The 885,008-nt window shown below is 60.8% G+C and carries 685 protein-coding genes, 4 tRNA genes, 7 pseudogenes and 4 CRISPR repeat arrays (1 of these 700 running past the window's edge); of the genes and pseudogenes, 362 read left to right on the plus strand and 334 right to left on the minus strand.

The genetic code is table 11. From position 1 onward, the window contains the following. The 4 genes in view from J8C06_RS11615 to J8C06_RS11630 are tightly spaced (at most 52 nt apart) and all read left to right on the plus strand, a layout consistent with a single transcriptional unit that may run on beyond the window. Nucleotides 1-920 carry the 3' portion of a phosphotransferase family protein gene (locus J8C06_RS11615; protein ID WP_211430327.1) on the plus strand. The gene continues 166 nt to the left of window position 1, outside the view, so 920 of the gene's 1,086 nt are visible here — the last part of the coding sequence; its start codon lies off the left edge, out of view; the stop codon is at nt 918-920. A gap of 9 nt (nt 921-929) precedes the next feature. Beyond that, entirely contained in the window at nt 930-1,172 is a 243-nt protein-coding gene (locus tag J8C06_RS11620; RefSeq protein ID WP_211430328.1) for a hypothetical protein, read from the plus strand. Nucleotides 1,173-1,224: 52 nt separating this feature from the next. After that, nucleotides 1,225-1,479 carry a hypothetical protein gene (locus tag J8C06_RS11625; protein ID WP_211430329.1) on the plus strand — a complete coding sequence of 85 codons (255 nt, stop codon included), beginning with the start codon at nt 1,225-1,227 and terminating at the stop codon, nt 1,477-1,479. Between the two features lie 6 nt (nt 1,480-1,485). Then, the gene (locus J8C06_RS11630; RefSeq protein WP_211430330.1) at nt 1,486-1,758 is read left to right on the plus strand and encodes a DUF4351 domain-containing protein; all 273 of its coding nucleotides are present in this window, start codon (nt 1,486-1,488) and stop codon (nt 1,756-1,758) included. A gap of 154 nt (nt 1,759-1,912) precedes the next feature. Here J8C06_RS11630 and J8C06_RS11635 read toward each other — a convergent pair whose 3' ends face one another. Further along, nucleotides 1,913-2,323, minus strand: a complete 411-nt coding sequence (locus J8C06_RS11635) for a hypothetical protein (protein ID WP_211430331.1) — start codon at nt 2,321-2,323, stop codon at nt 1,913-1,915. Nucleotides 2,324-2,589: 266 nt separating this feature from the next. Here J8C06_RS11635 and J8C06_RS11640 point away from each other — a divergent pair, with 266 nt between their 5' ends. Next, nucleotides 2,590-3,675 carry a transglycosylase SLT domain-containing protein gene (locus J8C06_RS11640; RefSeq protein WP_211430332.1) on the plus strand — a complete coding sequence of 362 codons (1,086 nt, stop codon included), beginning with the start codon at nt 2,590-2,592 and terminating at the stop codon, nt 3,673-3,675. 36 nt (nt 3,676-3,711) lie between these two features. Beyond that, nucleotides 3,712-4,434: a sigma-70 family RNA polymerase sigma factor gene (locus tag J8C06_RS11645; RefSeq protein ID WP_211430333.1), complete on the plus strand. Its 723-nt coding sequence runs from the start codon at nt 3,712-3,714 to the stop codon at nt 4,432-4,434. 170 nt (nt 4,435-4,604) lie between these two features. Here J8C06_RS11645 and J8C06_RS11650 read toward each other — a convergent pair whose 3' ends face one another. Further along, nucleotides 4,605-7,961 (minus strand): TonB-dependent receptor, encoded by a 3,357-nt coding sequence (locus J8C06_RS11650; RefSeq protein WP_211430334.1) that lies wholly within the window; start codon nt 7,959-7,961, stop codon nt 4,605-4,607. 200 nt (nt 7,962-8,161) lie between these two features. On the opposite strand from J8C06_RS11650, the gene J8C06_RS11655 reads away from it, so the two are divergent. Beyond that, on the plus strand, nt 8,162-9,373 hold the full coding sequence (locus J8C06_RS11655; RefSeq protein WP_211430335.1) for an FAD/NAD(P)-binding protein: 1,212 nt from the start codon (nt 8,162-8,164) through the stop codon (nt 9,371-9,373). Nucleotides 9,374-9,455: 82 nt separating this feature from the next. Here the strand turns inward: J8C06_RS11655 and J8C06_RS11660 are convergent, their stop codons facing one another. Further along, complete coding sequence (locus J8C06_RS11660; RefSeq protein ID WP_211430336.1) at nt 9,456-10,676, minus strand: BtaA family protein; 1,221 nt, start codon at nt 10,674-10,676, stop codon at nt 9,456-9,458. 23 nt (nt 10,677-10,699) lie between these two features. Then, the gene (locus tag J8C06_RS11665) at nt 10,700-11,380 is read right to left on the minus strand and encodes a class I SAM-dependent methyltransferase (RefSeq protein WP_246602141.1); all 681 of its coding nucleotides are present in this window, start codon (nt 11,378-11,380) and stop codon (nt 10,700-10,702) included. Between the two features lie 254 nt (nt 11,381-11,634). Between J8C06_RS11665 and J8C06_RS11670 the strand changes: the two genes are divergently transcribed. The 4 genes from J8C06_RS11670 to J8C06_RS11685 all read left to right on the plus strand — a co-directional run bounded on the left by J8C06_RS11670 (nt 11,635) and on the right by J8C06_RS11685 (nt 18,410). Next, nucleotides 11,635-12,480, plus strand: coding sequence for a DUF4384 domain-containing protein (locus J8C06_RS11670; protein WP_211430337.1), 846 nt, complete (start codon nt 11,635-11,637; stop codon nt 12,478-12,480). Between the two features lie 69 nt (nt 12,481-12,549). Further along, a complete protein-coding gene (locus J8C06_RS11675; protein ID WP_211430619.1) occupies nt 12,550-13,122 on the plus strand; it encodes an ECF-type sigma factor in 573 nt (190 codons plus the stop codon). A 5-nt stretch (nt 13,123-13,127) separates the two neighbouring features. Then, the gene (locus tag J8C06_RS11680) at nt 13,128-15,044 is read left to right on the plus strand and encodes a serine/threonine-protein kinase (RefSeq protein ID WP_211430338.1); all 1,917 of its coding nucleotides are present in this window, start codon (nt 13,128-13,130) and stop codon (nt 15,042-15,044) included. 90 nt (nt 15,045-15,134) lie between these two features. Continuing rightward, nucleotides 15,135-18,410, plus strand: coding sequence for a CHAT domain-containing tetratricopeptide repeat protein (locus J8C06_RS11685; protein ID WP_211430339.1), 3,276 nt, complete (start codon nt 15,135-15,137; stop codon nt 18,408-18,410). A gap of 149 nt (nt 18,411-18,559) precedes the next feature. Here J8C06_RS11685 and J8C06_RS11690 read toward each other — a convergent pair whose 3' ends face one another. The 10 genes from J8C06_RS11690 to J8C06_RS11735 form a co-directional block, all read right to left on the minus strand. Continuing rightward, on the minus strand, nt 18,560-18,730 hold the full coding sequence (locus J8C06_RS11690; RefSeq protein ID WP_211430340.1) for a hypothetical protein: 171 nt from the start codon (nt 18,728-18,730) through the stop codon (nt 18,560-18,562). 155 nt (nt 18,731-18,885) lie between these two features. Beyond that, nucleotides 18,886-20,034 (minus strand): alanine racemase, encoded by a 1,149-nt coding sequence (locus tag J8C06_RS11695; RefSeq protein WP_211430341.1) that lies wholly within the window; start codon nt 20,032-20,034, stop codon nt 18,886-18,888. Beyond that, the gene (gene aspS, locus J8C06_RS11700; protein ID WP_211430342.1) at nt 20,031-21,836 is read right to left on the minus strand and encodes an aspartate--tRNA ligase; all 1,806 of its coding nucleotides are present in this window, start codon (nt 21,834-21,836) and stop codon (nt 20,031-20,033) included. The genes J8C06_RS11695 and aspS overlap by 4 nt, the downstream gene beginning before the upstream one ends. 86 nt (nt 21,837-21,922) lie before the next feature. Beyond that, the gene (locus J8C06_RS11705; RefSeq protein ID WP_211430343.1) at nt 21,923-24,589 is read right to left on the minus strand and encodes an MGH1-like glycoside hydrolase domain-containing protein; all 2,667 of its coding nucleotides are present in this window, start codon (nt 24,587-24,589) and stop codon (nt 21,923-21,925) included. A 93-nt stretch (nt 24,590-24,682) separates the two neighbouring features. Next, nucleotides 24,683-25,237 (minus strand): hypothetical protein, encoded by a 555-nt coding sequence (locus J8C06_RS11710; RefSeq protein WP_211430344.1) that lies wholly within the window; start codon nt 25,235-25,237, stop codon nt 24,683-24,685. Between the two features lie 7 nt (nt 25,238-25,244). After that, entirely contained in the window at nt 25,245-26,441 is a 1,197-nt protein-coding gene (locus J8C06_RS11715) for a protoporphyrinogen/coproporphyrinogen oxidase (protein ID WP_211430345.1), read from the minus strand. Further along, nucleotides 26,438-28,702, minus strand: coding sequence for an ATP-dependent Clp protease ATP-binding subunit ClpA (gene clpA / locus J8C06_RS11720; protein WP_211430346.1), 2,265 nt, complete (start codon nt 28,700-28,702; stop codon nt 26,438-26,440). The genes J8C06_RS11715 and clpA overlap by 4 nt, the downstream gene beginning before the upstream one ends. Nucleotides 28,703-28,878: 176 nt before the next feature. Then, nucleotides 28,879-29,322 carry a hypothetical protein gene (locus J8C06_RS11725; protein WP_211430347.1) on the minus strand — a complete coding sequence of 148 codons (444 nt, stop codon included), beginning with the start codon at nt 29,320-29,322 and terminating at the stop codon, nt 28,879-28,881. A gap of 25 nt (nt 29,323-29,347) precedes the next feature. Further along, nucleotides 29,348-29,665, minus strand: a complete 318-nt coding sequence (gene clpS / locus J8C06_RS11730) for an ATP-dependent Clp protease adapter ClpS (RefSeq protein ID WP_211430348.1) — start codon at nt 29,663-29,665, stop codon at nt 29,348-29,350. 6 nt (nt 29,666-29,671) lie between these two features. Then, nucleotides 29,672-29,857, minus strand: coding sequence for a hypothetical protein (locus tag J8C06_RS11735; RefSeq protein ID WP_211430349.1), 186 nt, complete (start codon nt 29,855-29,857; stop codon nt 29,672-29,674). 445 nt (nt 29,858-30,302) lie between these two features. Between J8C06_RS11735 and J8C06_RS11740 the strand changes: the two genes are divergently transcribed. From J8C06_RS11740 to mutY, 6 genes are all read left to right on the plus strand, one after another. Next, nucleotides 30,303-31,850 (plus strand): ABC1 kinase family protein, encoded by a 1,548-nt coding sequence (locus J8C06_RS11740; RefSeq protein WP_211430350.1) that lies wholly within the window; start codon nt 30,303-30,305, stop codon nt 31,848-31,850. Next, nucleotides 31,778-32,800 (plus strand): tryptophan 2,3-dioxygenase family protein, encoded by a 1,023-nt coding sequence (locus J8C06_RS11745; protein WP_281423858.1) that lies wholly within the window; start codon nt 31,778-31,780, stop codon nt 32,798-32,800. Before J8C06_RS11740 ends, J8C06_RS11745 begins: the two co-directional genes overlap by 73 nt. Beyond that, the gene (locus tag J8C06_RS11750; RefSeq protein WP_281423859.1) at nt 32,797-33,183 is read left to right on the plus strand and encodes a RidA family protein; all 387 of its coding nucleotides are present in this window, start codon (nt 32,797-32,799) and stop codon (nt 33,181-33,183) included. Before J8C06_RS11745 ends, J8C06_RS11750 begins: the two co-directional genes overlap by 4 nt. 115 nt (nt 33,184-33,298) lie before the next feature. Next, a complete protein-coding gene (locus J8C06_RS11755) occupies nt 33,299-34,447 on the plus strand; it encodes an MGDG synthase family glycosyltransferase (RefSeq protein ID WP_211430352.1) in 1,149 nt (382 codons plus the stop codon). Between the two features lie 21 nt (nt 34,448-34,468). Next, nucleotides 34,469-35,218: an SDR family oxidoreductase gene (locus tag J8C06_RS11760; protein WP_211430353.1), complete on the plus strand. Its 750-nt coding sequence runs from the start codon at nt 34,469-34,471 to the stop codon at nt 35,216-35,218. After that, on the plus strand, nt 35,215-36,297 hold the full coding sequence (gene mutY, locus J8C06_RS11765) for an A/G-specific adenine glycosylase (RefSeq protein WP_211430354.1): 1,083 nt from the start codon (nt 35,215-35,217) through the stop codon (nt 36,295-36,297). The genes J8C06_RS11760 and mutY overlap by 4 nt, the downstream gene beginning before the upstream one ends. Here the strand turns inward: mutY and sctN are convergent. Beyond that, entirely contained in the window at nt 36,292-37,611 is a 1,320-nt protein-coding gene (sctN, locus tag J8C06_RS11770) for a type III secretion system ATPase SctN (RefSeq protein WP_211430355.1), read from the minus strand. The genes mutY and sctN overlap by 6 nt on opposite strands. Before the next feature lie 189 nt (nt 37,612-37,800). On the opposite strand from sctN, the gene J8C06_RS11775 reads away from it, so the two are divergent. Both J8C06_RS11775 and J8C06_RS11780 read left to right on the plus strand, forming a co-directional pair. Then, a complete protein-coding gene (locus J8C06_RS11775) occupies nt 37,801-39,351 on the plus strand; it encodes a peptide MFS transporter (RefSeq protein WP_246602143.1) in 1,551 nt (516 codons plus the stop codon). 73 nt (nt 39,352-39,424) lie between these two features. Further along, on the plus strand, nt 39,425-40,471 hold the full coding sequence (locus J8C06_RS11780) for an alpha/beta hydrolase (RefSeq protein WP_211430356.1): 1,047 nt from the start codon (nt 39,425-39,427) through the stop codon (nt 40,469-40,471). On the opposite strand, the gene J8C06_RS11785 is transcribed toward J8C06_RS11780, so the two are convergent. After that, the gene (locus J8C06_RS11785; RefSeq protein WP_211430357.1) at nt 40,378-40,830 is read right to left on the minus strand and encodes a hypothetical protein; all 453 of its coding nucleotides are present in this window, start codon (nt 40,828-40,830) and stop codon (nt 40,378-40,380) included. The genes J8C06_RS11780 and J8C06_RS11785 overlap by 94 nt on opposite strands. An 89-nt stretch (nt 40,831-40,919) precedes the next feature. Here J8C06_RS11785 and acs point away from each other — a divergent pair, with 89 nt between their 5' ends. Continuing rightward, complete coding sequence (acs, locus tag J8C06_RS11790; protein WP_211430358.1) at nt 40,920-42,869, plus strand: acetate--CoA ligase; 1,950 nt, start codon at nt 40,920-40,922, stop codon at nt 42,867-42,869. 36 nt (nt 42,870-42,905) lie between these two features. Next, nucleotides 42,906-45,068 (plus strand): protein-disulfide reductase DsbD family protein, encoded by a 2,163-nt coding sequence (locus J8C06_RS11795; protein WP_246602145.1) that lies wholly within the window; start codon nt 42,906-42,908, stop codon nt 45,066-45,068. Here the strand turns inward: J8C06_RS11795 and bshB1 are convergent. Both bshB1 and msrB read right to left on the minus strand, forming a co-directional pair. Beyond that, complete coding sequence (gene bshB1, locus J8C06_RS11800; protein WP_211430360.1) at nt 45,065-45,883, minus strand: bacillithiol biosynthesis deacetylase BshB1; 819 nt, start codon at nt 45,881-45,883, stop codon at nt 45,065-45,067. The genes J8C06_RS11795 and bshB1 overlap by 4 nt on opposite strands. Then, nucleotides 45,883-46,290, minus strand: coding sequence for a peptide-methionine (R)-S-oxide reductase MsrB (gene msrB, locus J8C06_RS11805; RefSeq protein WP_211430361.1), 408 nt, complete (start codon nt 46,288-46,290; stop codon nt 45,883-45,885). The genes bshB1 and msrB overlap by 1 nt, the downstream gene beginning before the upstream one ends. A 139-nt stretch (nt 46,291-46,429) precedes the next feature. Between msrB and J8C06_RS11810 the strand changes: the two genes are divergently transcribed. The 9 genes from J8C06_RS11810 (at nt 46,430) to J8C06_RS11850 (ending at nt 58,472) form a co-directional block, all read left to right on the plus strand. Beyond that, nucleotides 46,430-47,149, plus strand: coding sequence for a M15 family metallopeptidase (locus J8C06_RS11810; protein WP_211430362.1), 720 nt, complete (start codon nt 46,430-46,432; stop codon nt 47,147-47,149). Further along, complete coding sequence (locus J8C06_RS11815) at nt 47,146-48,948, plus strand: protein kinase domain-containing protein (protein ID WP_211430363.1); 1,803 nt, start codon at nt 47,146-47,148, stop codon at nt 48,946-48,948. Before J8C06_RS11810 ends, J8C06_RS11815 begins: the two co-directional genes overlap by 4 nt. 237 nt (nt 48,949-49,185) lie before the next feature. Then, on the plus strand, nt 49,186-50,340 hold the full coding sequence (locus J8C06_RS11820; RefSeq protein ID WP_211430364.1) for a PHP domain-containing protein: 1,155 nt from the start codon (nt 49,186-49,188) through the stop codon (nt 50,338-50,340). Further along, a complete protein-coding gene (locus tag J8C06_RS11825; RefSeq protein WP_211430365.1) occupies nt 50,337-51,650 on the plus strand; it encodes a glycosyltransferase in 1,314 nt (437 codons plus the stop codon). Before J8C06_RS11820 ends, J8C06_RS11825 begins: the two co-directional genes overlap by 4 nt. Before the next feature lie 160 nt (nt 51,651-51,810). Continuing rightward, the gene (locus tag J8C06_RS11830; RefSeq protein ID WP_246602146.1) at nt 51,811-52,707 is read left to right on the plus strand and encodes a hypothetical protein; all 897 of its coding nucleotides are present in this window, start codon (nt 51,811-51,813) and stop codon (nt 52,705-52,707) included. Between the two features lie 299 nt (nt 52,708-53,006). Further along, the gene (locus J8C06_RS11835; RefSeq protein ID WP_246602147.1) at nt 53,007-53,912 is read left to right on the plus strand and encodes a hypothetical protein; all 906 of its coding nucleotides are present in this window, start codon (nt 53,007-53,009) and stop codon (nt 53,910-53,912) included. A gap of 270 nt (nt 53,913-54,182) precedes the next feature. Further along, nucleotides 54,183-55,088 (plus strand): hypothetical protein, encoded by a 906-nt coding sequence (locus tag J8C06_RS11840; RefSeq protein WP_211430366.1) that lies wholly within the window; start codon nt 54,183-54,185, stop codon nt 55,086-55,088. Nucleotides 55,089-55,316: 228 nt separating this feature from the next. Next, a complete protein-coding gene (locus J8C06_RS11845; protein ID WP_211430367.1) occupies nt 55,317-58,019 on the plus strand; it encodes a PAS domain-containing sensor histidine kinase in 2,703 nt (900 codons plus the stop codon). 147 nt (nt 58,020-58,166) lie between these two features. Next, complete coding sequence (locus J8C06_RS11850; protein ID WP_211430368.1) at nt 58,167-58,472, plus strand: hypothetical protein; 306 nt, start codon at nt 58,167-58,169, stop codon at nt 58,470-58,472. Between the two features lie 15 nt (nt 58,473-58,487). Here J8C06_RS11850 and kdsB read toward each other — a convergent pair whose 3' ends face one another. Both kdsB and J8C06_RS11860 read right to left on the minus strand, forming a co-directional pair. Continuing rightward, nucleotides 58,488-59,255, minus strand: a complete 768-nt coding sequence (kdsB, locus tag J8C06_RS11855) for a 3-deoxy-manno-octulosonate cytidylyltransferase (RefSeq protein WP_211430369.1) — start codon at nt 59,253-59,255, stop codon at nt 58,488-58,490. A gap of 25 nt (nt 59,256-59,280) precedes the next feature. Continuing rightward, nucleotides 59,281-60,195: a branched-chain amino acid ABC transporter permease gene (locus J8C06_RS11860; protein ID WP_211430370.1), complete on the minus strand. Its 915-nt coding sequence runs from the start codon at nt 60,193-60,195 to the stop codon at nt 59,281-59,283. Between the two features lie 14 nt (nt 60,196-60,209). Between J8C06_RS11860 and J8C06_RS11865 the strand changes: the two genes are divergently transcribed. From J8C06_RS11865 to J8C06_RS11885, 5 genes are all read left to right on the plus strand, one after another. After that, nucleotides 60,210-61,790, plus strand: coding sequence for a protein adenylyltransferase SelO (locus J8C06_RS11865; RefSeq protein ID WP_455423731.1), 1,581 nt, complete (start codon nt 60,210-60,212; stop codon nt 61,788-61,790). Between the two features lie 135 nt (nt 61,791-61,925). Further along, nucleotides 61,926-63,494, plus strand: a complete 1,569-nt coding sequence (locus J8C06_RS11870) for a glycosyltransferase family 4 protein (protein WP_211430371.1) — start codon at nt 61,926-61,928, stop codon at nt 63,492-63,494. Then, nucleotides 63,491-65,029 (plus strand): 4-alpha-glucanotransferase, encoded by a 1,539-nt coding sequence (gene malQ, locus J8C06_RS11875; protein ID WP_211430372.1) that lies wholly within the window; start codon nt 63,491-63,493, stop codon nt 65,027-65,029. The genes J8C06_RS11870 and malQ overlap by 4 nt, the downstream gene beginning before the upstream one ends. 141 nt (nt 65,030-65,170) lie before the next feature. Then, nucleotides 65,171-65,800, plus strand: coding sequence for a metallophosphatase domain-containing protein (locus J8C06_RS11880; protein WP_246602148.1), 630 nt, complete (start codon nt 65,171-65,173; stop codon nt 65,798-65,800). Then, nucleotides 65,797-66,969, plus strand: a complete 1,173-nt coding sequence (locus tag J8C06_RS11885) for a 5-(carboxyamino)imidazole ribonucleotide synthase (RefSeq protein WP_246602149.1) — start codon at nt 65,797-65,799, stop codon at nt 66,967-66,969. The genes J8C06_RS11880 and J8C06_RS11885 overlap by 4 nt, the downstream gene beginning before the upstream one ends. A gap of 7 nt (nt 66,970-66,976) precedes the next feature. Here J8C06_RS11885 and J8C06_RS11890 read toward each other — a convergent pair whose 3' ends face one another. From J8C06_RS11890 to J8C06_RS11900, 3 genes are all read right to left on the minus strand, one after another. After that, nucleotides 66,977-68,098, minus strand: coding sequence for a DUF3810 domain-containing protein (locus J8C06_RS11890; protein ID WP_211430373.1), 1,122 nt, complete (start codon nt 68,096-68,098; stop codon nt 66,977-66,979). A 6-nt stretch (nt 68,099-68,104) separates the two neighbouring features. Then, entirely contained in the window at nt 68,105-68,578 is a 474-nt protein-coding gene (locus J8C06_RS11895; RefSeq protein ID WP_211430374.1) for a hypothetical protein, read from the minus strand. 126 nt (nt 68,579-68,704) lie between these two features. After that, nucleotides 68,705-68,995, minus strand: a complete 291-nt coding sequence (locus J8C06_RS11900; RefSeq protein WP_211430375.1) for a hypothetical protein — start codon at nt 68,993-68,995, stop codon at nt 68,705-68,707. 119 nt (nt 68,996-69,114) lie between these two features. Here J8C06_RS11900 and J8C06_RS11905 point away from each other — a divergent pair, with 119 nt between their 5' ends. From J8C06_RS11905 to J8C06_RS11920, 4 genes are all read left to right on the plus strand, one after another. After that, on the plus strand, nt 69,115-70,743 hold the full coding sequence (locus J8C06_RS11905) for a DEAD/DEAH box helicase (RefSeq protein WP_211430376.1): 1,629 nt from the start codon (nt 69,115-69,117) through the stop codon (nt 70,741-70,743). Then, nucleotides 70,712-71,350 carry a class I SAM-dependent methyltransferase gene (locus tag J8C06_RS11910; RefSeq protein ID WP_211430377.1) on the plus strand — a complete coding sequence of 213 codons (639 nt, stop codon included), beginning with the start codon at nt 70,712-70,714 and terminating at the stop codon, nt 71,348-71,350. Before J8C06_RS11905 ends, J8C06_RS11910 begins: the two co-directional genes overlap by 32 nt. A 164-nt stretch (nt 71,351-71,514) precedes the next feature. Next, the gene (locus tag J8C06_RS11915; RefSeq protein WP_211430378.1) at nt 71,515-72,825 is read left to right on the plus strand and encodes a lytic transglycosylase domain-containing protein; all 1,311 of its coding nucleotides are present in this window, start codon (nt 71,515-71,517) and stop codon (nt 72,823-72,825) included. Between the two features lie 10 nt (nt 72,826-72,835). Continuing rightward, nucleotides 72,836-73,948 carry a serine hydrolase domain-containing protein gene (locus J8C06_RS11920; RefSeq protein ID WP_211430379.1) on the plus strand — a complete coding sequence of 371 codons (1,113 nt, stop codon included), beginning with the start codon at nt 72,836-72,838 and terminating at the stop codon, nt 73,946-73,948. Here J8C06_RS11920 and sufU read toward each other — a convergent pair. From sufU to J8C06_RS11950, 6 genes are all read right to left on the minus strand, one after another. Continuing rightward, nucleotides 73,937-74,386 (minus strand): Fe-S cluster assembly sulfur transfer protein SufU, encoded by a 450-nt coding sequence (sufU, locus tag J8C06_RS11925; protein ID WP_211430380.1) that lies wholly within the window; start codon nt 74,384-74,386, stop codon nt 73,937-73,939. The genes J8C06_RS11920 and sufU overlap by 12 nt on opposite strands. A gap of 16 nt (nt 74,387-74,402) precedes the next feature. Further along, entirely contained in the window at nt 74,403-75,656 is a 1,254-nt protein-coding gene (locus J8C06_RS11930) for a cysteine desulfurase (RefSeq protein WP_211430381.1), read from the minus strand. Then, nucleotides 75,653-77,005 (minus strand): Fe-S cluster assembly protein SufD, encoded by a 1,353-nt coding sequence (gene sufD, locus J8C06_RS11935; protein ID WP_211430382.1) that lies wholly within the window; start codon nt 77,003-77,005, stop codon nt 75,653-75,655. The genes J8C06_RS11930 and sufD overlap by 4 nt, the downstream gene beginning before the upstream one ends. A 5-nt stretch (nt 77,006-77,010) precedes the next feature. Continuing rightward, entirely contained in the window at nt 77,011-77,784 is a 774-nt protein-coding gene (sufC, locus tag J8C06_RS11940) for a Fe-S cluster assembly ATPase SufC (protein WP_211430383.1), read from the minus strand. Nucleotides 77,785-77,850: 66 nt separating this feature from the next. After that, on the minus strand, nt 77,851-79,287 hold the full coding sequence (sufB, locus tag J8C06_RS11945; RefSeq protein WP_211430384.1) for a Fe-S cluster assembly protein SufB: 1,437 nt from the start codon (nt 79,285-79,287) through the stop codon (nt 77,851-77,853). An 85-nt stretch (nt 79,288-79,372) separates the two neighbouring features. Then, entirely contained in the window at nt 79,373-79,855 is a 483-nt protein-coding gene (locus J8C06_RS11950; protein ID WP_211430385.1) for an RrF2 family transcriptional regulator, read from the minus strand. 149 nt (nt 79,856-80,004) lie between these two features. Here J8C06_RS11950 and J8C06_RS11955 point away from each other — a divergent pair, with 149 nt between their 5' ends. Continuing rightward, the gene (locus J8C06_RS11955; protein WP_211430386.1) at nt 80,005-80,607 is read left to right on the plus strand and encodes a helix-turn-helix domain-containing protein; all 603 of its coding nucleotides are present in this window, start codon (nt 80,005-80,007) and stop codon (nt 80,605-80,607) included. Nucleotides 80,608-81,128: 521 nt separating this feature from the next. Next, nucleotides 81,129-87,096: direct repeats of the CRISPR family, unit length 36 nt; unit sequence GCTTCAATGGGGCCGCTTTTTTTCAAGCGGAAAAAG. Between the two features lie 196 nt (nt 87,097-87,292). On the opposite strand, the gene cas2 (J8C06_RS11960) is transcribed toward J8C06_RS11955, so the two are convergent. The 9 genes from cas2 (J8C06_RS11960) to dnaB form a co-directional block, all read right to left on the minus strand. Next, nucleotides 87,293-87,589: a CRISPR-associated endonuclease Cas2 gene (gene cas2 / locus J8C06_RS11960; RefSeq protein WP_211430387.1), complete on the minus strand. Its 297-nt coding sequence runs from the start codon at nt 87,587-87,589 to the stop codon at nt 87,293-87,295. Nucleotides 87,590-87,766: 177 nt separating this feature from the next. Next, nucleotides 87,767-89,512 (minus strand): CRISPR-associated endonuclease Cas4g/Cas1g, encoded by a 1,746-nt coding sequence (gene cas4g/cas1g / locus J8C06_RS11965; RefSeq protein WP_246602153.1) that lies wholly within the window; start codon nt 89,510-89,512, stop codon nt 87,767-87,769. Between the two features lie 30 nt (nt 89,513-89,542). Further along, nucleotides 89,543-90,451: a type I-G CRISPR-associated protein, Cas3-extension family gene (locus tag J8C06_RS11970; RefSeq protein WP_211430388.1), complete on the minus strand. Its 909-nt coding sequence runs from the start codon at nt 90,449-90,451 to the stop codon at nt 89,543-89,545. Continuing rightward, nucleotides 90,448-93,510, minus strand: a complete 3,063-nt coding sequence (cas3g, locus tag J8C06_RS11975) for a type I-G CRISPR-associated helicase/endonuclease Cas3g (protein ID WP_211430389.1) — start codon at nt 93,508-93,510, stop codon at nt 90,448-90,450. Before cas3g ends, J8C06_RS11970 begins: the two co-directional genes overlap by 4 nt. Before the next feature lie 4 nt (nt 93,511-93,514). Further along, nucleotides 93,515-95,086, minus strand: coding sequence for a type I-G CRISPR-associated protein Csb2 (gene csb2 / locus J8C06_RS11980; protein WP_211430390.1), 1,572 nt, complete (start codon nt 95,084-95,086; stop codon nt 93,515-93,517). After that, on the minus strand, nt 95,083-96,414 hold the full coding sequence (cas7g, locus tag J8C06_RS11985) for a type I-G CRISPR-associated RAMP protein Csb1/Cas7g (protein ID WP_211430391.1): 1,332 nt from the start codon (nt 96,412-96,414) through the stop codon (nt 95,083-95,085). The genes csb2 and cas7g overlap by 4 nt, the downstream gene beginning before the upstream one ends. A gap of 456 nt (nt 96,415-96,870) precedes the next feature. Beyond that, nucleotides 96,871-97,353 (minus strand): SET domain-containing protein, encoded by a 483-nt coding sequence (locus J8C06_RS11990; protein WP_211430392.1) that lies wholly within the window; start codon nt 97,351-97,353, stop codon nt 96,871-96,873. Between the two features lie 55 nt (nt 97,354-97,408). Further along, a complete protein-coding gene (locus J8C06_RS11995; protein WP_211430393.1) occupies nt 97,409-98,083 on the minus strand; it encodes a hypothetical protein in 675 nt (224 codons plus the stop codon). Nucleotides 98,084-98,190: 107 nt separating this feature from the next. Further along, nucleotides 98,191-99,552 (minus strand): replicative DNA helicase, encoded by a 1,362-nt coding sequence (gene dnaB, locus J8C06_RS12000; RefSeq protein WP_211430394.1) that lies wholly within the window; start codon nt 99,550-99,552, stop codon nt 98,191-98,193. Nucleotides 99,553-99,994: 442 nt separating this feature from the next. Between dnaB and J8C06_RS12005 the strand changes: the two genes are divergently transcribed. From J8C06_RS12005 to J8C06_RS12015, 3 genes are all read left to right on the plus strand, one after another. Beyond that, nucleotides 99,995-100,270, plus strand: coding sequence for a hypothetical protein (locus tag J8C06_RS12005; RefSeq protein ID WP_211430395.1), 276 nt, complete (start codon nt 99,995-99,997; stop codon nt 100,268-100,270). A 3-nt stretch (nt 100,271-100,273) separates the two neighbouring features. Then, nucleotides 100,274-100,831, plus strand: a complete 558-nt coding sequence (locus J8C06_RS12010; RefSeq protein ID WP_211430396.1) for a flavodoxin family protein — start codon at nt 100,274-100,276, stop codon at nt 100,829-100,831. Between the two features lie 78 nt (nt 100,832-100,909). After that, nucleotides 100,910-101,665, plus strand: a complete 756-nt coding sequence (locus J8C06_RS12015; RefSeq protein WP_211430397.1) for a Fe-Mn family superoxide dismutase — start codon at nt 100,910-100,912, stop codon at nt 101,663-101,665. Between the two features lie 25 nt (nt 101,666-101,690). Here J8C06_RS12015 and J8C06_RS12020 read toward each other — a convergent pair whose 3' ends face one another. Next, entirely contained in the window at nt 101,691-102,713 is a 1,023-nt protein-coding gene (locus J8C06_RS12020; protein WP_211430398.1) for an aldo/keto reductase, read from the minus strand. 221 nt (nt 102,714-102,934) lie between these two features. Between J8C06_RS12020 and J8C06_RS12025 the strand changes: the two genes are divergently transcribed. The 4 genes from J8C06_RS12025 to hpf all read left to right on the plus strand — a co-directional run bounded on the left by J8C06_RS12025 (nt 102,935) and on the right by hpf (nt 106,272). Next, entirely contained in the window at nt 102,935-103,879 is a 945-nt protein-coding gene (locus J8C06_RS12025) for a universal stress protein (RefSeq protein WP_211430399.1), read from the plus strand. Nucleotides 103,880-104,066: 187 nt separating this feature from the next. Then, nucleotides 104,067-104,618, plus strand: a complete 552-nt coding sequence (locus J8C06_RS12030) for an HNH endonuclease (protein WP_211430400.1) — start codon at nt 104,067-104,069, stop codon at nt 104,616-104,618. 63 nt (nt 104,619-104,681) lie between these two features. After that, the gene (locus J8C06_RS12035) at nt 104,682-105,686 is read left to right on the plus strand and encodes a serine hydrolase (RefSeq protein ID WP_211430401.1); all 1,005 of its coding nucleotides are present in this window, start codon (nt 104,682-104,684) and stop codon (nt 105,684-105,686) included. 34 nt (nt 105,687-105,720) lie between these two features. Then, nucleotides 105,721-106,272: a ribosome hibernation-promoting factor, HPF/YfiA family gene (gene hpf, locus J8C06_RS12040; RefSeq protein ID WP_211430402.1), complete on the plus strand. Its 552-nt coding sequence runs from the start codon at nt 105,721-105,723 to the stop codon at nt 106,270-106,272. Between the two features lie 90 nt (nt 106,273-106,362). On the opposite strand, the gene J8C06_RS12045 is transcribed toward hpf, so the two are convergent. Further along, the gene (locus J8C06_RS12045; protein WP_211430403.1) at nt 106,363-107,874 is read right to left on the minus strand and encodes a hypothetical protein; all 1,512 of its coding nucleotides are present in this window, start codon (nt 107,872-107,874) and stop codon (nt 106,363-106,365) included. Between the two features lie 172 nt (nt 107,875-108,046). On the opposite strand from J8C06_RS12045, the gene J8C06_RS12050 reads away from it, so the two are divergent. Beyond that, nucleotides 108,047-108,937, plus strand: a complete 891-nt coding sequence (locus J8C06_RS12050; RefSeq protein WP_211430404.1) for a DMT family transporter — start codon at nt 108,047-108,049, stop codon at nt 108,935-108,937. 49 nt (nt 108,938-108,986) lie between these two features. Here J8C06_RS12050 and cobO (J8C06_RS12055) read toward each other — a convergent pair whose 3' ends face one another. Then, nucleotides 108,987-109,568 (minus strand): cob(I)yrinic acid a,c-diamide adenosyltransferase, encoded by a 582-nt coding sequence (cobO, locus tag J8C06_RS12055; RefSeq protein WP_211430405.1) that lies wholly within the window; start codon nt 109,566-109,568, stop codon nt 108,987-108,989. Continuing rightward, nucleotides 109,565-109,978 (minus strand): acyl-CoA thioesterase, encoded by a 414-nt coding sequence (locus tag J8C06_RS12060; RefSeq protein WP_211430406.1) that lies wholly within the window; start codon nt 109,976-109,978, stop codon nt 109,565-109,567. Before J8C06_RS12060 ends, cobO (J8C06_RS12055) begins: the two co-directional genes overlap by 4 nt. A 94-nt stretch (nt 109,979-110,072) precedes the next feature. Here J8C06_RS12060 and J8C06_RS12065 point away from each other — a divergent pair, with 94 nt between their 5' ends. After that, on the plus strand, nt 110,073-111,386 hold the full coding sequence (locus J8C06_RS12065) for a HEAT repeat domain-containing protein (protein WP_211430407.1): 1,314 nt from the start codon (nt 110,073-110,075) through the stop codon (nt 111,384-111,386). A 58-nt stretch (nt 111,387-111,444) separates the two neighbouring features. On the opposite strand, the gene J8C06_RS12070 is transcribed toward J8C06_RS12065, so the two are convergent. Genes J8C06_RS12070 through J8C06_RS12080 form a run of 3 tightly spaced genes read right to left on the minus strand, consistent with a single transcriptional unit; the run spans nt 111,445 to nt 114,644 of the window. Then, nucleotides 111,445-113,007, minus strand: coding sequence for an OmpA family protein (locus J8C06_RS12070; RefSeq protein WP_211430408.1), 1,563 nt, complete (start codon nt 113,005-113,007; stop codon nt 111,445-111,447). A gap of 8 nt (nt 113,008-113,015) precedes the next feature. Further along, on the minus strand, nt 113,016-114,026 hold the full coding sequence (locus J8C06_RS12075; RefSeq protein WP_211430409.1) for a VWA domain-containing protein: 1,011 nt from the start codon (nt 114,024-114,026) through the stop codon (nt 113,016-113,018). A gap of 6 nt (nt 114,027-114,032) precedes the next feature. Beyond that, nucleotides 114,033-114,644 (minus strand): DUF1517 domain-containing protein, encoded by a 612-nt coding sequence (locus J8C06_RS12080; protein WP_211430410.1) that lies wholly within the window; start codon nt 114,642-114,644, stop codon nt 114,033-114,035. Nucleotides 114,645-115,001: 357 nt separating this feature from the next. Between J8C06_RS12080 and J8C06_RS12085 the strand changes: the two genes are divergently transcribed. Continuing rightward, on the plus strand, nt 115,002-116,828 hold the full coding sequence (locus tag J8C06_RS12085) for a DNA/RNA non-specific endonuclease (RefSeq protein WP_211430411.1): 1,827 nt from the start codon (nt 115,002-115,004) through the stop codon (nt 116,826-116,828). 291 nt (nt 116,829-117,119) lie between these two features. On the opposite strand, the gene rpsN is transcribed toward J8C06_RS12085, so the two are convergent. Together rpsN and J8C06_RS12095 are read right to left on the minus strand one after the other, a co-directional pair. After that, nucleotides 117,120-117,425 (minus strand): 30S ribosomal protein S14, encoded by a 306-nt coding sequence (gene rpsN, locus J8C06_RS12090; RefSeq protein ID WP_211430412.1) that lies wholly within the window; start codon nt 117,423-117,425, stop codon nt 117,120-117,122. Nucleotides 117,426-117,504: 79 nt separating this feature from the next. Continuing rightward, the gene (locus J8C06_RS12095; protein ID WP_211430413.1) at nt 117,505-117,804 is read right to left on the minus strand and encodes a type B 50S ribosomal protein L31; all 300 of its coding nucleotides are present in this window, start codon (nt 117,802-117,804) and stop codon (nt 117,505-117,507) included. Nucleotides 117,805-118,004: 200 nt separating this feature from the next. Here J8C06_RS12095 and J8C06_RS12100 point away from each other — a divergent pair, with 200 nt between their 5' ends. Further along, complete coding sequence (locus tag J8C06_RS12100) at nt 118,005-118,721, plus strand: SDR family NAD(P)-dependent oxidoreductase (RefSeq protein WP_211430414.1); 717 nt, start codon at nt 118,005-118,007, stop codon at nt 118,719-118,721. Between the two features lie 2 nt (nt 118,722-118,723). Here the strand turns inward: J8C06_RS12100 and J8C06_RS12105 are convergent, their stop codons facing one another. From J8C06_RS12105 to J8C06_RS12160, 11 genes are all read right to left on the minus strand, one after another. Next, complete coding sequence (locus J8C06_RS12105; protein WP_211430415.1) at nt 118,724-119,170, minus strand: hypothetical protein; 447 nt, start codon at nt 119,168-119,170, stop codon at nt 118,724-118,726. A 135-nt stretch (nt 119,171-119,305) separates the two neighbouring features. Then, entirely contained in the window at nt 119,306-122,260 is a 2,955-nt protein-coding gene (locus J8C06_RS12110) for a type I restriction endonuclease subunit R (RefSeq protein WP_455423735.1), read from the minus strand. A 242-nt stretch (nt 122,261-122,502) separates the two neighbouring features. Further along, nucleotides 122,503-123,069: a transposase gene (locus J8C06_RS12115; RefSeq protein ID WP_211430416.1), complete on the minus strand. Its 567-nt coding sequence runs from the start codon at nt 123,067-123,069 to the stop codon at nt 122,503-122,505. After that, nucleotides 123,066-123,644 (minus strand): restriction endonuclease subunit S, encoded by a 579-nt coding sequence (locus J8C06_RS15530; protein ID WP_455423732.1) that lies wholly within the window; start codon nt 123,642-123,644, stop codon nt 123,066-123,068. The genes J8C06_RS12115 and J8C06_RS15530 overlap by 4 nt, the downstream gene beginning before the upstream one ends. Nucleotides 123,645-123,808: 164 nt before the next feature. Then, a complete protein-coding gene (locus J8C06_RS12130; protein ID WP_211430417.1) occupies nt 123,809-123,976 on the minus strand; it encodes a hypothetical protein in 168 nt (55 codons plus the stop codon). Between the two features lie 162 nt (nt 123,977-124,138). Next, entirely contained in the window at nt 124,139-124,417 is a 279-nt protein-coding gene (locus J8C06_RS12135; protein WP_211430418.1) for a Fic/DOC family N-terminal domain-containing protein, read from the minus strand. Nucleotides 124,418-124,499: 82 nt separating this feature from the next. Then, entirely contained in the window at nt 124,500-125,219 is a 720-nt protein-coding gene (locus J8C06_RS12140; RefSeq protein ID WP_455423736.1) for an N-6 DNA methylase, read from the minus strand. Nucleotides 125,220-125,478: 259 nt separating this feature from the next. Then, entirely contained in the window at nt 125,479-125,637 is a 159-nt protein-coding gene (locus J8C06_RS12145; RefSeq protein ID WP_211430419.1) for a hypothetical protein, read from the minus strand. Nucleotides 125,638-126,313: 676 nt separating this feature from the next. Further along, entirely contained in the window at nt 126,314-126,646 is a 333-nt protein-coding gene (locus tag J8C06_RS12150; RefSeq protein WP_211430420.1) for a hypothetical protein, read from the minus strand. Between the two features lie 72 nt (nt 126,647-126,718). After that, entirely contained in the window at nt 126,719-127,015 is a 297-nt protein-coding gene (locus tag J8C06_RS12155; RefSeq protein WP_343216899.1) for a type II toxin-antitoxin system PemK/MazF family toxin, read from the minus strand. A gap of 59 nt (nt 127,016-127,074) precedes the next feature. Next, entirely contained in the window at nt 127,075-127,287 is a 213-nt protein-coding gene (locus J8C06_RS12160; RefSeq protein ID WP_211430421.1) for a hypothetical protein, read from the minus strand. 388 nt (nt 127,288-127,675) lie between these two features. Between J8C06_RS12160 and J8C06_RS12165 the strand changes: the two genes are divergently transcribed. From J8C06_RS12165 to J8C06_RS12205, 9 genes are all read left to right on the plus strand, one after another. Then, nucleotides 127,676-128,668, plus strand: coding sequence for a hypothetical protein (locus J8C06_RS12165; RefSeq protein ID WP_211430422.1), 993 nt, complete (start codon nt 127,676-127,678; stop codon nt 128,666-128,668). Between the two features lie 223 nt (nt 128,669-128,891). Beyond that, nucleotides 128,892-132,719, plus strand: a complete 3,828-nt coding sequence (locus tag J8C06_RS12170; RefSeq protein ID WP_211430423.1) for a magnesium chelatase subunit H — start codon at nt 128,892-128,894, stop codon at nt 132,717-132,719. A gap of 64 nt (nt 132,720-132,783) precedes the next feature. Further along, nucleotides 132,784-134,091: a glutamyl-tRNA reductase gene (gene hemA / locus J8C06_RS12175; RefSeq protein ID WP_211430424.1), complete on the plus strand. Its 1,308-nt coding sequence runs from the start codon at nt 132,784-132,786 to the stop codon at nt 134,089-134,091. A gap of 85 nt (nt 134,092-134,176) precedes the next feature. Beyond that, nucleotides 134,177-135,055: a ferredoxin:protochlorophyllide reductase (ATP-dependent) iron-sulfur ATP-binding protein gene (gene bchL, locus J8C06_RS12180; RefSeq protein ID WP_211430425.1), complete on the plus strand. Its 879-nt coding sequence runs from the start codon at nt 134,177-134,179 to the stop codon at nt 135,053-135,055. A 116-nt stretch (nt 135,056-135,171) separates the two neighbouring features. Then, nucleotides 135,172-136,473, plus strand: a complete 1,302-nt coding sequence (locus J8C06_RS12185; RefSeq protein WP_211430426.1) for a Coenzyme F420 hydrogenase/dehydrogenase, beta subunit C-terminal domain — start codon at nt 135,172-135,174, stop codon at nt 136,471-136,473. Nucleotides 136,474-136,512: 39 nt separating this feature from the next. After that, a complete protein-coding gene (bchF, locus tag J8C06_RS12190; RefSeq protein WP_211430427.1) occupies nt 136,513-137,004 on the plus strand; it encodes a 2-vinyl bacteriochlorophyllide hydratase in 492 nt (163 codons plus the stop codon). Nucleotides 137,005-137,040: 36 nt separating this feature from the next. Next, nucleotides 137,041-137,748, plus strand: a complete 708-nt coding sequence (locus tag J8C06_RS12195) for a hypothetical protein (protein ID WP_211430428.1) — start codon at nt 137,041-137,043, stop codon at nt 137,746-137,748. 83 nt (nt 137,749-137,831) lie between these two features. After that, a complete protein-coding gene (locus J8C06_RS12200; RefSeq protein WP_211430429.1) occupies nt 137,832-139,217 on the plus strand; it encodes a B12-binding domain-containing radical SAM protein in 1,386 nt (461 codons plus the stop codon). A 69-nt stretch (nt 139,218-139,286) separates the two neighbouring features. Beyond that, the gene (locus tag J8C06_RS12205) at nt 139,287-140,705 is read left to right on the plus strand and encodes a B12-binding domain-containing radical SAM protein (protein ID WP_211430430.1); all 1,419 of its coding nucleotides are present in this window, start codon (nt 139,287-139,289) and stop codon (nt 140,703-140,705) included. Nucleotides 140,706-140,854: 149 nt separating this feature from the next. On the opposite strand, the gene J8C06_RS12210 is transcribed toward J8C06_RS12205, so the two are convergent. Next, nucleotides 140,855-141,379, minus strand: a complete 525-nt coding sequence (locus J8C06_RS12210; protein ID WP_281423861.1) for a KdsC family phosphatase — start codon at nt 141,377-141,379, stop codon at nt 140,855-140,857. Between the two features lie 443 nt (nt 141,380-141,822). On the opposite strand from J8C06_RS12210, the gene J8C06_RS12215 reads away from it, so the two are divergent. The 13 genes from J8C06_RS12215 to J8C06_RS12275 all read left to right on the plus strand — a co-directional run bounded on the left by J8C06_RS12215 (nt 141,823) and on the right by J8C06_RS12275 (nt 152,780). After that, nucleotides 141,823-142,197 (plus strand): DUF1987 domain-containing protein, encoded by a 375-nt coding sequence (locus J8C06_RS12215; RefSeq protein ID WP_211430431.1) that lies wholly within the window; start codon nt 141,823-141,825, stop codon nt 142,195-142,197. A 60-nt stretch (nt 142,198-142,257) separates the two neighbouring features. After that, nucleotides 142,258-143,079, plus strand: coding sequence for a diguanylate cyclase (locus J8C06_RS12220; RefSeq protein ID WP_211430432.1), 822 nt, complete (start codon nt 142,258-142,260; stop codon nt 143,077-143,079). Between the two features lie 36 nt (nt 143,080-143,115). Then, nucleotides 143,116-143,679, plus strand: coding sequence for a SiaB family protein kinase (locus J8C06_RS12225; RefSeq protein WP_211430433.1), 564 nt, complete (start codon nt 143,116-143,118; stop codon nt 143,677-143,679). 106 nt (nt 143,680-143,785) lie between these two features. Then, a complete protein-coding gene (locus tag J8C06_RS12230) occupies nt 143,786-144,817 on the plus strand; it encodes a sensor histidine kinase (RefSeq protein WP_211430434.1) in 1,032 nt (343 codons plus the stop codon). A 210-nt stretch (nt 144,818-145,027) separates the two neighbouring features. Continuing rightward, on the plus strand, nt 145,028-145,621 hold the full coding sequence (locus J8C06_RS12235; protein ID WP_211430435.1) for an outer membrane protein assembly factor BamD: 594 nt from the start codon (nt 145,028-145,030) through the stop codon (nt 145,619-145,621). A gap of 33 nt (nt 145,622-145,654) precedes the next feature. Then, on the plus strand, nt 145,655-146,689 hold the full coding sequence (locus tag J8C06_RS12240; protein ID WP_211430436.1) for an SMP-30/gluconolactonase/LRE family protein: 1,035 nt from the start codon (nt 145,655-145,657) through the stop codon (nt 146,687-146,689). Between the two features lie 24 nt (nt 146,690-146,713). Continuing rightward, nucleotides 146,714-147,424, plus strand: a complete 711-nt coding sequence (locus tag J8C06_RS12245) for a site-2 protease family protein (RefSeq protein ID WP_211430437.1) — start codon at nt 146,714-146,716, stop codon at nt 147,422-147,424. Nucleotides 147,425-147,501: 77 nt separating this feature from the next. Continuing rightward, nucleotides 147,502-148,287, plus strand: a complete 786-nt coding sequence (locus tag J8C06_RS12250) for a segregation and condensation protein A (RefSeq protein WP_211430438.1) — start codon at nt 147,502-147,504, stop codon at nt 148,285-148,287. Then, complete coding sequence (scpB, locus tag J8C06_RS12255) at nt 148,284-148,817, plus strand: SMC-Scp complex subunit ScpB (protein ID WP_211430439.1); 534 nt, start codon at nt 148,284-148,286, stop codon at nt 148,815-148,817. The genes J8C06_RS12250 and scpB overlap by 4 nt, the downstream gene beginning before the upstream one ends. A gap of 68 nt (nt 148,818-148,885) precedes the next feature. Next, nucleotides 148,886-149,473, plus strand: coding sequence for an acyl-CoA thioesterase (locus J8C06_RS12260; protein ID WP_246602156.1), 588 nt, complete (start codon nt 148,886-148,888; stop codon nt 149,471-149,473). Nucleotides 149,474-149,479: 6 nt separating this feature from the next. Next, the gene (locus J8C06_RS12265; RefSeq protein WP_211430440.1) at nt 149,480-150,526 is read left to right on the plus strand and encodes a pseudouridine synthase; all 1,047 of its coding nucleotides are present in this window, start codon (nt 149,480-149,482) and stop codon (nt 150,524-150,526) included. Further along, nucleotides 150,523-151,869 carry an ATP-dependent 6-phosphofructokinase gene (locus tag J8C06_RS12270; protein WP_211430441.1) on the plus strand — a complete coding sequence of 449 codons (1,347 nt, stop codon included), beginning with the start codon at nt 150,523-150,525 and terminating at the stop codon, nt 151,867-151,869. The genes J8C06_RS12265 and J8C06_RS12270 overlap by 4 nt, the downstream gene beginning before the upstream one ends. Next, nucleotides 151,866-152,780 carry a dihydroorotate dehydrogenase gene (locus J8C06_RS12275; protein ID WP_211430442.1) on the plus strand — a complete coding sequence of 305 codons (915 nt, stop codon included), beginning with the start codon at nt 151,866-151,868 and terminating at the stop codon, nt 152,778-152,780. The genes J8C06_RS12270 and J8C06_RS12275 overlap by 4 nt, the downstream gene beginning before the upstream one ends. 69 nt (nt 152,781-152,849) lie before the next feature. Here J8C06_RS12275 and metH read toward each other — a convergent pair whose 3' ends face one another. The 3 genes from metH to bchE form a co-directional block, all read right to left on the minus strand. Further along, nucleotides 152,850-156,551 (minus strand): methionine synthase, encoded by a 3,702-nt coding sequence (gene metH / locus J8C06_RS12280; protein WP_211430443.1) that lies wholly within the window; start codon nt 156,549-156,551, stop codon nt 152,850-152,852. Nucleotides 156,552-156,765: 214 nt separating this feature from the next. Further along, nucleotides 156,766-158,118 carry an oxygen-independent coproporphyrinogen III oxidase gene (gene hemN, locus J8C06_RS12285; protein ID WP_211430444.1) on the minus strand — a complete coding sequence of 451 codons (1,353 nt, stop codon included), beginning with the start codon at nt 158,116-158,118 and terminating at the stop codon, nt 156,766-156,768. After that, on the minus strand, nt 158,081-159,739 hold the full coding sequence (gene bchE / locus J8C06_RS12290; protein WP_211430445.1) for a magnesium-protoporphyrin IX monomethyl ester anaerobic oxidative cyclase: 1,659 nt from the start codon (nt 159,737-159,739) through the stop codon (nt 158,081-158,083). The genes hemN and bchE overlap by 38 nt, the downstream gene beginning before the upstream one ends. A gap of 347 nt (nt 159,740-160,086) precedes the next feature. Between bchE and J8C06_RS12295 the strand changes: the two genes are divergently transcribed. From J8C06_RS12295 to J8C06_RS12305, 3 genes are all read left to right on the plus strand, one after another. Continuing rightward, nucleotides 160,087-161,847, plus strand: coding sequence for a hypothetical protein (locus J8C06_RS12295; RefSeq protein ID WP_211430446.1), 1,761 nt, complete (start codon nt 160,087-160,089; stop codon nt 161,845-161,847). A 38-nt stretch (nt 161,848-161,885) separates the two neighbouring features. After that, on the plus strand, nt 161,886-166,871 hold the full coding sequence (locus J8C06_RS12300) for an ATP-binding protein (RefSeq protein WP_211430447.1): 4,986 nt from the start codon (nt 161,886-161,888) through the stop codon (nt 166,869-166,871). 89 nt (nt 166,872-166,960) lie between these two features. Further along, nucleotides 166,961-168,697: a hypothetical protein gene (locus J8C06_RS12305; protein ID WP_211430448.1), complete on the plus strand. Its 1,737-nt coding sequence runs from the start codon at nt 166,961-166,963 to the stop codon at nt 168,695-168,697. Nucleotides 168,698-168,797: 100 nt separating this feature from the next. On the opposite strand, the gene J8C06_RS12310 is transcribed toward J8C06_RS12305, so the two are convergent. From J8C06_RS12310 to J8C06_RS12355, 10 genes are all read right to left on the minus strand, one after another. Next, on the minus strand, nt 168,798-169,967 hold the full coding sequence (locus tag J8C06_RS12310) for a TonB family protein (protein ID WP_211430449.1): 1,170 nt from the start codon (nt 169,965-169,967) through the stop codon (nt 168,798-168,800). Then, entirely contained in the window at nt 169,964-170,293 is a 330-nt protein-coding gene (locus J8C06_RS12315; protein ID WP_211430450.1) for an SCP2 sterol-binding domain-containing protein, read from the minus strand. The genes J8C06_RS12310 and J8C06_RS12315 overlap by 4 nt, the downstream gene beginning before the upstream one ends. A 23-nt stretch (nt 170,294-170,316) precedes the next feature. Further along, nucleotides 170,317-171,342, minus strand: a complete 1,026-nt coding sequence (moaA, locus tag J8C06_RS12320) for a GTP 3',8-cyclase MoaA (RefSeq protein WP_211430451.1) — start codon at nt 171,340-171,342, stop codon at nt 170,317-170,319. Between the two features lie 85 nt (nt 171,343-171,427). Continuing rightward, nucleotides 171,428-172,453 (minus strand): isoaspartyl peptidase/L-asparaginase family protein, encoded by a 1,026-nt coding sequence (locus tag J8C06_RS12325; protein WP_211430452.1) that lies wholly within the window; start codon nt 172,451-172,453, stop codon nt 171,428-171,430. A gap of 15 nt (nt 172,454-172,468) precedes the next feature. Further along, nucleotides 172,469-173,383: an RluA family pseudouridine synthase gene (locus J8C06_RS12330; RefSeq protein ID WP_211430453.1), complete on the minus strand. Its 915-nt coding sequence runs from the start codon at nt 173,381-173,383 to the stop codon at nt 172,469-172,471. A gap of 11 nt (nt 173,384-173,394) precedes the next feature. Beyond that, entirely contained in the window at nt 173,395-175,902 is a 2,508-nt protein-coding gene (locus J8C06_RS12335; protein WP_211430454.1) for a hypothetical protein, read from the minus strand. Between the two features lie 83 nt (nt 175,903-175,985). Further along, nucleotides 175,986-177,002 (minus strand): isocitrate dehydrogenase (NAD(+)), encoded by a 1,017-nt coding sequence (locus J8C06_RS12340; protein ID WP_211430455.1) that lies wholly within the window; start codon nt 177,000-177,002, stop codon nt 175,986-175,988. 147 nt (nt 177,003-177,149) lie between these two features. Beyond that, entirely contained in the window at nt 177,150-177,557 is a 408-nt protein-coding gene (locus J8C06_RS12345; RefSeq protein ID WP_211430456.1) for a winged helix DNA-binding domain-containing protein, read from the minus strand. Nucleotides 177,558-177,582: 25 nt separating this feature from the next. Continuing rightward, nucleotides 177,583-178,281 carry a DedA family protein gene (locus tag J8C06_RS12350; RefSeq protein WP_211430457.1) on the minus strand — a complete coding sequence of 233 codons (699 nt, stop codon included), beginning with the start codon at nt 178,279-178,281 and terminating at the stop codon, nt 177,583-177,585. Nucleotides 178,282-178,322: 41 nt separating this feature from the next. Next, nucleotides 178,323-178,399: transfer RNA gene (locus tag J8C06_RS12355), tRNA-Pro, on the minus strand. Nucleotides 178,400-178,691: 292 nt separating this feature from the next. Here J8C06_RS12355 and J8C06_RS12360 point away from each other — a divergent pair. The 3 genes from J8C06_RS12360 (at nt 178,692) to J8C06_RS12370 (ending at nt 181,128) form a co-directional block, all read left to right on the plus strand. Beyond that, the gene (locus J8C06_RS12360; RefSeq protein WP_211430458.1) at nt 178,692-179,330 is read left to right on the plus strand and encodes a hypothetical protein; all 639 of its coding nucleotides are present in this window, start codon (nt 178,692-178,694) and stop codon (nt 179,328-179,330) included. Between the two features lie 35 nt (nt 179,331-179,365). Further along, a complete protein-coding gene (locus J8C06_RS12365) occupies nt 179,366-180,139 on the plus strand; it encodes a hypothetical protein (RefSeq protein WP_211430459.1) in 774 nt (257 codons plus the stop codon). Nucleotides 180,140-180,459: 320 nt separating this feature from the next. After that, nucleotides 180,460-181,128 (plus strand): class I SAM-dependent methyltransferase, encoded by a 669-nt coding sequence (locus J8C06_RS12370; RefSeq protein ID WP_211430460.1) that lies wholly within the window; start codon nt 180,460-180,462, stop codon nt 181,126-181,128. Here J8C06_RS12370 and J8C06_RS12375 read toward each other — a convergent pair. The 3 genes from J8C06_RS12375 to J8C06_RS12385 all read right to left on the minus strand — a co-directional run bounded on the left by J8C06_RS12375 (nt 181,115) and on the right by J8C06_RS12385 (nt 185,094). Beyond that, nucleotides 181,115-181,927 (minus strand): class I SAM-dependent methyltransferase, encoded by an 813-nt coding sequence (locus J8C06_RS12375; protein ID WP_211430461.1) that lies wholly within the window; start codon nt 181,925-181,927, stop codon nt 181,115-181,117. The genes J8C06_RS12370 and J8C06_RS12375 overlap by 14 nt on opposite strands. Further along, entirely contained in the window at nt 181,924-183,486 is a 1,563-nt protein-coding gene (locus tag J8C06_RS12380; protein ID WP_211430462.1) for a radical SAM protein, read from the minus strand. Before J8C06_RS12380 ends, J8C06_RS12375 begins: the two co-directional genes overlap by 4 nt. Before the next feature lie 201 nt (nt 183,487-183,687). After that, the gene (locus J8C06_RS12385; RefSeq protein ID WP_211430463.1) at nt 183,688-185,094 is read right to left on the minus strand and encodes a dihydrolipoyl dehydrogenase family protein; all 1,407 of its coding nucleotides are present in this window, start codon (nt 185,092-185,094) and stop codon (nt 183,688-183,690) included. 384 nt (nt 185,095-185,478) lie between these two features. Here J8C06_RS12385 and mqnC point away from each other — a divergent pair, with 384 nt between their 5' ends. After that, on the plus strand, nt 185,479-186,573 hold the full coding sequence (gene mqnC, locus J8C06_RS12390; RefSeq protein WP_211430464.1) for a cyclic dehypoxanthinyl futalosine synthase: 1,095 nt from the start codon (nt 185,479-185,481) through the stop codon (nt 186,571-186,573). 34 nt (nt 186,574-186,607) lie between these two features. Next, the gene (locus J8C06_RS12395; protein ID WP_211430465.1) at nt 186,608-187,681 is read left to right on the plus strand and encodes a mechanosensitive ion channel family protein; all 1,074 of its coding nucleotides are present in this window, start codon (nt 186,608-186,610) and stop codon (nt 187,679-187,681) included. A gap of 75 nt (nt 187,682-187,756) precedes the next feature. Here the strand turns inward: J8C06_RS12395 and J8C06_RS12400 are convergent, their stop codons facing one another. Genes J8C06_RS12400 through J8C06_RS12415 form a run of 4 tightly spaced genes read right to left on the minus strand, consistent with a single transcriptional unit; the run spans nt 187,757 to nt 191,151 of the window. After that, nucleotides 187,757-188,536, minus strand: coding sequence for a glycosyltransferase family 2 protein (locus J8C06_RS12400; protein ID WP_211430466.1), 780 nt, complete (start codon nt 188,534-188,536; stop codon nt 187,757-187,759). Further along, entirely contained in the window at nt 188,533-189,303 is a 771-nt protein-coding gene (locus J8C06_RS12405; protein WP_211430467.1) for a glycosyltransferase family 2 protein, read from the minus strand. The genes J8C06_RS12400 and J8C06_RS12405 overlap by 4 nt, the downstream gene beginning before the upstream one ends. Before the next feature lie 2 nt (nt 189,304-189,305). Continuing rightward, a complete protein-coding gene (locus J8C06_RS12410) occupies nt 189,306-190,226 on the minus strand; it encodes a hypothetical protein (RefSeq protein ID WP_211430468.1) in 921 nt (306 codons plus the stop codon). Then, entirely contained in the window at nt 190,213-191,151 is a 939-nt protein-coding gene (locus J8C06_RS12415) for a hypothetical protein (protein WP_211430469.1), read from the minus strand. Before J8C06_RS12415 ends, J8C06_RS12410 begins: the two co-directional genes overlap by 14 nt. Before the next feature lie 43 nt (nt 191,152-191,194). Between J8C06_RS12415 and J8C06_RS12420 the strand changes: the two genes are divergently transcribed. The 4 genes from J8C06_RS12420 (at nt 191,195) to J8C06_RS12435 (ending at nt 196,762) form a co-directional block, all read left to right on the plus strand. Beyond that, nucleotides 191,195-194,227 (plus strand): TonB-dependent receptor, encoded by a 3,033-nt coding sequence (locus J8C06_RS12420; protein ID WP_211430470.1) that lies wholly within the window; start codon nt 191,195-191,197, stop codon nt 194,225-194,227. Nucleotides 194,228-194,365: 138 nt separating this feature from the next. Further along, the gene (locus tag J8C06_RS12425) at nt 194,366-194,998 is read left to right on the plus strand and encodes a hypothetical protein (RefSeq protein WP_211430471.1); all 633 of its coding nucleotides are present in this window, start codon (nt 194,366-194,368) and stop codon (nt 194,996-194,998) included. Nucleotides 194,999-195,027: 29 nt separating this feature from the next. Further along, on the plus strand, nt 195,028-196,014 hold the full coding sequence (gene hpnA / locus J8C06_RS12430) for a hopanoid-associated sugar epimerase (RefSeq protein WP_211430472.1): 987 nt from the start codon (nt 195,028-195,030) through the stop codon (nt 196,012-196,014). Then, nucleotides 196,001-196,762: a phytanoyl-CoA dioxygenase family protein gene (locus J8C06_RS12435; protein WP_211430473.1), complete on the plus strand. Its 762-nt coding sequence runs from the start codon at nt 196,001-196,003 to the stop codon at nt 196,760-196,762. The genes hpnA and J8C06_RS12435 overlap by 14 nt, the downstream gene beginning before the upstream one ends. A gap of 193 nt (nt 196,763-196,955) precedes the next feature. Here the strand turns inward: J8C06_RS12435 and mtnP are convergent, their stop codons facing one another. Further along, nucleotides 196,956-197,849, minus strand: a complete 894-nt coding sequence (mtnP, locus tag J8C06_RS12440; protein WP_211430474.1) for an S-methyl-5'-thioadenosine phosphorylase — start codon at nt 197,847-197,849, stop codon at nt 196,956-196,958. 37 nt (nt 197,850-197,886) lie between these two features. Between mtnP and J8C06_RS12445 the strand changes: the two genes are divergently transcribed. The 5 genes from J8C06_RS12445 to J8C06_RS12465 all read left to right on the plus strand — a co-directional run bounded on the left by J8C06_RS12445 (nt 197,887) and on the right by J8C06_RS12465 (nt 206,415). Further along, on the plus strand, nt 197,887-198,768 hold the full coding sequence (locus tag J8C06_RS12445; RefSeq protein WP_211430475.1) for a tropomyosin: 882 nt from the start codon (nt 197,887-197,889) through the stop codon (nt 198,766-198,768). 94 nt (nt 198,769-198,862) lie between these two features. Next, the gene (acnA, locus tag J8C06_RS12450; protein WP_211430476.1) at nt 198,863-201,592 is read left to right on the plus strand and encodes an aconitate hydratase AcnA; all 2,730 of its coding nucleotides are present in this window, start codon (nt 198,863-198,865) and stop codon (nt 201,590-201,592) included. 21 nt (nt 201,593-201,613) lie between these two features. Continuing rightward, a complete protein-coding gene (locus J8C06_RS12455) occupies nt 201,614-202,411 on the plus strand; it encodes an ABC transporter permease (protein WP_211430477.1) in 798 nt (265 codons plus the stop codon). 96 nt (nt 202,412-202,507) lie between these two features. Continuing rightward, on the plus strand, nt 202,508-205,645 hold the full coding sequence (locus tag J8C06_RS12460) for an AMP-binding protein (RefSeq protein ID WP_211430478.1): 3,138 nt from the start codon (nt 202,508-202,510) through the stop codon (nt 205,643-205,645). 32 nt (nt 205,646-205,677) lie between these two features. Beyond that, nucleotides 205,678-206,415, plus strand: a complete 738-nt coding sequence (locus J8C06_RS12465; RefSeq protein ID WP_211430479.1) for a phosphoribosylanthranilate isomerase — start codon at nt 205,678-205,680, stop codon at nt 206,413-206,415. Nucleotides 206,416-206,418: 3 nt separating this feature from the next. On the opposite strand, the gene J8C06_RS12470 is transcribed toward J8C06_RS12465, so the two are convergent. From J8C06_RS12470 to J8C06_RS12480, 3 genes are read right to left on the minus strand one after another with little or no spacing between them, the layout of a single operon-like run. Continuing rightward, nucleotides 206,419-206,880, minus strand: a complete 462-nt coding sequence (locus J8C06_RS12470; protein ID WP_211430480.1) for an FHA domain-containing protein — start codon at nt 206,878-206,880, stop codon at nt 206,419-206,421. A gap of 22 nt (nt 206,881-206,902) precedes the next feature. Continuing rightward, nucleotides 206,903-207,799, minus strand: a complete 897-nt coding sequence (locus tag J8C06_RS12475; RefSeq protein ID WP_211430481.1) for a hypothetical protein — start codon at nt 207,797-207,799, stop codon at nt 206,903-206,905. Nucleotides 207,800-207,811: 12 nt separating this feature from the next. Next, nucleotides 207,812-208,444, minus strand: coding sequence for a WG repeat-containing protein (locus tag J8C06_RS12480; protein WP_211430482.1), 633 nt, complete (start codon nt 208,442-208,444; stop codon nt 207,812-207,814). 176 nt (nt 208,445-208,620) lie between these two features. Between J8C06_RS12480 and J8C06_RS15235 the strand changes: the two are divergent. After that, a pseudogene (locus J8C06_RS15235) lies at nt 208,621-209,649 on the plus strand (CofH family radical SAM protein); the annotation flags it as partial. Between the two features lie 50 nt (nt 209,650-209,699). Here J8C06_RS15235 and J8C06_RS12485 read toward each other — a convergent pair. From J8C06_RS12485 to J8C06_RS12505, 5 genes are all read right to left on the minus strand, one after another. Next, the gene (locus J8C06_RS12485; protein ID WP_211430483.1) at nt 209,700-211,154 is read right to left on the minus strand and encodes a circularly permuted type 2 ATP-grasp protein; all 1,455 of its coding nucleotides are present in this window, start codon (nt 211,152-211,154) and stop codon (nt 209,700-209,702) included. A gap of 150 nt (nt 211,155-211,304) precedes the next feature. Then, entirely contained in the window at nt 211,305-212,042 is a 738-nt protein-coding gene (locus tag J8C06_RS12490; protein WP_211430484.1) for a DUF2059 domain-containing protein, read from the minus strand. A 4-nt stretch (nt 212,043-212,046) separates the two neighbouring features. Further along, the gene (gene hpnD, locus J8C06_RS12495) at nt 212,047-212,931 is read right to left on the minus strand and encodes a presqualene diphosphate synthase HpnD (RefSeq protein ID WP_211430485.1); all 885 of its coding nucleotides are present in this window, start codon (nt 212,929-212,931) and stop codon (nt 212,047-212,049) included. Further along, the gene (hpnC, locus tag J8C06_RS12500) at nt 212,928-213,854 is read right to left on the minus strand and encodes a squalene synthase HpnC (RefSeq protein ID WP_246602159.1); all 927 of its coding nucleotides are present in this window, start codon (nt 213,852-213,854) and stop codon (nt 212,928-212,930) included. Before hpnC ends, hpnD begins: the two co-directional genes overlap by 4 nt. Nucleotides 213,855-213,964: 110 nt before the next feature. Next, nucleotides 213,965-216,700 (minus strand): response regulator, encoded by a 2,736-nt coding sequence (locus J8C06_RS12505; RefSeq protein WP_211430486.1) that lies wholly within the window; start codon nt 216,698-216,700, stop codon nt 213,965-213,967. A 220-nt stretch (nt 216,701-216,920) separates the two neighbouring features. Between J8C06_RS12505 and J8C06_RS12510 the strand changes: the two genes are divergently transcribed. From J8C06_RS12510 to rpmB, 7 genes are all read left to right on the plus strand, one after another. Then, complete coding sequence (locus J8C06_RS12510; protein ID WP_211430487.1) at nt 216,921-217,886, plus strand: alpha-E domain-containing protein; 966 nt, start codon at nt 216,921-216,923, stop codon at nt 217,884-217,886. A 29-nt stretch (nt 217,887-217,915) separates the two neighbouring features. Next, entirely contained in the window at nt 217,916-218,638 is a 723-nt protein-coding gene (locus tag J8C06_RS12515) for an Ntn hydrolase family protein (protein WP_211430488.1), read from the plus strand. A 1-nt stretch (nt 218,639) separates the two neighbouring features. Next, entirely contained in the window at nt 218,640-218,984 is a 345-nt protein-coding gene (locus J8C06_RS12520) for an Hpt domain-containing protein (RefSeq protein ID WP_211430489.1), read from the plus strand. 26 nt (nt 218,985-219,010) lie between these two features. Continuing rightward, nucleotides 219,011-219,832 (plus strand): SDR family oxidoreductase, encoded by an 822-nt coding sequence (locus tag J8C06_RS12525; protein ID WP_211430490.1) that lies wholly within the window; start codon nt 219,011-219,013, stop codon nt 219,830-219,832. Next, complete coding sequence (gene bluB / locus J8C06_RS12530) at nt 219,832-220,515, plus strand: 5,6-dimethylbenzimidazole synthase (RefSeq protein WP_211430491.1); 684 nt, start codon at nt 219,832-219,834, stop codon at nt 220,513-220,515. The genes J8C06_RS12525 and bluB overlap by 1 nt, the downstream gene beginning before the upstream one ends. A 55-nt stretch (nt 220,516-220,570) precedes the next feature. After that, on the plus strand, nt 220,571-223,765 hold the full coding sequence (locus J8C06_RS12535) for a WD40/YVTN/BNR-like repeat-containing protein (RefSeq protein WP_246602160.1): 3,195 nt from the start codon (nt 220,571-220,573) through the stop codon (nt 223,763-223,765). Between the two features lie 195 nt (nt 223,766-223,960). Beyond that, nucleotides 223,961-224,197, plus strand: coding sequence for a 50S ribosomal protein L28 (gene rpmB, locus J8C06_RS12540; protein ID WP_211430493.1), 237 nt, complete (start codon nt 223,961-223,963; stop codon nt 224,195-224,197). A gap of 153 nt (nt 224,198-224,350) precedes the next feature. Here rpmB and J8C06_RS12545 read toward each other — a convergent pair whose 3' ends face one another. Further along, on the minus strand, nt 224,351-225,031 hold the full coding sequence (locus J8C06_RS12545) for a hypothetical protein (protein WP_211430494.1): 681 nt from the start codon (nt 225,029-225,031) through the stop codon (nt 224,351-224,353). A 215-nt stretch (nt 225,032-225,246) separates the two neighbouring features. Here J8C06_RS12545 and J8C06_RS12550 point away from each other — a divergent pair, with 215 nt between their 5' ends. Next, on the plus strand, nt 225,247-225,789 hold the full coding sequence (locus J8C06_RS12550) for a hypothetical protein (protein WP_211430495.1): 543 nt from the start codon (nt 225,247-225,249) through the stop codon (nt 225,787-225,789). A gap of 44 nt (nt 225,790-225,833) precedes the next feature. Here the strand turns inward: J8C06_RS12550 and J8C06_RS12555 are convergent, their stop codons facing one another. Then, nucleotides 225,834-229,472: a TonB-dependent receptor gene (locus tag J8C06_RS12555; protein WP_246602161.1), complete on the minus strand. Its 3,639-nt coding sequence runs from the start codon at nt 229,470-229,472 to the stop codon at nt 225,834-225,836. A gap of 239 nt (nt 229,473-229,711) precedes the next feature. Further along, a complete protein-coding gene (proC, locus tag J8C06_RS12560; protein ID WP_211430496.1) occupies nt 229,712-230,527 on the minus strand; it encodes a pyrroline-5-carboxylate reductase in 816 nt (271 codons plus the stop codon). A 197-nt stretch (nt 230,528-230,724) separates the two neighbouring features. On the opposite strand from proC, the gene J8C06_RS12565 reads away from it, so the two are divergent. From J8C06_RS12565 to J8C06_RS12580, 4 genes are all read left to right on the plus strand, one after another. Continuing rightward, complete coding sequence (locus tag J8C06_RS12565; protein ID WP_211430497.1) at nt 230,725-231,495, plus strand: class I SAM-dependent methyltransferase; 771 nt, start codon at nt 230,725-230,727, stop codon at nt 231,493-231,495. Nucleotides 231,496-231,530: 35 nt separating this feature from the next. Next, complete coding sequence (locus tag J8C06_RS12570) at nt 231,531-234,062, plus strand: ABC transporter permease (RefSeq protein ID WP_211430498.1); 2,532 nt, start codon at nt 231,531-231,533, stop codon at nt 234,060-234,062. A gap of 122 nt (nt 234,063-234,184) precedes the next feature. Next, nucleotides 234,185-236,116, plus strand: a complete 1,932-nt coding sequence (locus J8C06_RS12575) for an APC family permease (RefSeq protein ID WP_211430499.1) — start codon at nt 234,185-234,187, stop codon at nt 236,114-236,116. Between the two features lie 53 nt (nt 236,117-236,169). After that, complete coding sequence (locus J8C06_RS12580) at nt 236,170-239,379, plus strand: two-component regulator propeller domain-containing protein (RefSeq protein ID WP_211430500.1); 3,210 nt, start codon at nt 236,170-236,172, stop codon at nt 239,377-239,379. A gap of 44 nt (nt 239,380-239,423) precedes the next feature. Here J8C06_RS12580 and J8C06_RS12585 read toward each other — a convergent pair. The 6 genes from J8C06_RS12585 to J8C06_RS12610 all read right to left on the minus strand — a co-directional run bounded on the left by J8C06_RS12585 (nt 239,424) and on the right by J8C06_RS12610 (nt 241,758). Beyond that, a tRNA-Arg gene (locus J8C06_RS12585) sits at nt 239,424-239,496 on the minus strand. A gap of 112 nt (nt 239,497-239,608) precedes the next feature. Continuing rightward, a complete protein-coding gene (locus J8C06_RS12590; protein ID WP_211430501.1) occupies nt 239,609-240,130 on the minus strand; it encodes an adenine phosphoribosyltransferase in 522 nt (173 codons plus the stop codon). 109 nt (nt 240,131-240,239) lie between these two features. Further along, nucleotides 240,240-240,518: an acylphosphatase gene (locus J8C06_RS12595; RefSeq protein ID WP_211430502.1), complete on the minus strand. Its 279-nt coding sequence runs from the start codon at nt 240,516-240,518 to the stop codon at nt 240,240-240,242. Between the two features lie 95 nt (nt 240,519-240,613). Beyond that, nucleotides 240,614-240,690: transfer RNA gene (locus J8C06_RS12600), tRNA-Pro, on the minus strand. Nucleotides 240,691-240,772: 82 nt separating this feature from the next. Beyond that, nucleotides 240,773-241,246 carry an eCIS core domain-containing protein gene (locus J8C06_RS12605; protein ID WP_211430503.1) on the minus strand — a complete coding sequence of 158 codons (474 nt, stop codon included), beginning with the start codon at nt 241,244-241,246 and terminating at the stop codon, nt 240,773-240,775. Between the two features lie 14 nt (nt 241,247-241,260). Beyond that, nucleotides 241,261-241,758 (minus strand): hypothetical protein, encoded by a 498-nt coding sequence (locus tag J8C06_RS12610; RefSeq protein ID WP_211430504.1) that lies wholly within the window; start codon nt 241,756-241,758, stop codon nt 241,261-241,263. 390 nt (nt 241,759-242,148) lie between these two features. Here J8C06_RS12610 and J8C06_RS12615 point away from each other — a divergent pair, with 390 nt between their 5' ends. Next, nucleotides 242,149-242,502 carry an RNA recognition motif domain-containing protein gene (locus J8C06_RS12615; RefSeq protein ID WP_211430505.1) on the plus strand — a complete coding sequence of 118 codons (354 nt, stop codon included), beginning with the start codon at nt 242,149-242,151 and terminating at the stop codon, nt 242,500-242,502. Between the two features lie 89 nt (nt 242,503-242,591). On the opposite strand, the gene selD is transcribed toward J8C06_RS12615, so the two are convergent. After that, nucleotides 242,592-243,638 carry a selenide, water dikinase SelD gene (selD, locus tag J8C06_RS12620; protein ID WP_211430506.1) on the minus strand — a complete coding sequence of 349 codons (1,047 nt, stop codon included), beginning with the start codon at nt 243,636-243,638 and terminating at the stop codon, nt 242,592-242,594. 147 nt (nt 243,639-243,785) lie between these two features. Between selD and J8C06_RS12625 the strand changes: the two genes are divergently transcribed. The 3 genes from J8C06_RS12625 to J8C06_RS12635 are packed head-to-tail and all read left to right on the plus strand — an operon-like array spanning nt 243,786 to nt 246,307. After that, complete coding sequence (locus tag J8C06_RS12625) at nt 243,786-244,355, plus strand: RNA polymerase sigma factor (RefSeq protein ID WP_211430507.1); 570 nt, start codon at nt 243,786-243,788, stop codon at nt 244,353-244,355. Beyond that, nucleotides 244,356-245,153, plus strand: coding sequence for a zf-HC2 domain-containing protein (locus J8C06_RS12630; RefSeq protein ID WP_211430508.1), 798 nt, complete (start codon nt 244,356-244,358; stop codon nt 245,151-245,153). 44 nt (nt 245,154-245,197) lie between these two features. Further along, entirely contained in the window at nt 245,198-246,307 is a 1,110-nt protein-coding gene (locus tag J8C06_RS12635) for a DUF4097 family beta strand repeat-containing protein (protein WP_211430509.1), read from the plus strand. Nucleotides 246,308-246,658: 351 nt separating this feature from the next. Here the strand turns inward: J8C06_RS12635 and J8C06_RS12640 are convergent. Both J8C06_RS12640 and J8C06_RS12645 read right to left on the minus strand, forming a co-directional pair. Further along, nucleotides 246,659-246,734 (minus strand) — tRNA-Phe (locus tag J8C06_RS12640). 50 nt (nt 246,735-246,784) lie between these two features. Further along, nucleotides 246,785-247,918, minus strand: a complete 1,134-nt coding sequence (locus J8C06_RS12645; protein WP_246602163.1) for a branched-chain amino acid ABC transporter permease — start codon at nt 247,916-247,918, stop codon at nt 246,785-246,787. A 207-nt stretch (nt 247,919-248,125) separates the two neighbouring features. Here J8C06_RS12645 and J8C06_RS12650 point away from each other — a divergent pair, with 207 nt between their 5' ends. Next, nucleotides 248,126-249,583 (plus strand): amino acid permease, encoded by a 1,458-nt coding sequence (locus tag J8C06_RS12650; RefSeq protein WP_211430510.1) that lies wholly within the window; start codon nt 248,126-248,128, stop codon nt 249,581-249,583. 68 nt (nt 249,584-249,651) lie between these two features. Here the strand turns inward: J8C06_RS12650 and J8C06_RS12655 are convergent, their stop codons facing one another. Together J8C06_RS12655 and J8C06_RS12660 are read right to left on the minus strand one after the other, a co-directional pair. Next, the gene (locus J8C06_RS12655; RefSeq protein WP_246602164.1) at nt 249,652-251,025 is read right to left on the minus strand and encodes a heavy metal-binding domain-containing protein; all 1,374 of its coding nucleotides are present in this window, start codon (nt 251,023-251,025) and stop codon (nt 249,652-249,654) included. Between the two features lie 42 nt (nt 251,026-251,067). Beyond that, on the minus strand, nt 251,068-252,381 hold the full coding sequence (locus J8C06_RS12660) for a nucleotide sugar dehydrogenase (RefSeq protein ID WP_211430511.1): 1,314 nt from the start codon (nt 252,379-252,381) through the stop codon (nt 251,068-251,070). Nucleotides 252,382-252,505: 124 nt separating this feature from the next. On the opposite strand from J8C06_RS12660, the gene J8C06_RS12665 reads away from it, so the two are divergent. Continuing rightward, complete coding sequence (locus J8C06_RS12665; protein WP_211430512.1) at nt 252,506-254,068, plus strand: sensor histidine kinase; 1,563 nt, start codon at nt 252,506-252,508, stop codon at nt 254,066-254,068. Beyond that, the gene (locus J8C06_RS12670) at nt 254,065-255,429 is read left to right on the plus strand and encodes a sigma-54-dependent transcriptional regulator (protein WP_211430513.1); all 1,365 of its coding nucleotides are present in this window, start codon (nt 254,065-254,067) and stop codon (nt 255,427-255,429) included. The genes J8C06_RS12665 and J8C06_RS12670 overlap by 4 nt, the downstream gene beginning before the upstream one ends. Before the next feature lie 29 nt (nt 255,430-255,458). Here the strand turns inward: J8C06_RS12670 and J8C06_RS12675 are convergent, their stop codons facing one another. Then, nucleotides 255,459-255,953 (minus strand): DinB family protein, encoded by a 495-nt coding sequence (locus tag J8C06_RS12675; protein WP_211430514.1) that lies wholly within the window; start codon nt 255,951-255,953, stop codon nt 255,459-255,461. Between the two features lie 403 nt (nt 255,954-256,356). Between J8C06_RS12675 and J8C06_RS12680 the strand changes: the two genes are divergently transcribed. The 15 genes from J8C06_RS12680 to J8C06_RS12750 all read left to right on the plus strand — a co-directional run bounded on the left by J8C06_RS12680 (nt 256,357) and on the right by J8C06_RS12750 (nt 271,105). Further along, on the plus strand, nt 256,357-256,923 hold the full coding sequence (locus J8C06_RS12680; RefSeq protein ID WP_211430515.1) for an arginine repressor: 567 nt from the start codon (nt 256,357-256,359) through the stop codon (nt 256,921-256,923). Then, the gene (locus J8C06_RS12685; RefSeq protein WP_211430516.1) at nt 256,920-258,110 is read left to right on the plus strand and encodes an argininosuccinate synthase; all 1,191 of its coding nucleotides are present in this window, start codon (nt 256,920-256,922) and stop codon (nt 258,108-258,110) included. The genes J8C06_RS12680 and J8C06_RS12685 overlap by 4 nt, the downstream gene beginning before the upstream one ends. A 123-nt stretch (nt 258,111-258,233) precedes the next feature. Beyond that, nucleotides 258,234-258,497 carry a hypothetical protein gene (locus J8C06_RS12690; RefSeq protein ID WP_211430517.1) on the plus strand — a complete coding sequence of 88 codons (264 nt, stop codon included), beginning with the start codon at nt 258,234-258,236 and terminating at the stop codon, nt 258,495-258,497. Continuing rightward, nucleotides 258,494-259,867: an argininosuccinate lyase gene (gene argH / locus J8C06_RS12695; protein ID WP_211430518.1), complete on the plus strand. Its 1,374-nt coding sequence runs from the start codon at nt 258,494-258,496 to the stop codon at nt 259,865-259,867. The genes J8C06_RS12690 and argH overlap by 4 nt, the downstream gene beginning before the upstream one ends. Continuing rightward, a complete protein-coding gene (locus J8C06_RS12700; protein WP_211430519.1) occupies nt 259,864-260,910 on the plus strand; it encodes a hypothetical protein in 1,047 nt (348 codons plus the stop codon). The genes argH and J8C06_RS12700 overlap by 4 nt, the downstream gene beginning before the upstream one ends. 9 nt (nt 260,911-260,919) lie before the next feature. Further along, nucleotides 260,920-261,957 carry an N-acetyl-gamma-glutamyl-phosphate reductase gene (gene argC / locus J8C06_RS12705; protein WP_211430520.1) on the plus strand — a complete coding sequence of 346 codons (1,038 nt, stop codon included), beginning with the start codon at nt 260,920-260,922 and terminating at the stop codon, nt 261,955-261,957. Beyond that, nucleotides 261,954-262,901, plus strand: a complete 948-nt coding sequence (locus tag J8C06_RS12710; RefSeq protein ID WP_211430521.1) for an N-acetylornithine carbamoyltransferase — start codon at nt 261,954-261,956, stop codon at nt 262,899-262,901. Before argC ends, J8C06_RS12710 begins: the two co-directional genes overlap by 4 nt. 6 nt (nt 262,902-262,907) lie before the next feature. Further along, nucleotides 262,908-263,816 (plus strand): acetylglutamate kinase, encoded by a 909-nt coding sequence (gene argB / locus J8C06_RS12715; protein WP_211430522.1) that lies wholly within the window; start codon nt 262,908-262,910, stop codon nt 263,814-263,816. Continuing rightward, the gene (locus tag J8C06_RS12720; RefSeq protein ID WP_211430523.1) at nt 263,813-264,514 is read left to right on the plus strand and encodes an FkbM family methyltransferase; all 702 of its coding nucleotides are present in this window, start codon (nt 263,813-263,815) and stop codon (nt 264,512-264,514) included. The genes argB and J8C06_RS12720 overlap by 4 nt, the downstream gene beginning before the upstream one ends. A 27-nt stretch (nt 264,515-264,541) precedes the next feature. Further along, a complete protein-coding gene (locus J8C06_RS12725; protein WP_211430524.1) occupies nt 264,542-265,741 on the plus strand; it encodes a glycosyltransferase family 4 protein in 1,200 nt (399 codons plus the stop codon). Nucleotides 265,742-265,803: 62 nt separating this feature from the next. Next, complete coding sequence (locus tag J8C06_RS12730; protein ID WP_211430525.1) at nt 265,804-267,114, plus strand: hypothetical protein; 1,311 nt, start codon at nt 265,804-265,806, stop codon at nt 267,112-267,114. Between the two features lie 19 nt (nt 267,115-267,133). Further along, nucleotides 267,134-268,069 carry an NAD-dependent epimerase/dehydratase family protein gene (locus tag J8C06_RS12735; protein WP_211430526.1) on the plus strand — a complete coding sequence of 312 codons (936 nt, stop codon included), beginning with the start codon at nt 267,134-267,136 and terminating at the stop codon, nt 268,067-268,069. Between the two features lie 17 nt (nt 268,070-268,086). Further along, nucleotides 268,087-269,250, plus strand: a complete 1,164-nt coding sequence (locus J8C06_RS12740; protein ID WP_211430527.1) for a glycosyltransferase — start codon at nt 268,087-268,089, stop codon at nt 269,248-269,250. Next, nucleotides 269,247-269,819: a WcaF family extracellular polysaccharide biosynthesis acetyltransferase gene (locus J8C06_RS12745; protein WP_211430528.1), complete on the plus strand. Its 573-nt coding sequence runs from the start codon at nt 269,247-269,249 to the stop codon at nt 269,817-269,819. Before J8C06_RS12740 ends, J8C06_RS12745 begins: the two co-directional genes overlap by 4 nt. A 5-nt stretch (nt 269,820-269,824) precedes the next feature. Further along, entirely contained in the window at nt 269,825-271,105 is a 1,281-nt protein-coding gene (locus J8C06_RS12750; RefSeq protein ID WP_211430529.1) for a glycosyltransferase family 4 protein, read from the plus strand. Between the two features lie 73 nt (nt 271,106-271,178). On the opposite strand, the gene J8C06_RS12755 is transcribed toward J8C06_RS12750, so the two are convergent. From J8C06_RS12755 to hpnJ, 24 genes are all read right to left on the minus strand, one after another. After that, nucleotides 271,179-274,577: a TonB-dependent receptor gene (locus J8C06_RS12755; protein ID WP_211430530.1), complete on the minus strand. Its 3,399-nt coding sequence runs from the start codon at nt 274,575-274,577 to the stop codon at nt 271,179-271,181. 441 nt (nt 274,578-275,018) lie between these two features. After that, a complete protein-coding gene (locus tag J8C06_RS12760; RefSeq protein ID WP_211430531.1) occupies nt 275,019-275,828 on the minus strand; it encodes a PhzF family phenazine biosynthesis protein in 810 nt (269 codons plus the stop codon). Between the two features lie 46 nt (nt 275,829-275,874). Continuing rightward, on the minus strand, nt 275,875-276,783 hold the full coding sequence (gene cyoE / locus J8C06_RS12765) for a heme o synthase (RefSeq protein WP_211430532.1): 909 nt from the start codon (nt 276,781-276,783) through the stop codon (nt 275,875-275,877). A gap of 49 nt (nt 276,784-276,832) precedes the next feature. Further along, nucleotides 276,833-277,219 carry a cytochrome C oxidase subunit IV family protein gene (locus J8C06_RS12770; protein WP_211430533.1) on the minus strand — a complete coding sequence of 129 codons (387 nt, stop codon included), beginning with the start codon at nt 277,217-277,219 and terminating at the stop codon, nt 276,833-276,835. Nucleotides 277,220-277,232: 13 nt separating this feature from the next. Beyond that, nucleotides 277,233-277,910 (minus strand): cytochrome c oxidase subunit 3 family protein, encoded by a 678-nt coding sequence (locus J8C06_RS12775; RefSeq protein WP_246602166.1) that lies wholly within the window; start codon nt 277,908-277,910, stop codon nt 277,233-277,235. Further along, nucleotides 277,903-279,600, minus strand: a complete 1,698-nt coding sequence (locus tag J8C06_RS12780; protein WP_211430534.1) for a cytochrome c oxidase subunit I — start codon at nt 279,598-279,600, stop codon at nt 277,903-277,905. Before J8C06_RS12780 ends, J8C06_RS12775 begins: the two co-directional genes overlap by 8 nt. A 41-nt stretch (nt 279,601-279,641) precedes the next feature. Next, complete coding sequence (gene coxB / locus J8C06_RS12785) at nt 279,642-280,808, minus strand: cytochrome c oxidase subunit II (protein WP_246602169.1); 1,167 nt, start codon at nt 280,806-280,808, stop codon at nt 279,642-279,644. Between the two features lie 10 nt (nt 280,809-280,818). Continuing rightward, on the minus strand, nt 280,819-281,721 hold the full coding sequence (locus J8C06_RS12790) for an SCO family protein (protein ID WP_211430535.1): 903 nt from the start codon (nt 281,719-281,721) through the stop codon (nt 280,819-280,821). A gap of 58 nt (nt 281,722-281,779) precedes the next feature. Continuing rightward, on the minus strand, nt 281,780-282,421 hold the full coding sequence (locus tag J8C06_RS12795) for a hypothetical protein (protein ID WP_211430536.1): 642 nt from the start codon (nt 282,419-282,421) through the stop codon (nt 281,780-281,782). After that, a complete protein-coding gene (locus tag J8C06_RS12800; RefSeq protein WP_211430537.1) occupies nt 282,408-283,643 on the minus strand; it encodes a hypothetical protein in 1,236 nt (411 codons plus the stop codon). The genes J8C06_RS12795 and J8C06_RS12800 overlap by 14 nt, the downstream gene beginning before the upstream one ends. After that, entirely contained in the window at nt 283,643-284,299 is a 657-nt protein-coding gene (locus J8C06_RS12805; RefSeq protein WP_246602171.1) for a c-type cytochrome, read from the minus strand. The genes J8C06_RS12800 and J8C06_RS12805 overlap by 1 nt, the downstream gene beginning before the upstream one ends. Further along, the gene (locus tag J8C06_RS12810) at nt 284,292-284,840 is read right to left on the minus strand and encodes a DUF3341 domain-containing protein (protein WP_211430538.1); all 549 of its coding nucleotides are present in this window, start codon (nt 284,838-284,840) and stop codon (nt 284,292-284,294) included. Before J8C06_RS12810 ends, J8C06_RS12805 begins: the two co-directional genes overlap by 8 nt. Beyond that, the gene (gene nrfD, locus J8C06_RS12815) at nt 284,837-286,243 is read right to left on the minus strand and encodes an NrfD/PsrC family molybdoenzyme membrane anchor subunit (RefSeq protein ID WP_211430539.1); all 1,407 of its coding nucleotides are present in this window, start codon (nt 286,241-286,243) and stop codon (nt 284,837-284,839) included. Before nrfD ends, J8C06_RS12810 begins: the two co-directional genes overlap by 4 nt. Before the next feature lie 24 nt (nt 286,244-286,267). After that, nucleotides 286,268-289,492, minus strand: a complete 3,225-nt coding sequence (locus J8C06_RS12820) for a TAT-variant-translocated molybdopterin oxidoreductase (protein WP_211430540.1) — start codon at nt 289,490-289,492, stop codon at nt 286,268-286,270. An 11-nt stretch (nt 289,493-289,503) separates the two neighbouring features. Further along, a complete protein-coding gene (locus J8C06_RS12825; protein WP_455423733.1) occupies nt 289,504-290,148 on the minus strand; it encodes a cytochrome c3 family protein in 645 nt (214 codons plus the stop codon). 499 nt (nt 290,149-290,647) lie between these two features. After that, complete coding sequence (bshA, locus tag J8C06_RS12830; RefSeq protein WP_211430542.1) at nt 290,648-291,799, minus strand: N-acetyl-alpha-D-glucosaminyl L-malate synthase BshA; 1,152 nt, start codon at nt 291,797-291,799, stop codon at nt 290,648-290,650. 32 nt (nt 291,800-291,831) lie between these two features. Continuing rightward, on the minus strand, nt 291,832-293,409 hold the full coding sequence (locus J8C06_RS12835; protein WP_211430543.1) for a transcription antitermination factor NusB: 1,578 nt from the start codon (nt 293,407-293,409) through the stop codon (nt 291,832-291,834). Nucleotides 293,410-293,437: 28 nt separating this feature from the next. Then, entirely contained in the window at nt 293,438-294,829 is a 1,392-nt protein-coding gene (locus J8C06_RS12840) for a hypothetical protein (RefSeq protein WP_211430544.1), read from the minus strand. 44 nt (nt 294,830-294,873) lie between these two features. Beyond that, the gene (locus J8C06_RS12845) at nt 294,874-296,667 is read right to left on the minus strand and encodes a GlcG/HbpS family heme-binding protein (protein WP_211430545.1); all 1,794 of its coding nucleotides are present in this window, start codon (nt 296,665-296,667) and stop codon (nt 294,874-294,876) included. A gap of 232 nt (nt 296,668-296,899) precedes the next feature. Continuing rightward, nucleotides 296,900-298,069: a bacteriohopanetetrol glucosamine biosynthesis glycosyltransferase HpnI gene (gene hpnI, locus J8C06_RS12850; RefSeq protein ID WP_211430546.1), complete on the minus strand. Its 1,170-nt coding sequence runs from the start codon at nt 298,067-298,069 to the stop codon at nt 296,900-296,902. A gap of 84 nt (nt 298,070-298,153) precedes the next feature. Next, nucleotides 298,154-298,534: an EamA family transporter gene (locus J8C06_RS12855; protein ID WP_211430547.1), complete on the minus strand. Its 381-nt coding sequence runs from the start codon at nt 298,532-298,534 to the stop codon at nt 298,154-298,156. Continuing rightward, nucleotides 298,531-298,947 carry an EamA family transporter gene (locus tag J8C06_RS12860; protein WP_246602173.1) on the minus strand — a complete coding sequence of 139 codons (417 nt, stop codon included), beginning with the start codon at nt 298,945-298,947 and terminating at the stop codon, nt 298,531-298,533. The genes J8C06_RS12855 and J8C06_RS12860 overlap by 4 nt, the downstream gene beginning before the upstream one ends. 10 nt (nt 298,948-298,957) lie before the next feature. Then, entirely contained in the window at nt 298,958-299,809 is an 852-nt protein-coding gene (hpnK, locus tag J8C06_RS12865; RefSeq protein ID WP_211430548.1) for a hopanoid biosynthesis-associated protein HpnK, read from the minus strand. 21 nt (nt 299,810-299,830) lie between these two features. Further along, entirely contained in the window at nt 299,831-301,297 is a 1,467-nt protein-coding gene (hpnJ, locus tag J8C06_RS12870) for a hopanoid biosynthesis associated radical SAM protein HpnJ (RefSeq protein WP_246602176.1), read from the minus strand. Nucleotides 301,298-301,392: 95 nt separating this feature from the next. On the opposite strand from hpnJ, the gene J8C06_RS12875 reads away from it, so the two are divergent. Next, nucleotides 301,393-302,088, plus strand: coding sequence for a LolA-like protein (locus tag J8C06_RS12875; protein ID WP_211430549.1), 696 nt, complete (start codon nt 301,393-301,395; stop codon nt 302,086-302,088). A gap of 35 nt (nt 302,089-302,123) precedes the next feature. Here the strand turns inward: J8C06_RS12875 and hpnH are convergent, their stop codons facing one another. Then, nucleotides 302,124-303,134: an adenosyl-hopene transferase HpnH gene (gene hpnH, locus J8C06_RS12880; protein WP_211430550.1), complete on the minus strand. Its 1,011-nt coding sequence runs from the start codon at nt 303,132-303,134 to the stop codon at nt 302,124-302,126. A 210-nt stretch (nt 303,135-303,344) separates the two neighbouring features. On the opposite strand from hpnH, the gene J8C06_RS12885 reads away from it, so the two are divergent. Then, nucleotides 303,345-304,856, plus strand: a complete 1,512-nt coding sequence (locus tag J8C06_RS12885) for an aldehyde dehydrogenase family protein (RefSeq protein ID WP_246602177.1) — start codon at nt 303,345-303,347, stop codon at nt 304,854-304,856. A gap of 89 nt (nt 304,857-304,945) precedes the next feature. Here J8C06_RS12885 and J8C06_RS12890 read toward each other — a convergent pair whose 3' ends face one another. Next, nucleotides 304,946-305,377 carry a DUF2237 family protein gene (locus J8C06_RS12890; protein ID WP_211430551.1) on the minus strand — a complete coding sequence of 144 codons (432 nt, stop codon included), beginning with the start codon at nt 305,375-305,377 and terminating at the stop codon, nt 304,946-304,948. 134 nt (nt 305,378-305,511) lie between these two features. Between J8C06_RS12890 and J8C06_RS12895 the strand changes: the two genes are divergently transcribed. After that, nucleotides 305,512-305,871, plus strand: a complete 360-nt coding sequence (locus J8C06_RS12895; RefSeq protein ID WP_211430552.1) for a hypothetical protein — start codon at nt 305,512-305,514, stop codon at nt 305,869-305,871. Nucleotides 305,872-305,961: 90 nt separating this feature from the next. Here the strand turns inward: J8C06_RS12895 and J8C06_RS12900 are convergent, their stop codons facing one another. Genes J8C06_RS12900 through J8C06_RS12910 form a run of 3 tightly spaced genes read right to left on the minus strand, consistent with a single transcriptional unit; the run spans nt 305,962 to nt 309,235 of the window. After that, on the minus strand, nt 305,962-306,141 hold the full coding sequence (locus tag J8C06_RS12900) for a hypothetical protein (protein WP_211430553.1): 180 nt from the start codon (nt 306,139-306,141) through the stop codon (nt 305,962-305,964). After that, complete coding sequence (locus tag J8C06_RS12905) at nt 306,138-307,691, minus strand: glycosyltransferase family 39 protein (protein ID WP_211430554.1); 1,554 nt, start codon at nt 307,689-307,691, stop codon at nt 306,138-306,140. The genes J8C06_RS12900 and J8C06_RS12905 overlap by 4 nt, the downstream gene beginning before the upstream one ends. Then, entirely contained in the window at nt 307,688-309,235 is a 1,548-nt protein-coding gene (locus J8C06_RS12910; RefSeq protein ID WP_211430555.1) for a glycosyltransferase family 39 protein, read from the minus strand. Before J8C06_RS12910 ends, J8C06_RS12905 begins: the two co-directional genes overlap by 4 nt. A gap of 133 nt (nt 309,236-309,368) precedes the next feature. Between J8C06_RS12910 and J8C06_RS15330 the strand changes: the two genes are divergently transcribed. The 4 genes from J8C06_RS15330 to J8C06_RS12925 all read left to right on the plus strand — a co-directional run bounded on the left by J8C06_RS15330 (nt 309,369) and on the right by J8C06_RS12925 (nt 311,448). Beyond that, nucleotides 309,369-309,491, plus strand: a complete 123-nt coding sequence (locus J8C06_RS15330; RefSeq protein WP_281423862.1) for a hypothetical protein — start codon at nt 309,369-309,371, stop codon at nt 309,489-309,491. Between the two features lie 138 nt (nt 309,492-309,629). Continuing rightward, nucleotides 309,630-310,421 (plus strand): enoyl-CoA hydratase/isomerase family protein, encoded by a 792-nt coding sequence (locus J8C06_RS12915; RefSeq protein ID WP_211430556.1) that lies wholly within the window; start codon nt 309,630-309,632, stop codon nt 310,419-310,421. Nucleotides 310,422-310,463: 42 nt separating this feature from the next. Then, on the plus strand, nt 310,464-311,072 hold the full coding sequence (locus J8C06_RS12920; RefSeq protein ID WP_211430557.1) for a hypothetical protein: 609 nt from the start codon (nt 310,464-310,466) through the stop codon (nt 311,070-311,072). After that, nucleotides 311,062-311,448: a winged helix-turn-helix domain-containing protein gene (locus J8C06_RS12925; protein WP_211430558.1), complete on the plus strand. Its 387-nt coding sequence runs from the start codon at nt 311,062-311,064 to the stop codon at nt 311,446-311,448. Before J8C06_RS12920 ends, J8C06_RS12925 begins: the two co-directional genes overlap by 11 nt. On the opposite strand, the gene galT is transcribed toward J8C06_RS12925, so the two are convergent. The 4 genes from galT to J8C06_RS12945 are packed head-to-tail and all read right to left on the minus strand — an operon-like array spanning nt 311,435 to nt 314,556. Further along, nucleotides 311,435-312,415 (minus strand): galactose-1-phosphate uridylyltransferase, encoded by a 981-nt coding sequence (gene galT, locus J8C06_RS12930; RefSeq protein ID WP_211430559.1) that lies wholly within the window; start codon nt 312,413-312,415, stop codon nt 311,435-311,437. The two genes, J8C06_RS12925 and galT, sit on opposite strands and share 14 nt — an antisense overlap. Beyond that, on the minus strand, nt 312,381-312,560 hold the full coding sequence (locus J8C06_RS12935) for a hypothetical protein (protein ID WP_211430560.1): 180 nt from the start codon (nt 312,558-312,560) through the stop codon (nt 312,381-312,383). Before J8C06_RS12935 ends, galT begins: the two co-directional genes overlap by 35 nt. Beyond that, nucleotides 312,557-312,769 (minus strand): hypothetical protein, encoded by a 213-nt coding sequence (locus J8C06_RS12940; protein WP_246602178.1) that lies wholly within the window; start codon nt 312,767-312,769, stop codon nt 312,557-312,559. Before J8C06_RS12940 ends, J8C06_RS12935 begins: the two co-directional genes overlap by 4 nt. 14 nt (nt 312,770-312,783) lie before the next feature. After that, complete coding sequence (locus J8C06_RS12945) at nt 312,784-314,556, minus strand: sodium:solute symporter family protein (RefSeq protein ID WP_211430561.1); 1,773 nt, start codon at nt 314,554-314,556, stop codon at nt 312,784-312,786. 193 nt (nt 314,557-314,749) lie between these two features. Between J8C06_RS12945 and J8C06_RS12950 the strand changes: the two genes are divergently transcribed. Then, nucleotides 314,750-315,511: an SDR family oxidoreductase gene (locus J8C06_RS12950; protein ID WP_211430562.1), complete on the plus strand. Its 762-nt coding sequence runs from the start codon at nt 314,750-314,752 to the stop codon at nt 315,509-315,511. Here the strand turns inward: J8C06_RS12950 and proB are convergent. Both proB and J8C06_RS12960 read right to left on the minus strand, forming a co-directional pair. Further along, nucleotides 315,508-316,698, minus strand: coding sequence for a glutamate 5-kinase (proB, locus tag J8C06_RS12955; RefSeq protein WP_211430563.1), 1,191 nt, complete (start codon nt 316,696-316,698; stop codon nt 315,508-315,510). The genes J8C06_RS12950 and proB overlap by 4 nt on opposite strands. Before the next feature lie 87 nt (nt 316,699-316,785). Further along, nucleotides 316,786-317,676: a dienelactone hydrolase family protein gene (locus J8C06_RS12960; RefSeq protein ID WP_211430564.1), complete on the minus strand. Its 891-nt coding sequence runs from the start codon at nt 317,674-317,676 to the stop codon at nt 316,786-316,788. A gap of 134 nt (nt 317,677-317,810) precedes the next feature. Here J8C06_RS12960 and J8C06_RS12965 point away from each other — a divergent pair, with 134 nt between their 5' ends. The 4 genes from J8C06_RS12965 to J8C06_RS12980 all read left to right on the plus strand — a co-directional run bounded on the left by J8C06_RS12965 (nt 317,811) and on the right by J8C06_RS12980 (nt 323,621). Further along, the gene (locus J8C06_RS12965; protein ID WP_211430565.1) at nt 317,811-320,267 is read left to right on the plus strand and encodes an MDR/zinc-dependent alcohol dehydrogenase-like family protein; all 2,457 of its coding nucleotides are present in this window, start codon (nt 317,811-317,813) and stop codon (nt 320,265-320,267) included. A 199-nt stretch (nt 320,268-320,466) separates the two neighbouring features. Continuing rightward, complete coding sequence (gene hemH / locus J8C06_RS12970) at nt 320,467-321,525, plus strand: ferrochelatase (protein ID WP_211430566.1); 1,059 nt, start codon at nt 320,467-320,469, stop codon at nt 321,523-321,525. Between the two features lie 16 nt (nt 321,526-321,541). Then, nucleotides 321,542-322,249: a response regulator transcription factor gene (locus J8C06_RS12975; RefSeq protein WP_211430567.1), complete on the plus strand. Its 708-nt coding sequence runs from the start codon at nt 321,542-321,544 to the stop codon at nt 322,247-322,249. Nucleotides 322,250-322,259: 10 nt separating this feature from the next. Further along, the gene (locus J8C06_RS12980; protein ID WP_211430568.1) at nt 322,260-323,621 is read left to right on the plus strand and encodes an ATP-binding protein; all 1,362 of its coding nucleotides are present in this window, start codon (nt 322,260-322,262) and stop codon (nt 323,619-323,621) included. A 19-nt stretch (nt 323,622-323,640) separates the two neighbouring features. On the opposite strand, the gene J8C06_RS12985 is transcribed toward J8C06_RS12980, so the two are convergent. The 3 genes from J8C06_RS12985 to J8C06_RS12995 all read right to left on the minus strand — a co-directional run bounded on the left by J8C06_RS12985 (nt 323,641) and on the right by J8C06_RS12995 (nt 325,900). Further along, the gene (locus tag J8C06_RS12985) at nt 323,641-323,985 is read right to left on the minus strand and encodes a DUF190 domain-containing protein (protein ID WP_211430569.1); all 345 of its coding nucleotides are present in this window, start codon (nt 323,983-323,985) and stop codon (nt 323,641-323,643) included. Nucleotides 323,986-324,129: 144 nt separating this feature from the next. Beyond that, entirely contained in the window at nt 324,130-325,140 is a 1,011-nt protein-coding gene (locus J8C06_RS12990; RefSeq protein WP_211430570.1) for a lipase family protein, read from the minus strand. A gap of 229 nt (nt 325,141-325,369) precedes the next feature. Beyond that, complete coding sequence (locus J8C06_RS12995) at nt 325,370-325,900, minus strand: YbjN domain-containing protein (protein ID WP_246602179.1); 531 nt, start codon at nt 325,898-325,900, stop codon at nt 325,370-325,372. A gap of 344 nt (nt 325,901-326,244) precedes the next feature. Here J8C06_RS12995 and J8C06_RS13000 point away from each other — a divergent pair, with 344 nt between their 5' ends. Next, a complete protein-coding gene (locus J8C06_RS13000; RefSeq protein ID WP_211430571.1) occupies nt 326,245-329,781 on the plus strand; it encodes a TonB-dependent receptor in 3,537 nt (1,178 codons plus the stop codon). Here J8C06_RS13000 and J8C06_RS13005 read toward each other — a convergent pair. Then, nucleotides 329,778-331,205, minus strand: coding sequence for a hybrid sensor histidine kinase/response regulator (locus tag J8C06_RS13005; RefSeq protein ID WP_211430572.1), 1,428 nt, complete (start codon nt 331,203-331,205; stop codon nt 329,778-329,780). The two genes, J8C06_RS13000 and J8C06_RS13005, sit on opposite strands and share 4 nt — an antisense overlap. Before the next feature lie 79 nt (nt 331,206-331,284). On the opposite strand from J8C06_RS13005, the gene J8C06_RS13010 reads away from it, so the two are divergent. Further along, on the plus strand, nt 331,285-332,601 hold the full coding sequence (locus J8C06_RS13010; RefSeq protein ID WP_211430573.1) for a tetratricopeptide repeat protein: 1,317 nt from the start codon (nt 331,285-331,287) through the stop codon (nt 332,599-332,601). Beyond that, nucleotides 332,598-332,753, plus strand: a complete 156-nt coding sequence (locus J8C06_RS13015) for a DUF2256 domain-containing protein (RefSeq protein ID WP_211430574.1) — start codon at nt 332,598-332,600, stop codon at nt 332,751-332,753. Before J8C06_RS13010 ends, J8C06_RS13015 begins: the two co-directional genes overlap by 4 nt. A gap of 45 nt (nt 332,754-332,798) precedes the next feature. Here J8C06_RS13015 and J8C06_RS13020 read toward each other — a convergent pair whose 3' ends face one another. Then, the gene (locus tag J8C06_RS13020) at nt 332,799-333,314 is read right to left on the minus strand and encodes a low molecular weight protein-tyrosine-phosphatase (RefSeq protein WP_211430575.1); all 516 of its coding nucleotides are present in this window, start codon (nt 333,312-333,314) and stop codon (nt 332,799-332,801) included. 47 nt (nt 333,315-333,361) lie between these two features. Here J8C06_RS13020 and J8C06_RS13025 point away from each other — a divergent pair, with 47 nt between their 5' ends. After that, nucleotides 333,362-334,030, plus strand: a complete 669-nt coding sequence (locus J8C06_RS13025) for a L,D-transpeptidase family protein (RefSeq protein ID WP_211430576.1) — start codon at nt 333,362-333,364, stop codon at nt 334,028-334,030. Nucleotides 334,031-334,117: 87 nt separating this feature from the next. After that, nucleotides 334,118-334,978: a hypothetical protein gene (locus J8C06_RS13030; protein ID WP_211430577.1), complete on the plus strand. Its 861-nt coding sequence runs from the start codon at nt 334,118-334,120 to the stop codon at nt 334,976-334,978. Nucleotides 334,979-335,023: 45 nt separating this feature from the next. On the opposite strand, the gene fliQ is transcribed toward J8C06_RS13030, so the two are convergent. From fliQ to J8C06_RS13065, 7 genes are all read right to left on the minus strand, one after another. Continuing rightward, on the minus strand, nt 335,024-335,293 hold the full coding sequence (fliQ, locus tag J8C06_RS13035; RefSeq protein ID WP_211430578.1) for a flagellar biosynthesis protein FliQ: 270 nt from the start codon (nt 335,291-335,293) through the stop codon (nt 335,024-335,026). A gap of 29 nt (nt 335,294-335,322) precedes the next feature. Further along, the gene (gene sctR, locus J8C06_RS13040; RefSeq protein WP_211430579.1) at nt 335,323-336,087 is read right to left on the minus strand and encodes a type III secretion system export apparatus subunit SctR; all 765 of its coding nucleotides are present in this window, start codon (nt 336,085-336,087) and stop codon (nt 335,323-335,325) included. A gap of 7 nt (nt 336,088-336,094) precedes the next feature. Next, nucleotides 336,095-336,499 (minus strand): FliO/MopB family protein, encoded by a 405-nt coding sequence (locus J8C06_RS13045; protein WP_211430580.1) that lies wholly within the window; start codon nt 336,497-336,499, stop codon nt 336,095-336,097. A gap of 6 nt (nt 336,500-336,505) precedes the next feature. Then, complete coding sequence (gene sctQ, locus J8C06_RS13050) at nt 336,506-337,825, minus strand: type III secretion system cytoplasmic ring protein SctQ (protein ID WP_211430581.1); 1,320 nt, start codon at nt 337,823-337,825, stop codon at nt 336,506-336,508. A 30-nt stretch (nt 337,826-337,855) separates the two neighbouring features. Continuing rightward, nucleotides 337,856-339,061 carry an iron-containing alcohol dehydrogenase gene (locus J8C06_RS13055; protein ID WP_211430582.1) on the minus strand — a complete coding sequence of 402 codons (1,206 nt, stop codon included), beginning with the start codon at nt 339,059-339,061 and terminating at the stop codon, nt 337,856-337,858. A 228-nt stretch (nt 339,062-339,289) separates the two neighbouring features. Next, on the minus strand, nt 339,290-340,384 hold the full coding sequence (locus J8C06_RS13060) for an ABC transporter permease (protein ID WP_211430583.1): 1,095 nt from the start codon (nt 340,382-340,384) through the stop codon (nt 339,290-339,292). Nucleotides 340,385-340,407: 23 nt separating this feature from the next. Beyond that, complete coding sequence (locus tag J8C06_RS13065; protein ID WP_211430584.1) at nt 340,408-341,169, minus strand: SAM-dependent methyltransferase; 762 nt, start codon at nt 341,167-341,169, stop codon at nt 340,408-340,410. Between the two features lie 165 nt (nt 341,170-341,334). Between J8C06_RS13065 and J8C06_RS13070 the strand changes: the two genes are divergently transcribed. After that, nucleotides 341,335-341,724 carry a hypothetical protein gene (locus tag J8C06_RS13070; protein ID WP_211430585.1) on the plus strand — a complete coding sequence of 130 codons (390 nt, stop codon included), beginning with the start codon at nt 341,335-341,337 and terminating at the stop codon, nt 341,722-341,724. 24 nt (nt 341,725-341,748) lie between these two features. Beyond that, entirely contained in the window at nt 341,749-342,330 is a 582-nt protein-coding gene (locus J8C06_RS13075; RefSeq protein ID WP_211430586.1) for a DUF5942 domain-containing protein, read from the plus strand. A gap of 23 nt (nt 342,331-342,353) precedes the next feature. On the opposite strand, the gene J8C06_RS13080 is transcribed toward J8C06_RS13075, so the two are convergent. The 7 genes from J8C06_RS13080 to J8C06_RS13110 form a co-directional block, all read right to left on the minus strand. Next, nucleotides 342,354-343,700 (minus strand): amidohydrolase family protein, encoded by a 1,347-nt coding sequence (locus J8C06_RS13080; protein WP_211430587.1) that lies wholly within the window; start codon nt 343,698-343,700, stop codon nt 342,354-342,356. Between the two features lie 7 nt (nt 343,701-343,707). Then, a complete protein-coding gene (locus J8C06_RS13085) occupies nt 343,708-345,126 on the minus strand; it encodes an amidohydrolase (RefSeq protein WP_246602180.1) in 1,419 nt (472 codons plus the stop codon). 49 nt (nt 345,127-345,175) lie between these two features. Beyond that, a complete protein-coding gene (locus tag J8C06_RS13090) occupies nt 345,176-346,132 on the minus strand; it encodes a phytanoyl-CoA dioxygenase family protein (RefSeq protein ID WP_211430588.1) in 957 nt (318 codons plus the stop codon). A gap of 129 nt (nt 346,133-346,261) precedes the next feature. Next, nucleotides 346,262-348,265: an amidohydrolase family protein gene (locus tag J8C06_RS13095; protein ID WP_211430589.1), complete on the minus strand. Its 2,004-nt coding sequence runs from the start codon at nt 348,263-348,265 to the stop codon at nt 346,262-346,264. Nucleotides 348,266-348,451: 186 nt separating this feature from the next. Next, entirely contained in the window at nt 348,452-349,024 is a 573-nt protein-coding gene (gene efp, locus J8C06_RS13100; RefSeq protein ID WP_211430590.1) for an elongation factor P, read from the minus strand. 21 nt (nt 349,025-349,045) lie between these two features. Next, nucleotides 349,046-349,888 carry an oxidoreductase gene (locus tag J8C06_RS13105; protein ID WP_211430591.1) on the minus strand — a complete coding sequence of 281 codons (843 nt, stop codon included), beginning with the start codon at nt 349,886-349,888 and terminating at the stop codon, nt 349,046-349,048. A gap of 72 nt (nt 349,889-349,960) precedes the next feature. Further along, nucleotides 349,961-350,419: a hypothetical protein gene (locus tag J8C06_RS13110; protein ID WP_211430592.1), complete on the minus strand. Its 459-nt coding sequence runs from the start codon at nt 350,417-350,419 to the stop codon at nt 349,961-349,963. 126 nt (nt 350,420-350,545) lie between these two features. Here J8C06_RS13110 and gap point away from each other — a divergent pair, with 126 nt between their 5' ends. The 4 genes from gap (at nt 350,546) to J8C06_RS13130 (ending at nt 356,426) form a co-directional block, all read left to right on the plus strand. Continuing rightward, on the plus strand, nt 350,546-351,559 hold the full coding sequence (gene gap, locus J8C06_RS13115; RefSeq protein WP_211430593.1) for a type I glyceraldehyde-3-phosphate dehydrogenase: 1,014 nt from the start codon (nt 350,546-350,548) through the stop codon (nt 351,557-351,559). A 107-nt stretch (nt 351,560-351,666) separates the two neighbouring features. Further along, a complete protein-coding gene (locus tag J8C06_RS13120) occupies nt 351,667-353,223 on the plus strand; it encodes an ATP-binding protein (RefSeq protein ID WP_211430594.1) in 1,557 nt (518 codons plus the stop codon). A gap of 33 nt (nt 353,224-353,256) precedes the next feature. After that, nucleotides 353,257-354,810, plus strand: a complete 1,554-nt coding sequence (locus J8C06_RS13125) for an ATP-binding protein (RefSeq protein ID WP_211430595.1) — start codon at nt 353,257-353,259, stop codon at nt 354,808-354,810. Nucleotides 354,811-354,869: 59 nt separating this feature from the next. Further along, nucleotides 354,870-356,426, plus strand: coding sequence for an ATP-binding protein (locus J8C06_RS13130; RefSeq protein ID WP_211430596.1), 1,557 nt, complete (start codon nt 354,870-354,872; stop codon nt 356,424-356,426). Between the two features lie 18 nt (nt 356,427-356,444). Here J8C06_RS13130 and J8C06_RS13135 read toward each other — a convergent pair whose 3' ends face one another. Next, entirely contained in the window at nt 356,445-359,273 is a 2,829-nt protein-coding gene (locus tag J8C06_RS13135; protein ID WP_211430597.1) for a DNA translocase FtsK, read from the minus strand. Between the two features lie 78 nt (nt 359,274-359,351). Continuing rightward, a protein-coding gene (gene prfB, locus J8C06_RS13140) for a peptide chain release factor 2 (protein WP_246602181.1) occupies nt 359,352-360,486 on the minus strand; the annotation gives its coding sequence in 2 pieces (ribosomal slippage) (nt 359,352-360,419 and nt 360,421-360,486; 1,134 coding nt in all). A gap of 283 nt (nt 360,487-360,769) precedes the next feature. Here prfB and J8C06_RS13145 point away from each other — a divergent pair. Beyond that, entirely contained in the window at nt 360,770-362,674 is a 1,905-nt protein-coding gene (locus J8C06_RS13145; RefSeq protein WP_211430599.1) for an ABC transporter ATP-binding protein, read from the plus strand. A 34-nt stretch (nt 362,675-362,708) separates the two neighbouring features. On the opposite strand, the gene J8C06_RS13150 is transcribed toward J8C06_RS13145, so the two are convergent. Continuing rightward, the gene (locus tag J8C06_RS13150; protein ID WP_211430600.1) at nt 362,709-368,036 is read right to left on the minus strand and encodes an AAA family ATPase; all 5,328 of its coding nucleotides are present in this window, start codon (nt 368,034-368,036) and stop codon (nt 362,709-362,711) included. A gap of 327 nt (nt 368,037-368,363) precedes the next feature. Between J8C06_RS13150 and J8C06_RS13155 the strand changes: the two genes are divergently transcribed. The 6 genes and pseudogenes from J8C06_RS13155 to J8C06_RS13180 all read left to right on the plus strand — a co-directional run bounded on the left by J8C06_RS13155 (nt 368,364) and on the right by J8C06_RS13180 (nt 372,294). Next, on the plus strand, nt 368,364-368,831 hold the full coding sequence (locus J8C06_RS13155; protein ID WP_211430601.1) for a DUF4760 domain-containing protein: 468 nt from the start codon (nt 368,364-368,366) through the stop codon (nt 368,829-368,831). Between the two features lie 47 nt (nt 368,832-368,878). Further along, nucleotides 368,879-369,079: a redoxin domain-containing protein gene (locus tag J8C06_RS15375; protein WP_343216903.1), complete on the plus strand. Its 201-nt coding sequence runs from the start codon at nt 368,879-368,881 to the stop codon at nt 369,077-369,079. 12 nt (nt 369,080-369,091) lie between these two features. Continuing rightward, a pseudogene (locus tag J8C06_RS15380) lies at nt 369,092-369,403 on the plus strand (redoxin domain-containing protein); the annotation flags it as partial. A 67-nt stretch (nt 369,404-369,470) separates the two neighbouring features. Further along, nucleotides 369,471-370,838 carry a hypothetical protein gene (locus J8C06_RS13170; protein ID WP_211430603.1) on the plus strand — a complete coding sequence of 456 codons (1,368 nt, stop codon included), beginning with the start codon at nt 369,471-369,473 and terminating at the stop codon, nt 370,836-370,838. An 11-nt stretch (nt 370,839-370,849) separates the two neighbouring features. After that, on the plus strand, nt 370,850-371,827 hold the full coding sequence (locus J8C06_RS13175) for an RluA family pseudouridine synthase (protein WP_211430604.1): 978 nt from the start codon (nt 370,850-370,852) through the stop codon (nt 371,825-371,827). A gap of 158 nt (nt 371,828-371,985) precedes the next feature. Beyond that, on the plus strand, nt 371,986-372,294 hold the full coding sequence (locus tag J8C06_RS13180; protein WP_211430605.1) for a hypothetical protein: 309 nt from the start codon (nt 371,986-371,988) through the stop codon (nt 372,292-372,294). A gap of 7 nt (nt 372,295-372,301) precedes the next feature. Here the strand turns inward: J8C06_RS13180 and J8C06_RS13185 are convergent, their stop codons facing one another. From J8C06_RS13185 to J8C06_RS13195, 3 genes are all read right to left on the minus strand, one after another. After that, nucleotides 372,302-372,472: a hypothetical protein gene (locus J8C06_RS13185; RefSeq protein ID WP_211430606.1), complete on the minus strand. Its 171-nt coding sequence runs from the start codon at nt 372,470-372,472 to the stop codon at nt 372,302-372,304. A 465-nt stretch (nt 372,473-372,937) separates the two neighbouring features. Then, nucleotides 372,938-373,435 carry a hypothetical protein gene (locus J8C06_RS13190; protein ID WP_211430607.1) on the minus strand — a complete coding sequence of 166 codons (498 nt, stop codon included), beginning with the start codon at nt 373,433-373,435 and terminating at the stop codon, nt 372,938-372,940. A gap of 33 nt (nt 373,436-373,468) precedes the next feature. Continuing rightward, complete coding sequence (locus J8C06_RS13195) at nt 373,469-374,929, minus strand: hypothetical protein (RefSeq protein WP_211430608.1); 1,461 nt, start codon at nt 374,927-374,929, stop codon at nt 373,469-373,471. A gap of 358 nt (nt 374,930-375,287) precedes the next feature. Between J8C06_RS13195 and J8C06_RS13200 the strand changes: the two genes are divergently transcribed. The 4 genes from J8C06_RS13200 to J8C06_RS13215 all read left to right on the plus strand — a co-directional run bounded on the left by J8C06_RS13200 (nt 375,288) and on the right by J8C06_RS13215 (nt 380,462). Continuing rightward, on the plus strand, nt 375,288-375,761 hold the full coding sequence (locus J8C06_RS13200; protein WP_211430609.1) for a (2Fe-2S)-binding protein: 474 nt from the start codon (nt 375,288-375,290) through the stop codon (nt 375,759-375,761). Continuing rightward, on the plus strand, nt 375,758-377,890 hold the full coding sequence (locus J8C06_RS13205; protein ID WP_211430610.1) for a xanthine dehydrogenase family protein molybdopterin-binding subunit: 2,133 nt from the start codon (nt 375,758-375,760) through the stop codon (nt 377,888-377,890). The genes J8C06_RS13200 and J8C06_RS13205 overlap by 4 nt, the downstream gene beginning before the upstream one ends. A gap of 95 nt (nt 377,891-377,985) precedes the next feature. After that, nucleotides 377,986-379,539 (plus strand): N-acyl-D-amino-acid deacylase family protein, encoded by a 1,554-nt coding sequence (locus J8C06_RS13210; protein WP_246602183.1) that lies wholly within the window; start codon nt 377,986-377,988, stop codon nt 379,537-379,539. Further along, nucleotides 379,536-380,462, plus strand: coding sequence for a pseudouridine-5'-phosphate glycosidase (locus J8C06_RS13215; protein ID WP_211430612.1), 927 nt, complete (start codon nt 379,536-379,538; stop codon nt 380,460-380,462). Before J8C06_RS13210 ends, J8C06_RS13215 begins: the two co-directional genes overlap by 4 nt. A gap of 101 nt (nt 380,463-380,563) precedes the next feature. Here the strand turns inward: J8C06_RS13215 and J8C06_RS13220 are convergent, their stop codons facing one another. The 3 genes from J8C06_RS13220 to J8C06_RS13230 form a co-directional block, all read right to left on the minus strand. Continuing rightward, nucleotides 380,564-380,932 (minus strand): hypothetical protein, encoded by a 369-nt coding sequence (locus tag J8C06_RS13220; RefSeq protein WP_211430613.1) that lies wholly within the window; start codon nt 380,930-380,932, stop codon nt 380,564-380,566. A gap of 147 nt (nt 380,933-381,079) precedes the next feature. Beyond that, a complete protein-coding gene (locus J8C06_RS13225) occupies nt 381,080-382,636 on the minus strand; it encodes an ATP-binding protein (RefSeq protein WP_246602184.1) in 1,557 nt (518 codons plus the stop codon). Nucleotides 382,637-382,658: 22 nt separating this feature from the next. Further along, nucleotides 382,659-384,221 carry an acyclic terpene utilization AtuA family protein gene (locus J8C06_RS13230; RefSeq protein ID WP_455423734.1) on the minus strand — a complete coding sequence of 521 codons (1,563 nt, stop codon included), beginning with the start codon at nt 384,219-384,221 and terminating at the stop codon, nt 382,659-382,661. A gap of 54 nt (nt 384,222-384,275) precedes the next feature. On the opposite strand from J8C06_RS13230, the gene trpB reads away from it, so the two are divergent. The 12 genes and pseudogenes from trpB to J8C06_RS13290 all read left to right on the plus strand — a co-directional run bounded on the left by trpB (nt 384,276) and on the right by J8C06_RS13290 (nt 399,122). Then, complete coding sequence (gene trpB, locus J8C06_RS13235) at nt 384,276-385,454, plus strand: tryptophan synthase subunit beta (protein ID WP_211430644.1); 1,179 nt, start codon at nt 384,276-384,278, stop codon at nt 385,452-385,454. Nucleotides 385,455-385,486: 32 nt separating this feature from the next. Continuing rightward, nucleotides 385,487-386,221: an ATP-binding cassette domain-containing protein gene (locus J8C06_RS13240; protein ID WP_211429902.1), complete on the plus strand. Its 735-nt coding sequence runs from the start codon at nt 385,487-385,489 to the stop codon at nt 386,219-386,221. Between the two features lie 9 nt (nt 386,222-386,230). After that, a complete protein-coding gene (locus tag J8C06_RS13245) occupies nt 386,231-387,790 on the plus strand; it encodes a glycine betaine ABC transporter substrate-binding protein (RefSeq protein WP_211429903.1) in 1,560 nt (519 codons plus the stop codon). 237 nt (nt 387,791-388,027) lie between these two features. Next, a complete protein-coding gene (locus J8C06_RS13250) occupies nt 388,028-389,269 on the plus strand; it encodes a hypothetical protein (protein WP_211429904.1) in 1,242 nt (413 codons plus the stop codon). After that, on the plus strand, nt 389,266-391,077 hold the full coding sequence (locus J8C06_RS13255) for a hypothetical protein (protein ID WP_211429905.1): 1,812 nt from the start codon (nt 389,266-389,268) through the stop codon (nt 391,075-391,077). The genes J8C06_RS13250 and J8C06_RS13255 overlap by 4 nt, the downstream gene beginning before the upstream one ends. After that, a complete protein-coding gene (locus J8C06_RS13260; protein ID WP_211429906.1) occupies nt 391,031-392,164 on the plus strand; it encodes a radical SAM/SPASM domain-containing protein in 1,134 nt (377 codons plus the stop codon). Before J8C06_RS13255 ends, J8C06_RS13260 begins: the two co-directional genes overlap by 47 nt. A 10-nt stretch (nt 392,165-392,174) precedes the next feature. Continuing rightward, nucleotides 392,175-393,017 (plus strand): radical SAM protein, encoded by an 843-nt coding sequence (locus J8C06_RS13265; protein ID WP_211429907.1) that lies wholly within the window; start codon nt 392,175-392,177, stop codon nt 393,015-393,017. A 21-nt stretch (nt 393,018-393,038) separates the two neighbouring features. After that, nucleotides 393,039-393,911 carry a radical SAM protein gene (locus J8C06_RS13270; RefSeq protein ID WP_211429908.1) on the plus strand — a complete coding sequence of 291 codons (873 nt, stop codon included), beginning with the start codon at nt 393,039-393,041 and terminating at the stop codon, nt 393,909-393,911. 1 nt (nt 393,912) lies between these two features. Continuing rightward, nucleotides 393,913-394,374 (plus strand): hypothetical protein, encoded by a 462-nt coding sequence (locus tag J8C06_RS13275; protein WP_211429909.1) that lies wholly within the window; start codon nt 393,913-393,915, stop codon nt 394,372-394,374. A gap of 396 nt (nt 394,375-394,770) precedes the next feature. After that, on the plus strand, nt 394,771-397,032 hold the full coding sequence (locus J8C06_RS13280) for a hypothetical protein (RefSeq protein WP_211429910.1): 2,262 nt from the start codon (nt 394,771-394,773) through the stop codon (nt 397,030-397,032). 266 nt (nt 397,033-397,298) lie between these two features. Further along, nucleotides 397,299-397,926: pseudogene (locus J8C06_RS13285) on the plus strand (IS607 family transposase). Beyond that, nucleotides 397,920-399,122, plus strand: coding sequence for an RNA-guided endonuclease InsQ/TnpB family protein (locus tag J8C06_RS13290; RefSeq protein ID WP_211429911.1), 1,203 nt, complete (start codon nt 397,920-397,922; stop codon nt 399,120-399,122). The pseudogene J8C06_RS13285 and the gene J8C06_RS13290 overlap by 7 nt, the downstream one beginning before the upstream one ends. 28 nt (nt 399,123-399,150) lie before the next feature. Here the strand turns inward: J8C06_RS13290 and J8C06_RS13295 are convergent, their stop codons facing one another. From J8C06_RS13295 to J8C06_RS13305, 3 genes are all read right to left on the minus strand, one after another. Beyond that, complete coding sequence (locus J8C06_RS13295; RefSeq protein WP_211429912.1) at nt 399,151-399,915, minus strand: DUF6683 family protein; 765 nt, start codon at nt 399,913-399,915, stop codon at nt 399,151-399,153. A 28-nt stretch (nt 399,916-399,943) separates the two neighbouring features. After that, complete coding sequence (locus tag J8C06_RS13300) at nt 399,944-400,642, minus strand: pirin family protein (protein ID WP_211429913.1); 699 nt, start codon at nt 400,640-400,642, stop codon at nt 399,944-399,946. Nucleotides 400,643-400,706: 64 nt separating this feature from the next. Further along, the gene (locus J8C06_RS13305) at nt 400,707-401,150 is read right to left on the minus strand and encodes a MarR family winged helix-turn-helix transcriptional regulator (protein ID WP_211429914.1); all 444 of its coding nucleotides are present in this window, start codon (nt 401,148-401,150) and stop codon (nt 400,707-400,709) included. Between the two features lie 329 nt (nt 401,151-401,479). On the opposite strand from J8C06_RS13305, the gene J8C06_RS13310 reads away from it, so the two are divergent. The 5 genes from J8C06_RS13310 to J8C06_RS13330 all read left to right on the plus strand — a co-directional run bounded on the left by J8C06_RS13310 (nt 401,480) and on the right by J8C06_RS13330 (nt 411,895). Beyond that, nucleotides 401,480-405,718 (plus strand): reprolysin-like metallopeptidase, encoded by a 4,239-nt coding sequence (locus J8C06_RS13310; RefSeq protein WP_211429915.1) that lies wholly within the window; start codon nt 401,480-401,482, stop codon nt 405,716-405,718. Nucleotides 405,719-405,888: 170 nt separating this feature from the next. Further along, nucleotides 405,889-409,800, plus strand: coding sequence for a cobaltochelatase subunit CobN (gene cobN / locus J8C06_RS13315; RefSeq protein WP_211429916.1), 3,912 nt, complete (start codon nt 405,889-405,891; stop codon nt 409,798-409,800). Then, nucleotides 409,800-410,732: an ABC transporter substrate-binding protein gene (locus J8C06_RS13320; protein ID WP_211429917.1), complete on the plus strand. Its 933-nt coding sequence runs from the start codon at nt 409,800-409,802 to the stop codon at nt 410,730-410,732. The genes cobN and J8C06_RS13320 overlap by 1 nt, the downstream gene beginning before the upstream one ends. A gap of 44 nt (nt 410,733-410,776) precedes the next feature. Next, nucleotides 410,777-411,412: a cob(I)yrinic acid a,c-diamide adenosyltransferase gene (gene cobO, locus J8C06_RS13325; protein WP_211429918.1), complete on the plus strand. Its 636-nt coding sequence runs from the start codon at nt 410,777-410,779 to the stop codon at nt 411,410-411,412. An 87-nt stretch (nt 411,413-411,499) separates the two neighbouring features. Continuing rightward, the gene (locus J8C06_RS13330; protein WP_211429919.1) at nt 411,500-411,895 is read left to right on the plus strand and encodes an STIV orfB116 family protein; all 396 of its coding nucleotides are present in this window, start codon (nt 411,500-411,502) and stop codon (nt 411,893-411,895) included. 73 nt (nt 411,896-411,968) lie between these two features. Here J8C06_RS13330 and J8C06_RS13335 read toward each other — a convergent pair whose 3' ends face one another. Continuing rightward, nucleotides 411,969-413,093, minus strand: coding sequence for a CsgG/HfaB family protein (locus tag J8C06_RS13335; protein ID WP_211429920.1), 1,125 nt, complete (start codon nt 413,091-413,093; stop codon nt 411,969-411,971). A gap of 17 nt (nt 413,094-413,110) precedes the next feature. Continuing rightward, nucleotides 413,111-414,172, minus strand: coding sequence for a CsgG/HfaB family protein (locus J8C06_RS13340; protein WP_211429921.1), 1,062 nt, complete (start codon nt 414,170-414,172; stop codon nt 413,111-413,113). A gap of 477 nt (nt 414,173-414,649) precedes the next feature. On the opposite strand from J8C06_RS13340, the pseudogene J8C06_RS13345 reads away from it, so the two are divergent. Continuing rightward, nucleotides 414,650-415,801, plus strand: a pseudogene (locus J8C06_RS13345) (cobyrinate a,c-diamide synthase); the annotation flags it as partial. A gap of 210 nt (nt 415,802-416,011) precedes the next feature. On the opposite strand, the gene J8C06_RS13350 reads toward J8C06_RS13345, so the two are convergent. The 11 genes from J8C06_RS13350 to cas3 (J8C06_RS13400) form a co-directional block, all read right to left on the minus strand. Then, nucleotides 416,012-416,434 (minus strand): secondary thiamine-phosphate synthase enzyme YjbQ, encoded by a 423-nt coding sequence (locus J8C06_RS13350; protein ID WP_211429922.1) that lies wholly within the window; start codon nt 416,432-416,434, stop codon nt 416,012-416,014. 26 nt (nt 416,435-416,460) lie between these two features. Then, nucleotides 416,461-416,763, minus strand: a complete 303-nt coding sequence (locus J8C06_RS13355; protein WP_211429923.1) for a hypothetical protein — start codon at nt 416,761-416,763, stop codon at nt 416,461-416,463. Between the two features lie 164 nt (nt 416,764-416,927). After that, complete coding sequence (locus J8C06_RS13360; RefSeq protein WP_211429924.1) at nt 416,928-418,010, minus strand: hypothetical protein; 1,083 nt, start codon at nt 418,008-418,010, stop codon at nt 416,928-416,930. Nucleotides 418,011-418,804: 794 nt separating this feature from the next. Continuing rightward, nucleotides 418,805-421,458: direct repeats of the CRISPR family, unit length 29 nt; unit sequence CGGTTCATCCCCACGTGCGTGGGGAACGG. A 101-nt stretch (nt 421,459-421,559) separates the two neighbouring features. Then, the gene (gene cas2e, locus J8C06_RS13365; protein ID WP_211429925.1) at nt 421,560-421,880 is read right to left on the minus strand and encodes a type I-E CRISPR-associated endoribonuclease Cas2e; all 321 of its coding nucleotides are present in this window, start codon (nt 421,878-421,880) and stop codon (nt 421,560-421,562) included. Next, a complete protein-coding gene (gene cas1e, locus J8C06_RS13370) occupies nt 421,861-422,772 on the minus strand; it encodes a type I-E CRISPR-associated endonuclease Cas1e (RefSeq protein WP_211429926.1) in 912 nt (303 codons plus the stop codon). Before cas1e ends, cas2e begins: the two co-directional genes overlap by 20 nt. A gap of 104 nt (nt 422,773-422,876) precedes the next feature. Continuing rightward, nucleotides 422,877-423,623, minus strand: a complete 747-nt coding sequence (gene cas6e / locus J8C06_RS13375) for a type I-E CRISPR-associated protein Cas6/Cse3/CasE (protein ID WP_211429927.1) — start codon at nt 423,621-423,623, stop codon at nt 422,877-422,879. Continuing rightward, nucleotides 423,620-424,300, minus strand: coding sequence for a type I-E CRISPR-associated protein Cas5/CasD (gene cas5e, locus J8C06_RS13380; RefSeq protein ID WP_211429928.1), 681 nt, complete (start codon nt 424,298-424,300; stop codon nt 423,620-423,622). Before cas5e ends, cas6e begins: the two co-directional genes overlap by 4 nt. Continuing rightward, complete coding sequence (cas7e, locus tag J8C06_RS13385) at nt 424,297-425,523, minus strand: type I-E CRISPR-associated protein Cas7/Cse4/CasC (RefSeq protein ID WP_211429929.1); 1,227 nt, start codon at nt 425,521-425,523, stop codon at nt 424,297-424,299. Before cas7e ends, cas5e begins: the two co-directional genes overlap by 4 nt. Before the next feature lie 16 nt (nt 425,524-425,539). Beyond that, the gene (gene casB, locus J8C06_RS13390; RefSeq protein ID WP_211429930.1) at nt 425,540-426,088 is read right to left on the minus strand and encodes a type I-E CRISPR-associated protein Cse2/CasB; all 549 of its coding nucleotides are present in this window, start codon (nt 426,086-426,088) and stop codon (nt 425,540-425,542) included. 34 nt (nt 426,089-426,122) lie between these two features. Further along, nucleotides 426,123-427,706 carry a type I-E CRISPR-associated protein Cse1/CasA gene (gene casA, locus J8C06_RS13395; protein WP_211429931.1) on the minus strand — a complete coding sequence of 528 codons (1,584 nt, stop codon included), beginning with the start codon at nt 427,704-427,706 and terminating at the stop codon, nt 426,123-426,125. A gap of 97 nt (nt 427,707-427,803) precedes the next feature. Then, nucleotides 427,804-430,545, minus strand: a complete 2,742-nt coding sequence (gene cas3, locus J8C06_RS13400; RefSeq protein ID WP_211429932.1) for a CRISPR-associated helicase Cas3' — start codon at nt 430,543-430,545, stop codon at nt 427,804-427,806. Between the two features lie 300 nt (nt 430,546-430,845). On the opposite strand from cas3 (J8C06_RS13400), the gene J8C06_RS13405 reads away from it, so the two are divergent. Beyond that, on the plus strand, nt 430,846-431,814 hold the full coding sequence (locus J8C06_RS13405; protein WP_211429933.1) for a helix-turn-helix transcriptional regulator: 969 nt from the start codon (nt 430,846-430,848) through the stop codon (nt 431,812-431,814). Between the two features lie 113 nt (nt 431,815-431,927). Here the strand turns inward: J8C06_RS13405 and cmr6 are convergent, their stop codons facing one another. Genes cmr6 through cas6 (J8C06_RS13440) form a run of 7 tightly spaced genes read right to left on the minus strand, consistent with a single transcriptional unit; the run spans nt 431,928 to nt 439,497 of the window. Next, entirely contained in the window at nt 431,928-433,001 is a 1,074-nt protein-coding gene (gene cmr6, locus J8C06_RS13410) for a type III-B CRISPR module RAMP protein Cmr6 (RefSeq protein WP_211429934.1), read from the minus strand. Then, a complete protein-coding gene (locus J8C06_RS13415) occupies nt 432,994-433,359 on the minus strand; it encodes a type III-B CRISPR module-associated protein Cmr5 (RefSeq protein ID WP_211429935.1) in 366 nt (121 codons plus the stop codon). Before J8C06_RS13415 ends, cmr6 begins: the two co-directional genes overlap by 8 nt. 49 nt (nt 433,360-433,408) lie before the next feature. Beyond that, entirely contained in the window at nt 433,409-434,302 is an 894-nt protein-coding gene (gene cmr4 / locus J8C06_RS13420) for a type III-B CRISPR module RAMP protein Cmr4 (protein ID WP_211429936.1), read from the minus strand. After that, entirely contained in the window at nt 434,299-435,549 is a 1,251-nt protein-coding gene (gene cmr1 / locus J8C06_RS13425) for a type III-B CRISPR module RAMP protein Cmr1 (RefSeq protein WP_211429937.1), read from the minus strand. The genes cmr4 and cmr1 overlap by 4 nt, the downstream gene beginning before the upstream one ends. A 15-nt stretch (nt 435,550-435,564) precedes the next feature. Continuing rightward, a complete protein-coding gene (locus tag J8C06_RS13430) occupies nt 435,565-436,734 on the minus strand; it encodes a type III-B CRISPR module-associated protein Cmr3 (protein ID WP_211429938.1) in 1,170 nt (389 codons plus the stop codon). Next, the gene (gene cas10, locus J8C06_RS13435; protein ID WP_211429939.1) at nt 436,715-438,520 is read right to left on the minus strand and encodes a type III-B CRISPR-associated protein Cas10/Cmr2; all 1,806 of its coding nucleotides are present in this window, start codon (nt 438,518-438,520) and stop codon (nt 436,715-436,717) included. The genes J8C06_RS13430 and cas10 overlap by 20 nt, the downstream gene beginning before the upstream one ends. Continuing rightward, the gene (gene cas6, locus J8C06_RS13440) at nt 438,517-439,497 is read right to left on the minus strand and encodes a CRISPR system precrRNA processing endoribonuclease RAMP protein Cas6 (RefSeq protein ID WP_211429940.1); all 981 of its coding nucleotides are present in this window, start codon (nt 439,495-439,497) and stop codon (nt 438,517-438,519) included. The genes cas10 and cas6 (J8C06_RS13440) overlap by 4 nt, the downstream gene beginning before the upstream one ends. A 505-nt stretch (nt 439,498-440,002) precedes the next feature. Next, nucleotides 440,003-441,896: direct repeats of the CRISPR family, unit length 37 nt; unit sequence CTGCGGATTGAAGACGCGATTTGAAGCGGATTGAAAC. Nucleotides 441,897-442,450: 554 nt separating this feature from the next. On the opposite strand from cas6 (J8C06_RS13440), the gene cas1 reads away from it, so the two are divergent. Further along, nucleotides 442,451-443,449, plus strand: a complete 999-nt coding sequence (gene cas1, locus J8C06_RS13445) for a CRISPR-associated endonuclease Cas1 (protein ID WP_211429941.1) — start codon at nt 442,451-442,453, stop codon at nt 443,447-443,449. Between the two features lie 41 nt (nt 443,450-443,490). Beyond that, the gene (gene cas2 / locus J8C06_RS13450) at nt 443,491-443,769 is read left to right on the plus strand and encodes a CRISPR-associated endonuclease Cas2 (protein ID WP_211429942.1); all 279 of its coding nucleotides are present in this window, start codon (nt 443,491-443,493) and stop codon (nt 443,767-443,769) included. Between the two features lie 79 nt (nt 443,770-443,848). Here cas2 (J8C06_RS13450) and csx2 read toward each other — a convergent pair whose 3' ends face one another. The 7 genes from csx2 to J8C06_RS13485 all read right to left on the minus strand — a co-directional run bounded on the left by csx2 (nt 443,849) and on the right by J8C06_RS13485 (nt 453,078). Beyond that, complete coding sequence (gene csx2 / locus J8C06_RS13455) at nt 443,849-445,099, minus strand: TIGR02221 family CRISPR-associated protein (RefSeq protein WP_211429943.1); 1,251 nt, start codon at nt 445,097-445,099, stop codon at nt 443,849-443,851. Nucleotides 445,100-445,122: 23 nt separating this feature from the next. Continuing rightward, complete coding sequence (gene cas2, locus J8C06_RS13460) at nt 445,123-445,416, minus strand: CRISPR-associated endonuclease Cas2 (protein ID WP_211429944.1); 294 nt, start codon at nt 445,414-445,416, stop codon at nt 445,123-445,125. A gap of 19 nt (nt 445,417-445,435) precedes the next feature. Further along, the gene (locus J8C06_RS13465) at nt 445,436-447,034 is read right to left on the minus strand and encodes a DUF4407 domain-containing protein (RefSeq protein ID WP_211429945.1); all 1,599 of its coding nucleotides are present in this window, start codon (nt 447,032-447,034) and stop codon (nt 445,436-445,438) included. A gap of 283 nt (nt 447,035-447,317) precedes the next feature. Next, entirely contained in the window at nt 447,318-448,748 is a 1,431-nt protein-coding gene (locus J8C06_RS13470) for a glycosyltransferase family 2 protein (RefSeq protein ID WP_211429946.1), read from the minus strand. A gap of 88 nt (nt 448,749-448,836) precedes the next feature. Next, the gene (locus tag J8C06_RS13475; RefSeq protein WP_211429947.1) at nt 448,837-450,405 is read right to left on the minus strand and encodes an FAD-binding domain-containing protein; all 1,569 of its coding nucleotides are present in this window, start codon (nt 450,403-450,405) and stop codon (nt 448,837-448,839) included. Beyond that, a complete protein-coding gene (locus J8C06_RS13480; RefSeq protein WP_211429948.1) occupies nt 450,374-452,698 on the minus strand; it encodes a response regulator in 2,325 nt (774 codons plus the stop codon). The genes J8C06_RS13475 and J8C06_RS13480 overlap by 32 nt, the downstream gene beginning before the upstream one ends. Before the next feature lie 8 nt (nt 452,699-452,706). Next, nucleotides 452,707-453,078 carry a response regulator gene (locus J8C06_RS13485; RefSeq protein WP_211429949.1) on the minus strand — a complete coding sequence of 124 codons (372 nt, stop codon included), beginning with the start codon at nt 453,076-453,078 and terminating at the stop codon, nt 452,707-452,709. 156 nt (nt 453,079-453,234) lie between these two features. On the opposite strand from J8C06_RS13485, the gene J8C06_RS13490 reads away from it, so the two are divergent. Beyond that, entirely contained in the window at nt 453,235-455,187 is a 1,953-nt protein-coding gene (locus J8C06_RS13490) for a response regulator (protein WP_211429950.1), read from the plus strand. 328 nt (nt 455,188-455,515) lie between these two features. Here J8C06_RS13490 and J8C06_RS13495 read toward each other — a convergent pair whose 3' ends face one another. The 5 genes from J8C06_RS13495 to J8C06_RS13515 form a co-directional block, all read right to left on the minus strand. Next, a complete protein-coding gene (locus J8C06_RS13495; protein ID WP_211429951.1) occupies nt 455,516-456,013 on the minus strand; it encodes a GNAT family N-acetyltransferase in 498 nt (165 codons plus the stop codon). A 7-nt stretch (nt 456,014-456,020) separates the two neighbouring features. Beyond that, complete coding sequence (locus J8C06_RS13500) at nt 456,021-457,034, minus strand: alpha/beta fold hydrolase (protein ID WP_211429952.1); 1,014 nt, start codon at nt 457,032-457,034, stop codon at nt 456,021-456,023. Between the two features lie 141 nt (nt 457,035-457,175). Beyond that, the gene (locus tag J8C06_RS13505; RefSeq protein WP_211429953.1) at nt 457,176-461,510 is read right to left on the minus strand and encodes a S8 family serine peptidase; all 4,335 of its coding nucleotides are present in this window, start codon (nt 461,508-461,510) and stop codon (nt 457,176-457,178) included. 245 nt (nt 461,511-461,755) lie between these two features. Further along, on the minus strand, nt 461,756-463,084 hold the full coding sequence (gene fahA / locus J8C06_RS13510; RefSeq protein ID WP_211429954.1) for a fumarylacetoacetase: 1,329 nt from the start codon (nt 463,082-463,084) through the stop codon (nt 461,756-461,758). Nucleotides 463,085-463,125: 41 nt separating this feature from the next. Continuing rightward, nucleotides 463,126-466,449: a DEAD/DEAH box helicase gene (locus J8C06_RS13515; RefSeq protein WP_211429955.1), complete on the minus strand. Its 3,324-nt coding sequence runs from the start codon at nt 466,447-466,449 to the stop codon at nt 463,126-463,128. Nucleotides 466,450-466,872: 423 nt separating this feature from the next. Here J8C06_RS13515 and J8C06_RS13520 point away from each other — a divergent pair, with 423 nt between their 5' ends. The 6 genes from J8C06_RS13520 to J8C06_RS13545 all read left to right on the plus strand — a co-directional run bounded on the left by J8C06_RS13520 (nt 466,873) and on the right by J8C06_RS13545 (nt 470,471). Further along, nucleotides 466,873-467,124, plus strand: a complete 252-nt coding sequence (locus tag J8C06_RS13520; protein ID WP_211429956.1) for a hypothetical protein — start codon at nt 466,873-466,875, stop codon at nt 467,122-467,124. 210 nt (nt 467,125-467,334) lie between these two features. After that, nucleotides 467,335-467,700: a hypothetical protein gene (locus J8C06_RS13525; RefSeq protein WP_211429957.1), complete on the plus strand. Its 366-nt coding sequence runs from the start codon at nt 467,335-467,337 to the stop codon at nt 467,698-467,700. Nucleotides 467,701-467,757: 57 nt separating this feature from the next. Next, on the plus strand, nt 467,758-468,162 hold the full coding sequence (locus tag J8C06_RS13530) for a tetratricopeptide repeat protein (RefSeq protein ID WP_211429958.1): 405 nt from the start codon (nt 467,758-467,760) through the stop codon (nt 468,160-468,162). Between the two features lie 155 nt (nt 468,163-468,317). Continuing rightward, nucleotides 468,318-468,731, plus strand: coding sequence for a hypothetical protein (locus J8C06_RS13535; protein WP_211429959.1), 414 nt, complete (start codon nt 468,318-468,320; stop codon nt 468,729-468,731). Then, nucleotides 468,718-469,797, plus strand: coding sequence for an EscU/YscU/HrcU family type III secretion system export apparatus switch protein (locus J8C06_RS13540; RefSeq protein ID WP_211429960.1), 1,080 nt, complete (start codon nt 468,718-468,720; stop codon nt 469,795-469,797). The genes J8C06_RS13535 and J8C06_RS13540 overlap by 14 nt, the downstream gene beginning before the upstream one ends. A 26-nt stretch (nt 469,798-469,823) precedes the next feature. Further along, nucleotides 469,824-470,471: a hypothetical protein gene (locus J8C06_RS13545; RefSeq protein ID WP_211429961.1), complete on the plus strand. Its 648-nt coding sequence runs from the start codon at nt 469,824-469,826 to the stop codon at nt 470,469-470,471. Nucleotides 470,472-470,546: 75 nt separating this feature from the next. On the opposite strand, the gene J8C06_RS13550 is transcribed toward J8C06_RS13545, so the two are convergent. The 8 genes from J8C06_RS13550 to J8C06_RS13585 all read right to left on the minus strand — a co-directional run bounded on the left by J8C06_RS13550 (nt 470,547) and on the right by J8C06_RS13585 (nt 477,803). Beyond that, nucleotides 470,547-471,893, minus strand: coding sequence for an O-antigen ligase family protein (locus tag J8C06_RS13550; protein WP_211429962.1), 1,347 nt, complete (start codon nt 471,891-471,893; stop codon nt 470,547-470,549). Continuing rightward, entirely contained in the window at nt 471,893-473,170 is a 1,278-nt protein-coding gene (locus J8C06_RS13555; protein ID WP_211429963.1) for a tetratricopeptide repeat protein, read from the minus strand. Before J8C06_RS13555 ends, J8C06_RS13550 begins: the two co-directional genes overlap by 1 nt. Before the next feature lie 12 nt (nt 473,171-473,182). After that, nucleotides 473,183-473,893, minus strand: a complete 711-nt coding sequence (locus J8C06_RS13560; RefSeq protein ID WP_211429964.1) for a FecR family protein — start codon at nt 473,891-473,893, stop codon at nt 473,183-473,185. 77 nt (nt 473,894-473,970) lie between these two features. Further along, entirely contained in the window at nt 473,971-474,825 is an 855-nt protein-coding gene (locus tag J8C06_RS13565) for a vWA domain-containing protein (protein ID WP_211429965.1), read from the minus strand. A gap of 161 nt (nt 474,826-474,986) precedes the next feature. Beyond that, the gene (gene fliJ, locus J8C06_RS13570) at nt 474,987-475,469 is read right to left on the minus strand and encodes a flagellar export protein FliJ (protein ID WP_211429966.1); all 483 of its coding nucleotides are present in this window, start codon (nt 475,467-475,469) and stop codon (nt 474,987-474,989) included. 144 nt (nt 475,470-475,613) lie between these two features. Beyond that, nucleotides 475,614-476,798, minus strand: coding sequence for an alpha/beta fold hydrolase (locus J8C06_RS13575; RefSeq protein ID WP_211429967.1), 1,185 nt, complete (start codon nt 476,796-476,798; stop codon nt 475,614-475,616). Then, nucleotides 476,795-477,307 carry a hypothetical protein gene (locus tag J8C06_RS13580; RefSeq protein ID WP_211429968.1) on the minus strand — a complete coding sequence of 171 codons (513 nt, stop codon included), beginning with the start codon at nt 477,305-477,307 and terminating at the stop codon, nt 476,795-476,797. The genes J8C06_RS13575 and J8C06_RS13580 overlap by 4 nt, the downstream gene beginning before the upstream one ends. A 121-nt stretch (nt 477,308-477,428) precedes the next feature. Further along, nucleotides 477,429-477,803, minus strand: a complete 375-nt coding sequence (locus tag J8C06_RS13585) for a hypothetical protein (protein ID WP_211429969.1) — start codon at nt 477,801-477,803, stop codon at nt 477,429-477,431. A gap of 378 nt (nt 477,804-478,181) precedes the next feature. Here J8C06_RS13585 and J8C06_RS13590 point away from each other — a divergent pair, with 378 nt between their 5' ends. The 10 genes from J8C06_RS13590 (at nt 478,182) to J8C06_RS13635 (ending at nt 495,874) form a co-directional block, all read left to right on the plus strand. After that, nucleotides 478,182-479,201, plus strand: a complete 1,020-nt coding sequence (locus tag J8C06_RS13590) for a Uma2 family endonuclease (protein ID WP_211429970.1) — start codon at nt 478,182-478,184, stop codon at nt 479,199-479,201. 315 nt (nt 479,202-479,516) lie between these two features. Further along, entirely contained in the window at nt 479,517-482,024 is a 2,508-nt protein-coding gene (locus J8C06_RS13595; protein WP_246602114.1) for a TonB-dependent receptor, read from the plus strand. Nucleotides 482,025-482,145: 121 nt separating this feature from the next. After that, the gene (locus J8C06_RS13600; protein WP_211429971.1) at nt 482,146-483,414 is read left to right on the plus strand and encodes an efflux RND transporter periplasmic adaptor subunit; all 1,269 of its coding nucleotides are present in this window, start codon (nt 482,146-482,148) and stop codon (nt 483,412-483,414) included. Nucleotides 483,415-483,441: 27 nt separating this feature from the next. Next, entirely contained in the window at nt 483,442-486,690 is a 3,249-nt protein-coding gene (locus tag J8C06_RS13605) for an efflux RND transporter permease subunit (RefSeq protein ID WP_211429972.1), read from the plus strand. Between the two features lie 282 nt (nt 486,691-486,972). After that, nucleotides 486,973-487,473, plus strand: coding sequence for a polyhydroxyalkanoate synthesis repressor PhaR (phaR, locus tag J8C06_RS13610; RefSeq protein ID WP_211429973.1), 501 nt, complete (start codon nt 486,973-486,975; stop codon nt 487,471-487,473). A 10-nt stretch (nt 487,474-487,483) separates the two neighbouring features. Continuing rightward, nucleotides 487,484-489,034, plus strand: a complete 1,551-nt coding sequence (locus tag J8C06_RS13615; RefSeq protein ID WP_455423721.1) for an acyl-CoA synthetase — start codon at nt 487,484-487,486, stop codon at nt 489,032-489,034. Between the two features lie 4 nt (nt 489,035-489,038). Continuing rightward, nucleotides 489,039-489,839, plus strand: a complete 801-nt coding sequence (locus J8C06_RS13620; protein ID WP_211429974.1) for an alpha/beta fold hydrolase — start codon at nt 489,039-489,041, stop codon at nt 489,837-489,839. Nucleotides 489,840-489,855: 16 nt separating this feature from the next. Continuing rightward, the gene (locus tag J8C06_RS13625) at nt 489,856-490,851 is read left to right on the plus strand and encodes a 3-oxoacyl-ACP synthase III family protein (RefSeq protein WP_211429975.1); all 996 of its coding nucleotides are present in this window, start codon (nt 489,856-489,858) and stop codon (nt 490,849-490,851) included. A gap of 4 nt (nt 490,852-490,855) precedes the next feature. Beyond that, nucleotides 490,856-492,409 carry an acyl-CoA synthetase gene (locus J8C06_RS13630; RefSeq protein ID WP_211429976.1) on the plus strand — a complete coding sequence of 518 codons (1,554 nt, stop codon included), beginning with the start codon at nt 490,856-490,858 and terminating at the stop codon, nt 492,407-492,409. 42 nt (nt 492,410-492,451) lie between these two features. Beyond that, the gene (locus J8C06_RS13635; protein ID WP_211429977.1) at nt 492,452-495,874 is read left to right on the plus strand and encodes a TonB-dependent receptor; all 3,423 of its coding nucleotides are present in this window, start codon (nt 492,452-492,454) and stop codon (nt 495,872-495,874) included. Between the two features lie 127 nt (nt 495,875-496,001). Here the strand turns inward: J8C06_RS13635 and J8C06_RS13640 are convergent, their stop codons facing one another. Continuing rightward, nucleotides 496,002-497,513 carry a Do family serine endopeptidase gene (locus J8C06_RS13640; protein ID WP_211429978.1) on the minus strand — a complete coding sequence of 504 codons (1,512 nt, stop codon included), beginning with the start codon at nt 497,511-497,513 and terminating at the stop codon, nt 496,002-496,004. 214 nt (nt 497,514-497,727) lie between these two features. Between J8C06_RS13640 and J8C06_RS13645 the strand changes: the two genes are divergently transcribed. Beyond that, a complete protein-coding gene (locus tag J8C06_RS13645; protein WP_211429979.1) occupies nt 497,728-498,273 on the plus strand; it encodes a Spy/CpxP family protein refolding chaperone in 546 nt (181 codons plus the stop codon). Nucleotides 498,274-498,275: 2 nt separating this feature from the next. Continuing rightward, complete coding sequence (locus J8C06_RS13650) at nt 498,276-499,475, plus strand: glycosyltransferase family 87 protein (protein WP_211429980.1); 1,200 nt, start codon at nt 498,276-498,278, stop codon at nt 499,473-499,475. Nucleotides 499,476-499,605: 130 nt separating this feature from the next. On the opposite strand, the gene J8C06_RS13655 is transcribed toward J8C06_RS13650, so the two are convergent. From J8C06_RS13655 to J8C06_RS13685, 7 genes are all read right to left on the minus strand, one after another. Then, a complete protein-coding gene (locus J8C06_RS13655; protein ID WP_211429981.1) occupies nt 499,606-500,649 on the minus strand; it encodes a 2-oxoacid:ferredoxin oxidoreductase subunit beta in 1,044 nt (347 codons plus the stop codon). A gap of 75 nt (nt 500,650-500,724) precedes the next feature. Beyond that, nucleotides 500,725-502,578, minus strand: coding sequence for a 2-oxoacid:acceptor oxidoreductase subunit alpha (locus J8C06_RS13660; protein WP_211429982.1), 1,854 nt, complete (start codon nt 502,576-502,578; stop codon nt 500,725-500,727). Nucleotides 502,579-502,668: 90 nt separating this feature from the next. Further along, nucleotides 502,669-503,136 (minus strand): CBS domain-containing protein, encoded by a 468-nt coding sequence (locus J8C06_RS13665; protein WP_211429983.1) that lies wholly within the window; start codon nt 503,134-503,136, stop codon nt 502,669-502,671. Nucleotides 503,137-503,366: 230 nt separating this feature from the next. After that, nucleotides 503,367-503,906 (minus strand): hypothetical protein, encoded by a 540-nt coding sequence (locus tag J8C06_RS13670; RefSeq protein ID WP_211429984.1) that lies wholly within the window; start codon nt 503,904-503,906, stop codon nt 503,367-503,369. Between the two features lie 143 nt (nt 503,907-504,049). After that, nucleotides 504,050-505,123, minus strand: coding sequence for a hypothetical protein (locus tag J8C06_RS13675; RefSeq protein WP_211429985.1), 1,074 nt, complete (start codon nt 505,121-505,123; stop codon nt 504,050-504,052). Between the two features lie 106 nt (nt 505,124-505,229). Beyond that, nucleotides 505,230-505,679: a hotdog fold thioesterase gene (locus J8C06_RS13680; protein WP_211429986.1), complete on the minus strand. Its 450-nt coding sequence runs from the start codon at nt 505,677-505,679 to the stop codon at nt 505,230-505,232. A gap of 119 nt (nt 505,680-505,798) precedes the next feature. Continuing rightward, nucleotides 505,799-506,968, minus strand: coding sequence for a hydroxymethylglutaryl-CoA reductase (locus tag J8C06_RS13685; protein ID WP_211429987.1), 1,170 nt, complete (start codon nt 506,966-506,968; stop codon nt 505,799-505,801). Between the two features lie 328 nt (nt 506,969-507,296). Here J8C06_RS13685 and J8C06_RS13690 point away from each other — a divergent pair, with 328 nt between their 5' ends. The 5 genes from J8C06_RS13690 to J8C06_RS13710 all read left to right on the plus strand — a co-directional run bounded on the left by J8C06_RS13690 (nt 507,297) and on the right by J8C06_RS13710 (nt 511,963). After that, nucleotides 507,297-508,283: a hypothetical protein gene (locus tag J8C06_RS13690; RefSeq protein WP_211429988.1), complete on the plus strand. Its 987-nt coding sequence runs from the start codon at nt 507,297-507,299 to the stop codon at nt 508,281-508,283. A 77-nt stretch (nt 508,284-508,360) separates the two neighbouring features. Next, nucleotides 508,361-509,098: a ribonuclease III gene (gene rnc / locus J8C06_RS13695; protein WP_211429989.1), complete on the plus strand. Its 738-nt coding sequence runs from the start codon at nt 508,361-508,363 to the stop codon at nt 509,096-509,098. Next, on the plus strand, nt 509,085-510,401 hold the full coding sequence (locus tag J8C06_RS13700; RefSeq protein ID WP_211429990.1) for an AsmA family protein: 1,317 nt from the start codon (nt 509,085-509,087) through the stop codon (nt 510,399-510,401). Before rnc ends, J8C06_RS13700 begins: the two co-directional genes overlap by 14 nt. Before the next feature lie 9 nt (nt 510,402-510,410). Beyond that, a complete protein-coding gene (locus J8C06_RS13705; protein ID WP_211429991.1) occupies nt 510,411-511,034 on the plus strand; it encodes a class I SAM-dependent methyltransferase in 624 nt (207 codons plus the stop codon). Beyond that, nucleotides 511,031-511,963 carry an SDR family oxidoreductase gene (locus J8C06_RS13710; RefSeq protein ID WP_211429992.1) on the plus strand — a complete coding sequence of 311 codons (933 nt, stop codon included), beginning with the start codon at nt 511,031-511,033 and terminating at the stop codon, nt 511,961-511,963. The genes J8C06_RS13705 and J8C06_RS13710 overlap by 4 nt, the downstream gene beginning before the upstream one ends. Before the next feature lie 175 nt (nt 511,964-512,138). Here the strand turns inward: J8C06_RS13710 and J8C06_RS13715 are convergent, their stop codons facing one another. Then, nucleotides 512,139-512,315: a hypothetical protein gene (locus J8C06_RS13715; RefSeq protein WP_211429993.1), complete on the minus strand. Its 177-nt coding sequence runs from the start codon at nt 512,313-512,315 to the stop codon at nt 512,139-512,141. 401 nt (nt 512,316-512,716) lie between these two features. Between J8C06_RS13715 and J8C06_RS13720 the strand changes: the two genes are divergently transcribed. From J8C06_RS13720 to J8C06_RS13735, 4 genes are all read left to right on the plus strand, one after another. Then, nucleotides 512,717-513,637, plus strand: a complete 921-nt coding sequence (locus tag J8C06_RS13720; RefSeq protein ID WP_211429994.1) for a DNA methyltransferase — start codon at nt 512,717-512,719, stop codon at nt 513,635-513,637. Next, the gene (locus J8C06_RS13725; protein ID WP_211429995.1) at nt 513,618-514,292 is read left to right on the plus strand and encodes a hypothetical protein; all 675 of its coding nucleotides are present in this window, start codon (nt 513,618-513,620) and stop codon (nt 514,290-514,292) included. Before J8C06_RS13720 ends, J8C06_RS13725 begins: the two co-directional genes overlap by 20 nt. A 159-nt stretch (nt 514,293-514,451) precedes the next feature. Next, a complete protein-coding gene (locus tag J8C06_RS13730) occupies nt 514,452-514,802 on the plus strand; it encodes a hypothetical protein (RefSeq protein WP_211429996.1) in 351 nt (116 codons plus the stop codon). A gap of 82 nt (nt 514,803-514,884) precedes the next feature. After that, complete coding sequence (locus J8C06_RS13735) at nt 514,885-515,622, plus strand: hypothetical protein (RefSeq protein ID WP_211429997.1); 738 nt, start codon at nt 514,885-514,887, stop codon at nt 515,620-515,622. Nucleotides 515,623-515,727: 105 nt separating this feature from the next. Here the strand turns inward: J8C06_RS13735 and J8C06_RS13740 are convergent, their stop codons facing one another. Next, entirely contained in the window at nt 515,728-515,892 is a 165-nt protein-coding gene (locus J8C06_RS13740; protein WP_211429998.1) for a hypothetical protein, read from the minus strand. A gap of 36 nt (nt 515,893-515,928) precedes the next feature. Here J8C06_RS13740 and J8C06_RS13745 point away from each other — a divergent pair, with 36 nt between their 5' ends. The 3 genes from J8C06_RS13745 (at nt 515,929) to J8C06_RS15535 (ending at nt 517,010) form a co-directional block, all read left to right on the plus strand. Continuing rightward, nucleotides 515,929-516,336: a hypothetical protein gene (locus J8C06_RS13745; RefSeq protein ID WP_211429999.1), complete on the plus strand. Its 408-nt coding sequence runs from the start codon at nt 515,929-515,931 to the stop codon at nt 516,334-516,336. Between the two features lie 116 nt (nt 516,337-516,452). Continuing rightward, on the plus strand, nt 516,453-516,665 hold the full coding sequence (locus J8C06_RS15250) for a hypothetical protein (RefSeq protein ID WP_246602189.1): 213 nt from the start codon (nt 516,453-516,455) through the stop codon (nt 516,663-516,665). Between the two features lie 126 nt (nt 516,666-516,791). Further along, the gene (locus J8C06_RS15535; RefSeq protein ID WP_455423737.1) at nt 516,792-517,010 is read left to right on the plus strand and encodes a DUF1731 domain-containing protein; all 219 of its coding nucleotides are present in this window, start codon (nt 516,792-516,794) and stop codon (nt 517,008-517,010) included. Nucleotides 517,011-517,468: 458 nt separating this feature from the next. On the opposite strand, the gene J8C06_RS13755 is transcribed toward J8C06_RS15535, so the two are convergent. Continuing rightward, nucleotides 517,469-517,786, minus strand: a complete 318-nt coding sequence (locus J8C06_RS13755) for a tyrosine-type recombinase/integrase (protein WP_211430000.1) — start codon at nt 517,784-517,786, stop codon at nt 517,469-517,471. A gap of 431 nt (nt 517,787-518,217) precedes the next feature. Here J8C06_RS13755 and J8C06_RS13760 point away from each other — a divergent pair, with 431 nt between their 5' ends. The 17 genes and pseudogenes from J8C06_RS13760 (at nt 518,218) to J8C06_RS13835 (ending at nt 530,020) form a co-directional block, all read left to right on the plus strand. Further along, nucleotides 518,218-518,496, plus strand: a complete 279-nt coding sequence (locus J8C06_RS13760) for a hypothetical protein (RefSeq protein ID WP_211430001.1) — start codon at nt 518,218-518,220, stop codon at nt 518,494-518,496. A gap of 791 nt (nt 518,497-519,287) precedes the next feature. After that, nucleotides 519,288-520,325: an arsenite methyltransferase gene (locus J8C06_RS13765; protein WP_211430002.1), complete on the plus strand. Its 1,038-nt coding sequence runs from the start codon at nt 519,288-519,290 to the stop codon at nt 520,323-520,325. A 65-nt stretch (nt 520,326-520,390) separates the two neighbouring features. Further along, on the plus strand, nt 520,391-520,858 hold the full coding sequence (locus J8C06_RS13770) for a hypothetical protein (RefSeq protein ID WP_211430003.1): 468 nt from the start codon (nt 520,391-520,393) through the stop codon (nt 520,856-520,858). A gap of 216 nt (nt 520,859-521,074) precedes the next feature. Then, nucleotides 521,075-521,479 (plus strand): AAA family ATPase, encoded by a 405-nt coding sequence (locus tag J8C06_RS13775; protein ID WP_343216905.1) that lies wholly within the window; start codon nt 521,075-521,077, stop codon nt 521,477-521,479. A 415-nt stretch (nt 521,480-521,894) separates the two neighbouring features. After that, entirely contained in the window at nt 521,895-522,119 is a 225-nt protein-coding gene (locus tag J8C06_RS13780) for a DUF433 domain-containing protein (protein WP_211430004.1), read from the plus strand. Further along, complete coding sequence (locus J8C06_RS13785; RefSeq protein ID WP_211430005.1) at nt 522,116-522,457, plus strand: DUF5615 family PIN-like protein; 342 nt, start codon at nt 522,116-522,118, stop codon at nt 522,455-522,457. Before J8C06_RS13780 ends, J8C06_RS13785 begins: the two co-directional genes overlap by 4 nt. 167 nt (nt 522,458-522,624) lie before the next feature. After that, nucleotides 522,625-523,032 (plus strand): annotated as a pseudogene (locus J8C06_RS13790) (2,4'-dihydroxyacetophenone dioxygenase family protein); the annotation flags it as partial. A gap of 581 nt (nt 523,033-523,613) precedes the next feature. Then, complete coding sequence (locus J8C06_RS13795) at nt 523,614-523,820, plus strand: type II toxin-antitoxin system RelE/ParE family toxin (protein ID WP_455423722.1); 207 nt, start codon at nt 523,614-523,616, stop codon at nt 523,818-523,820. A 90-nt stretch (nt 523,821-523,910) separates the two neighbouring features. Further along, nucleotides 523,911-524,240, plus strand: coding sequence for a HigA family addiction module antitoxin (locus J8C06_RS13800; RefSeq protein ID WP_455423723.1), 330 nt, complete (start codon nt 523,911-523,913; stop codon nt 524,238-524,240). Nucleotides 524,241-524,258: 18 nt separating this feature from the next. Then, nucleotides 524,259-524,753, plus strand: coding sequence for a DUF5946 family protein (locus tag J8C06_RS15470; protein WP_407064915.1), 495 nt, complete (start codon nt 524,259-524,261; stop codon nt 524,751-524,753). 184 nt (nt 524,754-524,937) lie between these two features. Beyond that, nucleotides 524,938-525,408: an AAA family ATPase gene (locus tag J8C06_RS13805; protein ID WP_281423867.1), complete on the plus strand. Its 471-nt coding sequence runs from the start codon at nt 524,938-524,940 to the stop codon at nt 525,406-525,408. Between the two features lie 344 nt (nt 525,409-525,752). Then, complete coding sequence (locus tag J8C06_RS13810) at nt 525,753-526,547, plus strand: hypothetical protein (RefSeq protein ID WP_211430007.1); 795 nt, start codon at nt 525,753-525,755, stop codon at nt 526,545-526,547. Between the two features lie 18 nt (nt 526,548-526,565). Continuing rightward, nucleotides 526,566-526,913, plus strand: a complete 348-nt coding sequence (locus J8C06_RS13815; RefSeq protein WP_211430008.1) for a hypothetical protein — start codon at nt 526,566-526,568, stop codon at nt 526,911-526,913. Nucleotides 526,914-527,031: 118 nt separating this feature from the next. Then, complete coding sequence (locus tag J8C06_RS13820; protein ID WP_211430009.1) at nt 527,032-527,577, plus strand: hypothetical protein; 546 nt, start codon at nt 527,032-527,034, stop codon at nt 527,575-527,577. A gap of 260 nt (nt 527,578-527,837) precedes the next feature. Further along, nucleotides 527,838-528,119, plus strand: a complete 282-nt coding sequence (locus J8C06_RS13825; RefSeq protein WP_211430010.1) for a hypothetical protein — start codon at nt 527,838-527,840, stop codon at nt 528,117-528,119. A gap of 117 nt (nt 528,120-528,236) precedes the next feature. Beyond that, a complete protein-coding gene (locus tag J8C06_RS13830) occupies nt 528,237-528,773 on the plus strand; it encodes an NAD(P)H-binding protein (RefSeq protein WP_211430011.1) in 537 nt (178 codons plus the stop codon). Between the two features lie 245 nt (nt 528,774-529,018). Beyond that, nucleotides 529,019-530,020 (plus strand): TIGR01777 family oxidoreductase, encoded by a 1,002-nt coding sequence (locus tag J8C06_RS13835; protein WP_211430012.1) that lies wholly within the window; start codon nt 529,019-529,021, stop codon nt 530,018-530,020. 205 nt (nt 530,021-530,225) lie between these two features. On the opposite strand, the pseudogene J8C06_RS13840 reads toward J8C06_RS13835, so the two are convergent. Beyond that, nucleotides 530,226-530,402, minus strand: a pseudogene (locus J8C06_RS13840) (tyrosine-type recombinase/integrase); the annotation flags it as partial. A gap of 184 nt (nt 530,403-530,586) precedes the next feature. Then, nucleotides 530,587-531,066: a tyrosine-type recombinase/integrase gene (locus J8C06_RS15475; RefSeq protein WP_211430014.1), complete on the minus strand. Its 480-nt coding sequence runs from the start codon at nt 531,064-531,066 to the stop codon at nt 530,587-530,589. A 466-nt stretch (nt 531,067-531,532) separates the two neighbouring features. On the opposite strand from J8C06_RS15475, the gene J8C06_RS13850 reads away from it, so the two are divergent. The 12 genes from J8C06_RS13850 (at nt 531,533) to J8C06_RS13920 (ending at nt 549,937) form a co-directional block, all read left to right on the plus strand. Continuing rightward, the gene (locus J8C06_RS13850) at nt 531,533-531,862 is read left to right on the plus strand and encodes a DUF433 domain-containing protein (RefSeq protein ID WP_211430015.1); all 330 of its coding nucleotides are present in this window, start codon (nt 531,533-531,535) and stop codon (nt 531,860-531,862) included. Between the two features lie 12 nt (nt 531,863-531,874). Further along, the gene (locus tag J8C06_RS13855; protein ID WP_455423724.1) at nt 531,875-532,222 is read left to right on the plus strand and encodes a DUF5615 family PIN-like protein; all 348 of its coding nucleotides are present in this window, start codon (nt 531,875-531,877) and stop codon (nt 532,220-532,222) included. A 698-nt stretch (nt 532,223-532,920) separates the two neighbouring features. Further along, on the plus strand, nt 532,921-533,829 hold the full coding sequence (locus tag J8C06_RS13865) for a restriction endonuclease (protein WP_211430017.1): 909 nt from the start codon (nt 532,921-532,923) through the stop codon (nt 533,827-533,829). 93 nt (nt 533,830-533,922) lie between these two features. Then, the gene (locus J8C06_RS13870) at nt 533,923-534,558 is read left to right on the plus strand and encodes an NADPH-dependent F420 reductase (RefSeq protein WP_211430018.1); all 636 of its coding nucleotides are present in this window, start codon (nt 533,923-533,925) and stop codon (nt 534,556-534,558) included. 113 nt (nt 534,559-534,671) lie between these two features. After that, the gene (locus J8C06_RS13875; protein ID WP_211430019.1) at nt 534,672-535,064 is read left to right on the plus strand and encodes a VOC family protein; all 393 of its coding nucleotides are present in this window, start codon (nt 534,672-534,674) and stop codon (nt 535,062-535,064) included. A 138-nt stretch (nt 535,065-535,202) separates the two neighbouring features. Continuing rightward, nucleotides 535,203-535,553, plus strand: a complete 351-nt coding sequence (locus J8C06_RS13880; RefSeq protein WP_211430020.1) for a hypothetical protein — start codon at nt 535,203-535,205, stop codon at nt 535,551-535,553. Between the two features lie 151 nt (nt 535,554-535,704). Continuing rightward, on the plus strand, nt 535,705-536,637 hold the full coding sequence (locus J8C06_RS13885) for an NAD-dependent epimerase/dehydratase family protein (protein ID WP_211430021.1): 933 nt from the start codon (nt 535,705-535,707) through the stop codon (nt 536,635-536,637). 80 nt (nt 536,638-536,717) lie between these two features. Continuing rightward, complete coding sequence (locus J8C06_RS13890; protein WP_211430022.1) at nt 536,718-537,692, plus strand: 5'-nucleotidase; 975 nt, start codon at nt 536,718-536,720, stop codon at nt 537,690-537,692. A 317-nt stretch (nt 537,693-538,009) separates the two neighbouring features. Beyond that, the gene (locus tag J8C06_RS13895; protein WP_211430023.1) at nt 538,010-542,086 is read left to right on the plus strand and encodes a helicase-related protein; all 4,077 of its coding nucleotides are present in this window, start codon (nt 538,010-538,012) and stop codon (nt 542,084-542,086) included. Beyond that, nucleotides 542,083-545,664, plus strand: a complete 3,582-nt coding sequence (locus J8C06_RS15260) for a DUF1156 domain-containing protein (RefSeq protein WP_455423725.1) — start codon at nt 542,083-542,085, stop codon at nt 545,662-545,664. Before J8C06_RS13895 ends, J8C06_RS15260 begins: the two co-directional genes overlap by 4 nt. A gap of 11 nt (nt 545,665-545,675) precedes the next feature. Beyond that, nucleotides 545,676-548,996 carry a Swt1 family HEPN domain-containing protein gene (locus tag J8C06_RS13915; protein ID WP_211430024.1) on the plus strand — a complete coding sequence of 1,107 codons (3,321 nt, stop codon included), beginning with the start codon at nt 545,676-545,678 and terminating at the stop codon, nt 548,994-548,996. 143 nt (nt 548,997-549,139) lie between these two features. Then, nucleotides 549,140-549,937, plus strand: coding sequence for an APH(3') family aminoglycoside O-phosphotransferase (locus J8C06_RS13920; RefSeq protein WP_211430025.1), 798 nt, complete (start codon nt 549,140-549,142; stop codon nt 549,935-549,937). Nucleotides 549,938-550,199: 262 nt separating this feature from the next. Here the strand turns inward: J8C06_RS13920 and J8C06_RS13925 are convergent, their stop codons facing one another. Together J8C06_RS13925 and trpD are read right to left on the minus strand one after the other, a co-directional pair. After that, entirely contained in the window at nt 550,200-551,366 is a 1,167-nt protein-coding gene (locus tag J8C06_RS13925; RefSeq protein WP_211430026.1) for a ferritin-like domain-containing protein, read from the minus strand. Nucleotides 551,367-551,511: 145 nt separating this feature from the next. Beyond that, the gene (gene trpD, locus J8C06_RS13930) at nt 551,512-552,480 is read right to left on the minus strand and encodes an anthranilate phosphoribosyltransferase (RefSeq protein WP_211430027.1); all 969 of its coding nucleotides are present in this window, start codon (nt 552,478-552,480) and stop codon (nt 551,512-551,514) included. A 119-nt stretch (nt 552,481-552,599) separates the two neighbouring features. Between trpD and J8C06_RS13935 the strand changes: the two genes are divergently transcribed. The 9 genes from J8C06_RS13935 (at nt 552,600) to cas2 (J8C06_RS13975) (ending at nt 565,340) form a co-directional block, all read left to right on the plus strand. Beyond that, a complete protein-coding gene (locus tag J8C06_RS13935; protein WP_211430028.1) occupies nt 552,600-553,607 on the plus strand; it encodes a helix-turn-helix transcriptional regulator in 1,008 nt (335 codons plus the stop codon). A gap of 103 nt (nt 553,608-553,710) precedes the next feature. Beyond that, nucleotides 553,711-555,933 carry an argonaute PAZ domain-containing protein gene (locus J8C06_RS13940; RefSeq protein ID WP_211430029.1) on the plus strand — a complete coding sequence of 741 codons (2,223 nt, stop codon included), beginning with the start codon at nt 553,711-553,713 and terminating at the stop codon, nt 555,931-555,933. Between the two features lie 561 nt (nt 555,934-556,494). Beyond that, nucleotides 556,495-557,148: a type I-MYXAN CRISPR-associated protein Cas6/Cmx6 gene (gene cas6 / locus J8C06_RS13945; protein WP_211430030.1), complete on the plus strand. Its 654-nt coding sequence runs from the start codon at nt 556,495-556,497 to the stop codon at nt 557,146-557,148. Further along, a complete protein-coding gene (gene cas3, locus J8C06_RS13950) occupies nt 557,145-559,598 on the plus strand; it encodes a CRISPR-associated helicase Cas3' (RefSeq protein WP_211430031.1) in 2,454 nt (817 codons plus the stop codon). Before cas6 (J8C06_RS13945) ends, cas3 (J8C06_RS13950) begins: the two co-directional genes overlap by 4 nt. After that, nucleotides 559,556-561,136 (plus strand): type I-MYXAN CRISPR-associated Cas8a1/Cmx1, encoded by a 1,581-nt coding sequence (gene cas8a1, locus J8C06_RS13955; RefSeq protein ID WP_211430032.1) that lies wholly within the window; start codon nt 559,556-559,558, stop codon nt 561,134-561,136. The genes cas3 (J8C06_RS13950) and cas8a1 overlap by 43 nt, the downstream gene beginning before the upstream one ends. Further along, nucleotides 561,133-562,137 carry a DevR family CRISPR-associated autoregulator gene (locus J8C06_RS13960; protein ID WP_211430033.1) on the plus strand — a complete coding sequence of 335 codons (1,005 nt, stop codon included), beginning with the start codon at nt 561,133-561,135 and terminating at the stop codon, nt 562,135-562,137. Before cas8a1 ends, J8C06_RS13960 begins: the two co-directional genes overlap by 4 nt. Then, nucleotides 562,134-562,811 (plus strand): type I-MYXAN CRISPR-associated protein Cas5/Cmx5/DevS, encoded by a 678-nt coding sequence (gene cas5, locus J8C06_RS13965; RefSeq protein ID WP_211430034.1) that lies wholly within the window; start codon nt 562,134-562,136, stop codon nt 562,809-562,811. The genes J8C06_RS13960 and cas5 overlap by 4 nt, the downstream gene beginning before the upstream one ends. Nucleotides 562,812-563,295: 484 nt before the next feature. Beyond that, entirely contained in the window at nt 563,296-564,981 is a 1,686-nt protein-coding gene (locus tag J8C06_RS13970; RefSeq protein ID WP_211430035.1) for a type I-MYXAN CRISPR-associated endonuclease Cas4/Cas1, read from the plus strand. Between the two features lie 71 nt (nt 564,982-565,052). After that, the gene (gene cas2, locus J8C06_RS13975; protein WP_211430036.1) at nt 565,053-565,340 is read left to right on the plus strand and encodes a CRISPR-associated endonuclease Cas2; all 288 of its coding nucleotides are present in this window, start codon (nt 565,053-565,055) and stop codon (nt 565,338-565,340) included. A 238-nt stretch (nt 565,341-565,578) separates the two neighbouring features. Further along, nucleotides 565,579-570,339: direct repeats of the CRISPR family, unit length 36 nt; unit sequence GCGAATTAATCTTTGATGCCGTAAGGCGTTGAGCAC. 381 nt (nt 570,340-570,720) lie between these two features. Here the strand turns inward: cas2 (J8C06_RS13975) and J8C06_RS13980 are convergent. Then, nucleotides 570,721-570,942, minus strand: a complete 222-nt coding sequence (locus J8C06_RS13980; protein ID WP_246602117.1) for a hypothetical protein — start codon at nt 570,940-570,942, stop codon at nt 570,721-570,723. Nucleotides 570,943-571,907: 965 nt separating this feature from the next. Between J8C06_RS13980 and J8C06_RS13985 the strand changes: the two genes are divergently transcribed. Further along, nucleotides 571,908-573,311 carry a hypothetical protein gene (locus J8C06_RS13985; RefSeq protein ID WP_211430037.1) on the plus strand — a complete coding sequence of 468 codons (1,404 nt, stop codon included), beginning with the start codon at nt 571,908-571,910 and terminating at the stop codon, nt 573,309-573,311. A 144-nt stretch (nt 573,312-573,455) separates the two neighbouring features. Here the strand turns inward: J8C06_RS13985 and J8C06_RS13990 are convergent, their stop codons facing one another. Next, entirely contained in the window at nt 573,456-574,208 is a 753-nt protein-coding gene (locus J8C06_RS13990) for an anthranilate phosphoribosyltransferase (protein ID WP_211430038.1), read from the minus strand. A 321-nt stretch (nt 574,209-574,529) separates the two neighbouring features. Here J8C06_RS13990 and J8C06_RS13995 point away from each other — a divergent pair, with 321 nt between their 5' ends. Genes J8C06_RS13995 through J8C06_RS14005 form a run of 3 tightly spaced genes read left to right on the plus strand, consistent with a single transcriptional unit; the run spans nt 574,530 to nt 575,755 of the window. Next, nucleotides 574,530-575,111 (plus strand): hypothetical protein, encoded by a 582-nt coding sequence (locus tag J8C06_RS13995; RefSeq protein ID WP_211430039.1) that lies wholly within the window; start codon nt 574,530-574,532, stop codon nt 575,109-575,111. 1 nt (nt 575,112) lies between these two features. Then, nucleotides 575,113-575,424 (plus strand): nucleotidyltransferase family protein, encoded by a 312-nt coding sequence (locus J8C06_RS14000; RefSeq protein WP_211430040.1) that lies wholly within the window; start codon nt 575,113-575,115, stop codon nt 575,422-575,424. Continuing rightward, nucleotides 575,414-575,755 (plus strand): HepT-like ribonuclease domain-containing protein, encoded by a 342-nt coding sequence (locus tag J8C06_RS14005; protein WP_211430041.1) that lies wholly within the window; start codon nt 575,414-575,416, stop codon nt 575,753-575,755. Before J8C06_RS14000 ends, J8C06_RS14005 begins: the two co-directional genes overlap by 11 nt. A 249-nt stretch (nt 575,756-576,004) precedes the next feature. On the opposite strand, the gene J8C06_RS14010 is transcribed toward J8C06_RS14005, so the two are convergent. Continuing rightward, nucleotides 576,005-576,181 (minus strand): hypothetical protein, encoded by a 177-nt coding sequence (locus tag J8C06_RS14010; RefSeq protein WP_211430042.1) that lies wholly within the window; start codon nt 576,179-576,181, stop codon nt 576,005-576,007. A gap of 140 nt (nt 576,182-576,321) precedes the next feature. Here J8C06_RS14010 and J8C06_RS14015 point away from each other — a divergent pair, with 140 nt between their 5' ends. From J8C06_RS14015 to J8C06_RS14025, 3 genes are all read left to right on the plus strand, one after another. After that, nucleotides 576,322-576,543 carry a DUF2281 domain-containing protein gene (locus J8C06_RS14015; protein WP_211430043.1) on the plus strand — a complete coding sequence of 74 codons (222 nt, stop codon included), beginning with the start codon at nt 576,322-576,324 and terminating at the stop codon, nt 576,541-576,543. After that, on the plus strand, nt 576,543-576,905 hold the full coding sequence (locus J8C06_RS14020; RefSeq protein WP_455423738.1) for a type II toxin-antitoxin system VapC family toxin: 363 nt from the start codon (nt 576,543-576,545) through the stop codon (nt 576,903-576,905). Before J8C06_RS14015 ends, J8C06_RS14020 begins: the two co-directional genes overlap by 1 nt. 482 nt (nt 576,906-577,387) lie before the next feature. Then, nucleotides 577,388-580,660, plus strand: a complete 3,273-nt coding sequence (locus J8C06_RS14025) for a two-component regulator propeller domain-containing protein (protein WP_211430045.1) — start codon at nt 577,388-577,390, stop codon at nt 580,658-580,660. Between the two features lie 52 nt (nt 580,661-580,712). Here the strand turns inward: J8C06_RS14025 and J8C06_RS14030 are convergent, their stop codons facing one another. Next, complete coding sequence (locus J8C06_RS14030; RefSeq protein WP_211430046.1) at nt 580,713-581,936, minus strand: hypothetical protein; 1,224 nt, start codon at nt 581,934-581,936, stop codon at nt 580,713-580,715. Between the two features lie 199 nt (nt 581,937-582,135). Between J8C06_RS14030 and J8C06_RS14035 the strand changes: the two genes are divergently transcribed. From J8C06_RS14035 to J8C06_RS14070, 8 genes are all read left to right on the plus strand, one after another. Beyond that, nucleotides 582,136-583,272, plus strand: a complete 1,137-nt coding sequence (locus tag J8C06_RS14035; protein ID WP_211430047.1) for an XdhC family protein — start codon at nt 582,136-582,138, stop codon at nt 583,270-583,272. Then, entirely contained in the window at nt 583,269-583,883 is a 615-nt protein-coding gene (locus J8C06_RS14040) for a nucleotidyltransferase family protein (protein WP_211430048.1), read from the plus strand. Before J8C06_RS14035 ends, J8C06_RS14040 begins: the two co-directional genes overlap by 4 nt. A 12-nt stretch (nt 583,884-583,895) precedes the next feature. Next, complete coding sequence (locus J8C06_RS14045) at nt 583,896-585,518, plus strand: protein kinase domain-containing protein (protein WP_211430049.1); 1,623 nt, start codon at nt 583,896-583,898, stop codon at nt 585,516-585,518. Between the two features lie 75 nt (nt 585,519-585,593). Further along, nucleotides 585,594-586,373 carry an SDR family NAD(P)-dependent oxidoreductase gene (locus J8C06_RS14050; protein ID WP_211430050.1) on the plus strand — a complete coding sequence of 260 codons (780 nt, stop codon included), beginning with the start codon at nt 585,594-585,596 and terminating at the stop codon, nt 586,371-586,373. Next, the gene (gene galK / locus J8C06_RS14055) at nt 586,374-587,519 is read left to right on the plus strand and encodes a galactokinase (RefSeq protein ID WP_211430051.1); all 1,146 of its coding nucleotides are present in this window, start codon (nt 586,374-586,376) and stop codon (nt 587,517-587,519) included. A gap of 116 nt (nt 587,520-587,635) precedes the next feature. Beyond that, entirely contained in the window at nt 587,636-588,922 is a 1,287-nt protein-coding gene (locus J8C06_RS14060; RefSeq protein ID WP_211430052.1) for a TolC family protein, read from the plus strand. Beyond that, nucleotides 588,919-590,085, plus strand: coding sequence for an efflux RND transporter periplasmic adaptor subunit (locus J8C06_RS14065; RefSeq protein ID WP_211430053.1), 1,167 nt, complete (start codon nt 588,919-588,921; stop codon nt 590,083-590,085). Before J8C06_RS14060 ends, J8C06_RS14065 begins: the two co-directional genes overlap by 4 nt. Nucleotides 590,086-590,107: 22 nt before the next feature. Further along, nucleotides 590,108-593,209, plus strand: a complete 3,102-nt coding sequence (locus J8C06_RS14070; protein ID WP_211430054.1) for an efflux RND transporter permease subunit — start codon at nt 590,108-590,110, stop codon at nt 593,207-593,209. A 35-nt stretch (nt 593,210-593,244) separates the two neighbouring features. Here J8C06_RS14070 and J8C06_RS14075 read toward each other — a convergent pair whose 3' ends face one another. The 6 genes from J8C06_RS14075 to J8C06_RS14100 form a co-directional block, all read right to left on the minus strand. Continuing rightward, nucleotides 593,245-593,763 (minus strand): CBS domain-containing protein, encoded by a 519-nt coding sequence (locus J8C06_RS14075; RefSeq protein WP_211430055.1) that lies wholly within the window; start codon nt 593,761-593,763, stop codon nt 593,245-593,247. A 93-nt stretch (nt 593,764-593,856) separates the two neighbouring features. Beyond that, complete coding sequence (locus J8C06_RS14080; RefSeq protein ID WP_211430056.1) at nt 593,857-595,230, minus strand: TolC family protein; 1,374 nt, start codon at nt 595,228-595,230, stop codon at nt 593,857-593,859. Nucleotides 595,231-595,264: 34 nt separating this feature from the next. Beyond that, nucleotides 595,265-598,378: an efflux RND transporter permease subunit gene (locus tag J8C06_RS14085; RefSeq protein WP_211430057.1), complete on the minus strand. Its 3,114-nt coding sequence runs from the start codon at nt 598,376-598,378 to the stop codon at nt 595,265-595,267. Between the two features lie 158 nt (nt 598,379-598,536). Beyond that, entirely contained in the window at nt 598,537-599,868 is a 1,332-nt protein-coding gene (locus J8C06_RS14090) for an efflux RND transporter periplasmic adaptor subunit (protein WP_211430058.1), read from the minus strand. A gap of 5 nt (nt 599,869-599,873) precedes the next feature. Further along, nucleotides 599,874-600,488 (minus strand): TetR/AcrR family transcriptional regulator, encoded by a 615-nt coding sequence (locus J8C06_RS14095; protein WP_211430059.1) that lies wholly within the window; start codon nt 600,486-600,488, stop codon nt 599,874-599,876. A 142-nt stretch (nt 600,489-600,630) separates the two neighbouring features. Continuing rightward, nucleotides 600,631-601,914, minus strand: coding sequence for a HEAT repeat domain-containing protein (locus J8C06_RS14100; RefSeq protein ID WP_211430060.1), 1,284 nt, complete (start codon nt 601,912-601,914; stop codon nt 600,631-600,633). A gap of 276 nt (nt 601,915-602,190) precedes the next feature. Between J8C06_RS14100 and J8C06_RS14105 the strand changes: the two genes are divergently transcribed. The 3 genes from J8C06_RS14105 to J8C06_RS14115 all read left to right on the plus strand — a co-directional run bounded on the left by J8C06_RS14105 (nt 602,191) and on the right by J8C06_RS14115 (nt 607,047). After that, nucleotides 602,191-603,516 carry a formylglycine-generating enzyme family protein gene (locus J8C06_RS14105; protein WP_211430061.1) on the plus strand — a complete coding sequence of 442 codons (1,326 nt, stop codon included), beginning with the start codon at nt 602,191-602,193 and terminating at the stop codon, nt 603,514-603,516. 304 nt (nt 603,517-603,820) lie between these two features. Continuing rightward, nucleotides 603,821-604,525, plus strand: coding sequence for a leucyl/phenylalanyl-tRNA--protein transferase (gene aat / locus J8C06_RS14110; protein WP_211430062.1), 705 nt, complete (start codon nt 603,821-603,823; stop codon nt 604,523-604,525). A gap of 266 nt (nt 604,526-604,791) precedes the next feature. After that, nucleotides 604,792-607,047 (plus strand): VWA domain-containing protein, encoded by a 2,256-nt coding sequence (locus J8C06_RS14115; protein ID WP_211430063.1) that lies wholly within the window; start codon nt 604,792-604,794, stop codon nt 607,045-607,047. Between the two features lie 214 nt (nt 607,048-607,261). Here the strand turns inward: J8C06_RS14115 and J8C06_RS14120 are convergent, their stop codons facing one another. Both J8C06_RS14120 and J8C06_RS14125 read right to left on the minus strand, forming a co-directional pair. Then, nucleotides 607,262-611,434: an LVIVD repeat-containing protein gene (locus J8C06_RS14120; protein ID WP_246602118.1), complete on the minus strand. Its 4,173-nt coding sequence runs from the start codon at nt 611,432-611,434 to the stop codon at nt 607,262-607,264. A gap of 119 nt (nt 611,435-611,553) precedes the next feature. Continuing rightward, nucleotides 611,554-613,443 carry a hypothetical protein gene (locus J8C06_RS14125; RefSeq protein WP_211430065.1) on the minus strand — a complete coding sequence of 630 codons (1,890 nt, stop codon included), beginning with the start codon at nt 613,441-613,443 and terminating at the stop codon, nt 611,554-611,556. A 352-nt stretch (nt 613,444-613,795) separates the two neighbouring features. Here J8C06_RS14125 and J8C06_RS14130 point away from each other — a divergent pair, with 352 nt between their 5' ends. Together J8C06_RS14130 and J8C06_RS14135 are read left to right on the plus strand one after the other, a co-directional pair. After that, on the plus strand, nt 613,796-614,341 hold the full coding sequence (locus tag J8C06_RS14130; protein ID WP_211430066.1) for a DinB family protein: 546 nt from the start codon (nt 613,796-613,798) through the stop codon (nt 614,339-614,341). Further along, a complete protein-coding gene (locus J8C06_RS14135; protein WP_211430067.1) occupies nt 614,338-615,591 on the plus strand; it encodes an MFS transporter in 1,254 nt (417 codons plus the stop codon). The genes J8C06_RS14130 and J8C06_RS14135 overlap by 4 nt, the downstream gene beginning before the upstream one ends. Before the next feature lie 57 nt (nt 615,592-615,648). On the opposite strand, the gene J8C06_RS14140 is transcribed toward J8C06_RS14135, so the two are convergent. The 10 genes from J8C06_RS14140 to J8C06_RS14185 form a co-directional block, all read right to left on the minus strand. Further along, the gene (locus J8C06_RS14140; RefSeq protein ID WP_211430068.1) at nt 615,649-616,674 is read right to left on the minus strand and encodes a DNA-methyltransferase; all 1,026 of its coding nucleotides are present in this window, start codon (nt 616,672-616,674) and stop codon (nt 615,649-615,651) included. A 13-nt stretch (nt 616,675-616,687) separates the two neighbouring features. Beyond that, on the minus strand, nt 616,688-617,962 hold the full coding sequence (locus J8C06_RS14145; RefSeq protein WP_246602119.1) for a HEAT repeat domain-containing protein: 1,275 nt from the start codon (nt 617,960-617,962) through the stop codon (nt 616,688-616,690). Between the two features lie 541 nt (nt 617,963-618,503). Then, nucleotides 618,504-618,761: a hypothetical protein gene (locus tag J8C06_RS14150; protein WP_211430070.1), complete on the minus strand. Its 258-nt coding sequence runs from the start codon at nt 618,759-618,761 to the stop codon at nt 618,504-618,506. A 75-nt stretch (nt 618,762-618,836) separates the two neighbouring features. Beyond that, nucleotides 618,837-619,649 (minus strand): carotenoid biosynthesis protein, encoded by an 813-nt coding sequence (locus J8C06_RS14155; RefSeq protein ID WP_211430071.1) that lies wholly within the window; start codon nt 619,647-619,649, stop codon nt 618,837-618,839. Continuing rightward, nucleotides 619,646-619,843 carry a hypothetical protein gene (locus J8C06_RS14160; protein ID WP_211430072.1) on the minus strand — a complete coding sequence of 66 codons (198 nt, stop codon included), beginning with the start codon at nt 619,841-619,843 and terminating at the stop codon, nt 619,646-619,648. Before J8C06_RS14160 ends, J8C06_RS14155 begins: the two co-directional genes overlap by 4 nt. A 57-nt stretch (nt 619,844-619,900) precedes the next feature. Further along, complete coding sequence (locus J8C06_RS14165) at nt 619,901-620,377, minus strand: hypothetical protein (RefSeq protein WP_211430073.1); 477 nt, start codon at nt 620,375-620,377, stop codon at nt 619,901-619,903. A 123-nt stretch (nt 620,378-620,500) separates the two neighbouring features. Beyond that, nucleotides 620,501-621,712, minus strand: a complete 1,212-nt coding sequence (locus tag J8C06_RS14170) for an ATP-grasp domain-containing protein (protein ID WP_246602120.1) — start codon at nt 621,710-621,712, stop codon at nt 620,501-620,503. Between the two features lie 61 nt (nt 621,713-621,773). Beyond that, on the minus strand, nt 621,774-624,044 hold the full coding sequence (locus tag J8C06_RS14175) for a PEP-utilizing enzyme (RefSeq protein ID WP_211430074.1): 2,271 nt from the start codon (nt 624,042-624,044) through the stop codon (nt 621,774-621,776). A 5-nt stretch (nt 624,045-624,049) separates the two neighbouring features. Beyond that, a complete protein-coding gene (locus J8C06_RS14180) occupies nt 624,050-624,808 on the minus strand; it encodes an alpha/beta fold hydrolase (RefSeq protein ID WP_211430075.1) in 759 nt (252 codons plus the stop codon). Further along, nucleotides 624,805-625,350 (minus strand): SelL-related redox protein, encoded by a 546-nt coding sequence (locus J8C06_RS14185; protein WP_211430076.1) that lies wholly within the window; start codon nt 625,348-625,350, stop codon nt 624,805-624,807. Before J8C06_RS14185 ends, J8C06_RS14180 begins: the two co-directional genes overlap by 4 nt. A gap of 430 nt (nt 625,351-625,780) precedes the next feature. Here J8C06_RS14185 and J8C06_RS14190 point away from each other — a divergent pair, with 430 nt between their 5' ends. After that, nucleotides 625,781-626,107 carry a hypothetical protein gene (locus J8C06_RS14190; protein ID WP_211430077.1) on the plus strand — a complete coding sequence of 109 codons (327 nt, stop codon included), beginning with the start codon at nt 625,781-625,783 and terminating at the stop codon, nt 626,105-626,107. Nucleotides 626,108-626,222: 115 nt separating this feature from the next. On the opposite strand, the gene J8C06_RS14195 is transcribed toward J8C06_RS14190, so the two are convergent. From J8C06_RS14195 to J8C06_RS14225, 7 genes are all read right to left on the minus strand, one after another. Then, nucleotides 626,223-626,729, minus strand: coding sequence for a Spy/CpxP family protein refolding chaperone (locus J8C06_RS14195; RefSeq protein ID WP_211430078.1), 507 nt, complete (start codon nt 626,727-626,729; stop codon nt 626,223-626,225). Between the two features lie 159 nt (nt 626,730-626,888). Further along, complete coding sequence (locus J8C06_RS14200) at nt 626,889-628,190, minus strand: adenylosuccinate synthase (RefSeq protein WP_211430079.1); 1,302 nt, start codon at nt 628,188-628,190, stop codon at nt 626,889-626,891. After that, a complete protein-coding gene (locus J8C06_RS14205) occupies nt 628,150-628,377 on the minus strand; it encodes a hypothetical protein (RefSeq protein WP_211430080.1) in 228 nt (75 codons plus the stop codon). Before J8C06_RS14205 ends, J8C06_RS14200 begins: the two co-directional genes overlap by 41 nt. Next, on the minus strand, nt 628,377-629,558 hold the full coding sequence (locus tag J8C06_RS14210; protein WP_211430081.1) for a nucleotidyltransferase domain-containing protein: 1,182 nt from the start codon (nt 629,556-629,558) through the stop codon (nt 628,377-628,379). Before J8C06_RS14210 ends, J8C06_RS14205 begins: the two co-directional genes overlap by 1 nt. Nucleotides 629,559-629,581: 23 nt before the next feature. Then, a complete protein-coding gene (locus J8C06_RS14215) occupies nt 629,582-630,652 on the minus strand; it encodes a YheT family hydrolase (RefSeq protein WP_211430082.1) in 1,071 nt (356 codons plus the stop codon). Nucleotides 630,653-630,697: 45 nt separating this feature from the next. Beyond that, a complete protein-coding gene (locus J8C06_RS14220; RefSeq protein WP_211430083.1) occupies nt 630,698-632,758 on the minus strand; it encodes a peptidylprolyl isomerase in 2,061 nt (686 codons plus the stop codon). A 169-nt stretch (nt 632,759-632,927) separates the two neighbouring features. Beyond that, complete coding sequence (locus J8C06_RS14225) at nt 632,928-636,278, minus strand: two-component regulator propeller domain-containing protein (RefSeq protein WP_211430084.1); 3,351 nt, start codon at nt 636,276-636,278, stop codon at nt 632,928-632,930. Nucleotides 636,279-636,433: 155 nt separating this feature from the next. On the opposite strand from J8C06_RS14225, the gene J8C06_RS14230 reads away from it, so the two are divergent. The 9 genes from J8C06_RS14230 to J8C06_RS15265 all read left to right on the plus strand — a co-directional run bounded on the left by J8C06_RS14230 (nt 636,434) and on the right by J8C06_RS15265 (nt 654,399). Continuing rightward, the gene (locus J8C06_RS14230; protein ID WP_211430085.1) at nt 636,434-637,480 is read left to right on the plus strand and encodes a hypothetical protein; all 1,047 of its coding nucleotides are present in this window, start codon (nt 636,434-636,436) and stop codon (nt 637,478-637,480) included. A 112-nt stretch (nt 637,481-637,592) separates the two neighbouring features. Next, nucleotides 637,593-638,048: a MaoC family dehydratase gene (locus tag J8C06_RS14235; protein WP_211430086.1), complete on the plus strand. Its 456-nt coding sequence runs from the start codon at nt 637,593-637,595 to the stop codon at nt 638,046-638,048. A gap of 21 nt (nt 638,049-638,069) precedes the next feature. Continuing rightward, nucleotides 638,070-639,314 (plus strand): acyl-CoA dehydrogenase, encoded by a 1,245-nt coding sequence (locus J8C06_RS14240; RefSeq protein WP_211430087.1) that lies wholly within the window; start codon nt 638,070-638,072, stop codon nt 639,312-639,314. Further along, nucleotides 639,301-639,804 (plus strand): 5-(carboxyamino)imidazole ribonucleotide mutase, encoded by a 504-nt coding sequence (gene purE, locus J8C06_RS14245; protein WP_211430088.1) that lies wholly within the window; start codon nt 639,301-639,303, stop codon nt 639,802-639,804. Before J8C06_RS14240 ends, purE begins: the two co-directional genes overlap by 14 nt. A gap of 64 nt (nt 639,805-639,868) precedes the next feature. Continuing rightward, entirely contained in the window at nt 639,869-643,513 is a 3,645-nt protein-coding gene (locus tag J8C06_RS14250; protein ID WP_455423726.1) for an SDR family oxidoreductase, read from the plus strand. A 91-nt stretch (nt 643,514-643,604) separates the two neighbouring features. Continuing rightward, nucleotides 643,605-644,768 carry an AAA family ATPase gene (locus J8C06_RS14255; protein ID WP_211430090.1) on the plus strand — a complete coding sequence of 388 codons (1,164 nt, stop codon included), beginning with the start codon at nt 643,605-643,607 and terminating at the stop codon, nt 644,766-644,768. Beyond that, nucleotides 644,765-645,373, plus strand: a complete 609-nt coding sequence (locus J8C06_RS14260) for a hypothetical protein (protein WP_211430091.1) — start codon at nt 644,765-644,767, stop codon at nt 645,371-645,373. Before J8C06_RS14255 ends, J8C06_RS14260 begins: the two co-directional genes overlap by 4 nt. A gap of 216 nt (nt 645,374-645,589) precedes the next feature. Continuing rightward, nucleotides 645,590-649,039, plus strand: a complete 3,450-nt coding sequence (locus J8C06_RS14265; RefSeq protein WP_211430092.1) for a helicase-related protein — start codon at nt 645,590-645,592, stop codon at nt 649,037-649,039. Beyond that, nucleotides 649,036-654,399 carry an Eco57I restriction-modification methylase domain-containing protein gene (locus tag J8C06_RS15265; RefSeq protein ID WP_246602121.1) on the plus strand — a complete coding sequence of 1,788 codons (5,364 nt, stop codon included), beginning with the start codon at nt 649,036-649,038 and terminating at the stop codon, nt 654,397-654,399. Before J8C06_RS14265 ends, J8C06_RS15265 begins: the two co-directional genes overlap by 4 nt. Nucleotides 654,400-654,570: 171 nt before the next feature. On the opposite strand, the gene J8C06_RS14280 is transcribed toward J8C06_RS15265, so the two are convergent. Both J8C06_RS14280 and J8C06_RS14285 read right to left on the minus strand, forming a co-directional pair. After that, nucleotides 654,571-658,128 carry a two-component regulator propeller domain-containing protein gene (locus J8C06_RS14280; RefSeq protein ID WP_211430093.1) on the minus strand — a complete coding sequence of 1,186 codons (3,558 nt, stop codon included), beginning with the start codon at nt 658,126-658,128 and terminating at the stop codon, nt 654,571-654,573. Between the two features lie 101 nt (nt 658,129-658,229). Beyond that, nucleotides 658,230-660,119 carry a hypothetical protein gene (locus J8C06_RS14285; protein WP_211430094.1) on the minus strand — a complete coding sequence of 630 codons (1,890 nt, stop codon included), beginning with the start codon at nt 660,117-660,119 and terminating at the stop codon, nt 658,230-658,232. Between the two features lie 195 nt (nt 660,120-660,314). Between J8C06_RS14285 and J8C06_RS14290 the strand changes: the two genes are divergently transcribed. After that, nucleotides 660,315-661,973: a mechanosensitive ion channel family protein gene (locus J8C06_RS14290; RefSeq protein WP_211430095.1), complete on the plus strand. Its 1,659-nt coding sequence runs from the start codon at nt 660,315-660,317 to the stop codon at nt 661,971-661,973. A 61-nt stretch (nt 661,974-662,034) separates the two neighbouring features. Next, nucleotides 662,035-663,240 carry a cation:proton antiporter gene (locus J8C06_RS14295; RefSeq protein WP_246602122.1) on the plus strand — a complete coding sequence of 402 codons (1,206 nt, stop codon included), beginning with the start codon at nt 662,035-662,037 and terminating at the stop codon, nt 663,238-663,240. Nucleotides 663,241-663,287: 47 nt separating this feature from the next. Here the strand turns inward: J8C06_RS14295 and J8C06_RS14300 are convergent, their stop codons facing one another. After that, nucleotides 663,288-664,481 (minus strand): hypothetical protein, encoded by a 1,194-nt coding sequence (locus J8C06_RS14300; RefSeq protein ID WP_211430097.1) that lies wholly within the window; start codon nt 664,479-664,481, stop codon nt 663,288-663,290. A gap of 194 nt (nt 664,482-664,675) precedes the next feature. On the opposite strand from J8C06_RS14300, the gene J8C06_RS14305 reads away from it, so the two are divergent. Continuing rightward, nucleotides 664,676-668,512, plus strand: coding sequence for a carboxypeptidase-like regulatory domain-containing protein (locus J8C06_RS14305; protein ID WP_211430098.1), 3,837 nt, complete (start codon nt 664,676-664,678; stop codon nt 668,510-668,512). Nucleotides 668,513-668,619: 107 nt separating this feature from the next. On the opposite strand, the gene J8C06_RS14310 is transcribed toward J8C06_RS14305, so the two are convergent. The 7 genes from J8C06_RS14310 to J8C06_RS14340 all read right to left on the minus strand — a co-directional run bounded on the left by J8C06_RS14310 (nt 668,620) and on the right by J8C06_RS14340 (nt 683,855). Beyond that, on the minus strand, nt 668,620-669,933 hold the full coding sequence (locus J8C06_RS14310) for a flavin-containing monooxygenase (RefSeq protein WP_211430099.1): 1,314 nt from the start codon (nt 669,931-669,933) through the stop codon (nt 668,620-668,622). Nucleotides 669,934-670,090: 157 nt separating this feature from the next. Further along, entirely contained in the window at nt 670,091-672,934 is a 2,844-nt protein-coding gene (locus J8C06_RS14315; protein ID WP_211430100.1) for a reprolysin-like metallopeptidase, read from the minus strand. A gap of 127 nt (nt 672,935-673,061) precedes the next feature. Next, complete coding sequence (locus J8C06_RS14320; RefSeq protein ID WP_211430101.1) at nt 673,062-674,744, minus strand: sodium:solute symporter family protein; 1,683 nt, start codon at nt 674,742-674,744, stop codon at nt 673,062-673,064. Between the two features lie 10 nt (nt 674,745-674,754). Next, nucleotides 674,755-677,493, minus strand: coding sequence for a protein kinase domain-containing protein (locus tag J8C06_RS14325; RefSeq protein ID WP_211430102.1), 2,739 nt, complete (start codon nt 677,491-677,493; stop codon nt 674,755-674,757). A 180-nt stretch (nt 677,494-677,673) separates the two neighbouring features. Beyond that, on the minus strand, nt 677,674-681,492 hold the full coding sequence (locus J8C06_RS14330) for a TonB-dependent receptor (protein WP_211430103.1): 3,819 nt from the start codon (nt 681,490-681,492) through the stop codon (nt 677,674-677,676). A gap of 343 nt (nt 681,493-681,835) precedes the next feature. After that, complete coding sequence (locus J8C06_RS14335) at nt 681,836-682,804, minus strand: DUF3108 domain-containing protein (protein ID WP_211430104.1); 969 nt, start codon at nt 682,802-682,804, stop codon at nt 681,836-681,838. A 19-nt stretch (nt 682,805-682,823) separates the two neighbouring features. Continuing rightward, nucleotides 682,824-683,855, minus strand: coding sequence for an ABC transporter substrate-binding protein (locus tag J8C06_RS14340; protein ID WP_211430105.1), 1,032 nt, complete (start codon nt 683,853-683,855; stop codon nt 682,824-682,826). A 69-nt stretch (nt 683,856-683,924) separates the two neighbouring features. On the opposite strand from J8C06_RS14340, the gene J8C06_RS14345 reads away from it, so the two are divergent. The 5 genes from J8C06_RS14345 to J8C06_RS14365 all read left to right on the plus strand — a co-directional run bounded on the left by J8C06_RS14345 (nt 683,925) and on the right by J8C06_RS14365 (nt 690,105). Beyond that, nucleotides 683,925-685,853, plus strand: a complete 1,929-nt coding sequence (locus J8C06_RS14345) for a CocE/NonD family hydrolase (protein WP_211430106.1) — start codon at nt 683,925-683,927, stop codon at nt 685,851-685,853. 21 nt (nt 685,854-685,874) lie between these two features. Further along, nucleotides 685,875-686,939 (plus strand): lipopolysaccharide heptosyltransferase II, encoded by a 1,065-nt coding sequence (gene waaF, locus J8C06_RS14350; RefSeq protein WP_211430107.1) that lies wholly within the window; start codon nt 685,875-685,877, stop codon nt 686,937-686,939. A gap of 234 nt (nt 686,940-687,173) precedes the next feature. After that, entirely contained in the window at nt 687,174-688,004 is an 831-nt protein-coding gene (locus J8C06_RS14355) for a bifunctional 3-deoxy-7-phosphoheptulonate synthase/chorismate mutase (protein WP_211430108.1), read from the plus strand. Continuing rightward, nucleotides 688,001-689,470, plus strand: coding sequence for an anthranilate synthase component I family protein (locus tag J8C06_RS14360; protein WP_211430109.1), 1,470 nt, complete (start codon nt 688,001-688,003; stop codon nt 689,468-689,470). The genes J8C06_RS14355 and J8C06_RS14360 overlap by 4 nt, the downstream gene beginning before the upstream one ends. Before the next feature lie 23 nt (nt 689,471-689,493). Further along, nucleotides 689,494-690,105, plus strand: a complete 612-nt coding sequence (locus J8C06_RS14365; RefSeq protein ID WP_211430110.1) for an anthranilate synthase component II — start codon at nt 689,494-689,496, stop codon at nt 690,103-690,105. Between the two features lie 12 nt (nt 690,106-690,117). On the opposite strand, the gene J8C06_RS14370 is transcribed toward J8C06_RS14365, so the two are convergent. The 7 genes from J8C06_RS14370 to queF all read right to left on the minus strand — a co-directional run bounded on the left by J8C06_RS14370 (nt 690,118) and on the right by queF (nt 697,332). Further along, nucleotides 690,118-691,545 carry an aspartate kinase gene (locus J8C06_RS14370; RefSeq protein WP_211430111.1) on the minus strand — a complete coding sequence of 476 codons (1,428 nt, stop codon included), beginning with the start codon at nt 691,543-691,545 and terminating at the stop codon, nt 690,118-690,120. Continuing rightward, nucleotides 691,542-692,597, minus strand: a complete 1,056-nt coding sequence (gene metX / locus J8C06_RS14375; protein ID WP_246602123.1) for a homoserine O-acetyltransferase MetX — start codon at nt 692,595-692,597, stop codon at nt 691,542-691,544. Before metX ends, J8C06_RS14370 begins: the two co-directional genes overlap by 4 nt. Nucleotides 692,598-692,764: 167 nt before the next feature. After that, the gene (locus J8C06_RS14380) at nt 692,765-694,075 is read right to left on the minus strand and encodes an O-acetylhomoserine aminocarboxypropyltransferase/cysteine synthase family protein (protein ID WP_211430113.1); all 1,311 of its coding nucleotides are present in this window, start codon (nt 694,073-694,075) and stop codon (nt 692,765-692,767) included. A gap of 205 nt (nt 694,076-694,280) precedes the next feature. Continuing rightward, nucleotides 694,281-695,483, minus strand: coding sequence for a hybrid sensor histidine kinase/response regulator (locus J8C06_RS14385; protein WP_211430114.1), 1,203 nt, complete (start codon nt 695,481-695,483; stop codon nt 694,281-694,283). A 4-nt stretch (nt 695,484-695,487) separates the two neighbouring features. After that, nucleotides 695,488-696,132: a glycerol-3-phosphate 1-O-acyltransferase PlsY gene (gene plsY / locus J8C06_RS14390; RefSeq protein ID WP_211430115.1), complete on the minus strand. Its 645-nt coding sequence runs from the start codon at nt 696,130-696,132 to the stop codon at nt 695,488-695,490. A gap of 17 nt (nt 696,133-696,149) precedes the next feature. After that, entirely contained in the window at nt 696,150-696,917 is a 768-nt protein-coding gene (locus tag J8C06_RS14395) for a class II aldolase/adducin family protein (protein ID WP_211430116.1), read from the minus strand. 4 nt (nt 696,918-696,921) lie between these two features. Then, nucleotides 696,922-697,332, minus strand: a complete 411-nt coding sequence (gene queF, locus J8C06_RS14400) for a preQ(1) synthase (protein ID WP_211430117.1) — start codon at nt 697,330-697,332, stop codon at nt 696,922-696,924. Between the two features lie 119 nt (nt 697,333-697,451). Between queF and J8C06_RS14405 the strand changes: the two genes are divergently transcribed. The 10 genes from J8C06_RS14405 to J8C06_RS14450 all read left to right on the plus strand — a co-directional run bounded on the left by J8C06_RS14405 (nt 697,452) and on the right by J8C06_RS14450 (nt 710,071). Beyond that, nucleotides 697,452-698,345: a 3-hydroxyacyl-CoA dehydrogenase family protein gene (locus J8C06_RS14405; RefSeq protein WP_211430118.1), complete on the plus strand. Its 894-nt coding sequence runs from the start codon at nt 697,452-697,454 to the stop codon at nt 698,343-698,345. A 45-nt stretch (nt 698,346-698,390) separates the two neighbouring features. Next, nucleotides 698,391-698,702: a DUF2103 domain-containing protein gene (locus J8C06_RS14410; protein ID WP_211430119.1), complete on the plus strand. Its 312-nt coding sequence runs from the start codon at nt 698,391-698,393 to the stop codon at nt 698,700-698,702. Between the two features lie 24 nt (nt 698,703-698,726). Then, entirely contained in the window at nt 698,727-700,784 is a 2,058-nt protein-coding gene (ligA, locus tag J8C06_RS14415) for an NAD-dependent DNA ligase LigA (RefSeq protein WP_211430120.1), read from the plus strand. A 160-nt stretch (nt 700,785-700,944) separates the two neighbouring features. Further along, nucleotides 700,945-701,808 carry a DNA adenine methylase gene (locus tag J8C06_RS14420; protein ID WP_455423727.1) on the plus strand — a complete coding sequence of 288 codons (864 nt, stop codon included), beginning with the start codon at nt 700,945-700,947 and terminating at the stop codon, nt 701,806-701,808. 158 nt (nt 701,809-701,966) lie between these two features. Further along, nucleotides 701,967-702,602: a type II restriction-modification system restriction endonuclease gene (locus tag J8C06_RS14425; RefSeq protein WP_455423728.1), complete on the plus strand. Its 636-nt coding sequence runs from the start codon at nt 701,967-701,969 to the stop codon at nt 702,600-702,602. Nucleotides 702,603-702,604: 2 nt separating this feature from the next. Further along, nucleotides 702,605-704,215: a class I SAM-dependent methyltransferase gene (locus J8C06_RS14430; protein WP_211430122.1), complete on the plus strand. Its 1,611-nt coding sequence runs from the start codon at nt 702,605-702,607 to the stop codon at nt 704,213-704,215. 290 nt (nt 704,216-704,505) lie between these two features. Continuing rightward, nucleotides 704,506-706,128: a putative Ig domain-containing protein gene (locus J8C06_RS14435; RefSeq protein ID WP_211430123.1), complete on the plus strand. Its 1,623-nt coding sequence runs from the start codon at nt 704,506-704,508 to the stop codon at nt 706,126-706,128. A 98-nt stretch (nt 706,129-706,226) separates the two neighbouring features. After that, complete coding sequence (locus J8C06_RS14440) at nt 706,227-706,634, plus strand: VOC family protein (RefSeq protein WP_343216894.1); 408 nt, start codon at nt 706,227-706,229, stop codon at nt 706,632-706,634. A 24-nt stretch (nt 706,635-706,658) separates the two neighbouring features. Next, a complete protein-coding gene (locus J8C06_RS14445) occupies nt 706,659-709,154 on the plus strand; it encodes a S9 family peptidase (RefSeq protein WP_211430125.1) in 2,496 nt (831 codons plus the stop codon). Nucleotides 709,155-709,192: 38 nt separating this feature from the next. Next, nucleotides 709,193-710,071, plus strand: a complete 879-nt coding sequence (locus J8C06_RS14450) for an alpha/beta fold hydrolase (protein ID WP_211430126.1) — start codon at nt 709,193-709,195, stop codon at nt 710,069-710,071. Nucleotides 710,072-710,078: 7 nt separating this feature from the next. Here J8C06_RS14450 and J8C06_RS14455 read toward each other — a convergent pair whose 3' ends face one another. The 4 genes from J8C06_RS14455 to J8C06_RS14470 form a co-directional block, all read right to left on the minus strand. Further along, on the minus strand, nt 710,079-710,975 hold the full coding sequence (locus J8C06_RS14455; RefSeq protein ID WP_211430127.1) for an SDR family oxidoreductase: 897 nt from the start codon (nt 710,973-710,975) through the stop codon (nt 710,079-710,081). A gap of 127 nt (nt 710,976-711,102) precedes the next feature. Then, nucleotides 711,103-712,602 carry an aldehyde dehydrogenase family protein gene (locus J8C06_RS14460; protein WP_211430128.1) on the minus strand — a complete coding sequence of 500 codons (1,500 nt, stop codon included), beginning with the start codon at nt 712,600-712,602 and terminating at the stop codon, nt 711,103-711,105. 290 nt (nt 712,603-712,892) lie between these two features. After that, nucleotides 712,893-713,693 carry a hypothetical protein gene (locus J8C06_RS14465; RefSeq protein WP_211430129.1) on the minus strand — a complete coding sequence of 267 codons (801 nt, stop codon included), beginning with the start codon at nt 713,691-713,693 and terminating at the stop codon, nt 712,893-712,895. A gap of 93 nt (nt 713,694-713,786) precedes the next feature. Continuing rightward, nucleotides 713,787-714,596, minus strand: a complete 810-nt coding sequence (locus tag J8C06_RS14470; protein WP_211430130.1) for a CbbQ/NirQ/NorQ/GpvN family protein — start codon at nt 714,594-714,596, stop codon at nt 713,787-713,789. 180 nt (nt 714,597-714,776) lie between these two features. Between J8C06_RS14470 and J8C06_RS14475 the strand changes: the two genes are divergently transcribed. Then, the gene (locus J8C06_RS14475; protein WP_211430131.1) at nt 714,777-716,627 is read left to right on the plus strand and encodes a M61 family metallopeptidase; all 1,851 of its coding nucleotides are present in this window, start codon (nt 714,777-714,779) and stop codon (nt 716,625-716,627) included. Here the strand turns inward: J8C06_RS14475 and J8C06_RS14480 are convergent, their stop codons facing one another. From J8C06_RS14480 to J8C06_RS14490, 3 genes are all read right to left on the minus strand, one after another. Next, a complete protein-coding gene (locus J8C06_RS14480; RefSeq protein WP_211430132.1) occupies nt 716,628-718,298 on the minus strand; it encodes a DUF2339 domain-containing protein in 1,671 nt (556 codons plus the stop codon). 115 nt (nt 718,299-718,413) lie between these two features. Beyond that, nucleotides 718,414-721,587, minus strand: a complete 3,174-nt coding sequence (locus tag J8C06_RS14485) for a TonB-dependent receptor (RefSeq protein WP_211430133.1) — start codon at nt 721,585-721,587, stop codon at nt 718,414-718,416. A 299-nt stretch (nt 721,588-721,886) separates the two neighbouring features. Beyond that, a complete protein-coding gene (locus J8C06_RS14490; RefSeq protein ID WP_211430134.1) occupies nt 721,887-722,831 on the minus strand; it encodes a CAP domain-containing protein in 945 nt (314 codons plus the stop codon). 152 nt (nt 722,832-722,983) lie between these two features. Between J8C06_RS14490 and J8C06_RS14495 the strand changes: the two genes are divergently transcribed. The 5 genes from J8C06_RS14495 (at nt 722,984) to J8C06_RS14515 (ending at nt 726,172) form a co-directional block, all read left to right on the plus strand. After that, nucleotides 722,984-724,240, plus strand: a complete 1,257-nt coding sequence (locus J8C06_RS14495; protein WP_211430135.1) for a M20 metallopeptidase family protein — start codon at nt 722,984-722,986, stop codon at nt 724,238-724,240. A 96-nt stretch (nt 724,241-724,336) separates the two neighbouring features. Further along, nucleotides 724,337-724,672: a hypothetical protein gene (locus J8C06_RS14500; RefSeq protein WP_211430136.1), complete on the plus strand. Its 336-nt coding sequence runs from the start codon at nt 724,337-724,339 to the stop codon at nt 724,670-724,672. Nucleotides 724,673-724,857: 185 nt separating this feature from the next. Beyond that, a complete protein-coding gene (locus J8C06_RS14505) occupies nt 724,858-725,052 on the plus strand; it encodes a hypothetical protein (RefSeq protein ID WP_211430137.1) in 195 nt (64 codons plus the stop codon). A 144-nt stretch (nt 725,053-725,196) separates the two neighbouring features. Then, entirely contained in the window at nt 725,197-725,484 is a 288-nt protein-coding gene (locus J8C06_RS14510) for a hypothetical protein (RefSeq protein ID WP_211430138.1), read from the plus strand. Nucleotides 725,485-725,836: 352 nt separating this feature from the next. Further along, complete coding sequence (locus J8C06_RS14515) at nt 725,837-726,172, plus strand: HesB/IscA family protein (protein WP_211430139.1); 336 nt, start codon at nt 725,837-725,839, stop codon at nt 726,170-726,172. Between the two features lie 229 nt (nt 726,173-726,401). Here the strand turns inward: J8C06_RS14515 and J8C06_RS14520 are convergent, their stop codons facing one another. The 5 genes from J8C06_RS14520 to J8C06_RS14540 form a co-directional block, all read right to left on the minus strand. After that, on the minus strand, nt 726,402-726,884 hold the full coding sequence (locus J8C06_RS14520; RefSeq protein WP_211430140.1) for a tellurite resistance TerB family protein: 483 nt from the start codon (nt 726,882-726,884) through the stop codon (nt 726,402-726,404). Between the two features lie 158 nt (nt 726,885-727,042). Next, nucleotides 727,043-728,896: a serine/threonine protein kinase gene (locus tag J8C06_RS14525; protein WP_211430141.1), complete on the minus strand. Its 1,854-nt coding sequence runs from the start codon at nt 728,894-728,896 to the stop codon at nt 727,043-727,045. Nucleotides 728,897-728,959: 63 nt separating this feature from the next. Next, on the minus strand, nt 728,960-730,327 hold the full coding sequence (locus J8C06_RS14530; RefSeq protein ID WP_211430142.1) for a thermonuclease family protein: 1,368 nt from the start codon (nt 730,325-730,327) through the stop codon (nt 728,960-728,962). Nucleotides 730,328-730,414: 87 nt separating this feature from the next. Next, a complete protein-coding gene (locus J8C06_RS14535; protein ID WP_211430143.1) occupies nt 730,415-731,119 on the minus strand; it encodes an esterase family protein in 705 nt (234 codons plus the stop codon). A gap of 150 nt (nt 731,120-731,269) precedes the next feature. Next, on the minus strand, nt 731,270-732,802 hold the full coding sequence (locus J8C06_RS14540; RefSeq protein WP_211430144.1) for a response regulator: 1,533 nt from the start codon (nt 732,800-732,802) through the stop codon (nt 731,270-731,272). 180 nt (nt 732,803-732,982) lie between these two features. Between J8C06_RS14540 and J8C06_RS14545 the strand changes: the two genes are divergently transcribed. Next, nucleotides 732,983-733,363, plus strand: coding sequence for a phosphomannose isomerase type II C-terminal cupin domain (locus tag J8C06_RS14545; protein ID WP_211430145.1), 381 nt, complete (start codon nt 732,983-732,985; stop codon nt 733,361-733,363). Here J8C06_RS14545 and J8C06_RS14550 read toward each other — a convergent pair. Continuing rightward, nucleotides 733,345-734,826 (minus strand): nicotinate phosphoribosyltransferase, encoded by a 1,482-nt coding sequence (locus tag J8C06_RS14550; protein WP_211430146.1) that lies wholly within the window; start codon nt 734,824-734,826, stop codon nt 733,345-733,347. The two genes, J8C06_RS14545 and J8C06_RS14550, sit on opposite strands and share 19 nt — an antisense overlap. Before the next feature lie 111 nt (nt 734,827-734,937). Here J8C06_RS14550 and J8C06_RS14555 point away from each other — a divergent pair, with 111 nt between their 5' ends. From J8C06_RS14555 to feoB, 7 genes are all read left to right on the plus strand, one after another. Continuing rightward, on the plus strand, nt 734,938-735,432 hold the full coding sequence (locus J8C06_RS14555) for a DUF427 domain-containing protein (protein ID WP_211430147.1): 495 nt from the start codon (nt 734,938-734,940) through the stop codon (nt 735,430-735,432). 12 nt (nt 735,433-735,444) lie between these two features. Beyond that, nucleotides 735,445-736,287: a type III secretion system export apparatus subunit SctT gene (sctT, locus tag J8C06_RS14560; protein ID WP_211430148.1), complete on the plus strand. Its 843-nt coding sequence runs from the start codon at nt 735,445-735,447 to the stop codon at nt 736,285-736,287. 61 nt (nt 736,288-736,348) lie between these two features. After that, nucleotides 736,349-738,751, plus strand: a complete 2,403-nt coding sequence (locus J8C06_RS14565; protein ID WP_211430149.1) for a hybrid sensor histidine kinase/response regulator — start codon at nt 736,349-736,351, stop codon at nt 738,749-738,751. Beyond that, the gene (locus J8C06_RS14570; protein ID WP_211430150.1) at nt 738,748-739,380 is read left to right on the plus strand and encodes a protein-methionine-sulfoxide reductase heme-binding subunit MsrQ; all 633 of its coding nucleotides are present in this window, start codon (nt 738,748-738,750) and stop codon (nt 739,378-739,380) included. Before J8C06_RS14565 ends, J8C06_RS14570 begins: the two co-directional genes overlap by 4 nt. Before the next feature lie 113 nt (nt 739,381-739,493). Next, entirely contained in the window at nt 739,494-739,769 is a 276-nt protein-coding gene (locus J8C06_RS14575; RefSeq protein ID WP_211430151.1) for a FeoA family protein, read from the plus strand. Continuing rightward, nucleotides 739,766-739,990: a FeoA family protein gene (locus tag J8C06_RS14580; protein ID WP_211430152.1), complete on the plus strand. Its 225-nt coding sequence runs from the start codon at nt 739,766-739,768 to the stop codon at nt 739,988-739,990. The genes J8C06_RS14575 and J8C06_RS14580 overlap by 4 nt, the downstream gene beginning before the upstream one ends. 8 nt (nt 739,991-739,998) lie before the next feature. Next, entirely contained in the window at nt 739,999-742,197 is a 2,199-nt protein-coding gene (feoB, locus tag J8C06_RS14585) for a ferrous iron transport protein B (protein ID WP_211430153.1), read from the plus strand. A 10-nt stretch (nt 742,198-742,207) separates the two neighbouring features. Here the strand turns inward: feoB and J8C06_RS14590 are convergent, their stop codons facing one another. Both J8C06_RS14590 and J8C06_RS14595 read right to left on the minus strand, forming a co-directional pair. Further along, complete coding sequence (locus J8C06_RS14590) at nt 742,208-744,517, minus strand: heavy metal translocating P-type ATPase (protein ID WP_211430154.1); 2,310 nt, start codon at nt 744,515-744,517, stop codon at nt 742,208-742,210. Between the two features lie 20 nt (nt 744,518-744,537). Continuing rightward, on the minus strand, nt 744,538-744,738 hold the full coding sequence (locus J8C06_RS14595) for a heavy-metal-associated domain-containing protein (protein WP_211430155.1): 201 nt from the start codon (nt 744,736-744,738) through the stop codon (nt 744,538-744,540). A 163-nt stretch (nt 744,739-744,901) separates the two neighbouring features. On the opposite strand from J8C06_RS14595, the gene J8C06_RS14600 reads away from it, so the two are divergent. From J8C06_RS14600 to J8C06_RS14650, 11 genes are all read left to right on the plus strand, one after another. Next, a complete protein-coding gene (locus J8C06_RS14600) occupies nt 744,902-746,833 on the plus strand; it encodes a thioredoxin-like domain-containing protein (RefSeq protein WP_211430156.1) in 1,932 nt (643 codons plus the stop codon). Nucleotides 746,834-746,843: 10 nt separating this feature from the next. Then, nucleotides 746,844-747,740: a carbon-nitrogen hydrolase gene (locus J8C06_RS14605; RefSeq protein ID WP_211430157.1), complete on the plus strand. Its 897-nt coding sequence runs from the start codon at nt 746,844-746,846 to the stop codon at nt 747,738-747,740. 12 nt (nt 747,741-747,752) lie between these two features. Beyond that, nucleotides 747,753-749,915 (plus strand): SpoIIE family protein phosphatase, encoded by a 2,163-nt coding sequence (locus tag J8C06_RS14610; protein WP_211430158.1) that lies wholly within the window; start codon nt 747,753-747,755, stop codon nt 749,913-749,915. Further along, the gene (locus J8C06_RS14615) at nt 749,887-751,008 is read left to right on the plus strand and encodes an agmatine deiminase family protein (RefSeq protein ID WP_246602124.1); all 1,122 of its coding nucleotides are present in this window, start codon (nt 749,887-749,889) and stop codon (nt 751,006-751,008) included. The genes J8C06_RS14610 and J8C06_RS14615 overlap by 29 nt, the downstream gene beginning before the upstream one ends. Before the next feature lie 127 nt (nt 751,009-751,135). Next, entirely contained in the window at nt 751,136-752,152 is a 1,017-nt protein-coding gene (locus J8C06_RS14620; RefSeq protein ID WP_211430159.1) for an alpha/beta hydrolase, read from the plus strand. Next, a complete protein-coding gene (locus tag J8C06_RS14625; RefSeq protein ID WP_211430160.1) occupies nt 752,109-752,948 on the plus strand; it encodes a hypothetical protein in 840 nt (279 codons plus the stop codon). Before J8C06_RS14620 ends, J8C06_RS14625 begins: the two co-directional genes overlap by 44 nt. Nucleotides 752,949-752,968: 20 nt before the next feature. Next, nucleotides 752,969-754,237 (plus strand): glutamate-5-semialdehyde dehydrogenase, encoded by a 1,269-nt coding sequence (locus J8C06_RS14630; RefSeq protein ID WP_211430161.1) that lies wholly within the window; start codon nt 752,969-752,971, stop codon nt 754,235-754,237. 94 nt (nt 754,238-754,331) lie between these two features. Further along, nucleotides 754,332-755,540, plus strand: a complete 1,209-nt coding sequence (locus J8C06_RS14635) for an acetyl-CoA C-acetyltransferase (RefSeq protein ID WP_211430162.1) — start codon at nt 754,332-754,334, stop codon at nt 755,538-755,540. Nucleotides 755,541-755,556: 16 nt separating this feature from the next. Then, nucleotides 755,557-757,689: a 3-hydroxyacyl-CoA dehydrogenase NAD-binding domain-containing protein gene (locus J8C06_RS14640; protein WP_211430163.1), complete on the plus strand. Its 2,133-nt coding sequence runs from the start codon at nt 755,557-755,559 to the stop codon at nt 757,687-757,689. A gap of 48 nt (nt 757,690-757,737) precedes the next feature. Next, on the plus strand, nt 757,738-759,081 hold the full coding sequence (locus tag J8C06_RS14645) for a PP2C family protein-serine/threonine phosphatase (protein WP_211430164.1): 1,344 nt from the start codon (nt 757,738-757,740) through the stop codon (nt 759,079-759,081). A 418-nt stretch (nt 759,082-759,499) separates the two neighbouring features. Continuing rightward, nucleotides 759,500-760,258 (plus strand): hypothetical protein, encoded by a 759-nt coding sequence (locus J8C06_RS14650; RefSeq protein ID WP_211430165.1) that lies wholly within the window; start codon nt 759,500-759,502, stop codon nt 760,256-760,258. Between the two features lie 50 nt (nt 760,259-760,308). On the opposite strand, the gene J8C06_RS14655 is transcribed toward J8C06_RS14650, so the two are convergent. The 3 genes from J8C06_RS14655 to ggt (J8C06_RS14665) form a co-directional block, all read right to left on the minus strand. Then, nucleotides 760,309-760,617: a DUF4388 domain-containing protein gene (locus J8C06_RS14655; RefSeq protein WP_211430166.1), complete on the minus strand. Its 309-nt coding sequence runs from the start codon at nt 760,615-760,617 to the stop codon at nt 760,309-760,311. Between the two features lie 10 nt (nt 760,618-760,627). After that, nucleotides 760,628-761,557: a response regulator gene (locus tag J8C06_RS14660; RefSeq protein WP_211430167.1), complete on the minus strand. Its 930-nt coding sequence runs from the start codon at nt 761,555-761,557 to the stop codon at nt 760,628-760,630. A 181-nt stretch (nt 761,558-761,738) separates the two neighbouring features. After that, nucleotides 761,739-763,517 (minus strand): gamma-glutamyltransferase, encoded by a 1,779-nt coding sequence (gene ggt, locus J8C06_RS14665; protein WP_246602125.1) that lies wholly within the window; start codon nt 763,515-763,517, stop codon nt 761,739-761,741. Between the two features lie 121 nt (nt 763,518-763,638). On the opposite strand from ggt (J8C06_RS14665), the gene J8C06_RS14670 reads away from it, so the two are divergent. The 6 genes from J8C06_RS14670 to J8C06_RS14695 are packed head-to-tail and all read left to right on the plus strand — an operon-like array spanning nt 763,639 to nt 769,245. Continuing rightward, the gene (locus tag J8C06_RS14670) at nt 763,639-764,250 is read left to right on the plus strand and encodes a TetR/AcrR family transcriptional regulator (protein ID WP_211430168.1); all 612 of its coding nucleotides are present in this window, start codon (nt 763,639-763,641) and stop codon (nt 764,248-764,250) included. Nucleotides 764,251-764,295: 45 nt separating this feature from the next. Further along, nucleotides 764,296-764,748, plus strand: coding sequence for a PaaI family thioesterase (locus tag J8C06_RS14675; RefSeq protein ID WP_211430169.1), 453 nt, complete (start codon nt 764,296-764,298; stop codon nt 764,746-764,748). Between the two features lie 55 nt (nt 764,749-764,803). Continuing rightward, nucleotides 764,804-765,949 carry an ABC transporter permease gene (locus J8C06_RS14680; RefSeq protein WP_211430170.1) on the plus strand — a complete coding sequence of 382 codons (1,146 nt, stop codon included), beginning with the start codon at nt 764,804-764,806 and terminating at the stop codon, nt 765,947-765,949. 55 nt (nt 765,950-766,004) lie between these two features. Then, on the plus strand, nt 766,005-766,763 hold the full coding sequence (locus J8C06_RS14685) for an ABC transporter ATP-binding protein (RefSeq protein ID WP_211430171.1): 759 nt from the start codon (nt 766,005-766,007) through the stop codon (nt 766,761-766,763). After that, nucleotides 766,760-767,815: an HlyD family secretion protein gene (locus J8C06_RS14690; RefSeq protein ID WP_211430172.1), complete on the plus strand. Its 1,056-nt coding sequence runs from the start codon at nt 766,760-766,762 to the stop codon at nt 767,813-767,815. Before J8C06_RS14685 ends, J8C06_RS14690 begins: the two co-directional genes overlap by 4 nt. Then, nucleotides 767,812-769,245 (plus strand): efflux transporter outer membrane subunit, encoded by a 1,434-nt coding sequence (locus J8C06_RS14695; protein WP_211430173.1) that lies wholly within the window; start codon nt 767,812-767,814, stop codon nt 769,243-769,245. Before J8C06_RS14690 ends, J8C06_RS14695 begins: the two co-directional genes overlap by 4 nt. A gap of 78 nt (nt 769,246-769,323) precedes the next feature. Here the strand turns inward: J8C06_RS14695 and J8C06_RS14700 are convergent, their stop codons facing one another. The 8 genes from J8C06_RS14700 to J8C06_RS14735 form a co-directional block, all read right to left on the minus strand. Next, on the minus strand, nt 769,324-770,412 hold the full coding sequence (locus J8C06_RS14700; RefSeq protein ID WP_211430174.1) for a DNA adenine methylase: 1,089 nt from the start codon (nt 770,410-770,412) through the stop codon (nt 769,324-769,326). After that, nucleotides 770,405-771,262: a hypothetical protein gene (locus tag J8C06_RS14705; RefSeq protein ID WP_211430175.1), complete on the minus strand. Its 858-nt coding sequence runs from the start codon at nt 771,260-771,262 to the stop codon at nt 770,405-770,407. The genes J8C06_RS14700 and J8C06_RS14705 overlap by 8 nt, the downstream gene beginning before the upstream one ends. Nucleotides 771,263-771,719: 457 nt before the next feature. Beyond that, nucleotides 771,720-773,459 (minus strand): gamma-glutamyltransferase, encoded by a 1,740-nt coding sequence (ggt, locus tag J8C06_RS14710; RefSeq protein WP_211430176.1) that lies wholly within the window; start codon nt 773,457-773,459, stop codon nt 771,720-771,722. A 13-nt stretch (nt 773,460-773,472) separates the two neighbouring features. Beyond that, nucleotides 773,473-774,435 carry a ChaN family lipoprotein gene (locus J8C06_RS14715; protein WP_246602126.1) on the minus strand — a complete coding sequence of 321 codons (963 nt, stop codon included), beginning with the start codon at nt 774,433-774,435 and terminating at the stop codon, nt 773,473-773,475. 9 nt (nt 774,436-774,444) lie between these two features. Further along, entirely contained in the window at nt 774,445-775,389 is a 945-nt protein-coding gene (locus J8C06_RS14720; RefSeq protein ID WP_211430177.1) for an alpha/beta hydrolase, read from the minus strand. Further along, nucleotides 775,386-775,775: a carboxymuconolactone decarboxylase family protein gene (locus J8C06_RS14725; protein WP_246602127.1), complete on the minus strand. Its 390-nt coding sequence runs from the start codon at nt 775,773-775,775 to the stop codon at nt 775,386-775,388. The genes J8C06_RS14720 and J8C06_RS14725 overlap by 4 nt, the downstream gene beginning before the upstream one ends. A gap of 103 nt (nt 775,776-775,878) precedes the next feature. Next, nucleotides 775,879-776,502: a hypothetical protein gene (locus J8C06_RS14730; protein ID WP_211430178.1), complete on the minus strand. Its 624-nt coding sequence runs from the start codon at nt 776,500-776,502 to the stop codon at nt 775,879-775,881. 65 nt (nt 776,503-776,567) lie between these two features. After that, the gene (locus tag J8C06_RS14735) at nt 776,568-778,670 is read right to left on the minus strand and encodes an MFS transporter (protein ID WP_211430179.1); all 2,103 of its coding nucleotides are present in this window, start codon (nt 778,668-778,670) and stop codon (nt 776,568-776,570) included. A 280-nt stretch (nt 778,671-778,950) separates the two neighbouring features. Here J8C06_RS14735 and J8C06_RS14740 point away from each other — a divergent pair, with 280 nt between their 5' ends. Continuing rightward, complete coding sequence (locus J8C06_RS14740; protein ID WP_211430180.1) at nt 778,951-781,704, plus strand: cation-translocating P-type ATPase; 2,754 nt, start codon at nt 778,951-778,953, stop codon at nt 781,702-781,704. A gap of 81 nt (nt 781,705-781,785) precedes the next feature. Here the strand turns inward: J8C06_RS14740 and bchU are convergent, their stop codons facing one another. The 12 genes and pseudogenes from bchU to hpnI (J8C06_RS14795) form a co-directional block, all read right to left on the minus strand. Then, nucleotides 781,786-782,856, minus strand: a complete 1,071-nt coding sequence (bchU, locus tag J8C06_RS14745; protein ID WP_211430181.1) for a bacteriochlorophyllide d C-20 methyltransferase BchU — start codon at nt 782,854-782,856, stop codon at nt 781,786-781,788. A gap of 337 nt (nt 782,857-783,193) precedes the next feature. After that, nucleotides 783,194-783,940 (minus strand): DUF1287 domain-containing protein, encoded by a 747-nt coding sequence (locus J8C06_RS14750; protein ID WP_455423729.1) that lies wholly within the window; start codon nt 783,938-783,940, stop codon nt 783,194-783,196. A gap of 28 nt (nt 783,941-783,968) precedes the next feature. Further along, nucleotides 783,969-784,868: a DNA-methyltransferase gene (locus J8C06_RS14755; RefSeq protein ID WP_211430182.1), complete on the minus strand. Its 900-nt coding sequence runs from the start codon at nt 784,866-784,868 to the stop codon at nt 783,969-783,971. 63 nt (nt 784,869-784,931) lie between these two features. Continuing rightward, nucleotides 784,932-786,137 carry a molybdopterin-synthase adenylyltransferase MoeB gene (moeB, locus tag J8C06_RS14760; protein ID WP_455423739.1) on the minus strand — a complete coding sequence of 402 codons (1,206 nt, stop codon included), beginning with the start codon at nt 786,135-786,137 and terminating at the stop codon, nt 784,932-784,934. Beyond that, nucleotides 786,123-786,383, minus strand: a pseudogene (locus J8C06_RS15540) (MoaD/ThiS family protein); the annotation flags it as partial. The pseudogene J8C06_RS15540 and the gene moeB, both read right to left, overlap by 15 nt. Nucleotides 786,384-786,390: 7 nt before the next feature. Continuing rightward, the gene (locus tag J8C06_RS14765; protein WP_211430184.1) at nt 786,391-786,816 is read right to left on the minus strand and encodes a M67 family metallopeptidase; all 426 of its coding nucleotides are present in this window, start codon (nt 786,814-786,816) and stop codon (nt 786,391-786,393) included. A 16-nt stretch (nt 786,817-786,832) separates the two neighbouring features. Further along, nucleotides 786,833-787,759, minus strand: coding sequence for a PLP-dependent cysteine synthase family protein (locus tag J8C06_RS14770; RefSeq protein WP_211430185.1), 927 nt, complete (start codon nt 787,757-787,759; stop codon nt 786,833-786,835). A 6-nt stretch (nt 787,760-787,765) separates the two neighbouring features. Beyond that, nucleotides 787,766-788,407, minus strand: a complete 642-nt coding sequence (locus tag J8C06_RS14775) for a peroxiredoxin (RefSeq protein ID WP_211430186.1) — start codon at nt 788,405-788,407, stop codon at nt 787,766-787,768. Between the two features lie 84 nt (nt 788,408-788,491). Then, nucleotides 788,492-789,445: a ribonuclease Z gene (locus tag J8C06_RS14780; RefSeq protein ID WP_211430187.1), complete on the minus strand. Its 954-nt coding sequence runs from the start codon at nt 789,443-789,445 to the stop codon at nt 788,492-788,494. A 106-nt stretch (nt 789,446-789,551) separates the two neighbouring features. Continuing rightward, the gene (locus J8C06_RS14785) at nt 789,552-793,238 is read right to left on the minus strand and encodes a helix-hairpin-helix domain-containing protein (protein ID WP_211430188.1); all 3,687 of its coding nucleotides are present in this window, start codon (nt 793,236-793,238) and stop codon (nt 789,552-789,554) included. A gap of 99 nt (nt 793,239-793,337) precedes the next feature. Continuing rightward, nucleotides 793,338-795,203: an ArnT family glycosyltransferase gene (locus J8C06_RS14790; RefSeq protein ID WP_246602128.1), complete on the minus strand. Its 1,866-nt coding sequence runs from the start codon at nt 795,201-795,203 to the stop codon at nt 793,338-793,340. Next, the gene (hpnI, locus tag J8C06_RS14795) at nt 795,190-796,386 is read right to left on the minus strand and encodes a bacteriohopanetetrol glucosamine biosynthesis glycosyltransferase HpnI (RefSeq protein WP_211430189.1); all 1,197 of its coding nucleotides are present in this window, start codon (nt 796,384-796,386) and stop codon (nt 795,190-795,192) included. Before hpnI (J8C06_RS14795) ends, J8C06_RS14790 begins: the two co-directional genes overlap by 14 nt. Before the next feature lie 56 nt (nt 796,387-796,442). Between hpnI (J8C06_RS14795) and J8C06_RS14800 the strand changes: the two genes are divergently transcribed. The 3 genes from J8C06_RS14800 to J8C06_RS14810 are packed head-to-tail and all read left to right on the plus strand — an operon-like array spanning nt 796,443 to nt 800,409. Beyond that, the gene (locus tag J8C06_RS14800; RefSeq protein WP_211430190.1) at nt 796,443-797,147 is read left to right on the plus strand and encodes a phosphorylase family protein; all 705 of its coding nucleotides are present in this window, start codon (nt 796,443-796,445) and stop codon (nt 797,145-797,147) included. 35 nt (nt 797,148-797,182) lie between these two features. Next, the gene (locus tag J8C06_RS14805; protein ID WP_211430191.1) at nt 797,183-799,714 is read left to right on the plus strand and encodes a TonB-dependent receptor; all 2,532 of its coding nucleotides are present in this window, start codon (nt 797,183-797,185) and stop codon (nt 799,712-799,714) included. 29 nt (nt 799,715-799,743) lie between these two features. After that, nucleotides 799,744-800,409, plus strand: a complete 666-nt coding sequence (locus J8C06_RS14810; protein ID WP_211430192.1) for a class I SAM-dependent methyltransferase — start codon at nt 799,744-799,746, stop codon at nt 800,407-800,409. Nucleotides 800,410-800,426: 17 nt separating this feature from the next. Here J8C06_RS14810 and J8C06_RS14815 read toward each other — a convergent pair whose 3' ends face one another. After that, entirely contained in the window at nt 800,427-801,950 is a 1,524-nt protein-coding gene (locus tag J8C06_RS14815; protein ID WP_211430193.1) for a glycosyltransferase family 39 protein, read from the minus strand. Nucleotides 801,951-801,956: 6 nt separating this feature from the next. Further along, entirely contained in the window at nt 801,957-803,021 is a 1,065-nt protein-coding gene (locus J8C06_RS14820) for an NAD-dependent epimerase/dehydratase family protein (protein WP_211430194.1), read from the minus strand. An 85-nt stretch (nt 803,022-803,106) separates the two neighbouring features. On the opposite strand from J8C06_RS14820, the gene J8C06_RS14825 reads away from it, so the two are divergent. Then, nucleotides 803,107-804,174, plus strand: a complete 1,068-nt coding sequence (locus J8C06_RS14825) for an NAD-dependent epimerase/dehydratase family protein (protein ID WP_211430195.1) — start codon at nt 803,107-803,109, stop codon at nt 804,172-804,174. Nucleotides 804,175-804,183: 9 nt separating this feature from the next. Next, on the plus strand, nt 804,184-805,017 hold the full coding sequence (locus tag J8C06_RS14830) for a glycosyltransferase family 2 protein (protein ID WP_211430196.1): 834 nt from the start codon (nt 804,184-804,186) through the stop codon (nt 805,015-805,017). A gap of 3 nt (nt 805,018-805,020) precedes the next feature. On the opposite strand, the gene J8C06_RS14835 is transcribed toward J8C06_RS14830, so the two are convergent. The 3 genes from J8C06_RS14835 to J8C06_RS14845 all read right to left on the minus strand — a co-directional run bounded on the left by J8C06_RS14835 (nt 805,021) and on the right by J8C06_RS14845 (nt 810,184). Next, nucleotides 805,021-807,942 (minus strand): response regulator, encoded by a 2,922-nt coding sequence (locus J8C06_RS14835; protein WP_211430197.1) that lies wholly within the window; start codon nt 807,940-807,942, stop codon nt 805,021-805,023. A 148-nt stretch (nt 807,943-808,090) separates the two neighbouring features. Then, the gene (truA, locus tag J8C06_RS14840) at nt 808,091-809,041 is read right to left on the minus strand and encodes a tRNA pseudouridine(38-40) synthase TruA (RefSeq protein ID WP_246602129.1); all 951 of its coding nucleotides are present in this window, start codon (nt 809,039-809,041) and stop codon (nt 808,091-808,093) included. Nucleotides 809,042-809,227: 186 nt separating this feature from the next. Beyond that, nucleotides 809,228-810,184: a Uma2 family endonuclease gene (locus J8C06_RS14845; RefSeq protein ID WP_211430198.1), complete on the minus strand. Its 957-nt coding sequence runs from the start codon at nt 810,182-810,184 to the stop codon at nt 809,228-809,230. 216 nt (nt 810,185-810,400) lie between these two features. Here J8C06_RS14845 and J8C06_RS14850 point away from each other — a divergent pair, with 216 nt between their 5' ends. From J8C06_RS14850 to J8C06_RS14865, 4 genes are all read left to right on the plus strand, one after another. Further along, entirely contained in the window at nt 810,401-811,393 is a 993-nt protein-coding gene (locus J8C06_RS14850; protein WP_211430199.1) for a threonine ammonia-lyase, read from the plus strand. Nucleotides 811,394-811,427: 34 nt separating this feature from the next. Further along, complete coding sequence (gene coaE, locus J8C06_RS14855; protein ID WP_246602132.1) at nt 811,428-812,048, plus strand: dephospho-CoA kinase; 621 nt, start codon at nt 811,428-811,430, stop codon at nt 812,046-812,048. Nucleotides 812,049-812,372: 324 nt separating this feature from the next. Further along, entirely contained in the window at nt 812,373-814,763 is a 2,391-nt protein-coding gene (locus J8C06_RS14860; protein WP_211430200.1) for a ribonucleoside-diphosphate reductase subunit alpha, read from the plus strand. 55 nt (nt 814,764-814,818) lie between these two features. Then, nucleotides 814,819-815,817, plus strand: coding sequence for a ribonucleotide-diphosphate reductase subunit beta (locus J8C06_RS14865; protein WP_211430201.1), 999 nt, complete (start codon nt 814,819-814,821; stop codon nt 815,815-815,817). A gap of 189 nt (nt 815,818-816,006) precedes the next feature. On the opposite strand, the gene J8C06_RS14870 is transcribed toward J8C06_RS14865, so the two are convergent. Next, nucleotides 816,007-817,848: a tetratricopeptide repeat protein gene (locus tag J8C06_RS14870; protein ID WP_211430202.1), complete on the minus strand. Its 1,842-nt coding sequence runs from the start codon at nt 817,846-817,848 to the stop codon at nt 816,007-816,009. 260 nt (nt 817,849-818,108) lie between these two features. On the opposite strand from J8C06_RS14870, the gene J8C06_RS14875 reads away from it, so the two are divergent. The 4 genes from J8C06_RS14875 (at nt 818,109) to hpnE (ending at nt 821,662) form a co-directional block, all read left to right on the plus strand. Beyond that, nucleotides 818,109-819,353, plus strand: a complete 1,245-nt coding sequence (locus J8C06_RS14875; protein WP_211430203.1) for an acetate/propionate family kinase — start codon at nt 818,109-818,111, stop codon at nt 819,351-819,353. Between the two features lie 131 nt (nt 819,354-819,484). Continuing rightward, nucleotides 819,485-819,853 carry a hypothetical protein gene (locus J8C06_RS14880; protein ID WP_211430204.1) on the plus strand — a complete coding sequence of 123 codons (369 nt, stop codon included), beginning with the start codon at nt 819,485-819,487 and terminating at the stop codon, nt 819,851-819,853. Between the two features lie 12 nt (nt 819,854-819,865). Further along, nucleotides 819,866-820,237, plus strand: a complete 372-nt coding sequence (locus tag J8C06_RS14885; RefSeq protein WP_211430205.1) for a LysM peptidoglycan-binding domain-containing protein — start codon at nt 819,866-819,868, stop codon at nt 820,235-820,237. A 72-nt stretch (nt 820,238-820,309) separates the two neighbouring features. After that, the gene (gene hpnE, locus J8C06_RS14890; protein WP_211430206.1) at nt 820,310-821,662 is read left to right on the plus strand and encodes a hydroxysqualene dehydroxylase HpnE; all 1,353 of its coding nucleotides are present in this window, start codon (nt 820,310-820,312) and stop codon (nt 821,660-821,662) included. Between the two features lie 85 nt (nt 821,663-821,747). On the opposite strand, the gene J8C06_RS14895 is transcribed toward hpnE, so the two are convergent. Beyond that, nucleotides 821,748-824,666 (minus strand): serine/threonine protein kinase, encoded by a 2,919-nt coding sequence (locus J8C06_RS14895; protein WP_211430207.1) that lies wholly within the window; start codon nt 824,664-824,666, stop codon nt 821,748-821,750. A gap of 46 nt (nt 824,667-824,712) precedes the next feature. Then, nucleotides 824,713-825,354 carry an ECF-type sigma factor gene (locus J8C06_RS14900; protein WP_211430208.1) on the minus strand — a complete coding sequence of 214 codons (642 nt, stop codon included), beginning with the start codon at nt 825,352-825,354 and terminating at the stop codon, nt 824,713-824,715. Nucleotides 825,355-825,818: 464 nt separating this feature from the next. Here J8C06_RS14900 and J8C06_RS14905 point away from each other — a divergent pair, with 464 nt between their 5' ends. Then, a complete protein-coding gene (locus tag J8C06_RS14905; protein WP_211430209.1) occupies nt 825,819-827,609 on the plus strand; it encodes a glucosaminidase domain-containing protein in 1,791 nt (596 codons plus the stop codon). A 664-nt stretch (nt 827,610-828,273) separates the two neighbouring features. On the opposite strand, the gene J8C06_RS14910 is transcribed toward J8C06_RS14905, so the two are convergent. The 8 genes from J8C06_RS14910 to J8C06_RS14945 form a co-directional block, all read right to left on the minus strand. Then, complete coding sequence (locus J8C06_RS14910) at nt 828,274-829,302, minus strand: tetratricopeptide repeat protein (protein ID WP_211430210.1); 1,029 nt, start codon at nt 829,300-829,302, stop codon at nt 828,274-828,276. Nucleotides 829,303-829,330: 28 nt separating this feature from the next. Then, nucleotides 829,331-830,752, minus strand: a complete 1,422-nt coding sequence (locus J8C06_RS14915) for a serine/threonine-protein kinase (RefSeq protein ID WP_211430211.1) — start codon at nt 830,750-830,752, stop codon at nt 829,331-829,333. Further along, complete coding sequence (locus J8C06_RS14920) at nt 830,749-831,606, minus strand: PP2C family protein-serine/threonine phosphatase (RefSeq protein ID WP_211430212.1); 858 nt, start codon at nt 831,604-831,606, stop codon at nt 830,749-830,751. Before J8C06_RS14920 ends, J8C06_RS14915 begins: the two co-directional genes overlap by 4 nt. 30 nt (nt 831,607-831,636) lie before the next feature. After that, entirely contained in the window at nt 831,637-833,400 is a 1,764-nt protein-coding gene (locus tag J8C06_RS14925; protein ID WP_211430213.1) for a trypsin-like peptidase domain-containing protein, read from the minus strand. 302 nt (nt 833,401-833,702) lie between these two features. Continuing rightward, nucleotides 833,703-841,649: a hypothetical protein gene (locus J8C06_RS14930; RefSeq protein ID WP_211430214.1), complete on the minus strand. Its 7,947-nt coding sequence runs from the start codon at nt 841,647-841,649 to the stop codon at nt 833,703-833,705. A 296-nt stretch (nt 841,650-841,945) separates the two neighbouring features. Next, entirely contained in the window at nt 841,946-843,184 is a 1,239-nt protein-coding gene (gene zigA / locus J8C06_RS14935) for a zinc metallochaperone GTPase ZigA (protein ID WP_211430215.1), read from the minus strand. A 407-nt stretch (nt 843,185-843,591) separates the two neighbouring features. Then, on the minus strand, nt 843,592-844,374 hold the full coding sequence (locus J8C06_RS14940; RefSeq protein ID WP_211430216.1) for a DUF6683 family protein: 783 nt from the start codon (nt 844,372-844,374) through the stop codon (nt 843,592-843,594). Between the two features lie 185 nt (nt 844,375-844,559). After that, nucleotides 844,560-845,357 carry a hypothetical protein gene (locus tag J8C06_RS14945; RefSeq protein WP_211430217.1) on the minus strand — a complete coding sequence of 266 codons (798 nt, stop codon included), beginning with the start codon at nt 845,355-845,357 and terminating at the stop codon, nt 844,560-844,562. A gap of 274 nt (nt 845,358-845,631) precedes the next feature. Between J8C06_RS14945 and J8C06_RS14950 the strand changes: the two genes are divergently transcribed. The 10 genes from J8C06_RS14950 to tsaE all read left to right on the plus strand — a co-directional run bounded on the left by J8C06_RS14950 (nt 845,632) and on the right by tsaE (nt 858,433). Further along, a complete protein-coding gene (locus J8C06_RS14950) occupies nt 845,632-848,622 on the plus strand; it encodes a sigma 54-interacting transcriptional regulator (RefSeq protein WP_211430218.1) in 2,991 nt (996 codons plus the stop codon). A 114-nt stretch (nt 848,623-848,736) separates the two neighbouring features. Beyond that, complete coding sequence (rfbF, locus tag J8C06_RS14955; RefSeq protein ID WP_211430219.1) at nt 848,737-849,525, plus strand: glucose-1-phosphate cytidylyltransferase; 789 nt, start codon at nt 848,737-848,739, stop codon at nt 849,523-849,525. Then, nucleotides 849,510-850,493 carry a GDP-mannose 4,6-dehydratase gene (locus tag J8C06_RS14960; RefSeq protein WP_211430220.1) on the plus strand — a complete coding sequence of 328 codons (984 nt, stop codon included), beginning with the start codon at nt 849,510-849,512 and terminating at the stop codon, nt 850,491-850,493. The genes rfbF and J8C06_RS14960 overlap by 16 nt, the downstream gene beginning before the upstream one ends. 98 nt (nt 850,494-850,591) lie before the next feature. Continuing rightward, complete coding sequence (locus J8C06_RS14965) at nt 850,592-851,041, plus strand: dTDP-4-dehydrorhamnose 3,5-epimerase family protein (RefSeq protein WP_211430221.1); 450 nt, start codon at nt 850,592-850,594, stop codon at nt 851,039-851,041. Beyond that, nucleotides 851,034-851,996, plus strand: coding sequence for an NAD-dependent epimerase/dehydratase family protein (locus J8C06_RS14970; RefSeq protein WP_211430222.1), 963 nt, complete (start codon nt 851,034-851,036; stop codon nt 851,994-851,996). Before J8C06_RS14965 ends, J8C06_RS14970 begins: the two co-directional genes overlap by 8 nt. Beyond that, nucleotides 851,993-853,093, plus strand: coding sequence for a glycosyltransferase family 4 protein (locus J8C06_RS14975; RefSeq protein ID WP_211430223.1), 1,101 nt, complete (start codon nt 851,993-851,995; stop codon nt 853,091-853,093). Before J8C06_RS14970 ends, J8C06_RS14975 begins: the two co-directional genes overlap by 4 nt. Nucleotides 853,094-853,271: 178 nt before the next feature. Then, nucleotides 853,272-854,153 (plus strand): ATP-dependent sacrificial sulfur transferase LarE, encoded by an 882-nt coding sequence (gene larE, locus J8C06_RS14980; RefSeq protein WP_211430224.1) that lies wholly within the window; start codon nt 853,272-853,274, stop codon nt 854,151-854,153. A gap of 29 nt (nt 854,154-854,182) precedes the next feature. Next, nucleotides 854,183-855,463, plus strand: a complete 1,281-nt coding sequence (locus J8C06_RS14985) for a Glu/Leu/Phe/Val family dehydrogenase (protein ID WP_211430225.1) — start codon at nt 854,183-854,185, stop codon at nt 855,461-855,463. Between the two features lie 299 nt (nt 855,464-855,762). Then, entirely contained in the window at nt 855,763-857,886 is a 2,124-nt protein-coding gene (locus tag J8C06_RS14990) for an OmpA family protein (protein WP_211430226.1), read from the plus strand. Between the two features lie 76 nt (nt 857,887-857,962). Continuing rightward, nucleotides 857,963-858,433 carry a tRNA (adenosine(37)-N6)-threonylcarbamoyltransferase complex ATPase subunit type 1 TsaE gene (gene tsaE, locus J8C06_RS14995; protein ID WP_211430227.1) on the plus strand — a complete coding sequence of 157 codons (471 nt, stop codon included), beginning with the start codon at nt 857,963-857,965 and terminating at the stop codon, nt 858,431-858,433. Here the strand turns inward: tsaE and J8C06_RS15000 are convergent. The 7 genes from J8C06_RS15000 to J8C06_RS15030 all read right to left on the minus strand — a co-directional run bounded on the left by J8C06_RS15000 (nt 858,425) and on the right by J8C06_RS15030 (nt 867,829). Next, on the minus strand, nt 858,425-859,171 hold the full coding sequence (locus J8C06_RS15000; RefSeq protein WP_211430228.1) for an FHA domain-containing protein: 747 nt from the start codon (nt 859,169-859,171) through the stop codon (nt 858,425-858,427). The genes tsaE and J8C06_RS15000 overlap by 9 nt on opposite strands. 43 nt (nt 859,172-859,214) lie before the next feature. Then, nucleotides 859,215-860,027 carry an inositol monophosphatase family protein gene (locus tag J8C06_RS15005; protein WP_211430229.1) on the minus strand — a complete coding sequence of 271 codons (813 nt, stop codon included), beginning with the start codon at nt 860,025-860,027 and terminating at the stop codon, nt 859,215-859,217. A 10-nt stretch (nt 860,028-860,037) separates the two neighbouring features. Next, on the minus strand, nt 860,038-860,685 hold the full coding sequence (locus J8C06_RS15010; RefSeq protein WP_211430230.1) for a carboxypeptidase-like regulatory domain-containing protein: 648 nt from the start codon (nt 860,683-860,685) through the stop codon (nt 860,038-860,040). A gap of 61 nt (nt 860,686-860,746) precedes the next feature. Next, nucleotides 860,747-861,283 (minus strand): metal-binding protein, encoded by a 537-nt coding sequence (locus J8C06_RS15015; protein WP_211430231.1) that lies wholly within the window; start codon nt 861,281-861,283, stop codon nt 860,747-860,749. A 163-nt stretch (nt 861,284-861,446) separates the two neighbouring features. Continuing rightward, a complete protein-coding gene (locus tag J8C06_RS15020; RefSeq protein WP_211430232.1) occupies nt 861,447-863,042 on the minus strand; it encodes a long-chain-fatty-acid--CoA ligase in 1,596 nt (531 codons plus the stop codon). 118 nt (nt 863,043-863,160) lie between these two features. Then, entirely contained in the window at nt 863,161-863,847 is a 687-nt protein-coding gene (locus J8C06_RS15025) for an SOS response-associated peptidase (protein ID WP_211430233.1), read from the minus strand. Between the two features lie 169 nt (nt 863,848-864,016). Further along, on the minus strand, nt 864,017-867,829 hold the full coding sequence (locus J8C06_RS15030; RefSeq protein WP_211430234.1) for an ATP-binding protein: 3,813 nt from the start codon (nt 867,827-867,829) through the stop codon (nt 864,017-864,019). Between the two features lie 366 nt (nt 867,830-868,195). Here J8C06_RS15030 and J8C06_RS15035 point away from each other — a divergent pair, with 366 nt between their 5' ends. The 3 genes from J8C06_RS15035 (at nt 868,196) to J8C06_RS15045 (ending at nt 870,986) form a co-directional block, all read left to right on the plus strand. Further along, on the plus strand, nt 868,196-868,909 hold the full coding sequence (locus tag J8C06_RS15035) for a response regulator (protein WP_211430235.1): 714 nt from the start codon (nt 868,196-868,198) through the stop codon (nt 868,907-868,909). 181 nt (nt 868,910-869,090) lie between these two features. Further along, on the plus strand, nt 869,091-870,416 hold the full coding sequence (locus tag J8C06_RS15040) for an NAD(P)/FAD-dependent oxidoreductase (RefSeq protein WP_211430236.1): 1,326 nt from the start codon (nt 869,091-869,093) through the stop codon (nt 870,414-870,416). A gap of 27 nt (nt 870,417-870,443) precedes the next feature. Continuing rightward, nucleotides 870,444-870,986, plus strand: a complete 543-nt coding sequence (locus J8C06_RS15045) for a hypothetical protein (protein WP_211430237.1) — start codon at nt 870,444-870,446, stop codon at nt 870,984-870,986. Nucleotides 870,987-871,295: 309 nt separating this feature from the next. Here J8C06_RS15045 and J8C06_RS15050 read toward each other — a convergent pair whose 3' ends face one another. Together J8C06_RS15050 and J8C06_RS15055 are read right to left on the minus strand one after the other, a co-directional pair. Further along, nucleotides 871,296-875,060 (minus strand): two-component regulator propeller domain-containing protein, encoded by a 3,765-nt coding sequence (locus J8C06_RS15050; RefSeq protein ID WP_211430238.1) that lies wholly within the window; start codon nt 875,058-875,060, stop codon nt 871,296-871,298. A gap of 142 nt (nt 875,061-875,202) precedes the next feature. Continuing rightward, nucleotides 875,203-875,619: an HU family DNA-binding protein gene (locus J8C06_RS15055; protein WP_246602133.1), complete on the minus strand. Its 417-nt coding sequence runs from the start codon at nt 875,617-875,619 to the stop codon at nt 875,203-875,205. A 280-nt stretch (nt 875,620-875,899) separates the two neighbouring features. Here J8C06_RS15055 and J8C06_RS15060 point away from each other — a divergent pair, with 280 nt between their 5' ends. After that, complete coding sequence (locus J8C06_RS15060; protein ID WP_211430239.1) at nt 875,900-877,543, plus strand: NAD+ synthase; 1,644 nt, start codon at nt 875,900-875,902, stop codon at nt 877,541-877,543. Between the two features lie 30 nt (nt 877,544-877,573). Here the strand turns inward: J8C06_RS15060 and J8C06_RS15065 are convergent, their stop codons facing one another. Then, nucleotides 877,574-881,476, minus strand: coding sequence for a Kelch repeat-containing protein (locus J8C06_RS15065; RefSeq protein ID WP_211430240.1), 3,903 nt, complete (start codon nt 881,474-881,476; stop codon nt 877,574-877,576). A 330-nt stretch (nt 881,477-881,806) separates the two neighbouring features. Between J8C06_RS15065 and J8C06_RS15070 the strand changes: the two genes are divergently transcribed. The 5 genes from J8C06_RS15070 to J8C06_RS15090 all read left to right on the plus strand — a co-directional run bounded on the left by J8C06_RS15070 (nt 881,807) and on the right by J8C06_RS15090 (nt 884,997). Continuing rightward, on the plus strand, nt 881,807-882,124 hold the full coding sequence (locus J8C06_RS15070) for a PqqD family protein (RefSeq protein ID WP_211430241.1): 318 nt from the start codon (nt 881,807-881,809) through the stop codon (nt 882,122-882,124). Between the two features lie 25 nt (nt 882,125-882,149). Beyond that, complete coding sequence (locus J8C06_RS15075; protein WP_211430242.1) at nt 882,150-883,403, plus strand: radical SAM/SPASM domain-containing protein; 1,254 nt, start codon at nt 882,150-882,152, stop codon at nt 883,401-883,403. 72 nt (nt 883,404-883,475) lie between these two features. After that, entirely contained in the window at nt 883,476-883,679 is a 204-nt protein-coding gene (locus J8C06_RS15080; RefSeq protein WP_211430243.1) for a hypothetical protein, read from the plus strand. 20 nt (nt 883,680-883,699) lie between these two features. After that, nucleotides 883,700-884,575, plus strand: coding sequence for a phosphoenolpyruvate carboxykinase (ATP) (locus J8C06_RS15085; RefSeq protein ID WP_211430244.1), 876 nt, complete (start codon nt 883,700-883,702; stop codon nt 884,573-884,575). Beyond that, nucleotides 884,572-884,997: a S24/S26 family peptidase gene (locus J8C06_RS15090; protein ID WP_211430245.1), complete on the plus strand. Its 426-nt coding sequence runs from the start codon at nt 884,572-884,574 to the stop codon at nt 884,995-884,997. Before J8C06_RS15085 ends, J8C06_RS15090 begins: the two co-directional genes overlap by 4 nt. Nucleotides 884,998-885,008 lie beyond the last annotated feature (11 nt).

Below are 885,008 nucleotides of genomic sequence, written 5' to 3' on the forward strand. Positions count from 1 at the left end.
TCACCGGTGGCGGACGTGAGTATGTCTTGCGCCGGCCGCCGTTTGGGGCTGAACACATCCGGGCCGGCCACGACATGCAGCGCGAGTTTCGCGTACTGTCGGGACTGTATCCAGTCTATGGGCGCGTGCCGCAACCGGTGTGCTACATCCCGGCGGAAGCTTCCCCCTTTGGTGCGCCGTTCTACGTGATGACGCGCATCCGGGGCATCATTTTGCGGACGAGTGTGCCGGAGGGCGTTGTGCTCGAGGCGGACACCATGCGTCAGCTTTCGATCAACTTCATGGATAACTTGGCTCACTTGCATGCCGTGGATGTGACGGCTGCCGGATTGCAGGACCTCTACCGGGGGGCGGGGTATGTCCGGCGGCAGGTGGAAGGGTGGGTCAAGCGCTATCGCGCAGCTCAGACGGATGACGTTCCGGTGATTGAAAAGGTTATTGCCTGGGTGACCGCGCGGATTCCCGAAGACAGCGCCGCCACACTCATTCACAACGATTACAAGTACGACAATGTCATCCTCGACCCAACCGACATCACGCAGATTCGCGCCGTGTTGGATTGGGAAATGGCGACGGTGGGTGATCCGTTGACGGATGTGGCGACAGCGTTGGCGTACTGGGTGGAGCGCGATGATCCACCTGAAGTTCATGCGATGAGCTTTGGACTGACGGCCCTGCCCGGCAACCTGACCCGGACGGAACTGATGGCGCGCTATGCAGAAGTAAGCCGGCGTAACCTGCGCGACATGCAGTGGCACCAGGCGTTCGCCTATTTCAAGGTGGCCGTCATCGTGCAGCAGATTTACTTTCGCTACGCCAAAGGCTTCACCAGGGATGAACGCTTCGCCCGGATGGGGGATATGGCGCGGTTGTTTGCCGAGTTGGCGCAGCGTGTGCTGGATGGAGGCGCGACTGGCTGAGGCAATGCGATGGCAGATGCCGCTCAACGCAACGCCTACGACCAAGCGTTCAAGTCCCTCGCCGAGGCTGACCCCCGCGCGCTACTCGCTCTGATCGGCGCGCTTCCTGCCGATGCTCCGGCGGCGGTCGCCCCGCTCTCCAAGGAACTCATTGCCTCGACACGCATCGCCGACGAAATCTTCTTGGTTGAAACCAGTATGAACGCTGGATTGCCCACAACCTGCCCGTGCAGGCGTTTTTGTTGCTGCTGACGCCGCGCGGCGTGCCGGACCCCGTCCCGACGGAGGCCACGCTCGAGTCGGGATGGCTGCGGATGCGTTTTGGGTACACCGTCGTGAAGCTTGGGAACTGGCAGCAAGTGAGGTATTGGCGGCAGAGCGGTCGTCTCTGCTCCCGCTCGTGCCGCTGATGCGTGGAGACCGGTTGGATTTGGCGCGGGCAGCGGAGCGGTTGGAAGCCATGATGAACGAGACACAAAGGCGGGAGCTACAGTTGCATTTTCTGGTGTTTGGAGGACTCCGGCATGATGTGGCGGAGCTTGTCGGTATTTTGGAATGAACAGCTATGATCCAGTTGGAGCAGCTTCGGGAATCGAGTGTGTATCAGCTCATCCTGCAACAAGGCCGAGTTGAAGGTTTGGAGCGGGGACTCGAGCATGAGCGTCTTTTGATGACACGCCTGCTGCGCCGCAGATTTGGCGCGTTGGCACCGGAAGTCACGGCTCGCATTCAGACCCTGGGGCGCGAATCGTTGGAACGGCTGGCGGATGCGCTTTTTGACCTTGCCGATGCCCTTGCCGTCTGGCTTGAACGTGCTGCGTTGGATGCCGAGCAATGATCCACAGGTATGAAACCGCAGACCGGCTGGTGGGAGGAACTGGAAAGTCGAGAACAGGATGCCGGGGAGAGCGCGGCAACACCGCCTGGCAGTGGTGAAATCCGCCAAAAACTCGTCCGGTTTCTGGTTCGGTGTCCACCGCGCTCAACGTGTCTCACTGTTCTTGGGACGGCTTCTTGCGGGTCGCCACCCAGGTGCCGGCGTAGCCCGAAATGTCAAACTCGCCTTTCATGGTGTCGCCTTCCACCACGCCCTTGAATTCAAAATCCATCCCCTGGTAGTTGCCGGTCAACGTGACATGTCCGGCTTCATCCACGGCGATGCCCGTGATCGAAACGCCGATTTGATCCTTCGACTCACAGACCAGCTTGCCTTCGTCGTTGCGAGTCACTTTCAGCTCGACGGGAAAGATGCCCGCGCCGGTCACGGTGATTTCCATGTCGTATTCGCCTTCGACGGCCGGGGCCTTTTTCGGCTCATCGAGCAGCCGCGCCACGGCCGCCATGTGAAGCAACCCGGCGACCGCCCACAGGCACAGGGCATAGCGTATCCAGTTCTTGCGCATGTTTAGATAACTCCTTTGTTCAGATGGCTTCTTTGGTTTGGTAGGTTGTTGCGCGACAGAAGCGCGGGAGCACAAACGCACCCTGAGGCTAGCATGCCGAGTCTGCTCAGTCGCGTGTGTCTTGTCACGGAACAAGCGCCATGTGTCGAGGCGCGAATAAAGGAAGCCTGGCGCAACATTGTCCGGTGTTCAACGATAACTATAATGGGGGTTCTGTGTGGACCCGCCCAAGTTTGGGCCTAGGTTTGGAACGACGGGATTGCGCCATGGCAACTGACCAGACGATTCAACGCACCGACCCATCGCGGATACGACCGGACGCCCTCTTGCGACAGCCGGCATCCACTCGTTCGGTTGGGAAAACTGCCTTTGAAACCCGCCTTGAACAAGCGTTGGGGGCGGATTCGCAAGTCCAACGCCGCACCCGCGAAGAACTCAAGACCATTGTCATGGCGGTGCAGTCGGGCTTCACCGATCCCTGGCAGTTGACGGACCTTATCTTCCAGGCCCGCCACCCAGAACTGATCGGCGCTGACCTGTCACAGTCGCCCGAACTCCTCGATGAGTGGAACGAAATCAGCGCCCAGCTCGTCCAGCCGACGCTGAATGACTTGGTGGCGCTCCAGTCGCAAGCCCAACCATCCGCACCGGCGGCGCCAGTGTCCTCGGCCTCCACGGTCGCCGCTGGAACCCGCGTCACAGGGAAGGACAAGCTGGCCGCTGCCAGCGCCCTGGATCCGATCATCGAGCAAGCCGTGGCCTTGTGTCCGGGGCTGCCGCCGCAGTTTCTCAAAAGCCTATTGGTGCAGGAGTCAGGGCTGCGGACGGATGTCGTCAATCAGTATGGCTATGCCGGCGTTGCCCAGATTGGCCGCCGCGAAGCGCGTGAGTTAGGGCTGGCAGTGGGCGTGCCGGGGACGGAAAGCGACGAACGCCTCAACCCAAGTCTGGCCATTCCGGCAGCCGCGCGACTGCTGCACGTCAAGGCGCAACGCCTGACGGAAATGGCTTTTTCGCGCTATGGGACGCCCCAGGGAGCCGAATACTGGAAGTTCGTCATGGGGGCCTACAACGGCGGGGAAGGCACGATTACCGTTGCCATGGGGCATGCGTACCGCGATGGTCTGGCGCGCGCGCGGGAGGAAGGTCTGGCCGGACCGGAAGCCGTGGCCTTTGCCCGCGAATGGGCGACCAAGTGGGAACACCTCGCGCTTGGCGGTGAAGACGCGCCGTTGGCGTTGGCCGCCGCGCGGTACTTCCCTAAACTGGCAGCCCAGAAGTTCGTTGAGATTCGAAACTACCCCGAACAGATTGTCGCTCGCGTCGCGCGCCGCCGTACCGCCGCCGGGTGACGGTGACGGTTTCTCCGTACGGTGGCGCGAAACGGCATGAGCGGAACGCAGCCATCCTTTCCAAACGTCAATCGTGACGCGCTCATCGAGCAGCACCTGCACTACGTGCGGACGATTGCCTATGACATCGTCCGCAAGTTGCCGCCGAGCGTCGAAATTGACGACCTGATTGCCTACGGTAATCTGGGGCTAGTGCGCGCCGCGGAGAAATACAACCCGGCGCGGGGCGTGTCGTTCGTGACCTTCGCGCACTACTACATCAAGGGCGCGATTTGGGATGAAGTGCGCAAAATGGCGAACTTTGCCCGTGTGGATGGCGGACGGGCGCGCGCCGAAGCCAATGCGACGGACTTCCTCCACAGCCTGGCGGAAGAAGACCCCGGTGGCCCAACTCCTGGGGCGACGCTCGATGACGATATTGCCGACGCGCGCGCGCAACTCGAAAGCCTCATTCCAATTTACTTGCTGTCACTCGACCACGAGGAACTCACCATTGCCGATGACAATAGCCTGGACTTTGCGCGGGCGCTGGAGCGCGACGACCTCATCGGCCGTATGATGCGGCTGGTTGCGCAGCTTCCTGATGAAGATCGCGCTACCATCGAGGCGCTCTATTTCAAGGGACGGAGCGCCGCCGATTATGCGGCTGAACTAGGTCTGTCGCGGTCGTGGGGCTCGCGCCTGCATGCGCGGGCCATCAAACGTTTGCGCGAGGCAATGCAGCGTGAGGGGCTGCTGGTGGCCGAGGACGTGACCTGAGTGAAAAGTCTCGTATGACGTGGTGTGCGACAAGCCCCGCCGTTCAGGGTGGGGCTTGTCAAAGTTCGCGCCGGATTCGCGGGCGCGGCACGCGCAGCCGACCCGGACCAGCTCAACGTTTGGCCGCGCAGAAGCTTTTGATTGACGCGCCCAGACGTTTCACCCCAGCCCTAAAACACCAGCCGCAGTGAGAACTGAATCGAGCGCGGGCCGCCAAACTGGAAAAGCTGATTGAAGCCGTTCGCCGGGCCGGTCTGCCGCGTCGCGGTCGTCCCAGCCCCGGCTAGCGCCCGGCCCAGCATGCTAGGTGATTCACCATTGATGGACAGGCTTCCATTGGGCAACCGCGTCGGACTTGGCGCGCTGAAGTTGGCCTGGTTGAACAGGTTGAAGAACTCGGCCGCGAACTGCAACCGCAACCGCTCATAGAGCGTGAACGTCCGCCGCACGGAGAAATCCAACTGGTTGGCGCCCAGCCAGCGCAGGCTGTTGCGACCCAGCGTGCCCTGCCGATTCCGCGTCGGCTCGGCGAAAGCCGCCGGATTGAGGCGCTGACCACCCGGCGCATTCCCGTCGCGGATGAACACCGGCTGCCCTGGCACGAGGTCCACGCGGCGCGTCGTGCCGATGTTGAACACGTCAAATGACTGAGAAATCACATTGAGCGGTTGTCCTGACCGCGCGCGGAAGATGCCGTTGACCGACCATCCGCCAAAGATGCCCTTCACGAGCGCGTTGTCAGAAAAGGATGGAATGTCATACGTCACGGCCGCCGTCAATGTCTGTCGAATGTCGAAATCCGATGGACCGCGCTCCAACCGCTGGTTGAAGCCTTCCAGGGGAATGCCCTGAAAAGCTTCGTCTGACACATCATCAATGGACTTCGACCATGTGTAAGATGCCAGCGCCTGCACGCCGCGTGCCAATCGCCGCCGGTACTGCATTTGTAGCGCATTGTAGTTCGACGACGTGGCGTTGCGGGTGACGTTGACCGGCGACCCGGCCTGCGGAGATGTCGCCGGCGCGGGGCCAAAGACGGCCGGATTGATGACGATCACGGCGCGGTCGAGGCCGAAATTCTGGCGCGCAAAAGCTTCGTTGTAGTTGCGGAGCTGCTCGCTGCGCAGCAGCCGCCGCGCTGCCGCGCCGACATAGGAGATGGTCACCGCGTTGTTGCGCCCGATGGCCCGCTCCAGTGTGACGTTCCAGTGATGGGTGTAGGGCAAGCGCAAGTTCCGGTCAAAGACAAAAAAGCTGGAACTGATGGGCAGATTGTTCGGATTGAGAAACGGCGGCGGTTGCAGGTCGGCTTCGTTAGCCGGGAAGCGCAACTGCGCGGGATTGGTAATCGTCCGAAACGTGTTGTAGGGGAAGCTATTGAAGCCGCGCAGCGCCGTTCCCGTGCCGAGGTCATAGAACAGGCCGTAGCCGCCGCGTATGATCCAGCCCCCCACCAGTTGGTTGAGCGCCGAACCGGACCGTTCGGCAAACTGGTAGGCGATTCCAAACCGTGGCGCGAAGTCTATGTAGCGCGTCCGCCACTGGCGGGTCCCCGCCGGAGCGAGCGTAGCCGTCAGCGGGTTATCCAGGCCATCAATCGAGAAGGGCAGCCGGTCGCCGGCCAATGGTGGGTTGAGTTCATGCCGCAGTCCGAACGTCAGCGTCAAACGCGGCAACACGCGCCAAGTGTCCTGAATGAACGATGAAACGTTGTGAATGCGAAAGCCCGTGACCGGCGCAAACGCTTGAATCGAAATTGACGTTGGCACGCCATTGGCCCGGCTGGCCGGCGTGCTAAAGACATAGCTGATCGAAAGCGCCCGCGTGTCCTGAATCGGACGCAACAGGCGGTAATCCGCGCCGGCCTTGATTTCGTGATTGCCGACGATCCAGGTCACACTCCCAACCAAGTTGAACTGCCGCTGAAGTTGGCCCAGCGTCCGTCCCTGCGTGAGGTTGGCGGCTGAAATGCCAGATACGCCGGGAATGGTCTGAAGGCTGACCGCCGTCGAAGCCCGTGGCGCAAACGATGGGAAAATGAGTGAGTCCGGCGGCAGGACGGCCCCATCCCGTTCGACGCCCCGGAAGTCGAAGTTGCCCCGCGACCGCCCGAAGTTCAAGCGCGCGTCCAGGACGAGGCTGGGCCGAATGGCCCAGGTCGCGCCACCGGTGAAGCTCCGATTGTTCCGCTCAAAGGCGTTTTCCTGGCTGGGGAACGACCGGAAACGACTGCCCGACGGCGAGTTGAGAAACGTGAAGAACAGGTTGGCCGTCTGCCCGATTTTCTGATCGAGGCGCAGGTTGAAGGTATCCACCTCCGACGGGTCGGAAATGCCGGTGAGGTAGCGCGCCGCATCGGCCGGATCGCCGGGCTGCGCCGGGGCGTTGGGGAGCGGAAAGGCATTGAGCACGGCCCGGAACGGCTCCGGTGCGGCCTGGCGGGCCGCCAGCGACGGCACGCGGGCAACGAAGGTCGTCCCCGGCACGAGTAGCCGCAGTCCCTCGTACGTCGCAAAGAAAAACGACCGATTGCGCCCGTCGTACAGTCCCGGTATCCGGATCGGTCCGCCGAACGTGCCGCCGAACTGATTGAGCCGCAACGGCAGCCGCGGACGCCCGTCCCGATTGTTGAACCAATCGTTGGCGTCAAGCTTTTCGTTGCGCAGGTAATGGAACAGCGAGCCGGTGAAGGCATTGGCTCCGCCGCGGGTGGAAATCGAAATTTGTCCACCCGGCGTGCGGCCATACTCGGCGGCGAAACTGGAGGTCTGGACGCGAAACTCCTGCATGGCATCGGCCGGAACCAGACTGTTCGTGCCGCCCAGAATCGTCAGCGCCGGTTGTGTCCCGGCCCCCTGCTGGAAGGATTGGGCCGTGACGGCCGCGCCAAAGTTGGCGCTTACGCCGTCCACCATGAAGTAGTTGGCATTGGTGCGCTGACCGTTGATGCTGAACTGCCCGGTCGAAGTGATACTCGGCGCGGCGAGCACAGTGCCGGGCGTCAGCTCAATCAGGGCCTGAAAGCTCCGTCCGTTGAGCGGAAGATTCTCGACAAATTTGCGCTCGACGACCGTACCCAGCGCACCGGATTCCCGGTTGACCAAGTCGCTGTCGCTTTCGACGGTGACGGTTTCACTGATGGCTCCGGCGGCCAGCGTGAAGTCCTTGGCAACCGTCGCCTCGACGTTGACGATGACGCGGGACTCGACGGCGGTTTGGAAGCCATCGCGTTTGACTTCAAGCCGGTACTCACCCGGCAGGAGTTCGGCGATGACGTAGCGCCCGGAAGCATTGGTGGTGGCCGTCCGGGTGAAGTTGGTGGCAAGGTTCGTGGCGGCGACTTCCGCGCCGGCAATGAACGCCCCGCTGCTATCCCGCACGACACCGGTAATCGTCCCGGTTGGGCCTGCGGCCCGCGCCGCGGTCGCGGCCGGTCCCACCGTGATGACGAAGAAGGTCAAGGCGATGGCGAAGCGCATGATCCACCCGATTTGGCCACCTCGCCGGTGAAACATCCTGTTCTGCATAGGAAAGTCCTCAGAAACACAAGCCAAATTTCACGATGATTCCTATTTACTATGATCAGGTTTGGGCTGTCCATCCACTGAGGCAATTTGGATTTTGGCTGGAAATACTTGACGGTGGGAGCTTTGGGCAGCTAGCTTCGGTGTACATAAATCGTATTATTACGAATAAAGGCAATTGGCAAGGCAGGGAAAGCTTCAACATGCTCGATTGGCTCATCATTGGTGGTGGAATCCACGGGACGCATGCGGCGCTCCGGCTGACGGCGCAGGCCGGGGTTGCCGCCGACCGGGTACGCTTGCTTGACCCGCAGCCGTCGCTGCTGGCGCGCTGGACGCAGTGCACCGGCAACGTCCAGATGCCGTTTCTCCGCTCCCCGGTGGTGCACCACATTGGTCTGAGCGCCTTCGAGCTGTTCGAGTTTTCGCGTACGCCGGAGGGAAAGCGGTTCGCGGCGTTTGCTCCGCCCTATGACCGCCCTGCATACGCCTTGTTCCAGGCCCACTGCCACCACCTGTTGACGCAACACCGGTTGCCTGAGCTGCACATTCAGAGCAAAGCGGTTGGTTTGCATCGGATGGGCGAACGCGGCTGGCGCGTCGAAACCCCTGCCGGAGGACTTGACGCGCGTCGGGTGGTGCTGGCGCTCGGGTTGAGTGACCAACCGGCGTATCCGGCGTGGACCGCCGCGCTTGCGTCAAGCGGCGCGCCGGTACGGCACGTGTTTGATCCAAACTTTCGCGCGGCCGAGTTAGGGGACTGGCAGCAGGCCGTCGTGTTCGGAGGCGGGATTTCCGCCGCCCAACTGGCGTTGGCGCTGGCGGCGCGGCAACCCGGAACGGTGACGCTACTTTTGCCGCATCCCCTTCGCATCCATCAGTTTGACAGTGATCCCGGTTGGCTGGGGCCAAAGTACATGCGCGCTTTTGAGGCGGAGCGCTCGCTTGACCGCCGCCGGCGCATGATCCGTGAGGCGCGGCATCGTGGCTCGGTTCCAAAGGATGTCGCGCAGAACTTGCGACTCGCTGCGCAGCGCCGTGAACTGCGCCTGTGTGAAGCCCAGGTGCTGGATGCCCAGCCGACGGACGCGCACCGGATTCAACTTCACCTCAGCCCTGGGGACAGTCTGGAAACGGATTGCTTGCTTTTGGCGACGGGCTTTGATGGACGACGTCCAGGCGGCGCATGGCTGGATGCGGCGGTCGCCACTTACGAACTCCCCATCGCCCCCTGCGGTTATCCGGTGGTTTCTAGGGCGTTGCGGTGGGCGCGAGGGCTGTACGTGATGGGTCCACTGGCCGAACTCGAACTCGGCCCGACGGCGCGCAACATTGCCGGCGCGCGCAAAGCAGCCGACCGCCTAGCGCAGGTTGCCGAGCGCCGGCGCACCGGGCACCAGGTGACTGCGGCCTGAGCGCCGGATGCTGTCTTCAACCGTGGAAGCCGAGCGGCCTGGACTTCGCCGGAATACGCGCCGGGAAGAAGCCTGGCGCGGCTCAGTTCACCACGTACAGATGAAACCCGCCATAAATGGCGAAGCGGTCGCGCGTGAAGAGTTCGGCCGACTGCTCGCGCTCATACCGGACACGCGCCCGCAAATCCGGCGGAAGGGCGTTCTCAACCGGCGAGGTTTCCGGGGCCGTGCGGAAAATGACCCGCGAACCCGGCGGCGCCACCCGCACGACCTCCCGCCACAGCGCCGTAATCTCGTCGTCTTTCATCCAGTCTTGGGAATCAAGAAACACGAACCGGTCGTAGGCTCCGGCTGGCTGCGCACGCAAATGCGCGGTCAGCGAGGTGACTTCGGTCGTTACCCGCGAGACGTTGGCGCGCAGCACATCGAAGTGCTCGGCTTTGAGATATTCGGGAATCGCCCGCCGGTTTTCGAGGTCATAACGGCGCGCCAGCGCCTGCCAGGCAAAGTAGTTTTCCTCGATGGGGAAGTCACAGACGAACCGCCGAACCCGCTTGCGGTACATCGCCAGGATGTTTTCCGGTGTCTCCCGGCGCATGGCTTCATACTGCCGGGGAGGAATCCCTAACCCAAACACGATGAACGGCAGCTTCGACAGGCTGCGCACCAGCCAGTTGTCGAAGTAGCGCCCAATCGTGGCGTCAAACACCTGCGCGCGCTCGGATGGATCGGTCAGGGTCACCAGGCGGTCGGGATAAATCCCCATCATGTGAGCGAGTTTTTCAAGAAAGCGCAGATAGAAGCCGTTCCGGGCGTGGTCGTAGAGGTTGTCGGCAAAGAAGTGGATGCGCCGCTTGCCAAACATCGTCAGACCTTCCCAAAAGGCGCGGGTCGCGTCGTCAAGATGCGTACTCAAGTAGGTATCGTAAGCCTTGACGTTCCGTAGGTCATTGGCCGCGCCAAACATCCGAAAGAACGCTTCGTGGTCCGGCAAATAACGCACTGCCGCCAGCTTCAACCGCAACAGCGCCAGGTGGTAGCGGTTCAAGTCAACCGCCGTGATATGCGCCGGTGCGTGAACCAGATAGTTGAGAACGTTACAGCCCCCCGAAGAAATCGTCAGGATGCGGCTATCGGGCGTCAGCTCCAGCGCCGCGAGATCAACCTCAGGGTCTTCCCAAATCTGGTTATAGACGAAAGCATCGAAGTAGAACGTAAACAGCCGCTCCAACACTCCCTGTTTCGAGGTGAGCGGGCTTTGGTGAACTGCCGCGCGGAGCAGTTGGGCAGTGTCAGTGGCCACGGGAATACGCCTCACAAAGACATTCAGAATGGATGGGCCACCCCAATCGAGTTGGAGCCGGCGGTTTCAAAAAGCGCAATGAAAGCATAGCGTCCACCAACGGATTCAACCGTGAGCTTTCCGGCCCCACGGTCCCGGTAGGCGGCAAGTTCATCGAGGATTTCGGGACGCGGCGTGACATCAAAGCGGCGTACCCACGCGCCAAGCAGCTTCTCGAACCACATCGGCAACTCTTTCTGATCCCAAAAATCCACCACGGCCAGGCAGCCGCCGGGGCGAATGTTCGCCAACGCCGCGCTGAGGGCGGCTCGCCAGTCAGGAATCATCGAGAGTGAATACGAAAAGAAAGCGATGTCGAAGGGCGTTTCGAGTCCGAAGAGCGTCTGATGATTGAGCGTTTCAGCCGATGAGACGGCGACGCTGACGTTCTCCAGGCGGCGGCGGCGAATGTTGGCCCGGGCCGAGATGAGCATTTCGCTGGAGATGTCCACCCCGTAAAACCGGGCCTGTGGGTGCCGACTCCCCAGAATGACCAGATTCCGCGCCGTGCCACAGCCAATTTCAACCACCCGCGCGCCCGAATCCACCGGCAGCCGGGCCAGCAGGGTGTCCCGTCCAAACAGGAAGTACTTGCGGGAAAGGTCATAGATGTATCGCTGCCGCCGATACATCGCGTCCATTTTTGCGGCGTGGGGGTTGTTCATCGGGCGCTGGGTGGCGGCGCGGGTCTGAGCCGACAAGGTGATGGTCTGGCGTATGGTTGGCGTAACTTACTCGGACGGACAGGCTTCCGTCAATTCGCAGTTTGTCTCGTCGCCCTTGGCCACCGGCCAGTCGGGTTGGCTGACGGGCGCGCGCCTAAAGCATCACCGAGCGCATGATTCACCCGCTATGATACACTTTGCAGTCAAACAGCGCGTCATGGAGTATGAACCGTTTTTGGGAGGTGGTTTGTACCATGTCTAGCCTCAGATGTCTGTTCAATGCAGGTTTTGCCGCCGGCGTCATTCTCGCCAGCGCCGGGCTTCCGCTGGCGCAGGGGCTGACGGACGGTGGCGATCAAACCCGCGATGCCTTCATTCGAACCCGCCCGACCACGACCAAGTCGCCGCGGCCGGTCGCCGCGCGCAACAAATCGCCAAAGGCCGTCCCGACCAATCCGGCCAGTCTGGAACCGCTTGGGCTGGGCTACACGCTCTATGCCAAAAATCGGCAGGGACGGCCGGAACGGGTTGATCCCCGGCAAGTCTTCAATACCGGCGACGAGATTCGCTTTGTGGTTGAAGCCAATCAGGATGGGTACTTCTACGTGTTCAACGCCGACTCCAAGGGCGCACTGCGCATGATTTATCCCCATGCGCGGTTGCAAAACGGCGACAACTTCATCCGCGGGCATGTGCCCTATCAGATTCCGTCAGACAAGGAATCTGACCCGGATGCCCAGTGGTTTGCCTTTCTCACACCCGGCGAAGTGCGTGAGAAAATCTTTTTCGTTTTTTCGCGCGCGCCACTGCCCGACATCCCGACCAACGAGCGCCTGATCCAGGCCGTCCGTCAGTCGGGGCAGGAGGTCTGGACGCCTCCAGCCGGCGTCTGGTCACGGGTCGAGCTGGCGCTGGAGCAGCCGGTCAAGCGGACGGTGCAGCGAAGCGAGTTGGGTCGCGTCCAGGACCCCGTTGAAGCGGTTGCCATTACCCGCGAAATCGGTTTGCGCCCAAGTGTCGCCGCGCCATCCGTCATCCACCTGAGCGAATCAGCCAAGGTTGACACCCTGGTTGCCGGACTTGAACTCGTCAAACAGTGAGTGTTCGCGGTGGCTGCCCGGTCGCGTTGTCGCGCGGCAGAACCGTCACCAGCTTCACCCCCGACGCACATGGGCGATGTAACGCAACTGTTGGCGGACTGGCAGTCTGGCGATGAGAGCGCTTTGGCACGCTTGATGCCGGTGGTGTATGAGGAACTGCGGCGCATTGCCATCCGCGCCATGCGCCGCGAATCGGTCACCCACACCCTGCAACCCACGGCGCTCGTCAACGAGGCCTATCTGCGGCTGATTCGACAGGAGCGCGCTGACTGGCGGAATCGGGCGCACTTTTTTGCCATTGCGGCCCAGCTCATGCGGCGCATCCTGGTCGATCATGTGCGCGGGCGAAAGCGTCAGCGGCGCGGCGGCGACCAAGTCGTGGTGACGCTCGACGGCATGGGTGGGCTGGCGTCGCCCACCTCATCCGGTGACGTGGACGTTCTGGCGCTCGATGAGGCGCTGACCAAGCTCGAAGGGTTAGCACCCCGGCAGTGCCGTATCGTCGAGCTACGCTTCTTCAGCGGGCTGACCGTCGAGGCTGTGGCCGAGGCGCTCGGCATCTCGCCCATTACCGTCAAGCGGGAATGGGCGATGGCGAAAACATTCTTGTATCGGGAACTCCGGCCAACGCGCGAAGGATAACCGCCATGACACCGGAACAGTACCAACGGGTTACGGACATTTTCAATCAAGTCCTGGAGTCGCCGCCGGACAAGCAGTTAGACTTGCTCGCCGCGCTCTGCGCCGGCGACGAGACGCTCCGTCACGAAGTCGAGTCACTGCTCCGGGTTCATCCTTCGGCCCAGAGCTTCATCGAAGAACCATTCCAGCCCTCGGCATTGGAAGACCTGCCAACCGAGCACGGCGCGCTTCAAACCCAGTCTTTTTTCCATCTGGATACCGGGCAGCAGGCGCGCGGCACGAGCGTCAGCGACCGCTATGTGGTCGAACGTGAGCTGGGGCGCGGCGGCAACGGCGTCGTCTATCTCGCCCGCGACCAGCAGCTCCATGGGCGACTGGTCGTCGTCAAGGTGCTGCTCGAAGCCCAGCAAAGCACACCGCTTGCCCAGCGCATGTTTGAAAGTGAAAGCGAGGCGCTGGCGCGCATTTCACATCCGGGCGTCGTGACGGTGCTGGACCGCGGGCGGCTGCTCTCCGGGCAATCCTATTTCGTCATGGAATATGTCCGCGGCGAGACCCTGCGGGCGCTGATGCAGCGCCGGACGTTGTCCTTGGCCGAGGTGTCCAGCGTGGTTGCCCAAATCGGACGCGCCCTGGGCGCAGCGCATCGGGAAGGCGTCTATCACCGTGACCTCAAGCCCGAAAATGTCATGCTCGAAGACCTGGGTGACGACGCGCTCCACGTCAAGTTGATTGACTTCGGCATTGCCAAGGTGGCGAACTCGGCAATGAGCAACAACATGCCGGAGGGCCTGGTTGGCACGCTTCCCTACATGGCCCCGGAACAGGTCCTTTCCACCGGGTGTTCGCCCGCGACGGATATTTATGCCCTTGGCGTCATTGCCTACGAGTTGCTTGCCGGGGAACGTCCCTACAAACCGGCGCAGTCCACGCTCCGCGACGCCATTCGCTCCCTGACCACCATGCAGCGGGCCGGTTTTGGCGACCGCTTGCGGGCGCGGCGTCCCGACCTGGATGAGGAAGTCGAAAACGTTCTACGCAAGGCGCTGGCCTACGAAGCGGCCGACCGTTACCCCACGGCGGAGGCGTTCGTCGGCGCATTTATCCAGGCGCTAGAGATTTCGGCGCAGCAAGAAGCCGTTGCGCGGGCCGTTGAGGAAGAGCCGACTATCTCGCTCTCGAACTTACCCCTGGCCGGTGAGGAATCCGATCGCTTGGCAACCGACAGTGAAACGCCATCGGGACTCACGAGCGAGACCAGCTCACCCTTGCCATCCGCCCGTGAGCAACGCCTGGAACAGGTCATCCTAGTCGGCATCGCCCTCCTGTTGTTGTTTGGCGCGGGTGGTTCGGTGATCTGGTGGTGGAACAGCCCGCCCAAAGCGACCGCCACGGTAGGAACGGCCGGAACCCCGCGTCTGGCGTCCGCCCCCAGCCCGGCGTCGAGCGTGCTGACCTGCGACATCGAACTCGTCGCCCCGGGAAATCCAAGTGAAAGCGCCGGCTTCCTCAAACCGGAGGAAGTCGTCCCAACCGGCAAGGACATCGTGTTTCACCTGACGCCACGGCAGACCGGCTTTCTTTACCTATTTGCGCCCACGAACGGCCAGTTGACGGCCTTTCGCATGCCGGATGAGCCATCCCCGGCCGATTACCCGGTCGTGTTTCCGAAGAACGCCTCCATCGGACTGGCGCGGACTGCCGTCACGAACTTTACGGTCGTGCTCTCGACGGCAAAGTTGGCAGCTTTTGAAGGGCTGCGTTCTGGACAACCCCTGTCACCGGCCCAGCAACGGGAACTGGCCACACTGGTTGAACGGCAGGCGCTTCAAACGCAGGTTGCAACGGAAGGAACGCAACGGCAGGTCCGTGCTGCACCGGGAACGGACCCGATCGTGTTCCAGGCCGTGGTCAAGCACTGAGGTTAGCTCGGTGGACGGCACGCCGGCCGCACGCCGCACTATCCGCTGCATCGGTTCTACACATCTGGGTGATCCGCCGGAGGTACGCCTATGCGCTACGCCTTGGCCTTTTCCTTGTCTTTACTGGTTGTATCGCCGATGACGGACTCGGCAGCGGCCCAAAGCCAGGCCGTTCCCGCGCCCCAGTCGGCTGAAAGCCTGGTTGAAAAAGCCGACGCCTTGATTCAGGCCGGCCGGTATGACGCGGCGCTTCAGGCCGGCCAAGCCGCCGTCGCCGCCAGTGAGGCCAGCCGCGATCCGGCACTGATCGCGCGCGCTTACAACGCATTGGGATTGGCGCAGGCCTACAAGCAAATGCCGGAAGCCGAAGCGGCGCTGCGGCAGGCGCTCGCCATCCGCGAGGCGCACCTGGGCGCGGAGCATCCCGATGTGGCGCAGAGTCTGACCAATCTGGCGATGTTTTACCGGCTGCGTGGCAACTACCAAGCGGCCGAGCCACTTTACCAACGCGCTTTGGAAGTCATCGAGAAGGCGCGTGGCCCGGAGCATCCCGACGTGGCGATGGTGCTCAACAGCATCGCGCTTCTCTACAAAACGCGGGGCGACTATGCCGCGGCCGAGCCACGTTATCGGCGCGCGTTGGAGATTCGGGAAAAGACGCTTGGCGCGGAGCACCCGGATGTTGCGGTGACTGCCAACAATCTCGCCGAACTGTATCGCGCGCGCGGCAACTACACGGACGCCGAGCCGCTATACCAACGCGCGCGCGCCATCTGGGAAAAAGCCTTGGGGCCGGACCATCCGCACGTTGCCACCGTCCTGACCAACCTGGCCCTGCTATACAAGGACCGCGGCGATTACCAGCGGGCCGAGCCGTACTTTCAGCAGGCCCTAACCCTGCGTGAGCGCAGCTTTGGCCCCGATCACCCGGAAGTCGCCACCGGCGCGAGCAACCTTGCCGAGCTGTATCGCGTGCGTGGCGACTATGCCGCGGCCGAGCCACTGTACCGCCGCGCCATTGCCATCCGCGAAGCCAAGCTGGGGGCCAACCATGCGGAGCTGGCCATCGGGTTGAACAACATGGCGGCAATGTACCGCGACCGCGGCGACTACGCCCTGGCCGAACCGCTTTACCACCGCGCGTTGAGCATCTGGGAAAAGGCGCTGGGTCCAACGCACCCACTCGTTGCGCACGCGCTCAACAACCTGGGAGAACTCTCCCGCTTGCAAGGCGCGCTGGGGATGGCACAGACCTACTTTGAGCGCGCGCTGGCGATTCGGGAGCAGGCGCTGGGCCAGGCGCATCCCCTTGTGGCGGGGACGCTGGTCAATCTGGGGGCGGTCAAGCTGGCGCTGGGTGACCTGGCCGCCGCCGAACAGGCGTTCAAACGAGCGCAGTCCATCGCCGAACGCGCCGTCGGGCCGAAACACCCCTTGTTAGCCTCGGTTCTCGTCAATTTGGGGCAGCTTGCCCAGCGCCGCCAGAACTACGCCGAGGCGGAAACACTCTATCGGCGGAGCTTCGAGATTCGTGAGCAAGCACTTGACCCGGCGCATCCCGACTTGGCGGTGGCGGCCGGCCACCTCATCTGGCTTCATCTGCTGCGCGAGCAAGCCCAGTTGGCCGGAACGTGGATTGCCCGCGCCACCGACCTGATTGAGGCTGACTTCCGGCGCAATCTGGTCGTCGGCTCGGAGCGGCAGAAGACACTTTACGCCCGGCGGGCCGGCCGGCTGGCCGAAGTCGCCACCGCCTGGCAGATAAAGTACTTTCCCCAGGCGGACGATGCGGCGCGGCTGGCGCTCCTGATCAGCCTGCGGCACAAGGGCCGGGCGCTGGATGTGCTGGCCAATCAGACCGCGCAACTGCGCGCCCGCGCCACTGCCGCCGACCGGCAGTTGCTTGACGACTTGCAAACGGCCCGCAACCGGCTGGCGCAGTTGGCCGGCAAGCCCGAAGCCCAATCCGAGCGCGCGCAACTGGAGCGCGCCATCGAGACCCTGGAAAGTCAACTTGGGGAACGTTTTGCCCAACTTGGGGCGCAGCTCCGGCCGGTTTCGTTCGAGGCGGTCCGGGCGGCGCTCCCGAAAAACGCGGCCCTGGTGGAGTATGTCATCTACCGCCCACTGGATGGGCGTCAGCCTGGGCAGCTTGCCGAGTCCCCCCGCTTGGCGGCCTACGTGCTGTCATCAGACAGACCGGCGCCGCGCGCGGTTGACCTCGGTGAGTTGAACGACATCGAGGCCCGCATCGAGGATTTCCGTCAGGCGCTGCGTGAGCGCCAGCCCAACATCCGCGCGGTTGCGCGCGCGCTGGACGAAAAGCTCTTTGCTCCCATCCGTCCGCAACTCGGCAAGGCACGGCGGCTGTTCATTGCCCCGGATGGCAGCGCCAACCTCATCCCATTTGAAGCCCTCATTGATGAACGAGGGCGTTACCTGCTCGAAGAGTACGACATCAGCCTTCTGACCAGTGGGCGTGACCTGTTGCGCTTCGGTCAGCCCCGCACTCCCACGCACCGCCGCGGGCTTGCGCTTGCCAACCCACGCTACGACTTGGGTGAACCGGTGGTCGAGCACTCCACCAATGGACTGCGCTCCATTGATTTCCAGGCGGTGGACTACCCACCGTTGCCGGGGACGCAGCGCGAAGTCGAGTTTTTGCAACGCCATTTGCGGGATGTCGAAGTCGTTGTGGGCGCGGAGGCCACCGAGGCGCGCTTGAAGGCGGTGCGCGCGCCGTGGTGCCTGCACATCGCCACGCACGGTTTCTTTCTCACGGAGCAGGCTACAGACCGGTCCGCCGCGGAAACCCGTGAACTCGGCCTCGGGGCAGAAGCGTCCCCCGTCCCTAGGGAAAATCCCTTGCTTCGGTCAGGACTGATTCTCGCCGGGGTGCAGCAAGGGCGAAGTGGCGCGGGCGAAGACGGCGTCTTGACGGCCGTCGAAGCGGCCGGCCTTGACCTCTGGGGAACACAACTCGTGGCGCTATCGGCGTGTGAAACCGGATTGGGTGAGGCGCGGCGTGGGGAAGGCGTTTACGGCCTACGGCGGGCATTGCTCGTAGCCGGAGCCGAGACACAAGTAATCAGTTTGTGGAAAGTCTCCGATGCGGCCACTGCGGCGCTGATGCGTGAGTTCTACCGTGAGCTAGGGCGTGGCAAGGAGCGACTGGCGGCACTCCAATCGGCGCGCTTGAAGCTGTTGCGCGGAAAGATTCGCCCCCAGAAGGATGATGGCCAGCGCGAGCTGGGGCTGTCGCCGCCGGGCAAAACGGCGCGGCCGGCCGCCGACTGGCAGCATCCCTACTACTGGGCGGCATTCGTTCTGTCGGGCGATTGGCGGTCGCTGGCGGTCAACGACTGAGTGCCCGTCGAGCGCCACGCGAGGCCGGCCGTGGCTCAAGCTGCCATCTTCTGGCTAGTTTTGGCGGTGGCGACCGGCTTTTCCGGGCAGGACACTGCGGCTCCCGACCGCACCCCATCGTCCACCGCCGACCACCGGCCTGGCCAACATCAGATGGAGTAACCCGGCGAGCGCCGCTTGATGTCCAGAATAATGGCGAAGACCATCCCCATAATCAGGATGAAGTGACTAATCCCGCCCAGCGCGTTGGCAAAGGCAACCGTGAGCGCCCAGAAGACAAGCAAGGGAATGTAGGTCAAGAAGGCGTAGGCAATCGCCATTCTCCAACTGATCTCTTTCCAGTTCATAACGACCTCGACGGCGACCGGTAAACCGGTCCGCGTGACAAACGACGGTTTTCATCGGGAACGCGCCGTGAATGTATCCCCGGCAGCCGGGTTCAACCGTTTTCTGGAACACAGTGCCGGGAGACGGCTTACCATCCCCGCGCCATGGGCCATCGGTCGTGGATTCGTCCGTCCGTCACCACGAGATAATCAGCGTGCTGGGCCGCGGTCAGGCACGAGTGGTTGACGGCGATACGCAGGCGCGTCCCCACCGGGAACCGGCTGCGCCAGGTGGCGTCGGGCAGTGGAATCTTGCCGTGCTCCTGCGAGACCGCTGCCACCCGGAGACCGAGCGGGCAGCCCTCCAGATCGCCGACCAGTCCGTAGCCGCTGCGCGGGAAAAAATCCGGCGCGCCGATGTCTTTGGAAAGCGCAATGGCACCGGCGTCCACAACGATTCTGTCATCACTCCGATGCACGACGGCCGTGAGCACGGTCAGCGCGCAGTCGTCGAAGGTACAGACGCCGCACTGCGCCTGGAAGGCATCAAAAAACACATAGTTTCCCGGCCGCACCTCGACCTTCGGGGGCAGCGGGGTGTCCAGCGCCGTGATCGTCGGCGTCGAACCGATGCTGATGCAGGCAATGGGAAACCCCTTTCGTTCCAACTCGTCCGCCACCTGCCGCAGGCGGTCACATTCCAGTCGGGCGATGGTTTGGCGTTCATCCGTCGTGCGCGCGGCATAGGCGTGTCCGGCGTGGGTCAGAAGGCCCGCCAGCGCCAGCGACGCGGACGCGGCAATGGCGCGCGCCACGTCCCCAATCCGGTCGGTGGCGTCCCAGGGCAGACCCGTGCGCCCATCGCCACAGTCAATCTCAATCAACACATCGAGGTGGATACCGGCTTCCTGCGCGGCGGCAGCCAGTCCGGGTGGGATGGCTGGGTCGTCGGTGATGACCGCCAGCCGCCGAACCTGCCGCGCCAACCGACAGACGCGCTCGAATTTGCCCGGTTCAATCGGGACGGCATAGAGCAAGTCGTCAAAGCCGGCCGCCGCAAAGGCAAAGCCCTCGGCCAGGGTTGAGATCGTGATGCCGCCGAACTGTCCGGCCGTTTGCAGCCGGGCGATGGTCGGGCATTTATGGGTCTTGATGTGGGGGCGCAGCCGGACTCCGAGGCGCGCGACATGGGCGCTCATACGGGCGATGTTGCGCTCCAGTCGCGCGCGGTCCAGAAGGAGTGCCGGGGTTGGCGTGGTCAGCAGGTCAGCCGAAGTTGCCACGTCAGTCAGTTTCACGGATCGAGGCGCAGCCGCAGCTCGCGCAACTGGGCGGGTTCGACGACATTCGGCGCTTCACACATCAAGTCCGTCGCATGGGCGGTTTTTGGAAAGGCAATGACATCGCGGATCGAGTCCATCCCGGCCAGTAACATCACCAAGCGATCCAGGCCAAAGGCAATGCCGCCATGGGGTGGCGTGCCATAGGTGAGGGCGTCAATGAAGAAGCCAAACCGTTGCCGCGCGTCCTGTTCGCTGAGGCCAAGGGCATTGAAAACCTTGCGTTGCACGTCCGCCCGGTGAATCCGAATCGAGCCGCCGCCGACTTCGACGCCGTTGAGCACCAGATCATAAGCCTGCGCCCGCACCTTGCCCCACCGGTCGGGGCCGGCTTCAAGCAAAGGCAGGTCTTCCTCACGCGGAGCCGTGAAGGGATGGTGCATGGCGTACCATCGGCGCTCGTCCGGGTCGAACTCAAACATGGGAAAGTCCGTCACCCAGAGAAACGCAAGCCGCTTCGGATCAAACAGGCGCTCGCGCCTGGCAATCTCAACCCGCAGCGCGCCCAGACTCGTCGCCACAATGGGATGCGTGCCGGCAACGATGAAAACCATATCGCCGGGCTGGGCCCCGGCGGCGCGGACAATCGCGCTGGCGCTTTCCTCACCGACGGCTTTCACGAGCGGCGACTGGACGCCCTCGGCTGTCACCTTGATGTAACCGAGTCCGCCGGCTTTGTAATCCTTGCGGAGCCAGTCGGTGAAGTCATCCAGCGTCTTGCGGCTGTAATCCGCCTTGCCAGTCGCCACGATGGCTTTGACGCAGCCCCCGGCGGTGAGCGCCGCCTGGTACGGGGGGAAGTCAACCGTACGCGCGACCTCGGAAATATCCTGCAACTCCATGCCAAAGCGAATGTCCGGCTTGTCGGAGCCGAAGCGACGCATCGCTTCCTGATAGGTCAGCCGTGGCAACGGGAGCGTCACTTCAATGCCACGCAGTTTCGTCAGCTCGGCCATCAACCCCTCGACAATGGCGAAGAGCGTTTCTACCTGGGGAAACGACATCTCGACATCGAGCTGGGTAAACTCCGGCTGGCGGTCGGCGCGGAGGTCTTCGTCCCGAAAACAGCGGGCAATCTGGTAGTACCGGTCACATCCGCCGATCATCAACAACTGCTTGAAAAGCTGGGGCGACTGGGGCAGGGCAAAGAAGTTTCCCGGATGCACCCGACTGGGCACGATGAAATCCCGTGCGCCCTCCGGCGTCGAGCGAATGAGAAACGGCGTTTCGACTTCGAGAAAGCCGTGGTCGTCCATCCAGCGGCGGATGGTGGATGTCACCTGTGCCCGCAGACGCAAGTTGGCCTGCATGGTTGGCCGGCGCAAATCGAGATACCGGTACTTCAACCGGACCTCTTCGCTGGCCAGGGTCACCGTCTTTTCTTCATCGATCGGCAACGGCGGCGTCTGGGCGTCGTTGAGGATACGCAGCTCGTCGGCATGGATTTCAATCTCGCCGGTCGCCAGCTTGGGATTGACGGCGTCCGGCGCGCGCTGCACGACAACGCCGCGCACGGCAATGACGTATTCCGTCCGCAGTGGGCGCGCCTTGACATGCGCTGCCCCATCACCGCGGGCGCTATCAAAGACCACCTGGACGAAGCCGCTGTGGTCGCGCAAGTCAACAAAGGTTGCCGTCGCATGGTCCCGTCGGCGGCCAACCCAGCCAACGAGTATCACCGACTGCCCAACGTGGGCCACGCCCAACTGTCCGTTGAGGTGGGTACGTTGCCAGTCGCCAAGGTGGTCCAACTCGATCATGGTTTATCCTTCAGGGCTTGTCCTTCATGGCTTGGCTCACCTGCATGGCTTGGCTCACCTGCATGGCTTGGCTCACCTGGCTCGGCTCAGCCTTCGCCGCTCTGCACTAGCAGTTTTGCCACCAGTCCGGTCCAGCCGGTTTGGTGGCTCGCGCCTAGCCCGGCTCCAGTATCGCCGTGAAAGTATTCGTAAAACAACACCAAGTCGCGCCAGTGCGGGTCCGTGTCGAAGCATGCCATGCCGGCGTGCCGGTAAACCGGACGCTTCCCCTCGGCGTCGCGCAGGAAAATCCGCGCCAACCGCCGCGACAGCTCCGCCGCAACCTCCCAGAGTGTCATCATGTGGCCGGAACCGGTTGGGCACTCAACTTTGAAGCTGTCGCCATAGAAGTGGTGGAACTTCTGAAGCGACTCGATAATCAGGAAATTCACCGGAAACCAGATCGGGCCGCGCCAGTTCGAGTTGCCGCCAAACATTGGAATCGAAGACTCGGCCGGGTCGTAATCCACGCGGTGTTCCTGCCCATCCACATGCAGGACATAGGGGTTAGCCAGGTGGTAGCGCGACACGGACCGGATGCCATAGGGCGACAGAAACTCTTGTTCGTTGAGCATGACGCGCAGAATTCGTCGCAGTTGCGACGTGTTTGGCAGCGAGAGCAACTGCTGCATCACGTTGCCCTGCTCATCCACTGACACGATGCTGTTGACTAGCTCCGGGCGGTTGCGAACGAACCAGTCCATCCGCCGCCGAAACCCTGGCAACTGTTCCAGCCACCAGCTTTCCATCATCTGCACGGCGAAGAGTGGAATCAACCCGACGAGCGACCGGACGCGCAGTTGCAATCTCCGCCCATCGGGAAAGGCCACGGCGTCGTAGTAAAAGCCGTCCTGCTCATCCCAGAGCGCGTCACCTTCCGCGCCGCCGCGGTGACTCAACGCATCGGCAATGTAGAGAAAGTGCTCATAAAACTTGCTGGCCACGTCTTCATAAACCGTGTCATAACGCGCCAGTTCGAGCGCGATGGCCAGCATGTTGAGGCAGTACATCCCCATCCAGCTCGTGGCGTCCGACTGCTGGAGCGTGCCCCCGGTGGGCAGTTTGGCGCTGCGGTCAAACACGCCAATGTTGTCCAGGCCGAGAAATCCACCCTCGAAGATGTTGCTGCCGTCAGCATCCTTGCGGTTGATCCACCAGGTGAAGTTGAGCAGGAGCTTGTGGAAAATGCGTTCGAGGAAAGCCGTGTCGCCCCTGCCGGTGCGTTTTTTCTCGATCTTGTAAACCCGCCACGCGGCCCAGGCATGGACGGGCGGGTTGACATCATCGAAGGTCCACTCATAGGCCGGGAGCTGTCCGTTGGGGTGCATGTACCACTCCCGCAGCATGAGAATGAGTTGCTGCTTGGCAAATTCGCTGTCCACCAGCGCCAGCGGGACGCAGTGAAAGGCCAAGTCCCAGGCGGCAAACCAGGGGTACTCCCATTTATCCGGCATCGAAATCACGTCTTCGCAGTGCAGGTGCAGCCAGTTGCGATTACGTCCCCGCCGGCGCGACTGTGGCGGTGGGGGTTGCAGCGGGTCGCCGGTCAGCCAGCGGTCCACTTCGTACGCATAAAACTGCTTGGTCCACAAAAGTCCGGCAAAGGCTTGACGCATGACGTTTTTCGCGTCGTCCGAGAGCGTTTCGGGGATGCGGGTGGCGTAAAACTCATCCGCTTCGGCCTGGCGCTGGGCCATGACGCGCGCCGCCGGCCCGAAGGGTTCTCCGCGCAGGGTTTCCGGGTCGTAGTTGCACAGGCGCAGCCAGATGGTCGTCGCGCCGCCGCCCTCCAACTCAACCCGGTAGTGAGCCGCGGCCTTTGTGCCGGTCCGGGCTGGATTGACCGCATCAGTCCGCCCCTGAACGAGGTAGTCGTTGATGCCGTCTTTGACGTAGGGCGTTCGATTGGGCGCGCCGTAGAGTCGCTCCAGGTTGGTTTCGTTCTCGGTAAAGAGCAGGTCCGGCGCATCGGCGCAATAGAGCCAGCGGTTGCCAAGCGTTGGATGGTCGCACGCCATGACGCGCATGCGGCCCAAGTCGGAAAGCTGCCGAATGTAGGGCTTTTCGCCCGGCATGGGTTGCCAGGACCAAGTGTTACGAAACCAGAGGGTCGGCAGGATGTGGAGCGGGGCCGGCTCTGGCCCCCGATTGACGGCTGTGATGCGGATGACCAAATCATCAACATCGGCCTTGGCATACTCGACAAACACATCAAAGTAGCGATTTCCTTCAAACACGCCCGTGTCGAGCAACTCATACTCTGGCTCGCGGCGTGAGCGCTTCCGTCCAAAGTGGAGCAGCTCCTCGTAGGGAAAGCGGGCCTGTGGGTACTTGTAGAGCCACTTCATGTAGCTGTGGGTCGGCGTCGAGTCGAGGTAAAAGTAATACTCCTTGACATCCTCGCCGTGGTTTCCCTGCGGCCCGGTCAGGCCAAACAAGCGTTCCTTGAGGTGCGGGTCGCGTTCGTTCCAGAGCGCCAGTGCAAAGCACATAATCTGCCGCCGGTCACAGATGCCGGCCAACCCATCTTCGCCCCACCGGTAGGCTTTCGAGCGGCTGTGCTCATAGGGGAAGTAGCTCCAGGCATCGCCGTGTGGGCTGTAATCCTCACGCACGGTTCCCCACGCGCGTTCGCTCACATAAGGGCCCCAGCGTTTCCAATGTTTGGTTCGCGCGGCCGATTCTTCGAGCCGCAACTCTTCAGCAGTAGGCATACAAGGGTTTTTCTTGGATTCAAGGAGGTGGATCGTGCGCGGCGAGAGGCTATCATCAAGCGCGCATCGGGAAAAAGCTTTCTTGAGCCTGGCTTAGGCAAAAAGCTTGGCGCGGCGATTCCCCGGCTCGCGTTGCAGCGCGGCTTCAAGCGCTTCGGCCACCGTGCCACGGTGATAGTCATGAACGAGAAACACTTCGCGTTCCTGACCATTCTGCGTCAGCCGGACGCTCAGTGGTTCGCCCTCGCCATCAAGCCGAATGTCGCATACGCGCACGTTCAGCAGCTCGGTCGGCGTGGCGTCCGTCGCCTGGCGAAAAAGCTCACACATGTCCCCAGGAACGACCGCCCCGGTTGAAGCTTCACTTGCCGTCGCGCTTGTGGCTGAGGAACCGGCAGGTTTCATCATGGGCGGCAAGACCACCTGTGGACGACGACGACGACGACGATGGCGGCGGCGGTGGCCCCATGAAACCTGTGAAGCGCCCACCGCCAGGCCACCAACACCACCCACCAGCCAGAGCAGCGGAAGCAGGTCGTCGCTCAGTCTGTCACTCAGAAAAAAACCAGTAAGAACGGCCACGCTGACACCAGCCAGTGCGCCGCCAAGGCTGAAAGCAATGGCTTTTCCAAATGTTCGCAGGCGCATACCACGCTCACTTCGATGAAGTAAGCCGGGTAAACTCCGTTACGGCGCGAGCTGCGCACTCTTCAATCGAGACGCCATCAAAATAGTTCCCAACCAAAAAAAGCGGCAGCCCCGCCAGGGTCGCGTCAAGGCTTCCAACCAGCTCGGCGTGCCCTAGCTTGGGTGAGGGGAGAACGTTCGCCCGGAACACGGATTCGACAATCTCCGTCGTCGCCACGCCAAGCGCGTCGGCAATCCGCCGTAACTTGCTTTCAGCGTCAAGTTTGCCCGGCTTAAAATGGAACGCGAAGCCACGCCAAGTTGGATGTGGCAAAACATCACGTGATACGGCTGAATAAAACAAATCATCCCGCGCAATCAAGCCGGCCACCGGCGGGACGTTGACCGCCGCGCGTGGAACGAGCACCCCTACGGTTTCAATGACTTCAACCCGAATCCGTGAGAGTTTCTCTGATACCGACGGAAATGCCTGGCGCAGTAACTGCGCGGCCACATTGGCCGGCGTCGCCACAACCAGTTGCCGCGCTTGGTAAAGCTCTCCGGTGGCGGTGGCCACTTCAAGTCCAGCTTTGCCCCGCTCGATGCCGACCACTTCGCAGTTTGTGAGCAAGGTAATGCCCGGCTGCGCCAGGGCCGTCGTGACGATCTGCTGTAACCCTCTGGGAAGGCTGTAGGTGCGCTGGACATCCGCCCGGCGCGGACGTTTCTTGAACAGCATGTCCGCCGGCAGGTCGCCGGCCGACTGACACATCACCGCATTGAACGCGGGCGATAGCACATCCGCGTAATTCTTTGGGCCGAGCAAGCGCGTGTAGTAATCGGCCACGCTCAAACCGGCTTTGCTGGCGCGTATTCCGAAGGGGAGTCGCCAAGCCGCCTCAAGCAGATGGAGCTGCGACACAATCGATCTGACCCGGTTGGCAACCAGAAACTTGAAACCGACCTTGGCGCGGGGTTGGAGTTCCGCGAGTAGCCCACATTCTTCAATCACCGTGAGCAGCGTGTTGTAGCTGTTGTAGCAGGTGTGCGCCCCAAGCTCGGCCCAGAATCCATCGCCTTTGGCAAACCGATGCGACCGCAGGGCCCCGCCTGGCTCGGCGTCTTTTTCCAGCACCAAAACCGACATCCCGGCGCGGGCGCACCGGTGGGCAAAGGTCGTTCCGGCAATACCGCTCCCAATGACGATGACCGCCGCGTTCTTCACGATTCGGCCCCGGTTGGATGGTACTCAAGCCCAATGTCATCGCCGACTGCGTCAACCTCGACGCGCCCACCTTTGTTGAGTAAGCCAAAGAGAATTTCGTTGGCGAGTGGTTGCTTGATTTTCTCGTGGATGAGTCGCCCCATCGGACGCGCCCCATACTTGGTGTCAAAGCCCCGCTTCGCCAGCCACTCGACGGCGGCATCCGTGACCTCGAGCGTCACCTGCTTGTCATCCAACTGCCGTTGAACCTCGGCGAGGAATTTGGTGACCACCCGCCGGATGTTTTCAAATGACAGTGGTTCAAAGACGATCCAGGCATCGAGCCGATTGCGAAACTCTGGGGCGAAGGTTCGTTCGACGGCATGCTTGGTTCGCCCGCCGCCGGTTTCTTTCTTGAAGCCAATCGCGGCGGCGCTCATTTCCTTTGCTCCCGCGTTGGTCGTCATGATGAGGATGACGTTGCGGAAATCAGCCTTTTTGCCGTTGTTGTCGGTGAGCGTGGCGCTGTCCATGACTTGCAACAGGATGTTGAAAATGTCTGGGTGTGCCTTCTCGATTTCGTCTAGAACAACCACTGAGTAGGGATGCTTGACGACCGCATCAGTGAGCAAGCCCCCCTGATCGAAACCGACATAGCCGGGCGGCGCGCCGATGAGCCGCGATACGGTGTGCTTTTCCATGTATTCGCTCATGTCAAAGCGCAGGAACGTCACGCCCAGCACGTTCGCCAGTTGTTTGGCCAGTTCGGTTTTGCCGACGCCGGTCGGTCCTGAGAACAAAAAGCAGCCAACCGGTTTGGTCGGGCTGCCGAGGCCAGCGCGCGAAATCTTGATGGCATTGACGACCTGCTCGATGGCTTTGTCCTGACCATAAATGACCGCTTTGAGGTCAGCTTCGAGCGTCTGCATCCGGTCGCGCTCGGCCGCCGAAACCGACTTGGCCGGGATGCGCGCCATCTTGGCGACGATGGTTTCAATGTCGTGCGTTTCAACGGTTTTGGGGCGCTGCGCCGGTGGTACCAGCCGGAGCGCCGCGCCGGCTTCGTCCATGACATCAATGGCCTTGTCGGGCAGAAACCGGTCCGTGATGTGCTTGGCCGCCAACTCGGCCGCCGCCCGTAGCGCTTCTGGCGTGTAGGTCACGCCGTGGTGCTGTTCATAGGCTGGCTTCAGTCCGGCCAGGATTTGCTCGGCCTCGTCCACGGTTGGCTCGCCCACTTCAATCTTCTGGAAGCGCCGCGCCAGCGCGCGATCCCGCTCAAACGACTGCTTGTATTCCTGGTGGGTGGTTGAACCAATACAACGCAGCTCGCCCGCGGCCAGGGCCGGCTTGAGGATATTGGCCGCATCCATCGTCCCGCCGTTGACTGCGCCGGCGCCAACAATGGTGTGAATCTCATCAATGAACAAAATGGCATTAGGACGCTTTTTGAGCGCCGCAATAACCTGCTTGAGGCGTTGTTCAAAATCGCCGCGGTAGCGCGTTCCGGCCAGGAGCGCCCCCAAGTCGAGCGCGTACACCTCGGCGTCCTTGAGCACATCCGGCACCTCTCCGGCGTGAATCTTCATGGCCAACCCTTCCGCGATGGCCGTTTTGCCGACGCCCGGATCGCCGATATAGATGGGATTGTTCTTGCGCCGCCGACACAGGACTTGAATGGTTCGTTCGAGTTCCGTCTGGCGGCCGATCAGCGGATCGATCAGTCCCTGCGCCGCGCGCTTGACGAGGTTGACCGTGTAAGCGTCGAGCGGGTCACGGGATGGCGGGGCGTCTTCGGCTTCCGCCTCACCCGTCTCATCTTCGGCCGCCTTGCCGATGCCGTGCGAGATGTAGTTGAGAATATCCAAGCGTCCGATGCCCTGCCGCTTGAGCAGGTAAACGGCGTGCGAGTGCTCCTCGGCGTACATCGCGGCCAGAATGTTTCCGCCATCAATTTTGCGCTGCTCCGCCGCTTGCGCCTGGGTGTAGGCGCGCTCCAGCACCCGCTGAAATGCCGCCGTTTGCTCCGGCGGACTCACCGGCCCCCCGGTCGGGACTTTGACCGAGGTCAGACGCTCTGTGAAAAAGCGCTCCAGATCGCGCCGGAGCGCCTCGAGGTTGCCGCCACAGGCGCGCAGGATGTCCGCCGAGGTCGGGTCGTCGAGCAGCGCAAACAGGACGTGTTCCAGCGTGAGGTATTCATGACCGCGCGCCATGGCTTCATTGACGGCGGCCGTGAGGGCAGTCTGGAGGTCTTTGGTGAAGATGGCAGGCATAGGCATGGTAGTTGGAAGCAATCCCGTCGTAGTGCAAGTCGTGTTTCAAACCAAGGCAGTCGCAGGGGCCAGCTCTAGCATAGAACGCCAGCAGGTAGCTGGAAAAGCCATTGGGTTCAAGGCTCCCGGATGCCCGGGCCGGTCACTGAGCGCCAGCGTCGGCGTGCCGGTGGCCGGCGCAGTTATGAACCAAGGCTGGGCGGCGCAAATACCTCGACGGCGACATAGGCCACATTGGCAATCGTCGTCAACATGAGGAGCGCCGCGACCCCGACCGCCACCGGCGCGCTCCAGGAGAACTGCTGCAGGGTGGCGCTGATCCAAATGCCAACCGTCAGCGCCGCGACGCCTCCGACGGCCAGAAGCGCCACCGACAGGATGAGCGCCAGTGGTTTCAGCCGCCCGCTCCCACGCAGCACCGCCCAGCCAACCCAGAGGGCGCATCCCAGGAGCGGAATGCCCAAGATGAGTAGGAGCGCTCCAAAAAGCCCAGATAGTCCTTCCGTGCTCTGCCCCTGTGGTTTCCAGTCGGTTCGCACGAAGTCAACGGCTACCCCAAGCAGTGGCAGGCCGACCACCAACCACGCTACAATTTGCGCCAGACCCAACCGATAGAGGCGATGCATCACTGCCCCTCCAGGAAGCTTCCGTTTACTCTACTGGCTCAATCGTGCAAAGCAGCGGAAACTCATTGGCGCGCGCGAGCTGAATGGTCTGCATCATCTTGGTTTCAGCCACCTCGTGCGGATAGACGCCGGCCACGCCAATGCCACGCCGGTGAACGTTCAGCATGATGCGCATGGCTTCGCTTTCCGAGTGATGAAAAATGTGCTGGAGGACGTACACGACGAACGGCATGGTCGTGTAGTCGTCATTGTGCAGCAGGACGCGGAACATGGGAGGTTCCTTGGTCGTCGTGCGCTCTTCGACGAGCAGCCCTTCATCCCGATCTGGCGTAGGGTTTGGCATAGGCAGTTATCCCAAACGAACCGGCTCGACACCGGGCTTCGACCCCGGGGCAGTTTGCCCGGGCCGCGCGCAGCCGCAGGCTCCGTGGCAGCCGATTGCCGGCGTGACGAACCGCCGGGCTGCCCGCCACCACTGGCGGAGCAGAAAACTGGCCGCCAGGCCGACGACGGTCAAGGCTATCGAAGACTGCATGGCGCGGTTCCTTCCTTTTTCCGTCGCTCCCTTCCCAAGTCACTCGGCAAGCCACGCTCGGCTCAACTGCCAGGCAGGGCGACCAGCCGCCACGTTGGTTGGACCGGGGGGACCGACAGCATATTTCTACTCACGTGTGCGTCCGCTGTAAATGTAAACAGGACCGAGTCAAAGCGAATGAACCAAAGCAACGTGCACGAACGAACCACCTGGGCAAAACCGACTGACAAAGTGCGTGGACAAACCGACGGCAGCCGCTCTTACTCAATAGTGTGACGGCGCGTGTTCCGCAAGGCTTCTTCCCCCGACCGGACCGGCGCGCAAATATGGTGCATTGGCGTCATGCGTTTGCTAACGTACGCGGTCGGTGTCACGTTCAATCCGGCGAGCCGTGACGCGCCAACGCCCTGCGGATGCCAAATGCTATGCTTCGCCCCTGGTGGCCATGCCTGCGCTGACTCTTGATGTCCCAGTTCTTTCACGCGCGTTGTCGCTTAGTGACAATGTCCGTCACTTACGGCGGTTTACGGTCGTTTCGGTCGCGTTGCTCCCCTTTCTCATCAGCTTTCTCCGTGACCGGCGGCGGTGGATCAGGTGGGGCGCGCCGCGCGTTCTGACCGAAGCGCAACATGCCCGCCGCGCCAAACGGCTCGTGGATACCTTCGCTCGGCTGGGCACGTCCTACATCAAGCTGTCGCAAATCCTCGCCGTGCGTGAAGACCTCGTGCCCAAAATCTACGCGCATGAGTTTGCCCGGCTGCTCGACCAGACGCCGGCCGCCGGGATGGATTATGTCAGCGGTGTCATCCGCCGCCGCACCGGAAAATCACCCGACGAACTATTCGACGACTTTGATCCCAAAGCCATCGCGTCCGCTTCGGTCGGGCAGGTGCACCGCGCGCGTTACAGGGGCATTGATGTCGTCGTGAAGATTCGCCGGCCGAACGTCGTCGAAACCATTACGCTCGACAATGCCATTCTCGGCACCCTGCTTGAATGGCTGCGCCCGTTTTTTGGCGAGCATTACCTGTACCGGGGTTTCGAGGTCCTCTTTGAGGAGTACAAGCGAATCGTCGTCGGTGAACTGGATTTCCGCACCGAGGCCCAAAACGCCGAACGCCTCCGCGCCCAGCAGCCACGCCATCCGCGCCTGGTCATCCCAGAGATCGCCCACGAGCTGACCCACGAAGACTTGCTGGTGATGGAGTTTTGCGAGGGCGTGCGGATTGACGCCGTCGAAACGATTCGGAGCTACGGCCTCGACCTGGGCGAACTGGTCGAGGCGCTGCTGGAAATCGTTTTTTCGCAACTGCTGGTGCATGGCTTTTTCCATGCCGATCCCCATCCGGGCAACATCCTGATCAACCGCCGGGGCGACATCATCCTGCTGGATTACGGCATGGTGGACGAACTCGACCCCGTGACCCGCGACCGCTTTCTCGGACTGATTCTGGCGGCGAATGCCAACCAGTACGACGACGTTGTCGCCAAGCTGTATGAGCTGGAAATGGTCGAGCCGAGCACGCCGGCCGAGCAACTGGCCTATGTGACGGAAACCATCATGAACCTGCGCCATCTGGCGCGCACGCACCAGCGCCAAGTCCAGCTCGCCGTCGAGCAGCTTTTCGATAAGACACGCATCCTGCACCACCTGCGCATGCCGCGTCAGATGGTTTACCTGTTTCGCATGGCGACGTTGATCGAAGGCGTGGCCATTCGATTCGACAACAACTTCGATAGCATCCGCGATGCCGTCCCCATTGCCAAGCGGGTTGGGTTCAAGCTCATTGCCCGCATCGTCCCGGCGGCCACGGCGCTGCGCTATGCCGCCGAGGTCTTTGCCGAGCGGTTCGATGCTTACTTGAGCCGCGTCATGCAGCGCAAGAAGGTCTCCTATGCCAAGGATTTCGTGCGTCGGATGTGGCAGGGCGCGCCGGTGAAAAGCGCCCTGCCATCACCGAACTCAACCCCGCGCCTGCCGCTCCCTTCCTGAGTCGCACCACCCCGTCCTGGCGGCCCGTCCGCGGTTGGCAACGAAAGTGCATCGAGACCCACGGGGCAACCAGACCCGGAAAAAAGCGCCCCGCAACCACCGCCAAAAGCGGTATATTCGAATCGTCACGGCAAGTTACCGCTCCTTCGCAAGAGACGCCGCACCTGATGACCCGCCCCGCGCTTACCTATTGGGATTACGTCAAGCTCGACGCAATCCACAACCTGCAATCCGAACGCCAGACCGAATGCTACGATGAGGTGATGTTCATCGCCGTCCACCAGCACTTCGAGTTCTGGTTTGCGCAAGTCATCCGGGACCTTCGGGAAATCATCCGGCAGCTCACGGGCGCGCCGCCCGAAGTCGCTTCGGCAGCGGCGCTCCTGCACCGCTGCAACCTTGAGTTTGGGCTGGCAACGCAGGGCTTCGACGTCATGAAGACACTGACCCGTGAAAGTTTTCTCGCCTTTCGGGGCGCGCTCCAGCACACGTCCGGTTTGCAAAGCGTGCAACTGACGGTGATCGAACTCCTCGTCGGGCGCGAGGCCGGAGAGTTATACCATCACCGCATTGACGGCCCCGGCATGCGTGATTTTCTGGCCCGCTACGGTGGCCCCGACGGGTTACTGTCTGCCGTCCTGGCGGAAGTGCGCCAAACCGGAAACCTGCGCCAGGCTTACGACCGGGTGGCGGCGGTGGCTCAACCGGCCGAACTGGCCGCGCTGCAACGGGAACTCGTGACCCTCGACCGGCAGTTGGCCGATTGGCGGCGGCGGCATGCCGAAACCGCCGCCAAGGTTCTGGGGCGCGACTTCAGCGAATCGGCCGGCACCGTTGGCAACACCCACTCGTGCCGTGACAACCTGGAGATTGGAAAACAGCATACTCGGCGCTACTTTGCCGATCTCGATGATCAGTTCACCGCGCTGGCTCAGGAGACCTCCGCATGATCACAACTCGCATTGCCACTGACCAGGCCCCGGCAGCCATTGGCCCCTATGCCCAAGCCGTGCAAGTTGGGCAGTTCGTTTTCACGTCGGGGCAAATCCCCCTCGACCCGGCCACGATGACCATCGTAGGGGACGACGCGGCGGCCCAAACCCGCCAGGTCCTCGATAACTTGGCGGCCGTCTTGCGGGCGGCGGGAAGTGACCTGGCGCATGTGGTCAAGACCACCGTGTTCCTCAAGGACATGAACGACTTCCAGGCGATGAACGACGTTTATGCCACGTTTTTCCCCAGCGCGCCGCCGGCTCGCTCGACCGTCGAGGTGGCGCGACTGCCAAAGGATGTGCGTGTGGAAATCGAGTGCATCGCCGTGATTCCGGCGTGAGTGGCAAGCGCAACCGTCGGTAACGCGCCGCGTCAGTAACTTGTTTACAGGCGGACGGCATCAGTATAGTGTTGCCCCGGCCAGCGTCACATCCCCCCACCATGGCGAGGCAAGCGTGGAAAAAAAGATTCTCATTTTGACCTCAGACACCGGCGGAGGTCACACCAGCGCTGCCCGCGCGCTGGAAGCCGGACTGACTAAAGTTGCTGAAGGTGTCAAGTTTCTCGTCCACACGGCCCATGCCCTTGAAGAGTGCAGCGCCGTGACCCGGATGGGCGGCAATCTCTACAACTTTCTGCTCCGCTCACACCAGAAGTACGTCAAGCACTATCACCGCTTCATCAACCGCTACCATCCTGAGCGGTGGGTGCTGATTGAACGGTACGCGAAGCCCTACCTCGAGCGCCTCTTTGAAAAGCATTGCCCGAACCTGATCGTCTCGGTGCATCCGATGTTGCAGTACCCGATTGCACGGCTGCTGCACGACCTCAACCTGAGCGGCAAGATTCCATTCGTCACCGTCGTGACCGACCCCTGTGGCAATTCGTGGCGGGGGTGGAGTGACGACTTCGTGGACCTCTACATCGTCGCTCACGAGCGCGCCAAGGCCGAACTGCTGGAATATGGCGTGGCGGAAGACCGGATTCGCGTCATCGGCATGCCGATTCACCCGAAGTTTCAGGAAGCCAATGCCCTTGACCCGAAGCTGCTGCGCAAGGAACTCGGACTCGACCCAGACAAGTTCACCGTCTTTGTCAATGCCGGCTGGATTGGCGGCGGGAACATCCCGCGCATCTATCGCTCGTTGGTCACGGCCGACCTCGACTTGCAGGTGGTGTTTTTGACGGGCAAAAACGCCCGCCTGGCCGATGAAGCCCAGGCGCTGGCGCGGCAGGCGCGCTTTCCCGTCAAGGTCCTCGGCTTTTCCAATCACATGGAGCGGCTGATGCGCGCTTCGGACGTGATGGTTTCCAAGCTCGGCGGCTTGACGACCTTTGAAGCGCTTGCCACGCGGCTCCCCATCATTGCCGATGCGGTGACGCCGCCGATGCCCCAGGAAGCCGGCACCGGCGCGCTGCTCGAAGAAAACAACGCCGGGTTGATGCTGCGCCGGGCCGAAGACATCGTGCCGACGCTGCGGCGCCTGCTCGACACGCCAAGCCGGCTGAAAGCCATGCGGGAAGCGGCGGCGGCGCTGGGCGTCCCAGATGCGACCCAGCGCATCGTGAATGAAATTTCAGCCCTCGTCCCCGCTCAGTCCTGAACCCCAAACGAACGGCTCACCATGTCGAAACTGCTCGAAGGCAAGGTGGCACTCGTCACGGGCGGCTCCCGCGGCATCGGCCGCGGCATCTGTGAAGTGTTTGCCCGCGAAGGCTGCGACATTGCCCTGAACTATCACACCAACGATGCGGCGGCCGAAGAAACCGCCGCGGTCATCCGCGCTCACGGACGGCGGGTTGTGACCTACCGGGCCTCGGTCGCCAACCGCCCGGCGATGAAGCAGGTCGTCCAGGCTGCCCTGGCGGACTTCGAGCGCATTGACATTCTCATCAACAATGCCGCCGTGAATCGTCCCGACCTGTTTCTGACCATGAGCGACAAAGCCTGGGATGAAGTCATGGGGGTCAACCTGCATGGGTTGTTCAACGTCACCAAACCGGTGTTCAAGCACATGGTGCGCCGCCGGTACGGGCGCATTTTGAACATCGGCTCCATCGGCGGCATCCGCACCGTGCCGACCAGCGTTCACTACGCCACGGCCAAGGCGGCGGTGGTCGGTTTCACGAAAATGCTGGCCCGCGAGGGCGCGGCCTTCGGCGTGTTGGTCAACGCCATTGCCGCCGGCATCTTCGACACTGACTTGGGCCATACGTTGCCGGAACGTTTTCGGGAAATCTACGAGATGTGGTGTTCGGTGGGGCGGCTGGGCAAGCCCCAAGAGCTTGGCGAACTGGCGGCCTTTCTCGTTTCCGACCGCAATGCCTACATGAACGGCGAAGTCATCATTCTCGACGGTGGGACGGTCACGTGACGCTGGAGGTCGCGCGGCGGCACCTGCTGGCGTGGTTTGACGGCCACCGGCGCAGTCTGCCCTGGCGCGCGACGACGGATGCCTATCGGTTGTGGGTAGCCGAAACGCTGGCCCAGCAAACCCAGGCCGCGCGGGCGGCCGAGTATTACCTGCGGTTTATTGCGCGCTTTCCGACGGTTCAGGCGCTGGCGGCGGCGGAGCTTGCGGAGGTGCTCAAGCACTGGGAAGGCCTGGGGTATTACCGGCGCGCCCAACGGCTCCACGCGGCCGCCAGACACATCTGCGCCCACGGGCAGGGAAGGCTGCCACGGTCGGCGGCCGAGTGGCGACGGTTGCCGGGCGTCGGGGACTACACCGCGGCGGCCGTGGCTTCGGTGGCCTTCGGCGAAGCGGTCCCCGCGATTGACGGCAATGTGCGCCGGGTGCTGGCGCGATACCGCGCCGCGGACATTGGCGCCAGCCTTGCCCGGCAGTCATCGGTCGTTCAGGCCACGGCGCAGGCGCTGGTTGACGGCGCGCGTCCGGGCGACATCAACCAGGCGCTCATGGAGCTGGGCGCGCTGGTGTGTCGGCCGCGCGCGCCCAAGTGCGCCGTCTGCCCGCTGGCCGTGGATTGCGCGGCCCGACGCCAGGGTGTGACAACGGACTACCCGCTCAAACCGCCGCGCAAGGCGCGACCGATCCGCCCCTTCGCCTGTTTGCTCGTGATGTGGCAGGGGCGCCGCTTGGTCGTCCGGCGCGATGAGACGGAGCTGCTCAGTGGGCTGTGGGAGTTCCCCACCATCCCCTGCCGGGATGGCGAGGACTACCAGGCCGCGGCCGCCCGCGGACTGCATGCCCTGGGCTTGGTTGGGCCGCCGCCCGTGGCCGGCCCAGTGGTGACGCACGACTTCACCCACTTTCGCCAGGCGCTTCAGGTGTTTTTCGTCGAGGTGGACGCGCCCGGTGACCTGCCGCAGACGGCAACCTGCTGGGCGACGCCGGAGATGCTCGCCGCCCTGCCGTTGACCCGGCTCGCCCGGCGTTTGGCCGACTGGACGGCGCCGGCCGCGGCCCCACGTCGTGACCTCGGCTCATAAAATCTTCGTCAGCCGGTTGAGCGTGTCCTGGAAATCGGCTTTTTCGCTGGTTGGCTGGCGCAGGAATTGGTTGACCGCGTCAATTTTCGAGATGGCGTAATCCGTTCGTTTGTCCTTGCCGCTCTTGTACGCGCCGATCAGGATGAGGTCTTTCTGCGACTCGTAGGCGTCCAGAATGTCCCGCAACTTCATCGCCTTGGCGGTGTGGTCTTTGTCGGCGACGGCCGTCATGACGCGGGAAACGGATTGGCGCACGTCAATGGCCGGATAGTGTCCGCCGGCCGCCAGCGCCCGCGAAAGCACGATGTGACCGTCGAGAATCGAGCGGGTTTCATCGGCAATCGGCTCGGTCATGTCGTCGCCTTCGACCAGCACGGTGTAAAACGCGGTGATCGAACCCCGCTGCGAGTTGCCCGTCCGTTCAAGCAGCTTTGGCAGCTCACTGAACACGGACGGCGGAAACCCGGCCCGGGCCGGCGGCTCGCCGGTCGCCAGACCGACCTCACGCAGGGCGCGGGCAAAGCGCGTGACGGAGTCCATCATCAGCAGCACTTTCTTGCCTTGATCGCGGAAGTATTCGGCAATGGCCGTTGCCACATGGGCTGCCTTGAGCCGCACCAGAGAAGGCTCATTGGACGTGGCCACGACGATGACCGACCGCTTGAGACCTTCCGGGCCAAGGTCGTGTTCGAGGAAGTCACGCACTTCGCGCCCGCGTTCGCCGATGAGCGCGATGACGTTGACTTCGGCCTCGGTGTTGCGGGCCAGCATGCCCAGCAAGGTGGACTTGCCGACGCCGGCGGCGGCAAACACGCCCACGCGCTGCCCTTCGCCGACCGTCAACGTCGCGTCAATGGCGCGCACGCCGGTCACGAACCGTTTGGTGACGCGCTGGCGTTTCATCGGGTCGGGCGGCCGCGCCGTGACGGCGACTTCGACCGCGTTCTGGATCGGCCCTTTGCCGTCCATCGGCTCGCCCAGGCCATCCAGGACGCGCCCCAGCAGCGCCTCCCCGACCCGCACCTTGAGCGAGCCGCCGGTCGAAATCACTTCCGCGCCCATGGTGACATCCTGCAACTCGCCCAGCGGCATGAGGATGATTTCCGAGCCGCGGAAACCGACGACTTCGGCCTTGAGGTCGTGGGCGCGGTGCGGCGACCGAATCAAGCAGAGTTCCTCGATGCGCGCACCCGGCACCGAGGCGCGGACCAACAACCCAACGAGTTCCGTGACCCGTCCACGTACTTCGACTGACGGCAGCCAGTCGAGCGCCTTGACGTAAGGTGACAAATCCAACTGCGCTGCTCCTGACATACTGATCGCTGAAACCTCCGGGCGACTTACTGTTTCCAAGATGGCGTCGAAGTCTGGCGCTTTGACCGGTGCTGCTTTCCCGTCGGCCTCGCCTGGCCGCAAAGGCTTTTTGTCTTGTGTGAAAGCCGCCGGGATGCGCTATTGTGCGCCACCAAACGAATACTATTCCAGCTCAAGGAAGCTCACACCATGTCGGCTGCCGTTGCGGATGCCTCTGAAGGGGCTATGTCAAGGAAGCAGTTTTTCGGCCACCCGATTGGCCTGATGACGCTGTTTTTCACCGAACTCTGGGAACGCTTCAGTTATTACGGCATGCGCGCCCTGCTCGTCCTGTACATGACGGCCAGTCATGAAAACGGCGGGCTGGGTTACTCCAACGCGCGCGCAGCGTTGGTTTATGGAACCTACACCTCGGCGGTGTACCTGTTGGCCATGCCCGGCGGCTGGGCCGCGGATCGGTTGCTAGGGCTGAAGTACGCCGTTTTCATCGGCGGCATCATCATCGCAGCCGGCCACTTCACCATGGCCTTCGAGTCGGAAACGGCCTTTTACACGGGTCTCGTCCTGATCGTGCTGGGCACGGGACTGCTCAAGCCGAACATCAGCGCCATCGTCGGTCGGCTGTACAAGCCGGATGACCAACGCCGGGACGCGGGCTTCTCGATTTTCTACATGGGCATCAACATCGGGGCCTTTCTCGCGCCGCTGGCCTGTGGCTTTTTGGCGCAGTCTGACACCTGGAAGGCAACCATCGCCGGTTGGGGCTTCCAGCCGAGCGCAAGCTGGCACTGGGGCTTTGCCGCCGCCGGCGTCGGCATGACGCTCGGACTGGTGCAGTACATCGTCGGGTTCAAGTACCTGGAAGGCGTCGGCGAGCGGCCGCCGCGTGACGACGGCGGACAAACGCCCGCGTGGCAGGGACTGGCAGCCTACCTAGGCGTGGCCATTGCTCTCTTTGCCGTCGTGGCCGGCCTCCAGCAACTGTATGGCGTCGTCGTCGCCCAGCTCGGCTCTGGGGCCGGCTACGGCTACATCGCGTTGGTGTTTGCCGGCATCATTGCCCTGGTGTGGTTTTCTTTCCTGCGCACACTGGCCGAAGACGAACTCAAACGCATGCTGGCCATTGTGTACTTCTTCCTGGCCTCGATTGTCTTCTGGGCGCTCTTCGAGCAGGCCGGGTCGAGCCTCAACCTCTACGCCGACCGACTGACGGACTGCCGCATCTTTGGCTTCGAGTTTCCGTCGAGCTACTTCCAATCGCTCAACGCCCTGTTCATCATTTTCCTCGCACCGGTCTTTGCCTGGCTCTGGGTTCAGTGGGGCGACCGGCAGCCATCCAGTCCGGCGAAATTTTCGGTCGGCATTTTGCTGGTCGGCGTCGGTTTCGTCGTGGCGGCGGTCGGGGTGGCGTTTCTGGGTGGGGGGCGGCTGAGTCCGTGGTGGCTCGTCGCCGTGTACCTCATCCACACGTTGGGCGAACTGTGCTTGAGTCCGGTCGGCCTGAGCACCATGACCAAACTCGCCCCGGAACGACTCAGCGGCCTGGTCATGGGAATCTGGTTTCTCGGACCGACCTTTGGCAACTACATCGGCGGCCTCATTGCCGGTCATTTCGACGAAACCCGCCCGGAAAGCGTCGGCGCGTTGTTTTACCAAGTGGCTGCGACCGGGATTGTCGTTTCGGTCGTGGCGTTTGTCCTCACACCGTTCATTCGCCGACTCATGGGTAATGTGCGTTGACCCGGCCTACGCCGTCGGCCGTGGCTTTCGACCGCACCGGATGGCAAGGAACTTGAACTGGTAGGTTTTGCGCATGAGCGTTGAGGCAAGGGCTTCGTTCGCAACACGTCGCCCGGTTGTGGCGCGCGTCCTGCGCGGGCTGCTGATCCTGTTCGCGTTGGCGGTGGTCGGCTATGTGGGCGCCGGCGCTTACTTCTACACGCGCCAACAGGGGATGGTCTTTCGCGCCGTGGCCCGCGAAGGGCGCGCGCGCCAGCGACTCGCGCCGCCGGTGGGCGCCACCTACGTGTCATTTCCGGCCGCAGGCGGCGAAACCATCACGGCGCTGTTCGGCCCGGCCCTGGACGCGGCCGGCGCAGCCGTCCTCCCAGACGCCGCCCGGCGTCCGACGCTGTTGTTTTTTTACGGCGTCGGCGAATATCTCAACTATCCGTTTCTGCGCCAGCAGATTGAGGTCTTTCGGCGGGCCGGTTTCAACGTCTTCGTGCCGGAATACATCGGGCTTGGCCTGAGCGGTGGCGAGCCGAGCGAAAACGGGCTGTATGAAACGGCCACGGCCGCCTATGCGCACCTGAAGCAGCGGCCGGATGTTGACCCCACACGCCTGTTCATCGCCGGGCACTCGCTGGGCGGGGCCCCGGCCATTGACCTGGCTGCGCGCGTCGAGTCGGCCGGCCTCATCACACTGGCGACGTTTACGACACTACCCGACATTGCCGCCGCGCGTTATCCGATGTTTCCGGCGCACTTCCTGACCCGGATTCGCTGTCCGAACATTGAAAAAATCGGGCGCGTTCGGGTTCCGGTGCTCATTCTCCACGCCGAAAACGACACGACCGTGCCACTGGCCATGGCCGAGGCGCTGGCGCGCTCCGCCTTTGACGGGGGCAACCGGCAGGTGATGCAGCTCACCCTGCCGGGCGGCAACCACGACACGACCTTTGCGCTGCCCGGTGGCGACGCCATCCGCGCCATGCAGGCCTTTGCCGGAGTGCCGCCGCTGCGCAAGTCCTCATCAGCCGCCGCTCAGGCCGACGGTGGCGGGGCTGCGTCTCCCTCGGCGGCCGTACGAAGCATGGCCGTTGGCGCGACGACGGCGGCGACGATGAACAAACAGTAGCCGATGGCCATGAGCACGGCACCGCGACTACCATACTGCCCACGGGAGAGAAAAAACGTCCAGAAGGTCGCCAGGGCGACTTCCACGACCGGCAGCAGCAGGAGGCGACGGTTGGCTACCGGGTCCAGCCCGATGAGGAAGTAGGCGGCGGCGACGACACACAGCGCAAGGCCATACTGCTGCGTCATGGCGGGGTCGCGGATTTCCCAGCTATAAAAACTTGCCGCGGCATCCTGGAAAAAAAGCGCCATCAGCCCATTGGCCAGCTCGACCCCGGCCAGGATGAAAAAAACTGCTTGAAGCCAGTAGCGGGCGTAGGTCGCCGACTTTGAAAGCGGTGGAGTGTTCGCTCGTTCCATGATTTCAAGCTACATTTCACCTTGACCGACGACAACGCCCCTTGCCGTCAGGTTAGTTTCTGTCGTTTTGCCAAACTGGAGTGATGCCCATGACCGAATCCCATGCCATCGAGTCTCACCAGCACGAAACCCGGCGCTTTCCGCCACCGTCCGATTTTGCCTCACGAGCGAATGTCACCCCGGAACTTGCCGCCCAGCTTTACGCCGAAGCCGAGGCGGATGTCGAGGCGTTCTGGGCCAAACAGGCGGCAACGCTGGACTGGATGACGCCCTGGACGCAAGTGCTCGACTGGAACCCACCCCACGCCAAATGGTTTGTCGGGGGAAAGCTCAACATTGCCGCCAACTGTCTGGACCGGCACTTGACGACCTGGCGCCGCACCAAGGCCGCCATCATCTGGGAAGGCGAGCCGGGCGACACCCGCACGTTGACCTACTGGGAACTCCACCGCGAAGTGTGCCGCTTTGCCAATGTGTTGAAAAAGTTCGGCATCCGGGCCGGCGACCGCGTGGCAATCTACATGCCGATGACGCCGGAAATTGCCATCGCCCTGCTGGCCTGCGCCCGGATTGGCGCGACGCATTCGGTGGTCTTCGGGGGATTCTCGGCCGAGGCGCTGCGCGACCGTATCAACGATGCCGGTTGCAAGCTCGTCGTCACGGCGGACGGCGCGTGGCGGCGCGGCACCGAAGTCCGGCTCAAACCCGCCGTGGATGCGGCGCTCGAACAGGCCCCGACGGTGCAAACCTGCATCGTCTTACGACGGACTGGCGCGAAGGTGGACATGCAGCCAGGCCGTGATCACTGGTGGCATGAAATGCTTGAAACGGTGAGCGATGACTGTCCGCCCGAGGCACTCGATGCGGAGCATCCGCTGTTTATCCTTTACACCAGCGGCACGACCGGCAAGCCGAAGGGGATTCTCCACACCACCGGCGGCTATCTGACGCAAGTCGCGGCAACGGCGAAGTGGGTGCTCGACCTCAAGGACGACGACGTGTATTGGTGTACGGCCGATGTCGGCTGGGTCACGGGACACAGCTACGTCGTCTATGGGCCGCTGGCCAACGGGGCAACGGTGATGATGTACGAGGGCGCGCCCAACCACCCAGAGCCGGATCGGTTCTGGCGCATCGTGGATCGCCACGGCGTGACGATGCTCTACACCGCGCCGACGGCCATCCGGGCCTTCATCCGGTGGGGCGAGCAGTGGGTTTTGAAACACCGTCTGGACAGCCTGCGTTTACTCGGTACGGTCGGCGAACCCATCAACCCGGAGGCGTGGATGTGGTATCGCCAGGTCGTTGGGAAAGGACGCTGCCCGATTGTGGATACCTGGTGGCAAACCGAAACCGGCGGCATGATGATTGCCCCGCTGCCGGGCGCGACGACCACCATGCCTGGCACGGCAACGCGGCCGTTGCCCGGCATTGGCGTGGAGATTCGCACCAAAGACGGCCAGCCAGTTGGAGCCAACGAAGGCGGCTACTTGGTGCTGACCCGTCCGTGGCCGGCCATGCTGCGCACCATCTGGGGCGATGATGACCGCTACCGGCGGCAGTACTGGAGCGAAATTGAAGGCGTGTATTTCGCCGGGGATGGCGCACGCCGCGACGAGCAGGGCAACTACTGGATCATGGGGCGCGTGGACGATGTCATCAACGTCAGCGGACACCGGCTGGGCACGGCCGAAATCGAAAGTGCCCTGGTGTCGCACGAAGCCGTGGCCGAAGCCGCCGTCGTCGGGCGACCGGACGAGCTGAAGGGATCGGCCATCGTGGCCTTTGTCACCCTGGAAAGCGGACGTTCGGGAGATGATGCGTTGCGGGCCGCGCTGCGCGAGCATGTGGCCAGGGAAATCGGGGCGCTGGCCAAGCCGGATGACATCCGTTTCACGGATGCGCTCCCGAAAACCCGCTCCGGCAAGATCATGCGCCGACTGCTGCGCGAGATTGCCGCCAGCGGCAATGTCGTCGGTGATGTGACGACGCTCGAAGATTTTTCGGTGCTGGAAAAACTCCGCGCCGATGAAGCATGAGGTGATGGCGTGATACGTAGCGGACAACGAAGCTGGTTGGGATGGCTCCTCAGCCTGGGTTTGGTGTGGTTTGGGAGCGTGACGGAAGCCACGGCGCAGGCGGTCCCCCAGCCGCACGTCAAGGCTGAACTCATTGCCGAAACGACGGCCATTCGGCCCGGAACCCCCGTCTGGGTTGCGATTCGCCTTGAACTCGAAGAGCACTGGCACACCTACTGGCGCAATCCGGGCGATTCCGGCCAGCCGACCTCGGTCAAGTGGACGCTCCCGCCTGGTTTTACGGCGGATGACATCCAGTGGCCGATCCCCAAGCGCATCGAAGTCAGCGGACTGGTCGGCTACGGCTACGAAACCGAAGCGCTGCATCTGGTTCGGATCACGCCACCGGCCGACCTGCCGGTTGGCAAGCCGGTGACGCTGGCAGGCAAAGTCAAATGGCTGGTGTGCAAGGAAGAATGTATTCCTGGCGAGGCTGAATTGAAGCTTGTCTTGCCTGTGACCGGCGACGTTCCCCCGCCTTCGACCTGGACCGAGGCGTTTTCCCGCGCCCGCGCCCAACTGCCGCTGGCAACGTCCGAATGGAAGCTGGGGGCCACGGTGGAAGGCGATGCGGTCGTGCTCTTGCTGAGTCCACCGACCCCTACCGAGGAACTGACGGAAGCCTCCTTTTTCCCCTTTGAGGAACTCGTCATCGAGGGGGCCGAACCGCAGAAGCTGACGCGCGTCAAAGGGGGCTATGTTCTGCGGATGACGCGCTCGAAAGTTGCCGAAAACCCGCCAACCCGGTTGGCCGGCGTGGTCGTGACCCCACAGGGCTGGCGCGGCGCGGGCACCGAACCGGGCCTGACGGTGGACGTTCCGGTAGAACCACCAACGGCCTTTGGCGACGCCCTCACGCCCACGGCCGGAACGACGGCGTCCAAGCCGTCCGGCGGCCAACCGCTTGGATGGATGGGCTTGTGGCTCACGCTTGGCGGCGCCTTTCTAGGTGGGCTGATTTTGAATCTCATGCCCTGTGTCCTGCCGGTCCTGTCCATCAAGGTGCTGGGCTTCGTTGAGCAGTCCAGGGCCGGCCGCGGGCAGGCCTGGCAGCACGGGCTCGTGTTCACGGCCGGGGTCGTCCTGTCGTTCTGGGCGTTGGCCGGGGTGTTGCTCGCCCTGCGCGCCGGCGGGCAGCAGTTGGGGTGGGGCTTTCAGTTGCAGGAGCCGGCCTTTGTGGCCTTCCTCGTGGCCGTGTTGTTTGTTTTCGGGCTGGTTTTATTCGGCGTTTTTGAAGTCGGCGTCGGACTGACCACGGTTGGCGGAACCGCCATGAACCGCGCCGGGTTGGCCGGGTCATTCTTCACCGGGGTATTGGCGACGGTCGTGGCCACGCCCTGTACGGCCCCGTTCATGGGCTCGGCGCTAGGGGTGGCGTTGGCACAACCGACCGCTATTGCGCTGTTGATTTTCACGGCCCTGGCCATCGGCATGGCCGCGCCCTACTTGGTGTTGGCCGCCGCGCCACAGCTTTTGCGCTTCGTGCCGAAGCCCGGCCCCTGGATGGAGAGCTTCAAGCAGTTCATGGGCTTCTTGCTCATGGGGTCGGTCGTCTGGCTGCTGTGGGTGTTGGGGCTGGAAGTCGGCGTGGATGGTTTGGCCCTGATGCTGGGCGTGATCGTTCTGATTGGACTGGGCGGCTGGATTTGGGGACGCTGGGGCAGCTACACCTACCCTGCCCTGACGCGCCGAATCGCCTTGGCGACGGCCGGCATCATCATCGTGGGTAGCAGTGTCTGGGGCGTTAGCGCGATCCATCAGCTTCCGCCGGTCGCCAGCGCCGCCGCCACCCAGCCGGAAGCAAAGTCGGGCAGCATTCGCTGGGAGCCATTTTCTCCGGCGCGGGTGACCGAGTTGCGGCGCGCCGGCAAGCCGGTCTTCGTGGACTTCACCGCTGCCTGGTGCCTCAGTTGCAAGGCCAATGAACGGGTTGCGCTCGAAACCGCCGAAGTGCGCGCCGAAATCGAACGGCGCGGGATTGTCATGGTCAAGGCTGACTGGACCAACCGCGACGAAAACATTACCCGCGCCCTGGCTGATTTTGGACGCAGTGGCGTGCCGCTCTACGTCTTCTATCCGCCCAACGGCAACGAGCCCAAAGTGCTCCCGGAAGTGCTGACGCCGGGCATTGTGCTGGAGGCTTTTCGGGAGACCTCCTAGGCGGGACGGTCGGCGCGTGGGTGTCCTGCCAAGGCGTCAAACGGGCCGCCGTCATCCGCGAACAAGCGCACGGGGTCGGCCACCGGCAAGGGGGTCGTGGTGACGAAGCCCTCGGCCGCGGAAACGCCGATCAGGCTGCCACGGTAGATGTCGGCCGCCCGGCGCTGCCGCAGAAAGTCGGCCGTCGAGAGATAGGTTTGCGGCCCTGGCCGGCCCGGCTGGTGAAGCTGTGAGGCATAAGCGCCGATAACGTCATACTTCGCCGCAAACTGCGCGCTGATGTCCACCAGAAAGCTCGGCACGATGGCCGGATTGAGCGGCGGCAAAAAATGAATCAAGGCCCGCGCCTGCCAGCGGGACAGACCGCTTTCGGCGTCATAGTTGGCCAGACGCGCATGATGGACCGCTGCCGCCACCAGGTGGGCCAGGCATTGGTGATCGGGGTGTTCTTCGGCCGGGTGGTGGGTGAAGACAAGGGTGGGGCGCGCTTGCCGGATGACGCGCACCAAGGCGCGGCGCGCCTGGTCGTCATGGCTGAAGTGGCCGTCGGGCCAGCCCAAGTTGACTCGAAATACCACGTCGAGCTGCGTTGCCGCGGCGGCAGCTTCGGCGGCCCGTTGCTGTGGCGTGCCGCGCGTCGCCAACTCGGCCCGGCTTGCGTCCACCAACCCGACACGATAGCCGCCGGCCGCAAGCTTGAGTAACGTGCCGGCCATCGCCAGCTCGATGTCGTCGGGATGCGCCCCAATCGCCAGGACGTCAACGGCGGACACCGTGTCCGCGACCTTCGAGGCTAGGCCAGGCGAGTCCGTCATCACTCCTCGGCTGGCTTGAAGTCCATGGAGATGGAGTTGATACAGTACCGCAGCCCGGTGGTTTCGCGTGGGCCGTCCTCAAAGACATGCCCAAGGTGTGAGCCGCACTGGGCGCACATGACTTCAACGCGCCGCATCCCGTGGCTGAGGTCTATCTCAGTGACGATGGCGTCGGAGCTGACCGGATTCCAGAAACTGGGCCAGCCCGATCCCGACTCGTACTTGGTGTCGGAGCTGAAGAGCGGCGCGCCGCACGCTACGCAGTGATAGGTTCCAGTCCGTTTTTCGCGGTAGAGCTTACCGGTAAAGGCGCGCTCCGTGCCTTTCAGACGGGTGACATAGTACTGCTCCGGCGTAAGCTGGGTTTGCCATTCGGCGTCGCTTTTCTGAATCGGAAACTGAGGCATACAAGTCATGAATCAACGCTTTCTGAGAAATTTTGTTCGCGTGACTGGATGGTGAGGCTTGTCAACCCGAATGGCATCTTTCATGTTCCCGTTCGCGCGCTCAAGCCAGCGCGACAGATCTTTTCCGGGAGGCGATGGCATGCTGCGAACCCGATGGCTCATCACCCTCTGGCTGGTCTGGGTCTTGGCCGGCCTGGCGACCACGCCGGCGCAGGACGTTGGGCCGCCAGTCGAAACCGGGGATTTTCGACCGAGTGAGTTGGTTGAGATCATCCGGCTCGACCCAACCATCAAGCTCGATATTCGTTACGCCACGGAAAACAACTTCGTTGGACGCCCAGTCTATACTGAAGCGCGGGCTTTTTTGCAGCGCCCGGCGGCTGAGGCGTTGGCGCAGGCGCATCGGTGGTTGCAGACCCACGGCTATGGCCTCGTGGTGTTTGATGGCTATCGGCCGTGGCGCGTCACGAAACTGTTCTGGGACTTGACGCCACCGGACAAGCGTGACTATGTAGCTGACCCGGCGAAGGGATCGCTGCACAACCGCGGTTGTGCCGTGGATGTCTCGCTCTACGACCTCAAAACCGGCGAACTCGTGACCATGCCGAGCGACTATGACGAGATGAGCGAGCGGGCGCACCCCGACTACGCGGGCGGCACGGAAGAACAACGCCGCTTGCGCGACCTGCTGCGCGCGGCAATGGAGCGTTTCGATTTCAAGGTGTACCGCTACGAGTGGTGGCACTTCGACTACAAGGACTGGCGGAAGTACCGCGTACAAGACATTCCCTTTGCCGAGATTCCGGTCGTCGAACTGCCGTCGCCCGACCCACCTTCACCCGCTTCTTTTCGGCCATGACCCCACTCAGTCCCGGCACCGTACTTCAACAGCGCTACACCGTCGTGAAGCTCCTCGGCAAGGGGGGAATGGGGGCGGTGTACCAGGCCACCGACAAGAAGTTTGGGAGTACGGTTGCCCTCAAGCAGATGATTGTCGCCGGCGAGGCGCTGGTCGCGGCGTTTGAGCGCGAAGCCATCTTGCTGAACGGTCTCCGGCACGCCGCGCTTCCAGTCGTTTTTGACCACTTTGCCGAGAGCGATGGGCAGTTCCTGGTCATGCAGTTCATCCCCGGCAAGGATTTGGCCGAACTACTGACGGCGCAGGGTGGACCTTTCGCGCTGGGGCAGGTCGCCAAGTGGGCCGACCAGTTGCTCGATGCCCTGGAATACCTGCACGGCCGCACCCCACCCATCATCCACCGCGACATCAAGCCACAAAACGTCAAGCTGACGCCCGAAGGCAGCATCGTTTTGCTGGATTTCGGCCTTGCCAAGGGTGATTTGTCCGGCGGCGGCGGCGAGCAGCGGAGTCTGGTGGGCTACACGCCGATTTTCGCCTCGCTGGAACAAATGCGGGGTCTGGCCACTGACCCACGCAGCGATCTCTATTCAGCTGCGGCGACGATTTACAGCCTTCTGACGGGGCAGCCTCCGGTAGATGCGCTGGCGCGGGCGGACATGCTGCTGGCGAGCAAGCCCGATCCCCTGCGGCTGGCTTGCGACCTCAATCCCCAGGTGCCACGCGCCGTAGCCGACATCGTGCAGCGCGCCATGGCGGTTTCACGCGAAGATCGGTTGCCTTCGGCCAAGGAGATGCGACGGCAACTCAAGGCAGCTTTCCGGGCCGTTCGGTCGGCAACTGATGAGCTTGACGCCACGGTTGTTCAGCCGCGCGTTGCGCCACCGCCGGCCCAGCCCATGCCGGCGTCGCCCAGTGGCCCGGTGTCGCCTGCCCCGGCTTCGAGTCGGTTCTGTGTCGCCTGTGGCGCGGCTTTGTCTGAGTCAGCAAAGTTCTGCATGAAGTGTGGGAAGCCAAATTCAGGCGTTCCGTCCTCACCAGTGCCACCACTGCGAACCGCGCCAATGCCCCCACCTCCGGTCGGGGCAATTGCCGGCGCACCTGGCCCGTCGGCGTCTCCTCTACCCACTGGCGCGTCCCTGGCGGGATCGCTCGCGGCCAGTGAGATTGTCCTGCTGTTTGGAGATTATTTTGCCCCACCGGCCGCCCTGCCCGACCCATGGACGAAGCTCCTGCACGTTCCGCTCCGGGTCAGCGCCGCGATTCTGGCCCAGGCTCTGTGGGCAGCGGCCTTTCTGGAGTGTGAGCGCCAGGGGGCGATCACACTCCAGCCAGTGAGTAACCCAGGTGGCGCGGCAGAGATGACCTATACGCTCAAGTCGCCGACGGTTGGGATGGCACCCTACAGCCTGGAAGCCAACATCGTCGAAATGGCGCAGCTTCGGTTGGGGCCGGGGCTTTCGGTCGCGGGGGCGGTGGCCGACATCGTGCGTTTTGATTCGCGCAACGCCTGGCGACATTCGGTCGGCATGGTCAAGTTGGGGCTGACACGCCGCAACTTACTGGCCATGACCGCCGCCAGTCTGCCCACGCCGTTCCCCATTGGACGTTTCGCGCTGACGCCCCACGTCATCGAACTTGCCCGGCGCAGCTCGCCAGAACCCGTCCAGCGCCTGCTCACGACAGCGCAGGGGCAGTCGGCGCGGTGGACGCTCCTGATTCAATCCATCAATGCCGGGCTTCAGCGCCGCACCAACCCAATGTTGACGCAGGTGCCAGAACTCGACCAGGACACTTGAACGAAGCGACCAGAGCGCCAGCCGCTGCGTCAAGTTCATGCGGCTTCATGCGGCCGATTTCAGTTTCCTGACACATGGCCGTCACATAACTCCCCTATACGAAAGCCCCGACATAAGGAATCACGCCTTACGTCCTGAATCGTCAAGGTTTACTCGCGCGGTTCAGCTTCTCGGCCGTGGTGTAGCCACCGCCACGCCGGATGTGTTGCCAGCCGATTCCGTATGGAAGGGGACTCAATGTCAAACGCAACCACGCTTAGTATCGTCAAGCCGGGAGAGGCTTTCAATCACGGATTGCGCACCGGCATTTCACTCCACTGCCACACCAAATTCTCGCGCGAAGTCCTCGACTTCATTCCCCACTACGCCGCGAACATTCCACTCATCGCCCAGCTTTTCGCCCGCCTGTGCCGGCGCTACGAGGCCGAGCATGGCCGTCCGCTGGACTTCACGAAAGCCTGGTGGACGCCCCCGGTGACGCCGCGCGTGCTGCACGATGCCGAAGTGCAGCACCTGGAAGCTACCTTGGGCGTGCGCGGGATCGTCTCCATCACCGACCACGACGAAATCGAAGCCTGCTGCGGGCTGCGCGCCACCGGCGAAGAGGTGCCCATTTCAACCGAATGGACTGTGCCGTTTGGCGTGGCCTACTTTCACATTGGCGTCCACAATCTCCCACCCGACCATGCGCGCGCCATTGCCAATGAGTTGTTTGCGTTCACCGAAGACCCGGCCGCACGCGACAAACCGGAGGTTCTTGAAGAGTTGTTTTCGATGCTCAATGCGCTTCCAGGCGTGTTGGTCGTTTTGAACCACCCCATCTGGGACATTGAAAACATCGGGCAGTCGAAGCACATGGCGGCGCTCGCGGCCTTTCTCGACCGCTACAAGCGGTGGCTGCACGCCCTGGAAATCAACGGCTTTCGGTCGTGGCGCGAAAACCTCGACGTGGCCCGCCTGGCCCGCGACCTCGACCTGCCCCTGGTGTCGGGCGGCGACCGCCACGGCTTGTCTCCAAATACCGTTGTGAACCTGACGGACGCCACGACGTTTGAGGAGATGGTCGAGGAAGTGCGCGTGGCCCGTCGGAGTCACGTCGTGGTGCTGCCGGAATACCAGGAGAACATGATGTTGCGTATCTTTGAAGCGGCGGCGCAAATCCTCGACCATTACCCGGATCATCCGGCCGGCCAGCGCCACTGGACGGAACGACTGTTCTTTTTGGATGAACGAGGCTGTCCCCGCTCGCTCCACGAAGGCTGGGCCAATCACAGTCCGGTATGGGCGCGCGTGGCGACTTGGGTGTTCCGGCAACTCGGACGCCGTCACTGGCGTCCAGCTTTGGAGAAGGTGCTCCCCAAACCCCAGCTTGAGTTGTTGAGTGAACAATGACGATTTGGTCAGCCTCCGCAGTACAAGCAGCGAACTGTGCCGGGGTGGCGCTGGCGCGCCAAGCCGTGCCGCCCTCACCGGCCGACACGGTGCGCGTGGCGCTTTTCCCCGACTCCTACCATGAAGCCAATGGCGTTGCGCGCACGTTCCGAACCCTGACGGATGTGGCGCGGCGGCGGCAGCTTCCACTGCTGATCGTCCGGTGCGGTAGCGCCGGCGCTGGACAACCGCCGGTTGCCGGCCCGCAATGTGACGGCTCCATCACGGCCGTTGAACTCCAGCGTGGCGGCTGGTCGTTCCCGCTGGATGCGGATTTGAACTTCGACCTGTGGCTCTGGCGCTATGCCCGCGAAGTCCGCGAGCAGGTCCGAGCGTTTCGTCCGCAGGTCATCCATGTGACCGGACCGAGTGACATTGGCCAACTGGGCGTTTATGTGGCGAAGTCGCTCCATCTCCCACTGGTGATGTCGTGGCACACGAACCTGCACGAATACGCCGGGCAGCGTTGGTCACGGTTGCTTGATTACGCTTTTGTTTCACCCTTGGTGCGGGAGCGAACCAGCCTCTGGGCTGAAACCCAATCGCTCTGGGCCACAATGAAGTTTTATGAATACGCCGATGTTTGTCTGGCGCCAAACCCCGAACTGGTCAAACTCGTGGCGCGGATGACCGGCAAGCCGACGTACCTGATGCAGCGCGGCATTGACCCCGAAGCGTTTCATCCGGCTTACCGGACTCGTCCCCTGGACGCGCCGGTTGTCCGCATCGGTTTTGTCGGCCGCCTCAGCACGGAAAAGAATGTCCGCTTCCTAGCCGAACTAGAACGGCGGCTGCTTTCCCAGGGCTTAACCCACATCGAGTTTCGCATCGTCGGCGCTGGAAGCGAGCGCGACTGGCTGGCGGCCAACCTCCAGACCGCGACTTTCGCGGGCGTCCAGCGTGGTGTGGCATTGGCCTGTGAGTATGCCGATTTTGATATTTTCGTTTTTCCCTCCCGGACGGATACGTACGGCAACGTCGTGCTCGAAGCCGCCGCGTCGGGCGTTCCCTGTGTCGTGACGGGGGATGGCGGGCCGAAGTTTCTGGTCGATCATGGGCAATCTGGATGGGTGGCCTCGGATGACGATGCGTTCGTGGCCGCCGTGGCCGACCTAGTGCGTTGGCCGGAGCATCGCCACCGGATGCGTGCGGCTGCACGGGCACAGGCTTCACGCGCCTCCTGGGAGGCGGTCTTGGATGAAGTCTGTCTCGCCTATGGGGTCGCTTGTGGAATGACATCGGCCGTGGTGGCAAAAAGTCAGCTCATTTGATTAAAAGTCCAATCCAAGGCCGGAAAAATTCTGGCTTTCTTTCGCCTTTTTTACGGCAACGTAACACCGGCATGGCATCTCTTGCGAAAGACCAAATGGCCGGCTGATTTACCCGCGGCTGCGTCCCGGCCAAAACTGCCTGATTGATACGGTGGTTGCTATGGTTGCTGTGAAGTGTGGAAACAATCTGATTTGGCGCGGCTGGCTGTGGCTGCCGGCACTCCTGAGTCTGGCGGCCGTGTCCCTGTCGGCGCCTGCCATGTCCCCGATGGCGCAGGATCGGGTGCTGTCAGATAGCGAAATCGTCTCGACCTTACGGGCGCTCCGTAGCGAGATGCTGGACCTGTTGGCGCAGGTCGCCGGCAAGGGGGCAACGATGACCCGTCCGAGTCGGCGGACGATGGACTTTGAGTCGTACCGTCGAACCTTCGAATCCTACAGCACCAAGATAGACGACAGCTATCGTCGCCTGGCAGCTTGTTATGCCCAGATTGACCGGATTTATCGAACCAACCCCAACTCGCCGCTCTACAAACAAATGGTGCAGACCTACCTGGATGCCAAGGGGGTTTTCGACAACCTCAAATCCACATTCGGCGCGCTCGAACCCCCAGAGCAAACCGTCACCGAAGCGGTGATTTCAAACGACCGCCGCCTCAATGAGCGCGTTTCCACATCGGTTCGCACCGCCGCTGCCCCGCCCGCGCCAGCCCAGGCCGCCAAAGAGATCATCGAAGCCGATGATTCACGCTTCATCGGGACGTTCGACGCAGTCGAAATGTTTTTGCTCGTGCGCGGCGACAGCGCCTGCTATGTGCTGTTTGGCTGGAAGGATGTGGTGGATGATGAAAATGGCCGGTCAACCGAAGAGTACCACTTATCCGTCGTCCGGTCTGAGACGTTTCCATTGACGCCAGTGATTCGGACGATGACCCCAGACCAGCACCTGGAGAATGCGCTGAAACTCAAGATAGCCGTGGTCGAGGCGCAAGGCGAAGTCCTGACCGACCTCAAGCAGTTTTTCGTGCGTACCAAATCGTACACTCGCGCCAACTAACCCAGCTTGATTTCGCGCCTGCCCTTCCACGCTGTTTTTTTCAACCTGTGTGTTCCAGGCACCTCGCTTCTCGCCCCAGACCTATCTGTTGGGGCGTCCCACAGGGCTATGTACGTGATAAAACAGGCAGGCTATACTTAGTCTTGCTTGATTAGGGAAAATTAATGTAGAGCCTGAAGATAAATTCAGCGATTTCTAATCTTTTTAGGGCCGGCGCGCACGTAGCGACATTGTGCTGGCTTGGCTGACCTTCAGGTTGTGAAGCTGGGGAAACCCTAGAGCGTCGAAAGGAGTACAGGATGCATCATCTGCTTTCTTTATTCAGGCATCGGCTGGCAGTGCAGGTGTGGGCGTTGTGGGTCGCGGTCGTGTCCACCTGGGTCGGGTTCGGGGCGGACAGGGCCTGGAGCCGCCCAGCTCCCCAGGGACAAATCATGGCGGACAGCGAAATTGTTTCGACCTTACGGGGGTTGCGCAGCGAGATGCTAGACCTGCTCGCCCAGGTGGCCGGCAAGGGGGCAACGGCGGGACGCTTGAGCCGCCGAACGATGGACTATGAAAACTATCGTCGGACATTCGAGGCCTACAATGGCAAGATCGAGGACTGTTATCGGCGCTTGGCGAGCTGCTACGCCCAGATTGATCGGGTGTATCGCACCAACCCCAACTCACCACTGTACAAATCTATGGTTCAGGCCTACCTCGATGCCAAAGGCGTGTTTGACAACCTCAAGTCAACCTTTAGCGCGGTGGAGCAGCCAGACGCCTTGCGCACCGAAGCGGTGGCTTCGACCGACCGGCGCCTGAACGAGCGGATTGCAACTTCGGCGCGGTCAGCCGCGCTCCCGCCGGCCCCGGCCGAAGCGGCAAAGGACATCATCGAGTCAGATGACTCCCGGTTCATCGGAACGTTTGATTCCGTTGAGATGTTCCTGCTCGTCAAAGGGGAGATGGCTTGCTACGTCATGTTTGGCTGGAAGGAAGTCGTGACCGATGATGAAGGCAAACCCAGTGAGCAGTTTCACCTTTCCGTTGTGCGTTCTGAAATGTTTCCCTTCACGTCGGCTGTTCGCTCCCTGACTCCGCCACAACATCTGGAAAATGCGCTGAAGCTCAAGATTGCAGCCGTTGATGCGCAGGGCGAGGTGTTGAGTGATCTGAATGAGTTCTTCGCGCGGACGAAGTCATACACCAAAATAAACTGAGTTACTGTGGCCGCGGGCGGCGACTGCGGCCGGTGAAGAATGGTAAGGCTCTCTGCACAGAGCCTTACCGTTTTCTATTTTGACTCCTATTTTGACGCGCCGGTGCGGTGCGTCAGAAGCAGGCAGAAACCAGTTTACAAGGTTGTCAATTTCGTGTTTCACTATGTGGCCGCCGATGATTACAGCCCAACTTACTGTTTTTTCATAGTAAGTCGCTTGATTTTCAGGTGAGATTGTGGGTTTGACTCCAAATCTTTCGAGGCTGCCTCCATGACGCACACTGTAAAGCCCTGCGCCGTCTGGCTGCGGATTCGCTTGCTCCGGTCTGTTATAGGAATATACGCTCTGGCCTGCTTACTGGCTACGTTGCCCTGCTTAGGCCTGTGGAGCGCACCAGTTCATGCCCAGTCTGGGGCTGTGCTTTCTGAGGCTGATCTGCTGGCTGTGCTGCAAAAATTCAAAGCAGAGATTGAAGAGATGCAAAAGCAGCTTGCGGCCTCGCCGCTCAACCAGTCGGTCAACCGTCGTGCGCTGCGTTATGACGAATACAGCACGTTACACGCAAGTTGGAGCGCGCGCCTTCAGGAGCGTTACGCCGTGCTGAATGGCTACTATGAGCAGGTCAACCGCATCTACCGAGCCAACCCCAATTCACGGCTTTACCTCGATGTGCGCAAAGCGTATGTGGATGCCAAAGCGTCCTTTGACGCACTGAACAGCGCCTTTGCGCAATGCGCCAAGCCCGAAGATACTCGCACCCCAACCATTGTTGTTACCGATGGCCGCCTCAATACCCACTTGACCAAGACGGTATCCACCGTCAAAACCGAAACCAACCCGGCGGTGGACATCAGTCGGGCGGATGAGCTGCGTTATATCGGGAAGTTCGACGCCGTTGAGCTCTACCTGCTGACACTCAATGGCATGGCGTGTTACGTCATGTACGGACTCCATGAACGCAAGGTGGATGACACTGGTCAAGTCATTGATGAGGTTGATTCACGGGTTGTTTTCTCGCAATCCTTCAAGGCTGAAACCGTTCAAAGTTTTACACCACAGGATCACCTTGATTATGTCCTCAAGCTTGATCTGACACCTGTCCAGGCTCAGATTGAAACCTGGCGCTTCATTACCGAGTCGCTGGCGCGCGCGAAAAGCTACGCCCGGGGAGACTGACGCCCAGCAACCGCCTTTGCCGAAGGAGCTACATATCTGGGCTACATATCTGGTCGAAGTCTCGGTGTGGTGGGTGCTAGCCCAGGGCGTCACCGCCCATGGGTGGTTTTGATGGTGCCGGGGGCGACTCATGGTTAGCTCTTGTGGTTAGCTCTTGCGCTTGTGTCTCCCGACCCGAAGCGTTACATTTGCCGAGTACTTGAGTTCTAAGTCCTCGATTCGGTTTCCTTGTCACATCCTCGCCCAAGTTCTATCGCCACGATTGGTTCGGCGCCAGTCCTGGAGCGTCTCACCAAGGTTTTACGCGGCGCCGGCTTTCTGGTCGGCCCACTTCCAGCCCAGTCGCCAACTTGGTGGGCGACCACAGACGCCGTTCTTCTGGATGCTCAATCCCCGTCCTGCAATCCTACGCTGGATTGGTGGAAGGTGGCCCGCGAACGTCACATCCCCGTCCTCGTGTATGCTGAAAGTCTCGTGGATCGCCGTCTGGCAGGTTGGCTCGAGGCTGGTGTCTGGGATTGCTTCGATGAGCAGACACCTGTGGCGCTCGTCGTCCATCGTGTCCAGCAGGCCATCCAATCCAGCAAACGGTCATCTGCTGTTGGCTTGCGGTTAGCCTTTGTCGCCGGGCTTGCGGCGTCCTCGCCAGCGCGCCTGGCCGTGATGGAACGTTTGGAAGGACGGTTCGTCTTCCGAGTCATCAACCGTACCTTTGCGGCCGATTTTGGTCGGCTGCCGGAGCAGTTGACGGACATTCCACTTGACGAGCTTGGATTGTCCGAAGGGCAGATGGCTGACCTCTCGGTTTGGCAGCGGTGGTGCAGCGAGGCGCTCCGGCTGGGGCGCGGCGTATCCTTTGTTCATCAGTCGCTACGTTCCGCGCGGTGGTTCTCAGCGACGTTTGAGCCACTGCGGCAGTACGGGGTCGCGGCAGACGCGGTGTCTATCTACGTCGAAGACATCAGTGACCAGCAAGCGGCCAAGCTCCGCTCGGTCGAGAGCGAAGAGCGGTTCTATCGGGTTTTTCAAGTCATTCCGGTTGCCACTTCGATTCAGACGATACCCGATGGTCGTTACCTGGATGTCAATGCCGCCTTTACCAAGTTATTCGGATACACCCGCACGGAATGCATCGGTCGCACGGCGCTCGAGTTAGGACTATGGGCAAAGACAGAGCAGCGCGAGCAGTATTACCAACAACTCGACGCGCAAGGGCAGGTCATTGACTTTGAAGGCAGCTATCGAGCACGCGACGGCCGGGTCGGGCAGGCTGTCCTGTCAGCCGTGACGCTGGTGATTGGCGATGTGCCGTGCCAATTGGCACTCATTCAGGATGTGACTGAGGCAAAGCAACTTACTGAGCGCCTACGCCAGCGTGAGGAATGGTTCTATGCCATCCTCAATGCGGCTCTGGACGGTATTGTGGTTGAAGATGATCAACGGATTGTCTATGCCAACCAGGCGGTTGCGCGGCTGTATGGCGTCGAGAGCCCCGAGCTACTGGTCGGGCAGGATTTTTCGGTCATGTGCGCGCCTCATGAAGAAGGCCGGTTGCGCAGCTATACCCAGCGTCGGATGCGTGGCGAGCCAGCGCCGCCAACCTATGAGTTTACGGCCCAGCGCGTGGATGGAACGACATTTGAACTGGAAAATTCCGTCTCTGAGTTTTTTTCAGGCGGCAAAAAATATCTGATCGCCGTCATGCGCGATGTGGAAGAACGCAAGCGCCTCCAGGCGACGCTCCAGCAGGCGCAAAAAATGGAAGCGGTGGGACGCCTGGCAGGTGGGGTCGCCCATGACTTCAACAACTTGCTCAACAGCATTCTCGGTTTCTCAAAGCTGGCCAAGCGCAAGCTGGAGTCAGTCCCCGACCCGACGCTGGATGAATACTTCGATGCCATCGAAACAGCCGCCGAACGTGCTGCCCACCTCGTATCCAAACTGTTGGCGTTTGGCCGGCAGAAAGAAGCCTCGCGCCAACCCATTGATCTAACCACCGTGGTACAGGACAGCTTGTACCTCGTGCAGGGACTGCTCCCACCAAACATCAAAGTCAAAACCACTTTGGCAACCGACCTCCCAGCTTTCGAGGGCGATCCCGATCAGGTTCAGCAAATCATCATCAACCTGTGCCTCAATGCGCGGGATGCAATGCCGGACGGCGGCACGATCACGCTCGGCACGCGGTCTGAGACCTTCCCAATCAAACAAGGGGGACGAACTCTGAGCGGACAGCTCGGCGGACGCTGTGTCTGCCTCACCGTGGACGACACTGGCGTTGGCATGGATGATCTGACGCGCCAGCACATTTTTGATCCATTCTTCACAACCAAAGATTTGGGTGATGGTGCGGGACTTGGCTTATCGGTCGTGCACGGCATTGTCACGGCCCACGGCGGAACGATTGTGGCTGAGAGCGCGCCTGGGCAGGGAACGCGCTTCGAGGTTCGCTTCCCGGCGCTGCGGGTGAACGCGACCGGTGAGTATCCCTCGTTTGAAAGCCCCTACCCCACGCCAGGCAACGGTTTGAGCGTGCTCAAGCGTTCACCGTCGGCTTCCGACCTCATTCTGGTAGTTGAAGATGACACGATGATCGCCCAACTGTTTACCGAAATCCTGCATGAGTCCGGCCACGATGTCGTCGTGGCGACGGATGGACAGCAGGGCGTCAAGCTGTTTGCCGAGAAACCAGATGCCTTCAAACTGGTCATTCTGGATGCCATGCTGCCTCAGCTCGATGGCCTTGGATGTTTGCAAGCCATCCGTCAATACAAACCAGATATGCCGGTGCTTGTGGCCAGTGGTTACGGTGAAGAAGCCGCCGCCGGAGAGCTATCCGCGCAGGCGACCGTGTTTCTCCAAAAGCCCTTCACGCCGGAAGTCCTGGTGGCGGCGGTCGGTCGGGCGCTGGGTCGGTCGGCAATGTCCTGATGGCGCGCCAGGCACATCCGTGGGTGGCGTCCGGCGGACGCAATTGCTTCTCCACCTACCAGCGCGTGATAATCCATACAGCCGAGACCCTGTTTTCAGCCTAACGTCTGACGGTTGATTGAGTCATACCCTGCGAGGTTGCCACCCATGAGCCAAGACATCCCTTCTCGTCTTTCTCCTTACCGGAGTTCAGCGGACATACCGGAGGGACGCAAGCTGTCGCGGAACTTCTACGCCGGTCGGGTGACGTCCCCGCCGGTCATGAACACGACGCCGCCGGCTCCGGCGGGCGGATTTGGTCGTCAAATTCCACGCGGGCGGAAACTTTCAGCCGGTTTTTACGCCACCCGCCGCACGTCAGCGTTTCAGCCGGAACAATACACCCGGCCCGTGCCACGCCGCAGCCCGCGGATCACGGGGCGCCCAACGACGGATTGGTACGATCCGCGCTAACGCTCACGATCCGCGCTAACGCCACGCCTCAAAGTCTGGCGGCTCAGCGACCGACAACCCGGCTAGCTGGCGGCGGATGCGCTCCGCATCCTCAGGCGTGTCCACGCCGGGCGATGGGTGCGCCGTTTCGGCGACGCGAATGCGCATCCCATGGGTCAGCGCGCGCAGTTGCTCCAACCCTTCGGCCAGTTCGAGTGGCGCCGGCGGAAGTTGGGTGAAGCGGAGCAGGGCCTCACGCCGGTAAGCATACAGCCCGGTGTGCTTTCGCCACAGCGACCGAGCCGCGTCGGGCCGGCGGGGATACGGAATCGGCGACCGCGAAAAATACAGCGCATAGCCGGCTGCGTCGCAGACCACCTTGACAACGTTTGGGTTCTCCGCTTCGGCCGGATCGAGGGCTTCGCAGGTCGTGGCGATTGCGGCGCTCGAATCCGTCTGGAGCAGCCTGAGCGCCGCCGTAATGGTTTCTGGCGCAATGAGCGGTTCATCGCCCTGGACGTTCACGATGATGTCGGCGTCGAGCGTCGCGGCGACTTCGGCGACGCGATCCGTGCCGCTCGCGTGGTCGGCCCGCGTCATCCGCGCTTCTCCGCCGAAGGCCGCGACAGCCGCCGCGATACGTTGGTCGTCCGTGGCGACAATGATCCGTTCGATAGCCGGCGTTTGTCGCACTCGCGCATGGACGCGCTGAATCATCGGCTGGCCACCCAAGTCAATCAGTGGCTTGCCCGGCAAGCGGGTGGCGCCGTACCGGGCCGGAATGACCGCAATGACGGATGGCATTGGCGCACCTCCACCAGATACCCAGCTAAACCTTTTCCGGCGCCGTCGTTCCGAGGATGCCCGTCGGACGCGCCAGCAACACCGTGACCAGAATGGCAAACGCGACGGCATCCTTGTAGGGGTTGAGCGCCGCCGGCAGGTAGCCTGTCGCCAGGGTTTCGGCCAACCCGATGATGATGCCTCCCAGAACGGCTCCCGTGACATTGCCAATCCCACCCAAAACGGCCGCAATGAACGCCTTGAGACCGGTCGTGACGCCAATCAAGGGATCGAATTTCGGGTAGCGCAGCGCGACCAGAACACCAGCCGCCGCGGCCAGGGCCGACCCCAAGGCAAAGGTCAACGCAATGATCCGGTCGGTGTCAATGCCCATGAGCTTGGCCGTGTCCAGGTCATGCGCCACGGCGCGCATGGCGCGGCCAAAGGCGCTCCGGTGGACGAGCTGGTGAAGCCCGATGGTGAGCAGGAGAGACGCGCCCAGAATCATGAGATCAGGCGTGGTGACGGTGGCTGCGCCATAAACCTGGAACTGTCGCGCCGGAAGCACCTGGGGAAAAAACTTGGGATTGGCCCCGAAGACGATCTGGCCCAGGTTTTCCAGAAAAAGCGAAACCCCAATCGCGGTGATGAGGGCGGTCAAACGCGAAGCGCGGCGGACGGGACGATAAGCCAGCCGCTCGATGGCCAGTCCGACGACGGCGCAGGTCGCCATGGCGGCCAGCAAAAGCCCTGCCGCCCGAATGAACGATGGATTCGCCTCTGAAAAGCCGAACCGCAACGCCACGTAATAACCAGCAAACGTGCCCAGCATGTACACGTCGCCATGGGCAAAGTTGATCAGGCGCAACACGCCATAGACCATCGTGTAGCCGAGCGCAATGAGCGCATAGATGCCGCCTAGCGCCAGACCATTGATGAGTTGTTGGATCAGGGTTTCCATACGGCAAAGCCAGTTTGTTTCAGACCGGTGAATCGCTTCAATACACGGTGCGCCCGGCAAGCGTCAAACGAACGCTCGTGACCTGCCCACCCTACGCTGAGGAGTTGCCCATCGTGGCCTGCACGCTTGAAACACTGGTTTTTGAAAACACGTACGTGACGCTACCGGAAGACTACTACTGCCGCGTCAGTCCGACGCCATTGCGCGGCGCGCGCCTGGTTGCGTTCAACGCCGCCGCCGGCGACCTGCTCGACCTCGACCCAAGCGAGGCCGAGCGTCCCGACTTCGTCAGCTACTTCAACGGTGAAAAGCAGCTTCCCAGGGCTGAACCCATTGCCACACTCTATGCCGGACACCAGTTCGGCGTCTATGTGCCGCAGCTCGGCGACGGGCGCGCCCTACTGCTGGGCGAGGTCCGCAACGCCCGTGGCGAGAAGTGGGACGTGCAGCTCAAAGGCAGCGGCCGCACGCCCTATTCGCGCATGGGCGATGGCCGCGCCGTCCTCCGTTCCACCATTCGGGAATACCTGTGCAGCGAAGCCATGCATGGGCTTGGCGTCCCGACGACGCGCGCGCTGTGCGTTATCGGCAGCGACGAACCGGTGTACCGGGAAACCATCGAGCGCGGCGCGTTGCTGGTGCGCCTTGCGCCAACCCACGTGCGGTTTGGCTCATTCGAGGTATTTTTCTATCGCCGCCGCCCGGCCGATGTGGAACGGCTGGCCAGTTATGTCATAGGTCAACATTTCACCGACTTGCAGGCACTGGACCGAGACGCGCAGCTTGCCGCGTTTTTGCAGGAAGTGACGGCGCGGACGGCGCGGCTGGTTGCGCAGTGGCAGGCGCTAGGCTTCGCCCATGGGGTGCTCAATACCGACAACATGTCCATTCTGGGCCTGACGCTGGACTACGGCCCCTTTGGGTTTTTGGACGACTATGACCCGCAGTTCATTTGCAACCACTCGGATGTCACCGGCCGCTATGCCTTTGACCAGCAGCCGGGCATCGCCCTGTGGAATCTGCGCTGCCTGGCCCAGACGTTCGCGCCCTTGCTCCCCCGCGAGCGGTTGATGGCGGTGCTGGAGACCTTCCGCGAGCTGTTTTTCGACGAATATGAACGGCTCATGTTCGCCAAGCTGGGGCTGGCGCACCCCGCAGCCGAAGACACCGAACTGCTCGCCGACTGGCTGGAACTACTGGCGCGCAACCGCGCTGACTACACGATTGCGTTTCGGCGTTTGTCGGAAACCGTTCCCGAAGCGCCAGAGCATCCGGCCAATGCGCGCCTGCAAGACGCTTTCGTGGATCGGGACGCCGTGGCGGCCTGGCTGGCGCGGTATGGCGCGCGCCTGGCAAAGGACGGCCTGCCGACGGCCGAACGCCAGGCACGCATGCGGCAGGTCAATCCGAAGTACATTCTGCGCAACTACCTGGCGCAAGTCGCCATCGAGCGTGCGCAGGACGGGGACTTCACCGAAATCGAGCGGTTGCTGGCGGTTTTGCGTCGTCCATACGATGAGCAGCCCGAATGGGCGCGCTACGCCGAGCCGCCGCCGGCGTGGGGCAAGCGGCTCGAGGTCAGTTGTTCGTCTTGAGTTCCAACTGTTGGTATCCGGCAAGTGTAGATTGTGAACCGGGTCTAGACATTTATTCTCGAGTGGAAAAGAATCCCCTACGAGCAAGTTTCAAGCAGCCGCCGCGCACTGTGTCGTGCAGAGGAGCCTGTCCACATGCTGACTTACGCCGCCGTGTTTGTAACGGCCCTGGTGACGGCATTTGTTCTGACGCCACTTATTCGTAACTGGGCGCGAGGCTGGGAACCGCTGGTGGACACGCCATCGGCTGCTCGACATGTTCACAAAGTTCCCATCCCGCGCGTTGGCGGAATTGCCATCTTCGCGGCCTTTCTGTTTGGCACGCTCGTCGCGCTGTTGTTTGAGCTTGGAAGCCAAATCAGGGAAACGACGGCGTTGTCCGTTCAGTTTCTTCTGCCGTGCATCATGATGTTCGCACTGGGGCTGGTGGATGATATTCGCCGCTTGCGGGCCGGTCTCAAGTTCCTGATCGAGGTAGTCATTGCGGTCTGGTTTCACTTTTCGGTGCAGGGGATTACCACGCTGCCCAATCCGCTGACAGGTGGGGTGATCGAGCTTGGCGTTTTTGGACTGCCGATTACGGTGCTTTGGTTGGTGGGTATCAGCAACGCCTTCAACTTGATTGACGGCGTGGATGGCCTGTCGGCTGGCGCGGCGCTCTTCTCGACCTTGACGCTGGCGTACGTCGCCGCCGCCAACGGCAATGTGCCACTCGCCATCCTCCTGTGCGCGCTGGCCGGCGGCACGGCGGGTTTCCTGAAATACAACTTCAATCCGGCGACGATTTTCATGGGCGATTGTGGCAGCCTGTTCATTGGCTTTACCCTGGCGGGGCTGGCGCTGCTGCACGCCCAAAAGTCGGCCACCATCGTCACCGTGACCATTCCACTCCTGGCCTTTGGGCTACCGATCATGGAGACGGCGCTTTCGATTGGACGACGCTTTTTGGCCGGCAAGCCAATTTTTGAGGCCGACCGCCGCCATATGCATCACCAACTACTGGCACGGGGGTATTCCCATCGCACAACGACCATTCTGCTCTATGGCCTGTCGGCCTTTTTCGCGCTGGTCAGCCTCCTGGCTTACAACTCGCCCAATCGGCTGCTGGGGTTGATTTTGCTTACCCTGGGCATCGTCGTTTGGATCGCGGTGCAACACTTTGGCTACCATGAGTTTGGTGAGATCGGGCGGGTGATTCAGCGGTCGCTCAACCAGCGCGTCATCATCGCCAACAACATTCGGGTGCACGAGTTGATTGAGGCGCTGACGCGCTCGGAAAGTTTTGACGAGTTTTACACGCATCTTAGTGAGTGCTTCGAGGCGACCGACTTTGCGCGGGTGGAACTGCACCTGCCGCTTGATTATGTGTGGCACGTCCAAGCGCATGACGGTTTCCGGTTCGCCCGGCGCGGCAACTTGGTGATTGCCACCTGGTCGGCGGATACGGCGGTTGACGATGTCCGTTCGCTGGCGCGGCTGGTCGTGCCGCTCAACTTCAGCAGCGGGTCTCATGGCAGCCTCGAACTGCATCGCTGTCCAGACCAGCCCCTGCTCTTTGATGTCAATCTGCTCTTCGGCAAGCTGCGAACCGTCATCGAGCAAACCGTTTGCCGCCTGGCGTCCGACACCCCCGAACCCATGGGGCTTCGGGATAGATTCTCTGATTCGGGAAGCACGTTACTTCCCAAAATAACATCTCCGTGACAACCCATTCATGGCCGCGGGCTGCCGGCCTGCTACTGCACCCAACGTCACTTCCCGGACCGGATGGCATTGGCGTTCTGGATGGATACGTTGAGGGATTTCTCGATTTTCTGGTCGCGGCCGGGCAGACCTACTGGCAAATCCTGCCGCTTGTCCCGACCGGTTATGGCGACTCGCCCTACGCCGGGTTGTCGGCCTTTGCCGGCAATCCACTCCTGATTGCTGCCGAGACCTTGGTCGAGCTGGGGCTGGTGGCGCGCGAGCGCCTGCGTGATCGTCCGCCGTTTCCCGCCGACCGGGTGGATTACGGCGCGGTCATTGCCTGGAAGCAGGCCCTGTTGGGTGAAGCGTTCGAGCGATTCGCAACATCCGCCCCGGCGACATGGCAGGCGGATTTTGAGGTCTTTTGCCGAACCGAAGCCGGTTGGCTCACCGACTATGCGCAGTTTCGCGCCATCAAGGATGCCCACGGCGGCCGCCCCTGGCATGAATGGCCGCCCGCGTTGCGTGACCGTCAGCCAGACGCACTAGCGTCTGTGACCCGCGAGTTGGGCGCGGCGATGGCGGCGCATCAGTTTCAGCAGTGGCTTTTTTTCAGGCAGTGGCAGCGGGTGCGCGAGTCGTGTCACCGCCGTGGCGTCCGCGTCATTGGCGACGCGCCGATCTTCGTTGCCTACGATTCAGCCGATGTCTGGGCCCATCGCGCTTTGTTCAAGCTCGACGCGCAGGGGCATCCAACCCATGTCGCCGGCGTGCCGCCAGACTATTTCAGCGCGACCGGACAACTCTGGGGCAACCCACTGTATGACTGGCGGCAGATGGCCGCGACCGGCTTTGCCTGGTGGCTGGCGCGCATGCGTCACCTGTTTCGACTCGTGGATGTCGTGCGGCTGGACCACTTCCGTGGGTTTGCGGCCTGCTGGACGATTCCGGCCAGCGCGCCGACGGCGGCCACCGGTCGGTGGGTCAAGACCCCCGGACGCAAGCTTTTTACGGCGCTCAACCGCGCTTTCGGCAGCTTGCCCATCATCGCGGAAGACCTGGGCGTGATCACCCCAGACGTGGTTGCCCTACGCGACGCCTTTGGCTTTCCCGGCATGCGCGTGTTGCAGTTTGCCTTTGGTGGCGATCCCACCAACCAGGACCTCCCACACAACTACGTCCCCAACGCGGTGGTGTACACCGGGACGCACGACAACGATACGACGGTGGGTTGGTATGCCAGTCGCCCAGGGGTCGGCTCAACCCGCGAGGCAGACGCGATTGAGCGGGAACGCGCCTTCTGCCGCGCTTACCTCAACAGCGACGGGAAGGAAATCCACTGGGACTTCATCCGCGCTGCTTACGCCAGCGTGGCCCACACGGCGATTGTTCCCATGCAGGACGTGCTGGGCCTGGGGAGCGAGGGACGGATGAACCTGCCGGCCAGCGAGCGCGGCAACTGGTCTTGGCGCTGTCACCGGCAGGACTTCGCATCGGCCGCCGCCGCGCGCTTGCGCGAGTTGGCGCACCTGTACGGCCGGCTGCCCGGCTAAACAGTCGCCGTCCCCGGGCGCGTCAGGCGGAACGCCTCCATAGCTGAAAAAAGCGAAACATTGGCTGCCAGTGCGCTATTGTGGCTATATATCCGACTGTCATCCGTCGTCGGTTGGCAGCTTCGACGTGAGGTACAGGATATGTCCATTCGCATCGTCGTGATTAGCGACACCCACGGCAACCATGACTTTGACGTGCCAGAGGGCGATATTCTCATCCACGCCGGCGACTTCACCCGGCGCGGCACGCTCGATGAGCTACGTCTGTTTGATGCTTTTCTGCACCGGCAGCCACATCCGCACAAGTTCGTCGTCGCCGGAAATCATGATCACTGCGCGCAGGAAAATGGAGCCGCTCCCGAAACGCTGCTCAAGCATGCTGTCCACTTGGTTGATGCGTCCGCCGTTGCCTGCGGACTCAAAATCTACGGGAGTCCCTGGCAACCCTGGTTCATGAATGGCGCCTTCAATCTGTGGAAGAAAGCAGCCCTGCGCGAAAAGTGGGACTTGATTCCTGAAGATACAGATGTGCTGATTACGCACACCCCGCCCTACGACATTCTCGACCGGACCCAGTTTGGGTGGCGCGTTGGCTGTGGGGAGTTGCGCGCGGTGGTTGACCGGATTGCGCCCCGCCTGCATGTGTTTGGTCATATCCACGAAGCCTATGGGCGGATGCGCCAGGGCGCGACGGAGTTTGTCAACGCGGCCCTGTGCAGCCTGCGCTACCGCATCGTCAACCGGCCGGTGGTCGTTGATCTCGACGTTTGAAGGCAAAAAACGGCAGCAGTGAGCGCGCCATGACGCAGCGGGTGGCCATTCTTGGTGGTGGGCAGTTAGCGCGGATGTCGGCCTATGCCGCCTACCGGCTGGGCGGTGAGGTTGGCATTGTCGCGCGTCCCACCGATGACAGTCCGGCACGGTTGGTCGCGTCCGAGCAGTTCGTGGGGGATTGGTCCGCGCCCGCGCTGCTGGATGCCGTCGCTGACTATGCAGATGTCGTGCTGCTTGAAAACGAGTTCATCGCGCCCGACATCTTGCGCCATCTCGAAGCCACCGGCAAAACCCGCGTCATTCCCTCGGCGCAGACCATTGCGCTGGTTCAGGACAAGTTTTCGCAAAAAACCGCGCTGGCGCAGGCCGGACTGCCCGTGCCGCGCTTTGCCGCGGTGGCCTCGCCAGAGGAAGTGCTGGCCGTGAGCCGTCAGTTCGGGTTGCCCCTGGTGCTCAAGTGTCGCACGAATGGCTACGACGGCTACGGCAACGAGCTAATCCGCGGCGCGGCCGACATTGCCCCGGCTTTTGAGAAGCTACTCCGGCGCGGCAGTCCGTTGATGGTTGAGGAATTCGTGCCCTTCACCAAGGAGTTGGCCGTGATGGCCGCGCGCAATCAGCGCGGCGAAGAAGTGATTTACCCGGTCGTGGAAACCATCCAGCACGCACAGGTGTGCCACACAGTACTCGCTCCGGCGAGCGTTTCCGAAGCGACAGCCAGGAGCGTCGCGGCGCTGGCGCGGCAGGTGCTTGAAGCCATTGCAGGCGTGGGGGTCTTTGGCATCGAGCTGTTTCTGCTCAATGACGGCGAGGTGCTCATCAATGAAATTGCCCCGCGTCCGCACAACTCAGGCCACTACACCATCGAAGCCTGCGAGACCTCGCAGTTTGAAAACCACATTCGGGCCGGATTGAACTTGCCGCTGGGATCACCGCGCATGCGTTCGCCCGTGGCGGTGATGGTCAACTTGTTGAGTGGCTTCGACGCCCCTGCGCAGCCGATCGGGCTGGAGTCCGCGCTGGCCGTGCCTGGCGTGACGGTACACTTCTACGGCAAGAAGCTGGCACGTCCAGGGCGCAAAATGGGACACGTCACGGCGCTGGGCGAGGACCTGGGGGAGACCCGTGAACGCGCACTGCGTGCCGCCCGCGCCATCGCCATTTGAGGGCGCGTCAGTTGAGTTTTCCGGCGGCTTGCCAGGCCAGTAGCCAGCCGGTCACTTCACCATAGTTGGCAACGCCCGATGACACGCCATTCGCCTGAAGGTAGGCGTGATTGAGGCGCATCGAGACCCGGGCCAGGCGGCCCGACGCATAGCGCGACCAGTAGCGTCCCTGCGCTCTCCAGTCCGTCCGCAAGCCGTCGCCAGCCAGCGCCGCCACGGCCTGGTAGCGGGCCGGCGCGCGGGCCAGGTCGCGCAAGGCATAGCGCGCCGCGCCGGCCCAGCCGCTGTATCGTATGTAGGGGTGCTCGGCCCGAAGGCACACGATGGTGGCAACGAAATTGGCTTCACTTTCAAAAGCAAATCCGCGCTGGTGCGCCATTTCGTGCGCCACGGTGAAAGGCAGGCTGCTGGCCGGTTGGTAGCGGTCGTAGTGCGGCTCGCCGGTGAAGGGAATGAATATGCCGGAGATACCGGCGCGCGCCATAAGCCCGGATGACCAGGGCGCTTTGGGTGGCGCAAACTGGATGTGCGCCAGGTGAGCCAGTTCCGGGCATCGGCGGAAACTGGCGTCGAGCAAGTCGGTCAGTTCGGCAAGCGACATTGGGAGGCGGCTGCCGTTTTCGGCATCCAGCGGCGGCGCGGCGGCGGCGAGTTCGGCATTGGCCTGCTCGACGCAGGTTCGCGCAAACTGCTCGAGCGCCACCGGGTCGGGCGGCGGGGGCGTCAGGCCGAAGGTGTTTGGGACGGCCGTTCGGGCGTAGTGATAGCCGAACAACAGCAGGAAGAGATGCGCGCCCAGTCCCAGGCAGATGATGGCAACCGGCACGCCGCGCCCAAGCAGGATGCCGAGCCGTGGACGTTGCCGCCGCCCATGCCAGGCTGCCCAGGCGCCCAGCCCAAGGCTGCCCGCCAACAGCATCCCCAGCACCGCCTCGGCCAGCGAGAACGGAACGAGCCGGCCGGGCAGCGCCACCCAGGCCGCGAGTGCCGGATACACCCACCCGGCATAGACGGTTTCGACCAGACGCGGGGCATGGTCGGCGAGGACGCGCAGACCATAGGCGCTGCCGCTCACCAGCCCAGCAAGCAGCCACAGGCTCCACGTTGTGGCCGATAGCCGTCGCAGCAAGGAAGTCTAGGTCGTCGTGTCGGAATCTGAATCAGCGGTGCCGTCGGCTTTTTTGCGCGAACGCGACGCCTTGCGCGGCGTCGTTCCGCTGCTCGCCGCACGCCGTCCAGCCGCGGCCGCGGTCGGGGCGGCCGCCGCTGGCAGTCGCTCGGAGATTTCTTCGAGCCGCTCGCTCAAGTGTTCGAGTTGACCGGCAATTTCGTCGAGTTGACGACTGAGTTTTTTGTAATCGTCGCGCGTCAGGATGTTCATCGTCCGCAGGCTCGCGCCGACCAGTTCCTGAACGCGATTGGCGAGGTTCATCGGCTGTTCGAGCGCGGTCGCCAGGGCCGCCGCAAACTGTGGGTTGTGGACGAGCTGCTCCCACCGCTCGGTCGCCTGCTCGACAACATTCTCAAAAATGGTAGGCGCTGAGTCTTTGCGTTTGTCCTTGAGTTTTTCTTCTCTGGGCTTTTCTTCTTTGTATTTGTGCTTGCTCACGGCAGGGACCTCGGGGCTGTGGATTCAAGTGGTGGATTCAAGACGGTGGATGTGGCGCGCAACATAGCATGGCTCGGATGGCCAATGGCGAGGCGTCGCTTGGACCGAGCAACCCTCGCGTTCAGCCTACGCTTTTGTAAGTGGAAACTGGGTCGGAAGGGCGGGTTGCGCCACCAGCTCGCGGTTGGCAACTTTGACGCCCCGCAGGTGGCGCCGAATCGTTCCACGATAGACCGCGCCGCACCGGCGGCAGCGATAATAGGTTTCGCCAGCGCCCAACTGCGCGCGCAGGTTGTCGGGTGGCGTCAACCATTCGCGCAGGTGCCCATTGCACAGGCTTTCCTTGCCTTTGTCGTCCACCTTCTTGACCGTGCAGTTGTGTTGAATGTCAGGGTTCTGCAACTTCAGGATTTCCATCGCCGTTCCCTCGTGAGTTAGGGTAAAGTCGCGGTTGCACTCTTGACTGGAACACTTCGGCCACACTGTACGCGATGACACGCTGGCCGTGAGTTGACCTGGATGATGGTGGGGGGAACGTGCGTCTTCCGTTTGAACCAGCTTCATTTCCCGACGTTCTGGAAACTTTGCTTCAGTACGATCTCACGCCAGCCATCATTTTCCTCCCCAGTCGCCGGGGATGCGATGAGGCGGTGGATAGCTTCCGCCGGATGCGCCTGCCAGATTTGTCCAGCGACCAGCAGCGGCGCATTGCGAGTATCGTTGCGGAGTATCCTGATGAGGCGGGTTACGTCGAACAGCATCGGCAGTTTTCATTGCTCTTGCGCAAAGGTATTGCCGCCCACCATGCCGGACAGTTGCCGGCGTGGAAGCATGTGGTTGAGCGGGCCATGTCGGCCGGTGCGCTGCGCGCGGTCTTTGCGACCTCGACGCTCGCGGCCGGTATTGATATGCCGGCGCGGTCGGTCGTGATTACGGCTTCGAGTCAACGCTCAGATGACGGTCATCGTGACATCAAGGCCTTTGAGTTGGCCCAAATGACAGGTCGCGCCGGTCGCCGCGGCCGTGACCGGGTCGGCTTTGCCGTTTTCGTGCCGGGCCCGTTTCAGGATATGCACGTTGTGGCGGAAAAGCTGCTCAGCCCGCCAGAACCGGTCGAAAGCGCCTTTGACGCCAACTACACCATGGCGCTCAACCTCCTTCAGCAGATGTCGCCGCAGGCAGCACGAAGCTTGATCGAACGCAGCTTTCGGCACTTTCAAAACCGTAAGCTGGCCGACCGCCTGCGTCCCCGCCTCGATGAACTCAAAGCCATTTGCGCCGCCGATGCGGAAGTATGTCCGGCTGGTGATCGCGCGCGAACCTTTGCCGCCTATCGCCCGGTTTCGCGTGAGGTGGCTGCCGCGCGCAAACAGCTTCGCCGCTGGCAGAGCGCCAAGCGCCACCTTGACCTGGACGACCCGGCCATCCGCGCCGATTATGCCGCTGCCGTGGCCACCGTTGAGCGGCTCGAAGCCGAAGCCGCCAACTTCGCGTGCTTCACCTGCCCACACGTAACGAACTGCGGACCCCGCGCGGCCGAGCTAGAGGAAACGCAGCGGTCCTATGAGCAACTGGCCCAACGATTCTCCGAGATTGAGAATGGACTGTGGTGGCGTTTCCAAAACTGCGTCGCCGTGCTGCAACACTACGGCTACCTTGACCAGGACTGGCGTCCCACGGCCGATGGGCGGTGGGCGGCGCAGTTGCGCGTGGACAACACTGTCTTTATTGGTGAATTGATCCGCGCTTCTATCTTTGATGTTGAGAGTCCACGTCACCTTGCCGCCCTGTGTGGGGCTATTGCCGCTGAGGACCGGGAGTTTCCGCTTCATGGTGACAGCCGGGCTGAGTACCTCCGTCCGCTCAAGAAAGTGCGCGGCATTGCCTATGCGATTGCCGATGTGCAAGCGCGTTACGCCAACTACTGCGCGATGACCATTGACTATGACGCCGGCCGCTTGCTGTGGACGTGGGCGGATGGGCAATGTGCGTGGGAAACCCTGCTCTCTCTGACGGAAGCGGTCGAAGGCGACATTGCGCGGCTCCTGCTGCGCACCTCCGATCTGTTAGGGCAGTTAGCGGGACTGTCGGCCTCCCATCCGAAGCTGGCCGAACAAGCGCGGGCCGCGATTTATGCCATCCGCCGTCCACCAGTTGAAGATTGACATGGCGGCGACGCAGCAGGCGCCTCGCCGGCGCGAGGCTCAGAAACTCGATGTCGGATGCGGGACGCGCAAGCAGCCGGGCGCGATTGGATTGGACCGCATCGCCTTGCCTGGGGTGGATGTCGTCCATGACCTCGATGTCCGTCCTTACCCATTTCCGGCAGACACCTTCGACGAAATTTACGCGCGGCATGTCATCGAGCATGTCGCGTCGGTGCCCGATTTTCTGTCCGAACTCCACCGGATTGCCGCGCCGGGGGCGCGGCTCCACATCGTGACCCCGCATTACTCGTCGCTTGGTTCCTGGAGTGACCCCACCCATCGGTGGCACTTCAGCACCTACAGCTTCGACTACTTTGCCGCTGACCATCCAGCCGCGCACTACGCCGGCGGTGGCTTTCGGATTCACCGCGTCGAGGTGACATTCCTGCGGCTCTGGCGGCTCCTTGGCGTGGCGTGCCTGGTCAATGCCATCAATCGGCATCCGCGCTGGCGGATATTTCGTAAAGTCTGGGAAGAGTACCTGAGTTTTGTCATTCGCGCCCGCGACATCCAGGTGACGCTCGAAGCCGTCAAAGCTGGACGCGGCCTGGAAGATACGCTGTAGTTTGGCCGCCTTTTCCAGTCCTGGCTTGCGTCACGACGGCTGAACCGTATAGCCTGCGAGTGGTGTAACGGGTCGGCCCGATGGGCCGGGAAGTCCCAGGTGGCGCGCGCCAGAGGCCGGGCGCTCGCCGATCAAGCGGAAGGTAGTTTGCAAAGGTAACCGGTATGAAGCTTTGGCAGTTTTTGGGGGCCTGGTGGGTTGGTTTGACGCTCCTGACCGGCATGGCAATCGCGCAGGAAACGTCACTGCCACCGGCGCCACCCCGCGACCTGGTATTTCCAAAACTTGACCTGCCCGGCGATGAGCCACCACCGGAGTGGGTGCGTGGCCTGACGGAACGGGCTGAAAACTACTTCGTCCTGGGCGCGCGGGCCTTTGACGCGAATCGCTCAGAATCAGCGCGGGAATACTTCAATCTGGCCGTGGATGTCCTGCTTGAATCCCAGACCGGCGCGCGGGCGCATCCGGCGCTCAACGCCTATTACCGCCAGTTGATCGAGCGGATTCGTTACTACGATTTGCAAATGCAGCAGACCGAGGTGGGTTGGGGCGAGCAGCGCTTCACGCCTTCACCGCTTGACCTGCTGCGCGATGTGGTGGTCGCGGACGCCGACATTGCCGAGGTTGAAGTGCGCGGCGAGCTGGACTTCACCGCCGTTGCGGCAACGCCCGAAGTGCGGCGGTTTCTGGCCTACTTCACCCGCGGCGGCGGCCGCGCCACCATTGCCAATGGGTTGCGGCGCAGCGGCCGCTACCTTGACATCGCGCGCCGAATCTTTGCTGAGGAAGGCGTCCCGCAGGACCTGGTCTGGCTGGCGCAGGCGGAATCCGGTTGGAGTCCGGGAGCGCTTTCGCCGGCGGCCGCCTACGGCATTTGGCAGTTCATTCCCTCGACGGGCGCGCGTTTCGGCCTGACGCAAAACGCCTGGATTGACGAGCGGGGGGGGATCGAGCAGCCGACCCGCGCGGCCGCCCGCTACCTCAAGTGGCTCAACCGGCGCTTCAATGGTGACTGGCTGCTGGCGATGGCGGCATACAACTGTGGGGAAGGAAATGTTGAGCGAGCGTTGGCGCGCAGCCGCTACCAGGATTTTTGGTCGCTCCAGCGACAGGGCTTGCTCCCGCGCGAGACGCAAAACTACGTGCCCATCATTCTTTCGATGATCCTGATCGCCAAGCATCCCGAACTCTACGGCTTTCACAATATCCCACGTGAGGCCCCGCTCCGCTACGATGTCTTGCCGATCACGGCTGCTGTGGACCTGCGCGCCGTGGCCTCTCAAGCCGGTGTGACGCCGGAAGTCCTGCGCAGCTATAACCCGGAACTACTTACCTACACCGTCCCGGCGAACTACCGCCTGCGCGTGCCGCCAGGGCTGCGGTCAGGCGTGCAGACGGCGCTCGTGGCGCTACAGGCCACGCCACAGTCGAAGGGAACCGTCCAAACCCGCCTGGCCCGCCGGAAGCGTCCCTAGCCCGGTCTCGATGACGTGGCTCATCCCCGATGTTTTTCCAGCGTCCCTTCCACCCGGAGCTGGGGCCTGGGTGGGCCTGGTGACAGCGGATGGCCGGCTGCAAAGTCGGACCATTGGGCTGCCGGATGCTTCCCAAGTTCGGTTTCAGCTAGGTTCCATCGCCAAGCTCGTGACTGCGCTGACGGTGGACGTTCTGCGGTGCCAGGGCCAGTTGACGCTCGCCGACCGCATCCTTCCGTCCGGCCCGGTCACGCTCCGCCACTTGCTAACCCACACGGCCGGACTCCCGGATACCCTCCAGTCGGGGAGCTTGGACGTTGCGCCGTCCGTGGACGCTTGCCTTTTCCCGCCAGACCGGGTGTTTTCCTATACCAACCTTGGTTTTGCCCTCCTTGGCGCGTGGCTTGAGCAGCAGACCGGTGAACCGTTGGCCGACCTAGTTTGGCGTCTCGTTTTTGCGCCGTATGGCATGTCTCAGGCCCGCTTTGATCGAAGTCCATGGGCCGCGGCCGGGGGACTGACGGCAACGGGACAGGACGTTGCCCAGTTGCTCGGCGGTCTCCTGCGGTCGCCAGCCCAGCTCGCGGCGCTTCTGGCAACGACGGTCAACGTGCCAAGCCGTCCCGGACTCGCGGCCGGGCTGGGTTGTTTTCGGCGCCAGCGCGGGGAGGTGCGACTGGTTGAGCATGAAGGGTTCATTGACGACAGCGCAGGCGTGGTGTGTCTCGTGCCGGAACAAGGCTGGGGCTATGCCGTCCTGACCAAAAGCTGGCCGCATCGGCTGCGCCACACGCTCGACCGGCTCGAAGCCGCCTGGTTTGGTCAACGCCCGGCCACGGAAACCAGGCTGACGCGCCTGCCGCGCGAGGACCACGAACGCTACGTTGGTGAGTACGTCAACGGCCCGCGGCGGCTGCGGATCGCGAGTCGGGGCGACACGCTCTACCTGGAGCGCCAGGGGACGGCGTTGCCGCTGGTGCGGGCGGCACCGGACCGCCTGGCCGTGGCCGTGCCGCTACCAAACAAGCCTTCCGATGTGACCGTGCTGCTGGATGACGATGGGCGCGCTTTTGGCCTGTATCCGTTTGGTTCGCTGCGCGCCCTGGGGCGGTTACTCGGTTGACGCCGCCGACTGGTGGTTGAGCGCGTTGTGCAGGGCATGCCAGGGCAGGCTGGCGCATTTGACGCGCACCGGATAGTGGCTGACGTTTTCAAACATGGTCAGCTTGCCAAGGTGATGCGCTTCGCGCTGCGGATCGAGTTCGCCTTTGACCAGCCGGTGAAACTCATCGAAAAGTTGTTCGGCTTCCGCCCGTTTTTTTCCTTTCAGACTGGTCGTCATCATCGAGGCCGACGCCATGCAGATGGCGCACCCGCTGCCTTGAAAGGCGACATCTTCGAGCGTGTCATCCGCGCCAACATTGACGTAAACCGTCACCCGGTCGCCGCACAGTGGGTTTGCTCCTTCGCATAAGTAGTGCGCATTCTCGATGGGCCGGAAATTCTTCGGATGCTTGCTCAGATAGATGATCTGTTCGCCGTAGAGACTGGTGTTGCTCATGGTTCGTTGGGTTGTCTTACAGGGCAAAGACGGCAATGGTTTTTTCGATGGCCACGCCGAGCGCTTCAACCTCCGACGGCAGGTTGTAGAACGCGAACGAGGCCCGCGCCGTGGCCGGCACGCCATAGCGCGCCATGACCGGCTGGGCGCAGTGATGCCCGGCGCGAATGGCAATGCCTTCCTGGTCCAGCAGGGTGCCGATGTCGTGGGGGTGGATGCCGTCCACCGTGAACGACACGATGGCTGCCTTCCGCTGCGCTGTCCCGATGATGCGCACGCCGGGAATGGACGACAGTCGCGCCGTGGCTTGTTCGAGCAGTTGATGCTCATAGGTGGCGATGGCTTCGAGTCCGATGCCGCGCAGGTAGTCAAGTGCTGCGCCAAGACCAATCACTTCGGCAATGGCCGGTGTGCCGGCCTCGAACTTGTGAGGAAGTGGCGCATAGGTCGTCTTTTCAAATGTGACCGTCTCGATCATGTCGCCGCCACCCAGAAATGGGTTCATTCGTTCGAGGAGTTCCACCTTGCCATAGAGCACGCCAATGCCGGTTGGACCACAGGCCTTGTGGCCCGAAAAGACATAGAAATCACAATCCAGCGCCTGCACATCCACGGGCATGTGCGGGGCCGCCTGTGCGCCGTCCACTAGAACCGGAACGCCGTGGGCATGGGCCAGCCGGATGATGTCTTCTACCGGATGGATTGTACCGAGCGCGTTGGAGATGTGACCGATCGCCACCAACTTGGTTCGTTCGGTCAGCATCTGCTCGTAGGCTTCCAAAATCAGTTCGCCCCGGTCGTCCACCGGGATGACGCGCAGATGTGCTCCCTTTTCCTCACACAGCATCTGCCACGGAACGATGTTAGCGTGGTGTTCAGTGGCGGAAATGATGATTTCGTCGCCCGCGCCGATGAACTTGCGTCCATAGCCGTGCGCCACCAAGTTGATGCCCTCGGTTGTGCCTTTGGTGAAGATAATCTGGCGCGTTTCCGGCGCATTGAGAAACTGCGCCACGGTGCGGCGCGTTCCTTCATAAGCCTGAGTCGCTTTGGCGGACAACAGGTGAATGCTGCGCCGGACGGTCGAGTATTCTTCCGCATAAAACTGATTCATGCGGTCAATCACGACCTGTGGCTTTTGGCTGGTTGCCGCACTGTCGAGATAGACCAGCGGATGGCCGTTGATGGTGCGCCGAAGGGTTGGAAAGTCCGACCTCAGCGCGACCGCATCGAGCGTCGCAGGCGTGGCTAAAACCGCTTGAGCTGTCATTGGGCAAGACCTCCGTGGGGCGGCTGGGATGGTTCAACCCGTGCCGCAAGGGCGCCATCGAGCCGAACCTTGAGCGAGGGGACGGGAAGTTTTTCACTGACTTCACGGGCAAACCCAAACATCAGGAGCCGCCGGGCCTCAGCCGGGGTCAATCCGCGGCTGAGTAGGTAAAATAGTTCATCTTGATTGAGTTGCCCGACCGTGGCGCCGTGTCCGCACTTGACATCATCGGCAAAAATTTCAAGCTGTGGCTTGGTGTCAGCGCGCGCCGTGGTGGAGAGCAACAGGTTCTTGTTGGTCGTCACCGCGTTGGTGCGCTGCGCCCCCTGGCGAACGAGCACCCGCCCGTCAAAGACGCCGTGGGCCTGGCCGTCAAACACGCCTTTGTAGAGAACCTCGCTTACACAGTCTGGCACCGCGTGGTCAACGACAATGTGCGTATCGGCCAGTTGGCGGCCGGCAATGGCCTGTAGGCCGTAGAGTCGGCACTCCCCGCCTTCATCGGTGAAGGTGGCGTAAATATCCTGCCGGGAAAGAATGCCGCCCAGGGCATGGGCGTGGCTGCTGAAGGCCGCGCCGCGTCCGATGGTCGCCCGCAGTGCTGCCACGTGGTAAGCCTGCGATCCTTCGGTCTGAAGCTTGATATGGGTCAGGTTCGCGCCCTGCCCAAGGTGAACATCCGTCACGGCGTTGGTCAGGTAGGGGTGTTCCCCGAACCGGCCTTCCTCGTCACACAGCACGGTGTGGAGTTCGACCACCGTAGCGATGGCAGCTTCGTCGAGTTCAATCAGGACGCGCGGGTGCGTCATGGCGTAGCCGCGGGTCGGGGCCGTGACGAAAAACAGGCCAATCGGTGGCGCAACGGCTTTGCCCCGCGGGATGCGAACCAGGACGCCTTCACGCGAAAAGGCTATGTTCAGAGCGCGGAAAGGCGAATCTTCCACCGGTGCAAAGGAAGCCGTGGCATCCACCGGCTTGACCTCAATGCCGCCTGGCAGCGCGCTGACATCGGAGAGCGCCGGTTGAAAGCAGCCATTGACGAACACCAGCCGCGCCGCGGCTGATTCCTCGAAGAAAGGGATCGCCTGCCGTAAGGTGACGACCTCCAGTCCCTCCGCCGTCGCCAAGTGAAAGGCTTGTTTGGTCAGCGGGGCCAGGTTGGTATAGCGCCAGGCTTCCTCCTTGACGGTTGGGATACCCAGCCGCTCGAAGGCGGCAAAGGCTTCCGTCTGGAGGTCGCGGTCTGGTGACTGCTCGCGCTGTGGGGCGAGGGCGGCAAAGGCCGCCGCAAACGGATTGGGCGCGGTGTGGTTTGGCTGGCCCGCTGACCGGGCGGTTTCTGCTTTCATGACCGTCACGCTCCCACGCCGGCGGCCTTGGCTTCGACTTCTTCCCGAATCCAGTCATAGCCGCGCTGTTCGAGTTCGAGGGCCAAGTCCTTGCCGCCCGACTTGACGATGCGCCCGTTGAGCAGCACGTGGACGAAGTCCGGCTGGATGTAGTCAAGCAGCCGCTGATAGTGCGTCACGAGCAGAATGGCATTGTCAGCGGTGTGGAGCCGGTTGACGCCGTTCGCCACGATGCGCAGGGCGTCAATGTCCAGCCCGGAGTCGGTTTCGTCGAGCACGGCCAGTTTTGGTTCGAGAATTGCCATTTGGAGAATTTCGTTGCGCTTTTTTTCGCCGCCCGAAAAGCCCTCGTTGACCGAGCGGTCAATGAAGGATTTATCCATTTCGACAATTTTGATTTTTTCCTGGAGCAGGTCGTCGAACTCGAGCGGGTCAAGTTCTTCCTCGCCACGATGCTTGCGGAGTTGGTTATAGGCCGCGCGCAAAAACGTCGCGTTGCTGACGCCGGGAATCTCAATCGGGTACTGAAATGCCAGGAACACGCCTTCCCGCGCCCGCTCGTCGGGTTCAAGCTCAAGCAGATTCTTGCCAAAGTAGGTGACTTCGCCCTGCGTAACGGTGTAATCGGGATGACCGGCCAGAACTTTGGACAGGGTGCTTTTGCCTGAGCCGTTTGGTCCCATGATGGCGTGAATCTCGCCGGCGTTGACCGTGAGGTTGACGCCCCGTAGGATGGGGCGGTCTTCGATGACCGCATGGAGGTTTTTGATTTCCAGCATGGTGGGTTCCTTATCGTTTTCTGAATGACTGGGACTTGGTCCGGGTCGGGTGAGCGAAGCCGGGGCTTATCCGACTGAGTTCTCCAGCTTCATGCCGAGGAGGCGCTGGGCTTCGACGGCGAACTCCATCGGCAGCTCGCGGATGACTTCCTTGCAAAAGCCGCTGATGATCATCGAAATGGCGTCTTCCTGCGGAATGCCGCGCTGCATGAAGTAAAACACCTGTTCCTCGCTGATTTTTGAAGTCGTGGCTTCGTGCTCGATGTTGGCCGTGTTGTTTTGGACTTCGATGTAGGGGAAGGTATTGGCGCCGCAGTCGTGCCCGATGAGCATGGAGTCGCACTGCGTGTAGTTGCGGGCATGCTCCGCGCTCGCCATGATCTTGACCAGTCCGCGGTAGCTGTTGTTGGACTTGCCGGCTGAGATACCCTTCGACACGATGCGCGACCGGGTATTTTTGCCGATGTGGATCATCTTCGTGCCGGTATCCGCCTGCTGCCGGTGGTTGGTCAGCGCCACGGAGTAGAACTCGCCAACCGAGTTGTCGCCGATGAGTACGCAGCTTGGGTACTTCCAGGTGATGGCCGAGCCGGTTTCGACCTGTGTCCAGGAAATCTTCGAGTTGCGTCCCAGGCATTTGCCGCGCTTGGTGACGAAGTTGTAGATGCCGCCGCGGCCTTCCTCATCGCCGGCGTACCAGTTCTGGACGGTCGAATACTTGATGTCGGCGTCATCGAGCGCGATGAGTTCGACGACGGCCGCATGGAGCTGGTTTTTGTCGAACTTCGGCGCGGTGCAGCCTTCCAGGTAGGACACCGATGCGCCTTCCTCGCAAATGATGAGCGTGCGCTCAAACTGTCCTGATTCGGCGTTGTTGATGCGGAAGTAGCTCGACAGTTCCATGGGGCACCGGACACCCTTCGGCACGAAAACAAACGAGCCATCGCTGAAGACCGCCGAGTTGAGCGCCGCGAAGTAGTTGTCGGTAATCGGAACCACCGTGCCGAGGTACTTGCGCACGAGTTCCGGGTGCTCCTTCACGGCCTCGGAGAACGAACAGAAAATGACGCCATGCTCGCGCAGTTTTTCCTTGTAGGTCGTCGCCACCGAAACGCTGTCGAAGATGGCATCCACCGCGACATTGGCCAGGAGCTTTTGCTCATGCAGTGGAATACCAAGCTTCTCAAAGGTTTCGAGAAGCTCCGGGTCCACTTCGTCGAGGCTGTTGAGCTTTTTCTTTGGCTTGGGCGCGGAGTAGTAAATGATGTCTTGATAGTCAATCGGTGGGTACTTGACGTTTTGCCAGGTCGGTTCCGTCATCTTCAACCACTGCCGGTAAGCCTTGAGGCGGAACTCCAGCATGAAGTCGGGTTCTTCCTTCTTTGAAGAAATCAGGCGAATGGTGTCTTCATTCAAGCCACGCGGGGCGACATCCGACTCGATGTCGGTTGTAAATCCATATTTGTATTCCTGCGTGGCAAGGGCGGTGGCAATGGCGCTCATGACTCGGGTTCCTTCCTAAACATATCGGTTGAGACGCATCAACATGACCCACGGCGGGGTGGCGGCGGTTGCTCGCGGCTCGACTTCACGCTGACATCGCGGCCGTTGTCGGTCGGGCGGTGCGCTGAAGTTGGAGCAAGCGTTCGCCGACTTCGCACTCATGGTGGATGAGTTGGGCCAGGGTAATCCGGCTGAGGACTTGTTTGACGGTCTCATTGAGAATCTGTAGCACGGGACGGATGCCACAATCGGCGTTGTGGACGCAGACTTCCTGAATACCGGAGAAGTTTTTACAGTGCTCTTCCAGGTCAGCGTTTTCAAAAACGCCGATGACTTCACTGACCGTAATTTGGGTGGCTGGGCGGGCGAGCATGTACCCACCTTTGATACCGCGCGCCGACTTGACGATACCGGCATTGCTCAACAGCCAGAGGATTTTCCCGGCGTTGGCCGTCGAGATGCCTTCACGCTCGCCAATTTGCTTGAGCGTCAAGCCTTGTCCATCGGCTTGGCGCGCAAGCTGGATGAGGCAGCGGAGACCATATTCTTCTTGCGCCGTGATTCGCATCGGTGTGAAACTTACATCCTCGCTAGCGGGGCGCCCCCGGCTAAAATTCCATTGGTCTTACCTTACTGAATACTTTACTTTTTCGTCAACAATGTCTGCCTGGCTGCCGCCGAAGCCCGGCGGACTGGTTTGCGGGTGTGTGATCCAACGTGAAGCCGAAGTCTAAAGCCGTTGAACCTGAAGCACTTGAGCTGAAGCGGCGGGTGGGTGAGAACCTGGAGTTGCTACGCCGCCAGCGTGGGTTGAGTCTTGAGCGCCTGGCGGCGCGGGCGGGGGTGAGTCGGGCCATGCTCGGACAGATTGAAGCTGGCGACAGCGCCCCCACGATAGCCGTGCTCTGGAAGGTCGCCCGTGGATTGGGCGTTCGGTTTGCCGACTTGCTTGGCGATGAGCCGGGGCAGTCCGTTGTGGTGTTGCCCCAGGCGGCGGCCAAGGTGTTGCGTTCCCAGGACGGGCGGTTTGAGAGCCGCGCCTTGTTTCCGTTTGATCGGGAGCGGCGGGCGGAGTTTTACGAGCTGCGGTTGAAGGTGGGCTGCATCGAGGCGGCGGAGCCGCATGCCGAAGGCACGTACGAAAACTTGGTGGTGCAGAACGGATGTCTGTTGCTGACGGTTGGTGACGGGTCGCCCATTGAGTTACTGGCTGGCGATGCGGTCTATTTTCGGGCTGACGTACCGCACACCTATGCCAACCCAGGCAATACCGAGACGCTAATCTACTTGGTCATGACCTATGCCAGTCCACGCTTGTAGTGGGCGGTCTTTCTTGTAGGGCGGCAGCGTCATAATTCTCAAGGCAGGGTCTAACTCTTAACCAGCCCTTTTTTCTCAATCAGCACTTTTTCCGCTTGAAAAAAGCGGCTCTGTTGAAGCCTCGCACCGTCGTCATCGAAGTTGGTGAACGTCGTTGAAGGCTATGGTTCTTTATCTTGCGAAGCGGTTTGTCGGGAGCAGCGGAAAGCCCTGCCCTTCGCGTCGGGTGGGCCTGCGTGTTTGAGACTTGGCCTGAGGTAGTCAGTGAATAGTTATCTGTGTTGCGCTTTCAGTTACCGGCATTCCTGTCTAGTGTCCAGGGCTAGGTATGGGGTGAGAACTACAAACTGTAATCAACCTAACAAGCAATGCCTCAACGGAACTGCGAAGTCACTTTTTTCAGGCGGAAAAAAGAACACTGCTCACTGAAGACTGAACACTACTCACCGCTTCAATGGAAGCCGCTTTCTTTCAAGTGGAAAAAGCTCTCTCTGCTCACTCCTCGCCTCTATCTCTTCCCAGCTTCAATGGAGCCGCTTTCTTTCAAGTGGAAAAAGCTCTCTCTGCTCACTCCTCGCCTCTATCTCTTCCCAGCTTCAATGGAGCCGCTTTCTTTCAAGTGGAAAAAGCTCTCTCTGCTCACTCCTCGCCTCTATCTCTTCCCAGCTTCAATGGGGCCGCTTTTTTTCAAGCGGAAAAAGGTGGCCGCGCCGGACGGCTCGGTAGTGAGTCTGCCCGCGCTTCAATGGGGCCGCTTTTTTTCAAGCGGAAAAAGCTGGCGCTCGTACACGGCGGTGGAGCGGATAGAGCGAGCTTCAATGGGGCCGCTTTTTTTCAAGCGGAAAAAGCTGCTGCCGCGCGGCGTCAAACACCGCGTCAACCTCGCTTCAATGGGGCCGCTTTTTTTCAAGCGGAAAAAGGCGTCACCTACCGGCGCGTGGGTTGGTCACGCGCACGCTTCAATGGGGCCGCTTTTTTTCAAGCGGAAAAAGGTGGCCGCGCCGGACGGCTCGGTAGTGAGTCTGCCCGCGCTTCAATGGGGCCGCTTTTTTTCAAGCGGAAAAAGCACAGTCTGGCGGCGGATGGGGCGTTGAGATTCGCTGCTTCAATGGGGCCGCTTTTTTTCAAGCGGAAAAAGGCGTTCAATCACGGCGCGGTGGGCGTCGCGGCTGAGGCTTCAATGGGGCCGCTTTTTTTCAAGCGGAAAAAGCCACACCTCGCACGCGCCGACCAGGTCGCCCAGCCGGGCTTCAATGGGGCCGCTTTTTTTCAAGCGGAAAAAGGTGAGTGTGGTCATTTTTTGCCTCCTGTAGTGAATTTGCTTCAATGGGGCCGCTTTTTTTCAAGCGGAAAAAGACCCATGCATCGGGCACTTCGGGAATGTCCACGACACGCTTCAATGGGGCCGCTTTTTTTCAAGCGGAAAAAGAGAGACAGCCGCGGGTAGCTGCTCATTTTGTTTTCCGCTTCAATGGGGCCGCTTTTTTTCAAGCGGAAAAAGCTTCATGAGCGTGGACACTCAGGTGAGATCAGAGCGCTTCAATGGGGCCGCTTTTTTTCAAGCGAAAAAAGCTGGGTCCGCTTCCCGGCTTGGGACTTGAGTGCCGAAAGCTTCAATGGGGCCGCTTTTTTTCAAGCGGAAAAAGTTGATTGGGTTTCAACTCAAGCGGCTCGACTGAAAGCTTCAATGGGGCCGCTTTTTTTCAAGCGGAAAAAGCGGCGCCCGCCAGGCGAAACGCTTCGCCGACGTCCCGCTTCAATGGGGCCGCTTTTTTTCAAGCGGAAAAAGTGCTATATTCAAAGCAGAATGAATGAGAAAAAAAGGCTTCAATGGGGCCGCTTTTTTTCAAGCGGAAAAAGCCTGAAGGTCGGGGCTGGGGGCAAGGATGTCCTGCTGCTTCAATGGGGCCGCTTTTTTTCAAGCGGAAAAAGCGCGCCCGCCTGCGCCAATCGTCGTCAGCGTACCGGGCTTCAATGGGGCCGCTTTTTTTCAAGCGGAAAAAGGCGACGGACTACCAGGTGGTGTGTTTTGCCGCGCCAGCTTCAATGGGGCCGCTTTTTTTCAAGCGGAAAAAGGTCTCCGCGGGCAACCCCAACCGATGGTGAATGAGGTGGCTTCAATGGGGCCGCTTTTTTTCAAGCGGAAAAAGCTCGTGGAGAACAATATCCCGTTCTTCGAGCTGCGTGGCTTCAATGGGGCCGCTTTTTTTCAAGCGGAAAAAGTGAGCGCCATCTGAGGTTTTGGGAGGTGGGCGACGGCTTCAATGGGGCCGCTTTTTTTCAAGCGGAAAAAGCCGGCTGTCTGATAGAGGCTGCGCGCGGCTGGGTTGCTTCAATGGGGCCGCTTTTTTTCAAGCGGAAAAAGCCAATCCAAAGCCGCCTGGGCGACCCAACCCGGCCCGGCTTCAATGGGGCCGCTTTTTTTCAAGCGGAAAAAGAAAAGCTGGCTTCCCATTGTTGCGCCAGCTCTGACCGGCTTCAATGGGGCCGCTTTTTTTCAAGCGGAAAAAGCATCCTCCGCCTCGAGGAACTCTATACCGGCAAGGGCTTCAATGGGGCCGCTTTTTTTCAAGCGGAAAAAGGCGCCCAGCTCACCCAGACCCTTACCGCCGACAAATCGCTTCAATGGGGCCGCTTTTTTTCAAGCGGAAAAAGCTTTTCCCGCTCAGCCTCCGGCGCCGGTGGACGCCAGCTTCAATGGGGCCGCTTTTTTTCAAGCGGAAAAAGGTCGTTGCGGTAGCCATAGGGCGGCGGGGGCTGACCGCTTCAATGGGGCCGCTTTTTTTCAAGCGGAAAAAGGCCAACGTCGTCGTCGTCGCCGTCCAGGACCACCCACGCTTCAATGGGGCCGCTTTTTTTCAAGCGGAAAAAGCCGGAGCCCCCGCCGACTGGTTGAAACTCCGATCAGCTTCAATGGGGCCGCTTTTTTTCAAGCGGAAAAAGCAGGCTTTGGATGACGGCTGGGAGCAGGGCGGTGGGCTTCAATGGGGCCGCTTTTTTTCAAGCGGAAAAAGAAGCTGGGTAGCAATTGGGGCGGCGCTGTCTGATTGCTTCAATGGGGCCGCTTTTTTTCAAGCGGAAAAAGTGCCTGGCTTGCCGGATGAGATGAAAAAACTTCCGGGCTTCAATGGGGCCGCTTTTTTTCAAGCGGAAAAAGCTTCATTCCAATCGCCGCCGGACATAACCTAGCATCTGCTTCAATGGGGCCGCTTTTTTTCAAGCGGAAAAAGACTTCACGAAGAAAAAATAACGCTTGACAACCTGCGGCTTCAATGGGGCCGCTTTTTTTCAAGCGGAAAAAGCACAAATGAGCAGTAAGCCGACCGCCGTCCCAATGACGCTTCAATGGGGCCGCTTTTTTTCAAGCGGAAAAAGCTCGCCTGGAAGATGCGTTTCAAAACGGGTCATTTGCTTCAATGGGGCCGCTTTTTTTCAAGCGGAAAAAGGGACACCTTCACCACAAACTGCAATAAACGCTCTTCCGCTTCAATGGGGCCGCTTTTTTTCAAGCGGAAAAAGATCGTAACCGCCGGCGCATAACGCTCCTGCCCAGTGTGGCTTCAATGGGGCCGCTTTTTTTCAAGCGGAAAAAGATTGGGATGACTGTATCGGACGGCCCAATCGTACCGGGCTTCAATGGGGCCGCTTTTTTTCAAGCGGAAAAAGTGACCCGTAAGGGGGGACCCCGCTACCATCCCATGGGGGCTTCAATGGGGCCGCTTTTTTTCAAGCGGAAAAAGGGCGCGCAAATCAAACGTCAATACCAGTATCTGAAGCTTCAATGGGGCCGCTTTTTTTCAAGCGGAAAAAGCTAGTGGAGTGGACGCTGGGGATGCGCGACCTAATCGCTTCAATGGGGCCGCTTTTTTTCAAGCGGAAAAAGTAGCTTACCGTCGGCGATGAGCTCGTCAGGGGGGAGCTTCAATGGGGCCGCTTTTTTTCAAGCGGAAAAAGGCCAAGCGGCTCGGTAGGTAGAATATCAGCTTGAAGGGGCTTCAATGGGGCCGCTTTTTTTCAAGCGGAAAAAGCCGGCAGGGGATCGTAACCCGCCGCCAGGTCATGGAAGCTTCAATGGGGCCGCTTTTTTTCAAGCGGAAAAAGGGCCTCAAGGACTTGAGCCAACTCATCAACAGCCCGCTTCAATGGGGCCGCTTTTTTTCAAGCGGAAAAAGCTGGATACGACGCCGCGCGCGTGGGCGAGCGGCACTGCTTCAATGGGGCCGCTTTTTTTCAAGCGGAAAAAGATGAGCGGCTGGCCAAGCAGGTTGGACTTTCATTTTTGCTTCAATGGGGCCGCTTTTTTTCAAGCGGAAAAAGCGCCCTCTGCCACCTCCTTGCCACGCATGAGAATTTTGCTTCAATGGGGCCGCTTTTTTTCAAGCGGAAAAAGCCGTCTGCCAGACACCGCCGCCAAGCGGAAGGCATGTGCTTCAATGGGGCCGCTTTTTTTCAAGCGGAAAAAGCTCACCTATGGCGGTGGTCTCACGGCGGCCAAGACGGCTTCAATGGGGCCGCTTTTTTTCAAGCGGAAAAAGTTGATCTTTGGCAAGGGCTTTCACCAGCCCGGCCTGCTTCAATGGGGCCGCTTTTTTTCAAGCGGAAAAAGCCACCCCATCACCTGGCTTATAGTCGTCTGACTGGCGACGCTTCAATGGGGCCGCTTTTTTTCAAGCGGAAAAAGCCAGAAACATCCTCTCCGACGAAGCCATCACCAGGGCTTCAATGGGGCCGCTTTTTTTCAAGCGGAAAAAGCTTTCTGGCCTACTACACCCAGGATGAAGCACAGATCGCTTCAATGGGGCCGCTTTTTTTCAAGCGGAAAAAGTCGCCACCGATGGACACCGCCTGTCCATCATGGAGTAGCTTCAATGGGGCCGCTTTTTTTCAAGCGGAAAAAGGGGCGGCGCAGGTCCAGGCGCTTGCGGCCCACAAGGCGCTTCAATGGGGCCGCTTTTTTTCAAGCGGAAAAAGCCCCCAGTAGGGAATCCCGGCCAGGTGCTCATGGGCGCTTCAATGGGGCCGCTTTTTTTCAAGCGGAAAAAGCGAATGTGACGGTGCGGCGCCGGGAACGCATCACCTGGCTTCAATGGGGCCGCTTTTTTTCAAGCGGAAAAAGAAGCCGAGTGGTTGGTCATCAGCGTGTTTATCAGGAAGCTTCAATGGGGCCGCTTTTTTTCAAGCGGAAAAAGCTTGGCAAGGAAAAAAAAACGGAACAGTATAACAGAGCTTCAATGGGGCCGCTTTTTTTCAAGCGGAAAAAGACCTTTAGAGTAAATTGAATTGTGTAGTAATTATAAGCTTCAATGGGGCCGCTTTTTTTCAAGCGGAAAAAGGCGGATAGCACTTTCTGGCACCAGCACACTCACCAGCTTCAATGGGGCCGCTTTTTTTCAAGCGGAAAAAGCTCCTTAGCCGCAACGTTGAAACCCATACCCGTTTAGCTTCAATGGGGCCGCTTTTTTTCAAGCGGAAAAAGGTCTGGTGCCGACGCCGATTCGCCGTGACCTGACCGCTTCAATGGGGCCGCTTTTTTTCAAGCGGAAAAAGATGACAGAGGGGAGCCGGCCGCCGCCATCACCCCACTGCTTCAATGGGGCCGCTTTTTTTCAAGCGGAAAAAGCTTTCTGGACGCCATCGCGGACGGACCGGTGAAAATGCTTCAATGGGGCCGCTTTTTTTCAAGCGGAAAAAGCACCAGCCCCGGCACCGAGGCCAGCTCACTGCCAGAGCTTCAATGGGGCCGCTTTTTTTCAAGCGGAAAAAGGAAACTGATCCTGTCGGCGGCAACGTCGGAATACGGTGCTTCAATGGGGCCGCTTTTTTTCAAGCGGAAAAAGCCAGTCACCGACCACCGGTAGGTCGCCAGCCTGACCGCTTCAATGGGGCCGCTTTTTTTCAAGCGGAAAAAGGACCAAGGGTGTCACGCTCCTCCATCCACAGCAACCGCTTCAATGGGGCCGCTTTTTTTCAAGCGGAAAAAGGGTTCCAGAGTCCGTAGCCAAGCGGCGTCCGTCTAAGCTTCAATGGGGCCGCTTTTTTTCAAGCGGAAAAAGCTCAGGCCGGGGAGCTGTCCCTGGTCGAGCTGCTCAAGGCTTCAATGGGGCCGCTTTTTTTCAAGCGGAAAAAGTGGAATTGGCTAGCTCCAACTGACTCCGCCGAAAGACGCTTCAATGGGGCCGCTTTTTTTCAAGCGGAAAAAGTCGCCAAGGCGTTCCACCTGGTCAGCCCCCGCGCCGCTTCAATGGGGCCGCTTTTTTTCAAGCGGAAAAAGTTGCCAACCTCATCCAAACCATGGGCGTCCAACCCCGCTTCAATGGGGCCGCTTTTTTTCAAGCGGAAAAAGCCTCCAACCGCCGCAGAAGGCGATGGATGTAGCGATACGGCTTCAATGGGGCCGCTTTTTTTCAAGCGGAAAAAGAATAGGCCCGGTGGGCATGCGTCTCCAGGTAATTTGCTTCAATGGGGCCGCTTTTTTTCAAGCGGAAAAAGTCCGTTCGCCCAACGTCCGTGTTTTCAAGTAGCTGCAGACCGTTTTGCGAGCGGTTGCAAAACCATGCCCAAAACAAGTCCGATACGTCAAGCCAGTTTTTGTAACAGGCTGATTCATAAAAGCTTCATGCCTGCGAGCGGCTCCCGGCAAAAGACGCATCACCCCACCGCTCGCACCCCTTCCAACCCCGAACCACTACACAACAACGGTGATCCGCTCGCTCGAGTTCGGTGCAAGTGGCTTGCCCAGCGCCTCAATACAAGCCTTGCCGCGCCCGTCCGCCGGGCCAATATCGACCACCATCACGCGGTCTTCACGCTGATTCATCACTTCCGTCAGAGCCATGATCATCAGCATTCGCTCACTCGGTGACAGATCACAGCAAAAAACCGAATACTGAACCGCATCGCCAAAGCCGCGCATAATACGGTACACCTGACGCCATCGCTTTTGATTGGCAATGTCATAGCAAACAACATAGCGGTTACGCATAAACCCTCTTTCCGACTCGCCAAGTCTAGCCTTCCACGATGAGAAATCCGTGAAGTTGTTCTCTCGTTCGGGCTTGGCAGGTCCAACCGACCAAGACCTTTTCCAGCCTCCGCCGCCAACCCAACGACCTGCCGCGTCCTGTCTTCCATGCCTGAAAAAAAGCTGAGCTAAACCCCGTCAGCGCGTAACAAACGGAATGTAGCGTGGAATTTCCCCGGTAAGCGTTCGGGCCAAAAGCCGTGCCTGAATTTCAAATACCCGGCGATAACTCACTTGATAACCAAAGACCGGATGTGTCACCAGTTGGTCAAGCCGCCGCTCAAAAGCCTCAATGAACACCTTTCGCGCGCGTGGAAGAAGCGCCACAGCTTCACCCCGCTGGAGGAAGTCATCCGGGCCAATCTCGCCGTTGTTGATAACGGTGATAACGACTGAGTCCGCCACCAAGGGACGAAACTCTTCCATCAAATCCAGCGCGAGCGCCGGGCGTCCATAACGTGGTTGATGATAAAAGCCAAGGTAGGGGTCAAACCCAACCCCCAACACGGCCACCACCATTTCCTTGACCAACAAACTGTAGCCAAATGAAAGCAGGGCGTTGATGGGGTCTTTGGGCGGACGACGGTTGCGGCCCGTGAAGTCAAATGGCGGCGCGTCATCCGGCGGCAACTTGAACATCGTCGAAAAATACCGGAAGTACTCGCGCGCGGCGCTGCCTTCCACCCCCAATAGCTCCGCCAAGCTGGTGCCCCGCTCGACGAGGTCGCGCAACGCCACCAACTGGGAAAGCGCTTCCGGGGGCAGGCGGCGTCCATTCCGCCGAAGCAGCAAACGGCTGTTGCGAATTTTTCCTCCAACCAACGCCTTGGCCAGCTTCAAGCAAAACGCTGGGTCCGCGGCAGCTTGAAACTGACGGCAGCGTAACTCGATGTTTTTGTGAGGCGGTGGAGCGGTCACCGCCTGAAGCCATCCACCGTAACTCAGGTGCAGAATGGGAATCTCCTGGCTGGCCAACGCGCGCAGCGCCTGGGCGGAAAGCTGAACGTTGCCAAAGATATTGAGCTGACTGACCTCAAACAAACGCACGGCGTCCACCGCTTGTCCCTTGTCGCGGATCTCAAGCGTGGCACCCCTCAGCCCAAGTGTGTAACCTTGCCCCTGGACATACACCGCCTTGTTGTCGTCCCGTGCCGGAAACAAGCGCCGGATTTCACGCCGCGCAGGCGCTACGTCAGGCGCAACCGACCCCGCCTTGTCCGACCCATGAGCCGTCTCTGCCGTCGGTCGGCTACCAGTTACCTGCTGAACGTGGTTGAGCTCGTCCGGCAAACAAATGCCAACCAGTGAACAGCGCGGGCACTTGTTTGAGTTGACCAACGGCGGCGGCAAGCTGCCGGCTACCGCCAACGCGCGCGCGTCGGCCAAAAGCTGCTTCGTCCGCGTGACCAGCGCCGGTGTAAACTCAACCCGGACGCGCGTTTTGTCACCCACGTAATAAATGACGCCATAGTTGGAGACGTAACCGTTGGCGCGCAGCAAGAGACCCTGCAAGCAAACCTGGATGCGTTCCGGTTCCCACGCTCCCTCCGGCAAGTCCGGCGCGCTGCCTTTTTTATAGTCCACCGGCACAAGCTGCCCATCGTCACTTTCAAGCACGTCAATGACGGCAACCGCGCCGAGTTCTTCCGAACCAATTTCGACCGACCGCGCATGAATCGCCACTTCAGCCGTGACGGCTTCAGCCCGAGGTACGCGCCCGGCTGCCTGGTCAACCCGGCGGTGAACGTAGCGCCCCTGAAGCACATCCAGGTTGGTTGCCCATTCGCGCTGAACATACTCCAGGTAAAATAGACGCGGGCAATAGACATATTCGTTGAGCATGCGCGCCGGGATGAGTTCAGGTGTCGTTGCCAAAGCATCCATAGCCAGGACCTCCAAAACCAATCGGATGGCTCACACAACCTTGCGGGCCGGTGTGAAGTTGGGTGTTTTCTTGACCAGAATCCGTTGGACGCGGTAAGCCGCCACCACGCCCATCTGACGCAGCCGCCGTCGGTCAGCTTCGGCAATTGGGTCGTCCTGCAACGGCGCCAGAGCCAGTAACGACGGAATAAGGTCGGCCGGGACAAAGGGCGTCCAGATGGGCCACGTCCAGCGGGTTTCGTCCTTGCCGAAGCCGCTAAAGCCAAGCGTTTTGAGCGCGCCGCCAACGGGCCAGGTCGGAAACCACCCCAGCGCCTCTAGTGCCAGCCGATTCGCGCCGAGCATCCCACCCCGCTTGCGGCGATTGGGGTCCCCAGATGGCTTGTTCCATTGGTAGGCATGGCGGCGATCTTCCGACGGGTCAAGGTGCAGCGATTGATTCTCAAGTGGGTCGGCATAATCCCACGGCTTGAAAAGCGTTCGGCGCAGGTGGTCGCGCTGGGTGTTCTTCAAAATAGAAACGATGTTGCCAAGGTGATAATCCCGGCGCGTGGTTTGAAGTTGACTGGTCGCCTCGTCTGACGCGAGGTTGCTTCCAATCGCCGCCAGGAAATCCACTTCCTGCCGCTGAAACCGTGTCGCCGCACGGCGAACAGACACAAATTTTTCCTTCTGCGCTTCGTAGAGCTTCGCCGGATGGGCCGCCAGTGCCTTGACCAACGCGCGGTCAAGCCCATCAAGCAAGCCCTGTTGGTCAAGCACTGCCGAGCTGCGGAGCTTGGCAACCCACCCGCCATCGTCGGTTGTCCAGGCCAGTTCGATGTCGGACGTTTCTGCCTGATGGCGCAGCACGTTGACCAGCCCCAGCGCCGCCAGAAACCCAAGTGGCGTCATGCCATCGAGTCCGCGTAAAACCAGCTCGCGCAATCCCTGCGTCATGTGTCACCTCCGGTCGCATAGAACGTTTGTGGTTGGGAAGTCAGCCCGGCCTCTTCATCAGCGCTGGCCTGCTGGTCGGCCAAACGGAGCACCGCCTCCAAATAGGCCGCGCCCCACCAGCCATAGCGGCGTTGCATGCGCCAGAAGCGCGCACCGATGCCTGAGTCCAGTCGGTGCGGCGCCCGGTCTGCCCGCTGCCGCCCCGTGAGCCGGACGGCATAGGTCTGGTCAAGTAGCGTGGCCGTGAAATCAATATCGGTCGCCTCCAAATCCACGACCACCGGCGCAAAGGGACGGCCGCGGCCATGGTGCGTCCCGACCAAGTACAGCACGAGGTCACGTTCTTCGGCGTTGAAGGGGAGCGCCGGCTGGGCCGCTTCCAGCATCGTCACCGACAGCATCTCATGCCGAAAGCCCGAAGGCAGACCAGCCCGCTCCCGTGCTTGCTGCCGTTCATAAGGTGTCAGCGGAAACCCGTCAGATTTAGCCAACAACCTCTGCGGGGAGGCATCCAGAAGCCAGACTTCAGTGCAATCGGCCCGGCGCAGCAACGCCTGAAACCGTTCATCCGCCTTGCCCCAGTCATGTCCTTCCGCTGCCGCTAACAGAACGTCTTGCCGAATCGTCAGAGGCAACGCCTGAATCGTCCGCCGGATTTCCTCCCGGACATCCCGACTGTGGTCGGCCAGCGTCACCGGCTCGGCACAAGTGACGTAGGACCGTTCATCCTCACCCTCATCTATCAGCGGGGTTGCCCAGTCCACAGCCGCGCCCAACCGCTTGCGCGTCACCAAAACGTAGCCGCGCCGGTCAGGATAAGGTTCGCGCAGGAGTCCAAGCTCGGGAGTTGCCAACCGGCGCAGGTTGTCTATCAACCGCGCAAACTGCTCGCGCTCGGAGTGTTGCTCAACCTCATCGGCAAGCTCGCGCAGGGCCGCACGCCAGTCATCCAGGTTGAGCGTTGCTTCGGGGTCGGCCATGTGCTCAAACAGCGCTTTCAGGGTTGGTGTCTCAAGGCGGCCGTCGAAAAGGGCCGGATGCAGTCGCACAACAGCCCGGTCGCGGGCCGGACGGGCCGCTTCCTCGGCAACATCGGGCAAGGCGCCCGGCGGCAGATGGCCCAGCGCTTCCCAACCACCGACTTCAACGGGCAAAACAACGGTGTCGCCCGGCTGTATGTCATCTACGGCAACAAGCCGGCGATGCTCCTCCAGTCCGCGCCAGAGCAAGCCACGCCGTTCCGGTAGAAGGCTTTTGGGCCGGTCGTCAGCCGCTTCGCCAACCCCCAACAGGTCGCTGACATCGTCCTTCTTCCGATCCTCTCCAGTCAGCCACCGCCGCAAGCGCGACATCGGGACGGTCATGCATTCGGCGGCCGTCGGCGGAAGCAAGCTCACGACTTCACCCCAAGCTTCGGGCGAAAAGGCGCTGAGATCGGCGCGCCAGCAAACTTGCGCATCCGGTTCACCGGGCTGCGAGCCGTGAAGAAAGAGCGCAACCTGCGGGTCAAGCGATGGCCGCGGACTGGTCTGAACCAGCACGTCGAGGTATGCCGGAAGCAACGCGGCCGCGTCACGTCGCGCTGACGGGCCCAGGCAAGCCGCCGGCAGCCGGCCGTTTGCTCCATGAGCCGCCAAGAGGCCGTCAAAAGCCTCAATGCCGAAATCCACAACATTGTTGACAGCAACCTGTTGCAGCCACGCCCACGTCTGACCGAGAGCCTCGCCGTAAATCGGATCAGCCTGCTTGGCTTCGAGCGATTTTTCATCCATGAGGATGACCGCCTGGGCCTGAATCGGGCGTCCGCGCCGGTTGAGACGCCCCATGCGCTGGCGGAGCGCGTCAAGCGCCGCGCACTCGGTGATGAGCACGTCAACGTCGTAGTCCGCGCCGACTTCAAGGCACTGGGTTGAAACCACGATGCTCAACTCGGCGCTGTGGTCGGGACGGTCGGACCCAATGCGTGCGCTGAGTCGCGCCTGCTGGGCGTCGCGGTCAATCGGCCGCATCGCCCCAATGACGAGTTCCACGCTGGCGTTCGGGAATGCCTTGTGCAGCGCCTCGTGAACGGCCTTCGCCGTGGCTACGCGATTGACCATGACCCCAATGGCGCATCCACCTGGAGCACCCTCGCCAAAGAGCGGAAACTGCGCGTCCGGGCAAGCGCCGGTCCTGATCTGGTCGGCCAGTGTCTGAACCTCAGTGACGATGGCCTTCACGATGTCCGGCACGCGCACCAGTCGCGCCGGCTTGGTCGCCTTGAGTATCTGCTTCAGCCGCGGCGTAGCGCGGTCTTCCGAGTCGAGTTGAAAGCTCTGGGCAGCGCCTACCACTGGAGTGGCGGTCATCGAAACCACCACCAGCGGCCGCACGCCGATGTCCCGTTCCGCCCACTGCGCTGGGTCAAGATAATCGCGGACAGCCTGCAAGGTTTGGAGAAACGGACGGCTGATGTGAGCTTCGTCGAGCAGTACGAGACTGTCATAGGCAGCCAGTCCAGCTTGAATCGGCGCCGCCCCGGCCGAGACACCGTAGCCGCGAAACAACAGCCGTGACCCAAACTGGTCAACAGTCGTGCAGACGATGAGCGGTTGGGTCGCCGACCGCGCCCACCGGTTGTCACGGTACAGACCGCCGCGTAGTTCAAGCACGTCGAGCGGTGGCGCACTTTCCGGCCGCAGCGTTGAAATCGCGCGCAATGCAGCCGCCACCCTGGCCAGGGTTGGATAACGCTGTGGGGACTGTTCGGCCGCGAGAAGGCTTTGCGCCAAGCGCAGCGCGCGCCGGTAAGCCTCATCCACGATGACGCGCCGGTTGACGCAAAAAAAGAAGCGCCGTGGGGCGGTGCGCTTGTTCGGTTCACAGTCTGCTTGACAGGCCAGGGCAAACACCCCGATGTCGAGCGTTGCCGTCTTGCCGCTACCAGTCGGCAAATCAATAACCTCAGGCCAGTTCCCGGCCACGACTTGCGCTGCCAGCCGACGCTGCCAAGGGTAGGGAGCGGTCGCATGAACTTCACGGAAAAAAGCTTCAAAGTCATCTATCGTAACGCGCGTCATAGAACTAACTCCGTGGATGACGAGGCTTGAGCGGTTTGAACAGCCCGTAGCCAAAAAAGCGTCCGGCGCCGAGCAAGACGGGGCCGACAACTGGCTCGGCAAATTGCAGAAACACGTGAAGCTGGGGCTTGGGCGCCGTCGCGCCCTTGACCAGATAGGGCGGAAAGCCGCCACCGAACTTGGCCTGCGCCGGGCGCGGCAAGGTCTGTCCGCGCAGTGGACGTTCCTTGGCAACGGCGCGCGGCGCGCCCACATGCCAGCTCGTCGGGTCGAAATCAATCACGACCGGTTCCGGCAATCCGGCACGGCGACAGGCGGTAAACAGCAGTTGACCGACTTCGGCTTCCCAAGCGGCCCGCTCCAGTAACCGGTTGGCTTTGGGGAAGCGGTCAAGGACGACCGGCGTCACGCTGGCCCAGCAGATCGCTCCCTCTGGAAAGGCCGTCCAGGTTTCCGGGCGGAGTGTGGCGCGGGTGTCATCCCAGGCACGCTTGCGGAGGACCCAAACGCCGAGCCGTCCGAGCTTGAGCTGGATGGCGGCCGGTTGTCCCCGCGCGTCGAGGATGGACGGGCGCAGGATGGCACCCCGTTTGGGACGGGGGATGTCCGGCGGAAAGGCCAGCGCGACGCCGAGCAGCCGACCGTCGGCATGTTCGTAGCCGACAAAGGGCAGTGGCAGGAATGCCAGGTGTCCACGCCCATCGGCCAGTGGTTGGCCGTCAGCCTCGTGACCGCTGAGCCACGCCGGAGGCGGTTGCTGCGGAGAGCCTCGCATCAAGGTCGCCCGCAGGGCTTGCGTCACCTGAAGCGCAGCTTCAACCGGCAGGCTAGGGCCATCGGTCTGGGCCAACACAAACAAGTCCTGATCAAAGGCCGTCGCCTTCAAGGCCGTCATTGCCGCTCTGGGGTTATCCCGCTGCGGCCGATAGCCGGTTGCCAACCCGATGGTCGGATGGCGTCCCGCTGCAAAAGCTTCACGCAAGCGTTCCAGCGAAGAAGCCTCATGCAGCCGGCGCAGTTGATGGTCGGCCAACCAGTCCTCGGTGTCCGTTTCAGGCAACCAACACACAAAGCCGGCTTCAGGCGTGGGGGGCGCGTCAGCCACCCACATCTGGACAAGCGAAGCAGAATGTCCCAAGCGCGTGACCTTGGCACAAAGCTGCGCCAGCGCCGGCCGGTGGGCTTCTGCGCCGGGAGCGTCGGGCCAGTGCAGGTAACACGGCGCATCGCCGACCCATACGGTTGGGAAGGTGCGTGGTTGTTTGCTTCGGGTGAGGGGAGCCGATTGCAGTTGGCCCGTGCCTTCAGGCCGGTCATTGACTGGGACATAGACGGTCGTTGTGCGCCGCCGGCTGCCACCCGTTGCCGGCAACCAAAGCGCCGGGTCGGGAAGTGAAGCCAACCACACCAACGCCTCGCCTTCAGCCGGGTTCGCCCCGGTTTCAAAAAAGGTGGCCGCCAGCGCCAGCCAGACGCGCGCTGGATGCGGCGGCCACTCAGGCGCGTTGCGCGTCGCCGGATCGGTGGCGCGCGCGTAGCCGGTCAGGTACCGCCAGGCAAGCGTCAACATTGTCATTCGTCTCCTTCATTGGTCTTGCTTTTCGCCAAGTGTTGGCTCTTGACCACCAGCTTCACGAGGTCGTCGGACGGGGTGAGCCGGAGTGGTTGGTCAAGCCACGGAAGCCCAAGCTTCTTGGCCTCTGTGACGGCTGCGTTGAACAGGTCAACGGCTGCCTCGGCGCTCAGGGACAGGTCAGCCTCGATGTGGCCCGGCTTGCCGAGGATTTCCCAGCGCAGCGGTTCGGTTGGCCAGAGCAGGCAGCGGGAACGCAGGTCAAGACCGGCTTCGGCCGCGAGGACTGCCGCGCATAAGCCCAGGGCAGCCAAGACCGTCTGGGCCGCGGCGTCCACGTGGTCGTCGTGCCGGCCGTTGAGTGGAAAACGCAAACGCCGCAGCGCCGGCAGTGACAAGACAATGGTCTGCTCGGCAACCTCAATCGTGACGCCGCCACCGAGGTAAGCGCCGTCCCGATCGCGCTTGGAAATGGATGGCGTAACGTTGCCATGGTTGGCCTCCGACGGTCGCCCGTCTTCTCCGAGTTTTGCCGGGCCCTTTTCTTCCTTGCCGGTCTTTGACTTGTTCGTTTTGATGACGGCTTTTTCGGGGGTGAGCGTCCAGCCGAACGGGGCATCCTCCGGTGTTTTGTACAGCGGGCCGGCCTTGAGCTGGATGCCCAGCGGATCGATCCGGCTGCTGGTCTTGGCGCCCAGGACGGCATTGATCCCGATGATTTCGCTGACCAGAGCGCGCTCGACCTTGGCCCCCAGCCCGCCTTTCGGGCCGGTCGAATCCCACATGCCAAACAGCAGCGCCGTCGGGCACAGCTCAAACAGCGGCGTGGCGTTCCTTGCCGAAGCTTCCCGCAGGCGTTTTCCGTAGGTGGATTCGTGCTTGGGGTTGGCCGAGCGAAACGCCTTTTGGCTTCCGTTTTCGTCAACGAGGCTATCGCGCAAGATGGCATCCACGATGCGGTGCGGCGCTTGGAGCGAGGACACCTTGCCAATCGGCTCAATCAAACGCAGGTTTTCCGCCAAGTCGGTGCCCGGGAAATAGCGTGTAAAGTCCACTTCGATGATCGGCAGTGTCAGCCGATTACGATCAACCGCCTGTTGCAGGGCATCCTCCATGCGATTGGCCTGCGACTGGACGGAATCCAGAAGGACACACCGCACCGGGTTGGCATCGTTGGGCAGTCGCCGTTCCTCGATGGCGTAGAGTCCACCCTCGTAGGTTGGGGGAAACACTTTCGTTCCCCTTCCGCCGGCCGGCTGGAGTTCGAGCCGGCAGCGAAAAGCCGTTGCGTTTTGGACGACTTGTTGGAGTTTTTCGAGTGACAGCGTCATGATGGTTACTCCTCGATGAAATTGGTTTCTTGCCAACCGACCGGGTGTGCGCAGGTAGTGGGCCGTGTCGGCATCGGTAGCAGACTACGCCACTTCGGACGCCATTGCCGGGCTCGCAAGCTTGCGGCGGAAAGGAATGAATGTTCTGTCCGCCAGGGCCACGCCTACCGGTCATGTGTCACAGGCATTCCTGCCTGTGGCGTGCCGTGTCGGCATCAGTAGCAGGCTACGCCACTTCAGACGCCATTGCCGGGCTTGCAAGCTTGCGGCAGAAAGGAATGAATGTTCTGTCCGCCAGGGCCACGCCTACCGGTCATGTGTCACAGGCATTCCTGCCTGTGGCGTGCCGAACCGCGCTTTGTGGCTTTCTAGGCGGTCAGGCGCAGTGCCGCTCAAGAGGCAGTTTTGATGCGTTGGTGGATGCCGGCCGCGGGATGACCAGCGAAGCCATCGCGTCTAGGGGCGTTCCAGCGCAGCGGCCGAAAGTGTCGTCGCGCTGACAAGCGTCCCGCGACAGCGCGGAGACCCACACCGGCAGGGATAATCGCGTCGCCAGGTTTCCAGGTCGCCGTCCGCGACTTGCAGGTGGTAGTCCATCGTCAGTTCCGCGCCCGGCTGGATGTCGGTGATGGCTTCGATGAAGATACGCCCATCGGCTTCCTGGACGCTTTCACAGTTTGGTTCGCAGGCGTGATTGATGTAGCGCGCGAGATTGCCAAAGCGCCCGCCATCCAAAAGTGTGTGCTCGTCAATCGTGAAAAGGAACGTGTGGGTCGTCTGCGCCAGCTTGCGCGCATACCGGCGATCAGCCTCTTCCCGGCTAATCCGCTCGCCTTTGTACTCGATGATGCGCGCGCGGGCCGGAATGCGCGTCAGCGCAAAGACACCCCAGCCATGAATGACTGACCGGCGCACTTCACAGAGGTGATGACGTTGCATGGCGCGACCCAACCCAGGCCCGAAGTCGCTGGGGGTGACTGCTGTCCGCGGACCCTCACGCCATCGGGACAGTCGAGGCCCCGCTTGGCTGCCAGCTAATCCGAAACCGACATTCTGGCGCGCCCTCGCGGCGACAACTGGTGACGGTAACGTCAGGATTGATGCCCCCACAGAGTTCGACGGCGCGGGTAAAGTAGCCAATGCCGGATTGGCAATACTGCGATGGCGGCGGCGTATCGTAAGCGAGGCAAACCGTCCCAGAGCGACGCGGTCCAGTTCGACTTTCCGGCTCATAGCGCGCGCTGCCAAAGGTCTGGAATGTTGGCGACACAACGGCTGAAAGCTGGAGAAAGCCGTCCACGTCGCGGTGAACGAGGCTTTCGTATGTGCCGCCAATGTTGAGTTCAGCCGAGAATGCGCCTAACGCTTCGAGGATGTTGGGCGTCATCTCGCCAAGGGCCGATGCAATGGCCGCGTCAAGCCGAACGAGGAGTCCGAGTTCATACCATTCGCCAACGAAAACCGTTTTGGTGAGTGTTGCGCGGTCACTCTCCGGGAGGTCCTGCAAGATGCGCTTGAGCGTTGCGATGCCATGTTTCATCTGCACGTAGAGCAAGCGTGACTTGATGAGGCTGCCCTGAACTTTCCAGTGGGTGATCGTGGAAAGCTGGGCCGCCCGCTCATCATTCGTAATGGTGCGGCAGCAGATTGGGCGTGACATTGTATCCATGGAAAAACTCCACTGATTCGGGGCGGCCGTTGGGCGCACTGCCTAAAGCTGCGGAACAGGGAAACCGGGGGCGCAGGCTGTTCCGGGTCGGCGCTTGGGCTAACGGTTCATAGACTTTCTCCCCAAGCATTGTCAAAGCGCGTGCAGGTCTTGATGAATGCCAAGTCAACGGTTCCGGTCGGACCATTGCGCTGCTTGGCAACGATGAGTTCCGCCCGCCCGGCATTGTCTTCGGTCGGGTTGTACATTTCTTCGCGGAAAATGAAGGCAACCACGTCGGCGTCTTGCTCGATGCTGCCGCTTTCGCGCAAGTCGGACAGGAGCGGGCGATGGTCGGCGCGTGTTTCAGAGGCGCGGCTCAGTTGTGAGAGCGCGATCAGCGGCACATCAAGCTCTTTGGCGAGGCCCTTGAGGTCGCGCGAAATTTGTGAAACCTCCGTCTGCCGATTCTCGGCGCGTCCGCGACCACGGACGAGCTGGAGATAGTCCACAATCAGCAGGTCTAACCGCTTGTGTTGGGCTTTGAGCCGCCGGGCCTTGGCGCGCATTTCCGCCACGGAGATGCCAGGCGTGTCGTCAATGAAAATCTGCGCGGTGGTCATGACTTCGAGGGCTTCGGCGAGCTTTTTCCATTCATCACGGTTGAGGTAGCCACTGCGCAGGCGTTGTGAATCCACGCGGCTCTGGGCGCAGAGCAGACGCATGACCAACGATTCCTTTGACATTTCGAGCGAAAAAATGCCAACGCACTTGCCATCCTCAACGGCAGCATGTTGGGCAATGTTGAGACAAAAGGCCGTCTTGCCGGCCGACGGCCGCGCCGCAACGATGATGAGGTCGGACGACTGCAAGCCATTGGTCAACCGGTCGAAGTCGGTGAAGCCGGTTGCCAGTCCCGTCAGCCGTCCACTGTTTTCCTGAGCGGTTTCGACGCGGTGAAGCTGGGTTCGGGCGACGTCCGCAACCGGCACAAAGCCGCCACGAATACGGGCTTCTCCGACTTCAAAGATACGGCGTTCGAGTTCTTCGATGATGGTCTGGGCGTCTTTGTCTCCGCGCCGGCAGGCGTCAATGCCGTCCCGGCAAACTTCCAGCGCCTGCCGCAGCATGGACTTGTCTTTGACCGTTCTGGCATAGGCTTCGAGGTTGGCCGGGTTGGCGTACCCGTCGAGCAGAGCCGACAGCGCCGTAACCCCGCCGACACTGTCGAGTTGGTCGCGCTGGCGCAGCCCGGTCGCCAGGGTGGTCGGGTCAATCGGCTGACCCTGCTCGAACAACACCCGCATGACATCAAAAATCTGCTGGTGACTCGGACGGAAGAAGTCCTCTGGCTTGAGCAGTTCGAGCGCCTCAGAACAGGCCCCGTTGTCGAGCAGAATGGATGCCAAAATACTGCGTTCCGCATCCAGGTCGTGTGGAAGCGGATAGTCTGAACCGGTGGAGTCATTCTTGCTCGAACGTGCGGGCATGCGTGTGAGATACGGCGGACACTGAACGGTGCGCCAGGACAAAGGCCAGACAGCGTGCCCAGCCCGATTGGAACGTGGGTTTGCCCATCGCGCCGTAACCCTCGCTCGTTCAGGGACGGAGATGGCGGGCGCGGTTTTCCACCCAGCGAGCTGTCGCGGTTGCTCGATGCTCACCGTCAACCTAGAGTAGCCAACAAGCTAGAGTAGCCAACAAGAAACGTCAATCAGCCTTCAAGCGTCAGCCTTCAAGGTTGAACGCAAACCGGCCCCCGACCAGAGGCGGCCACGGCGCTCGGTTTGCCATTGGCCGCCTCAGATGGCGACGACTTCCAGCAAACATTGACCCAGTGCCGTCACATCCCTTATCCATGGTTGGCCAGCGATTCGTTCACGCTGGCGGCTGGGTACACCCCGCGATTCCTCGTCCCCACCGCAAAGACCTATGGCTCACCATTGTCGTTACGATTTTCCCCCTGAGAAGTGCTTCGACATGGGGTGTGAGCACTTCTACACACAAGTCCAGGCGCGCTTTGAAACGGTGACGGACTTGCTTCTCCAACTACCGCCGGCCGAGGCTGAACTCCACGCTCAGCTAAGCCAGGAACTGGAGACCTGTTTGCGAATGATCCGTGATTTTCACATCGTGTTCCCGGAATGCAGCGTTTTGGATTGTCTCGCAAGTGGTTCTTCTGTGCCGCATCTCAGGGAAGGACACTGATTCATGATTACAGTTGTGATTGTCTACCATAGTGGTTATGGCCACACCGCTGCCCAGGCTGAAGCGGTTCTCAAGGGCGTCCAAAGCGTGCCGGAGGTTTCGGCTCAACTCATTCGGGTCGAGGACATCGAAGCGCACTGGGCAACGCTGGATGGCGCGGACGCCATTGTGTTCGGCTCGCCGACGTACATGGGGAGCGTTTCTGGGCCGTTCAAGTCGTTCATGGACGCATCGTCGCGGCGCTGGCTCCAGCAGGCGTGGAAAGACAAGATTGCGGCGGGGTTCACCAACTCCGGCAGTCTCAGCGGCGACAAACTCAATACGCTCATTCAGTTGGCCGTATTCGCCGCGCAGCACGGCATGGTGTGGGTTGGGCAGGCGGAACTCCCCGGTGGGCGCGCTGACGAAGCCATCAACCGCATCGGGAGCATGCTGGGCGCGGCGGCGCAGTCCGACCACGGCAGCGGGCGTCCGGCGGAGGGCGACTTGGCTACGGCTGAAAAGTTTGGCGCTCGGGTGGCGCTGGCAGCCCACCGCTGGAAACGGGGCGCGCTGGCTTGACCGCGCGGGCTGGTTCGCATCAAGCAAGTCTCCCAAGCGCAGCCCGAGCGCTTGGCACGGGCGTAAGGAGCAACAGGAATGGTTGAATCTCGACGCAACTTTCTGAAGGCGACGGCGCTGACCACTGCTGGCATGACCGTGGGTGGCGTCTTTGACGGGCTGGCTTCCCCGGCGGATGACAAGCTGGTGAAAGCCAGTCGGCTAACCGACGCCGATGGGCAGTATGCCTTGCCACCGCTTCCTTATGACGACAAGGCGCTCGAGCCGGTGATTGATGAAGCGACGGTGCGCTTGCATCATGACGTGCACCACAAAGCCTACGTGGATGGCGCAAACAAAGCGTTGAAGCAGCTTGCCACGGCCCGCGCCGAGGGGGACTTCAATCTGGTCAAGCACTGGTCGCGTGAGCTGGCCTTTCACGGCTCAGGGCACGTGCTGCACACGCTCTACTGGACGAGCTTGACGCCGACCGCCAGTGGCGAGCCAAAAGGCGACTTGGGCAAAGCCATTGCCCAGGACTTTGGCGACCTGGCCAAACTCAAGAACCATTTGACGAAGGCCACGGTGGCTGTCGAAGCGTCCGGCTGGGGCGTCCTGGCCTACAACGTGCTGGAGCGCCGCCTGATGGTGCTGCAAGTCGAAAAACATCAAGACCTGACGGTGTGGGGCGCAGTTCCACTGCTCGTGATTGATGTTTGGGAACATGCTTACTACTTGAAGTATCAGAGCAAGCGGGCCGATTACGTTGCGGCCATCTGGGATATTCTGGATTGGACGGCGGCCGGGCTGCGGTTTGAAGCTGCCCGGACCGTCGCCCACGCTCAACCAGGCTAGCCGCGCCAGGTAGTGTCATCCGGCGTCATCGGGCGTCAATCTTTTCGAGCGCGCCGCCAAACGCAAACTGCCGGACGGTCTCGCTCTGAAGGAAACGGTGTGGAAAGCCCAGCTCGATCGCGCTGGCCTCGGTCAGCCGGGCGAGGTGTTCGCTGCTCAGGCTGAAATCCAGGCAGGCCAGATTGTCCTTGAGTTGGGGGAGCGTGCGCGCGCCCAGAATCGGGATGATGGGCTGGGGGCGCTGGCGCAGCCAGTTGAGTGCCACCTGCGCCGGAGACCGCCCAATGTCTTCGGCAATCGTCATGACGAGTTGGGCTAGCTCGCGGTCGCGGTCCTTCGTGGCCTTGAGTCGCCCCGGCGGGGGATCACTTTCTTTCACTGTGTTGTACTTGCCGGTCAGCACCCCGCCGCCCAGCGGACTCCACGCCGTGACGCCAATCCCAAAGTGCGCCGCCATGGGAAGCAGGTCACGCTCCGGCGTTCGTTCGCGCAGCGAGTATTCAATTTGCAGGCCCACAAACGGCGTCCAACCGCGCAGCGTCGCCAACGTATTGGCGGAGGCCACAATCCAGGCCGGGGTGTCGGAAATCCCGGCGTACAGCAGCTTGCCCTGCCGCACCAAGTCGTCAAACCCACGCATGACCTCTTCGATGGGCGTGGTGAAATCCCAGGCATGCAGCCACAACAAATCAATGTAGTCGGTCTGGAGACGCCGCAGGCTGGCTTCGACGGCCTGCATCAGGTTCTTGCGGTGATTGCCTGAAGCATTGACCTCCCCTCGCCCACTGGTGTCAAGGCTGTATTTCGTGGCAATGACCCAGCGGTCGCGGTCACCCTGGATGAATTCGCCCAGAAACGTTTCACTTTCGCCCTTGGTGTAGAAATTGGCCGTGTCAATGAAGTTGCCACCGACTTCGGCATAGGCGTCGAACATGGCTCGACTTTCCGCCTTGGAGGCCCCGGTTCCCCAGGCTTCGCCAAAGGTCATCGCGCCCAAGCAGAGTTCGGAAACGCGCAGTCCGCTTGCGCCAAGCAGTTTGTATCGCATGCTGAAAAGTCCTCGGTCTCAAACATTCGTTGCGCGCACACTTGGTAGTCCATGCGTCGTTTTGGCTTCATAGACGAAACCGGGCGCGTGATGAAATGACGTTTTGCCGAAAAAGGCGGCCGGATAAACCCGCGTCACGTTGTAGATTCATTCATGAAACCTGTCTGCTTCGGCGCTGCATCTGCGGCGGTCACGGCGGACCTTCCCCAGGGAGATGCCTTATGCCTACCGATTATACTGTTCGTAAGGTTTTGATAGCGACTGATGGGTCGCCGGCGAGTTTTGCGGCGATCTCGGACTTGGTTCACGCCGGTTTGCCGTCAGAAGGCGAAGCAGTCGTTCTTTCAGTGGCTGATCGCGTGCCGCTTTTCCCACCCCGGACGCCTGAAGAAATCCTCTACTTGGAAGACGCGCGGTTGGCCGTGCCGCGCCACTGGGCGCGGAGCGCGGCCGACATTCTCCGGCGACGCTTCCCGCACTGGGTCGTGCGCGAGGAAACCCGCGCTGGCGCGCCGGCGCGGGAAATTCTCAACTTTGCTGACGAATGGTCGCCGGACTTGATCGTGCTCGGCTCGCATGGGCGTTCGACGCTGGGACGCCTGTTTTTCGGCAGCGTTTCACGCAAGGTCATGCTCGAAGCCAAATCCGCCGTGCGGATTGGCCGGCGCCTGGAGCGCCCCGACGATGCCCCGTTGCGAATCCTTGTGGGCTTGGATGAGACGCCGGCCTCCGAGGTCGTCATGGCCGCGCTTGCCGCGCGTCATTTCTCGCCCGATACGCAGGTCAAACTGACGACGGCCACGGGTGTCTTCGAGTATTTCAGTAGCGATATTCTCGGCAGCAGCGTCGCGGTCGTGCCCTCGAATACCGTTGACGAGTTGCGCCGGGCCGCAGCCGAGACGGCCACGGCGGTACAGGAAAAGCTCCTCGCTGCGTATCCAGACCTGAAGGTTGAGCTGTCGCGTGAGGTGATTGAAGGCGATCCGAAGGGGGTCTTGCTGGACATTGCCGAGAAGTGGCCGGCTGACGCCATTTTGCTGGGCACACGTGACCTCTCCGGCGCGGAACGTTTCTTCATTGGAAGCGTCTCTTCGGCAATTGTGGCGCATGCGCCCTGTACGGTTGAAATCATTCGCCGGCGCGCAACGGAAGCCAGTGCCGATTGAGCTGAACACGCGAGGCAAACATAAAGAGGCAACCAAAAAAAGAGGCGACCAAAATTAGCGCTCACCTGCACTAGGGGTTGTCAGCCTATGCAAGTTTCACGCATCATGCGCCAGCCCCCAGGCTCTTGCTGCGCTAGGTTTTCCGATGTCGAACCTGCGCGCGCGTTGAGCTGGAAGGAAGGAGAGTGTGAGCTTGATCATTGCGCAACGGAAAGTCCTCTTGCTCAATGCCTCATATGAACCGCTCGGTTTAGTCTCATTGCCACGCGCCCTGCGCATGGTGTGGCAGCGGACGGCCGAGGTCCTGGAAAAGGATGGCGACCGGGTTCTGCGAACCGTACGTTTTGCGTTCGCGTGCCCTTCGGTCGTGCGGTTGCATGAGTATGTCAACGTCCGCAAGCGGCGGCGCTCATCAGGTGGGTTGCGGACGAAAGTGCTCATCCGCGACCGGTATCGGTGTCAGTACTGTAACAAGCGCGGCACGGCGACTGACTTGACGCTTGACCACATCGTGCCACGGTCACGGGGCGGGCAGTCGGTGGCCGAAAATCTCTGCGCTTGCTGTCATGAGTGCAACCAGCGCAAGGGCGACCGGACGCCTGACGAGGCGCGCATGCCGTTGCTGTCGAACCCAGCCGCGCTCTGGCATGACCTGGATTTGACGGCGCTCCATCACGCGGCGGCATCGCGTCCAGAATGGCGGAAGTACCTTTACCTCGATGATGCGGCGGCGGCCTGACGGCGCGCGTCGGACGTATCCGATGCGCGCCGTTTCGTTTGTGCCCATCTAACGGTGGTTGTCATGGCGTTTTTGCGTTCGTTTGCCTGCCTTCCACGGCGGGTTTGTCTTGGCGTCGCTCTCATGACCTTATGGGGACCCACCGAGGGCTCCGTGGGGCTGGCGCAGTCGTCCGCGCCGGTAGTTGCCCCTGATGAGCGTCCCGCGCGCCGGACGGCAGAGCTGACCCGGCGTTTGCAGCGCCGGCTCGCCTCTTTCAAGGGCAAGGTATTCTGCTTTGCCAAAAATCTCGACACCGGGGAAACCTTTGGCTACAACCCCGACGCCAAAGTGCGGACGGCCAGCACCATCAAGGTGCCCATCATGGTGGAGGTCTTTGCTCAGGTAGCGGAAGGCAAGCTGCAGTGGGATGAAAAGCTCACGGTCGTGCGCCGCCACGAGTATGAGGATGGCGGCATTCTGTTCGAGCTGACGCCGGGGATGCAAATTACCGTCCGCGACGCCATGCGGCTGATGATCGTCGTGAGCGACAACATTGCCACGAACATCCTGCTGGACCGCATCACGACCGATGCCGTCAATGCACGGCTCGCCCAGATGGGCTTTGACGCCACGCGCTCACTGCGCAAAATCGCCGGTGGCGGTGAGAGCACCTTTCGGGAAAGCAATCTGGAAGAAAACAAGAAATACGGCATTGGCGTTGCCACGTCGCGGGAGATGGTCAAGCTTCTGGAGGGGTTGGAGCGCGGGACGATTGTCAGCCCGGAAGCTTCGCGCGAAATGCTGGCCGTGATGAAACGCCAGCAATACCGGGACGGCATCGGTCGGCGGCTGCGTGGGGTCGAAGTCGCCAACAAGCCGGGCGCGCTCGACCATTTGCGCAGCGACATCGGCATCGTTTATACGAAGCAGGGACGCATTGCCATGGCGATTACCGTCGAGGATATTCCCGTCGTGGACTACTGTAGCGAAGCCGAAGGCCACCTGCTCATTGCCGACATCGTTGACTTGCTGCTGGACGGACTGACGCCGGCCCGAACCACGCTGCGTCCCGCCACGCGCCAGTGACATCTCATAACGTTTAGGAGTTTTTTCACCAACAATGAACCTTGACTTCACCGTACGGCACTTCACGCTGACGCCGGCCATCAAGAAGTTTGCCCGTGAGCAAACCAAGAAGATTGCCAAGCTGCTCGATGATCGTGACCACATTCGCCTCCACCTGACCATGGCGATTGAAAAGCATCGGAATCTGGCGGAACTCGTCCTGACGATGGGCGAGCAAGTTCTGACCGGCAAGGCCACAACCGACGACATGTACCAGTCGATTACCCAGGCCACCGAAAAGCTGGCCCGCCAGGTCGGGAAACTCAAGGAAAAGGTCGAGACGAAGCGCAAGACACGCGCCAGCGTCAAGACCGTGACGGCGGCTGCCGAAGACGCCCGTTCGGCGGCAGACGACTCGGCGGCCGATCCCAAAAAACCGCGCATCATCCAGACGCGGCGTTACGCCATCAAGCCCATGACGCCGGATGACGCCGTAACCAGCCTGTCACCCAAGGATCAGTTCGTGGTGTTTCGGAATGTCGAAACCGATCGCATCGGGGTGCTCTATCGCCGCCCGGATGGCAACTTTGGGCTGATCGAGCCCTGAACCACCAAGCCCGACGTGGATGGTCTCCACGTCGGGCAGTGATGTCTGGAAGTTTTCGCCGATAGGAAGCTTCGGTTCGGCCGATGTCCACTAGCGTGGCTGGGCGGAACTCGTGCGCAACAGGTTGCGCAGATACAGCTCACAGACCGGTTGCTGGCGGAAGTTGGTCCCCAGCAGTTGGCGCAACCGCTGGATGGCTTCGTACCGTGAGATACCGGTGTTGGCCTCATAACGTTGCCAAAAGTCCTCCCACCAGTCGGTCGGCTGCACCTTGACGCCATCATATTCGGTCACGCGCCCGGTTTCGCCGCCGGTGACGAGGCTGCCGGCGTATTCAGCCTGGGCGTAAATCCGCTCGATTTGCGCCTTGATCGCGGCGATGTCGGCTTCTGTGGCGACCCCGTTTGACGTGGCTTTGTAAAACTGTACCGTCACCCGCACCGGGAAGCGTTCGTCACGCTCGATGGCCAGGTTGTCAATCTCCGTGAACGGCCCTTCCAGGTCGCCGTGCCCGATGACGGCGTTCTCGATGTCACTCGCCCGATTTCTGGCGAAGCTTTCACTCTTCTTCGCCTCTAGCGCGGCCATTGGGGCTGGCGCGATCATCCGCCGGGGTTTCTGCTTGAGTGGCACTTGGATGAGCAGCACCATGTTGAGGCCGGCGTCATCCCGTGCCTTGCCCGGCGCGGTGGGCGTGGGAGATGTCTTGTCGCCGCCCTTGGCCACGAAGTCGCTTTCGCGTTCACCGGTGAGGCTGGCCCGCTGCCCGTTGGCATTGAAAAACAGCCGCTGGCCCCATACGGCGCCGGTTTCAAAGGCGTCGCGCGTGTTGTCAATGATGGTGGCGCTCGTGCCTTCGCGGGTGGCGAGGATGGTCAATACGGCCGGGTCGCCTTTCATGGATTGGTAGTTGAACACAACCGGGTTGAACGTCGCCTTGCCGCTTTTCGGGATGGGGAGGAAACAGGCCTGGGCGCTGACGAGCACCTTGGTGTCGCGGGGGGCCAGTAAACTGTGCTTCTCGCCTTTCCACGATGCCGGATTGGTCAGGTAGGAGCGCGGGTGCGCTAGGAAATCGTACAGTGAAACCCGCCGCAGCGGTTGCCCATGCTGATTGCCGACGAGCAACGTGAAGTCGCGGGGGTCGAGGTCACAGGTCAAGTCGCTGAAGTTTGGGTAACGGATGACCGGCATGCAGGTGACTTGAAATTGATTCGTGGCCGGATCGCGGAACCCGACTTGAATCGTCATGTCGCTGATGTTGGGGCCGACGGCCGAACCTTTGTAGCGTCCGGTGTCCTCCCACGTGATGTTGAGGATATCGAGTCCGTATTTCCTGGCCATGTCCTGGGCTGCCGAGTTGCTCACCATGCCGGCAGTTTCGGCGATGGCTCGTTGGTATTCGGCGGCTTCCTTGGGTGAAGGTTTTCGTTCCGGGCCGGGCGTGGGTTGGGTCGGTGGTTCGGGTGGTGCGGTCGTGGTCGGGTGGTCGGGCATGGTCGTGGCAGGGCTGATGGACGGTGTGTGGTGGCGGATGTAGCCGGCAACCGAAGCGGTGCCGATAACCAATCCGGCTAAACAGAGCGATAGGGTACGTGTCATGGGCAACCTCCGAAAGGGAGTTGTGATGTTCAGCTCCGTGGACGTGTCGCGTGACAAAAGGTTCCCGCTCACGAAAAATTGTTTTTGTCATCAGGGTCGGGCGCGGGGATGCCGACCCGGCACTGCCATTGCCGGTTGACGCGCCGGATGAGTTGAACGAGCATCCGCGCCGATGCAGCAAGAACGACTCATCGGCATGGCCTGTATCATCACGGCGGCGGCGCTCTGGAGCTTGGGCGGCGTCGGCATCAAGTCGGCCCAGACGGATGCCCTGGCCATTGCGGGTTTTCGGAGTTTCTTTGCCCTGTTTGTGTTGGGTGCAGTGATACTCGGTCAGCTCCGGCACGATGTGGCGCAGCTCCGTGGGACGCTTCAGCGGCGCTATGTGTGGTGGGGCGGCCTGAGCTACGCCCTGACCATGCTTTCCTTCACTTGGGCAAACAAATTGACAACTGCCGCCAATGCCATCTTGCTGCAATACACGGCGCCGGTGTTTGTGGCCCTGCTGGCGCGACCGTTGCTCGATGAGCCGATCACCCGCCGCGACCGCTGGGCGATTGGTGGCTGCTTCTTTGGGATGGCGTGGTTTTTCCTTGGCAAGCTCAGTCTTTCTGGTTTGCTCGGCAACCTTCTGGCGATTGCCGCCGGCGTTGGCTTTGCCGGTATTGCGGTGTGCCTGCGCGCCGATGCGCGGACGCAATCGCCGACCGGTGGCGCGCCGCCTTCCAGTCTGGTGCTGATTGCGCTGGGGAATGCGCTGGCCGCGTTGCTCTGCGCGCCGGCCATGGTCGCCGCTTGGCCAGCTTTGCCAGGGCCGACGCTGGGGCTGTTGGCCGGGTTGGGCATCTTGCAGATTGGGGTGGCCTATGTGTTTTTCGCCATGGGGGTAAGCCGTGTTTCGGCCCTGGAAAGCACCCTGCTGGCCATGCTGGAGCCGGTTCTCAACCCGATTTGGGTTGCCATGGCGACGGGCGAGCGGCCCGCGCCGACGGCGTTCATCGGTGGCGGCATCGTGATCGGCGTCATCATCTGGCGGCAGTTTGGAAAACAGGCGACGGCTTGACGCCCGGCAAGTGGGGCGTCGGTTGCCACGTCCTATCCGCTTGGCTGCCTCAGAACTCAATCCCGACTTGCGCCACCACCCGCCGGGTCGTGAAAGGGTGTTTGACCTCGCGCATTTCGGTCACAAGGTCGGCCATCTCGACGATGTCCGGCGGAGCGTCCCGTCCAGTAAGAATGACATGCATGTGCGCCGGACGGTTTCTAATGGTCTCGATCACCTCGTCGGTCGTGAGCCACCCGAAGGTAAAGGCGTAGGTGATTTCATCCAACGCCACGATGTCGTACTCCGGTGACAGAAGCTTTTCCTTGCAGACTTCCCAGGCCTGCCGGGCAGTCTGGCGGTCCTGTTCCGGGTTGTTGGTGTCCCAGGTAAAGCCATTGCCCAGCGGCAAAATCTCGAAACCAAGCTTCGCGGCGCTTTGGATTTCGCCATAGATGCCGAAGCGCGGGTCTTCGGTCGTCTTGATGAATTGCAGCATCACGACCTTGAAACCGTGGGCGACGGCGCGCATCAGCGTCCCCAGGGCAGCCGTGGTTTTTCCTTTGCCATTTCCGGTATTGACGATGACGAGCGGCGTACGCTTGCGCCGGGCGGCGCGCGCCGCGGGCGTCGGTGGTGTGGATTCGGTCATACAGTTGGATGTTCCGGGGGAGCAGTTTCAGGAAAAATCGGGGTCGGGCGGCCGTCGTCGTTCATGGCAACATAGATCACCTCGGCTTCCGTCACGCGCACGACGATGTTGGGTTCGCGCATCCGCTCAGCGTCCACCGTGACCCGTACCGTGATGGACGTGCGCCCGGTTTTCTCGACCTGAGCGTAAAAGCTGACGGTGTCGCCCACGTAAACCGGCGCGACAAACACGACTTCGCGCATGGCGACCGTCACATAGCGGTGAACGGCAACCCGCCGCGCTTCAATCGCGCCCGCGAGGTCAATGTAACTCAGGATGACGCCGCCGAAAATCGTTCCAAGCGCATTGGTGTCGCGCGGCAGCATGGTTGTCCGAATTGCCGGTGTGAGCGTGGGAGGTACGTCAGTCATGGGGAAGACGTTGCGTGACCAAATATGGGGAAGCCTGCCGCAAGCTAGGTCATGCGTTGAAACCACGTCAATGGTTCGTTAGGATGCGTACGCTATGCGCGTTCTCCGTATGCTGCTGGTAATCTGGCTGGTCGGCGGCGGTTTGAGCCTATGGCTGCCGGCCTTTGGCCAAGACCAGTACTTGGCCGATCTAACGAGTCCTGACCGCCGAACTCGGCGGCGCGCGGCGGCGGCGCTGGGCGACCGGCGCTTGCAGGCGGCCGTCCCGGCACTCCTGGCTACCCTCAAAGACGATCTCGACGTGCAGGTGCGGGCTGAGGCAGCACTTGCGCTTGGAAAAATCAAAGACCCGACAACGCTTCCACCGTTGATGCAGGCGTTGCGCGAACCCGAAGCCGACGTGCGCCGGGCCGTCTTGCGGGCGCTGTTGTTGTTTTACATCGAGGAAGACATCGAGTTCGTGTTTGCGCGGCGGCGGGGCTTTGACCGATTCAATCCTTTTTTGGAAACCGACGAGCCGACAATGGTCCCGGTCGGAACGGTTGTTGCGCCGGAGGTTTTGCAGGCGATTGCCGACACGATGCGAGACGACGCAAGCCTGGAGAACCGACGTTCGGCCGTCCGGGCGCTGGGTGTGTTGCGTGGCGAAACCATGGTCTCGGCGATGGTCGAGGCGCTTGGTGACCCGGCGCTGCGTGATGACATCTTTCGGGTGTTAGCCAAGTTTGGGCGTTCAGAATATGGCTTGCACGTGCTGCCTTACCTGGATGACGGTGACGCCAACATCCGCCAGCGGGCCATTGAAACGGTTGGGCGGTTGCGGACTCGTGAAGCCGTCACGCCGTTGATGGCGCGGTATCGCGCCGCCCGACCGGGGCGCGATGAGAGCCAGCAGACGCAACTGTTGATCGCCCTGGCCCGGATTGGCGACTCGGCGAGCGAGTCTGTCTTTACTGAAAACTTGGCTCACCCAAGCGCGACACGTCGCCGCTTTGCCGCCGAGGGCCTCGGTCGCTGCGGAGCGGTGGCGCAAGCCGACCGGATTTCAAACGACCGCCTGACCGAAAAAAATGAATCGGTGCGGTTGGCGCAGGCGTTTGCGCTGTACCGGCTGGGACGGGTGGACTTCTTGCTGGAAGTGGTCAATCAGCTTGATTCGCTACGTCACGGCGAACAGGCTGAGTCATACCTGCATGCACTGGCCAAAACAGCCGACTTGCATCCCTACCTGCGCCGCGCCGGGCCACGGGGAACGGAGCGGATGCTGCGCGCCCTGGGACAGGTCGGGACGCGCGATGACCTACCGGCGCTACAACCTCTGCTGCGTGACGGCGACCGGCGGATTGCCAACGCTGCCAACCGGGCCATCCGCCAGATCGAAGCGCGGGCCGGGGCGGCACGGGATTGATGCGCCCCATACTGATGCAAAGCCAGGTCTTGCGCCGGCGTGACCTGGAAATTCTAGCTCAGGGAGCCGCCGTCGCGCCGCCAAGATCGGAAGGCGGCGGCAGGATCAGCTCGACACGCCGGTTGGCCAGCCGCCCGCGTGGCGTCGTGTTCGGCTGGCGCGGACTGGCATTGCCCATGGCGAACGCCTGGACGCGCTCGGTTGGAATCCCCCGCGCCGTCAGGTAGCCCAGCACGAGCTGGCCGCGTTCGCGGCAAAAGTCCTGGCGGTACTGTTCTGTCCCGGTGTTGTCCGTGTAAGACTCAATCCGTACGGCCGCTTCGGTCAGCCGCAGAAACTCCACCAATCGGTCGAGCTTGGCCATGGCCGCCGGCGCCAGCGCCATGGGCTGATTGGGGGCGCTGATGAAATCGCCATCTGGAAGCACGAGCACCGACCCCCGCGCTTCAAATCGGGCGTCCACGAAGAGGCGGGCCAACTCCTCCCGCAGTGCCTTGATGCGGGCTTCGCGGGTGGCTGCCTGTGCCCGATCGAGTTCGGCGCGAAGTCGGCGAATCTCCTCGCGCAAGCTCGCCGTGTTGGCATCCCCCTGGGTTTTATCCGCCACCGTGCGGTTGTACTCATCCCGGAGGCGTTCCCGGTCGGCTTCGACTTCGCGGCGTAGTCGCCGTTCGTTTTCAAGCTGGGCCTGGAGTCCGGGAATCTGGTTGGCGCGATCCTGCAAGTCGGCGATGACATCGTCTTTTTCGGCCAGTTCCCGGCGACGACGCTCTGCCGCCAGGCGTCCGACGGCAATACGACGCGCCCGTTCAGCCAGACGAATTGCGGTGTCGGCGGTCTCCGCCGCTTCGTCGCGGCGGCCGCGGCGGTACAGGTCTTCGGCCGCCGCGAAGGCATCCCCGGCCGCAGCCATCAACTGTGGCGCAACGGTGTCGCCTTCGTAGTAACGCGCAATATCCCGCGCCCGCTGCGCCTGCAACAACTCCGGTGGATAGCGCGGGTCGCGGCCGGCCGCCGGTGGTTCAGGACTCACAATCTTGTTTTCCACATCGGCGTCGCCGGAAAAGTCAATCTCGTTGTTGGCAATGAAGACTTGTCCGGCAGACACTTCGGCGTTGGCAGCCACGACCAGGCGCGACGGTGACGTGACCAAGTAGTGCGGCTCGGCGGTGACAATCAGGCTGAAGTTGCGGTGGCGGGTCGTCGTGCTGATTTCCGAACCAAACCAGCCATCGAGCGTATCGCTTTGCCGCTTGCGATACTCGCCCAGATTGTCGCAAACCCCCTCCGGCGTGACGGCCCACATAACGTAGGTGGCTGCCATCGGCCCGACGGTCGCCGGGCGCGGCAGCCGCTTGAGCGTCAGGGAAATTTTCGTGATGCTGCTGCGTCGCTCAACGACGGCTTCGCCGCTCACGTTAGCCCCAAACCGCTGTGTCCCCACCATGGGGATGCGTACTTCCCGGTCAAACGGGTAGCGGATGGTCACCGTGCGAAAGGTGACATCGCTACGTGGCACCGGGGGGGATTGCTGGGCCGCCGCCGGATGCCAGGCGGCCAGGGACAGTCCGCCGCTCAGGCACAGCCCACAAATCACATGGCGAATCATCGAAAGCGTCATAACAGGCTTCACTCAGAGATGTATTCAGTTTGGGAAAAAACTTTCAGTCGCCGGTCACGTGGGCGCACTTCCACCGTGCGCCGTGCCGCCGCCGCCGGCCCGGTCGGGCGATAGACGGCAATATACTGGCCGCTGAGGTCATCTACGATGCGCTTGAAGCTGCGTTCTAGTTCGGTTTCGTCGCCGGGGAAAAACGCCTTGCCACCCGTCGCCGCGCAGAGTTGGTCGAGGGCGTCGCGGTCCACGTCGCCGAAGCGAAAGCGGTCGCCCATGCCTAACGCATACACGATGATGCCTCGCCGGCGGAGATTTGCCGCCACGCGCTCTGGTGGAAGCTGGCTGGCCGTGTCGCGTCCGTCGGTGAGCACGCAAATTGCCCGGCGAATGGCGCGGCGAGTGCCTCCGCTGCCGATGACGCGCCGCGCCGTCCGGCCTTCCAGCACCTCGCGGGCGGTAATGTCGAGCGCGTCATGGAGCGCCGTTCCCAGCCGTGGCGTGGCGTTGTCTTCATCGCGGAAGATTTGTTCGCGCTCGATCCGTCCCAGCGCGGTCTTGAGTGATTTCAGGTGGCTTGTCAGCCCGTTGGCTAGGTTGACTTCACCGCCAAAGGTCACCAGCGCGCCGTAATCTTTGCCGGGCCGGAAAAACGCATCGAAAAACACGTCCACGGCGCGCTTTTCCGCCGGGAGCAACGACGCCTGGCTGTCGCTGACATCAATCAGCACGGCCAGCATCAGCGGTAGGTCGTTGCTGGCGCGGAACAGGTCTATCGTCTGCGGTCGGCCATCTTCGTAAAGCTCGAAATCTTCAGCGCGGAGGCCCGAGACGAGCCGGCCGCGTTCGTCCACGACGCTAAAGACGACGCCCCGTGAATCGGCCACGATGGCAATCTCGTCACCGGGATCGGACAGCGGGGGGGTGGCCGTACGGGGTCGCCCGCCATCCTGGGCCAAATTCGTCCAGGGGAGAGCCAGGAGCAGGGGGAGCGCCAAAGCAAAAACTAACGAGCGTCCAAGCATACAGGCTTACATGATGACGCGCAGGTGACTCCACCCGCCCGTCAGGAGGTCTTCTTCCGAAAGGCCGTCTTCAGGACTCCCCGGCATGACAAAAACGGCATCGGCCAGAATTGTCTCAGGATTGACATACAGGATGCCGTTGACCAGGGAACGCAGCGTTTCTCGCTGCCAGTAGCGACGTTCGTCGGTGACGGCCTCACCGGGCGGGTATGGGACGCTCAGAAGCAGCAAAATGGTTGCCGCGACGTAGTCCTTGCGGTTCGAGAGCCGCCGCATCTGATCCACGGCGTCCCCCACTTCCTCATCTTCGGTCGCCGATTCGGCCGCCAACTCGGCCGACCATTCCTCGAACATCCGCTGCCCCGCCTCGCCGCTGACATATTCCCAGTAGGCGTGGGTCCAGTAGGGTTCTTGTTCGAGCAAGAGCGCGACGATGCGCTTGAGGTAACGCTGTTTGGCGGCTGCGTCTTGAAGATCGCCGTCGGGGTCCGCGACGACGGTAGCAAGCCGGCGTCGCAGCGTGTCTTCTCCAAAGGCGCGAATCACGAGCTGGACGCCAAAGAGGTAAACTTCCTCATCCTTGAGAAACAATCTGGCAAACCATGAACGCCGGGACACTGATTTTTCCTCGTCTGGTGGTGAATCAAAGCTAGGGCCATCACACCAACGCGCCGACGGCCAAACCGCATGTAGCATAGTTGGTACCGAAAAATCAGTGAAAGAATGGCGACGCCAGATGTGTCGGATATGTTTCGAGGCAAGCCCAGAAAGCAGCCGAACGGCTTTCCAGCTAACACGGTGTTTACTTGCGGCGATGCGCGTAACTGATTTTCAAAAAAAGACTTGACTGGGCGCAACACGGGCTGGACGAACGCGATAACTCAGTATGGAATGCCCTACGGCGGCTACCCGGCGTTTAGCCGTTATTGATTTTGCGCTTTTACGTTTGCTCCCGCGTTCTTTGAAAGGTCTGTTATGTCACGTATTGGTAATCCCTTCGCGGCTTTGATTTCCCGCCTCCAACGGGCGCGGGTTGAAGATCAATCCATTGCGCCACGGGCGCGTACACAATCCGCTACCCCGCAGCCGGTGGCGGATGAAACCACCAACCAGCGCCCGGCAGCTTTTCGTCCGGTTTCGCTCGATGCGGCGCACACCGCGCGGGTGGGATTCAACCAGGCCGACCGGCTGCGGGCGAATCTGTCGGCGATGTTTCGTCCGACTGCGGCCCCGGCTATGCCGGCAGCCGTGACGACGGCCGCCACAACGACTGCCGGCGCGACGCAAACGGTGACGGGTTCAGCCGCGCCTAACGCGGCCATCCGTGACTTTCAAGCGACCACCTCCTCCATTGCCATCAATGACGATCTGAAAACGACCGGTGTTCGGGTGGATGTCAACATCGCCCACAGCTACGCCAGCGATTTGGTGGTCAAGCTGCGTTCGCCGGAAGGGCGCGAAGTGGTTTTGCGCAACCGGGAAGGTGGGCGCGGCACCGGCACGGTGAGCTTCACGGCCAACCCGGCCGACTTCAACGGGGTCTCGACGAAAGGCAACTGGACGCTCGTGGTTGAAGACCGCGCCGGTGGGGACATCGGCACGCTGCGCAACTGGTCGCTGGCGCTGACCGGAACCCGTCCGGCAACCGAGCCACCGCCGGTCAATGGCGGACGGACGGTGACGCAAACGGCGACGCCCAACGCGGCCATCCGCGACTTACAGACCACGACCTCCACCATTGCCATCCAGGACGATCTCAAGGCAACGAATGTGCGCGTGGATGTCAACATCGCCCACACCTACGCCAGCGATCTCGTCGTGAAGCTGCGCTCGCCGCAGGGACAGGAAGTCACCCTGCGCAACCGGGAAGGCGGGCGCGGCAACGGCACGGTGAGCTTTACAGCCAACCCATCCGATTTCAACGGTATTGACGCGAAGGGCGAATGGACGCTGATTGTCGAAGACCGCGAACGCGCCGATGTCGGGACGCTCCGAAGCTGGTCGCTGTCGGTGACGGGAACGGAGCGGGCGCCTGTTCCACCTCGTCCGACCCCACCGCCGGACAACAGTCCGTTGCTTCTAGGCAATCCGTCGAATGCCACCACCGACGTTCGCAACGAAAACAACTACTTGGTTGTTCGTGACCAGTTTACGGCGTCCTACAGTCGGGCGGACGCCAAGCCGAACTGGGTTGCCTGGCATACCGATCAATCACATCTCGGACGCGAAGCGCGCGGCAAGTTTGATGAGAATAGTACCGATAACCAACTGCCCGAAGGTTGGCGACGTATCACGACCTTTGACTACACCGGCAGCGGCTACGACCGCGGCCACCACCTGCCGAGCGCCGACCGCACCGCTTCGCGCGAGGCCAACAATGGGACGTTCCTGATGACGAACGTTATTCCCCAAGCCCCGGATAATAACCAGGGGCCATGGGAGCGGATGGAGCGGTATGTCCGCGACCAGATTCGCCAAAACGACATGGAAGCCTATACCGTCATGGGCAGCTATGGCGAAATTGGACGAATCCCTGGACAAGGTGGCGACGCCAACATTGCCATTCCCGACCGGGTCTGGAAGGTGGTCATCCTGATCCCACGCGGCGACAACGACCTGGAACGTATCAACCGCGACACGCAGGTTATTGCCGTGGACATGCCCAATCGGCAGGGTATAAGGAACGAAAATTGGGAAAACTACCGCGTATCGGTTACTGACATCGAGCGCGCGACTGGCCACCAATTCTTCACGAACTTGCCGCCGGATGTGCAAGCGGCGCTCCGTGAGAAGGGAAGGTAGGCCACACAAATCAAGACACTTCAAGCCGCACCGTGGATTGCCTCCGCGGTGCGGCTTGGCACTTTTGAGGTGGAACAGACATTCCTGTCTGTTTTTGGTTCTTCGTGTAGGCGCGGGCAGAAATGCCTACGCCACATTCCAATAGCAAGTGGAACAGACATTCCTGTCTATTTTTGGTTCTTCGTATAGGCGCAGGCAGAAATGCCTACGCCACATTTCCAACAGCAGGTAGAACAGACATGCTTGTCTGTTTCTTCGGTGTCACATCACGGACGGTTGCGCCGAAGTGCGCTACCAACTGGCTTTCTTGACGCCTGGAATTTCACCAAGTAGCGCCAGTTCACGAAACTTGATGCGCGACAACCCAAACTTGCGCAGATAACCACGCGGGCGGCCGGTCAGGGCACAGCGATTGCGAACGCGCACAGGCGATGAGTTGCGGGGGAGGTCCTGGAGCTTGTATTGCGCTGCCTCCCGTTCCTCGTAGGTTGAGTTTGGGTTGCGGATGATTTCCTTCAACTTGGCGCGCTTCTCGGCGTACTTGGCAACGAGGCGCTTGATCTTTTCAGCTTTTGCAATCCGACTTTTCTTGGCCATGGGTACTCTCGTTACGTCATCGGTCGCCGTCTGACCAGCCAGCCGTCTTGGACAGCCAACCCATCACCGGCGGTTGTGCTTATGATTTGGCTGCTGGTTTTGATTTCGTCGCCGGTTTGGTAGCCGACGTCTCGGCCTTTTTCCCGTAGCGCCGGTTGAAACGATCCACTCGTCCGGCGGTGTCCACAAACTTTTGCTTCCCGGTAAAGAACGGGTGCGATGCCGCGGAAATATCAAGCAGCACCAGCGGGTATTCCTGCCCGTCAATGGTGATAGTCTTGTTGGTTTTGACGGTCGAGCGGACAATGTAGTTCACATCGGCCGATTCGTCCCGGAACACAACCGTGCGATAGTTTTCGGGGTGGATGCCTTTTTTCACGGTTCACCTTCCTGCCAGACTAACCGCTACAACTTCAACTGGACGGCGCGTCTGGACTCGAACAAACTAGCCTTCGATGCGCAGGGCAAAGGCCAAAGCGAAACGGTAATGATACACTGAAGTCGTTGTCTTCGCCAAGCGTAAATTCGTCAAACTGCCGGGTGATTGGCTTGCGGCAGGGTGTGAACTGGAGCAGTACGATGTCAATGCCACTGGATGATCGAGTCGTGGTTATTACCGGCGGCGCTGGCGGGTTGGGGCAATCCGTCACGCGCGCTTGTTTGTCGGCGGGCGCCAAGGTGGTTGTCGCGTATCGTGGTCAGCTTGAGCCATCGGGGTTGACGACCCGATTGGGCGCGGATAATGCGGAGCAGCTACAGTGGATCGCTGCCGATCTGACCGACGAAGCCAGCGTGACAGCGTTAGCGGAGAACACGCTGGCGCGGTATGGCCGGGTGGATGGCTGGCTCAATTTAGTCGGTGGCTATGCCGGCGGGGTTGCCGTGGCCGACTTGGCGCTGGCCGACTTTGAGGCAATGTTTACGCTCAACGTGCGAACGGCGTTTCTCGGCAGTCGGGCCGCGCTACGCGCCATGCTTCCGCGCCGGCAGGGCAGTATCGTCAATGTTTCATCGCTCGGCGCGCTGCGTGGGACGGCCGGTCATGCCGGCTATGCCCCATCCAAGGCAGCGGTTATCCGGCTCACCGAAACGCTGGCCGCCGAGGGGGCATCGGCGGGGATTCGCGCCAACGTCGTTTTGCCCGGCCTCATTGACACGCCGGCCAATCGCGCCGCGATGCCCGACGCGGATCGTTCCACCTGGGTATCGCCGGATGCCATCGCTGCCGTACTGGTTTTCTTGCTGTCTGATGCCGCGCGGGGCATCAGTGGGGCGAGTCTGCCGGTGGGCGGATAGGCTCAAGGTTCAGGGGCGAGGTCATATTCGACCGGAATCTCCGAGGCGATCAGATTCCAGACGTTGAATGACTTCATCATCGCCATGATGAGACTCATGTTGCCTTCGATCTTGTAGTCCGGCGAGGACAGCGCCCGCTGAACGGTAATTTCGCCCCGATTGAGCCGCGCGGCTTTTTCAAACGTCGTGGTTGTGCGTGACACGTAGTTGGCGCTGAAGGGTTCTTCCCGGAGCGCCTGCCACGGGGTGGGATGGTCTTCGTACTTCCATTCAAGCGCCTTGCCTTGTTTGAACGTCCATTGGGTGCGGCGGTCTTTACCGTCTGGGCCGTCGTAGATGCGAAAGACAAACGTTCCGTTGAGCTTTTTGCCTTCTGCCAGAAAGCGCGGGTCGGTTTCCATCCGCCGCGCCATTTCGTCAAGCCATGCTTTGGAATAGAACTGGATCATGGTGGTTCCTAAGAAAGGGTGAGGTAGGAGATGAGGTCCGGGGGAAGCCGGTACACAGTTGTTCACCTCAGCCGCTCTGGTCAAGTCTATTCAAGGGAGCCGGTTTCTACCCGTGGCTTGGGTTGGCTGCTTGTTTCAGGCTCGCGCCCACGCCGCCGACAGTATCTCGGCCTGCTCCAGCACGGTCGTTGTCGCCTTCTCCTGCTTGTCCGGGGGGTAGCCGTGCTTGCGCAGGATGCGCTTGACCAGCCTACGCAAGTTGGCCCGCACATCCTCGCGCAGTGTCCAGTCAATGGTAACGTTGTTGCGCACCGTTGCGACCAGTTCCTGCGCGATGGCGCGCAGCGTCTTGTCGCCGAGCACCTTCACCGCGCTGTCGTTGGTCTCCAGCGCGTCGTAGAAAGCAAGCTCGTCGTCAGACAGCCCGAGTTGTTCGCCGCGGGCGTCGGCCGCACGCATGTCCTTGGCAAGCTGGATCAGCTCCTCGATGACCTGCGCCGCTTCGATGGCGCGGTTCTGGTAGCGGCGGATGGTCTGTTCCAGCATCTCAGCGAAGGAGCGCGCCTGGACAAGGTTACGCTTGCCCCGTGTCTTGATCTCACCCTTGAGCAGCTTCTGCAACAGCTCCACAGCGAGGTTCTTTTGCGGCATACCGCGCACTTCGGCCAGAAACTCGTCGGACAGGATGGAAATGTCAGGCTTTTTCAGCCCGGCGGCAGCGAAGATGTCCACCACGCCTTCGGGAGCGACCGCCCGCGAGATGATTTGCCGCACGGCGCGGTCGAGTTCCTCCTCAGGGCGCGCCTCGCCGAGGGCGCGTTTAGCCAGCACGGCTTGCACGGCTTGGAAAAAGGCCAACTCGTCGCGGATGCGCAGGGCCTCATCGTGCGGCACGGCCAGCGCGAAGGCCTGCGACAGCTCGCGCACCGCCTTCACCAAGCGGTCTTTGCCGTTCTCCTGAGCCAGGACGTGCTCTTGCGCCGCCGGCAGTAGGGCCATGCGCTGCTGGGACGTGCCGTTCACCCAAAGCGAGCGGTTGAACCCGTGGAACAGCCCGCAGCAGACCTCGTACTTCTCTATCATCAGAGCTACCGCTTCGTTTTGGTCGAGCGCAGCTTTGCCGACGCCGCCGCTTTCAGTGTAGGTAGCCAGGGCTGCTTTCAGTTCGTGGGTTAGTCCCAGATAGTCCACCACCAGTCCACCCGGTTTGTCGCGAAAGACGCGGTTGACGCGGGCGATGGCCTGCATCAGCCCGTGGCCGCGCATGGGTTTGTCCAGGTACATGGTGTGCAGGCTGGGACAATCGAAGCCGGTGAGCCACATGTCGCGCACGATAACCACGTTGAGTGGGTCGTTCGGGTCACGGAAGCGGTTGGCCAGCGCCTCGCGCCGCGGCTTGTTGCGGATGTGTGGCTGCCACTCCAACGGGTCGGTCGCTGAGCCGGTCATGACGATCTTGATGTTGCCACGGGTGTCGTCTTCGTCATGCCACGCTGGCCGCCAGCGGACGATCTCCTCATAGAGCGCCACACAAATGCGCCGGCTCATGCAGACGATCATCGCCTTGCCTTCCATAACCTCAAGCCGCTGCTCGAAGTGCTCGATAATGTCCCGCGCCACGAGTTGCAGCCGCTTGTCGGTGCCGACCACGGCTTCGAGCTGAGCCCACTTGCTCTTGAGTTTCTCTTTGCGTTCGTCTTCCTCGCCTTCGGTTACTTCCTCGAAGTCGGGGTCAATCTTTGGCCGTTCGGCTTCGTCGAGGGCAAGCTTGGCCAGACGGCTTTCGTAGTAGATGGGCACGGTGGCGCCATCCTCGACGGCACGCTGGATGTCGTAGATGCTGATGTAGTCGCCGAAGACGGCTCGAGTGTTGGCATCGGCCTTTTCGACCGGGGTGCCGGTGAAGCCAATGAACGAGGCGTTGGGCAGCGCATCGCGCAGGTGGCGCGCGAAACCATCAATGAAATCGTACTGGCTGCGGTGCGCCTCGTCGGCGATGACCACGATGTTGCGGCGCTCAGAGAGCATAGGGTGTCGGTCACCCTTTTCTTCAGGGAAGAACTTGTGCATGGTGGTGAACACCACACCGCCGGCCTGTACGGCGAGCAGCTTGCGCAGGTGTGCGCGGCTTTCGGCCTGCACCGGCGGCTGGCGCAGCAAGTCCTGGCAGCGCGCGAAGGTGGCGAAGAGTTGGTCGTCGAGGTCGTTGCGGTCGGTGAGCACAACCAGGGTCGGGTTTTGCATCCGCGGCTCGCGGATGATGCGGCCGGCGTAGAAAGCCATCGTCAGGCTCTTGCCCGATCCTTGCGTGTGCCACACCACGCCTACGCGCCGGTCGCCGAGTGCGCCGCCAGGCTTGCGGCCTGCTTCATAGCCGGCGCTTTCCTCCTTCATCTGGCCAGCTTGCAACAGGGCAGCAGCGCGCAGCGTCTCGGCTATAGCCACCCGGACGGCATGGAATTGGTGGTAACCCGCTACCTTCTTGACGAGGCGTTTGCCGTCGTCCTCGAAGACGATGAAATCGCACAGCAGGTCCAGCAGGCGGCGCTTGTCCAACAGTCCTTCCACCACCACTTGCAGCTCTGGAAGATGCGCCCCGGCCAACACCTTGCCCGTGGTGGTCCGCCAGGGCTTGAACCACTCGCGCCCGGCGCCCAGCGCGCCCACCCGCGCTTCGACGCCGTCGGAGATGACCAGCACAGCGTTCGATGCAAAAAGCGAGGGTATCTCGGCCTGGTAGGTCTGCAATTGCTGAAAAGCAGCCCAGATGGTCGCTCGCTCGTCGGCTGGGTTCTTAAGCTCGATGACCACCAGCGGCAGCCCGTTGACGAAGAGCACCACGTCGGGACGGCGGCTATGTTTGTTTTCCACCACGCTGAACTGGTTGACGGCGAGCCAGTCGTTGTTGTCCGGCTCGTCGAAGTCCAGCGCCCGCACCTGAGCGCCGCGGATGGCGCCATCCGTCGCCCGGTATTCCACTGTCGCGCCGTTCACCAGCATGCGGTGCACAGCGCGATTGCGCTGGAGCAGATCCGCACCTTCGGGTTGGGTGAGCTTGCGATAAGCGTCTTCCAGCGCTTCGGAGGGCAGATCGGGGGTTCAGGCGCGCCAGCGCATCGCGCAGCCGCCGGCCTAGCACCATCTCGCCGTAGCTTTCCCTCTCCCGCTGGGAGAGAGGCAGGGTGAGGGTATCGCCGCCAGGCGATATGTCTGGCCCATAGGCCACCTGCCAGCCAATGGTTTTCAGTCAGTTCAAGGCGACGTTTTCTGACAGTGGATTCAGTCAGATGGGTCATGGTTTGTCTTTTTGTCGGGGCGACGCCTGTGTCGCCCTACGTGGGATTTTCCCGATCCAATTCCCATTGCATGGGGTTGCTGCCGATGTATTCTCGGATGCGGTTCAAGGACTCCTCATTGCGGATGATGTGTTCGTAATAATTCCGCTGCCAAACCGGCAATCCTGGGGTGCCGCGACGGGTGTTGATGCGTTTGGCGGTAACGGATTTGAATTGGCCGATGATGGCGCCGATGGATCCTGGTTCCGGCCCAGGCGGTGTTGCATCCATCGTGTCGGTAGTAGGGGCGACCCGACGGGTCGCCCCTACATCATCCACAATTCGAATAATCCCATGCACATGATTGGGCATGACCACGAATTCATTTTCGTCCAGACGCACGTATGGGCGTAATGCGGTGGTCTTAAACCATTCCTCGCACACGATTTGACCGTATTCATTCAACTGCATTTCCCCGCCCACCACTTCGCCAAACAAACACACCCGATCCCGCGCGACGATGGTGACAAAGTACGCGCCTGGCTGGGTGTAATCATACCCCTGTAGGCGAATGCTGCGTCGGTTGGGACGACCGGCCGGTCGCCCGTACAGATCGTCCGTCATAGCCCGCGCTCCTGCAAAAATCGCTCCGCATCTTCCACCCGCAGCTCGCCGGAAATGAGCTTCGGCAGCAATGCGTTGCGCAAGTCGGCAAGGGTGCGGGATTCGTGGATGCCGCCAACTATCCGTTCAACCAGCGGCTGAACCAGCTCGGTGAACGCTTTCGCTACTGGCTCCGGTGGCAACACAACCTCGTAGCGCGCCATCTCTGTCCAGCTTGTCCGCGGCATCTTCGTGCCTGTCGAGCCAGCGTTTGCGTACTCCACGAACGCAACGCTTGACACCTGGCCGAGAACAAACCCGAACCACTCTTTAGATCGAGGAGCTAACACAACTATGTCGGTAGAGCAGATGCCATCAATTGGCGCCACTCCGACTTTGTGGAAATAAGGCTTGTTGCCTCGTCCGTTCTGAAGCAGAACCGCATGCATCTCACGGATCAGGCGGTTGGAAAGCGGGAAACTTTCGTTCAACCGTTGCATGCCGTGGTTCAACGCAGCAACGTAGTTGGACACTTCCGTCACATCATCTAACGGAACGCCCGGCGCCTCCTCCAGTTCAAAGAGCAGTATTTGCAATCAAAGCTGTTTCAAAAAGAAATCTTTGTGCCTCTGACGGTAAATCTATAAACCTATCTTCGTAATGTCCTCTGAAGACCCAGTGTTGTACACCGAGGATACAACGTCATATTGCAGGTCTATCGGTATATCAAAAGTCAGAAACCGCCTAACCTCATCTAGCGTTAGGCTTCGTCTTTTTCCAACGGTTGCAACATTCGCTCCCGTAACTCCCGTATCTGCCGACGATGTTCCTCCACGTCCGGCAACACCGACTCCACTACCTCCTCCGCTTCCCGTCCCTCCAACAACTGTTGCAGAATTTTTCGTATAATTTCTGATTGTGACGGCATAAATCGCCTCCCGTAACTGATTCTCTACGTTGTCACTGAAGACTTGCACAATCTCACTTTGTAACTGCATTGCCTTCTCAAAGTCAATTAGAGAAGTACGCTTTATATTACCACCTGATTCTATTACATATTGCATAGAATCACGAACTAGCTCTTGTAATATCATTCCAATTGATCCAAGGTGGATTGCGTGCCTTCAATTTGCGAGGAAAGCACCGCCTCACGCCGCACGTAGGCGTAGAGGAATAAATCGGGGTCGGGCAAGAGCAGGGTCACGCTGTCGAGCCGGCCCAGCGCCAAAGTCGCGCGTTCCAGCAAGCGCTGGCGCTGGTCGGTCATTTCCAGTGGTGGTTGGGGCGGCAGCGGATCCGGGAGGAACGCCCGAACGGTTTCCCCGCCGGTCACGGTAGTCTGATAGGGTCCAGTCAAGCCGCGCTTCACGAGATGACCTCTATTCACCTTTCGTTAAATACCACCGCCAACTATTTAACGACATGGCAAATTCGTTTAATAAGTCAGGGTTTCAGTCGTATCCCAGCTCCTTCAGGTTTTTAGCAATGGCCGCATTGAGCCGTGCGGCTTCGGCTTGTTGTTCGCGCAGTTGCGCCACCAGGCGGACCATTTTTTCCTCGAACGGCTCGCCATCGTCTTCTTGGGCTTCGGCGCCGACGTAGCGGCCCGGGGTGAGCACGTGGCCGTGCTTGCGCACATCATCAATGGTGGCGGATTTGCAGAATCCGGGAATGTCGCGGTATTCCCGTAGGGGCGACCGGCCGGTCGCCCCTACGGCATGCGTTGCCCCGACGGTTCCACGCCAGGCGTGGTACGTGTTGGCGATGCGGGCGATGTCATCATCGGTCAGTTCGCGGTGGGTGCGGTCCACCATACGGCCCATCTTGCGGGCATCAATGAAGAGGATTTCGCCACGCCGGTCGCGTAGGGACGGTCGGCCGACCGCCCCTACGCCGGATTTGTTTCTGGACAGGAACCACAGGCAGGCTGGTATTTGGGTGGAATAGAAGAGCTGGCCCGGCAGCGCCACCATGCAGTCCACGAGGTCGGCCTCGACGAGGTTTTTGCGGATTTCACCCTCGCCCGACCGGTTCGATGACACCGAGCCGTTCGCCAGCACGAAGTCGGCCACGCCTGCGGGTGCCAGGTGGTGCACCATGTGCTGCACCCAGGCGAAGTTGGCGTTGCCCACCGGCGGCGCGCCGTACTGCCAGCGCTTGTCCTCGCGCAGCCATTCGCCGCCTCAGCGCCAAGGTCGCGCGCTCCAGCAAGCGCTGGTGCTGGTCGGTCATTTCCAACGGTAGTTGGGGCGGCAGGGAATGCGGGAGAAATGCCCGAATGGTTTCTCCACCGCGCACGCTGGTCTGATAGCGTCCTGTCAAGCCGTGCTTCGTGAGATTACCTCTATTCACTGCTTGTTAAATACTGACGCGCGCCATTGAGCAAAATGGTGGCTTCTGTTTAATAACGAGTTTAATAACGAGATAGTTTTAGCCAACCCCCAACTCCTCCAAGTTCTTGGCAAGCGCCGCATTGAGCCGCGCGGTTTCGGCGTGTTGTCTGGCGGGCCACGTCGCGAAATGCACGGGGCGTGCAAATAAATGCACGCGTGCATTCTTTTCCTGGCGCTGTGCATTGATGGTGTTCATTCGTGAATGACCACACGGTGCGCGGTCTGGTGCTGTAGCCACTTTGTAGGAATGCCTTAGTACATCTCTGCACCGCCTGGCCGCGTCGGGTTATTTGCACGCGTGCGATTATTTGCTTGTCAATCCATACCGTACGCCTTTCGTCGAACCTTCGATTCAGCCTAAGCGGCAACGGAATGAAGGCGCGATAGCCCGTGGACTGGTGGAGGTAGCGCCCTGCACGGCTGGCCTTGCTAGTAGTTGCGTTGTTCACGGCATGCATCTCGCCGCTTGATAAACGTTGCGTTTATCTTAGCTACTGCTCGGCTCTATAAATCAACGCTGTGATCAAAAAACCAGCTCCTCCAGATTCCTGGCAATCGCAGCATCGAGCCGTGCGGCTTCGGCTTGTTGTTCGCTTTACCAAGACGGTGTCTTCGGGCGTCTAACGTCTAAACTCACCTGCCACCAGGAACCCCTCAGCACCGGCAAAAACCTATCCCAAGGCCAGGGCAGTGCCCTGTGATGTTGGGTCAATCATCATTCCCAGAAGCCTCGGGGTCCTCAGTGACCAGCCCGCCAGGGATTCCTTACCGCAAACGTCAGATGCCTTCCAGAACTGGCAACATGACGCACTAGTTCAGCCCCGCTCGCTAACTGCAAAGCGAGCGATGGGGGTGCCGGCTGAAACGACCTGTCAGGGGCGTTCTTGCAGTTCTTTGAGAAGGGCACCGATTCCATCCGCCGCTTGATGGCTGATGTCCCTTCCAGGTTCCGGGCGATCATTCGTGACCAATGCAATACAGCGTTGCCTAATCGATTCAAGAAACGGATCGCCAATCGGATGGCCTAGAAACAAGTCAAAGGCATCATGGCAGCACGAATCCTCTGAAAGGACTTCTTCCAGAGCAATCTGAACATCCCGACGAGTAAAGCGCAAATGGGCCTTGTTAGTCCGCTGGTTAGACCAGAAGAAAAAGGTAAACGTTCCAACCACCACAAAGCCGATTAGATACCCCGTAGCCCTCATCACTTAACGCCATGCGCATCACCTACGATGAGCCGAGTGTAGCGCGGCGAAGCCGTCCGCGAGGAGTGCAGGTTAGTCGCTGTTTTGTTTTTGAGACAACCAATTTGCCAAATTCTGCTGCACTCGCTTCAGACGCTCCGGTGAGATTTCACCGATCGCGCCAAGAAGTATTTCCCCAGAAACAACGGCTAAACGCCCGACCCGAATCACACTCGCAACTTTCAGCCCGCTTGGTTCAAAATCTTGATCACCATCTTTTACAATCTCGTCGAACCCCGCAATGTATTGGCGTGTTTGCGAAGAAATCATGCAAATCAGCCAGTCATCATATTCCCCTGGAAGTTTTCCCAACAAAAGGGCGGGACGCAACTTGCTCTATTCAAGGTCAGTTTGCGGAAAACGAAAGAGAACGACTTGCCCCGCTTTTTTCATGTAAAAGTAACCCTTATATCTGACACACTGTACAAATCCTGCTCTTCCTCGATGTCTTGCATTGCCGCCGACAACGATAAAGAAGCCCAGTCCTGCTTTTCTTGCTGCTCGGCTTTCAGAATCAAATACTGAACAAAATTGAATAGTTCTTCCTGTAAGGAGGAGGGGAGTTTACGAGCATATTGGTATATTTTCTCGTCAAGTGTCATGGCTTTACTCTATCACCTATTATCATTCACTAATGCTACGCCACCTGTATTGATTTTACACCAATAGGCGGAGAGGTTTTGAGCTTACTTTGCAACGTTGCCCAACATAGATTAGGAGGAGAGCTATATCCACTGAGTCAAACGCTTCATTCGCTTCCACACCAGGCGTCGCCCCAACGACATAGGCCGCCCTGGAGCCTAAGCCTTTCCGACCCAACTGGCAACCCAGGAGCAGGTCGCTGCCTTGACCTGGAATCCGGCGCTTGCTGTGTGGTTGTTTCCCTATCGCAATGTCCTCCATCGGGACGAGCTGGCCCACTTGATTCGCTCAAAGGGTATCTTCAGACATCTTTTCCTCGCGCCTCGGCGCCGTGAGAGACAGCCGGCCATGGTTGAAATTCCCGGCAACCCCCGCCTCTGGCACATCAACGTTGACTTCGAGGCCGAACTTGCCGCCTTCGTCCAGGGACGCCGCTACGTCCCGACCGGCGCCTTTGCCGCCCGCAATCAGATGGTCGCCTACAATGTGCTGCGCTACGTTGCGCGCGCCGGAGACGCCTTGCTCGTCCCCAGCGCGTGGCTTGCGCCGCTGGCTGCCGAAGCCACCCGCGCCGGTGTCGTCCTCGTCCCGCTGGAAAACCCCGGCAACCGGTCGGGCTACGAGTTCACGCCCTGGGGATGGACGCCACAGGCGTTGCGCGTGGGAGAACGCACCGGCGCGCGGTTGTCGCCGCCAGCGCTGGAGGTCGTGGCGCGGGTCAACTCAAAGGTGTACAGCCACCGGCTCGAAGCCGAGCTGGGGGTCGCGGACACCCGCGCCCGCCTGGTCACGACTGACACTGAACTCGCCGCGCAAGTGGCGCGGGCTTGTCCCCAGGCCCAGGACAAGTGGGTTGTCAAACACCCCTACGGCGTGGCCGCCCGCGAGCGCATACTAGGACGTGGGCCGTCCCTGTCCCCAGCGGCGGCTGCCTGGTGCCGCCGGCGGTTCGCCGACGGAGATACCCTGCTGTTCGAGCCGTGGCAGCCGGCCACGCGGGAATACGGCCTGTGCGGATTCATTCACCCTGACGGAAGCGTTGCGTTGCTCGGCGTCAGTCGCCCGGTGGCCAACGGCGCCGGCACGCTGGTGGGCTACGAACTGACGTCTGAACCGCCCCCGTCCGCGCTGTGGACGGTCGGGCGTCAGGTCGGCTCTCGGTTGGCCGCCGATGGCTACCGCGGCCCCTGGGGCAGCGATGCCCTCGAACATGCCCACGGGTGGCGCTTGCTGCTCGAAATCAATGCCCGCTGGACAGTTGGATTTCTGGCGCTGGCCGCGCTGGCGCGGTCGCCGGAAGTCAGCCGCCGCTGGGTGCTCGAACCGCCACCAATTGGCTAAATTACCGTTCAGATGCGGCCGATTCCGGCAAAATACGGATGAACTGCAAAGAATTTTTTTGCGGCTCCGTAAATCGTTCTATAGCTTGGTTTCAGACTCACTTCCCCTCAGACCTTCCTCCCCCGCTTGAGCAACGGAAGGTGTGCGTCCCATCCGTGGGCTGCCTTCAGGCCAGTTCGATTGGCGATGGCCTGCCCTTGGAGTCACAAGAGCGTTTTCGGGTATGAAGTTTCTTTTCATTGCACTCGATGGGCAAGCTGACCTCGCCCTGACTGTCGCAGCGACGCGGGTTCGTGAACGGCACGGCGTCGACTTACACGTCGCCTTTCACATCGCGGCAGAACTTGACCGCGCCGAAGCGGTTGAAAAGCTGCGGGCCGATGCCGCCGACGCCGACCTCGTCTTTGTCGTCCACCAGTTCGACGACGAAAAGATTGCCCTCATTCGGGAACTTCTCCACCGCCACGCCGCCCGCTACCAAGCGGTCATTTGTGTGATGTGCGCCCCGTCGCTCATCCGGGAGACGCGCCTCGGCCGGTTCGTCCTGGCCAAGAAAGACGAAGGAGAAACGCCGTGGTACTCGCCGCTGCGCATGATCCGCGCCGTGAAGGATTCCTTCAAAAAGGCTGACGACCCGGATGCCGAACCCAAAGCCGCCCAACCACCCGGGCGGACGATGCTCACCATGCTCAAAAACGCCGGGAAGATTATGAAGTACATCCCCGGCACGGCGCAGGACATTCACGCCTACATGATGAGCATTCAGTATTGGCTCAACGCCTCGGCCGACAACCTGGAGCAATTTCTCCTCTTTCTGCTCACGCGCTACACCGACGCCTACCGCGGTCGGTTCAACCCGAAAGCCCCCGTTGAATACCCAGATGTGGGGCTATTTCACCCACGCGAAGGGCGGATTGTTGAGTCGCTCAAGGAACTCCGCGCCCATACGCCCTGGCACGCCAACGCTCCGACGATTGGCGTCTTGATGCTGCGGTCATACCTGTTGTCCGGCAATCGCGCCCACTACGCAGCGGTGATCGAGTCGCTCGAAGCGCGGGGAGCCAATGTCATCCCAGCCTATGCCTTCGGGCTGGACGGGCGTCCGGCCGTGGAAAAATACTTCCTTGACCGCGGTCGGCCGGTGGTGGATGCGGTGCTGTCCCTGACCGGATTTTCCCTGGTGGGTGGGCCGGCCTACAACGACGCCCAGGCAGCGGAGCGCCTGTTGAAGCAGCTCGATGTGCCGTATGTCTGCGCGCCGTCACTGGAGTTTCAGACCATTGAAGAGTGGCTGGCCGATACCCAGGGCCTCAACCGCCTCCAGGCAACCTTGATGGTTTCCATCCCGGAACTGGACGGCACAACCGACCAAATCGTGTTTGCCGGTAAATCGGGTAACTCGCGGCTGCTCGAACCCATTCCCGACCGGGTCGAACGCCTTGTTGGAAGAGTCCTGGCCCGCGCCCGGCTTCGTCGCCGGCCGGCGGCCAAGCGGCGGGTCGCCATCGTGCTGTTCAACTTCCCGCCCAGTCAGGGGAATGTCGGCACGGCGGCTTACCTCGATGTCTGGACGAGCCTGCACCGGCTGCTTGGGAAAATGCGGCAAGCGGGCTATCACATCGAAGATGTCCCGGCGACGGTTGATGAACTCCGTGACAGCATCGTGCAGGGCAACGCCCTCCAGTATGGCCAGCCGGCCAACGTCTGCGATTTGCTTCCCCGCCGTGAATACGAGCGACTGGTGACGACCTACCGTGAAATTGAACGCGAGTGGGGCCCGTCGCCCGGCGACAAAAACGTCTATGGCGGTGACTTCGCCATCATGGGACGGGTGTTTGGAAACGTCGGGGTATTCGTCCAGCCGAGCTTCGGCTTCGAGGACGACCCCATGCGGCTGCTGTTTTCGCAGGACGCCACGCCAAACCATGGCTTTACGGCTTTCTATGCCTATCTCAACCACGCTTGGGGCGCGGATGCCTTGCTCCACTTTGGAACGCATGGCGCCACGGAGTTCATGCCCGGCAAGCAGGTCGGGTTGAGCCACCGCTGCTGGAGCGACCGACTGATTGGCGACCTGCCAAACATCTATGCCTACTGTGCCAACAATCCCTCCGAAGGCCTCATTGCCAAACGGCGCGGCTACGCCACCCTCGTCAGTTATCTGAGTCCGCCAATTGAAGCCGCCGGTCTCTACAAAGACTTCGTGACGCTCAAGGAAACCATGGACGGTTTCCGCAATGAACCAACCCGCCGCGAGGCGTACGTGCCGGCCATCGTTGAAAAAGCCAAGGGGCTGAACCTGCTCGACCACGACTTCCGCGATGAAGAGCTGACGACCGAGCGTTTTCAGAAGCTCTACACCGACCTGCTCGAACTCGAATACAGCCTGATTCCGACCGGGCTGCATACGATGGACGACGGCCTCGATGAGCAAGAACTGTTGGGCATGCTGCAAGTCGTGGCAGATTTCCCGGTCGCCGAGCGCCGCCTGCCCAGCCTGACCAAGACTGTCCTCGCGCACTGGGCCGAAACAACCAGACCGCCCGGCGTGGTTGGCGCCGGCGATGCGCTGGCGGCCTTTTCACATACGGTCGAACTCGAACGCCAGGCCCGGCGCTTCATCGGCGAAGCCATCGCCGAAATGCACGCGCGGCGTTCGGCCAAAGCCGGGGCTAGCTTGTTGAGCAAGCTTTGTCGCGCCAAACGTGGGCTGTTTGATGCGCACTTCGAGTTTTTGTTTGATCTCCACGAAAAGCTCCGCACCAATGCCGAGCTGGATGCCATTTTGCGGGCGCTGGATGGGCGCTACATCGAACCCGTCGCTGGAGGTGATGTCGTGCGCGATCCAAGCATCCTGCCCACCGGCCGCAACCTGCATGCCATTGACCCCTATCGCATGCCGACCTACGCCGCCGCGCGCGAGGCCCAGGCGGCCGTTCGGCAACTACTGGACCGCTATGCGCGGGAGCATGGCGGGACGTTGCCGCGGAGTGTGGCGCTCGTCCTGTGGGGAACGGACAACCTGAAAAGTGGCGGCGTGGGCGTGGCGCAGGCCCTGTGGTTGCTTGGCGCGCGGGCGACCGCCGACGAAATGGGGCGCATCGCCAACGTCGAACTCATTCCGCTGGCGGAACTCGGTCGGCCGCGCATTGATGTCGTCCTGACGCTGTCCGGCATCTTCCGGGACGTGCTGCCCCAGCAGATGCGGCTGCTTGACCGCGCCGTGCGGTTGGTTGCCCAGGCGGATGAGCCGCTGGAGCAAAACTTCGTTCGCGCGCACGTTCAGGAAATGCTGGGGCAGGGCGTTGCTTTCGAGGATGCCGTCCGCCGGATTTTCTCGAATGCCGCCGGGAGCTACGGCGCCAACGTCAATCACCTGGTGGATTCCGCCACCTGGGAAAATGATAGCGAAATTGCGCAAACGTTTTTGTCGCGCAAAGGCTTTGCCTATGACCAGAACGGGCAGTTCGTCGAGGCGCGGGCCGATTACGAGCGCGTGCTGGGTGGGGTCACGCTGGCGTTCCAGAACGTGGACTCGACCGAGATGAACATCACCGATATTGACCACTATTACGAGTACTTGGGCGGCGTCACCAGCGCGGTCAAGCACCTGCGGGGCGACGCTGCCACCCCGGCCGTCATGTTGGCGGATGCCACCGGCGCCGAAGCCAAGGTGCGGAGTTTAGAGGAAACCGTCCGGCTCGAATCGCGCACGAAGTTGCTCAATCCGAAGTGGTACGAGGCCATGCTGGAAAACGGCTACGCCGGTGTCAGTCAGATTGAGCGACAAGTTTCAAACACCTTTGGCTGGAGCGCGACCTGTCGCGCCGTGGATGATTGGGTGTATGACGGCGTGGCGCAGACCTACGTGCTGGACGAGGCCATGCGCGCCCGACTTCAGCGCCTCAATCCGAGCAGCCTGTCGAAATTGACGCGCCGGTTGCTCGAAGCCAACGGACGGGGCTTGTGGAAGACAGATGAGGCGACGCTGGAACAGTTGCGTGAGGCCTACGCCCAGATGGAAGACGCCTTGGAAAACGTGGCTTCGTAAGACCTGTTGGCCGTAATCCCCGTTCGTCGGTTGACGAACCCAGAACCCGTTGGGACTGACCGTTATGAAGTTTGTACTCGTCGGACTCAATCACCATACCGCGCCGATTGCGGTGCGCGAACGGTTTGCTTTCAGCAAGCACTACCTACCGGAAGCGCTCAATCTGTTTGTGGATGGGCAGGACATTGTTGAGGGGATGATTCTTTCGACCTGCAATCGGGTTGAACTGCTTGCCGTGACCCCGCACGAGAGTTCGCAGGGGGTAAGTTGCGTCAAGAAGTTTCTCAAGGCCATTCACCAGAAGTGTGACGGCTACGATGAGCATTTGTACTGCTACACCGATCAGGATGTCGTGCGCCATGTGTTTCGCGTGGCCGCGAGCCTCGACTCGATGATCCTGGGCGAGCCGCAGATTCTCGGCCAAGTCAAGGAGGCCTATGCCACGGCGCAGGCCCTCAACAAGACCGGAACCCTGCTCAACAAACTCATGCACAGGGCCTTCAGTGTGGCCAAACGGGTTCGGACCGAGACAAAAATTGGCGCGAATGCGATTTCGGTTAGCTACGCGGCGGTTGAACTCGCCCGGCGCATCTTTACCAGCCTCGAAGGGCAAACGGTCATGCTGGTCGGCGCCGGAGAGATGGCCGAACTGGCGGCAACCCACCTGATGAGCGCCGGCGCCAGTCACATCATCGTGGCCAGCCGGTCGTTCGACAAAGCCGTGCAGTTGGCAACCAAGTTCAATGGGTCGGCCGTGATTTTTGATCGGTTCCGGGAGCGGTTGCCGGAAGCCGATATTCTCATCTTTGCGACGGCCGCCCCGCACTTCGTCGTCCGGGTTGCCGATGTGGCCGCCGCCATGGAGCGGCGGCGGCACCGGCCGATGTTCATTATCGACATTTCCGTGCCACGTAACGTTGACCCGTCCATCAATGACCTGGAGCAAGTCTTTGTCTATGACGTGGATGATCTGCAAGCCGTGGTCGAAAACAACCTGCGTGAGCGCAAGCAGGAAGCTGAACGTGCCAACCGCCTGGTTGAGGAAGAACTGGCGGCATTTGTGGCCGAGTGGCGCATGATGGCGGCCGGACCCTTCATTGCCGCGCTCAATGCCCATCTGGCAGAAGTGGCTCAGTCGGAGTATGAGCGTCATCGCAAGCGGATTGAACGCTTGGGCGGCATGTCGCCGGAAGTCGAGCAGTATGTGCGCGAGGTCATCCTCACGTCAATTTTGCGGAAATTTGCGCACCCATTGATTGAAAACATCCGTGAATCGGCGGCGCAGGGCGAGCGAAGCCGGTTATGTGAGACGTTCGGGCTTGATGTGCGCGTCAATACACAAGTCCAGGTGCGCTGGATGCGTTCGGCTTGATCCGGTTGTGATGGAGGGTTGGAAGCGGCCCTTCGTCCCCTAGCGATTGATTTTACCATTCCAACCCCAGGTGAGGTGCTAACTCATGATCGTTTCAATCTATGGTAAAGGCGGCATTGGCAAATCCACGACCTCCTCCAACATCGCTATCGCCATGGCCAAACGTGGCGCGCGCGTCCTGCAAGTCGGCTGCGATCCCAAGCACGATTCGACCTTTACGATCACCAAGCGAATGATTCCGACCCTCGTCGAAGTCCTTGAGGAATATGACTACCACCATGAGGAAATCGAGCCGGCGGATGTGATTTTCAAGGGGAAGATGGGCGTGGACGCGATGGAGTCGGGTGGCCCGGCGGCCGGCGCGGGATGCGGCGGCTATGTCACCGGCGAAGCCGTGAAGTTTTTGCGCGACCACAAGCTGATGGATGAATACGACGTGGTGATTTTCGACGTGTTGGGCGATGTGGTCTGTGGCGGGTTTGCCACTCCGCTCAACCATTCAGATTTTGCCTGTGTCGTGACCGCCAATGATTTTGATTCGCTCTTCGCGGCCAATCGCATCTGCGCCGCCGTGATGGCCAAGACCAAAAATTATCCGATCTATATCGCCGGCCTCATTGTCAACCGCTGCCCGGATACCGATCACGTCGAACGGTTCTGTGACCGCACCGGGGCGCGGATTGTCGGCCACGTTCCCCAGATTGACGAAATCCGCCGGTCCCGGCTGGCCGGGGTTTCGATTTTCGAGATGAAACGGGTTGGTGGCATTGCCCTTGCCCAGGATCGGTACCTTGAAATCGCCGATTATCTGCTCTCCGAGCCGGAGGCCCTGAAAGTCAAGCCGTTAACCGACCGTGAGGTGTTTGAGCATCTGCGGAGCGAGTACATCAACATTAACATCCAGCGTTTCAACGCCGAGGACTTGGAACTTCTCGAAGACCCATCCTGCTTGGCGCTGAGTTGATAGCCGCTGCCAAGGCTTGGGAGACACGTGCGCTTGTGACGGCTGAGCCGGCTGTGGCGGTCAGTGCCGGGAGCGCACCTGGATTTGGCGTTTCATACCTGTTCGGAAAGCACCTTATGGCAACCCCACTGCCCGTCATGAAATTGGAAGCCACGAAAGCCGAGACCACCGAACGGTTTTCGCGCATCTGCAGCGATTGCGGCATCTGTACGTCCAGCCTGCGGCCGCATGTCAAGGACGCCTGCGCGTTTTTGGTTCAGAAGTACGACGAACTGGAAATAACCGTCCAGGGTCACGCCCGCAGCGCCGATACGGATGAGCTGTATTTCGGCCCCTACGAAAAGATCTTTCGTGTCCGAAAAAGGCGGCCGGTGGGTGGGGCGCAGTGGACGGGCGTGGTGACAACCGTCGCCATGCGCGCACTAGAGCGCGGGCTGGTTGAGGGCGTCATTCTGACCGGAACCGAGCCGGGAACCCTCAACAAACCGATGCCGGTGCTGGCGCGGACGCCAGAAGACGTCCTGGCCTGTCGCGGCAACAAGTTTGGCTTGTCGCCAACCCTGGAAAAGATAGATGACGCTATCGCGGCCGGACTCAAGCGCGTCATGGTGGTGGGTACGCCCTGCCAGTTTCATGCACTGCGGGTCATCGAGCCGACCTTGCCCTTCGACGACCTGTGGTGTCTGGGGATTTTGTGCAGTGACAACACCACGCACGAAAACTACCTGACATTTCTCAAGTCGGTCAGCAAGTCGCCCGATACAGTCGTGCACATGGAGTTTATGCCGGATTTTCGGCTCTGGATGCGGCATGTCAACGGTGAGGTCGAGAAGCTGAACTTCGTTGAGATTCCCATGCACGAAATCGGGCCTGACCTCATCGCCCCTTCGTGCCGGGTTTGTTTCAACTATACGAACTCACTGGCCGATCTCTCCGTCGGGTACATGGGCGGCGGCATGCCGGACATTCAGTGGCTGCTCGTGCGCAACGCCAAGGGGTGGCGACTGCTCGATCTCATCCGGGACGATGTGGAACTCACCGAGCCAACCGAAAGCGGTAGCCGAACGCTGGCTCTCAAGGGCTTTTTGTCCCAGCTTGGCAAACCGTACACGAAAGGCGCGCCGCGCCCGGTCAAGAAGCTGATTGCCTTTCTCCAGCGGCGACTGGGACCGCGTGGACTGGAGTTTGCTCGCACCCGGGTCGAGATGAAGCTTGCGGAAGGACTTTTCACCGTTCGCCGCAAGGCCGGGCACCGCGAAGCGTTGCTTGTGCCGCGGTACACGTACGCGCCGCTTGCCAAGTACACCTTGCCGGGAGAGACCCAGCCGCCAACGCCACCGGCCAGCACGCGCCGGCCAGGGCGGCGGACGCCATCCGGCAAGCCACTGAAAACCATGGCCCCGGTCAGCGTTGGCTAAGGGCCGAATTACTCAGACTCAACGTATGCGGAGGAAGCCGTGTCGACCTACACCCCGGAGCAAATGCTCCGCCGTCAGAAAAGCAAGTGGATGCCAGTACAAGCCTTTTTGGCTCCGGTGCAGTTCGTCATTTTCTTTTTTAGCTTGGCACTCATTATCTACTTCATCATAACTGGAAATGGCTTTTGGGTTGCTAACATCAGCGTCATGGTGAAGGTATTCGTGCTGTGGGTGATGGCTGTGACAGGAGCCTTTTGGGAGAAGGATGTCTTTGGTCACTATGCTTTCGCCAAAGAATTCTGGTGGGAAGATTTCTTTTCGACCTTTGTTTTGATTTCACACACCCTATATGTCATTGGATTTTTCCTGAAGTGGGAAGAAATGACATTAGCTTACGTGGCTCTCGTCGCCTATTTGACCTACTGCATCAATGCCTATCAATTTGTGCGCAAGTATGTTGTCAATCGTCGCAAGCTAAAGAGCCATGGCTACACCATTGCAGGCGATATTCCATGGGTATCTGGCTCATAGGAAACCAAAGCATTATCACGGAAAGGCAAATTATCTATGCCCGTGTTGCAAGCCGTCGAAAGACTAGAGCGCTACGCGCCAGGTGGAGCTGATACCGATACGCCAAGCTGGAGCCGCGAAGGGGCGATTGTACTCTACTGGCTAGGGGCCTTTGCGCTTGCCTGGTTATTTCGCCTGTCGGAGCCCTTTGCATTCAATGTTGAGCAAACAATCGGGTCAGTCTGGGGTATCGGTTTACTGATTGCCACGCTTGGTTTCTCGCAGTGGCTTTATGCCCAGGTTGCTATTCACGAAGAACGGCCTTTCAATGTTATCGGTACACCGATTTTTATCATTGGAAATAGTCTTGGCGAAACCCTGGCATTCTTGCTTGTCTTCAAGCTAGGTACATTCGTTGGAAGCGGGATCACCTATGCGGCAGGCTTGAGTGGGATTCCTTCTCATCTGATTGTTTTCGGAAGTGGATTTTTTACTTTTCTCATCTACGGTGGAGCCATCCATGGTCTGTTCTGGATGCGGATATTTCCTCCACACTTTCGTGAGGATGAGCGTGCGCGAAAGATTAGAAAGTTTCGTCTTTGGTCAGAGACAATGCTCTCATTCTCGTGGTGTTTGGTATTTTATGTCTTTGAGGATTTTTGGAGCGTCGTGTTTTTTCACGCCGTTGTGGATACGGTGCTCATGGTGCGCGTGCGTCCTCGAATTTTCCGTTTTGTCTCCAGTCCGTCTGGCGCTTCGTTGTAAGTCGTAAAAATGGCAATGTGTCGCTTGCCAGGTCATAAACCCAGGTTTTGATTCATGCCGCATCGTCAGGAGAAAACATCGCTATGAAAAAGCCCAAGTGCTTATTTGTCAATCCACCGGTTATCGAGAAAGTAGCTGAACGGTTTAGCTTTATCAGCATGCCGTTGGCTATTCTCTACATTGGCACGTTTATCCAATCACAGGGCTATGACGTGCAATTGTGCGACATGAATGCTGGGCAAGAGCCGGTTTTTAGTGACGATATTGATATTGTGGGGATTTCCTGCGACACCGTGAAGTACACCGTTGGCATGCGGGTTGCCAAAGCTGCCAAAGCCGCTGGGAAATATGTCGTCATGGGCGGAACTCACCCAACGTTCGATGATGAAGCTACACTCCGCTCAGGCTATGTAGATGTCGTCGTGCGGAGTGAAGGGGAGTACCAAATGCTGGAAATTGTCCAGCAATTTGAAGCCAATGGCAAAGTTGACCCTTCGACAATTAAGGGTGTGGCCTGGCTTGATGGCGACAAGTTTATCCGCAACCCAGCAATGCCCTTCATCAAGAACCTCGATAGTTTGCCAATTCCCAACCGCGAACTCCTTGATGTTCCGCGTTATTGGCAGCAGACGCGCTCCTGGTTAGGCAAATTCGCTGATCCTGTTTATAACATTTCAGGTTCGCGTGGCTGTCCGTATGATTGCTCATTCTGCATTGTTACTGCTAACTATGGTGCGAAGTGGCGTTATCGTTCCGTTGATTCGATTATGCAGGAAATCGAAGAAGGATTTTATAAGTACAACTACCGGACATTTTTCTTCACGGATGATATTTTCAATGCCAGTCCCAAGCGCGCCATGGCCATTTCCCAAGCCATCATTGATGCCGGACTGGCCGACAAAATCAAGTGGACGGCGCAATGTGTCACGAACATCTTCGTGAAGTTTCCTGAAGTCGTTGAAATCATGGCCGCGGCCGGTTGCATTGGGGTCATTATGGGAATTGAGTCCATGGACCCAGAGACACTCAAGGACTATAACAAAACTGCGACAAGCGACGATAATGCTCAGTGTATTCGCTTACTAAAAAAACACGGCATTGCCTCAATGGCCTCGATCATCATTGGCCATCCAAAAGAGACCCGCGAATCACTTCAAGCGACCATGAAGTACATGTGCGACCTGAATCCGGAAATGCTTTGGATCAATATCCTGACGCCTTACGTTGGCACGACCATGCGCCGTGAATTTATCCAATCTGGAAGGTTATTGCCAAATCTGTCGTGGGAGGATTACGACATTTCGCATGTGACCTTCAAATTGGATCACTTGCAAGCCTGGGAAATTGAAGTTACCCGCAAAGCCATGACGGCGATGTACTACACCCGGCCCAAGTATCTCCTGGAAAATCTTCCGCGTCTTTTCTTTGGAAAAACACCAACGCCAGTCGTAAAGCAAGCGGCTTGCTAATGATGTTTGAGCCTATGTTGCTCTTGGTTTTCGACATTTTGCACACCTGTAAGGAGACCCCCTGTTGCCATGCCTGTTGTCGTTCAAATTCAGCGCCGTAAGAAACTTGGTCGGCACCGTCCCCTGAATATCCAGTTGGTGTTGCCGCGGTACTACAATCCAGAAAAGGGACAGCAGCACAAGCCATTCATGATCTTCCCAAACATCGTCCTGCCAACACTGGCGGCTATCACGCCCGCGCCCCACAAGGTGACGATCTTGGATGAGAATGTCGAGCCGTTGCACATCCCGGATGATACTGACTTGGTCGCCATTACGGCTTACACCCGGAATGTCCAGCGGGGCTACCAGATTGCGGACGACTGCCGGGCGCGGGGGATTCCAGTCATCATGGGTGGGATTCATGTCAGCTTCATGGTCGAGGAAGCGCTTCAGCACTGCGATTCGGTGATTTCTGGGGAAGGGGAAGCGCTTTGGCCGACCATTCTCGATGATGTGCAAAATGACGATCTCAAGCCAGTGTACATAGGTGGACAGTCACAGGACTTGAACGAGTTGCCCGTACCGCGCTGGGATCTGCTCAAACTGGAGCGCTATTTCAAGCCGATTCCCACGCTCAAAATGCCGATCATGAGCATTCAGACGTCGCGGGGCTGTCCGCACAAGTGTGACTTCTGCACCGTGCCGGTGTTTGCCGGCGGCAAGATGCGCTACCGCGATCCGGGGCATCTGTTGCGTGAAATTGATGCCTACGGCGCCGAGTTTTTCTCGATTGCGGATGACAATCTCATCGTCAACCCAGACGCCGCAGCCAACCTCTTCAAGACCTTGGCGCAACGCAAGTTGAGCTGGTTTGGATTTTTTGACACCCAAACCCTCAAGCGCCCAGAGCTGGTTGAGCTGGCGGCCAAGGCTGGTTGCCGTCGAGCCTTTCTCGGCATTGAAAGTATTCACCCGAACGAATTGGCGACGGTGAACAAGAAGTTTAACCGACCAGAGAAATACGATGAACTCATCCGGCTTTTCCATCGGAATGGTATTGCCGTGGATGTCGGCATTCTCTTTGGTTTTGAGGACGAGACGATCGAGAGCACCCTGGAGACGATTGAAGAACTCAAGCGGTGCAATGTCGAAACCGCAATTTTTTCCGTTATGACGCCTTTTCCGGGAACGGCGCTCTACAACCGCACCAAGGACAAGTTGCTCCATACCGACTGGGATCGCTACACCGGCGAGGAAGTCGTCTGGGCGCGGGAAGGCACCGATGCCGAAGAAACCCGGCGGCTGCTTCAGCTTGCTTTTGAGCGGTTTTACTCCGTCTCGTCAATTTACAAGCGCGTGTTGTCGCCGCGCTCCCACGCACAGCGTAAGCTATTGGCGACGATTTCCAACCTGCGCTTCCGAAGCATCATCAAGCATCGTTTCCCGGAGCCGCTGCCATCGGACTTCCTGCGCAACGCCCGTCAGGCTCGTCCAGCTTATGCCTAACTGCTGAAGCTGACCGGGCGCGCAACCGCTTTGTGTCCCGTCCGCATCCACCAGACGCGGACGGGCTTTTGTTTGCTTACCGCGCGACAATCCCTGTCGTTCAGCGTGGGAAGGCGGTTCCAATCCGGCGCGGAAACCAGGCGAGGCAACTAGGCAAGAAACAAAAACTCGGCGTTCCATTTGTTCTGAGCTTTCAGAATGAGTTCGATAACCTCCCGAACGGCGCCGCGTCCGCCCGGACGCTCCGTGACATAGTGTGCGGCTTGCTTGACCTCGGGGACAGCATTGGCAACCGCGACGGCCAGCCCGACCCGCTGCATCACAGGTACGTCCGGCAGATCATCGCCAATGAAGGCGACGGCCTCGCCGGCCAAGCCATGCGTTGCCAGTAACTCGGCTAGATAACTCACCTTGTCGCTTGCCGCTTGGCAGAGAAATTCGATGCCCGTTTCGCGGGCGCGCTGCTCAAGCGCGGTTGAGCGCCGACCGGTGATGACGCCCGTCCGCAGACCGGCCCGCCTAGCAAGCTTGAGACCGTGGCCGTCCTGCGAGTTGAAGGCTTTGAACTCCGTTCCGTCTGGGAGGAGGCAGATGAAGCCTTCGGTGAGTACGCCATCACAATCCATGAGGAGCAAGCGTATCTGACGCGCGCGTTCATCTATGGCATCGGTCACGAGTGGTTCTCCACATCTGGCTCATTTGAACTTGCTTGGACAAAGATAGATGTAAACAAGCGGGACACGGAAGCGGATGGCGGCAGGAGAGCTGGTTGACTTGGTACATGCCTCACCTGCCGACTGCTTGGCAAGCTGCTGAGCCGTGGCGGCGCGCCCCGGCCGTGGCGCTGGCGAGACGAACTGGCCGGGAGAAAGTTCCGAAGCTGGCCTGCCAGCGGCGAGAAATCGTGGGTTGCCGTCTAAACAACAGGCTTGGAAGCCCCGGCCGGGAGTGGTATAGTCGTTGAGTATGTCAAACTAGGGCCACCCAAGTTTAGTCAAGCGTTAGTTGCTGTAAGGTTTAGTCGTGATTGCTTTCCTCGCGTGGATAGTTCACGTTGCGTTCTTGTCCACCCTAGAAAACAACGCTTCCTAAAAGGTTCCTTAGGGGTTTAGTGGGAATGAACAACTTGATAGTTGAGGCAACCAAAGTGACGCCAAAGGTGCATTTCGATGCGGCGACTGGCGTGCTTGAAATTAGTGGAGATTCCTATCCTGAGCATTCACTACAGTTTTACCAGCCCGTGTTTCGGTGGTTGGATGATTTCATTCAGCGGACGACGACACCGATTACGTTTCATTTCAAGTTGTCATATTTCAACACCAGCTCCTCAAAGTGCATCCTCAACATTTTGGAACGGCTTGAAGATGCTAACCGGAGTGGCCGACAAGTAAGTCTGCATTGGCACTATCGTGAAGATGACGAGGATATTCGGGAAAGTGGTGAAGAATTCGCTGAGGATTTGAGCCTCACCTTCCAGTTTATCAAGCATTGATAACCCCTTCCGTGACGGTTTGGGTGAATAGATGACCGCACGCGGTTCTGGTTGAAGCTCGTGGCAACTGAAGCGACAAGCAAGCGCAATGCCGAAGCGATTTACGCGGATGAAGAAGCCATTGCAACCGAGGCGGCGCGAATCGCCGAGGACCCGACCGTCGCTCCCGACGTCTTGCGGAGTCATTACCGATTTTTAGCGCAGAAGTACCATCACGCCGTCCGGCAGCTTGTCAAGCTAACGCACGTCAGCGATGTGTTTCAGAGCAAGCTACTGCGTGTGCAGGAAGAACTCGAACGACGAAACACGCAGCTTGAACTGGCGCAGACCCATTTGGAGCAGGCCAACCAAGCGCTGCATCGGTTGTCTTATCTGGATGCCTTGACCGGCGTGGCCAATCGGCGGCATTTTGACGAATATCTCGATCAAGAATGGCGCCGCGCGTTGCGCAAGCAAGCACCGCTTTCACTGGTGATCCTGGATGTTGACTACTTTAAGCGGCTCAATGACCTGGCTGGACACCAGTACGGCGATGAGTGCCTCAGACAGGTGGGAGAGACCTTGTTGGCGAGCATCCGACGGGCAGGCGACCTTGCGGCACGTTATGGTGGAGAAGAGTTCGCCATCGTCTTACCAGATGCCCAAACGGACTGGTTGATGATGTTTGCTGAGGAGGTGCGTCTGGCGATTGCCGGCTTGCGCATCCCCCACGAGGCCTCACCATACGGTGTTTTGACGGTGAGTGTGGGGGCCGCAACGGTGGTTGTTTCGGAGCAGCACGTCGTTACTGATCTCGTCGCAGCGGCGGATAAAGCCCTCTACTCGGCGAAAGAAGCCGGACGAAACCGGGTTTCACTCGCGCCCATCTTTTCTGCGAGATGAGGGGATGACCCGTTTGGTGTTAACTCTGGAGGCATAATGATGGCGGAAGACTTATTCCGGCTCTACCAGGACATGAGTCAGCGCAAAATTTGGCTGGCCTTCAAAGGCGCAATTTCTCAAGATGTCCTCGTCGAGCTTGGTACCCTACTCAAAAACAAGTCGGTCTTTGACCGTAAGGTGAAAAAGGTCTTCGCCATTTTCATCGAGATGACCCAGAACATCCTGCATTACTCAGCCGAGACCGAGACCGTTCCCTTTGGGACCAATGGCGCGGCGCAACCGGTGGGGGTTGGGGTCGTGGTCGTTTCTGAGTCAGCGGACGACTACTCGGTTTCGGCCGGCAACGTTGTCACGCCGGAGCAAATGGTCTATTTGCGTGAGCAGTGTGAGCGCATCCATAACTCAGACGCCGTCCAGCTCAAGCAGTATTACGATGAACGGCTCAAAGCTGACCAGTCACTAGCTGGAAGCAAAGGCGCTGGGCTGGGGTTGATTGACATCGCGCGCAAGGCAGACTTCCCACTGGACTATGACATGCGTTTGATTGCTGATGGACGAGCCTTCTTTGTGTTGACGGCACGCATTGCCAAGACGCTTTAGTATTAGTGCTTTAGTATTAGTAAACGCTTTAGTATCTGCGGCCTCCAGTTCAAACCAAGCCCATTGCTCACGGGCGTACCCTTGCCAACGTACACTCCAGATCACCATGGCGCGAGACTCAAACCATGCCAATGCGCTTGAACTCTTTGCTGAAGAGCGTGAGCTGGTCGCCGCCGCGCGAGAAGTGGTTCAGCGCGAAGACCTCTCGGCGCAGGAGTGGCAAGCGCACTACGCAAAGCTTCTCAACCGGTATGAAACCCTGCTCCGTCAAGCCGTCAAGATCACGGGGTCGGGAGATGCTATTCAGAGCCGTCTGATTCGGACGCAGGCCCAACTCGACGCGCGCAATGCCGAGTTGCGTAACGCCAATGATCGGTTGCGTGAGCTGGACCGCGTCAAGGCGGCATTCACCGCCATGCTCGTTCACGACCTGAAGTCGCCGTTGAGTGTCGTCAAGGCAACCTTGGAGCTGCTCGCCGACGACCCAAGTATCAGTGCCGGTCCCTATACCCAACTGGTGACTGCCGCCGGCCACAGCACCGAGACCATGCTCACCCTCATCAATGAGATGCTCGATGTCGCGCGCTCGGAAAGCCAGGAAATCACGCTTGAAAGTCGGCGACTTGACCTGCGCGCCTGCTTGACCGGGTTGGTCGAAGAAGTCCGAGCCACCGCGCATGCCAAGCAAATCCAGGTGATGCTGGACTGCGACGTGGTTCCTCCGGTGCTTGGTGATTGGTCGAAGCTTCAGCGCGTTCTGACCAACCTGACGTCGAATGCCATCAAATTCACCCCATCTGGCGGCACGCTGACACTGAGTTGTCGAGCCGAAGTCAGCGCCGAAAACCCACACCAGATGCTGGTTGTCATTCGCGTCGCCGATACCGGGGAGGGCATTCCTGAAGACGATCTGCCCCACATCTTTGATCCCTACCGCCAAGTTCAGTCTTCCAAAAAGAAGAGTCTGGGCGTTGGGTTAGGCCTGGCTATTGCCAAGCGCATCACGGAAGCGCACGGCGGCACGATTTCGGTTGAAAGTCAGGTGGGACAAGGCACCTGCTTCACCATTGCCCTGCCGGCTGTTCCCGTCGCGGCCCGGCGGACGCCAGTCGCCGGCTCGCGCCTGCCCAAAGCCTGACCCCACCGCCTAACCGACCACAGGCGCGTCACCCCAAATCGCCAATCCCAGGTTTTCGCCCGTCCCTGACATTGGTATAGTCAGGTGGTGTCAGGCGTGTCCCGCAGCTTAGGCTTGCGGTGGCTGTCCATCCGACGGGTTCTCGCCGACGCTCACCTAGTCCGCCTCGGTAGGGCAGGTTTGGAGCTAATTGTTGGAGCTAATTGGTTGATGTTGCGTACCGTTCTCATGCTATGTGCTTGGCTGTCGCTCTGTGCTGGGCAAGCGTCGGCGCTGACGATGGCCCGCGCCGGCCAATCGCCCCAGAAACCCAAGGCGACTTCTGATCCGGTCGTTCCCGATGAAGCTGGCGATCAGTCCGAAGATCAAGCGGAAGCCGATGACCCCCGCCGTTTCGGGACGCGCGACCCGCTCCTGGAGAAACGCGCCCGGAAGAATATCGAAGTCGCGGAGTTCTATGCTCGCCAGAAAAACTTTCGGGCTTCGATCAACCGGTTGGTGGAAATTTATGAAGTCTATCCCCAGTTCACGCGCTTTGACCGGATTCTGTTCTTGCTTGGCAAGTACCACCTTGGTCAGCGCCGGCTGTGTGAGGATGAGTCAAAGCGCCTTTTGAAACAAAACCAGGCGGAGGCCGCGCAGCTCAAGTCGGAAGAAGCCCGCACCAATGACGCCGAAGCCCGACGGTACTTTTCAGAGTTGATCGAGCGTTTCCCAGAAAGTGATCTGGTCAAGGATGCGCGGAAGGAGCTTGATCGGCTTCCATCGCTTTCGATGACGGATGAAAAGCGCTCACCGTCATGACGCGGACTTATCCACCATTATCAATACCATACCATGACTGAAGTTCTTCGCATCTGGCCGCAAGCGGGCGTGCCGGGTAGTCTCATCATCATTGAATGTCGGGGGTTTGACGCATCAGATTACGCGGCGTGCGATGTGTTGTTTGGCGAGACGCCAGGGCGCATCGTGGGCGCGTCGCCAGACCGGTTGCTCGTTGCCGTGCCGGATGAACTCACCGAACGTGACCGATTCACCGGCGTGCAACTGGTATCCGCCGGAAAGACGAGTGCGCGCGTGCCATTTTTTGTGGCTGAACGCCTCGCGGAAAATCTCCATCCCGTCGCCAATCCCGCTTACGATCCAGAAACGGGAGCAATTTTCACGACCATTTCCGGCGCGCGGGGCAAGAAAGTCGAAGTTTCTGTCTGGCGCATTGGCCCGGATGGCAAGGCCGCCCCCTTCCTTGACAACATCATGAATCCGACCGGCATGACGGTTGACCGTGAGGGGACGCTCTACATTACGAGTCGCCATGACGGGACGCTGTATCGGGTTTCGCCGTTTCGTGAGGTCGTGCCCTTTGCTGAAAACCTCGGCATTGCCACTGGGTTGGCCATTGACCGGAGCGGCAACCTGTTTGTTGGGGACCGGCAGGGAACGATTTACCGCGTAACCCCCCTGGGTGATGTGACGCCGCACGCGCGATTGGAACCGAGCATGGCGGCCTATCACCTGGCGTTTGCGCCGGATGGCAATCTTTATGTCACCGCGCCCACGGCCGCCGGCACCCGTGAGGCCATTTACCGGGTTACGCCGATGGGCAAGGTTGAGCCGTGGTTCGTTGGCCTCGGCCGCCCTCAGGGCTTGGCTTTTGATCAAGCTGGCAATGCTTACGTTTGCGCGAGTCTCGATGGACTGCGGGGCGTGATCAAAATTACGCCCGATGCGCAAGAGGCGGAGCTGTTCATTGCCGGAATGCGGCTGGTCGGTCTGGTCTTTGATGACAAAGGCACCGTCATTCTGGCTTCCAATCACGAGATTTATCGTGTTTCGCTTGGGGTTGTCGGCTACGATCCCAATCGGGCCTGATGCCTAAGTTTTCTGAGGGGCAACATGCGAGACATTCACGTTGGCACCGTCGTTCTTGGCTTTGTCGCTTTTCTTTTTTCGCTCTGTGTTCATGAGTTTGCCCATGCCTGGACTTCCGAACGGTTTGGGGATGACACCGGGCGCTACCAGGGGCGCATTACCCTCGATCCGCGTGCGCACATTGACCCGATTGGCTCCATCCTGTTTCCACTCATTGGACTGCTCGGTGGCGGCTTCATCTTTGGCTGGGCGAAGCCCGTTGAGGTCAACCCCAGTCGCTGGAAGAATAAAGTCATTGCCAACATTGCCGTTTCAGCAGCCGGACCCCTGAGCAACTTGTTGCTTGCGCTTGGCGCGGCCGTGGTGATCAAGCTTCTGATTGTGAGCGGCGGCGTTGGTCGGGCGGATGCGCTCAGCCTGTTCACCGGCCGGGAGCTAACCGATCCCCAGGCGCTCTTCGGGCTGGCTGAACCACTGTTAATTTTTCTGCGGATGATGATTATCATCAACCTGCTCCTCGCAATTTTCAATATGATCCCAATCCCGCCCTTGGATGGGAGCCATATTTTGTCCAGCATCTTGAGCGTGGTGAGTGTTCCGTTGATGGAGGCCTACGAGAGCCTGCGCCCCTATGGCTTTTTTATCATCCTCATCGCGGCATTCACCGGTCTTTTATCAATGATCTACTTGCCGCTGATGCGCATATTCCTGGCGCTGCTGTTTACATTGCTCTGAGAGCATCTGACTGGCGGTCTTCGCTGGCGGCTGGACTGAGCGTAATTGGCTGGCATGAGTGCCTTGGAAGGAGCGAGATGATCAACCCATCAACGGCTGGGTCGCCGGCTGAGCCTCTGAGTCCAGAGCCCGTTCCTGGGGACTACCGCATCCGCCTTGAAGTGTTTGAAGGCCCGCTGGATTTACTGCTCTATCTCATCAAGCGCCATGAGCTGGACATTACCGACATTCCAATGGCGCGGATCACGGCGGAATATCTGGCTTATATCCAGGCGCTCCGCGAGTTGGATTTTGACGTTGCGGGTGAGTTCCTCGTCATGGCTGCCACCCTGATTCATATCAAGTCGCGGATGCTGCTGCCCGCAACGGCCGAGGCAGCGGCTGACTCGCCGGGAGAAGACCCGCGGGCAACGTTGGTCCGCCAGCTTATGGAGCATCAACGTTATCGCGCTGCGGCTGAAGAACTTTGGGTTCGCTACGAAATCGAGCAGGGCGTTTACCTGCGCCCGTCCCTGGACAAGGCGGCTGCCGAAGAAGTCAATGTTACGGTTTTTGACTTGCTTGAAACCTTCAAGCGGATTCTGGATCGCCGGCGGCAACAGCTTGAGCTGGCTATCGCCCAGGATACGGTGACGCAAGCCCGTAAGCTGGCTGAATTGCGCGCGCTGCTCGCTGAATGCCCGCGCCTCAACGCCGCACGGCTTTTCGAGGCGGCCCGCACCAAGCGGGAGATGGTTTGCTTGTTTCTGGCCATCCTGGAGCTGCTGCGCGAAGGGTTCGCGCGCTTTAGCCAGCTTGAAACCTTTGGCGATATTCATTTGGAAGCCATAGGCTCCAGTGAGGAAACGGTTTGCGTCCCATGACCCTGGAAACTTTGAAGGCGATTTTGGAAACTTTGATCTACACCGCGGATGAGCCGCTGACCCGCAAGCAGCTTGGCGAACTGCTCCCTGAAGCAAGCCCTGACGCTATCGAGGTTGCATTGGCTGCGTTGGTGGCTGACTATGCAAACCGTGGGCTGGTGTTACGCGAAATTGCCGGTGGGTGGCAGATTGCGACCCGCCCGGAACTGAGCGAGTACGTGCGCCGCTACCATCGCTCACGGCCATCTGCGCGGTTGTCGTTGGCGGCGCTCGAAACCTTGGCCGTGATTGCCTACAAACAGCCGGTGACGGTTCCTGAGATTCTCGAAATTCGTGGCGTGAGTTCTTCTTCGGCGATCAAGACCTTGCTTGACCGAAAGCTCATCACGCCCAAAGGGCGTAAGGAGTGTGTCGGGCGTCCGATTCTGTACGGCACATCGAAAGAGTTTCTCTTGCAGTTTGGGCTGAGGGACTTGAGTGTGTTACCTAGTCTAGAAGACCTATCTGAACTTGACGCTCCGGCTTCCTGAGGAGCGTCACTCATCAGGGCCTGGAATGTGCCGACACTGCCGCAGGACGGTTCCACATGGAAACAACGATGTCTGAGAAAAGATTACTAATGACGGTGTTGATGTCGCCAGACATGGCCAACTTTTCGGGCCACGTTCACGGCGGCGCGATGCTCCGGCTCCTCGACCAAGTGGCTTATGCCTGCGCCTCCCGTTACTCTGGAAGCTACGTCGTCACGGTGTCGGTGGACCAGGTGATGTTTCGTGAGCCAGTTCATGTGGGAGAGCTGGTGACGTTTCGGGCGTCGGTCAATTACACGGGAACGACGTCGATGGAAATCGGCATCCGTGTCGAGGCGGAAAACATTCGTGAGCGCACGTCGCGGCACGTTATGACGTGCTATTTCACGATGGTGGCGGTTGACGAACAGGGCCGGCCACGGAAAATTCCGCCTGTTTCGGTGGAAACCGAAGATGACAAGCGCCGCTGGGCGGCCGCCCAGCTCCGCCGGCAGTATCGCCGGGAAATCGAGCGGCATAGCCTGGAAATCCGCCAACATCCACAAGATTTGATGCAGGAGATGCTTGAATCTCACGCCGTCGCCCGCCATGTCGCCGAACGGCTTGGGAGCTTGCCCATGGGAGAGCAGGCCGGGCCTCGAGGAACGGATTCGTAACAGATTATGCTCGAGCGGTTGCAAAAAATTATCGCCGCGGCCGGGCTGGCGTCGCGCCGTGAATCCGAGAACTGGATTCAGAGCGGGTTGGTGACGGTCAACGGGCGTGTCGTGGATACGTTGGGGGCCAAGGCCGACCCCGACCACGACGCCATCAAGGTCAAAGGCAAGCTCATCAACCCCCAACTCGCCGGCCGGAAGCTGGTGTATTACTTGCTCAATAAGCCAAAGGGCTACTTGTCCAGCCTGTCCGACCCTGAGCAGCGTCCATTGGTGACCAGCCTGCTGCCGAAAGATGCGCCACGGGTGCATCCGGTCGGGCGGCTCGATTTCAATACGGAAGGCCTGCTTATTCTGACCAACGATGGCGCGCTGACCAACCTCGTGACCAAAGCCGGCGACCACTGCCCAAAGGTCTATCACGTCAAGGTCAAGGGAAGCCCAAGCCCTGACCAGCTCGAGCGTCTGCACCGTGGCCTGACGATTGACGGCGAGTTTTACCAAATTGCCCGCCTGACGCCCATCAACCACACGGATCACGACAACACCTGGTACGAACTCGTGCTGCACGAGGGCAAAAACAACCAGATTCGACGGATGTTCGACGCCATCGGGCACTCCGTCGTCAAACTGCGGCGCGTGGCCATCGGGCATCTGACGGACGCCGGTCTGCCGGTTGGCGCGGTGCGGGAGTTGACCGAAGCCGAGGTGCGCCGCTTTTTCTCGAAGCGCAAGATCGCGCCCCGCGTGACGACGCGCAAACTCGGTAAGCCGCGCCCGACCGGAGAAGCCAAGTCCCGTCAACGCGACCGGCTGGCGGCCACCATTGGTAAAACCCTTGGCAAACCGGTCCGGTCCACTGAACCAACGCCGCGCCGCGCATCGAACTCGGCTGCAACGGGTACGCGAAGCGAGAAAGCTGCTGCTACGCCGGGCGTTACGTCCCGCAGGTCTCCAACAACCGGCGTGCGGCGGGTGCGCCAGACGCCATCGCGTTCGGCAAAAACCGCCTCTCGCAAGACAACCTCCCAGAAGCCACGGAGAAGGTCATGATGCTGCCAAGCCCCGAAGACCTTGCAATTTGTTCGCTGGGTGAGTGTCGTTTTCCATCCCCACTCCAGCTTGGCGCCGCATCGGGTGAGTACCACGGCGATTTCATGTCGGACGCTGCCAAGGTGCGCTTTCACGTCGAACTGGAAAACCTGGATACTCGTCCAGATGACTTGTTTTTCGAGCGCGCTGGCCCACGCGAGCGGCTCTTCTTCGACCCGGCCACCGTCCGGGCCGCGATTGTCACCTGTGGCGGGTTGTGTCCGGGCATCAATAACGTCATCCGGTCGGTTTTCCTGACGCTCAAGTACAACTACGGCGTCCCGGAGGTTTACGGCATCCGGTATGGCTACCGGGGATTGAATCCAGCCCACGGAGATGGATTCATTCCGATGACCCATGAGCTGGTGGAAAACATTCACCTGCACGGGGGGACGTTCCTGGGTTCGTCGCGTGGTCCGCAGCCGGTGGAGGTCATGCTCGACACCCTCACTGCGCGGCGCATTGATATGCTGTTTTGCGTCGGTGGCGACGGAACCCAGCGGGGCGCGGATGCGCTGTCGCAAGCCGCGCGCGCACGGGGCTTGCCAATGGCCGTCGTGGGCATTCCGAAAACGATAGACAACGACATCCCTTACGTGTTCCGCTCGTTTGGCTACGGCACGGCCGTTGAAAAGGCGCGCGAGGTGATTGCCGGCGCGCATGCCGAGGCCAAGGGCGCGCCCAACGGCATCGTCATCGTCAAGCTGATGGGGCGCAATGCCGGCTTCATCGCCGCCGGTGCTACCACCGCCAGTCAGGAAGTCAACTTTGCCTTCATTCCAGAGCTACCCTTCGACCTCGATCCGCCCAACGGCTTTCTTGCACATCTGGAAAAGCGCGTGCGTGACCGCGGCCACGCCGTGGTAGTGGTCGCAGAAGGCGCCGGTCAACACCTGTTTGGCAATTTACCGGTGGAGCGTGATGCCTCTGGCAACATCAAGCACCACGACATTGGGGTGTATTTGCGCGACCGCGTCATCGCCTACTTCCGCGACCGCCAGATCGAAGCCAACGTCAAGTACATCGATCCGAGCTACCTTATTCGGAGCGTCCCCGCCAACTGTGACGACGCCCAGTTGAGCGACCGCTTTGCCCGCTACGCCGTGCATGCGGCCATGGCTGGAAAGACCGATTTGCTAATCGGTTACTGGCACGGGCTGTTCGTCCACGTGCCCATGCGCTTGGTGACGAGCCACAAAAAACAGCTCTCCCCAAAAAGTAGTCTCTGGCTATCCGTCCTGGCCGCAACCGGGCAGCCGGCGCTGATGGTCAATCCCCCCACGTCGGACGCTGGACCCGCATGAGCGACTCGCCCCTGGCCGTAACCATTGCCGGGCTGACCTTCAAAAATCCGGTCATACCGGCCAGTGGAACCTTTGGCTATGGGTTGGAGTTCCTGCCATTTTTTGACCTGTCACGGTTGGGTGGGTTTTGCACGAAGGGCTTGTCACCGTCGCCGCTCAAAGGCAATCCACCGCCGCGGATCGTCGAGACCCCGGCCGGGATGCTCAACGCGATCGGCCTGCAAAATGTCGGCGTCCGCGCGTTTGTCGCGGAGAAGCTACCCCACCTGCGCGCCTATGACACCCACGTGATTGCCAATGTCTTTGGTTTCTCCGTAGAAGATTTTTTGGAGGTGGTCGCCGCGCTCAATGATGCGGAAGGCGTCGCCGCGTACGAACTCAACATTTCCTGCCCAAACGTCAAGGAAGGCGGGACGCAGTTCGGCAACGATCCGGTCCAGGCGGCGCGCGTCACGGAAGCGGTCAAGCGCCTGGCGCGCCGGCCGGTGATTGTGAAGCTGTCGCCCAATGCGCCCAGCATCGTCGAGGTCGCCCGCGCCGTCGAACAGGCCGGTGCCGATGCCGTGTCGCTGATCAACACCTTCGTCGGGTTGGCAATTGATGTCCATACCCACCGACCACGCCTGGGGTTCATGACCGGCGGACTGTCGGGGCCGGCCATTCGTCCGCTGGCCGTTCGGATGGTGTATGAGGTGTCGCAGGCCGTGCGCATTCCACGCATCGGCATGGGCGGGATTGCCACCTGGATGGATGCTCTGGAGTTTATCCTGGCCGGGGCAACGGCCGTCCAAATCGGGACGATCAACTACACCGAGCCGCAGGCGGCCTTGCAGATCATTGACGGCCTGGGAGCCTATTGCCGCGAGCGCGCGACAACGATTGCGGCGCTGGTCGGTGCGTTCAGGCCGTAGAAACCCAGTTTCGCTCCCGCGCCGCGCCACCAGACCAGAAGCGCCACCAGACCAAGCCAAAACACCCCGTCAGCCCGCTGAAGCCTCCTCGTAGCCCAGGTTGGGGCGCAGCCACCGTTCGGCTTCGGCAACCGACCATCCCTTGCGGGCAGCGTAATCTTCAATTTGGTCGCGTCCTAGCCAGCCGACGGCAAAGTAGTGGGCCTCAGGATGGGCGAAGTACAGCCCACTCACCGAACTGGCCGGCTGCATGGCGCAGCTTTCCGTCAACCGAACGCCGGCGTTTTCCTCCGCGCCCAACAGCGCGAACAGTGTCCGTTTTTCCGTGTGGTCCGGCGAGGCCGGGTATCCCGGCGCGGGGCGAATGCCGCGGTAGCGTTCCCGAATGAGGTCGTCACGGCTGAGGTTTTCGGTCCGGCCGTAGCCCCACAGGTCGCGGACGCGCTTATGGGCCAGCTCGGCAAAGGCTTCCGCCAGTCGGTCGGCCAGGGCCTTGGCCAGGATTGAACCGTAGTCGTCATGGTCGGCGTCAAACGCCGCGCAAAGTTCATCCAGACCCAGCCCGGCCGTCACGGCAAATCCTCCAACGTAGTCGGCAACGCCGGTGTCCTTCGGGGCGACGAAATCCGCCAGCGCGACGTTCGGCTTGCCGTCCGTGCGTTCGACTTGCTGGCGTAGCGTATGAAAGAGCGCCAGTGTCTCGGTTCGGCTTTCATCGGCGTAGAGTTCGATGTCGTCGCCGACGGCGTTGGCCGGAAAGAGACCGATGACGCCCCGTGGGTGGAGTAGCTTGTCCGCGATGATCCGTTCCAGCAGGCGCTGGGCATCGTCGAAGAGTTCGCGCGCGCGTTCGCCCATCACCGGGTCATCGAAGATTTTGGGATAGCGCCCGCGCAGTTCCCAGGTGTGGAAAAACGGCGACCAGTCAATGTACGGCACGAGCGCATCCAGCGTCACGTCATCGAGCGTCAGGATGCCGAGCTGTTCCGGGACGGCCACGGTTTCCGCGTCAAAACGCAGTCGGGGGCCCCGCGCCCGGGCTTCGGCCAGGGACAGCAGGCGCTTGCGGTCGAGTTTTGCCTGATGCTCGGCGCGGAGCGTGGCTTGTTCGTCGGCGTTGTGGGCGGCGAAGTCGGCACGCTGGTCGCGGCTGGTCAACGCGCCGACGACGCCCACCGCCCGCGAGGCATCGAGCACATGAACGGTCGTCCCGCAGTAAGCCGGCGCAATCTTGACAGCCGTATGCAGCTTTGAAGTCGTCGCGCCGCCGATGAGGAGCGGCAGATCAAATCCCTGCTCGGTCATCGTCTTGGCCACATGAACCATCTCGTCCAGTGAGGGCGTAATCAGGCCGCTCAGCCCGATGACATCCACCTGGTGTTCGCGCGCCTTGGCCAAAATGACATCGCAGGGCTGCATCACGCCCAGATCAATCACGTCGTAGTTGTTGCACCCCAGAACGACGCCAACGATGTTTTTGCCGATGTCATGAACGTCGCCCTTGACCGTGGCGAGCAGGACTTTCTTGCGCGCGCCGTGGCCATTGGTGGCTGTTTTTTTCTCGGCTTCGAGGTAGGGCAGCAGGACGGCGACGGCCTTTTTCATCACCCGCGCCGACTTGACGACCTGGGGCAGGAACATCTTGCCCGCGCCGAACAGGTCGCCGACGACGTTCATGCCATCCATGAGCGGCCCTTCGATGACGGCGAGCGGCGCGCCGTACTTTTGGCGCGCTTCTTCGACGTCGGCTTCGATGTAGTCGGCGTTGCCCTTGATGAGCGCCTGCTTGAGCCGTTCTTCGACGCTGGCGTGCCGCCACGCTTCATCCTTGACGGTCGTTTTGCCCGCGCTTTTGACCGAATCGGCAAAGGCCAGGAGCCGTTCGGTGGCGTCCGGGCGACGGTTGAGAACGACATCCTCGACGAGTTCGAGCAGGTCGGGCGGAATCTCGTCATAGACGGCCAGTTGCCCGGCATTGACGATCCCCATGTCCATCCCGGCCCGGATGGCGTGGTAGAGAAAGACCGAATGCATGGCTTCGCGGACGACGTTGTTGCCCCGAAAGGCGAACGACAAGTTGCTCACCCCGCCCGAAACCTTACATCCCGGCAGGGTTTGCTTGATGACCCGCGTTGCCTCGATGAAGTCCACCGCGTAGTTGGCGTGCTCTTCGATGCCGGTGGCAATGGCGAGAATGTTCGGGTCGAAGATGATGTCTTCCGGCGGGAAACCAACCTGTTCGGTAAGAATGCGGTAAGCGCGGGTACAGATTTCGATCTTGCGCGCCGCGGTGTCGGCTTGCCCAACCTCATCGAACGCCATGACGACCACGGCCGCCCCATAACGGCGGATGAGGCGGGCCTGTTCGATGAACACCGCTTCGCCTTCCTTGAGGCTGATCGAGTTGACCACACACTTGCCCTGCACACACTTCAGCCCGGCCTCGATGACGTGAAACTTCGAGCTGTCAATCATGATCGGGACGCGCGCGATGTCGGGGTCTGAAACGACCAGATTCAAAAAGCGCGTCATGGCGCTGACGGCATCGAGCATGCCTTCGTCCATGTTGACGTCAATCACCTGCGCCCCGTTGGACACTTGTTGACGGGCAACCGCCAGCGCGTCTTCGTAGCGTTCGGCGCGAATCAACTCGGCAAACTTGGCCGAGCCGGTGACGTTGGTGCGCTCGCCAATGTTGACGAAGTTGGTTTCGGGCCGAATGACCAGGGCTTCCAATCCGCTCAGGCGGGTGTAGCGTTCTGGCGTCGGCCGGACGCGCGGCGCACATCCGGCAACGGCGGCGGCAATGGCGGCAATGTGCTTGGGGGTCGTCCCACAGCAGCCACCGACAATGTTGAGCCAGCCGTGGCGGGCAAAGTCACGCAGCAGTTCACCCATGATGTCGGGCGTTTGGTCAAAGCCGCCAAAGACGTTGGGCAGTCCGGCGTTTGGGTAGCAAACCAGGTAAAACGGGGATTTTTCCGCCAGTTCTTCGACATGGGGGCGCATTTCCGCCGCGCCGAAACCACAGTTCATGCCGAGCGCCAGCAACGGCGCATGCTGCACCGAGATGAGGAAGGCTTCGACCGTCTGCCCGGAAAGCGTGCGTCCACTGGCGTCGGCGACGGTGACGGAAGCGATGACCGGCACCCGCTTCCCGCGTCGCTCAAACACCTCCTCGATGGCAAAGAGCGCCGCCTTGAGGTTGAGCGTGTCGAAGGTGGTTTCTGGCAACAGTAGGTCAGCCCCACCGTCAAGCAGACCTTCAGCCTGTTCGGCATAGGCGCTCACGAGTTCATCGAAGGTGGTGCCCCGCGCGCCGGGGTCGTTGACATCCGGCGAGATGGAAGCCGTTTTGTTGGTCGGCCCAAGCGCCCCGGCGACAAAGCGGGGGCGTGAGGGGTCGTTTGCCAGAAAGGCGTCCACGGCGCGGCGCGCGCACTGGGCCGCGGCGAAGTTGAGTTCGTAGGCCAGATGCTCCAGGCCATAATCCGCCTGGGAAATCCGCTGGGCATTGAAACTGTTGGTTTCGATGATGTCCGCGCCGGCCGCGAGGTAAGCCAGGTGAATGGCCTCGATGATGTCGGGCCGGGTCAGGCACAACAGGTCGTTGTTGCCTTTGAGGTCATGGCTGTGATCCGCAAATCGTTCGCCGCGATAGTCGGCTTCCTGGAGCTTGTAAGACTGGATCATCGTCCCCATGGCGCCGTCGAGGACGAGAATGCGTTCACGTAGGATTTGTTCGAGCAAATGAGCAGGTGAATGGATCATGAAGTGAAATTACGCCGGCAGCGCATAAAGCAACCTAGGGCTGAGGGAAGGCGTAGTCTAACCGCTTGTGCCGGGGACGACTAGTCTGATTGTCCGACTTGGATCGTCCCCGACCAGCCCGCGGGCCGGGCCGTGAAGGTCATGGTTGGCGTGATGGATGTGCAACCCACGCGGCCGGCCCAGAGCCAGGACGCTGGGCCGGCCGTGGCGCCGGTCAAAGTGTTTTGGAGAAGACCGGTTGCGATGTGCCAGGTTTCAGGTAGGCATCCAGTGTCATGCAGATATTGCGGACAAACGGTCGTCCCACCGCCGTCACCACAAGCCGGTCGGCTGTGTAGTCAACCAATCCGTCTGCTTCCATGTCTTGGAAGTGCGCCGCATGGGCGTCGAACGCTTCCCCAAGGGTTGCCAGTGGAAGCTCCATGTTGCACATCAAATGACTGATGGCGGCGCGGCGACGCTGGTCATCCGGGGTGAGCCGGTGGCCGCGCGCGATGGGCAATTCGCCCTGATCGAGCGTCGTCTGATAGCGCCCCAGTTTGGCGTCATTCTGCGCGTAAAACCCGGTCAACTCACTGATGCCGCTCATCCCAAACGCAATCAGGTTGGATGCCGGCCGCAGCGTGTAGCCCATGAAGTTTCGGTGCAGTCGGCGTTCCTGGACTGCGACGGCCAGTTCATCGCCTTGTCGGGCAAAGTGATCCATGCCCACCCAGACGTAGTCGTGGCTGGTCAATCGCTGCCGTGCTTCGTCAAACAGCGCAAATCGGGTCAGGACATCCGGTAGGTCTTCCGTTCGGATGTGGCGTTGCTTGGGGCGCAGCTTGGGGACATGCGCGTAGTTGAACAGGGCTACCCGGTCTGGCTGCATCGCCAGGACGGCCTGCACCGTCTGCCGGAAGGTTTCACTGGTCTGGAGTGGCAAGCCATAGACCAAGTCCAGGTTGATGCTTTCAAAGCCCACGTCCCGGCAGGCCGCGTAGATGCTTTTCGTGAGCGCCTCCGGTTGATGCCGTCCGATCGCTTGTTGAACCTGCGGGTCAACGTCTTGTACGCCCAGACTAATGCGGCGGAAACCAAGCGACCGGATGTGTTGGAGTTGAGCCAACGAGGCAATCCGCGGATCAATCTCGATGGACATCTCACCGCGCCAGTCCAGATCAAATGCATCGCCGAGCAACTGCACGAGCCGTTCCATCTGACGCGCGGTTAGCGTGTTCGGCGTTCCGCCGCCCCAGTGCATCTGGACGACCCGCCGTCCACGACCGAGGAGGTCCACCACCAGATTGATTTCCCGCGCTACCCGGTCAAGGTAAGCATCCACGACTTCGGTCTTACTGGTGACGGCGTTGTTGCATCCGCAGTAATGGCAGGCCATCGCGCAAAAAGGCAAGTGCACGTACAAGCACAGGTCTTGCGCATCGGGCGTTTCCGACAACTCACGAAGCGCCGTTTGGTAGTCCGTCGCCCCAAACCGGTCACTCCAGACCGGAACCGTGGGGTAACTCGTATAGCGTGGCCCGGGGCGGCTATATTTTTGCAAGAGGCTTTCGATCTTCGTCGTCATCGGGATGCTCCCTTCTGCCAATCGCAACCAGAGGCTCCGGCGTCAGGTGCGCCTCGCGCGGGCCGCCACACGCCGAGATCGAACCCAGGTAGTTCACATCTGCGCGTGTGGGTGAGGCCTCATCATCGAGCGCTGCCAGTTGCTCACGGCTGTACACTCTGGATTCATCGAAGCCAAGGTCAACCTCAACCCCAAGCCCTTTCCGTTTGACGCGCCCAATGTCATAGAACCGTTTGGTCGCCGTCATTTTGACGAAGGCTTTGAGACAGCCCAGCATGTACTTGCGCTTGAACGAATCCCGAATGAAGGGGTATTCCAGAAAAGCTTTCCGACTGTAGAACTTGCCGTACATCTTGAGCACGCCTTTGAGGACGTCTTCGCGTTCCATGTCATCGGGTTGCATGATGGGGGTCACGAAGTTGTAGCGCGAGTAATCGCGGACTTCGACGCGGTCCTTGAGTTCCTCGAAGAGTTCGGAGAAGGGCCAGGGCGTGTACATGTTCCAGTTGGCCATGTCTGGGTTCCAGTCCAGGGCCAAGCGGTAGGTTTCCTGAAGCGTTTCGGGCGTTTCGTTCTCTAGCCCCATGATGAACTGCGCTTCGGCTACCATGCCGTTGTCTTTGAGGAGTTGGATGGCGCGTTTGTTTTCCTGAATGGTCGTTTCTTTGCGGAAGCGGTTGAGGTTCATCTGGGTGGCGGCTTCTGTGCCGAGCGATACGTGGACCAGCCCGGCCTTGCGATAGAGCGGCAGCAGGTGGGCGTCGCGCAGGATGTCGGTCACGCGCGTGTTGATGCCCCAGTGGACATCGAGTTTGCGCGCAATCAGGGCTTCACACAGCGCGACGAACTTCTTCTGGTTGATGGTGGGTTCTTCGTCGGCCAGGATGAAAAAGCCCACTTGGTGGTCTGTGACAAGCGTTTCGATTTCATCCACAAATTTTTCTGGCGAGCGGGTCCGATACTTCCGCCAGAACTTCCACTGCGAGCAGAACCGACAGGTAAACGGGCAGCCCCGGGCAAAGTTCGGCACGGCAACCCGAACGTTGAGTGGAAGGTAGATGTACTGGCTCCAGTCCAGTACGCTCCAGTCGGGGGTTAGGGAATCCAGGTCGGCAATGGGCGGATGGGCCGGGGTGGCAATGACATTGCCCTCATCGCTCCGAAAGGCGAGTCCACGAATGTCGTGGCGCTGCCGGCGGTCATCACCGGCTTCGATGGCGCGCAGGAGGTTGACGATAATTTCTTCGCCTTCGCCGCGCACGATGTAGTCAATCCACGGGGCTTCGGCGAGCACTTGACCATACATGAAGCTCGGATGAATGCCACCTAAGATCGTGATGGTAGAAGGGTTGATGTCCTTGACCAGCTTGAGGGTGGACTGCGCCTTGTAAATCATCGGCGTAATCGCCGTCGCCATCACCACGTCGGGCTGATTGGCGCGGATGAGATGTTCCAAGGCTTCGTCGGTGAGATCGAGCGCCATGGCATCCACGAAGCGGTAGTTTGTGTAGCCGGCGTGCCGCAGCGCTCCGCCAATGTAGGGGGCCCAGCTTGGCGGCCAGTTCCCGGCAATTTCTGCGCCGCCGCAGTGGTAATTCGGTTGAATCATCAGAATCTTCATAAAAATTGCGTCCTCAGCGCCGTGGTGTACCAGCCAGGGCCTGGTGTGGGGACGTTTGGAAAAAGCAAGGCCGGCGCCCTCTTGCTTCCAAGGTACAGCGCCGTGCCCCTCAAGTGTGAGATTTTTCACGGTCTTTTTAGGTGCTGGGAACCCAAGCGAGACGCACCCTAGTGTCCCGGCGGCACTTCCGATGACCGGCAACCACCGCTTGGCAGTCGCACCCCCGCCATGCAGGATTGGAAAATCAGCCACATCGTGATTAATCGAACCGGTCGCGCGCCGGCGGCCCTGGGGTTGCCAAGCATCCGGCTGAATGGCGCGCTCAAGTGAAGGGAAAGGCAGCGGTTGTGTCTGAGGGAACCTACAAAAGCCGTTTGCGGGATTGTTTTGGAAAGGACTGGTGCGACCAGGTTCTGACCGGTGACTACCGTCCGGCCATACCACTGTCCCTTCAGGACGTGGACATCACGGCCGTGCTGCCGACGGTTTTTTACATGATTCGCTCCGTCCAACGGCGCGGCAAGGGACGCTTTACCAGCGTTTTTGGCGCTGACCCGACGGTGGGGCGGCTGGCTGCCGATTTGGCGCGGACGGCACATTTCAAAGGCTTTGACGCACCGCCAGCACAGGACGTGCTGAGTGACCTGCTCCTGGGCTTTTGCCTTGAAAATCGCAACCGCTCTGAACGCAAGACCGAACCTGTCCGGCGGGCGCTGCCCACGCACTACTTTGCCGCCTGGCTTGACCTGCCGGAGAAAAGCGTTGACCTGCGCTACATACCGGAAACGCTGGTGGCCATGCTGGCCGGACAATCTGGCCCCTGGGTGGAACCTTCCGCCCCCGATGACCCAACCCCCTTTCCGGTTGGGCGACGATTTCAAGAAAATCTGCTCCTCAAGCCCTTTCTGCGGGGCGTCCTCCCGGCCGATCTGCCGCGTAACCTGCCGGATCGGTTTGATGAGGTCACTTCGGTGACACTGCCCGAATGGCTCATGATCCGGCTGGCAGAGCGGCTGGAGCAGCCCCCACAATCACTGGGCAGCCGGGAGGGTGGCGCGCGCATTCCCAACCAGCAACCGTTGGCGTGTGTCCACAACCCACTGCGGGATGACCTGGCCGTTTTCATCGCCGCCTATGGCGAGACCATGCCGCGTGGCGTCCTGATTGGCATGCTCGAAAGCGCGTTGGCAGTCGGTTTGACGACCATGCTGACCAGCACGGCCGAGGCGCTTGGCTGCTGGGCGCAGGACGGGCGTTTGCCACAGAAGCAGCCACGGCATTGTCCGCTGTTGCTCGATGCTTCCAACGGGCGCGACCGTGAGCTGGCGCGCGCGGCAGAAAAAATCTTTGCCGAGCAAAGCAAGCGTTTGGAGTGCGTCCCGGTCATCCTGATGGCGCTGCGATTGCTCGACTACGAAGCTGAACGCCGATTGCCGGCCCATGACCCCCTACCGGCGGCGACGCCCCACGGCGACGCGCGCCTCACCTGCCTGGGCGACCTGCTCTATGCGCGCCATCCGGCTTCCCAAACCGTGCTCGCGGCCCTGGTCAGCAAAGCCGAAACGGTAGCTGCCATCTGGCCGGAGCCCTCCGCCAAGTTGGCGACGGCCCTGCGAGACCGGCGTCCGGCCGCCGAAATCGTGCTGGCGTTGGCGCAGGTGCTGACCGAACTCCGCGGGCGCAAGCAGGCCGGCAAATGGTTTGAGCTGTTGGATAGCTGCGCGTTGTGCGACGACCCACGCGGATTGGTCATCAAGTCGGGGACAGCGCGCAGCGGCCGCACCCGACGTGACATCCGGCGCGGCAGTCTTCCCGATGCCACACTGGATTACCTGGCCCACCTGTGGTTGGCACACCAGGCTCGGTCGGCAGCGGCAACGCTAAAAGGATTTTGGATGTGGTTGCCGAGCCGCTATGGTTTTCATGTGACCGATCCGCCGCTGCCCGGTGTGACGCTGGCGGATGCCTTGCTGAGAAACAATCAACAGTACTTGGAAAACCGCCTGCGCGACTTGGGGCTGCTGGTCAGCGTCAGTGACGCCGAGGCGATGAAGCGCTTGCAGCCGCGTTTTCCGATCAAGCCAATGCCTCATGAGACCGTTTCATGAGACCAAAATACGCAACCAAAGCATAACGAGATGGTGACGTGCGGAATTTTTTGACCGATACGGCCGATTGGACACAAGGCGATCACGTGCACTTTCTTGCCGCGGCGTTTGGCAAGCTGCTCGGCAAAGCTAGACCAGGGACGGTGGTCTATGTCCGCGATGCTGCGCCAGACATCATCCGCCGGCTCCCGCAGGATACGTACTTCACCGACACGCTCAGGGCGAAGGGCTGGCAGGTGTACCGGGTGGCCGCGCGGGCCGATGAAGCCCTCAATACCATCACGTCCGACCAGGCCGTGGCGCAGCGCGAAGCCAAGGGGACGGCCACCCTGCTGCTGGTCGAGCGGAACGAAGCCGGTCCTGGCATGGATGGCATCTACAGTGCCGGGCGGGAAATCCAGGAAGACAAACTCCTCGATGAAGCCTGCCACCAGGCGCTACAGTCGGTTGCCTCGCCCCCGCAACGCGCCTTCCTGCGCGCGCTGCTCAAGGATACCCAAACCCGTCTGTCCCATCGCTCACGCTGGCTGGCCTTCGATTTTTTGGCCCGTGTGGTGAAACGGCCGGAAGATTGGGGAGCACACCTGTGGCTCCTCGGGCGCTGGCCCGTGGTGAGTCAAGACCTCCCATCCCAAAGCACGAAACAAGCCGCGCTCCACCGCGCCGAACAAGCGGCACGGTTGGTCACCGATCTCTTTGGCGCGGCGGCGCTCCGCCGGCCCCTGGCCGAGCGTTTGGCGCGGGCGCGCGTCCAGACGAAAACCGAAGCCGAACGGCAAGCGCTACAGGCGTTTCTGGAAGCCCACCAGGCCGAGCCGACGGATGTTGTGCTCAAGCGTCTGCGCGACCGGCCCGAATTCTGGCTGGGCAGGATCGAGACGGCCTCGGTCGCGGAACACCTCACCGACCTGACGCTCTCGCCCTGGCGCGCGGCGCGTGGCTCATCGCCGTTCAAGTGGTCGGGTCTGAACCAGGACCCGGAAACGCAAGCGCTGGTTTGGCCGATCCACCCCAATGCCGAAAACACTGCCGCCCTTCAGGTCAAGTGGAAAACCACCCCGGCGGAACTTCCTCCCGGCAGCGTGACCTACCACCTCGCCTTGGTTGATGCCAACGGCGCCGCCCTGTTTGAAACCGAGCTGACCCATGCCGGTAAAAACGAAGAGAAGTTTACGCTCACGGCCGAAGACCTCCCCAATGGTGGCGAGGGACTGGACTGCACGGCGCGCCTGGTGCTCACGGCGACGCAGGAGCACACGACAATCACGCGCGAGACCGAGTGGTTTACCATTCGCGCCGGCGAGGTCGGCGCCGATGCGGCCACATCGCAGTCCCGCCGGTGGGTCCGCGCCTTCAGCGAAGGCTTGATCGAACTCGACAGCCCGGCACAGGTTGCCGCCCGGTGGGAACACCCGGCCCTTGCGGAGTCTGACGCCGTCATCACGCTGGAGATGGACAAGTCGCGCAGCTATGGCCTGCGCTATCCGGCGCTCTTTGCCGCCGTTGAGCGCGCCTGGGCCGATTTGGCCTCCCCGGTAGTCCGGTGGACGCTCACCGTCCGCGAGTCAGGTTTCTGGCGGGGAACCGTCTCCCCGGTCAACCTCGTGCCTGGGATGGAAACCCCACTTCACCTCTGGCAGCGCGTGCACGAGGCCACGAGCAAACTCGTTCAACACGTCCAAAAGGTGAAATTGAACGGTCTGACCTATGTTGAGCCGAGTCCGCAGGCAGAGGTCATCGGCGCGTACCTTGACGCCTGGTGTGACTTGCTGGCCGTGGGCGAGCCGGAACTGGCGCTGGTGAGCACCGTTGCCGTCAGTGATGGCCGCCGGGTCCGTGGCCTCATCGTCCTGCCTACGCATCCCTTGCGCCTGGCCTGGCATGCCGCCTACGACGCCCTGCTCCTCCACGCCCGTTTCCAGGAACAGGTGGCGCCCAAGACGCTGGTCCGCGAACTCCGCTGCCTCGACGGCATGTGGTTTCCGGCCTGGTTGCCGGGCGTGGAAGCCTCTCCGGCCTTCGTCTTTGCCGATACGCTTGGTTTTCATGCGGCGGCGCTGGTGCCCGAAGATGACCCGGAGCCACGGGTGACGACCACGCTACTGGCGCGGGCTTTGGAAAACTGTGAGAAGCCGGATGACCGACACCTGCCGAGGACGCTGGCTGACCGCGCCGTCACCTTGCTGGGCGATGAACTTCGGGCCTACGCAGCCGGCCATCCCTACCAAAAACTGCTCCACATTCACGCACTTCGCGCCGGCGACGGACAAACAGTGACCCGGGCCCTGGGGCAAGCGCGGCGGTCAATCATGGCGGTGACGACTCCGGCGACCGATGACGACGACGATACGGAGACACCTGACAACCAACCCCCGGCCTTCGTCCTGCACTTGCATGCCTCACCAACGGACAGCCCACTGGCCGGACAGTTTTTGCGCCAGCTCACCCTCCGCCGCCGCCTGCGTGGGGCGTCCACCGTGCCGAGCGAAGACCGGTGGGTCAGCGAGACGACGCGCTACCACCACGGCGTCACGCAGCCCAACCTGCAATGGATTCAGTCGGCGTCTCCGCTCCCGGAGACGCCGGGGCATGTGGGCATCCTATTTGACCTGTTGACGTCCCAAGTACGGACCGGCGCACCGCCCCCGAACCTGCCACCGGCCGGAGTTTGCGGACTGCTATCCAGGTTGTGCCGGGTGTACTATCCCGGCCCGGTGCCCCGGTGGGAGGCGTTCCTGCCGGATTTCAGCCGCGCCACGGCGCATCCGGCCGACGCGCCGCACACCGTCCGGTTGTGTGCCTTGCAGTCCGGTCTTGGTCGCCTCGTGGCGCGTTACTTGCACCTGGAAAACGGTTCGGCATGCCTGACGACCACGCTTTCCGAAACGCGCCAAGCTGAACTACGGCACATGCACGAATGCTGCGACTGGGTCGTGACGCTCGACCATTTTGCCGGCGTCGAGTACTTCGACCATCCCCACGCCCACAGCGATGTCTATGCAGCGCATGTCATTGATTGTGTGCCGGACCGCGATGACGTTGCCGACTTGCGGCTGGTGGCTTCAACGGCGCTCATTGCCGAAGTCGAGGCGCTCCTGGCCGAACTTGCCAAGCGCGCAGGGTGCGCGTTGGACGCCAGGACGGCGCCGTTCCTTTTGGCGCGGCTGAAGGAAATCAGCCGCCGCCTGCCCATTCGCCTGGCCGGGGCCGAACCCCCGGCGGAAGAGCTGCTGGCCCTGGCGGCGGCCGGCGCGTACTGCCGAGCGGCCGAACCGGATGATCCCTGTTGGGTTGCGCTGCGCAATGGCGTGCTCATCCCCGTGGATGACATCCCCGACCTGCTTCCTGAGCCACGGCTGCGCCGGAGCGCGGCCGTGCCGGAGCGCCGGGCCGACTTTCTCTACGTCACGGGGCATCCGTCCGGGCAGCTTGTCGTTCGCTTCATTGAAGTCAAATACCGCAGGGCATTTGAAGCGTTTTCGCCAGAGCAGGTAAATCAGCTCCTCGACGAGATTCGGGCGCAGGTCGAAGCCACGCGCAAAGGCTTCCTCAAGCAGTACCTTGACCCAGCGCTCCCGCCCACGCTGCGTCTCCTGCGGCTGGCGCGCCTGGCCCTGGTCGTGCAGTCCTATGCCGACAAAGCCCGGCGTCACCACCTGGAACCGGCCGGCTACGACGCGCTCTACGCGGCCTGCCATGGGTTGTTGGAAGGGCGTGGTGACGTGGTGGTTGCCGCCGAGGAGGAGGACCGCGGCTGGGTCTGCTCGCCGAGTTTTGCGGGACCCACCCCGCTGGAAGTGTCGCGGGCCGGTTGGCCGGTGAGAACCTTTCGGTTCGGCTTGCCGGCCCTGGATGTTCCCGACCAGGAAGATAACCACCCAGAAGACAGCCATCAGGCAGACCACCCAGAAGACAACTCAAAAAACGGCGCAGTGGGGGTGGGCGGCCCACCCGCCGAGCCACTTCCGCCTGGTGACGTTGAGCCGGCTATCGTGCTCGGCCGCAGCCGGGCCGGCCACCCGGTGTCTTGGAAGCTCACCATCAAGGGTAATCCGCACCTGTTGGTGGTCGGTCTGCCCGGTATGGGGAAAACGACGTGCCTGCTCAATATCTGCGCGCAGATGCACCGGCAGCGAGTTTGTCCGCTGGTCTTTTCCTATCACCAGGATTTCGATGAAAAGCTCCAGTCCAGAATTCCCGCCGTGGATTTGCTCGAAGTCGGACGCCTGAGCTTCAACCCGCTGGCCGTGACGACGGTGGAGCATCCACGGGCTTACGTGGATGTGGCCGGGGCCACGCGCGACATTTTCGCGGCCATGTATCCCGACCTCGGCGACCTGCAACTCGGCGCGCTCCGCCGCGCCATCGTGGAAAGCTTTGAGGAACGGGGGTGGAGCACGGAGCGAGTCGGCGAGACGCCACCGTTCGGGCGCTTCGTTGAACTACTCCGCCAAAAAGCCAGGCAGGATGCGAGCTTGCGCCGGCTTTTGACGCGCCTGGATGAACTGGAAGACTATGGCTTTTTCAAGCCACCGCCGACCGAGCCGGCGCGCGACCTGTGGCAACGGACGGCTCCGGTCGTGGTGTGCTTGCACCGCGAGCAAAGCGAGGTCGTGCAGTCGGCCTTTGCCATGCTGGTGCTCTACCAGCTTTACAAGGATATGTTCCGGCGCGGCGTGCAGTCGCGGATCACGCATGCCATCATGTTTGATGAAGCGCACCGCGCCCGCCGGCTGAAGCTCATTCCAACCGTGGCGAAAGAGTGTCGGAAATACGGCATTTCGCTGGTGTTGGCCTCGCAGGAAGCGCGGGATTTCGATCCTAGTGTGTTTTCCGCCGTCGGCAGTCAGCTCGTGCTGCGCGTCAACGAGGCAGATGCCAAGGCGCTGGTGCGCAATATGACGGCAACCGGACAAGCGCGCTCGGTCGTGGACCAGATCAAGTCCATGCCCAAATTCCAGGCGCTCTATTTCAGCGAACAGGCCGCACCACAGTATTGTCACTTGCTCGCCGATGCCGATTGACACGCCGGCGCGTCCGGGACATCCACATGGGGGCAGGTTGGGTCTATGGCCGAGCGTTGGTTTCAGATAGCCAAAGTGGTGGGGAAGTCATGACCGTAGAGCGTCGCCCACGCCGCCTGGAATGGCTGCGTGACGTGCAAAAGGCCTATCCCGGTTCGCGCCGTGGGAACATCGAGACCCACGGACTCGATAGCGACTTTGCCCGCCAGACCTACGTGGCGACGGGGCTGGAATCCCAGCTCCTGGATGCCGTCACCGGTCGGCGTTTCCGGCTCATCATCCTGTGCGGCAATGCTGGCGATGGTAAAACCGCGCTGCTGCAAAACCTGGCCGGCCGGCTTGGCCTTGGGAACACTCGGCGGCAGGGCGGCCCGGTCGAGTATCGGCTGGCCGATGGGCTGCGGGTGCGGTTCAACCTCGATGGGTCGGCGGCCTGGGAGGAAGGGTCTTCTGATCTCTTGCTGGATCAGTTCTTGGCGCCTTTTGTCAACGGGCCACCGTCCGAAGACATCGTTCACTTGCTGGCCATCAACGATGGACGGCTGTTGAGTTGGCTGGGCCGGGGACGGGAAGCCACACCCCTCGCCCGGTCCCTACTCCGCCGGCTGGACGGCAATGGAACGGATGACGCCCCACACATTGGGTTGTTCCATCTCAACCGCCGTTCGCTCGTCGGCGAGTTTGACGCCACCGGACAGCTCACCACCGGGTTTCTGGATGCCTTGCTCGATCAGCTCTACGGAAGCGCCGACGCGGCCACGATGTGGCAGAAGTGCGGCACCTGTGTGGCCCAGCCGCATTGTCCCGTGTTTCGGGCCGCAACGTACTTTGGGCCGGATAACCTGCCGGGGCGGGTAGCGGCGCCCAAGCAGCAACATGCCCGCCACCAACTGTACCGTGCCCTACAGGCTGTTCATCAGCTTGGCAAGTTGCATCTGACGATCCGCGACCTCCGGGGTACGCTGGTTTACATCCTCTTCGGAACCGCCTCCTGTGACGCTCACTGCAAGGGAAAGCCGTATCCGCCGTACTGGGATCGGGTCTTTGACGCGCAAACGCCGGATCGGCAGGGCGAACTCCTCGCGGCCCTGACGGTCTTTGATCCGGCCCGGGAGGCGGATGCCCGACTCGATCGCTATTTGCTGGCCAGCCAGCGCCAGCGGCGTCCAAATCTTGCCGGAGCGCGGCGGCAGGCCTACTTTGAGTTGCTGCCGGAAACGGTGGCGCAGATTGGTGGCAAAACCGCCTACCTGGGGCTGGCGCGCGGACGGCATCTCGACTTGCTACAGCAGGTTCCCTTGCTGTCCGACGCGGAGCGGAGGTCCGTGGTGCAGCGGCTGGGGCGGGGTCTATCCAAAGCGGAACTGTTACCACCGCTTGCCTACGCGAAAACAGACAGCCTTCCCTTTCGGATTCATCCACGCACGCCGACCGATACGGTGTTCTGGATCGAAACGCGGCTAGATGCGTTTGCCGTGGAGGCAGCTTGGCTGGACGTGGGGGGACTGGGGCCTGACCGGCGTGGCCTGCCCCACGAAGCTTTTCTCGCGCATCGCAATGCGCGGGGACAGACCGCCCGGCTGCGGCTGACGGCTGATCTCTTTCACGTCCTGCTCGAGCTGGAGCGCGGGTATCAGTTGAGCGCGGCGACGCTGGATGAAACCTTTGCGCACCTGGCGCTCTTCATCGAGCAGATCATCCAGAATCACGACGGCGACTGGTATGCTTGGCATCCAACCCAGGAAGATCGGGTGTACCGACTCAGGTTGACCACTCGTGACTTGGGCCACGGATTTCACCAAGTCTTGACCGTTGTCCCGGACTGAGAGCAGCTATGGTTAGGTGGCTACTGCAACGCGGGTCGCCCTTGCGTGCTGCAATCAACCGTTCGCCGGAGGCCTTTTGTGGCTGTGGCTTGCTGGCGCGCTACTCCCGGACAAAGCGGTACTTGATATCCATGGTTGTCGTAACGGGGCGTCCGTCTTCCTGAGCCGGTGTAAATTTGATGCTGCGTGCCGCCCGAAGGGCCTCTTCATCGAGGCCGCCACCCAAGCCGGACACCAGCCTCACCTCGCCAATGCGACCATCCGCCCGAAACTCAACCTGGACAACCACGATGCCGGTCAGGTTTCGCGCCGCGGCCTCACTCGTATAGCGCGGCTTGTCCTGTGACAGCAGGACGACACCGGTGCGCACCTTGGGCGCGGCCGCGCCAGCGGCATCTGTCGTCGGCGCTGGGCGGACGGTGGATGGCACGGCCAGCGGTGGGCGTTCGGGCGGTCTGGGAAGCGCCGTCGCGGGTGGGGTTGGTTCTGGTAAGTCCGTTGCCGCCGGCGGCAAGGCTTCGGTCGTTGTGGCCGGACCAAGCGGGCGCGCCATCTCGCCTTCGATTCGCCGGACGGCCGCCGCTGCCAGCGGGCGAAGGTTCGGGTCATCGCCACCGACCAAGGCCCTGAGCGCCGGTAGCGCCGGCGCCGCATAGCCGCCGAGCCGGCCAAGCGCGGTCACCGCCGCCTGGCGAACCTCGTGGTTCGTATCAGTGGTCAGTCGCACGAGCGGCGTCACGCCCGGAAGCGCCGCCGAGCCAAGCGCCCCCAAGGCCAGGGCTGCCGCCCGGCGCAGTTGCACATCGCTGCTGCGGGTAGCCTCAACCAAGGCTGCCACGGCGTCCGCCTGGCTGGTCTTCATCAGACCAAGCACCACGGCTGCCGTGACGCGGTTGGGTTCATCAACATCCCGAACCATCGCCGTCAGCGTTGGCACGGCCGCCAGGCCCGGCGAGCCAATGAAGACCAGCGTCCACATGGCCTGCTCGGCGACCCGTGGGTCCTCATCCCGCAGCGCCTTGACCAGTTCCGCAGCGGCGGGCGCTGCCGCCGCGCCCAACTTGCGGAGGGTCAGCGCGGCGCGCAGGCGGGTTTCGACGTCATCGTCCACGAGCTGCGCCGCCAGTTGCGGCACGGTCAACGTTTGTCCCGAAGCCTTCTCCGCCGGCGACTGCCCGCCGGCGACCAAGCTGACCATTAGCAGCCAACCCGTTGCCGCCACCGCCGCCACCGCCGTTGTCACGATTCGGCGTCCAAGACCTCGCATCATGATTTGGAAAAAGCGGCGATAAAGGCTTTCAAAGCCTGGGGATCATTCGACTTGATGCGGCCGGCAAAGAAGTCGCCCGCGCCGGGCTTGTATTCGCCCCGCCACATTTGCAGGAAGAGCTCAGCCGAGGTTTTCAGCACCACATCCGCCTGGTCGGTCACTTTGCCCTTTGTCACCTGACATGCGGTGGCATCGAGCGTCACCGTCCACTTTTCATCATCGAGTGAAAAGTAAAAGGTCGTCGGTTTGGCATAGGCCCCGGCGCGGTATGTTTTTTCGAGTCCATTGAAGATTGCCGCAATCGGCGACGTGGGCTTGGCAGGCATCGGAACCCCCTGTTCCTTGGCAGTTACCCGCCAATGCACGACATCGTTCGACTCGGCGGGATGAAATCCGGTTCGTTGATCCGGTGGCCAGCCTCTTTCTTGGCGACGGCGGCCAGGACAAGGTTGCCCAAGTCGCGCTCGTCCGCGCCGGCGCGCAGGGCATCGCGTAAATCATACTCGACGACCGAAAAAAGGCACGTCCGAAGTTTGCCGTCGGCCGTGAGGCGCAGGCGGCTGCACGCGCCGCAGAACGGCTCCGTCACCGGGGCAATGATCCCGATTTCCCCCGGCGCACCGTCGGCGAAGCGGTACCGGCGCGCCGTCTCGCTCGCCGGCTGCCCGGCAACGGGCAACAGTGGATACCGCGCCTGAAGACGGGCGTGAACTTCGCGCCCCGGAACGACCAACTCGCGCCGCCATTCGCCCGGACCGTCCAAGGGCATGTACTCGATGAAGCGCATGCTGACGTTCCACGCGCGCGCAAAGTCGGCGAAGGCTTCGATTTCATCGTCGTTGACGCCCCGGATGAGCACGCAGTTGACGCGCACCGGCGTCAGGCCATAGCGGTGCGCCAAGTCAATGGCGCGCAGCACCCGGTCGAGCGCCTTCACCCGCGTCAGTCGGTAGAAGGTATCCTCCCGGAGGGAGTCGAGGCTGATCGTGATGCGATTCAGCCCGGCTTCGGCCAGCGCGGCGGCATAGTGCTCAAACCGATAGCCGTTGGTCGTGAGCGCCAAATCCCGTAGTCCCGGCAGCCGCCGCAGTTCGCGTGCGAGCGTCACGACATCGTCGCGCAGCAGGGCTTCGCCGCCGGTGATCCGCAGTTTCTCGATGCCTAGACGGACAAACACCCGCGCCAGCGTCAGAATTTCATCCGGCGTCAACAACTCATCCGCCGTTTTCCACACAACGCCCTCGGCCGGCATGCAGTACGTGCAGCGAAAGTTGCACCGGTCGGTAATGGAAATGCGCAGGTCACGGATGACGCGCCCATGCGCATCCCGCAGCGCGGGATGCAGGTGGACGGCGCTCGTGTGGGCATAGGTCATGACGACAATCGGCCTTTCTCGAAACCGAGCTTGCCCGCAAGCCTAATGGTTCTGCCAGGCGTGTGAAATGCCATCTGCCGTGGCGTCAGCCGTCCTCACGGTAGATGCCGACAAACAGTCGCCCGTCCGGGCCGATGCTGGCCCGATGCATGCCCGGCGAGTTGAAGGGCATCGTAATGTTGCCCGCGCGGTCAAGGGCGACGAGTCCGCCCATGCCACCCATGGCGACGAGTTTCTTCATGACGACTTCTTCGGCCGCTTGTTGGAGTGACCAGCCCTTGTAGGCCACCAAAGCGGCAATGTCGTGCGCCACGACCGACCGAATGAAATACTCGCCATGTCCGGTGCACGAAACCGCGCAGGTGGCGTTATCAGCATAGGTTCCCGCCCCGATGATCGGGGCATCGCCAACCCGCCCGAAACGCTTGTTGCTCATGCCCCCGGTGGAAGTTCCGGCGGCCAGATTGCCTTGCGCGTCGAGCGCCACGGCACCCACCGTGCCGAACTTGCCCTGGAATGGAAGAGCCTGAGCGACTTTCTTGCGTTTGGCTTCTTCGGCCTTGAGCTTTTCGAGTTCGCGCCGACCTTCTTCCGTTCCGAAGTACTTGGGTGAAACCAGCGTCAAGCCCTGTTCGGCGGCAAAGGCTTCGGCCCCGACCCCGGTCATCAGAACATGTGGCGAGCGTTCCATCACGGCCCGTGCGGCCCGGATGGGGTTCTTGATGCGCTTGACGCCGGCCACGGCGCCGGCGGCGCGGTTGGCGCCGTTCATGATCGAGGCGTCGAGTTCACATGTTCCGGTGTTGGTAAACACCGCGCCCTTGCCGGCGTTGAAGACGCCGGAGTCCTCCATCAGCACAATGGCCGTGACGACGGCATCCAGCGCCGAACCGCCACGCTTTAGGACGTTATGTCCCGCCGTAACGGCCTCGGTCAGTTTCAGCCGGAAGAGCGCCTCACGCTCGGCCGACATGGCTTGTTTCTCGATGACGCCGGCCCCGCCGTGAATGGCAAAGGCAATGGGTGGCGACTGCGCGCCGCGGACGACCAGCGTGGCGGCGCCGGTAAAGGTTGTGGTCAGAAAAGCGCGTCGTGACCAGGCACGATTCATCGGTGAGGTAGTTCCTTACGCGGGGATGGATGCCAACCAGGGCATGAAATCGTCGGGAAGCGCCGTCCGTAGGTGAAGCCGTCGCTGCTCAATCGGATGCTCAAGCTCCAGTTCGGCGGCGTGGAGGAGGTGGCGTGACGCGCGGCGACCGGTTTCGGCAAAGAGACGTTCATTCAAATGACGACCATAAACCATGTCGCCGACGATTGGATAGCCCAGATGGGCCGCATGGATCCGCAACTGGTGCGTGCGACCGGTGAGCGGCTGAAAGCGCGCCAGCGACACCTGAGCAGTTTGGCGCGGGATGGTAAAGCGGGTTTGCGCCGGTTTGCCGTCGGGCAAAATGCGCCAGCGCGGCCACAAAAAGGGCGCGCGTCCAATCGGCGCGTCAATGAGGCCGTGGCTCTCCGTCACCTGCCCGATGAGAAGCGCCAAGTACGTCTTGGCTATCTCGCCGGTTTGAAACAGTGGCGCGAAGGCGCGCGCGCCGCGTTCGTTTTTTGCCACCATCACGATGCCTGAGGTGTCGCGGTCAAGTCGGTGGAGGAGCATCGGACGGTTCTGGCCGGTGAAGGCCGGATGTGCCAGCAGGGCATTGAGCAGCGTTCCGGCGCGTTCCTTGGGGGTTGGATGTGTGAGCATTCCGGCCGGCTTGGCGACGACCAGCAGGAAGTCATCCTCATGCAAAATGGGCAGGGTAAAGGCTTCAACTGGGACGCGCACCTGGCGCGGTGCCACCAGTCGCCACCGGACGCGGTCCCCCGCCCGTAGTCGCCACCCGGCGGTGCGCGTCTGTGTGTTGACCACAATCTGTCCTTCGGCAACGGCCCGGCGAATGGCCGCCAGCGGCCAGTCACCGACTTGGGCGCGCACAAACTCATCGAGCCGCTGCCGGTGAGCCGCTGGCGGGACAATAACTTCAGCTTCCACGGGAACGTCGTTTACCGCCACTTGCCAACCACCGGTCGGTCGGTCGTCAGACCGTAGTTGATGGGTGGCGGGAGCGGTCCAGAGACGTTCGCATTGCTGAGGAAAAACTGCGCCGATGTCCCGCTGATGCGGAACACGCCAATGCTGTCCGCGCCGTTGCCGTCCCAGTCGCCCGCCAACGGCGTGTCCCCCGCTGCGCCAAACGTCGCCGTGATGTCCGGCAGTCCGGGGCCGTTGCTGTTGCGCAAGAAAAAGGTGCCGTTGCGATAGACGCCGATGGTGTCAATCCGGTCACCGTTCCAGTCGCCGACAATCGGCAAGTCATCGCTCCCACCGTAGTCAAAGACGATGTCTGGCGGCCCCGACGTGTTGCTGTTACGCAGGAAGAAGCGCCCTTGGCGAAACACCCCGACGGTGGCAATCCCGTCGCCATTCCAGTCGCCAGCAAGGGGAATGTCGCTCGGCAGCGTGCCGGAGATGACGATGATTGGGAGATCGGCAAAGCCGGCCGTGTTGCTGTTGCGCAGGAAGAACTGCCCATTGCGGAAAATGCCGACCGTGTCCACGCCATCGCCGTTCCAGTCGCCGATGACGGGGACATCCGCTGGGAGTCCATAGAAGAAATCCGTGTCGGCAAAGCCCGGCGTATTGCTGAAGCGCAGGTAGAAGAAGCCGTTGGATGGGCGGAACATCCCAACCGTCGTGGCCGGCGGCGGCGGCGCGCCGCCGGTGACATTGAGCGTCATCTGGTAGGTATTGCGCGTGTCATTGAATAGAAAAACCCGCAGGAAAAACACATTGTTCGGTCCGGTATTGGTGAAATCAATCGTTTCACTGTTGTTGGTTGAGGCTGAAATAGCAACGGGCTGGGCTTCCTGGTTGCGATACAGCTCCAGGTCAATGTCGCCAAAGTTGTGCGTGAAGGCGACCGTCGCCGTGATGCGCGCCCCGGTGGTCGCCTGAACGGCGTACCAGTCTTCTGCCACCTGCTTGACGACCAGATTGTTGGCGTTGACCGGTAAGGTGACGAAGTTGGCAGTGGCGCGAGTGTCGTTTGGCTCAAAGCTGTCGTCTGAGCCGCCATCCAGGAAGTTGTTGATGCTCGGCGCAAAGGCAGAAAATTTACCGTAGTTGTCAAAGAGTTGACTGGGTGGGACACCGCAGGCGGCCGGGCCGCAACTTAAGACACCGATGAGAAAACTACCTTGGCTGGTGGTGTACCAGATGCCCGAACCGCTCGATCCCGGTTCGGTGACGCCCTGATTCCAGTTGATCTGGTAGCCGCCCTGCAACCCGGTGCCCCCACCACAGTTGGTATTTTGTCCGGCAATCACGCCCAGCGACCGCCGCAGGAATGACAGTTGTGGACTTGAGATGGGCGTTCCACCGTCTGGATGGTGGAGCGCGAAGACATTCGTGCCGTTAGGTCGCGGGTTCGTATCCCAGCCGGCATGAAACAGGTTGCGTGGGATCACGCCGAGAATTTCGAGCAAGGTATGGTCGCTCGGCGCATTGGTTTGAAGCAGGGTCGCGCCGGTCGGTGACCGAAAGAAACCACTGCTGACCACGCCGCTGTTGCAAGCCGTGGTCCGGTAAAACCAAAAGGCCTGGACGCTCTGGGCCTCGGACGGTGCGCTGACACAGTGATTGGCCGTAAGGAAAAACGGCGCGAAGTCGCCGTTGCGCGTGGTGAGGACGGTCCCGGTGCAAACGGAAGTTCCTTGGCTAGTCTGGAAGGCGATTCGGGCAACGCCGTCTTTTTCTGGCTCGGGTCCGCACATGGCATCGAGATTGCACGCGCCGGCTTCGGGCCATCCCGCTGCGACTTTACCGGTGGCCGAAACGGTCGGTGGCAATGGACTATCCCAAATATGGCTCACTTCGCCGATCCGAAAGGCTGGCGCCCCGCCGGCAGGCGTAAGCCACTCCACCACGACCGTATCGCCGGCTAGGACATCCGTCCAGAACTCACCGCTGCCGAAGGGTCCACGTTCCCGATAGGGACCGGATACCCAGTCGTCGGCCACACCATAGACATAGACTTCAGCCCCCGGCGGCAGATTGACTTCCGTGAAGTGCAGCCGGAGCGCCGCGGCCCGTGGCGACACAAGCACCGCAGCGTAGCCTGTCAGTTCTGCGGCGGTTTGCTTCGAGCGCAGGACACCGAGCCGCTGCGCGGTGGCGAGCCAGTCGGGTGACACCGCGCGGTTGGCCCCAATCTGATTGGGAGCAATGACCAGCCCTTCCGGCGTAAAAGCCGACAGCCGATGGGCTTGCTTGGCGACGTCGGCTGCGGACAGGCGTTCGCCACGCAGCCGCAGACTCGGCGGCGCAACCGGACGATACATGTTTTCACCGCGATTGGCCGCCGGGAGCTGAACGGCTAGCCAGTCGGTCGGTTGGTTCGTCGTGGAGGATTCAGCGGTGGATTGGGAGTCCGTCGGATGCGGCGACCAGCCAAAGAACATCAGACCAAAGACAACACCCAGGATGCCCCAACGATACCTCAGTAACGACATAATGACTTCCTTTCCATTTTCGTGGAAATGCCTGGCGTGCGTTTAGCGGACTTGCGGTCTGGCGTTATGCGCGCCCGGCTTTTTTATTCAGACGGGGCTGCCGTCAATCGCGCGGCAATGGCTTCCGTGAACTCGGTGGTCGTTGCCGTGCCGCCCAGGTCCGGCGTCTTGATTTGGTCTTCGCCCAGGACCGCAAACAAGGCGGCCTCGATACGCTCGGCCGATTCTACTTCGTCAATATAGCGCAGCATCATCGTGGCGCTCAAAATCAGCGCGGTTGGGTTGGCCAGCCCGCGCCCGGCAATGTCCGGCGCGCTGCCGTGAACCGCCTCGAAGACGGCAATCCCGTCCCCGATGTTCGCCCCCGGCACGACGCCGAGACCGCCGACGAGTCCGGTGGCCAGGTCGGAAAGAATGTCGCCATACAGGTTTTCCATCAGCAACACGTCATAGCGTTCCGGTTGCATGACGAGCTGCATGCACATGTTGTCCACGATTTTTTCTTCGGGCTGCACTTCCGGGTAGTGCTGGACGACCTTGCGGAAACAGTCGAGGAACAACCCGTCTGATAGTTTCATGATATTGGCTTTGTGGACCACGGTGACTTTCTTGCGTCCGCGCTTGCGGGCGTAGTCGCAGGCGAACCGGGCGATGCGCGTCGAGGCGCGTTCGGTGATGACCTTGAGGCTTTCAACCACGCCCGGCACGACGACGTGCTCCAGCCCGGAATACAGGTCTTCGGTGTTTTCGCGCACCACGACCAAATCCACGTTGTCATAGCGGGTCTTGACGCCGGGAATGGTTTTGACCGGGCGGATGTTGGCGTACAGATCGAGCGCCTTGCGTAGTCCGACGTTGACGCTGGTAAACCCACTGCCAACCGGTGTCGTTACCGGGCCCTTGAGCGCCACGCGGGTTCGGCGGATGGAAGACAACAACGCATCGGGAATCGTCGTGCCATGTTCGGCCAGCGCCTGCGCGCCGGCGGGAAAGCGTTCCCAGGTAATATCCACGCCGGCCGCGCTCAAGACGCGCAAGGTGGCCGCCGTGACTTCCGGGCCAATGCCGTCGCCCGGAATCAGGGTAATCAGGTGTTTCATGGGTTATTCACCTTTGGCTGGGTTGGCAAACGCGAAGGTGACTTTGGCGTAAATTTCCATTGGTGGCAACCGACCGGGAGGCGCGAGCCGCCTTGGACTTCACGCCTAGCCAAGTGCCGTCAAATGGCCTTTTTTTGAAAGGGAATTTTACTTTGGCGGCGGCTCTGAGCGCGACGCGGAAGGCGCGAGGACGTAGCGTTCCGGGCCGAGGCGTTCAAGGCGGCCAGCCGCGACTTCTTGCTCTAGCCACCGGCGCGTTTGGGTGGCACTCAGTGGTGTGCGGTCTTCGATCATTTGCGCCGTAATCACGCCGTGTTCGGCCGACAAGCGCGGCAACCACCGTGCCGCTTCGGCTTCGCCCCGCCGTCGCCGTTGGGCATTGGCTATTTCGATCATGGCCGTCCCGCCGAGAAAGGCCACGATCCCACCCACCAGCATGCCGGCCACGAGCGCCCAGTTGCGGTTCGGTTGGAAAGCGTCATAGAGCGCGAGGAACGCCACGACCAGGCCGCCCAGCACAAGGAACGTCGAACATCCATAGCGCAGGAAGTTCATAGACTAAGGCCCGGCGCGTGTCAGATCAGGCGTCTTGGGCGCGGATGTCAGGCGACAGGCTGGCTTGCGGCGCTGCCCCGGCCGGCCGGCGCAGAACGTACCACCGAACCAACAGGTAAGCGCCGAGGATGGCGACCAGCGCCCCGACCCCAAGGAAAAACCAGCCCGTGTGTTGCTGAAGCATGCTCATCGCTTCACTGCCATAGCGCATGCTCAGATAGGCGAGTGTTCCGTAGCGCAGGGCGCGTCCGATGAACAGCCCCAAAAACAGGCGACCCTGATGAAACTCCAAAAGCCCGGCGCAGATGACGAAGGGCTTGAAGGGAAACGGCGGCGGCATGACGGCCGCGGCCGCCAAGGCTGCGATGTCGTAGCGCCGAATCAGGGCTTCGATGCGGGCCTGGCGTTCCGGCGACAGTCGCCGCGCCAATAGGCTTCGCCCCATGAAACGTTGGCGCAGCCGGCGCACCAGCCAATAGACCGTCATGCACCCCAGTGACGAACCAACCGCGGCAACCGCCGCCGCCCACCACCACCAAACCGCGCCTTGCGCGCAGAGGAGGGCCAGCGTGGCGTCTGGTATGGGGGTCAGCGGAATGACGGAATCCACGTAAGCCAGTAGCAGCACCCCAAACAAACCAAATCCCGCCAGCCAGGCGCCGAAAAGTTGGAGTTTGCCTAAAAGAACTTTCCAAAACGGCGCGGAAACACTGGCGAGCATCATTGGGTACTACTTGAAAACTTGAACGCCTGCCATAGCGAAGGTGGTCGGGGCGGCAAGATTTGAACTTGCGACCCTTCGCTCCCAAAGCGAATGCTCTACCAGGCTGAGCCACGCCCCGACGTACCTCTGTTGGTAATGAACTTGGGCGCGCAAGTCAAGTCATTGCATTCCGGCTCCAGGGCAACAGCCTTGATAACGGCGAAAAAATCGCCAAAAAGCTCAACCACGAGCCAACCTCAACCAAAAATGGTGGACACTCGCGCCGCTGCACGATTGAATGCGAAGAAAAGCATTGAATACACGGCTCCAGATACACGGCTCCTGGCGCTGCCACACCTCACACCCCTGAAGCCTCACGCTGGACTTGGGCGGTTCGGTCGGAGCATCATTGACGCGGTTACCTTCGTCTTATGGACTGGACGACTTCCCCTGACGCCTTTATCGAACGCTGCATGCTGGCCATCGGTGGACGAGTCGCGCTGCACGGCGCGCGGACGGTGCTGATGCATATTCGTCGCACCTTGGTCAACCCATCGGAAACAGTTGAACTTGAAGTCCTCCGTGCCTTTGGCGGGCGCATCCGGGTGGTTGAGCGCCATGCGGATGGCAAAACGCGCGTGCTCATCATCAACGGCTTTGCCGGCTGCCTCATCCAGGACGGGCAAGCCGGGCCGCTGGCGGCGCTTGAACTGGAAACCATCAAGCGGCGTGTCCGGCTTTATCCGCGCAACTTTCTGGCCCATGCTGAAGAGTATGATTACACCGGCCCGTTCCCCGACCGGGATGCCGATGGCGAATCAGTCTGGCGGCTTGATTTGGTTTCTGAGGAGGTGCGCTATGGATTCGACGCCGCGCACTTCCAGTGTCGTTTCCTCGAAGACTCCCACCTGGGCGAGCGCATCACCTACAGCGACTATGCCGCCACGGATGGTATTCTGACGGCGCGCCGGGAACGGTGTTGGCGGAATGGGCAACTTAGTTATGAGGATGTGATCTCATACCTGGCGTTCAACGTCCCCTGTGATGACGCCGACTTTCTAGCCTCGTAATTCTCGTAATTTGTGGTTGGTGAAGGCTTTGACCTATGACTTGCGATTGGCAATGTGCGCAGCTTTTGGTGTATCGCTGGACTCGGCTTGGTCTGGCATTGTTGGCAATCCTGTTTCTCGTCACGAACGATGCGGCGGTGGCACAACGTCGCAAGCCTCCGCGCCGGCCAGCGCCCCAGCCGGTCAGCCCAATGGTCGGCAAGGATGTCCGCATCATGCGCACCGATGGACTGGAAATCGTCGGCAAGCTGGTCAAGTTGGACTTACAAGGTGTGACCTATCTCAACGCCGGTGGCGAGCAGGCCACGATTGCGTTGAAAAGTATTTCCGTTCTGACCTTTGGCGAACCCATCAAGCGGATTGACAAGCGCTTTGTGAATGATGCCCGTCAAGCTCTGGATGCGCTTGGTCGAGTCAACACCTTGGTCAACGGCAATCCAACGTTTAGCCAATATGACGCGCTCGTGATTGACGCGCGCGTTGCCGTGGAGGCGTTCCTGTCGAAGTACGACGACTATGACGATCAGTCAGACTTCTTTGACGACGTGCGCGGGGTGTTGCGCAGCTACGAACTGGTTCGTCCCCTATGGGCGACGATGCAGGGGGCCGATCGCCGCATCTCGCTCGCCGAGTCTGCGCCGGAGTTGGCGCCAATTCTTCGGATGTATCCCAACCTACGCGCCACGGAATACAACCAGAACGGCCGCTATCCGACCGACAAGGTGATTGCGTACGTGTGGAACCGGACGGCCCAGCGGCTGCGGGGCGTGCGGGCCCAGCTTGACCAACTCGCTTCAAAGGCTGGTTAGCGCGCGCTACCGGGCGTCAACCAACCGGATGTGGTGGGCGCGGACGCGCTCCTCGCCTTGTCCACGACCGGCAACGTTTGGTCGTCAAAAAAAATCCGGAACTTTTTTAGAAAGTCACAGTGTAATCTGTCTTGCAGGCGGTCTCGGCTTTAGCTCTTGCCCGGCAAGAGTGGCTGCGGCCACCTGTGGCGTAGTGTACATTCCTCCTCTCTGCTTCGCGGTGGACCCCTCCACCGCGTTTTTTTGTCCGAGCTTGCTTTTAGAGAGGCCACCGACGCGCCGTGCCAAGCCACCTGCCTGAGCCACAAGCTACCTCGTCCTTGCGTGATTTTCGTCCGGCGCTGGCTTTTCCAGCGTTGACGCCCTGGTTTGACGCGGTGGCGAAAGTCGCCATCCGGGATGATGTGCTCAAGCGTCGTTTGTCCGCTCTGCTGCCCCTGGAACCGGGACAATCCGTTTTGGACGTTGGATGCGGAACAGGCACGCTGTTGCTCCACTTGCATGAGCGCCAGCCCCAAGCGCGACTGTTTGGCGTGGACGCCGATCCGGTTGCCCTAGCAATTGCCGAACAGAAGGGACGGCGGGCCGGGGTTGCCTGGTCGCTCACCCGCGCTTCCGCGACCGAGTTGCCCTTTCCCGACGGCCAGTTTGAGGTGGTGGTCACGTCGCTGGTCTTCCACCACCTGACGACACCCCAAAAGCAGCGCGCGTTGCGCGAAATCCGGCGCGTCCTGAACCCGCGCGGCCGGCTCCTCCTGGCTGATTACGGCGCGCCGCAGACTTGGCTGGAAGCGCTGGCTTTCTTGCCGGTTCGCCTGTTTGACGGCTTCGACGTCACGGAAGCCAATGTGCAGGGTCAGCTTCCCGACCAGATGCGCCAGAGCGGATTTGCCACGGTCGAATGTCGCGCTGAGCTTCCAACCGCCTTTGGCTATATCACGGCCTGGCAAGCGCAGCCGGCGCCCCCAGCCGAGCCTATGCCGGCTTGACGCCGGTGATGATGGCGTAGCCCAGTTCGCCCCGCCCGATCGCGTCGGCTGCGCTCTGGACAACCTGCTTCGCCTTGGGGAAATCCACATCCGGCAGGTCGAGCTTTTTCAGCGCGACCATCAATTCCGCCCCTAAGAGCTTGGCCCGGACGCTGGCGACCATATCGCCGAGCGCCGCATCGTGTGGCTCGACGACGCCCGGCGCAAACCCGGCAGCCGTGAGCAGGTTCGTGTAATCCTCCACCGGCTGCGCATCGGCAATGCAGGCAACCCACGCAAGCAAGGTCGCCAGCTCGGGCGCCAATGGACCCCGGCGCGTCAAATCACTCAGCCCAACGCGCCCGCCCGGCTTGAGCACCCGGAAAAATTCGCGCGCCGCCTGCGGTTTGTTTGGAAAGGTGCAATAGGCGCACTCGCACACGATGGCATCAAAGCTGGCTTCGGGAAGGTCCAACTGCTCGGCGTCACCGACCACGAAGCGGACTCGTTCGGCCAGCCCCTGCGCGGCAGCCGCTTCGTTTGCCAGCCGAACGTTTTCCGCGCCAAAGTCCACGCCAACCACGTCGCAGCCAAAGGTTGCCGCCAAGTGCAGCGCGCTGGTGCCGCGCCCGGCGGCAACGTCCAGAACCCGGGTGGTGGCATCCAACCCGATGACACTTCCCAACCGTTTGGTAAGCGCCAGCCCACCCGGATGAAATGAATCACCGAAGAGAAAGCGCACCACATCGCTTTCGTAAAACTGCGCGCAGCAGGACTTGACCGTTTCCGGGGCCGTGGGTTCTCCCACAAGGGTATTCATGCTTTTGACTCCTGGCTAAAGGAAAACGTGACCGGACGCACCTGGAATGGTTTGCCTTCCTTGCGCGCCAGCTTGCGCTCCCACTCGATGGCTTCGAGTTGCTCGCGGGCCTGCTGGCGGTAACCAATCGTATTGTAGGCGCAGAATGGAACCTGCTTGCCGCCCGGCAGCAGAAATTCCTTGCAGCACTTCATGAGGTTCTTCTGATTGAACGTGTAGGGATCCATGAAGTCCTGCAGCATGATCATCTTCATTTTGTCCGCAATTTCGCCGATGCTCAGCGACTCAAACCCACAGGCCTGGCAGGACATCTGAAGGTCCTTGGCAGATTTGGCGGTTCCCGGCGCGGTCGAGGACGACCACAGCCCTTCGAGCGCGATTTTGATCTCGGCGCTGTAATCCGGCATGACCTTGTTCGTGATGTAGTCCAGGTAGTCATAGACGTTGACGACGCGCGGCAGTGGGGTCACCGTGCCGTTCTCGACAAAGGCATAGGTCACGGAGTTGCAGGTCGGGAAACAGCACGGCACGGGGACGAAGTCGCTTTTGCGGAAGAGGCCGTCGGTTTGGTGCTCGATCATGGTCAGAATGTCGGGAATCGTCATGCGCTGAAGTGGATCGTGCGCCATGTGGCGTCCGGCGTGAAATGCCGGTTGAAAGTTCACGCCGCGCACGGCCGGGTGCTCCATGGCAAATTTGACAATCCGTCCGACTTCGTGGTCGTTGACCCCGCGCTCGATGGCCGGCACCAGCACCGCCGTCAGTCCCTTTTCCGCCAAACGGTCGAGCGCGCGAATTTTCTCTTCGAGAATATCCGGCTCGCCCCGAATGGTGCGGTAGGTCTCCCGGTCAAAACCATCGAATTGGAAGTAAAGCGCCGGCTGGATTTGGGCCAGTTCATCGAGAAATGCATCGTCACGGGCGATGCGCTTGCCGTTCGTGTTGAGCATCACCAAGTTGATGGGCCGCTTCTGGGCCTCGCGCAGAAAGTCCAGAATCTGCGGGTGAACGGTTGGCTCGCCACCCGAAAACTGCACGACTTCGGCCCGCCCTTCGGCGCGGACAAAATCATCCAGGATGGACTGCACTTCTTCGAGCGTGAGACTGAAGCCCGGTCCGGCTTCCGCGAAGCACAGCGGACAATCCATGTTGCACACGCTGTTGACCTCGATGATGCCCAGGCAGGTATGCTGTTGGTGGTCAGGACACAAGCCGCAATCGTGCGGACAGCCTTCGACGACCTCACTGTTGAAGTGCAACGGAATGGTGCCGGGCTTGTTGTAGCGAACGTTGGTGATGTAAGCCTGCGCGTCGGCGTAAATCAGCGATTCGTAAAGCTTGCCCTTGGCGCGTTCGCAGTCACAGCGCTTCCGCATGATGACCTTGCCATCTCGAACGACAATGTGGGCGTCCACGACCTTGGTGCATTCGGGGCAAATGCTGCGGGTGAGTTCCAAAAACACATAGTCGGCATCCCGCTTGCGGGGTGGCTCTGGCGGCGAAACGGTGGAGGTGGCCGCGTCGGGCACGGCTTCAAGGACGCTGGTGGTGTCACTCATAGGGGATACTCCGGTGGATATATTCGGTTGATGGGGCGCGCCCGGCCCAGGCCCCGCTGAGACTTGGTCGGACCTAAAACGCTTCCAACGCTTGGGGTTATGGTGCGCAGACTGAACGGTGACGGCATATGGAACTACGTGACGTGGTCGTTGGCGGACAACCGGATGCGGCCATCTTGCCGGCAAGGCTCCCGGTAAAATTCAGCGCATGATTTTCGACAGGCTCTGGATGACTTTTCCGGCTGTGCCGGTCAGGAAGTTTTCCACGGCGACACCGGCGGCGAGCTGCTGGGCTGCCGTTGAATAGGTTGGATAGGCATGGATGGCATTTGCCACATCCGTGACCTTGAGCCGGTGGTTGAGCGCCAGCGTAAACTCCGTGATGGCTTCCCCGGCGCGCGGCGCGACCATCGTTGCCCCAAGCAGTGTGCCGTCACCGCGCGAAAGCACCTTGAGAAAGCCGGCGGTATCGTTGTCACAAACCGCCCGGTCGGTGCGGTCCATGGCCCACCGGTTGACCTTGATGGCGTCGCCATGTTTGGCGCGGGCCGCGGCTTCGGTCAGTCCGACATGGGCAACTTCCGGGTCGGTGAAGGTCACCCACGGCACGATATCCGTGAATCCACTGGTGCTGCCGAGTAACAGCGCATTTCGCGCGGCAAGAAAGGCTTGCCAGCCGGCAAAATGGGTGAACTGGTGTCCACCCAGGACATCCCCTGCGGCAAAGATATGCTTGACGTTGGTGCGCAAATTGGTGTCCACCGGAATGCCATGGGCGTCGGCTTGAACGCCGGCCTTGTCGAGATCGAGGCCGGCGACACTCGGACGCCGCCCGGCAGCAATGAACAAAACATCGCCCTCCGCGACACCAGCTTCGCTTTCAACGCGAATGAGGCCGTTCTGGCGCGCCACAGTGCGCGCGCGGCCCGCCACGAACCGCATGCCTTCCTGCCCAAAAACCGTTCGGAGCGTTTGGTCCACTTCAGGTTCTTCCTTGGGTAGCAGCCGCGCCGCCACGAGCGTGACCTGCGAACCCAGCCGCTGAAAAGCCTGCGCCAGTTCGCAGCCAATGGGTCCGCCGCCGACCACAATCATCTGTTCGGGCAGTTCATCCAGGTCGAAGATGGTTTCATAGGTCAGAAAGGGCACGGCGTCGAGTCCGCGCAGATCAGGCGGCGACGGCCGCGCGCCGGTGCAGATGAGAAAGTACTTCGCCGTCAACACGCGGTCGCCGGCCGCGAGCGTTTGGGCGTCGAGAAATCGTCCCGGGGCCAGGATGACCTCGATGCCGTTGCGCTGAAGTTCCTCCGGCGCTTCGTGAGCGTAAACACTGCCGATGACGCCCTGCACGTAGGCCCGGACCCGCGCCATGTCGGTTCGGGGTGGCTCGGCCACGATGCCATACTGGCTTGCCTGACGCACTTCGTGGGCAATTTTGGCTGCCTTGAGCAGAGCTTTGCTCGGCACGCAGCCCGTCCAAGTACAGTCGCCGCCAATGCGGTGTTTTTCAACCAAGGCGACTTTGGCACCGAGTTGCGCGGCAAACCCTGCCGCCGTCAGCCCGCCTGACCCGGCGCCGATGATGACGATGTCGAACCGTTCGGTCATAGGTGTCACCCGCTCACAGCGCGTCGGTCAAGGCTATGCGCCGAGGCGGTGGGTAGCGAAAAATGCCGGCAACCAAAACAAGTGTAACTTGGCGCACAAAACTTGGCACGCAAAAAGTTGTCCTGGCAAAAGCTTATGCCACCGGCTTTGGCGCCGTGCCAGCCACTGCTCACGATGCCGGGCAGCCCCTACGAACTGGTCCGTCTTCTGCTTTACGCGCCGTGGCCAGTCCACGGATGAGGTCAACTGCGATTGGAAAGCAGGGTTTGTTTGCTGTATGCCGTCGCCTGGGCATCGAGAGCGCGTTGCGCGGCAGCCAGACGCCGTGTAGTGTCCAGTCGCCCGTCAAGCGTATGCGGCTACTTGGTTGGTGATGTTGACGCCATGAGTGACTTTTCAACCCGACTCGAACGCCTCTACCAGGGCGAACGCCCGCCGGCAAGTGAATGGCTGGATGTGATTTACCACGCGCCGCTCGAGGCGTTGCTGGACTGGGCCGACCGCCTGCGGGCGGACCTGCACCCAGACAATGTGGTGACCTACATTATTGACCGGAATGTGAACTACTCGAACGTCTGCACGTCGGTGTGTACGTTTTGCGCTTTTTATCGCAAACCCGGCGACCCGGAAGGGTATGTCCACGACTACGAAACGCTCTTTCGCAAGGTGGAAGAAACGCTGGCGCTCGGAGGGAGCGGCATTCTCATGCAGGGTGGGCTGCATCCCGACCTCAAGCTGGACTGGTACGAGGAACTCCTGCGCCAGTTCAAAGCCCGCTACCGGATTCATCTGCACTGTTTTTCACCGCCGGAAATCCTCAACTTCAGCCGTGTCAATGGGCTTTCGGTGCGCGAGGTGCTTCAGCGCCTGCGGGCGGCCGGGCTGGATTCGATTCCGGGCGGCGGCGGCGAAATTCTGGTGGATGAAATCCGCATGCGCCGCCGAACCGAGTGCACCAGCCAGGAGTGGCTTTCGATTATGGCAACCGCGCATGAGCTGGGCATCCCGACGACGGCGACGATGATGTACGGCATGGGCGAAACCGACCTGCACCGGCTGGAGCATCTGCGCAAACTCTACGAGCTACAGGAACGGACCCACGGCTTCATCGCGTTCATTCCCTGGACGCTTCAGCCGGATAGCGTTCCGATTGGAAAGATCTTTCCCGACCGCATCGCGCCGGAAATCTATCTGCGGTGGTTTGCGGCCGCGCGGCTGTACCTGCGCAATATCCCCAACCTTCAGGTTTCCTGGTTGACGCAGGGGTTTGACGTTGCCCGCCGGGCGCTGCGGGGCGGCGCCAACGACATGGGCAGCATCATGATCGAGGAAAATGTGGTTTCGGCGGCCGGGGCAAAGTACCGCGCCGACGAGGCGCGCCTAGTTAGCGTGATCCGGGAAGCCGGTTTTATCCCCTGCAAGCGAAATGCGGCGTACCAGCGCCTCGAAACGCCGGTCCTGGCCGGAGCTGCTGCCTAGCGTGGAGACTGATACCGGGAAGTGAGGGGAGTCGTTGGCCAATCCGGTGTGGACGAACATCGTTCAGTTTTTTGGGAAACGCTACATAGACATCTTCGTCGTCCTGGGCTGGGCAGTCATTACCTGGTTGCTGGTCTTGCTGCTGACACGCGCCATCCGCTCGCTGGTGCGCCGGGTGGCGGCCGACATCGAGCCGGCATACACTGCGCTGCGGCATCCAGTCCGGGTTTTTCTCTGGCTGCTCCTGCTCCCGCTTGGGCAGGACCTAGTTGAACTCCCTAGAACCGTTCAGAATCGCATCGAAGCTGGCTTTGGCATCGCGCTGACGCTGGTTGCGCTGTGGCTTGGGTTCGAGCTGGTCGCGGTGGCATCGGAGATCGCGCTTCAGCGGCTTGCCACCGATGGCACGGAGGAGCAGCGCCGCCGTTCGGCCGCAACGCGCATCGCCATTTTGCAGCGGCTGGTTCAGATGGCCATCGTCATCATCGGCGCGGCGCTGTTTTTGATGCAGTTTCAGGTCGTGCGGACGATTGGGGTGTCGTTGCTGGCTTCGGCCGGGATCGTCGGCGTCGTCGTCGGCATTGCCGCCCAGAAGACCATCGGCAACTTTGTCGCCGGGATTCAAATTGCCATTACCCAGCCCATTCGAGTGGGCGACACGGTCATCGTCGAAAACGAGTACGGCGAGATTGAGGAGCTGACCTTCACCTTTGTCGTGGTGCGTCTGTGGGACAAGCGGCAGCTCATTCTGCCGGTGTCCTACTTTCTGGAGCGTCCCTTCCAAAACTGGACGCGCTACACCCCCGAACTCATCGGCATGGTGTTCGTGCAGGCCGATTTTGGCGTCCCACTGGATGCCATGCGCGCCGAGTTGCAGCGGCTATGCGAGGACGACCCAAACTGGAACGCCCAGGTATGTCGGCTGATTATCCATGAAGTCAACGAACGTGCCCTTGTCCTACGTGCCACCATGTCGGCCAACGAACCGGCGAAGTTGTTCGATCTGCGGGTCAACGTGCGCGAAGGTCTCGTGCGCTGGTTGGCGACGACGGAAAACGGCCGTTACTTGCCCCGCCTTCGGCACACCGAGCGGCTGGAGGAGAACTGACATGGGCGGATGGAAGGTTCCAGTCCGCGCTGCCGAACAGAGAACTCGCCGTCCCACGGTATCCCACCGCCGCGTTCACACCAGCCAGCCGATGTCTGGATGATAGACGCGCCCCAGAATGCGCCCTTCCAAGCTGCGGTGGCGCTGGTGGTCGTGCATGCGGCGGACGACAGCATTGGGGGGGGTAAACCCATACGACAGCGACTGCCGCCGCACGTAGTACGTCCCAAACACGGCCGGGACAAAGACAATCAGCCGTCCGTCATCAGCCAAGTGGAGAAACAACTCCCAATCTTCGTTGCTGTTGATGCTCGGCTCGGTCTGAAGTCCGCCGCATTGCAGGAGCTGGCGCGCGTCGCACAGGCTGCACATGTCGGTTTCATTCATATGGAACACCGCTGACCGATAGACGACGTTTGACGTTAGCGCCCTGACACGCCCATCTTCCTTGACAATCAGATTGCCATAGACCACGGCCGCTCCGGTTTCCCGGATGGCGCGCCAAAACAGCCACAGGTTGGCGCCCTGGAGGATATTGTCGGCGTCGAGCCAGCAAATGTACCGGTAACGCGCCATCTGCAAAATTCGATTGCGGGCCGCCGCCGGTCCCTGCTGGTGGGGTTGAAATGACACCCGCAGGGGCAGGTCGCTCAACCAAGCGGATGCCTGGGCGAGCCATTCAACCGAGCCATCCCGCGAGGCGTCATCCACGACGATGAGTTCACCGGGCACACCCCGGGTGGCCAGCGTCTGGAGCGCCTGGCGGGCCGAGTTCACGCTGCGCGGCAAAAACAGGCGGTGATTCCAGTTCGCCATGCCAATGGTGATGCCGTCCGCTTTGTGAAGCCAAGTCATGCCAGCCACCCCAGGTCAGGATGGTACATCCGCCCGATCAGCCGTCCCTCGCGGCTGCGGAGTTCATCCTGGTCAAAGACTCGGCGCACCCGATGCGCCAACGACTCCGGCGCCACCGTATGCAGTGAGCCGGGCAGGCGGTAGTAGTACCCAAACACGGCCGGCACGAAGACAATCAAGGCCTCACGGGTCAGAAGGCGCAGCATCAGCTCCCAGTCTTCGAGCAGTCCGCGGGTGGTTTGATAGCCGCCGGCCGCCAGCGCGGCGGTCACGTCGAGCAGGGCAAAGCTGTCCACGTAATTTTGCCGATACACCCGCGACTGGAGCGCCTCGTTGGAAAGCAGCTCGGCCTCGGTCTCGCCCAGCACGAGCAGGTTCCCATAGGTCAGTGCCGCGTTGGTTTCGCATGCCGCGCGGTAAAACAACCCAAGATTTTCCGGTTCGAGCGCGTTGTCGGCGTCCAGCAGGCAGGCATGGCGGTAGGCGGCGTGCATCAGCCCGACATTGCGTGCCGCGCCGAGTCCGCTGTTTTTCCCCAGCCACACCACGCGCACCGTCAGGTCAGGGTAGTGCGCCGCCAGATTGAGCAAGTACTTCTGCGAGCCATCCCGTGAAGCATCATCCACCACGAGCAGTTCGCCAGAAATCCCGACCGTCTGGAGTCGGCGCAGACCGGCCACGGCTGACCGCAGCGCGCGGGGCAGACAAAAACGGTGATTCCAGTTCGGCACGAGGACGGAAACCCCGGCCCGTTTTTCCATCGCCATGTTCACTCCCACCACAGCGTAGCAAACGCCTTGCCCAGCGTGGGCTGCGCCAGCAGTTGGTCACACAACGCGGTGATGCGTTCCGCTGCCCAAGTGGGCGTTCCCGTCCGGCGCAGCTCTTCGACATCGGTCAGCACGCACCCAAGATGGCGCAGGCGGCTGGCATGGCGCGCATCCAACTTGACCGGGCACGCCCCAGAGAGCAGGGCATCCAGGACACGAAACGACTCAAAGTAGGGATGGGCATGGTGTGAAGTCCAGATGTAAAACCGGCTTTGACGCAGCACACGCGCCAGTCGGGCGCGATCGAGCCGCCCGCGGTCGGCGCGAACCTGGAACGGCTCGCCCGGCGGTAAAAACGCAAAGCCATGCGGCTGCCAGTCGGCCAATGCCGCCACCAGCGCCGCGCGCTCCGGCGTCAGCGCCCCGACGACCGCCCAGGGAAGTGGCCGCGCCGCAAACGTTTCGGGACGGACTGCCCTGACCTGGGCCAGCACAGCCTGTTCGGCTTGGGTCGGCGCGTAGTGTAGGAACCGGTACTTGGCCGCGACGGCCGGCAGTGGCGTCTGGGGCTGCCACCCGACATCAATGATGGCCGTCCAGTCGGGACCGTCGAGCTGGCGCTCAAACCAGACGACGCTTACGCATTCCGCCGCCACCAGCGCCCGTTCTGGAACGCTATTGACCTTTGACATAAACGCGGCCACCTCAGCCGGTGATAGCCGTGGATCGTGGATGGTTTCCACCCAGTTGACGACCACGACGCGCGGCGCGGGCGTGGCCCGGAGCCAGTCCGGTCCATCCCAGAGGCGCGTCCGTGCGCGATGGACTTCCGGCAAGTCTCCCCACAGGCGCTCGGCCAGATCGGTGTAAAACCAGTCGGTCGCCCGACTACAGATGATGTCGGTGTCAACCGTGGGCATGGCTGTTGGGTGTGCCTCCAGAAGCAATCGCGGCAAAAGCCGCGCCGAGCGTGGGACGGGCCAGCGCCGCTTCATAAGCCGCTCTGAGCAGCGCCGTCCAGCCCTGGCTTTCCAGCGCCGCCGCAAGCGCCTTCAGGGACGGGAACACGCCGGGCGCACCGGAAAAATGCGCCGCGTGGTCAGGATCAATCTTGACCGGCAGGGCGCCATGCCGGAGCGCGTCGTGAACGCGAAACGTTTCAAAGTAGGGAAATGGGTGCTGGGCGCGCCAGATATAAAGTGGCGTCCGGCGGAGCACCCGCGCCAGCCCAGCTTCGGTCAGCCGTCCGCTGCCCGGTCGCGCCGGCCCGGCGTCGGTCAGCAAGACAAATCCACCGGGACGCCAGTGGACGAGTTCGTGGGCAAACGCCACGCGCGCCGGTGTCCGCATGCCGACAAAAGCCCAGGGGATGGGGCGGGCGGCCGGGTCGTCCGGCGTTTCGTCCAACGCCGCGCGCCGGCGCTCCATGGCTTCCTGCTCGGCGCGCGTCGCTACCGTGCCGAGGACGTGATAGGGTAGGCCCCGGTACCGCTCCGGTAGTGGATAGCCAAACCACCCGACTTCGATGAGTTCTGTCCAGGCAATGCCTTCGGCAAATTGCTTCTCAAACCACTCGGTGCCGACACACTCAGCCGAAAGCAGGGTTCGGCGCGGAATGTCGGCCAGGCGCGCGCAGAGGTCGGTTACTCCCCTGCCAAGTTGCGGTTCGCGGACAACTTCTTCCCAGTTGACAACCACGACATGGTCATGCGGGGTGTCATCCAGCCACGCCACGACGTTACACAACCGTGTCTGAGCGCGGAGAGCTTCCGGCAAGTCGGCATAGAGCCGCCGGGCGAAGTCGGCGTGGTACCAGTTGTTGGTGTGGCTGTAAATGATGTCCATAGCGGTGGAGGCATGCGGATCAGTGCAGGCTTGGAAACGCTTGATGTTCTTGCTCTTGCTGGCCGTCTTTCCGGTTGGCCCGGTGACGCCGGCGCAATCAACCCTGGCGACGCTGACCGGGAGCGTGCTCGATGACAACCAGTTGCCGGTTACCGGCGCAACGGTGGTGATTCACGATACGCGGCGCAACCGCATTCGGGAAGTCAGCTCGGATGCGCAGGGGCGCTATGCGTTCACGGCGCTCGAACCGACGACCTACCGTGTCACCGCGCGTCACCCGACCCTGGGCGTGGCCGTTGAAACCTCGGTGACGGTGCAGCTTGGCGAGCAGCGCCATCTGCCGTTGGTGCTGTTGCCGGCGGCGACCTTTGACACCGAAGTGCGCGCCGAGCCGGTCGAACTCGAAACCACGCGCGCCGGCCAGAGCCGGACGGTCGGTGAACGCGACATTCAAACGCTTCCGCTGCCCGGACGCAACTTCGTGGATTTGGTCAAGCTTTCGCCGGGCGTGACCCCAGGGCGCGAAAACGTCGGCGGCGGCCCGTTCAAGGAGCCGGACATCGGCGTTGGGGCAGCGGCGGCCCCGCGCATTGCTTTCGGTGGACAGACCGAACTCAACACCCTGCTGCAACTCGACGGTCTGGATCACGTCCAGACCGTTACCGGTCTGCCCCGCGCCACCCCTTCGACCGAGGCCGTCGAGGCGTTTCGCGTCAGCAACGCCACCTTTGAAAGCGAGTACGGACGGTCGCTCGGCGGCTTTGTCAACATCTTGACGAAGTCGGGAACGAATCACCTGCACGGCAGCCTGTATGGCTATGCGATCAACGACGCCGTCAACGCCCGTCCGCTACTGACCGGCGCGCGGTCGGTACTCCGCCAGCATCAGTTTGGCGCGACCCTGGGTGGGCCGTTGCAGCGCGACCGCTGGTTTTTCTTCGCCAGCTATGAAGGCCAGCGGCGGGCCGAGTCGAATCGCTTTTCCCAGGTGATTCTGTCCAACTTGGCTGCCATCAACGTTGTTCGGCGGCATTACGGGTTGACGCCGGAGACCGTTGACCAACTGCGCACCGGCGACTACGACCTGGGTTTTGGGCGCGTGGACTGGCGGCCGGATGACCGTCAATCGCTGGCGCTGCGGGCCACGGCGCTGGCCGGCACGGCGCGGGGGTTTCTGGGCGGCGGCGGGCGCGCCTCCCCAACCTCGACCACGGCGCGGGACAACCAAACCACCGACGTAACGTTGAGCGCGACCTATGCCATAGCCTTCACGCCGATGCAGGTGGGCGAGTTACGCGGGCAGTGGGCGCGGCGCGATTTCAGGTTTCGTCCGCGTTTCGCCGAACCGGCGCTGGAACTGCCCAACCTCATCGTGATGGGCAAAAGCACGTCGGACGTGGACAGCTACTGCGAAGACCGCCTTCAGGTGGCCGGGGCGTTGACGCAGTTGAAGGGAAGGCACACCATCAAGGTCGGCGGTGACTGGTCGCGGCTGGACGACGCCGCGCGGTGGGATTTGTTCTATCCGGCCCGCATCATTTTTGGCGGGCTGCTTCCGGCCTTGCTCAATCAAACCCCGGACGGTCAGCCCAACCCACAGCCAAGTACCTTCTGGTTTCCATTCGTCACCGGCGCCGCCACAGCGCCGCCCATTCCCTTTCCGTTTACGCGCCCGGTGCCGGACGCGCTGTTGCCGAATGTGCAAACCCGGCTCAGCCATGCCCAGTACGGACTGTTTGGACAGGATCAGTGGCAGGCCACCCCGTCCCTGACCGTCACCTTCGGCCTGCGGTACGACGTCGAGACCTACCCGCGCCGCTTTTTTGACCGGCGGGATTGGAACAACCTCCAGCCCCGGGTTGGGGTGGCCTGGGGGTTCGGAGGCGGTCGCGGCGTCCTGCGGGCCGGTTACGGCGTGTTTACCGACCGGATTGCTTCCAGCGTAGGGCAGGTGATCTTCGGCGCCGAGTGGATTTCACGCGGCGATGTGGCGACGGCGCCGCAGCTCTTTGCCGAGGTCGCGCGTTTTCCAGGGCGCTTCCGCCAGGCAACCATCAGTGGCCCCCCATCGGCGACATCGCCGATCGGCGCGGCGCAGGCGGCGGATATTTTCCTGCGCGGGACGCCGGGCGCTCCGGCGGGTTACGGCGTTGCGGTCGGCAGCGCGCTGCCGCCAGGGACGTTGCCACTGCCGACGGCGGAAAGCGGCGCAACGGCCAGCTTCGCCGACAATCTGAGCCGCCGCTTGCGCAACCCCTATGCCCAGCATCTGGCGGCGGGCGTCGAGTATGTCTGGCAGGGGGTGACGTGGTCGGCGTCGTACTTGCGCGTGCTGGCGTTGAAGCTGCCCGGTCATACGGGCAACCTCAATGCTTTTCAAACGGGGACGCTGCCGACGGGCAAGCCCGTTCTGGCCGGGCGACGCTTTGCCGAACTGGGACACTTTTTCGTGACCGACAATCTCGGGACGAGTGGTTATCATGGTGGTTTCTTTGCCGCCCACCGCGCCTGGCGGCGTGGGTGGTCGTTGTCGGTCGCGCACACGTGGTCAAAAACGCTCACGACGGTGGATGCCGTCAACAACCTGGCCGATTACCCGGAAGGGCTGACGCTGGAGCGGTTTCTTTCGCGCCAGCATGCGACGCATCGGTTGGCGGCGACGCTGTCCGGCGAGACGCCGCGCCAAGCCGGATGGCTGGGGGGCTGGCAGGGCGCTGTGGTGCTGGCGTTGGAAAGTGGGCGTCCGTTCAACGTTTTTGCCGGCGGCGATTTCAACGGCGATGGCAACCCGAACAGTGATCGGCCTGGACTACTGCCGCGCAACAGCTTTCGCGGGCCGGGTTTCGCCTCGGTGGACGTCCGGCTTGGGCGCAGCTTACTGTTGAGCGAGCGCCTCCATCTGGACATCACGCTGGATGTGTTCAACGCGGCCAATCGGGTCAACATCCGTGACTTGAACCTAGCGTATGGTGGTACGCGCCTGGACGTTCCACCGAATCCATCGCTTCAGTTTGGCGCGCCGCGGGATGTGTTCGGCGCGCGCCAACTTCAGATCGGCGTCAAGTTGCGGTTCTAGGTCGGCGTATGCAAAAAGCGGCTATTTCCTAGATAAATGTTGGGTAAGTGCGTTGGCTGACTTGCGGTCAGCGAAAAAATCGTCAATCTTGGCGGAAATGACTCGTCTTGTGGCTGTGTTGAAAGGAGTAGTGGGCGCGTGAAATTACGAAAGACTTGGCGATGGGGACGGCACGGCCTCTGGGCATTGCTCGTCTGCGTGAGCTTGACGCTATCCTTACAAGCCCAGCAAGACGGTGGAACGCGCCCGATTCGGGCGACGGCTGTGCATACGGTCGTGGGCGGACGGGTGCGTCTTCAGTTCTCCGACGCTTTCCGGGGAGCGCTCCGGCGCGCACATATCGCCTACGATGCCGTCGGCGCTTCGACGACGGAAGGCGATGCCGTCCTGCTGCCGGTGGCCGACGGCCTCTTTGACTTGGCTTCGGGACGCGGCACGGTAGTCTGGCGCGGCGGGCTGGCGCTTGAAACCCCCAAGGCGGATGTTGACCTCCGCGGCTTTCGCATGGACACGGTTGGCCGTTTGCCCCTGCTGTGGACGACCTTGGTGGTCGAAGGCGAACTGGCCGATACCTTCCCGCTCTGCACGGTCGCCTTGCCGACGACGCAACTGCCTGCCCGACTGATTGGTGGGCGGGTGCTGACGCTCCGCGATGTGGAACTCCGACTGACAGCGGAAGGCGCGGCCTGCCTCAATCGGCTTTCGGCGTCAGAACGGTTTGCGTCGGGGCAAGTCGTTGGGCTGGCCAACATCATTGCCATTGTCGAGTAGTGGTTGCCACCTACCATCACGGCGCGACCATGAAAGTTTTTCTTACGGGAGGCACGGGATTTGTCGGCGCAAGCGTGCTGCGTGAACTGCTATCCGGCGGTGCGGAAGTCCGGGCTTTGGCCCGGCGCAACGGCGACCGACGCAATCTGGAAGGCCTGGTATTTGACCTCGTCGAGGGCGATCTGGACGATCCGGCGCTCCTGACCCGCGCCATGGAAGGCTGTGAGTGGGTTTTCCATGTCGCCGCCCACTACAGCCTGCTGCGTCGTGACCGAGACGCCATCTATCGCGCCAATGTCGAGGGAACGCGGCATATCCTGCAAGCGGCCCGCGCGGCCGGCGTCAAGCGCGTGGTTCACACCAGCTCGGTGGCGGCAATCGGCGTCCCGCCGGATGGCGCGGTTGCCGATGAGACCTTTCAAACCACGGTCGAGGAACTCGTCAGCGACTATAAAAAGTCGAAGTTTTTATCTGAGCAACTGGCGCGTCAGGCCGCCCGTGAGGGGCTGCCGGTCATCATCGTCAACCCCAGCACGCCAATTGGCCCCTACGACGTCAAGCCGACGCCGACGGGCGAGATTGTGCTGCGTTTCTTGCAGGGGCGCATGCCGGCCTATGTGGACACGGGCATGAACCTGATTCACGTCCGCGACGTTGCCATTGGGCATCTGCGCGCTGCGGAAAAGGGACGGGTGGGCGAGCGGTACATCCTGGGCTGTCAAAACCTGACGCTCAAGGCCATTCTGGATTTGCTATCTGCCATCACGGGACTGCCGGCCCCAAAGCGCAAGCTTCCACACTGGCTACCGATCGTCGTGGGCGCGGTGGATGAGTTTGTGATCAGTCGTCTGACCGGACGCTCACCCACGGTGGCGTTGGATTCGGCGCGCATGGCCGCCCATGCGATGTATTACGATGCCACGCGCGCCGTCACGTACCTTGGGCTGCCGCAGACGCCGATTGAGACGGCGCTCCGCGATGCCGTCACCTGGTTCCGCGACCATGGCTACGTTTGACGCCCCTTCGTTGCCAAGCGGCGCTGGCACGGCTTGGCTTGGCGTCCGTGAGGTGACGGTGCCGATGTTGCCGTCCGCCTCTGACCTGGCCGTGCGGGTGCGGGGCTGGCTGGAGCCTGCGCTGTGCGCGCGGTGGGTGGCAAGCGTGTACGCGGCGCGGGAACACTGGGTTGAGGCCTTTGGCGGCTTGCAATTTTCGTTGGGACGCGCCTGGTACACCGACCTCGAGATGGGCCGTGAAGCGGACTACTTCGCGGAAGCGGCCGAACGCAATGCCCTGGTCGAGCGTTACGCGCCAGGGCTTCAGCGCCGGATGCGACAGCTTGCCCGGGCCGTTGTCGGGCGGCCGGTCATCCAGCGGGAAGGCTGGTGCGGGGCCGGGATTCACATTTTCCCGGCGGGGAGCTGGGTTGCCCAGCAGGGCGGCGAGATTCACTTTGACACGGAAGGGCTGTTGCCGGAACAGCTTGCCGAACAGACACCGGCGCTCACCCTGGTGGTGATGCTCCAACCACCGGTGGACGGCGGAGGGCTTCGGCTCTGGGAAGCGCGCTTCGAAGGTGATGAAACCCCGTCACCGGCGCAGTTGGCGCGGCCGAGCCAAAGCATTGCCTACGGCGTGGGCGATGCCTTGATCTTCGACAGTTACCGCCTGCACTGGATCGAACCTTTTACCGGCGATCGTGACCGCATTTCCGTGACCCTGCATGTGGTTCAGACCGGTCCGGTTTGGGAGAGCTGGTTTTAGAGCGTGTTCTGAAACACCCTGAACGTAGGCCTGCCGGCGGCCGTCTGGTCAGTTCTGCCGGCGGCACGGCAGGCCTGTGCCTTGCTGGTGGGAGCCCGGCGTTGATGTGTGGCGCTCGGATGGGGGCGTCCGTTTCGCCGCTGCCTCGGTCCTCGCGGTTTTGGCGTGGCATCGGCATTGCCCGCCGCCCGTCTCATAGCGGCAGGTACTTCCCGATGATCGCGGCCAACCGGCGGCGCGTTTCCGGGAAAACCAAATCCGGGCGCGTCATGATGGCGTTTTTGAGCGCCGAGGCGTATGGCGAAGCTGGGTTCGTCGCTGCCAGGCGGCGCAGCGCGCCACGGACGATTTTTTGCGCCGTCGTGACGTTGCGGTTGAGGTAGCTAATCACCATATCCACCGTGACGTCGGCATGGCCTTCGTGCCAGCAGTCATAATCCGTGACCATCGCCAGGGTGGCGTAGCTCATCTCGGCTTCACGGGCGAGCTTGGCTTCCTGCAAGTTCGTCATGCCGATGACGGCCATGCCCCACTGCCGATAGACGTTCGACTCGGCACGGGTTGAAAAGGCCGGTCCTTCCATGCACAGGTACGTCCCTCCACGGTGGACGGTCACATCGGTCAGCTCGCGGGCAGCGGCTTCGAGCGTGTCGCAAAGCAGTGGGCACACCGGGTCGGCAAACGTGACATGGGCGACGATGCCGTTGCCAAAAAAGGTGGATTCCTCAGTACGGCCGCGGGTCCGGTCAAAAAACTGATCGGGAATGACGACATCCAGGGGCTTGAGTTCTTCCCGCAGCGAGCCGACGGCGGAAATCGAGATGACGAACTCCACGCCAAGCATTTTGAGCGCATAGATATTGGCCCGAAACGGGAGTTCTGACGGCAGCAAGAGGTGTCCGCGTCCGTGGCGCGGAAGAAAGGCGATGGGGATGCCGTCGAGTCGCCCGGTAATGATGGCATCGGAGGGCTTGCCGAACGGCGTATCGAGAAATAACTCTTCTATTTCTTCAAAGGCTTCCATGCGGTAAAAACCACTGCCGCCGATGACGGCATACTTTATGGGCGATACAGGCAACGTGGACATACGAGCGTCTTTGCACTCCGAGGTAGAATCGTTAGGTGTGGTACACGATAGCATTCACGGCCGCCACATCGAAGCCACTTCCTCCATGCACATCCTGGATCGGCGGATTGCCTATCTGACTCGCGCCTGCGGTCTGCTGCGCGGCGACTTCACCCTTGCGTCGCCAAACTCCACGCCAGCGCTCGACGCGGCTGAACCCATTGACCCCGACACCCTCAATCACTGGCCGGCGCAGTTTTTGACGGCTATCGCGCAAGAGGAAGATGCTGCTTTCGTGCGCCGGTACGCGACGCTGTTTACCCTCGATCCAAGCGACGATCCGCCCCTTGTCGGAATGTTTGATCGCCTGGTGGAAGTTCCGTCGCTGGCGGCCTACGATGGCGTGTTGGGCCGCCAACTTGACGCCGCCGATGTAATGCACATTGGTGACTTGATGGCCGTCAGTCGCCAGCAGGGAGGCGACCCGATGCTGCTTACCATGACTGACATTCATCCGGCGCTTGCCGTTTCCCGCTGGTGCCTCGTCACCAACGCCCAACAGTACCGGCGCTTTGAACCGTGGGTTCGGCTTTTGCGAACGCTGGGCACGGAAGACTTCGACCCGCTGGCCATGCAGTGTCGGGTGCTGGAACTACGGGAGCGATTGCGGGAAGTGCAACTGGAGTCCGAACGAATGTCCGAACGAATGCTGGCCGCGCAGGCCGCCGATTTTGAACAGCGTTTACATGCGGCGCACCAGAAACAAGCTGAGCTTGGGGCACGCCTCAGTGAAGTGGAGGACGAACGTCACCGGCTTGAGAAGCGACTAGGCGAGGCGGAAGCCCAATGTCGCCAAGTTGAAACGTATCTCCAGAACGTGCTTGGCTCGCGTTCCTGGCGGCTGACCTCCCCCCTGCGCCGTTTGCTCGGCGGTCGCTAGCGCCTGCGGATGGAGGTGGGGACTCGCCTCTGACCTTGGCGCTGTGATAGTCATTGACGAGTGTTCCGAAAGATACAAAGTGGAAAGACAGCCTATGGACCTGACTGCCCTGATTCGACCGTTTCCCCTTGGCAATGGCGACACCGGCCGCCTGGCCTCGCTCCCGGCCCTGGAAGCCGCCGGTTTTGGCGACATTGCGACGCTGCCCGTGTCGCTGCGGATTGTGCTGGAGTCCGTCCTGCGCAACTGTGACGGTCGCCGCATCACAGAAGACGATGTGCGCCGCCTGGCGCAGTGGCAACCCGTCGCTGAACGAACGGCTGAAATCCCGTTCGTCGTTGCCCGCGTGCTGCTTCAGGATTTCACCGGCGTCCCGCTGCTGTGCGACCTGGCGGCAATGCGCTCGGCGCTCGAACGCCTGGGACGCGACCCGGCCCTGATTGAGCCGCTCGTGCCGGTGGATTTGGTCATCGATCATTCCGTCCAGGTGGATGTGACCGGCCGCGAACGAAGCTTGCCGACGGTCGGTGGCAACGGTGCGCCGGCCGATCCGCTGACGCTCAACATGCAGTTGGAGTTTGAGCGGAATCGGGAGCGGTATGAATTTTTGAAGTGGGGCATGCAGGCGTTCAAGACCTTCCGGGTCATTCCGCCGGGCATTGGCATCTGCCATCAGGTCAACCTGGAATACCTTGCCCAGGGCGTGCTGGCACGGGACGGCATGTATTTTCCCGACACCCTGGTAGGGACGGACTCGCACACGACCATGATCAACGGACTGGGCATCGTCGGCTGGGGCGTGGGTGGCATCGAGGCCGAAGCCGCCATGCTGGGGCAGCCGGTATCCTTCCTGACGCCCGATGTCGTCGGCGTCAACCTGACGGGCCGCTTGCGCGAGGGCGTCACGGCGACCGACCTAGTGCTGACCATCACCGAAATGCTGCGCCGGGCAGGCGTGGTCGGCAAGTTCGTCGAGTTTCACGGCGATGGCGCCGCGGCGCTGAGTGTCCCGGACCGGGCGACGCTTGCCAACATGGCGCCCGAGTACGGCGCAACGATGGGCTTCTTTCCCGTGGATGAAAAAACTTGCGAGTACCTGCTTGCCACCGGACGCGCCCCGGAGCAAGTGGCAACGGTGCGCAACTACTTCGAGGCGCAGGGTTTGTTTGGCATCCCGGCCGCCGGAGCCTGTCGCTACTCGACCGTGCTCGAACTGGATTTGGCAACGGTCGAAGCCAGTGTCGCCGGGCCGAAGCGTCCGCAGGATCGGATTGCCCTGGACCGTCTGGCGACGACCTTTGGTGAAACACTTGCCAAGCCAGCAACCGCCGGCGGGTTTGGTATCCAGGAAGAAAACACTGCGGCACGCCAGCCGGTGAGCGATCCCTACTTTGGTGACCTCGGCCACGGCGACGTCGTTATTGCGGCAATCACTTCCTGCACGAATACGTCGAATCCGAGCGTCATGCTGGCGGCAGGACTGCTGGCCCGGAAAGCCGTCGCGCATGGCTTGCGCGTCCGGCCGACCGTCAAAACCTCACTCGCGCCCGGCTCGCGGGCCGTGACGGCCTACCTGGAGGCAACCGGCCTCCTGCGCGATTTGCGGCAGGTCGGGTTCGACGTGGTGGGGTATGGCTGCACGACATGCATCGGCAACTCCGGGCCGCTCGATCCGGCGATTGAAGAAACCATCACCGCCCACAATCTGGTTGCCGCGAGCGTCCTGTCGGGCAATCGCAACTTTGAAGCCCGCGTCCACCCAAACGTCAAGGCGAACTTTCTGATGAGTCCGCCGCTGGTCGTCGCCTTTGCGCTGGCCGGGCGCGTAACGCTCGACCTGACCCGCGAACCGCTGGGTCACGACGATGCCGGCCGCCCGGTCTATTTGCGTGATGTGTGGCCGACCACGGAAGACATTGCCGCCGTTCTGGCCTCTGCCTTCGAGCGTGAGACGTACCGACGGCTGTATGCGGATTTCACTGCCGAGCATCCCCTGTGGAACGCCATTCCAACCGTCGCCGGGCAGGTCTATCAGTGGCAACCGGCTTCAACCTATATTCAGGAGCCACCGTTTTTTGCCGATTTCAGCCTCTCCATAGGTACTTTTGCCGACATTCACGCCGGGCGGGCGCTGGCTATCTTTGGCGACTCCGTCACGACCGACCATATTTCTCCTGCCGGGAGCATCAAGCCTACGTCTCCGGCCGGGCAGTACCTGCAAGCGCGCCAGGTCGCCGTGGCAGACTTCAACAGCTACGGCGCGCGCCGCGGCAACCACGAAGTCATGATGCGCGGCACGTTTGCCAACGTGCGGATCAAGAATCTCATGGTTCCCGGAACCGAAGGCGGCGTGACCGCGCACCAGCCGACTGGCGAAGCCATGGCGATTTACGATGCCGCTATGCGCTATGCCGAATCCCAGACCCCGCTGTTCGTTTTTGCCGGCAAGGAGTACGGCACAGGCAGTTCCCGCGACTGGGCGGCGAAAGGGACGGCATTGCTGGGGGTGCGCGTGGTGGTGGCCGAAAGCTTTGAGCGCATCCACCGCAGCAATTTGGCCGGCATGGGCGTCCTGCCCTGCCAGTTTGTCAATGGCGTCACCGCGCGGTCGTTGGCGCTCGATGGAACGGAACGATACGGTTTGGAAGGTTTGTCTGGTGGCGTTGCGCCGCGTCAAATGGTCACGCTGGTCATTGAACGCGCCAACGGCACGGTCGAGCGCGTCCCGGTTCAACTTCGCCTCGATACGCCGATTGAGATTGACTACTACCGCCACGGCGGAATTCTGCCCTATGTGCTACGGCAGATGTTGGCCGAAAGCTAGAGAAGGCAGGGGGAGTCGTACTTGCAGAACTTGAGGGATATGTCGCGGATGCGCCTGAGCGTCTTCCGCGACCACGGCTGGTTGCTTCATTCGCTCGTCATGCGCGATTTGCGGGGCCGCTACAAAGGCTCGGTGCTTGGCTTTCTCTGGACGTTTCTCAACCCGCTGCTGCTGATGCTGACCTACAGCGTGGTCTTTGGGTATTTCCTTCAGGTCAACGCGGCCGCGTATCCGGCGTTTATTCTGAGCGGACTGCTGCCGTGGATATGGTTCTCAACGGCGCTGCTCCAGGGCTCGACCTCGATTTTGGAGGGCGCGTCCTACGTTGGAAAAACCATTTTCCCAACGCCGGTGCTGCCGCTCGTGCCGGTGCTGGCAGGCATGGTCAACTACCTGCTGTCGCTGCCGTTGTTGCTGATTCTGCTTCTGTTTTTCAAACTGCCGGTCGGATGGGGGCTGGTGTGCTTTCCGGTTCTGGTGCTGATTCAAGTGGTGCTGCTCTGTGGGCTGACCATGACGCTTTCCGCCCTGAGCGTGACCTTTCGGGATACCCAGCATTTGCTGGGCCACATCGTGACGATCCTGTTCTTCATGATGCCGATCATGTACCCACTGACGGCCATTCCCGAACGGGCGCGCTGGATTGTGGAACATAATCCGCTCGTCGGACTTTTTTACAGCTACCAGCAAATCTTCTACTATGGTGAAGTCCCTGACCCACAACGATTGCTGTGGCTGTTTGTGCTGGCGGTCGCCGTGTTCTACGGTGGGCAATACACGTTCAACCGGCAGTCGGAATCATTCGCCGAGCATATCTAGTTCGAACCGACCTAGTTTGAACCTATCGAGTCGCGGCGTCGGTTCGGGTGAATGCCGTCGCTGGTATCCTATATTTGAGTTGGAGAGTTCTCGTTCATGAGCGCACCCATGCCATCGGCCCGTTCCATGGTCAACCCCATTCGTACCCAGCCAGACTGGCAAGCCCAGCGCGCGGCTTGCCAGGAGGACCCAGGCGCGTTTCATGGTGCGATTGCGCGCCGCGAAATTCATTGGTTCGACCCAGAGCGGACGGCCTGGCTCACCTACGACGAAGCGGCTGCCCGGTGGACGGGCTATGACTACCGCACCGGCGCCGCGCTATCGCTCGATGTCTCCGATTTTACTCCCTGGGCGCAGGCTTTCGACGCGGCTGACGCCCCGTACTATCGTTGGTTCGCCGGTGGCTGGACCAACGCTTGCTTCAATGAGGTGGATCGGCACGTCCTCGCCGGTCACGGCGATGAGGTGGCCTTTTACTTTGAGGGCGACCGGTGGGATCAGTCCCTGGACGATGGACGCGGCGGCCCGGTCGTTGCTTTCCCGGTCACGCGCAAGCAGCTTCTGCTCGAAACCGTCAAGGCGGCGCTCGTGCTGCAAGACCTAGGTCTCCGCGCCGGCGACCGCATTGCCATCAACCTGCCCAACATCATGGAGCAGATTTACTTTACCGAAGCTGCCAAGCGATTGGGCATCATCTACACACCCGTATTTGGAGGTTTTTCGGCCAAAACGCTCAGTGACCGGATTCATGACTCCGGCGCCAAGGTCGTCATCACCTCGGATGGCGGGTACCGCAACGCCCAGATTGTGCCCTACAAGGAAGCGTACACCGACAAAGCGCTCGATGATTACGTCCCCGTCAACGATGTGCTGGACATCGTCCGGGACACGCTCGAACTACTCACCGAAAAATCCACCTTCGGGTGGTCGGGCGAGCATTTTCACGATTCGGTCATCGAGCATATTTGCCGGGCGGTGAGGGAAGCAATTGCTGGTGACATCACGGTTGAGCGCGCAGATGCCATGCGGGGCGTTGGGGTTGGCCTTAGCGAACTACGCATGCTGTCGGCCAAGGCAAAGTCCATGATTCGCACCGCGGTGGCCAAGGCGTTGGTGACGACACCGGCGCGGGTGGCGGCCGTCATCGTGGTGAAGCATACCGGTCAAGACATCGTCTGGCGCGCCGAGCGCGACCGCTGGGCCCATGAGTTGCTCGATGGCGCCGCGCGCCGCTTGATCGCGACGGCCCAGGCGCGCGGACTGGCCGTTGCGACCGAAGCCGACCTGCTCGCTCTGCCGACGGCCGACTTGGTCGGGACGCTGTATGCGCACTCGCGTCCGACACCGGTGGCCGCCGAGTTTCCGCTGTTTTTCATCTACACGTCGGGCAGCACCGGCAAGCCCAAGGGCGTCGTTCACGTCCATGGCGGTTACGTTGCCGGCATTGCCCACACGATGAAGGTTGCCTTTGATGCCCAGCCGGGCGATGTCATGTATGTCATTGCCGATCCAGGGTGGATTACCGGGCAGAGCTACCTGATTTCGGCGGCGTTGACGACGCGGGTGACGAGCGTCATTACCGAGGGCGCGCCGATGTTCCCCAACGCCGGACGGTTTGCCTCCATCATCGAACGCTACCGGGTCAATATCTTCAAGGCGGGTTCGACCTTTCTCAAGGCGATCATGGCCGATCCCCAGCATCGCGCGGACGTGGAACGTTATGATGTGTCGTCACTCCACGTGGCGACCTTCTGCGCCGAACCGACCTCGCCCGCCGTGCAGCAGTTCGGGATGGATTTGCTCTGTCGGCAGTACATCAACTCGTACTGGGCCACCGAACACGGCGGCATCGTCTGGACGCACTTCTACGGCAACGACGACTTCCCGCTGCGGCCCGACGCGCACACCTATCCATTGCCGTGGATCATGGGCGATGTGTGGGTGGCCGAAGAAACGAATGAGCAAGGGAGTGTCGTGCGTCATCGGCCGGCCGAGTTCGAGGAAAAAGGCGAAATTGTCATTACCCAGCCCTACCCCTACTTGGCGCGGACGGTCTGGGGTGACACCGAAAACTTCCGGGTCATCCAGACCACCATCGCCGATGGGCTTGACGCCGTGAGCGTCGTTCCGACTTGGCGCGGCGATATTGACCGCTACCGGAAGCTCTACTGGACGAAGTGGGCCGGGACACTGGCCTATACCCAGGGCGACTTTGCGCGGAAGTACGCCGACGGCAGCTTCAGCCTCCATGGACGTTCGGATGATGTGATCAATGTCAGCGGCCATCGTTTGGGCACCGAAGAGATCGAGGGGGCCATTCTGCGCGACAAGCAAATGAATCCAAACTCGGTCGTCGGCAACGTCATCGTCATTGGCGCGCCGCACCGTGAAAAAGGCCAGACTCCGGTCGCCTTCATTCTCACGACCGAGGGCCGCAAGTTGACGACCGACGATGAGCGGCGGTTGTCGGAACTCGTCCGGCAGGAAAAGGGATTGACGGCCGTCCCATCGGATTACATTCCGGTGACGGCTTTTCCCGAAACGCGCAGCGGCAAGTACATGCGGCGCTTCCTCAAGAGCCTGCTCTTCAACGAGCCGCTGGGCGACACGACGACGCTCCGCAACCCGGAAGTGCTGGACGAGATTGCCGCCAAAATCAAAGCCTGGCGTGAAAAGACGCGCCTGCGCGAGGAAAGCCGCGTCTTTGAAACCTATCGTTACGTGCGCGTGCAGTACTTTGACATCGTGCCGCCAGGCGACGGCCAGGCCGCGCAGCGGATTGCGCTGGCGACGATTACCAACCCGCCTGTCAACGCGCTCAATGAACGCGCGCTGGATGAGCTGATCACTGTCATCGAACACCTCGAACGGCGCGATGACGTGAAGGTGGTCATTTTCACCGGCGAAGGCACCCGGTCGTTCGTGGCCGGCGCGGATGTCAAGCAGTTGCTTGACTTCAAGACCGTTGCCGAAGCGTCTCCGCTGCCGAACAACGCCCACCTGGCCTTCGATAAAATTGAACGGATGCGCAAGCCGGTCATTGCCGCCGTCAATGGGGTGGCGCTTGGGGGCGGGAATGAGTTTCAAATGGCCTGCCACTATACGGTGAGCGAGCCAACGGCGGTGTTCGGGCAGCCTGAAATTCGCCTCAACCTCATTCCCGGTTACGGCGGCACGCAGCGGTTGCCGCGCCTGCTGGCGCTTCGGCGCGAGACAGCACCCAATGGGTCCTGACCCCGGCCCGGGCAAACCGGCTGAACCGTGGCATGAGCTTTGGAGCGATGAAACCGCGTGTGGCGCAGGGCGACGAAACCACCAGGGAAGCAAACCAAGTGGATGCGCCGTCGTCTCATGCTCGTTCTGAGCCGCGAACGCGCGTCAAAATCTGTGGCGTGACAAGCGTTGCCGATGCGGATGCCGCGGCCGCGGCCGGCGCGGACTACCTCGGACTAATTTTTGCCCCATCGAGCGTGCGGTCGGTCACGCTCGACGACGCCCGGCAAATCGTGGCGGCGGTGGCCCGGCGCTGCCAAACCGTTGCCGTGTTTCAGGATGCGCCGCTCGAATGGATGCAAACGGTCGTGGCCGCGATTGGGTGTGATCTGATCCAGCTCCATGGCGACGAGCCACTGGAGGTTGCCGCTGCTTTGCCCTGTCCGGTCATCCGGGCCGTGACCGTCACGCCGGAAACGCGGCCCGCCGACGTGCTCCCCTGGACGCGGTTGGAAAACGTCGCCCACCTGCTGTTTGATCGCCCCAAGCGCCGGCCGGTTCTCGACTGGGAACTGTGCCTTCAGCCCCTATGGGAAGCCGCGCAGACGACCGCGGCCGGACGACAAGCCTTCATTGCGGGGGGACTCTCTGCGGAAAACGTCGCGGCCGTCGTCCAACGCTGGCAACCATACGGCGTGGATGTCGCTTCCGGGGTTGAATCCGCGCCGGGCAAGAAAGACGCGCGGCGCATGCAGGCGTTTTGTCGCTCGGTCCGGTCACCGGAGCGCTAGCGTTCAGTCCGGGTCGGACGCGCTTTCGGGGCGTGAAAGCGGGAGACTTCCCGACGAGCGAAGTGGAAGCATCCCGCTTTGCGCCCAGGCACATTCGGCTTGGGCAAGGCAGGCTGCGTGTTCGGCTTCCGAAAGCGTCGCCTGCCGGGTGAGGATGAACCGCGTGCTGGCGTTCGACATGGCAATCACCGTCGGGTCATCGAGCGGAAAGATGGACTCGCGCAGGTTGGCGCGCCGCGCCCCGGCCCGGCTCCAGAGCCAGGCCGGGTGGACGTAGAGCCACAGGTCGCCATTCGGTCGCCGGTTGAGTTGAAAGGCCAGTTGTTGAATGTCCGGCTCGTCAACGACGATGTCGCAGTCGCTTCCGCTGCCGACGGCAACCCAGGCCTGGTCAGCGGGAAGACCAAAGCTGGTTGTTCGGGGCGCGTTGATGATGTGGAGCCACCATTCTGGTTGAGGCAACATTGGTTTGGCGAAAGGTCTGTGGTCAGGATGAGTGCCGCGCCACCCGGGCCGGCTTGGCCTGGGCCGGTGCGGTCAGCGCGCGCAACAGTTCAATGACCCCGGGTTTCCCATCCCCGATGAACTCGGCGCGGCGCTTGCGATAGTCTTCCAGTATCGCCATCGCGCGCGTGCGAAGCCGTTCTTCTTCCTCGGTCGCCCTGTGCCCTTTGGCGACGGCCCAAGTGAAAGCGCCGGTGTCGCGGGCATAGGTTGGAATGTGCATGAAGTCGCGCTCGACGAACTTGCCCGTGGCCGCCTGGGTTTCACCCGCCGCGACAAAGAAATCCACTGCCGCGTCTGGATAGCCGAACAAATACCCATACCCGCGCCACCGAGCCGAACGGTCAGCATGTTCAACCTTATTGAGCATGTCCATGGGGTGGGCGTTGGGCGTGATGCCCAACGGCGCAAAGTAGCCCGCATGCACGCCGACGGCGCGCCTGAGCGCCGCGCGGTTGAAAACGACGCCTTCGGCGTAACGCTTGCCGTCATGAATAGCCGCGAAGGTCAGCACATCCGCATAGAAGCGGTCGCCACAGCGGAAGTGGGCCAGGAGTGTTCGAGTCGTCTCGATCTCGCCGAGGTCCGGCGCGGCCACATCGAACTGGAAGCGTACGTAGCCGCTGCTCATCGGCTTGAGGTCGCCGGCAACCGTATAGAGCGCCTCGGAATCCAGTATCGCCAGAAACAAGGCTTCGGCGCGCGTCCGTTGTTCCGGGGGAAGGTCGGCGAGCGAAAAACAGTCAGTGGATGGGCGCGTTTCCGCTTGCGCTGCCGGCCAGCCACCGGGGATGACCAGCGCCAGCCACAGCACCGCCAGCCACAGCCCATACCTGGCCCGGCCGGCGGACGCCCGGCCGGAACTGGGTTGCTTCACCATGCCGCTCCTTCCTCAGTGTTGATGCCGGTGCTCGCTTTCAGGCTTTTCCTTGAAACCATCTTTCTGCACCCAAAGCACCCGACCCGTGCGGTCAATGTAGGCATAGCGCCCGTCCACGATGACTTGGGCGACCCCGCCCATGAAGCGATGCTGGTGTGAGAACTGCGCCGGAATGACCAGTTTGCCCGTACGGTCAATGTAGCCGTACAGGTTGCCGACCTTGACGGCCGCCAGTCCCTCGGAAAAGTCCTCAGCGTCGTCAAACTGCGGTGGAATCACAATCTTGCCCGCGCGGTCAATGTAGCCATACTTGCCATCTTGCTTGATCCAGGCCAGGCCTTCCTTGAAGCCGTACGTGGCGTCAAAGGTGGCCGGGATGACCAGCTTGCCCGCGCGGTCAATGTAGCCGTGCTTCCCGTTGATGCGGACGCCGGCCAGGCCTTCACGAAACCCGAAGGTATTTTCATACTGTGGTGGGATCACGACCTTGCCGGTGTGGTCAATGTAGCCGTACTTGCTTTGTTCCCGGATCCAGTAGAGTCGTTCTTCAGAGGGTGGGGCCGCTTTCTGTCGAGCTGCCTGTTGTGCGCCGGTTGGGGCGGCGCAGAGAAGTGTCAACACCAACGTGAGCCAGAACCGATTCATAGCCAAGCCTCGCTAGAGCAGAGCATCGAGTCGCCACTGGGTGGCGTTTACGTAGGCCAACTATAAAACCGATGGCTTTGGAATGGGAAGGAACGGAAAGAGGAAAGTTCCGATCAACGCGACACCGGCGGCGCTTGTGATGGTTGTGCGGTCAATGGCAGACTAAACGAGGTATCATGAGTTCACCAGTTGCCGCTACCCTGGAAAAAGCTGTTCGCTTTGAGCCGCTGACGCCGCGCGAGGCCCTTGGGCTGCTCGAAACCACCGACCCAGCGGCGCGCCAGGCCGTCTATGCGGCGGCGCATGCGTGCAAGCAGGCCCTCATCGGTGCGCGGGCGACCTATGTCGTCAATCTCAATCTGAACTTTACGAACGTCTGCGCCCTGCATTGCACCTTTTGCGCGTTCCGCCGTGATGCCGATGCGCGTGAGGCCTACGCCCATAGTATTGACGCCATTGTGGGCAAGGTCAGCCGCTACCGCCAAACCCACGGCATCACGGAAGTCACGATTCAGGGCGGACTCAACCCGGCCCTGCCGGTCAGCTACTACTTCGACCTGTTGCGTGAACTCAAGCGTGCCTGCCCGGATGTTCACCTCCATGCCTATTCGCCGCAAGAAATAGACTTCATCCAGCAGCGCAGCGGATGGTCACTGGGGCGCATCTTTGATGGGCTGCGCGTCGCCGGACAGGGAACGCTCTGCGGAACGGCGGCCGAAATCCTGGTTGAACCCATTCGTCGGAAAATCTGTCCTGAGAAAATCACTGCCGCGCGGTGGCTGGAGATTGTCCGCGCCGCGCACCAGTCCGGGACGCGCACGACGGCAACCATGATGTTCGGCCACATCGAGTCGCCGGCCGACCGCGTTGCCCACCTGCGCCACCTGCGCGCTTTGCAGCGCGCCACCGGTGGCTTCACGGAGTTTATTCCGCTGCCCTTCATTGCCGCCAAAGCCCCGCTTGGGCGCGCCGTCAGGCGGCGTGAGGTGGATGACGAAACCGTACTGCTGACCTTGGCCGTCGCCCGACTGTTTTTCGGGCGCGACCTCCTCCACCTACAGCTTGGGTGGGTCAAGCGCGGCCTTACGCTTGCCCGGCGGAGCTTGCACTGCGGCGCGGACGATCTTGGTGGCACGCTGCTGGAAGAGGAAATTTCCAATCGCGCCGGTTCGCGCTTTGGGGCGGCGGTGACGGCCGAACAGTTGGCCGCAACCATCCAGGCAGCCGGACTGAAGCCGGTGCAGCGCGCGACCACCTACGAGCCTGTGCGCGCAGAACCATCGGCGGCAAGCACCCAGGTATCCTTGCTCCCCCCGCCCTGCGAGGAGTTGACGACCAGCGAGCCACGGCGCAGGGCCACGCGGGTCAGCCCGCCCGGCAAAACGAAAATGTCATCGCCATACAGGATGTAGGGGCGTAGGTCCACGTGGCGACCTTCAATCCGGTCACCGACAATGGTCGGCACGCGCGAGAGCTGGAGCGTGGGCTGGGCAATGTATTCATCGGGATGCGCCAAAATGCGTTCTCGGAACGCCTCCCGTTCCAGCGCTGTCGAGGCCGGGCCGACCAGCATGCCGTAACCACCTGACCCGCCGGTCGTCTTGACCACGAGTCGGTCGAGGCTGTCGAGCACATAAGTCCGCGCTTCACGGTCGCGGCACAAGTAGGTTGGCACATTCGGAATCATCGGCGTCTCGGCCAAATAGTAGCGGATGATGTCGGGGACGTAGGCGTAAATGGCCTTGTCATCCGCCACGCCGGTGCCCGGCGCGTTGGCCAGCGCCACCCGTCCGGCGCGGTACACCTGCATCAGGCCCGGAACGCCCAGCAGCGAATCCGGCCGAAACGTTTCCGGGTCGAGAAAGGTGTCATCAATCCGGCGGTATATGACATCCACTGGTTTGAGTCCGCGGGTGGTTCGCATCTTGACGTAGCCACCTTCCACCACGAGGTCCCGTCCCTCGACCAGCTCGACCCCCATCTGTTGAGCCAGGAACGCATGCTCGAAGTAGGCCGAGTTGGCGACGCCAGGCGTCAGCACGACGACCGTGGGATTGAGGTTGTGCTCCGGCGCGAGTCGCTGAAGCGTTTCCAGGAGCTTGCTCGGGTAGGTGAAGACCGGGCGAATGGTTGCCGCTTCAAACGCCTGCGGGAGCGTGTACTTCATCACCGAACGATTGCCGAGCACGTACGACACGCCCGACGGGCAGCGCAAGTTGTCTTCCAGGACGTAGATTTGCCCATCGCTGTCCCGGACCAGGTCGGTGCCCGTGATGTGACACCAGATGTCGTGGGGTGGTCGCAAACCACGGCAGGCTTCCAGGTAGCTTGGGTTGTTCAGAACGAGCTCCGGCGGCAGCACGCCATCACGCAAGATGCGTTGCTCACTATACACATCGCTCAGAAAAGCATTGAGGGCGCGGATGCGCTGCTGAAGTCCGGCTTCGATCCAGGCCCACTCCCGCGCGGCAATGACCCGTGGGATCAGATCGAAGGGAAAGATTTTCTCGACGCCGTCGCTGCTGCCATACACGTTGAACGTGATGCCGAGGTGGAGGAGCGACTGTTCGGCCGTGGCCTGGCGACGCAGGATTTCGTCGTCACGCAGCGTGGCCAGCGTCCGGGCCAGGAATGCCACGTCAGGACGTGGCACGCCCGGCATCAGGAACATTTCGTCATAAAAGTCACCAACGTCGTAAGACTCAAACATGGACGCGCCCAGCGCGCAAATCCAGTGCCATGAGGAAGCGCATCGGATGACGCTGCCGACGCGATACCAGATCAGGCGCTCTGCTAGGGTTCTGTGGAGTCGAACAATAGCGAACCAGGGCCGGGGGCGTCCAGTGCGATGCCACCGGGGTTATGGCCGCCGTGGTTGTCGTTGACGGCGCTGGATGGCCTCGGTCAGCTCGGCGCTGTGCCGGTCAATCCGCTCTCCAATGACACGCCCGCCCGCCTCAAACACGGTTGGAATCCGCTCGGTGAACTTTTGAAAGACGGCCGTGCGCGAAAAGGTTTCAATCTGCTTGAGTTCGACTTCATCAAACAGGCGGCGGAGTTGCGCTTCGTTCAGCTTGCCCTGACCAAAGAGTTCGAGATTGTTGAAGAGCTTGCGCCCGGCGCTCGTCGCCGCGAAAGCGTTGAGTTGGCGAAGTTCACGCTCCTCGAAGCTATCGGCTAGAAACACGGCGAGATCCTCTGAGATTGCCTGCCACGAGGCATGGCGCCGGAGAAAGTTCTGGAGGATGTCACTGTAGGGGCGTAGTTCGGGGCTGTCTCGAAGCTGCTGTTGCAGGATCGTCTGCACTTGGCGCTCGTAAAAGGCCGGGATTTCAGTGAGGCCAAAGAACTCCCGCGCGGCGGCAATGCTCCGTTCGCGCTCGGTTCTGCCCTGGAAGCCCTCGCTTGGACGACTCGCCGGCGTGGTCACTGGTTGCCCAGTGGGAACTGTCCGCTGGCTGGATGGGGGCACCGTCGGACGACTTGGTGCCGGTCGGTTCTTGAAATCTTCCTGGGCAACGACGGGCACGCAGCACAAAGCTAGTCCGAGCAATCCCCGCAGCCCCTGGCGGTAGTTGTGAATCGTAATGGGAAGCATCAGGTTAGTCCTTTCCGAATCGGAGCAGCCGAGTTTTGATCAAAAGTGTGGTGGCGATGAAAGCCTTCCGGAGTTTTGACAGGCGTGGCCGGTGGTGGAACACATTAAACCTATTTGCTTCCATTTGGTCGAGCAGTTTGAAGTAAATCGTCGCCATGATTTCAGCCGCCACCATGGCCGGGCGGTCTTCCGGGCAGAGTGCCTGGAGCGCGCGTGCGCGAAAGTCGCGAGCCCGAGCGGACAGGGCGGCCGCCAGCCGGGCAAAGGATTCGTCGTAGCGCCCGGACTGCAAGCCCTGCTCGGTGACGCCATGGCGAGCCATCTCCTCCAGCGGCAGATACACGCGCCCACGCGCGGCGTCTTCCGGGACATCGCGAACGATATTGACCATCTGTAGTGCTTTGCCCAGGTTCACCGCGTAGTCGCGGGCGCTGGCATGCCGATAACCAAAGATTTCAATGCACATCAGCCCGATGACGGAGGCGACGTGGTAACAGTATTCGTCCAGCTCGGCAAATGAGGCATAGCGCCGGCGCGTCAAGTCCATTTCCATCCCCCGGATGAGCGCCAGGAAATGCTCCTGGGGAATGGGAAAGGTTTGGAGGATGATTTTGAGTTCGCGGGCGACGGGATGCCGGGGGGGCTGTCCGTTGAAGCAAGCCTGAATCTCGGCCCGCCAGCGGTCGAGTTCGCGCTGCGGATCAGACTGAGCTGGCCCGTCGCCGTCCACGATGTCGTCCACGATGCGGCAAAACGCATAGACGGTTTCAATGGCTTTCCGCTGCGCCTTGGGCAAGATGAGAAACGAGTACAGAAAATTGGTTCGTGAGCGATGGGTGATGTGTTCCGCCACCAGCTCGGCGGGTGGGTGATCCATAAGGGTCGTCATGCCGGCATCCGAAGCGTGGTCAGCGGACTTGCTTTGGAAAACGCCGTCCGGCGCAGCGCGCCGGCGGCCATCCGCGCTTTGTCACGCAGGCTCAGGGTTGGGCGCCGCTCAAAGACGTTGAACGCCATCTGGCGCAAGGCGCGCAGAATGGTCGTGCCGCCGAGCCAAATCAGGCGCAGCTCGACGCCGAGCCGACCCGGCGCCAGCGCGCACAGCGGCCGCCCCTGCTCGAAAAGCGCGGCGGTCCGCTGGGCAAGGCTGTCCATGAGCGCCACGAAGGCGGGCGTGTAGCGGTGCGCCAGCAGGTCGGTTTCGCCATACCCATGGGCTGCCATCTCGGTCAGCGGAAGGTAGATTCGGTCTTTCTGCAAGTCCACGAGGATGTCTTGCCAAAAGTTGGTGAGTTGAAGCGCCGTGCAGATGGCATCCGCCATGCGGTGCCAGTCTGGATCGCGATGGCCGAAGAGCAACAGGATGAGTCGTCCTACGGGGTTGGCCGAGCGCCGACTGTAGTCGAGCAGGTCGTCAAATGTCGCATGCCGCGCGCGGCGCACATCGAGTTCGAAGGCATCGAGCAGGTCGTGGAAAAGCTCCATCGGCAGTGCGTGCTGCCGAATGGTGTGACCCAGGGCCACGAAAACGGGGTGCGTCGCGTTGCCGGACGGACAGGCAACGAGCTGCCGTCGCCAGTCGGCCAGACTGGCGAGCCGTTGCTCGGCAGTGAGTGTTCCCTCGTCGGCGAAATCGTCCGCAGCGCGGGCAAACGCATAGACGGCATAGACATGGGGACGAACCGACGCGGGAAGCACCAGCGATCCGACGGGAAAGTTCTCATAGTGCCCAAGGGCAACGCGCCGGCAGTGGGCGTAGGCATCTGCTGGTGACAGCGCGGAAGCGTCGGACGTGGGTGAAACAAGCGGCACAGCGTGAGGTCGTTCGCGTGGGGATAGCCAACCTACGGGACAGGCTTCATTGAGCCAAAATCGGACGATATTTGTCAGGCAAACGACGGACGTCAAGCCAGTTTTGCCAATTACGATGAAGCGGGCTGCGTTTGGCGCTCACTTGGTTCGGTCAGCTCCCTGTGCAGCGCGTCGTCAAAGGCCGCTCGCGTGGCTTCGGCAAGTGCCTCGACGGTCTGGACCTGATGCAGCCAGTCGGTGGTATCTGGCGACGCTTCGATACCGTGGAGCGCGTGGGCCAACCGGCGCGCGCCAAGCTGCGCGGCACTGCCACGAAGCCGATGCGCGATCACGCGCACCGTCTGCTCGTCTCCCTGCGCCAGGGCCGTCTGCATGTGCCGGAGCTGGTTGGCAACATCCGACTGAAACGTAGCCATGATCTGGCGCGCTAGGTCACCGGCCGCCTGGTTTGTGGCGACAATCCCTGTTCCAATCCAAAATGCCGCCATGTCGAGCAGCACCGCATCGCGGTCGGCATCGGCGTCGGGCTGGTGGTCGGTGTTGGTCGGCCCATCGGTGTCGGCCGTGGGGACGCGGCTCAAACATTGCTTCAGCACCTGTTCGAGTTCGGCCAGCTTGAACGGTTTGGATAGATAGTCGTCCATACCGGCTGCCAGGCAGCGTTCCCGTTCCCCCTGAAGCGCATTGGCGGTCAGTGCAATGATGGGCACATGGCGTCCCGTCACCTGCTCTTGTTCGCGGATGCGCATGGTAACCGTGTAGCCATCCATTTCGGGTATTTGACAGTCCATGAGAATGGCATCCGGTTGTTGGGACTGCAAAAGCGCCAACGCTTCCACGCCGGTCGCCACGGTCACGACCTGGTATCCTAGAATTTTCAGCATGCGTTGGGCGACTTGCTGGTTGACGGGGTTGTCCTCAACCAAAAGAATGGATCGGTGGTGCGCGTCTCCCGGTTGTGTGTCTCCCGCCATGGCTTGGACGGCCGGCGGCACGGTCTGCCGGATCGGAGTGGATTTTGTTTTTGCGCGTGGTTTACCGAGCGCCAGGCGGAGCGCCTCTTTCAGGGCACCCAGCCGCAACGGTTTCGTGACACAGGCCGCAATCCCGATCTGCGCCAGTTCCATTCCCGACGGAGCCGGTGGCGTGGTCAGGAGAATACAGGCGAGTTCATCTGACCATCCCTCGGCGCGGATTTGTCGAATCAGGGATAGCCCATCCATGGTCGGCATTTGCGAATCGAGGATGGCCACCCGAAAGGGATGGCCGCTGATGGCCGCCTTACGCAGCGCCGTCAACGCTTCCTGGGCGGTGGCGACCGCCTCGCAGAAAAAGCCAAAGTCGGTGAGTTGCTGGGCAATGACCGTGCGGTTCGTCGTGTTGTCATCCAGGACCAGTGCGCGCGTGCCAAACCACAGCTCATAGGTCGATGGTGGTTGGCTGACGTCCACTTTTTCAAACTGGGCGGTGAACCAAAATGTCGCTCCTTTGCCGGCTTCACTGTCAACGCCGATGTCGCCACCCATCAGTTTGACGAGTCGCTTGGAAATAGCCAGCCCCAGTCCTGTCCCGCTGAAGCGCCGTGATTGGGAGGAGTCGAGCTGAGTGAAAGCCTCAAAAATGTCGGTCTGGGCTTCCTTGGGAATGCCGATGCCGGTGTCGGTGACGGAAAAGCGCAGCACGACCGTGGTGTCGGTCTCGGATTGTTTGGTCACCCGCACCACGACCTCACCCTTGTTCGTGAACTTGATGGCGTTGCCGACCAGATTGAGCAGCACCTGCCGGACGCGCCCGGCATCTCCGCACAGTCGTTCGGGAACATCCCGGTAAATCAGGGTGACGAGTTCCAGTGATTTCTCGCGGGCCGCTGCGGCAAGGGTCTCGGTGGACTGCTCCACCGTGTCGCGAAGGTCGAACTCATTGGCTTCGAGCGTAAGCTTGCCCGCTTCGATTTTGGAGAAATCAAGGATGTCGTTGACGACGACCAGGAGCGCATCGGCACTGTAGCGGATGGTTTCGGCCAAATCTCTCTGATTGGCGTTCAGCGGCGTTCTCAGGAGCAGCTCGATCATGCCAATGATGCCGTTCATGGGCGTGCGGATTTCGTGGCTCATGTTGGCGAGAAAGTCGGATTTTTTCTGCGCCAAGTTCAGCGCCGCGTCGCGGGCATGTTCAAGTTGGAGTGTCAGCCGCCGGCGCTGGTTGAGTTCGGAGCTAACCACCCAGTAGGTGGTGACAAGCAGCAACAGAATGACGGACACACTGAAAACGATGAGCCACTCCAGGGTTCTGGTCCGTGTGTGAACCAGTGTCGCAAACCGGTTGAAGTCGGTTCGCGCCTCTTCGGCCATGGCGCCTAACACCCTAGTGAGGTTTTCCGCCAGGCGATCGCCAACCGGGCCCGGTACCATTTCTAGCGCCGCTTCGCGGTCGATCCGACGAAGTTCCGTAATGCGCTCCAGGTAGGCTTTCCCTTCCAAAAGGACTTCTTCAAGCTGCTCGACACGCTCGCGTTGAGAAGGGGACGACTGAGTTCGCGCGCGAAGTTGACCAAGGACGTCCTGCAAGCGACCGGCCTGCTGACGGGCTTGCTCCATGTCCGTACCGTTGCCGGTGATGACATAGCCACGGGTGTAAAGCCGGGTGCGCAGGGCGGCATCTTCCGCGCTCGACACGAGCTGAAGCACTTCCAGGCTCTGTCCCGCCTGGGCTTGGGCAGACCGTAACTGCCGGACCGTCAGCGAGGAAGCCACCAGCAATCCAATCAGAATGAGCGCGACCGCTACGAAGCCGGCCGCCAAGGCATGGCCGCGTGGGTTTTGCATTCGATGGAGATTGACTGCCATAGTAACTCTTGGTGCGCATTCGCCCTAAAGGCTACTTGCTCAGAAATGGGTTGACGGCCTGGGAGTGGGCAGGGCAGGCTTCGTATTCACGATCTGCGTATTCACGATCTGCTGCAACGTATCATGCCCTGTTGTCCGGCGCGCAACAGGGTTGTGGCCGGTTGGCGCCCAGGCCTCGTTGCCTGAGCGCTGGACAGGGTTATGTTGAGTTAGTGCGGTTATGTTGAGCCGGGTTGCCGATTCGATTTTCTGGATGAGCCGCTACATCGAGCGAGCGGAAAACATCGCGCGCTTCGTGGACGCGACCATGACGCTGACCCTCGACCTCCCGGCCGACGACACTGCCGCCTGGGCCGAACTCATTGCCAGCGTTGGTGATCCAGAGGATTTTGCCGCGCGCTATGGTTCTCCGTCGCCGGCGACCGTGTTGCGCTACTTGACCTTTGACGAGCGCAACCCAAACTCGATTTTGACGACGCTGGCGCGGGCGCGTGAAAATGCGCGCTGTGTCCGCGACGCCATTTCCTCCGAGATGTGGGAGCAAGCCAACACCTTCTATCTGGATGTCAAGGGTGCGGCGGCGCAGGGGCGCTTCGGCGCGATGCCCCATGCCTTCTTCGCGCAAGTCAAATTGGCCAGCCACCAGTTTGTTGGCGTTACTGATTCAACGATGTCACATGGCGAGGCCTGGCACTTCAACCGAATCGGTCGGCTACTTGAGCGAGCCGACAAAACGGCTTGTATCCTAGGAGCGGAACGCTTCAACCGGGCGACGACTTCACCCGCTGCGGCCTCGCCAAGTGAAATGCTCATTGATGATCTTGATTGGTCGGGTCTCCTCAAAGCAGCCAGTGCCCATGAGATGTACCGCAAAAAGCACGGTCGCATCGAGCCACACCGGGTATTCGAGTTTCTGATTCTCAGTCGAGAATTTCCACGCGCCGCCCACTATTGCTTGCTCCGCTGCGTCGAGTCGGTGCATGCCATTTCGGGGACGCTCCCCGGAACCTACACCAATCCGCCGGAGCAGCGCCTCGGACGCTTGGCCGCGCAGCTCGACTATGCCGGCGTTGAAGATATCTTGCCACCTGAAGTAGGCGGGGACGCGCGTCCCTTCCTGACACGCCTCCGAAGCGACTTGTATGCTGTAGGCGACGCCATTGCGGCCGCCTTCTTCCCATCCTGAATGTTTCGACCTAGTGTTTTACTTTCGACATGACCTTCTGTTTGGGTATCAAGACCGTTGCGGGGCTGGTGGCGGTGGCCGACACCCGGATCACTTCTGGCACGGAGTGCCGCACCTCACGTAAGTTGACCGTCCACCGCGCTGCCGCGGCTCCGGTGTTTGTGATGACTTCCGGGCTGCGGTCGGCGCGCGACAAAGTGGTGACGTATTTCGACGAATGGCTGCGCAGCGAAACGGTCATCCACCGGCGCTTGTATGAACTCGTCAACGCCTATGGCGAGCAGGTTCGGCGTGTGTTCCGCGAAGACCACGCCATGCTCGAACGCGACGGGCTGCGCTTCGATCTGTTTTCGATCATCGGCGGACGCCTCCCAGACGATGGTGAGCATCGGCTGTTTCTGGTGTATCCGCAGGCCAACTGGGTCGAGATTGGCGAGTCCTCGCCCTATGCCATCATTGGCAATGCGTTTTACGGCAAGCCGATTCTCGACCGCGTGCTGGACTATGGATGCTCGCTCGATGCGGCCCTCAAGGCCGCCCTGCTCGCCTTTGACTGTACCCTGACGAGCGCCAGCGATGTCAGTTACCCGCTCGATGTCGCTGTACTGCCGGCTGGCGGCGCCGAGTTTGTTGAGCATCGCTTTATGGAAGGCGATGTGACAGGCTACAGCCTGTGGTGGCGGACCAATCTGCGCCGTCTTATCGCCGACGCCCCCGGAAACTGGCTGGCTTCATTTGATTTGGAGTTCTAGCGTGAACTGTCTCGACCCTGAAACGATCGCCTCACTCAAGGCGCTGGATGATGGCGACGGCTTTTTTGCCGAAATTGTCAGCACGTTCCTCGGCAATGCTCGTCCTACCCTGAGCCAGCTCGCGTCCGCTCAGGCGGCCAACGATCTCCCTGCCCTGGAACGCCTGGCACATAAGCTGCGCGGCGCAGCCAGCACGGTCGGCGCACAGCGGCTCATGGCGTTGTGCAGTCGGCTGGAAACCGCCGCGCGCCAGGGAACGGTGGTGGACGCGGCGGCTGACGTGGAGACTATCGAAACTGAGTTTCAACGAGTGGTTGCAGCACTCGAAGTTGAATTGCAAGCCTGACCTCAATTAGCTCAAAGGAACCTGTTATGCCTCCCATTGTGGATGTCGGTCAAGTCTTGAAGGACCAAGTTGCGTTGGTCACGGGCGCAAGCTCAGGCATTGGCGCTTCCGTGGCGCGTGAACTTGCCCGTGCCGGGGCAGCCGTGGCCGTGAACTACGCCGGAAACCCGGCCGGTGCCCAAACCGTCGCCGACGCCATCACGGCTGCCGGCGGACGTGCCATCATCGTCAAGGCTGATGTGAGCGTTGAAGCTGACGTCACCGCTATGTTCGCCGCCGTCATCGAAGCCTTTGGGCGACTCGATATTTTGGTCAGTAACGCCGGCCTCCAGCGCGACGCAGCGTTTGTGGACATGACCCTGGAGGAATGGGATCGCGTCATGGCCGTCAACTTGACCGGCCAGTTCCTGTGCGCCCGCGCGGCTGTGCGGCAGTTCCTTGCCCAGGCGCCACGCCCGGAGGTTTCGGCAGCGCTCGGCAAAATTATCTGCATGTCGAGCGTTCACGATGTGATTCCGTGGGCCGGGCACGTCAACTACGCGGCCTCGAAGGGCGGTGTCTCCCTGCTGATGAAGTCGTTGGCGCAGGAGATTGCCGAGAAGAAAATCCGCGTCAATGCCGTTTCCCCGGGCGCGATTCGGACGCCCATCAACCGCGCCGCCTGGGAAACCCCAGAGGCTGAGGCTGCCCTCCTGAAGCTGATCCCTTACGGGCGCGTGGGCGACCCCGAAGACATTGGCCGGGCGGTGGTGTGGTTGGCCTCGGACGCCTCGGATTACATTACCGGAACCACACTCTATGTGGATGGTGGCATGACACTGTATCCAGAGTTTCGGGAAGGCGGTTGATGGAAGCTGCGGAGTGGGCATTCTCGGACGCCGAGCGCGCCGCCGTGTATCGGGCCATTCACACCCGGCGGGACATCCGTTCGACCTTTCTCCCGACGCCCGTGCCGGATGGCCTGGTGTGGCGGTTGTTGGGGGCCGCCGCCGCGGCGCCCTCGGTAGGCTTCATGCAGCCGACCGAAATCATCGTCATCCGCGATGTTGCCGTCCGCCGTCGCCTCCAGGCGCACTTTGAAAGCGTCAACCGGGCGGCGGCGGAAGTCTATGCGGATGAGGCCCGTGCTACCTACGATGCCCTCAAGCTGGCGGCCATTCTCGAAACGCCCCTCAACCTGTGTTTCACCTGCGATACGACGACCGCGCGCGGGCGCGGTTTAGGCCGCCAAACCATGCCCGAAACGGCGGTGTTCTCGACGGTGTGCGCCGTCCAAAATGTCTGGCTGGCGGCGCGGGCTGAAAACGTGGGTGTCGGTTGGGTGAGCATTCTCGAACCCGAAGCCGTCAAGTCGGAGTTGGCCATTCCAGCGCACCTGACGCTCGTGGCCTATCTCTGTGTTGGCTACGTGAGCGACTTTCCCAATCAACCGGAGCTTGAAACGAAGGGCTGGGAGGCTGCCCGCGCGCTCACCGATATGGCTTACCTTGATCGCTATGGGGAACGCCTGCCCGCGCTCCCCAACGAGTGACTGAATCAGAGGCCAAAAAGCAACGATGAACCTAAAAAAACCGATTTCCACGCTGATGCCGATCCGTTCCCTCGGTTTTCTGGGATGGCTCACGCTCGTCTGTCTAATTCTGTCGATCGCGTCTGTCGCGCCGGCCCAACAACCCGCCACCAAGTCGGTTGCTGAAGCTAAGCCTGCCGGCTACGCTTCGCTGAAGTATCGTCAAATCGGCCCTTTTCGCGGTGGGCGCGTCGGAGCCGTCACCGGGGTCGTCGGACAACCAAATCTCTACTACTTCGGGGCAACCGGCGGTGGGGTGTGGAAGTCCACGGACGGCGGCGTGAATTGGCAGCCGTTGGGTGATGGGACGTTTCGCGCTGGCTCGGTCGGCGCGCTTGCCGTGGCGCCGAGCGACCCAAACGTGATCTATGTTGGGATGGGCGAGCACACCTGGCGCGGCAACATGTCGCATGGTGATGGCGTGTATAAATCAACCGATGCCGGTCGCACTTGGCGGCGCGTTGGGTTGGGAGCAACGCGCCATATTGCGCGCATTCGGGTGCATCCGTCCAATCCCGAGGTGGTGTACGTTGCCGCCATGGGCCACGGTTTTGGTCCGAATGAAGAACGCGGCGTCTATCGCTCGACCGACGGCGGCAAAACCTGGCAGCGGATATTGTTTGTGAGCGCCAAGGCGGGTTGCGCCGACCTGGCCATGGACCCGACCAACCCACGGATTCTGTACGCCGGGATGTGGGAAGCTCAACGCGGTCCGTACTTTTTCACCAGCGGCGGCCCCGGGAGCGGCCTTTGGAAGAGCGTGGACGGCGGCGACACCTGGCAGGACCTGACGCGCAAGCCGGGCCTGCCCAAGGGGACGCTGGGCAAAATCTGTGTCACCGTCTCCCCGGTCAATTCTGATCGGCTCTGGGCGAGTGTCGAAGCCGACGAAGGCGGTATCTTCCGCAGCGACGACGGCGGCAACACCTGGACGCGCACCACTGGCGACCGCAACCTGCGCCAGCGGGCCTGGTATTTCTCACGTGTCCAAGCCGATCCCAAGGACGCCAATGTGGTTTATGCACTCAACGTCCAGTGGCATCGTTCGAGCGATGGCGGCCGGACGTTTACCCCGATGCCGACCACCCATGCCGACCATCACGATCTCTGGATTGCGCCAGACGACCCGCAGCGGATGATTCTCGGCAACGATGGCGGCGCCTCGGTTTCCACCGACGGCGGCCGCTCGTGGACGGAACAGGACCAGCCAACAGCACAGTTCTACCGCGTGGCACTCGATAATCAGTTTCCGTTCTTCATCTACGGCGCACAGCAGGACAACACCACCGTTGCCATTGCCAGCCGGACGATGCGCGGTTTTGGGATTGGAGTGCGCGATTGGAGTGAGGTCGGCGGCGGCGAGTCGGGCTGGATTGCGCCGCATCCGACCAATCCCGATATTGTGCTGGCCGGCAGCTACGGTGGACTCCTGACGCACTACGACCGGCGGACCGGGCAGACGCGGGATGTCACCGTGTACCCGGAAAACCCGATGGGCGCCGGGGCGGAAAGCATGAAGTACCGTTTTCAGTGGAACTTTCCCATTCTGTTTTCGCCACATCCACCCCATGCCCTGTACGCGGCCGGAAACCGGCTCTTTCGGAGCGACGATGAGGGAGCAAGCTGGCGGCCGATTTCACCAGACCTCACGCGCAATGATCCGGCGAAACTCGGACCCTCCGGCGGTCCGATTACGAAGGACAACACCAGCGTAGAGTACTACTGCACGATTTTCGCCCTGGCGGAATCGCCCAAAGCCGCCGGTGTCCTCTGGGCCGGAACCGACGATGGACTGGTTCACCTCTCCCGCGATGGTGGCGCGACCTGGGAAAACGTCACGCCGAAGGGCCTTCCGGAATGGATTCAGATCAACGCCATTGAAGCCTCGCCGCATGAGCCGGGCGCGGCCTATCTGGCCGCCACGATGTACAAGCACGATGACTTCGCGCCTTATCTCTACAAGACAACTGACTACGGCAAGACCTGGACAAACATTGTCAACGGCATTGCGCCCGATGCCTTCACGCGCGTCATCCGGGAAGACCCACGGCGGCGCGGACTGCTTTATGCCGGGACGGAGACCGGCATGTATGTCTCCTTCGATGATGGAGCGAACTGGCGTTCCTTGCAGCTCAATCTGCCAGCCGTGCCGATTACCGACCTGGCCGTTCATCCGCGCGACAACGTGTTGGTCGTCGCCACCCAGGGGCGGTCGTTTTGGGCGCTGGACGACCTGGCTGTGCTCCAGCAGTATGCCGAGCGTCCGTCAACTGGTGAAGTGCGGCTCTATGCACCGGAAACGGCCCTCCGTCTCCGTGGCTTTGGCGGATTCACCCCACCGCCTACCGCGACGGTTGGCACCAATCCACCGGTTGGCGTTTCGGTCTTTTTCGAGCTGCCGGAGAAGCCCTTCAAGCGCGTGACACTGACCTTCGAGGATGCCGACGGAAAGCCCTTGCGGACGTTCACGGGCAAGCCAAAGGATGAGCCGGAAGCGGCTCTACCGGCGGAGCGGGGAGAAGCGTCACCGGATACGTTTACCTACGAACCTGGACTCAACCGCTTTGTGTGGGACATGCGGCTGCCGGGCGCAACGCGCGTGCCGGGGATGGTCCTCTGGGCCGGTGACCTGCGCGGCCCGCGTGTCCTACCCGGCCGTTACCGCGTCACCCTCAAGGTGGATGATGTCGTCCAGACCCAGGGGTTTGAGATTCGGACTGATCCGCGTCTGTCCGCCACGCCGGACGACCTCAAGGCGCAGTTCGAGTTGCTGGTTGCCATCCGGGACAAAGTTTCAGAAACGCACCAGGCGATTTTGAGTATCCGAGACGCTCGCCGGCAGATTGAGGATGTCGAAGCCCGACTGCGTGGGCGTGACGATGCCAAGTCGTTGCTCGACCTGGCCAAGTCGCTCAAGGAAAAGCTCACGGCAATTGAAGAGACCTTGGTGCAAACCAAGATTCAGAGTGGCCAGGACCCACTGAATTATCCGATTCGGCTCAACAACAAGCTGGCTGCGCTGACCGGCGTGGTGGATAGCGCCGATGCCGCGCCAACGGCCCAGGCGCGCGAAGTCTTTGCCGACTTGAGCGCGAAGATTGATGTCGAGCTGCAAAAGCTGCGCGACGTGCTGACCCGTGATCTAGGTGACTTCAATGCGAAGTTTCAGTCGTTGGGACTGCCGCGCATCACACCGCGCACCGGAGGATAGGGTGGTTTGAAGTCGCGCCGGTTGGTGGCGGGCCGGCAAGCCAGTGAACTTGTCCATGGGGGGGCAGACAGTCCGGGCATTTCCAACTCAGGAAAACAGAATCAGTGCTACCGATCGTTTTCAGGTTGCAGTCGCCAACGACTTGGCCTATATATGACGGCTTTTGAGCTTGTGCTGGAAAAGAGGTGAGATGCCATGGCCAAGGTTTGTCAAGTTACGGGGAAGCGCCCAATGTCGGGCAACAACGTGTCCCACGCAAACAACCGCACGAAGCGTCGCTTCCTCCCCAACCTGCAACGGCAGCGGTTTTGGGTGCCAAGCGAAAACCGGTGGGTTCGGTTGCGCTTGTCGGCGCGGGCCATCAAAACCATCAATCGCTATGGGATTGAGCACGTTTTGAAGCAGATGCGCGCCGAAGGGAAGAAAGTCTAGCCCAAGTGGAGCGCCCGGCTCGCGGAGAACCCAGCGGCCGGGACACCGCCTCTTTGCTGTGGCTAGCCCTTTTTGCCGTGGCTAGCTTTTGCGATTGCCAGAGCAGTGCCGACCTCCCAGCGTCACCGCCGTCAGGCCTGGGATACGACTTGCCTAACGAACGCTTGGGTCAACCATCACGGCCGATGGATCAGACGGTCCTTTCACCGGTGGCACTTCCGAAAGAACGGAATCCACATCGGCGTCATTGAAGTCCAGTTCGCCGACGAACGGACGCAGCAAGTCCGACAACCGCTGCCGTTCAGCATTGAGCCGGGCTTCAAACTCACGCGCTTGCTGCTCCGCCTCCTGCGCCTCTTGCATGAGGCGTTCCTTTTCTTCTTCCTGTCGCCGAATAAACTCCAGCCGCTCGGCTTCCATTTCTTTGAAGCGGTCGGCGTTGCGGCGTTCGAGGCTATCAGCCCGATTGAGTAAGGTGCCGTGGTAGGCGTCGAGTGCCTTGACCTTGCGCGCAGCGTCTCCCTTTGGCTCTTCAATTGTGTGCCCTTCGCGGTCGAGCGCGAACTTGAGGGCAATGACGCGCGTCTCTGGGGGTGCGTTGGCGATGATTGGGTTGGCAATCATTTTTTCCAGTTCATCTACCCCGCAGGGCGAAACCGGCAAGCGCGCGCTCTGATAAATAGACTCAAAGCTCCGCAGGTGAGGGGCGCTTTCTTCTCGTGGTTGGGGTGGCTCGATAGGGCGCTCGTCCTGGGGACGACGCTCACGTTCTTCACGGCTGTTTTCAGGTTTCGAGCCAAAGAATCGACCGAGCATGCCTGTTCCGTTACTCATAGTGCCTCATTGCGCCAAGGGGTTCTTGGCGCACCCAACGGTTAGGTTTCGGGAGTACTCACATATTCTGGTTGAAAGCTGGATGTGGCACAAGTCGCCCGTGGGTGATGCTCCCCACGCCGTACGCTGTATCACGCTTCAAATTATGCGCAAGCTCGCATAATGGGCGCAACCCCACGTCGTCTGTATCCACTCGATTCGGTAGGTTCAACACGATGAAGTCATCTGGCATGGCCGTCAAGCTTGGCGATGTGATTGCGCGGTTCTCGGTTTTCACCGGGTTTTGGGCGATTGCCTATTTTTTCATGTGCCTGACGGCCTTTGCCGTCGCCCGTCCCCAGTGGACGTTCACCGTTGACGTCGGGTCCGTGCTGGTCTGGTTTGGCATCTATTTGGGCATCTCCCTGACACTTGGCAACCTCATCGGGGTGGTTTCAAATCTGATTCGTCCCCACACCGGCACGCTGACCCACGGCGACTTTGATGGGCGCTTTGCCGGCAACTGGTTGCAGGTCATCCAGTTTTGCTTTGGCACGCTCGTTTCTGGCGTGGTTTTCCTGGCCCTGGCCAAGCTCACGGCCAACCTCGCGCAGCGCTGGTTTGCTGTCCAGCTCGACATCGTGAACGGAACGTCATTTGCCCTGGCGGCATTGACCGTTGCCGTGGAGAGCACGGCGACGACGCTGCTGGTGCTGGGCATTATTTTTTATGTCAAAGGTCAACTCGAAGCCAACATTGCCCTGCGCCAGACCAGCTAGGAACGGGCGCAGGGTCGTCCGGACACTGGACTGTGGACCGGGGCCTAGAACGAAAACTTGAAAGCAAATTGGACGATGCGGGGGCCGGTCGTGGCTTCAAGAATGCGCCCAAAGTTGGGCGTCCCGACCACATTGCCCGGATTGGCAAAGTTGGTCTGGTTGAAGATGTTGAAGAACTCCGTCCGAAACTCGGCCCGGTAACGTTCCTGGAAAACGATGAACTTGACAATCGAGAAGTCGGTGTTGGACTGCGCCGGCCCACGCAGCGTGTTGCGGCCCACCGTGCCGAAGTTGCCGACGCCCGTCGAGGGAATGAACCGGCTGGTGTCGAAGTAGCGGTCGAGTCGGCGCCGCACATCACCGGAGAGGCTGCCGTTGCCCTGACCGCCAGCGGCATAGGACGCGCGCGCGCCATCACTGAGCCCCGTGCTGCTTGCAATGGTAAAGGGCAGCCCGGTTTGGAAAATCGAGACGCCGGAAAGCTGCCAGTTGTTGGCCAAGGCCTTGAGCGCAAAGTTATCACCGTCATACAGCTTAGGCAGGTCATAGACAAAGCTCACCACGAGCCGCTGTCGCCGGTCGAAATCCGCCGTCGCGCGGTTGCCGCGAAAGGTGGCCTGGTCGCCAAAGTCGGGTGAGACATCGCTCGTGCCAAGCGATGTCAGTTGCCCGGAGTATTCGTCAATCGTGTGCGACCAAGTATAGCTCACCAGCGCCTGCAAACCCTTGGACAGCCGACGGGTCACCGTCGCCTGAAGGGAGTTGTAGCTGGCCACGGCCGAAGATTCCTGAACCGTCACCGAGAAGGAGTTCAACCCTGGTTGCGTGATCTGCGACAAAATGGTGCCAAATGGACTGGTCGTGCCGTTCGGTGCGAATGGCTGGTTGACATTCTTGAAGCGTTGAAGCTTGCGGGTCTGCGATCCAACGTAGCTGACCTCAAGTTGCGTGTCCTTGATGAACTCCCACTGGAAGCCAAAGGAGTACTGCTGAACGTAAGGCGTCCGCAAGTTGCGTCCCGGATAGATGCCCTGGACGGCCACTTGGCGCCCGCCCAGGCAGAAGGGCAGTCCACGGTTTGGACCAGGGCCCGCCGTGCAGCTCGTTCCGGGGAAAAATGAGGCGTTTCCGGTGTCAATCGGCCCCTGGACGGCCGGAATCGGCGCGAACGGGTTGGAAAACCCGCCGCCCGCCACCGCCGGGAAGAACGGAATGAGCGGAAACACCGGAAAGCTGAAGCTCGAATTGATGACGGTTCGCGCATTGAACCGGTCATAGTAGAGTCCATAGCCGGCGCGCACGACGAACCGATCGGTTGGCAGTGGCTTGAAGGCCACACCCAGGCGTGGCGCGAAGTTATTCCAGTCCGCATCGGTAAAGCCACGCCGAGTGTCGCGGGTAATACCCGGCAGCCCCACCCGGTTGTTGGAAGGCACGAAGAAACCCGCAAATGTGCCGGCCAGATTTGAAACGCCGCCGGCCCCGGTGCCAACCGCGGCCCGCGCCGCTGCCTCGTCAAATGTGGCCATCAGCCCATCCACTTCGTAAAATGGCCCAAAGTAGTCATACCGAATGCCAAGGTTGACGGTCAAACGGCTGTTGACTTTCCAATCATCCTGGAAAAAAAGGGTGAAGTCATTGGCGCGAAAGTCACGCTTGGCGCCACCGGGTGAGATGACCGACAGAAATGGCGAAGTCAAACCGCCCGCCACCGAGGACAATCCAGGATTGACGCCTGTAATCAGAAACTCCGTGAACGGGAGCGTTGGAAGAAACTGCGGCGCGCGATTGACCGAACCGGCCGGGATGCCGAGCGCGGCAAACGCCCCAAGTCCGGCGGCATTGGCAAATCCACCCGTAAACTGGAGGAGTCCCCGCGCCCCGACGTTGAAGAACACCCGCTGCCGGTAGGGACGAATTTCACCGCCAAACTTCATCGAGTGTGCGCCGGCTGTGAGTGAGAGCGTATCACTGAAGGTAAACCCTTCGGTGGTATTGAAGCTGTCCGAAGTCGTCGCCGGGCCGATTGAGAACATGTTGGAGAACACAAAACCCGGCAGGCCCGGAAACAAGGCAGCGCTGGGTGAGTTGATGCCAAAATCGGCGGCCCGAAGCGGCTCGGTTGGTTTCCCCTGAGTAATCAGGCGATTGTAGCCAAACCGAAATTCATTGATCAGGGTGGGGCGAATGATGCTCGTCCACGAGGCGGTCGTCACCCGGTTGTTGGTGATGGCATCCACTGGATAGCCGGGCAACTGAAGCGCGTTGCCGCCGCCAAACTGCCGAAACAGCCCTTGCTTGACGGTATTGTTGGCAAAGAAGAACTTGCCTGACACGCGGTTGTTGTCGTTGATTTGCCAGTCGCCGTTGAGGTTGAACTGCTCTTCGCGGAAGGTGGATTCCGCCACCCGGACGCCGGTCGTCCGCCCGTTGCCACTGGGGATGACAAACGTCCCGTCTGGATAACGCGCCTGAAGCAAGCGCACCTGCGGCGAGGTCGCAAAAACGGCCGAGTTGATGAAGTTGGCGAAGCCCGGCGCGCGACTCAGCGCAATGGCCCGAATCGAAGCCAGTGAGCGATCGTCGGTCAAGTCCGGGGCCGGATTGAACGGGGCAATGCTGTTGTTGGTCGAGGTTCCGTTCGTTTCGCGTGTCCCCTGGTAAGAGCCAAAGAAAAACAAACGGTTTTTGACGACCGGCCCGCCAATCGTCGCGCCGTACTGCTTGCGGTTGTTCGCCTGACGTGGGATGCCGGCGCGCTTCAGAAAGAAGTTGTTGGCGTTGAGCGCTTGGTCGCGCAGGAAGAAATAGGCGTTGCCATGAAACTCGTTCGTCCCGCTCTTGGTAATCGCCGCCACCACGCCCCCGACGTTGCGCCCGGCCGAGGCATCGTACTGACTCGTCTGCACGATGAATTCTTGCAGGGTGTCCGTGGCTGGAACGGCCAGGTTGGCAAATGAACCCGTCCCAATCGAGTTCACGTCAATCCCGTTGATGAGGATGGAATTGCTCGTCGTGCGCTGGCCGTTGACATTGATGGCGGTGTCGCCACGTCCGACTTCCGAGGTATTGAAAATATTGGAAGCCGCTCCGGCCGACAGGGCAAGCAACTGCTGGAAGTTGCGCGTTGGGAGCGGAAGCTGGCGGATGTTGCGCTCGTCCACGACGCGCCCGTGGGCTGCCGAGTCGGCCTGAATCAGTGGCGCTTCACCTGACACGTTGATGACTTCCGACGCGGCCTCGCCAATTTCAAGCGCAATGTCATTTGTGGTGACGCCAGTGATATTGACCGTAATGTTTTCGGTCACGCTGGTTTTGAAGCCTGAGGCCCGGACTTCAAGCCGGTATCTTCCCGGCGGCAGCAGCGTAAACACGTAGTCCCCATTGCCACCTGTCGTGACCTCGCGCTTGCTTCCCGTTGCTTGCTCGACCAGGGTCACGCTGGCCCCGCTGACGACCGCCCCCTGGGGGTCGCGGACCACACCGCGCAACTGTCCAGTGCTGGCAGACTGAGCCGAGGTTGGCACCGGCGCGCCAAGCAGCAAGGCGCACACGATGAGACCGACACTGGCCCGCGACATCCACCCAAGCCACCTGCCTGCCAAGCGGTCTTCGGGGAGCCAGTGCTGGTCGGTCGCCTTCCAGAGCTGACGCAAAAACCTGTCACATAACGCAAGGGTCATGGCTCGATACCTACCTTTTTTTCAGCGGGAAAGCTTCCTGCGCCTAGCATCGGCATGCTGCACCCCATCCTGCTGCAACGCATCTGGCGCGTCATGCGAAAGCCAAGCATTTGAACGATTTGACGCGAAAGATACGCTTCGCTCAGAGGCGCGTCAATGGCGTAGTTCAAGCAAGCTGCCGAAGTGGGCCAGGCAGTGGGCCAGGCCAGGACGCAAAACGGTTTCCGGCGCGGCCTCGACTAGCTGTTGACCAGCTCGCGGGCGCGTTCTGTGGCCCGGACGACGGCTTTGATCAGCGTGACACGGAGCTTGCCTTCTTCGAGTTCAAGCAGTCCATCCACCGTGCAACCGGCCGGCGTCGTCACGCTGTCCTTGAGCAAGGCCGGATGTTGGCCAGTTTCAAGCGCCAGCTTTGCCGCCCCAAGCATGGTTTGCGCCGCCAGAAGCGTAGAAATGTCACGTGGGATGCCAAGTTTGACGCCGGCTTCCGACAAGGCTTCAAGCACAACGTAGATGTAGGCCGGCCCACTGCCGGAAAGTCCGGTGACGGCATCCATGAGTTTTTCTTCGAGGAAGGCCGTTCGACCAACGGCACTGAAGATTTCTTCAGCCATTTGCTGGTGTTCCAGGGTTGCACGGCGTCCCGCACAGAGGACGGACATGCCCTCGTTGAGGAGCGCTGGCGTGTTGGGCATGACGCGGATGACGGCGGCTGGGAACGGCAGTCGTTCCTCGATGAAGGCCGTATTGATCGACGCGGCGACGCTGATGAAAAGCTGCGAGGCTGAAACTGCCGGGGCGATGCTTTCCAGGACGGCAGCCATGTTCTGCGGCTTGACGGCCAAAATCACGATGTCGCGTCCGGCAACCGCCGCGGCATTGTCGGTTGTGACGGGGATGCCCAGTCGCAAGTCCACCCGCGCCATCGAAGACGGACGGGCAACCGAACCAATCAGGTTGGCGCGCTCGACATCGGCTCGGCGAACCAACCCGGAAACCAGGGCTTCACCGAGTTTGCCGACGCCCAGAATGGCAATCTTTTTGTCGAAAAGCATAGGAAGGGTGATCCAGTTCTGAAAAAATTCCACGCCAGCTTACCCGGCGGCAGTGGTGCATCCGGCACGGCGGCCACGCCAGCGGCAGGTGAGCCGTGACGCGCCCAGAGGGGCGTGAGCAAGTTGACATACCATGACAAGCTTCCGATGTGAAATCCTTGGGTTGACGAAGTCTTGGGATAAGAAGTGTACTGTCTATGATGAATGTTGACTTGGCCCAAAAACTACTTGCAGCCCAACGTTGGCACCACGACTTCGAGGTGCTCCCCGGACTGCGAACAAACGGAGCCTACAACCCAGAGGGACTCTGGAACGAGCTGCACCTTCCGGCGGATATGACCGGCCTGCGGCTGGCGGATGTCGGCGCTTCAAACGGCTACTTCAGCTTCAGTGCGCACCGGCCGGGTGCCGCCGTCACAGCGTTTGATTACCGGCACCGAGACAACTCTGGTTTTACGCTGTTGTCGCTGATTCAGGGCGTGGATATTCCACATCACCAAGTCAACGTCCTGGAACTATCCCCGGAGGTGTATGGGCAGTTTGACATCGTGTTGGCGCTTGGCTTGCTCTACCACACACCTGACCCCTACCGCGCCCTGGTCAACTGCGCCAGCTTGGCGTCTCAGCGGCTGTTGGTCGAGTCGTACTGTATCGATCACCGGCTACCGGAGGCGCTGCGCGTAGAGCCCGTGATGCGCTTCCTGCCCGACCCGGAACGGTTCCCCAATCAAGGCCAGCCCAATGACGATCCCAGCAACTTCTGGGGCTTCACGTCGGTTTGCTTGAAGCAGATGCTGGAAGACGTCGGCTTTGCCGTGGATCGGATCCGGGTTGAAGCTGACCGGGTGCTGGCTGACGCGCACCGCGTTGGCGGGAACGACCACCGCCTGCAACTCGCCTACCAGTGCTTTGACCACCAGCCCCCCACCGGCGATCCCCTGGACCCAGCCGCCTGGACGATTTTTTAACCGTGGCGACTTTTTAGCCGTAGCGAACTGGTCCTATGCTCTTTTCCTTGCGGATGCTCTGGCGTGAAATGCGTTCGATGTGGCGTCAGATGCTGTTTTTCCTCCTCTGCATCGCCGTGGGAACGGGGCTTATCATGACCCTGCGGTCGGCAATCCAGAACATCCGAGCGGCGCTCGTCAAGCAGACGCGGAGCTTTCTGGCGGCAGATTTAGAGGTGCGTCTGCCCTATGGACGGGTCGCCGCGCTGCGCCCACGCCTTGATGAAATCCTGATGGCCTTTCCTGATGTTGGGCGCACGGATGTCATTGAACTGGCAACCGGGGTCGTGGCTGACAATGAGGAGGCACTCCGTGTTCTGGTGCGCGCCGTGGATGAACACTACCCGCTGGATGGCCAAATTGCCCTGGAAGGCGATACCTACCGCTACGAACTTCTGGCCAATCGCGGCATTGTCGTCTCGGCGTCGCTGCTGGAGCGCCTTGATACCGGACTTGGGAAACCACTCAAGATCGGCAATCAGTCCTTCACGATTCGGGGGGTATTCAAGCGCGAAGGTTCGTCGGCTGCCCTGGGTGAGGCTACGCCGGTGCTGATGACCAGTGCTGACCTCAAAACCACCGGGCTCCTCACTGCCGAGGGACGCGGGACGTACTTCATCCGGCTGCGTGTGGGCGACCGCCCCGACCGGGTGGAGGCCGTGGCGCAGACGCTCCGCCAAAGCCTGCCGGTCAACAGCGGCGCGTCGGTTGAGACCGCCCGCGCCCGCGAGGGGCGTGTCGTTGACCGCCTGGACGAAGCTGAGAACTTTTTTAGCCTCGTAGGCTTGGCGGTGACCATGCTCGGCGGCGTTGGGATTGCCAGCGTGACTTACACCATCATTGGTCAGCGCGTACGCGCCATCGCTGTTCTCAAATGCTTGGGAGCCTCCGATGCCCTTGTGTTTCGCGTGTATGCGCTCCAGATGGGGCTGCTTGGCCTGTTGGGGAGTGCCCTTGGTTGGGCGCTGGCTGAATTGTCCGGGCGGGTCTTTGGGCCAGACGTTGCCACCCGATTTCCGTTCCCGGTGGCGTTTGTCTTGACTTGGTCGGCGATTGGGCAGGGCTTTGGCGTTGGACTGATCGTGGCGCTGGCCTTTTCGGTTGTCCCCCTGGTGGGCATCCGCAATGTCAAGCCCAGCCTGCTGCTTCGGAGTCGCCACGAGGCACTCAGGCTGCCGCTGCGCTGGGTCATTCCAACAGGGCTGGCGGCCGTGGCTATGCTCTATGCGCTTTTCATCTGGCAGGCAGGGTCGTTCAGTCTCGGCAACACCATGTTTCAGGCCATGGTTGTCACCTTGCTGGCGCTGTATGGCGTGAGTTGGGTGGTGATTCGTTTGGCGGGCGCGGCCCGGCAGGTTTCAGGCTTCACCCTGCGCTACGGACTGGCCGCCCTGCGGCGTCCGGGCAACCAAGCGGCAGTCATCGTGATGACCGTAGGCGTTGGCCTCTTCTTCGCGCTGACCGTGCGGTTGCTTGAACGGAATTTGCTCGACAGCGTCAACTTGGCTGCTTCTGAAAATCTGCCGAATCTTTTGCTGTTCAATGTCCTTCCGTCCCAAACGGACAGTGTCAGTGCCCTGGTTGAGCGTCAGGTTCAGGCAAAAACAACGTTTATTCCGATCATTTCGGCGCGGCTCACCGCCATTAACGGCCAGCGCATAGACTTTGCTGCCATCAAGGAAGCCAGCCGCCGGGCGGCCGTGGACCGGGAGTTTCGCCTCACGTACCGGTCAGAGCTGGATGCTGGCGAACAAATTGTTGAAGGGACGTGGTGGTTGGCGACCCCGGCTGAACCGCTGGAGTTGTCGCTGGAAACGTTCTTGCAAAAAAATCTCGGCGCGCGGGTGGGTGACCGCTTGACGCTCGACATTCAGGGGCGCGAGGTTTCGGGCGTCATTCGCAGTATTCGACGGATTGATCCCCGGCGGGGACAACAGTTTTTTGCCATCGTGGCGCGCCCCGGCGGCGTGCTCAGCCAGGCTCCCCAAACCTTTTTGGGAGCGGTCAAAACCGACGCCTTTGATCGCTCGCCCGATGCATATCGCAAGTTGACGCTGGCGCTGGTAAAAGGGTACCCGAACATTTCAGTTGCGTTGACCAGCGACTTCCTGAAAACCGTTCGTGCGATCCTGGATGGACTACAAGCGGCGTTGACAATGATTGGAACCTTGGTCGTCCTGAGCGGCGTCGCCATGCTGGTCGGGGCAGTTGCGCTCACGCGCTACCAACGACAGTATGAAACCGCCCTGCTCAAGACGCTTGGCGCGCGATTTGTCACCCTCTTTGGCATGACCATCGTCGAGTATGGCGCACTGGGCGCGGCCGCAGCGGCAATTGGCGGCGGCGGCGCGTTGGGCGCAAGCTGGTATGTCACCTGCACCGTGCTGCGCACGGCATGGCAGCCTTTTTGGGGCGATTGGCTGATCGGCATCGCCGGGACGCTCGTACTCGTCATCGTGGTTGGCAGCGTTGCCAGTTGGGACATTCTCCGCAAAAAACCGCTCGGTGTGCTGCGGGGCGGCGACTGACCTCGAACCGGATTCGGCGCGGCGTGACCCACGGCCTTGGATAAAACCAAAAATGCTTTAGAATGCCGCCCCGGAGCGGGTGCGTCTCCAGGCAGAGCCAGGACTCGGTGCCCGACAAATGTATGCTGCGAACGATTGTTCGATTTCGGGCTTGGTTCTTGGAAGGCGCGCGTGACCGGACACTTTCCGCCGCCAAACCGGTTGCCCATGCCCATCCCACCAAGGCGTGGTGGCAAGTGATGTGCCTGACCGGGGTGGATTACTTCTCCACGCTGGCTTACCAACCCTATATTGCCTTTCTGGCCGTTGGCGCGTTGGCCCCGGTCGCCACGCTGTTCCTGGTCGCGCTCACGCTGCTGGGCGCGGTGCCGATGTATTGGCGCGTTGCCCGTGAAAGCCCAAACGGGCAGGGGAGCATCGCCATGCTCGAACAGTTGTTACCGGGCTGGCGTGGAAAAACCTTCGTCCTGTGTCTGCTGGGCTTTGCGGCAACCGATTTCATCATCACGATGACCCTGTCGGCCGCCGACGCCGCCGAGCACTTGATTGAAAATCCCTTTGCCCCGCACTGGCTTGACCATCGGCTGCTCTTGACGTTCTTCCTGCTGGTGCTGTTGGGCGCCATTTTCCTCAAGGGCTTTGCCGAAGCCATTTACATTGCCGTTGGGCTGGTCATTGCCTTCATGGGGCTGAATGTCGTGGTCATCGGCCGCGGCCTGTATGAAATCGTCACGCATCCAGAGGTCTTTCCGCGTTGGCAGGAAGCCCTGACGGCTGGTAGCTCACACGGAAACCTATGGCTCATCCTGGTGCTGTCGTTGTTGTCTTTCCCAAAGTTGGCGCTCGGATTGTCCGGCTTTGAAACCGGCGTGACCGTCATGCCCCTGATCAAGGGGGATCCGTCCGATACACCGGAGCATCCAGCCGGGCGCATCCGCAATGCGAAGAAACTACTTTTGACCGCAGCGGTCATCATGTCGCTGGCGCTCATCGGTAGTTCGTTGGTTACGACACTGCTCATCCCGCCATCGGAGCTTGCGCCGCAGGGCAAGGCGGCCGGCCGCGCGTTGGCTTACCTTGCCCATGACTTCTTCGGCGTTGGGTTCGGCACGCTCTATGACCTGACGACGGCGGCGATTCTGTGGTACGCCGGAGCCTCAGCCATGGCTGGGCTGCTCAACCTCATCCCGCGCTACCTGCCGCGCTATGGCATGGCCCCCGAGTGGGCGCGCGCCAACCGTCCCCTGGTGATGGTCATTACGGGGGTTACGCTCTTTGTGACCTGGTTTTTCGATGCCAGCATCGAGGCGCAGGGCGATGCCTACGCCACCGGCGTGCTGATGCTCATGCTGTCGGCCTCGATTGCCGTTGTCATTTCGGCGCGCCGCGACGGCGGGTGGACCTACGTCGGGTTTTTGGCCATCGCGCTGGTGTTTACCTACACGACGTTGGAAAACATCCGTGAGCGTCCCACCGGCTTGAAAGTTTGTCTGGCATTCATTTTGTCGCTCATCTTCGTGTCGCTCGTGTCACGGGCGCTCCGCGCCACGGAGTTGCGGACACGGCGCGTCGTTCTGGACGACAAAGCCCAGCGGTTTTTGCGCGAAGCCGTGCGAAACCACATGCTGCGGATTGCGGCCAATCGGCCACAGACCGGAACCGAGCGCGAATACGCCCGCAAGCGCGCCGAACTCAAGCGCGTTCACCGCATCAACCATGACGAGCCGGTACTCTTTTTCGAGGTCAGTATTGCCAACCCATCCGAGTTCAACGACGATGTGCTGGAAGTGCATGGCGTGACTGTGGGCAAACACCGGATTCTACGCTGCGACAGCCCGGCCGTTCCCAATGCCATCGCCGCCTTTCTCCTTCACGCCCAGAAGGAAACCGGAGTCATCCCCGATGTCTATTTTGGGTGGACGGAAGGCAGCCCGATTGGCTACGCCTTCAAGTATCTCTTCCTGGGCGAGGGCGACACGGCTCCGGTCGTTCACGAAGTCCTGCGCAAGGCCGTTGATAACCCGGAAAAACGTCCGTGCGTTCACGTTGGTTGAAAGTTCTCCGACGCGGTAGCTTACCTTCCGTCCGGCGTAGCGGCTGGGTGGTTATGTGTGGGTTGTGGTGGCTGGTCTGGATCGCGCCGACCGTTGCCCTTGACCCGCGCAAAACGGTCACGCAGTACGGGCAGGATGTGTTTCAGGAGGGGCTGCCCCAGCAGAGCATTCACGCTGTTTTACAGACGCGGGATGGCTACCTGTGGTGCGCGACGTACGAAGGCGTGGCCCGCTTCAACGGCGTCAGCTTCACTGTCTTTGATCGCAGGAATACGCCGGCGCTCAAAAGCAACAGCGTGTGGACCCTCTGCGAAGACCGCGCCGGGACGCTGTGGCTCGGGACGCTGGGCGGTGGCGTGACGCGCTACCAGGACGGTGTGTTTTCCACGCTCTCCAAAGCGGACGGGCTCCCCAGCGATTTTGTCTATGCCCTGTGTGAAGGGCCGGACGGCGCGATGTGGTTTGGCACCGACCGCGGCCTCGGTTGCTTTCGGCAGGGGCAATGGACGACCTATGCTGCCGAGCAAGGGCTAGCCGGGCTGAACGTGCGCGCCCTGTGTTTCGATCGGCACGGACAGCTCTGGGTTGGAACGGAGGGCGGGGGCGCCTACCGTTTCGTGGATGGGCGCTTCGCGCCGTTGACGGCGGCCGAGGGTGGGCGCGGCGATACGGTCTATGCGATCCGGGAAACCACGGACGGCACGCTGTGGTTCGCCTGCTATGGCGTCGGGCTGGTGGCGCGGCGCGGCGAGCAGATCAACCTGTACACAGAAAAAGACGGATTGCCCAGCCGACTGGTCTGGACGCTTTGGGAAGACCGCGACCACGCCTTGTGGATTGGCACCGATGGCGGCGGCGGCGCGCGGCTCTATGCCGGGCGCTTCGAGGACTTCACGACGCGCGACGGGTTGACCCAAAACTTCGTGAGGTCACTTTACGAGGACCGGGAAGGGAGCCTGTGGTTCGGCACGAATGCCGGACTGACCCGCTTGCGGGATACGACCGTGACCGTCTTTGGTGTGTCCCAGGGCCTCCCCAGTGACAGCATCCGCAGCATTTGCGAGGACCGGGACGGCCGCCTCTGGATCGGCACGGATGGCGGTGGCGTCTGTCGCCTAAACGGTCGGCAGGTCATCACCTATGACAAATCCAACGGCTTGACGAACGAGGCCGTCCGCGCTGTGTTTCCCGACCGGGATGGCGGCGTCTGGGTTGGCACGAACGGGGGCGGCGCTTGTCTGATTCGGGATGGCCAGGTCGTGGCGCGCTATGACAAGTCCTGCGGGCTGTCGAATGACGCGGTCTATGCCATTTGTCAGGACGCCACCGGGGATGTGTGGATCGGCACGTATGGCGGCGGACTCAATCGCCTCCACGCCGGGAACATCACCATCTTCACGGTTGAAAACGGACTGCCGAACAACACCATCCGCTGCTTGCTTCCGAATCGGGACGGTGGCGTCTGGATCGGCACGAACGGCGGTGGACTGAGTCTATGGCGGGATGGAACGTTGACCACCTACAGCACGGCGCAGGGCTTGCCCAACGACACGGTTTTCGCGCTGCACCAAGCTTCGGATGGCACCCTGTGGATTGGGACGGAAGGCGGATTGAGCCGCTTGCGTCAGGGGCAAGTCACGTCCGCGACCAGCCGGGTCGGACTTCACGACGACAAAATCTTTCACATCCTGGCCGACGCGGACGGCTTCTTCTGGATGAGCTGCAATCGCGGCATTTTTCGCGTTCGCCAGGCTGACTTGGAAGCCGTTCTCGATGGCATCCGTCCCACGCTGGAATCAAAAGTGTATGGCATCCCGGATGGGATGAAGACCCGCCAGTGCAATGGCGCGTCCTCGCCGGCCGGCTGGGTGACGCGGCAGGGGGAGTTATGGTTTCCGACCAGCCGCGGCGCGGTGCGGATTGCGCCACGCGAGTTGGTTTCCAACCCCTTGCCGCCGCCGGTGTGGATCGAGCGGGTCGTGGTCAACGGCGTCCCCCAGGTGATGGCGCCGACGGCGCAGGCCTTTGCCGAATTCCCCCAGGCGATGGGACGGGTTGAGTTCGAGTACGCCGGGCTGAGCTTTCTCATCCCGGCGCGCGTTCGATTCCGTTTCCGTCTGGAAGGCTATGACGCAGACTGGGTTGAGTCCGGCGACCGCCGGGTGGCTTTCTACACGAACCTTTCTGCCGGGCGGTATCTATTCCGCGTCCAGGCCTGCAACAACGACGGCGTTTGGAACGAAGTCGGCGCCACCTACGCCTTTTACTTGCGCCCGCCGCTCTGGCGACGGTGGTGGATGCTGGCGCTCTATGGGCTTGGAGCCGCCGTCGCCATCTACGGCGGGGTTCGCTGGCGATTGGGCACCCTGGAGCGCCGCGCCGCGCGGCTGGAATCCATCGTTGCGGAGCGGACGGCGGAAGTCGTCCGGCAGCGCGATGAAATTGCCGTCCAGCGTATGGAAATGCTCGACAGCATTCGTTACGCCGAGCGCATTCAACGGTCAATGCTGGATTACCGGGGGCGAGTCGCCGTGGCGCTGGCCGAGCATTTCATTCTATTTCTTCCGAAAGACATCGTGTCCGGCGATTTTTACTGGTTTGACCAAGTCGCGGATGGCGTGATTGTAGCGGTTGCCGACTGCACCGGCCATGGCGTGCCTGGAGCGCTGCTTTCGATGGTCGGCAGCGCCGCGCTGACGCAAACCGTGCGGGGGGACGGCGTGACTGAACCGGCGCTCATCCTCGAACGTTTGGATGTCAGCCTCCGGCAAACCTTGCAATCAAGCGAAGATACCCCGGATGCCAAGCCGACCGGGACGGCGGATGGCCTGGAGATCGCGCTTTGTCATCTCGATGTCCGCAACGGGCTTGTGACCTTTGCCGGGGCCGGGCGTCCACTGTATTACCACGCCGTGGAGGAGGGGCTGGAGCCCGGCGGACTCATTCGCCAGGTGCGGGGGAATCGCCGGGTGATTGGCGGCAACGCGCGTCATCAAGGGGAAGCGTTTGTGAGTCACCAGTTGAGGGTAGGGCAGGGGTTGACGTTGTACTTGGCTTCGGATGGCTTGACCGATCAACCCGGTGGTGAGCAGGGACGCGGCTATGGCACGAAGCGCCTGCGCGCCCTGCTTGGCGCACACGTCGGGGAACCGATGCCCGCGCAGCGGCAGATGGTGCTGGCGGACCTCCGCGCCTATCAGGGGGATGTTCCCCAACGTGACGACATCACCTTGGTTGGAATTCACCTGCGCCCGCCAGCATAGGCTTGTCGGGCCACGCGCGCTGAAGAGGGAGTGGGCAAAAGGAGTGCCTGCGGCCGGAATCGAACCGGCGACCTACCGCTTAGGAGGCGGTTGCTCTATCCACTGAGCTACGCAAGCAAAATGCGCGAGGGCCGTGACCCAGCCATCGGTTGAAAACGGTCAGGCCTTTCACTGTAGCGTGACCAACCCGGGTTGCTCAAGACAGGAACCGTCCGTCCCAGGGATGGTCTCAGCTATCGTACTTGAGCAGGGATGTCACCGGATAGGATGCCAGCTTTTCGCGTCCGCCCAAGAATGTCAGTTCGACGAGGAAGGTCAGCCCAACGACTTCACCGCCTAGCTTTTCGACCAGCGCCACGGTCGCCGCGGCCGTTCCGCCGGTGGCGAGGAGATCGTCGGCAATGACGACCCGCTGGCCAGGCTGGATGGCGTCCCGGTGGATTTCGAGCATGTCGCTGCCATATTCCAAGTCATAGCTGACACGCTCGACCTCACCTGGCAGCTTTTTGGGCTTGCGAACCGGCACGAAGCCGGCCCCCAGTTGATAAGCCAATGGCGGGGCAAAAATAAAGCCCCGTGCCTCAACGCCGATTACCACGTCAATCGGCTGGCCGGACAGCGCTTCACTCATGTGGTTGACCGCCAACTTGAGTCCACGCGAATCTTTGAGCAGCGTTGTAATGTCGTAGAACAGAATACCTGGCTTGGGAAAATCAGGAATTTCACGAATCAGTCGTCGGAGTTCGTCCATTGCGCGATCCTCAGCAGATGGCTGGTTTGGCAAACTGGCAGCGTTGTGCGGCTCAGTCCAGTCTCGCTTACGCCAGCCGCTATGCCTAGCCTAACGCAATATAGGGAGCCTAGCGCAAGATACGAAACTCATCGTAATGAAGTGAGGCGTCCGCTTCCGTGACTTCAATCCCTTCCACCTGGGCGTTGTAGGGCCCGAAGCTGAGTTCTCGGCGGAACGTCTCCATGACATTGGAGAGTCCTTTTGCCCAGGCCTCGACGCTCCCATCTGGCAAATTGCGAACCCACCCAACGACACCTAGTTCCCGTGCCACACACAGAACGAAGTAACGATAGCCGACGCCTTGCACCCGTCCTGTGACGCGAAAGTGTCTTGCTATCAACGTCATCACGCCGTTCCCGCAAGTCTGGAAATGGTCTACCGCGCAGGCGAGGACGAAGCCTCGACTGTCGCGTGCCGCTTATATCGCTCTTGCTCGGAAGATGGTCGGGGCGAGAGGATTTGAACCTCCGACCTCACGGTCCCGAACCGTGCGCTCTACCAGGCTGAGCCACGCCCCGTTCGGACTGTTGCAGCCGGTGCACGCCCAAGGCTAATGGTGGCTGAAACAGCCACCAGACTATCCAGGTTCACGGGCTTTTGTCAAACGAAAAGCAGTTGCTGACAGATGGCCGTGGCGCGCGCCCGGGCCTCGATTTCAAAGCAGATGTTTTCGTATGCCGCGGCCAGTCCGTCGCCGCGCCAGAGGTTGCTGACGAAAGCCAGCCCATAGCGAACCGTAAAGCCAACGTAGCCATGACGACGGTACTGGGCAACGTGCGCCAGCTCATGCGCGATGAGTTCGATACCGGCCGGAGTCTCTGGCGCGTACTGGTTTGGAGCGACCCAAACGAGCGAGCCAAGCGTAATCGCAAGTGGCGGGATGACTGCCAGCCGACGCACCCACCAGGGCACGCCGTCCACGCGCCAGAGTATGTCGTCAAGGTCCAGCTCTGGAAAAAAAGGCTGCAACTGCTGGCGGGTGGCGCTCGGAAGGTGGCGCCAGCCCGGTGGCGGCGGTCCTTCCCATGACCAACCGCCCAGCCCGGTCAAGAGAAGCCGCAGTGAGGTCCACATGCGCCAGTTCGTTCTCAGCTCAAAGCCGGAGCAAAGTGCTCGGCGTGCCAGCTCTGGGCAAAGGGGCGTTCCCACCGACCTGCTCGCAGGTCGCCCAAGGTGCGCACCGTGCTATCGAATACTGGTGTCTCGGCGCTGATGTGTCCATCGCGGACGAGTCGGCGGAAGGTCGGGCGGTCAACCAGTTCGACCCCGGTGGCACTCCGGTAGGCAATGTCGGCAGTGTCGGCCAGCGCCACGCCGGCACTACGAACTGCCGCGCTTACCGCATGAAACATACTGTCAATCGAACACCCAGAGACATCGTTGCGGGTTTCGTCCGCCGCGACCACGATGAAGCGTTGATCGAGGATGGCAAAGCCGCCACGCACGCGCGCGCCATGCGACATCCAATCAGCAACAAACGCCGTCAGCGCGTTCTCGATGACGGCCACACTCGCGGAAGCGAGCGTCTCGGCGGTTGTGAAAACCCAAACCCGCGCCTGATCCGGCAGGGCATCCAGTGTTGGCATGATGAACGTCTCCGTGAATACAAAAAATGCTCACCAAGCCTAATCTACCATGCCGCATCTAGGCTTGACCGGCCGCGTTCCCTCCCGCGTCCTTGTGTCCGGGAGTCAGTCCGCGACGCCTGCCAAGGGTCGGTCGTCAAAGGATTGTTGCATTTTATGAATGCACAGCCTACACTAGCTCTCGTGTATACCTTCTCTTGCTCATCAACGGTGACGTGCCTCGTTTCGGATAGTGGTTGGGCGTGGCGGTTTCGGATTAGTCGGAGATAGGAAGGTCTTGGTTATTCACGAAACCCGCCGCTCGTCGGCTTGCTATGTGTCATTCTTTCGCACCGTTCCAGAATGGATGCCTGGCTGGGGTTTCTTTATCCGAAAGAGGAAAACGCATCCATGAAGCTCTATGTTGGTAATTTGAGTTTTCAGACCACGAGTGAAGACCTGCGGAGTTATTTCTCGCAGGCCGGCGCGGTCGAATCAGCGCTCGTTGTCGAAGATCGTGACACGAACCGCTCACGCGGCTTTGGTTTTGTCGAGTTCTCGTCAAACGAGGACGGCAACAAAGCCATTGAAATGTTCCACGGCACGGAGTTCAACGGACGGACGCTGACCGTCAACGAAGCGCGTCCGCGTGAAGAACGCAGCGGCGGCTATGGCGGTGGCGGTGGCCGTCGTGGTGGCGGCGGCTATGGCGGCGGTGGCCGTCGTGGCGGCGGTGGCGGCGGTTACGGCCGGGGTGGCTGGTAAGCCTGTCCCAACCACGAATGTACGGGGGATGCGCCCACGCGGGCGCATCCTTTTTTCATGTTTTCGTGTTTTCATGTTTTCGTGCGCGCTCATCGCACCGTGATCCGTCCGGCCGCGCCGGGGAGCAACCTCCCGATCGGCGCGGCGCATGGCGTCTGACGGGCGCGGAGTTCACCAATGAGGCGCTCCGCTCGGTCGGGCGCGACCGCCAGCAGCAATCCACCCGAAGTCTGCGCGTCACACAGGAGCAGTTGGTCGGTTCGGGTCAGGCGTGGAGCGTAGTCGGTCCAGTCGTTGAGGAAGCGCCAGTTGGCGTGGGTGCCACCGGGAATGATCCCCTGCGCCGCGTACTGTTTTGCGGCTGAGAGGATTGGAATGGCGTCGAAATCAACTTCGGCGGCATACCCACTAGCATGGGCCAGGTTGCGCAAATGACCCAGGAGACCAAAGCCGGTGACATCCGTTGCCGCTCGCACGCCCACCGCGTGGGCGGCTTCGGCGGCCATCTGGTTGAGCGTCCGCATGAGCGCAATGGACTCGCCGATGGCGCCCAAGGTGTCGGCGTCGTTTTTGGCTGCCGTCGTGATGATGCCAATGCCAATGGGTTTGGTCAGGATGAGCACGTCGCCGGCGCGTCCGGCCGCGTTGGTCAGCAGGCGATCAGGCGCGACCATCCCGACAACGGCGAGTCCGTAGATGGGTTCTTCGCTCTTGATCGTATGCCCGCCGACGATGCTGACGCCGGCGGATGCCGCCGTCGCCGCCGCGCCGCGCAAGATGTCGCCCAGGACGCTGGCTTCGAGACGGTCATCGGGGAACCCGACCAAGTTGAGGGCCAGGCGGGGCGTGCCGCCCATGGCGTACACATCGCTCAGCGCGTTGGCGGCGGCAATGGCGCCGAAGTCGGACGGGTCATCCACGATGGGCGTGAAGAAGTCCGTGGTCAGGACGAGCGCGAGTTCATCGTCGAGACGATACACGGCGGCGTCATCGGCGGTGGCACTCCCGACGAGCACATTGGGATCGGTCGGCAGAGGAAGCTGCCCCAGCAGGGAAAAGACATAGCCCGGCGGCTGCTTGGCGGCGCAGCCGGCCCGCTTGGCCAGTTGGGTGAGACGAATGCTATTCGCTGCCATGGTGGTGACGGGTGGGAAAACGTGACGCGACCGTGAAACTTTTTTGAGGCCGATTGCACATGCTCTGTGACGAAGCAACTTTCGCGCGGGGCAAAGCGTATGCCGTCGCAGTCACATCGTACTGAATTTGGAACAGCGGTTCACGTTATGGATGACGCCTCGCCATTGACCAAACCATCCGCGCTGCCCGACGCGGAAACGTTTCAGCACTGGTTCAACGCTCATGCGCGGTCGGTATTCACATTTCTATACCTGTTGGTGGGGCGGCGGGAAGTGGCGGAAGAACTCACGCAGGAGACGTTCGCGCGGGCTTACGAACATCGCGCCACGTTACGTGACCGTGACCGGGTTGCCGCCTGGTTGTTTGGAATTGCGCGCAATGTGTCGCGTGAGCACGTCCGTGAGTACCACCGGTGGGATTCGCTGGATGACGTTTTCGATGACGATTCCCAACCCGCGTCGGGGGACGAACGCCTCCCGGATGCGGCGCTTTTGGAGGCTGAACTACGCTTCGTCGTTCGGTCTGCGCTCGCCAAACTCGACGCCGACAAACGCATGGTGTTCATCCTGCGGACATTCGAGCAGTGCAGTTACGAAGACATCGCCGCGATTACGGGTTCTTCAATCGGCAAGGTCAAGACTGACCTGCATCGCGCGCGGCTGGAAATGCGCCGCCACGTCCGACCGTATTTGTCGGTGGGACAAGGAGGTGACTAAATGGAATGTGAACGTTGCCTAGAACAACTCGACGGCTACCTGGATGGTGAACTCGACGCCCGGTCGGTAACCTCACTGGAGGCGCACCTGCAACAGTGTCCGGCCTGTTCGGCTGAATGCCGCGCCCGCCGGTGGGAGCAGCGGGTGTACCGTGATGCCGTGGCGGGCGTGACGTTGCCGGATACCATCTGGCCGCGCGTTGCTGCCAATATCGCCCGCGCCGATGCGCGCCAGGCGCCGCGGACGGCCCCCCGCTGGGGGCTGCCAAGTGGTTGGTGGGCGCTTGGGTTGGCGATGGGCTGTGCGGTGGTGGCGTTTGGTTTATGGTCACTGTGGCGGCCCCCGGCCACCACGGAGCCACTGCTTGTCCGGCAAAACGCGGCCGCGACCGAAAAAACGGCACCGCCGCTCATAGGTGGCGCCCCGGCGGTTTCTGAAAACACCACGCCGTCAGATGCGGTCATCATCGAGCCACCCCGCCGGCGAACGGTTCCCACGGCGCCCCCAGCTCCGCGTCAGCTATCGGAAGCTGAACGAGCCTTGCAACAGGCCGAACAAGCGTACGTGGTGGTCATCGAACGCCTTCAGTCACAAGTCCGGTCGCGGCAGTCACAGCTCGATGTGTCAACGCGGACGGCGCTAGAGCAGACGCTTTCTGAACTCGACGCCAAAATCGCGCAAACCCGCGAGGTCGTGCGGCAATCGCCGGCCGACCCGGCGGCCATGCATTTCCTGATGACGGCCTACCGGAAAAAGGCCGAGGTATTGAGTGAAGTCGTTGTGATTACTCAGAACTAAAGAGCTGAAAAAGCTGAATGATTCGCAAAATAGAGGGTTTCATCATGAGAACGGTTTTGTCTGTGGCACGTGGCTTGGCGCTGGTCTGGGTGGTCGGTTGCGTGCCGGCCCTGGCGCAAGAAATTCGTCAACCCCTTGAGGGCAACGGCCGGGTGGCAGTGGAGTGTTGGCATGGGCAAGTTTCCATCACCGGCAAAGATGAACAGGTTTTGACCATCGCCACCGATGGCGATGCCTCGACCATCAAGCTCAAACGGTTGGATGACGGTGGGTATCAGGTATCCATCGAGCCGCCCAAGACGCCCCACCGGCTGCAAATCAGCGTGCCGCGGCAACTGCTTTCGCTCGATGTCAAGACCCGTAGCGCTGGCGTGCAGGTCAGCGACGTGGCAACCCTGCGGGTGGCGACCATCAGCGGCAATGTGTTGGTTGGGCAGGTGTCGGGGGAGGTGTCTGTAGCGACCACGAGTGGGGACGTGAAGCTCAACCAAGTTGGCGCTGCCCGGCTTCAGACGGTGAGCGGTAGCGTGAGCGCGCAAATGGTGACGCAGGAACTCAGTGTGAGTACGGTGAGTGGGCGGCTGAATGCCTCGGATATTGGCGGTGACGTGACGGCGCAGCTCGTCAGTGGCAGTGCCGAAATTCGTTGTGGGCGTGGCCGAGTCGAGGTGTCCACCGTGAGTGGCGATGTGAAGTTGGCGCGGCTCGAAAATGAGATCGCCGTTGAGACCACGAGCGGCAGTGTTCTGTTCGCCGGGGCGCTCACGCCGGTCAAGCGCTGTAGCATCAATGCTTTTTCCGGTGACATCCGGCTTGTGGTGCCCGAGACGTGTGGTTTTGAAGCCAAGTTCAAAAGCTTCAGTGGCACAATCAAGTCTGATTTTCCACTGGACGGCTCTGATGCGCCGGAGCGTCGTCAAGCCCTCCCGTCGCCGCCCGGTCCGCCCGTGGTTGTTGGCGCTCCGCAGGGGATGCCGGGTCTCCCGCCGCCGCCACCACCGCGTCGTCCGCCCCCGCCTCGGCAGGGTTCGTACATCGTCTGGCGCCATGGCGATGGCGCGGCCAAGGTCTTTTTGAACACGTTTAGCGGCAAGGTGTTGGTTGTGCGGGACACCTCGCCGGGCGAGCCGCCCTGCGTCGCGCTGCCCCGGTAGCACGACCCGGATGGCGGCGCGTTTATGGCAAGGTAGCCGGCAAGGTCACGCTTCAGACACAGGCAAGCGCCCGCTCAATCCGAACGCAACGTGAGATAAGACCGGAGCGGGTGAAATAGAGACTTTGCCGGGTGGGTCAGGGTGGCTCTGTCCGGCACGGGAACCGAACGATGGGCGAACGCGGCGCTCACCAGAACGGGGCGCACATTGAGGCAGCGCTAGACAAGCTACAAAAGCCGCCTCAAGCTGGCGCTCTGGTCGTCGTCGCCGGAGTTTCTGGCGCGATTACCCAGGAAGTACCCAAAGAACTGGGCTAGCATTGGTGTAGTTTTGGCAAGTTGTTGATTGTTATGGTGGCTAGGGAGGGAATCGAACCCCCGACACACGGATTTTCAGTCCGTTGCTCTACCAACTGAGCTACCTAGCCTTGCGTTGGCAAAAGTCAACCATACGGTTTTCACCCCGCGCTGTCAATCATCACCTTTGGCCTTGAGGTTCGGCGTCGTCCTGAAAGCAACGCGCCAGCCACGACCATTCCCGGCGTCCGAACAAGCCCTGCGGACGCGCGATCATCAACCCCACCAGCAGCAGCGAATACAGTACCATCCGGTAGTCCGGGAGATTGGCAAGAAAGGGCAGCGCGCTCACGACTGACGCCGGGAGCACGCGCGTCAGGTCGCGTAACGCTTCCGGCAAGATGGTCAGCGTTGCCGCCCCCACCATCGCGCCGGAAATGCTCCCCAGCCCGCCCAGGACAATCATCGTGACGATTTCGACCGAGCGAAGAAAGGTAAATGAACTCGGATTCAGATAGTTGTCGTAGTGCGCGTACAGCCCGCCAGCAACGCCCGTCAGCGCCGCGCTGATGACGAACGCCGTGGTTTTGGCCCGCGTGGCGTCAATGCCCATGGCGGCGGCCGCAATTTCGTTTTCACGCACCGCAGCCAGGCTTCGTCCGAAACTCGAATAAGCCAGACGACCGACAATCGTAATCGTGCCGATGGTGGCCAGCGCCACCCAGAAAAACATGGTGTCTTCCAAAAACAAGGCAAACCGTTGGTCGGGCAACTGGCCCGGAACGTCCGGCCCCTGCGCAATGTTGGTAAAGCCGAGCGCCCCGCCGGTGGGTTCGATGTTGAGCAACACGACCCGGATGATTTCCCCAAACCCCAGCGTCACAATCGCCAGATAATCCCCCCGCAGCCGGAGCGTCGGCAGGCCCACCAGCCAGCCGGCAATGCCACTGACGACGGCCCCGACGGCCAGCGACACGACCAGCCGCCCGGCATGCACCGGCCAGGCCGGCAATCCGTCGAGCAAGGCGAGGAAGGGCGCTCCGAAAAAATGCGTCATCGCCCCGGCAGCATAAGCGCCAAGTGCCATGAACCCCGCATGTCCGATGGAAAACTGCCCCGCGCAGCCGTTGACCAGCGTCAAACTGACGGCCAGCACGATTGAAATCCCAACCAGCGTGATAACCCGCAGATAGTAGGCCGACAATCCATAGCCACCGACACCATGAACAAACATGGCGTTGAGCAGAAATACCCCAGTGACCAGGCCCGTGGCGATGACCCAGGACCGTGCCGGATGTCGTGACTTGGTATTCAAAGCTTCCTCTCGTGACCAATCCTCATACCGATCAAGTTTTTGCGCAAACCAAGTTTTTGCAAGCCGGTGCGGATTCGCGCTATGTTGCCGCTACCGGACAGCCAAGCCTGCGACATGGTTAGCCTTCAGGGCCTGACGTGCTGCGCGGGCGTCTGCGCTGGCCGCATCAAGTCCGACATCTCACCCAAGTTACTAGAGGAGTGTAGCGTGGCAAATCAGCTCTTCGTGGTCAAATCTATTGACGAATTACAAGCGCAGTCGTCGGTTGAACAAGGTTCACTCAAGCGAACCCTCGGCCCGATCAACCTGACCGCGCTGGGCATCGGCGCCATCATTGGCGCCGGCTTGTTTTCCATCACCGGTCTCGCCGCCGGCAACAACGCCGGCCCAGCCGTGACGATTTCTTTCGTAATTGCGGCGGTGGGATGTCTCTTCGCCGGCCTCTGCTACGCCGAGTTTGCCGCCATGATTCCGGTGGCCGGCAGCGCCTACACCTATTCTTACGCCACCATGGGCGAACTCATCGCCTGGACCATCGGGTGGGACCTCGTGCTGGAATACGCCGTCGGGGCCGCAACCGTCTCGATTAGCTGGTCGCGCTACCTAGTGAAGTTTCTGGAGTACTACAACCTCGCCTTGCCGCCCCAACTCACCATGTCGCCGTTCGATTCTATTACCACGGCCGGCGGGGCCACGGTGACGGGCATCGTCAATCTTCCGGCGGTGTTCATCGTCGTGGCCATGTCGCTCATCCTCATCAAGGGCACGCAGGAGTCCGCCCTGGTCAACAACATCATCGTGGCGCTCAAGGTGGGCGTTGTGCTCGCGTTCATCGGACTGGGATGGGGCTTCATCGAACCCAAAAACTACGAGCCCTACATCCCACCCAACACGGGCGAATTCGGCAGCTTTGGCTGGAGCGGAATTGTGCGCGCGGCCGGCATCATCTTTTTTGCCTACATTGGCTTTGACGCCGTTTCGACCGCCGCCCAGGAAGCCCGCAACCCCCAGCGCGACATGCCGATTGGCATTCTTGGCTCCCTCGCCATTTGCACGGTGCTTTATATCCTCTTTGCCCATGTGATGACTGGGCTGGCCCATTATTCCGAGTTTCAGGGCGTCGAAGGCATCGCTCCGGTGGCAACGGCCATCGCCCATACGCCCTATAAGTGGCTCAACCAGGGCATCATCCTGGCGATTCTCGCCGGCTACGCCTCGGTCATCCTGGTGATGTTGCTGGGGCAGTCGCGGGTCTTTTTCTCGATGTCGCACGACGGGCTGTTGCCCAAGATTTTTTCGGAAGTGCATCCGCGCTTCCGTACGCCGTGGAAATCCAACGCGCTGTTCGCGGTTTTCGTGAGCCTGTTCGCGGCATTCGTCCCGGCGCGGGTCGTCGGCGAAATGACGAGCATCGGGACGCTGTTTGCCTTCATTCTGGTGTGTGTCGGGATTCTGGTGTTGCGCTACACCCAGCCCGAACGCAAACGCCCGTTCAAAACGCCGTTCGTCCCGGTCGTGCCGGTGCTCGGCATGCTGGTCTGCTTTGCCATGATGGCCGCCCTGCCACTCGACACTTGGTTGCGGCTCGTCATCTGGATGGCCGCCGGGTATGTCATTTACTTTACCTATGGCATCCGATACAGCAAGTTGAAGCCGGCCGCCTGATCCTCCCCGCTGACCAGAAGCTTGGTCGGGCAGTGTCACCCGGCGCGGTGCCACCGCCCGCAGGGTCGTCAGTGTTTGGGCTGAAGACTGAGCGGAGCGCTCTCGCTAATCCAGGTGTCCTTGTCGTGCATGACGGCTTGCGGCGGCAGCGCCGGCGAGAGCGTCTTCGCTGCCGGATGGCGCTTGACGGCCGTGCCAATCGCCAAAAACTCCAGCAGTCCGTTCATGTCATTGACGTGGGTTTTGATGCCCATCACGTCGTCCGCGCCCAACTGCTCGGCTTCGGCGGCAATCAGTCCAATGGCGTGCTCCCGCGCCTCATAGATGAGCGAGGTCAGTTCACTGATTTCGCCCCGCGCAAACGACTTGAGCGCCGACATGATGCCGCCGACGAAGCCCAGCGAATAGACCGCCGTTCCGAGCACGAGCCGCAGTGGGATATACCCCAGGTTGGCCAGATTCCACGTTTCCTGACAGGTGAGATCGCTGGTGATGGGTTGTTGTTTGAACTCCGCCGGAAGATCGGGATGAAAGACTGCCGTGCCGAGCATCATCATCTCGTGAACACCCTGAAACGGTTTGACACTCGTCTGGATGCCGAGCACGGCGTTGGCCCCGGCTTGCCTGGCTTCACCGGCAATGCGGTCGAGCGCCAAATGACGGGTGGCATTGAGCACATTGCTAAACTCCCGAATTTCACCGCGTTTGAGGCTGCGCAGCCCGCCCATGAGTCCACCGCCCAAGCCAATCGAGTAGGCCACATTGCCAAACACGAACTGAAGCGGTTGGTAGCCCGCATCGAGCAGGCAATACAGGTCTTGCCCGTCGCCGCTCATCGTGAACTCCAACTGCCCGGCCGCGGACGTGGTTCGGTGAACCGTCGAGGCAATCGAGAGAAACTCAATGTTGCCGTGGAAGTGTCGCAGCTCGCTCGTCACGCTGGTGATGCCCACGCCGCCGTAGGCTTGCGCCTCACGCACCATCCGTTGGTAGGACTGAAACCGGCCTTCGTGAATCAAGTTGGTGACTTGGCTGACTTCACCGCCAATCAGCCCCTGCACGCTCGATCCCAGGCTCCCCAGCAAGCCCAATGAATAAACGCTATTGCCAATGATGAGGCTGCCGGGCGTAAAGCCTTTCTGATGCAGACAAAACATCTCGTTGCCGGAAAGCCCGGTCATGATGGTTTTCATCTTGCCGCGCCCCAGCGTTTGCTGGAGATTCTGAAATTTTGCTGGCGGCGACTGGGGGACCGCGCCCGGCGGCGCCGCGGCGCAGACCTCGCGCAACTCAGGCGCTTGGTGGGCCGGAATCCAGTTGAGTTCGCCTTTGCGGACATAAGCGTTTGGCGGCACACGGCCTTCGGCAATCCACTGCCGCAACGTCGTGAGGTCAGTTGTGTAGGCCTGACCGTTGAGGTTAACCGTCCAGGCTTGGTCCATCGGTTTTTCTACCCTCTAGATTGGAAAGATGGGCGTGACGATTCAGGCCTTGGTGACTTTGTCGCTCACCAGCTCGGCTGGCAACCCGGCGCAAACGTTGCGGGTATCAATCACCAGCGGTGCATGCTGGACGACAAAGGCATAGTCAATACTATCGTGCGCGGTGCAGATCACGACGGCGTCGCTCTGCGCCAGAACCTCTGCGGTCAAAGGGACGGAAGGCGTCCCCGCGTAGGCTGGATACTCGCGCATGGGCGGCGCGACCGGAATGTGCGGATCATGGAACAGAACCTGCGCCTGGCGGGCGCGCAGCAGGTCCCAGATGGCGAAGGTCGGGGATTCGCGTGGGTCGTCAACGTTTTTCTTGTAAGCCAATCCCAGCAGGAGAATGTTCGCGCCCCGCAGCGGCTTGCCGGCGTCGGACAGGGCTTCGAGCAAACGGGTGACGACATAGCGGGGCATGCTGGTGTTGATGTCGCCGGCCAGTTCGATGAACTTGGTTTGAACGCCGAACTCGCGCGCTTTCCAGGTCAGGTAAAACGGATCAATCGGAATGCAGTGCCCGCCCAGGCCCGGCCCCGGCTCGAACTTCATGAAGCCAAATGGCTTGGTTTTGGCCGCGTCGAGCACTTCCCACACGTCGAGGCCCATGGCGTCAAAGACAATTTTGAGTTCGTTGACCATGGCGATGTTGACGCACCGGAAAATGTTTTCAACCAACTTGGTCGCCTCGGCGACGCGCAGCGACGACACCGGCACGAGCGTCTGAACGGCGTGTTGGTACAGCGCCACGCCGGCCGCCAGGCAATCGGCTGTCAATCCACCGATGACCTTTGGGATGTCGCGCGTTCCAAAGTTGGGATTGCCGGGGTCTTCCCGTTCGGGCGAGTACACGACGTGGAAATCCAGTCCGGCGCGCAAGCCCGATCCCCGTTCCAGCCGTGGGATCAGTTCCTCTTCGGTCGTGCCCGGGTAGGTCGTGGATTCCAGGCTGACGAGTTGCCCGCGCCGTAACCGCGGAGCAAGCGTTTCGGCCGTGCGGGTGATGAACGACAAATCAGGTTCGCGGTGCGCCGTCAGCGGGGTCGGGACGCAAATCACGATGGCGTCCGCGCTTGCCAGGAGCGTGGAATCGGTGGTCGCCGTGAGTCGCCGGGTGGCCGCCGCTTCCGCAATCACGGCGGCCGGGACGCTTTTGATGTAAGCGCGCCCGGCATTGATGGCCGATACCTTGTGCTCGTCAATATCAAACCCAATGACCTGACATCCGCCGCGAATAAACTGCACGGCGAGCGGGAGGCCCACGTAGCCCAGCCCAATAATGCCAACGGTTGGATAATCTATGTGGTGCGGCATAAGCTTTTTTATTCTTCGCTGCGACTCCTATGCTTCGCTACAACCGGCGTGGTGAGGTAAGCGTTTGCAACCCATACCGTGCGCCGGAAAGCGGCGTCAAGTTCATCGGCAGAGCCTAAACGATATGGCTTTGAAACTGCATACCCGTACAACCCTGCTGGCCTCGGCCATCACGATTGCCGTCCTGGGCGCCTTTGTCTGGCTGTCAAGCCGTGAGCTGGAGCGTTTGCTTGGCGAAGAGCAGCGGGCGCGGGTCAAGCTCCATGCCGTGACGTTGGCCGACCAGATCGCGCGCCTGCCAAACGAGCAAACGGCGCTCAATCGCCTGTTGGCACTGTCGAAGAACGCGCGTCCCGGCGCCATCGGCGTGCGCGTGTGGGAGCGCGCCGGGAAGTCTTATGGCGTGACCGCCGCCGTCGTGGACGATGATCTCCCCCCGCCTGACCCGGAAGCCATTGCCAAATCACTGCGGACGCCGTCCGTGGCAAACCTGCCCACCAGTCGCCCGCTGAAGCCTGGCGGCGAGGAGGCCTACTGGGTGTGCGTCCCTATCAAGCGCCCCGGCCGCCCGGAAGGGGCCGTGGAATACGTCGAGCGCTTTGATGCCGCCCCAGACGTGGTTGCCCGCTACCGAACCTTGGCGCTGTGGCTGGCGCTGGGTTGCGTGGCAACGATTACACTGAGCATGAACTGGCTGTTTCGGCGAACCGTGTATCGTCCGATTGAGCGCCTGCTGAATGCGATGCACCGGGTTCAGTCCGGCGACCTGTCCGCGACGGTTGATATTCGCGCGACCGATGAGCTTGGCCGCTTGGCGGCCGGCTACAACCAGATGCTCGGACAGGTTCAAGCCATGACGGATGAGCGCGAACGGCAACGCCAGCTTCTGGAAGAGCGCATCGCCGAGGCCACCGCCGAGCTATCCGAACGCAACGCGCAGCTCGCCCAGCTCAACCGTGAGCTGTGGGAGCTGACGCGCCGCTTGACGGACATGGAGCGCCTGGCGGCCGCCGGACAGACCGCCGCGCAGTTGGCCCACGAGGTAGGGACGCCGCTCAACCTCATCAGTGGCCATGTCCAGCTTCTGAGCGCCGATCTCGGCGACAATGCCAAGGCCCAGAACCGCCTGGAAACCATTGCCGCTCAGATCGAGCGCATCGAGCGGATCGTCCGCGCGATGCTCGACCGCACGCGGGCGGACGTGAGTGAACACGAGCTGCTGGACCTGTCTGCCGTTTTACGTCGGACCTTCGATGTCGTGCAGCCAGCGCTCGACGCTCGAAACATCCATCTGGTCACCAACATCGGCAACACCGCCTTGCCGATTCGGGGCGCGATGGACCGGCTCCAGCAAGTGTTCATCAACTTGTTCAACAATGCCGTGGACGCCATGCCCCAGGGCGGACAGTTGATGGTGGACGTCACGTGCTGGGAAACGGGTGGCAGCGGCGAGCAGTTTGTCATCGAGGTCAGCGACACCGGCACGGGGATGCCGGAAGACGTTCGCGCCCGCGTTTTCGAGCCATTCTTTACGACCAAGCCGCGCGGCAGCGGAACGGGTCTCGGCCTGGTGGTGGCGCGCCAGATTATCCGCGAACACGGCGGAGAGATGACGGTGGTCAGCCAGCCCGGCCGCGGGACGACCATTCGCCTCACGCTGCCGTCGGCGGTGGAGCAACCGGCATGATCAAGCGTATTCTGGTTGTGGATGACGACGCGGCTTCCTGTGAGTTGCTGCGCGAAATTTTTGCCGCCCGCGGCTGGGATGTGGCCACCGCCACGACCCCGGCCGCCGCACGCCGCTGCTTTGCGGAGCAGCCCTTCGACCTCGTGGTGAGCGACATCAACCTTGAAGCCGATGCCACGGGACTCGACCTGCTGAAAGACTTTCGGGCGCGCTGCCCCGTCATTCTCGTCACGGGCTTCGGGACGCTGGATGCGGCCGTGACGGCGTCCCGCGATGGCGCCTGGGACTTCATCTCGAAGCCGTTCAAGGTGGATCAAGTCGTGTCGGTCGTGCAGTCCGCGCTGGCCAGTCGCGGCATGTCATCCGCGCCGCCGCCGGCGGCGGAACGCTTCGTGGACACCTCGGGCCTGGTCGGGCGGTCAGCCCCGATGGTGGACCTCTACAAAGAAATCGCGCGCGTTGCGCCAACGCGCTCAACCGTTCTCATCCTGGGTGAATCCGGCGCCGGCAAGGAACTCGTCGCCCGCGCCATCCACCAGCATAGCCCGCGCGCCGATGGGCCGTTCGTGCCGGTCAACTGTGGCGCGTTGCCGGAAAACCTCCTCGAATCCGAACTGTTCGGTCATGTTCGAGGTGCATTTACCGGAGCGATTGCCGAGCGAAAGGGTTTGTGGGAAGAAGCGCATCACGGCACCCTGTTTCTCGATGAGATTGGCGAGATTCCGCTGGCCATGCAGGTCAAGCTCCTGCGCGCGTTGCAGGAAGGTGAAATCCGGCGGGTCGGCGCGGCGCGCGCCCAGCAGGTGGATGTGCGGGTGATTGCGGCGACCAATCGGGCACTGGAAGCCGAAGTGTCTGGCGGACGGTTTCGGGAAGACCTGTATTACCGACTCACCACGGCAACCCTGCGCGTGCCGCCACTGCGCGAGCGGCGCGAGGATATACCCCTCCTGTCCAAGGCGTTTTTGCACAAAGCCACAAAAACGCTTGGCCGGAGCGTGCAGTTTGAGCCGTCCGCCCTGGCCCTGCTGGAAGCCTATGACTTTCCCGGCAATGTCCGCGAGTTGCAGGCCGCGGTCGAGTATGCCGCGCTCCATGCCCGCGGTGGCCTCATTCGTCTGGAAGACCTCCCCCCGAAAATGCAGGGAACGCGCGCCGACCGACCAGTTGCTTCAGACTGGGAAAAGCAGTGCTTTGCAGCGTTACCGACGCTAGATGAACTGGAGCGCCGTTATTTGGCGCACGTGCTCAATGTGGTCAAGGGCAATCGGACACGCGCCGCCGAGGTCCTTGGTATTGACCGCCGGACGCTCTATCGCATGGCGGAACGTTTCGGGATCAAACTCACCGATGAATCATAGTGCTTGCGGCGCGACAACCGCGCGCAAGCTCACCGCTCATCGGCGCTCGGCCCATAGATGGCTGGAAGTGGAATGTCGAGCCAGCGAAGGTAAACAGATAGCTGCCCGCGATGGTGAATGATATGGTTCATCACCATGCCACGCAGGACCTGCGCGCGGGGTAGGTCGAGTAACACCTGTTCCCCATGGCGCAGTTGCCACCGCACCATCAGCGACTCATCCGTGACTTGGCTGAGTGACTTCACGGCTTGCGCCAGCGTTTCATCAAACATCGCCACGAGTTCGGCAGTGGTCTGTGGCGACTTGGGTTTATAGTCCATTGCAGCGAAATCCAGCGCTGGCGTCTCAACCGTGGTGCTGATCCACCCGTGCATTTCAGTCACATGCACGGCCAGCCGTTGAAGCGTCATGGATTTTTCATGCGGCTTCCAATCAAAGTGTTGCTCCGGGATGCGCTCGAGCAGCTTACGAGTTGTTTGAGCCTCATGGGTCAACTCGCCGATGAACGCCTGCGCTATAGACATGCGGATACTCCATTTTGCAAGTGAGAGGTGGGTTATCGGTCTTCAGCCTGGTTGCCGAAGGTCGGCAAGATCGGCTCAGGCCGGACACTGCGCGTCACGAATGGGCAGCACCTTGACCCCAAGGCGCTTGGCTAAAACTTACGCCCCTCAGTTCATCACAACGTTGTGGTTCCATTCAAACCATGGACGGGCCAGCAGAGCCGCCCAGTTCATCCAGCGGCTGGTAGCGCGTACTGACCAGTTGTGCGGCGCGCCAAGTGCCGCGCCGCCTCGGCACAGGAGTAACGGGGGGCAATTTTGCATATCTATGCTTGACAAATGCATAAATATGCATACTATCGGCGGCTTATTCACGGGACATGGGTCAATAGCCGGGTGTAAGGAGGGTGATGGCTGAACCAGGATGGAGAAAGCCGAACGTCAGCAAGCTCTACTAGAACTTATTGAGCGCGAGCGACTGAGCACCCAGGCCGACTTGCGTGCTGCACTAGCTGCGCGCTACGGCATCATCTGCGATCAGGGAACCATCTCCCGTGACATCAAGGAGCTGGGCTTGGTGAGATTTTCTGATGCTAATGGCGCTTACTATGGGCGAACCATGCTGACGTTTCCTAGCTCAAATGAAACGTTTTTGCTGTCGCGGTTGGTCCGCCGAGCGCAGGCCGCCGAAAACCTGATCGTTGTTCACACCGATGCAGCTAACGCCCATCCCGTCGCAGAGGCGCTTGACCGGCTGGCCTTCCCAGAAGTCATTGGCACGGTCGCCGGCGACAATACAGTGTTGGTTGTGGTCAAGAATGCGGCTGCCGCGCGGCGGCTTGCGGAGCGGATTGTCAATCTGGCCGGGGTGTCCGCCCCAGCCGGTGGTCCTTATCAAAAGAATGGTCAGGCACTGCGCGGTCGTGGCAGGCATGACCGCACTCAGGTCACAAAAGGTCGAAGTGCCAAGGAAGGGAAGCATCGGTCATGAAAAAAATTGCCCTCGCCTACAGTGGTGGCCTCGATACGAGCGTTATTTTGACTTGGCTGAAGGAGACCTACGGCGTTCCGGTTGTGGCATTTGTCGCCGATGTCGGACAGAACGAAGACCTAGCTGCGGTGCACGAAAAAGCCCTGGCGACGGGCGCGACCGAAGTTGTCATTGCTGATGTTCGGGAAGCGTTTGTGCGCGATTATGTGTTTCCGGCGTTGAGCGCGCATGCCGTCTATGAAGGCGCGTACTTGCTCGGCACATCACTGGCGCGTCCGGTCATCGCCAAAGCCCTGGTGGCAGCCGCGCGGTCAACTGGCTGTGACGCCGTGGCTCATGGCGCGACCGGAAAGGGCAACGACCAAGTGCGCTTTGAACTGACCGTCGCGGCGCTCGCTCCTGACCTGCGGGTCATCGCTCCGTGGCGCGAGTGGTCCTTCGTGGGACGGAGCGATCTGCTGGCCTATGCCGAACGGCATGGCATTCCGGTGCCGGTGACGGCGGAAAAGCCCTACTCGATGGACGCCAACGCCATGCACATCAGCTACGAGGGCGGCGTGCTCGAAGACCCCTGGCAGCCGCCACCGGCAGGCATGTTTCTCTGGACAACCGATCCCGAACAAGCCCCCGATGAACCCGCGTTGGTTGACATCACCTTTGAAGCCGGGGTGCCGGTGGCCATTGATGGAGAAGCCCTATCACCTTTTCGGTTGCTGGAACGCGCCAACGCCCTGGGCGCACGACATGGCATCGGCCGCGTGGACATCGTGGAGAATCGCTTCATCGGGCTGAAGTCGCGCGGTGTGTACGAAACACCGGGCGCGACCATCCTGATGCTGGCCCATCGCGCCGTCGAGTCACTGACGCTTGACCGCGAGGTGGCGCATTTCAAGGAGACGCTCGCGCCGAAATTTGCCGAACTCGTTTACAACGGCTTCTGGTTTGCTCCCGAAATGGAGCTACTGCGCGCGACCCTGGCCCACACTCAACGGAACGTGACGGGAACGGCGCGTTTAAAGCTTTACAAAGGTGCGGCCCAGGTCGTCGGTCGTAAATCTCCGGTCGGACTTTACGATGCTGAAGCTGTGAGTTTTGAGACGCGCACGCAAGTTGCGCCCTCAGATGCCGGTGGGTTCATTGCTGTGCAGGCCTTGCGCCTGCGACAGGCGGGACGGTTGTCGGCATAGCCCGCCTGGTCGGTTGGTTCACGTCGGTGATTCGGTTTTGAAAGGCCGAATTTACAACTCGCTCCCATCGTATCGCGCGCGTATGCAGGCGCGGCCGAGTCTTTCTCAATGGAGGTGACTGCCATGTTGTTCCCCTTTGGCGCGTCTGCGCGGGTTGCTGTTGGAAACGTCCATCACGTCAGGCTTTTCTGGGAAGAAGTCTTGGCCACGGTGGGCTTCATGGTCGCGATCACCACGGCGCTCGTCGTCGTTTTTGGAACCTTGCCGGCGGCGCGTATCAACCTGTTGACGCATGCGTCATTCGCGTTGCTGACCATTGCCCTCTTCGGCCTGGAAGTGACGGTGTACCAGCACCTGAACGCCAGGCAGACATCGAGCGAATCATGACCGCTGATCCGCGTTTGCCTCAGTCATCCGACGCGCCCGGACTCCGTGCCGCCTTTAGCGCGCCGATGGCAGATGATATTGCGAAATTCGTCGCTTCGGTCGAGACCGACCGCCACCTGCTTGAGGCTGACCTGCGCGGTTCACTGGCGCATGTCGCCATGCTTGAAGCCGTCGGCGTGTTGACGGCCGAGCAGGCGACCCGCTTGCGCCACGGACTCGAGCGCATCCGTGCCGAAGGGCTTGACCTCGATCCGGCGTACGAAGACGTGCACATGAACGTTGAGCGGCGGCTGGAAGACCTCATCGGCGCGGATGCGCGGCTGCTGCATACGGCGCGCAGCCGCAACGACCAAGTGGCGCTTGACTTGCGCCTGTACGTGCGCGATTGCGAAGCCCGGTTGCGACTGGCGCTGGCCGAACTGACGACGGCGCTCGTTGACCAAGCTGAAGCGTATGCCGATGTCGTTTTGCCCGGCTACACGCACGTCCAACGCGCCCAGCCAGTTTCACTGGCGCATGTCTTGCTAGCCTATCACGCGGCATTGACGCGCGACCTCGAACGGTTGCGTCAGCCGTTCATCTCACCGCTTGGCGCAGGCGCATTGGCCGGAACCGCCGTGCCGATCGATCCGCGCCGGACGGCCCAGGAACTCGGCGCGGATGGGGTCTTCAGCAATGCGCTGGATGCCGTCACCGACCGCGACTTTGCCGTGAACTTCGTCTTTGCCGGTGCGCTCCTGGCGGTTCATCTCTCACAGTTGGCGGAAACGCTCATTCTGTGGTGTTCGCAGGAATTCAACTTCATTCACCTGCCTGACGAACTCACCACCGGTTCAAGCCTGATGCCGCAGAAGAAAAATCCCGACTGTCTGGAATTGGTCCGTGGACGCGCCGGCCAGTGCATTGGCGAGTTGGTCAACCTCTTGACGACGCTCAAGGGTTTGCCAGTTGGTTACAACCGCGACTTGCAAGAAACCAAGCCGCCGGTTGTGCGGGTCGGTGAAACGGTTCTGGCTTCTGTGAACGTCTGCGCACTGGCGATTCGGCAGATGACGGTTCACCGTGAGGTGATGCGTCAAGCTGCGTCAGACGAGAAACTTTACGCGACCGATCTGGTTGAGCGATTGGTTGCCCAGGGGGTGCCGTTTCGGACGGCCTACACAATAATTGGCAATTTGGTACGCCGCGGCGTACCCTTCTCACAAGTGCCTGCTGATGAATGGGCGACGCTCGGTCTGCGCGTCATGCCTGAAACCTTCACCCCGGAACAATCTATCGCGGGACGAACCTCCCACGGGGGCACGTCACCGGCTCGCATTACTGACCAGATTGCTGCTGCGCGCGCTGCGCGCCGGGAGGACTTGTCATGAAACGAGGTTCTTCGACGCTCCGGGCCATGATTGGCGAAGGTGCACGTATTCAGCCGCAAACGACCGCCTGCCTTGGCGATGTCATCGCGGTGGAAGTGCTCAAGGTCAATCAAAGCTATGCCAACCTTGAACTGACCGACGGCAGCACCGTTCCGCTGACCCCAGGTGAACGCATCATTGGCGTGCTGGGATCGCGCCAGGCGCTACGTGGTTTTGTCGGTCGCGTGCCGGCCACGCTTGCCGAGCACGATCATCTTTCAGTGCTCAATGTGGGTGGCGTGATCGGTGAGTTTCTCGATGCCACCACGGCCCTTGGCGAAGCCACGCGGGTTCAATACTTGGGCACCCTGCATGACGAGCGCGGGCTGATCAACTTGCGGCGTGACGCGCTTCCGTTGGCGACACATCTCCTGCGTCGGCGTCCGATTGTGCTGGTGGTCGGAACCTGTATGAATGTTGGGAAGACGGTCACCGCGTCTGAACTCATCCGGGTCGCGACCACGCAGGGCTTCCGCGTTGGCGCTGCCAAGTTGTCCGGGGTCGGGGCGATTCGTGACCTCAAGAAATTTGAGTCGGCCGGGGCCGTGGATGTGAAAAGCTTTCTGGATTGTGGATTGCCTTCGACGGTTGATGCCGATGACCTTGCGCCGATTGTCAAGACAATCGCCAATGCGCTGGATGGCGACTTGCTGATTTTTGAGCTAGGCGACGGTATTTTTGGTCATTACCGGGTAGATTCGGTCATTGCTGACGCCGACATCATGGCTTCGGTTGCGGCGGTTGTCGTGTGTGCCGGTGACCTGATGGGCGCTTATGGCGCGCGCTTGTACCTCAACCAGCTTGGTGTTCGAATTGACGCCTTCAGTGGGTTGGCCACCGAAAACATCTCCGGCTCAGATTACCTGGAACAACAGCTCGGAATCCCGGCCGTCAATGCGCTGAAGTACCCTGAAAAACTCTTTGCCACACTCAACCTGACCGGCGATGTGTTGCGTTTGACCGCGCCCTCGGTTTGCTACGCGCCGGATATTGCTGTGGCCTGATAGGAAGGCATGGCTGAAGTCACATCATTGACGGCGGCGCGACGGCGCGTCGCCGTTGTGGGCGCGTCCGGCTATATTGGTGGCGAGATGACGCGCTTGTTGCTTGCTCACCCAAACGTCGAAGTGGTTGCGGTGACGGGCCGCGAATCGGCCGGTAAACCGCTAACCACGGTTCACCCTAATCTGCTTGGGACAGACTTGGTATTGAGGCCGCTAAACGAGATTGGCGAGGCTGATGTCGTGTTCCTGGCGCTCCCAAACGGGGAAGCCATGACGCAAATTGATGCGTTACCCAAGTCGGCCGCGGTCATTGACGCTTCAGCCGATTTTAGGCTACGCGATCCGGCGGTCTATGCTGCAACCTATCGTCGCCCCCATACGGCCGTGGCGTGGCTTGAGCGGTTTGTTTATGGCTTGCCGGAACTGTTCCGGGCTGACATCCGCGCAGCGCGTTACGTTGCCGCGCCGGGATGCTTTGCCACGGCCGCGGCGCTTGCGCTCTATCCGTTGGCGGCGGCCGGACTGATTGAGCGGGCCTTTATCAATGGCGTTACCGGTTCATCGGGAGCAGGTGTGGTGGCGCGCGCCACCACGCATCACCCCTTTCGGGCGGATGCGCTTTTTGCTTACGAACCCTTTACGCACCGCCACGTCCCGGAAATTGCGCAAACGCTCAAGTTCAGCACCGGCGGTGAGACCGCATTCGTTTTTCAGCCGCACTCTGGTCCATTTGTGCGAGGCATTCTTGTAACGGCCTATGTCCAGTTAGGAACGTCCTTGACGCAGGAAGACGGGTGGCTTCTCTACGCAAAGCGTTATGCCGATGCCCCATTCGTACGCCTGCGCGCTGAACCACCTGACATCAAATGGGTGCGCGGGACGAACTACTGTGACCTTGGGGTTGCCGTCCGTGACCGAATTGCCATTGTGTGGGCGGCACTGGATAACGTCATCAAGGGTGGCGCCGGACAAGCTATCCAGTGTTTCAATCTAATGTGCAGCCTGCCTGAAACGACCGGGCTGACGATGCTTGCGTTACATCCATGAGACATTTCATTGACACTAGTGAGTATGACCGCGCTACGCTTGAGCATATTTTGACGCATGCCTTGGCGCACCGGGGGGTGCGTTCACAGGCCCTGGCCAGGCGGGCGGTGGCGCTGATTTTTTTCGATAGCTCACTCCGCACCCGGACGAGCTTTGCCGTTGGCATTGCCCAGCTTGGTGGGACGTGTGTCACCCTGGAGGTTGGGCGTGGCGCCTGGAATCTCGAATATCTCGAAGGCGTCGTCATGGACGGCGACAAGCCGGAGCATGTCGCCGACGCGGCCCGGGTGTTGTCGCGGTATTTCGATGTGCTGGCCATTCGCTGTTTCCCATCGCTCAAGCGGGCTGACGAAGACCATGCCGATCCGGTCATCGAAGCCTTTCGCCGTTATGCCACCGTTCCGGTCATCAACCTGGAGTCGGCGCTTTACCATCCCTGTCAGGCAATGGCCGATATGTTGACCATCCGCGAGCGGTTCGGGCGAACGGACGGCCTCCGGGTCGCGTTAGCCTGGACGCCCCATGTCAAGGCGCTGCCAACGGCCGTGCCAAACTCGTTTGCGCTCGCGGCCACCCAGCTTGGTTGTCGGCTGACGATTGTCGCCCCGCCGGGCTTTCTGCTCCCAGACAAGGTCATGGCGCGTTTGCCGGGGGTTGATGTGATCCACGACCAAGCGGTGTTGGCTGACCAGGATGTGGTGTATGCCAAGTCCTGGACATCGCTCGAGGACTATGGCGCGTCGCCGCCGGCCTGCTACCGCGACTGGATACTCACGCCGGAAAAGCTTGGTCGGGCGCGTTTTTTGCACTGTTTGCCGGTGCGTCGCAACGTGGAAGTCACAGATGCTGTGTTGGAATCAATTCAAAACGATGCTTACGACGAGGCTGAACATCGTCTGCACGTTCAAAAATCCATTCTGCTGCACTGCTTGAACATTATCTGATTGCCTATGGGATTTGACGCCAATGTACTTCGGGAAGCTCTCCCTTACATCAACCGTTTCAAAGGTAAGACGTTCGTCGTGAAGTTTGGCGGCAAGGTCGCCGCCGAGGAAGCTACGCTGGATTCGTTTTGTGAAGAACTGGCGCTCTGTGCCCAGGTTGGCATTCGCGTGGTGGCTGTCCATGGCGGCGGGATGCAAGCCAACGAACTGAGCCAGCAGCTCGGCATCAAGCCAAAAACCATCAACGGCCGCCGGGTGACGGATGAGCGCGCGCTCGACGTGGTCAAAATGGTCTTCGGCGGCAAGGTCAACGTCGAAATCCTGGGTGCACTGCGCCAGGCAGGGGTTCCGGCTGTGGGCCTGAGCGGTGTTGACGGCAACATCCTGACAGCGCGCAAGCGCCCACCCCAGGTGGTGGTCAATCTGGAAACCGGCAAGCCACAGACGGTGGACTACGGTTATGTCGGTGAAATTTTTGATGTGGATACCCGCTTGCTGGATACGCTCATCGAAAAGGACTTTGTCCCGGTGATGGCTTCCCTGGCGGCGGATGAGGATGGCGACATTTACAACGTCAATGCCGATACGGTCGCTTCCTCGATTGCCGCTGAAATGCAAGCCGAGAAGCTGGTGTTGGCAACCAATGTGGATGGCGTGCTGGATGATCGCGGGCAGCTCATCAGCCGCCTGACGCTTCAGCAAGTTGCGGCCATGATCGTATCTGGGCAGGTCGCCGGTGGCATGCTTCCAAAACTGGAAGCCGCGGCGCGGGCGCTGCGCTCCGGTGTGCGCTCGGTCCACATCATCAATGGTATGAAAGCCGGGGCTTTGCTGCGGGAAGTGTTTACGGAGGAAGGCGATGGGACGATGATCACCATCAATGGCCACCTTGACGCTGTGGTTCGCCGAACATGACCCTGCTTGCCCTGTTGACCAAGCGCGTGCCGACGCCGGTAACGATTTTGGCCGGCCCCTTTCGGGGGGCGCGCCTCATTCTCAATCCTGCTCACTCGAAGCGAAAAATCCTGGGGGCTTACGAGCATGTGCTCAACCCGTGGCTCAGGGCGACGCTCAAGCGCGTGGACGTCGTCTGGGATGTCGGCGCCAACGACGGTTACTTTACCTATGGTTGCGCGGCGGCCATCCTGGCCCAGGGGCGGCAGCCGCATGTTGTCGCCTTTGAGCCGGGCCTGGACGATGACGCCCTCCTCGAGCAACAACTGACCGCTCCGGCCAGGGCCTGGGTGAAAGCCTATGCCGGCGCGACCTTTGAGTTCATCCCAGCCTATGTTGGCGCGAACACCGACACGCGCGCCGTGGCGCTGGACGTGGCGGCGGCTGACCGTCCGGCGCTGGCCGGTCGTCCGGCGCTCGTCAAGGTGGACGTCGAAGGGTCCGAAGTGGACGTCCTCGACGGGGCGACGCAGCTTTTGCGCGCGCCGACGCAGTGGTTGGTCGAAGTCCATGGCGATCACTTGCTGGAACCCGTTGTGAGTCGGTTTCAAGCGGCTCAGCGGCTGGTTGACATTCATCGGCTCAAACCACACTGGCTTTTTGGCCCGGAAGCGCGCGCGATTCCGACCTGCTGGGTGACGACCCGTGTCGAGCTGTAACGTGGTTGACGCCATCTGGGTTGTGGCATGAAGGTTTTGCTCGCGCACCCTGGAACCCAACACGCCTTCCAGCTCGCCCGGCAGTTGGCGCGGCAGGGCGTTTTGAGCAGTTTCTGGACCGGCTTGGCGCTGCGGGAGGAAGCTTGGTGGGTTCGCTGGCTGACGGCCTCGGTGATGATTCGTGAGCGACTGGGGAATCGGCTTCTGTCGGGTGTGCCGGGGCATCTTCTCCGGTTGCGTCCGTGGCGGGAATTATCCGCGCTGTGGGCGCTGCGCCAGGGGGGAGCGGCATTAGAGGTCTTTCTCAGGCGGAATCAGGCCTTTCAGGCGAGCATTCCATCGTCAGCGTTGCGGGCCGTGGATGTCGTGATTGGATTTGATACGTCCTCGTGGATTCTGGCGGAGCGTTGCCGCGACCTAGGCAAGCGCTTCATCCTCGACCAAAGCATTGCGCATCCGCTGTGGAAAAAACAGGTCTTTGAGGCTGTCGCCGCGCGTTACCCGGACTGGCGGGAAAGTCTCACGCCGCCGCTGCCGGAAATGCTGGCCCACGAAGCCAAGGAGCATGACTTGGCGGCATCCATTGTCGTGGCGAGCCAATTCACCCAACGGTCACTGGTCGCCCATGGCGTGCCGCCGGAGCGGGTTGTTTGTAATCCGTATGGCGTTGATCTCGCTGCTTTTTACCCGCGCGCCCAGCCGGAAGGTGAGCGCCCCTTCCGCTTTCTCTTTCTGGGAACGTTAACTGCCCGCAAGGGCGTGCCGCTCTTGCTCGATGTGTGGCGGCGGCTGGCAACCCGCCGTGCCGAGCTGTGGTTGGTCGGCCCGGCCAGTCCGGCCGTGCGGCGGCTCGTGCCTGATTTGCCCGGACTCAAGGTACTGGGCAAGCGCCCCCACCGTGATTTGCCGGAACTCATCCGGGCCTGCGACGTTCTGGTGTTTCCAAGCTACTTTGAGGGCTTCGGTCTGGTGGTGTTGGAGGCGATGGCCTGCGGCGTGCCGGTCATTGCTTCCGACGCCACCGTTGGGCCAGACATCATCACGGATGGCTGCGACGGCTGGCTGATGACGGCGGGCGATGCCACCCGGCTCCAGTCGGCCATGGAAGACGCCATGTCAAACCCGGTAAAAACCTTTGAGATGGGACGACTGGCGCGACAGCGCGCCACGGCGTACACTTGGGAAGCTTACGGCGCGCGTTGGCAGACCCTGCTAGAAACGACCTAGTGGCGCGGAGACTCCACCTGCAAAGGGCCAGTTTGGAAAGAAGACCGCTTGGAAACCATCGCATGGATACACTTTTCCCACTGATTGTCCTGATCCAATCCAGCTTGCTGATCTTTGCCATCGTCTGGTTTTTCCGGCGGAATGATGAACTCCCCTTGATGATGGCCGGGTTGACGATGTTCTTCAGCTCATATCGGTATTTCGCCGTCACCAATGGCTGGGGTGAATGGGTTGAAACGGTCTATACGTTTGGCTTGCCCCCCATCACCGACGAGGATGCGCTGGAAGTGCTGCCGCTCATCGCCTTCGGTGAATTCGTGCTCATGGCGACCTACTGCGCCCGGATGCGCCAACGGCTGCCGGTCATCAGGGCCGAGGGGTTGCGTCGTCTTCCGGCGCGCACGGTTTCTTCGCTGCTTGGGCTTGGCATCCTGTTTTTCTTCCTGAGTGAGTATGCGCGCAGCGCAGCGTTCGTGCTCACCAATAGCAGCTACGTCTATTTGTTTCCACTGACGCTGGTTGGCGTGGCGACGCTGCTGGTCGCGGCCTGGCGGTTTGGCGCGCTGGAAACCCCATTTCAAAAAGCAGTGTGTGTGGTGATCGTGGCGGCGGCTGCCTATAACAACTTTGGCGCGTTTCTCCGGTTTCAGTTTGTTGGCTTGGTGGTCGGCATCGCCGTGGCGCTTTCCGTCTTTTACGCTCCGCGCCGCCGCGCTGTTGCCTTGCTGTTGGGCGCAGTGGTGGCGGTCTTTGCGTTCAGCTTGGGAGGCGCAGTTCGGCAAGCTGATGATGTGAACAACAAGGCGGCAGCCTTCCAGCGGACGGATACCTCCTGGGAACGCCTCATCGCCGGCGAGGACGCCAACATGCTGGACGGGTTTGTCATCGTCCGGTTTGTCTATCCTGAGTTGATGGACTTTACGCTGGGCGTCGAGCACTTTGAAATCTTGACGCGCCCAATACCCCGCGCGCTGTGGCCGGATAAGCCGGTTGGCGGCTACGTCAACAAGTTGGGTCTCCGGGACGAGTCGCAGGGCATGCTGGGTATTTCTCAGTCCATTTACGGTTCGTTTTACGGCGAGGGTGGGGTCGTTGGGATTGCCGTGTTGGCCGTCATTTATGGAATGGCCTTTGCCGCCATCACGGAGTGGATGGCACGGCTGCATCCGTTCGTTTACACCGTGCTGCGGGGGCTGTTCGTGGCCTGGATGATTCCGCTTCTGCGGGGTGGTGATTTGCCGGGAATCTATGCCTGGCTGGGGATGTCGTCGCTGACCGTGCTTGTCTTTGCCTGGTCAAACCGGCGCTTGCTGAAGCAGTCCGGCCAGCCTTCGTCCTGGTCGCCGCCGAAACCACTTCCCGCGCGAGCTTGAAACGGTGTTGAGCTATGCCATGGCAACCTGTTTGGTGACCGGAGGGAACGGATTCATTGGTTCGCACCTAGTTGACCAACTGGTTGCGCGCGCCCCGGTGATTGTCTTTGACCGCCGTGAGCGGCGCTATGACACCCCACCGGCCGGCGTGCGCGTGGTGCTCGGCAGCTTGTCCGACCGCGACTTGGTGCGGAATGTGCTCACCGAGTTTGGTGTCGAGACGGTCTATCACCTGGCCTGGAGTTCGATTCATGAAAGCGCGACGCGCCATCCGGTCGCCGACATCGAGTCAAACCTCGTCCCGACGGTCAACCTGCTCGAGGCCTGCCGTGAAAGTGGCGTTCGGCGGGTGGTCTATCTCTCATCTGGTGGAACGGTCTATGGCGTGCCGCAAACCAATGCCCTGACCGAAGCCCACCCGACCGAGCCGATCAATGCCTATGGAGTGACGAAGTTGACCGTCGAGAAGTACCTTGGCGCGTATCACCATCTCTACGGCCTCGAGTATGTCGTCTTTCGTCCTTCGGTTCCCTACGGTCCGCGTCAGAACCCGCTCGGTCGTCAGGGAGCCATTGCCGTTTTTCTTTACCGTGCCCTGCGTGGCGAACCAATCGTTCTGTTCGGTGATGGGCAAACCAGCCGGGATTTTTTCTTCATCACGGATATGGTCGAGCCGCTCACGCAGGCCGGACTGAGCAACCTGGGAACCAACCAGGTCTTCAACTTGGGTGGCGGGCAGAGCTACAGCCTGAACGAGGTTGTCGCCATGATTGAGCAGGTCATCGGGCGCACGGTGCCGGTACGGCATGAGCCGGCGCGGCGGATTGATGTGCCGCGGGTTTGTCTTGACTCGACGGCCGCCGCGCGGGTCTTCGGCTGGCAGCCGACGACTTCATTGCGTGAGGGGCTTGAGCGGACTGTTGCCTGGATGCGGACGGCACGGCTACTGTCCTGAAAATTTGGAACTCTCCAATGCGGGTATTGTTTGTTGTCCCTTATTTGGGCGCGAAATATGGTGGCATCGCCAAAGTCGTGCAGGAACTTTCCCAGGCGGCCGGAGGGGCCGGCGCAGCCGTGGACATCATCACCACCGATGCCGATGGTGAGCAGCGTCGCCAAGTTGCGCACTGCACCTGGAACGAGGCGGACCGCTATCGGGTCATGTACTTCCCATGCTGGCATCGGAAAGATTTCATTCTCAGCCGGTCGCTGGTACGGTGGTTCGCGCAGCATGGCGCGACTTATGACGTGATTCATACCCATTCGATCTTCGCGCCGCTCATTGCGGCCGTACAGTGGCATTGTCGTCGGCAAGGGCTGCCGTATGTCACGACGCCGCACGGCATGCTGGAACCCTGGGCCCTGGCCTACAAGGCTTGGAAGAAGCGGGCCTACTATAAGCTGATCGAGCAGCCGGCCTTGCGTGGCGCGCGGTTGATTCAGGCGACCGCCTCACAAGAGGCCAAGCACATTGCATCCCTTGACCTTGACACGCCGGTTGAACTCATTCCCAATGGCTTGCGCCGACAAGAATTTGAGTCGTTGCCAGCCTCCGATGTCTTTTACGCGGCCTATCCGGCGCTGCGTCACAAGCGCCTCATCCTGTTCTTCGGACGCATTGACCCGAAAAAGGGACTTGACTTACTCGCGCCGGCCTTTGCCCGGATTCACGAGAAACATCCAACGGCGCACCTGCTGGTCGTCGGACAGGACAACGTCGGGTTTCTGCCGCGGGCGAAGCAGTTTTTCGTTGACGCCAAGTGCATGAACGCCGTGACCTTTGCCGACTGGATGAGCGGAGCGCTGCTTTATGCCATGCTGCGCTCGGTTGAACTCCATATCGCGCCTTCCTATTCGGAGGGCTTCAGTATGGGGATTTTGATGTGCATTGCTGCCGGCGCACCGACCATCATGACGACCGGCTGCAACTTCCCCGAGGCTGGCGTCGCCGGTGGAGCGCGCATCGTGGACAGCACGGTGGATGCCCTGGCCGAGGCACTGGATGACCTGTTGTCCAACCCGGCCGCAGCACGGGCCATGGGAGAACGGGGCCGGGCGTTTGTCTTGGCCAACTACACTTGGGATCGCATCGCGCAACAATTGCTTGCAACCTATGAGCGCATCCTCACCACATGACAACTGTTGACTTATCCCGTTTCAACAATGCGTGGTATCGTCCAGGCCCGCCACTCAAGCGCGCCCTGTGGCTACTCATCAACGCCTGGATTTTCAAGTCTGACCTACCGTACCCATCGGCGCTCAAGGCCAGGTTGCTGCGCCTGTTTGGCGCGCGCATTGGCCGGGGTGTCGTGATCAAGCCGAATGTCAACATCAAATATCCCTGGTTGCTTGCCATCGGCGACTTTAGTTGGATCGGTGAAGGCGCGTGGATTGACAACCTCGCAGACGTTGCCATCGGCGCACACGCTTGCATTTCACAAGGCGCATACTTGCTGACGGGTAATCATGACTATACGGCCCAGCACTTCGACCTGATGATCGCGCCCATCACGATCGGCGATGGCGCATGGGTTGGCGCCAAGAGCATCGTGCTTCCGGGAACGCGCCTGGAAAGCCATGTCGTCGTGGCGGCCGGGAGTGTCATCGGCGGCAGCACCGAGCCATACGGCATCTACCGTGGCGCTCCAGCACAGTGGGTTCGCCAGCGGGTGATCCGCTCGGTTGCCATGGCGAATGTTTCCTGATGGTCATGCCGAACCACGACCCGAATGCCGCCAACCCATCCGCTGCCAAGCGACCGCGAATCCTCATCCTGACCCATTACTTTCACCCGGAGACGGCGGCGGTCGCGCAGTTCACGACAGAAATCGCCCAGGACTTTGCCGCTCGCGGAAGTGATGTCGCTGTCGTGACGAGTCGCGCCCCCTACCAGCGGGATGCCCTGCCACTGCCGGCCGATGATCGGCTTGGTGCCATCCGCATCCGTCGTGCCTTTGGAACCCGCTTTGACAAGCGTCGCCTCTGGGGACGGGCGCTCAACCTGGCAACCTTCCTCAGCGGCGCGACACTGGAGACAACGCTCGGCTTTTGTGGCTACGATGTCCTGATGGTTTGCAATGCGCCGTTGCTTGGCATCGTCGGTTGGTTGGGTTGGCTCATCCGGCGACGGCCGTACGTCTGCGTCGTGGAAGACATTTACCCCGACCTTGCCGTGAAATTCGGCATTCTCGGCGAGCGGTCAGTCATCCGGCGGCTCTGGGATGCCGTCAACGCGCTGGTCTATAGCCGAGCCGTAACCGTGATTACCCTCGGAGGTCGCATGCGCGCTACGCTTGAAACCAATCATGCACGTCACCGGCGCGCACCTCTGAACCTGCGCGTCATCCCAAGCTGGGCCGACGGCGACACCATCCGCCCGCTGCCGAAGCCTGAAAACCCTTTTGCGCGGGAACACGGAACGCATGATCGGTTGACAGTTCTCTATTCCGGCAACATGGGTTTAGCCCACGATCTGGAAACACTCATCCAGGCAGCCGAAGCGTTGCGGGATGACCCCCGCTTTTTCTTTCTGTTCATCGGGGATGGTGGCAAGCGTCCGCGACTGGCGGCCATGGTCGGTGAAAAGCGATTGGAAAACGTCAAGTTCCTACCATACCAACCGTTGGAACAGTTGCCCTGGTCACTGACCTGCGGTGATGTCTCGGTTGTGACGATGGAAGCTGTAGCGGAGGGGTTGATCATTCCCAGCAAAATCTACGGTTCGCTGGCTGCCGGACAGGCCATTCTGGGGCTTGTCGGCGAGCAGACTGAGGTTGCCGACATCATTCACGCCCATGCCTGTGGGGTTCAAGTCACGCCGGGTGATACGACAGCACTGGTTGCCGTCCTCCGGCGGCTAGCCGATGAACCGGATTGGCTGTCCGCCATGCAACGTCGGGCGCGGCAGTGTTTCGAGGAGCACTTTCGGCGCGAATCGGCCCTGGCCGCCTATTGGGACGTTGTCTCGGCAGCCGCGGCCCGGCGAAGTTGACGGATGAACCTCAAGCAAAAAAGCGGCGACGCCGAAGCGCCGCCGCCATGTAAGGGGTGTGAGCGAGGCAGGATTAGAACTGGTACCGCACGCCCACCTGGAACTGGAACACCGAATTGCCCAGTGTGTTGTTGAGCAGGAGCTGACCAAGTCGCGCACTGTTCGGGTTTCGGTCCCGAAGCGAGAGGAAGTTGGGGTTGACTGGCACGTTGGCCTGGGGAATGCCGCAGTTGCGTTGCGCGGCAATCAGGGCATTGCCCGTCAACCCGGCAAAGTTGCAGAGGCTCGTTACGGCCGCGCCGCTGTACTGCAAGCTCATCGTGTTGAAAAGATTGAAGAACTCGCCGGAAATGGTGACATCCTGCGATTCGGTAATCTTGAACCGCTTCTGGATGCGCAAGTCAACGTTGTAAATCGGGCGGTTGCGGAAGGCGTTCCGCGGGAATGGATCGCCGGGCGCGCGGAATGGCCGGTCAAGCTGACCACCAGCGCCGGCGCCAAGCGTGCCATCGCGGTTGACGTCGGCCGAACCGCCACCGATGTTCCCAACGATGGCATCAATCGGGAACGCCGACTGGAGACGAACCACACTCGACACTTCAAACCCGTAGGGCAGGAAGATGACCGGGTTGACCACGAAGAGGTGCCGCCGGTCAATGTTTGAAAAGCCCCGCTCCGCGCGCAGGTCAAACGAGTTGGACGGGAACGAACCACCGGCTTCGCGTTCATTGTCGTCGTCTGACCGGTTGTCAGACAGCGTGTAGAAGGCCGAAAACTGTCCCCACCGCCGCTCAAACTTTGCCCGCAGCACCATCGCACGATAGAGCGACCGGGCCGTGGACTCACGCACCGTAAGCTGCCCAACGCCTAGATTGGGGCGGGTTGCAAATGGCGCGACCGTGGGATTGAAGATCGGGCGCAGTGAAATGTCACCAGGAATGTTGTCTGGGTTGATACGCGGCGCCGGCAAGTTAAGCTGGCGGTTTCGTTGCAGATACACCGTGTTGATGAGCGAGAAGTCCACGCCCAGGGTTAGCCCACGCGCCACCTGGTACTCGTAGCCAAAGTTGGCCTGGAGGGAGCGTGGGTTGCGGAAATCACCATCAATAAACAGTGGCGTTGCTGCCGCTGACAGTGAAAATGGCGTCGCGCCGGTCGGCAGGAACTGGTTCAGCACGTTGGCGATCTGGGTGAGCTGGGCCGGCGTCACGGTTGGCAGCGCCCCAAGCTGGAAGTTGTTGAGGTTGATGCCGGCCAACAGGAACTGACGGAAAACCGTGTTGGGCGCTGCACCCGTGCCCATGATCGCCCGGTATCCGGCCGTCGCCGGTGAAGCATCAAATGCCGCCTGGTTGAAGCCCGCCGGCAGCGCAAACGGAATCTGCGCGGACAAGTTGCCCGGAGGCGTGCGGAAGTTGTTCGTCGCGTCGGCGAAGAGCAGGAGCGGCGTCGTCGCGTAGTAGATACCGCCATTGGCGCGGAACACTGACTTGCCGTTGTTGAACGGGTCCCACGCCACCCCAACCCGGGGCGCATACTGGTTTGTCACGTCGGGAATGCGCGTCGGGTCACGGCGCACACCCGGCGCGTCAATTGGGTACTGGACGCTGTTGACGATGTTGACCAGCGCCGTGTTGTTGGCTTCCGGCGTCGGGTTGTATTGCCCTTCCCAGCGCAAGCCGTAGTTCAACGTGAAGTTCGGGCGAATGCGCCACGAATCCTGACCAAAGAAAGCCAACTGGTGAACGGTGTACTCCGTGAACCGGTTCCCAATCTGCACCGTGTAGTTAGCCGGAACGTCGAACCGTCCGCGTTGCGCCGTAGGCGGCGCGTTTGAAGGAACAACCGGAACTTGGACGCCGTTGATGACGGCCAGCGTCGTGTTGGCGCCGATCAACGAGTATGAGCCAAACTGGTTGAAACCAAACAACTGGTTGGCGAAGACCCGGCTGTATTCAAAGCCAAACTTCATCGTGTGGTTGCCGGCAATCACCGTCAGGTTATTGACGAACTGCGTCCGGGTATCGAACTGCGTGGTCGGCAGAAAGGCTACTGCACCAACGTTGCCGATGAAGCTGTTGAACGTCGGGCGGTCGGAGTTTGAGCCACGTGGGCGGTCTTCGCGCGCGAACTGGAAGCGAAACTCATTGAAGAGGCTGGAGGTCAGCGTCGTGTTGAGCGAGACCACGCCGATGTTGTTTCGGTTGCGCTCCGCGCCGTTGTTGGCAAGGGAGCTGTTCGTGGTCGGGAAAATCTGCGGGCCATTGGAGTTGGCATTGAGCGCGCGGTTGAAGCTGAAGTTGTAGCGCACGGTCAACAAGTTCTTGCTGTTGATTTGCCAGTCAAGCCGCAGGAGGGGAGCCCAGGCGTCGTTGGTTTGGTTGAAGTTCCCCTGTTCATTGGAATAAAAGTTGAACACAGCCTGTTGCGAGGGGGTCAACGATCCGGGGTTGACCAGCGCCAAGTTCGGGAACACGGTGCTCCGGGTTTGGCGCAGCCGCTGCTGCTCATAAGCAAAGAAGAAGAAAAGCTTGTTCTTGAAAATCGGTCCGCCGACTGAGCCGCCAAACTGCTGCTGCGTGGGCGCGGCGTTGATCCGTCCCGTGATGCCTTGCTGGGCAAACTGGGCTTCTTGCGCGCGGAAGAAATCGTTGGTGCGAGCGGCTTCCTGCGGGCGAATGAGGTAAAACGCCGTGCCGTGGAATTCGTTCGTCCCACTCTTGGTCACGGCGTTGACCGTGCCGCCCGTGGAACGCCCGAACTCAGCCGAATAACCTGCCGACACGACCTGGAACTCACGAATGGATTCCTGCGGAATCGTAAACGCGGAGTTTGAGCGTTCACCGCCACGGATACCGCCAAAGAACGGTTGGTTGTAGTCCATCCCGTCCACGTTCACGTTCGCGCCGTAGATACCACGCTGGCCAGACAGTGAAATCTGCTGGCGGCGCGGTTCAACTTGGGCGTTTGGAGACAGCGTAACGAAGTCCTGAAAGCGCCGCCCGTTGATCGGAAGGTTCTGGATGGCCGTCGAGTTTTGAATGGCGTCCGCTTCGCTGCGGGTCGTCTGAATACTGACCCCGCTCGCCGTCACCTCAATCACTTCCCCAGTGACGGCCCCAACGCCAAGATTCAAGTTCAGGTTGAACGTCCGGCCAACAATGACGGTGATGTTTTCCACCGTGGTTGCCGTGAAGTTTGACGCTTCGGCTGTGACGTTGTAATTCCCCACCGGCAACTGGACAAGCACATACTCGCCATTCGCTCTCGATGTAGTGGTCTGCTTGAAACCCGTTTGAACGTTCTCCGCCGTCACGGTTGCATTGGCGATTGAGGCGCCGGTTTGGTCAAGCACCACCCCGGCAATTTGTCCGGTCGTCGCTTGCGCTTGCGCCCAGGCTTGCCCTGGTATCCCCAAACAAATCGCCACCGTAAGCAGCCAGAGCCACTTCAGTCGCAAAACATCTCGCATGATGATTCTCCCTTAAATACAGAGGACGGAACGGAACTCCAGACGGAGAGAACGCACCTTGGCAAGACGCCAGCCTAGTTCAGACCACCGTTGCCCGAAACGCCTTCCGCCACGGAACCTCTTCAAAAGTTCGTTTGGCGTCGTAAGCCACACGTAACGTCATTATTCGCAGCCATGTGAACACAATGTGAACAAGCAGGAAAGTGTTTTCCGCTGGTTGCCGGGCATAAAATGGTAGGCGTGGGTCTTACGCCGGTTATTTGACCAAAACTTGGGCGCAAGCAAGCTACCCTTGACAAGCTGTCCGCCATCACCGGTCGGCACAAGCGGCTACCTTGGTGCTCGGAAACGCGGAACACACCCGCAAGACAGGCCAAGGTTGTCCACAGGTCTGCCTGTGCCACGTTTTTGTGTCGCCTTCAGGATTTTTTAGACATGCTCCTAGATTAGAAGTGCGCCGTGCATGACCGTCACCGCGCGTCCGCCAAGTGTGACGCGGCTGCCCCGGTCTTCAACCCGGACGATGCCACCGCGCTTGGACGCCTGAAAGCCAACCAGTTTGGTTTTGCCAAGCTTGGCGCTCCAGTAGGGACCTAACGAACAATGGGCCGACCCCGTCACCGGGTCTTCGCCAACGCCTTTGGCCGGCGCAAAAAAGCGTGAAACAAAATCGTGGTCGGGTTCGCCCTCGTGGGCACCCGCCCGACAGGTCACTATCGTCCCCCACTTGGGTAAGGTCGCCAGCAGTCGCAGGTCGGGTTGAATCACGCGAAGGGTCGCTTCATCCTGGACCTCAACCAAATAGTTCGATTCACTGGCTCCGACATACGCCAGGGGAGCGCGTAACGCTGCAAACAACTCGACTGGGGCGGCTGTTGGTGTGACCGGAAGTGCCGGAAAATCCATTTCAATGTCGCCGTCTTCCTGGCGGACACAAGAGAGTGGCCCACTCGCCGTATGGAAAACAACCACCCCGTCCGTCGGCACATCGCCTTGCTCATAAAGCACATGCGCGGCTGCCAACGTAGCATGCCCGCAGAGTTGCACCTCCGCTTCTGGCGTAAACCAGCGCAGTCGCCATCCCCCATCCGGCTCCGGCCAAACAAAGGCCGTTTCAGACAGGTTCATTTCCAGGGCGATGGACTGCATGAGGTGCCGGTCAAGTGCAGCTTCAAGGCGGCAAACGGCCGCCGGGTTGCCCTGAAAGGGCTTGTCTGTAAAAGCATCGACGGTAACAAGCTTGATTGGCATGGTTCCACTCCCAATGTTGAAACTTGTGGCGCTCAACTGATGGCGCTCAGAGGCGGTTGAGCGTCATCAGCAGAAACAACATGGGAAGATAAACCACCGATGCGCGCAAAACACGCTTGGCTGCCAGATTGGTTCGGGTTCGGGCCAGCGTGAGGCAAGACTGCAAAAATAGCCCGCCCAGCAGGAGTGCTCCAACCAAATACACCCAACCCGAAAGACCAAGCCAGAAGGGAAGGAGACTCAGCCCAACCGTGACCACGCCGGTCAGGAGCGTTTGGCGGATGGTACGCCGTCCATCCGCTTCAATGACCGGGAGCATGCCGATGCCGGCCCGGCGGTAGTCTTCGCGATACATCCAGGCAATGGCGTAAAAATGTGGGAACTGCCAGAAAAACATGATGGCAAACAGTACCCACGCCTCAACGGAGAGTGTCCCGGCTGCCGCCGCCCAGCCTACCAGTGGCGGCATTGCGCCCGGAAACGAGCCGATGGCGGTTGAAAGCCACGTGCGTGTTTTGAGCGGCGTGTAAATCCAGACGTAGCCAATGGCCGTGATGAGGCCAAGGATCGCTGTCAGTGGGTTGACCGTCGGACAAAGGTAGGCCTCGGCCGCTACCGTGAGCGTGATGCCGAAAAGCAGCGCCTGAAAAGGTGTTACCTGTCCGCTTGGAATGGGGCGCGTCGCCGTGCGCCGCATCTTTCCATCGGCTGCATGTTCCATCCACTGATTGAGAGCAGCAATGCCCCCCGACAACAGCCCCACGCCGACCATGGCGTGGAAAAAGCGCAGCCAGTCAATAGCTCCCGGTGTGCCAAGGATGAAACCAAACGCGGCGATAAGTACCACCTCGAAGGTAATGCGCGGTTTCGTCAATGCCCAGTAAGCCGCTAGCCGGCCACGGAAACCAGGAGCCAGTGTCAGCGTTGGGGCAGCAAATGCAACAGATTTTGGCATGGTGACCTAATGTAACTTGATGACCCGGGGCCGGAATCCGAAAAGCAACCTATTGCTGCTTCAAAATCGGGTCAGATGAATACAGCGATGGGATGTCATGCGTTTTTTCGCGGGTGAAATAGTCCGCAAAGGTCAATCCGAACATCACGATCAGAAAGAAAAACGAGCCAACCACGACGGTTCTCGTCAGCCAGGTGCTGTAGCGGATGTGCATGAAATACAGAATGATGAGCGCGGCTTTCCCAATGGCAATCGCCAGGGCGACCGGGGTGTTGAAAACGCCCAAGTCCATGCTGGCCGTCCAAACTGTTACGACCGTGCCGATCACCAGCGCTGCCAGCACGGCCAAGTAGGTTGCTGGAGAAATGGTGGGATGGGCATGCCCATTGCCATGCGATTCTGCATGCGATTCTTTGGGATGTTTATCGTGCGCCATAACGCCTGCCTCGTCAGTGATGTCCGCCGCCGCCGGGCGGGAGGTGCGCGCCGAGCAAATAAAGCAGCGGGAAAAGGAAAATCCAGACCAAGTCAACGAAGTGCCAGTACAGACCGAACATTTCCACCGGATTGTAGTACTCTGGCGAGTACTTGCCCTGATAGGCCGTAATAAAAATCCAGACGAGCAAGCCTAACCCGACGATCATGTGGAGCGCGTGCAGGCCAGTCATGAAGAAGTACAAAAAGAAGAACATCTGCGCTCCGTTGGCGAGTTCGGGCGCCCCCGTCCACTGAAAGTTCAGGCCCGGCACATCGTGGTCGTGGTAGTGGTGCATGTACTCAAAGTATTTCACGACCAAAAACAGCGTGCCAAAGAAGCCAGTTGCGGCCAGGAAGCCAAGCAACCCGCCTCGCCGTCCCTTTTCAGCCGATGACACGGCAAAGACCATGGTGACGCTGCTGATGATCAGAAAGAGCGTGTTGAGACCACCCATTTTCCAGTCCATGCGGGCGCTGGCCACCATGAAGGCGTCTGGAAACTTGTGCCGATACACGGCATAGGCAGTAAACAACGCGCCAAACAGCAGGATTTCCGTGGCCAGAAAGAGCCACATGCCAATCGTGGCCGACTCTTTCTGCTGTTCAATGGTGTAAAAGTGATGGGCAACAGGGCTGTGTGCGTTAGACAACTTCGGCCTCCCTTCCGGTTCCGGTCGTGGTGGACGATGGCGGCGTAAGCCCGCCGGTCAACTTGCCGGTCTGCTTGGTTGGCTGTGCGGGACGGGTCGGGTAGTTGTAGGCCTCTTCCGTCACGATGGGCTGTTCGAGGAAGTTTTCTGGGGGCGGCGGCGAGGCCGTTTCCCACTCGAGCCCCTTCGCCCGCCAGGGGTTCGCGGCCACCTTCCCATAGCGCAGCGACCAGATGAGGTACACCAGCGGCAGCAGGTAGCCCACGCCCAGAATGGATGATCCGGCCGTGGACATCACGTTCAAGACCTGAAACTCCGGCGCATAGACGTGATAGCGGCGCGGCATCCCTAGGTAGCCAATGATGAATTGCGGAAAGAACGACAAATTGAATCCGACAAACACAATCAGCGCGCTCAACCGCCCCCACCATTCGGGATACATGCGTCCAAACATTTTGGGCCACCAGTAGTGCAGCCCGCCAAAGTAACCCATGACCGCGCCTCCCACCATAATGAGGTGGAAGTGGGCAATGACAAAGTAGGTGTCGTGCAGGTGACGGTCCAACCCCATCGAAGCCAAGAACAGTCCCGTCAGCCCCCCAATGGTGAACAGCCCGATGAAGCCCAGGGCATAGAGCATCGGCGTGTCATAGGAAACTGAGCCTTTGTAGAGCGTCGCCGTCCAGTTGAAGACTTTCACGGCCGAGGGAACCGCTACCAAGTAACTGAGAATCGAAAACAGCATGCCGGCGTAGATGGACATGCTGGAGACGTACATGTGGTGTCCCCATACGATGAAGCTGAAGATCGCAATGAGCAGGGACGAGATGGCGACAAACTTGTAACCAAACACACGTTTCCAGGTGAAGGCCGAAATCAGCTCACTCACCACCCCCAGGCTCGGCAAGATCATGATGTACACAGCCGGGTGTGAGTAAAACCAGAACATGTGCTGGAATAGAACCGGATCGCCACCCAGCGCCGGATCGAAAATGCCAACCCTGGCAAAGCGCTCGACGGCCAGGAGCACCATGGTGATACCGAGCACCGGCGTCGCCAGGACCTGGATGATGCTCGTCGCGTAGAGCGACCAGATAAACAATGGCAGCCGAAACCAAGTCAGCCCCGGCGCACGCATCTTGTGAATGGTGACGATGAAGTTCAGCCCCGTCAGAATCGAGGAAAACCCAGTAAAGAACACCCCAAGCGTCGCGGCAATGACGTGAGTGTTGGCAAAGGTCGTGCTGTAGGGCGTATAAAACGTCCAGCCCGTGTCAATCCCGCCAACGGCGACCACCCACAACGTGAACAGCGAGCCAATGACGAAAATGTACCAGCTCAGCAAGTTCAACTTGGGGAAGGCTACGTCCTTGGCCCCGATCATCAACGGAATCAGGAAGTTTCCAAGGGTCCCCGGGATCGAGGGCACGAGAAAGAAGAAAATGAGAATCACCCCGTGCAGCGTGAAGAACTTGTTGTACGTATCCGCCGTGAACATGTCCGCCTGTGGCGTGAGCAGTTCGAGTCGAATGAGCAGCGCGAAGAAGCCGCCGAGGAAAAACATCAGCGTGATGGAAATCATGTAAAGCAGACCAATCCGCTTGTGGTCGGTCGTAAAGAGCCACGATTTCCACCCGTAGTGAGAGTTCAGATAGTGAATACGCGGTAAGGAGACGTTTTCTTCGATCATGGCATCACTCGATAGAGGTCACAGCCTGCTGACTGGCGGAATCAGTTGGAGGTTGGACGAGCCGCATCTGGCGCAGGGCGCGTGGTTGGCGGTGGCGTCATGGGCGCGGCCGGCGCCGGGAGTGGCGGCGCTTGGCTTGGCTTGACGTTTCCGGTTGGCAAGGTCTGGTCAGGGTTCTGCCCAGCCGGCCGTGGCGCGGGCGCGGTGGGCGGTGCCACCGGCTCGAACTGCTCATACTTTCTGCCGAGATTCTTGATGTAGGCCACCAACTCGATGATTTGCTCTTCGGTCAGTTGCCCATCGTAACCCGGCATGATGTTGTCGTAACCGGCGGCAATCTTGACCCCCGGCTTGATGATGGATTCCCGAATGTAGTTTTCATCGGCGACAATGACCTCGCCGGTCGTGAGTTGGACGTTCCGTCCATAGAGACCGGGCAAGTAGGGTCCCCGGGCCTCGGCATCGCCAGTGTGGCAGCCATTGCAAGCCAGCTTGTTGAACAGCGCCTCGCCGCGCAGGGCCAACGAACCGGTTGCCGCGCCATTGAGCCAGGCCTGGTACTCATGTGGCTCGAGCGCCACGACGGAACCGATCATGTTGGCGTGCTCCGTGCCGCAGTACTGTGAGCAAAACATGTGGTACGTCCCCGGTTTGGTGGCTTCGAACCAGACTTCCGTGTAGCGCTTCGGAATCACGTCCATGTGAATCCGAAACGCCGGAACGAACATGCTGTGAATGACGTCTTCTGACACCATCACCAGCTTGACAGGTTTGCCAACTGGGATGTGCAGCGTGTTGATTTCGCGTTGTCCGTCAGGATGCTGGAACTTCCACATCCACTGCCGCCCGGTACAGGCGATCTCAAGCGCATCCTTGGGGGCTTTAGCGTCCTCAAAGTAAAGGAAGGCTCCCCAACCAAAAAACGACATGAAGAACAGCGAGGGAATGATAATCCAGGCCCATTCCAGGGCGACCGGGACGTGGGCTTCTTCAGCCAGTTGGTCGGGTGTCCGCCGGCGGTACTTGACGGCAAAGTAAAAAATCAGCAGGACGATGGCAATCGAGACGCCACCGCATACTGCCAGCATGAAGAAATACAGGGCATCCACGTTGGGCGCGTTGGTCGAAGCCTGTTCGGGGAACAACGGCAGGCGCAGGGCCCGTGCTGCCCAGTCGGAATACGTCGTGAGTAAGGTCAATGGCATCATGACGAAATACCTATCCAGCGTTGGCGGCCGCATTGGAAGAAGCTGCCAACGCCTGCCGTTCTTTGCGTTCTTGCCAGAGGAAGTAACCAATCAAGCTCCCCAGTAGCAGCACTGTCAGTACGGCAAAAATCTTGACGGCCGTCAAAATCATGGGGGTGTAGCGGCCGGTTACCGGGTCATAGTGAAAGCAATAGAGCAGGACTTGTTCGACCGGGCTGCCGATCTTGCCCTGCGATGACTGAATGAGCGCAAAGCGGAGGTCGTTTGGGCGATATTCAACACCGTAGAAGTAGTGTGAAAGTTGTCCCTGTGGCGTGGCCACCATGATGGCGCTGGCGTGGGCATACTGTTGCGTGGCTTCGTCCCAGGCGTAGCGGAAGCCGAGCGCTGCCGCGAGGCGCGAGACTTCTTCTTCCCGTCCGGTCAGGAAGTGCCAGCCACCTTCTGTTCCGGGTCGCCCATAACGCTTGAGGTAACTTTGCTTCTTGCCGGCGGCAAGTTCGGAAGTTTCACGCGGATCAATACTGACCAGCACAACTTCAAAATCTTGTCCAGGCGTGTAGTGAACTTCCCGCAAGCCTTTGATGATGCCGTTGATGATCTGGGTGCAGAGCATCGGGCAGGTGAAATACACCGGCGCAAGAATCACCGGCTTGTCGGTGAAATAGGTCTGGAGTGGTCGTTCGACGCCGGTCTCATCCCGCAGTTGAACATCGAGCGGAAGCTGCGCCCCTAGGTTTTGGGTGACCCCGATTTGCTTGAGCAGCTCCGGCGAGCCGGTCGGCGTGCGGTTCGGGGCTGGCATTTCGACCTGTTGACCGGCGCCATACTGAGCCAACCCAACACTGCTGCTCAACCACAAACTGAGGCCCAAACTGAAAACAAGTCGGGCGGTATCGAGGACGTATTTCATAGCTATTCTACCTACGCACATAAGACCGTGCTCTCAAGCCAGATACCCAGTGGGGCACCTAGTGCGCGCCCGGCGCGGACTGGTGTCCGCCTTGCGCCGGGGGGGTTGGAGCTGAACCCGCCATTGACGGCTTTTGTCCTCCATCCGGTGGCGCGGTCGCCGGACGCGGCAGCGGCCGCCCTGAGTTGGAATCGCCCGAATGCCGCAGGACTTCTTCTTTATCGAGAAGTGGCAGTCCGGTCCCGGCTGGGCGGTGGGTGCCTGTGGGGGCATTGAAAGCCTGGACGCGATTGCTGCTTGGCAGGAGTTTGCGTTCGAGGGTGAGCTTCATGGCGCGTTCGATCGGGATGCGCACGACGTTCTTTTCCTTCGAGACCCAGCCGTAACTATGCAGGTGCGCGTCTTCCTTGGCGCGCCACTCACGCATATCGGCTTCAGGTGATTCCTGGAGCGGCGGCTCATGGTCGTTGATGACCCGTGGCTCATCCTTGGCGCGCTCGGTTTTGGGTTGAACGACGCGGCTGCCGCGTTCATCCAGGTAACTGTAGAGAACGTTGATCACCACGGCGCAGCACAGGGTAAAAATCAGGACGGCAATCCCAACGCCAAACACGGCTTTGATGTTGGCGTCGCTTTGCTCAAAGCCTTCGCCGTTTGGCAGCTCATGGTGGTCAGATTTATCGGGCTTAGTGTCCGCCATGGGCAAACGCCTCCTTCAGGTTTGGGTCGTGGCGGGGGAGGAGCGGCCGTTGCTGCAAGTTGCGCAGGTAAAACCACACCCAAATGCCGCCAATCGCCAGCGGCGTCACGACATCCATCCAGGTAATGTTGAAGTGCGAAAGGTGTTCGGCGGCGTGCAGTCCGTGTCCGGCGTCATAGGTCGGCTTGATCCACCAGAACAAGTCCACCATTCGCATGAAGATAATGAATGCGCCAACGTAAATGAGTGGCTTACCGGGGTCTTTGACTTGGCGTTGCAGCAGCACCGCGAACGGCAGCATGAAGTGTCCGACCAGCAGACTGGCGGCAACATAACCCCAACCACCGTTAAGCCGGTTCAGATACCACGGCGTTTCTTCCGGCAGGTTGCCGGAATAGGTGATGAGAAACTGGGACAGCGAGGTGTAGGTCCACAGCATGGTGAACGCCAGCATCAAGTTGCCAAAGTCGCGGAAGTGCTTGGAGCGAATGAGGCCCTTGAACGGAGCGGCATCCGACATCAGCGCCACGCAGGCGACGGTGAAGCAGATGGCCGACAGCAGGTTGCCCACCATGTTGATGAGCGGGTACATCGAGGAGAACCAGTACGGCTCCAGCGACATCAGCCAGTCAATGTTGGAAAACGTCATGGTGATGGCCATGACGAGCAGCCCCGGACCGCTCAGGTTGCGGAGCTTCTGGGCCAGCTTCTTGTCGCCGCTTTGATCCTGCTGGAGCGACCACCGATTGAGAAAGTGTGCCCACACCAACCAGACCGTGAAATAAAACACGAGTCGCCCCAGGAAGAAGGGCACATTGAGGTAGGTTTCTTTCTGGTGCAAATGGTGGTCGGCATGAACCCGCGCCGTGTCCGTCCAGATGTACAGCTTGTTGAGCAGGACGCCAGCCAAAATGGGCAGGAAGAAAATGGCCATCAGCCAGATGTTGCGGGTCGCGGCTTCCATCGCGCGTCGTCCCAGAATGCCCCAGCCGCCGCCGGTCAGGTACTGGATCATCAGCAAGACCATGGCGCCCAGCGTCACGCCATTCCAGAACGTAAAGGCAAACAGATAGGCATGCAGGAACTGCCGAAAGTCAAGAACGGCAGCGACGATGGCCAGGATTGCGCCAATCCCGCCGATGACCAGCGCCGGCGTCTGAAACTGCTTGACAACCGACGGCACGGGGGCGTCCCACTGCACTTGTGTCGCGTCGTAGCTCATCAGTGCGCTCCTCCCGAATGTGGGGCCGAAGGTGAAGCGGCTGGTTTTGCCGCCGCGGGGGGCGGGGCATCAAGCGCCGACCGATGCTCGGTGGGCACGTCCTCCAGTGTGGCGTTTTGGCTCAACTGGAGCGCCCGCACATAGGCCACAATCGCCCAGCGGTCAGACACCGGAATCTGGTGCGCGTGACCCGGCATCGCACCGTACCCATTCGTGATGACGGCGAAGTAATAGCCCACGGATTTATTGCGGGTTTCTGGGTCGTGAAACGATGGCGGCGGGGAAAACCCACGCTGCACGATCATGCCGTTGCCATACCCAGAAAACCCGTGGCACATCGTGCAGTAAATCGTGAACCGTTCCTGCCCCCGCTTCATGACTTCCTCGGTGACAGGGAAGGGAAATTCGGTCACGTAATCACCGTTTTCCTTGCGTCCAAGAAAAACTTCTGGATCGTCGCGGAGAAAACCACGCGCCACCGTGCCGGCCACCAGCGGACGGGCCGAGGAGCGGTCATTGAAGGTTTCACTGCGCTCAAGTGGATCGTAGCGCGGCTGGTAGCTCATTTTCTGCTTACAGCCGGTGCTGCCGGCCAGAAGCGCCGCCACGACGCCAGCCCACACAAGCGGCTTCAAGCGGGCCGAACCCCTACTCATTCTCAACATCATGAATCTCCATTGGCCCGAGGCCTTCGAGAAACTTATGAACCGCCTCAAGCTCAAACTTGGGGTCATCTGACTCGATACAGAGAAAAAAGCGACTCTGGGTGGCCTGCGAAAAACTCGGCACGCTGAACAGCGGATGGTGTGGCCGCGGGAGTCCATTCAGGGCCAGCATGGCCAGCACGCCCGTAAAGGCCGCAAAGGCCACCGTGCACTCGAACGTAATCGGAATGAACATCGGCCAGGCGTAAAGCGGCCGCCCGGCAATGTTCATCGGATAGTGAACCAAGTTGGCATAGACCTGCATTCCGAACCCAACGCAGGCCCCCGTCAGTCCCGCAAAGAACACGATGCGCGAAATGGGGTTTTTGTGGTCGTGCATGGCGTCGGCGAGTTCTTCGATGGGAAAGGGCGAATAGGCGTCATACTTGCGATAGCCCGCGTCATGGGTTGCCCGTGCCGCCGCGACCAGTGCTGCCGGCGACGGAAACTCGGCTAATACCCCGTAGTAGCGAGGTCGGGTACTTGGCTTCATGGTTTCGCCGCTCCTTTCTCCGGAGCGCCGCTCGCGCCCGGTAGCAGCATTTGCATTTCAGACATCGAAATCACCGGCAAGAGTCGAATGAACAGGAACAAAAGCGTCAGGAAGAAGCCCATCGTGCCGATGTACAGGGTCCAGTCCCAGAACGTCCCGGCGTAGGTCCCCCAGCTCGACGGTAGGAACGTGCGGTGCAAGCTGACGACGATGATGACGTAGCGCTCCAGCCACATGCCGACGCTGACGAACATGGAAATCGTGAACAGCCACCAACTGTTGCGCCGAATGCGTTTCGACCAAAGGAATTGCGGCGCGATGATGTTGCACACAATGAGTGCCACGTAGAGCGCCCAGTAGGGACCGAGAACGCGGTTGTGCACCATGAACTGCTCGTACTCGTTGGCGCTATACCAGCCGTAGAACAGCTCCATGATGTAGGCGTACCCGACCATGTTCCCCGTCACGAGGGTAATGAGGCCCATGTTTTCGAGGTGCTTGTCGGTGATGAAGTCTTCCAGTCCGTAAACCCACCGCACGGGAATGGCCAGCGTGAGCACCATGGCGAACCCGGCATAGATGGCCCCGGCGACGAAGTACGGTGGGAAAAACGTGGCGTGCCAGCCCGGAATGATGGACACCGCGAAGTCAAAACTGACGATGGTGTGCACAGAAAGCACGAGCGGCGTCGAAAGACCAGCCAGCAACAGGTAAATGGACTCATACCGGTGCCAGTGCCGCGCTGAACCGCGCCATCCCAGCGAGAAAAACCCATAGACTGTTTTGGTGAACCAACCCCGGGCCCGGTCGCGCAGGGTCGCCAAGTCGGGGATCAACCCGACGTACCAGAACACCAACGACACACTGGCGTAGGTCGAGACCGCGAACACGTCCCATTCGAGTGGACTGCGGAACTGGGGGAAATACATCCCCATCGTGTTTGGATAGGGAAACAGGAAGTAGGCATACCACGGACGCCCCAGGTGCAGCACTGGAAACAGGCCGGCGCAGGCCACGGCGAAGAGCGTCATCGCTTCGGCAAACCGGTTGATCGAGGTCCGCCACTTCTGGTGGAGCAGCAGTAGGATGGCCGAGATGAGCGTCCCGGCGTGACCGATGCCAATCCACCAGACGAAGTTGATGATGTCGAAGCCCCAGCCGACCCGGTTGTTGATGCCCCAGACCCCGACGCCCTTGTAAAGCAAGTAGCTAATCGAGCCGAGCATCATCATGAAAATCATGAAGGCGATGCCAAAGCCGACCAACCAGCCAAAGGTCGTTCCACGAAACAGAACAATGGCGCTGATTTTTTCATTGATGCTGGCGTAGGTGTGCCCAGGGCCAATCACGGGCAACCGGCTGGTCGGCGACTGCGATGGTTCAAATGCGTTCGACTCAGGCATAGTCAAGCTCGCTCCTGTCGTTCATCAGTGGCCTGGCGCATGTTCCCCACCTGGGGCCGCAGGCGTGCTGTCGCCATGTGGTTTCGTATCGTGTCCACCGTGTCCGCTCCCGTGACCGGCCGATTTCTTCCGCGCCGGCGCTAAATCGGGATGGACGTTGCGCACTTTGGCCAAGTAAGACGTGCGCGGGCGAACGTTGAGTTCAGCCAGCAACCCGTAGTTGGTTGGTTCTTTGCGCAACTGGGCAATCTGGCTGGTCGGGTCGTTGATGTCGCCAAAGATGATGGCCTGGGTCGGACACACTGCCTGGCAAGCCGTAATCACCTCGCCGTCGCGAATGCGCCGGTCTTCCTTTTCGGCTTCGATGCGCGCCGCGTTGATGCGCTGAATGCAGTAGGTGCACTTTTCCATGACACCACGGGTCCGCACGGTCACGTCTGGATTGCGTCCCAGCTTCAGCACCGGCGTGTCGTAGTCGGAGTAGTGAAGGAAGTTGAACCGCCGCACTTTGTAAGGACAGTTGTTGGCGCAGTACTTCGTCCCAACGCACCGGTTGTAGGTCATTTCGTTGATGCCTTCGGGGCTGTGCGTTGTCGCGGCCACCGGACACACCAACTCACAGGGCGCCATCTCGCAGTGCTGGCACATCACCGGCTGCAAGTGCAGCGCGAGGTTGGGATCGGTGGGGTCGCCGGCGTAGTACTGGTCAATCCGAATCCAGTGCATTTCACGCTCGCGCAGCACTTCGGCCTTGCCGACGATGGGGATGTTGTTTTCCGCCGTGCAGGCAACCACGCAGGCCTGGCAGCCAGTGCACACATTCATGTCCACGACCATGCCCCAGGCGTAACCTTGGCTGTAGTCGTCCGGCGGCTCGAACAAGGTCAGCTTGCGGGCCTTCGGGTCATCGAACTCAGTGCGCGCAAACTGCGGGTCGGACAGGTATTCCGCCAGCGTGGCTTCCCGGACGAGCTGCCGCCGCTCGAACGCGCCGGCCGCTTCGATTTCCCAGTGCATCTGGGTGCAGGCCAACCGCGCCGTTTCAGTGGTCTTGGTGACGGTGGCTCCGCTGGCCATCCAAAGCGTGTCGGCGGCCCGGAGCAGGTTGGCGTTGAAGCCAGCGCCGTTGCCGACGCTGCCGGCGCGTTCACGTCCATAGCCTAGGTGAAGCGTCACCGTGTCGTCCGGGTGCCCGGGAATGATGAGCGCCGCGCCGCGCACCTTGCGCCCACCAATGGCGACTTCAACGACTGCGTAAGGGTCAGTGTCATGCGTGCGAACCACACCGAGCTGCGCACCCGTGCGCGGTGACATAATCACCGCGTTGTCCCAGGTCAGCTTCGTCCGTGGCTTGGGCGTTTCCTGAAGCCAACCGTTGTTGGCAAAACGACCATCGTAAATTGTCGGGTCGGGTCGGAACACGACTTCAAGGCCGCTGCCGGTGGGCGCTGGCAGGGTCGCCAGCGCCTGGGCGACATTGCTGGTGAGCGTGACCTCGACCGGTTTGAATGCCGAATCGGCGAGATGTCCATCGTGGAGGGTGCGCCGCCAGGTCTTGTCAAAATCGGTTTGTAACCCGACAGCGTTGCGTCCCACACGGACCGCACCGCTGACATTCGGCTCGAAAGACCGCCCGGACTTCAGTTGGGCCAAATTTCGCTGCCAGAAGTCGCGGACGATTTCATCACTGTTTTGGTTGAACTCGTCCAGAAAGGCCGCCAGGAGTTCGAGCGGCGATTTGGTTTCCTTGTAAAGCGGTGCGATGAGCGGCTGCTGAACGGAAACCGTGCCGTCGTGGGCGCGCGCGTCACCCCAGGTCTCAAGGAAGTGCGACGCAGGAATGTGCCAGTGGCAGCGCGCTGAAGTCTCATCGAAATACAGGCTGAGATGAGCTGAAAACTTGACTTTCTGAAGTCCGCCGGCAAAGTCAACGTCGGCGGCCGCGGTGTACGCTGGATTGCCGTCGAGGATGATCAGTGTGTCCACCGCTCCGGCATGCATCTCGGCCGTGAGTTGGCGAAACTCGGCTTCCTGGTCGGTTGGTCTGGCTTCCGGCGAATCCGTGTACTCCAGCGTCTTGCCGACGTTGCCGAGCTTGGCATTGATGGCATGGGCCAGGCAGTGAAGTGCGGCCGGCTGGTAATCGCCAACGAGGAACAGGCTCTTTCCGGCGTGTTCCTGAAGGTCTTTGACCAGTGTCGCCACAAACTTGGCATGGGCCGCGGGCGCCTCTGCCGGCCGTCCGGTTTCAATCCCAAGCCCGACGGCCACGGCGTTGGCGATGGCAATCAGTTCACTCGGCCGCACCGCGATGCGGTGGTCGGCAACGGTGCCGGAGGCTGTCGGCGTGCATTCGACCATGTACAGCCGCGCCATCTGCTTCGTTGCGGCTTGCCCAAGGCGGGCGCGACGACGGCGGCTGAAATCGTGGGCGTGGCGAACGTTGCCCGGCCCGGCGGCGAGAAAATCCGCGTCAAAGGCCGCCACGACATCGGCGGCTTCAAACCGATACTGGGTGGCCACGGCGCGCCCAAAGGCCAGTTTGGCACCGGCGCGGGCGTGGTCACGACCGCATGGTTCGTACTGTATCCACTTGGCCTTTGGAAAGGCGGCCAGAATGCGCTGAAGTTGCGCGCCCAACGTCGGCGATGTAACGGTTTCCGTCAATATCCGCAGCCCGGCGCCCTGATTGGCGCGGTGCTGGTCAAGCGTCTTGCGCAAGTCGCGCAGAAATGTGTCATAGGGGCGAGCGTCGCCATAGTAGCGCGTCGTTTGCGAGCGTTCGGGGTCGTAGAGCGTCAGAATGGCAGCCTGGGCAAAGAGGTCAGTCGCTCCCAAACTGGCCGGGTGATCGGGGTTGCCCTCGATTTTGGTGGGCCGCCCCATGTGGCTTTCAACCAGAACCCCAGTCGTCATGCCGCTCATGCTAAAGCTCGAAGCGTAGAACAGCGGCTTGCCGGGCACGATTTCCTCCGGCGCTTTGACATACGGCACAATCTTGCCGTCGTCTGGGTAAGCGCTGCAGGCCGTCAATCCGGCCAGACCGAATGACGCTCCCATGATTTTGAGGAAGTGTCGCCGGTCGAGCGCATCGCCGAGCAGGGATGCTTGGCGCGGGAAAGTTTCTGCCAGCGCGGCCTGCGCGGCTGGGTCGGCGAGCAGGCGCTCGATGCCGCGCCAGTGCGCTGGCTCTGGAACGTCGGCGGCCGGTGGCATGGGGACGGATGAACGTGTCGAATGGTCGGTCATGGCGTCGCGCTTTAGTGGTGACAAGTCGAGCAACTCGTGAGTTTGCGAGCTGGTTCGATGTTGTATTCCCGGACGAGACGCGCACCCAGACTGGCTTGCGTTTCGCCTATATCTTCTGGCTTCCACGTCATGTTGAAGACCTGATCGCGCGGGCGGATGTGTTGCGCCGGGTTGCGGTGGCAGCTCAGGCACCACTCCATCGTGTGCGGCTGGTCTTTGTAGATGAGCTGCATCTGATCCACTCGCCCGTGGCACGACACGCACCCAATGCCCTTTTGCACGTGAACGCCGTGATTGAAATAGACGTAGTCGCCAAGGTTGTGAACGCGATTCCACTCCAGTGCCTGCCCGGACTTCCAACTGGCGCGCACCGGTTCGAGCATCGGCGCGCCGAACCAAATTTGCTGGTGACAGTTCATGCAGGTCGAAATCGGAGGCACGTTGGCGAATGCGGAATGCTCAACCGAGGTGTGGCAGTAACGGCATTCGATGCCAAGCCCGGCCACATGGTGCTGATGGCTGAACTGCACGGGCTGGGGCAGGGCGATACCGACATTGGTCACATTCGATGAGCGGTTGATTTCAAGGAGCAGCCACGCACCGAACCCGATGATGAACACGGCGCCGAAGATCGAAACCTTCGCAATGGTGTTCATACTGCGGTGGAAATGTTGAGCCATATCAAACCCCTCTATCGCGCGCTGCCACGCTCCCTGGTCGTCGCCAAAACCTTCCCCATCCACCGAACCGGAGACAGGCGCGATGGGTGGTCATGGGGCACGGCTTTCCGATCTGGGGCGTGGTCACTTCGGTCAGGGTGGCAATCGAGTCGTCTGCTCCCGCTATCGCACTGCGCGATGGCAATTCGGGGGGAATCACAAACGGGGCGGACGCTCGAAACGTCATTCACATAAGATAAACGTACTGTTTCGCACGCTCAGCGGTTACAGCAGGATGGCGGGGAGTTCGCTCAGGCTACCGACGAAGCATTGACTTCGTGCGCTGTCATACGAAGTGTCGCTAATCTAGCGTGTTCTTTCGAACATTCCAAGCCCTTTTTGTACGTTTTCTCCCAAAATGACCCGCCCACCGGGCCGGCGGGTCAGTCGCCATTGCCCCGGCGCGTTCTGCGTCGAGAGCTAACTTCCCGTCGAACTAACGCTTACGGTCAGCCCGGAACCGCTCCAGGATTCGCCCGTAGTAGGCTTCGTAACGGGAAATGATGTCATTGGCATTGAAGGTTTCCACCGCAACCCGCCGGCAGGCGCGGCGCATGTGGGCGCGCAGGGCATCGTCGGTCAGGATGCGCTGGGCGTGGTCAGCCATGGCTTGGATGTCGCCGACCTCAGCCAAAAAACCGGTTTCGCCTGGCGTGACGAGTTCGGGCAGTCCGCCGGTACAACTGGCAATCACCGGAACTTCACATGCCATGGCTTCAAGCGCGGCCAGTCCAAAGGATTCCGACTCGCTGGGCAGCAGCAGGGCGTCGGCAATCGAAAGGTAAGCTGGAATATCCGGTTGCTTGCCGACGAAATGAACGCGGTTGGCAACGCCCTTCTGCCGCGCCAGCCACTGCGCTTGAGCGCGCTCTGGGCCGTCGCCCACCATGACCAAGTGTGCCGGGAGTTGGCGACTGAGTCGTGCCAGGATGCGAATGCAGTCCGTTGTGCGTTTGACAGCGCGGAAGTTAGACACGTGAACGAGCAGGGGTTCTTCAGGCTTGGCGAAGGTAGCGCGAAGGGCCGGGTTCTCAACCCGCCGGTACGTCTGGCTGTTGATGAAGTTGGGAATGACCTCGATCGGTGTGTCTGCGCAAATATCAAACTCGCGGCAGGTTTCGGCGCGCAGGTACTCCGAGACCGACGTCACCCCGTCGCTTTGTCGGATGGCAAACCGCGTGATGGGCAAGTAAGACCGATCCGTGCCAACCAGGGTGATGTCCGTGCCATGTAGGGTGGTGATGAACGGCACGGGGCGGCTGTCCTTGAGCATTTCCCGCGCCAGAAAAGCACTGACCGAATGGGGAATCGCGTAATGGACGTGCAGCAGGTCCAGCTCGTATTCCAGCGCCACCTCGGCCATGCGCACCGCCAGCGCCAAGGCATAGGGGGCGGTGTCAAACAGCGCGTAGTTGGTAGCCTCGACTTCGTGAAAGCGCATGAGGTCGGGCATGCGGGTGAGGCGCAGCGGCAGTGTCGCGCAGATAAAGTGGACTTCGTGGCCCCGTGCGGCAAGTTCCAGTCCAAGTTCAGACGCAACGACACCACTTCCGCCATAGGACGAATAACAGGTAATGCCAATCTTCAAAGCGACTGTTCCTCCGCAGAGACGCCGAGGGGCTACTGGGCACGGCGCAGGCGGGCGGCAAAAAAGCCATCCGTGTTGTCCTGGTCGGGCCAGAGCCGCAGAAAGCCTTCACCGGTCAAGGCGCTACCGGCGTCGGATGGGGGGGCGACTTCAAAGTGCCGGTGGTGTTTGAGAAAGGTTCGCAAGACTTCTTCACCTTCACGAGCTTCGAGCGAGCACACGGCGTAGAGGAGTGTGCCACCTGGTTTGACAACCTGAGCGGCGTTCCAGAGCAGCTTGGTTTGAAGCCCCGCAAATTCAGCGAGCTTGCGCAAGGTGAGCCGCCACTTGATTTCTGGATGCCGGCGAAGCGTGCCGGTGCCAGAGCAGGGCGCGTCGAGTAGCACCGCATCAAAAGAATCAGGGAACAGCGAAAACGGCAGTTTTTTGCGGGAGCGACGGTGGTCGGCTGTTGAAATCAGTTGGCTTGACGTGGCATCGGCGACATAGCACCGGGCGATTTTGACACCCAGCCGGGCCAGGTTTTGCTCCATGGCGGCTACTCGGTGGGGGTGTACGTCAAGCGCCGTAATCCCGCCTTGGTTCTGCATGAGGGCGGCGAGTTGGGCGGTTTTACCACCCGGCGCGGCGCACATGTCGAGCACCCGTTGCCCCGGTTGGACGCCGAGCCAGCGGGTGACGTGTTGTGAGCCGGCATCCTGGACATACACCGTCCCATTGGTAATGAAAGGACCGAGTGCGGCTAGGTTCCCGCCAGTCACTTCGTAGCTGGTGGCCAGGCCGGCGACCGGCTGGAGGGTGAGTCCGGCGGCTTCGAGTGCCATCCGCGTTGCCGTGGGCGACTCCCGAAGCGGATTGAGCCAGATGAAGGTTGGCGGCGGCGCGTTGTTGGCCAGTGCAATGCAGGTGGCGCGCGTCTCGCCTAGCGCCCGTGCCCAGTGATGAAGCAGCCAGGCTGGGTGGGATAGTTCCGTCTCCCGGTCGGCGATGGTGGCGGCTTCGGCCCGCGGGGGCAGTGACGGTGTGACCGATTTGCGGCGTACCCGTTTGGACGGCACCGGCGGTGGCGTCGGTTTTTTGAGAATACGCCGGACAGGTGCCAGTTTCTCCTCGTTGACGCCACGTTGCCGCAGGATTTCGCGCAAGATGGCATTGACGAATCCGGCAGCATGCGTTGTTTCTGATGACTGCTTGACGAGCTCGACCGCGTCATGGACGACCGCAAAAGGTGGTGTCCGGGTCAGAAATGTAACTTGATACAACCCCATGCGGAGTGAGGTGCGCACGGCCGGATCCAAACTGGCAAGGTCGCGGCCCGTGTGTTCGCTGATTTGGGCATCCAGCTTGGCGCGCCACCGGAGTACGCCCATTACAATCTCGGTGGCAAGGCGGCGGTCGGCATCCCGCTGGTCTGGGGCGCTGGATGGTGGCAGGCGGGCAAATGCTGCATCGAGGGCTTCGTTTGACCAGGCATCGTCAGTTTCAACACGCAGTAGGGCCATAAATGCCGCGCGCCGGGCCTGGCTGACTTCCCGCCGTGGCTCGCCCATTGCGGTGGTAGCCGGCTGCCGTGTGTCAGCTACTTCTGGCGTGGGAACCCGAACACTCATGTGCATCCTTGCGATCTCGAAAAAAACCTTACTTACCACCTGCGGCGGCCACCGGACGGCGTAGTTTGTGGCTTTCAGGTTTCGTCTTGCTCACGGTTGGTGGGTGGCAGCTATCACAACTCCCAACATTGAAAACTGGAATGAATCCGTGCTGCGCGGGCGCGAAACCAGGCAATGGTGATAGGCGTTGGGTACGTTCCTTGGTGTCTTTTTCATTCACCTTTTCAATGCGCTCAAAACCGTGGCAGCCAGCGCAGGCCAGGTTGGTTGGGTAGGTTGGGTTACGGCGAAAGGTCGTCTGCACTAGCCAGTCCCACTCGAGTTTTTCTTTCTCAAACTCTTCTTTGCTCTTCTTGCCGCGCTTTGGACGCGCATCGCGGAGCTCTTTGGTGAGCGTCAGCAGGTTGCCGTGGCAGCTCTTGCAGGAAAGCGCCGTCTGTTTGCTCGCGGCGTCTGGGTGCGTCATGGCGGTCAGGGGCGCAACCTTGCCCAATCCGTTGAGAAACTCGATGGTCTCGAATGGCTTGCCGGGATTCCACTGGCGATTGAAGACGGCATGGTGGGTTCCGTGCTGAAACTCGGAAGTCATGGCCGTGTAGCGCGGCGCACGCAGGAGACGGCGGTCAGGGTTGCGCTCCATTGGGTGACAGCCGGCGCAATCCGTGGCGTAGGGGGGCGCCGCATCGCGCCCGGTCAGTTCCTTGGCGTTCTCGATGTGGCACGCAAAGCATTCCCGATGCTCAGGGCGTGAAACATAGACGTTGTGAATCGGGTTTTCACCGTTGCCCACCAGCGTCGGCCGGGCTTGCACTTGATGGCAGCTTTCACAGCTTTCCTTGGCATGAGCTGAGATGGCGTGTGAATACAGTGCACCAAACTGCGTCAGCCGGGCCGGATTTGGAAAGGGATGAATGTCTTTTGCCGTTTGCCCAATGGGCGCCCCATTGTGACAAACGGCGCACATGGTCTGGAGCTTGGCCATGCGCGCCCGATTGCCGGGCGTCACCATGAAGCTGTGGCAGGCCGTGCAGGCTGAGTGTTTGACCGGTGCTGTCCGTCCGGCAAATTGCTTGAGGTAGTCAGGCGTCTCGAAGGGATACTTCCCAAACCCCTCCCGGCGCACTTCTTCCGGGCTGACCAAGTGGCAGTAGTTACAGTCGAGCTTGATGGTGGATTTGCCCCCATTGAAGCGAACCAGCTCTTTGTCCACGATGGCAACCTCGCCGGTTGGATGCTGGGCATGAAGGAAAGCCCCCTCCGGGAGGCGGTCTTCCGGCGTTGGCAAATAAATCGGCCCAGACGCCGGAGCTTCAGACTCCGCTGGTGGCTTGGGTGGAGTTTGCTGCGCCAAGCCAAACCAGCCGCCGCCAATGAACGCCAGTGCCAGTAGGGCCATTTTGAGTCGTGTCGTCGTCACCACAGATGCCACACCTCGTCTGGGTTTACGCCTCAGCCGCTGATGAATCAAAGGTTTGGGTTGGCTGGGAACTTGACAAACGCTAGTCGGACTCCGCGTACAATGACTTGGTCACTGCGGATATTGGCCGGCGATTCAAACCCGGCCGAACCAAAGGACGCAATGATGTCATCCTGGTCAATGCCATCACCGCTAATCCCAACGGCTCCGACCAGGACCCCGTTTTTGTAGATTGGCACGCCGCCGGCGAAGATTTGAAGACCATTGCGAACGTTATTGGGCGGACGCCGAATGACCGGCACGCTGCCTGGATTGGAATAGTTGGTCAGAATGTCGGCCAGCGTGCCGGCAATCAGGTCGAGTTGAAGACCGGTGTTGAACGGACTCCACACGTTGGTGCTAGTAAACAAACGGCTGGCATTCGAGAATGGCCCCGGCGCATTCGGCGCACAGGGGTTAGAGCCGGTACAGTCAATGCCATCCGGGAAAAACGGGCGATGAAGATCACCCAATCCACGACAACTAAAGGCAATCGAGCCGTTGAGTTGAACCCCATCGGCCGCAGCGCGGTTGACATAGCTGCCAAAGCCGGCCGCCGTCAGGATTGCCCCGGCGTTCGGATTGCTCAGAAAGGCCGCTGAACGGGCTTTTTGCACGCAGACATCAAGACCAAACACTGGCGCGTCTGGTGTGCCACGCAGCCCCAGCAAGTTGCCATTCGCATCTACGACAGCCACGTTGACTTCGGCAAAGTTATTGAGTGGCAGGCGAATGCCGGCGCGGGTGGAATAAGCCTGCTGAATCGCTTGGGACAGCAGCCGCTCGACTTCGGCAACGGAGAGTTGGGCGCTCGGCGTGATGTTGGCCAGTGGGGTGAAGATGCGTACTGGACGGCCGCCAAGTGTTCCACAGGTGAATTGGCTCCCCGCGCCAAGAAACGGCACGCCGGCTTTGGGCGTGGCCTGTGTCCCGAACGCCGGAATGACCATAAAACTGCCCTGCGTTGCAAGGTTGACCAGCGGTTCGGCGGTGGGGGGCGGCGCATTGACGAACCGCAGCGCCACGCCGTCCACCAGGATGAGATTCCCGCGGATGCCGGCCGGCGCTTCAAAGCCCCGCGCGCCGGCCACCGCGATGATTTCTTCAGGGGACTGGTCGTTGTCCGTCGGGTCGGGATCGAGCGAATAGTTGCCGTCGAGTTCAACGCCAATGCCGCCCACCGGCGAATCACCGATGTAGAGCGGAACGCCGCCGGCATCGGCGGAAAGTCCGAGCGGCAGGCGGGGGTTGATGTCGCTGAAAAGCAGGCTCGAGAACTGTACGCCAAACAGCGGCCCCCCACGGGTGAACGAGACGCCCGGTGGAAAATGTTCCTGCACGATAAAGCTTGCCGTGCGTGGCGTGAAGGCGTTGCCCGTTGTACCAAAAAACGAACAGGTGCCGGCCTTGGAAATCGCCGCTAGCTCGCTTGGGATAGCGCGTCCGCCAAGCGGACCACCGGGGATGAAAGTATTGGGATTGGCCCCGGTCATGCGGAAAACCGCTAGGACATTCGCTTCACGATCCGTCACCGCAATCGTGGCGCGGAGGTTCAGGGCAGCGGCGCGGGTGACTGCCTGGGTGATGATCTGGGTTACGTCGCTGGTTGAAAGGGCTCTCTCATTTGGCGTTGGACATAACGGCTTGTTGAGGGCTTGGGTTTGCGGTGGTGGGGCAATCACGACCCCGCTTCCGGCAATGTTGCGACCGCCACAGGCGGAGAGCAGCGGCAGGACAGTTGCCAGCAATGCTACAGCCAAACTCGGCAATGAATGCAGGCGACGAAACAACGAACGACACATTGAAGTCTCCTTATGAAACCCATCTAGCTGAAACTTGCTCGTTTGACTGAATGTTACTTGGCAAGGCAGGTCAGCCGGGTCAACTGAGCACGTGGCGAGTGTGGAGCAAGTAGAACGGCTCAAAAGTGTCTGGAAACATACCAAAACGCTTTCAGATTACAACCTGAAATACGGCGGCAACGCCTGTTTTCTGATGGTTCCAAGGTGGGTCGTCGTAAGTGGCTCCAGGCACTTACCGGTGTTCGGGAAGCGGTTCAGGCAACAGTCTTCCATCGCCGGCCAGGCGATAGATTTGTCCCCGCCAAGTAATGGTGCGTCCCCAGAACCCGCCGATCCAGACCACAAAGTGCAGGAGGTCACGCAACGGAAGCCATCCCAAGCGACGTATCTGGTTGTTACCGAGTGCGCTTGCCGTCTGCCAGGCGGCTAAAAAGCGCAGTGCGACACCCGTCAGCATCAGATACCAGGCTAGGGCAACGCCAGGAAAGGCGGTCACCAGCAGTAAGCCTAGCGTGAGGGTGTGGGTGACAAACAGTCCGGTGTAGCCACCAAAGCGGGCCGTCCGAATGGTGCGCGCCCACCGGAGTTGGTGACTCAAAAAATCGCGCCACGTCATCTCCGGGACGACGGTTTCGACGACACAGGACGACAACTGCACTCGGTAGCCGGCCTGGTAGGCGAGGTTGCCGATCAGGTAGTCGTCCGCCAGGTGATTCGCCAGGCGCGCCAGCCCGCCGAAGCCCGCAATGACCGACTTCCGGGTAGCAACCGTCGAGCCAAAGGCATAGCTCAGACCCTCCACGAGGCAAGCTACCAGGACGCTCGACATGAAGTCAGTCTCAATGCCCAGGCATTCAAAGCGGGATGGCAAGCCCGACTTCGAGACGCCGCGATATAGACAGGTGACGACCCCCACCTGCCGGTCATGCAGCGGGTGAATGACGGTCCGCACATAGTCGCGTGACACCCGAATATCGGCGTCGCTGAGGATCACCAAGTCGTGCTTTGCAGCCGACAGGGCATTGGCCAGGTTGGCGACTTTGGGATTGACGCCCAGTGGCGGCGGTTGAAATACGCAGGTCGTCGGCACATTTGGGTAGGCACGGCGTAGGCGTTCGATAACAGCGACGGCGGCATCATCGGCGTCGTGTAGCGCAAAGACAATTTCGTAGTCGGGGTAATCCTGCTGGAAAAACGTTTCCAGGCACGCTTTGGTCTCGCCGTCCGCGCCACGAATCGGTTTCAGCAGGCTCACCGGAGGGGTGAAGCCGGCCGAGGCGAAGGTTGATTGATGGCGGAGCCGCCGCAGCCAAAGCGTGCCAAGGATGACGACAAGCTGATAGGCGCACGAAGCGACAACCATCAGCGCCAAGAACGTAAAGAGCCACGGCGCAAAACGCATGGCCTAATCTCCAATCTGTGAAGCGGTCAGCCGAAGTGGGGAGGTATCAGTCGCCATGCGCGGAAGATGTTGGTTTTGAACGTGTCAGAAAAATAAAAGGTATGCTCCGCCGGTGACAAGCAGCGTGCCTACCCAACGGGTACGGTTCACTCGTTCTTTGAGGATGAACCGCGCGCCAAGTGTGTTGAGCACGAAGCTTACGGAAGTGGCCGGCTCAACCAAGCTCACCGGCGCTATGGAGAGGGCGGCCAGCAACGCGACGAACGCGCCGGCCATGCAGCCCCCCCCAACATAGAAACCTGGCGCGCGGAGTGTCCGCCAGGCCAGGCCCAGCGCATCGCGCCAGGTTTGGAGGCGAGCCTGGCCAACCTGTTTCATGGTGCGGCTCAGGGTGAGATCGCCCAGGGTGCCGCACACGACGATGCCGGCGATCAACGCCACGACGGTCGGGAGTGAAGCGGTCATGATGCGGATTCCGGCCGTGCGGTCAGGCGGTCGGCTTCGGCGCTACGTGTGACGAGGTAAACACCGGCCGCAATGGCTACAATGCCGAGCCAGCGCGTAGATGAAACGGCTTCGCCAAGCAGGAACGCGCCGAGCAGGGCGGTGATGATATACCCAAGGGAAGTCACCGGGAGCACATAGCTGAGGTCGAGTTTGGAAAGCAGCGTCAGAAACAGGATGAAAAATGTCACGAGCAGCGCCAACCCGCTCAGGAAGGTGACATCGGTCATGATCGTCAGCAACAGCGCCCTGACCTCCCACGCGGCCAGTTGCGCTTCCAAGGTTGGCGACAATCGCTTCATGGCGAGCGTCAAGAGGACATTCCCCATCGAGTTGACAATGACGGAAGCGGTGACGAGTGGATGCAGTTTCATGGCACAAGGTTTAGGGCAAGTCAGCATAGGTTGCCAGCCGAACATTCGTCTGCTGGAGGCGCGCTTTCACCGCCGGGCTAAGCAGCGCCGCAAGCTCTTTGGAACCATGGGCGTTATACGTTGGCAAAGTAGGCGATGGCGCTTCTGGGTGGCAATAGATTTCGTGCGTGACGTCACTCAACCGATCCAGAAGCGCAAGCCAGTAGTCCTCGGTGAACCGTCCGGTTTCATAGAGTCCATGGATTTCATCCGCCGAACGCAGGCCGTGATGCGCCAGTCGGCGCGCCGCCCCACGCGAAAGCCACCCGAAGATCAACCGATACACGGTTTTGGTGGGCCACCCCTGCCATCGAATCGTCAGGTTGCGCCAGAGCCGTTCGCGGGGCAGGCGAACGAAGCGAACGCCAAACTCGACGGCGCAGGCAACCAGCATCGGAAACACGACGGGATGCAAATGAAAGTGCAAGTGGCCGTCCACATGGGAGCAGGGCAGTCCCGTCTCAAAGAACCGCTCGAATTGGGCGCGAATTTCCCGCTGTAACTCAGCCCGGCACTGCGGATCAAAAAAGTAGCGCAGTCCGGCGGCGACTGGATTTGACGAAAACCGCCGCTGGCTGTCCACGAGGTGTGAAAGGTCATCGGCGGGTAGCACCGACTTGCCGCAGACCAGTGTCAAATGCAGTCCGACCGCCAACCTTGGGCGCGCCCTGGCCAGCATCACCGCTTCCTGGAAGGCATCGCCACCAACCATGAGGCTACAACTGGTCAAAACGCCTTCGTCATAAGCTCGAACCACGGCCTGGTTGACCGTGGTGGAAGCGCCAAAATCATCGGCATTGATGATGACCACTGGAGCAGACATGGGGAGCTTCAGATCAGGTCTCTAGACACCCTTGTGCGTGCCGGCCGTTTCAACTTGGCTGCGGTAGTATGCTTGCCGTTTCGAGCGGAGCCGCAGAAAATCGCGGGCTTCCTTGTAGAGCCGCTTTCGTTCCTGGTGGTCGAAAATTGCTTTGCCGACAATGCGGGCGACGATTTTCGGCCGGAAGTAGTAGCCGTCATAAAAATCCTCAACGGCCTTCATAATCTGTCCCTTGGTCAGCCCTGGATATTCGATATGCGGAATCTGATGGCCTTCCTCATCGGTCATCGCGCCTTCCGTGAGCCAGCCCTGTTCAACCAGGTAATCGTAGAGTTCCGTTCCCGGATAAGCATGCGCAATCGAAACCTGAATGGTTTCGCAGTCGAGTTCTTTGGCAAAGCGGATGGTCTTCTCGATCGTCTGTGATGTTTCGCCGGGCAGGCCCAGGATGAAGTCGCCGTGGACGACCAGCCCAAGCTTTTTGCAGTTTTTCATGAACTGCCGTGCCATGTCGGTCGTCGCGCCCTTTTTGATGTTTTTCAGGATTTGGTCGTCGCCGGACTCAAACCCGACGATGAGCAAACGGCAGCCGGCTTCCTTCATGGCCTTGAGGGCCTCATAGGTCGTTGTCACGCGGGCCGTGCAGGACCAGGTTTTCTTGAGCGGCTTGAGCTGTTCGCACACTTCAATTGTGCGCGAGGCCTGATAGGAAAACGTATCGTCGTCGAAGAAAATTTCCTTGAGTTTGGGAAACAGTTCCCAGGCGCGGGCAAACTCGGCGGCGACGTCCTTGGCCGACCGCTTGCGCCAGGGGTGTCCCGAAATGGTCTGCGGCCACATGCAAAACGTGCAGAGCGCCGGACAACCGCGTGTCGAGTAAAACGCCACGTAAGGGTGTAGAAGAAACGGGACGTTATACTTCGTGTAGTCGAGGTCGCGCGCATAGACTTCGGTGGCCCACGGAAGCGAATCCAAGTCATGAATTGGCGGCCGGTCGGGCGTGTTGACTAGTTGCCCCCGCGCGTCGAGGTAGGAAATGCCGTCAATCTCGGCGAGCGGCTTGCCCATCGCAAACTCGGTCACACTGTGGTCGAATTCCTTGCGGGTGACGAAATCAATCGCCCCATTGGCAAGTCGGAGGGTTTCCTCCGCGCGGACGGTGACATGGGGACCCACGAAGGCAATCTTGACGCGCGGGTCTTGCTCCTTGAACATCCGCGCCAACTTGAGGTCGTTATGCAGTCCCGGCGCACTCGTAAACAGCACAATGAACTCATAATCCTTGGCAATCTGGAGTGTTTCGGGCAGTCCGATGCCGTGGGGGGGCGCATCCAGCAACCGTGCGCCGGGAATCATCCCCGCCGGGTAAGCCAACCACACCGGATACCAATAGGAGGCAATTTCGCGCGTTGCCGGCCAGCGGGAACTCGCGCCGCCATCAAAGCCTTCAAAGGAGGGCGGATTGAGAAGCAACGTTTTCAACGGCATAAGATTCCAGCTCTCTCTGTAACCGCCTGGATGTTGGCTTGCCTGCTGCGCATCCACGCGGAAAGTGATGTCAAATGTACGGGAAACCCATGGGCATGAACGTGACGAACCCCGACGCAAGCCAGGGCTGCCCAAGTCTGAGCAACTTGGCGCGGGCCTTCAGGCGTTTGCAGACGGTGGTCTTGTGGCTGGTGACGCTTGGTGTGTTGACGCTGCCATCGCGCGCGCCGGCGCAGAGCACGATGGTGGCTGACCTGCCCTCGCCACAGGCGCTTGTGCTGCGCATGCGCGAGTCGTTCGCCCAAGTGGACGACTACACCTGCCGGTTGGTTGAACGCAACTTCAAGCGCACCGGTGACTTCTCCGAGAGCGCGTATGCCTTCAAAAAGCCGCGCCTCATCAAGCTGGTTGGCCAGGCCGGTCGGTCGAAAGGGGCCGTCGTCATCCTGGGAAAGGACGGGAAGCCCAGCTTGCGTAAAAACGGGTTTCCCGTGCCGGCATTTCTGGTGCGCGATGAGCTGCGGGATTTTGCCCACAGCGACTTTGGCAGTCTGGTGGATGAAATCGCGCGCCTGATGCTGGCCGGCGAGGAAGCCACGGTTGGGTGGCACGCTACGGACTATGCCCTGCGCCTGGCGCGCGGCAACCGCGCGCGAACCTATGTCATTGACGCCAAAACCTGCCTGCCGGTGACGTTGGTCGAGGCGGTGGACGGCGTCCGCGTGAGCCTGACCGAATGGCGCGACCTGCGGCTGAATGTCGGCTTGACGGAGACCGATTTTCGTCCGTAGGCGGCCGGTGCGCGCGGCTTGGATGTGTGCTTGATTCATACCCCGACGCCCAACGACCAGGCCGCAAGCTGGAGCTTACCGCTCAGCGTTTTCATGGCTTCCTCGACGGCGCTGTGCTCCGAGCCGCTGTGCATCTTGCAGTTGACGCAGCGCGTGTCCTGGCGGCTCTCCCAGTAGTTCCAGTCAACCGTGTTCCAAAAGGTGTCGAAGTCCTGGAAGTAGCCTTCGCCTTCGATCAGGTAGCAAGGAGCTTTCCAGCCTTTCGGCGTGTAGTTCACCGTGGACCACGGGGCGCAGGGGAGTTCGATGAATCCAGCCGCGAAGTCGAGAAACTTTGGCGTGGCATTGATTTTGTACTTTTTGGCAAAGGCCCGAATCGCGCGAAACTTCTCGTGGGTTTGCTCGCGGTTGAGGAAGATGTCGTTTTTGACGCTTTGGTATTCATAGCCCGGCGAGACCAAAATCCCGTTCGCGCCGAGTTCATCCACGAGTCGGCACAGTTGCTCGACTTCCTCGATCTTGGTTTCCCGGAAAACGGTGGTGTTGAGATAGACATGGTAGCCGAGCTTTTTGGCTTTTTTGATGGCGTCAATCGCTTTGTCGAACACGCCGGCGCGGTTCGTGACGTAGTCGTGCGTTTCGCGCATGCCGTCCAGGTGGATCATCAGCAGCAGCCGGTGGGTCGGCGGCACGACGCCAAACAGTTTTTCTTCGAGCTTGAGCGCGTTCGTGCAGAAGATGACGTGCTTGTCGCGGGCAAACAGCCCTTCGAGCAGTTCCTTGAGTTCGGGGTACAGGCAGGGTTCGCCGCCACAGATGTTGACGATGGGCGCGCCGCAGGCATCTACGGCTTCAAAGCACTTTTCCGGTGGCAGGCGGTCCGCCAACTTGCCGGTGTACCGCTCGGTCGAGCAGCCCAGGCACGCCAGGTTGCAGGTGTAAAGTGGCTCCAGCATAAGGACGGTCGGGTAACGCTTCCGACCAAGGCGCTCCATCTTGGCGCGGTGCCGGGCCTGGGCAATTGTGAACTTGAGGGGGAAACGCATGGGGTTGGGTCTCGCTGTGTGGATGACTTCGGGAAAGTTCGCGTCTACCGGTCTGTGTCTTGAGAAATCAGTTCAAAAGCGTCGTTGGTATCACAGATGACATGCGACCGACAATGACGGTTGCCGTTGACTTCTGTGTGCGCGGCGCTTGTCTCGATGGCGCCGGATACCTAACGTGTCAGCTAAACTTTGGTGAAAGGATTGCAATGTATGTCTTCTCCACACCTGTCCGCTCCGTCACCGGCGGCTGACGCTATCCCAACCTACCGGATGTTGATTGATGGGCAACTCGTCGCGGCAGAAGGTGAGCGCGTGTTCCACACCGTGTCACCGGCCGATGGGCAGCCGCTGGCCGCCGTTCCACATGCTTCGGTCGCCGATGCCGAGCGCGCGGTGCAAGCCGCCCGCTCCGCGTTTGAACTCGGCATCTGGCGCAACGCCGATGGCTTGCTGCGTGCCAAGGTACTCAACCGGATTGCCGATTTGCTCGAAGCGAACCTGGAAACCTTTGCCCGGCTCGAAGCCTTAGATCAGGGCAAACCAGCGGGATATGCGCGCGCGTTGGAAATTCCGGCCGTCATTGACACCTTCCGGCACTTTGCTGGCTGGGCGGACAAAATCTACGGCGAGACGATCCCCGTCCCGGCGGCCGGCTTGGACTTCACCTTGCGCGAGCCGGTTGGCGTGTGTGTGGGGCTTGCGCCGAACAACTATCCGCTGGCGCTGGCGGCGTTCAAAATCGCGCCGGCGCTGGCCGCGGGCAACAGCCTGGTGCTCAAGCCATCCCCCGCAACGCCGTTGACGGCCCTCAAGCTTGGCGAACTATGCGTTGAAGCTGGGCTTCCAGACGGCGTGCTCAACATCATCACCGAACCGGGCCACGAAGCAGCGGCGTACCTGCTGGAGCATCCCGAAGTGGATTTGATCTCGCTCACTGGCGGGACGGAAACCGGCAAGCTGGTGAGCCGGGCGGCGGCAAGCACGCTCAAGCGTGTCTTGCTTGAACTGGGTGGCAAGTCGCCGTTCATCATCTGCCCGGACGCCGACCTCGAGCTGGCTGTGACCGGGGCGGTGATGGGAACGTTTTACAACTCCGGGCAGACCTGCACGGCTAGCACCCGGCTGTTCGTTCACCGTGCCGTCTATGACGAGTTTCTGGAACGCTTCTCGTCTGCGGCCGATCGGCTCGTGGTTGGGCATCCGCTTGACGAAGCAACCAACAATGGGCCGCTGGTCACGCGCGCCCAATATGAGAAAGTGCTTGGCTACGTCGCGCTTGGGCAGGATGAAGGCGCGCGCCTGGTGACCGGCGGGGTCCGCCCGACGGATTTGCCGGAAACCGGGAACTACCTGCGCCCCACGATTTTTGCCGACGCGCGCAACGCCATGCGGTTTGTCCGTGAGGAGATTTTTGGTCCGGTGGCGGCGGTGATTCCCTTCGAGGATGAAGACGATGCCATCGCGCAGGCGAACGACTCGGTGTACGGCTTGGCGGCCTCGGTGTGGACCCGCGACATCAAGCGCGGACTGAATCTGACGAAGGCGTTGCGCGTCGGGCAAGTCTGGCTCAACAATCACAACATCTTCTTTCCGCATGCCCCATTTGGTGGATACAAGCAAAGCGGCAATGCCCGCGAAGGCGGCGCAGAGGCGCTCCGGTACTACACGCAGGTCAAGAATGTGTACGTCGAGTTGGGCGATGTGTTGATGAGTCCCTTTTAGGGGGCGGTGGTGACAGGGAGGGAGCTGGCGGTTCAGGCGTGGCCGGTCAGTCCGGGGACGGTGAACCGCCTTGTTCGGTGCTACTTTGCCTACGTGGTTTTCTCGTCGTCAGGAATGGCGATTTCGTCCACATCGCTGAAGGGATCAGGTAGGGCATGGCGCTTGAGGTCTTCAAGGGAAACGACTTCGAGCGCCTTTTCGTGCGTGGCTTCAAGGATGACGGGCGGCGCGACACCGGCCGCGAGGGCTTCTTTCCAACGGGAGACGCACAGGCACCACTGATCCCCCGGCTTGAGTCCGGGGAAGCGATACCAGGGTGCCGGCGTGGACAAGTCATTGCCCCGGGACTTGGTGAAGGCCAAAAACTCAGCAGTCATTTGGGCGCAGACGACGTGAGTGCCGATGTCATCGGGGCCGGTTTCGCACTTGCCGGTTCGATAAAAGCCCGTCATCGGCGAGGTGCAGCAAGTTTCGAGCGGCCCGCCAAGGACATTGCGGGGTGTTTTCTCAGGTTGGGGCATGCGCGTGACCTCGGAAGGTAAATCTGAAATGATGCGTGTCGAGGCGATGGATTGTTGGGCGCGGGGCGCGCTCCCGTCAAGCTGCCCATTCCGCTGGCTTGCCTTGCCAATCTGCTCTGTTGTGAGACTGTGGTATGTCAGATTCGATTTTCGAGTACACGGCGTCAGTGTCGCCCATCCTGCCGAATGAGGGGGCGCAGCTTGCCAAAAACTTTGCCTGTGCCGATCCCGGCCAGAAAACGTTCATTGGGTTGCCGCCTTCGATCAAGGACGCGCATGGGCTGCCGTCGGCGACCTGTGTCGTCGTTCAATTTGAGGTCAACACGGTCGCTCGGCAGTTGACGGCTTACATTGCTGGTGGGCGCGGTGGGCTGCTCCGACTCTCCACCGATCTAATGGAGGCGCTCCGGTTGGCGCCGAACGCAACAGCTACGATTCGGTTACTTTCCCGCGAGGGCGAGCTGCCGCGGATGGAACTCAGCGCCGTGAGCTGACGCCGGGGGATGGCGGCCGCCGCCACTCGTAGACGAGGTCGTCTCGTACGAATCGAAGCGAGTCCCAAATACCGGCCCAGGTGGGCATGGTCACGATGTGGTACGTAACAACTCATCTGGCCAGAACGCGCGCGAGACGGCGCTGTGAGCCACTGGAATGGCGTAAAGCAGGGTAAAGAGAGCAATGGTGAGGGTGTCTTCACGGTTCAGACCCGGCCGCCCGGTGGTTTCAATTTGGCGTGACGGAGGGGGCAGAGTCGTCAAAGTCATTCTATGTCTGACCATCTGAAGTCATAGACGAGATATTCATCTGTTACCTTCACAACCGGGGTTCCGAGACGTTCGAGGTACTGGATGAGTCCTCTGGCTTCGTGAACTTTGTGACAAACGATGTAGTACCTGTCATGCGCCGTGCGGAAGGCCTCGGGGGCTTCAAAACGTGGGGCGCGGGGATTGCCCAGTATCGCCCGCAACCCACGGCTGGGGTCTTCCGGCTGCGGATAGGTCAGGACTCCAAAAACATGCACAACCCGTGGCAGTTGGTCACCAAAGTAGTGCTTGAGCTGGAGGTACATCACACAGTCCACAAGCACCGGCTGGTTTGGGTCAGGCAGGTTGGAGACCGCTTCGGTCCTTGGCAAGACCAGTTGCCACGGCTGAAGACCCGTCCAAAGCGCCACTGCGGCTAGAATCGTCCAGATGCCCCGAGCGACCCACCGAGCATGGTGCGCCGTCAGTTGGCCCACGACATACATCACCAGAAGGGTCAATCCAACCACTGCCGGAAGCAGGTAGCGGGGCGTGAACATCGTCCGACCGGTGACTTTCATCAGAACCATCCATCCGACGGGCAAGCCGATCAGAAGCACAAACCCAAGCCAGAGCCACTCGGAAGGAAGTTTGGCAGAAGGCTGCGCCTCCTCCTGGCTTGGGTGGTGTCGAGAACGACGACCGAGCCGGTCAATGACTGCAACGACCGCCACAAGGGTCAAGAAAGCCAGACCGGTCAATGGACTGACCATCCACCAGTAAAACTCAGACAGCTCAGACCAGCGCAGCGACATCTTCCAGTAAGGCAGTTTTGATTGTTCGGTCAGGAGCGGCCAGTTGTAAGCCAACACTGCCAAGGGGGCGGCCAGCGCTCCCCAGACCCTCCACCGGACCTGTCGTGTGCGCCAAGTGCGGTAGCCCTCCACCAGCCACAAACATCCAATTGGGAGCAGCACGAGGTAATGAAAAGCCATTGCTAGGGCCAGCGTGCTGCCCAATCCGAGAACGGCGCGCCGTTGCCAAGTCGGCGGTTCAGCCGGGTCTATGAAGGCGTATGAGACCAGACCGACACCCAGACAACCCAACATCAAGCCGTAGGGACGGGCTTCGCTGGCATAGTAGCCGGTGCCGGTGACCAGTGGTGTAACCAAAGCGATGAGACCGGTGGTCGAGGTTTGTCCGATGCGGCGTCCCAAGGTGTAGAGGGACAGGCACAGAAGCCAGTAGCCGATCATCGCCGGCAAGCGGAAGGCCCACTCGCTTTCACCGAAGACGCCGACCACCAGGCGCGTGAGCGCGTAGAACAGGGGAGGGTTTTGGTCGGGTCCGTTTCGGAGCAAGTCCCAGGTGCCGGCCCAGGTGGGCATGGTCACGATGTAGTACGTAAACAACTCATCCAGCCAAAACGCGCGCGAGACGGCGCTGTGAGCCACCGGAATGGCGTAAAGCAGGGTAAACAGAGCAATGGTGAGGGTGTCTTCACGATTCAGACCCAGCCGCCCGGTGGTTTCGATGTGGGGTGACGGAGGGGGCAGAGCCGTCAAAGTCATTCTATGTCTGACCATCTGAAGTCATAGATGAGATATTCAGATGTTTGCCGAACTACCGGTACCTGATGTTTCTCAAGTCGTAACTTGAGATTTTCATCCCTAAAATCCTTGCAATAGACGATGTAAAACCTTTCGTTGGCTTCAAAGAAAGCGTTTGGGTCTTCAAAACGTGGGGCGCGGGGATTGCCCAGTATCGCCCGCAACCCACGGCTGGGGTCTTCCGGCTGCGGATAGGTCAGGACTCCAAAAACATGCACAACCCGTGGCAGTTGGTCACCAAAGTAGTGCTTGAGCTGGAGGTACATCACACAGTCCACAAGCACCGGCTGGTTTGGGTCAGGCAGGTTGGAGACCGCTTCGGTCCTTGGCAAGACCAGTTGCCACGGCTGAAGACCCGTCCAAAGCGCCACTGCGGCTAGAATCGTCCAGATGCCCCGAGCGACCCACCGAGCATGGTGCGCCGTCAGTTGGCCCACGACATACATCACCAGAAGGGTCAATCCAACCACTGCCGGAAGCAGGTAGCGGGGCGTGAACATCGTCCGACCGGTGACTTTCATCAGAACCATCCATCCGACGGGCAAGCCGATCAGAAGCACAAACCCAAGCCAGAGCCACTCGGAAGGAAGTTTGGCAGAAGGCTGCGCCTCCTCCTGGCTTGGGTGGTGTCGAGAACGACGACCGAGCCGGTCAATGACCGCAACGACCGCCACAAGGGTCAAGAAAGCCAGACCGGTCAATGGACTGACCATCCACCAGTAAAACTCAGACAGCTCAGACCAGCGCAGCGACATCTTCCAGTAAGGCAGTTTTGATTGTTCGGTCAGGAGCGGCCAGTTGTAAGCCAACACTGCCAAGGGGGCGGCCAGCGCTCCCCAGACCCTCCACCGGACCTGTCGTGTGCGCCAAGTGCGGTAGCCCTCCACCAGCCACAAACATCCAATTGGGAGCAGCACGAGGTAATGAAAAGCCATTGCTAGGGCCAGCGTGCTGCCCAATCCGAGAACGGCGCGCCGTTGCCAAGTCGGCGGTTCAGCCGGGTCTATGAAGGCGTATGAGACCAGACCGACACCCAGACAACCCAACATCAAGCCGTAGGGACGGGCTTCGCTGGCATAGTAGCCGGTGCCGGTGACCAGTGGTGTAACCAAAGCGATGAGACCGGTGGTCGAGGTTTGTCCGATGCGGCGTCCCAAGGTGTAGAGGGACAGGCACAGAAGCCAGTAGCCGACCACAGCCGGCAGGCGAAAGGCCCACTCGCTTTCACCGAAGACGCCGACCACCAGGCGCGTGAGCGCGTAGAACAGGGGAGGGTTTTGGTCGGGTCCGTTTCGGAGCAAGTCCCAGGTGCCGGCCCAGGTGGGCATGGTCACAACATAGTAGGTGAACAGCTCATCTATCCAGAACGCCCGGGTCACCGCTTCATGCCCAACATAGAGAATATAAAGTGCAGTGAAGAGGACGACGGTCAGCCAGTCAGTGCGCGTGATGCCAAGGCGCGGCGTCCTGCCTGGCGTTGGTTCGGCACAGCCAAGAAATGGCATAGGTCAAGAAGGTTGCCACCGGCAACCGAGTGCGTCATAGCATATTTTGCCGTGCGGTTTGCTGAGTGGTGTTGATTTTGCTGGAGTAAGGCTACCAACGCAACTGTAATCATCAGTTCAGGTACGGCAAAGCGTGAACAAGCTTTTACTGGCCGGCGCAGCCCGCTTGGCGCGACCCGAAACGTTGACCGAGCGCATCCGGCAAGGTCGCTGTCCGAACTTCGAGACTGGCGGAGACTTTCAGTCACCGGCTTGAGCTGGCGCTTACAGACGGCTGTCCACGGTGATTTCCAGTTGGTGTCTCCAGGCAGCTCCCTATCCGTGGTTGTGTTCGTCCGGTCGGTTGGGCTATGTAGGCCAGACGCAACTTTTCACAGCAAGGGGGACGCACGGCATGGCTTATGAAACCATCATCGTTGACACCAAGGACGCTATCGCGCGGGTGACGCTCAATCGCCCCGACACGCTCAACGCCATGAACCAAACCATGGTTGGCGAGTTGACGTCCGCTTTCACCGCGCTCGCCGAACAGTCCGATGTTCGCGCCGTGGTCCTGACCGGGGCAGGGCGGGCATTCTCGTCTGGCGGCGACATCCGGGGCATGCTGGCCGCCGCGCCAGAATCCACAGCCGAGACGGTGCGAACCATGATCGAGCGCGTCAATCGGATGGTGTTGGCGCTGTACGACTTGCCCCAGCCGGTGCTTGCCGCCATCAATGGCCCGGCGCACGGCTTGGGGATGAGCCTGACGCTTGCGGCCGATTACCGCATTGCCGCCATGAGCGCCAGTTTTTCCCAGGCTTTCATCAAAATCGGACTCATTCCAGATGGCGGCGGAACATTCTTGTTGCCGCGAATTGTGGGTTGGGCCTGCGCCACCGACCTGATGCTGACCGGAAGAACTGTCCCGGCCGGAGAAGCCAAAACCATCGGACTCGTTCACCAGACCATTGCTGACGCCGAGTTTGCCAAAACCGTCCAGCTTTGCGCCCAGCAGTTTGCCAGCGCGCCGACCCAGGCCATTGCGCGAACCAAAGCCCTGCTCAGAAGCAGTCGCCGGGCAGACTTCGCCGCGCAGCTCGATCTCGAACTCAATCACCAGGCCGGCTGCGCCGTGACTGCCGACTTCCGGGAAGGCGTCACCGCGTTTTTGGAAAAGCGCGCGCCGGTCTTCACCGGGCGGTGAGCTACGCCGAAGCGACATCGTCTCTGAAAGGCAACCCGGATTATGGCTTCCGTGCCACTGCCGAATGGTCGCTCAACCGTTGCGCTGCATGAGCGCGCCGAGGCTAACCTGCGCTTCATCCGGGAGACGATGGAGCGCGCGGCCCTGTTTACGGCCGTTCCTGGGTGGGGCATGGTCGCCGTTGGGCTGACGGCGACCGTCGCCGCTATCCTGTCCGCGGCGCAACCTTCCCTCTGGCGATGGCTACTGGTGTGGCTTGGCGAAGCCGGCCTGGCGCTGACGATTGGCGCTTCCGCCATGTGGCACAAAGCCCGGCGGCAAGATCATTCGTTGGCGTCGGCTGCCGCGCGGCGGTTCTTTTTGGCCTTTGTCCCGCCACTCGTGGTGGGCGGTTTGCTCTCTATCGTTCTCGTCGGTCACGGTGTCTATGATTTGCTGCCTGGCACCTGGCTGTTACTCTACGGAACCGGCGTCATGGCCAGCGGCGCGTTTTCAGTCCGCGTCATCCCATTGCTCGGACTGGTGTTTCTGCTGCTCGGCGGCATCACGCTGTTTCTCCCATTTCAAGTTGCGAACTGGGCCATGGGGCTTGGGTTCGGCGTCTTTCACATTGGTTTTGGACTCGTCATTGCCCGTAAGTATGGCGGCTAAACACAAGGCAAACAAATCAGAGGCTTCTCCGGCGACGCCGAAAGCCGTCGTCTCGGCCACGAAAGTTGCCTCCGAAAGCGTTGACAAGCTCATTCACGAGCCGGTCCGCCTCGGCCTGTTGTGCGCGCTGGCCGGCGTCGAGCGCCTGTCATTCGTCGAACTCAAGCGGCTGCTGTCCACGACGGATGGCAACTTGAGCGTGCACCTGCGCCGCCTGGAAGAAGCTGCCTACATTGATTGTGAAAAGGGCTTTCGCGGCCGGATACCACATACGACCTACCGGCTGACCGACGCGGGACGGGCGGCGCTGATGACTTACGTCAATCACATGGAAGCGCTCGTCCGCCATGCCAACCGCGTCGTCAGAGCGCGCTAGGACAGGCGGCACGCAGGCGTGGCGCGGTTTCCTCTGGAACCGTGTCGTTGATGAACGCGCCGGCCCCGCTTTCGCTTCCTGCCAGATACTTGAGCTTGGTGGCCGTGCGGTGGGGCGGCAACAACTCGATGTGAAAGCGCGCGTATGGATACTCGCCGCCGTCGGTCGGCCGTTGGTGCAGCGCCATGATGTAGGGTAGAGAAAAGCCAAACAGCCGATCATAGCCGACCAGAAGCGTTTTCAGCATTTCCGCCAACCGCCACCGTTCGACGGCATCGAAGTCCACGATGGCGGCAACGCCGCGCCGGGGGACAATAAGCGTTTCATACGGATAGCGCGCAAAGAAGGGAATGAAGGCGACGAAGGCCTCGTTCTCGCAAACGATGCGCCGTCCGTCGCGCAGCTCTTCGGCGAGCAAGTCACCCAGGAGGTCACGTCCAGTTCGTTGCCAGTGCGCCTCGGCCTGGGCAAGTTTGCGGGCAACGCGCGGCGGAACGAAGGGATAGGCGTAAATCTGCCCGTGCGGGTGGTGCAGCGTGACGCCGATGGCCTCGCCTTTGTTCTCGAAGATATAGACGTAAGCCACGTCCTCCCGCGCGCTGAGTTCGGCAAACCGGTCGCGCCAGACGAGAATGAGCCGCCGAATGCGCTCGACGCTTTCCTCGGCCAACGTCGTCGCATGCCGGTCGGTATAGACGACGACTTCGCAAACCCCCTGCGCCGGACGCACTGGGCAAAGGCGGCTGCCGGTGACGGTCGGCGCGGGGGGCGCTGCCTGCAAGCTCGGAAAGCGGTTTTCAAACACCACAATGTCGAACGCCGCCGCCGGGATTTCCGTCTCAAACGCCCCCGGCTGCGTGGGACACAGGGGACAGTAATCCGCCGGCGGCAAAAACGTGCGTTCCTGCCGGTGCGTCGCGGTGATGGTCCACTCACCCAGCAGGGGATTCCAGCGAAGTTCCGACATGGCGCACAGATTCGGCGGGCGGCGCATCGGCCGCATCGGGAGTGGCAGGAACAAACACGTACAACACCAGTCGCCGGCCGTCAGCTTTGATCGTTTCCTCCCGAACCAGCGTTGGTTCGGGAGGAATGGGGGCTGTGGCGGTCATGGCGACTTCGTCCACCGTGGGACGAGCAACGCGCCACCAAAGAGCGTCATTGCCAGTCCCCACCAGAGATTGATGTTGATGCCCAACGACTTGTCATAAAAACCGGGAATGCCGTTGGTCAGCCAGCCATAGCCGGCCAGGATCAAGCCCATCGAAACAAACATTGCGCCGATTGGAATGCGGATGTCGAGTCCGATGCCGCCGCTCATCCAAGATTCGCCTTTCAGAAGAAAATGAGATTGAGCAGGAGTGTCGCCGTCAGCACCACCACCGCCAGCACGCCCGGCCGTTGCCAGAAGGTCGCCTCTTCGGTCGGTTTCGGGGTCAGGGCATAGACCAGTCCGGTGAGTTCTTCGTCCGGGCGTGGCCGGGTGACGAGGCTGATGGCGATGGTGACGATGAAGCAGACCGTCCAGGCCACGATGGCCGTCCAGAAGGTTTGTGCCAGTTCACTCCGGTACAGTGGCAGGACGACGCCGAAAAAACCACCCTTGATGCCGACCGTCGCGCCTTCCGGGAGCGAAAGGCCATGGTGGAGGGCCGCCGCCAACGTGCCGGCAACCAGTCCCCAGAAGGCGCCGTGGCCGGTGGCGCGCTTCCAGAACATGCCTAGCAGGAATGTGGCGAAGAGCGGCGCGTTGACAAAGGCAAACACAAGTTGGAGCACATCCATGATGTTGTTGAACGCCGCTGCAACGTAGGCCGTCGCCACCGAAAGCGCGATCCCGCCGACTGTTGCCGCACGGCCCATCCACAGGTAATGGGCGTCGCTGGCATCGCGCTTGAAATAGCTCTGGTAAATGTCGTAGGTCCACACCGTATTGAACGCCGTGACATTCCCGGCCATGCCCGACATAAACGAGGCCAGCAGCGCCGTGAGTCCAAGGCCGAGCAGTCCGGCGGGCAAGTAGTGGGCGAGCATCGTGGGCGTGGCCAGGTCGTAGTCAATGACCGGACGCCCTGTCGTGTCGCGGATGACCGCGCCGGCCTCGGTGGTTTTGGCCGGAATGATCCCGACGCCGGCCGTCGCCATAGCCGGTGGCATCGCCATCGGGCGTGGCTCAACCGTGAGCGCAATCATGCCGGGCAGGATGACCAAAAACGGAAAGAGCATTTTGGGAATGGCGGCAATGAGTGGTGTCCGCCGGGCGGCAGTCATCGAATCCGCTGCCATTGCGCGCTGGACGACGAGGAAATCCGTGCACCAATAGCCAAACGACAGGACGAATCCCAACCCCATGGCCAGCCCGAACCACTCGACGCCAACCGGATTGCGTGTGGCGTCGCCCATAAAGGCCCACGACTGGGTATAGGCCGTTGGCGCATAGCCCTGGGCCACCGAGTGCGTCATCAGTCGCGCCTGAAGCCCGTCCCAGCCGCCAACGTCTTTCAAGCCGAGCAGAACCAGTGGCAAAAAGCCGAAGACGATGAGAAAAAACTGCAAAACCTCGTTGTAAATGGCGCTCGTCAGCCCGCCCAAGAAAATGTAGGCCAGCACGATCCCGGCGGCGGCCAGCATGCTGGCGTCTTCATTCCAGCCGAGCAGGAGTTTGAAGAGCTTCCCCATGGCGTAGAGCGAGACGCCGGACGAGAACACCGTCATCACGGCGAAGGAAACGGCATTGAGCGCGCGCGTTTTTTCATCGAACCGCAGCTTGAGGTATTCCGGCACGGAGCGTGCCCGCGAGCCGTAGTAGAACGGCATCATGAAAACGCCCACAAACACCATGGCCGGAATCGCGCCAACCCAGTAAAAGTGGCTGGTGGCGATGCCGTATTTTGCTCCCGACGCGCCCATGCCAATGACTTCCTGCGCGCCCAAGTTGGCGGAGATGAACGCCAGCCCGGCGACCCAGGCCGGAATGGCGCGCCCGGAGAGAAAGTAGTCGGTGCTCGAACGCATGAAGCGCTTGAGCGCGACGCCGATGCCAATGACAAAGGCGAAGTAAATCGCCATCAAGACATAGTCAATCCACGCCAGTCGAACGTCGGTCATGGGTTGGTTGCGGCTGCGTCGAGCATACTCTGCCGCGCGCCATTGCGTTGAACATGGGAGTGAGCTTGCTTAAGCCGCACGTTAGCCGATTCATTCCCGGCGGCCAATGTCATTTTCGTTGTTGTGAGAGCTGGGGACGCGATAAGCTGGGCGACCGGCATGACATCTTCCGGCAACAGGGACGGTTCAGGACGTGGTATTGGATTTGTTTCGTCTGGATGGAAAAGTGGCGCTCGTGACCGGCGCGCTTTCCGAGATCGGCGCTGCCATCGCCTTGGCCTTGGCCGAAGCGGGCGCCGATGTCGCCTGCCATGGGTCGGCGCGCGCGCCGGAAGCCCTCTGCGAGCAAATCCGGGCGTTGGGTCGCCGGGCGTTGGCCGTGACGGGCGACCTCTACGACCGGGCGTTTCACGGCCACATCGTGGCGACGACCATGGCGCACTTCGGGCAGATTGATATTTTGGTCAACAACGCCAGCACGATCCGGCGCGGGGCGGCGGTGGAACTCAGTGACGAAGACTGGGATTTCATTCTTGGCATCAACCTGACGACGGTGTTTCGGCTGTCGCAGCTCGTGGCCAAGGACATGCTGGAACGCCGGTCGGGCAAGATCATCAACATTGCCTCGCTGCTGGCGTTTCAAGGCGGTTGGCAAGCCCCAGCGTTTGCCGCATCGAAAGGCGGCGTCGTCCAGTTGACCAAGTCGCTGGCGAATGAGTGGGCCGCGCGTGGTGTCAATGTCAACGCCATTTCGCCCGGTTATCTCGAAGTTGACAGCACGCGCCCCCTGCGGGAGGACCCGGTCCGGTTTCGCCAGATCACGGAGCGCATTCCGGCCGACCGCTGGGGCAGCCCGGCCGACCTGGCCGGCGCGGCGGTGTTTTTGGCCTCGGCGGCGAGCGATTACGTCCACGGGCACGTCCTGGTCGTGGATGGCGGTTGGATGGGACGTTAGCGGTCGCCGGTGAGCGCGAGGTCGTCCCGGTGGATGACCTCGTCATGCGCGCGAAAGCCGAGCCGTTCGGCGATTTCAGCCGACCGCAAGCCACGAATGTCCGTGATTTCATCGGCGCTGTAGCTGGTCAGCCCCCGCGCGACTTCACGTCCTTGTTCATCGCGGCAGGCAATGACATCCCCGGCCGCAAAGCGTCCCTCGACGCGAACGATGCCAGAGGGCAGAACGCTTTTGCCCTGCGTCGCCACGGCGCGCACCGCGCCGGCATCCAGAGTGATGGCCCCCTTCGGACGCAGGTTGGCAATCCAGCGTTTGCGTCCACCAAGCGCGGTGGTCATGGGTGGAAAAAGCGTCCCAAGGTCTTCTCCGGCGACGACGCGCGGAAGGATGTCTGGTGTCCGGCCGTTGACGATGACTGTCGTGACGCCAAAGCGCGCGGCGGTTTGCGCGGCGGTCAGTTTGGATGACATGCCGCCTGTCCCAAGGCTGCTCGTGCTGCCGGAGGCCAGGGCCAGGGTTGCGGCATCCACTTCCGGGACGAAACTCAAGCGTCGTGCCGTGGCATGCCGTTTCGGGTCGCGGTCAAACAGGCCGTCCACATCGGAGAGCAACACGAGCAGGTCGGCGTCCAGGATGTTGGCCACGAGGGCGCTGAGAAAATCGTTGTCCCCGAACTTGATTTCGGCCGTGGCGACCGTGTCATTTTCGTTGATGATGGGAACGACGCCCAGGGTCAGCAGCGTCCGCAGCGTATGCCGGGCGTTGAGGAACCGTTCGCGGTCGCGGGCGTCGTCGTAGGTCAGCAACACCTGGGCGACGGGCGTGGGCGCAAAAGCCTGTTCGTAGTAGCGCATGAGCAAGGGTTGCCCAATTGCCGCCGCGGCTTGCTTGAAGGACAAGTCCTTGCCGAGTGGCAGGCGGTGCGCGCGGAGTTGCGTCATCCCGCAGGCCACCGCGCCGGACGACACGATGACGACCGTTCGCCCGGCCTCCCGCAAGGCGCGGCACTGCGCAACCAAGTGATGAAGCGCGGCTTCGACCAGTCCGGTTTTGGGTTCGACGAGCACGTTGCTGCCGATTTTGACGACCAAGCGTTGGGCCGAAGCCAGTTGGGCGCGCGTGGCGCGAGCCTGGTGATCACCGGTCGGTGGGGAATGGGTGTCGAGCGTCACGTTCCGATCCGTCATTGGAAAGCCATCGCGCGGCAAAGCCGACCTACCAAATCCGCCTGGTGCTGGACTGGCAAGGCATCAGTTGGCAACTTACGACAAGGCTTAGGCAACGCCATGCGCCTTGAACCAGGCAAGCATTTCCTGCCAGGCGGCTTGCGCCTCGTCTTTCCGATAGGATGGGCGATAGTCGGCATGAAAGCCGTGCGGCGCGTCGGGATAGACGATGATTTTCGAGCCGGACTTGCCCTTGGCCAGCGCCTCCCGCATGTGTTCGACCGTTTCCAGGGGAATGCCCTGGTCTTTTCCGCCGTAGAGTCCCAGCACGGGGGTTGCGAGGGTCGGAGCGAAATCGATTGGAAACTTCGGCCGGAGTGGGTCGGGCTTGAAATCGGGGTTGTTGCGCGGGTTGGCCACCAGCGAGCCGTACCAGGCGGCCGCCGCCTTGACCCGCGGTTCATGGGCTGCGAAAAGCCAGGTCATCCGCCCGCCCCAGCAAAAACCGGTGACGGCAACCCGCTTGAGGTCCCCTCTCCCGGTGGCCGCGGCATAGTCCACGCACCTTGTCAAATCCGACAGGGCCTGCGCATCTGGGACTTTCGACACCACCTTTGAAATGACCTCTCCAATGTTTTCCAGCTTCGATACATCGCCCTGGCGGGCGAAGAGTTCCGGCGCGATGGCCATGTACCCGACCTTGGCCAGTCGTCGGCAAACATCCTTGATGTGCTCATGGACGCCAAAAATCTCTGGAATGACAATGACGACCGGGAAGCGTTTGCCCTGTTCCGGCATGGTTCGGTAAGCCGGAAATTCGATGTCGGCCGCGGGAACCTTGACCTCATCGGCCGTGATGCCCTTGGTATCCGTCGAAATGGTCTGGGCGCTGATGGGTTGGACGGCCAGGGCGAAGCCGGCCGCTAGCGACGTGAGAACGAACTCGCGGCGGGAGCGTTCGGTATCGGGAAGAAGGCTGGTCAGGTGGTGGTCAAACATACGGCGTGTCAGTTGAAACGTAGGCAAGGAACAAAGCTGTCAGCTTTCACGGTAGGACGAACATAGCGCAGTCGCCGTCACTCATGCGATACTCAATGTCAGTCGTATGTTCCTCGAAAGGTCTGCCTTCAACCATGTCGAATGCTTCCGCCTCCGGCGCGGCTGCCGCCACGACCGCCGTGCCCGATACCTTGCTCGATGCCATCGAAATCATCGTTGGCGGCCGCAACCTCGATGCTCAAACCGCTCACGCCTTGGGGTTGGTGGATGAACTCGCGGCCGATGCCCAGGCTGCCATCGAAGTTGCCGCGCATCTGGCGCGCGAGTATGTCCTGACCGGAACCGGTCGGCTGGCCGAGGCCTTTGCGCGGCGGCAAGCGGCCCTTCAGCGTTGGGCGTCACCCCAGAGCGGGCTTTCCCGCGCCGAGGTCGAGGCTCACCCGCGGGTGGCGCGCCTCCTTGCGCAGGCGCGCGCCGTCGGTCGGGAAAAAGCCGTGCAGCGCGCCCTGGATTGCATCTTTTTCGGACTGGAGCAGGGCTACGCTGCCGGGTTGAAGCGCGAAGCCAAGGTCTTTGCGGAAGCCGTCGCCGATCCAGAAGGCGGTCAGTTCGGCATTCAGGCGTTTCTCGACAAGAAAAGCGCGCCGCTGCCGCCCCGCCCGCTCATCATGGCGGGGTCACCCGAGGAACAAGCCCTCCTTGAACGTGGCGACTTGCTGCCGGTCGGAACACCGTTTTATCCGGGGCTGACGCCATTGCCCAAGTATCAGTACGCGCAGGGCGTCATCAAAGACCCAACGACCGGGGCGGCGCTGCACGGCGACCCAAAGGAAGTGGAAAAGCACTTCATCGTACCGGTTCCAGAACCGAGTCCGGCCGGCGTTCTCGTGTATGTCCTGGTCAGCGAAGTCAACTTCAACGATATTTGGGCGCTCACCGGCATTCCCATCTCCGTGATGGATGACCATGACCAGGATTTTCACATTACGGGTTCGGGCGGCATTGGGCTGGTCGTTGCTTTGGGCAGCGAGGTCAAGCGGGAGGGCCGCCTGCAAGTGGGAGATTTGGTTTCCATCTATTCCGGTCAGAATAACTTGTTTTCGCCCCTGGTCGGCCTCGATCCGATGTTTGCCGACTTCGGCATTCAGGGGTATCAGGAGCCGAACGGTTCGCACGGACAGTTTCTGCTGGTTCAGCCGCCCCAGCTTCATGCCAAGCTGGAAGACCTGACCATCGAGGCCGCCGGAAGCTACATGCTCAACCTGGGAACGATTTACCGGGCGCTCTTCACGACGCTCAAGGTCACACCGGGCAAGCGTCTGTTCGTGGAGGGAGCTGCGACGGGAACTGGGTTTGAGGCGGTCAAGGTTGGTGTCCGCAACAACGTCAAGGTGACGGGCTTGGTGTCGAACGCTGAGCGCGCCGAGTTTGTCAGGTGTCACGGAGCCACCGGCGTCATCAACCGTCGCGCGCCGGAACTCGCGGGGTGCTTTACGAAAGTGCCCGAGGATGCCGCCCAGTGGGCAGCGTGGGAGTCGGCCGGCGAGCCTTTGCTGGCGACGTTTCGCGCCCAGAACAACGGTCACCTAGCGGATTACGCCATCTCCCACGCCGGCGAACTTTCGTTCCCGCGCAGCTTTCAACTGCTGGCGCCGGGCGGCACGCTGACCTTTTATGGCGCGTCATCGGGCTATCATTTCACCTTCATGGGCAAGCCCGGCGCGGCCGCGCCGGCCGACATGCTCCAGCGGGTCGGCCTGCGGGCCGGCCAGTCGGTTTTGGTCTATTACGGCCTGGGCGAAGACCTGGTGGATGAAACCGGCATCGAAATCATCGAAGCCGTCCGTGAAGCCCACGCCCGCATTGTGGTGGCAACGCGGACCGATGGACAAAAGGAGTTTGTCGCCAGTTTGGGCTTCGGCGATGCCGTCCGGGGCATCGTCAGCATTGAAGACCTCCAGCGGCGTTACGGTGCCGACTTTGCGTGGCCATCCACCATGCCGGCGTTTCCCGATCCGAAGGCTGATACCGAAGCCTTCAAAGAGGCCGTCCGTTTGTTCAACGAGATCAATTTCAAGCCCTTCGCCTCAGCCGTCGGCCGCTTGCTGGCCGGGCCGGACAACCCCCGTGGCTACCCGGATATGATCTTTGAACGCGCCGGACAGGATACCCTGGGCATCAGCACGACGCTCGTCAAGCCCTACACCGGGCGCGTGGTGTATGCTGAGGACATGTCCGGGCGGCGGTACAGTTTCTATGCGCCCCAAGTCTGGATGCGTCAGCGCCGGATTGACATGCCGACGGCCAACATCTGGGGGACGCACCTCAACAACGCCTACGAGATTGTTGCCATGAACGATGCCGTTGCCGCCGGGCTGCTGGATGTCACCCCGCCGGTGGTCGTCGAGTGGGCGGACTTGCCGGAAGCGCACCAGGCGATGTGGGACAATCGCCATGCCGGAGCGACCTATGTTGTCAATCACGCGCTGCCGCGACTGGGGCTGAAGACCAAAAGTGAGCTGTTTGAAGCCTGGGCGGCGCAGTCGGCGGAAGCGGCCGATGCGGACGACGCGGCAACCATCTTCCAGTGACGCTTTCAGCCGTGACGCTTGCAGCCACGCCTTGGGGGCATCTGTCGGTCCGCCGATGGCGTTTGCGGCGGGTGGCGCGGCGCGCGTTGTGTTGGCGGTCTCACGTGAAGTGCTTGGCGCGTGGCGTGGCGCGGCGTATAGTCGGTTGGCTTGCCCCCGCTTACTTTTTCACAGCCTGCGCTGAATTGACCACCAAGCAATGAGTATTCGAGCTTTCAAGCGTCCCCAACCACCCCGTTTTGGCGTTCTCCTCCTCAATCTGGGCGGCCCAGAAAAGTTGGCCGATGTCGAGCCGTTCCTGCGCAATCTTTTTTCCGACCCCTCCATCATTCGGTTGCCGATTCGGGCGCTGCAACGTCCGGTTGGGTGGCTGATCGCCCGCTTGCGGCGGCGCAAATCCATGCGGCTTTATGAAAAGATCGGCGGCGGCTCGCCGCAGCGGCGCATCACGACCGAGCAAGCGGCGGCCTTGCAGTCCGAACTCGCCCGGCAGGGGATCGCGGCGCGGGTGTATGTGGGGATGGTGTGTTGGCATCCACTGATTGAAAGCACGTTTCAGCAGATTCTCCAGGACCACATCACGCACTTGGTGGTGCTGCCGTTGTTTCCGCATTTTTCGGTGACGACCACGGGCGCGGCCGCCAAAAAGTTGATTCACTGTTTCGATCAGCATGGCGGCGTGCGCGAAATGCGGCGGAGTTACGTCACCCACTATGAAACCGAGCCGGGTTACATCGCGGCCCTGACCGACCTCATCGTGGATGAGATGCGGCAGTTTCCTGACCCGCGCCCGGCGGCAATCCAGTTGCTGTTCAGCGCGCACAGCATTCCCACGAAGTACGTCGAGCGCGGCGATCCCTACCTTCGGCATCACGAGCGCACCATCGCGGCCGTGATGACGGCGCTCGAACGACGATTGGGGACGCGGCCGCCGCATACGCTCTCCTTCCAGAGCAAGGTCGGCCCGGTGCGGTGGCTGGAACCGTCCACCGAGGCCACCATCCAGCGTCTGGCGCGTGAGGGCAAGACCCAAGTTCTCACGATTCCCATTAGCTTCGTTTCCGAGCACATCGAGACGCTTTACGAGCTGGACATCCAGTACCAAGCCCTTGCCCGTGAAGTCGGCATTCCCTATTTCCGCCGTGTCCCGGCGCTCAACTGTCACCGCGCCTTCATTCGGGGCCTGGCCGCGCTGGCGCGCGCGCGTCTGACCGCTGGTTATCAAGCGCAACCGGCGGAGCAAGCGGTTGGGGGTTGAGCCTCATGCGCTCCCCATGGAACGTATTCTCGTCATAGATGACGACACCGAACTCTGCGAACTCATCGCGGAATACCTCGCTGCCGAAGGCTTTCGCGTGGACGTCGTCCACGATGGCGAGTCAGGGGTCAAGCGGGCAACGAATGAGCCGTTTGCGCTGCTCATTCTGGACGTGATGCTGCCCAAGCTGAGTGGCTTTGAAACCCTCAAGCGCATTCGCGCCGTGTCACACGTTCCGACGCTGATGCTCACGGCGCGCGGGGATGATGTGGACCGGATTGTCGGGCTTGAGATCGGGGCGGATGACTACCTTGCCAAGCCCTTCAATCCACGCGAGCTGCTGGCGCGCATCCGGGCCATTCTACGGCGGGCGAAGCCCGAACTCCTGGCCGAAAAACTCGTGGTCGGCGATGTCGAGCTTGACTTTGGCGCGCGGAACGTCCGCAAGCTCGGCAAGCCGGTGGCTGTAACCTCGGTTGAGTTTGACTTGCTGGCCGTGTTGATGCAGCACGCCGGTCAAATCGTTTCGCGGGATGATCTTTCGTTGCGCGCGCTGGGCCGTCCGTTCCATGCCCTCGACCGCAGTGTGGATATGCATGTGAGCAACTTGCGCAAGAAGCTCGGCCCCCACCAGGACGGTAGCGAGCGCATCAAGGCAGTGCGGGGCGTGGGGTATCTCTATGCGTTGAGCCAAGCCCCGGAGGAGTCGCCCCCGTCCACCTGACGCCAAGCCTATGCGAACGCTTTTCATCAAAATTTTCCTTTGGTTTTGGCTGGCCATGGCCGGGCTGACCATTCTGGTTACGGTGGTTGGTTCGCTGACGGCATCCGACGCGATGTGGCCTATCCGCCGAACGCTCACGGCGGCGACCACGCTCTACGCTGAAACGGCCGTCTTGCTTTACGAACGGCAGGGGCAAGCCGCCGCGACGGACTACCTACAGCGGATGGCCGAAACCGCCAAGCTCCAGGCCGTGTTGCTCGATGAGCAGTGGCAACCGCTGGCCGGCGCGCTCCCGCCCGACTGGCCCGCGGGGCGGGATGGCAAGCCCCGTGAAGACTTTGCCGTCGTGGACAGCAAAACGTTTCTGTCGCGCCCGGTCGCCAGCGCCAGTGGTCGGCGCTATGTGCTCGGCGTGGTGTTCGACCGCAACTTATTGCCGCCACCGCCGATATGGACGCGGGGGCGCGTCATTCGCCTGGCGGTCTTCGTCCTGGGCAGCGGCCTGGTGTGCTATGCGCTGGCTTGGTATCTGACCCGTCCGATTGGACGCCTGCGACGAACCGCGCAGCGCCTGGCCTCCGGCGACTTGGCGGCGCGCACCGGGGCCAGGCCGGGCCGGCTGACGGATGAGATTGGCGGACTGGCGCGCGATTTCGACGCCATGGCCGAACGCATCGAAGCCTTGATCAACGCCCAGCGCCGACTCTTTGGCGATATTTCACACGAACTGCGGTCGCCACTGGCGCGGCTGCGGGTGGCGCTGGAACTCGCCCAACGCCGGGCAGGCCCGGACGCCCAGCCCTACTTGGGGCGGATCGAACGGGACGCCGAACGCCTTGACGAACTCGTAGGGCAACTCCTGGCCCTGTCGCGGCTGGAAAGCGAAGCCACCCTCACCGACGCCAAACTGCTCGATGTGGCCGCGCTGTCCGAGCAGGTCGCCGCCGATGCCGATTTTGAAGCGCGGGCGGTTGGGCGAAGCGTGCGTTGCCGGATTCTTTCAGCCGATGCCCATCAACCCCTGGTGGCCGATGAGGAACTCATTCGCCGGGCGCTTGAAAATGTCATGCGCAATGCCATCCGGCATACGCCGGAAGGTTCGTCGGTCGAGGTTGATGTCACATCACAATCGAGCGAACTTCAGGTGAGGATTCGGGACTACGGGCCGGGCGTTCCGCCCGATGCGCTGGAGGCAATTTTCAAGCCCTTTTACCGTGTCGAGACGGCGCGGGATCGGGCAAGTGGTGGCGTCGGCCTGGGGCTGGCCATTGCCGCGCGGGCCGTCCGTCTCCACCACGGGCAGATTCAGGCTGAGAACTTGCCCGATGGCTTTCAGGTGGCTTTGCGCCTCCCGCTCCGGGGTGAGGGCTGATGCCGGACTCGAAAAACGGTCAGTTGTCGTCCTGGTGACGGAGAATCTCCACGTTGAAGCGAATGACCAGCCCATCACGCACCAGCTCATCCACGATGGGAAGTAACTCGACGATGCGTTCCGGCATGTCAATGACCGTGACCACCACCGGTAGGTCAGTTGCGCCGCCTAACCGGTCGGCAGCGCGAATTTGGCCACTGAGTCCGAAGCCGGCCATCCCGCGCGTCACCGTCACGCCGGCCGCGCCGGCCAGCCGCAGCCGATGAATCAGCGCCCGGTGCAACGGCTCGTTTTCCCACAGGTCATCGTCGCCAATGAAGATTTGAAGGGCTTGCGCTGCGCCTTCAAGTTTCCGTGCCGCCATGGTTTCTCATGTTCCGCGATCAGGTCGAAGCCAAATCAGCCCGTCCTGGGATAAAAAGCTTGGGATAAAAAAAGCAAGCCAATCCGTTGTCATTGGCTTGCCGGGTTGTTACCGCATCTCTGGCGCGGTAGTGAGTACCAGGCCTCAGTTGGTCGCGTGAAACTTCACCATGCGCAGTTGCCAGTAGCCGGTGAGGTCCTTGCAGCCAAAGTGTCCGTAGGGTGCGGAAGCAAAACTGCGTTCACCGGTTTGCCCTGGAATACGGCAGGTGTTGCGTCCATAGACTAGGCAGCCGTAGCCAACGACTTCATCCACGCTCGACCAGATCGAGTAGCGATACGCACCCTCGTAGCCGGCGCTGGAGTTGAGTTCGGTAAGGAACGCGGACACGCCATAGGGGCCGAAGCCGCCCAGCAGGTAGCCCGGATAAAAGCCGTTCGTGTTGCCGCACGTTGGCGTGGTCGGACCTGACAGGTAGCAGGCTGCCAAGCCCTGGTTGCCACCGGCAATCCCAACGAAGGTATCCACGATGGAGGTCAGACTTGGTCCGAGGTTGTAGCTGCCCCCGGCGAGTGCGTCTGATGCCGGCCCGCCCTTGATGGCTTTGCGCGCCAGCGTGACGCCCATCGAGTGGGCGACGATGTCCACCTTGGCCGCGCCCGTATATTGCCTGACCGCCTGAATGAAGGCGCGCAGCCGGGTGAGGTTTTCACGTGAGTGATACTGCTGGGAGGAAAACAGCGCGTTCGCCGGTCCCCAGGTGGTGGCGTAGAGTTCACTCGGTTTATACCCCTGGGAGAGAAAGTACTGAATCGAGGCGTTCCAGCCGCTCTGGCCGGGCACACCCGTCCCAACCGCCTTGTCCGAGTTGCCGTGGATGAAGATGACCGGTTGGTTGACGACGGTATCGGCATCGTTCTGGCGTCCGCCATAGCTGCCGCCCACCAAGTCGGTCCGGGCAAAGTCAAAGCTGCCGTATCCGTTGGCAGCTAACCAGTTGCGGAAATGTGGCGTGAGTCCGGTAGTCGAAACCTGAGCTGCGACTGGCGCGGACGGTTTGCCCTTCGCTGCAACTGGCAACCACGCCAGCGCGACAAACGCACAGAAGAAAAAGCTTACAGAGGCAAGGTGGTAGCGGTATGTCAAAAAACGCATAAGCTCTCAGCGAGCGGCCAAGCCGCTTACAACGTAGATGGCAACGTAGGTGGCTGACAGGCGCAACGGCAAGTATGGGCAAAGGAAAAGTGTATCGCCCACCGCCACGGAAGACAACCTCCGAAGCGGTGGGTCGCTGGCATGCGCCGCGCCCCGTCGTCCACTCACTTGCGTGAACGGGCGCAACATCGCAGCGCCACTGGTGAGCGCGCCCAAGTGCAGCCGGTCACTATTCTTTCATGTACTTCTGAAACTCTTTGGCAAAGTACACAAAGGTCTTCATCCACTCCTTGACATTCTGCTCAGTGACGCCACCCGTCAGTTCGTAGTCGCTTTCGAGTACCGGGTCATTGTCGTTATCGAGGTAGGCTTTGGCAAAGCGCTTGCTCCGGTTCCATTCGTTGATGCGGTTGAGTGTCATCCGCTGCCCACCCCACCCTGCGGCCAGCAGCAAGCTTTTGTCGCGTTTGACCAAGCGCATCTTGAGACCGTCGTTGAGCTGGAGCAGGTAGGCGTTGTTGTCCAACTCGCGCCACTGGACATCGCTGAATGAGCGTAGAATGCGCTCGACGCGCGTCGTGGTCATGGTGTCGAACACTTCTTGCTGCTGGACTGCTGCCTGTTGGCTTGGCCCACGAAGCGCGGCCGGCGTTGGAAGCGACACCAGGGGCACGCCGATCAGCAATGACAGTGCCAAACTCAACCGGGCGCTCGTCAGGCGGGTTGGAACAAGTCGGGGAAAGTGGTTACAGGTTGTCATGTAGGGGTCCTTTCAAAAAGGTGGGAGTAGTCAAGGTCGGTACACCTCAGATGCGCATAGGGTAAGCGAACGTTGGTGGAACCAGTCACTGCATGGCCTGTTTCAGGTACGATGGGCCGGCCAGTCGAGACACCAGCAGCGTACGTTGCCAGACTTGGTAAGACGGCTCGAGGCTTGTCAGCCTAGTGTAGCTCGGGCAAGAAAGCAGTTGACGAAGTGACACTTGATGCATTCGCTATGATACGCATTACTGAAGTGAATTTAGCACCATTCAGCGCATCTGAGTGCCCTTTTGTTGAAGTGAAGCTTGATGTTGAGTCGAGGCAATTCCGATGAACACCACTATGAACTACGCTCCTTCTCGCATGCTGCGCCGCCGGTTGCTGGGCTGGCTGCTGGTTGGGCTATGGCTGGTCAGCCTGCCTGTCGGACGCTGGTCAGCCTGGCAGGTCGAGGCCCAGACAACCACCGGCACGATTCTTGGAACGGTCATTCAGCGCGATACGACGCCCGTGCCAGGCGCGATTGTCCGCATTCTCAATAAGGTCAACGGACTCACCCGCACCGCCCGCACCGACACCAGCGGCGTCTATCGGTTTGACTTGATTTTGCCAGGGTTATACGACATTCGCGCCCAGGCGGACGGCTTTCGTGAGAACGCCATTGAGAACTTCATCGTCGAGGTCAACCGCGAGAAAATCATCCAACCGCCGCCCATCGTGCTCGATCCGCCAACCGCGCCATTGCCGACCCCGACGGCCCCGGCCAGCGCACCCGGCCAGCCACCGGCCCCGACGCCGGGGACGACCCAGGCGAATGTAGCGGATGCCGCCCTGCGTGGCAGCGCCACGGCCGAGTTTATCCTGGCGTTGCCGTTGCGCGGTGTGCGAAATTTCGACACCTTCGCCTTGCTTGCGCCGGGGGTCGCCCCCCCGCCGACGTTCTTTGGAGCAAGTGGCCCAGGGATTGGCCCGAACGTGGGAGGCGGGGATTTCGTCGTGAACGGCGTTCGGGCGCGTGGCAACAACTTCACCATTGATGGCGCGGACACCAACGACCAGGACGTCGGCGGCCGCCGCCGTGGTTATGTGGCAACGGCCGCCCAACCCATCGAGAGTCTGCGGGAATTTCAGGTCACGACACTGCTGGCGGACGCCGAGAGCGGACGCAATGGTGGGGGGCAGGTCAATGTCGTCTCGCGGACTGGGGAGAACGAGTTTCACGGCAACCTCTATTCGTTTTTCAACGATGCGCGGCTCAATGCCCGCGACGCCTTTGATTTTCGCGCCGGCTCCGTCCGAATCGGGAAGCCGGCCTTTACCCGCCACCAGTCAGGGGGCACCCTGGGCGGCCCCATTCAGGCGAATCGCTGGCACTTTTTCACGGCCTTCGAGCGCATTGGGGTCAATCGCACCCAGGCGACCCACTTTGCCGTTCCCACGGCGGCCGAGCGCGCGGCGGCGCTGGCGCTTGGCGGGCCGCAAAGCTTGCTGGGGCGTGACCTGCTGGATTTGTATCCGCTGCCGAACAATCCGGGCGGACCGCATGGCAACCACACGCTGACCCAGTTTCTGGCCGGCAACGGGGCCGCGACGCTGTTTTCATTCCGCAGCGATTACCAGTTCAATCCGTTCGACCGTCCAACGCTTTTGACCGCGCGCTACAACTTGGCCGACGACCGGGGGCGGCTCCCAAACGTAGGCGACAGTCTCAACTCTGGTGTGGATTCCCAGACGCGCACCCACAATGTCGCGCTCGACCTGATCACGCGCCTCTCAGACCGGTTTTCCAACCAACTGCGGCTGTCGTACGGACGGCAGCGCCTGGGCTTCGATGAAATTCCGGGCAGCCCGTTCATTTTCCAAACCCGCTCAATCGGCGTGGACTTGACCGGTGACGGCCGCCCGGATGGGCGTAGCGGGCCACTTGGACGAGTCGTTGCGCTGCCTTACAGCAGCATTGGCGTAGACCCCAGCCTGTTCCCCCAGGGGCGCGTGACGAATACCATTCAAGTCGCCGATACCTTCATTTGGAATCACGGGCGCGGCACGCTCAAGGCCGGCGGCGATATTCGGTTCATTCGCTCGAATAGTTTCGCCGACATCAACTATCGGCTGACCCTGAGCTTTGCCCCAGGGATCGTCATTCCACCTTCGGGCGCTTTTCGTTATGCGAGTGGGGTTGATTTCATTGGGCTAGGTCTGCCGGCCGATATCCGGCAGACCTTCGTGACCGAACCAAATTCGACGCTTGGGCTGCGCACGACGGAATACAATGTCTTCCTCACCGAAACCGTCCGGCTCGGCTCGCGGGTCATGCTGCGCGGTGGGATTCGTTATGAACTCAATACCGTGCCTGATACCGGTGATGAGCGACTGCGCCGGCAGCTTGCCGTGCGCCCGGAGGATTTCCCGGTTTCGCCGAACGATCAGCCACGGGCCGCGGCCTTCTTTGCGGCGTTTAACAACTACCAGAGTTTTGTCAATGGTCGGGAGGGCATCTACGATCCGTCACGCCGAAATTTTGCCGGTCGCGCCAGCCTGGCCTGGGATGTGTTTGGGAATGGGCGAACGGCCGTGCGAGCCGGTTACGGGATGTTTTATGACATCATCCCGCTGACCATCACTGGGCAGTCACGTAACCTCTTCCCCAACAATGTGCAGACCAGTTTCCGGTCAGGGATTGTGTTTCCCGACATCTTGGTTTCCAATCCAGCCATCTTCCTCGGACCGTCCGGTGGCTGCGGTGGACAGACGCCAGGTCTTCCGATTTCTCCCGGTGGCGAAAACGCCACGCTCAACCCAAGCTGCGCACCAAGCATCATTGGGTCGCCGGCTGTATTCATCGGTGACTTGTTCGAACGCCGGAATTTTGCGCTGGCCTACACGCTGCCACGGCGCAATATGCGGGTGGCGCGCGTCCACCAAGTATCGCTCTCGGTCGAGCAGGCGCTGGCCGACCGGCTGGTAGCTTCAGTGGCCTACGTTGGCACGTTTGGCGGAAACCTCATCCGACCCGGCACGCCGAATGGCGGCCCGTTGACGCCGCTGTACTTCTTTCAAGGAACGCAGACAAATCCCTTCGATCGCGTCGAAGTCCTCCAGCGCCGCAACGATGGTGTGGTCGGTGCGATCTCTGGGTTTTCGACTGATGCCGACTCCACCTACCATGCTCTTCAAATCGGTGTGCGGCAGCGCTATGCCTATGGACTTACCTTCCAGGTGGCCTACACGTGGTCGCACGCCATTGACAGCATATCGGACCTCTTTGACACGGCCGGCAACGCCAACCGCTCCCAAATCGAGCTTGACATTCCAAATATCGTGCGACTTGAACGCGGCAGCGCGTCGTTTGACATTCGGCATCGTTTCACGACGGGGGTTCAGTACGACCTGCCCTGGATGGCGACGAACCCGTGGTTGGGCGGCTTCCAGGTTTCAGGCATCGTCACGCTTCAGACCGGACAGCCCTTCACGGTGATTACGGGGCTGGATACCAACCGGGATGGCAACCGAACCGACCGGCTGGCAACGACGCAGGGCCTGGTCTTCCGCAACCAGGGCGCGCAGCGGATTGCCCTGGCGCCGGGCATCAATCCACTGACACTCACGGCATTCAACTTCACGGAACCCGGCGAAGGGCTGGTTGGCCGCAACACCTTTCGCGCTCCGGGTGTGGCGCTGGTGGACGCCGCTTTGACCAAGCGGTTTACGTTTGCCGAGCGGTACGCGCTGCTGTTGCGGGTTGAGGCTTTCAACCTGTTCAACCGGACGCATTTCGCGACGCCCGTGCGCCTTCTGGAAGCTCCGGCGTTTGGTCGCGCGGTGGCGACGGCAGTTCCGCCCCGGCAGATTCAGTTTGCCGTGAAGTTCCAGTTTTAGCCAACCTGCAGGGGCAAGCGAACGGTAAACGTCGTTCCTTGCCCGACTGTGCTTTCGACGGAAATCCGTCCGCGATGGGCGGTGACGATGCGTTTGACAATGGCCAGCCCAAGCCCAAAGCCCAGGCTGGTGCGTCCACTCCCCTGCCGGTAAGGTTCAAACATGGCTGCCTGCATTTCAGGTGGAATCCCCTGTCCGGTATCGGCAATGCGGATGACAACCCACTCCCCATCTGCGACCCCGCAGACCGTGATGCGTCCACCCTCCGGTGTGAACTTGACGGCATTGGAAAGCAGGTTGGAGAAGACGCGCTCCAGCTTGGGCGCATCGCCGACGAACGGTGGCAGATCTTCCGCAACCTCCACGGCCAGCGAGATGCCTTTCTGTTGGGCCGGTAGGCTCGCTTCACGGATGCACCGCTGGATGAGCGTCGCTGGAAACACGACGCCCTTGAGCAGGGTCATGCCAGTTTGGTTGGCGCGAAACAGCTCAAGCAGGTCACTGGCGAGTTGCAACACCTTGTTGAGACCCTGACGGGCAACCGTGATGACTTCCTGTAAAGCTTCGTCTGGTTGCGTGTCGTACCGCTCAAAAAAGTCCAGCGCCATTTGCATGGCGGTCAATGGTGACCGGATGTCGTGGGCAACCATGGCCGTGAAATCTTCACGCAACCGCTCGGCCGTCTTGCGCTCCGTGACATCCCGAATGATCGCCACAAAGGCGCTTTCTTCGTCAGGAATGACCCGCGCTTCAAATTCACACCATTTACCGTGACACAGCGCGCGGTACTCGGCGACTTGCTGCGCCCCGCTGGTCAGATTGGCGATGGCTCGCTTGAGAAGGGAAGCGCCCTCTGGCGGAAGAATGTCGGCAACGCTGGTCTGAGGCGTGAGAACCAGCCCAAACATCTCCGGTGGGCAGGTGTCACTCGGCTTGAAGTAGGTGACGGTGCCATCGTGCTGGCCACGAATGACGATATCCGGCAGGCTGTCAACTAGCGTCCGAAACTGACGCTCGCGAGCCTTGAGAATGGCGTCGCTGCGGGCGACGTGGATGAGTCGTTGCAAGCGGCGGCCAAACAGGTGGAGGTTGATGGGTTTGGCAATGAAGTCGGTGACACCCGCCTCGAAGGCTTCAGCAATGACCGATTCGGTATCGTAGGCTGTCACGAGTAGAATCGGCAACGCCGCGCCTGTCGGTAAGGCGCGCGTCTGGCGGCAGACATCCAGTCCTGATCCGTCAGGTAACATGGCATCCAGCACCAGCGCGTCCGGTAGCCTCTGTTGAATCGCGGTCAGCGCTTCCGCAACACTGGCCACGCTGGCGACCTGATGGCCGTGCTGCTTGAGAAACAGCTCAAGGATCCGCCGTTGGGCGGCATCATCTTCGACGAGCAAGATACGGGCGGGCTTCTCTAGCGGCATATCAGGCAGCAAAGTCAACCTCTGGATTGTAACATGCACCGAACATCGGCTGAATGCTCAGGCGTGGAGGTCATCGTCAATGCATTGCTCATTGTGCTCAGTCTGGTTCGTGGCGGCATGCGGTTGGTTCATTGGTTTGAGTGGGGTTGGGGTGGTTGGCTCTCCGGTCACGGCCGCGCCAACGTACCAGTCGCCAACGTACCAGTCGCTGCCAACATCAGAAACGCCGGTTCCCAACCCGTCGGAAGTTTTCCAGCAGGTCCGCGCAGCCGGGTTTGACGCCCTGTACAACCTTGACTACCGTGGCGCACGCGACGCCTTCGAGCAACTCACCAAGCTTGATCCAGCGCATCCGGCCGGCTATCTCGACATCGCCAACTGCATGTGGGCGGAGAAGCTCTACCGCGCGCGCCGTTTGCAGGCCACGACGTACGCCGGCACGTCCTTCTTTGCCGACACGAAGGAAACCTTCGACCGCGACTTTGACCGCCGTTACCGGGAGGCAATCACGCGCACCATCAAGGTGGCGGACGCCCGACTCAAGGAAAACCCACGCGACACCGTGGCGCTGTACTACAAGGGCGCGGCACACGGTTTGCTCGGCGCCTACGAAGCAACCATCACCCGCGCATTCCTGGCGGCGCTCAGTCAAAGCAACAAGTCGGTTGCCTTGCATCGTGAGGTTCTCAAACTCGACCCGGATTATGCTGACGCCAACCTGTCCATTGGGTTGTACAACTACGTTGTCGGTTCGCTTCCGCTTCCGGTCAAGCTGCTGGCGGCTCTGGGTGGCGTGCGCGGTTCACGGAAGCGCGGACTGGCGCAGGTTGCCAAGGCTGCCGATGAAGGGCGGACGGCACGCGACGCCGCCCGGCTTTTGTTGATTACGCTCTACAAGCGCGAGAAGCGCTATGCCGATGCGCTGCCTTACCTGGAAGCCTTCACGCGCCAATACCCGGCCAACTATGTAGCCCGGCTGGAGTTGGCGGATACGCTCGTTCGGGTGGGGCAGACCGACGCAGGCATCGCCGTTTTTGAAGAGTTGATTCGGGTGTCCTCCGCCGGAGCGTACCGGGATGCCATCCACTATCAGCTAGCCGATACGTTGTTTTCGGTCGGGCGGGTGCAAGACGCTATCCCGCATCTGCGTACGGTGACGACCTTGCCCGGCGCCAACCCTGACCTCGTGACGCTGGCTCAGTTGCGGCTGGGCGAGGCACATGATGTTGCCGGGCGACGGGCCGAAGCCATAGATGTTTATCGGAACATTCTCAAACGGCCCAATGTCTTTGACTCTCACGCGCGCGCGCAAGCCCATCTCAAAAAGCCCTATGCGTTGCCAACGACAGTCGCCACGCCCACTGACACGGACGCCACGGACGATAGTCAGCCATGACCCATAAAAAGCCACATCTGCCAGAAAAAATTTGCCCGGTCTGCCAGCGTCCTTTCACGTGGCGCAAGAAATGGCGTAACACCTGGGAGAAAGTCGTCTATTGCTCGAAAGCCTGCGCCGGGCGCAAACGCGAATCGTCACCGCGAAAATGACCAGAAAGTGATCAGAAAGCGATTGCCGCGTGACTCATGGCTCGCTCATGGCTCGGTTTTCCCATCTGTCGGCGGTTCGTCTGGCGCGAGACGATGTTGCTGGCGAATGTGCGCAAGCAGGTTGCGCGCCGCAATGTCAAGCGCGCGGTAAACCAGCTCAAACCCTTCCTCCCCACCAGCATAGGGGTCAGGCACTTCCGCCACGCCAATGGACGGGGCAAACTCCAGCATCATGAAGAGCTTGTGCTCCTGACCACGCGGGCAGAGCGACCGTAAGTAGGCCTGGTTGGTTCGGTCCATGGCCAGCAGGTAATCAAATCGGAGGAAGTCGTCACGCCGAACCTCCCGCGACCGCAGATCGGCAATATCAATCCCGCGCTTGAGCATGGTGCGCTGTGAGCGCGCGTCTGGCGGTTCACCGATTCGCATCGGTGAGATGGCGGCTGAATCAGTTTCAATCTGATGCGAGAGCTTCGCTTGAGCGACGAGGTGGCGAAAAATACCTTCGGCCATGGGCGACCGGCAGATATTGGCAGTGCAAACAAACAGGACACGAATCATAATGCGTTGCTTCAAACAGACTTTGAATTGATTTGCTAAAACTTGAGATGGGAAGTGTAGCGATTGTGAGCGGGGTCTGCCATGGCAACCGATGGCTGGTGGTTGCGACGCGCTGGTTGCGCTTGGTGTTGCCTTTGTTTCTAGCCGTCCAGGACGGGCGCGCCGCCTCACCGCGTCCACAGGTCAGTCCGACGCCAGACGCACTGGAGCGGCTGCGGGCGGCCGCCGCCCAGGCCGGCGTTTCCTTTCCGCTCCAGCACGTTGCGCTGCGGGTGTACAAGCAACAACGCCGCCTTGAGCTTTGGTCAGGCGAGACCTGCATCAAGACCTACCGGGTCTCACTCGGAGCCGAGCCGGAACTCGACAAGGTACGCGAGGGCGACCACCGGACGCCAGTCGGCACGTTTTATGTCTGCACCCGAAATGATCGCAGCCGCTTCCATCTCTTTTTGGGATTGAGCTACCCCAACAAGGAAGCGGCCGAGCGGGGGCTGCGGGATGGACTGATCACCCGTCACCAGTACCGCGCCATCCAGCAGTCCCATCGGCGGCGCACGCGACCGCCGTGGAATACCCCGCTGGGCGGAGAGGTCGGCATCCACGGCGGGGGCGTGGGACAGGACTGGACCTGGGGATGCATTGCACTGAACAATGACGACATCGAGGAGCTGTGGTTAGCCTGCCCGCTAAAGACTCCAGTCACCATCGTTCTTTAGTCCAACCTGGGTTGACTTTCGGTCTATAGTCGCCAAGGTTATCGCCTGCGTCTAATAAACTTCATCCGCGCTACGGACATTGGTTGTATGTCATTCCCTGTACTCCGTTCTCCGTCCTGGCTGAATCATTACCGGCAACGTGGCTGGCGCTGGTTGCCGCTGGCGGTTCTGTGGTGCGCCCTGCTGCTGACGGCAGCCTGTCAGAAACAGGAAGCTGTCGTGACGGTGCCAACCGAGACCGAGGCCAACGAAATCATTGCCGCACTTCAGGACCGGGGCATCGAGGCCAAAAAGGAACCGGCAGGCGGCGAAGATCAAAAGGGGTGGCGCATCCTGGTGGTCGAAGACGCCTTTGCGTCCGGCAAGGCCGCCCTCGCCATCCGTATTTTGCAGGAACTGGGACTCCCGCGCCCAACCGGCACCGGGCTGGGTGAAGATACCGGCGGCGGAACCTTTGGCGGACTCTCCCCAACGGCAGAAGAGGCCAAGAAAATCAAGCAAATCAAGACCGAAATCGAGCGCCAGTTGCGGCAGTTGCCGGACGTGGCGCGGGTGAGTGTCAACATCGTCCTGCCGGAAAAAGACATTGCCAGCTTGCAGCCAACGCCGGCCAAGGCATCGGTTTTGCTCGTCACGACTGCCGCCGATACGCGCTTCAAGGAAGATGACGTGCGGCGGCTGGTGACGGGGGGCGTGCCCAACCTCGATGCCAACAATGTCGTCGTGACGATTTTTCACGAGCCACCGCGCCAGCTTCAGACCCAGCTTTCAGACATCGAGAAACGCGCTCGGATCAACAAGCTCGTGACCGTTGTCGGCGTGTCGGTTGGGCTGATCATCCTTGGTTTGGGTGGGCTGTTGTTCTATGCCCGGCGCCGTCAGTCCGCGCCGGCCGAAGCCGAGGGCGCGCCGGCCGAAGGGTCCGAACGCAAGCAACTCCAGGCTTGATCGCCAGCGCCGGGCCGCGCGGCGTGAGTTTCCGCAGCGTGGGTGCTATGGAAGCGCGCTGACCTTGGGTATGTATGACATCACCTGCTGAGTGAAAGCAATGAGCTGGGTGAACGTCCAGCTTCCGAAGAAGATGAGCGTCAGGACGGTGGCAATCATCTTGGGCACGAAGGTCAGCGTCTGTTCCTGAATTTGGGTGAGCGCCTGCAACAGACTGATGACCAGCCCGACGACCAAGCTGACGACCAGCGCGGGCAAGGACAGAATCAGGATCAACCAGAGCGTTTGGTTGGCGAGCGTGAGAAATGTCTGCATGGGCACACCTCGACTGGCACTCGTGGGCGTCAGGCGTAACTCAACACGAGATTCTGGATCAGCGTTACCCAGCCCTTGACCAGCACAAAAAGCAATAACTTGAAGGGAAGCGAAATCATCGTCGGGGACAGCATGAACATTCCCATCGCCTGGAGGATGTTGGACACCAGCATGTCAATGACCAGGAATGGAATGAACAGCAGAAAACCAATCTGAAACGCCTCGGTCAGTTGGCTCGTCACGAAAGCGGGCACGACCACCCGGAAGTCCCGCACGGTAATCGTACTGGGGTCTTTCCCATTTTTCTGGGCAAGGCGCTGAGCCAAACCCAGAAACAAACGCCGGTCGGCTTCGTGAGCATTCCGCTCAAGGAAAGCGCGCAGCGGCTCCTTGCCTTTGTCGAGCGCCTTGAACAGGGTTTCAGCCCGCATTTCCGTAAAGACCGGGGCGGTGGCGTCGGAAAGGCCCGCTTCCTCGAGCATTTTCTCGGCCACCGGCGCCATGATGAACATGGTCAGGATTAGCGAAATGCCGGTGATGACCTGGTTGGGTGGGACTTGCTGCGTCCCAAGCGCGTTTCTCAGAATGGACAGCACCACGGAGATTTTCACGAATGAAGTCATCATGATGAGGGCGAACGGGGCCAGTGCCAGTGCGCCGAGCGTCACGACCAGTACGACTGGGTTGGCTTGGAGTGAACCCTGGGCGGCGGCGGTGGACGATGAACTCACCCCAATGCCGGCCAACAGCAACGTTGCCGGCAAAAACCTCAACCGACGTGAGCGAACGGGCATGATTTCCTCACTTTCGCATGAACCACCGCTCCACCGTTTGGGCGAATGGCGGCAGTGGTCGAGCCGTTTCACGGGCAGCAAGCGCCTTTTCAACTGTCGTGGCGTCAAGCGTCTCGATGACGTGGATGCCGGCCTCGGACGCGCCAACCAGGAGATATTTTCCGTTGACCTCGATGACGTAGAGCGTCCGCCGTGGTTCGAGCGGCAAAACATCAACGACGTTCACCAGTCCCAGCGGCCGGCGCACCCCGATACCACCCAACTTGGGCAGGACGACGCGCAGGGTGACATAAGCCGTGGCGCAGACTACCCCCAGCGCAACGAGCGTCTGAAAGAGTGCCCAGACAAAGCCTCCACCGGTTGGTGGCAGTGGTTCTGGGACTGGTTGCCATCCAGCGAGCGCCAGCAGCATGTCGGGCTAACTCCGTCCTTGCGTGATGCGAACGCCCAAGCGTCCCTCGACATCCACCAACTCACCCCGTGCAATGGGGCGGCCGTCCACGGTGAGGGTAACGGGGTCGGTGGGAGCGCAGCCAAGTTCCAGGACGTGGCCCGGACGCAACTGCGCAAGTTCTTCGAGTCGCATGCGGCGGGCGGCGAGTTCAATCCGCACCGTGACGGTCAACTCCTCGAGCGCAATGGCGGGTGAGTCGGAGGTTGATTCATTGGTAGGCATTGGGGTTGACTCCTCCTGAGCAAGTAGCGCCGCCGGCAGCAGGTCCTGAACGGTGAGTCGGTGCGCGTCATCCAGTTCGCCAAAGAGCAGCACTGCATCTGGACTGCCGATCACGGCGGTTCCAACCCCGCCGGGTTGAAGTGCCGATTGCACCGTTTCGATAATGACGAAATCACCGATTTCGAGGCTTTGCAACTCACCGTAGGTGCCCTCGACCGTCCCGATCACCACGGCCATGGGGAAGCTGGGCACTATCGTTGCCAGGTCAGCGACGTGTTTCTGGCGGATGAGCGCCAGGGCGGGGTCAGTTACCGGCCGCTCCAGCGTACGTCTGGCAATCGCGCGGAAGGCCGCCAGCGACTGGACGTCAAAAATGAACTCGGCGAACCCAACGGCTTCGGCAAATTTCAAGCTCACCGTTCCGACCAAGTGACGATGATGGCGCTCGGCGGTGGATGTCGCCGATTGAAAGTGACCGAACGACAGCCACCGCGCGCAGGATGTGAGCCGGAGAGCCGGTTCACCCAGGAAAGCGTTGATGTCCCAGGCTAAGGTAAGCAGCAAAAACTCAAGGGCCGTGGCTTCAGCCGATGACACCTGGCGTGGGGTTTCGGGGGGCGTGCCGTTCCCCCCAAGCATCCGTTCGACGAGCGCCGCCGCAAACCCGGCGTCGGCCTGGAGAAACAGAGTCGCGTTGTCTGGTCCAATACCCAAGGTGGCGCAGAAGCGCCGGTCCTCGGTTGTTTGACACAACTCGTCCGCGCTGACTTCAGCCAGCCCAAACGAGGTCATGCCAAACAATTCAGGCGGGGTGCGCAGGATGGTCAGCAACCGCGCCGCCGCCGCGCGAAACATTGCCCCAAACAACCAAGTTGGTACGCCACCCAGTTCTCGACCGGCCGCGACCTCGGCCTGCGAGCACTTGGGGAGGGCGTCAGTCCAGCGTCGTTCGCGTGGAGCCGTCGCCGCCACGGGATGGACCACCGCCTCCGGCTCGACCGGGGCGACGATTGGTTGGGCAAACAGGTCAAAGGCAAACGGATCATCCAGCGTTTGACTCATGACGTTCCCACCTCATCCCCGTCTTCTGGCTCACAGCGTGCGTGTCACCAGTGCCAGTATCTCATCCCGTTCTGCCTTGACCGGATTGAACGACAGGCAGATGTCTTCCAGGGTCAAGTCGGTGATGGCCGCGGCGGTGTCAGCGTCGGTTGGAACCCCAACTTCCCGGTATTGCATCGGCACGCCACACCGCTGCTTGAGGTCACGCACGGCGGCAATTGCGGCCTCGGCCAGTTCGTCAGTGGATTGCCCATCCGGTGTGACGCCCAGGGCGCGGGCAATCGCGGCATAGTGTGCCGCCACGGCGGGCAAGTTGAATGCCATCACAAAGGGCAGCGCAATGGCGTTTGACAACCCATGATGAACGCCGAAAAGCGCCCCTACGGAGTGAGCAATGGCGTGGACAGCCCCAACCGGCGAGTTGGAAAACGCCATGGCGGCCATCGTCGCCGCGTATTGCATCTTGGCCCGGGCTTCAGTCGGGCCGCTTTCCTGGACGGCGGCTTCGAGGTTATCCGCGATCAGTTCGATGGCGCCCAGCGCCAGCGCGGCCGAAATCGGCTCGCGCTCGACGCACGAGTAGGCCTCGATGGCGTGGGTGAGGGCGTCAAACCCCGTCCAGGCGACCAGCTTGGCCGGGAGCGTTGCCACCATGGCCGGATCGAGCACCGCCATCCGGGGAAACAGAAAGGGGCTGGCAATGGTGAGTTTGCGCCGTTGAACCGCGTCTTTGACAACCGCCGCCAGCGTGACTTCGCTGCCCGTGCCAACCGTGGTCGGGATGGCAATGATCGGGGTGATTGGGCCGGGAACCATAAACCCGCCTTCATACTCATGCGCCTCACCACCGTAGGCAGCCATGACTGCGGCGATCTTGGCCGTATCCATGACGCTGCCGCCGCCAAGCGCGATGATGAGCGAAACGTCTTGTTCCTTCAGTTGAGCTGCCGCTTGCTTCACAAACACCGCATCGGATTCAGGCGGCGTATCAGCGATCACAGCGACGATGGCATGCTCGGTCTCGGCAAAGGCCTGCCGGACAATGTCGAGCAGGCCAGCCGCTGCCACGCCGGCATCCGTGAAGACCGCCAGGCGGGTACGTTCGGCCAGGTCAGGCGCAAGTTGCAGGTCAATGGCCAGGTTGCCGACCTTGCCGATCCCATATTTGATTTCGGTTGGGACGGCAAAGGTCGAATCAGGTCGCGTCAGAGGCGGGTTGCCGGTGATGAACCCCATAGGAACTTTCCCCTCAAGTGTGCTTGATGACCAAATACGCTTGGTGAGCAAATGGACGTGAAGATTTCCGTTCGTCGTGAGCGCACTATAGCCTAGACCAGACCCGTCGCCTACCGCTTGACTGCGCCGGACAGCGGCGATGGCATCGCATCTCTGTGCCACCCCGCGCGTGAGCTTGCGCTGACGGTCACCACGAGCCAGGCCGAGCGCGCCGGAGCCGACCGGTAGTCATTCGGCGAGTGTTTCCACCGGGTCGAGCCGGGCGGCGCGCCAGGCCGGATAAAGCGCTCCCAGCGCCGTGCTGGCCAGGCTGATAGCCGCTGCCAGGCCTAGCCACCGTAGCTCGATCGCCGGACGGAGCGCCGTGAAGGACGTGATGCCGGCCACAACGGCATAGGCCAGTCCAACCCCCAGCACGAGACCCATCACGCCCACCAGCAGCGCTTCAGCTTCAATCGCTTGAATGATCCACCAGGGTGATGCCCCAAGCGACTTCAAAATTCCAATATCCCGCTTGCGCTCGGCAATGGTCGTGTACATGGTCAGAAACACGAACGTCACGCCTACCGCTACCGCCAACCCAACGACCAGCTTGAGAAATGTATTGAGCGCCGGAATGCCTTGCTCATAAGCGGCCGGTAGGTCGCGGACGAGAATCACCGTGTTGTCGGGGAGTTCATCCACGATGCGGGCGGCGACGGCTTCCTGCTCGGATGGATTGACGCACTTGACGTAAACGAACGTGCACCGTTCGGGCGCAGCGAGGAGGTTCTGCATAGTGTCGAGGCGCATTTTGAAGCGGGCCGTGCCGGCCTCCGGCGCATACACGCCGGCAATCCGAAACGGGCGCTCGAAAACCTGAACCGTATCGCCAATCTTGACCCGGCGCGTGCGGATGAACTCGGCATCCACGACCGCATCGTATTCGTCCACCGGTGGCGTTCCGGCCGTGAGCTTGATGCCGGTCAAGCGGGCGTAGCTTTCCCATTCAATCCCTTCGATGATTTCCACGCCGATGCCGTAATCGCTTGGCTTGAGGTACTGCCCGACCGGGGCGGTAGCCGCCACGCCGGTGACTTGCCGCAGACGATCGGCGTACTGAATCGGCATGACCAGCGCGGACGTTGACGTGAGACTGAACTCACGCCAGAACATCAGCTCGGCTTGCACGTTGGTTTCGCGCTGGGCGCGTCCGCGCTGCGAGCCGTTGACCAGTCCGGCATTGACCAGAATGAGGATGACCGCCAGCGCCACGCCAAAGGCGCTCAAGGCCGTCCGCACCGGACGATGGCGCACATTCGACCAGACGAGTTGAAAGAGCATAGAAATCCGTGGCTTGAAAAGCGTTATGGCTTTCTGCCGATGAGAATGATGCGGCGTGAGGCATCGGCCGTGTACGCCGAGAGGTCATAGTCACCGAAAACAGCGTCCACGCGCAAACCGGCGGCAGTAAAAAAAGCCTGCAACGTTGGCCGTCGAAGGTCCTTGACGCGCTCGACGAAGCAAAAACGTTGTCCGGCATCTTCGAAAACGATGGTTTTGAGAATGAATCCATCCACGTACTCGCGCCGGATTTCAAACCGGATGCCGCCGACAACCTGAACACTGAAGGGCGTGAGGCGGGGCACAACCCAATGCGCGTTGAGAAAGTCAAGGACGAACCCCCCGCCTGGATCGAGGGCCTGGGCGGCAGCCGCGACGACCTGCGCATTTTCCTCATCGGTGGCGAAATAACCAAAACTGGTGAACATGTTGAATGCGGCGCGATAGCCCCCATCGGCAAACGGCTGCCGCATGTCGTGGACGTGAAACCGCAGGGTCTCGTTCGCGTAGGGTTGCGCCATGGCAATGCAGGACGGCGAGATGTCAAAAGCGTCCACGTCCAGGCGATGCTCATGGAGGCAGATGGCGTGGCGTCCACGCCCACAGCCGATGTCGAGCACACGGTCGCCCGGCCCTAGCCCAAGGTGGCGGACGAGATTGGCAATGAACAGACAGGCTTCGGTTTCATCCCGGTGGTGGTAGAGCAGGGCATAGTAAGGCGTTCCAAACCAATCCGTGTCGGTTGCCGCCTTGGCGGCCGGTGGAGGCGATGGCGTCTGCGTCATGCCGAGAAACCTAGCGACTGCCGGTGGCCGGACGCAAGTGGTCGGCGTGTAACCCCACAGTGGGCTTCTATTGTGCCAGTCGGCAATATCCACCATAATGTTGCGACTGCTCACCCCTTGTGAACCATCTGGCAATACGACTGACCTGTTGAGAGGGCTGAAACCATGCGCGGATTGGCTGGATTCGTTGGAATTGGATGCTTCCTCGCCGGCATCTACGGCCTTGGACGCAAGATTGTGCTCACCGCCGGCAACGGCAGCCTGTACTACAGCTCCTACTGGGGATCGTGGTCTGGCTGGTGGTATGGCATTGCCGCGGCCGGAACGGTTCTGCTGGCGGTTGCGGGATTGGTTGCGATTGTCTTCCTGCGCGGGCAGGCCCGCTGGATTGGTGGTGGACTCCTCGCGCTGAGTGGCGTGCTGGTCGTCTTTTCGGGACGCGCGGTGCTGCTTCCGACGACACTGTTCGAGTTTCTGGTGTCAGTCTTTCTGATGGCGATTGGCGTCAAGTTGTTCCTGAACTCGGCCCTGGCCAATCGCGGCGCGATCTACTAGGTCTCAACCCTAGAAAAGCGGCTTATGAATCCGTATTTCTGGAACGGCTTACAGCATGCCCTCGCCGGTCTGGGGTGTGCCTGGGGCTTTTTCGTTTTGACCAAGCTGGCGGCCGGCCGTCCATCGGCCGATCTGCCCGAACCCGACGGGAAGCCTGCGGGAAGTCACGTTTGGTTCTGGGGAGGCTTGGTGATGGGTTCGAGCGCGTTGTTTTTCGTCCCAGCGCATATTGGTCGTCCGGGAACCTGGGTGGATTGGCTCTGGCAGTTTACGCACTATCCGGTGCCGGACTGGGACATTCTCTGGCTGGGGATGCCCTGGCATCGGTGGTTTCTGACGCACTCGGCGCTTGTGCCATTTGTCGTCATAGGCCTGACCTTCGAGCATCGGCTGTGGCGCGCGGCCGGCTATGGGCTGGCCATTGGCATTGCCAGCCACCTGGCCTGGGATGCCATTACCCAGGGAAGTCGGACGCCCATCGTTTTTCTGCCGGATGGTCTGGCCCTGCGGGGAGAGGCGGCGCGCTTATGGTTGCTCATCAACGCTGCCATCGCCTTTGGCATTGCGGTCATTACCGCGCGCCAACATCCCATGCGGCCCGCGTAGGCGCGCCATCTCCCTCTAGGTCGTTACTTGCGTTCCTTGAACTGCTCGTAAAGCTCCGTGTGCCGACTGGTGAGCTGCGCCGGGCGGCCGTCAATGAAAGCGTATTTGACGCGCGTTCGCGGTTCGAGCAAGTCGCCATCGGCAACGACGACATTGGCCATTTTGCCGACCTCCAGTGAACCAACCCGGTCACTGACGCCGAGCACTTCGGCCGCCGAAAGCGTCACCGCCCGCAGGGCAACCTTGGGATCAAGCCCGAAAGCCGCGGCCATGCCGGCGTGGTAGGGCAAGTCACGGACATGCGCGCCGTTGTCGCCCGTCGAGATGCAGAACCTCACCCCGGCCTGATGAAGCTTGGCGGCGTTTTCATAAAGCACGTCATACGGGTCATCTTCACGATTGGGCAGGTCCAGCACCCCGGTCAGAATCACCGGGACGTTTTTGGCTTTGAGTTCGGCCGCGCAGACCCAGGCTTCGTTGCCGCCAACGATAATCGGGCGTAGTCCCATGTCCTCCGCAAAAGCCAACACTGCGCGAATATCCTGGGCGCGGTCAGCGCGGAAAAAAACCGGGGTTTCACCGCGCAGGGTCGGCAGCAGACTTTCGTACACGACATTGGTTGCCGGACGGGGAATCTTTGGGTCACTGGCTGCGGCTGCTTTGGCGCGGCCATAGTCGGCGGCTTCGCGCAAGACCTGGCGGAGTTCCTCGACCCGCCGGTTCCGCGCCGCGATCGCTTCGGCAATGTTCGCCGGTGGCGGTTGCCGGAAAGCGGCAAAGGGTCCGCCGCCGCCGACGTTCAAGCGAGGGAAATTGACGACCAGCCCAAGCGAGGGCACCACCGCCATTTCCTGCGGCGACGTGCCGTACAAGTTGATGAACGTCGCCTGGCCACAGATAACGCCACCGTCGGGCATGGTTGCGACATTCGTAATTCCGTTGTAGCGCGTCACGCGGACATGCGCGCTATGTGGATTGATGGCGACCAGCGCCCGCGCATTCGGGTTGTAATCCCCAACTTCGCCCTGATCAACGGTGGCGGCAACGGCCGGAATCTCAACCAGTCCGAGTGATGTGCCCGCGTCAATCATGCCTGGATAGACCGTGAGGCCCTTGCCATCAAGAATCTGCGCCCCGGCCGGAATCGGGGCTGAAGCCCCAATGGCGGCAATCCTGCCGTCCCGAATGACCAGGGTTCCGCGTTCGATGGTTTCACCGCTCACGGTCACCAGCCGGGCATCACGGATGGCCACCGTCGCGCGTGGCGCAATGTCGAGCTTCTGCTGCGCCTCCGCGCCCAACGTCAGAGCCAAGCTGAAGCCGGCCAGGGCCAGCCATTGAAATGAACGCCATGAGCTACCCAATCGCATTACGCCTTTACTCCTTCGTCGTTTGCATGCAGTTGTCGCTGTAGCTGTAGGCCGGCCGCCGCCGCGCCGGGATGGTTGGCGGGGCGCCGCCCCCCTGCGGCCGATTCACCTCGGCGGCTTCGAGTTCGGCCCGTTCCTTGGCCAGCGCCTCACGTCGCGCCAAGTCGGTTTGCCGGTCGAAAAACACCTCGCCATCAATCAGCGTGGTTTCAACCCGCGCATAGACGCTCAACGGATGCGCCGTCCAGATGGCCAGATCGGCGTCCTTGCCGACTTCGAGCGAACCCACCCGCCGGTCAATCCCAAGCTGGATGGCCGGGTTGATGGTAATGAGCCGTAACGCTTCGTTCTCGTTGAGATCGCCGTATTTCATCACGCGCGCCGCTTCCATGTTGAGCCGCCGCGCGCGCCCGTCGTCATCCGAGTTGAGCGAGACGATGACGCCGGCGCGTGTCATCAGCGCCGCGTCATGCGGAATCGCGTCATAGGCTTCGACTTTGTAAGACCAAAAATCGGCGAACGCCGATGCGCCCGCGCCGTGCTTGGCAATCTCACGGGCGATCTTGTAGCCCTCCAGAACGTGCTGGAGCGTCCGGACCCGAAAGCCGAACTCTTCGGCCAGGTTCATCAGCATCAGGATTTCTTCTGCCCGGTAGCAGTGGGCATGAACGTACCGCTTGCCTTCGAGGACCTCGACCAACGGCTCGAGCTGCAAGTCGCGCTTGGGTGGGACGACCTGTTCCCCGCGCGCCCTGGCGGCCGTGTAGTCGTCCCATTGTCGTTTGTAGTCACGCGCCCGGACAAACGCATCCCGAATGGTTTCTTCCACCCCCATGCGGGAGTTGGGGTAACGCTGGGTTTGTCCCGGAAAGCGGAAGTTGGAGCGTTTGGGGTTTTCACCAAGGGCAAACTTGATGCCTGGTGGGGCGTCGGGGAAAAGAAACTCCTCAATCGGGCGTCCGTACTTGATCTTGACAACTTGGTTCTGCCCGCCGATGGCGTTGGCCGAGCCATGCAGCAAGTTCAGCGCCGTCACGCCTCCGGCCAGCGCGCGGTACAAGTCCACATCGTTGGGATTGAGAACGTCGCGGATGCGGCACATTGAGGTGACCGAGAGCGAACCCTCGTTGACGGCATCCAGCATCGAGTGCGAATGGCAGTCAATGATGCCCGGCAGGACGTACTTGCCCGTCGCGTCAATGACGCGCGCGCCGTCCGGGGCGGTCAGTCCCTTGCCGATTTTGGCAATCTTGCCGTTTTCAATCAGCAAGTCGCTGTTTTCCAGCGTTCCTTTCGTGACGGTAAGCAGGGTCGCGTTCTTGATGAGCGTTGCCGGCTTGGCTTTCTGCTGGGCCTGGAGTCCTGGACCGGGTAGGAGCAGGACAACACAGAGCAGAGCGAGGCGGTGGATACGAGGCAGCATCATGTTTACCCTCACAGGCGAGAAATCAGAGCCGTGCTCCCGGCGCGCCTTTTCAACATTTTGCTCCGCGCCGGAACAGGTTTTCTTCTTCCGGAAGTAGAGGATTTTCGTAAAGATAGGCACCATTCCAGGACCATCGCTTGGGAATGACGTCGGGCGCGCGCCGGTCGCGCGGATAGGCCTGAAGCGACGAGTAATGCACCACGAACGAGCGGCGGGTAAGACGTGGATTGTTGACCCGCAGCCCGCCATGGGCCAGCGCGGCGTGCCACATAAACATATCACCTTTCCGCGGGAGAAAGACGCGTTGCTCGAGACCAAGCTCGGCGCACGTGGCTTCCAAGTAACGCTGGAAGGCATCCTCGCGCAGTGGTGATTCCGGCGTAAGAAACAAGCCATTGCCGAAGTTGAACTTCGGGATACGGTGTGAGCCGGGGAAGTACCCGAGCGGACCAGCGTCTGGGTGGACATCTTCCAGCGCAATCCACGCTGCGGCGAGGTGGCTGGGAATTTGGGCCACCACGTAGGGAAAGTCTTGGTGCGTACCCTGTTCTGAACCGTGGATGAAGGTCAGTGATTGCATCGCCACGACCTCTGCCTGAAACACATGGCGCAGGAAGGTCACGGCAACTCGGTTGAGAGCCAGTTTTTTGCCAGCGATGGAGTGGTTGTGAAAATCCATCAATCGCAGGTGATGTTCGGCATCGAGCTGATCGCGTGACAGCTCACGGACCGGCTTGATCCCAAAGCTTTCACCCAAGATGAGTGCGCCGCAGTCACGTCGGTCGTAAAGTTCTTCGATGTCAGCCAAGTATGCGTCGATGGTTGCCTGGTCAACTGCCTGTGGAAAAAGTGCATAACCCAAGTCGCGCCACGACCGCAGGGCATCCCCAACCTGGGCCTGTTCTGCCGCAGAAAGGGTGGCAAGGTAGCCTTCGACATCGGCGTCGGGCTGGTCAATCCAGGGCAGCGTCGTCGGATCGAAATCAAGCGTGGTGTGGCTCGCCACAGGTTGCCTTGTTGAAGACGCCGGTGGCGTGCTGCGATCGGGCCAGACTCGCTGATGCACAGCCGAAGGAAGAAACGACCAAACTTTCATGAGGCTGCTGGTTTTCATAGCTAGTCGTGTGGTCTTGGTTTACTGGGGGCGCGTCCCACTGATGGATGCCGTGCCCTGGGGGGAGACAACCGAACCCTCCAGGCTATTGCCGTTACCGGTGCCGCTGAGTTGAAGTTCGATGCTCCGTCCCCCGAAATCAACCTGTGCGGTGGCTTCCATGCGGTTACCGGTGACGCGCCCATTGCTCAACGTGGCGGTGCCGAGCGGCCCTAAGCTCAACGTCCCGGTTAGGCTTGTTCCTTCCTGCCGGAGGGTCATGGTTGCCGGCAGGCTCTGCGGCCCAAACGACACCACCAGATTCCACGTCCCGGTGAAGTCAAACGTCGCCGCGCCATTGCCACCGGCGGCAGTGCCGGGGGTGGAGGGCGGCGCGGTTCCCCGCTTGAAAACAAGTTCGGCTTCGGAGCGACCATCAACGACGAATGCGCCCCGCAACTCATCGCCAGTGTACTTGCCGGTGAAGGTCGCCGGCTTCGCCCCGCCTTCCCGTGGCAGGTCGGCGACGAAGCGGACCGTGGACAGGGAAGCGTCTTCATCCAGGCCCAGCCGTAGCTCGCGCAGCTCAAGGTCTTTGTCGCCACTTCGCGCCTTGCCCTTGAGTTCACCGTTGTCGCGGCTGAAGGTGAGTGTGAGGCCCTTGGTTTCCCACGTGCCGCTGATTTCGGTCGGCGTCACATTCGTTCCGCGGAGGTTCACCATCGCGCCGTCAATGAACACGAACGCGACTCTGCGCTTGGCGTCAAAAAGATCGCCCCGAACGGCAACGAGATTGGCGACTTTGCCGACGTCGAGCGTGCCAAGTCGGTCGGCAAGACCAAAGATGTCAGCCGGACGCAGGGTCAATGCCCGGATGGCCTCAGCCGCCGGAAGTCCGTTATCTACAGCTTTTTTGACATTTGAGATGGCGTCGGCCGGAGTGAGTCCGCCGGTTTGGAAGGCAAATGGAATGCCGGCGTTGTGGAGCGCCGTGGCCGTTTTGAGCGCGGCTACCCTGGCGCGCAGTAGCGACAGTGGCTCTGGGTCAGCTTCTGGCGTAAAGGACGTGGCGCGTTTTGGGAAGTTGAGCGACAGGAGCACCGTCGCTTGAGCCGCTTTCAGGCGGTCGGTGACTTTCTCGGCCTCACGCCCCCCGGCAATGATCGGTCGGAGGTTGAATTCCTGCGCGAAGTCGAGCGCGCGGATGATTTCACGTTCCGTATCGGCATGGAAAACCACCGGGAGGTCACGGCTGAGCGCCGGGAGCAGGGCTTCCAGTGAAGGATCATCGGCCGGGCGCTTCAGCCCGCGCGGATTGGCGCGGTAGGCCGCCCAGTGCGCCTGGTACTGTTGGGCGTCGAGAAAGGCCTGGCGCACCATGGAAAAGACGCCCATGAGCGAGTTTGGATAGCCACTGCCCGACACGACGCGAAAGGTGATATGGAGGGCGACCGGGGTACGGATGACCATGTCACGCGGTGAGCCTGCCCCCAGCGCAATGACGGCCGAACGCCCCATGACGATGCCATCGCGCGGAACGGTCAATGCCGTCGTGAATCCGGCCTGGCGGGCCGGCTCAAGTCCATCGCCGTTGGTCCGCACCAGCTCCGCCGCGAGTAGCTCTGGCTGAAAGCCGGTCGGGCGGATCGAGTTGGCCAGTCCGCCGACCGGCACGGTGGCCGGCGGCGTTCCGGGTGTCGCGCGGGCGATGCCGGTGGGAGCCGCGGCCGGCGGCCCAGACTGAAAGCCGACATGGCTGACCGCGTCTATCAGGCCGGGATAGACGGTGAGGCCCGTGCCATCGAGCTGGCGAACATCGGCCGGCGGTTTGACATCGGCGCCGACTGCGACGATCAGTCCATCGCGGATGACGATGGTACCGCGTTCAATCGGAGGGCCGGCAACCGGAATGAGCCGAGCATTGACAATGGCGTACGCCCTGGGCGGCGTGACGTCGCCGGGCCGTTCGGACTGGGCAACTGCTGGAGACCCCAAGGCGCTGCCCAGCAGCAAACAAAGCAGAACCGAAAATGTGGACTTGAGCATTGAACCTACGTTGCGGAAAGGGAGCGTCCCCTACGAAGTGCCTCTGAGGTCTGCGTCGAGTGACGATTGGGCCAGACCGAGGCCAGAACTATGGCGCAGCTTCAGCCGTCTGACCAGATAGGAAAACATTTCTTTACATCCAAACTCTTTACATCCAACCGACTCTTTACACCCAACCGAGGCCGGCTACGCTTTCGCGCGGCGGGCGAACTCACCAGTGGTCGTGTCCACGACGATGCGCTCGCCGACCTCGATGTAGAGCGGAACCTTGACGCTGGCCCCCGTTGAAATCCTGGCCGGCTTGGTCACCTTGCCGGCGGCCGTATCCCCGCGTGTGCCCGGCTCGGTTTCGACCACTTCAAACTCCAGGAACTGCGGAAGCTCGACGCTGACCAAGGTGCCGTCGTAAAAAAGCGCCTTCAGTTGGGCCTGTTCGGTCAAGTAGGGCGTCACCGCCGCCATGGCGGCCGCTGGTAGCGCATACTGCTCGTAGGTTTCTTGATCGAGAAAGTAGTATTCGTCGCCCGACTCATAAAGGAACTGTACTTCGCGCTGGTCAACGTCAGGCTCGTCGAATTTGTCACCCGACTTGAAGGTTTTTTCCAAAACCGCGCCGGTCAGCACATGGCGGACGCGCGTCCGCACGAGCGTCGCCGCACCCCGTGCCGATGGCGTTTGCACGGTCCAGTCGAGGATGAGGTATGGCGCGCCGTCCACGAGAATGTAAGCGCCACGTTTGAAGTCGGACGTCGAAAGCATGGTCGGTTGGTCTCCGGTTGGTTAGCTTGGGTCGTAGTCGAGTGAGCGCGCCCAGGCTTCGTGCTGGGTCAGTTCGGCCATTTGGCTTTCGAGCTTGGCACGGATGAGGTCCACCGCCCGGTTCCCCATGGCCAGGCGTAGCGGTGGATTTGGCATGTTGACTAGGTCGATCATGGCGCGCGCGGCTTTGACCGGATCGCCAGCCTGCTTGCCGTCGGCTTGCTCGAAGTAACGGCGCATGGCGCCGGCCGTGGCGGCATAGTCGGGGAGGGCCGGAGCCACGACGAGCGACCGCCCGGCAAAGTCTGTTCGGAACGGCCCCGGTTCGATGATGACCACCTTGATGCCCAATGGGGCCAGTTCCTTGGCCAGGGCCTCGGAGACGGCTTCGAGAGCAAACTTGCTGGCGCAGTACATCCCCAGCCCAGGGTTGGCAATGACGCCGGCAATCGAGGAGAGGTTCAGAATCCACCCCTGGCGTCGCTGGCGGAGGTGGGGAAGAAAGGCGCGCATCACGGATAGCGCGCCGAAAAAGTTGACTTCCATTTGGCGGCGAATCTGTTCCTCGGTGACTTCTTCGATGGCGCCGGCCGTGCCGTAACCGGCATTGTTGACGACGACATCCACCGTTCCAAGCCGTTCGAGGACGTGTGCCACCAGCGGGGCAATCGTGTGGCTTTCGGTGAGGTCGAGACGGAAGGCATGCGCCCGCCCGGGCGCGAGGGCTTCAAACGCGGCCAAGTCTTCCATCCGCCGCACTGTGCCGGCGACGGTCGCGCCTTGTTCGAGGAGGAGCTTGGAAAGCTCCAGCCCAAAACCGGTCGAAACGCCGGTAATAAACCATGTCTGGGGTGATTGACGCATAGGGATTGCTTTCTCGATTTTGGGATGTGCCAGTCAGTGGGGCATTTGCCCCCGGCGAGTATAGGCTGCCCATCACGGTCGCCGGCAACCAAACTGCGCCAGCGCCAGGAGGCTCAAGCCACCGTGCCCCGTCCAGGCCAGTGTCCTCAGCCAATTGGTGCGTATGAGGGTGTCGAGGGTCGCCGCGTCGAACCCCTGGGCCAGTTGGTCGTGGCAGGGAACGGAAACCAGGGCCGTGACCCCAAACGCCGCGAGGACGCACACTAACCCACCCCACAGCACGGGCGGCCAAATGCCGGTTGGTGGTTGGAGCGTCAGCCACGCCGCCGTCAGACCTTCGACCAGCATAGGCAGCGCCACGACCGGGAAGATGGCCGCCACATGCCGCTGGTGATAATCGGCGAAGGCAGCCGCCCCGACATAGCGCAGCAGGGGGTAGTGGACACACTGCACGAGCCAGATGACACCGGTCATGTAAAGCGCCGCGGCCGTGTTGAGACCGAGCACCCACCAAGTCAGGTTAGGCAACATGCGCGCGCTCCGGTTGATACGGATACGTGAACGGTCGAAGGGCCGCATTCGGGCGCATGGTATGTTAGTTTCATCACGCTGTTTGTTCTTTCCCTACCTTTCATCCCTTTCCCGCATGGAGGCACTATGGCAGTCAAAGTTGGCATCAACGGGTTCGGCCGCATTGGTCGCAACATTCTTCGGACGGCGCTTGGCCACGGCGATATTGAGTTTGTCGCCGTCAACGACTTAACGGATTCCAAAACCCTGGCGCATTTGCTCAAGTATGACTCCATCCTGGGCAATCTGACCAATCATACCGTTGCCGCGCCGGATGACGACACCATTGCCGTTGATGGGCATCCCATTCGGGTGTTCAAGGTTCGCAACCCGGCTGAAATCGACTGGGCTTCGACTGGCGCGCAAATCGTCGTCGAGTCAACCGGTTTGTTCACCAACAAGGACAAAGCCATCGGTCATCTGCGCGACAGCGTCAAAAAAGTCATCATTTCCGCGCCGGCCAAACAGGAAGACTTGACCATCGTCCTGGGCGTCAACGAAGCCGCCTATGATCCGGCGCAGCATCACGTTGTCTCGAATGCTTCCTGCACCACCAACTGCCTGGCACCGGTGGCCAAGGTTGTGCATGAAAGCTTTGGTATCGAAAAAGCCATCATGACAACCGTGCATAGCTACACCAATGACCAACGAATTCTCGACTTGCCGCACGACGACTTGCGGCGCGCACGCGCCGCGGCGCTTTCGATGATTCCCACTAAAACTGGCGCAGCGCAGGCCGTCGAACTCGTCATGCCAGAACTCAAAGGCAAGTTTGACGGCATCGCCGTGCGTGTGCCGACACCAAACGTCTCACTGGTGGATGTCACGTTTCAGGTCGAGAAGGCGACCGACAAAGCCGGTGTCAACGCTGCCCTGCGGGAAGCGGCCGAAGGCAAACTCAAAGGGATTCTGGGTTACTCCGAAGAGCCGTTGGTTTCGATTGATTATCGCGGTGATGACCGGTCGTCCATTGCGGATGGTTCGTTTACGCGGGTCATTGGCGGCCATTTGATCAAAGTGCTCGCTTGGTACGACAACGAGTGGGGATATAGCTGCCGCGTGCGCGACTTGATCAAGTTCATGGTCGAGAAAGGCATCTAGCCGCGGGTATTGCCGGTTCTATTGCCGGCCGAGGCAGTTCGGTGTGGGGTATGGGCGTCGCCTTGGCGGTGACGCCCACTTCACATGGAATGCAGGGAAAGTGGACGATGCGGTATTTCAATACGGCTGGGCCGTGTCGCCCGGACATTCACTACATGCTGTCGCCGGTGGAGCGGCTGCCGGGGCTGCGGCGGCTGATTGATCAGCAGGCATACTTTGTGGTGCATGCGCCGCGCCAAGTTGGGAAGACGACCCTGATGCTGACGCTGGCGCAGCAGTTGACGGCGGAAGGGCGTTACACGGCAGTGCTGTTGTCGCTAGAAGCCGGAGCGCCGTTTCACCACGATCCGCACTTGGCGCAGCAGGAAATCATCCGGTCCTGGCGGATTGGGCTGGCGGCCCAGCTTCCATCAGAACGCCATCCGGCGTGGGCGGAGACAATGGAGATTCCAACGCTTTCCATATCGGAGGCGCTGGCCCAGTGGGCGCAAACGGCGCCAACGCCGGTGGTGGTGTTTTTGGACGAGATAGACGCGCTTGAGGACACGACGCTCATCAGCGTGCTGCGGCAGTTGCGGGCCGGGTATCCGAGTCGGCCGCAGGCGTTTCCGTGGTCGCTGGCGTTGATTGGGATGCGGGACGTGCGGGATTACAAGGTAGCGGCGGGCGGCAGTGACCGACTGCACACCGCCAGCCCCTTCAACATCAAGATGCGCTCCCTGACCCTGGGGAACTTCACCCAGGACGAAGTCGCCCAGCTCTATCGCCAGCACACGACCGAGACCGGACAGGTGTTTACCGACGAGGCGGTGGCTTACGCCTACGACCTGACCGCCGGGCAGCCCTGGCTGGTCAACGCCCTGGCCAAGGTGTGCGTCGAGGAACTGGTCGAGGACACGGGCCAGACCATCACCCGTGACGACATCGAGGCGGCGAAGTGGGTGCTGATCGAGCGGCAGGACACGCATTTGGACAGCCTGGCGGAGCGGTTGCGGGAGCCGCGCGTCCGCAACCTCATCGCGCCGATGCTGGCGGGTGATTTGCCGGGCGACCTGCCGGACGATGACCGGCGGTACGTGCTGGACTTGGGGCTGGTGCGCCGCAACCCAGACACCGGCGTGTTGGAAGTTGCCAACCCGGTGTACCGGGAAGTGCTGCCGCGGGTGCTGTCGGGCGGGGTACAGGATGCGCTGCCACGTCTTGAGCCGGTATGGCTGGATGGCGAAGGGCGGCTGGTGCCGGAGAAGTTGCTGGAGGCGTTTTTAGGGTTTTGGCGGCAGCACGGGGAGCCGTTGCTGCGCGGGGTAGCGTATCACGAGATTGCGCCGCACATCGTGCTGATGGCGTACTTGCAGCGGGTGGAGAACGGCGGGGGGCGGGTGACGCGGGAGTACGCGATTGGGTCTGGGCGGATGGATGTGTGTTTGCGGTACGGTGGGGTGACGGTGGGGATTGAGCTGAAGGTGTGGCGGGAGGGGGCGGGCGACCCGGAGGCGGAAGGGCTGGAGCAGTTGGAGAGGTACCTAGCGGGGCTTGCGGCTGGGGCGGTGGGGTGGCTGGTGATCTTTGACCGGCGGGCTGGGCAGCCGCCGGTGGCGGAGCGGACGCGGGCGTACCGGGCGGTGACGCCGGGCGGGCGAACGGTGACGGTGGTGCGGGCGTAGGAGAAGCGATTGGGCAAGGTGGGAGGCAGGCCAATGCGGTACTTCAACACGGCCGGGCCGTGCAATGCTCAAGACCACTACATGCTGGCGCCGGTGGAGCGGCTGCCGGGGCTGCGGCGGCTGATTGACCAGAAGGCGTACTTCGTGGTGCATGCGCCACGCCAGGTTGGGAAGACGACCCTAATGCTGACGCTGGCACAGCAGTTGACAGCGGAAGGGCGTTACACGGCAGCGCTGTTGTCACTGGAAGCCGGTGCAGCATTTGACAGTGACATTGGCGCAGCGGAGAACGCGATACTTGATGTTTGGCGGTCGGCGCTCGCCGTCTGGTTGCCGGAAAGTCAACAGCCTCCCCCGTGGCCGGAGGCATCGCCAGGGAGTCGCCTTCATGCGGCGTTTGTGACTTGGGCGCGGCAAGCACAGACAGCTCTGGTGCTGTTTCTGGACGAGGTGGATGCGCTGCGTGACAACGTGTTGTTGAGCACGCTACGGCAGTTACGTGATGGTTATAGCTTACGTCCGGCGGGGTTTCCGTGGTCGCTGGCGTTGATTGGGATGCGGGACGTGCGGGATTACAAGGTAGCGGCGGGCGGCAGCGACCGACTGCACACCGCCAGCCCCTTCAACATCAAGATGCGCTCCCTGACCCTGGGGAACTTCACCCAGGACGAAGTCGCCCAGCTCTATCGCCAGCACACGACCGAGACCGGACAGGTGTTTACCGACGAGGCGGTGGCTTACGCCTACGACCTGACCGCCGGGCAGCCCTGGCTGGTCAACGCCCTGGCCAAGGTGTGCGTCGAGGAACTGGTCGAGGACACGGGCCAGACCATCACCCGTGACGACATCGAGGCGGCGAAGTGGGTGCTGATCGAGCGGCAGGACACGCATTTGGACAGCCTGGCGGAGCGGTTGCGTGAGCCGCGCGTCCGCAACCTCATCGCGCCGATGCTGGCGGGTGATTTGCCGGGCGACCTGCCGGACGATGACCGGCGGTACGTGCTGGACTTGGGGCTGGTGCGCCGCAACCCAGACACCGGCGTGTTGGAAGTCGCCAACCCGGTGTACCGGGAGGTGCTGCCGCGGGTGCTGTCGGGCGGGGTACAGGATGCGCTGCCACGCCTTGAGCCGGTATGGCTGGATGGCGAAGGGCGGCTGGTGCCGGAGAAGTTGCTGGAGGCATTTTTAGGGTTTTGGCGGCAGCACGGGGAGCCGTTGCTGCGCGGGGTAGCGTATCACGAGATTGCGCCGCACATCGTGCTGATGGCGTACTTGCAGCGGGTGGAGAACGGCGGGGGGCGGGTGACGCGGGAGTACGCGATTGGGTCTGGGCGGATGGATGTGTGTTTGCGGTACGGTGGGGTGACGGTGGGGATTGAGTTGAAGGTGTGGCGGGAGGGGGCGGGCGACCCGGAGGCGGAAGGGCTGGAGCAGTTGGAGAGGTACCTGGCGGGGCTTGCGGCTGGGGCGGTGGGGTGGCTGGTGATCTTTGACCGGCGGGCTGGGCAGCCGCCGGTGGCGGAGCGGACGCGGGCGTACCGGGCGGTGACGCCGGGCGGGCGAACGGTGACGGTGGTGCGGGCGTAGGAGAAGCGGCTGCGGCTGGGTTGGTAGACACGCGACTGGGTAAGGTGAGAGGCAAGCCAATGCGGTACTTCAACACGGCCGGGCCGTGCAATCCTCAAGACCACTACATGCTGTCGCCGGTGGAGCGGCTGCCGGGGCTGCGGCGGCTGATTGATCAAAAGGCGTACTTCGTGGTGCACGCGCCACGCCAGGTTGGGAAGACGACCCTGATGCTGACGCTGGCGCAGCAGTTGACGGCGGAAGGGCGTTACACGGCAGTGCTGTTGTCGCTAGAAGCCGGAGCGCCGTTTCACCACGATCCGCACTTGGCGCAGCAGGAAATCATCCGGTCCTGGCGGATTGGGCTGGCGGCCCAGCTTCCATCAGAACGCCATCCGGCGTGGGCGGAGACAATGGAGATTCCAACGCTTTCCATATCGGAGGCGCTGGCCCAGTGGGCGCAAACGGCGCCAACGCCGGTGGTGGTGTTTTTGGATGAGATAGACGCGCTTGAGGACACGACGCTCATCAGTGTGCTGCGGCAGTTGCGGGCCGGGTATCCGAGTCGGCCGCAGGCGTTTCCGTGGTCGCTGGCGTTGATTGGGATGCGGGACGTGCGGGATTACAAGGTAGCGGCGGGCGGCAGCGACCGACTGCGCACCGCCAGCCCCTTCAACATCAAAATGGATGCTCTGACACTAGGTAACTTCACCGCCGACGAGGTGGCGCAACTGTACCGCCAGCACACGACCGAGACCGGACAGGTCTTCACCGATGAGGCGGTGGCTTACGCCTACGACCTGACCTACGGTCAACCCTGGCTGGTCAATGCGTTGGCGCGGCAGGCAACGGAGTTCATTCAACCTGACCTGACGCAGCCGATTACCCGTGACCACATTGAAGCAGCGAAGTGGCGACTCATTGAGCGGCAGGACACGCATCTGGACAGCCTGGCGGAGCGGTTGCAGGAGCCGCGCGTCCGCAACCTCATTGCGCCGATGCTGGCGGGTGATTTGCCGGGCGACCTGCCGGACGATGACCGGCGGTACGTGCTGGACTTGGGGCTGGTGCGCCGCAACCCAGACACCGGCGTGTTGGAAGTCGCCAACCCGGTGTACCGGGAGGTGCTGCCGCGGGTGCTGTCGGGCGGGGTACAGGATGCGCTGCCACGCCTTGAGCCGGTATGGCTGGATGGCGAAGGGCGGCTGGTGCCGGAGAAGTTGCTGGAGGCATTTTTAGGGTTTTGGCGGCAGCACGGGGAGCCGTTGCTGCGCGGGGTGGCGTATCACGAGATTGCGCCGCACATCGTGCTGATGGCGTACTTGCAGCGGGTGGAGAACGGCGGGGGGCGGGTGACGCGGGAGTACGCGATTGGGTCTGGGCGGATGGATGTGTGTTTGCGGTACGGTGGGGTGACGGTGGGGATTGAGTTGAAGGTGTGGCGGGAGGGGGCGGGCGACCCGGAGGCAGAGGGGCTGGAGCAGTTGGAGAGGTACCTGGCGGGGCTTGCGGCTGGGGCGGTGGGGTGGCTGGTGATCTTTGACCGGCGGGCTGGGCAGCCGCCGGTGGCGGAGCGGACGCGGGCGTACCGGGCGGTGACGCCGGGCGGGCGAACGGTGACGGTCGTGCGGGCCTAGCCGCTTCAGCCGACGGCCCTATTCATCTTCAGGCAAGAGCGCATGCCCATCGAGCATCTCCACGTAGTCGTAGGCTGCCTGTTTGACGACACGTGGCTTGCTTCCGTCAATCGGGCCAATGAATCCCTCGCGCTCCATCATATCGAGAATGGCTGCCGCGCGTCCGTACCCGATCCGCAGTCGCCGTTGGAGCACGGAAGTTGACGCCTTGCCCATCTGCACGACGATGCGAACCGCTTCGTCATACAGCACGTCCCGTTCGCCCACACCGGCTTCGGCGGCTTCGACTTCTTCTTCTGACATCTGGACGCTTTCGTCGTACTGTGGCGCGCCCTGTTGCTTGATGAACTCGATGATGCGGTTGATTTCGGCCTCACTGACGTAAGCGCCGTGAATTCGAATCAGCCGCGACGAGCCGGGGGAAAACAGCATATCGCCCTGCCCAAGCAACTGCTCGGCCCCGTTGGTATCGAGAATCGTGCGCGAGTCCACCTTTGAAGACACCCGGAATGAAATTCGCGCCGGAAAGTTGGCCTTGATCAAACCAGTGATGACATCCACAGATGGTCGCTGCGTGGCAATGACCAAATGGATGCCTACCGCGCGCGCCATTTGCGCTAACCGGGCGATAGAGGTTTCAACGTCGCTTGATGCGACCATCATCAGGTCGGCCAGCTCATCAATGACAATGACGATATAGGGCAGACGTGGTGGTGGTCCGTCGGGAAATCGGGTTGGATCGGGAGACTCGCTTACCGCGCGATTGAAGCCTTCGATGTTTCGCACCCCTACGCTGGCGAGTAGCTTATAACGGTTTTCCATCTCACCCACTGCCCAGTTGAGCGCGTTCGCCGCGCGCTTCGGGTCCGTAATAATCGGGGTCAACAGGTGCGGAATCCCGGCGTAAAGCTCTAGCTCAACGCGCTTTGGGTCAACCATGATGAGCCGGACTTCATTGGCTGTGGACTTGAACAGAATCGAGCAAATCAGTGAGTTGATCATGACCGACTTGCCCGACCCGGTTGAACCGGCAATGAGAAGGTGCGGCATTTTGGCCAAATCGGTCGCGTAAGGCTCTCCGTTGATGGTTTTCCCAAGCGCAATTGGCAATCGTCCCGGATTGTCGCGGAAGACGTCCGACTCGATGATTTCGCGCAGGTAGATGGTGTCGCGGCGGGTGTTGGGAACTTCAATGCCGACGGTTGCCTTACCGGCAATCCGGTCAATGCGTACCGATTCAGCCTGGAGTCCGAGGCAAAGGTCATCCACCAGGCCAACCACTCGACTGTATTTGACACCCGGATCAGGCTTGAAGCCAAAGGTGGTCACAACCGGCCCCGGCTCGATTTCGAGAATTTCACCAATGACGTTGAACTCGCGACACTTTTCCGCAAGTAGCCGGGCGCGGGCGTGCAGTTCTTCGTCGGACTGATTGGTTTGTGGTGGGGCCGGTGTCAACATGTCCACCGAAGGCAACGTGTAGGTTGTCTCAACGAAGGCCTCGCCCTTCGGCGGGTCAGGCTTGGCCGGGGACAGGGCCGCCGCTGCCGAATAGCCCCCGCCGACCGGGGTGGTTGCTAGGGGGCGGTTGGCCGGCGAGGCTGGGTTGATGGTTGCGTTGTTTGATGAAGGGACGGTTGCCAGCGCGGCCGCCGGCAGAGGCGTTGGCGGCGTGGACTGGCGGCGGACGATCTGGACGCCCTGCACCATCTTGGCGACATCCTGCTCGGCGTTGTTGGGGGCTTGGTTGTCGGTGGCTGCCAGTCGGCGACGCGCGGCGGAGACCTCCGGCGGACTGCTTGGCTTGTCCCGGACGAGTGCATTGTTGCCGCTGTTACGCCGTTCGATAGCCTCGCGCGCCAGACGGCGCACATCCGCCCCGGGCGGGCGTGGCACTTCCGGCTTGGGTGGGCTGGGCGGCGGGACCGTCGCTGGTGGAGACGATGGCGCAGGCTCGTCGGTAGGGTTCGCTCTGGACGCCGAAGCTGCCGGAATATCCACCTGAGCTGACGGTGGCGCGTCGAGGTCAACCGCCGGGATGCCATGCGGCGTCCGGCGGGCTGGGGAGACAATGCCAGGCGCGTCATCTCCATAGAGGGCTTCGGCTACGCGCTGCTCGTGCTGGCTCTTATCGCTCACCGTTTCGGTGAAAGGTTTGTGTCCGTTGACGCTGGCTTTGGTACGCTGCCGTTGAGCGGTCGAGGTGGTTTGAGAAGGCGCTGCCGCGGCTTGGTCGTCGTTGGTCACGGCCGGTTGCTTAGCCTTGCCAAAGGGGAGTTCCTGCCACCACTTCAGCAGCCAGTGCCGTGGTGAAAATGCTGTGGCCAGCATCAGCGAAAGCAACGCTGCGCCGCCAAGCGCGAGTCCGGTGCCGACGGGGTTGAGCGCCGACTCCAACCAGCGTTCGAGTGTGAACCCTATGAAGCCTCCGAGCCGGATGCGCTCTCGAAACAGTGGCAGTTCTTGAAACAATGAGAGGAATCCGGCCAGTGAAAGCAACAGCCCGGTGATGCCGGTGGCTTGTTCGGCCGACACCAGGAGTGCCTTGCCCCGAAAAACGTTGACGGCGTGCAACCCAAGCAAGACGGGCAGCGTGTAGGCGACGAGGCCGAGTCCCTGAAGCAATCCATCTGCCACCCGCGCCCCAACGATGCCAACGGCATTCTGCGTTTGGCTGACCTGTGCGCTGACGCTCCACGAGGGATCTTCCGGGTGAAACGACAAAAGGGCAATCGCCAAGGTGAGCGCGCCCAACCCAAGGGCAATCCCCAGCGCTTCGCCCAGACGTGAGGGCACGACGTACGTCGTGGTTTCCCGTGCAATGGGGGGTGGAAGGCCATTCGTCATCGTTGGATTGGTCATCATCGCGCATCTATGGAAGAAACAACTAGAAACAAACTGGTTTCGCTCCCCTTGGTCTTGGGGTTAGTCGTCGTCGCCAGCCGTCAAGAACCCTTCGGGATGGCGGCTCCGGGCAACCAGGTATTCTTTGATGAAGTCATCGAGGTCGCCGTCGAGAACACTTTCCACATCGCTGCGTTCAAGCTTTGTGCGCGCGTCTTTGACGAGTCGGTATGGATGTAGCACGTAATTGCGAATTTGGGAACCAAAAGAGATGTCGCGTTTGGTGGCTTCCAGTTTGGCGCTTTCGGCGCGGCGGCGTTCGACTTCCAGCTCGTAGAGCCGTGACTTGAGAACCTTCATCGCCACTTCGCGGTTTTGATGTTGAGAGCGCTGGTTCTGGCACGACACGACGATGCCAGTGGGCAGGTGCGTGATGCGAATGGCGGAATCTGTGACGTTGACGTGCTGGCCACCAGCGCCCGATGAACGATAGGTATCCACGCGCAGGTCTTTCTCATTGATCTCGATCTCGATGTCGTCTTCAACTTCAGGCGTGACGAAAATCGAGGCAAAGCTCGTCTCACGGGTGCCGGCCGAGGAAAAGGGCGAAATTCGCACCAGTCGGTGGACGCCGCTTTCGCACGACAGCAGCCCGTAGGCATAGTCGCCTTCAACGGTAAACTCTGCCGAAGTAATCCCTGCCTCCTTGCCAGGCTGAACGTCCAGCACGCTGGTTTTGAAGCCACGCCGCTCACACCAGCGCAGGTACATCCTCAGCAACATTTCCGCCCAATCCTGGGCGTCAGTGCCACCCGCGCCAGACTGAACCCGCACAATGGCATTGTTGGCGTCTTGGGGGCCGGCCAGGAGCATCTGGGTCTCGGCGGCTTCGACCTTGGGCTGAAGTGCGCGCAAGCGCTGCTCGAGCTCGCCGAGCGAACCCGAATCCGCTTCGGCAAACTCAAAGAGCACTTCCAGGTCGGCCAGTTCCCGATCATAGAAAGCCGCCAGTTCGATGGCATCGGCCAGTCGTCGCCGCTCTTTGAGGACCTTCTGCGCCTGCTCCTGATCGTTCCAGAAGCCGGGGTCGGCTACGCGCTTTTCAAGTTTCTCAAGTTGGGGACGCTTACCCTCTGGGTCAAAGGAACCTCCGCAAGTGCGTGATGCGTTCCAGTAGCTCATTGTAAGTGTGGCGAAGTTCGAGCAAATCCGACATGGTGGGTGGGCCCTCTCCTATGGTTCTGAGCGAATGTTTCTGCTAGATGAAAGCTAAACCAAACGGTGGTATCTGAAAACCAAGCATTGCCTCGGAAACAGAAAAAGCAAAAGCCTTGTGGAAGGTGGGTTGGTTGGCGAGTCAGTCGAGTCGTGGCCCCCTGGGCAGAAGGTGGTGAACGTCTCTATTCACGGCCTGCGTCTTTCAACTAGCTTAGTCGAAGCCTGTGGTCGGTTCCAGCCCGGCACTACCGTAATCCACGTTTTTCCATGATTTTGCGCTTATGAGTCAGCCCGATGACGAAATTCTTGGCAAAGCCTATGACCATCGCCTTGCCAAACGGCTTTTCGCGTATTTGAAACCCTACTGGGGGCGGGTGGCGCTGGCCATCCCCCTCATTGCCCTCACGGCTGGTTTTGAGTTGCTGGCGCTCAACCTCACGATGGCGGCCGTGGACCTGTTCCTGATGCCGCCGGCCACGGAGCGTCTTGGCTTCTTTTCGCGCCTGACCGCATCAGTGTTTGAGGCGCTTGGCGGGCGACCGTCGCCGGTGGATGGTGTGAGTGTAATCGGCGGCCTGTATCTGGGATTGATGCTGGTGGTGTTTGGACTTACCTACTGGCAAACCATGCTGCTGAATGGCACTGGGCAGTTTGTGATGTATGACCTGCGCCGGGAACTCTTTGCCAAGTTTCAGCGCCTGCCGCTCAGTTACTATGACCGCACGCCGATTGGGCGCATGACGACACGTCTGACCTCGGATGTGGATGCCCTGAATGAGCTGTTCACGTCCGGCTTTGTCACGCTTTTCAGCGATGTGGTCGTGCTGGTCGGTATCTTGTTGTTTCTGTTCCTGGTCAACTGGAAGCTGGCGCTGGTCAGTCTCTTTGTCGTGCCGCTACTGGCGGCCGTAACCGCCTGGTTTCGGGTCAACGCCACCCGGACGTACCGGGAAGTGCGCACCCGCCTGGCCCGCATCAATGCGTTTTTGCAGGAGCATCTCTCCGGCATGGCCACGGTGCAGTTGTTCAACCGCGAACAGCGCGAGTTTCAGGCCTTCGATGCCATCAACGACGCCCACCGGCGCATCAACATCGAGACGATTTTCTACTACGCCGTATTTTATCCGGCGATTGGCTTCGTCAGTAACGTCGGCGTGGCGCTGGTCATCTGGTACGGCGGCGGACAGGCCTTGACCGGCGCGCTTTCGCTCGGCGCGCTAATCTTCTTCATTCAAGCCATGCAGCGGTTTTACGAACCGATTCAGGACATCAGCGAAAAGTACAATATCTTGCAGGCGGCGATGGCGGCGGCAGAGCGGGTCTTCAAGGTGCTGGACGAGCCGCTGGTCATCACGTCGCCGCCGACGCCCAAGCAGCCATCGGTCAAACGCGGGGAAATCGAGTTTCGGAACGTGTGGTTTGCCTACAAAGGTGAGCACTGGGTGCTGCGCGATGTTTCGTTTCGGGTTGCGCCGGGTCAAACCGTTGCTTTGGTCGGCGCCACGGGGGCCGGAAAGACCTCGATCACCAGTCTGCTCATGCGCTTTTACGACGTGCAGCGCGGACAGATTCTGATTGATGGCGTTGATGTACGCGATTTCGACCTCGCTGAGTTGCGCCGCTACTTTGGGGTTGTGTTGCAAGACCCAACGTTGTTTGCCGGAACCATTGCCGATAACCTCCGCCTTGGAGCTACGGACATTGACGACGCGCGTCTGATGGCGGCGGCGCGCGAGGTGCAGGCCGATGCGTTCATTCGGCGACTGCCCGGCGGCTACCAGGCAGAAGTCAAGGAGCGCGGCGCGACGCTGTCGGTCGGGCAGAAGCAACTCCTGGCCTTGGCGCGGGCGCTGGCCTTCAGTCCCCGGATTTTGATTCTGGATGAGGCAACGGCCAGCATTGATAGCGAAACGGAGGGCTTGATTCAGTCGGCCATTGAACGAGTCCTGGTCGGGCGCACCTGCGTGGTCATTGCCCATCGGCTCTCCACCGTGCGCAAGGCCGACTGCATCATCGTGATGCACCGGGGCGAAATTCGGGAAATGGGGACGCACGCCGAACTGGTTGCTCGCCCGGACGGTATTTATCGGCGGCTGTATGCCTTGCAGTACCAGGAAGCCCGGCCGGCAGCGCGCACGACCGCCACTGGTCTGCCGGCGACCGCGCCACTGATGCCCGGAGCCTGAACCGGCGGCCGGCCAGTGCCGGCTGGTTGCCCGGTCACCCAAGGCGGACGCCGACCAGGGTGACATCATCGCGTTGTGGTTCTCCGGCCCGGTGTTGGTCAAAGTCCTGTTCGATCTGCTGCCGCTGGAGCGGAAGGGGCTGCGGCGCGACCATCGCCAGCAACTGCTTGAGCGCGCGCGACCCGTAACGTTGTCCGAGCGGGTTGTTTTGGTCGGCAAAGCCATCCGAGCCAAGGTAAAGCATGGCGCCGGGCGCGAGTGAAAGGCGCTGCTCGGTAAAGCGCCGCTGCCGGATGCGACTACCGATGCTGCCCCGGTCGCCGCGAACCTCCCGCAAAACGCCACGTTCAACGATGTAAAGCGGACGCCCCGCGCCAGCAAACGTCACGCTTCCGTCGGCATCGAGCCGACAGAGCGCGACATCCATCCCGTCGCGCTGTCCATCCTGGCGGGCGTCGTGCCGGAACGCCGCCCGAATGCTCGCATCCAGGGTGTCGAGCGCCGCCGCCGGGGATTCAATCCCCCGCTCGATCACGATCTGGTTGAGCAACTCATTGCCGATCATCGCCATCAGCGCGCCGGGGACGCCATGCCCGGTGCAGTCCACCACCGCCAGCCACCGCGCTTGGCCGCCGGGGGGCTTTCCACCATAAAGCCAGTAAAAGTCGCCCGATACGATGTCGCGGGGGCGCCAGAACACGAAGTGCTCGATAATGCACTGCGTAAATTCCTCCGGCGTGGGCAGGATCGCCCGCTGAATGCGTTCGGCATAGCGTAAGCTGTCCAGAATCTCGGACGTGGTTTGTTCGAGCCGGCGGTTCTTTTCGGCCAGCTCTTCGGTGCGCCGCCGGACTTTCTCCTCGAGACTGGCGTACAGGCGGGCATTTTCAAGCGAAACCGCCGCCTGCGCGGCCAGAATCGTTAGCGCCTCGCGGCGCTGAACGGTGAAAGCGTTGGTCACGGCGCGGTGTTCCAGGTAGAGAACGGCGCGAATCTGTCCCCGATGTTGAGCTGGCAGGCAGAGCACCGACCGTACGCCGGTCGCCTGAACATAGGGATCGGCGCCAAAATCCGCCGATTCGGTCGCGTCCGCCAGCAGGACACTCTCGCCGGTTCGGGTGACGAGGTGAATGACGCTGGCCGGAAGCGTGTTCGTTTCGGTGAGTCGTCGGGACGGCTGCCCGTCCACCGACTGATGCACATCGCGTTCGGCCTCGACGTACCACTGTCCATCGTCATGCGGCAGGAGGAGTACGCCGCGTGTTGCTCCGGCGTTTTCCAGAGCAATGCGCAACAGCGCGTCGAGCAGTTGTTCCTGCACGATTTCGCCGGATAGCACCCGCGCGGCCTTCATGACGCTGGCCACATCAAAGCTGGTGCTCCCGGTCGTGGTGTGGTCGGCCGTGCCGGTTCCCGTCAGCGCCAGGTGCGTCCCGGTTGAGCGCAGGAAGTTGACCTCGCCTAGCGCAACTTGAAACTGCTCATCCAGATGGCGAACCTTTTCGGTTGCGCCCCAGCGGGCGTAGGCCCGGCGGGCATCAGCGGCGTAAGCGCGGGCAATCTTGGTTCTGCCTTGTTCCAGAAAGAATCGCGCCGCGCATTCGTTCGCCATGGCTTCCTCGTGGATGAAGCCCTGTTCGCGCGCGACGGCAATGGCCCGGTCATAGGCGTCCAGCGCCGCGCCTGTCTCGCCACGCGCCGCATGGATTTCAGCGTCCACCAAGTGGAGTTTCTGGGCGTAGTTCATCGGCGCCAACTCGGCCCACCGTGCCAGACGCCGGCGCGTCTGTCCGAGCCAGTCCCACATCGCGTTGGCTTCCGGCTCGTCCACGCCGCCGGCGCGCAGCCGCGCCAAGCGCGTCAGCGCGCCGAACAAATACACATTCGGTTGCAGGCAGGATGACTGGAGTCCGGTCATGTTGGTTTCACACAGCACGGACTGTTCATAGGCGCGTTGGATGTCGCCAAAGAAGTACGCCAGCTTCATGCGCAGATAGGCTAGCGTCCCCAGCGTGCCGTAATCGCCCGTTGCTCGGACAGCGGCGTCATCCAGGGGCTGGTTACCCTCGCCCCAGGTCAGTTGCATCGGATCGTCCGTCTTGACGCGCAGGTTTCGGGTGTAAGCAAGGCACAACTGATTCGTCCGGTAGTTTCGTTCCTGGCGCAGCGCGCGAATGGCATCGCCATGGGCCCTGACATCGCGTTCCAGCGCATCCAGCGGCTGTCCAATGAAAATACCAACCCAGGTCAGCGCCAGCAGGGCCGTCGAGGCAAACTCCAACTCGCCGGTTTCGACGCCTTCCCGGTAGGCAGCCCGCAGCGGCTCGATGGTCTCACGGACCGGCTCGCGCCAGATATGCAGGAAAAAGTAGTAGGAAGTCAGGGTGCGGACGCGAGCTTCGCTCGACGGGAGACGGTCGAGCAAGTTGCGCGCGAAGCGGCCGAACAGGGAGCCCCGCGCCGGATCGTCAAACCCGCCGCTCACCACGAGTCCGAGCGCCACGAAGGATGAAGCGGTCAGGGTGTTGATCCCGTGCCGCAACGTCAGCTCGACGCGCCACAGGACGACCAGCGTGAACAAGACGCTATCGCTCAGGAACGCCGGAACGGATATCCGGTACAGAAGGCGCATCGCCGCGTGCGCCTGTGGGTCCTCCAGGTCAGGCATGGACAGCAACGCCTCGAGGTCGAGCGAGGTCAGGCGCGATTCGAGCCGGACCCAGAGCGGGCCAATGTCAGCGCGCGTTGGCTGCTCTGGCAGGTCGACGCCGAGTTGCCGGAGGACGCTTCGGCCGTGGCCGATCGCGTCATGGAAGCGGTACTGGGCCGAATAAGCCAGAATGGCGACTTCGTGGGCTGGAAGTGCGTCGGCCAAGCTCCGCGCGTGGTCAAAGACGGCTTGCGCCAGGCCTTCCGCCGTTTGCGGCCTGGCGCTGAAAAAAGCGGCTTCAGCGGCTTCGAGGTGCAAGTGGAGCGCCAGTTCGTAGTGGGTCGTCCAGGCTGTTTCCGGCAGCAGACCAAGGCCGGTCTGCAAGTACACCAGGGCCGGCGCGAAGGCAGCGGCTCGTTTGGCCGCCCGTCCGGCATGCAGGTTGAGGTGGGCCAGTTCTTCGCGCTCGGCAGCCGTCGCCAAGTGGTGTCCGCGGTTGAGGTGAGTGGCGATGTCAAAGAGCCGGGCCGCGGAACTCGCCGTCGAGGTGGACGGCGCGGATGGGTTCAAGTCGTTGAGCAAGTTGCGTCCGATGCGCCAGTGGCGGGCTTGGCGTTCAGCTTCCGGGACGAGTTCGTAGGCGGCTTGCTGGACACGGTCGTGGACGAACAGAAAATGCGTCGGGCGGCGTCCGGCGACGGCCTCGCCGACGACGAGATTGGCTTCGACGGCCGCCTCCAGCGCGGCTTGCACATCGGCTACGGTCGTTTCGGCCGCCAAGGCGACTTGCGCGGTTTCGACATGGTTCCCAAGACAAGCGGCCGCCTGGAGAATCCGCTGCACATCAGGCGCGCAGCGGTGAAGCTTTTCAATCAAAAACGCCACGACGTGCTCGGTAATCCGGGCCGTGGCGATGCCTGCCAAGTCGGCGCGCCATCCTTGTTCGGGCTGATAGGTCAGCCAGCCATCGGCGGCAAGTCGCTCCAGGAGTTCGCGGACGAAAAACGGATTGCCGCCGGTCTTGCGGTGAACGACCTCTGCCACCGCTGTGGCATCCGGCGCGTGGTCCATGGCCGCTGCCGTCAGTTGCGTGACGCTCTCCAGCGTGAGCGGTGACAGCTTGATGTGGGTCATCGTCAACCCGGTCGCACGAATGGCGTCGAGTGTCAACAGCAGGGGATGTCCGGGTGGCGTTTCCTGGTCGCGGTAGGCCAGAATGAACAGCGCCTGGGTGGTGTGCCGGCTGCGCGCCAGGGCTGCCAAAAGGTCGAGCGAGGCTGCGTCCGCCCACTGAACATCGTCCAAAAACAGGACGATTGGACGTTGCCGGGTGGCAAACGCGCCAAGGAGCGACGCGAAGGCGGACTCAAGCCGAGGCCGTGCCTCCATAGCCGAAATTTCGACTACCGGCTGGGCTTCGCCGACAATCAGCGCCAGCTCCGGGACGAGCGGGAGCAGGATGGCCGCTCCTGAGCCAAGGGCCGCGGTGAGCGTCGCGCGCCAGCTTGCGAGTTCGGCGTCGCTTTGCGCAAGGAGCTGCCTGGCAAGCTGTCGGCAGGCGGCGCTGATGGCCGAGTAGGGGGTGTTGCCGCGCAGTTGGTCGTATTTTCCCGTGATGAAAAATCCCCGGCGCGCCAGGACCGGCACCTGGATTTCCCCGATGAGCGCCGTTTTGCCGATGCCAGACGCGCCGCTGACGAGGACCATCTCGTGCCCGGACTGACAAACGCGGTCAAAGGCTTCCTGCAGGAGGGCGATTTCACGCGCTCGGCCGTACAGGCGCTTGGGCACGACAAAGGTGGCCGCATCTCGCCGCCCCAGTGGAAAGGGTGTCAGGGCCGGCTGGGTGTGGTCGCCCTGCTGGGTGAGTTGATGTAGGACCTCGGCCAAATCGAAACGCGCCCCGGCGGCCGTCTGGTAGCGGTCGTCCGGTGACTTGGCCATCAGTTTCGCCACGATGTCCGACAGCACAGGCGGAAGTCGCCGGTTGCGCTGATGCGCCGGCGGTGGCGTGAGCGCCAAGTGGCCATGGAGCATCTCCAGGGCATCGTTGGCGTGGAAGGGCAGCGTCCCGGTCAACAGTTCATAAAGCGAAACGCCGAACGCATAGAGGTCGGCGCGCGCGTCCACGGTCCGGCTCAGTCGCCCGGTTTGCTCGGGAGCAATGTAGGCCAGGGTGCCTTCAAACGTTTCCGCCGCCAAACGACCGGCCGTGACGCGCCGACTCTGAACCGCAATCCCAAAGTCAATGAGCTTGACCTGCCGGGTCGTGCGATTGATGACGATGTTTGCTGGGTTGACATCCTTGTGCAGGATGCCGGCGGCATGGACGGACTCGATAGCGGTGAGGACCTCGATGGCTATCGCCAGGCGTTCGGTGAGCGGCAGGTCGGTGTAGGCGTTGACCGCGTAGCGCAACGCCTGTCCGCCAAAATCTTCAGCCACCAGGACGGGGCGGTGTCCGACGCGGGTCAGGTCATAGGCCCGCGCGACTTGGGCGGAGGGCTGGGAGGCCGCCAGCAGCGAAAGCAACGACCACTCGTGGTCATAGCGCAGGACGAGCGCCGCCGCCGGAACGGCTTCAACGGTTGTTTTGAGGATGACCGGTTCGCCAGTTTCCATCCGCTGCGCCCGAAGCACCAACGTTCGGTCACTGCGGTACACTTCAGATAGAACTTGGTAGCCGGGTGGTACGCAGTCGTAAACCAGCATTGCCCTACTTGACTCGATGCCACAAAAATGTTTGGGAGGCTTAGTCTAAAATTTGTCAAGGGGAATGCCAAAGAAAGTTTGGAAACGATCCGGTTGTGCGGTCGCCAGCCTCGCCGTTGGGTTGCCACGTGCCGTTGGGTTGCCATGTCGCAGACTTGGTGTTGCGTCATGGTGTGGAAGGCAAGCGACACCCGGCGGGAGATGTGTCGGGTCGGTGCTTCGGCGTGGGCGCCGGCCGCGGCCGACTTCCCATGCGCTACCGGACTTGGGCTATAGTAGTGGGTAGTCGGTGACAGAGATTCCCAGATCGAAAAGGGGCAGCGCCGCATGGCAACGCAGGAAGACGCCCAGCTCATTCTGAAACTTTACGAACTCCGCCGCGAGCCGGTGATGCGCGAGGCAAGGGACTTCGTTTCATTCAAGTTTTTCCCGGAATCGGCCCAGGACATCAAGGATTTGCTTTTTGACAAGCGCAATCCGGTGTATGGCGCGTACTGGCGGCAGGTGACGACCTACTGGGACATGACGGCAGCACTCGTCAACCATGGGACGCTCGACGAGGCGCTCTTCTTTGACACCAACACGGAATGTTTCGCCGTCTTTGCAAAGATTGAGCCATTCTTGCCGGAACTCCGGGAGATGTTTGGCCCGTGGTACATGGTCAACCTTGAAAAACTGATCCGGCGCTATCCGAACTACAGCGAGCGTTTGAGCAGTTTGCGGACCCGTCTGAAGCTGTATGGCGAGGCTTACAAGGGCAAGAAAACACGTGGCTTTCACCCGGAAGAGGATTGACGGAGGCGTGACGGTGGGAGTGGACATCCCCGCCTCAGGGAGTCGGCATGAACATCGCCAAAATTCTTGAGCTACCGTTCAAAGGGAACTTCATTCCTTACCCCAGTCGGTCTCTGGTCGAGGTTGGCCAAGCCGCGCCGGATTTCACGCTCCCGGATACACACGGGAAGCCCTTCACCTTGTCGGCACTTGAGCCGCGGTGGTGTTTGCTCTATCTGACACGCATCGTTGATCGAGGTTTTATCTGACCGTTCTGCTATCCGCGACTGGTCGAGTTGCGTGACCGATACAGTGAATTCCAGGCAAAGGGCGTCGAGGTGGTGGTCGTCACCACGACGGACGTGGCAACCTCAAAGCTCATTGCCGAAGACTTGGCGCTCCCGTATCCCTTGCTGAGTGACCCGGAGTGGGTCGTGTTCAAGGGCTATGGAACCGGAGCGGCGCTGGGTGTGCCGTTGCCGGCGCAGTTTTTGATTGACGGGCGTGGGCAAGTTGTCGAACGCTACCTGTGTGATTTGATGCCGGACCATCCACCACTCGACGCGACCTTGGCGCGGGTTCCGGCGCGCTGAATCGTCGTGTTTTGCTCCTGCCCGTGGTCCTGGAAGCTGGGAAGTTCAACCGCGGAAGCGACTGCTCATGAAAGCTTGTCCAAAGTGTGAAACGCTCTGGGATGACAGCAAGCGGTTTTGCCCTTACCATGGTGTGCTCCTGACGGAAGTGCCGGAAGGGGATGCCGTGGTGGAACGTGATGGCTCAGACGCGGCAAAAGGTGACCTTGTGGACATCGAATTGACCGTACGCATGAGCGAAGAAGAACGCGCCCAACTGTTCACCCCGCAGTTTCCGCCGCCGCCTTCGCCGCTGGCTACCCCGTCGCCGGCGAGCGTGACAGATGAAGCCCTCTTCCAGACAGGCCGGGAGGCGGAACGCCCTGACCCGGCCCTACCCTTCGCGCCGGAACCGTTGCCCCCGTCGTCATTCGAGACGGCGGCTTACCTTGAGGACCCGCCTACCGCAAAGTCCGGCCGCGTTGTTGCCACCACCGAGCCACCGCCTGATGCGTTTGACCCGTTTATTCCGCCGACGGTTATTGTTGCGCCTGCGGCGCTTCCCCCTGAGTCGCGGCAGGTCACGCCCCCGCCCAGGCTGGATGTGGTTATTCCCCCGACTGTCGTGGTGGCTTCGGCTGAAGCTGGCCTGGCTACCCCATCCCAGTTGGAAGGCGGCGTGGCTGGGCCGGCTGCCACTTCCCGCCTGGCTGACGACTTCAGCCCATTGACGGTGAATCCCGGCGCCGCCCCAACGACGCCTATGGATGCGTCGGCCACGCATGTCCACTTGAATTTGCCCATGCCCAGTGGCCCGCGTCCGCCGGTCTTTCCCCCCGAACTCAAAGCTTCGGACGTGGAGGATGATGTGGGCTTTATTCTGGACCTTGGCGAGAAAAGCAGCGCCCGCCTCACCCCGCCACCAGTGCCTGCGGCAGTTGAGTCGCCTCAGCCACCAGCCGGGCGGAGCCTGACGCCCTCCGCCGTTCCCTCGCTGGTTCCGCCGGTGTCCCCAACGATCAAGCGGCTTACAGCCGTGCAGTATTTCAAGCTGTTCAACGAACGCAAAAAAGTCATTCAGCAGTTTGTTCAGCAGCTTGATCCCAAAAAGGCACAAATCGCCGAGGGGCACAGTAACCAGGAAGACCTGTTACTGCACCGCTATGACCTTACTTTTCGGGCCCTCCACGCCACGCGAACTTTTCCGCTTGTGATTATTTTGCAACGGAAGCCAGTCTATGGCTTGCTCACGTCAATTGACCTCTACGAAATTGCCGAATCCCAAATGCTGCGCGAAGAGCGCACAAAAAGCCTTGGTGGAGATTGCAAGTCAACGCCGAATGGGGTTCTCTACTATTTGTCCTATGCTGAAGACCTACCCACCGAGCAGTTTGGCGATTGGCTCCGGGCAAAGTTTCAAGCGATTGTGGGATTGATTCCGGGCGCTAGCCTGTAAGTTTTATGGTGATGGAGACGGCTTTAGCGGAGGCGTCCACGGCGGCTGAATCTGGGTTGTGCCAGGTGCCGGCGTCCGCCGTGGGGGTCCGGCTCGATGTCTTTTTGTCCACGCATTTGGGGGTCAGCCGGGCGCGTGTCCAGCGCGCCATCACCGATGGTGAGGTTCGGGTCAATGGGCAGGTCAAGCGCCCAAGTTACCGGCTGGAATCAGGAGATGACATCGAGGCTGACCTTCCGGCTCCAGTGACGACCGACTTGGTGCCGGAAAACTTGCCGCTGCGGGTGCTCTTTGAAGATGAATCCATCCTGGTGCTCGACAAGCCGGCCGGACAGGTCGTTCATCCCGCAGCCGGCGTCTGGCAGGGAACGGTTGCCAATGCGCTGGCCTTTCACTTTGGCGCGCAGCGTCCAGGCGCAGAGGCCTGCCGTCCGGGCATCGTCCACCGACTCGACCGGGATACGTCCGGCGTGATGGTGGTGGCCAAGACGGATACGGCGCTGGAGCATCTGGCTGCCCAGTTTCGGGAGCGGATGGTGGAAAAACACTATGTGGCGCTGGTTCATGGCGATTTGATTGAACCTGGTGTCATTGACGCCCCACTGGCCCGCGACCGAAAGCATCGCCTCAAAATGGCCGTTGATGCCCAAGGTCGCCCGGCCCGGTCGCGCTATGCCGTCCGGCAGCGGCTGGGGCAAGTGACACTGCTCGATATTCAGATTGAAACCGGGCGAACGCACCAGATTCGTGTTCACTGCGCGCATATCCGCCATCCGGTGGTTGGCGATCCGCTCTATGGGCTAGGGCGTGATAACCAACTGCGGGATGCGGCACAGCGCCAGGCTGTTGCACGGTTAGGAAGGCAGTTTCTGCACGCGGCTCGACTGGCGTTTCTGCATCCATCCTCTGCCCAGCCGGTCTGCTTTACTGCTCCGCTCCCACCAGATTTGGAAGCGTGTTTGAACGTCTTTACCAGTGCATCCAGCTAGACATCTCCACCAAAAAAACGCGCGGGGACAAGCCCCGCGCGTGAACAAGGTCGTTGAGATTGGGCTCAGGCCTTTACGCTGACTTTTTGGTCTTCTTGCTGGCAGTGCACTGTCCATCCACGCAGCAGTCGCTCCCTGGGGCGCAGCACTCGGCGCCCATGTCACAGGACTGTCCGGTGCAGCAGTTGGGTTTCGCGCAGCAGGCGGCACTTTCCTTCTTCTTGGTTGCGCAGCAGGTGGCCGGGGCTTTTTTCGCCGATTTTGGCGTTTTCGGAGTCGCAAAAGCGCCGCCAAAGGTGGTCGCAACGAGGAACAAAGCTGGAACAAGAACCTTCAACATGATGTGTCTCCTTTTTTTCAAGTTCAAAGTAACTAGTTGTGAAGTCCTGACCCTCGGTAGAGGATCGTTAGCCAACGCGACCAGACTTGCAACTAAGGTACTAAATTCTGAAGACACAATGTTTTAGGTAAGTTTCACGCCGTGATGCCAAATAGACGCTTGCCGCCACCGGGCGTGGCTGGCAGGGCTTGGCGGTTACCACCCAGGTCAGCCGCGCGGGCATCACCGTGGGCAGCGGCGCGGCAAAGGTAAACGTTTGGGTGACTGTGAACCGGGTTGGCGCGGATGACCGATGGCAGCCACAACCGGCATCATCACTGCCGGTCAAAAGCCGCGTTGGGTGCTCGCCGTCTGACGCGCTTTGCCCGTCACCATTGATCAGTTGGGGCGGACCTGGTTGACAGTCTTTGGCTGACCGGCCGGGCAAACTGGCTTGATCCGCTGGCTTGGCAGGTTTCCTGGTAGCGCAGCAGGCAGGCGTGTGGCGCGTAACGCGCTCGGTGCTCAACGCGGCCGGCGCAGACGTTTGCCGTGTATTCACCAACCGTGTTTGCGTGTCCAACGGCGCGCGCGTGATGGACTCTGGCGCTGCGGCTGCGTCCACGGCGCGCGACTGGGCGGCATGCAGGCAGCCCCCCAGCAAGCAGGTCAGCACACAGGCCAGCGGCGTCACCCAGAGGCTTGAAACCACGAGCAGGGAAATCGGTGCTGGCCAACGAGACAAACGCATCATGGGCAGAACTCTAGTGCAGTTCCGCCGGGATGTCAAGTCAGGCTGCGGCTTGGAAGACATCCAGGACAAGGCGCTGCGGCAACGGAGTGGATGCCCGGCAGATGACGGCTGTCCCCAGGATGCTGCCAATCAACCCTTCAAAGAAACCAGCGAGAAGGTGCGCTGTGGACGGTTGTCCGTCCTGAATGTGGACGGACAAGGTCGGTTCCTGCGCGATGAAGGCACAGGTTCCAAAGCCATGCGTCTGGAGATAATCACGGCACAGGTCAAGAAAAAGCTCAACCGGAAACTGGCTCAGGGATGCCGCTTGCCCGATTTGCTCGGCAAGGAGTTGCGTGAAGCGCCCGGCCGTTTGCTTGCCCCAGGTATGGCCAATGTGGCGCAGAGCGTCTAGCGCGTCGGTCTCGGTTTCGTGGAGCGTGGCAAGCAGGTCATCCAGCGCCGGGGCTGCCATCCCCGGCGCACCCGTTGCATCGGCGCAAATGCCGTGCTTGCCGTCCATCTGAAGAAATAGATTGCCAGGTGCTGGGTCCATCGGTAAACCGTACGGCGTTGGCGCCAAGTTGAATCATCCAAAACCAAAGCCACCGCGCCCAAACGAGCCGGAGCGCCCGGCCCGGGTGCCCGTGACGCGCCCGCCGGAGCCAACGCGGACGGTGCTGCGACCAAAGCCGCTGGGCTTGCTGCGTCCCACGCCGCGTCCGCCGCCCACGCGCGATGCCGAAAACATCGTTGGGCGTGAGGTGGGTGTGTAACTCGGCACCCGCCCGGCCATTGGATTCGTTGCCGGCGTCACCGTCCGGTAGTAAGGCGTTCGACTGACATAGACCGGCGACGGCGCGTAAAAAGGGTAAGCGTAGAAGAACCATACACCGCCCATGGGATGGCCGCCGTAGTAGTACCGGGGACGACTTCCGGCTGCGGTGGTCTGGTTTGGGTCGGCGATGAACTCGTTTGCGGGGAGAATGGCGACGTTGAGGCCAGCCTCTTTGTATTCCACAAAGTCTTCGTTGAGGTCGTCCATCTCAACTTTGCGGGAACTGTCCGGCGTGACGTAAATGATGTTTTTGATGCCGGCTTCCTTGAGCTTGGCGGCCGGCGGAACCTTCGCCAGATAGCGATTGTCAAACTGGTTGTCGGCGTCCTTGTACTCATTGAGCCGATAGGCATCGAGCAAAAACACTGGCGGCGCATTTTCCGCGAGGGTCGCCTGCTTGCTGGCGATTTCATCCGCGTAGTACAGCATAGCCGCCAGCGTTTCATGGGATGGCACGACCCCAAGTGGGTGTGGGTAGTTGTCAAACAGCGTCACGAGGCGGCCATGCGAGGCGAGGCCGGCCGCATAGGCCACGCTGTCCCGTCCGATCAAATCCACGATGATGGCGGTTTCGCCTGGGTTTGAGGCGTTCGCCAGGATGTCTTCGGCGAGCGCCTGTCCGCGTCCATAGCTGGCTTCCATGCTCGGCGCGAGGATTGGACTCAGTTGACTTCGCAACGATTCGGCCTGGAGCGACTGGATGAGTGTCGGCACGAAATACGGCTGCCATTTGCCGCGCGCTTCAAAGGCGGTCAGCATGGTGTTCTGGTCAAGGTACGTTTTCCAGGCCTGACCGTTGCGTGAGTCAATTTGGGTTTTTGGAACGCTGAAGTTGAGCGGACGGTCTTCGGAGCCGATGTTCCAGCCGTTCTTTTTCTGGAGTTCGAGTGAGTCGGTGTCAACTTCTTTCTCGCCAAACAAGGTGACAAGGCCCGCAATGCCGCCAATCGTGACGACACCGGCCGTTGCACCGCCAATGATCCATCCGCGCCGCGACACCTTTTGCCACCAGGGTTTGGTTCCCCCGGCATAGGCCGTGCCCGCTGCTGCATAGGGGTTGGCGGCGTAAGCCGGTGGAGCATAATTGATCCGTCCAACGCCTGCTGACCCCATGAACTGCTCGCTGGGCGGCTGATTCGGGCTGTTGGCCGGGCCGGGTGGAATCTGGACGGGTGGTTTGGGCGCTGACGGTGGAATGTTTTGCTCTGGCATAGGCGCGCGCTGTTTCTTGGGGAGGGAGTCGAAAAGGAATGATTTGTCTGAGGGCAACCGCCAAGCGTGAAAAAACTGGCAGTTTGTTACTTAGCATACTTTTGGCGAGCGCGTGAACCTTGTTTGGGAGAAAGTGAATCGGACCGGTTTCTAACGGCGCGGAAAACTCGGTTTGCGCCATGCCGTTTTGTGTATTGACGCAACCAAGTACGTTTTCGGTCAGCCTAACGTTGCATTGTGTTTTTGCGGCGAGTAGCGTAAAAGCTGAGGTAGCGAAAGCGCGAGTGGAAAGCGCCTCGCAGGGGGCGTCAAGGCGACGGTAAGGGTCAAGGCGACGGTAAGCGACGAGGTATTGAGTATGTCGATCACGGTGACGGTCAACGGCGTCAAGCAAGCTTGCAACGCGCCGGCTGACATGCCGCTTTTGTGGGTGCTGCGTGATGTCTTGGGTTTGACTGGGACAAAGTACGGTTGTGGCGCTGGTCTGTGCGGGGCTTGTACCCTGCATGTGGACGGGGTAGCCGTCCGGGCTTGCGTGTTTCCACTCTCAGGTGCCGAAGGCAAGACCGTCACCACCATTGAGGGGCTGTCGCCGGATGGCACGCATCCGGTGCAGGTTGCCTGGAAGCTTGAAGACGTGGCGCAGTGTGGCTACTGCCAGCCGGGGCAGATCATGGCGGCCGCGGCGCTGCTGGCCAAAAATCCAAAGCCCACGGATGACGACATTGCCAATGCGCTGGCGGGGAATCTCTGCCGGTGTGGGACCTACCAGCGCATCCGCGCGGCCGTCAATCGCGCGGTGACCTTACGGAAGGCGGAGAAACGCGCATGACGACGGTTACGAATCTCTCACGTCGTGATTTTCTCACCGGGGTTACGCTGGCCGGCGCGGCACTGACGCTGGGCTGTCAGGTCGAGTCAGCCGACAGCCGGGTGACGGCGGCCGGGGGGGCGGCGCTGGCGCCCAATGCTTTTCTGACCATCCACCCGGATGGGCGGATTCTCATCACGGTCAATAAAACCGAAATGGGCCAGGGCGTGCGCACGGGCTTGCCGATGCTCGTTGCCGAGGAACTCGATGTGGACTGGTCGGCCGTCACGGTGGAGACCGCTTCGTTCGATCCGTCCCGGTATGGGTTTCAGGGCACCGGCGGCAGCGGTAGTCTCCGGGGCGCGTGGGAACCGCTCCGGCGCACCGGTGCCACGGCGCGCACCATGCTGGTTGAGGTAGCCGCCCGGCGCTGGAATGTGGCAGCGGCCGACTGCCGGACGGAAGCCGGATACGTGCTACACCCTTCCGACCCGGCGAAAAAACTCAGTTACGGGGAACTGGTCGCCGATGCGGCCGCGTTGCCAGCGCCCGACCCCAAAACGGTCAAACTCAAAGACCCCAAAGACTTCAAGCTGATTGGGCGGCGCGTCGCGCGATACGACAACCCAGACATCGTCACAGGCAAGGCCGTCTATGGCATGGATGTCCGGCAGCCGGACATGCGGTTTGCCACGATGGTGCATGCGCCGGTCTTTGGCGGCAAGCCGAAGCAGGTGGACGATCAGGCGGCCAAAGCCATTCCCGGCGTCGAGCAGGTTTTCGTGACCGACCGTGGCGTAGCCGTGGTGGCAACCAATACGTGGGCGGCCTTTGAGGGCGCAAAAAAGCTGCGCGTGACTTGGGATGATGGGCCACATGCGGAGCTATCCAGCGCGTCCATTCGCGCCCTGTTTGCCGAAAAAGCCAAGGCGTCGGGCGATATTGCCCGCAACGATGGCGATGCGGAGTCGGCGCTTGCCCAGGCGGCCAAGCGACTCGAAGCCATTTATGAGGTTCCCTTTCTGCACCATGCCACGCTCGAGCCACAGAACTGTACGGCCCGAGTGACGGCGGAAAGCTGTGAAGTCTGGGCGCCGACGCAATTTCCAAACTTCGTGCTGGACGAAGCCCGGCGCATCACGGGCTTGGATGCCGCGCGGATCAAGATTCACGTCACCTTGCTCGGTGGCGGCTTTGGACGGCGCATCGAGGCCGATTACGCCGCGGACGCCGTCGAGGTCGCCAAACGACTCAACGGCCGACCAGTACAGGTAACCTGGACCCGCGAAGAGGACATGCAGCACGGTTGGTACCGTCCGGCCAGCCTCCACGTCGTCAAAGGTGGCTTATCTGAGCAGGGGCAGCCGGTGGCCATCCTGCACCGGCTGGTCGCTCCCTCGATTCGTGGACAGCGCCAGCCGGACGGTGGCAAAGGCGTTGATCCGGGCGCGATGGCCGGCATCAGCTCGATGCAATATGACGTGCCGAACTTCCGTGCCGAGTACGTCCGCGCGAACACCGGCGTGCCGATTGGTTTCTGGCGGGCGGTGTTCGACTCGCAAAACGCCTTTGTGCAGGAATCCTGGATCGATGAACTGGCCCACGCCGCGCAGGCCGATCCGGTGGCGTTTCGCCTCAAACTGCTGGGGAAGTCGCCACGCCTGAAGCAGGTCCTGGACGTTGCGGCGAAAGCTGCCGGGTGGGGCAAGCCACTTCCCAAGGGACAAGCTCGCGGTGTCGCGGCGCATTTTTCATTTGGGGCGTTTTGCGCCCAGGTCGCAGAGGTTTCAATCGAGGACGATCTGCCGCGCATTCACCGGGTGGTCTGCGCCATGGATGTTGGGACGGTGGTCAATCCCAGCCAAGTCGAAGCCCAAATCGAAGGCAGCATCGTTTTTGCTCTGAGCGCCGCGCTCTATGGAGCGATTACGGTTGAGAAGGGGCGGGTTGTCCAGTCGAACTTCAACGACTACCCGCTCCTGCGATTGGGTGAGATGCCAAAGGTGGAAGTTCACCTCATCCAGAGCGGAGAAGCGCCGTCGGGCGCGGGTGAGCCGGCGCTGCCGCCGACCGCGCCGGCCGTGTGCAATGCGCTTTTTGCCCTGACCGGAAAGCGGATTCGGAAGCTCCCCATCGAACTCGACGTATGAGCAGGCCAAAGCAACCGCTCTGGTGGTTGGTGTTGCTGGTTCTGGTGTCAGGTAGTTGGGGCCCGGCGTGGCGTGCGGCGGCGCATGCGCCACTGATGATATCGTCTTCCTCTGACGAAAAAACAGCCGGCTACGATGTGCTCATCAAAAACGCCCGGGTCGTGGACGGCACGGGCAATCCCTGGTTTCGGGCCGACGTCGCGCTGCGCGACGGACGCATTGCGCGGGTTGGTCGCCACCTTCCCGGCACGGCCAGGGTGGTGGTGGATGCCAAAGACCGGATCCTGGCGCCGGGGTTCATTGATGTTCACGCCCATGTCGAGGACATCTTCAGCTACCCCGACGCCGAGAACTTCATCCGCATGGGCGTCACCACGCTGGTGACGGGGAACTGCGGGGCATCGGTGACCAATGTCGGTGAGTTTTTGGGGCGTTACCGCGAGACGCCGCTGACGGTCAATCTGGCGACGCTCATTGCCCATGGTTCGGTGCGGGCGGCCGTGATGAAGTATGCCGACCGCGAACCGACGGCGGATGAGTTGGCCGAGATGAAGCGACTCGTGGCGAAAGCCATGGAGGAGGGCGCGGTTGGGCTTTCCACGGGCCTGATTTATGCGCCGGGCAGCTTTGCCAAGACCGATGAAGTCATTGCCTTGGCGGAAGTGGCCGGCGCGGCCGGCGGGCTCTATGTCACCCACATGCGCAATGAAGGCAATGGTGTTTTGGAAGCCATCGAGGAAGCTCTGACCATCGGCGAACGTGCCAAGCTGCCGGTTGACATTTCACATCTCAAGGTTGCCACGCCACGGCTGTGGAGACAGAGTGACCGTGTGTTGGGTCTGATTCGAGCCGCCCGCGCACGGGGGCTGGAGGTGACGGTAGATCAGTATGCCTACACGGCTTCCTCGACCAGTCTGGAGAGCATGCTTCCCAACTGGGTGCTGGCCGGGGGGCAGCAGGAAGCGCGGCAGCGCCTGGCCGATCCGGCAACGCGGGAGCGCGTGAAACGGGAATTGCGGGAAAGCCTGGAGTCGAAGCAGCGCACGGATTTCAGCTATGCCGTCGTGGCCTTTTACGGGGCGAATTTAGACTATAACGGCAAAAATTTGGTCGAGGTGACGCGCCTGGCGCAGGAAACGGACAGTTTGGATGCCCAGCTCGAGCAAATCGTCGTCATGTATGAGCAGGGCGGCGCCGGGATGATCTATCACTCGATGCATGAGGACGACGTCGCGCGCATCATGCGCGAGCCGTTCACGATGGTGGCATCCGATGCCGGCGTGCGGAAGGTGGGGGTTGGGTCGCCGCATCCGCGTGGCTACGGCAACAACGCGCGCGTGCTGGGGCGCTACGTCCGGGAGCTTGGGGTTCTGACCCTGGAGGACGCCGTCCGCAAGATGACCAGCCTGCCGGCGCGTACCTTCCGGTTAGGTCAGCGGGGACTCATCCGGGAAGGTTTCATTGCCGACCTCGTGCTGTTTGACGACCGAACGATTCAAGATACATCCACTTATGAGGACCCACACCATTTTCCGACCGGGGTTGATGCGGTGTGGGTCAACGGTAGCCTGGTGTTTCAGGACGGGAAGCTAACCGGCGCGCGTCCGGGGCAGCCGGTGCGGCGGGCCGTGTTGGGCGAGGTCGAATGACGCCTGTGCCAGTCGAGTTTGCGCCTGACGTGGCGGTTGCCTTGGCGGAGGGGCGGCCGGTGGTGGCATTGGAAAGCGCGGTGATTAGCCATGGGCTACCGTATCCGGTCAACATCGAGACAGCCTTGGCCTTAGAGGCAGTCGTGCGGGCGGGTGGGGCGGTGCCGGCGACGATTGGGGTGAGCGGTGGAGCCGTCCTGGTTGGGATGGACAAGCATCTGATAACGCAATTTGGGCGGGCAACCCAGGATGGACGGTCGGTGGCCAAGTTGAGCGCGCGCGATCTGGCGGCGGCAGTTGCGCTGAGGCAGGACGGGGCAACTACCGTTGGCGCGACGGCGCGCGTGGCGGCGATGGCTGGCATCGAAGTGATGGCGACTGGTGGTATCGGTGGCGTTCACCGGGGGGCGTCCCGGACGTGGGACATCAGCGGGGATTTGCCGGCGCTGGCGCGCTATCCGGTACTGGTCGTTTGTGCCGGCGCAAAGGCAATTTTAGACATTCCGGCGACGCTCGAATGGCTCGAGACGCTTGGCGTTCCGGTCGTGGGCTGGCGCTGCCGTGAGTTCCCGGCCTTTTACACGGCAAGCAGTGGTTACACGCTGAACGTCACGGTTGAGCGGCTGGAGCTACTGGCTCACCTATGGCGGGTGGAGCGCACTTGGCAAGGTGGGGGCATGCTGGTTGTCCAGCCGCCGCCAGAGGAATTACCAGACGCCGAGATGGTCATCCAGACAGCACTCGCCGAAGCCGAAGCCGAAGGTGTCCAGGGCGCTGCGGTGACCCCTTTCCTGTTATCGCGCGTATGCACTTTGAGTGGGAACAAAAGTCTGGATGTCAATGTTGCGTTACTAAAGTGCAACGCTTCGGTAGCTACGCTTCTTGCCTGTGAGCTAGCTCGCCAGAGAGAGAAGATGATCTAATAAACACCAATGAAACAAGTTGTAAAAAAACATGTTTCATTGAAGAAAACGCCCGGACAATGTGCCGGGCGTTTTGGCTAAGACACTACCAGTTTCTTAGTTTATTGATTTGGGGCAGCTTGGGCGCTGGTGACGTTGAAGCGGTCGCGGGAGCCGTCGAATTTGACGCTCTTGAGAACGTTTGTGTCGCCGCTCTGGGTAAGGGCGATTTCATCGCCATTAGCCTTACGCTCGTCGGTTGCAAGTGTAACCGTTGTCTTTGCAACCACTTCCTTGCCATTCAAAATGGTCATCTCGCCCGTTTCCTTGTTGATTTTGACCTTGTAAGTTCCCTTTTTCACAACCGTGCCGTTGACCGAGATGTCACGGTTGAGCGTCAGGGTCTTGGTCATTTCTCCTGCCAGAGCTGAAACACCAAGCAGGGCAGTCAGGGTCATGGCGAGAACGAGAGATTTTCCGAAGAAACGCATAAGAGCTCCTGTAAAGTCTTCCGAAGATTACGATATGGAATAAGTCTCTAGTTGCTTTTCCATATCGTTGTCTTGCGACGTAATCCGTAACGATACAGGGCTGCTTGAGGTTCAAAAAATTCCGAAATTTTTGCCGGCTGTCACCTGTCAGGCCCGGACGACCGTCACCGTTCGCCCGCCCGGCGTCACCGCCCGGTACGCCCGCGTCCGCTCCGCCACCGGCGGCTGCCCAGCCCGCCGGTCAAAGATCACCAGCCACCCCACCGCCCCAGCCGCAAGCCCCGCCAGGTACCTCTCCAACTGCTCCAGCCCTTCCGCCTCCGGGTCGCCCGCCCCCTCCCGCCACACCTTCAGCTCAATCCCCACCGTCACCCCACCGTACCGCAAACACACATCCATCCGCCCAGACCCAATCGCGTACTCCCGCGTCACCCGCCCCCCGCCGTTCTCCACCCGCTGCAAGTACGCCATCAGCACGATGTGCGGCGCAATCTCGTGATACGCTACCCCGCGCAGCAATGGCTCCCCGTGCTGCCGCCAAAACCCTAAAAATGCCTCCAGCAACTTCTCCGGCACCAGCCGCCCTTCGCCATCCAGCCATACCGGCTCAAGGCGTGGCAGCGCATCCTGTACCCCGCCCGACAGCACCCGCGGCAGCACCTCCCGGTACACCGGGTTGGCGACTTCCAACACGCCGGTGTCTGGGTTGCGGCGCACCAGCCCTAAGTCCAGCACGTACCGCCGGTCATCGTCCGGCAGGTCGCCCGGCAAATCACCCGCCAGCATCGGCGCGATGAGGTTGCGGACGCGCGGCTCACGCAACCGCTCCGCCAGGCTGTCCAAATGCGTGTCCTGCCGCTCGATCAGCACCCACTTCGCCGCCTCGATGTCGTCACGGGTGATGGTCTGGCCCGTGTCCTCGACCAGTTCCTCGACGCACACCTTGGCCAGGGCGTTGACCAGCCAGGGCTGCCCGGCGGTCAGGTCGTAGGCGTAAGCCACCGCCTCGTCGGTAAACACCTGTCCGGTCTCGGTCGTGTGCTGGCGATAGAGCTGGGCGACTTCGTCCTGGGTGAAGTTCCCCAGGGTCAGGGAGCGCATCTTGATGTTGAAGGGGCTGGCGGTGTGCAGTCGGTCGCTGCCGCCCGCCGCTACCTTGTAATCCCGCACGTCCCGCATCCCAATCAACGCCAGCGACCACGGAAACGCCTGCGGCCGATTCCGATACCCATGCCGCAACTGCCGCAACACCGACACCAGTGTTTCGTTCTCTAATGAATCAATCTCATCCAGAAAAAGCACCAATGGACGTGGACAGGTCTGCGCCCAAGTTGTCAATGCCGACAACAACCGCTGTCCGGCCGGCGCGTTGGCCTCCAGGGCAGGCAAGCCCAACGCCGGCGGCAGCCACACCCGACTGTCCACCTGCCACGCGCCCAGAATCGCCACTTCTGCCCGGTCAGGGTCAGTATTGAACGCCGCGCCGACTTCGAGTGAGAGCAGGACCGCCGCATAGCGCCCTTCTTCCGTCAACTGCCGCGCCAGCGTCAGCATCAGGGTCGTCTTCCCAACTTGGCGCGGCGCATGCACCACGAAGTATGCCTTCTGGTCAATCAGCCGCCGCAGCTCTGGCAGCCGCTCCACCGGCGACAGCATGTAGTGGTCTTGAGCATTGCACGGCCCGGCCGTGTTGAAGTACCGCATGGGGATGCACCTTGGCGTGACATCAAGCCAGGAGCGAAACCTGGGGCGTGACCACCGACTTAGGAATGAGCGCTGGGAAGTACGCCACGACTTCCTCGACCTTGGGACGCCCTGACCCAAAGCCGGTCACGGTTGGCGGACCGTTGAGGGCTAGTGGCGCGAGTTCTTTGGTAAAGCGTTCGACACTGGCTTGGTCGCTTGATCGGACGGCAACCCGCAGGACGACTTCCGGGATGTCACGCGATGGTTCTCCGGCCAGTTGTAAGCCATGACAGGCCCCAGCGCCGACATACTCGGTCCAAATTTCATCGAAGCGCAATCCGAGATCGTGCAACCGCTGGCGCAGCATGGCGTCGGCGCGGCGAGCCTTGGCGTAGGCGTCCGGCCAGGCATAGATGAGACTGCCGACGGCTTTGTAGCCGGCAAAGTAGCTGGCCGAGACTTTGTAAAACGCCGTTGCCGGCCGTCCCGCGATTCCCCACACGCGGACGCGATCATCTCCATCCGGCGCCAGCCGAATGGTCGTGAAATCGGCAATACAGTCCGGCGTAATATAGGTGGTTGGATCGCCCATTTCGTAAACGAGCTGCTCTTTGACCGAGGCAACCGATACCCGCCCGCCGGTGTTGGGATGCTTGGTAACGACGAACGTTCCATCTTCGTGCATTTCGACGATTGGGAAGCCGATGTTGGCAAAGTCGGACATGGTTTCCCAGTCCACCAAACAGTTCCCTCCGGTACACTGCGCCCCACACTCAATGATGTGACCTGCTACCGTTCCGGCGGCTAGGCGATGCCAGTCATCAGCGGCCCATCCAAACTCATACATGCAAGGCGCCAGGGCCAGCCCGGTATCCGTGCAGCGTCCGGTGATAATCACCTGGGCCCCCTGCTGGAGGGCTTCGACGATAGGTTGGGCGCCGAAATAGACATTGACGCTCTGGATATGCGCGCGGACATCGGCCAGGGGTTGGCCAGTGTCTAAGTTTTCAAGTCGGTGACCATCGGCCAGAAGCGCATCCAGTCGGGGGAGGATGTCGTCGCCCGCGACGATGCCAATGCGAAGCTGATCGGCCAGACCGTGCTTGACGGCCACCAGGCGGACCGCCTCGGCACAGGCCTGTGGGTTGACGCCGCCGGCATTGGCAATGACCCGCGTGTTTTTCGCCAGCACCTGAGGCAGGATGCGATCCATGAGGGCAACAAAGTCGGTGGCGAATCCGGCTTTCGGGTTACGCGCCTTTTGTTTCTGCATGATGGACATCGTGACTTCGGCCAGGTAGTCGAGCACGAGATAATCTATTGGGCCGCCTTCGATGAGGCGCACCGGGGCTTCGAGCCAGTCGCCCCAGAAGCCTTGCCCGCAGGCAATACGAATCGTTTTCATGGCAGTGGTTTCCTGATCCTGAGTGCGCGCGTCAGCGTGAAGTGCCGGGTGACCGCGCAGGGTGAGATGCTGGGCAAACGATACCCAACTGCCCTGCCGAGCGGAAGCGGGGAATCGGACGGTCGTTGGTTGCCAGAGGCGTGATATAACACCCTGTCGCTCGGTCAACCGGGTGGCGGCCGGCGGCTTGGTCGTCAATGTTTGGTCTCGACGCCCCCTCACCTTCACTTTCCATCAGTTGGCTACGTCATGATGCAATCACTTGGCTATTTTGGCCCGTTTGGCGGTGTCTATGCGCCGGAAACACTCATCCCGGCGCTTGAAGAACTGGAAGCCGCGTTTCTGGCTGCCCGGTCAGACGCCACGTTTCAGGCCACGTTTCAGCGCCTTTCGTCCGAGTTTTCGGGCCGTCCAACCCCGTTGTTTTACGCCGGCAATTTGTCGCGCGAGCTTGGCATCAAGCTCTACCTCAAGCGCGAAGACCTCCTGCATGGTGGCGCGCATAAAACCAACAATGCCCTTGGGCAGGCGCTCTTGGCGAAGCAAATGGGCAAGACCCGCTTGATTGCCGAAACCGGCGCTGGGCAGCACGGCGTGGCGACGGCCATGGCCGGGGCGCTGCTCGGTCTCGAAACCGAGGTCTATATGGGCGAGGTGGACATGGCCCGCCAGCAGCCAAATGTCTTTCGCATGCGGTTGCTGGGCGCAACGGTGCATCCGGTCAAAACGGGTGGGCGGACGCTCAAAGACGCCATCAATGACGCGCTACGCGATTGGATGACCAACCTGCGGACGACCCACTACGTACTCGGAACGGCTGCCGGTCCGCATCCCTTTCCCACGATCGTCAAGTCCTTCCAGCGCATTATCGGCGACGAGGCACGGGCGCAAATGTTGGCGCTGGCCGGACGTTTACCGGATGTGGTGGTGGCTTGTGTCGGCGGCGGCTCGAACGCGATTGGGATGTTTACGGCTTTCCTAGAGGACGCGTCGGTACGGCTCATCGGCGTCGAACCGGGCGGCCAGGGGCTTGATACCCAGGCGCATGGCGCGGTGCTGGCCAAGGGAACGCCTGGCACGTTGCACGGCATGCGAAGCTACGTCCTGCAGGATGCCGATGGTCAGATTCAGGCAACCCACAGCATATCGGCCGGGCTAGACTATCCTTCGGTTGGTCCTGAACATGCTTATCTGAAAAGCATCGGGCGGGTGCAGTATGAGGCCGTGACGGATGATGCGGCCGTGGCAGCTTTTCACAAGCTGTCCCGGAGCGAGGGGATCATCCCGGCGCTCGAACCGGCCCATGCGGTGGCCTACGTGTTGCGCGCGGCCGCGGCGTGGCCGCCGGATACGGTGGTCTTGCTCAACCTCTGTGGCCGGGGTGACAAGGACCTTCAAACCGTCCTGGCGTATGGCGACGCTTCCGCCTAGCGCCGCAGCTTTTTACCCGAGAGAACTGTCCGGTGAGTCGGTTTCAACTGGAGCTACGCGAGGTTTGCCTGGCCTATGACCGCGCCATCGTGCTCGATGGGATCAGTCTCCGGGTTGGTGCTGGTGAGCTGGTCATGCTGCTGGGCGCGTCGGGGAGCGGCAAGACATCCTTGCTCAAGCTCATGAATCGGTTGCTTGAACCGACCGCTGGTGAGGTATGGGTCGAGGGGCGTCCAGCGGTGGACTGGAACCCGGTTCATCTGCGGCGGCGGATGGGCTATGTCATGCAGGACGCTGGACTCTTTCCCCACATGACGGTTGCCCGCAACGTTGGTTTGCTGTTGGAGCTTGAACGGTGGCCGGCGGCGCAGCGGCGGGCGCGCGTCGAGACGCTTTTGGAGCGGGTTGGGTTGCCGGCCAGCCAGTACGCCGACCGCTTCCCGGCGGAACTCTCCGGCGGCGAGCGGCAGCGCGTCGGGATTGCGCGGGCGCTGGCGCTTGACCCACCCCTACTCCTGCTGGATGAGCCGTTTGGGGCGCTCGATCCGGTCGCGCGCGCCCGGTTGCAGCAGGCCTTTGCCACGCTCGTTGCCGACCTGGGGAAAACCGCTTTGTTTGTGACCCATGACTTGCAGGAAGCCCTCCGCATTGGCACCCGCATTTGCTTGCTGTCCCACGGACGGTTGGTGGCCGACGCGCCACCGGCCAAGTTTCTGGAACTGGATGTTCCGGCCGCGCGCGAGTATGTGCAGGCGGCCGGTCTCTGACGCTTGCCTATGACGCCCTGGCTTGAGGTTCTCGCGGAACAACACACGGCACTGCTTGTGGCCTGGCGTGAGCACGTCTTGCTTGTCGTCGTGGCAACCTTGCTGGCCTGTGGGTTGGGGATTCCGTTGGGTATCGTTGCGGCGCGTCATCCGGCGGTGCGCCGGGTCGTGTTCCTGCTGGTCAATGTGACGCAAACGATTCCGAGTCTGGCTTTATTCGGGTTGTTGTTGCCGCTGCCGTGGTTGGGCGGCATTGGGGCGCGGACGGCGATTGTTGCACTGACGCTTTATGCCCTGTTGCCAATTGTGCGGAATACGGCCACCGGCTTGCTGGGTGTTGCGCCGAATCTCCGGGAGGCGGCCGAGGCGCTCGGGTTGACGAGTTGGCAGCGCTTGCTCTACGTCGAACTGCCGCTGGCCGCCAACGTCATGTTTGCCGGGGCGCGGGTGGCGGTGGTTCTCTCGGTCGGGACCGCCACGATTGCCGCCGCGATTGGCGCGGGTGGATTGGGGACGTTCATTTTTCGCGGGCTACGGCAAAACGACAATCGGCTGCTCCTGATCGGTGGCGCCTTGGCCGCGTTGCTGGCGCTGCTGGCGGACGCCGTCTTCGCGGCCTTCGAGCGTGCGCCACAGGCCCAGCGCCGGACGCCTTGGCGCTGGCTGGTTGCCTTTGGCGGGTTGGCCGGCATTCTTTTGCCGGTCGCCTGGAGCTACTGGGTGGAGTTACCTGCGGCTGATAACGTTCGTTCGCGCGTCGTGGTCGGCTCGAAGGATTTCACCGAATCGGTGATCCTGGCCGAGATTCTGGCGCAGCAGCTCGAAGCCCAGGGCGTTGCCGTCGAGCGGCGCTTCGAGCTGGGCGGCAACCTAGCGCACGAGTCACTGCTGGCCGGTGCCGTTGACGTGTATCCCGAATACACCGGCACGGCTTGGACGGCGATCCTGGGCAAGCGCCCGCTGTCCGATCCGCAGGAAGTCTATGCGCAAGTCCGGCAGGACTACGCCCGGCGCTTTGGTTTGGTGGTTGGCCCACCGTTGGGTTTTCGGAATGACTTTGCCATCCTGGTGCGTCGCCAGACGGCAGTCGAGTATCACCTGAAAACCATTTCGGACGCCGCCCGGTCGCCACTTCAGTGGCGGGCCGGTTTTGGTCAGGATTTCATGTCGCGCGCGGACGGCTATGCGGGCTTCCGCGCGACCTATGGTTTTCGCTTCGTCTCCCCGCGTGAAATGGATTTGTCGTTGACCTACCGCGCGCTGGCGGCCGGCGAAGTGGACATTATCGCCGGCAATGCCACCGACGGGTTGATTGCCGCGCTCGATTTGGTTGCGCTCGACGACGACCGGCGCTACTTCCCGCCTTACCAGGCGGTCTATGTGGTCCGGCAAGCCGCGTGGGATGCGGCGCCGGCGCTGCCAAGCGTCGTGCGCGGGCTTGGCAATGTGATTGACACCGACACCATGCGCCGGATGAACCATGCCGTGGATGGGCAACGGCAGACGCCCCGCGAGGTGGCGGCCGCGTTTCTCCTTGCCTCTCATTCGAGTCGCTCATCCGCGCCCTGACGTTTGGCTCAGGCTAGCTGTATTGCCACTTTTTACCCAGACCAAGGCGATTCAGCCTGGATTGTCGTGGTATGCGCCTGAAGAACCAACTGAACACGAACCCGGCGCGGGGTCTCCTGGCCTGACAAACGCCTGGCCGCCGGTTACGCACGTTGAATGAGTACTTGTCGTTGCCGTTATTCCTGATTAGGCTGTTGGCGTGCGCTTGATCACAATCTTTCTGAAAGGGCGTCGTTTGTGCACGTCAGCCAATTTCTCTCGTTGGCCCGGCAACGTCGCTTCGACTTGCAGCAAGCCCTGGCTGCCCTGCCGGCTGAATTTGCCCGCCATGACGCGCGTCGGCAGGAGCTTCAACAACTGCGCGAACAAACGCTTGACGAACTGGCGCAGGTCAACCTCCCAACCCTTGATCAACCAGCACTCAACGCCGTTGAAGCGTGGACCGGCTATGGCCGCTTCCGAGGCCTCAACCTGACCGACTACCTCGCGCGTGAGCAGAACCGCCTAACCCAACGTGCTGCCGAAATCAGGGCCGATGCGCGTTTCATCCGGCGACAGGAACTCCTCGACCCAACCGCTGGAGAACTGACGCTGCGGGCCAAACAAGCGGGTGATGAGCTGACGCTGATTGAGAGTGGCTTGCAACGCTATGAGCAGGAACCGGATTTCGTGAGCCTGTACCGGCGTGGCTACCGCACGCCCAGCTACCGGCAAAGTATCCTCACCTTGCAGTACTACAAAGACTGGAAGCGCGGCGACGAGATTACAGAAAAGTTTGGCTGCAAGGCGTTTTCCGAGGTGCGCGCCGCGTATGAGCATCTGTTGCGCGGGCGTGAGGTCTGCCAGAAGACGCTCCAGGGCATTGAAGGCGAAATCCAGGACGTGCGTCGGTTGATCGCCGAACTCAATGAAACTCAGCGCCGGTTGGCCGACCTGCCGGCATTTGTGCTGGCAGACTTCCGCCGGATGCTGCGCGAGCATCTCGCTTTCGCCAATCGGGAGCAACTGTTTCAGTGGGCAGGTGGTGATCGCGTGCGCGAGTCACTGATCAAGCGGCTTGACGGCATTGAAAAGCAACTCGAGTACACGACAGCCCTGGCCGGACGGCAACTGAATGAAGAGCGGCAGTACTTGACAACCGAGATTGGCAAGCTGGAGCGGAAGCTGACCAAGTTTTCGCGCCCGAAGTATGCGGGAACACAGCTTCGTCCGGCGGATGCGCAGTCCTGGTTGCGCGACCCGCGTGAACGATTGGCGGCACGGCGCCAGCGATTCTGGCGGGACTACGACCGGGTGGCCTATTACGACCGTTACGACCGCTACGATTTTGCTTCCGATCTGTTGTGGTGGGATGTCATGACCGACGGACGCCTGGACGGCGACTTTATTCCCGAAGTGTATCAGTATCGGCAAATGCATCCGGGCTATACGTATCAGTCTCCGACCGAACCTTATCGTTACGGAGTGGACGTGTCATGACGCGGGCGCTGACGGTCGTGGCTTATGCCGTCAATGGGGCCGGCGTCGGACATCTGACGCGGACGCTGGCCGTGTTGCGCTGGATGCGCCGGTTGGCGTTGTGCGCCGGCCGGCGGCTGGATGCCTACGTGCTGACGACGTCTGAGGCGGGTCAACTTGCGCTGCGTGAAGGTTTCGCAACGTTCAAGTTGCCGAGCAAAACGGTCGTGCGAACGGCTGGTCTGCCAAAGGACGATTACCTGCGTCTGGCGCGCCAGTGGGTCTGGCACAGCCTGGGGTTACTCAATCCTGACCTCCTGCTGGTGGATACCTTTCCGGGCGGCACGTTTGGGGAACTTGGCCCGGCGCTGGATATGCCGGGCCGCAAGATGTTCATTCACCGGGCCGTGCGAGAGGGGTTTGACGCGGCCGGATTTGCCGCTTGGCTGCCGTACTACGATCGAATCCTGAGCATCGTCGAGCCAGGGCTGGTGGAACAAGCATCTGATAACGATATTGATCTCGACGATTTTGAGACGGATGCCGCCGCGTGGCAGGCCGGCGCCGGGCAAGTTGGTGAGCAAGCCGACGACATGCAAGGCACGGATGGCGCGCCTCCACCATCCGTGTGCGCCCCGGTATTCCCGGCAGTCGTTCGGTCACGGGTACGTTGCGTGCCGCCCATCCTGCTCCGCGAGCCAGATGAGCGACATGACCGGGCAACGGCGCGACGGCGACTGGGGGTGCCCGATGATGCTTTTGCGCTGTGGTTGAGCGCCGGGGGCGGAGGCGATGCTACCGCCGAGCGTACCCTCACGACGCTCATGGATGCGCTGCTGCCGGAACAGGATATCCATCTGGTGGTTGGGGCAGGTCCGTTGTTTACCGGCAGTCCGCGCCGGGGGGCACGAATCACTTGGCTGACCGAGCCGTTGGCGGCCGAGGATTTCGCCGGACTGGATGCGGCCATTTCGGCCGCCGGGTTCAATACTACCTACGAGCTGCTTTCCATGGGCGTCCCGACGGCACTCTTTGCCCAGGAAAAAATAGCTGATGACCAAGCGGCCCGTCTGGCACGGGCCGTTGCGGCCGGAGCCGCGCTCCAGTTACCGGCGCGCGCCACCGGTGAGCCGGATACGTCCGCATTGTCCGGACTGCTCGCGCGCCTCCGTGACGAGTTCACGCGGGAGCGCCTGGCGGCGCGGGCGGCGGCGTTCGTGCTGCCGGATGGGGCGCGGCAGGCCGCCACGTACGCCCTACAACTCCTGCTCGACCAGTCCGAACTCCAGGCGGCGGCGGCCCGCGCCACACCCCGCCTGTGTCGCTGGCTGGAAAGCCACCGTCCCGATGCGGGTTTGCTGGCGCGGCTGTGGGCAGTGACGTCGGCTGTGACCGATGGCGATGATCTGGCTGAGTGGCTTGCCACTGTCCCCGATAGCTTCACCGTGGATGAGGCGCTGACATTTTTACGCCGCCTGCCGCCGCCGACTGATGCGGCTGACCTGGAAGCCGCTCTGACACTGTGGGGGCGGCTGGCAACTGCCCTAGAGGCGTTTGTAGATGACCGCGCGCGGGCGGCTTTTCTGCGGCATCTGCCATGGTCGCGGCGGGTAGCGCCCGATGATCAAGTCCGGGTGCTGACGCGCTTGTTGGTGGCGGCACACGGGACGGGTGACAGCCTCTACCGGGTGCTGGGCGTCGTGGAGCGGCACACGGCCGGGGCCGAACAGGATCCATTTCGCTGGCTGGCCGGGTTGGTGGCCGCCGCTGAGGAGGTGCAGCATGGGGTTGCCCTGGGCGCGTCAACAACGCTGGCAGGGGATTGCTGAAGGACGGACGCTCGTTGGGCCACAAACCGTTCATGTGGACCTAGCCAACGGCTGTAACACGAACTGCACGACCTGCTGGGATCACTCGCCGCTGCTGTCTCAGCCACGCTCAGTGGACTGGAAGCGGAAGCTTTTTAGCCTAGAGCGGTTCAGGACACTGGCTGCCGACCTCGCTGGACTGCGTTCAGTTGAAGCCGTGATTTTATCGGGCATGGGCGATCCGTTTGTTAATCCGGCAATCTACGACATCATTGCCGAGTGCAAGCGGCAGGGGTGGCATGTGACCGTTTTGACGAATGCGCTGTTGGCCGATGCCGACCGGATTGCCGCCCTGGGGGTGGACGCAATGCTGGTGTCGGTCAACGGCGTGAGTCCGGCGTCCTACGTGGCGTTTCATCCAAACTTGCGTCCTGCTGATTTTGAACGGTTGAAAGCGTTGCTGGCACGGTGGCAAGCGCTCGGCGTGCCGGTCAAGCACGTCCAGGTCATCAACCGTGACACGGCGCCGGAGCTGGTGGACATGGTGCGCTTTGCCGCGCGGTATGGCGCACGGCAGGTGACCTTCAAGTTGGCCAGCCTAGGCCAGGGCACCGAGGCGTGCGCCATCACGGAAGCGCAGCGCCGGGATTTACAGACGCGGCTCGTCCCGGCTGCACAGTCGCTGGCAGCACGGTTGGGTGTGGCAACCAATCTGGAGGTTTTTGCCCATCAGCTCACGGCGGACGGGTTGGCAACGACGCCGATTGAAGCCGTAGGGTGTTTCATGGGTTGGCACTACGCTCGGATCACGGTTGAAGGTGAGCTGCTGTATTGCTGCGCGGCCACGCTCAGGGTCGGGCATTTGGATTGGGGAACGTTTTCGTCCCAGTGGTTTGGAGCGCAGTGGGAGGCGATGCGGGCGCGTTTGATGGCGGGGCAGTATGCGGAAGCCTGCCACCAGTGCGGGAAATTCAACCAGAACGTGAAGGTGGCGCGGAAGGTACGGGCGCAGTTGGGGGAGGGGGTCTATCGAGCGCGGACGGGACAACAAGCATCTGATAACGAAAATTCTTCGCCTTACCCGGCACTGCCGGTTCCGGTTGCGTAAGGGAGGCGCTATGCCACCACGTCCGACAATTGAATGGCAGACCAACGGCGTCTGTAACTACGACTGCTCGTACTGCATTCAGTCCCGGAAATACCGGCAGGGTCATCCGTCGGATGCTGACATTGACCGTTTTTTGGCGTTCTTTGCCGACTTGCCGGGCGTGTGGGAAATCAAGATGTCGGGTGGCGAGCCATTTGCTTTCCGGGGCTTTATGGAGCGCATCATCCCTGGGTTGGCCACGCTCCCGCATCGGGTTTCGGTGCTGACGAATTTCTCCGCGCCGCTCGGCGTGCTGCGGCGGTTCGTGGCGCTGGTGGGCGACCGGCTGGAGGTCGTCTCGGTGAGTTTGCACCGGGAATATGTTGATGTTGGGGCTTTTGTGGCCAAGGCCCGGACGTTCCGGTCCTGGCTGCGGCCGGAAACTGCCTTTGTTGTCAACAATGTGCTGGTTCCCGGGACGGTCGCCGAGTTGGCCGCCGTCAAGGCCGAAGTCGAAGCTGCCGGCCTGAAGTACTTTCCGCAGGTCATGAAGACCAAGCATGGTGTCCATGCCTATGACGCGGAGGAGTTGCCACTCGTCCAAGCGATCACCGGGGCGTGTCCGACGGCGCGCGAGGCAAACGTTGCGCCATCCTATCGTGGGCGGCGCTGTTGGGCCGGGACGGCCTATTTCGTTCTAGACCAATTTGGTCGGGCTTTTGCGTGTCGCACGGCAAAGCGGTTTGGTGAAGGGTACTTGGGGAACGTGCTGGATGGCACATTCCGTTTGGCGCCAGGGCCGGCGGTTTGCCGGTATGACATTTGTCCCTGCACCGTGCCGGCCAACCGTGGGATCGTTGAGCTTGGAGCGTAACCTGTGGAAGGAGACGATGCGATGACGACCCAGTTGCCGCCGCGTCCGCCGGAAGGCGTTGTCATGTGGAACTTGAACACGACGTGCAACTACCGGTGTTCGTACTGCACGCAGCGGTTTCTGGACGACCGGACGCGCTGGGCCCGCGATACACCGCGCTTTCTGGAGGGGTTTCGCCGGTTGCCGGGGCGGTGGGAAATCAAGCTGTCCGGTGGCGAGCCGTTCCTGCATCCGACGTTGATGGAAGTGGTCGCTGCCCTGGCCAAGATGGGCCACCGGGTCAGTGTCGTGACCAACTTTTCGGCTTCGGTGGACAAGCTCGACCACTTCCTGGCAGCGGCGGGAAGCGCACTGCGCGTCTTTTCCGCCAGCTTGCACCGTGAATACGTCAGCACGGATGAAGCCTTGGCGCAGTTTCTTGAGAAAGCCCGGTACGTCTTGTCCCGCTTGCCGGCCGGCGCAACATTCAATGTGACCTGTGTGGCCACACGGGCTAACCTGCCAGAGCTTCCGGCGCTGGCGCAGCACTTTGCGGCTGCCGGCATTCGCTTCAAAGTTCAGCCCGAAAAACAGAACCGCGATGTCATTCCTTACACTGTTGAGGAGCAGGCCCAGCTTGTGACGCTTGGCGGCCACAATGACCTAGGTGTGATTGCGCCGTCGTTTGAGGGGCAACCCTGTTGGGCGGGTGCATTGGCGTTCACACTGGACGACCGCGGCGCGGCCTGGCGGTGCTACCCGGCCCGGCGCTACCGCCGCGAATATCTGGGTAACTTTTTGGATAGTACGTTTCAGCTCTACGACCTTGCCCGTCCGTGCCAGTATGCCTACTGCAACTGCACTGTTCCCATTGAACGCGGCATGATGGCAAGTCTGGGCCGGCGGGGAGGCTAGTATGAAGTTCAGAACATTTTTGGCGTTGGTCATTACTGGTGGCTTCGTTTTGTTTGCTGGAATCGTTGGTTCGTGCGTGTGGTTGGTCAACCGGGAGTCAGTGACGTCACCGGCGGCCCAGCCGCCGACGCCATCGGCTGCGCCGCAGTCGCCGCCTCTCCCGGCAAGCGACGGCAAGCTGCGTCCGGTGGATCGTGACCTCCTGGAAGCGCTGCGCCGACCGGCGACCACCGACCGCATCAAGGATGCCTTTCCCGGTCGTCCGTACAAAATCAGCCTGTACTGCGATACGCCGGGGCAGGGTTGGAATCGAGCCAAAATTGACCTCAACCGGAACAACAAGTGGGATGAAAAAGTTACCATCGTCAACGGCGAGCCAACCAAGCGAGCCGTGGCGTCGCGGGATGATGAAAACTACGATGTGGAGTATCGCTGGCGTGGCGGCCAGTGGGTTGCGAAGTGAAGGATTGTGCGTGATGACAGGGATGGTTGGGTTCTCTTGTGGTGGATGCCAACGGTATAGACCTTACGTTAACCGCCGATGAATCGCTCGGCACAGGTCCCTGAAAACCACGACCGATGGCAAGCGGTCAAAACCAATGGGCACGTACCCCGTCCGCAAGGGCGGGGTTTGTTTTTCCCGACCGATCCCGAAGCCCCGCCAGCGACTGGTCAAGAGCTGGTCAGGAGGATGTTGCGGACGCGCGCGGACGAGGGATTTCAACTGAATGACCGGACAGCCAGCGCCAGAAAGCAAAAACTTGCTGGACAAGCCAGGCAAAGTAGATTGCCTAATTGATGTGCCTTCGTAATAGTAGGTTTAGAAAAAGCAAGATACCTTCATCAAAGGGGTATGGCTATGCTGCTGCCGTCACGCCGTCTGTCTGTCGCCAATCTACTTGCCGTCCAGGTGGTTGCCGCTCGCGTTGCCGCTGGCGTTGTTCTGTGCCTGGGCATGGCGGGCGTCTGGGGGTGGGCGGTCATCCAGCGTGGGTTGACGTCTGCTCACGCCCAGACTCAGGCGCCCCAGCCACCACCGAGGGGCTGCGCTATGCCTGGCGGTTCGACTCAGGTGTTGACCTCGTCTTACTACTGGGTGGCGTCAGACGTGGAAACCACCTTGCTGCTCAACAACAAGAGTCCGCAGCCGTTGACCGTGCAGCCGACGCTGTTTGCGCTGGATGGGCGGCGGCATCGCGCCCCACCGCTGACCATCGCGGGGCAGTCGTTTCGGGTCGTGCCGTTGGCGGAGCTTGGAGCGCGGGAAGGGACGGCATTTGGGAGCGGGAGCGTGGCGTTGGCGTTTGAAGGGGCGCCATTGGTGCTTGGGGCGCAAGTGGAGATGAAGGATCGGCGTGGACGGTTGGTGAGCGACCGGCTGTCGGATGCGCGGGTGAGTTTGGCGACGACTTGGTTGGCCGGGGTGTATCGGCTGCCGCGGGGTGGGGCGCTGAAGGTGGCGGTGACGAACGTGACAGAGCGGCCGGTGGGGGTGCGGGTACGTGTGGATGGGAAAGATGGGAAAGGCGTCCGGTTTGAACTTGGGGGGCGGGCGACACGGTTGGTAGATGTTGGGTTGGCGTTGGGGGAGGTGCCGCGGTCTGGAGGCGTGGTGGTGGAGAGTGATGAGGTGGGTGCGGTGCGAGCGAATGGGTGGGTGTGGAACGCGGCTGGGTATGTGAGTGTGGTGTCGTTCATGGATTTAGGGCGTGCCAGGGATGGGGTCTGGCATGCGAATGGGGTCCGGGTGCGACCGCTGGTGAAAGGGAAGGTGACGCCATACGTGACAGTTCACAACTTTGGCGCTCGGGAGAGCGAGGTGAGGGGGTGGTTGGTTGGACGGGTTGGGGAGGCGATGGCGCGGCGGGAGTTGGAGACGGTGCGGTTAGGGGCGGGCGAGACGCGGACGCTGGCGGTGGTTCTGAGTGAGGAGGAGCGGCGTGGGATGCAGATAGCCGGGATCGAGTTGGCGTATGGGAGTGGGGCTGGGACGATTGGGGCTGCGGTAGATGTGGAGCGGGAAGATGGGGCGCGAGGGTATCGGGTGCCGGTGGTGGATCGGGAGATGATTCCGAGCGCGACGGGGAGTTATCCGGTGCGGTTGGGGATGGATGAGAACACGGTGGTGTATTTGAAGAACACGACGGACAAGGAAGTGCGGTATCACGCTTCGGTGCGGTTTGAGCGTGGGGAGGACTATGGGTTTGGGCAGGCGAAGCTGGGGCCTGGGGAAACGGTGATGATTGACTTGAGGAGGGTGGAATTGATGGAGCAGCCGGACGCGCGTGGGGAACGGATGCCGTCGTGGTGTGAGCGGGGGCAGTTTTTCTGGTCGGTGCAGGGTGTGGAGACGAAAGGGATGGTAGGGCGGGCGGAGTATCTAGACTCCAGGACGGAGGCGAGCAGCACGTATGCTTGCTACAACTGCTGTGGGGATTTGTTTGGGAGTGGGTGGATTACCGGTCCTGGGGCGCTTGGGGTGACGCAGGTACGTCCCTACCGGGCTTTTGAGCAGTACCTGACGTGTTATGGTGGGCTTCACGTTCCGCAACTGGCGTGGGTACAGACGTGGGAGTACAGTTCGGCGAATGGGGCTGGCGCGGTGGTGCAAGCTGGACAGTCGGAAGCAGAAGTCTCAGGAAACCACATTGGCGAGATGGCCTTGTTGGCGAGATGGACGGCGTATGACTGCAATCTAGGCAGTTTCTGGCACACTGCGTGGTTTCCGGTGCAAGTAAAACCGTTGGTGACACTTCAAAGTGTCGGTCCCTTCAATCCGGCCACCATCACAGCAGGCAATACCTCGAAGTGTCGTGTCACGGTCAGTGTCGATGGCTTCACAGCGAACTTAACATCACTCAGTGTCAGTGTTAACGTTGTCAAGCAAAATATGATTGGATTCGGACAGGTAAGTGTTCCTCAACCGCACCGCACAATTAAGGTCTTCGCGAGTCAGGCCACGAAGTCTGAGGAGGTTGAGTTTGTAAGCCAATTTGACATCAACATGACCGATGTAGTGACGGTACGGGGGCAGGCCAGGATTGTGCCAAGCCCTGATTACGTTATCGAGCCGCCAGACGTAAAAGTCAGTCCTGATCGTCTCACCGTCAACAAGCCGTAAAAATTCATTGGCAACGCTTAGCTCCGGTGCCTGAATCTGACGGTGCTTCGCGCTGAACTATCGCGCTTGGAATGCAACCGGCAGGTGCGACGGCGCGCAAGGCAAGTGTGGCTAGCTGGCGATGGTTTTCACTTGAATGCCGGCTATCAACCACATCACAGCCGGTAGGAGGGTGCGCGCGCACACTGAGACAGGGCTCGAACAGTTTGATTGAATCCTTTTAAGTGTATGCAATACTCTATTAAGTGTATGCAATACTCTGCAATATGGAGAGATTCGTAAGCATAGGTAAAGCTGCTTCGGCGCTGGGCGTGTCCAGCACGACTCTGCGCCGCTGGGAGGCGTCGGGCAGGCTGGCCGCAGAACACACGGCGGGCGGCCATCGCCGCTCCGACCTCGCCAAGCTCAAGCCCGAACTGTTCCGCGCTGCGGTGGACCCGCAGCGCCGCACCGTGGCCTATGCCCGTGTCTCAAGCCACGACCAGACGGATGATCTGGAGCGGCAGAAACAGGTGCTGGAAACTGTACTGCGCCCGCCAAGGCTGGACATTCGAGGTCATCGCTGATCTTGGCTCCGGCATGAACTACCACAAGAAAGGCTTGAAGAAGCGGCTGGAGGCCATCATCGATGGTCAGATCGGGCGCTTGGTGATCACGCCCAAAGACCGGCGGCTGCGGTTTGGCGCGGAACTGGTGTTCGCCATCGGCGAAGCCAAGCAGGTCGCGGTCGTCATCCTGAATCAAGGCGAAGACACGACGTTCGAGGAAGATTTGGCCAAGGACGTGCTGGAAATCATCACGGTCTTCTCGGCCAGGCGGTACGGCTCGCGCAGCCGCAAGAACCAGAAGCTGCTCGATGGCGTGCGGCAGGCGGTGGAGGCATCGCAATGCTGATCGCCCACAAGGTCGCGCTCGATCCGAACAACGTGCAGGCAACGTATCTGGCACGGGCGGCGGGCACGGCGCGTTTTGCCTATAACTGGGCGCTGGCCGAGTGGCAGCGGCAGTACGAGACATGGAAGGCTGACAACGGCCAGCCCAAGCCATCGCAGGCTGCGTTGCGCCGCCAGTTGAACGCCATCAAGCGCAAGCAATTCCCCTGGATGCTGGAGGTCACGAAGAACGCGCCGCAGATGGCGATCATCCAGTTGGGGCAGGCGTTCCAGAACTTTTTCGCAGGCCGCGCCCGCTATCCGCAGTTCCGCAAGAAGGGCGTGGATGACCGTTTCACGCTCACCAATGACCAGTTCAGCATCGAAGACTCGCGCATACGCATCCCCAACCTAGGCTGGGTGCGCATGCGCGAGTCGTTGCGCTTCGCTGGCAAGATTATGTCGGCCACGGTCTCCCGGGTGGCCGACCGCTGGTTTGTCAGCATCACCGTGGATACCAAAGACCATTCGCACCTGCCCAAAGCCGAAAACCAAGGCGCGGTGGGCGTGGATTTGGGTGTTGCGGCGCTGGCAACGCTCTCGACGGGAGAGGTCAGCGACGGCCCGAAGCCGCACAAGGCGCGGCTGGCCCGGTTGCAACGGCTCTCGCGCAGTCTGAGCCGCAAGCAAAAAGGATCAGCCAATCGCAAGAAGGCAAAGGCAAAGCTGGCGAGACTGCACGCCCGCATTGCCGCGATCCGCTTTGACGCCTTGCACCAGCTCACGACAAATCTCACGCGCCGGTTTCATACCATTGGCATCGAGGATTTGAACGTGCGCGGGATGGCAAAGAACCGCCATCTGGCCCGCTCCATCGCCGATGTGGGCTTCTTCGAGTTCCGGCGGCAACTGGAGTACAAGTCGGCGATGCGTGGCGGCGTGGTGGTGGTCGCCGACCGCTTCTATGCCAGCAGCAAGACGTGTTCGGACTGCGGACACAAGCTCGCAGCCCTGCCGCTGGCCGTGCGGGAGTGGACGTGCCCGGCCTGCGGAATGCGCCACGACCGCGACGTGAACGCTGCGATCAATCTGAAGAACTTGGCCGTGAGTTCCACGGTGTCAGCCTGTGGAGAGGAAGGCTCTGGCTCCGGTCGCAAGACCGGAGTGAAACCGGCCGCGGTGAAGCAGGAAGCAAGCCGCAGATTTAGTCAGAAATGACTAGATTTGTGTAGGTATTGCAGAACGGCTAGGGAAGTTGATTGCGGATGGCATACACCATTTCCTGAAACTCCTCGGCTGACTGTCCGGCAAACGACTCCAGGTTGGCGCGGGCTTGCTGCCGAATCCGTTCGCGCTCGCGCCCACCGGCAAACTCATATTGCGAATAGGTCGCGGTGGCGAGAATGGCCAGCGACTCGGCCAGGATTTGGCGCTCGCGGTCGTCCGAAGCCAAGAAATCTTCGTCGGTGAGGAGGATTTCCTGGAACTGCTCGTAAAGCGCATAGGGGACGCCCGGTGGCATCGGGGTGCCGAAGACGATGGTGTAGTGGTTGTTGAGGTAGAGCACCATAGCGGCGGCGACGTCCTCGACGGGCCAGCCCTGCTCAATCATGCCGCGCCGATACTCACGCAGGGCATCTTCATAGAACCGACGCGCGGCAACTGAGTCGCCATCCACCGATTGGGCCAGGATGCCCGGCGCCAGCATGTCGGACACCGGACGGTAGGCCGTTGTTCTGCGCTGGGGTCCGCGCCGGGGGGCGTCCGCCGGACGGACTCGGCGGCGCGTCACCGGCTGGTCGGAGAAAACGGCCCCAGCGCGGTTTTCATAGGCGCGGATTTTATCCCGCGCCGAACGGCCATTGATGGTGGGTTGACGACCGACTTGTTCGTAGTCGTACCAGTCAGGATCGGCTGATTGACGGTCAGCCGGCCGATCTTGACCAAGGGCCGGCGCGGCAATGCTAACTATGAGCCAAATACCCAAGAGGGCGCGGAAGGCATTGAGCATGACGACTACCTCACAAGGCGACTGAAGTTCAAGCCAAGTCGAAGAGCATGATTTCACTTTCGGCGGCGGCGTCAAAGGCAAGGTCGCGCTCCGCACAAACGGCCAGACCATCGCCGGCCTGGAGCGCGTGTCCGTTGACCGTGACCATTCCGCGCAGGACTTGTACCCAAGCGTATCGTTCGGGAGCAAGGCTGTGGTTGGTCGTTTCACCGGGTGCGAGCGTTGCCAGCCAGATGGACGCATCCTGGTGAATGGTGAGTTCGTCCGGTTGGGCCTTGCGGGCCGCGATGCGTTGAAACGCTCCGCGGGGCGGGTTGTCGCGCAGTGACGTTTCTTCGTAGCTTGGCGTCAGTCCCGCGCGTTCGGGCAGAATCCAGATTTGGACGAGATGGATGGGTTCGGTGGCCGAGGCGTTCATCTCGCTGTGGCGGACGCCGGTTCCGGCTGTCATGCGCTGGAGTCCGCCGCGCTCCAGAACGGACGTATTGCCCATGGAGTCGGTGTGCCGCAGCGCGCCATCGAGGACATAGGTGATGATTTCCATGTCGCGGTGGCCGTGCATGCCGAAGCCGGCGCCGGGCGCGATGCGGTCTTCGTTGAAGACGCGCAGGGCGCGGAAGCCCCGCCAGCGTGGGTCGTCATAGTTGGCGAAGGAAAAGGTATGGCTTGCAGCGAGCCAGCCGTGGTTGGCGTGGCCCCGTTCCCAAGCTCTGCGAACGGTCAACATGGGGTGGTCTCCTTTCAGGTTTAGACGATTTTCGTTCAAACGACTATAGGGGCAAAAAACAGGCTTACGTCCGCATCCGCTCGAGCAGGGCGAGCAGGGACTGGCATTCGGCCGGCGAGAGGCGGCCAAGCCGTTCCGCGTGCCAAGCTTGCACCGGTTGGTCGAGGCGGTTGACGAGATCAAGGCCGTCCGGCGTCAGGATGGCTTTGACGACGCGCCGGTCCATGGCCTCCCGGCGGCGGATGACGAGTTGTTTGTGTTCGAGGCGATCGAGCAGGCGGGTCACGTCGGGGTCGCGGGTGATGAGGCGCTCGGCGATGGTTTGGCAGGTGGCGCCGTCCGGTCCGGCGCCACGCAGGATGCGCAGCGCATTGTACTGAACCGGTGTGAGGTCATAGGTTTTGAGAAAGTTCCCCAGGTCCGTCGTCAGGGCTTCGGCGGACTGAAGCACGGCCAGACAGAGCTTCTCGTAGAGATTGGCATTTGGGGTGGTTCGACGGCTCGGCATGGGGCTGGTCCTTTCGTAGTTGCGACGATAGATGTTGTAACGAGTAATGTCAAGCGCGACCGCCGAACTGCCAGAGAATATGCCAGAAGCTCGCGCCTTCCGAGCGACTGAAAACCTCAATTCAGTACTTCAGTTAGCCGTCGCGCTTGCCATCTATTGCTTTCATTCCTGCTCACTGGTAGCGTCGCCGCGCATTGGTCATCACAATCTGTTTGTAAAGCTCCTTGAGGCTCATTTGGGTAGAGCGGCTTCCCCGGCGGCTTGGGTAGGGATGACTGTTTTCTGCGGTGGATGGTCTTCAGACAGCCTTGCAAAGAGGAGGTTCACTCGTGGGAAGCCCGAAACGACGACTTATTTTCACTGTTCTGCTTGCCGTACTGTGCGGCGGTCCCTGGTTGGCCGCCAGCTATGTGAGTTCAAACTCGGAACGCCGTGCGCCCGCCTCGGCAAAACCGGCCACCACCTCAGGAGCGGCCGTACCTTCTTCAAAGCCCAACGGCTCGCAGGCGCGGGATGGTTCAGGCGATATTTGGCGCGATACCGAAGAAACCGCCATTCCACGGCGCGGTATGGCCCGCTGGGTTGAGCCTCAGTCCTATCGAACCCTTGCGCTCGATGTCCCGGCGCTCAAAGCGCGCTTGGCGGCGGCGCCGGTCGAAGGCAGTGTTCGCACGCAAGCGAGTCCGGTGACGATTTCGCTTCCGTTGCCTGACAGAGGTTTCGGCGCGTTCCGTATCGTCGAGTCCTCAATCATGGAGCCGGAACTAGCCCGTAAGTTTCCTGACATCAAGACTTATCTCGGTCAAGGCGTGGACGATCCCGCGGCGACGGTCCGCTTTGACTGGACGCCGCAGGGCTTTCATGCGCAGGTGCTGACGCCTCGTGGGAACTACTACATCGATCCTTACCAACGCGGCGATCAAGGACACTACATTGCTTATTTCCGCCGTGACTATCGCAATGTGACAAAGCAGTTGCTCTGTGGTGTGACCGACCGCGCGGATGCCGACCATCTCGATACGGCGGCCGTGACTCCGCTCAATCCCTCTGGGGCGACCTTGCGTACGTATCGGCTGGCCTGCGCGGCGACGGGTGAGTACACCGCAACCTATGGGGGCACGGTCACCGGTGGCCTGGGTGGCATCGTCACGACCATCAACCGTTGCAACGGCATCTATGAACGCGATTTGGCGATCCGCTTCGTGCTGGTGGCGAACAATGATCTCATCGTTTACACCAATGCCGCATCTGACCCTTACAGCAACAACGATGGTGTGGCCATGCTGGGACAGAACCAAACCAATCTGGATAACGTCATCGGCAATGCCAACTACGACATTGGTCATGTGTTCAGCACCGGCGGTGGAGGGGTGGCCGGCCTGGGTGTCGTGTGCACGACCGGGCAGAAGGCCCGCGGGGTAACCGGGCTATCGACGCCAACCGGGGATATTTATGACGTGGACTATGTGGCTCACGAGATCGGTCATCAATATGGTGCAAGACACCCTTTCAATGGCAACCAAGGCGCTTGTTCTGGCAATCGCAGCGCCGTGGCCGCCTATGAAGTCGGCAGCGGTAACACGATTATGGCGTATGCCGGCATCTGTGCCGCCGACAATCTCCAGCCCAATAGTGACGACTATTTTCACACCATCAGCTTTCAGGAAATTTTCAACTACACCAACAGTGGCGGTGGGAGTGGCTGTCCGGTTGCGACGGCAACCGGCAACACGCCTCCAACGATAACACCACTGACGGGCTTCACGATTCCGCGCCAGACGCCGTTTACGCTGACCGTCGCGGCCAGCGATCCCGATGGCGATCCGCTGACCTACTGCTGGGAGCAGTTTGATCTCGGCCCGGCACAGAGCGCCGCGCGGCCGTTCAGCGATAACGGCTCATCTCCGATTTTCCGCAGTTTTGATCCGGTCACGAGCCCCTCGCGCACGTTTCCATCCCTACGTTACATCCTCAACAATCAGAATGATCCCAACAACGCCACCGGCGTGCCGGGCGAAACACTGCCCAACACGAACCGGACGCTGACCTTTCGGGTGACCGCCCGTGATAACCGGGCTGGCGGTGGCGGTGTCCGCCACGCCACGGTGGGCGTGACGGTCACAACGGCGGCTGGACCCTTTACCGTGACCGCGCCCAATACCGCTGTGACGTGGGCGGCGGGTTCGAGCCAGACGGTGACATGGAACGTCAACGGCACCGACGTCGCGCCGGTCAACGCGACCAATGTGAATATCCTGCTGTCGGTGGATGGCGGCAACACCTATCCGGTGACACTCGCGTCAAACGTTCCCAACAATGGCACGGCCAGCGTGACCGTGCCGAGTAGCACGCAGGCGACGGCGCAGGCGCGCGTGCGCGTCGAAGCCGTTCTTCCAAGCGGGAGTGGCACCTTTTTTGACGTTTCGGACGTGGGCTTTTCCATCACCAATGGACCAACTGCGGCCCCGACACTGACCTTGGGCGGACCGATCGTCACCCGTCAGGGTTCGCCTACGACGGCCCCCGTGACCGTGGCGACGATTGCCGGCGGCACCGCCCCGTACACCTTTACCCTGGATCAGGAATCGCCCACGCCGGACCTGACGGTAGCAGGGTTCATTTCGGGTAACATCATCACGGCGACGGCCACGGCCAGTTGCAACCTCGTCGCTCCCAATCCGCCCAGCGTGCGTTCATATCCCGTGCGCGTGACGGTGACCGACGCGGTGGGGCGAGTCGTGTCGGGTAACTTCAACGTCAACGTGTCAAATAACGCGATTCCGACGCTCGGTGCGTTTTCAAATCAAACCGTTCCGGTTGGTGCATCGGTTGACGTGTCACCTAGCCAGGGACCGGCAGATGCCAACAACAACCTGGCCGGGCTAACGGTTTCTCCGACAACCTTGCCGGGTGGCGGCACGGTGTCGGTCAATCAAACGACCGGTGTCGTCACCGTGTCCACGGTTGGCACAACGACGCCGGGAAGCTACGTCATCGAGGTGCGCACTGCCGATACCTGTGGAGCCACGGACATCGAGCGGTTCACCGTGACCGTGCAGCCATCCCAGGCGAATCTCGCGTTGGGGACCCGCACCATCACAACCGGTGATGGGCAGATTGACCCGAATGAGTGCAATGCGCTGAGTATCCAACTAATCAATGACGGCGTCTTGGATGCGACGGCGATTTCGGCCACGTTGTCAACGACGACGTCAGGCGTGACGGTGACGCAGGCGACGTCGGCGTATCCGAATCTTCTGGCGGGTGGTGGCGCAGGCGTCAACACCACGCCTTTCCAAGTCAGCACGACCGGGTCCATTGCCTGCGGCACAACCATCAACTTCACACTGACCGTGACGTATTCAGGCGGGCCTTCGCCGGCGACATTCAACTTCACGCTGCCGGTGGGACAGGACGTAAACAACTATCAGTTCACGTCAACACCGACCGGGGCGGTGATCCCGCCGGGCGGAACGTTTGTTCCGGGCAGCGCGGCCGACGACGTCGTTGTGACCACGACGACGCCGTTTGCGTTCTTGGTGTACGGCACGCCGGTGGCGGCCGGACAAACCATCACGGTGAGCACGAACGGAAACGTTCAGTTCGTGGCTTCCGGCGGCAGCACGAGTTTGACCAATGTCTCCCTGCCGGCGGCGGTTTTCCCCAATGTGCCGGTCGTCTGCCCCTACTGGGATGACCTCATTTTGACGACGACGGGCGGCGGGATATACACCAACACGGTGGGAACGGCGCCGAACCGTCAGTTCATCATTGAGTGGCGCGGACGGCGATTTGGCGATGGAGGCGGTCCCACGCAGAACCTCAACTTCGCGGTGGTCTTCAACGAAGGATCGAGCCAATTCCAGTTCCGCTACGTGCAAACCGGTATTGGCGCCACCGCCAACGGCGCCAGCGCGACGGTCGGCGTGCAGGCCGGAAACACGGCGATGTCAAACTTCACCCAGTTTTCGTTCAATCAGTCTGTCATCACGCCGGGATTGCAGTTGGCGGCGGCGTTGGGGCAGTGCACACCGGGCAGTGGTCCGTGTGGCACGTGCCTGCCTGGGGTGATCAATTCGCAGGTTTCGCTGGTGATCACGGGGTCTGTCCTGGAAGCGCCAACGTGTGGAGCGCAAGGGTACGCCAATGACTTTGTCATGAGCGGGACGTTGACGAATGTTTCGGCAACGCCACTGTCGAATTTGGCCTTTGAGGTCGTGGAGCTGCAAGCGGCAAACGGTCCGGCGCCGACGGTGCCTTTCCGGCTGATTTCAGCGGATGGGGCAACGTGTGCGAGTGGTGGCTTGGTGGGTGCGATTCAGACGCCGAGCGTGACGACACTAGCGCCAGGGGCATCAACGACGGTGACATTTCGGGTAGCCCTGCCGTCGGTGCGGCGCTTCCGGTTCTTCGTGAATGTTTTAGGCTGTACCGGTGGCGGAAGCGTGACGGGTCGGGAGAGCCGTGGGCTGGCGGTTGCGCCGATAGAGGTCAAGACGGACGTGCCGCCGGTGCGTCGTTGGGGAGGTTCGTCCCCCGGTGACGGGTTGGCGACGAAACGACGCTGACGGAAAGGGCGAGGGCGCATGCCGGATGGTGTTGGGATGCGCTCTCGTTGTCGTCGCTCAACGTTGATGACGGCGCGTGGTGGATTGGCCACGCGCCGTTTTTGTGGTTATGGTTGGAATACCGCGTGTTGATACATCCGTCTGATAACGTAAAAACATAAACTGACACCATGGGGCTTTACCACCCGACAAACAATGAAGCTGATAACGTCATAGGCAAGCCCACCCAACGCCAATACATCGTTACAACCAACCACCAGGAAACCACCAACGGTTGCCGTGACGATCATAGCGGTCTGCTGTACCGTCCGCGCCCGGACATCATCTTTATTTCTGCTTCGGATACCGAACTAGAGACGCTCACCGCCGCTCAGTCGCAGCTTCCGCCCGGCTTTCCACGGTTGCAGGCGCAAAGCAGCGGCACCCTCCAGACGCCGACCGATGTGGCGGCTTTCGCCAAGGAGATTGCGCCGACCGCGCAGCTGGTGATCGTTCGTATCCTGGGTGGTCTGGCGTATTTCCGTGAAGGACTGACCCAGCTCCGTATCCTGTGTGACCAAACCGGCGCGGCCCTGGTTGCGCTACCGGGGGACAATCGCCCCGACGCCGAACTAGCCGGCTACACGACTGTTGACCCGGAGATTGCCGCGATCTTCCTTACTTATTGTGTCGCTGGCGGGGCAGCGAACTATGCGCAGGGGCTGCGTTACCTAGCCGATGGCATCCTGGGCACGTCCTTTGGTTTTGCGCCACCGGTAGCCGTGCCAATGTATGGGTTGTACCACCCCGACGCGGCTGACCATGAAGCCACGGCCCGGCTGGATGTGGCGACCTTTGCGCGGACCTACTGGCGTGAAGCGGTCGGTCCGGTGGTGGGTCTCCTGTTTTACCGGGCTTACTGGCAAAGTAACGACCTTGCCGTCGTGGATGCCCTCGTCCGGGCGCTTGAAGCCCGTGGGTGCCGCCCGCTGCCGGTTTTTTGCTACAGCCTGCGGGACACACCGCCAGAGACGCTGCTTGCCTACCTTGGCCATCAGGCGCGGGCCGATGTCATCATCAGCCTGCTGAGTTATGCGTTGGCCGACATCGTTCACGGGCAACGTTTGACACGGGCTGCCGGCCCTGGGCTTGATGTGCTCGCGCAACTGGGGGTTCCGGTCATTCAGGGCCTGACGGTACGCGCTTCACAGGCCGAATGGGCGGCCAGTTCGAGCGGGCTGTCTCCGTTGGATGCCGCCATGAAAGTCGTCATGGCGGAGTTTGACGGGCGCATCATCTCAACCGTCATTGGCGCACAGGAGCTGACGCCGGCCGGAGCAAGTCGCCAGGTGGCGATTCCGGCCCAGATCGAAGCCTTGGCCGCACTGACGGCCCGCTGGGGACGGCTGCGCCGGCTCCCCAATCGGGAAAAACGCCTAGCTATTGTCCTGACCAACTTTGCCAACCGCAACGGCCGGGTCGGCAGCGCCGTGGGCCTGGACACGCCGGCGTCGGTGCTACGCATTCTTCAGGCGCTGCGCGAGGAAGGCTATGTCGTGGGGGACCTGCCGCCAGATGGTGATGCGCTCATGGAAGAACTGCTGGCGCTCGGTGGCTACGAAGTCGAGTGGCTTTCGGAAGAGCAGGCCCGCCAGTCCGCCCATTATCGGGTAGCGGATTACACAGACTGGTTTGCCCGGCTTCCCGAACCGGCGCAAGCGGCGCTGCGGGCGACGTGGGGGGAGCCACCGGGGCAGGTCATGACGGTCGGAGACCTTGGGTACATCCCGGCACGCCGTTACGGCAATGTGGTGGTTCTCATCCAACCGCCACGTGGTTACGGAGAAAACCGACAGGCGCTATACCATAGTGGCGAACTCGCGCCTTCGCACCATTACTTGGCGGTGTATCACTGGTTGCGCACCGTCTTTGGTGTGGATGCCGTCATTCACTGCGGCAAGCACGGGACGGTCGAATGGCTGCCGGGCAAGTCGCTGGGTTTGTCGGCGCAGTGTTATCCGCAACTTGTGCTCGGTGACACGCCAGTTTTTTATCCGTTTCTCGTCGGTGATCCGGGCGAAGGCCTCCAGGCGAAACGGCGCTGGCATGCCGCGCTGGTCAGCCACCTGCCACCACCGATGACCCAAGCCGAGGTCGAACAGGAATGTGAACTGGCGCCGCTTCAGGCGCTGTTGACCGAGCTGGGGCGCGCCGACCAACTCGACCCGGAGAAACGGCCGCTCATTGTCGCGGCCATCTGGGAAGCCGTCGTTGCGGCAAATCTCCACCGCGATCTGGGCTACACGGCCCGGCCAGACGAAGACGAGTGGCCGGCGTTTCTGAAAAAGCTCGACGGGTACTTGTGCGAGTTGGGCGAAATCCAGATTCGGAACGGATTACATGTCTTTGGTGAAGCCCCGCAGGGCGAGCGGCTGGTGGACTTTCTCTGCGCCCTGGCGCGGCAGGGGACACCGGAGCGTCCGGGACTGCCGACAGCGCTGGCGCAGGACCTGGGTTTACCGCCGAACTTGGACGACCTGCCGGCCGAAACGGCGTGGCTGCCGGAAGCTGTCCCGTCAGGGCTGGCGGCTTGCGACCCCTCAGCCATCACCAGCGTTGGACGCCTGCGCCGGGCGCTGGATGCAGCGGTTCGTGAGCTGGTCGCCACGGCGGTGGCGCATGACTTCGATCTCACCCACCCCTTTGCTGCAAAGCTTGGCAGCGCAACCAGGACCGGGCTTGCGTACCTTGGGCAGGACATCCTCCCGCGGGTGCGACGCGCGCCGGACGAAATCCGTCACCTCCTGGATGGCTTGGCCGGACGGGCCATTCCGCCTGGGCCGAGCGGCGCGCCGACCCGCGGTATGCCGGACATCCTCCCGACAGGGCGCAACATGTACGCGGTTGACGTGCGGGCCGTTCCATCACCGTTTGCCTGGGAGGTCGGGCGGCAGTTGGGTGACGCGCTGGTGGCCAGCTACGTCGCGCAAAAGCAGGCGTTCCCGGAGGTGGTCGGGTTGACACTCTGGGGAACGTCCAACATGCGTACCCAGGGGGATGATGTGGCCCAGGTGTTGTGGCTGTTGGGGGTTGAGCCGTGCTGGCAGCCGGCCAGTCGGCGCGTCATAGGTCTGCGACGGCTCCCGCTGGAGACACTTCGGCGGCCGCGCATTGATGTCGTCCTGCGGGTTTCCGGTTTCTTCCGTGATGCGTTCCCAAATGTCATCGCTCTGCTCGATGAGGCTGTCAGGCTCGCTGCGGCTGCGGATGAGCCGGATGAGTGGAACTATGTGCGCAAGCGCACACGTGTGGCTGAGGCCCACTACGTGGCAGCCGGCGACTCACCTGACGCGGCACACCGGCGAGCACGGTTTCGTATTTTCTCCAATCAGCCAGGCGTCTATGGGGTCGGGATTCTGGCTGCGTTGTCGGAGAAGGCGTGGACGGAGCGCGCTGATCTGGCCGACATCTACCTGCGCTGGAGTGGTTATGCCTACACGGCGGACGAGTACGGCACGCCGGCCGGCGAGGTATTTGCGCGCCAGTTGGCAGCCTGCGACGTTGCCGTTCAGAACCAGGACAACCGCGAGCATGACATTCTCGACAGTGACGATTACATGCAGTTTCACGGTGGCATGGCGGCGGCGATCGAGAATCTGCGCGGGCAGGCCCCGACGACGCTCTTTGGCGACACTTCAGACCCGGCGCGGCCACGGGTGCGGACACTACGGGAAGAACTGCGCCGGGTGATTCGGGCCCGGGTGACAAATCCCAAGTGGTTGCGGGCTATCCGGGAACATGGCTACAAGGGGGCGCTTGAAATGGCCGCCACGGTGGACTACCTGTTTGGGTATGCGGCGTTGACCGACTTGGTTGACGATTGGGTTTATGAGCGGGTGGCGGAGGCGTACCTTTTTGATGAGGAGATGGCTAGTTTTCTCGGCCAGAGCAATCCCTGGACCCAGCGCGACATCGCCGGCCGCCTGCTTGAAGCCGTGGAGCGTGGCCTGTGGCGACATCCGCCGGAGACGGTGACGACCCGCTTGCGGGACATCCAGGCCGGCGCTGAGGCGCGTATCATGGCCGCGGGGAAGCGAGGGTGATGAGCGGACGCATGGGGCGACGCAGGTGGCCAAGTGAGGTTATCTACCAACTGACGGTCGTTGGGCTGGCGACTGTGGTCGCCTGTCCGGCTGGTGGCTGCCAAGTTGGCGTCTCGCGCCCGTCCGGTGAGCCGGCGACGGCTACGACTCCGGCTGCCAAACGACAGCGGGTGGCATCACTTTCCATCGGGACCGATGAAATCCTGTGTGCGCTTGTGCCGCCGGAGCGGATCGTGGCGCTGTCGAAGTACGCCGCCGACCCTGAAGTAAGCTATGTGGCGGACGTTGCGCGCCAGGTCGGGGTTTTCGTGGAGCGTGAGCCGGAGCGAATGTTGTCACTGCGGGCCGATCTGGTCTTGCTGGCGCGCTACACCAGGGCCGAGCTGCGGCAGGCGGTTGAGCAAACCGGGACGCCAACGCTGCTCGTCGAAGACTTCCGTTCGCTGGACGATATTGAAAACAATGTGCGTCGGATTGGGCGCGCGCTCGGCGAGGAAGCGCGGGCCGAGACGGTCATTGCCGCCATGCATGCTCGGTTGAAGGAAGCGCGCGCGGCACTGCGGCCGGACCGCGTTGGCTGGCGGGTACTGTATGTCATGCCGCCGCTCATGGTTGCCGGAAGGGATACGATGACCCACGTCAAGCTCACGTCCGCCGGGTTGCAAAACGCGGCATCTGACGTAGTCGGGCATACGGCGATCTCGGCCGAAGCGTTGCTGAAGCTCAACCCGGATGTGATCTTGGTCGCCACGGGCTTTGCTTCTGATGTAGGTTTCCGTGAACGTTTACTGTCCGACCCGCAGTTAGTGGCGCTGGAGGCGGTTCGCCGCAAGCGTGTCCTGGCGCTGCCGTCGCGGTCGCTACGGACGGTTTCACACCATACGGCCGATGCTGTCATGACGATTGTCGAGGCAGTGAATGCACTACCGTAATGCCTGTTCGGCAAAGCCAGGCTCGCCGGTGAGGGGCTTTTTTTATGACCGAAGTTGCCGCTGTCACACCATCTGAGCCGTCCGAGTCATCCGACCGCCACCGTGAGCGGATGGCTCGCAAGAAAGCCATCCAGGATGAGCGGATTGCGCAGGCTACCCAGGAAAAAGGTCTCATTATCGTTCACACCGGAGCCGGGAAGGGCAAAACCACGGCGGCGCTCGGCTTGATCTTTCGGGCGCTGGGCCACGGGCTGCGGGTCGGCGTCGTCCAGTTTACCAAGGGCGCGCGGACAAGTGGTGAAGCCGCGTTTGCCCGCGAGTTACCGGGACGGGTGGATTTCTTTGCCATGGGTGAGGGTTTTACCTGGGAAACCCAGGATCGTGACCGTGACCGCGCCGCCGCCGAACGCGCTTGGTCCAAGGCCTGTGAACTGATGGCCGACCCCAGCTACCACTTGCTTGTGTTTGATGAAATCAACATTGTGCTCCGCGACGAGACCCTGCCGGTGGCGGCGGTTCTCGCTGCGCTGCGCAGTAAGCCCGACCAACTTCACGTTGTCCTGACCGGCCGCAGCGCTCACCCGGACATCGTCGAACTGGCCGATCTCGTTACCGAAATGAAACTGGTCAAGCACCCCTTCCGGGCCGGCATCAAAGCCCAACGCGGCATTGAGTTTTGACAATGTGGCCGTCAAGCTCGACCGGTACGTTTCCCACACGGGTGTGGAACAACTCAGCACGACACCTTACTGACCTTGATGACGCTTATGTCTACCCAGGCTCTGTTCGATTCGCGCGGTTCACACAAGCGACTTTTGTTGATCAATTCCAGTATTCTCACGGCTTACGGACTCTACCGGTATGAACCGTTGACGGCCGAGGCTGCGCGTTGCCTTGTTGCAGAAGCGCAGCGCGCCGGCGATGACATTTGTTCTGCGGTTGGGCATCACTCGACGGCGGTCCTGATGAGCCGTCTGCTCGGCATTGTTGTTCCCGCCAGCCGGATTGCTGTCGAGCAAGCCGTTGGGGAACGGGCGATCGTATTCCGTCTGAACCGGCGCCCACCGGAAGGTGCTATTCTATCTGAGGCACAGTTGGAGGCCATCGGCTACGAACTTGGGCTGTTGACCCGCCTGGCCGACGAAGGAGCCGAGCCCGGTTAGGCGGCAGCCGTCCAGACCAACTGCCTGCCGTCATCGCCCGGGACAGACTCACCTTTTGATCCCGGTTGTGACTTTAGTTCTGTTTATTTTTCTTTTCTTCCTCTTTCCGAGCGCGTTCGGCCTCTTTTTTAGCCCGTTCGGCCTCCTTTTTGGTACGCTCAGCCTCCTTTTTGGCACGCTCATTCTCTGCTTTGTAGACGTGGCCGATGATCTGGTACACCTCATCGGGTAATACCACCGGATAAAACTCATGGTAAGACTGGCGGACCGGCATCGTAACCTGGATTTTGTCGGGAAGCGGGGTTTTATCTGAAAAGGTTCGGATGACTTCACACCAGGCGAGCTTGTCTTCCACGTCAACGACTTTCAGAAAGCCGACCGGGACTTCAGTCATGCCGACCTTTTGTCCCGAGGCTGGGTCGTTGATAACCCGCCCGTCAGTGTAGACTAAGAACTCATGGTCTTTTCTGCAGCCTGAGATAGCGCCGATATTGATGGCTACTCGGCCATCTTTGTTGGCCACGACGTATCCCGTCAGCGGCGACATTTGGTTGATCTTTTCGGCAAACTTCCGGGTGATGGCCGGCATAGCGGCCTGGTACATCGTGAGCGCTTGCGATTCGTCCAAATGGGGAAGAGACGGTTTAGCGGCCGATAACACTGATGCCACTCGGCTTGCTTTGCTTGACGGTATCAGGTCTAGGTCACCGGCCACGGTTGAGAGAATTGCGCCCACGGTCCGGCTCGTCGAAGTGTTGAGGCTGACTTCATTCCGAGAGATCATCGACAAGATGATGTTCCCGCTCGCCACCTCAACGAGTTGGATATGTGCGCCAATGCGGGCTCGATCGGATACCGCGCCGCGGGCAGCACCGTAGTCGAGAATCTCCCCCAACACCAGGTAGTCAGCCGCGATGATTTTGCCAACTTTCTGAGCAGCTTTGGGGTCGACCAGCTCGGAGTTACTCAACTTGAGCTCACTCAGGACCTGGCCGAGTTGCTGTCGCTCGACCAACTTGAGATTGCAGTAGGTGGCAAGAGCATTCGCCAGTTCAGATTCAAGTACGGCGACGATCTTGGCATCTACCGTCTGGCTGAACGGAGCAACGGCGACCCGCTTCGGTTCATTCGCAGGTTTTTGAGCAAGAGCCGTCTGGACGGCCACCATCAGACACAGCCAAACAAAAATCAGCCTCATATGAATACCTACTGTAGCTATTTGTTTTTCTTTTTGGCAGCTTTTTTGAGATCTTCGAGCAAAGCGAGACCTCTGCGCTCAACCTCAATCAGAGACATTTGCGACTGGACAACTGAAAATACTGGGGATGGGTCGTATTTGACTCCTCCTAACAGCACACTGGCCTGCGGGGAGTTGGTGGCGAAAATAAAACCGATGGAAAACTGTTCAAATGCGCCGATGATGACAATCCGGGCAATCGGTTGTTTTTCGGTCGAGAGTATTTCCCCAGTAATTGGGTCTTTGATGGTGTTGCCATCGGCAAAGATCATAAACTCTTGCCCAGCCCGGACACCGTCTTTGTAGCTCAGGTTGATGTATACCTCCGGGCCGACGACGTTCACGACATATCCCTTGAGTGGATTGATGATATTGATCTTATCAATGAACTTGCGCACGAGCTCTGCAGCGTTGGACCGGTAAGCTTGCAGCATTAATTCCTCGGCCAGAGACGATAATGCATATTCCTCAGGCAGCTTGAAGAGACCAGAAGTGGTGACAGAGAAGGTATCGGCAACTTTGACTGTGCCTGTTTCCACCTCAATAAGCTGGAATTGGGCCTTGATCTCAAGCTGGTCGGGCATAAACAGCGCGCCGGGGGTCAGATTCTTGCCCAAAAACCGGCCAACGACGATGTAGTTGGCTCCAACAAGCTTCCCGACTTTTTGGGCCGTGTCCGGATTCACAAAGTCAGTGTTACTGAGCTTCTGCTCGCCGAGGATTTCTCTCAACTGATTCCGGGCAACGACGACCTGAAACCGGCTGTAGTTGACGAGGTTATCAGTTAGGGCAGTTTCCAACACTCGGTCGCCGAACCCGATTGGAGCAATGGCAATGCGGGGACGGGTATCTTTGGGAAGGCTATCGGTGTCCGCTGTATCTGCCGAAGCGGCAGAGGTTGCCTCGGCAGGCGGAGTTGCCGCAGCCGGGGCAGCGCTTGTTTCCGGGGCGCTGTCTGGTTTCGGAGTGACGGCCGGTGCCGGAGCCTTTCTTCGGGGTGCCTTTTTGCGACCTTGGGCATCCGACTCAGATGTGAACATCACTCCGCTCAACAAGAGCGTCAAGCCAAAGGTGAGAACTTTAGGCCATTGAGACAGCATAGCGTCATGATAAGCTTGCCTCTTGACATCGGGACACGGGGCAACCGTGCTCTCTTTCAGCGTGCCAAGAGGGAAAGTCCCGCAGAAGCGGATACACCCGTCCAACGTTTTTCGCAAAACGACCGAGCAAAAGTATATCACCATCATAACACAAAAAACAGACAGAATAACACAAAAGACAGGCGGAGTGCGCCAGAAAGGGTACAAAGCTTGCTCCTGACCTATTCGTGCAGCTTTGTGCGGTAAGCTCTGCTTTTTATCCAGGAAATTTTGACGGTGTCACCCCCGAACAGCGAGACACTACCGCCACATCCAGTACACAATACCAACCACGAGTGCCCTCTGGCGCTCTTTCCGACCGACAAAGCCTTGGCTGATGCTGCGCCCGTGACAACCAGACCTGTGCCACGGCTGATCGTGGCCGCGCCGTCTAGTGGAAGCGGCAAGAGCACCGTTGCGACCGGACTCATGGCCGCGCTGGCAGCGACCCGGCAGGTGCAAGGCTTCAAGGTCGGCCCAGACTACCTTGACCCGATGTACCACACCGCCGCGACGGGCCGTCCCTCCCGCAACCTCGACACCTGGATGCTGCCCCCGGAAACCGTCCGGCAAAACTTTTGGCGGGCGGCGGCCACAGCCGACATCAGTGTGATTGAAGGCGTCATGGGCCTCTTTGATGGAGCGGGCGCCGATCCGCTCGATGGCAGCACGGCGCAGATGGCGCACTTGCTTGAAGCCCCCGTGGTGCTGGTCATTGATTGCAGCCGGATGTCGGCCAGCGCGGCAGCCATTGCCCATGGCTTCCACACCTTTATGCCAAAGGTCAATATCGCCGGCGTGATCTGCAATCGCGTGGGGAGTGACCGCCACGCCACTTGGTTGCGCGAAGCCATAGGCCGGTACGGGCTGCCGGTCCTGGGCTGTCTTCCCCACATGGCCGACCTCACCGTGCCGGAGCGGCATCTAGGTCTCTTCACCACGGCCGAGCGTCCGCAGGCGGTGCGGGCATTTCTGGCGGCGGCCCGCGCGGCCCTGGCGCGCCACATTGACTTGGATGCCGTGGTCACGTTAGCCGCGGCGGCGCCACTATGGCCGGTCAAGGCCGACTCATTGCCGGCTGCGGCCACACCGCCGAACATCCGAATTGCCGTTGCTCAGGACGAAGCCTTCTGCTTCTACTACGAAGATAACCTTGACGCGCTGCGCCAGTGCGGGGCCGAGATCGTCTTCTTCAGTCCGTTGCGCGCCGCGCCACCGGCGGATGTCGCCGGGCTGTACCTCGGCGGTGGATACCCAGAGCTGTATGCTGCCGCCCTGAGCGCCAACCGGGACTGCCGTCTAGCCCTCCAGTCCATGGCCGGGCAGGGAATGCCCATCTACGCCGAATGTGGCGGGCTGATGTACCTCACCGAAGCCATCCACCTGCCCGACGGAACGAGCTACCCGATGGTGGGTATCCTCCCCGGTCGGTGCCGCATGCAAGAGCGGTTGACGATGGGCTACCGCGAAGTCGAACTGGCCCAGGACGGGTTGCTCGGACGGGCCGGAGAGCGGTTGCGCGGCCACGAGTTTCACTACTCGCAGTGGGAAAACGCCCCGACCGACCGACCGGCCTACCGCATCCTAGCGCGTCAGCCGGCAGAAATGCCCGCCTGGAAGGATTGGCGTCACAGAACGTCCACGCCAGCTACATCCATGTTCACTTTGGGCAGCGTCCTGGTCTGGCGCTGGCTTTGGTTGACCGCTGCCGGGCCTGGGCCGCATCAACCATGCGCTGCATCACTCGCCGATGACTTTGACGAGCACCCGCTTGGGGCGCTGGCCGTCAAACTCGCCGTAGAAAATCTGCTCCCACGGTCCGAAATCAAGCCGCCCGTTGGTAATCGCCACGACGACCTCACGGCCCATGATCTGGCGCTTGAGATGCGCATCGGCGTTGTCTTCACCCGTGCGGTTGTGGTGGTAGTGGTTGGGGTCGGGGTTGAACGGCGCCAGCTTTTCCAGCCAAACGCTAAAGTCGTGGTGGAGTCCGGCTTCATCGTCGTTGATGAAAACACTCGACGTAATGTGCATGCTGTTGCACAGGACAAGCCCTTCCTTGACACCGCTGCGCCGGACGACCGACTCGACCTGGGGCGTTATGTTGATAAAACCCACCCTGGAAGGTAGGTGAAAGGTGAGGTATTCCGTCAGTGATCTCATGTCCAACTGCCAAGTTTGCTCGTAGGCTAAGGCTTGGAAAGCTGGGGCGCCTTTGCGCTACGCTGAACTGGTTTGGTTATTGTCTTTTTGACAGTCATCGTTTCGGTTATCGTCTTTCCGTTGGTTGTCTGTTCAAGGGTCACGGTGGCATCGCCTAATTGGGCGACAAGTTCAGCATGGTTTCCACCGAGACCTACTTCCAGGCCGGACAAAACCTTGCCTGTTTGTTCGTCTTTGACCTGAATGCCATGGCCGAAAATGTCATTGCCGAACGATAGCACCTTGCCGTTATTCCCTTTGATGCAGAAAGAGCCGTCTTTTGTCACCATTACCTTCACGCTCGTCGCCCCCCTATCAAGTTGAGTGCTTTAGTTTGCTCCATACTGAAGACGTTTTCAGCATAAACCACCTGAAAGCGGTTGTCTTTGCTTGCAAGCTTGCCGTCGGGACTCCTTCACTCGTTTCACCCATGACTTTGCGCTTGGCTTTGGGTTTACCGTGTCGGGGCTTGCGCCACCGTGCTTGATGCCACTACCGTCCGCAAGCTTGCCAGTCCACCTTTGACCGTACTGGTCAACTTGGCCTGCGCAAACTTCTTTTTTAGGAAGCCGAGTTGTCCGCCAAGCAGGTCGGTTTGGACCCGGATGCTGTAGGCAACGAGTGTCCGCATCTGGCCGTTGGTGTCAGCCCAGGGAAGCAGCTCGGCAACGACCAGCGCTGCTTCTGTGTAGTGGTTCGCGTACACCAAGCTTGACGCAACGTAGTCGCGCCCGTCGTCATGCCAGATGACGACGTGGACCAGGGTTGTGACGGGCTTCAAGTCGCCGTATTTCTGGACAGCCCAGTATAAAAACGACTCCGCGCGGTTGGCGTCCAGGTTTGGGAAGTGCCGCAGCGCCGCGCAAACCGCGGCCTGTCCGGGGCGTAACCGGGACTGTTCGGCCAAGAGGGACGTCGTGGCGCGGCGCGCGTCAATGGGTTCTTTTTTGTCGGCGTAGGCCGGAAGTCCGGCCAGCCCGTGAGCCGCATACGCTTGAGCGCGCTCGACGAGCATCTGGCGGTACGTGGCCGCCAACTGACGACGGAACACCAGGGGCGCATCGGCCTGCCGCAAGCGGCTCAGTTGCTCGATTTCAGCAGCACAAAGCTTGACGCCGGCATCGCTTTGGCGGACGCCGGCCAAGCTCGTCACGAGATCGTCACTAACCGGCAGGGTCGCTACGTCAGCAGGCGTCGGGGTTGGGCTGAAGCGTCCGCAGGCAATGACGCTGCCACCGTGACGAATGACCTCCAGCGAGCGGTAAGCTTGGAGAAAGGCTTCCGGCGAGGTATCGAGGATGGCCAACGCCTGGGCCGCAATGGTTTTGGGTTGGGCCGTGGGGAGCGCCTGACTGACGATGCCGCCGCCATGTAAGGTTTCGATTTCACTTGGTTGAAGCTGAAAATCCGCTAACCGATGGTTGGGCTGGGTACGCGACAGGACGCTGCGCGGTGGCTGACCGCCGATGAGGCACAATCCGACCAGCAGACTGACCGACCAGTTGGCCAGTCGGCGTGGGGTTGGGTTCGGCTGCATGGTTTGGTTCCTCTCAGGGGGTAGGCCGGCCAAATCAACGTTGAGTTTGTTTATGTGCTTTGCATAGCTAATTCGTTGAGGCTACATCCGTTGAACATCGAGGCAACATCGGGTGCAATTTGGTGTAAATCACTGGTTGAATGATGGCTTAGACGGCAGCTAATCTACATAATACACATTATCAGACTCTCCGCACCAACACCTCCCCTTGAAAGTAACTGGTGCAAGGCCAAACCAGTGTCTCGCCCAGCGTCTCCGGTGGCAGCTCCATCCCGGCGTCCGCGCTGGCCCAACCACTTCATTGTCCAACGCCGCACAGTTGCTCACCACGGCGTATCCCGTAGGTCGTACACGCGACGCCTCGTTTGCTTGGCCTGGCTGCAGAGAGGCGTTGACCAGGTCGAAATGCCGGAAACACATCGTTACGGGCAGCGCTGTTCCGCGTAGACTGGTCAGGCACTCAGTTGCCGTGTTTCGGCGTCCCCGGCTGCCACCCAGTAACCTGCCGTCCAACGCACTGGACCGATGCTCCCGTAATAACTCAGGGTCAGTAGCCAGCGATGAATGACCCGTGATCTCAGCTAGTGCTGGCACCCGGATACCAGTCACTGAACACCAGTCACCATACACTGAAGCGCTTTGCGGAAGGTGAGCGATCCCGGCGACCTTTGGCAGCCAGGGACTGCCCTTCCCTCCCTCCCGATGTTCGCGCCAGTGACGGCTCACCCCCTTGTGTGTGGGGAACAGAAAACTAGTGTAGCGCAGGTTACACCTTGCTCCAGCTCCAGTTCCTCCAGTTCATCCCCACGTGCGTGGGGAACGGGATCGTCCGGCAAGGGCGCCGGGCCTCGCCGCCGGTTCATCCCCACGTGCGTGGGGAACGGTTGACAGCTCATCAGCCATGGCAGCAATTGGTCGGTTCATCCCCACGTGCGTGGGGAACGGTGGTGAGCGCGGAGAGCGAATAGCCGTATATGCGGTTCATCCCCACGTGCGTGGGGAACGGCCTCGCAAACTCACAAGTTTGCAGTTTGGCGTTGGTTCATCCCCACGTGCGTGGGGAACGGCTTTGTAGCCGTAGATAACGACAATGAGGGAACGGTTCATCCCCACGTGCGTGGGGAACGGCCGTGTGTCCATAAGTTGTTCTCCTAGTTAGACGGTTCATCCCCACGTGCGTGGGGAACGGGTTTCCGCCTCAGTCGGCGGCTTCCTCACCGTCGGTTCATCCCCACGTGCGTGGGGAACGGCCGGCGGCGCGTGCCTGTTGAAGGGCGGCAAGCGGTTCATCCCCACGTGCGTGGGGAACGGCCTAGATTCACGAAGCGCGGGCGAGTGTTTTACGGTTCATCCCCACGTGCGTGGGGAACGGCCAACCTCAAATTCCTCAGATACAATCAAAACCGGTTCATCCCCACGTGCGTGGGGAACGGTTGAGTTAGGAAGGGCATACCAAGCCAAACACCGGTTCATCCCCACGTGCGTGGGGAACGGCCATGCGGCGCATGGAAGCCTGGAAGATGCGTCGGTTCATCCCCACGTGCGTGGGGAACGGCGTTAGCTCCCGTATCTGGTCGAGGCTGAATCCGGTTCATCCCCACGTGCGTGGGGAACGGCACATTTGGCGGCGGAGACTCCCCGGGCGCTACGGTTCATCCCCACGTGCGTGGGGAACGGTCGTTCGGCGGCCCTCCCACCAGGTCGTTTTTCGGTTCATCCCCACGTGCGTGGGGAACGGTTTCTCGAGAGGCTGGAAGACGCGGGATTCCCGGTTCATCCCCACGTGCGTGGGGAACGGCCCTACCATATTAAGTTACCAGACGAAGCGAACCGGTTCATCCCCACGTGCGTGGGGAACGGGAGCCACGATTCGCTCTCCGCGCCGCACGACGCGGTTCATCCCCACGTGCGTGGGGAACGGGGCTTCCTTCCGCAACTATCTCAAAGTCAACGACGGTTCATCCCCACGTGCGTGGGGAACGGTGCGGCAACTGAAAATCGGGCATTCCCAGCAGCGGTTCATCCCCACGTGCGTGGGGAACGGCGCCAAAACCCGGAACCGACCTGCTGGCAGCGCGGTTCATCCCCACGTGCGTGGGGAACGGGCAGACCGGCGTCGCGGAGGGCATCAAACTGACGGTTCATCCCCACGTGCGTGGGGAACGGAACGTGCCCTTCGTGGCCAGCGCCAGATTCCGCGGTTCATCCCCACGTGCGTGGGGAACGGCACGACGAGTCTGGGCGGCAGCCATGACGCACCGGTTCATCCCCACGTGCGTGGGGAACGGACCCTTACCCATACTACGCTCCTTGACAGTCGCGGTTCATCCCCACGTGCGTGGGGAACGGGCAGGCGTTCCAAGAGGAACCGCCACAACTAGAGGTTCATCCCCACGTGCGTGGGGAACGGTTTGTCGCAATCCCTGTCGAAGACAATAAACACGGTTCATCCCCACGTGCGTGGGGAACGGCTCCTGTGCAGCCCGCCAAAACCGGCGGGCTTCGGTTCATCCCCACGTGCGTGGGGAACGGGGCTACTCAAAGAAAGCCCACACAAAGCAAGCCGGTTCATCCCCACGTGCGTGGGGAACGGAGCCGGAAGCCGCATTTCGCCACGCCCCTCGACGGTTCATCCCCACGTGCGTGGGGAACGGCCTGGTGCGCCTACTTTTGCGAACTCGTCTGGCGGTTCATCCCCACGTGCGTGGGGAACGGTGTGGGCGTACGGTGAGCGTGCGCCCGTTTCGCGGTTCATCCCCACGTGCGTGGGGAACGGCGCTGTATCTGGCGCTCAGTCAGCGCCAGTCGCGGTTCATCCCCACGTGCGTGGGGAACGGCAATTTGCGCGTGCGGAGACTGGCGCAATGAGCGGTTCATCCCCACGTGCGTGGGGAACGGATTCGGGGGCGGCGTGGCGCGCGGTATCTCGTCGGTTCATCCCCACGTGCGTGGGGAACGGCGATTGCGCAACAGCTCGAGACGATGACGCAGCGGTTCATCCCCACGTGCGTGGGGAACGGCGGACTCGAGCCAAACACGCCCGCTGGACACGCGGTTCATCCCCACGTGCGTGGGGAACGGCTGCCTTGCCGACACAGGAAAATGTTGAAACCCGGTTCATCCCCACGTGCGTGGGGAACGGCAGCTCGTCCAGTAAGCGCCGCCGCGCAGTCGCGGTTCATCCCCACGTGCGTGGGGAACGGCTACGCTCCCTAATGGTCGCTTCGTCTGGTAACGGTTCATCCCCACGTGCGTGGGGAACGGGGGCGGGTGGGAGATTGGCAGAAAACTGAACACCGGTTCATCCCCACGTGCGTGGGGAACGGCAGGAAGGCATCGGGACGGGGATGGCGCGCGGCGGTTCATCCCCACGTGCGTGGGGAACGGGGTTCTCATCCCGCCGGGTTCACCGGGGGGGGCGGTTCATCCCCACGTGCGTGGGGAACGGACTTCTTGGAACCTACAGTAAAGACGTTGGTTGTGGCAACACACAAATGCTACCGATTTTTTGACCCAACATCACTAGAAACAATATGCGATTGTCAAAGATCAGGTTTCTTTTGGCGGACTCACGGAAGTATCGTCCGAGTTGGGAGGAGGCAGGAACTGAACAAGCTTGATGCCGTCGTAATCAACCGGTATGCGGCGGTTCGGACCAAGTGTCCGCAAGTCGTAGCCCGATTCATTCGGCGCCTTCCAAACCATCACCGCGTTTCCACCCTCAATGGCTTTTTCGACTTGCTCCCAAAGATATTCGCGGACACGCACCGAATAATCGCCCACGTAAACGCCCGCGCGTACTTCCAAAAGCCAAATTGCCAGCCGTCCCTGTAATCGAGGGGGCGCATTTTCAACAACGATGACCAGCATCTCCAAAGCTCTCCGGGTTGGGAATGGCAGGCGCGACCGACTCCGGTGCTGGCGTAGGTGGTGTCATGTCACCGGCCGCAAGGACCTCCTCAATCATTGGAATCAGCTTTTCCAGCAGGTTTGTTTTTCGGAACATGTCCCGACAGGCCAGTCGGACGGCCCGTTCTGGGATGGGTGGATCTTGTGCGGCCACCCGAAATGCCACCGGGACAACTGTCTCGAATTTCACAATGTCCGCTATGTCATAAACAAACGAAAGCGGTTTCCCGGTATGGATGAATCCAATGGCTGGGGCGTACCCCGCTGCCAAAACGGCGGCCTCGGTCACACCGTACAAGCACGCCGTCGCCGCGCTGAGGCACTTGTTCGGCAGATCGCCAGTGTTCCAATCGGTGTAGTCGTAGTCCCGACGCTTCCACACAACGCCGTACTGCTTGGCAAGCAGGTCATACATGGCCCGGACGCGCGCGCCCTCAATACCACGGAGCTGTTCGATTGAACGCTTGGCAGGCGCGGCTTCCTTGAACCGCATTTCATACATCTTGCGGACAACTTTCAGCCGGGCCTCATCGTCGAGCGCCAGTTTAGCCTGATACAAAAGCTTGTCAGAACGAGCCCCACCGGGTTGTCCAGCCGAGTAGAAGCGGACACCACCCTCGCCGCACCAGATGAGAAGTGTTCCGGTCGTTGCGGCGAGTTGAGCTGCCCGGTGGGAAAGGCGTGTGCCGGGTTCGAGCATGAGACAGGCGACGCCGCCAACCGGGATATGCGTCCGAACCCCGTTCTTATCCACGACGACGAACGCCCCGTCGAGCATGTCAATCTCACCGCGCTCGATGAACATCAGCGAGATGCGTTCCTTGATTTGAAGCGGCTTAGGTGGTTCGAGCATAACGCCATCCGTCTCCGTCAGGTTCACCTAGCGGTGGTATTCAGTTCAGGTCGTTGCCAGCGGTCCACGGTCCCGGCTGAAGCCGCGCGTCCGTCCGCGGCCCGTTACCTGCGAGCCAGCGACAGCAATCCACAGCCAAAACCCTTGGCGGAGCCAATGCCAAACTTCAGGGTTTCCACGAAGGCGTCGGGTTGGGTGACGGTCAACCGGCCCTCGAACAACACCGTATGGATCGTGAGCGACTGGCCGGTCTTTTCAAGTTTCTTTGCTCCGCCATCCGCTTGAAAAGGGTCGGCTTCAGTCAGGGCCGGAGGCGCTTCACGCCACGCCGTCCAGTGGCCTTCGTCCACCATCCAAAGCTCACCCTTCGCGACCGAAAATCCGCCCCGGTTGCTTCCGCCAGGAGGATTTCCCTTCCGCACCAGCCACTTGAATAACGGTTCCTCACCGTAAATACCGTACCGCTGCCCAGGTTTTCGGTTGCCCTCTGCCTTGTGACAACGGACGGTCGGATTGGCGCGCAATCTGAATCGGAATTGTTGACCGACGCGAAACTTCGGTTCGAGGGAGCGTTGTTCCACGTGGAGGCTGGCGCCGAGTTCGGCGCGCAGCGGTTCCCAGTTGGGCGCCGTCAGACTCTGGACGAGCACCGTCACCCACGGGCCGGTCGCGGGTCGCGCCGGTTCGACCCGAAAAAGAACGCGCCCGTTCCCAGCGTGGCGGCCTTCGGCCGGTCGGTCGCCGGGCGGGAACGCACGCATGATCGCGGCATGCGTATGGTACGGCGTTCTCAGCAACCGAAACACATGGCGATTGGTTGGGTTGAGCGTCAATTGGCTGAGGTAGATCATGCCGATGCGTCCTCCACTGGCTTGGTCGGTGGACGTGGAATCCATTCCGTGGTGACGAAGCGGGTCATGAAGTGCCGCGCGCCATGGGCGAAACTGACCGGCACATCGCGCCTCGGCTCACCGTCGCCGGGCGGGCACTCCACCACCAGTCGAACCCGTTCCGGATGGATGACCCGCTTCCCTCCCGGTGGAACGACCGAAGGGTAGGTCTCCACCACGGTTCTGAGTGGTTCTTCCTTCAATCCGTCAGGGAGATAGAGCGGGAGTCCAGGAGGAAACGATTTCCTTCCCAAAAACAGCGGCCACACTGGATTGGCCAGCGCCGCGTGGATGCGGCCAAGCAAGCCAGCATCTCCCTCCAGGCCGACCAGAAAGGCCGCATCAGCGAGATAGGCGCGCCGTGAAAGCTCAGTCTTCGTCGCGTAGCGTCCGTTCGGATCGATGTCCTGAATGGTGTGGAAATCAGTTTGAAGCACCCCTTCGGCATCCACCCGGACGGCCATGGTGAGGGCGGCCAGATCGGCGACTGACGCCGTTCGATCCCGGCCGAGCGCCGCGCCAATCAGACCGATCATGCCGCTTTTGGTCGGCTCGCGTTCGGTATCGCGTTCCTGGAACCGGCTCCGCGACCCCCAGGACTGCAGCGGGGCGACACACCGGATGAGCAAACACGTCATGCCGCCTCCTGTGCTGTCAGTCGAGATTGGACCGTCTCGACAACCTGGGTGATCAAGTCCTGCAGGCCAACCGGGTTTTCAACCATGTCCAACGTGGTGCAGGTCAGATCCTGGAGGATGCCGGCGCTCCCGTACGCTCGTTTGAGCTTCTCGAAGTAGGCCCCCAGATTGGCTGCCGAACGAGTCAGCAAATCTTCGCCATCCTTTCGACCGGGTCGGACGGGGGTCAGAAAAGCGTTCGCCAGCGACCACGGCGCGCCACCTTCCCGCGCGAGAACCCGGATGTAGGCCGGAGGATTGTGGGCCGCCATCGAATTCTGTTTTCCGCTGGGAATCGCCAGCGCCGATGCCTCGAGAAAGCCCCCGATCGCTCCCACGACTTGTTCCACGTCATGGGCAAGGTTTTCGGCGAGCTTATCCACGTTGACTAGGGCGTAGCGATAATAGGTCGCGCTGTTGTACTCGACCGTTCCTAACATGCCCGATCCGGCGTCTTCGTCCCGATCCTCGGCCTTGAGATCGTCAACCGCCGTGTAAAAATCCATTTCCATCTCGACTTCATTGGTCGAGATGGCGTGGGCCACCTGACAGGCGGCGTCAACATTGAGGTTTTTTCCGTCGGCGACCATGCGCCCAAACATGGCCACGTCGGCGGCATAAGCCGGTCCAAACACCCCGGCCAAATCTTTCTGAATGGGTTCCGGAATCGCGGCCCTTTGCTCGCGCTTGGCTTTCGCCCCACTTGACTTTTTTTCGGTTTCGGTGGTCGGTGTTTCTTCGGTAGGGATGCTGGCTAACGCCTGGGCATGGTTATCGGCAACGTCAATCAGTTTTTTAATCTCGCGCTCCCCCAAAAACAGGAGGTATTGCGTGAGCTTCATCGTCTGCCCCGTTTGCTTGCTTTCCTTGCTGTCGAGTTTGAAACTCAGCCCTCTGAGCGCGTTTTGGGCAATGTGTGCGGCGACCTGACCAGCGTGTCCCCTGGTTGTCAAACCGTCCACCAGGCGATCAAACAGGCGTTTTGTTCTGACCCCGACCGAACCCTGGTGGGACTCAACCGCTGCCTTGAAGGCTGGATGACGGCGGATGCTCCGCTTGAGGCACTGGCTGGAAATCCGGGCGCGCCGGTAGCCACCGAACACACAGGTTTTGGGCGTGTTCGTGTCGTCGCGGTTGAGATTCGAGGGAGCAAAGTTTTGCAGCATGTGAATTTCAATGAACATGGCAGGTATCGTCCTTTCATGGATGGTCTTGGAACAGGATGGGTCTGGTGGACGCGGTGACGGACTCGGTAGCCTCCGGTTCAGGTTCGTCCAGCGGCGACCAGAAATCCTTCGCCCACCGGAGCTGTACCCTTTTTTCCGGGTGATGCCACCCCGTGAGGTCAAGTAGCAATTTTTTGTAATCCACGCCAATTTCCCGACTTTTCAGCAGGGAAACGGCGTGCCGCAGGTGGCTTCCAAGGTCGTCCTCGTGAGCGTTGAGCAGGGCTTGAAAGCGCTTGGCCGTGCTTTCCGTTTCGCGTTTTGGGTCAAGCCGAAGAAAGGTTTTCCCAAACGACTCACCGGCTCGTGGTGGAAGATGGTTCAAGCCAAACAATGCCGCGATGAGGAAATACCACCGCGCCTCATACGCCTTGTCCGGCAGGAACGGCACGACGTACGGGTACATCTCCACCACCCCATGGTCGTGTCCCAGCCCGCGTCTGAGCCGAGCCAGCGCGGCGCGGTCTTCACGCAGGGATTCAAGCTTGTCAACGAATCTGTGAATTTGGTCGGTCATCATCATGGGCTCCGTATGGCAGTCGGTCTGGTGGGGACGGTCACCGCGTTGTTTCCGTCATGGTTTTGCGCAACCGTTTCAGCATGGCTTCGCCTTCGGCGCGCCCTTTCAGTTCCCGGGCCGTGCGTCCCAGGCAGTTATCCATGGACGCCGAAAAGGTTGCTTCACAGATGGCAAAGACTTCTTTGCGCCAGCCTTTGGCGAGCGCATCGAGGTCGGCGTCAGGCGGATCTTCGGGCAAGTCTTGGAGCGCCTGGAGAAACCGACGGAATGGAATGTCCAGACGTGACCAATAAAGCGGAGCAACGCCAAGCGCCGTGACGAACTGCGTGACGGCTTTCCCATCGGCCTTGCGCGTTCCATCGGTCAGGCAAACTTCAGCGACTTTGCGGGAGGCGCGAATCAGGTTCTGCTCGACCGATTCGGTAAGCTCAACGGCGTCACGTAGTTCGCGGACAGCTTCAATTTTGGTCAGAAGCGACCGGGGAACGGGCATGGTCTCCTGCCGCCACACCAGTGGGTTGCCCTGGTCATAGGCCAGCCCAAACAACATGCACTCGAACTTCTTTTCGGTGGGAATGAACGCTTTCCTGGCAAGGTTGGCGGCAAAGTCGAAAGCTTGTGGTCGTTTGCTGGACGTTTCCTGCCCTCCCTCGACGAAGCCAAACAGTGCGGCACTGTCCCGCCACAAAGCCCGGTCAGGACTCAACTGAACGGGAACAAAACGCATGCCGTCCTTTTCCTTGCGGCGGACGTAGGCAAACATCGGCTCCGTGACGATGTCTGCCACCGTGCACGCTTGCCCAAAGTACATATCCCGAACAAACACCCGGTTTCCCTGCTCGACGGGGATCAGCCGGATGTGCCGGGACATCCAGGTCAGGTAGTCCAGGTAACCGTCTGGAACGAGAGATTCCTTGTGAGGCCAGAACTTCTTTCGGTTATTTGCGCTGCCACGTTCCCAAATCGGCAGGTCGTCACCTAACCTTGGGATGGGATGGTTATCCCGGTAAATCAACAGGTTGAGCAGCAAGGTCTCGAACACGGTGTCTCCACGGAGCAGGGTGACCACGCCGGGAGCCAATGGCGCGCCCGAAAGATATGGATGCTCGCCGAACAGGTTACTGGTGACGCCTTTCCCCCCAGCGAGCGCAAACGCCTGGGCGGCCAACAGTCCGCGGGCTGCCTCGGCCGGCGTGAACCAACGCTCGCCATCTTCCGCGGGGTGGTTGAAGAACATCCGCAAATGCTGGATGAATAGACGCGATAGGGGCGTGGGTTCCTTCACCTCAAATCCCGCCGTCTGAAAAAACGGTTCGGTCTCGGAAAACAGGTCAAAGCGGTCTTGCCACGTGGTTAGGTAGTTATCCATCGGCGTTTGGTGAAAGTTTCGGTGCTGCCAGCCTGTGTGCCAGTCACGCTCGCTCTGCGGCCCGTCAATGGCGCGGTGAACGATGGCGAGCAGCAGGCGGTACAGTGCCGCGTTGACCAGGGGGCTTTCGTCCTCGATGGCGCGAAGTTCATGTGCTCGCTGAAACACCTCCCGCAGGGATAGCTCAACTTGCGTGCCATTCAGCAACGAACAAGGAATCCAAGGTTGAATAACAAGGTTGAATGAAGGCATGAACATACCTCTGGCTGGAGGCTACCGGTTACCGGCAGCCAGGAAAAATGGTTACGCTTCTTCAGGGCGTGATCATTAATTTTTGCAACATAAAGATTTAGCGCGCTGGTTGCCCCGACGGTGACAGATAACTAAAAACTACCCCAAGCTCGGGGTTCAAACTCAGCGTTAGACCCTGTTGCGACAGTGATCCATCCTCAAGCTCAGCTACCCGACAGTGCTTGAGCAACGGCGACTTTGCCCAACCGGACGGCACCGGCTGGCTTTGGAAGTACTTGACCCAGTGGGGATGGCTGATCGTGACACCTTGCCGGAGGATTGCCTGCGCCTGGGCTCGATCCGGTGTCTCGTTCAGGTCGACTGTCCGGCGGTCCGGCGCGGCAAGGTAAAGGTGACCTTGTTCTCGGTGTAACGGAACGAATGTTATCGTGGGGCGCGCCAGGCGGGTTCGCGCCGGGGCGAGGAGTTCGTCATCATCCATCACATGGGCGAGTTCCCTGAGAACGCATTCATCTCCGTTGTCGTGGGGTGCCGGGATGCTTGCGGCTTTGCCAAGGTACGATTCCGCCCGTTCCTGACCTTCGGCGAGATGTTTCCACGCTTGCAAAGTGTCCCTGAGACAGTCCGGGCACGCCAAGTCATCTGGTCCATAAACCTTCGCTATCAATCCCTCGACATCGGTGGGAAGCTGGACCGTGGTGACTTGCCGGAGGGCCAAAGCGCTCTTGAGAAGAATGTACGGCTCATAAACGAAGGCCGAGTTGCCAAAATCTGGCGTGGGGTCTGACAACTCAGGCGAAAGGCAGTACAGCACCGCTTCCTCGGTGAACCGCTCGGGGCGGTCGCGGTCATGCCGCTGAAGCCGCCCGCCGCGCTGCAAGACGAGATCAACCGGCGCCAGTTCTGTCACCATCACGTCAAAATCCACATCCAGGCTTTGCTCGATGACTTGTGTGGCCACAAGAATCGCCTTCCTGGGGCGGCAGCGCGACCCTTTGCCGAACCAGGTTTCAACTTGGTTTTCGATCTCCATTCGCTGCCCAAGCGGAAACCGCGCATGAAAGAGTAGAACGTGGGTATCGGCCAGACCGGCGCGGTTCTTGAGATAGGTGTATAAGGCTTGCGCATCGCCGACGGTATTGACGATACAGGCCGCGCATCCGCCACCTGCCAAATCCCTTTCGAGATGATCGGCCACGGTTGACCACCAATCCCGCCTCGCCTTCTGCAAAACATGGAGCGTGAACGCCCGCCCTGGAAGATCCCTGACTTGTTCGGCGGTGGTGTCTCCGTTCGCGCTCACGCCAATGACACAGGGATAGGTGACCGAAGCAACTCGATGACATGATGAACCATACGCTCTGAGCAATTCAGTCCGGCGCTTTTGCGGTAAGGTTGCCGAAAGCAGAATGACCGACGTGTTCAGGGCACGGAGCCAGCTCAAGAGGCGGTCGAGAACCGTGGATGAATAGGTGTCATAAGCATGAACTTCATCAATCACAACGACTTTTCCCGCCAGCCCGAACAGCCGGACGAACATGTGCCGCGACTGGAGCACGGACAACAGGCACTGATCCACGGTGCCGACGGCAAACGGCGCGATGAGACCGCGTTTTCTTGCCGTGAACCAGTGCGAGGCCGTGATACCTGCGTTTTCCTCGGCTCCGAACACCGCCGTCGCTTTGAGTTCCTGATAGGCATGCTCGAAGTCGGCATTGCCGTGCAGCAGGTGAAGTTCGGTCTGGGTGCCCGTTCGCGCGGGGTGCCGCTCAAGGAACGTCTTTACCCGTTTGAACATTTGGTTGCCGGTTGCCTGTGTGGGCAGCGCATAGTACAGCCCGCGCATCCCGCGCTGACGCATCCACATATCCGCGACACCCAGCGCGGCTTCGGTTTTTCCCGACCCCATCGGGGTTTCAATGATCAGCAAGGACGGTCCGGTGAGCTGTCCGGCAACCGAACGTGCCGTTTGCTGGCACTGATTCGGAGCGAAATTCGGGATATGCGCAAACAGGGATGCGAATTCGATGTCATCCGAACGGAACAGCGCTTCCCCCAGGTGCAGCGCCATGACGGCTTGCTGGGCAACCTCCCGGCGCTCCGCAACGTAGGCTTTCAAACCAGCCATATCGGTGATTTGATCGCCGGTGTACGGGAACCACCGCTCGTCCGAACCGATCCAGTCGGCGACCGTCGTCAAGCCGGCGAGCGTCATCAGAAACGAACCCGTGAGCGTTTCCGGCGTAAATGGAACCTCGTCCCACGCAAGCTCAAAAACCTCCGCCAGGACCTGGACGAGTTCCTTCCGCGCGGTTTCCCACGGCTGCTTCCCTACTTCGTCGGGTAGTGAAGGATGCGCGGGAAAGCTTCCGTGATGGCCGCCCACGGCGCGCGCCAGCGGTTCGGCGACTTCATCTTCAATCTGACCGAGGCAAGATAAAATGTTGGGTAAGGTCAGTAGCGTAACGAGACCATGGTCAGGTTCATCCTGGCGACTGTAAGGGAAATGATCCTTTGGCAGGAATTGGTTGACGAGATCGGGACGCTTCTTTTGAAAACCAGGCGAAATTTTCCCGACATCGTGGAGTGAGACGATGAACGCGACCCAGCGAATGACCTTCAGTAAAGGGCTAGAACAGCGAGAACCGGTGAGGGATTCAAGGAAACCCGGCGGCCGCGTGGCCGGTGACAACAACAGCGCTTCGGCAACCAAGGCGACGTCAATGACGTGACAAAGAACGGAATGGTATGGCGGAGCCTTCTTTTCTTCTTCTTTTTCTTCTTCTTTTCCTGCCTTGCCCCAGAATTTGATGAGTTGTTCAATCCGTTGTTCACCCATTCCATCAATCCGAAGCTTGGAGTATTGCTTGTGTGGGTGGAATCATACATCCGACAATTGACAAGTACGGGCACATATTGCGCTTGCCGATGAAAAAATTCCGGGTTTACGCAGGCAGGCGCTGATGCTCTGGAGTGGAAAGCGCCTGGCTTACCGGACAAGGGTTCCGGGAGAGCCACGCCACTTGGTCTCAACCTTGCTGAAACTCAGATACTTACCTTGCCGATACCTTCCAGGAAATTCAAACCATCCGCCAAACCTGCCAACTATACCGGCGATAAGCGTGGGAATCTGACCGCAATGCTGGTCGGTATCCCCCTGCTTTTGGCGCAACGACCTCACAGCCTTTCGGAACTTGCCAGGCATTTCAACGTCAAGCCGATCACGATCAACCGCGCTGTTGACCAGTTGGGTGATTTCTACCCAATCACCGAGGAAAAGCATGGTCGAAACAAGGTGTTCTTGTTCCGGGATGGGTACACGTTCAAGCCACCGAAGTTGACGGTGGAGGAAATTGCGACCCTGCTGCTGTCGCAAAAAGTCATTGGAGCGTTAGAGGGAACTGCCTTCCGAATGCCCTTTGCCAGGCATGGCGAGTCGCTGCTGAAGAAGGTGCGAGCGACCCTCCCGGAAGAACTGCGCGCGATGCTGGATAGTTTTAGTGAGATTTACGGCACGTCACTGGTGGCCGTGAAGGATTATTCAGCCCATGCCCAAACGATTGAAACGCTGGCGTACGCCGCGTATCGGCGGCTGAAAGTGGCGCTTGTGTACCGCTCGCTGACCGATGGGCAACCGAAAGCGCGGGTGTTTGCGCCCTACGCGGTGTACTTCGACCCAGACGGCGGCACGCTCAAGACCCTTGGCGTTGATTCGCGCCGGTCCGGTATCATCCCCCTCTCCATCGATCACATCGAACAGATTGAACTTACCGACGAGACCTTTGACCGGCCGGCGGACTTTTCACTCAAGCAGCATCTGGATGCCAACTGCTTCAACGGCATTCATGGCGCACCGGTAACCGTTCGGCTGCGCGCGTTTGGGGTGACGGCGCGCATTTTCACGGAACGGACGTTCCATCCGACCCAACGGGTGATTGAACGCTTCCCAAAAACAGCGCACCAGGACGAATCGGTGACGATTGAGCTGACCGTCGCCGGCGGACGGGGGCTGGAGCGGTTCGTGCTCAGTTGGCTGCCGGAAATCGAGGTACTCGCGCCGGATTCGCTTCGGGAAGCCATCCGCGCAGTCTGCGCTCGTGTGCGATGACGGACGCACGCTCCCGGCAGGTAGTCCGGAACAGGTCGGTCACTCGACATAGGCAATGTTATCAGACTCTAAGTCACCACCCTCTGCCCCTGTAAAGAATACGGCAGCGGCAGCTACTCGGTCGGGTCTAGATAACGCTTCACTTCTTGAAACCAGGGCTTATCCTTCGCCCCTTTCCACACCCGTGACTGGTCAACGATGGCTTCCGCAACCCGGCGCTTCCCTGGCACACCATCTGGCAAGTTCTGCCACCGCTTGGCAAAGTCTCCCAATCGGGCAGCAACTTCATTCGAGCGCAGTCCCTTGATCTGCGCCACCAACTGGTCAGCTTCGACCTCGGACGGATCAGGCGGCAGCACGGCCTTTGCCTCCAGCCGCAGGCGTCCGTACCCGGCCGCCGTCTTGGCCCCAACCCCCAGCTTGGCCAGCGCCGCGTCCAGCAAGTCAAATGCCGCATCCACCCAGTCCGGCGGCCCGGCCAAAGCCAGCAAAAACTTCCCGGTTGCCGTCAAGAACGGCACGACCGTCGGCGAGTCCCAGTCCGCCGGCCAATCCGCCCGTCCCTGGTAATAATCGGCGTGATGCACCGCCATGACATCCGCCGCCAACGGATGCTCCGCGCTGCCCGGCACCCAGAGCGCGTCAAAAAAGATGACATACCCGGCTTCGGGGTCCGTGTCCTGCGCAGACCCAAACAGCGTTCGGTGGGCCGAACCCTGCGGGCACCGGGGCGTCAACTTGCGCCACGCCGTCTCCTCCACATACCGGTGCGCGTAGGCCGCGGCCAACCCCTTGAGCGCACTGCCGGGAATCACCGGCACGCCGTAGGTCCGGTGCAGCGAAATCGCCGTTTCACTGACACTGTCCGCGCCAAGCCCAACCACAAGCCGCCCCACGACCTCAGCTTCCCGCATCTGCGCCCCGAAAACGCTCAAGTGATGTTTCCAGCGCGCATACCACGCCGCATAAAGCGACGCCGGGCGCAGTCCAGCAACGGCCTTGACCAGCGCCGTCCGGGGCGGCTCGCCCGGCTGTACCGCCCCGGACTTCCCCACATCCGGCGCTTTCGCGTCGCCTTTGTCGGTAAGCTGAGCCAGCAAAAACCGCTCAAACCCCAACCCCGGATGGGCACAGTCACGCCATGCCACGTTGTTCAGCGCCGCCCGCCGCGCCCCGATCTCACCCATCGGTTTCCTCCGTCCCACTCACCTTGAAGAGCGACTGGGCAAAACGCTTGTACCACACCAGCGCCGCCAGCGTCCGGCGCGTCAGACTTAGATAGACCATGACCGGCGCTTCCCGTACCGTTGCCCCCAAATGACTCCGCCCGCTAAAACCCAGTGTCTGCGCCAGATGCTCAAGCAGGAGTTCCCCCTCCCGCTTGCCGCGCGCTTCGACGAAAGCTACTGCCTGCGCCAACCCGGCCGTCCGAATGAGCACCGGCAGCTTGAGCGCCAGCGCGCCATACCGCGCACGGTCACCTTCCGGCAACGCCGTCATCTGCTCGTACGCCCGCCGCGCATAGCGTTGGTCACGAGTCTGCATGCTGATGCCCTCCTCTGGGATGTGGATTCACCGCCCGCCAGGCCTGCCTTCACAGTGTCGCGCCGCCATCGGCAACCCGCACTTGGCATAGCCCACGCCCAACCGAGGCCTTGCCTCCAAATTGCAGTGGCTTCTCAAGTAGCCTTGCCAGAAGTGTGAAGATGAAATCGGCTTCGAGTTCGGCTTTTTTCACCGGGACGGCAACCGCCAGGCCGTACAGGACGCTCTCGGCCGGAAGGGCTTCCTCGTACCACAGCGCCCCCTCCGCAACAGTCTTGGTTTCATCGTCCAACCGGATGCGGGCCGTCGTTTCCGTTGCCGTCTCGGCCAGAAAGTTAAAGACATCATCCCCAACCACACAGAGCCGCTCACGCAACCATGCCTGCCAGTCGGCGCTCTCCGGAAAGAGCGCCCGACCGAGCCAGTCCGCCCAGGCGTTGACAGCCGCCTGGGGCTGGGCAACAAGGTCAAGGTCTTCCAGAATGACGGTTTTTTCCTGGGCGCACAGCTTGGTTGCCTCGGTTGTCCAGGCCTGGTCGCTGTTGGCCGGCAGGGATGGAATGAAACCCGGCAACGCACCCCCAACTGCCGTCAGGTCCCGCGCAAATCGCGCCAGCCCGTACGGCGAGGTAGTCCAGGCAAAGGTGCCGGCAAAACTGCGCACCGGCAACAACAGTAACCGCTGATCACTGATGTGGAGCGTGCCGGCATGGTCGCTCGCCTGCTCACTTTCCGGGCCAAACACCTGTGACACGTGGTGACGACCTTTGTCGTCCGCCATGCACGCTTCGCGCAGGACGCCTTTGACCGATGAGCCGGGCACATAGGGCAGTCCCGTCGCTTTTTCGCGCGCAATCGGCAAGTCAATCACCCCGACACCCTGCCCGGTGCCCGCATGGAGCGGCGAGAGCGCATGCATAAGCAACAATCGTGAAAAGTTCATAGCCGCCTCCCTACGTCCTGGGCTACCTTGCCCGGCGTCACCCAATCCAGAAATGCCGCCAGCACATCGGTCTTCCCCTGCAGAGGGATCACCTTCCGAGCTTCATCCGGCGTCAAGTCGCGGTCACTCACCGCCCCCCGGTAGCCCTCTCCCTTCAAATTCAGTCCGCCAGGCAGCCGGGTCGGGGCAGACAGCACCAGCGCCAACCCGAAGGCGTCACCACGAAAGACAACCGGACGCAGCAGCAACGGACTCGCCAGCCGTTCCGTCTCCCGACCGACCAGCATCGCATCAGGCGTTTGGTCCTGGGGAAAGTGAAACACGATGGGCAACCCCAATCTGGCGCGTGGAAACGGCGCCGGCGCTGCGGCGGACTGGCGCGCGGCTTGCCGGATGACCTGCGGCTCGGGCCACACCGAAGCCCCGTAGTTGTCCGGCTGCCTGGTTCGCCTGTTTATCCGGTACTGCCGAAAGGTTTGTAGCTTGCCGATAAGGGCCTTCCAGGCTGTGATGGCGTTCTGGTGCGCTTCGGTAAGCCGCCAATCGGCATGGCCCGGCGCCAGTCTGGGGAATCCGTCCAACCGCCCGTTCACCACATACTGGCGCAGACCTTCCCGGATATGCCGCTCAACCTCATCCCGGCTGCGCAGGTTGGGCGCTCCCTGGCCAACCCGCCCGATGGCGCCAAATCCACGGCGCGTCCGTCCACCGATGCCACCAAAGGTTTCCCAGGCCCAAAAAGCAGCTTCAATCTCGTCTTGCCATCGCTCTGCCGCTTGCTTCGACAGCCGATAGTTGACCCGAAACTTGACCCCCATCCGCACCGGCTTGGATGCCCACCCAGGACGCTGTTCTTCGGTCTTCGGCAGCAACGGAAAGGCCGCATACGGAGCGATGTGTTCTGACGGCTCCGGTTTTTTTGCCTTGATGGTGAAGGCGGTTTCTTCCCACCCCCGCTCGAGCACCACCACCTCGATGGCAACCGCCGATGGGGTTTGCGTATCGCCCCAGAGTTGAGCTTCGGCAGCGCGGAGCGCCTGCGCATCGGCGTACTGCGCGCCGCGGGTTGCCCGCCACCAAAAGCGCAGGTGTCCGCGCACAGACGACGCCCGCACCACCGTGATGGGGTCGGCCTGCTGTGGCTCAACCCCACCGCCGAACAGTGGCGTCACCAACGCATAGTCACGGTGCTGTTCCACGACCCTGATGGGCGTCATTGCCGGTGGCCGGCTTGGCGTAGGTCGCATGGTTTCCACTCCACATCACTGCAAACTGCCCAACTGTCCGTCCCACGCTCCAACCAGAGCGCAGCCAAAGCCGTCCCGGCGGGACTGGTCATCGTCGCTGACCGGCTGGAGCCAAACCCGGTTCAGCCAGGCCGCGCGCGCGTCTTGACTGCCCTCGAGCTTGAGAAAGTACACGCTCCCGGCCGGGGCCAGCCGCCGGGTCGGTTTGGCCTGATTGGTTTCAAAGTCCCAGCCTGAAACCACCATGGCCCGCCCAACGGCAGCCCCCACCAGGGTGACGGTCAGCCCGGACACGCCGGCCGCCAACGTCTCGGCGCCAGGTCGCCACCCGGCCGTGAAGTAACCCGGTGTCGCCAGGATGAGCCGACATGCTCCCTGCCGGCACACGGCCTGGTGGACGGCGGCAGGGCACGGCGGAAGGGCGGACTTCGACGGCCGCCACATGACCAGTCGCCGTTCACCACCCAGCGGGGCCAGTCCGGGCTGAAGTGGCGCGTCGTCCGCAACCCAGACGGCCAGCGCCAGTCGCCGGGGCGGCTCCCCGTCCACCCGACAGGTAAAAGCCAAGCCGCTTGTCTGAAACAACCGACCGTCTTCGGCCGTCAACGTGGCCGGGTCAAGAGCGACGTGCGTGCGCTGTTCGAGCACCGGCCCGCCGTGGCCAAGCGCCTTGGCTGTGGTTGTCCAGTCGTCGGAGCGCGTCAGCCAGCGTTCAACCACCGACCCGTACCAGTACGCCGGGGCATCGCCGGCCGGTTTGGCCTTGACCCGCACCGCCAGGCCAACCGGGCACAGCCCATCCACCGGCAGGCCGACCGTGACGCCTGGCGGCAACGCCAACGGCACCAGGCGCTTGATGTCAAAATCGCCGGCCGCCAGGCCGCGCAGGACCAGCGCATCGAGCGGCGCCGGCCACAGCCACTGCTGGATAGCGTCTGATGCGTCCAGTTCGACCAAAAACGGCCCGCGTATGGACAGCGCCCGTGCCTCCGCCGGTGTTCGGCCAAAGGCAGATGGGTCAAAGACCCCCTGGGCGGTGCGGAAAGCGCGGGTTCGGACGCCTCCAGCGATGGTCGAGGGAAACGGAAACGGCAGCGACGTCGCCCGCGCGCCACCCCAGGCCCCAAACGGACGCCCATCGCGGAAGATGATTGGATCGCGTGGCTCAATCATCCACAGCGCCATCGGCGCCTCCTTTGCCGATCACCAGTCTCCGGGTGGATACCGCCGTCGGCACGGCGCGGCTGACACGCTCGAACTCCCGCGCTACGACCAACGCATCAGCCAGTTGCCCCACGCTCTGACCACGCAACGCCGCCTCCACCACCCCCAGGGTCGCGTCGCTTATCGCGCGGCCCTGCCGGTCGCGCTTCCGCCTGAGGATTCGCAGGGACTCTTGACGCAGCGCCGCCTGAAAAGCTGGCTCGGCCTCGGCTTCGTTGAGTTGGAGGGCCAACCGGCGCAGCTCATAGGCAGCGCCATGCGCCAGCGCGCCCTGCCGGTACAGGTCAATGAGGCTTTTCAACTGTTGGTCAAAGTCACCCCACCGGCCGCCGACGACCGTCTCGCCGCCGCTCCGCTTGTCAAAGGCAATGACCAGTGCATTGCGCGTCCGTTTGGCAACCTGCTCTGCCCGCCGTGCCCGCCGGAGGGCATCTTCCAGCGGGTCAAGGTGGTGCGAAACGGCCAGGCCCACCGAAAGCGTCGGCGACACCTCGGCCGGTCGAACCCCGGCCAGTCGCTGCTGAAAGGCTGTCGCCAGGTCTTTGGCGCAGTCCAGCGCCGTATGCAACGGCACATAGGCCAGCACATCATCCCCGCCGGCATACATCAGCGACCCGCGATGTTGTTCTTCGACGAGTTGCCGCGCCTCGCTGGCAAAAGCCGCCAGAGCCTGTGACAGCTTCCGGTGCGCCTCCGGTGTCTGACAAGCGTCAATGGCAGCGCCCATGTGGTCGCCATCGGCAAGCAGCAGCCCATAGTAGGGATACGGACGGCCCAGCCCAGACTGGCGCAAGAAAGAACGCAGCACCTGTGCCGCCGTTTGCACCTTGGCCCGACGCTGCCCAACGTCCGGCTCGTCCTCGAAAAACTCACCGTAACGGCTTTCAAACAGTAACCGCCCGTCGTAGTTCTCAAAGACCGGATGCCGAACCGGTGTCTTGCCCAGCATCTCCGGCGACAGCTTGAGGTCGTCCCGCAAAACCTTGAAAAAAGTCCTCGCTGCCTGCCGCGTCATATCGTTATCAGACAGTTGTTCAAGCACCGGCAGCGCCGCCATGTGCGACGTGCTGCTGACCCGGTCGGACCCGTCCTGGCGTCCGCGCTGGCCCAACCGCTTCATCAGTCCAACGCCGCACAGTTGCTCACTACGGCGTATCCCGTAGGCCCGCAACAGCTCATCCGCCTGGCCTGGCCGCAGAACAGACTCCCGCAACCCGTCCAAGGACGACTTCGGACGCGCGCTCCCCCAGTCCACCGGCGCAAAATCACGCAGGGTTTTTCGCGCCGCCAGGGCCCGCTCGGCCAGGTCACGCGCTACCCCGTAGCCACCATCGCCGACGACAGCCGTGGCCCAGGTCACTTCGGGCAAATCACGCGCCTGGCGAAGCGCCACGTCCCGATCAAAGCGCTCACCCAGACGCTGGAAGGCTTCCGTGGCCAGCGCTGCCACCCGCTCCCTGACCGCCTGGGCCGCTTTCCGCGCCAGTTCCGGCGCCTGCCCTGCCGGCACGAGCGCCACCACCTTGTTGGCGACATTGAGTGATGAATCGGGCGCGACATCTTCAATGTTATCAGTCGCAGGGAAAATCAAGCACTCAACGCCACAGACCTCCGCCAGGGCCCGCGCGGCAGCCTTCGATAATTCGCTCAACAGCCATGACCCATACCACAGGTCACGACTGCGCCGCGCGGCGGCAATCCAGCCCTGGACCGGCCCAATCGCCACGATCACGACCGCCTCGGTCATGCGCTTGCCTCCGTCGCGCTTCCCGCATCGAGCCGCTCAACCCGCATCCGCCCCAGCCCCATACTCGTGCCTGTGCCGATGTGCAGGTGCTCGCCAACCGCCAGCAGCGTGGCAAACCACCCCAGGTCGCCCCCGCCAAACACCACTTCCCCTAACAATCCACCCAATCGCAGGCGCTGCTGTTGGCGACTCGACCACCGCGCCCAATCCAGCCAGCGCAGCCGGCGGTGCTCGGTTTGCACGGCGTCGGCCGCAGCCAGCGCCAGGCGGACATCCCACGCCGGATGCCCATCACCATGCACCTCACTCAACAGGACCAACCGCCGCAGCAGATTTCGCGCCAGCACGCCAAACGTGATGTCGGCTTGCAAATCACCCCGGACGCGAATGCGCGTCGGAGACTCAAACCTGACGCGGACGCGCCCCATCGGCGTCAGCGCCGCCACGCGCGCCGCCACCAGCTCAGCCAACGGCCGCACGCCGGCCGCGGGGCCTCCGGCGGCATCCAGGGGCTGAACTTCCGTCAGCCGAAAGCGTACCCGGTCGCGCCCAAGTCCGGCCCGAGCCATTTCAGAAACGGCCTCGATGACATACTTCAGCCCCTGGTTGGCGCGTACCCCAATCACAGTCAGCCCGAACCGGAGCGGCGCGTCAGGGGTCGGACGCGGCGTATAGCTGGTCGGGCACACATCCAGCACAAACGGCACCGGCGCATCGGTCAGCCCTGGGAGCGTTGGCAACGGCTTGGGCGGTGACGTTTCAAAAATGTAGGGATAATGGCAACGCGCCTGCACAATGCAGCGGGAGCAATCCCGGTGTTCCACCACGCAGACGACGCGCTTGAGCGCCTGTCCAAACGCTCCACGCAGCATAGGGCCGGGATAATCGGGCAACACCGCCGGCCCCTGTGGACGCAGGGTAAAGCCATACCGCCCAATGGCTATCGCCGGTAGCGTCATTTGGGCCATCGTCGCCATGCGCATCCAACCTCTCACGTTTGCCCCAAAACGGGACGTGCCCACGGAAAGCACCCTCGCCAACGGGTGACCGGACGGCCTCCAGACCAACCCGCGCAGCTCGATTGCCGGAGACTAGACATGCTGAAGTAGTTACATGACAACATACAATGCAATCTGGAGAACAAAAAGCTATTTTTAGAAAAACCAATGCAGGTCGGCTTGGGACGTGGATGGGTCATAACCGCGTGGAGTTGATGAGCCAGCCAGCTTGCGGTAGGCAGGCGATGATGTGTTACATACCCGCCTACGGGAACAGCCCTACCACGCGCGTCACAGCGCGCAGCGTGGGCTAACCTCATCCAGACCGCGTGACAGGGGGGATTAGCCACATACGGATGACCTTGCGCACAAAAGACTTTGCCCGACACCGACCATTTGCCGACCCGCTTTTGTGGGCTGATTGCTCACCGTTAGCCAAAGCCGGTCACATCTTGATTGACAGCCAACGACTTAGCGGCGCGGCCTGCGGATTGAAGACGCGATTTGAAGCGGATTGAAACCGGGGTCGTTGCCACAAGCACTCCGTCTTCGTTGAAGACGCGCCTGCGGATTGAAGACGCGATTTGAAGCGGATTGAAACAGCAAGCAGCGCTTGTTCGAAGTTTTCGTATACCATACTTCTGCGGATTGAAGACGCGATTTGAAGCGGATTGAAACACTTCAACCGGGCGCTCTAGGATTTTGCTGGCTATATCCCTGCGGATTGAAGACGCGATTTGAAGCGGATTGAAACCACGACTAAAACGAAGTGTTACATGGTCGTTATTTGATTCTGCGGATTGAAGACGCGATTTGAAGCGGATTGAAACGGGAGAGGAAAAAAGTAAAAAAGAATCCGGCAGTGTGAACCTGCGGATTGAAGACGCGATTTGAAGCGGATTGAAACCTGCACTCAAACGATACGAAGTAGGTGAATTCTTTCTTTTTCTGCGGATTGAAGACGCGATTTGAAGCGGATTGAAACGTCCGTTACCGCTTGACAAGACGGTAACGAAAGTACATCTCTGCGGATTGAAGACGCGATTTGAAGCGGATTGAAACGCGCCCCACTTCGGGACGCAAACGATACGAAATAGGTGAATCTGCGGATTGAAGACGCGATTTGAAGCGGATTGAAACGACGGTGACGACATCGCACACCGTCCGCCTGATTCGGCGCCCTGCGGATTGAAGACGCGATTTGAAGCGGATTGAAACCTAACGACTGTCCAGGTCGTGACCCGCCAGTTTGTGGTTTTCTGCGGATTGAAGACGCGATTTGAAGCGGATTGAAACCATTGTGCGTTGATACTCAGCCCGGTCGTACGTGCCGGTCTCCTGCGGATTGAAGACGCGATTTGAAGCGGATTGAAACTCGAAATTAGGATCACTAACGACTGTCCAGGTCGTGCTGCGGATTGAAGACGCGATTTGAAGCGGATTGAAACAGCGCCGCGTCGAACGCATTCTGGTCGCGAATCACCGTCCCTGCGGATTGAAGACGCGATTTGAAGCGGATTGAAACTCTCTCTAGCTTCTAACGTTTCCTTAGAAAATAAATCAGCTGCGGATTGAAGACGCGATTTGAAGCGGATTGAAACAGCGCGAATGTGCGATTGCAAACAGTCTTCGGACGTTTGGCTGCGGATTGAAGACGCGATTTGAAGCGGATTGAAACTTTTAACCCCCGGCTTGCGCCCATGGCGCACAAGGTCATTCCTGCGGATTGAAGACGCGATTTGAAGCGGATTGAAACCTTTCCGGCCTTGCTTCGCTTCCGTTACCGCTTGACAAGGCCTGCGGATTGAAGACGCGATTTGAAGCGGATTGAAACCTTTCCGGCCTTGCTTCCGTTACCGCTTGACAAGGCGATAACTGCGGATTGAAGACGCGATTTGAAGCGGATTGAAACATCGCGGTTCAGCAGAGCTTCACGAAACTGGTCGAGTGGACCTGCGGATTGAAGACGCGATTTGAAGCGGATTGAAACGGAAAAGTAGTCAAAACATACCCTTCGTTGTACTGAACTGCGGATTGAAGACGCGATTTGAAGCGGATTGAAACCATCCCAGAGAGGCGTCACATGAATTACGGACGTGTGATGCTGCGGATTGAAGACGCGATTTGAAGCGGATTGAAACCCGTGTGACGGAACAACCGCCACGAGTATTCCGTTTTCGTCGCTGCGGATTGAAGACGCGATTTGAAGCGGATTGAAACCAGAGAGAAAAGAGAGATTAGGAGTGAGGGATTAGAGATGGACTGCGGCTCGAAAATGTGAGTTGAAGCGGATTGAAACCAGAGAGAAGAGAGAGGTTAGGAGTGAGAGATTAGAGATGGAATGCGAATTGAAAATGCGAGTTGAAGCGGACTGAAATCAGAGAGAAGAGAGGGGTTAGGAGTGAGAGATTAGAGACGGAATGTGGATTGAAACTCCCAGTGGTGAGAAGTTAGGAGAGAGAAGTGACGAGAGAAAGTGAGAAGAAGGGAAGAAGAAGTGCGGCTTGAAAGCTAAATTACGTTATCAGTCGCTTGTCCATCCCAACCAGGGCGACAACGGAATCAGGCAGCGGGTGGATTGAAACGGCTGAACGTCCCGCCTACCCAGTCCCACCACAGCGCAGGGGCAGTAAGAAAGCCTTCAGATGGAAAGCTCGGCGCGGGGTGGCAGGGACGAATCAACCTTCGCCGTCGTCACCAAGACAACCCACACATCCGTTGTATCAGGCTCGGCGCGGAGTGGCAGGGACGAATCAACCTTCGCCCCTCCACCAAACCCGCTCTACGCTCCGCGCCCGGCAACGGACAGCACGCCGGCACCCCAGCCACCACAAGCTTGCCGTCCCAGCAGACGCTTCCCAACTTCGCTAAGGTCATCCCAACAACGCTCTGATTCACCTGCGCCAAGTGCGCGCCGAAAGGATGACCTGTCATGGCGACGCTTTACCTCACCGAACAAAACACAACGCTGCACAAGCGCGACAACCGCCTTGCCTTGGAACGCCAAGGACGCATCGTGTCGGAAATCCACGACTTCCAGGTTGAACGGGTGGTGGTCTTTGGTCACGTTCAGCTTTCAACCGCGGTCATCAGCCACTTGCTGGCCCAGGGGATTGATACCGCATTCGTGACCCTCAACGGTCGCCTGAAGGGCCGGCTCGTGCCGCTTGAATCGAAGAATGCCCCCTTGCGGGCCCGCCACTTTGAGCGGATGACCGACCCGGTGTTCAAACTCACCCTGGCCAAGGCCTTTGTTCAAGCCAAGCTTGCCAACTGCGTCGAAAATCTCGCGCGGCAACAGCGCAACCACCCGGAACTGACCCTGGGCGACGCCATTGACTTTCTATCGGCGCTTGGGACGCGCCTGGAACGCGCGGCTGACCTCAACGAGCTGCGTGGTCTCGAAGGCACCGCGGCGGCAGCCTACTTCAAGGCGCTGGGGAGTTTGTTCCGGCGCGGTTTCACCTTTGAAAAACGGACGCGCCGACCACCGACCGACCCCGTGAATGCACTGCTGAGTTTTGGCTACGCGCTCCTGCTCAACGAAGCCATCGGGGCACTGGCCAGTGTTGGGTTCGATCCCTACTTCGGATGCTTGCACGAGGTCGTTTACGGTCGTTGCTCACTCGCGCTTGACCTCATCGAGGAGTTTCGCCCCATCACGGCTGACCGGCTGGCACTCAACTTGGTCAACCTTGGCATCGTTGAAGCCGATGACTTCGCCCCGACTGACGAAGGCGGCGTCCATCTGGACGACGATGCCCGCAAGCGTTTTCTTTACGAATACGAACGCCTTTTGACCCGCGAGTTCACCAACGCCCGCACCAAAACTCGGACGACCCTGCGCCGCGCCCTGCACGAGCAAGCCGAGGCATTGCAAAAAACAATCCTCGAAGGCACCCCCTACGCAGCCTTTCGCGGCTGGCACTGAACCACATCAACCTCGAACCACATCACTGCCGGGAGGCCGCTATGCAGTTCCTGTTGCTGACCTACGACATCCGCGATCCGCGTCGTCTCCGGCGCGTCATGGACATTGCCGAACGCTACGGGCATCGGGTCCAGAAAAGTGTCTTTGAGTGCTGGCTGCGTGATGAACAGGTCGGCGAGTTGATTGAAGAACTGCGCCGGGCAATTCACCGGCGCGTAGATGCCGTCCGGCTCTACCGGCTGTGCGCTGCCTGTCGCGCCCGGCGGTGCGCTTGCGGGGACATGCGCTGGCGCGAAGACCTCGACCCCATCCTCTGGTAACACCGGCTTACGCATCGGGCAGGCCCCAGGAAAGTCAAGGTTGCAAGGCGCGCCGGTCGGGTGTTGTCAGACACACCGTTCAGGGCTGCATCAACGTGTCAAATAGCGCATAGCCCGACTTGACAATCTCATCAAAGCGCGCCTGCGCGGCTTTTGGATTCAAGGCATCAAGTGGAGCCTTTAGATCCTGGTCCTCGGGATCTGTGCCGTGCACAACGGCATTGCGGAGATTGGCGATGTTCTTGAAGTGAGAAGCGTAGTCTGACCCAAGCTCTTCCTTGATCTTTTTGCCGGCCTCCCGGCGCGAATCGTAGGAGAGCGGCTCGTCGATTTCAAACTTCTGGCAGCCCGCCACACAAAGCGCCTCATAGAGCAGGACGATGCCCTTGAGCCGCTGGTTGGCCGCAAACGCCGTCTCTGCCTTGCGGCGCAGCCGTTGCGCCAAGGTATCTCCGGCAATCCAACTCAAAGGTTCGTCCAGCGCCTCGGCCAACGCGCGGTCAAGCGCCGCCACTTCACCCACGGCGCTCAACTGCGCTCTAGCTTTATTCACAGCCTTCTTCGTCACCCGATTGACGTTATCGGCATAGGCTGCCTGTTCGAGCTTGTCGAGCAAATCGGCTTCTGGCGCAGCCAACCGCCCAAAGACATTGACCAGTTGGCCGAAATCATCGGTGTAGCGATAGGTCGCCAGAGCTTCGGTCACATCGAGCAAGTCTTGGCATAGCGGCAGTTCAATGACTTGGTTACCAAACTCAAACGCGCCGTAGTACATCTCCACGCTCGCCAGCCGCCGAAACCAGCGGAGTGTCGTTGCCATAAACGCCATGAGGACTGGCTGGTGACGCAAGCCGTGGGTAATGTCCAACGTCAGGTCGTCGCCCACCCCAACGTTGCGGTAAAGGGCTTTCCAAACGCGCATCTGTGAATCGCGGTCGTTTGCCGGGCCGACCAGCTCGCAAACCACCTTTACCCGACTTGTCTGGCTCAACGCCGCAGACCATTCGTCAAGCAGTGGCTGCGTCATGTCTTCTTGACGCACGGCTCGGCTGACAGCGTCCCAAATCTTTTCAATCGAGCTGATTTGATCGTCAGGGACTAGCTCTACCAACGCATCCCAGATGGATGCAGCCGTTCCCATCACCAACCAGAGCTCGGCCGGCCGGTTCTGCCTGGCAAGGTGCGCAAGCAGAGCCGTGCCGAAGACCGAAGCCGATTGTTCTTCTCCGTTCGAGAAGACATAGGTTGCTTGTTCATAGCCTGTCCCGTTGGCTTTTTGTTTGCCCTTTCCGATGAAACCGGCAACTACCCGTTTGGAAACCGTGGTCATTGGCGAAACTCCTCACTGAACGTTCAAAACACATAGCACGGGAGGACAGGCCGATTGGGCGCGACACCCAAGTTACGGGTCGCCCGCGCGCACCCTTTGCAGAATTCGACGTACATGATGCTGTCCACGGCCGGCAGCAGCAGGTGGCGGACCTCCGTCTGGAGCGCCGCCAACCGCTCCGGCGTCAACCAACACTCGAAGACACTGTACTGCACCGGGTTTCCGTAACGCATCAGCGTCTTGCGCAGCAAGTTGCGTCGGCGATCAGAAACCACATCATAGGCAACCACAAACAATGCCTCACGACGGGATGGCATAGACAGCCTCCATTTGCGGCTACGCCGGATTTGATGGCTGGATGGCGCGCGCCAGCAACGTAACGAGCGCCTCGCTGCCGCCAACCGATAGTGCCGCCACTTCACAACGCAGTTGACGCGCCACCTCGTTCAGACGTTCAAATTCAGCCTGGCGCCGTTCCAACTCGGCTTCGAGCTGCTCGACCCGCAGCACCAGCCGGTTGTAGCCCTCGACCAAGTCTGCCTTCTGAAAATGCAGTCCCCGGGACTCACGCTCACAGGCTTCCAGTGCCGCCCGCTTGTCATCGAGCGACCGGCGTGTTCTGTCCAGGACTTGTAACGCTTCAAGAGACATCGTGCCCTCCTGTGCTGCCAAGTTGGCGTACAGTCCTGCCACCCCGGCAAGCTCCGACTGCAACGTGTCACGCGCGACTTGCCGGGTGTAGAGATCGGTCAAGCACTGCCGGTGGTTTTGGAGGTAGGCGTCACACTCGGCACGGGCCGTCTTGAGCGCTTCGGCAGCCTTGGCGGCGGCTTGCTGCGCCTGTTCGGCCTCGTATTCGGCATGAGCGGCCACCCGCAACTTGGGCAGCGCGGCGTCATACCACTGCAGGAAGTTCACCGGTGACATCAACGTTCCGGTCGAACGGTCACAAGGTGGCAGCCACGCATCGAAGGCCCCTTTGCGGTACTGCCGCCACAGCGATTGTTTGTCTTCCGAAAAGTAATGACTCGCCGCCTGGTTTTGAAGAAACAACTTGAACACGACCAATGCCGCGCACACCAGCCAAAAGCCCCCTTCGACCGTCAGCTTGGTACTCTGCGCTTCCGGTCGCATCAGCACTTTTTCCGAGCGGGCGCGCCGTTCGATCGGTGAGTCACTCGGCAGGTCCACCCCCCAGCGCCGCTTGATGTCCTCCAAAGCGTTTCGCGCCGCCGCCTGGTTGAAGTCTGCCAGCTCGGTCTGCTTGTGCGTCTCAAGCGCCTGGACGGCCGCCTCGTTGGCCAGGATGCGCTCGCGGATGGCCCCGGACGTCAGTCCGTCGCCGTAGCGCCCCGAACGTCCCCGTCCCGAAACCTCAAGGATGAGCGCCTCTCGGTCAGCCCGGATGATGCGGTTCAGTTTGGCGATTTCGGCATCCGACCGGGAGGCAATCTCCCGGCGGACGCTTTCCAGGACTCGGTTTTGCTCGCGGCGGAGATCGGCTTCGATGTCGGCGCGAAACACAAGCTGGGTCAGGTACGGCGCACTGAGCCACACCGAGACAGCGGTGAGCGACAGGCGCAGGACAGCCAGTGGCGTCGTTTGCCAGAAACTCTTTTTGAACGTATCACTGGTCATGAGCGATACGTCCAGAGACCACACCACCAAAAAGACAACCAATCCGAGGGTGAGTCCCAAGCCAACGCCGAGCCAACCACCGGCAACGCCAGCGCCAAACCACCCCCAGGCACAAGCTTCCAGCAAGGCCATGGCAAAGACGAGGATGCGCGCCGCGTAGGTCCACATGAAAACGCTCGGTGTGAGCATTTCATCGCCAAACGGTTGGAGGCTGAAGAAGCGCTTGATGCGCTCCCATCGTGACGTGGGCAATGTGGTCTGCGTCAGTGGTGGGTTGGGGACGATTTCGCGCGTCATGGGGTTCTCTCCTTGTCTAAAAAAACCAAAGTTTCGCGTCCCTGGCACTGGGTCAGTCTTTGACGCACCCAGCGTCAACCGGTCAGCGTGAATGAGCCAAGCGATATATTGCATAGCTCGCCAGGTTCTGCTGGGACCGCAAGCTTGCGGCGTTAACCAACCGAGACCGGAGAGCAACAAAAGCGGCCTAAGATGGAATCAGCCAGCGGTGGAGCACGAAAAAGCCGGTGGATGAACCACCAGCTTTTTTCGATGAGAGCACGTTTTCGGTCAGTGAAGATGCTTACGGCACGCGCTCTTCGGCCGGGAGCGCGCGGGAAAGCTTCCCAAGTGAACGTTGCCAGCGCGCTTGCTCCCACCGCCGAATGCCAAACGCGAACCACCGATAGGCATTGAGCACCGCCACTTGGCGAAACCAGTGAAAACCAAAGGCCTCCGCCAAGACGGTCAGCGCCAGTCGCCGGCTCCCTAACGCCAAAGGACGTTCGGGAAAGGTCCGGCGGTATAGCCTTACCATCAGAGCCGTCAGGACAAGGTCATAGCTCAGTTTAGCGCCGAAGAGCGTCACGGCGTACCACCGCCACTGCTCACGTCCAAACCAGAACGCTCCGATCAAAATCAATAGCGAGGCAACCCCCCAGATCGGCAGGAGCGCGTCCACGGTTTTGATGGGTAACATCACGAGTCCAACGGCCCGGTGGGTAGGCGCGCCAATCATCCGGCGGTAAGCCCACAACGTGTTGAGAAAGCCGGCAAACCAGCGCGTCCGCTGCTTGATGAAGGCAAACGGCGCGCGCGGCGAATCAGTATACGCCACCGCCGTCGGCACCATTCGGATGGCATAGGGCAACCCACGGTTCCGAAAGGACTCATGCATGCGGTAGATGATTTCGTAATCCTCAACGAGCGTGTCCTCTGAAAAACCGCCAACGTCCCGCAGCGCCGCCAGGCGAAAGGCGCCAAAGGCGCCGGAAACCTGCAAGCAGACGCCACAGTGCGCCAAGCCGATGCGCCACATGAAGTTGCGGAAAAACTCAAGGTACTGGTGACGGACCATCCAGTTTCCCTGCTCCGCCCCGCGGACGTAAATGAAGCCTCCGGCCGCAACCGTTCGGTCGTCCTCAAACGCGGCAACCAGTTCCAGCAAAGCGTTTGGCGCCAGCAAGGTGTCGGCATCCAGCGTCACGAGCACCGGAGCGGCGGCAGCTTGCAGTCCGGCATTGAGCGCCGGGCCCTTCCCGACTTTTGGCAGCGCCAGCAGCGTCAGCCGGCCCGGTGGCGCATCCGCGCGGGGGATGTCACCCTGCCACCGACCCGGTCCATCCACCGCGACCAGCCCGAAGGTTTGAATCAGCAGGTCAGGCATCCCGTCCGTGGAACCGTCACTGGCCACAATACAGTGCGGGATGACGCCGACCTGTCCGAACACGCTGGCCAGGGTTTCAAGAATGCAATCGGCTTCGTTGTGAGCCGCAATGAGGACACTCACCGGACGGGCCAGGCCGGCGCGCGGCAGCCGGTAGCAACGCTTCCAGGCCGCAATGCCCAGTCCGGTCGCCACAAACAGGAAGAGGGTCAGTCCGACTTCGTAGGACAGGTAGCCCAGCGTCAACCAAACCAGGGTCTGCGGCTGCCCCAGGATCAACCCCACGAGACTCCACCCAATAACGCCGACTACCACCCCGAGCACAAGCCAATAGGGTCTGAATGACAAGGTAGCACTCCCACACCAACTGACTGGGGAACGAAGTAGCTGAAAATCATTATCAAAATTTTCGGCTTCGACCAAGGCGGGCACGGCATCAGTCCCTGGCGGTAGAGCTGCGCCCACGCCGACTAGCATGCCGCTGGAGGATTCGCGCGGCTTCGGCCCTGGCTTCTGGTCGCTGCCGAAAGGCATCCAGGCGGGCCCAAGCCGCTTTGGCCGCCGTCTGGTGATCCACGATCGGGGATGGATAGTCGCGCCCAATGCGGCAGCCCGTCGCCAGTTGCAGCAGGGGCGGCATACGGTATGGCGCATGGATGTAATCCGTTGGGACGTGTTCCAGTTCTGGCACCCAGCGCCGGATAAACCGGCCATCGGGATCATGGTCACGCGCCTGCTTTTCCGGGTTGTACAGGCGAATCGGGTTGATGCCGGTCGTCCCGGATTGCATTTGAAACTGGCAGTAATGAATGCCCGGTTCATAGTCGGTAAACCATCGCGCCAGGATGAGTGCCGGGGCACGCCAGTCCAGCCACAGGTCATACGCTGCAAAGGAAACAACCATGGCGCGCATGCGAAACGGCAACCAACCCGTCCGCCGTACGGCGCGCAGGCAGGCATCAATCAACGGAAACCCGGTTTGCCCTTCTCGCCAGGCCGCCAACCGCTCCGGGTCGGGGCAAGTCCGGTCGCGCAATCCATCAAACGCGCGCGTGAAGTTTTCAAACTCAACGGCCGGTTCATCTTCGAGCTTTTGGATGAAATGACAGCGCCAGCCGACGCGCTTGAGGAAGGTCCGCACCGATAACGCCCAGTTACCGCCAAGCGACCGGCGTTCCCAGGGTGGACAGGCTTCGACCTCGGCCAGGCGCTTCCGCGCCAGCCGGACGACCTGCCGAACAGACAGATTGCCCCAGGCCAAATAGGGGCTGAGCCGCGAACTTGCGGTGACAGCCGCAATCGGACTCGATAGCGCGCGGTGATAGGCCGCCCCCCGCGCGGTCAGAAATGACTCAAGCGCCTGCCGGGCAGCGGCTTCCCCGCCCGGTTGCGGCTCCAGACACTCACTTGGGGGCAGCCCGATCTCCGCCCCGGAGGGAATGGGTCCGGGGTCGAGTCCGGTCACCGGCGGAAGGCGCGTGACCGTTGGCGGAAACGGGGCAGCCATGCGGCTTTCCCACGTTGCATCCCACCCATCCCGGCTGACGAGACGGCGCACGACACCGTTGGATGGGTACTCATAGAACGGAATGCCCCGCGCGCGCGCCCAGGCGCGTACCCGCCGGTCACGGGCATAAGCCACCTGCTGGCTGGTCTCCTCATGCGCCCAGAGCGCACCGATGGAGAGCGCTTGCGCCAGCGCCTCAAACACCTGCACGGCCTCGCCAAATCGTACGACCAGCGGCTGCCCCAACCGATGCAAACGGTCGCGCAGCGCCGCGAGGCTGTCCCGGATGAACGCCCAGTGACGCGCGTCAAAATCCTCGGCGTGAATAATTTCCGGCTCGACAATGTAGAGGGGGAGCACCACGCCACGCGCAGCCGCTTCCGTCAGTGGCGCGTGATCGGCAACCCGCAGGTCGCGCTTGAACCATACGACGTGCACCGGCGACTGGCGACTCACCACCCCACCGTCACGCGCCAGCCGGCTTTCGCGCCGCAGCAATGAGCGACCGCACCCGCGCCATGAGGTCCTCGCTTGATTGCGAACCCTTTTGGAGAATCTGCTTGATCCGGCCATCGAGGCGGTGACGGTCATCATCGGTCAGGTCTTTGGCCGTGATGACCACGATGGGCAGTTCATTCCACTCAGGCTGCTCCCGAACCCGCTCGACGAACTCAAAGCCATCCATTTCAGGCATCATCAGGTCAAGCAGAACGAGGGCGGGGACACTTTCAGCCAGCCGCTCTAACGCCAAGCGCCCGTTGATGGCCTCGACGACCTGCCAGCCTTCCCGCTCAAGCATCCGGCGCGTCATGTCACGGGTGGTGTCATCGTCTTCGACCAGCAAGACCGTCCGGGACGGGTTGTGGCTATGCCGGCGTAACGCTTCGAGCAAGCGATCACGGTCGAGCGGTTTGGTCAGGTAATCCGAAACACCCAGGGCATACCCAAGCTGGCGATTATCCACCATGGTCAGCATGATGATCGGGATGGTTGCCAACTTTGGATCGAGCTTGAGCTGCGACAGCACAGACCATCCATCCTCATGCGGCATGACCACATCCAGGGTAATCGCATCGGGCCGCAGTTCACGCGCCCGCTTCAGGCCATCCAGTCCGTTGTGGGCCACCTCAACCCGATAACCTTCCCGCACCAGAAAGCGCCGGAGCAAGTCGCAGGTGATGGGGTCATCGTCAATGACGAGCACGGTTCCGATGGCCGGCTTGCCGGACGCGGCCTCAAACGTTTCAATCTCAGCCGGGGCTGGTTTTGGGGCGCCGTTGGCCGGGAGTTCAATGGTGAAGGTCGAACCCTCACCAACGACGCTTGAAACGAGAATGTCACCGCCCATCATCTGGCAAAACCTGCGACTGATGGCCAGCCCCAATCCCGTGCCGCCATACTTGCGGGTGGTTGAAGCATCCGCCTGGGTAAAAGCTTGGAAGAGACGCGCCAACTGTTCTTCGGAAATGCCAATGCCAGTATCGAAAATCGTAAAGCGCACCCACTCTCCACCAGCCCGGCGCTCACGCGCGACATCGAGGCTAATCTTGCCTTGGTGCGTGAATTTCGCGGCGTTGGAAAGCAAATTGAACAATGCCTGGCGGAGCTTCGTGACATCGGCATACAGTTCGCCGATGTCACTCGGACACGAAACTTCAAGCTGGTTGCCGTTTTTCTCGACCAGCGGGAGAATGATGGAAGCGACGTCGCGGACCAGCCTTCCAATGTCAAAGGTCTCGAAATAGACGTCCATCTTGCCGGCTTCGATCTTTGACAAGTCAAGGACGGCATTGATGAGTTCGAGCAGGTGACGGCCGGCTGCCTGAATTTTTCCCAAATCATCACACACAGCGTCGTTGCCGTTATCCTGAGCATCCTCCATCAGAATTTCGCTGTAGCCAATGATGGCGTTGAGCGGGGTGCGGAGTTCATGGCTCATGTTCGCCAGAAACGTGCTCTTTGCCAGGCTGGCCGCTTCCGCCGCCTCCTTGGCTTGGCGGAGTTCAGCTTCGAGCCGCTTGCGCTCGGTGATTTCCAAGATGACCCCCGTGACGCGCACGGCGTCTTGGGCGGAACTCATCCGCGGAATCATGCGGTTTTCAAGCCAGCGGTATTCGCCCTGCTTGTTGCGCTTCCGGTATTCGACCAGGACTTGCCGGCCGTTGTATTTGCCCTCCAGCAAGGCATCGAGCGCCTGCTGGAGCGCCGGCGTGTCTTCCTCGTGAATCAGGCTCAACCGGTAGGCATGGCCTCCAGGACAACAAAAATCCTCCGGCAAATGACCCATCACATCGGTCACAACCGGTGAGTAATAGTCATAGGACCACTCGCCGTTCTCATAGAACATGCTGTAAATCACGCATGGAATGGACGTAACCAAGTGGCGGTACTCAGCTTCAGCGTGCTGGACGCGCAGTTCGGCAGCGTGGGCGCGGAGGAGCGCTTCCAAACGGTGAATAAACAACCGTAGGGGAATTGGATGACGCGCATAATCCGATGCGCCAGCCCCGAAGGCACGGTCCACTTCGAGGTCATCGTTGGTTTCACCAACGATGGTCAGTGGCACGGTTTTACCATCTGCGCGGCGGCGCACCTGACGGCACAGTTCAATCCCGTCTCCATCTGGCAACGCGGCAGCGATAACCAGCAAGTCCGGCATTGCTGGTTCAAGGCCAGCCAAACCGTCTGCGCTAGTTGCGGCCCAGGCAACGGCATAGCCACGGGTTGTCAGTTCATGACGCACCGACTCGGCCAGCGATGCCTCAAGTCCGATCAGAAGTACGTTTTGCATCGTTGCGCTCACTTCTTGAGGCTCAGCGCGGCGTTGATTTTGTCGAGCAGGCGCGGAATATCAATCGGCTTGGTGTCGTAATCGTCGCATCCGGCGGAGAGCGCCTTTTCACGATCTCCGGCCATGGCGTGCGCCGTCAAGGCAATGACCGGAATGTGGGCGGTGGTGGGGTTTGCTTTGATTTGCTGGGTGGCCTCCCAACCATTGATGACCGGCAGGCTCATATCCATCAAAATCAGGTCAGGAACGAGCTGGGCGGCCATTTCAACGCCCTGGGCCCCATCTATCGCCACATCAACGTCAAAGCCACGCTTGGTCAAGCGCCGGGCGAGCATGTCGCGGTTCATCTCGTTGTCTTCAACCAGGAGAATTTTCGCCACTGGAGTCCTCCTAGGCAGCCGGGCTACCAACCAGTCATTCGCTCCGTTATCGTGGTGCCATGGCGTCTGAAGCAAGCTGTACGGAGCCACAAGTTTACTGAATCTTTCTGCATCGGTAAACTTCATTGCCCACCCTACTCCCGCTCGGCGGTGGCTATGTCTTTCGATCTGAACCAAGATGGCAAACTGACGCCGCGCGGCAAGCTACGGAAACCGTCGGCAGCTTCGGTTCTGCTTGGCGAACTACGCCATGAACTCCGCACACCGCTCAATGCCATCATTGGCTACAGCGAGCTTTTGCTTGAAGACGCCGAGGAAGGCTCGCTCCTCCGGCTGGAACTCGACGGCATCTACGCCACTGGCCAGGACTTACTGCGAATTGTCAACAGCACTCTCGATGCGGCCCGCATTGACGCTACTAGCGCGCAACCCAAGCTGCAAAATTTTGGGGAGACGCTCTACCAGGACACGTACACCCTCCTACAGGATATCTTGGCGCACACCACGCAGGCGCAGGCGATGGCCGCTGCCGATGCCCGGCCGGATATCGAAAAAATTCACCAGTCGGCCGAATATTTGGCGTCGCTCATCCAGACGCTCTTTAGCCTGTCAGCCTTTGATGACGACTTGGAACTTGCTGATATTGTGGCGCAAAGCCGCAATGCCCCAACCGTCGAGCGGTTCGTTGCCGACCGACAAGCGACCTCCGGCGAGTTTTACGGACAAATCCTGGTGGTGGACGACAACGCGCTCAACCGCGACCTCCTGACACTCCGCTTGGCACAGCAACGGTATGCCGTCGTTACGGCACGCAACGGACGCGAGGCGCTGGAACTAGTCGCGGGCGGGGCGTTTGACCTGATTCTACTCGACATCATGATGCCTGAACTGGACGGGTTCGAGACGCTGCGCCGGCTCAAGGAAAATGTCATCTCCCGTGACATCCCGGTGATCATGATTTCCGCCGTGGATGAAATTGACAGTGTTGTGCGGTGCATTGAAATGGGGGCCGAAGACTACCTGCCCAAGCCATTCAGTCTGCCGCTGCTACGGGCGCGGGTTGGAACCTGCTTTGAGAAAAAGCGGTTGCGTGACCATGAAAAAGCTTACTTGCGTCATGTCGCCCGACTCACTGAGGCAGCGGCGGCAGTTGAAGTCGGCACGTTTTCCGAAACGCTACTTGCCGAGGTCGCCATCCGTAACGACGAACTTGGACGGCTGGCGCGGGTGTTCCAGGAGATGGCCGCAGAAATCAAAGCCCGTGAAGCGGTGCTGGAAATGAAAATCCGGGAACGCACCGCCGAGGTCGAAGCCCAGCGCAACGCTCTTGCGGCAAGCAACACGCGCATTCTCGACAGCATTCGGTACGCGCTGCGCATTCAGCAGGCCATGTTGCCATCGCTCGATCACATCGCCAGCCATGTGCCGGAATTATTCACGCTTTACCGGGCGAAAGACATTGTGTCGGGCGACTTCTATTGGTTCCACACCTTTGACGATGAACTCATCCTAGCGGTTGCTGACTGCACCGGGCACGGTGTTCCCGGCTCGCTGATGTCCATTGTGGGGATGAACGGGCTCAACCAGATCGTGCTACAAAATCACGTCACGCAGCCGGCCGAGATTCTCAAGCAGCTTCACGCACACATTCGCGCGGTACTCAAACAGGATCGCCACGGTGGGCAGTTCGAGTTTCAGCTTGACTCGATGGATATTGGCGTGTGCCACGTCCTCAAGGGCGAACGCCGTTTAATGTTTGCCGGGGCGCGCCGCCCATTGTTCATCGTGGCCGATGATGGGCAGTTGGCAGTTATCCCTGGGAACCGGCTCTCGGTAGGCGGCCGGCAGCATGCCCGCGAACGGGCGTTTGAAGCGTTTGAAGCGCCGCTGGACGCCAATGCCACCTACTATCTGACCACCGATGGCTTTGCCGACCAGCCGGACGCCAACGGCGAGAAATTCGGCACGCCACGTTTCCGTGACCTGCTCACGACGCTGGCCGGTCAACCACTGGAAATGCAGCGTACAACGCTCGAAAAGCAATTCGACCAGTTGCTGACATTCGGGCCGCAGCGAGATGATGTGACAGTGCTTGGCTTTCGGGCTTGATGCGCGCGGTGTCGCCGCGCGAGTGGCAACGAAAAAACCAACTTGGTCCAATCTGTGCGCCCAACCGAGCCTAGTTCACATTCCTCATCATCAATTACGTCTAGGTTAATTACGTCTAAGTTGCCCAGTGCCTTCATCGGACGTCGGTGTAACCGAAGAAACCTCATGGGAAACGTCAGACAGCCCAGACGACAACGCCCTGGCTTTTAGGGTTCCAGCACGCAACGCCAATAACGTTATCAGACTGATGTAAACCACACGCGCACGTGAAGCCCCTCACCCATCAGCGCCGAAACCACGATCAAACCGAGTGCCAGATGCCGCGCCGTCAGCCCTGATCTCCTTCACGAACCAGACCAAGCCGGTACACCGCGTCACATCGGCAGGAATGATTGGGCTGCGTCACCCGCTGAAAGCCAGCTCGTTCATAGAGAGCGATGGCTTCCTTCAAGACGCTGGCGGTTTCTAGGACCATCCACTGAAAACCCAGCCGCCGGGCTGTTTCGATGGCCTGGCGCAAGAGAAAGGCTCCCAGGCCTTGCCCGCGCACTTCCCGCGCCAAGTACATTTTCCGTAACTCGCATGTCACGGCGTCCACATTGAAAAGCGCAACTGTGCCGACCACCGTGCCATCATCCCGCACCAAACAGGCAAACCAGCCGCCGGACTGCTCATACGTGGCAGTAATGGCAAACAGGTCGGCATCCGTTCCGTCCGGCTCCGGTTGCAGCCCATATTCACGCAAAACGCCAAAGATTAGGTGCCGGATTGCCTCGCCGTCGGCGTCAGTTGCCGGACGCAAGGTCACGTCTTCAGGTAAACGCATCGCAACCTCACAACTGGCGCACCCAGCGCGCAATGCCTGGCCACACGACATCTACGGCGCTCTTCCCGATTGACAGGCCATGGTGGCCGCCGTTGACGGCAAGCAACGCCTTCTTCTGGCTCCCAACGAGCGGCATCAGCGCCTCCGAAGAAACGCGCGGCACGACGTCGTCATGGTTGGCAACCACATTGAGGAGCGGCACGGTAATCTGCTCAAGCCGCACCACGCGCCGCCCCAACTTGAGCTTGCCCTGGACGAGTTGGTTTTCCTGGTAGCACCACTTCACAAACTGGCGAAATGTCTCCCCCGGCAGCGAGACGACATCGTTGACCCAGTAATCAAACGCCAGAAATGTCTCAACAAAGTCATCATTTTCGGCGTTCTGAAGCAAATCCACGTACTTGGTGAGGTTCTTGGTGGGCTTCATCATCATGAAGGTGGACTGGAGGAGCTGTTCCGGCGGGTTGCCCAGCGTGTCCACGAGTTTGTCCACATCAAAGTAATCACGGCGCGTCCAAAGATTCAGGATGGCGTCATTGTTGAAATCCACCGGCGTCGCCAGAAGCGCCAGTCCCCGGACGCGGGCCGGATGCAGTGCCGTGTACATCAGGGCAAGCGTTCCGCCCATGCAGTACCCAAGCAGCGCGACCTGTTCGGCCTGGGCGTCGGCGCAGACGGCTTCAACGCTGTGGGCCAAATACTGATTGACGTGATGAGCCAGGGTGAGTCGGGCATCCCCGGCATCGGGAACGCCCCAGTCAATCATGTAAACCGGGATGCCTTCCCCGGCCAGGTAGGCCACGAAGCTCTTTCCCGGCGTCAAGTCGAGAATGTAGTACTTGTTGACAAGCGAGTTGACGATGAGCACCGGCGCGGCAGGCTTCCGCCGTTTTCGCGCCGGTTCATATCCGAGGACCCGCAGTTTGTTTTCCTGATAGACGGTACGCGACGGCGTCGGAGCAATGTTCGGCTTCTTGCCGAGACGCGCGACCAAGCGCGTGATGTGCGCCAGTTGGGTCATACGGGTTTACACCTGCGTGAACTTGCGTTGTGAGTAATAAAGCTATCCTGCCTTGCCTAGACTAGAGAGCACAGGTCGGTCAAGGCACTCACACGAAGCGCACGCCGTACCGCCCGGCAACCACCTCACTACCCAACCCTGTCACGGCACCGACACCGGCGGCGGTTTGGGTTGCCCGTCCCAGTTCCCGATCAGCGGCACATCCCCAGGCACACCGTAGTTCACCCGAATCTCCGGCGCCCCGCTCGTGTTCGTCGTCCGTAGCTGAAACTGGATCGTCCCTCCCAGATTTACCACCACACCCACCGCCGCAAAACCCTGCCGCAGCCAGTCCCCGGCCACCGGACCGACCACCGTCCCGCTCGTCGTCACCGCAAACGTCGCGTCCGGCGCCCCACTCACGTTTGCGTTCTTCAGCAAAAACTGCCCCGTACTCGGCCGGTACAACCCCAGCCCCGTCACCGAACTCCCCACCGTCCACCGGCCGGCCACCGGAAGGTCATTCGCCTGTCCCCCACTGATCACCACGGCCAGGTCGGGACTCCCCGCCGTGTTCGTGTTCCGCAGGAAAAACGTCTGTGCGCCAGGACGATACACCCCGCACGTCACCGTCCCGTTCCCGTCCCAGTCTCCCGCCAGCGGCACATCCCCAGGCTGCCCAAACCCAAACGACACATCCGCAAACCCGCCCGTGTTGTTGTTGATCAGGAAAAACGTCATCACCCCATTCACATTCCGGTAAATCCCCGGCGTGTCGATCCCGTCCCCATCCCAGTCTCCCGCCAGCGGCGCATCTCCGGCCAACCCATAGAAAAAGTCGTTGTCCGCAAAGTCGGAAATCAGTCGGTTCTTCAGGTACATATAGCCGTTCGATGGACGAAACATCGCCATCGTCGAGCCAATGGGCGCACCCGGCCCGCTCGACCCGGCCTGCGTCACCGTCACCACCTGCCCGGCGACGAAGAACGTCCCCACGCGCGGCGTCGCGCTTGGGTTACGTCCCACGCCAATCGTCAGCGTCGCGCTCCCGGTCACCGAAATCGCCAGCCGCCGGTTGACATCCCCAAGCTGCCCCACCATCCGCGGCGTGATGACTTGCCCATTCGGCAACTGGGCTGAAATGAGCTTGATCCACGGCGCGTCAATGTTGCGCACCGTCGCCTCCCACGCACACGCAGGACCCGTCGTCACCGTCAGCGTTTGTGCCGGGATGACGTCTCCACCAAGGTTCAGCGCAGGTGGGTCGATAAGATAGGTACAATTCAGGCAGGGTCCACAGCTTTGGCTTTGCACCTGCCCATCAAGCCGCAACCCAGGTGTAAGCACACCCTGATTGAAAGAAAACTGCGTGAAGTTGGCTCCGTCACTTCCGGCCGCCTGAATACCCACCGTCGCACCACTGCCGTTGCCCGGCCCGGTCTGCGCGTAGAGATATTCGACGCGGTTCGTGCCTTCCCGCAGCACGACAGCCACTTCGATGACCTCACTCGTGCCAAACCGTACCCCGCGCCACTCGATGATCCACTGCCGATTGGGCGCGCTCCCCGTCACTTGCGTAAAGATGCCGCTCGGCGGTGCGGATTGCTGCACCGTCAGGTCAAGGTCATCCCAAAACACACACAACGCCGGGGCATTGCCAAACCCAGGCGCTGGCAGCGCAGTGTTTTCGAACAAGGACGTCCCCCCGCTGGCCAGTCGCAGCACCCCGTTGGTGTCGGCAACGACCGTCGCCCCGGCGGGGACATTGGTTCCATAAACCGAAAAGGCAAAGGGCGTCGTCAGCGAGATGAGCGCATCATCCTGGAAGCTGCCCGAAACGAGCTGTCCGCCGGCCGGAATCGTCGCGCCGCTCGACGAGGTAAACACATAGCTGCCACCGCCGGTCACACCGGTCGGCACGTGCAGGGTTGTTACCAGGGGGCTTCCACCGCCGGTATAGTTGACCGTCAGTTGAAACTGCACGACTTGCCCGCAGGGCACATCGGGCCCGAGCTGGAAACGGAAAGGAGGTGTCGGCCCGGTCACGGTCTGCCCCTGCCCCAGATTGGCCACCGTCCCGGTTCCGCTGACCACAGACACCCCTGGCGTCAGTGCCGTCAAGGTCGCCGACAAGTTGCTGGCCGGCGTACCGTCATTGCTCAACTGGAAGGTGAGGTCCCCTTGTTCGCATGGCTCGATGACCCCGTTGCCGTTGCCGCCGGTCTCAGTGGCCGTCGTGCTCAAAACGGACAACAGTGGCGTGGTCGGCGTGCTTGGCGTCGCATTCGAGATGACCAGGGCAAAGTTTTGGTCGGTTTGGTCGCCGTTGCCCAAAATACCGTCGCCGTTGAGCGCCGCCGCAGTGACCCGCACCACCACGGGCGTCCCGGCCGGCTGGGGCGGCAGAAAAACATTCTCGATGTTGTTTCGATTGTCATGACTACCGCCGGTGACGGAGAGTCCACCGGCAAAGACATTGCCCCGGTAGGTCTGCCCGCCGACTGACACGAGCAGATTGAGATCGTTGACCAGCGCTGGGTTGGCTCCAGGCGCGCCGGGTACATCTGTGTAGGTCAACGTTACCCGCAGCGGTCGGCTGCCGTCGGCAACTTGCCCGGTAAAGACATAGGTTTGACCGTTGTCGAGCAATGGGACATTTTCGTTGACGTAGGCAGTCGGCAGTCCCGTGGGAATCGAGTTGCGCAAGTTGACACGCCCCCACCCTTCCACATTGTTCGGAATGGGCGCGGTCGTGCTACTGCCCGGCACGCCTGGATGCTCGGCGCTCATATCTACCGTGCCGTTGATGAGGGCTGCCTTGACGAGCGCCGGCGCCGGCTGTTGCCCGCCGTTATTGGCTTTCCACCAACCGGTAAAAACGGCTGCCGCACCGGAAACATGGGGCGCGGCAAAGGATGTGCCGCTGGCACGGATGTGAATGTCATCACCGATGGAAGAAAAATTGACCTGATTGGAGGTTGTGCGCGGCCCCGTAATCTGCTGCCCTGGCGCACAGACATCCGGCTTGATGCGTCCATCTGCCGCTGGACCACGGCTTGAATAGTCAGATATGAGGTCAATGTTCGTGTTGGGAACGCCTTGGACGGGAGGCAACTCCGGGCGAATGCCAACCGATGACCCCACGGTGACGACGTTTTTGGCAGCCTTGGGGCGCGTCAGCGTCTGCGCGCCTGGCCCACTGTTCCCAGCCGAAAAGACAAACAGCAGCGGGTCAATGCCGCCTTCTGCCGATGCGTCACGAGTAAAAGCGTCATACTGGGCTTCACGAGTCCCGTAGTCCGTGCTCACACCGGCGCCCCAACTGTTGTTTGAAATCGTCGCCCGGACGCCGTTGGGCGGCAGTGTCGTGATGCTGTCGGTGACGGCCGTCGTATCGCCTCCCTGAAAAGCCCCGCCGGTGATGAACGGTACGCTCACAATCTGCGCCCCCGGCGCAACTCCCAACCCGTAGTTGTAGTCGCGTGGGTCGCGGGTCAGTGGGAAGGGCGTTGTACCGGCAATGATGCTCGCGCACAGGTGACCGTGCCCGCCGCGAAATGAGGCTGCTCCGTCCGCACCGCGTGGCGGCCCGGCAACGGCATTGCCCGCCGTGATGTAAAAACCCTGTGGACTTGGAATCTCGACGCCGTCATCCACCACGGCCACCGTCACCGTGCTGCCGTCGCTCCCAAACTGCGCCTGGGGGTTGTAGCCCGGCCCGGCCAGGTTATCAATCCCAACGCCGGTGTAGTTTCCGGCCGTAACGTGCGCGTTGCGTTCATCCTCCAGCGTCGGCGGAACGTATGGCTCAACAGACATCACCTCCATCAGTTGCGCCGCCTGGACAACAGCCTGCGGCGTCAGCCGAACACGTACCACATCAAAGACCGCACTCGCCGGCATGCGCTCGACTGCAACGACCTTGCCGATGGACTCCAGCCGATTCGTGGCGGCTTCGATGCCAGAGCGCTTGAAGGTGGCCACCAAGTAGGTGTCATCGGCCGACGGCTTCCCCGGCTTGCCCGTCAGCAACCACTGGAGTTCCGGGCTGAGCTTGTATGCCGGCTGGTACAGCCCCATCCACCGCACAAACGACTGCCCGCCCACCATCTGCCGCGCCTGCGCCGGGACATAGGCCAGGTAGGCTTGGTTGGGGACATACTGCACCAACTCAACGCCCGCGCTCCGCAAGTGATTCAACCAGACATCCTGAGCACGGTCGGTGAACTGCACGATCTGGTAGCTGTCCCCGGTGGCTTCGGCCAGGTAGCCTCCACGCTTGGCCAACACCCGCGCCGGATCGCTTGTCTTTGGGTCAAAACGAAAACCACGGAGCGAGATTGTGAAATCAGTAGGCATCGCAACGTCCGACATCGTCAAGCGGTGGCCCCAACCGGCAGCTTGTGGGCGGCTGGGAAACCCAACGGCAACCAGTGTCACCAGCACGCCAACCAGCGCGCTGAACCAAAAGCGGCGAGATGAAAAAGCAGCAGGCATCACAAAACCCCACAATCACCCAAGCCAGAAAGCGTGAGAACCCATACTAGTGACGGTTTCGTACTTCATATCAAGAGTAACTAGGTAAAGCGAAAGTCTGAAGAAATTGCGCGAAGTCGTGAAGCACTGACCCGACAAGCAAGCAGGCCGTGTCACCCTAAACCACTTGTCAAAAGCACATGCAGGAATGCCTATGTCACCCCACTGTCCTGCCTCAAAGCACAGGCAAGAATGCCTGTGTCACCCTACCTGCTTGCCACGATTCGCCCACGACATTCGCCAAAGCCGATCCGGCGAAAACCTGCTCGATGGCAAAAGCCGCGGAAGGTAACTTCGTCGCCATCCTCCAGAAACCGGCGCGTCTCCCCGGATGGCAGCGTCAGCGGCTCGGCACCACGCCACGTCAATTCCAACAAGCACCCACGTGCCTCTTTCGTCGGCCCCGACACCGTCCCACTGCCCAGCAGATCACCTGGTTGCAGGTTGCAGCCGTTGCTCGTATGGTGGGCAAGCATTTGGGCCGGCGTCCAGTACAGACTGGATAACCGACTCTGGCTCAACTGCGCCGGCGGGAATCCAGCCTCCCGCATCACAGCCGTCGTGAGTTCGACTTCCAGCGTTACCTCAAAGCCGCCGCCGGACTGGTCGGCCGCGTCAAACAGGTATTCGAGCGGGGCCGGATCGCCTTCCGGCCGCGCAAATGCCGCGCAGCGAAACGGCGCTAACGCATCCCGCGTGACAATCCAGGGCGATACGCTGGTGGCAAAACTTTTGGACAGAAACGGCCCCAGGGGTTGGTATTCCCATGCCTGAATGTCCCGCGCCGACCAGTCATTGAGCAGGCACAGCCCAAAAATATGCTCATCCGCACGCGCAACCGGGATGGGTTCGCCCAACCGATTGCCCTGCCCGACAATGATCCCAACTTCCAGCTCATAATCGAGCAAACGCGACGGGCCAAACACCGGTGGCGCCTCCGGGTTGGGACGGAGCTGCCCCTGTGGACGGCCAATCGGCGTGCCACTCGCCACCACCGACGACGCCCGCCCGTGATAGCCAATTGGAACGTACTTGTAGTTGGGCAGGAGCGGGTTTTCAGGACGAAACATCGCGCCCACATTCGTGGCGTGAAAAACCGAGGCGTAAAAATCCGTGTAGTTTTTGAAATCCAGCGGCCGGTGCAGGGTTGCCTCCGCCTGCGGCACGAAGAACGGGGATAGGCGCGTGCGCCAAAGGTCGGCGTCAGGTGAACCATCCCACAACGCATTCGACAGCCAGCCCCGCAGCGCCGTCACCGCGGCCGGCGGCAGCGCGCAGAGTTCAGACAGGTCACCAGTCGCGCACACCTGGAAACCGACCTGCGCGGTTGCCGCTTCGGACGGGGGCAGCGCGTCCGCCAGCCGCGTCAGATCGAGCACTTGGTCGCCGATGGCAACCCCAATCCGGGGCGTCGCCTGGGTGGCGTCTGAAAAGCGTCCAAAGGGTAAGTTCTGAAGGGGAAAGTCCGTGTCCGGCGCATTGGCCGTCTCAACCCAACTCTGGCGGTGGGCATCATGCGTTGCATCGAGCGTCATAGGATTCACTTGATAGGCACTCACCTGTGGCGTTATCCAGGCTACGACAACAGCAACTCGAGGTCAGCGCGTTCGAGGCCGCGGATGAGACTATTGTTGGCCGTGATGATCGCGTCGGCAAGTTCCCGCTTGGTGGCCTGGAGTTCGAGCACCTTTTCCTCCACCGTATCTTTCACGATCAACCGATAGGCAAACACCGGTCGAGTCTGGCCAATGCGATGCGCCCGGTCAATCGCCTGGGCCTCGACAGCCGGATTCCACCACGGATCGAGCAGAAACACATACTCGGCGGCAGTGAGATTCAACCCCTGCCCACCCGCCCGCAGGCTGATGAGAAACAGTTTGCAGTCCGGATCAGTCTGGAAGCGCTCCACCCGTTCCTGCCGATGGCGCGTGCGCCCATCCAGGTATTCATAGGTCACGCCATCCGCGTCGAGCTGTTTCCGAATCAGCGCCAGCAAACTGGTGAACTGGGAAAAGACCAAAACCTTCGAGCCGCTTTCCAGGACTTCAGACAGGTGCATGAAAAAAGTATCGAGTTTGGCGCTCGGTTCAGCCGCCTTTGCTGGATCGAGCAGCGCCGGGTGGCAGGCCGCCTGCCGCAACCGCAGCAAAGCTTCCAGAATCTGAAGCTTGGCGCGTTGAATCCCCTTGTCGGCAACCAATCCAAGCAGCGTTCGCCGGTAATGATCACGGAGCTCTTCATAAGCACGGCGCTGCTTCGGTTCCATTTCACAGTAAATCGTCTGCTCCGTCTTGGCCGGCAAATCGCGCGCCACCTGCTCCTTGGTTCGACGCAAAATGAATGGCCGCAGCGCCTGTGACAGCAGCGACTGCACCGCTGGATCAACCGTCCGCCCACCGGCCGCGGTCAACTGAAAAACCGAGGCGGCGCCCAGCAGACCGGGATTGAGAAACTCAAACAGGCTCCATAGCTCCCCCAAGTGGTTTTCAACCGGCGTCCCACTCAACGCCAGCCGGTGGCGACAGGTGAGCAAACGCGCGGCTTTGGCCGATTCGGTGCGGGCGTTTTTGATGGCCTGGGCTTCATCCAGAATGACGTAATCAAAGGCAACGTCCTTGAGCAGGAGCGCATCGCGGCGGAGTGTGCCGTAGGTTGTGAGAATCAAGTCATACTCTGCGAACTGGGTGGCCGATTTGGCGCGGGCGACGCCGATATGCTCCAGCACCCGCATGCGCGGCGTGAACTTCGCGGCCTCCTGCCGCCAGTTGAAGATTAGCGACCGCGGCGCCACCACCAACGACGGCGGCAGGTTTTCAGCCTGTCGCCGCTCGCGGCGGGTTTCGAGCAGCGCGAGTGTCTGGGCGGTTTTCCCAAGCCCCATGGCATCGGCCAGGCAACCACCAAAACCAAACCGCTGAAGGAAGTGCAGCCATCCAAGCCCCTCCCGCTGATAAGGACGCAACTCACCGACAAAGCCTGGTGGTTCAAGTAAAGGTTCAATGCCGTCAAAAGACCGGACTTCGTCACGCAGGGCTTGGAAACGAGCGTCCACGCGAACTTCTGGTTGAGCGGCCAGCAGCGCGTCCAGGAGGCTCACCTGCGCATTGGAAAAACGCAGATGGTCTCCATCTGCCTCAGCCAATCTTGTCAGCAGCCCGTAACGCTCAACCCATGGTTGAGACAGCAAGCCGAGCGAGCCATCCGCCAGCGTGACAACTGACTCGCCACGCTTGATTGCCCGCAGGAGTTCCGGGAGGGCAGCGGTTACGCTTCCAAAGCTACAGTTGCCATGAAGTTCGAACCAGTCCACACCCGACCGAACTTCCATCGCAACGCCCTCCATGGGTCGGAACAAGCGCCCCTCAGACTCCACCCGCCACCCCTGGGACATCAAATCGTGAATCAGCGCCGGAAGGCGGCTCGCGCTCAACCGATACTCGGCTATACCCGGCGGCTTCCGGTCGAGGCGGACGCCCAATTCACGTAGCAAACTGGCCGCCGCTCGCTCGCTTGCCAGATCACGGTGGATGAACAGGCGCTTGCCCGCATCAAAGATACCGGGCTGGGCATCGGTGGCATCCACCCACTGCCCATCGTACTCGAAGCCAAGGGTCGCACTTAGCCAGCCATCATCGGCGTGAGCCGGGTGCGACCGCAAGCGAAAAACCGGCGTTGGAGCACCAGTCTGCGTTTTGAAGTGCAGGGTTTCGGGCAGGCTGATCGGCGGCAGGCACGGCAGGCGCAGGAGCTTCCCGACCAAGTCTGGTCCATCTTCCAACGGAATTCGGATCGGTCCAGACTTACGCAGTAAGCCAATCCAGTAAAACGCTCCGGCGTCATCCAGCGGCGCAACCACATCTTCGGAAAACACCAAACCGCCCGCCACGAGCAACCGGGGGGCAGTGACCGGGCAGCGTTCATCTCCGCGATGTAGCTCGCCCGTCAAGACATAGTGGGACTGGTTGTCAGCCAGCGTGACATCCAGGCGGAGTTGCCAAGCGGATGACTCCCACCGGAGCGCCGGACGCTGCGCAATATCCGCTGAGGTCAGCGGCTCACTCCCTAGTCGCAGCCAACAGCGTCCGGTGGCGCACAGCAGCGGCAGGGCAAGCGCAAAGGCCGGTGGAGGGAGCCGCACACGGGCCGGCAGTGGCGGCGACCAATCTATAGTTTCCTCCCACTCGGCGTGTTCCTGAATACCGGTCAACAGTGACAGAACCTGACGGTCGCGTTCGTCCGGCAGCAGCGCGACCTGGTCAAGGGTTATCCCGGAGGGAGTGATGCGCCCCCACTCGCCATTGAGCTTGCGCTTCCGCGAAAAGATGTCCACGATGAGTACGCCGTGGGTCAGCGTCTTGGGCGCGTTGATAAAGTAGAGCATTTCCCAATCGGCTAGGTCCTGGGATGCCACCCGCGCCTGCTGTCCGACAAGGGCCAGCCAGCGTCGCCAGTTCGTAGTCGAAATATCATAAGAAGTTGAAATGGCCGTCGAGGCTGCGGTATCCGCCACCGGTTTAGCGGCGGTCGCCGGCTCGCTGGCAAAGAGGTCGCCGTCCGACGAGTCGTCTTTGTCCAGCCACGCATCTTCGGCCATCAGTCGAAAGGGGCGGTCAGATGGCACCGGAGGCAACACACTTTTCTGCTCGGCAACCCTGACCGTCGCCCAGATGTGCTTGCAGAAGTTGCCTTCCTCAAAGTGCAGACAGGTACACGAGGCCACCAGCGCGTCGCCGTCGTGCAAGATCTCAACCAAGTAGGTCATGCTGCCGCGCACATTGGCGACCAGCCGGTTGCCCTGCGACTCGAACGAGACCACCCGCCCCGCCTGCAACAGGGCATCCCCCCGCTCACGAACGGACGGAGCAAATTCGTGTGCGATATGTTGCGAAACAGGAAGCATGGTCTCTTCCCTTCGCATGGACGGGGCGGCGGCGGGCGGCAAGGCAGGCGGCGTGAAACGGTTCATGGCAGCATCGTAAACGTGGGCGAACTAGTGCGCCGCCCATCAAAGCATGTGAAGATAGTCGGCCGCTTCATAAACAACAACCAATCCGTGAAGCTTCTCGGCATGGCGCCGGTCGGCATTGTTCCTTTGTGTTGCGTATTTGTGTTTGGCGACGGATGTTGCGACCGGTCCGCCGGTGACTGTCCACTGGGGCGCGCTCGACCTCTGCCGCCAGACTTGATTTCGTGCTATCAATCGCCAGCCGTCAGCGTCAGGCATCAGTCGGACCCGGTATCGAAAGTCAGACCCGGTATCGAAGCGAAGTGACGCCATCCCATCAACGTTTTGCTCAAACGACTTTGCTTGAGGGCAGCCTATATGACAGCGAGTGAATTACCTGTTACCGAACTCTTACGTTACCCGACGCTCGACGCCTTGCTCCAGTCGCCGAGTGAATTTGCTGCCGCCCGGCGGCAACTCGATGCCACTCGCCAGGCGCTGGACCGCGCCATTCGGCAGGGAACGCCGGATGAAGCCGCGCGCGCCTCGCAAGCGGCGCAAGCATGGCACACGGTGGGCCAACTGCTTGACGAAATGGAAACACTCCGCCAGGAAGCCTCCAATGCTTGATGTGGGGTGGGCGGTCTGGTTGGACATCCGAGGCCGGGACGGTACGGCGCGTCAGGCCGGCGCTTGATCCGAACCACCCGACAAGCCCCCCACAAGGTGAAAAAAACACTTTCGGCAGGACGCAACAATCAAGGTACGGAACCGATAACCTAGAATGAGGGCTATGCCCCAGACTTTACACTTTCGCGGACTACGCTTAGGAGACCGACTATGCCGGATGCAATGATCAGTGGACTTCAACCAGCCGTTACGCCATCACCGTACAGCCAACCTGGAGGAGCGGTACCAGGCCGGGAGCCAGGGCGATTTGGCCGTATCTTTGGTGGTATTCTCGGTGGCGCGCTCAACGTCGTGGCACCGGGCGTCGGCTCGATTGTCGGGGGGCTTATCCGTGGCGGTAACCTGCCGGGACTGGCGGATGCCGAAAGCATGCTGGCCCAGCAACAGCATCAACAGATGCAGCTTTTCGCCATTCAGACGCGAGTCAACAGCATGTCGCAGCAGTTTCAGATGGTGAGCAACCTGATGAAGGCTCGCCATGACAGCGAGATGGCGGCCATTCAGAATCTCAAGTAACCCGGTGCGCCGTAAGCTCGTCCACAAGGTTGCTTACGGCGCGCTTCGGCCACGCCTATGCCGGTGCTGCCCACGCCCCCAGACCATGAGCTGCGTATCATCCTTGAAGCAGGCTTCCTTCTGCGCGATGTGATGCGCTATGAGGCGGCTGCGACGGTGTTTCAGGGCGTCACGGCCCTGCGCCCAGACCTCGAGCTTCCGGTACTGGGCTTGGCAAGCGTCCTGATTCGGCAGGGTGAACTGGACCGCGCCCAGGCGCTCTGTGAGTCCATTCTGGAGCGCTCCCCGGAAAGTTTGCACGCGCGAACCCAGCAGGGTGAGATTCTGATATATCGCGGACAGCGGGAACGAGGTGAAGAAGTTTTACGTGCCGTGATTGCCGACGGAGGCGACTCACCCCACGCCGTGACGGCGCAGGCGCTGCTCGACACGGTGGCGGCACTCACCGAAGCCAGTGAGTGATGAGTAAGTGACGAGTGAGTGCCGTCGGCGAGTAACCAACAGGCTTCGCATATGTCGTCCCCGGCTACTCAAAAACCAGTGTCGAGCCACGTGACGCCACCTGGCCGGCACTGCGCCTGCCAAGCACTCAGCTTTCACTGACAAGGAGCTGCGCCATGAAGATTCGTCCGGGGTCGCCATTTGGTTCGAGTCCAACGTCGTCCGAGTCGGTCAAGGGCAAGAAGCGGACGGGGGGCATCTTTGGAGCGCTGATCGAAGGCGCGAGTGATGCGACCACCGACGAAACCCCTTCCACAACCAGCACGGCGAGTCCGGCGCGGTCGGCGCTGGCGGCGATTGCTGCCCAATCCAATCTCGGTAATCCAGAGGAGGCCACCGCCGCCGTGCGCCGGTCAGCCCAGTCGCTGCTGACGCTCAGCTTCTCGGATGACCTGAACGCATCCCCCCTCAGTGGGCAAATGGCGGACGACTTGGCCAACCTGGCGGCAAGCGACCCACGCTTTCGCCGCAAAATGCTTTCCATTCTGTCGCGTCTGAAGACGGAAACCACTGCCCATGTCGCAAAGTAGTGGCGAAAAGACCGAACAACCTACCCAAAAGAAGCTCGACGACGCCCGTAAAAAAGGACAAGTCCCCAAGAGTCAGGATTTGGTTTCGGCGGCGCTACTGGTCGGCTCGATGGGCATCGTGTTTCTGCTTGCCGGTAATTTCATCGGGCAGCAAGTCGTCGGGTTGACCCAAAAATCCCTCCTGAGCGCGTCAACCTTCAAAGGCGAGCTGGATATGTCAACTGCTGGCGAGGCCCTGCTCGAAGGCGTGGCGACACTGGCGCTGACCCTCGCCCCACTGTTTCTCGTGGTCTTCGTTTTGGCAGCCGTCGTCGGTTACATCCAGGTCGGATCGCTCTTTTCAACGGAGGCCATCAAGCCGGACATGAACCGGCTCAACCCTTTTTCGGCCTTTCAGCAAAAGTTTTTCAAATCTCGAACCTATATCGAGTTTGCCAAGACCATCCTCAAACTGGTGATTGCCACGGGCATTGCAAGCTATGCGGTTTTCGGCTCACGACACACGCTGCCCCTCCTGGCTCGTGGGTCACCGGCCGATACCAGTCAGTTCATGATTGGTCAAATCATCCAACTTGGGCTGTCGGTTGCCATTTGCTTCGTGGCGCTCGGCGCGCTGGACTTCTTCCTTCAGAAGTTTCTGCACCTCCAAGACTTGAAAATGACCAAGCAGGAAGTCAAGGAAGAGTGGAAAGAACAGGAGGGCGACCCCCACATCAAGGCCGAACGGCGCGCCATTCACATGGAGCTGTTGAATGAGGCCAGCGCCCAGGCGGTCAAAGAATCCGATGTCGTGCTGGTCAATCCGACGCACGTTGCCGTTGCCATCCGATATGACCGTAAGACAATGCAGGCTCCGCAGATCGTGGCGAAAGGCGCTGACCTGATGGCCGCGCAGATTCGTGAAATCGCCCGCGAAGCCGGTGTTCCCATCAAGCAGGACATTCCCCTGGCGCGTGCGCTTTACGAACTCGAAGTCAACAGCGAGATTCCCGAATCACTCTACGAAGCCATTGCCATCGTTTTGCGGTGGGCCTATACATTGGCTCAAACTGAAGGGCGTCAGTAAGACGGTGTCGAGGGAGCGCAGCGGACATGCCAGAGATCGGTGGTGTCAACAATCGGCAGCCGTTGCCGTCCACCAGCAGCGCGGGCGGCGGCAACGAGCGCGTTGGCGGGACGCGATTCAATCCAGTTTCAGGCACGATTGGGCAGCCCGGTGAAATCGGCCAGCCCCGTGGGCTGCCCGCGCCCGACGTGCCGGGACAGAAAAGCATTCTTCCCGATGCCCTGCTGGGACGTGACCCATCCCAGGTCCTGGCGGCCGAGCAGCTCCGGGCAACCGGCGGTGCGTCTGCCACGGAGGAACTGCTCGGCCTCAATCAGCAGCCAACCATGGCCGGCGCGCTCCTCCCACCGCAGGGCAATGACGTGGCGCTGCGCCATCTGACGCCGACCATGCGGCGCGAACTGCTGCGCAAGCTCCTTGATCGTCAGCAACGTAACGCTCGTCGCTTATTGACCGTCCTTCCACGCGACGAAGAAGGCGATCCTGAGCGCCGACGGCGACGGGCACTGCCAGAAGAAATCCCCAATGCTGAAGCCCTGGCCATACCGGAGCCACAGCGTGAGCGGGCAGCCAACGAATTACACCAATCGCTCCGCCTTCTCGAACTCATTGACCGCTTGCTGGCGATGCAGGATGAAACCCTGGCACAGATGAGTGCCAGCATCCAGCGGTAGTCTTCAGTCACAGGCCTGATCATCGGAGCTGCCGTCCCAAGCGGTGGAGACGGATTGGCCAGGCTTGGCTCTGGATCATCGCCCTTCACCGCCGTCTTTACCAGAGGCTGTGGCAAGCGCCGCCAGAACCACGAAGTAAGCGGCATTTGCGGGAATCTGCCAGTTGAAATCAAAAAAACCATGCACAAGCGAAGCTGCGCATCCACTGATCGCGCCGATACGGACGAGCTGCCACTCTAGGTCTTGCTGGCCGTGCCGTCCACCGTGCAAGGCACGACGCGCGCGCCCGAAAAACCAACCCAACCAAGCCATGCCCAAGGCAAAACCGAGTAGCCCGGTTTCCGCCAGAAGCTGGAGGTAATCGTTGTGAGCCTGTTCAACGCGGTTGACGCCGTTGGACGTATCCACCTTAGTGTAGGCAATCTGGAACGTCCCGAGTCCGCTACCGCCCAAGGGACGCTCGCGGATGAGGGTCAGCGTGTTTTTCCAGATGACATTTCGGGCGACTTGATCGGCCGTCGCCGGAAGGTCGCCCGGTGCTCGCAAGCGACTCACGAGTGGGTCAACGCCCATCCACGAGATGCCAACCACAACCCCAAGTGGAATCAGGAGCAGACTTCCCGTAGCTGCTTGACGGAACCGACGCTGCTGCCGCGCTACCAAAGCCATTGTCATCACCACGCCAACCGCACCGGCAATCCACCCGCCCCGCGAGGCGCAGATGCCCAACGAAAGCAGCATCAAGATGGCGGCAACCACATAGAGCCATCGCACATCGTCATCCGCGCCACGCCGCCGTTGGGCGGCCAAGGCAACGGCCAGCGGCGCAAGCATTTCAATCATCCCGGCATAATGATTCCGGTTGACAAAGGTTCCAAACGGCGTTGCTGTCAACTTGCGAAAGGCGGCGTAACTGCCCTGCCCAATGAAGTGCTGCATGACCGCATACAGAGCAAACACAGCGCCCCAGGCGATCAGCACCCGCGCAAGGTAGATACCCACTTTTTCCGAAGCAAAAACGTTGCAGCTAAACAGGAACAAGCACACGAGCGCAGTCAAGTGAACCGCTGCCTGGCGGGTGTAAAAAGCGTCTATTGTCTCAAGTAGGCCCGGCAGTCCAAGCCAAAGCTGTAGCCCGGCCAGCAAGACCATGCCGAAACCAAGGCCAACGCCGGCGTTGAGGGTGACTTCCCGGCCGAACCAAAGCGCCTGGACTCCAAGCCATATCGTCAGCCCAAATGCACCGGTGTGAAGAATGGACCGCGCCCACCCTTCGACCGAACCAAATGGCATGGGAAGCCAGATCAGCCAGATGACAAAACCGACAAAGACCGCCGCGCCAAGCCGATCTTCAGCGTTCGGCGTGACCGGTTCGGGGAGGGATTGAGACAAGCGAGCCAGCATCCGCGGCGGTTCATCCATCAGCGTGCTTTTGAAATCGGTTCAAGGGCGAACCCACCAAACCATGCCACCCCTGAAATTGGACATGTTCCGGGCGTCAGGCATTCGGACGGGCGCGCAATGGTCAACTCGACCGCGCCTACGTCTGGTGGCACGGTAAAGTCCAGTTGAACACGCTGCCAGCCCTGCGTTCCGCGCAGAGCTGGCATTGAACGAACGCGCCAGTTGCGGTTGACGGTGCCGGTGATTTCAACCAGGGGCAACGCGGCAGCGACCAAGTCTCGGCTTTGGGCAAAGTATGTCAGCCGATACGCGCCGGCCGGGAGTGCCAAAAGCTGCCGCGCATGCTCGTAGGCTGGGCCGGGCGAATCGTACGTGATCTGAAGGGCATTGCCGCCGGATGGAACGGCGGCTGACCGGTCGAGCGCCAGCCGGGCTCCGGCTTCCTGCTGCCGGAAGCGCCATTCAAACAGGGGTGTTTTCACAGATGGTTGTTGGAAACTCCCGTCGTAGATGTCGGTTCGCTTGAGTCCAAGGGCTTGACGCTCCGGCATGGAAGACCATATGCGCCAGGCCGGCTCATAGGCACGCGCGTTGAGCAAATCCTGGATGAACGCAGTGGCCAGTTGGCGCTCTGGGTCGGGCTGCTGCGCCAAGCCGACCTGCCACCGCTGAACGGCCGCCTCAATCTGCTGATGGGTGATGAGCAACCGCAGGTACTGATACTCCACCGACGGCAAATTCGGTGGGACGAGGGACTCGACGAAGCGCCGGTCACCGTTTGAAATCCGCCAGCCCAAGTCGAGCATCAGAATGGCTTGGGTTGGGTTTGAGCGCAACGCGCCACGCGCATAAGGCGCGGCTTCGTCTAATTTGCCGGCCCGGATAAGAGTATTCGCCAATCGCCACTGTGAGATGAAATGCCGCGGAGCCAGTTCGTGAGCCTGGCGTAACACCTGCTCCGATTCAGGCACTTGGCCGCTGATAGCCAACGTGTCGCCCAGCCAGCCCCAGAGACGCGCATCTTCTGGCGCAAGCGCAATTGCCTTACGCAAATGCCGTTCGGATTCCACATAATCGAAATGCTGCGGGTCTAACAGACAAGCTACACCCAGCGCCCCCCAGAGCCGTGGATTGGATGGCGAACGGTCCACGGCCTGGCGCAGGGCATCGTATGAGGCCGGCGGTCGGCGTTGCTGCCAAACATCATCGGCGGCTTCGTTCTGGAACGACATCCAGAAGCCAAAGCCGCCGACGAGGATACAGGCAAAACCAAGCAAGAAGCGCCGCTGCGCCATGCCGGAAAGTGACTAGGGACGCACCGGACTCAAAGGCGCATCGTCCTGACTGACAACTGGGACAATACTAGCAGCGACAGCAGCACCCACAACGGTGGCTATTACAGCCGTCGTCGCCCCAACCACCGGCACGACCGGTACAATCGGCGGTAAGGACGGTGAGGCGGACACAGCACATTCAAACACGGCTACCCGGAAGTCATCCAGCCCCGTCGAATCGAAGCGAATGTAGGCGCTCTCCGGATAATCCTTGGACTGTGCCTCGGCGATACTTTCGACGGCCGGAGCTGATTGTTCCGGTCCACCGTAGACTGGGATGCTCCCTTTGATCACATCAATGTGGGTACAGCGGGTGCTGAAGACTTGAACCAGGGCTCCCTGGCTTTTGATACAGCGGACGATGCCAGATACGACTTCAACGCGCGTCCGGTCAGCCAAAAAGTTGACCACGATCTCGCTGTTGTCACCCAGGTAAAACTGCCCGGCATCAGCAACACTCAAAACGGCATACCCGGCCTTGCCGGTCGTGATCCGACTACCACTCGCCACCGCCATGTTGCCGGCGGCCGGATTGCCATTGATTTTCACGTCGCCGCGGGACATGAGTTGAGCTGCCCGTCCCCCCTGTGCATCAACCCGCCGATGGGTCAACGGGAGACAGGTGGCGCCTGCGACGGCGAGAATCAAAGTAAACACGAGCCCAAGCTTCAAATTGCGCGTCATATCGTAGACTCTCCAATAATAGGGTTAGGAATCAGCAGAATCAGAAAATCTCGCCGGCGATTGTGTCTAGCTTTGGACTACTTGGCCGATAGTGAAAATGGAATTTCAGGGTTGGCTGACTCCCAAGTTGCTTGATAGACCGCGCCTGCCTGGCTGAGCCGGCGCTTAATGTAACTGCCAAAGGTCTTCCAATCGGTGTAGTTCACCATGTCCCCGCCTGTCTTCCGAACGATGAAGCGGAGCGTCACGTTGGGAACATCCATCTTCCGTGAGCCACTCCCCGTAATGACGACAGCATTCGCTTCATCTACGCGGGCGCTAAAACTGCGGTAGCCCCAGTTCAGGTAAGAAACTACCATGTTTTCTCCCACAAGACGCGACAAATCCACCCGGTCATTGAGACTGTCGTTACCATCAGTGATAATGATGAAATGCGTCATTTTTGACTGCGATATATCCTTCAGCCCGGCCAGTACGCCGTAAAGATCGGTCGTCGTCTTCATCGTAGCATCGCCCGATCCACCACTTGACCACAGACGCTGTTCCCTAACCAGCGCTTCGTCGAGCGCCGCACGTGAAGTCGTAAAATCCTGCAAAAAAGTTTTCTGGGCGCTGAAACGCGCAATGGCTGTGGGAACGGCGGTCTGGGAGGGTAATGCCTTGCGGAGTTCTTCGACAATCCGCGCATAAATCGGCACCATACTTCCCGAGCCATCCAGCACAATCACGACCTGCTCAACCGGCTTGACCTGGGTGACGGTCGCTTTGACCCGTGCGCCACCTTCCAAAATTCCGTAACTACTACCAATCCGGTCGCCAAGAATCCGTTCCTGGCGCGTCACCATTGGCATTTGCCCGAAGGTGATGGCATTCGCCGACCATCCTGTCAGAAGAACCATACTCAGGGCTAACACGGCTCTGTTTTTCGTCATGGTGCAATACTCCCTTAGCAATACGATGGCAAGTGATTCGGTAATACTCCGTAGACTTTGCCCCAGCTTAGTAGTTTTCGGCATTTGAGATAGATAAATCATTTGGTTAGTATCACTCCCAGTCGTACGCCGTCAAGCGCCTGACCAAAATTTCATCTCTTCTACCGCCGGCCGTGACGCGCCGTGCCAAACTCGTCATTGGCTTTGTTCTCACGTCGTTCTTCGTCCGATTTACGCGCCGCGCGCCAATTTTCCTTGTGCTTTTCGATGGCTTGCACTTCCTTTGAGGCTTCGATGAGTCCCTGAAGAGCCGCCTCGACCGCGTCTTCGGCCCGTTGGATTGCCGCTTGCTGTTGCTCGACGGCAGCACGCAAACGCGCTTCTTCTTCCCTGAGGTCGGCTAGAAAGGTTCGGTGCGCGAGCAATGCCTGGGCGGAAGAACCGGACCGTAAGGCCGCCAGGAGTTTCGCATCCGCTTCGGCCTGACGCGCACGACAGGCGTCCACGGCGGCCATCCGCCGCGCCAATTCGGCTTCGGCATCAGCCAACGCCTGCCGCGCATCAGCCAGCCGATGCGCCGCGTCCTGTTTGGCCTGCTCCCGAACATCCAGGACTGGTTGTAAGCGATAACGCGATTTCTTCATAAGCTACGCGAACAAGCTACCCGATGCATCCCGGCGGGTGGAAAACCTGGACGGTGCGAGTCTAGCATGGCACTAGCCTGGCAGACGCCAAGCAACCCCGCCACTGAGCGTCAGGCAACCCCACGGAGTCCCATTCCTGGGACATTAGGCATTCAACCACTGCGCGACGGTCGGCCAAATCGTTGTGGTCGCCCCTTGACCAATCGCCAACGCCAAATGTCCCAGTGGGGCTTGATACTCGGCGTAGTGTCCGGCCGGGAGTTGCTCGGCCAACGCAGTGGCGCTGCCCGGATTCACAATCTGATCCCGTAGTCCAATCAAGTTGAGCGTTGGACAATCAAGCCGACGCAGTGCGGCCCGCCGCCCGGTCAGCTCCAACTTGCCTTCCCACAAAGCGTTGTCGCGGTAGTAGGCCGTGACGAAATCAGCGTAAAACGCTCCCGGTAGCGGCACGGCATCCGCCAACCACACTTCGGCGGCCAGGTGCGTATCGCGTTCAGCCGCCGCCAGTCCGACCAGCCAGGGCTTGGTCAAGTAGGTCATGGGCTTGAGGCCGCGAAATGCGGCGCTCACCAACCAACCCGGCAGGTTCCCAAACACAGAAGCCAGGCGCCAGGGATCAAAGTCCGGGTGGGACAACCAAGCGCGTAACGGCGTGTCACGGGCAAAGTCGGACGGCGTCCCCATCAGCACCAGGGTTTTCACCTGCGCCGGATGTAACACCGCATAGGTCGTCGCCAGCACGCCCCCCATCGAATACCCCAGCAGATGCGTTTGGGTGGCTCCGGTCTGACTCAGCACAGCATCAACCGCGCGCCCGATGACGCCTTCCACGACATCTACCAGTCGCCACCGACGTTCGGCGTGGCCAGGTGTCCCCCAATCCAGAACGAAGACCTCCTGACCGCCACCAGCTAGGAAGGACACGAAGCTGCGCCCGGCGTAGAGATCAAAGATGTAGTGGCGGTTGATCAGCGAGTTGACAATCAGTATCGGAGCTGGCGACGGTCGCCGACCGCCAGCCGGCGCGTAACGCCGCAACCGGCTCGCACCGATGAGTGGCGCGACCGTACAGGGCGTGGTGGCCACCGGCGGCGCAACCGCCCGCGCCATCGCCAAATGCGTCAACTGCCGCGCCTCCTGCGTGAGCATAAAGGGGTGCCAGGGCCAGGCCGCGCCTGATCGGTCCACCCAGTCGAGCCAGCCGTTGAGATACCTAGTCGAAAGCGCTGTCCAGAGGGGTCGTTCCGTTTGACGCAGTAGCCACCCGTCGAGCAACCACTGCCAGTTTTCAAAAGCTTCGGCAAGCGTGGGCGAAGAAGGAGTCACGAAGCCGGTGGCGCATCGGCAGCCGATGCCGTCTCCTTTGAAGAATCAACCTTTGAAGAATCAACCGCAGCCGCGCGGGACGAACGCCGCCGGACCGATGCTGCACGCTTGGCAGCGGAGCCACGCGCCGCCGCAGGGGACGCACGTCTCGGCATGCGCTTTGGCGCGCGCGCCGCCAACTCGTCGGCGGCCAGTTGCGCCGTCAGCGTCTCTACCTGCTCACCCAAGGCGTCGAGCTTACGGTCGAGCGCCACAATTTCCTCGCGGGTGGGGACGTTGATCAGCCGCAAGCCGAACCCAACCAGCATGCGCGTCCGCTCCAGCAAGGTTAAAACACCATTGATATAGAGCGAAACCGGTCGCAAAAAGAATGGATGACGCAGCAAAGCGTCCCACTGGGCCGATGAGGTTCGCGTTGCGGTCTCATAAAGGGACTGGGGAATGGATTTAGCGGGCCGGCGAGCTTTGGTGGCTTGGCTGGCTTTGGAGTCGGCTTGCGCCCGTGCCATAGACATGCTCCTGCTGATGTATCAAACGGGTGATCGGCCGCGGCAGCGTACGAGGTCAAGAAAGGGTCGGCTTTTCATCTACACCGACCCCCTCCGGTTTGGTTTTTTAGACGGTTCGAGCCTACTTGACAATGTGGTTCATCGGAAACGCCATCAGTTCCATATGCTTCCGCAGCCCGTCATTGACAAGCGCGTTCCACTGCTCGAATGCCGACCGCGCTGCTTCGACGCCGGACGTGGCAATTTCGCGTGCGGCATCGCCCGTGGCCACGGTCATCCGCTCCGTTCCGGTCAGCATCGTCGCCATGGATTTCAAGGCCTCTTCCTGAACGGCCAAGCCGGCCCGCATCGTCGCAAAGGCCGCCGACCGTGAGGCAGCCGCCATGTCCAGCATCACGTCCGTTGCCGACTGCACGGCGTTGGTTACGGGATCCGTCACCGAGCCAGGGCGACCGGTGGTATCGGTTGTTTTTTCGGTGCGCTTTGGTTGCGTCATAGGTCAGTTCAAGCTCCTGCTGCGAGAAAATTGAAGCCTTTCAGGCTGCCCCCAACCTACCCCCCCATAACGCGGTGTGTCAAGATTTTTTTCGCAGTCGCACAAAATTGTCACCTATCCAAAGCGCAATTTTCTTCAGCAACTCAAGTAAAAGCGGGAGAAACACCCTGGCGACAGTTATTTTGTGCATAAGCAAAACAGGGCGAGACTTCCACCGGAACACGCTTGCAAAGCGGCACGAGCCATCCTCACCGAGGGCAAGTTGAAACTTATGTCCGTTTCACGGCTCATCCCTTGCGGCCGGTCGTCGGTCTCCGGCACACTGGTTTGCGCTGGCGTTCGCGCCCAAGTCGTTGCTCGTTTTGGGAGGACTCCGCTATGTCCGCACCCGTTGCCCTTGCCCCACCCCACCGATTGACCGTCGAAGCGTTTCTTGACTACGGTGAGCCAGACCGCCGCTACGAGCTGGTCCGAGGGATTCCGGTCGAGATGCCGCCGCCCACCGAACTGCATCAAATCATCATCGCTGCCTTGTTTCATATGTTTTGCCGCGCCATTGCCGAGCGGGGGCTGCCCTACGAGGTCGTCCAGCTTGGGTTGCAGACCGAAGCGGATACAGTACGGATACCGGACGGGCTGGTGTACCGGAAGGTGGATGGGGTGAGGGTGAGTGATGAACGGCGCAGTGGGGTGGTGTGGCTGGAGCTGAAGACGGTGGTGGTGGCGGTGGAGGTGGTGAGTACGAATCGGCGGGACGACTACGTGGTGAAGTTGGAGGAGTATGCGCGGCGGGGGATTGGGGAGTATGTGATCGTGGATGTCAAGCAGGGGCAGGTTGTGGTGCATCGGCATCCGGTGGTGACGGATGGGGTGTATGGGGAGCGCGGGGTATATCAGCGCGGGGAGGCGTTTGTATTGGAGGGTTTGGGCGGGGCGGCGTTTGAGGTTGGGCCGCTTCTGGATGGGAAGACGGCGGGCGAGTTGGCGCGGGAGGACGTGGAGCGGTTGCGGGCGGAGGCGGCAGCGCGGCGTACGGCGGAAGCGCTAGCTGAAGTTGAACGCCAAGCCAAGGAAGCCGAGCGTCAGGCGCGACTCGATGCTGAAACCCGCGCCGAAGCCGAACGCCAAGCCAGGGAAGCCGAGCGTCAGGCGCGACTCGATGCTGAAACCCGCGCCGAAGCCGAACGCCAAGCCAAGGAAGCTGAGCGTCAGGCGCGACTTGATGCTGAAACCCGTGCTGAAGCCGAACGCCAAGCCAAGGAAGCCGAGCGTCAGGCGCGACTTGATGCTGAAACCCGTGCTGAAGCCGAACGCCAGGCCCGCGCTCAACTCGAAGCCGAACTTGCCCGCTTGCGCGCCGACCGCCAGCCAACGCCGGATAACCCACCCCAGCCGTGAAAGGATTCATCTTTCAAAGCTTGAACATGGTTGGTTCCAACCACCGATCTTTTCCGGCGCGCTTCGGGCGCTTTTCGGTGCCAATCGCCAACTTCCCTACCGGCATCTGTCCCACGCCGGGGTGGACACGTCCTTCCGATTGCCTTCTAGATCGGGATTGGAAACCCTGACGACACGATGATTCCGTCACGGGCGTGTCTGAAAAGTCACGCCCATGACTCGTCCACGCAAGGTAAGGTCACAGCAGCGTACGGACGAGGCGCCGATGCGCGCCCCGGTCTTGGCAGTTTCAGACCGAAAGGAGGCGCTCAGCCCGTGGCAGCAACACGCCCTGTGATCAGGTTGTGGGTTCTCTGGTGGCTGACCTGGATGGCAACGGCCGCCGCACAGCAAACCAGCGTCGTGTCGTTCACCGTGACCGAGGGCGAAAAACGGCGACCGATCGGCGGAGCAACCGTCACCTTGACGCCGAAAACCAGCGCGCCAAGCGTGCGGCCACTGACCAGAACAACCGACGCCGCCGGCAAGGCAGTGTTTACCGATGCGCCGGGCGGCGACTACACCCTGACCATTGCCGCTCCCGGCTACGCCACCCTGACCGACGAGCAGTACAAGGTCGAAGCTGGCGTCTTTGCCGAGCAACCCGTTGAACTCAGCCCGTCCGCCGGCGATGTCGTCGAAGTGCGCGGTGACACCGAGACTGCGCTCGTGGCCCAGGGGTCGGTCGCCACAGCCGGACTGACCCCAGCCGAAATCCGGGTTCTCCCATCCCGTGGACGCGACATCCTGACGGCGTTTCCACCCGTTCCAAACGTCATCCGCTCCAACGACGGACGCACGAGCATCAAGGGCGCGCGCGAAGACCAAGCAGCCATCCTCGTCAACGGCAGTCTGAGCAACGATCCGGCCACCGGGCGCTTCCAGGTCGAAATTCCGCTCGAAGCCCTTCAGCGGGCCGAAGTGTTCACAAACCCCTACTTGCCCGAATACGGCAAGTTCACCAGCGGCGTCAAACGGCTCGAAACCAAGCCAGGTGGGGAGAAGTGGCGCTACAGCGTCTATGACTTTTTTCCATCGGTGCGAGCGCGCAACGGCAAAATTTTCGGGTTTGCCAACGTGTCGCCGCGGGCCACGATCACTGGGCCGCTCGTCCGTGACCGGGCCTTTCTGGCGCAGGCGCTCGAAGTCATCGTGGATAAAGCCGTCGTGCGGGGCCTGGCCAGCCCTGACAACGAGATTCGCAAGTACGCCTTCCGCAGCTTCAGCCAGTTCGATGTCGTGCTGTCGCCCCGCCAGACGCTCACCGCAACGGCCAATGTCGCCCGGCAGCTTTTGCGTAACGTTGACCTCGATGCGTTCAACCCGGTGCCGGCTTCGGCCAACCGGCGGACACAAGACCTGGCTTTTGCCGGTGTCCATCGCTACACGACCGCCGGCGGTTCACTCGGCGAAACCCGGTTCAACTACAAGCGCATCGGCGTGGATGTCTTTGGCAAAGGCGATGCGCCTTTCGCGCTGACGCCGTTTGGACGCACCGGCAACTTCTTCAGCCAAACCGACCGCGTGACTGAACGGTATCAGGCTCAGTTTTCGCTGGCGCTGGCTGCCTTCGACGCCGGAGGCCTTCACCAAATCAAGTTCGGTGTGGACGCCTCTGCCGCCCGCAATCGTGGTTGGGTGGCCAACCGTCCAGTGGAAGTTCGGCGCGCGGACGGCACGCTGGCCGAGCGCATCCTGTACGCCAACCGCGGCAATCTGCGCGCTTCCAACCTGGAAATCGCCGGTTACGCTCAAGATCAGTGGTTGCTTCGCCCTAACCTCCAGCTTGACTACGGCCTGCGCCTGGAAACGCAGCAGGCGGCCGCCACGCTCAACGTCGCGCCGCGCCTGGCCATCTCGTACGCCCCAGGCAACACGGACCGTACCGTGCTGCGCGCCGGGGTCGGGTGGTTTTACGACAAGGTGCTGCTCAATGCGCTGGCCTTTCGTCAGATGCCACAGCCAATCGTCACGACCTTTGCCCCCGATGGCACGGTCACGGCACCGGCCCAACGGTTCACACTCGAGTTGGCACGCCCCGATGGACGGTACCGCATTCCCTACAACCGCTCGTTCCGCGTCGAGCTGGCGCAGCGGATCGCGCCGCGCGCCCTCATCAAGCTGGCCTATCTGGACAGCCGCACCTTCAACGACTTCTACGTTGAGCCAACCCCCACGGCAACCGGCGGCAGCGTCCGGCTGTTCAACACCGGACGCGCCACCTACCGCGCCGTCGAGGTCACGGCCGATGTCAAACTCACGCCCCGCCATACCTTCGTGGTCTCCTACGTGCGGAGCAAGGCCCGGGCCGAACTCAACGATCTCATTTCATACTTTGGCGACACGCCGAACCCAATCCTGCGGCCCAACCAGTTTGGCAACGCACCGATTGACGCGCCGAATCGGTTTTTCGCGCGGGGCGTCTTCGCGCTTCCCGGCGACATCACGCTCGCCCCGATTTTTGAGTGGCGGGACGGCTTCCCCTACAGCGTCGTGGACGAGGCACAGAACTTTGTCGGACGCCGCAACGCCGACCCGACGCGCTACCCGCGCTTCATGGCGATCGATCTGGCCGTGACCAAAAAGATTCGGCTTCCGCAGTGGGTTCGGCGTGGGATGTTCGGGCGAAAGATTGATGTCGAAGCCGTGAGCGTCACCGTCAACATTTTCAACCTGACGAACCATTTCAATCCACGCAACGTCTTTGCCAACACCGGCGCGCCACAGTTTGGGACGTTCTTTGGCGTTTATCGGCGGTTTTTCAATATCGAGATGAACTTGTAGCCCGCGGCTGGGCCAGGAGGGAAACGCCCCTGGCTTTTGTCAATTTTTGTCAGCTTTGGGCAACCCGCCTGTGATTTTTCCCAGAGGTGATGTAAGCAAGAGCGTTGTGATTGAAGACGGTATGAACACATGGTCGGTCATCAACTGGAGATGCGCGCGCGCTCGGACATCCGGCGCGACGATGTCTCATGTGGGGCGTGACCTTCTACTTGGCATGACGCTCATCGGGCTGCTGTTGGGCACGGCCTGCACGGGCGATCTGACCAAAACCGCGCAAGGCTCGTCAGGACCGCCCCCTGCGCCGCGCCTGGTCAAGCTGACACAGGTTTCAAAACGCCAAGTCGAGCGCGTCGTCACCGCCCTGGGAACGCTGTCGCCGTTTGAACAGGCGACGCTGCGCGTCAAGGTGCCAGGTCGGCTGCAAACCATAGCTGTGGATTTGGGAACTGCGGTCAAAGCCGGGCAGGTCGTCGCCTGTATCGAACCGGACGACTACCGGCTGCGGGTGCAACAGGCAGAAGCCGCACTAGCCCAGTCCCGCGCCCGCCTGGGACTCCCCGCCGACGGCAACCACGATCGCGTTGACCCAGAACAAACCGGCACGGTTCGGCAGGCCAAGGCCGTACTCGAACAAGCCCAGGCCGACCGGGAACGCAACCAGGCGCTCTTTGAACAGGGCATCATTTCGCGGTCACAGTTGGATGTCGCCGACGCGGCGTACAAAGTGGCCCTGAGCCGCTACCAAGACGCGCTCGAAGAAATCAACAACCGGCTGGGCATCCTCGCCCAGCGCCGCTCCGAGCTGGCGCTAGCCCAACAGCAACTCGCGGACACCGAGATTGTGGCCCCCTTTGGCGGGGTCGTGCAGGAGCGACTCGGCAATATCGGCGAATTTCTCACGGCGGGGTCGCCGGTGGCGACCTTGCTCAAACTCAACCCGTTGCGGCTGCGCGTCGAAATCCCAGAGCGCGAGGCGTACCAAGTCAAGCTCAATCAAACCGTCCGCGTCACGGTCGAAGGGCAGGATCGCATCTACGTTGGGCAAATCAAGCGGTTGAGTCCGGCGCTGGCCGAACAAAACCGGATTCTCATCGTCGAAGCCGAAGTCACCCACGATGGCGCGCTCAAGCCCGGCTCCTTTGCCAGAGCGGAAATTCTCGTCAACGACCGCCAGGAAACCCTGACCGTCCCGACCCAGGCCATCGTGACCTTTGCCGGAATTGATAAGGTCATTACCGTCCGCGATGGGAAAGCGCTCGAACGACCGGTGACTCTGGGGCGCAGAATGGCCGACTGGACCGAAATCGTGAAAGGCGTCGAGGCCGGTGAACTCATCATCCTCGACCCCGGCAATGTCCAGACGGGCCAGCCGGTGGTCATCCAGGAGTAAGGTTGCCGGCCTCTCCACGGACACGTCATGCAGAAACTTGCGGAAATTTGCATTCGGCGGCCGGTGTTCGCGGTCATGCTCATCCTGTCGCTGGTGGTCGTCGGCACGGCGAGCTACTTCAAGCTCGGTGTGGACCGTTTCCCGTCGGTGGACTTGCCCACGGTCAATATCCGCACGGCGCTGCCCGGTGCATCCCCCGAGGAAATCGAGACAGAGATTTCGCAACGGATTGAGGAAGCGGTCAACACCGTCGAGGGCATTGACCAACTGCGGTCGATTTCCGGCCCCGGTGTCTCTATCGTTCTCGTGACCTTCAAACTCGACCGCGACATCGAGGCGGCGGCTCAGGATATTCGGGATCGGGTCAATACCGTGCTGCGGGATTTGCCGGAGGACGCGCTGCCGCCTGTCGTCCAGAAGTTTGACAACGACAGCACGCCGGTGCTGTCGGTCGCGCTGTCGGCCGACCGTCCGATTCGGGAGTTGACAGAACTCGCAGACAAGATCGTGAAAGTGCGTCTGGAACGGGCGGGCGGGGTCGGCGAGGCGCGGGTGATCGGCGGACTCAACCGCGCCATCAACGTCTGGGTCGAACCCGAACGCTTGGCGGCCTACCGGCTGCCCATCACCCAAGTACGCCAGGCCATCCAGCGGCAAAACGCCGACATTCCGGGCGGCAACGTGGACGCCGGCAAGCGGGAAATGACGCTGCGGACCCTGGGACGCTACACCGATCCACGCGACTTCGAGGACTTGACGGTCACCAATCTCAACGGAAGACCCATCCGCATTCACGACATCGGCTATGTCGAGGATGGGACGAAAGAACAGCGTTCGCTGGCGCGCCTGAACGGAACGCCGACCGTCACGCTCGAAATCCGCCGTCAGTCTGGCGCCAACACCGTCGAGGTCATCAACAATGTCAAGCAGGAACTAGAACGGGTACGCGGTCAACTCCCCGGCGATGTTCGGCTGGAGATCATCCGGGATCAATCGCGTTACATCAATGCCGCGCTGCATGAGATTCAGGTTCATCTGGCGCTGGGCAGCTTGCTGGCCTGCCTCGTGGTGCTCGTCTTCATGCGGTCGTGGCGCTCGACACTGATTGCCGGGGTAGCCATTCCGGCGTCAGTCATCTCGACCTACGGCATGATGTGGGCGCTGGGCTTTACCCTCAACGGCGTTACGATGCTGGCGCTGGTGCTCATGGTCGGCGTCGTGATTGACGATGCCATCGTCGTCCTTGAAAACATCTTTCGCTTCATCGAGGAAAAGGGTCTGCCGCCAATGCAGGCAGCCCGGGAAGCCACGGCCGAAATCGGCCTGGCCGTCCTGGCAACGACCTTTTCGCTGGTCGTCATTTTTCTTCCGGTGTCGTTCATGTCCTCGATTTCGGGTCGGTTTCTGTACCAGTTTGGCGTCACTGCCGCCGTCGCCGTCCTGGTTTCACTCTTGGTGTCATTCACGCTGACCCCGATGATGAGTGCGCGCCTGCTCAAGCGCGACACCTTGCCCGGCGACCATCACACCCACTCACGGCGCGGTTTTTATGGGGCGATTGATTGGGTTTACATCAACCTGCTGCGGCTATCCCTGCGTCACCGCCTGGTCGTGGTCGGGTTGGCGCTGCTGGTCATGGCCGCAAGCGTTCCGCTGTACCAAGTTGTCCGACAGGAATACACGCCGTCGAACGTGGACGAGTCAGAATTCGAGATGAACGTCACCGGCCCGGAAGGCACCAGCCTGGCCGCAATGAACGAAACCCTGCGGGCCATCGAGCAGGAGGTACTGGCCACGCCCGGCGTCGAACTCGTGCTGTCCACCGCCGGCGGTTCGTTTCTGGGCGGCGTCAACCAGGGCAGCTTGTACGTCCGCATGCTCCCGCACGACGCGCGGACCTTCTCCCTGACGCGGCTGTGGCACGCCACCCTGAAGGGCCGCTCCCTGGACGCCTTCAAAGGCAACTTCACCCAGCGCGACCTCATGCAGACGTTGCGGGGAAAGATGCGCAAGTACGCGCCGTTCCGGGTTAGCCTGCGCAATGCGGCATCCTTCAACATCGGCGGCGGGAACTTTGACATTGATTTCGTGCTGCGCGGACCCGACCTGGAAGCCCTGGCCAACTATGGCAACCAGCTCCGTGACCGGGCGATGCAGTTGGGCGGCCTCGTGGATCTCGACACAACCCTCAAGCTCGACAAGCCAGAACTCCGTGTCACGATTGACCGCGGCCGCGCCGCCGATCTTGGGGTTGACACCGCCGACATTGCCACCAGCTTGCGGCTGATGGTGGGTGGCGATGACCGTGTCTCGCGCTACCGGGATGCCGCGGTCAACGAGGACTACGACGTGCAACTCCGGCTGGTCAACGGCGGACGCAACGACAAGGAAGCCATTGCCCGGCTCTACGTCCCCTCCGCCAAGGGAGGACTGGTGCCCCTGAGCAACCTCGTGACCATCGCCGAAGAAAACAGTCCGTCGCGGATTGACCGCCTCGACCGGCAGCGACAGGTGTCGCTGCGTGGTGGCGTCGGGCCAGGCTATGCCCTGGCCGACCGGCTGGAGGCGCTCAAAAAAACGGTTGCCGAAATGAACCTTCCCGCAGCCTACACCTATACGATCTCAGGCCGTGGGCGTGAACTCGAACGCACGTTTACCGAGTTCCTGTTCGCCTTTCTGCTGTCCATCGTTTTCATGTACATGATTCTCGCCTCACAGTTCGAGAGCTTCATTCATCCGGTGACGATTCTGTTGAGCCTCCCGCTGGCCATCCCCTTTGCCCTCCTCTCGCTGTGGGCAACCGGCGACACGCTCAACCTGTACTCGGCGCTGGGCATCCTGGTGCTCTTCGGCGTCGTGAAGAAAAACTCGATTCTACAAATTGACCAGATGAACACGCTCCGGGCGCAGGGCATGGAACGGCACGAAGCCATCCTGCAGGCCAACCGAAATCGGCTGCGGCCCATCCTTATGACGACCCTGACCTTGGTGGCCGGTATGCTACCGCTCGCGCTTGGCAATGGCCCAGGGGCCGAAGAACGCCGCTCCATTGCCATCGTCGTCATCGGGGGTCAAAGCCTATCGCTCCTGTTGACGTTGCTGGCGACGCCAGTCGCCTACGCCCTCTTTGACGACCTCGCCACAACCAGCTTCTGGCGCCAAGCGGCAATCCGCTGGCGAAACTTCCGCCAAATGGTGCGCCGCTCATCTGGCGTCCAGGTTGACCGGTCCACTGACCAGGACCAACCAGCCGAAACCCCTCGGAACACGCTCTAAATCCCACCACGGCGACCCGGGTTGAGGGCGCCACCTGCCCGATCGGACACGGTAGCGGGTCCCAGGCGCACCTTCCGATGCTTCGCGCGGTTTGCCGATTCGCGGTCGGCTGCGGCATGGTTGGCCGAGCGCTGTTGTAGTACGGCCATCCAGGGAGCGAACACCGCCGCTTTATCGCATTTGCACAAAATCGTTGAAACTTTGTTTTTCAATAGTTTCAAAGAAATGTGTTGACGCCTGCCAAGCTGATTGCGTAAAAATTCCCATGACGCGGTACATGCCATGCATAACGCACTGACCATCAAGCGGTATGGCAACCGGCGGCTCTATGACACGGAGTCCGGCGGTTACCTCACGAATCAAGACGTGGTGGACATCATCCGGCAGGGACGTGACATCCGCGTTGTGGACTCCCGCACCGGCGAGGACATCACCAAAATGGTGCTGATCAACATCATCCTCGAAGAAGAAAAGCTGCGGCAAAATCTCCTACCGGTGTCATTTCTCCTGCAACTCATCCGGCTGCAAGGGGAAACCCTCCAGGACTTCTTCCAGAACTACCTCACGGCCAGCCTGGAAGCTTACCTCAAGACACGCCAGGAGTTTGATCGCCGGTTTCGGGAGTGGCTCGACCTCGGCGCAGCCATGACGCGCCTTGCCTCCCCAGGCGACGAATCCGTGACCTCCCCGCCGGCCGTTGCCGCGCTCCGCGCCCCGGCCAAGCGCCGCTCGGCCAAGCCGCAAACGAAGCGCAAAACCCGCTCCAAACCACCCGCGCCCTGACGGTCTTCCCATGATGGCTTCGGCTTCCACGCCCATTGATTGGCTCGCGCGGCGCGCGCAACTGTCGCCGAACCGGACGGCACTTCGGGACGCGCGCGACGGCTATGCTCCCGTCACCTACGGCGCATGGTTTCGGCGCGTCAACCAAACCGCCCACTTCCTTCAACAACGCCTCGGAGTCCGTCCCGGCGACCGGGTGGCGGTGCTGGCGCGCAACTGTCCGGCGTACCTCGATATCTGGTTTGCCCTGGGCCAGCTTGGCGGGATTTTGCAAAACCTCAACTGGCGACTCAGTCCGCGTGAGCTGGCCACGCTGGTGGATGACGCCGCCCCGGTCGCGCTCGTTACCGACACTGAGCATGCGGGGGTCGCGGCTGAACTTGCCCGTTCCAGGTCGCTGCGCCTGGTCAGCCTGGACGGCGACACGACGCCGGCGCTGGCAGAACGTGACACATACCCGCCAACGCCCCTGCCCCCGCCACCCATCGGCCCAGAAGCTCCATGGGTGGTCTGCTATACCGGCGGCTCGACGGGTACGCCCAAAGGCGCAGTGCTGTCGCATCGCGCCATCCTCGCCAATGCGGTCAACACGGTGTTGTCGTGGGGACTGCGCCCCGACGATGTGACGCTGCTCGATGCTCCACTCTTCCATACCGGCGGTCTCAACGTCCTGACCGCCCCGCTGGTCGCCATCGGCGGCACGAGCATCGTGGCGGGAGGTTTCGCGCCAGACCAGACCTTCGATGCCATCGAGCAGCACGGCGTCACCGTCCTGTTCGGTGTTCCGACGATGTTCATCGAACTCCAGCGCCATCCCCGCTGGGCAACGGCAGACTTCAGTCGCCTGCGCTTTGTCATCAGCGGCGGCGCGCCCTGCCCCCAGCCGGTCTACGAGGCGTTCTGGGACAAAGGCGTTGCGTTCAAAACGGGCTACGGGTTGACCGAAGCCGGGCCGAACACCTTCTGGCTGCCGGATGACCAACTCAAGACCAAGCCCGGTGCCGTTGGCTACCCGCTCTGGTCGGTCGAAGCGCGCGTCATGCGGGCGGATGGCAGCCCTTGTCCCCCGGATGACATCGGTGAACTCTGCGTGCGTGGCCCACACCTGTTTTCTGGTTACTGGAACAACGCGGCCGCTACGGCAGCCGCGTTTGACGCCGATGGCTGGCTCCATACCGGTGACTTGGCGACCTGTGACGCCGACGGCTGTTTTCGCATCGTCGGGCGGCTCAAGGATATGTTCATTTCCGGGGGCGAAAACGTCTATCCGGCGGAAGTCGAAAGCGTTTTGCACGAGTGCCCGGCCGTGGCCGAAGCCGCCGTCATCGGTATTCCCGACCCCAAGTGGGGTGAAATCGGCGTGGCATTTGTCGTCCTGACCCAGGACATCGCCGACGCCGACCTCGCGGCATTTTGCCGCGCGCGCCTTGCCGCTTACAAAGTTCCAAAGCGCTTCGTTCGTTTGTCGGCGCTGCCTAAAACCGGCGCGCACAAGGTAGATAAGCTCGCCCTCCGCGCCCAACTCACCGAAGGCACACCCGAAACTCAGAAAGGACGATGACCTGATGCCACACATCACGACCAACGGCGTGCAACTCTACGTGGAAGACACCGGTGGTGACCGCCCGGCGGTGCTGTTCATTGCCGGGCTGGGGTATGACGAGTGGTTCTGGGCGCAGTCGGTTGCCCCCTACCTGCGGGATGACTACCGACTGGTGATGCCGGCCAACCGCGGCGCCGGTCGGAGCGACAAGCCGGCCGGCCCCTACACAACGGCCCAGATGGCGGCCGACATGCTCGGTCTGCTGGACGCGCTGGCGCTCGAACAGGTCATCGTCGTCGGGCATTCGCTTGGCGGCTTCATTGCGCAGGAACTTACCCTGGCCGCTCCCAACCGGGTGCGCAAACTCGTGCTGGCCGGAACGAGCTTTGGCGGTCCGCAGTCCATCCCACCTACACCGGCCGCCCTGGCAGTGCTGATGCTCGACCGGACGCTTGACCCGATGGAACTCATTCGGCGGGGACTAGAGACGGCCGTCGCCCCGGCGTTTCTCGCCGCCAAGCCGCCCATGCTCGACGCCCTGATTGCCTACCGGCTCACAACACCCGTGCCGCCTGAAGCCTTCCAAAGCCAGTTGATGGCCGGGGCCGCCCACGATGCTGCCGACCGCATCGCGGCCATCGGCTGTCCGACGCTGCTGGTGGCCGGCGAACTCGACCAAGTCGTTCCACCGGGCAACGTCGCCTTGCTCCAGGCCAAGCTTCCCCAGGCCGAGTCGGTGGTGATTCCCGACGCCGGCCACCTGTTCCCCATCGAAAAACCCCAGGAAACGGCAACGGCCCTGGCCGACTTTTTCCGCCGTTGACCACAGGAGTAACCGAATGACGCGCCATGCGCACATCCTGGCAACCGGCAGTTATGCGCCCGCGCGCGTCGTGCCGAACGCCGAGTTTGACGCCCGCTTTGGCGAACCGGTCGGCGATTGGCTCGTCGCCAACGTTGGCATCCATGAGCGACGCTACATGCGCGACGATGAAACCACGTCGGACATGGTGACGGCAGCAGCCCGGCAGGCGCTGGAGCGCGCCCGGCTTGATCCGACCGATCTCGACCTCATCATCGTTGCGACCGACACGCCGGATTATCTGTCGCCGGCCACGGCCTCGGTCGTCCAGTCCAAGCTGGGCGCGCGGCGGGCCGGAACGTTCGACCTCAACGCCGCCTGCGCCGGCTGGGTGACGGCGCTCAACCAGGCCGCGCTGACCATCACCGCCGATGCCGACTACCGGCACGTTCTCGTGGCCGGGGGCTACGGCATGAGCCGCTTCCTCGACCCCCACGATAAGTACACCGCAACGCTGTTTGCCGACGGCGCCGGCGCGGTCATCCTCGGGGCCGGCGAACGACCCGGTTTCCTGGCCGGCAAGCTCCAGGCGGTCGGGGAGTTTCACGACGCCATGGGGATTTATACCGGTGGGACGTTTCGCCCGTGCACGGCCGCGACCCTGGCCGCCTTTGGCCCGCCCAAGGTGCAGTTCATTCGCAAGTTTCCCCGCACGTTCAACACCGAATACTGGCCTGCGCTGATTCGCGCGGCGCTGGCCAAGGCGGCGCTCCCGCTCGCCGAAGTGGATTGGTTTCTGTTCACGCAGATCAACCTGCGCACCATCGAAATGGTGATGGACCTGCTCGGACAACCGCTCACCAAGACCCACTGGATCATGGACAAGTGGGGCTACACCGGCTCGGCCTGCCTGCCCATGGCGCTCGACGACCTGGTGATGACACGGCAGGAACTGCGTCCCGGACAAACCATCGTGTTCTGCGCCAGCGGCGGGGGCATCGCCCTGGCCGCGTCAGTCTGGAGGTGGATCTAACGCCATGCTGGTTGGATTGGGCGATTACCTTGGCCGCCGCGCCGTGTATTCCCCGGACGCGCCGGCCTTTGTGGATGCCGGCAAGGCAACGCCACTCCGGCTGACCTTTGCCGAAGCCGACGTGCGCGCAACGCGCGTTGCCGCCGCGCTCCGCCGCATCGGCGTTGGTCAGGGTGATCGCGTCGCCCTGCTGGCGCGGGACGGCATCGAACACCTGGACGCCTTCTTTGCCTGCGCCAAGCTCGGCGCACTGCATACGCCGTTCAACTGGCGGCTGCACTGGCGGGAAAACCTGGCCATCATCAAACAACTGCAACCCCGAGTCCTGCTTTTCGGCGACGACTTCGCCGAGGCCGTCGCGGCCATGCAGTCCACGGGCGAACTGGGCGACACGGCCCTGGTTCACCTCGGAGCGCTGCCGGTTGCCGACAGCTTCGCGTTTGCCGAATGGCTGACGACACCCGCCCCAGACTTTGCCCCGGCGCCGGTTCAACCGGAAGACATCGCGGCGCTCATCTTCACCGGAGGCACGACCGGAACGCCAAAGGCAGCGGCCATTTCCCACCGCCAGATTGCCTGGAACACGCTCAACACCGTCCTGCACGACCTGCGGCACGGCGACTGTTACCTGAACGTCTTCCCGCTCTTTCACACGGGCGGGCTGTTTGTCTATACCGTGCCGTTGGCGATTCTGGGCGGGACGACGATTCTCGTTCGGCAGTTCGACGCGGCCCAGACGCTTGACCTCATTGCCCGCGAGCGGGTGACGGTCTTTGCCGGCGTGCCGACGATGTACCAGATGATGCTGGCCGCGCCGACCTGGGCCACGGCCGACCTCTCTTCGCTGCGCTTTTGCACCAGCGGTGGCGCACCGCTGCCACTCACCATCATTGAGGCCTACCGGGTCCAAAAAGGCGTGTGCTTCAAGCAGGGATTCGGGATGACCGAGTTCGGCCCCGGCGTCTTTGCCCTTGCCCCAGACGATGCCGAACGCAAGGCCGGCTCCATCGGACGGCCAAACTTTTTCGTCGAAGCCGCCGTGATGGACGACGCCGGGAATCTGCTCCCGCCGGAAGTCGCCGGTGAGCTGGTGCTGCGCGGGCCGTCCGGTTCGTCCGGGTACTTTGGCAATCCTGATGCCACGGCGGCCAGCCGTGACGCCGCGGGCTGGTTTCACACCGGCGACATGGCGCGGTATGACGCCGAAGGCTACTTCTTCATCGTTGACCGCAAGAAGGACATGTTCATTTCGGGCGGCGAAAACGTCTATCCGGCCGAGATCGAGCAGGCGCTCTACACCCATCCGGCCGTGGCCATGTGTGCCGTCGTCGGACTTCCCGACCCGAAGTGGGGTGAAGTCGGCGCGGCCTGCGTCGTCCTGAAGCCGGAGATGACGGCGACCGAAACCGAACTCATCACGTTTCTGCGCGACCGCCTGGCCGGGTACAAGGTTCCGAAGACCGTTCACTTCCTTGACGCCCTGCCAATGAGCGCGGCCGGCAAGGTTCTCAAGCGCGAGCTCCGCGACCGGCTCGCGCCACCACCTACGACCAACTGACCACACTTCATGAGTTTATCGAGGAGTAAGGAGTTCACCCCTATGCACAACCAACTTTTGCGCCTTTGCCTGGCGCTCCTGATGGGTTGTCTGGGTAGCTTGCCCGGCTTTGGGCAGGTTTCCACCGGACAGCTCAGCGGGACGATCACCGATCCTTCCGGGGCAGTCGTTCCGGGCGCGACCGTGACCGTCACGCAAAAAGGTACGGGCACGACCCGCACCGTCACCACCGGCGATAACGGCACGTACACAATTCCGTTGCTGCCACCCGGCAGCTATCGGATCGAGGCGACGGCCGGAAACTTCCGCAAAACCGTGCTGGAAGAAGTTCCCGTGCGGATTACCGAAAACACCACGGTTGACCTGACCCTGCAAGTTGGCGATGTCAGCGGGGAGGTCGTCGTCGTCACCGCTGAGGGTCCACTCGTTCGGACCGATGCCTCCAGTCAGGGGCGCGTCATCGAGGAACGCAGCATTCGCCAACTGCCGCTGCCGACGCGCAACTTTCAGCAACTCCTGACCCTCAGCGCAGGCACGTCGGCCAACATCACCAACACTTCGGAAGTTGGACGTGGCGACACAGCCATCAACGTCAACGGCCAACGGACGACGAGCAACTCGGTGCTCATCAATGGCATTGACGCCAACTCCATCGGCACGGGTTCAACGCCAAACCTGGCCGTGCCGGCCACTGATTCGCTCCAGGAATTCATCGTCCTGACGAGCCAGTATGACGCCTCAGCCGGACGCAACGCCGGCGGCATTGTCACCGCCGTCACCAAATCCGGGACGAATGAGTTTCACGGCAATGCTTACTTTTTCCTGCGCGACACGTCGCTCAATGCCAACAACTTTTTCCTCAAGCGGCAGGGCATCGATCGCCAAACGAACGAGCGTTACCAGTACGGTGGGACGCTGGGCGGCCCCATTGTCAAGGACCGCGTATGGTTTTTTGGCTCGTACCAAGGGACGCGCGAAACCAACGGCACATCGCTGACCAACAGCCTGTCGGTCGTCGGTACGCCGCCCGATCTCACCGATGACCGCTCGAATGCGGCACTGTCGGCGCTGTCAGCGGCGCGCGCGCCGGGACTGGCCCTGTTCGGGCAACTCGGCTTCGTCAACCCGGTGGCCCGCGCCCTGCTCCAGGCGCGGTATCCAGACGGTTCGTTCCTCATCCCGTCCGGCAATGGACAGATTGCGCGCATCTTGCCAACGCTGTCGAAATTCCGTGAAGAGCAGTTCAACGCCAATGTGGACGCCCAGCTTGGCAACGCCAATCGGCTGGCCGTGAAGTTTTTCTTTGCCAACAACCGGATTGACCAGGGGCTGTTCAATCAATTCGGGTTAGCCAACGTACTCCAGACACCGGGCTACCCGGTACGCACCGAAGCCAACAACCGCTTTCTTTCCGTCACCGACACACACGTGTTTGCCAGCGGCTTCATCAATGAGGCGCGGTTCGGGTTCAACATCATTCCCGCCAAAGCCGTTCCGACCGAGCCGTTCACTGCCAACCAGTTCGGGATCAACTCGCCCAACCGGACAAGATTCCCGGGCATGCCGGCCATTGGCTTGAACAACTTTTTCACGGCCGGCCCCTCTGGCTTTTCGGCCAGCGACAACCAGGCCGACACCCTCACGGCCGGCGATACGGTGACCTACACCACCGGCAACCACACCATGAAGTTTGGGGGTGAGTATCGCTACAACCGGGTGCGCGTAGATTTCGATGTCTTTGCACGTGGCTCCATTACTTTCACCGGGGCGTTGACCAATCTGGCCGCCCTGGCGCCGCTTTTCACGCCAGGCCGGCGCGACGCTTTCACGGAGTTCCTGGTTGCCGATGCATTTCCAGGGTTTAATCCGGTCTTTTCCATCATTGGACCTGGCGCCGCCAAGCGGCAGGTGCGGGCGCATGACTTTGCCCTGTTCTTCCAGGATGACTGGAAAATTCATCCCCGGCTTACGCTCAACTTGGGCGTGCGGTACGACTACTTTGGGCCGTTCTTTGACACCGACGGACGCTTCGTCACCTTTGATCCGGTCCGCTTCCGCGCCGGCGCACCCGGCAACGGATTTCTGCAAGCCGGCAATGCCAGCCCGGCCATTCCCAACATACCCACGATTGAACGCGGACTCGTGCCGCCTGACCGCAACAACTTCGCGCCGCGCATTGGCTTCGCCTTTCGCCCCATCGAGAGCAATCGGTTCGTCATTCGGGGTGGCTATGGCATTTACTACGACCGGCCGAACTCGCGCGTGGTCAACAACCAGGCGTTGACCTATCCCTACTACACGCTGGCGCTGGCGCAGTTTTCACGCCCGCTGGCCAACCCCTTCGTGCCGATCCCGCAACAGTTCCCGGTCGGGTTCCCATTCACCGTGCCGAATGACCTGTTCAACCCGTCACTGCCGGTCGGGCCAACCAATCAGCCGACCATTACCATTCCGGTGCAGGGCATTTACGTGGACCGCAACCTGCGCACGCCGTACATCCAGCAGTACTCACTGGGCGTGCAGTGGGAATTCATCAAGGACACGCAGCTTGAGATTGCCTATGTCGGCTCGGTCGGACGCAAGCTGACGCGCTTCCGCAACCTCAACCAAACCACGTCTCCCAACGCGGTCGGAACCTTTACGCTCAGCCCGCTGTTTTCCACGATTCCCACGATTGGCTTCGGCGTCCATGCCCAGGAAACCACGGCCAATTCGAGCTACAACTCACTTCAGGTGAGCGTGACGCGGCGATTGGCGAAAGGGCTTCAGGGGTTGTTTGCGTACACGTGGTCGCACACCATTGACAACTACTCCGGTCAGATCACATCGGGTGGGACGAGCGACGTATCGGCCGATGTCGGCGACCAGGCCACCTTTGCCGGCACACGCGGCACGGCCGATTTCGACCGACGGCACCGGGTCGTGGCCAGCTTCGTCTATGACTTGCCGAAGCTCTACCAGGGCGACGGGGCGCTGAAGTACCTCGTCAACGACTGGCAAATCGCGGCGGTTTCAATCGTTCAGTCTGGACTGCCGTTCAACGTCGTTTCCGGGCGGGGGTTGTTTGACGCCTCACGGGCGGATTTCGTGCCCGGCTTCCGCGGCAGCGCAGCCCGCAGCGGCAACGTCCGCGACCGGCTGGATAGCTACTTCAACACCGGCGCGTTTGTCGTCGCTACCGGCGCGGGTAACTTCGGCAACACGGGGCGGAACATTCTCCGCGGACCGGCCCAGGCCAATACTGACATCTCTGTTGTGAAGTTCTTCCTGATCGGCGAGCGGCAGCGGGTTGAGTTCCGCACGGAGTTCTTCAATGCGTTCAACCAAACCAACTTTGCCAACCCGATTAGCACGGGCGCGCCGCTCGTGCCGGGGGGAGCGCCACTGAATCCGAACTTCGGGCGGATTCTTTCGACCTCAACCGGGCCGCGCCTGATTCAGTTTGCCTTCAAATACAGCTTCTAAGGCAAGCTGGCGTTCACGCCGCGCAGGCAAAACAGTGTGGGGAGAGGCACCTTCGCCGCTCCCCACCGGTTTTTTTAATCCTCACGCGCACAACCACCAGCACGCCGTCCTGGCTTGTCGCGCGCGGCTATTCGATGGTGAGCGAAACGAATCGAAATTCCCAGCGACCGTTGACCTGGACTTCAATCCCGACCACAACGGTTTCGCCCAGGCGAAAGTCCTGCGCCAGGCGCGCTACGTCTTCGGGCGACATCACCGGCCGCCGATTGAGGCTGTGGATCACGATTCCTTTTGCGAGTCCGGCTTCATCGGCCGGACTGCCCGGCACGACTGATTCGATGATGACGCCGTTAGGCTGGCGAAGCTTTGAAACCAAGTCGGGCGGGAGTGGCGCGACATTCAGGCCCAGCAGGTTCGCGTTCTTGGCAGCCTCGTCTTTGGCCACCGATTTGGCGGCCGTTTCATTGCCTGGGCGTTCATCAATCGTCACCTGAACGCTCTGCGGTTGTCCATCGCGGATGAATTCCACCGTGACCGTCTTTCCGACTTCGGTTTCGGCCACCTTGGCGGTCAACTCCCGCTCATTGCGAATCACCGCGCCGTCAAACTTGATGATGAAGTCGCCGCTGCGCAAGCCGGCGCGGGCGGCCGGACTTTCCGGCCCGACAGTATCCTGCACCAACGCGCCCTCGGTGTTGGGCAATCCAAGCGACTTGGCTTGCGCCTCCGTCATTGGCTGGACTGGCAGGCTCACGCCCAGCCAGCCGCGGCGGACCCGTCCCTCCAGAATCAGCTTGCGGCACACACGCTCAACCAAGTCGGAGGGGATGGCAAATCCGATGCCTTCACTTCCACCAGATTCGGAGAGAATCATGGTGTTGACGCCGACGACCTCCCCCCGCAAGTTCACGAGTGGACCGCCGGAGTTGCCCGGATTGATGGAAGCGTCGGTTTGCAGGTAGTTGTTGTACTGGGCGAACCGGTTGGCGCGGGAACTGGGCAGGTTGCGTCCGGTCGCGCTAATTACGCCAACCGTCAGGGTTTGTTCGAGGCCAAACGGCGCGCCGATGGCCATCACCCAATCGCCCTGTTCCATTTCCGCCGGATCGCCGAGTGTGACCGGCGTCAATCCGGTCACGTCGGCCTTGATCACGGCCAGATCGGTCGGCGCATCCACACCAACGAGCTTGGCCAGGACTTGGCGGCCGTCATCGAAGGTCACGCGGATTTTATCTGCCTTGCCAACCACATGCTCATTCGTCACGATGTAGCCATCCGGGCTGATAATGAACCCCGAACCCGAACCGCGCTGTTTGAGACCATCTTCCAGCCCTGGAATCGGTGGATGGTTGCGGCCCAGGCCAAGGGATTCGGTGGAGATGGTCTCAACCACCCGAATACTCACCACCGATGGCTTGACGAGCTTACCAATCCGCCGAAAAGCGGTAGAAAGGTCGGCGGCCGCGCCGTTCAAGGCCTCTCCACGGTGGGAAACAATCGTCAGCTTGGACAAGTCCGGTGCGGATGGACGCGCCGTGCGGGCAAAGACCATCCATCCACTCACAACCAAAGCAAAGCCAACTGAGGCAATCAGAAACGACTGGATGGCAAAACCAAACAACTTGCGAGATGTGTTCATAAGACCAAAACAGCCAAGGGACAAGGTGGGTGGCGGGGAGGAGGAATTCAGTGTGGGGCGCGCGACTTTAGCTGTCAACCAGAGACATCAGGCATAATGCCGCTTGTGGCTGGGCCAGGTGAGAATTTTTCCGACTTTTTCCTGACTGGTAAACTCCATACCGACGGATAGAACGATGCGCTTCAAACCAATGATGAACAGCCTGTGCACAAACATGCCATATTGGTTGCGGTTGGGAATGTGCGGACGCTTGCTTTTGGGTCTGCTCTGTAGCGGACTGCTGAGCCAAGCTTCCCTGGCTCAACAAAACCGGCCCGCGCCGACCGACGACCCCGATGTTTCCATGCTGCGCCAGGGCGCGGAACTGCCGGCCGCGCTTTACGAATCGCGCTTGCTGGTGCGCGCGCTGGGGTTGACGCCTGAGCAAATGCGCCGCATGCAGGACGTTCGGCGTCAGACCGGCCCGGAAATGAACCTGGCCCGGCGTGAAGTTTTTCAGCGCCGCCGGGCATTGAATGAAGCCATTTACGGGGAAGAAGCCAGTGAGCAAGAGGTTGAACAACGGGCGCGCGCCCTGGCCGACGCCGAGGCCACGCTCATCCAGCTTCGCGCCCGCATGCAGTATCGGATTCGGACGCTTCTAACGCCTGAGCAACTGCGCATTCTCAATGAGCTACGCACCGCGCCGCCCGGCGCGCTTCAACGGCGACCGCCAGAACGCCCCGAACCGGAACGGACCGGGCGACCGCCAGGGCCATAGCCGTGCGAGCAGAACGGCTAGTTCACTTAGGGCTTGCCTACCGGGTTACTTTGGCGAGTGGGTTGCTGGCACTATGCGCTATCGGCGCGGCTCGCAGCGGGACGACCCCTGATCGCTACGGCAACGACTTCACGGTGTTTTACGCGGCCGCCCAGCAAGCGCAATGCGCGGGCAACCCCTACGTCATTTCGATTCGCGCGGCAACGCCCTACCTCTACCCACCACTATTTGCGCAACTCCTTAGTCCACTCACGGTCTTTCCGCTCCCCACTGCGGCATTTCTATGGGCGGTCGGGAACATTGGTGGCTGGATTTGGTTGGCGCGCCTGGCGTCTGCCGTTGCTGGAAACCAGCCGCAACCCGGGTCGCGTCAGGTCTGGTGGTGGGTGAGCCTGGCTCCGCTACTCATCGGCAATGTCTTGCTGGGGCAGGTCAACATCTGGATTGCGGCGCTCGTCACCTTCGCCGTGGTGTCCGATGCCCGGCGGCAGCGCAGCGGCACGGCCGGCCTCGCGTTGGCAGTCGCCACCAGCATCAAACTGACCCCGGCGCTGCTCATCCCTTACTTTGTCGGACGCCGCGCCTGGCGCATCGTCGGGTGGTGGGCAGCCTGGGCAATCGTGCTGAACGGATTGTCGGCCGGTGCGCTTGGCTCAGAACGGTGGGCGATCCTCCACGATTGGTATGCAACCATTGTCGTCCAGGGCTGGCGCTTTGATTTCGCCACGCCGAGCAATCAATCGCTCTACGGCGCGGCGCTCCGGGTCGGGCGGGCGTGGTTCGGCTGCGATGACCTGCCGTACTGGCCGCTGGCGCTGGTCGGGGCCGGCGGGCTGTTCTGGGTTGGGCATGCCGGACGACACTTGAGCGGCGCGTCCGCCTATCCGGCTGCCGCGCTGGCCGCTGGCGGGTGCGTGCTGGCAGCCAAGCTGAGCTGGGTGGCGCACTTTGCCCTGCTGGCGCTCCCCATCGCGACGCTGCTTGCGAGTGAAAAGCCACGTCGCCTGGCCTGGCTGGCTATCGTCGCTTTTGCCGGGTGCGCCTGGTCGAGTTTTCGGGCCACGCCAAGCTGGCTGCGCTTGCGGGTGGAGGACTGGTCACTCTTTGCCGTAGCCGGGCTGATGGTGACACTGGCGCTGGCAACCTTGCTTCGGCAGTGTGGTCAGCGGGCGGCGTCGCCTGTGGCACAGGACACGCCCTGAGCGCTGCGACAAGGCGCGCCGGGACCGGTTGGGTGACGCCCAAAACCACGGCGTGGGCCCAAACGACATCAAAACTTGGGGCATGCCCGGTCAAGGCATGCCCCAAGTTGCTCCAACGCCGGCCCAAAGCCTATTCAATGACCCACGTATCGCCGCTATTGAGAAGCTTTTCCAGACTTCCCCGGCCGCGCGCCTGGGCCACTTCAAGCTGCTGCGCCGTGAGTTCCTCGAAGGTCGGCTTGAACACGTTCCGAAAAACACCCATCGGCACCGGAAACTCTGGAAAGTTCATCTGGGTGAGGAGGTAGGCCAGCGTTGGGTCTTCGGCGTTTTCATCGTGAACGAGCAAGTCGTCGGCCGTCACACCGTTTTCCCCAAGCGTCACGACTTCCGGCTTGATGCCGTTGAGCCGAATGCCCTTGTTGCGGTCCTTGCCAAAGATCATCGGCTTGCCATGCTCCAGGTAGAGCATGTTATCGGCGCGCACTTCCTTGTCGCTGATCGGCTTGTAGGCGCCATCGTTGAAGATATTACAGTTCTGGTAAATCTCAACGAACGACACCCCCTTGTGCCGCGCCGCCCGCTCGATAGTCGCGGCCAGGTGCTTGGTATCCACATCAATCGAGCGCGCCACGAAAGTCGCTTCGGAAGCAATCGCCATGCAGAGCGGATTGATCGGACGCTCGATGCTCCCCATCGGACTCGATTTCGTTTTCTTGCCGAATTCCGACGTCGGTGAATACTGCCCCTTGGTCAGCCCATAAATGCGGTTGTTGAACAGCAGGACGTTGACATCCAGGTTGCGCCGCATGACATGGATGAAATGATTGCCGCCAATGGATAGCCCGTCCCCATCCCCGGTGATGACCCAAACCGAGAGGTCGGGATTGGCCACCTTGATGCCGGTGGCAATCGTGGGCGCGCGACCGTGGATGGTGTGGAAACCGTAGGTGTTCATGTAGTACGGAAATCGGCTCGAACAGCCGATGCCGGACACGAACACGAGATTCTCACGGGGAATGTTGAGCTTGGGGAGTACCGATTGGACTTGGAAAAGAATCGAGTAGTCCCCACAGCCGGGACACCAGCGGACTTCCTGATCGGAAATGAAATCCGTCCGTTGCAGATTGAGAGGCGTTTCGGATGCGCCAGCGAGCTTGAGAAGTTCAGTCATAATAATGTGACCCGTATGAAAGCCTGTCGGACTGCGCGACGCCGATGGGAGCCGCCCGTGCCGCGAAGGAAGCGGCTACAGCAATGCCTTACAGCGCGCGATGAGTTCAGAGATTTTGAACGGCTTGCCGGCAACCTTGTTGATGCTCACGCTGTCCACCAGGAACATACCGCGGATCAGCAGGTTGAGCTGCCCTAGGTTGAGTTCGGCAACGGCCACGCGCTTGAAGCGCTTGAGCACGTCACCCAAGTTGCGGGGAAATGGGTTGAGGTAGCGCAAATGGGCGTTCGATACCCGGTAGCCCTGCCGGCGGAGTTCTTCCGTCGCCGTCGCAATTGCGCCGTACGTTCCACCCCAGCCCAAAATCAGTAGGTCGCCTTCCGGGTCGCCTTCCACGGCCAGATCGGGAATGACGTTGGCAATCCGGGCAATTTTTTCGGCGCGCAGGCGAACCATGAAGTCGTGGTTGGCCGGGTCGTAGCTCACGTTCCCGGTGCGGTGCTGTTTTTCCAACCCGCCGATGCGATGCTCCAGTCCAGGCGTCCCCGGCACGGCCCACGGACGGGACAGCGTTTGCTCGTCGCGCTCGTAGGGCAAAAAGCCCGTCGGGTCCTGCCGCAGAACCTGCTTCATCGCCGGAAGCTCGGACAACTGGGGGACTTTCCAAGGCTCCGCACCATTGGCGATATACCCGTCCGACAAATAGAAAACCGGCGTCATGAACGTCACGGCGAGGCGCACGGCCTCGACCGCCATGTTGAAGCAATCGCTGGGCGAGGATGGCGCGACGACGGCGACCGGACATTCACCGTTGCGCCCATAAAGCGCCTGAAGTAAGTCGGATTGCTCGGTTTTGGTCGGCAGCCCGGTGGAGGGGCCGCCGCGCTGTACGTTGACGATCACCACCGGCAGCTCGGTCATGACCGCCAGTCCGATGGCTTCGCTTTTCAGACAGACGCCTGGGCCACTCGTCCCCGTCAACCCGATATGTCCGGCAAAGGCGGCGCCGATGGCCGCGCCCATGGCGGCAATTTCGTCTTCGGCCTGAAACGACTTGACGCCAAAATTTTTGAGCCGCGACAGCTCGTGCAGGATGTCGGAGGCGGGCGTGATTGGATAGCTACCGTAAAATAGCGGCCGTTCCGCCAGTTCTGCGGCCGCCACGAAGCCCAACGCCGCCGCTTCGTTACCGGTAATCTTCCGGTACTTGCCCGGTGGCAGGCTGGCTTTCCGGACCCGATAGTGCGTCGTGAAAATCTCGGTCGTATCGGCGTAGTCAAACCCGGCCTTGAGCGTGCGCCGGTTGGCTTCGGCAATCTCCGGCTTGGCCCCGAACTTTTGCTCTATCCACCGATAGGTTGGTTCGAGCGGCCGGTCAAAGAGCGCAAAGACAATCCCGAGGGCGAAGAAGTTCTTGCAGCGCTCTTTGTTGCGCTTGGTCATCTCGACATCGGCCAGGGCGTTGTAGGTCAAGTCCGTGATCGGAATCGAAATGAGCCGGTAGCCCTTGAGCGAGCCATCGGTCAGCGGGTTTGACGTGTAACCGGCTTTGTCGAGATTGGCCTTGATGAACTCGTTTTCATTGACAATCAGAATCCCCCCCTCATGCAGGTCGGGGAGATTGACCTTGAGCGCAGCCGGGTTCATGGCCACCAAAACGTCCGGCTCGTCGCCGGGCGTACGGATGTCCATGCTCGAAAAGTTGACTTGAAAGCCGGACACGCCAGGCAAGCTTCCCTGGGGCGCGCGAATCTCGGCCGGGAAGTCCGGCAAGGTGCTGATGTCGTTGCCGAGCAGCGCGGCAGTGTTGGTGAATTGTGTCCCAGTCAACTGCATCCCGTCGCCGGAGTCGCCGGCGAAACGAACGGTGACAGACGTGACTTCCTGGATTTTTTCCTCGGTGTTGCCAAGGATGGCTGTGGATGACATCGGAATCTACTCCGCAGTGGCTCAAAAAATGCGTCGGTTATCGCTCAGGGAGCGGTCAGCGCGCTGGCTTTCCGCAGGAAAACAACAGCCCTAACCGCCCTCGACGGTCAGGCTGATTTGGTCGAGTTTCGGGGGGAGGTTGACGACATCTTGCGGGAAATGTTCGACGATGAAACTGATGATGTGGCGGGTCGAAATCACGCCCAGAATGTCGCCATCCGGGCTGAGAACTGGCAAGTGCCGATAGTTGCCGGCGTCCATCAGGCGCATGGCTTCGATGATGGAAGCGTCTTCACGGATGGTCGTTGGGTTAGGGGTCATAAAATCCCTGACTGGAGCATCATACCTTGACTCGATCCCGATCACCTTGAGTAAGTAGTCGCGCTCGGTCACGATGCCCAGTAATTGCCTATCCGCGCAGACGAAAGCGTAGCCGGCCCGTTCGGCCATCATGCCCTTGATGGTTTCAGCCAGCGAGGTGTCCGGGGTGACGATGACCGGACGCGATGGCTCCAAATGCCGGACTTTCCAATCACGAATAACTTGTTCAAGAGGCATGGTGACAATCCTCGGCGCTGGCTGTTGCAGCCGCCGCGCTCCTAAAGTGGAATCTCACAACCTCGCCTACGGCCACAAACCGGCCAGCCCAGCTTCTAGGCACATGCCAGCGAGGAGGCGTCGTATGCCAGATGCTATGTGAGAAATATCACTTTTGGCAATGCTCACCACTTAGAAATGCTCACCGCTTAGAATTTTTACTGCTCGGATGCTTTTCAAGACCGTCCTCACTATGCCCGTGCCGACAGAGCCCGGTCAGGCTCGGCGGCCGGTTGGGGCACAAGCCCCAGCACATCCCCCAGCATCGTCGTATTGAGATGCGCGGCCAACGAGGCCGCTTCATCGGCATCGAGGTCTTTCAAAAGCGGCACTTCAAGGTCGCCCTGGCGAATACCCAAAACACCCCACGCGCCGAAAAAGCGGGCTGCAGCCGCATCGTGCGGTGTGCCAAGAACCACCAAGCGGTCGCCAGCTCGCTCGATCACCAGTTCAGGCAGGCCGGCAATCGCGCCCATGGCCTGGCGAAAGAACAACCAGGTCGTGTAAAGCCCCGCGCTACCGGCGATGAGACACGCCACCCCGGCCAAGGAGAAGCCCTGCCCCAGACCGGCCGCGGCCGCCATCGTCGTGACGAATGACACAACCGCAAAGCCGACGGCCAGTAAGGATTTCAGCACGTCGGACAACTCACCATTCCGGGTCAACCAAAGCTTGCGCTCGGTGAAAACAATGCCCCGACCATTCGATAACAAGTATGATTCCCGCTTCATTGCCTTACTCCTTGATTGCCTTACTCCTTGGACTTAGGGTCGGCTCGTAGGATAGCCACTTTCGACGCTATTAGTTGTGCGCGCCAGCACATCCAAAAGTCAACGGCTTTCAACGATGGGCTCCCGTACCAACCTACCCCGCGCTAGCGCATGGTCAGCGCCAGGTGGTCAATGTAGGCCCGCGGGCCGGTCGTCAGACCGCGTGGGCGACGGAGGTTCTGAAGGCAGGTTTCCAGCGCCCGCCGGACAACGGCGAGGTCCATCTCGCGCTCAGTATTCTCGCGGTGGATTTGCTTGCACAACGCGATCCCCTCATCGAGCGCCTGCAACACAAACGCCACCGTGAGCGAAGCGTGGTCGAGCGGTATCTCAGTCGCCGCCGCCGTCGCCGACAGCGCCTCGTTCAGAGCTTCCTGGACGTCCTCATCCAGGATGGTTGGGTTGGGAACGGTCGCATCGGCAAGGTGGCGCTCGATGGAAAAGATCGTGCCACGCACCAAGTCTTGCGTCATGGCCAACCCGATGGCATCTTCCAGCCCCTCGCTGGCGATGGCGCGCACTGGGGTATCCCAGCCGGCCGGACGCAGCGTGAGCCGGTCAGATTCCAGGATGGCCGTCCGGTAGCGAACGTGCTGGGGCAGCGCGTACCGCGGATGACGTGCGCCGAGCTGCTTTTTCTGCGCCCGGTCGGAGATATAGTAGGCGTCAATCCCGCCCAGCGCGTTTTTCTTGATTTGCTCGGTGTAGATGCTCGGCAGCGGATCATCCAGAACCGGGCAAAAGAATACGCCCGGGAGCAGCGATACCGTCGGCAGATCATCAAACCGCTTCAGGAAATCCGCAAAGTTGTCGGGGGGCGGCTTTTCGATGTAGTCATTGATACGCTTGCCGAACGCAATGACCCGCGCGCACTGGAGCTTGTCGGCCGGAAGCCAGCGGAAGGGCGTGTCGGACATCAACTGGTTGAGCTGCTCGACGGTCAACCGGTCGAAGAAGACTTTGATGATGCCATCGCGTAGTTCGTCAATGCACAGCAGGGCGACATCCTGGTGGTTCTCGTCAAGCGGCAGGACATGAAGTAGAAAGCGCAGTCCAAGGTAACGTCCCCAGACCGAGCGGGCGGTGGAAGCATCGGGCGCAGGGGTGAGCACCGGCCGCTCACTGACGACCTGGCGCTGTTGCGCCCGGAGTTTTTGAGCTTTTGTTTTTTTAGGCATAGGGCATGTCAAAGCGACGCGGACGCCGTCCGCGAACCATCCAGCCGGACTTGCCGAACCAGAGCCGAACCAAATCAGCCAGGGGGCCCGAACGCTGTCGGTATGGTCAGACCATCGGCGGGGGCGTCGGGCGATTGAGAACGGCTATCGTGAGCCGGCTGACACAGACGAGCCGTCCATCATCGTCACGGATTTTGATGTCCCAGACGTGCGTACTCGAACCAATATGCAGTGCCGTCACCGTCCCGTGAACGTAGCCGTCCCGCGCGGCGCGAATGTGGTTCGCGTTGATTTCCAGCCCAACGATCATTCGCTCTGGTGAGACAAGGTGGGAAGCCACGCTGCCGAGTGTTTCCGCCAGGGCGACCGAGGCCCCGCCGTGAAGCAGGCCGAAGGGTTGTTTCGTTCGCTCATCAACCGGCATGCGCGCCCGCAGAAACGTCGGCGACGCTTCCGTAAACTCGATTCCTAGGTGGGCTGCCAGTCCGGTGCGCGCCGAGGACAGATTGGCGGGGGCAGCGTCGGAAGGAAAGACGGCCAATGATTGTTCATTCATAGACATTGCTTGTGATTCAACGTTCAGGCGAGTCACAGCCGGCGCGAAAGCGCCAGTTGCCGTGACTCACGAACGCAGGAGATTGAGCGTGGCTCCAGGGAGGCTACCGATGTGGGGAGCTATCGGTTACGCCCGTACTGTTCATGGCTCGATACCCAGTCATGCGAGCTAATGGCCGAAGCGAGCGAGAGTTCACCGGCCAGGACGACCGCCGCCACGATTTCAGCGAGCTTGTTGACATTACCCGGCCCATCGCAGCCAAGCAACTTCAGGCATTCTTTCTGAGTCGGCAGCCCGGTGCCGCCCCCATAGGTCGCCACGATGAGCGATGGAATCGTCATCGAAAGATAGAGCGCGTCTTCCGGGGTACGCTCGCAGTAGAGAATCCCGGCCGACGACTCGGACACATTGGCCACGTCCTGTCCGGTCGCAATGAACATCGCCGTCACGCCATTGGCCGAATGTGCGCCGTTGTTGTTGACGCCCGACATGAAGCCACCGATGGACTGCACCTGGAAGTGGTAGTGCAGCGACTCCGGCGAGGTGCGCATCACCTGCCGGAGCAAGTCACCGGGAATGGTGGCTTCGGCCGTGACGCGCTTGCCGCGGGTCATGATGCTGTTGATTTGTGACGCTTTTTTGTCAGTGGCAAAGTTCGACTCCAAAAACCAGCGGACGACTTTCCCCTGGTTTTGCACAATCCACTGGCAGGCGGCGTAGGTTGCCCGTCCCACCATGTTCTGGCCGGCGGCATCGCCGGTTGAGTAGTTGAAGCGCGTGTAGAGAAACTTGTTCGACTGGTAGAACTCGATATTGAGCAGCTTGCCAATTCGGGTGGTGGACTCGGCGGCCGCTTTGACTTGGTCAAAGTTTTCTCGCAACCAGTCAGCGAAGTCACGGGCGTCGCGGGCATTTTGGAAAATGAACACTGGGGCGCGTTGCATTTGGTCGGCAGAGACCGTGCAGAGCACCCCGCCCGCCATTGTGAGCGCCTTCATGCCCCGATTGTAGCTCGCCACGAGCGTGCCTTCCGAAGTCGCCATGGGCACCAGAAACTCCCCTTGGGCGTGTTCCCCGTGGATGAGAATCGGCCCGGCCAACCCAATTGGAACCTGCGCGACACCGATGAAGCTTTCTATGTTGCCCCGGCACACATGTGGGTCAAACGAATAGCGGTTGATGTGTTGGAGCGGCTCACCAGTCCGCTGCTGCACCAGTTCCTGCCGCTGACGAATGATGTCATCAGCATAGTCATCTTCTTTACTGTACGGGACACGCACAGAAGCCATACTTTGTTCTCCTTCGGAAAGAATGCGAGGTACGGGAGCGCATAGTGAACAGCGCGCGTTATACATCACAGCCGTTGCGCGTCAACCCCGATTCATCGGTGGGTTGGGGACGCTTATGGGAAACACCTAACTTTTCCACGTTGCCAGACGTTTGACAAACCCAAGCTGGCTTGCCAGCATCTCTACACAGCGTGCCAATCGTAGCATTAGCGCGGTTTTGCAAATTAACGGAGGGCTGGATTGACGCCCCCCAGTACAGGTTGCGCTCGGCGCTAGCCGACTCACCAGAGAACCCATCTTGAACCACTTTGAGGAGAGCTTGTTTGCCATGAAAACCGTTTCGATTGTTGTCTTGAGCCTCGCGTTCACCGCAGGTCCGCTTGGTTCGGTCGCTGTCGCCCATGTGGGCGGAGCGATTCAGGGACAAGACAACGCTGCCAAGCAGCGCAAGGAATACGACGACTACAAAAAAATTGAGTCTGAGCAGGATCCGGCAAAGAAACTTGAACTGGCGCGCGCGTTCTTTGAGTCTGAACCGACACCAACCTATGTCAAGTATGTGCAAGGTCAAGTCAATGCGGCTCGCTATGCGCTATTTACCCGCTACAAGGAAGCCGGCGACCTGGCCAACGCGGTCAAGATTGCCGATGAGTACGTGGCTTCCGTCCCGGAGACTGATCTTTTCTTTGCGTTCCAACTGACGACGCTTGCCGAAGGCAAAGCCTTGAAGCAGGGGGTTTCGCCGACGGCGGCTCCCGCGTGGGACGAAGCTGCCAAGTACGCAGCCAAAGCCCTCAGGCTGGTCGTCGAGGAAAACAAGTCTGAAGCCATGCTCTACGACGCCAAAACAACGACGTGGGACAAAGTCAAGCCCGGCTTCATTGCCTATTTCCACCGTCTCCAGGCCCTGGCTCACTTCACCGCCAAACGCAATAACGAAGCTGAAAAGTCGCTTCTGGCTTCTATCGAAGCAAAGTGCGACGCTTATCCCGACGTCTATTTCCTGCTCGGGCAAATCCACAACGCGCGGTACGATGAAAAAGCCGGTGTGTTCAACAAGCTCTCGGCCGAAGCCCAAGGTGAAGAAAAGGGTCAAAAGCTGCTTCAGGAAGCTAAGGACGAAGCCAAAAAGGCATCGGAATTTTTTGCGCGTGGCATCCTTATTGCCGAAGCCTCTCCCAACAAGGATGCGTACAAAGCGGTTGTCGCCAACGCCCGCAAAGAGCTTGAAGAGGCTTATGAAATCTGGAACGACGGCAAGCAAGATGGGTTGGCTGAATACTTGGCAAGCTTCAAATCAAGCTGCCAGCCATAGCCCCCTGAGGGCCGGTCGCGCGGGTGACGCCCGGCTGGCGACCGGCCGTGGGTTTGCCATTACAGGCATCAACGCTCATGGCTAAACGTAGCGGTCAAGCCCTCGAAGTTCAGATGGCCCAGCTTGAGGAAGCGCTGGGCCATTCGTTCGTTCGACGCAACCTACTCGTCGAGGCCGTTACCCACCGTTCCTATGCTACCGAGCATCCCCCTAGCCCACATAACGAACGCCTGGAGTTTCTAGGGGATGCGGTTTTAGGTTTTATTATCTGCGCCTGGCTCGTTGAGCGGTTTCCCACGGCTACGGAGGGGGAATTGGCCAAGGCCAAGGGTCACTTGGTTGCTTCAACGCAACTGGCGCAGGCCGCGACGCGCATTGGTTTAGGCAATGCCCTCCGACTTGGGCGCAACGAGGAACAGCAGGGCGGCCGGCGCAAGCAAACCCTGCTTGAAAACGCCTTCGAGGCCGTCATCGCGGCCATCTATCTCGATGGCGGCATTGCCGCCGCCGCCGCCGTCGTGCGGCGCATCTTTGCCGACGAGGTAGCCACGCTCGACTTCGCGCGCATTGCCGCCCTTGACGCCAAGACGGCGCTTCAGGATTGGCTGCGCTTCCAGCGTCGTCCACTACCCTGCTACGCCACGGTGGCGGTCGAGGGACAATCCCACCGGCCGACGTTTCATGTCACGGTGAGTGTCGAAGGCCGCCTGCTTGGTGAAGGCCATGGTTCGAGTCGTAAGGCCGCCGAGCAAGCGGCGGCGGCCCTGGCGCTCCAGCAGTTGAAAGCCGAGGTTGAGCAGCATGGCGGCCACTGATCAACCGACGCGCCGCCCCGTCTCACGACGGTGGCAGTGGCTTTTACTGGCGGGGGGAGCCGTCCCGGTCGGGGTCTTCCTGCTTTTGTTCGGCGCGCCACGGCTCATCCCAAGTCGCTGGCTCGTTCCCCGTTTGGAAGGACTCTTGAGCAAGGCCCTCGGCGCGCCGGTTCAACTGGCGAAGGCGCAAGCCACGTCGTTTCTCCCGCTGACGATTGCCGTCCAAGATGCCACCCTTGGTCAGAACCGCCCGGAAGACCGACTGACCGGCACCATTCGCCGCGCCGAGTTCGGCATTGGATGGCTCAACCTCTTTCGCCAGCGCCCAACGTTCACGCACCTGACCGTGCAGGAGGCCGCCATCCGCCTCACGGCCGGCCCGGCAAGCTCGTCTCCGGCAGCCTCGGTCCCGGCTTTGCGCCACCTCGCCACGGCGTTTCTGTCCGCAACTGACGCCGCGGCGCCGGCCGATGCCGGGACGTTCACCATCGAAACCCTGACGGTGAGCGACTGCTCGCTGCGCTGGAGCGATACGCCATTTGCGTTCGAGCACTTGCATACGACCGGGCAGGTTCGGGGGCGTGACGTGGCGCTTGGCCGTACGACAGCGGATTGGTTGGGCGGCAAGCTGGACGCCACGGCCGCGCGTCTGACGTTCGCGCCGGAACGCCTTGGCTTTGCCATCACCGGGCGACTGACCGACCTTCCGACCGAGCAACTGGCTCGTCCCCCCGAAACGCCGGCCGTCACCGGTCGGGGGACGTTTCGGCTAGACGTGATCGGGCAGTATGCGTACGAGCCGCAAAGGTTCGAGGGGTTGACCGGGTCAGGCGACGTGGTCATCCGGGAAGGAAGCCTGCCGCGCCTGCGGCCGGGTATCATCGGACGCACGATGACCACACCTTCACTGCCGTCACAGATTGGTGGTTTTGAGCTTGGTTCACTGCGGGAACGCTTGCTCGGCCCGGCCGAGCCCAAGCCGGAGCCACCCCCGAACCCCACCGGGCTGACCTTCCGCGAGATGACGTTCCGCTTTGAGTTGGAAGGCACGCTGGTCAAGCTCGACGGACTGACCTGCGACGTTGAGGAAGGTCGGCAAGTGACCGGCAAGGGGACGGTTTCGCTGGCGGAGCGCCCATCTCCAATCAACTTCGACCTGCGGTTCCCGCTCAACTTCGTCACCGGCGGCAGGGGCAACACGCTACCCTTGCTTGGCGCGTTGAGCGAGCGCCAAATGGTGCCGGTACGGGTGACCGGCACCTTCGAGCGTCCGGTCATCGAAATCATCGGATTGTCGCTGTAGAATGGCGCTATGCTCGACCTGACGCAGTTGCCACCCGAAGCCTTCCGTCGCTGGGATGAATCCCCGGACCCGATTTTCTACGCCCAGCCGCGCTTCGTCACACACATTGATGCCGGCGCCATTGCCGCCGTCACCCAGCTTTACCGCGAATACTTTCCGGCCGGCGGCGACCTGCTGGACGTCTGTTCGAGTTGGGTAAGCCACCTTCCCGAAGACATAGCGTATCGGCAGGTCATCGGGATTGGCCTGAATGCGGCCGAGCTGGCCGCCAATCCGCGGCTGACGCAGTGGTTCGTACATGACCTGAACGCCAACCCATGCCTGCCCCTGCCGGACGCTTGCCTGGACGCCGCCGGACTCTGCGTTTCCGTGGACTACCTGGCGCATCCGATCGCCGTCCTGCGCGACGTCGGGCGCGTGTTACGCCCTGGTGGACCGCTCGTCATCACGTTTTCCAACCGTTGTTTCCCGACCAAAGCCATCGCCATTTGGCTAGCCCTCACCGACCACCAGCGTTGCCGGTTGGTTGAAGGCTTTTTGCAGGCGGCCGGGGTCTGGCGCGACATCCAGACGCTTGACCGCAGTCCCGGTGGTGGGGATCCGCTCTATGCCGTGATCGGGAGGCGGGTATGACCATTCACTGTCTCGTGACGGGCGGGGCGGGGTTCATCGGGAGTCACTTGACAGAGCGGCTCGTTCGTGACGGCTACCGGGTGCGGGTGGTGGACAGCCTCATCACCGGCTTTCGGCGGAACTTGGCTGCCGTTGCCGACGACATCGAGTTCATCGAAGGGGCGCTGGAGGATCCCGCCGTTGCCCGGCGGGCCGTCGCCGGCATCGAGGTGGTCTTTCACCAGGCGGCGCTGCCCAGCGTGCCGCGCTCCGTCCTGGACCCCTTTGCCGCGCAGCGGTGCGGCGAAATTGCGACCCTGACCCTCCTGCATGCGGCAGCCCAGGCCAGCGTCCGACGGGTGGTGTACGCCTCGTCGTCGAGCATTTACGGTGACACGCCGACGCTACCGAAAGTCGAAACCATGCCGCCGCGGCCGCTGAGTCCGTACGCGGCAACGAAGCTGGCCGGCGAAGGCTACCTGGCGGCCTACGCGGCGCTGACCGGGATGGACACCTTGTGCCTGCGGTACTTCAATGTCTTCGGCCCGCGCCAGGACCCGACCAACCAGTACGCCGGGGTGATTGCCAAATTCGTGACGGTCATGGCGCGGGGCGAGCGCCCGACGATTTACGGCGACGGCACGGCGACGCGCGACTTTACGCCGGTGGCGAATGTGGTCGAGGCCAACCTCTTGGCGATGATGACGCCAGGGCGCTTCCAGGGCGACGTGTTCAACATTGCCTGTGGGCGACGCATTGCTATCGGTGACTTGGTCGCCCAGCTCAATCACCTTTTCGGGCAAGCCATCGAACCCATCCATGCCCCGCCCCGACCGGGCGACATTGCCCATTCGTTGGCTGACATCGCCAAGGCCAAGCGCGCTTTGGGCTACTGCCCGACCGTGACATTTGAAGACGGCTTACGCGAACTGGCAACGCTGTATCAATGATCGGACATTATCCATCAAGGAGCAGAAGCCACTTCTGAGCGAGAAAGCACTGTGGGTATCAACTGCCTGCGTTTGGCTCTGGGGGGTATCCGCAAGCTCACGCTCGAAGACGTGCCGAAAGAGGAACCGTAGGGCGTTGCAGGCTTGATTCTGGGCTGACTGGGCTTTTCCCTTTTCAATTTTCAATAAATGGCGAGAGGAGGTTTTTGTAATAGCCAATCGCCCACCGGACTTCGGCCGGTTGTTCCACCGTCTGTCCCTTGGAAGTCAGCTTGGCGATGAAGGGCGACACACTCCCAAGAGCTTCGGGTTGATACTCATACTTGTTACAGAAATGCAGGTAGAAGCGCACCCACTTCCGATATTCGGACCATCGTGCTGGTGGGATATGTTTGGGTCTCGGCGCGTCATCAAACCTGGGACTAACCTTGGGAAACTACTCATGAGGGTTGCTCTGTATATCCTTACAAACTGCATGTTATCCGAGACTCCCACCAGGCTTGGAGAGACTTGATATAGCTTGACTAAACTTTGCTCTGGAGGACATATCTGCGGATTCAGATGGCTAGTAGGGGCTGGATATGGGCTGCTTTTGCGGTTCGTCCTTACAGGCTGGCGGATTACTACCGATGTAGTTTGATGTCGTGCAGCTTAATCACTGGTTAGGTTCCCAGGGGTGACTGCGCCTCAACGTTACACAACAACACTTCCCACATTAAATTGAACACAAATTTTTGAGTTAGGCTACCCACTATGAAGAGCTCTAGTTCAGCATACAATTTACCGTTATTTCACGATCCTTTGGATAATGGTGCGGAAGAGCAAGAGACCCCAAAACCAAAGAGAACATCGCCCTTGAATGATCTGGATCTCAACCGCTGGCGTGAATACGACGACATAACAACCGATTCGCTTTGGCTGATTCCCGAACGTGACAGAAGCGGAGCACATCTTGCTGATTACCACGGTAATTTTGTTCCTCAGATTCCATACCAGGCTATGCGGCGCTTCACCAAACGTGGAGATCTTATACTCGATGCTTTCTTGGGTTCTGGCACTTCCTTGATTGAATGTCGCCGACTTGGTCGCCACGGGATAGGGATCGAACTCAAACCTGAACTTGCACAGCAAGCAGATGACCGTATTGCTAGCCAAAGCAATCCCTATAATGTCAAAACAATAGTTTTGACAGGTGATAGTAGCAATACTGTATCCACCCCACGAGTCATTACACATGCTGTTGAGGAAATAGGCAAGGAACAAGTCCAGCTCGTCTTCCTTCATCCACCCTATCATTCAATAATCAAGTTTTCTGACCAACCAGAAGACTTGTCTAATTGTCCCTCTGTCGAGTCCTTTATACAAAAGTTTGGTCAGGTTGTAGATGTTGTCACGCCATTTCTAGAAACTGGCCGGTTTCTCGTATTAGTTATTGGAGACATGTACGCAGCAAGCGAGTGGATACCACTTGGTTTTCACTGCATGCAGGAGGTAATAGGACGAGGCTTTAGCTTAAAGAGTATTGTTGTCAAGGACATGCAGGGGAATCGTGCTAAGCGGAATCTAGAAAACATCTGGCGCTATCGTGCTCTAGCTGGCGGTTTCTATATTTTCAAACACGAATATGTAATGTTTTTCAGGAAAGGTATCAGGAATGGACGAACTGCCATTTAGGAAAGGTACAAAGATATACCAAACTTTTCATATACTAGCCGATGGAAAATGGCACTGTGGCAAGCATGAATTGCCTGGAACTCAGCCGGCAAAAGCAATTCAAATCATTAGACAAAACGGTTATGAAATAAAAAACAAAACCATCCATTGTAGGGTATGTAATGAAAGCACAGTACATAGAAAGCTGGCATCAACCACCCCTACAACTGCACCGGTGGTGCGCTCTGTTCTGCCTGAGACATTAAAGAGGCGAGTCAAGGTAATCTATAGCAATGTAGAAGCTATCACCCAGCGTAAATATGAACCAGCAGAACTAGAAGTTGACCACCGCTTTCCACAGGTACGATGGTCGTCACCAGAAGGCATGAACGATCCGAATATGTCAGACGCTGAAATCACTGCCAAGTTTCAGCTCCTTACCCGCCAACACAATCTTTGGAAAAGTCGTTACTGCGAGAGATGTGTGAAAACGGGTACACGCGGGACTTTTGTAGGAATCAACTACTTCTATAAGGGTAATTCAATTTGGCCGGAAGATATACCCTGGGACGACGAGCGTGGCTGCTATGGCTGCTTTTGGTATAACCCAGAAAAGTGGCGTCAAAGTCTGAATGATCTTATAGCTCGCAGATGTGAGAAAGTTGGAGAACTCTGAAATACTCTTTTGTGGTCAAGCGAGGGGGACTGACCAAGGCATGCAGCGGACGCCAAAAAGTGTCATCCTTTTTGACTGCGCAAAAAGGCCGCCGCTTTCCGGCGCCGCTGATGCGTGACGTTGGGCAGCGTGTTGAAGCTTCGGCAGAGGAGAAAGTAGATGGCTCTGTTCCGTGTGTACTTGGTTGCAGTTCTGCTGGGACTTACTGGTTACACGTTGGTGGTCGGAATCAACCACGGCTGGAACCTGTTACCTGTCTTCTTTGGCAATATCGCCGAGATGAGCTGGTCCGGTCAGTTCAACGTCGACTTCATGACGTTCCTCGGCCTGTCTGGAATCTGGGTCGCATGGCGTCACCAGTTCACGAGCAGTGGCGTTGCGCTCGGAGTGGTCGCGTTCTTTGGCGGCATGATGTTCCTGGCGCCGTATCTGCTGTGGGCAAGTACGGCGGCGCATGGCGACGTAAAGGTTCTGTTGCTTGGCAGCGAGCGAGCAAATTCCGGCAAATAGCGCGCTGCTACCCAACCATTCGCTGCAGGCGCGACCGCCCTGACGGGCGGCGACCTGAGCTCAAACGTCAAGCCAAGTGATAATGAAGTCAGGTAGATGCAAGTTCTGTGAATCAGATGCGCTTCTTGTCAAAGCGCATATCTACCCAAAGAGCGTCTACGACTATATTCGTCGCGGCGACAAGTACCCGAGCAAGCTGTATTCCTCCGATTCACGAATCCATCCCAAGAGAACCCAGATCGGCGTGTACGACCAAACCATCCTATGTCAGACATGCGAGGACGGTTTCAAGAAGTATGATGACTACGGAGCGGCACTGCTCCTGAAAGATGTGGACCCCGCCACGCTCATCCCGAACGCCAATACGCCGGTAGCCTATTCGGTTGCAAAATATGACTACACGAGACTGAAGCTCTTCTTTCTCGGCGTTTTATGGCGCGCCTCCGCATCCAGACACGAAGTGTTCCAGAAGTGCGACTTGGGTCCGCACGAGCATGCTGTCCGCGCAATGATTCGAGATGGTGATCCCGGAGGCCCTGAAGACTTTGGCGTGGCTCTGCGACGATACATTGATGACCTCGGTCAATATTCGACAACCAGCCCATATAGAACAAAGATCTGTGGTGTGAATTTCACTGTATTGCACATGGCAGGATACAAAGCCTTCATCAAGACAGATCGGCGTCTGTTGCCAGTGGAATTTGCACCATGTGTCCTCGCTCCGGGGCGGCCCTTGTACGTGCTGACCCACGATATTCGCCTAGACAAGGATTTCGCATTCATGCGGAAGGTAGTCATGAGTAGAACCCATAGGAAGTAGGGCCTAACCAGAGGGATATGCGGACTGGCGACCCGCGGACGGCTCGCCAGTCCGCATATCCCTGATGTTGAGCGTCATTTCAACCTTGTGGGGTAGGCGATAAAGTCAGAAGAGTCGGCGATCCAGAAAGCACTTGGAGACTGATCTTGCGCCACGCGGGAAGGTCGGCACGATGATGTTCTTGCGAATCATCAAGAGGATGCCGACACGCTCCGCTTGCTCCGCGTGCGGCGGATGCTCGCTGTTGGGCTGAAGGAGAGTCATGAGCATTCCGCCCCTCATTGCTGAGGCAATCATTTTTTTATTGTGTTCCTGGCCCATACGGTTGTTGGAAACCGTGAAGCGCTGAGTACGCGGCCGCCAGTGCCGGACGGCGCTGCCGCCGCAGAGTCCACCACGGTTGACCGCAACTGGGTTCAATCCCTTTGTGTCTTTCAGTTGGTCACGGCCGACTTGTTTGTGTTGTCCCTGCTGCTGTTCGCGCCGGGCGCTACAGATCTCGTACCCGCCAAGCGTGAGGTGGCCTTGGCAACAGCGATGTTCTTCGCCCTTTGGGGCTTAGCATGGCTTATCCAGCTTCTGGTGTTACGTCGTCGCCTGAGAGACTATATCCTCCTAAGCCAGTGGCTGTTCTGGTTCGTTTGTGCCGGACTGCTTTTTTGGGGCGCAGGCTCTATGAAAGGGCCCAACCATGCGCTCGCAGCCGGCGGCTGAGATTCGACGGTCGGCAGTTCTTCCTGACCACCCCGTTCGTCCCCGCTGCGGAGATCGGGACCGCCACTGGCCAGGAGTTCATTGCCCTGTACGTGTTCGACCAAGCCGGCCAACTAGTGTCGGCCACCATCAACGACTTGGGGCTGCGGGCTACGATGGACGAACCGGCCCGCCTCGCCCGGTGGGAGTCGCTGTTGGCGTCCCTCGGCCCGGTCAAGCGCGGGCGGATCAAGGTTGCTCCGTTCTGCATCGAGATGTTTGGGATGGAGTTCGGCAGTATGTGTCGTGGATTCATGACGTGGACTTCGCCCGGGCTGTCCGCTGGCTGATCGATCACGAGCTGGACGGGGCCATTAACCTGACGTCGCCGAACCCGCTGCCGAACCGTGAGTTCATGCGTGCCCTGCGGTGGGCGTGGGGGGGGGGCACGGTTGGGGCTGCCCGCGACACGGTGGATGCTCGAACTCGGGGCGGTGTTCCTCCGAACGGAGACCGAGTTGATCTTAAAGAGCCGGCGGGTCGTCCCTGGCCGGCTTTTGCAGTCCGGATTCATCTTCCAGTTCCCAGACTGGACTGGGGCGGCGGAAGACCTGTGCCGAAGGTGGCGAGAGGCGAATGGCAGAAGTGCAAAGCACGCCGAACCAGGCGCTGCACCTGACCGGCGGGGCATGTAGGCTTTCCCAGATTCGTAGCTCACTCGGCTCCCGCCGCTTATGCTTGTCGTTAGGCGGAAAGAAAGAACACCAGGCAAGGTTCTTACGTCAATAATCTTCGTCACGACCTCGAAAATGCCATAGCCTTCTATCGTGACAAATTGGGCTTGGTTCTCCAGTTCTCGTCGCCAGAACATGGCTACGCGTCCTTCGCGGCAGGTGCGTTCGACTCGGGGTCGCGCTGTCAGGGGCGAATTAGGCTGATCTGGTGGGGCGTCGTACAGGTGTTAGCCTCGAAGTTGCTGACCTTGAGGCTGCGCACCGCCTGCCCTTGTTCAGAACTGAGTGACAAGAAAAGAACATCAGAGCATTGAGAGGCTGATGTTCGGTAGAAACAATCTCCTTTTCATTCGCTGATAGAGGGTAAGGATGCATGCCACTGGCAAGTGGAGCGAGAGATGGGTTTGGTGAGTAACCGGTTACAGATCCAGTGGGCTTTTCAGCGGCTTGAGGTCGGACTTGATGGTGTGGGTATAGATCATCGTGGTGCGGACATTACTGTGACCCAGCATCTGCTGGATCCGGCGGATATCGTAATTGGCTTGCAACAGGTGGGTGGCGAAGCTGTGGCGTAAGGTATGTGGTGAAACTCGCTTCGGGATCCCTGCCCTCAAGGTGGCAGCTTTGATGGCTCGCTGAATATCAGTTTCTTGCACATGGTAACGACGCAGTTCCCCTGTTTCCTTGGCCCAGTCAGGCTGGGAGCATGGAAAAACCATTGCCAGACTAGCTCTCACGCCGCTCCTTTGGATTTCTTGTCAAAATTTCCCGGCATAAATACCCCGGCATACCCTCTGGCTAAGCCCTCCTGATGGAGAGCTTTAATGCGCTCCAATTGCGCTATGTAGCTTGACTAAACTTTGCTCTGGAGGACAATATCTGCGGATTCAGATAGCTGGTAGGGGCTGGACATGGGCTGTTTTTGCTGTTCGTCCTTACAGGCTGGGGGATATACTACCGATGTAGTTTGATGTCGTGCAGTTTAATCACTGGTTAGGCCGCACAGGACGACCAGTGCGGCAGTTCAGAACACGCAGCAGCCGAGACCGCGCCGCACGCTCAAGCCCGTGAAGTCGCTGCGGTCGTTCTCACAGCACGCAAAGCGCCAGGAAGCTGTGCGCTTGCTAGCCTATGCTTGACCACTTTCTTCAGCCGCAAGAGCATGCGCATGACAACCAGCAACTTGATCAAACCCGCAGTACACGTCGGACTTGGCACAGCTCTCTTGCTTCTTGTTCCGCTGATCGCCATGCAGTTTACTAAAGAAGTGTCTTGGGGACCTGGTGACTTCTTTGCCGCTGCCCTACTGCTCTTTGCAAGTGGCATGTCGTACTCACTCGTCGCGCAGAGAGTTCGTACATCGAAGCAGCGGGCCGCAGTAGCTGTGGTCGTGTTGGCCGTGCTCGCGGTTGTTTGGGCAGAACTAGCAGTCGGACTGTTTGATTAGGCAGCAGTGCAAGGTGCGGCCCCTACCCCCTCGCTCCCCCCCCGACCCGCTACGGTAGCCACTGCCTGGCCGCTCCAGCCATAGCATTCATCGTCCTTCCGCGGCCAGTCGGCGTCTGCCTCCGCGGTCGGGGTTGGCTCGAACGTTAAGTTGCTCAACATAGTCCCAATCGCAGGTCTCTGGCAAGAACATAAACACCGACTGCGTAACTACATCGCTAGGCGCGTCCGGGAACGTCACGTTGCGGAAGACATCCTTCAGGACGTTTTCGTTAAGGCGCAGGCCAGCTTTTGCATACGGTTACGTCGCCAGGGAGTGTTTCGGCCTGGCTGTTCCGGGTGGCGGGCCAGCGCCATCGCTAACTACTACCGAACCCACAAGACCACGGAAGAACTGCCCGAGGACCTCTCGGCGCTCGAGCGAGAGCGGGACTACGTCGCCGAGTTGGCTTCCTGTCTCCAACCGATGATCGCTGGCCTGCCCGATATTTACCGGACGGCCCTGACTTGTCAGAGATCAAAGGAATCCCGCAAAGGGAGGTTGCGGATTGGCTGGGTATTTCCGTGTCAGGCGCAAAGTCCAGAGTCCAGCGCGGTCGCGAGAAACGGCGCGAACGCTTATCGCAATGCTGTGAGATAGAAACCGGACGAAATAGCATTGTCGGTTACGAAGTTCGAGACAAGCGCTGTGGCTGCGATGGGGCTTGAGCAAATTTTGCGTCCTTTTCAGGCGATCTACGTATATACGGGTAGGCACAGCACATGCCGCAACTCAACTACCGGAGATCCTATATGAATACCCAATTGATTGATAGAAGTGGCCAGGTTGCGGGGGGATGCTGCGGCGGACCGGCCCCTGAGGGGGTAGCGGCTTGCTGCGTCAAGGACGCAGAAGCCAAAGTTGGAGGTGCCAAAGTTGGAGGTGAAGTGGGCGGCGGATCTGGCTCGGCACCTCATAAGGAGGGGACACTTTCTTCTTGCTGCGGCGAAAGCAGCCCGGCGTCGAAAGACCCAAGAGGAAACGTCGCAAGTCAGGTTACGCGCGACGAAATCCGCCAGGCTGTTCGCACTCAGTACAGTCAGGTTGCGGAAAGCGACGGCTGCGGCTGCGGGACCGCCGGCTCGGCGTGTTGCGGTTCGACGGGTACCGACCTCAACACGTTGTCGCAGGCGCTGGGGTACTCGCCGTCCGAGGCAAGTTCGGTTCCGGCGGGTGCCAACATGGGGCTGGGATGCGGCAATCCGCAGGTGATCGCCAGCCTGCAACCCGGCGAGACCGTCGTCGACCTCGGCAGTGGCGGCGGATTCGACTGCTTCCTGGCATCGCGCCAAGTTGGCGATACCGGTCGGGTCATAGGCGTAGATATGACGCCCGCGATGGTTTCCAAGGCACGCGCCAATGCAGCCAAAGGAAGCTATCGGAACGTCGAATTTCGCCTTGGCGAGATTGAGTCGCTGCCGATCGCCGATGCGACGGCAGACGCGATTATTTCCAACTGCGTTATCAATCTGTCGCCGGACAAGCAGCGCGTTTTTTCGGAGTCCTATCGGGTCTTGAAACCCGGTGGCCGGCTGGCGATCGTTGATATCGTTGCATTTGCCGAACCCCCCGAGGAAATCCGCCAGGACATGGCACTCTTTACCGGATGCATGGCTGGCGCATCGCTCGTCGAGGAGATCGAAACAATGCTGCAAACAGCCGGTTTTCAAGAAATTCGAGTCTCTCCGAAGGGCGAGAGCAAATCGTTCATTCGCGATTGGGCGCCAAACGCGCCGATCACGGACTATGTTGTGTCCGCAACTATCGAAGCAGTCAAGCCCGCAACCTAACCAAACATTCCACTAGACCTGCACGAAAAGCCGTGCAGGCCGGTGACTTCAAACGTGAGGCGGCTATGCACATCACTACACCAAATCGCGCCACACACAGCTACAGGCAAAGACTGCACGCACCACCTGCCAGGGTCTTTCCGCTTCTGTGCCCGGTGCGGGAGACGGAGTGGGTAGAGGGTTGGGCGCCGGAGCTTGTCATCAGCACTTCCGGCGTTGCCGAGCGGGATTGCGTGTTCATCACGCCGGACAAACTCGGAAAGGCGATTTGGTATGTCACACGCCACGAGCCGACGAGATGGTTCGTCGAGATGTTAAGGATTGTGCCCGGAGTGACAGCCTGTCGGCTGGAGATTCAGCTTTCCGAAGATAGCGACGGTTGTTTTGCGGATGTTAGCTACAGCCATACGAGCATCGGTCCTGCGGGTGATGAGTTCGTAGCCGCCTTCACTGCCGACTACTACATGAGGTTTATGCAGGCTTGGGAGGCACAGTTGAATCATTTCTTGAAGACTGGCTCGATTGACAGATGACCACGCCGCCGGACCATGCGCGGCAGCGAACCCGGCGTGAGCGTCGCGGTTGCAATCGTAGCGCCCGAGTGCCGGGGCGTTGAGCTTGTCGTTAGGCTTCACAGACCCCACCAACTGCCGTATGTCCGGTCCGCCAACCCTTCACTTCTTCTGCAGAAAGCCGGAGCCGGCAAGACGACTGTCGCATCCCGTGTCGTGTAAGAGCTCAGCGCGATCCTGATCTCCGAAGACATCTGGCTCACCCGACTGTTCGGCGATCAGATGAAGACCTTCGGCGACTACATCAAGTTCTCACAGAAGTTGAAGACCGTTGTTGGCCCGCTTGTCGTGGACCGACTGACAACCGGTCAGTCGGTGGGGCTGGACTTCCAGGCGAATACAAAGACCGGGCGAGCTTGGTTCCGATCGGTGTTTGGGCAGGCAGGCGCTGCGCACGTCCTGCACGGCGTGAACACGCCCGACGAAGCGTGTCTGTCACGGATTGCGAAGCGCAACGCCGAGCGACCCGAAGGTTCCCATCACCTGACGGAGGAGGACTTTGTCTGTGTCTCGTCGTTCTTCCAAGCACCGGAGGAAGCTGAGGGCTTCAGCGTCAAGAACCACGCAGCGGGAGCGCGGTGAAGCCTAACCCTTCACTCGAGCGGACTGCTACGGCTACGCAGCTTGGCCCTTCCAGGGCCAGCCAGTATTGTACCCTCTAGGGACAAGCCACTCCGCCAGGGGCAGCCACTCAACTCAAACGTTAGGTCGCAACCCGTCGTCACGGTCAGGAGGCAACACGTGAAGCAATATCGAAACCCTTTACCGCAGCTTGCAGGGTCATTTTTCCTGACTGATGGTGGCATTGAAACTACCCTGATCTTCATACCATTTTTGCTCAATCGTATAGATGAAGAGGTTCGTAGAAACTTTATTCAAGAATGTTGCAAGACCGTATAGCATTACGAATGTTAAAATCAAAGCGATGGGTTATTTTTTTGAGGAGACAAACGAACGTACTTTTCGATAGGTGCTAATCTTACGGAGGTTGTTTCAAATGTCCAACTTACTTGAGCGAATTACAGTAAATCCTGGACAATGCGGTGGCCGTCCATGTATTCGCGGCATGAGAATTCGAGTGTCTGATGTTTTGGATCTATTTGCAGCAGGGCTAAGTTCCGAACAGATTTTAGAGGAACTACCTGATCTGGAAATGGATGACTTGAGAGCAGTACTTGTCTACGCTTCACGTAAACTCAATCATCCTGTTTTAGTTGCATGACAACGATTTGGATTGATGCACACTTGTCACCTGCGATCGCAACTTGGATTGCAGATACATTCGGGGTAACAGCACTAGCTTTACGTGACCTTGGGTTGCGAAATGCCGAAGATCTAGAAATCTTTGAGGCTGCAAAATCTCAAGGGGTTATTTTCATGACTAAAGACAGTGATTTTGTAGATTTAGTCGAACGACTCGATTCACCACCACAAATTATTTGGTTAACTTGTGGCAATACGTCAAATGCGAAGCTAAGAGAGATATTGAGTTCAGTTCTACCAAAAACACTAGAGTTGCTACGTTCTGGTGAAAAATTGGTAGAGATTAGTGGAGATTAGCACGGTGGCATAACAACCCCAATGCACCCGACCGATGAAAGGAGACACAGTTGCCCATCACCGCATTCAACAGTTTCAACGACGGTCTCGCTCCGAATCAAAGAAGCCGGGAGCATTTCATCGCCAACATTGATCTGGAAGACGGCCCACACTAGGTACCGTCTGCTGATGGTGTCTGGATTCAGCTCTGCCACTTCAACGTCATGTCCGGCGGATTCAGCGTTGTCGTGAAAGTTCTCCCCGGCGCCGCGCTGGGTACTCACTACCACATCGGGGCCGTTCGGGGCTTCACGATACGTGGACAGTGGCGGTACCTGGAACATGACTGGGTTGCAAAGCCCGGCACGTTCATGTACGAGCCCGCCGGCGAGGCTCAGACGCTGGTCATCACGGACGACTCCCCGGAGCCGGGGCTGATCTTCTTCGCCGTCGAGGGGTGCCTCATCTACCTGGACAAGGCGGTCGATGGTGGTTTCGCTGCTTATGAGGACGGCTTTACCGCCTTGGAACTGGCCCGAAAATACTATTGTGAGGACGGTCTCGATGTGCGCAAACTGGATGCGCTAGTTCGGTAATTGGACTGCGGTCTAACAACCGATTGCAGCGGACGGCCCTGACGGGCCGCCGCTGAGTTCACGCGTTAGGCGCTTCAGGGCCTAGGACATGATCTTCGTGCGGTGGGCAATGGTGGGGGCGGTATATTTCGCCATCGTGTTTGGGATCGGGTTTGTCCTCGGTCCTATTCGCGTACTGTGGCTCGAGCCCTGGCTGGGTCTGCGTGCGGCGGAGCTGATTGAGGCTCCGTTCATGCTTGCGGCGATCATCCTCGCCGGCCGATGGGTTGGCCGAGCGTTGTGTTCCTCGCAACGCTCGGCATTCCGGCTCAGCGTCGGACTACTCGCGGCTGGGCTGGTGCTTGCGGCCGATGTGGGCGTTGGTGTGGGGCTTCGACATATGTCGGTGGCTGAAGTCTTCACACAGCGAGACCCTGTCTCCGGTCCTGTGTACTACGCCCTTGTTATGTTGACCGCTCTTGCCCCATGGTGGTTAAGCCGCACTTCTCCGCATCAAATGAAAGAGGATCGCGCCTAACGTGCGCATGAACTCGGACCGGCGTTGCCTTGACACGCGTCATGTGACACCGCACGCCTGGCGTGTGATCAAAACCCTTGCGGATAAGCGCACCCAGGAGTTCTTTGCGACGGGCGTTGCCAAGCGGTTTCCGCCGGAGGTGGCCTGGCGCGCCGCCCGCAAGCTCGAGTATGGCGACCTGGCCGCTTCGCTCGACGATCTCAAGGTGCCGCCGGGCAATCGTTGCATGCGCTCAAGGGCGACCGCTTGGGCCAGCACGCGACCGCGGTGAACGACCAGTGGCGCATCTGCTTTCGCTTTGTCAATGGCGACGCCTACGATGTCGAGGTCTGCGACTACCACTGAGCCGGAGCAACGACTGATGAGTATCCCGAATTCCCGTGTGATGAAGCGGCGGCCCACGCAGCCCGGTGAGATGTGGCGCGAAGACTTCATGCCGGACTACGCCCTGACGGTCGCCGGACTGGCGGAGGCGCTCGGCGTGTCGCGGCGGTCGATCAATGAGTTGCTGCGCGAGCGGCGTGCGCTCAGCCCCGGGATGGCGTTGCGCCTATCGCGGCTGTTTGGCAACGCCCCCGAATCTGGCTCAACGCACAGCGCAGCGTTGATCTGTGGGAGGCTGGTCAAGCGCTCAAGGACGATGTGGCGTCGATCAAGCCTCTGCGCGCTTTATGCCTTTGGCTGCAAGTGAACCAAAACGTTAGGCCTCATGAACACGACTGTTTGCTCAGGTTGCGGCATCGAACTTCCCGCGCATGACGGTCCGGTTCATCGCTACATTGAATCCAGCCCTTCTTGTTGGGCAAAGTACGGCGAGCTGCTCGCTCGGGAGTATCAGGACCCTGCGTACATGGCAGCGCACCGCTTGACCGTTGACACGTACGCTGTTCAGCATCCAGGAAAACCTTCGCCGCAGGCCTTGCAGTCGGTCGCCGTTCATCTCATCTCACTGCATGCCGTACTTGAACTTGCAATGAGTTCAACCGAGGCAACGTCCCTCATCAAGGTATGCGCAGAAAGCGGACGCTTCACTTGGCTTGCGCCTCCGCGTGGTGCGTACAGGCTAACCGTGATGCATCCTCTTGCTGCAACAACGGCAAGCGAGCATCTTGTCGCTGTACGCCAATGGGCGGTGTCCACTTGGGAGGCTTGGGCACAGCATCATGGCCAAGTACGTGCCTGGGCCGCCCAGCATCGGAAATGAGGACTGACCACTCGCTCAAGCCGATGCGCTACGGCAGCCACCGCCTGGCTGCTCTGGGCCACACTGGTTATCGTCCCTCCGCGGCCAGTCGGCGGTCTGCCTCCGCGCGCGGCTCAGCTCGAACGTTAGGCCTCACAGACCCCACCAACTGCCGTATGTCCGGTCTGCCAACCCTTCACTTCTTCTGCAGAAAGCCGGAGCCGGCAAGACGACTGTCGCATCCCGTGTCGCGCAAGAGTTCAGCGCGATCCTGATCTCCGAAGACATCTGGCTCACCCAACTGTTCGGCGATCAGATGAAGACCTTCGGCGACTACATCAAGTTCTCACAGAAGTTGAAGACCGTTGTTGGCCCGCTTGTCGTGGACCGACTGACAACCGGTCAGTCTGCGCGGCTGGACTTCCAGGCGAATACAAGGACCGGGCGAGCTTGGTTCCGATCGGTGTTTGAGCAGGCAGGCGCTGCGCACGTCCTGCACGGCGTGAACACGCCCGACGAAGCGTGTCTGTCACGGATTGCGAAGCGCAACGCCGAGCGACCCGAAGGTTCCCATCACCTGACGGAGGAGGACTTTGTCTGTGTCTCGTCGTTCTTCCAAGCACCGGAGGAAGCTGAGGGCTTCAGCGTCAAGAGCCACGCAGCGGGAGCGCGGTGAAGCCTAACCCTTCACTCGAGCGGACTGCTACGGCTACGCAGCTTGGCCCTTCCAGGGCCAGCCAGTATTGTCCCCTCTAGGGACAAGCCACTCCGCCGGGGTCAGCCACTCAGCTCAAACGTTGTGCGAGAGGAGATATGAGTATGAGAATGAAGTATTACCTACTCCTGTTACTGGCAGCCGTACTCATGGGCTGCTCGGGGAATGCGCGGACTGAAGCTCAGACCCCTCCCCAAAAAAACGATGCAACGGCCCCGGCGTCCAATGCCGTGCCCGTGCCTGGCACATCGGTGAGCCTCCCGCCTCCTGCGGGTTTTGTTGTATCCGATCGATTCCCTGGATTCATGAAGAAGTCAACAGGCTCATCCATCATGGTTTCAGAACTCCCAGGGCCATATGTAGAAGTCACGGCGGCGTTCACGAACAAGAAGCAAATGCAGAACCGAGGCATGACGCTTCTCGACCACTCATCGGTCACAGTTGATGGCCAGCGGGCGGTTTTGCTTGACGTGGAACAGCCTGCCTACGGCACGCTGTTCCGGAAATGGATGCTCGCCATCGAACGCCCGGGTGGCACAGCGCTCATCGTTGCGGCGTTCCCCAAAGCCGAGGTGAAGCAGGGCGAAGAACTCAAGGCAGCGATCCTCGCTGCTACCTTCGGAAAACGGAGTGACCCGGCCGATGCTCTCGCGTTTGTTGTGACACCAGTCGCTCCATTCCAAGTGGCTAAGGTTATGGGCCAGAACATGATTTTGTCGCCCGATGGTCAGCTCTCCCTGAAAGACGAGAATCAGCCGTTCCTGGTTCTCGGTTTGTCGGCGTCCGAAGATCTCACCATAGCCGACCAGAGAGCATTCGCGGAGCATCGTGTGTCCAAAACTGCGACCATCAAGAGCATCACGGTCGAGCAGACGTCCCCGATCACCATTGGAAAGCTGTCAGGCTTCGCCACAACAGCAAACGGAGTCGGAGAGAATGCGGCTACGCCGCTCACCATCTACCAAATCTTGCTCTTCGATAAATCGGGATACTGCGTGATTCAAGGCATCACACCAACAGCCCAGAGAGACACCTATATCCCAATCTTTCAGCAGATTGCTAAGACGTTCAGGATGAAAGAATCGCACGACAGACGTTAGTCCACCTCGCACACGCCAATGCAAAGAACCTCAAACATCACCTTCGGCGATAACGTCCGGTTGCGTTCGACACCGGAGACTGAAGCGTTGGGCGTAGCTGGTCAGGTCGGTCAGGTTTACGGCGAGACCAAGCCATCTATTACTGGTGTCACGGTTATCGGGCAGCCTACCAAGGACGAGGCTCTCAATGTTCACGTTGAAGGATGGACGGACACGCTCTGGTTCGCGCCCGAGCTGCTTGAGTTTGTTGATCACGCTGCCGGGGCTGAGATTCGACTCGACGGAGTTCCGAAGAAGTGGACGCGGAACGCGAGCGGTGAGTGGGTCGAGTCATCAGGCAAGAAGCCGTGGTTGAAGTTCTGGTAACGTGGCCTAACCATACGCTGCAGCGAACGGCGGCGGACCATCGCCGTTGCAATCGGCGGGCTTCGTGGCCGCCGTCACTGAACTTGAGTCGTTGGGTAGACCATAGGGGGTGCCGCGAGTGAAAGCATTCGTCCGATTTGTGCAGCGTCAGGCAGAGCAGCAGCTGCGAGTCCCGGCCGACTACTTGCGGCAGCTAGGCGACACGTCGTTCTCGGGCTTCCTGAAGTTTCTTATGATCCTTCCGGTAGCAGCGCACCGCCGCCGGTCCGATCCAGCGCTCATTCATGCCGTCAGGATCGCTGCCACCCAGGATGAGGACTGCGGTCCATGCGTCCAGATCGCCGTGAACGCCGCGCTCGACGACGGAGTCGAGCCGGACATCATCAGGGCTGTCCTAGACCGGAACCACGACCAGATGCCTAAAGAAGTAGCGCTCGTACTGAAGTTCGCGGAAGGCGTGCTGGCCAGAGACGGCTCCGAGGAGGAGGCTCGGGACGAGATCGTGAGGCAATTCGGGCAGACGGTCGTCACGGAGTTGTCTCTCGCCATTGCGACCGCACGGGTGTTCCCCTCCCTGAAGCGAGGCCTTGGGTTCGCGCGTAGCTGTGCGTTGGTGGAGGTGGCGGTGGAGTCGCGGCGGAAAGGCCACCCAACAAAGAAATAAACCTGACGAAGTCCGCGCTCCCCGCTCGTTGCCGCGTCCTTCGCAGGTTATCCCTGGTGTTCCGTGTCACAGAGATGCGTCTTCTGAATATCCTGAGACTGCGCTTTTCGCCACCGCGAATTACCGACCCGAATTTCGGTAGCCTGCTGTTCATGTATATCCCGACCGCCCCGGAGCGGTCTTATTGGGAAGGCGAGTGACTTTTCCCCAAGACGCAAAGCGTTGTCTCCATCGGCCTACTTGGTGGCGAGAGTGGCCCCTTGCCTGAATCGCGTCAGTTCTACCTAGATCTTCCTAGCCGGTTTGAGGGAGTTCTTGCGGCCGCACGCCCCAAACTGGCGGAGGTTATCAGAAGTTGGCTCCATAAAGAGTTGCCTGAGGACATCTTTACCGTGGTGAAGCTTGCCGGTTTTGCGGTTGAAGGTCCGAAAGCTCGGCCTGTTGAGTGGGACATTTCGTTTGAGACCACCGGCGAACAGTGGGTGGGAATTGTCATTCCCGTTCAGGGAGACACGCCTCAAGAGGCAGTGGTGGACACGTGACACCGAACCAGCCCTTCCAGCGGCCGGCCACCGGTGCCGCTGCGCGGCCTTGGTGGCCGCCCACTGAGCTTTGGCGTTGGGCGTCCACAAGACTTGGTATGAGGAGTGTAGAGAGCGATGAACACGATACTCGGCGCTAATGGCGTCATTGCTCAAGAGCTGTCCCGGGCACTTGTTTCATTTTCCCCGGCCATCCGACAGGTGAGCCGTAATCCTCGAAAGGTAAATCCGACCGATGAGACGGTCGGGGCCGATTTATTGGACGCCCAAGCGACCGCAAACGCCGTATCAGGAAGTAAAGTTGTTTACTTGGTAGCCGGTTTGAAGTACGACACGTCTATCTGGCAAGAGCAATGGCCCCAAGTGATGCGCAATGTCATTGATGCCTGCATACATCACGGCGCCCGGCTGGTGTTCTTCGACAACGTTTATGCCTATGGGCGCGTGGACGGCTTGATGACGGAGGACACGCCATTCAACCCGATCAGCAAGAAGGGCTACGATCTCACCGAGCGCTTTTTCCAGGCAGTCCGAGACCACCGGCGCGGGTATACGAGCGAAGGCCCTGAGCGGGCCGGAAAGGATGTTCTCCTTGGTTCGGTATTCCCTGACTACCCGAAGCCCGACAGTCCGGCTGACTTCGTCTCCAAGTGATGACATCACCCATGGCACGTAAGCGCCTTGAGCATGGACGGGAGCCCATGGGAGACTTCGTCCAGAAGAAAAAAGGCAAGGACGAACCGAGAGCAGTTCAGCATACTTTGTTCGATCCGCCGCCAGGTAAGCTAGTGAAGAAGCATCGCAAAGGTGAGCGAGAAGAAGAGGCCACGGGCTAACAACCTGTCGCAGCGGCGGGCCGCTGAACCGGAGCGTTAGGCGGCGGAAGAGGATGGTGAGTGATGAAGGTAGTCATTCCAGGTGGGAGTGGACAAGTTGGGATGATCCTATCTCGCTCCTTTGCCGACGAAGGGCACGAAGTCGTTATCCTCAGTCGCGGCGTGAGTAAGTCCCCCTTCCGCGTAGTCCACTGGGACGCAGAAACCCTCGGTCCGTGGGCAGACGAATTCGATGGGGCCGATGTCGTCATCAACCTAGCCGGCCGCAGTGTCAACTGCCGCTACAACGCGGCCAATCGCCGCGAGATCACTGAGTCGCGGGTGAAATCGACCGCAGTAGTCGGACAGGCTATAGCGAACACTGCTCGCCCACCGCGGGTTTGGTTGCAATCCAGCACGGCCACGATCTACGCGCACCGCTATGACGCGCCCAACGACGAGACGATGGGGATCATCGGCGGGGCCGAGGAAGGGGCGCGGGCTACTTGGCGGTTCAGTATCGAGGTTGCGAAGGCGTGGGAGCAGGCGGCAAACGACGCCGACGTGCCACGCACCCGGAAGGTGCTGTTGCGGTCGGCAATGACGATGAGTCCGGATCGAGGCGGTGTGTTCGATGTGTTGCTCAGGCTGGTGCGATGGGGGCTGGGCGGCACCAACGGCGATGGGCGGCAGTATGTGTCGTGGATTCATGACGTGGACTTCACCCGGGCCGTCCGCTGGCTGATCGATCACGAGCTGGATGGGGCCATCAACCTGGCGTCGCCGAACCCGCTGCCGAACCGTGAGTTCATGCGTGCCCTGCGGTGGGCGTGGGGGGCACGGTTGGGGCTGCCCGCGACACGGTGGATGCTCGAACTCGGGGCGGTGTTCCTCCGAACGGAGACCGAGTTGGTCTTAAAGAGCCGGCGGGTCGTCCCTGGCCGGCTTTTGCAGTCCGGATTCACCTTCCAGTTCCCAGACTGGACCGGGGCGGCGGAAGACCTGTGCCGAAGGTGGCGAGAGGCGAATGGCAGAAGTGCAAAGCACGCCGAACCAGGCGCTGCACCTGACCGGCAGGGTATGTAGGCTTTCCCAGATTCGTAGCTCACTCGGCCCCCTCCGCTGTTCAGAACTGAGTGACAAGCAAAGAACATCAGAGCATTGAGAGGCGGATGTTCGGTAGAAACAATCTCCTTTTCATTCGCTGATAGAGGGTTAAAGATGCATGTCACTAGCAAGTGGAGCGAGAGATGGGTTTGGTGAGTAACCGGTTACAGATCCAGTGGGCTTTTCAGCGGCTTGAGGTCGGACTTGATGGTGTGGGGGTATAGATCATCGTGGTGCGGACATCACTGTGACCCAGCATCTGCTGGATCTGGCGGATATCGTAATTGGCTTGCAACAGGTGGGTGGTGAAGCTGTGGCGTAAGGTATGCGGTGAGCTCGCTTCGGGATCCATGCCCTCAAGGCGGCAGCTTTGATGGCTCGCTGAATATCAGTTTCTTGCACATGGTAACGACGCAGTTCCCCTGTTTCCTTGACCCATGTCAGGCTGGGAGCAGGGAAAAACCATTGCCAGACTAGCTCTCGCGCCGCTCCTTTGGCTTTCTTGTCAAAATTTCCCGGCATAAATACCCCGGCATACCCTCTGGCTAAGTCCTCCTAATGGAGAGCTTTGATGCGCTCCAATTGCGCTTGAATCTCACCCTGAATACTTTCGGGTAAGGGCACTGCCCGAGATTTCCCCCCTTACCAAATTGCACCGTGAGCATACCGGTATCAAAGTTGAAATTATGCAACCGCAAAGCTAGAGCCTCTGAAAGACGCAAACCGTATCCATCAAGGAGCATCCCCATCAACTGATAGGGCGGCGTCACCTGTCCGATGAGTGAAGCCACTTCTGGGCAAGAAAGCACCGTGGATATCGACTGCCTGCGTTTGGCTCTGGGGGTATCCGCAAGCTCACGCTCGAAGACGTGTCGAAAGAGGAACCGTAGGGCGTTGAAGGCTTGATTCTGGGCTGAGGCAGAGACCTGCTGTCGTACCGCCAAATCCGTTAGAAACTGCTGGACATGTTGGCTTGTGACCTCTAATGGTGGCTGCTTGTCTAAAAACCGGCAGAGTTTCCACATCTAGGTTGATTAAGCCTTTAGGGTCTTGGGTGAGTTATGACGCAGCATAACCTGCTTTTTGAGCTTGTCAGCCACTTCCTGCCAAGAATCCCGGTCGGATCCGGCTTTTTCTGGTTGGGGAGTAAGCTCCCCGCGGTCACCATCGGTACTGCTTCAGCGATGGGAGCGACTGAGTTCTCGTGGCGGTGATAGGTTTCGTGGTTTCGGACTGGGCTTTTCCCCTTTCAATAGATAAGGAGGCCATCGAGATGGCTCGCAACTTGCTCGTGCTTGCCTGTTCCGACGAGATTCAGGGTGATATTGTAATCACTGGTCATCCTGGCCAGGGATTCGTCACGCTCTTGGGGTACAAGAATTGGCGTCGTGATGCCGACAGTCGAGACCCCGCGGCCGAACAACTGATCCGCCCTACGGCATCGGATGAAACGCCGTAACGGGTACTTGAACCAAACAGGAGAACTGCACCGTGGCTTTCACTGCTCAAGCCGAAGCGCCCCCCCTTCGTGAAGATGCCGCCGGCGCTTTGCGCGTGGGCGATTCACGCGTCCTGCTAGAGTTGGTCATTCGGGCGTTCCAAGATGGCGCGACCCCGGAGACGATCGTGCAGCGGTACTCCACACTAGCGCTCCCCGACGTGTACGCCGTCATTGCCTACTACTTACGTCATCGCAGCGAAGTCGAGGGGTACTTGGCCCGACGCGAGCAAAAGGCCGAAGAAGTTCGGCAACGGCTCGAAATTCAGCAAGGCGACTTGAGCGACATCCGCACTCGCCTGCTCGCCAACCGACAGCCGTGAGGATCAGCCATATTGCGGCTGCTGACGGACGAGAACTTCAATGGCGACATCGTGCGCGGCTTGTTGCTGCGTCAACCAGACCTCGACATCGTTCGCGTGCAGGATGTCGGCCTTGCCGGTTCGGATGATCCAGACATCCTGGTCTGGGCCGCTGAGAACAACCGCATTGTCCTGACACACGACCGCGCTACCATGTCGGACTACGCGTATGAGCGAGTGGCCGCAGGAAAGGGCATGGCCGGCGTTTTCATCTTGAATGACCGGTTTCCTGTTGGGCGTGCCATTGAAGAAATCCTGCTGCTGGCGGCATGCACCGAACAAGCAGAATGGAGCAACCGCGCGGTTCATGTGCCGCTTTGAGGGCCAACCGTGCCGAACGAATCGCTGCAGCCGACGGCGGGGGCATGTAGCGATTCTGGGGTTCACAGCTCACCGCGCCCCCGCGGCTGCTGAGCTTTATCGTTAGGCGCTCAGGATGGTGGGAACCCCGTTCGAATCGCACGATGGAGTCAGCAGTGGTGGGGCTCGAATCGTCTGACCAGTACATTTGGTACGTGCGCGGTCTCGCGTTGCTTCACGCTCTCATAGTGGCGATTACCGTCGCGGGTGGTCTGGCGATCTTCACAGGAAGGTTCCGCCATGCCCGTCTTGATGACCTGTTCGCCTGGGCCTTCTTCGCGTGCTGCGTTGGTCAGCTCATCTCGCTTGTGCTTACTGGTGGATGTATTCTCACTAGGTGGCAACGGGAGCTGTTGTTGCGTGCAGGAGAGACAGAAGCGTTTTCCGGGACGTTTCTCCAACGTTACATGCCATGGCTTCCTAACTGGTTCGCGGTCAGCGGCGTGCCGCTGCTGTCACTGGCTGCATTGGTGGGAGCGACCGTTCAAGTAGTAGCCACCATCAGAAGACGCCGACGGAGGGGGTAGCCACACGTGGAAGCGCAATACATCAAGTGGCCAGCAACGGCTTTGTGGCGACTAACAACCGGTTGCAGCGGACAGGCCGCTGCGCGGCCCGCCGCTGAACCGGAGCGTTAGAGCGCACAACCCTACCGAGCCATGTTTGACGTATTCACAGAAGAAGTTGAAGTTCTCATCAAGGATGGGATTGCCAACCTCTATTGGTACAAAGGCGACCTACAAAAGGCGTGGTTGCGGTCTGGCGTTTCCACCGCAGTTCGCGACGAGATCGTCGGGCTGAAATCCGAGGAAGGCCGGGAGCTATCGAAGCGCCGACAAATGGACGCACTTTACGAGCGCCTTCGCAGTGGCGATTACAACCGGCGCTTGGAGATTTCAAGAAATTTCGTTCGTATCCTCATCGAACACACAGGCTTCACTCCGCAAAGTGAAAAGCATCGAGTTGAAATTGCAGAGCGAAGCGCTCTCAAGCTACGGGAGCTAATCCGCCAACAGGAGAAGGATCGCGAGTATCGCGATAGCATCCGAGCCAGCGCAGAAAAAGCATCCCGTGAAACCTACGAGTCAAAACTCGGAGAACTTCGTATCAAGTTTGCCGAGGCACACGCTCTGCCCCCACAGAAGAAGGGCTACGCACTGGAGAAACTGTTTACCGAGCTTATGAGAATCAGCGGTATTCCCGTTGAGGAGCCGTTCAGGATCGAGGGCGAACAGCTTGATGGTGCGGTGAAATACGACGGGCACTACTACTTGGTAGAACTGAAGTGGGGCAAAGGGAAAACAGAACCAAAAGAGATCGGGCACTTCTTCTACAAGGTCGATGGAAAGCTTCAAGCTAGGGGGCTTTTCATTGCTATGAATGGGTTTTCCGACGGTGCGATAGCTAACCTACCGAAGGGGAAGGAACTGAAAGTACTGCTGCTCGATGGCAACCACTTCACCAATGTCATCTACGGGCTTTACAAGTTTCAGGAGCTTCTGGAGCATGCCATTCGGCAAGCATCTTTGCGCGGCGAAATCTACTGTGCGCATAACCTACAAAGCTAAGTGCGCTCTAACCCTGCGGTGCAGGGGACGCTGCGCGGTAAAGCCGCGCAGCGCCGGTGATTTCAAACATTCGGCAGAAAGGAGTATCCCCATATGAAAATTGCATTTATTGGTTATGGGCAGGTCGGCGCTCCGTTGGCAGACCACCTGCAACGTCTTGGGCACCACATTACGTTGGCGGCCAACGACCCGAATTCCGAGAGCGTGAAAAAAGCTCTGACGAAGAATGCTAACCTGAAGGTTGCCGCACCGAGGGTTGCGGTCAGTGATGCGGAGGTTGTTTTCCTCGCTACGCCGTTCCAAGCCAACGAAGCCGCACTCAAAGCGGTTGCTGATGAGATAAGGGGAAAGATTCTTATCGACTGCACCAATCCGGTTGGCGCCAACCTCAGCCACGGATTGAATAGCGTTCAGTCCGGTTCGGAGATGGTTCAGGCACTCGTTCCATACACCAATGTAGTCAAGGCGTTTACGATCTACGGTTTCGAGAACTTCGAGGATTCCTCCTACCCTGGTTACAATGTCAAGCCAGCAATGATGTACTGTGGTAAGGATTCCGCAGCCAAGGAGACGGTCGGAGAATTGATTGCACAGCTTGGCTGGCACCCGCTCGATGTTGGCGGTCTGGAGCAGGCGTTGCATTTGGAGCATATGACACTCTTGTGGGTGCGTATGGTTCGCATAATGGGTCACTCTCCCAACCTGGTGTGGGCCGCCTTATTCCGATGAGACGCAATCCCAATGCTGAACAAGGCGCTCCACCGGACAGCAATTCCGCTGCGCTCCATTGCCGCCGGTGAGCTTGGACGTTGGTCCGCTGAGAAGTCGCCAAGGAGAATCGAATGAAACTCGGGTACACCATCGTCTACGTGCCTGATGTGGCAGGCTCGTTGGAATTCTTTGAGAAAGCATTTGGGCTTTCAAAGAAGTTTCTCCACGAGAGCGGTACGTACGGAGAACTCAATACCGGAGAAACCACGTTGTCCTTTGCGTCACATGAGCTTGGCGATCTAAACTTCCTCGAAGGGCATGTACAGGCCCACAACTCAGCCCAACCGCTTGGTTTTGAAATTGTGCTTGTCACCGGGGACATTCCGCTTGCTCACGAAAAAGCTCTAGCGGCGGGAGCGAAGGAACTCGCTGCGCCTGTAGCCAAGCCGTGGGGTCAAGTTGTGTCATACGTGCGCTGCCCCGATGGAATACTGGTCGAGTTATGCACTCCGATCGGAGCATGAAGTGGGCAGCAGATACAAATCACCTGCCATAAAGCGACCCAACTCATCATTCCACCGGACCGCCTCCGGCGGCCGGTGAATTCAAACGTTAGACGGCAGCCACCACTCCGCCTCACTGACGGCACAAATTCCCTCGAGATGGACCTCGCCACCTGGGACGGCGATGCGTTCGCCACAGTCGCGATCGAGTCGCGCGGGTACGCGGGGCGCAATGATATGCATGTCTTTTCCGAGGCATTTACGGATTTCTGCGCGTCTCTGATTGCGCTGCAGCGTACCCTGAAAGAGGAGGCGCGGCTCACCGGTGTCATGCCGGACGAATTGGATATCGTCTTGGCTCCGGCAGATACTCTTGGGCACATTGCTGTTAAGGGCCCGGGGCATCATGTACAAATGGCACACACCAGCTTTGGCACGTGGTGTATTTTGGGTTTCAAATCGAGCCAAGGCAGCTCGACGCTACAGCAAGGCAGCTCGACGCTGCAGTAAAGATACCCTGGGTCGCCGAGCATGCCGTTTACCAAATCGTTGGAGCGGACGCGTGAGGGATAAAGTGCCACGCTCATACAAAACGGTGTGCGCGCCGCTCAACTCAACCGTTGGGCGTCCGCAAGGGTTGGTATGAGGAGTGTAGAGAGCGATGAACACGATACTCGGCGCCAATGGCGTCATTGCTCAAGAGCTGTCCCGGGCACTTGTTTCATTTTCCCCGGCCATCCGACAGGTGAGCCGTAATCCTCGAAAGGTAAATCCGACTGATGAGACGGTCGTGGCTGATTTATTGGACGCCCAAGCGACCGCAAACGCTGTATCAGGAAGTGAAGTTGTCTACCTGGTGGCCGGTTTGAAGTACGACACGTCTGTCTGGCAAGAGCAATGGCCCCAAGTGATGCGCAATGTCATTGATGCCTGCATACATCACGGCGCCCGGCTGGTGTTCTTCGACAACGTTTATGCCTATGGGCGCGTGGACGGCTTGATGACGGAGGACACGCCATTCAACCCGATCAGCAAGAAGGGCGAAGTCAGGGCAAAGATTGCAACTAGGCTGCTAGATGAAATGCGCCGTGGCAACCTGCAGGCGATGATTGTGCGTGCGGCCGACTTCTATGGTCCCAATGTAGTAAACAGCTTTCCACACGCTACGGTATTTGAGCGTCTCAAGGCAGGAAAAGCGCCGCGGTGGATAGGCAATCCGCATGCCGTCCACACCTTTACATATACGCCGGACACCGGCCATGCGTTAGCCGTGCTAGGAAGATCACCGGAGGCATATGGCCAGACATGGCACCTGCCAACGACTAAGGAGCCGCTTACAGGGGCAGATTTCGTGCGTTTGGCATGCGAGTTGGCAAATCAGCCCTACAAGCTGCAAGTAGCACCCCGTTGGATACTGAGGCTCATGGGTATCTTCATGCCAGTGCTTCGTGAAAACGAGGAAATGATGTATCAGTTTGAATATGACTATCGCTTTGATAGCAGCAAGATTGAGTCCGCATTTGGCTTGCATGCGACGCCATACCGCCAGGGCATCAGGGAGTCATTGGGGTCTGGGACACAAAGCAGTGCATAACAACACGCCCAACCAGTCATGCCAGCCGACCGCCTTCGGCGGCGGCTGAATTCGCACATTAGACGCCGCAGTCCCCCCATATGCCCCTCGATCTCTCTGACACCCTAGTCGTAGGCATCACGACCACTGCATTGTTCGACATGACGGAGTCGGACAATGCCTTTCAGTCCAGCTTCAAAGAAGATCGTGCGAAGGCGGTCGCAGACTACCGCGACCATATGCTCAAGCATGAGCACGAACCGCTCGTAGATGGCACTGGCATGCCGCTTGTCCGTGCTCTGCTAGCCCTCAACCAGTACCAACCGGACTCACAGCCGCCACTGGTGGAGGTTGTCGTTATGTCTCGCAACAGCCCGGAGACCGGGCTGCGTGTTCTTCACAACATCAGGCGACTTAATCTTCCGATCACTCGCTACGCCTTCACGGGTGGCGAGTCCGTCACCGCGTACCTGGATGCCTTCGATGTGGACCTATTTCTCACAACGCGACCCGCGGATGCCCAGCAGGTGACTGATGCCGGCACCTGCGCAGTCGCACTCGTAAAGGCACCACCGAGCGACATGGCGCCAATCCCAGAAGGACAGGTGCGAATTGCGTTTGATGCAGATGCCGTCTTGTTTGATGAGAGCAGCGAACTCCTGAACAAGGTCGAGGGATTGCCGAGCTTCCACAAGAACGAGGACCTGAACCAGAACTCTCCAATGCAGGAGGGCCCGTATGCTCAGTTCCTTCGGAAGCTCTCCCGCCTTCAAGGTCGGCTTCCCTTCAATGTGGAATTCTCGCCTGTCCATATTGCGATCGTGACGGCGAGAAACGCTCCAGCGGAGATGCGCGTGATCAAGACATTGCGGCACTGGAACATCTACGTCAACGCGATGTTCTTCCTTGGTGGCGTTGAGAAGGCTAAGGTGCTCAAGGCATACAGGCCCCACATCTTCTTCGACGACCAAGACTCACACCTTGAGCCGGCGGCCAAGCACGTCCCATCGGCAAAAGTCCCATACAAGACCACCTCTCCCCTAAAGGCTGTTACCGGTGGTGACGGCTTACCTTGAATGTTCGGCACAAAGGACAATGACAACAGGAAAATTTCATTCTCCCGTTCGGTCCTCTGGAAGGCATTATCTAGGCATGGTTTCCTTGGGATTGAAGACGGCGTGGTTGCGTCGCTATTGAAAGTCCCTATTGAAATTCGTCAATACACGTTGACCAGCATTTGGCTGTTCATCAACACGGACTGGATACAGTGGGCTTCGCCCGCTTCCAGGCAGCCGGTTATGGCAAACGTTGGGCGTATTACCGAAGTATCTCGCCAGTCCGAACCCGGTGGACGCCCAACCCACATTCGTAACAGGATAGGGTGCTCAACGTCGTGAGACTCGAAGATCTCCAACCCGACGCCACGGTCCGCGGCATTCTCCCGAACGCACTTGTCACCGTCGTTAGTGTCACTTGGCACGGGTCGGAAGCACTGACCCTCGTTTACCGCGGACCCGACGGCCGCATTGCCGACGAAGTTCTCTATCGCGGCGACGAGGCCCGGCTGGAAATCGTCGAGCACGGTCGGCCGTGGAGCTTTGACGGCGACGGCGCGCTCTTCCGTCTCGTCTCGGAAGCCCACCGCATCCGGCTCGCGCACCTGTTTGATCCCGTGCTCGCGGTACACACCTCGCTGGTCGAGCCGCTGCCCCACCAGATCACCGCCGTTTACGAAGCCATGCTGTCCCGGCAGCCGCTGCGCTTTCTCCTGGCCGACGACCCCGGCGCCGGCAAAACCATCATGGCCGGACTCCTCATCAAGGAACTCATCCTGCGCGGCGACCTCAAGCGCTGCCTCATCGTGTGCCCGGGCAGTCTGGTCGAACAGTGGCAGGACGAGATGTACCACCGCTTCCACCTTCCCTTTGAGATTCTCACCAACGACAAGCTCGAGGCTGCCCGCACCGGCAACTGGTTTCTCGAGCACGACCTGGCCATTGCCCGCCTCGACAAGCTGGCGCGCAACGAGGAGGTTCAGCAGAAGCTCCGCGCCCCTGAGAATCGCTACGACCTCATCGTCTGCGACGAAGCGCACAAGCTCTCCGCCACCTTCTTCGGCGGCGAGGTCAAGTACACCAAGCGCTACCGGCTCGGTCAGCTCCTCTCCGGACTCACGCGCCACTTTCTGCTGATGACGGCCACGCCGCACAACGGCCGGGAAGAGGACTTCCAGCTCTTCCTGGCGTTGCTCGACGGTGACCGCTTTGAGGGAAAGTTCCGCGACGGCGTACACCAAGCCGATACCTCCGACCTGATGCGCCGGATGGTGAAGGAGAACCTGCTCAAGTTCGACGGCACGCCGCTCTTCCCCGAGCGCATTGCCCACACGGTACCCTACCGGCTCTCCGACGCCGAGGCCCGGCTTTACAAGGAAGTCACCGAGTACGTGCGCCAGGAGTTCAACCGCGCCGAGGCGCTGCAGAACGACAAGCGTGCCGGCACGGTCGGTTTCGCGCTCACCATCCTGCAGCGGCGGCTGGCTTCGTCGCCGGAGGCCATTTACCAGTCGCTGCGCCGCCGCCGCGAGCGGTTGGAAAAGCGCCTGCGCGAGCTGGAGCTTCTGCAGCGCGGGGCCACCGTGCCGGCGGCAACGCTGGCCGGGCCTCTGCTCGACGCCGACGACATCGAAGACCTCGACGAAGCCCCCGAAAACGAGGTCGAGGCCATCGAGGAAGAGATTCTCGACCAGGCCACGGCCGCCGCCACCCTAGCCGAGCTACGGGCCGAGATCGCCATACTCAGCCGCCTGGAAGCTCTGGCCAATGATGTGCGAAAGCGCGGTGAGGACACCAAGTGGCGCGAGCTATCGAACTTGCTCGGTGAGATCTTCACGCCCACTGACTTGGGCGACCGGGCCACGGAGCCGGCTCTACCCTATGCCGCCGACCCGGGAGCAAAACCCGTGTCCGCGCGGCGCCAGAAGCTCGTCATCTTCACCGAGCACCGCGACACGCTCAACTATCTGGAGCACCGGATCGGGGCGCTGCTGGGGCGCCCAGGAGCGATTGCGGTGATTCACGGCGGCATGGGACGCGAGGAGCGGCGCAAGGCGCAGGAGCGGTTCCGGCACGACCCCGAGGTACAGGTGCTGCTCGCCACCGACGCCGCCGGTGAGGGCATCAACCTGCAGCGCGCGCACCTGATGGTCAACTACGACCTACCGTGGAACCCCAACCGCCTGGAACAACGCTTCGGACGCATCCATCGCATCGGCCAGACCGAGGTCTGCCACCTGTGGAACCTGGTGGCCGAGGAGACCCGCGAGGGCGATGTTTACCGGCGGCTGCTGGAGAAGCTCGAGGAAGCGCGCCAGGCGCTGGGCGGCCAGGTCTTCGACGTGCTGGGCAAGCTCCAGTTCGACGGCCGTCCGCTGCGCGACTTGCTCATCGAGGCGATCCGCTATGGTGAGCAGCCGGAAGTCCGCGCCCGGCTGACACAAGCCATCGAGCACGGTGTCAACCGCCGGCGTCTCGAAAAGCTGATTGATGAACGCGCACTCGCTCACGACGCCATGGACTTGAGCCGCGTGGCGCGCATCCGCGAAGACATGGAGCGGGCCGAGGCGCGCCGCTTGCAGCCGCATTACATCGAGTCGTTCTTCCTCGAGGCCTTCAAGCGCCTGGGCGGGACCATCCGCCAGCGCGAGCCGCGGCGCTACGAAGTCACGCACGTGCCCGCGCCCGTGCGCAACCGCGACCGCCAGATTGGCGCCGGCGAGCCGGTGCTGTCGCGCTATGAGCGCATCGCCTTTGAGAAGGACTTGATCGCGCCGCCGGGCCAGCCGCTTGCGGCCTTTGTGTGTCCGGGCCACCCGCTGCTTGACGCCGTCCTGGACCTCACGCTCGAGCGCCACCGCGATCTGCTCAGACGCGGCACGGTGCTGGTGGACGAGCGCGACCCCGGCACGAGCCCGCGCCTGCTCTTGACCCTGGAGCATGCCATCCAGGACGCGACTCGGCTGCCGTCGGGCGAGCGCCGCACCATCTCGCGGCGACTGTTTTACGTCGAAGTGAAAGAGGAACGAGGAGTGAGGGGAGAGGAGCGAGGAGTGAGAGAAGAGGAGCGAGGAGTGAGAGAAGAGGAGCGAGGAGCGAGAGAAGAGGAGCGAGGAGCGAGAGAAGAGGAGCGAGGAGCGAGAGAAGAGGAGCGAGGAGCGAGAGAAGAGGAGCGAGGAGCGAGAGAAGAGGAGCGAGGAGCGAGAGAAGAGGAGCGAGGAGCGAGAGAAGAGGAGCGAGGAGCAAGAGAAGAGGAACGGGGAGCAAGAGAAGAGGAACGGGGAGCGAAGGGAGAGGAGCAAGGAGGGAGAGAATGTGTTCCTCTCACTTCTCACTCATCCCCTCTCACTTCTCACTTCTCTTCCCTCACGCCTCACTCACCCCCTCTCACTTCTCACTTCTCTTCCCTCACGCCTCACTCACCCCCTCTCACTTCTCACTTCTCTTCCCTCACGCCTCACTCACCCCCTCTCACTTCTCACTTCTCTTCCCTCACGCCTCATCCCTCCCTCCTCTTCACCCACTTCTCGTCCTACGCGCCCTACCTCGACTACCGCCCGCTGGCCGAGAGCGAGCCATCACTGGCCGACCTGCTCGCCCGCCCCGAGTGCGCCTGGATCGCGCGTGCCACCGGCCAGGAGCTTGAGCAAAAGGCCCGCGACCACGCCATTGCAAGGGTGGTTCCTGAGCACGTGGCCGAGGTGCGCAGCCGGCGCCTCGCGTGGATTGACAAGACCCGCGCCGCCGTGAAGGACCGCCTGACCAAGGAGATCGCCTACTGGGACCACCGCGCCGAACAGTTGAAGCTCCAGGAGCAGGCCGGCAAGGCTGGCGCGCGGCTCAACTCGCACGAGGCGCGCCGCCGCGCCGACGAGCTGCAAGTCCGCCTCGAGCGCCGGCTGGCCGAGCTTGACGGTGAAGCGCAGATTTCGGCGCTACCGCCGGTGGTACTGGGCGGCTTCGTGGTCGTGCCGCTCGGGCTCATCGCTGCGATGATGGGACGCCCGCCCGTCGCACCCGCGCCCCCCACCACGGATACCCAGCTTGTCGCCGCCCGCGCGCGGGCGATTGTGATGGAGGTTGAGCGGCGTTTGGGCTACGAGCCGACGGACCGCGAGCACGACAAGCTCGGCTACGACATCGAAAGCCGCGTTCCTGGCACGGGGCGGCTACGCTTCATCGAGGTGAAGGGCCGCGTGGCCGGAGCGGACACCGTGACCGTGACGAAGAACGAGATCCTGACCAGCCTCAACAAACCCGACGACTACATCCTCGCGCTGGTGGAGTTCCACGACGACGGCACCCACCGCGTTTCCTACCTGCGCCGTCCCTTCCAGCGCGAGCCGGATTTCGGGGTAACGAGCGTAAACTACGATTTTGCCGACCTGCTGAGTCGTGCAGGAGAGCCCGCATGACCTACGCAAAGACCATGACCCACAAGAAGAAGCTCATCGAAGTCGCCCTTCCCCTCGAGGCCATCAACAAAGCCAGCGCCCGCGAGAAGTCCATCCGCCACGGCCACCCCAGCACCCTGCACCTGTGGTGGGCGCGCCGGCCCCTGGCGGCGGCGCGGGCGGTGATCTTCGCCCAGATGGTGGACGACCCCGCGAGCTGGCCCGAGCTGTTCCCCACCGAGGAAGCCCAGCAAAAAGAGCGCGAGCGGCTCTTCCGCCTCATCGAAGACTTGGTGCAGTGGGAAAACACCACCAACGAGACGGTCTTGCAGGCGGCGCGCGACGAGATCTGGAAAAGCTGGCGGCGCACCTGCGAGGCGAGGAGAGCGTGGAGAGAAGAGAGAAGCGAGAGAAGTGAGAAAAGAGAAGTGAGAAGTGAGAGCATGACCGCCGAGGAGATCAGCCGGGACGAGGCTTTGTTCAATCCAGACAAGCTGCCGGCCTTCCACGACCCGTTCGCCGGCGGCGGGGCGCTGCCGCTGGAGGCCCAGCGGCTGGGGCTGGAGGCCTACGCCAGCGACCTGAACCCCGTCGCGGTGCTCATCAACAAGGCCATGATCGAGATTCCGCCAAAGTTCGCGGGCCGGCCCCCGGTGAACCCCGTGGCGAGAAGTGAGGGAAGCGGAGAGAGAAGTGAGAGAAGCAGATTGAGGAGGGAGAGCGATGCACTATCGCGAGACAATGCTCTGGCAGAAAGCGATGCAAGCGGCGCGCGAAGTGTATCGGCTGGTGCCGCGGCTGCCACGCGAAGAGACCTACGGGATGCGGAGTCAGATCACCCGGGCGGTCGTTTCGATCCCGGCCAACATCGCCGAGGGATGGACGAGGGAATCAAGCAAGGAAAAGGCACAGTTCCTGGCCATCGCCCAGGGCTCTCTGGCGGAAGTGGAGACGCTCCTGACCCTCTGCGAGGATCTGGGATGGTTTCCACCCGACCAGACGCGAACCCTTCGAGGATTGCTGGACGAGGTGAGCCGGATGCTGACGGCGATGCGCCAGAAGCGCCGAAACGCCTGAGGTCTCACTCCTCACTCCTCTTCCCTCGCTCCTACAAGGGCGCGCAGGGCCTGGCCGAAGACGTGCGCTACTATGGCCGGTGGATGCGCGACGAAGCGGAGAAGCGCATCGGCCACCTCTACCCCAAGGTGACCGCGTGGTACGACGCGCGCTCCGGGCGGTATTTCGGCGCAGCCGAAGTGGACGAATGGAGAAGGAGTGAGGAACGAGGAGTGAGAAACGAGCACGGCGAAGAGACAGCCCGCGAATGCGGTCACCCCACTCTCTCCTCACTTCTCTCTACTCTCTCCTCGCACCAGCTCACCGTCATCGCCTGGCTGTGGGCCCGCACGGTCAAAAGCCCGAACCCGGCCTTCGCCACGGTGGACGTGCCGCTCGCCTCGACCTTCATGCTCTCCACCAAGCCGGGCAAGGAGGCGTATGTCGAGCCGGTGATCGAGGACGGCGGCTACCGCTTCACGGTGAAGGTGGGGAAGCCGAAGGATGCGGGGGCGGCAAAGAGCGGTACGAAGCTGTCGCAAGGAAGCTTTCGATGCCTGATGTCGAACACGCCATTTCGGTATGAATACATTGACGATCAGGCGAATGCTGGTCGCATGGGTGCGCGATTGATGGCCATCGTCGCTGAAGGCGACCGCGGGCGCGTCTACCTCGATCCTCTGCCGGAGCACGAGGCTGTCGCGAAACAAGCACAGCCGACTTGGAAGCCGGATGTGCCCAGCCGCGGAACCTGGGCCAGCAACGCACAGGGGCGCCGCTACGGCTTCCGAACGTTTGGCGACTACTTCACCCCTCGCCAGCTCGTGGCGCTGACGACCTTCTCCGACTTGGTGGGCGAGGCGATGGAAAAGGTGCGCCAGGACGCCCTCGCCGCCGGCCTGCCCGACGATGGCAAACCCCTGCGCGACGGCGGCACGGGTGCGACAGCGTATGCCGAGGCGGTGGGGGTGTATTTGGGAATCGCGATCGACAAAGCTGCCGACTACAACTCGACGATCTGCGGATGGATTTCAGGCGGTGAGACCCTGCGCAATACTTTTGGACGGCAAGCAATCCCGATGGTCTGGGACTACTGCGAAACGAACACGCTCGGTGGTGCAACCGGAAGCATCGAGAGCGGTGTCGGGCAGGTTGCTAAGGCAATCGAGGTACTCATTCCCGGTGCGGGCGGGAACGCCTCACAAGGTGATGCGCAGAGTGTCGCCGTGCGCGGGCGGGTCGTCTCTACCGACCCGCCCTACTACGACAACATCGGTTACGCCGACCTGTCGGACTTCTTCTACGTCTGGCTGCGCCAGTCGCTGCGGACTGTCTTCCCCGACCTCTTTGCCACGCTCGCCGTGCCCAAGGCCGAGGAACTGGTGGCCACGCCGTACCGTCACGGCAGCAAGGAGAAGGCTGAGGCTTTTTTTCTCGATGGTATGACGCAGGCGATGCACCGGCTTGCGGAGCAGGCCCATCCAGCCTTCCCGGTCACAATCTACTACGCCTTCAAACAGTTGGAGACCGACGGCGACGAAGGCACGGCGAGCACCGGCTGGGACACCTTCCTCGACGCCGTGATCCGCGCCGGCTTCGCCGTCAGCGGCACATGGCCTATGCGGACGGAGCGCGGCGCCCGGTCCATCGGCATCGGCACGAATGCCCTCGCTTCCAGCATCGTCCTCGTCTGCCGCCCGCGGGCTGCCAATGCCCCCACGGCCACGCGCCGCGAGTTCGTCGCCGCGCTGAAGCGCGAGTTGCCCGGCGCGCTCGCCTACCTGCAACGCAGTAACATCGCGCCGGTGGACTTGGCGCAGGCGGCCATCGGCCCGGGCATGGCGGTGTTCACCCGTTACGCCAAGGTGCTCGACGCCGAAGGTAGGCCGGTGACCGTGCGCGAGGCGCTCTCATTCATCAACCAAGTACTGGATGAGGCGCTGGCCGAGCAGGAGGGCGACTTCGATGCTGACAGCCGTTGGGCGCTGGCGTGGTTCGAGCAGCACGGCTTCGCCGAGGGTGAGTTCGGCGTGGCCGACGTGCTGGCGCGCGCCAAGAACACGAGCGTGGCCGGCATGGTGGAGGCCGGCATCGTGGAATCCAGGCGCGGCCGGGTTCGGCTGCTGCGGCCCGAGGAGCTGCCGCCGGATGAGAACCGAGGGAAGAGGCATGAGAAGAGAGAAGGAGCCGGTCTCACTCCTCACTCCTCTCCCCTCACTCCTCACTCCTCTCCCCTCACTCCTCACTCCTCTTCCCTCACTCCTCACTCCTCTTCCCTCACTCCTCACTGGAAGGTCGTGCATCAGCTCATTCGCGTCCTCGAGACGGACGGCGAGAGCGCAGCCGCCGAGCTGGTCGCCAAGCTGGGCAGCCGGGCCGAGACCGCGCGCGAGCTGGCCTACCGGCTCTACACCATCTGCGAGCGCAAAAAGCGCGCTTCCGAGGCGCTCTCGTACAATGCGCTGGTGCAGAGCTGGCCTGAGATTGCCCGGCTGGCCCAGCAGCAGCGTGAGACCGGCGCCGAACAGCGGGCGCTCTTCTAACGGAGGAGACCATGGCGATGACCAACATGGAACGGGTAGGACGGGCCCTGGAGGCGCTCAAGGCAGGCCTGGGGCCTTTTGTCGAGCGCGAGGTGCAGTCTGCCATCCAGGCGGGCCGCCTTTCGCCGGAAGCGGTGCGGGGCTTGGCCGAGGATCCGCTGCTCAAAGGCAAGTCCATGGCTGAGTGGGATGCTTCGCCACTGCTCAAACTCATGTGGGATACCTGGAACGATGTTTTCAGGCATACCCTGGGCTTTGCCGAGCGCAGCTTGGTGTCGGAAATCCGCGAGTGGCGCAACAAGTGGGCGCACCAGAAGACGTTCTCGAGCGACGACGCCGACCGCGCCCTCGACTCCATCGCGCGGCTGCTGACGGCGGTTTCGGCCCCACAGGCTGAGGAAGTGGGCCGGATGAAGCAGGAGCTGCGCCGGCTCATCTTCGACGAGCAGGTGCGCAACGAGAAGCGCAAGGTTGGCGGCTCGCTGATCGAGGCCGCCGCGAGCGGTGCGCTCAAGCCGTGGCGCGAGGTCGTCACGCCGCACGCCGATGTGGCGAGCGGCCGCTACCAGCAGGCCGAGTTCGCCGCCGACCTCTGGCAGGTCTATCTGGGCGAGGGCGCCGATGAGTACCGAAACCCGAAGGAGTTCTTCCGCCGCACCTTCCTGACCGGGAGCCTCAAGGGACTCCTGGTCGGCGCGGTGCAGCGCCTCTCGGGCCAGGGCGGCGACCCGGTGGTGCAGCTCCAGACCAATTTCGGCGGGGGCAAGACCCACTCGATGCTGGCCCTGTATCATCTGTTTTCCGGGGTCAAGCCAAGCGAGCTGGTCGGCGTGGAGGAGGTGCTGGACAAGGCGGGTCTGAAGGACCTGCCCACCGTGCGGCGGGTCGTGCTGGTGGGGAACAAAATCTCGCCGGGCAACCCCAGCACCAAGCCCGATGGCACCGTCGTGCGCACGCTGTGGGGCGAACTGGCCTGGCAACTTGGCGGCAAGCCGGCCTTCGAGCGGATTCGTGCCGATGACGAACGCGCCACCAACCCCGGCGATGTGCTGCGCGAACTCTTCAACGAGTACGGGCCGTGCCTCGTCCTGATTGACGAGTGGGTGGCCTACGCGCGGCAGCTCCATGACCAGAGCGATCTGCCGGGGGGGAGCTTTGAGACCCAGTTCACCTTCGCGCAGGCGCTCACCGAGTCGGCCAAGCTCGCCGGCCGTTGCCTGTTGGTGATCTCGCTGCCGGCCTCGGATACCCATGGCTTGCCGCACACGGCGGCGGATGACGCCGAAGTGGGCGGCCTCCGCGGGCGCGAGGCCCTGGAGCGGCTGCGCAACGTGATTGGAAGAATCGAGTCGGCGTGGCGTCCGGCCAGCGCCGAGGAGGGCTTCGAGATCGTACGCCGGCGGCTGTTCGAGCCACTGGCCGGACCCGAGGCCTTCAAGCAGCGCGACGTGACCGCGCGCGCCTTCGCCGACCTCTATCACGCGCAGGGCGCCGAGTTTCCACCCGAGTGCAAGGGGAGCGACTACGAGAAGCGCATCCAGGCGGCGTACCCGATCCACCCGGAGATCTTCGACCGGCTGTACGAGGACTGGTCCACGCTGCTCAAGTTCCAGCGCACGCGCGGCGTGCTGCGGCTGATGGCGGCGGTGATCCACAGCCTGTGGGAGAAGGGCGACCGCAACCCGCTGATCCTGCCTTCGACCATCCCGATTGACGATCCGCGCGTGCAGTCCGAGCTGACGCGCTACCTCGCGGACAACTGGGCGCCGATCATCGAGAAGGACGTGGACGGGCCGAGTTCGCTGCCGCTGAAGCTCGACGGCGAGCAGCCCAACCTCGGCAAGCTGCACGCGACGCGGCGAGTGGCGCGGACCATCTTCCTCGGTTCGGCGCCGACGGCGGCCGCGGCGCACCGCGGTCTGGAGGACCGGCACATCAAGCTCGGCTGCGTGATGCCGGGCGAGTCCCCGGCGGTGTTCGGCGATGCGCTGCGGCGGCTGGCGGCCACGGCGACCTACCTGTACCAGGACGGGCCGCGCTTCTGGTACGCGACGCAGCCGACGGTCACCAAGCTGGCGGAGGATCGCGCGGAACTGCTCAAGCGCGACCCCGATCAGGTGGCGCAGGAGCTGGAGCGGCGGCTCAAGGCCAACCTGTGCAATCGCGGCGACTTCGAACGCGTCCATGTGCTGCCGCGCTCGAGCGCGGACGTGGCCGACGATCTGGATACGGGGTTGGTGGTGCTGGCCGCCGAGCATCCGTACAGCAAAGAGGCCGGAAGCGCGGCCGAGACCGCGGCGCGGGCGATCCTCGAGTCGCGCGGCACCACCCCGCGCCTGTACCGCAACACGCTGGTCTTTCTGGCCGCCGACAAGGTGCGCTTGCAGGACCTGGACGAGGCGATCCGCCGGTTCCTGGCCTGGCGGTCCATCCTGGACGAGAAGGAGGCGCTGAACCTCGACCCGCACCAAGTGCGGCAGGCCGAAACGCAACTACAGGCCGCCGATAGTGCGGTGGCGGCGCGGTTGCCCGAAACCTACCAGTGGCTGCTGGTGCCAGAGCAAGCGAACCCGCAGGCGGCGCTCACGTGGCAGGCCGTCCGGCTTTCGGGGAACGATGCGCTGGCTGCGCGCGCAAGCAAGAAGCTCCGCGACGACGAGCTGATGCTCCTCACGCTCGGCGCGACGATGCTGCGCCGGCATCTCGACGCGGTACCGCTGTGGCGGGGCAACCACGTGGCGATCAGGCAGCTCATCCAGGACTTTGCCAGTTACCTGTACCTGCCCCGGCTGGCCAGTCCCGGTGTCCTGGTCAAGGCCATCGAAGGCGGGCTATCGCTGCTCACTTGGCAAGCCGACACCTTCGCTTACGCGGAGCGCTACGACGAGGGCGCTGGTCGCTATCAAGGGTTGCGCGGCGGCCAGGTGGTGCCGCTCTTGCCTGAAAGTCCGGGTTTGCTGGTCAAGCCGGACGTGGCGCAGCGCCAGATGGCCGCCGAAGCCCCCGGCGTGCCGGAAACGAGCAAGGTAGATCCGGTGGTCAAGACCCGCCCGGACCCCGTGGAGTCCGGCACGCAGGCCGAACCCGCAAAGGCAGCACCCCGGCGGTTCCACGGCACGGTCAAGCTTGATCCCGCGCGGGTCGGCCGTGACGCCGGCCGCATCGCCGAAGAGGTCATTGCCCATCTGACCGCGCAGCTCGGCGCAGAGGTCACGGTCACGCTCGAGATTGAAGCGATGCTCCCCCACGGGGCCGCGGAGCAACTGGTCCGCACGGTGACCGAGAACAGCCGGACGCTGAAGTTCACCAGTTGTGGCTTCGAGCGGGAATAGCCGCTCCGGCGCACCGGCTGCCGGGAAGCGCCCGACCAAAGCCTGTAGCAGATGGTGCTGCGCACCGCGGCTGATGCCGAGCGTTGAGCGGTTGTCGCACTACACAAAGTTGCAGAGATTATTCCAAATAAGAAGATAACGCCATGTTGAGCTTAAGGTTTTCCAAGCAGTTGAGTGAAATTACAAAAAATTATCATTTCGTGAAAGACACGGAAGGAATGTCCCCTGCCCGCGTGTATAAATTAATCGGTTGCAGTGAGAATCTTTACTTAAAAATGTCAGATAGCCAATATCGCGGAACAACATACGATGTTGAGCGTGAAAAAGACGTCATGCTATGGCTAAAAGGAAAAGTGCCTGTTCCAGAGGTATTGCATTTCGAGCAATACGAAAGCACAAATTTTTTACTCATGCGCGAAGTTAATGGGGTCGTAGGGCACGTATATCATCAAAAACAGCGTGACCCAGAGAAAATGATCAGAATGTACAGCGAAGGCATTAAACTTTTTCAATCTGTTAGCATTTTAGATTGTCCTTTTGTCAGCGACATAGACTTTCGTCTTAGCGAATTAGACTACTTACTACGAAACAATCTGGCCGATATAGATATCGAGAATTGGGAAAATGACACGCCTTTTAGAGATCCAAATGAGTTATATACCTTTCTAAGGGAGCATAAGCCAAACGAAGAACTTGTGTTTTCTCATGGTGATTTTGGAGATAGCAATATTTTTGTTGCGAACGATCAAATAAGCGGCTTTGTAGATTTGGGAAGAAGTGGAAAGGCAGACAAATGGTACGATATAGCCTTTTGTGTTCATTCCATTCAACACGATATGGGCAATGATAAAAAGTATCTTGATTTATTCTTTGACCTACTTGGTATCGAACCAGATTGGGATAAAATAAGGTACTATATTTTGCTGGACGAGTTATTTTGAATAAAGAAAGCGCCCGACATTGTGGACGGCGCGGGCGGGGGCGTTGCCACTGCCCAAAGGGATTCAGCCCCAAAGGGTAGATTTTTGAATTACCCGCCCGCTGCTAACGCCAGCCGTTGGGCGGCGGTGGTTTTACAGCACTGCGCAAGACTATATCGCTGTACACAGATGCTCCTACATCGCGGTACGTTCAACGGGAACCAAGTGTTGAAGCCTGAGACCGCGCGCGATGTGGAAAAACCACACGCCTTTTTGCCAATGCCTATTCACTGAGCAGGTCTTGCGCCGTGAGTTCCGGCGCGGCGCGTTCGTGTTCAAAGGCCAGCAAGCCAAGTTGGGCATAGTGTGGACGAATGCGGTCGCTGAGCAAACCAATCCGCTTGAGATTGGGAATGATGCGGCGAAACATCGTCCGGCGGAACATCGCCATCATGTCCGAGTGCAGGACGAGGCGGTTCCACTGGGTGCGCCGAATGTGATGGGCAAAGTGCTCGTCGTAGATTTCGTGCAGCAAAAACCGATTGCGCAGCAACACCGCCATTTCAAAAGCCCAGTCTTCGCGGTCGCGGCGCTCCCGTTCGCTGACCTCCTTGAGATAGAACTCGCCCAGCGCCAGAACGCCAAAGTGAACGTGGCGAGCTTCGTCCGTGATGATCATCTTGAGGAGGTCGCGCAGCAACGGCTCGCCGGACAACTGCCGCAGGGTGGTGAAGGCCCCCAGCGCCAGCCCTTCAATCATGATTTGCATGCCGAGAAACTTCACGTCCCAGCGGGAATCGGTCATGAGGGCATCAATCACCACGTAGAGGTTGTCGTTGATGTCGTAGAGCTTCTCGAGCTTGGTCGTCAGGTAGGTATGGAAGGCTTCGACGTGCCGGCTTTCGTCCATGACCTGCGTTCCGCCATACAGCTTGGCGTCGAGCCAGGGCACGGCCGTGGTGGTCAGCGCAGCGGCATAGAGCGCCCCCTGTTCGCCGTGCAGGAACTGACTCAGCAGCCAACTGGTCAGCGCATGGACCTGTTGGCGACGTTCCCGCTCCGTCAGCTTTGACCACAGCGGCAGCCAGTAGGCCGGATGGAACTTTTCCGGCAGCAGCTCAACCGACGGATCACAGGGGTCAACCGGGCGCTGCCAATCAAGGTCGGTCGTGGCATTCCACTGGGCAGTTTTGGCGGCTTCTGTCAGGCGGCGAATTTCCGGCTGATTGCGCTCGTAGCGCCAATCGAAGTTGGCCGGATACCCAACCGGCAATGCAGTGCTGTCTTCACGCTTGCCGCGTTTTTGAATCAGGCCGCGGTAAGCCGGGCCAAGCAAACCGGCGAGAACCCGGACGTTTCCGTTGGCCGTTGCCTGGTAAAGCATCGCGCCTTGTTGGATCAGAGCATCTAGTTCCGCAATGACGTATTCGCGGGTTGGCAGACGAAGCATCGTGGCTTGCCTCCGTGTGGCAGGGACGGTGGTGACGGGGGCATCACAGCCCGTATAAGGTACGCCCTTGCCGCACATCTGAAAAGCCGATCCTGGAGACGCCACGCCGGCCGGGGGTTTGGCTGCTCCCTGGCAGCGCAGGCGCTCACGTTCGGACGCGCGCCAGAAACTGCTCAACCTGCCGTTTGACCTGTCCGGTGGCCAGCAGCTCCGAAGCCTGTGCCATGCCTTCTTCCGGCGTCGCGGCATGACCAGACACGACCAGGCCAAATCCGGCGTTGAGCCGGACGCTGTGGTACGCCGCCGACGTCGTATCCTGTCCACTGACGATTTGCCAGAAGCGGTCGAGGTTGGCCTCGGGCGTGTCCGTTGCGGTTGGCGGGGATGTGTCTGGTGGCTTGGTTGCCGTCCAGGGGAACTTGGCGATCTGCCGCGGCCGCACGTCGTAGATGCTGGATGTGCCGACCGGGGTCAGTTCATCGCTATCCCGATCGCCGCGGACGACCAAGGCGCGGCGCGTCTGGGAATCGTTGGCCAGCCATTGCGCGGCAAAGGCCTGCATTCGTCCGTGCGACACGCCCATCAAGCGCCACGCCGGACGCAGCGGATGCAAAAGCGGCCCAATGTAGTTGAACAGCGTCGGACGCCCAAACCGCCGGCGTGCCGCCGCTACCGACTTGAGCGCCGGGTAGCACTGGGGCGCGTAAAGAAATGCCAGGTTTGTCACGTCAAGCAGGACCGGGAGACGCGCCAGGGGGTATTCGACGGGGACGCCAAGCCGTTCGAGCAAATCAAAGCTGCCGCTGGCGCTGGTGGCGGCCCGGTTGCCGAACTTCACGACGCGCACCCCCCTGGCGGCAAGAACGAAGGCAACGGTTGTGGAGACGTTGAAATGCGGGCGACCGCTCCCGCCCGTGCCACAGCAGTCGAGGATGTCGTCCGCGATGTCCGGCATCGGCAGCGCCAGCGCGCGGACGGCCGCAATCAAGGCAGTAAACTGTTCAAACGTCGCCTGCTCGGGCGTCAACCGGGACAACCAGGCGTCGGCTTCGGCGTCGGTCAGGCGGCCGGACAGAAGCGCGTCCAGAGAATCGGGATGGGTCTCGTTCGTCATCGGATCCATACGGCGTGGGATGCGCGGCCATCGTGGTAGCGTCTGTCCACGCCGAAGCATGAACCAACTACTCACTGGTCACACGTTATTTCTCCGACCACCGAGCGTATGCTTGTTTTATGGATATCAAACCACGCCTGCATTTTCGCCAACTCGAACGCTTCACATGGATTCACGCTGAAATCCAGTCCGGGCGGTTTCCAAACACTTGCTCGATTGCCGAGAAATTTGAAATTTCGCGCAAAACCGCGCAGGAAACAATCGCTTTCATGCGTGATCGCTTCAACTTGCCACTTGCCTACAGCGGGCGGCAACGCGGGTTTTATTATACCGAGCCGGTTCACTCGCTTCCGTGGCTGACGCTCACGGAAGGTGAAGTTGCGGCTATTCTTATAGCCGAACGATTAGCTCAGGCATACGCCGGCGGACTCTCATCAGACATTGCCAATGTTTTGGTGAAAGTTGTGCAGTCGTTCACGGATAGGGTATCGGTTGATTTGACGCACTTGCTGAACGCGCAGTCAGTTGAACCACTACCAACCAGTTCCATCAACCATGAGCATTTCAAGGCGCTCCTGCAGGCCATTGCTCAACACAAACGCATTTACATGAATTACTTCACCCAAAGTTCGGGTGAGACAAAGGCACGAAAACTTGATCCGTTGCACCTACATAGCGCCCGGGCCGAGTGGTACGTCATTGGCTTCGATCACCTACGAAACAAGGTGCTGGATTTTCATTTAGGACGCATTCGTGAGATTACGGTACTCGATGAAACGTTTGAACCACCAACTGGCTTTGACATCGAACGATATCTGGCGCGCGGATTCGGGATGATTCGCGGTGATGGACAGCTTTATGACGTGGTCGTGCAGTTTGACGCTTACCAGGCACGGTGGATTCGTCAACAAAGTAAGGTTCACAAGACGGCTCTTTATGAAGACCTGCCAGATGGGGGATTGCGGGTCACGATGCAGGTCGGCGCGCTGGAAGGCGTCAAGCAGTGGGTTATGCAGTACGGTGCGCATGTGCAGGTCGTGGCTCCGCCGGCCCTACGCGACTTGGTACGGCGAGAGGCAGAAGCCCTGCTGGCTCACTACTCCGATGCGGCAAAAGAGGCTACCTGACGCTGATTCTGAAAGTAACTTTATATTTGATTTATTTCACCTTTCTGAAATAGATCCAATAACTCAAAGGCTCTTGTGATTATCAAGGAGGTGCAACCCGGTTATGAATCTCAATCTTGGATTAACGAAAACTAAAGTTTTGTTAAATAGATTTAAAGTAAAAAAGCTGGACAGATATGACTTAAAATTTCACGAGTACAAATGTAACTTCAAAAATAATCCAAAGCTCGGGGATGAACAAAAAGCTATCTCCAGAATCTGCTACAAATTAGATAAAATCGCTGTTAGACTAGGTAGTAAAATAATCACAAGAGAAGAAATCAGCCAAGAAAAAATGAAACATGAAGATTGGGATTTGTCAAAATTAACAACAAGAAACCTCGATTGTAAAAATCCAGAAGAGCAAAAAGGTATTGAAGCTTTCGAACGTAAAATTTTAGAAAAAGAACTGACAAATGCCTTTCCTTCAATGAAAGTTGAAAGATCGCCTGGGCATGGACTCATCTGGTGGATTCCCGGTAAAGAAGGTATAGAGAAATCCGGAGATGGATGGGAAATTCACAGAGGTAGAGAAGTAGATATCGTTTTAGAATCAGACGGAAATCTCTACTTAGAAATCGACGTACACTACCGGTTCTTTACACCCTGGACACTTCACCAATGGTTGGCAGAGTATCCTGACATTCCCGTTAGGTATGTGCGGAACACATACAAAAGTGAAAAGAATGACCATATTAGCTGGATTTACGAAGGTATCTCAGAAAAGCGACCGGAAGAGTTTATGATACCTGAGCTAAATGAGACCTTAGCAGATTATCACCGTAAGTTGGGAGCTACGGAAGGGGAGATAAACGATTCAAAAGTTGTACTTGTTAGGAGAATGAACGATCGAAAGTCCAAACCAATTGGACACCTCTCTAAAAGACTATCACCTAGCTTAACGATGGAAATGCTGGCACAAGTTCTTGAAAAACAAGCCTCTGAGAAAAAAACAAACAAGGACGTTCTTCAAATTATCAGGAAGGACATAGATAGTCGTTTAGTTTCGTCAAAGGATACAGCAGCAAAAATCCTAAGAAAAGTATATAAAATTGCCGCTGAAAATCAAAAAATCCAGATCTGTGAGGTAGATGGATACATTCTGCCGAAAGCGAATCTTTTAGCCAAAGACGGCAATAAAGTAACCAAGGTTGCCCAAGTCAGGCAAAAAGGATGCGTTGCAAAAGGCGAAATAAAATTTGGATGCCTTAACCTATTTAATAACGCTCACAAGTACCCAGATGAAGTGAAAAAATGTTTACAAGAAGTAGCAAAGAGTAGCAATGTGAACATAGAAATAGAATCGTACCGAACAGCAAATGATCTAAGCGACATCGAACTAGAACGGAAAGATTTCTGGGAAACCTGGTCCGAAGAAGGAGTCAAAACAGTTTTAGTAGTTCTTCCTTGGTCTTCTAGCGAGAAAAAGCAAAAAATTAGGAATGAGGCACTACAAGCAGGAATAGCCACCCAGTTCATCGTGCCGACACCAAAGGCAGACAAAAACAAAGCCCTGAATGTGGTCCTAGGGCTTCTTTGCAAGGCCGGTTGGCAGCCTGTAAAGCTGGGGGGAGTTAACCTGCCTGACATGGCTGAACTCATCATCGGTTTTGATGTGGGGAGCAATCAAGGCCTCTTTTACGGCGCTTCCGCATTCGCAGTTCTTACAGATGGACAAAGCCTGGGTTGGGAGCTGCCAAGCATACAAATGGGAGAGACGTTCCCCGACGAAGCAGTTTGGCAAGTGGTTTCTAATTTGCTCTTCAAATTTAGAGAAAGTCGTGGAGCATATCCTAAAAAACTGCTTCTAATGAGGGATGGTCTGGTTCAGAGAGGAGAGTTCGAAAAAACCATAAGTGAACTCGGGAAAATGAAGATAGCTGTTGACATCATAGGAGTCCGCAAAAGTGGCGCTAGCAGAATGGGAAAGAAAGTTTCCACACAAGCAGGGAAGGAAACTTATTGTGACGCAGACATAGGCACCGTTGTTTTCAGGCAAGAAGAGAAGTCGTTCACTTTGATAACGAGTCAGCCCATCAAATCCGAAAATAGAACAATCGGAAGCGCAAGACCGCTCAAGGTAGTCCATGAGTACGGTGACACTTCCCTGGAATTATTAGCCCTGCAAACTTATCACCTATCTCAGCTACATCCTGCCAGTGGGTTTCAATCGTGTCGCTTGCCCTGGGTTCTACACTTGGCTGACAGAAGTAGCAAGGAGTTTCAACGTATAGGACAGATAAGCATTTTGCACAACATTGACCGCAAAAAATTGATTGCCGTTTAGCAGACAACAGAGATAACGAATCACCGTACTCGACCGCAGGTTCATTCAAGATGAACATCGGCGGAACGGTCCTTGAGTTCGGGCGCGGGGAGCAAAGCCTCAGAGCGCCAGAACGCCGATATCGCGAAGGCAGCGACGGGACGGACCCAAAGCTTACTTGCCGCGCGCCGCAATCCTCTTGAATCGGCAGAACGCGGCTTACGCGCCGGCGTCTGCCGCGACGCCCTGCGCGTACCGCACAACAGCCCTCAAATTGGCCGATCGGAGTGTTACCACAGACTGCACCCAGAAGATCGCCTCACGGCGTCAAAGATTACCCTAAATGATTCACTTAAGGGAGCTTACACTCTAGTGCTCAACGCCTTGCAGCAGGAGCAAATGATAATCCGGACAAGCAGGCTTGTTGACACAGGCCGATCGAGTGTGATTCTTTCCGGCAGCTCTTAGTTATGGAACTTACTCTCTACATACTGCAAAGTAGACTCATATCCTTGGTATCAACTTAGGGTGTTTCCTCTGCTTGCTAGGGATTCGTGACGTGACTGCATCGTACTACGCACCTTGGGTCAAAAAGTACAAGCCCAACACCCAAACCATAACACTTTGGAGGGACATAACATGCTGAAAACTGTTGAGTTGTGTTTTTTTGTTTCCGGGGACTGGTTGCCGGTTGATCACGGCTATCACTTGTATGCCGCTGTTGCGCGTCACCTGGAATGGGTTCATGACAATCCTGACATTGGTATTGCGCCACTGCGCGGCATCTACGGCGGCAATGGCAAACTGCTGCTTCAGCCGTGGAGTCGGTTGATTATACGAACTCCCACCGAAAAGCTCCCCGCGCTGCTGAAGCTGGCGGGCCGTCAGCTTGATGTGGATGGCCGGCGGCTACGGGTTAGTATTCCAACTGTGCATTCGTTGGTGTCCGCTCCAGTACTTTACGCACACTTGGTAACCACCAAAAACGGCGACGATGAGACGCGCTTTGACGCTGAAATTACACGCCAACTGAATCAAATCAACGTTGCCGGCCACGTTGAACGCGGCGCACGCCGAACGCTGTCCGTTCACGGCCGTCGCATTGTGGGCTATTCGCTTACCATTTCGCAGTTGAGTGAGGAAGGGGCTGTCATCCTGCAGGCGGTCGGTCTTGGCGGTCGCCGCAGAATGGGCTGCGGCATTTTTTTTGCCCGAAAAGAAAGTGAGCTGCGATGACGAAGCATCCACGACACTTACTTGCCAAATCGTATTCCACTCAAAAGTACCCCCAAATCCCCCCGGACTACGCCCTGCTCACGCAGCACAGCCGCGACGTTGCCGAAGCGTGTGCCGCACTGACTCGTGTCATTGGGCCGGTCATTGAAGAATATGCCAACGTCCAACTGGGGGCTGACGATTTCACAAGAGCTGGCAAAGCTACCGGGTGGGTTGAGGACCTAGGCAAGGCTAACAGTCACTTTCAATTGATGTTGGCAGGTCAGCCGCAGATCAAGCAGCTACTTCGCCACGAAATAATTTCGGGGCTGCTACTCTGGCAGAACCAGCCCCTGCGGCAATGGATCGAGCCGTCACTAGGCGAATGGTTCATCCCGGCATTGTGGGCGGCGATGGGACACCATTTGAGATTTGACAGGGACACCAGGGCCGATAGCAACTGCCCATCCCTCACGGTTTTTTTGGCGCACAAGGATTTCAAGTCTATTTTGGGCGAACTTGGTTCTGACTTGGCTTTGACTGAGCCACCACCAGATCTGACCGACTTCACGATTGCGGCCGACAAGAGAGAGCCTTGCGATGTCGCTGCGTTGAACGCTCTCCGCAACCTGAAAGATGACTTCGAGGAAGCTAAGGAGAAGTTTTCGAGCGACGAATGGCGTAAGCGAATCGCTGTGCTAAAAGCACTTGGTATCGCTGCTGACGTTGCGGCCAGCGCGGTTGCGGCCGAAGGCCAAATGAAGTCAAATTACTCGTTGACTACATTCATCAACGAAGCATTGCAAGTTGGTCTCACTGACTCGGATTGCCAACAACTGATTGACAACTGGGCGTCGAGACATTGTGAGGGAAACTTACAGGTTCGCCCGTTCCAGCGTGCCGTCGCCGACTCGCCAAGTTTCGTCACCCTTGCGCGTGCCGGCTGTGGGTCAGGTAAAAGCTTGGCCGCGTACTTGTGGGCGAAGGCTTGGTGCGCAAAAACAACGGCCGGAGAAAAAACAACGGTCGAAGGTCGGAGCTTTCGGCTTTTCTTCTGCCTACCGACGACCGGAACGACCACTGAACACTTCAAGGATTATGCCCTTGAATCAGGCATTCCTGCCAGCCTTACGCACTCGCGGTCAGAGGTTGATTTGAAATCCCTGGCCCAGACTGCCGATCAAGAATCCAACTTCAACGTTAGGGACGCAGCGATTGGCGCGCTCATTGATGCCCGCGACAAAATCGAATCGTTGGCGCTGTGGGACACACCACTCGTTGTGTCAACGGCCGACACCGTACTGGGGTTGATGGGCAATGCGCGCAGGTCACTCTATGCATTTCCGGCGATTGTATCCAGCGCCATTGTTTTCGACGAGATTCACGCCTTCGATGACCGACTGTTCGGTCATCTCCTCATGTTCTTGAAGTATTTCCCTCGTCAACCGGTGCTGCTGATGACGGCTTCTCTCCCCCAGCACCGTTTGGACGCTTTGCAGAGCATTCGGAACGATCTGCACATTGTTGATGGCCCCCCTGAACTGGAAAGACTTGAACGGTACCAGCTCGATCACGGTGAGGACGAACAGAAGGTTTGGGATGCCATCAAAGCCTGCGTCCAGAGTAACGGGAAAGTGCTGTGGGTGCGCAATCGTGTTGACTGGGCTAACCAAGCCTATGAAGCGTGTTTGGAGCGTTTTCCCGAGGTGATGGTCAATGTTTATCACTCAAGGTTTCGCTACAAGGATCGAAGTCGGTTGCACCGCCATGTCATTGACCACTTCAAGCAGAAGCCGAAGCAAGCCCAGATTTTGATTGCGACGCAAGTGGCGGAAATGTCCCTCGATTTGTCGGCGGATTTGCTTGTCACCGACATCGCACCGATTCCATCACTCATTCAGCGGCTAGGACGGTTAAATCGAGAGCCTTGGCCTTCTGCGCCAAAATCTGCGTTAGTTTGTCCACTCCCGGCTGCAATGGGCCAAGGCGATGACCCAGCATTGCCTTACGTTGCAGACGACCTAAGCGCAGCCGAAATGTGGTTGACGAAGCTCATTGAGAAAGGCACGCCACTGAGTCAGTTCGACCTCGCCGATGCTTTTGGCTGCCTCTCCCACACCGAAGCCTTTGACATTTGTATGGCTGAAGAAAAGGCGTGTTTCTTTTCCGGCCTGTGGGAAACCCGCCCGGGCAAGACACGCGAGGATGGATACACGATAAGCGTCATTCTTGAGGTAGACCTGAACCAATGCCACCAACGCAACCGCCATGGCGAACCAACGCGCGACTGGCTGACCGAACACGAAGTCGCCATTCCATTCAAATCTGAGGTCTTGAAATGGGGCGTCGTTGGAAATCGGCGCGTCGCGCCGTCCCAGTGTATTACCTATGACTTTGACCCAACAACCATGAAAGGAGTGGGAGCGCGATGGGCAAGCGGCCAACCAATTACCAACTGCCAAATCCTTTGACTTACAACCTCAAAAACCCAAACTACACGATCTACCATCGCGCGGCTCTGGGCGGTTTGGCGGCAACGATTCAGGCATGGCAGGACAAACCCGGCCTTGCGCCGCAAGGCATCCGTGCTCAGGTTTGCGAAGATGCGGTGGAGATTTCCTGGGATAGCTCGCTGGCACTTCAGGAGGTCATCCAACGCCTCCTGAAAGCGTCGTTTCTGCTCACCGAAAACAAGCTCATTGACCTTCCCGGCCAGGGCATTCCACCCGACCGCAACGATCTGCGCTTGGCGATCCATACCGGATTGTGCGGAACGTTTCTCCAGCACAACAAGATGCGCCCCGGCGAAAAGGCACCGCGAGCGCTGTCGGTGCGGGATGAGGGCGACGAAAACGCAAGCATCTTCACCTACAAAGCTGTCAACGCCTATGCGCATCAAACAGCGCAAGGAACAGGCTTGCTCGACGCAAAGCTGAACGGTGAACTGCCGCAAACAGCCTCGATCCCGCAATCCATTGTGCCGGGCGCGATGTCAGGCGCGACAGGACTCGAAGGGCCTCCAGAGGATGTGCTTCTGTTGCTGTATCTGATGGTCGGCTCGGCGGTTTTTCTGTTGCGTCCGCAAACCTACCGAGACAAAGCACAGTACTGCCTTGTTGTGCCCGACGTCACAAACTTGAAGCGCTTTGCGGTGAACCTGCGGGAAATCGCAGCTTACGGCACGAACCTCATGCGATTCACCAATACTTATCTTGGCCGTGTCGTCGGAGGCGCGGAGGAGGCCGCATTACGTTTCTTGATTGATTTGCAGGCAGGTGATCTTACCGAAGAATTTGAGCGCTGTGTATCGGGCTGTCTTGCCATAGCCATGGGCAAAGTCGCTTGGGACAAGAACCAAGTCAACCGTAGCCAAGTTGTTCGTGTCAAAGGCAACTACCCAGAAATCGGTGTTTTTCGCGCTGCCGCGCAGCATTTCAGCCGGGCACGCATCGTGACATCGAAGGAAGGTGCAAGTTTTGCCGTCCCGCAAAGCCCTTTACCGGAACTTGTCGCGGCAAACTTGGCAGCGGAGCGTCATTGGTGCGCGCATTTCATCGATCTCTGCAAGGAACAGCAGGACTTCACGAATCTCAAATTTCAAAAGGGAGGACTGGCAGCCATGAACAAAGCCATCAAAGACGCTGACGATCAAACCATTGTCAACGTCTTTCACGAAGCATGGCGATTGACAATGGGCGCACTCGGCGAACGCGCCCGGAAAGACGGACTTGATTTTAGTCGTCTTATTGAAGTCGAGCGTGAGCGGGTTCGCAACGCTATCCTACGTGCCAAGACTGCCGATGCGCTGGCAAGCTGGTTTCTGCGTTTCTGCGCGGATGCCACCAGAGGGGCGTCACTTTCGGCAATGAGGCACGATACCAACCGCATCCGTGAGTTCATCTTCAACCGGCGCAATTTTGAGCGGTTCCAGAACCTGTGTCTGTTTGCGCTGGTCAGCTACTCGGCTGAAGAGGCCAAAAACCACACCCAAGGAGAACCCGAAGCATGACGACCCATTACCTTTATGCCACCATTCTCACGGGCGAGGCTGTCGCCGCCAACAATCGCGGTGACAACATCGGCAACACAACGACCTTACAGAAGGTTTTTCATCAAGACGACCTGCACACCAGCGTTTCCGCTGAAGCGATTCGCTTTGCGTTCCGCTATCGCTTTCAGCTTCAGGGGATACCTGTCAATCGCAGTTACGACGGCGAGAAGCTCCATTACCAGGATGAAAAACGCGCCGGTTGGAATCCATCGCATCCCAATAGCGTGCTGATTGATGATGATTTGATGGGTTTCATGGATGCCGCCGCTGCCCAAGCCGAACAAGAAGCCGAAGCCGACCAAGCGGACTCAGAGCTTTCGGGCGCCGCAACCGAGGCAACACCACCCAAAGCCCCGCGGAAGGCGAAGGCGAGAGGCGTGACGACGAAGCGCACGAGTCCGCTTGCAGTGGGTCGCGCCGTCTCGCTTCGTCCATATCGTGGTGAAATCTCATTCAACTGTGTCAGCGGGGTGAAGGAAAAGGGTAGGCTGTCGCTCTATGCCGCCGAGATGCACACGACGGAATACCAGTACAGCATCGGGTTAAACCTGAACGATGTCGTCAACAAAAAGCACATTGCAGACCTTATTGACGCACTGGTCGATCCGCCGCCAGTTGCCGGCAATCACTCGCGGTTCGCCTATGACTTTTCACCCCAATCCATCGTGCTGCGCGTGACCTCGGCTCACTCATCGAGGATCCAAAACTGCTTCGAGCATGACGAAAACAGCCGCGCGTACACCGTCCGGGGGCTGATCAGACGGGTGAGAAGCCATGACATCACGGCAAGTGAGCTGATCGTTGGTGGTGAACTGGCAGAAACGCCCGAAGGCGAAGTATTGAAGTCTTTGGGGGTGCTGACGTTTCCAGGCGTCGCTGCGGCGGCGAACGAAGCTCGCGCGCGCATCGCCAACCTTGATCCCATGTTTGCCGTCGTCGCCAATGGGAGGTCTTCGTGATTACGCTGCGCATCGAAGTCCCCTACGCAAGCTTCCGCAAATCCTATGCCCGCGCCTTTGCGGAGACTTACCCGCTGCCAACGCCGGCCACGGTTTACGGCATGCTGCTGTCGTTGGTTGGAGAACGTTTTCGCGCGCGGCATCAAGGCGTCCGGTTAGCCTTTGCCTTCAGCGGAAAGTATGAAGATGACCGACCACGGCAATCACCGTTTCCAAAAATAGCAATGACGGTGCGCAAGTTGAGCCGTTACAAATACGGTGTTCCGGCGAAACAATCGAAGCTGGGTAACACGCTCGACTACATTGAGACCCTGTGCGACTTGGAGTTTCTCTGTTGGGTTGACTCCCAGTCGGAAACCAACAACCCGCCAAACCTCGAAACCCGCATCACCACGGCGCTGACACAGCCGGAGAGCGTGACCCGGTATGGCGTGTTGAGCCTGGGCCTCAGTGATGACGCGGTGAACGATGTGAGGCTTGTCGCCGGAGTCAACTACGGTTGTTGGCACTGGCTTCGTCCGCATCCAGCCGGTTCACTGGAACTACCGATTTGGGTCGATCATGTCGGGTCGGCTGGTACGCGCTGGCAACGTTACGATCTGGAAACAGAACCAAGCCAGTTCCCTCTCGAACCTTCGGAACAACACTGGACACTGATTATGCCGCCGAACTGATCGGCATTCCGTCATCTTTGACGCCGCAAGGCGTTTACTACGTCATTGTTTCAGGGCGCCCGAGTAGAGGTCGCGCAAGGCAAACGTCAGCTTCGGTTGGTCAATGTGGAGGATGGACACATCGTCGCGGTCTTCCGCGGCGCGCGTCAATTCGACCAGCGGGGCGCACGCCTTCCCTTGCGTTGAGCGCAGCACTCGCCGACCAGTTGGCGGAAAGATGGCGCGCGCGTTGATTCCGCCAGACCTGCGTACGATTTGACCTTACCAAGACTCGTGTCGTTTGTCGGAGACCGCTTCCAGTTGAAAATATTCTTCAAGGGAAAAATAGGGCGCGGGTTGGCAGACATAGTTCCTTCGGCGATGCGTGTCGAAAGCACGCTGTTCTACGGTAAAAGGCGATCTTGGCGAAGCGCGGTCCGAATGCCTTCATCTGCGATGCTGAAAGGCGATGCCCCCCAATTTTGCACTCGGAGATAGATGTGTCATGACATCGCTCGATGCTTCTACGCCACTCACGCGCGTGATGGCGCTGCATGCGCTCAACTACTGCGAACGACTGTTTTACCTTGAAGAAGTCGAAGAAATTCGCCTGGCCGATGACCGTGTGTACGCCGGCCGCCGGCTGCACCAGCAGGACATCACAGAAGGGATCGAAACCCTTACCTATGAAATCGAAAGCGAGGACTGGGGTATTCGCGGCAAGGTGGACGCCGTGCGTTACCGTGACGGCTCGCTGGTTGCTTACGAACACAAGAAGGGACGCTCAAATCGCCGCCAGGCGTGGGAAAGCGACCAACTACAAGTGATTGCCTACTGCGCGCTCCTTGCGGAAGCAACCGGGAAGGCCATTTCCGAAGGACGTATCCATTACCATGCTGACAACGTGACGGTGCGCGTACCGTTCGACGAGTCCGCGCGGATGGAACTCCGGGCAGCCGTTGCGCGGGCTAATGCGTTGCGTCAAACCACAGACCGTCCGCCCTTGACTGAAGACTCGCGTCGGTGCAAGCGCTGCTCCCTCGCGCCAGTATGCTTGCCTGAAGAAGAACGCTTTGCCAGCACAGAGCAACGAGAAACCCAAATGGATAGCGCGGCAAGCCCATCCCAAGCACCGCCGCGTCTTTTTCCCGAACGCGAGGAACGTCGCGTCTTGCACATCACTGAACCAGGCAGCCAAGTTGAGCGCGCAGTTGAGCAACTTGTGGTCAAGTTCCCAGACCGCCCGGCCATTTGCTTCCCCGGACGTGACATTGCCACCATCGTTCTGCACGGCCCAACGCAAATCACGACTCAGGCGTTGCACTACTGTGCGGCCAACGGCATTGCCGTCCAGTGGCTGACGGGTGGCGGTAACTTTGTTGCTGCCTTGAGCGTGGGCGCGCCGGGCGTCCAGCGGCGGCATCGGCAATACGCGGCCCTCTCCGATCCTGACTTCAGACTCAACCTTGCCCGTCGCCTCGCTCTGGCCAAGGTCGAGAACCAACTTCGCTATCTTTTGCGTCTGACCCGACCTTCTTCGGGTAGCGCTGACCTAAGCGGCGAAGCACGCGCGGAGCTGGTCGCATCCAACCTAGCGCGGATGCGGCAGGCGCTGGCCCAGCTTTCCAAAGCCGAAACCTTTGATGCCATCCGCGGTTATGAAGGACAAGCCGGGCAGGCCTACTTTGAGGTGTTAGCCCGACTCGTTCAGGTAGACGAGTTTCGTTTTTCTGGCAGAAGTCGGCGTCCGCCGCGTGACCGCTTCAACGCCCTGTTGAGTTTCTTTTATGCGCTCGCGCACAAGGATTGTTTGGCCGCCCTACTGTCCGTCGGGCTTGAACCTGCGTTTGGGTTCCTGCACACGCCACGCAGCCCAGCCCATCCGCTGGCGCTTGACCTTTTGGAGCTGTTCCGGGTTCTTTTAGCGGACATGCCCGTTCTGGGGTCTGTCAATCGCAGGCAGTGGGATACACAAGCCGACTTCATCGTAACGCCTCACAAAGTCTGGCTCTCACTCGAAGGCAAGCGCAAGGCATTGAGCATCTACGAGGAACGCAAACAAGAAACCTGGAAGCATCCGGTCTTGCGTTACTCACTTTCGTACCAGCGCACGATTGAACTCGAAGCCCGCCTGCTTGAAAAGGAATGGACTGGCAAACCAGGTCTGTTTGCGCGGATGCGACTTCGCTGAGGCCTGGGCAAGCAGTCTTCTGAAGGCCACGCGGTCAAGGTGCCGGTCGGTGGCAGGAGGAACCATCGACGATGGAAAAACACTGGTATCTGGTCAGTTACGATGTGCGTAATCCAAAACGCTGGCGACGAGTCTATGAGCGCGTACGTGGCAGTGCGGAACGGGTGCAGTATTCTGTCTTTCGGATGTATGCCACCCGAACCGAACTCGAAGCGTTTCGCTGCGACTTGGTTCGGCTCATGGATGATGAGGATGACTTGCTCATCGTTCACTTGTGTACGGGATGCGCGCGGCGTGTCGTGGATACGTCAAGACAACAGAATTGGAACGAGGAGCGACGGCAGGTTGAAATTCTGTGATCAAGCATCACATCGTGGACTTGCGGCGAGCCGCCAACAGCCATATCAACGCTTCTCTATCCAACGATTTACCACCAAACAGACGGGTTTGTCCCGCTTGATGGGGCTGAATATGTTGAGAATCAAAGCTTTAGCGTCTTGCAACGACCAGTTTGGCGCATCTTCGGCAACGTGCTCGGCGAGGTGCTTGAAAGCTTACCGTCTAGGTGGTTGAATAGCAGTCGGTTAGAGTGTAACTGCGAATTAATCTTTGATGCCGTAAGGCGTTGAGCACTCGTGGCGGCGGCTGACCCGACACTGACTGCCGAGGCGAATTAATCTTTGATGCCGTAAGGCGTTGAGCACACGCACTCTTGACGCACGTGTTATGGCCTTACGCACGGCGAATTAATCTTTGATGCCGTAAGGCGTTGAGCACAGCCAATAGAACTTTCGGATGAAAAGGAACCGGCTGCGAATTAATCTTTGATGCCGTAAGGCGTTGAGCACGGCGCGCCGCCGGAGACCATTCTGGCCACCCTGCGGCGAATTAATCTTTGATGCCGTAAGGCGTTGAGCACCCCAGCCAACTCACGATGGAAAACCAGAATTTCCTCGCGAATTAATCTTTGATGCCGTAAGGCGTTGAGCACACGCCCCAGGAGATCAACGCGCACTGGGAGCGCGTGCGAATTAATCTTTGATGCCGTAAGGCGTTGAGCACACGCAGTGCGTTACAACCACTTCTGACCCAAAACCGCGAATTAATCTTTGATGCCGTAAGGCGTTGAGCACGGCAAAGTCGGGCTAGGAGGCGTCCTGCCCATTTCCGGCGAATTAATCTTTGATGCCGTAAGGCGTTGAGCACGCGTTGGCGAGCGTTATTGCGCTGCTGAGGTCAGTGCGAATTAATCTTTGATGCCGTAAGGCGTTGAGCACGGCAGAGGAGCGTCCGCGGCACTACATCGAGATAGGCGGCGAATTAATCTTTGATGCCGTAAGGCGTTGAGCACCGGCGCAGAACGGACGGTGCAGCGCTGCATTGCACGCGAATTAATCTTTGATGCCGTAAGGCGTTGAGCACGCCCGACGCCAGCTATCAGTCCGGCATGCGCGCTGACGGCGAATTAATCTTTGATGCCGTAAGGCGTTGAGCACCGAGAATTGCCACGTTACCGTGCGCGTCAATCCCGGCGAATTAATCTTTGATGCCGTAAGGCGTTGAGCACGACGGTTGACGTGCAGGACAGATAACATCTCTGGACGGCGAATTAATCTTTGATGCCGTAAGGCGTTGAGCACGCGCAAACACGGGCTGACATTCCGTGGTGCTTGGATAGCGAATTAATCTTTGATGCCGTAAGGCGTTGAGCACCAGCCATCTGGGGGAGGTGTCGTGCCGTACGAGAAAGCGAATTAATCTTTGATGCCGTAAGGCGTTGAGCACAGACTCACGGCAGTCGCAGAGTGAAACGCTAGCGTGCGAATTAATCTTTGATGCCGTAAGGCGTTGAGCACCCGACCGCCACGGAGTTAGTCGCGCCGATGGCTACGCGAATTAATCTTTGATGCCGTAAGGCGTTGAGCACGCTATGGCCCGTACGAGTCCCAGTGCCCGCCGTGGGCGAATTAATCTTTGATGCCGTAAGGCGTTGAGCACAAGCACAAATGCAAATGGCAAAGAGTGAACGTCTCGCGAATTAATCTTTGATGCCGTAAGGCGTTGAGCACCAAAAAGTCCCTGACCAGTCCTCACCGACCCCTACCGCGAATTAATCTTTGATGCCGTAAGGCGTTGAGCACGCTCTCCGCGCCGTCACCATTGAACTCGACCTTATGCGAATTAATCTTTGATGCCGTAAGGCGTTGAGCACTCGTCAATCCGGGCACGTACTGCGTTAATTTGCGCCTGCGAATTAATCTTTGATGCCGTAAGGCGTTGAGCACAGTGGGAGAGGCACAGCAGACACGTCTGGGCAGCGCGCGAATTAATCTTTGATGCCGTAAGGCGTTGAGCACATTATAGCGCCATCCGTCAACAGGCAACCTAGAAGCGAATTAATCTTTGATGCCGTAAGGCGTTGAGCACCACGCATTCCACAACCCACTCAACCAATCCGGGCGAGCGAATTAATCTTTGATGCCGTAAGGCGTTGAGCACACACTTGGCGAGCTGCTAGGCCCATAAAGCCGCCGGGCGAATTAATCTTTGATGCCGTAAGGCGTTGAGCACTCTGGAACGGCGAACCAGACTTGGTCATGTCGGCGTGCGAATTAATCTTTGATGCCGTAAGGCGTTGAGCACTTTTGAAGTATTTATGGCGCTGCAATTACAAGGGTGCGAATTAATCTTTGATGCCGTAAGGCGTTGAGCACCGCCGACGCCGACGGACAGCCCGGCGGTCACAGACGGCGAATTAATCTTTGATGCCGTAAGGCGTTGAGCACTACAAACTCAGCCAATTCCCAAACGGACCGTGGGAGCGAATTAATCTTTGATGCCGTAAGGCGTTGAGCACGAAGAGCGAGACCAGGCAGGACTCGCACGGCTGTCTGCGAATTAATCTTTGATGCCGTAAGGCGTTGAGCACGTGTCGGCGTCCGGCACGTCGCTGCCGGTGGACGGGCGAATTAATCTTTGATGCCGTAAGGCGTTGAGCACTCCTCTAGACGGCGCGTGCCGGACGGCAGCGCCAGGCGAATTAATCTTTGATGCCGTAAGGCGTTGAGCACTTCGGTGGCGGCTGGGGCTGGGGCTGGCATGGGGAGCGAATTAATCTTTGATGCCGTAAGGCGTTGAGCACTGCCACCAATGACGCTCAGGCACGCCAGCGACCAAGCGAATTAATCTTTGATGCCGTAAGGCGTTGAGCACAGCCGCCCAGTGACGCGCCGAAACATCACTGTTTGGCGAATTAATCTTTGATGCCGTAAGGCGTTGAGCACCCTGCGTGAGTCTCAGCCCCATATCACCCTCGGTAGGCGAATTAATCTTTGATGCCGTAAGGCGTTGAGCACAGTTGCGCGTGCGCGTCCAGTAGCTCCTGCGGCAGGCGAATTAATCTTTGATGCCGTAAGGCGTTGAGCACCGCCGACGCCGACGGACAAGAACGCGGCGGTCACAGGCGAATTAATCTTTGATGCCGTAAGGCGTTGAGCACACCTGCTTGCTGACGAAACCTATAAAAAACTTATGCGAATTAATCTTTGATGCCGTAAGGCGTTGAGCACCGAATAATTATCAATGAATATGACACGAAATTAGTGCGAATTAATCTTTGATGCCGTAAGGCGTTGAGCACCGTCATGTGGACGGCACGCTCTTTCGCGAGCCGACCAGCGAATTAATCTTTGATGCCGTAAGGCGTTGAGCACGCACGCTCTGGCGCTCGTACACGGCGGTAGAGCGGATGCGAATTAATCTTTGATGCCGTAAGGCGTTGAGCACGCGACGGCGTTTGTCCCCAGCGCCGTCGCGTTCAGCGAATTAATCTTTGATGCCGTAAGGCGTTGAGCACTCTATAAATCCAACCACGTGCCGTTTAGCGGTTCGGCGAATTAATCTTTGATGCCGTAAGGCGTTGAGCACGTCTGTTCCACTCCGTCAGAGGCGCACAGCATCAGACAGCGAATTAATCTTTGATGCCGTAAGGCGTTGAGCACTAGTGACGCGGGCGATGCCCCTCCCATATCAGCGCGCGAATTAATCTTTGATGCCGTAAGGCGTTGAGCACTGGTTTCGCGCGGGCCGTCCACGTGGACGCCTAGCAGGCGAATTAATCTTTGATGCCGTAAGGCGTTGAGCACTTGTATCTAAAGATAATAACAATTGCTTTCTTTTTGCGAATTAATCTTTGATGCCGTAAGGCGTTGAGCACATTATTCGGCGTTAGCGAAGACTTATGAGCCGGCGGCGAATTAATCTTTGATGCCGTAAGGCGTTGAGCACGCTTAGGTGGACAGTTGAGGCGGATGGAATGGCAGGGCGAATTAATCTTTGATGCCGTAAGGCGTTGAGCACGTAAAAGTCAGTAACCTGTGCTGGCCTTCCGCCAGGCGAATTAATCTTTGATGCCGTAAGGCGTTGAGCACCGGACGACCAAACTCATCAGCAACCCACGGCCTCAAGCGAATTAATCTTTGATGCCGTAAGGCGTTGAGCACTCCTCTATAAGCGACGTTGTGGGAATCGTTCCCAAGCGAATTAATCTTTGATGCCGTAAGGCGTTGAGCACATACGACATCACGAACTTAGCGATATAGTCCAACGGGCGAATTAATCTTTGATGCCGTAAGGCGTTGAGCACTGGTCTCGCGCGGGCCGTCCACGTGGACGCCTAGCGCGAATTAATCTTTGATGCCGTAAGGCGTTGAGCACGGGTGGAGTCCTGGGGCGACGGTCCATGGGTGGTCGGCGAATTAATCTTTGATGCCGTAAGGCGTTGAGCACGGGTGGAGTCCTGGGGCGACGGTCCATGGGTGGTCGGCGAATTAATCTTTGATGCCGTAAGGCGTTGAGCACTCTATAAATCCAACCACGTGCCGTTTAGCGGTTCGGCGAATTAATCTTTGATGCCGTAAGGCGTTGAGCACCTCCCACCACATTCCGTAGTGGGGGCGGGCGGTCACGCGAATTAATCTTTGATGCCGTAAGGCGTTGAGCACACGCGCTGGCAGCGCTCCGTCGCCCACGCGCACTGCGCGAATTAATCTTTGATGCCGTAAGGCGTTGAGCACCACCGCGTCGGTGTCTCCGTGGCGACCAACGGCACGCGAATTAATCTTTGATGCCGTAAGGCGTTGAGCACAAACAGGCAGGGCTTTCTGAGTTGAAAGTGGATTTGCGAATTAATCTTTGATGCCGTAAGGTGTTGAGCACGTTCAGCGTCCGGCACGTCGCTGGTGTTGGACGGCGCGAATTAACTTTGATGCCGTAAGGCGTTGAGCACTCAATCAACTTGCTCGTTACGCAACACGTATGGCGGCGAATTAATCTTTGATGCCGTAAGGCGTTGAGCACCCTCGCTCAAAGAGGCGTATGGGCGCGTCACGGCGGAAGCGAATTAATCTTTGATGCGTAAGGCGTTGAACACACCAAGTGTAACGGAGGTCATACCTTGATTCAATCGCAAATTAATCTTTGATGCCGTAAGGCACTGAGACTTTAGCAACGATTTACAGCGCATTGACCTACCGGCATCAGCGCCGCGCTGGTGCGCAGCTCAACCACAGATACAGCATCTCTAAGGGTTGTGCATCGAGCTACTCGATGACGCGGATATTGGGTACTCGGCGAAGCGGCTCCGACACTACGTTGGTGACTGGCAGAATCACTCAAACCTCGCCGCCCGCGCCGGGGCTTTGTCGCGCACCTTCTGCAGGAAAGTGAAACCTACTTCGGTTAAGCCGACTTTGCGGCCAGCGGCAGCAAGCGTCGAACAGGCTTCACAAGGTTCTGTGGGCGCACGGCTGCCTCCGGAATGGCGCACGTCTCGGCTTCAATGTTGTGGCTAGGCCAGGCTGCACACACGCGAATAGCACGGTGTATTTCATCAGGCATGTTTTGGATGGTAATAGCTGGCTGGTAATAGAAGGTATCTTTCATCACCTCGATATGCAGCATCGCTTGCACTTTTCATGAGGAAGTTCATTTCGTCTTGGGTAGCATTGCTGCGCTCCGGCAAGCCAAGGAGACTTGCTGTACTCAAACAGGCAGTGCGCAAGTCGCCAGACAGCCACATCCTTGACCGGCCGCTTGACCGTCCAGGTCGCATAGGTGAACACGCCGCGCACCCCCGGGACGCCGTGGCGGTCTCATTGACGCCGCTCACACGAACATTCCCACAGTGGGCTGTGCGGTGGTCAATGCAACAAAAAATTGGTACAAGGCGCGACGGCAGGTTGAATTCTGTGCTCAAGTCACATCACAGACTTGCCATGCGCCTTGGTGACCGAGAGACTAGGTAACGGGGTGGCGGAATTGGGCTTTGTGCCACATAAGGCAGTGAGCGCAAACCATCCAACTGCTCCACGTGCAGCGAAGTAGCGCTCATATGCGTGCATCGTGATCGGTTTTCCATTTGATTTGGGCCGCAAGCAATCAATGAACTACACTCACATGACTGCATTGACACTGACGCTGTTACTCTACGGCTTCCTTGCCACGGCATACTTTGGATGGAGAAAAGTATTCCTCCTTGCCGTGACACGAAATAAGCCGCGGACTGAGAACATTCCCCTGTAATTTCTTATCTGGACGGGATGGGCTTTTGCGCTTTTTCTCTTTCAGTGCACTCACTTTTTCTTACCGATCAATATCTATTCGGTCGGCCCAATTTTTCTGCTCGGTGCTGCATTCTCATTAGCTACCTCTCTCAAACAGAGAGACACTCCGCGAGACCTTGTACCTTGCCAAAGCTCGCCCGAAATCCATAGGGATAGCAATCCTGATTGGGCTACTTTTGGCAGTTAGCTGGCTTGCCTCACAGGCAATGCTTCCTCCCAATAATTACGACTCAGGACTCTATTACCTAACCGCAATTCGATGGACGAATGAGTATCCACTCACTCCCGGGCTGGGAAATCTGCTTGCGCAATTGGCTCATAATTCGAGCTTCTTTATTTACCTATGTTGCGGCACTCAATCTACATCCGCTTTTCAATCACGGGCGGTCAATTGCCAACAGTTTTCTCGTCTTGCTCACGGTCATTACGTTGTTAGAACTCCTCCTACCGCTTCTCAAGCAACTGGATACTGTGTCCGCATTGCCACCGATACAATGGGCAATGCCGCTTTTCTGCCTTCCTACTGTGGCGTACTGGGGAATCTCTTCTCAAGATGTCAGCTCCCCTTCTCCAGACCTGACATCGAGTCTGCTACAAGTTGTCATTTTCGTGATGTTTGTCCGTTTTCTTTCGAGATTCATCCAAGATCGGACCGTGTCATCCTCAGAACCGCTTATGTTGTCTCTCCTGACTGCCACGGCTGTGACACTCAAGTTGAGCAACGTAGCATTCTGCGGAACCGTGATGGTGTTCGTCGTTCTTGGAATGTTATTGAACGCAGCGCCAAGACCGGTCAGCCAGATAGCTCAACTGCTCTTTCCTGGTGCCGTGGTGCTGCTGCTGTTCTGCCTGCGAGGCGTCCTACTTTCCGGCGCGCCGCTGTATCCCGCAACCTTGGGTTACATAAACACGCCCTGGTCCGTCCCGCTCGGTGAAGTGACAAATGTAAAGAATTGGATCTATTCCTGGGCGCGCCAACCAGGAGCTCACTGGGAGCAGGTCCTAGGTTCTTGGAAGTGGTTCGGACCGTGGCTCCATGAAGTCACACGCAGACTGACGGATGTGGTATTTCCTCTGGCGCTGTTTTTAGCCTGTGGAGTGTTGGCCCTACTGCGTTCCTATCCGACAAGATTTCAATTATCAAAACCATGCTTATCGAACGGAATCATACTCGCGCCTCTGCTGGCAGCCTTGTTCTTTTGGTTCTTTACCGCACCTGATCCGAGGTTTGCGAACGGCACTTTCGCATTGTTGGCAGTTTCGTCGATCGTTCTTTTGTTGACCAGGATTCAGTCATCTGTCAGTCCGGGTAACATGGTCACAGCCATCTGTCTCCTATTCATGATTGGCAATCTCCACCTGTTACACTGGGCATTTTCGTCTTATCGGAACGCCAAACAGATTTCCATTTCCCTTAGCGGATGGCACACTGCCAAACAGGTCCCGCTGAATGCGAAGGTAACGACGAGCGGATTGCGTGTATATGTGCCTGTTTCCGGCGACCAATGCTGGGATGCACCGCTGCCCTGTACCCCTCACTTCAACAAAGAACTTCGGTTGATAGACCCAGATGATATGGCTTCAGGCTTCACCGTGCGTCCGCTCGCGAGCAATGCCGAGGACGCCGAACCAAAGAATCTACTTAGCGATTTCCTGCAAGCCTTTCTCAGTGTGCGACGCTCTCTTACACGACCCGGAAAGGAGTAGCCACCTACCCGCTGGAGGTTCGTCCCTTCGTCGCGCGAAATTCATCTGCGGATGAACCTTTGATGACGCATCGGACGGCGAGCGCGCGCCGTCCAACCGCCTCGCGTGTGGCAAAGAGGCGCTTGTAACCGGCCACGCGCCAGACTAGGCTTGCTTGGTCAGAGTTGGATACCTACGCATCCTCACCAAGCTCCGCCACTTTGTGAAAGGTCGTCTCGCCCGACCCGTGTAAATGATGGATGTGCCGACTGGGGTCAGTTCGTCGCCATCCCGATCGCCGCGGACGACCAAGGCGCGGCACGTCTGGGAATCGTTGGCCAGCCATTGCGCGGCAAAGGCCTGCATTCGTCCGTGCGACACGCCCATCAAGCGCCACGCCGGACGCAGCGGATGCAAAAGCGGCCCAATGTAGTTGAACAGCGTCGGACGCCCAAACCGCCAGCGTGCCGCCGCTACCGACTTGAGCGCCGGGTAGCACTGGGGCGCGTAAAGAAACGCCAGGTTTGTCGCGTCAAGCAGGGCCGGGAGACGCGCCAGGGGGTATTCGACGGGGACGCCAAGCCGTTCGAGCAAATCAAAGCTGCCGCTGGCGCTGGTGGCAGCCCGGTTGCCGAACTTCACGACGCGCACCCCACTGGCGGCAAGAACGAAGGCAACGGTCGTGGAGACGTTGAAATGCGGGCGACCGCTCCCACCCGTGCCACAGCAGTCGAGGATGTCGTCCGCGATGTCCGGCATCGGCAGCGCCAGCGCGCGGACGGCCGCAATCAAGGCAGTAAACTGTTCAAACGTCGCCTGCTCGGGCGTCAACCGGGACAACCAGGCGTCGGCTTCGGCGTCGGTCAGGCGGCCGGACAGAAGCGCGTCCAGGGCATCGGGATGGGTCTCGTTCGTCATCGGAGCCATACGGCGTGGGATGTGCGGCCATCGTGGTAGCGTCTGTCCACGCCGGTCCACGTGAAGTGCCTCACCCAAAGTTCGGGTGAGATGAAGGCACGGGAAAGTAATCCGCTGCGCCTGTACAGCGCTCAGGCCAAACGGTACGGTTATCGGCCTTTGTGCTGATGAGAAACGCTTACTAAATTGCTGCCCGACAAACAACGGCAACAACGAATCAACCCCTTCCAACCGCCGGCTCGTTCCCGGATAAAAGTTTGGGAGGGCAACCGTCAGTTGCCCGAAACTCGTTCTTGATTCGCGCACTCCACGGAAAGCTATATGACGCAAAAAAAGAAGTCTCAGACCAAACGCCCAATCGAGTCCTACGAGCACGGTAAGGAGCAGTGCGTCAACAACCTATCCTTCGATGAAGCGGGCGGTCAGATGGCCATGCAGTTTGAGGACTACCTGCTGCGCTACATGCTCCAGTGGGAAACCCGCCACAGTGAAACCCTGCTCAACGTGGAAAAGATGAGCAAGCCCTTCGACTACACCCTGCGCATCCACCGCGACCTGTCTGCCGGACAGGCAGGCGGCGAAACGCGCGTGCAGAAGGTGGACCTGCCCGAAACCTTCAACTACCTGCTCGGCCTGGACGTGCAGACGCGCAAGGTCTATGAGGATGGCGGGCGGCGGTATCTGGTCTACCGCGGCGCGCTGCGCAACGGGCGGGCCGTCGCCGTCCTCTGGCGCGAGACACATGGTTGGACTGAGAAAGACTACAAGCAAGATAAGGAATTCGCGCAGAAATTGACCGAAGGGGCCGACGAGGTCTACGTAAACGGCGATTCGCTCATCCCCGGCGCGAACTTGCTGGACGGGCTGTTCAAAGAGCGGATGTTCACCCCGGTGGAGGCATAATATGAACAAGAACATAGAATTGCCGAAGGAACAGATTGCCGATTTCTGCCGGCGCTGGAGTATCGTGGAGCTATCCCTCTTCGGCTCCGTCTTGCGCAGTGATTTCTGCAGTGAAAGCGACGTGGATGTTTTAGTCAGTTTTGCGCCTGATGTTCTATGGGGCTTTTCGGAGTGGATACAGATGACCCGGGAGTTGGAGGAAATCTTCGGACGCAAGGTGGATCTCGTCGAACGGCGCTTGGTGGAGCAGAGCAGAAACTATATTCGCCGAAATCATATTCTTAATAATCTGGAGCGCGTCTATGTGGCGTGACGATGCCTATCTTTTGGACATGTTGATCGCTGCCAGAGAAGCCCGTGAGTTCAGCAAGGGGGTTACATGGGATGCATACCGACAAAGCTCCTTGCACCAACATGCCATAGCGAAGGCTCTGGAAAACATCGGCGAGGCCGCGCGCAAGATTTCTCAACAAACCAGATCGGCGCATCCTGAGATTCCCTGGGAACAGATCATCGGCCTGCGGCATCGAATTGCTCACGATTACTTCCATCTCGACTTGGTCCGCATGTGGGACATCGTTCAAAGAGAAGTCCCCGTCTTGATCGAAAAACTCGATTCGCTTGTGCCGCCAGAGGAACCTTAGTAGATGCCCCGCAATTTGAGACAATCCCGGTCCCCCCGAAGCTGCGCCAAGCGGCCTCCAGCAATATACTCGAAAACCGGCTGGTGCTCCTGGCCTGGCTCAACCACCTTTTGGGCTACCAAAGCCGCCACCTGTTGCAGGATGCCAAGAACGCCTCTGAGGGCTCTGGGGCAGACGGCCGCAGTTTCTTCTACCGCCACCTGTCGCCTGCGGCAGTCAGGTGAAAACCCCGGCCAACGACCTGGCGCGCTACGACGAGAACATCTGTGTCCATCTGGAGACCATCAACCGCAGCCGCGCGTCGTAGATGATGGATGTGCCGACCGGGGTCAGTTCGTCGCCATCCTGATCGCCGCGGACGACCAGGGCGCGGCGCGTCTGGGGAACGAAATGGCAAATCCGTTGAAAGTGTTGGCCGCATTGCAAACGACCATTTCTGCCAGGCTGTTGGAAAGCCACTACGCCGAGCAAAACCCGCGCGTCACAGGCAAGCGCGAGGTGATTTTATCCATGTATTTGGCGGGAGAATGATTGGATTTATAATCAGGAAAGATGTGGAGGCCTTCATGACTTTGATGGAGCAAATTGAGAAGCAATTAAGCACCCTGCCACCTGAGAAGCAGAACGAAGTGTTGGATTTTATTATCTTTCTGCAGCAGCGGGTGGGCATTTCACAACCCGTCAAGCGGCTCCCGCTGAAAAAACACCCTGCCTTCGGTTCGTGGAAACATCGCAACATTGACGCCATTCGACATCAGCAAAACCTGCGAGCTGAGTGGGGCATTTGATGAATGCCGTTTTCGATACAAACATCGTGATTGACGCGCTCAACGGCGTTGAACAGGCGGACGTCGAATACAGCCGTTATGAACGTGTTTTGATCAGCCGCATCACCTGGATGGAGGTATTGATCGGCGCGGAGGATAACGAGACTGAAGTCAGGGATTTTCTCGAGTCTCGTTTCGAGATCGTTTCACTTGACTTGGTAGTGGCGGAGAGAGCCATCGAATTGCGCCGTGCGCATCGGATGCGCCTGCCCGATGCCATTATTTGGGCTACCGCGCAGGTGAATGACGCCGTGCTGGTCACGCGCAACACAAAGGACTTCGATCCCGCATGGGAAGGGATCCGATTGCCTTACACGCTGTAATCCCAAATCGGGGATCGCTTCTGAATGCGAAGGTAACGACGAGCGGATTGCGTGTATATGTGCCTGTTTCCGGCGACCAATGCTGGGACGCGCCGCTGCCCTGTACCCCTCACTTCAACAAAGAACTTCGGTTGATAGACCCGGATGATATGGCTTCAGGCTTCACCGTGCGTCCGACGCGAGCAATGCCGAGGACGCCGAACCAAAGAATCTACTTAGCGATTTCCTGCAAGCCTTTCTCAGTGTGCGACGCTCTCTTACACGACCCGGAAAGGAGTAGCCACCTACCCGCTGGAGGTTCGTCCCTTCGTCGCGCGAAATTCATCTGCGGATGAACCTTTGATGACGCATCGGATGGCGAGCATGGGCCGTCCAACCGCTTCACGCGCAGCAAAGGGGCGCTTGTAACCGGCCACGCGCCAGACTAGGCTTGCTTGGTCAGAGTTGGATACCTACGCATCCTCACCAAGCTCCGCCACCTTGTGAAAGGTCGCCTCGCCCGACCCGTGCGCCCCATCCGCCGGCTGCTCTCACTGCTCGTCATTCTCCTGGTTAGCGCCACAAGCGCCAGCGCGCTCGACCCCAACAAGGCACTCACCCAATATACCCGGCGCGTCTGGACCACCCGCGAGGGACTCCCACTCGCCGCCATCTTCAGCATCGCCCAAACCCGTGACGGCTACCTGTGGGTCGGCACCCACGAGGGACTTGCCCGCTTCGACGGCATAACGTTTACCGTCTTCAACCGACGCAATACCCCAGCCCTGACCAACAACCGCATTACCGCGCTGTGCGCCGCGCCCGATGGCGCGCTCTGGATCGGAACCGGCGGCGACCGCTTCTTCAGTAGCGGCGGCGTCCGGGGCGGCGGCATCTTCCGCTATGCCCAAGGTCAGTGGCAAAGCTTCTCCATGGCCAACGGCCTCCCCGACGACATCATCAATGCCCTCACCCTCGATACCGCCGGGACGCTCTGGATCGGCACCGCCGGCGGACTCGTCGCCTTCGATGGACAACGGTTTACCCACTACGCCACCCGTGACGGACTCCCCAACCTACACGTCGCGGCCCTGCTGCCTGACCGGCGCGGCGGCCTCTGGGTTGGCACGCGCGACGGCCTCGCCTACCTCCAGAACGGGCAACTTGAAACCGTCGGCTTGCGCAACCATACCGTTCAGGCGCTCCACGAAGACCCCTCGGGCCGGTTCTGGGTCGGGACGCAAACCCAACTGTTCTGCCGCCGGTCACCAGGCGAAGACTTCACGCCCAGCCCCGTTCCCGGCCCCATCAGCGACATCCAGACCGACCGCGACGGTAACGTTTGGATCACGTCCTACAACTACGGCGTGGCACGCATCCACGGAGAAACCGTCGAACGCTTTACGTCTCCGCCACAGCCCGGCCTGGATGTCGCCCCATTCGGCGTCCACAAACAATCGCTCTGCCTCCTCACCGGACGCGAAGGCGAACTCTGGATCGGAACCGGGCGCGGACTGTACTGCTTTCAGGACGGGGCCATCACCCCCATCGGAGAAATGGAAGGCCTGCTCGGACGCTATGCCTACCCGATTCTATGCGATACCTACCCGATTCTACGCGACCGCGCCGATGCCATCTGGGTCGGAACCGGCGAAGGCGGGCTGTCGCGTATCGAGCAAGGCAAAGTCGTTGCCGTCTGGAACAAACGCCAGGGCCTGCCGGCTGATGACGTCCTCGCCCTGTGCGAAGACCATGCCGGAACGCTCTGGATTGGCTCGTCAGCCGGATTGACCCGCAAAACCGGCGACCGCTTCACGACCTACGGGCCAGCCGACGGACTGACCGGCACGCCGGTGCGCGTCATCCACGAAGAACCCGACGGAAGCCTGTGGCTCGGTGCCGGAACCACCCTGTGCCGCTTCGCCGACGGCACGTTCAAGGCACTCGGGCCAGCCGACGGCTACCCCGTCCCGGATGCCCAAGTGCTGGCGATAGCCCGCGACCGCGACGGCGTCCTGTGGATTGGAACGAATCGCGGGCTGGTCCGCCGCCAGGGACAAACCTTCACCCTGCTCGGCCAGGCCGATGGCCTCCCACACCCCAGCGCCAAATACTTCCACCAGGATGCTGACGGGACGCTGTGGATTGGAACCGCCGGAGGGCTGGCGCGCTTCACGAACGGACGCTTCACCGCGCTGACCACCCGCCACGGACTCTTCGACGACAACATCCATGCCATTTTCGCCGACGCTCAGGGTCGCTTCTGGATGTCTTCCAATCTGGGCATTTTTGCCGTGCCACGCGCCGAACTCATCGCCTGCGCCGACGGACGACAGCCGCGCGTGAACTGCCGGGTCTTCGGCGTGCTAGACGGCATGCGCGATGCCGAAGCCAACGGCAGCCGGCAACCCGCTGGCTGCCAAGCCCCTGATGGCAGCCTCTGGTTTCCGACCGCCAATGGGATTGCCGTCATCCAGCCCGCCAAACTGCCCTACAACGCCATCCCTCCACCCATACTGATCGAGGGGCTGACGGCCGATGGCGCGCCACCGGCCACCGCGGATGGCACGCTTTCCGTCAACACGCAGACGGTTGAAATTCGCTACACCGCGCCAAGCTTTCTCGTGCCGGAACGCCTGACGTTTTCATACCGCCTGCTCGGGCTGAACCAAACCTGGCAGTCGGCCGGCGCGCGCCGGGTGGTCTATTTCACCGGCCTCGCGCCTGGGCGCTACACCTTCCAGGTGCAGGCCTTCAACAACGATGGGGTCGCCAGCCTGGCACCCGCCGAAGTCAGTTTTTCCATTCCTGCCCCATGGCACAAAACTTACCTTGCCTATGCCGTCTATGGGCTGTTGGCGCTCGGCCTCGTCTTTGGGGGCGTCCGGTGGCGACTGGCAGCACTACGGCGCTTGGCGCTCCGCCTGGAACAAACCGTCGCCGCGCGCACCGCCGAGATGTATCGCCAGCAGGATGCCCTGCGCCAACAACGTGACGAAATCGAGCGCAAAAATGCCGAAATTCTCGATGGTCTGAACTACGCCAAACAGATTCAAGAGGCGTTGTTGCCGCGCCTGGACCAGCTCACGGCGGCGCTCCCAAACACCTTTGTCGTCTATGCGCCCCGCAACATCGTTTCCGGAGATTTCTACTGGCTGCGCGAACTTGACGACAACACCATCCTCGTCGCGGTCGGGGACTGCACTGGACATGGGGTGGCCGGCGCGTTGCTCTCCATGATTGGGATGACACTCCTCAACCAAGTCATTCAGGAAGGAAACACTGAACCGGCACAGGTGCTTGAGCGGCTACACCTCGGCATCCGGCACGCTCTGCAGCAAGACGCGGGTCTGAAGACCGCGCAGGATGGCATGGACATCGGCCTGTGCCGCATCGAACGCGCTCACGGCCGCATCAAGTTTTCCGGCGCGCGGTTTCGCCTGCACCTCGTCACCCCAACCGGTGACCTCCTGACGACCAAAGGCGATGTGAAATCCATCGGCGGACGCCAGCGCGAGGCGTACCGAACCTTCACGCAACACGACGTGAGCTACGCCAACGGCGCGATGCTTTACCTCTTGACCGATGGACTAACCGACCAGAAAGGGCCAACCGGTGAACGCTATGGGTCGCGCCGGGTTGGGGCGCTGCTACAACGTTTGGCCAACCTGCCGCCAGCCGACCAAGCCAAGCGGATTGTCGAAGCAATCACGGCCTTCCGCGGCGACGAAGCCCAACTGGACGATGTTACCGTTGTAGGCATGCGCCTTGGATAGCCCCGGAACAAGCGAACAAAGGCAATCCAATCCACCCACCAACCGTCCGCCGTTACTCGCGGGCGCGGACGGTCACCTCAAGTGACGTCCCAGTTGCTTCGTTGGGCATCCGCGCGCGGATGCGGGCGGCGCAATCGGCAACCCGTGAGGCCGGAACGGTCACGATGACCCGCTCGCCGCTTGGTTGCGCCGAGCCGCCAAACTCACGCGCAATGGCCGCAAGGCGCGCCAGCGCCGCCGACCGATCCGCTACGGTCAGACGGAGGGTCAGGGTGGCGACGGGAGCGCCGGCAGGCGAACGCTGTCGCGCTGCAAACGACTCATTCGCTTTTTTGCTCTCAGGCGCGGCCGGCTGAGCGACGTTATCGGCCGGCGGCGGTTCCGGCTTGGCGCCGGCAACACTGGCCGCCCCAGCGTCGGCCTTCTCGCGGCTCACTTGTTCGCGGGCGGCTTGGTCACGACTCGCCCGCGCGGGGGCGCTTTTGTCGTCATGGCTATCGAACCCCGCGAACCCACCACGACTCGCCCGCGCGGGGGCGCTTTCAGCCATAGCGGGCGACTGCGGCGGTGCCGATAACGGGGTGACGGTTTCAGAACGCTCTGGCGCGGACGCCATTGATGACGGTTCGGGCCGGCCCGCGGCCGGCTTCGCGCTGTCCGCCGGTAAAGCGTCAACTGCACCAGACGAAGCCGCAGACGGCGGTGACTTCACCGATGGCGCGGTTTTCTCCGGCGCTTCCTTGCGCAACGGGAGTGCTTCCTGACGCTCGGCCGACCGTCCCGGCGGCACAGGCGGCGCGTCGGGACGGTCGGCCAATGTCGCCACGGGTTTTTCGGCAGGCGGGGGACTCGACCGCGCCACGTCCTCCGCCGCCGACGGGCCGAGCAGCCACCAGAAACCAACGCCCACCAGGAGCGCGCTACCAACCACCGCGCCAAGCGCCCAGGCCGGAGCTTGAACCCGCGCGCTCCAACCGGCCCACCAGTCCGCCCAGCCGCGACGCGCAGCCGGCATCGTCGCCGGACGACGCTTGGCGCGGGCCAGAATCGTCTCCGGCGACGCCCACTGGGCTGGTTCCGCAACGTCCCAAGTCGTGCCTTGCATCCACCGGCGCGCCGTCCGGAGATCGTCCAGCAACGCCTGCGCCGTGGTGGAACGCGCCAGCAAGGCTTCCACCTCCCGGCGGCGCGCTTCAGGCAGCGCGCCATCCAGGTAGTCCTCGAAATCACCATACAGCGGATGATCGAGTTCGGGGTCTTCTGGCAAGGCTGACATGGCACATCCTCGGCGCGAGAGCAGGGTCGGCGTGATTGTAGTCGTCGCCGGGTGAAAAAGGTTCCACCCACAATCTCAACGTCGTTACACGTTCGGCGCAACTCGCCCAACTGTGTTAGAAAACAAGCATAACCGAATTCCACCTTGTGGATGAAAATGGTCTCACGTTCGGCAATGCCGACCGCACACAAGAACCAAGATGCTTGAACTCGACACACTGCTTGCCGCCATCCAGCGTTTCACCCAACCAGCACGCCGTCTGGCGCTGGCAACGGTCGTCAAGGTGACGGGGTCGGCCTACCGCCGGCCGGGCGCGCGCATGTTGATCAGTGAAACCGGCGAGACGGTCGGACAGATCAGCGGCGGCTGTCTGGAACAAGACCTCGTCGAGAAAGCCCAGGCCGTTTTGATGGCGGGCAAGCCCCAACTGGTGACGTACGACACCCGCGATGCATCCGCCGATCTGACCTGGGGTGTTGGTCTCGGCTGCGCGAGCGAGACACTTATTTACATCGAGCCGTTTCATCCCAATACCTGGTACCATCCCCTCGACTTGCTGGCCCTAGCCCGGGCATCCGGGGAAGACGCCGCGCTTGCCCTGGTCTTCCGGGCCGAAGGCAAGTTTGCCGGTCGGCAGGGCTTTCGCCTTCTGCATACGGACCGCACGCCGGTTGCCACGGGCGGCACCGTCGAAGCCGCAGATTGGCTGCGGCAGCTTCATCTGGACTTGCAGACGTGCCTGGCCGAACGACGTTCACGCCAGATGACCTATGGCACGGAAGACGGATGCCTCGAAGCCTTCATCGAGTTTGTCCCGCACCCGATCCAGCTTGCCATTCTCGGCGCGGGAGATGACGCCATCCCACTGGCGCGCCTCGCCGACCAACTGGGCTGGGAAGTAACCATCATGGACTGGCGCCCCGCGCTGGCGACGCCGGAACGCTTTCCAACGGCGCGCGCCATCATCGTTGTTCCCCAAGTTGATGACTTACCGCTGGACGCCAACCACTGCGTTGTCGTCATGACCCACCACTACCCAAGCGACAAAGCCATCGCGCGCCGTCTGGCCCAGGTTCAACCCCGCTATGTCGGACTCCTCGGACCGCGCCGCCGAACCGAACGGCTGCTCGACGAGCTGGCCGCCGAAGGCACACCCGTCGCCGAGTCCGTCGCGGGACACTGGCACTTTCCGGTCGGGCTGGACATTGGCGCCGAAACACCGATGGAAATTGCCCTATCCATCGTGGCTGAAATCCTGGCCGTGACCAATCACCGTGCTGGGGAGTTTCTTCGCCACCGCGCTGCGCCGATTCACGAGCCGCTCCCGTCATCATGACGCTACTTGCCGCGCCGCCCCCCTGTGCCGCCATCGTCTTGGCGGCTGGCGCTGCCCGCCGGATGGGAGAACGCCCTAAGCTTTTGCTACCCATCGGCGGCGAGTCGCTGCTGCGGCGGGCAGTCCGGCTGGCGCAGTCCGCCCGGTGCGCGCCCGTCATCGTCGTTCTCGGCCGGCATGGCGAAACCTACCGCGACCACCTTGCCGGAGCGGGTGTTCACCTGGTGGACAACCCTGAGTGGGCGGAAGGGATCGGCGCATCGCTACGCCGTGGGGTGGCAGCCCTGCCACCGAACCAGCCACCGGACGCCACATTTTTGGTGCTTGCCCCGGATCAGCCACGGGTCACAACCGACCACCTATTGGCGCTTCAGGCGACGCTCCAAGCACAGCCGACCGCAACGGCAGTGGCTTCGGCTTATGCCGGAACCATCGGCGTGCCGGTGCTGTTCCGCGACACATGGCGGGCGCGCCTGGCATCCGCTGGAGGCGAGGTTGGCGCGCGGCGGCATTTGCAACGATACTTGAATGAAGTCGTGGCGTTGCCATTCCCAGAAGGCGTGAACGATATTGATACCGAAGCAGACTACGCGGCGATCGCCGGTCAATGATGGGTAAGCCCTATGTCGCCTCCATCCCCCAAATCCTTACCCATCCAGGCCGGACTGGTTGTTGGTGACTATCGGCTTGAAGCGCCACTGACGGCCGATCTTGGGGACGCCGCTTGGTGCGGACAACACATTGCAGACGGCAGCCCCGTGCGGGTGGATGTCTTTCAGGCAACGCCGGCCGAAAGTCCAACGACGCGGACGGCCTTTGCCGTCGCCAAGCTGCCGCCACATCCACACCTCCTGCCGGTCGTGGACGTGCTGACGCAGAGCGAAACCCTGTGGGTGGTGACGCCCTATGTGCCAACCTCGCTGGCTGGGCTTTCCCTTCCGGTCGCGCCGGAAACGGCCGCCGCCTATACCCAGCAGCTTTTGGCGGCGCTTGAGGCGCTCCACCAGCAGGGCGTAGTCCACGGCGCGCTGACCCCGGCTCACGTTGCCCTCGACGGCGAGCAGGTGAAACTGCGCGGGTATGGCTTTGCCGGTTGTCGGCCACGCCCTGCCGCCAGCTTGCCCTACGCTTCTCCGTGGGCGCTCGAAGCTACGCCCACCGCGCGCGATGACCTGTGGGCCGTCGGCGTCATTTTGTTTGAACTACTCAGCGGCGATTTGCCTTTTCCACATCACGATCCGGCCGAACTGCGGCTGGCCATTCGGACGCTTTACCCTGACCCCTTGCCGGGGACGCTCCCGGCGCGGTTACGGCACATTGTCGCCCATGCCCTTGAACGGAACGAACGGCGGCGGTACACCTCAGCCATCGTCATGCGGGAGGAACTGGCCGCCTGCGCCGAAGAACTGGCCCAGGGGACGGCTCGCCGGTCATCGGGTTCGTGGCCGACGTTCCCGGCCGCCGGAACACAGACCGAGCCGCGCTGGACAGGCCGGCCGGCGCTCATCGGCATCGCCCTGATCAGCCTGGCGATGTTGCTCGGCATCTGGCTGACGATTCGGCACTTCGAGAACAAAAACCAGTGGCAGATGACGCCAAAGACGGCCATTGTCGCGCCGACCGGCGGCGACTTTTCAACCATTTCGGCAGCCGTGAACGCGGCTCGCCCTGGCATGCAGGTGCTCGTTCGCCCTGGCGTCTATCGGGAAACGGTGACCCTGACGAAAAACGTCGAGATCATCGCCGACGGGCCGCCGGGCAGCGTCGTGGTGGAAAGCACCACCGGGCCGTGCCTTCGTCAGCAGCTCGGTTCGCAAGTGGCGCGGGGCCTGGCGCTGCGGGGCATTGGCCACCCGGCCGTTCAGCTCGACGGGGGCGCGCTCACGCTGGAAGCTTGTGACGCAACGGCCACAAGCACTGCGAATGTCATCGCGCAGGGCACTGAATCGCGCCTTACCCTACGCCGCAGCCGCCTGCTTAGGGGCGGTGGACATGGCTTGGTGGCCGGTGACCGCGTGGCAGTCGAAGTCATCGAGTGCGAAATTGCTGACCACGCTGGCGATGGCATCCGGTTGAGCGGGCAGGCCCGGCTCATCGCCCGCGACAGCCAGATCGTGGGAAACCGGCAGATCGGCGTCCAGGTGGTGGATGCCGCCGACGCCCGGCTCGAACGCTGCCGACTCGAACGCAATGGACAGCCCACCTACGGCAAGGTTGCCATTGCATCCACCGCGCCGATGCGTTGAAATCGCCCGGCGTTACAGCACCCGACGGCTCCGGCACGGGCGCTGACCACACCGAAAACATTTAGGTTGCTCACCATGGCTCTGCATGAAATTTCACTCGCTGGAAAAGTCGCCATCGTCACCGGCGGCGGGCGCGGCATTGGCAAGTCCATCACCAAGCACTTCGTCGCGGCCGGCGCCAACGTCGTCATTGCCAGTCGCAAGCTGGAGGTGCTCAAGGCAACGGCCGCTGAGCTGTCCGATGCGCCAGGGCGCATTCACCCCGTGGAATGCCATGTCGGACGCCGGGAAGACCTTGAAAACCTCGTTGCCGAGACTGAAAGCGTCTTCGGCCCGGCTGATATTCTGGTCAACAACAGCGTGACGAACATCGGGCAGGGGCCCTCCCTCGATGTCACCGACGACATGCTCGACAAGATGGTGGATGTCAATGTGAAGTCGGTTGTGCGACTCATCCGCCTGACGGTTCCAAAAATGATTGCGCGGGGCACGGGCGGCGCCATCATCAATGTCGTGTCCATCTCCGGTCTTCAGCCCCAGTACCAGGGACTGCTGTACAGTTTCACCAAAGCCGGCCTCGTCATGATGACCCGCAACTGGGCGCAGGAATTCAGCCCGCATGGGGTGCGCGTCAACGCGCTTGCGCCGGGCCTGATCCGAACGGATTTCAGCGAGTTCTTCTGGAAGAATGAAGCCCTGATGCGTCGGCTGGAAACGACCCAACCCGTGCCGCGCATCGGCGAACCGGACGAGATCGGCTTTGCCGCGCTGTTTCTCGCTTCAGACAAAGCCTCCTACATGACGGGACAGGTGCTGACGATTGACGGTGGGGCGCTGATTCAGCGGGTGCTGTAGATGGCTTCGCCGGCCAGGACGTTTCACCAGTGCTTCAACACCCCTGGGCGGGGCTTTGCCGCGCCGGGGCGCGTCAACCTCATTGGCGAGCATGTGGATTACAACGCCGGCATCGTGCTGCCGATGGCGATTGATTGCCGAATGCAGGTCTGGGCCAGCCCGCGCCCAGACCGGCAGCTCCACGTCGTGGCCCACGATGTCGGACAAGCGGCCACGCTCGACCTCGACCGACCGGAGCGACACACCGGCACCTGGCGCGACTACATTGCCGGCACGGCTTTTCATCTCGAAGCCGCCGGCTACCAGCTCACCGGCGCCAATCTGCTCGTGACGAGTGACATTCCGGCCGGGGCCGGACTGTCCTCGTCGGCCGCCCTGGAAGTGGTGGTTGGCTTTGCCCTGCTGACACTGGCCGGCCAGACCATCAATCGCCTGGCGCTGGCGCGCGCCGGCCAGGCCGCCGAGCATGACTTTGTCGGCACACACTGCGGGTTGATGGATCAGTTTGTCATCGCGCACGGACGAGCCGGGCACGCGGTCGAGTTCGATTGCCGTTCGGGACACTACGAGTTCGTGCCACTTGACCCAACCGCCTGCTCGGTCGTGGTTGCCGATAGTGGCATCCGCCATCGGCTGGCCGGCTCGGCATACAACACGCGCCGGCAGGAATGCGAAACCGCGCTGAAGGAACTGCAACGAAGCTTCCCGTCCCTGACGACGCTGCGGGACGTTGCCGAAACCGCATTGCCGTCGGCTCTGGAGCTTTTGGACGAACCCCTCTCCCGACGGGTGCGCCATGTCGTCACCGAGATTGGACGGGTCACCGCCTTTGCCCAGGCGCTGCGCGCTGGCGACTGGACACGGGCGGGGCAACTCCTGACGGCATCGCATCGGTCCCTGGCGGAAGATTACGCCGTCAGTTGCCCGGAACTCGACGCGCTCGTGGCCGCCGCGCAGCACGCGCCCGGTTGTTATGGGTCCCGCATGACGGGCGGCGGATTTGGCGGATGCACGGTCAACTTGGTTGTGCCGGAGGCGCTCCCAGACTTTCAAGCGGCGGTTTCACAGGCCTACACGCAAGCCGTTGGCCATCCGCCCCGGCTCTGGGCTGTCACCCCGGCTGACGGGGTCGGCGAGATTACCTAGAAACCATTCTGTATCCGCAGTGTTTGTTCGGCCACGCATGCCGGGCATGGCGCTCGGTTAGCTTGTAGTCTTGTGAGTCACTCCCGTCATAGATGCCACTGGATGAGACTGCCGCCATGCTCTACGCTCAACCCACGCGCCGTTGGCTATGTTTCCTTGCGGCACTACTCTGGACGCTCCAGGTTGCGTCGGCCCAAAGTCCGAGTCCGATGGCGGTGACGGTCGAGCAGGCTGTTGCGGAAACACTCCAGCGCAACCTCAACCTCCTTGCCGAACGCTATGAAATTCCACGCGCCGAAGCCGAAGTCATCGCGGCGCGCCTGCGCCCCAACCCGGTGCTGAGCTTGGGCGGCGACCACCTCGACCTGCTGGGAACCGGCTACAGCCTGACGAACAATGCCGGGCCGGCGGAATACTCGGCGCGGGTGGACTGGCCGCTCGAACGCCCAAGCAAGCGGCGGGCGCGGATTGCCGTCGCCGAACAGGCGCGCGCTGCTGCCGAGTTTCGCTTTCAGGACGCCCTGCGCCAACTCACGCTGGAAGTCCAACAGGCCTTCGTCGAGCTGCAAGCCGCCAAGGAAAGTCTCAGTTTGGCGCGCGCCAATCAGCGCACCTTCGAGGAACTCGTCACCATTAATGCCGCGCGGGTTCGGGCCGGGGATCTCGCCCCAATTGAACTCGTCCGAACGCGCGTTTCCGCCGTCCAGCTCAATCAGTCGGTGCTCCAGGCCGAAGCCCGCTGGCGTGTGGCGCAAAACCGTCTCCAGGCGTTGATGGGACGCGCCGAGGCGCTCGATGTCTTTGAAGCCGTTGGCGAAATGCGCCGCGACGCCCTGCCCGCGAGCCTTTCGCCACTGATGACCAAGGCCTTTGACCGCCGGCCTGACCTGTGCGCGCTGCGGGCCGAGCAGGCCCGGAGCCTGGCCGACCTCAAGCTCCAGCTTGCCCAGGGCAAGATTGAATACACCGTCGGCGTTGAATACCGCCGGCAGCAGGGGCTGGCCGGCACCGGCAACTCGCTGGGTCTCTTCCTCGCCCTGCCCATCACGATTTATGACCGCAACCAGGGCGGGATTGCGCGGGCGCAAGCCGAGGTCAGCCAGGCCGAACGGCGGATTGCCGCTCTCGAACGCGAAATTCGCGCCGAACTTGAAGCCACCTACACCCAGTGCCGGGCCGCCGATGCCGTTCTCATCAGTTTTGAAAGCGGCTTGCTCGACCAGGCACGCGACGTCCTGGAAGTGACCGAGTATGCCTACCGCCGCGGCGAGGCCAGCTTCGTCGAATTCCTTGACGCGCAGCGCACCTATAACGAAGCCAGGCAGGGCTACATTGACGCGCGCGCGGAATATGCCCGGTTGCGCTTCACGCTCGACAGTCTCATCACGGAGGGAATGCCATGACCACCCATCGTCTGGCCGGATGCCTCACGGTCGGATGCCTCGCGGCGGCCCTCAGCCTTGGTTGCCAGAACAAGACCGAAACTGCTGCGCCGCCCGCTCCGCTCGACTGGACGCGCGAAGTGCGGGTCGAACCGGTCGCCGTCGAACGCGCGCCACGCGACGAAGTCATCGCCCCCGGCAAGGTCGAACTGGATCCAAACCGGATCGCCCGCGTCATGCTGCCGCTCCCCGGACGCATCACCGATGTTCGCGTCCGGGTGGGCGATGCCGTCCGCGCCGGACAGCCACTGGTCACGCTTGAAAGCCCGGATGTCGCGGAAGCCGTCGGCGCGCTCCGCCAGGCCGAAGCTGCGCTGGTGCAGGCCCGCGCCGGACTGGCCCAGGCCGAAGCCGCGCTGGCCAAGGCCGAGCAGGACGCCGAACGCGCCAAAGACCTCTATGAGCACCGCGCCATTGCCCAGAAGGAAGTGCTGGCGGCGGATAACGTCGTGGCCCAGTCACAGGCCGCGGTCGAACAGGCGCGCGCCGTCGTCAGCCAGGCCGAGGCCGGGCGGGAACAGGTTCGCCGTCGGCTGGAAACCCTCGGACTCGATGACAGCGGACGCGAACAGCGCATGACCGTGCGCGCCCCCTTGAACGGCAAGGTGCTGGAGCTGGCCGTCGTGCCGGGCGAGTATCGCACCGACACGTCCGTCTCGCTGATGACGGTTGCCGACCTGAGCCGGTTGATCATCACGGCCAATGTGCCTGAAGCCAGCCTCTATCTGGTCCAGGTCGGTGAAAACGTCGAAGTCGAGCTGACCGCCTTTCCCGATCAGCGCTTCACCGGCCGCGTCGCACGGATTGGCGACACGATTGACCCACAAACCCGCGCCGCGCGCGTGATCGTCGAGCTGACCGGCGGCGCACAGCGGCTGCGCCCGGACATGTTCGCCCGGCTCCGGCTTTCCGACGAACCGACGCTGCTGCCGGTCGTGCCCAAAGCGGCTGTCGTCGAGCGGGAAGGCGTCACCGGCGTTTTCATCGAACGTGAGCCGGGCAAGTTTGACTGGCGGCCCATCCGGGTGGGGGTCTCGCTGGGCGAGCGGGTGGCGGTGCTCGAGGGGCTGCAATCCGGGGAGCGCGTGGTCGTCGGCGGCACGATGCTGCTTTACCGAAACTAAACCGAGCCAAACCCAAAGTGCCATGATCGAACTTCCCAATTTGGCGCTGCGTTACCGGGTCGCCGTCCTGGCGGCGACGCTGTTGCTCATCGGCGTGGGCATCTGGGCCTTCCAGAACCTCAAGGTCGAGGCCTACCCGGACATCTCCGACACCGGCGTCGTGGTCATCACCCAATTTCCGGGCAATGCCGCCGAGGAAGTCGAGCAGCAAGTCACCATCCCCATCGAGCGGGCGCTCAACAACACTCCCAACGTCATTGCGCGCCGGTCACGGACGATCTTTGGCCTTTCGGTGGTCGAACTCACCTTTGACGACGGGGTTGATGACTACTTTGCCCGGCAACTCGTTCTGGAACGCCTGCGCGATGCCGAGCTGCCGGAAGGCGTCCAGCCCGGACTCGGGCCGCTGACTTCGGGCATCGGCGAAATGTACCGCTACCGGTTGGATGGCCCGCAGGTCTCGGAAATGAAGCTGCGTGAGTTGCAAGACTGGGTGGTGCTGCCGCGCCTGCTGCAAGTGCCGGGGGTGGCGGATGTCGCCACGTTTGGCGGGCTGGTCAAGACCTACTTGGTCGAACTCGATCCCCTGAAGCTCGAAAAATTCGCGCTCACGGCCAAGCAGGTGGCCGATGCCATCAGCGCCAACAACCGCAATGCCGGCGGCGGCATCGTGGATAACCAGCAGCAGAGCCTCGTCGTCCGGGGCGTTGGACTGGTGCGTTCGCGGCAGGACATCGAACGCATCGTCATCGGGGCGTTTGATGGTGTACCGCTGTTTGTCCGCGATGTCGCGCGGGTGAGTGTCGCGCCGGCGCTCCAGACCGGCATCTTTGGCTATGACGACGTGGTCGGGGGCGTCGAAGGGATTGTGCTGCTGCGGCGCTGGGAAAACCCAAGCGACACCTTGACGGCACTCAAAGCGGCCATTGCCGAACTCAATGCCCAGCTCGCGCCGCAGGGCGTGCAACTCGTGACCGTCTATGACCGGGGAGAGCTGGTCACGAATACGCTGCGGACGGTTTCGCGCACGCTGCTCGAAGGCCTCATCATCGTCACCCTGGTGTTGTTTTTCTTTCTGGGCGACGTTCGCGCGGCGTTGCTGACGGCGCTGACCATTCCGTTGTCGCTACTGTTTGCCTTCATTTGCCTCAAGGTGGCCGGGATTCCGGCCAATCTGCTCAGTCTCGGCGCGCTCGACTTTGGCATCATCGTGGATGGCACGCTCGTCATGGTTGAGCATATCGTTCATCGCCTGGCCGGTGACGCCGGACGGCGGCGGAGCGTGCTGGAAGCCGTTCGACGGGCCGCGCTCGAAATTGAGCGCCCGATCTTCTTTTCGCTGGTGATTCTGATTTGCGCCTACTTGCCGCTGTTTACGATGGAGCGCGTGGAGTACCGGCTATTTGGCCCGATGGCCTTCACCGTCTGTAGCGCCCTGCTCGGAACGCTCCTGCTTTCCCTGACGTTGACGCCCGTGCTGGCCAGCTACTGGTTCGGGCGCAGCGCCCGCGCCTGGGAAAATCCCGTGGTGGCCTGGCTGCGCCGGGCTTATGGCGCGGCGCTCACCGTTACCCTGGCGCGGCCGCGGCTCACCGTCGCCGTGGCAACGGTGGTTGTCCTGGGCGGTCTCGGCGTCGGCTCGCGCCTGGGGTTGGAGTTTTTGCCGCAGCTCGATGAAGGCGTCATCTGGATTCGCGCCAACTTGCCGCCGGGCGTGTCACTCACGGAGTCGGCCCGGACAGCCAGCCGCATGCGCGCCATCATTCGGGAGTTTCCAGAAGTCTCCCTCGTCATTTCGCAGAGTGGGCGCAACGACGACGGCACCGACCCCTTTGGCCCAAACCGCAACGAACTGCTCATCAACTTACATCCGTACGAAACCTGGACCTCCGGGCGAACCAAAGCCCAGCTCGTGGCGGAGATGTCACGTCGGTTGGAAAGCGCCATACCGGGCGCGACGTTTAACTTCACCCAGCCGATCATTGACACCTCAACCGAAATGGCGACCGGATCGAGCGCCGATTTGGCCATCATCATCCGGGGTCCAGACCTCAAGCAGTTGCGCGAATTGGCCAAGCAGGCACTAAGCGTAACCCGGCAGATTCCAGGCGCGGCCGACACCTCCATCGAACAAGAGGCTGACCAGCCGCAACTCCGCCTGCGCGTCAATCGGGAAGAGGTGGCGCGCTATGGAATCAACGTCGCCGATGTCCAGGACCTCATCGAGCTGGCCGTGGGCGGGCGTCCGGTCGGCGTCGTATTTGAGGGCGAACGGCGTTTTGACATTGTCGTCCGCTATACACCGGATGCCCGCGCCAATGCGGCGGCCATCGGCAAGCTGCTGGCCCCAACGGCCGATGGTGGGCGTGTGCCGCTCTCCCAACTGGCCGACATCGCCGTGGTGGAGGGAGCCAGCATCATCGCCCGGCGTGAAAATCAACGGCAGATCACCGTGCGAACCAACATTCGCGGCCGCGACCAAGGTGGGTTCGTCAGTGAAGCGCAGGCGGCCTTTGCCAAGCAGGTGGTTCTACCGGAAGGTTACAGCGTCGAGTGGGGTGGGCAGTTTGAAAACCTCACCCGCGCCCGCGCCCGCCTGACGATTGTCTTGCCGGTGACGCTGGTACTCATTTTCGGTCTCTTGTTCCTGACGTTCGGGCGGGCGCGCGACGCCGCCATCGTTTTGGCGAGCGTTCCGTTCGCGCTTGTCGGTGGACTCGTCGCGCTGTGGCTGCGCGACATCAACCTGAGCGTCTCGGCGGCCGTGGGCTTCATTTCCCTGTTCGGCGTGGCGGTCATGAGCGGCGTCCTGATTGTGTCGGAAATCAACCGCCTGCGCGAAGCCGAAGGCCTCGCGGTCAACGAAGCCATTTTTACCGGCGCGCGCAATCAGATGCGCCCCGTGCTGATGATGCTGGTTGTCGCGTTGTTGGGTATGATTCCCGCCGCGCGCGCCGTCGGCATCGGCTCGGACGTGCAGCGTCCGCTCGCAACCGTGGTCGTGGGCGGCCTGTTTTCGGCGCTCATCCTGACGCTGCTGGCGCTGCCCAGCCTGTACGCCGTCGTCGCCGGAGACAAAGCCGCGCCGGTCGTCGAGGAACCGCCCACGACATCACCGACGTGACCAAACGCCGAGGGGCCACCCCACGGACGGCGGCGCTACACTTGGGGCAAGGCATGCTGGCACAGGTACTTGAAAATGCCTTTCGACGAGAGAAATCCCAGTGGCTTTTCCTCGTCATCCACGATTGGCACGTGCCGGTACTTGTGCATCGCCATCAGGTTGAGCGCCTTGGCCAGCGTGTCGCCGTGACGCACGACGCCTGGGTTTGGCGTCATAATCGTGTCCACCGGCGTGGACTCCAGCTCCGTGATGCGGTTGGCAACCTTGTAGAGCATGTCGCGCTCGGTCACGATCCCGACCAGTTTTCCGCTGCGCACGACCATGGCGCAACCAAACCGCTTTTCCTGCATGGCGCGGAGCGTCGCCGCGATGGACGTGCCGACTTCCACCGTGATGGGTGGATAGGGAAACAGGCGGTCAATGGTGTCCTCAGCCAGCGATTGCTGGATGGGGAGTTCGGGTTCAGCCATCTCCACGGCCGTGAGGTCTGAACCGCAGGCTTCACAGGTTTCTGCGCCGGGTAGGTTTTCAAAACCACAAGCAGGACACTTCATGGCTGCCCTTCCTACAGATGAGGATGGCACGCACCGAACAAACCAGGTTGGCGACGTGCGATGCGTCAGCCTAGCATGCGGGGGCGGCAATCGTCACCACTGAAACTGTTCGATGGTGCCCAGCGCCAGCGCCAAGTTGATGCGCGCCGTCACATGCTGCGCCAGGGCGTTGACGCGCGCCGCCCGCGCCTGACTGAGCGCCGCTTGCGCGCGCGCAACTTCTAGGTTGTCCGTAACCCCGGCCGCAAAACGTTCCTCGGCCAGTTCCGCCTCGCGCTGCGCCAGTGTGACGCCCTGCTCGGCAACAGCCACTTGCTCGGCTGCCGTCGAGACGAGGATGAGCGCCAGCCGCGCGTCTTGTTCGACCTGCCGCTCAACATCGGCCACCTGTAACGCGCGTTGCCGCGCCCGGCTTTTTTCCGCCACCAGACGGCCAAAGGTCGCGCCACCGTTGAACACCGGCACGGTGATCCGTACGCCAAAGGTGCGGGTCGGCAGCGCGAACCGATTGGGACGGGTGCCGTTGATGCCGTAGTCGGCAAAGACTTCCACCGACGGCAACCATTCGGCGGACGTGGCCGCCTGCTCCTGGGCACCGGCTTCCTGCTGCGCCTGCGCCAACTTGATTTCCAGCCGACGCTGCTTGGCTTCGGTCAGCGCCGTAGCCTGGTCGGGCAAGGGGGTCGGGACGAAACGCAACTCGGCCGTGAGCGTCACCTCGGCCGCGGCCGGGAGCGCCGTCAATCGGCGCAGTCGGGCCAGGGCTTGTTCCAGTTCGGTCTGCGCCTGGGTGCGACGTGCCTCTTCCTCGGCCAGTTGGACGCCGGCCCGGACTACATCGAGTTGGGTCGCAAGTCCGGCGGTACGCTGCTCCTGGGCCAGGTTGACCAGCGCCCGCGCCGCCGCGATTTCACGGTCGGCGACCGTGACGACGGACTGGGCCCGCAGCACACCGAGATAGGCCATCAACACTTCGCCCGTCACTTGCTGGCGAACGAGCTGCGCCTCCAGCTCGGCGGCGCGCCGCGCCGTTTGACTTGCCCGGTAGCGCTGGATGGCTGACCAGTCAAAAAGCTGCTGTGTGAGCTGCAAACGCGCATCAAACGTATCAAACACGATGATCGAACGCAGCCCAGGGACGACATCGCCCAATCCCTGCGCCGCCAAGTTGATGGCGTTGCTGGCGCGCGTCGCCGTCCCGCTCAGGTTGGGCAGCAACGCCGCCCGTGCTTCCAGCGCGCGCCCACGCGCTTCCTCCCGGCGTTCGGCCGCGAGTTGGACGGCGGTCTCACCGGCCAGAGCCAATTCGATGGCCCGCTCCGGCGACAGCGAACGGGGAATGCCGCCGGACGGTGGATGAACCACGCCCGGAAGGGGCAGGCGGCGCGGTGGCGGTAGCTGCTGCGCCACGGACACGTTCACAAACCACCCGACCAGCAGAGCCAGGCACATGAGGCGATGCGTCATAACGAACATTCCTTTGGTTCGCGCTTGGCAGACTTCAATTGCGTGATTCGGACTCCACGGGCGACTTGGCCCTTGCAAAGCGTAGCCACCGCGACCAGCGTTGGCCCAGCCAGACACCCATATCGTCAAACAGGGCATAGAACGCCGGGACGGCCAGCAAGGTCAGCAACAGGCAAAGCGACTGACCACCGATCACCAGGACGGAAATCGAGCGATTCGTGCCTGCTCCGGGCCCCTGCGACAGCGCCAGCGGAATCATCCCGGCCACAAAGGCTAGGGTCGTCATCAAAATCGGACGTAGCCGGTCTCGGTTCGCCTGGACGATGGCCGCATCGCGCGCCCAGCCGGCCCGGCGGAGGCCGTTCATATGGTCAATCTGGAGAATGGCGTTTTTCTTGACGACGGCAAACAACACCATGACCCCCAACCCGACAAACAGGTTCACCGACTGCCCGGCAATCAGGAGCGAAAGCAACCCGAAGGGCAGCGCGAGCGGAAGCGTCAGCAGAATGGTGACCGGATGGATGAACGACTCGAACTGGGCCGCCAAGACGACGTACATAAAGACAAAGGTCAACCCAAACGCGATGGCAAAGTAGTAGGCCGACTCCGCCATATCCTTGGCGTCGCCGGCGAACACCCGCTCGTAACCCGGCGCAAGTTCCAGGGCATTGAAGGCGGCGTCAATTTGTTCGGTGGCGGCAGAAAGCGACGACCCCTGGGCGACGTTGGCCAGCACCGTGACATATCGCTGGCGATTGAGGCGCTCGATGGCAACCGGCCCTTGTCCTTCAATGAGTCGCGCGAGATTGGCCAGGGGAACGGTGCCGCCTTTTGCAGTCGGGACGGCAATCGAACCAAGCCGCTCCGGCAGACTGCGGAACGACTCTGGAGCGCGAAGTCGAATGCGCGGTTGGTCGGCGGCCTCGACGTTGGCTTCGGCCAGCGTCCCAAGCTCCATCCCGGCCACCAGAATGTTGAGCGTGGTGGCAACATCTTCGACGGCGACGCCGAGATCGTCCGCGCGTTGGCGGTCAAGCCTGACCCGCAGCTCAGGCACGCCCAACACCAGCGTCGAGTTGACGTCCACGACGCCGGGAATACCGCGCATTTCCTTCATCAAGGCTTCGGCATAGCCGGCCAGCCGGTCGAGTTCCGGCCCGCGCAAGACGTACTGAATGGTGGCGTTTTCATAGCCGCCACCGGAAAAGGGCGTAATTGGTTGCACGCTGAAGCGCGTTTGGTCGGCATAGCGCTTCAGTCGGTCGCGCGCCTGCCCAATCAGCTCCGCTTGCGTTTGGCTCCGCTCGGTCAGAGGCGCGAGCTTGACGTAAATATAGCCCCGCGACGCCACGGGCGGGTCACCGCTTCCGGCGGTTGTCAGGGTGTTCGTCACGCCCGGCAGGGTGCGTAGGTCGGCCGCGATGCGCTCGACCAGGAGCGCCGTGGCGGCAAGCGACGTGCCCTCCGGCGCGCGGAGCGTGACTTCAAACTGTGATTCGTCATCCTGGGGGATGAAGTCCTTGCCAATGACAATAAACAACGGCACGACCGACGCGGCTACCCCCACACAGACCACGGCCACCCAACCCCGATGGCGGACCGACCAGGCCACCAACCACGTGTAAGCGCGGGTCAACCATCCATCGGCGTGGGCTGCCGCAGCCGCGCGCGGCGACAGCGCGCGCGCACAGAGCATCGGCGTCAGCGTGAAGGAAACCAGCATCGAAATGGCCACGGCCGCCGAGGCCGTCACCCCAAAGGGAGCGAGAAAGCGCCCGACGATGCCCCCCATGAAGGCCGTCGGGAGAAAGACGGCCAGCAGCGACAGCGTCGTGGCCAGGACGGCCAGGCCGATTTCCCGCGTTGCCGCGACAGCGGCTTCAAACGGCGCATAGCCTTTCTCACGGATGAACCGCTCGATGTTTTCCAGCACCACGATGGCGTCGTCAATGACGACGCCGACCATGAGGGTGAGCGCCAGCAGGGTAATCATGTCCAGCGTGTAGCCCAGCCAGGCCATGACGCCAAACGCGCCGATGACCGACGTGGGGATGGCGAGCGCCGCAATCAGCGTCAGCCCAACCCGTCGCAGAAAAACCAGGACCACTAGACAGGCCAGCAGGCTGCCTTCGACCAAGTGCTTTTTGACGTCGTTGACGGCGGCCTCGATGAATACCGACTTGTCACCCACTTCGGTGATGACGACATCGGGCGGCAGCCCCGCGCGGATGTCGGCCAGGCGCGCCTTGACCGCCGCGGCCAGGGCGACGGCATTGCCGCCGGTCCGCTTTGAGACTTGAACGATCACGGCCGAACGTCCATCGAGCGCCGTTATCGTCTGGCGGGGCCGGATGGTTTCTTCGATCTGGGCGACATCGCCCAGCCGTACGGGCTGTTGGCCACGGTAGGCAATCGGCAGTTGGCGCAGCGCCTCACTCCCGATCGGCTTACCGGGCGTCCGCAGCGCCGTTTCACGCGCCCCTTGGGCAAGTCCGCCGGTCGGGGCGTCCTGATTCTGGCGCTGGACGGCAGCCGCGACCTCGACCGGCGTCAGTCCGTACGCCTGCAAGCGGAGCGGGTCGAGGCTCACCCGCGTCTCCCGGCGCGCGCCACCCAGCAGCGATACCCGGCCAACGCCATCGAGTGTTTCCAGTTGCTCTTTGACCTCGCGTCGCGCGATACGTGTCGTTTCAGCCAGCGGACGGGACGACGCGACGGCCAGCCGAATGACCGGCGAAGCATTCGTCTCAAACTTCTGAACCGTAGGCGGCTCAATGGTTTTGGGAAGTTCGGGGATGACCGAGCTGACCTTGTCCCGCACCTCTTGAGCGGCAACGTCGAAATTCTTGTTCAGTGAGAACTGGATATTGACCTGTGAAATCCCCTCGACCGATGACGAGCGGACTTCCTTGACACCACCAATCGCATTGACAGCCGACTCCACTTTTTCGGTAATGTCACGTTCGATTTCGGAAGCCGACGCTCCAGGGTTGGCAATCACGACCGTAACCACCGGAAAGTCAACATTCGGAAACTGATCGACACCCAGTGTGGTGTAGCCAAAGACGCCTGCGACGGTAATGGCCACGATCAGCATCGTGGCAAAGACCGGGCGTCGAACACAAATTTCAGCTAACCGTTGCATTTCTCATTCCTATGCTTCTTTGCACAGTCGTTTGGTTTTTTCTTTTCTTTATCGGTATCAGTTCTGGACTATCACTGTTCAGCTTCTTTCTAGAGAAAACAGACAGAAAGGCATTGCTGGAGGGTTCAAGATAAAAGACCAACCACGGACCCGGTGACTCACTCAGAACAGAGAACTTCCCTGCCTTCAACGACGCTCTTTGGATCGGACACGATCACCCGCTCCCCTTGGCTGACGCCCGAATACACCTCGACTTCATCGGCCAGTGACTCACCCACCTGGACAAGGCGCAACCGGGCACGGTTGTCTTCGACGACGAACACGACAAAGGCATCCAGGGTCGGATGCCGCCAGACGGCGGCGCTGGGGACAACCAGGCGCGAAACGGTTTCCCCAAGTCCTATCTGCGCGGTCACAAACATGCCCGGACGGAGCTTCCGTTCCGTGTTGGCCACGATGGCGTCAACGACCACCATGCGCGTCGCTGCCTCGACGACCGGGCGAATCGCTGTGACCTTGCCGCGAATGGCCAGGCCGGGATGTGCCTCCACGGACGCATCAACCTCCTGCCCAAGGCGTATGCGCGCAGCACTTGTTTCAGGCAGACGTAGTTCGAGCTTGACCCGCTCCAGCGCGACGAGCACAACCACCGGCTTGTCCGGGGACGCGAACTCACCGGGATTGGCCAACCGTTCGGCAATGCAACCGGCAAACGGCGCGCGAACGGTGGTGTCCTCGACGGCTTTCTCGGCCAGAGCGACCTGGGCCCGCGCTTCGTCCAGGCGGGACTGGGCCGCCCGCAAGCCGGCGTATTCGGCCCGTAGCCCCTGGAGCAGCGCTTCGTACCGGCGGCGTGCCGCGCGGAGATTGGATTGCGCTTTCTCGACGTTCGTTCGAGCTTCATCGAGTGCCGCCCGAGTGATGTTGTCATTCCGGGCCAGCCGTTCGTAGCGTGCCAACGTGGCGGCCGCAAGCTGCGCTTCGGCTTCGGCGGCGGCCAGTTCGGCGCGCGCCGCTTCGGCCTCCGGCGTCTGGCGCGGATCGAAAGGCGACTGGTCAAGCGCCAGCCGCGCGCGAAGTTGGGCTTCCGCCGCTTCGGCCTGGACTACGGCCGCCCGTGCCTGGGCCAGCCGCTGGTGGGCTTCCCAGTCGTCGAGACGCAGGATGGGCTGTCCCGCGCTCACCAGATCGCCGACGTCCACAGCGACCGACGTGATATGACCGGCAACCATCGGCGCCACGGCGGACTGTCGGAGCGCGACGACGCTCCCGGTGGCGCCGATGGTCTGTGGACGCTGACGGGCCTGGACGCGCGCCACCTGCACCGGGCTGGGGGCGTCCGACGCCGGGGCAGCGGCGCGGGTCTCGGTTGTTTTCTGACAGCCAACCGCAGTAAGGAGCGTAGCGATGAGGAGCAGCATTTGCACCGGCCAGACGGCCGGATGCCTACCAGGGCGCGAATACCGCGCAACACGGGGTCTCCACGTCATGGCCGTCATACCTTGCGGGCCGGAGCAGCCGCGTGAATCCAGTCCAAGATGGTCTGACAAACTTGCCGGCGAGCGCGGCCGGTCGGCGGAGCCAGGCCGAATCCTTCAGCAAAGTAAATGCCGTCGGCGGCAAACCGGACGGCCGTCGCCGTGGCTTCGTCTATGCCGTCGGAAATCAGCAGACGGTGCCACCGGCGGTAAGCCGACTGGATAAGCCCCAATAGCTCAGGGTTCACGGCCAAAGCGACCAAAAAGCCGGCCATGTCGCCCTGCCCCAGACCCAGGGTGAATGACTCGGTCGCCTCCAGCTCGGCAAACGAAGCCCGCACATACGCCCGTAGCCAGCGTCCGGGCTTCTCCGGTTCGGGGTCGCGGGCGTATTCGCGCTCCGTGAGCGCATCCCACTCCGCAATAAAAGTTTCGATCAAGGCCTGCACCAACGCTTCCTTCGTTGGAAAGTGATAGAGCAGCCCGCCCTTGCTGACACCGGCGGCGCGGGCGACGGCTTCGAGCGTGAGTTTTGGGAGTCCCTGCTCGGCCACCACGCGGACAGTCGCCCGCAATAGCGCCTCGCGGGTGGAGTGGCCGGTCGTCGTTGCTTTGTTGGGTGGATAGCGCATGCGCCGGACTGTACCGTCCAGCCGGTACAGTCGTCAATCCCCAAAAAAAAGCCAATACCTTCCCCCTCCCGCGGGCCGCCAGCGGCGACTCGCCGTTCCCGGCGGTCACGCCGTTTTCGCTTGGGGGGCTTGGCAAAATCGGTTAGCGAAAACTCGAGGTTGAGCTTGGCGCAATCCGCGCCAGTGACAGCTCCGCCGTTTCACGGACGCTGAAGTGTTCATCTTCAATTGCCGCCCGCTCCAGGGTCGGGCGAACATCCGTATCCCCCACGCCGACCAGCAAGCCCAGCCCGCGGGCCGCCGCGGCTCGCACCCGCCATTCCTGGTCATGGGTAGCTTCCACCAGTGGCGGGATGGCCTTTGGATGCCGTGTCGCCGCCAGTGCATGCACGTAGCGCCAGCGCATGGGCAGGGTCGCGTTTTTGAGGTTGTCCGTCAGCGTTGCCAGGTCCTGCATTTCGACGCGCACCGGCGAAACCGATGTGGATGCCGGTGGAACGACGGTGGACCGGATCGTTTGCTCCCGCGCAATCGTGAACGCTTTGAGGCCGTGGCGGGCCGCCGCGCGCACCAGCGCATTTTCATCCCGGACGGCAAGGCGTTCGAGGATGCGGTGCGCCTGCTGGTATGGCTCAATCCGGCGCATCTCCATTGTCGCCAGCATCGCCACCGCCTGGAAGCGCAGGTTGGGGTGCGTTTCCTCGGTCGAAGCCACCAGGTTTTCGACCAACCGGGCCTCTTCATCCGGGATATAGCCAAAACTTGCCAACGCCAGCATGGACTCAACGCGCACACCCAGCTCCTTGCCCTTGCGCATCTCGATGAGCAGCGGCGAAACCGCGCGCTCGTCCACCACGCGCAGCGCCGTGTCGCACAACCGCAGATGCGCCCGCCAAACTTCACGGTTGCGGGCGGCCAGCAACGTTTCCAGGGCTTCTTCGCGGCCCAGCCGCACCATTTCAGAAGCCGTCCAGGCGCGAATCGTCCAGTCCTCATCGTCCAGGAGGCGCACGATTTCAGGCAGCGCGGCAAAATCCTTGAGGCTGACCAGGGCGGACACCGTCAAGCCGCGCACTTCCGTGGCCTCGTCCTGGAGTCGTTCACGCAGCGGCTCGCTGGCGCGTGGGTCCTCTAGCTTGCCAAGCGAGTCCACGACCACGGCGCGCACTTCCGGCTCAGGGTCGGACAACCGCCGCAGCAAAGCGTCCACGGCTTCCTTGGCCTCGTCGCCATCGCGTTCCGCCAAGTCCCCCGCGGCGCGTACCCGGCGGGTGGCGCGGGTGTGTTCCAAGTTTCTCAAAATCTCCTGGAGGGGCCGGCGGCGGCGCGTCGTTGTCCGCCGGTAGAGCCAGCGTACCGTTAGCACAATCGCTGCCGCCGTACAAAACGAAGCGAACAAAACCCAGAGAATCGGGACACCCTTCATGATACGCTTTTCCTTGCTAGAGATGATGCCAGAGCAACGCGCCAGCGAGATGGAAGTGCTTCTAATCTACGATAAAATTACTAGCATTGACAGTAGGGGAGCGCAAAGCAGCCGAATTCCTGACGCAAAGAAACCACGGCCTCGGCACGGTGACTCCCACAGTGGGCAACCCTTTGCCGTGGCGGCCGATCTGCTGTCATACCTAACCCGCCTTGCGTACCCACCTTGCGTGGTCGTTTTTTAGTTTGGCTTATGAAGGCACTTGCAAATTGGTATTTGACTAACGCTAGCTCAGTTCGCTCACCCCATTGGCGGTTGGCACTTGTGACGCTGGGGGCAGCACTGACCCTCACCGTTGGGATGGCGCTGCCGGCCCGGCCGGCGGCCCGGGCGCAGGAAGTTGGCACGCGCGTTGGCACGACCCAACCGGCGCGCGTCGTGCGCGTCACCCCCAAACGAGCCGCCGCCGTCGTCCGGCTCTCGGATGAGGATCGCAGTTGGAACGCCATTCGCAATAGCAGCGACCCGAATGATTTCAAGGCGTTTTTGGCCAAGTACGGAGCCGACAGCAAGTATGGGCGGCTGGCCGAACAGCTCGTCGAAAGCACTGAAATGGAGAAGTTGCGCAGCAAGACCAAAAGCAGCGCGGATGCGGCGCTCATCATGCGCGACCTGGCCTTTGACGAGTTTCAAACCGTGGACCTCACGCCGGAAGGTAACCTGATTAACCCGCGTGTCTCGAAGTCTGAAGTCGTGGTCATCGAGCTTGACCGCGAGAAAGGCGTCGTCCTGGAACTCGTTCGTATTCCAGAAGGAGAGTTCAGGATGGGGTCGCCGGAAGGCGAGGCCGGCCGCTTGACCAATGAAAAGCAGCATGACGTGGCCGTGCCGGAGTTCTATCTCGGACGCTATGAAGTCACCCGCCAGCAGTGGGCGTTCGTGGCGGCGTTGCCCAAGGTCAAAGACGAGTTACCGGCCAATCCATCCCAGGTGGATATGCCACGCGCGCGGCGGGCCCCACGCGCGGCGGTGCCGGACGATAGCACCCTGCCGGTTGACGGTGTTACGTGGTCACAGGCGGTCGAGTTTTGCCGGCGACTCGAAAACATCACGGGCAAGCGGTTCCGGCTGCCGACCGAAGCCGAGTGGGAATACGCCTGTCGCGCCGGCTCCACCAAGCCATTTGCCTTTGGCGAGACCCTCACGACGCGGGTGGCCAACATCAACGGCGAGATTCCGTATGGAGCAGGCAAAGTCACGCCGACCGCCGGCCGGCCACTGCCGGTCGGCTCGCTTGGCATCGCCAACGCCTTTGGACTGTTTGACATGCATGGCAACGTCTGGGAATGGTGCCAGGACGCCTTCGTTGAGGATTATGACAACACGCCGACTGATGGCAGCGCCTATGATGTGCTCAATCCGGTCTATCGCGTACGGCGCGGCGGTGCGGCGACCTACAAGGCTGAACTGTGCCGGTCTGCCATGCGTGGCCGCGCCGAGCCAGAACGCGCCGGCGCTTGCCCGACGTGCGTTGGTGGCACAGGCTTACGGGTGGCCATCCTGGCCGAAGACTTGAAACTGACCGACGACCCCGATGAATAAGTACCGGCGCGCGGCCGCATCTGTGGCGTCTGCCCAAGCACAGTGTGGTCGTGATGCGTGCGCCACGTTCCTTGGGAAAGGCACTCATGCCGCGCGTGACGCGCACTTGGCTTTCACGCATTGGGCTTAAGCACAACTTGCAGTATCATAAGCCAACCTTTCAGCGCGGGACCAGTCAGCGTCCAGATCAGCGCCATTGCGGCTCCCTTGGATACCAGCGAAAGCCAGCGACGCGCGCGGAGCGTTGGAGGCAAAGCATTCAGCTCGATTACGTCATTTCGCCTGCCACGGATTTCTGCCTGTCATGCCGATTCTGGAATTTCCACCGGTCGAAGAAGCCGATGAACATGGGTTGCTGGCGGTTGGCGGAGACCTGCATGTGTCTTCGTTGTTGCTTGCCTACAGCAACGGCATCTTCCCGTGGCCACATGAAGGGTATCCCATGCTGTGGTTTGCCCCGGCCGAGCGGGCGGTTCTCGACTTTGAAGACTTCCACATCCCAACTCGACTGGCGCGCTATTTGAAAAAAACCGACTTCACCTTTCACATCAACACTGACTTTCCAGGCGTCATTCGCGGGTGTCGCGCGAGTGTTCGCAAGCGCCAGCAGGGAACCTGGATTACGCCCGAAATTGAGGAGGCATATACGGCCTTGCACTACGCCGGCTATGCCCACAGTTTCGAGGCGCGCAACGCCAACGGCGAACTGGTCGGCGGGATGTATGGGGTGATGATCGGACGCGCCTTTGCCGGTGAAAGCATGTTCTACCGTGAATCTCATGCTTCAAAGTTCGTCATCGTCCAAACGGTGGCGTACTTCCAACAGCGCGGTATGACGTGGTTCGATATTGAAGTCATGACACCGCACATGGCGCTTTTCGGGGCAAAGGAAATTCCACGTTCTGTTTTCATGCGGCGGCTCAAACAAGCCATTGCCGAGCCGGCGATTCCCTTGCCGCCACCGGCGCGCGACCGATGGCATCGCCCGGCGGCACTGGTCAGTCCATAGCGCGCCCTCGCGCGTCGGAACAGACCCACCAACAAGCGGCCGATTCCACAGCCGACACCAGCCAGGCTTGCTAACGATGGCGTCGTTGCCCTCCACGTCACCGGCAGATACGGCAGCCAGGCTGCCTCATCCACGACGTGAAGCCGATGCCACTGAAATACCCTTGCGAAGTTATGAAAGTCACTATCGCAACATTGTGGAACCGCTATCACTTTTTCGCGATATGGTAAAAGGTGGAGCATATCCATCCCACGAAGGATTCTGCCTTGAAGCTGACACGCCACATGCCCAAGCTGCCGATGTTCGCCCTGTTGGCATTGCTGTTGGTAACGCCTTGGCTCGCCAGTGAGGGACGCGCCCAACAGCCACCTACCCTGCCGCCGCAGTCCGATGCGCCCAAACCAGATGGTCAGTCTGACGATGACGAAGAGGCACCGGTCATCACGCTGGGAACCGAGTTATTGCAGCTCTATGTCATCGTCACCGACAAGGACGGACGGCCCGTGCGCAACCTCAAGAAGGAAGATTTCTTGCTCCGGGAGAACGGCAAACCTCAAGACATTGCCTTTTTCTCCTTCGTTGCGCCGGGCGCTACCGGGGCGGCGCCGGTGAGCGTGGCGCCTAACTTACCGGACTCCCAGCCGTCGTCGGCTACCGTCGAAGGGCGATACTTTGCGCTGGTGGTTGATGATCTCCACATTGCGCCGGGCAATTTTTTGCCTCTCAAAGCGGCGCTCTCGAAGTTTGTCGAAAAAACGCTGGTGGAAGGCGACCACCTGCTCATCCTTTCCACGAGCGGCACACTGGGCTTCTTGCAGCAGATGACCGATGATAAGCGCGTCATGCGCGCCGCGATTGAGCGACTCGCGCCGCGCCCCCAAGATACGCTTCAGGGCAATGTCGGATTTGGCTTCAGCATGACGCCTTACGAGGCGGTTCTGGTCGAGCGCAGCGACAGGCAGACGATACAGTTTCTTATCGAACAGTACATCCGGGCGTTTCCGGGAACGCCGCCGATGATGGCCGAATCGGCCGTGCGTTCCACGGCGCGCATCATCGCCCAGCAGACGGAATACCTCACGACAGCCACGCTGGAAACAGTCCGGTCGGCCGCGCTGGCGCTTGGCAACTATCCAGGGCGGAAAACCCTTTTGCTGGCGACGGATGGTTTCCTCAATGACGAGTTTGCCCGCAACGGACGCTTTCGCATGCAGCGGGCGCTCGATGCCGCCGCGCGGGCCGGCGTCACCGTTTATTCAATCCACAGCGCCGGACTGGAAGGACCGGCCGGATTTGACGCCAGCCAGCCGGGACGATTCGACCCAACCGGTATTGCCCAAAGCCTCGCATCGCAAGGGCAACAGGCGCGCCAGGATGCGTTTCGGGAACTTGCCGCCTCGACCGGCGGGCTGACCTTCGTCAATACGAATGACCTGTCCGCGTCATTTGATAAAGCGACGGCGGACGCCACGACATACTATTCACTGGCTTATTACCCAGATAAAAAAGCCGACGGCAAATTTCACAGCATTGAAGTCAAGCTCAACCTGCCTGGGAAATTCACAATCCGGACGCAACAGGGCTTTTTTGCGCCCAGTGAAAAAGCCCTTCAGAAGGCTGCCGAGAAAAAGAAAAAACAAGATGCCAAACTGACGCCGGAAGCCATTGCGACGCGGGAAGTCAAGTCGGCCCTTGGCGCGCCGGTTCCACCGCGAGACATCAAGGTGAAGCTGGCTTCAAACTTTGTTTCAAACGGGCTTGAGACAACCTTTTCGACCGCCTTTGCCATGAAAGACATTGCCTTCCGTGACGCCAACGGAAAAAAGGTCAACACAGTGACGACCGTTTTCGCTGTTTTTGACTTGAGTGGCAAAACCATGGTGGCGGAAGAAGAAAGAATAAGCTTGAACTTCCTGCCGGAACGACTGGCGCTGGCTCAGACCGGCTGGGGGTCACAAACCAAATCACTGAAGCTTGCGCCCGGACTGTACAACGTCCGGTTTGCCGTCTATGACCCACTTGCCGATCACCGTGGCGCGGTGAGCCAATGGATTGACGTTCCTGATTTATCGAAGGCCGGCTTGGCCCTTTCTGACATCATCTTTCTGCGTTCGGTCAAGGCTTCGGATGCCAAGTCAGATAAGTCCCAGCCGGGGCTTGGCAGCGGCTTGCCGCCCGGCTTCGTTCCGGCCAACCAGGCGCTACGGCAATACAAGGCGGAGGAAAACCTGGCGTTTCTCATCACGGCGCACAACGTGCCCAAAGCGAAACCAACCGCCGGGAAGTCGAACCTGGCTTTTCAGATTCAAATTTTCCGCGGCAAAGAAGCCATCTACGTCAGCCCTTTGCAGCGCACTCAGTACCCGCCCAGTTCGGACGGGACCTTGACCTACGCCAGCCAGGTTCCGCTTGAAGGCTTGGAGCCGGGCCAGTACCTGCTGAAGCTGGTTGCTTACGAAGAAAGCACCAAGAAAACAGCCGTTCAGGCGCGAAGCTTTACCATTGACAGCCCGGAAAGGTAGGACAGGCATTCTTGCCTGTCCAAGAAAAGTGGGACAGGCATGCCTGCCTGTCCAGGAAAGGCGTCCTGCCTGTCTGCCTTGGCTTGGTCCTTGGCTTTGGTTGACAGCCGGGATGCCGAGATTCGGCATCCCGTTGAAGTCGGCGCAAACCACCACCGACGAAAACGCGGGCAATCGGGCCCGCGTTTCCTTGGTGATGGGAAGATGACGGACGTTAGCGGCGCCGCCGCCAACGTATGGCAAAGGGGGTTATCACGGCAAAAAGCGCCAGCCAGCCCAGCGGCCACCAGGAAGCTGACGTTGGTTGCGCCTCCCTGGCTTCCGCATACCACCCCTTGGTTGGTCCTTTCGGAACTTCATTCGACACGGTGTAAACCGTGCCATCCGGTTTGAGGTACAGCCGCCGCATTTCATCGAGCTTGAACGGGCGCGCCCCACGCCGCCCAAAAACAACCAACTGATGACCGCTTTCGTCCACGCCACGGTCGCGGTCAAGTCCCTTTGATACGGCGAGCGACTCGCCTTTGGTCGGATGCGTGGCAATCAACCGCGGTTCTGGGCGAGGACTGAAGCCACTATTCGTCGCCATGGTCTCCGGCGACGTCAGTTGGACTACCCGCAGTCCATTTTTGCCGTCGGCAATGTAAGCAAAGGCGCTGGCGTTGGTCATCCCGACCTTGACATCGTGCGCGTCGTTGATGACGCCGCCGGCCGTAAAGACCTGGTCAATGGTGGGCTGCTCAGGTCGCTCGACATCAATGATCACCAGGCCCTGTTTGCCACCGGCCACGTAAGCATAGGTCCGCGCCACGTAAATTTGATGGGCATCTTCCAGGGGCACCGTTGCGCCTGGCACCAGGCGAGCTTTCTCTGGAAGCGTGATGTCCACGACGTGCATCCCGACCGCATCGGTGACAAAGGCATAGCGGAACTGGACGGCGATACCCTTGGGTTTCTTGAAGCCTTCGACCACCGAGACGACTTTGGGCGCGGCCGCGTTGGCGATATTGACAATCACCAAGCCACGGTCACACAGGATGTAGGCATGGTCACCGGCCACGGTCAGGTTCTCAGCGCCGTTGAGCAGGCCATTCGGGTTGAACGTGTAGTCCTTCTTGATGAAGTTGTTGTTTGGATCGCCGTCCAGCAGCGTGGCGGCGTTGATCATGACCAGCCCTTCCTCCCGGTCGCTCACGTAGAGATACGCATAGACCAGGCTGATGGGCTGCTCTTCATTTTCCGGGAACCGTTGCCGAGTCGGGTCAACGCCCAGCGTGGTGGGCGAAGCAATGGCGGTGGCGTACTTGGTCTTGACGTAAAAACGCTGTCCGAGCGGCGACACCGGCGCGGTCGTAATTCGTTCGGAGAAGTCTTTGTTGTCAATGTTGGCGATGTCATAGACGTGCACGCCGTGCTCGCCTTCCGCCACATAGAGATACTCGCCGCGCATCTGGAGGCTCAACGCATGACCGTGGTGATGGTAGTGCTCATGGAGCTTGTCGCCGCCGGCCCTGTGCTTCTTGTATTGCTTCGGATACGCCAGTTCATGGAGGGTGCTGCCGATAACCGCCTGTGGCTCATCGCGCTCGGTCGCCACGACGGCCGAGATGCCGTGGTGCCCCTCGGCGACATAGACATAGCGACCGAGGAAGTTGACGTAGTTCGTTCCGAGGAGCAACAACTGCGCCATGATGGCGTTGTTGTCATTGTCTTTGGAAATGTGGCAGTCGGTGCAGCCCTTCGTCTCCCGCGCCCGCACCGTGTGCGGCACGTGCGTGTTCATGGCCTGCCCCGAATAGCCCTCCGAAGAAATCGTTTGCTGCTGCGAGTAAAGCCACAGCCGGTTGGCGTTTTGCGAGCCGACGATGACGGCCGACGATGAGCGCACCGGAGCAATCCGGTTGCCCGTCGCCGTGCCATCAATGCCGAGCATGAACACGTCATCACGGAGCACCTGGAAGTTGTAGGAAGTCCAGTTGCGCGTTTCTGGTCCACCTTCGTTGTGGTTCATCGGGCGCTTCCGGTTGGCAACCATTGGCAGGTGGCAGCCAAAGCAGCTCGTCATCCAGGCCGAATGACAGGCATAACAGGTCATCTTCTGGTCGCTGTGCGCCAGTTGGGTGTCCTTGCTTTCATCTGGCGGCGCCTTGGGGTCCCAGACATCGCCCTTCATCAGCAGCTTGGCGTAGTGCGATTTCTCGCTGTAGTGCTCATGTCCGGGGGTGACAGAATCCTTGGTCTGAACGACTACCCAAAACTTCTCTGGGTCCACCATCGAGTACTGGATAACCTTGCCTTTGTAGGGTCCAGTCGTCGGGATTTCGAGCACCGACGCCTGCCGGAAGCCGCGGGGGCGGCGCTTGGATGGGTCGCGGTCATAGACCGTCCGGGTCTTGTAGCCATCCAGTGAGTTGCTACCACCCGGCGCTTCAGCTTCGGTTTTGTTGCGCGCCGTGAATTTTCCGGTGACGAGCGCATCATCGGCGCTCTTCTTCCGCGCGCCGCCAGCAAAGCCGCTCGTGAGAGACTTCGGGTTGGCGTAGGCATAGATCGAGCCGTGGCAATCCTGGCAGCTAATCTCAATCGAGGCGCGGGGTTCACCATAGATGAGCCGGTCGCCATGGCCGTCCTGTGAAAAGTGGCAATCCACGCAGTGCAGCCCCTTCTCAAGGTGAATGTCCTTGAGGTGAACCGGCACACCGTTGCGCGTCGTCGGCTTGTTGACCTCGACGCCTTCCGAGGTGTACGCCACGGCGTCGCGGAGCGCATCCGAGGTGACATTCGCTACCGGTTGGTCGTTTTCATCCAGGTAGCGGCCCTTGCGATCCTGCTTGAAGACGGCGCGGTAAATCCAACCGTGACCGTGGAAGTCGGCAAATTGCGTCCGTTGTGCCTTGGGGTTGACCTCCGTCCAGACCTCCCCCAAAAACGCCCGGTCGCCCCATTTGCCGCGCTGGGCCGAGCCTTCCGGGTTGTGGCGGGCAATGTTTTCCAGTTCTTCGTCGCTGCGCTTGAGCGGCGTTTCCGGGTACATCGGGCGGCCATCGGTTTCATTATCCCACCACATGAAACCCTGATAGGTCGTGAGCATGTTCGTGCCGGGGTGCATGTGGCAGACCATGCACTGGCTGGTCGGCATGGCATTGGTCAGGACGTGGCGAACCGGATGGCCTGGCTCGTCCTTGGGAATCGTGGGGTCGTCGGTCTTGGTCGTGCCGCGGTTGGTGTGGGCGTAATCAAACTTGGGGGAGGAATGCACCGTCGAGCGGTCGTTGGCATAGGGCGTGTGGCAGGCCGTACAGCCGCTCGACCGATAGTCGCCTGGATGGTCATTCGTTCCCATCAGCGAGGTGAGCGGATCGAGCAAGCGGGTTTTCTGCAGGCCGAGAAATACCGGATCGGTGCGCAGGAACGTCCCGTAGCCGCGTGGGCTGAGCTTCACTTCGGGCAAACCGGCCAGGTCGGCTTCGGGGAACGGATTGCCGACCTCGGACTGCTTGCGCCCACCGCGCTCGAACACGCGCAGGATATTGCCCGGCTGCGTGACCTCCCACCGCGGTAGCGGCGTGATGAACGGCACGATGCCACGGTACTTGCGCTCCGCTGGCGTCGGGGGCTTGATCGACATGATGGCCTGCGGGGCGCCATCCTCGTTGTAGCTTTCGCCCCAGCGGGTGTCTTTGTAGGGGTAAGCGCCATTGTTATAGAGCGCCGCGCCCCACAGCATGGCTCCGTGGGTCATCATGCTGGTCTTGACCTTGTCCACGATGAAGGCCTGCCCATCGAGCCGGGCATCCTTGTTGTGGCACTCCCCGCAGGTGATGTCTGCAACCCGCAGGTCGCCTGGGTTGACGAACCGCACGAAGTCAAGGTTTTCCTTGAGCAGCGCCGTGTAAGACAGCTCCGGGTTGGCCGACTTGGCCGAGCCATCCTTGCGCTTCCACAGCTTTGGGTTCGTTGGCTGGGGATGGGCCTCATTCTGTGCCTTGATGTAGGCGGTCTGCCCTTTGTCGCTTCCGGCCGGTTTCGTAATCTCGCCATTACCGCCATGGCAATAGACACAAGTGATGTTGCGTCCGATGTTCAACGGGCTGCCATCCGGGGCAATGTGGGCCGTCTTGTAGCCACCTTCGTAGCCGGTATGGCAACTCAGGCAACCGCTGTCATTCGCGTTCTGGAGCTTCCAGTCGTCTTCGGACTTGTCTTTGGCAGCGCGGTAAATTCGGGAGCGGGCAGTTGCCGGATCAACGGGCGGCGACGGTTTCGGCGGGTCGGCTTGTCCTCCAGCCGCCACCGGCGCGCCGGTCGTCACGCTTTGCAGTGACGAATCATTCACCGCATCATCACCGGCAACCGGTTTGAGCGCCGGGAAAACGCTGAATCCCACAAACGCGGCTCCCACCGCCGCGCACAGTATGAGAGCTTTCAGTCTGAAGGCAGTAGCCATTGCGAATAACCCTTCCGGCAGCCAAGCGACTTGGGGAAACACCCGGCTACCGCAGCTTGTCAGAACGTGAAAATGGCCTTGGCGTAGAGCGAAAACAAGAAGCGCGACTGCGCGCCGCAGTTCAGCCCTGAGCAGTTCGAGGTGAAAATATCCTTGAAGCCATCGAGTGGATTCATCACCGAGAAGCCACCTTTGATAATCATATTTTCGCTCAACAGCGGGCGATAGACCACGCCGGCGCCATAATCAATCCCCACGTTGTTGCGGATGCGGCGCTGGAACGTCAGCAGTTGCAAGGACTCGGTGTGGTGGAAACGCAGGTAGTTCAAATTGGCCAGCAGCTTGAGTTTGGGCGTGAGGTTGGCTTCATAGCCGACATTCGCCACAATGATGCCCGGATTGACGAAGTTTGCCTGCCCTTGCAGCTTGCTGCTGCGCAAGCTTGGAATGAGACTCCCCTGGGTCACCAGGGCGACGCCGGCGCGAGTCAGGCGAATTTCCTGGCTGTTCCAGAAACTATTTTCACCGCCGGCAAAGAACTGGTTGTCGAGAATCGAATCAAACCCGCGGGCGACCCGGTCGGTTGGGTTCGAGTCGCCGGATGAGAAAAAGCCCGACACCTGGAAGCGCTGCCAATCGCGGTCATAGGACAGCTCCAGCGCCGCCAACTGCGCGTTGATGCGGGTGGGACGACCGGCAATCGGTTGGAGCGAATCGCGGCCGAACACTTGATAGAAGGCATGGTTGATGTTGATGCGCCGGAAGTGACCATTGCCGGTCCAGCCAATGTAGCCGGCCTTGACGCTGTGCGGCGTGACGGGACCAACCTGTACCGGACGCACCAGAAAGCGGTTTTGGTCAAACTTGATGCTTGGCTGGTCGTCGTTGTAGTGGACACTCAACTGCATCGTGTAGCCGGGCTTGATGAAGTCCTGCCGATAGAGGTTGGCGATCCAGACGCGCTGATTCCGCTGGTCAAAGGTATTGATGCCACTGTTGGTATCCTTTTCCAGCATGTAAAAGAAGGCCGCATTGAACTGCCACTTGTTGTCGCGGAAATTCCCGAAGAGCCGCGCCCCAAGGTTGAAGTCGTCAAAAATTAGCCCGCGAAAATCGCTGTTGAACTGCTGGATGCCCACCCGGAGCGAGGTCGAGTCAAAGAACGGACTGTGGCCGCCGCGGCTGCCCCTTCCACGCAAGAATGGAAACAGCTTGGGTGTGTCGCCCAGTCGCACTTCGGCAAAGGCTTCCTGGAAACCGATGTGTGTGTCAAATCGCGTCGTCCCCTTGCGGACGTCACGGTTGACAATCCCGTTCTCGCGCACGGCCAGGTAGTTGAGATTGAAAACCGGCGTGAACTTGATCCGCCAATCGGGTGGCTTGAAGGCCGTGTCGCCATGAAACAACTCGACCGATGCAATGAAGTTCTGCTGGTTGAGGAACTGCCCGCCGCGCCCGAAGAACTCCGCCGCACCGGGTCGCCGGGCGTTGATGTCTTGCGGAAGCGGCGTCCGTCGTCCATCCACGAAGGTAATGCTTTCAAACGTCAAGACCAGAAACGTGTGCTGCCCAATGATCGGGTAATCCCCTTTCAGCACGTTGAGCCGGTATGGGTTCAAAAGGCGGCCCTTCTCATACCGGCTCCACTCTGGAAAACCGATGCGCCAGCGATCTTCGATGGGCACGCCCACGTCACTCTCGCGGCGCTCGCTCCGAGACTTGACACTGCTCGGCCCCTCGGCACCCGGCACAGTCAGATCGCGCAGCTCCGGTATGGCATCGGCCGTGCGCGGAACGCGCGGACCATCCTGCCCGGCGCGGGTGTCCTGAACCGCCGCCGTGAGGGCGGCTTCCGAAGCGGTCGTCAGATTTTGCGCGGTAACGGTCAAGCCAAACCACACACTCAACCACCCGACGACAAGGGCAACCCAACGGCAAGCCTGATTCATGCCGAAACTCCTATTGAGCCTAGAGATAGGATGCCGCCGTGACGATTGGCGCCACCACCGGATACACCAGATGACAGGGAACCTGCTTTTACCTGCTTTGTAAGCAATCACACCTTTCACAGGGTGTCAAACGGTAGTTTGGCAAAGGATCATTGCTGGAAGGCAAACTAGGCGCGCGCAACCGGCGTTTAGCCGCTACACGACAGCGCTTCCCAGCCAAGCCGTAAAAAAACTCCCGGCAGCCGCAGCATAAAAAGCTTTCCAGGACCAGCCGGAAACCGACTACGATGGGTTGCCGACAACGATGCTCGCGCCGCTGGCGCTCAATCTTGCGACAAAGGAAATTCCAACCATGGATGCCACGCCCGCTCTCTCCCGGACGACACTGGCGACGATGTTGACGCAGAACCTGGAGTCCTCACTTCAGGAACTGGCGTCCCTTCCAGACGAAAAACGACGGTGCCCACTCAAACCAAGCCGCGCCAACCCCGACATCATCTGGACACCCTGCGATCACCTAGCTCACCTCATCGGCATTGAACGCTACTTCAACCGGCAAATTGAACAGGCCCTGGCGGAGAACCCGTCCGCGGCCCCGGCGCGTCAGGCAAACGCGCCCACCCGCCCACGTGAAGAAGCCATGGCGGCGGTGCACGCGCTCAATGATCAGTGGATTTTGAAGCACCGTGACAAGTCCTTTGATGAACTCGTGGCTATGGCCCGGGAGACCCGAACCGAAACGCTCGCCTGGCTCGAACGCACCAGCGACGCCCAGCTCGAGCTGACGCTCCCGGTTCCGTGGGGATTGGCCACCTTGGCTGAAATCTTCGCACTGCACGTTCGGCACACCGAGATGCACTTGGGTTTCATTCGGAGCGGACTCACCGCCGTCGCATGACACCACCCACTTCCGCGCTGCCCTCGGCCCTGACCGCCGTTTTGTTTGGCAACGCCCTGATGCGGATTGCCGGCGCGACGGGCGGCGTGTTAATCGGCTTGTATCTCGCGGCCCTGGTCGCCGCAGGACGCGCGTTCGACGCCGGTCTCGTTGGGGCGCTCACCGCCGTCGCCTTTGGCGCGGAACTCGTCGGGGCGCTTCCCATGGGCGTCCTGGCCGATGCCCGGACGCCACGGACGATGATGACCTTCGGCGCATTGCTTGGCGCCATCGCGGTGCAGTTGTTTGGACTGAGCAGCCTGGTGGCGGTGTTTTTCCTGGCTCGCGCCCTCGAAGGGTTGGCGGTTGCCGCGACGACGCCATCGGTGCTGGCGTTTCTCAGCGAGGCAACCGCCACCGATGCGGCCCGGCGCGGCAAGGTCATGAGCTTTTTCGAGATGTCGCTGCTGGGCGGGCTGGCGTTCGGCGGCGTCCTGGCCAGCTTCTTGTGGAAAACCATCGGACACTGGGGCTTTTCGGCCGCGGCCGGCCTCTATCTGGCGGCCACCGGCTTATTCGTCTATGGCGCGCAGGGGCGTGGGCGGCCGTCAAACGCCTGGGCGGGACTGCGCGCGGCGCTGGCCGCGCCGATGTTGCGCCGCCTGGCGCCGGCGTGGGTTTGCATCAATGCCATGGTTGGCGTTTGGCTTGGCTCGACGCTGCCGTTTCTGCTGACCCTCTCCGACCGCCGCGGGCAGTTTCTCACGGGTGTTTTTGCCGACAACCCGGATGGCGTCGGGTGGGCGCTCTTTGGCTACGCGGTCATCTTTGCCACGGGCGTCACGGGGTGGAGCTTCATTCTCCACCGCCTGCGGCGGATCACGGCCCTGCGCATGGCGTTAGGCGGTTTGTTTGCGGCCTGTCTGGGGTTTTACCTGCTCAATCACGCCGGCGGCCAGCCACCGCTCGTTCGCTGGCTGATCGGCGCGGGAACGGCACTGGCCATCATGGTCGAAAGTGGATTTACGCCAACCGCGCTGGCGCTGCTGGCGGAAGCCGTCGGAGAACAAGCCGGGCGCGGCGCGACCATGGGCGTTTATTCGGTTTTGCTCGGTGTTGGCGCGGTGACCGGCGCGCTGCTGGGTGGACTGGGCGCAAAGCTGGCCGCCATGGACGGACTCATTGCCGTCACCGCGCTCCTAGCGGTCGGGGCGACCTTGGCCGTTGAGTGGCTGGCCCGCTATGAAAGCGGGTTTGAAAAATCTCCGTGATGACATGGTGAGATTCCGCCCTCACCGGCACGGCCGAATTCTTGACGGTTCTACAATTCACCAGGTGCCACGTTCAACCTTCGCCAGATCGAACAGCGTGGGCAGTCCAGAAAGGTCCACCGGCTCATTCCTTGAACCGATAGCGAACGAGGCGAACATTCTCGTTACGTCACGCTCAGAAAGGCTTTCCATGAACCGGAGTGCGGAGCCGGCAACGTAACTTGCGTCAAGTTCCAGCGCGATCCACTTGCGCCCGAGTTGCTCCGCAACGTATCCAGTCGTGTTCGATCCGGCAAAAATGTCGAGAACGAGATCCTGTTCCGTCGTGAGAAACCTGATAAAGAACTCCGGCAAGGCCGCCGGGAACCTTGCCGGATGTGGCTTGACCCCTACGAGCTTGCACAGCCGGAGGTAAGACGAGCTGCTCTCCGTGTTGGGGATCCGAAGCAGGTTGGAAGGAATGGCACCCCCATTGTCAGTTCCAAAGCCACTGCTGATGCCGTGGCCCGACGGACGGTTTTTGGGCCGGTAAAAAGCCTCAGGATTTCTGAGCAGAGTCTTCATCCGCTCCGAGTACGGTACCAGTACCTGCCGGACATCTGCCTTCGGCCATTCAGACTTTGAAAACCACCACAGGGTGTTCACCGCGTCCTTGGCTCGCAGCTTTCGTTTGTTCACCCATTCGATTGGAGAGGGTAACTTCGCCGGGTTGTACCAAAAGAACTCCTCGGCGAGGTAGAAGCCGACTTCATCACACATTTTTAGCAACACACGATATTGATGGAGAGAACGAACGGGTACACCTCGCTGGTAGGCGCCGCCTAGGTCGAGTACGAAGCTACCCGTATCACGTAGCACGCGGCGGATTTCGTTGCCGAATGCGCAGAGCCAAGTAACGTACTCCTCCTGGTCTCTATTTCCGTATGCTTTTTGTCGCAAGAGAGCGAATGGAGGAGATGTAACGACAAGATCGACACAGTCTCCCGGAAGTCGCCGGAGTAGTTTCAAGGAATCGCCGAGGTAGCAGGCACCGTTACGTGTGAAATAGGCAGGCTGGGGCAATGTCTGAAACAGTGTTGTCATATCGTGTCTTCTTTCACGGTGTTGACTTCGGAGTCCAGTCTTCAGCAATCCAGCTTTCCAGGAACGCCCATAGCACCGAAACAGCGTAGCGGACTTTTTCATCTTGCAGTGACTCAATGTGAGGCAGGACGGCTTCCTTCGGAAGGTTCGCCAGCGCCCAAGTCGGCCAAGTTGACGCCGCCGAATTCGTTAGCAATGCAGTTAGTTTTTCAGCAACCTGCTCCACAGGTAAGCCATCAATCCGGCGCAGGGTCTCTGCAGCACCGGAGGCAATATCGCTCGATGAGTCCTGCAACCCCTCCAGCAGAGCATCCAAAGCCACAGTTCCAATATCCTGAAGCGCAACGAGCGCCTCTCGGCGGATTTCAGGCTCGACGTCCCTGAACGCCCGGACTAAGACCCTACCGGACTCCGGAGTCCCATGGCACCCGATGCCCCAAGCACAGGCCCTCCTCAAAAACAATGGCTGTTGATGGTCGTTAAGCACCTTACACAAAAGCTCGAAAGAACTCTGAGTGCCGATTTCGGCAAGAGCTATGGCAGCCTCGAGCCGCATTTGATCGTCGGAGTCGCCCAGCAATGTCGAGGCGAACACCTTGTCAGCAGAGTCTCCTCTGACCTCACAGAGGTAAGACTTTGCCTCCATGCGAACGTACGGGTCTTCCGCTGTGTCTTCTGCCAACTCTTGGATTTGATCCGCAAGGCCGGTGTCCTTGGTAACCTTGGCGAGCTTGCAGCCGGTAAATCGAACGGTGCGCTCGCGTGAAGCGAGCATCTGTTTAATCTTCTCAGTGGTGCATCCTCCGGCGCAATGACATGCGTTTCCAGTCAGGGGAGTAACTTGACCCGCCAAGACTTGGTTTTTCTTGAACTGTTCTTCTGGACTGAGGAAAGCTTCTTCGTTGCTAGCAAGTCGAAAGTGGCGTAGACTTTCCAGCTTGCTTTCAAGCCTGTAATATAAACTCCCGTTTTCCACTCTGATGACTCTTCCGTCGCCAGGGGCAAATCGGGCTTTCCACTTCACCTGAATCTCAGACCCCTCAGTTACGCCTTTCGGTTTGCGTTGTTGCGGGGTGATGCTTTTCAAGGAACCGACAGTGAAGAGGTTTATCAGCCCCTCAACGTGCAAAAAAGTCAGAGTGCGTTCTCTCCATAGCGAACGACCTTCCCGTAGGCTGCCCAAATTCCACTCGCTTTCCTCCACCGAAAGAATTGGGAAGGCAATCCAATCCGAGTCCACCATGCCATAGTGCCAGGCTCGCTCCGCTTCGCGTGGTGAGTGCGACATGCTCAGGTCGGCGCTTGTTTTCGCCCGGGACTCGATCCTCACCCCACACCGAGTGCAACAGAGGTCGGGGATCCGTACGCGCTTCCTCTTCACGTCACGCCAGATTCGAGTTGCAAGTGAGCCGCTTTCCAGTTCGATAACTTGGTGGCCCAAGGAATTCAAGTATTGTTGAACGGACTGCGCGCCGACAGCGCCAACTGCCAACATTCGGAAAAAGCTAGAGTCTTTCTTGAAAGCTTGACGCGAAGCCACCTTGTTCCCTCCTGTTTCGTGTCTTCATAGTCGAGCCCTGGCGGCTAAACTAGAAAACAGATTCCAAAATAGCTTTCAAGATAACTTTGAAAAATACTCTGAGAACAATAAGCAGCGGAAGACTGCATCCTTACTTTCACCTTGAAAAGTCGCTGTTTAGAACCCAAGTCATATACCCGCAAATCACCATCACCGCCGAGTCCAATAACCTTTGACCTGTCCGAAACAAAATGACCATCTACCATCAGCGACTCGAAGCCGCGTGGCATTGCCATCGAAGTGCCTTCAATTAGAGCAACGCGGGAGGGTTGCCACCGCGCACTGGTGAAACCAAGAAATGTGAACCATTGTTATTGAACGTGAAGAACTGCGGCTCACTGGCATGTTGTTTTTTCACCGCCACATCCTTTCCTTTGGACGCATCCAGCAGAGCAACCTGATCACTGGTATCCTTCCCCACCTGAGCAGGAGAGAATGTCCATTCGCGGTCGGAACCAGCAACCAAATCGTGTCGTGTTGTCGTGTGGCGCGCGACCGGCTTGGCCAAAACAAGTTCTTCCCGGATGCCACGACTTGGTGCGGATCGGCTGGCCGGCAGACGAAAAGCGTCCTATCAGCCGTCCTAAGCATTTCCGGCACGGGACTTGGCCGCGCGCGGGCGCGGCGCCGTGAGGTGCTGAACGAACATCCACGCGATGACCAAGACCAGGAACGTGCTCGCCCACCCCATGGTCGTTTCGCCAATCCAGAACGTGACCGCGATGTTGAAGGCAAAAATCCCAAAATAGACGCCGAGCGGGGCAAGGCGCTGGCATGGGAACTCGAAGGCGCCACGCGGTGGGACGCGGCGCAGCCAAGTGGCGTCGAGCAGCCGAAACGTGGTCGTAATCAGTACGCCGACGATGAACCACCCAACGTAGTTTTCAATCGTCACGCCAAAATGCGGCCCGCCCTGCGGGTAGTAGTAAAGCTTCCCCAAAAACCACCGCTCGCCCTGAAGTGTGACCGGGTCAATCACGATGTCGAGCAGCATCATCAGCAGTCCCGCATACCCAATCGTCCACCACGACTGCCGGGCCGCGCGATCATCGGCCGCAGTCGGCCGGGGCGTCCACGGCAGGCGCAACAGGACGGCTGCTTCAAAACTGATGAACGACAAAAACGCAAACGACAGCGAGTCGAAAAAAGGGACACCGGCCACCCACAACTCCCGGTCACTCGTCCGGTCAATGTAGTGATACAGCCCGAACGGAAACCCGTTGTGAATCGAACTCCACTCGCAGGCAAAGGCAATCAGGTAAGCCGTGACCGTCCAGACCAGCGTCCGCAGCCATCCCATCCGCGCCACGGCCAGAAACAGATAGGCCAGCAAAAACACGAAGACGTAGGGCCGGAGCGCCACCGTCCCGACGAGCAGTTGGAGCGTATCGGTCATGGTTGAAAGTCGCGGATGAGCGGCAATGCCTCATCCGCCGTGAGCAAGTCCAACGCGGCCAGAATGACCCGCCGCTGGAGGGCCGGATCGTCCGGCGCGCCAAGCGGATACCCCAACGGAAAGGGCACCCAGAGCGCCCGCGGCGGACGTACCTTTTCGGTGACGAAACGGTAAAGCGAAATTGAAACTGTCACGATGCCTTCATTCTCGAATGCCGCTTGGATCAGTCCGACCGACTGATTGCACATCGGTCAGACCGGGGTCAGCAGGGCCACATCCACTTCGTCGGTGCGTGCCTGGCGGGCTGCCTCCGGCGCGGTTCGGCTGATGAGTTCTCCGGGCTTGGCAATCGAACCGCAAAAGGACCAGGCCCGCGCGTTCAAGCGTCCGACAACCCCTTCCGAGACGAGTTCCTGAACGCGCGTGATGGGCAGCGCCAAGTTGGGATCGCGTTCAATGCCCGTGTGATCAAACGACGGGCTGACGTGTCCGACCTTGAGCGCGGACAGGTCGCAGTCCGTCGGAATGATGCGAAACGAGGGATCACCGGCCAGCTTGAGGTCAAAGGTTGGTTGCGTCGGCAAGTGAAACGCGGCCGTCGTCACAAGACCGAGGTTGCAGTCGGCAAGTGGTTTGGCAAGCCGCGCCGGCTGCCATTGGGAGGCGGTGTAGCGATACGCCCGCATGAACGACCGGACAAGCAGGCTGGCGTCGGCCAGTTCAGCCATAGATTGAAAGCTCCTTTAGCCAATCGGCGCTGCCAGACCGAGTGCGCGCGGCTGCGTCCCGATGACGTTCTCTATAGCATACTGAAGTGCACCCAGGACTGAAACCGGCGACGGTCACGGCCGTCAGCAGGTGGGACGGTCAGGCACCGGTTGGCGCGCAAAGAAGTCCACCCGGAAGCGCGCCATGTAATCGTTCAGCAAGTGCGTGATGCGGTCGTAACTGGGGGATTTGACAATCAGGCCGGCATGAAAATCTTTGTTGAGCCGCCACGCGACTTCCGGGTCGTTGTAGGCGCTGGTATCTGGGCGTTCTTGCCGAGCCAGTGAAATCAGAAGCCCGGCATAGTCCCGCCGGGGCGGTGGTGGCCGATAGCCTCCAAACGGCTCGGCGCATTCGAGCTTGGCCCACTCCGCCCAGAGGTTCACCCCGGTTGCCGCTTCGACCAGCTCAACGATGTTAGCGCCGCCCACCCGGGCTGAAGTCTCAAGGAAATAGTACGTGCCATCCGCGTGCGCCTTGATGAACTCAGTATGTGAAGCGCCACAGACCATGCCCATGGACTGAAGAACCCGCCGGTTGAGTTCCAGCAGTTGTTGTTCATCATCGGTGTCATGCTCGACGATGCGGGTGGCAAAGACATCACCATCGTGCATGACCTCGATTGGTGGGCGCGCGTACTTGCTCACGGCCGCAAACACGACTTCGCGCTCCGAAACAATCGAGTCCACGTGATAGACATCGCCCGGAATGAACTTTTCCAGCAAGTGAAAGGAACGCCGGTCGCCTAGGCTTTCCAGTCTGGCCCACAGTTCATCCGGCGAGTTGACGCGCTGGATACCAATCGTCGAAGCTTCCGAACGCGGCTTGACCAACCAGGGACCCGGTGTTTCGGCCACATACTCCCGCACCACCTCGTCGTTGAACACCGGCGTAAACGGCGGCGCCGGAACGCCATGCTCCCGCGCCTTGGCGCGCATGGCCAGCTTGTCGCGGAAATATCGGCCGGTGGTCTCCCCCATCCCCGGCACGCGCAGGTGCTCGCGCAGGGCGGCCGCGGTTTCCACATCGAAGTCGTCCAACGCCACGATGCGGTCAATCCGGTGCGTTCGGGCCAAAAAGCTCACGCCGAGAATCACATCGTTGAGCCGCCACTTCTTGTTGTCATCCGGCATGAGAAAAATGTCGTCGAGACTTTCACGCGGCCAGTCAGCATTCTGGATACTTTCAGAGGTAACCAGATACACGCGCCACCCCTGGCGCTTGACCTCGCGCATGAACTCCGCGCCTTTTTCATAACTGGCCAGACACAGCATCGTAAGCGGACGAGTCGGCATGAGTGAACGCTCCCCACAAAAGAAGTGAAACCATCGAGGCGTATGTACGGAAAGTGCATTCTTATTCGTGGGCTGGTGTTGACGCAAGGGATACTGCACCAACCCCTGACTTGAGCACTTCAACTGCCCCCTCACTCGCTTGAACGCGAATGCGGTCCCCGGTCTGGATGACGCGCGTCACACCTCGCACATTCGTTACGGACGGCAGACCAAGCTCACGCAGCACAATTGAGCCATGCGACAGGTCGCCGCCGATCTCGACCACCACCCCGGCGACGGCAGCAAAGACTGGAATCCAGCCGGCATCCACAGCTCGCGCAACCAGAATATACGGCTCGTCGGTGTCTCCCGGCGGCAGGGTCGGTGTGTCGCACACCCAAGCGCGCCCCTCGGCCGTGCCACGGGTCAATCCGATGCCCGGGAGGCGCTGACCAACCAAGTCACCGCCGGCCCGCGCGCGAATGAAGGCGGTAAAGTCATCAAAGCGCTGGAAGACATCCGGGAAGTCATACTCCGCAAACCGCGCCTGTTCCTCCCGGCGGGTCGCCAAAAAATCCGGCGTGACGCGCCACCCGCCATCGAGCCGTTTCAGCTCATCAACTTCCAACAACCAGACATCTTCCGCTGCCGGTAACGCTCCGGTAGCACAGGCCTGCTCCGCCAGGCGCTTCAGCCGCTGCCGGAGACGGTCGAAAGTTTGCATGGCGGCATGCCGCAGCCGCTCGCGCGCGTCAAGCGCCCGGCGCGCTTGCCACCACACCGGATACACCAGCCAGGCAAACCAAGGTAACGGTGGCGGCGTCAGTGCTCCGCGTGGAAGCCAGAGGCTGGCCAGCAATACCTCCGGCTGCTCGTGGTAACGCGGTTGGGCAATGTCACTTTCAAAGATGCCGCGAAAGCCATAGCGCGCGAGGTAGTCTTGCCAAAGCTGCCGAAAGGTTTCGTCATGTGGCAGGCCGCCCCGCCGGAGCACATCCACGACCGACGGGTGCGCTTGCACGTAATCCCGGAGCGGATCGAGGTCAGTCATCAGGCGTGTCGTAATGGTTTCATGACGCGCGGCCCATTCAGACAGGAGTCCCAAGCGCCGGAGCGCGGCCATGGGTCCGCTGATGGCCTGCGTGAGCGAAAACATTTCCCGCACGAGCGCCGTGTAAACGGTCTGCAAGTCGGTCAGGCAGGTGGTAAAGTTGTCTGAGTCAGACGCTTGGCCAACCTGAGCTAGCCAGGCAATCCGGTTTTGGGCCGAGCCAACCGATTGCAACTGTGCCCACCCTAATCTGACCAGCGCGCGCCATGACCGCCACAATCGCCCCCAGCGCAGCCCCTGGCCGAAAACGTCGCGTCCGCCAATGGCATCGGTGACCAAGCGCGTTGGAAGTCCCCACAACCGCATCATGTCGGCCAGTAGCGATAGGTTGATGAACGGCCGCCCGGCAAAAACCTCGATGAACGGACGATTCGCCGGCAAGCGCGCATCGAAGTCACGGTAGTAATCAAACAAATCCTGCGCACAGGAAGCAATCAGGCTTGTCATCAGGCGCGAGGGAAGCGGCGGCAGAATCTCCCGGTGATTGGCATAGGTGAACCACTCGTTGCGGGTCACTGGTTGGGTCAGCGGGCGCACCTGGAGTAACCAGCAGCGGCGGCCGTCATCGGCAAACTCGACATCCCAGTTGCCGCGACCAAAAACCCGCCGAACGTCACGCAGCAACACCTGTAGTCGTCCCGCGAAACCGCTTTCCGTCGGCCCTTCAAAAGCGTTGATTTTTGGCAGGTTGCGGGTCTCGCCTGGCACTCGCCCACCAACGAGGTCATCAGCTAAACCTTCCGTGACATTGATCAAATCATCTTCATGGTCGGTTTCGGTGGCGGCAACGCCGGCCCAGCGGGCGTCCACCATGGCCATGACGATGACATCGCGCCGGTGCGGAGCTGCGTGCCGGAGACTCGAACACCAAACCTCGCACAGCGCGGTCGCCACGTCCTGGGGGGCGACGTTCAACACCGAATCGAAATACCCTGCCAGGCTTTTGGTTGCACCATCCTCGACGGCAAAGGCCGACCGGACGGCCAAGCGCGGCGACACCACCGGCAAGTTCAGGGCCCGCTCAAACGTGGCCACGTCGTGAAGGACGAAACGACCTTCGGCTGCTTGAAGCCATCCCTGGCGCAAGCTTTCGCCGAACAACTCATCTAGGACGATGAGGCCATCCGGCACGGGCAGCCCGGCCGCCGCGGCCCGGTCGAGAGAAGCTGCCTTTGGCCCAACGCCTAGGCGGGAACCCAAGGCAGCCCCAAGCCGGACAAAAAAACGTTCAGATTTCAGCATGGGCTTCAAACGACGTTGGCCGGCGCAAGTAGTCGAGCAGACAGCGCCATGAGCTTGCGCGCGTAGGCTTCCGGTTGTTCCAGCATCGGGAAGTGATCCCAGTCACTGACAATCTCGATGGTCGCCGCCGGGAGCTTTGCCCGAAAATCGGCGGCCTGGTCGAGCGTCAGCACGCGCTCACGTGCGCCCCACAGCAGAATCGCCGGGATGGTGATGGGTTCCAACGCTGCGAACCACTCGGCCGTAATGAGTTCGAACATCTGGCCAAAGGCTTCGCAAGCGCCATACTCGGCAAAGAAGCGGTTGGCCACGTCGTCCGGCACCGGCTGTGAAAACAACATCCGTCGCCAGAGCGGACGCAACACTGGTGAAGCCAACATGCGTTTGCCTAACTCGCGGGTGGCAGGAAACCCCATCACCCGTGGAAACCAGCGCGTATCCAGCCGCGCGCCAACCGGCGCATGCAAGATGACGCCCGTCACCGAAGGCGCGAAGCGCTGGAGATATTCCAGCGCCAGCGAACCGCCGATGCCATGTCCGAGGAGGATCCGGGGCGCGTCAATGCGCGTCAAAAATTGCTCAATCCGATCGGCGTAATCGGCAAGTGTCCGGCAGTCCGGATCGCGCGGCGTGCCACCAAAGCCCGGCAACGTCAGCGCCTCGAAGGCCACCGGCGCGTTCTCGGTGAAGAATGGACGAAGTCGCGCGAAGCGAAACGCCCCGCCGCCGTTTCCATGAATGGCGATGATGGTTGGGCGCGTCATGCTTGAGCCGACAATGTGGTTGCCACCGGCAGGGATGTCCAGTCTGGGTGGTCGCCGGCGTGCTTGAAGTCATGCCCCCACAGAATCGCCCCCGATGGGGAAACGAGAAACGCGCCCGGCATGACGAAGGGATCGCCAACCGGAAAGCCGATGCCATGTCCCTTGCGCGCCGCCCGCAACCCACATGACCAAACCTCCGGGCCAAACAGCTCACGCCAACCACCCCGCTCGATGCCAAACGCCTTGTAAAACACCAGTGGCGTATCACTCACGGCGCGCGCCTCCGGCCAGTGACCCGCGAAAAAGGTCTTGCCCTGCTCAACCGTGCCCTGGAAAAAGAACAGGACCGGTGGGTAGTCAGGGGTGCTAGCCGCGATGTCGCGCAAATCGGCCACGATTTCGCGGCAGAACACACACCCAAAATGCCGCAGAAAAACCAGCAGGTTGACCGGACCGGTCAACTGATCGGCAAGCGTCGGGCCAGCTAGGTTCAACCCGTTCACATCCTGCACCAGAACGTCCTGTGGAACACGTTTCATCATCTCACGCCAAACCTCCAAACTGATCAAACGTCCAGGCGCTGACCGAACGAACGCCAGCGCTTCGGACGCACTCCTAAAGCCGTGATGTGCGCGGGGGAGGGTGCTTGGTGGGGCAGGAGACCAACGGCATCATCCGCGCGGCGCTGGATTCAACCGTGCGGCCACACACATTGGCCGGTCAGGTCTCCGGGTTGCAGCCGCACCTGGGCAGCTAAACGTGAGTTTTCTAACAGTTTTTGGGTGCTATAGTTCTGGGCGTAAAACTTTACGTAAAAGTAAGGTTTTACGCCATCGTCCCCGACACAGCCCCCACTTGGCTTGCCGAGGAAACGTCTCAGGGCAAACGACGCCCGGAAGCCACGGATGAGGGGCGATGCGGCGGCGCGTGTTGCCGCCACAGTTTTTAGGTTGCATCCAAGGAGAGTCCAGCATGGCACGCATCAAGTTGACCGAGGAAAATCGTTTCTCAACCTACGTCAAGAGTCGGAATTCTCCGCAGTACCGTGATCTCGAAAAGTGGCAGCAGTGGTTTGCCTCCCGTGGAATTGCCTCTGTCATCGCCTGCTCGCGTAGCGGTTACGCGCTATATCGGGAAGGGCTGTTGCCGGTTGACATTCACGATGAATCGCCGGCCTCGGCGGAGGGAAACGGGGCGAAGACATTCTTTGTTCCCGTCGGTCCGAAAACCCAAGCGAATGAGGGCGTGTCCAATCAGCGCCTGGCGGACGACTTGCCCAAGAGAATGGCTACGGCTTGACTGAATCGCCTCGAGTGTGAACAGGGCGCGCTGGGTAACTTCCCTGGCGCGCCCCGATTGTTGTTCGCGTGAAAACCCACCTGGGTTTCACGCACTCCGGGAAGGCGAACCGCGACTACATTGGCGGCAGCGGCCCGCGACCAAAGCCGGGACCACGATGCCCCCGGTGCTCGCGCATCCGCTGATGGAAGCGATCCAACATCTGCTTGGCGCGTTCCCGCTGCTCCGGCGTGAGAACCGCTGCTACCTGCGCCTTGACCCGTTCCTTGGAAACAATCAGCTCCGTCATGGTCTGGGCTTGCTGCTGGGCAATCACCCGCACCTGAGCTTCATTGAATATGCCGTCCAGTCCAAGCGTACGGAGTTGGTCGTGGCCGGCCTTGAGCTGCTTCATGAGCGGCTCGGCGGTGGCGCGTTCGGTTTCCAGAATCTGCCGAATCTGGGCTTGCTGCTCTTCGGTGAGGTTGAGTTCCGCCGCCATGCGCTTCATGAAAAAGCCCATGAAGTGACCCGGCCCGCGGTCGCGTCCGGCAGCGTAAGCAACGCCCCCCAACACGCCCGTCAGGGTCAAAGCCAGCGCGAAAGCGACGGCGAGAGGACGTAAACTAAGACGGTGAACCATAGGTGATGCTCCTTCTCGAATGACTTTGGGCGGGATCCGAGGTGGCACGCCCAGACCGCGAACGCCTCGTTCAGCGGCTGTTACTATAGACGCACCTGGTCGCGGTAAAGTCCGTCAAATTCGGTCAGACGCCTGTCAAGAATCGTCAAGCGCCGTGCCTCACCGGAGCCACCCGACAAGCTCGGAACCAGACCGAAGTATCGTGTCCTGCCGGTCGGGTCCGGTTGACACCAGCCCGATTTCGCACCCGACGAGTTCCTCGAGTCGCGCGATGTAGCGCTGCGCATTGTCAGGCAGTTGCTCGAAGGACGTGAGTCCCACGGTGGATGACCGCCATCCGGGGAGCGTTTCATAGACCGGCTCGACGGCTTCGAGGTCTTGGGCGTCGTGCGGAATGGCTTCGACGAGTTCCCCACCTAGCCGGTAAGCCGTGCAGATGTCAATGGTTTCAAAGTCATCCAGCACGTCCAGCTTCATCAGCGCCACACTCGTCAGTCCGTTGATAATCCGGGCATAGCGGGCCACGACGCCATCGAACCAGCCACAGCGTCGTGGGCGTCCGGTCGAGGCTCCGTACTCCTGGCCGCGCGCGCGCAGCCGCTCGCCAACGGCGTCGGTCAGTTCGGTGGGGAACGGCCCGCTCCCGACGCGGGTGGTGTAGGCCTTCATGATGCCCAGCGCGCCGGTGATGGCGGTGGGAGGAACGCCCGTGCCCACCGTCGCGCCGCCGGCCGTGCCGCTGGACGAGGTGACATAGGGATACGTGCCGTGGTCAATATCGAGCATTGTCCCCTGGGCCCCTTCAAAGAGCACGGTTTTCCCGGCCGTCATCTCACGCGCAAGCAATAGGGCCGTATCGGTGACGAACGGCGCAATCCGGCTCGCTTTGCCCAGGAGATCGTCCACCACCGCGGCCAGGGCAATCGGCTCCGCGCCACGCGCCCGCAAAATGTCATTGGCTTCGCCGATGATTTCCTCGAGCTGGCGCTTCAGCCGGTCAGGACGCAGCAAGTCACCGGCGCGCAGTCCGCGTCGTCCGATTTTGTCCTCGTAGGCGGGACCAATCCCGCGCAGCGTCGTCCCGACTTGCCGGACACCGCGGCGCTGCTCACTGGTTCGTTCGAGCGCGAGGTGATGGGGCAAAATGATGTGCGCCCGGTTACTGATCGCCAACCGTCCGTCAAAGTCAATCCCACGGGCAGATAGCTCATCTATCTCGGCGAGCAGCGCGGTTGGGTCCACCACCACCCCGTTGCCGATCACGCACCGCTTGCCAGGATGGACGATCCCCGATGGCAGCAGGTGCAGCACGAACTTCTCGCCGTTGACAATCACGGTGTGGCCGGCGTTGTGACCGCCCTGGTACCTGGCGACAATGTCGAAGTGCGGGGCGACCAAATCTACAATCTTGCCCTTCCCTTCATCCCCCCACTGCGTTCCAACCACGACGATATTTTTCATCCGCCGCCATGAACCCTCGCCCGGTTTCAGTCAGCACCCCACGCCGGAAAAAGGGCTTCACGCTCCTTTCCTTCTGAATTGTTTCCGAGTTGCTCGCCAACTCGACTCGCTCAAACATGCGCCCTCCCCCCGGCGCATCAGTCCGCGCCAAGTCAACGAACCACAGCATTCGGGCGACAGGTCTCATCAGTATTCGTTCTTATGGGCTTTTCCGTCAATGTCGGCTGTCGCGCCACCCGGCTCGACTGGAGAGACGACACCCGGACGCCCCAGCCACCGCCGGATGTGAAGCCAAGGCAACCAGGTGGTCGTATCGGCATACCGTTGGCGGAGGTACGCTTCTGAGGGGAACCCCATCTCGTAGAGCAGCCGCAAGCGTTCCCGCCAAGATAGGGCCAGTAGTTCCAGTTGCAGCCGCTTCCAGCGACTCAGATGACAGGCCAGGATTTGGGCGGACAGTTCCGGCCCGGTCGAGCGCGCCAACGCCGCGCCGACATCGTCTGGATAGGGCGTGCCGAACCAGACCCGCGACAACTGAAGGCAAGCGAGACAGACCCGCAGGATGCGTAACCGGCGCGCGCGTTGCAAAATCCGCTCGGCGGCGTCTGGCGTCCAGAGCGATGCCAGCAAGTGAATATCGTACAGCCAGACAAGAGCAAACTCGTAGCCAATATGCAGCGCCAGGTGGAAGCAGGCGTGGAGAAACAGGTCTTCGTCCGACGGAGCGTAAGCTCCGGCGCCAAGGGCCGGTAGGTCTGTTCGGTCATGCCACATGGCGTCGAAGTTGAGGACATGAGCAAAGACGGCCGTGTTGGATAGGCTCCAGTGCACGTCAAAAGCCACATCGCCACGGGCGAGCGTGGCCTGACGGTTGATAAGCTGTCCGGTGACGCCCAACGAGCGCGTGTAGCCCAGGCTTTCCAGCAGGGCCATCAACCCGGCCGCATCTGACGGGCGAACCAGAACGTCCACATCGGTTTTGACGCGATGATGTGGCTCAGGGTAGTGCCGGTAGCTCATCGGTATGCCTTTGAGCAGGAGCACCGGCCGGCCCTGGGCCTGGGCAAGCGGGAGAAGCTCGCGCAGCGCCAGCATTTGCTGCACATCGAGGAGCGCCTGCGCCCGCCCGCGCGATTTCAACCAAGCTTGCAGCTCATCTGGAAGGGAGTCCCAGGCATCAGATGGCAACCGCGCGCATAGCAGCGGGCCAAGCCGGTGGGTCTGGAGGGCGGCCATCACTTCCGTCGCGGACAGTCCGGCATCCCAGACGGCCGCCCCACGCGCCTCGGATTGTCCGGTCAGCGCGCGCTGCAAAAACCTATCCACTGGGGTTGACGGCAAGAGCGGCGTCAGGGCAGTTGGTAGCATGGGCCGAGTCTCGCCAAGCGCCATCACCGCCGCCGGATGGCATCCAGCAGTCGGACGAAATCCATGATTCGGTGCTCGGCCCACCGGCGGTCTTCGTCAGCCCGGCGCGCGGCCAGAAAACCAACGTGACCGCCACGCTCGGTCAAGAGAATCGTAATGCTTGAATTGTCAGCAAAGGCCGGTTCGGTAAGCGGCGCAGCCGGGATGAACGGATCGTCCTGAGCGTGGATGATGAGCGTCGGCAGGCGGATGGCCGCGGCAATTCGGACGGCGCTCGCCCGGTGGTAGTAATCCGCCGCGTCGGCGTAGCCGGCCGCCACGGCTGTGTAGGCTTCGTCAAATTCACGAATCGTCCGAATCCGCTTGAGGTGGCGGGCATCGTACCGCTCTGGAAACAGCTTGGCCTTGCGTTCCATCCGGGCTTTGAGACTCCGCACAAACCGGCGATGGTAAAACCAGTTCACGGGCTGCTCGATGGCCGCCGTGCTCGCCGCCAGATCGACCGAGGGGGAAATCGCCGCAATCCCCCGCACGCACTGGGGGGCATGCGCGCCATATTCTCCGGCCAGACGCAGCGCCACATTGCCCGAAAGCGAAACGCCAATCACATAGACGTCCGTCGCCCCGTCCTGCTCGCTCAACTCCGCGATGATGGCGCGGACGTCCTCGGTCAACCCAGCATTGTAGAGGTGAGGCGATAGATGCTCTGTGCCGCCACAGGTGCGCGTATTGAGACGAATCGCATGAAAACCCGCCCGCAGCGCTTTTTCCGCCAGTCCGCGCATGTAGCTCGACTCGACCGAGCCTTCCATGCCGTGCAGCAGAAGCAGGATTGGACACGCCGCCGGCGCGCGTCCGGGCTGCCAGTGGCAGACGGCCGTCACGGCCGTATCTGGTCGGGTCTGAAACGTCCGTGGCCGCCCCGTTTGCTCCACCTGCGGCGACCGCCGCGGTAGGACCGAGCCAAGAATGGTCTGTAGGTGGGGGTTGGTCAGGCGTGGATCAGGAACGAACGGACGAGCCGCCAACCGCTCCAGCAAGTAGGCGCGGGGCGTCATCGCCCGCGTTGCCGTTCCTAGCGCTCCAAGCTGCATAGCCGCAGTCAACCCAACCTACGCGAATTCCCAAGTCCGGCCGAATTACTCGGCAGCCGGTTCGTTGGCCGCCGCCGCCACCACGACCCGCTCGGCCAGAGCGCGATCCACCCGCAGTTGCCCGGCTTCCTTCAAGCGCGCTTTGACGCCATCAATGTACGTTTCAAACAAGTTGTTGGCCCGGTCGCCGCGCAGGCGGTCCATGGTTTCCTTGCGCCGCTCGGCGAACTTTGTCAAATCGGCGTCTTTCCGACTGGTCACGGCCACCACGGCCACGGTTGGCGCGGCATTCCGGGCCGCGTACAGGGGCATCGGAATCAGTTCGCCGACTTTGACCTTTTCAGCGTTGGGGAAGGCAGCCGGGAAGGATTTGTTGTCAAGGTAGGCTGTGTCGTTGAAGTCCTTGATTTCCTCGACCTTGAGCTTCATGGCTTCGGCGGCGGACTTCAGACCGGCGGCGTTCTTGGCGGCGGCAATGAGTTCCTTGGCGCGGTCGTAAGCCTTCTGAAGCGCTTTTTCTTGCTTGACCTTGGCAACCACCTTGTCGCGCACTTCATCGAGCGTGGGGTCGCCCGGCTTCTTGATTTCGACGAGTTGGGGAATCGCAAATCCGCCGCGAACACCTACTTTTTCACCGACATCGTTTGGTTCCGTCAGCGCCGAAGTCTTTTCTTCAAACGACGGGTTGCTGCCGATGTCTGGAACGTCATCGCCCGGCGCGAAGAACGGCGTTTCGCGCTTGACATCATCCGGCGTCAGATTGAGCTTGGCAGCAATGGTCTTGGCTGTTTCCTCAAAGTTGCGTGTCCGCGACAGCAGCGAAACGGCTTCATCGGCAAGCTGCGACGCTTTGGCATAGGACAGCCGGTTACGAACGATGGCCAACAAGCCGGGCTTGGCTTCTTCAAAGGTTTTGATGGCGCGATCGGTAACCTTGAAGATGTAGAAGGCATTTCCGCGCCGCACCGGTTCGCTGACTTCACCAACCCCAAGGGTAAAAGCCGCCTCGACCGCCTCACCGGGCTTGACATTGGAACGCTCAACCTTGCCCAGATCGCCGCCCTTTGCCGCCGTTGCCGTATCCTGGGAGTTGCCACGCGCCAGGGAGGCGAAGTCTTCCGCCGGCACGCCCTCCTTGCCGCGCGCGCGCGCAACAAGCTCATTGGCTTTCTGGAGCACCTTGTCTTCATCCTTGGGCGTCAAGACCTTCAACACAATCTGACTGACCTGAACTGACTTGACCTGCTTGTTTGGGTCGTACTCTTTTTGCAGTTCTTCATCAGACACGGGAATGATCTCGGCTGCCTTGTCCTGGCTGACGTAAATGTAACGAACCTTGCGGCGGTCCTTGGTTGGGCGAAAGTCTTCCTTGTGGGCGTCGAAATAGGCGCGAAGTTCCTCGTCCGTCGGCTCGGCGACGCCCTTCTCAAAGTCGGTCGCGGGCAGGACCACGTAGCTCAACTCAAAGCGTGTGTTTTGCCGGCGGTATTCTTCTTCGGCTTCCTGCGGCGAAATCTGAATGCCACTGGTGATGAAGTTGCGCAGCTTCTCTTCAAGAATGGTGTAGGCCAGGTCGCGCTCAAACTCGACATAGGACGTTCCCATGCGCAGGAGTTGCTTTTTGTATTTCTCGACGCCAATGAAGCGGCCGTTTTCGTCGCGAAATTGTTCGCGCAGGCGCTGCTGGATTTCACCCTCCGTTGCCATGAGACCGAGCCGTTCGGCTTCCAGCTCGATAATCCGCCGTCTGACCAACTGTTGCAAAATAGCCCGGTCACTGCCTTGCTGGCGCAACTGCTGGATGCTCAACGGAAAGTTCCCCCCGCCGGAAGCCAGTTGGGCAGCATAACGACGATACATGGACACCAGATTCTGGAGTGAGGTCGTGTACTCCTTGGCCGTCACCGTTCGGCTACCGACCCGCGCAATGACGGTGTCTTCCGGGACGGGCTGCACTGCCTTGGGTCCACTCGCGCCGAACAGCGACCGCGAGGGGAGCGAGTACGCCAACACCATGACCAAGCCAAGGAAGAAGATGACGATAATGAGCAGCGTGCGTCGGGGATTGGACGCGGGGTTCGCAGAAGACGCTTCAGATTGAGCCATCGCGCGACAAAAAACCTCACACCAAGATGGAAGCTGCCAAGCGCAGCAAACGAAGCCAAGGAGCGTACCGAATCCAGCGCGCAAACGCAATCGGCTGAAAAATCACGGTTGACCGGTCGTAAGGCGGCCCAGGGCCGGCATCCAGGCGAAACACCAGCGCCGGCCAACCTTACGGCGTAAGCCGGATGCCCAGCATCGTCACATCGTCGCGCAGCGGCTCGCCACCGCGATAGTCGTCGAGTTCCTTTTCAAGGGCTTCGCGTTGCGCGGCGAGCGGCAGGCGAGCGATGGCCGCGAGAAACGCCGCGAGTCGGTGGCGGCCGTATTTTTTCTGCTGCGCGCTGTTCTGATCGACGAAACCATCCGTCGTCAACCAGAGCGTTTTCCCGCTGCCGACGGCGAAAACATGATTTTCGAATTTTTGCCCTGTCGCCCGCCGACTGCCGCCAATCGCGCGGCGGTTGCCATGAATCGTTTCGGTCGCTTTGCCGTCAGCGCAGACGAACAACGGACGCTGCGCCCCCGCGTAGGTTACGCAGTCGCGGCTGGGCGCGATGAGGCACAGGGCGATGTCCATGCCATCCAGCGTTTGCGCGTTGGCCGCGTCCTGCTTGAGAGCGGACCGGACGCCATCATCGAGACGTTCGAGAATTTCCGCCGGTGAATAGACTTGCCGCTCGACGACAATCTGGTTGAGCAAATTCGCGCCGAGCATGGCCATCATCGCGCCCGGCACGCCGTGCCCGGTGCAGTCGGCCACGGCGACGATGAGGCGTCCGTCATCCGCCTCGTGAAACCAGTAGAAATCGCCCGACACGATGTCGCGTGGATAAAACAAGAGGCAGTGTTCCGGCAGACAAGCCATCAGGCGCGACGGCGCGGGCAGCATCGCCCGCTGAATGCTTTCGGCGTATCTGATGCTGTCGAGAATCTGTTGATTCTTGTCTTCGACTTCGGCGTTGCGTTCGGCGAGACGCGCGTTCTGCTCGGCGAGTTGGGCGGCATAGTTGGCCTTGATTTCCGCCGCCTCCGCGCGCAGTCGGGCTTCGCGCAGGCGCGCTCGTTCGTTGACGCGCTGCACGCGCAGCCGGATGAATCCCGATACACCACCGACGAAAGCAACGGCATAGAGGCCATAGGCCCACCACGTCATCCACCACGGCGGACGAATCACGACCCGAAGGCTCGTCCCGACCTCATTCCACACACCGTCGCAATTCGCCGCCTTGACGTGAAAGACATATTCGCCCGGATCGAGATTCGTGTAGCTCGCCGAGGAGCGCGCTCCGCAGTAAATCCATTTCTCGTCGAAGCCTTCGAGTCGGTAGGCATAGGTATTTTTCGCGGCCTTTGAAAAACTCAGCGCGGCAAACTCAAACGAAAACGAATTCTCGCGGTACGTCAGCGGCGCGAGCGTCTGGCCGTTGAAATCCGTCATTTCCTGATCGAACTTCCGAAAGCGCGTCAGCGCCACCGGCGGCACGAACGGATTGTCGCTGATGGCCGATGGTTGGAATACAGTGAATCCGTCGCCGCCGAAAAACATCTCGCCGCGCGTGTTCCGCATGCGCGCGCCCGTGCGGAATTCGCCCTCCAGCCCGTCGTTCGCGTCATAAAACCGCGTCTTCCGCGTGGTCGGATTGAAGCGCAGCAACCCTTCATACGTGGCAATCCATAATTCCCCATCCAGGGAGAGGAGCATCGAAGCGACGATTTCGCTCAGTCCGGCGCGGGGCGTGACGTTTTCAAAGGTGCCGGTCGCGGTATCGAGGCGGGCGAGTCCGCCGTTGAGGCCCACCCAGAGCGCGCCACTCGCGTCGAAGCACAGGCAGTACACGCGCGCGCTCGGCAACCCCTTCGGATTTTTCGGATCGTACTCATAGCGCGTGAACGTTTCGCTGCGCGGATCAAAGCGGTTGATGCCATTGGAAGTGGCCAGCCAGAAAGTGCCGCCACTGTCTTCGACGATTTGCCAGATGCGATTGTTACTCAAGCTGTTCGGATTGCGCGGGTCATGCGAAAAGACCTTGATGGACCCGGTCGCGTCCGCCGGCAGTCGCGCCAGTCCAAAGCTTTCGGAAGCCGCCCACACCCCGCCTTCCCGATCTCGGTAGAGCACCTCGATGGTTCTCTTTTGCAAGACCTCGGCGTTGCTCGCCGCCCGAAATCTCGAAAACTTCCCCGTCGTCCGGTCGAAGACGTCGAGTCCGAGCGATGTGCCGACCAGCAGCGTGCCCTCGCGCGTTTCGAGCAGCGCGCTGGCCGCCTTGCCGCCCAGCGTCGTCGGGTCGTCAGGATCATGCTTCCAGACCTCGAAGGTTCCGCGCGCGCGGTCGAACCGGTTCAGCCCATCCGCCGTGCCAATCCAGGTCTCTCCGTTTCGGTCTTCCAGAAAACCAAGCACCGAATCGGAACTCAGACGGCGCGCGGCATCGGGATTGCTCTTGAACATCGGGAACCGCCGCGCCATCGGGTCGTAGGCGGTCAGCCCCTTCGCGCTGCCAATCCACACGATACCTGACCGGTCTTCAAAGACTGCCCGCGAAGCATTCGCCGAAACGCTTTTCAAGTCGCGTGGATCGTGAAAAGCCCGGACGACCTGGCCGGTTCCTTGATTCAATCGCGCCACGCCATTGCTCGTGGCAAACCAGAGCTGACCGAAGCGATCTTCGATGATGCCCCGTATGCGCCCCGGCGTTTGATTCGTCGGATGCTCCGACACTTCCCGGTAGCAAACCGAGTTGCCCGTCCGTGGATCGAAGCGATGCGCGGCGGTCGCGGTGCCAACCCACAGCGCGCCATCTCGCGCTTCGAGCAACGCGAAAACGCGGTTATCGGTGATGGGACTAGCCGTGGGCGGCTTCGGATGGTTTGCCTCGAAAACGAAATGGGTAAACGATCCACCACCGTCATAGCGGTCGAGTCCGCCACCATCGGTTCCCACCCAGAGTACGCCCGCCCGGTCGGTCAGCAGCGCCCGGATGCCGTTCGCGCTCAGCGATGTCGCCCGATTCGCATCATGGACGAACGCCGTGAATGTTTCGTCCACTGGGTCAAAGCGAAAGAGTCCGTCGGGCGAGCCAATCCAGAGCTGCCCGGAGCGGTCTTCAACGATGGCGTCAACCCGTGAACTCAGAAAACTGCGCGGGTTGCCCGGATCAGGCTGATAGCGCGTGAACGAGTTGTCGGCGCGGTTATATCGGTTGAAACCCGCGCCATTCGTGCCAATCCAGAGCGTTCCATCGCGGCTGACGCAAATGACGTGGACGTCATTGGCGCTGATTGATGTTGGATTCCCCGCGTCGAAGCGGTACGTCACCGCGTTGAGACCATCGAAGCGGTGCAGTCCGTCGGTCGTACCAAGCCAGAGGAACCCTTCCCTATCCTGCGCGATGCACTGAATTGCGGCTTGGGCGATGCGGAGTTCGGCCGGCGGACGCCGAAACTCGAATGGCGTCGCGGCCGATGCCGGCCACCCCCAACCGGCGGCGACCAGGACGAACGCGAGATGCGAAAACACGAACTGGAAAGACTTCGACGGCACCCTCATCAAAGCTGATAGTACGCGGACTACCGGCCAGAAAGCGACGCGAATTTCACCATTGGGATTCAGCCACCACGTAGCATGGAATCGCACTTTTGAACCAGCCTCAATCAAGACCACGGATGTTTTTCGTGACGACCACCCGGCCACATCCTGGGGAGGGTCGGTGGTTGCGCGGCCGGCTGGTCTCTGTGGCAAAGTATCACCTCACGGTTTCCGGTCGCCGATGGCGCGAAGCGCGGCCCGTCACCTTGGTGGTTCGCGCCAAACCGCTCACCACACGCACCCCTCCCATCCGCATGCACCAAACCTGCCCACACTGTCAGCTTCGCCAACCGCTTACCCAAACCAGTTGCGCCCGCTGTGGCTTGGCGCTGCCGCTTGGGCTGGCACGCCAGGTCGAGTGGCGGCCGCCACTGGAAGCCGAACCCACCGACGCGCAGGCCTATCAATCCGTCATTGGCGGCGCGTTGCTGGCGGCGGTGGTCGTGTTCGTGCCGTTTTTCGCCTTTATCTCCTTTGTCTTGCATCCACTCGTCACGCTGGTTCACGAACTTGGGCACACCATTGCCGGTTGGGTCTATGGCTACCCTTCGATTCCTGCGTTTGACTTCGTGTATGGCGGTGGCGTCACCATTCACCAGGATCGCAAGTGGCTGCTGGTCGGGGTCTGGTATGTCGCCTTTGCCGGACTGTTTTACTACTTTCGGGCCAATACCGGAACGCTCCTGCTCATCACGGGACTGGCGGCCGCCTATACCCTGACGGCAGTCACGTCCTGGCATGAGGCGATTACCATTGCGATGGGGCATGGCGGGGAACTCATCTTCGCCACGGTGTTTCTCTATCGCGCCTGGAGCGGCGAATCGCTGGTTCATGCACTGGAGCGCCCGCTCTATGCCTTCGCGGGCTTTTACATCCAGCTTTACGACCTCCGGTTTGCCTATCAGCTTTTGACCAGCCAGGAAGCCCGCCTCGATTACGAAGACGCCAAAGGCGGCGGCCACTGGATGGATTTCAGTCGGCTGGCGAACGATTTTTTTGGCAGTCGTTTCCTCATCGTCGTGCTTGCCTTCTTCATAGCCTGCCTGCTGCCGCCGGTCGTGGCCTGGCTGCTCCACCGCTACCGTCCGCACTGGCGGGCCTGGGTGATTGACCGCCTGACGCTCGTACCCTGAACGGCACCGGCTGCCACCGCCCACAACATCGTCCAAAACAGTTGGCAAACCCACGAAATGATGGTTGCATGTGAGCTAAACCACACTTTGCCTGAGATGTGTTCACGTCCCGATGCCTACGTCTTTCTCACTTGCTTCCCTCGCCGCCCTTGCCGGCCAAGAACTCGCCGTGAGTGACTGGTTCACGATTGACCAGTCGCGCATCACGACCTTTGGCGAAACCACCGGAGACACCCAGTGGATTCACTGCGACCCTGCCCGCGCCGCGGTCGAATCCCCCTTCAAAACCACCATTGCCCACGGCTTTCTCACGCTCTCGCTCATTCCACACTTGGTCGAGCAGACCCTTCACTTTGAAGGGGCGCGGCTGGCCCTCAACTACGGCCTCAACCGGGTGCGGTTCGTCACGCCAGTGCCGGCCGGCAGTCGCATCCGCGGCCGCTTCGCCATTGCTCAGGTCAAGTCCCTCGACAACGGACTCGACCTCACCCTCAACTGCACCATCGAGCTGGACGGGGCAGACAAGCCGGCCTGCGTCGCCGAGTGGATTTTGCGAGTGTTGGTCTGAAACGGGAGCTGCGCGCGCCATATGTTTGAGTTTTCACCCAAAGCAGTTGAACTTCGGGAACGCCTCCTTGCCTTCATGGACGAGCACATCTACCCGAATGAAACGACTTTCCTGGACGAAGTCGCCACCGGCGACCGGTGGCAGCCAACGCGCATCGTCGAAACCCTCAAGGCCAAAGCCAAAGCTGCCGGATTGTGGAACCTGTTCCTGCCGGAGAGCGAATATGGCGCGGGACTGAGCAACCTCGACTACGCCCCGCTGTGCGAAGTCATGGGGCGCTCGTTCCTGGGACCCGAAGTGTTCAACTGTTCCGCGCCGGACACCGGCAACATGGAAGTGCTTGTCCGGTACGGCACGCCGGAGCAAAAAAAACAGTGGCTCGAACCCCTTCTGGCCGGTGAGATTCGGTCCTGTTTCGCCATGACCGAGCCAGACGTGGCGAGTTCGGATGCCACCAACATCCAGGCCCGCATCGAGCGGGATGGTGACGAATACGTGGTCAACGGTCGGAAGTGGTGGACCAGTGGGGCCGGCGACCCGCGCTGCAAGCTCATCATCTTCATGGGGAAAACCAACCCGACCGCGCCCAAGCACCAGCAGCAATCCATGTTGCTGATTCCCATGGATACGCCCGGCGTGAAGGTCGTTCGCATGCTCGATGTTTTTGGCTATGACGACGCCCCGCACGGGCATGCCGAAGTCAGGTTTGAAAACGTCCGGGTTCCGGTGACGAACCTCCTGCTTGGCGAGGGGCGCGGGTTTGAAATTGCCCAGGGGCGACTCGGGCCTGGTCGCATCCACCACTGCATGCGACTCATCGGGCTGGCCGAACGTGCCCTCGAAGCCATGTGTCGGCGCGCGCTGACCCGGACGGCGTTTGGCAAGTCCCTGGCAGAACAGGGCGTGTTGCGGGCGGCCATTGCCGATTCCCGGATTGAGATCGAGCAGGCGCGACTGCTGACGCTCCAGGCCGCCGCCATGATGGACCGCCACGGCAACAAGGTCGCCCGAACGGAAATCGCCATGATCAAGGTCGTGGCGCCCAATATGGCGCTGCGGGTCATTGATCGCGCCATTCAGGCGCATGGTGGCGGTGGGGTGTGTGCCGATTTTGGACTGGCCTACGCCTGGGCGCAGGCGCGCACCCTACGATTGGCCGATGGCCCGGATGAAGTGCATCGGGAGTCCATCGCCAAGCTGGAGTTGAAAAAATACCATTCCCAGACTGGAGAACGCACTGGCGGAGGACGACATGGCGAATCATGAACTTCCGGCCGTTGGCATTATCATGGGCAGCGATAGTGACTACCCGGTGATGAAAGACGCAGCGGCAATCTGCATGGAATTTGGGGTTGCGCACGAAATGCGCATCGTTTCGGCCCACCGGACGCCACGCGACATGTTTATGTACGCCGAAACCGCCCACATGCGCGGGCTGCGGGTCATCATTGCCGGGGCCGGCGGCGCAGCCCACCTGCCAGGAATGGTCGCTTCGCTGACGCCACTGCCAGTCATCGGCGTTCCCATCGTGTCAAAGTCCCTCAACGGGCTCGATTCGCTCCTCTCCATCGTCCAGATGCCGGTGGGTGTTCCGGTCGCCACCGTCGCCATTGGCGCAGCCAAAAATGCCGGCATCCTGGCCGTGCAAATCGTGGCGACCGACAACCCAGAACTTCAGCGCGAGCTGGTTGACTTCAAAGCCCAGATGGCTGAGATCTCGCGTAATAAAAATCAACTCATCAACAACGAAAACTGAACCAAACAAACACTGCGACCGGTGCGGGCGGCCGCGCCGGGACTCGCCACGTGAAACCATGCGCTTGAATGGCAAAGTTACGCTCATCACCGGCGCGGCCGGTGGTATTGGTGGGGTCGTCACCCGAATGTACCTCCGTGAGGGCGCGCGTGTCGCCATCTCCAGTCGGTCGCTGGAACGCGCCGAACAGTTCCGTGCTTCGCTCGTAGCCGAAGGATTTCCCGGTGACAATATCCTGCCGGTGGCCCTGTCGCCCAACGACCTCATCAGCATGCAGACGGCCCTGGAAGCCATTGCCGCACGCTGGGGCGGGTTGGATGTTCTGATCAACAACGCCGGTTCGGCCGGGGCCAAGCAACCCCTGTTTCGGATTCCCTTCACGTCTGACGACTTGGCACAGTTGGCGGCCGAAGGGTTCACCGACAACGAAACCATGCGCGAATCCGCTGCCAACCTCCTGGGCTTGCCCTGGCATTTGACGCGCCTGGCGCTCCCCTACCTGCGGGTTGGTGCCAGCGTCATCAACGTCTCGACCATTTTCTCGCGCACCAACTACTATGGGCGGATTCCCTACGTCGTGCCGAAGTCGGCCCTGAACGCCCTGTCGCTCGGACTCGCCAAGCAACTCGGCACAACCGACCGCGCCGTGCGCGTCAACACGGTCTTTCCCGGCCCGATTGATTCCGACCGCATCCGCGCCGTGTTTGGCGCGATGGACCGGCTCAAGGGCGTGCCGGAGGGCACAACGGCGCAGGAATTCTTCGACATCATGATCCTGGCGCGGGCGCGGGACGCCGAGCCGCCGAGCAAGCGCTACCCGACCCAGGCCGATGTGGCCAACGTCATGGTCTTTCTCGGTTCGGATGAATCCGCCGCCATCTCTGGTCACAACTTCGAGATTACCCACGGCATGCAGGTCAAGGCCCAGAGCCGCACCAAGCTCACGGCCTGGCCCGACCAGCGGCTCATTGACCTCACCCGGCGCGTCGTACTCATCGTCGGCGGCGAGCAGGTCCATGACGCCGTAACCGTCGCCGCCAGCCAGCAGTCCCATGGGGCCTCGGTCATCCTGACGTTTCGGCAACCGGAAGCGGTCAATACGGCCAAGGCCCAGCTTGAGACGCGCGGCCTCAATCACAACATCGCCGTCACCTGGCTCGACCCCCTGCGCCGCGAATCGGTGACGAGCGTGTTTGACCTCATCCGGGAGCGTTACCACCGCCTCGATACAGTGATTGTCTTCCCGGCCCATGCCGCCGGCTACTACGGGCCAGAACTCATTGCGGCCGACGCGGAACAGGTGCGCCAATTCACCGATGAAGCCATTCTCGGCACGACGGCCTTTGCCGCGCAGCTCTCACGCTTCCTACTCGACTTCGACGCCGAAAACGAGCTTCAGGAACCGGTCAACGTCCTGTTTCTGACCAACGAGCACGACGGCGCGACCAACGCCTTTGAAGACATCTACCGCGCGGCCGTTGAGCAACTGCTGCGGGTCTGGCGGCACGAAGATGAACTGCAAGTTGCGGCCGGCACGCGCCGCTTTGCCATCCGAACCAATCAGATTGTCCGCTACGCCAACGCCGAGCCGGACAACCTCAAGTTCACGGCCGACTGGCTGGCGACACTGGCCAACCGCGTCCGCGTGTTCGATGAGCTGAACCTGTACGTGCCGGAAAACATCCAGCGCACGACCGGCAAGGCGGAGCTGCCCCGCGACATTGCTCGGACACTGCTGGGCCTGCATATCGGCAAAGTTGCCGTCATCACCGGCGGCAGCGCCGGCATCGGCGGCGCCATCGGCCACTACCTGGCACTTTCCGGGGCGAAAGTCGTCCTGGCGGCGCGGGATGCCGAAAAGCTGGCGGCGCTCAAGCGCGAGATTGTGGCCGAGCTGTTTGCCATTGGATACCCCCAGCCGGAAGCCCGCGTCGAAATCCTGCCCGACATTGACGTGGCCGACGAAGAGGCGCTCGCGCGATTGACCAAGTTTGCCGTTGACCGATTCGGACGGATTGACTTTCTCATCAACAACGCGGGCATCGCCGGGGCCGAAGAAATGGTGGTGGACCTGCCCCTGGCTGCCTGGCGGCACACGCTCAAGGCCAATCTCCTGAGCAACTATTCGCTCATCTACAAAATCGCGCCGCTGATGAAGAAACAGGGGGCCGGTTACATCCTCAACGTCAGCTCCTACTTTGGCGGCGAGAAGTACGTGGCCGTCGCCTATCCGAACCGGAGTGACTATGCCGTTTCCAAAGCCGGTCAGCGCGCCCTGGCCGAAATTTTGGCGCGGCACCTGGGGCCGGAAATCCAGATCAATGCCCTCTCGCCGGGGCCGGTCGAAGGTCAGCGCCTGCGTGGCGAAGGGGCGCGTCCTGGACTCTACGCCCGGCGGGCGCGGCTCATTCTCGAAAACAAACGGCTGAACGACATTCACGATGCCGTGATTCGCGCCTGGCGTGAGGGTGAATCGGTCAAAGCCGCCCTCGACGCACTGGTGCGCAACCACTTTGACGATGTCCTTGCTGCCAGCCCGCCCGAACCCGTGCGGCGGCTCATTGCTCACCTTCGGGCCGAGGCCACCGGCGATGGGCATTCGGATCGCGCGTACCTGATGACGCGCAAAATCGCCGAAAAACTTCTGCACCGACTCTTTGAGGGGGGCTATGTCACAGCAGTCGAGGATCGTGAAGCCTTTACGTCGTCGTTTTTGGACGAACTCCCAGAACCACCCGACCCATTTTTCGACCCGGCGGAAGTTGACAAGGAAGCCGAGCGGGTTCAGTCGAGCGTCCTGACCATGCTCAACCTGGGACGCATGCCGACCGAAGAAGAAATTGCCATTGCGACGGTGTTTTACCTCTCCGATCCGAATGTGAGCGGCGAAACCCTGCATCCATCCGGCGGCTTGAAGTTCGACCGGACGGTGACGGAGGGCGAGTTTTACGGCCTGCCGCGCAATGAAGACCTCATGGCACTGCGCCGCAAAAACGTCGTGCTGATCGGCGATTACCTCGAAGAAGAACTCCGCTGGCTGGTTGGGGCGTTTGCCATTCAGTTGGTCGTGCGTAACTGCATCATTCTGACCAAGACGGCCGAGCGGGCCGATTCGCTACGGCATTACTTTTCGGCGCAGCGGCTCAACAACCTCCACATCGTCAGCGGCGGGGCCAATATCGAAACCGCGCTGGACGACCTGGTGCGGCGGTTCGGACGCTTGGATGTCGTCGTTTCGACGCCCTTCGACCCGCTGCCGCTCAAGCCGCTGGCGGCGACTGAAGACTGGCGCGGCGTGCTCAACGAAAAAGACTTCGAGCAACTGGTTGAAACCCACATCACCCATCACTTCCGCGTGGCGAAAAAAGCGGCGTTGCAGGACAAATCGCAGATTGTGCTCGTGACGCCGAAAACGTCGCGCAACTCGTCACGCGAGGAGTTTGCGCTGGCGCTGTTCGTCAAAACGACGCTACACGCGCTGACGGCGACGTTGGCCGTGGAATGTGAGCGGTTCACGCATCACCCGACCGTCAACCAGGTGGACTTGACGCGCCGCGCGCGGGTCGAAGAGCCGCGCAATGAACGCGAGGAACGCGAGGAACTGGCCCGGTTCGTGGATGCCGTTCTGCTGGCGGCCGCGCCAGCGCCCGAACCCGACCAAAGTCGCTATCTGTCGCGGATTCACCGGGGAAATGCCATGACGGTCTAGGTTGTCCAGACCGGTGGGCCGTCTGGTCGGGCTGATGGTCCGCCGGCGCGCGCCGGGGACGCGCGGCCGCACCGCGAGAAAGAACAGAGGCATGGCGTTTGAATTCCGAAAGCTGGAGTTGCGCAACTGGAAGAACTTCACCCACGTCGAGGTTCCCATCGGCCGCCGGCTTTTTCTGGTTGGGCCGAATGCTTCGGGCAAATCCAACTTCCTCGATGTGTTCCGGTTTCTCCGGGATTTGTCCGCACCGGGCGGTGGGCTTCAGCATGCCGTCCATCGTCGCGGTGGCGTGAGCGCGCTTCGCTGCCTAGCGGCACGGCGCCACCCGGATGTGGCGATTGGCGTCTGGCTGGAGCGCGCCGGCGAATCCTGGACGTATGAACTCGCCTTCAATCAAGATAAGCAGCGTCGCCCTGTGGTCAAACGAGAACGTGTCACCCGTCAGGCGCAGGGACGGCTCGATGTCATTCTGGAGCGCCCGTCAGAGGCCGACCGGACAGACCCCACGCAGCTTACGCAAACCCACCTCGAACAGGTCAATGTCAACCGCGACTTCCGTGACCTGACGGATTTCTTTGCTTCGATCCGGTACTTGCACATCGTCCCGCAGCTCGTGCGCGAACCGGACCGTTCGGTTGGACGCGCCAACGATCCCTACGGCGGCGATTTTCTTGCGCAACTCGCCAAAACGAATGAAAAGACGCAAAGGGCCCGGCTGCGGCGCATTCAGGAAGCCTTGCAGGTGGCCGTGCCGCAGTTGACGTCCATCGAACTGTGGCGCGATGCCCACGGCACACCCCACCTACGGGGCAAGTACCGGCACTGGCGGCCGCAAGGCGCTTGGCAACAGGAAGAACAATTTTCGGACGGCACGCTGCGGCTGATGGGGTTGCTGTGGGTGGCGCTTGACCGGACGGGTCCGTTACTGCTTGAAGAACCGGAGTTGTCGCTGCATCCGGGGATAACCCGCTTCCTGCCGCAAATTCTGGCCCGGGCTCAGCGCCGTGCGGGACGGCAAATTTTCCTCAGCACCCACTCACCCGATCTTCTGTGCGATGAAGGCATCGGACTCGATGAGGTGGCGCTCATCCAGCCGGGGCCGGCAGGCGCGGATGTCTCGTTGGCCGCCTCGCACAGCGACATTGTGCGCCTGCTCGAAGGCGGACTGTCCCTGGCGGATGCCGTCATGCCCCGCACGACCCCGCCTGATGCGCAACAGTTGGCTTTATTTCCTGACATGTCGAACGGAGCATGACGGCGATCATCCAAGCGGCGGTCGAGGGGATCACAGATGAGGCGGTCATCCGTCGGCTCATCCATCATGTCGGCGCGGAGCCTGGCGCAATCCACGTTGGACAAGGCAAATCCAAAGTGCTCAAGGGCCTCACGGGCTACAACAACGCGGCCCAACAGTCTCCTTGGCTGGTGCTGGTGGACCTCGACCAAGAACCCTGCCCTGCGCAGGTCAAGCGTGTCTGGCTCCCAAGTCCGGCTCCCTGGATGTGCTTTCGTATTGCCGTCCGCGCCGTCGAAGCCTGGCTACTGGCGGACGTCGACACGCTGGCGGTCTTTCTTGGTGTTCCCCCAAAGTGTGTTCCAGTCCAGCCGGAAACTTGCCCTGATCCAAAGGCCGCCCTTGTCGCGCTGGCCGGGCACTCGCGCCGTCGGGAGATTCGTGACGCCATGATCCCGCAGGTCAATAGCGGACGACGAGTCGGGCCGGCTTACACATCCCAAGTCATCAACTATGCCCGGTATCACTGGCAGCCGCAGGCTGCCGCCCGGCGTGCGGATAGCCTGCGTCGCGCCATAAACTGTTTGCAAACACTTGCCAACCAAGCTAAGTCGCGGTTGGTCTAGTCAGTACACCAAACGCCCCGTTCGGCGCACGGTGGTGCCGCGCCCACAGTTGACCCACAGTTGAAGAACCGATCAAGCACTCGGCGGCAACCCTCGCCTTGAGGCAAAACTGCAATTGCGGCTATGCCCGGCATTCAAACATACTTGATGACTGACCCTTGAACATTCGTTTGGAAAGCGATCCCATCGGGCAGGTCATCGCGCGCGAGATACGTGATGCCACACATCTACGACAACATTGAACAAACACTCCTGGATGGGCTGCGCAGGGTATTCCACGATGCTGAAGCAGCTTCCTTCTGCGTCGGCTATCTCAACCTTCGCGGCTGGGATCAAGTAGCCGAAGCCGTCGAAAGGCTGGCCGGCGGTGAGGAGCGTCATGCCTGTCGGGTGCTCGTCGGCATGCATCGCCCGCCAGAAGCGGACATGAAGGCAATGGCCGGCCTCAAGCGCAACGGGGGTATCGTTGACGGCCCGGCCCTGGCGCGGCTGAAGCATCGCATCACGGAAGGTTTCAAGGAGCAGCTCGAATGCGGCGTTCCGTCCACTCAGGCCGAGACGACGCTACGCCGGCTGGCAGCGCAGCTTCGCGCGCGCAAGGTTGTTCTCAAAGCCTTCCTGCTTTATCCCCTGCACGCCAAGCTCTACTTGGTTCAGCGTCCCGATCTGTTCACGCCGCTCATCGGCTTCGTCGGCAGCAGTAATCTCACCTTGGCCGGGCTGTCACGCCAAGGCGAGCTGAATGTGGACGTGGTGGAGCAGGATGCCGCCAGAAAGTTGCAGAACTGGTTTGATGAGCGCTGGCGTGACAAGATGGCCATTGACCTCAGCGATGAACTCGCTCATCTCATCGAGACCAGTTGGGCCCGCACTGACCCGGTGCGTCCCTATCTCGTCTATCTCAAGATCGCTCACCATCTCTGCGCCGAGGCCCGCGAGGGGGAACGGGAGTTCCGCGCGCCGCGCATCTTTGCGGAAAAAGGCACGCCATTGCTCGATTTCCAGGAAAAGGCCGTCTCGCTGGCTGCCTACTATCTGCATCGGCGCGGCGGGGTGCTCCTGGGCGATGTCGTGGGTCTCGGCAAGACCCTGATGGCAACCGCCATCGCCCGCATCTTCCAGGAAGACAGCCACGGCAACACCCTGATCGTCTGCCCACCCAAGCTGGCGCCCATGTGGGAAGACTATTTACAAAGGTATGAAATCAATGGGCGGGTACTGTCATTCGGCAAGGTCACGGAGACGCTAGAGCGCCCCGAAGCGCCGCGCTATCGCCTGGTGGTCATAGACGAAAGTCACCATCTGCGCAACCGCCAAAGCCGGCGCTACAAAGCCATTCGGGATTACATCGAGCAAAACGATGCGCGGGTGCTGCTCCTCACCGCGACGCCATACAACAAACAGTTTACCGACCTGAGCAATCAACTTCGCCTGTTCGTTGACGAAGACCAGAATCTCCACGTTCGCCCGGAGCGGTTCTTGCAACAATGGATGGCTGACGGCCAGACTGAAGCCGATTTCATCGCCCACTTTCAGACCACCCTGAGTTCACTGCGGGCCTTCGAGCAAAGTCCCTTTCCCGAAGACTGGCGCGATTTGATGCGCCTGTTCCTAGTGCGGCGTACCCGCCAGTTCATCATCAGGCACTACGCCAAGTTTGACGCCGAGCGTCAGCGCTACTACGTGCAGCTCAACGGCAGTCCGATCCATTTCCCCCGCCGCGAACCCAAACGGGTGACGTTTCCCATCCGGGAGGACGACCCAAACGATCAGTACGCGCTCCTGTTCCACAACGAGGTTGTGGATGTGATCGAAAGGCTGTTGTTGCCGCGTTATGGCTTGGCCGGCTTCCTCGTGGCGCAGGCCGATCGCTTGGCTAAAGGGGATGAAAAACGCATCCTAGACAACCTCAACCGCGCCGGCCAACGCTTGATCGGCTTCTGCCGCACCAACCTGTTCAAGCGTCTGGAGTCCAGCGGCCACAGTTTCTTACTCTCGGTGGACCGCCACATCTTGCGCAACTTGGTCACACTCCACGCGCTCCAGCAAGGGCTTCCCATTCCAATCGGCACGCAGGACGCGGCCATGCTCGACACTGCCCTCAACGACGCCGACGATGACTTCCGCACAAGAGAGGAAAACGAGGCTGTGCCCGCCGCGCCGGCTTCCGAGGCCGATGCCGGAGATAGCTTACAGACGGCAACGCTGTCCGCGTATCAGTCCCGCGCAGCCACCATCTACCAAGCTTACAAGAGGCACTTCAAAGACCGTTTCGACTGGCTCGCTCCGAAGTTCTTTCGACCAGAGCTGAGCAAGGCGCTCGAAGCCGATGCCCAGGCGCTGCTCACCGTTTTGCAACGGGCAGTGCCGTGGCGACCGGAGCGTGACGCCAAGCTGGATGCGCTCATGCAACTGCTTACCCAACAACACCCTACCGACAAGGCGCTCATCTTTACCCAGTTTGCCGACACGGCCCTCTACCTCGAAAAACAGCTCGCCAAACGGGGCGTCACCGACTTGGCCGTCGTCACCAATCAGACCGCCGATCCGGTCGCGCTTGCGCGACGCTTCAGCCCCACCACCAACGGCGGCTTGCGCAACGGCGAAACAGAACTTCGCATCCTCATCGCTACGGACGTGCTGGCCGAAGGGCAAAACCTCCAGGATTGCCACATCATCATCAACTTCGACCTGCCCTGGGCGATCATTCGGCTCATTCAGCGCGCCGGGCGCGTGGATCGGATTGGTCAGCAGCGCGACACTATCACTGTCTATTCCTTCCTACCGGCCGACGGCGTCGAACGCATCATCGGCCTCCGCACACGCCTGTTCCATCGCCTTCAGCAAAACCAGGATGTCATCGGCACCGATGAGTCATTCTTTGGCGAGGAATCCGCCAACCGGCTGCATGACCTCTACACGGAAAAGGCCGGCACGCTGGACGACGACATGGCCGACGAAGACATTGACCTTGCCAGCCTGGCGCTCCAGGTGTGGAATAGCGCCTCCACCGATGACCAGAAGGCCGCCGTGGGCCTCCCACCAATCATCTCCGCCACGCGAGCGTTGCCTGAGTTTGCCGACACCGGCCGGCATGTGCCCGGCGTCATCGCCTACCTGCGCTATCCCGACGGCGCGGACACCTTGGTGCAAGTGGACGAGCGTGGCAACCTCGTTTCGCAATCCCTTTCGGCCATCTTTCGCGCTGCCGCTTGTGGGCCTGATACGTCGCCACTGCCTCGCGCTTCCAACCACCACGAGCTGGTGACTCGCTGTGTCGAGCTCGCAACCGAAGAAGAGCAAGGTGGGGCCGGGCATCTCGGCTCTCTGCGCGGCGCACGGCGCAAACTGTGGGAGAGGCTCGACCGTTACCGCCGACGCCAGCAGGAAAAGCCGTCGCTTTTCGATGGACAAGTGCTGGAGCGACTCGACAGCGTGCTGAACCTCATCTGGCGTCATCCACTCAAACGCATCGCGCACGATGCCATCAACCGTCAGATGCGCCTCGGCATCACCGACGAAGGGCTGCTGGAGATGGTCTTGCGCCGCGCCGACGATGACAGTCTGTGCGAGGTGACCAATGAGGATGAGGCCTCACGCGCTGGGCCACAACTGATCTGTTCACTCGGACTCGCCCTACCGACAACAGAGGGAGAACCATCATGAGCGCCTTGCTTCAGGAAATTGAATCTCGACTGAACAGCAATCTCGCCGAACAGCTCACCCCACTTTTTTGCGAGACGCTCGGCTGGGGCGGGCCGCGCGACATGAAGCCGAAGAAACTGGAGGTCGGTGAGCCGCTCAACACTACCCTCACGGCTCACCCAGTGGCGCAGCTTTCCGGGCTGCCCGTCTATCGCCTCGATTGGCCGGAAAACTGCTTGCCCGGCGTCGCTGCCCGCCGGGCGGTGCAGCGCAGCTTGAAGCCGACGCACGCCGAGCATTTGCAGTGCTACGTCACCGCCGATGGTCGGCAAGCGGCGTTCGTCTGGGCGCACAACCGCCATGATGGCAAAACCGAGCTGCGTACGCTCCCCTATGAAACCGGCTCGCCAGCCCGGACCACCATCGAACGACTGGGCGAACTCGCCTTCAACCTCGATGAACTTGGTCCCAATGGTCAGCCATCTATCACTACCGTCACTGACAAACTCAGCAAGGCTTTCAGCGTCGAAGCCGTCACCAAACGCTTTTATCAGGAAATCGCCAACTGGTTCTTCTGGGCGCGCGAGCAGGTCGTCTTTCCAATGTCTGAAACCGAGAAGAACAAAGAAGCCTACCTTTCCCAAAGCCTCATTCGGCTGATCACGCGCTTGATGTTTTGCTGGTTCGTCAAACACATGGGACTCATCCCTGGTGAGCTATTCGACCCGCAATCTCTTGCCACGCTGCTCAAAGACGGCACTAACCTGCCGGACAGTGCGAAGACTACGTTTTACAAAGCCATTCTGCAGAATCTGTTCTTTGCCACCCTCAATCAGGAAATCGGCCAACGCCAGTTCCGCAAGCGTAACCCCCAGGGCCGCGATCAGCACCGTGGCATTACCAATCTCTACCGCTACGAGGACTTATTCACTGACCCGCAGGCATTTCTGAAGTTGGTTCAGCACATTCCGTTTCTAAACGGCGGTCTGTTCGAGTGTCTCGATCAGGTTTACCGCGCCAAGGAGCATCGGCCGGATGTGCGCATTGACAGCTTTTCCGACCATCCTAAAAACCCCCTCTCGGTTCCGGATTTTCTCTTCTTCGGCAACGAGCGAAATGCGGACCTTTCCAAGGCCTATGGCGAAGCGAAATACAAGTGCGCCACCGTCCGCGGACTCGTTCACATTCTCAGGAGCTATAACTTCACCATTACCGAGTCCACGCCGCTGGATCAGGAAGTGGCGCTCGACCCGGAACTAGCCGGCAAGATATTTGAGAACCTGCTGGCGGCTTACAACCCTGAAACGTCCACTACTGCCCGCAAGGCGACCGGTTCTTACTACACTCCGCGCGAGATTGTGGACTACATGGTGGATGAGGCACTCATTGCGTATCTACAAACCAAAGTGGAACAGACATTCCTGTCTGTTTCTTCACCAGAACAAACGCAGGCAGAAATGCCTGCACCACACTCCCAACACCAGGTGGAACAGACATTCCTGTCTGTTTCTTCACCAGAGCAAACGCAGGCAGAAATGCCTGCACCACACTCCCAACACCAAGTGGAACAGACATTCCTGTCTGTTTCTTCACCAGAACAAACGCAGGCAGAAATGCCTGCACCACACTCCCAACACCAGGTGGAACAGACATTCCTGTCTGTTTCTTCACCAGAACAAACGCAGGCAGAAATGCCTGCACCACACTCCCAACACCAGGTGGAACAGACATTCCTGTCTGTTTCTTCACCAGAGCAAACGCAGGCAGAAATGCCTGCGCCACACTCCCAACACCAGGTGGAACAGACATTCCTGTCTGTTTCCTCTTCAGAAGCACAAGCGCAGACAGGAATGTCTGCTTCACTTTCGATCACAAGGCGTAACCTCCCCCACTGGTCCAATCCTGGTTCCATCTACTGGATCACATTCCGCCTCGCCGATGCGCTGCCGCAAGATAAACTTCGTGCTTGGAAGGAACAACGTGACATCTGGATCAAACAGCACCCAGAACCTTGGTCTGATGCCGATTGGAAGGAATATAACAAACACTTCGGCGAACAACTCGAAGCTTGGCTTGACGCCGGTATGGGTTCGCGCGCGCTGGCCCGACCCGACGTGCGCGACGCTGTACGCGCCTGCCTGATGCGCTTCGATGGCGAGCGATTATGGGTTCATGCGGCGGTCATCATGCCCACCCATGTCCATGCGTTGCTCGAACCACTCGGCGCACATCGCCTTTCCGATCTCATGAAGGGGATCAAGGGAGCAAGCGCGAGAGAAGCCAACAAACTCCTCGGTAAGACAGGTCAATTCTGGCTCGATGAATCGTTTGATCATATTGTCCGCAGCGAAGCGCAGTACCGGCATTTTATTCGTTATATTGCGGAGAATCCGACAAAAGCCCATTTGCGCCCTGATGAGTATTGGCTTTACCAAAATGTGGAGCAGGCATTTTTGCCTGCTCCTTCAAAAACACAGATAAGAATGTCTGCACAGAAAGAGCAACAGGCAGGAATGTCTGTTCCACTCTCACAAGAGCAACAACAAGCAGAAATGCCTGCACAGAAAGAGCAACAGGCAGGAATGCCTGTTCCACTCTCGCAACGACTTCGCCATCTCTTCGCTTATAACGACGAACCGCACCAGTTCAGCCCGGACGAGGTACAGACGCTCATTACAGCCATTGACAACCTTAAGGCGCTTGACCCGGCCTGTGGTTCAGGGGCGTTTCTGATGGGGCTACTCCATAAGCTGGTGTTCATCCTCGGCAAGCTTGACCCACGCAACGAACAGTGGAAACAGCGCCAGATCGCTCGCGTCCAAGAGGCTATCCGCGCCGCGGAAAAGATCGAGGACACAACGATCCGCGAACGTACCCTCAATGACCTCGAGCGCCAGATTGCCAGCATCGAGGACGCCTTCGCCCGTGGCGCACTCGACTACGGGCGCAAGCTTTACTTGATCGAGAACTGTCTCTACGGCGTGGACATCCAACCGATTGCCGTTCAAATCGCCAAGATGCGCTTCTTTATTTCGCTTACTGTAGATCAAAAGGTGGAAAAGTCATTCTTGTCTGTTGGAGAAGAACAAGAATCGCAGGAAAGCATGCCACCTTTGAATCTGGGTATTCGCCCGCTGCCGAACCTGGAAACCAAGTTTGTGGCAGCCAACGCGCTGATCGGGATTGAAAAACCGAAGCAGCTTGTGCTGCGCAACTCGCAGATTGAGTCCAAGGAAGCCGAACTGCGGCAGGTACGCGAACGCCACTTTACTGCCCGAACCCCGGCCACGAAGGCCAAATATCGGGAACTGGACACCAAGCTCCGCACTGAAATCAGTCAGTTGCTCTTTGACGATGGTTTTGCGCGCGAGACGACCGAGAAACTGGCCAACTGGGATCCCTACGACCAGAACGCCTCGGCTGGCTTCTTCGACCCAGAGTGGATGTTTGGGATAAAGGTAGAACAGGCATTCCTGCCTGTTACTCAACAACAAACACAGACAGAAATGTCTTTGTCACGCTCTGACCCCAGGGTAGAACAGGCATTCTTGCCTGTTACTCAACAGCAAACACAGACAGAAATGTCTTTGTCACGCTCTGACCCCAGGGTAGAACAGGCATTCTTGCCTGTTACTCAACAGCAAACACAGACAGAAATGTCTTTGTCACGCTCTGCCCCCAGGGTAGAACAGGCATTCTTGCCTGTTACTCAACAGCAAACACAGACAGAAATGTCTTTGTCACGCTCTGCCCCCAGGGTAGAACAGGCATTCTTGCCTGTTACTCAACAGCAAACACAGACAGAAATGTCTTTGTCACGCTCTGCCCCCAGGGTAGAACAGGCATTCTTGCCTGTTACTCAACAGCAAACACAGACAGAAATGTCTTTGTCACGCTCTGCCCCCAGGGTAGAACAGGCATTCTTGCCTGTTACTCAACAGCAAACACAGACAGAAATGTCTTTGTCACGCTCTGCCCCCAGGGTAGAACAGGCATTCTTGCCTGTTACTCAGCCAGAGACACAGACAAGAATGTCTGTGTCACAGTGTGGGTTTGACATCGTAATTGGCAACCCGCCATATGTGCGCCAAGAAGCGATCAAGGAACTGAAGCCAGCACTCAGAACCCAAAGCTACAGTTGCTACACCGGCACGGCCGACCTGTACGTCTATTTCTACGAACGCGCGCTCCAGCTTCTGCGGCACGGCGGCGTACTCTGCTTCATCTCCAGCAACAAATTCTTTCGCTCGGCCTACGGCGAAAAGCTCCGGGCGCTACTGGCCAAGCAAACCATCCATCACATTATTGATTTCGGCGACGCCCCAGTTTTTACCGCCATTGCCTACCCGGCCATTCTCGTTTTGTCGAAAATACCAACCAATGCTCACGCCGTGCGCGCTCTCAACTGGAAACCTGGCCTGCCCGTCGAACACTTCCCCGACATCTTTCAAACCCAAAGCTTCCCTATTGCCCAAACCGAACTTCGTCCCAACGGCTGGCGGCTCGAATCGAGCGCCGTTCTGCGCCTGCTGGAGAAAATTCGTGCCGCCGGCAAGCCACTTGGAGCATATGTCAATGGGCGTCTTTACCGAGGGATTATTACAGGACTCAATGCGGCGTTTGTCGTGGATCGTGCAACCCACGACCGGCTGATTGCCGAGCACGAGTCTTCCGCCGAGGTGCTCAAGCCGTTTCTGCGTGGCCGGGACGTGAAACGCTGGCGCGTCGAGGCGCAGAACTTGTGGCTCGTCTTCGTGCCTTGGCATTTTCCGCTACATGAAGACAACTCAATTGCTGGAGCGTCAACGAAAGCAGAACATGAATTCGCCAAACGCTACCCAGCGATCTATGAACACCTCCACCGGTTCAAACAGGACCTTGAGGCGCGGAATAAAGACGAAACAGGGGTTCGTTACGAGTGGTATGCACTCCAACGCTGGGGCGCGGAGTACTGGCACGAGTTCGCCAAGCAGAAGATAATCGTCCCAGCGATTGAGCAGACTGTTTCGTATGCTCTGGACGAAGAGGGCTATCACAGCAACGACAAAACGACGATAATTGTCAGCAGCGATGTCAAATACCTTCTTGCGCTTCTAAACTCGGCTGTTCTCTGGTGGTGTATTCGTCAACAAGCCGCGACGAAACAAGGCGGCTTCTACGAATTCAAACCAATGTATGTCAGACAACTTCCCATCGCTTCGGCGAAGCCCGCGGAGCACGATGCGCTGGTGCAACTCGTAGAAAGCATCCTCGCAGCGAAGCGCGGCAACCCGGCGGCAGACGTTTCGGCGCTGGAACAGGAGATAGATGAGCGGGTTTACCGGCTCTACGGGCTGGCCAAAGACGAAATCAAGATCGTGAAGGAAATCACAAGGCGCTGAAGAAGCGCTCGACGGTGAGGCGGTTGCCTCCGCTTCTCGCAGTGGGAAACGGTGGTCAACTTGGTCGGCAACTGCCTCAGCGCCAATACCACCAGCGGCCGGAGATTGTCGCCCAGCGCGCGGAGAGCCGGCGTCGCGCCATAAACTGTTTGCCAACACTTGCCAACCAAGCTAAGTCGCGGTTGGTCTAGGCAACGCACCAACCGCCCGTTCAGAACGTGGCGCAGCCATGCCTCCCAATGCTCCACAACCGGCGAAATGCACGCCGACGAGCGTAATGTCATCCCGCTGCGGTTCAGCTCCCATGTGGCTATCCAGTTCAGCCGCAAGTCGCTCAGACTGTCTGGCGAATGGCATGGCCGCCACCTGCTGTAAATGCGCGCGGAGGCGTGGCGTCCCAAACTTCCGGCGCTCTTCATTCGGCTGATCGGCGAGTCCGTCCGTGCCAAGATAGATACTTACAGAGTCCTCCACCACCAGGCTGATTTCTTCAAACATTAGCCCGCCCCGGCCGTGCCGCCCGCCGATGGTTCGCCGCGAACCGCGATGTTCGGTCAAGTTGCCATCTTCGGTGACAACATAGAGCGGCCGACGCGCGCCAGCAAATGTCACGCACCCACGCTCCCGCTCAAAACGGCACAGGGCAATATCCATGCCATCCTGTGTGTCCGACTGCGCCGTATCCTGCCGCAAAAGCTGACGGACGGCCGCATCCAGCTCAGATAAAATGGCGGCCGGCGACGACAATCCGCGCTCGATGACCATCTGATCGAGCAGGGTTGCGCCGACCATTGTCATCAACGCGCCGGGCACGCCATGGCCCGTGCAGTCGCCCACAGCCAAAAACCAAGCCGCTTCGGTTCGGTGGAACCAGTAAAAGTCGCCAGATACAATGTCCTTTGGACGGTAGATGACAAATGCCTCGCCAAATGCCGCAGCCAAGGCGCGCGGCTCAGGCAGGATGGCAGCCTGAATCCGCTGGGCATAAAGCAGGCTATCGGTCACGAACTGATTGGCTTCGGCCAGCTCGATGTTGCGGAGCCGAAAAATTTCCGCATCCCGCTCACGGACGGTCGCCAGCGCCGCGGCCGCTTTTGCCTGACCTTCTGCCGCCTGGGCCCGGAGCTGTGCTTCGCGCAAACGCTCACGCGCTTGCTGACGAGACGAACGCAACCGCAACCCAAACCACGCGCCCCCGGCCACGAGCAACAGGTAACCTGCATAAGCCCACCAAGTACGCCACGGGGCCGGACGAATCCGAATCCGCACGCGCGTCCCGGCTTCGTTCCAGACGCCGCTGTTGTTTGAGCCGCGCACCCAAAAAACATACTCGCCGGGATCGAGGTTGGTGTAGCTCGCATAGCGCCGCGTCCCACAGTAAACCCAGTCACGGTCGAAGCCTTCCAGTTTATAGGCATACTGATTCCTTTCCGGAACCGTGTAGTTCAGCGCGGCAAACTCAAAGGCAAAAAAGTTCTCATCATGGTCGAGCGGCGGCAGGGCATCGCCGTCAAAGGCTGCCAGTCGGTCAAACTTCCGAAACCCCGTGATGACCACCGGCGGCGGCACTGGGTTGGGATGAATGGCTTCGGGGCGAAAAACGGTGAACCCCTTCACCGAAACAAACAGCACATCGCCATTTCGTCGTTGAAAAAAACTCTGCCAGGCCTGGTTGTCCACCAACCCATCCCGAACATCAAACAACTGGAAACGTAGCCTGACCGGATCGAACTGACCGAGGCCGAGATTCAACCCCAACCAGAGCTTGCCGGTGGCGTCAGCATGCAGGCGCAACACCCGGCTGGCCGGGAGTCCGTCGCGGACGGTGAAAGCCACCACCTGACCGGTCGCGCGCTCGATGCGGTTGAGACCATCTTCGGTGCCAACCCAGAGCGTGCCCGGCGGCGATTCAACGATGTCGTTAATGGTGCGTCCAACAAAAGGTTGCCCCGGAGCAGGACAGAACGCCCGAAAGGTCTGGTGAGCCGAATCGAAGTGATACAGCCCCAAACGTGTGCCGACCCAGACCTCGCCCGCGCTGTCCCGAAACAGCTTGGTCACCCGCCCATCGCCAAGCTGGCCGGGTTGCCCCGGAACCGGCACAAACGGCTGGGCGACGCCAGTCTGACGATCAAGCCGAGCCACACCCTGGGGCGTCCCAATCCACAGCCAACCCTGCCCATCTTCAATGATGCTGGAAACCGTATCGCTAGGGATGGTCTGAGGCTGGACTGGCTGGTGACGGAAGTGGGTGAAGTCATCGGTGGCAGCGTCGTACCGAGCCAGTCCACTCATTTCAGTACCGATCCACAAAACCCCATCCCGATCAACGAACAGGGCATAGACCACCTCGCTACTGAAGCTCCGCGGCCGGCGCGGGTTGGGGCGGTACCATCGGATGGTTCCAGTTGCAGGATCGCGCCGCCCCAGGCCGCCGGACCCACCGGCAAACCAGAGCGTCCCACGGTGGTCTTCGGCAATCCGCCAGATACGATTGCCGGCCAGCCGATAGGGTGGCGGCGATTGGGCGGTAAAGTGCGTGAATGTGTTGGCTTCCACGTCCAAACAATCGAGGCCGCCGCCATCCGTGCCAATCCAGAGCCGTCCCTGGCGATCTTCGAAGCAGGTCGAAACGGCGTCGTAGCCAAGGCTGTTTGGATTCCCAACTTCATGGCGGTAGGGCACGAAGACCGGCGCGTTGGGATCATAGCGATTGAGTCCGGCAGCGGTGCCCAGCCACAGGCCGCCAGCCCGATCATGGCACAGCGCCCGCACGGCATTGTGGCTGACGCTGGTGGGATTGGCCGGTTGATGGGTAAACCGCCAAGCGCGACCGGTTGCTGGATCGAGGCACAGGGTCTGCTCTTCACTGCCAATCCAAACACGACCATCATCATCCATCACGCCGCACTGCGCCCCACGCAACCAGTCGGAAGCCGGCCGCCCCGTGTGGGCATCCGTAACGGCTAACAACTCAGCTTGATTCGTCCTCGGATCAAACCGCAGCATCACGCTCTGATGACCAAGCCAGAGGATGCCGTCGGGCATCGGATGGATAAACCGAAGACGCTCAGTAAGGGAGCGTCCGTGGACGCGCTCAGTCATCAGGGTGAGCCGCTCGGTGGCAAAGTCGAAGTGGCCCAGTCCGCATTCCAGCCCCAGCCACAGTCCCCGCGCACCATCCAACGCGATGGCATACACCTGTTTGGCGGCTTGCCAAGCGTTCCCCAGCCCGGCCTCCGGTTGAAAATCCGTCACGGTCCGGGTTGCCGGATTGACGCGGTACAGGCCCTGGGGTGTTCCAACCCATAAGTGCCCGGACGGATCGAAGCGCGCGGCACGCACCGGCACCCCAGGCAACAGCGCCCAGCGGACACGTCCCGTGCCTGGGTCAAAGGCATTCAGGCCGTCCATGGTTCCAACCCACAGCATCCCATCCGGGGCTTCGACCAGCGATGTGACGTAACTGTGTGTGAGCGCCTGAGGATTGGTCGGGTCGGCGCGATAGGCCGTAAAGGCATAGCCATCAAAGCGGTTCAAGCCATCGTGCGTCCCAATCCACATCAGTCCGCTGCCTGACTGAAGCACGGTGTTGACGCTTGCCTGTGAAAGACCTTCCTCGACCGACCACCGCTGGACACGGAGGCGGGGATCAGCCCAGGCAACTTGGCTCAGGACGGCCGCCATCAGCATCCACCGACCGATGGCAAACCACTTGGCAAACGACATCGGCCTACCCATTTGCCATCACACCTCCGACCACCTGCCCAGCGCTTCACACCCGATGCGCCAAGCGTAAGCGCAGGGTATTGGCATGTGGTTGGACTCACTCATCCACCGGTTTCACGGCGCTTCGCCACAAGCCGATTGGCGGCCTGGCGCAAGGCATCGGGAATGGACTTGCTCTTGGTCAGATTGACAAGATCGCGGCTCTGCAGCCGGTTGATGAACTGCATGCTGAAGTTGAGCGGACACCGGGCGTTGCGCACTAGGTTATGCATGATGGCGTAGTTGCTCACCCAGGCGCGATTCATGGCAATGATGCGCAGAACGTCTTCGTTGATCCCCTTGATGTTGGCAATTGCCTCGATTTCGGCATCTGAAATGCGCGGGTTCTTGACGACGGCCGTGCTCACCATGCGGTTCGAGTCACGAATGAGAATCGCTCGCGCATCCCGTCCACCTTTGAGCGCCGCGAAGATCCGTTCCTTGACCGACATCCGCGCCAACGCCTGATAAATAGAAAGCCGCTCCTGCGTTTCAGAGTCGGTGGCGTTGCGTAGGTCAATCCCCTCCTCGCTCTTGACCGCCGCCAGCATGGCCTCGAACTCGGCATCCGCATCGGCGGCACTCGGCGCCTCATCTGAAAACGTTTGCCCAGTTTCAGCCTCGAAACCAGCCAGAATGGATTGAAACTCCGCCTCAAACGCCTCATCCGACATCGGCGGCACGTCGAGGACGGCGGCAAACTTCGCGGCGCGCGCCTGTTTTTCGCGAGCGATTCGCTCGGCGCCGAGTTCTTTCTCGAAAAACTCGGTCTTGATTTCCCGCGCTTTGCGGGTTGCCTCAAACGTGCTCGCCGGATTCGCCAAGATCGCGTCCAGCAGTGCCGGCATCCGAATCAGCCGCTGCTGGTTGATGGTGACCGACTCCAGCAAATAGCCACTGGTCGTCTGCTTGACAAACGCCAACACCGATTCGTCCAACAGGGCCGGATGAAGGAGTAACTGCTCACCAAAACGTTCTGGGACATCCGGGCGCAGGAGCAAGTAGTGGATGACTTCCTCCGGCGTTTCTGGATTTTGCACCACCGGCTGCAGGGTCTCGAAGTCGAGGTTTGCCAGGGAGGTCTGCGCGGCCTCAGCAATTTCGGTATCCGCGTCGGTCGTCAACAACACCTGAGCAAACAGCAGGTCTTCCGGTGCTAGTGGCAGTTTGCCCTGCGCCACCATCAACTTTGCCGGACGTGGCGCTTTCCCCTGCTGAATCATCGCCACTGGTGGGGACTTGGAAAGCTTGACCGGCTTGGCGGATGCCGGCGGGACGTCCGCCGGTGGCGCGCCAGACGGCGGCGCGACCGGGGTGGCCACCGGGACGGCCACCGGTGGCGGTGGAACACTTGGCGGCGCGTCGGTAAAAGCTTCCGGGATGAGGTCGGCCACCGACTTGAGTGGTTCGGCCGCTGGTGGGGCGCTCGCCCGCTCGCCGGCCACCTGCCGACGACCAAACTCTTTTTCCAGAAACTCGGCCTTGACTTCGCGGGCGCGGCGCTCGGCTTCGGGAGTCCGGTGCGGATTGTGGAGGATGGCTTCGATGATGCCAGTCCGCCGAATCAACCGCTGTTGATTGATGGTGAGCGCCTCAATCAGGCTCGCATTGGTGGTCTTGAGCGCCAGGGCTTCGACGGCAGCATCCGGGGTGGCGCGATTGAGGATGGCCGCCTCGGTAATGACGGGATCGCAATCAGGGCTACACAACAGCGCCAAAATAGATGCATCCGTTTGGTCATCCCGCGCAATCGGCAAAACGATGGATGGGTCAAGTTTCCCAACCGAGGCGCGCGCAGCCGTGTTAATTTCTTCATCTGGGTCGTTGACCAAGCTGGCCAACACCAGGAGCGCCTCCTCGGGTGCCAGCGGCAACAAGCCACTGGCAGCGGCAAGTTTGGCAGCACGGGGCGCCGCGCCGCCTCGAATGGCATCAACGACAGGGTGCGGCATAGTTCGTCATTCGGTAAAAAGCTCGTACCGTTAGGGCATGTTTTGCTGTAAGAGCATATTTTGGTTTATGTCCAGTCAAAGGCAATAAAAATCTGCATGCGCCTCTGCTGGCGTGTGGCGATTCAGCCAAGAAGCCATATGTGGTGTCGAATACTTGTTATCTGTCTTCTCCTGCCAAATGGTTTCATTGTCACTTTGGCACAAGCGCCACCGGCAACCGTCCCGGCCACGCGCCCTAGCCCGGTGGAAAGCGGGGTGCCCGTACAGCTTGGTGGCGAGCCGGTTTTTCGCATTCGGGCCCGGCTTGGGACACTGACGCCATCTGAGCGGGCGGCAATCGTTGAGCGGCGGCTGGTTGAGCTAGCCGCGACGCCCTTTCTCAATCTGGAAGACCTGCGAACGGTCGAATATGACGAAACCATTGAAATCGTCCTTGGCAACCGGGTCATTACCGTTGTGACGGAAGCCGACGCCACCGCCGCCGAACTACCGCGTTCGGCACTCGCCCAGTCCACCGCGGAACACATCAAACGCGCCCTCTACCGGGTGCGCCAGGCGGCATCGTGGCAAGCCTTGCTCGTTGGGGTTCTGCTTTCGCTGGTAGTTACAACGCTCATCATCGGGGTTTGGCGTGGACTCGACGAACTGGTAGCCCGCCTCCGCCACGCCTGGCACATCACCGAACCTTCTACACCGCATTCCTCACGATTGCTCAACCGACTTGACGTGCTGGTTGGAGGAAGGCTTCGGGCCGCCCGCCTGACGTTGCTTACCGTCATCTGGTTTCTGGCGCGGGCGGGGATGGTGGTGGCGTACCTGCCACTCGTGTTCAGTTTTTTTCCCGCTACCCAGGGATTATCGCGCGCCTTCTGGGAAGCGGTGTTGACACCGCTGGTGACGTTGTGGAGCGCATTTATTCTCTACATACCGAACCTGCTGTTCATCCTGACCGTCGCCTTTCTGACCTGGGCAGCCATCCAGGGCGCGCGCTTACTGTCCCTGGCGGTCGAACGCGGCGTGATTGTCATTGGGGGATTCGATCCAGAGTGGGCGCGTCCGACCTACAAGTTGGTGGTGATCTTTCTCGTCGCAGCCGGTCTGATTATTGCCTTCCCATACATTCCAGGGGTGGAGTCGCCAGCCTTTCGTGGTGTGTCTATTTTCATTGGCGCATTGTTTTCCCTGGCCTCCAGCTCGGCTATCGCCAATGTCGTCAGTGGCATTGTGCTAACCTACACCCGCGCGTTTCGGATTGGCGACCGGGTTCGGATTGGTGAGACGACCGGGGATGTGGTTGAAAAAACCCTATTTGTGACTCGCTTGGAGACCATCAAACAGGAAATCGTCTCGATTCCAAATGCTCAGGTTCTCAACGGCACCATTGTCAACTACTCGACGCTGGCGCGCACCCGTGGGATTATTCTGCATACAACGGTCACGCTCGGTTATGAAACGCCGTGGCGGCGCGTCCACGAGTTGTTGACCGCTGCCGCCCGCGCCACCGCTGGCATTCGCGCCGAACCACCACCTTTTGTCTGGCAGACGAGCTTGAATGACTTTCACGTGGCCTACGAACTCAACGCTTACACCAACGATGCCTGGCTGATGCCATACACGTATGCCGCCCTGCACGCCAACATTCGGGACGTTTTTGATGAAGCCGGCGTCGAGATTATGTCGCCACACGTTACGGCACTTCGGGATGGCAACCGAACCACGGTGGCCCGTGACCATGTACCGACTGATTATCAAGCCCCGGCGTTTCGGGTCGCCGTCCAGCCCTCCGACGAGCAACCGCGTTCAGCGTCTGCCCATCACCCACCCCAAGCCGATCACATAGAACGTCAACGTTGAAGGGAGAGCATCCACACTGCCCATGGATTTCTTACCAAACTGGCCATTGGCGTTGAACACCATGACCATTTTTGGCCTGCTCCTGATCTTAGGCGCACTGGGTGGGTATCTCGCCCACCGTTTTCCCTGGCTACCCAGTATTACCGGCTTCATGCTCGTTGGGCTGTTGTTTGGGCCGAGCGGACTGACTGTACTGGATGATGATAACCTTGCCAAATCCAAGATTTTAGTGGACATTGCGCTGGGGCTGATTCTTTACCGACTGGGCCTGTCGCTCAACGTTTTGCTGCTTCGGCAGCAGATGACGCTGGGCAGCATGGCGCTGGCGGAAAGTGCGCTCACCTTCATCACCATCATTGGCTCCCTCTGGCTGGTCAATATTCCAATCGCAGTCGCGGCACTGGTGGCGGCCATTGTCGTTTCTTCATCACCAGCGGTCTTGCTACATGTCGCTCACGAAGTCCGCGCGGCCGGCGAAGTTACCGAGACGACCAAAACCCTTGTGGCGCTCAATAATATTATTTCATTTGTGGCTTTTTCGGCCCTACTACCACTGGTCCAGTTTTCATCTGGCAAAAGTTGGAGTGACATTTTGTTACTGCCGACATACCGCTTCTTCGGATCACTTGTCCTGGGCTGCTTGGTTGGCATTCTGGTCTACTTCCTGACCCACCGAACCCGCGAAGCAACGCAGTACCGTCTAGCGTTTATCATTGGTGCCGTGATGCTGACTGTTGGGCTGGCGAGTGTGCTCAATCTTTCGACGCTGTTTGCCCCGCTGGTGCTTGGGGTTGTGGTGAAAAATCTCGAGCAGGAAGATATTGTCTCACAGATGCAGTTCGGCGAATCGTTCGAGCTATTCTTCATAGTTTTGTTTGTTTCGGCTGGGGCCAACCTACACCTGCATGACCTGGTTGTGGCAGCACCAATCGTGGTCTTGCTGGTTTTTGCGCGCAGCTTGGCCAAAGTTGGTGGGGTGGTCGCCGTTGCGGCCGCCACGCACGGCTCGCTGGAAAAGGCGGCCGCGCGAGGTATGTTGCTGATCCCAATGGCCGGCATGGCGATTGGGCTGACCCGGACCACGGCCGAACTGTTCCCAGACAAGGCAGCCAGCATTGGCGCGATTGTGCTGGGCGCGGTCGCCGTGTTTGAAACCATCGGGCCGCCGCTGGCGGCGTATGCCTTCAAGCTGGCTGGGGAGGCGGGTAAAGCCACGGGCCACGCCGCGCCCCCTGCACCGACGCCAACGGCCACGGAAATGGTCTAGGCACAGTTCCGTCAGAGCCACGCCAGGACGCACCCGTTGTGCCCCCATCACTCCACGACGACGGTTGTCTCGAACTTACCGTACTTCTGGAAGGCAATGCAGTTGAGGGATGTGATGCGGTTTTTGCGATCGGTCAGTGCCACGCGCGCGGCCACCGGCATCAGATAGTCGTTGTCGCCCACCGTCACCCAACCAAACTCAACGATTGAGATGGCTTCCGAAACCGGAAAGTCGCGTGGCAAGTCAAAGCATTCGGATTCCAGCCGGACAATGCGGCGCGTTTCTGGATTGACGAAGATGCGCCCACGGTAGCCGGCAATCGTTCGCGCCTTGCCGACTTGCAAGGTCTGCCGCGAGTAAGCTGTTTCGACCGTGTATTCAAAGACCCGACAGGGTCGGCCGTAGAAGGTGGTCATCCCGGCTTCGCGGAAGGTGGCATTGGAAGTCTCGTCAAAAAGCGACTTGAGCAAGCCCGCAAACTGCCCGGTTGAGGTCAAACCACCGACTTCATCCAGGCCAAGCGAGGTCGAGACGCCGTTCTGGAGCTTGAGTTCCAGCTTTTCGCCCTTTTCCGTTGAATAGGCAATGGCGATTTCGAGGTAGTCGCCAAGCTGCCAGGGGCGGCCTCCCAGGCGGTAGTACCGCTGCACCCGCTGCCGAACGGTAAAATCCGGCAAGCTGGCCACATAGGCCTGGGCGACGGCGCGCACCTGCTCGATGAGCGGCTGATGTTCCTGGTAGAGCGGAACATCCGGGGTGTCGGTTAGCAGGGCCACCGGACGCTGGGGCTGGGCCGTGACGGCCTGGCGGCGTTCGTCGGCTCGCCACAGCGCGCTTTCGACCTGAGCAGCCCGCAAAAAGCGCATTTTGCGTCCAAAAGCTTCCGTCATTTCAAAGCTGACGCCCCGCCGGTCAATATCGGCCGCCACGTCATCCACGTCGCGGTTGCGCTGATAGGCTTCTCTGACACGCGCCTCGATTTCGGTAGCGCGCAGCGGTAGCTCGGTTGTGGAAAAGCTCTGCGCCACAGCCGTCTCGTCCGTCGCCTGGGCTTCAGCCACCTGGGGCGTGGCCTGGGATGGGGACGCCCGGTGACTTGCCGGACATAGCCCCCCCAGGGACAAAACCCCGCACAGCGCCAGTCCATAGTTCTTCCACCACTTGCCATGACGCACTGCAAAATACTGTCCGGCGACGGGTTGACGCGCATGACGCGCCCTTGCGCCACCACCAACTAACATGCTAGAAACCCGTAAGTTCACTCTGTTTCCCTCGGAAAGCACTTTCGCTACGGCGGCTCGCGCGCTAAACGCAGCCGGGCAAGGCGCGCAGTCGCGCCCCGTGAGAGGTTGGAGGTTGACTTGTATAAGCATCAACGGCCGCCATCAACTCTGATGCTATGAAGCAATCTGTGGAAAAAAAAGGAGTTACTTCCATGCTGCTGTGTCATCTGCGCCGTGGGCTGTTTGGCTTATGTCTTGGCGCGTGTTCCATTATTACACCTTCGTTGCTCACCCCGGCGACGACGTTTGCCCAGTCACAAGTCAACGCCGCCGACCTGCGCGGGACAGTCAGCGATGACAGTGGCAAAGTCATTGCCGGCGCAAAGGTTACGGCACGGGAGGAGCGCACGGGGCTGACCCGCGAAGCGACCACCAACGATGCCGGTGTGTATCAATTCATCGCGCTTCCGCCGGGTTCGTACGAGATTTCTGTCGAGGCAGGCGGCTTTGCCCGCGCCGTGAACCGCAACGTTGCGCTCACCATCGGCGCGGCCGCGCAGCTCGATTTTACCCTGCGGGTTGGCGACACGACGGAAGAAATCGTTGTCACGGCCGATACGCAGGTTATCGAAGGCTCCCGCACCTCCGTGGCGGAAACGATTAACCAGCGCGCCATCAACAACTTGCCCACGAGCAGCCGGAGCTACGTGGGCTTTACGCTGCTGACCTCGACGACAACCCGTGACAACCAGCCCAAATTGGGCGTCGCGCCCACGTCGGGGCTGAACTTCGGCGGTCAGCGCGCGCGCGCCAACAACGTCTCGATTGACGGCGCGGACGCGACCGATTCAGCCGTCAACGGCGTGCGCGCCACGGTTTCCCAGGAAGCCGTCCAGGAGTTTCAAATCCTGACCAACAGCTTTGCGCCGGAGTTTGGACGCGCTTCCTCGGCGGTCATCAACATCGTCTCGAAGGGTGGCGGCAACGAGTTACGCGGCAATGTCTTTGCCTTTCTCCGCGACCAGGCCTTTTCCGCCAACAATGCCTTCGCTGGCGTGCGCGAATACCCAGAAACCCGCTTCCAGGGTGGCTTTACGCTCGGCGGACCCATCGTGAAGGACAAAACCTTTTTCTTCCTGTCGTTTGAGACGCAAAACCTGAACGGCACCGGATTCAACATCACCGGACGCAACGGCTTTGGTTTCACGACCTTCACGCCGCCAACGCTGTTGGCGACGTCTCCCAACCTGGGGCTGTCCAACTTGCCGGCCGGTGTTTTCGTGCCAATCGGCGGCCAGGCGGCACAGGTCACGCCCCAGCAAGTCGCCTTCCTCAATGCGGCGCTCAGTGGTTTGTCGCAAGCCACCGGCATCCCGTTGAGCACGCCGTTTACCGCATTGCCAGCGGCAGCGCAAACGGCGCTGTTGACCAATGCTACCTTTCAGGCGCTGAACACGTTTTACTTTTTGGCGCGTGAAGGTTCAAGCGTCGGCCTCACCGGACGCCAAACCAACGGCCAGTCCATTTTCCCAACGCTCGCGGCGCTGGGCATTACCAACCCTGGGTTCAACTCGCCGGTGCCACTTGGCAGCTTCCGCCCGATGAACACGCTGCTCGGCAATTACACGCTGCGCGAGCGGACGTTCCTGCCGGCGCTGCGGATTGACCATCGGTTCAATGACATTCACCAGTTCTTCGCGCGGATCAGCGTGACACCCTCGACCGTCCGGGGCATTCCCTCGAATGGACAGAACCAGCCCACCGCGCTCAACAACTTCACCCGCACCGGCTTCCAGGGCACCCGCGACATTGCGTTCGTGGCGCAGAACGTCGCCACGATCAGCCCAACACTCATCAATGAATCGCGCTTCCAGTTTTCACGCCGGGGCGTGGACTACGGCCCACAAAGCCAGATCGTCGGGGTTGAAGTTCCCGGGTTTGCCTCCTTCGGACGTGAGCCGTTTTCACCCACCCAGCGCGTGGAAAAGCGTTGGCAGGTCACGAATAACCTCACGAAGATTGCCGGCAACCACACCCTGAAATTCGGGGCTGACTTCAATCTTCTGCTTTACAATGCGTTGTTTGAAGTCAACTTCGGTGGTGTTTACGCCTTTCCTCCCAACCAATTGTTCCCGGCGGCGCAAGGCTTCCCGGCCTTCAACGGCGTCCAGGCTTACGGGCTAGGGCTTCCAGAGTCTTACGTTCAAAACGTCGGCAACCCGAACAGTAATTTCAACAACCCGGTGCTCGGCCTCTTTGCCCAGGATAGCTGGAAGATTCGTCCGAACTTCACGCTCAACTACGGCGTGCGGTACGACGTGCAATACACTAAGCAGGTTCAGGCAGTTCGCCCGGAACCGTTCGTCGGGCCGGGTAATGTTGGGACGATCAACATGCCGAACCTCTTTGCGGCCGGTGAGCAGATCATCGGCATCCAGCAGGGTATCCCGCGTGATTACAACAACATCGCGCCGCGCCTGGCCTTTGCTTGGGACCCGTTCAACAATGGCAAGACGGTGGTACGCGCCGCGTACGGTCTGTTTTACGGCACACCCCTGGCAGGCTTGATTTTCCTCTCCGACGTGGTGGATGGCGCCCAGTCGCCCTTCCTCGTCTTCCCCGGACTGCTTGGCGGGGCAGCTATCTTCCGCAACGAGCGGGTCAACATCCCCGTTCCTGGCCTCCCTGGCTATCAAGTTGGACAACAACGCTACAATCCACTAGACCCAGGGTTCCAGGTTCTGAACGGCGGACCCATCCGGTCCCTGCTCGCCTCGCCGATTACATCTCAAACGCTGCACCTCAACCGAGATTTCGAGTTTGACTACACCCAGCAAGGAAACCTCTCGATTGAGCGGCAGCTTGGGCGCACCATCACGGTCAATGCTACCTACAGCTACATTCGTGGTTTGCAGTTGGTTCGTCCGCGCAATGTCAACCAGCAGGATCTGGCGCTCCTCCAAGCCAATGCCCAGGCGCAAACCAATCCCATCGTGGTTGGTGGGCAAACGGTTGGCTTTTTCGGCACGGGGCCGCTGGCCGGACTCTATAACCCACTACCGAACAGCCTTGGCCCTGGGTTGTCAGGGCTACCGGCGCCCGTTGCCCCAATTGGACGCTTTTTGTTCAATGACTTCCGGCGGACAGGACCCAATCTGCTCTACACGGCCGCGACTTTGAACATTCCAGTCGCCCAGGCGCAACAGCTTCTGACTGCGCTCACCAATCGGTTCAACTTGCCGCGCCTTCAGGGCTCCCCGTTTGTCCCGTTTGGAAGCGCGAAAAACTACGAATCCACCGGCAGCTCGATTTACCACGCTTTGACATTGAGCGTGAACAAGCGCTTTTCCAACAACTTCCAGTTCCTGGCCTCCTACACGTGGTCGCACGCAATTGACGATTCAACCGACGTGCAGACGCTCCAAGAGCCACAGGATAACAGCAATCCCCGCCTGGATCGCTCGAACTCAAACTTCGACCAGCGACACCGCTTTATCTTCAGCGCGGTGGTCACCAGCCCGTTCAAGCGCAATGAAGGACCTGGCCGTTACCTGCTGGCCGACTGGACCTTCGCGCCCATCGTGGAAGCCGGCGCTGGACGTCCCTACACGCTGCTGATTGGGGTGGACCAAACCCAGGTCAACAGTTCTTCGACAGCGCGGCCAAACTTCGTGCAGTCCTGCCCCGCCGGGACGGCCGGGCTGACCTGCTTCCCGTCACCTCGTGGCAATGGATTCTTAACCCTGCCACCAGACAGCCGCCTGCCCCAGAATTTTGGACTACCGCTTTCAACCTTCCTGGGCAACGTTGGACGGAATGCCTTCACCGGGCCGAACTTCATCGCCGTGGACTTTCGGCTGGCGCGCAAGTTCTACTTCTCGCGGGATGCCGACGTTACCGGGCGCAATCTGGAGTTCATCTTCGAGATGTTCAATGCGTTCAACCGCGTCAACATCACGGAAATCAACCCCAACTACCAGTTGAGCGGCGCACCGACGCTGGCCGCGCCACCGCGGCAGATTCAGTTCGCGCTCAAGTTCAGCTTCTAGTTATCAACTCGTCATCAGCGGCTTTGCATCTGAGGATGACGCTTGCCGTGGGGGCTGCCCAGTCGGGCAGCCCCTTACGTTTGCTTACTTTCCCGGTTTGTGGTGTCTCAAATGGCTTGCGGCGGCATCCACATGGTCATGGCACCAACTTTGGGCGAGGTGCGCAGCCGTCGCTCCTTGCGAACCAGCAGGGGCGTCAAGTAACGCGCCAGCCTCATTCGGCGCAGCGCCGCATGGGGGTCCACCAAATGGGTGGTTGGCAGTTGTTCACCGCTTGCTTCAAAGACGACGCTCAACGGCAGCGTCATGGCATCCTGAAGCTCGAGGAGCTGCGCCAACAGGTCGGCCGCCGGACTGGCCAGCGGTCCAAACCCATAGCGTGGCTGGGTCGTGCCGAAAATGTACAGATTGCGCGTGCGCGGCGGCACCATGCCAGCGTAAAGCTGTGCCGTGCTGCCTTTGACCTCCACCATCCCCGGCGGCAGGAACGGAAAACTCACATGAAAGCCCGTCGCGCACACCACTAGGTCGTATTCGTCGGTCGTGCCATCCACGAAGTGGACCGTTTGCCCCTCAAGCCGCGCCACGTCCGGGCGGGGACGGATTCGCCCATGCTTGAGGTAGTGCAGGAGTTCGGAATTGACCGTCGGATGTCGCTCGAAAATGCGGTGGTCGGGTTCGGGCAGACCATACTGCGCATATCGGCCGACAATGACCCGCAGGCACAGGCGCAGCACGGCGCGCTGAACCGGAACCGGAATCCAGCCCCGCATCATCTCAACGGTGGGGATGCCAAACATCGTTTTGGGCAAAAACCAGTAGCCGCGGCGTAAGCTGAGGTGACTGCACACGGCAACCCGCGCGGCTTCCGAGGCAATGTCACAGGCCGAGTTGCCGCCTCCGATGACGAGCACCCGCTTGCCGACCAGTTGCTCTGGCCGGCGGTAATCCTTTGAGTGAACCCACTCGCCCATGAACGTTCCGGGGTAGGTGGGGAAGCGGCGGTCCCAGTGATGGCCATTGCAGACAATCACGCCTTTGTACTGCCGCTGTTCGCCGTCTGCCAGCTTCACCTGCCAGGACCAATCCGCAAGCGGACTCGCCGCAACGACTTCTTTCCGAAACTCGATGTGCGCATACAGTCCAAAGTGGCGCGCGTAGTCGCACAAATAGGCAAGCATCTGGGCACGGCTGGGAAAATCCGGGTAGTGCGCCGGCATAGGGTACTCAGGAAACGATGTCGTCCGGCGGGACGAGATGATATGCGCGGTGGTATAGACACCATGGCGCCAGTTGCCGCCCACGTCGTCATCGGCGTCAACTTGGTCATAGGGGATACCAGCTTGCTTGAGCGCACGCGCCACAACCAGGCCGGTTGGGCCGGCACCAATCACTAGGAAACGATCCAAACGATGGGACATGGGGCGAGTGCCTCCAACGGTGGCTTACAGCGCACGGACAGATGCGCGAGCGAACCCTCGCCATTCCAGCCGACGATGCCCGGTCACAGTTTGAGATGATTCTAGCACTTGGTGAGCACTAGGTCTCAAGTCGCGGAGGGTGGTGGCGCTGGTCGCTTCACTGCCACTTGCCAACTACCGGTCGGTCGGTCGGCAACCCATAGTTGACTGGGGGCGGAAGCGGTCCAGACACATTTGCCGGGCTCAGGAAAAACTGCGCCTGCTGTTCGCTAACACGAAAAACACCTATCGTATCCACGCCATCGCCATTCCAGTCACCCGCCAACGGCGTGTCCCCAGCCGCGCCAAAAGCCGCCTCGATGTCCGGTAATCCGGCGCTGTTGTTGTTGCGCAGGAAAAAAACGCCGCCGCGATACACGCCGATGGTGTCAGTCCGGTTGCCATCCCAGTCACCCACAATCGGCAAGTCATCACCGCCGCCATAGGCAACCACAACATCCGGCGCACCCGATGTGTTGCTGTTTCTGAGCAAAAAGAGTCCCGCCCGGAAGACTCCCACGGTGGCGACGCCGTTCCCATCCCAGTCCCCAGACAGTGGAATGTCACCCGGCTGCATGCCCATGATCGAGAAAGCCGGTACATCGGCAAAGCCCGCCGTGTTGCTGTTGCGGAGGAAGAACTCCCCGTTGCGGAAAATCCCAATCGTTTCGATACCATCGCCGTTCCAGTCGCCAATGATCGGTACGTCGGCAGCCAGCCCGTAGAAGAAGTCCGTATCGGCAAACCCCGGTGTATTGCTATAGCGCAGGTAAAAGAAACCGTTGGATGGGCGGAACATCCCCACCGTCGTTAGGCGTGGCGGCGCACTTGTTTGGGCAATGGTGAAGTTGGCATCCGTGATGTCAAAAAACGTGTTGCCCCCACTAATTCCTGTCCCGTTCGCTGCCTCCACCCGAAGTCGTGCCTGCGTGGTGTTCGGCGCAGTGGAGGGCACAAGGATCATTGCCAACCCAGTATTTGGGCGACTGGCGGCCAGTGTGGTAAAGGTCAGTCCGCCATCGTAGGAAAGTGCAATGTTGACGGTCGAGCAGTTAATGGGGGGCTGATCAGTCCCAGCTACTGCCCAGGTTACCGCCTGTTGACTTCCTGCTGCCCAAACCCCGGTGACGTTATTCACTCGGAAGGGGCCGGCCGGGCCGTGGACGGTGACCACCACTTCGGCCTGGTTCACCCCACCGCCGCCAGCCCGATTGTCGCGGGCAGTAACACGAAAGCGTAGGTCACGGGTCACACTTGGTAGGTTTTCGCCAGTTCGCAATCCATTCACAAACTCCGGCGGAAGGTTTGCATGGTTGAGGATGAACGGCAGACTTGGAAAGATACGGGTTGGTGAGGCGGTTGGCGGCATAGGCCGAAACAGTGGGCGGGTGGTCGTCGGGGGATCACTCGGCTGGTCGCCATAGGGTGGGTTGATAAAGCTTCCCCCGGCATCGAACTGCTCCCAGGCATAGGTGAGTGCATCACCATCGGCGTCGCTTCCGGTCGCTGTCAACTGAAACGGCGTGTCACGCGGAATCGTCAACGGCGCGCCGGCGCTCACCACGGGCGGCGTATTTCCGGTCGCGGCGAGACTCACACAAAACGCGCCACCACCTGTGGCCAAATATGACCCGATCTGCTCCAGACTTCCGGCGTGAAAACGCAAGTCAAAGCCGGTCACGACATTGTCGGTATCACAAATACCAGGGTAAGCCATAATCGTCGAGCCGCTTCCGACTTCCCAGGCGGTTGCCGCATTCCGGTTGTTCTGACAGCCGGCCAGCGCCGTCGCATTGAAGGTGTGAGCTGCCCCACACTGGTGGCCAAGCTCATGACACAGGATGCCCAAATCAAACGCATTGCCGACCGGCGCGGTGGCGCTGACTTGGGTGACGCCAGCGCCCTTGAAGGGACCCGGTCCGCCAAAGCCATCAGCGGCATTGCTGCACACAACCCCAATCGCCGCGGTTCCGCCCGTTCCGATGCCTAGGACATGGCCGATGTCGTAGTTATCCACGCCAATCTTGGCCGCTAGGTCGTTGCGGACGACCGTCGCCAATCCGGCCCGAGTGTTCGGCGTTGGATACGGGTCGGTTGCCGGATTGGCATAAATGATGTTGGTGTTGTTGGCAACCAGGATGAACCGCACGGCAAGTTCCCGTTCATAGACGGCATTAACCCCATTCAGCCAGGTTGTCACGGCGGCCAGCCCACCGGTGGGCGTCCCACCGCCCAAGCTGCTGGTAAACTGGGAAGTAGCCGCGATGGCAATGCGATAGCGCCGTAGCTGGCTTCCCATCGGCAGCAGCTCAACGCCATCGGAAGCGGGGACGCTTGCCGGTGTTCTTTCCACGCCATAGAGCAGTTCACACCCGAACCCGTTGGAAACATCGGTGGTGCGCACAGATGACACGGCATACCGCGATTGCCCCGGCCCAGTCGGCAACACCGTGAACGCCGACGCCTGATGAATGAGAACGAAGGCATGCAATCCCTGGGGCGTCACGTCAAAACGGACGGTCTGGGTTGGATCATCCACCCCCTGCCCAACATACGTCTTGATGCTCGGAAAACGGGCCGCCAGTTCGGGGGCGAGGATGGGAGACTCAACAACACGAAAGCGGGCGAACATCCCATCTGGCGTCGGCAGCTCAAGCATCAAAGGAGAATCCTTGGCTACGCAGGCGCTTTCCAGCGGCGCGCCTGACAGGCGTTGCCGCAACGCGGCCAAATCCAGTTCAAAGATGGGGTGGCTCGGTATCTGTCGCGCAGCCCCTGGCGACTCGTCCGTTGGCATCGCCTGACGCCACAGCGTGGTGATAACCTGCTCAGGTACTGGGTGGGGCCGGGGCAACCAAGCTTGGGCCGCCGCGCCCACGTTGGTCAGCATCTGGTTGCTTACCAACATCAGCACAACCGCCAACCCCAAAAACAACCAGTTCGCAGCCTGTCTGTTACGCATTGGTAGTTTCTATTTGGTAGTTTCTACAAAGATACTTTCACTTACCCGGCAGCCTTCATTGTCGTCCTGCCCCCAGCGCCCCTGAGCCACTGGCTGGATTACCTTGGACTGTGCAATTAAGTTGAGCTTATCGGCTGGCGTCAAACAGCAAGCGACTGACCACCACGCCGACGACGACCGTCACTAGGCAGCCGATGGCATTGAGCCATAAAAACGCAACGATGTCGGCGGCAGCCAAGGCCCAAACCACGCCCATGCCCAACAGGAGACCACTGACCGCGCCGCGTCCGTTGGCGCGGGGGTCGGCCGCGGCCAGAACGAACACGCCCAGCAGCGCCCCGTAAAACCACGAACCAAAGCGATTGACAACCTCGATCAACGACCCCAGCCGAGCGGCATAGAGCGCGCCGACACAAGCCCATCCGCCCCAGAACGCCGTGGCAAGCTGGCCAATCCGCACCAACTGCGTTTCCGATGCCGCCGGGTTCAGCCAACGCTGATAAATGTCCAACGCCGTCGTCGTCGCCAACGCATTGAGTTCTCCGGCGCTGGTGGACATCGCCGCCGCCAGAATCGCGGCCAGAATCAATCCCACCAAACCAGATGGCACATGAGACAGCACGAACGTTGGAAAAACGTAGTTGGTGTCGTCGTAAGCGCGGCCGGTGGCTTGGGTCAACAGCGTCACGGCCGACCGACGGATGACCTCGCACCGTGCCTGGGCAGCTAAAAACGCCGTCTGGGCAGTCTGCGCCGACGCATCGCCGCGTTCCCACGCTTCGGCATAGCGCAGCGCGGCCTGCCGGCGGTCATCGGTCGCGGCCGCGTATTCAGCTTCAAGCTGCGCATAGGCGCGGCGGGCAGACTCGTCCGGCAGGTCAGCCGGCGCGGTGAACACCAGTGGCGGGGCCGGCGCAAACACGTAAAACACGAAGATCAGTACGCCAATCAGCAACACCAGGGCCTGGAGCGGGATTTTCACCACGGCATTCAGCAGTAACGACCGCTGCGCCGCCGCAATGGAACTGGCAGCCAGATACCGCTGCACTTGGCTCTGGTCACAGCCGAAATACGACAAAAACAGAAACAAGGAAGCAAATAGCCCTGACCAAACGGTGTACTTCTCCTGCCAGTCAAAACGCCAATCTACGGCCGTCAGGCGGCCGGTCGCGCCTGCCACCTGCAAGCCGTCCCAGAGCGAAATCACCGGCGGCAGCTTGGCAATCAGCAGCCACAAGATGGCGACTAGCCCAACCACAATCACGGCCATTTGCTTGACATCATTCCAGGCCACCGCGCGAACGCCCCCCAACACCGTGTAGAGCGTCGTGACGATCCCCATGACCAGAATGGTGAGCGCTTCGGACCACCCCAAGGCGGCCGACAACACGACCGCCGGAGCAGCAATTACGACCGAAGTCGCCAGCCCCCGCGACAACAGAAAGAACACACTCGTCACGGCACGGGTTCGCGCGTCAAACCGGCGCTCCAGAAATTCGTAAGCCGTGAAGACGTTGGCGCGATAAAAGCCCGGCACGGCCGTGACGCAGAGCATGACCATCGCTATCGGCAGCGCGAAATAAAACTGCACGAACCGCATCCCGTCGGCATACCCCTGACCGGTCGCGCCCACGAGCGTGATCGCCGAAAGCTGGGTGGCCATCACCGACAAGCCGACCGTCCACCAGCCCAGGCTGCGGTCGGCTCGAAAATAGCCGTCCGAGGTTTGTCCACGGCGGCCGGCCCGGAAGCCATCCACCACGAGGTAAACGAAGTAGGCCGCGATGATGACCCAATCGAGCCACGTCATAGACGGTCCGCTACCGGCTTCCGGCCGGCGCCAAGTCTGGAATGCCAACACACACCATCAGATTTGGCGCGTCGTCACTGGCCGCCACGACCAGCTTCTGTCCGTCCGGCGAGAAAGCAAAACTTTCCGGTGGCGAGCCAAAAATGTCGCCAAGGATTCGGCGGCGCGTACTGGTCGTGTCGGTTCCGGGACGAAAATCCTGCGCAAAAATGCCGATGTCACCGGCTGTCGAAACCCAGCCGATGCGCTGACCGTCCGGCGACCAGCGGGCGCGACCGTGACTCAAGCCGCCCAGCCCGACTTCAATCGAGAAGACCTGAGCGCCATCCGTGACGCGCGCAACCCGAATGGCATTGCCATTGCCTTCCTTCATCGTCGTGACATAGAGCACATACTGCCCATCCGGCGACACTTCCGGCCAGCGCGCCGGCAGGTCGGCAACGAGCTGCCGGCCATCTGTCCCGTCAACACGGATTTGCCAAACCCCATACGTAGGGTGGTCGCTCACCGTAAAGAAGATAAAGCGGCCATCGGGCGAAGGCGTCGGGTTCTGGGCGCTGGCGTTGAAGGCGGTCACTGCCCGGCCGCGCATGCCATCGGCGGTGGCCGTCCAGATTTCAAACTTCCCGGTTCGGTTGGAACTCCAGTAAAGCGTCTGCCCGTCTGGGGACAGCGCCGGGTCCCAGTCGGTGTCTGGATGAGCCGTGAGCGGCGCGAGGCGTCCATCGGCGAAATTGAGCCGCCAAATGTCGTTGTTGCCGGTGCGGTTCGAGGTAAACACCACCCCATCGCCGCCTGGCGTGTAACGTGGCTGGCGATCAATGCTTGTGCCGCGCGCCAGGACGCGCAGTTGCGGCAATTCTCCAGGGCGCGCGCCAAGTCGTGCCTCAACCAGATTGCCGCGCCGCGAGCGGGACTCATACACCAGCCGTCCGTTTCGCAGATCGCAGACCGCCGTATCGTGCGGCAGAGCAGCGACCACCCGACTGCTGCCCGTGCTGACACTAAACACCACCACGCGCGCCGGGGTGATGATGTTTGGCGCTTCCGGCGATGTGGACTGAATGACTACCAGCGCCGAGCTGTCCTCGAGCCAGGCCGGACTCGACACATAGCCACCGCGTTCGGTTGGCTCGAGTTGGCGAACGGCTCCGGTTGTCACCGTGATGAGCGTGACCGGCGAAAAGACGTTGCCGGCGACCACATCCTTTACCAGCGCAATGTGCTTGCCGTCGGGCGACCAGCGGGGGCGGCGCAGGCGTAGTCCGTCGAGGCGCGCGATTGGGCGCAGGTTGCTGCCATCGCTTTCAACGCTCTCCAACAGTGTGGACGTGATGCCGCCATCCCGTACCCACCGCACAACACACAACCGACGGCCATCGGGCGACCAATCGCCGTCCACCCCGTCATCCACGATCTTGCGCGGCACCCCGCCCAATGACGACACGACATAGAGCGCCGTTGAACCGTCCCTGGCGCGCCGCACGAACGCAATTTGCTGGCCGTCGGGCGAATACCGTGGCGAGCTGTCTTCGCCCTCGGTAATGGCGACTTCGGTGGCATCGCCTACAATCCGCTTGACCCAGATACGCTGCCGACCATCCCGTTGCGAGGCAAAGGCAACGCTTTGTCCGTCTGGCGACCAGGCCGGCGTGGTATCGCTGCCGGCATTGGTCAGGTAGGTGTAGGTCAAAAAGGCCGGCTTTGGACGCCCGCTCCAGATGAAGACGGCAACCAGTCCGACGAGCGCCGTCGCCAACAGCGCCCCGGCCCCCCACCAAAGCCGCTCTGGACGGACGTCCACCGGCCATGCTGCCTGGAGTTGCTCACTTGGCGGAAGCCGCAGCGTTTCACGGTTGTTTATGTCGAGTGTCTTGGCATCGTTAGACAGCGCCGGCCGCAGTGTCCGCAAAATAAAAGCGAGGTCCTGGGCGCTTTGAAAACGCTGCGTCGGCTGACGGTTCAGACAGCGCTCCAGGGTTTTCCACAAGTCCCCTGGCAGCGATGGGGGATCGCTGAGTTGCGCGAATGGGTTGTCGCGGAGAATGGAGGCGGCCACTTCTGCCTGCGTCGCGCCGGGGAACGCCCGCCGTCCCGTGAAAACCTCAAACAACACACAACCGAGCGCAAAGATGTCGCTCCGGGCATCGAGTGGCCCGCCCCGGACTTGTTCCGGCGACATATAACCAATCGTGCCAACGACCATGCCGGGGGAGGTCGTTAAGGTGTCGCGTGTGGATACGGTTTCATCGGTTTCAGCAACGACCGGACGCTTTGGCATCCGCGCGACACCAAAATCCAGAATCTTGACTTGCCCATCCGCCGTCAAAAAGATGTTTTCCGGCTTGATGTCGCGGTGCAGAATGCCCTTCTGGTGAATCGCCGCCAGCCCCTCGGCAACGGCAATGGCAAGGGCAAGACCTTCGGCCAAGGGGATGGAGCCACGCGCCAATCGCCCCCGTAGCGATTCCCCTTCGAGATACTCCATCACGGCGAAGGCCGCGTCCCCGGCGACATCAAAATCATAGATGGCGCGGACGTTGGGGTGGGACAGTTGCGCGATGGCGCGGGCTTCCCGCTCAAAACGCAAGCGAATTTCGGGATCATCAGCCAAGCGCGGTGGAAGCACCTTGATGGCGACATCGCGGTTGAGCTTGGTGTCGCGCGCTCGATAGACCTCACCCATACCACCTGCGCCGAGTTTCTCGCAGATTTCGTAGTGAGCGAGGCGCATGCCAACGGTGGGCATAGAATTACGGTCCCATCCCAAGTTGTTACCGGATGGCGAGCATCCGCACTATCAGCTAAACGCTATTGTGGCCGCCTACCTTAGGGAAGCCAAAGAACAGTCGTCAACCTGCTTACACCTGCCAAAAAAAAGGGGGCGATGAACGCCCCCAGCCAGAGATGCGGCCAGTTTGTTTGATGGTTAGAAGACGTACCGCAGCACGAACTGCATGAAGCGCGGCGGATTCTGCACGCTTGTCAACCGCCCAAAGTTGGGCAAGGGTTGGTTGCGGAAGGGATCAGTTGGCGTCGCCAAGGTTTGAACGCCGCCAAACGGCTGGAAGTTCGTGGCATTGAAGACTTCCCAACGGAACTGAAGTGACTGCTGCTCACTCCACGGCATGGTGAAGCTCTTCGCCAGACTGATGTCGAGGTTAGCAAAGGCCGGCAACCGGAAGATGTTGCGCTCGCCGGTCTCACCAGGCTTGGCACTGCGGAAGCTCTGCGAGGCAAACACCGGATCGCGGAAGAGGTTCGGGTTGTTGCCGCGCGTCGGCGAAGTCGAGATTTGCCGGATGCGAACCGCGTTGCTCGGCACCTGCCAGTTGGTCGCGTAGGCGGTGCCGTCGCCGGTGGCCGCACCCGTGACCTGACCGGAGTTGTACCGGGCAATACCACCCAACTGCCAGCCGCCGATGAAAGCATCGAGGACACGTGAAGCGTTGCCAAAGAAAGCGCGCCCGCGCCCAAAGGGCAACTGGACGACAAAGTTGGCATTGATGATATGGCGGAAGTCAAAGCTTGACACCGCGCGGTTGTCACGCTGACGGAACGGATTGAGCACCAGCCCGCCACCGCCAAAGAAGCCGGCTGTCTGAAGCCCAGAGGCGTCATCGAGCGACTTCGAGAACGTGTAGTTGAAATCCCACGTCAAATACGTTTTGTAGCGTTGACGCATCGTGAGCACAAGCCCGTGGTAGTCCGACGTGCCAAAGCTGCCAATCGTATTCAACGCGCCATACTGCGGGTGGAAGAACAGGTCTTCACCCAGCGGCGAGATGCCGTCAATTTGATAACCACCCGGCCGCGGACTGTTGTTGAGGATGAGCTGAACGGTCGTCCAGTCGGCCGGACCCAGCAAGCCCCAGCTACCCGGATTCAGCAACATGGCGTAGATAGCCTGGCTGTTGGTCATGCCCGGCTGAATACCGCCAAACCCACCAAAGAAGTTTGCCAGGATACCGGGGAAGAGGATGTTGTTGAAGTAAGGGATGTTGGGAATCTGCGAAATCGGCGTGTTGTTGCGCCGGAGGTCTTCGAGCTGACCGGCGGCGGTGTACCAATCCACGCCTGTCCGCGGGTCCACCAGGTTGTTGAGCGCCATCACGTCGCGCTGGGCCAGCAAGTTCCGTCCCAGGCGCCCAACGTAGGAAGCCTCGACAAAGAGACCGGCCGGGAGTTCACGCCCATAGGAAAAGTTCCAACTGAAGTTGCGCGGCAGGCGCGTCGTCTGGTCAATGGACTGCTCGATGCGCTGCTGCCCATCATCCGGCTGCGTCAGCGGGAAGCGCAACTGTGGCGGCGGGTTGATGCCGGGGAAGTTGCGGAAGCTCTGCCCCTGCGCGGTAAAGAGCGGAGCAAAGGGCGGCGATGTCAGCCGGAACTGCGCAAAGGATGTCTGCTGCTGCTGGACAAAGCCCAGCGTGTTGCGCTGGTCAAACTGGACGGCAATCTGCTGCCCAAAGTAGTCGTTGGTCAGGGCGAAACCGGCTCGAATCACGCTCTCCTGTCGCTTGCCAAACACCTTGCCCAGAAATCCTTCCTTGAAATCTGGCGACCAAGCAATCGAGACGCGCGGCTGCCAGTTGTTGTAAGCGAACTGATAGAGCGATTCGCCACCGTTGACCGGGCCGGCGAGATTGATCGTGATGAGGTCGTTGAACGGGCGCCCCTGCGCCGCGCCCACCGCGCGCCCACGCAGGAAGTCGCCCAGCGGGATGTTCGTTCCGGCCTGGAAACCGTTTTGCTCATAGACCGGGCGGCTCAACCCATACCGGATGCCATAGGTCAGCGTGAGATTTGGCCGAATGCGCCACACATCCTGGAAGTAGAAATCATACTCCTCGGCCGCGAAGCTCCGGTCAGTTGGGCTACCGGCCGGAAGCAGGCGTCCCTGTTGATCGTAGGTCAGGAAGACTGTGTACTGGTTGATGCGCCCGATGAGCGCATTGACGCCATCGCGCACCGGCACGGCCCGCCCAGGCTGGATGGCAAGGCCCAAGTTGTTGACAGCGAACGTGTTGATGGGGGCCGTCAGGCTCTGGGCATAAAAAATCGGGTTGACGACGCCGAAGTCGAACGCCTGTCCGAAGCCCGTCCGCCGGTTGCGGATGATGCGGATGTTGGTTCCAAACTGGAACGTGTGGTCACGGAACACATAGGTGGTGTCATTCGTGAAGTTGTGGGTGGGCACAATCCGGTCGAGCGTCCGCTGGTTGAACGTCGGCTCGAACACGAATCGGAAATTGATGAAGTTCTGCGCCGTATCCCCCTGGTTACTGGTAGCGAAGCGCGTCAGCCCATAACGAAAGTTGTTGACCCAGTTGTTGCTGATGGTCCAGGTGTGCCCGGCGGCAATGCCAACGGGGTGTGACCATGTGCGCAGGGGCGCGGTGTCAGGGAAAAACGAGTCCTGAAGGATCGTGTCGTACTGGACGTTCGCCCGCGCAAACAACGTGTGCTTGCCGGCGTCGTCCACCTTCCAGTCGAGGCGTCCGATATGGGCGTTGAAGTCGAACGGAGTCGGCGCATTGAACCGGAAACCACCCGTGTTGACGCCATCGCCGGCGCCGGGGTCATTCGCGGGATAGCGACTCGCCGCTTGTGCCAGATAGGCCACACCGGCCGGGTTGAGCGCCGAGCCACCGCCGGCTGCCGCCAGTGCCGGGAAGGCCTGACTAATCTGGGCGGCCGTGAGCGTCACAATGCCAACCGGCGCGCCGGTTGCCGCATTGACGGCATTGAAGCGCAGTTCGCCACGCCCCAGGTGTGGCAGCGGCACAGTACGCAGCACCGAGGTCTGCGACCGGTCACGCCGTCCTTCGTAGTTGTAGAAAAAGAAAAGGCGGTTTTTGACAATCGGCCCCCCCACCGCGCCGCCAAACACGTTTTGTAGCACGCGCGGCGTCCGCTGACCGATTGCATTGGTAAACCAGTTACCGGCATTGCCGATCGTCGGACGGTGGAAGAAGAATGCCGAGCCGTGAAACTCGTTCGTGCCGCTCTTGGTGACGAGCGAAATCTGCGCGCCCGATGAACGGCCCTGGTTGGCATTTGGATTGCTGACCGTCACGCGAAACTCCTCGACCGACTCCGGCGAGGTGCGCAGTACCGGCGCAAAGGCCGTGTTGTTTTGCTGCTCATTGATATCGACGCCGTCCAAGGTGATGTTGCCTTGGTCGCTACGGGAGCCGCTTACCGAACCGTCGCGCGTCACGCCGGGTTGCAAGCTCAACAAGCCGGCAATGTTACGCGCGGCCAACGGCAATTCGAGAATCTGCCGCTGCGCAATCGTGTTGCCAATGCTGGCGTCCTGACGGTTGACAATGGCTGCCGTGCCATCTCCGGTTACGGTGATCGTTTCAGTGGCAGCGCCGACCGTCAGTATGATGTCCAGCGTCGTGCTACCGTCCACCCGCGCCCGGATGTCAGCCTGCTCATAGGTTTTGAAGTTTGGGGATTCAACCTTCACCGTATAGGCGGCAACCGGAACTCCGGTAAAAGAAAATGTGCCGGCCTCGTTCGTGGTTTGCGTCCGGGTGGTTCCCGTCGCCGAGCTGGTCAGCGTTACGGTCGCGCCGGCCACGGCAGCACCCTGCTCATCCGTGACTGTGCCGCGGATGGTGCCGGTTCCAATCTGGGCCAGCGCCGAAAGGCCGGTGATGCCAACCCACAGCATGAGTAGGAGCGGCATCAGCCAACTTGGCTGTCGTTGTCGCAAAGGAACTGTCAGTGTGTTCATCTAAGCTTTCCTCAGATAGATTCAGTCGCCCCGACCGAAGTCTGTCCAACCCGAAGCCGGCTCAACGCACCGCGGTCACCACCACCCACCCCAGGCCAGGAACATCTTCTGCCGGACAACTCACGCATCTAACTCCAAGGCAAGACTCATACCAAACTTGAAGCCACGCTCAAGCCGTTGTGTAGTGTCACAAAAAGTAAGAAAACACACGTCTTTTGGTCGTTCCAAGGCGCGCCAGGCCAGGTAGCCAATGGCAAGTTGGGGCGCTGGCCCCGGCCACCCTGGCAACGAAAAATTCGATAGATATTCAGATTTTTGGTTTTCTGATTCAGAAACCGGCGCGCTAGCGCGGCGTTGTATAGCGAGTCAATTCACCCGTCACGGTTACGCCCCGCGCTTTGAAACGCACGCGCACGGGCAAACGCGCCGCGTCTTCCGAGAGCCAGAGCAAAAAGCTCCCTTCGTAGCGCACGAAGCCGGATTCCCGAACCTTGAGGTCAAGCTTGCGCGTTCGAAAACGTCCGGCGCGAGTCTTGATGACTTCGACTTCGCCGGTGACGACCACCGGAAGGTCATAGACCCGCTCATCTTCGGTCAGCACCATGGGAATGACCGAGCCGGGCGTGAGTGGTTGCGTCCGCAGGACGTACCAGAAGGTTTGCAGATCGGTCGTCCAGCCACGCCCCGGTAGTGTGCGCAGGTTGACCGCACCATCTTGGCCGGCCCACTCCAGAACCGCGCGAGTTTCCCTGGCTCGCGCCTGGCAAGTCATCTGAAACTTTTGCTGCTGGTTGTTTCGCAGGTCACGCTGATTATAGGTCAAGCCTAGGTCGGTGGCGTCCACAACCGAAAGGTACTCGTGGCGCACATCCACCCGCAGCAACGCCGGGAGAAAGCCGCGCGTCCGCGCCCGCGCCTGAAACGCCAACCCAGGCGACGGTAGCGCGGACGGGCAAGCTTCCTCTGCCGGCTGCGAGTCATCTGGCCGGGGCAGGTCTCGCTTGAGTTTGGTGGCCAGCGCATTGGTCAGCGCCTGCGCCGTATCCAGTGAGACGACGGATAGCTCAAGCTCGCCCAGCTTTCCAGAGAGTGGAAAGCGTGAAAAGCTGAACTCGTACGTCAACGTCTCACCAACGCGGAACGGGTACGGCGCGTGAACCGGAAAGGGCGGGGCAACGGGCGATTTCCCCACATCGGACGCCTCGCGCCCGCCAGCGGCAACCGACGGAGCTTGTCCCTGGCCTGGGCCGGGAAGCATGAAGCTGCCCAAGGCAACGGTTATCCAGAGTAGCCAAACGCGAATCGCCATCATGGTTTCAACAAGTTCCTGATCAGTTCCGCGGGGGCATTCCCACCGACGCAAAGATTCGGCTTTCAAGATGCTCGGCGGCATCGGCCAGATGCTGGGAAACGGTCGTGAAGGCCCGGCTTTCCACGACGATGATCCGGTTGGCGTCGCGGCCCACGGCAGCGATCACGGCCGGGTCTTCCAACAAACGCTGGCGGACAAGGTCTTCCTTCCCGGATTCCGCGCTGACAACGATGAAATCCGGCTTCCACCGGGTCAGTTGCTCCGGGCTGATTTGCCGGAAGCCGACCACGCCCTGCTCGGCCGCCACGTTGATGCCTCCAATGGCGCGGACTAGGTCATCAAAGGAAGTTTCCGTTCCGGCGGTGAAGTGGGACACGCCAAAGGACATCAACCGTGGGTGCTGCCCGCGCTGCCGGGCGCGCTCGGCCAAGATGGCAAACCGGCGTTCCAGCTCGGCAACCAGCTCGGCAGCCGCGGTCGGTTCACCGACCACATCGCCCAGCGCCAGGATGTTGGACTTGATGTCGGCCACCCCACCAAACCGCGTGAACCGATAAACCGGCGCGCCGCTGGCGCTGAGTAGCTCGACCAGTTCCGCCCGACTGTAACTCGCTACCAGGATGAGATCGGGCTGCAACTGAAGAATGGCTTCGGCGTTTGCGCCACAGCGTCCGGCGACCAGCTTGGCCGGCTCGGCGCAGTAGCTGTAGCGCGCATCGTCGGCCAGGTTGCTCAATGCCACGAGCCGCTCCGGCGCGACCAGCGCCAGCAGGATTTCATCCGTTGCCAACGTCTGCGAGGCGATGCGCTGCGGGCGTGCCGGCACCGTAAGCTGCCGGCCGCTGCCATCGGTGACGGTCCGAACCGGAGATGTCGGCGCAGTTGGCCGAGGAACCGTCCCGACACAACCCAGCCCCAACATGCCCAGCACCAAGACGCTGCACAGAAGCGTCCAGGACGGGACATTCCATAGGGAGCGGGTGGCGGGGTGGGGCAGGATGCGCGCCAGCGCGGCACGCCGGGAGTGGACGAACTGGCTTGGTCGTGGCATACGGCAACTTAGTAACCGAAGTTTACGTTCGCGCGCCATCTCGCGCGCGAGATCGAGGGAGTTTTTGCCATGACGAATCTGGTTTGGCGGCCGGCGCGGTGGGTGCTGGTCGTTGGGTTCACCCTCATCGGGGGTCTGGCCTTTGGTGCGTCGGCGCTGTGGTCCAGCCATCACCCCACGCCGCTTCAATCCACAACCACGCCGCCGGAGGACTTTGATGTTGCCGCGCACTACATCAAAACCGAGGTCCGCATCCCCATGCGCGACGGCGTCAAGCTCTTTGCCAGTATTTACGCTCCACGCGACACCACCCGCGCCTATCCCATCCTGCTCAATCGCACGCCCTATAGTTGCGCGCCCTACGGCGACGCTTACCGGCAACGGATCGGGCCATCGGATGAGATGATGCGTGATGGCTACATTTTTGTATATCAGGACGTCCGCGGGCGCTATCTGTCAGAAGGCGAGTTCGTCAACATGCGTCCACACCAGGCCAACAAACGCGACCGGGAAATTGACGAATCCACCGACACCTACGACACCATCGCGTGGCTCCTGGAAAACGTCCCGAACCACAACGGGCGGGTGGGCATGTGGGGCATTTCGTATCCAGGCTTTTACGCCGCGGCCGGCATGATTGACGCCCATCCAGCCCTCAAGGCCGTGTCCCCCCAGGCGCCAATTGCCGACTGGTTCATCGGCGACGACATGCACCACAACGGCGCGTTTTTCCTCATTGACTCCTTTACGTTTTTTTCGTCGTTTGGGCAGGCGCGGCCTGAGCCAACCACCAAAACCGCCCCTGGGTTTCGCTTCCCGACGCCCGATGCTTACCGGTTTTTCCTCGATGTTGGCCCGCTCCGGCACGTCGAAGAACGCTACTTCAAGGGGAGCATCCAGTTCTGGACCGACATGGCGGCGCATCCGAACTACGATGGCTTCTGGCAGTCACGCAACCTGGTGCCGCACATGAACCGGGTGGCTCCGGCCGTGTTGTTCGTCGGCGGGTGGTTTGACGCCGAAGACCTCTATGGGCCACTCAAGCTCTATGCCAGCACGGAGCAGCGCAACCCCAACAGCCGCAACGCGCTGGTCATGGGTCCGTGGTCGCATGGCGGCTGGGCGCGCAGTGACGGCCGCCGTCTCGGGCCGATCGATTTCGAGCAGCCTACGGCAGCCTTCTACCGCCGCGAAATCGAAGCCAAGTTCTTTGCCCACCACCTCAAAGACGCGCCCGATCCGGAGTTACCGGAAGCTTATGTGTTCCAAACCGGCTCGAACCAGTGGCGGCGTTACGCGCAGTATCCGCCGCCGGGACTCACGCCGACCAAACTGTACTTCCACGCCAACGGACGCCTGTCATTTGAAGCGCCCAAGGAACCATTTGGCGCCGATGACTACACCAGCGATCCCCGGACGCCGGTTCCCTACACCAATCAAATCACCAATCGGCGGGGGATCACCTACATGGTGGAAGACCAGCGATTTGCTGCCGCCCGGCCGGATGTCGTGACCTACCAGACCGAACCGCTCACGGCGCCGGTCACGCTGACGGGGCCGCTCCAAGCCGAGCTTTTTGTGACCACCACGGCAACCGATGCTGATTTCATCGTCAAGCTGATTGATGTCTTCCCGGACGACACACCGGATGGGCCAGACCTGCCGCCAGGGGTGCACTTAGGCGGCTATCAGATGCTGGTGCGCGGGGAGGTCATGCGGGCCAGATTCCGCGACAGCTTTGAACGTCCGATGCCGCTCAAGCCTGGGCGGGTTGAACGCATTGCGTTCGAGCTACAGGACGTTGACCACTGCTTCAAGCCAGGCCACCGTATCATGGTACAGGTCCAGAGTTCGTGGTTTCCACTGGTGGATCGCAACCCACAGACGTTTGTCGGCAACATTTTCCAAGCACGCGACGGAGACTTCCAGCCGGCGACGCACCGCATCCACCGCGATGCGCGCCACGCATCCGGCATTGCGGTCAGCGTTGCGCGTTGAGTCTGTGTACTGAGTCTGTGTATGTTTCGCAGGCTGCTTGTGCGCGGCACGAACTGGGTCGGCGACAGCATCATGACCATTCCGGCGCTGCGCGAACTACGGCGTATTTTCCCCACGGCCCACCTCACACTCATGGTTCGGCCGTGGGTAGCCGACTTGTTTGCAGACACGCCGCTGGCCGACGACCTGCTGCTTTACGACAACCGGCGCGAGTCATTCTGGTCCGGCGTTGTTAAGCTCCGCGCTGGCCGGTTCGATGCCGCCGTACTTTTCCAGAATGCCTTTGAGGCAGCGGCGCTGGCCTTTGCGGCCCGCATCCCACAGCGCATCGGGTTTGCCACGGAAGCCCGCCACCTGCTGCTGACCGACGCCTTCCCGGTGACGCCGGCCACCCGCCGCAAGCACCAGATTTACTACTACCTGGACTTAGTGGCGCAGTGGGAAACGCGGCTGACCGGAAAGACCGAAGTCAACTACGAGGCGCTCGACTACCGGCTGCCCGTGGCGGCCGACGCGCGAGCTGCGGTAGAAGCCAAGCTGCCGGACCTAGGACGCCACGGCTACCCGGTAGCCATCGTTCCCGGAGCGGCCAACAGCCGCGCCAAGCAGTGGCCGCCCCAGGCGTTCACGGCGCTCCTCGACCGGTTGGCCGAGCGGGACGAGCTACAACTGTTTCTTGTCGGCGCACCCAATGAACATCCGCTGTGTGAAGCGATCCGGCAGGGCATGCGCCGACCCGACCGGGCTGCCACGCTGGCGGGAGAACTTTCCCTGCGGGAAAGCGTAGCGTTTCTCGCCTGCTGCGCCGTCGTCGTCAGCAACGATACCGGGCCGGCCTATGTGGCGGCGGCGCTCGACCGACCGCTCGTCACCATTTTTGGCCCAACCGACCCCAACCAGATTTCTCCTTTTTCGCCAACGGCACGAATCGTCCGCAAGCTTGTGCCGTGCGCGCCCTGCCTGCTCAAGGATTGCCCGATTGACCACCGCTGCCTGACCGGTGTGACGCCTGACATGGTGTGCCAGGCCATGCTCGACGCGCTTGATACACAAAATGGGCTTGCGTCCAGGCGCGACCCGCATTAACGTTTGTTCAGTTCTGTCCGTTTACGATTTTCACATGCGCACGTTCAGCTTTACGTTCAGCGGTTATTGGTACTGGTGGAGCCTCATCGGGAAGGCTCGACCGGCCGCGCTGGCGTGCGTACTTGACGACTGAAACGACGTTTCGCCAGATTTTCCAGGGCCGCCGACCTTCCCAAGCCGGGAGGTCGGCGGTTTTGTTTTTGTTCACTTTTGCCTGAGAGGAACCTGACGCCCATGCTTGTCCACCGAAGTTCTCCCACCCACCAAACCACCGTCTCCATCGCCGGCGTTCCCGTGGGCGAACCAGGACTGGCGCTGATTGCCGGACCCTGTGCCGCCGAATCCGAACGCCAACTCCGTACGGTCGCGGAGCGCCTCGCCCTGATGGGCATTCAACTGTTGCGCGCCGGCGTCTATAAGCCGCGCACCTCGCCCTACAGTTTTCAGGGCTTACAGGAACCTGGGTTGGAACTCCTGCGCATCATCAAGCGCGATTATGGGCTGGGCATCGTGAGCGAAGTCATGTCGGTTGCCCAGCTCGACCGCGCCTACGACGTGTTTGACTGCTTTCAGGTCGGCTCGCGCAACATGCAGAACTTCGAGCTACTCAAGGCCCTTGGGCAAACGCGCAAGCCGGTGCTCCTCAAGCGCGGCCTGGCAGCAACCATCGAGGAATTTTTAGGCGCGGCGGAATACATCGTCGCTGGGGGCAACGCGCAGGTCATACTCTGCGAACGTGGCATTCGGAGTTTTGACCCAGCGACGCGCAACGTGCTGGACCTAGGGGCCGTAGCCCTGCTCAAACGTCTGACCCACCTGCCGGTCCTGGTTGACCCGAGCCATGCCACTGGCCGCCGTGATCTCGTGCTGCCGGCGGCCCGCGCCGCTGCCGCAGTTGGCGCGGATGGACTGATTGTCGAATGCCATCCCACGCCGGAGCAGTCGGTTTCCGATGCGGCGCAGGCGCTCTCGCTGGATGACCTGGCGCAACTGGTGACCGAAGTTTCAGCCGTTGCCCAAGCCGTCGGACGCGGCCTGAGCTACCCGGTGGAGCGCGCGGCATGAGCGTCTTGACGATTCTTTCGGATGCCATCACCCCGGCCGCGCTCTACAACGAACTTGCCGCCGCCTCCGATGTGGCGTTCCTGCTGGAGAGTACCGAGGGCGACGCGCGCCTGGCACGGTATTCCATCATCGGCATCGAACCCCGGTTGGTCGTAGCTTTTCGGGGCCAGCGCGTGACCATTCATGACCTGCATCGCCAAACGGAACGCCAGATGCAGGCCACGGACCCACTGCGGCTGCTGAGCGAACTGCTCGCACACGAACGGGAGCACGTCGCGGAGCACTGCCAGGCGCTACCGCCAACCCTGCCCTTTCAGGGTGGTTTCGTCGGGTACTTGGGCTATGGCGCCACAGCGCCCCTCGCCGGGATCGTTCCGCAACCCGTCGCCCCGTATGCCGCGCCGGATGGCTGTTTCGGTCTCTACGATACCTTCGTGGTGTTTGACCACCTCTACCGCAAGCTGCACATCGTCTCGTACGGTGGGCGCGACATCGTGGAACAGATGTATGAGCGGGTGTGTCGGCGGACGCCACTGCCCCCACTCCGTGACGCGACCGCAGCACTGGACAGCGCGGATGTGTTTGCCGATGTCGAGACGACCCTTGATGACCAGGCCTTTGCGGCACTCGTCGAGCGTTGCCAGGCTTACATTACTGATGGGGAAGTGTTTCAAATCGTGCCTGCGCGGCGTTTTTCACGGCCGACGAGCGCGTCCCCCTTCACCATTTACCGCTCGCTGGTCGCGCTCAACCCCTCCCCCTACGCTTACTGTCTGAAGTTTGGGCGCTTCACGGGCGCACCCAGCTTCACCTACGTTGGTTCATCACCTGAAACGTTCGTCACGGTTCGGGATGGAACGGTGACGCTGCGCGCGCTCGCCGGGACGCGCCCGCGGGGTGATGACCCGGTGGAAGATGAGCGATTGGCCCAGGCCCTCCGCGCCGATGAAAAAGAACTTGCCGAACACCGGATGTTGGTTGACCTGGCCCGCAATGATGTCGGGCGGATTGCCCAGGTCGGGACGGTCACGACCGGCGAGATAGCGCGGATTGTCCGCTACACGCACGTCATGCACCTGGCCACCGATGTCAGCGGGCAACTGCGTCCGGGTCTGACCGCCTTCGACGTTATTCGGAGCTGCTTTCCGCGCGGCACCGTCACAGGCGCGCCCAAGATACGCGCCATGGAGCTACTCGCCACGCTCGAACCCGAGCAGCGCGGCCTTTACGCCGGGCTGGTCGGCTATGTGGACTTCGCCGGTCACGCCGACAGCGCCATCGCCATCCGTTCTGCGTTGGTCCAAGCTGGGGTTGCCCACGTCAACGCCGGGGCCGGCGTCGTCTTTGACTCCCAGCCGCAGCTCGAAGCCGACGAAACTCGCAACAAGGCGCGCAGCGTCATCACGGCTCTGCGCCTGGCCGAAATGAGCCAACCGGCGCGCGGTGAAGTGCCGGGAAAACCGTGAGCTGCGCCGGAAGAAACATCACTATGCTGGTCATCCTCGACAACTACGATTCCTTCACCTTCAACCTCTACCAAATGCTTCAGATGCAGACGGAAGAAGAGGTGGTGGTCGTTCGCAACGACGCCGTGGACCTCCCAACCCTGCGCGCCTGGCAGCCGACGCGCATTGTGCTGTCGCCGGGGCCGGGACGCCCCGACAACCGACGTGATTTTGGTGTTTGCTGGGATGTCCTCACGGCGGCTGAAACGCTGACGGTGCCAGTTCTCGGTGTCTCGCTGGCTGTGCCGATTCTCGGTGTCTGCCTTGGACACCAGGGGATTGTGGCGGCCTATGGCGGGCAGGTGGTACGGGCGTCGCAGATTGTCCATGGCAAAGCTTCAGAGATCGTGCAGATCTTACCGTCAAAGCTCTTTGCCACGCTGCCGGCATCGTTTCCGGCGATGCGCTACCATTCGTTGGTGGCCGATGAGGTAACACTGCCGGATTGTTTGCTGGTCACCGCACGCGACGCCGACACCGGACTGATCATGGCCGTCGAGCACCGGCATCTGCCGGTTTACGGCGTCCAGTTTCACCCTGAATCCATCGGCACGCCGGTTGGGAAGCAGCTCCTGGCCAACTTTTTGAGCCTCTGAGACGCCCACCGCTCAGAGCGTGTCCGCCGGTTCGACCAGTCGCGCATGCAACGCCTGCACTGCCGGGGGAGCATCGGTCTCGGCCATCAGAAACAGCCGGGCGTGTGCTGACGGATGGGGCAAAAGCGGTGTGACTTGAAACGCGGCCAATGCCTCGCTCAACGACGGGTGCAGTGTGATCACATCTTCTCCGAAGTTGCCGACGACACACAGCAAGGCCCGGTCGGCGGCAAGGTGGACATCCCCGACGCTCGCCAAGTCGCGCCGGGCCGCTTCAATGGCGTCGCCCTGTTCGACGGTTGCCGTCAGCCCGAGGCGTGACGCGGCCAGGTGCTCGACCAAGACACCGTGCGCATGCAGGATGCGCGCCATCTCCTCCAGGGCGCTGGCCGCCAGCCAGCCCCCAGCCGGACGAACGTGCACCGCCGCGATGCCCGGGCGGTGAGTCACGGCCAGAATGGACCCCGGCGGCGCGCCGGAAACCGAGGTAATCATGGAGTAGCCCGCGTCGGGGTCATACGAGTTGCGAATGCTCACCGGAATCTTGAGCCGTTCGACCGGCTCGATGGTGCGCGGGTGCAGGACCTTTGCCCCGTAGAGCGCCAAGTCGGTTGCCTCACCATAAGCCAGGGTTTCCAACCGACGCGAACGGGCCACCAGTCGCGGATCGGCCGAGTAAATCCCGGCCACGTCCGTCCAAATCTGGACTTCGTCGGCCTGGAGCGCGGCGCCGATCAAGGTCGCCGAGTAATCCGAACCACCCCGTCCCAGCGTCGTGGTCGCGCCATCGAGCGTCGCCCCGATGAAGCCGCCGAGCACCGGAATGACCCCCGCAGACAATACCGGGCCGAGGGCCTGGCGCGTCCGCGCGACGGTAGCTTCCCAGCGTGGTCGGGCGCGGCCATAGACCTCGTCCGTCACAATGCAGGTCCGGGCATCCACCGCGCGGCACGCCGTGCCATCCCCGGCAATGACGGCGGCCAGCAGGGTTGCGGCTAACTGCTCACCGTAAGCGACCACCTCATCCCGCAGCGGTGGAATGGTTCCCGGATAAGCGCGCATGGTTTCGAGCGCCTGGGCCAGGCGTTCACGGGCCGCGTAGAGCGCGTGGACGAAATCGCCGTACGCGGCCCCGCCGGTCAGGCTTTCGGCCACTTCGCTGTAACGGGCGAAGTGCGGTTCGAGACCGTCCAGTGCCGCGGCCGTATCCTGTTCAAGCGCCTGCCGGACGGCCTCCAGGAGGGCGTCGGTCATGCCCGCCATGGCAGAGACCACGACGACCGGCGGGAGTGGCGACCGAGCGGACTGCCGGCGCGCGATGGCCGCGACACGGGCAAAAGCGGCCGTATCTTGTACCGATGTGCCGCCAAACTTCATCACCGTTGGGCGTCGTTCGCCATCGAACGACGCCGGAGAAACCGAGTTGCTGGTAGGGTTCATGAGCGTGTGGGTTCAAGCGCCGCGCGGAGCAGGGGGGTGATGGCGGCGGGTTCGGCCAAAAAGCCATCGTGACCATGGTCGGTGCTAACTTCAGCATACTCAACCGGAACGCCAACCGTGCGCATCCGTTCGGCCAGGGCGCGCACGGCGCTGGCCGGGAAGAGCCAATCCGAAGAAAGCCCAATCAGGTGCACGCGCGCGCGGATGCGCGCCAGTTCGGCAGCGGCCAGATCAAAGGTGTCCATGGCTTTGCTGAGGATGAGGTAGCTGTTGGCGTCGAACCGCCGGACGAATTTCTCGCCCTGGTGGTCGAGATAGCCGGCGACATCATACCGCGCGGCAAGCGTCATCCGTGGGTCTTCGCCCGACCGATCTGGGTGACGGCCGAAGCGGTCGTCAAAGAGTGCCGCCGATTTGTAGCTGCACATGGCAATGGCGCGGGCTAGTGCGAGGCCGGCTGCCGGCTGCGTGGTGTAGTCGCCACCCTGCCACGCCGGGTCCTGCTGAATGGCCCGGCGCTGGAGGTGATTGAGCGCCAGCCCCATGGCCGGCAGTGGCGTCGCGCCGATGGCACAGCACACATCGAGCGCGTCTGGAAAATCCACGGCCCACCGGAGCGCTTGCATGCCACCGATCGAGCCACCCACGACGGCGGACAGGCGGGCAATACCCAGTTTTTGCAAAGCCAGGGCCTGCGCCCGCACGATGTCGCCAATCGTGACGAGCGGAAACCGCGCAGCATAGGGGCGACCGGTTCGGGGATCAATCGTCGGCGGGCCGGTCGAGCCGTAGCAGGAGCCGAGCACGTTGATGCCGACCAGGGCATAGCGCTCCGGATCAAACAGATGCCCTGGGCCGACCAGATCGCCCCACCAATCCGCAATACGCGCCGAACCGGTCAAGGCGTGACAGATGAGCATCACGCCACCGGGGGCGCTTTCCGGGTGTCCGTACCAGGCGCACCGAAGGGTCACTTCCGGTAGTTCACCGCCCGCCTCCAAGCGGAACGGTTGCTCATCGAGCTTCACGTCTTGCTCGAACGTCGGTCTCATGGCAGTCATCGTGACGTTGGCAGCGCCGGCCGTCTCCGGCAACCGGAGCCAGGCCAGGACAGCCGGCAACGCACCAAAACAATCGCCGGCGCGAGACGCTGAGACGGAAATTTCTCAGCCCAAACCGTCCGAAAACGAGCGCCCCCACCGACGAAGCTCATGCGGCGCTAGGCGGTCGCCGCTTGCGCCGTTTCCGAGACGATGGCGCCACGCAACCCGGCTTCGAGGTCGGCCAGAATATCGCGGATGTCCTCGATCCCGACCGAGAGCCGAATGAGTTCCGGCGTCACGCCGGTTGCCCGTTGCTCATCTTCTGAAAGCTGCGAGTGCGTCGTCGAAGCCGGATGAATGACCAGCGACTTGGCGTCGCCGATGTTGGCCAGCAGGCTGAACAGCTTGACCCCGTTGATGAAGCGCTTGCCGGCTTCATAGCCGCCCTGGATGCCAAACGTCACCAGCGCCCCGGCTCCCTTCGGAAGGTATTTCTCAACCCGCGCCTTTTGCTCGCCGTCGGCCAGGCCCGGATAGTTGACCCACGCCACCTGGGGGTGGTCCTTGAGGAAACCGGCAACGGCCAGCGCGTTCTCCGAGTGGCGCGCCATCCGCAGCGACAACGTCTCCGCGCCCTGCGCCAGCAAAAAGGCATTGAACGGCGACAGCGCCGCGCCTGTGTCGCGTAAGCCCTGCACCCGCGCCTTGATAATGAAGGCCAGGTTGCCAAAGGCTTCGGTATAGACAATGCCGTGATAAGACGGATCCGGCGTCGTGAAATCCGGGAAGCGACCCGACGCTTTCCAATCAAAATTGCCCCCGTCAATGATGACGCCGCCGATGCTCGTCCCATGGCCGCCGATGAACTTCGTCGCGCTCTCGATCACGAGGTTGGCCCCGTGCGCAATCGGACGGCACAGCGCCGGCGACACAGCCGTGTTGTCAATGATGAGCGGCAGGCCATGACGATGCGCGATGGCGGCCAGTCGCTCGATGTCGGTCACCAGCAGGTTGGGATTGCCCAGGGTTTCGGAATAGATCGCTTTGGTTCGGTCATCAATCAGTTGCTCGATACCGGCGAAGTCATCAGCGTCGGCAAACTTCACCGCGATGCCGAGCTTGGGCAGGGTGTACCGAAACAGGTTGTACGTCCCACCGTAGAGCGAATTGGTCGAAACGATGTTGTCGCCGGCGCCGGCAATGGTGGTGATGGCCAGGGTTTCCGCCGCTTGCCCGGAAGCGGTTGCCAAGGCGGCAACGCCGCCTTCCAGCGCGGCTATTCGCTTTTCAAACACGTCGGTCGTCGGATTCATCAACCGCGTGTAAATGTTGCCAAACTCTTTCAGCGCAAAGAGGCGCGCCGCATGGTCGGCATCGTCGAACTGGTAGGAGGTCGTCTGGTAGATTGGCAGGGCGCGGGCCTTGGTCGTGGCATCCGGCGCGTAGCCGCCGTGAATCGCAAGCGTATCAAACCGGTATTCCGACATTGGGGGTATCCTCCCGTGAAATGACCTGGCCTGGCGCAAAAGTCATACGCCCCGCACGCTTGCCCAAAGCGTGCGGGGCGTTCACGGTTGAATCCACCGGCGCTTTAGCAGTTTTTAGCGTGGAGCAAGTTGCCTAAATCGCCACGTCAGGTTGTCAAATCATCCGTTATGACGGACGAACCATGGATGATAACGGAGACGCCTGTCAACCCATTCCCGTGTCGGGGACGGAATTTTCCGGCGCCGGGGGTTCACAGCGCATCACTGCCGGCAAGGTGATGGTAAAGGCCGTCCCGACGCCTTCGGTGCTCTGGACACTGGCTTGGCCGCCATGCGCGGCTGTAATCCGTTGGACGATGGCCAGTCCCAGTCCGGTTCCCAACTGGCGGGTACGTTGGCGAGCTTGGTAGTAGGGATTGAAAATGTAAGGCAAGTCTTTCGCTGGGATACCAGGGCCGGTGTCTTCGACGTGAATGACGACAAACGTTTTGCCGGCGTTGACGCCGGTGCCTTCGACCTGCTCGGCGCGCAGCGTCACCGTTCCGCCTTCAGGGGTAAACTTGACGGCGTTAGAGAGCAGATTACCAACCGCGCGCAGCATTTTGCTGCGGTCCAACAATAACGTGGGGAGGTTTGGAGCGCAGACAGTGCGCAGCGTGATCCCCTTGTGCTCGGCGGTGAGCGCAATCTGGGCGGCAGACTCCTCGATGAGTTCCCTCACAGGCACCCAGGCAAGTTCGAGTGTAGCTCCCCCAGCCTCGGCTTTCGAGAAATCCAGCACCTCATTGACCAGCTTCGTAATGTGTTCGAGCGTTCGGTAGCCGTGCTGAAAAATCTTGCGCAAGTCGTCGTCCAGGATGCCCATTTCCTCGGCGCGCATTTCCGTCAATTCAAACGCCCCGAAGACGGTCGCCAGTGGAGAGCGAATATCGTGAACCAAAACGGCGGTGAACTCCTCGCGCTGGTGGGCGAGTTCCTCCAGTTTCGCCACGGTTTCCTGAAGTTGCGTGGCTTGTTCACGGAGTTGGTGCTTGAGTTCGTGAATTCGCAGGGCGCTGCGGACGCGCGCCAGGAGTTCCTTGGTTTCACAGGGCTTGACCAGATAGTCATCGGCGCCGGCGTCGAGGCCCTGGACTCGGTCATCCAGTTCGCCACGGGATGACAACATGATGATTTGGCTGTCGCTGAGTTTGGGATTTGCGCGAATCTGGCGGCAAACTTCCGGGCCATCCAGTCCGGGCATGACCCAATCCAGCAGCATCACGCCTGGCAGCAATTCATTGGCCTGGCGCAGGCCGTCCTCGCCATCCGTGGCTTCAATCACGGTAAAACCGGCCTTGGTCAGAACTTTCTTGAAAACAAGGCGGAGCGTGGCTTCATCATCTACAATCAGCACGGTACTTGACATAGGCTTACGAGTCAGGCGGCGTTTGCCACCCTGTTTGACGAAAGGTTGACTCCGTTCCGCGATACAATCGCTGCAAGTTGCCGCCATGTCGCGCGATGATGGCCGTTCCGATCGCCACCGCCCAGATGAGCGACGGCAGCCAGACTTCGCTCGCTCGCCCCAGCCACCATCCATCGCACAGCCAGATGCCGATCGGCAGCACGAGCACGCCGAGCAGTGAACCCAGTGAAACGGTGCGCGTCAGGGCAAAGACCAATCCCCACGTCAGCAGCGCCAGGAGCGTCGCCACAGGCGACAGCACCAGAAACACCCCGACGCCGGTGGCCACGCCTTTGCCGCCCCGCAAGCCGAGATACACCGGGAACATGTGGCCCAGTACGGCGGCGAGCCCGGCCGCGCCCAGCAGGCGCGGGGAGGTCGAACCCGACACCCAGGCAGCCACCCACAGCGCGAGGAATCCCTTCAGCACATCGAGCACGTAGGTCAGCAGCCCGGCCGCCAATCCGGCCTTGCGGACGACATTCGTCGCGCCAGTGCTTCCCGACCCGGAAGCTCGGACATCCTCGCCGGTCAGAGACTTGGCAATCAAGAAACCACATGGGACGGCGCCGATGAGATAGGCTAAAGCCAGCGCGGCGGCCCACGACATCCAAGGCAGCATTTCCATCAGTTGCGATATGAAGCATCCACCCGGTCAAGCTTGCGCAGCAGGCCCGGCCAGACCAAATCCGCGCCCAGACCGTGCGTTACCTGCGCCGCTTGCGCACGAATGCCCTGCTGAATGGGTTCGGCAATGGTTATGAGCGGTCGGCCGCCAGACTGCGCCAGAACCTGAATTCGACAGGCACTTTCGACGACATACATCAGCAGAAACGCCTCGGCGGCCGTCCGCCCTACCGTGAGCAGTCCGTGGTTGCGCAACACGAGGATTTGCTTATCGCCCAAATCGGCAACCAGGCGTGGTTTTTCCTCCTCATTGAGCGCCACGCCCTCGTAGTCGTGATAGCCAAGCGTTGCCAAGGCGAATAGTGACTGCTGTGAAATCGGCAGTAGCCCGTCGGCCTGGGCCGCAACGGCAATCCCATGCGGCGTGTGCGTATGAAACACGCACCGGGCATCTTCGCGCGCGGCATGGATGGCACCGTGAATGGTGAAGCCGGCCGGATTGATGCGATAGGGCGTCTCCATCACGATCTGCCCTGTGAGGTCAATCTTGACTAGGTTCGAGGCCGTGACTTCCTCGAAGAGCAGTCCGTAGGGGTTGATGAGGAAGTGGTGGTCGGCGCCGGGAACGCGCATCGAAATATGCGTAAACACGAGGTCGTCCCACCCGTGCAACGCGGTCAGGCGATACATCGCGGCTAAATCAACCCGCGCCTGCCACTCTTCAGGCGATACGCGGTCACGGAGACTCACGGGAGCCGGTGCGGTCATCGGATTACTCCTCCTTGGCTTCAGAACTGATTTGCTTGGCGCGGTAGGTGGCCTCAATGACGGAACTGATACCGCCACGGGGCGTGAAGTCACCCGTGACGGTACACTCGACCGGCTCACAGGCCGCGACCACGTCCCGCAGAATGCGATTGATGGCATTTTCATAGAAAATTCCAAGCTGCCGGTACGCCTGGATATAAAGCTTGAGCGACTTGAGTTCAAGACACCGGTCACGGGGGACGTAGGCAATCGTGACGGTGCCAAAATCCGGCTGCTCCGTGAGCGGACACACGGACGTAAACTCAGGAATGCGAATCGTAATGCGATAGTTCGGAAACTGGTTTTCCCAACATTCGAGCGCCGGGAGCGGCGCGTCCAGGCCCTTTCTGGCATGTTCGCTGGTATAAGCACCCATGAACGGTCAACCCTCTTTCACCAAAAATCTTTGCTACTTTAGCAGTCAAGCGTTGGCCTGTTATTGCCTTTTTACCGCGCGCGTTCCCACATCTCCTAAATGAAAGGAATCATCCTGATATGACAGAACTCCGCAAAATTGGCGTCGTTGGCTGTGGCACCATGGGCGCCGGCATTGCGCAAACCATCATTCAGAGCGGGTTTGAAACCGTTGTCGTGGAGACGGACGACGACCGGCTCCAACGTGGATTCACCACGATTGTTTCATCGCTTTCGAGACTCGTCGAAAAAGGGCTGATCTCGGAAGAAGCCAAAGACCTAGCACAGCAGCGCCTGCGCGGGACGACCGAGCTTTCCGCGCTGGCGGAGTGCGACCTCGTGATTGAAGCCATTGTGGAGGAACTCTCCGCCAAGCATGAGTTGTTCCGTCAGTTGGACGGCCTGTGCCGTCCAGAGACGATGTTTGCCAGCAACACGTCGTCGCTCTCGATTACCCAGATGGCCAGCGTCGTTGCTACCAGCCGGCAGGCACGTTTTGTCGGCTTGCACTTTTTCAACCCCGTTCCACGCATGGCGCTTGTCGAAGTTGTCCGGTCGTTCCTGACAGACCCGGCGATCATCGAGCAGGTCACAGAGTTTGTGAAAGCCATTGGGAAGACACCGGTTCAGGCAACCGACCAAACCGGCTTTATCGTCAACCGTCTGCTCGTGCCTTATTCACTTGATGCGATTCGCGCCCTGGAAGAAGGAGTTGGTTCGATTGCCGATATTGACCAGGCCATGAAGCTGGGCGCGGGACACCCGATGGGACCGCTCATGCTCAACGATTTGGTTGGCCTGGATGTCCTGCTCAACGTCGCCAACACGATGTACGACGCCTTCCGGGAACGCCGGTTCGCGCCGCCGCCGCTGCTGGTGCGCATGGTGGCGGCCGGGTGGCTAGGACGCAAAACCGGGCGTGGCTTTTACGACTACAGCGATCCGAAGCAACCCAAGCCAATGACGCTTCAGTAAATGGCGCTTCAGTAGTTGTGTTCTCGATACTGGTGGAGGCGCGTCATGGCGAAGAAGAAACCTTCTGAAACAGCCCCAGGGCGCCTGGTGTGGAATCACTCGACCCACATTCCGGGCCTCATCCCGGTGCTGACGCGCCTATGTAATGTCCCCGGTGTCAAGACGGTGACGCCGGGCCGCCTGGCACAGGCCAAGGGACGCCCCACGCCGCTGACCATCCGCGTTACCGTCCCGATTGTCGGCGGCTTCAAGCTCCAGGCCCGTTCCAGCGGAAGCGTTCAGGAAATTTTCGTCGTTACGTCGCTGACCGAAAGCGCCCTACAACAGGCCATTGACCAACTTCTGGCCGATACATAACAGCCGTCTCCCCTGCCCTGCCCCATGCTCAATCGTTCAGGTTCAGATACCGCATCCTTGGCTCGTCAGCCGTTGACGCGCGATGACGCACGCCGCGCCATCGAACAGTTGCGTGCAGAAATAGCACGGCATGATGAGTTGTATTACCAACAGCACGCGCCGGTCATCTCCGATTACGACTACGATCAACTCGTCAAGCAGTTGCAAGCCCTTGAGGCGGCTTTTCCTGAGTTCATCACGCTGGACAGTCCGACCCAGCGGGTTGGCGGTCGCCCAAGCGAAGGGTTCCCATCCGTTCAGCACCGGATTCGGATGATGTCACTCGACAACGTCTATAGTCCGGAAGAACTCCGGGAGTGGGAAACTCGCTGTCGCCGGGTTTATGATCAAGCGTTCGATTATGTCGCCGAACTCAAGATTGATGGGTTGAGTTTATCCCTACACTACACGGATGGGCTGCTTACCGAAGCTGTTACGCGGGGTGACGGGACAACGGGCGACCTTGTTACGGAAAATGCTCGCACGATTCGGCAACTTCCGCTCCGCCTGGCCCAGCCGCTCGCCGCCGACCTTGAAGTGCGGGGTGAGGTTTACTTGCCACTGTCCAGCTTTCGCCGACTCAACGCCGAGCTTGAAGTCGAAGGCGAAAAACCCTTTGCCAATCCTCGTAACGCCGCAGCCGGCACGATGAAGCTGCTCGATGCGCGGATTGCGGCCGGCCGCCGGCTGGCCATGTTTTGTTACGAGTTGTTTGCCGATGGCGTCAAACCCTTCGAGACACACTGGGAAACGCTCGACTGGCTTCGGCAGGCGGGTTTCCCGGTCAATCCGTATGCACGGCAGTGCGCAAACTTAGACGCCGTGCTGGCCTATTGCACCGAGATGGAAAGCCAGCGCGAGGCACGCGACTACGATACGGATGGCGTCGTGGTCAAGGTCAACCAAATTCGCGCACAGGACGAACTCGGCGCAACGGCAAAGGCTCCCCGCTGGGCCGTCGCCTACAAGTTTGCGCCCATGCAAGCCCAAACGCGCCTGCGTGGGGTGACGTGGCAGGTTGGGCGGCTGGGCACGCTCACACCGGTCGCTGAACTCGAACCCGTGTTTGTGGCCGGGACGACCGTTGCACGGGCGTCACTCCATAACGAAGACCAGATTCGGCGGCTCGACGTACGGTTGGGTGACCGCGTCATCGTTGAGAAAAGCGGTGACATCATCCCCCAGGTTGTTGGTGTTGTGGCTGCCGACCGCACCGCAGACGCCCCCCCTATCAAGGCCCCAGTGTTTTGCCCGGGCTGCCCTGAGCGTCAGGTAAGGCTGGTTCGGCCAGAGGGTGAAGTTGCCTGGCGGTGCCCAGAAACGAACTGCCCGACCAAGCTCCGGCAGAGCTTACAGCACTTTGCCGCCCGGACGGCCATGGACATCGAAGGGCTTGGTGAAGTGCTTGTGGAAAAGCTGGTGCGAGATGGGCTTGTCACCGATGTTGCCGACCTCTACGCGCTGACGGCCGAACAGGTTGCCGCGCTCGAACGGCTGGGGGACAAGTCGGCGGCCAACCTCATGGCGCAAATCGAACGGAGTAAAACGGCCGGACTGGAGCGGTTGATCTTTGCGCTCGGGATTCCTGATGTCGGGCGGCGCAAGGCGCAACTACTGGCGCAACACTTTGGCTCGGTGGAGGCGCTGGCCCAGGCGTCGGAAGCCGAACTGGTTGCCGTCCGAGACATTGGGCCGGCAACGGCGCAGGGCATCCGCCAGTGGTTTGCCGACGAACGGCACCGGCAGATGGTAGCGCGACTAGCGGCGGCAGGGGTCGTTACCCACTTGGACGCCGCGCGCTCAGACGCGGTGGCGCAACTGGCCGGCAAGCAGTTTGTCTTGACCGGGACACTTCCAACCCTGACCCGTGATGAAGCCACGGCCCGCATCGAAGCCGCCGGCGGACGGGTGACGAGCGCCGTCAGCAAGAAAACCGATTACGTGGTCGTGGGTGACAACCCGGGCTCCAAGCTGGACAAAGCCAAGGCGCTTGGCATTGCAATTCTCGACGAATCCGGCTTGCTCGAACTCCTGTCACCCTGAAGCCGGCTTCGGCGCGCGGCCACAGCCGGAACCGACCGGCCCGGCGAATAACCTTTGGAAAGCCGGTTTTTGAGCGATCGGTAACCGGCGTGAGATCATCGGCACATCAAGGAAAGAAGTCGGTGCGTCGAGGCAATCAGACTGTACCCGGTAAGCCCTGATGAAAAGTCCTTTACGATACCCCGGCGGTAAATCACGCGCGCTTCACCAGATGAAATTTCTCCTGCCGCAAGCGTTTGAAGAGTACCGAGAGCCTTTCGTCGGCGGTGGATCGTTCTTTATCTACCTACGTCAGGCTTATCCACAACTGCGGATGTGGATCAACGACCTAAACCCTGAGTTGTACTATTTCTGGAAACATGCTCAAGCTGATTCGGAAACATTGGCAAGCGAGATTCTCAAGATAAAATCCAAAAGAAAGAATGGGCAGGCACTATTCGATGAGCTGACGCGCATGGATGTTAGCGCCCTATCCGAGTTTGAAAGAGCGGTTCGTTTTTTCGTTCTGAATCGGATTACTTTCTCAGGTGTCGTTGAATCCGGTGGATACTCGAAATTGGCTTTCACTGCGAGGTTTACAGAATCTTCAATCAGGCGTGTTGCCCAAATTGGGAAACTGTTGGAAGGCATCAAGATCACCAATTCAGACTACCGTGAACTTTTACTGGATGGTGGAAAGGAAGTGTTCACGTTCCTTGATCCACCTTACTTCAAGGCGACCAAATCGAGATTGTATGGGAAAAAAGGCATTTTACATACTGGATTCAGTCACGACGAATTTTCCGTCGAAATGAGAGCCTGCAAGCATTCCTGGCTCATCACTTACGACGACTCGCCAGAAATCAGGAATAACTTTAGCTTTGCAAATATCTACGATTGGCAACTGCAATACGGCATGAACAACTACAAGCAAGGCAGAGCAGAAAAAGGAAGCGAGCTTTTCATTGCCAATTATACGCTCCATGTCAAGCGTAAGGCCGAGAGCACCGAAGGGGAAAAATTTGAGCAACTTGCATTGATTTAGTCCATTAAAGCAAAAAGCGAGCTGATGAGACACGTGCTAGGTATTTGAGGTTCCTGGGCTTTTTCGGGCCTAGTCCTGTCTTTGAAGTTTTTTCTACTCCGAGCATTGTCCAAACCCGCTTGGGCCGAGGTAGCGTAACGGAACCAATGAAATCAAAGTTGACACTTGAAATTCTCAAGACAGAAGCGCAAGTGTTTGCCGGCAAGGCACATGGCGCTCCATCGTTATATGGGGTTACTGACGGGAAAGCGATTGGTACATACGTTGAGCATCAGTTCCGGTCTCACCTCCGCGAAAAATACGACTTTCAGGAAGGAAGCTCTGCTAGTGGCATAGATTTCCCAGAACTCGAAGTTGACATGAAGGTAACAAGCATAAGGCAACCACAATCGTCATGTCCCTTCAAATCTGCTCGGCAGAAGATTTATGGACTAGGCTATTCTTTGCTTGTGTTCTTATACGAGAAGACAGATGAGCCACAAACACCTATGGGAAACTTGAATATCTTGCACACACTTTTCGTCAGCAAAGAGCGAACGGCAGACTTTCAGACCACCACAGGTCTCCGTCAAATCCTCGAAAACAAGGGTAACCAGGATGACATCTTGGCGTTCATTGAAGAACGCAGGCTTCCGGTAGATGAGATTGAGGCATCGGCACTAGCCCGCGAAATTCTTACCACCCCCCCTGAGATCGGTTATCTTACCATCTCGAATGCCCTGCAATGGAGACTTCAATATAGCCGAGTCATCGAGAGGGCCGGTTCGGCTGCGGGGGTTGAAAGACTAAAATAGTGATGCGTGATCAGAAACAACGCAAAGCCGAATTCGGGGATTTTCAAACGCCCATCAGATTGGCCAGGGCAATTTGCTCCCTCATCGCCCGGATTGGTTTTCATCCAGTTTCAATTCTTGAGCCAACTTGTGGAACAGGTTCATTCCTCGAAGCATCGTTAGAAACATTCCCAAGTGTGCGGCACGCGGTCGGCTTCGATATTAATCCGCAATACGTGGCGCAAGCGCGACAGGCTATTGCACACAGACGGCTGGGCGCATCGGTTGAAGTTCGCCAGTCTGATTTCTTCCTTACGAATTGGTCCGAGATCGGTGAAGCTTTACCTGAACCTATCCTTATCATAGGCAATCCGCCTTGGATAACGAATTCAGCATTGGGTATTTTGAATAGCAACAATGTTCCGACGAAATCAAACCTCGACAATTTCCGCGGGATTGACGCGCTCACTGGTAGGAGCAATTTCGACATTTCCGAATGGATGATTAGGCGGAACATCGAATGGCTCAACGGTAGAAATGGCTTACTCGCCATGCTTTGCAAAACAGCAGTAGCGCGTAAAGTTCTTTTATACGCCTGGCAAAAGAGGGTATGCCTTGAGTCAACATCGATTTATGTCATTGATGCCCAGGAATACTTTGGGGCTTCAGTTGATGCCTGCCTTCTGTTGGTCCGAAGCAATCCGACCAACCGCCATGAGGAACGTAAGACATGTCCTGTTTTTCGTTCCATCTATGCGCAACAGGCCGATAGTGTGTTTGGTTTTGAAGATGGAATGCTCGTTGCCGATGTCAAGGCATACCTGACCTGGAAAGACCTTGCCGGGGCCGGCTTCAAGGGCTGGCGGTCAGGCATCAAGCATGATTGCAGCAAGGTCTTCGAGCTGCGGGTTGAACAAGGAGACTTTGTTAACGGCTTCGGGAACTTTGTTGAGCTTGAACCCCAAGTATGCTTTCCCTTGCTAAAAAGCTCTGATCTCGCTGCCCAGGCTAGGAAGCCGTCTCGGTATATGGTTGTGCCACAGCGGACCATGCGTGATGACGTTAGCCGTCTCAAGTTAGATGCTCCCAAGACGTGGCAATACCTTACCGAACACGCATATCTTTTGGACAAACGGAAGAGTTCAATATACAGAAACCGTCCGCGATTTTCGATCTTTGGTGTTGGACCCTATTCATTTGCTCCATGGAAAATTGCTATCTCCGGTTTATACAAGAAACTTGAATTCGTCCAGGTGTCACCTTTTCAGGGAAGCCCGGTGGTTCTTGACGACACCTGTTATTTCCTCCCCTGTCAGTCGGAAGAAGCGTGCAATCTATTGTACGAATTGGTTACCTCCGCCCCTGCCAAGGCGTTTTGGTCAGCCTTGATTTTTTGGGATGCAAAGCGGCCGATTAGCGCGCAACTTCTCAATCTGCTCGATCTCAGGGCTCTTGCCCGACGCTTGGGAAAAGAGCGTGAAAGTGCGCAAATACTTACAGAATGGCAACTTTTACAATACCCGGAGCGAGCTTCTCAGCGCCTCCTTTTCAGGGAAGAGACCACCGAGGATGAGGGTGAGTTGGGCACGAATGAAACTGAAACTGCCGGCCACCCAACCGGCGCTCTCACCTGAAACGTCGCTCCGTGGCGCGGGTAAACCCTGTCGTTTGGAGTAGGATGCCAAGTCTGAGTGCGCGCATACCCTGCTTGTCTGGCGAGTTCGCGCGCCGGTGTGAGCGGACGGGTTATTGCCCTAGCACACTTGTGGCGCGCCGATAGCCTACGCTCGAACCTTGCCAGTGACCGGCGAAGCCACCGGTTCGACGCGCCAGTATCACCCCAAGCCACTGCGCCGGTGCCATCAACGGCTTGGCGAATGCCGTCCGCGTAGGTAAAGTCACCATCTCAGAGGTTTTTCTAGCCATGCTGAAGATTTTACCTGGGATGTGGTGGACAGCCGTCATCATTCTGCTGCTGTTCAACGTGGCGGCAATGCCGTGGATAAGGATGCAGCGCGTTAGCGCGGACGACGCCCCACCGCGCGCGGCGCCACCCGAAACAGCCGAGCCAAGCTATCCCGACCTCGCTGCCAATGATGAGCCGCTGCCGCGGGTCAACGGGCCGCGCGTGGTCGGAGCCACCCCAGGGCGGGAGTTCATCTATCGTATTCCGGCAACCGGCGCGCCGCCGCTGACCTACACGGTGACGGACCTGCCGGCCGGACTGACCTTCGACGCCACAACCGGCATCATCCGCGGCAAGCTAGAGAAAGCCGGCACAACGTCGGTGGCCGTCACCGTCCGCAACCGCCAGGGCACGGCTCGGGCGACGCTGCGGATTGTGGCCGGGAACAACAAACTGGCCCTGACACCACCTATGGGCTGGAATTCCTGGAACGTCTGGGGAACGAAGGTCTCAGACGAAAAAATCCGCGCGGCCGCTGAAGCCCTGGAGCGCACCGGACTGGCCGCCTGTGGATATCGCTATGTTTGCGTTGATGATGGCTGGCAGGGACGACGCACTCCGGACGGCGCCATGCAACCCAATGAGCGCTTCCCGGATATGAAGGCGCTGGGCGATGCCTTGCATGCCAAGGGATTCCTGTTCGGCATGTACACGTCGCCAGGGCCATTTACCTGCGGGCGCTACGTCGGGAGCTGGCGCCATGAGGAAGCCGATGCCCAACTGTACGCTCGGTGGGGCGTGGATTACCTCAAGCACGACTGGTGCTCGTACGAAGGCATTGCACGCCAGAAAACGCCGGAGGCGCTCCAGCAGCCCTACGCTGTCATGCGCGCAGCACTCGATAAAACCGACCGCGATATGATTTATGCCATCTGTCAATATGGCCTGGGCGAGGTCTGGACCTGGGCCCGGACACCAACGGTCGGCGGCAACCTCTGGCGCACAACCGGCGACATCGAAGACACCTGGGAGAGCGTTTCCAGCATTGGCTTTCGGCATTCGCCCCTGGCCGGATTTGCCGGGCCGGGAGGGTGGAACGACCCGGACATGCTCGTAGTCGGCGTCGTGGGCTGGGGCGAGCAAACGCGCCGGACGCGCCTGACGCCAGATGAACAGATCACGCACATGACGTTGTGGGCGCTACTGGCTGCGCCCCTCATGCTCGGCTGTGACTTGACCCAACTGGACGAGTTTACGCGCCGTCTGCTGACCAATCCTGAAGTCATCGCCATTGACCAGGATGAGCTGGGCCGGGCGGCGACGCGACGCGACGCGGCCAACGATGGCACGGAAGTCTGGGCGCGGCCGCTGGCCGACGGATGTCTGGCGGTTGGGTTGTTCAACCGTGGCGACGCCATGCAGACGGTGACCGCCTACTGGAAAGACCTTGGGATTCGCGGCCGCCGGACGGTCCGGGATGTCTGGCAGCGCCGGGACGTAGGCTCATTTGACGAGCGGTTTGCGGCGCTGATTCCGCCGCACGGGGCGCGGCTGATTGTGGTTGGGGCCAGTCGTCCGGTACGCCCGCAACCCGTTAAGCCGGCCAAGGTTGTCTCGCCGCCGAGTCCCGGACTACGATAGGCAGCCGCAGCCGGTCTGCCGAACCGAACGCCAAACTTCCCTGCGGCGGCTCACTTCAGGCCGCCTCGTCATCGCCAATGCGTGAAGCTTGCTTTCATTTGGCATTTCCCGCGACCGACCTCGATGCAACACGCCGGTTTTATGTTGAAGGGCTAGGTTGCAGGCTGGGACGGTCGTCAAACCGCGCACTGATCCTTGATTTCTTTGGGCATCAACTCGTCGCCCATCTGGTTAGTGAGCCACCCCCGCCGCAATCCGGGATTTATCCGCGACACTTTGGGATGGTCTTTGCTAACGAAGCGGACTGGCAGTCCCTAGCAGCTCGGGCGGAAGCCCAGGGGCTTCGGTTTCGCCAGTTGCCACGGACTCGCTTCGTTGGCGAGCCGACCGAACACCGGACGTTCTTCCTTGAAGACCCCTCCGGCAATCTTCTCGAATTCAAGCACTACACCCGTGCGGAAGCGGTGTTTGGCTGTGCCGACCTCACCGGAATCGGCGACACCTGACCCGCCAATTTGGACTGACTGCCTATGCTTTTCCAACCATCATCGCCCTGCCGTTGGCGGCTGCTTGGCCGTCTCTGTTTAGCTGCCTGGCTACTGGGGAGTCTCCCCACGGCAGCCCCGGCTCAGACGCCCTACCGAACCCCGCCCAAAGCCATTGCCGACTTGGTGGACGCTCCGTTGCCACCGGTGGCGCTGACCAGTCCACGGCGCACTTGGTTGTTGCTGGCCGACCGTCCTGCCCTCCCACCCATTGCCGAAGTCGCGCAACCGGAACTTCGGTTGGGTGGCATCCGCTTCAATCCACGCACCACCGGCCCAAGCCAGCCGGCCTATCTGACCGGACTGACGCTTCTGCGCCTCGGCGATGGAACGAAACGTCCGGTGACGGGTTTGCCTAGCCCGGCGCGATTGGGTGACCTCAGTTGGTCGCCAGACGAACGCTCCGTCGCCTTTACCCACACGACGAGCGACCGGGTCGAACTGTGGCTGCTCGATGTCGAAAAAGCTGCCGCGCGGCGCGTTGGCAACCTCCAACTCAACGCGATCTTCGGCCGGCCGTTCGTCTGGCTTCCCAACAGCCAGGGGCTGCTGTGCCGGACGGTTCCGCCCAAACGGGGCACGCCACCCGCCCCACCGGCGGCGCCAGACGGCCCCATCGTGCAGGAAAATCGCGGACGGGCAACGGCAGCACGCACCTTTCAGGACCTGCTCCGCAACCCATACGACGAAGCCCTGTTTGATTACTACCTGACCGCGCAGCTCGTCCAGGTCGGCTTGAATGGGCAGGCGAGGAACCTTGGCGAACCGGCGCTGTTCCAAAGCGCGCTTCCATCCCCGAATGGACAGTACGTCCTGGCGCAGATGCTGCACCGCCCCTATTCCTACACCTTGCCGGCTGCCTACTTCCCCCTGCGCATTGAGGTCTGGGACAGTAGCGGCAAGGTCGTGCGCGAGATTGCCGACCTGCCCTTGCGGGACGATATTCCGACGAGCTTTGACGCAACGGCCAAAGGACCGCGCGGCATCCAGTGGCGCAGTGACGCGCCGGCCACCCTGGCCTGGGTCGAAGCCCAGGATGGCGGCAACCCGGCGGTCGCGGCTGATATTCGTGACCGGCTCTTTTTCCTGGCCGCGCCGTTCAGCGGCGAACCGACGCCCTCGGTCGGCTTTGCCTACCGGTTTGGCGGCATTCAGTGGGGCACCGGGCAGCTTGCCCTCGCCTATGAAAGCTGGCGCAAGACGCGCTTGCGACGGACCTGGCGCTTTCAGCCCGATGCGCCGGATGTAGCGCCGACGCTCATCCATGAACGCTCCTCCGAAGACCGCTACGCCGACCCTGGCAACGTTCTGACCCAGGCGGCAGCCGATGGGACGGTCCGGCTGCTTTCCCCTGACAACGGCAAAACGCTCTATCTGGTCGGCGAAGGGGCATCCCCCGAAGGCGACCGGCCGTTTTTGGATCGCTTCGAGGTCAGCACGGGACAGACCACCCGGCTCTGGCGCTCAGAAGCCCCCTACTATGAAAGCCCGGTGGCGCTGCTCGATCCCGAAGCCAAACGAGTTCTGTTGACGCGCGAATCGCCGACCGAGCCACCGAACTACTTCATCCGCGACATGGCGACGGGCAAGCTGACGGCGCTAACAGACTTTCCCCATCCGACGCCACAGTTGGTCGGTATTCAAAAAGAGCAGATTCGCTACAAACGTGCCGACGGCGTTGATTTGACCGGCACACTCTACCTGCCACCCGGCTACGATCCGAAACGGGACGGGCCGCTGCCGTTGATGCTGTGGGCGTATCCGCAGGAATTCGTCAGCGCGGCCGCCGCTGGACAGGTGCAGGGTTCGCCGTACCGTTTCACGCGGGTGAGCTACTGGGGGCCGTTGTTTTTGTTGACGCAGGGGTACGCCGTACTGGATGACCCGTCATTTCCAATCATCGGCGAGGGCGGACGCGAACCGAACGACACCTACATCGAACAACTCGTAGCTTCGGCCAAGGCCGCCATTGACGAGTGCGCCCGGCGCGGCGTCGCCGATCCCAATCGCGTTGCGGTGGGGGGCCATTCCTATGGAGCGTTTATGACGGCCAACCTGCTGGCTCATTCCCGGCTTTTCCGGGCCGGGATAGCGCGCAGCGGCGCTTACAACCGGACGCTCACCCCGTTTGGCTTTCAGGCTGAGGAGCGCACCTATTGGCAGGCCCGTGAGATTTACCAGCGCATGTCGCCTTTCAACTACGCCGATCAGATTCGCTCGCCGCTACTACTCATTCACGGCGAAGCAGATGACAACTCCGGCACCTTTCCGATTCAGAGCGAACGGCTTTTTCAGGCGGTGAAAGGACTGGGCGGCACGGTTCGGCTCGTCATGCTGCCGCACGAACGCCATGGCTACCGGGCGCGGGAGTCCATTCTGCACATGCTCTGGGAGACGCACACTTGGCTGGAGGAACATGTCAAGCAGGCAAAACCACTGGAGGCCGAAACGTCGCCGGGCAACGCCCAGCCGGGCCGGTGAGAGACCGGCCGCTTGGAGCAAACAGGAAGCACGCTCTCATGAATCCATCATCGCATTACTTCCATTCGCACCGGCTCAAACTGCATTACTGGGATTACGGTGGCAGCACCGATCGTCCCCCGCTGCTGCTCGTTCACGGCACGCAGGATCATGCCCGGAGTTGGGACGATGTCGCGCGTCATTTCCACAGCAGCTACCACGTCTATGCGCTCGACCTGCGCGGCCACGGCGACAGCGCCTGGGTGGAGGGCGCAATGTATGCCTTCCCTGAGTTCATGCTTGATTTGGTTGCCTTTGGGAGCGTGGTTCAGCGTTTTCCGGCGGCAGTCGTCGGGCACTCACTGGGTGGCGTTGTCGCCATGCACTATGCCGCCGCCTTCCCCGAGCGCGTATCGGCCGTCGTCAACATCGAAGGCTGGGGGCCGCCGCCATCGGTGAAAACCAAGACCTACACCGAACGGTTGCGCGTCTGGGCGGAACGGGTGCTGGCGGCCGAAACGCGAACGCCCCGGCGCTACGCTTCGATTGCCGAGGCAACCGCCCGCATGAAAGAAGCCAACCCACACCTGACCGACGCCATGGCCGAACACCTGACGCGCTACGGCACCAATCGCACGGCCGATGGCAGCCTCATCTGGAAGTTCGATCCTTACCTACGCAACCTGCCCCCACTCGGACTCCCTACGGAGCTGGCCAAGGAACTCTTTGCCGCCGTCCGGTGTCCGGTGCTCTGTGTCCGTGGGGCAAGTAGCTGGGCGGCCAGCCTGGCCCAAAGCCCACAACTCCAGATGGTCGAGCGGATGCAGTACGTCGAAATCCCGGATGCCGGCCACTGGGTTCACCACGACCAGTTTGAAAGTGTGGTCGAGGCCATCGGCCGCTTTCTGTCCGAGGCCGTATCGCAGGCGGCTGCCTGATAACGACCTAGGTGGGATGGTCACCGCGTGCGGTGGATGTTCCCTCTCGCTGGGCAGTCGCCGACTTTTTGGGCCGCAACGCTTCGGAAAGCGCCCGAAATTGGTCGGGCGGGAGCTGGGTCAAAAGGTTGAATGACTGCCCCATCAACCACTCACCACCATCCATCGTGATGCATTCGCCATTGATGTAGCTGGCCGCATCGCTGACGAGGTACGCGGCCAGGTTGGCCAGTTCCGCCGGTTCGCCAAACCGTCCGGTCGGATTGCGACGCTTCCCTTCCTCTTCCATGCCCGGCAACATCAACCGTGACCAAGCGCCTTCGGTCGGAAACGGACCCGGCGCAATCGCATTCAGGCGAATCCGGTAGCGTCCCCATTCAACCGCCAACGAGCGCGTCATGGCCAAGACGCCAGCTTTGGCGCAGACCGATGGGACGACGTAGGCGGCGCCGGTCCAGGCATAGGTGGCGACGATGTTGAGCACACAGCCGCCTATGCCCTGGGCAATCAAATGCTTGCCGACGGCCGCCGTGCAATGGAACGTGCCGTTGAGGACGATTCCCACGACGGCATTGAAGGCGTTTGGTGAAAGTGTCTCAGTAAGCGCCAGGAAGTTGCCGGCGGCGTTGTTGACCAGGACGTTGATCGTACCGAAGCGAGACAGCACGTCATCCACGGCGGCATTGACGCGGGCGGCATCGCGCACATCGGCCGTGACGGCGATGGCTTCTCCCCCTTGGGCTTCGATGGACTGCACAACCTCGTTCAGCGGCTCCGGCCGGCGGCCCAAAACGGCAAGGCGGGCTCCAAGCTCGGCGAACCGCAGGGCCATGGCGCGTCCCAAGCCGGTTCCGCCACCCGTTACGAGGATCGTCTTGCCGGACAGTAGGTTTGTGTCAAACATCGTCTTCTCGAGCTGACAACTGCGTTTCCACGCCAGATGGAAAGCGGGGCAAAGCCCTTCCGGGTCTGCCCCAACGTTTTCAGTCGGTGGCCCGGCTTCCGGTTGACCCAGAGCCAGCCACACAGGGTTACAGCTTGATGCACACGGATTTCGTCTGCGTGTAGGCGTCAAGCACGGCGCCGCCCATTTCGCGTCCCCACCCCGACTGCTTGTAGCCGCCGAACGGAAGCGCCGCGTCAAAGACGTTGTAGCAGTTGATCCACACCGTGCCGGCCTTGATTTCGGCCGCCAGCGCATGCGCCTTGCTGATGTCGCGCGTCCAGATACCGGCTCCGAGTCCGTAAACCGTATTGTTGGCGCGGGCGCTCACTTCGCGGATGTCTGAAAACTTCATTGCCGTTACAACCGGCCCGAAGATTTCCTCTTGAACGACCTTCATGTCATCGGTGACGTCCGTGAGCACGGTTGGCGCCACAAAATAGCCCTTGTCACCGACGCGATGGCCACCGGCAACCGCCTTCGCCCCATCTTTCTCACCGGACTCAAGGTAGCCAGTCACCCGTCTGAGCTGGGTTTCTGACACCAGCGGACCCATCTGAGTTGCCGGGTCGAAGCCTTCGCCGACGCGAATGCGCTTGGCAATTTCGCCGACGCCGGCCACGACCTCGTCATAGATGTCATCCTCGACAAAGAGCCGCGAACCAGCCACGCAGCACTGGCCATGATTGAAGAAAATGGCATTGGCCGCGCCTTCAATCGCAGCCGACAGATCGGCATCCTTGAAGACGACGTTGGGCGATTTACCGCCCAGCTCAAGGGTGACTTTCTTGAGATTGCCGGCCGCCGCCTTCACAATCAACTTGCCGACCTCGGTTGAGCCGGTGAAGGCGACTTTGTCCACATCAGGATGCGCCGAAAGCGCCGCGCCGGCCGTTTCTCCATAACCCGGCACGATGTTGACGACGCCTGGCGGGAAACCGGCTTCCAGGATGAGTTCGCCCAGGCGCAGCGCCGAAAGTGGCGTTTCCTCGGCCGGCTTGAGGACGACCGTGCACCCGGCCGCCAGCGCCGGACCCAACTTCCAGGCTGCCATCAGGAGTGGGAAATTCCATGGGATGATCTGTCCAACGACGCCAACCGGCTCACGCAGGGTATAGGCCAGGTAGGTGCCACCGGGCACGGAAAGCGGAATCGTCTCACCTTCAATTTTGGTGGCCCACCCAGCCATGTAACGGAACAAATCCACTGCCAGCGGCACGTCGGCGACCCGCGATACCGTCAACGGCTTGCCATTGTCGAGCGTTTCGAGTTGGGCGAACTCTTCTAGGTGCTGCTCAACCAAGTCGGCGAGCTTCCAGATCAACCGCCCGCGCTCGGAAGGCGTCATGCGGCGCCACGGCCCTTCATCAAACGCGCGCCGCGCAGCCTTGACCGCCAAGTCAATATCCTCGGCGTTGCCTTCGGCCACGTGGGCAATGACTTCTCCGTTGGCCGGGTTATACACTTTGAAAACCTGCCCGCGTTTGGCTTCGACCCACTGTCCATCAATCAGCATGTGGCGTGTTTTTTCGACAAATGACTTAACTTCAGGCGCGACTTCATACATCGCGGTCGCCGGTGCACTCATACGCGAAACTCCTTGATCGTTGACTTTAGGGGGATGATTGGAGGTTGGAACAAAACAGGGTACGCAATCTTACACTTCTTTGGTGAAATTGCAAACGCGCGAAGCGAGGTGACACGGGCTCCCATGACGCACTGCGGCCTAGAACCGCGGACCGCGTCATGGACTGGCCGGCCGCGCCACGACGGAAGCGTGGCCGAACCAGCCTGACCGGTCGGGAGCCTAAGCCAGCCAAGGCCGGCGGTTATGCGCTGCGGAACCCAGCGCACTTGGTGATGGCGGCTTTGCCGCGCCTAGCCGCACTTCGGCAGGCGCTGCGGTACTTCGGCGACGTACTCGACCAAATCACACAGGAGGCTGACGGAGCGGGCGGTATTTTCCCGGGTGAGGTAATTCCACAAGCCAAGTCCCACGCCCCCCAGTACCCCCTCGAAAATGAGGCCGGGGATGGCCGTGTCCGTTTCCTCATCCTTGACATCCACACTATAGTGCAGTTGAGCGTTGAGCAGATCTCCCCGGTATCGAACCGTGATGGTCAACGAAACCCGGCCGTGCCTCCCCCTGTATTGCCTGAAGCTAGGCTCAAACATCCGCTCACTTGCCGCAAAACGCCGAGCGAACGCAGCTTTTACCTGCCGTCCCAGGGTATCAAGTCTGACCGGCACGAGGTCGGACATATCCCTTGCCAGGGGCGTCGGCACCTGCATCGCCAACCCCGTGATGCCCCGCGCTTGAAACCAAGCTGGCAGCCCACCAAGCTTGGCACTTTTCTGAAGACCGGCGAGTAGCTTCACGCCGGTGTAGCGGATTCCGCCAGTCACGTTCTGAAAGGCCGTTGCCTGCTTGAATCGCTCGTTCGTTGCAGGCAGCATCGCCTTCCGCGAGAACTTGTGGGCAGACCAGTCAGCCAGAATGGCGATCAAATCCGACTGTTCACCGGCGTTCAAGGTTGCGAAGTGATCCAGAAACCGGATCACCCGTGTGTCCGGGATGCGCTTCAGGCGTGGAAACCCCGCACCCTGTTCGGCAGCGAATTCGTTGCGAATCCACTCGACCAGCAGCTCATGCGAGTCGGTCACTTGGTCTGTACGCATACCGCCAGCTTCTCCTGATAAACAGACGTGGGTTCCCGTTTGACGGCAGGGCCCTGGGCCGCAGCGGCCGATTCGGAACGGGTCACCTGTCCCCTACATCACGGTCGTGATGATTTCCTGAATGCTGCGCTGAAGGTCATGGTCGTCCGTGATTGGATTGACGATGGCCACCTGACAAGCGCTCACCGGCGCGATACCGCCCCGGATGAGCTGCGCGGCATAGACCAACAACCGCGTCGAGACGCCTTCTTCCAGGCCGTGGCCACGGAGGTTGCGCACCTTTTGCCCGATCGTTACCAAGTCACGGGCCGTTGCTTCGTCCACCTGCCCTTCCCGGGCCACGATGGCCACCTCGGTTTCAAACGGCGGATAGTCGAACTCAATGGCCACGAAACGCTGCCGTGTGGACTGTTTCAGGTCTTTGAGCACGCTCTGGTAGCCGGGATTGTACGAAATGACGAACTGAAACTCATCCGGGGCCTCGATGACGATACGGCGCTTCTCGACCGGCAGCATGCGTCGGTCATCCGTCAGGGGGTGAATCAGCACGAGGGTGTCTTTGCGCGCTTCAACGACTTCATCCAGGTAACACATTGCCCCGTGCTTGACGGCCAGGGTCAGGGGTCCATCGTGCCAAACCGTTTCTTCACCTTCGAGCAGATAGCGCCCGACCAAATCCGTCGCCGACAGGTCTTCGTGACAGGCAACCGTCACCAGGGGCCGCTTGAGCCGCCACGCCATGTGTTCGACGAAGCGCGTTTTGCCGCAGCCGGTCGGTCCCTTCAGCATCACCGGCAGCTTGGCCTGGTAGGCTGCCGTAAACAACTCGACTTCATTGCCAACCGGCAGATAGAAGGGTTCTTTTTCAAGGATGTAGTTCTCGATGGCGCGTTCCGTGAGCATGCTTCCAAGCGTACCTTCGACAAGCGTTTTCGTCGCTGACCACGCGACAATGCAGCGAGTTTTTCATAGCTGGCCACGAGCGTCCACCGGCCGCCGTAGGTCGCCGGCGCTTGACAAGCGCCACCGTATCGGGCATCCGTCGCGCCGGCGATAAGCTGATTCTCAAGTGAGTTTGGTTCTATGACCTGTGTTCCTCGTTTTGACGTTTTGTGTGGCTACGTTGTTTATTGCCGGACGCGGCGCTACCTGTATCGCGGCTGCCTCTGGCTGGTCGCCGTTGGCTTGACCTCGCTGCTTGCCCTGGCCGAACCAACGGTGAACTACCGGGTCACGATCGGGGCGGCTGGCGACAGTGAAGCCGGCATCGAGATGACGATCCGCGGCCTCGACACCCGCGCTACGGTGGATGTCGCCCTGCCCGCCTGGACGCCCGGTTCATATGAAATTCTCAACCATGCCAAGTATTTGTTCGACCTGACCGCCCGGCGCGCCGATGGTCAGCCGCTGGTGCTCCGGCGGCTCGACAAACAAACCTGGCGCGTCAACTGCGCCGGACAATCAACGCTTGTGTTGCGTTATCGCCTCTTGTGCGAGCGGCAAAGCGTGGACTCAAACTGGCTCGGTGAGGGCTATGGGCAGCTTGCCGGAGCGGCAACGTTTCTCTATGTGACGGATGGCCGCCGGTGGCCGGCGACACTTTCCTTCAGTCTGCCCAAGGACTGGCAGGTTGCCACGCCCCTGGCCAAAGGGGCTGAAAACAGCTACGTGGCGGGAAGCTATGACGCGCTGATTGACGCGCCACTTGCCGTTGGCAAATTGACGCGACTCGATTTTTCAGTTCGCAATACGCCGATTGCCGTCGTGCTGACGCGCCCGGTGAAAGACCCAACCGGACTGCAAAAGACCATCACCACCATCGTCGAAACCTATGCCGACCTGATGGGTGGGTTGCCGTTCAAGCAGTACATGTTCCAGTACCTGCCCTTTGAAGACACGGACGACGACGAAGAACGCCTCGAAGGCCTGGAACACGCCGACGGGACGCTGATCAACTACGCGCCCGAAACGCTGCTTGACAACCCACGGGCCAAGAATGTTCTCGTCGTGACGGCGCACGAGCTGTTCCATGCCTGGAACGTCAAGCGGCTCCGGCCGCGCGAGTTTGCCGACTACACGCTTGACCGCGAGCTATACACCCCGCAACTGTGGTTTGCCGAAGGCGTCACTGAATACTATGCCTGGCGCGGGCTGCGGCGTGCCGGACTGATTTCGGCCAACGACTTCGACGAAGCCGTTCGCGCCGCGCTCACGTATTTGGCCAACAACCCCACCACGAAGCAGGTAAGCCTGGCCGAGGCATCGGTCGCCACCTGGCTGACCGGCACGAGCAGCTTTGAAGACATTCCACTCGATTACTACCGCAAAGGCTTTATTGTCGGGCTGCTGCTCGACATCGAGTTGCGTGCCCGGACGGACAACGCCCGTGGACTCGATGACCTCATGCGCCGCCTATGGCAGGACTTCCCGCCGGACGGTCCAGGCTACCGCCCGGCCGATTTGGTCGCCGCGGCCAATGACCTGAGCGGCACGGATATGAGCGATTTTTTTCAGCGGTTCGTGGAGGGCGTGGACGAACTGCCCCTCGAAACAACGCTATCCCGCGCCGGTTTGGCCATGCTTGTCGAACCCCTTACTGAATTGGATTTCGGCTTTGAGCTGGAGGAGACTCCGGCCGGATTGGAAATTGCCGAAATTGATCCCGACTCACCGGCCGGCGAGTCCGAGCTGGAAGAAGGTGACTTGGTGCGCACCATCGCCGGCAAGCCGGTGCGCCGCGAAGCCGATGTCGAAGCCATTCTGGCGACCTTGCGCCCGAACACACCGGTCAAGGTGACCGTTCTGCGTGAAAAGCGTTCCATCACGGTCACCGTTATCCCGGAGGTGATAACGACGCTCGATGTCGCGGTCGGCCCGGTGCCGAACCCGACGCCGGCGCAGAAGTCCATCCGGGTGGCGCTCCGGGGGGAATAGTCACGGGCGGAAGGCTTCCTCACAATGCCGAATGTCGGCGGCCGTCAGCGGTGGATCGCGTGGCAGAATGGTGGCGCGGCCGTCCCGAATGGCGACATTCGGACGAAAACACTCCAGATACCCCGGCGGAGGGCTGCGAAAATGCGCCATGAGATCGCCGGTTGCCCGCGTGTTGCGCGCTACGACGTAATCATTCAAGCCGTGTTCGTCAATCACGTTGACGTGCGGCAGAACCCACGCCATGACCCCGACGGACGTCTGCGTCACCACCGGATAGTGGTCGTCCTTGAGCTTTTCACCAACGTCCCGCGCCGGAAGCACCTGAAGGAGGAAAAGGTGAAAAACCTTGTGTTCCTGGTGCCGCATGCACACCGCATGATCAATCAGCCAAAACTGCAATCGGTCATACCAGCGGAAGTAAGCCAGCGCCACGTCCGGCAGCGGCAGCCGTCGGGCCAAGACGTCGGCTACGGCAACTTTCATGTAACTCGTTTCCTCGCGGCTCATCCGATCCTTTGTCGTCGCCCAGTGCGTCCAGGGGATGACCAGTGACGCCCCGATAAACAGGGTTAGAAAGGCAGCGGCCGGGATCAGCCTTGCTTCCAGGGCGTTCAGCATCCACACGGCGGTGATGAAGATGAGCGGGATGAGCTGGCTATAGACGCGATATTCAAAGTGATCGCCGCCGATGACAAAGGTGTAATACGCCACTTGCGCCCCGACGCTCACTCCGATCACCAGCAACCCCACGGCCGCTTCCAGACGCGCCGCATCCTGGCGAAGCCAGGCCCAGGTCTGGCGCCACCGGCGCACCCCAACCCACAGCACCGCCAGCGCCAGCGCCAACCAAAACCACAGGGCGTACTCGATGACGAACGACAGTGCGTAGCGCGCACCACTCGTCACCCACAACCAGCGGGGATCGGACTTGGCATAGTGCGTGTTCGGAAGCCATTCGCCATAAAATGACTTGCGCCAGAGCAAATGCGCCGGAATCACCAGCAGCGGCGCGACGGCCAGCCAGTCAACCACGCGCCACGTTCGCTTACGAAACCAGGCGTCGGCGGCAAAAAGTGCGCCGGATGCCATGGCAAACAGCAAGCCGTCGGGGCGCGTCAGATAGACGAGTGCGGCCAGCGTGGCGGTCACCGCCAGGCGCGCGGCCGTGTGACGCGGCAGCCATACCCAGGCCAGCATCCAGGCCAACAACAGCGCATTGAACATGGCGGTTTCCAGGCCGGAACTCGTCCAGGCCAGAAACGTCCGATTGCTCAGCATGCCAATGAAAACGGCGGCCAGCAGAACCCAGCGTCCAGGCGCGAGCCGGGCGCTGAACGGCATGTGCCACACCACCAAGCCGGTCAACACCAGCGTCAGCGCGGCAAAGCCCAGGGTCAAGTAGTTGGCTGCCGCCGGCGGGTCGTAGCCGGTGACCTTCCACACCGCCGTCAGCACAACCACCCACAACAAACTGGTGTAGCCCTCGACCGGGCGGAACGGCGCCGGATTCCAGACCAGGCCATGGCCCAGCCGCCAGTTGCTCACATAGCGAAAGGCAATGTAAGCGTCATCCGTCAGAAACCAAAACGCCCGCCAACCAACCACGAGCGTCACCAAGCCGGCAAGAAAGAGAAATCCGGCAACCAAGCCACGTTGTTTTTGCTCAGCCATGCCATGCGGCAACCACCAGAGGCGGCCGCGCTCCACAAGAAAAATACGTTACAGAAAAATACCCCGTGCAGCGTAGGGGCTGCACGGGGCCGCGTCAAAGGCAATCAAGATGACGCTAGAAAGAGTAGCGCAGAGCAAACACGATGCGCCGGTTGCCGCCATCCGTTCCCCACTGGTTGAGGAACGCGGCAGAAGTCCGAACCGCGATGGGTACGCCAAAGTTGCGGGTGTTGGTCATGTTGAAGAAGTCCACGCGAAGCTGGATATTGTGGCCTTCGACGATGCGCGTGTTCTTGGCCACGCTCAGGTCAATGTTGCCGATGCCATCGGCGCGGAGCGTGTTACGTCCCAAGTCGCCGACTCGCTGCCCTGGACGCAGTGGCGCGAACAAGCTCGCCCCACCGGCGCGGAGGATTTCGGCTACCGTGAGACGGCTCAAATTCCGCGTCGTATTGAGGTTCGGACGAATCGGGTCGCCCACCAGCCCGTTGATGCCGGCCAGCGATTGAAGCGGATCCGAGCCATTCAGCACCGTGAACGGCGCACCGCTCTGGAATGTGATGAAGCTGGACGTTTGCCAGCCACCCAGCAACCGGCCAACCGCACCCTGCTGATCACGGAAGAACGGCAGTTCGTACACGAAGTTGCCCGTCAGTCGGTGCGTCCGGTCATAGCTTGACACAGCGCGATCCGCCCGCCGGTTGAACGAATCCTGCGGAATGGCAATTTCGCCCGTCGAGGGATTGAAGATTTCCGATGCCTCGTCAATGAACTTGCTCCACGTGTAATGGACACCCGCGCTGAAGTTGCGGCTCAGGCGCTTGTCCACGCTGATTTGGAGCGAGTGGTAAATGGACGAGGCGGCGTTGGCGCGCGAACGCACGGTGCCACGGGTCGGATCAATACGCACGTTTGGGTCGGTAGCCGTCGGTGGCGTCGTCCGCGGACGGTTGGGATTGGCGTCAATCGTCTGGAACAGCGCCGTTCCCTTCGTGCCCACGTAACCGACGCGCAACACGACGTCGCGCGACAGCTCACGCTGTACTTCCAGGCTGTACTGGTCTGCGTAGGGCGACCGGAAATCCGGCTCGACGATAGTTGCGGCCAACAGACGCGGGTTGCCAGTGAAGGGCTGAACGGTCTGCAAGGCAGTAAACGATCCGGTCGAGGGCAATGTCACCGTCGCCGCAAAGGGCGAGGCCGTGCCGACGTTGAGCGCAATGTTGAGGAACGAGGCGTCGAACGTCCGGGCATAACCGCCACGCACCACCAGCTTATCGCCGCCGGTAATCGCGCCCCAGACGCCACCGGCTTCCGTGCGTGGATTCCAGTTGAAACCAAAACGGGGCTGGAAGTTGTTCATGTCACGCCCCGGACGCTCCTGAAGGCGGAAGTTGGGATCGTTGCCATTTGCCGCCACGATCCGGTCATTCAGGCGATAGAGGTCCTCGAGCGCATTGCCTGGGGTTTCATAGCGCAAACCATAGGTGATGGTGAAGTTCGGCCGAATCCGCCACTCATCCTGCCAGAAGGCGAAGACATCCGTGAACTTGTAGTACTGAATCGCCTGGCCCCCACGCAACGGCAGGTTGATCTGGGCAATCTGCGACCGATCGTCCACGAAGTCTTGCAACGTGTTGTATTGCAGGCGTCCACGAATCGTCGGAAAGAAGAAGCTCCGCACGTCACGGTTGGTGATGTCCACGCCAAACTTCATCGTGTGATTCCCGAACGTGTAGGTCATCACATCTTGGAACTGGTACGTGTTGTTCGTGCGCGATTGCGGCAAGTTCACAGCCAGCCCAATGGCGGTTCGGCTGGCGGCGGAGTTGAAGCCGAGCAATCCAAGCGACTGGATTTCAATCGAGGGGATTTCCTGGGACGAGGGATCATCGGCATTGGTCACCGAGTTGAACCGGTTGTAGGCCATCCGGTATTCGTTGATCCAACGGGGTGAAAAGACATGCGTCCAGGTCAGGTTGAGCGCCTGCTGGCGGCCCACGACCCGGGTGGTCAGGCCAGGCGGCGTGACCTGACCACTGCCCGACGAAATCTGATCGTTGAACAAGAAACTTCCAGAAATCCGGTTGCGGTCGTCAAACTGGTGGTCAATGCGGGTGGACCACTGCCAGTTGTCAAACTTCTGCGAAGCCGACCCCGTGAGCGACCCAAGTGGAACGGTAAAGGTCTGCGTGCCAATGGTGAAGCTCTGGCTCTGTCCAATCGGCGCCTGCGCGGCTGGCAGAAAGCGAAGCAGCGCCGCCACCTGGGGACGATTTCCGGCCGCCGACTGGAGCACTTGGCGACCGGCTTCCGTTGGCGCGCCGTTGAGCGTAAAGCCTGAACCGAGCGCCCGGTCGGTCCACCGCTGGAGCGTGCCGAAGAAGAAGGTCTTGTTACGCCAGATCGGTCCGCCTAATGAGCCGCCAATCCGATTCTCAACCCGGAAAGGGGCTTCTGTCCGCCCGGCTCGCTTGTCCAGGTTGCTGCGCGCATTGAGCGCGTTGTTGTTGTTGAACCAGAACAGCGACCCGTGAAACTCATTCGACCCGCTCTTCGTCACCATGTTGACCACCGAACCACTGTTGCGCCCGAACTCCGGCGCAAACTGGCTCGTGATGATGCGCACTTCCTGGATCAGGTCCGGGTTGTTGAGCGGCTGCTGGACCCCGGCCACGCTCGGATCGTTGAGGTCCTGCCCGTCCACCATGAAATTGTTGGAACGGACGCGCCCACCGTTGGACGAAAAGCTGATGCCGTTCGCAAACCCGGTTTGCCCCGACCCCAACTGGCTGACCCCCGGAACGGAAAGCAGGATATTGTAAACATTGCCATTCGTTGCGATGGGCAAGTTCATCAGGCGTTGCGAATCAAACCGGGTGCTTACTTCCGAGTTGGCAGTGTTGAGAATTGAGGCGTCGCCCGTCACCGTTACGATTTCCTGGGTCGCGGCCACCTTCAACCCGACTTCCACCACGGCCACTTGGTTGACCAGCAACTCAATCCCCTGCTGGATGTACTTTGCTTGCCCAGCCGCTTCAACCGTCAGCTCATAGCTTCCGATGGGCAGACTGCTGAATCGAAAACGCCCTTCGCCATCGGTTTGGGTGGTCCGGCTCAGTCCCGTGCGTAGATTGCGAACGGTCACTGCGGCATTGCCAACCACGGCCTTTGATTCGTCCAACACCGTTCCGGCAATTGTCCCGGTGTCGAGCTGGGCGTAGCCAACCATTGCCAACCCCAGTACCAAGACAACAACCGCCGTCAGACGGCTTATCCAGTTTGTCATAAGACATGCTCCTCCCTGCTTCGCAGAACCAACCAGATTGCCTGCGTCGAACTGCCGATATTTATTTTTGGACATATTTGAGCAACTTTGATGCCAGATTCTCGTGCCCGGCGGGGCTGGGAGCGCCAAACCGCCGAGCGTCCAGCTCAGAGGAGGTAAGTCTTTTGAAAAGCCTAATTTGCTCTGAACGAGCGAGAGCTGCCGGCCAACTGTCCGCGCCATCGGGCGACCAGTCTGCCCGGACGGCATGCAAAGTTTTTGAAACGGCATCCAAAAACTTGGTTTTTTGTGCGCGCCGCCTACTCAACCCAAACGCACAGACTGGCCGCCGGAAACGGCTTTCCCTTGAGTCCACGCTGGACGAAAATCATTGTGGTGTAAACGCCTGGTTCGCGCTTGGGAAACGTTAGGTCAAATTTGAAGCGTCCACTGGAACCAAGGTCAATTTCACCCGTTGTACCATCTGTGTACTGTGACCCGTCACCAAGCTTGGGTTTGAGCAAGCGAAACTTTTCCGGCAAGGTGTAAGCTTTCGACTGCCACAGTTGGTCAAGTGTCATCGGGCGGGGCAACGGCTCGTGGTGCACCATGGCGCTGTAGAAAAGCATTTCCGCCGGGTTGACGACCTGGCCGACCACGGACAGACGGTCGCCTGGTCGGGCCCTTGTCGGAAGTGGTTCAACGTGGACGTAGCGACTCAGAAACTCCTGCGCCATGCGCAGCTCTTTCCCAACCACGGCGAAGCCTAACCCAAGGTGCGTGTGCTCCGGGTTGAGGATGGTGCGGCGATGTCCATCGTTGGGTGGTGTTTCATCGTGCATGGACTGATGCAGTTGGAGTAGTTCTGCTTTGATGCTGTCCAGTGTTGCGCGTGGCGACAGCCCGGACAGCATGGAAACATTTTCGGCCGAGTAGTCCGTTCCACCGCGTAACCCATAGCGCATGTAAGGTTTCCAGCCATCCCGATTCCAGTGACTCAGGTAGTTGTACTCCGCCATGTCGCGCGCATGGGCTTCAGCGACTTGGTTAGCCAACTCATCCAGTGCGACTGGCGGCGCGCCAACCCGCTCACGCTGAGCATTGATGACCGCCAGTAACTCATGGCGGAGAAAGTCAACGTCCAGTGTCGCCTGGCCGGACTTCTGGACAAACGGCCGGGCCGCAACCGGACCAAGTCCCGCCGGGGCAACCAAGCTGGATAACCCCAGCCAGCCAATCAACGCACAAACGAGTATCCGGTGCATATTAGGTCGCCTTTCGCCACAGTTTCACGACGTGCGCACACCACAAGTAAAAAACCATCGCCTCAAGCTTTCCGGCAAAGCATGATTTTCAAGCGCCTTCGTCAAGATTACCATTGTGTTATTGCTCTGTGGAATTTCATGATCTAAGACCCATGCCAGACGCGGCAACCGTTTCATCAGCTCACCATCGTCTTTTTGACTCGTCCACGAACCGCGACCGGGTTGTGGGCGAACTTGTGACCAAGCTTCAGGCGCGACTGCTTGCCACCCGTCGCGACCTACACCAACACCCGGAGCTATCCAACCGCGAAGTTCGCACGGCACGGTTTCTAATACACCGGTTGCAGGAGCTCGGCGGATTTGACATTCGCACCAATGTAGCGCACCACGGGATTGTCGCGACCCTGACCGGCCAGCGGCCTGGCAAGGTGGTCGGTATCCGGGCCGACATGGATGCCCTACCCATTGATGAACCAGCCGGACTGCCGTTTGCTTCAACTGTGCCAGGCGTGATGCACGCCTGTGGACACGACGTGCACATGACAGTTGCCCTTGGGACGGCCGAAGTGCTGGCGCAGCTGCGCCAGCACTTCGCCGGCACAGTGCGCTTCTTCTTCCAGCCGGCCGAAGAAGGCCCGCCGCCCGGCGAAGAAGGCGGAGCAAAGCTCATGATTGCGGAAGGCGTCCTGGCAACCTTACGCCCTGATGCCATGTTTGCGCTGCACTGTTACCCGCCCCTTGCAGCCGGACAACTCGGCTACAACGAAGGCGTCATGATGTCGAGTTGTGATCGCTTTACCATTGCCATCCGGGGCAAGATGGCGCATGGGGCTTATCCACACCGGGGCGTGGACGCCATCGTGGTCGCCTCGACGGTCGTGATGTTGCTGCAAACCATTCGCAGCCGGATGATTGATGCCCAGCAGCCGATGGTCTTGACCGTCGGGAAAATGAAGGGCGGCCGGCGCTACAACATCGTGGCGGACGAGGTCGTGCTGGAAGGCACGGTGCGGGCCTTTGACGAAACGGTACGAGCCGAAACCGAGCATCTTATTCACCAGATCGTCTCGAATGCCGTTGCCGGCAGCGGAGCGGCCTGCGACATTCGCTACGAACGCCTTGTCCCGCCGCTGGTCAACAACCAGGCACTGGTGGAGCGCATGTTACCAACCCTCCGGCGCGTGGTTGGCGATGAACAGGTTATCCATCACGCGCCGCGCATGGGGGCGGAGGACTTTGCCTACTTTGCCCGCGAAGTGCCGGCCATGTTTTTCTCACTTGGGGTTTCAAACCAAGCTGCCGGTGTTGGCGGCGACATCCACACGCCCCAGTTCGCTGTGGATGAAGCCTGTATTGCCACCGGCGTCCGAGCCATGACGGCACTGGCGCTTGATTTTTTGGCAACCTAACCCAAGCCGTATGTCGGCAGTGGCCGGAATGCCGACCGCCGCGCCCCGACCTGGATTCGGCACCCGACAACGGGCGGCAACCACGAGGTGACAGCCATGAACATGCAGTTTTGGGAAGCTACCTTTCCAAAAGCCGAAGCCCTGGCCGTAGCCGGACTTGAGCCTTATGCCTTTACGTTGCTGTCACGGTGGAAGCAGGCCCTACAGGACGGGTTTGCGTTACCGTTTCTGGACAAAAAAACGATGCCGGCCCGCGAGGCACTCGAAGAACGTGGATTCCTGATCATCGGTTCCGTCGGGTCACTCGTCGTCGGCATGAATCACCTGGTCATCGTCGCCGTCGGCAGCGTCGAGCGTTCTGATACGTACTGGAGCGTCAACGTCACGCCGCTTTTCCCGGAAGAATTCCACCCACCCGCCTATCCGCAATAGTGCACCAAGGGGCGACATGACACCGGCTGAACACGTACGCCGTCGCCGGAAAGCCCCACCGCCAGAGCAATGTGTCATAGCCAGCCAACCGCGGGTTGTAGCCTGGCGCACATGGCTATCATGGTATGGTTTCAGTGTCCCCACGAAAGCGGACGTTGGCATAGCTTGCCTGGGAGAACACACGCATGTACTGGCTCATCAGTTTCCTGCTCTTGCTATACCTTGGCGTTGGTATCTACACGCTCGTACAAGCGCTCAAAATGCGAGCAACCCCGGCCGCAGCCGTGCTTGCCGGACTGGCCTGGCCGTTATTTTGGCTGGTTGGGAAGCAAGAAAAAGAGCGGCGACTTGGTAGTGGGCGGGGGGGCTACCTTCCCTAACCCTAATCCCGCTGCGTCATCCACTGCGGCGTCGCGGCCGGCGCTGGTTGGCCGCTGGACGGGAAACACATTCACGCTTTGGTCCTCATCGTGTATGCTTCCCACAACCTACTTACCCTCCTTGCGTTTACGGAGACGTCTCACATGAGTTCAATCGAAGGCAATTTCTCAAATCTCCCACTGTCGGAAAAAATCTTTCATCTTCACCAAATTGGTGTTGAAACGACGCTTTCCGTACTCAAATTCATTCCCGGTTTGCCGTTCAAGGGAATTGACGCCATCGGCGAGCTGACGGCGCTGCCCGTTTCCGCCATGCGCGGCATCATGGCCGGGCTATCAGGAACACCGGCCAGCACGGAGTCCCCCGCGCCATCTGCTAAGAGCAGCACGAGCGAAGAGCCGAAGCGAATCGTTCTCACGACAAAATCGTAAGCCACGGCGCCGTGCCACCGAGAAAGGCGCTTGGCGTGCGCCCGAACGGTTGCCTTTGACCTGTCATCAGGTAGTTGGTATCGGCGGTCGGCGCATCCAACGCCCGGCTGTCCAAGGCCACTCAAGTGGGAAGCGTCCATCGTGAAGCTTGGGGGGCGGTGTCCCTTTTTTTCAGGTATGCTCTCGTAGCCCCTGGGCTTCAACCCTGTGGTGAGTGGGCTTTGTTGTCTGACCGGGTGCTTGGTATCGGGTGTCTTCGGGAAGGCACGTTGACACCGTTTGCTTTAATTCAGTAAACAAACGTTAGGTTGAAAAACCACTTTAAAACCCAGTAGGTGAGGCGTAGTAGGTCATGATCGTTCTGACATCCAAAGCAGTCGAAGAGGTCAAGAAGTTTATGGCGGCTGAAAGTATTGGCGCGGAAGGCGGGCTACGTGTTCGGGTCATGCCGGGCGGCTGCTCAGGTTTTCAGTATGGACTCGATGTTGAAGATGCGCCCCGCGAGGACGACGAAATCATTCTTCGCGATGAAAACGGCGGGATTCGCGTTTTCGTCGATCCATTCAGCGGTCAATACCTTGAAGGTGTGGAAATCGACTATGTGTCCAGCGTGATGGGTTCAGGCTTTACGTTCAAAAACCCGACCGCAACCGGCTCCTGCGGCTGCGGCACGTCATTCACCGTTTGACCTTCGCCTTGATCTTCATGGTTGGACATAGTCCTAGTCAGACGGCGCGCCGTCCAAGCTGGAGACCGTTACAGTTCCCTCGCTGAATGCTTCGGCGAACGCCGGTTTCCAGGCCCGGCGGCAGGCATATCCACCAAAAAACTCCACCGAAGAAAAAACACCGGAAGATTCCTTCCGGTGTTTTTTCTTCAAACCCGCGTTTACTGCCCTGAAACCAAACAGGCCGCAGCTACAGCTTCGAGATGATTTCAGCGCCACGCCGCTCAACGGCAATGCTATCGAGCGTCCACTGGATGAAATCGCGGGCGGCGTCTGTATTGAGACCGAACAGACTGGCCACTTCGACGAGCTTCAATCGCTCCACATCAGCCAAATGCCCATCAGATAACGCCACCTCGACACAAGTTTGATACAGGGCGCGTCGCAAGAGCGGATCGGTCACGGGTTGAATCACCTTCTCTATTGGGGAGGGTCCGGCAAGCTCCGCCTCGATGGCGGACCTAACGTCTTCGTCAAGAATTGAAAGCCCAGTTTGACGAACCAACCCATAGAGCATCGCCTTCTCAGACTCAGTTACCTTGCCATCGGCAGCCACGATATTGGCGACCCCACGGACAAAGGCCAGCAGTTGCGGGCGAGGAAAGCCTGAAAACGGGAGGTCGTCGGTTGGCGCGTCAGGCAGCGGTGCATCGAGCACATTAGCTTCGCTCACGTTGTCTTCCATGACGTGGAAAGTCCCCTTAGATGTATTAAAAGTGCGGTGTTCGGAGCACCCAGGCAAGTCCGTTACACGATACTTGGCCAATACCCGTGAAACAAGCTGTTTTGTACCCAGCATCGCCCACTTCGGGAGGCAGACGCCGAGACGCCTCATGGGTTGAGGCGGTCGCGCAAAGCGGCTTCTGCCTGACGGGTGTCACGCCAAGCCTGTTCCAGCAACATCTGATCGCGCGCAAGGTCTTCCCGCTCCGACTCAGCAAATCGTTCACGGGGCTGAGACATGTCAAAGTCGGTCCGTGCAAAAGCATTGCCTAGGTTTCGCACCGACACGCCGTAGTTGTGCAAGGCATCTCGCAGCTGGCGATAGCGGTCGGCAAGGACTCGGTGCTCGGTCGCACAGGGTTCAGGCGCAGTCAGGGCTGACCAAGTCGTGGTCATTTGGGCAACTTGGTTCTCGGCAACTTCCACGGCACGGCGGCGGCTTTCGATGGTCACCGGGTTGAGCTGCACGGCATTGCGCAGGTCTCGCAATAAGGGATCACCACCGCTGTCTGGCACAATTTCACGCATCGCTTGCCGGACTTGGCTTGTCGTTTGGTCAAAACGTTCCCGGTAAGCCGAGGAGACCACTGGCTTCCCACCGGTCTGGCTTGTGTCATCGCGGCGGTCAGAGGCGGTGTGCGCGCCATTTGCAGCGTCTGGCGTTGCCGCAGCACGGAAGGCCGCCCAATACACCCCCCCGCCAATCATTGCCACTGCCACCAGTACCAATAGAGCCCCGGCCCAAACGGGGATGCCCAGCCGTGGGGATGAAGCAGTCGCCGGGACATCCCCCGGTTGCCGGTTGAATACCTGGGACGCCGTTTCTGGTTGGGAGCGCTGACCGAGCGGCGGACGTCCCACTTCACCGGATGGCGAGCCGGGCGGCGGCAACGTCGCCGGCAGCTCAGTTGGACGCTTCAGCGAGACTTGAGCTGCTGTGATATTCCCCGTCAACTCAGGCGGCAGCGGCGACGCCGTTGCGGGGTTCGCCGGTGGGAGCGTGCCAGACGCGGACTCGAGGACACTGGCGATGAGATCGGTTCCGCTTCCCAAGAGCGGCAGGCTGCTCTCTCCAACCACTGTCCCCCGGCAGGCCGCTCGAAAGCCCGCTAGAAAGTCAAGTGCCGTGGCCGGCCGCCCCGACGGTTGTTTGGCCAAGGCGCCCAGGACAAAGGCTTCGATTGACTCGGCTAACTCCGGCGCATGAGTGCGCAGGGGGGGCGGGGGCGCGGTGAGGTGCAGTGAGACAATTTCGCCAATCGTCTTGCCTTGGAAGGGCAACACGCCGGCCAGCATGCGGTACAGAATGACAGCCAAGCTGTAGAGGTCCGCGCGCGCGTCAATGTCACCGCCATGGACAAACTGCTCTGGCGAGGCGTAGAGGGGTGTCCCAATTGCCTGGCTAACCTTGCCAACCCCTTCATCAAGCGACTTGGCAATCCCAAAGTCGAGAATTTTGACCTGTTCCGTCACCTGCCCGGCGCCGATCAGGGCAATGTTGGCCGGCTTGAGGTCGCGGTGAACCAGTCCAGACTGGTGGGCGTAGTGGAGGGCGTCGCAGATTTGTCCCAGCAAGCTATCAATCCGGTTGAGCGGAAAACGCTTACTTCGCTGGAGTTCATCTTCAAGGGTGGGACACTCCAGCAACTCCATGGCCATGAAGGGCGTGCCGTCGGGCAGCGTGTCGGCGTCGGTCACGGAAATGATGTTGGGATGGGTCAGTCCACCGGAGATTTTGGCCTCGCGGTGAAAGGCCTCGGCAATCGTCGCGTCTGAGGCCGCCACATCGGGCTTGAGCACCTTGAGCGCCAACTTGCGGTTGATGCCGGTGTGGTGCGCCAAGTACACGACGCCCATGCCGCCAATGCCAAGCACGGCGTCCAAGCGATACTTGCCACTAATGACAGTTCCGACCAAATGATACGGGTCAGGCAGGTTCTGACGGCGTGGGTTGGACATCATTCCCTCGCAAGCGTGCCTGGCGGGTAGGCGTCAGAACCCATCGGCCGCCCGCCGCGGAGAAACTCACAATGGAAAGCGGAAAATCTTGGTGGCTTTGGCGTCCGTGAACTGGATTTCCCGAATACCGGTGCTCCTCAAAAGTGGCAAGTTACCGCCTTCACTGACGGATAAGGCGCGATACAACTGCTCAGCACTCGTTTGGTCAACTAGGTCGTGCGAGATGCGCAGCACGCTTTGGTCGTCGCCGACCAGTTCGATGCGCGCGCCAGCCCGGCCGAGTTGTTCGCTCATAACCTTTACCATTGAGAGCCGGATGCGCTCTAGTGAGACAGTCCGCGGAATATCGTTTCGCCAGCGGGGACCAAGCTCTCTGACACGCGCGCTGTCCCGCGCCGTCAGCATCTCCGTTTTGTGCTTGTAGTCGTAATCAATATCAACGTCGGCAATCCCGCGGGCAACAATCTGCAAATTGAGAAGCGCCCCATCGGGCAGGAAAGCATAGACCAAGAGCCGTCCATCTCGGTCGCGGTGGTCGCGGTAGGCATTGGCTGGGTCGTACTCGAAACGCAGGCGTTTGCCCTGCACCAGCTTGACGACTTCGATGCGCGCTGGTTCACCAGTTTTTCCAGTGCTGTTCTGAACACCAATCAGCGCCACTTGACCGAGCGTCGGCACATCCAGCACGGCGCAACTTTCGACCCGAACGTTGCCATACGTCGCTTTGGCGTCCAGAACTGGCGCCGATAGCGTTCCCTCGCGCGATGGAACATTCTCCACCCTTGGGCTTGACACCGAATCCACGGGACGCCCGCTCGCTGCGCTGTCAGGTTCGTCGAGGTCATCAGGTGGGGTAAAGGCCGGCTCCTCGTAGGGGCGACCTTCCCGCTTGGCAATTGCTTCCGGTGATTCAGTCGCCTGCGCCCAGACACCTATCTTCGCCATGCGGGCTTGGTACTCAGCTGCCAGGAGGAGGTTTTTTGTCCGCACGTCAATGAAGTGCTGGCTGAAGAAGAACGCATCCCCATCACGGATGACCTCCGCATTGAGCAGCTTCCGGGACGGTAGCAGGTAAATATACGACAGTTGTCGTCCGTACTTGTCACGATGCTTGATGTCCTGATTCTGATTTTCGAGCCAGACTTCGACTGTCTTCCCCAAAACAAGCTGCCGCACACGCTCGCGGGCCTGGTCGGCCGCCGGACCGGAGGACGGCGCTAGGATGCCTATCAAGCGCACAATCGTACCGTCCTGCAAAACAACGGTGTCACCCGTCAAAGCGCGCTTGATCGTGGTGACCTTGGTCGAGGCGTTCGTCGTCACCTGAGCGGCAACTGGCGCTGGCAAGATCCACCCCAGCGCCAGCCCGACCACGGCCCCAAAGACTTGAATCGCTGACTTGGTTTGGCTTGAGACCCAAAACTTCGACATCATGCAAGACCTCACGTGAGAAAACGGGATACCACCACCGCCACGCCGCGACCTCGAAACGGCGCAAGACAAGAGATGGGTCAGGGGCGATTATCGCGGGCCATAGGCATGAAAGAGCCGTGGCACATACAGGTCAAGCATCCGCCGCCACCAGGGCCAATCATGGTTGACATCATGTCCCCAGAGATCGAGCGAATGCGGAATGCCGCGACTGTAAAGGACACGCGACAGGTCGCGCGACCGCTCCGGAGCTTCATAAGCGCCCTGCCCCGAAATGATGTGAATATCGGTTTGATGGCGCAGGAGTGGAAGGAAGTAATCGTCGTTCAGGTGTTGCAAGTACTCAATTGGGTTATTGAAGTACACGTCATCGTTGTGGAATCCATCACACCAGGGGCGAATGTCATACGATCCCGACATGGCAATGAGGGTGTCAAAGCTGCCAGGGTTACGAAACACGGAGTTCGCGGCATGGTAAGCGCCAAAACTGGCACCCGTCGCCGCAATCTTGATCGGCGAGCCACCGCAGTCGCTCCGAATAAAGGGGCACACCTCGTGCGAGATGTAGTTACTGTAGGCCATCTGCCGAGCCGCCCGTTGGGCTGGATGGAGATGCTCGTTCATCCAGCTTTCACGGTTGATACTGTTGATGGAGTAGATTTTGACAATGCCGGCATCGAGGTACGGACGGAGCACGTCAACGACTAAGAAACGCTCGTACTCCTCAAAATCGGCCGCGGCCGTCGGGAACATCAGCAGCGGCTTGCCATAGTGGCCATAAACGGCAATGGGCATCTCTACGCCGAGATGTGGGCTAAACCAACGGTGAACTTGTTTGCGCACAGGGGTACATATCTCCAGAGGAAAATCGTGATATGAACTTGACTTGCGCGCGACGATAGCATGGATTCTGATACCGTGCGCAGCCTGTTTTTAGCCTCAGGCTCAGCCATCCAGGGAGGAGCGTTGTTCTGGAAGGGGGCCCGCCGGCAACGGAACGAGCAACCCCTCACGGCGCAACTCAACAACCAGGGTGAGCGCTTCCAAGTCGTTCTCCAATGCGTGCAAACACTCGCCAAACGAACGGCGTCCGTCAAACAGTGACTTGAGAAAGCTGACCTCGGCTGCAAATTCATCCGGCACCTTGAGCAGCGCAAAGGCTTCGCCGAAAATGTAGGGACGGTTGAGATCCGGCTCGGATTCGAGCAGCGACTGGGTTTCGTCATAGCGCCGGACGGCTTCGAGCAGGAGTTGTTGCGTTGAGAGTCGAATCCGTGCCGGACGCTCCACGGTCGTGCTCCGAAAGGAAAAATCACCCCGCAACCAACGAATGACGATATAGGCCACCCGCTCGCCATCACAGGTGTCAATCTCGGCGTCCAGGATTTGCCCTTCACGAAGGTAGAAAGTCGCTTCCCGCCCCTCGGAGCTTACCTTGAGCACCCCGGTCTTCCGCCCGGCTTCGATGATCTGCAAGATTTCCGGGAAGGAAACCTCATGTAACTTGCCCCGGAAGTCGGCGTTTGGCTGCAAGCGGCGGAGTAGGTTTTTGACCCGGAATGTCAGTTCCGCCGCGCTGAACGGCTTCACCCAGTAGTCTTCAACGCCGCGCTCGAAGGCCGCCAGGCGCTCTTCCTGCTGCCCACGGGAGGACAGACACACGAACGGTACATCCTTGAGTACTGGATGGCGGCGCGTCCAATCAAAAAACTGCCGCCCATCCATGCGCGGCATCAGTAAATCGCAAATGATGAGCGACGGCCGATACTGAAGCGCCACGTCCTGGGCTTGCTCACCGTCCGCCGCCGTGACCACCGCGCATCCCAATCGGCGCAGGCACAGGGTGAGAACCTCACAGGTCCCCGGCTCGTCATCCACGACCAGGATTGTTTGATCGGGAAACTGCTCACGCCGGTCTGAAACAAATGACCGCTCGCCTGGCTCATCGAGCCACGTTCCCCGTGCCCCCTGGGCCCACTCACGCCGGTTGATGTTGACCAGATCAACCAGCTCCTTGCGGTACTTCGGATCATGTTCGCCCAACTTGGGCAAGCCTTCGATGTAACCACGGGCCGCTGCCAGCTCATCATGGGCGACGAGCATCTCGACCACTTGGTAGGCGCGCTCAAAGGCATCCGCGTAACGCCTCAGCCGGATCATCAAGTCAACCATCAAGCGCAGCAAGCGCAGGCGTTCGTCACTGGTGGCAAGGCGCTCGGCCCGGCGGAAATAGGCCAACGCGGTCTCGCTATTGCCTTGCGTCTGATAGATTTCCCCGATCCGGCACAGCAAGTCCACGGCGCGTCGCCCCTGGCCGGCGTTCTGGTAGGCATCGCTCAACTGCTGCATGAGGAAGATGTCTTCCGGGGCAGCCACCAGCTTTCGCTCCAGCTCCTCAATGTCATGCCGCTGGCGCATATCCTCGATCATGCCAACGACTTGTTCACGCATTGAGCGAACTTTGTCGAACAAACCCATGCCTGAGTGCTCCAAAGGGTTTACTGTTTTCACTTCGTGCAGCTTATCACAAACCCGTCGCCGGGCGCTTAGGGGCCAACCGAGCGCCAACGACCACCCGGCACGGCTTACAGCCGCCCGACATGTTGCAATGGACATCCCATTCCGGCATCATCCAACAACTGAAAGCGTAACGAACTTATGACACCAACCAACGCAACCGAATATCGTCCAGCACTGGAGCACGACGTGCGCCCGTGGGGACAATACACTGTTCTCGATGCTGGGGCCGGCTACAAGGTCAAGCGCATCGAGGTGCTACCTGGCAAACGGATGAGCTACCAAAAGCATGCCCGGCGCCACGAGCACTGGATCGTGGTGCAAGGCTGCGCGCAGGTCACGCTCGACGGCATCGAGCGGCAGGTCCCGGTGGGCGCGGCGGTTGACGTGCCGGTGGGCGCGGCCCACCGGATTGCCAACCCCGGTGCGGACCTCCTCGTGCTCATTGAAATCCAGCGCGGCGACTACCTGGGCGAAGATGACATCACCCGCCTCGCCGATGACTACGGGCGCGTTGTCTGACCGTTGCTGCCACGCGCTTGTAAGACGAGTTGCATCTTCAGGTCGTAGAGCGACTGCTCCAGTCCAACCGGGTAGATATGTGGATTGACGAACCGCTTCAGTCCCGGCGACAACCGCGCCAGGCTGGACTGGGCCCGGTGACGGCTGGCATCCAGCGGCGGTGGCTCATACACGCGAACGCCCTGGCGAAACACCGGGACGAGCAAATCTTCATAGGTAGCTTCTGGCGGAATGCGCTTCCGACGAGTTGGATCAAGGGGATCAATCACAACGCATCCCGACCCCAGATTTGAGCGCACGTCATAAATGGCGTCGGCCACCAGCTCGCCGTCCACGCTGTAGCGGCGCACTTGGTGAATGCCCGGCGTCGAAATCTTGACGGCTTGCTCAGAAAGCTTGATGCAGTAGCGCCAGTCGTCCGCGCCCCGGTCGCGCAGCGCCGTCAACTTGTAAACGCCCCCCAATGTTGGCTGGTCGTAGCCGGTCACGAGCTTTGTGCCCACGCCCCAGACGTTGATGCACGCGCCCTGCTGCTTGAGGCTGTTGATGATGGTTTCGTCCAGGTCATTGCTGGCCACAATCATCGCGTCGGGAAAGCCGGCGGCGTCAAGCAACTTGCGCGCCTCGATGCTCAAGTAGGCCAGGTCGCCGGAATCCAGCCGAATCCCGACCATTTCGTGGCCCTGCTCCCGCAACCAGTGGCCAACTTCGATGGCGCGGCGCACGCCCTCCAGGGTGTCGTAGGTATCCACCAGAAACACGCAGTTGTTGGGCAGGGTCTCAGCATAGGTTCGGAAAGCCTCCCGCTCGTCATCGAACGACATCACCCAACTATGGGCGTGCGTTCCGCGCACCGGGATGCCGTACACCTTGCCGGCCAAGACATTCGACGTTGCCACGCAGCCCCCGACATAGGCTGCGCGGCTGGCTGATAAACCACCATCGGGTCCCTGCGCCCGTCGCAACCCAAACTCGATCACCGGCTCACCCTGCGCCGCGATACAAATCCGGGCGGCTTTGGTGGCGATGAGGGTTTGAAAGTTGATGATGTTGAGAATGATGGTTTCCAGAAGTTGGGCCTGCACGAGCGGGCCTGTTACCCGCACCAGAGGCTCAAACGGAAAGACAATGGTGCCTTCGGGAATGGCATCAATATCGCAGGTCAGGCGAAAGTCGCGCAGGGTGGCGAGGAAATCCGCGTCAAAGAGCGCCTGCCCGTCTTGCCCGGTGAGCGTTGCCAGATAGTCCACATCGCTGTCGTCAAATCTAGCCTGGGTGAGCACATCCATGAGCGTCTGGAGACCGCACGCCACGGTGAAGCCGCCATCGAACGGGTGACGGCGGAAAAACATCTGGAAGACGGCTTCCTTTTCACCGCGCCCCGACTTCCAGTAAGCTTGCGCCATGGTGAGTTGATAGAGGTCCGTCAGCAGCAGCGACAGCATTGGTTGTGTGGTGGGCATGGCATCCAAACTCCATCTGTTGCGGGGGTGTCATGCCCCGCTGGGGCAAGGGATGGTAACTGTTTCGCGTTAGCGCCGATTTCGCAAGTCTTTCTCTCCTGGAGTGCGCCTATGTTTCCCAAACCCATCCAACCACAGCCAGGACAGGAATCCGTCTGGGATTACCCGCGGCCACCGCGTCTGGAGCAAACGGCGAAACGGTTGCGCGTCGTCTTCGCCGGACAAACGATTGCCGAGACAACACGCGGCTGGCGGGTGCTCGAAACCAGCCATCCGCCGGTGTATTACTTTCCACCGGCCGACATCGTCCCCGACACCGTCGTTCCCAGCCAGCGAACGTCGTACTGCGAATGGAAGGGAGCGGCCCGGTACTACACCGTGCGGGTGGGGCAGCACGTGGCGCCGGACGCCGCCTGGGGCTATCCGCAGCCGACCGCGCCCTTCGCGCCACTGGCCGGACACATTGCCTTCTATGCCCGCGCCATGGACGCCTGCTTCGTGGACGACGAACAAGTCGTCCCCCAGCCGGGTGACTTCTACGGCGGCTGGATTACGAAAGACATCGTTGGGCCGTTCAAGGGCGTTCCCGGCTCGTGGGGCTGGTAGCGACTGGCCGCTATGACCGACCCGGTTGGCTTCATTGACGCACTGCTGCGCTTGCTCGATGTGCAGGTTTCCGTCCAGGCCCTGCTCGTCCTGGGTGGACTCGTCTTTGCTCGGATGCTGTCATTCGTGACGGTTGTCCCCTTTTTTGGCGGGCAGAGCGTGCCCAACCAAGTCAAGGTTGCCGAAGCCGTCGCCTTTGTGTTGCTGATCGTTCCCGGACTGAGCGCTAGCACACCGGAGCTGGCCGTCCGGGGTGGCGCGTTTGGGTTTGCCCTGCTCGTCATCAAGGAAGTCGCCGTTGGTTTTACGCTGGGGTTCGTTGCCTCGCTGGTGTTTGAGGCCATTCAGGTCGCCGGACGGATCATTGACGCGCAACGGGGCGCGATGATGGGCGAAATGCTCAACCCGATGCTTCAGGAGCAGGTGTCCGAACTGGGCCAGTTCAAGCTCCAGGTCGCAGTGGTGATTTTTCTCGCCCTTGGGGCGCACCGGCTGGTGATTGAAGCGCTGTTTCGGAGCTTTGAGCTGGTGCCTGTGACGGACTTTCCAAACCTTGGCGTCGGCATCTCACCGGCGCTTGGCAGCGTTATCGTGCTTACCGGTGAGATACTCACCCTGGGCGTTCGGTTGTCGGCCCCGGCCATGGCGGCACTCCTGCTGACGGATGTTTTTTTCGGATTGATTAATCGCGTTGCCCCCCAGTTCAACGTATTCTTCCTGAGCATGCCGGTCAAAATGGCGCTGGGCATCTTTATTGTGATGCTGGCGCTTCCAATTTACGCTGAACAGTACCAGGCAGCTTTCAAGGAAGCGCTCCAGGCGTTTGAAGTGCTGATGCGGCAGCTTGCGCCGTAGTTCTGGGTTCGCTTCGTCCCCAACCACCAACTATTCGTTCTCCTGTCGTAGCAAGTGCCTTATGCCCTCCACTCCATCGTCTTGGACGCCCGACACCGTTGCCATCGAGCGCGACCTTGCGTTGGTCAAGCGGCTGCGCTGGTCGTACGTGGTCGTGTTGGTCACCCTGGCGGCCTTGACCATTGGGGGGCAGTTTGCCGTGCAAAATTTCATTGCCGAGCAACGGGACGACGCCCGCACCATCAACGTGGCCGGCCGGCAGCGCATGCGCAGCCAGCGGCTCACCAAATGCCTGCTGGCCTGGCAGTTTGCGCCTGATGCCGCAGAACGCCAGGCCTACTTGTCCGAACTGCGCGGGACGTTGTCGCAATGGGAAGCCGCGCACCGGGGGCTGTGGGAAGGCAAAGCCGAGGGAGGGTTGAGCGTTACCCACACCCCAGCCACGCGGGCTGCCCTGGCGGCAACCCTGCCGCATTTCAACGCCATGGCCGGCACGTTGCGGCAGATCCTGGCGACGACCGACGCCACCGGCGCGGTACGCCCGCCTTCGGCCGAGCAAATCCAAACGGTCCTAGAGCATCAAGCGCAGTTTCTCGCCGCCATGGAAAAGGTTGTTGACCAGCTTGAAATCGAGGCCAATCAGCGCCGCCTGCAACTCCAGGGGTTTGGCTGGGCCTGGCTGGTCGTTGTCCTTGGTATCTTCAGCTTGGAAGGCATCTTCATCGTGCGGCGGTCACTGGCGCAAACCACGGCCGTCATCCGGGAGATTTCGCTGGCTCGTGACCGCCTGGCCGGACTCAACCAGCGCCTGGAACGAGCCCGCGACCAGGCCCAGGCGGCCGCCCGCGCGAAGTCAGCCTTTCTGGCCAACATGAGCCATGAGATTCGCACGCCGATGAACGGCATCATCGGCATGTCCAACCTGCTGGCCAGCACGCCACTTTCAACCGAGCAAAGCGAGTATCTCGAAACCATTCGGTCGAGCGCCCAGAGCTTGCTCACCATCATCAACGACATTCTCGATTTCTCGAAAATCGAGGCCGGTGCGCTCCAGATTGAGTACCTGCCCTTTGATTTGCGGGAGTGCATCGAAAGCACCCTGGACATGATTGCCGAGCCGGCCGGACGCAAGCGCCTGGACGTAGCCTATCTCATCGAGGACCACGTTCCACCCACTCTCATCAGCGATCCAACGCGCTTGCGACAGATTCTGCTCAACCTATTGAGCAATGCGGTCAAGTTCACCGAACGCGGCGAGATCGTCATCACCGTCAGCGCCGAGCCGCTCAATGACCAAACCAGCCTTCCGGAAGAGGGTGCCCGCGAACGACGCCAGTATGAGTTACGGTTTGACGTGCGCGACACGGGCATCGGCATTCCACCCGAAGCTCAGGAGCGGGTCTTTCGTGAATTCGAGCAAGCCACAGAAGCCACCGCGCGGACCTACGGCGGCACCGGGCTGGGGCTCGCCATTTCCAAGCGCCTGGTGGAAATGCTGGGCGGCCGGATTTGGTTTGAAAGCGAAGTCGGTCTCGGCACGACGTTTCACTTCACCGTGCAGTGCGAGGCTTCACCAAGCCAGCCGCGCGTGTACGTCCGGGGGTCGCTGCCTGCGGTTGAAGGCAAAATCGTTCTTGCTGTGGATGACAACGCGACCAACCGGCGAGTTTTGGAGTCCCAGCTTCGCGCCTGGCACGCAACGCCCATCCTGGCTTCTTCGGCGGAAGAAGCCATGCGTTGCCTACGGGGCGGAATGAAGGTGGATGTGCTCATTCTCGATGTCCACCTCCCCGGCATGGACGGCCCAGCGCTGGCCAGGGAGATTCGCAAGCAACCGGCTTATGCCCAACTACCGATTCTTTTCTTTGGCTCCACCATGGAGGAGCCTATCAAGGCCCAGATCGAGGCGGTCGCGCCGGCCGCGCTTCTGACCAAGCCGATCAAGCTGACGAGCTTTCGGCGACACCTGGAGGAGTTACTGGCCAAGCGAACCGAAGAACCTTCGACCACCACCAAACCACAGTTCGACAAGACGCTTGGGCAGCGGCATCCGCTGCGCATCCTCATTGCCGAGGACAATGCCGTGAACCGCAAACTGGCCCTGAAGATGCTCGAGAAACTGGGCTACCAGGCTGACACGGCCACCGACGGCACCGAGACGGTAGAGGCCGTGCTCGATGCCGTCACCTGTGAAAAACCTTACGACCTCGTGCTTCTGGACTTGCACATGCCGGCCAAAGATGGCCTTGAAGCCTTGCGGGAGATTCAACAGCGCTTGCCGGCAACTCACCAGCCACGGTTCGTCGCGCTCACGGCCGCCGCTTTACCGGAGGAACGGCAGGCCGCGCTCGCTGCCGGCGTGGACGACTACCTATGCAAGCCGTTTACGGTCAATGAGCTAGTGACGGCCCTCGAAGCGACCCAACCCCTTACCCGGCGCACCACGGAGCAACAATCGGCATGACCCACGCTCGCCCAGTCGCAGTCTTCAACCCGGTCTTTGCCCAGCGCGTGCTTCTGGTCAACGGCTTGCTACCGCTCGTGCTGTGTAGTTGGGACGGGGTGACCGGCGGGCTTGGCGCGAATCCGCTGGAGTTCATCCTGCGGTTGACCGGGATGCTGGCGCTGGTTTTCCTGACGCTGACGCTTATGGTCACGCCGCTTGTGGCGTGGTTCGGACCGGCCTGGCTCATCAAACTACGCCGGACGCTTGGGTTATTTGCATTTTTTTACGGTGGCTTGCATTTGTTCAGCTATGTCTGGTTCGACAAGGTGTTTGACTTGGTCGCCGTGGGCGTGGATGTGCTCCGGCGGCCGTTCATCTTGTTTGGGATGCTGGCTTTTCTGGTGATGCTGCCGCTGGCCGCAACATCCACGAATGGCATGATCAAGCGTCTGGGCGCGCGGCGCTGGAAACAACTGCACCGCTTGACGTATGTCGCCGCGGTTGCCGGGGCCGTTCATTTCTACCTGTTCGTCAAAGCCGACACGACCGTGCCGACGGCCTTTGCGGCTGTCATTGGTTTCCTGCTGGTCTATCGCTGGATGAGCGCCCAGTCGGTCACGACGCTGGGACTCGATGCGAAACGTTAGGCAGCGGCCAATGCTCGACTGAATAACTTGAAAATAGTTTTCAATTCACTTACGGTTTGCGTTCGTGGCCAAGTTGGCCTACGTCATGCTACCGGTTGAAGTGTCTTGATTTCATGAAACGCTGGTTGAGTGCTTTACGTCCGACGTCCGCGGCCGCCGCAAATGATCGTTCCTTGACCCTGGCCGATGTTGCCGCCGGTGAGCGGGTGCGGGTGTGTCGCGTGGCAGATATGGATGGCGCTGACATCTTGCGCGAGCGGGGACTTTGCGAAGCCTCCGAAGTGCGGGTGATTACGGCGGGCGACCCACTGGTGTGCGCCGTGCTCGGTGCGCGGATGACGCTCAATCGCCATACGGCGCGCGGCGTGCTGGTGGAGCGACTGCCATGACGCTTGACACACTGGACATCGGCGCGGCAGCGCGGGTGGAGCGGGTTCGCGGCGGACGCACCGTCGCGCAGCGTCTCCAGGAAATGGGACTGACCACCGGTGTCACCGTCAAAGTCATTCGCGTTGCCCCACTCGGCGATCCGCTGGAAATCGAGCTGCGGGGCTACCGGCTGTCATTACGCAAGGACGAAGCCGCCGCCGTCGAAGTTTCCCTGCCGTGAGGGGGCCTGTGAGTGAACGTCATCCTCCGCGCCGGCTGGCGCTGGTCGGCAATCCCAACTGCGGCAAGACGACCCTGTTCAACGCCCTTACCGGACTCCGTCAGAAGGTCGGCAACTACCCCGGCGTCACCGTCGAGAAAAAGGAAGGACGGTTCACGGTCGGCCATCAGGACATCGTCGTCATTGACCTGCCGGGTATCTACAGCCTCGCGGCGCGTTCACTCGACGAGCAGATTACCCGCGATGTCATCCTGGGGCGACAGGCGGACACCCCACCTCCCGAAGCCCTGCTGGCGATTGTTGACGCCAGCAATCTGGAGCGCAACCTCTACTTGGTGACGCAGGTGATGGAGCTTGGGCGTCCGGTCTGGCTGGCGCTCAACATGATGGATGTCGCCGACGCCAAGGGGCTGACCTTCGACCTGGACCGGCTGTCTCAAAGCCTAGGCGTGCCGGTCGTGCCGATTGTGGCAAGCCAGGGGACGGGGTTGGACACCCTCCGGCAGCGCCTGGCCGGGCCACTGCCGGACGTGCCGGCGCGGCAGTGGCGCTTGCCACAGGTGATTGAGGCGGAAGTGGCGGCGCTGACCGATCTGCTTCGCGCCAACCAGTGGACGGAAAGTGTCGCGGCCGAAGGCGAAGCCATTCGGCTGCTGCTCAATGATGTCGCGGAAGACGAACCCTTGCCGCCGCCGATTCGAGGCGCGGTCGAGGCGGCCCGCGCCCGACTGGAAGCCATGGGCATCGAGTGGTGGGCGGCTGAAGCGGAAGGGCGCTACGGCTGGATTCAAACCGTCTGCCAAGCGGCAATTCACCAGCCGGCGGCGTTTCAGCGCACGACGAGCGACCGCATTGACGCGGTAGTGACCCATCGCTGGTGGGGGCCGGCGCTTTTTGCCGGGTTGATGCTGTTTGTGTTTCAGAGCATCTTCACTTGGGCGCAGGTTCCGATGGACGCCATTGACCGGGGCGTGAGCCAACTGGCCACCATCGCCCGTCAAGTCCTACCGGACGGAGAACTGACCGACCTCATCGCGGATGGCATTCTGGCCGGCGTCGGGGCGGTCGTGACCTTCGTGCCGCAGATTCTCATTTTGACCTTCTTCATTGCCTTGTTGGAAGACACCGGTTACATGGCGCGGGCGGCGTTCATCATGGACCGTCTGATGCGCCGGGTTGGGTTGAGTGGCAAATCCTTCATTCCCCTGCTGGGTTCCTTTGCCTGCGCCATTCCGGGGATCATGGCGACCCGAACGATTGAAAACGCCAAGGACCGCCTGGCGACCATCTTGATTGCACCGTTGATGAGCTGTAGCGCGCGGCTGCCGGTTTACGCGCTGATGATCGGCGCGTTTTTCCCGGCCGAACAGCGGCTGTGGGGCATCGTTTCAACGGCCGGTGTGATGCTGTTTGCCATGTACGCGCTGGGCATCGTCGCGGCCCTGACCGTTGGGTGGTTGTTCAAAAAGACGCTGATCCGCGGCGCGTCACCGCCACTCATCATGGAGCTGCCGCCATACCGCGTTCCCTCGCTCCGAACGGTGCTGCTGACGACCGGCTCGGCTGCCGGGCAGTTTCTCTACCGCGCCGGAACGGTCATTTTGGCCATCTCGATTGTGCTGTGGTTTCTGGCGACCTACCCGAAACAGGTCGCGTTGAGCCGCGACTACGCCGCCGAACGGGCGGCAGCGGCGGCTGCCGTCCAGGCCGGACAACTGTCAGAAGCCGAGGCAGCCGAACGCCAACAAAGGCTTGAAGCGCTCGAGAAAGCCGAGCGGCGCGAGAAAAGCTTCATCGGACGAGCCGGCCAACTCATCGAGCCGGTGCTTGCCCCACTTGGGTTCAACTGGAAAATCGGAGTCGGGATCATCTCCGCCTTTGCCGCACGCGAGGTTTTCGTCGGCGCGCTGGCCATTGTGTACGGCATCGGCGATGAAGAAGACGCTTCCGGCAACCGAGCGCTCCATGCGGCACTCCAGGCGGATCGCCATCCCGACGGCCGGCCGGTCTTTTCGCCGTTGGTTGCGGTCTCGGTCATGGTGTTTTTCGTGTTGGCGATGCAATGCATGTCCACGCTGGCAGTTGCCCGGCGGGAGACAAACAGTTGGCGGTGGCCAGCGGTCATGTTTGCCTATATGACCACGCTGGCCTACTTCGGCAGCTTGCTGGTCTATCAGGGTGGACGGTGGTTGGGCTTCGGGAACTGAGCGCCTGCCCTCACCGACCGTCGGCGACAGGCGGTCGCCACTGCCGTAGGCGCAAGGCATTGGCGAGAACGAATAAACTCGATAACCCCATGGCGGCACCGGCAACCATCGGCGAAAGCAAAACGCCAAACACCGGATAAAGCGCGCCGGCGGCAACCGGTATGAGCGCCACGTTGTAGGCAAACGCCCAAAATAGATTCTGCCGAATGTTGCGCATGGTCGCCCGGGCCAGTCCGATCAGCTTGGAAACACCAGCCGGGTCGCCGGCCATGAGCACGACATCGGCCGTCTCGATGGCAATATCCGCACCCGCACCAAGCGCAATCCCGACATCGGCAACGGCCAGCGCCGGAGCATCGTTGATCCCATCCCCCACAAAGGCGACGCGGCCACGTGACTGAAAGGCGCGCACGGCCTCAGCCTTGTCCGTTGGTCGCGCTTCGGCGATGACCTCCGTGATCCCTACAGCGTCCGCGACGGACTGCGCCGTATCCCGATGGTCTCCGGTCACCATGGCCACCTCGACGCCTTGGGCGCGCAGCCGCGCAACGGCCGCAGCGGCCGTCGGCTTCACCGCATCGGCGACGGCCGCCACGGCAACCAGCTTCCGGTCAAGGGCAATGTAGATTGGAGTCTTCCCCGCGCGCGCCAATGCCTCCACGGTAGCCGTTGCCGGCCCGAGCGCGATGTCCAACGACGCCATCAACCGCGCCGTTCCGACGGCCAAGGCCTGCCCGGCAACCGTCGCCGTCACCCCGTAGCCGGGCAGCGCCCGGAAGTCGTCCACTTCCGGCAGTGTTGCCCCGCACGCTTCGGCGGCCGCCACCATTGCTTGCGCAATCGGATGCTCGGAGCGCCGTTCCACGGCCGCGACCCAACCCAGCAGAGCCGTTTCGGACAGTCCGGGTGGCAGCGCCACGGGGAGCAAATCGGTCACGACCGGTCGGCCAAGGGTGAGCGTGCCGGTTTTGTCAAAGACCACGACGCGCACCGCCTCCAGGGTTTGAAGGGCGCTCCCCGTGCGGAAGAGCATCCCCAGTTGCGCCGCCTTACCCGCGCTCACCAGAATCGAAGTCGGCGTGGCCAACCCCATCGCGCAGGGGCAGGCAATGATCAGCACCGCGACGGCATTGACCAAAGCCAAGTCAAGTGACACCAACCAGAGCCAGCCGCCAAAGGTCAGTCCCGCCACAACCAGCACCACCGGGACAAACCAACTCACCACCCGATCGGCTACATCCTGGATGGGTGGCTTGACGCCCTGGGCAGCGTGAACCATTCGGACGATACCTTGCAGGACGGTTTCCCCGCCGACCCGCTCGGCCTGCAACGTCAGGCTGCCCTGTCCGTTGACCGTCCCACCGATGACTTCATCCCCGACCGATTTCGTCACCGGCAACGGTTCGCCCGTCAGCATGGATTCATCCACGAATGACGCCCCCTCGACCACCCGCCCATCCACGGGGATGCGTTCCCCAGGCCGCACCAAGACCTGGTCGCCCGGACGGATCGCCGCAATCGGCACGTCAAAGGTCTGCGCATGACGAACGATCCGGGCCGTCTTCGGCTGCAAATCGAGCAACTGACGAAGCGCTTGGCTCGTTTGCCCCTTGGCGCGCGCCTCAAAGTATTTGCCGAGCAGCACCAGCGCGATAACCGTCGCCGACGCTTCGTAGTAAAGGTGTGTCGTTCCGGCGGGAAACGCCGTCGGGAACCAGGTCACGGCGGTCGAATAACCATAGGCAGCCGTCGTGCCGAGCATGACTAGGCTATTCATATCCGGCGACCAGGCGCGCGCGGCCGCCCACCCCTTCCGGTAAAAGCGCCACCCTGGCCCAAACTGTGTCAGCGTGGCCAGAACAAACGACATCCACCTCCAAACGGCTTCATCCACCACCTGCCTCAACCCGTGATGCAGCCCTGGAATCAGCATCGGGACCATCTCGAAGACGACGAGCGGAAACGCCAACAGTCCGGCCACGAGAGCCTGCCGACCGAGCGACTGGCGTTCCCGGAGCACTGGGTCAGATGCCGCTCCATCAGCCGCCACCGTGGCAAGCGGGACAACCTCATAGCCAGCGTTGGCAATGGCGGCGCGGAGCGCTTCCAGGGTGGTCGTCTCCGGGCGGAAGGTCACGACCGCCTGCTCGGTAGCCAGGCTGACGGCCACGCGCTTGACGCCGTCAATCCGGCGCAATACCCGCTCGATACGACCCGCGCAGGCCGCGCAGGTCATGCCACCCACGCCGATGACTTCCGTGACCTCAGACGGCGGGACGACCGGCGGTGACGAAACCGGCGCAACCAGTGTCGTGGGCATGGTTTTTTGCATCGGAGCGCCTACACCGGCTCGAAGCCAGCTTCCTCGATGGCCGCGGCAAGGCGCGCGCGCGGCACCGTGTCTGGCGCATAGGCAACCGTCGCTCGCCCGACTTCGACCTGCCGCACCTCAACGTCGGGAAGCGCCCGCAGCGCGGCTTCAACCGCGCGGACGCAATGACCGCAGCTCATGCCTTTGATTTCAATGACTTCTTCGCGCATCGCGCTTCCTCCATTAGGCTTATGTCATTCAGACTTGTCAGACACGCGCCGACACAGCACCATGCGCGGCATGAAACGTCTCTGGCCTATATGTTTTATCACGCTTCTGGTTCTTGCCGGGCTGATGTTACCTGCCACATCACCGACGGCCACTTCACGGCTCATGGCACCACGCTCGACCTTGCAGATGGGACCCATTCGCGCGCCGGAACTGGAAGGCGGCGTGGGCTGGCTCAACGTTCCTGGCCCATTGTCATTAGCCGGACTCCGGGGCAAGGTTGTCCTGCTCGACTTCTGGACCTACTGCTGCATCAACTGCATGCATGTCATCCCCGACTTGAAGGCCCTGGAAGCCAAGTATCCCAACGAGCTGGTGGTCATTGGTGTTCACTCGGCCAAATTCACCAATGAGAAAGACACCAGCAGCATTCGACAAGCCATTGCGCGCTACGACATTCAGCATCCAGTCGTCAATGATGCCAACTTCGCCATCTGGAACGCCTACGCCGTTCGGGCCTGGCCAACCCTCGTCCTGATTTCACCCGATGGCTACGTAGCGAATCGCTATTCAGGCGAAGGCCACCGCGAAGAACTCGACCGCGACATCGCGGCGCTCATTGCCGAAGCCAAACGCAAGGGGACGCTCAAGCCCTCATCCCTTGAAATCGCACTGGAACTTTCCAAAGAAACTGACAAACCACTCCGCTTTCCGGGTAAGGTTCACGCCGATGCCGCCAACCAGCGACTTTTCATTGCCGATAGCAACCATCACCGCATCGTCATGACCGGCTTTGACGGAACGGTGCTGGACACCATTGGGTCCGGCGCGCCCGGCACGCGCAACGGGCCATTCGATTTCGCCGAGTTCCGCTATCCCCAGGGCATGGCGCTCGACGGGGACTTCCTCTACGTTGCCGACACCGGCAACCACCTCATTCGGCGGGTTAACCTCAAGTCCAAAGCGGTCGAAACCGTTGCCGGAACAGGCAAGAACGAACGCAGTAGCCAGATGGGACCGGGGTTGACCATCGGGCTGAGTTCGCCCTGGGACCTCGTTATCCATGGGCGGACGATGTTCATTGCCATGGCGGGCGCGCACCAGATTTGGCAATACAACCTCGATACCGGCATGGTCGGCTGGTACGCCGGAACCGGGGCAGAGGGACGCCGGGACGGTACGCTCGACACCGCCCTGTTCGCCCAACCTTCCGGCCTTGCCACGGACGGCAAGCGCCTCTACGTCGCCGACAGTGAAATCAGCGCCATTCGAGCCATTGACCTGGCCGACGGCAATGTGACGACCCTGGCCGGCGGCGATTTGTTTGACTTCGGTGACGCGAACGGCAAGGGCGAAAACGCTCGTTTTCAGCATCCGCTGGCCGTCGCCGTCGCCGACCGCAAGCTGTACGTGGCCGACACCTACAACCACAAGCTCCGCACCATTGACCTGCGGACCCGCTTTGTCTCGAATCTCATCGGCAGTGGCAAGCCAGGCCTGCAAAATGACATCCCGGCATTCTTTCACGAGCCGAGTGGTCTTGCCTATGCCGGCGGCAAACTGTTCGTTGCCGACACCAACAACCATGTCGTGCGGGTCGTGGAATTCGAGCCAACCCGCGTGAGCACGTTTCCGACCGACAAGCTCAACGCGCCGACGCCGGTCAAACGCAAGGCGGATGCCCTTCCCAACGAGGAACAAATCGGCGTCCCGGCCCAACGCCTGACGCCGGGCAGCGGCGAGATCGTGGTGGATATCCAGTTGCCGCCCGGCTTCAAGTATGCGCCGTCCGCCGAACAGCGTTACTTCGTCAGCGTCGAAGCCGGGACGGAAGGGTTTAGCGTCCCGGCAAAATCCCTGGATGTCACCTCGGACAAGCTGCGGTTTCCGGTCAAAATTCCATATACCGTCACGCCCGATGGCATGGGCGCGTTTGATGTCGTCGTCTCAGTAACCTACTGCAAGGAAGGCAACGAAGGGTTCTGTTCCGTGGCAACCTACCGTTTCCACGTGCCGTTCATCGGACGGGCCAAAGGCGGAAGCAAGAACCTGATTCTGCAGAAACGCATCCCCACACCGGCTCCGCCAACCCCATAGGACTTCAACCATGACCTCACGACCGTTCACACTCGGCCTGGTGCAGATGCGGTGTGTGGCCGACCGCACGGAAAACCTCGACCGCGCCGCGCATTTCATCCGGGAAGCCGCGCAGCAAGGGGCGCAGGTCATCTGCCTGCCTGAACTTTTCCAGTCGCCTTACTTTTGCCAGCGTGAAGACACGGCGTTATTCGACCGCGCCGAACCGCTCGACGACAGCCCCTCGCTGCACGCCATGCAGGCCGTTGCGCGAGCAACCAAAACCTACGTTATCACGCCGTTTTTTGAGCGCCGGGCGGCCGGTCTCTACCACAACAGCGTAGCGCTGGTGGACGACCACGGCGAGCTGCGCGGTTTGTATCGCAAGATGCACATCCCCGACGATCCGGCCTACTACGAGAAGTTTTACTTCACACCGGGCGACCTGGGGTTTGTCGCCTTCGATACGCCCTACGGACGCATCGCGTCGCTCATCTGCTGGGATCAGTGGTTTCCCGAAGGGGCGCGGCTGGCCGCGCTCCGCGGCGCAACCGTGCTGTTCTACCCAACCGCCATCGGTTGGCATCCGTATGAAAAGGAAACGCATGGCGCGGCCCAGCGCGACGCCTGGCGGACGGTGCAACGGGGTCACGCCATTGCCAATGGGCTGTATGTGGCAGCCGTCAACCGCATCGGCTTTGAACCTTCCCCGATTGACGATCAGGGGGGATTGGAGTTTTGGGGCAGTTCGTTTGTCGCCGACCCACAGGGCATCCTCATTGCCGAGGCGCCAACCGACACGGAAACGGTCCTGCTGGCGGAAGTCACGCCGGCGCGGCTCGAGGATGTGCGGCGCAACTGGCCCTTCCTGCGCGACCGACGCATTGACGCCTACGATGGGCTGACCCGCCGCTTCCTGGACACCTGAGTCTCCCTGCCGATGACTGGCACAAGCTGTTTCTCGCGTATCTGGCTTGGTCTGCTGCTTGTCTGGCTTCTCGGGATGCCGGGGTTGGGACAACCCTCTCCCACCGCTGGGTCGCCCAACCTAGACCAACCGATAACACTTTACACGTGGAAGTACCGGTCTGGTGACGATCCGGCCTGGGCCGCCCCAGGTCTGAACGACACGGATTGGTTGCCACTCAACCTCGCGCCAGGTCCGACATTTTCCGGTGGGCCCCGGCTGGGTGTGGGTTGGTATCGAACCGAAGTGTCCGTGGCCGACCTCTACCGACCTGGCGTTCGGGTCAATCACGTCCTGGGCAGTTGCGCGTATGAGGTGTATGTCAACGGGGTGCGGGTCGGTCAGTTCGGTGAAGTCACGCCTCGCCCACGCTTCCCCCCTGGGCGTTTTCACCTGCCGATGGCCATTCCGGCAGAGGCCCTGCGCCCGGACGGACATCTGGTGGTGGCGATTCGAGCGCAGGAGCAAGCCACGACACTCGGCAATGACCTGGCGTTTCTCGGCGCGCAGGTGGGGACATACGATTACTTGGCCGGCCAGGTCTTCCAAGCCCGCGCAGAAGCCACGCAGCGGGACATCTTCCGCATCAGCTTTGTCTTTGCTTTTGCCTTTTTCGCCCTTTACCACTTATATCTTTATGCCAGCTTTACCGTTTTCCAAAAAAACAGAAAAGAACGGACTGAGTACCTTTGGCTGGCCCTGATTGCCCTTGGCTACGCGGTCAACTCGTTCTCAATCTCGCACACCCTCACGGACAATACCTCTATCCAGACCTACCGCTTGATCAATGCGATTAGCGTTCACTTTCAACTCATCTGTGGCGCTGAGTTCATTTACAGCTTTTTGAAACGACCCGTGCCGAAGTGGGTAAGGGGCCACCAGATAAGTCAAATTATTTGCCTTGTCGGCACAATCGCATTTCCTGACCAGTTGCTATTGCCCGTCATGAACGAGGCTATTTTCTCGGTTTCCGTACTATCCCTGGTTGCCCCCGTTACCGTTCACATCGTGCACGCTGCCTACAGGGGAGTTTCCGAAGCCAGAGCGCTTCGGATGAGTATCAGCCTGATTCTGATCGCTGAGTGTATCCAAGTTGCGCAGATCGCCCTCCGTTCCTCAGAACTCAGCGAGTCCGTGATGACGCGCTGGCTTTTTTACCCCGTCTTCAGGTACGCCGTGGACTTCAGCTTCGGCATCTTTCTGCTCTCCATGGCCGTGAACGTTGCCCGGCGCTATCGAAACGAAATCGAAAGCATCAACCGGAACCTGGAACAAACAGTCGCTGAACGCACAACCCAAGTCCGTTACCAGCGGGATGAACTTGAGCGCAAAAACCAAGATATCGAGGATAGCCTGCGCTACGCCCAAACCATGCAGCAGGCGATTTTGCCGACACTCGGCGACTTGCAGTCCGCTTTTGCCGAAGCTTTTGTTTTGTGGAAATCACGTGACATCGTTTCGGGCGACTTCTACTGGTTTCACAAAACTGAAACCGGCGGCTTGCTGGCCGTTGCCGACTGCACCGGGCATGGCGTTCCAGGAGCGTTTATGTCCTTCATCGGCAATGACCTCCTGAACCAAATCGTCATCGAGCGCGGGATTGCCGACCCGGCGCGCATCCTGACCGAGCTGGACCAGGGCGTGCGACGCATCCTCAAGCAAGGTCACGCGCAGTCCGTCGGACTTGATGACGGGATGGATGTCGGCATCTGCCGTTTTGACGCCGGCAGCGTCACCTTTGCCGGCGCGCGCCGACCGCTGTATGTCGTAGCTGATGGCGAAGTGACCACGCATGCCGGAGCCCGGCATCCTATTGGCGGACGCTTGCGCAAGGCACGGGAGTTTGAAAACGTCGCTATTCCGGTTGCGCCCCAGGCGATGCTGTACTTGACGACGGATGGTTTTGCCGACCAGCCAGATGCTGGCGGCCGGCGCTTCAAAACCCATGCGCTGCTGAGATGCTTGCAGGACATCGCTCCCCGGCCGGCAACGGAACAACAGGCGCGGCTCGAAGCGGCGCTCGCTGCCCACGCCGGCGCGACGCCCCAACGCGATGACATAACAGTTGTGGGCGTGCGCCTTGATCCACACCGGCTTGACCGCCTAAATGGAGGTGCTGACCGTGTACGTCTTTGACGCCATGCCGGCCACGCTCGGTTTTCGTCATCCGGCCGAGTGGGAGCCGCAACAAGCAACTTGGCTGGCCTTCCCGCACAACCGGTCTGACTACCCCGGCAAGTTGCGCCTGGTTCAGTGGGCTTACGGCGAGATCATCCGCAAGCTATCAGCGCACCAAACCGTCAACGTGGTCGTTTCTGATGCCACGCCGGACACGCGCCTGCTGATGCTCCTGAAGCGCGTCGGCGCATGTGTCGAGCGCGTCCGTTGCTTTCACTTCCCCACCAACCGGGGTTGGCTGCGGGATGCCGGGCCGATTTTTGTCGCCCGCGACCAGGATGGACGCCGCGACCTGGCACTTTGCAAGTTTCGTTTCAACGCCTGGGCCAAATATCCTGATTTCCACCGGGATGACGAGTTGGCGCTCCGCGTGGCGAAAACACTCAACCTTCCGGTCTTCGTTCCGCACGTCCAGGGTAAGCCCTTCGTGCTGGAAGGCGGGGCAGTGGATGTCAACGGACAGGGCGTGGTCATGACGACCGAAGAGTGCCTACTCGACAACGAGACGCAGCCGCGGAATCCGCACTTGTCACGGGCCGAGGTGGAAGCCGCGCTCCACGCCACGCTTGGGGTGTCAACCATCTGGTGGCTTGGGAAAGGCATTGCCGGCGACGATACGCATGGCCACGTGGATGACCTGGCGCGGTTTGTCAATCCCACAACGCTCGTCCTGTGCGACGAGTCAGACCCTAGCGACGCCAACTACGCGGCGCTCAAGGAAAACCACGAACGCGCGCAAGACTTCCGCTTGCCGGACGGCTCGCGCCCGGAGGTCATTCGCCTGCCCATGCCGCGGGCGCTGACCTTCGATGGGCAGCGGTTGCCGGCTAGTTACGCTAACTTTTACATTGCAAATGGGATTGTCCTCGTTCCGACCTTCAACGACCCCAACGACCGCGTGGCGCTGGGGACGTTGAGCGAGTGCTTCCCCGACCGCGAGGTGTGTGGCATTCACGCCGTGGACTTGGTTTGGGGACTGGGCACCCTGCACTGTCTGACGCATGAACAACCGGCGGGCATGCCGGCCGGCGCGCCGGCCAAGCCGGAGTGAGTTTCCGAGCCGGCGCAAATCAAGTATGGTTGAGTGACTGGGTTGGTTGAGCACAGTGACCCGCCGGCGTCGGCGAAACGAGGCGTCAGATACGAGGAGTCAGGTACGAGGAGTCAGGTACGTAACTATGGCAAGTTGGCAGGCGGCTGCGCTCTCGCGCGTCATCGCCCTTCAAATCAAGCGCAAGCCAACGTCGCGCGCCGATGAAGCCCACATCGTACGCCAAGCGCGCCAAAAGCTGGGACACATGCCGGGCTATGTGCTGCCGCCGATCCCCGACGGGTTGCACATTCGCCCCGTCGCCTTTGCCACCCTGGATGGCGATGCCGCGCGCGGGGAGTGGTTGACCTGGAAAACGGACTACCCAACGGCGACGGTGCTTTATGTGCACGGTGGTGGCTACGTCACGTGCTCGCCGCAGACGCATCGTCCGATTACGGTGACGCTTGCCACGCTACTGCGTGGACGGGTCTTCGCGCTGGACTACCGCCTGGCGCCCGAGCACCGCTTTCCAGCCGCGCTTGACGACGCAGTAGCGGCTTACCGCTGGCTGGTGGAAACCCAGGGGGTGTCACCCAACCGGCTCATCATCGCCGGGGACTCGGCTGGTGGCGGCCTTACCGTTTCAACGCTGGTTCGACTGCGTGAGTTGGGCGTGCCGCTGCCGGCCGGGGCAGTGCTTTATTCGCCCTGGACCGACCTGGCCGGCACGGGCGACACGCTCGAAACGAATACTGAGCGCGACGTGATGTTTTACGGCGCGGGCATCCGGCTGGCGGGACGCATCTATGCCGGGGACACGCCCCCCGACCATCCATTGGTATCACCACTCTACGCCGACCTGCGCGGACTGCCTCCACTGCTCGTTTTTGCCAGTTCAAGTGAAGTCCTGCTGGATGATGCCCGCCGGCTAGCCACGCGCGCGGGCGAGGCCGGCGTTTCTGTCGCCCTCCACATTGAAGCCGACCTGCCGCATGTGTGGCCACTCTTTTGCCGTCTCATCCCAGAGGGTCGGCGAACGCTGGCTCAAACCGCGGCCTTTGTGCGGCGTGTCATTAATCAAGTCCCACCCCCCGCATCCCTGTGGTCAGAGTCCTGTCATGACAACCGCATCGCTTCGCGCGCTATTGTCGCATCTCATTGATTACGCCGGACTTTTTCCGCCCGCCGCGGTTGATTTGCCAACGGCGATCAAGAACTACCAGCGTGACCGCGCAACCGGCGACGCCTGGATGCTCGGCGCGTTCGTCTTGCCAATCAGCCGAGCCAGGGACGTTCCGGCGACCCTGGCTGACACGGCGGCGTCACTGCCATTGAGCTTGTTGGTCGGCCCCGATGATCTGCCGCCGCCTGACCTTCAGGTGGTTTCGGTCGAAGCCAAGACCAACGATCCGGCCGTTGTCCGGCAACTGGTCGAGCGGTGGCAACCGGCCATGGTCTTCATTGAACTCAACCCGGCCGATGAACGCGAGGTGATGTGGGCCACCCTGCGCGAACTCGGTGCAGGAGCCAAAATTCGCACCGGCGGCGTCACGGCCGACGCCTTTCCCGCGCCGGAAACGGTTGTGAACTTCATCGTGCGGGCAGCCGACTGGCGCGTGCCGTTCAAGGCCACAGCCGGGTTGCACCATCCCATACGCGCTGTTCACCGACTGACCTATGACATCCACAGTCCGCAGGGGGTGATGCACGGCTTTTTGAATGTCTTTCTGGCAGCCGCCTTCGCCTGGCACGGCATGTCGCCGGATAACGTCGAGCGCGTGCTGGCCGAAGAAGACGTAGCCAACTTTCAGTTTACCGACGCTGGCGTAAGCTGGCACTGTCAAACCTTGACTACTGAGGCCATTCGAGCCGCGCGGCGGGAGTTCTGTCGCTCGTATGGCTCCTGCTCCTTCGATGAGCCACGCGCCGACCTCCGCGCGCTGGGTCTTTTGCGCTAAACCATTGCGCGCGCTGCCCTATGCTTGACCTTCGCCCAATGATGACCGCCGCCAAAGCCGCCAGCCGCCAAGCAGCGGTGCTTGACACTGCGGTGAAAAACCAGGCGCTCCTGGCCCTGGCCAACGCCATCGGGGCCCGTCGCGCCGAACTACAGGCAGCGAACGCGGAAGATTTGGCCGCCGCCGAACGGGCCGGACTGCCCGCCCCGCTGCGCGACCGGCTCGCGCTGACCGATTCAGTTTTGGCCGCGATGGTGGACGGGCTGCGTGACATTGCGGCGCAGCCGGACCCCGTTGGCGAAATCGGCGAACTCCGGCGCCGCCCAAACGGCCTGTTGGTCGGACGCATGCGCATCCCGCTGGGCGTCGTGGCCATCATTTACGAATCTCGTCCAAACGTGACGGTGGATGCGGCGGCGCTCTGCCTCAAGGCCGGGAATGCCGTTGTCTTGCGCGGCGGCTCCGAAGCCTTCCACTCCAACCAGGCGCTGGGACGGCTCATGGGCGAAGTCTTGGAACGGCTGGGACTGCCACCGGCGCTTGTGACGGTGATTCCAACGCCCGACCGCGCCGTGATGGCCGAACTGCTGAAGCTCGACGACCTCGTTGATCTGGTCATCCCACGCGGAGGCAAGGAACTCATCCGGTTTGTGGCCGAACACTCGCGCATTCCGGTCATCAAGCACTTCGAGGGCGTGTGCCATACCTACCTCGACGCCAGCGCCGATCCGGAGGTGGCCGTTCCGGTTGTCGTCAACGCCAAGGCGCAGCGGCCGGCAACGTGCAACGCCACCGAAACCCTGCTCATTCATGCGGCGGCCGTGGAAACCTGCCTGGTGCCGGTCATCCAGGCGCTCCTGGCGGCAGCCGTTGAGATTCGCGCCTGTGAACGCACGCGCCAGGCCTTGCGCGCGCACGGCGTGACGGCCGAGCGCATCGTTCCGGCCCAGGCTTCGGACTTCGGCTGTGAGTTTCTGGACCACATTCTGGCCGTCAAGGTCGTTGACGACTATGCGGCCGCCGTGGCGCATATCCAGACCTACGGTTCCAGCCACACCGAAGCCATCGTCACCCGCGATCATGCCACGGCCATGCGCTTCATTCGTGACATTGGCTCATCAACCGTCATCGTCAACGCCTCGACACGCTTTGCCGACGGACAACAGCTTGGTCTCGGCGCCGAAATTGGCATCAGCACGACCAAGCTCCATGCCTTCGGCCCAATGGGGGCGCGGGAACTCACAACCCAGAAGTTTGTCGTTTTTGGCGAAGGGCAGACACGTACTTGATGGACTGGGAGGCATGCCCAGTTTCGTGCGCTTTCGGGCTTGGTGTACGATGCCCCAGACTTGGCTATTCTAACCACAACAAGAGGTTGTTTTGATGACGCGCGACGCCTTCATTTTCGATGCGATTCGCACACCGCGCGGGCGCGGCAAAGCGTCCGGGGCGCTGTATGAGGTCAAGCCCATTGACCTAGTGACCCAGCTCCTGCGCGAGCTGCAACGGCGGCATGGCTTCAACACCAGTGAAGTTGACGACATCATTCTCGGTTGCGTAACGCCCATCGGCGACCAGGGGGCCAACCTTGCCAAGACGGCGGCGCTCTACGCCGGCTATGCCGAAACGGTTGCCGGACAACAAATCAATCGCTTCTGCGCCTCTGGACTGGAAGCCGTCAATCATGCCGCCATGCGGGTGCGGTCCGGGTGGGAAGACCTGGTGATCGGTGGCGGCGTGGAGTCCATGAGCCGGGTTCCCATGGGTTCGGACGGCGGGGCAATGATGCTGGACCCACAGGTGAGCGCTAGGCTGCGCTTCGTGCCCCAGGGCATCGGCGCCGACCTGATTGCAACCCTGGAAAACTTTTCACGTGAGGACGTGGACGCCTACGCGCTACGCTCGCACCAGCGCGCGGCCCGGGCCACGGCAGACGGCTACTTCCGGCGCTCGCTCGTCCCCGTCACCGACCTGAACGGACTTCAGCTTCTCGACCGGGACGAACTCATCCGCCCGGATACGACGCTCGACGCGCTGGCCCAACTCCAACCGTCCTTTGCCCAGATGGGCGAGCTTGGGTTCGATGCCGTCGCGCAACTGCGCTATCCCGGCGTCGAGCGGATTCGCCATGTTCACACGGCGGGCAACTCGTCCGGCATCGTGGACGGAGCGGCGCTGGTCCTGGTCGGAAGCCGCGACAAGGGTGACGCGCTCGGCCTCAAGCCCCGCGCCCGCATCGTGGCGGCCGCCGTCACCGGCAGTGAACCGACCATCATGCTCACCGGTCCGCTGCCGGCCACGCGCAAGGTCCTGGCCAAAGCCGGGATGACCATTGCTGACATTGACTTGTTTGAGGTCAACGAGGCCTTTGCGTCGGTCGTCCTGAAGTTTTCCCGCGACATGGACGTTGACCCCGAAACGATCAACGTCAATGGCGGCGCGATTGCCATGGGGCACCCGCTGGGCGCGACCGGGGCGATGCTGCTCGGAACCGCGTTGGATGAGCTGGAACGGCGCGACAAGACAACCGCGCTCATCACGCTGTGCGTTGGCGGTGGCATGGGGATTGCCACGATCATCGAACGGGTTTGAACCAGAAAGGAAGTCTATGGCGTTTCGGTACGAAAAGGATACGGACAACATCGTCACCATCACGATGGATATGCCGAATCGGTCGGCAAATGTCATCAATGCGGAGTTCAACAACGCGCTTGCGGATGTGTTCACCCAGCTCAAGGCAGAAAGCGAACTGACCGGCGTGGTCATCACCTCGGCCAAGAAAACCTTCCTGGCCGGGGCCGACCTGGAACCCATGCTGGACGTCCGCGATCCGGCGGCGTTGTTCAATGAAATCCAGCAGGTCAAGCGCATCTTTCGCGGCATGGAAACCTTCGGGAAGCCCTTTGTGGCCGCCATCAACGGCGCGGCCATGGGTGGCGGACTGGAGCTGGCGCTCGCTTGCCACTATCGCGTCCTGCTTGACCGCCCGGACGCCCAGGTGGGACTGCCGGAAGTGACTCTGGGGCTGATTCCAGGCGGCGGCGGCGTCACCCGGATGACCCGCATGCTGGGGCTGGAGACGGCACTGCCGCTTCTGACCGAAGGGAAGCGTTTGTCGCCGGCCGAAGCCAAGGCGTTGGGGGTCGTCAACGAACTGGCAGCGACGCCCGAAGAACTCATGGCCAAAGCCAAAGCCTGGATTCACGCCAACCCGCATCCCCAGCAACCCTGGGACACCAAAGGTTATCGGTTGCCGGGCGGCGACCCACGGACGCCGAAAGTCGCGCAGATGATCGCCGCCGCGCCGGCCGTCCTCCTGAAGAAAACCCGTGGCAATTTCCCCGCCCCGCTGGCCATTCTCAGTGCGGCTGTAGAGGGCGCGCTGGTGGACTTCGACACCGCCGACCGCATCGAATCACGCTACCTAGCGAACGTGGCGACCGGACAAGTCGCCAAAAACATGATCACGGCCTTCTGGTTTCAGCTCAACCAAATCAACGGTGGCGGCAGTCGCCCGGCCGATGTGCCACCGGCGAAATTTTCCAAGGTTGGCATTCTCGGCGCCGGCATGATGGGCAGCGGCATTGCCTACGCCTGCGCGACCGCCGGGTTATCGGTTGTTCTCAAGGACACCACCCAGGAGCAGGCCGAAAAAGGGAAAGCTTACACAGAGAAAGTGCTCCGTCCACGGATCGAAAAAGGACGGATGACCGAAGCCCAACTGGCCGAGACGCTGGCGCGGATTCATCCAACGACCAACCCGGAAGACCTGCGTGGCTGCGAACTCATCATCGAAGCCGTTTTTGAGGATCGCGCCGTCAAGCGCGATGCCACCCAGGAGGCCGAAGCCCGGTTGGAGCCGACGGCAATTTTTGCTTCCAATACCTCGACCCTCCCCATCACCAGCCTCGCCCAGGTTTCTGAACGGCCGGAAAACTTCATTGGGCTGCATTTCTTCTCGCCGGTGGACAAAATGCCGCTCGTGGAAATCATCGTCGGGGCAAAGACGTCACCGGAGACGCTCGCCCGCAGCTTTGATTTCGTTCGGCAGATCAAGAAAACGCCCATCGTCGTCAATGATAGTCGTGGCTTTTATACTTCGCGCGTTTTCGGCACCTACACGTCCGAAGGCTTGACCTTGCTGGCCGAGGGACAGGCGGCAAGCGTGATCGAACAGGCCGGGCTACAGGCCGGGATGCCGGTCGGCCCACTGGCCGTCTCGGACGAAGTCAGCCTCAAGCTCATGCAGTACGTCCGGCAGCAAACCGAGCGCGACTTGGCAGCGGAGGGCAAGCCGATTCCCGACCAACCATCGAACCGCGTCCTGGACGCGATGCTCGCCCAGGGACGCGCTGGCAAGGCGGCCAAGGCTGGCTTTTACGAATATCCGCCCGAAGGCAAGAAGTTTCTCTGGCCGGGACTGCGCGAGCTGTTTCCACCCCAGGCCGCCCTGCCCTTTGAAGACATCCGCGACCGGTTGCTGTTCATTCAGGCGATTGAAACCGTCCGCTGTCTCGAGGAAAATGTGCTGCGTTCGGTGGCGGACGCCAATCTGGGCAGCCTGTTCGGTTGGGGCTTCCCAGCCTATACCGGTGGAACGCTACAGTTCATCAACGGCTATGGCATTCGAGCGTTCGTCGAGCGCGCGCAAGCGTTAGCGACCAAGTATGGCTCGCGCTTTGCGCCGCCGGCCCGGCTGCTCGCCATGGCCGAAGCCGGTGAATCGTTTCCAACCCTCTAGCTCACGGCAGGACGCCGGGCAAGCCGGCGTCCGCCTACTTCGACGTTCATGACCAATCATCCGGTCATCGTATTGACCATTGGCGTACCCGAACGTGTCTTGAAGGACCTTGGGCAGGCTTTTGGCTCGCGCTTCAGCTTCATTGCCGTCCCGGACGAAACGGCCCTGCGTGACCAGCTCAACCAAGTGGCGGCTCCGATTGTTTTGTGTGGCAACCTGCCTGGGCCAGCGTCTGGGGAAGCCATCGTGGGTCAACTCGCGACGTGGCACAAGGCGGCGCAGGGCATTCTCTTGATTGAGGCTGACCGGGTGGTCAACACGCTGGGGACGCCCGACGCGCTCCGGGATTTTCGTTACATCAGCTTGCCGCTGGATGTGTTTGCGGCCCGTCAAACCCTTGAAGCGGCGGCCGACATCGCGGCGTTGCGGCAGGAAAATCGCTCGCTTATCAATGACTTGGAGCGGTATTTAGCCACCTTGCGGGGCGCGTCCGAGGACCGCGTCAAGCAAGTCGCCCAGGAGCGCGACGAGTACCGGCGTCAGCACATCCGCATGCTTGATAGCATTCGCAACGCCGAACGTATCCAGCGCGCCATTTTGCCGTCAGAAGCGAAGTTGGACGCGATTATTACCCAGTATTTTCTCATCTATAAGCCACGCGACATCGTGTCCGGTGATTTTTACTGGACGCACATCGTCAAGGATGAAGACCGAATGGTGTTTTACCTTGCCGTAGCGGACTGCACGGGGCATGGCGTTCCGGGGGCCTTTCTTTCGATGGTGGGAACTACCTTGCTCAACCAAATCATTGCCCAAAACCCCTGGCAGTCGCCGGGCTCTATTTTAGAGCAGTTGCATGATGGCGTGCTGAACTCGCTGCGCCAGACGAGCCGGCGGCTCGATATTGACGATGGGATGGAGATTTGTCTCTGCCGACTGCAAGGCGTCAATGTCACGTTTGCCGGAGCGCGCCGACCGCTCTACATTGCCTTGCAGGATGACAACCGCCGGTGGCGGCTTGAAGAAATCAAAGGTGACCGCCGCACGATTGGCGGGGGACGGCGACGGGAAGGGTGGCAATATACCGATCACGACCTCGAAGTTCCGCTCGGGTCCATGCTCTACCTCACGACTGATGGCTTTGCCGACCAGTCCAACCCACAGTCGGAGCGCTATGGCGCGCGGCGACTGCGCGACAAGCTACTTGAGTTGGCGCCGATGACCTGCCTGGGTCAGCGCTTTGCCCTCGAAAAAGAACTCAGTCAGTTTCAGAAGGATGAGCCACAGCGGGATGACATGACGATCTTTGGCATACGCGCACCGATTATGTCAGCGGCGGCACTCCAGCTTCCATCTGGCGCGTTCAGCGTTACTGGAAACCTCATCCTTTAGCCAGCCGGCGTCAGCAAGCCAGGCAACCCACACCACGGCAGTCAAAACACGCCATCCGTCCGCTTGCCCAAGGTTTACGCCAGCGGTTTAGCCAACGGCCGGATGGCCGCGCGGCTACCCACGCCCGTGCGGCACCGGCCGCCAGGTGACCGGACGAGAACGCGCGACGAATAAAAAGCTTTACAGTCCTGTAACGCGCGACGTAACATTACCGCCACTCTATAGAAAAATCGAGTTTCGGTTGCGCCTCAAGCAATACTCTTTTCTTGAGCGTGGCCGGCCGGTGATTGACGAGGAATAGGCGATGTCGTGGATGAGGTTAGTCACGGTTGGATCGTGCTTGTTGCTCGTTTCCCCTACCAACCTATGCGTGGTCCAACCAGCTTGGGCACAACAGAGCGGCATTGCGGATAATGAATTGCCAGCCGCCATCAAAGCGCTCCGAAGTGAAATCGTTGCCCTTCAGGGCGAGCTATCCAGCTACACAGCCGGGGTGCAGGGTGGCGACAAAGCCCGCCGGGGCAAGGGGTTCGAGACCTATCAGAAACAGTTTTCTGCGCTTGGTGGCAAAATTTCGAGCTGTCGTGAGCGGTTGCAGTATTTTCACGAGCAAGTCACAAGACTTTACCGCACAATGCCAAACTCATCGCTCTACACCGCCGCGCGGCAGGCCTATGCCGATGCCAAGAACGACTTTGACGCGCTGGCCTCGAACTACACCAGCGCTCCCCGCCCAGAAACGATGCAAGTCGCTGAAATCCGGGTCATGGATGGGCGTCTCACTCGGCATCTAACGCGCACGGCCCCTGAACCGGCCGCGACCAAACCTGAGCAAAGTGTGGGGCAAGCCATCCTTAAGGCAGACGACATCCGTTACATTGGGAAATTCGACTCGGTTGAAGTCTATCTCGTCACGATCAAGGACACGGCGCACTACGTCCTGACCGGCATGCGCGAGCGAGTGATTAACCAAGATGGTGCTGTCACCGAGATCGTACGCCAAACGATTCTTTACTCAGAACCCTTCCCATCCAAACAAACCATCGGACGCCAGACCGATCAGCACTTCGAGAGTGTGCTCCAGCAAAAATTCAGCCTGCTTTCGGACGACCAAAACGTAGCCGATCTCATTTTGGAAGAGTTGCTCAAGGCGCGAAGCTACGCGCGCGCCGAGTAGCCATCCGATTTGGCTCCAGCGCCGCCAATATGAACGCGGTCCCCGCGACTCTACCCCTTGGAAGAAAGCCTTAGCGCCCGCTCGGCCAACGCTGCCCACGAAAGTTCCATGGTTAGATAGGGCGGGTAAAAGTTCGGCACGAAACGGAAGTTCCCCTCGCGCCATTGCAGCAACGCCAAAAGCGCCGGTTCTCCGGTCAGGGTGTCGAGCGTGGCGTGCGTGACGCAGCCTTTATCAAAGTACATCCACCCACGTTGGTTTGGTCGCGTCAGTTCAAGCGCCGCCGGACGGCGCGCGCAACAGAGGATTTGGGTGAGCGTGAGCAAGTCGAGGTCAATCAGGTTTCCAGAAGTTGGCACAGATTTTCGGTTATTCCTTGAGATGGCGCCGAATGTTGAGCACCAACTCTTCAGTCTTGAACGGCTTGGTCATGTATTGCACGGCCCCGGCCAGCCGGCTCTGGACCTTGTCGAGCAAGCTTTCCCGGCTCGACAACATTACGACCGGAATGGCGGGCCGCGCTTTCAAAGCGCGAATTTGCCGACAGAGCTGGTAGCCGTCCATGCCACCGGGCAGGGCGACATCCAGCACGACGAGGTCAGGCGTCACTTCCTTGAGTTTGGCCAGGGCCTCATAACCATCCGCGGCCGTGATGACACGGTAGCCACTCCCTTCGAGGGCCTGGGTAATTACCCGCCGCACGGTGAGGCTGTCATCCACCGCTAAAATAATCTTGGACGCGGAGTTAGGCTCTGGGAGGCGGTCTTTCGACTCGTCGGTTTGAGTCAATGCAGGCTTTGGCGGCGCGAGGGGTGGCGGGGGACTGGCCGCCGGGGGAACGCTGACGGCTGGCATAGCCTGGACCGTCGTCGCGGCTTGCGGCCGGGATGGCGTGGCGCGGCGGTCTGGCGAAACCGATGGCAAATTGTCAACCGTCGGCTGGTCTGGCGATGGGGTGAAGCGATGCGCCCCGGTCGAGCGGACCGGGGTTTGCAGCTCTGCCGATGGTGGCGACAGCCGGGAGGTGACGGCCGGCGGCTGATCCTGCAACTGACGAATTTTGTCGAGCCATTCCTGCGCTTGGCGGTTTGCCGGATTGATACCCAGGACCTTGGTCAAGCACCAGGCGGCGTCTTTTGGCGTCAGGGAAACCGAGGCGCGCCACATCCAGGCGACTTCACTGCCAGGGTCGGCCTCGGTCACTTCAATGAGGAGGACCCGCGCCCGCGCCTTGTCACCAGCCTTGGCCGCCTCGATGGCTTGCTGAAGAAGGTCTTGAAGTTCGATGGACGACAACATGGCGTCTCGTGTCGCGTCTGAATAGAACGCCTTGACGGAATCGGCTCCACAACAACCAACGGTGACGCGCGCGCGCTCCAGACAAACTACCAAAACCGAACCCTTGGCTGCCTATTGGTACAGCCTGATTGTATGGCGGATGAGGCGGAGTACGCAACGCTCCTGTTCTGGACAAGCGCGGCTAATAACCAGCCGCTTGTCCATCCTTGCGTGACTCCGACGCGCCGTAGTACACGCCTTGTCCGGCGTCCCACCGGATGGCCTGATAACCTCCGTAGTCCCCGACGGCGAAGCCAACGCGGTGGCCCGTCCGCACCAGCTCGCGCACAACCTCGTACGCGAAACCGGTTTCCAGTGTCACCGTGCCGACGCCAGAAGCCCGTTCACCAGTCGGCTCGGAAGAGCCTTGATGGTCAATCCGGGGCGCGTCGCCCGCTTCCTGAAGGTTCATCCCGAAGTCAATGAGGTTGACGAGAATCTGGACGTGGCCGAGCGGCTGAAACCCGCCGCCCATGACACCGAAGCTCATCCAGGGTTGGCCGTCCTTGGTGACGAAGGCTGGGATGATGGTGTGAAACGGTCGCTTGCCGGGGGCGTACACGTTGGCGTGACCTTCCTCCAACGCAAACATTTCGCCCCGATCCTGAAGCATGAAACCCAGGCCGTCCGGCACCATGCCAGACCCCATCCCGCGGTAGTTGCTCTGGATCAGTGAAACCATCATGCCGTCCCGGTCGGCGGTCGTCAGGTAAATCGTGTCGCCCGCGCGCAACGCCGGCTCACCGGCCGCGTAGCGCGCGCCAGCGCGATCCGGCTGGATGAGCTTGCGACGTTCGGCGGCGTAGGCTTTTGACAGCAGCGCCTCAACCGGAACCTTGGCAAAATCCGGGTCGGCATAAAATTTGGCGCGGTCTTCAAAAGCCAGCTTTTTGGCCTCGACGAAATAATGGATGTGCTCCCGACTGCCAAAACCAAACTTGGATAGGTCGTAACCTTCGAGGATGTTCAGCATTTGTAGCGCAGCAAGGCCCTGCCCGTTTGGCGGCAGTTCCCAGACATCATAGCCGCGGTAGTTGGTCGAAATCGGCTCGACCCAGGTCGAGCGGTGCGCGGCCAAATCGTCCGCGTCCAAAAAGCCGCCCTGCTTGGCCATGAAGTCGGCAATGGCGCGCGCGATGTCGCCCTTGTAGAACACATCACGTCCCCCGGCGGCAATTTTCTCCAGGGTGGCCGCCAACTGAGGGTTGCGGAAAACCTCGCCTTTGCGCGGCGGCCGACCACCCGGCGCGTACACCGCCATGACGTTTGGAAAGCGCGCCAGTGCCGTCACGTTTCGTTCCAGGTAATAGGCAATCAGCTCGGAGACCGGAAAACCCTCGCGGGCATAGGCCACCGCCGGGGCGAGGATTTCCTTCATCGGCAGCCGGCCAAAACGTCCATGGAGTTCAAACCAGCCGTCCACACACCCCGGCACGCTCACCGGGAGTGGGCCGTACGCGGGAATCCGGGTCAGGTTGCGCTGCCGGAACACATCGAGGGTCAGGCGCTTGGGAGACCGACCGCTCGCGTTGAGACCGTGCAGGCGTTTTGTTTTCGGATCCCACACCAAGGCGAACAAATCGCCACCGATGCCGCAGCCGGTTGGCTCGACCACCCCCAGCACGGCGTTGGCGGCAATCGCGGCATCCACCGCCGAACCGCCCCGGCGCAACACATCCACGGCGACCTGCGTTGCCAGCGGTTGGCTGGTGCAGGCCATACCGTTGCGCGCAATGACCTCCGAGCGCGTGGCAAAGGTCCGCCCCGTGATGCGGTCAGAGGCCGCATGGTTTCCAGTGGTCGCGCCGGCCGCCGGCGCGGCGCTTCGGCTGCCGGCCGGGCCTCCGGCCACTGCCAGGACAAGGCAAGCCAAGCTCATCAAAACCGCCGTGACGCGACCTGGCCAACGTTTCCATACCATAGGCTCACTCCATCGCGTGGCGGCTGACCGCCACGCATCAAAAAATAGCCGTTGACATTGGTGAACAGTGTTCACTAATCTAACGGCGTTTCAAAACAGACCTCACCACAGGACGCGCGTCATGGGCGTGCAGGAACGCAAAACCCGCTACAAAGCCAACGTTCGGCGGCTCATTCTCGACGCGGCCCGCGAACTCTTTGTCACCGAAGGCTACCAACACACGTCGCTGCGCAAAATTGCCGAGAAAATCGAATACGCTCCCGCCACCATCTATCTGCATTTCCGCGACAAGTCCGAACTCCTCGACGCGCTCCTGACCGAGACCTTCACCGAACTCGACGCCAAGCTGCGGACGCTGTCTCAGCGCGAAACCGACAGTCTGACCGCCCTGCGGCGCGGGCTGCGAACCTACATCGAGTTCGGGCTGACGCATCCCAACCACTACCTGCTGGCTTTCGTTCAGAATGAAGCCATGTTTGACGGGGAACGCAAACAACACAAGCTCAAACATGGCCCGGCCTGCTTTGACAACCTGCGCCAGGCGGTGCTGCGCGCCATTGCCGATGGCTACCTCGTCGCGGATGACCCGGAGGCCACGGCACAGGCGTTGTGGTCGGGGATCCATGGGCTGACGTCACTGCTGATTACGCAACCGGACTTTCCCTTCGTCGCCAAGCGCAAGCTGGTTGACCGCCTGCTGTCCATTCTCATTGACGGCGCGCGCCGTCGGTAATTTTTTTGTCTTTTAGTGAACAATGTTCAGAAAAAGGACGCCGTTATGTCAAACAATCGCCTGAAAGCCTTTCAACGCCTCATCGGCCAACCACTGGCCGAACACAGCCCGTCCCCCCTGGCCCGTTGGCTCGGCGGCACGCTCGAGCACGCTGCGCCGGGCGAGACGACCTTCGCCTTCGTCGTCCGCACTGACATGGCGAATCCCGCCGGCATCCTCCACGGTGGTGCGGCCGCCGCCATCATGGATGAAGTCATCGGGGCGACCGTTCACGGAACGCTCGAAGTGAATGTTTTCTACACCTCGGTCAACCTCGTGATTGATTTTCTCGACAGCGTTCCGGTCGGCGCCGCCATCACGGCCACGACGCGCGTCATCCGCCAGGGGAAAACCATCATCAACGCCGAATGTTGGCTCCGTGATGCGCAGGAACGCCTGCTCGCTCACGCAACAACGAACATGCTGCGCACCAACGTCCCACTCCAGATGGGTGAGTGATGCCCAGCCTTTGCCCTCGCCAGCCGACTGGCGGCGAGAAGAGAGTGAGGACGAGATGAATTTCGTTGCCCTCAAGATGCTGCTTGGCGACCGCTCCAAGTTTCTCGGCCTGGTGTTCTCCATTGCGTTTGCTGCGTTTCTCATGGCGCACCAGGCGTCCATTTTCTGTGGTTTGATGAACCGTACCCGCAGCCAAATCAAAGATATTCCCGACGCCGATGTCTGGGTGATGGACAAAGAAACCCAGTACATTGACGAAGTGGCCGCGCTGACGACCAATGACCTCTACCGCGTGCGCGGGGTTCCGGGCGTCGCCTGGGCCGTTCGGTTATTCAAGGGCAACCCACGGGTGCGCGCGGCGGATGGACGGTTTCGGACGGTCATCCTGATGGGTCTTGACGATGAGACGCTCGTGGGCGCGCCCCGGCGCATGCTCGTTGGCAACATTGAAGACCTCCGCCGGCCCGATGCGGTCATCATCGACCGCGCCGGCTTTTACTTTTTCTTTCCCAACACCCCGCTCAGCATCGGGCAGGTCATGGAAATGAACGACCGGCGCGTGACGATTGTGGGCATCTGCGAAGCGAGCGCTCCATTTGCCACGTTTCCGGTGATGTTCACCCGCTACAGCCAAGCCGTGAACTATGTCGGGCGGGAGCGGAACGCGCTGTCATTCGTTTTGGTCAAAGCGGCGGCCGGCACAGACGTTTCCGACCTGTGCCGCCGGATCAGCGCCGTCTCGCCAAAGCTCAAAGCCATGACCGGCTATGATTTTGAATGGGCGACGATTCGCTACTACATCCGCAACACCGGCATTCCGGTCAACTTTGGCATCACGGTCATGATCGCCCTGGTGGTCGGAACGGTCGTGGCCGGACAGACCTTCTACATCTTCACCATTGAAAACCTGAAGCAATTCGGTGCGCTCAAGGCGATTGGCGTCACCAATCTGCGCATCGTCGGCATGATTTTGCTGCAAGCCCTCCTGGTCGGCATCATCGGCTATGCGCTCGGCATGGCGATGTGCGCGGCATTTTTCGACCTGACCCGCGACGCCGCCATCCAACTCCGTGGCTTCATCCTGCTCTGGCAAGTCGCCGTCGGAACGGCCGGCGTCGTGTTTTTCATCGTCTTACTGGCCAGCCTGCTCAGCATCCGCAAGGTGTTGTTTCTCGAACCGGCCATTGTCTTTCGCGGTTAGGGCTGTCGCCTTCCACCACGGCTTTCCCACCTGCCCCCAGTGAGGTCTGAAAACCATGCAAGCACCTTCAGAACCAAGCCCCCAACCGGTGCCGCCTCAGGTCGTGCCGGAACAGGTCACGCCTGACATTGCCGTTGAGTGTCGCGCCGTGACCAAAGCCTTCGGACAAGGCGAGTCAAAAACCCTGGCCCTGCGCGGCGTGGACTTCCAGGCCCGCCTCGGAGAAATGACGTTTCTGGTGGGCGAAAGCGGCTCTGGCAAAACCACGCTCATTTCCATCATCGCCGGACTCCTGGACGCAACCGAGGGTGAAATCCACGTCCTGGGGCAAAACATGGCCGCATTGTCAAACACCAACCAAGTGCGCTTCCGGCGAAAGAACCTCGGCTTTGTTTTCCAGCAATTCAACCTCCTCCCGGCGCTGACGGCGGCGGAAAACGTCGCCGTACCACTTCTGGCGGCCGGTATGGCGCGCCCGGCGGCCGTTGCTCGCGCGACCGAACTGCTTGGGTCTGTTGGGCTGGCCCACCGGGCCGCACACGTTCCCTCGCAACTCTCCGGCGGTCAGCAGCAGCGCGTGGCGCTTGCCCGAGCCGTCATTCACGAACCGCGGCTCATCGTTTGTGATGAGCCAACTTCGGCCCTCGACGGCGCCACGGGGCGGACGGTCATGGAACTCCTTGCCGCCGTCGCCGTCCGGCCGGACCGCGCGGTCATCGTCGTCACCCATGACAGTCGTATTTTCAGCTTTGCCCAAGCCATTGCGCACATGGCGGATGGGAACGTAACGCACACTGAAAGGAGAACGCCATGAAACTTCAATCCCTGACGCTGCCGCTCATCACGATCGCCGCGCTCAGTTACGCCGGCTACTCAACCTATGTTTCTCAGCCGGTGCGCAAGCCCGAGCCGCCGCCGGCCGCGCCACCGCGCGCGCCTTATGCCCAAGGCGTGGCCGGCGTTGGCTTGGTCGAGGCCGGCGGCGAAAACATCGCGCTCAATACCCCGGTCGCCGGTCTCGTGACGCGCGTCTTTGTCAGGGCCGGTGACGATGTCAAACGCGGCGACCGGCTCTTTGAACTCGACAGCCGCGACTTGCAGGCCGAACTCGCGCTCCGCCGCCAAACGCTCGATGTGGCGCGCGCCCGGCTGGCTCGGCTCGAACAAGCGCCCTGGAGCGCCGACCGCCCGATGCTCGAAGCGAAGGTGCTTGAAACCGAAGCCCAGCTTGCCGATGCCGACATGCAGCTCAAGCGCATTGAAAACGTTTCTGACCAACGTGCCGTGCGGGCCGAGGAGGTCGAGCACCGCCGGTTCGCGGTTTTAGCCGCTAGAGCGCGTCATCAGGAAGCCAAGGCACAACTCGCCCGACTCGATGCCGGCACCTGGAAAGCCGACCTCGACGTGGCGCGAAGTGAAGTCAAGCTTGCGCAAGCCAACGTCAAACGAATCGAGGCTGACATTGAACGGCTGACGGTCCGCGCGCTCACCGCTGGCAAAGTCCTTCAGTGCAATGTGCGTCCTGGCGAATACGCCCAAGCCGGACAACTGGCAAAGCCGCTCATCACACTGGGCAATGCCGATGAGCTTCATGTCCGCGTCGATATCGACGAAAACGAAGCCCCCAAGGTCAAGCCAAGCGCGCGGGCCGTGGGTTACATGCGCGGCAAGTCAGAGGTTGCCATACCACTCGAATTCGTCCGCTATGAGCCGTTGGTAGTGCCCAAAAAGTCACTTACCGGGGATGCGACCGAGCGGGTAGATACGCGCGTTCTTCAGGTCATCTACCGGGTAGCCACCAATGATGCCGCGCTTTTCATCGGACAGCAGATGGACGTTTACATTGACCAAGGAGGGCAGCCATGATGAGTCTCTTGGCAAGCATGCGACTTTACCTTGGGCCGGCCCTCGCCACGAGCCTGTTCATCACGGGCTGTGCCGTCAAACCGCCGGTGCGCAAGGTCGTGGTCGAGACGCCTTCGGGCTGGACATCGGTTGCCGGGGAAGGCATATCGCTTCAACCGGCCGAACTGGATGCCTGGTGGAAAAATTTTCATGACGCGCAATTGACGCAACTCATTGACCGCGCGCTCGCGGGTAATCTGGACATACGGGTTGCCGTGGCGCGGATCCGGGAAGCGCGCAGTCAAGCCGGGATTGCCGATGCGGCCAAGTATCCGGCGCTGGGCGCGGCGGCCAATGTGCAGCGCCTTCGGGGTGGGCTTCCACAGGGCATTGGGCGGGTTGCGAACCTGCCGGGCATCTCGAATGAAATCGGCATCTTCCAGGTTGGCTTCGACGCCAACTGGGAACTTGATTTCTTTGGCGGGACGCGCCTGGCGGCGCTGGCGGCGCGCGAGCAGGCCCGCGCGGCCGAAGAAGCTCTCCAGGGTGTCCGGCTCATGACCGCAGCGGAAATTGCGCGGCTGTATGTCGAGCTACGGGGCGCCCAGCAGCAACGCGAGATCGTACAACAGCAAATCGCCGTTGCGCGGGAAACGCTGGAACTGGTTCGCACCCGTTTCGAGGCCGGGTTGGCCCAACAGCTCGATGTGACGCGCGCCACGGCGCAGTATGAAACAACGTGCGCGGCGGCCCCACCGCTTGAAGCTGTCATCCGCGACAGACATGACCGGTTGAGCGTTCTCGTGGGGATGCCGCCCGCATCACTAAATGAAATGCTCACCGACGCCAAGCCGCTTCCCATGAGGCCGCCTGAGATTCCGGTCGGACTGCCATCCGACCTCTTGCAGCGGAGACCGGACATTCGGCAGGCTGAGGCCGAGTTATCGGCCGCGCTCGCCCAGTTAGGGGTGGCCCAGACCGAGCGATTTCCAAAGTTTGCCTTGACGGCTGGCGTGGGACGCCAGGCCACGAGCGTGGCGGGGCTTACCCTTGGCGCGGGAAACTTTTTCGCCGTTGGTCCGAATGTGCGCCTTCCGATCTTTACCGGCGGACGCATTCGCAACAACATTGCCGCCCGCGACGCGCAGGTGGAGCAAGCCGCGCTCCGGTATGAGCAGACGGTGCTGCGCGCCTTTGAGGAAGTCGAGCGCGCCCTCGTCGGTTACTTGCGCGAAGGTGAACGCCGGCGCGCGCTGGCAGCCGCGACGCTCGAACAACAGGAAGCCGCCCGCTTGGCTGAAGTTCGCTATGCCGGAGGCTTGGAAGATTTCACAACCGTTCTCGACGCGCGGCGGGGGCAACTGTCCAGCGCCCTGGAGCAAGTCGAAAGCGAGACGCAACAGCTTCGCCAGGCCATTGCGCTCTACAAGGCGCTTGGTGGCGGATACTAGCGCGACTGGGAAGGGCGACGCCGTTGCCCTTCCCAGCCATTCCTGGACGCTTCCACCGGGCAAGGACGGTGATGGGTTTCAGTTGAAAAGCAAAGGTTGGCGCAGACTGTGGTGGGCGAGCGCCACTAGGTCGGCCGGCAGCGGCCGGCGGGACACGACATAGAGAAACTCCTTGTTTCTGAGGTGGCTGACCTCTCCGACCTTCTCGCCATTGGGGTTGTAGATGCCGATTTGAGCGCCGACGTAACGCTTGAAATCCTGCTCGATGACCACCATCTGTCCCGCGCCTCCCCACAGCGATTGCAGGAGCGCCGTCATCTCAGCCCGCGACAGGTAGCCTTCGTCGTTGAACGAAACGATGATCGTCGGGGCTTGAATCGCGTTGAGCACTTGCCGGAACGCGCCGGCAAAGCGTGACCGGGCGTTGAAAACACTTCGCCGCTCGCGGACATCCAGGCGCTTGCAGGCGACGCCGTACACCGGCGGCTTGTCCCACCGGACCAGCGATTCCCAGATGTGGTAGTTGCCGAGATAGGAATGCTGATTGTAAGGCGGATCGAGGTACGCGACATCGGCTTCCAGCCGTGAGGCCGCTTCCAGCGCGTCCAGACAAGTGGCCTGTCCTTTGCCGTGCCGTGCGCGTGGAAGGACATCCGGGACGCGGAGTTCGAGGTCGTTGAGGGCGCGCGGCGCCCACGCTTTGAGGTAGGCCATCTGGAGACCAGTGGTGGAATCCACGCGATCCGCGGCTTCCATCAGCGCGACCAGCGCCACGGCTTCCAGCTCCGGAGGCAACCCCTTCGCGGCAATGGCTTCCCGGATGGCGTCAATTCGCTCCCCGTTTTTCGGATGAAAGAAGCGCGCTTTCACGCAGAACGTCTCGGTGACATAGCCTGGCGCGCCTTTCAGCCGGTTGAACTCCTGAATGAGTTTCTGTGCGTCGGCGAGCACGTCTTCGGCGTCGGCCTGGACGTAGCAGCGGGCGAGCGTGGCCGCATAGGCCAGGTAGTCGTTGGCCAGCACCCGGTAGCCGTCCGCTTTGAGGGCGTGGCCGACCCGTGACGTGCCGGAGAAAAGATCGATGACCGACCGCGTAGGGCCGAGGCGCCGGGTGACCTCACGGATGAGCGGGATGAGCGTGCGCTTGGAACCGATGTACTTAATCAACTGCGGCTACTCCACTGCGAGGTTTGTCATTGAATAACCATAATAGCAAGCCACTCAGGAACTTCTGATATTCAGGCTGCGTACAGGCATATTCCATAGTAAACCACGGAAACTTCTTTAGCCGTTCAGCTTGTATGTGAAAATTAACATGATATTTGTTCTTGTAGCGCACAAATGCACCGTTAGCTAGAATCATCAAACTGCACTGAGTGTAGCGAGTAGCTACTTCAAGATACTGCATTATTTGAAAAGAAAGCCGTTCATGAGCATTACCATCAACCTGTCTGCGATTGCTTGACTTAGCTGTCTTGTATTCTAGAAGAATCTTTTCGTGTAATGCTCCCGCTTTCACAAGAAGAACTGTATCATCAAACCCAGTGCTCATCCCATCATACATTGACGGGTAGGCCTTTTCAGCAAATCGCCCCTTGCTTGGGGCGTAATCCCTAATAACTTTATCCTTGCCAGGAAAGTTCTCAACGAGTGAGTGAACTGTATACTCGGTCTCAAGCCAACTTTGGTCTGGTTCTCCAGTCATTCGCGCGCGCTCGTCTAGCTCGTCTTTGTACGGAACGATGAGCTGTCTTTCACCAACGGTCAGCTCGTGAAAGATACGCCTATGCCATACGAGCTTCTTTCGGAATCGAGCACCAAGCCTCTCCTCACGTTTTGCGCCGTTTGCGCAACAAAGTTCACTAAAAGCATTCCACATTTGCTGAACAAGGGATTCAAACTCGCTGCCTTCCAATCGTGAGCCAGTGCCCGTGTTCGCCAAGCTTTTTGGTGCTTCAAAACTCTCCATCTGTTCGCAAATACTCGCGATCTCAGGGTTTAGATTGGGCGTAGACATCTCTAAGTCTTATCCTGCAAGATTTATCAGATAGTGCATCAACAAAAGTTTAGAGGAGAAATCTCTCTCGAAATTTCGGAAAAGGATGTTGTTTTGCATTGATAACAGAATTGTCTGATGGAAGCACATACTGAGAAATAAAACTATCTGGCTTGAAAGCTTCTGAACTGCCCGATGAAGTGTATACATCGCTCATGACATTCTGGGCAAGTTTCGTACTCCACCCCAAAGTTGGTGTGGAAGAAGCCGGTCACGCAGGCTAGCCATAGCTTTCCGCTCTAAATCCCTGTATCTCCCTTTTCCTTGGAATCATTCCATCAGAGTCACTCTCTGGCTCACCCAAACCTTTCTGACCGTGAAGCGCCAACCCTTGGGGAGCGCTGAAATCGGCGCGCCACTGGCGAGCATGCCTGTGACACCCTTCAGAGCGCCTTCAGTACCTCATGTCCAACCAGACCTAATACCCAACCGCCAAGGCATCTGGATTGCGCGGGTCGGACGCCCCCAATCGCGCGCCCGTTGTGTCAATCATGATCCCTTCGGCGTCCCCATTGTAACGCGGGACGACATCCAGCCGATGCCCTTTGGCTTCGAGCGCGCGCTTCGTGTCCGCCGTCATCCCGTATGGCTCCCACATCACGACATCCGGCAGCCACTGATGGTGCAACCGCGGCGCGTCAATTGCCTGCTGGAGATTCATCTTGTGGTCAATAATGTTGATGACGACCTGCAACACGGTCGAAATGATGGTCGGCCCACCGGGGCTGCCAATGGCAAACCACGGCTTGCCGTCCCGAAGCACAATCGTCGGCGTCATGGAGGACAGCGGACGCTTGCCAGGCGCAATGCTGTTGGCTTCGCCCTGCACCAACTGATAGGCGTTCGGCTCGCCAGGCTTGGCCGCGAAGTCATCCATTTCGTTGTTGAGCAAAACACCTGTTCCCGGCACGGTGACACCGGAGCCGTAGGGACCGTTGAGCGTGTAGGTATTCGTGACAATGTTGCCGTCGGCATCCACGACCGTGAAATGCGTGGTTTCAGCCGATTCAAACCGCGCGGCCGGCAGTCCCGGCTGCACGTCAGCGCTCGGCGTGGCGCGGTTGGGATCAATGGTCGCCCGGCGCGCCTTGGCATAGTCCTTGGAAGTAAGTTTCTCGACCGGCACCGGGACGAAATCCGGGTCGCCCATCAACATTGCCCGGTCAGCGAAAGCCCGGCGCATGGTTTCAATCAAGAGATGATTGGCTTCGGATGAACCGGGTCCCAGTGCTGCCAAGTTATCGCCTTCGAGCTGGTTGAGGACGTTGAGCAAGACAATGCCCCCAGAACTGGGCGGCGGAAATGTCACGATTTCATAACCACGGTAGCTCCCACGCAGCGGTTCGCGCTCAACCGGACGATAGCCTTTCAAGTCTTCCAGCGTGATCAGCCCGCCATTGGCGGCCATTGCCGCTGCAATTCGCCGCGCGGTTTCACCTTCGTAAAACTCGCGCGGGCCGCGCTTTTCCAGTCGTTCCAACGTTGCTGCCAGTTCTGGCTGGCGCAGGATGTCACCCTCTTGGTAATAGTTTCCATCGCGCTGAAAAATCCGGCGACTATCAGGAAAACGCGACAGCCGCTCGGCAATCCGCAGCCCCCTTTCAAGGGCATAGCTGACCGGAAACCCCTCCTGCGCGAGACGCCGGGCCGGAGCCACGACCTGCGCCCACTTGAGACGGCCGTACTTGCGCAACGCCAGCTCGAAGCCGGCTACCGTACCGGGGACACCGGCGGCGGCGTACCCGAGCGTTGACTTCTCGGCCAGAAGCCGGCCGTCGGGACCCAGGTACATGTCCCGACTGGCGCGCGCCGGAGCGGTTTCACGGTAATCAATCGCCGTCGTCCGCCCATCCGCCATGCGAATCAGCATGAACCCGCCGCCACCCAGGTTGCCCGCCACGGGAAACGTCACGGCCAGCGCCAAGCCCACGGCCACGGCAGCATCCACGGCGTTACCACCGCGCTTCAGAATATCCACCCCAACCTGGGACGCGAAGGCACTGGCGGAAGCCACCATGACGCGCCTGGCGCGCACCGGCTGCCGCGCCACCTGTCCGCGGGTCACGGGTGGCAGAAGCGCCCCCACGCACGCCACGGCGATAACCAACCTGAACGCCACCGAAGGACGCCAATGAAGCGACTGAGAATGACTTTTCATGAATTTTTCAGATTCAGGAACGCGGCTTGACACTGAGCGCCACGAAGTCACCCAGCTTGCCAAACCGCGCGACATCAAAAGCTTCCGGATCGCCAGCATCTGCCACGACCGTCACCGAGAGCATGCGCGTTCCCTTGCGATATGCAGCCAGATGCTCTGGAATCCCCATGCCTTCCTCACTGTGGAAGCGCCCGTTGACGTGGAGCACGAGCGGCTGCGGCGACGCGGCCAGCGCCTCGGCGATGGCGTGCGCCATGGAAGCATCCCACAGGGACTGCGAATCGAGCATGCGCGAAAGGTTGGGCCTGCGCCGCTCCCCGTCTCCGCCGGCCGAGCCGTGCAGCTCAGTCATCAGACGCTGGAACTTGGCTTCATACTCGGCCGAAGCCAAGCCGTACGGGAGCGGTGGCAAAAATGACCGCGCCGTTTTCGATAGCCTCGCCAGCGCGTCGCGTCCCTCGCGTCCGACCAAGTTCACGTAACGGCGCGGGGCATTGGCCGCCACCACCGGAAGGCGGTGCGCCTTGGCAAACTCAACCAATGGGCGGTAGTCGCTCTGGTAGTTGTTCCACGGCCGGCTGCACGCCAGAAATTGCGACTCAGGAATCAGACCCGCCAAGTACTCGTCCAAAACAAGCTGAACATCGCGCTCGAACATCTCCAGGGAGAGAACGATTTGACGCTTTTCCACCGCTCCGTCCGCGCCGTAGCGCGCATAAGCCGCGCGCAGCAGGTCGAGTTGCAGGGCATGCGCCCCAGCATCATCGTGCGATTCGCCGATGAACACCACTTCGGCCCGCGCCAGCGCACTGACCAAGTCATCCAATGTCGCCGGCTGTCCGTCCGGCTTGTACAGCCGATACGCCGGTGCCTCTTGCCCGGTAACCTGTGCCATCGCGCCTCCCAAACCAAGCCAAAGGATGAGGCCCCACGCCGCCAAGCCGTAGTGACGCCACCTTCCCCGACGTTCACGCATGTCGCACCTCTATTTCCTTCTCGACTTTGCCGACCCAGGCGAAACGGATGGCGCCAGCGTCCGCCAGCAGAAGCCGAACGCCGCTTCACTGCGCGCCACCAGAAAGGCCCACCCGTGGCCCCCGGTCGCCAACGTAAACTCATGTGGCACGCGGACGGCATCGAGCGTTTCATGCAACCGTTGGTTGCCAATGTCAAAGCGGTACCGATCCTCGGAGCCGACATCGAAATAGATGTTGAGCGTCCGAATGGCGTCGGCGCGCGCCCGCGCCACCGCCAGCGGACTGTGGGCTTCAAAAAATTCCGCGTCAGGCGGATCGCCATACAGCTTTGTCGCCAGGCCATAGCGCCACAGTCCGATGCGGTCATCCGCCGACTGGGGCGGACGGGGCACTTCGGTAAAGATGGCCGCGCAGTGTGCCGCCACCCCGGCAAACAGCGATGGATGCTTGAAGGCAATCAGCAGGGCCCCATAACCACCCATCGAGATACCGGCAATCAGACGGCCCTGGCGCGTTCCAAGCGTCCGGTAGCGTTTTTCGACGAACGGCAGGAAGTCCCGCACGATGGCGTCTTCATAGCGGTCGCCCTGTTTCGCATTGATGTAAAAGCTATTCTCGCCGCGCGGGATGGCCACGATGAAGTCGCCGACCTGCCCCTTGGCGCGCGCCGCATCCAGCGCCGCCTGGACGCCCCGCGCTTCCCAATCCCGCTCGTCGTTGAACATCCCATGGAGAAAAATCACCAGCGGGTAGCGCCGCTCCGGGGATGTCGCGTAGGACGGCGGCAACGACACCGCGTAGGGAACATCGCGGCCGAGACTGTCCGAGCGAAACACGCCGTATTCCATCGAACCCGTCGGGTTGAGGTTATCCGTGGCGGCCTGCGCCTCTGGCCCCAACCCGAGGACCAAGACCACGAGCCACCACCAGGCACAGATTGAAACCGGCTTCATGACGCGCTTGAACTGGCGGCCGCCGGCGTGCTGGGAAAGTGGTTGAGGTTGAGCCGTTCGGCGCAGCGATCCGACAAATCAATCATGGCGGCGGCATTGATGGCGGCGGCAATGCAAATCGTTTCGCTGATCTCTTCCTTGGTTGCCCCAAGCTCCAGGGCTTTTTTCATGTGGCCGTCCAGACAACCTTCGCACTTGGCGACCAATGACGCCGCAATCGAGATGAGTTCCTGGATTTTAGGGTCGAGGACGCGCCGTTCCGGCGTGTAGTACAGCTCTTTGTAGTACGCGCCATAGACTTTTTTCATGCGCGGTTCGAGCATCGAATAGGAGTTGGTCGGGGCGTTGCCGGCTGTCGGAATCAATGGCTCATTGGCGTCAGGCATAGCCGTTTTTCCTCTGTATCACCAGAGACACCAAGCGCGCCTCTGACAAAAGTCAAAAGTGAATCCGGCGGCGAGACCTAGCCGGCTCGCCGCCAGCTTGTGACTACTTCACCATGGTTAGTTTTTCGCTGAACGACCGGTCGCCGTAGTTGATGGTCATTTCGACCATGTTTTTCTTTGACACCAGCGAAATCCGCATGGCGTCGCTCTGGGGCGCGCCGGGCTTGAATTCCACGGGGCGGGACGCCACGATGGGTCCATTGGGCGTCTCGGTAAAGACATTGCCCGGCACGAGAAACGTGCCACTGTCGCCACTTGGTTGGAAGCTCCGCACCTGCATGCCCATGCGGGGCGCAAGACCCTTGGGCACGATCGTCAGCACGTAGTCGCCCGGCTCGAAATCACGTCCGAAGAACTTCGCCCGTGCCTTGAGCGTCAGATGCGCCACCGGCCAGGTGCGCATGCTGTAGAACTGGTTTCCGCCGTTTTCGATATAACCAAAGGTCTGCGCCCCCCACGGCAGGTTTAAGTAGCGCACTGTCACGGCGTCCGCCACGTTGCCCAGCTTGGCCGAGGTGGTCTGAATGGTCGTGGCCTTGCGGGGGTCGTTGTTGCCCATGGCCATCCCTTCCTGCACCACCGGCAGGGCCGCAGGGGAAGCTGTCAGCGCCGGACTCAAGCCAAGTAATGCAACCAACGCCAAGGTTCCAGTACGAATCATCGTCATTGTCTTTTCCTCTCGGAATGAAAGTGAAACTCGGAGGCGGCATCTCAGCCGCGCCACACGTTTTCCTACGGTAGCATGAGTGCTTGCCGAATGAAGCCGTCAATAGCTTCTACATATCGCTGCTGGGCTACCAAGTACGCTTCGCCGTGGGCGGCCCCCGCAATCACCAGCTTGCGTTTTGCCGGGTGACGGGCGGCACGGTAAAGGGGTTCAAGGGTCGTTTCAACCGGCATGCGCTGGTCGCGGTCGCCCCCAATAAACAAGATTGGTGCGGCAATACGTCCGGCAGCGCGTTCGAGATCGAAGTCATCTACGGCAAAGCCCATCCGCCAGGCGGTGGTGTAGGTCAAGAGGGGCGCAACCGGCCACCGGGGCAGCCCCAAATAGCGGAGGTCGCTGGCCACCGCGTCGCGGAACGAGCGAAAGCTGCTGTCACTGATGACGGCAGCCACTTCCGAGGTTTCAGCCGCCGCTAGCAAGCTGGCGGCGGCACCCATCGAAACCCCCAGCAACACAATCCGATCACTGGGCGCGCGCCGACGAACAAATTCAACGGCGGCACGTACATCCCGGCGTTCAACGTAGCCAACGGTTGAAAACTCCCCTCGGCTTTGCCCATGGCGACGCACCTCGTACAACAAGACGCCATACCCCAGCTTCCAGAGTGCCACCCCCCGCTCGAGCATTTCATAGCGTGAGCGAAACAAGCCGTGGGTCAGCACCAGCGTGACCTGATGCGTGCGCGCCGGTAAATACCATCCGGTGAGCGGAATGCCAGCCGACTCAAATGTCACGCTTTCATACTGCGCACCCAGTGTGGTTGGTGTATCTGTTCGGCTGCGTTCATCCGGGCGCGTGCGCGCTTTGGTTATGGCCACACTGACCAAGTAGGGGAAACCAAGTCCAAGCACGAGCACCCAGGCTAGGCCGCGACGGAAGACAAACCACCAGAATTGGGGCTTGGGGAGGTCGCCCGACGCCCGCCCCATCTGCGGGTCATCGAGGCCACGCAAACAGGCCCAGGCAGCCAGGGTCATAGCAGCGCAGACAGCAGCCACCGCCAGGAAGCCGCCATTTCGATAAGCCAGGCCGGCGACCGCTACGGCGGCGACAATCCCCAACTGCGAGAAACCATTGCGCAAGGCAATAAAGGCTGGGCGCTCGTGCGGCGCGACCAGTTCGCTGGTCAGTGCCTGAATGGGCGCGACGCGCACCGCCGCACACAGCGCCGCAAAAGCTACCACGAAGTAGAGCCCCCACGTCCAGGCAAATGTCGGTGTAAGGAGTAAGCCCAGAGCCATCCAGAGGCTGGCTGTAACGGCCACCCGCCGCTTGCCATAGCGGTCGGCCAGCTTGCCCCCGACAAAACCCCCAATGACGGCCCCAAGGCCCGTCACGCCGAACATCAGACCTATGCGAAACTCATCGGCCCGGAAGGCGTCGGAAAGCCACGTTCCCAAAAACGCCGAGAAGGCAACCAGCCCACCCGAGACGAAAGCCGCGCCCAGAATCGCTAGACGGGTTGAACGTGAGCGGGTCGCCATGCGCCAGAGGTCGCGCACCACATTGGCAGGCGGGCCGGATGAGGGGCCAACCAGCGCCGGCTCCGGCAGGGGAAACCGCATGACCAACCACCCAGCCACGGCAACCGAAATTGCCGCGAACCAGAAGGCTGATGTCCAGCCAAAGCGTCCGACCAGGAAAGCGCCCAGCGGAACGCCAATAACCGGCGCCAGGAAGTAACTCACCGCCACCCCGCTCATCTGCGCCCCCCGCGCGGCATAGGTCGAAGCATTGGCCAGAGCGGCGATGGCCAACGCCGAGACCAGCCCCCCAGAAAACCCGGCGATGGCGCGGGCCAGGTAAAATACCCACAGGTTTGGCGCGAGCGCGGCCACTAGGGCAGCGGCGAAAGCCAGGAGCGAAGCCAATAGCAAGCCGCGGGTTGGCCGCATGGCGCGTCCCGGCCCCCCTAACCAAAAGGCTGTCGCGGCGTTGGCCAGTGAATACACGGCGGCGCTCTGCGCCACGGCCGATTTGGAAGCCCCAAGTCCGGCCGCAATGCTGGGCGCAATGGCCCCGATCACTTGGGAATCCACCAGCGCCGCGAGGATGAGGAGGCAGACTGCCCAGTAAGCCACGGTCTCACGGCTACTGGGAAGCGTCATGGGTAGTTGACTCCAAAACAAGACTACGGCGCGCGATTTTCTCGGCAACGCCACGCTCGTGCGCCACCGAGCGGGTGAATCATACCAGCTTGCCAGCCGACCGTCTCGCCATCGGGTAGCGTCGTCATTCTTGGCCGCTTACGATAGAAAAGGGCGGGCGGGACGCATCGCCCGGTCAGTCTTCAGTCCAGCGGCGCGGGCTGGAGTGCCCCCCTACGCTTGACCATCGAGAGCCAACCGGACCCTGCCACGTGGTGGCGAGTCCAAGGGAGACGACTTCATGCAGCAGGCTGATTCGGTAACGACCAATGCCCTACCAACCACCCCGTGGCATGCACTTTCAACGCAAGACGTTTACGCCCGCCTGGCGACGACCGCCAACGGGCTGACCCCGGAAGAAGTCACCGCTCGCCAACAGCAATACGGGCGCAACCTCTTGCCGTCCAAGCCACCACCCAGGCTCTGGCTGGTCATTCTGCACCAGTTCACGAACTCGCTCATCTACATTTTGCTCGTGGCCGGGATCGTTGCCCTGGCGATTGGCGATTTCAAGGACGCCGCGTTCATCTTTGGGGTTGTCATTCTCAATGCCGTCATCGGAACCTATCAGGAATGGCGGGCCGAGCAAAATGCTTACGCGCTCCAGAGCCTGCTTGAAATTCGCTCACGGGTCCGGCGCAACGGCGAGGTGCTGTCGGTTTCCGCCGAAGACCTCGTGCCGGGCGACATCGTTTTGCTGGAGTCCGGCGACAAGGTGGCCGCCGACTTGCGCTTGACCCAGGTTGCCAACCTTGGCGTGGATGAAGCCCTGCTCACGGGCGAATCCATGCCGATCACCAAGTCAGTCGCGCCACTGGCGGAAACGACGCCCGTGAGTGACCGGCTCAACATGGTCTTTGCCGGCTCGCTGGTCGTCACCGGACGCGGCACTGGCGTCGTGGCGGAGACCGCCACCCGAACGGAAGTCGGACGCATCGCACAATCGCTGATTGAAGTCGCCAGCGCCAAGCCGCCCTTGCTCGTCCGCATGGAACGCTTCTCGCATCAGGTCGGCCTCATCATTCTTGGGTGCTCCACACTCCTCGGCGCCGTGTCAATCTGGCAAGGGCTGCCTGTCCGGGAAGTTTTTCTGGTCATGGTCGGACTGGCGGTAGCCGCCATTCCTGAAGGACTTCCCATCGCGTTGACCGTGGCGCTTTCCATTGCCACGGCGCGCATGGCGCAGCGCCGGGTCATTGCGCGGCGGTTGGTTGCCGTCGAAAGCCTTGGGAGTTGCACCGTCATTGCCAGCGACAAAACCGGGACGCTGACGCTCAATGAACAAACCGCGCAGACCCTCCTCCTGCCGGATGGGATGCGCTTTGAGGCCAGCGGACAAGGCTACCGCGGCGAAGGGCAGGTCAGTCCGGCCGGCGGCGGCACGCTGGAGACAAACCAACGCGACCGCCTGCTGCGCTTGGGACGGGCCGCCATCCTCTGCAACGAAGGCGCGCTGACACGCACGGCGGATGGTTGGCGGCACAGCGGCGATGCGATGGACGTGGCACTGCTGGCGCTCGGCCACAAACTGGGCCTGTCGCCGGAGGCCGAACGTCAGGCCCACCCGCTACTGGTGGAAGTCCCGTTTGAATCGGAACGCCGTTACGCCGCCGTTGCCTACCGTGCCGGTGACCAACCGCGCGTTGCGGTCAAGGGCGCGGTCGAGGCCGTCGCCGGTTTCTGCCGGACGATGGACACGGCGCGCGGAGACCAGCCGCTTGACCTGGACCATGTGGCGCGGCAGGCCGATGCGTTGGCGGCCGAAGGTTACCGGGTGCTGGCAATTGCCGATGGCGTAGTCGAAACGACCCCAGGCACGCCCGCTGACCTTGAAACGATCAGCGGACTCACCTTGATTGGGTTGGTCGGTTTCATCGATCCGCTCCGGCCGGAAGTGAAAGACGCTGTGGCGCAAGCCCGGCGCGCTGGCGTCAAGGTGCTCATGATCACTGGCGATCATCCACTGACGGCATTGGCGATTGCGCGAGACCTTGACTTGGCGCAGACCACAGCCGAGACCATCACCGGCAAGGAACTGGCGGCCATTCCCCGCGAACAACTCCAGGACTGGCTTAGAGACCACCCGCGCGTACGGGTGTTTGCCCGCGTGACGCCCGATCAAAAACTGGCCATCGTGGATGCACTCGTGGCGCTCGGTGAAGTCGTCGCCGTCACTGGCGATGGCGTGAATGACGCGCCGGCGCTCAACCGCGCCAACATTGGCGTGGCGATGGGTTCAGGCACGGATGTCGCCAAGGAAGCGGCCCAAATCATCGTCACCGACGACAACTTTGCCTCGATTGTGGCCGGTATCGAGGAAGGCCGCTATGCTTACGCCAACATCCGCAAAGTGACTTGGTTTCTGATTTCAACTGGCACGGCGTCGCTCATCCTCATTGGCGGCACGGTCGCGCTGGCGCTCCCCATGCCGCTTTCGGCCGTGCAGTGGCTGTGGCTCAATCTGGTCACGAACGGCATCCAGGATGTGGCCCTCGCCTTTGAAGGTGGCGAAGCCGGCGCGATGCGCCAACCGCCGCGCAACCCGAATGAAGGCATTTTCGACCGGCGGATGATCACCCGCGTCCTGCTCGGCGGCGTCACCATGGCCATCCTCTGCTTTGGGCTGTGGGTGTATCTGATGCAGGTCGGGGTCGAAGTCACGGCCGCGCGGAACATCTTGCTGGCGTTCTTCGTGCTGATTCAGTTCTTTTATGTGCTGACCTGTCGTTCAGAAACCGAGTCGGCCTTTAGCATTTCCTGGCGGCGCAACCCAGTGCTGATTGGCGGGGCGCTCGTGGCGCTTGCCATTCATATCCTCTCGATGAACTGGTCGGTGACCCAGTCGGTGCTGCGCGTCGAGCCCCTGTCAATGGACAAGTGGCTTGGGCTGGGGGCCATGGCCACCATCGTGTTCATCGTGATGGAAACGTACAAGCGCTGGCAGCGGCTGGCCCAGGAGCGCGTGCGCACCCAGGAAGCCGCCATCACCACCTAGCCAAACATCTGAAAGCCTGGGACATCGTCGGGCGACGATGTCCCAGCCCCACATGAGGGCAACGACCAGACGTGGTGTGGGCTACGGCTTGCGCGCTTGGTAGAGCACGTGACCATGCCGTTCGACCTTGCGGGCGTCAGTGAACCCAAGCTGCTGGAACACGTCAAAGTATTCATCCTGCCGCTTGAAGGTCATCATCGCCGGGTCCACGCCGACGCTCGTCAGAAAGTGCGCCAAGTAGTCATAGTTGGCCAGCCCACGCTCATCACGCAGGAGCATGTCGGCAATGAGGACTCGTCCGCCGGCCGGCAGGGCCGCCTGGGCTTTGCCCAGCAGCATGGCGCACACCTGGGCATTGAACGGGTAGAGGATGCGCGCAAACAGCACCGCGTCACATGCCGGATAAGGGTCGCGGTACATATCGAGCGCCACCGGCGTAATCCGGTCGGTCAGTCCGTGGGCTGCCACGTTGTCCCGCACGATGTCGAGCGCCGACGGTAAATTGACGAGGGTAATGCGTTCGATGCCCGGAAAATGCTTGGCCAGGGCGATGGCAATGTCGCCGTTGCCACCACCGACGTCGAGCAGGTGGGTGACGCCGTCGAGATCAGCTTCGGCCACCAGCAAGTTACGCACGAAGTGGTTGTTGCTCCGGTGAATTTCCTCGTAAAATGCGCTGTCCTCACGGGTTTTCGGCGGCCAGGGCGTGAGCGCCGTGAAGTCCATCTCGCCCCGGATGACCTTCGCCAAGTGAACGTGATACCGCTCCATGATGGTGATGGCATAGCGCACGAACGGCTCCATGGTCAGATTCTCATTGCTTGGGTTGGGCGGCAGAAAGAACTGGCGCGCAAAGGGTGTCAGCGTCAGGGCGCCGTCGGCATCCTTGGCGAGCAGCTCCATTTCGATGAGCATGTCCGTGAACTTGACCAACCGATTGGGACGGCTGCCGGTTGCGGCCGCCAGGGCCTCGACCGACTGCGGCTGCCCGGCCAGTTGGGTAAAGATGCCGAGTTCGTACGCAGCCTTGAGGACGAACATATCCACCGTGCCGCGGTAGGTCATGTCGCACGCGCGGATGTATTGCTCGTAGAGCGCGTCATCGAGCACATCGGTCAAGCGTTCGGCCGTCGCCGGGAGCGGGTTTGACATAGGGGAACTCCTTTGCTGGGCTAAAAAGAACTGAAGGTCATGCAGTGAGACCTCATCCAACGTACAAAAACAGACGCTGACGCGCTATGCTGGTTTTGTAGGATGGAAGCAGCGAGTGTGTTCCCCGCTCGAAACGCATCGCAAGGAGGATCACGACCATGACTGCCATCTTGCTGGCTTGCCTGTTCGTTTTGGGTGGCTATGCGGCGCTGTGGGGCATCATCCAGCTCGTCGTTGCCAACACAAAGGATATTGCCGCCAACTAACTAGGTGTTCGATTGTTGCCGCGCCGGACGGATTGCCTTGCCGTCCGGCGCGTTTTCTTGTCCAGCGGGGGTTATGGCGTGAAATAGCGGTAATGACCGATCACCCGCCAGGCAAAAAGCACATCTTCCTGGCGCGCGCCGGCACCGATGTTGTGGATGATGAGCGGTCGCCCGGTGCGACTCGCCAGGTCATCCGTCACCAACCCAATGTGCGGAACACCGCCACCCAGGTCCCACGCCACGACATCGCCGGGCAGGTAGTCGGCCGGCTGCTGGCTCATTGCCGCGGCGCATCCTCGGCGCTGGAAATAGACCATGAGGTTCGGGACGCGCCGGTGGTCAATGTTTGGGTCGGGACGTGTCAGCCCCCAGCGTTTGGGATACGCCCCAAAGGCGCGGCGCATGTCCTCGTGGACGGCAACCTGTAAATCCACCCCGGCCGCCCGGAAAGCGCGAATCACGACATCCGTGCACACGCCCGTATGCGCTGGGACATCGCCACCCGGATAGGCCAGCTTGACGTAGGTCGGGTCATAGCCGGTCGTCACCTGCGTCTGCTCGCGGGCCGACGCCAGCAAGGCGCGAACCGGCGGCGAAAGCGGACGTTCACTTGGACGGGCCACCGGCGCCGGGGGTGAGGCCCGCATGTCCCCACTGCACGCGGCCGCGCCGAACTGAAGGAGTGTCAAACTCAGGGTCAAACCAAGGCGATACGGCATACCCATCCACCACGACCAAGTTTGGGGCAACGACCCGATGCTGATGATAGCGACCGGGTTGGCTTGACGGCGCATCGGCGGCCGGTTGCGGGCTGGCATCACCGAAGACCTCATGCGATCACCGGCTCTAGTCAGATGGAACCGAGCACCAAGCCCGCTGCCTTTCGACCGCTTGGTGCGGGGTTGGATCGTAACCGATCCATTCAATTCCCTCGACCCCGGCGAAGCGGCGGGCCATCACGGCGAGCGCCTCCGGGTTATGGTCAACCAAAATGAAACGCCGACCGAGTTCGAGCGCCGCGACGCCCGTCGTTCCACTTCCGGCAAAGAAGTCCAGCACCACGTCGCCGGGGCAGGACGACGCCTGCACAATGCGCCGCAGAATGCCAAGGGGCTTTTGCGTCGGGTAGCCGGTTTTCTCCGCTCCGTTCGTGGGGACAATCGTGTGCCACCAAGTGTCGGTCGGGAGCTTACCGCGAGCGGCTTTCTCCGGTCCGACCAGCCCCGGCGCCATGTACGGAATGCGTTCGATCTCGTCCACGTTGAAGACGTAGTTTGACGGGTCCTTGACGTAGAACAGGATGTTGTCGTGTTTGGCCGGCCAGCGGTCTTTCGGCCGGCCGCCGTAGTCATAGGCCCAGATGATCTCGTTCAGGAAGCAGTCCCGCCCGAAGATGCCGTCGAGGAGCACCTTGCAGTAGTGAACCTCGCGGTAGTCCACATGAAAGTAAAGGGAGCCACGCGGGGCCAGCACGCGGTGGGCTTCGGTGAGGCGTGGTTCGAGAAACGCCAGATAGTCGTCGAAAACATCGCTGAAGCGCTTCGTTCCGACGACAAGGCTCCGGTAGCGCTGCCCCTGGAAGCCGGTGCGGTCGCCGTCCGCCGAGCGGACGGTCTTGAGCTGGGTGCGTTGCTGAACCTTGCCGGTGTTGAACGGCGGGTCAATGTAGACCAAGTCCACCGACGCCGCCGGCAACGCCCGAAGCACATCCAGGTTGTCAGCCAAGTAGATTCGGCTGCCGGTCACATCATTCCTCGTGGCGCCGGCATCCCACGCTTTGGCCGTGTTGCCGCAGGCGTGGGTCTGGGTCTAGTACTTCGGCACGCTGGGGTCAACATCGGTGGACCAGGCCGTGATTCCCCCGGCCAGGTTGATGAGTTCGCCGGTAAAACCGGCTTTTTTGAGGGCTTCGATGGCGCGGGCGCTCCGGCCGCCCATCTTGCAGTGCACGATTGTCGTCCGCGTCGGATCGATTTCAGCCTGGCGCTCGACAACCTGCCCCAGCGGAATGAGCTTGGCACCGGGCAGGCGCGCAATGTCGTACTCGTGCGGCTCGCGGACATCAATGATTTGCAAGTCTTCGCCTGAATCCAGGCGGCGCTTGAGTTCGACGGCCGTAATTTCTTCCATGGTTGGTTTCTCCGGTGAGGCTGGCGGCTTGAGACCGCAAAACTGTTCGTAGTCAATGAGTTCTTTGATGGTCGGATGCTCGCTGCACAACGCGCACTGCGGATGCTTGCGTAGCTTGAGTTCCCGAAACTTCATCCGCCAGGCATCGAAGAGCAGCAGTCTTCCGATCAGCGTATCCCCCGCGCCTAGAATCAGCTTGACCGTTTCATTCGCCTGAATCGCGCCGACGATGCCCGGCAGCACCCCCAACACCCCGCCCTCGGCGCAGGATGGCACCAGGCCGGGCGGCGGCGGCTCAGGGTACAGGCAACGGTAACATGGCCCCCGCTCCCCCCAGAACACACTGGCCTGTCCCTCGAAGCGGAAAATCGAACCGTAAACGTTCGGTTTGTTGAGCAGCACGCAGGCGTCGTTGACGAGGTAGCGCGTCGGAAAGTTATCCGTGCCGTCCACCACGATGTCATACTCGCGGATGATCTCCAGCGCGTTGCGGCTGGTCAGGCGCGTTTCGTGAATTTCGAGCTTGACGTTGGGGTTGATGTCTTGCAGGCGGTCGGCAGCCGAAGCCACCTTGGGGCGGCCAATATCCTTCGTACCGTGGATGATCTGCCGCTGAAGGTTTGAGGCCTCCACCACGTCGAAGTCCACGATGCCGAGCGTTCCGACGCCGGCCGCCGCCAGATACATCCCCAGCGGCGCGCCCAGCCCACCCGTTCCCACCATCAGAACGCGCGCCTGCTTGAGCTTACGCTGACCTTCCAAACCGACTTCGGGCAGGATGAGATGGCGTCCGTAGCGCGTGTATTCCTCCGGCGTCAGGTCGGGCAAGGCGCGCGTGGCCGCATCACCGTCCGCCGCGCCGCCGGCAATCGAAGGCACGATCATGAGCGTTTCGCCGTCCCGAACCTGGGTGTCCAAGCCCTGCAAGGCGCGGATGTCCTCGTCGCCGACATAGACGTTGACAAAACTGCGGACGGCGCCGTTTTCGTCAAAAAGGTGCTTTTTCAGTTCAGGATGCGCCGCGCCGAGCGCCGCCAGCGCCTCGCCGGCGGTGGTGCCCGCGACTTCGATTTCGGCTTTACCGCCGGCAAAACCGCGCAGCGCCGTTGGGATCAAGATACTGACCGGCATAAGCGTTTTATCCTTTCACGATGGCTTCAGGGTTGAACCGGGTCCGATCGGCTTCCATTTCCCACGCCGCGACTTCCGCCGCCTGCCCCTGGTGGACCGACACGATGACATACGAATACACCGGCAAGGCATGGTCGAGGTCGTAGCCCGACGGCACGGCCGGATGGTCGGGGTGCGAATGGTAAAAACCAATGATGTCGAGTTGCTTGCCACGCGCGTAGCGTTCGCCACGCATCAGTTCCTGTGGCGTAATCAGGAAGCGGTTCCGCTTGGCGCTTTCCTCACGGGCATTTGAAATCGGCATGACTTCGACGGTCGTTTTTCGTCCGCCCTCGTCAAAGGTGCCTAACAACAGCCCGCAGCACTCGTGCGGGTAATCGGCCTCGCCGTGGGCGCGGATGGCGGCTTCCTGTTCGGTCGTCAGCGTGAGCATTGATCGATACGCAGGTCTATGTGCGCTTTCCTTCGTCCCAAAGATGATCGCTTAGATAGCGTGTCCCAGCGTCGCACAAAATGGTCACAACGACTGAGCCGGGCGGCAGTGTCCGCGCCAGTTCCAGGGTCGCCACGACATTTGCTCCGGCGCTGACGCCGACAAAGAGGCCCTCTTCGCGGACCAGCCGGCGTGCCATCGCCTGCGCCGCCTCGGTTGCGACTTCCACGTTGGCATCGGCCAACGTCGGGTCATAAATCCCCGGCACGAGCGCCGTCGCCATGTGTTTCATCCCCTCCAGACCGTGGAGCGGCGAATCCGGTTGCATCGCAATGCACTGTACCGTTGGACTCAGGGCCTTGAGCCGCCGGGCCGTCCCGACGAAGGTGCCGGAAGTTCCCAGCCCGGCCAGAAAATGGGTGACGCGCCCCTGTGTTTGCTCCCAGATCTCCAGCCCGGTGCCGTTGTAATGTGCCTGCCAGTTGGCGTCGTTGTTGTATTGGTCGGGATAAAAATACGTTTCTGGTTGCTCGGCGGCAAGCTGCTTGGCCAGCCGCTGCGCTCCATCGGTGGCTTCGAGCGGATCGGTTTCGATGATTTCCGCCCCATAGACACGCAACAGCTTCTTGCGTTCGGGACTGGCGTTCCTGGGCAAGCACAGGGTCACCGGGTACCCCAGCGCCGCCCCCAGCATGGCATAGGCAATGCCGGTGTTGCCACTCGTCGCGTCGAGAATCGTCTTTCCCGGATGGAGCGCGCCGCGGCGCTCACCGTCCCGCAGCATGTTGAGCGCGGCCCGGTCCTTGACCGAGCCGCCTGGGTTGAGATGTTCGGCCTTGGCATAGACCTCAACCCCTTCCGGCAACCCGGCCGTCACCCGTCGAAGCTGGATGAGTGGCGTGTTGCCAACGGCTGCTGCCAGAGTGCAGGGACGTTCCAGCATGATGCCTCACAGGGCTTTCTTGGCCAGGTACCAGTCCACGACCTCGTATTCACTCGCCTGGGCGCGGGCCGCCGCATCCGCGACGGTCTGGGGTGGCGGGACAACCACCTTGTCGCCCGGCTTCCAGTTGGCCGGCATCGAACAGGCGTTGGCGTCCGCCGTTTGCAGGGCCTCGAGCGCCCGCAGTATCTCATCAACATTTCTTCCCAGATTCATCGGATAGTAGATGAGCGCCCGCACGATGCCCTTGTCATCAATGATGAAGACGGCTCGCACTGTCGCCGTCTCGGAGGCACCGGGGTGAATCAGCCCGTACTTCTGGGCAACCTTCAGGTCGAGGTCGGCAATGACCGGAAAGGTAATCTTGACGCCGAAGTGGCGTTCGATGTCGCGGACCCAGGCAATGTGCGCCGGAACGGAGTCCACCGACAACCCGATCAACTGCGTCCGACGCTGCTCGAATTCCGCGCTTCGCTCGGCAAAGGCCACGAACTCCGTCGTGCAAACCGGCGTGAAGTCGGCCGGGTGCGAAAACAGCACCACCCATCTTCCTTTGTAGTCCGACAGCCGAATGACACCCTGCGTGGACTTGGCTTCAAAATCCGGTGCGGGATCGTTGATGCGTGGCAGCGCAATGGTTGTATCCAAGGTGTTTTACCTCCCAGCATCCAAAACATCAAAAAACTGGCGTCCAATAAAACAGACGTTTTGTAAACGATACCGGAAATCGGGTCAACGCGCTTGCCCGTTGGTCATCCGCCCGACCCGGCCGGTGGCTGCTGCGCGGAGCGAAACCATCATGCCGTCTGAAAGGGCCACGACATTGGGATGAAGCAGGCTGGCTTCGGCAATAAACGGCTCGGTGCTGCGGTAGCGCCGTGAGAAATGGGTCAGAACCAGCAGCCCGGACTGGGCCTCACGCGCCAGGGTCGCGGCCTGGCGCGCGGTCATGTGTCCGTACCGTTGGGCCTCCAGCGCCTCGCTTTCCAGGAACGTCGCCTCGCACAGTAGCGTATCCACCCCGGCGGCAAGCTGACGCGCGCCATCGCACAAGCGACTGTCCATCACAAAAGCAAAGGAACTACCGCGCTTCGGACGGCCAACTTCAGACGCCTGGATACGGCGGCCATTTGGAAGGTCGAAAAAGCCCTGTTGCTTGAGTTGGCCGACGGCCGGGCCGCGCAAGCCAACGGCTTCGAGCTTTTCAGGGATCAGGGTCAGGGTGTCCGGCTCGACCAGTCGGTAGCCCCAGCTCTCAACGGTATGGTCGAGCGCATACGCCTCGATCCGAAACCGCTCCGTCGCGTGGACGACACCGGGCGTAGTAATTGGGCGTTCACGAATGACGGCCGTTTCGGTGAAAATCGAGGCCCGCCGCAGCCGGTGGACATATTCCGCGCCGGAAGCCGGATAGTACAAATCCACCGGATGCTGGACGCCATCGAGCGACAGGCGCTGAAGGACACCCGGCAGCCCAAGGCAGTGATCCCCGTGGAGGTGGGTCAGGAAAATGGCGGTGATGTCCGCGGCCGCGACGCCAAAGTGCGTCATCTGCCGCTGCGTGCCTTCGCCAGGATCAAACAACAGTCCGGCGGCATCCCAGCGGACAAAGTAGCCATTGTGGTTGCGTTCGCGCGTGGGCACTTGACTGGATGTACCGAGCGCAATCAAGTGGCGGTCTGACACGGCTTCCTCCTCCAACAGCCGACCTCATAGGCAACGCCAGACGGCGCACTCGCCCCTCGGACACTGCCAAGCGGATTTGCTTCGTGCTTTCCGTGCCGGCCACACCTCAGGCCGCCTTGGCCAGTTTGCTCAAGTAGTCCTCGAGCTTTTGGAGGCGCACGTCGTAAATAGACTGCTGGATGGATTCGATCAAGTCGTATTCCTCCTTGATGCACAGCAGGATGAAGAGGCCCCAGAGCAGGCGCTGGCGGTCCTGTTTGAGGCTTTCGATCCGCCGCTCCAGCTCGTCCTTTCTGGTTCGTCGGTGCTCCTCGGTCAAGGCTTCGATCTCCAGGTGCAACTCGCGCAGCAGGCTGAGTTTGACATCAAACATGTTGTAGAAGCGCTCCCGGTAGGCTTCTTCGTCGTGCCGGTAGTAGATGTGCCGATACTGGTAAAACTTCATGAACACATCTTCGCCCTGCCGCTTGGAAAGCCCCGTCACCGCAGCGATTTCATCCGGCGAGCTTTGCATGAACTTGTCAAAGGTGGATAACCCGGCCAGGATGATGCGGTTCATCAGCTTTTCGTTGATTTCGGGAATCTGCTTGAGGATGAACTTGACGATGAGCACTTCCTTTTTGCTGTTGAGGTCGGATTCCGACAAATCCAGCGCAAACGTTTTGGGCAGCATCTGGGCCAGGCGTTCGTAACTTGCCTGGATGTTTTGGAGCGCCGACTCGGTGAAATAGGCCTGGTCGGGCACGCCCTTCTGCGATTGCAGGGATTGCTGCATGTCCTTCAGGGCCAGGCAGATTTTCTGGTAGCCCATCTTTTCGGCCGAACCGTACAGCAGGTTGACCGATGGCTCGACCATTTCGATCCATTCGAGCGATGTGCGCCGTTTGATTTTTTGGTTGAGTTGGATTTCGCGCATGAAATCCTTGAGCGGTTTGACGTAGGCCACCGCGATGTTGTCGTACAACTCCATCAGCATGGACTCTTCCTGCTCGGTCAGTCCGGAATCGAGCGTCGCCGCGCCGCTGCCGGCCAGCCCCTGCGCCGTCAGGACGGCATCCAGGTTGTCAAACAGGTCATCAACCGAAGCATCATCAAACAGGGCTTCGGCCGCGTCGTCGAAAGCGTCATTGATGAGCTGGATGTTTTCGAGCTTCTGAAGGGTCGAGGAAGCCACTTCTGGCGCCGGAACCACTGCGGCTGGTGCGGTCGAAACCTGGAACGTGAAGCCCATGTAATCCAGCAGGCTCTTTTTGTCGCTCGGCTGCTTGGTTTTGAGGTACTGGTGAACCAGTTCCAGGGCGCGGTCGCAAGCATCAATCATGGCTGCCACGAGGAAGCGGCGTTCGTCGTACGCCGCCTTGAGGTACGCACCCAGGGTTGTAAAGGTCAGTTGAAGCGTTTCATCGGGCGTGGCGCGGGCGGTTTCCACGCAGATTTCGGCCGCGGCCTTGTACGGCGCAAAGAGCAGTGGCTTGCGCCGGATACGCTTCAAGTTCTCATCGAGTAGCTTGAGTCCGTCGGCTAGGGCCGCGGCATCCGTTCCGACGCGCAGCGCATCCACCGCTACGAAGTTTTGCCGGATGAGATAAAACAGTTGCTTGTAAAGCTCGTATTTGCCCAGCCGGGTCCGCTGCTGAAGGACCTCGATGGTGGCCGGCTCAGCGAGGGCATCCCAGACCAGGCGGCACGTTTTTGGATCAGGGCTATCCTTGAAATGCAGTTGTAGGTGACTCACCGGACGCTGGGTAAAGGATGAGTCAGGTTTGATGGCCGCGTTGGAGATCTGTTTCAGCTCGCTGCGCTGCAACAACGCCTCGTGGAGCAGAAGTGGGGTTTCAAGCGTGATGTTTTGTGGCGCGGGCGGCGTCTTGGTGTCGAAGTAGGCCAGCGCCACCTCGCGCGGATCAAGCATGAAAAGCCAATAGAAAGCGTTGTCCGCCTCCAGAAAAAACGCCGGAACGGAAGCATGAACGACTTTTCCCATTAACCAATCCACCCGACATTCGGTTTGGTCGGTCAAAGTGATGTGAAAATGACCGGTCAGCCCGGCTTCCCAGACATAGACAAAGGCTTCGGGCAGATTTTTCTGCACAAGCAGGCGATTGAGACTGCGATCCACTGCCAGCGGGAGTGGGGCCGGGGACGCCGTCTCTAGAATCTGCCGCGCCGTGATGTGCAGCGCGTTGCGTGGTGTAAGCGAGGTCACGATGTCGTGGCACAACGCCTTGACTTCATCGTTGTACTGGTACGCCAGGCACCGCAGGATTTTAGCGGCGACGTCGGCATTGCCGAGCAAAGCAAAGGAGCGCTTGAGCTTGGCGAGTTCCGCCCGCACCCGTCCGGTCAGGAAGGCAATGGTCGGTGGCGACAGCAGGGTTTGGGCAAAGCGTTCGACGTATTCCTCGCTCCAGTGCTTGAGCGCGTAGTCGAGCGACGCCTCCAGGGCCGGGGGATCGTCGAGCGCAACGAGCGCCATGGCAATCTTGCCGGCCAAATCGCGCGACACGGGATCGTCGTGCCGCTTGAACTCGGCCAGTTTCGCGCGCAGGCACTCACCGGCCGCTTCGCCGCCAATGAAACTCAAGGTGGCGATGCTCTGGGCGTTGACCTGACGCGCGGCTCGCGCATGAAACTGCTGGTCAATCAACGTGACGGCCCGGACGCGCTCCACCGGCTTGGGCGACACAATCCGCCCTAGAAGAAAGATGAGGTTGCGAACGTAGTACCACGGTGTTTCGGGCGTGCAGTGCTCGAGCTGGTGGAGCAGGGATGGGTAGATGCGTTCTCCATTGGCTTCGAGGACGGTGAGCAAGACGCGGCGCACACGCCGCTCCGGTTCCTCAAAAAGCTGTTGAAATATCTTTTCAGGACTCCAGTCCACGAAATGACTCAGCACGTCCCCCATCAGCAGCCGGGAAAGCTTTGATGCGCCGTACTCGTCGATTTTGCGCGCACTAAACAGCTTGGCCTTGCTCTGCAAGCGCTGGCTTTTTTCGATGGAAAGTCCCCGCGCTTGAGCCAACTGCTCGACCAAATCCATCAACTGGCAGCACTGGGGGAGGAAATCGTCGTTGAAGAAGGCAACCGCCAAGTCAACCGACTGCGCAAGGTAATCTTCCAGGTTGAAGCGCCGCTTGGTTTCGTACTCGGCGTCCTTGTCGGCATCGTTGGCCGCGATAATCTCTTGGCGCGCGCGCTTGTCCGTGACGAGTCCCACGAAATCGCCAACGAGGCTACCGACTTTGCCTTGGTACGACAGCACGTCCGCGCTGGTCTGCTCATCGGCGAATTCAAATCGGCGGTCGGCTGACAACACGTTGTGCGTTGCATTGCGGTAGATATTTTCGTTGAAATTGTCCTCGGCAACTTGCACCTCGGCGCGTTTTTCGAGCGCATACATGGCGCGCTCACGCATCTCCCCGATCGGACGAATTTGTTCCCAGGGATACTGTGCAAGCAGCGCCTCGAGATGGGGGCGATAGGGGACCGGACAAAGCTCGACTAGGTGTTTTTCAAAGACCGGGAAGAAGTTATACACCTGACTGAAGCGCACGACCCGGTAGAAGAAAATGTCAAAGACCTTGTTGCGCGCCGCCATCAGAATGTCGAGCGGGTTGCTCCCTGGGTGACGTTGGACGTTTTTTGACACCCAGTTGAGTACGACCCAACTCACCGTCCGTATGTCGGTTTGCAACACGGTGACGAGCGAGGCTGCGACCAGCGCCGGCGCGCGCTCCCCTGATAGAAAGGCTTCAAAGTCGGCAATCGCAGGTTGTAGGGCTTCGTCTGTCATATCGGACTCAGGGCTGCGCGCGCGACTCGCCACAAGCGTGGTGCGTGCCAGTGCACAGCAAGCTTAGCTTCCAAAATGTTGATCGGCTTCAGCCAGATTCTAGGGTAACACCTTCCGCAAGTTGCGTTGCGTAGATAAATGCGGCTCTTCCTGTACTTTTGGCTGATTACACAGTAGAAACTTTCCACCACTTGTCGCAATCTGGTGCAGCGTCTCCACACCGACCAGTTTTTCAATCCGCGGGAGGTGGACATCTTCTACAAGCAAGTAGGTGCGTTCAGGACCACGCCACACCTTGGCGAAGGTGTCATCATCCAGAAACACGTCCGGGGCACCGGGCGCATGAGAACCATACTCAAGGTTTGTCGTCCGGCCGTTGAGTAACAGCGCCCCTTTCACGTTGGCGTAAAAAAACACCGACGAGAAGGCATAGTACTGATTATCCACCACGACGCGCCCTGGATGGGTGCGTTGCGCCGTCACCAGGGCCTTGGCCAAGGGGTAGGAACCCAAGTAGGGATCGAAGGCCACCATGGCCAGGCGCGCCGCTACCAGCAGCAGTGTCAACATCCCGGCGATGGCGAGCCAGGCTCGGCGTCCGCGCGCTAGGTGGACGCCAACGGCTCCGACCAGGAAAGCCACGGTTGCCAGCGCCAAGGGGACGCGCAGGTACGCGAATGACCGAACGGTGAGGTCGCCCATGTGACCGAGCGAGAGGGTATAGACGGCATACACATCGGGGCTTTTTGCCAGCGCCTGCGCGATGTCGCCTGGCGTGGGCGTGTTCCAGTTGACGACCAGCAGCGCTCCGGCCGCCAACGCGGCCAGGGCTGCCACACCGGAAGCGAGCCAGCGCCCGACGGCTTGAAACCGCCCTTCCTGAGTCAACGCCGCGCCCAGCAGGACGGCCACTGCTGGGTAAATCGGCAGTGAGTAGTATTCCTGCGTCGTCGAAAACGAAAAAAACACCATGACGAAGCCGATCCACACCACGGCTAGCAACGTCATCTGCTCGGCGCGGGTCGCGGGCCGGCGCGTCAACCGCAGCCGCGCCACACCGGGGAGAAACAGGCTCCACGGAAAGAACCAAACCAGGTGCGACAGCCAAAACCACAGTCGGGGCACGGTGTTGTAGTCGCGGGGATAGCGTCGCCCCAAAAACCGCAGCACATGTTCATTGAACACGAAAAACCAAAAAAAGCCCCGATACTGGCCCGGCTCGCTGGTCAGCGTAAAGTCAACGTAGGGTGGATTCCGTAGTGTGGCGGCGACAAACCAGGGAAGCGTCAAGCTCAGAACGAGGCAGGTGGTCGTCACCGGACGCCAACGCTGCCAGAAGTTGCGCTGCCGCCACTGTCCAGTCGCCAGGGCATAGAGGCCCATGGCCGCGAGGGGAAACACCAACCCAATGAAGCCCTTGAACAGAAAGCCGGCGGCCAGGCTGACGGCCATGAGCGCCGACCAGCGCCGGGGATGGGCTTCCTGCGGGTCGAGCGCCCGCAAATATGCCCACAGGGCCAGCGCGACACTGAGCGCCAGTAACACATCCACGATGAGTATGCGGGTAAAGAGAAACAAGCCGATGCTCGTGGCCAGAACCAGTCCGGCGTAAAAGCCGGCCCGCGCGCCAAACGCCCACGTCCCCATGCGCAGCGTCAGCCAGCCCAGCGCCAGAATGCCCAACCCAATCGGAAGCCGCGCCGCCCAGTCGTGGACGCCAAACACGGCGAACGAGAGCGCGATGAGCCAATACTTGAGCGGGGCCTTTTCCAGATACACAATGCCGTTGAGCCGGGGCGTCACCCAGTCGCCGGTTTCCAGCATCGTGCGTGCAATTTGCGCCTGCGTGGCGTCCACGTCATCCATGAGGTAAGGCGGCGGGAAACAGGCGCTGAGAAAGATGATGGCGACGGCCATCCAGACCAGCCACTCTGGACAACGTTCCAAGCGGTCACTTGACGGCACGTGCTTCTCCCTCCACCTTGACTTGGCGCGTCAGTGGCTGAAAGCGCCCCCCGTCGAGAAGCACGTAGCGTTCCCCACGCCACTCGATGGTCTTGCCTAAAAACCCACCGATCCAGGACATCCAGCTTATCAAGTCCTGTAACGGGATGAGCCAGAGATGATGCTTCACGGCGCGGTCGCCGAGCCGCCGCGCCAGGGTCAAGGCCAAGCCGATCCGCAGGAGCAACCCTGTCGAGAAGACGGCCAGGTTCAGCGGCCACGGCGTCAGCGCCGCAAAGCCCATGGCCCACACCAGCCCGTAAGTAAACCCCTGTCCGACGTAGCCCGCCGGACGCGAGAACCGGCTACTGCGATTCCAGCGCAGGCGGTGCTTGAAGTTGGTCAGAAAACCACGCGCGGTGGCGACATGTTCGACGGCCTGTGGTAGCAGCAGCACCTTCCAGCCCGCCTGCGCGGCCCAAGCGCCAAGCACGAAGTCATCGGCCAGGTAGTCCTTCATGGCGGCAAAGCCACCAATGGCTTTCAAGCAGTCGCGGCGAATGGCCATCGAGGGGCCGAGGGCAAACTTCATGCCTTCCAGCCGTTCGGCGACGATGACACCGGCCATGAATTCGGTCGTCATGCCGAGCGCTTCAAGCCGTGACCAGAGATCGCCGCTTGCCACGCCACGGTAGGGGTGGGTAATGCCGCCCACGTTCCGGTCGGCGAAAGCCGCCGCTACGCCGCCAAGGTAGTCGGCGGAAACTTTCGTGTCACTGTCGGTAATCACCAGCAGGTCGTAGGCGGCCGCTTCCGCCATTTTCTCCAGACTGAAGACCTTGGCGTTGGCGTAGGGCGGCTCGCCGGTAAACAGGAGCTGGGCGCGGACGCCAGGAAACCGCGCCCGCAGGCGACGCACGACCGCCACGGCCGGGTCGTCGTGGGTCCGCACGGCAAAAATTAGCTCAAAACGCGGATACTTGAGTTGAAAGAAGCTGCTGAGACAGGTTTCCAGCTCAGTTTCCGCGCCGCACAGTGGTTTGAGCAACGAAATCGGCGGCAGGTGCTTCTTGGACAACCGTTTGGGGCTGATGCGGTGGCGCGGAAAGATCGCCGCCGACCAGAGCGCCAGCAGGAAATAGACCAATCCGCCAACGGCAGCCAGTCCCACGATGCTTTGCAAGCCAAGCCAGAAGAACAGCACGTAGTACCTTCCATCGTTCGTTCAGACACAAAACTTTAGGTTATAGTCGTCAACCTATGTCGAAACAAGTCCCCCCGGAAGTGCCGCGCGCCGTGTTTTTTGTCGCCACGCCCGGCGAGCGTCGCGCCATCATTGGCGACCACCTCGGCAACGCCCACGTCGTTCTCACGGGGGTTGGCCCGGCCAATGCCGCTCGAACCGCGCACCAGACGCTGGCGGCGCTGGCGGCGCAGGGACGTCCGTCGGTCGTGGTCGTTGGCATTGGGGGCGCGCTTGCCCCGTCACTGTCGGTCGGCGATGTCGTGCTGGGAACGAACACGCTGGCGACCGAGGGCGCACCGCTTCCGGGTTGCGCCACCGGGTTGAGCCGCCTCGCGGCACGACTTGCCGCTACCGGACGCCCTGTTTACCAGGGCGACCACCTCACCGTCCCCTATGTCGTTTGCCAGGCAATGGAAAAGCGCCGCTTGCACCAACAAACCGGGGCCTGGGTCGTGGACATGGAAAGCCACGCGATTGCGCAAGTGGTTCAGCGTTATGCCCTGCCACTGCTGCTGGTGCGGGTTATCAGCGACGACGCGCGCCAGGATTTACCCAACTTGAATGCTGGATTTGGCGACAACTACCACCTGCGTCCACTGGGCATGACGGCGGCGCTGTTGGCGAACCCGCTGGCAGCCGGCCGATTTCTCGGTAATCTACGGCTGGCGATACGGGAACTTCGCCAGGTTGTCCGCGTATGCTTCGCCGGTGAATTTTGAATGCGCTCGAAATGCGCCAAGGCAACAGTTCTGCCATGACTACAATCCGCTTTTGCTCAATCCTGCTTTGGCTGGGCTGGCTGGCGCTGGGCAATGCCCTCGGACAACAAACCAGCGTGGTGGCATTCACCATTACCGACGCCAGCTCACAAAAACCCTTGGCCGGCGCGACCATCACGCTTACGCCCAATAGTAGCACCCCCATGGCCCGCGCCCTGACGCGCGTGACGGATGCAGCCGGCAAGGCAACGTTTACGGATGTGCCCGGCGGCATCTATACGCTCGTCATCGCCGTGCCGGGTTACGACACCCTGACTGATGAGCAATATGCGGTTGAGCCGGGCGTGCTGGCCGAACAACCCATCGGGCTGAGCCTGACGGGTGGCGAAGTGGTCGAGGTGCGCGGCGACACCGAGCGCCCCCTGGTTGAACAAGGGAGCGGTCCTTCCGACCGCATCACTCCGGCGGAAATCCGCATCCTGCCGGCGCGCGGCCGCGACATTCTCACGTCCTTTCCGCCGGTTCCAAACGTCATCCGCTCCAATGACGGCCGAACCAGCATCAAAGGCGCACGCGAAGACCAGAGCGCAGTCCTGGTCAACGGCAATATCAGCAACGATCCGGCGACGGGCGCTTTCCAGGTTGAAATTCCGCTCGAAGCCGTCGAGCGGGCTGAAGTCTTCACCAATCCCTACTTGCCGGAGTTTGGCAAGTTCACGGGTGGGGTCACGCGGGTCGAGACGCGCCCCGGCAACAACAAATGGCAGTTCGGCTTGAACGACTTTTTCCCCGAACCGCGGTTCCGTGGCGGCAAGCTCTTCGGTTTTGCCAACGTTTCGCCACGGGTGAACGTATCTGGCCCGATCGTCCGTGACAAAGCATTCTTCGCGCAAGCCTTTGAGGTCATCGTGGATAAAGCGGTGGTCCGGGGCCTGCCGAATCCCGATAATGAAGTTCGCAAGTACTCGTTCCGTAGCTTCAGCCAGTTCGACGTCCTCCTGACCGGACGCCAAACCCTGACCAGCACGGTCAACGTCGCGCGCCGACTGGTTCGGAATGTGGGGCTGGACTTTTTCAATCCGGTTCCCGTGTCCCCGAATCAGCGCACCACCGACATTGCGGTGGCCGGGACACACCGCTATGCCACCGATGCCGGCTCAACCCTGGAAACGCACTTCAACTACAAGCGCATTGGGGTTGAAGTCTTTGGCAAGGGCGCGGAAACCATGGTCATCACGCCACTTGGACGCAGCGGGAGCTTTTTTACCGAATCAGACCGGACAACCGAGCGTTACCAGCTACAGTTTTCAAATGCCATGGCGTCGTTTGAGGCACAGGGCTGGCATCGCATCAAGTTTGGCTTTGATGTCAACGCCATGCGCAATCGCGGCGGCATCACCAGTCGGCCGGTCGAAATTCGGCGCGCCGATGGCACGCTGCTTCAACGCATCACCTATGCCAATCGGGGCAACCTTCGGGCCGACAACATCGAAGTCTCCGGCTACGCCCAGGATCAGTGGCTTATCCGGCCCAACTTACAGCTCGACTTTGGGCTACGGATCGAAACCCAGCAGGCAGCCACCAGTATCAACTTTGCGCCACGGGTAGCACTGTCCTATGCGCCGGGCAAGACGGACAGCACTGTGCTCCGGGCCGGCTTTGGGCTGTTTTATGACAAGCTTCCCCTCAACGCCCTGGCTTTTCGGGACATGCCGCGGCAGGTTGTGACGACGTTCAACCCGGACGGGACCATCCGCGATCCGGCGCGGGCGTTTGTTTATGACCTTGCCCGCGACCCGACGAATGACCCCGGACGGGGCGGCGACTTCCGCGTGCCGTTCAACCGGACCTTTCGCGTCGAATTTGCCCAACGGGTGACAAAGCGCGTCCTGACCAAACTGGCCTACCTTGACAGCCGAACGTTCAATGACTTGTTCATCGAGCCGATTCTGCGTCCGACGGATGGCGTCATTCGGCTGTTCAACACCGGACGGGCAACTTACCGAGCCTTTGAAGCCACGGCCGACATCAAGTTCACGAACAACCAAACGTTGACCGTGTCCTATGTACGGAGCAAGGCGCGCGCGCAACTGAACGATTTCATTTCATATTTTGGTGATATTCCAAATCCGGTCATTCGTCCTGACCAGTTTGGCAACGCGCCGATTGATGCGCCCAATCGTTTCTTTGCGCGGGGCGTTTTTGCGCTGCCGTGGCAAGTCAAGCTGGCCCCGATTTTTGAGTGGCGAGATGGTTTTCCCTTCAGCCTCACCAACGAGGCTCAGGATTTCATCGGTCAGCGGAACGCCGATACCACCCGCTTCCCACGTTTCATGGCGCTTGACTTGGCCGTGACGAAAACCTTTACCATCCCGGATTGGCTGAAGCCGACGCTGTTTGGCAAAAAATCAGATATTCGTTCGGCGAGCTTCACGGTAAGCATCTTCAACATCACCAATAACTTCAATCCAAGAAACGTATTTGCCAACACCGGCGCTCCGCAGTTTGGTACCTTTTTTGCCGTCTATCGGAGATTCTACCGCATTGATTTCAATGTAAATTTTTAGTCCCTAACCGGCAAAGGAAAAACCGAGACATGGAATCCACCCTGGATAGCCTGAGAGAACAATATCATCGCCGATTTGCGCCATTAGCCAGATACAGGAGTGAAGTCTGGAAAGTCATCTTGGAGTCCTACTTGCAAGAGAAAATTGGCTACAACAAAATCGTCCTCGATCTAGGGTGTGGATGGGGAGAATTTATCAACAATGTACAGGCCAGTAAAAAATATGCTATAGATTTGAACTCCGATGGAAAAATCCATCTCAGCCGGGAAATATGCTTTATAAATTCCGATTCAGCTACGGATTGGCCGTTAGAAAACGAATCTGTAGATGTCATATTTACTTCAAATTTCTTTGAACACCTAATCAGTAAGCACGAATTACTACTGACACTCAAACAGGCTTTTCGCTGCCTCAAAACAAATGGCAAGATAATCTGTATGGGTCCAAATATAAAGTATATTGGAAAAGCGTATTGGGACTTTTTTGATCACCATCTGCCATTATCGCACCTCTCAGTTATTGAAGGATTGGAGCTGGCCGGCTTTAGAGTCACTTCCACACATCCAAAATTTTTACCCTATACAATGGCACATGGTCTGAGACCACCTATTTTCCTGGTAAAACTGTATCTGCAATTGCCAATGCTGTGGATGCTTTTCGGAAAACAGTTTCTAATCACTGCGACAAAAAGTTGATCACACAATCCGACGCTTTACACTTTTTTCTTATACAAAACAAATTTTTCACTACTGCGAATAGGAATATAGTCAAGGTTGAGGCTTGGAAACTCAGCTTTTGAAGTTTTCAACGCCCACTTTGTAAGAAGGACGTAGTGAGGTGTATCTAATTTCAAAAGGTCCTCGACATAAAAAAATCGGGGGCACCTTGGATTCCTTTGAACGACCGGAATTATCTTTTTGAGCGCCTCAAGCCTCTGGTCTGGAAAAGAATGTGTGTAAGCACTGAGTAAGTATAAATACTTGACCTGTAAATTACTGTCATAATAGTACATTGGAAGGTAGGATTGATCGGTCATAAAAACCATCTCATTGCTCTTAACTTCTGAGAGAATTTTTGATTCTCTAATGTCTCTATCTATACCAATTTCTGAAGCACGCCGAGAAAAAAAAGAAATGCGAGGATTTATTAGAACTATGAAAGAAAGCATCAACGTTCCGAAAGCAAATCTATTAACTATATCCAGTCTCCATATCAAGCTTGCAAGAATGATAGCACATCCTATTACGTAGGCCAGGACATATCTACTAAGGAAGAATGTTTTGTTCAAGAAAACTGTGAACGAAAAAAATACAAGAGGCAGCAATATAAATAATACGGATATTGTGCTGATTCTGGAATCACCGAAAAACTCAATTGGTTTTTCCTTATGAAGGAGTCGAATTGAGAGTATGAAGACTAAGAGCAATAAAAAACGAACGTGCACAAATGGCTCTGAATATGTCAGCAGTAGTTCTTCAATGGAAATGCCTGTCTTCCAAAAAGGCATTTTAGACTTGTGTTGCAGTAGCGGTAAATGCAATAAAAGAAAGATTAATGGACACAAGTAAATCAATGATTTTCTTGAGAAGTCCTTTATGATGCAATATACATCCCTTGATTTATAAAATTCATTCTGCGCTGATATGAAGTCAGTTGCAAAAAAAGCAAAAACAGAAAAAATAGCAAAATAGTGAAGAGAGACTGCAAGTGAGAGACTTATGGCAAGTCCAACTTTACAATAAATGCTGTATAATTTCTGTTCCCTCAATTGCCAACATACCAGCGCGATTCCCAAACATCCAAGCACCAAGGCGTAAGGACGTGCTTCCCTGGCATAATATGAGGAATGAATCACGCATGGGAAAACCAGAGCAACAGAGGCAGCTATGATACTTCCTTTGGAAACCCGGACGAATAAATACAGTGAAATACAAAACACCCAAAATCCAACTGTAGATGGTAGGCGCAACGTCAGATTACTCTCACCAAGAATATCAATGATGCCGCGGGTAATCAGGTAGAAAAGTGGCGGTTGGGTGTCAGGACCATCCCATATCATGCCAATCATCTCTCGGAATGTCGGCATGGTCGCCACGCATATTGTGTACCACTCATCAAGCCAGATCGGAGTTACGGCAGCCTCGTAAGTCACGCGCAGCCCGTACAGAACGGTAAATAACCCTAAAACGGCCAACTCTAATCTAGGCTTTGCTTGGTAGGTGCGGTGGCATTCCATAGAAATCTACGTTTTTTGAAGCCGTTCTTCCCAAGCGCGCACGATGTCCAGCAAAATGAGCTGAAGGGTTTGGGTAATGCCCCAGTGTGGATAATCAGTTTTCATCTTTCGGAGATCGCTGTAGTAACAAATGTGATCCCCTATCCGCGCTTGGTCAACGTAGCTGTAGCGCTGTGATTTGCCGGTAATCGCCTCGACCATCTGAAAGGCTTCCAGGATTGAACAAGCGTTGTCTTTTCCGCCGCCCAGGTTGTACACCGCGCCGGACTGCGGCCGTTCGTAGAAAGCATACATAAAAGCCGCCACGTCCTCGGCGTGAATGTTGTCCCGCACCTGCTTGCCCTTGTAGCCATAGATTTTGTACTCCCGCCCTTCCAGGTTGCACTTGACCAAATAACTCAAAAAACCATGCAGCTCGACGCCGGCATGGTTTGGGCCGGTTAGGCAGCCGCCGCGCAAACACACGGTCGGCATCCCAAAGTACCGCCCATATTCCTGGACCATCACGTCGGCCGCCACCTTCGACGCGCCAAAGAGTGAATGTAAGGTGTGGTCAATCGAGAAGGTTTCCGGGATGCCTTGCGCGTAAGCCGGATCGGCATAGTCCCACCGCGTTTCAAGCTCGACCAGGGGGATATGATTGGGTCCGTCGCCATAGACCTTGTTCGTGGACATGTGAATGAATGGCGCTTCCGGGCAGGACTGCCGCGCGGCTTCCAGCAGGTTGAGCGTCCCGACGGCGTTCACGTCGAAGTCGTCGAAAGGCATTCGCGCCGCTAGGTCGTGCGAGGGTTGGGCGGCAGTGTGGATGATGACGCTCGGCCGCAGTGTCTTGACCAAGTCCAGCACGCCAACCCGGTCGCGGATGTCAAGTTCGTGGTGGTGAAAGTTTCTCAGCGACGTGACAAGGCGCTGCTGATTCCACCGCGTATCGCCGCCGGGTCCAAAAAACACGGCGCGTTGGTTGTTGTCTATGCCGTGCACCGCAAAGCCGCGCGCGTGGAAATAGACCACGACCTCGGAACCGATCAGCCCAGACGACCCGGTGACTAGGCAAACTGGCGTAGGCACGTGTAGCTTTCCTTTCGTTCGGTTGTATGACTAGGGCCGCAACCTTATTAGCAACCGTGCTGACTTTCAAATAGGAATCTAACCCATGCGCATCTTGCTGACCGGCGTTTGTGGTTTTGTCGGGAGCGTCCTTGCGGCCAAGTTGCGCGAGGCCATCCCCGGGGCAGTTATCATCGGGCTGGACAACTTGGTTCGTCCGGGCAGCGAAGTGAACCGGCGCCGGCTGCGCGAGACCGGACTGCGCGTTGTTCACGGAGACATCCGCCTGCCAAGCGATCTGGAAGGACTACCGTCCTGCGACTGGATTCTTGACGCCGCCGCCAATCCAAGCGTTCTGGCGGGCGTGGACGGCAAGACCGGCGCGCGGCAACTCGTTGAACACAACCTCGTCGGAACGCTCAACCTGCTGGAACTCGCCCGCCGGTGGAACGCCGGTTTTATTTTGCTCGGCACGAGTCGGGTTTACTCCATTGCGGCCCTGTGCGCCCTCCCACTCGTGGGCGGCCCCACGCGCTTCATTCCTGACCCCACGGCCAGCGTCACCGGGCTGACCCCCGAAGGCATCACCGAAGATTTCTCAACCAGTCCGCCGCTGTCACTGTATGGAAGCGCCAAGCTGGCTTCCGAAGTGATGGCGCTGGAATACGGCGCGGCGTTTGGGTTTCCGGTCTTTGTCAATCGCTGCGGCGTGATGGCCGGCGCGGAGCAGTTTGGCAAAGCCGACCAAGGGATTGTGTCCTTTTGGATTCGCTCCTATGCGGCCCGGCGTCCGCTGCGTTACATCGGCTTTGACGGCAGCGGCCGCCAAGTGCGGGACTGCTTGCATCCGGCCGATCTGGCGCCACTGCTCATCAAGCAAATGCGCGCCGGACAGAGCGCCACAGTTCCCCGCGTCGTCAATGTTGGCGGTGGAGCGGCAAGCGCTTTTTCCCTGGCGGAACTCAGCGCCTGGTGCGCCGACCGCTTTGGCGCGCACCCGGTGCTGGCCGACCTCACGCCACGTCCGTTTGACCTCGGCTGGCTCGTGCTGGATGCAACCCGCGCCCAAATTGGCTATGATTGGCACCCGACGTACACCCGTGAAGCCATTTTTTCCGAGATTGCCGAGCATGCTCTACAGCATCCCGAATGGCTAGGCCTCTCTGAAGACTAGGACCTGCCTATGCACGCGCCTGATCCCACGCTTCCACCACTCAAGTTGCTATCCGTCGTCATACCGGCGCGGGACGAGGCGGGGTGCATTCGCTCGACGGTCGAACACCTCTACGTCGAACTGCGGCTCAACAACATTCCGCACGAGATCATCGTCGTGGATGACGGCAGCACGGATGCAACCTGGGACATCCTTCAAGCAGCCCGCACCGACATCCCGACCCTGCGCCCGGTTCAGAACCCAGGCGAACACGGCTTTGGGCGCGCCATTACCTTTGGTTTTGAACAGGTCTCCGGCGACGCCGTGGTGATCATGATGGCAGATGAGTCGGATGATTGCCGTGATGTCGTGCGGTACTGGCGCGAACTCAACCAGGGCTACGAATGCATTTTTGGCAGCCGCTTCATCAAAGGGGGTGGCACAATTGACTATCCGCCGATCAAGTGGGTGATCAATCGCCTGGCCAATACGTTTCTGCGCCTGCTTTTCGGCATTCGACTCAACGATACCACCAATGCTTTCAAGGCCTACCGACGCGAAGTCATCGAAGGCTGCCGTCCCTTTTTGTCGCCGCATTTCAACTTGACCGTCGAACTGCCGCTCAAGGCCATCGTCCGGGGCTACGCCTGGACGGTCATCCCCATCACGTGGCGCAATCGCCGTGCGGGCTTGGCCAAGCTCAAAATCAAGGAGATGGGCAGCCGCTATTTCTTCATTTGCTGTTATGTCTGGCTGGAGAAGTACTTCAGTCGCGGCGACTACCGGCGCAAACGCCAGCCACAACCGGCACCAATCGCCGCCGTGGAGGTGGAAAAGACGCTCCAGCACCCCGAACCACACTGATGGCTAGGTCGTCCGCGAACGGGCCTTATCCAGCATGGACCTTGCTTTCTCAACGATTTCGGACGTCGTAAATGGCTTGTAAAGGAGGTTGTCCTCGAAGGCGAAGTGCTGTCCGGTGTCTCGTTGGTCGGCGTAGCCGGAGATGAACAGCACCGGCATGGCAGGGTAGTGTTCGCGGATGGATGAGGCGAGCTTGATCCCGTTGACGTTGGGCATCCGCACGTCGCTGATCACCAAGTCGAATCGTCCGCCTCGCTGTTGAATGACGTCCCAGGCTTCAGCGCCGTCCTGTGCGCCGATCACCCTAAATCCCGCCGCCGTTAGCGCATCCATCACCGTCTGGCGGACGTCAAGCTCATCCTCTACCACCAGCACGCTCGGCGACTGCTCAGAGGGCCGGATAAAGTGCAGGCGTGAGGCCCCAGAAACCCGCGGTGACACAGACGAATCCACAACCGGCAGGTACACGTGGAAGGCCGCTCCTTTCCCTACTTCGCTTTCGACCCGCAAGCTGCCGCCAAGGGAGGTCACCGTGCCAAAAACCGTTGAAAGTCCTAGCCCAGTCCCCTTGCCTTCCGGCTTTGTCGTGAAAAAAGGTTCGCACAGCCGACTCATGACCTCCGGCGTCATGCCGGTTCCGGTATCGCGCACGGAAACGCGAGCGACGGCTTGGCTCGTCAGGATTTGCCTTAGATCGGCAGTGGGTGGCAGCCACAGGCCGCCGGTTTCGAGGGATGCATCCGTGACCAGCGCGGCTTCGATGGCGATTCGCCCACCCTGCGGCATCGCATCGCGGGCGTTGAGCAGCAAGTTGAGAAACACTTGCTCCAGTTCCTGGGGCACGGCCTTGACCGTCATCTCCTTGTTCGGCAAGTCCACACTCAGTTCAAATTCCTCACCTAAAAGCCGGTCAGCAATGCCCTGCACGCTGCGCGCGGTTTCTTGTAGGGAAACTTCAATGGCTGCCATGGCGTCGCTGGCGCGGCTGTACGACATCAACTGCTTGACCAAGTCGCGCCCACGTTCCGCCGCGCGCCGGATAGCATTGAGTGATTTGCAGATTGGGTCATCGGGCTGCCGCCGGCCTAGTTCAAGTGAGCTGTAGCTCAGCACCACAGTCAAAAGATTGTTGAAATTGTGCGCGATGCCCCCGGCAAGCTGTCCCAACGATTCCAGCTTTTGCGACTGAAGACGTCCTTTCTCACGGCGCTCAATCTCGGCAGTTCGCCTCGCCAGTTCTTTCTCCAGGTTGTCACGCGCGTCTTCCAGGCGTTGGCGAGCGATCTCCAGTTCAATGTTCGTGGAGCGCAGTTGCGCCACCGTCTCGCTGATTTTCAGCGCCATGGCGTGGAACGCTTCCGTCAGATGGACAATTTCAACAGGCAGTTGTTGCGTATCCAACACAACGTCAACCTGCCCGGCCGCCAACCGATCCGGGGACGCGGCTAGTGCGCGCGCGGCCTCCGTCACTTGGCTGAGCGGATACATCACGAGACGGGTCGTCAACCGCGACGCCCAAGTTGCCGCCAACAGCACAAATGGAATCGCCAGCAACACCGGTATGAAAACCAGGGCTGCTCGCCCCCGGATAACCGAAAAAGGAACGAGCGTGTAACAACGCCACTGGGTGATCGGCTCAACCGACTGCCACATCCAGAAGTGGCTCACTTGTTCAGAGTCGGTGGGCTTGGAAGGTGGGGTAAGCAAATCAAACTGAATTACTCGCTCCTTCGTCGGCACGGCCGCAAGTGAAGTCCTGGCCTGCGGTGGGAAAAGGTCTGGCTGGGTGGTCACGAGAATTTGTCCGGCGCGATCCACCACGACGTATGGTGTTTCATCGCCATGCGCCACACCGGCCGCAATGGCGCTTTCCAAGGTCGTCACTGCCACCCAACCTGCAACGACGCCCTGTGCCGCTCCATCCGGCGATAACAGCGGCGCGCTGAAAGCCACATACCGGGCCGAACCGTGGCCATTTCCCTGAAAACCTTCCGAAATGAAAGGCTCGCGGGTGGACAAGACGGACTGGACATACGTCCGGCCGGCAATACTCAGCCCGGCGTCTGGGATCATGGGATGACTGACGATGATGTCTCCGGCAGCATCGGTGACGATGATCGTCTCAAATACCGGATGATGCGTTTGAAAGCGAACCACTTCACGCGACAGCGCGGAACGCTCGCGGGGTATCTCGCTTAGGCGATCGGCTAAGTCCAGGATGGACCGCCGCACTTCCAGAGCCTGGCTGCCGGTGACGCTGACCACCGATTGCCCATGAGCCACCAACTCTGCTTTCACTTCACTGAGTTGCCGGTCATATTCCGCGCGGGCATACCAGATGGCCAAAAAGCAAACTGGTACAACGGCGACCAGTGTCAGGAGGCGCGTCAACCGGCCGGCCAGCGTGTCATCCGGAAAGGTAGCGCCGTACCGCGCCAGCAGGCGACTCACGGCCGGAATTCCCAGGCTTGCATCGGCCAAGGTCGCGCACAACAGTCCATTGACGATGTACTTGAGCGCCACCCCGGCCCCCAGACCATCTGGGTAAAACGCTGAATGAACGTGGACGATGTAAAGCGCCGGCGACGCCACAACCCAAAAGGCAGCGTCGGCAAACACGGCGTTCCAGCGCCACCGCCGAACGCACCACCCAACCACAAATGCCTCGGCCGCCAGGAAAGGAATCGCCAAGCCATGTTGCCAGAGTAGTTTGGTTGCCAGCGCCGCCAGCACGGCGGCGCACAACCCCCACAGCGGGCCAAAGGCCATCGCCGCCATCAGCGGGAGCATCACGCCGAAGATCAGGTGTAGGTCATTCCCTAGGTGCACGGGAAACGTATTGAGAATGAACCCCAGACCACCGGCCACAAAGGTCGCCCAACCGATGCCAAGGTACGGTTTTTGTGGACAAGAGGCGGACTTCATAGGGTTCCAAAGCTTCATTCGATAGAGCGCATTAGTTTCCCACGACCTACTTCAGGAAAACAACCATGAGACTGGACTACGCTCAGTTAGATGCGCTGGTGTTGGAATCAGCGAACCACCAGCCCTCCCAGACCAACCATCAGCCACTTCAGGGATGACCTTTGCGCGGCAGACGAGGCAGCCGGTTTGGTTCAGGTTTGCGTGCGCGCCTCTGGGCATCGCGTTCGGCCGGCAGACCAAGTCGCGTCCCAATATCCACCGGCTCCCGTTGAACCGGTTCGCGGGGATACTCAACGCGCTCGAGAAACAGGCCCGACGCCGGCGCGGTCAACCGTGAGATTTGTTCACTCGGTTGTCGACTATTCAACAGGCGCTGGATGTCATCCACCGTGAGCTTTCCAGTCCCGACCGCAACCAGCGCACCAACCATCCGCCGCACCATCCGCCACAAAAAATGCGAGGCGCCGACTCTGACCACCACCAGGCCGGGACGTAATGAAATGGTCAGTTCGTGGACGTCCACCAGCCTTGACTCGGTGCGGGCAAGCTCATCGCGGGTCAAGCTATGGTCGGTTGGTCCTTTTTGCGAAAAAGCCGTGAAGTCATGAAAACCACGCAAGACTTCCGCCGCCGCGCGCATGCGCCCCACGTCGAGCGGGTCGCGCACCCACCAGACATACTTTTTGGCAAAAGCCATCCGCCGCAGGGCGATCTGGTACAGGTAGTAGCGCGCCAGCGCGTCGTGACGGGCATGGAAGGTAGGCGCGGCCGGCTCAATATCGAGAACGCAAATGTCGCTTGGCAGCAGGTCATTGACCCGCTGCCGAAGCGTTTCTCCGTCGAGGGTTTTCGTTGTGCGGAGGTGAGCGACCTGCCCCAGGGCATGAACACCGGCGTCGGTTCGGCCGGCCCCGCCCAAGTCAAGCTCCGGGTCTGCCAGTGCCTCGCACAAGGCCCGGCGAAGTTCGCCGGCAATGGTGCGCGCCTCGCGTTGTTCCTGCCAACCGGCGTAGCGCGAGCCGTCATACTCCAGCGTGAGGCGGTAACACAGACGTTGGCTGCGGCGCGGCGGTGGTTGCCCATCTTGAAACATCGGCATAAAGAACCTACTCACAGTGCGTCTGAAAAGTCCCAAGGCGAGCAGCAGCACTCCGGCTTGTGACTTACGCGACTAGGTCAAGACACAGGCTGACCACTGAAACCAAAACCGTGTGGATGATGTGCGCCCAAAGGCGAAGCGGCGACCGCGCAACGACTGTTCAGACCTTACCTCCCGGATAAGACCTCAAAGCTTGGGTGGATTGTCTGGCGATGCCTGGACTTGGGCGCGCAGCCGGGCGAGTTCGGCTTCGAGTTGGGCGCGGGCTTGGCGTTCGGCTTCGGCACGAGCCTCAGCTTCAAGCCGCGCCTGACGCTCGGCTTCTTTAGCTTGGCGTTCGGCTTCAGCGCGGACTTCGGCATCGAGTTTCGCCTGGTGTTCAGCTTCGGCACGGGCTTCAGCATCGAGTTTCGCCTGGCGCTCAGCTTCGGCGCGGGCTTCAGCATCGAGTTTCGCCTGGCGCTCAACTTCGGCGCGGACTTCGGCGTCGCGCCGCGCCGCCGCCTCCGCCCGCAACCGCTCCACGTCCTCCCGCGCCAACTCGCCCGCCGTCTTCCCATCCAGAAGCGGCCCAACCTCAAACGCCGCCCCACCCAACCCCTCCAACACAAACGCCTCCCCACGCCGATAGACCCTGACCTCCCCATACACCCCATCCGCCACCACCGGATGCCGATGCACCACAACCTGCCCCTGCTTCACGTCCACAATCACATACTCCCCAATCCCACGCCGCGCATACTCCTCCAACTTCACCACGTAGTCGTCCCGCCGATTCGCGCTCACCACTTCCACCGCCACCACCACCGTCTCTTCCTCCAGCCACACCACCCCACTCCGCCGCTCATCGCTCCCACCCCGTCCGTCTGCCTTCCGATACACCAGCCCGTCCGGTATCCGCACCGTATCCACTTCGGTCTGCAACCCAAGCTGGAGAACTTCGTAGGGCAGCCCGCGCTCGGCAATGGCGCGACAAAACAGGTGGAACAAGGCAGCAATGATGACTTGATGACGTTCGGCGGGCGGGGGCATCTCGACCGGAATCCCTCGGACCAGCTCGTAGCGGCGGTCTGGCTCACCGTAGTCAAGGAATGCCTCGACGGTCAATCGGTGGGGTGGGGCAAGGGTAACGGGTGCGGACATCGGGCGGAGTTCTCCCAACGAGCAACGACTTGGGCGCGAACGCCAGCGTTAGTCAGTGTGCCGGAGACCGATGACCGGCCGCAAGGGATGAGCAAGGAAACAGGCAAAGCGCGACACGCCGCGCTTGCTTTTTCAATGGACAGCCAGCATCAAATGCTTGACACTAGTGAGACGCACCAAGCTTTGCCTACTTTCCCTCTCTCTGTTCTGACAGCCATGTCTTATGTGATTCCCCCTGAAGCCTTTGTCGCGGCGCGTGAGCGCATTGCGCCCTACATTCGCCACACACCAATGCTGCCGCCGCCGCTTGTTCACCGGGATGTTCCGCCGCGCATTCACTTCAAGCTTGAAAACATGCAAGTGAGCGGATCGTTCAAAGCGCGCGGCGTCTTCAACACCCTATTGCAACTTGATCCGGCGCAACGGCAGCGCGGCGTGATTACCGCGTCCGGTGGCAATCACGGTTTGGCGCTGGCCTACGCCGCCAACCGGCTGGATGTGCCGGCAATCGTCTATTTGCCCGAACGCGCCAGCGAAGACCGCGTCATGCGGATCGCCCGTTATGGCGCTAAAGTTATCAAGCACGGCGAGGCCTGGGACGACGCCAACGCCAGGGCGTTGGAACACGCGGCGGCGGATGGGCTGGCTTACGTTCCAGCCTTTGATGGCATTTCAGTCGTTGAAGGGCAAGGCACGGTCGGGCTTGAAATGCTCGAAGACCTGCCGGAGATGGATTGCTTACTGGTCGCCGTTGGGGGTGGTGGGTTGATTGCCGGGGTTTCGGCCGCCATCCGTCAGAAGAAACCCGACGTGACTATCATCGGGGTCGAGCCGGTCGGAGCCCCCTCGATGAACAAAAGCCTGGCCGCCGGCTGCCGAACGGGTGTCCAGCAAGTGCGGACGATTGCCGACACGCTGGCACCCAAAAGCGTCAGCGATCTGACCTTTGGCGTAACGCGCCAGTACGTGGATACCGTCCACCTGATTGATGACCGCCAAATGGTACAAGCCATGCGATGGCTATGGGCCGAGTGCAACCAGATTGTCGAGCCGGCCGGGGCAGCCGTGGTCGCGGCGTTGCTCGATGGCGGTGTGCCGTTGGGTAAGTACGAGTGTCCGGTGGCGCTGATTTGCGGGGGCAATGCCGCAGCCGAGAGTGTGTTCACGGCGTATCAGCAGGCAGCCGACATGCTGATGGGCATCAACTAGCGAAGCTTTTTTGTAGAGCACGAGGCAACATCACATGCTGCGCGTTGGGTTGACGGGCGGCATCGCCGTCGGCAAGTCGTTTGTGTCCTCGGTCTTGGCCGAGCTTGGCTGCCATGTCTTTGATGCCGACCACATTGCGCGCGCCGTCGTCGAACCCGGCCAGCCCGCCTTGGCGGAAATCGTCGCGGCCTTTGGCCCGGACGTGCTCACGCCAACCGGCACGCTTGACCGCGCCAGGCTTGGCCGCCTTGTTTTCGCCGACGCCGAGGCGCGAGCCAAACTCAACGCCATTGTGCACCCGCACGTTCATGCCGAACAGGATCGCCGCTTGCGGGAAGTCGAAGCCCAGGACCCACAGGGTATTGCCGTGGTGGATGCAGCACTTCTCATCGAATCCGGCGGCTACCGCCGGTTCGATGTCGTCGTCGTCGTCTGGTGTCGCCCGGAGATTCAGCTTGCGCGGCTGATGGCGCGCAACGGTCTTTCCCACGCAGAAGCCACCCAGCGGATTGCGGCGCAGATGCCATCGGAAGAAAAACGCCGCTATGCCGATGTCGAGATAGACACGTCGGAGGGCTTCGAGCCGACCCGCCGGCAAGTCGTCGCCCTGCACGACCAGCTGCGCGCCCAAGCCGCGACGACCCGCCTTTACTGATTGCAAAGAAAAGGGATGCCTTACGACGGATGGTAGCCTTTAGGTAGTTTCGCCACCATATCTTGTGCTGAAAGCTTGACAAAGCTCATGAAGCCGGCCACAATCGGCCGCGTTTGAAAAAACAAAATGAGTCTGGATTTGGGGACATTCGTCCTCGGTCAGAGCATCTCCTCACAAATCTGATAAGGCATTCATAAGGGAACAAGACGACGAACCTGATTCGGCGATACCCCCCGTGTCGTCCCGTAACGCTAGGATTTTTGTCTCTGAAACCAGATAACCGACCAGGAAAAACGACATCCGTCCCTATCGAGCACGACCGCTATGAGTGAATCCGCCGCCGCCCGCCAAACCGAGATCGCCCCGTCCACCATGCGCGTCAGAAAGCGCAACGGCAGCCTCGAACCCGTTGATGTCCAGAAGATCGTGCGCGCCGTCGGCCGCTGCTGTGCCGGACTGACCAACGTGGATGCCATTCGGATTGCCACGAAAACCATCGGCGGACTTTACGATGGCGCTACGACGGCCGAGCTGGACCGGCTTTCCATCAACACCGCCGCGGCGCTCATCGTCGAGGAGCCGGAATACGCCCGTCTTGCCGCGCGCTTGCTGGCAACGTACATCCACAAGGAAGTCCGCAACCAAAACATTCATTCGTTTTCACAATCAATTGCCGCCGGCTACGAACTGGGACTCATCGCCGACCGGGTTCAGGCCTTTGTCACCGAACACAGTCGAAAGCTCAACGAAGCCATTGCTGATGAGCGCGACCAGGCGTTTGAGTACTTCGGGTTGCGAACGGTCTATGATCGCTACCTGCTCAAGCACCCAACCGCGCGGACGGTCATCGAGACGCCCCAGTATTTTTTCCTGCGCGTGGCCTGCGGGCTGGCGCGGACGGTGGGCGAAGCGATTGATCTCTACCGCTTGCTTTCGTCACTGGAGTACATGGCGAGCACGCCGACGCTCTTCAACGCCGGGACGAAGCACGAACAGTTGTCGTCCTGCTTTCTGCTCGACTCGCCCGCCGACGATCTGGCGGCGATTTACCAGAAATACACCGATGTGGCGCTGCTGTCGAAATTCGCGGGCGGCATTGGGTTGGCCTATCACCGGGTTCGCTCGAAAGGCTCGCTCATCAAGGGCACCAACGGTCACTCCAACGGCATCGTCCCGTGGCTGAAAACCCTTGATTCATCCGTCGCGGCAGTCAACCAGGGGGGCAAGCGCAAGGGAGCCTGTTGTGTCTATCTCGAACCCTGGCACGCCGACATCGAGGATTTTCTTGAACTCCGCGACAACACCGGCGATGAAGCGCGGCGGACGTATAACCTCAACCTGGCCAACTGGATTCCTGACCTCTTCATGCGGCGGGTCGAAGAAGATGAGCCGTGGTCGCTGTTTGATCCAAAGGTCGTCCCACACTTCCCTGACCTGTATGGCGCGGAGTTTGAACAAGCCTACGTCGCCGCCGAGGAAGCCAAGCTCTATACCCGCCAAGTGCGGGCGCGTGACCTCTACCAGCGGATGATGCGCACGCTGGCGCAGACCGGCAATGGCTGGATGACCTTCAAGGATGCCAGTAACCGGAAGTGCAACCAAACTGCCCAGCCAGGACGGGCAGTTCACCTCTCGAACCTCTGCACCGAAATCATCGAAGTCACCTCAGCCGCCGAAACCGCCGTCTGCAATCTGGGTTCGCTCAACCTGGCGCGCTATGTGGACGACGGAGCGTTTGACTTCGAGAAATTGGCGCGCAATGTGCGCACGGCGGTGCGGCAGCTCGACCGCGTTATTGACATCAACTTTTATCCGATTCCATCGGCGGCCGAATCCAACCAACGCTGGCGCCCCATTGGGCTTGGGCTGATGGGCTTGCAGGATGTGTTTTTTCAGTTGCGTCTGCCCTTCGACGCCCCCGAAGCGCTCGAACTTTCGACCCGCATCCAGGAAGACATCTATTACCACGCCCTGGCGACCTCCTGTGACCTGGCCGAAACCCACGGCCCCCATCCGGCATTTCCTGAAACCCGCGCCGCCCAGGGCATCCTCCAGTTCGACCTGTGGGGCATCACGCCGCCCAACCCGGAACGCTGGGATGCCCTGCGCGAACGTATCCGGGCCACGGGCCTCCGCAATAGCCTGTTGATTGCCATCGCGCCAACCGCCACGATTGCCTCGATTTGCGGCTGCTACGAAGCCATCGAGCCGCAAGTCTCCAATCTGTTCAAACGCGAAACCCTGTCGGGCGACTTCCTCCAGATCAATCGCTACTTGGTGGCGGATTTGAAGCGGCTGGGTCTGTGGAATGAAGCCATTCGCGCGAAAATCAAGCTGGCTGACGGCTCGATTCAGGGCATCGAGGAAATCCCGGCCGACATTCGGAACCTCTACCGCACCGCCTGGGAACTCCCGATGCGGGCGCTCATTGATATGGCCGCCGCACGCGGGGCCTACATTGACCAGTCGCAGTCACTGAACCTGTTTATGGAATCGCCCAGCATCGGCAAGTTGTCCTCGATGTACATGTACGCTTGGAAACAAGGTCTCAAAACGACCTACTATCTGCGCTCGCGGCCGGCCACAGGCATCGCCAAGGCCACGGTCAGCGCAGCGGCTGGCTCAGAAGCTCCCCTCTCTACCCCTACGCCAACGGATGCCGAGGCTCTGGCCTGTTCATTGGCCAACCCGGAAAGTTGCGAAGCTTGCCAGTAATGGAATGTTAGACTTGGCGTTTCAGGCACGGCGCCTGAAACCTGGAGAACGTCGTATGTTGCTTGATCCTGGCTTTGATTTGACGTTGCGACCGATGAAGTACCCGCTTTTTTATGAAATGTATCGCAACGCCGTTAAGAACACCTGGACGGTCGAAGAAGTGGACTTCTCGACTGACGTTGCCGACCTTCACAGTCGGCTGACAGAAGCTGAACGCCATTTGATCAATCGCCTCGTGGCTTTTTTTGCCACCGGCGACTCGATCGTTGGCAATAACCTAGTGCTCAACCTCTACAAGCACATCAACGCGCCGGAGGCGCGGATGTATCTGTCGCGGCAACTGTTTGAAGAAGCCCTCCACGTGCAGTTTTACCTGACGCTCCTGGACACATACATCCCCGACATCGTTGAGCGGGAGAAAGCCTTCGCGGCCGTCCACAACATCCCGTCCATTGCGCGCAAGGCGCGGTTTTGTCAGCAGTGGATTGACTCCATCTTCCTGCTGGACGAACTCCACACCCGCGATGACCGGCGGAAGTTCCTGCTCAACCTCATCTGCTTTGCGAGCTGCATCGAGGGGTTGTTTTTCTTCGCGGCCTTTGCCTACGTCTATTTTCTGCGCTCGAAGGGACTTCTGCACGGCCTGGCATCGGGAACGAACTGGGTCTTCCGGGACGAAAGCCTGCACATGAACTTTGCCTTCGCCGTCGTGGACCAAGTTCGGAAAGAAGAGCCGGAGCTGTTTGATGACGAACTCGAAACGGCCGTCACCCACATGCTCGAGGAAGCCGTGGATTGCGAAATGCAGTTTGCCGAAGACCTCCTGTCGGGCGGCGTGGCGGGACTGTCACTGGCCGACATGCGCCAGTACCTGGAGTTCATCGCTGACCAGCGCCTGCTCCGGCTGGGCTTTGAACAGCGTTATTACGTGAAAAACCCGTTTCCGTTTATGGAACTTCAAGACGTTCAGGAGTTGACCAACTTCTTCGAGCGGCGGGTGGCGGCCTATCAAGTCGGCGTTACGGGCGAAGTCGCCTTCGATGAAGCCTTCTGAGACGCAACCGGCCCGGCGCCAATCCCACACCGATGACGCTGACCGTCGTTGACGGTCAGCGTTGCTTTTTTTGGCGAGCACCCGGTCGTCGCCGATCACCACGGTCGAGACGCGGTGGACGACGGTAGCCGTCGAGGGAGGCACGCGCGAAATCGCCGCATCAGCCGGGGAGGCTCAGGCGACTTGGCGCTAGCGGCCGCCGGCAGCGCGGATGGCGTTGATAATCTCGATGTCGCCACTCCGTACGGCCAACGTGTAGGCCGACATTCCGGCCCGATTGCGTAGGTTCACATTGGGCCGGCGCGCCAAAAGCGCCCGCGTGGCCGCCCGATTGCCGCGGTCAGCAGCGTGCATGAGCGCGGTCATCCCTTCCTCATCCTGTGCGTCAATACCGCCACCGGCACGGCTAATCAGCGCCGTGACACACTCGATGTTGCCGGTTCGCGCGGCATACATCAGCGCCGTTCGTCCCTGGCTGTCGGTGGCGTTCGTGTCAGCTTGCGCCTGTAATAGAGCTTGCACGATCCGCCCGTAGCCACTGTCGGCCGCCACCATCAGCGCCGTCATGCCGTTTGCAGCGACAACATTGGGTGACATCCCGCGTTGGAGCATCTGCCGCACGCGCAGGTCATCGCCATCGCGAATGGCCCGCAAAAAGGTCAGGGCTTGTGGATTGCCGATACTCGATACGACATTGGATGGCGCGCGTCCGGCAGATGGACCACCCACCGGAACCGAATCGGCATCATCGGGTACCGGATCATCCGGAATGGGGCGGCGGGGTGGACTCGGGTTGGGACGCCGCGGGTTACTCGGCACTGGGTCGGTATCCTCATCGGGAGGAGCGTCAACCGGCACGCGACGCGGTCGCCCGCCTCGCCTGGCAACGTCCTCCGACGGTTCCTGACGGCCGGTGGTCGGTGGATTACCGGCCGGGGCCTCGCTGGGTGGAGCGGGCGGCGGGCTGATTTGAGAAGCCACGTCTTCGGCCGCTTTGCCGTACACGGCCTTTTGCCCAACGTCGAGCGCAAAACACTGTTTGAAATCGGCATCGGCCGCCGCCGGTTGCGACAGCTCCCGATGTGTCATGGCGCGGTAACAAAAGACTTTCCCGGTGTTGGGGTCGAGTTCGATGGCGCGGTCGAAGTCAGCTTTGGCCAAGGCATAGTCTTTGACCTGATAACGCCCAAAGCCACGTCCGACGTAACCCCGCGCACCGCTTGGGTCAAGTCGCACCAGCTCGTCAAAGTCTTTTATTGCCCGGTCGAAACGTTTGAGTTCGAGATGGGCTTGACCGCGATAGGCTAGAATGTCCTGGTTGCTGGCTTCGACGCGCAACACAACGTCAAAATCGGCAATGGCGCGCTCATACTGCCCTTGCCCATAGAGCAAAATGCCCCGCGCCGTCCGGGCGCGGACATTGTTTGGTTCCAGCAGTAACGCCTGTTCAAAATCAGAGAGCGCGCGCTGGGTGTCTTTTTTGGCTTTGTAGGCATTGCCGCGACAGACCAGCCACAGGGCTTCGCGGGGGCTGGCTTTGATGGCGGCATCGAAGTCACGGATGGCGTTGTCATACTGATCCAGCGCGAAGTAGCACAAACCACGGTAGCCGAACAGTGTCGTCGTCTTGGGGTCCAGCTTGAGTACTTCATCGTAGTCCTTGATGGCCGCCGCGTACTCCCCTATCTCATAGAGCGTCAACGCGCGGTTTTCATAAGCTTTGGCGTAGTTTGGGCGGAGCTGAATGGCTCGGTTGAAATCCTGGCGAGCTTCTTCGCGGCGTCCAAGGGCACGGTAGGCAAAGCCACGCCAGTTATGCGCTTCGGGAAAATCCGCTTTCCGCTCGATAGCCTGGGTGTAGAACTGAATGGCCTCTTCGTACTTTCCGGCCGAAAGCGCCTGGTTGCCCTGGTTGTAGGCAGCGACGGCGTCGGCCGCGCTGGCCGGGGCTTGCGGTCCGACGGCAGAGGCGATGAACGGGCTTGCCACGCCAAGCCAACTCAACATACCCAGCAGTGTGATGATTCGCATAGTGGCGCGCTCTCCCTTGCCCCATCTGCGGTGGCCTTCCAACCTGACACCGGCATGACGTTAGGACGTCCCGGAACGTTGTCTCAAGTCATGTAATGCGGTGGAAACTTGGTTTGCAGGCAGCCTCTCATTAGGCTGAACAGTAGTGCGGTGAACAATTCGTGCGCGCATTCGTCTGGCGCGTCGCTCAAGCTGGCAATTCCAAGCTAGCGATTTTTGAATGACAGACACAACACTTTGATGACCACAAGGATTCAGGCATGAACATTCTCGTCCTCAACTGCGGCAGTTCATCGGTCAAGTTTCAAATCATCGCCACCGATGTTGATGCCATCGAGCACAATGCCGACCGCCGGATGGCCTCTGGCATCATTGAACGCATTGGCGGGGAGGCCGTTCTCACGTTTCGGGTGGACGGCAAGGTTTCCCGGCAAACGGCCCCAGTCCGCGACCATCGGCAGGCCGTCGAGCAAATCCTTCGCTGGGCTTGCTCGGGCGAATCGGGCATTGCCCAAGTTCAAAGCGTTGCCGACATTCATGCGGTCGGCCATCGCGTCGTTCACGGGGGGGAGTGTTTTACCCACTCGACGCTGATCACTGATGAGGTCATTCGCGGGATCGAGGCGTGCATTGACCTAGCCCCGCTCCACAACCCGGCGAATCTGAAGGGCATTCGGGCCGGGTCGGAAGTTTTCGGTCCAGGTTTTCCGCAAGTGGCGGTGTTCGATACGGCCTTTCATCAAACCCTGAGCGAGACGGCCTATCTCTACGCCCTGCCTTATCAAATGTATCGCCGCCACAAGCTGCGCCGGTATGGTTTCCACGGCACATCGTTTCGTTACGTCGCTTTTCGCTATCGCCAACTGACCGACAAATCGCGTGAAGATACCAACATCGTCGCCCTGCACTTGGGAAACGGCTGTTCCGCCTGCGCCATCAAGGCTGGGGCTTCGGTGGATACCTCGATGGGCTTCACACCACTCGAGGGGCTGATGATGGGCACGCGCGCCGGCGACCTCGATCCGTCCCTAGTGGATTTCCTCGAAATGAAGGAAGGGTTTACGGCGCGGGAAATCGAAGCCCTGCTCAACAAGCAATCCGGGCTGCTGGGCGTGTCCGGTCTGACCAATGACATGCGCGACCTCCTCGACGAAATCCACGAGCATGACGACCGGCGCGCCAAAATTGCCGTGAGTATGTTCTGTTATCGGGCCAAGAAATACATCGGCGCCTACTTGGCGGCGATGGGTGGGGCCGACGCCGTGGTGTTTACCGGCGGCATCGGGGAAAACGCGGCGGAAGTTCGCGCGCGCATTTGCGAAGGGTTGGAATGGTTTGGGCTGACGTTGGATTCGGCGCGGAATCAGGAAACGGTCAATCGGCGGGAGGGCATCATCAGCCAAGATGGCAGCCGGCTGATGGCCTATGTCATTCCGACCGATGAGGAATTGCTCATCGCCCGTGACACAGCCCGCTGTGTGGCAGGCGTCCCCAATCCTTACTAACCGACCGCTGGCCTTCGCAGTGCCCAAGAAGCGTATGCCAGCTCACAAACGACACTAGGCAAAGGCAAGGTGGCATGTTAGCGTGCGGCCGTGTTACACCGCACTCTGTTTTCAGGAGAAAATCAAATCCCATGTTGACCCGTTGCTTACAAGTGTTGACGACAACAGCGCTCGGTTTGATGGTCGCCGCCGGATTTGCCGTTTCCAGTGGCTGTAGTTCGGAAGAAAAAAAGCCGGCCGCGCCACCACCGGTTCAAAAGGAGCAGCCACCACCGCCGGCGCCGGAGCCGCCCAAGCCGTCCCCGGAAGACATTCAGCTCCAAAGCGCAATTGATGCCGCGCTACAGAAAGCCAAGCTCACCGGGGTGACGGTAACGGTGATGAACGGCGAAGCCACTGTCAAAGGCACCGTGCCGAAGGGCAAGAAAGCCGCCGTTTTGGCCGCCGTCGGCTCGGCCAAGCCAAAGAAGGTCAACTCAACCGAGCTTATGGAGCAGTAGGAGGTAACGACGATGTCTGCAACGGAGAAATACCGCGCCCTAATTGATATGGCGCACCAGCACGGCGTGGCGGACTTTTCCGCATCTGAAGACGATGGCGTCCTGACGCTTTCCGGTTCAACGACAGCGGGTATCAAGCAAAAGTTGCTCGACGCTTGGCAGATCATCGATCCGTCGTTGAGTGCCGGGGATTTGGTGTTTGCCATTACGGATGACGGCGGCAGTGGTGAGCAGACTTACACGGTCGAGGCAGGTGATACCTTGAGCAAGATTGCCGCGCGCTATGGCACGACTTGGCAAAAACTTCACGAATACAACCGCGACACCATCAAAAACCCAGACCTGATCTACCCCGGACAGGTCATCAAAATTCCTTCGGCGTAGCGTTTGGTCTATCCCCGGTCGAAAAGGCACGCCCTGGGGCGTGCCTTTTCCTGTGACTTGTCAACCAACGAGATGTCACCGCATCCCTTTCACTGCATTGTCATCGGCGGTGGGTTTGCCGGGTTGAGCGCGGGAACGGCCCTGGCGGAACAGGGTGCGCGGGTCACCGTTCTGGAACGACGGCCGCGCCTTGGCGGCCGCGCCTACTCCCTGCGCGACGAAACCACCGGCGATGTCGTGGATAACGGCCAGCACCTGATGATGGGCTGCTACCATGAAACCCTGCGGTTCCTGGAGCGGATTGGTAGCCGCCACCTCATCCGGGCATTTGACACGCCACGGGTGGACTTTCTCGCGCCGGAAGGGACGGCTTCATTTCGGTGTCCGGCGCTTCCGGCTCCGTTGCACATGCTGGTCGGGCTACTCCGGCTGGAAGGGCTGTCGCTCAGTGACAAGCTTGGCGTGTGGCGGATCGGCTGGGCGCTTCAGCGCTGGAAGCGTGATTACCGCACGCGCCTGGCCAAGCTAACCGTAGCCGAGTGGCTCGCGCAGTGCGGACAATCGGCACGCATGCGAGAACGTTTCTGGGATCCGCTCGTCATCGCCACGCTCAACGAACCGCCGGAACGGGCCGCTGCCGTCTTGTTGATGCGCGTTTTATACCAAGGCTTTGGCGGACAGCTTGCCGACTCGAACTTGGTTGTTTCGACGGTTGGACTGAGCGAGCTTTACACCGAACCGGCTCGGCGCTTCATTGAAGCCCACGGTGGCACGGTCCGCTTACAGACGGCCGTCAAGGCCGTGCGCGTTGACGGCGGCCGATTTCAAGACGTGGTATTGGCCGATGGCGAGACCTTGGCGGCAGACGCCTGCATCAGCAGCGCGCCGTACCACGACGTCGCCAAGTATGCCGCCGACCTTGCGCCCACGGCGACGAGGCTGGCAAGTTCGCCAATTGTTTCGGTCAACCTCTGGTTTGACCGGCCGCTCTTTGACGCTCCCTTTGTCGGCTTACTCGGCACCACCATGCAGTGGGCCTTTGACAAACGGGCGTTTACGACACCGAATTCGGGTCTGCATCATCTCGCGCTCATCGTCAGCGCCGCCCACGAAGCCTGCCAACTTTCATCTAAAGCACTGATTAACTTAGCTTTACAAGACCTGCGCCGAGTTACGTCAAAGGTCAATAGCGCGCAACTCAAGCACGCCCGCGTCATCAAAGAACAGCATGCCACCTTTTCTGCGACACCCACCGCCGAGCCATTGCGCCCGGCACACGAGACAGCCGTCAAAGGCTTTTATCTTGCCGGTGATTGGACCGACACCGCCCTGCCCGCCACCATCGAGAGCGCCGTTGTGAGCGGACACGCCTGCGCTGCCCATGTGCTTGCCCAACGGCAGGCACGGGAGGCAGCCGCGCACTGAAACGCTGACGGAGCGGCCTACCGACTTCGGCCCTGACGTTGACCGGCGGCGCGCATTCCACAGTGATTCAAAGCCCCCATGTTGCTCACAAGTGGCTGTCCTGGAACAGTTTCTTGAGCATGTTCAGATAAGCTTGGCGATGCTGGCTGGCTTCGGCGGTGTTTCCGGTCCGGATAAGCGCCTGGATGAGCAGTGGTTTATGGTTCAGTGACTCGGTGCCTTCCTGCGCACGGAAGCGACGCGCGAGGGCAAGCAATTTGGGTGGATTGGTCAATCCTAACGCTTGTTTATCCAGATAGATTTCAGCGGCTGCATACAAGGTTGCCGATGACACAGGGTCTGTTTCAGCTCGCGCCAACCACTGCATCAAAGACGACTTGACCGCCTCGGCTGCACGCTTTTCTCCAAGGTACTGGTAGGCCATCAGCAGCACATACCGGTAATGCGCCCGCTGCGTGTCATCTGGTAGCTTGACCAACTCGGCCTCGAGCCGGCGCGCCGCAGCGCGCGCCAACGACGGCCGCCGGCACGGCACGGCTAGCCGGATGAAGTTGGATGGCACGCTCAACGACAGGTTATCCACCTCGCGTCCGCTGCAGCCGGCGGCCTGTATCTTTTGAAGACAAGTTTCAATCCGTTGCCACTGGACAAGCGCCAAATCGGGGCGGCCGGCAGCTTCCTCAAGCATAGAAAAGCGGCTGAGCAAAGAAGCCATATCAAACAAAAGCTCACGATTGGTGGTGTCTTCGGTCACCAGCGCCTGAAACTGCTTGAACACTTCCTCAAACTGGATGCGCGCAGTTGGGTATTGTTTCAGTCTCCCGGCAAGGTCAGCTTCATCCACTAGACTATCCAGAACCGAACGGCGACACTCGACGGGCACCGGATTGGTCGTCGCCAGACTCCGGCGGAGGGCCAGGGCCTGCCGATGCAGAGGGAGCGCACGGGCATATACCATCTGCGCTTCCGAGGCGAATCCACTGTTTTCGGCCTGGCGACCCAAACTCATCAAGCAATAGACTTTACGCTGTAAAGCGCCGGCGAACGTCCGCCGGTACGCGACCGCTGCCGGCATGTCGGCCACCAGCCGCTCGAGCTGCTGCCGAGCTTGCTCAAACCAACCTAACGCAGCCGAGAGATCGGACTGCATGTGGTACCAGTCACCCCAGGCAATGGATAGCGTAGCCCTGAGGTATCGGATTTCCGGATCACTCGGTTGCGCCTTGGTCAGGGTCTCGCAGAGCGCTTGGGCGCGATCCAAGTGATGACGGGCAACCGGGAAATTACCCAGGCGATACATCATCAACTCGGCGATCCGTTCATGGCCGATGCTCAGTTCACGTTGACATTCAACCTGGGTAGGGTGCGCCTGACATGCCCGCTCCAACCACATCAGTCCGGTTTGGTAGCTCTTGAGTGCGCCGTTGACGTCGCCTAGGTTAGCAGTATAGGGACGCCCCTGAACCTCCCCGACGCGGATGTACGCGCGCCCCAGTTCACGGTGAAACATGGCATCTGTTCCGGACTCGCGGCTGAGGCGGTCGAGATAACCAAGGGTCTGTTCAACCAGGAGACCACGGGCGCCGGTCGAACCCGGTAAGCGTTGGATGGCGTCGTGCAGCTCAAAAACATTCGAGCGCGCCAGTTGCCAGGTTTCCTGAAACTGTCGTTCGGCACGCACCTGCGCTTGGCGAGCCAGATGTGCCTGGCGGAGTGAGACGGTCGTTGCTCCGGCCAGCGCCACAATGGAAGCTAGGCTGAGCGCGACGGTGACCCGGTGGCGGCGCAGGAACTTTCGTAGCCGGTAACGCGCCGATGCGCCACGCGCCAGCACGGGCCAACCTTGCAAGTAACGCTCGATGTCAGACGAAAACTGTTCCGCTGAAGCGTAGCGGGCCGTTGGGTCTTTGTGCATGGCGCGGAGGATGATGGCATCCAGGTCTCCGGCCAGCTCCCGACTGCGCGCCATTCGGTCTTCGGTTGCCTGGGTTTCAGGTGGCGCGTCCGTAGCTTGTTTCCGGGGCGGAGCTGGCTTGCGCGCCGCCACACTGGGCGGCAGGGGTTCGGCATGTTGAATGAGATATTCCAATGAGGGCGCCCCTTCGGTGGTCTGAAACGGCAGACATCCCGTGAGCAATTCATAGAGCACTACCCCCAGGGAATACACATCCGAGACGGTCGTCACCGGTTCACCCCGGACTTGCTCCGGGCTGGCATAGGGCAAGGTCATGGCGCGCTGCACGGTGGCCGTGTGCAGCTCCGACGCCTGCGCTTGTTCATCCAGTAACTTGGCAATCCCAAAATCAATGAGCTTTGGAACGCCGTCATCGGTCACCAGGATGTTGCCCGGCTTGAGGTCACGGTGGATGACCAGGTTTTGATGCGCGTAATGAATAGCGGCGCAAACCGACTGAAACATTTCAAGCCGCTGCCGCAAGGTGAGCCGGCGCTGTTCGCCATAGGTGGTGAGTGGGATGCCGGGGACATACTCCATGACGAAGAAGGGCAGGCCGTTGTCAGTCGTGCCACCGTCGAGCAGCCGAGCAATGTTGGGGTGTTCGAGCCGAGCCAGGATCGCCCGTTCCTGCTGCAACCGGCGCTGCAGGAAATCACGATTGGAAGCAAACTGGTGGCCAATCTTGATGGCGACCTCTTTTTCAAACGCCGCATCATCCCGAACGCCCAAGTACACCGTCCCCATGCCGCCCACGCCCAGCTCGCGGACAATGCGGTAGTCACCAACCTTCGCGCCAATCCAAGAGGCTGCCTGCCGGGAAGCCAGGGCGCGTAAAGCATATCCAAACAGAGGCGAGTCGCTAAAATGCCAACCGGCTTCATCCGACTCATAGGCATCGAGCAGCGCCAGGACCTCGCGGCATAGGCTGGGGCGATCGCCACAAGCGTGAATGATAAAGGGACGGCGCGCCGGCGGATCGAGGTCAATGGCTTGCTGCAGAATTTCGTTGACCTGCATCCAGCGGTCGTTGGACAAGTCGGTGGCCATGGGGGATGACCTCTTCAGACTTGGGCTAGGTGGTAGATGTCTGAACTCAAACGGTGGATGAAGCAGCAACGGGGCTGGATTCAAGCCGGCGGCCGGCACCGTTCAGGAGCCGTTGCATCCACGCGCGAGACAGCGCTAGGTTTCGATTCGCCGTGCGGAGTGACACCCCGAGCGTCGTGGCAATCTCTTGATTGGTGAGACCACCGAACGCATGCAACTCGAAGACGCGCCCAAGGTGCGGGTCATGCGCTTCCAAGTGCTGCAGGGCTTCATGCAGGGCCAGAATTTCCGGGATGGGAAGCTCCTTCGCTGGCCACTGTCCGTCGAGCTGAGCTGGGCGGTTGCCCGCGCCACGCTTGGCAGATGTGGCAGCGCGGGCGTAATCCACGAGAATGTGTCGCATGACGCGACTCGCCAGGCTGAAGAATTGCTGCCGGTCGGTCACGCTGACGCCTTTGCAGTTGGCAAGCCGGAGGTACACCTCGTGAACCAGCGCCGTGGTTTGCAGCGTATGACCAGGCTGCTCACGCCGCATGTGCGCGTGCGCCAGATGGCGTAGCTCGGCATATACCTCTTCAATGAACTGGCTGAAGGCAACTTGACCAGTGGGTGGCGTAAAACATCGATTAGGAGCATCAGCCGGAGTCTTGGGAGGATTGGCTTTTCGGAGCGTCGTAGCGTTGGGCATAGGGGTATCCCTCACTTGTGCACATCGGCGTCCAAGCAACAACAACCAACACCCTTGTGGTGGAGCAGCTTGATGCAAGGGCCCGCAGATGTTCTACCTCACAAGTACATCATGGGTTATGATTTCTCCAGTACTACAACGTAACAATCCGCACCCTTCTTCCGACTATATCCTGATCCACATGGGGCATAAATGTCCCTTTGAAACCTTCCCGGCCCTGGAGACAGGGCTTCCCACCCATTCTAGTCAGTGGTCCGTGCAAAACCGGACTTACCTCGGCGGGGCAAGGTTCGGGGAGCACGGCAGGGAGGCGGGCTTTTAGGCGGTCTCGGCAGGCAAGACTACCTGCCGGTAGGAGCGCAACAGTGACGTAACACAGCCGATAACCTGGACACAGGTCGAGCCGCCCAAACCCAGCCGTGGGACTCAGAGCCAGTAACAATCAAAGCGTGGGAGTTTAGTTTATGACGGTCCGCACACAGCAGGTCAGTCGAACGTCTCAGGTACAACGCAACCCAGCAACACCAGCAACCGTCGCTTCCCGGCCACAGACGGCTGAAGTCGTGACAGCTACGTCCCAGGAAGCGGCTGCCCGGCGGGCAGAGCTGTCCTTGGCCGGCACAGCGACGCGCGCCCGACTGACGTCAGAACTCATCTACGATGGGACACGTCCGGCGCCCGGCACAACTAACACCAATGCGGCCCGCCCGGTCGAGGCGCCTCTGCGCGGACATCCGAACCACCGCACGGCGGAAATCTATAACAACGTCATCAACCAGTTTGCCGTGGCGCATAACCCGCGTTATGCCATCCGTGATTCCAGCGGTGACGGCATCAAGGATACCTTTTGTAACATTTTTGTCTGGGACGTTACCCGCGCCATGGGGGCTGAAATTCCCCACTGGGTGGACAAGCGGACGAACCAACCCACCACCGTGTATAACTACAGCCAAAGCCGTGAACTTGATGCCAACAGCACAATGGTCTGGCTGCGCAACCACGGGGCACAGCATGGCTGGCGGCCGGTGAGTGCCGAAGAGGCCCAGCGTCTGGCCAATGCGGGACACCCGACCATGGTTGGTTGGCAAAATCCACGCGGCATTGGGCATGTGGCTATCGTGCGCCCCGGCCAGATCAACGAACGTGGCCCGGCGATCGCGCAGGCCGGTTCACGGAATGTCAACTATGCTCACGTGCGAGATACCTTCGGCAATGTTCCGGTTGAATACTGGGTCAATGACCAGGGACGCGCAACCGCCGGGCCGGCACCCCAACCAACACCACCGGCTTCCCAGCCACTGCCCCCGGCTGCCCCACCGCCAACTGGCGTGCCACAGGAAACATTACGCCAAGGTAACCGTGGAGAGTCCGTACGCCTCCTCCAGCAATCCCTCATCCGGTTGGGCTATATGACTGAAGCCGCCTACAACACCGGCCCGGGCATCTTCGGCCCACGTACTGATGCGGCCCTGCGTGCTTTCCAGCGGGATGCGGGCATCACGGTGGACGGCATCTACGGTCCCCAAACCCGACAGGCGCTGACGCAGGCACTGGCACGCCAGGCGGGAGCGACCAGTTATACCGTCCGCCCCGGCGATACACTCTCCGTCATTGCCCAGCGGTATCGAACCACCGTTGATGAACTGGTGCGACTCAACGGCATCCGCAACCCTAACCTCATTTATCCGGGGCAGGTTCTCCGGTTGCCGGGCACGGGGCCAACGCCTCCACCGCCAGCGCAACCGCCAAGTGTTGGCGGGACAACTCCGGTCGGGCAGATTCCACGTACCGGTAACGCCTTCATTGATCGGATTGCGGCCGATGCCATTCGTAACCAACGCGCCACCGGTGTGCCGGCTTCCGTCACGATTGCCCAAGCCATTCTGGAAAGTGGGTGGGGACGTTCAGCATTGGCGCAGCAAGCCAATAACTTTTTTGGTATCAAGGGAACGGGTCCGGCCGGGTCGGTCACGATGCGAACGCGCGAGGTTATCAACGGCCAGTCGGTGTACGTCAATGCGCAGTTCCGCAAGTACAACACACCGCAGGAGTCCTTTGCCGACCATGCGCGGTTGTTTACGCAAAGCCGGCGCTACGCCGAAGCCATGCGGCATACCAGTGATCCCTTCCGTTTCGCTGCTGAAATCCACCGGGCTGGTTATGCCACCGATCCTGACTACACTCGCAAGCTTCATGACCTGATGCGGCAATACAATTTGACGCAGTTTGACGTGATTGCGCGTCAAACACCATAGCACCCTCGTTCAAAAGGGTTTATCGGCGACCGGTAGCTTACCGGTCGCCGGTTACCCTTCTCTTTGGATTCTGGCGCGCGATCCTAGCCGGGCGGTTAGCCTCGTATCTTCTGTCTTGTGCAAGTTGCGTCCGGCAACATAGGGCGAATGGCCAACGCGAAGCCATATCGCCGATTGGTAAGCGGGGCGAGGTTGAAGTTCTTGTCTCGTTACGTTCGGCATGAATCTTGATGTGGAAAACGCCATAGGGAGCCCAACAAAGCTGGTGAGCTTGAATTCCCTGATGATGTGACGGCCGACGACAAACGTGTGTCTGCCTTGATCACCCGGAAGGCACATCCTGTGCTGTGATGTAGAGCAAGCCAGAACAAGCCGCGATCGTAGTGGACGCGGATATCGTAGCTGCCCCACCTAAACATCATCACCAACTGATAGAAAATCTCGAACTGCGCACGTTAGCTTCGGTGGCAGCCAAGTCTGGCTTCCAGTCGAGATAGATGATTCCAACCTAGCACGTCAGCCTGCGGATTCGATAGCTTACAGATGCGCCACTTCACACGGATCACCCTTATTTCTAGCATCGAACGCAAGCAAATGTGTCTCCGGTTGTGGAAGTGGACTACACCCCCGCCAGGCAAAAAACGGCAGCCCTGGTGGTCCGTAGCTAATCTCGATACAACCGGTTCATCTCCTGCCCGGCATCGTACAGCCGCACAGCAAGTTCAGCCTCGTACCGTTGGTTGCTGCCCGGAGCAAAGTTGAAGTTTTTCACCTTGTTTTGTTCGGAACGAACCTTGATGTGAAATGCCCCATACTCCGACCCGACAAAACTATTGAGTTTGACTTCCCGAATTATATCGCGAGTAGCGGCAAAAGTGTGCTCGCCATCATCCGCTCGGAAGGTAATGTCGTTGGCGCTTATAAAAAGCGACCCCACGCAAAACGTACTGAAGAATCCATCGTGGTCGTGGCGGACGCGGAAGATGGCATTTCCCCCCAAAGCCATCGCGCGTCGCATGTTGGACTCCGCTGCCGCCAAGTCTGGCCTCCAATAAAGGTACGTCATGCCCAGCATCGAAAAGGCCCGTGGGTTGGTGGGTTGTAAGCTTGCCGCAGTGGTGAAGTGTCGGATGGCGAGATCGAAATCATCCGCCCGCACGGCGGCCAAACCCTGTTCAAAAACGTCATCGTAGTCTGGCTCAGGCGGCTTTGGGGGCGGGTGACGAATCGGTGTTCCTGATAATCTGGATGAGGTTGATGGCTCCGATGGTGGGTTAGGCGTGGGAGCGTCCGTCTCGTTGTTTGTGGCATCGGCTGACACCGTGCCACGATAGTTGGCACCTACGGCCAGCAGTATCTCTGGTGTCGCTCCGGCTGCCAGAAGTTCTTCTTCCACATCGGGCGTCAGGCTGAAATCCACACCCCGGCGTTCAATTTCACGCACCAACTCCGCCGTTGAGAGTCCGTTGATTCGCAGGGCGTTGATGAGGGCTGTCCTCCGAATGGGACGTTTGACCGGTCCAGACCGCCGGCTATCAGTTCGGCGATTTGACTGGGCGAACGCGACCATCCCGTGGTCATTGGTTGGTAGCGTCTTTGACTGGCTTGTGGTCTGTGGCATGAGCCAAACCAACCCGGCCAAGGCAGCCACGGCAAGAACTTGGAAATGGAAGCAAAAAGCCGGTTGTTTCATGACTGACCACCTCTTTTTCAGCGATGGCTCACTGGTCGAGGGCTTCGAGCGCCTTGCGCCGGCGGCGCTCACGCTCACTCACGCCGGACTGGTCCTTGCCAGTGCGCTTTGGTGGTTGTTTTTTGGGCGCGACTTCTTCAGACGTACTGGGCGGCTCTGGGCTGATGACGCCGCCGCTCCGTGGTGGCAGAACATCGGGAATCAAGACGCCCGGTGGGTCAGACCGAGATGGTGGAGGAACCTCTAGGGGATCCCTCTCCGGTGGGGGTAACGCAGTGTTTGTAGCTGGTGGAAGTGATATGGCTTCTTCATGGCTTGGCGGCTGGGAAGCTGCCGGGGTACGACTTTCCGGTACGGCCCCGCCGCGATGCACCCACACATAAGCCAACGTTGCCAACACAAATACCAAGGCCGCGACACCGGCGAGACTCCACGCAATCACCTTGAGCCAAACATCACTTGATTTGGTAGCAACGACCGGACTCGGGGGGAGTGCCGTTTGGTGAAACGGTGGCAGCATCTTGCTGGCCGCGGGCGATGGGCTGGGCGGTGGGCAAATCGGAGATGTCAGTCCGTTGGATGTACCTGAGAGCGATAACGCCACACGCACATCGCTTGGTATGGCAGCTAGGCTGGGAGTGGTTGCGGCAACCAGCGCCAGTTTGAATTCGCCTGCCGTCTGAAAACGCCGATTAGGGTCTTTTTCAAGGGCCCGCAAGACAACCTGTGCGACGATTTCGGGTATGTCCGGGGTAAAAACACGCGGCGGCGGTGGTGAAGCCTGAATATGGGCCTGGAGCAAGGCATACTCACTATCTGCGGCAAACGGCACCCGCCCCGTCAGCATTTCATACAGCAAGATGCCAAGCGAGTAGATGTCGCTGCGAGCGTCGGTTTCTTTTCCCTGAATTTGTTCGGGCGACATATATTCGAGTGTGCCGACGATTGCGCCAACGCGCGTCTGATGACTGCTGCCCAACGCGCGTGCAATGCCGAAGTCCATGACTTTAGGCGTCCCGTCCGGCAGCACCATGACATTGGACGGCTTGATGTCACGGTGAATGATGCCTTGCCGATGGGCATGGCCGATGGCGTCCAGGACGCCGGAAAAGAGCGGCACAGCCATGGGTAGTGGCATCGCCCCGCGCTGTTGCAGCAATGTCTCCAGCGAAGTGCCAGGCAGAAACTCCATCACCATGGCAAACTGCTGATTGCCAATCGGCAGGAACCCATAGAGCGTCGCAATGTTTGGGTGATTCAGCTTCCCTAACAGCACGGCCTCGGTGCGAAATCGCTCAATAAGCTGCGGGTTGGCGACCAGTTCGGGTTTGAGCACTTTGATGGCCACCGGACGGTCGAGCATCACATCCACGCCTTGGTACACCGTGCCCATGCCCCCAGTGCCGAGGCAAGCGGTGACGCGGTAGGTTCCAATCACACTGCCAATCACGACCCTACCCTCACTTCTCGGGTTTCGCGTGGAACGGCGGGTGACGGAACGTCCACATGCGAAGCCCCGTTCTGATAGGACGCCCACACGATACCAACGGTCACGTTGTCCGGGCCACCACGTGATCTGGCCAACTCAACCAACCGCTGGCACGCTTCCTCTGGCGCTAGTTCATGCGCAAGCGCACGCATCTCGTCGTCAGTGACTAAGTCATGCAGTCCATCTGAAGTCAGTAAAAACCGGTCGCCGCAGCACACTCGGAGCGGACGCTGCCACAGACTTGGCGTGAGGTCTGGTTTTGTCCCAAGGGCTTTGAGTAAGACATTTTTCTCTGGATGCTGCTCGGCCGCGGCGCGCGTCATTCGCCCTGCGCGGACATAGGCCATGACCTCTGAATCGTCTTCAGTCATCTGGTAGATGCTGCCGTCTCGAACCAAATACAGACGAGTATCACCAACGTGGGCGGCAAAGGCCTCGTCGCCCCGGATGACGAGCGCCGTGCAGGTCGTGCCCATGCCACGGAGCGCTGGACGACGTTGAGCCGTTTCCCAAATCATGCGGTTGGCCTCGACAAATGCCTGGCGTAGAACCGCCTCTGGTTCGCCCGATTCGGCGTAATACACATGGCGCACAATCTCGGCGGCCATCTGGCTGGCGATTTCACCACCGACGTGGCCGCCCAGTCCGTCGGCAACCAATGCCAGCATGCCTTTGCGCGCGGCTTCCAAGCTTGTAGGCGGTGGGCTTTCATAAAGCGCAAAGTCTTCGTTGACTTGGCGCCGACAGCCGACATCGCTCAACATGGCGATTGTCAACTTTGGATACGTAACGGAAACATTACCTACGCTCCGCATACGCTACTCCTTGTGACTTGGCAACCGGCGCTAACGACCAGCAGGATTCATTAGCTCCAACCCATAACGAATCGGCACGGCGTAGGTGACACGCTCCGCTCCGGCGTTGAATACCGCCACGACCCGCCCGCGGTTATCGAAGACCGGTCCACCGCTGTTACCAGGTCCGGTTGAGTTGATGGAAAGCTGATAGCTGTCGCCCATCACACTGACGACACGGTCACGTCCGGCAGCAGTCGTTGAGGTGTCATCCCGCAGCAGCGCACTAATCACACCGGAACTGACCGTGACATTGGGAACAACCCGCGTCTGTGCCTCGCGGTTGAAGAGGTCCTTTGACGCAATGACGCCATACTTTTTCGGTGTAAGGCCTGGATAGCCCAGGACCGTCACACTGTCGCCCGGCTTAATGTTGTCGTAACTGTCAAACAGTTCGACAGGCTTGATCCGCCCAGGAACACCGATTTTGACCAAGGCAACGTCATGGCGATCCGAGGCCACGGAAAGCTGTCCTAGGATACGCTGCGTTTTGTTGGCAAACGTCGCGTAAAGGTAGTCATTGCGGCCCTCAAACCCACCCTGGAGAAACTTCCCACCGGCTTGCTTGGTTTCACTGGGCACCCATTCGGGCAACTGCGTCAGAAAACTGACGTTGCCAGTCCGGACATCAAAGACCATCCCGGTTGCGTCTGGAAACTCGTAACGTGACTTCCAGCTTGCCGCAACGTGACGGTTCGTGAGGATGAAGCCTTCTTCACCGACGACAAAACCCGTGCCGGTGTGCTCACCGCCGATGGGCCGGTTGCCGTCGGGGCGGGTCGTCAGCCAGGGTTCAGTCGTTCCATCCTCGAGCCGGACAAACAGCGGCATGCCATCCCGGAAACAGTGGTACAACTGTTGACCGGTTTGGGTGTAAATCAGCTTCCAGCCAACTTCGAGATACACCACCGCAGCTGAGTTTGCCGCCGCAATAGCGCTTGGGTCCAGTGGCGCATCCGCTTTTTGGCGCTCGACTTCTGAACGCGCGGCTTCTGCCTGCTGCTTGACCCGCTCAGCATGTTCCTGAGTGGCAGCGATTTTCGTATCGACTTGTTTCTGCTGCTTGTAACCGAGATAGCCCAGGTAACCAACCACGCCCGCAACAATGACGAGCACCAGCGATGCCACAAGGACAATGGTGAGGCGGTTATCGCTCTTGGCCTGGCCGATCATCCGCTCAACGGTGGCTTTCCCAATCCCACCGCCGGGTGCAGTCGGCAACGGAACCGGCGTTTGAAAGTTTCCGGGGATGCTGCCGGTCGGTGGCACAGACGCTGGCATGACAGCCATTGGTGACGGACCGTTGGGTCGGGCATCTGCTACACGGGTCGCCTTGGGTGGCGGGGTCAGCGCTTCGCCGGCAATGCGCGTGGGACGCAGAGCTTCAGGTGGGTGCGGCTCAACGTCAAACATGAACTCCGGTCCACCGGGTCCGAGCTGGACGACATCGCCTGGATAAAGCCGAACCGGAGCCGCAATCCGCTGCCGATTGACATAGGTTCCATTTCGGCTGCCAAGGTCTTTCAGGGTAAAGATTGGAGGATCGCCACTTTCAATGTTGATTTTCGCATGGTGACGGCCCACCAAGTCGTCACGGTCTGGGTCATAACGCACTTGGCAGCCACTGTCGCGCCCGATGTCAAGTTCGGTGAGATGCGCAATTCGAAACTCCTCAACCTGATTGACGCGCGAACCGCTCAGATGACGCAGAAGAATTTTGGTAACGGTTGGTGAAGCGTAGGTTGACGTGGCCATGGCGATTTCTCCCTTCTTTGTTTGACAGAGAAAGAGACCACAGCGTACCGGTCGCAGCGTGATCTTCCCTCACCCTTTCAAGCGCAAAAAAGTTGTCAGCCATGCCAAGTGAGGAAAAATTTTTTAGGAAAAGTTTAGGCATCTGGTTGGTGTCCACACCACGTGTCCACGACTTGAAAAAGATGTGGAAAGTTTATGGTTGGCAAGGCTGGATCAGCACCACCTCACAGAATGCTGGAGGGGGCAGCGGACACCTTGGTTGGCGTCCGCGGCCCCCTCCCGGGCGCGGATAATGCGGGTAGCTATTTCAGACCGGTCGTAATGAGGAGCTTCCCTAACGTCTGATGTGGATTGTTGTCATCGGGGAAGGTCACGACTGGATACCGCGATGGGGCATCGGGATCGTAGTACCAGTCGCCGGTAGCAATCACCTGCCCGTTACGTCCGGCCACGAACCGCAGTCGCCCCCCACTGCTCGGCAGTGGGACACGAACAGTACGGGTTTCGCCGGGAGCAACCCGGTTTTCAGGGCTGAAGGCCGTGCCGGCCAGGCACAGATGAACCGGTAGGCTGGAAGCATTCCGAAACACAACTTCGATGGTCTTCGTGTCGGTTGGCGGTGGCGCTTGGCGTCCACCGCCAGGTGGGGTGGACGGCGGGTTAGAAGGCGGTGGGGTTTGACGTCCACTGCTTTGCCGGGTCAGGCGTTTAGGACCCGAATGACCGTTGTTGTTGAACCACATGCCATCTAAGACATTCCCATCCGCTGACAGCGTCAGTTCCAGTCGCCCGTCAGCTCCGCGCCATATCTCATCCGGCGGTCGTCGCGTGAATTGAACGGTGTGCGTCACTTTATTCCCACTGATGCTACCACTGCCTATCCACTCACACGGGAAACCATTGAAAGTGAAAGAGCCCCGCACGCTGATCTGATTGCCATTCTGCGTGTAGAACACAACATTGTTGGTCAAGTCAGGGTGGCTTTCGTGCCATGTACCTTGAATAGACCGCAACCGTGGGACCTCACTGCCGGTGCGACCACCACCGGTAGGCGGAGTAGCTGGTGGAGTGGAAGGCGGTTGTGGCGGCGTGTTGGCTTCGGCCGGATACCCCTTCACAATCGCTATCCCAGCGCCACCAGAACCGCTGTTTTGCGCCCACGTCGCCGGGTCGGAGTCCACCACGGTGTATGTCCCGGCCGGAACAACCACGTTTGGCGTACACTCCCAGTTCGCGTTGGGAACACCACCCTGTCCGGGTGTCCCCCGCGCCCGCCACGGACCGTAGAGCTTGCCGCTGCTGTGCAGGAGTCCAATCGTGCCCGGTGCTGCGCCGCGTCCGTAGTTCCAGTGGTAGGTAAACACGTAGGTCACAACGTAGGGCTGTTTGAAGGTCACTTGCGTCGGACGGGTCGGCCCGTTGTCCACCGCCGCGACGTTGCCGTTGTTGAACACGGTCGTCACGGTGTTGCCGGGTGGCGGATTGCGGGGTGGGGCGTTGCTGGGCGGGCGCTCCGTTCCCCCACCCCGGGTGCCGGGCGGTGGGGTAGATGGGGGATTGGAAGGTGGTGGTTGTGAGGTGTCAGCTTCGGCCGGATACCCCTTCACAATCGCCATCCCAGCGCCACCAGAACCACTGTTTTGCGCCCACGTCGCCGGGTCGGAGTCCACCACGGTGTACGTCCCGGCTGGAACAACCACGTTTGGCGTACACTCCCAGTTCGCATTGGGAACACCACCCTGTCCGGGTGTCCCCCGCGCCCGCCACGGACCGTAGAGCTTGCCGCTGCTGTGCAGGAGTCCAATCGTGCCCGGTGCTGCGCCGCGTCCGTAGTTCCAGTGGTAGGTAAACACGTAGGTCACAACGTAGGGCTGTTTGAAGGTCACTTGCGTCGGACGGGTCGGCCCGTTGTCCACCGCCGCGACGTTGCCGTTGTTGAACACGGTCGTCACGGTGTTGCCGGGTGGCGGATTGCGGGGTGGGGCGTTGCTGGGTGGGCGCTCCGTTCCCCCACCCCGGGTGCCAGGCGGTGGAGTGGATGGAGGAGACGACGGTAGGTCACGGGCCAGGCGGTCGTTCAATTTGACCCGACAGGCCTGTGCTTCCTGGTTGGGGGGTTGTAACCGCAGCACTTCCTCAACGTCCATTAGGGCAGCGGTCAGTTGGGGGCGTGTGGCGCGTGGGTTATCGGCAATGGCCCTAGCATTGGGCAGGAGTGTGTTGATTCGCTCCAACCGGGCGGCAGCTTCGTTACCAAGATTTCGGTAATAGGCCGGTTCTGGCGCATTCGGCCCAAAGCATGTTGCGTCAAAAATCACCCCCAAATCGGCCAGTGCCCCGGTGTAATCGTAGGCATTGAAGCGTGCCTCTCCGCGCCGCAACCGTGCCAGAACACGTTCTCTTTCAGCCTCGCCAGCCCGGGCCGCCGCTTCAAGTGCTTGCACACGCGCTTCATCCGCGGCCTGGAGCGGCGTCTCTCTCCGCAGCCGCTGCGCTTCGGCGAGTGTTGCCGCGTAGTTTTTCTCGGCGTTGAACGCTGCCATGCGGTCAAGCGCCTGCCTGACGCGCTGTTCCCGTCTTCCGGCTGCGGCCGTCAACCGCTTCTCCATCTCAACAACCGGTGGATAGAGGCGATGGATGGCACTGGCTTTTTCAAAGGTAGTTCTGGCTTCGTCAAGGCGTCCGGCGGCCAGCAGTTGCTCGCACGATTGTAAATGCTGGTGGATGCTCTCGCGGTCTTGCCGCCACCGGTCGGCCGTGGTGCGCGCCTCGGTCTGGTGTGGCGCAATGGCAGCGGCAGCACTCGCGAGCTGGATGGCTTCGTCAAGGCGTCCGGCCGCATGGGCGGCACGGGCTTGTGCCAGCTTCGCGGCAGCTTCTTTCTCCTTGTTTGAGGTATTGAGTCGGTCGCGGTCGAGCGTGACTTCAAAACTGCCCTGTCCCCGACCGAGTTCAACCCCATCGGTATTGCGCACAATGACGGTTGCCACACAGGTTCCTACCTGGCTCCGGTAGGCACGGATGTCGCGCCCAAATCCGCCACCTGCGAAGTGCGAGTCGGCGTTGAGCGACCATTCATAACGCAGCTCCTGTCCGCCGGGTGGCAAGGGGGAGACGTCAGCGCGTAAACCGACAAACTGGTGCGTTGCAATCGCTCGCTCGACAGGAACAAGCCCAACGCCTTCTTTCCAAGCTCGTGGCGGCGGGCCCTCTGGTCCGGTGACAACGACGGCAACATTGAGCGCGGTGGCCGTGACCTGACAGGTCGCCGTTCCGATTTCGTCACCCCCGTCGCGCGCGCGGATGTGCGCGGTGATGGTGACCGGCTTGGTGTCCCTTGGTTTGAACTGGTAGGCGCGGTCGCCATTGGTCGGACGGCCATACACGGTACTGGGCGTCGTTTCCCACCAGTAGAGCGCCAGTCCTTCCGCAAGCGGCGGCGTTTCAACCAATGACACCACAACGTCCTGTCCTACCAACACGGCATCCGTCGGGGCTTTGAGTTCAAACTTCGGAGCCGTCACCGCCAGATCAAGCTGGGGTGAGGTCGCCACCGTCATCAGCCGACCATCCACCTGTTCCAGTACCTCAACCCACACCTTGGTGCTACCCGGGCGGCCAAAGCGGGCGGCGGTGGTTGCCGTGTTTGACTCAAATGGGGTGAACTGCGTTTCTGGGTGCGGCTGCCAGCGGAAGGTATAGTTGCCGGTGGCCGGCTTACCGTCCACAGTCACTTTGGCCACAAAATTCTGCTGGCTACCGAGCAAAATGGGTTGGTTCTGGTTGCCTAGGCGCTCGACCGTTACCCGTACCTCGGCCACTTCATATTCAAGCGACGCCCACCCCAGCCCATAGCGCGCCCCTTCGACGCCGACCGATAGCGTGAACTTACCGGGCGCTTTGGGTTCAAGCGTGACCGTATCGCCGGCCGCCTTCGGATCGCCCTTGATGTCACCTGACCAGTTGTACTTGTACGGGGCATCGGCTGGTTCGGCGTTTTCCACCATGGCCCGGACGGTAAGCCGCTCGCCAACACGCAGTTTGCGAACCTGATTCGGCACCAACGTGACCCGGGGCAGGTCTGACCCATCGTACTTTGGCCCCTGATAGGGGTTGGTTGTCAACTGACCGTTGAGGTCAAGCCGTAAACTGCCGATGATGGCCTTGGCTTCGCGCTGGGCGGCTTCACACTGCCGGATGAGATAGGACCGGTCACTATTGTCCCAACAACCACTACCGCTCACCGAGTAGTGAACAACAATGCGCCTGCCCGATTTACCAATAGCTTGCCCGCGCCCGCCGGCCCCCATGTAAGACCCTGTATACCCCGAGAAGCCGCCGGTGCCACGGCGGACCCAGATGGCAAAGTCGGCTAACGCGCCCTCGAAGTCTCCAATTGTCAGAGCGTTGACACCTTCGACGCCCCCAGCCTTGAACAAACCTACAGCCATGTCATTGGGGGTATCACCCTGTGGGCGCTCCTTGAGCAGTTTTTCACACCAGGCGCGCGCCGCCTGTGGCGTCTTCGGATCATTGGTGCTCGCTGCCTGCTCAACGTACACCCGAATGGTGGCTGTCACCCGGCTATCCCAACCGCAGGGGCCTTTGATCGCTGCCGGCTTACGGTTCAAGATGAAGCCATCCTTGGTGTTGCCGCCTTCCCAGTTGCCAGTGGCGACGGCTGAAAACCGTCCCTTGCCAGCCGCGCCGCCGCTATCGTCGGGCGGTTGGTCAGGTGGCTGAGAGGCTGAGTCTGCCGGCTTGCCTTCCGCTGGCTTCTTGACGGTAATCGTCAACGTGGCGGTTCCCAGCACATCGTCACCGCCGAATTGCCGCGGGCGCTTGACGGTGACGCTGTACGTCTGCGCACCCGGCGTCTCGAGGCGATAGGTCCGCTCGGCGCGCTTGTCGGTGCCGAGGTCCACCTGAGCGATACGCCACGCATAAACCAACTGCTGGGCCAAATCCGGCGGCAAGTCACTCAAGGAACCGGGTTGCCCATTTGGTTGGGAACGACGGGCGCGAACCGTGCAGCGCAGGTTCACCGCTTGGCCGACTTCAGCTTCCGCCGGGCCGGTCAGTTGTACGTCGAGGTCGCCAAGTGTGTAGTACGCGCGAAACTTTTCTAACAGGATTCGCTCCAAGTCACGCAGCCGCTTGATTTCCTCCTTGGCTTCGACGGAGCGCTGAAGAAGCCTTTGCTTCTCAAAAACCTCAAACCGCCAACGCAAGCTCTGAGCAGCTTGGGCCGCGCTCATCGTTGCCGACCAGTGCGCGATTTGCGCCCGGTAATCGTAGAGCTGTCGCTGCGCGTTGGTATCGTAGTCCCCTTCCAGCTTGGCGCGTTTGATGAGTTCTAGGTCTTTGATGGTTGAGGCTTCAGCTTGCGCCAGTCCGGCAATGTAGTGGCGCAGCGTGTCGGCGTCTATTTCTGGCTTGCCGGTCAGCGGCAGCGAACGGGTCAGCGGACGGGGACGCACGACCCGGCCCAGCCGACTGACCATACTGCTTTCCACTGCGCCGCGTGCCTGCAGAATGGTCTCGTAGGTTCGCAGGAACTTCTGAACCGCCTTGACGGCCGCCACCTGTTGGTCACGGGTGGACATCAACCAGCCCTTGATGCTGTTGTAAGGAGCGCCCTCAGCGTCCAGATGTTTCTCACCCTCGGCGACAATTTCCAACTCTCTCAAAATCGCCAGGAGCCGCTCGTACTGTTCAAGGGCCTTGCGGCCACGGTCGGTATCCAGCGCCAATTCGGCGCTCCGGCGATCTTCGAATGTTCGTACAATGGCTTCGGCCGTGGCATCTTCGGCTTGCCGGCGCAGGGTTGCGCGGGAAGCCAGGAGCGTGTCGAGCGCGCGCCGTTGTCCGGGGTCGAGACTGGTCGCCCACCCTCCGGTTGTATCGGCGTCAGCGGGCAATTCGATGCCCCAGGCTTTGGTCAGGTATGTGATGTCTTCATTGACTCGGCGAATCCCCTCACAGGCGCGCATGAGCGGACCATCCTGGGTAAAAAGGCCAGGGCGCCCATGCAAAACGGTGGCTTGGACGGCTTTGGCCAAGGCAACAATCGCCAACCGGTTGGCCCCCTGGCCAAACTCCGTGGCGCGCGAGCGGTCAATGAAATCCTTGGCGACAAGCTCGGCTTCGCCGTTACACATAGAGGCTACGAACTCCTGAGCCGCCGGCAGCCCGCCCTTCCCCAGTCCGCCCAAGTCAATCAACCGTCCCTCATCGTCAAACCGACTGGCGACGTAGAGCCGTTCAAGCTGCCCATCAAACAGCATCTGCGCCCCGACCGTAATGGTCGTTTCACCGAGCGCCTCGACCAGTGCCGGCAGTGCCGTTTCGGGCACGAGCAGATACATCACGGCACGCAAAAAAGCTTTATTATCGCCTTGGTACACAAAGGCATAGAGCGACTGATACACCATTCCAAAAAAGGTTTCTTCAACGAGCGTTCGGCTGAGCGCCATAACGAGTTCGAGATCACTTTGGGCGGTGCTGATATTGTCGAACACACTGGCCCACATCGTGGCCGACCCCATGTAATCCACCACTTTCATGCCATGCGCTCGGGCGGAAGTGCCGACTTCGATCAGCGTTTCGACCGTCCCGCTGCGGTAGCGTCCTTCAGCCGGAGGAAACACGCGACCAATGTCGAGCAGCTTCCCGGCAAACTCGAGCAACTGCTGACCAAGCTCGGTTAGCTCAAGAAACTGCCTGAGACGGTCTTTTTTCGCCTCGTCAGTTTGGCGGATTTTTTCAAGCGCCACGCGCTGCGCGCGAAGCGCATCAATGCTGCCATCAGCTTCGGCCTGGCGAATTTTTTCAATCGTGCTCTGGGCAGCGCGGGCGTGTTCGGCGTAGGCACCACCCATCCCCTCGATAATCCTGAAATCATTCGATAGCTTATCGAGTGCTTGGCGGCGACTCGCCGGCGTTGCTTCCTGGAGCAGTATCCGATCTACCTCGACTTGAAAGGCGACCTCGGAATAACGCAGCACCATCTCGGTCACGCGGTTGCCCAACTCTTGTAAACCGGCGTCCGGGTAATCACCAAAACGCTGCTTGAGCAGGATGGTGATTTCTGCCGGGGATGCTTTTTCGACTGCCCGCGCCAGATCGAGCAGTGATGCGTAGGACGGGTCGGAAAGAATCGGATCGGCAGCAATCAGTTGACTTACCCCCGGCGCGGCTTGGGCAAGGCTGTGGGCGCGTGGCAGGTATTTGAGAATCCTCTTCATCTTTGCTTCGGGAGCGAGTCTGATTCGTGAATCCAACACTTCCTGACGCAGGTGTTTGGCCATGTCCAGGCAGCCGCCAGGCGCCGTTGAAGTGCGACTGCGGAAGTAATCCACGCCGAGACCTTCAAGAATGTGCCGGTATTTTTGCCAAAGGGTTTGACCCTGTCCGCCACTGGTGTCTTTGAACACGCTGTCACGGAAAAGACCACGCGCGTCAAACATCTTTTCGTAATCGCCATTGCGGTTAGCCTCCTGACGCAGCCGTGCCATCATGGAAGCGTAAGCCAGTTCACCGGATGGATCGCCCCGCCAGAGTTCAACCAAGCGCATCGTGCCGTCGGGATAAATCAGATGGATGCGTTTGAGGTTGCGTTTCGCCCAGTCAATTCCACCCTCGGTTTCAAAGACGCACGACTCAACCTCGGCGCCTTCAGCCGTCACAACGATGTCAAAGTCACCGAGTTGAAGGTGGGGTGTACCTAGCTCCCGCAAGATGGCTTGACCACAGGCATCACGAGCAGCGCGCGTGACGTTGACATCTGCCCCAAAGATGGTGAAATCAAAATCACTCTCGATCTTGACACTGGGTTGATCAGGCCACGAGCCGGAGTCGCCAATGGCAGACAGTGCCCGCCCGGCAGGTTTGCCAAGGAAGTTCGCAAGACCCGCCTGACGTCCTCTGAGGATGGCATCCCGAACCCTTCCTTGATAAGTTCTTTGTTTGGCTTCAACTTCGCTGAAGCGGCGCTGCACATCGGCATCGAGTTGCCGGTTTCGATGGGCGAGGTTGAGCACCCGGAGCGTGTCAATCACGGGTGCGTCAGGCACGAGCTGTTTGACCCGCTCGGCCAACGCTGCCGGAGACGTCCCATCCCAGGCCAGTACAGCACGGGCAACCTCATTGAGAGCGGCCGTGTTTTGGGGGCCGTCTTGCCCCACCGGATGCAGCCGATCGAGACACAACAGGACCAACAGCAGCAACACGACTCGGCGTAGCTTCATCACGACACCTCGCTTGAAGCTGGGCACCGGCACGCCAACCGCGTGGGTAACCTCAGCTTGAGTGTCGGAAGTGAGGGACTGAACCGGCCGAGCGTAACTCGCGCAAGCCGCATCCCGACCGCTTGAGACAGATGACCGCCCAAGTCAGCACCTTGGACTTCCGAGGTGGAGCGCGCGTTGAGCGCCACTTGAGTGGAATCCATGGGCGCACCCCATGCTTACAAGCGGAAATCGCGTCCGAAGTGTGCCACCTTGTCGCTTTAGTTTTTGGGTTGCCAAGTCAACCGGGGAACAGCTCAGTTGACCGTCGCTTCAGCCGTGGGAAGCTCCCAGTCCCCGAAGGAATCAGGCAGGGCTGCCCAGGCGGCCGGTCCACGCCGGGCTTCGGCCTCGGTCAGCAAGCAGGCATCGAGGGCAGCTTCAATGGCCGCCTGATTCATGCGGCGGTCGCCAATGAACACCAACTCCTGGCGACGGTCGCCGAATAACCCGTCGAACAGAGACCGGATTTCGGCGCGCAAGCTCTCATCCACGCCCCAGCTTTCCTCCGGCTGCGTTGCCCACCAGTAACCGCCGGGTTCAATCCGACATGCACCGCCGGCTTGACTCCAGACACCGACCACGGCCATGCGGCTGGCCAGCCAGAAGAAACCTTTCGACCGAAGCACGCCCTGCCATTCATTGCCGGTGGTTTCCCCATGAAAGAACGCCCAGAGCCGTTCGGGATGAAACGGCCGGCGGCGCCGGTACACGAAGCTTGACACACCGTAGGTTTCGGTTTCCGGCGGGTGTTCGCCCCGCAGTTCCTTGAGCCAGCCGGCCGACTGAGCGGCCCGCTCGAAGCTGAAGCGTCCCGTGCCAAGCACCTCGGACAACGGCACCTGGCCAAACCGGCAAGTCACCACCCGCGCATCTGGATTGAGCCGACGCAGGATGCCCCGCAGCTCGGCCAGGTCGGCATCCGTCACCAGATCAGCTTTGTTGATCAGGATGACGTCGGCAAACTCGACTTGCTCAACGAGCAAGTCGGCGATGGTTCGGTCGTCTTCGGGGCCGACTTCGAGTCGGCGTTCCTTGAGGCTTTGGGCTTCGCGGTAGTCCCGCAGGAAGTTCTGCGCATCCACGACCGTCACCAGGGTGTCAAGCCGGGCGACATCCGACAGACTGTGGCCGGTCGCGTCGGTAAATGTAAATGTCTCGGCAACGGGCAGCGGTTCGGAAATCCCAGTGGACTCGATCAGCAAGTAGTCAAACCGACCTTCCCGCGCCAACCGGCCGACTTCAACCAGCAGGTCTTCGCGCAGCGTGCAGCAGATACAGCCGTTGGACATCTCGACCAGTTTTTCCTCGATCCGATTGAGCGACGCGCCGCCCTGGGCAACCAGTTGGGCATCAATGTTGACCTCGCTCATGTCATTCACGATGACGGCAACGCGCTTGCCTTCCCGGTTGCACAGGATGTGGTTGAGAAGCGTGGTTTTCCCGGCTCCAAGGAAACCGGAGAGAACCGTGACCGGTAAGCGTTCGGCCGGCATGATGACTAAGCATCTCCTTTCAATCCAAATCAATGCAAAAACTCGCTTGCCACGGAGAGGCCGAGACGTGGGATCGGTTCATACGCCTCAGGGTAAAGGAACACACCCCACTCGAAGCGTGAGGTCATCCAACGCGACCTGCGCGCCATAGGCTTTGGTGAGGTGAACAGCCTCCAGCAGGGAAAACACTCCGATTCATCTTGGCAACACGCAATACTGCCAAATAGGAATAATCTGAATAGCAAATACCCCATCCATACGCAAGCGGGGCGCGCGCCGGCAAAGCGTCGGAAGACGCCGCGTCGACGGCTCGTGCTGGCACCAAAAAATCCTCAGCCGGCGCGTGCCCGAGGCTCACACCGGCTGAGGACGTGGTCAGGTGGAATGAATCGGGCGGTGGTGTGGCGTCAGCGCCGGCCACCTCCGGACTGAAAGCCAAACGCACCGAGCGTCGCCCGCGCCAGCTCGCGCGCTGCCCGCCGGGTTTCAGGCGTGCCATTTTCCTTGGCATCCGCCTCGAAGGCCGCCATCAGTCCCGTAAACAACAAACACGTATCATAGAGCGCCGTTTGCTCTTCCGGCGTGCGGCGCAGGACATCGGAACCGGTTGTCAAAAACTCGTGCACGGTATCGAGCAGAAAGTTCGATTCATCGTCCGTCAACTCGCGGCCGCGCTCGATGCCGAGCGCCGCGCCGACCGCCAATCCAACCGCGTAGGTCAGATTGTTGCGGCGAAACTCCGGGCTGTTTTCAATTTCCTGGAACATCGCCTGTCCAAGCTGACGGAGCGGCGCGCGATGGCTTGGGTCTTGCGCCAGGGCGGCAAACTGATCAGCCACCTGCCGCCGTCGCCGTGGACGGAAATCGGTGACCGAGTAATCACGTGGGCCGGCATTTGGACGCGCCGGTACCGACGCAGGCGCGCTTCTGGCTTGTGGGTTGGCCGAACGTCCGGCCGGAGTTGCCGAAGAGCGGTTTCCCGACAGGCGCAGCGGCACGGATTGCATCGCCAGATTTTGCTGGGATTGGGAAAGAATGAAGCTGGCGTTGGCCTGCCACATGTTGCTGTATTGCATGCCTGGCGACAGGTAGTTGGCGTACTGCCCGTAAACCGTTCCCTGGCTACCCAAGAGCGATAACAGAACGCAGCTTGCGCCAGCCAACACCCAACGAAGAAGTAGTCTCACCATAGAGGAGTCCTCGGCAGCGGCGTGATCGTGGCCGCCACGTGGGCCGCGGCGGCACGTTCTCTTAACACTCCAGGCGCAATAGTGACAAGCCTAGCTAACTGGATGAATCCGTCGTTGGGCTGACGGTCAAGCTGATGGTGGTGAACGTCCTGGTTACGCCCAAAGCTTGGCGAACCACACTCACGCTACCGACTAGGTTCGATAAACTCCACGACCTCAACCGCTGGCTCGACCGGAGGCGCGAAGTCGTCTGGGCTGGCAATCACCACCCCCAAGCCACCATCCGGGAAGCGTTCCATCAAGTGTGCAACGGATGGCAACGGCTCGGATGCGGATTCGGTGACTGCGCCGGCCAGCAAGGTTCCCGTCGTTTCCATCCAGACGTGAACATCTGCTCCGTCAATGTTCATCTGCCCGACATAGGCGTAAGGTGACTTGACAGTGTAGGTCCGGCTATACCACATCCGCGCCGTCGCACCATCGGACGTCGCCGTGTAACCGGCAAACTGGTACGTGGTGGCTTCCACGACAGCCACTGACGCCGGAAGCCCCTTGCCAACGGACACCGAGGAAACGGCCGAAGTGGACCGGACAGCGACGTTGGTCTTAACGGCTTTCGTTTTGATCGGATGCGCCACCGCCGTTTTGATCGGATGCGCCGCCGCCCGACGGTAGGCCAGGCTGCGATTGGACTGAGCCACCCGGCGCTTGCCGGTCCACCGCGCGGACAGCCGCCGCGTCTTGCATCGCGCGAACCGTCGCCCGGCAGTCATCCGCGACATGGCGCTGGGCTTCACACCGGTGGATTTCGCGTCCGTGCCATGGGAGACTCTGACTGCCGCGCGCGCCGTCCGCCCTTCACCAGAAGACTCGCCCGCAAATGTCACCTTTTCAAACACTCCCAGCCCAAGTAGTCCGAGGCAAATGAGGAAAAGGCGGTAGGTCAAAGGGTGAAAAGGGCGCAGCACTGTGGTAGTCTCCATCTTCATAAATCTGAAAAGCCAGCATCGAAACCTTGGTTACCCCACTAGACACAAATCTTGTGCCAGAATGCTCCATTTGGTCTCCAAGGCTTCCGCATCAGGCAATAATACCTTCCACTGCAAAGCTTTAGATTGGATGTAAAAAGTATGTTCACGATGTGCGCGGAGGGCTCCGCCCGTGCCTGGAAGCGCCGGGCGACAACGCCTTTGACAGGTGATTGTCGGGCCGACGCGGTGGTGCCGTCTGGCGCATCGGCTGCACAGGTGCGAAACCATGCGTTACTTTGACTTACAACCAGCCGATGACCTCTCGGCCCTGGGGCGCATTACCCAGGACATCGGAGATGTTTCCGGCCGTGACCCACTTGCCGCGCTCAAAGAGCTTGAGGACTTGCTCTCCATTTCACTGCCGCCGCTTGATGCTTTGCGGCGGTGTCAAATTGCTGAACAGTGGGAGGTGCTGGGCAACTACAGCGCTGCCGAACAGCGACTGGCCGAAATCGAACTAGACGGCCTGCCAGATGACATCAAGGCGCAGGCCCTGCTGCGGCGCGCTAGTCTGTGTCGCTGGACGAACGATGCGCCACAGGCCATTCACCTGGCGAAACAAGCCCTCGAACTGGCCCGGCAGGTCCCAGATGACGAGTGCGCTGGTGAAGCCGCGGCGGTGATCGGTTACGCTTACTGGCTGCTCGATGAGTATGAAATGGCCTACGACGCGCTTCGCCAGGCCGTCGAGACGCTGGGACAGACGAAAAACTTGCGCGCTTTCGCCCAGGCCTGCTGGTCGCTGACCTTTGTGTGTAACCTGCTGGGGCGGACATCCGAAGCTCAGGAGGTCTCGGAGCGTGGGATTGTCGCGCTGACCAACTCGCCGAAAGGTGACACGACCTTTGGGCAAACCATTCTGGGGCACCTTCGCGCCAGCCAGGCCGTCATTGCCTTCGAGTGCGGTAATGTCGAAATCGCACTCATGATTCACGAGCGCGCACTGGACCATTGGATGTCCACGAATGACCCGCGTCTCCTGGCCAACGGCTACCGCAATGTCGCCGAGATTCACTTTGCGATTGGCAACTGGGACCAGGCCGAGGCCCTGCTCGAACAGGCGGCTTACCTCATCAGTGAAAGTGACTCGACCATTCGCTGTTCAACACTCATCACGATGAGTCGCCTTGCCGCCCGCCGTGGCAAATTTTCTGACGCCCGTCTTGCGCTGGCCGACGCCAACATGCTGGCTTCGCAGTCGAGCAGCCAAAGCTTGGTGGCCGAATACCATGACGCCCTGGGTGAAACCAACTTTCTCGAACAAAACTATGCTGACGCCGAGCACAACTTCAGCGCGGCCCGTGATCTCTTTATCAAGACGAACCAGCCCAGCCGGGTGGCCTATGCCAACTTGCGCCTCGCCGAAACCCGACTGGCGCAGGGCGACGTCGTTGGTGCTCAGGGTTTTTATGATGTCGCTCGTGATTTGGCGGCCCGCGCGTCCAACCTGTTACTTGAAGCCCATGTCGAACGGATAGGTGGCAAGCTGGCGTTGGCCCAGCAGGACACAACCACTGGTCTTTCATCGCTCATGCGCAGTGCCAGTTGCTTTGAGTCACTCAACTTCGCCTGGCAAGTTGCCCTGACGTACTTCGATGCCGGCACGGCCCCTGGGGAAGGCATTCCGGCGGCCCACCAACGGGAATGGCTGGAGACGGCGCTCAGTATTTTTCGCCACCTTGGCACAGCGCCCCACCTGATGGCCACCGAAGCGGCCCTGGTTGAGTTGAGCCGCCGGACGCCTGTTACGCTTCAGGACTTGCCCGGTATCAACACCAACCAAGTTGAGCGATTGACGGCCGCAACGGCCTCCGCGGAAACAGCCGCCCGTGAACTGGCAGCCATCATTGACAGCTACAAGGTGGCCGTCGCGATCTTCGCCGAAAACGTGGAGGGGGACCTTCTCACCATCACCTCGCGTGGACTTGAGAACGAGACGGTCCAGGACTTGGCCGCCCTGCTGCGGCGGCGTATTGGCAATCCAGACGCGCTCCACAACGAAACGATTCGGTTTGATTGCCTCTGGCGCGCGGAAGGACAGGTTTCACGCCACCGACCGCGCAGCCTGTGGATTCACCTGGGGCGCATCAAACCAGACATCGAGCCGCTTATTCATTCCCTGGTGCAGCTTGCCGGTGTTGTGCTGGAGCTATGTCATCTCCGGGCCGTTGTCGAGGAACTCTCCGCTGCACAGAGAGTCAGTGAGGTTCGCGTGGACGATGCCCTGTTGGCCGAGTTGGGCTTCGTCGGCGCATCGTCTGCCCTGCGTGACATTGCAGAACGCATCGTCCGCATTCGGGACTCGTCCGTGACGGTGCTCATCACGGGCGAGTCTGGCACAGGCAAGGAAGTGGTTGCCCGGGCGATTCACCGTGCCTCAGCGCGCCGTCATAAACCGTTCGTTGCCTTCAACTGCGCGGCCGTCCCGGCCGAACTCATGGAGAGCCAACTGTTTGGGCACAAGAAAGGGGCGTTTACCGGCGCTGACAAAGACGCGCTGGGTGTCATTCGGGCAGCGGACGGAGGCACGCTCTTTCTCGACGAAATTGGTGAGTTGCCCCTGCCCCTGCAACCCAAATTGCTGCGCTTCTTACAGGAACGTGAAGTTCATCCGGTTGGCGCCGACCGGGCGCTGACCGTTGACGTACGAGTGATTGCCGCCACCAACCGTGATCTGGCCCGCGAGGTGGCGGCGCGCAACTTCCGGGAAGACTTGTTCCATCGGCTCAATGTCCTCAACCTCAACCTGCCGCCGCTGCGGGAACGGCGCGCTGACATCCCCGTGCTGGCGCAGGCGTTTCTTCAGGAAGCCGTGGAACGTAATCACAAGACGGTCACCCTGTCGGAAGCGGCGCTCACCGCCCTGACGCTGCACGACTGGCCCGGCAACGCGCGACAACTGCAAAACGAGATTGAGCGGGTCGTGGCACTGGCCGACGACCAGACGCTGCTCACGCCTTCGGCGTTTGACTTTACGGTTGATGACCTCAACCGACCGGCGGAGCACGTCACCGACGTGATTTTCCCAGACGGGCAAGTCCCGCCGAAGCTTGCGGACGCCGTCGCGCTACTTGAGCGTTATCTCATTGCCGAAAGCCTCAAGCGCCATGGCGGTAACGTCACCCGCGCCGCCCAGGAACTCGGCATCAGTCGGCCTAGCCTGTACGCCAAGTGCAAAACGTATGGCATTACGATTAGCAAGGCCGTGGGGGGCTAGGGCCAGCTCAGGCGGCGCTTCCGCTCGAACCAGGAACGCCCCTGGACGTGCGCAATTGCGCGTGACTCCTTTATGGAAAACAGCTCCTTTATGGAAAACAGAAAGAGGCCTGTCATGAAGGTCGCCATTTTGTGCGGCGGACGCGGCACGCGGTTGCGTGAAGTGAGTGAAACCATTCCCAAGCCCATGGTTCCCGTCGGCGAACATCCCATTCTGTGGCATGTCATGAAACTTTACGCTGCCCACGGGTTCACCGATTTTGTTCTGTTGCTTGGCTACAAAGGGGTCGTGATTCGGGAGTATTTCCTGAACTTTGCCGCCTACGAAGCTGATGTGACCGTCGATTTGTCGGCGACCGGCGACCGTCGCCTGACGTTTCACGGGCTGCCATCCGAGCCATGGCGGGTCACGCTGGTCAACACGGGGGAAGATACCCTGACCGGCGGGCGCGTCCGGCGGGCACGGCGCTACCTTGAAACCGATGAGCTCTTCTGTCTGACCTATGGCGACGGCGTCGGGGATATTGACCTGACCGGGCTCTTGGCGTTTCACCGTGCGCACGGCCGGTTGGCAACCGTAACGGCCGTCCGGCCACCAGGACGCTTCGGCGAACTGGCGCTGGACGACGCGCGGTGCGTCCGGGTGTTCAACGAGAAACCCCAGGTCAGTGGCGGCTATATCAACGGCGGCTTTTTTATCTTCCACCGCGACGTGATCGAGCGCTATTTTCCCGACCGCGACGATCTGATGCTCGAAAAAGAACCGCTCGAGGCGCTGGCCCGCGACGGCCAGTTGATGGCATTTCAGCACGATGGCTTCTGGCAGCCGATGGATACACCGCGTGAGTTTCAGCTTCTAAACGACCTGTGGAGGAGTGGGCGCGCCCCATGGAAAATCTGGTGAACTTCTGGCGCGACAAACGGGTCTTTGTCACCGGCGCAACGGGACTGGTTGGGGCCTGGCTCGTCAAGGCCCTGGTGGCACGCGGAGCTGAGATCGTGGCGCTGATCCGCGATGCCGACCCGCAGTCTGAATTGTTGCGTTCCGGGGACATCCGGCGCATTGCCGTCGTCAACGGCCGGCTGGAAGACTTTGCGACACTCGAGCGCGCCATCAACGACCATGAGCCGGATACGGTGTTCCATCTGGCAGCCCAGACGATTGTCGGTGCAGCGCACCGCAACCCGTTGGAAAATTTTGAATCGAACATCCGTGGCACCTACCATCTGCTGGAAGCCTGCCGGCGGGGGCAAGCGTTCGTCCGGCGGGTGGTGGTGGCGTCGAGCGACAAGGCCTATGGGACGGCGGCGACACTTCCCTACGTTGAAACCATGCCGCTGCAGGGGCAGCACCCCTATGAAGTCGCCAAAAGCTGCGCCGACCTCCTCACGTCCGCCTACCATCACACCTATGGCCTGCCGGTCGCCATCGCGCGCTGCGGCAACATTTACGGGGGCGGAGACCTGAACTGGAGCCGGATTGTGCCCGGCACGATCCGGTCGCTATGGCGCGGCGAGCGGCCCATCATCCGCAGTGATGGAACATTCGTGCGCGATTACCTGTACGTCGAAGATGTCGTCGAGGCCTATCTGCAACTGGCCGTCAACCTCGACCGGCCGGGCGTGGCCGGCGAAGGCTTCAACTTTAGCCCTGAACGGCCATTGACGGTGCTGGAACTGGTTGAGCGCATCCAACTTCTCATGGACTGTCAGCATATTCCGCTCGACGTTCGCAACACGGCCGTGGGCGAAATTCATTCGCAGTACCTGGACGCTTCCAAAGCCAAAGCGCGCCTGAACTGGACTTCCCGGTGGACGCTCGACGACGGACTCCGGGCAACGATTGCCTGGTATCAGAATTTTTTGGGTTAGGGCCAGCCACGCCAGCCGGCGGACGCTCGATGGCCGCTTGCGCCGGACTTGGCATGGGTTCTTTTCAAATCTGAAACGTAACCGGAGACCATCACATCATGATTGAGGGCGTGGCCGTGCGGCCGCTACGACAAATCCCGGATGAACGCGGCAAGATCATGCACATGCTGCGGGTGGACGCGCCGCACTTCGAGCAGTTTGGAGAAATTTACTTCTCCTGTGTCTATCCGGGCGCCATCAAGGCCTGGCATATCCACAAGGCGATGACACTCAACTACGCCGTCATTGTCGGGCGCATCAAGCTCGTGCTCTACGATGACCGCGAAGGCTCGCCGACGCGCCATGCGCTCATGGAACTCTTCGTCGGCGACGGCAACTACGCGCTGGTGACGGTGCCGCCCCGCGTTTGGAACGGCTTCAAAGGCGTCGGAACCGAGACGGCAATCGTGGCCAACTGCGCCACACTGCCCCATGACCCGGAAGAAATCGAGCGGATGGACCCGTTTACCGACCGTATCCCCTACCGCTGGGACATCAAGCATGGGTGAGCCAATCTTCCTCATTATTGGCGGCGGTGGCTATGTTGGGGCGCGCTTGGCAGAAGACCTTGCCCAAGTCGGTCACGTCCTCGTGACCGGTCGCCGCCGGTCAGCCATCCGTGACCGGTGGCTCGCCCGTCACCTGGGACGTATCACCTGGCAGACTTACGATGCTGCTACGGACGGGACATTGCCGGTCGAAGGCGATTACGTGGCTGTGTTCAACTTAGCGACACCAAGTGCGGCCGAGGCCGCAGCGCAACCGGACGCGGCCCGCCACCAGGCACTCGCCACCGTCGAAGCCGCAGTCCAGCTTGTGGCCACCGGACGCGCGCGCCGGTTGCTGCACTTCTCGACCTTTCACGTTTACGGTGCGCCATCCGAGACGGCACCCCGCCCTTGGTATCGGGAATCCGACCCGCCGACACCGACGCATCCCTACGGCGTGATGCATGCCGCCTGTGAAGCCTACCTCAGCGCCGCCAACCTTCCGAACACCATCATCGTGCGGCCAACCAACCTCATCGGCGCGCCGGCCCACCTGGATTTGGGGCCGCAACAACAGTTGATGTTCCTCGATTTGTGTTGGCAGGCCGTCCAGCACCGTGTCATGACGTTACGCACCGATGGCCTTGCCTACCGGGACTTCCTGCCACTTGCATCGGCCCTTGCCGGTATCCACCGACTGCTCAGCAGCGAATGTCCACCCCGGCAGTGTCACCTTGCGGCCGGGCAAGCGATGCCACTGCGGGACCTGGCTGAACGCATCCGCCAGGTCGCGGCAGCCCAGTATGGCTGGGAGGTGACGCTCGCGTTCGGCAAGCACCCGGATGCCTTTCGCCACCCATTTCAAGTTGACATAACGGCGCTCCACGAACTGGGCTGGTCGCCTGCCGGCGGCGAGACGCTCGATGCCGAGATTGCCGCGACGCTTGCCAGCTTCAATGCCATGACGCCGTCATGACCACCCGTCCCGTCGTGCTTTTCGTCACCAGCTATGTCTCGCCGTTCATGACCGAGCTGACGGCAGCCGTGAACGACTTGGGAAAAGTCGCCTTCCACGCGGCTTACGCCGAGACGACCCAGTTCGCCAACCATGGCGCGCACTGGAACACCGCGACGGAACGCCCGGACACCCACCGGCGTGCGCCGGAGGTTTCCATGACCGATTTTCTTCGGGACTGCTTTCAGCGATACCGTCCGCAAGTCGTCATCTGTGGCTACGGCCGCGGCCCGGCTTATGAAACGACCTTTGCCCTGTGCCGTGACGGCGGGGCGGTTTTCGGAGTTTTTGCCGAGCAGCCCATGCGGGATGGGCGGCTCAAACATCTCGTCCGCGTGGCTTACTATCAGCAGCTCTGGCGCCGCCAGCCACCGGCTTTCGTGCTGGCCGTGGGCGACCGGGCCGTGCAGTTCTACCGGCGGCTTCTGCGCGACCCGGAAGCGGCGGTCTTTTTCCCCTACTACCAGGACTTGCGCCCAGTACTGGCAATTCCTGACCGTCCGCCACGGGAGCGGTTGCGCTTTCTGTTTTCCGGCCGCCTCGCCGCCCAGCACGGTATTCGCGGACTGGCAGCGGCCTTTGAACGGCTTGCCCAAACCCACCCGGGCCGTTTCGACTGGTGCATTTCGGGGACCGGGCCGGAAGAACGCTGGATTCGGCAAGCGCTGGCTCGGTCGCCAGCCCTGGCCCAGTCCGTCAGCTTTGACCGGGAGTTTGCGACTTGGCAGGAGCGGCTGCGGCCGTTCGCGGCATCTGACGTGCTGGTGCTGCCGAGCTTTCACGCCGGTTGGGGGCTGGTCATCCCGGAGGCCCTGGGTGCAGGGATGCCGGTCATCACCACGCGCGGCGTCGAGGCCGCGCGCTATTACGTTGAAGCCGGCGTGAACGGCTTGTTTGTCGAGCCAAATCCAACTGACATCCACCGTGCGCTGGCCTTCTGCCTTGAGCACCCGCAGGCCGTACAAGCCATGCGAGCGCATACGCGCGCATCCGTGACGCGGGGCGATGTGCAGGTCGGGGCCGCCCGCCTTCTGGGATTACTAGCCCGGTGGCTTTAACTGAAGTGTCGCCCCCCAACAATCGGCGAGCCATTCAGGCGAAGTGTTTCGTAGCCGGCGCACGCCCTTGGGCGGAGGCTTCGGTAACCACCGCCCGTTTCAATGCTTGAACTCCGATGAGCGGCAAGCGTATGATTTCGCACGCTGAACCATCCCCCACCGGCGGAGCCTGGCTTCCGTGGACACCGACCCTGTGCACCTGCCGTCTTTGACGACTGCAACCGAAAAAGAACACGCTTTGCGGGCTTGGCTGCGCGAGACGACATCGCTGGTCATCGCGCTTTCAGGCGGTGTGGACAGCAGTTACCTGGCCTTTATCGCGCATCAGGAGTTGGGCCACGCCGCGCTGGCCGTGACCGGGCGGAGTCCGAGTTTGGCTGCCGTCGAGCGGGCTGACGTAACGCGCTTCGTAACGCGCTATGGACTGCGTCATGCCTTTTTAGAAACCCACGAACTGGACAATCCGGCCTACGCCGCCAACCCGATTGATCGCTGTTATTTCTGCAAGACGGAATTGTTCCGACAGCTTTGGTCGCTTGCTAAGCAACAGGGCATCCCGCTGGTCTGCGACGGAACCAACGCGGACGACCTCGCGGAGGTTCGCCCTGGACGACGAGCAGCCGGTGAGCAAGCCGTGGCCAGCCCACTCGCTCAGTTTGGGTTTACCAAAGCCGACATTCGGGAGCGTACCCGGCACTGGGAGCTACCAACGGCAGACAAACCGGCCTCACCCTGCCTGGCATCGCGCATTCCGCACGGGCAACCCGTAACCATTGGCAAGCTTACGGCCATCGAGCGCGGCGAGGCCGCCCTGCGCGCCTTGGGCTTCCGCGAGTTTCGGCTTCGCCACCACGACCGCTTGGCGCGAGTTGAAGTCGCCCGGCAGGAGCTACCCCGCGCCCTTGACCCGGCCATGGCAGCGCAACTCGTCGCCGCGCTCAAACCCCTTGGCTTTGCTTTCGTGACGTTGGACCTCGAAGGTTTCCGCAGTGGCTCGCTCAACGACGCGGCAGTGCATAACGCCAACCTTGAGGAACTCTCTGAACGCCATCCTTTGTGAGGAATACATTCCTTTGTGAGGAATACATTATGCCCAGCGCTTTCGTTGATGACGCCCGCAATTTCAAAGAAGACAACCCGTTTGAGTCTATGATGTCGCGCTTCGACAACGCGGCAAAGCTCCTCGACCTGGATCCGAACATCTATCGCATCCTGCGTTGCCCGACCCGCGAGATGACCGTCTATATCCCAACGCTGATGGATGATGGTCACTATGAAGTGTTTGTAGGCTACCGCGTCCAACACAACTTTGCCCGCGGACCGGCCAAGGGAGGCATTCGCTATGCCCCGGACGTGACGCTCGATGAAGTCCGCGCACTGGCGGCCTGGATGACCTGGAAATGTGCCGTGGTCAATATCCCGTATGGCGGCGGCAAGGGGGGCATCATCTGTGACCCACACAAGATGTCACCGGGCGAACTGGAGCGCCTCACCCGCCGCTACACATCTGAAATTCTCGACATCATCGGGCCGGAACGCGACGTTCCAGCGCCGGACATGAACACCAACGAGCAGGTCATGGCCTGGGTCATGGACACCTACTCGATGCATGCTCGCCACACCGTCAACGCCGTCGTCACCGGCAAACCGGTCGAGCTTGGCGGCTCACAGGGACGGCGTGAGGCGACGGGGCGTGGGTTGCTGTTCGTGACCCAGGAAGCCTGTAAAAAGTTTGGACTCAAGCCATCGGAAACGCGCGTCGTGGTGCAGGGGGCCGGCAATGTCGGCGGAATTGGGGCCACACTCCTCCACGAAGCTGGCTTCAAGGTGATTGGCATCTCTGAAATTCGTCACGGTTTGCATAACCCCAACGGACTGGATATTCCGGCCGCGCTGGCCTACCTGCGCAAGCACCGCACGTTCGAGGGCTTCGAGGGCGGAGAACTCATCACCAATGCCGAGTTGCTTGAACTCGACTGTGACGTGCTGATGCCGGCGGCCACAGAAAATCAAATCACGACCCAGAACGTCGAGCGCATCAAGTGCCGCATCCTGTGCGAAGGCGCCAATGGCCCAACGACCGCCGCCGCCGATGAGATTCTTGAGCGGAACGGCGTTTTTGTCGTCCCAGACATCCTCGCCAATGCCGGCGGTGTCACCGTCTCATACTTTGAATGGGTTCAAAACCGCATGGGCTTTTTCTGGAAAGAAGATTTCGTCAACGAGCGGCTGCAAGACACGATGGTGACGAGTTTCAATGACGTGTTGAGTTACGCTGAAAAACATAAGGTGAACATGCGCACAGCGGCCTATATGTTGGCCATTGACCGGGTGGCATACGAGACCAAAATGCGCGGCATCTATGCCTAGACGGGGAAGCAGCTCCCAGGTACCTCGGACTGGCGCTCGACAGGCTGGTGGCGGGGGGCGGTCACGCCAACCGCTTCAGCGCCGCGGTCTGTCCAGGCGGATGTCGGCCACAGAAAGGCTTGGTTTCCCCAATCGCCTGTGGTAGCTTCCTGCAAGTTTTGTCATCAAAAGCGTTGCACGGACGGAGCTAACCCAATACGGGCTTGATAGGTGTGAGGTCAATCTGCTTTTTTGTATCGTGTGAACGTGACAAGGTTAGAAACAATATCACTGGTCACGTGACCAGGAGGGGATAAAGAATGAAACACCGTACTTGGCTTGCGCTTTTTGCCAGCGTGTTTTTGGGTAGCGCGACAGCTATGGCGCAATCGGCGCGCGAGCAAGACCGACCGCTCAATCCAACCGTTACCGGTGGCACCGGCTTGTTTACGGTCTATGATGCCTCAACGCTCAAGCGGGGAGAGTTCAATATCGCGGCCTACTACAATAATTTCGACCGTGAACCAGGCAATGTTGACATCAGTCAGCAAATTGTGAGTGGCGCGATTGGCCTTACCGATCGGCTCGAATTCTTTGCTGCTTCTGTCTTTCGGCAGCAGCTCGTAGCAGACCAGCGGCGCGAAATCAGCGGATTTTTCCTGCCGAATGTACGTTTTCCAGGCGTTCCGGCCGCCCCGGCACCGCTCGGGCCGGGTAGTTCGGCTGGAGCGCCATTTGTCGGACTGATCGGACCAAGCACGACCAACATCTCAAACGCTGGTGCGGCCGTGGGTGGCGTCTTGCCTGGACTCGTTCAAAGCGGGACACGCATCGTTGGCACCGGCGCAAACCAGCGACTGGTGGGCAACCTGCCGGGCTATCTGAACGACTTTCCATTCCTGGCAAGCAGCGAATACACCAGCGGCAACACGACGCTCGGCGCGAAGTTCCGTTTTACCAACCCTGAAAACCCACTTGGTCTAGCCATCGTTGGCTTTGTGAACATCCCAACCTCCTTCGCCAACGGTATTTTCCGTGGCACGGGCAATGGCGTCGTTCGGGGTGGCGGACCAGGTGCGGTGGACTACGGCGTGATCCTGGTGCCAGCGGTGCGCGCCGGACGCTTCACGTTTACCGGCAACCTCGGCGCAGTCAAAACCGGCGACCCATCGGCCAACGACATCCGCTACCTTGACCGACGCAACATCTTCATTGCCTCCGCGGCCGTGGACGTCGCCGTCAACAAGTACTTTCAAGCCATCGGTGAACTGACCTCAAACATTTACTACGGCAGTGGCACGCCCAACCTCAATCCGGTCAATCCACTTGACCTGACGGTGGGGGCGCGCTTCACACCAACCGGCAATGACAAATCCGTTCATTTCAGCTTTGGTGGCGGCTACCGCCGGTTGCTCAACAACGCCAATAGCGAACGCGGCTCGAACCGCGGCGATGTGAACGGCTTCGTCGTGAATGCGGTGATTGGCTACCGCCGGCGCGTTCAGACGGTTGAAACCCCCGATCCGTGCGCCGACAACCGACCGCCCACGGTGACGCTCTCGGCTGATCGGACGACGCTCAAGACCACGGAACGGGCCCGGTTGACGGCCGTCGCCAGTGACCCCGATGCATACGACACCAACCTGACCTACAACTGGACGGCCAGCGTCGGACGCATCGAAGGCACAGGCCCAAATGTCACCTACGTGCCACCGACTGATCGCGCCGGGTCAGCGACCGTCACCGTGACGGTCTCTGACCTCTGCTGCGCTACAGCAACGGCCTCGCTCGAAATGACCATCGAGAAGAACACCTGCCCGACCGTGACCGTCACGGCTTCGCCGACACAGGTGAAAGAAGGCTCGGATGCTCCAATCAACCTCTCGGCGGTTGGACGTGATGCCGATGATGACCCATTGACCTATCGCTGGACGACAACGGCCGGCCGCATTGAAGGGAGCGGGGCCAATGTCACCCTCAACACGACCGGGCTTTCAGCCGGACGGGTTGTCATCACTGTCACAGTGGATGACGGCAAGTGCACGGGTGAAGCCTCGACCGCGATTGAAATCCTGTCGCCGCCGCCACCACCCCAGGCCTACACCGTTGCCTGCGATGGCACGCTGGTGAACCCGCCGTTCCGGCGCAACATTGCCCGTGTGGATAACCAGTGCAAGGGCTTGCTCGACCAGATCGTGACCCGCCTCCAGAGCGATCCAACCGCTCAGGTCATCGTGGACGGCCATGCCGACCGCGGTGAAAAACGCGGCACGGCACGGAAGCGGGCCGATAACGTCCGGGCGTACTTGGTCGGTAAGGGCGTTGACCCGAACCGCATCGAACTGCGCATCTTCGATGACCAGCGGTCAGCCGAAGCGCCAGGCGGCAACAACCGGCGCGTCGTCGTGACGGTTGTGCCTGAAGGTGCCCAGCGCCCTGAATAACTAGACGCCTGAGTGCGTCTCACTCGATGACACGGGGCAGACCGAGTTGGTCTGCCCCGTTTTTATTGGCGCGCTTATGACCGAACAAGCATATTTCAGCCATAGCCCGGAAGAAACGTTCACCCTTGGCTACAGGCTGGGGCAACGCATTGCGGCGTGGACTGACCCAAGCGGACGGGTGGTCTGGCTCAGGGGCGACCTGGGCGCCGGAAAAACGCACTTCGTGAAAGGCTTGGCTTCCGCGTTCGGCATCCTGCCGGAAGACGTCACCAGCCCAACCTTTGCGCTTGCGCAAGCGCACGCCTTCCAAGGTGGAACCCTATGGCACGTGGACCTCTATCGCTTGCCGGCCGGGTCACTAATTGCCGACGCGATTGGGCTGGATGAGATGCTGACGCAACCCGGCGTCCTGGCCATCGAGTGGCCGGAACGACTTGGGCCTGGTTTCTTGGCTCACCACCCAACATGGCAGGTTGAGATTGACAGCTTGGATGATACGCGACGGCGGATCATCATCCGGTCACCCGACGCTGGTGGCCTAGGCTGATTCTTCAGCGTTGGACTCATCAATTTCGCGTAACGTATCCAGTGTCAGGCTCGTATTGCTGCTGGCCGTAATCGTCACCGGGAAGGGTGTCATCGAGCGTTCGACATCAAAAAAACCTTCCGCGAAGGTTACGAACTTGCGAAAGGCGGCCAGGCCACACAAGCCACCAGCCTCACAGGTTACGATGAGGCCTTCATTGAAACCGAGCCAGCCATGGCCCTGCGGACCGCGCACGCTGAAGGCCGCCGTCAACCGATTGGCTTCGATGACCTGGATGACATCAAAAACCGATATTCGGCTCAGATCGCCCGTCAGAAACTTTGACCCACTGCGCAGCGGCAGCACGAACACGCAGGTGTGCGCCCCAATCGTGAAACGGTCGCCATCGGACAACAGGCAACGTTCGTGTGGCAGGAGACGCCGCCCGTTGAGGAACGTTCCATTCGTACTCTCCAGATCAATCAGAAAGTAGCGGACGCGCGCCTCACTGCCTGTTCCCAGATCGAGGACGACCTTGGCGTGCTCACGCGAAGCCACCGCATCACTTGCCAATGAAATCGTTGCGGTCAGTGCGCGACCGATGACCGTGGTGGGGGTGTCGAGGATATGCGTTTGCTTGACGGTGCTGCCTTCCAAAACGATCAAGGTGGCAAATCCGACAGATGACGTGACGTTCTTTAGCGCCTCTACGTCGAGCTGAGCGGTCTTGATTGTCGGGACTTCAACCTCTTCCGACATGGATGCTTCTCCTGCCTAGTACAAGCTACACCCCTAGTACAAGCTACACCGAGCCGCGCTGGACGGCCCGCATGGCGGTCTGCCCGGACGCCATCAAGACCTGCCCCATGGCGTCGTGGATGCGCCCGTTGCTGGCCACGATCTCGGCGACGTACGGACTAAATGGCTGCCCATCAAAGGCCGTGACCCGCCCGCCGGCCTCGGTCACGAGAAGGCTTCCCGCCGCCATATCCCACGGAGACAGATTCAACTCCCAGAACCCATCAAACCGCCCCGCCGCCACATAAGCCAAGTCCAGCGCCGCGGACCCATCGCGCCGAATGGCCTGCGCGACATCGAGAAAAGCGCTGAAGTGATCAAGATTCTTCTGTGGCGATGCCTTGACATTATAGGGAAATCCGGTCACGAGCAATGCCTGTTCCAGGGTGTCCACGGCGGAAACCTGTATCGGGCGATGGTTGCAGCATGCACCTTGCCCCTTGGCGGCTGAAAACAGCTCGTCCCGTAGGGGGTCATACACCACGCCCACGACGGTTTCCTGCCGATGCTCAAGGGCGATGGCGACACTGAAAAACGGATACCCATGGGCATAGTTCGTCGTTCCGTCCAGTGGGTCCACAATCCAGCGAAAGTCTGAAACCGTTTGCGTCAGCCCACCCTCCTCGGCGAGGAGTTCATGGTCGGGAAACTGCGCTCGGATGCGGTCATGGATGTGCCGTTCGGCCAACACATCCACTTCGGTCACGAGGTCAATGCGTCCCTTGTGGCGGACGGCGAAGGTCGTGCCGAAGCGATCACGGAGAATCGCGCCGGCTTCGCGGGCAATAGCTTCAGCAAATGACAGAAACTGATTCATACAGGAAACGTCAGGGGCGGGCTTTCTCCGGTTCGAGCTGGAAGGCCAGATTGCGGGCTTCGCGTTTCTGCACGTCCAGCTCCTTGGTTTGGGAACGATAGCCTTTGGCCGTCGCCGTGACGCGATAGACGGCATCCGCGCCGGGAAACCGAAAGGCAAACTCGCCCGCGCCGTTGGTGGTGGTAGTGCCCGCCTTGCCGGGCTTGAGGCTGGCGTCAGTGGACGATACGCGCTCGACCGTAACGACGACGTTTGGCATCGTCAGTCCGCGCTCGTTGAACACCGCGCCGCGAATCACGGAATAGGTGCGCTCGGCTTCCAGCTCGAAAGGTCGTTTGATGACCGTCGTTTTACCGGCCTCGACGGTTTGTAAAACATTCAAGCGCGCCCCCGACCGCCCTTCCGCTTCCACTTCGACCACATAGCTCCCCGGCGGCAAATCCCCCACTTCAAACTCGCCCTTGTCATTGGTTTCGCTACTATAGGTTTCTTTCGTCACGGAGCGCGTGAGCGTCACCTTCGCGGCCGCCAGCGGCCGCCCGCCCTCCCGCGCGACCACCCGCCCCCGGATGCCACCGGTCGGGGTGGGTGACTGCGCCAGGCTCGCTCCAGCAAAAACGAACCAGCCGATTAGCATGCTCGTCAACAATGGTCTCATCAGACGTTCTACCAGTGCTTGCTCGCCTTTCGTTGGGCTGCCGATTCACGACAGCGCAGGGCTAAAATGTTTTGAACATGCTTTTGAGCGCGCTTCCAATGACATCGGTTAGCGTATGCGTTGCCGCCCCCCACCACAAGCCAATGAAGGCGACGAGCCAAACCTTGCCGTCAACCGCGCGGAACAAGCGCGACATATGATGCCCGGCCGTCTGGAGTGTCCGCGCCACCTGATCGCCATCCGCCGGCAGCCCATCGAGCCACACGGCCCGGGCATAGAGCACCGAAGCCAACGCCACCGTCATGACCAGCGTAAAATAGCCAACCCGCAACCAGGTGCTCCACAGCAAGCCATGGGTCCAGTGCGACCGGTGTGGAAAAAGTTTTTTGTAGGGATACCACAGCCAACGCAAGACGCCCCAGCGGGTATATTGCTTGCTGTGCGTGTCAAGGTCAGGACCGAACATCAACCCACCAAAAAGCATCATCAGCGTGCCCAGCACCGTCAAACCGGCATGGCGCGTCAGGAAGAAGAACCCCGCCGCGGTTGGCACCGCCAAGGCGTAGGTCACGAGGTCATGAGTCCGGCCGGAAGGCATAAAAAAACTACTGGATAAAAAACTACCGGTGAAAAATCTGGGACTGAAACATAGAGACTCACGCTTGCCTTTTTCAACGGAAAAGCGGTCGGGAGCCTCTGATGGGTGTCACGCTCCAGTCCCTCACCCGGTTCACCTGGTTCTGGTTGGCCTGGCTCTCAGGTCAGGGTTGTTGGGCCATGGCTTCGCGCAGCGCCCGCTTCAGGACCTTGCCAGTTGGACCGATGGGCAGTTCTGCCCGAAATTCAATCAGGCGTGGGTATTTGTAAGCTGCCATCTGCTCCCGACACCACTCACGAAGCTCATCTTCGGTCGTCGTTGCATCTGGTTTGCGGACAACGTACGCCTTGACTTCTTCCCCAAGTCGCTCGTCGGGGACGCCGATCACCGTCACGAGCGACACGCTTGGATGCGTCATCATGACTTCCTCGATTTCGCGTGGATACACATTGTAGCCACCTCGAATGATCATGTCTTTCTTGCGGTCAACGATGGTGATGTAGCCCTCTTCGTCAATGAAGCCCATATCACCGGTGTGAAACCAACCGTTGCGCATGGCCTCGGCCGTTGCCTCCGGGCGCTTGTAGTAGCCCTTCATCACACAGTGACCGCGCACGACGATTTCACCCATCGTGCCCGGCGGAACCGGCTGGTCATGTTCGTCGTGAACCTGAATCTGAATGCCCATCAGTGGTTGTCCGACCGTTCCCGGCTTTGCCGGCTTGGTAATCTGGTTGTAGGACAGCACGCCGGTTTCCGACATCCCGTAACCTTCCAGCACCCGTGTTTTGAACTTTTCCCCAAAAGCGCGCATCAGCTCGACCGGCATGGGCGCGGCCCCGACGTTAGCCACCTCCAGGGTTTCGGCAATGGGCGACACATCAATGTCGTGCTCAGTAGCGTAGTTGAGCAGCGCCCAATACATCGTCGGCACGGCGGCCCACGAGTTGATGCGCTCCGCGATCATGGTTTCGATGGTTTGCTTTGGGTCAAAGCGGGGCAACAGCACCGATGTCCCTCCGGCGTACATCACGACACCAAACTGCGCAATCAACGCCGTGGCGTGGAACAACGGCGCAGTCGAAAGGACCTTGAACTCGGCTTCGAGCCGCACGTCTAGCGTTGGCAGGAGCACATCGCGCACGTGAATGAAGTTCATGATGAGCTGCCAGTGCGTGAGTTCCGCTCCCTTGGGCTGCCCGGTCGTGCCCGAAGTGTAGAGCATCAGCGCCGTGTCAAACGGGTTGACCGGCGGCAGGGCGCAAGTCAGCGGCTGCTCGGCTCGGAGTTCATCGAGCGTCAACGCGCCTGGCAAAGACGGCGGCGCGGCCGGGTTGGCCGACATCACGACGAACGTCTGGCAGTGCTTGGCTTCCGGCAGCGCGGCTTGCGCCATGTGGGCCATCGGCAACTCCGGCAGCCCTTCAAAACACAGCAGCGCCTTGGCGTCGCAATCGTTGAGGTGATAGGCAATCTCGCGCGGCTTGAGCAAGACGTTGAGCGGCACAACGACAGCGCCAGCCTTCAAAATCCCAAAAAACGCCATGGGAAAGTAGGCGACATTCGGACACGACAGCGCGACGTGATCACCTGGTTGAATGCCACGCGCCCGGAGTCCGTTTGCAATCTGGTTCGCGGCCGCCGCCAGTTGGGCGTAGGTCAAGCGGGTTGGCCCGGCAATCACCGCCAGTCGCTGGGGACGATGCTCGGCATGGTGATCCAAGATCGAAGCAATCGAATAGGAAGCAGCAGAATGCATAACGCATACCTTCCAACAGGGATTTGGGTTTGACGCGCGCGCAGCCAAAGGCGCTCGTTATCGTCGCCACACCACGCCACCACGTCAATACGGGCCAGCAAATCACCTACCGGCAACTTCAAAACAACGGTGTTTGGCGGGGTTCGGGTTCGACCGGCTCGATGAGCGAGGGATTGTCGTTGGCCACGACGTTGACGGCGCGGGACACCGGATAGACCCGCATGGCGTCGGCCGGATAGGGGCACAGCAGCCGTTCCAGCGCGTCAAGGGCGCTTTCAGTCAGCCAGGCGCGTTCCGCGTCAGGCGTCAGAATGACCGGCATGCGCTCGTGCAATGGGGCAAGCAAGGCATTGGCAGTCGTGGTGACGACCGTGCAGGAACGCAGCGGGTTGCCATCGGCGGTCACCCGCTCGTCCCACAATCCGGCCAGGGCAAAGGGGCCACCGTGCTTCAGCACGGCCCGGAATGGGGTGGTTGACCCATCGGGATGGCGACACCACTCATAAAAACCGTCGCACAGCACCCAACAACGGCGGCGGCGGAAGCTTTCACGGAACGAAGGCTTGCTCCGCAGGGTTTCAGCCCGCGCATTGATGAGTGGCGGACCGGTCATGTGTTTCTGCCAGGCCGGGAGCAAGCCCCAACGCGCAGCAGAAAGTGTGGTTGGCGCGTCATCAAAGACGACGGCGACCGGCTGCGTTGGCGCAATGTTGTAACGCGGAACGGTCTCAACCAGCGCCGTGCATAGACCGAAGCGACGCAGAAGCTCATCCTGGGGCGTCGTTAGCGTATATCGTCCACACATGCGTGTTCTGTTTTTTCCTTCCAGAGCGCATCTGAAAAAAGTCTTGCCGGTGAATGCCGGCATTCGCGCTTAGGTTCGCGCGCCCAAGAACCTGAGCGCGAAGCGCCATCCGCCTCAAAGCCTGGGAGCGGGTGGTTTCTTGGCGCGCTAGGGCTTTTCCGATGCGCGTCTAGCGACCAACTTTCGCAATCGCCATCGTGACCGACGACCTCGTGGTGGCTTCCAGGACACGGGGCAGCGTGATGGTGAAGCGACTTCCCTGCCCGGCGCCGTCAGAGGCCGCCTCGATCAGACCGCCGTGCGCGTCAATGTAGCTTTTGGCAATGGTGAGTCCCAGCCCCGTGCCGCGTGCATTGAACTCGAATCGCCCGGATGAATGCCGCGAGGTGTCACGCCCGGTGTAAAATCGCTCGAAAACGTAAGGCAGGTCAGGAGCTTCAATGCCAATGCCCGTGTCGGCAACGTCCACGGTGACGCATTCTTCATCACCCATCACCGTGACGGCGATTTCACCTCCATCCGGCGTGAACTTGATGGCATTTTGAATCACGTTGAACAGTGACAGGCTGAGCTTGTGGGCATCGGCTTCGATGCGCGTATCACCACTGACGGTCAAGGTGACTCGCTGGTGGCGCTTGGTGATAAAGACGCTCACTTCCTCCAGGATGTCACGGACAACCGCTTCAACCATCACCGGCCCGCAGTCAAGACCAATGTAGCCCTCCTGGATTTTGAGAACTTCAAAGATGTCTTCAACGATCCTGGCAAGCCGGTCGGTGGTTTTCAGGCAGGTCATGAGCGCCGACTGCTGCCGGTCGGTGAGTGGGTCAAACGTGCCAAACGTCAACGCCTCGATGAAGCCCTTGATGACGGTCAGGGGCGTCCGCATCTCATGCGAGGTGACCGCGAGAAAGTTATTCTTCATCACATCGAGTTCCTGCAGCCGGGCGACGACCTCTTGCTCGCGCCGGTAGAGCTTTTCAGCCGTTTCAGCCGCTTCGCGGAGCTGGCGGTTGATGGCGGCATTCTCGATGGCCACGGCCGCCTGGTGCGTCAAGCCCTCCACCAACTCACAATCCTGCTCGGTGAACGGCACACGCCCAGGCGGCCGCCGGATGTCTAGCACGCCAATGGTCACGCCATCCCGATTGCGGATGGGTACGTCGAGAATACCCTCCAGATGATAGCGCTCTAGCAACTCCGGGTAGCGAATGTCTGGACAGTTCCGAACGTCATTGACAATCCGCGCCTGTCCAGTTGCGGCGACGCTCCCCGCAATGCCTTCGCCAAGGGGGAAGGTCAACTCGCTATGCTCCCAGCTTCGGGTTTGCGTGTTCCAAATGTGGCGCAGCACCAGCACGCCGTCCTCAACTAAGCCAATCCCCCCAGGTTCCCCGCCAATGAGGGACGCGCTCTCGGAAGCAATTTTCCGGAGCACCTCACCGACATCGAGCGTTGAGTTGATGACTCGCGTGCTATCGAGCAACTGCCGCAGGGCAGCAATGCGCGCTTCCTGATTGCGGCGAATTTGACGCACCCGGAAGTCATACACGGCGTATCCAAAGCCAAAAATTGCCACTACGTACAGGACATAGGCCCAAGGCTGACGCCAGGGAGCGGCCTGAATGGTGAAGGTCAGCGTCGCGGGTTTGGTGACTTGGCCCTGGGCGTCCCGCGCCCACACCTTGAGCGTGTAGGTTCCCGGCGCCAAGTTGGAACAGTCGCGTCGCCCACGCGCCGTCCAGGCCGTCGGCTCCTGGTCGTAAGGAATGAGTTGCGTTTGGTATTCCACTTCACCACTGCGCCGTAAAACCGGTAGGGTGTATCGAAACGCAAGGTCACGCAGGGTATGGGGCAAAGGACGGCCGGTTCCCAGCTCCCCAAGCCAATCATCGGGAGCGATCATTTCGAGCAGCAGTTGTCCAGGTGGTTCGACCGGGGCGTCGTAGCCCGTATCCAGCGCTGCCAACCCGCGCACGGTTCCCACCCAGACTCGTCCCTGCGCGTCACAACTGAAGCGCCCGAAGTTACACTCATTACTGGGGAGTCCATCTTCCGATGTGAACATCACCAAGGCGCGGCGATCCTGCTCGGCGACGGCATCCAGCGCAAGACAAACAACACCTCGATTTGTGGTAGCCCACAGCCGGCGGCGGCTATCTTCCAGCAGGTGATACACCACATTGTTGGGCAGTGCCGGACTGGTTTGGGTGTTGAGTTGATCAACGATCCGGGGCGGATCGCTGGGTTCAAGGCAGACCAGTCCGCCGCCCTGCAATCCGCACCAGAGCCGCACCTGGCCGGCGGCGTCAGTTGTCGCATGCAAGGCGTTGACCATTGGGCGACCACTCAGCCCAAACTCGAAACGTTTCCATTCCTGTCCGACACGGTAAGCAACCCCGTGGTCCAGTCCAGCCCAGAGCCGCCAAGGGCCATCGGGCGCGCCCTCGGGATTGGGCGTTTCTGCCACGCTGTACACAGCTTCATTCAACCCCAGTGACTCGCCTTCCGGCAGGTCGAGCCGTACGGACCTCAGGCCCTGCTCAAGTCCGACGTAGAGATGCTCCGGCAACGAACGCGGCTGGTAAAGGCAATGGACATGCGCATCTGGTGGAATAGCCTCGACCTGCGCGGCGCGGGGCGCAGGGCTGTCCGCCAATCGCCAGAGGCCATTGGCGGCAGTTCCAATCCAGAGGGTGCGCTGCTTGCCGCGGGTTGTCGTCAGCAGGGTTCGGACATTCCGAGCCTGAAAGCCTTGGCGCTGGTCAAACGTCGTCCAGTCCCCCCGCTGCCATCTGGACAAGCCGGCCAGGGTGCCCGCCCAGAGGGTCTGTGCGCCATCCGGCTCAGACCAGACTTCCGCGCACCACGCCATATTCGATGGCAACCCAGATGTTGTGGAAACCGACCACCAACCACCGTGGTGCAGGTAAGTCACCCCACCGCCGCCGCCCTGGCCAATCCAAACACCACCACTCCGCGGTTGACTCACGAACAGCGACCGGACGATGTCGCTGGGCAAATCGCGTGGGGACACAAAGCGCCGCCACTGATTGGCGCGCTGCCAGTACAGTCCCTGATTCGTGCCGACCCAGACCATCGGCGAGCCATCCGGCGCTTCAGTTTCAAGTATCGCGTTGATGGTGATCTTGGCCAGATCAGGCGCATCAATCAGCGTCACCTGTGGGCGCGCGCCCTGCACCCGGCTGAGGCCCTGAAGCGTGCCAACCCAGATCGTGTTGGAGGACTCGCCATCGGACAGACAGGTAATGTGATTCGAGGGTAGCCCATCCACTGTGCTGAGATGGTCCCATCGGTTGGCTCCAAGTTGATGTCGCCACAAACCTTGCTCTTGAGTCCCGACCCACAGCCACGCCGGGCCAGACGGGCTGGCGGCAAGCATCAGACACCGGATGGCGATGCCTTCCAATGAAGCCGCAAAGGCTGGGCGCTCCCAGCGGTCTTCCCGGAAGAGCAGGAGTCCGTCGCGCGTCCCAACCCACAATCCGCCACCAGTGGTTCCCGGCGCGGCCAACAGGCAAGTCACCGTGTTGGCCCGTTCGTTTCCGAATGAAAAAACCTTCCACTGTTGGGCTGGGTAGGTGGATGGATTGTAGCGACAGATTCCATTTGGCGTTGCAAACCACACGCCTTCCGATGTGACGGCCAGGGCAGTGACGAAGTTTGAGCCAAGTGCTCGCGGAAGCGCGACCGGGGTCCAGGTTCGCCCGTCGAAATAGGCGGCGCCGTCTTGAGTCGCCGCCCAGAGCCGCCCCTGTAGGTCGCGCGTCAGCGCCTGGATGGAGTTTTGCGGAAGCCCTTCCTGGTCTGTATAACTGCGTATCGCTGGCTGGGCGATGCTCAATGGCGAGCGGTTCGTCAGCGGCGTCAAGTTGGATGGTGACGACACCGGCGGGGGCTGTCTGGTTTGCGCCGGCACGATGGCTCCCACCCCCCACACACCAACCAGCAGCAGCCACAAGTCACATGATAGCAGCCGCCAAGAGGCCGGCCGCCAACGATGTGACGCCAACCAATGCGCCGGAGCATGAGTCAGTGTTTTCCGTAGAAAGGTACCCATGGTTGCACCGCGCCGGGGAGCGCCAAGGCTTCGGCACACACACGATTCAGCAGACAGAAACAGGTCAACGAAACAAGCTCACTCTGCGTGTCCGGCCGCGATCCCGTCAAGCTGGAAATGCCCGGTAACCAGTCCCCTTTCTTCGATGGTCAGGAAACGCTTGTCTGTGATACTAGTATAGTGCCCTCTTTTACCCCTGTCTTTTACCCCGTCGCTCACGCCTTCTGGGCCATGCCCTGTTTCTGACCTACCCTCGTTCGTTGTGCTATGAAGAAACTTCTCGTTGTTGAAGACGACCCACTGATTCGCCAATCCGTAGCCCTCGCGCTCCAGGCGCAAGGGTTTCACGTTGCCACGGCTGAAGACGGGAGCGCCGCCCTCAAGCAGCTCGGCACCGACCAAGTGGACGGTATCGTCTGCGACATTGCCATGCCCAGCATGGATGGTATCGAGTTGTGCCGGACACTACGCCTTGACGCCCGAACAGCGCGCATTCCGTTTCTTTTCCTGAGCGCTTATCAGGGCATTGAAGACCGTCTGCAAGGCTTATCCGTCGGCGCGGACGACTTTCTCGGCAAGCCCTTCAGTCTTGAAGAACTGGTTTATCGAATCAACCGGCTGCTGACCAACCAGCAGCAACCCCTGGTGAACGACAGTCTCGATGTCAACCCTAACCACCTTGGCCAAGTTTCTTTTGAACAGGCGCTGGATTTGATTTGCTCCCATCAGTTGAGCGGTTTGTTGAACGTCATCCTCAGTGATAACGCGGTCGGACAGGTGTGGTTTGAAGACGGGCGCTCAGTTGCCGCCAAGCTTGAGTCAGCCAGCGGCGAGACATTGTTGGAAGCGTCCGCCGCGTTGGAGCATATCCTGCGGGCACCGCGTACCTTCTTTCACTTTTCTGGACAACAAACCCTTGATAATGCCGTTCTCGTGAGCCGGATCACGCGCATTGTCGAGTCTGAATTCGTCCGGGGCTAAACCAAGCGATTAAAGACGGTGCGCCTGGGGGCGTGGCGACCGCGATGCCAGCCGCACGCCAGGCTTGGTTTGCGCCGACCCTGCGGCGCGGCCAGTTTTGGCATTCTCAAGCAATGTCTGAGTAAGCTAGGATACGGTCGTCCTCCCAGCCGACTTCTCCGACACGGATGTTTTCACCGCCATGACTACTCCGCACACGACTTCATCACCGATTGACATTCTCGTTTTAGGCGGCGGGTTTGCCGGTTTGAATACGGCCTTCCAGTTGTCAAACTACCCGTGGACGCGCCCGGTGCGCATTACCCTGGTGGACCGCAATGACCGGTTCCTGTTCACGCCGATGGCCTACGAAATCCTGACCGGCGAAGTCGAAGTCTGGGAGATCGCGCCACTGTACCGCGACGTTCTCGGCAATCGGGCGGTGACGTTCGTGCAGGGCAACATCGAGCGAATAGACCTTGCCAAGCGCCAGGTGCAGGTGGGTGAGCGTGTCTATCGGTATGACTATCTGGCGCTGGCGCTGGGTGGTCGCCCTAATTTCCGCCAAGTGCCCGGCGCGGATAAATACTCACAGCCATTTTACGACCTGGGCCATGTCCAAGCGTACCAGAAGCATATTGATCGGGTGCTCGACCGCGCCAAGCAAACCAGCGATGCCAAGGCCCGCAAGGCGCTACTGAATTTTCTGGTCGTTGGCGCCGGAACCTGCGGTGTGGAAGTAAGCTGCAAGCTGGCCGATTACCTCGATGCCCAGGCCCAGGCGCGTGGGCTTGAGCGCAAGGAAATGGAAATCCACCTCATTGACCGCAACGAGCGAATTTTGCGCGGGGTGGCGCACCGGCTCGAACCAATTGCGCTGGATGCCTTGCAGCGGCGCAATGTCAGTTTGGTGCTGGACTGGGGCGTGACGAAGGTGACGCCCGAAGGTGTCGAAATTCGCTGCGACAAACAGGGGACGCTCAAGCAAGTGGCGGCGGCTACTGTCACCTGGACCGGCGGCATCGAAATGCATCCACTGCTGGCGGACCTGCCGATTGAGAAAGACCCCCATGGTCGAGTGCGTGTCACACAACGTCTGGAAGTGCCCGGGCAACCCGGCGTCTATGCCATGGGGGATGCCACCCATTTCCCGACCGACGATGGCAAGGGACTGCCAGCTACGGCGCAGGTCGCGGTCCGGCAATCAGAAATTGCCGCTTGGAATATCCGCGCCGACATCGAAGGATGGGCCAAGCTGCCCTACATCTACATCGGGTTGGGGGAGATGCTGACGCTCGGCATTGGGGAAGCCGGCGCGGATGCCTTTGGCATGTGCATTGGCGGGACCCTTGGCGCGGCCATGCGGCGCACGGTTTACCTGACGAAGCTTCCAACCATGGGGCTGAAAGTGCGCGTGGGTGGCACATGGACGAACGAGATTGCCAAAAGCCTGCTCGCCACTGGCGAACGCGCCCTTGACGCCGTCCGCCAAACGGCCGCCCAGGCGCAGGCAAACCGCGCCGCCTAATTCCAGCGCCGCGCTTGACACGAAGCCATGCTGAAGAAGCTCCTTGCTTGGCTTGGGCGCGAACCACTACCGAAGCCTCCCCCCGACCCAACGGCGATGTGGTCGGCGGCCCGCCCATTGCCGCTGACGTTGCGAATCCCTGACGGGCGGCTCAACGACCTGATTGCTTTGGGGGACAGCTATCAGGTGTTGAGCCTACTGGGGCGACCAAGCAATCCGCACCCCTACGACATTGAACGCTTTGAGTATCCCACCTTGGGACTGGTTGTAGAGGGCGGTGGTGGCAACATTGAATACTTCGAGTTTATCGTCCAGCCTGAAACCTTTGACCGCAATGTGACGCCGGCCCAAGTCACCCTTTGCCTGGCTGATGGGCGGCGGTTCTTGCTCGATGGCCAAACGGATGAAGCCGTCATTGCCGAACACCTTGGCCCTCCCACCGAACGCGACGCCGACGAAGAAGAAATCATCGTGCACTACAGGCTGGAAGGCCGCTCGCTCGAATGGGAGTTTACAGCTCATGGCAAAGCCAAACGCTTCCATGTCGAGCGATTGATGGACTCGCGCTAGGGAGCGAGAAAAGCAAGTTGCAGGGATGGTTCAGCGGATGGTTGAAACCACCCGCACTGCGCACTGTGGCTTGCCTTCACCACCGAACCCGCCAAGGCACGAAATGCCAGTAGCCCAACCGGACGGCGCTTCGCGCTTGGACGATGCGCTTGGTCCGGGTCTGGCGGCGACCGCACGCGCAGGACTGGCGATGGTTTGGCGGTTGAAGGCTTCCACCAACCACCTCCTGACAGATCAAACCTGACTTTCAGTCCCGACCTCAGCCCCACACTGGCGCAAGCCACCAAAGCCAAAACAAGGCGTGGAGCGTCAGGGCAGGCTTGATTCATCAGCAATCAGGGTCGGAGCAGCTTCGGGGGGAGTGCCTTGATGGGTCACACGGGCGGGCGGCAAGCTGGGCGACACGGTAAGGTTTCGATGCGTTTTGAGTCCGTGGTCGCCTGTATCCGCACCAAGGGGGAGGGTCGGCCGCTCGATGGCCTGGGTTACATCGTCACTCGTCGACTCGTCTGTAAAGCTTCCGCTCACGTGCTGGATGACCTCAACCAATCGTGTCCCCAGCTCGGCGGCTGATGGACGCAGTGCCGGGTCTTTCGACAGGGCTTGGTTGACGAGTTCAACAACGCCCGCCGGAAGCTCCGGCACGAACTGGCGGAGTGGCGGGGGCGTAACATTGAGATGGGCCAACAGCACAGCAAAGGGGTTGCCATCGGTCGCCGGAAACGGCAGATGCCCGGCCAGCATCTCATAGGCCATGACGCCAACACTGTAAACGTCGGATTTTCCGTCGTAGGGCTGGCCGGCAACCCGCTCCGGGGCAACATAGGTTGGCGTGCCGATCACAGCCCCCGTGGCAGTGAGGTCATCCTCCCCACGTCCGGCACCGATCAGCTTGGCGATGCCGAAATCCACGACTTTGACAATCTCGCCCCGTGGCGTCTGATGAAGAAAGACATTGTCCGGCTTGATGTCGCGGTGGACGATGCCCTGCCGGTGGGCCTCATCCAACGCCCGGCACACGGGAATCAACAGGCTGACCACCCGGCGCAGGGGTAAACGTCCGCACAGCTCGTGCCTGAGTGAATGTCCGGTCAGTAGCTCCATGACCAAATAGGCGATGCCATCCTGTGACAGCCCGGAATCCATGACACGCACAATGTTTGGGTGATCAAGCCGCGAAATGGCGACGCCTTCCCGGCGGAAGCGCTCCAGGGCCTCGGCACTATCGTTCCCGGCAATGGGCTTGAAAACCTTGACGGCAACCGCATAGCCAAGGGTAAGGTGCGTTCCCCTGAAGACAGCGCCAAATCCACCCGCGCCGATTTTTTCATCGAGTCGGTATTTGTCGTCGAGCGTCGTTCCAGGCAGGGCATCCGCCAGGGCGGAAAACATGCGGTCGGCGCGGCGCTGGGAAGCGATCAACTCGGCATTGCGGGCTTCGAGTTCACGGTTGCGCTCAGCGAGTTGCTGCGCGGCTTGCGCCTGCACTGCGGCGGCCTGGGCCTGGGCTTCAGCCGCCTGAGCGCGGGCGTCCGCGGCATCCCGCGCAGCCTGCGTGGCTTGCATCTGAAGCTGCGCTTCGCGCCAGGCAGCTTGGGAGCGCCAGCGGCGCACCTGCAACTGGTAAAGCCCAAGCACCAGCCCCAGGCTGGCAACCGTGTAGAGCGCGTACGCCCAACCGGTGCGCCAAAAGGGCGGAAGAATGCGCAGGCGGAGACGAACGCCCTGGTCATTCCAGACACCGTCGTTGTTGGCGGCGCGCACCTGAAAGACATAGTCCCCTGGATCCAGATTCGTGTACCCGGCATAACGCCGGGTGCCGCACAACACCCAGTCTCGGTCAAAGCCCTCCAGCCGATAGGCATACTGGTTCTTTTCAGGCGCGATGAAGTTCAGCGCGGCAAACTCGAAGGCAAAGAAGTTCTCCCGGTGGGTCAACGTCACCCCCCGCGCAGCATCGAAGTCTGCCGCCGGACGGTCAAAAATCCGAAAACTGGTGATGGCAACGGGTGGGATGAAAGCGTTGTCCACGAGCTGGGATGGGTGAAACGAGAAAAAACCGGCGGTGGTGCCCATGTGTAGCCAACCGTCCGCGCTCCGCCATCCCGCAGCCGTGCTGATTTCGTTGGAGGGCAGCCCATCGCGGAGGTCATAGGTGCGGCAAGTTTCCGTTTCCGGGTCAAACCGGCAGAGTCCGTGGTTTGTGCCAAGCCAAAGATGGCCGGCCTCATCTTCCAGGATGACATTGATGACGTTGTTGGGCAGCCCCTGGGCCGTCGTGTAGCGAACAAAGGTTCGATGGTCGGGCTGGAAGCGATTGAGTCCGCCTGGCGTCCCGGCCCACAAGCTTCCCTTCCGGTCGAGATGCAGTGCCAGAACCCAATCGTGGGTCAAGCTATCGGGGCGGGATGGATCATGCCAATAGTGGTCTTCCTGCCGGGTTTGGGGCTGCCATCGGAATAAACCGCGCTCCGTGCCCAGCCAGAGCGCGCCGGTTGGATCTTCCTGAATGGCCCAAATGGCGTCGCGTCCCGGTTCGTCAGGACGGCGCGGCCGCCGGTCAACCACCCGTTGGGTTGGTGGGTCAACCCGGTCAAGTCCGCGCTGCGTCCCGACCCAGAGTTCACCGGCGCGGGTTTCGCACAACGCATGGACCCAATCGTCACTCAAGCCATCGGCTCGACCGGGTTGGTGGCGAAGGGAGGTAAATCGGTTGGCCGTGGCGTCAAGGCGATGGAGTCCGCCCTGCTCGGTGCCTGCCCAGAGCGTGCCATCCCGCGTTGTGAGCAACGCTCCCACGATGCCGTGGTTGAGTTGGCCGGGGCGGTGGTCAGCCAAGTAGTGACGGATGCCCCCCTGGGGATCAAGGCAGTTCAGGCCCTGGTTGGTTCCAACCCAGAGGTTGCCGCGCCGGTCTTCCGTGAGTGACCAGACCAGCCCATCACTGAGGCGGTCACCCCGGTCCGGGTTGGCGTCATGAATGGCGAAACGCCCCTCGACCATTTGGTTGAGTCCGCCGAAGTCAGTCCCAATCCAAACCGTTCCGGCCTGGTCACGCACGAGTTGCCAAATGAAGTCATGCCCAAGCGACGTTGGCTGCCGGGGGTTGTGGCGGAAGTGCGTGAACCGCCCGCCATCGTTTTCGGTTTCTAGGCGGCTGAGTCCGCTGCCCCACGTCCCAACCCACAGGCGGCCCCGGGCGTCTTCGACCACGGCGCGCGTTTGGTCGCTGGCAAGGCTATCTGGCCGCCGAGGATCATGGCGAAAGTGCGTCACCCGACCCCGGTCTGGCTCATAGCAGGTCAGTCCCTGCCCGACGAGCCAGAGTTTTCCCTGGCGGTCAAACTGAAGCGCGAGAACTCGTTGACCGACGAGCGCCGGGGTGAACTTCCCGCTGGACGGGTCGAACCGGCACAGGCCGCCATTCGTGCCGAGCCACAGTGTTCCCGTGGCGTCTGGGACGATGGCGCGGATGACATTGAGACTTTCCGCCAGGCCGGAGTCGTCCTGGTAGGGGAAGCGGGTGAAGCGCTCCCCTTCCCAGCGATGCAACCCATGTGGCGTCCCAACCCATAAGCCGCCGCGCGCATCGCAGCCGAGCGCCGTGATGCGGTCGTGCGCAAGGCTCTGGGGGTCTTCCGCCCTGGCGTAAAAGCGGGTGAAGACCTGGCGCACCGGGTCATAGCGATTGAGACCGTGCTGGGTGCCAATCCAGAGTCCGGTGGGGGTGGCGCATAACGCCGTGATGTAGTTGTCGCTCAGACTCGCGGAGTGGGTTGGGTCAGCGCGAAAGGTTTGAAACGTATAGCCATCGTAGCGATTGAGGCCGTCCTGCGTGCCAATCCACAGAAAGCCTTGATTATCTTGCGTGAGGCACTGCGCGGTGCTCTGAGAGAGACCCTGTCCCGTTGAAAGCCGAACGAACGTCGTTGGCGGTGGATGTGACCGCGCCCAGGCGGTCACGGTCAATCCCGCCAGTAGCCCACACGCGCCAAGCAGGACGTAACGGAGTCGGCGCCAAACAAATGGCAGTGGATGACCAAACAGCCTTGGTCGAGCGATCACGAACGGCATGATGAACCCAGGAATAGCAACCCTGCGCCGGCACGACATGGCCGGAAGCAGTTGACGACCTGACGGCAAGCGCGTCGCTACCGGCCCCAAGAGCCGATAGCCACGCGCCTGTGGAAGGGCCCAGCGATGCCGTTTTCCGCCTCTACTTATCGAAGCCGGCCGCCTTTTTGGCCGCTGCCGAGATAACGAATTTGAGGCGCTTGCGGGCTTTGATTTTCATTTTTTCGCCCGTGCGCGGGTTGCGCCCCTCGCGGGCTTTATACTCCCGAACGACCAACTTGCCAATTCCTGGAATCGTAAACCCAACCTTGGACTGAGCCGCCGCCAACTCAGCCTGTTCATCAAAAAAGCCGCGCACCGTTGCTTTCGGCAGCGCAAACTTTTCGGCAAAGTGGTTGATAATCTCGGTTTTGGTCATGGCTTTCGCCGGCGCTTTCTTGGCCGGCGCTTTCTTGGCCGGGGTCGCCGCTTTGGCCGATGCCGCAGCCTTGGTCGGCGCGGCCGCTTTCGATTTCGTGGTGGTGCTCGGTGACGTGGATTTTGCAGCCTTGGCAGCCATGGTTGTGGGTCCTCCTGAGCGCAAACGCGCGAATGACGTGATTTTCCCTTGTTCTGGAGCGAATTTCCTCCGAGCGTAGCCAGAAAACTGCGTAAAATCAAGCAATTTCTAACCATCTACACGACAGATAGCGCCCAGACCGGGCGCTTCCGCCATGGGTAGTGTCCGTTTCCTTGTGGTCGCGCGGCCGCTCACCACAATATCAAGTCCGTGACAACCGACTTCGGACATGTACAATTGAGGCTTTTCCCTTTCATGCCGTTCAAGCCAGAGGACTCGAATGAAAATCGCGCTCGCCCAAATCAATACGATGGTTGGAGCCTTTGTCTCCAATGCGGCCAAAATCCGACAGTACGCCATGCGCGCGGCGGCTCAGGGGGCCCGACTGGTCGTGTTTCCCGAGCTTACGATTCCAGGGTATCCGCCGCTCGACCTGCTCGACCGCCCGGCCTTCATCGCTCGCAACCTTGCCGCGCTGGATGATCTCGTCCGGTTCTCGGCCACGGTGGACGCGGCGTTGCTGGTGGGCTTCGTGGCGGAAAATCCTGACGATTTTGGTAAGCCGCTCTATAACGCCGTGGCCCTGCTCGAAGGCGGCGAGTTGCAGGCCATCCGCTACAAAACCCTGTTGCCGACCTATGACGTGTTTGACGAAGCGCGCCACTTCGAGCCGTCCGAACGCCGTGAAGTCATCGCCTGGCACGGGCACCGGCTTGGGGTCTGCATTTGCGAGGACGCCTGGAACAGCCGTGAGTTCTGGGATACGCACCTCTACGATATCGATCCAGTCCGCGAGCTTGCCGAGCAGGGTGCGCAGGTCATCATCAATGTGTCCGCCTCGCCTTTTCACCGCGGGAAAAGGCCGCTCCGGCAAGCCATGCTGGCGCACCACGCGGCGACGTTCCAAGTGCCCGTCATCCTGGTCAACCAAGTTGGCGGCAATGACAGCCTGGTGTTTGACGGGCGCAGCCTGGTTCTCGACGCGCAGGGTGAGCTGGTGCTGGAAGCCAAAGCTTTTGAGGAAGACCTCCGGGTGATTGACTTGGCGAACCTGCCGGCGACCATCACCCCCAGGCCGGCGGATGAGATCAGCGACATCCATGACGCGCTGGTGCTGGGCGTCAAGGATTACCTCGCCAAGTGCGGTTTTCAGCAGGCCGTGATCGGTCTGAGCGGGGGCATTGATTCGGCCGTGACGGCGGCCATTGCCGTTCGCGCGCTCGGACGCGAACATGTTCTCGGCGTGGCCATGCCCTCGAAGTACTCGTCCCAGCACAGTCTCGACGATGCCGCCGAACTGGCCCGCAACTTGGGCATCGCGTTCCAGGTCGTCCCCATCGAGCCGGCGGTCGGTGCCATGACGCAGATGCTCACACCGGCGTTTGGCTTTGCCCCGCACGGCGTCACGGAGGAAAACCTCCAGGCGCGACTGCGCGGCGTGACGCTCATGGCATTTTCCAACCAACAGGGCGCGCTGGTGCTGACGACCGGCAACAAGTCAGAGTTGGCCGTTGGCTACTGCACGCTGTACGGCGACATGTGCGGCGGGTTGGCCGTGATTTCCGACGTGCCCAAAACCGATGTGTATCGCCTGGCGGCCTACATCAATCGCCATCAAACCGTGATACCAACCCATACCATCACGAAACCGCCCTCGGCCGAACTGCGGCCCGACCAGAAGGATCAGGATTCGCTCCCGCCCTACGATGTCCTCGACGCCATCCTGGAGCGTTATATCGAGCGGTACCAGAGCATCGAAGAAATCATCGCGGAAGGCTTCGACCGCGCGACCGTCGAGCAGGTGGCAAAGCTCATCAACCGCAACGAATACAAGCGCCAGCAGGCCGCGCCGGGCATCAAGGTCACGCCAAAGGCGTTTGGACGCGGGCGGCGCGTGCCCATTGCGGCCATCATTGAACCCTGACGCCTCCCACGCCAAACGCGACCCGATGGCTCACAACATTCCGTCCCAGTTCCCCATCAGCGGCAGGTCGCCGTCGGCGCCATAAACGAACAGGAAGTCGGCCGGGCCCGGCAGATTCGTGTTGCGCAGGAAAAACGTTTGACCGCGATAGACGCCAACCGTATCCACGCCGTCACCGTCAAAGTCGCCCACCACGAGCTTGTCATCCGGGTTACCAAAGTCAAACGTCAGGTCGGCAAAGCCGCCACTATTGTCATTCCGCAGCAGAAACCGGTTGCCCCTGACCACGCCAATGGTCGTTGTCCCGTTGCCATCCCAGTCCCCGACCACCGGGCGGTCACCGCTGTCCCCATAGGGAACCACGATGTCAGGGAGGCCGGGCGTGTTGCTGTTGCGCAGGAAGAACGTCTGTTCGGAGGGACGATACACGCCGATGGTCGTCGTGCCGTTGCCGTCCCAGTCACCGACGAGCGGAATGTCTTCAACCGCACCATAGGCAACCGCCAGATCGGCAAAGCCGGCGTCATTGCTGTTGCGCAGGAAGAAGGTTCCCTGGCGAAAGACACCGACGGTGGTGACGCCATTGCCGTCCCAGTCTCCGGCCAGCGGGGTGTCACCTTCCGCGCCAAACGAAAACGCCAGGTCGGCCTCCCCGGATGTGTTCGAGTTGCGCAGGAAAAACCGGCCCTGGCGAAAAATGCCGGCGGTGTCGCCTTGCTCACCCCGCGCGCCATACGCGCCTAGCGCCTTCGACAACCCTTGGCTGCCACGTCCGCCCCAGACGACCATCTGGCGGCGCGTCGCATCCCAGATCGCCGTATGGTTGGCCGTCAAATCCGGCGCGCCTTCGGTCTCCACTGGCCGCCAGAAGTTGAACGCCGGGTTGTAGCGGGCGCCGGTCGCGCCGGCGTCACCCCACACGATCATCTCACGGCCAGTCCACACGGCCGTATGCCCGGACCGGGACGTTGGCGCGCCGGTGGCGGCCGTCGCCGCCCAAGTGTCGGTCGCCGGATTGTACAGCGCCCCGGAGTTGAACGCTTGCGCGGCCGTCGTCGCGCCGCCCCAGACAATCATCCGGTCGCCGGTCCAGACCGCCGTATGATCAAACCGCCCACTGGGCGCGCCATCCGCGCCGCCGGACGAGGTTGGATCGGTGCGGGTCGGCGTCCAAGCGTTGGTGACGGGATTGTAGCGACCGCCGGTGCGCAGTTCGGAGAAGCGATTGTCGGCAAAGGTGACGCCCCCCCAGACGATCATCTCGGTGCCTGTCCACACGGCTGTGTGGCGCGAACGCGGACCCGGACGACCATCGGTGGCCGTCGCGGCCCAAGTATCGGTCGCCGGGTTGTACCGAGCGCCGTTGTCCAGGTAATTCGTTTCGTTGTTCGCCGGATTGGTGAAGCGCCCACCCCAGACAATCATTTCACTGCCCGTCCAGACGGCGGTGTGCTCTTCGCGGGCTGACGGCGCGCTCGTGAGCGAAGTTGGTGTCCAGCTATCGGTGAGCGGGTTGTAGCGACCGCCGGTGGTGGACTGTCCGCCCCAGATAATCATTTCACTGCCGGTCCACACGGCCGTGTGGCCGACCGGAGGCAAATTGACATCCGCTCCCGGCGCGCCCTGGGTCGAAGTCGGCGTCCACTGCGCAGTCGCCAAGTTGTAGCGGCCGCCGGTCAACGTCCGCAGCCCGGCCGTCGAGCCACCCCAGATGATCATTTCCGTTCCGGTATTCACTACGGTGTGACCTTCCCGCGCCACCGGCACGGGTGTCGTCGCTGTTGGCAGCCAACTATTGGTCACAGGGTCGTAGCGGCCGCCCGTCGCATCACCGCCCTGACCACCCCAGACGATCATGTACTTCGTCGCGTCCTGGTTCGGTTCGGCGTAGGCATCCGTCCAGATGGCAGTATGGTTCTCCCGTCCGACCGGCGCGCCCATGGTTGTGACCGGCGTCCAGGTATTGGTCGCCGGGTTGTAGCGGCCACCATCGTTGAAGCGCGTCCCCTGCGCCGAACCGCCCCAGACAATCATCTCCGTCCCGGTCCAGACAGCCGTCTGGTCAACGCGGGGCGACGGCGCGCCAGCCGTGGCAATGGCCGTCCAGGTGTTGTTGCCGGGGTTGTAGCGCGCGCCGGCCACGATTGGCGCCGGCGCGCCGGCGACGCTTCCCCACACGATGAGTTCCGTCCCGCTCCACACGGCGCTGGGCGTGAACAGTCCGGGCGCGTTGGTGGTGCTGGTCGCCGTCCAGGTGTTGTTGCCGGGCGTATAGATGCCGCCACTGTTGAGACGCCCGCCATCGGCATTGACGCCACCGAAAACAATCATCGCCGTTCCGGTCGAGACAGCAACGTGGTCAGTGCGGGCCAGCGGCGCGCCGGTCGTTGCGGTCGCGCTCCAGGCGTTGGTTTCAGGGTTATAGACGCCACCGGTGTTGGTCGGAATGGCAATGCTGCCTGTGAAATTGAGGTTGCCACCCCAAACGACCATGCGTCCTGCCTGCGAAAGCCAGACCGCAACGTGGCTGAAGCGTGCTACCGGCGCACCGTCATTCGCCGTGGAAGAACTAGGGCTGGTGCGTGTCTCCGCCCACTTGTCCTCGACCGGATCATAGAGCGCGCCGGAGTTGACCGGCGTCCCGCTGACGCCACCCCAAACGATCATGCGGCTGCCCGTCCAGACCGCCGTGTGATTGACGCGGGGGGCCGGCGCGCCATCCGTCGCGCCGGCGGCGCTTGGGGCGATGCGCGTCGGCGTCCAGGTATCCGTGATGGGGTTGTAGCGTCCGCCGGTGTTGAGCGGACTTCCACCCGTGAACGTGCCGCGAAAACCACCCCAGATGATCATCTCGACACCGGTCCAGACGGCCGTGTGGCGGAAGCGGGGCGCCGGCACGGCATCCACGGGGTCTTGCGCCCAGCGGTTGTCATTGCCCGCAATGGCTTCGGGAACGCCACTTTCTAGGGTCTTTAGGGCAAGCGCCGGAAACACGCCGGTCACCACCGGGACAACCGGGCTGTAGTTCATCTGGACCTGCGACCACCAACTGTCAACATCCACCTTCCGCCACTCGGCCGTTCCTAGCCGCAGGCGTCCGTCTTCAACCGAGTGTAGTTGTTGGATGAAAAACCGCTCGTCGTCTTCACACAGCGCCGTGGTTGCGCCGGGCACGAGCTTCGTCAGGCTGGCATCAAAGCGTTCCAGAAGTTGGGCGACTTCCGTGTTCCAATGCGTGTCAGAAATGCGTAGGCGATTGGAAGGTTCATCCGGGGGCACAGCCGCCCCGCGCTCCCGAACAAACTCAACTTCGGTGTACGTTGCTCCCAAAGTGGGCATTTGTTCGAGCCGGCCCGTGCTTTCGAGCGCGTGGCGCGCCAGGGCTTCGGTTTGGGCATGGAAGCGCGGGTCGCGGGCATAGTCGGCCCGCAGCCGCTGCTTGACCAGCGCGGGACGCGCCAGACATTCGGCAATCACAATCGGGTCGTTGTCCAGCGCCGCGAAAAGCTCCCGTAGTACTTCCGGTTGCCTGGATTGCCGAATCATCCGGGCCACCTCGGCCTGGAGTTCCGCTGCGGTTGGCGCATGTCGCCACAGCAGATCGAGCGCGTGCTGTTGGCGCAGTTCGTCCACGACGAGCGCGCGCAGGCGGGTCAGCGGAAAGACGCTTTCAAAGCTTGGCTTAGGCGTGGTGGACTCCCAGCGCCGCCGTTTCCAATAGACGTTTTCGATGGCCTGGCGATAACGGACGCGCTCATCCAGGCTCAGGGCCCGCCAGCGAGACGCGCCCAGGCTCAACACGGCTGGCTTCGCCGCCGTCTGGTGGGCGGATGGCGGCGCAATCACTGTCTGGGCGCGAACGGTCATAGGCAAGCGTGGCAAGAGACATAGGGTCAGGGTAAGGAGCAGGTGTGCGAATAGACGTGGCGACATATAAAGCATCATCCAGTAGGTGGAGCATGATCGTAGGTGGATCATGACCCAATGGGCTTCCAAGATGGCGCAGACCGGTTACGACCGGCCACGCCGAAACAAGCGCCCATTCTTACCAAGCAACGGCGGAAAGCCAAGCGGAAAGCGGCCAACGACGCAATGATTAGGATGGCTTCGAGTAGCCAGAATGAAACCCCAACGTTTGGCGAAACGACTTCCGGTTTGAACAACCGTTTGCAAAGAAACTTTGGCAACCATTTTGCAGTACTCCGATACTAGAGTCATTGGCGCAAGAGAAAAATCTAGTATCGCAACTTGGAATTCTAGCTTATGACTCTCTCCATCCCACTTGGTCAGGTCGTCGAGCAACTCCCTTGTGTGATGCGTCGGGTTGCCGGCGAAACGCTACTCATCCCTATCCGCGGCCAGGCAGCCGACCTGGACGCCATTTACGTTTTGAACGAAACGGCAGCTTTTCTGTGGTCACAGCTCGAACGAAGTGGCAACCCAACCACGCTGGGATCGGCCCTTATGCAAGCTTTTGACGTTGCGCCACAACAGGCCGTTGAGGATGTCACCCTGTTCCTGCGTGACCTTCAGCAGGCCGGGCTTGTCCGGCTCACAGTCGCCGCAAGTAACGCTGCATAGGTTGAGGAATAGGTTGAGGAAGCTGATGGAAAGCGTTGCTTACGCGCACCTCAGTCGCTTGCTCCACAAACGTCTCCTGGAACAGCGTGTTCCGCTCGAGGCGACGTTTGAGGTGAGCCGCCGTTGCCCACTGGTCTGCCAGCACTGCTACAACAACCTGCCCATGCATGATCACGCAGCGCGGCGGCGTGAACTTTCGCTGGATGAATATCGGCGGATTTTTGATGAGATTGCCGAGGCCGGCACGCTCTGGGTGCTGTTTACGGGCGGCGAAATCCTGGCGCGGGCGGACTTTCTCGAAATTTACACCGAGGCCAAACAGCGTGGGTTTCTCATCACGCTGTTTACAAACGGGACGCTGATCACGCCACGGATTGCCGACTACTTGGCCGAATGGCAGCCCTTCGCCATCGAAATCACGCTTTACGGACACACTCGCACGACCTACGAACGGATGACCCGCGTGCCAGGTTCTTACGACCGCTGTCACCGGGGCATCCAGTTGCTCTTAGAACGCAAGCTGCCGCTCAAGCTCAAGACCGTCGGGACAACCATCACCAAAGACGAAATTTTTGCCATGCGCGACTTTGCCGAGAGCTTGGGCGTGCCGTTCAAGTTCGACAGCATGCTCAATCCACGCATTGACTGTTCGCAGGCGCCGTTAGAGGTGCGACTGACGCCGGAGGAAGTGATTGAGCTTGACCTGCGCGATCCCCGCCGACTGCCGGCGTGGCAGGACCTCAACAACCGCTACCAGACGGCGGCCATGGCCCCCTACGTCACCAACACCGTCTATGACTGTGGCGGCGGGGTCGGCTCCTTCGCGGTCAATCCCTACGGTGAAATGTCCATTTGCGTCCTGTCGCAGATGGATACCTACGACTTGCGGCAAGGAAGCTTCCGCGACGGGTGGGAGCATTTTCTGCGCCAGGTCCGCCTGCAACAGCGAACCCGTCCTGCCAAGTGCGCGGGTTGCGAGATTCGCCCGATGTGCTCGGGCTGTGCCGCCGTCAACGAGCTGGAGAACGGCGACAAGGAATCCGCGGTGGACTTCCATTGCCGCGCGAACCATTTGCGCGCCTACCTGCTGGACATCCCACTCAAGCCCAATCCGCTTTGTGAATATCGTCCGGGCAGTGCGCGTTACGAAGATATTCAGGCATCGGTAGCGTTGCTCCGCGCCCGCGCCGCCGAACTCGGTGTCACGCTACCTGCCACGTCACGCCGGAGCCTGCCAGTGATTCAACCGTCGCCGGCAGCGCTGGTTTCGGCCAAATGAGTTCCTATATCCCCGCACAACATACCCGCGTGCACGCTGGTCATCTTGAATCCGTCACCTTGAATAACGGCTATGACAAACCACGATCAACAACCCAACGCAACCAGCAGCAAACCAGAGTATCAGGCACGGCGTCGTCCCTACACGAAGCCGACCATCACCCGCGTCGAACTGCGGGCCGAGGAAGCCGTGCTGGGCGCTTGTAAAACCGCCTCGACGGCCGGACCTGCGGCTGGGACCTGTGCCACGCTGAGTTGCAACAGCATTGCTTCTTAGGGTTTTGCTAGGTGCGGCAAGTGCTGTTTTCCATCGGGGGGCTTTACCTGATGGTTGAGTCGCCTGCGACGGATGTGCCGCTGGAAGTCGGCGGCCCAGCGGCACGTTTCGTCATCCCACCCGATGCGACACGGACACCGGATGCCCTGGTTCAAGTCGGCTGGTTGACCGAGCCGGTGGCGCCATCCGACCCGGCGGCATGCGTGTTTGCTTCGGGCGGCACGTGGAACTTGTATCGCGCGGATGGCGGCTATCGCTACGACATCTCATCGCCGGTGTTTGGGCCGCAGCCCTATCGCGTCGCCTGGTTTGATGCCACTTACCAAACCGGGCGGGTTTGGTACCGGCGCGATCCGGCGGTGGTAGCAGCGATGAGCGCGCCGCTGGAGTACCCCCTCGACGAACTGTTGACAACCAATCTGTTGGCGCGTGGGCGCGGCGTCGAACTCCATGCCTGCGCTGTCGTGGACACCGACGGGCGCGGATTTCTCTTCGTTGGGCAGTCGGGCGACGGCAAAACAACGATGGCGCACCTGTGGTCTCGTGCCGGGGCGACGGTGCTCAGTGACGACCGAGTGATCGTTCGCCACCTGGACGGACGCTGGCTCATGTTTGGAACCCCGTGGCACGGCGAGGCCGCGTTCGCCGAGCCGGTAGCAGCCCCGCTGACGCGCCTTTTCGTGCTGCGTCATGGACCTCAGGAGCGCAGCGAGTGGCTCTCACCTGGACAGGCGGCAGCCCTGCTTTTCGCCCGCGCTTTTCCGCCGTTTTACGACTCGGCGGCGATTGATTTCACCGTTGGCTTTCTCGGCGAGCTGGCGGCAGCGCTGCCCTGCGAAGTGCTGACCTTCACCCCAACACCGGCGGCTGTGGACTACGCGCGGAGGCGGTCATGAAGACAAACCTCAAACTGACTCCACTGGTCGTTGACCTGCTGCGTCAGGGGCACGCCGTGCGATTTCGCGCGACGGGTCAAAGCATGGCGCCCACCATTGCCGACGGGGACGTTATTCGAGTGGAACCGCTTGCCATGGATGCGCCTGTCTCGGTTGGGGACGTGGTGCTGGCGCTCGTCAACAACCGGCTCATTGCCCACCGCGTCATCGGCATCACCGGGGGTGGCGTCACGGCGCAACTGACCTTGCGCGGTGACGCCCAAGCTTCGGTCGCGGATTGTGTGGCCCGCCGGGACGTTCTTGGACGCTTACCAAATAACACCTTACCGCCTAACACCGTACGGCCTGGCCGCCGGTCTGGGATGGCCACGATCAGGGCGGCTCTGACCCACGTTCAGCACCGATTTCAACACATGTTTTGAGGGCTCCTCAT

It is taken from the genome of Chloracidobacterium validum (assembly GCF_018304825.1).
GTDB lineage: Bacteria > Acidobacteriota > Blastocatellia > Chloracidobacteriales > Chloracidobacteriaceae > Chloracidobacterium > Chloracidobacterium validum.

Coding starts and splice junctions, on each gene's coding strand:
- J8C06_RS11620 (WP_211430328.1), top strand. CDS start 930: ATGGCAGATGCCGCTCAACGCAACGCCTACGACCAAGCGTTCAAGTCC.
- J8C06_RS11625 (WP_211430329.1), top strand. CDS start 1,225: ATGGCTGCGGATGCGTTTTGGGTACACCGTCGTGAAGCTTGGGAACTG.
- J8C06_RS11630 (WP_211430330.1), top strand. CDS start 1,486: ATGATCCAGTTGGAGCAGCTTCGGGAATCGAGTGTGTATCAGCTCATC.
- J8C06_RS11635 (WP_211430331.1), bottom strand. CDS start 2,323: ATGCGCAAGAACTGGATACGCTATGCCCTGTGCCTGTGGGCGGTCGCC.
- J8C06_RS11640 (WP_211430332.1), top strand. CDS start 2,590: ATGGCAACTGACCAGACGATTCAACGCACCGACCCATCGCGGATACGA.
- J8C06_RS11645 (WP_211430333.1), top strand. CDS start 3,712: ATGAGCGGAACGCAGCCATCCTTTCCAAACGTCAATCGTGACGCGCTC.
- J8C06_RS11650 (WP_211430334.1), bottom strand. CDS start 7,961: ATGCAGAACAGGATGTTTCACCGGCGAGGTGGCCAAATCGGGTGGATC.
- J8C06_RS11655 (WP_211430335.1), top strand. CDS start 8,162: ATGCTCGATTGGCTCATCATTGGTGGTGGAATCCACGGGACGCATGCG.
- J8C06_RS11665 (WP_246602141.1), bottom strand. CDS start 11,380: ATGAACAACCCCCACGCCGCAAAAATGGACGCGATGTATCGGCGGCAG.
- J8C06_RS11670 (WP_211430337.1), top strand. CDS start 11,635: ATGTCTAGCCTCAGATGTCTGTTCAATGCAGGTTTTGCCGCCGGCGTC.
- J8C06_RS11675 (WP_211430619.1), top strand. CDS start 12,550: ATGGGCGATGTAACGCAACTGTTGGCGGACTGGCAGTCTGGCGATGAG.
- J8C06_RS11680 (WP_211430338.1), top strand. CDS start 13,128: ATGACACCGGAACAGTACCAACGGGTTACGGACATTTTCAATCAAGTC.
- J8C06_RS11685 (WP_211430339.1), top strand. CDS start 15,135: ATGCGCTACGCCTTGGCCTTTTCCTTGTCTTTACTGGTTGTATCGCCG.
- J8C06_RS11690 (WP_211430340.1), bottom strand. CDS start 18,730: ATGGCGATTGCCTACGCCTTCTTGACCTACATTCCCTTGCTTGTCTTC.
- aspS (WP_211430342.1), bottom strand. CDS start 21,836: ATGATCGAGTTGGACCACCTTGGCGACTGGCAACGTACCCACCTCAAC.
- J8C06_RS11705 (WP_211430343.1), bottom strand. CDS start 24,589: ATGCCTACTGCTGAAGAGTTGCGGCTCGAAGAATCGGCCGCGCGAACC.
- J8C06_RS11710 (WP_211430344.1), bottom strand. CDS start 25,237: ATGCGCCTGCGAACATTTGGAAAAGCCATTGCTTTCAGCCTTGGCGGC.
- clpA (WP_211430346.1), bottom strand. CDS start 28,702: ATGCCTATGCCTGCCATCTTCACCAAAGACCTCCAGACTGCCCTCACG.
- J8C06_RS11725 (WP_211430347.1), bottom strand. CDS start 29,322: ATGCATCGCCTCTATCGGTTGGGTCTGGCGCAAATTGTAGCGTGGTTG.
- clpS (WP_211430348.1), bottom strand. CDS start 29,665: ATGCCAAACCCTACGCCAGATCGGGATGAAGGGCTGCTCGTCGAAGAG.
- J8C06_RS11735 (WP_211430349.1), bottom strand. CDS start 29,857: ATGCAGTCTTCGATAGCCTTGACCGTCGTCGGCCTGGCGGCCAGTTTT.
- J8C06_RS11740 (WP_211430350.1), top strand. CDS start 30,303: ATGCCTGCGCTGACTCTTGATGTCCCAGTTCTTTCACGCGCGTTGTCG.
- J8C06_RS11750 (WP_281423859.1), top strand. CDS start 32,797: ATGATCACAACTCGCATTGCCACTGACCAGGCCCCGGCAGCCATTGGC.
- J8C06_RS11760 (WP_211430353.1), top strand. CDS start 34,469: ATGTCGAAACTGCTCGAAGGCAAGGTGGCACTCGTCACGGGCGGCTCC.
- sctN (WP_211430355.1), bottom strand. CDS start 37,611: ATGTCAGGAGCAGCGCAGTTGGATTTGTCACCTTACGTCAAGGCGCTC.
- J8C06_RS11775 (WP_246602143.1), top strand. CDS start 37,801: ATGTCGGCTGCCGTTGCGGATGCCTCTGAAGGGGCTATGTCAAGGAAG.
- J8C06_RS11780 (WP_211430356.1), top strand. CDS start 39,425: ATGAGCGTTGAGGCAAGGGCTTCGTTCGCAACACGTCGCCCGGTTGTG.
- J8C06_RS11785 (WP_211430357.1), bottom strand. CDS start 40,830: ATGGAACGAGCGAACACTCCACCGCTTTCAAAGTCGGCGACCTACGCC.
- acs (WP_211430358.1), top strand. CDS start 40,920: ATGACCGAATCCCATGCCATCGAGTCTCACCAGCACGAAACCCGGCGC.
- bshB1 (WP_211430360.1), bottom strand. CDS start 45,883: ATGACGGACTCGCCTGGCCTAGCCTCGAAGGTCGCGGACACGGTGTCC.
- msrB (WP_211430361.1), bottom strand. CDS start 46,290: ATGCCTCAGTTTCCGATTCAGAAAAGCGACGCCGAATGGCAAACCCAG.
- J8C06_RS11810 (WP_211430362.1), top strand. CDS start 46,430: ATGCTGCGAACCCGATGGCTCATCACCCTCTGGCTGGTCTGGGTCTTG.
- J8C06_RS11815 (WP_211430363.1), top strand. CDS start 47,146: ATGACCCCACTCAGTCCCGGCACCGTACTTCAACAGCGCTACACCGTC.
- J8C06_RS11820 (WP_211430364.1), top strand. CDS start 49,186: ATGTCAAACGCAACCACGCTTAGTATCGTCAAGCCGGGAGAGGCTTTC.
- J8C06_RS11825 (WP_211430365.1), top strand. CDS start 50,337: ATGACGATTTGGTCAGCCTCCGCAGTACAAGCAGCGAACTGTGCCGGG.
- J8C06_RS11830 (WP_246602146.1), top strand. CDS start 51,811: ATGGTTGCTGTGAAGTGTGGAAACAATCTGATTTGGCGCGGCTGGCTG.
- J8C06_RS11835 (WP_246602147.1), top strand. CDS start 53,007: ATGCATCATCTGCTTTCTTTATTCAGGCATCGGCTGGCAGTGCAGGTG.
- J8C06_RS11840 (WP_211430366.1), top strand. CDS start 54,183: ATGACGCACACTGTAAAGCCCTGCGCCGTCTGGCTGCGGATTCGCTTG.
- J8C06_RS11850 (WP_211430368.1), top strand. CDS start 58,167: ATGAGCCAAGACATCCCTTCTCGTCTTTCTCCTTACCGGAGTTCAGCG.
- kdsB (WP_211430369.1), bottom strand. CDS start 59,255: ATGCCATCCGTCATTGCGGTCATTCCGGCCCGGTACGGCGCCACCCGC.
- J8C06_RS11860 (WP_211430370.1), bottom strand. CDS start 60,195: ATGGAAACCCTGATCCAACAACTCATCAATGGTCTGGCGCTAGGCGGC.
- J8C06_RS11870 (WP_211430371.1), top strand. CDS start 61,926: ATGCTGACTTACGCCGCCGTGTTTGTAACGGCCCTGGTGACGGCATTT.
- J8C06_RS11880 (WP_246602148.1), top strand. CDS start 65,171: ATGTCCATTCGCATCGTCGTGATTAGCGACACCCACGGCAACCATGAC.
- J8C06_RS11900 (WP_211430375.1), bottom strand. CDS start 68,995: ATGGAAATCCTGAAGTTGCAGAACCCTGACATTCAACACAACTGCACG.
- J8C06_RS11910 (WP_211430377.1), top strand. CDS start 70,712: ATGCCATCCGCCGTCCACCAGTTGAAGATTGACATGGCGGCGACGCAG.
- J8C06_RS11915 (WP_211430378.1), top strand. CDS start 71,515: ATGAAGCTTTGGCAGTTTTTGGGGGCCTGGTGGGTTGGTTTGACGCTC.
- J8C06_RS11920 (WP_211430379.1), top strand. CDS start 72,836: ATGACGTGGCTCATCCCCGATGTTTTTCCAGCGTCCCTTCCACCCGGA.
- sufU (WP_211430380.1), bottom strand. CDS start 74,386: ATGAGCAACACCAGTCTCTACGGCGAACAGATCATCTATCTGAGCAAG.
- J8C06_RS11930 (WP_211430381.1), bottom strand. CDS start 75,656: ATGACAGCTCAAGCGGTTTTAGCCACGCCTGCGACGCTCGATGCGGTC.
- sufD (WP_211430382.1), bottom strand. CDS start 77,005: ATGAAAGCAGAAACCGCCCGGTCAGCGGGCCAGCCAAACCACACCGCG.
- sufC (WP_211430383.1), bottom strand. CDS start 77,784: ATGCTGGAAATCAAAAACCTCCATGCGGTCATCGAAGACCGCCCCATC.
- sufB (WP_211430384.1), bottom strand. CDS start 79,287: ATGAGCGCCATTGCCACCGCCCTTGCCACGCAGGAATACAAATATGGA.
- J8C06_RS11950 (WP_211430385.1), bottom strand. CDS start 79,855: ATGCGAATCACGGCGCAAGAAGAATATGGTCTCCGCTGCCTCATCCAG.
- cas2 (WP_211430387.1), bottom strand. CDS start 87,589: ATGCGTAACCGCTATGTTGTTTGCTATGACATTGCCAATCAAAAGCGA.
- cas4g/cas1g (WP_246602153.1), bottom strand. CDS start 89,512: ATGGATGCTTTGGCAACGACACCTGAACTCATCCCGGCGCGCATGCTC.
- J8C06_RS11970 (WP_211430388.1), bottom strand. CDS start 90,451: ATGACGCAGGGATTGCGCGAGCTGGTTTTACGCGGACTCGATGGCATG.
- cas3g (WP_211430389.1), bottom strand. CDS start 93,510: ATGACGCGCGTTACGATAGATGACTTTGAAGCTTTTTTCCGTGAAGTT.
- csb2 (WP_211430390.1), bottom strand. CDS start 95,086: ATGACAATGTTGACGCTTGCCTGGCGGTACCTGACCGGCTACGCGCGC.
- cas7g (WP_211430391.1), bottom strand. CDS start 96,414: ATGACGCTGTCACTCGAAAAACTCCAACAAGTCGTCCAAAACGCAACG.
- J8C06_RS11990 (WP_211430392.1), bottom strand. CDS start 97,353: ATGCAACGTCATCACCTCTGTGAAGTGCGCCGGTCAGTCATTCATGGC.
- J8C06_RS11995 (WP_211430393.1), bottom strand. CDS start 98,083: ATGGATACAATGTCACGCCCAATCTGCTGCCGCACCATTACGAATGAT.
- dnaB (WP_211430394.1), bottom strand. CDS start 99,552: ATGCCCGCACGTTCGAGCAAGAATGACTCCACCGGTTCAGACTATCCG.
- J8C06_RS12005 (WP_211430395.1), top strand. CDS start 99,995: ATGGCTCACCATTGTCGTTACGATTTTCCCCCTGAGAAGTGCTTCGAC.
- J8C06_RS12010 (WP_211430396.1), top strand. CDS start 100,274: ATGATTACAGTTGTGATTGTCTACCATAGTGGTTATGGCCACACCGCT.
- J8C06_RS12015 (WP_211430397.1), top strand. CDS start 100,910: ATGGTTGAATCTCGACGCAACTTTCTGAAGGCGACGGCGCTGACCACT.
- J8C06_RS12020 (WP_211430398.1), bottom strand. CDS start 102,713: ATGCGATACAAACTGCTTGGCGCAAGCGGACTGCGCGTTTCCGAACTC.
- J8C06_RS12025 (WP_211430399.1), top strand. CDS start 102,935: ATGCCTACCGATTATACTGTTCGTAAGGTTTTGATAGCGACTGATGGG.
- J8C06_RS12035 (WP_211430401.1), top strand. CDS start 104,682: ATGGCGTTTTTGCGTTCGTTTGCCTGCCTTCCACGGCGGGTTTGTCTT.
- hpf (WP_211430402.1), top strand. CDS start 105,721: ATGAACCTTGACTTCACCGTACGGCACTTCACGCTGACGCCGGCCATC.
- J8C06_RS12045 (WP_211430403.1), bottom strand. CDS start 107,874: ATGACACGTACCCTATCGCTCTGTTTAGCCGGATTGGTTATCGGCACC.
- J8C06_RS12050 (WP_211430404.1), top strand. CDS start 108,047: ATGCAGCAAGAACGACTCATCGGCATGGCCTGTATCATCACGGCGGCG.
- cobO (WP_211430405.1), bottom strand. CDS start 109,568: ATGACCGAATCCACACCACCGACGCCCGCGGCGCGCGCCGCCCGGCGC.
- J8C06_RS12060 (WP_211430406.1), bottom strand. CDS start 109,978: ATGACTGACGTACCTCCCACGCTCACACCGGCAATTCGGACAACCATG.
- J8C06_RS12065 (WP_211430407.1), top strand. CDS start 110,073: ATGCGCGTTCTCCGTATGCTGCTGGTAATCTGGCTGGTCGGCGGCGGT.
- J8C06_RS12070 (WP_211430408.1), bottom strand. CDS start 113,007: ATGACGCTTTCGATGATTCGCCATGTGATTTGTGGGCTGTGCCTGAGC.
- J8C06_RS12075 (WP_211430409.1), bottom strand. CDS start 114,026: ATGCTTGGACGCTCGTTAGTTTTTGCTTTGGCGCTCCCCCTGCTCCTG.
- J8C06_RS12085 (WP_211430411.1), top strand. CDS start 115,002: ATGTCACGTATTGGTAATCCCTTCGCGGCTTTGATTTCCCGCCTCCAA.
- rpsN (WP_211430412.1), bottom strand. CDS start 117,425: ATGGCCAAGAAAAGTCGGATTGCAAAAGCTGAAAAGATCAAGCGCCTC.
- J8C06_RS12100 (WP_211430414.1), top strand. CDS start 118,005: ATGTCAATGCCACTGGATGATCGAGTCGTGGTTATTACCGGCGGCGCT.
- J8C06_RS12105 (WP_211430415.1), bottom strand. CDS start 119,170: ATGATCCAGTTCTATTCCAAAGCATGGCTTGACGAAATGGCGCGGCGG.
- J8C06_RS12115 (WP_211430416.1), bottom strand. CDS start 123,069: ATGACGGACGATCTGTACGGGCGACCGGCCGGTCGTCCCAACCGACGC.
- J8C06_RS12130 (WP_211430417.1), bottom strand. CDS start 123,976: ATGCCGTCACAATCAGAAATTATACGAAAAATTCTGCAACAGTTGTTG.
- J8C06_RS12145 (WP_211430419.1), bottom strand. CDS start 125,637: ATGAACACCATCAATGCACAGCGCCAGGAAAAGAATGCACGCGTGCAT.
- J8C06_RS12150 (WP_211430420.1), bottom strand. CDS start 126,646: ATGAGGGCTACGGGGTATCTAATCGGCTTTGTGGTGGTTGGAACGTTT.
- J8C06_RS12160 (WP_211430421.1), bottom strand. CDS start 127,287: ATGACACTTGACGAGAAAATATACCAATATGCTCGTAAACTCCCCTCC.
- J8C06_RS12165 (WP_211430422.1), top strand. CDS start 127,676: ATGGTTGAAATTCCCGGCAACCCCCGCCTCTGGCACATCAACGTTGAC.
- J8C06_RS12170 (WP_211430423.1), top strand. CDS start 128,892: ATGAAGTTTCTTTTCATTGCACTCGATGGGCAAGCTGACCTCGCCCTG.
- hemA (WP_211430424.1), top strand. CDS start 132,784: ATGAAGTTTGTACTCGTCGGACTCAATCACCATACCGCGCCGATTGCG.
- bchL (WP_211430425.1), top strand. CDS start 134,177: ATGATCGTTTCAATCTATGGTAAAGGCGGCATTGGCAAATCCACGACC.
- J8C06_RS12185 (WP_211430426.1), top strand. CDS start 135,172: ATGGCAACCCCACTGCCCGTCATGAAATTGGAAGCCACGAAAGCCGAG.
- J8C06_RS12195 (WP_211430428.1), top strand. CDS start 137,041: ATGCCCGTGTTGCAAGCCGTCGAAAGACTAGAGCGCTACGCGCCAGGT.
- J8C06_RS12200 (WP_211430429.1), top strand. CDS start 137,832: ATGAAAAAGCCCAAGTGCTTATTTGTCAATCCACCGGTTATCGAGAAA.
- J8C06_RS12205 (WP_211430430.1), top strand. CDS start 139,287: ATGCCTGTTGTCGTTCAAATTCAGCGCCGTAAGAAACTTGGTCGGCAC.
- J8C06_RS12215 (WP_211430431.1), top strand. CDS start 141,823: ATGAACAACTTGATAGTTGAGGCAACCAAAGTGACGCCAAAGGTGCAT.
- J8C06_RS12225 (WP_211430433.1), top strand. CDS start 143,116: ATGATGGCGGAAGACTTATTCCGGCTCTACCAGGACATGAGTCAGCGC.
- J8C06_RS12230 (WP_211430434.1), top strand. CDS start 143,786: ATGGCGCGAGACTCAAACCATGCCAATGCGCTTGAACTCTTTGCTGAA.
- J8C06_RS12235 (WP_211430435.1), top strand. CDS start 145,028: ATGTTGCGTACCGTTCTCATGCTATGTGCTTGGCTGTCGCTCTGTGCT.
- J8C06_RS12240 (WP_211430436.1), top strand. CDS start 145,655: ATGACTGAAGTTCTTCGCATCTGGCCGCAAGCGGGCGTGCCGGGTAGT.
- J8C06_RS12245 (WP_211430437.1), top strand. CDS start 146,714: ATGCGAGACATTCACGTTGGCACCGTCGTTCTTGGCTTTGTCGCTTTT.
- J8C06_RS12250 (WP_211430438.1), top strand. CDS start 147,502: ATGATCAACCCATCAACGGCTGGGTCGCCGGCTGAGCCTCTGAGTCCA.
- scpB (WP_211430439.1), top strand. CDS start 148,284: ATGACCCTGGAAACTTTGAAGGCGATTTTGGAAACTTTGATCTACACC.
- J8C06_RS12260 (WP_246602156.1), top strand. CDS start 148,886: ATGTCTGAGAAAAGATTACTAATGACGGTGTTGATGTCGCCAGACATG.
- J8C06_RS12265 (WP_211430440.1), top strand. CDS start 149,480: ATGCTCGAGCGGTTGCAAAAAATTATCGCCGCGGCCGGGCTGGCGTCG.
- J8C06_RS12270 (WP_211430441.1), top strand. CDS start 150,523: ATGATGCTGCCAAGCCCCGAAGACCTTGCAATTTGTTCGCTGGGTGAG.
- J8C06_RS12275 (WP_211430442.1), top strand. CDS start 151,866: ATGAGCGACTCGCCCCTGGCCGTAACCATTGCCGGGCTGACCTTCAAA.
- metH (WP_211430443.1), bottom strand. CDS start 156,551: ATGATCCATTCACCTGCTCATTTGCTCGAACAAATCCTACGTGAACGC.
- hemN (WP_211430444.1), bottom strand. CDS start 158,118: ATGACGACGAAGATCGAAAGCCTCTTGCAAAAATATAGCCGCCCCGGG.
- bchE (WP_211430445.1), bottom strand. CDS start 159,739: ATGAAGATTCTGATGATTCAACCGAATTACCACTGCGGCGGCGCAGAA.
- J8C06_RS12305 (WP_211430448.1), top strand. CDS start 166,961: ATGACCGTAGAGCGTCGCCCACGCCGCCTGGAATGGCTGCGTGACGTG.
- J8C06_RS12310 (WP_211430449.1), bottom strand. CDS start 169,967: ATGATGCGAGGTCTTGGACGCCGAATCGTGACAACGGCGGTGGCGGCG.
- J8C06_RS12315 (WP_211430450.1), bottom strand. CDS start 170,293: ATGCCTGCCAAGCCCACGTCGCCGATTGCGGCAATCTTCAATGGACTC.
- moaA (WP_211430451.1), bottom strand. CDS start 171,342: ATGACCTATGCCCACACGAGCGCCGTCCACCTGCATCCCGCGCTGCGG.
- J8C06_RS12325 (WP_211430452.1), bottom strand. CDS start 172,453: ATGAATCGTGCCTGGTCACGACGCGCTTTTCTGACCACAACCTTTACC.
- J8C06_RS12335 (WP_211430454.1), bottom strand. CDS start 175,902: ATGTCGTTACTGAGGTATCGTTGGGGCATCCTGGGTGTTGTCTTTGGT.
- J8C06_RS12340 (WP_211430455.1), bottom strand. CDS start 177,002: ATGAAACACCTGATTACCCTGATTCCGGGCGACGGCATTGGCCCGGAA.
- J8C06_RS12345 (WP_211430456.1), bottom strand. CDS start 177,557: ATGAACTTCCTGCGCTATGGATGTTCGACGTTCCTTGTGCTGGGCGGC.
- J8C06_RS12350 (WP_211430457.1), bottom strand. CDS start 178,281: ATGATGCTCGCCAGTGTTTCCGCGCCGTTTTGGAAAGTTCTTTTAGGC.
- J8C06_RS12360 (WP_211430458.1), top strand. CDS start 178,692: ATGGACTGGACGACTTCCCCTGACGCCTTTATCGAACGCTGCATGCTG.
- J8C06_RS12365 (WP_211430459.1), top strand. CDS start 179,366: ATGACTTGCGATTGGCAATGTGCGCAGCTTTTGGTGTATCGCTGGACT.
- J8C06_RS12375 (WP_211430461.1), bottom strand. CDS start 181,927: ATGAATACCCTTGTGGGAGAACCCACGGCCCCGGAAACGGTCAAGTCC.
- J8C06_RS12380 (WP_211430462.1), bottom strand. CDS start 183,486: ATGAGTGACACCACCAGCGTCCTTGAAGCCGTGCCCGACGCGGCCACC.
- J8C06_RS12385 (WP_211430463.1), bottom strand. CDS start 185,094: ATGACCGAACGGTTCGACATCGTCATCATCGGCGCCGGGTCAGGCGGG.
- mqnC (WP_211430464.1), top strand. CDS start 185,479: ATGAGTGACTTTTCAACCCGACTCGAACGCCTCTACCAGGGCGAACGC.
- J8C06_RS12400 (WP_211430466.1), bottom strand. CDS start 188,536: ATGACTTGGCTTCACAAAGCGGACGGCATCACCATTGGCATGGCGAAC.
- J8C06_RS12405 (WP_211430467.1), bottom strand. CDS start 189,303: ATGGCGATGGAAAAACGGGCCGGGGTTTCCGTCCTCGTGCCGAACTGG.
- J8C06_RS12410 (WP_211430468.1), bottom strand. CDS start 190,226: ATGCCCACGGTTGACACCGACATCATCTGTAGTCGGGCGACCGACTGG.
- J8C06_RS12415 (WP_211430469.1), bottom strand. CDS start 191,151: ATGGACATCATTTACAGCCACACCAACAACTGGTACCACGCCGACTTC.
- J8C06_RS12420 (WP_211430470.1), top strand. CDS start 191,195: ATGTTCTTGCTCTTGCTGGCCGTCTTTCCGGTTGGCCCGGTGACGCCG.
- hpnA (WP_211430472.1), top strand. CDS start 195,028: ATGAAAGTTTTTCTTACGGGAGGCACGGGATTTGTCGGCGCAAGCGTG.
- J8C06_RS12435 (WP_211430473.1), top strand. CDS start 196,001: ATGGCTACGTTTGACGCCCCTTCGTTGCCAAGCGGCGCTGGCACGGCT.
- mtnP (WP_211430474.1), bottom strand. CDS start 197,849: ATGTCCACGTTGCCTGTATCGCCCATAAAGTATGCCGTCATCGGCGGC.
- acnA (WP_211430476.1), top strand. CDS start 198,863: ATGGACCTGACTGCCCTGATTCGACCGTTTCCCCTTGGCAATGGCGAC.
- J8C06_RS12460 (WP_211430478.1), top strand. CDS start 202,508: ATGAGCGCACCCATGCCATCGGCCCGTTCCATGGTCAACCCCATTCGT.
- J8C06_RS12465 (WP_211430479.1), top strand. CDS start 205,678: ATGAGCTTTGGAGCGATGAAACCGCGTGTGGCGCAGGGCGACGAAACC.
- J8C06_RS12470 (WP_211430480.1), bottom strand. CDS start 206,880: ATGTTGCCTCAACCAGAATGGTGGCTCCACATCATCAACGCGCCCCGA.
- J8C06_RS12475 (WP_211430481.1), bottom strand. CDS start 207,799: ATGGTGAAGCAACCCAGTTCCGGCCGGGCGTCCGCCGGCCGGGCCAGG.
- J8C06_RS12480 (WP_211430482.1), bottom strand. CDS start 208,444: ATGAATCGGTTCTGGCTCACGTTGGTGTTGACACTTCTCTGCGCCGCC.
- J8C06_RS12485 (WP_211430483.1), bottom strand. CDS start 211,154: ATGTTTGAGTCTTACGACGTTGGTGACTTTTATGACGAAATGTTCCTG.
- J8C06_RS12490 (WP_211430484.1), bottom strand. CDS start 212,042: ATGCTTCCCATTACGATTCACAACTACCGCCAGGGGCTGCGGGGATTG.
- hpnD (WP_211430485.1), bottom strand. CDS start 212,931: ATGACGACCCTTATGGATCACCCACCCGCCGAGCTGGTGGCGGAACAC.
- J8C06_RS12505 (WP_211430486.1), bottom strand. CDS start 216,700: ATGGCAGTCAATCTCCATCGAATGCAAAACCCACGCGGCCATGCCTTG.
- J8C06_RS12510 (WP_211430487.1), top strand. CDS start 216,921: ATGTTGAGCCGGGTTGCCGATTCGATTTTCTGGATGAGCCGCTACATC.
- J8C06_RS12515 (WP_211430488.1), top strand. CDS start 217,916: ATGACCTTCTGTTTGGGTATCAAGACCGTTGCGGGGCTGGTGGCGGTG.
- J8C06_RS12525 (WP_211430490.1), top strand. CDS start 219,011: ATGCCTCCCATTGTGGATGTCGGTCAAGTCTTGAAGGACCAAGTTGCG.
- bluB (WP_211430491.1), top strand. CDS start 219,832: ATGGAAGCTGCGGAGTGGGCATTCTCGGACGCCGAGCGCGCCGCCGTG.
- J8C06_RS12535 (WP_246602160.1), top strand. CDS start 220,571: ATGCCGATCCGTTCCCTCGGTTTTCTGGGATGGCTCACGCTCGTCTGT.
- rpmB (WP_211430493.1), top strand. CDS start 223,961: ATGGCCAAGGTTTGTCAAGTTACGGGGAAGCGCCCAATGTCGGGCAAC.
- J8C06_RS12545 (WP_211430494.1), bottom strand. CDS start 225,031: ATGAGTAACGGAACAGGCATGCTCGGTCGATTCTTTGGCTCGAAACCT.
- J8C06_RS12550 (WP_211430495.1), top strand. CDS start 225,247: ATGAAGTCATCTGGCATGGCCGTCAAGCTTGGCGATGTGATTGCGCGG.
- J8C06_RS12555 (WP_246602161.1), bottom strand. CDS start 229,472: ATGACCCTTGCGTTATGTGACAGGTTTTTGCGTCAGCTCTGGAAGGCG.
- proC (WP_211430496.1), bottom strand. CDS start 230,527: ATGCTTTTCGACAAAAAGATTGCCATTCTGGGCGTCGGCAAACTCGGT.
- J8C06_RS12565 (WP_211430497.1), top strand. CDS start 230,725: ATGATGAATGTTGACTTGGCCCAAAAACTACTTGCAGCCCAACGTTGG.
- J8C06_RS12570 (WP_211430498.1), top strand. CDS start 231,531: ATGCTCTTTTCCTTGCGGATGCTCTGGCGTGAAATGCGTTCGATGTGG.
- J8C06_RS12575 (WP_211430499.1), top strand. CDS start 234,185: ATGCTGCGAACGATTGTTCGATTTCGGGCTTGGTTCTTGGAAGGCGCG.
- J8C06_RS12580 (WP_211430500.1), top strand. CDS start 236,170: ATGTGTGGGTTGTGGTGGCTGGTCTGGATCGCGCCGACCGTTGCCCTT.
- J8C06_RS12590 (WP_211430501.1), bottom strand. CDS start 240,130: ATGGACGAACTCCGACGACTGATTCGTGAAATTCCTGATTTTCCCAAG.
- J8C06_RS12595 (WP_211430502.1), bottom strand. CDS start 240,518: ATGACGTTGATAGCAAGACACTTTCGCGTCACAGGACGGGTGCAAGGC.
- J8C06_RS12605 (WP_211430503.1), bottom strand. CDS start 241,246: ATGTGGACCTCACTGCGGCTTCTCTTGACCGGGCTGGGCGGTTGGTCA.
- J8C06_RS12610 (WP_211430504.1), bottom strand. CDS start 241,758: ATGCCAACACTGGATGCCCTGCCGGATCAGGCGCGGGTTTGGGTTTTC.
- J8C06_RS12615 (WP_211430505.1), top strand. CDS start 242,149: ATGAAGCTCTATGTTGGTAATTTGAGTTTTCAGACCACGAGTGAAGAC.
- selD (WP_211430506.1), bottom strand. CDS start 243,638: ATGGCAGCGAATAGCATTCGTCTCACCCAACTGGCCAAGCGGGCCGGC.
- J8C06_RS12625 (WP_211430507.1), top strand. CDS start 243,786: ATGGATGACGCCTCGCCATTGACCAAACCATCCGCGCTGCCCGACGCG.
- J8C06_RS12630 (WP_211430508.1), top strand. CDS start 244,356: ATGGAATGTGAACGTTGCCTAGAACAACTCGACGGCTACCTGGATGGT.
- J8C06_RS12635 (WP_211430509.1), top strand. CDS start 245,198: ATGAGAACGGTTTTGTCTGTGGCACGTGGCTTGGCGCTGGTCTGGGTG.
- J8C06_RS12655 (WP_246602164.1), bottom strand. CDS start 251,025: ATGGACCAAGCCTGGACGGTTAACCTCAACGGTCAGGCCTACACAACT.
- J8C06_RS12660 (WP_211430511.1), bottom strand. CDS start 252,381: ATGCCGCACCACATAGATTATCCAACCGTTGGCATTATTGGGCTGGGC.
- J8C06_RS12665 (WP_211430512.1), top strand. CDS start 252,506: ATGGCTTTGAAACTGCATACCCGTACAACCCTGCTGGCCTCGGCCATC.
- J8C06_RS12670 (WP_211430513.1), top strand. CDS start 254,065: ATGATCAAGCGTATTCTGGTTGTGGATGACGACGCGGCTTCCTGTGAG.
- J8C06_RS12675 (WP_211430514.1), bottom strand. CDS start 255,953: ATGTCTATAGCGCAGGCGTTCATCGGCGAGTTGACCCATGAGGCTCAA.
- J8C06_RS12680 (WP_211430515.1), top strand. CDS start 256,357: ATGGAGAAAGCCGAACGTCAGCAAGCTCTACTAGAACTTATTGAGCGC.
- J8C06_RS12685 (WP_211430516.1), top strand. CDS start 256,920: ATGAAAAAAATTGCCCTCGCCTACAGTGGTGGCCTCGATACGAGCGTT.
- J8C06_RS12690 (WP_211430517.1), top strand. CDS start 258,234: ATGTTGTTCCCCTTTGGCGCGTCTGCGCGGGTTGCTGTTGGAAACGTC.
- argH (WP_211430518.1), top strand. CDS start 258,494: ATGACCGCTGATCCGCGTTTGCCTCAGTCATCCGACGCGCCCGGACTC.
- J8C06_RS12700 (WP_211430519.1), top strand. CDS start 259,864: ATGAAACGAGGTTCTTCGACGCTCCGGGCCATGATTGGCGAAGGTGCA.
- argC (WP_211430520.1), top strand. CDS start 260,920: ATGGCTGAAGTCACATCATTGACGGCGGCGCGACGGCGCGTCGCCGTT.
- J8C06_RS12710 (WP_211430521.1), top strand. CDS start 261,954: ATGAGACATTTCATTGACACTAGTGAGTATGACCGCGCTACGCTTGAG.
- argB (WP_211430522.1), top strand. CDS start 262,908: ATGGGATTTGACGCCAATGTACTTCGGGAAGCTCTCCCTTACATCAAC.
- J8C06_RS12720 (WP_211430523.1), top strand. CDS start 263,813: ATGACCCTGCTTGCCCTGTTGACCAAGCGCGTGCCGACGCCGGTAACG.
- J8C06_RS12725 (WP_211430524.1), top strand. CDS start 264,542: ATGAAGGTTTTGCTCGCGCACCCTGGAACCCAACACGCCTTCCAGCTC.
- J8C06_RS12730 (WP_211430525.1), top strand. CDS start 265,804: ATGGATACACTTTTCCCACTGATTGTCCTGATCCAATCCAGCTTGCTG.
- J8C06_RS12735 (WP_211430526.1), top strand. CDS start 267,134: ATGGCAACCTGTTTGGTGACCGGAGGGAACGGATTCATTGGTTCGCAC.
- J8C06_RS12740 (WP_211430527.1), top strand. CDS start 268,087: ATGCGGGTATTGTTTGTTGTCCCTTATTTGGGCGCGAAATATGGTGGC.
- J8C06_RS12745 (WP_211430528.1), top strand. CDS start 269,247: ATGACAACTGTTGACTTATCCCGTTTCAACAATGCGTGGTATCGTCCA.
- J8C06_RS12750 (WP_211430529.1), top strand. CDS start 269,825: ATGCCGAACCACGACCCGAATGCCGCCAACCCATCCGCTGCCAAGCGA.
- J8C06_RS12755 (WP_211430530.1), bottom strand. CDS start 274,577: ATGCGAGATGTTTTGCGACTGAAGTGGCTCTGGCTGCTTACGGTGGCG.
- J8C06_RS12760 (WP_211430531.1), bottom strand. CDS start 275,828: ATGCCAATCAAGCTTGTTACCGTCGATGCTTTTACAGACAAGCCCTTT.
- cyoE (WP_211430532.1), bottom strand. CDS start 276,783: ATGCCAAAATCTGTTGCATTTGCTGCCCCAACGCTGACACTGGCTCCT.
- J8C06_RS12770 (WP_211430533.1), bottom strand. CDS start 277,219: ATGGCGCACGATAAACATCCCAAAGAATCGCATGCAGAATCGCATGGC.
- J8C06_RS12780 (WP_211430534.1), bottom strand. CDS start 279,600: ATGATCGAAGAAAACGTCTCCTTACCGCGTATTCACTATCTGAACTCT.
- coxB (WP_246602169.1), bottom strand. CDS start 280,808: ATGATGCCATTGACCTTACTCACGACGTATTCCGACTGGGCAGCACGG.
- J8C06_RS12790 (WP_211430535.1), bottom strand. CDS start 281,721: ATGAAATACGTCCTCGATACCGCCCGACTTGTTTTCAGTTTGGGCCTC.
- J8C06_RS12795 (WP_211430536.1), bottom strand. CDS start 282,421: ATGGCGGACACTAAGCCCGATAAATCTGACCACCATGAGCTGCCAAAC.
- J8C06_RS12800 (WP_211430537.1), bottom strand. CDS start 283,643: ATGAGCTACGACGCGACACAAGTGCAGTGGGACGCCCCCGTGCCGTCG.
- J8C06_RS12805 (WP_246602171.1), bottom strand. CDS start 284,299: ATGAGTAGGGGTTCGGCCCGCTTGAAGCCGCTTGTGTGGGCTGGCGTC.
- J8C06_RS12810 (WP_211430538.1), bottom strand. CDS start 284,840: ATGAAGCCAAGTACCCGACCTCGCTACTACGGGGTATTAGCCGAGTTT.
- nrfD (WP_211430539.1), bottom strand. CDS start 286,243: ATGCCTGAGTCGAACGCATTTGAACCATCGCAGTCGCCGACCAGCCGG.
- J8C06_RS12820 (WP_211430540.1), bottom strand. CDS start 289,492: ATGACCGACCATTCGACACGTTCATCCGTCCCCATGCCACCGGCCGCC.
- J8C06_RS12825 (WP_455423733.1), bottom strand. CDS start 290,148: ATGAACACCATTGCGAAGGTTTCGATCTTCGGCGCCGTGTTCATCATC.
- J8C06_RS12835 (WP_211430543.1), bottom strand. CDS start 293,409: ATGAGTGTTCGGGTTCCCACGCCAGAAGTAGCTGACACACGGCAGCCG.
- J8C06_RS12845 (WP_211430545.1), bottom strand. CDS start 296,667: ATGTGTCGTTCGTTGTTTCGTCGCCTGCATTCATTGCCGAGTTTGGCT.
- hpnI (WP_211430546.1), bottom strand. CDS start 298,069: ATGCGTTTTGCGCCGTGGCTCTTTACGTTCTTGGCGCTGATGGTTGTC.
- J8C06_RS12855 (WP_211430547.1), bottom strand. CDS start 298,534: ATGACCGCTTCACTCCCGACCGTCGTGGCGTTGATCGCCGGCATCGTC.
- J8C06_RS12860 (WP_246602173.1), bottom strand. CDS start 298,947: ATGAAACTGCATCCACTCGTCACCGCTTCCGTCATTGTCAACTCGATG.
- hpnK (WP_211430548.1), bottom strand. CDS start 299,809: ATGTCTGCTCCAGTGGTCATCATCAATGCCGATGATTTTGGCGCTTCC.
- hpnJ (WP_246602176.1), bottom strand. CDS start 301,297: ATGCCGTTGAAAACGTTGCTTCTCAATCCGCCCTCCTTTGAAGGCTTT.
- J8C06_RS12875 (WP_211430549.1), top strand. CDS start 301,393: ATGAACGTGACGAACCCCGACGCAAGCCAGGGCTGCCCAAGTCTGAGC.
- hpnH (WP_211430550.1), bottom strand. CDS start 303,134: ATGCGTTTCCCCCTCAAGTTCACAATTGCCCAGGCCCGGCACCGCGCC.
- J8C06_RS12885 (WP_246602177.1), top strand. CDS start 303,345: ATGTCTTCTCCACACCTGTCCGCTCCGTCACCGGCGGCTGACGCTATC.
- J8C06_RS12890 (WP_211430551.1), bottom strand. CDS start 305,377: ATGCCCCAACCTGAGAAAACACCCCGCAATGTCCTTGGCGGGCCGCTC.
- J8C06_RS12895 (WP_211430552.1), top strand. CDS start 305,512: ATGTCAGATTCGATTTTCGAGTACACGGCGTCAGTGTCGCCCATCCTG.
- J8C06_RS12900 (WP_211430553.1), bottom strand. CDS start 306,141: ATGACTTTGACGACTCTGCCCCCTCCGTCACGCCAAATTGAAACCACC.
- J8C06_RS12905 (WP_211430554.1), bottom strand. CDS start 307,691: ATGACTTTGACGGCTCTGCCCCCTCCGTCACCCCACATCGAAACCACC.
- J8C06_RS12910 (WP_211430555.1), bottom strand. CDS start 309,235: ATGCCATTTCTTGGCTGTGCCGAACCAACGCCAGGCAGGACGCCGCGC.
- J8C06_RS12915 (WP_211430556.1), top strand. CDS start 309,630: ATGGCTTATGAAACCATCATCGTTGACACCAAGGACGCTATCGCGCGG.
- J8C06_RS12920 (WP_211430557.1), top strand. CDS start 310,464: ATGGCTTCCGTGCCACTGCCGAATGGTCGCTCAACCGTTGCGCTGCAT.
- J8C06_RS12925 (WP_211430558.1), top strand. CDS start 311,062: ATGGCGGCTAAACACAAGGCAAACAAATCAGAGGCTTCTCCGGCGACG.
- galT (WP_211430559.1), bottom strand. CDS start 312,415: ATGTCGGAACTTCGCTGGAATCCCCTGCTGGGTGAGTGGACCATCACC.
- J8C06_RS12935 (WP_211430560.1), bottom strand. CDS start 312,560: ATGACCGCCACAGCCCCCATTCCTCCCGAACCAACGCTGGTTCGGGAG.
- J8C06_RS12940 (WP_246602178.1), bottom strand. CDS start 312,769: ATGAGCGGCGGCATCGGACTCGACATCCGCATTCCAATCGGCGCAATG.
- J8C06_RS12945 (WP_211430561.1), bottom strand. CDS start 314,556: ATGACCGACGTTCGACTGGCGTGGATTGACTATGTCTTGATGGCGATT.
- proB (WP_211430563.1), bottom strand. CDS start 316,698: ATGACGGATCGGAACGTGACGCTCGACACCCATTCCCCACCGACCGGT.
- J8C06_RS12960 (WP_211430564.1), bottom strand. CDS start 317,676: ATGTTTGACCACCACCTGACCAGCCTTCTTCCCGATACCGAACGCTCC.
- J8C06_RS12965 (WP_211430565.1), top strand. CDS start 317,811: ATGTCGAATGCTTCCGCCTCCGGCGCGGCTGCCGCCACGACCGCCGTG.
- hemH (WP_211430566.1), top strand. CDS start 320,467: ATGAGTATTCGAGCTTTCAAGCGTCCCCAACCACCCCGTTTTGGCGTT.
- J8C06_RS12975 (WP_211430567.1), top strand. CDS start 321,542: ATGGAACGTATTCTCGTCATAGATGACGACACCGAACTCTGCGAACTC.
- J8C06_RS12980 (WP_211430568.1), top strand. CDS start 322,260: ATGCGAACGCTTTTCATCAAAATTTTCCTTTGGTTTTGGCTGGCCATG.
- J8C06_RS12985 (WP_211430569.1), bottom strand. CDS start 323,985: ATGGCGGCACGGAAACTTGAAGGCGCAGCGCAAGCCCTTCAAATCTTC.
- J8C06_RS12990 (WP_211430570.1), bottom strand. CDS start 325,140: ATGCGTTTTTTGACATACCGCTACCACCTTGCCTCTGTAAGCTTTTTC.
- J8C06_RS12995 (WP_246602179.1), bottom strand. CDS start 325,900: ATGACAACCTGTAACCACTTTCCCCGACTTGTTCCAACCCGCCTGACG.
- J8C06_RS13000 (WP_211430571.1), top strand. CDS start 326,245: ATGAACTACGCTCCTTCTCGCATGCTGCGCCGCCGGTTGCTGGGCTGG.
- J8C06_RS13005 (WP_211430572.1), bottom strand. CDS start 331,205: ATGCCGCTAGAGAAGCCCGCCCGTATCTTGCTCGTCGAAGATGATGCC.
- J8C06_RS13010 (WP_211430573.1), top strand. CDS start 331,285: ATGCATTGCTCATTGTGCTCAGTCTGGTTCGTGGCGGCATGCGGTTGG.
- J8C06_RS13015 (WP_211430574.1), top strand. CDS start 332,598: ATGACCCATAAAAAGCCACATCTGCCAGAAAAAATTTGCCCGGTCTGC.
- J8C06_RS13020 (WP_211430575.1), bottom strand. CDS start 333,314: ATGATTCGTGTCCTGTTTGTTTGCACTGCCAATATCTGCCGGTCGCCC.
- J8C06_RS13025 (WP_211430576.1), top strand. CDS start 333,362: ATGGGAAGTGTAGCGATTGTGAGCGGGGTCTGCCATGGCAACCGATGG.
- J8C06_RS13030 (WP_211430577.1), top strand. CDS start 334,118: ATGTCATTCCCTGTACTCCGTTCTCCGTCCTGGCTGAATCATTACCGG.
- fliQ (WP_211430578.1), bottom strand. CDS start 335,293: ATGCAGACATTTCTCACGCTCGCCAACCAAACGCTCTGGTTGATCCTG.
- sctR (WP_211430579.1), bottom strand. CDS start 336,087: ATGCCCGTTCGCTCACGTCGGTTGAGGTTTTTGCCGGCAACGTTGCTG.
- J8C06_RS13045 (WP_211430580.1), bottom strand. CDS start 336,499: ATGCTGCTGGCGCTCGCTGGATGGCAACCAGTCCCAGAACCACTGCCA.
- sctQ (WP_211430581.1), bottom strand. CDS start 337,825: ATGAGTCAAACGCTGGATGATCCGTTTGCCTTTGACCTGTTTGCCCAA.
- J8C06_RS13055 (WP_211430582.1), bottom strand. CDS start 339,061: ATGGGGTTCATCACCGGCAACCCGCCTCTGACGCGACCTGATTCGACC.
- J8C06_RS13060 (WP_211430583.1), bottom strand. CDS start 340,384: ATGCTCTTTCAACTCGTCTGGTCGAATGTGCGCCATCGTCCGGTGCGG.
- J8C06_RS13065 (WP_211430584.1), bottom strand. CDS start 341,169: ATGACGCAGACGCCATCGCCTCCACCGGCCGCCAAGGCGGCAACCGAC.
- J8C06_RS13070 (WP_211430585.1), top strand. CDS start 341,335: ATGCGCGGATTGGCTGGATTCGTTGGAATTGGATGCTTCCTCGCCGGC.
- J8C06_RS13075 (WP_211430586.1), top strand. CDS start 341,749: ATGAATCCGTATTTCTGGAACGGCTTACAGCATGCCCTCGCCGGTCTG.
- J8C06_RS13080 (WP_211430587.1), bottom strand. CDS start 343,700: ATGCGATTGGGTAGCTCATGGCGTTCATTTCAATGGCTGGCCCTGGCC.
- J8C06_RS13085 (WP_246602180.1), bottom strand. CDS start 345,126: ATGATGCTGCCTCGTATCCACCGCCTCGCTCTGCTCTGTGTTGTCCTG.
- J8C06_RS13095 (WP_211430589.1), bottom strand. CDS start 348,265: ATGCTCAAGTCCACATTTTCGGTTCTGCTTTGTTTGCTGCTGGGCAGC.
- efp (WP_211430590.1), bottom strand. CDS start 349,024: ATGCTTTCGACGTCCGACTTCAAACGTGGCGCTTACATTCTCGTGGAC.
- J8C06_RS13105 (WP_211430591.1), bottom strand. CDS start 349,888: ATGCGTCAATCACCCCAGACATGGTTTATTACCGGCGTTTCGACCGGT.
- J8C06_RS13110 (WP_211430592.1), bottom strand. CDS start 350,419: ATGTTGCCTAACCTGACTTGGTGGGTGCTCGGTCTCAACACGGCCGCG.
- gap (WP_211430593.1), top strand. CDS start 350,546: ATGGCAGTCAAAGTTGGCATCAACGGGTTCGGCCGCATTGGTCGCAAC.
- J8C06_RS13120 (WP_211430594.1), top strand. CDS start 351,667: ATGCGGTATTTCAATACGGCTGGGCCGTGTCGCCCGGACATTCACTAC.
- J8C06_RS13125 (WP_211430595.1), top strand. CDS start 353,257: ATGCGGTACTTCAACACGGCCGGGCCGTGCAATGCTCAAGACCACTAC.
- J8C06_RS13130 (WP_211430596.1), top strand. CDS start 354,870: ATGCGGTACTTCAACACGGCCGGGCCGTGCAATCCTCAAGACCACTAC.
- J8C06_RS13135 (WP_211430597.1), bottom strand. CDS start 359,273: ATGACGAATGGCCTTCCACCCCCCATTGCACGGGAAACCACGACGTAC.
- J8C06_RS13145 (WP_211430599.1), top strand. CDS start 360,770: ATGAGTCAGCCCGATGACGAAATTCTTGGCAAAGCCTATGACCATCGC.
- J8C06_RS13150 (WP_211430600.1), bottom strand. CDS start 368,036: ATGCTGGTTTACGACTGCGTACCACCCGGCTACCAAGTTCTATCTGAA.
- J8C06_RS13155 (WP_211430601.1), top strand. CDS start 368,364: ATGGCAACGCAGGAAGACGCCCAGCTCATTCTGAAACTTTACGAACTC.
- J8C06_RS15375 (WP_343216903.1), top strand. CDS start 368,879: ATGAACATCGCCAAAATTCTTGAGCTACCGTTCAAAGGGAACTTCATT.
- J8C06_RS13170 (WP_211430603.1), top strand. CDS start 369,471: ATGAAAGCTTGTCCAAAGTGTGAAACGCTCTGGGATGACAGCAAGCGG.
- J8C06_RS13175 (WP_211430604.1), top strand. CDS start 370,850: ATGGAGACGGCTTTAGCGGAGGCGTCCACGGCGGCTGAATCTGGGTTG.
- J8C06_RS13180 (WP_211430605.1), top strand. CDS start 371,986: ATGTCACAGGACTGTCCGGTGCAGCAGTTGGGTTTCGCGCAGCAGGCG.
- J8C06_RS13190 (WP_211430607.1), bottom strand. CDS start 373,435: ATGGACCCAGCACCTGGCAATCTATTTCTTCAGATGGACGGCAAGCAC.
- J8C06_RS13195 (WP_211430608.1), bottom strand. CDS start 374,929: ATGCCAGAGCAAAACATTCCACCGTCAGCGCCCAAACCACCCGTCCAG.
- J8C06_RS13200 (WP_211430609.1), top strand. CDS start 375,288: ATGTCGATCACGGTGACGGTCAACGGCGTCAAGCAAGCTTGCAACGCG.
- J8C06_RS13205 (WP_211430610.1), top strand. CDS start 375,758: ATGACGACGGTTACGAATCTCTCACGTCGTGATTTTCTCACCGGGGTT.
- J8C06_RS13210 (WP_246602183.1), top strand. CDS start 377,986: ATGATATCGTCTTCCTCTGACGAAAAAACAGCCGGCTACGATGTGCTC.
- J8C06_RS13215 (WP_211430612.1), top strand. CDS start 379,536: ATGACGCCTGTGCCAGTCGAGTTTGCGCCTGACGTGGCGGTTGCCTTG.
- J8C06_RS13220 (WP_211430613.1), bottom strand. CDS start 380,932: ATGCGTTTCTTCGGAAAATCTCTCGTTCTCGCCATGACCCTGACTGCC.
- J8C06_RS13225 (WP_246602184.1), bottom strand. CDS start 382,636: ATGCGGTACTTCAACACGGCCGGGCCGTGCAATGCTCAAGACCACTAC.
- trpB (WP_211430644.1), top strand. CDS start 384,276: ATGCAATCACTTGGCTATTTTGGCCCGTTTGGCGGTGTCTATGCGCCG.
- J8C06_RS13245 (WP_211429903.1), top strand. CDS start 386,231: ATGACGCCCTGGCTTGAGGTTCTCGCGGAACAACACACGGCACTGCTT.
- J8C06_RS13255 (WP_211429905.1), top strand. CDS start 389,266: ATGACGCGGGCGCTGACGGTCGTGGCTTATGCCGTCAATGGGGCCGGC.
- J8C06_RS13260 (WP_211429906.1), top strand. CDS start 391,031: ATGGGGTTGCCCTGGGCGCGTCAACAACGCTGGCAGGGGATTGCTGAA.
- J8C06_RS13265 (WP_211429907.1), top strand. CDS start 392,175: ATGCCACCACGTCCGACAATTGAATGGCAGACCAACGGCGTCTGTAAC.
- J8C06_RS13270 (WP_211429908.1), top strand. CDS start 393,039: ATGACGACCCAGTTGCCGCCGCGTCCGCCGGAAGGCGTTGTCATGTGG.
- J8C06_RS13275 (WP_211429909.1), top strand. CDS start 393,913: ATGAAGTTCAGAACATTTTTGGCGTTGGTCATTACTGGTGGCTTCGTT.
- J8C06_RS13280 (WP_211429910.1), top strand. CDS start 394,771: ATGCTGCTGCCGTCACGCCGTCTGTCTGTCGCCAATCTACTTGCCGTC.
- J8C06_RS13290 (WP_211429911.1), top strand. CDS start 397,920: ATGCTGATCGCCCACAAGGTCGCGCTCGATCCGAACAACGTGCAGGCA.
- J8C06_RS13295 (WP_211429912.1), bottom strand. CDS start 399,915: ATGCTCAATGCCTTCCGCGCCCTCTTGGGTATTTGGCTCATAGTTAGC.
- J8C06_RS13300 (WP_211429913.1), bottom strand. CDS start 400,642: ATGTTGACCGTTCGCAGAGCTTGGGAACGGGGCCACGCCAACCACGGC.
- J8C06_RS13305 (WP_211429914.1), bottom strand. CDS start 401,150: ATGCCGAGCCGTCGAACCACCCCAAATGCCAATCTCTACGAGAAGCTC.
- cobN (WP_211429916.1), top strand. CDS start 405,889: ATGGGGCTTTACCACCCGACAAACAATGAAGCTGATAACGTCATAGGC.
- J8C06_RS13320 (WP_211429917.1), top strand. CDS start 409,800: ATGAGCGGACGCATGGGGCGACGCAGGTGGCCAAGTGAGGTTATCTAC.
- cobO (WP_211429918.1), top strand. CDS start 410,777: ATGACCGAAGTTGCCGCTGTCACACCATCTGAGCCGTCCGAGTCATCC.
- J8C06_RS13330 (WP_211429919.1), top strand. CDS start 411,500: ATGTCTACCCAGGCTCTGTTCGATTCGCGCGGTTCACACAAGCGACTT.
- J8C06_RS13335 (WP_211429920.1), bottom strand. CDS start 413,093: ATGAGGCTGATTTTTGTTTGGCTGTGTCTGATGGTGGCCGTCCAGACG.
- J8C06_RS13340 (WP_211429921.1), bottom strand. CDS start 414,172: ATGTTCACATCTGAGTCGGATGCCCAAGGTCGCAAAAAGGCACCCCGA.
- J8C06_RS13350 (WP_211429922.1), bottom strand. CDS start 416,434: ATGAGATCACTGACGGAATACCTCACCTTTCACCTACCTTCCAGGGTG.
- J8C06_RS13355 (WP_211429923.1), bottom strand. CDS start 416,763: ATGGTGACAAAAGACGGCTCTTTCTGCATCAAAGGGAATAACGGCAAG.
- J8C06_RS13360 (WP_211429924.1), bottom strand. CDS start 418,010: ATGCAGCCGAACCCAACCCCACGCCGACTGGCCAACTGGTCGGTCAGT.
- cas2e (WP_211429925.1), bottom strand. CDS start 421,880: ATGCTGGTCATCGTTGTTGAAAATGCGCCCCCTCGATTACAGGGACGG.
- cas1e (WP_211429926.1), bottom strand. CDS start 422,772: ATGCTCGAACCACCTAAGCCGCTTCAAATCAAGGAACGCATCTCGCTG.
- cas6e (WP_211429927.1), bottom strand. CDS start 423,623: ATGATCTACCTCAGCCAATTGACGCTCAACCCAACCAATCGCCATGTG.
- cas5e (WP_211429928.1), bottom strand. CDS start 424,300: ATGACGTGTTTGCTCATCCGGTGTGTCGCCCCGCTGCAGTCCTGGGGG.
- cas7e (WP_211429929.1), bottom strand. CDS start 425,523: ATGTTCATTGAAATTCACATGCTGCAAAACTTTGCTCCCTCGAATCTC.
- casB (WP_211429930.1), bottom strand. CDS start 426,088: ATGATGATGACCGACCAAATTCACAGATTCGTTGACAAGCTTGAATCC.
- casA (WP_211429931.1), bottom strand. CDS start 427,706: ATGCCTTCATTCAACCTTGTTATTCAACCTTGGATTCCTTGTTCGTTG.
- cas3 (WP_211429932.1), bottom strand. CDS start 430,545: ATGGGTGAACAACGGATTGAACAACTCATCAAATTCTGGGGCAAGGCA.
- J8C06_RS13405 (WP_211429933.1), top strand. CDS start 430,846: ATGCTGGTCGGTATCCCCCTGCTTTTGGCGCAACGACCTCACAGCCTT.
- cmr6 (WP_211429934.1), bottom strand. CDS start 433,001: ATGGGTGAGATCGGGGCGCGGCGGGCGGCGCTGAACAACGTGGCATGG.
- J8C06_RS13415 (WP_211429935.1), bottom strand. CDS start 433,359: ATGCAGACTCGTGACCAACGCTATGCGCGGCGGGCGTACGAGCAGATG.
- cmr4 (WP_211429936.1), bottom strand. CDS start 434,302: ATGAACTTTTCACGATTGTTGCTTATGCATGCGCTCTCGCCGCTCCAT.
- cmr1 (WP_211429937.1), bottom strand. CDS start 435,549: ATGCGACCTACGCCAAGCCGGCCACCGGCAATGACGCCCATCAGGGTC.
- J8C06_RS13430 (WP_211429938.1), bottom strand. CDS start 436,734: ATGGCGCTGTGGATGATTGAGCCACGCGATCCAATCATCTTCCGCGAT.
- cas10 (WP_211429939.1), bottom strand. CDS start 438,520: ATGACCGAGGCGGTCGTGATCGTGGCGATTGGGCCGGTCCAGGGCTGG.
- cas6 (WP_211429940.1), bottom strand. CDS start 439,497: ATGGCGACGATGGCCCAAATGACGCTACCGGCGATAGCCATTGGGCGG.
- cas1 (WP_211429941.1), top strand. CDS start 442,451: ATGGCGACGCTTTACCTCACCGAACAAAACACAACGCTGCACAAGCGC.
- cas2 (WP_211429942.1), top strand. CDS start 443,491: ATGCAGTTCCTGTTGCTGACCTACGACATCCGCGATCCGCGTCGTCTC.
- csx2 (WP_211429943.1), bottom strand. CDS start 445,099: ATGACCACGGTTTCCAAACGGGTAGTTGCCGGTTTCATCGGAAAGGGC.
- cas2 (WP_211429944.1), bottom strand. CDS start 445,416: ATGCCATCCCGTCGTGAGGCATTGTTTGTGGTTGCCTATGATGTGGTT.
- J8C06_RS13465 (WP_211429945.1), bottom strand. CDS start 447,034: ATGACGCGCGAAATCGTCCCCAACCCACCACTGACGCAGACCACATTG.
- J8C06_RS13480 (WP_211429948.1), bottom strand. CDS start 452,698: ATGCAAAACGTACTTCTGATCGGACTTGAGGCATCGCTGGCCGAGTCG.
- J8C06_RS13490 (WP_211429950.1), top strand. CDS start 453,235: ATGTCTTTCGATCTGAACCAAGATGGCAAACTGACGCCGCGCGGCAAG.
- J8C06_RS13495 (WP_211429951.1), bottom strand. CDS start 456,013: ATGCGTTTACCTGAAGACGTGACCTTGCGTCCGGCAACTGACGCCGAC.
- J8C06_RS13500 (WP_211429952.1), bottom strand. CDS start 457,034: ATGACCCAACTGGCGCACATCACGCGCTTGGTCGCGCGTCTCGGCAAG.
- J8C06_RS13505 (WP_211429953.1), bottom strand. CDS start 461,510: ATGCCTGCTGCTTTTTCATCTCGCCGCTTTTGGTTCAGCGCGCTGGTT.
- fahA (WP_211429954.1), bottom strand. CDS start 463,084: ATGACGCTCGATGCAACGCATGATGCCCACCGCCAGAGTTGGGTTGAG.
- J8C06_RS13515 (WP_211429955.1), bottom strand. CDS start 466,449: ATGCTTCCTGTTTCGCAACATATCGCACACGAATTTGCTCCGTCCGTT.
- J8C06_RS13520 (WP_211429956.1), top strand. CDS start 466,873: ATGACAGCGAGTGAATTACCTGTTACCGAACTCTTACGTTACCCGACG.
- J8C06_RS13525 (WP_211429957.1), top strand. CDS start 467,335: ATGCCGGATGCAATGATCAGTGGACTTCAACCAGCCGTTACGCCATCA.
- J8C06_RS13530 (WP_211429958.1), top strand. CDS start 467,758: ATGCCGGTGCTGCCCACGCCCCCAGACCATGAGCTGCGTATCATCCTT.
- J8C06_RS13535 (WP_211429959.1), top strand. CDS start 468,318: ATGAAGATTCGTCCGGGGTCGCCATTTGGTTCGAGTCCAACGTCGTCC.
- J8C06_RS13540 (WP_211429960.1), top strand. CDS start 468,718: ATGTCGCAAAGTAGTGGCGAAAAGACCGAACAACCTACCCAAAAGAAG.
- J8C06_RS13545 (WP_211429961.1), top strand. CDS start 469,824: ATGCCAGAGATCGGTGGTGTCAACAATCGGCAGCCGTTGCCGTCCACC.
- J8C06_RS13550 (WP_211429962.1), bottom strand. CDS start 471,893: ATGGATGAACCGCCGCGGATGCTGGCTCGCTTGTCTCAATCCCTCCCC.
- J8C06_RS13555 (WP_211429963.1), bottom strand. CDS start 473,170: ATGGCGCAGCGGCGCTTCTTGCTTGGTTTTGCCTGTATCCTCGTCGGC.
- J8C06_RS13560 (WP_211429964.1), bottom strand. CDS start 473,893: ATGACGCGCAATTTGAAGCTTGGGCTCGTGTTTACTTTGATTCTCGCC.
- J8C06_RS13565 (WP_211429965.1), bottom strand. CDS start 474,825: ATGACGAAAAACAGAGCCGTGTTAGCCCTGAGTATGGTTCTTCTGACA.
- fliJ (WP_211429966.1), bottom strand. CDS start 475,469: ATGAAGAAATCGCGTTATCGCTTACAACCAGTCCTGGATGTTCGGGAG.
- J8C06_RS13580 (WP_211429968.1), bottom strand. CDS start 477,307: ATGGCACGGGCGCAAGCCGACTCCAAAGCCAGCCAAGCCACCAAAGCT.
- J8C06_RS13585 (WP_211429969.1), bottom strand. CDS start 477,803: ATGACGCAACCAAAGCGCACCGAAAAAACAACCGATACCACCGGTCGC.
- J8C06_RS13590 (WP_211429970.1), top strand. CDS start 478,182: ATGTCCGCACCCGTTGCCCTTGCCCCACCCCACCGATTGACCGTCGAA.
- J8C06_RS13600 (WP_211429971.1), top strand. CDS start 482,146: ATGAACACATGGTCGGTCATCAACTGGAGATGCGCGCGCGCTCGGACA.
- J8C06_RS13605 (WP_211429972.1), top strand. CDS start 483,442: ATGCAGAAACTTGCGGAAATTTGCATTCGGCGGCCGGTGTTCGCGGTC.
- phaR (WP_211429973.1), top strand. CDS start 486,973: ATGCATAACGCACTGACCATCAAGCGGTATGGCAACCGGCGGCTCTAT.
- J8C06_RS13615 (WP_455423721.1), top strand. CDS start 487,484: ATGATGGCTTCGGCTTCCACGCCCATTGATTGGCTCGCGCGGCGCGCG.
- J8C06_RS13620 (WP_211429974.1), top strand. CDS start 489,039: ATGCCACACATCACGACCAACGGCGTGCAACTCTACGTGGAAGACACC.
- J8C06_RS13625 (WP_211429975.1), top strand. CDS start 489,856: ATGACGCGCCATGCGCACATCCTGGCAACCGGCAGTTATGCGCCCGCG.
- J8C06_RS13630 (WP_211429976.1), top strand. CDS start 490,856: ATGCTGGTTGGATTGGGCGATTACCTTGGCCGCCGCGCCGTGTATTCC.
- J8C06_RS13635 (WP_211429977.1), top strand. CDS start 492,452: ATGCACAACCAACTTTTGCGCCTTTGCCTGGCGCTCCTGATGGGTTGT.
- J8C06_RS13640 (WP_211429978.1), bottom strand. CDS start 497,513: ATGAACACATCTCGCAAGTTGTTTGGTTTTGCCATCCAGTCGTTTCTG.
- J8C06_RS13645 (WP_211429979.1), top strand. CDS start 497,728: ATGCCATATTGGTTGCGGTTGGGAATGTGCGGACGCTTGCTTTTGGGT.
- J8C06_RS13655 (WP_211429981.1), bottom strand. CDS start 500,649: ATGACTGAACTTCTCAAGCTCGCTGGCGCATCCGAAACGCCTCTCAAT.
- J8C06_RS13660 (WP_211429982.1), bottom strand. CDS start 502,578: ATGTCATCCACAGCCATCCTTGGCAACACCGAGGAAAAAATCCAGGAA.
- J8C06_RS13665 (WP_211429983.1), bottom strand. CDS start 503,136: ATGCCTCTTGAACAAGTTATTCGTGATTGGAAAGTCCGGCATTTGGAG.
- J8C06_RS13670 (WP_211429984.1), bottom strand. CDS start 503,906: ATGAAGCGGGAATCATACTTGTTATCGAATGGTCGGGGCATTGTTTTC.
- J8C06_RS13675 (WP_211429985.1), bottom strand. CDS start 505,123: ATGCCTAAAAAAACAAAAGCTCAAAAACTCCGGGCGCAACAGCGCCAG.
- J8C06_RS13680 (WP_211429986.1), bottom strand. CDS start 505,679: ATGAATGAACAATCATTGGCCGTCTTTCCTTCCGACGCTGCCCCCGCC.
- J8C06_RS13685 (WP_211429987.1), bottom strand. CDS start 506,968: ATGGCTTCTGTGCGTGTCCCGTACAGTAAAGAAGATGACTATGCTGAT.
- J8C06_RS13690 (WP_211429988.1), top strand. CDS start 507,297: ATGAAAACCGTTTCGATTGTTGTCTTGAGCCTCGCGTTCACCGCAGGT.
- rnc (WP_211429989.1), top strand. CDS start 508,361: ATGGCTAAACGTAGCGGTCAAGCCCTCGAAGTTCAGATGGCCCAGCTT.
- J8C06_RS13700 (WP_211429990.1), top strand. CDS start 509,085: ATGGCGGCCACTGATCAACCGACGCGCCGCCCCGTCTCACGACGGTGG.
- J8C06_RS13705 (WP_211429991.1), top strand. CDS start 510,411: ATGCTCGACCTGACGCAGTTGCCACCCGAAGCCTTCCGTCGCTGGGAT.
- J8C06_RS13710 (WP_211429992.1), top strand. CDS start 511,031: ATGACCATTCACTGTCTCGTGACGGGCGGGGCGGGGTTCATCGGGAGT.
- J8C06_RS13720 (WP_211429994.1), top strand. CDS start 512,717: ATGAAGAGCTCTAGTTCAGCATACAATTTACCGTTATTTCACGATCCT.
- J8C06_RS13725 (WP_211429995.1), top strand. CDS start 513,618: ATGGACGAACTGCCATTTAGGAAAGGTACAAAGATATACCAAACTTTT.
- J8C06_RS13730 (WP_211429996.1), top strand. CDS start 514,452: ATGGCTCTGTTCCGTGTGTACTTGGTTGCAGTTCTGCTGGGACTTACT.
- J8C06_RS13735 (WP_211429997.1), top strand. CDS start 514,885: ATGAAGTCAGGTAGATGCAAGTTCTGTGAATCAGATGCGCTTCTTGTC.
- J8C06_RS13740 (WP_211429998.1), bottom strand. CDS start 515,892: ATGCTCATGACTCTCCTTCAGCCCAACAGCGAGCATCCGCCGCACGCG.
- J8C06_RS15535 (WP_455423737.1), top strand. CDS start 516,792: ATGCTCGAACTCGGGGCGGTGTTCCTCCGAACGGAGACCGAGTTGATC.
- J8C06_RS13760 (WP_211430001.1), top strand. CDS start 518,218: ATGACAACCAGCAACTTGATCAAACCCGCAGTACACGTCGGACTTGGC.
- J8C06_RS13765 (WP_211430002.1), top strand. CDS start 519,288: ATGAATACCCAATTGATTGATAGAAGTGGCCAGGTTGCGGGGGGATGC.
- J8C06_RS13770 (WP_211430003.1), top strand. CDS start 520,391: ATGCACATCACTACACCAAATCGCGCCACACACAGCTACAGGCAAAGA.
- J8C06_RS13780 (WP_211430004.1), top strand. CDS start 521,895: ATGTCCAACTTACTTGAGCGAATTACAGTAAATCCTGGACAATGCGGT.
- J8C06_RS13785 (WP_211430005.1), top strand. CDS start 522,116: ATGACAACGATTTGGATTGATGCACACTTGTCACCTGCGATCGCAACT.
- J8C06_RS13800 (WP_455423723.1), top strand. CDS start 523,911: ATGAGTATCCCGAATTCCCGTGTGATGAAGCGGCGGCCCACGCAGCCC.
- J8C06_RS15470 (WP_407064915.1), top strand. CDS start 524,259: ATGAACACGACTGTTTGCTCAGGTTGCGGCATCGAACTTCCCGCGCAT.
- J8C06_RS13810 (WP_211430007.1), top strand. CDS start 525,753: ATGAAGAAGTCAACAGGCTCATCCATCATGGTTTCAGAACTCCCAGGG.
- J8C06_RS13815 (WP_211430008.1), top strand. CDS start 526,566: ATGCAAAGAACCTCAAACATCACCTTCGGCGATAACGTCCGGTTGCGT.
- J8C06_RS13830 (WP_211430011.1), top strand. CDS start 528,237: ATGAACACGATACTCGGCGCTAATGGCGTCATTGCTCAAGAGCTGTCC.
- J8C06_RS13835 (WP_211430012.1), top strand. CDS start 529,019: ATGAAGGTAGTCATTCCAGGTGGGAGTGGACAAGTTGGGATGATCCTA.
- J8C06_RS15475 (WP_211430014.1), bottom strand. CDS start 531,066: ATGTGGAAACTCTGCCGGTTTTTAGACAAGCAGCCACCATTAGAGGTC.
- J8C06_RS13865 (WP_211430017.1), top strand. CDS start 532,921: ATGTTTGACGTATTCACAGAAGAAGTTGAAGTTCTCATCAAGGATGGG.
- J8C06_RS13870 (WP_211430018.1), top strand. CDS start 533,923: ATGAAAATTGCATTTATTGGTTATGGGCAGGTCGGCGCTCCGTTGGCA.
- J8C06_RS13875 (WP_211430019.1), top strand. CDS start 534,672: ATGAAACTCGGGTACACCATCGTCTACGTGCCTGATGTGGCAGGCTCG.
- J8C06_RS13880 (WP_211430020.1), top strand. CDS start 535,203: ATGGACCTCGCCACCTGGGACGGCGATGCGTTCGCCACAGTCGCGATC.
- J8C06_RS13885 (WP_211430021.1), top strand. CDS start 535,705: ATGAACACGATACTCGGCGCCAATGGCGTCATTGCTCAAGAGCTGTCC.
- J8C06_RS13890 (WP_211430022.1), top strand. CDS start 536,718: ATGCCCCTCGATCTCTCTGACACCCTAGTCGTAGGCATCACGACCACT.
- J8C06_RS15260 (WP_455423725.1), top strand. CDS start 542,083: ATGACCTACGCAAAGACCATGACCCACAAGAAGAAGCTCATCGAAGTC.
- J8C06_RS13915 (WP_211430024.1), top strand. CDS start 545,676: ATGGCGATGACCAACATGGAACGGGTAGGACGGGCCCTGGAGGCGCTC.
- J8C06_RS13920 (WP_211430025.1), top strand. CDS start 549,140: ATGTTGAGCTTAAGGTTTTCCAAGCAGTTGAGTGAAATTACAAAAAAT.
- J8C06_RS13925 (WP_211430026.1), bottom strand. CDS start 551,366: ATGCTTCGTCTGCCAACCCGCGAATACGTCATTGCGGAACTAGATGCT.
- trpD (WP_211430027.1), bottom strand. CDS start 552,480: ATGACGAACGAGACCCATCCCGATTCTCTGGACGCGCTTCTGTCCGGC.
- J8C06_RS13935 (WP_211430028.1), top strand. CDS start 552,600: ATGGATATCAAACCACGCCTGCATTTTCGCCAACTCGAACGCTTCACA.
- J8C06_RS13940 (WP_211430029.1), top strand. CDS start 553,711: ATGAATCTCAATCTTGGATTAACGAAAACTAAAGTTTTGTTAAATAGA.
- cas3 (WP_211430031.1), top strand. CDS start 557,145: ATGACGAAGCATCCACGACACTTACTTGCCAAATCGTATTCCACTCAA.
- cas8a1 (WP_211430032.1), top strand. CDS start 559,556: ATGGGCAAGCGGCCAACCAATTACCAACTGCCAAATCCTTTGACTTAC.
- J8C06_RS13960 (WP_211430033.1), top strand. CDS start 561,133: ATGACGACCCATTACCTTTATGCCACCATTCTCACGGGCGAGGCTGTC.
- J8C06_RS13970 (WP_211430035.1), top strand. CDS start 563,296: ATGACATCGCTCGATGCTTCTACGCCACTCACGCGCGTGATGGCGCTG.
- cas2 (WP_211430036.1), top strand. CDS start 565,053: ATGGAAAAACACTGGTATCTGGTCAGTTACGATGTGCGTAATCCAAAA.
- J8C06_RS13980 (WP_246602117.1), bottom strand. CDS start 570,942: ATGCTGCATATCGAGGTGATGAAAGATACCTTCTATTACCAGCCAGCT.
- J8C06_RS13990 (WP_211430038.1), bottom strand. CDS start 574,208: ATGACGAACGAGACCCATCCCGATGCCCTGGACGCGCTTCTGTCCGGC.
- J8C06_RS13995 (WP_211430039.1), top strand. CDS start 574,530: ATGACGCAAAAAAAGAAGTCTCAGACCAAACGCCCAATCGAGTCCTAC.
- J8C06_RS14000 (WP_211430040.1), top strand. CDS start 575,113: ATGAACAAGAACATAGAATTGCCGAAGGAACAGATTGCCGATTTCTGC.
- J8C06_RS14005 (WP_211430041.1), top strand. CDS start 575,414: ATGTGGCGTGACGATGCCTATCTTTTGGACATGTTGATCGCTGCCAGA.
- J8C06_RS14015 (WP_211430043.1), top strand. CDS start 576,322: ATGACTTTGATGGAGCAAATTGAGAAGCAATTAAGCACCCTGCCACCT.
- J8C06_RS14020 (WP_455423738.1), top strand. CDS start 576,543: ATGAATGCCGTTTTCGATACAAACATCGTGATTGACGCGCTCAACGGC.
- J8C06_RS14030 (WP_211430046.1), bottom strand. CDS start 581,936: ATGTCAGCCTTGCCAGAAGACCCCGAACTCGATCATCCGCTGTATGGT.
- J8C06_RS14035 (WP_211430047.1), top strand. CDS start 582,136: ATGCTTGAACTCGACACACTGCTTGCCGCCATCCAGCGTTTCACCCAA.
- J8C06_RS14040 (WP_211430048.1), top strand. CDS start 583,269: ATGACGCTACTTGCCGCGCCGCCCCCCTGTGCCGCCATCGTCTTGGCG.
- J8C06_RS14045 (WP_211430049.1), top strand. CDS start 583,896: ATGTCGCCTCCATCCCCCAAATCCTTACCCATCCAGGCCGGACTGGTT.
- J8C06_RS14050 (WP_211430050.1), top strand. CDS start 585,594: ATGGCTCTGCATGAAATTTCACTCGCTGGAAAAGTCGCCATCGTCACC.
- galK (WP_211430051.1), top strand. CDS start 586,374: ATGGCTTCGCCGGCCAGGACGTTTCACCAGTGCTTCAACACCCCTGGG.
- J8C06_RS14060 (WP_211430052.1), top strand. CDS start 587,636: ATGCTCTACGCTCAACCCACGCGCCGTTGGCTATGTTTCCTTGCGGCA.
- J8C06_RS14065 (WP_211430053.1), top strand. CDS start 588,919: ATGACCACCCATCGTCTGGCCGGATGCCTCACGGTCGGATGCCTCGCG.
- J8C06_RS14070 (WP_211430054.1), top strand. CDS start 590,108: ATGATCGAACTTCCCAATTTGGCGCTGCGTTACCGGGTCGCCGTCCTG.
- J8C06_RS14075 (WP_211430055.1), bottom strand. CDS start 593,763: ATGAAGTGTCCTGCTTGTGGTTTTGAAAACCTACCCGGCGCAGAAACC.
- J8C06_RS14080 (WP_211430056.1), bottom strand. CDS start 595,230: ATGACGCATCGCCTCATGTGCCTGGCTCTGCTGGTCGGGTGGTTTGTG.
- J8C06_RS14085 (WP_211430057.1), bottom strand. CDS start 598,378: ATGCAACGGTTAGCTGAAATTTGTGTTCGACGCCCGGTCTTTGCCACG.
- J8C06_RS14090 (WP_211430058.1), bottom strand. CDS start 599,868: ATGACGTGGAGACCCCGTGTTGCGCGGTATTCGCGCCCTGGTAGGCAT.
- J8C06_RS14095 (WP_211430059.1), bottom strand. CDS start 600,488: ATGCGCTATCCACCCAACAAAGCAACGACGACCGGCCACTCCACCCGC.
- J8C06_RS14100 (WP_211430060.1), bottom strand. CDS start 601,914: ATGAAGGGTGTCCCGATTCTCTGGGTTTTGTTCGCTTCGTTTTGTACG.
- aat (WP_211430062.1), top strand. CDS start 603,821: ATGCCGATTCTGGAATTTCCACCGGTCGAAGAAGCCGATGAACATGGG.
- J8C06_RS14125 (WP_211430065.1), bottom strand. CDS start 613,443: ATGAATCAGGCTTGCCGTTGGGTTGCCCTTGTCGTCGGGTGGTTGAGT.
- J8C06_RS14130 (WP_211430066.1), top strand. CDS start 613,796: ATGGATGCCACGCCCGCTCTCTCCCGGACGACACTGGCGACGATGTTG.
- J8C06_RS14135 (WP_211430067.1), top strand. CDS start 614,338: ATGACACCACCCACTTCCGCGCTGCCCTCGGCCCTGACCGCCGTTTTG.
- J8C06_RS14140 (WP_211430068.1), bottom strand. CDS start 616,674: ATGACAACACTGTTTCAGACATTGCCCCAGCCTGCCTATTTCACACGT.
- J8C06_RS14145 (WP_246602119.1), bottom strand. CDS start 617,962: ATGTCGCACTCACCACGCGAAGCGGAGCGAGCCTGGCACTATGGCATG.
- J8C06_RS14155 (WP_211430071.1), bottom strand. CDS start 619,649: ATGACCGATACGCTCCAACTGCTCGTCGGGACGGTGGCGCTCCGGCCC.
- J8C06_RS14165 (WP_211430073.1), bottom strand. CDS start 620,377: ATGGCTGAACTGGCCGACGCCAGCCTGCTTGTCCGGTCGTTCATGCGG.
- J8C06_RS14170 (WP_246602120.1), bottom strand. CDS start 621,712: ATGCCGACTCGTCCGCTTACGATGCTGTGTCTGGCCAGTTATGAAAAA.
- J8C06_RS14175 (WP_211430074.1), bottom strand. CDS start 624,044: ATGCTGAAATCTGAACGTTTTTTTGTCCGGCTTGGGGCTGCCTTGGGT.
- J8C06_RS14180 (WP_211430075.1), bottom strand. CDS start 624,808: ATGACGCGCCCAACCATCATCGCCATTCATGGAAACGGCGGCGGGGCG.
- J8C06_RS14185 (WP_211430076.1), bottom strand. CDS start 625,350: ATGATGAAACGTGTTCCACAGGACGTTCTGGTGCAGGATGTGAACGGG.
- J8C06_RS14190 (WP_211430077.1), top strand. CDS start 625,781: ATGGCACGCATCAAGTTGACCGAGGAAAATCGTTTCTCAACCTACGTC.
- J8C06_RS14195 (WP_211430078.1), bottom strand. CDS start 626,729: ATGGTTCACCGTCTTAGTTTACGTCCTCTCGCCGTCGCTTTCGCGCTG.
- J8C06_RS14200 (WP_211430079.1), bottom strand. CDS start 628,190: ATGAAAAATATCGTCGTGGTTGGAACGCAGTGGGGGGATGAAGGGAAG.
- J8C06_RS14205 (WP_211430080.1), bottom strand. CDS start 628,377: ATGAGACCTGTCGCCCGAATGCTGTGGTTCGTTGACTTGGCGCGGACT.
- J8C06_RS14210 (WP_211430081.1), bottom strand. CDS start 629,558: ATGCTACCAACTGCCCTGACGCCGCTCTTGCCGTCAACCCCAGTGGAT.
- J8C06_RS14215 (WP_211430082.1), bottom strand. CDS start 630,652: ATGCAGCTTGGAGCGCTAGGAACGGCAACGCGGGCGATGACGCCCCGC.
- J8C06_RS14220 (WP_211430083.1), bottom strand. CDS start 632,758: ATGGCTCAATCTGAAGCGTCTTCTGCGAACCCCGCGTCCAATCCCCGA.
- J8C06_RS14235 (WP_211430086.1), top strand. CDS start 637,593: ATGCCTACGTCTTTCTCACTTGCTTCCCTCGCCGCCCTTGCCGGCCAA.
- J8C06_RS14240 (WP_211430087.1), top strand. CDS start 638,070: ATGTTTGAGTTTTCACCCAAAGCAGTTGAACTTCGGGAACGCCTCCTT.
- purE (WP_211430088.1), top strand. CDS start 639,301: ATGGCGAATCATGAACTTCCGGCCGTTGGCATTATCATGGGCAGCGAT.
- J8C06_RS14255 (WP_211430090.1), top strand. CDS start 643,605: ATGGCGTTTGAATTCCGAAAGCTGGAGTTGCGCAACTGGAAGAACTTC.
- J8C06_RS14260 (WP_211430091.1), top strand. CDS start 644,765: ATGACGGCGATCATCCAAGCGGCGGTCGAGGGGATCACAGATGAGGCG.
- J8C06_RS14265 (WP_211430092.1), top strand. CDS start 645,590: ATGCCACACATCTACGACAACATTGAACAAACACTCCTGGATGGGCTG.
- J8C06_RS15265 (WP_246602121.1), top strand. CDS start 649,036: ATGAGCGCCTTGCTTCAGGAAATTGAATCTCGACTGAACAGCAATCTC.
- J8C06_RS14280 (WP_211430093.1), bottom strand. CDS start 658,128: ATGTCGTTTGCCAAGTGGTTTGCCATCGGTCGGTGGATGCTGATGGCG.
- J8C06_RS14285 (WP_211430094.1), bottom strand. CDS start 660,119: ATGCCGCACCCTGTCGTTGATGCCATTCGAGGCGGCGCGGCGCCCCGT.
- J8C06_RS14295 (WP_246602122.1), top strand. CDS start 662,035: ATGACCATTTTTGGCCTGCTCCTGATCTTAGGCGCACTGGGTGGGTAT.
- J8C06_RS14300 (WP_211430097.1), bottom strand. CDS start 664,481: ATGTTAGTTGGTGGTGGCGCAAGGGCGCGTCATGCGCGTCAACCCGTC.
- J8C06_RS14305 (WP_211430098.1), top strand. CDS start 664,676: ATGCTGCTGTGTCATCTGCGCCGTGGGCTGTTTGGCTTATGTCTTGGC.
- J8C06_RS14310 (WP_211430099.1), bottom strand. CDS start 669,933: ATGTCCCATCGTTTGGATCGTTTCCTAGTGATTGGTGCCGGCCCAACC.
- J8C06_RS14315 (WP_211430100.1), bottom strand. CDS start 672,934: ATGCGTAACAGACAGGCTGCGAACTGGTTGTTTTTGGGGTTGGCGGTT.
- J8C06_RS14320 (WP_211430101.1), bottom strand. CDS start 674,744: ATGACGTGGCTCGATTGGGTCATCATCGCGGCCTACTTCGTTTACCTC.
- J8C06_RS14325 (WP_211430102.1), bottom strand. CDS start 677,493: ATGCCCACCGTTGGCATGCGCCTCGCTCACTACGAAATCTGCGAGAAA.
- J8C06_RS14330 (WP_211430103.1), bottom strand. CDS start 681,492: ATGAACACACTGACAGTTCCTTTGCGACAACGACAGCCAAGTTGGCTG.
- J8C06_RS14335 (WP_211430104.1), bottom strand. CDS start 682,804: ATGATGGCGATTCGCGTTTGGCTACTCTGGATAACCGTTGCCTTGGGC.
- J8C06_RS14340 (WP_211430105.1), bottom strand. CDS start 683,855: ATGCCACGACCAAGCCAGTTCGTCCACTCCCGGCGTGCCGCGCTGGCG.
- J8C06_RS14345 (WP_211430106.1), top strand. CDS start 683,925: ATGACGAATCTGGTTTGGCGGCCGGCGCGGTGGGTGCTGGTCGTTGGG.
- waaF (WP_211430107.1), top strand. CDS start 685,875: ATGTTTCGCAGGCTGCTTGTGCGCGGCACGAACTGGGTCGGCGACAGC.
- J8C06_RS14355 (WP_211430108.1), top strand. CDS start 687,174: ATGCTTGTCCACCGAAGTTCTCCCACCCACCAAACCACCGTCTCCATC.
- J8C06_RS14360 (WP_211430109.1), top strand. CDS start 688,001: ATGAGCGTCTTGACGATTCTTTCGGATGCCATCACCCCGGCCGCGCTC.
- J8C06_RS14365 (WP_211430110.1), top strand. CDS start 689,494: ATGCTGGTCATCCTCGACAACTACGATTCCTTCACCTTCAACCTCTAC.
- J8C06_RS14370 (WP_211430111.1), bottom strand. CDS start 691,545: ATGAACCCTACCAGCAACTCGGTTTCTCCGGCGTCGTTCGATGGCGAA.
- metX (WP_246602123.1), bottom strand. CDS start 692,597: ATGAGACCGACGTTCGAGCAAGACGTGAAGCTCGATGAGCAACCGTTC.
- J8C06_RS14380 (WP_211430113.1), bottom strand. CDS start 694,075: ATGTCGGAATACCGGTTTGATACGCTTGCGATTCACGGCGGCTACGCG.
- J8C06_RS14385 (WP_211430114.1), bottom strand. CDS start 695,483: ATGTCAAGTACCGTGCTGATTGTAGATGATGAAGCCACGCTCCGCCTT.
- plsY (WP_211430115.1), bottom strand. CDS start 696,132: ATGTCGTGGGCCGCCGCGCTGGCTTTAGCCTATCTCATCGGCGCCGTC.
- J8C06_RS14395 (WP_211430116.1), bottom strand. CDS start 696,917: ATGACCGCACCGGCTCCCGTGAGTCTCCGTGACCGCGTATCGCCTGAA.
- queF (WP_211430117.1), bottom strand. CDS start 697,332: ATGGGTGCTTATACCAGCGAACATGCCAGAAAGGGCCTGGACGCGCCG.
- J8C06_RS14405 (WP_211430118.1), top strand. CDS start 697,452: ATGACAGAACTCCGCAAAATTGGCGTCGTTGGCTGTGGCACCATGGGC.
- J8C06_RS14410 (WP_211430119.1), top strand. CDS start 698,391: ATGGCGAAGAAGAAACCTTCTGAAACAGCCCCAGGGCGCCTGGTGTGG.
- ligA (WP_211430120.1), top strand. CDS start 698,727: ATGCTCAATCGTTCAGGTTCAGATACCGCATCCTTGGCTCGTCAGCCG.
- J8C06_RS14420 (WP_455423727.1), top strand. CDS start 700,945: ATGAAAAGTCCTTTACGATACCCCGGCGGTAAATCACGCGCGCTTCAC.
- J8C06_RS14430 (WP_211430122.1), top strand. CDS start 702,605: ATGCGTGATCAGAAACAACGCAAAGCCGAATTCGGGGATTTTCAAACG.
- J8C06_RS14435 (WP_211430123.1), top strand. CDS start 704,506: ATGCTGAAGATTTTACCTGGGATGTGGTGGACAGCCGTCATCATTCTG.
- J8C06_RS14445 (WP_211430125.1), top strand. CDS start 706,659: ATGCTTTTCCAACCATCATCGCCCTGCCGTTGGCGGCTGCTTGGCCGT.
- J8C06_RS14450 (WP_211430126.1), top strand. CDS start 709,193: ATGAATCCATCATCGCATTACTTCCATTCGCACCGGCTCAAACTGCAT.
- J8C06_RS14455 (WP_211430127.1), bottom strand. CDS start 710,975: ATGTTTGACACAAACCTACTGTCCGGCAAGACGATCCTCGTAACGGGT.
- J8C06_RS14460 (WP_211430128.1), bottom strand. CDS start 712,602: ATGAGTGCACCGGCGACCGCGATGTATGAAGTCGCGCCTGAAGTTAAG.
- J8C06_RS14465 (WP_211430129.1), bottom strand. CDS start 713,693: ATGCGTACAGACCAAGTGACCGACTCGCATGAGCTGCTGGTCGAGTGG.
- J8C06_RS14470 (WP_211430130.1), bottom strand. CDS start 714,596: ATGCTCACGGAACGCGCCATCGAGAACTACATCCTTGAAAAAGAACCC.
- J8C06_RS14475 (WP_211430131.1), top strand. CDS start 714,777: ATGACCTGTGTTCCTCGTTTTGACGTTTTGTGTGGCTACGTTGTTTAT.
- J8C06_RS14480 (WP_211430132.1), bottom strand. CDS start 718,298: ATGGCTGAGCAAAAACAACGTGGCTTGGTTGCCGGATTTCTCTTTCTT.
- J8C06_RS14485 (WP_211430133.1), bottom strand. CDS start 721,587: ATGACAAACTGGATAAGCCGTCTGACGGCGGTTGTTGTCTTGGTACTG.
- J8C06_RS14490 (WP_211430134.1), bottom strand. CDS start 722,831: ATGCACCGGATACTCGTTTGTGCGTTGATTGGCTGGCTGGGGTTATCC.
- J8C06_RS14495 (WP_211430135.1), top strand. CDS start 722,984: ATGCCAGACGCGGCAACCGTTTCATCAGCTCACCATCGTCTTTTTGAC.
- J8C06_RS14500 (WP_211430136.1), top strand. CDS start 724,337: ATGAACATGCAGTTTTGGGAAGCTACCTTTCCAAAAGCCGAAGCCCTG.
- J8C06_RS14505 (WP_211430137.1), top strand. CDS start 724,858: ATGTACTGGCTCATCAGTTTCCTGCTCTTGCTATACCTTGGCGTTGGT.
- J8C06_RS14510 (WP_211430138.1), top strand. CDS start 725,197: ATGAGTTCAATCGAAGGCAATTTCTCAAATCTCCCACTGTCGGAAAAA.
- J8C06_RS14515 (WP_211430139.1), top strand. CDS start 725,837: ATGATCGTTCTGACATCCAAAGCAGTCGAAGAGGTCAAGAAGTTTATG.
- J8C06_RS14525 (WP_211430141.1), bottom strand. CDS start 728,896: ATGATGTCCAACCCACGCCGTCAGAACCTGCCTGACCCGTATCATTTG.
- J8C06_RS14530 (WP_211430142.1), bottom strand. CDS start 730,327: ATGATGTCGAAGTTTTGGGTCTCAAGCCAAACCAAGTCAGCGATTCAA.
- J8C06_RS14535 (WP_211430143.1), bottom strand. CDS start 731,119: ATGCCCATTGCCGTTTATGGCCACTATGGCAAGCCGCTGCTGATGTTC.
- J8C06_RS14540 (WP_211430144.1), bottom strand. CDS start 732,802: ATGGGTTTGTTCGACAAAGTTCGCTCAATGCGTGAACAAGTCGTTGGC.
- J8C06_RS14545 (WP_211430145.1), top strand. CDS start 732,983: ATGACACCAACCAACGCAACCGAATATCGTCCAGCACTGGAGCACGAC.
- J8C06_RS14550 (WP_211430146.1), bottom strand. CDS start 734,826: ATGCCCACCACACAACCAATGCTGTCGCTGCTGCTGACGGACCTCTAT.
- J8C06_RS14555 (WP_211430147.1), top strand. CDS start 734,938: ATGTTTCCCAAACCCATCCAACCACAGCCAGGACAGGAATCCGTCTGG.
- sctT (WP_211430148.1), top strand. CDS start 735,445: ATGACCGACCCGGTTGGCTTCATTGACGCACTGCTGCGCTTGCTCGAT.
- J8C06_RS14565 (WP_211430149.1), top strand. CDS start 736,349: ATGCCCTCCACTCCATCGTCTTGGACGCCCGACACCGTTGCCATCGAG.
- J8C06_RS14570 (WP_211430150.1), top strand. CDS start 738,748: ATGACCCACGCTCGCCCAGTCGCAGTCTTCAACCCGGTCTTTGCCCAG.
- J8C06_RS14575 (WP_211430151.1), top strand. CDS start 739,494: ATGAAACGCTGGTTGAGTGCTTTACGTCCGACGTCCGCGGCCGCCGCA.
- J8C06_RS14580 (WP_211430152.1), top strand. CDS start 739,766: ATGACGCTTGACACACTGGACATCGGCGCGGCAGCGCGGGTGGAGCGG.
- J8C06_RS14590 (WP_211430154.1), bottom strand. CDS start 744,517: ATGCCCACGACACTGGTTGCGCCGGTTTCGTCACCGCCGGTCGTCCCG.
- J8C06_RS14595 (WP_211430155.1), bottom strand. CDS start 744,738: ATGCGCGAAGAAGTCATTGAAATCAAAGGCATGAGCTGCGGTCATTGC.
- J8C06_RS14600 (WP_211430156.1), top strand. CDS start 744,902: ATGGCACCACGCTCGACCTTGCAGATGGGACCCATTCGCGCGCCGGAA.
- J8C06_RS14605 (WP_211430157.1), top strand. CDS start 746,844: ATGACCTCACGACCGTTCACACTCGGCCTGGTGCAGATGCGGTGTGTG.
- J8C06_RS14610 (WP_211430158.1), top strand. CDS start 747,753: ATGACTGGCACAAGCTGTTTCTCGCGTATCTGGCTTGGTCTGCTGCTT.
- J8C06_RS14615 (WP_246602124.1), top strand. CDS start 749,887: ATGGAGGTGCTGACCGTGTACGTCTTTGACGCCATGCCGGCCACGCTC.
- J8C06_RS14620 (WP_211430159.1), top strand. CDS start 751,136: ATGGCAAGTTGGCAGGCGGCTGCGCTCTCGCGCGTCATCGCCCTTCAA.
- J8C06_RS14625 (WP_211430160.1), top strand. CDS start 752,109: ATGACAACCGCATCGCTTCGCGCGCTATTGTCGCATCTCATTGATTAC.
- J8C06_RS14630 (WP_211430161.1), top strand. CDS start 752,969: ATGCTTGACCTTCGCCCAATGATGACCGCCGCCAAAGCCGCCAGCCGC.
- J8C06_RS14635 (WP_211430162.1), top strand. CDS start 754,332: ATGACGCGCGACGCCTTCATTTTCGATGCGATTCGCACACCGCGCGGG.
- J8C06_RS14640 (WP_211430163.1), top strand. CDS start 755,557: ATGGCGTTTCGGTACGAAAAGGATACGGACAACATCGTCACCATCACG.
- J8C06_RS14645 (WP_211430164.1), top strand. CDS start 757,738: ATGACCAATCATCCGGTCATCGTATTGACCATTGGCGTACCCGAACGT.
- J8C06_RS14660 (WP_211430167.1), bottom strand. CDS start 761,557: ATGTTGTCGTCCATCGAACTTCAAGACCTTCTTCAGCAAGCCATCGAG.
- ggt (WP_246602125.1), bottom strand. CDS start 763,517: ATGGTATGGAAACGTTGGCCAGGTCGCGTCACGGCGGTTTTGATGAGC.
- J8C06_RS14670 (WP_211430168.1), top strand. CDS start 763,639: ATGGGCGTGCAGGAACGCAAAACCCGCTACAAAGCCAACGTTCGGCGG.
- J8C06_RS14675 (WP_211430169.1), top strand. CDS start 764,296: ATGTCAAACAATCGCCTGAAAGCCTTTCAACGCCTCATCGGCCAACCA.
- J8C06_RS14680 (WP_211430170.1), top strand. CDS start 764,804: ATGAATTTCGTTGCCCTCAAGATGCTGCTTGGCGACCGCTCCAAGTTT.
- J8C06_RS14685 (WP_211430171.1), top strand. CDS start 766,005: ATGCAAGCACCTTCAGAACCAAGCCCCCAACCGGTGCCGCCTCAGGTC.
- J8C06_RS14690 (WP_211430172.1), top strand. CDS start 766,760: ATGAAACTTCAATCCCTGACGCTGCCGCTCATCACGATCGCCGCGCTC.
- J8C06_RS14695 (WP_211430173.1), top strand. CDS start 767,812: ATGATGAGTCTCTTGGCAAGCATGCGACTTTACCTTGGGCCGGCCCTC.
- J8C06_RS14705 (WP_211430175.1), bottom strand. CDS start 771,262: ATGTCTACGCCCAATCTAAACCCTGAGATCGCGAGTATTTGCGAACAG.
- ggt (WP_211430176.1), bottom strand. CDS start 773,459: ATGAAAAGTCATTCTCAGTCGCTTCATTGGCGTCCTTCGGTGGCGTTC.
- J8C06_RS14715 (WP_246602126.1), bottom strand. CDS start 774,435: ATGCGTGAACGTCGGGGAAGGTGGCGTCACTACGGCTTGGCGGCGTGG.
- J8C06_RS14720 (WP_211430177.1), bottom strand. CDS start 775,389: ATGAAGCCGGTTTCAATCTGTGCCTGGTGGTGGCTCGTGGTCTTGGTC.
- J8C06_RS14725 (WP_246602127.1), bottom strand. CDS start 775,775: ATGCCTGACGCCAATGAGCCATTGATTCCGACAGCCGGCAACGCCCCG.
- J8C06_RS14730 (WP_211430178.1), bottom strand. CDS start 776,502: ATGACGATGATTCGTACTGGAACCTTGGCGTTGGTTGCATTACTTGGC.
- J8C06_RS14735 (WP_211430179.1), bottom strand. CDS start 778,670: ATGACGCTTCCCAGTAGCCGTGAGACCGTGGCTTACTGGGCAGTCTGC.
- J8C06_RS14740 (WP_211430180.1), top strand. CDS start 778,951: ATGCAGCAGGCTGATTCGGTAACGACCAATGCCCTACCAACCACCCCG.
- bchU (WP_211430181.1), bottom strand. CDS start 782,856: ATGTCAAACCCGCTCCCGGCGACGGCCGAACGCTTGACCGATGTGCTC.
- J8C06_RS14750 (WP_455423729.1), bottom strand. CDS start 783,940: ATGCCAGCCCGCAACCGGCCGCCGATGCGCCGTCAAGCCAACCCGGTC.
- moeB (WP_455423739.1), bottom strand. CDS start 786,137: ATGATCGTGCCTTCGATTGCCGGCGGCGCGGCGGACGGTGATGCGGCC.
- J8C06_RS14765 (WP_211430184.1), bottom strand. CDS start 786,816: ATGCTCACGCTGACGACCGAACAGGAAGCCGCCATCCGCGCCCACGGC.
- J8C06_RS14770 (WP_211430185.1), bottom strand. CDS start 787,759: ATGCTGGAACGTCCCTGCACTCTGGCAGCAGCCGTTGGCAACACGCCA.
- J8C06_RS14785 (WP_211430188.1), bottom strand. CDS start 793,238: ATGACAGACGAAGCCCTACAACCTGCGATTGCCGACTTTGAAGCCTTT.
- J8C06_RS14800 (WP_211430190.1), top strand. CDS start 796,443: ATGTCGAAACAAGTCCCCCCGGAAGTGCCGCGCGCCGTGTTTTTTGTC.
- J8C06_RS14805 (WP_211430191.1), top strand. CDS start 797,183: ATGACTACAATCCGCTTTTGCTCAATCCTGCTTTGGCTGGGCTGGCTG.
- J8C06_RS14810 (WP_211430192.1), top strand. CDS start 799,744: ATGGAATCCACCCTGGATAGCCTGAGAGAACAATATCATCGCCGATTT.
- J8C06_RS14815 (WP_211430193.1), bottom strand. CDS start 801,950: ATGGAATGCCACCGCACCTACCAAGCAAAGCCTAGATTAGAGTTGGCC.
- J8C06_RS14825 (WP_211430195.1), top strand. CDS start 803,107: ATGCGCATCTTGCTGACCGGCGTTTGTGGTTTTGTCGGGAGCGTCCTT.
- J8C06_RS14830 (WP_211430196.1), top strand. CDS start 804,184: ATGCACGCGCCTGATCCCACGCTTCCACCACTCAAGTTGCTATCCGTC.
- J8C06_RS14835 (WP_211430197.1), bottom strand. CDS start 807,942: ATGAAGTCCGCCTCTTGTCCACAAAAACCGTACCTTGGCATCGGTTGG.
- truA (WP_246602129.1), bottom strand. CDS start 809,041: ATGCCGATGTTTCAAGATGGGCAACCACCGCCGCGCCGCAGCCAACGT.
- J8C06_RS14845 (WP_211430198.1), bottom strand. CDS start 810,184: ATGTCCGCACCCGTTACCCTTGCCCCACCCCACCGATTGACCGTCGAG.
- J8C06_RS14850 (WP_211430199.1), top strand. CDS start 810,401: ATGTCTTATGTGATTCCCCCTGAAGCCTTTGTCGCGGCGCGTGAGCGC.
- coaE (WP_246602132.1), top strand. CDS start 811,428: ATGCTGCGCGTTGGGTTGACGGGCGGCATCGCCGTCGGCAAGTCGTTT.
- J8C06_RS14860 (WP_211430200.1), top strand. CDS start 812,373: ATGAGTGAATCCGCCGCCGCCCGCCAAACCGAGATCGCCCCGTCCACC.
- J8C06_RS14865 (WP_211430201.1), top strand. CDS start 814,819: ATGTTGCTTGATCCTGGCTTTGATTTGACGTTGCGACCGATGAAGTAC.
- J8C06_RS14870 (WP_211430202.1), bottom strand. CDS start 817,848: ATGCGAATCATCACACTGCTGGGTATGTTGAGTTGGCTTGGCGTGGCA.
- J8C06_RS14875 (WP_211430203.1), top strand. CDS start 818,109: ATGAACATTCTCGTCCTCAACTGCGGCAGTTCATCGGTCAAGTTTCAA.
- J8C06_RS14880 (WP_211430204.1), top strand. CDS start 819,485: ATGTTGACCCGTTGCTTACAAGTGTTGACGACAACAGCGCTCGGTTTG.
- J8C06_RS14885 (WP_211430205.1), top strand. CDS start 819,866: ATGTCTGCAACGGAGAAATACCGCGCCCTAATTGATATGGCGCACCAG.
- hpnE (WP_211430206.1), top strand. CDS start 820,310: ATGTCACCGCATCCCTTTCACTGCATTGTCATCGGCGGTGGGTTTGCC.
- J8C06_RS14895 (WP_211430207.1), bottom strand. CDS start 824,666: ATGGCCACCGACTTGTCCAACGACCGCTGGATGCAGGTCAACGAAATT.
- J8C06_RS14900 (WP_211430208.1), bottom strand. CDS start 825,354: ATGCCCAACGCTACGACGCTCCGAAAAGCCAATCCTCCCAAGACTCCG.
- J8C06_RS14905 (WP_211430209.1), top strand. CDS start 825,819: ATGACGGTCCGCACACAGCAGGTCAGTCGAACGTCTCAGGTACAACGC.
- J8C06_RS14910 (WP_211430210.1), bottom strand. CDS start 829,302: ATGAAACAACCGGCTTTTTGCTTCCATTTCCAAGTTCTTGCCGTGGCT.
- J8C06_RS14920 (WP_211430212.1), bottom strand. CDS start 831,606: ATGCGGAGCGTAGGTAATGTTTCCGTTACGTATCCAAAGTTGACAATC.
- J8C06_RS14925 (WP_211430213.1), bottom strand. CDS start 833,400: ATGGCCACGTCAACCTACGCTTCACCAACCGTTACCAAAATTCTTCTG.
- J8C06_RS14930 (WP_211430214.1), bottom strand. CDS start 841,649: ATGAAGCTACGCCGAGTCGTGTTGCTGCTGTTGGTCCTGTTGTGTCTC.
- zigA (WP_211430215.1), bottom strand. CDS start 843,184: ATGCCGGCCGAACGCTTACCGGTCACGGTTCTCTCCGGTTTCCTTGGA.
- J8C06_RS14940 (WP_211430216.1), bottom strand. CDS start 844,374: ATGGTGAGACTACTTCTTCGTTGGGTGTTGGCTGGCGCAAGCTGCGTT.
- J8C06_RS14945 (WP_211430217.1), bottom strand. CDS start 845,357: ATGGAGACTACCACAGTGCTGCGCCCTTTTCACCCTTTGACCTACCGC.
- J8C06_RS14950 (WP_211430218.1), top strand. CDS start 845,632: ATGCGTTACTTTGACTTACAACCAGCCGATGACCTCTCGGCCCTGGGG.
- rfbF (WP_211430219.1), top strand. CDS start 848,737: ATGAAGGTCGCCATTTTGTGCGGCGGACGCGGCACGCGGTTGCGTGAA.
- J8C06_RS14960 (WP_211430220.1), top strand. CDS start 849,510: ATGGAAAATCTGGTGAACTTCTGGCGCGACAAACGGGTCTTTGTCACC.
- J8C06_RS14965 (WP_211430221.1), top strand. CDS start 850,592: ATGATTGAGGGCGTGGCCGTGCGGCCGCTACGACAAATCCCGGATGAA.
- J8C06_RS14970 (WP_211430222.1), top strand. CDS start 851,034: ATGGGTGAGCCAATCTTCCTCATTATTGGCGGCGGTGGCTATGTTGGG.
- J8C06_RS14975 (WP_211430223.1), top strand. CDS start 851,993: ATGACCACCCGTCCCGTCGTGCTTTTCGTCACCAGCTATGTCTCGCCG.
- J8C06_RS14985 (WP_211430225.1), top strand. CDS start 854,183: ATGCCCAGCGCTTTCGTTGATGACGCCCGCAATTTCAAAGAAGACAAC.
- J8C06_RS14990 (WP_211430226.1), top strand. CDS start 855,763: ATGAAACACCGTACTTGGCTTGCGCTTTTTGCCAGCGTGTTTTTGGGT.
- tsaE (WP_211430227.1), top strand. CDS start 857,963: ATGACCGAACAAGCATATTTCAGCCATAGCCCGGAAGAAACGTTCACC.
- J8C06_RS15000 (WP_211430228.1), bottom strand. CDS start 859,171: ATGTCGGAAGAGGTTGAAGTCCCGACAATCAAGACCGCTCAGCTCGAC.
- J8C06_RS15005 (WP_211430229.1), bottom strand. CDS start 860,027: ATGAATCAGTTTCTGTCATTTGCTGAAGCTATTGCCCGCGAAGCCGGC.
- J8C06_RS15010 (WP_211430230.1), bottom strand. CDS start 860,685: ATGAGACCATTGTTGACGAGCATGCTAATCGGCTGGTTCGTTTTTGCT.
- J8C06_RS15015 (WP_211430231.1), bottom strand. CDS start 861,283: ATGCCTTCCGGCCGGACTCATGACCTCGTGACCTACGCCTTGGCGGTG.
- J8C06_RS15020 (WP_211430232.1), bottom strand. CDS start 863,042: ATGCATTCTGCTGCTTCCTATTCGATTGCTTCGATCTTGGATCACCAT.
- J8C06_RS15025 (WP_211430233.1), bottom strand. CDS start 863,847: ATGTGTGGACGATATACGCTAACGACGCCCCAGGATGAGCTTCTGCGT.
- J8C06_RS15035 (WP_211430235.1), top strand. CDS start 868,196: ATGAAGAAACTTCTCGTTGTTGAAGACGACCCACTGATTCGCCAATCC.
- J8C06_RS15040 (WP_211430236.1), top strand. CDS start 869,091: ATGACTACTCCGCACACGACTTCATCACCGATTGACATTCTCGTTTTA.
- J8C06_RS15045 (WP_211430237.1), top strand. CDS start 870,444: ATGCTGAAGAAGCTCCTTGCTTGGCTTGGGCGCGAACCACTACCGAAG.
- J8C06_RS15050 (WP_211430238.1), bottom strand. CDS start 875,060: ATGCCGTTCGTGATCGCTCGACCAAGGCTGTTTGGTCATCCACTGCCA.
- J8C06_RS15055 (WP_246602133.1), bottom strand. CDS start 875,619: ATGGCTGCCAAGGCTGCAAAATCCACGTCACCGAGCACCACCACGAAA.
- J8C06_RS15060 (WP_211430239.1), top strand. CDS start 875,900: ATGAAAATCGCGCTCGCCCAAATCAATACGATGGTTGGAGCCTTTGTC.
- J8C06_RS15065 (WP_211430240.1), bottom strand. CDS start 881,476: ATGTCGCCACGTCTATTCGCACACCTGCTCCTTACCCTGACCCTATGT.
- J8C06_RS15070 (WP_211430241.1), top strand. CDS start 881,807: ATGACTCTCTCCATCCCACTTGGTCAGGTCGTCGAGCAACTCCCTTGT.
- J8C06_RS15075 (WP_211430242.1), top strand. CDS start 882,150: ATGGAAAGCGTTGCTTACGCGCACCTCAGTCGCTTGCTCCACAAACGT.
- J8C06_RS15080 (WP_211430243.1), top strand. CDS start 883,476: ATGACAAACCACGATCAACAACCCAACGCAACCAGCAGCAAACCAGAG.
- J8C06_RS15090 (WP_211430245.1), top strand. CDS start 884,572: ATGAAGACAAACCTCAAACTGACTCCACTGGTCGTTGACCTGCTGCGT.